The 787,255-nt window shown below is 41.5% G+C and carries 707 protein-coding genes, 4 tRNA genes, 1 other RNA gene, 18 pseudogenes, 2 riboswitches and 3 other annotated features; of the genes and pseudogenes, 619 read left to right on the plus strand and 111 right to left on the minus strand.

Annotated features, from left to right (window positions below; genetic code table 11):
* Positions 1 to 130: 130 nt before the first annotated feature.
* The 5 genes from AC1TO9_RS00330 to AC1TO9_RS00350 all read left to right on the plus strand — a co-directional run bounded on the left by AC1TO9_RS00330 (position 131) and on the right by AC1TO9_RS00350 (position 7,809).
* Positions 131 to 823, plus strand: a complete 693-nt coding sequence (locus AC1TO9_RS00330; protein ID WP_482054555.1) for a response regulator transcription factor — start codon at positions 131 to 133, stop codon at positions 821 to 823.
* Positions 816 to 1,847: a sensor histidine kinase gene (locus tag AC1TO9_RS00335; RefSeq protein WP_482054556.1), complete on the plus strand. Its 1,032-nt coding sequence runs from the start codon at positions 816 to 818 to the stop codon at positions 1,845 to 1,847. The genes AC1TO9_RS00330 and AC1TO9_RS00335 overlap by 8 nt, the downstream gene beginning before the upstream one ends.
* A gap of 129 nt (positions 1,848 to 1,976) precedes the next feature.
* Complete coding sequence (locus tag AC1TO9_RS00340) at positions 1,977 to 2,663, plus strand: ABC transporter ATP-binding protein (RefSeq protein ID WP_482054557.1); 687 nt, start codon at positions 1,977 to 1,979, stop codon at positions 2,661 to 2,663.
* 4 nt (positions 2,664 to 2,667) lie between these two features.
* Positions 2,668 to 5,205 carry an ABC transporter permease gene (locus AC1TO9_RS00345; protein WP_482058095.1) on the plus strand — a complete coding sequence of 846 codons (2,538 nt, stop codon included), beginning with the start codon at positions 2,668 to 2,670 and terminating at the stop codon, positions 5,203 to 5,205.
* Between the two features lie 786 nt (positions 5,206 to 5,991).
* On the plus strand, positions 5,992 to 7,809 hold the full coding sequence (locus AC1TO9_RS00350) for a peptidoglycan D,D-transpeptidase FtsI family protein (protein WP_482058096.1): 1,818 nt from the start codon (positions 5,992 to 5,994) through the stop codon (positions 7,807 to 7,809).
* On the opposite strand, the gene AC1TO9_RS00355 is transcribed toward AC1TO9_RS00350, so the two are convergent.
* Complete coding sequence (locus AC1TO9_RS00355; protein ID WP_482058097.1) at positions 7,740 to 8,915, minus strand: AI-2E family transporter; 1,176 nt, start codon at positions 8,913 to 8,915, stop codon at positions 7,740 to 7,742. The genes AC1TO9_RS00350 and AC1TO9_RS00355 overlap by 70 nt on opposite strands.
* 209 nt (positions 8,916 to 9,124) lie before the next feature.
* Between AC1TO9_RS00355 and AC1TO9_RS00360 the strand changes: the two genes are divergently transcribed.
* Positions 9,125 to 10,483 carry a polysaccharide deacetylase family protein gene (locus AC1TO9_RS00360; RefSeq protein WP_482054561.1) on the plus strand — a complete coding sequence of 453 codons (1,359 nt, stop codon included), beginning with the start codon at positions 9,125 to 9,127 and terminating at the stop codon, positions 10,481 to 10,483.
* 149 nt (positions 10,484 to 10,632) lie between these two features.
* Here AC1TO9_RS00360 and ilvD (AC1TO9_RS00365) read toward each other — a convergent pair whose 3' ends face one another.
* Together ilvD (AC1TO9_RS00365) and AC1TO9_RS00370 are read right to left on the minus strand one after the other, a co-directional pair.
* Entirely contained in the window at positions 10,633 to 12,318 is a 1,686-nt protein-coding gene (gene ilvD / locus AC1TO9_RS00365; protein WP_482054562.1) for a dihydroxy-acid dehydratase, read from the minus strand.
* A gap of 206 nt (positions 12,319 to 12,524) precedes the next feature.
* On the minus strand, positions 12,525 to 13,556 hold the full coding sequence (locus AC1TO9_RS00370) for an acyltransferase family protein (RefSeq protein ID WP_482058098.1): 1,032 nt from the start codon (positions 13,554 to 13,556) through the stop codon (positions 12,525 to 12,527).
* 429 nt (positions 13,557 to 13,985) lie between these two features.
* Here AC1TO9_RS00370 and AC1TO9_RS00375 point away from each other — a divergent pair, with 429 nt between their 5' ends.
* The 4 genes from AC1TO9_RS00375 to mgrA all read left to right on the plus strand — a co-directional run bounded on the left by AC1TO9_RS00375 (position 13,986) and on the right by mgrA (position 17,510).
* A complete protein-coding gene (locus AC1TO9_RS00375) occupies positions 13,986 to 14,951 on the plus strand; it encodes a sugar kinase (RefSeq protein WP_482058099.1) in 966 nt (321 codons plus the stop codon).
* 41 nt (positions 14,952 to 14,992) lie between these two features.
* The gene (locus AC1TO9_RS00380; protein WP_482054565.1) at positions 14,993 to 15,661 is read left to right on the plus strand and encodes a bifunctional 2-keto-4-hydroxyglutarate aldolase/2-keto-3-deoxy-6-phosphogluconate aldolase; all 669 of its coding nucleotides are present in this window, start codon (positions 14,993 to 14,995) and stop codon (positions 15,659 to 15,661) included.
* Positions 15,662 to 15,710: 49 nt separating this feature from the next.
* Positions 15,711 to 16,448, plus strand: a complete 738-nt coding sequence (locus tag AC1TO9_RS00385) for an NAD-dependent protein deacylase (protein WP_482058100.1) — start codon at positions 15,711 to 15,713, stop codon at positions 16,446 to 16,448.
* A gap of 63 nt (positions 16,449 to 16,511) precedes the next feature.
* Positions 16,512 to 17,510, plus strand: a complete 999-nt coding sequence (mgrA, locus tag AC1TO9_RS00390; RefSeq protein WP_482054567.1) for an L-glyceraldehyde 3-phosphate reductase — start codon at positions 16,512 to 16,514, stop codon at positions 17,508 to 17,510.
* Positions 17,511 to 17,585: 75 nt separating this feature from the next.
* Here mgrA and AC1TO9_RS00395 read toward each other — a convergent pair whose 3' ends face one another.
* Complete coding sequence (locus AC1TO9_RS00395; RefSeq protein ID WP_482058101.1) at positions 17,586 to 18,467, minus strand: AraC family transcriptional regulator; 882 nt, start codon at positions 18,465 to 18,467, stop codon at positions 17,586 to 17,588.
* 174 nt (positions 18,468 to 18,641) lie between these two features.
* Between AC1TO9_RS00395 and AC1TO9_RS00400 the strand changes: the two genes are divergently transcribed.
* From AC1TO9_RS00400 to pulA, 7 genes are all read left to right on the plus strand, one after another.
* Entirely contained in the window at positions 18,642 to 19,820 is a 1,179-nt protein-coding gene (locus tag AC1TO9_RS00400; protein WP_482058102.1) for a galactokinase, read from the plus strand.
* Position 19,821: 1 nt separating this feature from the next.
* Complete coding sequence (gene galE / locus AC1TO9_RS00405) at positions 19,822 to 20,808, plus strand: UDP-glucose 4-epimerase GalE (RefSeq protein ID WP_482054570.1); 987 nt, start codon at positions 19,822 to 19,824, stop codon at positions 20,806 to 20,808.
* An 11-nt stretch (positions 20,809 to 20,819) separates the two neighbouring features.
* Positions 20,820 to 22,406, plus strand: a complete 1,587-nt coding sequence (locus AC1TO9_RS00410; RefSeq protein WP_482058103.1) for a UDP-glucose--hexose-1-phosphate uridylyltransferase — start codon at positions 20,820 to 20,822, stop codon at positions 22,404 to 22,406.
* Between the two features lie 198 nt (positions 22,407 to 22,604).
* Positions 22,605 to 23,768, plus strand: a complete 1,164-nt coding sequence (locus tag AC1TO9_RS00415) for an iron-containing alcohol dehydrogenase (RefSeq protein ID WP_482054572.1) — start codon at positions 22,605 to 22,607, stop codon at positions 23,766 to 23,768.
* A gap of 234 nt (positions 23,769 to 24,002) precedes the next feature.
* Positions 24,003 to 24,539, plus strand: coding sequence for an NfeD family membrane protein (locus AC1TO9_RS00420; protein WP_482054573.1), 537 nt, complete (start codon positions 24,003 to 24,005; stop codon positions 24,537 to 24,539).
* Between the two features lie 5 nt (positions 24,540 to 24,544).
* Entirely contained in the window at positions 24,545 to 26,083 is a 1,539-nt protein-coding gene (locus AC1TO9_RS00425; RefSeq protein WP_482055218.1) for a flotillin family protein, read from the plus strand.
* A gap of 274 nt (positions 26,084 to 26,357) precedes the next feature.
* Complete coding sequence (gene pulA / locus AC1TO9_RS00430) at positions 26,358 to 28,385, plus strand: type I pullulanase (RefSeq protein ID WP_482058104.1); 2,028 nt, start codon at positions 26,358 to 26,360, stop codon at positions 28,383 to 28,385.
* Between the two features lie 307 nt (positions 28,386 to 28,692).
* Here the strand turns inward: pulA and AC1TO9_RS00435 are convergent, their stop codons facing one another.
* Entirely contained in the window at positions 28,693 to 29,310 is a 618-nt protein-coding gene (locus AC1TO9_RS00435) for an acetate uptake transporter (protein WP_482058105.1), read from the minus strand.
* Positions 29,311 to 29,554: 244 nt separating this feature from the next.
* Between AC1TO9_RS00435 and AC1TO9_RS00440 the strand changes: the two genes are divergently transcribed.
* Entirely contained in the window at positions 29,555 to 30,157 is a 603-nt protein-coding gene (locus AC1TO9_RS00440) for a 50S ribosomal protein L25 (protein WP_482058106.1), read from the plus strand.
* A gap of 112 nt (positions 30,158 to 30,269) precedes the next feature.
* The gene (locus AC1TO9_RS00445; protein ID WP_482054577.1) at positions 30,270 to 31,244 is read left to right on the plus strand and encodes a diaminopimelate dehydrogenase; all 975 of its coding nucleotides are present in this window, start codon (positions 30,270 to 30,272) and stop codon (positions 31,242 to 31,244) included.
* A gap of 91 nt (positions 31,245 to 31,335) precedes the next feature.
* Here the strand turns inward: AC1TO9_RS00445 and AC1TO9_RS00450 are convergent, their stop codons facing one another.
* Together AC1TO9_RS00450 and AC1TO9_RS00455 are read right to left on the minus strand one after the other, a co-directional pair.
* A complete protein-coding gene (locus AC1TO9_RS00450) occupies positions 31,336 to 32,565 on the minus strand; it encodes a DUF2812 domain-containing protein (RefSeq protein ID WP_482058107.1) in 1,230 nt (409 codons plus the stop codon).
* Positions 32,558 to 32,887: a PadR family transcriptional regulator gene (locus AC1TO9_RS00455; RefSeq protein ID WP_482054579.1), complete on the minus strand. Its 330-nt coding sequence runs from the start codon at positions 32,885 to 32,887 to the stop codon at positions 32,558 to 32,560. The genes AC1TO9_RS00450 and AC1TO9_RS00455 overlap by 8 nt, the downstream gene beginning before the upstream one ends.
* A gap of 316 nt (positions 32,888 to 33,203) precedes the next feature.
* On the opposite strand from AC1TO9_RS00455, the gene AC1TO9_RS00460 reads away from it, so the two are divergent.
* Both AC1TO9_RS00460 and AC1TO9_RS00465 read left to right on the plus strand, forming a co-directional pair.
* Complete coding sequence (locus AC1TO9_RS00460) at positions 33,204 to 34,019, plus strand: phytanoyl-CoA dioxygenase family protein (protein ID WP_482054580.1); 816 nt, start codon at positions 33,204 to 33,206, stop codon at positions 34,017 to 34,019.
* Positions 34,020 to 34,095: 76 nt separating this feature from the next.
* Positions 34,096 to 35,118 (plus strand): LacI family DNA-binding transcriptional regulator, encoded by a 1,023-nt coding sequence (locus AC1TO9_RS00465; protein ID WP_482058108.1) that lies wholly within the window; start codon positions 34,096 to 34,098, stop codon positions 35,116 to 35,118.
* A 123-nt stretch (positions 35,119 to 35,241) separates the two neighbouring features.
* Here the strand turns inward: AC1TO9_RS00465 and AC1TO9_RS00470 are convergent, their stop codons facing one another.
* Positions 35,242 to 35,877, minus strand: a complete 636-nt coding sequence (locus AC1TO9_RS00470) for a helix-turn-helix transcriptional regulator (protein ID WP_482054582.1) — start codon at positions 35,875 to 35,877, stop codon at positions 35,242 to 35,244.
* A gap of 15 nt (positions 35,878 to 35,892) precedes the next feature.
* Complete coding sequence (gene trhO, locus AC1TO9_RS00475) at positions 35,893 to 36,804, minus strand: oxygen-dependent tRNA uridine(34) hydroxylase TrhO (RefSeq protein WP_482054583.1); 912 nt, start codon at positions 36,802 to 36,804, stop codon at positions 35,893 to 35,895.
* 147 nt (positions 36,805 to 36,951) lie between these two features.
* On the opposite strand from trhO, the gene AC1TO9_RS00480 reads away from it, so the two are divergent.
* The 6 genes from AC1TO9_RS00480 (at position 36,952) to AC1TO9_RS00505 (ending at position 43,059) form a co-directional block, all read left to right on the plus strand.
* The gene (locus AC1TO9_RS00480) at positions 36,952 to 37,329 is read left to right on the plus strand and encodes a PH domain-containing protein (protein ID WP_482054584.1); all 378 of its coding nucleotides are present in this window, start codon (positions 36,952 to 36,954) and stop codon (positions 37,327 to 37,329) included.
* Between the two features lie 516 nt (positions 37,330 to 37,845).
* Positions 37,846 to 38,841, plus strand: a complete 996-nt coding sequence (locus AC1TO9_RS00485; RefSeq protein ID WP_482054585.1) for a LacI family DNA-binding transcriptional regulator — start codon at positions 37,846 to 37,848, stop codon at positions 38,839 to 38,841.
* A gap of 16 nt (positions 38,842 to 38,857) precedes the next feature.
* Positions 38,858 to 39,835: an N-acetylglucosamine kinase gene (locus AC1TO9_RS00490; protein WP_482054586.1), complete on the plus strand. Its 978-nt coding sequence runs from the start codon at positions 38,858 to 38,860 to the stop codon at positions 39,833 to 39,835.
* A gap of 25 nt (positions 39,836 to 39,860) precedes the next feature.
* Entirely contained in the window at positions 39,861 to 41,183 is a 1,323-nt protein-coding gene (locus tag AC1TO9_RS00495; protein ID WP_482058109.1) for a 6-phospho-beta-glucosidase, read from the plus strand.
* Positions 41,184 to 41,368: 185 nt separating this feature from the next.
* Positions 41,369 to 42,058 (plus strand): phosphoribosylaminoimidazolesuccinocarboxamide synthase, encoded by a 690-nt coding sequence (locus AC1TO9_RS00500; protein WP_482054588.1) that lies wholly within the window; start codon positions 41,369 to 41,371, stop codon positions 42,056 to 42,058.
* 176 nt (positions 42,059 to 42,234) lie between these two features.
* A complete protein-coding gene (locus AC1TO9_RS00505; RefSeq protein ID WP_482058110.1) occupies positions 42,235 to 43,059 on the plus strand; it encodes a Cof-type HAD-IIB family hydrolase in 825 nt (274 codons plus the stop codon).
* 164 nt (positions 43,060 to 43,223) lie between these two features.
* On the opposite strand, the gene AC1TO9_RS00510 is transcribed toward AC1TO9_RS00505, so the two are convergent.
* Together AC1TO9_RS00510 and AC1TO9_RS00515 are read right to left on the minus strand one after the other, a co-directional pair.
* Positions 43,224 to 44,186 carry a YbjN domain-containing protein gene (locus AC1TO9_RS00510; RefSeq protein ID WP_482058111.1) on the minus strand — a complete coding sequence of 321 codons (963 nt, stop codon included), beginning with the start codon at positions 44,184 to 44,186 and terminating at the stop codon, positions 43,224 to 43,226.
* A 32-nt stretch (positions 44,187 to 44,218) separates the two neighbouring features.
* The gene (locus AC1TO9_RS00515; protein WP_482058112.1) at positions 44,219 to 46,375 is read right to left on the minus strand and encodes a hypothetical protein; all 2,157 of its coding nucleotides are present in this window, start codon (positions 46,373 to 46,375) and stop codon (positions 44,219 to 44,221) included.
* Positions 46,376 to 46,539: 164 nt separating this feature from the next.
* On the opposite strand from AC1TO9_RS00515, the gene AC1TO9_RS00520 reads away from it, so the two are divergent.
* From AC1TO9_RS00520 to AC1TO9_RS00620, 21 genes are all read left to right on the plus strand, one after another.
* On the plus strand, positions 46,540 to 47,913 hold the full coding sequence (locus tag AC1TO9_RS00520) for a hypothetical protein (RefSeq protein ID WP_482058113.1): 1,374 nt from the start codon (positions 46,540 to 46,542) through the stop codon (positions 47,911 to 47,913).
* A 23-nt stretch (positions 47,914 to 47,936) separates the two neighbouring features.
* Positions 47,937 to 50,954: a cyclic nucleotide-binding domain-containing protein gene (locus AC1TO9_RS00525; RefSeq protein ID WP_482058114.1), complete on the plus strand. Its 3,018-nt coding sequence runs from the start codon at positions 47,937 to 47,939 to the stop codon at positions 50,952 to 50,954.
* A gap of 12 nt (positions 50,955 to 50,966) precedes the next feature.
* Positions 50,967 to 51,398, plus strand: a complete 432-nt coding sequence (locus AC1TO9_RS00530) for an ATP-binding protein (protein ID WP_482058115.1) — start codon at positions 50,967 to 50,969, stop codon at positions 51,396 to 51,398.
* A gap of 34 nt (positions 51,399 to 51,432) precedes the next feature.
* Positions 51,433 to 51,771, plus strand: coding sequence for an STAS domain-containing protein (locus AC1TO9_RS00535; protein ID WP_482058116.1), 339 nt, complete (start codon positions 51,433 to 51,435; stop codon positions 51,769 to 51,771).
* A gap of 20 nt (positions 51,772 to 51,791) precedes the next feature.
* Positions 51,792 to 53,171, plus strand: a complete 1,380-nt coding sequence (locus AC1TO9_RS00540; protein WP_482058117.1) for a PP2C family protein-serine/threonine phosphatase — start codon at positions 51,792 to 51,794, stop codon at positions 53,169 to 53,171.
* Positions 53,172 to 53,253: 82 nt separating this feature from the next.
* Positions 53,254 to 55,506, plus strand: a complete 2,253-nt coding sequence (locus AC1TO9_RS00545) for an AAA family ATPase (protein WP_482058118.1) — start codon at positions 53,254 to 53,256, stop codon at positions 55,504 to 55,506.
* A gap of 5 nt (positions 55,507 to 55,511) precedes the next feature.
* Positions 55,512 to 56,075, plus strand: a complete 564-nt coding sequence (locus tag AC1TO9_RS00550) for a Pvc16 family protein (protein WP_482058119.1) — start codon at positions 55,512 to 55,514, stop codon at positions 56,073 to 56,075.
* Between the two features lie 133 nt (positions 56,076 to 56,208).
* Positions 56,209 to 57,894, plus strand: a complete 1,686-nt coding sequence (locus AC1TO9_RS00555) for a phage tail sheath family protein (protein WP_482058120.1) — start codon at positions 56,209 to 56,211, stop codon at positions 57,892 to 57,894.
* Positions 57,895 to 57,931: 37 nt separating this feature from the next.
* Positions 57,932 to 58,369, plus strand: coding sequence for a phage tail protein (locus tag AC1TO9_RS00560; protein WP_482058121.1), 438 nt, complete (start codon positions 57,932 to 57,934; stop codon positions 58,367 to 58,369).
* A gap of 94 nt (positions 58,370 to 58,463) precedes the next feature.
* Positions 58,464 to 58,841, plus strand: coding sequence for a phage tail assembly protein (locus AC1TO9_RS00565; protein ID WP_482058122.1), 378 nt, complete (start codon positions 58,464 to 58,466; stop codon positions 58,839 to 58,841).
* Complete coding sequence (locus tag AC1TO9_RS00570) at positions 58,820 to 59,029, plus strand: DUF6760 family protein (RefSeq protein ID WP_482058385.1); 210 nt, start codon at positions 58,820 to 58,822, stop codon at positions 59,027 to 59,029. The genes AC1TO9_RS00565 and AC1TO9_RS00570 overlap by 22 nt, the downstream gene beginning before the upstream one ends.
* 12 nt (positions 59,030 to 59,041) lie before the next feature.
* Positions 59,042 to 59,485 (plus strand): phage tail protein, encoded by a 444-nt coding sequence (locus AC1TO9_RS00575; RefSeq protein WP_482058123.1) that lies wholly within the window; start codon positions 59,042 to 59,044, stop codon positions 59,483 to 59,485.
* Between the two features lie 36 nt (positions 59,486 to 59,521).
* The gene (locus tag AC1TO9_RS00580; protein ID WP_482058124.1) at positions 59,522 to 62,551 is read left to right on the plus strand and encodes a hypothetical protein; all 3,030 of its coding nucleotides are present in this window, start codon (positions 59,522 to 59,524) and stop codon (positions 62,549 to 62,551) included.
* 36 nt (positions 62,552 to 62,587) lie between these two features.
* A complete protein-coding gene (locus AC1TO9_RS00585) occupies positions 62,588 to 63,217 on the plus strand; it encodes a CIS tube protein (protein ID WP_482058125.1) in 630 nt (209 codons plus the stop codon).
* 17 nt (positions 63,218 to 63,234) lie between these two features.
* Positions 63,235 to 64,335 (plus strand): phage late control D family protein, encoded by a 1,101-nt coding sequence (locus AC1TO9_RS00590; RefSeq protein ID WP_482058126.1) that lies wholly within the window; start codon positions 63,235 to 63,237, stop codon positions 64,333 to 64,335.
* A gap of 32 nt (positions 64,336 to 64,367) precedes the next feature.
* Positions 64,368 to 65,063 carry a phage baseplate assembly protein V gene (locus AC1TO9_RS00595; protein WP_482058127.1) on the plus strand — a complete coding sequence of 232 codons (696 nt, stop codon included), beginning with the start codon at positions 64,368 to 64,370 and terminating at the stop codon, positions 65,061 to 65,063.
* A gap of 24 nt (positions 65,064 to 65,087) precedes the next feature.
* Positions 65,088 to 65,489, plus strand: coding sequence for a GPW/gp25 family protein (locus tag AC1TO9_RS00600; RefSeq protein ID WP_482058128.1), 402 nt, complete (start codon positions 65,088 to 65,090; stop codon positions 65,487 to 65,489).
* A gap of 18 nt (positions 65,490 to 65,507) precedes the next feature.
* Positions 65,508 to 68,630 (plus strand): baseplate J/gp47 family protein, encoded by a 3,123-nt coding sequence (locus tag AC1TO9_RS00605; RefSeq protein WP_482058129.1) that lies wholly within the window; start codon positions 65,508 to 65,510, stop codon positions 68,628 to 68,630.
* Positions 68,631 to 68,647: 17 nt separating this feature from the next.
* Positions 68,648 to 70,825: a putative baseplate assembly protein gene (locus AC1TO9_RS00610; RefSeq protein WP_482058130.1), complete on the plus strand. Its 2,178-nt coding sequence runs from the start codon at positions 68,648 to 68,650 to the stop codon at positions 70,823 to 70,825.
* Between the two features lie 14 nt (positions 70,826 to 70,839).
* Positions 70,840 to 72,906 (plus strand): phage tail protein, encoded by a 2,067-nt coding sequence (locus AC1TO9_RS00615; RefSeq protein WP_482058131.1) that lies wholly within the window; start codon positions 70,840 to 70,842, stop codon positions 72,904 to 72,906.
* Between the two features lie 22 nt (positions 72,907 to 72,928).
* Positions 72,929 to 74,602 carry a hypothetical protein gene (locus AC1TO9_RS00620; protein ID WP_482058132.1) on the plus strand — a complete coding sequence of 558 codons (1,674 nt, stop codon included), beginning with the start codon at positions 72,929 to 72,931 and terminating at the stop codon, positions 74,600 to 74,602.
* A gap of 30 nt (positions 74,603 to 74,632) precedes the next feature.
* Here AC1TO9_RS00620 and AC1TO9_RS00625 read toward each other — a convergent pair whose 3' ends face one another.
* Positions 74,633 to 76,357 (minus strand): hypothetical protein, encoded by a 1,725-nt coding sequence (locus AC1TO9_RS00625; RefSeq protein WP_482058133.1) that lies wholly within the window; start codon positions 76,355 to 76,357, stop codon positions 74,633 to 74,635.
* A gap of 70 nt (positions 76,358 to 76,427) precedes the next feature.
* Positions 76,428 to 76,823: a DUF4280 domain-containing protein gene (locus tag AC1TO9_RS00630; RefSeq protein WP_482058134.1), complete on the minus strand. Its 396-nt coding sequence runs from the start codon at positions 76,821 to 76,823 to the stop codon at positions 76,428 to 76,430.
* A 173-nt stretch (positions 76,824 to 76,996) separates the two neighbouring features.
* Between AC1TO9_RS00630 and AC1TO9_RS00635 the strand changes: the two genes are divergently transcribed.
* From AC1TO9_RS00635 to AC1TO9_RS00650, 4 genes are all read left to right on the plus strand, one after another.
* Positions 76,997 to 79,747, plus strand: a complete 2,751-nt coding sequence (locus AC1TO9_RS00635; RefSeq protein ID WP_482058135.1) for a HAMP domain-containing protein — start codon at positions 76,997 to 76,999, stop codon at positions 79,745 to 79,747.
* A gap of 25 nt (positions 79,748 to 79,772) precedes the next feature.
* The gene (locus AC1TO9_RS00640) at positions 79,773 to 80,321 is read left to right on the plus strand and encodes a GNAT family N-acetyltransferase (RefSeq protein WP_482058136.1); all 549 of its coding nucleotides are present in this window, start codon (positions 79,773 to 79,775) and stop codon (positions 80,319 to 80,321) included.
* A gap of 1,110 nt (positions 80,322 to 81,431) precedes the next feature.
* Entirely contained in the window at positions 81,432 to 82,535 is a 1,104-nt protein-coding gene (locus tag AC1TO9_RS00645) for a GntR family transcriptional regulator (protein ID WP_482054593.1), read from the plus strand.
* Between the two features lie 196 nt (positions 82,536 to 82,731).
* Positions 82,732 to 94,467: an S-layer homology domain-containing protein gene (locus tag AC1TO9_RS00650; protein ID WP_482058137.1), complete on the plus strand. Its 11,736-nt coding sequence runs from the start codon at positions 82,732 to 82,734 to the stop codon at positions 94,465 to 94,467.
* 109 nt (positions 94,468 to 94,576) lie between these two features.
* Here AC1TO9_RS00650 and AC1TO9_RS00655 read toward each other — a convergent pair.
* Positions 94,577 to 94,783, minus strand: a pseudogene (locus AC1TO9_RS00655) (DUF3189 family protein); the annotation flags it as partial.
* Positions 94,784 to 94,836: 53 nt separating this feature from the next.
* On the opposite strand from AC1TO9_RS00655, the gene AC1TO9_RS00660 reads away from it, so the two are divergent.
* From AC1TO9_RS00660 to AC1TO9_RS00765, 22 genes and pseudogenes are all read left to right on the plus strand, one after another.
* A complete protein-coding gene (locus AC1TO9_RS00660) occupies positions 94,837 to 95,820 on the plus strand; it encodes a sugar-binding protein (RefSeq protein WP_482054595.1) in 984 nt (327 codons plus the stop codon).
* Positions 95,817 to 97,262, plus strand: coding sequence for a sensor histidine kinase (locus tag AC1TO9_RS00665; RefSeq protein WP_482058138.1), 1,446 nt, complete (start codon positions 95,817 to 95,819; stop codon positions 97,260 to 97,262). The genes AC1TO9_RS00660 and AC1TO9_RS00665 overlap by 4 nt, the downstream gene beginning before the upstream one ends.
* A 15-nt stretch (positions 97,263 to 97,277) precedes the next feature.
* Positions 97,278 to 98,858 (plus strand): helix-turn-helix domain-containing protein, encoded by a 1,581-nt coding sequence (locus AC1TO9_RS00670; protein ID WP_482058139.1) that lies wholly within the window; start codon positions 97,278 to 97,280, stop codon positions 98,856 to 98,858.
* Positions 98,859 to 99,062: 204 nt separating this feature from the next.
* On the plus strand, positions 99,063 to 100,148 hold the full coding sequence (xylF, locus tag AC1TO9_RS00675; protein ID WP_482058140.1) for a D-xylose ABC transporter substrate-binding protein: 1,086 nt from the start codon (positions 99,063 to 99,065) through the stop codon (positions 100,146 to 100,148).
* An 81-nt stretch (positions 100,149 to 100,229) separates the two neighbouring features.
* Complete coding sequence (locus AC1TO9_RS00680) at positions 100,230 to 101,741, plus strand: xylose ABC transporter ATP-binding protein (RefSeq protein WP_482058141.1); 1,512 nt, start codon at positions 100,230 to 100,232, stop codon at positions 101,739 to 101,741.
* A 2-nt stretch (positions 101,742 to 101,743) separates the two neighbouring features.
* Positions 101,744 to 102,937 (plus strand): sugar ABC transporter permease, encoded by a 1,194-nt coding sequence (locus AC1TO9_RS00685; RefSeq protein ID WP_482058386.1) that lies wholly within the window; start codon positions 101,744 to 101,746, stop codon positions 102,935 to 102,937.
* Positions 102,938 to 103,181: 244 nt separating this feature from the next.
* Entirely contained in the window at positions 103,182 to 104,168 is a 987-nt protein-coding gene (locus tag AC1TO9_RS00690) for a glycoside hydrolase family 43 protein (protein WP_482058142.1), read from the plus strand.
* Between the two features lie 394 nt (positions 104,169 to 104,562).
* Positions 104,563 to 104,781 carry a sulfatase-like hydrolase/transferase gene (locus AC1TO9_RS00695; RefSeq protein ID WP_482058143.1) on the plus strand — a complete coding sequence of 73 codons (219 nt, stop codon included), beginning with the start codon at positions 104,563 to 104,565 and terminating at the stop codon, positions 104,779 to 104,781.
* A gap of 96 nt (positions 104,782 to 104,877) precedes the next feature.
* A complete protein-coding gene (locus tag AC1TO9_RS00700; protein WP_482054602.1) occupies positions 104,878 to 105,771 on the plus strand; it encodes a glycoside hydrolase family 16 protein in 894 nt (297 codons plus the stop codon).
* Positions 105,772 to 105,913: 142 nt separating this feature from the next.
* A complete protein-coding gene (locus AC1TO9_RS00705) occupies positions 105,914 to 106,153 on the plus strand; it encodes a glycosyltransferase (RefSeq protein WP_482058387.1) in 240 nt (79 codons plus the stop codon).
* An 83-nt stretch (positions 106,154 to 106,236) separates the two neighbouring features.
* Positions 106,237 to 106,635: a hypothetical protein gene (locus AC1TO9_RS00710; RefSeq protein WP_482058144.1), complete on the plus strand. Its 399-nt coding sequence runs from the start codon at positions 106,237 to 106,239 to the stop codon at positions 106,633 to 106,635.
* Positions 106,636 to 106,832: 197 nt separating this feature from the next.
* Complete coding sequence (gene thpR, locus AC1TO9_RS00715; protein WP_482058145.1) at positions 106,833 to 107,366, plus strand: RNA 2',3'-cyclic phosphodiesterase; 534 nt, start codon at positions 106,833 to 106,835, stop codon at positions 107,364 to 107,366.
* A gap of 4 nt (positions 107,367 to 107,370) precedes the next feature.
* Positions 107,371 to 108,870, plus strand: coding sequence for a 5'-nucleotidase C-terminal domain-containing protein (locus tag AC1TO9_RS00720; protein WP_482058146.1), 1,500 nt, complete (start codon positions 107,371 to 107,373; stop codon positions 108,868 to 108,870).
* Positions 108,871 to 108,893: 23 nt separating this feature from the next.
* Complete coding sequence (locus tag AC1TO9_RS00725) at positions 108,894 to 110,033, plus strand: ABC transporter ATP-binding protein (protein ID WP_482058147.1); 1,140 nt, start codon at positions 108,894 to 108,896, stop codon at positions 110,031 to 110,033.
* On the plus strand, positions 110,027 to 110,992 hold the full coding sequence (locus AC1TO9_RS00730) for a carbohydrate ABC transporter permease (protein ID WP_482058148.1): 966 nt from the start codon (positions 110,027 to 110,029) through the stop codon (positions 110,990 to 110,992). Before AC1TO9_RS00725 ends, AC1TO9_RS00730 begins: the two co-directional genes overlap by 7 nt.
* Before the next feature lie 8 nt (positions 110,993 to 111,000).
* The gene (locus AC1TO9_RS00735) at positions 111,001 to 111,822 is read left to right on the plus strand and encodes a carbohydrate ABC transporter permease (RefSeq protein ID WP_482058149.1); all 822 of its coding nucleotides are present in this window, start codon (positions 111,001 to 111,003) and stop codon (positions 111,820 to 111,822) included.
* Between the two features lie 80 nt (positions 111,823 to 111,902).
* Entirely contained in the window at positions 111,903 to 113,339 is a 1,437-nt protein-coding gene (locus tag AC1TO9_RS00740) for an extracellular solute-binding protein (RefSeq protein ID WP_482058150.1), read from the plus strand.
* A gap of 162 nt (positions 113,340 to 113,501) precedes the next feature.
* On the plus strand, positions 113,502 to 114,281 hold the full coding sequence (locus AC1TO9_RS00745; protein ID WP_482058151.1) for a Cof-type HAD-IIB family hydrolase: 780 nt from the start codon (positions 113,502 to 113,504) through the stop codon (positions 114,279 to 114,281).
* A gap of 80 nt (positions 114,282 to 114,361) precedes the next feature.
* On the plus strand, positions 114,362 to 116,725 hold the full coding sequence (locus tag AC1TO9_RS00750; RefSeq protein ID WP_482058152.1) for an eCIS core domain-containing protein: 2,364 nt from the start codon (positions 114,362 to 114,364) through the stop codon (positions 116,723 to 116,725).
* 320 nt (positions 116,726 to 117,045) lie between these two features.
* Positions 117,046 to 117,246: pseudogene (locus AC1TO9_RS00755) on the plus strand (RNA polymerase subunit sigma-70); the annotation flags it as partial.
* 907 nt (positions 117,247 to 118,153) lie between these two features.
* Positions 118,154 to 118,801, plus strand: coding sequence for a polysaccharide deacetylase family protein (locus AC1TO9_RS00760; RefSeq protein ID WP_482054606.1), 648 nt, complete (start codon positions 118,154 to 118,156; stop codon positions 118,799 to 118,801).
* A 24-nt stretch (positions 118,802 to 118,825) separates the two neighbouring features.
* Positions 118,826 to 119,524 (plus strand): glycosyltransferase family 2 protein, encoded by a 699-nt coding sequence (locus AC1TO9_RS00765; RefSeq protein ID WP_482054607.1) that lies wholly within the window; start codon positions 118,826 to 118,828, stop codon positions 119,522 to 119,524.
* A 309-nt stretch (positions 119,525 to 119,833) separates the two neighbouring features.
* Here the strand turns inward: AC1TO9_RS00765 and AC1TO9_RS00770 are convergent.
* A pseudogene (locus AC1TO9_RS00770) lies at positions 119,834 to 119,971 on the minus strand (iron chelate uptake ABC transporter family permease subunit); the annotation flags it as partial.
* 26 nt (positions 119,972 to 119,997) lie between these two features.
* Positions 119,998 to 120,414: pseudogene (locus AC1TO9_RS00775) on the minus strand (iron chelate uptake ABC transporter family permease subunit); the annotation flags it as partial.
* A 322-nt stretch (positions 120,415 to 120,736) separates the two neighbouring features.
* Here AC1TO9_RS00775 and sigK point away from each other — a divergent pair.
* Positions 120,737 to 121,438: an RNA polymerase sporulation sigma factor SigK gene (gene sigK, locus AC1TO9_RS00780; RefSeq protein WP_482054608.1), complete on the plus strand. Its 702-nt coding sequence runs from the start codon at positions 120,737 to 120,739 to the stop codon at positions 121,436 to 121,438.
* A 278-nt stretch (positions 121,439 to 121,716) separates the two neighbouring features.
* Here the strand turns inward: sigK and AC1TO9_RS00785 are convergent, their stop codons facing one another.
* The gene (locus AC1TO9_RS00785) at positions 121,717 to 121,986 is read right to left on the minus strand and encodes a hypothetical protein (RefSeq protein ID WP_482054609.1); all 270 of its coding nucleotides are present in this window, start codon (positions 121,984 to 121,986) and stop codon (positions 121,717 to 121,719) included.
* On the minus strand, positions 121,986 to 122,279 hold the full coding sequence (locus AC1TO9_RS00790; protein ID WP_482058153.1) for a hypothetical protein: 294 nt from the start codon (positions 122,277 to 122,279) through the stop codon (positions 121,986 to 121,988). Before AC1TO9_RS00790 ends, AC1TO9_RS00785 begins: the two co-directional genes overlap by 1 nt.
* Before the next feature lie 444 nt (positions 122,280 to 122,723).
* Between AC1TO9_RS00790 and AC1TO9_RS00795 the strand changes: the two genes are divergently transcribed.
* Together AC1TO9_RS00795 and AC1TO9_RS00800 are read left to right on the plus strand one after the other, a co-directional pair.
* The gene (locus AC1TO9_RS00795; RefSeq protein WP_482058154.1) at positions 122,724 to 123,515 is read left to right on the plus strand and encodes a sugar phosphate isomerase/epimerase family protein; all 792 of its coding nucleotides are present in this window, start codon (positions 122,724 to 122,726) and stop codon (positions 123,513 to 123,515) included.
* Between the two features lie 25 nt (positions 123,516 to 123,540).
* The gene (locus AC1TO9_RS00800; RefSeq protein WP_482054612.1) at positions 123,541 to 124,629 is read left to right on the plus strand and encodes a Gfo/Idh/MocA family protein; all 1,089 of its coding nucleotides are present in this window, start codon (positions 123,541 to 123,543) and stop codon (positions 124,627 to 124,629) included.
* 407 nt (positions 124,630 to 125,036) lie between these two features.
* Here the strand turns inward: AC1TO9_RS00800 and AC1TO9_RS00805 are convergent, their stop codons facing one another.
* Together AC1TO9_RS00805 and AC1TO9_RS00810 are read right to left on the minus strand one after the other, a co-directional pair.
* Entirely contained in the window at positions 125,037 to 125,645 is a 609-nt protein-coding gene (locus AC1TO9_RS00805) for a 3'-5' exonuclease (protein WP_482054613.1), read from the minus strand.
* A 244-nt stretch (positions 125,646 to 125,889) separates the two neighbouring features.
* Positions 125,890 to 126,963 (minus strand): M42 family metallopeptidase, encoded by a 1,074-nt coding sequence (locus AC1TO9_RS00810; RefSeq protein ID WP_482054614.1) that lies wholly within the window; start codon positions 126,961 to 126,963, stop codon positions 125,890 to 125,892.
* A 418-nt stretch (positions 126,964 to 127,381) separates the two neighbouring features.
* Between AC1TO9_RS00810 and AC1TO9_RS00815 the strand changes: the two genes are divergently transcribed.
* The 13 genes from AC1TO9_RS00815 (at position 127,382) to AC1TO9_RS00875 (ending at position 138,883) form a co-directional block, all read left to right on the plus strand.
* Positions 127,382 to 128,341, plus strand: a complete 960-nt coding sequence (locus AC1TO9_RS00815) for an AAA family ATPase (protein WP_482054615.1) — start codon at positions 127,382 to 127,384, stop codon at positions 128,339 to 128,341.
* Positions 128,342 to 128,347: 6 nt separating this feature from the next.
* Entirely contained in the window at positions 128,348 to 129,592 is a 1,245-nt protein-coding gene (locus tag AC1TO9_RS00820; RefSeq protein WP_482058155.1) for a DUF58 domain-containing protein, read from the plus strand.
* Complete coding sequence (locus AC1TO9_RS00825) at positions 129,589 to 131,796, plus strand: transglutaminase-like domain-containing protein (protein ID WP_482058156.1); 2,208 nt, start codon at positions 129,589 to 129,591, stop codon at positions 131,794 to 131,796. The genes AC1TO9_RS00820 and AC1TO9_RS00825 overlap by 4 nt, the downstream gene beginning before the upstream one ends.
* Positions 131,797 to 131,898: 102 nt before the next feature.
* The gene (locus tag AC1TO9_RS00830) at positions 131,899 to 132,420 is read left to right on the plus strand and encodes a YqeG family HAD IIIA-type phosphatase (protein WP_482054618.1); all 522 of its coding nucleotides are present in this window, start codon (positions 131,899 to 131,901) and stop codon (positions 132,418 to 132,420) included.
* 2 nt (positions 132,421 to 132,422) lie between these two features.
* Positions 132,423 to 133,550 (plus strand): ribosome biogenesis GTPase YqeH, encoded by a 1,128-nt coding sequence (yqeH, locus tag AC1TO9_RS00835; RefSeq protein WP_482054619.1) that lies wholly within the window; start codon positions 132,423 to 132,425, stop codon positions 133,548 to 133,550.
* Between the two features lie 55 nt (positions 133,551 to 133,605).
* Entirely contained in the window at positions 133,606 to 134,472 is an 867-nt protein-coding gene (gene aroE, locus AC1TO9_RS00840; protein WP_482054620.1) for a shikimate dehydrogenase, read from the plus strand.
* 59 nt (positions 134,473 to 134,531) lie between these two features.
* The gene (gene yhbY, locus AC1TO9_RS00845) at positions 134,532 to 134,825 is read left to right on the plus strand and encodes a ribosome assembly RNA-binding protein YhbY (protein ID WP_438346921.1); all 294 of its coding nucleotides are present in this window, start codon (positions 134,532 to 134,534) and stop codon (positions 134,823 to 134,825) included.
* A gap of 12 nt (positions 134,826 to 134,837) precedes the next feature.
* The gene (locus tag AC1TO9_RS00850; protein ID WP_482054621.1) at positions 134,838 to 135,428 is read left to right on the plus strand and encodes a nicotinate-nucleotide adenylyltransferase; all 591 of its coding nucleotides are present in this window, start codon (positions 134,838 to 134,840) and stop codon (positions 135,426 to 135,428) included.
* Positions 135,412 to 135,990 (plus strand): bis(5'-nucleosyl)-tetraphosphatase (symmetrical) YqeK, encoded by a 579-nt coding sequence (gene yqeK, locus AC1TO9_RS00855; protein WP_482058157.1) that lies wholly within the window; start codon positions 135,412 to 135,414, stop codon positions 135,988 to 135,990. Before AC1TO9_RS00850 ends, yqeK begins: the two co-directional genes overlap by 17 nt.
* A complete protein-coding gene (gene rsfS / locus AC1TO9_RS00860) occupies positions 135,987 to 136,343 on the plus strand; it encodes a ribosome silencing factor (protein WP_482058158.1) in 357 nt (118 codons plus the stop codon). Before yqeK ends, rsfS begins: the two co-directional genes overlap by 4 nt.
* Positions 136,340 to 137,248, plus strand: coding sequence for a CvfB family protein (locus AC1TO9_RS00865; protein ID WP_482058159.1), 909 nt, complete (start codon positions 136,340 to 136,342; stop codon positions 137,246 to 137,248). The genes rsfS and AC1TO9_RS00865 overlap by 4 nt, the downstream gene beginning before the upstream one ends.
* A 28-nt stretch (positions 137,249 to 137,276) precedes the next feature.
* Positions 137,277 to 138,047, plus strand: a complete 771-nt coding sequence (locus tag AC1TO9_RS00870) for a class I SAM-dependent DNA methyltransferase (RefSeq protein ID WP_482058388.1) — start codon at positions 137,277 to 137,279, stop codon at positions 138,045 to 138,047.
* A gap of 116 nt (positions 138,048 to 138,163) precedes the next feature.
* Positions 138,164 to 138,883 (plus strand): 3-ketoacyl-ACP reductase, encoded by a 720-nt coding sequence (locus AC1TO9_RS00875; protein WP_482058160.1) that lies wholly within the window; start codon positions 138,164 to 138,166, stop codon positions 138,881 to 138,883.
* Positions 138,884 to 138,987: 104 nt separating this feature from the next.
* Here AC1TO9_RS00875 and AC1TO9_RS00880 read toward each other — a convergent pair whose 3' ends face one another.
* Positions 138,988 to 139,146 carry an asparagine synthase gene (locus AC1TO9_RS00880; RefSeq protein WP_438346914.1) on the minus strand — a complete coding sequence of 53 codons (159 nt, stop codon included), beginning with the start codon at positions 139,144 to 139,146 and terminating at the stop codon, positions 138,988 to 138,990.
* A 434-nt stretch (positions 139,147 to 139,580) separates the two neighbouring features.
* Positions 139,581 to 139,851: a binding site (T-box leader), on the plus strand.
* A 91-nt stretch (positions 139,852 to 139,942) separates the two neighbouring features.
* Between AC1TO9_RS00880 and leuS the strand changes: the two genes are divergently transcribed.
* On the plus strand, positions 139,943 to 142,384 hold the full coding sequence (gene leuS, locus AC1TO9_RS00885; protein WP_482058161.1) for a leucine--tRNA ligase: 2,442 nt from the start codon (positions 139,943 to 139,945) through the stop codon (positions 142,382 to 142,384).
* Here leuS and comER read toward each other — a convergent pair.
* Complete coding sequence (comER, locus tag AC1TO9_RS00890) at positions 142,377 to 143,210, minus strand: late competence protein ComER (RefSeq protein ID WP_482054627.1); 834 nt, start codon at positions 143,208 to 143,210, stop codon at positions 142,377 to 142,379. The two genes, leuS and comER, sit on opposite strands and share 8 nt — an antisense overlap.
* A 181-nt stretch (positions 143,211 to 143,391) precedes the next feature.
* On the opposite strand from comER, the gene AC1TO9_RS00895 reads away from it, so the two are divergent.
* The 6 genes from AC1TO9_RS00895 (at position 143,392) to holA (ending at position 150,227) form a co-directional block, all read left to right on the plus strand.
* Positions 143,392 to 143,919: a ComEA family DNA-binding protein gene (locus AC1TO9_RS00895; RefSeq protein ID WP_482058162.1), complete on the plus strand. Its 528-nt coding sequence runs from the start codon at positions 143,392 to 143,394 to the stop codon at positions 143,917 to 143,919.
* A 34-nt stretch (positions 143,920 to 143,953) separates the two neighbouring features.
* Positions 143,954 to 144,469, plus strand: coding sequence for a deoxycytidylate deaminase (locus AC1TO9_RS00900; protein ID WP_482058163.1), 516 nt, complete (start codon positions 143,954 to 143,956; stop codon positions 144,467 to 144,469).
* 95 nt (positions 144,470 to 144,564) lie between these two features.
* Positions 144,565 to 147,123 carry a DNA internalization-related competence protein ComEC/Rec2 gene (locus tag AC1TO9_RS00905; protein WP_482058164.1) on the plus strand — a complete coding sequence of 853 codons (2,559 nt, stop codon included), beginning with the start codon at positions 144,565 to 144,567 and terminating at the stop codon, positions 147,121 to 147,123.
* A 149-nt stretch (positions 147,124 to 147,272) separates the two neighbouring features.
* Entirely contained in the window at positions 147,273 to 147,821 is a 549-nt protein-coding gene (locus tag AC1TO9_RS00910; RefSeq protein ID WP_482054630.1) for an RNA polymerase sigma factor, read from the plus strand.
* Positions 147,818 to 149,068, plus strand: coding sequence for an anti-sigma factor family protein (locus AC1TO9_RS00915; protein ID WP_482058165.1), 1,251 nt, complete (start codon positions 147,818 to 147,820; stop codon positions 149,066 to 149,068). Before AC1TO9_RS00910 ends, AC1TO9_RS00915 begins: the two co-directional genes overlap by 4 nt.
* Before the next feature lie 139 nt (positions 149,069 to 149,207).
* Positions 149,208 to 150,227: a DNA polymerase III subunit delta gene (gene holA, locus AC1TO9_RS00920; protein WP_482055222.1), complete on the plus strand. Its 1,020-nt coding sequence runs from the start codon at positions 149,208 to 149,210 to the stop codon at positions 150,225 to 150,227.
* 82 nt (positions 150,228 to 150,309) lie between these two features.
* On the opposite strand, the gene rpsT is transcribed toward holA, so the two are convergent.
* Entirely contained in the window at positions 150,310 to 150,582 is a 273-nt protein-coding gene (gene rpsT / locus AC1TO9_RS00925; RefSeq protein ID WP_438346906.1) for a 30S ribosomal protein S20, read from the minus strand.
* A 155-nt stretch (positions 150,583 to 150,737) separates the two neighbouring features.
* Between rpsT and gpr the strand changes: the two genes are divergently transcribed.
* The 16 genes from gpr (at position 150,738) to AC1TO9_RS01005 (ending at position 168,499) form a co-directional block, all read left to right on the plus strand.
* Complete coding sequence (gene gpr / locus AC1TO9_RS00930; protein WP_482054632.1) at positions 150,738 to 151,739, plus strand: GPR endopeptidase; 1,002 nt, start codon at positions 150,738 to 150,740, stop codon at positions 151,737 to 151,739.
* Positions 151,740 to 151,969: 230 nt separating this feature from the next.
* The gene (locus AC1TO9_RS00935) at positions 151,970 to 153,232 is read left to right on the plus strand and encodes a stage II sporulation protein P (RefSeq protein WP_482054633.1); all 1,263 of its coding nucleotides are present in this window, start codon (positions 151,970 to 151,972) and stop codon (positions 153,230 to 153,232) included.
* Positions 153,233 to 153,266: 34 nt separating this feature from the next.
* The gene (locus tag AC1TO9_RS00940; protein ID WP_482054634.1) at positions 153,267 to 153,692 is read left to right on the plus strand and encodes a hypothetical protein; all 426 of its coding nucleotides are present in this window, start codon (positions 153,267 to 153,269) and stop codon (positions 153,690 to 153,692) included.
* Positions 153,693 to 153,793: 101 nt separating this feature from the next.
* Positions 153,794 to 155,608 (plus strand): translation elongation factor 4, encoded by a 1,815-nt coding sequence (gene lepA / locus AC1TO9_RS00945; protein ID WP_482054635.1) that lies wholly within the window; start codon positions 153,794 to 153,796, stop codon positions 155,606 to 155,608.
* A 108-nt stretch (positions 155,609 to 155,716) separates the two neighbouring features.
* Positions 155,717 to 156,913 (plus strand): radical SAM family heme chaperone HemW, encoded by a 1,197-nt coding sequence (hemW, locus tag AC1TO9_RS00950; RefSeq protein ID WP_482054636.1) that lies wholly within the window; start codon positions 155,717 to 155,719, stop codon positions 156,911 to 156,913.
* A 74-nt stretch (positions 156,914 to 156,987) separates the two neighbouring features.
* On the plus strand, positions 156,988 to 157,449 hold the full coding sequence (locus AC1TO9_RS00955; protein WP_482054637.1) for an N-acetyltransferase: 462 nt from the start codon (positions 156,988 to 156,990) through the stop codon (positions 157,447 to 157,449).
* Between the two features lie 109 nt (positions 157,450 to 157,558).
* Positions 157,559 to 158,590 carry a heat-inducible transcriptional repressor HrcA gene (gene hrcA, locus AC1TO9_RS00960; RefSeq protein WP_482054638.1) on the plus strand — a complete coding sequence of 344 codons (1,032 nt, stop codon included), beginning with the start codon at positions 157,559 to 157,561 and terminating at the stop codon, positions 158,588 to 158,590.
* A 12-nt stretch (positions 158,591 to 158,602) separates the two neighbouring features.
* Positions 158,603 to 160,156: a TCP-1/cpn60 chaperonin family protein gene (locus AC1TO9_RS00965; protein ID WP_482058166.1), complete on the plus strand. Its 1,554-nt coding sequence runs from the start codon at positions 158,603 to 158,605 to the stop codon at positions 160,154 to 160,156.
* A gap of 79 nt (positions 160,157 to 160,235) precedes the next feature.
* Positions 160,236 to 160,799, plus strand: coding sequence for a nucleotide exchange factor GrpE (grpE, locus tag AC1TO9_RS00970; protein WP_482054640.1), 564 nt, complete (start codon positions 160,236 to 160,238; stop codon positions 160,797 to 160,799).
* Positions 160,800 to 160,833: 34 nt separating this feature from the next.
* Complete coding sequence (dnaK, locus tag AC1TO9_RS00975) at positions 160,834 to 162,675, plus strand: molecular chaperone DnaK (RefSeq protein ID WP_482054641.1); 1,842 nt, start codon at positions 160,834 to 160,836, stop codon at positions 162,673 to 162,675.
* A gap of 143 nt (positions 162,676 to 162,818) precedes the next feature.
* Positions 162,819 to 163,943, plus strand: a complete 1,125-nt coding sequence (gene dnaJ, locus AC1TO9_RS00980; RefSeq protein WP_482054642.1) for a molecular chaperone DnaJ — start codon at positions 162,819 to 162,821, stop codon at positions 163,941 to 163,943.
* A gap of 156 nt (positions 163,944 to 164,099) precedes the next feature.
* Positions 164,100 to 165,071, plus strand: a complete 972-nt coding sequence (gene prmA, locus AC1TO9_RS00985; protein WP_482058167.1) for a 50S ribosomal protein L11 methyltransferase — start codon at positions 164,100 to 164,102, stop codon at positions 165,069 to 165,071.
* 2 nt (positions 165,072 to 165,073) lie between these two features.
* Entirely contained in the window at positions 165,074 to 165,757 is a 684-nt protein-coding gene (locus AC1TO9_RS00990) for a site-2 protease family protein (RefSeq protein ID WP_482058168.1), read from the plus strand.
* Between the two features lie 28 nt (positions 165,758 to 165,785).
* Positions 165,786 to 166,550, plus strand: coding sequence for a 16S rRNA (uracil(1498)-N(3))-methyltransferase (locus AC1TO9_RS00995; RefSeq protein ID WP_482054647.1), 765 nt, complete (start codon positions 165,786 to 165,788; stop codon positions 166,548 to 166,550).
* 2 nt (positions 166,551 to 166,552) lie between these two features.
* Positions 166,553 to 167,872, plus strand: a complete 1,320-nt coding sequence (mtaB, locus tag AC1TO9_RS01000) for a tRNA (N(6)-L-threonylcarbamoyladenosine(37)-C(2))-methylthiotransferase MtaB (RefSeq protein ID WP_482058169.1) — start codon at positions 166,553 to 166,555, stop codon at positions 167,870 to 167,872.
* A gap of 195 nt (positions 167,873 to 168,067) precedes the next feature.
* Positions 168,068 to 168,499 carry an NUDIX hydrolase gene (locus AC1TO9_RS01005; RefSeq protein ID WP_482054649.1) on the plus strand — a complete coding sequence of 144 codons (432 nt, stop codon included), beginning with the start codon at positions 168,068 to 168,070 and terminating at the stop codon, positions 168,497 to 168,499.
* Between the two features lie 49 nt (positions 168,500 to 168,548).
* On the opposite strand, the gene AC1TO9_RS01010 is transcribed toward AC1TO9_RS01005, so the two are convergent.
* On the minus strand, positions 168,549 to 169,526 hold the full coding sequence (locus AC1TO9_RS01010) for a Na/Pi cotransporter family protein (RefSeq protein WP_482058170.1): 978 nt from the start codon (positions 169,524 to 169,526) through the stop codon (positions 168,549 to 168,551).
* A 138-nt stretch (positions 169,527 to 169,664) separates the two neighbouring features.
* On the opposite strand from AC1TO9_RS01010, the gene AC1TO9_RS01015 reads away from it, so the two are divergent.
* From AC1TO9_RS01015 to AC1TO9_RS01185, 35 genes are all read left to right on the plus strand, one after another.
* Positions 169,665 to 171,038, plus strand: a complete 1,374-nt coding sequence (locus tag AC1TO9_RS01015) for a class I SAM-dependent rRNA methyltransferase (RefSeq protein ID WP_482054651.1) — start codon at positions 169,665 to 169,667, stop codon at positions 171,036 to 171,038.
* A 249-nt stretch (positions 171,039 to 171,287) separates the two neighbouring features.
* A complete protein-coding gene (locus AC1TO9_RS01020; protein ID WP_482058171.1) occupies positions 171,288 to 172,691 on the plus strand; it encodes an ABC transporter substrate-binding protein in 1,404 nt (467 codons plus the stop codon).
* A gap of 62 nt (positions 172,692 to 172,753) precedes the next feature.
* Entirely contained in the window at positions 172,754 to 173,737 is a 984-nt protein-coding gene (locus AC1TO9_RS01025; protein WP_482054653.1) for a carbohydrate ABC transporter permease, read from the plus strand.
* Positions 173,727 to 174,581 carry a carbohydrate ABC transporter permease gene (locus tag AC1TO9_RS01030; RefSeq protein ID WP_482054654.1) on the plus strand — a complete coding sequence of 285 codons (855 nt, stop codon included), beginning with the start codon at positions 173,727 to 173,729 and terminating at the stop codon, positions 174,579 to 174,581. The genes AC1TO9_RS01025 and AC1TO9_RS01030 overlap by 11 nt, the downstream gene beginning before the upstream one ends.
* 426 nt (positions 174,582 to 175,007) lie before the next feature.
* Positions 175,008 to 178,532, plus strand: a complete 3,525-nt coding sequence (addB, locus tag AC1TO9_RS01035) for a helicase-exonuclease AddAB subunit AddB (protein WP_482058172.1) — start codon at positions 175,008 to 175,010, stop codon at positions 178,530 to 178,532.
* Entirely contained in the window at positions 178,490 to 182,434 is a 3,945-nt protein-coding gene (gene addA / locus AC1TO9_RS01040) for a helicase-exonuclease AddAB subunit AddA (protein WP_482054656.1), read from the plus strand. Before addB ends, addA begins: the two co-directional genes overlap by 43 nt.
* Positions 182,435 to 182,458: 24 nt before the next feature.
* Entirely contained in the window at positions 182,459 to 183,640 is a 1,182-nt protein-coding gene (locus AC1TO9_RS01045) for an exonuclease SbcCD subunit D (RefSeq protein WP_482054657.1), read from the plus strand.
* Positions 183,637 to 187,059, plus strand: a complete 3,423-nt coding sequence (locus AC1TO9_RS01050; RefSeq protein ID WP_482054658.1) for an AAA family ATPase — start codon at positions 183,637 to 183,639, stop codon at positions 187,057 to 187,059. Before AC1TO9_RS01045 ends, AC1TO9_RS01050 begins: the two co-directional genes overlap by 4 nt.
* Before the next feature lie 303 nt (positions 187,060 to 187,362).
* On the plus strand, positions 187,363 to 187,839 hold the full coding sequence (locus AC1TO9_RS01055; RefSeq protein WP_482054659.1) for a hypothetical protein: 477 nt from the start codon (positions 187,363 to 187,365) through the stop codon (positions 187,837 to 187,839).
* Positions 187,840 to 188,162: 323 nt separating this feature from the next.
* Complete coding sequence (locus AC1TO9_RS01060) at positions 188,163 to 188,522, plus strand: histidine triad nucleotide-binding protein (RefSeq protein WP_482054660.1); 360 nt, start codon at positions 188,163 to 188,165, stop codon at positions 188,520 to 188,522.
* Positions 188,523 to 188,661: 139 nt separating this feature from the next.
* Complete coding sequence (gene rpsU / locus AC1TO9_RS01065; protein ID WP_438346880.1) at positions 188,662 to 188,835, plus strand: 30S ribosomal protein S21; 174 nt, start codon at positions 188,662 to 188,664, stop codon at positions 188,833 to 188,835.
* 16 nt (positions 188,836 to 188,851) lie between these two features.
* Positions 188,852 to 189,295: a GatB/YqeY domain-containing protein gene (locus AC1TO9_RS01070; protein WP_482054661.1), complete on the plus strand. Its 444-nt coding sequence runs from the start codon at positions 188,852 to 188,854 to the stop codon at positions 189,293 to 189,295.
* Positions 189,296 to 189,436: 141 nt separating this feature from the next.
* On the plus strand, positions 189,437 to 190,810 hold the full coding sequence (locus AC1TO9_RS01075) for an NfeD family protein (RefSeq protein WP_482054662.1): 1,374 nt from the start codon (positions 189,437 to 189,439) through the stop codon (positions 190,808 to 190,810).
* 33 nt (positions 190,811 to 190,843) lie between these two features.
* On the plus strand, positions 190,844 to 191,842 hold the full coding sequence (gene floA / locus AC1TO9_RS01080) for a flotillin-like protein FloA (protein ID WP_482054663.1): 999 nt from the start codon (positions 190,844 to 190,846) through the stop codon (positions 191,840 to 191,842).
* A 22-nt stretch (positions 191,843 to 191,864) separates the two neighbouring features.
* Complete coding sequence (locus AC1TO9_RS01085) at positions 191,865 to 192,437, plus strand: hypothetical protein (protein WP_482058173.1); 573 nt, start codon at positions 191,865 to 191,867, stop codon at positions 192,435 to 192,437.
* Between the two features lie 600 nt (positions 192,438 to 193,037).
* Entirely contained in the window at positions 193,038 to 193,331 is a 294-nt protein-coding gene (yqfC, locus tag AC1TO9_RS01090; protein WP_482054665.1) for a sporulation protein YqfC, read from the plus strand.
* A complete protein-coding gene (yqfD, locus tag AC1TO9_RS01095; RefSeq protein WP_482054666.1) occupies positions 193,328 to 194,521 on the plus strand; it encodes a sporulation protein YqfD in 1,194 nt (397 codons plus the stop codon). Before yqfC ends, yqfD begins: the two co-directional genes overlap by 4 nt.
* 6 nt (positions 194,522 to 194,527) lie before the next feature.
* Positions 194,528 to 195,499 carry a PhoH family protein gene (locus AC1TO9_RS01100; protein ID WP_482058174.1) on the plus strand — a complete coding sequence of 324 codons (972 nt, stop codon included), beginning with the start codon at positions 194,528 to 194,530 and terminating at the stop codon, positions 195,497 to 195,499.
* 14 nt (positions 195,500 to 195,513) lie between these two features.
* Entirely contained in the window at positions 195,514 to 197,781 is a 2,268-nt protein-coding gene (locus tag AC1TO9_RS01105) for an HD family phosphohydrolase (RefSeq protein ID WP_482054668.1), read from the plus strand.
* A gap of 3 nt (positions 197,782 to 197,784) precedes the next feature.
* The gene (gene ybeY / locus AC1TO9_RS01110) at positions 197,785 to 198,282 is read left to right on the plus strand and encodes an rRNA maturation RNase YbeY (RefSeq protein WP_482054669.1); all 498 of its coding nucleotides are present in this window, start codon (positions 197,785 to 197,787) and stop codon (positions 198,280 to 198,282) included.
* Positions 198,282 to 198,650 carry a diacylglycerol kinase family protein gene (locus tag AC1TO9_RS01115; protein WP_482054670.1) on the plus strand — a complete coding sequence of 123 codons (369 nt, stop codon included), beginning with the start codon at positions 198,282 to 198,284 and terminating at the stop codon, positions 198,648 to 198,650. Before ybeY ends, AC1TO9_RS01115 begins: the two co-directional genes overlap by 1 nt.
* A gap of 3 nt (positions 198,651 to 198,653) precedes the next feature.
* The gene (locus AC1TO9_RS01120; protein ID WP_482055224.1) at positions 198,654 to 199,067 is read left to right on the plus strand and encodes a cytidine deaminase; all 414 of its coding nucleotides are present in this window, start codon (positions 198,654 to 198,656) and stop codon (positions 199,065 to 199,067) included.
* A 61-nt stretch (positions 199,068 to 199,128) separates the two neighbouring features.
* Positions 199,129 to 200,025, plus strand: a complete 897-nt coding sequence (gene era, locus AC1TO9_RS01125; protein ID WP_482054671.1) for a GTPase Era — start codon at positions 199,129 to 199,131, stop codon at positions 200,023 to 200,025.
* A gap of 155 nt (positions 200,026 to 200,180) precedes the next feature.
* Positions 200,181 to 200,330 carry a YqzL family protein gene (locus tag AC1TO9_RS01130; RefSeq protein ID WP_482054672.1) on the plus strand — a complete coding sequence of 50 codons (150 nt, stop codon included), beginning with the start codon at positions 200,181 to 200,183 and terminating at the stop codon, positions 200,328 to 200,330.
* A 33-nt stretch (positions 200,331 to 200,363) separates the two neighbouring features.
* Positions 200,364 to 201,119, plus strand: coding sequence for a DNA repair protein RecO (recO, locus tag AC1TO9_RS01135; RefSeq protein ID WP_482058175.1), 756 nt, complete (start codon positions 200,364 to 200,366; stop codon positions 201,117 to 201,119).
* Positions 201,120 to 201,460: 341 nt separating this feature from the next.
* Positions 201,461 to 202,348: a glycine--tRNA ligase subunit alpha gene (gene glyQ, locus AC1TO9_RS01140; RefSeq protein WP_482054674.1), complete on the plus strand. Its 888-nt coding sequence runs from the start codon at positions 201,461 to 201,463 to the stop codon at positions 202,346 to 202,348.
* Complete coding sequence (gene glyS / locus AC1TO9_RS01145; protein ID WP_482058176.1) at positions 202,341 to 204,416, plus strand: glycine--tRNA ligase subunit beta; 2,076 nt, start codon at positions 202,341 to 202,343, stop codon at positions 204,414 to 204,416. Before glyQ ends, glyS begins: the two co-directional genes overlap by 8 nt.
* A gap of 231 nt (positions 204,417 to 204,647) precedes the next feature.
* Positions 204,648 to 205,121: a YaiI/YqxD family protein gene (locus tag AC1TO9_RS01150; protein ID WP_482055225.1), complete on the plus strand. Its 474-nt coding sequence runs from the start codon at positions 204,648 to 204,650 to the stop codon at positions 205,119 to 205,121.
* A 40-nt stretch (positions 205,122 to 205,161) separates the two neighbouring features.
* Complete coding sequence (dnaG, locus tag AC1TO9_RS01155; RefSeq protein ID WP_482055226.1) at positions 205,162 to 206,982, plus strand: DNA primase; 1,821 nt, start codon at positions 205,162 to 205,164, stop codon at positions 206,980 to 206,982.
* Positions 206,983 to 207,028: 46 nt separating this feature from the next.
* Positions 207,029 to 208,165 carry an RNA polymerase sigma factor RpoD gene (gene rpoD / locus AC1TO9_RS01160; RefSeq protein WP_482054676.1) on the plus strand — a complete coding sequence of 379 codons (1,137 nt, stop codon included), beginning with the start codon at positions 207,029 to 207,031 and terminating at the stop codon, positions 208,163 to 208,165.
* 117 nt (positions 208,166 to 208,282) lie between these two features.
* On the plus strand, positions 208,283 to 209,146 hold the full coding sequence (locus tag AC1TO9_RS01165) for a hypothetical protein (protein WP_482054677.1): 864 nt from the start codon (positions 208,283 to 208,285) through the stop codon (positions 209,144 to 209,146).
* Positions 209,143 to 209,916: a tRNA (adenine(22)-N(1))-methyltransferase gene (locus AC1TO9_RS01170; protein WP_482054678.1), complete on the plus strand. Its 774-nt coding sequence runs from the start codon at positions 209,143 to 209,145 to the stop codon at positions 209,914 to 209,916. The genes AC1TO9_RS01165 and AC1TO9_RS01170 overlap by 4 nt, the downstream gene beginning before the upstream one ends.
* Positions 209,892 to 211,007 (plus strand): Nif3-like dinuclear metal center hexameric protein, encoded by a 1,116-nt coding sequence (locus tag AC1TO9_RS01175; RefSeq protein ID WP_482058177.1) that lies wholly within the window; start codon positions 209,892 to 209,894, stop codon positions 211,005 to 211,007. Before AC1TO9_RS01170 ends, AC1TO9_RS01175 begins: the two co-directional genes overlap by 25 nt.
* Before the next feature lie 80 nt (positions 211,008 to 211,087).
* An RNA gene (rnpB, locus tag AC1TO9_RS01180) (RNase P RNA component class A) lies at positions 211,088 to 211,498 on the plus strand.
* A gap of 192 nt (positions 211,499 to 211,690) precedes the next feature.
* Positions 211,691 to 211,975 (plus strand): hypothetical protein, encoded by a 285-nt coding sequence (locus AC1TO9_RS01185; RefSeq protein ID WP_482058178.1) that lies wholly within the window; start codon positions 211,691 to 211,693, stop codon positions 211,973 to 211,975.
* 280 nt (positions 211,976 to 212,255) lie between these two features.
* On the opposite strand, the gene AC1TO9_RS01190 is transcribed toward AC1TO9_RS01185, so the two are convergent.
* Positions 212,256 to 214,178, minus strand: a complete 1,923-nt coding sequence (locus tag AC1TO9_RS01190) for a S8 family peptidase (protein ID WP_482058179.1) — start codon at positions 214,176 to 214,178, stop codon at positions 212,256 to 212,258.
* Positions 214,179 to 214,367: 189 nt separating this feature from the next.
* Between AC1TO9_RS01190 and AC1TO9_RS01195 the strand changes: the two genes are divergently transcribed.
* The 11 genes from AC1TO9_RS01195 to AC1TO9_RS01245 all read left to right on the plus strand — a co-directional run bounded on the left by AC1TO9_RS01195 (position 214,368) and on the right by AC1TO9_RS01245 (position 224,316).
* Positions 214,368 to 214,586: a DUF1540 domain-containing protein gene (locus tag AC1TO9_RS01195; protein WP_482054682.1), complete on the plus strand. Its 219-nt coding sequence runs from the start codon at positions 214,368 to 214,370 to the stop codon at positions 214,584 to 214,586.
* A gap of 34 nt (positions 214,587 to 214,620) precedes the next feature.
* On the plus strand, positions 214,621 to 215,052 hold the full coding sequence (locus AC1TO9_RS01200; RefSeq protein WP_482054683.1) for a hypothetical protein: 432 nt from the start codon (positions 214,621 to 214,623) through the stop codon (positions 215,050 to 215,052).
* Between the two features lie 526 nt (positions 215,053 to 215,578).
* Positions 215,579 to 216,328, plus strand: a complete 750-nt coding sequence (locus tag AC1TO9_RS01205) for a lytic transglycosylase domain-containing protein (RefSeq protein ID WP_482054684.1) — start codon at positions 215,579 to 215,581, stop codon at positions 216,326 to 216,328.
* A gap of 173 nt (positions 216,329 to 216,501) precedes the next feature.
* Entirely contained in the window at positions 216,502 to 217,653 is a 1,152-nt protein-coding gene (locus tag AC1TO9_RS01210) for a cysteine desulfurase family protein (protein WP_482054685.1), read from the plus strand.
* 6 nt (positions 217,654 to 217,659) lie between these two features.
* Entirely contained in the window at positions 217,660 to 218,886 is a 1,227-nt protein-coding gene (gene thiI, locus AC1TO9_RS01215; RefSeq protein WP_482054686.1) for a tRNA uracil 4-sulfurtransferase ThiI, read from the plus strand.
* 91 nt (positions 218,887 to 218,977) lie between these two features.
* A complete protein-coding gene (locus AC1TO9_RS01220; RefSeq protein ID WP_482054687.1) occupies positions 218,978 to 219,631 on the plus strand; it encodes a TerC family protein in 654 nt (217 codons plus the stop codon).
* Between the two features lie 158 nt (positions 219,632 to 219,789).
* Positions 219,790 to 220,287, plus strand: a complete 498-nt coding sequence (locus AC1TO9_RS01225) for a hypothetical protein (RefSeq protein ID WP_482058180.1) — start codon at positions 219,790 to 219,792, stop codon at positions 220,285 to 220,287.
* Between the two features lie 174 nt (positions 220,288 to 220,461).
* On the plus strand, positions 220,462 to 222,300 hold the full coding sequence (gene typA / locus AC1TO9_RS01230) for a translational GTPase TypA (protein ID WP_482054689.1): 1,839 nt from the start codon (positions 220,462 to 220,464) through the stop codon (positions 222,298 to 222,300).
* Between the two features lie 42 nt (positions 222,301 to 222,342).
* Positions 222,343 to 222,639, plus strand: coding sequence for a YlaH-like family protein (locus tag AC1TO9_RS01235; protein WP_482054690.1), 297 nt, complete (start codon positions 222,343 to 222,345; stop codon positions 222,637 to 222,639).
* A 56-nt stretch (positions 222,640 to 222,695) separates the two neighbouring features.
* The gene (locus tag AC1TO9_RS01240; protein WP_482058181.1) at positions 222,696 to 223,787 is read left to right on the plus strand and encodes an LCP family protein; all 1,092 of its coding nucleotides are present in this window, start codon (positions 222,696 to 222,698) and stop codon (positions 223,785 to 223,787) included.
* A gap of 76 nt (positions 223,788 to 223,863) precedes the next feature.
* Complete coding sequence (locus AC1TO9_RS01245) at positions 223,864 to 224,316, plus strand: pyridoxamine 5'-phosphate oxidase family protein (protein WP_482054692.1); 453 nt, start codon at positions 223,864 to 223,866, stop codon at positions 224,314 to 224,316.
* 43 nt (positions 224,317 to 224,359) lie between these two features.
* Here AC1TO9_RS01245 and AC1TO9_RS01250 read toward each other — a convergent pair whose 3' ends face one another.
* On the minus strand, positions 224,360 to 224,908 hold the full coding sequence (locus AC1TO9_RS01250; protein WP_482054693.1) for a YhcN/YlaJ family sporulation lipoprotein: 549 nt from the start codon (positions 224,906 to 224,908) through the stop codon (positions 224,360 to 224,362).
* A 115-nt stretch (positions 224,909 to 225,023) separates the two neighbouring features.
* Between AC1TO9_RS01250 and AC1TO9_RS01255 the strand changes: the two genes are divergently transcribed.
* Positions 225,024 to 226,355: a PhoH family protein gene (locus AC1TO9_RS01255; RefSeq protein WP_482054694.1), complete on the plus strand. Its 1,332-nt coding sequence runs from the start codon at positions 225,024 to 225,026 to the stop codon at positions 226,353 to 226,355.
* Positions 226,356 to 226,800: 445 nt separating this feature from the next.
* Entirely contained in the window at positions 226,801 to 228,045 is a 1,245-nt protein-coding gene (locus AC1TO9_RS01260; protein ID WP_482054695.1) for an extracellular solute-binding protein, read from the plus strand.
* On the opposite strand, the gene AC1TO9_RS01265 is transcribed toward AC1TO9_RS01260, so the two are convergent.
* Entirely contained in the window at positions 228,038 to 229,138 is a 1,101-nt protein-coding gene (locus AC1TO9_RS01265; protein WP_482054696.1) for a coiled-coil domain-containing protein, read from the minus strand. The two genes, AC1TO9_RS01260 and AC1TO9_RS01265, sit on opposite strands and share 8 nt — an antisense overlap.
* Positions 229,139 to 229,293: 155 nt before the next feature.
* A complete protein-coding gene (locus AC1TO9_RS01270; protein WP_482054697.1) occupies positions 229,294 to 229,530 on the minus strand; it encodes a DUF2626 family protein in 237 nt (78 codons plus the stop codon).
* Between the two features lie 327 nt (positions 229,531 to 229,857).
* Between AC1TO9_RS01270 and AC1TO9_RS01275 the strand changes: the two genes are divergently transcribed.
* From AC1TO9_RS01275 to AC1TO9_RS01465, 39 genes and pseudogenes are all read left to right on the plus strand, one after another.
* A complete protein-coding gene (locus AC1TO9_RS01275; protein WP_482054698.1) occupies positions 229,858 to 230,508 on the plus strand; it encodes an RsfA family transcriptional regulator in 651 nt (216 codons plus the stop codon).
* Between the two features lie 132 nt (positions 230,509 to 230,640).
* Positions 230,641 to 231,621, plus strand: coding sequence for a ketopantoate reductase family protein (locus AC1TO9_RS01280; protein WP_482054699.1), 981 nt, complete (start codon positions 230,641 to 230,643; stop codon positions 231,619 to 231,621).
* Positions 231,622 to 231,624: 3 nt separating this feature from the next.
* Positions 231,625 to 232,014: a DUF3397 domain-containing protein gene (locus AC1TO9_RS01285; RefSeq protein ID WP_482054700.1), complete on the plus strand. Its 390-nt coding sequence runs from the start codon at positions 231,625 to 231,627 to the stop codon at positions 232,012 to 232,014.
* Between the two features lie 152 nt (positions 232,015 to 232,166).
* Positions 232,167 to 233,846 (plus strand): peptide ABC transporter substrate-binding protein, encoded by a 1,680-nt coding sequence (locus tag AC1TO9_RS01290; RefSeq protein WP_482054701.1) that lies wholly within the window; start codon positions 232,167 to 232,169, stop codon positions 233,844 to 233,846.
* A gap of 196 nt (positions 233,847 to 234,042) precedes the next feature.
* Positions 234,043 to 234,975 (plus strand): ABC transporter permease, encoded by a 933-nt coding sequence (locus tag AC1TO9_RS01295; RefSeq protein ID WP_482055227.1) that lies wholly within the window; start codon positions 234,043 to 234,045, stop codon positions 234,973 to 234,975.
* Between the two features lie 3 nt (positions 234,976 to 234,978).
* On the plus strand, positions 234,979 to 235,929 hold the full coding sequence (locus tag AC1TO9_RS01300) for an ABC transporter permease (RefSeq protein ID WP_482054702.1): 951 nt from the start codon (positions 234,979 to 234,981) through the stop codon (positions 235,927 to 235,929).
* A gap of 11 nt (positions 235,930 to 235,940) precedes the next feature.
* Entirely contained in the window at positions 235,941 to 236,936 is a 996-nt protein-coding gene (locus AC1TO9_RS01305) for an ABC transporter ATP-binding protein (RefSeq protein WP_482054703.1), read from the plus strand.
* Positions 236,933 to 237,856, plus strand: coding sequence for an ABC transporter ATP-binding protein (locus tag AC1TO9_RS01310; RefSeq protein WP_482054704.1), 924 nt, complete (start codon positions 236,933 to 236,935; stop codon positions 237,854 to 237,856). Before AC1TO9_RS01305 ends, AC1TO9_RS01310 begins: the two co-directional genes overlap by 4 nt.
* 203 nt (positions 237,857 to 238,059) lie before the next feature.
* On the plus strand, positions 238,060 to 239,694 hold the full coding sequence (bshC, locus tag AC1TO9_RS01315) for a bacillithiol biosynthesis cysteine-adding enzyme BshC (protein ID WP_482058182.1): 1,635 nt from the start codon (positions 238,060 to 238,062) through the stop codon (positions 239,692 to 239,694).
* A 23-nt stretch (positions 239,695 to 239,717) separates the two neighbouring features.
* Positions 239,718 to 240,986, plus strand: coding sequence for an adenosylhomocysteinase (locus tag AC1TO9_RS01320; protein ID WP_482054706.1), 1,269 nt, complete (start codon positions 239,718 to 239,720; stop codon positions 240,984 to 240,986).
* A 528-nt stretch (positions 240,987 to 241,514) separates the two neighbouring features.
* Positions 241,515 to 241,952, plus strand: coding sequence for a division/cell wall cluster transcriptional repressor MraZ (mraZ, locus tag AC1TO9_RS01325; protein ID WP_482058389.1), 438 nt, complete (start codon positions 241,515 to 241,517; stop codon positions 241,950 to 241,952).
* 20 nt (positions 241,953 to 241,972) lie between these two features.
* The gene (gene rsmH, locus AC1TO9_RS01330; protein WP_482054708.1) at positions 241,973 to 242,923 is read left to right on the plus strand and encodes a 16S rRNA (cytosine(1402)-N(4))-methyltransferase RsmH; all 951 of its coding nucleotides are present in this window, start codon (positions 241,973 to 241,975) and stop codon (positions 242,921 to 242,923) included.
* A 107-nt stretch (positions 242,924 to 243,030) separates the two neighbouring features.
* Positions 243,031 to 243,450, plus strand: a complete 420-nt coding sequence (locus AC1TO9_RS01335) for a hypothetical protein (protein ID WP_482058183.1) — start codon at positions 243,031 to 243,033, stop codon at positions 243,448 to 243,450.
* A gap of 18 nt (positions 243,451 to 243,468) precedes the next feature.
* Positions 243,469 to 245,718 (plus strand): penicillin-binding protein, encoded by a 2,250-nt coding sequence (locus AC1TO9_RS01340; protein WP_482058184.1) that lies wholly within the window; start codon positions 243,469 to 243,471, stop codon positions 245,716 to 245,718.
* Positions 245,719 to 245,813: 95 nt separating this feature from the next.
* Entirely contained in the window at positions 245,814 to 247,733 is a 1,920-nt protein-coding gene (locus tag AC1TO9_RS01345; RefSeq protein ID WP_482054711.1) for a stage V sporulation protein D, read from the plus strand.
* A 46-nt stretch (positions 247,734 to 247,779) separates the two neighbouring features.
* A complete protein-coding gene (locus AC1TO9_RS01350; protein ID WP_482058185.1) occupies positions 247,780 to 249,264 on the plus strand; it encodes a UDP-N-acetylmuramoyl-L-alanyl-D-glutamate--2,6-diaminopimelate ligase in 1,485 nt (494 codons plus the stop codon).
* The gene (locus AC1TO9_RS01355; RefSeq protein ID WP_482054713.1) at positions 249,264 to 250,658 is read left to right on the plus strand and encodes a UDP-N-acetylmuramoyl-tripeptide--D-alanyl-D-alanine ligase; all 1,395 of its coding nucleotides are present in this window, start codon (positions 249,264 to 249,266) and stop codon (positions 250,656 to 250,658) included. The genes AC1TO9_RS01350 and AC1TO9_RS01355 overlap by 1 nt, the downstream gene beginning before the upstream one ends.
* Before the next feature lie 29 nt (positions 250,659 to 250,687).
* Positions 250,688 to 251,653: a phospho-N-acetylmuramoyl-pentapeptide-transferase gene (mraY, locus tag AC1TO9_RS01360; RefSeq protein ID WP_482054714.1), complete on the plus strand. Its 966-nt coding sequence runs from the start codon at positions 250,688 to 250,690 to the stop codon at positions 251,651 to 251,653.
* A gap of 2 nt (positions 251,654 to 251,655) precedes the next feature.
* Positions 251,656 to 253,077 (plus strand): UDP-N-acetylmuramoyl-L-alanine--D-glutamate ligase, encoded by a 1,422-nt coding sequence (murD, locus tag AC1TO9_RS01365; RefSeq protein ID WP_482058186.1) that lies wholly within the window; start codon positions 251,656 to 251,658, stop codon positions 253,075 to 253,077.
* Positions 253,078 to 253,128: 51 nt separating this feature from the next.
* Positions 253,129 to 254,226, plus strand: coding sequence for a stage V sporulation protein E (gene spoVE, locus AC1TO9_RS01370; protein WP_482058187.1), 1,098 nt, complete (start codon positions 253,129 to 253,131; stop codon positions 254,224 to 254,226).
* Positions 254,227 to 254,231: 5 nt separating this feature from the next.
* Complete coding sequence (gene murG, locus AC1TO9_RS01375) at positions 254,232 to 255,353, plus strand: undecaprenyldiphospho-muramoylpentapeptide beta-N-acetylglucosaminyltransferase (protein WP_482058390.1); 1,122 nt, start codon at positions 254,232 to 254,234, stop codon at positions 255,351 to 255,353.
* A 128-nt stretch (positions 255,354 to 255,481) separates the two neighbouring features.
* Complete coding sequence (gene murB, locus AC1TO9_RS01380) at positions 255,482 to 256,387, plus strand: UDP-N-acetylmuramate dehydrogenase (RefSeq protein WP_482058391.1); 906 nt, start codon at positions 255,482 to 255,484, stop codon at positions 256,385 to 256,387.
* Entirely contained in the window at positions 256,377 to 257,687 is a 1,311-nt protein-coding gene (gene murA, locus AC1TO9_RS01385) for a UDP-N-acetylglucosamine 1-carboxyvinyltransferase (protein WP_482054718.1), read from the plus strand. The genes murB and murA overlap by 11 nt, the downstream gene beginning before the upstream one ends.
* A gap of 58 nt (positions 257,688 to 257,745) precedes the next feature.
* Positions 257,746 to 258,519: a cell division protein FtsQ/DivIB gene (locus AC1TO9_RS01390; RefSeq protein WP_482054719.1), complete on the plus strand. Its 774-nt coding sequence runs from the start codon at positions 257,746 to 257,748 to the stop codon at positions 258,517 to 258,519.
* A 194-nt stretch (positions 258,520 to 258,713) separates the two neighbouring features.
* A complete protein-coding gene (ftsA, locus tag AC1TO9_RS01395) occupies positions 258,714 to 259,979 on the plus strand; it encodes a cell division protein FtsA (protein WP_482054720.1) in 1,266 nt (421 codons plus the stop codon).
* Between the two features lie 58 nt (positions 259,980 to 260,037).
* Positions 260,038 to 261,156, plus strand: coding sequence for a cell division protein FtsZ (gene ftsZ, locus AC1TO9_RS01400; protein WP_482058188.1), 1,119 nt, complete (start codon positions 260,038 to 260,040; stop codon positions 261,154 to 261,156).
* Positions 261,157 to 261,475: 319 nt separating this feature from the next.
* Positions 261,476 to 262,450, plus strand: coding sequence for a sigma-E processing peptidase SpoIIGA (spoIIGA, locus tag AC1TO9_RS01405; protein WP_482054722.1), 975 nt, complete (start codon positions 261,476 to 261,478; stop codon positions 262,448 to 262,450).
* Between the two features lie 50 nt (positions 262,451 to 262,500).
* Entirely contained in the window at positions 262,501 to 262,680 is a 180-nt protein-coding gene (locus AC1TO9_RS01410; RefSeq protein WP_482058189.1) for a hypothetical protein, read from the plus strand.
* Between the two features lie 10 nt (positions 262,681 to 262,690).
* On the plus strand, positions 262,691 to 263,416 hold the full coding sequence (gene sigE / locus AC1TO9_RS01415) for an RNA polymerase sporulation sigma factor SigE (RefSeq protein WP_482054723.1): 726 nt from the start codon (positions 262,691 to 262,693) through the stop codon (positions 263,414 to 263,416).
* Between the two features lie 118 nt (positions 263,417 to 263,534).
* Positions 263,535 to 264,317, plus strand: a complete 783-nt coding sequence (gene sigG / locus AC1TO9_RS01420) for an RNA polymerase sporulation sigma factor SigG (protein ID WP_482054724.1) — start codon at positions 263,535 to 263,537, stop codon at positions 264,315 to 264,317.
* Positions 264,318 to 264,550: 233 nt separating this feature from the next.
* The gene (locus tag AC1TO9_RS01425) at positions 264,551 to 264,850 is read left to right on the plus strand and encodes a YlmC/YmxH family sporulation protein (RefSeq protein WP_482054725.1); all 300 of its coding nucleotides are present in this window, start codon (positions 264,551 to 264,553) and stop codon (positions 264,848 to 264,850) included.
* Between the two features lie 46 nt (positions 264,851 to 264,896).
* Complete coding sequence (gene pgeF, locus AC1TO9_RS01430; protein WP_482054726.1) at positions 264,897 to 265,742, plus strand: peptidoglycan editing factor PgeF; 846 nt, start codon at positions 264,897 to 264,899, stop codon at positions 265,740 to 265,742.
* Between the two features lie 19 nt (positions 265,743 to 265,761).
* A complete protein-coding gene (locus AC1TO9_RS01435) occupies positions 265,762 to 266,445 on the plus strand; it encodes a YggS family pyridoxal phosphate-dependent enzyme (RefSeq protein WP_482058392.1) in 684 nt (227 codons plus the stop codon).
* Positions 266,446 to 266,447: 2 nt separating this feature from the next.
* A pseudogene (locus tag AC1TO9_RS01440) lies at positions 266,448 to 266,892 on the plus strand (cell division protein SepF).
* Positions 266,893 to 266,926: 34 nt separating this feature from the next.
* Positions 266,927 to 267,169, plus strand: a complete 243-nt coding sequence (locus tag AC1TO9_RS01445) for a YggT family protein (RefSeq protein ID WP_482055230.1) — start codon at positions 266,927 to 266,929, stop codon at positions 267,167 to 267,169.
* Between the two features lie 8 nt (positions 267,170 to 267,177).
* On the plus strand, positions 267,178 to 267,960 hold the full coding sequence (locus tag AC1TO9_RS01450; protein ID WP_482054727.1) for a YlmH family RNA-binding protein: 783 nt from the start codon (positions 267,178 to 267,180) through the stop codon (positions 267,958 to 267,960).
* Positions 267,961 to 268,075: 115 nt separating this feature from the next.
* Positions 268,076 to 268,561, plus strand: a complete 486-nt coding sequence (locus AC1TO9_RS01455) for a DivIVA domain-containing protein (RefSeq protein ID WP_482054728.1) — start codon at positions 268,076 to 268,078, stop codon at positions 268,559 to 268,561.
* Between the two features lie 80 nt (positions 268,562 to 268,641).
* Positions 268,642 to 268,910: a binding site (T-box leader), on the plus strand.
* Positions 268,911 to 269,654: 744 nt separating this feature from the next.
* Positions 269,655 to 272,744, plus strand: coding sequence for an isoleucine--tRNA ligase (gene ileS, locus AC1TO9_RS01460; RefSeq protein WP_482054729.1), 3,090 nt, complete (start codon positions 269,655 to 269,657; stop codon positions 272,742 to 272,744).
* A gap of 140 nt (positions 272,745 to 272,884) precedes the next feature.
* Entirely contained in the window at positions 272,885 to 273,208 is a 324-nt protein-coding gene (locus AC1TO9_RS01465; protein WP_482058190.1) for a DUF5665 domain-containing protein, read from the plus strand.
* A 16-nt stretch (positions 273,209 to 273,224) separates the two neighbouring features.
* Here the strand turns inward: AC1TO9_RS01465 and AC1TO9_RS01470 are convergent, their stop codons facing one another.
* The gene (locus AC1TO9_RS01470; protein WP_482058191.1) at positions 273,225 to 273,953 is read right to left on the minus strand and encodes a TraR/DksA C4-type zinc finger protein; all 729 of its coding nucleotides are present in this window, start codon (positions 273,951 to 273,953) and stop codon (positions 273,225 to 273,227) included.
* A gap of 225 nt (positions 273,954 to 274,178) precedes the next feature.
* On the opposite strand from AC1TO9_RS01470, the gene lspA reads away from it, so the two are divergent.
* From lspA to AC1TO9_RS01535, 13 genes and pseudogenes are all read left to right on the plus strand, one after another.
* A complete protein-coding gene (gene lspA / locus AC1TO9_RS01475) occupies positions 274,179 to 274,670 on the plus strand; it encodes a signal peptidase II (protein ID WP_482055231.1) in 492 nt (163 codons plus the stop codon).
* Positions 274,667 to 275,626, plus strand: coding sequence for an RluA family pseudouridine synthase (locus AC1TO9_RS01480; RefSeq protein ID WP_482054732.1), 960 nt, complete (start codon positions 274,667 to 274,669; stop codon positions 275,624 to 275,626). The genes lspA and AC1TO9_RS01480 overlap by 4 nt, the downstream gene beginning before the upstream one ends.
* Positions 275,627 to 275,963: 337 nt before the next feature.
* Positions 275,964 to 276,560: a bifunctional pyr operon transcriptional regulator/uracil phosphoribosyltransferase PyrR gene (gene pyrR / locus AC1TO9_RS01485; RefSeq protein WP_482058393.1), complete on the plus strand. Its 597-nt coding sequence runs from the start codon at positions 275,964 to 275,966 to the stop codon at positions 276,558 to 276,560.
* On the plus strand, positions 276,544 to 277,455 hold the full coding sequence (locus AC1TO9_RS01490) for an aspartate carbamoyltransferase catalytic subunit (protein ID WP_482054733.1): 912 nt from the start codon (positions 276,544 to 276,546) through the stop codon (positions 277,453 to 277,455). Before pyrR ends, AC1TO9_RS01490 begins: the two co-directional genes overlap by 17 nt.
* A gap of 103 nt (positions 277,456 to 277,558) precedes the next feature.
* Positions 277,559 to 278,848 (plus strand): dihydroorotase, encoded by a 1,290-nt coding sequence (locus AC1TO9_RS01495; RefSeq protein ID WP_482054734.1) that lies wholly within the window; start codon positions 277,559 to 277,561, stop codon positions 278,846 to 278,848.
* 91 nt (positions 278,849 to 278,939) lie between these two features.
* Positions 278,940 to 280,070, plus strand: coding sequence for a glutamine-hydrolyzing carbamoyl-phosphate synthase small subunit (gene carA / locus AC1TO9_RS01500; RefSeq protein ID WP_482054735.1), 1,131 nt, complete (start codon positions 278,940 to 278,942; stop codon positions 280,068 to 280,070).
* Position 280,071: 1 nt separating this feature from the next.
* Positions 280,072 to 283,293 carry a carbamoyl-phosphate synthase large subunit gene (gene carB / locus AC1TO9_RS01505; RefSeq protein WP_482054736.1) on the plus strand — a complete coding sequence of 1,074 codons (3,222 nt, stop codon included), beginning with the start codon at positions 280,072 to 280,074 and terminating at the stop codon, positions 283,291 to 283,293.
* Between the two features lie 13 nt (positions 283,294 to 283,306).
* Positions 283,307 to 284,044: an orotidine-5'-phosphate decarboxylase gene (pyrF, locus tag AC1TO9_RS01510; protein WP_482058192.1), complete on the plus strand. Its 738-nt coding sequence runs from the start codon at positions 283,307 to 283,309 to the stop codon at positions 284,042 to 284,044.
* Positions 284,045 to 284,067: 23 nt separating this feature from the next.
* On the plus strand, positions 284,068 to 284,682 hold the full coding sequence (pyrE, locus tag AC1TO9_RS01515; RefSeq protein WP_482055233.1) for an orotate phosphoribosyltransferase: 615 nt from the start codon (positions 284,068 to 284,070) through the stop codon (positions 284,680 to 284,682).
* 805 nt (positions 284,683 to 285,487) lie between these two features.
* Complete coding sequence (locus tag AC1TO9_RS01520; RefSeq protein WP_482054738.1) at positions 285,488 to 285,652, plus strand: hypothetical protein; 165 nt, start codon at positions 285,488 to 285,490, stop codon at positions 285,650 to 285,652.
* 72 nt (positions 285,653 to 285,724) lie between these two features.
* Positions 285,725 to 285,801 (plus strand) — tRNA-Met (locus tag AC1TO9_RS01525).
* 40 nt (positions 285,802 to 285,841) lie between these two features.
* Positions 285,842 to 285,915: transfer RNA gene (locus tag AC1TO9_RS01530), tRNA-Ile, on the plus strand.
* A gap of 85 nt (positions 285,916 to 286,000) precedes the next feature.
* Positions 286,001 to 286,492: pseudogene (locus tag AC1TO9_RS01535) on the plus strand (SulP family inorganic anion transporter); the annotation flags it as partial.
* A 16-nt stretch (positions 286,493 to 286,508) separates the two neighbouring features.
* Here AC1TO9_RS01535 and AC1TO9_RS01540 read toward each other — a convergent pair.
* Positions 286,509 to 287,270, minus strand: coding sequence for a VCBS repeat-containing protein (locus AC1TO9_RS01540; RefSeq protein ID WP_482054739.1), 762 nt, complete (start codon positions 287,268 to 287,270; stop codon positions 286,509 to 286,511).
* Positions 287,271 to 287,502: 232 nt separating this feature from the next.
* Between AC1TO9_RS01540 and AC1TO9_RS01545 the strand changes: the two genes are divergently transcribed.
* The 4 genes from AC1TO9_RS01545 to AC1TO9_RS01560 all read left to right on the plus strand — a co-directional run bounded on the left by AC1TO9_RS01545 (position 287,503) and on the right by AC1TO9_RS01560 (position 289,248).
* Positions 287,503 to 287,588: transfer RNA gene (locus tag AC1TO9_RS01545), tRNA-Leu, on the plus strand.
* A gap of 95 nt (positions 287,589 to 287,683) precedes the next feature.
* The gene (locus AC1TO9_RS01550) at positions 287,684 to 288,352 is read left to right on the plus strand and encodes a uracil-DNA glycosylase (RefSeq protein ID WP_482055234.1); all 669 of its coding nucleotides are present in this window, start codon (positions 287,684 to 287,686) and stop codon (positions 288,350 to 288,352) included.
* Positions 288,353 to 288,434: 82 nt separating this feature from the next.
* Positions 288,435 to 288,581: a hypothetical protein gene (locus AC1TO9_RS01555; protein ID WP_482054740.1), complete on the plus strand. Its 147-nt coding sequence runs from the start codon at positions 288,435 to 288,437 to the stop codon at positions 288,579 to 288,581.
* Between the two features lie 271 nt (positions 288,582 to 288,852).
* Complete coding sequence (locus AC1TO9_RS01560; protein ID WP_482055235.1) at positions 288,853 to 289,248, plus strand: NucA/NucB deoxyribonuclease domain-containing protein; 396 nt, start codon at positions 288,853 to 288,855, stop codon at positions 289,246 to 289,248.
* Between the two features lie 108 nt (positions 289,249 to 289,356).
* On the opposite strand, the gene AC1TO9_RS01565 is transcribed toward AC1TO9_RS01560, so the two are convergent.
* On the minus strand, positions 289,357 to 289,842 hold the full coding sequence (locus tag AC1TO9_RS01565; RefSeq protein ID WP_482058193.1) for a DinB family protein: 486 nt from the start codon (positions 289,840 to 289,842) through the stop codon (positions 289,357 to 289,359).
* A gap of 48 nt (positions 289,843 to 289,890) precedes the next feature.
* Between AC1TO9_RS01565 and AC1TO9_RS01570 the strand changes: the two genes are divergently transcribed.
* The 3 genes from AC1TO9_RS01570 to AC1TO9_RS01580 all read left to right on the plus strand — a co-directional run bounded on the left by AC1TO9_RS01570 (position 289,891) and on the right by AC1TO9_RS01580 (position 297,299).
* The gene (locus tag AC1TO9_RS01570) at positions 289,891 to 290,160 is read left to right on the plus strand and encodes a hypothetical protein (protein WP_482054742.1); all 270 of its coding nucleotides are present in this window, start codon (positions 289,891 to 289,893) and stop codon (positions 290,158 to 290,160) included.
* 259 nt (positions 290,161 to 290,419) lie between these two features.
* Positions 290,420 to 296,827: an S-layer homology domain-containing protein gene (locus tag AC1TO9_RS01575; protein ID WP_482058194.1), complete on the plus strand. Its 6,408-nt coding sequence runs from the start codon at positions 290,420 to 290,422 to the stop codon at positions 296,825 to 296,827.
* 238 nt (positions 296,828 to 297,065) lie between these two features.
* Positions 297,066 to 297,299, plus strand: a complete 234-nt coding sequence (locus AC1TO9_RS01580; protein WP_482054744.1) for a hypothetical protein — start codon at positions 297,066 to 297,068, stop codon at positions 297,297 to 297,299.
* A gap of 207 nt (positions 297,300 to 297,506) precedes the next feature.
* Here AC1TO9_RS01580 and AC1TO9_RS01585 read toward each other — a convergent pair whose 3' ends face one another.
* Both AC1TO9_RS01585 and AC1TO9_RS01590 read right to left on the minus strand, forming a co-directional pair.
* A complete protein-coding gene (locus AC1TO9_RS01585; protein ID WP_482058195.1) occupies positions 297,507 to 297,758 on the minus strand; it encodes a hypothetical protein in 252 nt (83 codons plus the stop codon).
* Positions 297,759 to 297,937: 179 nt separating this feature from the next.
* Complete coding sequence (locus AC1TO9_RS01590; RefSeq protein WP_482054746.1) at positions 297,938 to 298,174, minus strand: glycine zipper domain-containing protein; 237 nt, start codon at positions 298,172 to 298,174, stop codon at positions 297,938 to 297,940.
* Between the two features lie 101 nt (positions 298,175 to 298,275).
* Here AC1TO9_RS01590 and AC1TO9_RS01595 point away from each other — a divergent pair.
* Positions 298,276 to 298,422 (plus strand): annotated as a pseudogene (locus tag AC1TO9_RS01595) (IS66 family transposase); the annotation flags it as partial.
* 230 nt (positions 298,423 to 298,652) lie between these two features.
* Positions 298,653 to 299,270, plus strand: coding sequence for a MerR family transcriptional regulator (locus AC1TO9_RS01600; RefSeq protein ID WP_482058196.1), 618 nt, complete (start codon positions 298,653 to 298,655; stop codon positions 299,268 to 299,270).
* A gap of 886 nt (positions 299,271 to 300,156) precedes the next feature.
* On the opposite strand, the gene AC1TO9_RS01605 is transcribed toward AC1TO9_RS01600, so the two are convergent.
* Positions 300,157 to 300,684, minus strand: coding sequence for a PH domain-containing protein (locus AC1TO9_RS01605; RefSeq protein WP_482054748.1), 528 nt, complete (start codon positions 300,682 to 300,684; stop codon positions 300,157 to 300,159).
* A 181-nt stretch (positions 300,685 to 300,865) separates the two neighbouring features.
* Here AC1TO9_RS01605 and AC1TO9_RS01610 point away from each other — a divergent pair, with 181 nt between their 5' ends.
* The gene (locus tag AC1TO9_RS01610) at positions 300,866 to 301,057 is read left to right on the plus strand and encodes a hypothetical protein (protein WP_482054749.1); all 192 of its coding nucleotides are present in this window, start codon (positions 300,866 to 300,868) and stop codon (positions 301,055 to 301,057) included.
* A 345-nt stretch (positions 301,058 to 301,402) separates the two neighbouring features.
* On the opposite strand, the gene AC1TO9_RS01615 is transcribed toward AC1TO9_RS01610, so the two are convergent.
* Positions 301,403 to 301,474, minus strand: a tRNA-Val gene (locus tag AC1TO9_RS01615).
* 385 nt (positions 301,475 to 301,859) lie between these two features.
* On the opposite strand from AC1TO9_RS01615, the gene AC1TO9_RS01620 reads away from it, so the two are divergent.
* Positions 301,860 to 302,303 (plus strand): GNAT family N-acetyltransferase, encoded by a 444-nt coding sequence (locus tag AC1TO9_RS01620; RefSeq protein WP_482055236.1) that lies wholly within the window; start codon positions 301,860 to 301,862, stop codon positions 302,301 to 302,303.
* Between the two features lie 89 nt (positions 302,304 to 302,392).
* On the plus strand, positions 302,393 to 302,632 hold the full coding sequence (locus AC1TO9_RS01625) for a DUF3892 domain-containing protein (RefSeq protein WP_482054750.1): 240 nt from the start codon (positions 302,393 to 302,395) through the stop codon (positions 302,630 to 302,632).
* A gap of 62 nt (positions 302,633 to 302,694) precedes the next feature.
* Here the strand turns inward: AC1TO9_RS01625 and AC1TO9_RS01630 are convergent, their stop codons facing one another.
* Complete coding sequence (locus AC1TO9_RS01630) at positions 302,695 to 303,432, minus strand: MBL fold metallo-hydrolase (protein ID WP_482058197.1); 738 nt, start codon at positions 303,430 to 303,432, stop codon at positions 302,695 to 302,697.
* Positions 303,433 to 303,571: 139 nt separating this feature from the next.
* On the opposite strand from AC1TO9_RS01630, the gene AC1TO9_RS01635 reads away from it, so the two are divergent.
* From AC1TO9_RS01635 to AC1TO9_RS01645, 3 genes are all read left to right on the plus strand, one after another.
* A complete protein-coding gene (locus AC1TO9_RS01635; protein ID WP_482058198.1) occupies positions 303,572 to 303,799 on the plus strand; it encodes a hypothetical protein in 228 nt (75 codons plus the stop codon).
* Between the two features lie 154 nt (positions 303,800 to 303,953).
* Positions 303,954 to 304,508 carry a copper amine oxidase gene (locus AC1TO9_RS01640; RefSeq protein WP_482054752.1) on the plus strand — a complete coding sequence of 185 codons (555 nt, stop codon included), beginning with the start codon at positions 303,954 to 303,956 and terminating at the stop codon, positions 304,506 to 304,508.
* A gap of 100 nt (positions 304,509 to 304,608) precedes the next feature.
* Entirely contained in the window at positions 304,609 to 304,914 is a 306-nt protein-coding gene (locus AC1TO9_RS01645; protein ID WP_482054753.1) for a DUF1292 domain-containing protein, read from the plus strand.
* Positions 304,915 to 305,010: 96 nt separating this feature from the next.
* On the opposite strand, the gene AC1TO9_RS01650 is transcribed toward AC1TO9_RS01645, so the two are convergent.
* Complete coding sequence (locus tag AC1TO9_RS01650) at positions 305,011 to 306,486, minus strand: aminotransferase class I/II-fold pyridoxal phosphate-dependent enzyme (protein ID WP_482054754.1); 1,476 nt, start codon at positions 306,484 to 306,486, stop codon at positions 305,011 to 305,013.
* Positions 306,487 to 306,615: 129 nt separating this feature from the next.
* Between AC1TO9_RS01650 and AC1TO9_RS01655 the strand changes: the two genes are divergently transcribed.
* Entirely contained in the window at positions 306,616 to 307,914 is a 1,299-nt protein-coding gene (locus tag AC1TO9_RS01655) for an MFS transporter (RefSeq protein ID WP_482058199.1), read from the plus strand.
* Positions 307,915 to 307,943: 29 nt separating this feature from the next.
* Here the strand turns inward: AC1TO9_RS01655 and AC1TO9_RS01660 are convergent, their stop codons facing one another.
* Positions 307,944 to 308,567, minus strand: coding sequence for a YktB family protein (locus AC1TO9_RS01660; RefSeq protein WP_482058200.1), 624 nt, complete (start codon positions 308,565 to 308,567; stop codon positions 307,944 to 307,946).
* Positions 308,568 to 308,795: 228 nt separating this feature from the next.
* On the opposite strand from AC1TO9_RS01660, the gene AC1TO9_RS01665 reads away from it, so the two are divergent.
* Together AC1TO9_RS01665 and gndA are read left to right on the plus strand one after the other, a co-directional pair.
* On the plus strand, positions 308,796 to 309,392 hold the full coding sequence (locus AC1TO9_RS01665; RefSeq protein ID WP_482054757.1) for a hypothetical protein: 597 nt from the start codon (positions 308,796 to 308,798) through the stop codon (positions 309,390 to 309,392).
* A 174-nt stretch (positions 309,393 to 309,566) separates the two neighbouring features.
* A complete protein-coding gene (gene gndA, locus AC1TO9_RS01670) occupies positions 309,567 to 310,979 on the plus strand; it encodes an NADP-dependent phosphogluconate dehydrogenase (protein WP_482054758.1) in 1,413 nt (470 codons plus the stop codon).
* Here gndA and AC1TO9_RS01675 read toward each other — a convergent pair.
* Complete coding sequence (locus AC1TO9_RS01675; protein WP_482054759.1) at positions 310,960 to 311,283, minus strand: hypothetical protein; 324 nt, start codon at positions 311,281 to 311,283, stop codon at positions 310,960 to 310,962. The genes gndA and AC1TO9_RS01675 overlap by 20 nt on opposite strands.
* Positions 311,284 to 311,471: 188 nt before the next feature.
* On the opposite strand from AC1TO9_RS01675, the gene AC1TO9_RS01680 reads away from it, so the two are divergent.
* The 5 genes from AC1TO9_RS01680 (at position 311,472) to ptsP (ending at position 317,566) form a co-directional block, all read left to right on the plus strand.
* Positions 311,472 to 311,984 carry a shikimate kinase gene (locus AC1TO9_RS01680; RefSeq protein WP_482054760.1) on the plus strand — a complete coding sequence of 171 codons (513 nt, stop codon included), beginning with the start codon at positions 311,472 to 311,474 and terminating at the stop codon, positions 311,982 to 311,984.
* Between the two features lie 57 nt (positions 311,985 to 312,041).
* Positions 312,042 to 313,331: a 3-phosphoshikimate 1-carboxyvinyltransferase gene (gene aroA / locus AC1TO9_RS01685; RefSeq protein WP_482054761.1), complete on the plus strand. Its 1,290-nt coding sequence runs from the start codon at positions 312,042 to 312,044 to the stop codon at positions 313,329 to 313,331.
* Between the two features lie 33 nt (positions 313,332 to 313,364).
* Positions 313,365 to 313,778: a CoA-binding protein gene (locus AC1TO9_RS01690; protein WP_482054762.1), complete on the plus strand. Its 414-nt coding sequence runs from the start codon at positions 313,365 to 313,367 to the stop codon at positions 313,776 to 313,778.
* 156 nt (positions 313,779 to 313,934) lie between these two features.
* Positions 313,935 to 315,821, plus strand: a complete 1,887-nt coding sequence (locus AC1TO9_RS01695) for a glucose PTS transporter subunit IIA (RefSeq protein WP_482058201.1) — start codon at positions 313,935 to 313,937, stop codon at positions 315,819 to 315,821.
* On the plus strand, positions 315,818 to 317,566 hold the full coding sequence (gene ptsP / locus AC1TO9_RS01700) for a phosphoenolpyruvate--protein phosphotransferase (protein WP_482054764.1): 1,749 nt from the start codon (positions 315,818 to 315,820) through the stop codon (positions 317,564 to 317,566). The genes AC1TO9_RS01695 and ptsP overlap by 4 nt, the downstream gene beginning before the upstream one ends.
* Positions 317,567 to 317,786: 220 nt before the next feature.
* Here the strand turns inward: ptsP and AC1TO9_RS01705 are convergent, their stop codons facing one another.
* Positions 317,787 to 318,308: a type 1 glutamine amidotransferase domain-containing protein gene (locus tag AC1TO9_RS01705; protein WP_482054765.1), complete on the minus strand. Its 522-nt coding sequence runs from the start codon at positions 318,306 to 318,308 to the stop codon at positions 317,787 to 317,789.
* 217 nt (positions 318,309 to 318,525) lie between these two features.
* On the opposite strand from AC1TO9_RS01705, the gene AC1TO9_RS01710 reads away from it, so the two are divergent.
* The 3 genes from AC1TO9_RS01710 to AC1TO9_RS01720 all read left to right on the plus strand — a co-directional run bounded on the left by AC1TO9_RS01710 (position 318,526) and on the right by AC1TO9_RS01720 (position 320,995).
* Entirely contained in the window at positions 318,526 to 318,990 is a 465-nt protein-coding gene (locus AC1TO9_RS01710; RefSeq protein WP_482054766.1) for a hypothetical protein, read from the plus strand.
* A 195-nt stretch (positions 318,991 to 319,185) separates the two neighbouring features.
* A complete protein-coding gene (gene ccpA / locus AC1TO9_RS01715; RefSeq protein WP_482054767.1) occupies positions 319,186 to 320,199 on the plus strand; it encodes a catabolite control protein A in 1,014 nt (337 codons plus the stop codon).
* A 97-nt stretch (positions 320,200 to 320,296) separates the two neighbouring features.
* Positions 320,297 to 320,995 (plus strand): 5'-methylthioadenosine/adenosylhomocysteine nucleosidase, encoded by a 699-nt coding sequence (locus tag AC1TO9_RS01720; protein WP_482055237.1) that lies wholly within the window; start codon positions 320,297 to 320,299, stop codon positions 320,993 to 320,995.
* Positions 320,996 to 321,016: 21 nt separating this feature from the next.
* Here AC1TO9_RS01720 and AC1TO9_RS01725 read toward each other — a convergent pair whose 3' ends face one another.
* Entirely contained in the window at positions 321,017 to 321,649 is a 633-nt protein-coding gene (locus tag AC1TO9_RS01725; protein ID WP_482058202.1) for a GNAT family N-acetyltransferase, read from the minus strand.
* 244 nt (positions 321,650 to 321,893) lie between these two features.
* On the opposite strand from AC1TO9_RS01725, the gene acsA reads away from it, so the two are divergent.
* Together acsA and AC1TO9_RS01735 are read left to right on the plus strand one after the other, a co-directional pair.
* Positions 321,894 to 323,618: an acetate--CoA ligase gene (gene acsA / locus AC1TO9_RS01730; RefSeq protein ID WP_482058203.1), complete on the plus strand. Its 1,725-nt coding sequence runs from the start codon at positions 321,894 to 321,896 to the stop codon at positions 323,616 to 323,618.
* A 583-nt stretch (positions 323,619 to 324,201) separates the two neighbouring features.
* Positions 324,202 to 325,110, plus strand: coding sequence for a hypothetical protein (locus AC1TO9_RS01735; protein WP_482054770.1), 909 nt, complete (start codon positions 324,202 to 324,204; stop codon positions 325,108 to 325,110).
* Between the two features lie 91 nt (positions 325,111 to 325,201).
* Here the strand turns inward: AC1TO9_RS01735 and AC1TO9_RS01740 are convergent, their stop codons facing one another.
* Together AC1TO9_RS01740 and rpsD are read right to left on the minus strand one after the other, a co-directional pair.
* Positions 325,202 to 328,312, minus strand: a complete 3,111-nt coding sequence (locus AC1TO9_RS01740; protein ID WP_482058204.1) for a transglycosylase domain-containing protein — start codon at positions 328,310 to 328,312, stop codon at positions 325,202 to 325,204.
* Positions 328,313 to 328,467: 155 nt separating this feature from the next.
* Positions 328,468 to 329,067, minus strand: a complete 600-nt coding sequence (gene rpsD / locus AC1TO9_RS01745) for a 30S ribosomal protein S4 (protein WP_482054772.1) — start codon at positions 329,065 to 329,067, stop codon at positions 328,468 to 328,470.
* 412 nt (positions 329,068 to 329,479) lie between these two features.
* On the opposite strand from rpsD, the gene AC1TO9_RS01750 reads away from it, so the two are divergent.
* From AC1TO9_RS01750 to AC1TO9_RS01775, 6 genes are all read left to right on the plus strand, one after another.
* Positions 329,480 to 331,468: a sensor domain-containing diguanylate cyclase gene (locus AC1TO9_RS01750; RefSeq protein ID WP_482054773.1), complete on the plus strand. Its 1,989-nt coding sequence runs from the start codon at positions 329,480 to 329,482 to the stop codon at positions 331,466 to 331,468.
* Between the two features lie 122 nt (positions 331,469 to 331,590).
* A complete protein-coding gene (locus tag AC1TO9_RS01755) occupies positions 331,591 to 332,421 on the plus strand; it encodes a hypothetical protein (RefSeq protein WP_482058205.1) in 831 nt (276 codons plus the stop codon).
* Between the two features lie 86 nt (positions 332,422 to 332,507).
* The gene (locus AC1TO9_RS01760; protein ID WP_482054775.1) at positions 332,508 to 333,623 is read left to right on the plus strand and encodes an aminopeptidase; all 1,116 of its coding nucleotides are present in this window, start codon (positions 332,508 to 332,510) and stop codon (positions 333,621 to 333,623) included.
* A gap of 92 nt (positions 333,624 to 333,715) precedes the next feature.
* Positions 333,716 to 333,961 carry an HPr family phosphocarrier protein gene (locus AC1TO9_RS01765; protein ID WP_482054776.1) on the plus strand — a complete coding sequence of 82 codons (246 nt, stop codon included), beginning with the start codon at positions 333,716 to 333,718 and terminating at the stop codon, positions 333,959 to 333,961.
* Positions 333,962 to 334,092: 131 nt separating this feature from the next.
* Positions 334,093 to 334,380 (plus strand): Fpa/YlaN family protein, encoded by a 288-nt coding sequence (locus tag AC1TO9_RS01770; protein WP_438351491.1) that lies wholly within the window; start codon positions 334,093 to 334,095, stop codon positions 334,378 to 334,380.
* Between the two features lie 136 nt (positions 334,381 to 334,516).
* A complete protein-coding gene (locus AC1TO9_RS01775; RefSeq protein ID WP_482058206.1) occupies positions 334,517 to 334,903 on the plus strand; it encodes an Asp23/Gls24 family envelope stress response protein in 387 nt (128 codons plus the stop codon).
* A 36-nt stretch (positions 334,904 to 334,939) separates the two neighbouring features.
* Here AC1TO9_RS01775 and ftsW read toward each other — a convergent pair whose 3' ends face one another.
* A complete protein-coding gene (gene ftsW / locus AC1TO9_RS01780; protein WP_482058394.1) occupies positions 334,940 to 336,166 on the minus strand; it encodes a putative lipid II flippase FtsW in 1,227 nt (408 codons plus the stop codon).
* Positions 336,167 to 336,181: 15 nt separating this feature from the next.
* A complete protein-coding gene (locus AC1TO9_RS01785) occupies positions 336,182 to 336,529 on the minus strand; it encodes a YugN family protein (protein WP_482058207.1) in 348 nt (115 codons plus the stop codon).
* 218 nt (positions 336,530 to 336,747) lie between these two features.
* Here AC1TO9_RS01785 and AC1TO9_RS01790 point away from each other — a divergent pair, with 218 nt between their 5' ends.
* From AC1TO9_RS01790 to AC1TO9_RS01820, 7 genes are all read left to right on the plus strand, one after another.
* Complete coding sequence (locus AC1TO9_RS01790) at positions 336,748 to 337,923, plus strand: amidohydrolase (protein WP_482058208.1); 1,176 nt, start codon at positions 336,748 to 336,750, stop codon at positions 337,921 to 337,923.
* A 61-nt stretch (positions 337,924 to 337,984) separates the two neighbouring features.
* Complete coding sequence (locus AC1TO9_RS01795; RefSeq protein WP_482058209.1) at positions 337,985 to 339,652, plus strand: DNA repair helicase XPB; 1,668 nt, start codon at positions 337,985 to 337,987, stop codon at positions 339,650 to 339,652.
* Positions 339,653 to 339,668: 16 nt separating this feature from the next.
* Positions 339,669 to 341,390 carry a hypothetical protein gene (locus AC1TO9_RS01800; protein ID WP_482058210.1) on the plus strand — a complete coding sequence of 574 codons (1,722 nt, stop codon included), beginning with the start codon at positions 339,669 to 339,671 and terminating at the stop codon, positions 341,388 to 341,390.
* A 117-nt stretch (positions 341,391 to 341,507) separates the two neighbouring features.
* Positions 341,508 to 341,942, plus strand: coding sequence for a YlbF/YmcA family competence regulator (locus tag AC1TO9_RS01805; protein ID WP_482054782.1), 435 nt, complete (start codon positions 341,508 to 341,510; stop codon positions 341,940 to 341,942).
* Positions 341,943 to 341,976: 34 nt separating this feature from the next.
* Positions 341,977 to 342,240, plus strand: a complete 264-nt coding sequence (locus AC1TO9_RS01810) for a YlbG family protein (RefSeq protein WP_482054783.1) — start codon at positions 341,977 to 341,979, stop codon at positions 342,238 to 342,240.
* Positions 342,241 to 342,370: 130 nt separating this feature from the next.
* On the plus strand, positions 342,371 to 343,261 hold the full coding sequence (locus AC1TO9_RS01815; RefSeq protein WP_482054784.1) for a selenium metabolism-associated LysR family transcriptional regulator: 891 nt from the start codon (positions 342,371 to 342,373) through the stop codon (positions 343,259 to 343,261).
* A 71-nt stretch (positions 343,262 to 343,332) separates the two neighbouring features.
* Positions 343,333 to 344,190 carry a PHP domain-containing protein gene (locus tag AC1TO9_RS01820; RefSeq protein WP_482058211.1) on the plus strand — a complete coding sequence of 286 codons (858 nt, stop codon included), beginning with the start codon at positions 343,333 to 343,335 and terminating at the stop codon, positions 344,188 to 344,190.
* A gap of 104 nt (positions 344,191 to 344,294) precedes the next feature.
* Here AC1TO9_RS01820 and AC1TO9_RS01825 read toward each other — a convergent pair whose 3' ends face one another.
* Positions 344,295 to 346,055 (minus strand): Rqc2 family fibronectin-binding protein, encoded by a 1,761-nt coding sequence (locus tag AC1TO9_RS01825; RefSeq protein ID WP_482058212.1) that lies wholly within the window; start codon positions 346,053 to 346,055, stop codon positions 344,295 to 344,297.
* 184 nt (positions 346,056 to 346,239) lie between these two features.
* Here AC1TO9_RS01825 and AC1TO9_RS01830 point away from each other — a divergent pair, with 184 nt between their 5' ends.
* The 18 genes from AC1TO9_RS01830 to spoVM all read left to right on the plus strand — a co-directional run bounded on the left by AC1TO9_RS01830 (position 346,240) and on the right by spoVM (position 366,282).
* Positions 346,240 to 349,035: a calcium-translocating P-type ATPase, SERCA-type gene (locus AC1TO9_RS01830; protein ID WP_482055239.1), complete on the plus strand. Its 2,796-nt coding sequence runs from the start codon at positions 346,240 to 346,242 to the stop codon at positions 349,033 to 349,035.
* 167 nt (positions 349,036 to 349,202) lie between these two features.
* A complete protein-coding gene (locus AC1TO9_RS01835) occupies positions 349,203 to 351,074 on the plus strand; it encodes a bifunctional homocysteine S-methyltransferase/methylenetetrahydrofolate reductase (protein ID WP_482055240.1) in 1,872 nt (623 codons plus the stop codon).
* Positions 351,075 to 351,109: 35 nt separating this feature from the next.
* A complete protein-coding gene (locus tag AC1TO9_RS01840; protein ID WP_482054787.1) occupies positions 351,110 to 352,006 on the plus strand; it encodes a YicC/YloC family endoribonuclease in 897 nt (298 codons plus the stop codon).
* A 63-nt stretch (positions 352,007 to 352,069) separates the two neighbouring features.
* Positions 352,070 to 352,330: an extracellular matrix/biofilm regulator RemA gene (gene remA, locus AC1TO9_RS01845; protein WP_006209218.1), complete on the plus strand. Its 261-nt coding sequence runs from the start codon at positions 352,070 to 352,072 to the stop codon at positions 352,328 to 352,330.
* Between the two features lie 13 nt (positions 352,331 to 352,343).
* Positions 352,344 to 352,925: a guanylate kinase gene (gmk, locus tag AC1TO9_RS01850; protein WP_482054788.1), complete on the plus strand. Its 582-nt coding sequence runs from the start codon at positions 352,344 to 352,346 to the stop codon at positions 352,923 to 352,925.
* A gap of 48 nt (positions 352,926 to 352,973) precedes the next feature.
* The gene (gene rpoZ / locus AC1TO9_RS01855; RefSeq protein WP_482054789.1) at positions 352,974 to 353,189 is read left to right on the plus strand and encodes a DNA-directed RNA polymerase subunit omega; all 216 of its coding nucleotides are present in this window, start codon (positions 352,974 to 352,976) and stop codon (positions 353,187 to 353,189) included.
* A gap of 123 nt (positions 353,190 to 353,312) precedes the next feature.
* Positions 353,313 to 354,533 carry a bifunctional phosphopantothenoylcysteine decarboxylase/phosphopantothenate--cysteine ligase CoaBC gene (gene coaBC / locus AC1TO9_RS01860; protein WP_482054790.1) on the plus strand — a complete coding sequence of 407 codons (1,221 nt, stop codon included), beginning with the start codon at positions 353,313 to 353,315 and terminating at the stop codon, positions 354,531 to 354,533.
* Entirely contained in the window at positions 354,533 to 357,043 is a 2,511-nt protein-coding gene (gene priA / locus AC1TO9_RS01865; RefSeq protein ID WP_482058395.1) for a primosomal protein N', read from the plus strand. Before coaBC ends, priA begins: the two co-directional genes overlap by 1 nt.
* Before the next feature lie 46 nt (positions 357,044 to 357,089).
* Positions 357,090 to 357,593 carry a peptide deformylase gene (gene def, locus AC1TO9_RS01870; protein ID WP_482058213.1) on the plus strand — a complete coding sequence of 168 codons (504 nt, stop codon included), beginning with the start codon at positions 357,090 to 357,092 and terminating at the stop codon, positions 357,591 to 357,593.
* 7 nt (positions 357,594 to 357,600) lie between these two features.
* Positions 357,601 to 358,539: a methionyl-tRNA formyltransferase gene (fmt, locus tag AC1TO9_RS01875; protein ID WP_482054792.1), complete on the plus strand. Its 939-nt coding sequence runs from the start codon at positions 357,601 to 357,603 to the stop codon at positions 358,537 to 358,539.
* Complete coding sequence (gene rsmB / locus AC1TO9_RS01880; protein WP_482058214.1) at positions 358,536 to 359,918, plus strand: 16S rRNA (cytosine(967)-C(5))-methyltransferase RsmB; 1,383 nt, start codon at positions 358,536 to 358,538, stop codon at positions 359,916 to 359,918. Before fmt ends, rsmB begins: the two co-directional genes overlap by 4 nt.
* A 154-nt stretch (positions 359,919 to 360,072) precedes the next feature.
* Complete coding sequence (gene rlmN, locus AC1TO9_RS01885; RefSeq protein ID WP_482054794.1) at positions 360,073 to 361,113, plus strand: dual-specificity RNA methyltransferase RlmN; 1,041 nt, start codon at positions 360,073 to 360,075, stop codon at positions 361,111 to 361,113.
* Between the two features lie 7 nt (positions 361,114 to 361,120).
* Positions 361,121 to 361,897 carry a Stp1/IreP family PP2C-type Ser/Thr phosphatase gene (locus tag AC1TO9_RS01890; protein ID WP_482054795.1) on the plus strand — a complete coding sequence of 259 codons (777 nt, stop codon included), beginning with the start codon at positions 361,121 to 361,123 and terminating at the stop codon, positions 361,895 to 361,897.
* Entirely contained in the window at positions 361,894 to 363,996 is a 2,103-nt protein-coding gene (gene pknB / locus AC1TO9_RS01895; RefSeq protein WP_482058215.1) for a Stk1 family PASTA domain-containing Ser/Thr kinase, read from the plus strand. The genes AC1TO9_RS01890 and pknB overlap by 4 nt, the downstream gene beginning before the upstream one ends.
* 45 nt (positions 363,997 to 364,041) lie before the next feature.
* Entirely contained in the window at positions 364,042 to 364,965 is a 924-nt protein-coding gene (gene rsgA, locus AC1TO9_RS01900) for a ribosome small subunit-dependent GTPase A (protein ID WP_482058216.1), read from the plus strand.
* Between the two features lie 5 nt (positions 364,966 to 364,970).
* Positions 364,971 to 365,633 carry a ribulose-phosphate 3-epimerase gene (rpe, locus tag AC1TO9_RS01905; RefSeq protein ID WP_482054798.1) on the plus strand — a complete coding sequence of 221 codons (663 nt, stop codon included), beginning with the start codon at positions 364,971 to 364,973 and terminating at the stop codon, positions 365,631 to 365,633.
* A gap of 4 nt (positions 365,634 to 365,637) precedes the next feature.
* Positions 365,638 to 365,898 carry a hypothetical protein gene (locus AC1TO9_RS01910; RefSeq protein ID WP_482058217.1) on the plus strand — a complete coding sequence of 87 codons (261 nt, stop codon included), beginning with the start codon at positions 365,638 to 365,640 and terminating at the stop codon, positions 365,896 to 365,898.
* A gap of 303 nt (positions 365,899 to 366,201) precedes the next feature.
* On the plus strand, positions 366,202 to 366,282 hold the full coding sequence (gene spoVM, locus AC1TO9_RS01915; protein WP_068659829.1) for a stage V sporulation protein SpoVM: 81 nt from the start codon (positions 366,202 to 366,204) through the stop codon (positions 366,280 to 366,282).
* Between the two features lie 128 nt (positions 366,283 to 366,410).
* Here the strand turns inward: spoVM and rpmB are convergent, their stop codons facing one another.
* Positions 366,411 to 366,599 (minus strand): 50S ribosomal protein L28, encoded by a 189-nt coding sequence (gene rpmB / locus AC1TO9_RS01920; protein ID WP_438351464.1) that lies wholly within the window; start codon positions 366,597 to 366,599, stop codon positions 366,411 to 366,413.
* Positions 366,600 to 366,851: 252 nt separating this feature from the next.
* On the opposite strand from rpmB, the gene AC1TO9_RS01925 reads away from it, so the two are divergent.
* The 6 genes from AC1TO9_RS01925 (at position 366,852) to AC1TO9_RS01950 (ending at position 374,756) form a co-directional block, all read left to right on the plus strand.
* Complete coding sequence (locus tag AC1TO9_RS01925; protein ID WP_482054800.1) at positions 366,852 to 368,627, plus strand: DAK2 domain-containing protein; 1,776 nt, start codon at positions 366,852 to 366,854, stop codon at positions 368,625 to 368,627.
* 27 nt (positions 368,628 to 368,654) lie between these two features.
* Positions 368,655 to 369,512, plus strand: coding sequence for a DegV family protein (locus tag AC1TO9_RS01930; protein WP_482054801.1), 858 nt, complete (start codon positions 368,655 to 368,657; stop codon positions 369,510 to 369,512).
* A 21-nt stretch (positions 369,513 to 369,533) separates the two neighbouring features.
* Complete coding sequence (gene recG / locus AC1TO9_RS01935; protein WP_482058396.1) at positions 369,534 to 371,585, plus strand: ATP-dependent DNA helicase RecG; 2,052 nt, start codon at positions 369,534 to 369,536, stop codon at positions 371,583 to 371,585.
* Between the two features lie 63 nt (positions 371,586 to 371,648).
* Positions 371,649 to 371,936, plus strand: coding sequence for a stage VI sporulation protein F (locus AC1TO9_RS01940; protein WP_482055243.1), 288 nt, complete (start codon positions 371,649 to 371,651; stop codon positions 371,934 to 371,936).
* A 910-nt stretch (positions 371,937 to 372,846) separates the two neighbouring features.
* Positions 372,847 to 373,317, plus strand: a complete 471-nt coding sequence (locus tag AC1TO9_RS01945) for a DUF6323 family protein (RefSeq protein WP_482054802.1) — start codon at positions 372,847 to 372,849, stop codon at positions 373,315 to 373,317.
* Positions 373,317 to 374,756 (plus strand): DUF6179 domain-containing protein, encoded by a 1,440-nt coding sequence (locus AC1TO9_RS01950; RefSeq protein WP_482054803.1) that lies wholly within the window; start codon positions 373,317 to 373,319, stop codon positions 374,754 to 374,756. Before AC1TO9_RS01945 ends, AC1TO9_RS01950 begins: the two co-directional genes overlap by 1 nt.
* A gap of 34 nt (positions 374,757 to 374,790) precedes the next feature.
* Here AC1TO9_RS01950 and AC1TO9_RS01955 read toward each other — a convergent pair whose 3' ends face one another.
* From AC1TO9_RS01955 to AC1TO9_RS01970, 4 genes are read right to left on the minus strand one after another with little or no spacing between them, the layout of a single operon-like run.
* Positions 374,791 to 375,081, minus strand: a complete 291-nt coding sequence (locus tag AC1TO9_RS01955) for a hypothetical protein (RefSeq protein ID WP_482054804.1) — start codon at positions 375,079 to 375,081, stop codon at positions 374,791 to 374,793.
* A gap of 57 nt (positions 375,082 to 375,138) precedes the next feature.
* The gene (locus AC1TO9_RS01960; protein ID WP_482058218.1) at positions 375,139 to 375,633 is read right to left on the minus strand and encodes a YhjD family protein; all 495 of its coding nucleotides are present in this window, start codon (positions 375,631 to 375,633) and stop codon (positions 375,139 to 375,141) included.
* Positions 375,630 to 376,898: a DNA polymerase IV gene (locus AC1TO9_RS01965; protein WP_482058219.1), complete on the minus strand. Its 1,269-nt coding sequence runs from the start codon at positions 376,896 to 376,898 to the stop codon at positions 375,630 to 375,632. The genes AC1TO9_RS01960 and AC1TO9_RS01965 overlap by 4 nt, the downstream gene beginning before the upstream one ends.
* A complete protein-coding gene (locus tag AC1TO9_RS01970; RefSeq protein WP_482054807.1) occupies positions 376,888 to 377,268 on the minus strand; it encodes a YhjD family protein in 381 nt (126 codons plus the stop codon). Before AC1TO9_RS01970 ends, AC1TO9_RS01965 begins: the two co-directional genes overlap by 11 nt.
* 170 nt (positions 377,269 to 377,438) lie before the next feature.
* Here AC1TO9_RS01970 and AC1TO9_RS01975 point away from each other — a divergent pair, with 170 nt between their 5' ends.
* On the plus strand, positions 377,439 to 377,936 hold the full coding sequence (locus tag AC1TO9_RS01975) for a Crp/Fnr family transcriptional regulator (RefSeq protein WP_482054808.1): 498 nt from the start codon (positions 377,439 to 377,441) through the stop codon (positions 377,934 to 377,936).
* A 110-nt stretch (positions 377,937 to 378,046) separates the two neighbouring features.
* Here the strand turns inward: AC1TO9_RS01975 and hmpA are convergent, their stop codons facing one another.
* The 7 genes from hmpA to AC1TO9_RS02010 form a co-directional block, all read right to left on the minus strand.
* Positions 378,047 to 379,252 (minus strand): NO-inducible flavohemoprotein, encoded by a 1,206-nt coding sequence (gene hmpA / locus AC1TO9_RS01980; protein ID WP_482058220.1) that lies wholly within the window; start codon positions 379,250 to 379,252, stop codon positions 378,047 to 378,049.
* Positions 379,253 to 379,519: 267 nt separating this feature from the next.
* Entirely contained in the window at positions 379,520 to 380,500 is a 981-nt protein-coding gene (locus tag AC1TO9_RS01985; protein WP_482054810.1) for a multicopper oxidase domain-containing protein, read from the minus strand.
* Between the two features lie 23 nt (positions 380,501 to 380,523).
* Complete coding sequence (locus tag AC1TO9_RS01990) at positions 380,524 to 380,820, minus strand: metal-sulfur cluster assembly factor (RefSeq protein ID WP_482055244.1); 297 nt, start codon at positions 380,818 to 380,820, stop codon at positions 380,524 to 380,526.
* A gap of 5 nt (positions 380,821 to 380,825) precedes the next feature.
* Positions 380,826 to 382,070: a hypothetical protein gene (locus tag AC1TO9_RS01995; protein WP_482058221.1), complete on the minus strand. Its 1,245-nt coding sequence runs from the start codon at positions 382,068 to 382,070 to the stop codon at positions 380,826 to 380,828.
* Positions 382,071 to 382,084: 14 nt separating this feature from the next.
* Positions 382,085 to 382,627, minus strand: a complete 543-nt coding sequence (locus tag AC1TO9_RS02000) for a DUF2249 domain-containing protein (RefSeq protein WP_482058222.1) — start codon at positions 382,625 to 382,627, stop codon at positions 382,085 to 382,087.
* Positions 382,628 to 382,767: 140 nt separating this feature from the next.
* Positions 382,768 to 383,100: a hypothetical protein gene (locus AC1TO9_RS02005; RefSeq protein WP_482054813.1), complete on the minus strand. Its 333-nt coding sequence runs from the start codon at positions 383,098 to 383,100 to the stop codon at positions 382,768 to 382,770.
* Between the two features lie 6 nt (positions 383,101 to 383,106).
* On the minus strand, positions 383,107 to 383,346 hold the full coding sequence (locus AC1TO9_RS02010) for a DUF2249 domain-containing protein (protein WP_482054814.1): 240 nt from the start codon (positions 383,344 to 383,346) through the stop codon (positions 383,107 to 383,109).
* 163 nt (positions 383,347 to 383,509) lie between these two features.
* Between AC1TO9_RS02010 and AC1TO9_RS02015 the strand changes: the two genes are divergently transcribed.
* The 3 genes from AC1TO9_RS02015 to AC1TO9_RS02025 all read left to right on the plus strand — a co-directional run bounded on the left by AC1TO9_RS02015 (position 383,510) and on the right by AC1TO9_RS02025 (position 386,162).
* Entirely contained in the window at positions 383,510 to 383,878 is a 369-nt protein-coding gene (locus tag AC1TO9_RS02015; protein ID WP_482054815.1) for a cupredoxin domain-containing protein, read from the plus strand.
* A 337-nt stretch (positions 383,879 to 384,215) separates the two neighbouring features.
* Positions 384,216 to 384,923, plus strand: a complete 708-nt coding sequence (locus tag AC1TO9_RS02020) for a YitT family protein (protein ID WP_482054816.1) — start codon at positions 384,216 to 384,218, stop codon at positions 384,921 to 384,923.
* Between the two features lie 225 nt (positions 384,924 to 385,148).
* Positions 385,149 to 386,162 carry a dienelactone hydrolase family protein gene (locus tag AC1TO9_RS02025; protein WP_482058223.1) on the plus strand — a complete coding sequence of 338 codons (1,014 nt, stop codon included), beginning with the start codon at positions 385,149 to 385,151 and terminating at the stop codon, positions 386,160 to 386,162.
* 98 nt (positions 386,163 to 386,260) lie between these two features.
* Here AC1TO9_RS02025 and msrB read toward each other — a convergent pair whose 3' ends face one another.
* A complete protein-coding gene (gene msrB / locus AC1TO9_RS02030; protein WP_482058224.1) occupies positions 386,261 to 387,229 on the minus strand; it encodes a peptide-methionine (R)-S-oxide reductase MsrB in 969 nt (322 codons plus the stop codon).
* A gap of 108 nt (positions 387,230 to 387,337) precedes the next feature.
* Complete coding sequence (locus AC1TO9_RS02035) at positions 387,338 to 387,952, minus strand: TVP38/TMEM64 family protein (protein WP_482054819.1); 615 nt, start codon at positions 387,950 to 387,952, stop codon at positions 387,338 to 387,340.
* 107 nt (positions 387,953 to 388,059) lie between these two features.
* Between AC1TO9_RS02035 and AC1TO9_RS02040 the strand changes: the two genes are divergently transcribed.
* Positions 388,060 to 388,377 carry a hypothetical protein gene (locus AC1TO9_RS02040; protein ID WP_482058225.1) on the plus strand — a complete coding sequence of 106 codons (318 nt, stop codon included), beginning with the start codon at positions 388,060 to 388,062 and terminating at the stop codon, positions 388,375 to 388,377.
* Between the two features lie 216 nt (positions 388,378 to 388,593).
* On the opposite strand, the gene AC1TO9_RS02045 is transcribed toward AC1TO9_RS02040, so the two are convergent.
* A complete protein-coding gene (locus tag AC1TO9_RS02045) occupies positions 388,594 to 389,415 on the minus strand; it encodes an AraC family transcriptional regulator (protein WP_482054821.1) in 822 nt (273 codons plus the stop codon).
* A gap of 159 nt (positions 389,416 to 389,574) precedes the next feature.
* Here AC1TO9_RS02045 and AC1TO9_RS02050 point away from each other — a divergent pair, with 159 nt between their 5' ends.
* From AC1TO9_RS02050 to AC1TO9_RS02085, 8 genes are all read left to right on the plus strand, one after another.
* Positions 389,575 to 390,342, plus strand: coding sequence for a sugar phosphate isomerase/epimerase family protein (locus tag AC1TO9_RS02050; RefSeq protein ID WP_482058226.1), 768 nt, complete (start codon positions 389,575 to 389,577; stop codon positions 390,340 to 390,342).
* Positions 390,335 to 391,417, plus strand: coding sequence for a Gfo/Idh/MocA family protein (locus tag AC1TO9_RS02055; protein ID WP_482054823.1), 1,083 nt, complete (start codon positions 390,335 to 390,337; stop codon positions 391,415 to 391,417). Before AC1TO9_RS02050 ends, AC1TO9_RS02055 begins: the two co-directional genes overlap by 8 nt.
* Before the next feature lie 55 nt (positions 391,418 to 391,472).
* The gene (locus AC1TO9_RS02060) at positions 391,473 to 392,441 is read left to right on the plus strand and encodes a sugar phosphate isomerase/epimerase family protein (RefSeq protein WP_482054824.1); all 969 of its coding nucleotides are present in this window, start codon (positions 391,473 to 391,475) and stop codon (positions 392,439 to 392,441) included.
* Between the two features lie 242 nt (positions 392,442 to 392,683).
* A complete protein-coding gene (locus AC1TO9_RS02065) occupies positions 392,684 to 393,001 on the plus strand; it encodes a winged helix-turn-helix transcriptional regulator (protein ID WP_482054825.1) in 318 nt (105 codons plus the stop codon).
* Between the two features lie 163 nt (positions 393,002 to 393,164).
* On the plus strand, positions 393,165 to 393,884 hold the full coding sequence (gene ric, locus AC1TO9_RS02070; RefSeq protein ID WP_482058227.1) for an iron-sulfur cluster repair di-iron protein: 720 nt from the start codon (positions 393,165 to 393,167) through the stop codon (positions 393,882 to 393,884).
* 221 nt (positions 393,885 to 394,105) lie between these two features.
* Positions 394,106 to 396,547, plus strand: a complete 2,442-nt coding sequence (gene nirB, locus AC1TO9_RS02075; protein WP_482058228.1) for a nitrite reductase large subunit NirB — start codon at positions 394,106 to 394,108, stop codon at positions 396,545 to 396,547.
* Between the two features lie 64 nt (positions 396,548 to 396,611).
* Positions 396,612 to 396,932 carry a nitrite reductase small subunit NirD gene (nirD, locus tag AC1TO9_RS02080; protein WP_482054828.1) on the plus strand — a complete coding sequence of 107 codons (321 nt, stop codon included), beginning with the start codon at positions 396,612 to 396,614 and terminating at the stop codon, positions 396,930 to 396,932.
* Between the two features lie 85 nt (positions 396,933 to 397,017).
* Positions 397,018 to 397,803, plus strand: coding sequence for a formate/nitrite transporter family protein (locus tag AC1TO9_RS02085; RefSeq protein WP_482055245.1), 786 nt, complete (start codon positions 397,018 to 397,020; stop codon positions 397,801 to 397,803).
* A 100-nt stretch (positions 397,804 to 397,903) separates the two neighbouring features.
* Here AC1TO9_RS02085 and AC1TO9_RS02090 read toward each other — a convergent pair whose 3' ends face one another.
* Positions 397,904 to 398,620, minus strand: coding sequence for a Crp/Fnr family transcriptional regulator (locus AC1TO9_RS02090; RefSeq protein ID WP_482054829.1), 717 nt, complete (start codon positions 398,618 to 398,620; stop codon positions 397,904 to 397,906).
* 318 nt (positions 398,621 to 398,938) lie between these two features.
* Here AC1TO9_RS02090 and adhE point away from each other — a divergent pair, with 318 nt between their 5' ends.
* From adhE to AC1TO9_RS02150, 12 genes are all read left to right on the plus strand, one after another.
* A complete protein-coding gene (gene adhE / locus AC1TO9_RS02095) occupies positions 398,939 to 401,554 on the plus strand; it encodes a bifunctional acetaldehyde-CoA/alcohol dehydrogenase (protein WP_482058229.1) in 2,616 nt (871 codons plus the stop codon).
* Positions 401,555 to 401,815: 261 nt separating this feature from the next.
* A complete protein-coding gene (gene pflB / locus AC1TO9_RS02100) occupies positions 401,816 to 404,077 on the plus strand; it encodes a formate C-acetyltransferase (protein WP_482058230.1) in 2,262 nt (753 codons plus the stop codon).
* 47 nt (positions 404,078 to 404,124) lie between these two features.
* Positions 404,125 to 404,865, plus strand: a complete 741-nt coding sequence (gene pflA / locus AC1TO9_RS02105) for a pyruvate formate-lyase-activating protein (protein WP_482058231.1) — start codon at positions 404,125 to 404,127, stop codon at positions 404,863 to 404,865.
* 391 nt (positions 404,866 to 405,256) lie between these two features.
* Positions 405,257 to 407,344: a stalk domain-containing protein gene (locus AC1TO9_RS02110; protein WP_482058232.1), complete on the plus strand. Its 2,088-nt coding sequence runs from the start codon at positions 405,257 to 405,259 to the stop codon at positions 407,342 to 407,344.
* 291 nt (positions 407,345 to 407,635) lie between these two features.
* Positions 407,636 to 407,887, plus strand: coding sequence for a membrane protein insertion efficiency factor YidD (yidD, locus tag AC1TO9_RS02115; protein ID WP_482054834.1), 252 nt, complete (start codon positions 407,636 to 407,638; stop codon positions 407,885 to 407,887).
* Positions 407,888 to 408,278: 391 nt separating this feature from the next.
* Positions 408,279 to 410,249: a methionine--tRNA ligase gene (gene metG / locus AC1TO9_RS02120; RefSeq protein ID WP_482058233.1), complete on the plus strand. Its 1,971-nt coding sequence runs from the start codon at positions 408,279 to 408,281 to the stop codon at positions 410,247 to 410,249.
* A 178-nt stretch (positions 410,250 to 410,427) separates the two neighbouring features.
* Positions 410,428 to 411,408 carry a metal ABC transporter solute-binding protein, Zn/Mn family gene (locus tag AC1TO9_RS02125; protein WP_482058234.1) on the plus strand — a complete coding sequence of 327 codons (981 nt, stop codon included), beginning with the start codon at positions 410,428 to 410,430 and terminating at the stop codon, positions 411,406 to 411,408.
* 34 nt (positions 411,409 to 411,442) lie between these two features.
* Positions 411,443 to 412,198, plus strand: coding sequence for a metal ABC transporter ATP-binding protein (locus AC1TO9_RS02130; protein ID WP_482054837.1), 756 nt, complete (start codon positions 411,443 to 411,445; stop codon positions 412,196 to 412,198).
* Between the two features lie 42 nt (positions 412,199 to 412,240).
* A complete protein-coding gene (locus AC1TO9_RS02135) occupies positions 412,241 to 413,035 on the plus strand; it encodes a metal ABC transporter permease (RefSeq protein WP_482055246.1) in 795 nt (264 codons plus the stop codon).
* A gap of 11 nt (positions 413,036 to 413,046) precedes the next feature.
* Positions 413,047 to 413,760, plus strand: coding sequence for a cytochrome c biogenesis CcdA family protein (locus tag AC1TO9_RS02140; protein ID WP_482054838.1), 714 nt, complete (start codon positions 413,047 to 413,049; stop codon positions 413,758 to 413,760).
* A 191-nt stretch (positions 413,761 to 413,951) separates the two neighbouring features.
* A complete protein-coding gene (mntR, locus tag AC1TO9_RS02145; RefSeq protein ID WP_482055247.1) occupies positions 413,952 to 414,383 on the plus strand; it encodes a transcriptional regulator MntR in 432 nt (143 codons plus the stop codon).
* A gap of 110 nt (positions 414,384 to 414,493) precedes the next feature.
* A complete protein-coding gene (locus AC1TO9_RS02150; protein WP_482058235.1) occupies positions 414,494 to 416,074 on the plus strand; it encodes a family 10 glycosylhydrolase in 1,581 nt (526 codons plus the stop codon).
* A 118-nt stretch (positions 416,075 to 416,192) separates the two neighbouring features.
* Here AC1TO9_RS02150 and AC1TO9_RS02155 read toward each other — a convergent pair whose 3' ends face one another.
* Entirely contained in the window at positions 416,193 to 416,525 is a 333-nt protein-coding gene (locus AC1TO9_RS02155) for a hypothetical protein (protein WP_482054840.1), read from the minus strand.
* 7 nt (positions 416,526 to 416,532) lie between these two features.
* A complete protein-coding gene (locus AC1TO9_RS02160; protein ID WP_482055248.1) occupies positions 416,533 to 417,525 on the minus strand; it encodes a DUF1385 domain-containing protein in 993 nt (330 codons plus the stop codon).
* A gap of 223 nt (positions 417,526 to 417,748) precedes the next feature.
* Here AC1TO9_RS02160 and AC1TO9_RS02165 point away from each other — a divergent pair, with 223 nt between their 5' ends.
* The 34 genes and pseudogenes from AC1TO9_RS02165 to AC1TO9_RS02330 all read left to right on the plus strand — a co-directional run.
* Positions 417,749 to 418,243, plus strand: coding sequence for a YqhR family membrane protein (locus tag AC1TO9_RS02165; RefSeq protein WP_482054841.1), 495 nt, complete (start codon positions 417,749 to 417,751; stop codon positions 418,241 to 418,243).
* Between the two features lie 380 nt (positions 418,244 to 418,623).
* Positions 418,624 to 419,070, plus strand: coding sequence for a type II 3-dehydroquinate dehydratase (gene aroQ / locus AC1TO9_RS02170; protein ID WP_482054842.1), 447 nt, complete (start codon positions 418,624 to 418,626; stop codon positions 419,068 to 419,070).
* Positions 419,071 to 419,108: 38 nt separating this feature from the next.
* On the plus strand, positions 419,109 to 420,188 hold the full coding sequence (locus tag AC1TO9_RS02175; protein WP_482058236.1) for a M24 family metallopeptidase: 1,080 nt from the start codon (positions 419,109 to 419,111) through the stop codon (positions 420,186 to 420,188).
* Between the two features lie 102 nt (positions 420,189 to 420,290).
* Complete coding sequence (gene efp / locus AC1TO9_RS02180; RefSeq protein WP_482054844.1) at positions 420,291 to 420,848, plus strand: elongation factor P; 558 nt, start codon at positions 420,291 to 420,293, stop codon at positions 420,846 to 420,848.
* Positions 420,849 to 420,923: 75 nt separating this feature from the next.
* Positions 420,924 to 422,177 carry an aspartate kinase gene (locus tag AC1TO9_RS02185; protein ID WP_482054845.1) on the plus strand — a complete coding sequence of 418 codons (1,254 nt, stop codon included), beginning with the start codon at positions 420,924 to 420,926 and terminating at the stop codon, positions 422,175 to 422,177.
* Between the two features lie 150 nt (positions 422,178 to 422,327).
* On the plus strand, positions 422,328 to 422,936 hold the full coding sequence (locus AC1TO9_RS02190; RefSeq protein ID WP_482058237.1) for an RNA polymerase sigma factor: 609 nt from the start codon (positions 422,328 to 422,330) through the stop codon (positions 422,934 to 422,936).
* Positions 422,897 to 423,856 (plus strand): hypothetical protein, encoded by a 960-nt coding sequence (locus AC1TO9_RS02195; protein ID WP_482054847.1) that lies wholly within the window; start codon positions 422,897 to 422,899, stop codon positions 423,854 to 423,856. Before AC1TO9_RS02190 ends, AC1TO9_RS02195 begins: the two co-directional genes overlap by 40 nt.
* 875 nt (positions 423,857 to 424,731) lie before the next feature.
* Positions 424,732 to 424,998, plus strand: coding sequence for a YqhV family protein (locus AC1TO9_RS02200; RefSeq protein WP_482058397.1), 267 nt, complete (start codon positions 424,732 to 424,734; stop codon positions 424,996 to 424,998).
* 89 nt (positions 424,999 to 425,087) lie between these two features.
* Positions 425,088 to 426,086, plus strand: coding sequence for a stage III sporulation protein AA (spoIIIAA, locus tag AC1TO9_RS02205; RefSeq protein WP_482054848.1), 999 nt, complete (start codon positions 425,088 to 425,090; stop codon positions 426,084 to 426,086).
* Complete coding sequence (gene spoIIIAB, locus AC1TO9_RS02210; protein WP_482054849.1) at positions 426,079 to 426,597, plus strand: stage III sporulation protein SpoIIIAB; 519 nt, start codon at positions 426,079 to 426,081, stop codon at positions 426,595 to 426,597. Before spoIIIAA ends, spoIIIAB begins: the two co-directional genes overlap by 8 nt.
* Before the next feature lie 13 nt (positions 426,598 to 426,610).
* Positions 426,611 to 426,814 (plus strand): stage III sporulation protein AC, encoded by a 204-nt coding sequence (gene spoIIIAC, locus AC1TO9_RS02215; RefSeq protein WP_438351414.1) that lies wholly within the window; start codon positions 426,611 to 426,613, stop codon positions 426,812 to 426,814.
* 10 nt (positions 426,815 to 426,824) lie between these two features.
* Entirely contained in the window at positions 426,825 to 427,214 is a 390-nt protein-coding gene (gene spoIIIAD / locus AC1TO9_RS02220; protein WP_482054850.1) for a stage III sporulation protein AD, read from the plus strand.
* A gap of 16 nt (positions 427,215 to 427,230) precedes the next feature.
* Positions 427,231 to 428,421 carry a stage III sporulation protein AE gene (gene spoIIIAE, locus AC1TO9_RS02225; protein WP_482054851.1) on the plus strand — a complete coding sequence of 397 codons (1,191 nt, stop codon included), beginning with the start codon at positions 427,231 to 427,233 and terminating at the stop codon, positions 428,419 to 428,421.
* 15 nt (positions 428,422 to 428,436) lie between these two features.
* A complete protein-coding gene (gene spoIIIAF, locus AC1TO9_RS02230) occupies positions 428,437 to 429,186 on the plus strand; it encodes a stage III sporulation protein AF (RefSeq protein WP_482058238.1) in 750 nt (249 codons plus the stop codon).
* Between the two features lie 16 nt (positions 429,187 to 429,202).
* Positions 429,203 to 429,841, plus strand: a complete 639-nt coding sequence (spoIIIAG, locus tag AC1TO9_RS02235; RefSeq protein ID WP_482054853.1) for a stage III sporulation protein AG — start codon at positions 429,203 to 429,205, stop codon at positions 429,839 to 429,841.
* A gap of 42 nt (positions 429,842 to 429,883) precedes the next feature.
* A complete protein-coding gene (locus AC1TO9_RS02240) occupies positions 429,884 to 430,600 on the plus strand; it encodes a SpoIIIAH-like family protein (RefSeq protein WP_482058239.1) in 717 nt (238 codons plus the stop codon).
* 158 nt (positions 430,601 to 430,758) lie between these two features.
* Positions 430,759 to 431,250, plus strand: coding sequence for an acetyl-CoA carboxylase biotin carboxyl carrier protein (accB, locus tag AC1TO9_RS02245; RefSeq protein WP_482058240.1), 492 nt, complete (start codon positions 430,759 to 430,761; stop codon positions 431,248 to 431,250).
* A 114-nt stretch (positions 431,251 to 431,364) separates the two neighbouring features.
* Positions 431,365 to 432,708: an acetyl-CoA carboxylase biotin carboxylase subunit gene (gene accC / locus AC1TO9_RS02250; RefSeq protein WP_482054856.1), complete on the plus strand. Its 1,344-nt coding sequence runs from the start codon at positions 431,365 to 431,367 to the stop codon at positions 432,706 to 432,708.
* A 170-nt stretch (positions 432,709 to 432,878) separates the two neighbouring features.
* Entirely contained in the window at positions 432,879 to 433,289 is a 411-nt protein-coding gene (locus AC1TO9_RS02255; RefSeq protein ID WP_482054857.1) for an Asp23/Gls24 family envelope stress response protein, read from the plus strand.
* 77 nt (positions 433,290 to 433,366) lie between these two features.
* Positions 433,367 to 433,906: an alkaline shock response membrane anchor protein AmaP gene (gene amaP, locus AC1TO9_RS02260; protein ID WP_482054858.1), complete on the plus strand. Its 540-nt coding sequence runs from the start codon at positions 433,367 to 433,369 to the stop codon at positions 433,904 to 433,906.
* A 14-nt stretch (positions 433,907 to 433,920) separates the two neighbouring features.
* On the plus strand, positions 433,921 to 434,154 hold the full coding sequence (locus AC1TO9_RS02265; protein WP_482054859.1) for a DUF2273 domain-containing protein: 234 nt from the start codon (positions 433,921 to 433,923) through the stop codon (positions 434,152 to 434,154).
* Positions 434,155 to 434,309: 155 nt separating this feature from the next.
* Positions 434,310 to 434,762 carry a transcription antitermination factor NusB gene (nusB, locus tag AC1TO9_RS02270; RefSeq protein ID WP_482054860.1) on the plus strand — a complete coding sequence of 151 codons (453 nt, stop codon included), beginning with the start codon at positions 434,310 to 434,312 and terminating at the stop codon, positions 434,760 to 434,762.
* A 42-nt stretch (positions 434,763 to 434,804) separates the two neighbouring features.
* Positions 434,805 to 435,662, plus strand: a complete 858-nt coding sequence (gene folD / locus AC1TO9_RS02275) for a bifunctional methylenetetrahydrofolate dehydrogenase/methenyltetrahydrofolate cyclohydrolase FolD (RefSeq protein ID WP_482055250.1) — start codon at positions 434,805 to 434,807, stop codon at positions 435,660 to 435,662.
* An 11-nt stretch (positions 435,663 to 435,673) separates the two neighbouring features.
* Positions 435,674 to 437,044 carry an exodeoxyribonuclease VII large subunit gene (gene xseA, locus AC1TO9_RS02280; protein WP_482058241.1) on the plus strand — a complete coding sequence of 457 codons (1,371 nt, stop codon included), beginning with the start codon at positions 435,674 to 435,676 and terminating at the stop codon, positions 437,042 to 437,044.
* A complete protein-coding gene (gene xseB, locus AC1TO9_RS02285) occupies positions 437,028 to 437,288 on the plus strand; it encodes an exodeoxyribonuclease VII small subunit (protein ID WP_438351402.1) in 261 nt (86 codons plus the stop codon). Before xseA ends, xseB begins: the two co-directional genes overlap by 17 nt.
* Positions 437,281 to 438,186, plus strand: a complete 906-nt coding sequence (locus tag AC1TO9_RS02290; protein ID WP_482058398.1) for a polyprenyl synthetase family protein — start codon at positions 437,281 to 437,283, stop codon at positions 438,184 to 438,186. The genes xseB and AC1TO9_RS02290 overlap by 8 nt, the downstream gene beginning before the upstream one ends.
* Positions 438,187 to 438,266: 80 nt before the next feature.
* Positions 438,267 to 440,198, plus strand: coding sequence for a 1-deoxy-D-xylulose-5-phosphate synthase (dxs, locus tag AC1TO9_RS02295; protein WP_482054862.1), 1,932 nt, complete (start codon positions 438,267 to 438,269; stop codon positions 440,196 to 440,198).
* 33 nt (positions 440,199 to 440,231) lie between these two features.
* Positions 440,232 to 441,074, plus strand: coding sequence for a TlyA family RNA methyltransferase (locus AC1TO9_RS02300; protein ID WP_482054863.1), 843 nt, complete (start codon positions 440,232 to 440,234; stop codon positions 441,072 to 441,074).
* 68 nt (positions 441,075 to 441,142) lie between these two features.
* Positions 441,143 to 441,625: a hypothetical protein gene (locus AC1TO9_RS02305; protein WP_482058242.1), complete on the plus strand. Its 483-nt coding sequence runs from the start codon at positions 441,143 to 441,145 to the stop codon at positions 441,623 to 441,625.
* A gap of 27 nt (positions 441,626 to 441,652) precedes the next feature.
* Positions 441,653 to 442,102, plus strand: a complete 450-nt coding sequence (gene ahrC, locus AC1TO9_RS02310; RefSeq protein ID WP_482054865.1) for a transcriptional regulator AhrC/ArgR — start codon at positions 441,653 to 441,655, stop codon at positions 442,100 to 442,102.
* 42 nt (positions 442,103 to 442,144) lie between these two features.
* Positions 442,145 to 443,869, plus strand: coding sequence for a DNA repair protein RecN (gene recN, locus AC1TO9_RS02315; protein ID WP_482058243.1), 1,725 nt, complete (start codon positions 442,145 to 442,147; stop codon positions 443,867 to 443,869).
* Positions 443,870 to 443,985: 116 nt separating this feature from the next.
* Positions 443,986 to 445,320, plus strand: coding sequence for a SpoIVB peptidase (gene spoIVB / locus AC1TO9_RS02320; protein ID WP_482058244.1), 1,335 nt, complete (start codon positions 443,986 to 443,988; stop codon positions 445,318 to 445,320).
* Between the two features lie 199 nt (positions 445,321 to 445,519).
* The gene (gene spo0A / locus AC1TO9_RS02325) at positions 445,520 to 446,323 is read left to right on the plus strand and encodes a sporulation transcription factor Spo0A (RefSeq protein ID WP_482054868.1); all 804 of its coding nucleotides are present in this window, start codon (positions 445,520 to 445,522) and stop codon (positions 446,321 to 446,323) included.
* A 307-nt stretch (positions 446,324 to 446,630) separates the two neighbouring features.
* Positions 446,631 to 447,014 (plus strand): annotated as a pseudogene (locus tag AC1TO9_RS02330) (carbohydrate ABC transporter permease); the annotation flags it as partial.
* Between the two features lie 68 nt (positions 447,015 to 447,082).
* On the opposite strand, the gene AC1TO9_RS02335 reads toward AC1TO9_RS02330, so the two are convergent.
* Entirely contained in the window at positions 447,083 to 447,313 is a 231-nt protein-coding gene (locus AC1TO9_RS02335; protein ID WP_482054869.1) for a hypothetical protein, read from the minus strand.
* A 225-nt stretch (positions 447,314 to 447,538) separates the two neighbouring features.
* Here AC1TO9_RS02335 and AC1TO9_RS02340 point away from each other — a divergent pair, with 225 nt between their 5' ends.
* Positions 447,539 to 448,138: a nitroreductase family protein gene (locus tag AC1TO9_RS02340; RefSeq protein WP_482054870.1), complete on the plus strand. Its 600-nt coding sequence runs from the start codon at positions 447,539 to 447,541 to the stop codon at positions 448,136 to 448,138.
* A 157-nt stretch (positions 448,139 to 448,295) separates the two neighbouring features.
* Positions 448,296 to 449,126, plus strand: coding sequence for a stalk domain-containing protein (locus AC1TO9_RS02345; protein WP_482054871.1), 831 nt, complete (start codon positions 448,296 to 448,298; stop codon positions 449,124 to 449,126).
* A 19-nt stretch (positions 449,127 to 449,145) separates the two neighbouring features.
* On the opposite strand, the gene AC1TO9_RS02350 is transcribed toward AC1TO9_RS02345, so the two are convergent.
* Positions 449,146 to 449,877 (minus strand): ZIP family metal transporter, encoded by a 732-nt coding sequence (locus AC1TO9_RS02350; RefSeq protein ID WP_482054872.1) that lies wholly within the window; start codon positions 449,875 to 449,877, stop codon positions 449,146 to 449,148.
* Between the two features lie 29 nt (positions 449,878 to 449,906).
* Positions 449,907 to 450,476 carry a thymidine kinase gene (locus tag AC1TO9_RS02355; protein WP_482058245.1) on the minus strand — a complete coding sequence of 190 codons (570 nt, stop codon included), beginning with the start codon at positions 450,474 to 450,476 and terminating at the stop codon, positions 449,907 to 449,909.
* A gap of 84 nt (positions 450,477 to 450,560) precedes the next feature.
* Here AC1TO9_RS02355 and AC1TO9_RS02360 point away from each other — a divergent pair, with 84 nt between their 5' ends.
* Both AC1TO9_RS02360 and AC1TO9_RS02365 read left to right on the plus strand, forming a co-directional pair.
* The gene (locus AC1TO9_RS02360; RefSeq protein ID WP_482054874.1) at positions 450,561 to 450,773 is read left to right on the plus strand and encodes a hypothetical protein; all 213 of its coding nucleotides are present in this window, start codon (positions 450,561 to 450,563) and stop codon (positions 450,771 to 450,773) included.
* A 98-nt stretch (positions 450,774 to 450,871) separates the two neighbouring features.
* Positions 450,872 to 451,168 (plus strand): hypothetical protein, encoded by a 297-nt coding sequence (locus AC1TO9_RS02365; protein WP_482054875.1) that lies wholly within the window; start codon positions 450,872 to 450,874, stop codon positions 451,166 to 451,168.
* A gap of 102 nt (positions 451,169 to 451,270) precedes the next feature.
* Here the strand turns inward: AC1TO9_RS02365 and AC1TO9_RS02370 are convergent, their stop codons facing one another.
* A complete protein-coding gene (locus AC1TO9_RS02370; protein ID WP_482054876.1) occupies positions 451,271 to 451,567 on the minus strand; it encodes a DUF2627 domain-containing protein in 297 nt (98 codons plus the stop codon).
* A 153-nt stretch (positions 451,568 to 451,720) separates the two neighbouring features.
* On the opposite strand from AC1TO9_RS02370, the gene lpdA reads away from it, so the two are divergent.
* The 5 genes from lpdA (at position 451,721) to lipB (ending at position 457,411) form a co-directional block, all read left to right on the plus strand.
* The gene (lpdA, locus tag AC1TO9_RS02375) at positions 451,721 to 453,142 is read left to right on the plus strand and encodes a dihydrolipoyl dehydrogenase (RefSeq protein WP_482054877.1); all 1,422 of its coding nucleotides are present in this window, start codon (positions 451,721 to 451,723) and stop codon (positions 453,140 to 453,142) included.
* A gap of 126 nt (positions 453,143 to 453,268) precedes the next feature.
* Positions 453,269 to 454,303 carry a thiamine pyrophosphate-dependent dehydrogenase E1 component subunit alpha gene (locus tag AC1TO9_RS02380; protein ID WP_482054878.1) on the plus strand — a complete coding sequence of 345 codons (1,035 nt, stop codon included), beginning with the start codon at positions 453,269 to 453,271 and terminating at the stop codon, positions 454,301 to 454,303.
* A complete protein-coding gene (locus AC1TO9_RS02385; protein WP_482058246.1) occupies positions 454,294 to 455,280 on the plus strand; it encodes an alpha-ketoacid dehydrogenase subunit beta in 987 nt (328 codons plus the stop codon). The genes AC1TO9_RS02380 and AC1TO9_RS02385 overlap by 10 nt, the downstream gene beginning before the upstream one ends.
* Before the next feature lie 19 nt (positions 455,281 to 455,299).
* The gene (locus tag AC1TO9_RS02390; RefSeq protein ID WP_482058247.1) at positions 455,300 to 456,673 is read left to right on the plus strand and encodes a dihydrolipoamide acetyltransferase family protein; all 1,374 of its coding nucleotides are present in this window, start codon (positions 455,300 to 455,302) and stop codon (positions 456,671 to 456,673) included.
* 36 nt (positions 456,674 to 456,709) lie between these two features.
* The gene (lipB, locus tag AC1TO9_RS02395; protein ID WP_482058248.1) at positions 456,710 to 457,411 is read left to right on the plus strand and encodes a lipoyl(octanoyl) transferase LipB; all 702 of its coding nucleotides are present in this window, start codon (positions 456,710 to 456,712) and stop codon (positions 457,409 to 457,411) included.
* 2 nt (positions 457,412 to 457,413) lie between these two features.
* Here the strand turns inward: lipB and prli42 are convergent, their stop codons facing one another.
* Positions 457,414 to 457,515 carry a stressosome-associated protein Prli42 gene (gene prli42 / locus AC1TO9_RS02400; RefSeq protein WP_482054882.1) on the minus strand — a complete coding sequence of 34 codons (102 nt, stop codon included), beginning with the start codon at positions 457,513 to 457,515 and terminating at the stop codon, positions 457,414 to 457,416.
* Between the two features lie 78 nt (positions 457,516 to 457,593).
* On the opposite strand from prli42, the gene AC1TO9_RS02405 reads away from it, so the two are divergent.
* Positions 457,594 to 458,739 (plus strand): tripeptidase T, encoded by a 1,146-nt coding sequence (locus AC1TO9_RS02405; RefSeq protein WP_482058249.1) that lies wholly within the window; start codon positions 457,594 to 457,596, stop codon positions 458,737 to 458,739.
* A 107-nt stretch (positions 458,740 to 458,846) separates the two neighbouring features.
* On the opposite strand, the gene AC1TO9_RS02410 is transcribed toward AC1TO9_RS02405, so the two are convergent.
* Positions 458,847 to 459,017 carry a hypothetical protein gene (locus AC1TO9_RS02410; protein ID WP_482058250.1) on the minus strand — a complete coding sequence of 57 codons (171 nt, stop codon included), beginning with the start codon at positions 459,015 to 459,017 and terminating at the stop codon, positions 458,847 to 458,849.
* A gap of 140 nt (positions 459,018 to 459,157) precedes the next feature.
* Positions 459,158 to 459,295 carry a Z-ring formation inhibitor MciZ gene (gene mciZ, locus AC1TO9_RS02415; RefSeq protein ID WP_482054885.1) on the minus strand — a complete coding sequence of 46 codons (138 nt, stop codon included), beginning with the start codon at positions 459,293 to 459,295 and terminating at the stop codon, positions 459,158 to 459,160.
* A gap of 95 nt (positions 459,296 to 459,390) precedes the next feature.
* Here mciZ and AC1TO9_RS02420 point away from each other — a divergent pair, with 95 nt between their 5' ends.
* From AC1TO9_RS02420 to AC1TO9_RS02595, 36 genes and pseudogenes are all read left to right on the plus strand, one after another.
* Positions 459,391 to 459,966, plus strand: coding sequence for an NUDIX hydrolase (locus AC1TO9_RS02420; protein WP_482054886.1), 576 nt, complete (start codon positions 459,391 to 459,393; stop codon positions 459,964 to 459,966).
* Positions 459,967 to 459,972: 6 nt separating this feature from the next.
* Complete coding sequence (locus AC1TO9_RS02425) at positions 459,973 to 461,184, plus strand: endonuclease Q family protein (protein ID WP_482058251.1); 1,212 nt, start codon at positions 459,973 to 459,975, stop codon at positions 461,182 to 461,184.
* Between the two features lie 75 nt (positions 461,185 to 461,259).
* Positions 461,260 to 461,910: a stage II sporulation protein M gene (gene spoIIM, locus AC1TO9_RS02430; protein ID WP_482058252.1), complete on the plus strand. Its 651-nt coding sequence runs from the start codon at positions 461,260 to 461,262 to the stop codon at positions 461,908 to 461,910.
* Between the two features lie 82 nt (positions 461,911 to 461,992).
* Positions 461,993 to 462,457, plus strand: coding sequence for a ferric iron uptake transcriptional regulator (gene fur, locus AC1TO9_RS02435; RefSeq protein WP_482054965.1), 465 nt, complete (start codon positions 461,993 to 461,995; stop codon positions 462,455 to 462,457).
* 161 nt (positions 462,458 to 462,618) lie between these two features.
* The gene (locus AC1TO9_RS02440; RefSeq protein WP_482054966.1) at positions 462,619 to 462,855 is read left to right on the plus strand and encodes a DUF4227 family protein; all 237 of its coding nucleotides are present in this window, start codon (positions 462,619 to 462,621) and stop codon (positions 462,853 to 462,855) included.
* A gap of 88 nt (positions 462,856 to 462,943) precedes the next feature.
* Positions 462,944 to 463,846 carry a site-specific tyrosine recombinase XerD gene (xerD, locus tag AC1TO9_RS02445; protein WP_482054967.1) on the plus strand — a complete coding sequence of 301 codons (903 nt, stop codon included), beginning with the start codon at positions 462,944 to 462,946 and terminating at the stop codon, positions 463,844 to 463,846.
* Between the two features lie 6 nt (positions 463,847 to 463,852).
* Positions 463,853 to 465,037: pseudogene (gene deoB, locus AC1TO9_RS02450) on the plus strand (phosphopentomutase); the annotation flags it as partial.
* Between the two features lie 45 nt (positions 465,038 to 465,082).
* Positions 465,083 to 465,886 (plus strand): purine-nucleoside phosphorylase, encoded by an 804-nt coding sequence (locus AC1TO9_RS02455; protein ID WP_482058399.1) that lies wholly within the window; start codon positions 465,083 to 465,085, stop codon positions 465,884 to 465,886.
* A gap of 101 nt (positions 465,887 to 465,987) precedes the next feature.
* Positions 465,988 to 467,319: a pyrimidine-nucleoside phosphorylase gene (locus AC1TO9_RS02460; protein ID WP_482058253.1), complete on the plus strand. Its 1,332-nt coding sequence runs from the start codon at positions 465,988 to 465,990 to the stop codon at positions 467,317 to 467,319.
* Between the two features lie 192 nt (positions 467,320 to 467,511).
* Entirely contained in the window at positions 467,512 to 468,693 is a 1,182-nt protein-coding gene (locus tag AC1TO9_RS02465; RefSeq protein WP_482054969.1) for a D-alanyl-D-alanine carboxypeptidase family protein, read from the plus strand.
* Positions 468,694 to 468,785: 92 nt separating this feature from the next.
* Positions 468,786 to 469,139 (plus strand): anti-sigma F factor antagonist, encoded by a 354-nt coding sequence (gene spoIIAA / locus AC1TO9_RS02470; protein ID WP_482054970.1) that lies wholly within the window; start codon positions 468,786 to 468,788, stop codon positions 469,137 to 469,139.
* On the plus strand, positions 469,136 to 469,597 hold the full coding sequence (spoIIAB, locus tag AC1TO9_RS02475) for an anti-sigma F factor (RefSeq protein WP_482054971.1): 462 nt from the start codon (positions 469,136 to 469,138) through the stop codon (positions 469,595 to 469,597). The genes spoIIAA and spoIIAB overlap by 4 nt, the downstream gene beginning before the upstream one ends.
* A gap of 11 nt (positions 469,598 to 469,608) precedes the next feature.
* Complete coding sequence (gene sigF, locus AC1TO9_RS02480; RefSeq protein WP_482054972.1) at positions 469,609 to 470,364, plus strand: RNA polymerase sporulation sigma factor SigF; 756 nt, start codon at positions 469,609 to 469,611, stop codon at positions 470,362 to 470,364.
* 129 nt (positions 470,365 to 470,493) lie between these two features.
* Positions 470,494 to 471,141, plus strand: coding sequence for a stage V sporulation protein AA (locus AC1TO9_RS02485; protein WP_482054973.1), 648 nt, complete (start codon positions 470,494 to 470,496; stop codon positions 471,139 to 471,141).
* Positions 471,138 to 471,560: a stage V sporulation protein AB gene (locus AC1TO9_RS02490; RefSeq protein WP_482054974.1), complete on the plus strand. Its 423-nt coding sequence runs from the start codon at positions 471,138 to 471,140 to the stop codon at positions 471,558 to 471,560. The genes AC1TO9_RS02485 and AC1TO9_RS02490 overlap by 4 nt, the downstream gene beginning before the upstream one ends.
* 24 nt (positions 471,561 to 471,584) lie before the next feature.
* Complete coding sequence (locus AC1TO9_RS02495; protein ID WP_482054975.1) at positions 471,585 to 473,171, plus strand: spore germination protein; 1,587 nt, start codon at positions 471,585 to 471,587, stop codon at positions 473,169 to 473,171.
* A gap of 132 nt (positions 473,172 to 473,303) precedes the next feature.
* Positions 473,304 to 474,635 (plus strand): diaminopimelate decarboxylase, encoded by a 1,332-nt coding sequence (lysA, locus tag AC1TO9_RS02500; RefSeq protein WP_482054976.1) that lies wholly within the window; start codon positions 473,304 to 473,306, stop codon positions 474,633 to 474,635.
* 197 nt (positions 474,636 to 474,832) lie between these two features.
* Entirely contained in the window at positions 474,833 to 475,270 is a 438-nt protein-coding gene (locus AC1TO9_RS02505; RefSeq protein ID WP_482054977.1) for a peptidylprolyl isomerase, read from the plus strand.
* Positions 475,271 to 475,491: 221 nt separating this feature from the next.
* Positions 475,492 to 475,665, plus strand: a riboswitch (FMN riboswitch).
* A 281-nt stretch (positions 475,666 to 475,946) separates the two neighbouring features.
* Entirely contained in the window at positions 475,947 to 477,047 is a 1,101-nt protein-coding gene (ribD, locus tag AC1TO9_RS02510; protein ID WP_482054978.1) for a bifunctional diaminohydroxyphosphoribosylaminopyrimidine deaminase/5-amino-6-(5-phosphoribosylamino)uracil reductase RibD, read from the plus strand.
* Between the two features lie 23 nt (positions 477,048 to 477,070).
* Entirely contained in the window at positions 477,071 to 477,736 is a 666-nt protein-coding gene (locus AC1TO9_RS02515; protein WP_482054979.1) for a riboflavin synthase, read from the plus strand.
* An 18-nt stretch (positions 477,737 to 477,754) separates the two neighbouring features.
* Positions 477,755 to 478,996, plus strand: a complete 1,242-nt coding sequence (locus tag AC1TO9_RS02520) for a bifunctional 3,4-dihydroxy-2-butanone-4-phosphate synthase/GTP cyclohydrolase II (RefSeq protein WP_482054980.1) — start codon at positions 477,755 to 477,757, stop codon at positions 478,994 to 478,996.
* A 68-nt stretch (positions 478,997 to 479,064) separates the two neighbouring features.
* Positions 479,065 to 479,532 carry a 6,7-dimethyl-8-ribityllumazine synthase gene (ribH, locus tag AC1TO9_RS02525; RefSeq protein ID WP_482054981.1) on the plus strand — a complete coding sequence of 156 codons (468 nt, stop codon included), beginning with the start codon at positions 479,065 to 479,067 and terminating at the stop codon, positions 479,530 to 479,532.
* A 69-nt stretch (positions 479,533 to 479,601) separates the two neighbouring features.
* A complete protein-coding gene (locus tag AC1TO9_RS02530) occupies positions 479,602 to 480,396 on the plus strand; it encodes a segregation and condensation protein A (RefSeq protein WP_482055254.1) in 795 nt (264 codons plus the stop codon).
* The gene (gene scpB / locus AC1TO9_RS02535) at positions 480,365 to 480,970 is read left to right on the plus strand and encodes an SMC-Scp complex subunit ScpB (RefSeq protein WP_482054982.1); all 606 of its coding nucleotides are present in this window, start codon (positions 480,365 to 480,367) and stop codon (positions 480,968 to 480,970) included. The genes AC1TO9_RS02530 and scpB overlap by 32 nt, the downstream gene beginning before the upstream one ends.
* Before the next feature lie 260 nt (positions 480,971 to 481,230).
* A complete protein-coding gene (locus AC1TO9_RS02540) occupies positions 481,231 to 481,911 on the plus strand; it encodes a DUF2953 domain-containing protein (RefSeq protein WP_482054983.1) in 681 nt (226 codons plus the stop codon).
* Complete coding sequence (ytfJ, locus tag AC1TO9_RS02545) at positions 481,884 to 482,372, plus strand: GerW family sporulation protein (RefSeq protein WP_482054984.1); 489 nt, start codon at positions 481,884 to 481,886, stop codon at positions 482,370 to 482,372. Before AC1TO9_RS02540 ends, ytfJ begins: the two co-directional genes overlap by 28 nt.
* A gap of 228 nt (positions 482,373 to 482,600) precedes the next feature.
* Complete coding sequence (locus AC1TO9_RS02550; RefSeq protein ID WP_482055255.1) at positions 482,601 to 483,704, plus strand: D-alanyl-D-alanine carboxypeptidase family protein; 1,104 nt, start codon at positions 482,601 to 482,603, stop codon at positions 483,702 to 483,704.
* A gap of 67 nt (positions 483,705 to 483,771) precedes the next feature.
* Entirely contained in the window at positions 483,772 to 484,407 is a 636-nt protein-coding gene (locus AC1TO9_RS02555) for a nucleoside recognition domain-containing protein (RefSeq protein ID WP_482054985.1), read from the plus strand.
* Positions 484,408 to 484,413: 6 nt separating this feature from the next.
* Positions 484,414 to 484,947: a spore maturation protein gene (locus tag AC1TO9_RS02560; RefSeq protein WP_482054986.1), complete on the plus strand. Its 534-nt coding sequence runs from the start codon at positions 484,414 to 484,416 to the stop codon at positions 484,945 to 484,947.
* A 440-nt stretch (positions 484,948 to 485,387) separates the two neighbouring features.
* Positions 485,388 to 486,128 (plus strand): pseudouridine synthase, encoded by a 741-nt coding sequence (locus tag AC1TO9_RS02565; RefSeq protein WP_482054987.1) that lies wholly within the window; start codon positions 485,388 to 485,390, stop codon positions 486,126 to 486,128.
* Between the two features lie 125 nt (positions 486,129 to 486,253).
* Positions 486,254 to 486,781: a redoxin domain-containing protein gene (locus tag AC1TO9_RS02570; RefSeq protein ID WP_482054988.1), complete on the plus strand. Its 528-nt coding sequence runs from the start codon at positions 486,254 to 486,256 to the stop codon at positions 486,779 to 486,781.
* The gene (resB, locus tag AC1TO9_RS02575; protein WP_482054989.1) at positions 486,778 to 488,472 is read left to right on the plus strand and encodes a cytochrome c biogenesis protein ResB; all 1,695 of its coding nucleotides are present in this window, start codon (positions 486,778 to 486,780) and stop codon (positions 488,470 to 488,472) included. The genes AC1TO9_RS02570 and resB overlap by 4 nt, the downstream gene beginning before the upstream one ends.
* On the plus strand, positions 488,469 to 489,725 hold the full coding sequence (ccsA, locus tag AC1TO9_RS02580; protein ID WP_482054990.1) for a cytochrome c biogenesis protein CcsA: 1,257 nt from the start codon (positions 488,469 to 488,471) through the stop codon (positions 489,723 to 489,725). The genes resB and ccsA overlap by 4 nt, the downstream gene beginning before the upstream one ends.
* 128 nt (positions 489,726 to 489,853) lie before the next feature.
* On the plus strand, positions 489,854 to 490,570 hold the full coding sequence (locus AC1TO9_RS02585; protein WP_482055256.1) for a response regulator transcription factor: 717 nt from the start codon (positions 489,854 to 489,856) through the stop codon (positions 490,568 to 490,570).
* Position 490,571: 1 nt separating this feature from the next.
* Positions 490,572 to 492,005, plus strand: a complete 1,434-nt coding sequence (locus tag AC1TO9_RS02590) for an ATP-binding protein (protein ID WP_482054991.1) — start codon at positions 490,572 to 490,574, stop codon at positions 492,003 to 492,005.
* 627 nt (positions 492,006 to 492,632) lie between these two features.
* Positions 492,633 to 492,794: a hypothetical protein gene (locus AC1TO9_RS02595; protein ID WP_482054992.1), complete on the plus strand. Its 162-nt coding sequence runs from the start codon at positions 492,633 to 492,635 to the stop codon at positions 492,792 to 492,794.
* Positions 492,795 to 492,954: 160 nt separating this feature from the next.
* Here AC1TO9_RS02595 and serA read toward each other — a convergent pair whose 3' ends face one another.
* Together serA and AC1TO9_RS02605 are read right to left on the minus strand one after the other, a co-directional pair.
* Entirely contained in the window at positions 492,955 to 494,547 is a 1,593-nt protein-coding gene (gene serA, locus AC1TO9_RS02600) for a phosphoglycerate dehydrogenase (RefSeq protein WP_482054993.1), read from the minus strand.
* Between the two features lie 159 nt (positions 494,548 to 494,706).
* Positions 494,707 to 494,936: a binding site (T-box leader), on the minus strand.
* 171 nt (positions 494,937 to 495,107) lie between these two features.
* Positions 495,108 to 496,022: a hypothetical protein gene (locus tag AC1TO9_RS02605; protein WP_482054994.1), complete on the minus strand. Its 915-nt coding sequence runs from the start codon at positions 496,020 to 496,022 to the stop codon at positions 495,108 to 495,110.
* Between the two features lie 55 nt (positions 496,023 to 496,077).
* Here AC1TO9_RS02605 and AC1TO9_RS02610 point away from each other — a divergent pair, with 55 nt between their 5' ends.
* From AC1TO9_RS02610 to AC1TO9_RS02620, 3 genes are read left to right on the plus strand one after another with little or no spacing between them, the layout of a single operon-like run.
* Entirely contained in the window at positions 496,078 to 496,677 is a 600-nt protein-coding gene (locus tag AC1TO9_RS02610) for a CPBP family intramembrane glutamic endopeptidase (protein WP_482054995.1), read from the plus strand.
* Positions 496,674 to 497,003: a hypothetical protein gene (locus tag AC1TO9_RS02615; protein ID WP_482054996.1), complete on the plus strand. Its 330-nt coding sequence runs from the start codon at positions 496,674 to 496,676 to the stop codon at positions 497,001 to 497,003. The genes AC1TO9_RS02610 and AC1TO9_RS02615 overlap by 4 nt, the downstream gene beginning before the upstream one ends.
* A complete protein-coding gene (locus AC1TO9_RS02620) occupies positions 497,000 to 497,821 on the plus strand; it encodes a metallophosphoesterase (protein ID WP_482054997.1) in 822 nt (273 codons plus the stop codon). The genes AC1TO9_RS02615 and AC1TO9_RS02620 overlap by 4 nt, the downstream gene beginning before the upstream one ends.
* A gap of 71 nt (positions 497,822 to 497,892) precedes the next feature.
* On the opposite strand, the gene AC1TO9_RS02625 is transcribed toward AC1TO9_RS02620, so the two are convergent.
* Positions 497,893 to 498,771 (minus strand): polysaccharide deacetylase family protein, encoded by an 879-nt coding sequence (locus AC1TO9_RS02625; protein WP_482054998.1) that lies wholly within the window; start codon positions 498,769 to 498,771, stop codon positions 497,893 to 497,895.
* A 92-nt stretch (positions 498,772 to 498,863) separates the two neighbouring features.
* On the opposite strand from AC1TO9_RS02625, the gene AC1TO9_RS02630 reads away from it, so the two are divergent.
* From AC1TO9_RS02630 to prsW, 3 genes are all read left to right on the plus strand, one after another.
* Entirely contained in the window at positions 498,864 to 499,223 is a 360-nt protein-coding gene (locus tag AC1TO9_RS02630) for a hypothetical protein (RefSeq protein ID WP_482054999.1), read from the plus strand.
* Positions 499,224 to 499,418: 195 nt separating this feature from the next.
* The gene (locus AC1TO9_RS02635) at positions 499,419 to 500,033 is read left to right on the plus strand and encodes a genetic competence negative regulator (RefSeq protein ID WP_482055000.1); all 615 of its coding nucleotides are present in this window, start codon (positions 499,419 to 499,421) and stop codon (positions 500,031 to 500,033) included.
* Positions 500,034 to 500,070: 37 nt separating this feature from the next.
* The gene (prsW, locus tag AC1TO9_RS02640; protein WP_482055001.1) at positions 500,071 to 500,766 is read left to right on the plus strand and encodes a glutamic-type intramembrane protease PrsW; all 696 of its coding nucleotides are present in this window, start codon (positions 500,071 to 500,073) and stop codon (positions 500,764 to 500,766) included.
* A gap of 159 nt (positions 500,767 to 500,925) precedes the next feature.
* Here prsW and AC1TO9_RS02645 read toward each other — a convergent pair whose 3' ends face one another.
* Positions 500,926 to 501,051: a hypothetical protein gene (locus AC1TO9_RS02645; protein ID WP_482055279.1), complete on the minus strand. Its 126-nt coding sequence runs from the start codon at positions 501,049 to 501,051 to the stop codon at positions 500,926 to 500,928.
* A 260-nt stretch (positions 501,052 to 501,311) separates the two neighbouring features.
* On the opposite strand from AC1TO9_RS02645, the gene ypeB reads away from it, so the two are divergent.
* The 42 genes from ypeB (at position 501,312) to ilvD (AC1TO9_RS02855) (ending at position 537,854) form a co-directional block, all read left to right on the plus strand.
* Positions 501,312 to 502,661 carry a germination protein YpeB gene (gene ypeB, locus AC1TO9_RS02650; protein WP_482058254.1) on the plus strand — a complete coding sequence of 450 codons (1,350 nt, stop codon included), beginning with the start codon at positions 501,312 to 501,314 and terminating at the stop codon, positions 502,659 to 502,661.
* 119 nt (positions 502,662 to 502,780) lie between these two features.
* Positions 502,781 to 503,434 carry a flagellar brake protein gene (locus tag AC1TO9_RS02655; RefSeq protein ID WP_482055003.1) on the plus strand — a complete coding sequence of 218 codons (654 nt, stop codon included), beginning with the start codon at positions 502,781 to 502,783 and terminating at the stop codon, positions 503,432 to 503,434.
* Between the two features lie 61 nt (positions 503,435 to 503,495).
* On the plus strand, positions 503,496 to 503,714 hold the full coding sequence (locus AC1TO9_RS02660; protein WP_482058255.1) for a hypothetical protein: 219 nt from the start codon (positions 503,496 to 503,498) through the stop codon (positions 503,712 to 503,714).
* A gap of 151 nt (positions 503,715 to 503,865) precedes the next feature.
* Complete coding sequence (gene cmk / locus AC1TO9_RS02665; protein ID WP_482055005.1) at positions 503,866 to 504,573, plus strand: (d)CMP kinase; 708 nt, start codon at positions 503,866 to 503,868, stop codon at positions 504,571 to 504,573.
* Positions 504,570 to 505,163 carry a lysophospholipid acyltransferase family protein gene (locus AC1TO9_RS02670; protein WP_482058256.1) on the plus strand — a complete coding sequence of 198 codons (594 nt, stop codon included), beginning with the start codon at positions 504,570 to 504,572 and terminating at the stop codon, positions 505,161 to 505,163. Before cmk ends, AC1TO9_RS02670 begins: the two co-directional genes overlap by 4 nt.
* A 112-nt stretch (positions 505,164 to 505,275) precedes the next feature.
* Positions 505,276 to 506,526 (plus strand): 30S ribosomal protein S1, encoded by a 1,251-nt coding sequence (rpsA, locus tag AC1TO9_RS02675; RefSeq protein ID WP_482055006.1) that lies wholly within the window; start codon positions 505,276 to 505,278, stop codon positions 506,524 to 506,526.
* Between the two features lie 210 nt (positions 506,527 to 506,736).
* Positions 506,737 to 508,059: a ribosome biogenesis GTPase Der gene (gene der, locus AC1TO9_RS02680; protein WP_482055007.1), complete on the plus strand. Its 1,323-nt coding sequence runs from the start codon at positions 506,737 to 506,739 to the stop codon at positions 508,057 to 508,059.
* An 11-nt stretch (positions 508,060 to 508,070) separates the two neighbouring features.
* Entirely contained in the window at positions 508,071 to 508,697 is a 627-nt protein-coding gene (plsY, locus tag AC1TO9_RS02685) for a glycerol-3-phosphate 1-O-acyltransferase PlsY (RefSeq protein ID WP_482055008.1), read from the plus strand.
* A complete protein-coding gene (locus tag AC1TO9_RS02690; RefSeq protein WP_482055009.1) occupies positions 508,690 to 509,730 on the plus strand; it encodes an NAD(P)H-dependent glycerol-3-phosphate dehydrogenase in 1,041 nt (346 codons plus the stop codon). Before plsY ends, AC1TO9_RS02690 begins: the two co-directional genes overlap by 8 nt.
* Before the next feature lie 67 nt (positions 509,731 to 509,797).
* Positions 509,798 to 510,073 carry a stage VI sporulation protein F gene (locus tag AC1TO9_RS02695; protein ID WP_482055010.1) on the plus strand — a complete coding sequence of 92 codons (276 nt, stop codon included), beginning with the start codon at positions 509,798 to 509,800 and terminating at the stop codon, positions 510,071 to 510,073.
* A 155-nt stretch (positions 510,074 to 510,228) separates the two neighbouring features.
* The gene (locus tag AC1TO9_RS02700) at positions 510,229 to 510,408 is read left to right on the plus strand and encodes a DUF2768 family protein (RefSeq protein ID WP_482058257.1); all 180 of its coding nucleotides are present in this window, start codon (positions 510,229 to 510,231) and stop codon (positions 510,406 to 510,408) included.
* Positions 510,409 to 510,434: 26 nt separating this feature from the next.
* Complete coding sequence (locus tag AC1TO9_RS02705) at positions 510,435 to 510,737, plus strand: 2Fe-2S iron-sulfur cluster-binding protein (protein ID WP_482058258.1); 303 nt, start codon at positions 510,435 to 510,437, stop codon at positions 510,735 to 510,737.
* A gap of 13 nt (positions 510,738 to 510,750) precedes the next feature.
* On the plus strand, positions 510,751 to 511,365 hold the full coding sequence (locus AC1TO9_RS02710; protein ID WP_482058259.1) for a hypothetical protein: 615 nt from the start codon (positions 510,751 to 510,753) through the stop codon (positions 511,363 to 511,365).
* Positions 511,366 to 511,388: 23 nt separating this feature from the next.
* The gene (locus AC1TO9_RS02715) at positions 511,389 to 511,745 is read left to right on the plus strand and encodes a 2Fe-2S iron-sulfur cluster-binding protein (protein WP_482055013.1); all 357 of its coding nucleotides are present in this window, start codon (positions 511,389 to 511,391) and stop codon (positions 511,743 to 511,745) included.
* A gap of 40 nt (positions 511,746 to 511,785) precedes the next feature.
* Positions 511,786 to 512,529 carry a hypothetical protein gene (locus AC1TO9_RS02720; protein ID WP_482058260.1) on the plus strand — a complete coding sequence of 248 codons (744 nt, stop codon included), beginning with the start codon at positions 511,786 to 511,788 and terminating at the stop codon, positions 512,527 to 512,529.
* Positions 512,530 to 512,977: 448 nt separating this feature from the next.
* Entirely contained in the window at positions 512,978 to 514,456 is a 1,479-nt protein-coding gene (spoIVA, locus tag AC1TO9_RS02725; protein WP_482055015.1) for a stage IV sporulation protein A, read from the plus strand.
* Positions 514,457 to 514,816: 360 nt separating this feature from the next.
* Positions 514,817 to 514,939 (plus strand): hypothetical protein, encoded by a 123-nt coding sequence (locus AC1TO9_RS02730; protein WP_482055016.1) that lies wholly within the window; start codon positions 514,817 to 514,819, stop codon positions 514,937 to 514,939.
* A 588-nt stretch (positions 514,940 to 515,527) separates the two neighbouring features.
* A complete protein-coding gene (locus AC1TO9_RS02735) occupies positions 515,528 to 515,800 on the plus strand; it encodes an HU family DNA-binding protein (RefSeq protein WP_438351278.1) in 273 nt (90 codons plus the stop codon).
* Between the two features lie 109 nt (positions 515,801 to 515,909).
* Positions 515,910 to 516,134, plus strand: coding sequence for a trp RNA-binding attenuation protein MtrB (gene mtrB, locus AC1TO9_RS02740; protein ID WP_438351277.1), 225 nt, complete (start codon positions 515,910 to 515,912; stop codon positions 516,132 to 516,134).
* A 100-nt stretch (positions 516,135 to 516,234) separates the two neighbouring features.
* Positions 516,235 to 516,777, plus strand: a complete 543-nt coding sequence (locus AC1TO9_RS02745; protein WP_482058261.1) for a hypothetical protein — start codon at positions 516,235 to 516,237, stop codon at positions 516,775 to 516,777.
* Between the two features lie 172 nt (positions 516,778 to 516,949).
* Positions 516,950 to 517,705, plus strand: coding sequence for a heptaprenyl diphosphate synthase component 1 (locus AC1TO9_RS02750; protein ID WP_482058262.1), 756 nt, complete (start codon positions 516,950 to 516,952; stop codon positions 517,703 to 517,705).
* Entirely contained in the window at positions 517,705 to 518,469 is a 765-nt protein-coding gene (locus AC1TO9_RS02755; RefSeq protein ID WP_482058263.1) for a demethylmenaquinone methyltransferase, read from the plus strand. Before AC1TO9_RS02750 ends, AC1TO9_RS02755 begins: the two co-directional genes overlap by 1 nt.
* Position 518,470: 1 nt before the next feature.
* On the plus strand, positions 518,471 to 519,343 hold the full coding sequence (locus AC1TO9_RS02760; RefSeq protein ID WP_482055020.1) for a UbiA-like polyprenyltransferase: 873 nt from the start codon (positions 518,471 to 518,473) through the stop codon (positions 519,341 to 519,343).
* Complete coding sequence (locus tag AC1TO9_RS02765) at positions 519,340 to 519,945, plus strand: UbiX family flavin prenyltransferase (protein ID WP_482055021.1); 606 nt, start codon at positions 519,340 to 519,342, stop codon at positions 519,943 to 519,945. Before AC1TO9_RS02760 ends, AC1TO9_RS02765 begins: the two co-directional genes overlap by 4 nt.
* Positions 519,946 to 519,947: 2 nt before the next feature.
* A complete protein-coding gene (locus tag AC1TO9_RS02770) occupies positions 519,948 to 520,814 on the plus strand; it encodes a menaquinone biosynthesis protein (RefSeq protein ID WP_482055022.1) in 867 nt (288 codons plus the stop codon).
* Complete coding sequence (locus AC1TO9_RS02775) at positions 520,811 to 521,782, plus strand: polyprenyl synthetase family protein (protein ID WP_482058264.1); 972 nt, start codon at positions 520,811 to 520,813, stop codon at positions 521,780 to 521,782. Before AC1TO9_RS02770 ends, AC1TO9_RS02775 begins: the two co-directional genes overlap by 4 nt.
* 41 nt (positions 521,783 to 521,823) lie before the next feature.
* Positions 521,824 to 522,267, plus strand: coding sequence for a nucleoside-diphosphate kinase (gene ndk / locus AC1TO9_RS02780; RefSeq protein WP_482055259.1), 444 nt, complete (start codon positions 521,824 to 521,826; stop codon positions 522,265 to 522,267).
* A complete protein-coding gene (locus AC1TO9_RS02785) occupies positions 522,258 to 523,091 on the plus strand; it encodes a CheR family methyltransferase (protein WP_482058265.1) in 834 nt (277 codons plus the stop codon). Before ndk ends, AC1TO9_RS02785 begins: the two co-directional genes overlap by 10 nt.
* Before the next feature lie 102 nt (positions 523,092 to 523,193).
* Complete coding sequence (locus AC1TO9_RS02790) at positions 523,194 to 523,358, plus strand: hypothetical protein (protein ID WP_482055025.1); 165 nt, start codon at positions 523,194 to 523,196, stop codon at positions 523,356 to 523,358.
* 343 nt (positions 523,359 to 523,701) lie between these two features.
* Positions 523,702 to 524,871 (plus strand): chorismate synthase, encoded by a 1,170-nt coding sequence (gene aroC, locus AC1TO9_RS02795; RefSeq protein WP_482058266.1) that lies wholly within the window; start codon positions 523,702 to 523,704, stop codon positions 524,869 to 524,871.
* 2 nt (positions 524,872 to 524,873) lie between these two features.
* On the plus strand, positions 524,874 to 525,980 hold the full coding sequence (gene aroB, locus AC1TO9_RS02800) for a 3-dehydroquinate synthase (RefSeq protein WP_482058267.1): 1,107 nt from the start codon (positions 524,874 to 524,876) through the stop codon (positions 525,978 to 525,980).
* Positions 525,973 to 526,350: a chorismate mutase gene (gene aroH, locus AC1TO9_RS02805; protein ID WP_482055028.1), complete on the plus strand. Its 378-nt coding sequence runs from the start codon at positions 525,973 to 525,975 to the stop codon at positions 526,348 to 526,350. Before aroB ends, aroH begins: the two co-directional genes overlap by 8 nt.
* A 395-nt stretch (positions 526,351 to 526,745) precedes the next feature.
* Positions 526,746 to 528,287 carry an anthranilate synthase component I gene (trpE, locus tag AC1TO9_RS02810; protein ID WP_482058268.1) on the plus strand — a complete coding sequence of 514 codons (1,542 nt, stop codon included), beginning with the start codon at positions 526,746 to 526,748 and terminating at the stop codon, positions 528,285 to 528,287.
* Between the two features lie 75 nt (positions 528,288 to 528,362).
* Complete coding sequence (gene trpD / locus AC1TO9_RS02815) at positions 528,363 to 529,403, plus strand: anthranilate phosphoribosyltransferase (protein ID WP_482055260.1); 1,041 nt, start codon at positions 528,363 to 528,365, stop codon at positions 529,401 to 529,403.
* On the plus strand, positions 529,393 to 530,202 hold the full coding sequence (gene trpC, locus AC1TO9_RS02820) for an indole-3-glycerol phosphate synthase TrpC (protein WP_482058269.1): 810 nt from the start codon (positions 529,393 to 529,395) through the stop codon (positions 530,200 to 530,202). Before trpD ends, trpC begins: the two co-directional genes overlap by 11 nt.
* 1 nt (position 530,203) lies before the next feature.
* Positions 530,204 to 530,890 carry a phosphoribosylanthranilate isomerase gene (locus tag AC1TO9_RS02825; protein WP_482058400.1) on the plus strand — a complete coding sequence of 229 codons (687 nt, stop codon included), beginning with the start codon at positions 530,204 to 530,206 and terminating at the stop codon, positions 530,888 to 530,890.
* Positions 530,887 to 532,083, plus strand: coding sequence for a tryptophan synthase subunit beta (trpB, locus tag AC1TO9_RS02830; protein ID WP_482058270.1), 1,197 nt, complete (start codon positions 530,887 to 530,889; stop codon positions 532,081 to 532,083). The genes AC1TO9_RS02825 and trpB overlap by 4 nt, the downstream gene beginning before the upstream one ends.
* Positions 532,080 to 532,886: a tryptophan synthase subunit alpha gene (gene trpA / locus AC1TO9_RS02835; protein ID WP_482055032.1), complete on the plus strand. Its 807-nt coding sequence runs from the start codon at positions 532,080 to 532,082 to the stop codon at positions 532,884 to 532,886. The genes trpB and trpA overlap by 4 nt, the downstream gene beginning before the upstream one ends.
* 24 nt (positions 532,887 to 532,910) lie before the next feature.
* The gene (gene hisC / locus AC1TO9_RS02840; protein WP_482058271.1) at positions 532,911 to 534,002 is read left to right on the plus strand and encodes a histidinol-phosphate transaminase; all 1,092 of its coding nucleotides are present in this window, start codon (positions 532,911 to 532,913) and stop codon (positions 534,000 to 534,002) included.
* 52 nt (positions 534,003 to 534,054) lie between these two features.
* Complete coding sequence (locus AC1TO9_RS02845; RefSeq protein ID WP_482058272.1) at positions 534,055 to 535,152, plus strand: prephenate dehydrogenase; 1,098 nt, start codon at positions 534,055 to 534,057, stop codon at positions 535,150 to 535,152.
* A gap of 314 nt (positions 535,153 to 535,466) precedes the next feature.
* Complete coding sequence (locus AC1TO9_RS02850; protein ID WP_482055035.1) at positions 535,467 to 536,132, plus strand: GntR family transcriptional regulator; 666 nt, start codon at positions 535,467 to 535,469, stop codon at positions 536,130 to 536,132.
* Between the two features lie 24 nt (positions 536,133 to 536,156).
* Entirely contained in the window at positions 536,157 to 537,854 is a 1,698-nt protein-coding gene (ilvD, locus tag AC1TO9_RS02855; protein ID WP_482055036.1) for a dihydroxy-acid dehydratase, read from the plus strand.
* An 86-nt stretch (positions 537,855 to 537,940) separates the two neighbouring features.
* Here ilvD (AC1TO9_RS02855) and AC1TO9_RS02860 read toward each other — a convergent pair whose 3' ends face one another.
* Positions 537,941 to 538,201, minus strand: coding sequence for a hypothetical protein (locus AC1TO9_RS02860; RefSeq protein ID WP_482058273.1), 261 nt, complete (start codon positions 538,199 to 538,201; stop codon positions 537,941 to 537,943).
* A 12-nt stretch (positions 538,202 to 538,213) separates the two neighbouring features.
* Positions 538,214 to 540,862 carry a cation-translocating P-type ATPase gene (locus AC1TO9_RS02865; protein ID WP_482058401.1) on the minus strand — a complete coding sequence of 883 codons (2,649 nt, stop codon included), beginning with the start codon at positions 540,860 to 540,862 and terminating at the stop codon, positions 538,214 to 538,216.
* Between the two features lie 327 nt (positions 540,863 to 541,189).
* On the opposite strand from AC1TO9_RS02865, the gene AC1TO9_RS02870 reads away from it, so the two are divergent.
* The 19 genes from AC1TO9_RS02870 to AC1TO9_RS02960 all read left to right on the plus strand — a co-directional run bounded on the left by AC1TO9_RS02870 (position 541,190) and on the right by AC1TO9_RS02960 (position 560,389).
* Positions 541,190 to 542,425 (plus strand): sensor histidine kinase, encoded by a 1,236-nt coding sequence (locus AC1TO9_RS02870; RefSeq protein ID WP_482055037.1) that lies wholly within the window; start codon positions 541,190 to 541,192, stop codon positions 542,423 to 542,425.
* Positions 542,426 to 542,445: 20 nt separating this feature from the next.
* Positions 542,446 to 543,099: a response regulator gene (locus AC1TO9_RS02875; RefSeq protein WP_482055038.1), complete on the plus strand. Its 654-nt coding sequence runs from the start codon at positions 542,446 to 542,448 to the stop codon at positions 543,097 to 543,099.
* Entirely contained in the window at positions 543,092 to 544,006 is a 915-nt protein-coding gene (locus tag AC1TO9_RS02880; protein ID WP_482058274.1) for a hypothetical protein, read from the plus strand. Before AC1TO9_RS02875 ends, AC1TO9_RS02880 begins: the two co-directional genes overlap by 8 nt.
* A gap of 117 nt (positions 544,007 to 544,123) precedes the next feature.
* Entirely contained in the window at positions 544,124 to 545,683 is a 1,560-nt protein-coding gene (locus AC1TO9_RS02885; RefSeq protein WP_482055040.1) for a nitrate/nitrite transporter, read from the plus strand.
* Positions 545,680 to 546,942 carry a molybdopterin molybdotransferase MoeA gene (locus AC1TO9_RS02890; RefSeq protein WP_482058275.1) on the plus strand — a complete coding sequence of 421 codons (1,263 nt, stop codon included), beginning with the start codon at positions 545,680 to 545,682 and terminating at the stop codon, positions 546,940 to 546,942. Before AC1TO9_RS02885 ends, AC1TO9_RS02890 begins: the two co-directional genes overlap by 4 nt.
* A 13-nt stretch (positions 546,943 to 546,955) precedes the next feature.
* A complete protein-coding gene (gene mobB, locus AC1TO9_RS02895) occupies positions 546,956 to 547,522 on the plus strand; it encodes a molybdopterin-guanine dinucleotide biosynthesis protein B (protein WP_482058276.1) in 567 nt (188 codons plus the stop codon).
* 124 nt (positions 547,523 to 547,646) lie between these two features.
* Entirely contained in the window at positions 547,647 to 551,327 is a 3,681-nt protein-coding gene (locus tag AC1TO9_RS02900) for a nitrate reductase subunit alpha (protein ID WP_482058277.1), read from the plus strand.
* The gene (narH, locus tag AC1TO9_RS02905) at positions 551,317 to 552,786 is read left to right on the plus strand and encodes a nitrate reductase subunit beta (protein WP_482055044.1); all 1,470 of its coding nucleotides are present in this window, start codon (positions 551,317 to 551,319) and stop codon (positions 552,784 to 552,786) included. Before AC1TO9_RS02900 ends, narH begins: the two co-directional genes overlap by 11 nt.
* A gap of 6 nt (positions 552,787 to 552,792) precedes the next feature.
* Positions 552,793 to 553,497, plus strand: a complete 705-nt coding sequence (gene narJ / locus AC1TO9_RS02910; RefSeq protein WP_482055045.1) for a nitrate reductase molybdenum cofactor assembly chaperone — start codon at positions 552,793 to 552,795, stop codon at positions 553,495 to 553,497.
* Positions 553,497 to 554,177, plus strand: coding sequence for a respiratory nitrate reductase subunit gamma (gene narI, locus AC1TO9_RS02915; protein ID WP_482055046.1), 681 nt, complete (start codon positions 553,497 to 553,499; stop codon positions 554,175 to 554,177). Before narJ ends, narI begins: the two co-directional genes overlap by 1 nt.
* Positions 554,178 to 554,191: 14 nt before the next feature.
* Complete coding sequence (mobA, locus tag AC1TO9_RS02920) at positions 554,192 to 554,788, plus strand: molybdenum cofactor guanylyltransferase (RefSeq protein ID WP_482058278.1); 597 nt, start codon at positions 554,192 to 554,194, stop codon at positions 554,786 to 554,788.
* Positions 554,789 to 554,805: 17 nt separating this feature from the next.
* Positions 554,806 to 555,843: a ThiF family adenylyltransferase gene (locus AC1TO9_RS02925; RefSeq protein ID WP_482058279.1), complete on the plus strand. Its 1,038-nt coding sequence runs from the start codon at positions 554,806 to 554,808 to the stop codon at positions 555,841 to 555,843.
* Positions 555,844 to 555,861: 18 nt separating this feature from the next.
* Positions 555,862 to 556,092 (plus strand): MoaD/ThiS family protein, encoded by a 231-nt coding sequence (locus AC1TO9_RS02930; RefSeq protein WP_482058280.1) that lies wholly within the window; start codon positions 555,862 to 555,864, stop codon positions 556,090 to 556,092.
* Between the two features lie 5 nt (positions 556,093 to 556,097).
* Positions 556,098 to 556,583 carry a cyclic pyranopterin monophosphate synthase MoaC gene (moaC, locus tag AC1TO9_RS02935; protein ID WP_482058402.1) on the plus strand — a complete coding sequence of 162 codons (486 nt, stop codon included), beginning with the start codon at positions 556,098 to 556,100 and terminating at the stop codon, positions 556,581 to 556,583.
* Positions 556,584 to 556,605: 22 nt separating this feature from the next.
* Positions 556,606 to 557,079, plus strand: coding sequence for a molybdenum cofactor biosynthesis protein MoaE (locus AC1TO9_RS02940; protein ID WP_482055050.1), 474 nt, complete (start codon positions 556,606 to 556,608; stop codon positions 557,077 to 557,079).
* Between the two features lie 46 nt (positions 557,080 to 557,125).
* Positions 557,126 to 558,133, plus strand: a complete 1,008-nt coding sequence (gene moaA / locus AC1TO9_RS02945; protein ID WP_482058281.1) for a GTP 3',8-cyclase MoaA — start codon at positions 557,126 to 557,128, stop codon at positions 558,131 to 558,133.
* Positions 558,134 to 558,146: 13 nt separating this feature from the next.
* Positions 558,147 to 558,956 (plus strand): molybdate ABC transporter substrate-binding protein, encoded by an 810-nt coding sequence (modA, locus tag AC1TO9_RS02950; RefSeq protein WP_482058282.1) that lies wholly within the window; start codon positions 558,147 to 558,149, stop codon positions 558,954 to 558,956.
* A 38-nt stretch (positions 558,957 to 558,994) separates the two neighbouring features.
* On the plus strand, positions 558,995 to 559,618 hold the full coding sequence (modB, locus tag AC1TO9_RS02955; RefSeq protein WP_482058283.1) for a molybdate ABC transporter permease subunit: 624 nt from the start codon (positions 558,995 to 558,997) through the stop codon (positions 559,616 to 559,618).
* A 48-nt stretch (positions 559,619 to 559,666) separates the two neighbouring features.
* A complete protein-coding gene (locus tag AC1TO9_RS02960) occupies positions 559,667 to 560,389 on the plus strand; it encodes a YwiC-like family protein (RefSeq protein ID WP_482055054.1) in 723 nt (240 codons plus the stop codon).
* A gap of 6 nt (positions 560,390 to 560,395) precedes the next feature.
* On the opposite strand, the gene AC1TO9_RS02965 is transcribed toward AC1TO9_RS02960, so the two are convergent.
* Entirely contained in the window at positions 560,396 to 560,914 is a 519-nt protein-coding gene (locus tag AC1TO9_RS02965; RefSeq protein WP_482058284.1) for a MogA/MoaB family molybdenum cofactor biosynthesis protein, read from the minus strand.
* Between the two features lie 205 nt (positions 560,915 to 561,119).
* On the opposite strand from AC1TO9_RS02965, the gene AC1TO9_RS02970 reads away from it, so the two are divergent.
* The 13 genes from AC1TO9_RS02970 to AC1TO9_RS03030 all read left to right on the plus strand — a co-directional run bounded on the left by AC1TO9_RS02970 (position 561,120) and on the right by AC1TO9_RS03030 (position 570,802).
* On the plus strand, positions 561,120 to 562,361 hold the full coding sequence (locus AC1TO9_RS02970) for an MFS transporter (protein ID WP_482058285.1): 1,242 nt from the start codon (positions 561,120 to 561,122) through the stop codon (positions 562,359 to 562,361).
* 41 nt (positions 562,362 to 562,402) lie between these two features.
* On the plus strand, positions 562,403 to 562,891 hold the full coding sequence (gene comJ / locus AC1TO9_RS02975) for a competence protein ComJ (protein WP_482058286.1): 489 nt from the start codon (positions 562,403 to 562,405) through the stop codon (positions 562,889 to 562,891).
* A gap of 159 nt (positions 562,892 to 563,050) precedes the next feature.
* Complete coding sequence (locus AC1TO9_RS02980; RefSeq protein WP_482055058.1) at positions 563,051 to 563,644, plus strand: RNA polymerase sigma factor; 594 nt, start codon at positions 563,051 to 563,053, stop codon at positions 563,642 to 563,644.
* Positions 563,641 to 564,231 carry an anti-sigma factor family protein gene (locus AC1TO9_RS02985; RefSeq protein WP_482055059.1) on the plus strand — a complete coding sequence of 197 codons (591 nt, stop codon included), beginning with the start codon at positions 563,641 to 563,643 and terminating at the stop codon, positions 564,229 to 564,231. Before AC1TO9_RS02980 ends, AC1TO9_RS02985 begins: the two co-directional genes overlap by 4 nt.
* 35 nt (positions 564,232 to 564,266) lie before the next feature.
* Positions 564,267 to 564,851 carry a histidine phosphatase family protein gene (locus tag AC1TO9_RS02990; RefSeq protein ID WP_482055060.1) on the plus strand — a complete coding sequence of 195 codons (585 nt, stop codon included), beginning with the start codon at positions 564,267 to 564,269 and terminating at the stop codon, positions 564,849 to 564,851.
* Positions 564,852 to 565,088: 237 nt separating this feature from the next.
* Positions 565,089 to 566,198 carry a hypothetical protein gene (locus AC1TO9_RS02995; protein ID WP_482058287.1) on the plus strand — a complete coding sequence of 370 codons (1,110 nt, stop codon included), beginning with the start codon at positions 565,089 to 565,091 and terminating at the stop codon, positions 566,196 to 566,198.
* Between the two features lie 19 nt (positions 566,199 to 566,217).
* Complete coding sequence (locus tag AC1TO9_RS03000) at positions 566,218 to 566,397, plus strand: IDEAL domain-containing protein (protein WP_482055062.1); 180 nt, start codon at positions 566,218 to 566,220, stop codon at positions 566,395 to 566,397.
* Positions 566,398 to 566,472: 75 nt separating this feature from the next.
* Positions 566,473 to 566,913: a DUF2487 family protein gene (locus AC1TO9_RS03005; protein WP_482058288.1), complete on the plus strand. Its 441-nt coding sequence runs from the start codon at positions 566,473 to 566,475 to the stop codon at positions 566,911 to 566,913.
* A gap of 172 nt (positions 566,914 to 567,085) precedes the next feature.
* Positions 567,086 to 567,631: a QcrA and Rieske domain-containing protein gene (locus tag AC1TO9_RS03010; RefSeq protein WP_482055064.1), complete on the plus strand. Its 546-nt coding sequence runs from the start codon at positions 567,086 to 567,088 to the stop codon at positions 567,629 to 567,631.
* Between the two features lie 16 nt (positions 567,632 to 567,647).
* Positions 567,648 to 568,319 carry a menaquinol-cytochrome c reductase cytochrome b subunit gene (qcrB, locus tag AC1TO9_RS03015; protein ID WP_438351245.1) on the plus strand — a complete coding sequence of 224 codons (672 nt, stop codon included), beginning with the start codon at positions 567,648 to 567,650 and terminating at the stop codon, positions 568,317 to 568,319.
* A gap of 18 nt (positions 568,320 to 568,337) precedes the next feature.
* Positions 568,338 to 569,207 (plus strand): c-type cytochrome, encoded by an 870-nt coding sequence (locus AC1TO9_RS03020; protein ID WP_482055065.1) that lies wholly within the window; start codon positions 568,338 to 568,340, stop codon positions 569,205 to 569,207.
* A 70-nt stretch (positions 569,208 to 569,277) separates the two neighbouring features.
* Positions 569,278 to 569,922 carry a DUF1405 domain-containing protein gene (locus tag AC1TO9_RS03025; protein ID WP_482055066.1) on the plus strand — a complete coding sequence of 215 codons (645 nt, stop codon included), beginning with the start codon at positions 569,278 to 569,280 and terminating at the stop codon, positions 569,920 to 569,922.
* 55 nt (positions 569,923 to 569,977) lie between these two features.
* Positions 569,978 to 570,802 carry a sporulation protein YpjB gene (locus AC1TO9_RS03030; protein ID WP_482055067.1) on the plus strand — a complete coding sequence of 275 codons (825 nt, stop codon included), beginning with the start codon at positions 569,978 to 569,980 and terminating at the stop codon, positions 570,800 to 570,802.
* A gap of 6 nt (positions 570,803 to 570,808) precedes the next feature.
* On the opposite strand, the gene AC1TO9_RS03035 is transcribed toward AC1TO9_RS03030, so the two are convergent.
* Positions 570,809 to 571,684 (minus strand): YitT family protein, encoded by an 876-nt coding sequence (locus AC1TO9_RS03035; RefSeq protein WP_482055068.1) that lies wholly within the window; start codon positions 571,682 to 571,684, stop codon positions 570,809 to 570,811.
* Between the two features lie 249 nt (positions 571,685 to 571,933).
* On the opposite strand from AC1TO9_RS03035, the gene AC1TO9_RS03040 reads away from it, so the two are divergent.
* From AC1TO9_RS03040 to AC1TO9_RS03165, 26 genes are all read left to right on the plus strand, one after another.
* Positions 571,934 to 572,263, plus strand: a complete 330-nt coding sequence (locus AC1TO9_RS03040; protein WP_482055069.1) for a nucleotide pyrophosphohydrolase — start codon at positions 571,934 to 571,936, stop codon at positions 572,261 to 572,263.
* Between the two features lie 50 nt (positions 572,264 to 572,313).
* Positions 572,314 to 572,850, plus strand: a complete 537-nt coding sequence (locus AC1TO9_RS03045; RefSeq protein WP_482055070.1) for a tetratricopeptide repeat protein — start codon at positions 572,314 to 572,316, stop codon at positions 572,848 to 572,850.
* A 24-nt stretch (positions 572,851 to 572,874) separates the two neighbouring features.
* Complete coding sequence (gene dapB / locus AC1TO9_RS03050) at positions 572,875 to 573,678, plus strand: 4-hydroxy-tetrahydrodipicolinate reductase (protein ID WP_482055071.1); 804 nt, start codon at positions 572,875 to 572,877, stop codon at positions 573,676 to 573,678.
* 26 nt (positions 573,679 to 573,704) lie between these two features.
* The gene (mgsA, locus tag AC1TO9_RS03055; protein ID WP_482055072.1) at positions 573,705 to 574,127 is read left to right on the plus strand and encodes a methylglyoxal synthase; all 423 of its coding nucleotides are present in this window, start codon (positions 573,705 to 573,707) and stop codon (positions 574,125 to 574,127) included.
* Complete coding sequence (bshB1, locus tag AC1TO9_RS03060; RefSeq protein ID WP_482058289.1) at positions 574,124 to 574,822, plus strand: bacillithiol biosynthesis deacetylase BshB1; 699 nt, start codon at positions 574,124 to 574,126, stop codon at positions 574,820 to 574,822. Before mgsA ends, bshB1 begins: the two co-directional genes overlap by 4 nt.
* Positions 574,823 to 574,910: 88 nt before the next feature.
* Positions 574,911 to 576,083, plus strand: a complete 1,173-nt coding sequence (gene bshA, locus AC1TO9_RS03065; protein WP_482055074.1) for an N-acetyl-alpha-D-glucosaminyl L-malate synthase BshA — start codon at positions 574,911 to 574,913, stop codon at positions 576,081 to 576,083.
* Between the two features lie 9 nt (positions 576,084 to 576,092).
* Positions 576,093 to 577,373, plus strand: a complete 1,281-nt coding sequence (locus AC1TO9_RS03070) for a CCA tRNA nucleotidyltransferase (RefSeq protein WP_482058403.1) — start codon at positions 576,093 to 576,095, stop codon at positions 577,371 to 577,373.
* Positions 577,363 to 578,337 carry a biotin--[acetyl-CoA-carboxylase] ligase gene (locus AC1TO9_RS03075; protein WP_482058404.1) on the plus strand — a complete coding sequence of 325 codons (975 nt, stop codon included), beginning with the start codon at positions 577,363 to 577,365 and terminating at the stop codon, positions 578,335 to 578,337. The genes AC1TO9_RS03070 and AC1TO9_RS03075 overlap by 11 nt, the downstream gene beginning before the upstream one ends.
* 475 nt (positions 578,338 to 578,812) lie before the next feature.
* A complete protein-coding gene (gene panB / locus AC1TO9_RS03080; RefSeq protein ID WP_482058290.1) occupies positions 578,813 to 579,685 on the plus strand; it encodes a 3-methyl-2-oxobutanoate hydroxymethyltransferase in 873 nt (290 codons plus the stop codon).
* Positions 579,682 to 580,578 (plus strand): pantoate--beta-alanine ligase, encoded by an 897-nt coding sequence (panC, locus tag AC1TO9_RS03085; RefSeq protein WP_482058291.1) that lies wholly within the window; start codon positions 579,682 to 579,684, stop codon positions 580,576 to 580,578. The genes panB and panC overlap by 4 nt, the downstream gene beginning before the upstream one ends.
* Positions 580,571 to 580,954 carry an aspartate 1-decarboxylase gene (gene panD, locus AC1TO9_RS03090; protein WP_482058292.1) on the plus strand — a complete coding sequence of 128 codons (384 nt, stop codon included), beginning with the start codon at positions 580,571 to 580,573 and terminating at the stop codon, positions 580,952 to 580,954. Before panC ends, panD begins: the two co-directional genes overlap by 8 nt.
* Before the next feature lie 165 nt (positions 580,955 to 581,119).
* Positions 581,120 to 581,749: a tetratricopeptide repeat protein gene (locus AC1TO9_RS03095; RefSeq protein ID WP_482055078.1), complete on the plus strand. Its 630-nt coding sequence runs from the start codon at positions 581,120 to 581,122 to the stop codon at positions 581,747 to 581,749.
* 138 nt (positions 581,750 to 581,887) lie between these two features.
* Positions 581,888 to 584,749, plus strand: coding sequence for an ATP-dependent DNA helicase DinG (gene dinG / locus AC1TO9_RS03100; protein ID WP_482055079.1), 2,862 nt, complete (start codon positions 581,888 to 581,890; stop codon positions 584,747 to 584,749).
* 34 nt (positions 584,750 to 584,783) lie between these two features.
* Positions 584,784 to 585,458 carry a redox-sensing transcriptional repressor Rex gene (locus tag AC1TO9_RS03105; protein WP_482055080.1) on the plus strand — a complete coding sequence of 225 codons (675 nt, stop codon included), beginning with the start codon at positions 584,784 to 584,786 and terminating at the stop codon, positions 585,456 to 585,458.
* Positions 585,427 to 586,734, plus strand: coding sequence for an amidohydrolase (locus tag AC1TO9_RS03110; RefSeq protein ID WP_482058293.1), 1,308 nt, complete (start codon positions 585,427 to 585,429; stop codon positions 586,732 to 586,734). The genes AC1TO9_RS03105 and AC1TO9_RS03110 overlap by 32 nt, the downstream gene beginning before the upstream one ends.
* Before the next feature lie 41 nt (positions 586,735 to 586,775).
* Positions 586,776 to 587,321, plus strand: a complete 546-nt coding sequence (locus tag AC1TO9_RS03115; protein ID WP_482058294.1) for a cell wall elongation regulator TseB-like domain-containing protein — start codon at positions 586,776 to 586,778, stop codon at positions 587,319 to 587,321.
* A 500-nt stretch (positions 587,322 to 587,821) separates the two neighbouring features.
* Entirely contained in the window at positions 587,822 to 588,352 is a 531-nt protein-coding gene (locus tag AC1TO9_RS03120) for a hypothetical protein (protein ID WP_482055083.1), read from the plus strand.
* Positions 588,345 to 589,847 (plus strand): AAA family ATPase, encoded by a 1,503-nt coding sequence (locus AC1TO9_RS03125; RefSeq protein WP_482058295.1) that lies wholly within the window; start codon positions 588,345 to 588,347, stop codon positions 589,845 to 589,847. Before AC1TO9_RS03120 ends, AC1TO9_RS03125 begins: the two co-directional genes overlap by 8 nt.
* 134 nt (positions 589,848 to 589,981) lie before the next feature.
* Positions 589,982 to 590,854 (plus strand): 3-hydroxyacyl-CoA dehydrogenase family protein, encoded by an 873-nt coding sequence (locus AC1TO9_RS03130; protein ID WP_482055085.1) that lies wholly within the window; start codon positions 589,982 to 589,984, stop codon positions 590,852 to 590,854.
* Complete coding sequence (locus AC1TO9_RS03135; RefSeq protein WP_482055086.1) at positions 590,851 to 592,056, plus strand: acetate/propionate family kinase; 1,206 nt, start codon at positions 590,851 to 590,853, stop codon at positions 592,054 to 592,056. The genes AC1TO9_RS03130 and AC1TO9_RS03135 overlap by 4 nt, the downstream gene beginning before the upstream one ends.
* Before the next feature lie 41 nt (positions 592,057 to 592,097).
* Positions 592,098 to 593,393, plus strand: coding sequence for an asparagine--tRNA ligase (gene asnS, locus AC1TO9_RS03140; RefSeq protein WP_482055087.1), 1,296 nt, complete (start codon positions 592,098 to 592,100; stop codon positions 593,391 to 593,393).
* Positions 593,394 to 593,413: 20 nt separating this feature from the next.
* Positions 593,414 to 594,115 (plus strand): DnaD domain-containing protein, encoded by a 702-nt coding sequence (locus AC1TO9_RS03145; protein WP_482055088.1) that lies wholly within the window; start codon positions 593,414 to 593,416, stop codon positions 594,113 to 594,115.
* 733 nt (positions 594,116 to 594,848) lie between these two features.
* Positions 594,849 to 595,061, plus strand: coding sequence for a Gfo/Idh/MocA family oxidoreductase (locus AC1TO9_RS03150; protein WP_482055089.1), 213 nt, complete (start codon positions 594,849 to 594,851; stop codon positions 595,059 to 595,061).
* Between the two features lie 9 nt (positions 595,062 to 595,070).
* Positions 595,071 to 595,643: a nucleotidyltransferase family protein gene (locus tag AC1TO9_RS03155; RefSeq protein WP_482058296.1), complete on the plus strand. Its 573-nt coding sequence runs from the start codon at positions 595,071 to 595,073 to the stop codon at positions 595,641 to 595,643.
* 22 nt (positions 595,644 to 595,665) lie between these two features.
* Complete coding sequence (locus tag AC1TO9_RS03160) at positions 595,666 to 596,088, plus strand: DUF1801 domain-containing protein (protein WP_482055092.1); 423 nt, start codon at positions 595,666 to 595,668, stop codon at positions 596,086 to 596,088.
* Between the two features lie 30 nt (positions 596,089 to 596,118).
* Complete coding sequence (locus AC1TO9_RS03165; RefSeq protein ID WP_482055093.1) at positions 596,119 to 596,673, plus strand: DUF1697 domain-containing protein; 555 nt, start codon at positions 596,119 to 596,121, stop codon at positions 596,671 to 596,673.
* Here AC1TO9_RS03165 and AC1TO9_RS03170 read toward each other — a convergent pair whose 3' ends face one another.
* From AC1TO9_RS03170 to AC1TO9_RS03185, 4 genes are all read right to left on the minus strand, one after another.
* Positions 596,674 to 597,321 (minus strand): ABC-2 transporter permease, encoded by a 648-nt coding sequence (locus tag AC1TO9_RS03170; protein ID WP_482055094.1) that lies wholly within the window; start codon positions 597,319 to 597,321, stop codon positions 596,674 to 596,676. It abuts the gene before it with no gap.
* Positions 597,311 to 598,177, minus strand: coding sequence for an ABC transporter ATP-binding protein (locus tag AC1TO9_RS03175; protein ID WP_482055095.1), 867 nt, complete (start codon positions 598,175 to 598,177; stop codon positions 597,311 to 597,313). Before AC1TO9_RS03175 ends, AC1TO9_RS03170 begins: the two co-directional genes overlap by 11 nt.
* Positions 598,177 to 598,560, minus strand: a complete 384-nt coding sequence (locus tag AC1TO9_RS03180) for a GntR family transcriptional regulator (protein WP_482058297.1) — start codon at positions 598,558 to 598,560, stop codon at positions 598,177 to 598,179. Before AC1TO9_RS03180 ends, AC1TO9_RS03175 begins: the two co-directional genes overlap by 1 nt.
* A 364-nt stretch (positions 598,561 to 598,924) precedes the next feature.
* A complete protein-coding gene (locus AC1TO9_RS03185; RefSeq protein ID WP_482055097.1) occupies positions 598,925 to 599,200 on the minus strand; it encodes a hypothetical protein in 276 nt (91 codons plus the stop codon).
* 238 nt (positions 599,201 to 599,438) lie between these two features.
* Here AC1TO9_RS03185 and AC1TO9_RS03190 point away from each other — a divergent pair, with 238 nt between their 5' ends.
* The 5 genes from AC1TO9_RS03190 (at position 599,439) to deoD (ending at position 603,606) form a co-directional block, all read left to right on the plus strand.
* Positions 599,439 to 600,137, plus strand: coding sequence for an SAM-dependent methyltransferase (locus tag AC1TO9_RS03190; RefSeq protein WP_482058298.1), 699 nt, complete (start codon positions 599,439 to 599,441; stop codon positions 600,135 to 600,137).
* A gap of 33 nt (positions 600,138 to 600,170) precedes the next feature.
* Positions 600,171 to 600,740, plus strand: a complete 570-nt coding sequence (locus tag AC1TO9_RS03195) for a hypothetical protein (RefSeq protein WP_482055099.1) — start codon at positions 600,171 to 600,173, stop codon at positions 600,738 to 600,740.
* Positions 600,741 to 601,031: 291 nt separating this feature from the next.
* Positions 601,032 to 601,610 (plus strand): DUF5643 domain-containing protein, encoded by a 579-nt coding sequence (locus AC1TO9_RS03200; protein WP_482058299.1) that lies wholly within the window; start codon positions 601,032 to 601,034, stop codon positions 601,608 to 601,610.
* Between the two features lie 269 nt (positions 601,611 to 601,879).
* Complete coding sequence (locus AC1TO9_RS03205) at positions 601,880 to 602,800, plus strand: EamA family transporter (RefSeq protein ID WP_482055101.1); 921 nt, start codon at positions 601,880 to 601,882, stop codon at positions 602,798 to 602,800.
* Between the two features lie 98 nt (positions 602,801 to 602,898).
* The gene (gene deoD, locus AC1TO9_RS03210) at positions 602,899 to 603,606 is read left to right on the plus strand and encodes a purine-nucleoside phosphorylase (RefSeq protein ID WP_482055102.1); all 708 of its coding nucleotides are present in this window, start codon (positions 602,899 to 602,901) and stop codon (positions 603,604 to 603,606) included.
* Between the two features lie 390 nt (positions 603,607 to 603,996).
* Here the strand turns inward: deoD and AC1TO9_RS03215 are convergent, their stop codons facing one another.
* On the minus strand, positions 603,997 to 604,665 hold the full coding sequence (locus AC1TO9_RS03215; protein ID WP_482055266.1) for a PDDEXK family nuclease: 669 nt from the start codon (positions 604,663 to 604,665) through the stop codon (positions 603,997 to 603,999).
* Between the two features lie 291 nt (positions 604,666 to 604,956).
* On the opposite strand from AC1TO9_RS03215, the gene AC1TO9_RS03220 reads away from it, so the two are divergent.
* Genes AC1TO9_RS03220 through AC1TO9_RS03235 form a run of 4 tightly spaced genes read left to right on the plus strand, consistent with a single transcriptional unit; the run spans position 604,957 to position 608,013 of the window.
* Positions 604,957 to 605,490, plus strand: coding sequence for an RNA polymerase sigma factor (locus AC1TO9_RS03220; protein ID WP_482055267.1), 534 nt, complete (start codon positions 604,957 to 604,959; stop codon positions 605,488 to 605,490).
* Complete coding sequence (locus AC1TO9_RS03225) at positions 605,487 to 605,936, plus strand: hypothetical protein (protein WP_482055103.1); 450 nt, start codon at positions 605,487 to 605,489, stop codon at positions 605,934 to 605,936. The genes AC1TO9_RS03220 and AC1TO9_RS03225 overlap by 4 nt, the downstream gene beginning before the upstream one ends.
* A complete protein-coding gene (locus tag AC1TO9_RS03230) occupies positions 605,912 to 607,099 on the plus strand; it encodes a hypothetical protein (RefSeq protein ID WP_482058300.1) in 1,188 nt (395 codons plus the stop codon). Before AC1TO9_RS03225 ends, AC1TO9_RS03230 begins: the two co-directional genes overlap by 25 nt.
* A 26-nt stretch (positions 607,100 to 607,125) precedes the next feature.
* Positions 607,126 to 608,013, plus strand: a complete 888-nt coding sequence (locus AC1TO9_RS03235; protein WP_482058301.1) for an NAD-dependent epimerase/dehydratase family protein — start codon at positions 607,126 to 607,128, stop codon at positions 608,011 to 608,013.
* 71 nt (positions 608,014 to 608,084) lie between these two features.
* Here AC1TO9_RS03235 and proC read toward each other — a convergent pair whose 3' ends face one another.
* The 3 genes from proC to proB form a co-directional block, all read right to left on the minus strand.
* Complete coding sequence (gene proC / locus AC1TO9_RS03240; protein ID WP_482058302.1) at positions 608,085 to 608,942, minus strand: pyrroline-5-carboxylate reductase; 858 nt, start codon at positions 608,940 to 608,942, stop codon at positions 608,085 to 608,087.
* Positions 608,943 to 608,964: 22 nt separating this feature from the next.
* Positions 608,965 to 610,218, minus strand: coding sequence for a glutamate-5-semialdehyde dehydrogenase (locus AC1TO9_RS03245; protein ID WP_482058303.1), 1,254 nt, complete (start codon positions 610,216 to 610,218; stop codon positions 608,965 to 608,967).
* 252 nt (positions 610,219 to 610,470) lie between these two features.
* Entirely contained in the window at positions 610,471 to 611,574 is a 1,104-nt protein-coding gene (gene proB, locus AC1TO9_RS03250; protein WP_482058405.1) for a glutamate 5-kinase, read from the minus strand.
* 441 nt (positions 611,575 to 612,015) lie between these two features.
* Between proB and AC1TO9_RS03255 the strand changes: the two genes are divergently transcribed.
* Positions 612,016 to 612,828: a carbon-nitrogen family hydrolase gene (locus tag AC1TO9_RS03255; RefSeq protein WP_482058304.1), complete on the plus strand. Its 813-nt coding sequence runs from the start codon at positions 612,016 to 612,018 to the stop codon at positions 612,826 to 612,828.
* A gap of 137 nt (positions 612,829 to 612,965) precedes the next feature.
* Here AC1TO9_RS03255 and AC1TO9_RS03260 read toward each other — a convergent pair whose 3' ends face one another.
* Complete coding sequence (locus tag AC1TO9_RS03260; protein WP_482055109.1) at positions 612,966 to 613,880, minus strand: LysR family transcriptional regulator; 915 nt, start codon at positions 613,878 to 613,880, stop codon at positions 612,966 to 612,968.
* Positions 613,881 to 614,052: 172 nt separating this feature from the next.
* Between AC1TO9_RS03260 and AC1TO9_RS03265 the strand changes: the two genes are divergently transcribed.
* The 19 genes from AC1TO9_RS03265 to AC1TO9_RS03355 all read left to right on the plus strand — a co-directional run bounded on the left by AC1TO9_RS03265 (position 614,053) and on the right by AC1TO9_RS03355 (position 651,383).
* Positions 614,053 to 614,748 (plus strand): 4'-phosphopantetheinyl transferase family protein, encoded by a 696-nt coding sequence (locus tag AC1TO9_RS03265; protein WP_482055110.1) that lies wholly within the window; start codon positions 614,053 to 614,055, stop codon positions 614,746 to 614,748.
* A gap of 498 nt (positions 614,749 to 615,246) precedes the next feature.
* Positions 615,247 to 615,723 carry a DUF6790 family protein gene (locus tag AC1TO9_RS03270; protein WP_482055111.1) on the plus strand — a complete coding sequence of 159 codons (477 nt, stop codon included), beginning with the start codon at positions 615,247 to 615,249 and terminating at the stop codon, positions 615,721 to 615,723.
* Between the two features lie 19 nt (positions 615,724 to 615,742).
* Entirely contained in the window at positions 615,743 to 632,344 is a 16,602-nt protein-coding gene (locus AC1TO9_RS03275; protein ID WP_482058305.1) for an amino acid adenylation domain-containing protein, read from the plus strand.
* Positions 632,337 to 636,530, plus strand: a complete 4,194-nt coding sequence (locus AC1TO9_RS03280) for a non-ribosomal peptide synthetase (RefSeq protein ID WP_482058306.1) — start codon at positions 632,337 to 632,339, stop codon at positions 636,528 to 636,530. Before AC1TO9_RS03275 ends, AC1TO9_RS03280 begins: the two co-directional genes overlap by 8 nt.
* Positions 636,531 to 636,532: 2 nt before the next feature.
* On the plus strand, positions 636,533 to 636,784 hold the full coding sequence (locus tag AC1TO9_RS03285) for a phosphopantetheine-binding protein (protein ID WP_482055114.1): 252 nt from the start codon (positions 636,533 to 636,535) through the stop codon (positions 636,782 to 636,784).
* The gene (locus AC1TO9_RS03290) at positions 636,784 to 637,932 is read left to right on the plus strand and encodes an acyl-CoA dehydrogenase family protein (RefSeq protein WP_482058307.1); all 1,149 of its coding nucleotides are present in this window, start codon (positions 636,784 to 636,786) and stop codon (positions 637,930 to 637,932) included. The genes AC1TO9_RS03285 and AC1TO9_RS03290 overlap by 1 nt, the downstream gene beginning before the upstream one ends.
* Entirely contained in the window at positions 637,929 to 638,888 is a 960-nt protein-coding gene (locus tag AC1TO9_RS03295) for an ACP S-malonyltransferase (protein WP_482058308.1), read from the plus strand. Before AC1TO9_RS03290 ends, AC1TO9_RS03295 begins: the two co-directional genes overlap by 4 nt.
* Positions 638,889 to 638,902: 14 nt before the next feature.
* Positions 638,903 to 640,210, plus strand: coding sequence for an aspartate aminotransferase family protein (locus tag AC1TO9_RS03300; protein ID WP_482055270.1), 1,308 nt, complete (start codon positions 638,903 to 638,905; stop codon positions 640,208 to 640,210).
* Positions 640,211 to 640,241: 31 nt separating this feature from the next.
* The gene (locus AC1TO9_RS03305) at positions 640,242 to 641,093 is read left to right on the plus strand and encodes a 3-hydroxyacyl-CoA dehydrogenase family protein (RefSeq protein WP_482055117.1); all 852 of its coding nucleotides are present in this window, start codon (positions 640,242 to 640,244) and stop codon (positions 641,091 to 641,093) included.
* Between the two features lie 18 nt (positions 641,094 to 641,111).
* A complete protein-coding gene (locus tag AC1TO9_RS03310; protein ID WP_482058406.1) occupies positions 641,112 to 642,149 on the plus strand; it encodes an HAD-IIIC family phosphatase in 1,038 nt (345 codons plus the stop codon).
* Between the two features lie 24 nt (positions 642,150 to 642,173).
* Positions 642,174 to 642,431, plus strand: a complete 258-nt coding sequence (locus AC1TO9_RS03315; RefSeq protein ID WP_482055118.1) for an acyl carrier protein — start codon at positions 642,174 to 642,176, stop codon at positions 642,429 to 642,431.
* A 3-nt stretch (positions 642,432 to 642,434) separates the two neighbouring features.
* The gene (locus AC1TO9_RS03320) at positions 642,435 to 643,265 is read left to right on the plus strand and encodes a hypothetical protein (protein ID WP_482055119.1); all 831 of its coding nucleotides are present in this window, start codon (positions 642,435 to 642,437) and stop codon (positions 643,263 to 643,265) included.
* Positions 643,266 to 643,295: 30 nt separating this feature from the next.
* Complete coding sequence (locus tag AC1TO9_RS03325) at positions 643,296 to 644,042, plus strand: thioesterase II family protein (protein WP_482058309.1); 747 nt, start codon at positions 643,296 to 643,298, stop codon at positions 644,040 to 644,042.
* 33 nt (positions 644,043 to 644,075) lie between these two features.
* Positions 644,076 to 646,415 (plus strand): ABC transporter permease, encoded by a 2,340-nt coding sequence (locus tag AC1TO9_RS03330; RefSeq protein ID WP_482055121.1) that lies wholly within the window; start codon positions 644,076 to 644,078, stop codon positions 646,413 to 646,415.
* An 11-nt stretch (positions 646,416 to 646,426) separates the two neighbouring features.
* Positions 646,427 to 647,194 (plus strand): ABC transporter ATP-binding protein, encoded by a 768-nt coding sequence (locus AC1TO9_RS03335; protein ID WP_482055122.1) that lies wholly within the window; start codon positions 646,427 to 646,429, stop codon positions 647,192 to 647,194.
* 73 nt (positions 647,195 to 647,267) lie between these two features.
* Positions 647,268 to 647,918, plus strand: a complete 651-nt coding sequence (locus tag AC1TO9_RS03340) for a TetR/AcrR family transcriptional regulator (protein ID WP_482058310.1) — start codon at positions 647,268 to 647,270, stop codon at positions 647,916 to 647,918.
* 54 nt (positions 647,919 to 647,972) lie between these two features.
* Positions 647,973 to 649,274, plus strand: coding sequence for an MFS transporter (locus AC1TO9_RS03345; RefSeq protein WP_482055124.1), 1,302 nt, complete (start codon positions 647,973 to 647,975; stop codon positions 649,272 to 649,274).
* Positions 649,275 to 649,674: 400 nt separating this feature from the next.
* Complete coding sequence (locus AC1TO9_RS03350; protein ID WP_482058311.1) at positions 649,675 to 650,199, plus strand: helix-turn-helix domain-containing protein; 525 nt, start codon at positions 649,675 to 649,677, stop codon at positions 650,197 to 650,199.
* Positions 650,200 to 650,465: 266 nt separating this feature from the next.
* On the plus strand, positions 650,466 to 651,383 hold the full coding sequence (locus AC1TO9_RS03355) for a helix-turn-helix domain-containing protein (protein ID WP_482055126.1): 918 nt from the start codon (positions 650,466 to 650,468) through the stop codon (positions 651,381 to 651,383).
* Positions 651,384 to 651,389: 6 nt separating this feature from the next.
* On the opposite strand, the gene AC1TO9_RS03360 is transcribed toward AC1TO9_RS03355, so the two are convergent.
* Entirely contained in the window at positions 651,390 to 651,965 is a 576-nt protein-coding gene (locus AC1TO9_RS03360; RefSeq protein ID WP_482055127.1) for a YbhB/YbcL family Raf kinase inhibitor-like protein, read from the minus strand.
* Between the two features lie 414 nt (positions 651,966 to 652,379).
* Here AC1TO9_RS03360 and AC1TO9_RS03365 point away from each other — a divergent pair, with 414 nt between their 5' ends.
* Positions 652,380 to 653,336, plus strand: a complete 957-nt coding sequence (locus tag AC1TO9_RS03365) for a VanZ family protein (protein ID WP_482058407.1) — start codon at positions 652,380 to 652,382, stop codon at positions 653,334 to 653,336.
* A gap of 143 nt (positions 653,337 to 653,479) precedes the next feature.
* Here the strand turns inward: AC1TO9_RS03365 and AC1TO9_RS03370 are convergent, their stop codons facing one another.
* Positions 653,480 to 654,319, minus strand: coding sequence for a malate synthase (locus AC1TO9_RS03370; protein ID WP_482058312.1), 840 nt, complete (start codon positions 654,317 to 654,319; stop codon positions 653,480 to 653,482).
* 251 nt (positions 654,320 to 654,570) lie between these two features.
* Between AC1TO9_RS03370 and AC1TO9_RS03375 the strand changes: the two genes are divergently transcribed.
* Entirely contained in the window at positions 654,571 to 654,735 is a 165-nt protein-coding gene (locus tag AC1TO9_RS03375) for a hypothetical protein (protein ID WP_482058313.1), read from the plus strand.
* Between the two features lie 12 nt (positions 654,736 to 654,747).
* A pseudogene (locus AC1TO9_RS03380) lies at positions 654,748 to 654,903 on the plus strand (DNA/RNA helicase domain-containing protein); the annotation flags it as partial.
* Between the two features lie 216 nt (positions 654,904 to 655,119).
* On the opposite strand, the gene AC1TO9_RS03385 reads toward AC1TO9_RS03380, so the two are convergent.
* On the minus strand, positions 655,120 to 655,482 hold the full coding sequence (locus AC1TO9_RS03385) for a hypothetical protein (protein ID WP_482058314.1): 363 nt from the start codon (positions 655,480 to 655,482) through the stop codon (positions 655,120 to 655,122).
* 447 nt (positions 655,483 to 655,929) lie between these two features.
* Between AC1TO9_RS03385 and AC1TO9_RS03390 the strand changes: the two genes are divergently transcribed.
* From AC1TO9_RS03390 to AC1TO9_RS03405, 4 genes and pseudogenes are all read left to right on the plus strand, one after another.
* A complete protein-coding gene (locus AC1TO9_RS03390) occupies positions 655,930 to 656,304 on the plus strand; it encodes a BlaI/MecI/CopY family transcriptional regulator (RefSeq protein ID WP_482058315.1) in 375 nt (124 codons plus the stop codon).
* 9 nt (positions 656,305 to 656,313) lie between these two features.
* Entirely contained in the window at positions 656,314 to 657,978 is a 1,665-nt protein-coding gene (locus AC1TO9_RS03395) for a M56 family metallopeptidase (protein WP_482058316.1), read from the plus strand.
* A 518-nt stretch (positions 657,979 to 658,496) separates the two neighbouring features.
* Positions 658,497 to 658,730, plus strand: coding sequence for a hypothetical protein (locus AC1TO9_RS03400; RefSeq protein ID WP_482058317.1), 234 nt, complete (start codon positions 658,497 to 658,499; stop codon positions 658,728 to 658,730).
* Between the two features lie 56 nt (positions 658,731 to 658,786).
* Positions 658,787 to 658,969, plus strand: a pseudogene (locus tag AC1TO9_RS03405) (SF0329 family protein); the annotation flags it as partial.
* Between the two features lie 198 nt (positions 658,970 to 659,167).
* On the opposite strand, the gene AC1TO9_RS03410 reads toward AC1TO9_RS03405, so the two are convergent.
* Together AC1TO9_RS03410 and AC1TO9_RS03415 are read right to left on the minus strand one after the other, a co-directional pair.
* Positions 659,168 to 660,109, minus strand: a complete 942-nt coding sequence (locus tag AC1TO9_RS03410; protein WP_482058318.1) for an aldo/keto reductase — start codon at positions 660,107 to 660,109, stop codon at positions 659,168 to 659,170.
* Positions 660,110 to 660,120: 11 nt separating this feature from the next.
* Positions 660,121 to 660,282, minus strand: coding sequence for a hypothetical protein (locus tag AC1TO9_RS03415; RefSeq protein ID WP_482055133.1), 162 nt, complete (start codon positions 660,280 to 660,282; stop codon positions 660,121 to 660,123).
* On the opposite strand from AC1TO9_RS03415, the pseudogene AC1TO9_RS03420 reads away from it, so the two are divergent.
* Positions 660,254 to 660,586 (plus strand): annotated as a pseudogene (locus AC1TO9_RS03420) (IS1595 family transposase); the annotation flags it as partial. The gene AC1TO9_RS03415 and the pseudogene AC1TO9_RS03420 sit on opposite strands and share 29 nt — an antisense overlap.
* A 126-nt stretch (positions 660,587 to 660,712) precedes the next feature.
* Here AC1TO9_RS03420 and AC1TO9_RS03425 read toward each other — a convergent pair.
* Positions 660,713 to 660,928, minus strand: coding sequence for a hypothetical protein (locus tag AC1TO9_RS03425; RefSeq protein WP_482055272.1), 216 nt, complete (start codon positions 660,926 to 660,928; stop codon positions 660,713 to 660,715).
* A 101-nt stretch (positions 660,929 to 661,029) separates the two neighbouring features.
* Between AC1TO9_RS03425 and AC1TO9_RS03430 the strand changes: the two are divergent.
* Both AC1TO9_RS03430 and AC1TO9_RS03435 read left to right on the plus strand, forming a co-directional pair.
* Positions 661,030 to 661,332, plus strand: a pseudogene (locus tag AC1TO9_RS03430) (RNA-guided endonuclease TnpB family protein); the annotation flags it as partial.
* 196 nt (positions 661,333 to 661,528) lie between these two features.
* Entirely contained in the window at positions 661,529 to 661,693 is a 165-nt protein-coding gene (locus tag AC1TO9_RS03435; RefSeq protein WP_482055134.1) for a helix-turn-helix domain-containing protein, read from the plus strand.
* 126 nt (positions 661,694 to 661,819) lie between these two features.
* Here the strand turns inward: AC1TO9_RS03435 and AC1TO9_RS03440 are convergent, their stop codons facing one another.
* Entirely contained in the window at positions 661,820 to 663,703 is a 1,884-nt protein-coding gene (locus AC1TO9_RS03440) for a sugar-binding protein (protein WP_482058319.1), read from the minus strand.
* 389 nt (positions 663,704 to 664,092) lie between these two features.
* Between AC1TO9_RS03440 and AC1TO9_RS03445 the strand changes: the two genes are divergently transcribed.
* On the plus strand, positions 664,093 to 665,121 hold the full coding sequence (locus AC1TO9_RS03445; protein WP_482058320.1) for a LacI family DNA-binding transcriptional regulator: 1,029 nt from the start codon (positions 664,093 to 664,095) through the stop codon (positions 665,119 to 665,121).
* Between the two features lie 95 nt (positions 665,122 to 665,216).
* Positions 665,217 to 665,648, plus strand: a complete 432-nt coding sequence (locus tag AC1TO9_RS03450; protein ID WP_482058321.1) for a hypothetical protein — start codon at positions 665,217 to 665,219, stop codon at positions 665,646 to 665,648.
* A gap of 86 nt (positions 665,649 to 665,734) precedes the next feature.
* On the opposite strand, the gene AC1TO9_RS03455 is transcribed toward AC1TO9_RS03450, so the two are convergent.
* Positions 665,735 to 666,880 carry a family 8 glycosyl hydrolase gene (locus AC1TO9_RS03455; protein WP_482058322.1) on the minus strand — a complete coding sequence of 382 codons (1,146 nt, stop codon included), beginning with the start codon at positions 666,878 to 666,880 and terminating at the stop codon, positions 665,735 to 665,737.
* Between the two features lie 323 nt (positions 666,881 to 667,203).
* Here AC1TO9_RS03455 and AC1TO9_RS03460 point away from each other — a divergent pair, with 323 nt between their 5' ends.
* From AC1TO9_RS03460 to AC1TO9_RS03480, 5 genes are all read left to right on the plus strand, one after another.
* Positions 667,204 to 668,637, plus strand: coding sequence for a family 43 glycosylhydrolase (locus AC1TO9_RS03460; protein WP_482058323.1), 1,434 nt, complete (start codon positions 667,204 to 667,206; stop codon positions 668,635 to 668,637).
* A gap of 142 nt (positions 668,638 to 668,779) precedes the next feature.
* On the plus strand, positions 668,780 to 671,032 hold the full coding sequence (locus AC1TO9_RS03465) for a glycoside hydrolase family 95 protein (protein WP_482058324.1): 2,253 nt from the start codon (positions 668,780 to 668,782) through the stop codon (positions 671,030 to 671,032).
* 59 nt (positions 671,033 to 671,091) lie between these two features.
* Positions 671,092 to 672,516 carry a glycoside hydrolase family 43 protein gene (locus AC1TO9_RS03470; protein WP_482055141.1) on the plus strand — a complete coding sequence of 475 codons (1,425 nt, stop codon included), beginning with the start codon at positions 671,092 to 671,094 and terminating at the stop codon, positions 672,514 to 672,516.
* Between the two features lie 204 nt (positions 672,517 to 672,720).
* The gene (locus tag AC1TO9_RS03475) at positions 672,721 to 674,238 is read left to right on the plus strand and encodes a carboxylesterase/lipase family protein (RefSeq protein WP_482055142.1); all 1,518 of its coding nucleotides are present in this window, start codon (positions 672,721 to 672,723) and stop codon (positions 674,236 to 674,238) included.
* A gap of 32 nt (positions 674,239 to 674,270) precedes the next feature.
* Positions 674,271 to 675,059 carry an alpha/beta hydrolase gene (locus AC1TO9_RS03480; RefSeq protein ID WP_482058325.1) on the plus strand — a complete coding sequence of 263 codons (789 nt, stop codon included), beginning with the start codon at positions 674,271 to 674,273 and terminating at the stop codon, positions 675,057 to 675,059.
* A 105-nt stretch (positions 675,060 to 675,164) separates the two neighbouring features.
* Here AC1TO9_RS03480 and AC1TO9_RS03485 read toward each other — a convergent pair whose 3' ends face one another.
* Genes AC1TO9_RS03485 through AC1TO9_RS03495 form a run of 3 tightly spaced genes read right to left on the minus strand, consistent with a single transcriptional unit; the run spans position 675,165 to position 678,840 of the window.
* Positions 675,165 to 676,919, minus strand: coding sequence for a type 2 periplasmic-binding domain-containing protein (locus AC1TO9_RS03485; RefSeq protein WP_482058326.1), 1,755 nt, complete (start codon positions 676,917 to 676,919; stop codon positions 675,165 to 675,167).
* A 41-nt stretch (positions 676,920 to 676,960) separates the two neighbouring features.
* Positions 676,961 to 677,929: a carbohydrate ABC transporter permease gene (locus tag AC1TO9_RS03490; protein WP_482055145.1), complete on the minus strand. Its 969-nt coding sequence runs from the start codon at positions 677,927 to 677,929 to the stop codon at positions 676,961 to 676,963.
* The gene (locus AC1TO9_RS03495) at positions 677,926 to 678,840 is read right to left on the minus strand and encodes an ABC transporter permease subunit (RefSeq protein ID WP_482058327.1); all 915 of its coding nucleotides are present in this window, start codon (positions 678,838 to 678,840) and stop codon (positions 677,926 to 677,928) included. Before AC1TO9_RS03495 ends, AC1TO9_RS03490 begins: the two co-directional genes overlap by 4 nt.
* 405 nt (positions 678,841 to 679,245) lie before the next feature.
* Here AC1TO9_RS03495 and AC1TO9_RS03500 point away from each other — a divergent pair, with 405 nt between their 5' ends.
* A complete protein-coding gene (locus AC1TO9_RS03500; RefSeq protein ID WP_482058328.1) occupies positions 679,246 to 680,406 on the plus strand; it encodes a glycoside hydrolase family 27 protein in 1,161 nt (386 codons plus the stop codon).
* Between the two features lie 351 nt (positions 680,407 to 680,757).
* Positions 680,758 to 681,861, plus strand: coding sequence for a GNAT family N-acetyltransferase (locus AC1TO9_RS03505; protein WP_482058329.1), 1,104 nt, complete (start codon positions 680,758 to 680,760; stop codon positions 681,859 to 681,861).
* Positions 681,862 to 681,978: 117 nt separating this feature from the next.
* Here the strand turns inward: AC1TO9_RS03505 and AC1TO9_RS03510 are convergent, their stop codons facing one another.
* Entirely contained in the window at positions 681,979 to 682,272 is a 294-nt protein-coding gene (locus AC1TO9_RS03510; RefSeq protein WP_482058330.1) for a helix-turn-helix domain-containing protein, read from the minus strand.
* Positions 682,273 to 682,781: 509 nt separating this feature from the next.
* Here AC1TO9_RS03510 and AC1TO9_RS03515 point away from each other — a divergent pair.
* The 3 genes and pseudogenes from AC1TO9_RS03515 to AC1TO9_RS03525 form a co-directional block, all read left to right on the plus strand.
* Positions 682,782 to 682,961 (plus strand): annotated as a pseudogene (locus AC1TO9_RS03515) (arabinoxylan arabinofuranohydrolase); the annotation flags it as partial.
* Between the two features lie 175 nt (positions 682,962 to 683,136).
* A complete protein-coding gene (locus AC1TO9_RS03520) occupies positions 683,137 to 684,534 on the plus strand; it encodes an RNA-guided endonuclease InsQ/TnpB family protein (protein WP_482058408.1) in 1,398 nt (465 codons plus the stop codon).
* 76 nt (positions 684,535 to 684,610) lie between these two features.
* Positions 684,611 to 685,324 carry a family 43 glycosylhydrolase gene (locus tag AC1TO9_RS03525; protein ID WP_482058331.1) on the plus strand — a complete coding sequence of 238 codons (714 nt, stop codon included), beginning with the start codon at positions 684,611 to 684,613 and terminating at the stop codon, positions 685,322 to 685,324.
* Between the two features lie 64 nt (positions 685,325 to 685,388).
* Here the strand turns inward: AC1TO9_RS03525 and AC1TO9_RS03530 are convergent, their stop codons facing one another.
* Positions 685,389 to 686,183: a helix-turn-helix domain-containing protein gene (locus AC1TO9_RS03530; RefSeq protein ID WP_482058332.1), complete on the minus strand. Its 795-nt coding sequence runs from the start codon at positions 686,181 to 686,183 to the stop codon at positions 685,389 to 685,391.
* A 55-nt stretch (positions 686,184 to 686,238) separates the two neighbouring features.
* Positions 686,239 to 687,003: a helix-turn-helix transcriptional regulator gene (locus AC1TO9_RS03535; RefSeq protein WP_482058333.1), complete on the minus strand. Its 765-nt coding sequence runs from the start codon at positions 687,001 to 687,003 to the stop codon at positions 686,239 to 686,241.
* A gap of 358 nt (positions 687,004 to 687,361) precedes the next feature.
* Between AC1TO9_RS03535 and AC1TO9_RS03540 the strand changes: the two genes are divergently transcribed.
* The 8 genes from AC1TO9_RS03540 to AC1TO9_RS03575 all read left to right on the plus strand — a co-directional run bounded on the left by AC1TO9_RS03540 (position 687,362) and on the right by AC1TO9_RS03575 (position 695,513).
* A complete protein-coding gene (locus AC1TO9_RS03540; protein ID WP_482058334.1) occupies positions 687,362 to 688,312 on the plus strand; it encodes a helix-turn-helix transcriptional regulator in 951 nt (316 codons plus the stop codon).
* A 253-nt stretch (positions 688,313 to 688,565) separates the two neighbouring features.
* Positions 688,566 to 688,874, plus strand: a complete 309-nt coding sequence (locus AC1TO9_RS03545) for a hypothetical protein (protein ID WP_482058335.1) — start codon at positions 688,566 to 688,568, stop codon at positions 688,872 to 688,874.
* A 115-nt stretch (positions 688,875 to 688,989) separates the two neighbouring features.
* Complete coding sequence (locus AC1TO9_RS03550; RefSeq protein WP_482058336.1) at positions 688,990 to 689,904, plus strand: hypothetical protein; 915 nt, start codon at positions 688,990 to 688,992, stop codon at positions 689,902 to 689,904.
* 3 nt (positions 689,905 to 689,907) lie between these two features.
* Positions 689,908 to 691,155, plus strand: a complete 1,248-nt coding sequence (locus AC1TO9_RS03555; RefSeq protein ID WP_482058337.1) for a hypothetical protein — start codon at positions 689,908 to 689,910, stop codon at positions 691,153 to 691,155.
* Between the two features lie 72 nt (positions 691,156 to 691,227).
* Positions 691,228 to 691,878: a RecB family exonuclease gene (locus AC1TO9_RS03560; protein ID WP_482058338.1), complete on the plus strand. Its 651-nt coding sequence runs from the start codon at positions 691,228 to 691,230 to the stop codon at positions 691,876 to 691,878.
* Entirely contained in the window at positions 691,871 to 692,653 is a 783-nt protein-coding gene (locus AC1TO9_RS03565; protein WP_482058339.1) for a UvrD-helicase domain-containing protein, read from the plus strand. The genes AC1TO9_RS03560 and AC1TO9_RS03565 overlap by 8 nt, the downstream gene beginning before the upstream one ends.
* A gap of 22 nt (positions 692,654 to 692,675) precedes the next feature.
* Entirely contained in the window at positions 692,676 to 694,067 is a 1,392-nt protein-coding gene (locus AC1TO9_RS03570; RefSeq protein ID WP_482058340.1) for a MarR family winged helix-turn-helix transcriptional regulator, read from the plus strand.
* An 88-nt stretch (positions 694,068 to 694,155) separates the two neighbouring features.
* A protein-coding gene (locus tag AC1TO9_RS03575) for an IS3 family transposase (protein ID WP_482058341.1) occupies positions 694,156 to 695,513 on the plus strand; the annotation gives its coding sequence in 2 pieces (ribosomal slippage) (positions 694,156 to 694,609 and positions 694,609 to 695,513; 1,359 coding nt in all).
* Positions 695,514 to 695,776: 263 nt separating this feature from the next.
* On the opposite strand, the gene AC1TO9_RS03580 is transcribed toward AC1TO9_RS03575, so the two are convergent.
* Complete coding sequence (locus AC1TO9_RS03580) at positions 695,777 to 696,049, minus strand: recombinase family protein (protein WP_482058409.1); 273 nt, start codon at positions 696,047 to 696,049, stop codon at positions 695,777 to 695,779.
* A 302-nt stretch (positions 696,050 to 696,351) separates the two neighbouring features.
* The gene (locus tag AC1TO9_RS03585; RefSeq protein WP_482058342.1) at positions 696,352 to 697,662 is read right to left on the minus strand and encodes a helix-turn-helix domain-containing protein; all 1,311 of its coding nucleotides are present in this window, start codon (positions 697,660 to 697,662) and stop codon (positions 696,352 to 696,354) included.
* Positions 697,663 to 698,052: 390 nt separating this feature from the next.
* On the opposite strand from AC1TO9_RS03585, the gene AC1TO9_RS03590 reads away from it, so the two are divergent.
* The 41 genes and pseudogenes from AC1TO9_RS03590 (at position 698,053) to AC1TO9_RS03790 (ending at position 754,387) form a co-directional block, all read left to right on the plus strand.
* Positions 698,053 to 704,844, plus strand: coding sequence for a lamin tail domain-containing protein (locus tag AC1TO9_RS03590; protein WP_482058343.1), 6,792 nt, complete (start codon positions 698,053 to 698,055; stop codon positions 704,842 to 704,844).
* A gap of 99 nt (positions 704,845 to 704,943) precedes the next feature.
* Positions 704,944 to 706,104 (plus strand): HupE/UreJ family protein, encoded by a 1,161-nt coding sequence (locus AC1TO9_RS03595; RefSeq protein ID WP_482058344.1) that lies wholly within the window; start codon positions 704,944 to 704,946, stop codon positions 706,102 to 706,104.
* A gap of 185 nt (positions 706,105 to 706,289) precedes the next feature.
* Positions 706,290 to 706,520 carry a hypothetical protein gene (locus AC1TO9_RS03600; protein ID WP_482058345.1) on the plus strand — a complete coding sequence of 77 codons (231 nt, stop codon included), beginning with the start codon at positions 706,290 to 706,292 and terminating at the stop codon, positions 706,518 to 706,520.
* A gap of 333 nt (positions 706,521 to 706,853) precedes the next feature.
* Positions 706,854 to 706,987 (plus strand): annotated as a pseudogene (locus AC1TO9_RS03605) (SF0329 family protein); the annotation flags it as partial.
* 19 nt (positions 706,988 to 707,006) lie between these two features.
* The gene (locus tag AC1TO9_RS03610; protein WP_482058410.1) at positions 707,007 to 707,156 is read left to right on the plus strand and encodes a WCX domain-containing protein; all 150 of its coding nucleotides are present in this window, start codon (positions 707,007 to 707,009) and stop codon (positions 707,154 to 707,156) included.
* A gap of 262 nt (positions 707,157 to 707,418) precedes the next feature.
* A complete protein-coding gene (locus AC1TO9_RS03615) occupies positions 707,419 to 708,054 on the plus strand; it encodes an Abi family protein (RefSeq protein ID WP_482058346.1) in 636 nt (211 codons plus the stop codon).
* A 165-nt stretch (positions 708,055 to 708,219) separates the two neighbouring features.
* Entirely contained in the window at positions 708,220 to 710,469 is a 2,250-nt protein-coding gene (locus tag AC1TO9_RS03620; RefSeq protein WP_482058347.1) for an McrB family protein, read from the plus strand.
* Positions 710,444 to 711,916 (plus strand): DUF2357 domain-containing protein, encoded by a 1,473-nt coding sequence (locus AC1TO9_RS03625; RefSeq protein ID WP_482058348.1) that lies wholly within the window; start codon positions 710,444 to 710,446, stop codon positions 711,914 to 711,916. Before AC1TO9_RS03620 ends, AC1TO9_RS03625 begins: the two co-directional genes overlap by 26 nt.
* Before the next feature lie 369 nt (positions 711,917 to 712,285).
* Complete coding sequence (locus AC1TO9_RS03630; RefSeq protein ID WP_482058411.1) at positions 712,286 to 712,609, plus strand: RDD family protein; 324 nt, start codon at positions 712,286 to 712,288, stop codon at positions 712,607 to 712,609.
* A 546-nt stretch (positions 712,610 to 713,155) separates the two neighbouring features.
* Positions 713,156 to 713,722, plus strand: a complete 567-nt coding sequence (locus AC1TO9_RS03635) for a DUF4256 domain-containing protein (RefSeq protein WP_482058349.1) — start codon at positions 713,156 to 713,158, stop codon at positions 713,720 to 713,722.
* 45 nt (positions 713,723 to 713,767) lie between these two features.
* Positions 713,768 to 714,337, plus strand: coding sequence for an SF0329 family protein (locus tag AC1TO9_RS03640; protein ID WP_482058350.1), 570 nt, complete (start codon positions 713,768 to 713,770; stop codon positions 714,335 to 714,337).
* A gap of 121 nt (positions 714,338 to 714,458) precedes the next feature.
* Positions 714,459 to 714,866 (plus strand): annotated as a pseudogene (locus tag AC1TO9_RS03645) (YheC/YheD family protein); the annotation flags it as partial.
* A gap of 42 nt (positions 714,867 to 714,908) precedes the next feature.
* Positions 714,909 to 715,895 carry a cation diffusion facilitator family transporter gene (locus AC1TO9_RS03650; protein WP_482058351.1) on the plus strand — a complete coding sequence of 329 codons (987 nt, stop codon included), beginning with the start codon at positions 714,909 to 714,911 and terminating at the stop codon, positions 715,893 to 715,895.
* Positions 715,896 to 716,196: 301 nt separating this feature from the next.
* The gene (leuC, locus tag AC1TO9_RS03655) at positions 716,197 to 717,618 is read left to right on the plus strand and encodes a 3-isopropylmalate dehydratase large subunit (protein WP_482055274.1); all 1,422 of its coding nucleotides are present in this window, start codon (positions 716,197 to 716,199) and stop codon (positions 717,616 to 717,618) included.
* A 27-nt stretch (positions 717,619 to 717,645) separates the two neighbouring features.
* Entirely contained in the window at positions 717,646 to 718,248 is a 603-nt protein-coding gene (gene leuD / locus AC1TO9_RS03660; RefSeq protein WP_482055169.1) for a 3-isopropylmalate dehydratase small subunit, read from the plus strand.
* A 22-nt stretch (positions 718,249 to 718,270) separates the two neighbouring features.
* Positions 718,271 to 718,366: riboswitch (guanidine-I (ykkC/yxkD leader) on the plus strand.
* A 73-nt stretch (positions 718,367 to 718,439) separates the two neighbouring features.
* On the plus strand, positions 718,440 to 718,781 hold the full coding sequence (locus tag AC1TO9_RS03665; RefSeq protein WP_482055170.1) for a DMT family transporter: 342 nt from the start codon (positions 718,440 to 718,442) through the stop codon (positions 718,779 to 718,781).
* Positions 718,781 to 719,095, plus strand: a complete 315-nt coding sequence (locus tag AC1TO9_RS03670) for a DMT family transporter (protein WP_482055171.1) — start codon at positions 718,781 to 718,783, stop codon at positions 719,093 to 719,095. The genes AC1TO9_RS03665 and AC1TO9_RS03670 overlap by 1 nt, the downstream gene beginning before the upstream one ends.
* A gap of 215 nt (positions 719,096 to 719,310) precedes the next feature.
* A complete protein-coding gene (locus tag AC1TO9_RS03675) occupies positions 719,311 to 720,828 on the plus strand; it encodes an N-acetylmuramoyl-L-alanine amidase (protein WP_482058352.1) in 1,518 nt (505 codons plus the stop codon).
* Between the two features lie 24 nt (positions 720,829 to 720,852).
* Positions 720,853 to 721,518, plus strand: coding sequence for a GerMN domain-containing protein (locus AC1TO9_RS03680; protein ID WP_482055173.1), 666 nt, complete (start codon positions 720,853 to 720,855; stop codon positions 721,516 to 721,518).
* Between the two features lie 195 nt (positions 721,519 to 721,713).
* Entirely contained in the window at positions 721,714 to 723,117 is a 1,404-nt protein-coding gene (locus tag AC1TO9_RS03685) for an N-acetylmuramoyl-L-alanine amidase family protein (RefSeq protein ID WP_482055275.1), read from the plus strand.
* Between the two features lie 160 nt (positions 723,118 to 723,277).
* Complete coding sequence (locus AC1TO9_RS03690) at positions 723,278 to 723,823, plus strand: GerMN domain-containing protein (protein WP_482058353.1); 546 nt, start codon at positions 723,278 to 723,280, stop codon at positions 723,821 to 723,823.
* Between the two features lie 117 nt (positions 723,824 to 723,940).
* Positions 723,941 to 726,643: an S-layer homology domain-containing protein gene (locus tag AC1TO9_RS03695; protein ID WP_482058354.1), complete on the plus strand. Its 2,703-nt coding sequence runs from the start codon at positions 723,941 to 723,943 to the stop codon at positions 726,641 to 726,643.
* Positions 726,644 to 726,736: 93 nt separating this feature from the next.
* The gene (nth, locus tag AC1TO9_RS03700; RefSeq protein ID WP_482055176.1) at positions 726,737 to 727,411 is read left to right on the plus strand and encodes an endonuclease III; all 675 of its coding nucleotides are present in this window, start codon (positions 726,737 to 726,739) and stop codon (positions 727,409 to 727,411) included.
* Positions 727,412 to 727,445: 34 nt separating this feature from the next.
* Positions 727,446 to 727,718 carry an NAD/NADP transhydrogenase alpha subunit gene (locus tag AC1TO9_RS03705; protein WP_482055177.1) on the plus strand — a complete coding sequence of 91 codons (273 nt, stop codon included), beginning with the start codon at positions 727,446 to 727,448 and terminating at the stop codon, positions 727,716 to 727,718.
* 236 nt (positions 727,719 to 727,954) lie between these two features.
* Entirely contained in the window at positions 727,955 to 731,638 is a 3,684-nt protein-coding gene (locus AC1TO9_RS03710; protein ID WP_482058355.1) for a dynamin family protein, read from the plus strand.
* A 277-nt stretch (positions 731,639 to 731,915) separates the two neighbouring features.
* On the plus strand, positions 731,916 to 733,688 hold the full coding sequence (locus tag AC1TO9_RS03715; protein ID WP_482055179.1) for an ABC transporter ATP-binding protein: 1,773 nt from the start codon (positions 731,916 to 731,918) through the stop codon (positions 733,686 to 733,688).
* Positions 733,685 to 735,547, plus strand: a complete 1,863-nt coding sequence (locus AC1TO9_RS03720; protein WP_482055180.1) for an ABC transporter ATP-binding protein — start codon at positions 733,685 to 733,687, stop codon at positions 735,545 to 735,547. Before AC1TO9_RS03715 ends, AC1TO9_RS03720 begins: the two co-directional genes overlap by 4 nt.
* Before the next feature lie 471 nt (positions 735,548 to 736,018).
* On the plus strand, positions 736,019 to 737,209 hold the full coding sequence (gene purT, locus AC1TO9_RS03725; RefSeq protein WP_482058412.1) for a formate-dependent phosphoribosylglycinamide formyltransferase: 1,191 nt from the start codon (positions 736,019 to 736,021) through the stop codon (positions 737,207 to 737,209).
* Positions 737,199 to 737,654, plus strand: coding sequence for an N-acetyltransferase family protein (locus AC1TO9_RS03730; RefSeq protein WP_482055181.1), 456 nt, complete (start codon positions 737,199 to 737,201; stop codon positions 737,652 to 737,654). Before purT ends, AC1TO9_RS03730 begins: the two co-directional genes overlap by 11 nt.
* A 168-nt stretch (positions 737,655 to 737,822) precedes the next feature.
* Positions 737,823 to 739,508, plus strand: a complete 1,686-nt coding sequence (locus tag AC1TO9_RS03735; RefSeq protein WP_482058356.1) for a response regulator — start codon at positions 737,823 to 737,825, stop codon at positions 739,506 to 739,508.
* 100 nt (positions 739,509 to 739,608) lie between these two features.
* Positions 739,609 to 741,315, plus strand: a complete 1,707-nt coding sequence (locus tag AC1TO9_RS03740; RefSeq protein WP_482058413.1) for a sensor histidine kinase — start codon at positions 739,609 to 739,611, stop codon at positions 741,313 to 741,315.
* On the plus strand, positions 741,312 to 742,289 hold the full coding sequence (locus tag AC1TO9_RS03745) for a substrate-binding domain-containing protein (RefSeq protein ID WP_482055183.1): 978 nt from the start codon (positions 741,312 to 741,314) through the stop codon (positions 742,287 to 742,289). The genes AC1TO9_RS03740 and AC1TO9_RS03745 overlap by 4 nt, the downstream gene beginning before the upstream one ends.
* 42 nt (positions 742,290 to 742,331) lie before the next feature.
* Entirely contained in the window at positions 742,332 to 743,351 is a 1,020-nt protein-coding gene (locus AC1TO9_RS03750) for a galactose ABC transporter substrate-binding protein (protein WP_482055184.1), read from the plus strand.
* Between the two features lie 257 nt (positions 743,352 to 743,608).
* Positions 743,609 to 744,436: a CAP domain-containing protein gene (locus AC1TO9_RS03755; protein WP_482055185.1), complete on the plus strand. Its 828-nt coding sequence runs from the start codon at positions 743,609 to 743,611 to the stop codon at positions 744,434 to 744,436.
* 738 nt (positions 744,437 to 745,174) lie between these two features.
* Positions 745,175 to 746,056, plus strand: a complete 882-nt coding sequence (locus tag AC1TO9_RS03760; RefSeq protein ID WP_482055186.1) for a GDSL-type esterase/lipase family protein — start codon at positions 745,175 to 745,177, stop codon at positions 746,054 to 746,056.
* 27 nt (positions 746,057 to 746,083) lie between these two features.
* Positions 746,084 to 747,043, plus strand: a complete 960-nt coding sequence (locus tag AC1TO9_RS03765) for an ABC transporter ATP-binding protein (RefSeq protein ID WP_482058357.1) — start codon at positions 746,084 to 746,086, stop codon at positions 747,041 to 747,043.
* Positions 747,036 to 748,025 (plus strand): ABC transporter permease, encoded by a 990-nt coding sequence (locus AC1TO9_RS03770; protein WP_482058358.1) that lies wholly within the window; start codon positions 747,036 to 747,038, stop codon positions 748,023 to 748,025. The genes AC1TO9_RS03765 and AC1TO9_RS03770 overlap by 8 nt, the downstream gene beginning before the upstream one ends.
* Before the next feature lie 80 nt (positions 748,026 to 748,105).
* Complete coding sequence (gene parE / locus AC1TO9_RS03775) at positions 748,106 to 750,088, plus strand: DNA topoisomerase IV subunit B (protein WP_482055189.1); 1,983 nt, start codon at positions 748,106 to 748,108, stop codon at positions 750,086 to 750,088.
* 11 nt (positions 750,089 to 750,099) lie between these two features.
* Entirely contained in the window at positions 750,100 to 752,532 is a 2,433-nt protein-coding gene (gyrA, locus tag AC1TO9_RS03780) for a DNA gyrase subunit A (protein WP_482058359.1), read from the plus strand.
* A 178-nt stretch (positions 752,533 to 752,710) separates the two neighbouring features.
* Positions 752,711 to 753,124: a MarR family winged helix-turn-helix transcriptional regulator gene (locus tag AC1TO9_RS03785; protein ID WP_482055191.1), complete on the plus strand. Its 414-nt coding sequence runs from the start codon at positions 752,711 to 752,713 to the stop codon at positions 753,122 to 753,124.
* Between the two features lie 42 nt (positions 753,125 to 753,166).
* On the plus strand, positions 753,167 to 754,387 hold the full coding sequence (locus AC1TO9_RS03790) for an MFS transporter (RefSeq protein ID WP_482055192.1): 1,221 nt from the start codon (positions 753,167 to 753,169) through the stop codon (positions 754,385 to 754,387).
* A 119-nt stretch (positions 754,388 to 754,506) separates the two neighbouring features.
* Here AC1TO9_RS03790 and AC1TO9_RS03795 read toward each other — a convergent pair whose 3' ends face one another.
* Positions 754,507 to 754,707 (minus strand): hypothetical protein, encoded by a 201-nt coding sequence (locus AC1TO9_RS03795; RefSeq protein WP_482055193.1) that lies wholly within the window; start codon positions 754,705 to 754,707, stop codon positions 754,507 to 754,509.
* 243 nt (positions 754,708 to 754,950) lie between these two features.
* Between AC1TO9_RS03795 and AC1TO9_RS03800 the strand changes: the two genes are divergently transcribed.
* The 5 genes from AC1TO9_RS03800 (at position 754,951) to AC1TO9_RS03820 (ending at position 759,249) form a co-directional block, all read left to right on the plus strand.
* Positions 754,951 to 755,508 (plus strand): RNA polymerase sigma factor, encoded by a 558-nt coding sequence (locus AC1TO9_RS03800; RefSeq protein WP_482055194.1) that lies wholly within the window; start codon positions 754,951 to 754,953, stop codon positions 755,506 to 755,508.
* A complete protein-coding gene (locus AC1TO9_RS03805) occupies positions 755,465 to 757,129 on the plus strand; it encodes a DUF4179 domain-containing protein (RefSeq protein WP_482058360.1) in 1,665 nt (554 codons plus the stop codon). The genes AC1TO9_RS03800 and AC1TO9_RS03805 overlap by 44 nt, the downstream gene beginning before the upstream one ends.
* Positions 757,130 to 757,379: 250 nt before the next feature.
* The gene (locus tag AC1TO9_RS03810; RefSeq protein ID WP_482058361.1) at positions 757,380 to 757,574 is read left to right on the plus strand and encodes a hypothetical protein; all 195 of its coding nucleotides are present in this window, start codon (positions 757,380 to 757,382) and stop codon (positions 757,572 to 757,574) included.
* Between the two features lie 106 nt (positions 757,575 to 757,680).
* Positions 757,681 to 758,403 carry a hypothetical protein gene (locus AC1TO9_RS03815; RefSeq protein ID WP_482058362.1) on the plus strand — a complete coding sequence of 241 codons (723 nt, stop codon included), beginning with the start codon at positions 757,681 to 757,683 and terminating at the stop codon, positions 758,401 to 758,403.
* Positions 758,404 to 758,427: 24 nt separating this feature from the next.
* Positions 758,428 to 759,249 carry a class I SAM-dependent methyltransferase gene (locus tag AC1TO9_RS03820; protein WP_482058363.1) on the plus strand — a complete coding sequence of 274 codons (822 nt, stop codon included), beginning with the start codon at positions 758,428 to 758,430 and terminating at the stop codon, positions 759,247 to 759,249.
* A gap of 141 nt (positions 759,250 to 759,390) precedes the next feature.
* Here AC1TO9_RS03820 and AC1TO9_RS03825 read toward each other — a convergent pair.
* From AC1TO9_RS03825 to AC1TO9_RS03835, 3 genes and pseudogenes are all read right to left on the minus strand, one after another.
* Positions 759,391 to 759,819: pseudogene (locus AC1TO9_RS03825) on the minus strand (aldo/keto reductase); the annotation flags it as partial.
* 120 nt (positions 759,820 to 759,939) lie between these two features.
* A complete protein-coding gene (locus AC1TO9_RS03830) occupies positions 759,940 to 760,653 on the minus strand; it encodes an RluA family pseudouridine synthase (protein ID WP_482055199.1) in 714 nt (237 codons plus the stop codon).
* A 4-nt stretch (positions 760,654 to 760,657) separates the two neighbouring features.
* Positions 760,658 to 761,521, minus strand: coding sequence for a class I SAM-dependent methyltransferase (locus AC1TO9_RS03835; protein WP_482058414.1), 864 nt, complete (start codon positions 761,519 to 761,521; stop codon positions 760,658 to 760,660).
* A 297-nt stretch (positions 761,522 to 761,818) separates the two neighbouring features.
* Between AC1TO9_RS03835 and AC1TO9_RS03840 the strand changes: the two are divergent.
* Both AC1TO9_RS03840 and AC1TO9_RS03845 read left to right on the plus strand, forming a co-directional pair.
* Positions 761,819 to 762,280 (plus strand): annotated as a pseudogene (locus AC1TO9_RS03840) (L-arabinose isomerase); the annotation flags it as partial.
* Positions 762,281 to 762,359: 79 nt separating this feature from the next.
* Positions 762,360 to 762,851, plus strand: coding sequence for a hypothetical protein (locus AC1TO9_RS03845; RefSeq protein ID WP_482055200.1), 492 nt, complete (start codon positions 762,360 to 762,362; stop codon positions 762,849 to 762,851).
* Here AC1TO9_RS03845 and AC1TO9_RS03850 read toward each other — a convergent pair.
* Positions 762,848 to 763,702: a GNAT family N-acetyltransferase gene (locus AC1TO9_RS03850; protein ID WP_482058364.1), complete on the minus strand. Its 855-nt coding sequence runs from the start codon at positions 763,700 to 763,702 to the stop codon at positions 762,848 to 762,850. The genes AC1TO9_RS03845 and AC1TO9_RS03850 overlap by 4 nt on opposite strands.
* A gap of 192 nt (positions 763,703 to 763,894) precedes the next feature.
* Between AC1TO9_RS03850 and hpaB the strand changes: the two genes are divergently transcribed.
* Entirely contained in the window at positions 763,895 to 765,346 is a 1,452-nt protein-coding gene (gene hpaB / locus AC1TO9_RS03855; RefSeq protein WP_482058365.1) for a 4-hydroxyphenylacetate 3-monooxygenase, oxygenase component, read from the plus strand.
* Positions 765,347 to 765,644: 298 nt separating this feature from the next.
* On the opposite strand, the gene AC1TO9_RS03860 is transcribed toward hpaB, so the two are convergent.
* A complete protein-coding gene (locus AC1TO9_RS03860; RefSeq protein ID WP_482058366.1) occupies positions 765,645 to 766,358 on the minus strand; it encodes a class I SAM-dependent methyltransferase in 714 nt (237 codons plus the stop codon).
* Positions 766,355 to 767,158: a class I SAM-dependent methyltransferase gene (locus AC1TO9_RS03865; RefSeq protein ID WP_482058367.1), complete on the minus strand. Its 804-nt coding sequence runs from the start codon at positions 767,156 to 767,158 to the stop codon at positions 766,355 to 766,357. Before AC1TO9_RS03865 ends, AC1TO9_RS03860 begins: the two co-directional genes overlap by 4 nt.
* A 163-nt stretch (positions 767,159 to 767,321) precedes the next feature.
* Between AC1TO9_RS03865 and AC1TO9_RS03870 the strand changes: the two genes are divergently transcribed.
* The 22 genes from AC1TO9_RS03870 to AC1TO9_RS03975 all read left to right on the plus strand — a co-directional run.
* On the plus strand, positions 767,322 to 768,086 hold the full coding sequence (locus AC1TO9_RS03870) for a CPBP family intramembrane glutamic endopeptidase (protein ID WP_482058368.1): 765 nt from the start codon (positions 767,322 to 767,324) through the stop codon (positions 768,084 to 768,086).
* Between the two features lie 128 nt (positions 768,087 to 768,214).
* The gene (locus AC1TO9_RS03875; protein WP_482058369.1) at positions 768,215 to 768,784 is read left to right on the plus strand and encodes a cupin domain-containing protein; all 570 of its coding nucleotides are present in this window, start codon (positions 768,215 to 768,217) and stop codon (positions 768,782 to 768,784) included.
* Between the two features lie 633 nt (positions 768,785 to 769,417).
* Positions 769,418 to 770,476 (plus strand): phosphotransferase, encoded by a 1,059-nt coding sequence (locus AC1TO9_RS03880; protein WP_482058370.1) that lies wholly within the window; start codon positions 769,418 to 769,420, stop codon positions 770,474 to 770,476.
* A 289-nt stretch (positions 770,477 to 770,765) separates the two neighbouring features.
* A complete protein-coding gene (locus AC1TO9_RS03885) occupies positions 770,766 to 771,941 on the plus strand; it encodes an amidohydrolase family protein (RefSeq protein ID WP_482057962.1) in 1,176 nt (391 codons plus the stop codon).
* Positions 771,942 to 772,256: 315 nt separating this feature from the next.
* Positions 772,257 to 772,898, plus strand: a complete 642-nt coding sequence (locus AC1TO9_RS03890) for a C39 family peptidase (RefSeq protein WP_482057961.1) — start codon at positions 772,257 to 772,259, stop codon at positions 772,896 to 772,898.
* A gap of 226 nt (positions 772,899 to 773,124) precedes the next feature.
* Entirely contained in the window at positions 773,125 to 773,742 is a 618-nt protein-coding gene (locus AC1TO9_RS03895; RefSeq protein ID WP_482058371.1) for an alpha/beta hydrolase, read from the plus strand.
* 201 nt (positions 773,743 to 773,943) lie between these two features.
* Positions 773,944 to 774,462 (plus strand): GNAT family N-acetyltransferase, encoded by a 519-nt coding sequence (locus AC1TO9_RS03900; protein ID WP_482058372.1) that lies wholly within the window; start codon positions 773,944 to 773,946, stop codon positions 774,460 to 774,462.
* Positions 774,463 to 774,485: 23 nt separating this feature from the next.
* A complete protein-coding gene (locus AC1TO9_RS03905; protein ID WP_482058373.1) occupies positions 774,486 to 774,761 on the plus strand; it encodes a hypothetical protein in 276 nt (91 codons plus the stop codon).
* A gap of 314 nt (positions 774,762 to 775,075) precedes the next feature.
* Entirely contained in the window at positions 775,076 to 775,318 is a 243-nt protein-coding gene (locus AC1TO9_RS03910) for a hypothetical protein (RefSeq protein ID WP_482058374.1), read from the plus strand.
* A gap of 276 nt (positions 775,319 to 775,594) precedes the next feature.
* Entirely contained in the window at positions 775,595 to 776,362 is a 768-nt protein-coding gene (locus AC1TO9_RS03915) for a nucleotidyltransferase domain-containing protein (RefSeq protein ID WP_482058375.1), read from the plus strand.
* A gap of 234 nt (positions 776,363 to 776,596) precedes the next feature.
* Positions 776,597 to 776,989 (plus strand): VOC family protein, encoded by a 393-nt coding sequence (locus AC1TO9_RS03920; protein ID WP_482058376.1) that lies wholly within the window; start codon positions 776,597 to 776,599, stop codon positions 776,987 to 776,989.
* A 237-nt stretch (positions 776,990 to 777,226) separates the two neighbouring features.
* Positions 777,227 to 777,892 carry an HAD family hydrolase gene (locus tag AC1TO9_RS03925; protein ID WP_482058377.1) on the plus strand — a complete coding sequence of 222 codons (666 nt, stop codon included), beginning with the start codon at positions 777,227 to 777,229 and terminating at the stop codon, positions 777,890 to 777,892.
* 244 nt (positions 777,893 to 778,136) lie between these two features.
* Positions 778,137 to 778,874, plus strand: a complete 738-nt coding sequence (locus tag AC1TO9_RS03930; RefSeq protein WP_482057945.1) for an NYN domain-containing protein — start codon at positions 778,137 to 778,139, stop codon at positions 778,872 to 778,874.
* Positions 778,875 to 779,154: 280 nt separating this feature from the next.
* Entirely contained in the window at positions 779,155 to 780,219 is a 1,065-nt protein-coding gene (locus AC1TO9_RS03935) for a CHAP domain-containing protein (RefSeq protein ID WP_482058378.1), read from the plus strand.
* A gap of 264 nt (positions 780,220 to 780,483) precedes the next feature.
* Positions 780,484 to 780,798 carry an ACT domain-containing protein gene (locus AC1TO9_RS03940; RefSeq protein WP_482058379.1) on the plus strand — a complete coding sequence of 105 codons (315 nt, stop codon included), beginning with the start codon at positions 780,484 to 780,486 and terminating at the stop codon, positions 780,796 to 780,798.
* Positions 780,799 to 781,312: 514 nt separating this feature from the next.
* Positions 781,313 to 781,753: a hypothetical protein gene (locus AC1TO9_RS03945; RefSeq protein ID WP_482057941.1), complete on the plus strand. Its 441-nt coding sequence runs from the start codon at positions 781,313 to 781,315 to the stop codon at positions 781,751 to 781,753.
* Between the two features lie 586 nt (positions 781,754 to 782,339).
* Entirely contained in the window at positions 782,340 to 782,930 is a 591-nt protein-coding gene (locus AC1TO9_RS03950) for a GNAT family N-acetyltransferase (protein ID WP_482058380.1), read from the plus strand.
* A gap of 332 nt (positions 782,931 to 783,262) precedes the next feature.
* Positions 783,263 to 783,796, plus strand: a complete 534-nt coding sequence (locus tag AC1TO9_RS03955; RefSeq protein WP_482058381.1) for a hypothetical protein — start codon at positions 783,263 to 783,265, stop codon at positions 783,794 to 783,796.
* A gap of 77 nt (positions 783,797 to 783,873) precedes the next feature.
* Positions 783,874 to 784,554, plus strand: coding sequence for a 2'-5' RNA ligase family protein (locus AC1TO9_RS03960; protein ID WP_482057938.1), 681 nt, complete (start codon positions 783,874 to 783,876; stop codon positions 784,552 to 784,554).
* A 236-nt stretch (positions 784,555 to 784,790) separates the two neighbouring features.
* Positions 784,791 to 785,840 carry an acyltransferase family protein gene (locus tag AC1TO9_RS03965; protein ID WP_482058382.1) on the plus strand — a complete coding sequence of 350 codons (1,050 nt, stop codon included), beginning with the start codon at positions 784,791 to 784,793 and terminating at the stop codon, positions 785,838 to 785,840.
* Positions 785,841 to 786,051: 211 nt separating this feature from the next.
* Positions 786,052 to 786,615 carry a phosphoglycerate mutase family protein gene (locus AC1TO9_RS03970; RefSeq protein WP_482057937.1) on the plus strand — a complete coding sequence of 188 codons (564 nt, stop codon included), beginning with the start codon at positions 786,052 to 786,054 and terminating at the stop codon, positions 786,613 to 786,615.
* A gap of 209 nt (positions 786,616 to 786,824) precedes the next feature.
* On the plus strand, positions 786,825 to 787,255 hold a 431-nt coding region (locus tag AC1TO9_RS03975), incomplete at its 3' end, for a hypothetical protein (RefSeq protein ID WP_482058383.1).

Genomic DNA, 787,255 nt, shown 5'->3' on the forward strand with positions numbered 1-787,255 from the left:
TTTCAACCTTGGATTATTTCGTCAAGCACTGGTTTTGGTTTTGAGCCGTTTTTTGAAAAAAGATTCTGGGGAAATATGTAGAAAATCGTGATATGGTAAATATAAATAGTTTTTTTCGAGGAGTAATCATATGGATACAACATTACTTGTAGTAGAGGACGATATTAGTCTGAATAAGGGAATTGCGCTCACACTTGCTCAGGAGGGTGTTAGGATTAAACAAGCTCATAATTTGACTGAGGCTGAGACATTATTTTCTGCGGGTGGGATCGATTTGATCATACTCGATGTGAATCTTCCGGATGGGAGTGGCTTGGATTTCTGCGAGAAATTGCGAAGAGAATCGAAGGTTCCCATCATATTTTTGACTGCTAATGATATGGAATGTGATATTGTGACGGGCTTTGAACTTGGGGGGGACGACTACATTACCAAACCGTTTAGCTTAATGGTACTCAGAGCCCGAGTCATGGCCGTATTGAGAAGATCGGATCAACATGGCATAGATAAATTGACCATTGATCATATGACATTTGATTTCGGAAATATGGATTTTCGCAAGTCTAACCAAGCTGTGGTCCTGAGTAAGACCGAGCAGAAGTTATTGAAGATCCTTGTGATGAATAAGGGTAATATTCTAACACGAGAACAGTTAATGGATAAGATTTGGACTCAAGAAGCTGAATACGTAGATGAGAATGCGTTGACTGTGACCATTAGAAGATTACGGGGAAAACTTGAAGACGAACCATCTTCACCTAAGTACATCAAAACTGTCTATGGTCTAGGGTATATATGGGCAGGTGGTAGTGATCATGAATGAAGTTGGAGAACAAGCGTTTAACAGAGTCTACCTATGGTTCACACTCATCTTTACTATTCTAGTGTTAGGCTATACGGGTACGGTACTCTCTACATATGGTACTGATAATACAATCGGTTGGATATCATGTGTGTTCATCGTCGTCGTATTACTAACTGGAGGAGCCTCCGTGTGGATACTCAAACACAAAATTGGTAGGGTGATTCGGACACTTGACGATGTGATTGACGGAGCTATAGCGGGCCATGATCGAGTCACGGGTTATGCGGAGACCAGTATTTCATCCATGGAAAATAAATTACTCCGTTACATTGATTCCTCTACAATGCATGATAAAAAAGTTGTAGCTGAGAAGAATAAGATCAAAGAGTTAATATCCGATATCTCTCATCAGACGAAGATCCCCTTATCGAATATCGTGATGTACAGTCAACTTCTGGCCGAAAACAACCAATTGGACGATAATATTCGGGAATATATAACACAGATTAAGTCACAATCGGACAAGTTAGATTGGCTGATTCAGTCGCTCATCAAAATGTCTAGGTTAGAGACGGGAATCATTTCGATTCATGCCTCCATGTGCCCTGTCATCGAGAGTATTACTAAGGCTGTGGCACAGGTGTATAGTCGAGCGCAAGCAAAGAATATTGAAATAACAATTGACTGTGATCATACAATTCAAGCTAGACAGGATATGAAATGGACAAGCGAAGCTCTGTTCAACATCATGGAGAACGCAGTAAAGTACAGTGAACCAGAGGGGACAATACATATATCAGGACAAGCGAATGAGATGTTCATCCGATTGGATATTATGGACACAGGGATCGGAATAGATGAGTGTGAGCTTAATGACATATTCAAACGTTTCTACAGATGTAAGGCTACAAGGGAATACGAGGGTGTGGGGATTGGGCTATTTCTTGCTAGAGAAATCATAACCACTCAGGGAGGATATGTCATGGCTTCTTCCATCATGGGAAAGGGGTCGACCTTTTCAATATATTTGCTCCGATCATAGTTAGCATAGCATCTGATTGTGTCAACACTGTTATATTTCAGACATGGGAATGTTAGATTGATTTGATAGATTTAGTTTGTACTTAGAGGTACAAGCTATTTTTGTTATAGGGAGATGATCTGAAGTATTATGCCGATCTTACAAATACAAGATTTAAAGAAGTATTATGGTCAAGGTGTTCATGTTGTGAAAGCGCTAGATGGTATTTCGTTAACGGTAGAGAAGGGGGAGTTTGTTGCCATCGTTGGTACAAGTGGAAGTGGAAAAAGTACGCTCCTCCACATGCTCGGTGGGTTGGATCGGGCGACAGAAGGAAAGGTTTACGTGGACGGCAACGATATCTTGGACATGAATGACGACAAGCTGACGATTTTCAGACGAAGATCCGTAGGCTTTATATTCCAGAGTTACAATCTGATTCCTATCCTTAACGTTTATGAGAATATTGTGCTTCCGATTGAGCTGGATGGTGCGAAAGTGGACAAAGGCTATGTGGATCAGGTCATTGAGACACTAGGACTTAAGGAGAAGGTGAATAATCTCCCAGCCAATTTGTCCGGGGGACAGCAGCAGAGAGTGGCGATCGCCAGAGCCTTAGCTACGAAGCCTTCGATTATTTTAGCGGATGAACCTACGGGAAATCTGGATAGCAAGACAAGCCAAGAGGTGCTCATTCTCATGAAACAAATGAGTCAGAAATTCAATCAAACCATCGTAATGATCACCCATAACGAAGGGATTGCCCAAACCGCTGACAGAGTGATCCGTATTGAGGACGGTCAAATGGTGAGCCGCTCTGAAGCTGGTAGGGGGTGAGTTCATGATTTCTACTGGTAACGCAAAGAGTGTGTCGCATATTGCACGGAGGAGCTTAAGGGCGAATCCGATGCGAAACCTCATGATTGTGTGTGCGATTGTGCTCACCACGCTTCTGCTGACTTCGATATTTACAATGGGGCTAAGCATAAATAAATCAATGGAACTGGCCAATATGAAGACATCGGGAAGTGACTTCCATGGTAGCTTCAAATATCTTAACCAGGATGAGGTTGATAAGCTGATCAATCATCCCTCTATCAAGGAATATAGTAGAGCGACTTTGGTAGGTGTGGTTGAAAATGGTGCGTTTAAATCTAATAGGATGGAAATTAACTATGTAGACGATAACAATCCCGAACATAGCTTTATACACTTCATTGAAGGTGGGCTACCTTCTGGAGAGAATGAGATTGTTATGAATACTTGGGAGCTAGATTTGCTGGGAGCTTCTCATGAGTTAGGAACTAAGGTGAGTCTAGATATCGATATAGATGGAACTATGGGTGATAAAGTCATTTCACAGGACTTTGTATTGTCTGGTTATTTCGAAGCTGATCAATATGTCGCAATGTCCGGTTTGGCCTATGTTTCGGAAGCTTTTGTTCAGCAGAACATCGCCAACATTGACACGAAAGTATCGAAGGCAGACGGCTCCTACACCAATACGATAAGACTCGATGTGATGTTTAATAACTCTTTGGATATCGAGGGAAAGATACAAAAGGTACTGTCCGATGCCGGGGTGGATGTACCTTATGGAGTGAATTGGGCCTACTCTAGTGTATCTATATTTGAAGATTGGACAAATATGATTCCGTATGTCGTGCTAATCTTTATCACTATGCTTAGTGGGTATCTACTGATTTACAACATCTTTCACATCTCGGTCGTTCGAGACATTAAGTTCTATGGATTGCTGAAGACCATTGGAACAACGCCGAAACAGCTTAGAAAGATTATCTCTATTCAGGCTAATTGGTTATACATTGTTGCACTGCCAATTGGGTTGGCTATTGGATACGGAATCGGTTGCTGGTTGGCTCCTATGATGGCCACGTCTTTTTCCAGGACGGAGATGGAAGCTAGCTACTCGGTGAATCCGTTCATTTTCATTGGTGCTGCGTTATTTTCTTATATGACGGTTCGTATTGCGGCTAGTAAGCCGGGGCGAACGGCATCGAAGATTTCACCTGTGGAAGCAGTTAGATATGCTGGAGTTCGCAGTGGTAGCAGCAGAAAGAAAACGAAAAGATCGGTAAACGGGGCTAGGCTCTCAAGAATGTCACTGGGCAACATCTTTAGAAATAAGAAAAGGTTGTTTCTTATGCTTACCTCTCTGTCTCTGAGCATTATTCTATTCAGTATTATTTACACGGTGATTTCTTCATTCGATGTCAATAAATATTTGAATACCTTTATATCGGGTGATCTTGTAGTGAAGGAAGAGTCTTTTGATGGAAGGGGAAGAAGCACCACTGACGAATACATGTTGTCAGAAGAGGTTACTCGCGGTTTGAGTGAAATCGATGGAGTAGAGAGTCTGGATAAGGTCTATTATCAATGGGATGGACTGCCATTGGATGACACCATTCGATCTGTCCTGGAACCGTTGGGGGCTGCACCCGAACCAAATCCTGCTCTTGACGAAACATTGAAAAGTGGGGTTATAAGTATACAATTGCATGGGATTGACGGTGGTTGGTATGACGTATTGAAGCAGAGCGAGATCATAGAGGGTACATTTGATCGTGAAAAGTTTGATTCAGGTCATTATGTCATGCTTACGGAAGCGATAATTGCTGAAGATGTAAATACCAAGTACTATCACCCAGGTGATAGGATCAAGCTGGGAAGCGCAAAAAAAAGCTATGAGGTCATGGCAGTATTGAAACTGGAATCGTTATATGCGGCGGGAGCTCAAAGGTATTCATCATTTGGTTTTAACGTCTATCTCCCGGCAAAGGAAATGAAATCCACCTTTGCCGACGCGCAAATTCTCTCCGCTACCTTGCATGTGAATCCAGCTAAATTGGATCAAGTAGACCGTACCGTAAGGGCTATAGCTGAATCTACAACAGGTCTTAATGTGAAATCGAGAGAGGATTACAGGAAGGAAATGGCCGGATTTATGACTATCTTTAAAACGGTAGGTTACGGCTTAAGTTTTATTATCGCATTGATCGGCGTACTTAATTATATCAATACCGTTATTACTGGCGTAGTCTCTCGTCGCAATGAATTTGCGATCTTAGAAAGTATCGGAATGACCAAGAAGCAGATGAAGAGGATGTTAGTGTACGAAGGGTTTTACAGCATTCTTTTGACAGCCCTTATTATTGGGACGCTTGGAATGTTTCTGACCTGCAAAATCGCAAAGAGTGTAGCGGATAATCTGGAATTTACCGTGTTCAGGATGAATGTCTGGCCCATTGCCGCTGTTATACTTGTCCTGATCGTGATTGCCTATATCGTAACGATTAGCGCTTATCGCATGCTGTCCAAGGCAACCATCGTCGAGAGACTGCGGGAAGCGGAGTAGATTGATTAAGCGGCCAATGTGGCTTCTTTTTGAAAATATAAGAAAGGGAAGCAGCGTAAGTCATCCACAAGTTTATAGCATCAACAAAGGAACATATCGTCAGAGGTAAATAGGTTTAAGGTTTGACAAGCTTAGTTCATAGGAAACGCTTTGATAAACGAAGCACGGATAGGCTGGAGGAATTTTATACTAAAGGGCCTCGACCCCGTAAGAAAGCTAACCTGGCCTAGACCCCGTAAGAAAGCTAACCTGGCCTCCACTCCTTGAGAGGTAGAACGAAGGAATGTAAGGGCATAGACCCCGAGAGACATGGGAGGGTAACCGCAAGGGTGTACATGGAGATCTGAGTGCGACCATAGGATTTTAAAGCAAGGTTTACCCCACCTATGTTCCTGCCTAGGAGTTAATCCTAAATATTCACTATACGTCAACTATTATCCAAGTTGGCTTCGTAGGTCAAAGATGAAATCCCAAGAAAAAGTGAGAAAAACAGAGAAAACCTTAATTTATTGAGGGAGTATAAGTTTCACTCGATACTCTATCTCTTATATTTCGACAGAACCGGCTATACCGTCCTTGAAAAAGGACGGTATAGCCGGTTCTTATTACTTAATTTAGAAGATATCACTCTAATTGGTGTTTGATATATATTGGCATCCTACAGCAATATGTTTGGATTTTTCAATGCTCTCTTAAGGAGGTAAGGTAGTGAACTTAAATCTAATTATGGCTATTAACACGTAGAAAGGGAAACACTATAAGTAAAAAAGTAAAAGAGGAATGTTTATGAATCTCCAGCAAAAGAAACGAATCTTTTACAGTTTAGTGATATTGACAGGAATGATAATTATACTATTGTCTCGACTGGTATATATTCAATTATTTATGAGGACGATGCTATTACCCAATAGTAAATATACGCTCCAAGAAATGTCCGTACTCCAAAGGGAACGAGCAATCGTGCTTGATTCTGGTCGAGGGACATTTACTGATCGACATGGCGAGTCATTAACGGATGAAACGATTCCAGCAGCTATATTATTTCCCATTGATCGTGACACAATGAAGGGCGGACCGATGGAATCAAGGCTAGAGAAGATTGCAGAAAGTTTAGAGACAAGTACGCTCTCTTTTTATCAGATATGGCAGGATTTACGAGAGCCTTCAGTATGGCGAAGTAACGTAGGGGATGAACCTATGTCTCTAAACGTATCGCAGGCTAACCTCATTACACAAATGGACGTAAGCGGTGTTAAAGTGTTACCTTTTCGAAAACGGTATAACGATAACCTATCAGGGATGCAATGGTTGGGATACTTATCACATTCGGCTGAGAAGTCAGCCCTTACGAATAATATGGGATGGAACCTGAAGCGCGGGGGAGCAGGGCTTGAGAAGACACTAGAGCCGCTTCTAAAGGGGATTGGACCAACCATTGCTTATTATACGGTGGATGGAAGGAACAAACCGCTATCTGGTGCTGGTATTCGTGTGAAGGCTCCGAATAATGCGTACTATCCATTACGTTTTACAACGACGATCGACAAGCGTCTCCAGCAACAAATTGAGAAGCTTACGAAACAATCGGGAATGAAACAGGGAGCGGTAGTCGTTCTAGACGCGCATAATGCAGATATTATGGCAATGGTGTCCGCTCCTTTCTACAATCCATTAGCGATTCATCCGGAAATAGGCGAATGGAATAACAAAGCAATACAAGCTACGACACCTGGCTCTATATTTAAAACAGTCATTGCAGCTGCTGCTTTGGAGGCGGGAGTAACATCACCTAATGAAAAGTTTTATTGTAATGGTCATCATAAGAAGTATGGATTATCCTGTTGGAAAGAAGAGGGCCATGGTACTTTAGCTCTTGGGCAGGCTTTTGCGGAGTCTTGTAATATTGTATTTGCCACTTTAGCAGAGAGGCTTACATCAGCACAGATTGAAGGAACTGCTCAGGCACTTGGTATGGGAAGAAGGATAGGGTGGGAGCACAAGGATATCCTTGGATATTCCGTGTTAAAGCCTTTGGATCATGAAGAAGAAGGAACAATCTTTGACTCTGCCTCTTTACATGATGGCGGGGTGAGGGCTCAGACTGGCATTGGACAGCGGGATGTGACAATGACGCCATTACAAGCGGCTAATTTAGTTGTGACACTACTTAATAGAGGTCAGGTTCAAGCACCGCGAATTCTAGAACGAATCTCTTATCATAATGGACAGGTTATGAAGAAGTTGACTCCGCATGCTTATCCGAGTACTGAGAGTAGCATATCAGCGGAAACAGCAAGGCTCCTTAGGTCATGGATGAGAAAGGTGGTCACAGAAGGTACGGGACAATCTTTAGCTCATGCTGAATGGCCACTAGCTGGTAAATCTGGAACAGCACAAGTTGTATTAAAGGGTAACCCTAAGAACAATCAATGGTTCATAGGGTATGGCCCTGTAGATCAGCCGAAATATACCGTTGCGGTGTTATTCCAGAATGTAGCTCCTGATACACACAACAAAGCCACGGCACTTTTCGGTCAAATTATGGGGGTGTTATCGTCAGCTACAGATACCTTATCTGCTTCCGCTTCCGCTACTGGTCGTTGATTCATATCGAATGGGGATACTTCAAATTCTTCTTGCGGCAGTCTAATCCACTTTAGAAGATATCCTTGTTGCAACAATTCTTTGATCAGAATGAGTAGTATTGGAGAAAGAATTAACCCAGTGATTCCGAATAAAGACAGTGAAATGATCATAAACGAGAGCATTAAGAAAGCAGAGGTTACACCAATGGAATTGCCTGAAATTTTGGGTTCCAACAATTGACGCGTGATCAAGACAACAACGAGTAGTACGCACAAGCCAATAGCAAGGCTAGTATTTCCCACAACGAATAAATAGATAATCCATGGAATGAAAATGACCGGAATCCCAACTAGAGGAAGAATATCAAGCATCGCACAGATTAGGGCTAGTGTTAAAGAATTTCCTGTGTTTAATATTAAAAATCCGATATATAAAAGAACGAAGGAAATCAAGATCATGATCATCTGGGCTTTGAGATAAGAACCAATAGATTTAAACACATTCTCCTTTAGAAAAATGAAGGCGTTCTTGATCGTCTTAGGTGACTTATCGCTAGCAATACGACGCCAGCTGTCAATCTCAACACTTAGGAAGAAAGCTAGAATAATTGCGATCCCAAAGTTGGCAAGGAAAGATGAAAAGGAACTAAAAATAGAAATAAAATATTTGAAAGAATTCACTAATAAACCGGAAGCAAAGTCAGTTAATAGCGTGAAATATTCATTGGCCTTTTCTAAAATGCTTGGTGGAAGAAGGTCTATTTTGGTATGTAGAAATTCCATTGAGTATGTGAACTGTTGTTGAATGATCATCGTATAATGAGGTAGATTATCCTGTAGATTTGAAATCTGAGATATTACGATGAGTCCAACGCCTAGAAGCATTCCAAGAATGACGAGCACAAACAACAGCACAGAAATGGCAGATGATAATGCTTTATTTAATCCCTTTTTGTGAAGAAACTTAGCAAGTGGTTCGATCAATAAGAAAATAATAAAGGACAAAAATACGGGTGCGGCTAGTTGGTATAACTTACTGAAGATATACATGGTCAAAAAAACGGTCAAAGCAATGAGTGCGATATCGAAAAGTGTACGCCAATACTTCTTATAAAGAGGAAGCATAGTTAAATCTCATCTCCTTTAGACAAATGATAATAGATCGCTCGTTTCATTGTACATGATTTTTTAAAAAACACCTATTTGATTGCTAATTATGATAAAATAATAAATAGTGATTTTTGCCGAACATAATAAAAAATTGGCTTTCTAACTAAAGAACAGCACAACAAAGTCAATCAGAGAAAAGATGGTGAATGGGTGTGCAGACTTTGATGCTATGGTTATTTTATATTTCATCCTTCTATGCATTTATCCCGGGTATGATCACCCGAATATTCGGATTTAGAGTGTTTCGTAAAGGAAAGAGTGAAAGAGAATTTGCACTTACTTTTGATGATGGACCTGATCCTCGTTATACGCCACAATTGTTAGATTTGCTCAAGCGATATGATGCTAAGGCGACTTTTTTTGTAGTTGGAATAAATGCCGAACAACATCCTGAGTTATTAAAAAGGATGCATGAAGAAGGACATCTTATTGGGATTCATAACTACATACACAAGTCTAATTGGTTTATGCGACCTGTAAGTGTGCGCAAACAGATTAAGATGACAGCTGAAATCATATTCTCCATAACGGGGGAATCGGCAACCTACTATCGCCCACCTTGGGGGATTCTGAATATGTTTGATGTCTATAAACGTGGTCAATATAAAATAGTATTATGGTCATCTATGTTCGGTGATTGGCGCGAGAAGACGGGTGCGGACAAATTAGAGAAGCGGATGTTAAATAAGCTTAAACCTGGGGAAGTTATGGTTCTTCATGATTGTGGATCGACAGTCGGTGCTAATCCTGATGCACCTAAGCAAATGTTAATAGCGCTGGAGCGAGTACTGCAAGAAGCAGAACGTCGGCAATTGCAAAGTATTCGTATTGACGAGATGATTAAATCTACGGAGAATACTCCGGAGAGTAAGCTATCCATTGGGAAGCAAATCATTGTTAAGCTCTGGTTAATGTGGGAAGCGGTGTTCCATTTCATCTTCCAGCTTAAGACAGTAACACCGACAGATCCATTTCTTCATTATCGGCTTCGTCGCTATAAGGGGGAAACGGTAATTCTAGATAATGGCTCAACGTTAGAAAAGGGTGCTACTATTGTTGAGTTACATTTTGATAATCAGAAGTTATTTCGGATAGGTGTGAACTCACGGTCAACAGTGCATTTGGCCATTCAGATGATTCGTACAATGGAGAAAGAATTACCGACATTAGCCTATCAGTTAATGGACAATGCTGAATTAAGGGATACGAGGGCACTCTATGGTGTAAGTATGATTAATCGTGGACCTGAGAAGTTTGGTTTCAGCATTCGTGATTTACCAAATGGTTGGTTCGCTAAATCAACAACGGTATATCTGAAGATTCTAATGAGTGTTATACATCCAACAGGTCAGAATCGATTGAAGGAAGCACCAGCTAAGTTGGTTCCCAAGATGATCATTATGCCCATAGATCATCTGTATGAACATTATGCAGTTAATGGATCACATCGTAAGGCGAATTCAGAAATAATAAATAAAATCATACCTACGGATAGTTCGGAATTATTGAATGTACCACAATAATCCTCATCACGGATAGATAACGGAATAGCATTTGCGAAGTTTACGATGGAGTACACTTTTCGAATACATGTTTAATAGAGCAAGGGGAGTGCTCCATTAGTAGAAAAGTCTACTAATGGGGCACTCCCCTTGTTTTGTTTGAAATAGTATTAGATCTTAAGCACAGCGCCGGAACTTGCATTGGTTACTAATTTAGAATAACGAGCAAGATATCCAGTTTTCACTTTTGGTTCGAAACCTTTCCAATTCGCGCGACGACGTTCAAATTCTGCATCATCGATTTCAAGTTGAATGGTACGATTATTCAAGTCAAGCTCAATGATATCGCCATCTTCAACGAAGGCGATAGGTCCACCCTCAGCAGCTTCTGGAGAAATATGTCCAATACTTATTCCACGGGAAGCACCTGAGAAGCGACCATCGGTGATGAGACCTACTTTGGCACCTAGCCCCATACCGACAATTTGCGAAGTTGGAGCAAGCATTTCTGGCATACCTGGTCCGCCTTTTGGACCTTCATAGCGAATAACAACGACATGTCCTTCTTTAACCTTACCATTGGTAATTCCGTGTAGCGCCTCGTCCTGTGAATCGAAGCAGATGGCTGGTCCCTTGTGGTAGCCGCCGACGGAAGCATCAACAGCACCAACCTTAATGATGGAACCTCCAGGTGCTATATTACCGAATAAGACTGCAAGACCACCACGTTCGGAATGTGGATTGTCTAGTGGATGGATGACATTGTGGTCAATGATTTCGCAACCTTCAACATTCTCACGTAGCGTTTTAGCAGATACAGTAATACAGTCTCCGTTAATCGCACCTGGTTTCTTCAGTAGTTCATTTATAATTGCACTTACGCCACCTGCATTGTGAAGGTCTTCGATATGCCAGTCTGAAGCAGGAGCAAGTTTCGCTAAATGAGGCACGCGATTAGCTACTTCATTAATACGTTCAATCGGGTACTCAAGACCAGCTTCATGTGCTAGCGCTAGTGTGTGTAATACGGTATTTGTAGAACCACCCATTGCCATATCTAGTGCAAATGCATTATCAAGAGCATCCATAGTAACGATATCTCTAGGTTTGATATCAAGATTGATCAGTTCCATTAGTTGTGTAGCAGATTGTCTAACGAAATCCTTCCGTTCTTCAGCAACGGCAAGGATCGTTCCATTACCTGGTAGTGCAAGTCCAAGTCCTTCAGCGAGACAGTTCATAGAGTTCGCTGTGAACATACCGGAACATGATCCACAGGTAGGGCAACCGAATTGTTCCAGTTCTAGCAAACCTTCATCAGATAAAGTACCAGCTTGATGTGCACCAACACCTTCAAAAACAGAGGTAAGGGAAATCGAGCGACCGGTACTGTCTTTGCCAGCTTTCATAGGTCCACCACTAACAAAGATGGTTGGGATATTCACGCGAAGCGCACCCATCATCATACCTGGTGTGATTTTGTCACAGTTAGGGATACAAACCATACCATCGAACCAGTGAGCTGAAACAACCGTTTCTACTGAATCGGCGATAATATCACGGCTCGGTAGAGAGTAGCGCATACCGATATGCCCCATGGCAATCCCGTCATCAACACCAATGGTATTGAATTCAAAGGGAACACCTCCGGCTTCACGGATAGCTTCTTTAACTATCTTGCCGAATTCCTGAAGGTGGATATGTCCTGGAACGATGTCAAGATAAGAGTTACATACCGCTATAAATGGTTTGCCGAAATCTTCTTCCTTTACGCCTGCCGCCCGCAATAAACTGCGGTGAGGAGCACGGTCGAAGCCTTTCGTAATCATATCTGAACGCATTTTTTTCGGTCGCATAATGTCTAATTCCCCCAAATGAATTTATAGTATTTCCCGCATGAGCGCAGTTACACAACAGAGTAAACACCTAGTTGGTTTTTAATGAGTCTATCATAAATGTTATGCTATTTCTAGCAATTGACATGGAAAAGGAAGACACTACCCCTAATTATATAAATAGAGGTAGTGTCAAATAATCTGAGTGAAACGAATAGACCTATTATCTAAGAACGGCGGAATGCTCGATTCTCTAAATGAATGATCCAATGAATAGACGGTTCCACTAAAGGATGTGTAATACGTCTGACAAATGGTTGCGCTAATAGTATCGTTAGAGCTATAGCGGTAACGACGAGTAGTACCGCTGATTCAGTAGAATTAATATGTTGATATAATCCAGATATATTAGCCAACCTAATAATAAATCCGTGTAGTAGGAACACATAGAGCGTACGACGACCCATGTCGGTTATCCGACTTTCGATCATAGGAATCCAAGCCATAAAAGCAGCGGCAGAGATGAATTGAAGAATATAAAGAGCGATGCGGAATATTCCTGCATACCATTCATGTTGACCAAGTTGTATATAAGTCATGCTTCCAAATAACCAACCTGCAGGGATATTTAACCCCCATATACCAAGAATAACAAAGAGACCAAGGGATACAAAGACGAAGCCCCTTTTTCTCCAAGTAGTGATTAACTGCTTGAATGCAGAGAAATTAAAATGGGTTCCTATAATAAAAAAAGGTAGAAAAACAAAAGTTCGACTGATGCTGAGCCACACGCCATCAAACGGTAAGTAACCTACTAATACGCCTAGAGTCAAGGATAGTATTATTTGTTGAGTGGGGGAAAGTTTTCTCATCGATATCAATATCAGACGCCAACAAATGTGACTTGCTAGAAACCATAACAATAAATAGGGTGCAAAAAAAGAATGATGGGTATTAGTAACATGAAAAACGGTATAATTTAGAAAGGAATAAATGCTTTGGAAAATAATATACTGTAAGCCGATTTGTATTAATGTTCTTCGACCTATTGTACCTGTTAAACTTGATTTGGCGAAGTAGCCTGTGACTAGAACGAATAACGGCATATGAAAGGTGAGAATCCATAGAAATAATTGATGAAGGCCGCTCATTTGTAGAATTACTGGTTCGATAGCGTTAGCTACAAATACTGTAACAATAAGTAGAAATCGTAAGTTGAGAAAGTAAGTCTCGCCTTGTTTAACAATTTGAGTATCCATGAAGTCGTCCCCCGTCGTCCTATCCAAAGGTATTTGTATCTCTAAAGGTTCTTATTTATCTATAATTTAAAATTACTACTTTCCCATCAAAACCATTGTGATATACATCACAATGGTAAACGCTCTCATTCTGGGCAGTTGTGTCGGAATAATGAACTAAATTTATCAGCCCTAAGCATTGACAACTTCGTAGGTTCGTTCGACAATAAGAAGAGGACGAATACATATAGAGTGTGTGTTCAAAAAGTCAGTTTTTCAGCACCGAGAAGATTGAATGAAGATAGGGAGTGAGGAGCGGAGCGTAGGCAGTACCTACGTGAGCACCGGAAGGACCGGCTGAATTCAATATTCGATGTCGAATACGCCCCCCTGATATACTTCGTGATCAAAAGATGACTTTTTAAACAACCTCATAGAGGAGGATATTTCATGCAAGCGTTTACGAAGCTGAATCCGGAAATTATTACATTCGGAGAAAGTATGGGTCTTTTTACGGCACAGGATTCTCGAGGCTTAGAATATGCTTCAACATTATCTAAATCGTTTGGCGGAGCAGAGAGTAATGTTGCTATCGGTGTTTCACGTTTAGGGCATCGCGCGGGTTGGTTTGGAAGACTAGGGAATGACCCATTAGGGAATATGATCTATAAGTCAATTCGTGGTGAGGGAGTAGATGTATCTCAGGTCTTGTTTAGTGAAGAGGAGCCTACTGGTTTAATGATTCGTGAAAACGCCTCCGGCAAATCCTCAGTGCATTATTATCGTAAGGGATCAGCAGCAAGTCGGATGATGCCTCATCATTTGGATCCTGTGTATATTGAATCTGCGAGTATACTACACGTAACAGGAATTACTGCTGCTATCAGTGCGTCTGGCCTCGAAACCGTTGAAGCAGCAATCGATATCGCGAAAAAGTCTGGTGTTAAAGTTAGCTTCGATCCCAACTTACGTTTAAAGTTATGGTCATTGGAAGAGGCACGTCCTGTTCTTCTTCGTCTTGCAGAGAAAGCGGATTATTTCCTCCCAGGACTTGATGAACTTCAACTATTATATGATACAGATGATAATACCTACATATTCGAGAAACTCTCACAGTTACGAGGAATCTCGATTATAAAGGGAGGACCAGATTTGACTTATGTACTGGAAGCAGGGGTTCTTAGCGAAGTTCCATATTTCAAAGCAGAGCAGGTATTAGATACAGTGGGTGCAGGCGATGGGTTCTGTGCCGGTTTTCTAGCAGGTCTGCTTAAAGGGTACTCAGCGATTGAGGCTACGCGACTTGGTAATTTAATGGGATCTATGGTCATTCAAGCAGTGGGAGATTGGGAAGCGTTACCTACTTGGGAACAAGTGGATGCTCGTTTGAATAATAAGGCTCATATTGAAAGATAATGTACGAAATACTAATATAATTAGGATTAGGAGTTGTCATTGTGAAAAAGATTCAACTTATTCAAAAGATGATTGATAGTGGTGTTGTTGCGGTATTGCGAGGGAACTCTGCGGATGAGGTTGTGGAAATGGCAGAGCAGGCTATTGCTGGTGGAATTAAAGCTATTGAAGTAACACTGACCGTGCCTGGTGCGTTACATGCGATTGAAAAGCTAAGCCAGATATATCATTGGAATGCGACTGATCCGTCTAAATTTGCTATAATTGGGGCAGGTACGGTGTTAGAACCACAAACGGCACGTGCCGCGATACTCGCAGGATCTGAATTTGTTGTTGCACCATCATTGAATCCAGAAACAATTAAAATTTGTAATTTATATCGTATACCTGTCTTGCCTGGATTAATGACATTAGCTGATGTACAACAAGCGTTGGAGCTTGGCGTTGATATCATGAAATTATTCCCGGGTAATCTATTTGATCCATCGATTATCAAAACTATGAAAGGTCCTATGCCTCAAGCGAACTTCATGCCATCAGGAGGCGTGTCACTCTCGAATCTAGGTGAATGGATCAAAGCAGGTGCTGTGGCAGTAAGTATAGGATCAGATCTTACAGCAAAAGCGGTTAAGACGGGGGACATGAATCAAGTGCGCCTAAGAGCTGAGCAATATATGGACGCTTATCATCTAGCAAAAGGAACGAATTAAACTTGGATTAAATGTTCAAAGATATGGGAGCGAAGGAGGTACAACTCATATGACACAAATCGAAACGTTGGCCTCTTGGATTCAAGAGAGCAGTAGAATTGTATTTTTTGGAGGAGCAGGAACATCAACAGAGAGTGGAATCCCCGATTTCCGTTCTGCTGCAGGGTTGTATCAAAGCGAGCAACATTCGCCCTATCCGCCCGAAGTGATGCTTAGTCATCATTTCTTTATTGAACATCCAGAAGTGTTCTATGATTTCTATCGCAGCAAGATGATTCACGAGCACGCTTCCCCCAATGCTTGCCACGAATTATTGGCTACTCTTGAGAAGAAAGGGAAGTTACAGACTGTTATTACGCAAAATATTGACGGACTACATCAAAAAGCAGGGAGCTCAAACGTATTAGAATTGCATGGATCTATTCATCGTAACTATTGTATGGGCTGTGCACAGTATTATGATCTGGGAGCTATTATCACTAGTCAAGCAAAGGTTCCGCGGTGTTCAACCTGTGATGCTGTCATTAAGCCAGATGTCGTTCTGTATGAAGAATCACTGGACCAGCAAATATTGTACCAGTCGATGGAGGCAATCTCAACAGCAGATGTACTTATCATTGGTGGTACTTCGTTGACTGTTCATCCTGCAGCGAACTTGATATCTTATTTCCAAGGAAATCGGACGATTCTTCTCAATGTAGATCCAACGCCTTACGATGAGCAAGCTGATTTACTTATTACGGATCCCATTGCAGAAGTGATGGCTAAGGTAAGTAAGCTATTATAAGTATGACTTTTTGAACACACAATTATAACTACTATATTTCGCAAATAGAAGGGTGGATATGTCATGGTGTATATCGCAAATGAAGAACGTTACTCCAAGATGAAGTATAACCGTAGCGGTCGTTCTGGACTTAAGCTTCCAGCGGTCACTTTAGGTCTATGGCATAATTTCGGTGGCATAGACACATATGAGAATGCACGAAGTATGATCAGAAGATCATTTGATTTAGGTATCACACACTTCGATTTAGCTAATAATTATGGTCCTCCTGCTGGTTCAGCGGAAGAGACATTCGGTAGAATATTGGCACAGGATTTGAAGCCCTATCGTGATGAGTTGCTGATATCCTCCAAGGCTGGATACTATATGTGGCCTGGTCCTTACGGGGAATGGGGTTCACGTAAAAATTTAGTGTCTAGTCTAGATCAGTCATTGAAGCGGATGAATCTAGAGTACGTAGATATTTTCTATTCCCATCGATTTGATCCAGAGACACCGCTTGAAGAGACGATGATGGCGTTGGATCATATCGTTCGTTCTGGCAAAGCACTGTATATAGGTATTTCTAATTATACAGCTGAACAAACGGCAGAAGCGATAGCTATTCTGAAGCAATTAGGTACACCACTTCTTATCCACCAACCAAGTTATTCCATGCTAAATCGTTGGATTGAGAAAGGACTACAGGATGTATTGGAAGAGAATGGAGTTGGAAGTATAGCATTCTCCCCTCTTGCTCAAGGTTTGCTTACGAATAAATATTTGAATGGTATTCCAGAGGATTCACGGGCAGCAAGTTCATCCGTCTTCCTAAATGAGAGTAACATTACACCAGAGGCACTACGAAAAGTACGTGCACTCAATCAATTAGCAGCTGCAAGAGGTCAGAGTCTAGCTCAACTTGCATTGTCATGGGTACTTCGCGGTGGAAAAGTAACATCTGTATTAATTGGAGCAAGTCGTGTCAGTCAGATTGAAGATAATGTGGCTGCATTAGACAATCTAGAATTCACTCAAGAAGAACTGGATCGGATTGAGAATATCCTTAAGACAGAGAACTAAGTGCGATCACAAGATACGCGAATAAAGAAAGCTTGCTTATTCTTCTTAGAAGGATGGCAGGCTTTCTTTTATAGATCATAATTTCTGTCTTATAATCTGAATTTGTCGTCCAGTTTCATTACGATACATGCTGGGTGACATGCCGCAGAATCGTTTGAATTGACGAGAGAAGTAGAGAGCATCTGTTAGCCCAACGGATGATGCGATCTGCTCAATTGAGAGTTCAGGACGTTCACGTAGTAGCTGACGTGATTTATCGATCCGTAGCTTCAATAAATAAGTTACTGGGGAGAATCCAGTTTCTTTCTTGAAAATCCTGGAAAGATAAGCGCGATTGTATCCAAGGCTATCACACATCTGTTCAATGGATACTGGGTGTGCGAATTGTGTAGACATATACATAATCATCTGCTTAACGGTCCGTTGAACTTGGGATTCTGTGCCAGTAAGCCGTGACTGGCTGGACAACTCATTTTGTGCTTCAGCAAGAATGAGGTATAGATAACCAAGGGATGTCATATGAGCACTTTCCTTTTTAGTATAGAAAGCTTCTTGTATTTGAGCTATGGAGGAGGCAATTGTAGATTTATCTTTCGTAGAGGTGAATACGGACTGATCCACTAGGAAACCAGCGGATTCCACCCGTTGTTGCGCTTCCTGCCCAAGAAAGGCTGTCCAGCGATAGCACCAAGGTTGCTCTATATCCGAGACATAGCTGACTAATTGCCCTGGATGGATGAGGAAACAGGAACCTTCATGTAGTTCATAGGTATGTTGCTCGGTTCGAAAGATTCCCTTTCCACTCTCCACATAATGTAGTAAGTAATGATCATAGATTTTTGGACCTAATGCATGTAATGAATCTGTTTGACTCTCCCCAGCAAAAAGTACATGAAGTGAATTGTCATTGTGGGAGACTGGATTAGCAGCTACTGAATAGGTTGAATGAAGTGACATAGGAGTATTATTCCTCTCTTCGTTACTGATATGAATGTGAATGACATGAGTTCATTATAGATCTAAAGGTCACATTTATCCATATTAAGCACACATGATTGCATTATCAAAGTGGATGGTATCTTTTATACTTAGTGTAGGTCATAACGATATTGAAAGGATAGGTGAGTGCTAATGAGTATTCAACAACTGAAGGAAACGTTCATAAGTAAATTTGGAGAAGGTCATCATCCAGAGCGGGTGTTTAATGCACCAGGTCGAGTGAATTTGATTGGTGAGCATATTGATTATAATGGCGGTTATGTTCTGCCGGCTGCACTTGAATTTGGTACGACGCTTATTATTAGAGAAAGAGATGATGATAAAATTCACCTTTCTTCTGGCAATATTTCATTTGAATTGACATTAGATATAGACAATATAGGTAACGAAAAAACAGGTGAATGGGTTGATTATCCTATTGGTGTTCTTGTCGAACTGAGCAAGATTGGATGCAAGTTAACGAAAGGATATGACTTGTACTTCAATGGTGAAATTCCCAATGGAGCAGGACTCTCATCATCGGCGTCCCTTGAAGTAGTAACTGCATATGCGATTTTGACGTTGGAAGGACAAGAAACGGACACCGTAGAAATCGCACGTTTATCCCAAAGAGCAGAGAATCAGTATGTAGGCGTGAATTCCGGCATCATGGATCAATTCGCAGTGGCGAACGGAAAGCAAGATCATGCTATTCTACTCATGTGCGATACATTGGAATATAAACATGTTCCTTTCCGCACGGGTTCATACAAGCTAGTGATTGGGAATACGAACAAACGTAGAGGGCTCGTGAATTCTGCCTATAATGAACGTCGACATCAATGTGAAGTCGCATTAGATATTCTGAAACAGGAAGTTCCATCATTGGAATACTTGGCACATTTAAAGCCAGAACAATTCGAAACATTGCAGACTCATATTCAAGATGAGACGGTAAGACGTCGGGCTCAGCATGTTATTGAAGAGAATCAACGGGTACTTGATTCCGTGGAAGCGCTAAGTAAGAATGATCTTGAAACATTCGGTCAATTCATGAATCAATCTCATGATTCCTTACGAGATTTGTATGAAGTGAGTTGTACAGAGTTAGATGTGATGGTGGAAGAGGCACAGAAGATTGCTGGTACACTTGGCGCGCGGATGACAGGTGCTGGGTTCGGTGGCTGTACAGTATCATTGGTGCATGAAGATTCCGTGGAACAATTTGTGCAGCAGGTCGGCGATCACTATAAAGCTAGAACTGGACTCGAAGGCGAATTCTATGTGTGCGGTGTAGGCGATGGCGTGAAAGAATTAAAGGAGGAGATCTAATATGGCTATTTTGGTAACAGGCGGAGCTGGGTATATTGGTTCACATACCGTGGCTGCATTACTGGATATTGGTGAAGAGGTCGTTGTGATTGATAGTCTACAAACAGGCCATCGCGAGGCTCTACTTGGAGGTAAGCTGTACGAGGGAGATTTACGAGATAAGGAGTTGCTTGCGAAGCTATTCAGTGAGAATGAGATTGATGCGGTCATTCATTTCGCAGCGAATTCCCTTGTCGGCGAAAGTATGCAGAATCCAGTGAAATATTATGATAATAATGTATTCGGTACATTATGTTTGCTTGAAGCGATGGATGCTGCGAATGTTCGTAAAATTGTATTCTCTTCGACTGCTGCAACCTATGGTGAACCAGAGAAGGTACCTATTGTAGAAGGTGATCGGACAGAGCCAACGAATGTCTACGGTGAGACCAAGCTGATGATGGAACGTATGATGTCATGGTTTGATAAAGTGCTAGGAATTAAATATGTGGCACTGCGTTATTTCAATGCAGCTGGTGCACATGAGAGTGGCCGTATTGGTGAAGATCACCGACCAGAGAGCCATCTGATCCCACTAGTGTTGCAAGCTGCTCTGAAACAACGTGAGAACATTGCTGTATTCGGTGAGGACTACCCGACACCAGATGGTACTTGTGTTCGTGATTATATTCATGTGAGTGATCTGGCAGATGCCCATTATCGTGCGGTAACTTATTTGAGAAGTGGTCAAGATAGCAATGTATTCAATCTTGGGAATGGACAAGGATTCTCTGTCAAAGATGTGATCGAAACGGCTAAGAAAGTAACTGGTCTTGATATTCCTGTAGTGACTCAGGAACGTCGTGCCGGTGATCCTGCTGTATTAGTAGCTTCATCGGAGAAGGCACGTACCGTTCTTGGTTGGAAGCCATCACATGATAGTCTTGAGAACATTATTCAAAGTGCTTGGAGCTGGCATCAGTCTCACCCACAAGGGTACGGAGAATAAGGGGGATGAACATGGATATTGCAACTAGAACTCCTGAACAGGATGAAGCTTTACATGCTATTGAGCGTCTTGTACATTTTTCTTATCAGCATAATTTATTGAAACAAGAAGATATTGATTATAGTCGCAATATGCTGATGGAGCTGTTTCGTTTCACTGAACCATTCGCAGGAGAAGTAGATTATTCACATGCTGGAAGTCCACAGTTCATGATTGATGTATTGATCAACTATGGATATGAACTAGGGCTAATTCCTGAGAATAGTGATACTTATCGGGATTTGTTAGATGCCAAAATCATGGGATTTCTGATGGCCCGTCCATCTGAAGTGATTGCGGAGTTTGAAGCTATTTCGGCTGAACGTGGGATTGAGGCGGCCACAGATATCTTTTACAAATTGAGCATAGATTCCAACTACATTCGCATGGACCGTGTGGCCAAAAATGTCTACTGGAAGCAGAAGACGGCTTATGGCGATATTGAAATGACCATTAACTTATCTAAACCGGAGAAGAATCCGAAAGAGATCGCAATGGCTAAGCTACTGCCGCCTCCTGTCTATCCAAAGTGCCAACTATGTCGGGAGAATGTGGGGTATGCAGGGCGTATTAACCACCCAGCACGTCAGAATCTCCGGGTTATTCCCTTAGAGATGAACGGGGAACCTTGGTATTTCCAATACTCTCCATATGTTTATTATAATGAGCATTGTATTATTTTTCACCGTGATCATGTACCCATGAAGTTGACTAAGGATACATTGAAAAGACTTCTATCTTTCGTAGATGTAATGCCACATTATTTCATCGGATCGAATGCGGATTTACCGATTGTAGGTGGCTCAATCCTGACACATGATCATTTCCAAGGTGGTCGTCATACGTTCCCGGTACAGAATGCACCTAAAGAAGTGACGTTCACGCACAACCATTACCCAGGAGTATCTGTAAGTATTGTGAAATGGCCGATGTCCGTATTGCGCCTTACGTCACAAGATAGTGAGATCCTGCTCGAGAGTGCCAATGATATCTATGAATCTTGGAAACAATATAGTGATCCAGATGTAGATATTGTGGCTTTTACAAAGAATGAGTTAGGGGAGGACATCCCTCATAATACCGTTACCCCAATTGTTCATCGTACAGAAGATGGCGCATATGAAATGGACTTGGTGTTGCGTAATAATCGTACTAATGAACAGTATCCAGATGGAATCTTCCACCCTCATCCAGAAATGCATCATATTAAGAAAGAGAATATCGGCTTGATCGAAGTGATGGGTCTAGCTATATTGCCAGGAAGACTAAAAGAAGAGTTGGATCTGGTAGCAGATATTCTAAGTGGTGATGAAGTGCTATATACATCTGCTACAGCTGGAGAAGTTCCTGTGTTGGATCAGCATTTGGAGTGGATTGAGAAGCTTCTAGCAGAACATGGCAATCAGTTCAGTAAAGATGCGGCTGTGCAATTGGTTCAGCATGAAGTTGGCGATAAATTTGTAGAAATTCTGGGCCATGCTGGCGTCTATAAGAGAACAGAAGCAGGGCAGCAAGCGTTTAAGGCATTTCTACAGCATTTGGGATATAACGAATCCTAATATAATGAGTGACAATGACCGTTCTTCTAATTTAGGTGAGAGTTCAAAAGGTGACTTTTTGAACAACCCCTTAGGAAGGACGGTTTGTTCCTGTATAGGGAAAGGTTTATACTATAGGTGCGAGTTCAAAAGATGATTTTTTGAACAACCTTTATAGGTGCAATGGAATATCAATAATTATTGGAGGCGAGACATATCATGATAGCATTTGAATTTAATAATCCGACCAAGCTAATCTTTGGAAGAGGGACGCTTGCTGCACTTAAAACGGAAGTTCCTAAATATGGGATGAAAGTATTATTTCTTTATGGTGGAGGTAGTATTAAGCGGAGTGGTCTCTATGACAATGTTATATCGTTGTTAAATGAGATTGGGGCTGAAGTTACTGAGCAAGGGGGAGTAGAACCTAACCCACGCTTGTCCACAGTTCATAAAGGTGTAGATTTGTGTAAAACGAAGGGAATTGAACTCATACTGGCTGTTGGGGGCGGAAGTGTTCTTGACTGCGCTAAGGCGATTGCAGTAGGTGCGAAGTATGATGGGGATATGTGGGACTTCTTGGAGCGTAAAGCTAGTCCACAAGCAGCGCTTCCTTTGGGAACGGTATTGACGATGGCCGCAACCGGATCAGAAATGAATGGCGGTTCTGTGATATCCAATGAAGTGACACAGGAGAAAATGGGTTGGGGGAGTCCACACGCTTATCCGGCATTTTCCATTCTGGATCCTGTACATACTTTCTCACTTCCGAAGGATCAGACGGTATACGGTATGGTAGATATTATGTCACATGTGCTAGAACATTATTTCCATGCAGAGCATAATACGCCCGTTCAGGATGGCTTCTGTGAGACGATCCTGCGCACAGTAATTGATACGGCTCCAAAGCTAATTGAAGATCTAGAGAACTATGAGTTGCGTTCTACGATTATGTACTGCGGCACGATGGCATTGAATGGTGTACTAAATATGGGGATGTCCGGAGACTGGGCCACTCATAATATTGAGCATGCTGTATCGGCTGTGTATGATATCCCACATGGTGGCGGATTGGCAATCTTATTCCCGAATTGGATGAAACATAACCAGAGCGTCGATATTGCACGCTTCAAGCGACTAGCCATTCAAGTATTTAATATTGATCCATCAGGTAAAAGCGATGAGCAAGTTGGAATAGAAGGAATTGAAGCGTTACGTACATTCTGGAATTCTATTGGTGCGCCAAGTCACTTAAGCGATTATGATATCGATGCAAGCCAAATTGAAATCATGGCTGATAAGGCGCTACGCTTTGGTCCATTCGGTAATTTCAATAAATTGCATAAAGAAGATGTGATTAAGATTTATGAAATGTCACTTTGAGTATTGCGGTTAAGAACTTGATTGGACGGATACGGAGAACATAGTGGAGTCTTCATGAGGTCCCTAGTCTCTGTTGTTTGTGAGGATACAAACAACAGAGACTAGGGCCTTTTTACACTAAGGGTACTGTTATATACTCTCTTTTTTGAATACAAGGAAATAAATGAAACAAAAGGGAATGGTAACACGTATACAATAATATGAACATAAAGGATCCCGACAGGAGGATGTAAGATGGAGGCGCTTTATTTAGGCTGTCTGGTAGGAGGTGTATTATTTGCCTTAGTAACCGTATTGCTTGGAGATGTACTTAGTAGTGCACTTGATGGCTTTCTTGATTTCATGTCGGTGGATATTCTGAAGCCAACGGTGGTAGCAAGTGCAATTACAGTGTTCGGTGGAGCAGGTATATTATTAACTCGTTACTCTGGGTTAGATAATGTGCCTAACATGTTGCTATCTATACTGATTGCGATCTTCATCTCGGTTCTTGTGTTCTATTTATATGTTAAGCCAATGGAGAATAGTGAGAATTCAACGGGATACTCCATCCAAGATTTGGTCGGAAGAATTGGAGAGATTACGATACCACTTCCTGCACTTGGTTATGGAGAGGTCATGGTGAAGGTGGGAGCGGGGAATGTATTACATATTGCATCTAGTCTTGAAGGGGAAGAATTACCCGCTGGTAGCCGTGTAGTTATTGTAGAAGAGGTAGATGGCGTGTTGCATGTTACTGAATTTGATAAGAGAAGAGGAGATGATGTCTAATGTTAATGGAATCAGTACCAGATTATTTGATTATTCCAGCGATTGTGATTGCCGTCATTATTGTACTTGGTTTGGCATTTTGGGCTCGTTATAAGACCGTAGGACCGGATGAGGCAATGATCGTTACGGGTTCTTTCTTGGGGAATAAGAATATTTCAGACGAAGATGGGCGTAGAATTAAAATTATACGTGGTGGTGGGGCATTCATTCTACCTGTATTTCAGCAATCGCAATTCATTTCATTACTCTCACATAAACTAGATGTCTCGACACCAGAAGTATACACAGAGCAAGGTGTTCCTGTTATGGCTGACGGTGTTGCTATTATTAAGGTAGGCGGTTCGATTGAAGACGTAGTGACTGCATCTGAACAATTCATTGGTAAGCCAGTTGAATCGCTCAGAAGTGAAGCGCAAGAAGTTCTCGAGGGACATCTTAGAGCGATTCTAGGTATGATGACCGTTGAGGAAGTTTACAAGAATCGTGATAAATTTGCACAGGAAGTACAGGGTGTAGCTGCGCGCGATCTTAAGAAGATGGGACTGCAGATTGTATCTTTTACAATTAAGGATTTGCGTGACAAACATGGTTACTTGGAAGCGCTAGGTAAACCACGGATTGCTACCGTTAAGCGTGACGCGGAAATTGCTGAGGCTGATGCGGTAAGAGATGCACGTATTCAGAAGGCCAATGCCGAAGAGCAAGGGCAGAAGGCAGAACTATTAAGAGATACGAACATCGCTGAAGCATCCAAGGAGAAGGAATTGAAAGTGGCTTCCTTTAAGAAAGATCAGGATACGGCAAAGGCAGAGGCAGATCAGGCCTATCATATTCAAGAAGCGCGTGCTAAACAAATCGTGGTGGAAGAGCAGATGCAAGTAGAGCTTGTCCGTAAGAATCGTGAAGTTGATCTGCAGGAAAAGGAAATATTAGTTCGTCAGATGCAATACGATGCAGATGTGAAGAAGAAAGCGGATGCGGATCGTTATTCTGTTGAGGTTGGAGCAGAGGCAGATAAGGCACGCAGAATGCTTGAAGCGGATGCTATGCAGTACTCAATCGAGACGCAGGCCAAAGCTTCTGCAACACAGAAGCGACTGGACGGGGAAGCGATGGCAGATTCAGAACGTGCACGCGGTACTGCAGATGCAGACGTTATTCGTCTGAAAGGTCTCGCGGAAGCTGAGGCGAAAGAGAAATTGGCAGATGCATTCCAAAAGTACGGGGAAGCTGCAATACTCGACATCGTGACGAAGATGTTGCCTGAATTGGCGGGCAAGATTGCTCAGCCACTTGCTGCTATCGATACGTTGACTGTGGTCGACACTGGGAAAGGTGAAGGAGCCGCTCGAGTTAGTAATTATGTAACGGAGCTAATGGCGACTGCACCAACGATGTTGAAGAATGTCTCTGGGCTTGATATTGAAAGTTTGATTAAAGGATTTACTCAAAAGAAACCTGAAGTGCAGCCATTGGCATCATTGCCATCAGTGCCTGAATTGGTAAAAACGCCTATTGAGGCTCAGACACGGACTGAGGAATAGTCGGTGTAAATCCAAACTTCAGAAAAAAGAGATCGTTGTACAAATAAAAGCAGGTCAAGGTCGAATGAAATGCTTCCTGTCAAGTGGACAGGGAGCACTTCAGAATGAGCCTTGGTCTGCTTTTTAGTTATTGTGAGAAAGTGAAAGTATGAATACTGTATGATCGAAAAGGAAACGACTAACAAAATGAATCCGACTCACATATGATATATTGAACGTGGAATGTGGATTGTCGTAAGGTTCTCAATATGACATACGATGGTGGTGAAATTTCATGATCAATATAACAAGTTATTACGAAGGTAGAGATTTGGGATGTTGCTACGCGTCGGAAGGAAGCATGTTTAAAGTATGGGCGCCAACAGCAAGTCTTGTGTCTTTAGTTATATATAAAGATTCAGGTCGCTATAATCATCTGGGTCAAGTGATGAACCACAGTGAGGATACTGAAATAGTGATGATGAAGGATGTTGATGGTGTATGGTCAAGTTACTGCAAGGGTGACTTGAGAGGTTTATTCTACATGTATAAAACAGAATTTACAGATGGAAAGGTTCATTATGTGGTTGATCCATATGCAAAGGCTGTTTCGGCTAATGGAGAAAGAACGGCCATTGTAGATCTGAAATTGACAGATCCATTGGGCTGGGATGAAGATGTGAAGCCACCGCTTAGTCATCCAATAGATAGCATCCTTTATGAATTACATGTACGCGATTTCTCGATACATCCAGATTCAGGTCTCGTGAATAAGGGAGGGTTTAAGGCCTTCACAGAGTTCGGACTAAAAGATGTCAACGGGAATGCGTTAGGAATCGACCATTTGGTGGAACTTGGTGTAACGCATGTTCAGATCATGCCCGTATTTGATTTCAAAACAGTGAACGAGTTGAAGGTTGATGACCAAGGTACTTCTATATCGGAGTACAATTGGGGTTATGACCCCCAAAATTATAATGTACCAGAAGGTTCGTATGCCAGCGATGCGAGTAATCCTGCTATACGGATTATCGAGCTTAAGGAAATGATTCAAGCTTTGCATAGTAAGGGCATACGCATCGTGATGGATGTAGTTTATAATCATACGTATTTGATTGAAGGAGGTCCATTTGAATCGATAGTACCTGGCTACTTTTATAGAACAGATCATTCTAGCGCGTATTCGAATGGTTCGGGTGTTGGGAATGAGCTTGCTTCGGAGCGTCCGATGGTACGTAAATATATGAAAGATTCCGTGCGATATTGGGCAGAAGAATACCACATTGACGGATTTCGATTTGATCTAATGGGTCTTATAGATACACTGACGATGAAAGAAATTACCGATGAACTGCATGACGAAGTAGATCCTAGCATTATGATTTACGGTGAACCATGGACTGGAGGGTTATCCCCGCTTACTCATCAGACATTGAAAGGAACGCAAAGGGGGACAAAGCTTTCCGTGTTTAATGATCATTTCCGTAGTGCGATTAAAGGAGATAGTGATGGAACGGGACGTGGATTTGCTACAGGAGAGCCTGGTAAAGAGTGGGCTATATGGAACGGGGTATGCGGATCCATTCATGATTTCGCGGAGTTCCCGATGGAGACAATCAATTACGTGACGGTGCATGATAACTTGAACTTATGGGATAAAGTGCTGACGACTGAGGGAATACGACAAGAAGCTGGTATGCTAGATGTATTCGGTGGTTTACATGCGAACAGCATGGAAGTGAAATTAATGGAGACAGCTGATCCTTATAAAAGTGTTGATCCTATAGAACCGCTCACAAGTGACACTGTTCGACGGAGTTTACTTGCTAATGGGATCATATTAACATCACAAGGAATACCTCTGATTCATGCAGGGGATGAGATGTTACGCTCCAAATTTGGTGATCATAATAGTTATCAAAGTGGGGATTGGATCAATGGGATTAGGTGGGATAACAAAGGGAAGTTCCAGGCTGTATTCAAGTATTATCAAGGTTTGATTGAGCTGCGTAACCATCATCCTGCTTTTCGAATGCGTACTAGGGGGCAAATTGAGAAGCATCTAGAAATATTACAATGTAATGGCAACGTAGTAGCTTATCAACTAAAAGATCATGCCAATGGAGATATATGGCGTAATATCGTAGTTATCTATAATGGGAACGAGGATACGGTAGCGGTAGGTATTCCAGGATCCACAGCGGGTTGGAATATAACAGTCAACGATCAGAAAGCTGGGACGTCACTACTGGAGAAGATTGCTGGAGAGACAGTCTTAGTTCCAAGGCTATCCATCATGGTGCTTTATCAAGAAGAGGATTGAGATTCTTCTTGATAAAGAATATAATGCAAAAAAACATGGCAGGCTAAGGGGATAACCTCAGTTTGCCATGTTTTATTTTGAAAATAATAAGAAAGTATAAGTTTCACTTGAATCAATTTCATAATCGCAGATGCAGCTAAATCGGGATGCGTAATTATGAAATTGATTCTTGATACTATATTCCTTGTATTTCCGCTGAAACGAGTGCCTTAAAGTGATACGAAGTATCGCTAGCATCGAAAGCATAATCTCTTTGAAAAAAGAACGGCATTGCCGTTTCTACTTGTCTAGAGAAGCATGTCTTTATTTATTTTTTGAAAATACCGAATGGCGAACCAAGGGGTAGAAAGCTTCGTCCAAAATGAGCATTAAGAACAGAAGCGCCACAGCCATATAACGATACGATAGCAATTCCCATTTCAGCGTAAGCTGCAATTGTATGGAATATATGAGGTGCGATACCAAAAGCATCAAACGTTAATCCCAAGAAAAGGAAATCGATCAATACAAAAATAGTGAAGAGTACTTTGTGAGTCTCCATAGCGCCAATGGTCATAAATAATGTGAACACTAAATAGCCTAGAAAGGCAAAGCCTAGTTGATTGCCATCTATATCTGCAGCCAACTGTGGACCAAATACGCCCAACTTCATCAACCAACTGCTGGCAACACCAAGCCAGAAAAAGCCATACGCACCGAAAGCCGTCATTCCAAAGGTGTTGTTATGCTTAGCATCTTGAACACAAGCGAAAAGCTGGGCAAAAGCCCCAAGGAAAATAGCCCAGGGAATAATGTAGCTAAGACCTTCTGTAAGGCCAAGCTTTTGTGAGGATGCGACAAGTGTTACCATCGCCAGGCCAAATAGGCCGATTCCACTAGGATCTGCAGTAATAATTTGTACGGATTGTTTCGTTTGTGATGACATAGTTGCCTCCAAATAATTTATGATAAGGCTGAACAGCCCTCGATATCATATCATAGTAGTAGATGACTTGCACTCAAGGAAGAGGATTACAAATGCTACAAATTTGTGACAAACATACATTTTACTAAAATAACAATCATTGGATTTATAGAAAGATGTTTGAACATATGAATAATTGGGTAATAGATAGGTATGCCTGTAATTTGGCGTGTAACAAATACATTCTATAATTGGAGGAATAAAAATGACATTACTAATGATTACTGCTGAAAAAAGATTGGAAGATGGTCCACCATCCGTACTTAGGAAATTGAGAGAAAGTGGAAGGATTCCTGCTGTCGTATATGGTTTGAATAAAGAGAGTCTTTCGGTTCATGTTGACGATGGAGAATTAATGAGAGTAGTTCGAACAGGACGTTCCGAAATGTTTAAGTTACAAGTTGAAGGTATGAAGGATTTATCCGTTATTATAAAAGATTTTCAGAAGAAAAATGGAAAGTGGATCCATGCAGACTTCTTACAAATTTCAGAGTCGGTGCCTCTCCGCACATCAATAGCTATTGACTATCAAGGTGTTGCAGCTGCAAGTAAATTAGGTGGAGTTGTTCAGACGCTAGTAACAGAACTAGAAGTTGAAGGCCTGCCTGCGGAACTTCCATCTGCAATTGAAATTGATATTTCTCACCTTGAGATCGGCGACAAGCTAATCGCTACTGATGTGAAGTTACCGAAGGGGATTACATTAGTTCCAACTAGTGAAGAATTGTTACTCGCTTTAGTTGCAGCTCCACGTGTAGCCATTGAAGGAGACGGAGAAGAAGCTGAGCCAGAAGCGATCAATAAATAAATTCTATATGCAATACTGGTTAAATTGAATTGGATTTGAAGCTAATTACTGTTTATAATAGGTACAGTCAAAGGGAAATGCCGGTTATAACATAATTAGTGGGAGGAAACATATGCAACAAATAACGATAGGAATTGTAGGCTACGGTAATTTGGGTAAGGGCGTAGAGAAGGCAATCCGACAAAATCCAGATATGAAATTGGTGGCTGTATTTACTCGACGTGATCCACAAGGCGTAACGGCAAGTGTTCCCGTTCTGCAAGTTGCAGAAGCTGAAAAGTATAAAGGAACGATTGACGTAATGATTCTATGTGGTGGTTCTGCAAAAGATTTACCAGAGCAAGGTCCATATTTCTCTAAAATGTTTCATACAGTGGATAGCTTTGACACACATGCTCTAATTCCTGATTATTTCGCGAAGGTGGATGTCGTAGCTAAGGAGAACGGACATGTTAGTGTGATTTCAACCGGTTGGGATCCAGGTCTGTTCTCGCTAAATCGGATGTTAGGGGAAGCGATATTACCGGAAGGTAAAGAATATACCTTCTGGGGTCGCGGTGTAAGTCAAGGGCATTCGGATGCGGTTCGTCGGGTTGAAGGCGTCAAGAATGGGATTCAGTATACGATTCCTGTTGAAGCTGTTGTATCTAAAGTACGTGCTGGTGAGAATCCAGAGCTATCCACTCGTGATAAGCATTTACGTGATTGTTATGTTGTGGCTGAGGAAGGTGCAGACCTTGTACGTATTGAAAAAGAGATCGTTGAAATGCCTAACTATTTCGCAGATTATGATACAACAGTAACTTTTATTACTGAAGAGGAATTACAGGCTAAGCATTCCGCAATGCCTCATGGAGGTAATGTACTTCGAAGTGGTCGAACTGGAGACGGTAATACACAAATTATTGAATTCGGATTGAAGCTTGGTAGCAACCCGGAATTTACAGCGAGTGTATTAGTAGCTTATGCTCGTGCAGCCTATAAATTGGCGAAACAAGATCAGTCCGGTGCAAAGACGGTCTATGATATTCCATTTGGTCTACTATCATCGAAATCTCCGGAACAATTACGTAAAGAGTTACTGTAGCAGTCTGTTGTATGCTCCTCTTTGATAAATGAAGCGGCTTGAAATAAAACCTATCTTTCGTCATGAAAGATAGGTTTTATTCGTTGCTTCGTTACGAATCGTAGTTATAACGCTTTCTAAGCCGTCTGTAATACAACCATGTTCTGATCAAGTACGAACCAATGGGGAGACAAGAAAGCATAAGTGAAATCGTGCTCATCCATTGTAATTTATCAAAGCTACTATTAACCCTCAGCTCCATATTTAATCTTATATTATAAATAGAAATGATAATTAAAGGAATAAATAGACATGAATAGGTGATGGCTATGCGTCTTGCATGTTTTAAATGATGCGATTTGTCACTGTAAAGCTGTGGTCTTTCTTCGCCTTCTGAATATTCACGGCTCCATATGGACCATTTTTGAAAGGAGGAATTGGAAATAAAAGCACTCTTCCAGCCAGAATCCCTGTGTATGTCATTGTAGCCTTCATCTGTAATACTATTCTGAAAATCAGCACAATAACTTACCTTGCGTGGGCGACCTACTCTAAAATAGAAGCTGTTCCCTAGTTTACTCATACGATAAAGGTTATAGCCTTGTTCTTCCATGGTTTCGAGCCACTCTTCGAGCTTATCCGGAGCGTACATCCATCCCAATCTTCTCTTTACAACCATATTCCCTGAATGTTTCAACTGCCTTTCTTCATGCTTACTTAGTCTTCCTTCATCATGATCCACCATCCCTAGAGGTTTGTTGTATTGTATGTTTTCACTGATTAATTTCTTATTGGTTTTACTAATTTTGATCACAGAATAGATTGTAAGAATCCAGAGGGCTAATGCAGCGCCGATATTGCAATATGCTAAAATCCAATAAGGGCTCTTACCAACTTGTTCAACAGCACTTAATGGTTCATTTGATATAGACAACATAATCGAGATAATAATGACAAAAAAGATAGTCATCGTTATCATATATATTAATACACTACCGAAAATGTACATAATCACTCTATTATGTTTGATGATTCCCTCACGAACAGGAAATGTCTTTATTTGTTCAAGAAGATTATCATTCGACAGTACATACCAATGTCCGCTTTGCAGAATCTTCATCCAACCATCATCTATAAAGGCTCTAGACAGTGAATCAGCCTTTATTTTATCGTAGCCTATTCGATAAGTTACTTTTTTTGGATCGCCTTTTTTAAAGAAAAAGCAACGTGTTCCTCGATTCAATTTCTCGAAAAGATATCCCTTTTCCGCCATAGATGAGAGCCATTCTTCTGTTTTGCTCACATCATAGCTCCAAAATGGTCTAAAAACCTTTTTAATCATTAAAATCCTCCTCGTATTTTAATGCATTCTGGTGCAGCTCTTTAAGTCTATTTATCTCAACAGTAATTAGCTTTTTGCCAATGTCAGTAATTTCATAAACGGTTCTTCTCTCTTCGTCAGCAAATACAGTGATAATTCCATCTTTCTGCATTTTTGTTAGAGTCCCGTAAACCGTACCCGATCCTAATCGAATTCGTGATCTTGAAATTCCCTCTACATGTTTAATAATTCCATATCCATGACGGGGTTCTGTTAAGGAGAGGAGAATATAAAATGCCGTTTCTGTCATGGGCACATACTTTTTCAGCACTTTTTCAATCATATTCAAAATGATCACCTTTCTGTTATTATGTTAGCTTTATAATAAGGGCTACAATGAAGAGGTATGTTGCAGGTAGATATGTCGTAATGTGACTATATCACGATGCGACATAGTTGTAAATATAAGCTACTTATCAACATTGAGTTTTAACTGTGTTATTTAAACAAGAGAGAGATACGATTATTCTAATCGTACACGTCGAATAGGGCGTAATTTCGCGGAAGTATAGTTAAAAGTTAGAATTGACAGGACAAGTTTTTGTGAAATATAGTAAATTTAAAGTAAATTTACACGAGTAAATTAGGAGGTATGTAAATTGACAACGGTAAAAAGGTTCAGTTCGGAATTGATCCAAAAGTTTAATGACGAGGGTTATCTATTACTAAAAGGTGTATTAAGCAAAGATAAGGTAAGACGGTTAAATGCTGTTATCGATGGAATATTGGATGACGAGCCAGAATCCCTTTCTTACAATATTTATAACAGTGTAGAACGTCATGAAGAAATTGCATCTTTGATCGATGAACCTTCGGTGCTACCTCTTATCGTCCAATTACTCGGGTATAATATTCAGTTGCATATTTCTCATCTAACAGTTCGGAAGCCTAACCCGACAGATGTACAGACCGCGACGAATAGTTTCATTAACTGGCATCAGGATGGACCACACCCGAAATTTCCAAGTATTGGTGGCATTACGTCGACATACTATATAAAAGTATGTTATATCCTGAGCGATATGTCTGAACCGAATCGAGGTAATACGAAGATAATTCCAGGCTCACATAACCGTGTATACCAACCTGATTCGGACAATGTAAGAGAAAAGCTAACGGATGAAATGCAGATCTGTGGTGATCCCGGCGATGTATTTGTTTTTCCACAGACTTTGTGGCATTCTGGGGCCCCTAACCATTCTAAAGAAACAAGACGTCAGCTATTTCTCGGTTATAGCCCCATTTGGATGCGCCCCATTGACTATAAGATTCCTTCCGAACGACTGCTGAAAGATGCAAGCCCTATTCGCAAGCAACTACTAGGGTTCATTAGTGACAATCCATTCAAGTATTATGTACCTGATGATTCTATGATGCCATTGAAGGAATGGTTACAGAATCCGAATAAAAACTAGATAAAAAAAGATTAGAAGGATCGAATAAAATAAGTAGCTAATGCCTTGTAAGGGATGAACGGAGGAGTTCATTATCATGGTAACAAGACAAGAAGTAGCGGACCGTGCCGGTGTATCCGTAGCCGTCGTTTCATATGTGCTAAATAATCGCAACATCGTGAAGGAGGAAACGAAGCGTAGAGTACAAGATGCCATTCGAGATCTTGGATATCGTCCAAATCAGACAGCTCGGAGCCTCAAGACGAAGAAAACACAGCAAATTGCTGTGTTGATTCATTATATCGGTAATCCTTTTGAGGCGGGACTGTTGCTTCACATTGAAGCGACTGCTAAGCAACATGGATACTTCGTATTTGTGCAGACGTACGAGCCGGATCGAGAAGAAGAGTTATGGAGCTTATTGATGGGTCGAGTGGATGGGCTTCTTCTACTGGGGCAATCTTTTAGCCAAAAGACATTCGAATATTTCAGTTCACTTGAGGTACCTATCGTATCAGCTATGCAGCCTGCCCCTTGGGATGGAGGGATGAGGAATAACGTTCCATATGTCGACATTGAATGGCTACCCGTGATGCGTAGCCTTCTTTCTCATTTAAGTCAGCAGGGTCATGAACGGATCGCTTTTATGTCTGTTGGGAGAGACGATCCACTACACTACGCAGTTCGATGTCATGCTTTTTGCGAAGCTATGCGGCTTGAAGGTCTACATATAGAGGGTTTTGTACCGCGAATACTTGATGGATCGGGTCGATTCGAACAGGCCCAAGCAGTGCTCAGTGCATTATTTGACCGAGTGGATGGGAAATCATCAGACTTCTCGGCTATCGTCTGCGCCAACGATTTAATGGCCGCAGGATGTTTAGCTTCGTGTCATGAAAGAGGTATCCGTGTACCTCATGATCTGGCCATCGCTGGCTGTGAGAATATCTTGATGTCTTCGCAACTATCACCAGCCCTAACCGTTATCGACTATCCCCGTCAACTAGCAGGAGAAGCGGCGATGAATATGTTACTTGCTCGAATGAATGGGTTCGAGATAGATTCAATACGACTTTCCGGACGATTGATCGTCAGGGGATCCACTTCCTCGGATGAATAAAAGTGGAATATAAGCTACTGATCAACATTGAGTTTTAACTGTGTTATTTATATAACAAAGAGGGGCTGTCCCAAAAGTCATTATAAAATGACATCGGGACAGCCCTTCTTATTTTTGTTAGGATCAACCTTTGGAATTAGCGATCACGTAAGAACATTTGCTACCACCTGTGGATAAGCACTCTGTACGATTCACATCAACTTGTAGAAGTGATTTGAATAATTCAAGCTCACAGTGACAAGCATGTTGATATTGATTAGCAATGTGAGAAATGGGGCAATTATGTTCTTTTATAATAAAAGATCCATCGTCAACTTCTTCGCATTCTGCCATATATCCGTTCTCATTCTGAATCTGCGTAAGTAGAAGTACTCTTTCAGATAAAGGGAGCCCTGTCATGGTATTCCCATATTTATGCTCAAGCTTGCTCTTGCGTCGCTCGAAAAGAAGGTTAATCATCTCTTGACCTGACTCTGCTTCAAGCTCACTAAGTAAATCTAGGGTCAGATTATGATAAGTTTTAGGGAAGAACCCTTCCGCTAACTCAGTTAATCGATAGAGCGCCGTAGGCCTACCCATGGATTGACGGACCATATTATATTCAATATATCCGTCCCTCTCAAGTGTGCCCAAATGTCGACGAACGGCCATTTCAGTAATCTGTAGTTCGTTCGTGATGTTCTTTGCTGTTAGAGGTGCCTTGGTCTTCAGCATATGGACAATTTGTTCTCGAGTGGAGAGTTCAACAGGTTTATTCATTTGAGCCCTCCATAGTTAAACTTGTTTTTGTACCATATTATTGGAATTCTCTTCACATTCATCTGAGCAGAATCCACGATGTAATTGTTCACACTCTTCGCAGCATATATGTTTGGCATGACAGAGAGTATATCCACAGTTGATGTATCGATCTTCTGACTTACCGCAATGATGGCATTGGCTGATAATGACATCTTCAGAAGTATGGTTAATGGGTACGGAGATGCGTTCATCGAATACGTAACATTTACCATCGAAGAGTCTTCCCTGTACTTCAGGGTCCTTTCCATAAGTTACGATTCCGCCATCCAATTGTGCAACATCATTAAACCCTTCATTCATTAAGAATCCAGTCAATTTCTCACAACGGATTCCTCCTGTGCAATACGTCAGTACTTTTTTATCTTTGTGTTCGCTTAAATTATTTCGGATCCATTCTGGGAACTCACGAAAGGATTCGACATCAGGGCGGATCGCATTACGGAAATGACCAATCTCGAATTCATAATCATTTCTTCCGTCGATCACAATGACATCGTCTTGCTGAAGTTGTTCATGGAATTCGGTAGGAGATAATCTTTTGCCGCTTAATTCATTAGGATCTAAATGCTTCTCATAACGGAAAGTGACGAGTTCTTCCTTGTGTCGCACGAACATCTTCTTGAAAGCATGTTCATGAGATGCATCAATTTTGAAAATCATATCAGAAAATAGTGGATCTTCAAGCATATCTTTCATATATTGCTCGGTTTGTTCAACCGTTCCAGACAAGGTACCATTGATACCTTCTCCAGCAATAATGATTCTCCCCTTAACGCCTAGATCTTTACAATATTTCAAATGATCTGCAGTGAATTGTGCGGGGTCAGGAATACTAACAAATTTGTAGTACAATAATATGTTGTACTGAAGTTGATCTTGGGACATGACTTAATCACCTTGCCTATTAAATTTTTATTCTACTAATTGTAGATGACCTTGACCTACTTAGTCAATATAGAAGTATATTAAGTCTGAAAACAGATATTTGAACATATATGAATTGTAATAAGATGGAATAGGGAGGGATGACAGATGGGTTTCTTAAATGGGCTATTAGGAAATGCTTCTCAAGTGGATTTGCCAGAGGTTCAGAAGGAGTATGCTCAAATCTTAGCATCTCAAGAGGTTATCGAGAGAGCCTATAAACTAGTGCGTGACATGTTTATATTCACTGATAAGCGATTAATTCTGATCGATAAGCAGGGGATAACAGGCAAGAAGATGGAATATCACTCCATTCCTTACAAGAGTATTTCACATTATTCCGTAGAGACGGCTGGGCATTTCGATCTTGATGCGGAACTCAAAATATACATTTCAAGTAGTCCGGTTCCCATTGTTAAGACATTCAATAAGAATGTCAGTATTTATGAAGTACAGAGCGTGCTATCACAATATGTTTTGAAATAGTAAGTTTAGCGGCTAAACTGATCGTAGAAAAGGGTGTCCTAAAAGCTGAAATAATAAGCTTGGGACACTCATTAGAAATGGTATTGACACATCTTCTTTTTGTATGATCAACAGTAGTAGGCGTGTTCAATATTAATAAATTGATATTGCTAATTTATAAAGCATCCATTATGATATTGGTGTACGACACCACTAAAGTTAAAGCACTTAAACTTTTGCGGTGAATAGTAGATTATTAACGTGAAATATATGAATCTATAACTATAAAGTTAAAGCGCTATAACTTTATACAATACAGAAAGTTGGTGATTCCGTTACTTATACTGATGGCCTACGAGTGGCGCTTTAGATGGACTTGCTCATACCTCCTTGGCTCATCGTATTTCTTGTACTCGCTTACAGCGCATCTATACAGTTTCTGCTCGGAATCATATGCTTAGCGGTCAACCATCCGTCCATGTATACTAAGGATAAGTATGATGATACGGAAAAATCTGCCGCAAGGAGAAAATGAAAATGAAGGTAAGTATATTTGATGTAGCCAAAAAGTCAGGATTGTCAGTTGTAACGGTCTCCCGTGTGTTAAACGGTGTACAATCGGTACGTGCAAAGAACCGCCAAAAGGTGCTCGACACGATCAAGGAACTGGATTACCGCCCTAATGCGGCTGCACGGAGTCTTGCTCGTGGAAAAACAGGTATTATAGGCTTGATTATGACGACTTTACAGGATTCATTCTTCGATGCCGTTGTCAAGGAACTTAACGATGTGCTTGCGTTGCATGGTTACTTTCTTGCGGTTTCAGTATCTAATAGTATCGGTTCGGACGGAGATCACTATCTCATTCAGGAAGATCGAGTCGATGGATTGATTCTACTCTCACCTGTGGAAGAAGATAGTTATATTCTAGAATTAAAGCGGCGCAATATCCCATATGTGTTGATTGACAATCAGAAGCCTGAGAACGACGCCTTTTCAGTAACTATTAACAATTTCAAGGGCGGATATGCAGCAACAGATCATTTGCTTGATCTGGGTCATACTTCGATTGCCCATCTATGCGGTAGTGAGATGTTCCGGAGTACGCGTGAACGCCGCAACGGATTTCTGCAGGCGCTACAGACGAAAGGGCTCGTCCCATTTGAGATGGTACATGGGGAATTCGAAATACAATTCGGTTATGAGACTTGTCGGAAGTGGATTAACGATGGCAACCTACCTTCAGCGGTATTCGCTGGAGATGACAATATCGCCCTCGGTGTGATCAATGCTTTGATGGAAGCAAAGATTAGTGTTCCTGAGGAAGTATCGATCGTAGGCTATGATGATCAATACATAGCTTCACAGCTTCGTCCGTATCTAACAACAGTACGCCAGCCAGCTGATGAGATCGGACTCGCCGCGGCTGATATGCTACTGAAGCGCATAGACGGCTCGATTAAACGGGCTTCGAGCATTAAAATTGATCCAAAGCTGATTGTAAGAGAATCAACGGTCCGGAGTAAATCTTAATAGGGGGGGACGATCATTGGCTTATTACTTAGGAATAGATGGTGGAGGTACAAAGACGTACGCCCTGCTTACTGACGAATATGGAAACGTGATCGGTAAAGGCAAGAGTGGTAATGGTAACCACCAGATTAATGGTGATATAGCAGCTAATAGTATTCGGGAAGCTACGCTAAGCGCACTTTCGGAGGCGGGGCTTCAGATAGAAGACATCCGACATGCTTACTTGGGTCTTGCTGGTGCAGATCGTGAAGCGGATTACATGATTCTGCATCCGATGATTCGTAATATTGGATTTACGAACTATACCATTAATTGTGACACCATGATCGGACTCCGGGCAGGAACCAATTATCCATATGGTGTTTCTCTCATCTGCGGTACGGGAACGAATTCCGCTGGTAGAAATCGACAGGGTGAAGATTATCAATGTGGTGGATTTAGTTATATGTATGGTGATTTTGGTGGTGGAGGTTCGTTGAATATTGAGGTATTCCGCTCTGTTATCCGTGCATGGGATGGCCGGGAGCAACCTACTTTACTAACGGATCTGTTGCTTGAGCTTCTTGGTTACGAGACGGTGGAAAAGATGTTTAATGATTTTCAGGATTATGGCAAACAGGTACCTGTAGATGCTGCTAGATTGTTATTTGAAGCAGCAGCTAAAGAGGACGCTGTGGCATTAGAAATACTGAATCATCAAGGCGTTGAGCTTGGCAAATCGGCTGTAGCTGTCGTGAATAGGCTAGGTATGGGGAACGAGACATTTGATGTTGTACTTGTCGGAAGTCTGCTAACAAGGGGGGATCGCGGATGGATTCGCGGCCCTATCGAACAAGCATTACTTACAGTTGCTCCTCATGCATCAGTCGTTACATTAACGACTGAACCAGTTGTTGGAGCTTTATGGTCTGCTATGGAAGAAGACGGACTAACGATTAGCGAAGAGGTACATGAAAGAATGCGGTCTTTCTGTGATTTTGAACTTATCAAATAAACGATACGATTGGATGTGAACAATAATGGCAACAAAGCAAGGATTAAAAATAGCTGTTATCGGCGGAGGATCTTCTTATACTCCAGAGTTGGTAGAGGGTTTCATTCTCCATTATGACGAACTACCTGTACGTGAACTGTGGCTCGTTGATATTGAATCCGGATTGCATAAGTTGAATATTGTTGGAGATTTAGCGAAGCGTATGGTTGAGAAATCAGGGCTTTCCATCCAGGTTCATCTCACGACAGACCGCCGTCAGGCCATTGCAGGAGCAGACTTTGTCAGTACCCAGATGCGTGTTGGTATGTTGGCTGCGCGTGGTCGAGACGAATCCATTCCGCTGAAATATGGCGTCATCGGTCAGGAAACTACCGGTCCTGGGGGGATGATGAAAGCACTGCGAACTATCCCTGTTCTGCTTGATGTCTGCCGGGATATAGAAGAGTTGGCTCCTGACGCGTGGTTACTTAATTTCACGAATCCGGCGGGCATGGTAACTGAAGCTATTCTTAAGTATTCTAATGTCAAAAGCATCGGGCTATGCAATGCACCGATAGGTCTAATTAAGGAGGTTTCAGCTAAGTATGGGGTTGAAGCTGAAAGAGTGTACGCTGAATTTGTAGGACTGAACCATCTTCATTGGATTACCCGTATTGATGTCGAAGGTGAGGATAAACTGGACGAAATGTTGGCAGACACAGCTGGATACAGTGCTAAGAACGTGCCTGCACGTGAATGGAATCCAGAATTCCTGCAATCGCTTCGTGCTTTACCTTCATATTATTTGAAGTATTTCTACATGACTGATGAGATGTTGGCAGAGCAACTTGAATCTGTTAAGGGTGGCGGGAACCGTGCCGAAGTCGTCAAACGAGTAGAAGAAGAACTGTTCGAGCTGTACAAAGATCCTGAACTACAGGATAAACCGAAGCAACTCGAGCAACGTGGCGGTGCCTTTTATTCTGAAGCAGCTGTGAACCTGATGAGATCACTTTACAACGGTACTAACGATATTCAAACACTCAACGTGGCGAATAACGGCATTATTGACTTCCTACCGGACAATGCTAGCATAGAAGTCAATTGTGTGGTCACTAAGAACGGTCCACTACCGCTACAATTGACGAAGATCCCACGTTCTGCTGTAGGACTTATCCATGCAGTCAAAACTTACGAGCAACTCGCCATTGATGCTGCTGTGACAGGAGACCGGGGGCTAGCTATTCAGGCAATGGCTCATCATCCCCTTGTGCCAACTGTGGAAGTAGCTATTCAAATGTTGGACGAAATGTTGGAAGCGAATAAGGAATATTTGCCACTGTTTTTCGCTCCAGACTCAGTATCTTAAGCCCTTAAATAGCTAGACGATTCGCTTTGTAAATCAATAATGACAGCTCCGAACAAGATTGTTCTAGTTCGTGGCTGTCATTATTTTGGTTGGTCGGAGGGGAGGAAGGATAATGGCTGTTCGAATTTCATGTTATAATACACTGTAAAAGAGTATCAATTCTGATTTGGAGAGGAACTGTCATTATGAAATTAATGTACAAGGGTAAAACGAAAGATGTATTCGCGTTAGATAATGGTCATTACTTGCTGAAATTTAAAGATGATGTAACTGGAGAGAATGGCGTATTTGATCCTGGAGCCAATACCGTTGGATTAGTAATAGAAGGGGCAGGGCGGGCAGGTCTTAGCTTAACGAAATTTTTCTTTGAGAAATTGAGAGAAGCGGGAATCCCAACGCATTATATAGATGCTAATATTGAAGAGGCGACGATGACGGTAAAACCAGCAACCGTATTCGGCAAAGGGCTTGAAGTTATTTGTCGCTACAGAGCTGTTGGAAGTTTCTTACGCCGTTATGGCTTATATGCGCAAGAGGGTCAGTCTTTAGATGGGTTTGTTGAAGTTACGCTCAAGGATGATGAGCGCCAAGATCCACCAATTGGTAAGGATGCACTCGATATGCTAGGAATACTTTCAGCAGACGAATATGAAACACTGAAAGACCTTACGAAGCGAATTAGTGATATCATTAAGGCTGAGATGAGTATGAAAGGTATTGAACTTTATGATATTAAATTGGAGTTCGGCAGAGTAGACAAGGACAAGCAGATTGTTCTGATCGACGAAATCTCAGGTGGTAACATGAGAGCTTACAAAGATGGGAATTACATCGAACCGTTAGAATTAGAGAAAATGATGCTAGAAGTCAACTAAAACTGCAAACAAGTAGAAACGGCAATGCCGTCCTTTTTCAAAGATGGCATCCGTTTTAGCGGAAATATAAGGAATATTGTATCAAGTGAAACTTATACTTTCTTATATTTTGAACCAAGGGGCACCCTATAGGGGTGTCCTTATATTTAAAATTCTTTTTGAAAGGGCGTAATAAGATGACTTATAAAATGGTAGTACTAGATTTGGATGATACGTTGCTCCGGGATGATCATACGATCTCACCACGCACGAAGAAGGCATTAATGGACGCACAAGAGGCAGGAGTCAAAGTTGTTCTTGCATCAGGTCGCCCAACGTTTGCAATGACGCATATTGCTAAGGAATTGGAGCTTGCGAAATACGGAAGTTTCATTCTATCTTTTAACGGAGCCAACATTACTAACTGTGCAACGAACGAACAAATATTCAGCAGTACGTTATCGCCCGAAACGGCGCATGAGTTATACCATATTAGTAAACAAGAGGACGTATGGATTCACACATATGTCGGAGATGATATCGTAACGCCAGCGAATAATGAGTATACCGATATTGAAGCTAAAATTACAGGAATGCAAATAATAGAACAAGCAGATTTTGTTGGAGCGATCCAAGACCCAGTGGTAAAGGTACTAATGGTAGGAGCACCTGAAAAGTTAGTTATATTAGAAAAGAAACTACAACAACAACTCGAAGGTAAATTGACTGTCGTAACATCCAAGCCATATTTCTTAGAGTTCACAGAATCTGGTGTAGATAAAGGGACCAGCTTACACCATCTCATTTCGAAACTAGGGATTAAACAAGAAGAAGTTATTGCAATGGGTGACAGTTACAATGATCTTGCTATGATTAAATTTGCCGGACTTGGTGTCGCTATGGGGAATGCGCCCGATGATATTAAAGCAATCGCCAACTATGTAGCAGATACGAATATGGAAGACGGCGTGGCGAAAGTCGTTGAATCATTTATTCTTAATAAGCTTGAGCAAACGAAATAGATGGATATGCTGATAGAATAATGGTACACAATAAGAAGGATAACTCGCTGGAAATTACAATCTAACACAAAAAGGAGAGCTATTCATAGCTCTCCTTTTTGTGTTAGACAAACGAAATTCTAAAGGGAACATACACACATATGACAAGACTACGGGTCTCTTCTTTAGTTCGATTGGATGACCTTCGAAACGATAGGTAGGTAGTGTTCCATGACCGCTAGTTGATCGTTTAGCAACATGGTGAAGCTGGCTACATGCCAACCTTCTGCGCACAGTAGGGAAGAGCGGAAGCGGAGCTCACCATCTTCTTGATCCATCTCGAAAGCTCCATTCAATAGCTCGTAGTTCTCGCCCATGAGCTGCAAGGCAATATCCTGACGCAGTGGAGTAGGGATTGGCTCTGGGAAGACAGAGTAGAGGACGATGATGCCATCCTCAGGTTCAATACGAATTAGGCTAATCCATGAATAATCGGTTTGGCTGCTAAATTGAAGACGTATAATTCGATCACTGAAATATTCGTATTTCAGGTTCTCCGACTGCAGGAAAGTTTCAACCTGCTCGGTTAGGTCAACCTCTACCTCTACATCTACATCTTCCACTTCGGTAGCAGGGAGTTCCTTTTTGCTCTGCAATACTTCAGTCCAAATCGTCTTGAACCCATGACTTAAACTTCCGGACTGCTGGATCGTCGTCGGTACGCGTAGAGTCTGTTTAGCATCAAGAACATACCAATAATCTGACTTCGCTAAGGTAGTAATTGTAGTCCCAGATACCTCCTCAGGCAGAAGTGCCGCAAGTAACGTTTCAGCGTCACCATGCATAGATGCAATCTGTTTGGCAATCGCTGGGGATAGCATCGCACGAACCTCGATGGATTCTTCGAAATCAAAACGTACTTGTGCGGTAATCGCATGTGGTAGTAGATTGAACCACTCTTCAGCAATCAGCTGTTTCATGGTGCCGGTCTGGACTGTGAAGGTAACGATGCAAGTTATTTCTGCTTGCTCTTGCTGATAGGTTAATTGTGTTAGCGTAACGGTTACAGACTTTCCACTCCAGAAGAAGAAGGAGATTGGAACATTCGTTGTGATACTAGAGTGATCATCTATATGGTTTGAATTCATTGATTAAAGAATCTCCTTTCAAGGCATTTTTACTAATGACCAAGGAAGCTGCCGCTAAATTTTTTCTGACCATCTTTCTTTTCTCTTCCAACTTCAGCTAGTTTTTTTGTTTTCTCGACTGAGAATTTAAGGAAACCAGCATCAACCTCGATACTTTTCGTTTGACTAAGCTCAACAGATAATTTCCAGTCACCCAATTTACCTGTGTCATCCCATTCTCTCTCGAAATTAAGCGTTAGGTTTGTGCTGGATTGGACGGCAATTTTATTCTCAAGTTCCCCAGTATCAACATTAAGTTCTTGAATTTGCGTAGCCAGTGAATTACCGATTCCATCAAATTGTGGAAGTAGAATCATAGCATCACTGCCTATATCCAGTTTAGTGGCCTCATTTCGAAGCGATGTGTTGTGGTCATCCTGTGAGTCGCTCTTATTACGTGTGAGAGCACTACTAATCTTCGTTAGTAAGCCAAGTGCAGGGGTTGCTAATTTACTCATATAGGTTACCCACTTAGCTGCATCCTCGCCGTATTGGAATGGAATAGAGGCCCCAATGGATACTTCAATACTCTCTGGCTTACCTTCAAAGCGGGTATGTGAGCCTTCACCTGAAAGGTTAAGAGTTCCAAAGCCTAAATCCAACTCGACCTCGCCGCTAGCTTCATACACTTTCTTTTTCTCAAGATTACTAAGATGAGCGGCCTTCGCTCGCAATTGATTGAGTTTCGTGTCGTCCCCAAAGCTATTACCCGTCTTTTCGTTGATGGTTTCCTGGTCGAAGTGGGTGAGATTTTTCTTGCCTACACTTAGACTAACCTCTGCAATGCCAGCTTCAAATTCAGCTGAAAGCTGATGGAATGTACCGACGTCAACATAATTCTCGCCTTCCATATCCTGCGCTTCAATTGCTGATGCCCATAGTTCTGCCTCTTCTAACTCGGACATACCTGACTTGCCAGCTTGTCCCCAAATGCTCTCAGCTGCACTTGGCAAGATAATATTCATATGACGATACATACCATAGGAGATAAGATTCATGACAGATGTTGAATTGCCCGCTTGAGCTTCGAGATAGAGACCGAATTGATAATTAAGGTCTAAGCCTTTTTTAAGTCCAATGCCGATACCAATCTGTGTGCTAACTTTCAAATCGTCATCATCACGTTCTGCCTCGGCACCAAAAGTAATGTTGACGTAACCGCCAAATTGTCCAAGCGGGATCCGGAGTTCAAGTTCCAATGCTCCTGAGTCTCCATCATTCGGAACGGCTAGATCGATCACCCCACCAATTTTGGTAAGACCGCTATTTAGTGAGTCACTCTTGATTGCTAAATTGAGTGCTTGATCTGCTATTTTATCAGTGGTTACCTGCGTTTTGACAGCTGAATTGAGATCACGCTGACGCTCCATATTAGGTGTAGATTTTTCATCGAATTTATCACCTTTTACAATTTTGCGAGCTTCATTTATGGCCATACTCTCTGTATGTCCTAATAGCTGAATAGCCTTGGTTTGAGCACCGGTAAGGGCGGCTTTACGTATTTTGTCTGTAGCATTCTGCTGTACTTTAGCCATCTGATAAGCAGCATTGTGAGCGGCGAGCTTTAACTGCTGTTTCGCTGAGGCTGCAGGGATTACCATATTCACAATTTTCTCAGCTTCGCTCTCCATGAGCGTATCTACGGACCCTTTGGAGAGGGAGTAGGCTTCTTTATTGGCGATCATGCCGTAAAAGGCTTGGCCAATCTTACTTTTATTTTGTAATTCCTTATGGTTGGAGGCTTGGTTAGTAATATCTTCGTTGGCTTGCGCTCTTGCCGCATCTTTGAGTCTTTGACGGAACGCATTTAATTTATCGGAGCGTCTCCATTGGCCCCGACCAACGCCAAACTTTAGGAGTACGGCTAGCTTGATAGGCTCATAGATCTTACTAGTATAGATGCTATCAACCTCTTGCTTCTCAATGAATAGATCGGTTTCTTGTTCAGGTGTTGAAGTATCTTCTTTGGTGGGGTCTGTCTGCTGAGCACGCTTAGCTATAGCTTGATTGCCAAACGACTGTTGTAGCATTGAAGTGTTCTTATTGGATGTAGTAGTAGCGGGATCCTGCGGGCTATTAATCTTTGGTGTGACCGCATTTGACTTTTTACTGTCATCCTTCGATTTGAATATCGAAAAAATCGAGGACATATCGGATCCTCCTTTTGCAGGAATAATATTTTAAAGTTCAGAATTAGTTTTCATTATACATGAGAGAACAATATTTGTGGATTAATTTGTTAATGTAAGAAAGATCATAGCTTTTTATGTTTCAAGAAGAAGGGAAACCGCAGTTTTTGTAGAATTGTATATGTTTGAAGCAAGGATGTGGTAGTAATCTTACAGAAGAGGAGGCCCTATTGGAGAATATTATGGCACTGGGACGTAAGGTGAAAGCTCAAGCTAATCAATATCGTGGAATACCGAGGGACCGAACCGCTATAGAAGAACAGCGTGTTGGTGATGAGAAACAGGGGGGATTAACGAAAGTTATGTCCCTGCAACATGGATATGGGAATCGCGCGACAGGGCAAATATTGAATGCCATTCTGCAGGAGAAAAGTTCATCAGGAGCTGCGAAAGGATTGAAGACACCTTATATGCGGCTAATCCAATGGTTTGCGGCAGAAGCAAGACAAGATCATCAGCATGTGATATGGAAACAATTCGAAGCGCTATCTCCGGGACAGAGGCAAGCTATATTGTTAGATATGGCTGGCTCCATGGAACGATTAGAGTTGCTGATGGATGCACCAATGGATTGGGAACGATTACTTGCTTGTATGGTTGCTATTGAGGGAGTTAGACTACAGCCAGATGAGCCTGAGATAGAAGGGAATGCGAATCAATCAGGTGCACAGGTGTCTATAGGAACCGTTGATGTAACAGGCTTACTCGCTCCTTACAAGGATATTGTATTGTGGCTTAATTATAAAGCGAATAAGCAAGGTAAGGCAGAACTGATGCAAAGATTCGAGATGTTATCTATACCGCAGAAGAAAATTGCCTTACACAAAATGGTCAATCGCCGTAAGCTTATATTTGGTACTTTTACCGAAGCGATGACGATCACCATATTGTTGAAAAGGTGGGTGGATTGGGAGAAGATACTCTCTGCGCTGAGTGAGGCAGAACAGATTAAGATAGATGCATCAGATGAGATGGCGGTAGAGCGGTATCTACATCATGAAGAGACGGGATTGAAGCAAGAAGAGCAAGAAGATGATGATGGAGGCTTGCTAGCATTTGGATTGGGTATGTTAGGTAGCGGCACGAAGAAGAAAGAGGAAGCTACGTTGGACATTAGAAAGATGCTAAGTGACCCTGACCAGTTAAGCTGGCTATTGTTCGGAATAAGGGTTATGACTAACGATACGAAGAAATTGGCTTCAACGTTAGCGGTCGGAACGCCCGATCTCATCGTGGATCGCTTCTTGCAATTGGGAGTCAACCTCCCTCCGAAAGCACGAGAAGAAGCCCGTAAACGGCAGCTTAAGGAGCATGGATTTCATTCATCACGACAGTGTTATATTTATTTGCTTACGATTATAGTGTCACTTATATTTGAACGGGGAGTTATCAAGAAGGAGAAGACATTCGTTCAGTTCATTGAGAAGTTAGGTCTATCTACTAAGAAGCCTACACCGACTCAGGATATGATTGCTCATAAATTACGCTCCTCTAAATAATTGATTACAAGGTGGAACGACAAGTGCAGACCGGAATAAATACATTATTTCAATTACGATACGAAGACCGACGGAAAGTATGGATCATGGGGACTGTATTTTTTCTAGCAGGTATATCCGAGATGATCAACTATACATCCTTTATGGCGATGTTTAATAGTCGCGTAGGAACACAGTATTTGCCTATGATGTATTTGATAGAAGCGATTCTTCTCCCATTTGAGGGATGGCTCCTTTCGTTTTTTTCACAGAGAATTTCTAAACCGAAATTTATGATTGGTCTTTATAGTTTTTTTATTTCTATAGGCTTACTGAACGCAGTTGTTCTACTGATCTTTCGTTATGCAGGGCTTCAGTGGATCGGATTTTATATATTCTTGTTTCTGGCCTCCAATTTCGTTGTGCGACAGCAGACATTGCTCATGTGGAGTACAGCATTCGATTTATGTCCTACACAACAGGCAAAGCGGGTTATGCCGATCTTTGTATTAGCCGCTATTGTAGGTGGTATTATCGCAGGGGTTATATCAAGTACATTAGCACCTCTGCTTGGACCAGAATTACTCTATTTACTTGCAGCGATCATATTACTGTTGGGTCTTCCTAATTTTTGGAGTTCTATTAAACAGTATTTGCTACCGCTGACGTTTAAGAGAATAGATGATAGTGAAGTGAAAGAGACAGTCTCGCCCTCCTATTACTTAAAGCAAACGTTGCGGTCACCTTTTCTACTAACAGTAATAGGGATTATGACATTTATGCCAGCAGCATACTTTCTGATAGAATATCAATATTTCACATCGGCACAGGAAGTGTTTACCTCAGAAGCTGAATTAACTTCCTTCTATGGTTTAATGGTTATTATTCTGTTTTGTGCGGCATTCCTCTTACAGGTATTTGCGACGAGATTGATGGAATGGTTAGGTGCGAGTAATACGGTTTTCGCCATTTCGGTTATTTTCTTAGGATGTTTTCTGTTTGTTAGCTCGCTTGTGGGTAGCCAGTTTGCGCTTGTTGTTGTCTCGATTGGTTATAGCCTTATTTATTTGCTACTCTATTATTTTGCTGAACCAAGCTATCAATTTTTCTTCAAAATGCTTCCGATCGAGCATCGTGATGGTTTTCGCTATACGGCACAGGGGATTGCTGCTTCAGCGGGTATTTTGCTGGGCTCATTAGTATCAATGTTGCATTCTGAAGCGGGCATATCCTTAACCTGGCAGGCAATTATCGGAACACTCTTAGTTGTAGCGTTGGTATTACTAGCCTGGACTGCCCGCCATCTGTATATTAAAGAGCTCGTTCGTAATCTACAAGTCAGTACTACTACAGCAAAGGATTTCTTGAGTGAACTTCTTGAATCGATGAAGAATGATCGAGTACGCCGTGCCCTTATGGAACAATTGAAGCACCCAGACGAGGCGGTACAGCGATTTACGCTAGAGTTGTTGTCGAGCCATCCTGATCATGCTTTGAGTACGCCATTATGGCAATATGCCAAGGCACAAAAGGGTGAACGGCGAGCGCTTGGAATAGCGGCAATTCATCTTGATGGTTGGAGAGAATTGACGTCAGAAATGATGGAAGAGCTATTGCAGGATCGGGATGAGCAAGTACGAGCCATGACATACCGTCAGCTATTTGCGCTTGGCGGTGGTATGGCATCGGCAAAGGTACAACAGCAAGTATTAGTAGCACGCTCGGATGAAAGTATGCTCGTGCAAGGGGAAGCGTGGAAGGTTATGGAGGAATCCCTACTATTGTATGAGGACTTGCGGAGATTGCTAGGAGAAGGTAAAGAAGCGGCGGTGCTTGCCTGCGAGATTATTGGCGAGCGTAAGCTTCAGAGCTTATACTTCGATGTCATGATGTGCTTGCTCTCACAGACGACGATCGTAAAGCTTACTGCGGTACGCACCATTGGTAAAATTGGTAATAGCGAGGTTGTCTCTAGCTTAATGGAGCTATTAGTTGGCGCAGATAAGGAACTTCGCCTCGTCATTGAGGAAGCACTAATTGAGGTTGGTATTACGGGTATGCCTGAGCTGGTTCGGTTTATATCTTCTCCTAATGATGAAATTTGGCGTACGGCGGTTTCGGTAGCAACGGCAATTGGCTCGGATCAGGAAATGAAGGATATCGTTGTGCCCTCATGTGTGCAGAAACTTCAAGCATTGTCAGCTAGCCATGCTGTCGTAACACGAATTGAGGCGATGGGCGATCAAGAATGGGCAGAACTCGCCAAATTACGAGTCGAGGAAATAACCGGATATCTGCTAGATACGATATGGACCGTTATGATTCGATTTGGTGATGAGCGCTCCATTCCACAGTTGCGAAGTGCTGTTGAGGATCAGGATGAAGAGGTTCGAGATCATGGGCTGGAAATCCTTTCAGAGGGCCTTGGTAATGCGAAGCTAAGTTCGGCACTACTATCGTTTTATCGTCAGCGAGCCGACACGGAAGAGGGGAATTCACGCCAGAGAAGCGCTGATAGTACTGAAGGCGAAATGAATGACCCATGGCTACAAGCGTTAGCGATCAAAGCAGGAGCGGTGGAAGGAGAGGAACTGTTAGTGAATAATTGGGAGTATTTAAGTGCGTTAGATAAGATTGTATTCCTGAGACAGGTTCCGTTATTCCATGAGATATCGATTGAGGAATTAGGAAGAGTAGCAAGCATTGCTCACGAAAAAATGTATCACGATGGTGATTTTCTGATGAAACAAGGTGAAGTTAGTCAGGCTATTGTCATTATTATTGAAGGCCATGTGGAAGTCAGTGGTAAGAATGATGACGGTACAGAAGGAACGATCGGGATTATAGGTACGAAGCAAACTATTGGGGAATCGGGCTTATTTGATGATCGTCCCTCACTCGTATCGGCACAAGTACTGTTCGACGATGTAAGGGTACTCGAGATTGAAGGAACCGAGGCGGCACGATTAGTGCGCTTGTATCCAGAGATTGGTGTAGGACTGCTGCGCTCCATTAGTCAGCAATTAAGGACTCTCGAGCATATGTTGCTTAAGCTTGGATAGGAGTGTAAAGATATGAAGACTCAATTTGTGACGGTGTCCTCTGAATTGAAGGAATGGGATAACTTAAAGCAGCATATTGTCGATTTTTGCGAATATTATCAATTTTCTGAAGAATTGTTACTGTGGTTACAACTTGTGTGTGAAGAATGGTTTATAAATATAATTGTACATGGCTATCAGAAGGCCCCTAAGGAGGAATTATCAGCGACAGATATCCAATTTAATATTTCTTATAATGTTGATGAGATTACGATACACTTTATTGACTATGCACCTGCTTTTGATCCGTTACAATACGAAGCGCCTGATGTGACTTTGTCTGTCGAGGAGAGAGAGATTGGTGGTCTAGGAATCTATCTGATTAAGAATAAGATGGATACCTGTAAGTATCGTAGAATAGACGGGTGTAATCATCTCATCCTTTGTAAGAAGATTACGGTGTAGCTGATATAACTCATATGGAAGGTGAGGGTTTCGGATGAACATGAATGTAGAGCAGCAAGGTGAAATAAGTATCGTAAGTTTGGTAGGCAGGTTGGATGGAACGACGGTGGGGGAGGTTGAACAGAACTTTCTGGAGTTATTCGAACAAGGTAACAAGCGATTCGTCTTTGATCTGTCGGAGCTAGACTATATCAGTAGTGCTGGACTTAGAGTTATGTTGCTAGCAGTGAAAAAGACGAGAGCTATGAATGGGAAAATTGCGTTGTGTACGTTGAATGAAAATGTTCATGAAGTATTCCGAATTTCTGGTTTCACCACAATTTTTGTAATCTTTCCAGCGCGTGAAGAAGCATTGCAATTCATCACAGCATAGATTACATGAGGAGTGGTCTTGTGGTATTAGAAATAATGCTCGGCGTTGCGCTTTGTTCGGCGTTAGCTGTCATATGGAATTTACGCTTAGAACGTAGAAGGACAACCCTATTGCTGGATATTGGTTCGCGGTTAAGTTCGACAATTAAGCGTAAGGAACTCTTAGAAATTATTATGACCACAACGGCTCGTACGTTGGGCGCAGAAGGTACTTCTATTATTTTAGTGGATGAACAAACAGGAGAGTTGTATTTTGAGGTGGCCACAGGAGAGAAGAATGATGAGGTGAAGGAGATTCGTCTGAAAGCTGGCGAGGGAATTGCTGGTTCGGTTGCTGCTACCGGAGAATCTGTCTTGATCGCTGATGTTAGCAAGGATGAGCGTTGGTCGAATCGAGTCTCCTCTACTGTGAAAATTCCAACAAGGAATATGCTCTGTGTTCCTGTAAGTTCGAATGGTAAAACATTGGGCGTAATACAGGTGATTAACAAGAAGGGGAATCGAGCATTTAACGAGCATGATCTGCGGTTACTAGAAATGATTTCTTCACCAGCGGCGATCGCCTTGGAAAATATGTTTCTATATGAAGCGTTACTGGAATCTATGGAGAATTTACGTGTAACTACCGCTGCTAAGGAGCGTATGGAAAGTGAAATGAAGATTGCGAAGGATATTCAACGCAGTTTTCTTCCTGGAGAAATACTCAAGTCTAAAGAAGTGGATTTATATGCATGTCTTATTCCAGCACGTGAGGTTGGTGGGGATTTCTATCATTATTTCCAACTAGATGAGGATCGTTTGCTAGTATGCTTAGGAGATGTATCGGATAAAGGAATGCCTGCTGCATTGTTCATGTCTGGAATTATGATCTGGATTAAAGCGAAGGCGAGTATTGATCGTTCTCCTGCAACCATTATAGAGCATATCAATCGAGAGATTAGCACTGAGGACTCAACGATGTTTGCTACGATTTTTCTAGCTATATTAGATACGAGAACGGGGAAACTAACTTATTGTGATGGTGGCCATTGTACGCCTTATGTGATATCTGGGAATGATATTAGAGAGCTGCATGGTGTGAAGAACTTGCCAATAGGTATATTTGCAGATACAGAGTATGAGGATTGCGAGATTCAGCTAGCATCCGGTGATTCACTTGTGCTATATACCGATGGAATTACGGAGGCAGAGAATGCCAATGGGGAATGGTTCGGTACCGAGCGAATGTGCCAAACATTGCAGCGCGTTACCTATGAATCACCTGCCGTGATTACCCAAACTTTACGCCAAGAAGTGCTTACATTTTCTCATGATTATGCTCAATCAGATGATATTGCGGTTTTGGTATTAAAATATAGTTTAAATTGTGACAAAAAAAGTATTGCAGAATTCGACATATAATGCCAGTATGGGTGATGTGAGTAACATATTCCATGATGAGGAATGGGGGGTGTGATGATCCCAAAAAGTCATAAGAGGATAAGTGGGATTTGATAAGATGAACAATATACTTCGGTTGAGCTCAATGGTTGAAGCCTATGGACATCCCAAGGATTATGTACTGGACGAGCTCATTGTACTTGACGTCATATTGGAATACGAGATGCAACGTATGCTTTCCACATTTGAGGAAGAAGTCACGCCGTTAGATACGTTCCGAGGCATGTACTTAAGTATATCGGAAGCTAAGGCATTGCTAGATCATGATGAACCTTTCGTTCAACTTACATCTGAGCAAGAGTTGTTGCTACAACAGCTCGAACTTCGCATTATTGCAAGATTGGAGAAGAGCAGGCAAGAGAATAGGCAATTGCCCATTCATTTTCTACGAAGCTCTTTTCAATTAAGTGATCTTGCCATTCGGTTACTCATCGTTGCGATTGCTCCACATGTGAATCGTAAGTATTTAAAGCTATACGCTTATTTGCAAGATGATATGTCTTCTCAGCATGTGACTCTGGACCTGATGCTTCGTTTATGCTGTAGAAGCATTGAGGAACGTAAAGTTGCTTATGAGATCATGACAAGCTCAAACAGTGTAATGAAGGGTTTCTTCACTACGAACATCAATGCGAATGCTCTTAGGGAGTACTCCCTACTAACGGAGCCGATTCGTCTTGAATCGCGTATCATTTACTTCTTATTGGGTATAGAGTGGCGTTATGACGGTGCTTTAGCTTCTCTAAAGCATTATAGTAGCGCTGATCATCATCAGTTATCGCCTTTACTCATTAATAAGGATATTCATCATGATATGCTACGTTTTATGTCGCAAGATGATTCACGAATGAGATCGTTAATATGGTTGTTACATGGGCCAACGGGAAGCGGGAAGACCTTTCATGCCAGGCATATATGTAACGCGCTGAACCGCTCGTTATTGGAATTTGATGTATCCAATGCCCCAGAAGAACAATTGGCGTTCGAACAAACGATAGAACAGATGCTCATTGAAGCTAGGCTCAAGGATGCCATTCCAGCCTTTGACCGCATACATACACTACAACACACCCAGGAAATAGGGACAAGGCAGGATCGACGCAAGGAATGGTTATTGGAACGATTACGTGACTGGGCTGGAATGGTATTTCTGTTCAGTGAACAAGTAGTTAAACCTACTATTACAATGGCATATACCACATGGATTAGTATTGGTATCCCATTGCCTGATCTTGAACAAAGCCATCAATTATGGCTACAGGTTACGAAGAAGTGGTGGCAAGTATCTGAGAATGATATTAGTCAATTAGCTGGGAAGTTCAAGTTTACTCCCGGTCAGATGATTGGCACAGTAGAAGAAGCGCGTAAGCAAGAGGAATGGGAATATTCAGCTGCAAAGGCGGATCAAGTAGCATCATCTCTTTCTAGGCTACTTCACCAATCAGCGTATCAATTGATAAGTCATCATCTGCAAGACAAAGCAGTAAAGGTAGAATCGAAGTTTAGATGGGATGATCTTATCCTACCTAACGAGACGCTTGATTTGTTGCGACAAGCTTGTAATCGCATTAAGCATCGACAGACTGTCATGCACGAATGGGGCTTCGATCGTGTGTTGCCATATGGTAGGGGTATTAGCATGATGTTTACGGGACCGCCGGGAACAGGTAAGACGATGTCTGCATTAGTTATGGCCAAGGAAATGGAGGCCGAGCTTTATCGTGTAGATCTGTCTAGAGTTGTAAGCAAGTATATCGGAGAGACTGAGAAAAATTTAAGTGAGATTTTCGATCAGGCGAAGTTAAGTGGTGCTATTCTGTTCTTTGATGAAGCGGATGCACTCTTCGGCAAGCGCTCTGAGGTGAAGGATGCTCATGATAAATACGCCAATATGGAAACGTCATACCTCTTACAGAAGATGGAGGAATATGACGGTCTAACGATTCTTGCTACTAACTTTGCGCAAAATCTTGATGATGCATTTATGAGAAGGATCCAGTTTATTATCAAGTATCCATTTCCCGATGCTGTTCAGAGAGAGCAATTATGGCGATCCTCTATTCCTTCGCAATTACCAACTGGAGAGATTGATTACGATTACCTGTCGCAAACTTTCGAACTTGCAGGTGGATCGATCAAAAATGTCATCTTAACAGCAGCCTATCTTGCAGTGAATGAAGGTACATCACTAATGATGAAGCATATGATCGAAAGTGTTGTACAAGAGTACAAGAAGACAGGTAAATTGCTGCTGAAGGATCGTTTAGGTCCTTACGCTGAGTATTGGAAGGGGTAAGAAGAGTGGCGGACTATTCTGTTATTACCGATATAGGCTTATCTCTAGTTAAAGTATTGCGCGAGGAACTTGTACCAGAGTTAGTTAATCATTCTGATGGGGTAGGGCTAGCTCATCCTCATGATAAGGGTGATATGAACCTTAGCATCTATTTATATGAAATTAAAGAAAATACAGATTTCAGAAGCAGTGATTTGATTGATCAAGGGGATCGGATGAGATACCCTCCCATTGCGTTAGATCTAACCTATCTCATTACGGCTCATTCATCCTCAGATGTACTAACTCGTGCGATTGATGAGCAGCGAATTATAGGTAAGACGATGCAGGTTCTTCATGATCATAACACGCTTAGAGATGAAGATTTAGTAGGCTCGCTGGCAGGTACAAGTGGTACTTACCGGATTGTGAAGGAAGAGATTCCTCTAGAAACAGTCATAAGTCTGTTGCCTAATCTTCCTTATAAGCTATCGCTTAGCTACAAGTTAGGTCCTGTTTATTTGGATTCCACGAGAACGAAGAGTGTCACGCGTGTTCGTGAGCGTCATGTGAAGTTAGAACAAAGTTAGTTAATCCGTAGTTGCTACTGTCGAATCATATACAATGAGTCGATTTTGCATAATTTTAAAATGTGAAAGGAGGAACCGGTTTTCTGGAAGGGTGCAATGTGATCCTACCTAATATGAAGATCGGGCAATCAAAATGGCTGAATATTTATCACCAGGTGTTTATGTTGAGGAATTTGATAGTGCGGGTCAACCGTTATCCGGTGTAAGTACAAGTGTTGCAGGATTTATCGGTCTGGCTGAACGTGGTCCTGTAGAGGGATTACCTGGTCTGGTCACAAGTATGAATGACTTCAAACGTAATTATGGAACTTATTTATCTGATAATCAATTTGGATCCTATCGCTATCTTGCTTATGCTGTTGAACAGTTTTTTGTGAATGGTGGTTCATCAGCCTATATCATGAGGGTAGCTCCTACTGATGCAGCAGTTGCTTCTAGTGACGGTGAAATTTTTAACGTAACGGCTAACAATCCGGGAGCTTGGGCTAATCAAGTGAAGATTGTGTGCGTACCCTCTAGCAAAGCAAAAACTCAAATTTTTGAGGATCTTGGCGAAGGTAAGTACCGTGTTAAGAATAGTGTCGGCTTTAATGCGGGTGATGAGGTTAATTTTTTTAATGGAAGTGACAAAGTAACGGGTAAAATTGTTCAAGCACGTGATTCTGTGATTGAGCTTGAAGGTCCACTAGCTGGTGATGTAGTAGACAATGGCCTGCTTGCAGTGAAGGTACTTGCTACTTCAGAATTTACGATCCATGTCTCTTATGGAGATGAAGCAGAAAGCTTCGAGAATTGTTCTTTCAATTCGCTGGCAGCTAATTATGTGGACAAAGTAGCTTCTCGTTCCTCTTTGATCACAGTCCTAGCTGGTAATGCAGGTAGTGTGGCTACGCTATTTGCCGATAGTGCCCAATATCGCGTGTCGCTTGTTGGCGGTTCAGATGGCTCGCAAGATGGAATTAGCGTTTCCAATTATGTAGGTGAGGATAATGGTCCTGGTAAGCGTACAGGAATCCAAGCTTTCGTTGATAATGATCAAGCGAGTATTATCGCTGTACCAGGTGTAACAGAGCCTGCTGTACAATTAGCGCTTGTTGCACATTGTGAGAATCTAGGTAGCCGGTTTGCTATTCTTGATATTCCTAGAGAGAAAACAAAGGTACAGGATGTGTTAACGCATCGTGATATATTTGACTCGAGTTATGCAGCAATGTACAATCCATGGCTACAAGTTTTTGATCCGTTAGAGAAGCGTAATATTTTCGTTCCTCCATCTGGTTCTGTAGCGGGTGTATATGCACGTAGTGACAGTACTCGTGGCGTTGAGAAAGCACCAGCAAATGAGGTTGTACGTGGTGTAACGGGTCTTGATGTGCAGTATAACAAGGGCGAGCAAGATATATTGAATCCAAAAGGTGTTAACTTGATTCGTAGTTTCTCTGGACAAGGAATCCGGATCTGGGGAGCAAGAACAACATCATCCAATACACTTTGGAAATATATCAACATTCGTCGCCTCTTTATTTTCGTAGAGGAATCTATCAAAGCAGGTACGAATTGGGTTGTATTCGAACCGAATGATGAGCGTCTATGGGCACGCGTACACCGTACGATTGATGCGTTCCTTACTCGTGTGTGGCGTGGCGGTGCATTGCAAGGTTCATCTCCAAGCGAAGCGTTCTATATCGATATCAGCAGCAACACAATGACGCAGGATGATATTGATAATGGTCGTCTGATCTGTATGATCGGTATTGCACCAGTGAAGCCAGCTGAGTTCGTTGTGTTCCGCATTACTCAAAAAACGAATGAACAATAATAATTAAACCCAAATGACAGGAGAGGAAGTATAGATTATGGCAGGCGAACGTAATGATCCATACCGCAAATTTCGATTTCGTGTAGAGGTAGAAGGTATCGAGCAAGCAGGATTTAGCGAGGTATCCGGTTTCGATGCATCCCTAGATGTTATTGAGTACAGAGAAGGTACAGATGTAATCACGCCTAGGAAATTACCTGGGCTTGCGAAGTACGGCAACATTTCATTGAAATGGGGCGCTACAGAAACGATGGATCTATTCGAATGGATTCAAGATTGCGTCGTTGAAGGCAATGTAGAGAGAAAAACAGTTACTATTATTGCTATCAATGAAGAGGGCGAAGATGTAGCGACATGGCAAGTTATTGAAGCATGGCCAACTAAGTATACAGCACCAGACTTTAATGCTACGGCATCTGAAGTAGCGATTGAGCTACTAGAGTTAGCTCATGAAGGAATGCTTCGTACACAATAATAAATAGGGCAAAGGAACAATATTTAATGATGTTGTTCCTTCGTCCGTTTCTTATTTTGTTTAGAGAAGGCATATCATGAAGAGGAGGGACATTATGTCATTTAAGACAGAATACGAATTTGAATTACCAAGAGGATATGTCGATGAGAATGGGAATTTACATCGTAGAGGTACGATGCGTCTAGCTACTGCCGCAGATGAGATTCTTCCGATGCGAGATCAACGTGTACAACAAAATCCAGGCTATCTGTCCATCATTCTATTAGCTCGAGTTGTTACAAAGCTAGGAGATTTACGTGCGGTAGATACGAAGACGATTGAAAAACTATTCACAGCAGATCTAGCATTTCTGCAAAATCTTTATCGTGAAATCAATGAGACAGAGAAGCTTTCAGTGAACGCAATATGTCCAAAGTGTGAGCATGAGCACGAGGTAGAAATCTCTTTTTTATCCGAGATGGAAGGGGCTTAAGTCTATATCCGGAAGATCGTCTGTATGAAGAGACGGGATTTATAGCTTACTACTTCCACTGGTCACATGATGTAATAATGGATATGGAGCATCGAGAGCGGCGAAAGTGGTGTGAGGAAATTTCGAAGATTAATCGTAAGATGAGTGCCGAGCCAGATCGACATAATCCTTTCGATGTATTTAAGTAGGGGTGGTCTCACATGTATCAAGGAACAGATCAAGCAAGGCCGTATGTGGTCGGTGCGTATCGCTTTATGGTAGAACTCGACGGTATGTTGGTCGCGGGCTTCTCGGAGGTGAGTGGTCTCACGATCGAGACGGAGGTAGAGGAACTAGCAGAGGGTGGTTTGAATCAGTACTTCCATCGTTTACCTACTCGAACTAAGCTTGTACCGCTCTCTTTAAAGCGAGGCATGACTTTATCGAATGATTTATGGAATTGGTATGCCGATGTAATAGAAGGAAAAATAGTGCGTAAAAGTGGTTCGATTATTTTATATAATGAGCGTGATCAGGAATTTCGACGTTGGAATTTCTATGATGCTTATCCAACGAAGTGGATGGGTCCAGAGTTGAATGCAGCTGCGAGTGAAGTAGCTGTGGAGCAGATAGAGTTAACTCATAATGGCTTTAAAATGCTGTAATAGAATGCTTGCGAAGCAGATAGGGGGACCAACAAGATGAAATCATCTAATCCATTGAAAACGATACGATTGACGGATGGTGCATTTGCCAGCCGTTTGTTACGTAAATATGGATGGGTTGTTGGACAAGCCACTATTCGGGATGGAATGGTTCATCCAGAACATTCTACTAATCGCAAATCTTCCTTTAGAGAACGGCCCATTCATGTATCGATCTCACGGATGTATCCAGTGATGCCGTTGCATGTTAAATTGACTTATATGTATACAGAGTTTCTTCGTCTCATTCATCAGAATGATGCTAAGCTTCAAACACCCGTGACGATCTCATCGTCTACGATCAGTTCATTTAGACAGACAGGACGAGCTTTGGTGCAGTTGGGGGAAGCGAATAAACTAGCAAATCAGGAACTTCCGGGGGATCGTTCCAAGGTCGCTCAAGCCATGCAATCGGTCGAACCTGTGAGAATGCCCGCAGTGTCGCAAGTGCATGTTGTGTCCGCGAAGCAAGAAGTTGTCATTCCGAGGGGGCGAATTCGCCTACCTGTACATTTGCAAGCAATATTAGACACGATTCAGACTGTTAAACAGGAACTAGAAACGGTGCGAGCTGTTCCGGTAGCCATCTTATCGCCTTCTCGATTTACAACACAATCCTCTTCCCGCTTGTCAGAATGGCAGCAGACACAGACTGTTCTAAATGTTCCATCAAGCATCAAACGACATGCTGATTTCGCACAGAGTGTGAGAACACTGGAGCCGATTCATCAATCTGTTAACTCGACCGCTATTATAGGGAGTCGCAAACTGCAACGTATAAATGGTATGGATGCTACATCTCGTCAAGTGAATGATGTTCAAGCAGTTAGTGAGAAGCGTCAAGAAGCGCAAGTGTTGGTTCAACAACTTAGCATGACGAAGCAATTGAACAATGCTATGCACCGAACGAGCAAGTCGATGACTGAAGCACGTCTGGTTAATCAAGTGCGAATAACGAATCGAACGGATGAGTTGAATCAGTCGAATATTCATAATCGTACGAATATTCATAGCCAAACGAATGAACAGATACAGACGAATATTCAACATCGCACAGATGAGCAGAATCAGACGAATGAGACTCATCAAGTGGTGAAAGTGTTACGTCAACAACTTGGCGAGACGAAGAAATTGAATGAAGTTGTGCAGCGCACGGTCAAGTTGACGAGCGAAGTGCGTCTAGCAAATCAAGTACGAATAACCAACCGAATGAATCGTATGAATGAGTTGAATCAGTCGAATATTCAGAATCGCACAAATGAGCAGAATCAGACGAATATCCAACATCGCACAGATGAGTTGAAGAAGACGAATATTCAGAATCGTACAGATGAATTGAATCAGACGAATGAGAGTCGTCAAGTGGTGAAAGTGTTACGTCAAGAACTTGGAGAGACGAAGCTAATGAATAATGCTGTGCATCGCAAGGTCAAGTTGACGAGCGAAGTACGTCTAGCAAATCAAGTGCGAATAACGAATCGATTGAACCGCACGAATGAGTTGAATCGGTCGGATATTCAGAAGAAGACGAATATTCAGAAGCGTACAGATGAATTGAATCAGACGAATGAGAGTCGTCAAGTGGTGAAAGTGTTACGTCAACAACTTGGAGAGACGAAGCTAATGAATAATGCTGTGCATCGCAAGGTCAAGTTGACGAGCGAAGTACGTCTAGCAAATCAAGTGCGAATAACGAATCAATTGAACCGCACGAATGAGTTGAATCGGTCGGATATTCAGAAGAAGACGAATATTCAGAATCGTCAAGTGGTGAAAGTGTTACGTCAACAACTTGGAGAGACTAAGCTAATGAACAATGCTGTGCATCGCAAGGTCAAGTTGACGAGCGAAGTACGTCTAGCAAATCAAGTGCGAATAACGAATCGAATGAATAGAACGAGTGAGTTAAATCAGACGGATATTCATAGTCGAACGAATGATCAGAATCAGATGAACATCCATCATCGTACGGATAAGTTGAATCGGTCGGATATTCAGAATCAGACGAATATTCAGAATCAGACGAATATTCAGAATCGTACAGATGAATTGAATCAGACGAATGAGACTCGTCAAGTGGTGAAAGTGTTACGTCAACAACTTGGAGAGACGAAGCTAATGAACAATGCTGTGCATCGGAAGGTCAAGTTGACGAGCGAAGTACGTCTAGCAAATCAAGTGCGAATAACGAATCGATTGAACCGAACGAATGAACAGAATCAAACGAATATCCATCATCGTATGAATGAGCAGAATCAGACGAATAAGACTCGCCAAGTGGTGAAAGTGTTACGCCAGCAAGTTGGCAAGACGAAGCAATTGAACAATGCTGTGCATCGCACGGTCAAGTTGACGAGCGAAGTGCGTCTAGCAAATCAAGTGCGAATAACGAATCGAACGAATGAGTTGAATCGGTCGGATGTTCAACATCGAACTAACGAGCAGAATCAGACGAATATTCAACATCGCACGAATGATTCGAATCAGACGAATGAGACTCGTCAAGTGGTGAAAGTGTTGCGCCAGCAGCTGGGCGAGTCGAAGCAATTAAACAAGTTCGTTCACAGAACGATTAATGTGATCAACCAGGTAAATACGAAGCGACAAGCAGTCGTCAATTTGCAACAGCATCAGCCTGCTACTATTGATGAGCAAGCAAGTACATTATTTCGAACAAAAAGTAGCAAAAGTATAGGTACTCTTCAAGAAAGAGATAGGGGTGGAGTTGTAGCTATGACCCATCGTAAGAAAGATCAGCCAATGGCAGGATCTACTATTACGACTAAGAAGCTGCAAAATTCTAAGGATGTACCTCTTGAATTAATGGTGAAGCCATCACTACAAGGAGCACCACAGAAGGAATTAATCAAAAGCTTAGAGACGGCTATAAAAACAATTGAAAATGATTTGAATCAAGCGAAGGTGCAATGGTCTCAACCGAGCTTGGATATTAAACGGTTGGCCGATCAAATGTACAGGGAATTTTCGCGTCGGATTCGATTCGAACAGCAGCGAAGAGGGTTGTAGTGCTATATTTCTGCATGGATAGAGGTGTGATCGAAGTTGGGACTTAAAAAAGCAATGATAATGGTCGATCGTGGCTCTAATACAGAACGACTTGATGTACTATTTAATCCGAATGAATACGCAATGGAATCCTCTAATAAATATTCATGGCAGATGATTCCAGGATTATCCCAACCTATTGCTCAATTTATTAGTGGTGAGGCGACGACGCTAAGTATGGACTTGTTTTTTGACTCGTACGAGAAAGGAACCGATGTAAGAAAGCACACGATTCAAATTGCTAGCTTACTGGATGTGGATAAAGATTTACATGCGCCTCCATTATGTAAGTTTGTATGGGGAACTTTGCAGTTTAAAGGCGTTGTGGAGAAGGTATCCCAAAAGTACACGATGTTTCTTGATTCAGGTATTCCCGTTCGCGCAACATTGAATGTGACATTCAAAGCAGTTCAGAGTATTACGGAGCAATTCAAGCATATCCCTCGTCAATCTGCCGACCGCACGAAGCAACGAATGATCAAGCAGGGGGATCAATTATGGCAAATTGCTGCTGAGGAATACGAGGACCCTGGAATGTGGAGGGAAATTGCTCGTGCTAATGGCATTGAGAATCCTAAGCGGCTTGAATCGGGTACAGTCATTAAAATTCCACGCTTGTACGGATAAGGTGAGTGATATCGATTATGAGCAATTTAAAATTAGGAACTGAAAAATATACATTTGATGAGTTAGAGACGAAATATAGAAAATTTATTGCACCAGGATTTAAACTACTCATTAAGGATGAAGATGCAGTACGTGAAGGTATGGCTATTACTTCTTTAGTCCTAGAAACAACAACGACGCAGGAATCAGATACGATCACTTTTACGATTGCTAATGCGTATAACTTGATTAGTAGAGAATTTGAGTGGATGGATCAATTATTGGTGCTTGGCACAACGATAGAAGTCCATTTGGGCTATACTGATCGCATGGTTCCAATGTTCTTCGGATATATCACAGCTGTGGATGTGGAATTTCTTCAAGGTGAAGCGCCTAGATTAACAGTAAAGGGTATGGATCTATCTTTCAAAATGATGCGTGGGCGTTATTCTGAAATTTGGTCTAATAAAAAAACAACTGATGTTGTAAAAGAACTTGGACAAAAGTATGGTGCTAATAGCTTCGTGATAGATGCAACGACAAAGGGTATTCCTAGCTTTCCGAAGAAACCGGATAATGACTATCAATTTCTGCAGAACCTAGCAGAGAGCCTAAACTATGAGTTCTATATTGTAGGCAAAACGTTATACTTCCGTAAGAAGAACATGAACAAGACCCCGCTTATGACGCTGTCATGGGGCAAGCATTTGATGCATTGTAGTATAGAGCAGAATATCGCAGATCAGGTGACGAAGGTCACCGTTAGAAGTTGGGATGCATCAAACCAAAAGGTTATCGAAGCTTCATCTTCCTCTGTAAGCAAGATTGGTACGAACTCAAAGACAGGCCCTGATTTACTGAAAACGATGGGTGAATTTGAGGAGTATCTCTATTTGAATGGAGAAGACTTACAAGGTGCAAAAGAAAAGGCTGAAGCTGGAATGAACGAGCGAGCAATGAGACTAATTTCTGGTGAAGCCGAATGTATTGGACTTCCTGAAATCCGCGCGGGAAGATATATTAAGCTAGATGGACTAGGTAAGCGTTTGAACCAGCCTTATTATATAAAAAGCGCCACCCATACGATCGGTGAATCAGGCTATACAACTCGATTCAGGGTGCAGGGAAATGCGGTGTAGAGATGAACGAAATGTTCGAATCCCTTAATTCGATGAATGATCGATTGCTAGGATTGGTTCACGGAGTATATGTTGGAATTGTTACGGATAATAAGGACCCGGAAAATTTGGGACGTATTAAGGTGAAAATCCCAATTCTTGATGATAAGAATGCAATGGATTGGGCACGAATAACGACTTTGATGGCTGGTAGTAAACGTGGTACTTTATTCTTGCCTGAGGTAGGCGATGAAGTGCTGGTTGCTTTTCAAATGGGGGATATTCGTGAACCGATTGTCATTGGGAGTCTGTGGAATAAACAAGGTCCGCCTCCTCCTGGTAAGGATGACAAGAATAATATACGTAAAATCATTTCAAAAGCTGGGCATGAAATTACGTTTGATGATACAGATGAGAACGGTAAAATTATTATTAAGTCTAATAAGGGCCATCAGTTAGAAATTTCAGAAAAGAACGATACGATAAAACTTCAGGAGCAAAGTGGTCAGAATATGATCACAATTAAAGGCGGTTCCAACAATGAGATAGAATTAAAAAGTGGTACGACCAAAATTGTAATCAATAATAAGGGCGATGCCACGATAGAAAGCAACAAAGGAATTAAGCTGAAATCTACTCAAATATCAGTAGAAGCAAGTGCAACACTTGATTTTAAGGCATCAGGGGGAATCACTCTTAAATCGGATGGTATCGTTGTGATCAAGGGCTCCATCGTAAAAATCAATTAATGGAGTATGTTTGGAGGGCATATTATGTCTAAAGAGTTTTTGGGCCGAGGCTGGAAATTTCCAATTGAGGTGGATGAAGTCACGGGTCGTATCAAGCATACGCAGTATGAGGATGATATTGCAGAAGCGATCAAAATTATTATTTGGACACCTAAGGGCGAACGTATTATGCGTCCGGAGTATGGTTGCGGAATTGATCGTTATTTATTCGAGGGTAATGATGATACGACATTACGATTGATAGAATCAGAAATTGAAGAATCCATTCGGATGTGGGAACCTCGTGTGCATGAGCTAGAGGTTACGGTTGAACGCGATCAGACGAATGAACAGAAGCTGCTCATTCATTTACAATATGAGGTTAGAACAACGAATAACCTATTTAATCAGGTTTATCCTTTCTATTTATATGAGGGATCAAATTAAACCATCGGAGAGAGATGAATGACCAACTATAGCTCTGAGAAGGAATCAAAGCACCATTTCCCAATAATTGATGATAGAACCCAACTGCAATTAATTGAACAGATTAAGAAAATGGCTCCCTACTATACCTCGGAATGGAGATTTCGACCCGAGGATCCAGATCCGGGTACAGCTCTTTCTTTGATGTTTACTCATTTGCTTGAGGGGAATATAAAACGACTGAATCAAGTGCCATACAAAAGCTTTTTGGCTTTTTTGAACCATTTCAATGTCGAGCTTGCGCCTGCAAAACCTGCACTCGCACAGATTACTTTTAGGTTAGCTGAAGGTACACCTGAGTCTGTACTCATTGATAAAGGAATTCAACTGGCAGCAGATGTACCAGGTGAGGATGAGCCTATACGATTCGAGACAGTTCGCCCTATATTGCTAACAACCTCCAATTTAGTAGATGTATTGGCTATTAGTCCGAAGCGAGATCAAATTGTCATACTTAGCGAAGATGGTTCTTCCCTTGCGGGTGATGGACGGGGTTCATCGTTGTTTGGTGGTGAAGGAGAAAACTTGCAGGAACATACTTTTTATTTGCAGCATGATTTCCTATTTTTACTTCAGCATCCTGCGTTTATTGAATTTACATTCTTCCATGCACAGCATGTAGGTGCTGCAATAGAGACAGCTAAATTGTTGTCCGACACAGAGAAGGTGCAATGGGAGTATTATAGTGATGGGTCATGGCATGCTTTCGATCGTGTGTATGGTCATGGTACTGTTATTCGACTCATTAAGCTTAACCATCTTAGTGTTGATCTTTATGAATATCAGGATACAGAGGGCTATTGGATACGTTGTCGAGCACTTACGCTAGCTGAGCAGGTGGGTGCATCGATGCTTAATAAGGTTCAATTCGAACGAATGCTAATCAAAAGCGAATTTGCAGCATCTTCGGATGATGATGGTATTGTACCTGAACGTATATATTTCAACGATATTCAGCTGGATGCGAAGGATAGATGCGAGCCTTTCGGTGATTTTTTTGCCCAGTATGGTTTGTTCTATATATCTAATAAAGAAGCCTTCTCTAAACGGGGCGCGCAGCTGAAGCTAAGCTTTGATGCAGAGTTTCTACAGCATCGCTTGTTCCCTGACAAGCCAAAGTTGATTAATTGGAAGCCGATTATGAAGCGTGAGACGGTTGATCGGACAGAAATACCTGATGTGGTGACCATTTCCAGCATTCAGTGGGAATATTGGAATGGGCGTTCATGGGAGATGTTACTGGTTGATCCGAATGCAAGAACAATATTCAGTACACCATGGGATGGCGTAGCTAAGTGTGAGATCACGTTTATCTGCCCTGACAATATAGAGGAAATTGTCGTAAATGCAGAGGAAAGTTACTGGATTCGTGGACGTATTGTACAAATTAATAATGCTTATTCTCCTGATGCCATCTACTATGCACCAGTGATTCATCGAATGCGTATCCGTTATGGCTATGAGAAGCCACTTTTTTCACCTCAGAGGCTATTAACGAAGAATAACTTGGATTTGAAAGATCGTACAATCGAAATTTGTACAGGAGGCATGCCTTTTCGGCCGTTCCTCTCACTTGAAGGTAGCGCACCAGCGGTATGGCTAGGTTTCGATACCCCGCCTGAGCGTGGACCGATTAATTTGTACGTTTTATTGAAGCAACGTCAAGTGACAAGCTACGATATTCCTTTTATAGAATGGGAGTATCTCAAAGCTGTGGGCGGCTCAGCAGTATGGGCTTCACTTGCATTAGCAGATGATACGAATGGCTTTACTCGAAGCGGCGATATTCAGTTTGTTGGTCCGCAGGACTTTGCCTATGATACATATTTTGGTAAGAAGAGATACTGGATTCGTGCGGTTAATCGTGATGGTCGCTATAATCGTGAGACAGAATCTATGAATATGCCAAGGGCGCTTCATCTCGCATTGAATACGACATTAGCCGCTCAACAATATACAATTGCCCATGAGCTTCCAAGAAGAATTGAGGCGTACGATACAGAACTGGAACAAACTACGGAATATTATGTGCTTGCTTCCACTCCAGTGTTGACGGAAGAAGTATGGGTAGATGAGACAGGACATTTATCGCAAAGTGAGATTGAGCAATTGCAAGAGACAGATACTAAGCTTGATATTATTCATGATTCAGAGCAAGAAGTTCTTCGTGTGTGGGTTTGTTATGAGTCTGTAGAGCAATTCTTACGGTCTGGGCCGTTAGATCGTCATTATATGATTGATCGTGCTACAGGTAGGTTAACTTTCGGCAATGGTAAGGTAGGCAAACAATTGCCAAGCTCAGGAGTGGATCTTGTACGTGTGACCTATACAAGTGGTGGCGGCAAGCGAGGGAATGTGCTTGCTGGTACAATCAACACGTTGCAAAGCTCGATCGCTTTTATCGAAGGTGTTACGAATCTATATCCTGCAGCAGGGGGTTGTGATGCGGGAACTATTGAAGAGGCGATTGTTCGTGGGCCGAAGCGTTTCACTCATCGTAATCGTGCAGTAGTTGCGGATGACTTCGAATGGCTTACACGTGAAGCGCATCCGAATGTAGCCAAGGTTAAATGTTTGCCTAATCTGAATGTGAAGCTTGAGAAAGAATTAGGTGCACTGTCTATTGTCGTGTTGCCGAAATCGGGTGTAGGCAATGGCGCTCATTTTCAAGAGTTTAAGCGAAAGGTCGAGGCAAGCTTGTTAGAGAAAACAGCTTCAAACATTTCCTTTACAGGTAATTTACAGGTGATGGAGCCTGCATTACTTGAAATTGGTGTACAAGCAACCGTATGGGTCAGAAATATGGACGATGTTGTGCCTGTGGAACGGGAGCTTACTCGTAAGTTGAATCAATTCTTAGATACATTGACAGGGAACACGGATGGTAGGGGCTGGGATATTGGACAGAATGTGCATCATTCCATGTTCTACGCGCTCATGAAATCGATTGGTCCAGTTGTGCATATTCCACAATTGTCATTAGATGTGGTTAAGGTTGAGAATGGGGAACGAATGGAGTGGAATCCAGATAAAATTATGGATCTGCCACATGGTGTAGTTGTGCCTGGAAAGCATCGATTGTTAGTTGAGTTACACAAATAGAAGGGAGTTGAAGAGCCATGTTACCTTTACCGAACCTAGACGACCGTAACTTCGAGCAGCTTGTTCGTGAAGCACGTGATCTTATTCCCAGAATATTTCCTGAATGGACCGATGAGAATGCGCATGATCCAGGAATTACTTTACTTGAGATGCTGGCGTGGCATATTGAAATGCAACAGTTCCAATTGGATCGTCTAACGCTTAATCATGAGCGTAAATTTCTTAAGCTATTAGGGGAAACAACGAGAGATCGTGTACCTTCCACTACCTCAATAAGTTTCTCTAAAGCATCTCATCCTATAGTTATACCTTTTGGTACATTACTTAGGGTTGGTGATCTTCCGTTTGAGACGGTTCGTGCTGTAACCGTGCTCCCTGATTCAGAGCAACAGGTGTCAGTTCATACCTTTGAGGGGATCAATGTTATTGCTGATGATACGACATCTGGCCGTGTTACGTTCTTTCCATTTGGTGATGATGCACAAGTGGGAGCTAGCATGATCATTACTTTACTGGAGGATTTACCAAATTCGATGCCACTGTCATTATGGATTGAATTAGATGATCAGAATCCAGAGTATCGTATTCCTGCTAGATATAAGCATTTCACTCCGTTGGGTAAGGTGGAATGGAGTTATTGGCATGAGCAGGATGGAGAAGAAGAGGCGGGTGGAAGCTGGAAGCCTGTTATGCTTGAACGCGATGAGACATATGGTCTACATCAAAGCGGGCCCATATTATTCGAAATTCCGCAAGGTGTAGAGCATGTACGTCAGTTAAGAGCAGTTCTTGTATCTGGAGAATACAATGATCCACCTCGAATTCGACGATTAGTATGGAATGAGGTATTTGCGCAGCAGGGTCAGACCTTATGTATTACGGAATGTTTCGATGGGTTAGATGAGGCAGATATGACATCTCAAGCTGGATCTGCAGATACTCATATTGAGCTTCACCATGCGTTATATCAGCATGGTGATCTAGCGGTTCAACTGAAGCAATCGGATGGATGGATAGATCTGGAGGAGGAAGAATATGCGATACAGCGTGCTACTGATCGAATTCATTTAACGATTCCAGCTCATAAGAAACTCTCTAGCGATAAGCAAAGTATACGTGTTATCGCAACGTCACAGTCATTTAGGGATCATATCTATTTAGGTACAGGAACCGGAATATCTGGACAGGCGTTTCCTATACCTATTCAGCCAATTCTTCAAGATATGTTACGTATACAGGTAGGTTGGTTGGGAGAAAATCAGCGCACTATGGTGTGGTATGACTGGGAACGAGTATGGGATTTCGATGAATCTACCTCAGATAGTCATCATTATGTCATTGACGAGGAAGAAGGCGTGATCCGATTCTCAGATGGTATCCATGGCGTGGCTCCGCCTGCTACATCTTCTTCTAATATTAGAATTATTAGTTATCGTACGGGAACAGGAGTTGCAGGCAATGTCAAAGAGGATACGATACATGAAATAGACTTCTTCAAAGATCCGCTTCATGTGACGAATTTATATCCCGCTTATGGTGGTGCAGAAGCCGAGACGATGAGGGAAGCGATGCATCGGGCTAAACTTAGTGTTATTGAGCCGAAGTGTGGTATTACCGCTGAAGATATGGAGAAGCGCGTAATGGAGATTCCTGGCCTTCGAATTGTCCGAGTTAAAGCGATTCCTGGTTACCATACGATGACCAAAAATTATCCTGAGGAACGAGCATTAGGTCATATTTCATTAGTTATTGTACCTTTTAGCCGAAAGCCACTGCCTCGTCCAAGTCAAGGAATGATCCAAACGGTACAGACACATCTTGAGCCATATCGCTTGCTCACAACGACTCTTTACGTTATTCCACCGGAATATATCAAGGTAACGGTGAGGGCGATTATCGTCTTCCATCCTCGATACGAGGGAAGAGAACAGGATGTTAAGCAAATATTGAGTAAGTGGTTGCAGCCATATGGGGATGATGCAAGCACAGGCTGGGATTTTGGTAAGTCGATTTATAAAAGCGATGTGTACGATATAGTGCATCGTGTGCCGGGGGTACAATATATACAAGATGTATGGCTAATGGCAGAAGGTAAGGATGTGTACCACGAGGAAGGTGGGGATATTCGTATTCCACCAAATGGTCTAGTAATCTCTGGGGATCATGATATTGAATGTATCATATCAAATGGATAGGAGGTTGAAGAGATATGAGTGATCCTAAGTTCTTCTCATTTCATAAGCCTCCTGACTGGAGACGTGGTACTACCTATCAGGTTGAAGGAGAAAAGGATGGACTAAGTATTGTGAGAGAAAAGGTATATCGACAATTAAGTCGTTATAATCTCTCTAGTCCGCAGATGACTGATGAGCTAAACGATATTGTAGTCGATCTTAATGGAAGATGGTTTATGCTTGATAGCGAAGGGATGATCTGGCGAACGGATTTAACGAGTCAGCATCTTGAAGCCATTATCCAGCTTGAGAAGAATGAGAATGGTCAACCTTCTCAAATAGCGATTACTGGTGATGTAGTAGTTGTCTTGTATGAAGGGATCAGTAGTACACTTCAAGGAATATCGTTAGATCGAGCGCAAATAAGGTGGGCGACCAAGGATTGGTATGGAGAGAGCTTCCATGCATTCTCTGTTATAGCAGATGATAGTGATGGATTTCTTGTTATAGGTAGAATTGGACAAGAGACTGAGCTACAGCTACTAAGATTTGACGCATCAGGACATCCGACGGTGCGCATCCCTTTCCCATTCTGGGGAGAAGCGGAAGAAATGGTAGCGGAAGAGACGCATCAACGCTACGAAATGACGCTTGGAGAACAGCAACAGTGTTGGCTACTAGATAAGGAGAAACAGCGATTAGCACGCCTGAATCTACTGACGAATACGGCAACACCATTCTCATTACCGATTGATTCGGAGATGGAGGAGTTGGTCTCCTTATGCTATAGCGGATCGAGTACGTTCTGGGGATTGCTCCGTATTCGTGAGGGAAACTCACCGTATTCACTTATTTCTGTGTTGCCAAATGGTGAGATTGTGAAGCGTGGCTTTACAGGTAGTGCAAGTGGTAATGAACTGTTTGCTGGTAAGCAATGTCTGTATATTTGGAACTCTGATCAGCGTAGCCTATTTATGATCCAGCCAGTATCTGAGACAGCGATATGGAAATCATTCGGCAGTCGAATGGGTGTGTGGATTAGTGATGGTCTGGATAGTAGCGTATATGAGACGGAATGGCACAAGTTGGTACTTGGGGCGAAGCAGCAGAATGATACCCAGATCAATATACGTTATTATGCTGCTGATCAACGTGAGGTGTTCATTGATGAGGAACGAGTTGATCTCGATGAGTATGTAATGAACACTGAGATTCCTCCGGAAACGAAGCTAGCATCATTATCTCATTTGTGGTCTAAGCCACTCAAGGATCCGCAAGATGCGCTTCTACTTCATGCAAAAGGGCGTTATCTATGGTTATTTATTGAATTGATTGGATCGGTTCAGCATTCCCCAGTCATTCAAAGTTTGGATGTCCATTTCCCAAGAAGCTCATACCTAGAGTACCTTCCGGCCATTTATCAGCGTGATGAACAATCGAAGGATTTCTTAGCTCGTTATTTGAGTATCTTCCAGACGATGCTTGAGGATACCGATAACAAGATTCAACAGGTGACACGTACACTTGAAGCGAATCATGCATCAGGACCATCGTTACGCTGGTTGCTAGGCTGGCTAGGTATTAACGCAGAGGATTATTGGTCTGAAGAGCAATTAAGACAATTGTTAAAGGTAGCGCCAACCTTATATAACTTACGAGGAACGAAGTATGCGATGGAGACCTTGATCTCTATTTATACAGGAGAGAAGCCTATTATATTGGAATATGAACAAGTGAAGCCGCTTAAGGAGAATCCTGAATTGGGTGAGGTTGCGGATCGCTTATATGCTGCCGATCCTCACGTGTTCAATGTGCTCGTAAAGGCGGAGCATGCGGATACAGAAATAAAACGAGTAACGCTACAGCAATTAATTGAATCCTATAAACCTGTGTTTGCAACAGGAAAGTTGATTATATTACAACCCTGGGTATATATGGACCTGCACTCCTATCTCGGCATGAATACGGTATTGTCTGAGCCAACCTTGCTAACCTTGGACGGTAGATCATCGATGCCGCATCATACCATTACAATCGATGTAGGACAAGATAATCGAATGGACCAACATACGAGAATTGGGTTGAATTCTCGATTGGAATAATGAGCAAAGGGAGGAAATAAGGATGAACAGATCAAGGTATATCCCATTTGAACGTAATCGCTACTTCTATGGGAAGTTATTAACCGTTCGAGATTTCATGTCAGAGCAGACCTACTTCTCTGACAAGCGTCGATTATCGAATCGGTTATTGTTTGGAAGTGGAGTTATTGCTGGTTTACAAGTCGTCGCTGTAGATGATAAATCGATCTCGATCGAAACGGGGGCAGCCCTTGACCAGATGGGGCGCGAGATTATCGTTCCGTCTCCGTTAACCATTAAGCTATCGAATGTAGAAGGTTTCATGAACAATGATTATGCCAAGAATGTATACTTATGTATTGAGTATGCCGAGAAAGGTAAAGAGCCTGTACACACAGTAGCGGGAACTTTAGGTGGCAGTGAGGATGTTAGTGAGCATAATCGTATTTTGGAAAGCTATCGCTTATTCGTTCGTGAGCAACCACCAGCACCTGCATTGCAGGAATATGATTATCTAATCGAGGATACGTCGATATGGTACGATGATGGTCAAGTACGTGTGCTACAAAGCTTGCCACGCTATGTAGAGCCTGGTCAAAGCTTCGAGCTAAAACTTACGATTGAGAAAACGTTGCAAACACCTCATATTTCTTTTGAATATGAGCCGGAAATGTTAGATATAGAGTCTATCGATGAGCTTATGGATGGAAAGCTTCTTTTCTCAGAGCCGACAGATGGTGGAGCAACAAGCTATACTAAACGTCTTCAATTGCGTGCGCTTCCGCTCAAAGCAGGAGAAAGTAAGCAATTTGCATCTATCTCAGCGAAGTCTGGAACGCCTAGACTAGTTATTGGAGATAAACTGATCTATGAACTATCGCATACTCAACAAACGATGGAAGTAAGTGAGGTGTCTGTTGAGGAACGTATTCTGGATGCTTTCTACTCACGCTCTCTGGATCGTGCAATAGAATCACCTGCTGAGCCTTGTTTATATCTTGCGAAGATCAATCTTCTGCAAATGGGCGCAAGCTATGTAATTGACCATATAGAGTCGCTACCATTCAACGATTATGTTATAAATCCTACGATGCTTCATAAGCTATTATCTGCGACGAAGAAGGACTTTGTTAACGAGAAGGTGGCACCTACTGTAGAATATAATGAACCAATTCACTTACCATTAACTTCTTTTCCGGATATTAAGCAAGAATTCAGTTTTTTGCTTGATGACGAAGTGGTATCTGAACCGGAACAGCAGGTAGCAGCGGGAATTACTGAGATTTCGATTGTTCCACAAGAAGTGAAGAAGTGGTATCAACGTCGGCAGAAAAATTATTACTCTGAAGAAATTGAACATGGCTTAGGTAAAGGTGTAGCGGTGCTTCTGACGGCTGGTATATCGGATGAGCAGGATTCCTCAGATATTCCTGTTCCAGAAATGTGGAAACGTAGTGATGCCATTTATTCTGGGGCTCAGGAGGTTTTTTCTAGTACTGAGTTTGCTTCGAGCTATCCTAATATTTCAATTGGATTTATTCAGTACTCGAAGCGGGGTACCTTCCGTATTGGTATTCGTGTTCATCAGAAGACAGAACGTATGCGTATTCGTATACGCTGGTGGGCAGTTAAGGCACTAGAAGACAGTGGCGCTGCTCAGCGAGCAATAGATGAAATTGAAATGGGAATGGATAGCGCAGCAGCCACCAGGCTTTAATCATAAAAAAACATATAAAAAGGACGGGAGTTATCCCGTCCTTTTTATGTACCCATATTCAGCTTGAGTATTCTTGTTTACAGTAATGGTATAAACGTAATTATTCCACGTGTAGATACGATCTTGTCCACTCTTGGACCTCTTTATGTTTGCAGGATCAGTAGCTAGTTGATCTTCTAACTGCTGGTATAATGTGTCGAGTACTTGCCCACTGTTGATATGAATCTCTTGTAGTACGGCATCCTCACTGTTACTAGCGTCATTCAGCGTAGAAACAAACATAAGGCCTAATTGTTGATAGCGAAGCTTTGATGTAGCACTTTGTGGGATAGATTCTACAGTAGTATTCTCTAATAATTCGGATTCGTTATCTACGACTTCTATTTCTGAGATGACCTCATCTGGTAAACTGTCATAAATGAGCTCAGTCGAGGATGGTTTGCCGAGCAAATCCTCACGTTCTGAAGGTGATAGCTCCATATAAGGGGAGAAATCAAGCTTGCCTGAGTTGAAATAACCACTATATATTTGCTGATTTCCATCCTTATACCAGGAACCAAGTCCATTGAGCACACCATATACGAAAAAGCCTTTGTACTCGAGTAGCCCATCTGTATTGTAAAGCTCACCATCTCCATGATACTGACTGTTGAGAAGGCTACCGTTGTAGATGATGTTGCCATTCTCGTCAAAAAGTGTTCCAGTTCCATAATAGTGATCAGATAAGAGTTCACCCTTATAATTCACACTACCAGATTCATAGTATTCGCTACCTGTTCCGGAACGCTTCCCATTACTGTATTCGCCTTCGTATTCGATAAAGCCGTTCTTGTATAGTTTCTTACCCGCACCATTGTAGTTGCCAGCAAGGAATTGTCCTTGATAGACAATGATATTCCCCTCGGCATACTCGGTACCTTCTCCGGCATAGATTCCGTTAGCGAATCCACCTTCATAGAGGAGCACCGCATTATCGGTGAAAGTACGTCCTTCACCATGTGGCACGCCAGTTTTGAAGCCTCCTTGATAACGGACATTGCCATTAGGATAATAAAGAATACCTTCGCCTTCATATAATTTACCTGTAAAAGAGCCCGTATAGGTCAATATGCCATCCGTTCGATATAGACTCCCTTGAATAAGTACACCCTGTGCAAATGTACCTTGCTCAAGCATAGTACCATCTTCGGCATAGAGCTTGCCACTACCTTCGTACTGACCATCAACAAAGTTACCCTCATATTGTACAATGCCAGGTTTAGAATAAAGCTTACCGTATCCTCCATACTTACCATTAGTGAAATCGCCTTCATATAATAAAGAACCTGTCGATTGATAGAGTTTCCCATTACCTTCATATATACCATTGACTAAATTCCCATCATAGAGAAGTACTTTATTCTCATCAAGTAACTTGGCTGCTCCAGAATAGCTTGCAGCATTTCCGTTCGTACTAACTGAAATTGCAGGCTTACGGTTAAATAGCTTATTCACAAACTTGGGAGGGCGAATGAAGATGAAGTAATAACAGATTAGTATGATTAAGACAATGATTACAATTAGTTTTTTGGAAACATAGTAATTACCGAATGGAATGTAATTCGCTTTAGTAATTTCTTTTTGCCCTAGAATAGCTTTGAACTTTTTCCTAATCCATTTTGCGAGTAATTTAGGCCAGTTTTTTGCCTTTTTGAGAGGTTTTATAATTTTGCGTTGTATGGGATTAATAAAAGGCTTAACGATTTTCTCAATCAAAAAACACGACTCCTTCGTAAGATCATTGATTCGAGCTATGGATCAACATGTGTAACCTGTAGATAGCTGCCTATGGAATCTGGATAGTCATTTGACCTGGAGTAACTACTTGAATAATTCCGCCCCAATTACATAAGCATTTGGAAGTGTTATTCAATGCTGGCATATTGGCAACCATGACGGTGGGGGAGCCAGGCGCCCATGGAGCTGACGTTAAAGGCACACAAGGCATAGGTGTAAGCACGCCCAAAGCAACAGCTGTCGCAGCTGCAACCGTTGGATTGGCTAATGAGCTACACATGCCAAATGGAAGGACATTCACAAGAGGCTTATTATCCATAATATTAGCAATTGGCGTAGTCGTCATGACTCGATTTACAGGTAATACCATTAATGTACTCGGTGCAACACCAAAGCTACATTGTAAATTAGCACCTGCACATACAACTTGTCCTATTATAATCACCCTTTAAACAGTATTTGATTTAATTCTACTAGTTTTGCTAATCTACGGCAATAAATATATTAATTTTGAAATACAAATCGACATTTTTATAGTAAACTAGATGATGAAATAGAAAACGGATACAAGTATTATTTTGTAAAAGTTGATTCCACGCTTTGAATGGAGAGATTATTGTGAGAACGAAGCTTGTCATGTTGTTTAGCTTGGTCGTGATTGCTGTTATATTGCTGGTTACACTGAGAGAATCGTGGTCTCTTCAGCCATTTAAAGGAGAAGTTGCTTATTCAAATATTTCACGTATGACGACGGATACTGAAGGTTCATTATATACCATTACGGATTCCAAGAAGATGATCCATAAGGTGAATGACAAGGGTAAGCTTATCTATTCCTACTCTAGCAGTAAGCATGCCAAATCAGATACGGTACAAATGTTTAATTCTGTCGTAGCAGATGCGAAAGGGAATGCTTATGTTTTAATTACAATACTTGATTCCTTTGGTTTAAAAGTATCGGGAGAGCAAATTGTACAACTATCTACGGATGGTTCAAAATCACGCATTCTTTATAATGTTGAGTACAGTGATAGTGACAATTTACTCCGTGTAGGGCGGACTCAATCACTATCTATTGTAGATAATGAGCTGTACTTTTTTCGTGAAGAGCAGGTCCATGCTAGTCTGTTGAAGATTTCACTTGATGCGGACGCAGAGACGAAACCTGAGATGGTAACGACGCTTGAACTGCCGAAGGATCGGTATTTGAATGAGTTAGTTGGAAATCAAGTATCCCAATTCTTCTTCACTTCAAAGAAAGGGTTACTGTTCTCGGTAACGAATGGTGAGCTAAAGGAGCTTTATCCCCTCGCGTTACAGGGTCAGCTAAATTTCCCAGTAGGCATTGTTACAAAGGATCATATTAATGTTTATTTTATTGATTATCATGATAATGCTATTAAGCGAGTAAATACCACTACAGCCGGGAATTCAGTGGAAGTATTACTGACGATGGATACACTCGTCAACCAATACCCTGCAGTGGAATGGTCTGATTTCACCCATATTTCAATAAGTAATGGCTATGTAATCGTTGCCACTGAGAATCAACTTGTTTCATTGGATAACAAAGGGGCGATTATTGATGTGCAGGATTCCTATCATTATCCGGTTTCTGCCATCGGACAACGTATAGGCTATTGGGTACTCATGCTATTATTCTGTGCGCTTCTTATTTATACAATACGCTATATCTATGTTGAAGTAATGAAACGTAGGGTGTTCTTGCTGATGAAGCAATTAGCGATCATTCTACCTGTTGTTCTTATATCAATGGTGGGTCTATCCTATTCGGTATATTCTTCATTCGCTGCAGAGATGAGAGATGATACATATAAACAATTGAGATTACTTGCAGGCAATGGTAAATATCTGGTAGATGGCGATGATCTAGAGAAGCTACATTCACCTCTAGATTATAAGAGTGAGAATTACATTACGATTAAGCAGCGAGTGAATGAGGTATTCTCACGTGCAGGGGAAGATCGCGATGGTCTATATAATACGATCTATCGTTATATCGATGGTCAACTCTTTATTGTGATGGATGACGATGACAGTGCTACCATGTTCGATCCATTCCCAATCAGTGAAGACAATAGACCAGTGATTGAGCAAGGTGAGATCATGGTGGGAGAATGGAATGATTCTAGTGGAGAGTGGATGTTCGCGCTAGGGCCACTCTATAATTCGAATGGCGACATTATCGGGATCTACGAAACAGGTAAAGATATGCTTGGTGTCAATCAGAGCACCATGGATATTCTATCTAATGTTCTCAAAATCGTTGTATTGATTAGTATTATATTAATTATAGTGATAACGATAATGACGATATATTTATTGTCCTCAATACGGAAACTTCGTCGCAATGTGAATCTGATTGCGAGCGGAGAATGGGATGTTAAGGTAGATATTCAAACACGAGACGAGGTTGAGGAGCTAGGTGAACGCTTCAACATGATGGCGGGTTCTATCAAGGAATATATTAATGAAATGACGAAACTTAGTAACTCTTACTTCCGCTTTGTACCACAACAATTTCTTAAAGTGCTAGGCAAAACGAATATGACGCAGATCAAGCTCGGTGAACAACAGAATCGCAGAATGACGATCTTAGTATGTGATATGCGTCAGTTCAATGAATTCTCTGCCAAATTAAGCACAGAGGAAAACTTCTTGTTTATTAATTCATTCCTTAAGCAATTTGGACCGATCATTCGTGAATATGGAGGATTTACTAGCCGTTATCTCGGTGCTGGGATGCTTACGATGTTCCCTAATGAGACAGGTGCTGCACTAAAGGCTGCTATTAAACTACGGATAACGTTGGAAGCATATAATGCTGAACGAGAGCAGGAACAAGAAGAGCCGATAGATATTGGCCTAGCCATTCATTCTGGTGATGTTATGCTAGGGATTATCGGTGAAGAACAACGGATGGAAGGTAGTGTAGTATCTAATCACGTACAGTTGACGCTAGATTTGGAGAAAATTTCAGCTAAGCTAGGTGTGATGATCCTCTTAACAGTGGATACAATGCAGGGACTTGGTTCAGTCGTGGCAGGACAATATCGTAGTCTCGGAGTGTTACAAATAGACGAGGAGCATGCCCCGATTGAATTATACGATTGGTACGAAGGTGACCCTGTCCACATCCGCAAGCTTAAACATGAGACAAGAGAGCAATTCGAGTCGGCAGTAGAAGCATTCCGGCTTGGAAGATTCCATGATGCTAGGGAAGGTTTTGTTGCTGTGATGAAGAAGAATCGTTACGATCTTGCTGCTAAGTTATACTTCTTTGAATGTGATCGTTATTTCCAAAAAGGAGTGGGGACAGAATGGAATCATGTACTTCGTATTTCCTAATTATTAATGAAAGAGGAGGGGAATTATGTTAGAGATCGATAGAAAACATATAGGACATGCTTATACTGAGATTCATCCCGTAACGAGTGGAACTGAGGCTGGTAGAGTATCAGACTTCTTGTTAGGTGAACATTGTTTCGACGATCAGCGTTTTACGCCAGGGGAGACTGAGCAGTTAAGATGGTTGCCGATCAAGAGCATTCAAGAGCAGCATGTGTTTTGTTGGTATGAGGAAGAAGAGGGGCAGATTATATCGGCAATCATATTTGTAGAGAATGAGCATCTGAGCGGCGGCTATCGGCTTGAGTACTTCGGTGTACATCGTTCGTATCGTCATCGTAAGTTAGGTTGGAAGCTGATGAATGCAATGTTCCAGTTCTGTGAATCGAGAAGTGGCAGATATGTTGAGACATTCACCTGTGATTTGCCAGAATACGCAAGTGCACGCAAAATGTTCGAACGTAATGGCTTTGTGTTCATGTGTCATTTGCCGGAGTACTACTATCCGGGAGAAGGCAAGCTACTCTATATGAAGGTAATGGATGGCTCTACTGAAAATAAGCAAAGTGTTTAGCGGATATTCGATTTTAGAAATTCATCAATAATAGTATGAAGATTGTGTGATATCACTGGTGCGTACCCCAAGCACACATGAATTCCCTGGGAGGTTCGCACCAAAAAACTTAGAAAACCACCTATGAATTGGATATTATTAGATTTTTGAGTGAGTGTAAAAGTGTGATTTTGTTTGTTTGCACTAAATAACCGTTGAAAATCCGCTTTTATATTACTTTTTCGCAGTCGCACTCTGTACGAGTGCGTGGATTGAAATCTTGCGGATAAACCCCAATTTCTTATATAAAAAGTCGCACTCTGTATGGAGTGCGTAGATTGAAATGACCGTAACATGACGGATATATCACGCTCAAAATTGAATGGGAGAATGTGGAGATTAGAGTCCTCTTGCCGGTACCAACATTAAATTTTTAATTTCATTAGCTTAATTTTCGCAGCATAAATTCGGGAGGTAAACCTTGATGTACTTGAACAAACCTGTGATCTATTACTGAAATTTTTTTTGGATGGTCGCAGCGCAGATTTTGTATGGGAAATCGTACAAAAAGCTGTCAAGTGGCGGTAGTAGCATGGGTTTTGTATGAAAAACCGTACAATATATCATCAAGTGGAGTTTGCAACGTGGTGTTTGTATGTAAAATCGTACAAAATGTTACCAATTGGCGCCGTAAGTTTAGATTCTGTACGGAAATTCGTACAAATTACCCAGCCACATCAAATAGTTAAGCTGATATTTGTTCTGCGAAAGTTGAGTCATTAGAATTATGTTAATGAACTTTTCGGTTTGGATTTTCAGACATTTATTTATTGGCTATGCAGACGGTATTCCCAGAGCATCGATCGAAAAAGGTACCTATGTGCTTGCAGAGGTCAGAGAGTTAACATTGCGGGTAATTTGTGAGTAGAATCCGGAGCGGAGAGGAAAGAGTCTATGCGGGGTAATCCGACAACTCGCTATGAAAGACATCGTCAATGACGAAGATAGCATCCCCCTAACTAATAATTTATTGGTAAGGGGGTTTTTGGCCTACGATTATTGGTGCTTGACTAAGTGCTTAGTAGGCATATAACATGTAATGATAAGTAAGCAGTAGGGGAGGTATACATAGTGAGTAAAGCGATGTCGAAGTATGAACAAATTAAAGCGAAAATTGTATTAGATATTAAGCAAGGAACCTATAAGCCGAACGATAAAATTCCAAGTGAAAGTGAGTATTGTCGAGAGTTCAATACGAGTAGAATTACTGTTAGAAAAGCACTGGATGAACTGACTGCGATCGGAATGCTTTATAAAATGCAGGGTATTGGAACATTTGTTAAAACGGTTCCGATCGATCCAGTTGAACAACCAAGTAAAAACATCGTGTTTATATTGCCATTTTATATAGAGCTTTTTGACTCTCAGCTTTTGTCCGATATCATCTCCGGGGTGGAGTCGGTGTTGAGAGCAGAAGGGTTTTCTATGGTGATGATTCAAAGTATGAGAGATGCCGATGGATTGGAAGTATTTTTGACGAAACTGAAAGAACTCGATCCAGCAGGGATGATTTATCCTTTTTATTGGGGAACCGATATTCAGGCGGAGCTTGTACCCTTGAATATCCCGATCGTATTTGTGGATAGCTATCCAGACAACTTGTTATTCGACGCTGTAACCGGTGATGACTACAACAGCGCGTACAAAATTGGACGGCTATTACTTGAGAAGGGCTGCGATAAAATTGGCTACTATGCGCCTGTCCATTTTGACTATACGACAGTGAAAGCTAGAGCAGAAGGCCTTATTGACGCATTAAAAGATGAAGGCAAGCATGTCGAGGAGCGGTGGATCGAATCTAAAAGAGAAGGCCGCTTCGAAGCATTGTATGATGATTTTGTGAAGCTGGATATGATCAGTGATATGAAGAGTTATTTGAAGCGAAATCCCGATCTCGATGCGGTCGTCGTATTTAACGATACCGTGGTGATGGCCTTTTATGTTGCAGCAGAGGAGCTTGGGATTCATATTCCTCAGCAACTGAAGATCGTTAGCTACGGGAACTATTTCGTAACGAATTATTTCAAAGGTGGTATAACAACGTTTGAGCAGCATTTCTCTAAGTATGGGGAAGAAGCAGCTCGTCTCATTGTGCAGAGATTGCGAGGAGGAATACCTCCGATCCAACAAATCAGGAAAATTCCTTATGAACTTATTAGAAGAGCTACGTTTTAACCTTAGGTTGAGGCGTAGTTTGATCATGTTCCATGAAATTACTTGTCATTACATGTAACCTCAAGTAGGTTGAAATAAGAATTTCATATGGAAATCACCTAATATTCAAGTAGAAAGTAGTCGTGGTTACAGTATGAAAGACTTTTTATGATTATTATAGAGAAATCAATAGCTTCGGGAGAAAGGAAGGCATTCAATGATACGTTTACGATGGAAGAGAATTGCAGCTAGTTTTTTGGTGTTGCTGCTCCTTATGACGAGTATGGACCTTACAGTGTTTGCAAAATCAAATGAGATTGGAGGCACGATTCAACAGGCTGCTGCGCAAGATGAATTAATGCAGTTTTTAATAGATGAGTATGGCTCCGAACAAGCATATACCATGCTTAAGACGATTGAGGATTTTGGTCTCATCGATGAGAATGGTCAATTTTTACAGCATGACATTCATTTGAATGGTAAGGATTTTACGTTAGATGAAATCAAAGTTTTGCTTCAGGATGAGAGCACAGATCTGTCACAAATAGCAGAAGTGGATGGTGAGCCGATCTCTCTGAATATCCTGAAAGAAATCATTGCCATGGAAGATCAGCTAGCGCTACTAAGGGAGTCATATCCTAACGATGATATTAATATTACACCTGAGCATTTGGATAATCTCGACTCTCTGCTAGAGCAGGCTAATCAGGAAGGCTTCGGATTTTATGATGAAGCGGGGAACTTACTTAGTGAGAGTGATGGCGGTATTAGCTTGAGTGCATTATCCACAGCTGATACAGGTGATTATGAAGATGAAGTCGTCGTAACGCTTATTCAACATTATACTCTCAATCAATTTGGTAATTATAGTGATTCTGTTCAGAACTTTCGCTTGAACAAAAAACAGGATAAAGAAGTTTCGTTTGAGATTGAGTTAATTGATGGTGCTTTTGGTTCAGTAGATCACGATAGCACGCGCGTTCTTAAAGTGAAGTTTGAAATAGGGAGCACATCTGCAGATATTCAGTTCGGAACTCGCATAATGTCAGAGTACGATGATGGGTCTCAAATTCGTCCGCAAGCTAGAGCCTGGTTGCATGGATCAAGAGCGGATTATATTCATTATACAAACTTCAAAAATATGGATCGAATCGATCAAAGTGTGTGTGGGGATTTGCGAGAATGTAGCGGGGGACTTTTCCACGTTTATGAAGGTGGAGCTTATTTCGCTTATGAGCCGGGTGCGATTACTAATACTGGGCAAAATTACTTCGAAGGTTGGTCCAATCTAGGGCCAGATCGTAATGTAATTAGCATAGATATTAGAGATGGCCATTATAAGACTGGTCAAATTGTACCGATCAACGTTCAATATAATCTTCCTATTGCCATGAAAACGCCCTTATTCAATACCAATAGTAACCCTGTACTTCATCTAGCGAATGGAGACACTGCCCTACCTGCAAAATATAATACAAGTTTATATCCGGCACTACTCTCCAGTGGGATGACCTTCGTTGGTGGATACCAGGCGATTATTACGAAAGGCATGAAGCCAGAAGATTTGAAAGTGATGTCTATAAGTGGACACCCAGATCCGAATTATGCTATTAAAAATGATGAAAGCTTAATCGGCAATTTATTAAATGATATTCAAGTAAAGCCAGAATTGAATGACTATAACATTACGATTGATCATGCGCGATCGGATGTTTTTGGTTCGCTTGAGCTGGATAAAGCGGTCTATGGTGTCGGAGATACAGTGAAGGTGACGGTCAATCTAGAAAACGATGATGGTGAAGCGGATTGGCTCATAGACGGCGGTGAAGATCCAGAAGAGATTAAGAAACGAGTAGTCGTTTCGCTTGCCGATCGAGACAAAGGTATTGTTGAACTGGATTGGAGACTTGGTGCGGACGGTCTACCCTCATCGCCACTAGCATTGGAAGGGACTTACAAGATAACAGAAGACATTGTGAAATTAATGACAGATTCGAATATAAAAGATCGCAAGCTGCGTGCCAAGATTTATTATAATCGCGATCCGCTGGCCAGTGGAGAGAATGTGAAGGACTTCTCTCTCTTATATGATATGTACGTTCCTTTTACTGTAAAAGAGGTCAAGTATATTTATAGTTTGGAAATTATTTACCCAGAGTATTGGCCTTCTGGCAAAGAAAATGAAGTGAGTTTGTATGCAACAGAAATGACCCAATTGGACTTTAGCTACCCACTTGATGCGACTTATATTGGATATGATCAATTCGAATGGACCAGCACGGACGATTCTGTTGCTTCCATAACAAGAGACGGCATAATTATTCCGAAGAAATCGGGCCATGTCAGATTTGAGATTCGTGCGAAAAATGGAGGTAAAAAGGGTGCCCCCACTCCAAGGGATTCAACGAAGAATATTTATATTAACCCAAGTGCAAATGGGACTACAATACTTGGGGTTCCGGACTATGTGAGCAAATTATACACGGCACAACATAAAGCGGTCGAATTGCTATGGGTGACGAATGTAATGTCGAAGTACCGCGAGTTGGCGAAGCCAGGTGAAGCACCGGCTGATGCTCATTTTGAGGTATCGTTATATGAAGGGTATTGGGATGATACGGAGTTGGCGGTACAAAAACCGATTAAACAATGGTCAGGACCAGATACAGCCGAACTGATCAATGCGACACAGTTTACGATACCAAAGGAATTTATTACAACGATATCAAGGCAAAACATCCCAAGCTATACGGTGAAGATTAGTACAGCGAACCCTGTTAATCCGACAACGAAATTGACGGCATATGCCTACATTATGGTGAAATCAGAAGCACCAGCGATTACGCTGGACAAATCGATGGGGCAATTTATTTTGGACACCAACGGACCGATCGATTTGAAATGGACGTTAGCTAATTTCGATACAAGTGATCAAGGCGAGTTCGAGTTCAAGGTGACGAAAAACGGCGTGTTAATTCCAGACAGTTTAATTACGTTCAATTCTGCAGCGGGCACATTTACTAGTCCTGATGCGACGGAGGATGGTGGCTCGTATCACTTAAAGATCGATCCCGTTACAAGCAATAAGCAAATCAAAGACGTCTACGCGATCACATTGGCAGCTAAGGACAGCTACGAAGCCACATGGTCCTACGATTCTCTATATTTGCAAGTATACAAAAGTGACGCACTGAAAATTCAAATCGACGGACAATCAACCGCGTCCCATCTCATGAGCAATATTGAACGCATCAAGAACATGACACCTGATCAAATCGTTGATTTGAAACGTGATATTAGCTTACAAAATGTGATGAGCATCAACAATCAAGATTATACAGACTTAGGGGTCATGACCGATCAATTGGCATGGAAATCAAGTAATAATGATGCGGCGGTAGTTAACTTTAGAAGCAATGGTGTATTGGCAAACATCGAAAAATACTATTATGAGACCTATCAACCAAAGCATGACTTTATGCTATCTGGTATTAAGGATGGCCAAACAACGATATCAGCAACACATGCCAAAACCGGTATGAAAACAGAGTTGGATGTAACGGTAGAAACGTTGCAAGACAAATTGTACTTATTCCAATTTTATCCTAAAACAACAACAACTCTGACATATAAAACACCAGCAGGCGTTGAGAAATCATTCACAAGTAATAACAAAGGTGAGTTTGCACTTTATGAAGAGAATGGGATTAAGAGTGATGTGTATGTCACATCCCAATTCAATGACACCACTTATACCGGAGTGCTGAATCACGAAACGCTGCTAAGCAAAGAAAAAGATCCGGCAAGCATGGAGCTGTATCCGATGAATATATTGCAGCTGCGTCAATTATCCAAAGTAGAGGTCTTCTTCAAAATGCCAAACGGCAAACCTTATACCGGTAAAGTGACTTATCGTGGTGGTGTTTATAAAAACAATAACTATGCTGAACTCACTGAGATTAGTGGTGAAGGGATCACAAAGACGCTGGGAGACGACGGAAGGCTTGAAGTGATTTTTGATACAACCGATTTTTACTCCAAGCAAGCAGGGGAGACGAACGCTGCGAACCTTTCGGCGAAGGATCAATTGGATTTGATCTTCGAAGTGATGTTTGAAGATGATCGCTATTATCCGCAGCTACTCATGCTGGATGGCAATGCGAACGAGGCTGATCTGGTTGCATTCGGTGAGAAAAACTCTCGCTTAGTTGAACACAATAAACAACTGAAAGATCCTTCAATCGTGAATCAATACATTACGAATACTTGGAACACACAAAAAACATCCATCATGTCGTATATGGGCAAGTTCGGTCCGAGTGATCAGTTTAGAACGCTTACCCTTACAACTGAATTCTTGTGGTGGGGTGACGACAATGTAGATCAGGAAGCTTATGTGGAGCTGCTGAATGATGCAGGCACTAGTCCTCAAGGGCAGTCTTATGAAACGATGAAGTACCCTTTCTCAGACACTGTTATTACACGTCATGAGCAAATATTGAACAATGATACGATGTGGCTGGAGAAAGCGGAATCTGGACCGATTCATTATAAATTGTACAATAAGCCGAACGAGTTCAAACAGAGCTTCCAATCTACTGCGGAGCTTGTCAACATGATCGGTGTCGAGACGATCAACATGACAGTGCTTAGTGAAGAAATAAAGCAACTAAAACGCGAGATGGAAAAGGCGAATGGCGGGACGAAAGATCCGAATAATAGAGACCAAGTGGTTTTAGATACGCTATCATTGATGGCCAATTTGAAAATGGATGTGGGACCGTTGTCGATGAAGGTGATCCCAACAGACGACCCATTAGTTTTCAAAACGATCATATCTGGCTCACTCGGCAATATACCGTCTTCTGACAGTATTCTAGGTACAGGCGGTGCGGGTGCTGTGGACCTGCTGCAAAATCCAGCGACGTCGTTTGCTCCTGGCTTGGGCGATGCCAAGAAAATCGCGAATCAAACGTATTTGGCCGAACAGACAAAAGAGTATAAACAATCGCAAAAAACAAATAAGGATAGTAGTGTCTTATATTCTGCCGGTGGCTATTATATCGGTGAGCTGAAATACAATAATAAGACGGGCAAATGGGAAAACACTGTTCATGGGGGCGGATTCACCGCAGGCGGTGGATTCGAATATACACAAAACTGGAATATGATGGCTGGATTCGTTCCGGTTACTTTTTCACTGACCATTGGCGGGGGAGTAGAGGTTGATTTCAAAGCTTCCGTTCTGTTTGACGAAGTGAAGGGGCTGCCTTGGCGAAATAGTGAACTGAAAAGCGTCAATGATTATTTGACTTCACTTCGCATTATTGCCTACATTGAAATGTTCGGTGGAGTTGGTTTTGACTATTCCGTTGTTGCTGTTAAGATTGGTGTTTTCGGACGCATTACGGTTGAAAATACAAGTACCTGGCTGAATCGGGATTATTTACAGGATGGCAATGAACGTGTACTTTATGGCAATAAATTGACTCTCGGAGGAGTCGTCGGTGTACGGGTCGTGCTGAAATTATTATTTATTTCGATCGAGCATGATTTTGCCTCCCTTCGATACAGTCACTCGTGGGCATTCAATAACTGGAACAAAATTCAGGACTATTGGAAGACGTATGGCACGACTCCGTTAACGGCCGCCAATGTGGATATGGCGATTACCGCTTATATGAACCATATCGGAGAAGAAGATATGCATGTTTTCGAATCCACAACATTGGAAGATCGGGATTACCTTGCTGAGTATGAGCGAACTTGGGGCAAGTCGAATGCTCCGAATGGCATGCTGCGTGGGCTGGATCCTGTGAATCAAGCACCAGCAGCACTGCAAACGAATGCCTATCCTTACTCCAATCCGCAAGTAGCACAAGACGGTTCGATGTTTGTGTATGTATCGGATGGGGATAGCACGGAAATTAAAGATACGGTCGCTTCTTGGGCAATAAAACAAGGGAATTCGTATGAAAGTAAAGGTGGAATTGTTCATGATGTATCCTTGAAGGGATACGGAGACAGCGGGTTACAAATCGCTGGTGAAGGTAATCTGATGGCAGCAGTATGGGTCACGCAGAAGGAGCAGGTTGAGCAAGCAAGTAACAAAGGCATGACCGACCACGAGATTCTGAAGATGACTAACAGTGCGGAGATTATGGCTTCGATCTACGATGGTACCCAGTGGCAATCCCATCGCCTTACAGCGAACATGACGCCAGACCTCGCACCTGTTGTTGCAGTGGGCAATGGTAAAGTATTCGTTGCATACCGCAGCGTTTATGCTTCTTATGGCGGCAATCCATTCGATTTCTCTGCATCCGATGAAATTGTATACACCGTCTACGACTTAGCAACGAACAAGTGGAGTGATGTCGAGACGTTGTACAATGGAACCAATGGCGGTGTTATGGGATTGTCAGCCGAAATGCATATTGATGGCACGGTTGCAGTGGTATACACGGTTAATCAAGAGAATGCTGCTGTTTCAACGGATGTAAACGCTAGTGCTAGCTTAGGGAATGAAATCATCTATGCGATCGTTGATACTGCTGCAGATCCATCTGCAACTGCGACTAATTGGAAAACAAAAGGAACGATCAAAAACTTGCAGGTGACGGATGATCAGAATGCGAACGAGAATCCGCAGCTGACAAGTGCTGTATTCCCAGACGGCGTTGAGCGGTTTGTGATCGCATGGCACACGACAGGCGATGAAACAGGTATCATAGAGCATGATATTAAGCTTTTGGCAGTCGATAATCATGGGGAAGTTTATAATGATTTTGTTGACAGCATGAATATATTGCAAGCATATAATGACGTCAAAATTCATCCGAATTTCTCATTCGTGAAGATGCCTGCGGCTAATAAGCGGATTGATCAGCTATCTATTTTATGGAAAGAGCCAGAAGCAGATATTAGCAAAACCAAGATTGTCACCCGAGACATATTAAAGGCAGTGAAATTTGGTGTGGATGACCAGAAAATTTACTTGTCAGGTGCAATAGATGTTGCTACTATGCCAGATTACACAGAAGCGGATGTCGTTGATGCCTATGTAATCAACCCATCTGGTACCGAAATCAAAGCATTAATATTGGGAACAACGTATACGACGGATACACAAAAAGTTGGCTCGATCACCCCGAAAGGTGAAAACCCAGGTGGAGATGATATACCAGTTGTAGTATCCAAAACGGTAAGCGGCATTTATACGGCTACCGAAACGTATACGAACAAATTTAATGCCGATGAAATTATGCTCAATCCGAATGAAATTATTTCAGGTCATGATTTGCCGATCCAATTGAGTATCGTGAATCAGGGCATGAGAAAAATGAAGACAGTCAAGATCGAGCTTGATGGGCAAACCAATGATTTCCAAAATACAGACCTATTTCCGAATAGCAGTAAGGTATGGCAGCTATTCTATGAAGTGCCGTTAGCGGTCAAAGATATCCCCTATAAGGTGGAGGTTACTTTTGCAGACGGAGAAGTACAGTCAAAGCATGGTACGCTAAAGCTGGACATTTCGGATATTGGTATTGGAACGGTGAAATTGACGAAGGAAGAAGATGAGAAACGGACGTTCGCTGTTCCTTTATATAACAAGAATGCTTCAACACTTGCGAATAAAGGAAGAGTAGTTAAAATTGGTGTATTTAAGACACCGTCATTTACTACCGACCAATTAGTGGCAGGTTCAGTCATTACGATTTCAGATGATGCCGAGCTTGATTTGATTGATCAAGGGGCTTACATGCATGAAGTTGAAGTGGGTGTTCGATCCCTGACCAATGAGTGGGAAATTCCTGAGAAGGGATTAACGGCTTATGTGCATAGTTGGATTGAGGATGCGGATGGCAAAGTGATTACTGAGTTCGATGCTACGAACAATGATGCCAAAGTAAACATCGATAACCTCTCGGTGAAGTACAATACGAAGGACGTGTTATTGACAGTACAGCAAACGAATACGAGTCGTAACACCGAAGTTGAAGTAACTGTACAAAATATGACTAGGGGAGTACTACGTTTTGGTAATCTAGTGGCAAATTTAATGGATGCCAATGGCAACATTATCGAAACGGAATATCTCGTCACGTGGAACAGCTCACAGTTGCTGAGTCTAGCTGCAGAGCAGAAAAGAAGCGGGCGCATTTCATTTAGCCAAATCGGTCATTCCGTAGAAGTTTTGTACTTTAGGGAAGATCTTACAAACGGGCCCAAGTCTCCCACATTGAGTCAAGTTAGTTTGAATGAAATTAAATTGAACTTTGATAAGGATACGACAGATTATCAATTGCAAGCGGAAGACTTGCAGCAAACAAGAATTTTTGCCGTTGCTGAAAACTCCGGCACAATGGTTTCATTGCTCGATGATGCTGGCAACATCCTTAAGGCGCAAAAAGGTAATCTGACTGTTGATCACCGTCTGTTAGGGTCGCTGGATGGGGAGTCAAACACCTTTACGCTTCGAGTGGGCTTTCCAGATCAACAAGAGCTAGATAAGGACTACATCTTCACGATCAACAATACAGAAACAGCCAAAGTGAAGCTTGAGCTCAAGGTACAGGGAGACCAGCAGCAAGATGGTAGTTATAACGGTACGGTTGCGGTCAAGATGCTTCCGTATGCGCTCGAAGGTTTTGAGATTGACAAGGCACTCTATCGAGTGAACAATGGTGCTTGGACAGAGGTACCGTTCGATGGCACAGCGGAGACAACGTTGACCAAGCTGAGCCAGGTTGAGAGCTATCGAGTGGAAGCTAAGGTGCAACTGGCATCAGGGATGGAGCATCAGCTTGACGATGTTAGGTTCGATATTGGCGTCCCGGGAGTCATCCCAGATCCATTCACGCTGACGGTGCAGGGCCAGCAAAACGCAGATGGCACATACGAAGGGGAAGTTGATGTCTCGCTGCCAGCGTATGTATCTACTGTGTTGAGCGTTTCGAGTGCGGTATACCAAGTGAACGGCGGTTCGTGGGAACCGGTCGTCTATGATGGTAGTACGCCAGTGCAGCTGATGACTGAGTCAGTGCCTGGCAAGTATACGGTGAAGGCGGGGATTAGCTTTACGACAGGAGAAACGGTAGAGGATGAGCTGACGTTCGAAATAGCGAAGGCGAAAGATCCAGATGCCGTCGTACCAGATCCGCTTGTGCTTAGTATACATGGTAAGCAAAACATAGATGGAACATACGAAGGAACGGTAACCATTTCACTGCCAGCGTATGCGTCCCCTGGGTTGAGCGTCGCGAGTGCAGTATACCAAGTGAATGGCGGTTCGTGGGAACCGGTCTTCTATGATGGCAGCACGCCAGTGCAATTGATGACGGAGTCAGCACTTGGTAAGTATACGGTGAAGGCGGAGCTTAGCTTTACGACAGGAGAAACGGTAGAGGATGAGCTAATGTTCGAAATAGCGGAGGCGAAAGATCCAGATGCTGTTGTACCAGATCGGCTTGTGCTTAGTGTACTTGGCCAGCAAAACACAGATGGAACATACGAAGGAACGGTAGCAGTTTCACTGCCTACGTATTCCTCCACTGGGCTGACGATCGCGCATGTTAATTACCAAGTGAACGGCGGTTCATGGCAACCGGTCTTCTATGATGGCAGCACGCCAGTACAGCTGATGACTGAATCAACGCCTGGTAAGTATACAGTGAAGGCGAAGCTTAGCTTTGCAACAGGAGAAACGGTAGTGGATGAGCTGACGTTCGTAATAGCGAAGGCGAAGGTTCCAGATGCTGTTGTACCAGATCGGCTTGTGCTTAGTGTACTTGGCCAGCAAAACACAGATGGAACATACGAAGGAACGGTAGCAGTTTCACTGCCTACGTATTCCTCCACTGGGCTGACGATCGCGCATGTTAATTACCAAGTGAACGGCGGTTCATGGCAACCGGTCTTCTATGATGGCAGCACGCCAGTACAGCTGATGACTGAATCAGCGCCTGGTAAGTATACAGTGAAGGCGAAGCTTAGCTTTGCAACGGGAGAAACGGTAGAGGATGAGCTGACGTTCGTAATCGCGAAGGCGAAGGTTCCAGAACCGATCGTCCCAGATTCGCTTGTGCTTAGTGCGCAGGGTCAGCAAAACTCAGATGGAACATACAAAGGAGCAGTTGATGTCTCGTTGCCAGCGTATACGTCCATGGGGTTAACGATTGAGGAAGCAGAATATCAAGTGAATGATGGTTTATGGCAATCAGTTGTCAGCTATAATGGCAGTGCGCCAATGAATCTAACGACGGAGTCAGCGCCTGGTAAGTATAAGGTGAAGGCGAAGCTTAGCTTTACGACAGGCGAAACGGTAGAGGATGAGCTGACGTTCGAAATAGCGAAGGCGAAGATTCCAGAACCGATCGTCCCAGATTCGCTTGTGCTTAGTGCGCAGGGTCAGCAAAACTCAGATGGAACATACGAAGGAGCGGTAACCATATCACTGCTAGCGTATGCGTCCCCTGGGTTGAGCGTTGCGAGTGCAGTATACCAAGTGAACGGCAGTTCATGGCAACCGGTCTTCTATGATGGCAGCACGCCAGTACAGCTGATGACTGAATCAGCGCCTGGTAAGTATACAGTGAAGGCGAAGCTTAGCTTTGCAACGGGAGAAACGGTAGAGGATGAGCTGACGTTCGTAATCGCGAAGGCGAAGGTTCCAGATGGAGGACAGAACCCTGGCATTATAGATAAAGATAAAGATAAAGATAAAGATGAAGATAAAGATGAAGATAACAAAGTAGAAATACCACCATCGGTTTATAATGTTCCGAGAGGTGTCATTCGATTGATAGACCGTCATGACAACCTACGATTTGATCAGCATATTTCACAGCTGGCCCTGTCTGATCAAACAATCACTGTCAAAGCAGGCGATGAGGATGAAGTTTACCTCTTGGTAAGCGTTCAGACGCTAAAGGATCTTTTTGCTAAGAATGAAGAGGCTGAATTATTGATCACTTTCGGTTCGGGCACCTATACGTTGCCGTTTGATTTGGTCAATCAAATGAAAGAAACCATACCGAACGATGGGATTTTGACGCTTGCGATCAACAAGCTGTCCGATGTTGCGAAGGCAGAGGTGGAACAATCGTTTAAAGAGCAATACCCTTCTGGAATGCTAGTTAGTGATTTCTATGACATTAAACTAGGTATCGCCAATCGTGATAACACCACGGTTCAAGCGCTTGCTACGAACACCTTTGCTAACTTGACACTTCATACTTTAGAAGAGGGCAATGCAGTGCTACGTTATACGAATGCTGGATTCTCGTTTGTACCTGCGAAACTGACAGAGAGAGAAGCAGCAGTGCTGATGAGAGGTGATGGGATTGTCGTGGTGGCTCGCAATCATGTTCAGTTCTCAGACATTATTGGTCATTGGGGAATGCGATATATGATTGAAAGTGGTAATAAGGGGCTTATCGTTGGGAGAAGAGAGGGGATATTTGCTCCGAACGACCTTATCACGCGTGCAGAATTCGTGCAGATGATCGTCAATAGCTTGAATCTTCCGGTAAATAACGAAGTGGTAGATCATACTAATGTGAATAATTCTTATGATGATGTTGCTTCGAGTAAATGGTATTTTGAAGCGATCGATCAGGCGAAGCAGGCGGGGATTTTGACTAAGTTCTCAGAACTCGGATTTTATCCTGACAAGCCGATTACGCGAGAAGAGATGGCGTCGATCATAGCAGTTGTCCTGCGCAATCATGAAATTGATGTGAAGGAAACCGAGCGTAATCTAACAGATATTTACAAAGATGCGGGTCAGATGAGCGAAAGTTACTTCGAGGATATTGCCATGATCGTTGATGCGAACATCATGGAGGGGAAAACAAAGGACACATTCAACCCAGAAGGTGCTGCAACACGAGCAGAGTCAACGAAGGTTATCCTCTTGATGCTTCGGGCAATGGACTTTATTGAGTAAAGAACGTTCGTTGTAACGAGAGTCGAGCTAAGAATGAGGAGCTATGCGGCAATACTTGTTCTTAGCAACAAGCTCTCAGTTACATCGTGAATGACAATCCATACTTCTTTTAAAAAAAGCTTGTTTTGATATTTTTCTCAAAACAAGCTCTTTTTATTTTCTTCGTATTTTCAACCAGCCGAAAAATATGATCACAGCATTGTTTGGCACTCATAATTAATAAGGGTACACTTACAAAATCAATTTTTAATCCTCTTGAGAAAAATCCCCCAATTGACATCATGAACGGTACAGTTGGTGATGTATTAGAGAATATTTCTATTGCAACCGTTTTCATAAAAAAGTAGGATATGGTTGAGGTGAATGATAATGGATAAAAAATGGCTAGCGTGTGTGGTTGTGTTATTTTTACTCCTGACGTATGAATTTATTGGATTCGCACATCAATCCGGTAAGATGGGTAGCATCGTTCAGGAACTACATGGTCACCCCGGGAATTTGGGACATCGCTATCATATCGTACTGATTGAGCAGGAACGTTATCATCCTTACTGGAAAATGATTGAGAAAGGTGCGGAGAAGGCCGCGGAAAGGTATGGGATTGATATTGAATTTACGGGTCCGGTCCGCAATAACATGGATGAGCAGATTCATTTACTGGAAAAGGCGATTGCTGCCCGAGTAGATGCAATTATCGTCCAAGGGTTGAACGGTGAGAGATTCACTCCAGTTATAGATAAAGCTGTGCAGCGTGGAATTCCTGTTGTAACCATCGATACGGATGCTCCGGCTAGCAAAAGGCTGGCTTATGTAGGTACCGATAATGAGATGGCAGGCGAAAGCTTAGGACGTCTTGTTGTAGAGACTACAGGTGGATACGGAAAAATAGGTGTGATTATTGGGAGTGAGCTTGCTGAGAATCAGCTGCAGCGACTACAAGGGCTAAAAAACATCGTAATGCAATATGAAGACTTGAAAATTGTGGAAGTGCGTAGCTCCAACATTTCACATATGGAAGCGATTCAGCAAGCAGCGGAAATGATGCAGATGCATCCGGATATTACCATTATGGTGGGTACCAGTGCAACAGATGCTCTTGGTGTTCTTCAGGCTGCGAAAAGTTTGAAACGGGATTCTCTTACGATCATTGGTTTTGATAATCAGGAAGAGACGCTTGCCGCCATTCTAAAGGGTGAGATTAAGGCGACTGTAGCACAACAGCCATTTTTAATGGGAGATACAGCAGTCAGGCTCCTCCATGAGCATTTTCAGGGAAAGGCCTTACGATCTGAATATTATACAGAGGTTATGGTGCTAGATAAGCATAATGCTCAGAAGGGGGAGGGCTTGTGAGTATCCGCAAGAAGCTGTTGGTTTGTATTCCGCTACTGGTGCTTTTGATGAGTACGGTTTCCTTTTTCTTGTTCCAAAGCGGTAAGAATGTGCAGGAAAGCTATCATTTAATGATGAATCGTATCTTACTATATAAGGAAGTGTCTTATGAGGTTGGGGAGATTATGCGATCGATGAACCGGTCTATTATGCAGGTCGATGTGGATAGCTTTCCTGAGGTGGAGAAACATCTGAGAGGTGTTCAGCAGCTGCGGCAGGAGCTCGATGGATTGGAGACGATTGGCGGAAGCGACCTGCCACTTGTGAATTACCGCAATATTATTGATACGTTTCTAGAACAAGTTGAGACCATGATTGGCAAGATCGATGATGAAGATTCTAATACCATGGCAGGGGCTTACATTGAAGCGGAGCAAACCGAACGTTTTATACGTGAGGAGGCCCAGGGATTGGTCGATATTGAGTTGGATCAGTACAAGCCGATTTATCAGGAAATTATGTCCACTACGGACAAATTGAATAAACTTGGAACTCAACTGGTCATCACTGTCGCAGTTCTTAGCATTATTCTAGCAGGATGGCTGTCGAGTAGTATAACGGGACCGATCCGACGGCTGGTGGCAACTGCCAAGCAAATATCGAAGGGACGGATGGACACAAAGGCTCCAGAAAGTATGAACAATGATGAGATCAGCATCTTGTGCCGAACTTTTAATGGCATGATCGATAATATTCAAAGTTTGATGGCTGATAATATCAAAAGTCTAGAGAAAGACCGTCTGGTCAAAGAGCTTGAGTTGAAAATGCTGCAAAGCCAGATTAATCCGCACTTTTTGTTTAATACTCTTAATTCTATAGCCAAGTTGGCTTATATTGAGGGAGCGACCAAGACAAGTGATCTTACGGTATCTGTATCCCGTTTATTGAGATATAACTTGCAAAAGCTGGATCAGGCGGTACCGTTGCGTGAAGAGGTTGAACATGTGACCGAATATATCAATATTCAGAGGGCGCGGTTTCGTGACCGAATTTCTTTTGTAATGGAAATTGATGAGAGAGTACTGGATGGAATGGTTCCATGTCTGACCCTGCAGCCTATTCTGGAAAATGCATTCGTACATGGGATAGAGCAGATGGAAGAGGGCGCCGAACTAAAGCTCACAATCGGATATGTGGATGAAGCTGTAGGAATTGAGATTCGAGATAACGGTGTAGGGATGAGTAGGGAGACTGTCGATCTACTTCTCAAATCCTTCCGAGAGGAAACTCCTAGTATGGGTAGGAAGGGCCAATCGACTGGACTGGGGACACAAAATGTATTCAAAAGACTACATTTATTCTTCAACGGAGAGCAGAGCATCGAAATCGATAGCGTTGAGGGTAAAGGGACAGTCGTGTTGTTCAGAATTCCTTATCGCGCGGTAAACACATTACATGGATAAGAAAGGACGTGACTCATGTTCAGTTTGCTTATTGCGGATGATGAAGCGCTGGAGCGGGAAGGTCTGGAGCTGATGATTAGGCATATTTTTCCGAACACTTTTCATTTTCATCATGCGGAAAATGGAAGGAAGGCCATTCAGATTGCGGAAGAGGAACGACCTGATTTTATTTTTATGGATATTAAGATGCCTGGTATTCAAGGACTTGAGGCTGTACGTCAAATTTCAGCAAATCTTCCTTCAACCAAAATTGTAATGATAACGGCTCACGATTATTTCTCTTACGCGAAGGAGGGGCTGGCTCTGGGAGTCCGTGACTACCTGCTTAAACCAGCCAGACGAGAGGAAGTGCTACAGGTATTACAGCTGTTCATTGCAGAGAAGGAAGAAGAGAAACGCCTACGAAATGAGCAACTGGAGATTCAGGAGAAATTGTCTCAGCTGATCCCACTAGCTGAGAACGAGCTATCACTCATGCTTATGCTGGAGTCGGTGCAGGAGGTGGAACTCGAACAGTTGGCTAGTTTACTCAATTTACAGTGGGTTAAAGGTTATGCAATGGTGTTATCTTTTTCAAGGCAAACGAAAAAGGAGTGGGAGGATTTCCAACTGCTCAAGCGGGAAATTTATGAAGCTGTTAAGCATTTCACGAAACCCAATCTTTCCTCTATCGCCGGACCTATCGTTGGACATCAGATGGCCTTATTTAATCCTCTTCCACCTGGCAGACCTGGTTATTCCCAGCGTGTTATATCTCTAGACTGGGGTGAACGTATTAGGGACTTTATAGAGGAGCGATTTCAGTTGTCCCTTTCGATAGGAATTGGATCTGTTCGGGAAGGCTGGGATGGAGTGAGTCGATCCTATCGGGAAGCAGTTCGAGTGTGCACAGAGGATAAAGAGCTGCTAAATGTACGGCATTATGATGATATGATCCAGAGTTCAGGGCAAAAGATGATCTCATTGGATGATGAGAAGAAGTTACTTGATGCTTTATTGCGTCACAACAAACAGGAGAGCTCAGAGCGATTTGACTCACTATTTACGATTTTGGAAGGAACAGTGGTCAGTTCATTTGCTACCTTGCGCGGAGAAGTCATAGGACTTCTGCTGTATATATGTCGTGCGATTCAATCAGGCGATGGGGCCGATCTGATTACATCTCTGAGTGTAGAAGAAGATAGCGATGCTCTTCGAAAAAGTGCATTATTGTGGATTGATTCCTTCATCGACGGCCTGAAGGAAGAGCGGGAGCAGAGTCGGTCTCTAGTGCTCCAAAGGGCTCTTCTCTATATTGACCAAAAGTATAATGAAGACATCTCATTGGAGCAAAGTGCGGAATATGTGAATCTTAGCCCACATTATTTCAGTAAATTATTCAAGCATCATGCAGGAGAGACTTTCATCGACTATGTTACCAGGCTTCGTATTAAGGAGGCAAAGCGGTTGATTGTGGAAGAACGTCTCAGTATAAAAGAAATTTGCTATGAGGTCGGTTATAAGGACCCAAATTATTTTAGCAGGGTCTTCAAGAAAGCAACAGGAATTACGCCAAGTGAATACCGGCAGCAATTAGAGAAGAAAAGTCCTTGTTAACCGACAAGGACTTTTTTGTGTTGTATAACTGAATTGTCCTGTGAAAGACTCGCAATTGGCTTTCATTACAGGAGGCAGCAATGTAATGCAGGTTGAAAGTAAAGATGTGCTGGTAATGAACACGCCACAGCATGTTGTCCCATGCTAAGCTTTATTTGTAAGCGCAACCAAATATTTTAACTGGTGAAAAGGGGCGAAGAAAGAGTGAGAAAATACGGTAATGTTATTCGATTAGGATTGGTAGCTCTATTATTGGCATCATCACTTGCAGGCTGTGGATTGGTCTCCAATGGGGATAACCAAAACAAGGAAAAAACAGCCGCGAAAGACGGAGACAAAATTGTTATTGGGATGTCTATGGACACTTTGAAGGAGGAACGCTGGCAAAAGGACCGCGATATTTTCACTGCTAAAGTGGAAGAGCTTGGAGGCGAAGTGAAGGTTCTTGCAGCCAATGGAGATGATGCTACACAGATGAGTCAAGCAGAGCAATTAATCTCTCAGGGAGTAGACGTACTCGTAGTTATTGCGCACAATGCTGAAGCGACAGCGCCGATTGTGGAGAAAGCACACAAGGAAGGCATCAAGGTTATAGCGTATGACCGACTGATTAACAATGCAGATGTGGACTACTATATCTCTTTTGATAATGTACGTGTAGGAGAATTCCAGGCGACAGCTGTGATCGAACAGGCGCCGAAAGGTAACATCGTGTATATCGGCGGAGCGGATACGGACAACAATGCTCATATGTTCAAGGAAGGCGCAATGAATATATTGAAACCTCTTGAAGAGAAAGGGGATATCAAGATTGTGTATGACCAGTTCTCCAAGGACTGGAAGCCAGAAGAGGCTCTTAAGAATATGGAAAATGCGCTAACTGCGAACAACAATGACGTGCAAGGTGTGGTCGCAGCTAACGATGGTACGGCTGGAGGTTCGATTCAGGCATTAACTGGCCAAGGGATGGCTGGTAAAATTCCAGTATCCGGTCAAGATGCAGATTTAGCTGCTGTACAACGCATTGCAGAAGGAACACAGTTGATGACCGTGTATAAGCCGATTAATGCGATTGCAACAAAAGCTGCTGAGATGGCTATGGCTGCTGCCAAGGGCGACAAGATCGCGACGGATAAGACTGTAAATAACGGGAAGGTTGATGTCCCTTCCATACTCCTTGATCCCATTGCGGTTAATAAGGACAATTTGGACGTTCTGATCAAAGATAGCTTTCACAAACTGGAGGAAGTATACAAGAACGTTCCTGAGGACCAATGGCCTAAACAATAACCTAGTAGAATGGCGAATGCGGAACCTTAAGGTTCCGCTCTCTGCTGATTCTGATTCATGGTCAGAAAGGGTGCTTGAATAATGTATATATTAGAAATGGCAGACATCAGTAAAGAGTTTCCCGGAGTTAAGGCGCTAGATCGTGTGAATTTTAAGGTTAGGGAGGGAGAAATACATGCCCTGTGCGGGGAGAATGGTGCTGGGAAATCAACGCTGATGAAGGTACTAAGCGGACTTTATCCGACCGGTACCTATAGCGGTGAGATTATCGTTGGTGGTAAGAGTAGGCAGTTCCATCAAATAACCGACGCTGAACAAGCCGGAATTGCTATCATTCACCAGGAGCTTGCGCTCGTCAAAGAGATGACGGTAGGTGAGAATATCTTTCTAGGAGCTGAGCCATGCAAGCGCGGAGTTATTCAGTGGGATGAATTGTATCATAATACCTCTGTGTGGTTGAAAAAGGTGGGACTTAATATTTCCCCAACCGTCAAAATAGGTCATCTTGGGATTGGCCAGCAGCAACTAGTTGAAATCGCAAAAGCACTTTCCAAGCATACAAAAATTCTGATTCTAGATGAGCCAACAGCAGCTTTAACTGAAAGTGAAGTCTCCATCCTCATGGGGATATTGAATCAACTGCGCAGTGAAGGTGTCTCCTGTGTATACATTTCACACAAGATGCCCGAGGTTTTTGCTCTTGCAGACTACATCACGGTACTCCGTGATGGGCGTACTATAGCGACTCTTGATCGTAAGGAGACGGATGATGATAAGGTTGTATCCCTAATGGTTGGCCGGGAACTGACAGAGCGATACCCACGAGTAAACCGTACACCGGGAGAAATGATGCTTGAGGTTAGACATTATAACGTGTGGCATCCTGAAAAGCGTAATCAGAGAGTGCTCAGGGATATTCATTTCACACTACGTAAAGGTGAGATTCTTGGAATAGCGGGACTTATGGGTGCGGGACGCACAGAGCTTGTCACTAGTCTTTTCGGTGCTTATGAAGGCAGAGCAGTGGGGGAAGTACAAATCGAAGGGAAAACCGTGAAGATTAAATCCGTTGCTGAAGCTATAAAGGCAGGAATGGCTCTAGTAACTGAAGATCGCAAGCGTCAAGGACTAGTGATGGGTATGGATGTGAAACGAAATACTACGATGGCCACGATGGGCAAGGTATCAAAGCTAGGTTTCATTAACGAGAATGAAGAGATTAAATGGGGACGCAAGTATGTGCAGGATCTAAAGACGAAAACAGCTTCGCTGGAAACGTTGGTAGGAACACTTTCGGGAGGAAATCAGCAGAAGGTTGTCATCGGGAAATGGTTAATGTCTGATCCGAAAATCCTGATTATGGACGAACCTACCCGGGGTATCGACGTTGGAGCGAAATACGAAATATATAATTTAATGAATCGACTGGTAGATCAAGGTGTAGCCATTATTATGATTTCTTCGGAGTTGCCTGAGGTACTGGGTATGAGTGACAGAATTATGGTGATGTGCGAAGGGGAATTCGTTAAGGAATTTCCATGGCATGAGGCCACCCAAGAAAATATAATGATAGCCGCCACAGGAGGGAAATAATGATGCAGCTTCAAAAGGAACTTCAAGATAGAGTGGATATGCCTGTGACCCGAAAATCGCTCTGGAGTAGCTTGTTTGGTGAAATGGACGTGCGTGCATATACCATGGTAGGAGCGTTGGTGTTACTATGGGTACTGTTTGGACTTCTGAATCCTACCTTTTTGACCTCACGAAATTTATCTAATTTATTCACACAAATGTCTGTGACCTCCATACTGGCTATAGGAATGGTACTCGTCATTGTGGCGGCGCATATTGATCTTTCTGTAGGTTCTATCGTAGGGTTGACGGGAGGAATTGCCGCTATATTGAGTAATTGGCTGGAACTGCCGGCGATTATTGTTATTCTTGGGACACTGGTTGCCGGAGCGGTGCTCGGTCTGCTTCAAGGATGGCTTGTAGCTTACAAAATGATTCCTGCCTTCATCGTTACTTTGGGTGGTATGATGGTGTTCCGCGGCGTATTAATGGGTGTCACCCAGTCCAAGACGATTCCAGTATCTGATCCGGTGATTGCATTGCTGGGTAATGCATATTTTGCTAAAGGATTTGGTATCATTATTGGTTTGCTGGCCGTGGGAATTCTACTATGGTCTGCCTATACGAAACGACGTTCCCGGCAAAAATATGGCTTCGAGATCGCACCACTCGGAGTAGATATTACGAAGGTCTCTGTGCTCGCATTACTAGTTGTGTCGTTTGTAGTCGTTATGAACAATTATAAAGGGATTCCTTTTCCTATTATCTTCGTTATTATATTGGCGATCATTTTTTACATTATTTCGACGAAGACCACGTTTGGGCGTCATATTTATGCCATTGGCGGCAATATTGAAGCTGCTCGTTTTTCAGGTATTCATATTAAACGCAAGACAATGCTGATTTTTGTACTTAACGGACTACTCGCTTCTATTGCAGCAATTGTCTTGACTTCCCGCTTGGCATCTGCGACAATCACTGCCGGTAACATGGCGGAAATGGATGCGATTGCTGCTTGCGTCATCGGTGGAACATCATTGATGGGCGGTGTTGGGACAATTATAGGTGCCATTATAGGCGCATTGGTTATGACCACGCTCGATAACGGGATGTCACTGATGGGATTGGAGTCATTCTGGCAGTACGTAGTTAAGGGCTCCATTCTCGTTTTCGCTGTTTGGCTTGATATCTCCAACCGCCGTAAGGGAGTAAAGTAGGATTCTTCTTTTTTGCTAGAATGCTCTCTGATGAACAAATAGTAGCCTGCTAGTTAGAGTTATTCTTACGGCCGGCTACTATTTGTTCATATTATCTATAATTATTAGAGTAAGTTCTTTAGTATGAGTATTGGAGTGGAGAGCAGGATAGTGTAAAATAAAAGTAAGAAATGAAAGCGATTTCAAAAACGATGATCGCGATACTATCACGGTAACATGCGAATCAGCTAAAAAGGAGTATACTATGAAACCAAACACTAAACCAAACCAACCACTAGTCAAACACATTTATACGGCAGACCCGTCTGCTCATGTTTTTGAAGGTAAAATCTATATCTATCCTTCACACGACCTCGATCATGATGGGCCAGATAACGATAATGGGGACCAATATGCTATGGAGGATTACCATGTATTATCTATGGAGAACTTCGATTCTCCTGTCGTGGATCATGGAGAAGCTCTTCATCTGCGCGATATTCCATGGGCTTCAAGCCAGCTCTGGGCGCCAGATGCTGCTTACAAGAACAATGTATACTATCTGTTCTTCCCAGCACGCGATCAAGACGGAATCTTCCGGATTGGGGTTGCTACGGCTTCCTCACCTGCAGGACCATTTAAGCCGGAGCCTAATTATATTAAGGACAGTTATAGCATTGACCCTGCTGTATTTATCGATGAAGATGACCAAGCCTATATGTATTTCGGTGGTCTCTGGGGAGGGCAATTGGAAAAGTGGCAGACAGGCAGCTTCGACTCGTCGCAAACTGAGGGGCCCGCAGCAGACAAGCCTGCGTTAGGTCCACTCGTGGCAACGCTAAACGAGGATATGCTGTCATTTAAGGATAAACCGTTTGAAATTTCGATAGTGGACGAAGAAGGGAATCCGATTCTTGCGGGCGACGAGGAGCGGAGATATTTCGAAGGGCCATGGGTACATAAATACAATGGCTATTACTATCTATCTTACTCCACGGGGACTACACACAAACTGGTTTATGGAATTAGCAAGAACCCGCAGGGTCCGTATACATTCAAGGGGACAATCCTGACTCCTGTTATTGGTTGGACCACGCATCATTCTATTGTCCAGTTTGAAGATAAATGGTACCTCTTTTATCATGATTGTTCTCTGTCTGATGGCGTCAATCACAAACGTTGCGTGAAATATACGGAACTAAAGTATAATGCTGACGGAACAATTCAAACGATAGATCCTTACGCTGACTAAATGATTAGCAAAATAATTCTGAACCGTTCACGATCACAAAGATCGTTGAACGGTTTTTTCAATGGACAAATCTTACTCGAACAGTATTATAGAAGGGTTCAATGAATCTTTACCTGAGAAAGTTGTTCCTCAATATCGTCTGGAAGGAGTACCTGGAGATACCAACTAATTTGATGTGATTAGTAAAAAAATGATTGATAGACTATCTTGTAAGCTGATAGTATTCATTCATATTCAAAACGAGTTCGCCATTCATTCCAATTAAATAACGTATTTGTAGTCGACTGGATCACCAGAGACTCAATTATGAAAGGACTAATCTTTAATTGTTGAGTCTCTTTTTTGTATTCAGATGATTCACAAATAAGGAGGAGCTGAGAAGAGAAAATGTCCAATGAATTTCAAGGAGAAATCAAACGCTATTTCGACACCGAATATTGATCAATTAGCCAATGATGGACTTCGTTATACGAATTTCCACACGACAGCCATTTACTCTCCAACTAGGGCTTGTCTTTTGACAGGAAGAAATCATCATTCTGTGGGTATGGGTTTCCTAGCCGTTATTTATGTTGAACTTTGTCTGTTTTACCCCATGAGTGTCAATATTTAAGTATTCCAGAGATCTAAAAAATAAGGTAAGCACATAAGCTTCTATAGAGGGAACAAGTATGAAGGAAATGATGATCTTATTTGAAAGGAGATACAGATGGAATCAAAGTTATTGATGAGCACGTTAAGAAAAAGGGTATGGTTGATATTAGTTTTCGCTATTCTATATACGTCAGGTGCGGGATTGTACAGTATTTATTTCATGAATTCGATTTACGGTGCCTCAAGTCCACTTATTATTCCCGATGAAAAAAGATTTGAGAGTTCTCTAGTTAAGAAACTAGAGAAAATGAACGTTCTAAGAAAGTCTACATCCAACGAAAATAAAAGATGGATACTGAAATGGAGTGATGAATTTAACACATTTTCTAATAATAACTGGATTGCTCTAGATGATGCAAATGGATATGGAAATAGAAAACAACATTATAAGCCTAATAATATTAGTGTTGTAAACGGCAAACTAAAAATTAGTATCCTTAAACAGAAATCAGGCAAATTTAACTATACATCTGGAGCAATTATAACTAAGACTAAAGCGCACTTTATGTATGGTAAGTTTGAAATTAGAGCTACATTTCCAAGTGGAACAGGATTGATACCAGCTATATGGATGATGCCTTCAGATGGAAGCTTATACCCTGAAATTGACATAGCTGAACTTGACGGCAGTAAACCAAAGGAGTTATACAACGTAGTACATGATGAAAGAAAAGGGAAACGCGTAAGAGAATACAAAATGACTAACAGTGTAGATTTATCAAAAGACTATCATGTTTACGGAGTTGAATGGACTCCTACTAAGATGACTTACACATTAGATGGAAAGGTTATTTTTACTGGTAGAAAGTTAATACCGCAAGAAGCAATGTACCTGTATATCAATGTAGGCATTGGAGGTGATTGGGTAGGTGAACCGAACAAGTATACTAAGTTTCCCAACTCAATGTTGATTGATTATGTCAGGTACTATGTAAGAGAGGGATCGTGATATGAGCTTAAGTATAGTTATAGTTGGTGTACTACTATTCTTATTGGTTGTAGGATTTCGATTGATGTATTTAGTCATAACTTTAGCTTATACAAATAGCAGTAAGCACAGATCCATCAATCTATATTTAGATGAAATAAAAATGTCCATACTAATTCCAGCTTACAACGAGGAAAGCGTCTTAAAAGGCTGTATAGAAGGTCTAAATAATCTAAATTACACTAACTACGAAGCAATATTTATTAATGATGGATCCACTGACAACACACTCGCTGTACTCACTTCACTATTAGACCTCACACCAGATTATGACACTATCCCCAACTCTAAATTTAATTTATTCCAAAGGCAGAGTGTTACACTGAGATTCCTGAAAATCTGAGTGATCTAATCAAGCAGAAAACGAGATGGCAGAAAGGATTTATAGATTGTTTAGTCAAGTATAAATCTGGATTTATTAAATCTATGGGTGTTAAGTTTGCACTGTTCTTGTTATGGGATTCTTTAGGCATGGCAGCTCTAGGAATTGCTATATTAGTTATCTATGGTGAGATAACGACATATCACATCTACTGTCTAATAGTATCACTATGTATTCAATTGTTCACTAAAGTATCGGCATACTGGGCTAATAGTAAATACGGTCATGTGTATACTCTATTTAATTACGTAAAAATAGTAATGTTCTTTTTAGTGGAGGTACCAATAAAACCCATCTTTGATGCTACGTTATTTACTTATGGGACACTATCGTATTTTCTATCGAGAGATAAACACAATTGGAACAAGGTTAAGAGATTAGGAAATGTGTCGGCTATTAATTTAGAGATGGATCAAGCAAGATCGGTAGCGAGTTCAATATGAACTGGCCGTTTTTGTTTTTAAAGGATACATATTTAAGCCATACATGCACATATACCTCTGTAAAACACTCTCATGAAAATAGTTTAATATTTAATTCATTGACTTTGACTTCTCATTGAGTTAAACTGGCGTAATTTATAAATTAAGTACATAAATTTTTAAGATACCAAATTAAAAAAGATTGGACTGGCGAAAGTATGGAGATATTTGTCGGATTAGATGTTCCTTTTGCTGTGAGTCAAGAGTTGGTACAAATTAAAAGAAGACTGCGTTATGTTGATCAATCAGGGAAGTACGAGCCCGCAGAAAACTATCATTTGACCTTGCGTTATTTCGAGGAAATGTTGAGTATAGAAACAATTGCTTCACATTTGGAACAAATAAAATTTAGAAGATTCATATTGCAGCTTAATGAACTGGGTATGTTTGAAAATGCTGATCGAAATGTGGTTTGGGTAAATGTGAGGGAGGAGAATGAAAGCCTGAAAAACCTTCAACGAGTGATAGACGACACGCTGATAAGTGCTGGCGTTCAGTTTGAAAGCATCTCGTTTGTTCCACACATTTCGCTTGCATATGATTGCAATACGTCTATATCAAATTACTTTCCTTTCTGTGTGGTCACACCATTATCCTATGAAGTTTCGAGTTTTTATTTGTATGCTGTTGATCACTCATTGGATGGCACTCGTTTTAGGAAACTATTTCAATTTGCTCTTATGAAGGGATAAGCCGATGGACACAAAAACAATATCGATCCTTTGTATTAACGATTTTCATGCCGAGCTCTTTGAAACCGAACATACACTCGGCTGCGCTAAGCTTAGCACGTTAGTGGCAAAGTATAAAATGGAAAATCCCCATACAATCGTAGTTTTTGGAGGAGATAATTATAAAGGCGATCCCGTATCAGAGCAATTGTCTGGCGAACCTGTTACCTTTTTTATGAAGAGCTTGGATGCGAAGGTCTCCGCGGTTGGCAACCATGAATTTGATTATAGTATGGATATGTGGAGGGACTGGTCGCGGCAAGGCGATTTTACATTTGTAGCAGCGAATGTTATAGACTCGCGAACAGGGGAAATAGCTGATGGGTTCAAGCCATATATAATTATTACTGCCAATGGCGTGAAGGTTGCATTTATAGGATTGTCTACCGTGGAACAGCTGAATCGTCTCCCTTATTCGGATGATGTACGCGCTTTGGAAATAGTAAACGGCACTCAGGAGGCAATAAAATGGGTAACTTATTTGAATAATGGGAAAGATCCACAAGGAAAACCTGATATGATACTGGCTCTCACGCACTACGGAATAAAGTATGCAGCTGACCCCATCACGCTTATTGGAGAAGAAGTGATCGATCTTTGCCACAAAGTGCCTGAATTATCCGGTGTGTTTACAGCACATTGGCATCAGTTTTTGAGTGTGGCAATCAATTCAGTTCCCGTTGTGCAAGGAGGCAGCAACGGAAGAGGATTTTCTCTTCTGACGATAAAGCTTTCACCGGACAATCAAGTTCGGAAGGTAACTCCTCAGTTTTTAGACTACAGCAGCAGGATCGCTGATATTCCGCCGGATGAGGATATGCAGCAGAAAATGGACGCATACAGGAATCAGGCCATGAAGACGCTGGGAGAAGTGATCGGACAAATAGAGGAGGATATCGTTCACAAAACTCCTCTTACTGCAGAGGTTGATATGGAAGGAACACCACTTACAAAACTAGCAGTTGACATAATGCGCAAAGAGACAGGCCGTCACATCGTTCTCATGTATTCAGGGAGAATGGGACTAGGCCTTCATAAAGGTGATGTAACACTTTATGAGCTTTATAAGTTGTTTTATTTCAATGATGAGATCATTACGATGAAGCTGAAAGGTGCAGATCTGATAAAAAATATTGAAAACGGCATAAGTAAGCTAAGCAGCGAGAGAGCGTCGCCTCTAGCATTCGGCGGGCTACAGGTTGTTGCGGATTATAGCAAGCCTTATCGAAGCAGAATAGAATCGATCATGTTGGAAAACGGACAAGCACTTGAGCTCGATCAATATTATGATATCGCTGTGGATGAATTTATTGCTGCTAATGAGATGGGATATGATTTTTCGGCAGGAGTCAATTGGAAACAAACGGGTGTTTTTATTCGAGACAATATGATTCAAGCGATTAAGGAGCAAGGGGGACTCGCCAATGAGTACCCTGAAACGATAAAAGTGAGACATAAACAATAAGCGTACAAAGAGGCGGAGATCAAATGAAGGTGAAACTAGAGCAGTTGACGAAAACTTTTGCTGAAAAAGGAAAACCTTCTTACACTGCTGTTAACGGGTTGAATGTCGAGATTAAATCCGGATCCTTGACGGGTCTGTTGGGGCCTTCAGGCTGCGGTAAATCGACCGTGCTGTATATGATTGCTGGCATTCATTCCGCTACAGGAGGGAAAATATGGTTCGAAAATCAAGATGTGACCGATACTTCGTCCGAAAACCGTGGAATTGGCTTTGTATTTCAAAACTATGCGCTATACCCGCATCTGACAGCAGGAGAAAACATTGCATTCCCGCTTCTAAATTCTAAAAAATTAAAAGCTCAGATGCATAGAAAGATGGACAAATGCATCGAGGATCAGGGTATCAAAATGAATTACAAATCCTACATCGATTCGCTCGTCATTGAAACAGCTAAGCTGGTTGATATTTCAGATTATTTGGAACGAAGACCGTCCGAGCTGTCCGGCGGTCAACAGCAGCGTGTTGCTATTGCAAGAGCTATTATTAAAAATCCATCGATACTGCTGCTTGATGAACCGCTGTCCAATCTGGATGCGCGTCTGCGGATTCAAACCCGGGAAGAAATCAGACGCATCCAGCAGGAGTCCGGCATTACGACGATCTTCGTAACGCATGACCAGGAAGAAGCTCTAAGTATATGTGATGAAATCATTATTTTAAATAAAGGAACGCTACAACAGCAAGGTACCCCGCAAGATGTTTACGATCAGCCAGTCAACTTGTTTGTATCTAAATTTCTGGGGAATATTCCTATTAATATTATTAAAGGAACTGTTGCAAATAACAAGATTTATATAGGAGAAAAAGAGTGGTTAACCCTACCAGTCTCGCTTTCTGATCAAAAGGTGAGCATTGGTATTCGAGCTGAGCATGTTGTGGCCACATCGGATCCAGACAAGGAAACCTTTCCTGTTAAGGTCGTGAAAACGATAAGGCTAGGAGACTCTTTCACAGTAGAAGGCCATCTTCGCGATGGACAATCCATCACCTTCCTTAATGATAGAGATTCGCCTTATGAAGAGAATGATTTACTGCAATTGTATGTGCGCCAGCAGACGATCAGCATCTTTAACGAAGAGGGAGATGAACTCCTGCAATGCTAAGGAAAAAACGAGATCGATCGAAAGTACGATATGACCATTCGGCTTATCTGTATCTGCTTCCTGCATTTCTGCTATTAGGCATATTTACGGTTTATCCTATTATTAACACGTTCATTACTTCATTTAAGCTCGATTATCAGTTTCTGACGGGAAATTACAGCGGGTTTAGTGCAAAGCATTATATTGAGGTCATGAATGATTCAGTATTTAGAAGAGCTTTGTGGAATACGACCTTCATTGCATTCATTTGTGTGCCGAGTTCTATGCTCATAGCACTCATCTTATCGCTTGGTCTGAATGCTGTAAAGCGGCTGCAGGGGTTTTTCTTGACCATCTTTTATCTTCCCCAAGTTACTAATGTTATTGCTGCGGGATTAGTATTTTCGTTTATATTCAACACCAATTTCGGCTTAATGAATGTTTTCCTTGGATGGTTCGGCATTGAGCCTGTCGCATGGATCAGCGGAGAGGGGATTGTCGGTTCACAGGAACGATATAATCAGTCCTATATGCGAAGCTTGTTTGTTCTCTTTCTGTACAGTGTTTGGGACGGGCTGTCTCTCAATGTTCTTCTCTTTCTGGGCGGACTTCAAAATATCAATAAGCAATACTATCAAGCTGCGAGTATTGACGGTGTAAGCAAATGGATGATAACCCGCAAAATAACGATGCCATTACTTTCGCCGACTACCATTTTTATATTTGTCACCTCCGTTATTTTTGCCTTTAGGGCTTATGCCAATGTCATTGCCTTGTTTGGAGATGCTTATGGGCCGCCGGGCGACAATTCCAAGATGATGATCACATTAGTCGGGTATATTATGGACGCTTTGGGTGATTATTTATCGCCGGGATCCGTAAGTAGTGCTGGTGCTGCGGCGGTTATTTTGGTGCTGATGGTCATGGTCGTCGTCTTCTTTCAATTAAAAATAACGAAAAGATGGGTGTATTACCATTGAGGAAAACAATGAGGCTCAACAAGGTGTTCCTGTATCTGTTCCTGACCATTTCCGCCCTCTTCGTGCTGATTCCATTTTATTGGATGGTAAATACATCTTTGAAATCATCAGCAGAGGCTGTGATGGTTCCGCCGACACTGATCCCAGGAGAAATACGACTTCAGAATTATGTGGATGCTGTTCTCCAAGCACCGCTGCTCACCTATTTATTAAATACGCTTTTGGTTGGCGTTTCTGTCGTTATTGTTAGTACTGCCGTATCCATTTTGTCAGCTTTTGCATTTGCACGGCTTCAGTTTCGAGGAAAGAATGTATTGTTTTTTGTAGTGCTTGCGACAATGATGATCCCGCAGGAAATGCTGATTATTACGAACTTTCAAACCATTGCCGATTGGGGTTGGATGAATACATGGCAAGCGTTGATTATTGTGTATTGGATCAATCCATTCAATATTTATTTGCTGCGACAAACCTTTATGCAAGTTCCGAACGAGCTGTATCTGGCTGCCAAAGTGGATGGGTTGGGAAGCTTCCGTTTCTTAATAAAAGTGATGCTGCCGCTTTCTAAGGCCACCATTATTACTACTGTAATCCTTTCCATGGTTTCGATTTGGCAGACATTCGCATGGCCCAACCTGGTCACAACGAAAGACGATTTAAGGCTGGTTTCGAACGGACTGCAGAATGCTTTCACAAGCAGTGTCGGCACCATTGAATATGAATTACAAATGGCTGCGGCAGCGTTGATTACCGTACCGCTTGTGTTGATGTTCCTGTTCTTACGCAAATATATTTTTGCAGGTATGCTCCAAGGCGGTATCAAAGGTTGATTGCTCATCGCGTCAAATAAATACCCGGCGGGTTCGACCAAAACCGCCTTTACATAGAAGAAGATAAAGAGGAGTGAAAAATGAAAATGAGAAAAAATCTACTGTCAATTTTGATTATTATGGCCATGTTATTGGTTGCCGCTTGCAGCAATAATAACAATTCAGAAAGCAACACATCTGTGAATGCAGCACCAACTGCAAGCATAACGCAAGAGCCGACGGCAGAAACAACGGAAGCGCCGAGCGCAACGGAGTTAGCTGTGAAAAGCGTAGTTGATGATAAGAAGGAAGTAAGTATCGAATTCTGGACAGGAACAGGTGCGGCGAATTTTCCGATTTTGGAACAGATGGTTCTTGCATTCCAGCAAGAATATCCGAATATTAAAGTGGATTTCTCCAACCAGGGAGCGATCGGCGAGCTGACAGGCAAGCTCACCCAAAACATTGTATCGAAGTCAACGCCTACCTTATCCAATATTGATGTGAGCACATTCCCTGAATATATAAATAGTAAAGCCATTATTGATTTGATGCCGTATTATCAGAACAGTGACATTGGATTGGCGAACCAGACAAACGGTGTTTTCCAGTACTACCTGGATGAAGTGATGAGCCTTGGAGCAGAAGGTACTATGTACGGTTTCCCGACCAATAAGAAGACGACGGACGTGCTGGCGTATAACAAAACGTACTTCGATAGTAAAGGCTGGGCACCTCCGAAAACATGGGACGAGGTAATAAACTATTCTAAAGTGATTAAAGAAGAGACCGGAAATCCGGGCTTCAGTTTTGATAATTCTTATGGTGATGCTCCTTTCAAGCTACTATCTCAGCAATGGGGCAGTCCGTACGTTCATGATGATGGAACGATCGATATCGATAATGAAGCCGGCAGAGAAGCATTGACGATCTACAAGGAAAATATGGATCTGGGCTATTTCACTGTGCCAGCCTTAATGCCAAGTGCAGGAGGCAAATTCAGTAGCAACGGCTTTGTAATGGAAGAAACGTATATGTTCGTTGGAGCATCTGCTGGTATCCAATTTGCGCTACCTAAACCGGATGCAGGCCACAAGGATTTTGAAGTAGGTGTAGCGCCAGTACCGCAAAAAGATTCAAGCCATTCGATCAATTTTTCCAAAGGCGAGAATTACGTGATCTTCGCAAATGCAACAGAAGAAGAACGAGTTGCTGCTTGGCTGCTCGTTTCCTACTTGACGGATTCAAAGCAAAATGTGAATTGGTTGATCGAAACGGGGAATCTTCCGACCAGCCAAGCAATGTTGGATGAACCGGTATATAAACAATTTTTAGATGCCGAGCCTAGCAATACTCCTGCTTATTATCGGGCCGCAGCGGTAAATGCTGTGCTAATGTCTGGCGATTTGTCCTTTAATAAAGTCATACCGCAATCGAGTACGCTTGCTAGTACAGTTAGCGAGATGTGGGAAGCCATTATGATTGGCGGGGGAGACGTTAATCAACTTCTGCAAGAAGCCGCCAGTAAATTAAAATAAGAAAGATGTGGGAGGGACAGTTCCTTCTATAAGTAGGATCAGATGAGACACCTTCCGCTGTTGCTGAAGGTGTCTTTTTACAATAATATAACTTAACATTTTTTCTCAACTGTAGTATGCTATAGTAATTTAAAAAATCTAAGCATGGAAGGAGCGGATGACATGCCTAAAAAAATATTATTCTTTGATTTCGATGATACCCTTTACAGCCACAAGACGAAAAGCGTACCGAAAAGCACGAATGACGCCTTATACAACCTGCAGTCCAATGGACATACTGTCGTGATCGCTACGGGCAGAGGGCCGGAATCCATGTCGTTTATCCAGCAGGAATTGGCAATTCCTTGTGAAACGATGATATTTCTGAATGGACAGCTTATTTTCCGCAATGGAAATAAAATTTTCGAGAGCTTTGTGACTCTTCCATCTATCCATAAAATTATCGATAAGTCGAGAGAACATAGATTTGCTTATGGTGGATATTATGCAAATGGAGAGGTAGTGGACCATGTTAATGAAAGGGTAGTAACGGTCTGGAAAGACTTTAATTGTCCGCTGCCAACCGAGCTGGACCGATTTGAGGCCAGCTATCCGTTATATCAGGGACATCTTTATATTACAAAAGAAGAATCAGTACTGTTCGAAGAGCATCTGGATGATTATTTAATGAATTGGTCTCATCATTATCTTGCTAATCTCATCTCAAAAAAAGCAGGAAAGTCCCAGGGTATCCGCTGGCTGATGAAGGAATCTGGCATTCCAAAGGAGTGCTCCTTTGCTTTTGGCGATGGCTTTAACGATAAAGATATGCTGCTGTCTGTAGGCCATGGCATCGCTATGGGCAACGCTTCAAATGATCTGAAGCAGGTAGCAGAACTAGTGACTGATGATGTTAATGATGATGGTATTGTACATGCATTACAGTTTTACAATTTCATTTAATCTCTATTCAGCTTAGTTTACATTATCCATTATTTAATATTGAGTATATACTCAAAATCGGCGCAAGCTGGAGGTGCTTTATGCAGCAATATGATAAAAGAAGTGTTCCGCGGAAGCAAAATAACACATTATCAACCTCGACCCAGCCGCAGCAAAAGAGCATAATTCCACATGAAAATATGATGCAATTTCAGAAAACGATTGGTAACAAGGCCGTTTATCAGCTTATGCAGGGGACAAAGATGAAAAATTCTGAGCCCGCACAAAAGAAAGCAAATCGTACTGGAATGTCCGATGCTTTGAAAGCTAGAGTGGAAAGCCTTTCAGGACTAAGCATGGACAATGTGAAGGTGCATTATAATTCGTCTAATCCTGAAAAGCTAGGGGCAGCGGCTTATGCTCAAGGGACAGATATACATCTAGGACCTGGTCAGGAGAAGCATCTGCCGCATGAGGCCTGGCATGTGGTGCAGCAGGCGCAAGGAAGAGTTCAGCCAACCAGGCAAATGAAGGATTCGGCAGTGAATGATGATTCGGTCTTGGAAAAAGAAGCGAATGCAATGGGCAGCAAATTTCCTAGCACTGCTACGAATGAAGTTTCTCAACTGCAACCAATGGAAAGTTATCCTCTGAATGTTAAACAATTTGCAAGGCTGGAACATGCCAATCCACTGCTGGCCAATGGAAGAGACCTTCTATTTGATACCTTATCGGTGTTGAAGAATACGGATGATAAGGATAATAGAATAGGACTAAATGAAAATTTATTAGATACAACCTATAACAATCAGGGGGATAATCTTGTTCTTGATATCGATATGATTTTTGAAGAAAATTTACAGAGATCCATTGAGCATGCTGGCTTCTTTTCAAAGAAAATCAATGAGATTGTTGGTATTATACATAAATTTATTAATATAAAATCCGTTAATCAAGAATCCGTTAATCAGGCGATAGCAAAGGATGAAGGGGATCTAGCTTTGAAAAAAGAGCGTATACAATATTCGGAAGAATACCTTAGCGATAAATTACGAAGTGAAGTATCATTAGGGAATTTAAAAGAAGATTCCTGGAAATTGGATGTAAGCGGTATTCAGGATGCAGAGGAAAAACGTATGGCGGCAGGCTACGCTAAATTGTTGAAAATGCTTGAAACTCAATATCCTTACTTTGGCGGATCGGAAGAATATGAAAAGGATAAAAGAGATAATTTAGAATACTGGATCTATCATATGAGTACTTTAACAAAAGATCCAGAAAGACAGTACGCTGCTGGTTCCCCTAAAGCTGATCTTATGAAGCCTTTGATCGATTATCGAACACGTCCGGAAGGATTGGTTCCACACCAAAACCAAAGAAACTTAGGAACAGGTATGGTGGAATTGGAATGGAACGAGTTTCCATATGTATTAAAAAGTTTAATGAGCAAGGCGATTAAGGAATTGTACCAGCATGGTTCAACAGGAAGAATAGATACTTTAAAAGCTTTGTACAAAAAACATAGTATAGATAAACAGCATAAAGAAACAACCATTCAATCAACACACGCATTACAGGATTTATGGAAAGTTGCTAGTGAGGATGAGAGGAAATCAATCTATGGCGATGTTTTAAAGTTGCCTTGGTCCAATGCCCATATTCAATCGGATAATGATGTACGGCAGGCATTAGCGGGAAATCGGAAACCGGATCATAAGGCCCCGGCGAATGTTGCAGGCGTCATGGGGAACATATTGGAGACGCCTAAAAAAGCGAGAGTCCGTTATGAAAAGGATTTGGTAAATGTAGATGATACAACGGATTTAAGTAAATTTAATCATGAGGGATCAACCGATTCTTTAACGAAGGATATGATTTTAAAGGAGTTTGAAGCCAAGCAACAACAATGGTACGATACGGCTAAGGCAAACCATAAGCCTATTATTGGCGGAATAAGCGGCCATACACTTGGCTACTTAAATCTCTATGAGAATGCTCTTGCAAATGCGGAGTCTGATTCAAGTGTAGCGAAAGAACGGACAACGTATCCAAAGATGGAGGTGTTAAGAGTTGGAATGCTCGCGGCACTCGTAGGAGACAAACGTCATCATAGTTATGATGAAGTCATGACTGCCAGTCATATGATGCCCACTCATGATGATCCGCCAAATCCGCCAACGTTGCAATACAAACATCCGGAATCTTATGAAGATGTAATTCTATCAGATATTTCTGGAATAAAAGATGCAGCTCACTCAGCTAAACTTGAAACAATAAACTCGATAGATCAACCAGAATCAAATACAGTTCTTAAAGTACTGATTGACAATGTTTATAAGCAAGATCAAGATCAAATCGATAATTTAAAAGGAAACATCATGTCATATGTGAAGGGAAATTTAAAGCACAGTGACGCCGAACCAATCGTACAAAGTGTAATGCAATACCGAACCCGAATCGAGTAGATGTAGAAAAGTCTGAATCATTTGCGGATAGACTTTCATTTTTTAAAAGTAAAGAAAACAAATAAACAGATAGTTCTTCCGAGCCAGATGATACAATATGATACAAGGATTTGTCTGAATTAGTAATTTATCTCTCAAGAACCAACTACAGGTATCAGTCCGTGGTTGGTTCCTTTTTTTTTGAAAAATTTTCAATATCTCCTGTACATGCACTTCTAGGCCGTCGCCCACATAGACTATAGAACAGACTTCAATATTCGACTAGATCGGGGGCCAGTGGCTTCCTGTCTATGGAAACCAACTTGGGGGTGTTCGGTTCAATGCCTGGATTAATCTCAGCGATAGCGCGGTTCATTAAGCAGGTTTCACTACTTGTATCTTACGTCAAGAACAATGCTTTTCCCCAGCCACTATCCGAGAAGGACGAGAGCAAATACTTACAATTAATGGCCGAAGGAGACGGCAACGCACGAAACATGTTGATTGAACATAATTTGCGACTGGTGGCGCATATCGTCAAGATGTTGTGAACACGAACCGATGTCAGGAAGGGGTGCGGTTTGTGATGTGGGACGAGTTAATTGGATGAGATCATCGGAAGAAATGTGAATCGGAATTCTAATCCAACAAACGGAAAAAGTACAGGCGGCGCGCCAGATTCGGTTCACCAATATTCTAGAAATAGTTGAAATGGAAATCATCTTGAATGCCTATACATATGAAGCCATTGAAGTTGAAAAATATATGCCGCAGATTCTGGGTGGAAAGGGATTAAAGGCTTAGGACGTTTATGCAAACAACCTAAGCAAGCCAAACCATAATCGAAGCTAGCGTTCAAAAAGATCGGAAGCTCTGCTCCAGTTTGTCGAAGCGAGTCGCCAAACAACGGTAGGCACGTAGGTTGCAACATTCAACACATGTTGAAATGGTTATGTGGTTAGAGGAAGAATAGAAAAGCCCCTTCCATCCTCATAAGCTTGCACATTTACTCTCTTGTTACGTTATCCTTTGGAGCAAGTTGTTGATTCGAGCCTGTAATGATGCCTTCTTGAATCGTTAAAGCAATTTCGTTTCTTGATAATTCTCCATCCAATATTAACCTTATGTTTAAATGATTGACTTAGTGAATCTACCTCCGCTGACGTTAGTTTCGCTCAATCAGAGAATTCCAAAGCTGCTTCCTCTCTCTTGTATCTTTTTAGTAAATTAGGTCTTCCTCATAGGACTAGAGCCGTTCCTATAGTGTCTCGTGCACATACTATAAACTAGCAGTATATTTAGATTTAAGTGAGCGGGGCATTAGGAGATTCGCAGGATTAATTCCCGCAACTGAACTCGGATGTCGGCTACAGCCTTTCCCCGGGACTCAATCAAACGTTTGATGTGCTTGCTTTAATTATTGTGCAGTATCTTGAGGAGGAGGGCGATATGGGCGAAAGCAACTGGAAAAAGGGAGCAATCAAAGCCGCAAAGCGAAAAGACAAGGTTGTGGCTTTCACGTTTGACGATGGCCCGGACACTTTATACACACCACGTATATTAGATATTTTAAATCATTATAATGTGAATGCGACTTTCATGTGCTGTGGTGAACACATCGATAGTAATCAAGAAATGTTTAAGCGTATGTTCCGTGAAGGCCATGAAATAGCTAATCATACCTGGAATCATCCCGACTTAACAAAAATCGCCCCTTCTGAAGTCCACGGACAAATCGAGGATACTTCAAATATCATTTACCAGCTGATCGGTCAAAAGCCACGCTTATTTCGTCCCCCCTATGGTAAGGCGAATAAGCAAGTGATGAAACAATGCAAAGCCCTTGGCTACAAAGTCATTCTATGGGATGTAGATAGCCTTGACTGGACAGGCATTTCGGGCACCCAAGTTGCCGCTAATATTCTTTCAGGTGTTAAAAAGGGCTCTATCATTTTACAACATAATGGTTGGAGTCCGTTATCCGGAACGGTGGACGCCCTTCCGTATATCATTGAAAATCTCTCCAATCAAGGTTATCGTTTCTTGACGGTTTCGGAATTGTTGGGGGTCGCTCCTTATCTTAACGGTTCAACATGAATGATTTTCGGAAGGAGGGTTCGAATGGTCTCAGTTATTTGTTGTTCAATTAGAGAACAATTTATGGAGAATGTTTTTCAAAACTATGATAGGCAAAAAATTAAGAATAAGGAACTCATCATTATCTTGAATGGGGAAGAGATGGATATAGAAAATTGGCATGCAAGAGCCGCTCGTTCTAAAGATGTATCGGTTTATAAAAAGCCTCATATTACTCTAGGGGAATGCTTGAATTTTGGAATTAACAAAAGCCAGTATAATATTATCGCAAAATTTGACGATGATGATTACTATGCTCGCAATTATCTAGCACAACAAGTAAGAGATTTGCAGCGTAAAGGTGCGGATCTGGTCTGCAAGAGAACGGTCTTCATGTACTTTGAACAAAAAAAGACACTCGCCATTCACTTAGCTCATATGAAAGTAAATAGGTTTATTATAAAAAAAAGTGGAGTAAAGGGATCGACATTGGTATTTCGAAAAAAACTGTGGAAACATGTGAAGTTTCATCCGATCAATGTCGGCGAAGACACATTTTTTTTAAAAGAGTGCCTGAAACAGAAATATAAAATTTTTACGACAGACCGATATAATTATGTATGCTTACGGAGGAACGAAATCCATCATACATGGAAATCGAACAATGAAAAATTAATGAATAAATCAGAAATAATATATGTAGAGAAGGAGTATAAAGAGGCCAAGAAAAAAGTATCGAAGTAGCTACGTGACAACAAGGATCAGGCAGTTAACGAGCAGAGGATGCCAGCCATTGTCGTGCATGAAAGGAATTGGCCAGCTAGACTGCAGACTAAGCAGATACAAAGACACCATGTGGGTGCCCTTCTGAATTCGCTGATAGGGTGTTACGAAGAACCATACTATAAGTAAGTGATGGTTAGGATTAGTTAGTGCTATATATTATGTGCCATGCGGACAATCCGTCAAGAAAATTGGAAAGTATATGCTGTTTTCAATCGTGATATAGTTTTCTTGGATCAGCTTCATAAACTATCACATTAAGTTGAATTATGCTATCGGTCCCGAAAGGAAGGAGACAAAGGCTATTGGACCGTTGGTAGCGGTAGCCAGAGCAATCATGAAGACGGAACTCAAAATAAATGCAACTCTTGTCTTGTCTGTGTCGACTCCGAGAGAAGTGGCCGCTTGTATGAAGTATGATGATGCAAAAAACAGCCGCCACGCACCATCGAGCTGATTCCGAATACGAAAACTGCAGTAATTGCAGCGCCAGCTAGATCTAGCCATATATATTGATTCGCGGTGCTTATGTTCAAGAACGCATTTCCGCAAACAACAAACAATGATGCGCCTGTGTTAACTCCCAGTATACTTGGGTCTGCAATCGGGTTGCGAGTGACCGCTTGCATAAGGGCCCCGGAAACTCCGGGTGCCGCACCGCAAAGTAAACTGAAAACGGTTCGGGAAATCCTCTTGCGCACCACGTTTGCCCCGAAGGAGTCTATGTCTGGGTGAAATAAACCGTCTATCAGTTCTTTAACACTCACGAGCCGAGAGCCTAAGACCAGAGATGCAACTATACATATTCCGAGCAAGACAACACAATAGTATCTCTTGCAATGTCTCAGCAAACAACTCTTTCAATGCATTTTGGGCATCCTGTGCTGACACCAGTTTATTCTCTTTAATAAACTCTCGTAATTGCTGCTTTGTCCATAATCCCATGTATTTCCCCCAACCTTTCTTATACTGCTATTTTACAGACTCTCATATTTCAAACAAAGCCGCCACTTCATCAGGTGGCTTTATTTTATATCCCCACTCCCCCGTACATGCACTTCTAGGCCTTCGCCCACATACACTAAAGAACAGACTTCAATATTCGACTAAATAGGGAGCCGATTGGGATTGGCTTCTTGTCTAACGGAATCCAACTTGGGGGTGTTCGGTTCAATGCCTGGATTAATCTCAGCGATCGCGCTGTTTATTAAACAGCTAACACTACTGGTATCGTACGTCAAGAATAATGCTTTTCCCCAGCCACTATCCGAGAAGGATGAGAGCAAATACTTGCAGTTGATGGCCGAAGGAGACGGCTACGCACGGAATATGCTTATTGAACATAACCTGCGACTGGTCGCGCATATCGTAAAGAAATTCGATAACACAGGTGAAGATTTAGAGGATCTCATTTCGATTGGAACGATTGGATTAATCAAAGCCATTGAAAGCTTCAAAACGGGTAAAGGTACAAAATTGGCGACATTCGCAGCCCGTTGTATTGAGAATGAGATATTGATGCATTTACGTTCGCTCAAGAAGACGCGTAAAGATGTATCACTCCATGATCCGATTGGAACGGATAAAGAAGGAAACGAAATTACTTTGATCGATATTTTAGGCAGTGAAGCAGATGACGTAGCGGATCTGGTACAACTGAAGATTGAGAAGAGTAAAATCTATCGTAATTTGGATATATTGGACCCTCGGGAACAAGAAGTCATTAAAGGCCGATTCGGATTGGAACAGGGCGGGGAAGAACGAACGCAGCGAGAAATTGCGAAGGAGCTCGGTATTAGTCGTAGCTATGTATCCCGGATTGAGAAGCGAGCATTGATGAAGCTGTATCATGAGTTCTATAAGGTGAAGCGTTGACTGTGAGTGCGGAAGCAGATTGTAAAAAAAAATGAAGATGTATGAACCAATCGTTGTTATATCACAATGGTTGGTTTATTTTTATTTACCAGAATTATATTAGATATTAGACCAGTGTATCATGGTCGCTAGCAGCGATGAGGTCAGTATAAAGTTATAATCGGTCCAAATTTGAAAAATGACATCAGGTCGTGTTCACAACCTCAAGACATTTGACAACGCGAACCGATGTCTGGAAGAGGAGAAGTTTTTAGTATATGGTTTTAACTCTGTGATCATTATTCGGATATAATTTCAAATTCGGCAAAGCTATTTAAATAATCAGTATCTGTTGGTGCTCTCCCTTTCCCTATAACTTTTAATTTGAAAGCTGATGTTATTTCTTTAAATGGATAGAATATATGATTATCCCAAATGATGATTTTTGCCGGGTCCAACTTTAATGTACGTTCATTAAGGGATACTGTTGTTTCATTGCCTAAGTTAGATACTTCACCCTTTAGTGTCGACATCAGATCATTTACGGGTGTGTAAATGGTGTCATCCATTACTCTGAAAGAACCTTGTCCCGTATAGCATTTGCCATTTTTGTTTCAGCAGTACTATAAGCATTTAGGTGACGTACTGGACTATAACGAGATAGTCTGAATTGGTTATCTTCATCATCATCCCAGGTTGCTTGTAGTTCTGTCGTACCGACTGCTCGGACGTTGTTAACATCGAACGTATTGATCAACTTACCACTGCTCACTTCATATACTCGATATTGAGCTTGATTGTCCTTGCCATTGCTCATAAATAACGTTTTTCTGGTACCATTAGGGTAAATTAGTCCTGTCATTTCTTTTTTATCTGATGTGATACTTCTTTTATAAACAAATAGAATGTTTTGGGAATAAAGGTAACCGAAAAGGAATCATTAGAAATTTAAATACTGTTCGATTCCGATCGGAACGGATAAAGAAGGAAATGAAATTACTTTGATCGATATTTTAGGTAGTTAAACAGATGACGTAGCAGACTTGGTACAAGCTTGTTTATTCAGCTTGGATTTTGTGATTCTAATTTATATTGAATCAATTTCATAAATCATAGACCGGGATCATACAGACTGTATTTATTTTTGAAGCTTGATTCTTACTGAAAATCAGATTACGCTATAATAGGTACAACTTGGCAGCAGAATGTACGAAACTGAAACCGTGAACAATTGATTCTGACCGGATATTTACAGTTCAATAATTTACTTATCATATTTTTAGTGTAGAAGGGAAGGCAGAAGCTTATGAACTTGGGGATTATCGCTCCTGTGAATGAAGATAGCTTTGTTTTGGCACAAAAAAGAGGATTGAACTTTCTGGAGTTTTGTGTGAATGAAGGAGACAGCGTAGAGGATTTTTGCGGGAAATTAGAGCAAATATCTGAATGGATAGCTAAATATAATGTTCAGATCGGTTCCATCGGACGATGGAAATCCCTGCGTATTAATGAAAAGGGAGAAATCCTGCAAGATGAACTGGACAGGTGCTTCAAACTAATTGATGCGGCAAGTAAGCTGAATTGCAAGAGCTTTGTCGTTGGCTGCAACTATGTAGAGGAGCTGTCTTTTTACGAGAACTGTACAGCAGCAATTTCGTTTTTCAATGAACTCCTAGTCTATGCAAGAACGAAAAATGTTAAGATCTCAACGTATAACTGTCGAAAAGTAAACTTCGTACACTCTCCGGAAGTATGGAGAATTATTCACGGTCATTTACCGGAGCTTGGTATTAAATTCGATCCATCCCATGCTCGCTTTTTTGATGGCGATTATATGAAAGAGACGCTTGACTGGGGACACCGGTTTTATCACGTACATTTAAAAGGTTCGCTGCTGGTGAATGGAAATAAGGTTGATGAGCCGCCTGCTGGTATGGATCAAACGGACTGGCCCTCTTTTATAGCAATACTAAGAGCCGTTGGCTATGATGCCGGACTCAGCATTGAGCCGCGTAAATCAGCACTTCCTGATGAACTTGCGGAAAAAGGTGTGGATTATTCGGCTTTGTATTTCAAAAAACTTTTGCTGGAGATGTAAAATACAACATGAATGAGGTAGGAAAATGACTGGAAAATTGAGATATGCCTTAATTGGTGCGGGTGGAAATGCGGAGAAGAAGCATATTCATGGTTATCTGGCACTACCAAATGTGGAGGTTGTGGCAATCTGTGATATCAATCGGGACAAGGCAGCCCGCATGGCAGAGAAACACGGGGTTTTAAACGTATACTGTGACTACAAAGAGATGTTTGCCAAAGAACGGCTTGATATAGTGAGTATTGTTACACCCAACAATCTACACGCAGAAATTACGGAATATGCACTTTCACAAGGGATTCATGTCCATTGTGAGAAACCGCTCAGCATTAGCGCTGGGGAAGCGCGGAGAATTGTGGCGGCACAGAACCAATCTGGGAAGAGAGTAATGATCGGTTTAAATAACCGCTTCACCAATGAAGCTGTTTTTTTGAAAAAATGGATTAGTGAAGGGAACCTCGGAGATATTTATAGTGCCAAAGCAGGCTGGATCAGACGAAGCGGTATTCCGGGTAGAGGTACCTGGTTTACGAATAAGGATTATTCTGGCGGTGGTGTTATGATTGATCTCGGGGCTCATTATCTGGATCTAGCCCTTTATCTTATGGGGCTTCCGAAAGTTTCCTACGTTGTTGGTAACACTTATCAAAATTTCATTCATACGACGACTCGAAATCGGAACGGCTATAAAGGAGTAGACGGCGGTATTTTCAACGTGGAAGATGCTGCGACCGGTTATTTGAGTTTACAGGGAGGGGCGTCTCTTTCCTTTGATTTCAGTTGGGCTTCTAACATTGAGGAAGATCGATTCTATGTGGAATTAATGGGAACAAAAGGTGGAGCCAGTCTGGTTAACGGTGTATTGAAGTTGTTCGGTGAAAGCTCCGATATTTGCTTGGATATTACTCCTAAATTGAAATTGAATCCAAATTTACAGTTAATGAATGAGTTTCAGCATTTTGTCGATTGTATTGAGAATGAAACGAAACGCCTAATCGCCCCAGCTGACGACGGTGTTTATTTCTCTGAAATTATCGATGCTTTTTATGAGAGTGCTGCAATCGGTGTACCTGTAACTATTCATGATAAACAAAAACAAGCGGTGTTTTCCTGATAAAAATTTCAAATTCTTGCATATCACATGGCGACAGATCAGGAAAAAATGAGCTGTCGCCTTTAATATGCTCTGATAAGTTATGACTACCGCTCCTCTAGCTTCTCTAGAATGGGCAGGGTGATTCGGATGGCTGTACCATAGCCATGCTCACTCTCGATACGAACACCGTAAGCTGAGCCGAACAATAATTGGATACAGCTATGAACATTGTTGATGCCGATCCCTATAATTCCGACTATGGTATTATTATGGTAGCGCTTGTCATCATGACGTTAGTCTCGGTGAAGTAATTCGCTCCCGATCATAGAGTGACAATAAATTAATATAGGGATGTCCCCAGTGAACCTGTAGCTAAGGTTCATCGGAGACATCCTTTTTCATGATTGAGTATGAAAATTTCCCGCTCATGTCTTCTTACGAATTGATTTCTTTCCTAACGCTGAAAAGGAAGTGTAACCTCCTGCGAACAATGTACCGGTGTTATATCCATGGTTGCGTGCGAGCATTAGAGGATCGGATTGCTGCTCCTGCTCTAGTAGTTTTAATAAAATAGCAGCCGAAGCGCGGGCATCATCTAAGGCGTCATGATGCTTCAGCCCAATTCCGAAATAATCGGCTATGACATTTAACTTATGAGAGGGGAGCTCCTGCAGTATTTTTTTGCCCATTAAATAGGTACAAAAGTATTGAAAAGTTGGATAGGTTAAGGATGATTGATCCAGACAATACCGTAGAACACTCATATCAAAAGAAGCATTATGAGCCACAATCAATTTTCCCTGTAGGAGAGGTTGCAATGTTGGCCACAGTTCGTAGAAAGTGGGTTGCCCGCTAACCATGGTCGGAGTTATACCGTGTATACTAATATTCATACTATCAAACCGCTGCTGCGGATCGATGAGCCAGACTTGTTCAGATATAATTTGTCCCGACTTGACTTCCACAAGTCCCAAAGCACATGCGCTATCTCTATTGGCATTAGCTGTTTCAAAGTCGATTGCAACAAAATCCATTGTAACGCTCCTTATCTATGATCTATAAGTTAATAGTAGATTAGTAAAACGATAAATACAATCATGTGGCTTGTCAGATGCCGATAAGAGAAACGATTAGATGTGATACAATTATAGTGGTGATATATAGAAAACGATTGCTCATAGTATGGAATTCAACAAAAAACAGTAGACAAGGTGACGATCCTTGCGCTACTGTTTTTTGTTTGGTCTATTTTTACGTGGGATCGGAAGAATCTATCTCTTAACTCCGCTCCAGAATCGTATTTAATGTCGTGCGATCTAGATTCTTTACTAACGTAAGTAATAATTCCTTCGCCGCATCATAATCATCTGTATGGATGATGGAGGAGGATGTATGGATGTAGCGGGAACAGATACCAATCACTGTCGATGGAACACCAATGCCACTAAGATGGACTTGACCCGCATCTGTACCGCCTGGCGACACAAAGTATTGGTATTTAATCTTGTGCGTCTCCGCTGTATCCTGTACATATTCTACGAGTCCACGGTGCGTAAGCATCGTAGGATCGAAAATACGCAGTAATGCACCATGACCAAGATGTCCAAAGGATTGTTTGTCACCAGTCATATCATTGGCTGCACTAGCATCTAAAGCGAAGAAAATATCGGGTTGAATGAGGTTGGCGGATGTACGTGCCCCTCGTAATCCCAATTCTTCTTGTACGGTTGCACCGACATATAGTGTATTAGGAAGCTTCTCTTTATGTAGTGCTTCTAGACATTCAATGGCAAGCCCAAGTCCATAGCGGTTATCCCATGCCTTGGCCATGATCTTCTTGGGATTGGCAAGTGGAGTGAAATCGCAGATCGGTACAATTTGTTGACCCGGATGAATACCGAATGATTCAGCTTCTTCTTGATTATCAGCACCAATATCCAGATACATAGATTTGATGTCAACAGGTTTGCTACGCTGTGCTTCATCTAGAAGGTGAGTGGGAGTGGAACCAACGACACCTATAATAGGGCCGTTGTCGGTTATAATGTGCAAACGCTGCGAAAGCACAGCCTGACTCCACCATCCACCAAGGGGTTGAAAGCGAATCATACCGCTTGGTGTTATGCCAGTTACCATAAACCCGACCTCGTCAAAGTGCCCTGCTACCATCACCTTAGGACCACTCTCATCACCACGAAGCACGCCAAATAGGCTTCCAAGTCTATCTTGTACAAACTCTTCCGTATATGAAGACATGGCTTCCTTTACCCAAGTACGTAATTCTCGTTCAAATCCTGATGCAGCTGGAAATTCTGTTAATTTGCGGAATAAATCCGTCGTTTTTTGATTCATGGAGAGAATACCTCATTTCGATAATTAATTAATGTACTTAGTATGAACTTTGTATTGTAGAATGTCCACGTCATCACTACATAGACATGCACAATAACCCTTAGCGAGGAATAACATGCAATGGGTGAATATTGCGTAAAGAACAACAGAAAGGAGCACATATCATGGAGCTAACGTTGAAAAAACGCATTGTGATATATGTGTTATTTATTTTGTTGGTTATTGTACTGATTTGTCTTTTTAATTAATATTGGAAATATGACTGCATAAGTGGCCGTCTTCTTAAATTGCTACTGAAGGCGGTAGCTTATGTATTTGTAAAGATTTACGATCAAATTGGGGATTGTGCCCAATATACTTAAAACTAATCATCAGTTACAATGTAATAAATGTAAGATATAGGAGGTTTGATTACGACATGCCCATACTTCAAGAGTCCACTCAAGTTATTTCGGTACTTCGTGCCAATTTGGAATCATGCATATTAGGTAAGTCTTTAGAAATACAACTATTACTCACTGCACTTCTCGCAGGAGGGCATGTTCTGATTGAGGATGTACCAGGTACAGGGAAGACTCAATTAGTGAAAGCGTTAGCGAAGTCCATTAGCGGTGATTATCGTCGTATTCAATGTAATCCTGATATTCTGCCAAGTGATATAACGGGAGTATCTGTTTTTCATCCGAAAGAACAACAGTTTTACTTCCGCCCAGGACCTGTCATGACCAATATATTACTTGTAGATGAAATAAACCGTGCAACGACGAAGTCACAATCTGCTCTGCTTGAAGTTATGGAGGAACGCAATGTTACCGTAGATGGAGAAACACATGAGTTGCCTCATCCCTTCATGCTTATTGCGACACAGAATCCAATTGATTTCGAAGGTACATATAATTTACCGGAAGCCCAACTTGATCGCTTCATGATGAAGATTAATCTAGGATATCCTGATGCAGCTACCGAGAAAGAGTTAGTGATGCAGCATCGAATGGGACAACCTGTCGATGAATTGAAGCCAGTCACTGATATGGAACAAATTGCTACCTTGCAGCAAGAAATTCGTCATGTGCATATGAGTGATGTGGTCGTTGATTATATGATTGAATTAATACGTAAGACGCGTGAACATCAAGCTATTCTACTAGGGGCTAGTCCGAGAGCGTCGATATCCTTTATGCTGGCATGCAAAGCCTATGCATTTATTCAAGGAAGAGATTATGTACTTCCAGATGATATTAAGAGCCTTGCTCCTTATATTTTGTTACATAGAATTCTACTCCGTCCTGAATCACGCCTTGAGAATATTCATAGAGAATCTGTACTCCATAGTATTATTCAACAGACGAATGTGCCTGTAGCTATGATGAGGCATTAGAAAGAGATGAAGAATATTGTGAGTGCCCTTAGAAAGGGACTGCGCAATCGTAGACTGTGGGCGGTTGTTGTTGTATGGATTGTCAGTCTATTCTATCTGCTATTCCAAGGTGGGAAGATGTCTTCCATGTTGTTTGGGATGAGCAGCTTGCTTGTCGCTTACTTACTGATTGGAGGATACAGTGGTGTTAGCCGGGCAATGGGAAGTCGTCGGCTTACACTAAATGATGAACATTTCGATTTGTTGTATGCCGGAGATCAGATGCAAGTTAAATTGATCTTGAATATTCCTGGGTTTCTTCCATACCCATATATTATCGTAAGAGAAGTATTGCAAAGACATAATGGCCAGTCATGGTCTTTCGAAGAAAGTGTGCTCCCAAGTTTCCGTGGGAATGCTGAGCTTATGTTTCAGACGCCAGCATTGGAACGTGGGCGATACTCTTTTGTGGATACAGAATGTGTAAGTGAAGATATATTTGGAATTATGGAACATAAAGGAATGATACATGCGCCCGCACACTTCCGTGTTTTACCACGAACGGTCTTTATTCCATATTGGCAGCTATTTGATCGAAATTCTCGCTCAGCCGGTCCGCAGACTGCGTTGTCTACTTCTCGTAGGGAAACGACTCAAATAAGCGGTGTACGGGATTATGTATATGGTGATCGATTAACGAGAATTCATTGGAATGCTACTGCGAAGACGGGAACATGGAAGTCTAAAGAATTTGAGCATGAATCTGTTCCCAAAACAATGCTCGTTCTGGATGCTACAGCAGCACATTATACAACAAATGAGCAATTTGAACTTGCTATATCGACGGTAGCTTCCTTATTGGAGTATGGAGCACGCGAACGTATAAGTATTGGGTTATGCACAATTGGCAATCAAGTGAAGATCTTTGCGCCTTCAGAAAATATATTAGAGCGACAGAAGATGCAGCATCATCTAGTGGATATGAATGCCGATGGGGGAGGGAAATTACTTCCGAAGCTGGAATCTGCGGCTCGTCTCTTTCCACCGGGGGCTCAATTTGTTCTGGTTAGTCCTACTAGTGGGCAAGCTGTAATGGATTTAATTCGTTGGGCTAATACGTATAGATTGAGTCCGTCTCACTTGCATATTCTTAATTCCGGGGAGAAGAAAGCGAAAGAATGGATCACTTTATTGCGGAGTAGTGGAATTCAAGGATATGCTGTTACCTCACTACAAGAATTACCTAGGGCAATAGGAGGGGAATTCGTATGACCAAGCGTGAACCTTTTTGGAAATATGATTGGTTAGCTGCGTTCTCCTTTCTCTGGATATGGATTGTTGCTAGGCAATGGTTATCTTACACAGAACCCGTATGGTACGAAGAAACGACCTCATTAGTAGGAAGAACAGTTCTCATAATTATAATGATTGAGGTTTTGCTCCCAATAAAAAGGGTGTACAGGATTGTTGCGGAATGTGTTCTGATTATTCTGCTACTTCGTCGCACTCTCATTGAATATGCTTTGTACATGCCTATTGGTGAGCTGAGTAACCGGATAGAGCTGTTTATTATCGCTGCACAACCCTATATTGGGTTTGTCGTTATCGCTGCTGCATTGTTGTTAATGATAGCTAAATTCATAAGTAGTAAGCGATTGATCCTTATATTTATGGGGCTTAATATTGTCGCGCTCGCTATTCTGGATTCTTTCACTTCCGAAATCCTGTGGGATGAAGCTGGATGGATGGTATTCGCTATGTTGGGCTGGTTGGTTAGCCATCATCTTCTACGCTTCAAACAGAAATATCCGCAAGGTTGGAAGCATCTACTTTATTATCCATTTGAGATGATAGCTCATATTGTGCTGATTTTCTCAGTCATCTTTCTCTTGGGTGTTAATATGCCGAACATATCTCCAGTTCTAACCGATCCTTACACCGTTTGGAGCGAATGGAAGACGTCGACTCCTAGTGGTAAATCCGAACAAGTGCTAGGGAACATAGATGATGCACAACCCTCAATGTCCGGCTACAGTCGTGAAGATAATGAGTTGGGCGGTGCATTTGAATTCGATTACTCCTTGGTGATGACTGTGAAATCATTGAAGCGAAGTTATTGGCGGGGCGAGACAAGAAGGCTATATTCTGGTACAGGCTGGGAGAACGAAATAAGTAGGGCTAGTTCATTCGACGATGTACAAGTTGGTGAAGAGTTGAAGTGGGACTCAGAGCTTATAGTTGAAACAGAGAAACTGGAGCAGACGATGACATTCAAAACGGATAGTATTTATCCAGTACTATTTGGTGCATATCGAATTTCTACGGTTGAATCGGTAGATGGTGAGAAAGAAATGGGTGGGGTTCAATGGAAGAATCCACAAGCAGAACTTCATTGGAATAAGCAGGAGAATGAGTTAGAATATCCTACAACGTATAGTCTTACTTCAGAGGTTCCTATTATTCCTGTTGAACAATTAAGTATACAATCCTATGAAGATCTGTACAATGATTTAACAGAACAAAGTTATTTGCAAATACCGGATGAGTTCCCCAAACGGGTTGGGGAACTTGCGGTTGAGATTACACAATCAGCTGAGACACCATACCAGAAAATAGCATTATTACAAGCTTATCTACAATCGAATTATGAATATACGAATACACCAGATATATCACGTAAAATAAGTGCTGATTTCGTTGATAGTTTTCTATTTGAGATTCTTGAAGGTTACTGTGATTATTACTCAACATCCATGGTTATGATGGCAAGATCTCTTGATATTCCAGCTCGATGGGTCAAAGGTTATGCTCCGGGCAGGCAGCCTGAAATAGATGAATATCGTATGATGCAACAGGGATATGTAGATACTGATACGTACACCGTATCGAATGCGGATGCACATTCTTGGGCAGAAATTTATTACGGACCATATGGTTGGATTCCTGTTGAAGCTACGCCTGGTTTTAACATGCCTCTACTTACAAGAATGGACGATAGCGATAAGGATCCAATAGATGAACAAGAGGAACTGTCCGATGATGATATTGAAGGTTCGATGGATTCAGGTGTGAAGTCAGCTTGGATAAAAGGGATAGCGGTGGCTGCAATGACTGTTCTCTCTATATGGCTTGGGTACGTAGGCTTTCGGTCCCGTCATTCGATGATTTTTCTAATGTATCGACTTCGACGTGGTAAGGAGTTAACTCCTAATGAGAAAGTGGTCATCGAGACAGAACGTTGGCTAAAATATTTGCGTAAGCGTGGGATGGTACGTGAGCAGCATGATACGTTACGTGAATCTGTATTAAAGTGGAAGATGAATGAGCCTACATTGGAACCATTATTGATGTCACTTCTGGAACTTTTTGAGAAGGCAAAGTATAGCCCAGAGGCTGTAGCAGCTGGGGAATGGTGTGAAGTTCAGAAGCTTGCAGATCAGCTTAAACAAGCTGTAAAGGCAAAAAGTAAAAGATAGCAATACCTTCGTCCAATTTACATACGTAAATTGGGCGGTTTCTTTTGTAATAGCTCATCATATTATGGTATAGTTTGTCGTATGAAACTGAGGTGACTGGACTTGTTTGAAATGCTGATACCTAAATTAAGGGTGAATACAGTATTCGATATCGACTTGGAAGATCTATATGCAAAGGGCTACCGGGGGATTATTACGGATTTGGACAATACGCTTGTCGGTGCCAAAGCACCACTTGCCTATCCGGAATTAATTGCTTGGTTTGAACTGGTGAAAAAAAGAGGATTTCAATTGATCATTGTTTCCAACAATCATCTGGCGCGAGTATCGGCTTTTGCTACGCCATTGGACATTCAATTTGTGCATGAAGCCCGTAAACCTTCGCTGAAGCCTTTTCAAAAGGGTATGAAGATGATGGGACTTTCGAATACAGAGACAATTATGGTAGGGGATCAAATGTTGACGGATGTGTTCGGTGGTAATCGACTTGGACTGTTTACCGTGTTAGTTCAACCTATCTCGGTTGCCGACGAAGGATGGACGACAAGGATCAATCGTAGAGTGGAGCGCGTTGCGCTTAAACGACTTCGAAAAAAAGGATTATGGCTTGAGGAGGAACAATAAGAATGAAAGAAACTATTGGCGAGCAAGAAGCCATGAGATGCAGTGGTTGTGGTATTACTTTACAAACAGAACAAGCGGATATACCGGGTTTTGTGCCGGCTAAGGCGCTAGAACAAGAACAAATTATTTGTCAGCGTTGTTTCCGTATTAAGAATTATAATGAATCATCTAGTGTTACGGTGGATCAAGATGAATTCTTGAAGCTGTTGAGCCAGATTGGCAATAAGAATGCACTCGTGATTCATATTGTTGATCTATTTGATTTCCAAGGAAGTATGATCTCTGGATTACAGCGTTTTGTCGGGAATAATCCAGTTATTCTCGCTGTGAACAAGATCGACCTTCTTCCGAAAGTTACGAATTGGAACAGAATCAAGAACTGGGTACAGCAACAAAGTAAAGAGAATGGACTCAAAACGGAAGAAATCGTGCTATGTAGCGCGAAGAAAAATCAAGGATTTGATCGGTTGCTTGAGACCATTGCTACCTATCGTGGAGATCGGGATGTATATGTTGTAGGGGCAACGAATGTAGGTAAATCAACTTTGATTAATCGTCTTATTAGAGATTATAGTGATCTTGAACAAGAATTGACGACTTCCCGTTATCCAGGTACGACACTAGATATGGTTAATATACCGCTTGATGACGGCCAATACATTATTGATACCCCTGGTATTGTTTATCCATGGCGCTTAAGTGAACTTGTAAGCCGTGAAGATCTCGGGGCGACGATGCCAGAGAATCCGCTTAAACCAATGGTGTATCAATTGAATGAGGGACAGACACTATTCTTCGGAGCGTTGGCTCGGTTCGATTTCATTCAAGGTGATCGTCAATCATTCACTTGCTTCCTTAGTCATCAGACAGGTATCCACCGTACGAAGTTAGAGCGTGCGGATGAACTGTATGCAGACCATGCGGGAGAAATGCTGTCTCCACCTAACAAGGAGAATTTATCGAAGCTTCCAGAGTGGACAAGGCATGAGTTCAGCATTAAACGCGGTTCTCAAAGTGATATATTTATTTCAGGTCTAGGTTGGATTAAGATAAATAGTGACAATGGTGCTGTCATAGCAATCCACGCACCGCGCGGTGTGAAAGTACTGACTAGACCTTCATTGATATAATGGAGTGCCAATATGTCATAACTTAAACTGACCAGAGAGTGGGTGAAATAAGCAGATGTTATGGAGCGAATTATGTTCACAACCTAACAACTCTTTGCGCCTTGCTGTGATCGGAGATCCTATCGCACACTCGAAATCTCCAGTAATGCATAATGCGGCATTAGCAGCGCTTGGCATAGAGGGTGAATACATCCCCCTTCATGTGAGTCGTCAAGACCTAGGCCAGGCTATCTCGCGAATGAAAGAGTTAGGCTTCCGTGGAATTAATGTGACCATTCCGCATAAAGTAGACGTGATGGCTTACGTGGATCAACTGGATGAATCAGCAACTATGATTGGCGCTGTGAATACGATTGTGAATGATAATGGTTATCTTACGGGTTACAATACGGATGGTATCGGATATGTTCGATCGTTAAAGGACGAAACGCATGTTAGTTTGCGTGGGAAATCAATTATGGTCTTAGGAGCAGGTGGTGCCGCACGCGGAATTGTTCACGCGTTGGCACAAGAAGAACCGAAGACGATCGTAATAGCTAATCGTACGGAGGATAAAGCAGTTCAACTGGCAGAGGAATGGAATTCTTTGGGGAATATTTATGGTATTGCTATAGATAAATCACCCTCATTTCTGACAGGTATGGATATTGTGATTAATACAACTTCGATTGGTATGCATCCACACATGGACCAATCGGCTATCGATCCAGAATGTATTCCAAGTGGCATTATCGTCAGCGATTTGATATATAATCCGCTAACAACTGAATTGCTGAAAAGAAGCCATGAGAGAGGCTGCACTATACATGGAGGGCTTGGAATGTTTATCAATCAGGGAGCGTATGCTCTTGAATACTGGACGGGCCTGCCTGCACCGATTGATCAGATGAGGCAGGCTGTCCTGCATAGTCTCCAGAACTGATTATTAAGTAAATAATAGAATAATTGAATAGAATTGAATAGAAGGAGTTTGAATATTACATGTTAAACGGAAAGCAGAAACGTTATCTACGTTCACTAGCGCATCATTTGGATCCTGTATTCCAAGTAGGTAAGAATGGAACAAATGATCATTTGATTCGACATATCGTAGAGGCTATTGAGAAGAGAGAACTTATGAAGGTGACAGTTTTGAATACATGCCTTGAGGATCGTGCTGAGATTGGAGCCGAATTGGCTGAGAAGTCTGGCGCTGAGTTGGTTCAGGTTATTGGGAAAGTGATCGTACTTTATAAAGAATCGAAAGATAACAAAGAAATTCAACTGCCTAAATAGGGAGGATTTAGTATGAAGATCGGTATCATGGGGGGGACCTTTGATCCACTTCATATCGGCCACTTGCTTGCAGCGGAATCTGCAAGAGATTCTTATCAACTAGATGAGGTCTGGTTCATGCCAAGCCATATACCACCTCATAAGGATAAGGCAGGGACAACTGGCGAACAAAGGCTAGCTATGGTTGCTGAGGCAATAAAGGATCATCCTTCTTTTCGAACTCTTGATATAGAGGTAAGAAGGGGAGGTATTTCCTACACTATTGATACGATAGAGGAGCTCAAGGCGACCTATACAGAGTTCGACTTCTATTTTATCATAGGAGCGGATATGGTTAACTACTTACCTCATTGGGATCGTATTGAGGATTTATCCAAGCTGATAACGTTTATTGGAGTAGGTCGTCCGGGATCTCCCTTAGCTCTGAACGCGTTACCTTCCTATTTGCAGTCTAAGGTACTATTAGCTGATATGCCACTTATAGATATTTCTTCAACTGACATTAGGGAGAAGGCGGAATCTGGGCATTCCATACGTTATATGGTGCCAGAGCATGTGTATGATTACATCTTAAGGAGCGGGATTTATGGGGTACAGCCGTGAAGAACTAATTGAAGTCGTATCTTCTCAAATGCCTGCTAAACGGTGGCAACATACACAAGGTGTTATGGAGACAGCTGTGAAACTAGCTGAACAATATGGGGCAGATCCTGTGAAAGCTGATTTAGCTGCGATCTTACACGATGTAGCTAAGTATTGGCCTATAGAGAAATTAAGAGGTATTCTTATAGATCATCAGTTATCAAATGAATTGTTACTATATAGTAAGCAGCTTTGGCATGCTGAAGTAGGTGCTTTTGTAGCAAGTCATGATTATGGTATACAGGATATGGAAGTGTTAGATGCCATTCGATATCATACATCTGGTCGGATTGGGATGACTTTATTGGATAAAGTGGTATGCTTGGCTGATTATATCGAACCGGGAAGAGATTTCCCAGGGGTGAATAATATTAGAGAACTAGCTAAGGATAGTTTAGAAGTAGGCCTAATAGCGGGTCTAGATACTACGATTAGCTTATTAGTGTCACGTAGGCAGATTATATTTCCTTTAACCGTATTAGCGCGTAATGATTTAATAAAGAAAATGGAGGCGAATTCATGAATCAGAAATTTATTGAACCTAAGAAATTGTTGGATTTGGTCATATCAGGTGTTCAAGATAAAAAGGCTATGGATGTTGTTGGACTAGACTTAAGAGGGATATCATTAGTTGCCGATTATTTTGTAGTTTGTCACGGTAATTCAGATGTACACGTACAGTCGATTGCTACAGAGATTCGTAAATTAGCTATGGACGCGGGTAGTACTATCCGTGGTATTGAAGGAATGGATAGCGCGCGTTGGGTGCTCATGGATTTAGGAGATGTTATCGTTCATATCTTCCATCGAGATGAACGCGAATTTTATAACATCGAGAAACTATGGTCAGATGCTAAGGTCGTGGAGATCGTATGAGTTTAGTTGCGGGGACAGTTGTCTCGCTTGAAGTAGCTCGTGAAGTATCTCCATACGGATTCTTTTTACATGCGCCTGATTTCGATGTGCTGCTCCATTACACGGAGATTACAACAGAAATAAAACCCGGAGATATCCTTGAAGTGTTTATTTTCTTCGATACAGAAGATCGATTAGCAGCTACGATGAAAAGGCCTCATTTGGTACTAGGAGAACTAGCTAAACTCGTAGTGGCGGATGTTAATCCACGGTTAGGCTGTTTCCTCGAAATGGGACTTGGTCGTCAATTGTTATTACCTATTCGTGAATTGCCAGAGATTAAAGAATTGCACCCACGTGTGGGTGATTCTGTGTTCGTCACGATGGAGCATGATAAACAAGGGCGATTACTTGCTAAGCTTGCCGGAGAGTATGAACTTGATCCACTGACCTTTGCTGCGCCATCTTCATCACTAAACCAATGGGCAAGTGCTACGGTGTATAAACCGCTTCAAATGGGCACATTCGTCATTGTAGACGGTGGGGTCGTCGGATTCGGCATGATTGGTTTAATTCATTCTTCGGAGCGGACTCATATGCTTCGCCTTGGCGAGGAAGTGCAAGTACGTGTCAGTCATATTCGTGAAGATGGACGAGTAAATCTTTCGATGACTCCTTTGAAAGAAATTGGAAGAGATTTGGATGCCGATACATTGTTGACTTTCCTCAAAGAGCGCCCTGGGGGAGGAATGCCTTATTCAGATGCTACACCTCCTGATATCATTAAAGAGAGATTTGGTATTAGTAAATCAGCATTCAAACGAGCGATCGGTAAGTTGTTAAAAGAAGGTCTAATCACGCAAAAGGAAAATTGGACATATCTAGTGAATCCGGAATCGAATACGAATGAGGATGAACCGTCGTAAATTCAAGGAAAGTGTGGTGTCATTCATTATGTCATCCTACCGAAAATTTGCATATGTTTACGATGAGTTAATGGAAGACATGCCATACCCTGACTGGATTCGTTTTGCGCGGACGGCTTGGGAGAAACATGGTATGCCTCATCGTATTGCTGAATTAGGTTGTGGAACGGGCAGTATTACGATACCGTTGGTGAATTCTGGATTTGAAGTCACGGGTATCGATATCTCATCGGATATGTTGTCCGTTGCTCGTGGCAAAATGGAAGGAACTCCACGAGGGAACCGTCTCTTTCGTGAAGGCAGTATACGTTGGGTACAACAGGATATGAGAGAGTGGGAGTTACCAGAGCCAGTGGATTCCGTCATATCTTTTTGTGATTGTATTAACTATCTTGTTGAGGAATCGGATATTACTTCCTTATTCGCTCGTACTTATGAGGGATTAAAACCAGGAGGAACATTCTTATTTGATGTACATCATCCCAATACGATAAAACGTTATGATGAGGAACAGCCGTTTGTGCTTGACGAACGTACTGTTTCTTACATATGGACTTGTGATCTGGATGTGGGACGCTGTGAGATTGAGCATCATTTACGAATCTTCGTGCGTGCTGAACAAGGCGGAGATCAGTATCGTCGTTTCGAGGAAATTCATGTTCAGCGTGCATATGATCCGGAATGGATGAGAGTTGAACTCATCAAGGCAGGATTTCGAGATGTTCATATGTATGCAGACTTTGAATGGGTTGAAGCAGAAGATGATGCACAGAGACTTTTCTATGTAGCAGTTAAATAGACATATAAGGAACAGCCCGACTCTTAGGAGTGGGGCTGTTTGTTTGGTTTCATAAAAGGGCTATGTTAGACTATAGTATCGAGCTTGGCTCGAAGAAACGTTAAGGAGTGAGTGAGATGGAATTGAAGAATAGGACAGCCATTATTACTGGTGCAGGAAAAGGAATCGGTCTAGCAATAGCGACTTCGCTTGCTAAGGAAGGTGTCAATCTTGGTCTAATTGCAAGAACAAAGGCAGATTTAGAAGTACTTCGTGATTCATTAACAGAAGCTTACGGTGTGAAAGTTAGCATTGCAACGGCTGATGTTTCTATAAAGAATGAAGTGGATCAAGCCGTAGGGATATTAAAGGAACAACTTGGTTCGATTGATATATTGGTTAACAATGCAGGGATTGCTGAGTTCGGAACATTATTAGAAATGGATCCTGAAGTGTGGGAAAGAATGATTCAGGTTAACTTAATGGGGACCTATTACATGACGCGGGCTGTACTCCCGGGAATGGTAGAGCAAAACAGTGGTAACATCATTAATATTGCGTCTACTGCTGGTGAGAAGGGGTTTGCAACCGGGTCTGCTTACTGCGCTTCTAAGTTTGCGATGTTGGGGCTTACTGAATCCGTTCTGCAGGAAGTTCGTAAATTTAACATACGTGTTGTTGCTTTAACTCCGAGTACGGTGAATACAGAATTAGCTGTAAATGCCGGCTTGAAAATAAGCGATGAAGATCATATGATGCAGCCAGAAGATCTGGCTGAATTGGCTATTGCAACTTTGAAGCTTCCAGATCGTGTTTTTGTGAAAAGCGCTGGTCTATGGACAACGAACCCACAGTAGAGCATGAATAAACAAGCCTTGGATCCTTTGATCCAAGGCTTGTTCTTGCTATTCTCCATTTGAACCATAAGAGATGGTCTTATGTTTCGCTGTCTTTCCATTCCTCAACGATGTTCAACAAGGTCGATACTTCCCAGGATGATATGTGCTAGACCAAAGCCAAGTACACCATACGCAGCAAGTTTATACTTGCTTCCAAGCATTGCGGCACCTGATGCAGATACGACAGTTCCAAGAACAGCAGGAATCAATCCTTCTCGCATATGAACACTCCCTTAAGTAGTTTTGGAAAGACAATGGGTAGTATTTGTATATGTGATTGGATTTATACATTTCCTGTTCTTATAGTAACAAGAAAATTGATGATCGCTATATTGTACCAGAAAGTCTTCGGAAAAGGACTTCACTTAGGATTGGAGGTAGAAGTGCATGGGCAGTTGTAGAAGATACACTTATTTTAGAGGAAAAGGTGAGGTGGAGAGAAATAGATGCAAAGATACAGTTAAAAAAGGGAAAATAGAGAAAAGTGGGGATTTACCAGTAACTAGATGTACTCTGTGCAACTAAAATTAGCAATTAAGGATATGATGAGGATTTAAATGTACTTCGTACAACTATTGGACTAGGAGTAAGTAGAAGATACACTTGTTGACTTAATATTGTTGGTTCTGTATAATTTGATTCATCAAAATGCATATTTTAAACGTTGATGAGGAGTACTAATTTCGAAATATCATCCAGAGAGCCGGCGGTTGCTGTAAGCCGGTTGATAAATTGAAGTGAACTTGCCTCGGAGTAATGATATGAATATGGAAGGCATTGTCGATCCGGTGACTAAGATCGTCGACTTTTCTATATAGTAAGTATCATCGTCTCACCCGCGTTAAGGGTTCAAAGTGAGTGGAAGACAAAGAATGTATTCCGCTAACTAGGGTGGTACCACGGGAATCAAACCTCTCGTCCCTAGCGATCAAACGCTAAGGATGTAGAGGTTTTTTTGATGGACAAATGAGTTAGATTTAGATCATGTACGCGATTATGAAGGAGGAATAATAAGCCATGAATGAACAGCAACAACAAGGTCAAGGCTATCAACCATTAATTATTGAACCGAAATGGCAGCAATATTGGGATGAACATGAGACATTTAAAACGGGTGAAGATCCAACGAAACCGAAGTTTTACGCTTTGGATATGTTTCCCTATCCATCAGGTGCGGGGCTTCACGTAGGGCATCCTGAGGGTTATACGGCAACAGATATTGTATCACGCTATAAACGGATGAAAGGTTATAACGTTCTTCATCCTATGGGCTGGGATGCTTTCGGGCTACCTGCTGAGCAACATGCTTTAGACACAGGAGAACATCCAAAGGATATCACAGTTAAGAATATTAACAATTTCCGTCGTCAGATTAAATCTCTAGGCTTCTCATATGACTGGGATAGAGAGATTAGTACGACGGATCCGAAGTATTATAAATGGACACAATGGATATTTATCCAGTTATTTAATAAAGGGCTTGCGTATGTAGCTGAAGTGCCTGTCAATTGGTGCCCAGCACTTGGTACGGTACTAGCGAATGAAGAAGTTATTGATGGATTAAGTGAACGTGGAGGTCATCCTGTCGTTCGTAAACCGATGAGACAATGGATGCTCAAGATTACTGAGTATGCAGATCGCTTATTGGAAGATTTAGAGGAGTTAGATTGGTCCGAAAGTATTAAAGATATGCAACGTAATTGGATCGGTAAGTCTAAAGGAGCAGAAGTGAGATTTGATATTCAAGGTCACGATGCAAACTTAGCGGTATTTACAACACGACCAGATACTTTGTTCGGCGCAAGTTATTGTGTTCTAGCTCCTGAGCATGAATTGGTTACCGTTATTACAACACCAGAGCAATTGGCTGCGGTTGAGATCTATAAAACTCAGGCATCGCACAAAAGTGATCTGGAACGGACGGATTTGGCTAAAGATAAATCAGGGGTCTTTACAGGGGCATATGCAGTTAATCCGGTGAATGGTGCAACGATGCCAATCTGGATCGCAGATTATGTTCTTGCAGGATATGGAACGGGAGCTATTATGGCAGTACCAGGTCATGATACTCGTGACTGGGAATTTGCTAAACAGTTCGGATTAGAAATTATAGAAGTAGTTAAAGGCGGGAATATCGAAGAAGAGGCATATAGCGGAGATGGAGAACATGTCAACTCTGATTTGCTTAATGGCTTAAAGAATGAAGAGGCCATGGCAACAATGATTAAATGGCTAGAAGAGAACGGCAAAGGCGAAGGTAAAATCACCTATCGTCTACGTGACTGGTTGTTTAGCCGCCAAAGATATTGGGGAGAGCCTATCCCAATTCTTCATCTAGAAGACGGAACAATGAAGACCGTACCGGTCGATCAATTACCGTTAGTTCTACCAGATGTAGACCAAATCAAGCCATCAGGTACGGGAGAATCACCGCTTGCTAATGTGCTTGACTGGGTAGAGACGATTGATCCTGAGACAGGAATGAAGGCTAGACGTGAGACGAATACAATGCCTCAATGGGCAGGCAGTTGCTGGTATTATCTACGCTTCATTGATCCTCATAACGATGAGGAGCTCTGTTCTAAGGATAAGCAACAACAATGGCTTCCGGTAGACCTATATATCGGTGGAGCAGAACATGCTGTACTTCACTTGCTATACGCACGATTCTGGCATAAGGTGCTATACGATCTTGGTATAGTTGATACCAAAGAACCATTCCATAAGCTCGTAAACCAAGGAATGATTCTAGGTACCAATAATGAGAAAATGAGTAAATCACGTGGAAATGTAGTAAATCCAGATGAAATCGTTGAAAGTCATGGTGCAGATACACTTCGTATATACGAAATGTTTATGGGACCATTAGAAGCTACGAAGCCATGGAGTATGAACGGCGTAGAAGGTAGCCATCGTTTCCTTGCCCGTGTATGGCGACTAATTATTAATGAAGAAGGCAATCTTCAAAGCAAAATTGTTGACGGCGAAGGTAGCGATGAATTTAAACGTGTATGGCATAAAACGATTAAGAAGGTTAGCGAAGATTTGGATAACCTGCGCTTTAATACAGCGATCAGCCAATTGATGATCTTTGTTAATGAAGCTTACAAAACGGAACAATTGCCACGTCAAGCTGTCGAGCAGTTTGTACAGTTGTTGTCCCCAATGGCACCGCACATCTCCGAAGAATTATGGCAGCGCCTTGGGCATGTTGAGAGCATCTCTCTTGTTGAATGGCCAACATTTGACGAAGCCTGGACGGTAGATTCTGAGGTTGAGATTGTTATACAAGTGAACGGAAAAATTGTACAGCGTGCGCTGGTTGCAAAAGATATGGACCAAGAGGCATTGCAAAAGCATAGTCTGTCACTACCTAGCGTGGAGCAAGCTATAGCAGGAAAAAGCATTCGTAAAGTGATTGCTGTTCCAGGGAAATTAGTTAATATTGTGGTCAGTTAATTTCAGGTCGACCGAACAATTTATCTAACTCCTTTACATCTTCATCATATTTATGATGGGTTGTAGTAATTAGCTGGTGGAATACACCATCTAGGTTGTGATTTAATTGAAGTAAAGCTTGAGCGGTAATTCCGCCAGGGACGGCGATTAGTTCTTGTAGCTGGAGTGGCGTTAACCCACCTTGGGTTAATAGCTTACCTGTTCCTAGTATCATCTCACTGGCAAGACAGGTGACTTCTTCACGGGAACTGCCTGTCATCTCTATGGCAGCATCGATCCATTTAGATAAGAAGAAGCTCATAAAAGCAGGGCCACAACTAGAAAAATCTGAGTTAATGCGTGCCTGTGATTCTTTTATTTCCAACGGTTTGCTGAATGAAGAGAGTAGATCATGCAGAAATTGCTTATCTTTCTCTTCGATTCGGCTTCCATACATAACTAATGAAGCACCACTACCGACCTTATGAGTTACGCTTGGAATGACTTTGGCGATCTTACAACATAGACTACTCTCCAAATGTGCCAGTTGCACAGGGCTAGTAATAGATATGACTAGTTGGTTCGGTCGAAGGTCATTTTTAATTTCTTGAATTAATGAAGGGAATTGAAGAGGTTTAACACAAATGAATAGAACATCACTACATCTTACAGTCTGAATATTATTGCGACATACATTTAGTCCTTCATGGCGCTCAGAGAGTGCAAGGGACTTCTTTATTGTACGGTTACTTATGAATAGTTGTTGAGGTTGAAGTGCTCCGAAATGAATGAAAGCATCTAATAAAGTGCTTCCCATACTGCCGGTTCCAATCAATCCTACCTTCATCAGAACATTTCCTCCTTTCAAAGTTATATTAATGACATAATCCTACTTCATAATATATGCGCTAGTACCTTTGCCTCATGACGAAATAACAGATCTGATCAAGTAATTTTATTTATCTTAAGATGATTCTGTCGAAATGTTGTGTTGTTATTCAAATCTAATGTGATAGAGGTGCATTGTGATGAGACGTATACATAAGGGGGTCTATGTTGTGGTTGCCCTATTAAGTAGCGGTTATATTGTATTGTCTGGTGTGGGGGGGAAAGACGGTATTGAGGATTGGGAACCGTTGAACTTGCAAATAGCGCAAGCATTGGGAGAAGATAATGAGACCGAAACTTTGAAACAAGAGCCGCAGACAGGTATGTCGAATAAAGTTTCAGCAATAAAGAATGAGGGTGTCGTTAACTCGTCATCTTCTGATCCAATAGTCGATGTGGACAAGCAGGAGGTTCTAGAAGTTGCTACTAATGAGACAAGTCTACCTACAGCGGTGTCGTCTGAAGTTTCAAATAACAATAAAATAAACGTGAATACAGCTGGGTTGTCACAATTAAAGGAACTTCCAGGTATAGGAGAAAAAAAGGCACAGGCGATATTGGATTATCGCAATGAAAAGGGTTCCTTTCGGAAAATAACTGATCTCGTTAATGTGAAAGGAATTGGAGAAAAAATGTTGGAGAAAATAACTCCATATGTAGAACTATAGGTTAATATGAAAGTATAAAATGGAGGGGAATAAGATGACAGATACACGTAAAGACTGGGATACGTATTTCATGGATATCGCTTATATGGTATCTACTCGTTCTCGTTGTGCTCGTCGACATGTAGGTGCTGTACTTGTTCAAGGGAAGAAACTACTGGGGACAGCGTATAATGGAGCACCAATGGGCATGCCGGATTGTTCTGAGGCTGGTTGTATGATAGCAGAGGATGTATCCCTGGTCTATGTGGATGGGGAAGAGAAAATGATTAGGAAACAACGTTGTATTCGAACGATTCATGCTGAACAGAACTTATTGCTTTTTACTGATCGTGTTGATCGAGAGGGTAGTACAGTTTATGTCACAGATGAACCCTGTTGGACCTGTGCAAATATGCTGGCAAATAGTGGGGTCGTTGAAATTGTATTTCATCGTTCCTATCCTAAAGATACAGATAAGGTAACATCTATGATGCATAGCAAAGGCATTATTTTTCGCCAGTTACAATCCTTTGAACCCCCTGGAGATACGATAACAATTGTAACGAACTAAATATATAAGTTCACAATATTGGAGAAAGAATCTCCTTTGCGACGATCATCGCAAAGGAGATTCTTTTTATTTTCTAAATAAGGAATGTGATATGGATGCAGGGTAGACCCTTGTTGTTATGTACTCTATGCTGGGTTGTTGGAAGCAGCGTTGCTTGCCTATATTCAGGTTATAGACTTGGTTGGTTATGGATAGGGATGACGGTATTACTACTAGCTTTTAAGATGCTTCTAAAAAAGAGGTGGGGAGTCGTTCTAATGATGTGGACGGCAATTACCCTTTCAGGTGGATACTGGGAATGGCATGATCATACTAACGTAACGTCATTGGCTTCTGCTGTGCAACAGGATATAACCGGACTTTCTGAGATGAGCGTCGACGCAGAGGGTATGATTGTAACGACGGTGATAGTAGATGGGGATCGAGCAGATATGAACGTCAATTTATCTGAAATAAACTCATCAGTCGTATCGGAGACCGTGCTAGTACAGGTGAAGCTTCTGACGAAGGAGGAGCAGCAAGAGGTCGGGAAATGGCAGCGTGGTGATACCATTAAGTTAAGTGGTTCTCTTGAAGTTCCAGCAGTTGCTCGTAATTATGATGGTTTCGACTATAGAAATTATTTACGAACGAAAGAAATACATTGGATCATGAAGGTAAAAGGAGTACAGAACACAGCAGTTGTGGCACCGACTTCTTGGAGTGTGATGTCGTTATTTCGCGTGAATGATCTGTTAAGAGAGAAGATGGCATCCAAGATCGATGAATTGTTCCACGAGCCTCACGCTGGATATATGAAAGGTCTGATCATTGGGATGCAAGATGATGTAGACCCTGCGACGTATGGTCAATTCTCTCAATTAGGATTAACACATATATTGGCTGTATCAGGTACTCATGTGGCTGTATATGTTGCGTGCTTAATGATTCTGCTATCGTTGTTCAGACTTTCCCGTGAAACAGTACTTACAATCGTTATTCTGCTAGTCCCTTGCTATGTTCTTCTAACAGGGTTCAGTCCCTCTGTTGTTCGTTCTGGTATCATGAGCATGATTACTCTTTATGCAGTAAGACAAGGGTTGTTGAAAGACGGGCTTCACATTATTAGTGCTGCGGCCCTCCTGATGTTAATATGGAATCCCTACTTATTATTAAATGTTAGTTTTCAACTTTCCTTTATCGTTACACTAGGTCTGATCATATATGTGCCACTAGTCATGTCAATGCTGACACGGTTGCCCCGTAAATTTGCAGGTGCATTAGGAGTGACTGTCATCGCTCAGCTGACGTCTTTTCCACTGACTATATATTATTTCAACCAATTCTCCTTACTATCTGTCGTGGCTAATCTACTGTTGGTTCCACTCATCTCTTTTTTAGTCATGCCACTGGGGATGGCTTCTTTAGCAATCGGTTCGATATGGGTATCCGCAGGGAGGTGTCTAGCCTGGGTTGCAGAATGGCTCGATAACATTACCTTTACGGTAGTAGAATGGATGAATATGCACCCAGTGTTCATAATGATATGGCCATCACCCTCTATATTATGGATCTGTAGTTATTATGTTTTATTGTATGTTCTACTTAGATTAACGGATTTATGGGTACAACATGCTCAATCCTCTCCAATGTCTGTTGATGATACCGTCCCACTTGAAGATGTACCTGATTGTCAGCGACGGAAACCAGAAGCACGATGTAGCAAGATTACATGGAAGCAGTTCATTGTTGCCCCACTATTGCTCATATTTATATTTTTATTATATATTGGGTACCAACCAGAGCCATTGAATGGAGCTGGACTAGTATCATTTCTGGATGTTGGTCAAGGGGATAGTATTCTTATTACAACACCTAAAGGGAAAAATATTCTTGTGGATGGTGGAGGTACCGTAAGTTTCAGGAAGCCAGAGGACTCTTGGAAGAATCGTAAAGTCCCTTTCGAAGTGGGAGAAAAAGTGGTTGTGCCATTGTTGAAAAAACGAGGTATCCATCATCTTGATGCTGTAGTGCTTAGCCATGGGGATCAGGATCATATAGGTGGTTTACAGGCTGTTTTGGAGCATATTCCAGTGAAAGCTTTAGTATTTAATGGTACACTTACAAATACGGCTACAATGGAAAAGTTACTATTAACGGCTCTAGTAAAAGAGATACCCATTTATGCTGTTCATCATACGATGGTGATGCAACCTGATGAGTACACGGAGATGACATTTCTATCACCTGAAATGACACAAGATGAGCAAATGGAGTTGCCTGTAGTAAAGGATCAGAATCATTCATCCCTAGTATTTATGCTCGATATGAATGGTATCCGTGTGTTATTAACTGGGGATATGGATATAGCAAGTGAGAAGAATATACTGAGGAATGAAGCCAGTGTGGCAACTGTATTAGAGGGAGCCGATATTATTAAAATTGCCCATCATGGTAGTAAAACATCAACTTCTGAAGAATGGCTAGCTCGTTGGCAGGCAACAGCTGCAGTTATTTCTGCGGGGGTCAACAATTCTTATGGTCATCCTAGACCTGAAGTGCTTGATCGGATTACTGAACATGGTATGGACATCTTTCGTACGGATCAGCAAGGAGAGATTCAAATGAAGTTCCATTTGAATCACAAAGTATGGGTCAGAAATAAATTAAAGTAGGCTGAAATTGGATTTCCTTGTTTATTAGGGTTGAACTCCGGATCGTACTCTTGTAAGATTCGCATAGAAGTCTTTTTACTATTTAAAAAAAATGCAACAATTTGCTGGTCTTACACGTCAGTAAGATTACAGGGAGAGGGGGATCCTTTGTGGTAGAGCTTGGACTCATAAGAGCCGCTCAATCGGGCGATCGCGACGCTCTAATTACCCTATTACGTGATATTGAACAACATGTATATCGCACTGCCTATTATATCCTAAATAATGAACAAGATGCTTTGGATGCTGCACAGGAGGCATTAATCCGTATCTATACTCGAATTGACTCCTATGAAGAAAAGGCGAAATTTAAAACATGGGTACAACGGATTGTGACCAATATATGTATTGATAAGTTCAGGCGTAATAAGCCAACGGTATCCATAGATGAGCATGAATTTGATTTTGAAGATAAACAGGATGTCGAGCATTTAGTTCTGTCCTCTTATGTGGCGGAAGACATTCGAGAGGCTATCAATCAACTTCCAGAGCATCATAGAAATGTTATTGTGTTGAGGTACATACAGGATCTTTCATATAATGAAATTTCTGAATGTTTGGATCTTCCATTAAACACGGTGAAATCATATTTATTTAGGGCAAGAAAACAATTACAGGGCATGCTACAAGAGTATCAGAAAGGAGGTGTGTCAGGATGAGATGTACAGGGGTGGTAGAATCGATGCACCGATATTTGGATAACGACCTTAATGAAGAAGAGGTGGCAGAAATGTTGGGACATATTGCTGGTTGTCAACAATGTGCAGAAGCCTTTCGTACGCTGAAGGCTCTAACCCAGGAACTAGAGAAACTTCCGCTCGTCGTACCCAAATATAGTTTGGTGGATGCTATTATGCCTCAACTTGATGCACTGGATCGTGCCCGCCTTGAGAAGGCGGCTTCCGAAGAGATTCAACCCGCAGAGATGATTCCAGTAGCATATATGAATAAGCGGAAGAAACGCTACCCTACAACGGGAGTTACAAGAACATTGATCGGGGTTGCGGCTGCGGTAGGGATTTTAGGTGTAGCTATTTATAGTTATTCTCCACAACAGTTATCAGATGCGCAGGTCCAATATAAAGAATCAGATTCTACAAGGATGGAATCAACCATGAGTGCGGAAGACGGAGCTATGTCTATGAAGAATAGTACGGCGAGTAATGCTGCTACGACTACTGCGAATGATTCAGGCGCTGTAGCAAATAGAGACTTGTCACCTGCTGAGGGTGTGAAGGATGAACTTGGCACTCCATCACCGGAACCTGCCGAATTAGAACAAGATACAGTGGCCTTATCACCTGAGAATTCGGAGAAAGGGAAATCAAGTGAACCGTTAATAAGTGATAAGAAAGTGGTAGCCTCGGATTCAACTAAGCAGGATCAACAAGATCAGGATTTAAATCTGACTTCAAATCCAACTTCAGAAGCTGTGGATGAACCATCTATTGCTAGGATGGAACAAACAGACATATTGGATTCTTCAGAGAAGGCTTTGGAAGATGAAGTGGCAATGGGTGACCGAGCCAGTGAACCTTTACAAGCATTGATTGTAGATCCTGTTCCAAATAAGCAACGTATTATGGATGATATTACAGGATTCAGTAGCCATGTAGCTATAGCTCCAGAGACTGCTTCAGCATCTATTTCATTGGATTCACCTGATGGGACATTGACTGCCGTTCTGGAGAATCAGAATCTCGAGAAACAGAAGTTGGCGATATATAGAGTGTCTGTTGGAAATGTAAGTGAAAAGAACGTTATTCAAAGTATTGATCTAGTGGGAACTTGGGTAATGGGTGAGTGGTCGATGGACAGTACCGTGTTTACGTACCAAATAGAGCTCGACGGCAAAACGTCAGTCTATACTTACTCCCATGTAGCTGAAGTTGTGACTACCCCATAATATAGATTTGGAATGGACGGCCGGAGAGAAGGAGCCCTGAGTGAAGACTCGAGGTTCCTTTGTTGTGGTTGGAAAGCCCTTTTTTTGATAGAATCATTCTAGGGATCATGTATAGAGAGGAAAGAGGGGGGGATTTATCATCGATATTAAGACAGCGACCAAAGCGATCAAACAAGGGGATGTATCTCCTGTATATTTACTTTATGGATCGGAGAAATATCAAATAAAGAAGTTTAGTTCTTTATTGGTGGATCAATTAATTGAAAAGGAAGACCGCGATTTCGCCATTGTGAACTATGATTTAGCAGAAACTCCAATACAGGTTGTTATTGAAGAAGCAGAGACATTACCTTTTATGGTGCCGCGCAAGTTAATATTTGTTCGAGATGCATCTATCTTTACTGCTGGTAAAGAGGGTGGAAAAATAGAACATCGAATTGAAGCGCTATTGGAGTATTTGAAGAATCCTGCCGAATATAGCATCCTTATATTTCTGGTGTATCACGATAAATTAGATGAACGGAAGAAGGTCGTCAAGGCGCTGAAGGCTGCGAGTGTTGTCCTATCATTTGCTTCGCTAGGGGGCGATGAACTATTAGGATGGATTGCAAAGGAGACGAAGCAGAGAGGGTGTACTCTAGCAGCAGGAGCGGCTGAGATCCTTATTAGAAACGCGGGGACACAGCTTCAGAAGTTGTCATCCGAACTAGACAAGCTCTGTATATATTCAGGTGAAGGTGGAACGATAGAGTGTGATACGGTGGAGCAGTTAGTTGCACGTAGCACAGAGCAGAATGTCTTTTCCCTTGTTGAGAATATTGCTAATTTGAGGTTAGAACAAGCGTTGAGTATCTTTTATGAACTACTCAAGCAGCGGGAAGAGCCGATTAAGATTGCGGCACTCATTACAAGACAGTTTCGTATGGTTCTACAAGTGAAGGAATTGACGGGGCAAAGTTATTCCCAAGCGCAAATTGCTTCGCAGCTTGGGCTTCATCCTTATGCGGTTAAAATTGCAGGTGAACAAGCGCGCAAGTTCAAATTTGAAGATTTGAGGCGAATATTAAGCAGACTTGCAGATTTAGATTACCACATGAAGACGGGACGAATAGATAAGGTCCTTGGTTTAGAACTATTCTTACTTCGAGTAGGCGACTAGGTGCTACATAGGAATGATAAAAAGTCCTGATCAGCTTACCTGCTGTTCAGGACTTTTGCATCTGTCGTATGAATAGCGCTTCTTATGCTTGAGCATTAAGAGCGTTAAGTTTTTTCGCCAAGCGTGATTTCTTGCGAGCAGCTGCATTCTTGTGGATCAAGCCTTTAGTTACAGCTTTATCCAACTTTTTGGAAGCCAATTGAATAGCAGCATTTGCACCTTCAACTTCATTATTTACCAGCGCGTTGTCAGCAGCTTTAACAGCTGTACGAAGAGCGGATTTTTGGGAAGCATTGAGCGCATGACGTTTGTCATTTGCTTTCACACGTTTGATAGCGGATTTAATATTTGGCATTGCATTCACCTCCTGAAAGACATTCGATAGATCGACATGATTCACAACTTAAAATATTTTAGCATGTGATACATTAAAAAGCAATACTTATAGTGTATAAACAACCTCCTTCTCTCGCACACTATCAGTAGGAAGAAGCAGGAGGTGGAAATAGGATGACATTAGATTTGCAAAATTACAGTGTTCGAACAGATCTTGCTTTAGATGCGAAGGAAATGGCGGAATCAAGATACAGCGCCCCTATTTCAGGTGTAGATGAAGAAGTCACGGAGAATGATGGAATTAAAGTCACTCGCTTAAATGTACTTAACGAAGAAGGATCGAAGATGATTGGTCGCGTGAAGGGTCACTATGTGACGATTGAAGTACCTGGACTACGTGGTGGTGATACAGGATTGCAAGGAAGAGTAGCTGAGGTGTTTGCTCAAGAGTTTGAAGATTTCCTCACATTGATTGGTATACAAAAGACTAGTTCTGTCTTGGTTGTCGGTCTTGGGAACTGGAATGTGACTCCGGATTCTCTTGGGCCACTCGTCGTAGAGAATATATTAGTCACACGTCACTATTTCGAATTGGTACCTGATCAGGTTGCTCCAGGATACCGTCAATTGAGCGCGATTGCCCCTGGTGTACTTGGTGTAACAGGTATTGAATCAAGTGAAATTGTACAAGGCATTATAGATCGTACGAAACCAGATCTGATTATTGCTGTGGATGCACTAGCATCCAGATCACTTGAAAGGGTCAACACTACGATCCAAATTGCTGATATTGGTATCCATCCCGGATCGGGTATTGGTAATAAGCGACGTGGATTAACTAAGGAAGTATTAGGTGTTCCGTGCGTTGCTATTGGAGTACCTACAGTTTGTTACGCATCTACGATCGTAAATAATGCCATCGACTTGATGAAGAAGCATCTTGATCGGGAAACAGATCATACGAAAGAAATTATGGGGATGCTAGATGATATGCCCGAAGGAGAGCGGCTGGCCTTAGTTAAAGAAGTGCTAGAGCCTCTCGGACACGACCTAATTGTGACGCCTAAGGAAATTGATGAGTTTATAGAAGACATGGCCAATATCGTTGCTACTGGTCTAAATGCAGCTCTGCATGAAGCGGTTGATCCTACGAACGTTGGAGCTTATACACACTGATTCATTGGTGTAGGGTAACGTGGTTGGGAAGCATAAGCTCCCTTCCCAACCACGTTAGTATCTTTCGCAGCATCCTTAGATAGGCTCGTTCTTCAGTATATGACCTTCTTAAATTACGACATCAACTCCCCAAACAAGGACGCCGAAAGGCGTTTTTCTTAATTTTTGGTTCTAGTAAATCTCTCAAGTTCATAGATTTAGAGTATAAGAGAGTTCAGGAGGACATTAGAATGAAAAAAGAGTGGTTTCAAATTTGGAATATACACAAATGGAGAGCTAAATGGCTGTCGATTCTAACAATGGGACGCACATTCATAGTTTTGATGTTGAGTTCAATCGTTTTTTTCATATTACTAGGTCTTGGAGGTATGGCAGAGCAGAGACTTAATTCATCTCCGGTGGCATCTATGAAGGGCTTCGCATCATCCCTAACAAGTGAACTTTTCATGGATATGTTGAGTATGGAAATGCCCCATTTAAATAAAGGTAAAGAATCATCTCCACTTTCTGGCGAGAAAATGGGTACATTCGTATTTCAATTGCTAACAAGTGTAAATCTTCGGGATCCTAAAACGCTGTTGGCAAGGGAGTTGCCTGGTATGGATAGTAATAATCCCGTTCTACTCCGAAGTGCGTCTGGAAATAAGAACATGGAAGCCCCCAAAGATTATCATCCTGATGCTACTACAGCTGTAGCGAGTGCAAAATCTCAAGAAGGCATCATTATTCAAGGTCCAGTTATCAAGCCAAGTGAGATTGCGAATCCGGAAAATCTGCTACCACCAACAAAGACAGAGACTCCCACTGTTGAGAACAGTGAAATTCTAATCTATCATTCGCATCCTCGTGAAGCTTTTAATCCATTACTAGGAACAGTTAGTACTAATCCTAGTTCAGAGATGCCTACCAAAAATGTGATGCAAGTAGGGGCGTTTATAGCTAAGGAGCTTAAGGCAAAAGGAATAGGTACGATACATCTTCAGGATGATTATCCAACTTATATAAAAGAATACAATTGGAACTATTCTTATAAATATTCTCGTGAAGCTGTTAAAGAGGCCATTGGACAAAATGAAAAAATAACATATTTACTCGATATTCATCGCGATTCTGCGCGACATGAGAAGACGACAACCGTAATTAAAGGTGTAAGTTATGCTCAAATGTATTTCATTATTGGCCATGCGAATAAGAACTGGCGCCAAAACGAAGCTTACGCAAATGCCATTCATAAGAAACTGGAAGCTGCTTATCCTGGTATTTCTCGAGGCATTTGGGGGAAAACAGCAGAACAGGGCAATGGTGAATACAATCAGTCCCTATCCCCTAATAGCATTGTCATTGAAATCGGTGGAGTTGATAACACCAATGAGGAACTGGAGCGTACATCTCGTATTCTGGCTGGCATTATAGCGGATGTATATTTCGAAGATCAGAAGGCGAAGAAAGCAAGCACTGTGACATCTGAAATAAGTACAAATAACGGTGGTTAAAATGCGAATTCAATAGATGAAGGAGGAATCGAAGATGTCTCGTTTTAGCAAAAGGCTGTGGGTTATTGGGATATGGGCTGGTATAGGTATTCTTGTGGGGATGCAGTTTGCTAGTCCCAATAGGCCTACGGCTCCCAAGCAGAGTGTAGTGGCTAATACGAACTCCATACAGGAGGTTACCTTGCCGTTGCCCCAAATTAATTCCAATCCGGGTGTAGCAGGTACGTATACCATTACATTCCAACCGGTTATGCCAGATACGCAGTCTAGTGAGGTTTCTATACAGGAGAAGGCGACGGTTACGGACTATGCAGATAAAACACCACAGGAAATATTGATACCCGAGAGTTCAAAATCGTCAGTGGATGTTTTGGCGGATAAAACAGCGAACCTATTACAAAAGGGATCTCAAGAGGGCATACGTTTCGTCGTATCTCTATTCAGTTCCATCACAGAATAAGTGTGATGTTATCGAGTAATTATTTGCCTGGCATTGCCCGTCTAATCTACAACTGTTATAATGAGGTGATTGAAACATCAGGCTGTTTGTGGGGGTAACGAATGAAGGACGTATTTGAGAGACAAAAGAAAATTCGTAATTTTAGTATCATTGCCCATATAGACCATGGTAAATCTACCTTGGCTGACCGTATTCTAGAGTATACTGGCGCATTGTCTTCCCGCCAAATGCAGGAGCAAGTGCTGGATAAGATGGACCTTGAACGCGAGCGGGGAATTACGATTAAGTTACAGGCCGTTAATTTATTATATCGTGCCGACGATGGTGAAGAATATATTCTAAACTTAATTGACACACCGGGGCACGTAGATTTTACGTATGAAGTATCTCGAAGTCTAGCAGCCTGTGAAGGCGCATTGCTCATCGTAGATGCTGCACAGGGAATTGAGGCTCAGACCCTCGCGAATGTCTATTTAGCACTGGATAACAACTTGGAGATCTTACCTGTTATTAACAAGATTGATCTACCTAACGCAGATCCAGAACGCGTAAGACAGGAAATTGAGGATGTTATTGGGTTGGATGCAAGCGAAGCTGTACTAGCTTCAGCGAAGGCAGGCATTGGTATCAAGGAAATTTTGGAGCAGATCGTAAAGCAGGTTCCATCTCCGGTGGGAGATCCAGAACAACCGTTGAAAGCTTTGATCTTTGACTCGCATTATGACCCATATAAGGGCGTTATCGTCTATATCCGTGTAGTGGATGGGAGTATAAAAGCAGGATCCCAGATTAAGATGATGGCAACTAACAAAACGTTTGAAGTCATCGAGGTTGGTGCCTTCATGCCTAGCATGACCATCGTGGATGAGCTGAAAGTGGGAGATGTCGGCTTTATCATTGCCGGGATTAAGCATGTAGGGGATACACGTGTAGGGGATACAGTAACTAGTCTGAAGAATCCGACAGCAGAAGCGCTACCGGGATATCGGACAATCAATCCGATGGTATATTGCGGTCTGTATCCGATTGAGACATCGGAATATGTCGATTTACGGGAAGCACTAGAGAAGCTTCAGCTAAATGATGCATCTCTCAGTTTTGAACCCGAGTCATCGAGTGCACTTGGCTTTGGATTCCGTTGTGGATTCTTAGGGTTACTTCATATGGAGATCATTCAAGAGCGAATTGAGCGTGAATTCAATATCCCGCTGATCACAACTGCACCGAGTGTTATCTATCGGATCGCAATGACCAATGGGGATTTGATTCAGATTGATAACCCATCTAATTATCCGGAGCTTAGTAAAATTGATCATGTGGAAGAACCTTATGTTAAGGCATCCATCATCGTACCGAATGATTATGTAGGAATGGTTATGGAGCTGTGCCAGAACAAACGTGGAGAGTTCGTTAATATGGAGTACTTAGACGCTAATCGTGTTACGATCATTTATGAAGTTCCACTCTCGGAAATTGTCTATGATTTCTTTGATAAGTTAAAGTCCGGTACGAAGGGGTATGCATCTTTCGACTATGAAATATCCGGATACCGTAGATCGAATCTTGTCAAAATGGATATCATGCTTAACAATGAGCAAGTGGATGCACTTTCATTCATCGTTCACCGGGATCGCTCATTCAATCGTGGACGTGTTATTTGTGAAAAGCTACGTGAAATTATTCCTCGTCAAATGTTCGAGGTACCTATTCAAGCTACAGTCGGAACGAAAGTCGTTGCGCGGGAAACAGTAAGAGCTATGCGCAAAAACGTATTGGCTAAATGTTATGGCGGAGATATTTCACGGAAACGGAAGCTGCTTGAGAAGCAGAAAGAAGGTAAGAAGCGCATGAAGCAGGTCGGAAGCGTTGAAGTTCCGCAGGAAGCATTTATGGCGGTATTGAAAGTCGACGACTGATCAGCTGAAGTATGTTATATGTATATAGAGTGAAACTATTTACAGGGGGGCCGCTGCGGCCCCCCCTTTTCTAAGAAAAAATAAGTAAAATTTTGGGAGGTAATTATTATGGCTGAACTTCAGCATCATAAGCAAAATGTTTATCAGGGAAGCCGTAAACCTCAAGCGATTTATTTGCATATTCCTTTTTGCACCAATAAGTGTTTCTACTGTGACTTTAATTCATATGTATTGAAGGATCAGCCCGTAATGGATTATTTGGTTGCCTTAGATCGAGAAATGGAATTAACAGTTGCACACACTCCCCCGGGACAAATCAAAAGTATCTTTGTTGGTGGAGGAACACCGACAGTTCTGAAACCTGATGAGATGAAATATTTCCTGAACTCGGTACGTACTCATTTCCCAGACTGGTCAGATGATATTGAGTTTTCTATGGAAGCCAATCCTGGGACGACAGATTTGGAGAAATTGACAGTGATGAGAGAAGGCGGTGTGAACCGTGTTAGCTTCGGTGTTCAAGCATTTCAGAATAAGTTACTCTCAGACATTGGACGGATTCATAATACAGATGATGTCTATCACAGTTTAGAGAATGCCCGTAAAGCAGGATTTGATAACATGTCTATTGATCTGATGTTTGGACTTCCGAATCAGACATTAGAGATGCTGGCAGAGAGCGTGACAAAGGCGCTGGAGCTTAATCTAAACCATTATTCAATATATAGCTTAAAAGTAGAAGAAAACACGCTTTTCCATACGATGTATCAGAAGAATCAGTTGCCATTACCGCATGAGGATGATGAGCTTCAGATGTATCTTTTATTGATGGATCGGATGAAGCAAGCGGGCTATGATCAATATGAAATCAGTAATTTTTCCAAGCCAGGATTTGAAAGCAGACATAATATGACGTACTGGCTAAATGAGGATTATTACGGTCTTGGTGCGGGTGCGCATGGATACGTAGGTCGAAAGCGTCACATGAATATAAAAGGGGTCAATCCCTATGTCGAGGCAGTGAAACAAGGCCTCCCACGTCTAGATAGCTTTCTTATATCGAAAGAAGAAGCCATGGAGGATTTCTTAATGGTTGGATTACGAGTGCTCAAGGGCGTAACCAAAGCTCATTTCGAAGAACAGTTTGAAGTACAGATGGATGTCGTGTTTGCCAAGCAACTTGAGAAGATGGTGAATACGGGACTTCTTGACATGACCGATGAAGGTTATCGATTGAGTGATAAGGGAATATTGTTCGGCAATGATGTGTTTGGTGAATTCGTAGGATCGCTTGTGGAAAATTAACATCTTGAACTTTTATGCGTGCTGTTGTATATTTATTCATATTATTGTGCAGCATGTGTAAGGAGGAGAGCAGGATGTCGGCGGTATGCAGGAAAGCGGTTCCTGAAGATATAGAGTATCTATTTGTGATGATACAAGGATATGCTGAAAAGGGAATAATGCTTCCACGTTCACGTAAGGTGTTGGAACAACAACTGGATCAATTTATTGTAGCGGAGATCGATGGTCAAACTGTTGGCTGTGGATCATTATTCCAGCTAGGAAATGATTTAGTGGAGATACGATCATTAGGTATTGGGGAAGAGTATAAGGGTCGGGGAATTGGGTCCAAGTTAGTAATTGCCCTAATAGAAGAAGCTAGAAATCGGAAGATTCCCAAAGTGATGGCCTTAACATATGAAGTATCCTTTTTTATTAAGAATGGATTTGATGTGGTAGAGAAAGAAATTTTCCCTGAAAAGGTGTGGACTGACTGCGTCTTTTGTTGTAAACAGCATTGCTGTGATGAAATAGCTGTTCTAAAGATACTGAACTGACTTGACAACAAATAGGTCAGTTTGGTATTTTTATATTAGCAGTTAGCACTCAATGGTTGTGAGTGCTAACGATATGTTTAACAAAGATTGCTGCGAGGAGGAGAAAGAGTTGTTAACTGAACGTCAAAGAATGATATTGAATGTTATTGTTGATGATTATATTCGTTCTGCCGAACCTGTTGGTTCTCGCAGCATATCTAAGAGAGCTGATGTTGGGTATAGCCCAGCTACAATTCGTAATGAAATGGCTGATCTGGAGGAATTGGGATTTCTTGAACAACCCCATACTTCGGCCGGAAGGATACCATCCAATAAAGGTTATCGCTATTATGTAGATCATATGGCTCCTTGGATTGCGATTAACCCTGTTGAGCGCAATAAGATTAGATCCTTTTATGCAGAGAAATTAAATGCAATGGAACAGGTTATTCAGCACTCAGCTACAATACTTTCTCATATGACAAATTATACATCGATATTGCTAGGTCCAGAAGTATTCCATACGTCACTACGTCATTTCCAGCTGCTTCCACTCAATGAGACGACTGCGGTCGCTATCATCGTGACAAGTACAGGACAAGTAGAGAATAAGACGGTAGCCATCCCTCCAGGCGTCTCTGTTTCAGAAATGGAGAAAGTGGTGAATTTGCTTAATAGTAAGCTTGTTAACGTTCCGCTATTTAAGTTGAAATCTCGTTTATACTCTGAACTTGCAGAGGAACTTGCGAGATACACATCGCACTATGAAGAACTACTTATCGTTCTGGATTCTATATTGGATCGTGAGAGTGAACACCAAGTATACCTGAGTGGTACGACGAATATGCTTACGCAGCCCGAATTTAAAGATGTCGATAAAGTGAAAGCTGTTCTAGATCTACTTGAAGAAACACCGACCTTAATGAAGATGATGGATCCTAGTGCTAGTGGGAGTGGGATTCAGGTAAGGATCGGTACAGAGAATGATCATAAGGCATTCGCTGATTGTAGCTTGATTACAGCTACGTATTCATTAGAAGGAGAGTCTTTAGGAACTATTGGAATATTAGGGCCAACAAGGATGGAGTATGCCAGAGTCATGAGCATCATGGGGGTTATTTCTAAAGATTTGACAACACTATTGTCACACTGGTACAAATAGGGAGTGGAACAGATGAGTCAAGGACAGCAATCACTTCGCGAGGGAGAGGAACGCTACTCAACCTTGCTTAACAATAGTAATGCGGTCCGCGCGATTACTTCTGCGGTTGAGGGTACACTCGGTCCGAAGGGACTCGATGTTATGCTTGTCGGTTCCAGAGGAGAAGTAATCATTACCAATGATGGAGTTACTATTTTGGACAGAATAGATGTAAGTCATCCTGCAGCCAGTTTACTGATTCAAGTGGCAAGATCACAGCAAAGAAAAGTCGGAGACGGAACGACCTCGGCGATTGTGCTAGCAGGTGCGCTGGTACAAGAAGGTGTTGTGCAGATCATGAAGGGAGTTCCGGCTTCCAAAGTAGTCTCTGGTATGCAACAAGGCATTGAGTTTGCGATACAATCATTACAGCGTCGAACGAGAATGATTCAGGGGCTATATGATCCTTTATTGGAGAAGACTGCTTACGTAGCGGGTCGAGAACGTAGGGATATTGTGAGGCTAGTGATGGATGCTGCTTCCAAAGTAGGTGTGGAAAGAATGAAGGAACCCACATTTAACTTAGCGAACTGTGTAATTGCGATTGAGAAAGCTGATAACGAAGTATATGAAGGCTTGTTGTTACGCCAGAAACCGTTGCATTCTCGAGGGAATAAGGTACTGGAGGATGTCCGGATATTAGTACTTCAAGATGCACTCGAGCCAGAGGCTCTAGATGAAGAAGTATTAACTACGGAGGCTGGATTTGCGCGCTATATGGATCTGCGTGAACAGTTCAGTAGAGAATTACTAAGCTTACGTGAACTCGGGGTAGGCGTGATTCTATTGGAACGGGGCATCCATCCTGATGCCGAACAGTTCTGCATTGATCATGGTATACTAGTCATTCAGCGATTAAGCCGAGTTGATATTAACCGTGTATGTGAGATGACGAGGGCTGTTCCAGTAAGACGTACAGCGCTACATAAAAATTCTGAACAGCTACAGCTTGTATTAGGATACTCTCCTCAGGTAACTTATGATGAGGAGCTTGAACGTGTCCGTATGCAATCTCAAGCCAATAACCAAGAACCATTCGTTACTGTGGTCGTGGGAGCTAGCACGGCCGAAGTGGTGGGGGAATCAGCACGGATCGCAGGAGATGCGGCGTCAGCATTACAGGCTGCCGTATCAGGAGGCGTGCTGCCTGGTGGAGGTACAACTGAATTGGCCATTTCCTATGAGTTAGAGCGTCAGCGAGAAACAATCACAGGGATGGAAGCTTTCGGAGTTGCAGCTGTCGCAGCAGCATTAAGGAAGCCAATGTCACAAATATTGCTAAATGCTGGCTATAATCCTCTTGAGAAATTAGAGGAAGCACGCGCAGCTCAGCTTACAGAAGATTGCGACAGTATGGGGATTGATTGCGACACAGGTCATGTTATTAATTACGAGCTTGAGGGAATTGTTGATCCTGCGCTTGTCAAGTCCCATGGACTGAAAGCTGCTGGAGAAGTCGCAATGGCAATACTTCGTATTCATAATGTGATTAAGATGAGGGAAGAGGATGGACGGTTAAATGATTAGGAATACCGAACACCTCAGTGAACTCACACAACATAATCAAGTGATTGTATTCAAACTAGGTTAAGGAGGTGGAGACACCATGAAAGAGGAACAACAGGAAATAAATAATGTTTCAGAAGAAATAGAGACAGACATCGTAGAAGAAGTAAATCAGGAACAATCAAAGTCTTCGCTTGAACAAGAACCCGGTGTACGAACTGAGCTAGAGCGTCTGCAAGCTCTTGCTGATGAGAATCAACAACGTGTTCTGCGTGCCCAAGCTGATTTCGATAATTTTCGTAAACGTACACAGAAAGAGAAGGAAGATTCCGCTAAATATGCTTCTATCAAGCTAATCACGGAACTTTTGCCGATCATGGATAACTTTGAACGAGCGTTTGCTGTCGATGTTTCAAATGAGCAGGTGGAGTCTTTTTCAAAAGGGATGGACATGATTTTCCGTCAATTGGAAAGTACCTTACAGGCTGAAGGATTAACTGTTATGGAGACAGTAGGTCAGCCGTTTAATCCGGAGTATCATCAGGCTATTATGAAAGTGGAAAGCGACCTTTATCCAGAGGGAACTGTTGTTGAGGAAGTTCAAAAGGGTTATATCTTGAAAGATAAGCTACTTCGTCCAGCGATGGTTAAAGTTAGTGAATAATTAAGTTTTATATATAAAAAGGAGGAATTTTAAAATGAGTAAAGTAATCGGGATTGACCTAGGTACAACGAACTCTTGTGTAGCAGTTATGGAAGGCGGCGAGGCCGTTGTTATTCCTAACCCAGAAGGTGCACGTACAACACCATCCATTGTAGGTTTTAAGAAAGACGGCGAACGTATTGTTGGTGAAACAGCGAAACGTCAATCCATTACTAACCCTGACCGTACGGTAATGTCCATTAAACGTCATATTGGTACAGATCATAAAGAGAAAATTGATGATAAAGACTATACAGCACAAGAAATTTCTGCTATTATTCTTCAAAAGTTAAAATCAGATGCAGAAGCATATCTAGGGCAATCGGTAACACAAGCTGTTATTACGGTTCCAGCTTACTTCAATGATAGCCAACGTCAAGCTACGAAAGATGCTGGTAAAATTGCTGGTCTAGAAGTTCTACGTATCGTTAACGAGCCAACAGCAGCGGCACTTGCATATGGTATGGAAAAGTCTGAAGACCACACAATTCTTGTATATGACCTTGGTGGTGGTACGTTTGACGTATCCATTCTTGAACTTGGCGATGGATTCTTTGAAGTGAAAGCAACAAGTGGAGATAACCGTCTTGGTGGGGATGACTTTGACCAATTGGTTATTGACCACCTCGTAAGTGAATTCAAAAAAGATCAAGGAATTGATCTAAGTAAAGATAAATCAGCTGTTCAACGTTTGAAAGATGCTGCAGAAAAAGCGAAAAAGGAATTATCTGGCGTATTGACTACAACGATTTCCTTGCCGTTTATTACTGTAGTTGATGGCGTTCCACAGCATTTAGAAATGAACCTTACTCGTGCTAAATTCGATGAATTAACAAATTCATTGGTTGAGCGTACACTAGGACCTACTCGTCAAGCGCTTAGTGACGCAGGCATGACTCCGAATGATATAGATAAAATTGTTCTTGTTGGTGGATCTACACGTATTCCTGCTGTACAAGATGCCATTAAGAAATTGACTGGTAAAGATCCGCATAAAGGTGTTAACCCTGATGAAGTTGTTGCTCTTGGAGCAGCTGTTCAAGCCGGAGTTCTAACAGGTGAAGTGAAAGACGTTGTTCTACTTGACGTAACTCCATTGTCCCTAGGTATTGAAACTGCGGGTGGTGTATTTACGAAGATGATCGAACGCAACACTACGATCCCTACAAGTAAATCACAAGTATTCTCAACTTATGCAGATAACCAACCAAGTGTTGAAATCCATGTGTTGCAAGGTGAACGCCAAATGGCAGCAGGTAATAAGACCCTTGGACGCTTCATGCTAGGTGAGATTCCTCCAGCACAACGTGGTATACCACAAATCGAAGTTACATTTGATATTGATGCGAACGGAATTGTTAACGTATCTGCAACAGATAAAGGCACGAATAAGAGCCAAAAAATTACGATTACATCTTCAAGTGGCTTGAGTGATGAAGAAGTAGAACGCATGATGAAGGATGCTGAAGAGCATGCGGAAGAGGATCGTCAACGTAAAGAATTGATTGAAGCGAAGAATAATGCTGACCAACTTGTTTATTCGACTGATAAAGTCATTAAGGATCTAGGCGAGAAGATCGATGCATCTGAAATCGAAAAAGCTGAAGCAGCCAAAGAAAAAGTGAAAACTGCTTTGGAGACAGATAACCTTGAAGAAATTAACAAGGCTGCAGAAGAGTTGACAGAAATTGTTCAACAATTGTCTATGAAGCTGTATGAGCAAGCTGCCGAAGCAGAACAAGGTGCTGAAGGCGCAGCAGCTGACGGTGAAGCGAAGAAAGATAATGTAGTGGATGCAGAATATGAGGTTGTTGACGAAGATAAGAAACAAGAGTAACCTATAGAAGGTTTCCTTCATAAGTAGTACTTGGAGGAGAAAGGGAAGGTCAAAGCCGGGGCATCCCGTGCTTTGGCTTTCTCTTTGCGAGAATGGGATTGTAATTATTGATATGATAAAAGAGATGTTGTGGGGGTGGCAGAGTGGCTGGAAAGCGCGATTACTACGAAGTACTCGGTGTCAGTAAAGACGCATCGGATGAAGAAATTAAGAAGGCGTATCGTAAACAGGCACGAACATATCACCCGGATGTAAACAAGGCAGATGATGCTGAGGCCAAGTTCAAGGAAGTCAAGGAAGCTTATGATGTTCTGAGTGATGGACAGAAGAAAGCGGGATATGATCAATATGGACATGTCGATCCTAATCAGGGAATGGGCGGTGGCTTCTCTGGTGGTGGTGATTTTGGAGGCATGGGTGATATATTTGATATGTTCTTCGGCGGCGGCGGCGGAAGACGGGATCCGAATGCGCCACAACGGGGAAATGATCTGCAGTATACAATGACGATCGAATTTAAAGAAGCTGTATTTGGAAAAGAGAGTGATATTACTATTCCACGTACAGAAACTTGCGATACATGTTTTGGTTCTGGAGCTAAACCCGGTACGAAACCCAATACCTGTCATACATGTCATGGTAGTGGACAGGAAGAAGTTATTCAGAATACACCATTTGGCCGTATGGCCAACCGTCGTACATGTTCGACCTGTAGTGGTAGTGGTAAGATTATTAAGGAACGTTGTGGAAGTTGCCATGGGCAAGGAAAAGTTAAAAAACAACGTAAGATTCATGTTAAAATTCCTGCAGGTGTAGATGACGGAGCACAATTACGCATGACAGGTGAAGGTGAAGGCGGATTGCGTGGAGGTCCTTCAGGAGATCTATATATTGTCATTCGCGTGAAAAATCATGATTTCTTCGAACGTGAAGGGGACGATATTTACTGTGAGATCCCATTAACCTTTGCTCAAGTAGCATTGGGAGATGAGGTTGAAGTTCCGACATTGACGGAGAAGATAAAGCTCAAGATTCCGGCAGGAACTCAGACAGGTACGTTCTTCCGTCTTAGAGGTAAGGGTGTACCTCGTCTTCGCGGTGTTGGTCAAGGTGATCAGCATGTTAAAGTGGTCGTTATTACACCAAGTAATCTAAATGATGAGCAAAAAGAACTACTTCGGCAAATTGCTTCATTAGATGGTGAAAAGACACATGAGCATGAACAATCCTTTTTTGATCGTGTGAAGAAAGCATTCCGTGGAGATTGATTGTAACTACATTTCATGATGTCATATAAAGAAGGCTACGCTGTCCGAATAAGGATGGCGTAGCCTTTTACTATATATGTCATATTTTTTTGTACACCGATCCCTTTGTATAGTACAATGATAATTATGCATAGGTATGAGGGGGATAAGAACAACATGTTATGGCACGAATTTACGATACAAACGACAGAGGAATCCATTGAAATGATTTCTAATTTCCTGCATGAGGCAGGAGCTGGTGGTGTATCCATTGAAGAATCCGGAACGCTCAATAAAGTAAGAGATACGAAGTATGGTGAGCTGTATGATCAACCTTTGAATGACATACCCGAAGGTCAGGCTGTGATTAAAGGGTATTTCTCCATGGATATGGATATGGACAATGTTGTTCCTATAGTGAAGCAGCGGGTGGATGAGTTGAGCCAGTATGATATAGACACTGGTGAAGTTCGCTATGAACTGAAAGTGATTGATGAAGATGAATGGGCCAATGCTTGGAAGCAATACTTTAAGCCGATACGTGTCTCTAAGAGTCTAACCATTAAGCCAACATGGGAAGAGTATACTCCTGAATCTGAAGGAGAGAAGCTTATTCATTTGGATCCTGGGATGGCATTTGGTACGGGGACTCATCCGACCACATCTCTTTGTTTACGTACATTAGAGGACGTCATTCAGGGCGGAGAAGAGATTATTGATGTTGGAACAGGATCGGGCATATTAGCGATTGGTGCAATTCTTCTAGGGGCAAAGCATGTCTTAGCTGTTGATCTAGATCCAGTAGCAGTACATAGTGCGATGGAGAATACGGCATTCAATGGGATGGAAGGTAGCATAACGGTTAAAGAAAGCGATCTTCTATCTGTATTCAAACATCAGCAGGAGGGCGTGAATCTTGGTGTTACCGTGCCTGTGGATATGGTTGTTGCGAATATATTAGCAGAGGTTATTCTGTTGCTTATTGATGATGTGTACCAAGTATTGCAACCAGGAGGTGTTTTTATAACATCTGGAATATATAAAAATAAAGAACTCGTTGTTCAAGAGGCGCTTAAAGCATCCAACTTCGAAATCATCGATGTGAATCGTGAGGAAGAATGGATTGCCTTCGTGGCTAGAAAGAGGTAAGTATGGATTTTCTAAATGAAATATTGATTTATCCGATCGATAAAATGCCGTTTTTCTTAATTGCTATCGTGTTAGCTTTTACGGTGCATGAGTTCTCACACGCGTACTTTGCTAACAAATTCGGCGATCCTACGGCTAAACTATTGGGACGTGTAACGTTAAATCCAACCGTACATTTCGACTTGTTTGGAATTATATTGTTACTAATTGCAGGCTTTGGTTGGGCGAGACCCGTGCCAGTCAATCGTGATAATTTCGAGCGACCACGTCTAATGGGTGCAATTGTTTCTTTAGCAGGACCATTGAGTAATTTCGTGCTCGCTGTATTGGGGGCGTTTGTTTATGCAGGACTAATTCAATTTGACGTGTTAGGTTCAATTACGAATTTGAAACTAGCTGAGGCGATTGCGACCACGTTTTATTTTATTATTATTATGAACTTCTTTCTGTGTTTATTTAATCTTATCCCATTACCTCCATTGGATGGTTACCGTATACTAGAAGATGTTGTTCCTCGTGAAGCTAGTGCAAAGCTGAAGAAATTTGAACAGTGGTCCCTATTAATTTTTCTATTGATACTGTTCATTCCGGGGCTACGGGCTTATACGATAACCCCACTCTATGGAGCTGCTCAGTCGATGTATTTCAACTTTATTAATATGTTCATGGTTATGTTTGGAGGTTAATTACGTAAGGATAGGATGTTGATAAGCGATGCAACGATATTTCATATCTGTGGAACAATTCATGGACAACATGGTGGAGATTACAGGTGAAGATGCCCGTCATATTACGAGAGTAATGAGGGGGAAAGCAGGAGATAAGATCATTGTAAGTGATGGTCTATCGCGTGAAGCGGTGGTTGAGCTGGAGTCATTAGAGCAAGGTCTAGTTACTGCTAATATCGTTGAGCATCTCGACATGTTGCAAGAAGCACGTGTGAAGGTCACATTGGCGCAGAGCCTTCCCAAAGGGGATAAGATGGAGACGGTTATACAGAAGTGTACAGAGATTGGAGCTGTGTCATTTGTACCCTTTCTATCTGAACGTACGATCGTTCAATATGATGCTAAAAAGGAAGAGAAGCGTCTAGAACGATGGCGCAAGATTTGTAAAGAAGCGGCGGAGCAAAGTCATCGTAATATTGTTCCGGCGATAGAACCACCTCTAACATGGTCGCAGTTGATGAAGTCATTTAAGCTATATGATGCGGTATATTTTTGCTATGAGAAGGAGCAGGGATCACAACTGCGTGATGCGTTGCTACCATTTATACAAAGTGTTGAAGCAAGTAGTATACCTAAAGTGTTACTTGTTGTTGGACCAGAAGGTGGATTCAGTGAAGGGGAGTGCCGTAAAGCGGAGGAAGCGGGAGCAGTCAGTGTTGGACTAGGTCGTCGCATTTTACGCTGTGAGACTGCGGGGATGGTTGCCCTATCTTGCATATTATACGATTTTGGTGAAATGGGAGGAGTTTGAAAATGCCATCCATAGCATTTTATACATTAGGATGTAAAGTCAATTTTTATGATACGGAAGCCATTTGGCAACTATTTAAGGATGAGGGATACGAGCAGATCGATTACGAACAGACAGCCGATGTGTATTTAATTAATACATGCACCGTTACGAACACAGGGGATAAGAAGAGTCGGCAAATTATTCGTCGTGCAGTTCGTCGTAATCCGAACGCAATCATTGCTGTTACGGGCTGTTACGCTCAGACATCACCAGCAGAGATCATGGATATTCCAGGCGTAGATCTCGTCATTGGGACGCAGGATCGTGATAAGATAATTCCTTTTGTGAAAGAAATTCAGGAATCGCGTGAACCCGTTAACGCTGTTCGTAATATTATGAAGAATCGGGTATTTGAGGAAATGGATGTTCCTGATTTTACGGATCGCTCACGCGCTTTTCTCAAAATTCAAGATGGTTGTAACAATTTCTGTACATTCTGCATTATACCGTGGTCACGGGGGTTATCACGCAGTAGGGATCCGCAGAATATTATTAAACAGGCTCATCAGTTAGTGGAAGCTGGTTATAAGGAAATGGTCTTAACGGGGATTCATACCGGTGGTTATGGCGATGATCTTGATCAGTATGATTTATCCGATCTATTGATGGATTTAGATAAGGTAGATGGACTAGAACGGATTCGAATCAGTTCGATTGAAGCAAGTCAAATTGATCATAAGATGCTGGATGTTTTGAATCGTTCTACGAAGATGTGTCGTCATCTTCATATTCCACTTCAGGCTGGTGACGATGAAGTATTGAAACGGATGAGACGTAAATATACAACAGAACAATTTTATAATAAAATGGGATTAATTCGCCAAGCTATGCCGGATGTAGGTATTACTACAGATATTATTGTCGGTTTCCCTGGCGAGACGGATGAGATGTTCCGTAATGGTTATGATCTGATGAAGGCGATCCAGTTCTCGGAAATGCATGTGTTCCCATACTCTAAACGGACAGGCACGCCTGCAGCACGTATGGAGGACCAGGTGGATGAAGAGATCAAGAATGCACGGGTTCACGATCTGATCGACTTATCTGAACAGATGCAGCTTACCTATGCGAATAAATTTGTAGGGCAAGTTCTTGAGGTCATCCCAGAGGGAGCTCGTAAAGGTTCAGAAGGTTCAGGTAAATTACAGGGATTCAGCGATAACTATTTGCAGATGACTTTTGACGGACCAGAGGATCTTCAGCGTAAAATATGTCGTGTGGAAATGGTTGAAGCTGGTGTCAACGAGTGCAAGGGGAAGTTGATCAGTGTAGGTTCATAAATGAACTGAGATATGGATAAGGATTTCATTTTTCTGTTTCAGAAGATGAAATCCTTATATTTTTCTTGAAATATAAGGAAGTATAAGTTTCACTTGATACTCTATTCCTTATATTTCCGCTGAAACGGGTGCTGTCCTTACAAAGGACGGCGAAGCCGTTTCTACTTGATAATATGATATAAAGGGGTCATCAGCGTGGCATACAAACAATTTTCAGCAGGTGGCGTCGTATTTAAGAAAGAGGATGGGGAACTTCATATTCAGCTCATACTAGACCGTTATGGTAAAGTGTCGTTAGCTAAAGGGAAGATGGAGCAGGGTGAGACGATCGAGGAGACAGCTCTGCGTGAAATTGAAGAGGAGACGGGTATACTGGGAAGTATTGTCTCGCCTGTAGATATTATTGCGTATACGTACCAGAACCCTGTTCATGGAGAAGTGGATAAAGAAGTACATTATTATCTGGTGGAAGCGACAGGCGGTCATCTGAAGCCTCAAATTGAGGAGATAAATGAAGTATCCTGGTATACACCTGAAGAGGCTTGGCGTCGCCAGCAGCAAAGCGGATATCGTAATAACGATATCATTCTCAAGAAAGCTCTATCATTGTTAGGAATAAGTGTATAGGATGTTCAAAAGGTCATCTTTTGAACTCGATTTTATATAAGTGCGAGTCTTAGGATGAGGAACGATCGATCCTTTTCCAGATCGGAAGATAACATATTGGAAGTGCTATGAGCGAACAGAGGATATTGAATATCGTCTGTGAATGGGCAATTTGGCTACCGAAGTCGCTGGATAACCAAGCAGATACGTTATGTAATTGTTGAATAAAGGGCATGAATAATGCTGCACCACCTACATTCAGTACGACATGAGTCCAAGCGACAAATTTACCTGATGGAGAACTACCGGTAGCGGCGATGACAGCGGTGACGCATGTGCCTACATTGGATCCTAAGACGATGGCAATACCTACTTCTACGGGAAGGGCACCGGAACTTGCAAGTCCCATAGCCAGGCCAATGACAGCCGCACTACTATGGATTAGGGCAGTCAGGCATGCTCCGGCAACGACTCCCCAGAGTACATTCTGAGAGGCGCGTTCAATGAACCATCCGAAGACACCGTATGAATCTAATGCAGGTCCGATTGACTGCATGACACGGATTCCGAACATGATTAATGCGAACCCGGCTACGATGAGGGATATATATTGGGCAGGTTCGAAGAAATGCTTGTATTGGCGTAATTTCCATGGCGTATAATCATTTGCGATCACAGCAGCAGCCCATACTGTGATGGATATGAGGAGCAAAGGGGGAGCCAGTTGTCCTAATTGCAAACCCATTAATTCGGTTGTGAGGCAAGTGCCAATGTTGCTACCGAGAATGATACCAAGCGTTCTAGCATAGGTGAGAAGACCGGCATTTACGAGGCCTATGGTGATGACCGTAACGGCTGTACTACTTTGTAGAATGCCAGTAATGAAAGTACTGAATAGCATGCCTTTGAGGGGTGACGAGGTTGCCTTGCTTAGAAGAGAGGTTAACATGGGTCCAGCCCAGCGAGAAAGAGCGGACTCCATCACTTTCATACCAAGCAGAAAAATGGCCAAACCGTATAGTACAGGGAAGATAATAGCATGGAACATGGATATGATTCTCCTTTTAGAGGATGTTCAAAAAGTCCTTGAAATAATTATATGTCCGTGATTGGACAACCATGACAAACATGATAGAACCTGCGGTGACAAGCACCGATACAGGTACATAATAGGGAGTGAAGATGAATGGCATCAGTTATTTTACAACGGAGTCAGAAGAAGAGATTAGAACATGGACATCCATGGGTGTTCAAAAGTGAAATTGCAACAGTCGAAGGTGAGCCAGAAGCAGGTCAGTTAGTTAACGTACTAAACCACCAGAAAAGGTATATTGGGACAGGGTATTATAATCCTGCATCGCAGATTACGGTAAGAATCGTATCGTATCGTTCTATGGAATTCATGGATCAGGCCTTTTTTACGGAGCGATTCCGAAACTGTCTTCAACATCGTGAACGATTTACCCCAGGAGAGACTGCTTATCGATTGGTCTATGGCGAGGCGGATTTTCTGCCTGGATTAATTGTAGATCGATTCGGTGATGTGCTAGTGGTCCAATTGTTGACGCTGGGTATGGACAAGTGCCGCAATGACATTGTGGCATCTTTGATTGAAGTCATGCATCCCGAAGGAATATATGAGCGTAGTGACGTATCTGTCCGTGAATTGGAAGGTTTGGAACAAGTGAAGGGACCATTATATGGAGAATGTCCACGTCATGTGAATGTGCGTGAGAATGGCTTGGCCATTGTCGTGGATATCGTAGAAGGTCAGAAGACTGGATATTTCTTCGATCAGCGTGAGAACCGTGCTTCTATTGAACCTTTGATGACAGGGTGGGGTGGAAGAAGTGGTATTACTTTGCAGGATGTTGAGCAAGATGGCATGATTAAGAATTTGCCTGTGAACAAGAGTGGGGGCATCGTTACATTTCCTTACTGGGATGGGGCGACGGTACTCGAATGTTTCTCTCATACAGGTAGTTTCACGTTGCACGCTTGTAAATATGGAGCAAAGAAGGTCACTTGCCTAGATATTTCTCAGCATGCGATTGAAAGTGCTCAAGCTAATGTAGAATTAAACGGGTTCACAGATCGGGTAGAGTTTGTTGTTGATGATGCCTTTCAATATCTTCGTACACAGGTTAAAGGTGTAGAAGAGAGAGTGAGGCGTTCTAATACAGGGACAGGAAAGAATAAGATTGATACCTCCAAGCCGATGGCTACGAGTGAAGGTCGAACATGGGATGTGGTTATCCTTGATCCTCCAGCATTCGCGAAGAATAAGAGTGCAGTACAAGGCGCTTGTCGCGGGTACAAAGACATCAACCTCCATGGAATGAAACTTGTGAATGAAGGCGGATATCTCGTTACAGCAAGTTGCTCTTACCATATGCGTCCAGATTTATTTCTAGAGACCATACAAGAGGCGGCAGCGGATGCAGGTAAAATTCTCCGTCTAATCGAGTGGCGTGCTGCTGGTAAAGATCATCCGCAAATTCTAGGAGTGGATGAGGGTCATTATCTGAAATTCGCTATTTTTGAAGTGCGGAGTAAATAAAATGAATTATAATTTAGTTGGATTAGGAACAAGCTCTCTTCTGTAAGTGGAAGGGAGTTTTTTTGTTGGACGAATTAAATAAGGTCAATGATCCCCTGATATCTTTATTTATGCTTTGCAGGGAACAAAACCCAAAAAAAGTGGAAGTTTTCCCAATAAAGGGCTCCTTATGTCAGAAGTGCATAGGGGATATAATTATGGATGCGGTTACATTAACGCGAAGGAAACAAATAAAGGGGGAGGCAAAGTATGAAAAGTATGAAAAGTATGAAACGTGTTTTAGTCGGAATCTCTACAATGCTCGTGATATCATCTGCTCTCACAGCGTGTGGTGGAAATTCAAACTCATCCAGCTCAACTCCAGCTCCATCATCTAACACTGCTGAGACTCCATCAAAAGGGGATGCTCCGAAAGTTACCATCAATCTCTGGAGCTTTACGGACGAGATTCCGAACATGACCAAAAAGTATATGGAAATCCATCCTGAGGCGAATGTAGAGTTCAAAACTACGGTTATCGCAACTACCGATGGAGCTTATCAGCCTGCTATCGACCAGGCCCTGTCCGCTGGCGGGAAAGATGCTCCGGATATTTTTGCAGCTGAAGCGGCGTTCGTGCTCAAGTATACACAAGGCGATGCATCCAGCTTTACCGCCAACTATGCGGACCTGGGCCTTGACGACCAAATGGTTAAGGACGCGGGCATCGCTCAGTACTCTGTTGATATCGGCAGTAAAGACGGCCAGCTGAAAGGCCTCGGTTATCAAGCAACTGGCGGAGCCTTTATCTATCGCCGCTCGCTTGCCAAGGATGTGTTTGGAACGGATGACCCGGCTGCCATCAAGACTGAAATTGGTCCAGGCTGGGATAAATTCTTCGATGCAGCTGCGAAGCTGAAAGCTAAAGGATATGGCGCAGTTTCTGGAGACGGCGATATGTGGCATGCGATCGAGAACAGTTCTGAGAAAGGCTGGATTGTTGATGGCAAACTTCATATCGATCCGAAGCGCGAAGAGTTCCTTGATCTCTCCAAAAAGCTGAAAGACAATGGATACCACAACGACACGACAGATTGGACGGAAGCCTGGTACGCCGATATGTCCGGCACTGGTGCCCAACCGGTCTTCGGTTTCTTCGGTCCTGCTTGGCTCATTAACTATACGTTAAGCGACCATGCAAAAGATACAAATGGTGACTGGGCAGTTACTGAGTCACCAACAGGTTTCTTCTGGGGAGGTACCTGGTTGCTCGCCAATAAAGACGTAACCAAGGACGAAGCCAAGAAACAAGCTGTTGCGGACTTTATCAAATGGGTAACACTCGATACTTCTGAAACCGGACTCCAGTATTACTGGGCTAACGGAACGTTCAACGAGGGCGAGCAAGGCGCGAAGGACAGTGTTTCTTCCTCCGTTGTCATGGATAAGTCTAACGGTGAATTACCATTGCTTGGCGGGCAGAACATTTTCGACATATTTATTCCGGCTAACACCAACGCTTCAGGCAAGAACTTGACCCAGTTCGACGAAACGATAAACAGACTCTGGCGTGAACAAGTACGCGAATATACTGCGGGCAACAAGGACCGTGATAAAACGATCGAAACCTTCAAGCAGCAAGTCAAAGATCAACTTGAAATCGACAGCGAATAAAAAGAAAACGAAGGGGCGGGAAGTTATCCCGCCCCTTCATATCAACTAAAGGGGGGGAGACCATGCGCCGTAAAGGTGTGAACTACTCTAAATATGGCTATATCTTTACATTACCGTTTGTTTTGGCATTTCTTATTTTCTCGCTATATCCTATTTTATACACCGCATTCATCGGATTCACCGATTTAAAGGGATTAATACCAAAGCCAATACAGATTTTGGATGATCCTTTTAAGAACTTTAAAGATCTCCTCTTTGATAATGTCTCATTCAGAAAGTCTCTAATTAACACCGGGTTGCTCTGGATTGTCAACTTCGTTCCCCAGATCCTTCTCGCGCTATTGCTCACTGCGTGGTTCACGAACCAGCGTCTTAAAATTAAGGGACAAGGTGCTTTCAAAGTTCTGCTCTATATGCCTAATATTATCACAGCGGGTACAATTGCCGTTCTTTTTAGCACTCTGTTTGCCTATCCGATGGGTCCCATAAACAGTTTTTTTGAAATGATGGGATGGTCCGACGGCCCAATTTTCTTCCTGCAGGATAAGACGACAGCGCGGGGCATTGTGGCGTTCATCCAGTTCTGGATGTGGTATGGCAACACCATGATCATTCTGATCGCAGGCGTTATGGGTATAAATCCTGCACTCTTCGAGTCTGCGTCGATTGACGGCGCAAACGGAGTTCAGACCTTCTTCCGTATCACGCTGCCGAGTTTACGTACGATTTTGTTATTCACGCTGATTACATCGATGGTCGGTGGTTTGACCATGTTCGATATTCCGCAGCTCTTCCTTGCGGGCGGACCGGATGACTCCACGCTTACCACGTCCATGTTCATTTATGGGCAAGCCTTTAAGGGAAGCTATTTGTACAATCGCGCTGCAGCGGCCAGTATGATCATGTTCGTGATTTCAGCAATATTGTCTGGATTTGTGTTCTATTTAATGCGTGATCGCGACGCGGCAAAAATAAAAAAAATAGAAAAAATGCATAGAAAAGCCGCCAAGAGCAGCCAAAAGGGGGGCGTAGCACATGAACAATAATCAAAAAGGTGGAACCGTCACCCGTAAATTAAACAAGACGATTATCTATGTCGTCTGTATCTCTTTGGCGGTACTCAGTATCCTCCCGTTTTGGATCATGTTTGTGAACGCCACTCGCTCTACACCGGAAATTCAAAGCGGTATCTCACTGTTCCCTTCGACGCACTTGATGAGTAACCTGCGGGTGCTGCTCGACAAGAGCTTCGATCCCATTCAAGGGTTTATGAATTCTTTTGTTATCTCTGCTTCAGCAACCCTCTTAACGGTCTATTTCTCGTCCTTAGCGGCTTATGGACTTGTGACTTATAGCTGGAAGCTGCGTGGGCCATTCTTTACCTTTATTTTGTGCGTGATGATGATTCCTTCCCAGGCAAGTGCAATCGGATTCTATCAGTTCATGTATAAAATACATTGGACAAACAGCTTTCTTCCACTGATTCTGCCTGCGATTGCAGCGCCTGCGGTCGTGTTCTTTATGCGCCAATACCTGCTCGCTACGCTGTCGATAGAGATCGTGGAAGCGGCACGCGTAGACGGGTCCAGTGAATTCAGCACCTTTAACAGGATTATCATGCCGCTGATGGTGCCGGCAGTGGCGACGCAGGCTATCTTTGCCTTTGTGGCCAATTGGAACAACCTGTTCATGCCTCTGATTCTGCTGACACAGAAGGAGAAATATACGATGCCGATTATGGTCAGTCTACTTCGCGGTGATATTTACAGGACCGAGTTCGGATCGATCTACTTGGGGCTAGCCTTAACGGCTTTACCGCTGTTTGTGGTTTACTTCCTGTTATCCCGGTATATTATCGCGGGCGTAGCGCTCGGAGGCGTGAAAGAATAACCTCATGTTTGAGATTGAAGTAAAGTTGTTCACGAGATCGCTCATTTCGGAAGTTTGTAGAGATACAAACTTTCGAAATGAGCGATCTTATTTCTCCCTTTTGGAGTTCTTTATGAAATCCTACTTAAGAATGTCTTGAAGTAATGCTTCGGAGACATTCTTATTTGTCGTTTTTATAAAAACGATCATGATCATTGCGGATCCAATCTACTAACGATTAACGGATTATGAGTCGTAATAGTCTAAAAAGTGGATTTTATCATAGATGTGAGCAGTGAAACCAAACGTACGTTCCTTTGAGTGGAGGGTATGTTATAATAGTAAGCGACTATTCTAATACAATTTAATAAGTCAGTTTATACGATGAATTGTCAATCTGAGTGCGACAAGACTTGACAATTCATCCTTATATAAAGGAGGCATCCCATGTCGGTTCAATTCCTTATAGGACGTTCGGGAAGCGGTAAAACTACGAACATATTGCAAGATATATCGGCACGGATTAGCAAGGAATCACAAGGTAATCCGATCATCCTGATCGTTCCAGAACAGGGTTCTTTTCAAGCTGAGCATGCGTTAGTGACAACGGGTTCGGTGAGAGGGATTGCTCGTGCGCAGGTGCTAAGCTTTCAGCGTCTGGCTTACCGGGTCATGCAAGAGACGGGTGGATCGGCACGTGTTGGCATTAGCGAAGAAGGAAAAAGAATGTTGCTCTACAAGATCATACAAAGGCGTAAAGAAGAATTGAAGCTGTTCGGCCCATCGGGGGATCAAGTAGGTTTCGTGGGAAGACTAGGTCAACTCTACACGGAGATGAAGCGTTATTGTATCGATGCTACGAATGTATCAGAACAGCTCTCATTGATGAGATCTAATGGTTTGGGGACTCCGATCTTACGCGACAAGCTAGGAGATATCGAGACGCTTTATCGAGATTTCGAGCAAGAGTTATCTCCTTTATATATGGATAATGAAGATTATTTGATGACATTAGCGGGGGCTATTCCGAATTCTTCATACGTGAAGGGTGCGGATATTTGGATTGATGGTTTTCATGGATTCACACCTCAAGAATATACGGTGTTGCAGCAATTAATGTTATGCGCGTCATCTGTAACCATTGCACTTACGCTGGATAAAACTCTGGACCATGGCATGCTTCCACATGAGTTAGATTTATTTCATCCATCAGCCACAACGTATGTGAAGTTAAAAGGAATGGCTGCAGAATTAGGTGTGGAGTCATCGGATAGACTACTCAGCTCGGATAACCTCCCGAGATTTGAACATAGCCCAGAGCTTGCGCATCTCGAACGGGGATTTGATCGGCGAATTCCTTGGCGTGATTCTGCGCAACAAGAGCATCCTAAGTCTCACGGCATCTCTATTCACGCAGCCGTTAATCGACGTGCAGAAGTCGAGGGAGCACTGCGTGAAATGATTCGCCTCGTTCGTGAAGAAGGTGCTAGGTTCAGGGAAATGGCTATTTTTGTGCGACAATTGGGAGATTATGAGCCTATTATAGGTCCTCTTTGCCGCGATTATGACGTACCCTTTTTCCTCGATCAGAAGCGCAGTGAGCTACATCATCCCTTGGTAGAGTTTATACGTTCAGCACTTGATATTGTGAAAAGACGCTGGCGCTATGAAGATGTATTTCGCTGCATCAAGACGGATTTATTGCTGCCATTAGATGGCTCTCTTGATCGTAAAGATATGGATCGATTAGAGAATTACGTGCTAGCTTGTGGGATTCATGGCTACCGCTGGACAGATGGACGCCCATGGAGCGCAACTCCAAGTCTTTCACTTGAAGGTGATGACAACGTGGATCGAGAGAAGAAAGGCGAAGAGCTTCTTGAACTGATGGAGCGCTGTCGCGCAGCGATCTGTGGACCACTATTTACTTTTGAGAACAGATTGAAGAAAGCTAAGACTGCTCAAGATTTATGTACAGCCGTATATTTGTTGTTGGAAGAGGCGAATGTTCCGCAAAAGCTTGATCTTCTCAGTCATGAAGCTTTGGAAGCAGGTCAACCAGAGGCTGCCAAAGAGCATCGGCAACTATGGGGCGCCATTCTGGATATACTTGATCAAATGGTGGAATTAATGGGTGATGAGAACATTAGCTTCGATTTGTTTACGGGGATATTAGATACGGGCTTAACAGAGTTGAAATTATCCCTCGTTCCACCTTCCATCGATCAGATCTTAATTGGGAATATGGATAGAACACGTACTAGTGGTGTGAAATATACATTTCTGTTGGGCTTCAATGAAGGTGTTGTTCCTGCGATACTTCAGGAAGATGGCGTACTGACGGAACAGGAACGCCTGTTGTTATCGGATGCTGGAATGGAGCTAGCTCCAAGCATTTCACGTAAGCTTTTAGATGAAAGATTCTTGATCTACAATGCGTTAACTTCAGCTAGTCAACATATGTGGATATCTTATACGGCTTCTGATGAAGAGGGCAAAGTCCTCTTACCTTCGGAAGTGATTCGACATGTGAAGAAGATGTACCCATTCCTGAAAGAAGAGCCACTATTGGGGCAACCTCAGCGAGGACAAACCCTTGAAGAACAGCTAGACTTTGTAACGAATCCACAACAGACGTTGAGTCATTTAATTATACAGTTGCAAAAATGGAAGCGAGGTAGCGATATTCCTGACTTTTGGTGGGAAGCTTACAATTGGTATTTACAGCATGAGCAGTGGCGCGAACCTCTGTTCATGTTACTTCGCTCGTTATTTTATGTGAATGAAGCATTACCTTTGCGCTTAGACACGAGCCGCAAGTTGTATGGAGCCAAAATTCGTACAAGTGTATCAAGAATGGAGAGATTTGTTGCTTGTCCATTTTCACATTTTGCATCACATGGTTTAAAGCTAAAAGAACGTCAGATGTATCGACTAAAGGCGCCTGATATCGGTCAATTGTTTCACTCTGCACTTAGTGATATGGCCACGCAATTAAAGAATCGAAGCGTTAGTTGGGGGAGTCTAACACCTGAAGAATGCCGACTGGAAGCCGGTATTGCGGTAGATCGCTTAACACCCCTCTTGCAGGGAGAAATCTTATTGAGTTCCAAGCGCTATGGCTATATTTCAAGAAAATTAAAAAACATTGTCGGCAGAGCATCCATTATTCTTGGTGAACATGCTCGGAGAGGTAACTTTGAACCTATTGGGCTTGAACTTGATTTCGGTCCTGGGAAGACGCTACCTCCGCTTACTTTTCCACTGGAGAATGGCTCGATTATGGAAGTTGTCGGTCGGATTGACCGCGTAGATATGGCACAGACAGAGCAAGGGATGATGCTGAGAGTGATTGATTATAAGTCCAGCCAGAATGATCTCAAGCTACATGAGGTGTATTATGGTCTGTCTCTTCAATTGTTAACTTATCTCGACGTATTGTTGACATATTCAGAAGACTGGCTTGGGCAGGCAGCTATCCCAGCGGGAACATTGTATTTCCATGTGCATGATCCATTATTGCAATCTACGAATGGGATGAATGCGGAGCAAGCAGCAGATGAATTGCTTAAACGTTTCAAAATGAAGGGGCTTTTGCTCGCGGATCGCGACGTTATTGCACAGATGGATGCAACGTTAGATAAAGGACATTCTACGATTCTGCCCGTTGCTGTGAAAGCCGATGGAAGTTTCTATAGCAGTGCAGCTGTGGCAAGTACGGAACAATGGGGAAGTTTATTGTCATCTGTAAGGAACAATATTATGAAGATTGGAACGCGTATTACAGAAGGTGATGTAACAATTGAACCTTATCGGATTCAGAATGAGACGGCTTGCACATTTTGCTCTTATAAGCCGGTCTGTCATTTCGATGAAACGATTGAGGGAAGTCAATATCATATCATGGGTAAACCGAACAAAGCACAAGTATGGGACATGCTGTCCAAGACGCAAGGAGGAGATACACCGTGAGCGGACTAGTGAAGCCAGAGGGTAGTATGTGGAGCGATGATCAGTGGAAGGCCATTTCGCTTAGCGGTGATCATATTCTTGTAGCAGCGGCAGCGGGTTCAGGGAAAACAGCCGTGTTAGTAGAAAGAATTATTCGAAAAATTATGAATGAAGAAGAAGGATTTAGTGTTGATCGGCTACTCGTTGCAACGTTTACGAAGGCAGCAGCGGCTGAAATGCGTCAGCGGATTCGTGAAGCATTGGATAAGGAGCTTGAGAAAGAGCCAGATAACGAGCATCTGCGTCGTCAACTTGCCCTTCTAGGGAGAGCATCGATTACTACACTTCATTCGTTCTGTTTGGAAGTTATTCGTCGCTATTATCAGTGGATTCCCTTGGATCCAGGATTCCGCATACTGAATGTGAATGAAGCGGAATTGCTACGTCAGGAAATTCTGGAGCAATTATTTGAGGAAAAGTATGGTGAGGCAGAGGACGGTGGTATCTTTCTACGTCTTGCTGACTGGTTCAGCGGTGAACGTAGTGATGATGCTCTCTATCTTCTTGTTCAGAAGCTATATGACTTCTCTCGAAGTCACTCTTGGCCAGATGCTTGGTTACGTCAGATGGCGTCTAATTTCTCCATTTCTGATTCCTCAGAGCTTGATGATAGTCCTTGGGTTCACAGCATTGTTAAGGATGCCAATTTGTCTATTGCAGGGGCGGCAGGATTACTTCAACAAGCTATATCTTTAGCGATGTTACCTGGAGGACCAGCTCCTTATGTCGATAATTTACGAGATGATTTAGAAATGGTCGAATCCCTTCGAGAATGTCTAGAGGATTTTCCATGGAATGCTCTTTATGATGCCTTTCAAACGATTTCCTTCGGTAAGTTAAAGAGTTGCCGCAAAGATGAGACGGACCCTGTTCTACAGGATCGTGTCAAGGAACTGAGGGACAATGTTAAGAAAATACTGAATGAACTTAAAAATTCCTTGTTCGGTCGCTCGGCAGAAGCTTTCCTGTCAGAGCTGCATGAGGTTGCTCCAGTGATGGAGGAATTATCTGAGGTTGTCATTCTGTTCGGTCAGCGTTATCAAGCAGAGAAGAAGTCACGTGGACTCGTCGATTTCAGTGATCTGGAGCATTACTGTTTACAGATCCTACGACATCCGGATTCTTCTATGGATCATCTCCTTCCCTCAGATGCCGCCATTGAATATAAAAGCCACTTCGATGAGGTGTTATTGGATGAATATCAAGATACCAATAGCGTACAGGAGGACATCGTAAGGCTGATTTCCAGAGATGCACCTGGGAATCGCTTTATGGTTGGGGATGTGAAACAAAGTATTTATCGGTTTCGCCTAGCAGATCCAGGACTTTTTCTAGATAAATACGGCAGATACGGCGTGGATGAGAATGAAGGAATAGTGATCGACCTTGCTCGGAATTTTCGTAGTAGACGTCAAGTGTTGGATGCAGCCAATGTATTGTTCCGACAAATAATGAATGAAAGTGTAGCGGAGATCACTTATAACGAACGTGCTGAATTAGTATATGGAGCATCATTTCCTAGCAGTTCAGACGGTGCAGAGGAGTCTACTTATACGCCAGAGCTTCTCTTGATTGATCGCGGGAATGGCGGTAGATCAGGTGAAGACGAAGCTTCAGAGAATGAAGAGAACTCCCTTCTTCAAGAAGGCGAGTGGGTGGAGATGGAGACTGCTCAACTCGAAGCACGTGCCATTGCTGCGAAGATCAAAGAAATGACAGGTGAAACTGGGGAACCGTTATTTATTTATGATAAAGAATTAAAAATGATGCGACCTATTGTTCATGGCGATATAGTAATCCTTTTACGTTCTGCTTATATTTGGGGACCATTGTTTATGGAAGAACTTCGTCAACAGGGTATTTCTGCTGATGGGGAACAGAATCAAGGTTACTTTCAGGCTACTGAAGTTGAGATTATGTTGTCCTTGTTGCAAGTGGTAGATAATCCGCTGCAAGATATTCCGCTTGCGAGCGTCCTTCGTTCACCGATTGTTGGTCTAACAGAGGAAGAATTAGCTGAGGTTCGCTTGTGTGCGACTGGATCATTCTATGAGGCTGTGAGAGCAGCAGCGGAGATCAATTCGGAAGATGGAGGTTCTTCTAAACTAAGATTCAAATTACGTGATTTCCTTCTTAAAATGGAGGGGTGGCGTAATGAAGCGCGTCGTGGCAGTCTAGGAGACCTGATATGGCATATATACAGGGAGACTGGCTATATGGACTGGGTAGGCGGACTTCCTGGCGGAGGGCATCGTCAGAACAATTTAACGGCACTATACGATAGAGCTGTTCAATATGAACAGACTACAGCATCTAGGGGTTTGTTTCGCTTCTTGACCTTTATCGCTAGACTTCGTGACCATGGTTCGGATTTAGGTAGTCCAGGGGGATCAGACAAGCAAGATAATGCCGTAAGAATCATGACAATTCATAAAAGTAAAGGTCTGGAATTCCCAGTCGTTTTCTTAGCGGGCATTGCCAAGACTTTCAATCAGCAGGATTTGAGTTCTTCTTTTCTGATGCATAAAGATTTGGGATTTGGGCCGAAGTTCGTGGATCAAGAGATGCGAGTCAGTTATCCAACTTTACCGAATCTCGCGATTCGTCGTCGCTCACAGCAAGAACTGCTGGCTGAGGAGATGCGAGTGCTGTATGTAGGACTAACTCGTCCTAAAGAGAAATTGATACTAGTAGGGACGGCTAAGGATCTCGCTAAAAAGGTATTAGCATGGACCCAGGTTCAGGCACATCAACCCTATATGCTTCCTGATTATGTGCTATCGAGGGGGCGTAGCTATTTGGATTGGATTGGGCCGGCCTTAATTCGTCATCCTGATGCAGAGCTTTTAAGACAGATCGGTGGCGTTACAGAGCCTCCTGCGCCTGCTTTGAACGACGATCCTTCTGTATGGAGTATATCCGTTCTTTCAGCAGATGAACTTTCGCAAGATGTCATACTGGGTGTAGATGGAGAGAAAGAGATTTCGCAGAATCGTAAGCTTAAATTGCAAGCCATATTGAAAAGAGAATCAATACCGCTGTCGTCCATCGAGGCTAGCGATGAACTGCCCACTACTGGCTCGAATGGCATCGAGAGTAAGCTGGAGTGGCAATATCCATATGCGATAGCTAGTACGCTGTCAGCTAAAACATCGGTTACAGAGATGAAGAAGATTCTCTCTATGCAGGAACTTCCGTCTTTGGATTGGATGGAGGAGAAGAATAATCAACAAGATTCAACATTACAGCTTCGTCGACCTAAATTTATGGAGAAGAAAAGCATGAGTCCCACGGAGCGGGGAACCGTCTACCATACGCTTATGCAGCATATTCCATTGCATACAGGTGCAGTAGATTCTGCGATAGTAGGAGAAACACTCCAACGGCTTACCGAATTGCAGATTGTCACGAAGGAACAGGCGGAGATGATCACTGTAGAGGAAGTGGCTGCTATGTTTCAAAGTGATATTGGAGCAAGGCTGCTTGCTGCGGATTGGGTAGAACGGGAAATGCCTTTCAGTTACGCGCTTTCTGCAGTTGAAGCGCATCAAGGACTAAATATCGTAAAGAAATTATCTGCGCCTGATGAACAGGAATCTTCGGTGACTGCTAGACAGTTGGAGAATGAAACGGTGTTAATTCAAGGTGTTGTGGATTGTATTTTCAGAGATAATGGCAAGTTGATTCTTGTTGATTATAAGACGGATCGTGTTCTGGAACAGCGAGGTGGGGTAGAGCCTTTGGTGGAGCAGTATCGCTTTCAACTAGAACTTTACGGTAAAGCGTTAGAGGACATTATGGGTGAGCCAATTAGTGAGATGTGGCTGTACTTCTTCGATGGGTCGCATTGGGCAAAGGTTTAGGGGATATCAGAGGGGAGAGATGATATGCGTATATTGCATACCGGCGATTGGCACTTCGGACGTTCATTGGAGGGGCGCAGTCGCATGAAAGAGCAAGAGGATTTCGTAGATGAGTTAGTACGGATGGCAGATGATCAGCAAGCGGATCTTATTTTAATGGCTGGGGATGTGTATGATTCTGTTAATCCACCTGCTGCGGCAGAGCAACTTTTCTATGAGGCCGCTGCAAGGTTAAGTGCGGGTGGAAGACCGCTTGTCGTCATTGCCGGCAATCATGATCAACCTGAGCGAGTGTCATCTGTGTCACCGTTAGTGACTCGACAAGGCATTACGTTAGTTGGTATGCCCAGCGTGAATGCTGTGACGGTCCATGCCGCTCGTACAGGGGAAATTGCCAAAATTGCTGCGCTACCCTATCCTTCTGAAGCCAGACTGAATGAATTGCTAGTAGTGGAAGGGAACGAAGATGATTTGCGTCAAGCATATAGCGCTCGTGTCGGCCAATTAATGGGCATGCTAGCTCGTGAATTCACTCCGAGTACGATTAACTTGGCGATGAGCCATATTTACGTCTTAGGCGGTGTAGAATCAGACTCTGAGCGTCCTATACAGGTTGGGGGTGCTTATACTGTCGATCCATCGGCACTTTCAATAGGCGCGCAATATACGGCCCTTGGTCATCTCCATAGATCTCAAGCTGTGAAAGGGGAAGGAATGATTCGTTACAGCGGCTCCCCACTTGCCTATAGTTTCTCAGAGGCTGGTCAAGCGAAATCGGTCACGATGCTAGATATATCACCTGGGGGACAGCCGATTCTTGAAGAATTGTTCCTCTCTTGTGGCAGACCTTTAGTTCGATGGAAAGCTAAGGGAGGGCTCGAAGAAGTACATCGCTGGTTAGATGAGGGATTAGATGCTCATGCATTTATTGATTTGGAAATATCGCTTAATGATGCGTTATCACTTGGTGAAATACAGAGACTGCGTAAGAGTCGTGAAGGATTAGTACATATCCGTCCCATCTACCCAGAGATGGAGGTTATGGAAATGGAAATAGAACGTTCGCGATTGCCATTACACGAAATATTCCGTAAGTTCTATCAGCGGCAAACAGGGGGAGCGGAGCCTGATGATGGGCTTGTACAATTGTTCCTCGAGCTTGTTGATGAGAATTCTACCGTTCAGGAAGAAGGGGATGCAACATGAAGCCGATCACACTGAAACTGGCTGGACTGCAGAGCTATCGTGAAATGCAACAGATTGATTTCGATGATCTTACGCAGATGGGGTTATTCGGTATTTTTGGTCCTACAGGCAGTGGTAAATCAACTCTGCTTGATGCGATAACACTGTCTTTATATGGAAAAGTGGAGAGGGCAGTCAACGGAACACAGGGAATTATGAATCACTCGGAAGATTCGTTGTTTGTCTCCTTTACTTTTGAATTGAATTCCTCCGAAGGGGCACAGCGATATCGAGTTGAACGGCGCTTTAAGAGATCTAATGAATTATCGATCAGCAACACTATTAGCCGATTTATTGAGGTTACTCCAGATGGGGATGTGGTGCTTGCGGATAAGTTGGCAGACGTTACTCGCTGTGTTGAAGACAAGATTGGACTTAAGATGGATGATTTCACACGTGCAGTTGTTCTTCCGCAAGGGAAATTTGCTGAGTTCTTGTCTTTAAAAGGGACTGAAAGAAGGCAAATGTTGCAACGATTATTTCACTTGGAACAGTATGGTGATCAATTGGGCCAGAAGCTTAGCCGTCGTGTGAAGGAGAATGAAGCGACTCTGAGAAATATCGAGGCAGAACAGCAAGGGTTGGGGAACGCTGGCAAGGAGGTCCTTGAAGAAGCTAAGAAGCAACTATCAGAAGCAGTGCTTCATGCGGAAGCTTCTCGACGCAAACTTCATGAAATTACAATCCAAGCAGAGCAATTGTCAAAAGTATGGGAATGGCAACTGGAGCGTAGTCGTAGACAAGAACAGTTGTTACAGCTTTCATCATTGGAGAAAGAAGTAAAGGATTTGGAAGATAAGCTATCCAAAGCAAGTGCTGCCCAGCATTTAATGCCTTTACTTACTCAGATGCAGGAGAGCAAACAGGAATATCTGAACCGTGAGACGCAGGCTGCATCATTACATGGTAAAGCACAAGAAGCAGAACGAGTATTACTTCGCGCAATGGAAGCGGATGATGTAGCTAAGCTTATATTATCTTCAGAAGAACCCAAGTTGCTCATTAGACAGGATCAGCTGGTTCAAGCTGTGAAACTTCAGCAGGAGCGAGATACTCTTCGTAGTGAGTGTCAAGATCTTGATGCGAAGAAAGCGAATGTTGTGAGAACGCAGTCTGAGCTCCATGAACAACTTCTGAAAGAGAAGGAACTTCTTAATAAAGGGCAGAAAAGGCAGGCTGAATTGCAGGAAAGCTTGAAGCCCCTGGAGACAAGGTCACAGGAGCGGGAGTTAATTCACAAAGCGATACAACGTAGGCATATTATTCAATCGAGTGACGAGCAACAACAAATCGTATCGAATGAATACGACCAACAAGGGAAAAAACTCGCTGAAATGAGCTCCAAGTTAAGTAGCTTTGAGCGGGAGTTGTTGAACAATGCGTCGAATAATGCTCTTTTCATAGAGAGGCTGACTTCCCATGTATCTGTCATCATTGGACAGGAAAAAGCGGTTAATCAGGATATCCGAAGGCTCTCGGCAGAAGAGGCGGAGTTACATGAGGAGATAAAGAGCCTTGAGACGCATGCTCTATCATTGAGCTTGGCTACACAGTTGCAAACAGGACAGCCTTGCCCTGTGTGTGGATCAGAACATCATCCGCATCCAGTAGAAATAACAGATGGTTCAGAGAAACTGACCATTCAGACAGAGCAAATGGCGTGTCTTCGAAAGGTACACTTACAGCTTCAAGAGCTTCGGTTAAAGCTTCATCAGCTTATGATGGAGGGTCGAACATTAATGGAGCAAGCTGGTGCTGTATTACCTGAACAGGATGAGCCGCAAACAGTGACAGGAATGGAAGTATCTGAAGTGAGTGATAGTGAAGTTGCATTTTTCTCACTGGCATACTGGAGAGATAGAATTAAACAGATGGAAGAGACATCTCAAGAGTTGATAAGACAGACTTTAGCCCTAAGGCAGGAGAACGTTGAAATGAAGCAGAGTGATGGCATGCTTCAACAGCAACATATGAGATATATAGCAGAGGTAGATGCTCTAAGAAATATTCATACTGAAACGAAATTTAAACTTGACCGTGTAACAACTGAATTAACCAAGTTACATCAAGCGTGGGTGGAACAATTTCCTGAAGTTCCTCTGATGGAGATTGAACAGAAATTTGAACTTATGCAAAAGAAAGACGCTGAAGCTGAGACCCTCAAGGAACGGATTGAGATCAGTATTCCTTTTCTGGAAGGCAAGTTGCTAGCGGTTCAGTCGATAGAACAACAACTAGGAGAGCTAGACAAAGCTCATATTCAATGGAATACACAGTGGCAGGGTAAGCGTGAATTGCTGATTGAGAAAGAGGAACGTCTTCTTGCCTACGTTGGTGATAATTCAGCCGAAAGCTTACTTGGGGAATGTATTCAGCAACTCAAGAACTTAAGGGCAACAGCGGAACAATCTCAGAAAGAACGACGTACCGCTGAGGATGCGAAGCATGAAGCGATCAAAGTTGCTGTTATAGCACAGCAGGCTGTTGATTCCGCTGTGGAACATTATAAGGCTGCATTAAGTCGATGGGAGCAAATGCTAGCATCTTCCATATTATCTAGTGCAGAAGAAGTTGTGGCATGTTGTTTACAGCGAGAAGAAGAGATGAAATATGCGGATGTTGTTACAGCACACCGTGAGAATGAGCGAGAAGTGACGTTGCAGCTTGCATATGTTGAGGACAAGCTCTCGGGGATTGTATTAACCGAAGAGGAATGGGATATCTGCAAAGCTACATTGGATGAATGCCGAAATACAGATGAAGCAGCGATCCAACACAAGGCTAGAGCAGAACGTGATTTGGAAGATGTTATAGATCGACACTCTAGATGGATGCAATTAGAGAATATACGTGTAGAGCGTCAGACTCAGGGAGAGCAACTATCCAAGCTACAATCTTGTTTACGGGGGAATGCCTTTGTGGAATATATCGCGGAGGAACAGTTGATGCAGGTCAGTCAGGCTGCTTCGCAACGTCTTCTTTTTCTCACTAGACAACGCTACGCTCTGGAAGTAGATTCAGGAGGCGGTTTCGTTATTCGTGATGATGCTAACGGAGGGACCCGCCGACCGGTATCCACGTTATCTGGTGGTGAGACATTCCTAACATCGTTGTCTTTAGCGCTCGCACTATCCGCTCAAATTCAATTACGTGGTCAATACCCGTTGCAATTCTTCTTCTTGGATGAAGGTTTCGGTACGTTAGATCCAGATCTGCTCGAGATGGTGATCACTTCACTAGAACGCCTTCACAGCGATCATCTATCCGTAGGTATTATAAGCCACGTTCCCGAACTTAGAGCACGATTGCCTCGTAAATTAGTCGTACTACCAGCTGAGAATGCTGGAGGGGGATCACGACTTGTGATGGAAAATATGTAAAACATCAACTTATGTGATACTCATCACAGTAACAGCAACAAGGTGTTGTTATAATACAGTTAATAACCGACATCTCTTAAGAAGTACCTCGGCGGACTTATGGAATGGAATGTTACTATTCCTTAACATAGGTCCGTACGTTAAGCAGCTTATGCTAGCTGACTAGGTACTTCTTCTTTTTTTGTCTTTTTTTAAATATAAGCAAGTACAAGTATAAGCTTCAATTAATATTATTAGTATCCATTCGCCTAGACCTGAATATGATGACAGTAGATCATGGAACATTTAGGAGGAATAGAGCGGATGGAAAAAGTTGAAGCTAAGCAAATATGTCATCACCACATGCATCGTTATGTGAGAGTCGTCATACTGGATGGAAGAACTTTCGATGGGTTTATAGAAAATATGGACGATGAGCATCTCTACTTAGCTGTACCGGTTGGTCATGAAATGCATCATGAACAAATGCACCACGAACACATGGAGAACGCTAGTTACCATGAGAACAATGCTGCACCCGTTGGAAGTTATGGGCACCAGCCTCAACTCCAACCAACAAGTCACGGACCAAATCAAGGTTATGGAAGTCAGCAAAGCTGTGGGTGTGGTAGTCACTCTTGGGGTTCTGATGGATATCCAGGTTTGGATGGACGCGGATTTATCCCTGGCTACTATCCGGGGCCTGGATTTGGTTACAATCCATATGGAAGACGGCGGTTTAATCGAGCCGTCTTACCATTGGCGTTGCTAACAACACTTACTTTGCTTCCTTTTTTTTAATAATATCATTTCGAATGTAGCAAACAACAGACCTGGAAGAATCCTGGTCTGTTGTTTGCTTATTTTTAGTATAATAGCAAGCATTCCTGAGGAAATAGTGAACCTTTTTGCAACTAAAGTTGTCTACTGTAGGTGATTTTCTTATATTTTCGCTAAACAGGACACTGTCTTTGAAAAAAAGACGGTATAGCGGTTTCTACTTGATACTCTATTCCTGCCCTCGAGTTATTGGTAAGGAAAGTTATCACATGGTATATTTAATAAGATTTAGCTATAAATATTAATTTGATTTGGTGTTCCAATTAGATCAAGGGGTGAATTCAGTGGATTGTTTATTTTGCAAAATAGTCGAAGGTAGCATTCCTTCAAAAAAGGTGTTCGAGAATGAGAATATATTAGTGTTTCACGATATTACACCTGCCGCGCCGATACATGTGCTCATTATACCGAAGAAGCATATTCCTTCGATGAACGAGGTTAGTCTGGAAGATATGCCACTAATTGCTGAGATCCATCAGGTTGCGCAGCAAGTTGCGAGCAAATTAGGCGTCTCTGAATCAGGTTATAGGCTTATTAATAACTGCGGACCTGACGGTGAACAAACGGTACACCATCTACATTACCACCTCCTCGGAGGTGCGAGATTAGGTGCTCTGACTGGCATTTCTAGTTCTCATCAGTAATGTCATTGAATATAGTCGATGGAAATTTTTCATGAAAAAAAGTTGTAAGGTTGACACCTTATTTCACTTTCACCTATAATAAAAGTTGATGAACCGTGTTATTACTCTTGGACGGTCTGGTCGGAGGGAGGGAAAACTGGTGTCTGAAACGAAAGTTCGTAAAAATGAAACAATCGATGCTGCACTTCGTCGCTTTAAACGTTCCATCGCTAAAGATGGCGTATTGGCTGAGGTGAAAAAACGTAAACATTTTGAAAAGCCAAGCGTTAAGCGCAAGCTAAAGTCTGAGGCTGCTCGTAAGAGAAAGTTCTAGGAAGGATTTAACATATATGAATCTTAGCGAACGATTAAACGAAGACATGAAGCAAGCAATGAAGAGTCGCGATAAATTCAAACTCTCCACTATTAGAATGATTCGTTCGACAATCATGAATCTTGAAATAGATTTAAAAAGAACTTTGGATGATTCCGAAGTGCTTGATATCCTAGGTCGTGAAATCAAACAGCGCAAAGATGCCCTCCAAGAATTTGAAAAGGCAGGCCGCGACGATCTAGTCGCAAATGCTAAGGCAGAAATCGAGATAGTCGGCCAGTATCTACCCATACAGCTATCTGAAGAAGAAATTAAAGTTATTGTACAGCAGACCATCCAGGAAACCGGTGCTTCTTCGAAAGCCGAGATGGGGAAATTGATGAGTGCCCTGATGCCTAAGGTTAAGGGACTCGCTGACGGCAAACTTGTGAATCAATTGGTTCAACAATTTCTGCAATAAACATACAGGAACATCCCTTGATTCTAAGGGGTGTTTTTTTGTTTGTTGAAACCTCATACGATGAAGTACGTATTAACACCCATAGCTGGTTAGATTATTAGTTAAAGTGGTAATGATGAATTGAGGAGGGAGGATTAGGTTATGAAAATTCTTAAGAAGATGGGGTTTGCCTTAGTCTTAATCTTGTTATTAGCGGGACAACTGATTCCAGTATTAGGTGAAGCGGTTCATGCAACAATGGTATCTCCAGTAGAGACCGATAAGCATGGAAGTGTATACATAATTCCCGTTGATCAAAACATCGAAAGAGGATTACAGAAGTTTATGGAACGTGGGTTCAAGGAAGCGAAGAGCATGAATGCGTCACTCATTGTTCTAGAAATCAATACACCTGGTGGACGGATTGATACAGCTGAAGATATAGGCACCTTGATTCGCGAAAGCGATATCGAGACACTGGCATATATACGTGGTAATGCTGCTTCAGCTGGAAGCTATATTGCTTTAAATGCGGATACTATTGTTATGGCGCCGGGAGGTATGATTGGTGCGGCTGCGCTAGTTGATGGAACGACGGGGAAATATGTTGATGATCCGAAATTGATATCCTATTGGAAATCGAAAATGGGTAGTGCCGCGGAAATTAACGGGCGTGATCGAAAAATTGCTGAAGGTATGGCAGATCTGAACATGACTGTTGAAATGTCGGGAATCGACTACACCAAGACTCCAGGGGAAATTATTTCGCTTACGAGTGATCAGGCACTCAAAGTAGGGTATTCAGAAAACACAGCGAAGACTGTAGAAGAAGCGATCACTTTTGTGGGTTTCTCTACGGATGACGTGTTCCGTGTTGAACATACTGTTTCTGAGAGAATAGCAGAATTTCTGACGAGTCGTGTTGTGATGACATTGCTTCTCTTTATGGGGATTGCAGGTGTCATTATCGAATTGATCGTTCCTGGATTCGGAGTTCCTGGTATTCTCGGTATTGCTGGATTCACACTTTATTTCTTTGGTAATTCCGTAGCTGGATTTGCGGGATCAGAAACATGGATTCTCTTTATCATTGGGATTGTGTTGCTAGTTCTTGAATTGTTCATTCCAAGCTTTGGTATACTAGGTTTATTAGGCTCAGTAAGTCTTATTGTTGGTGTAGTTCGAGCGGCGTATAGTACATCTCATGTTGCTTGGTCGCTAGCAATTGCAGTAATCTGCGCTATCATCGTTATCATTGCGGTGGCCGGTATCTTCAAGAAACGTGGCATATGGAATCGATTCATACTCAGTGACACTTTGTCAAAAGAGAAAGGGTTTATACCAGCTGCAAGTAGAGAGAGTTTAATTGGAAAAAAAGGGTTAAGTGTCACCCCTCTTCGTCCAAGTGGAACGATACTCATTGAAGGTGAACGAGTGGATGTCGTTACAGATGGTCAGTTTATTGCTGTTAATACCGATATTCATGTTGTAAAGGTAGAAGGATCTCGTATTGTTGTCGAATCTATTGTAGAGTAAGTAAATATGAAATAAATGGAGGCTAATAAATTTATGGACCCAACATTGATTCCGATTTTATTGATTGCTGTAGTTGTCATTATCTTGCTAAGTGTATTTTTCAGTTTCTTCCCAATTATGCTATGGGTTGCAGCACTATCCTCAGGTGTTCGCGTAAGAATTATTACACTTGTTGCCATGAGACTTCGTCGTGTCACACCTAGTCGAATTGTGAACCCTATGATCAAGGCTACTAAAGCCGGACTAGGACTTGATATTAATCAACTCGAAAGTCACTATCTCGCAGGTGGTAACGTTGACCGCGTTGTCAACGCATTGATTGCCGCACAACGTGCGAATATTCCTTTGGAATTTGAACGCGCAGCTGCCATTGACCTAGCTGGTCGTGATGTGCTCCAAGCGGTTCAAATGAGTGTTAATCCACGTGTCATTGAAACACCGATAGTAGCAGCGGTAGCAAGAAATGGGATTGAAGTGAAAGTTAAAGCTCGTGTTACCGTACGTGCGAATATTGACCGTCTAGTTGGTGGTGCGGGTGAAGAAACTATCATCGCTCGTGTAGGCGAGGGGATTGTAACTACCGTTGGATCAAGCGACTCTCATAAAGATGTATTAGAGAATCCAGATATGATTTCTCGGACCGTCCTTTCAAAAGGATTGGATGCGGGGACTGCATTTGAAATTTTATCAATTGATATCGCAGATATTGATGTTGGTAAAAATATTGGTGCTTTTCTACAAACGGAACAAGCGGAGGCTGACAAGCGAATTGCACAAGCGAAGGCGGAAGAACGTCGCGCGATGGCTGTAGCACAAGAGCAAGAGATGAAGGCTCGTGTAATCGAGATGAGAGCGAAAGTTGTCGAAGCTGAATCGGACGTACCTCTTGCGATGGCAGAAGCGTTACGATCTGGACAACTTGGCGTTATGGATTATATGAACTTTAAAAATATAGAGGCCGATACTCAAATGAGAGGTTCTATTGGTAAAATGGGAGACGGCGGAGATATTTCTGGTAATCCCAAAAAATAATAAGTAGGGAATGATGTATTCCATGGAGTATATTGGGATCTTGGTCTTCGTCGCATTCGGTATCATTTCTTCGATAATGAATAAAGGGAAGACGAAATCGAAGGATGACCCAAGCAGTATGCCAACGTTTGGTGGGGGTGGGGAACGATCATTGCGTCCTAGTCCTACTGTAGAAAGTGATGACTCTACCGAAAGAACTTCGCCGGGTAATCGCGAACAACAGGAAGTGTACACTCAGAAAAACATGCAACAGTCTCCTTCGATGCCTGAATCAGACGATCGCAAATTGATGGAACCATCTGCGTACAAAGGTGAGTATTCTCCATATCTTGATCATGATACGGGTGAAGGAGTCTCTCAAATGTGGGAGGATACGATGGAGAACAGGCAGCAAGATATAAAACAACTGATTGCTAGGCAAGATAAAATCACTGCAACAGATTCGGATCAGAGGGATGCTTATGCAACTTCTGATGAGGAAGGTAAGGAGATTTATCTGTCTGAAATTTCCAATCCAGCGGTGAATGGGTTGATTTGGTCGGAAATATTAGGACCACCACGTGCAAAACATGCGTTCAGTAGACGGAAACTCTAGATTAACTAGATATCTGATAATAAAAAAAGGGGTGTCCTTAGCCAATGTAATGGCTAAGGACACCCCTTTTCCTTGACATACACTTAGGAAGTATAAAATTTTTGGAGTGCTTGCCGCTCTACCCTTGAACCAAATCCCATCCATAATCCATGTAAGATCTTCAATTCCGGATGTAATTCAGTGGAATAGGCATAGAGTGGCGTTGTTGGAGTGACGAATAATGCTTCGGGCATGAAGGTGAGACTAGAGTAGCTGCGGAGAGAATTAGTTATACAAACTACAGTTAAAAATGGGAATAACGCTGAAAAGTGGAGTTTCCAGTAATTTAGATGTACTCCAATAGCAATCATCTTAATCCAAGCCTTTATATGGTGTCTTCTAGTCACTTTGGATCGTTTGAGTGTAAATGTCGGAGGAATGCTATTGAAAGCCGAGAGTGAGCCTCCTGGCTCTTATATGGGTCTGTCATAGGGTCGGCGCCATCGGATTACAACCCAATACCAATTATTGTTTATGTTTACACGTCCCAAGTATTTGCACTCATAAAATAAGTCAACCCCGCATATCGTTAAAAGTAATAGGAAGGGGGAAGACCTTCGTATGACCAGGATTAGTCGCAAACTTCGGAATTGGACATATGAGAAATTGGATTTACCAAAAGATATTGTTTTTAATCTGCCGCGTTTAACGATGGTTGGTAATAAAGAACTCTTCATCGAGAATCACCAGGGTGTGATTCATTTCTCACCGAATAAACTGATTCTTTCACTAGGTGAAGGAAGTCTTGAAATAGAGGGGTCAGAACTTATTATTCGATCTATTTTACCAATGGAAGTATTAATCGAAGGAGTTGTTATGAATATCAAGTACATAGGAGCGGAGGAGAGTCATTGAAAGTCCCAACATTACTTTATTGGCGTGGGTATGTAGAAATAACAGTGAGGAAGGGTCAAATAGAATCATTTGTAAATGATTTAACGCAAGTTGGGATTCCGGTGTGGGATGTTAAACCATCTTCATTTCAGACTGCTGAGATGAAGGTGTTAGTGGAAGACTTTCATGATCTCAGACCGCATTTACAACGGACAGGCTGCCGTATACATGTGAATAAGAGAATAGGGTTACCCTTTCAAATGATTCGATTGAAGAAACGTCGTTTTTTTGCTGTTGGTCTGGTATCCTTTTTCGCTATCTTATTTCTATTATCATCTCTTGTTTGGGAAGTGAAGGTGGTAGGCAATGTTAAAATACCCAAGGAAGATATACTTATGATCGCTAAGCAAGAGGGGATATACCCTCTGCAATGGGTTTATCGGATGAATCATCTGGACAAGCTTTCACAACAATTAAATAGACAGTTACCTGGGACTGCATGGGTTGGAGTTGATCGACAAGGGACAAGTATTACGATTCAAGTTGTGGAATCTTCTATACCCGAGGCCAGACCACTTCTTAGCCCAAGACATTTAGTGAGTAGAACGGATGCTGTTATTACGAGTATATATGCTGAGCAGGGTCGGCCAACAGTTGCAAAGAACAGTCGAGTGAAGAAGGGACAAATCTTGATCTCTGGTTTGTTAGGAGATACAGAGAATTCAGAGGCTGTCGTTGCCAAGGGTGAGGTAAAGGGGCTGGTATGGCATGAGTATAAGATTGAGGTGCCTACGGTCCAGAAACACAAAGTATATACGGGGGAAATGAAGGATAGAAGTTATCTTATTCTAGGTAATCGCGGGATTCAATTATGGGGTTATGGTGAAGTGACATATGAGAAGTATGAGGTTGTGATTGAGCAGGATCCTCTCACCTGGAGATCAACTAAATTACCTATCGGATGGATGACAGAGCATGTGATGGAAATGGAAGAAAGAAGCGAAATGATCACGATAGAAGAAGCTAAAAAGCAAGGGATAGAAGGTGCAATTCGCGATATTAAGGCGAAGTACGGAAGCGGATCGCAGATTATAAGCCGAAAAGTTTTGCATGAGAAGCAAGAGAATGGTAAAGTTTATATGAAAGTACTCTTTGAAGTTGAAGAGTTAATTGCTGAAGAACTACCCATAGTATATAACCAAGGAGAATGAGGATATTTGTCGGAGAAAAAACATAGTACAAAAATATCATTTCAAAATGGAGCTGAAGGATTAGCTATATTTGGTCCGCAGGACATTTTTCTAGAAATGATTGAGGCTGAAATTCCTGCAAAGATTGATTCGCGTGAATCCGAAATTACGATAAGTGGTGGGGACCGAGAGGTTCAGATGCTTCAACAGTTATTTGATGTATTACTTGAATTAGTTCGAAATGGTTATGTCTTAACACAACGAGATATGATGTACGCGATAGATTTAGCAAAGGATTTCAGGGCAGATCAGCTACTGGATTTGTTCAAGGGCGAAATAACAACTACCTATCGAGGTAAACCTATTCGTGTCAAGACGATCGGACAAAAAAAGTACGTCACGACGATTAAGAAGCGTGATATTGTATTTGCAATAGGCCCTGCGGGTACAGGTAAAACTTACTTGGCTGTAGTGCTGGCAGTTGCTGCACTTAAAGAAGGTTCTGTCAAACGTATTATTCTTACTCGTCCAGCTGTAGAAGCGGGGGAGAGTCTTGGGTTTCTGCCTGGTGATTTGCAAGAAAAGGTAGATCCCTATTTACGTCCACTTTATGATGCGCTCTATGATGTTATGGGCCCAGATCAGACTGAGAAAGCGCTGGAACGAGGTGTTATCGAGATTGCTCCGCTTGCCTATATGCGTGGACGGACACTCGAGGATGCCTTTATTATTCTAGATGAAGCACAGAATGCAACAGCTGCACAAATGAAAATGTTCTTGACTCGACTGGGATTCGGCTCCAAGATGGTTATAACAGGAGATGTAACGCAAATAGATCTTCCTAGAGGCAAGAACTCTGGATTAGTTGAAGCCAATGCCATATTAAGTTCAATTGAGGATATTGGATTTATTTATTTCTCAGAGCAAGATGTTGTCCGCCATTCACTGGTACAAAAAATTATAGTTGCCTACGAGCGAGCTGCAGAAAACCAAGGTTAGAGGGGATAGACTCTATGGATTCGAAGGAACCTTCACAAGGCAAATCATTCTTATACTCTTTCAAGGATATTAGTTATAAGTATAGCGTATTAACACGCTATACTTTGTTCCTGTTATTAATTGTGTTATTTTACGTAGCTCTTGCACCTAAAATACTGCCTGAACGTTATGATATTCGCTTGGGTTCATACAGTGAGAAAGAGATTGCCGCACCGGTACAAATTCCGAACAGTAAGGCGACATTAAAAGCACAAGAGAAGGCAGCTGAACAAGTACAACCCATTTACAGTATTATTTCTATGCGCAATGAGACGTTAATTGTTCAGATTCTTGATCGGATTGATAAACTTAATCAAGATGATCAGGTGTCTAATCAAGATAAGGTCGCTATTTATCGTCAGGAAATTCCGCAACGTGCTGAGGACTTTGTAGAGAATTTTCTAAAGAGTAGTCGAAACGCGGGAACCTATTCGGATAAAATATTGGATGAAATATCAAAAGTAATTAATCAACAGGTATATCGTATTCCAGAGGAAACTTTTATAAAAATACCAAGGCTTACGAGTGCTGACATCCAAGAGATGAAACCTGTAGCTCGAGAGATTGTATCTCGGTTAAGTACGGACCAAATCATGGACGCACAGAGCGCTAGAGCTAAAGTAGCAGAACTGGTGAGTACAAGCTCGCTGAGTAACAAAATACCTCGTGAAATAGTGCAAGAACTTGCACGTATGACACTTACATCGAATAAATTTTATGATGAAGAAGTAACCAAAGAAGCGCAGGTAACGGCGCGTGAGAATACGGATACGGTCTATATCAAGCAAGGTGACGTTCTCGTAAGCAAAGGGCAACTTATTACGGAAGAATTATATGCTCTTCTGAATGATAATAAGCTGCTTAAGAATGAGGTGAATTATTGGCCACAGTTGGGGCTACTGATGTTTTCTTGTTTATTGACTTTCGGATTACATATGTTTATTCGTCAGTCAAGTGCGAAGAAATATAAATATAATAATTCGCAGTTACTGATGCTTATTCTCATATTTATGATTACGGTTGTGCCCATGAATCTTGTGAGCGTTGTACAGAACAGTATTCATCCTTATATAGGATATCTTGCACCTGTGGCTTTGGGGGCAATATTAGTAACCTTGCTGATGGACATGTCACTGGCTTTCTTTTGCGCTATGATATTTAGTATATTGTCGAGCATTATATTAAATGTTAATACGGGTCATATTTTTGATTTTCACTTTGGTTTCTTTACAATGACCGTTTCATATGTCGCTATTTCTGTCATTCATAAGGCAAGCCAGCGATCTACCCTACTTAAGGGAGGGATCATGGTGAGTCTGTTCGGATCAATCGCTGTACTTGTTATGATCCTAATTGATGGTGCGGAATGGAGTCAGGTGCAGACACTGTACACCATCGCTTTTGCATTTGCGGGCGGGATATTAACATCTGTGCTTGTTATAGGGCTAATGCCTTTCTTCGAAGTCACGTTTGGAATATTATCTGCATTGAAGTTGGTGGAACTTTCTAGTCCTACTCATCCCTTACTCCGTAAATTGCTTACAGAGACGCCGGGAACGTATCATCATAGTGTCATGGTAGGAAATCTTTCAGAGGCTGCTGCGGAAGCGATTGGAGCGAATGGATTATTGTGTAGAGTTGGTTCATACTATCATGATATTGGTAAGACGAAACGTCCAAGCTATTTCATTGAGAATCAGAACCATATGGAGAATCCACATGATACGATAGATCCTAAGCTTAGTAAATCGATTATTATTGCTCACGCGCGAGATGGAGTAGCAATGCTGAAGGATTATAAGCTACCTAAGCTTATTAGAGATATTGCTGAACAACATCATGGAACGACATTTCTACATTTCTTCTATCACAAGGCATTGAAGAAGGCAGAAGAGCAGGGTGTGGAACCGGATTTCACAGATATTGACTTCAGATACCCTGGACCCAAGGCACAGTCTAAGGAATCGGCAATTGTGGGGATTGCCGATAGTGTAGAGGCAGCAGTACGCTCATTACGCAACCCTACCGTGGAACAAGTTGAGACGATGATTGAGAAAATAATCAAAAGTCGTATGGATGATCATCAATTCAATGAGTGCGATCTTACATTGAAGGAATTGGGTATTATTGGTAAGAGTTTGAAGGAAAGCGTTATGGGGATATTCCACTCCAGAATTGAATATCCAGAAGAAATAAAGAAGACATCGAAGATGATCGACGAGAAAGAGGGAAAGGGTGTCTAATATATGAGTCTACAACTGGCTTGGAATAACGAGCAGACGGAGTATGAGATTAATGAATCATTAATAACTTTGCTTGAATTAGCGCTTCAAAAGGCTGGGGAAGTCGAGGGTGTGATCGACGGGGAGGTTGCGTTAACCTTTGTGGATGATGAGCAGATCCATGAATTGAACCGGGATTATCGTGGTATTGATAGACCTACAGATGTCCTTTCTTTTGCTATGAATGATTCGCTAGATGATGAACTTGAAATTGTCTATGAATTAGAAGAAGGAGAGACGATGGAGGGAATTCCGGAAGTGCTTGGTGATATTATCATTTCCGTTACCCGTGCGAAGTTACAAAGCGAAGAATATGGTCACTCTTTAGAACGCGAAATCGGATTTTTGTTTGTTCATGGTTTTTTGCACTTACTTGGTTATGATCATCAAGATAAAGTGACCGAGGACGAAATGATGGGCAAGCAGGAAGCTGTTCTAGTTCAAGTAGGGTTGAATCGATAATGGCTAGGAAACCCTTCCTTTCATCCTTTGGCTTTGCGGTGGAAGGAATTAGGTATGTCATGACAACTCAAAGAAACATGAAGGTGCATGGCGTTACTGCCCTGCTCGTTATAATAGCTGCTGCCGTTCTAGGGGTAGGCCCGATACAATGGTTGTTCCTACTTTTGGCTATTACATTAGTGTGGATAGCTGAGATGTTTAACACAGCTATAGAGGCTGTTGTGGATATGGTATCACTTGATATTCATCCTTTGGCTAAAGCAGCCAAAGATACTGCTGCAGGAGCTGTGTTCATTACTGCGGCTTTTGCAGTGATTGTAGGAATGATCATCTTCTACAGACCGATTGTAGAGTTGTTTGGGGGTTAAATGATGGATGCGGTTATGTTGTTAGAAGAAGCTATGAAAGCACGGGAAAAGGCGTATATCCCTTACTCGCACTTTGGCGTAGGAGCGGCTCTACTGGATAGTGAAGGACAAGTACATCACGGATGTAACATTGAGAACGCCGCTTATGGACCTACCAACTGCGCTGAACGGACAGCTATGTTCCGGGCGATTGCAGATGGACATCAAGCGGGTAGTTTTAAAGCGTTAGCCGTCGTAGGAGATACAGAAGAACCCATTGCACCATGTGGTGTATGCCGGCAAGTGATGGTAGAATTATGTGATCCTAATATGTTAGTCATTCTAGGAAATCTGAAGGGTGATGTTCGTGAAACGACAGTTGGCGAATTACTGCCGGGTTATTTTGGTCCATCAGATCTAGAGAACGTTAGAAGTTAGAACATCAATGGAATTGAATATGTAGTTATAGAGGGACCATCCTTAGGAGGACAATAATTAAATGGCAAAGTTTAAATCAGGTTTCATAGGAATCATCGGAAGACCCAATGTAGGTAAATCAACATTAATGAATCAAGTTATTGGGCAAAAAATCGCGATTATGTCAGATAAGCCGCAAACGACTCGTAATAAAATCCATGGTGTATTCACAACAGAGAAAATGCAAATTGTATTTCTTGATACACCAGGTATTCATAAAAGACAGTCCAAATTGGGTGATTTCATGAATCAGACAGCTCTTAACACTTTAGGTGAAGTTGAGGCAGTATGCTTTCTTGTAGATGCTTCTGAAGGAATGGGAGGCGGTGATCGTTACATTGTTGAGCAACTTAAAAATGTTCAGACTCCAGTCATTCTAGTGTTAAATAAAATTGATCGCATCGAGCCAGAAGCATTACTTCCACTCATTGAAGGGTATCGTAAGCTGTATGATTTCGCTGAGATTATTCCGGTATCCGCCAAAAACGGAAATAATGTCAACACGTTACTAGAACAGTTGGAGAAATACCTACCGGAAGGGCCTCAATATTATCCAGCAGACCAGATTACAGATCACCCAGAACAATTCGTCTGTTCCGAGCTTATTCGTGAGAAAATTCTCCATCTGACAAGGGAAGAAGTCCCGCATTCTATCGCTGTTGCGATCGAAGATATGCAGGTCAGAGACAATGGTGTGGTGCATATATCTGCGGTCATTTTTGTTGAGAGAAGTTCACAAAAAGGCATTATTATTGGTAAACAAGGTGCGATGTTGAAAGAGATTGGACAACTGGCAAGACATGATATTCAGAATTTATTGGGATCCAAAATATTCCTTGAATTATGGGTTAAGGTTAAAAAAGATTGGCGCAATCAGGATCGTGTTCTTCGAGACCTCGGATTTCATCGCGGAAGCTAACACTTTGATTTATAGTGGTATATTTCGTAATCAAAAGGTGATTTTTTGAACTTCCTCTAAGTAGGTTGGTAGGATTTGCAACACATATTACAACGAACATCGCACATCCTAAATTTGAAGATGCAGATGCATTCTCAAGGAAAGGATGAATACGTATGCGAGATTTTTCGTGGAAGTATTTTGCGATGACTGGAGATGTGGATGCTTATTTGCTATTTAAAGAAGCAGGTCATACACCAGAATCAGTGTTGTTCGCTTCCGATGTCATGGTGGAAGAGAAGGTTGATTATGAAGAGAACGAATGAGAGATTGCTCCGTGAATGGTTGGGGGAAGAGGCATGCTATACAGGGTGGAAGGGATTGTCATCCGCAGCATGGACTACGGTGAGGGCAACAAAATCATTACGCTTTGCACCGAGAACACGGGAAAAATAGGAGTTCTTGTCCGAGGCGCAAAGAAAGTGAAAAGCCGACATGCTGCCTTGACGCAGCTGTTTACGTTAGGAGAATATGTTTTTTTTAGAAGCGGTAAGGGATTAGGCACACTAAATGCAGGTGAAATCACTGAATCTCACCATCGTCTTCGTGGAGATCTCTATATGGCAGCATATGCATCATATGCTTGTGAACTTCTTGATCGTATTCTCCATGATGAGGAGACAGGCAGTTTTTGGTTTCAGCAGTTGAAGGCTTGTCTTGTCGCTTTGGAGGAAGGGAAGGACGCTGGAATTATAATCAATGTATATGAAATGAAAATACTACAAACGGCGGGCTATGCTCCAGAACTGTATACATGTATTTCTTGTGGACTTTCGCGAAGTGATGAGGAACTATTGATAAGTCCTCAACTTGGTGGTGTGTTATGTAGACAATGTCGACATCTCGATCGGCAAGCAATGAAAGTTTCTCCAAGAGGTCTGAAGATGTTGCGTGTATTTGCACAACTTGATTTAAGGCAACTTGGAAATATTGCTGTTAGAGAAGAGACTAAGGCCGAATTGAAACTGATTATGAGAGCTTTTATAGATCTACAATTAGGAGTGAAACTTAAATCCAGAAATTTTCTTGATCAAATGGATAAATATGAAATTTGACGAATGGGGCAATATCCATTAGTATATTATAAGATTAAGTGAATTTTAACATGCATTGATCGGGATATTTACGATTGTTGATCCTGTACGTTTAGCGAGCTGGGGATGGTGTGAGCCTAGTGAGGGAGAATCGTGAAATGGCAACTCGGGAGCATGAAAAGAATAATAAAAGTGGATTGTGTTGTAAGTTTTAGCTTACGGGACAATCAAATAGGGTGGAACCGCGGGAATATAAGTTCTCGTCCCTATGTCTGTACAGCAGACGTAGGGACGAGGGCTTTTTTTGTTGTGCTGACGAAAGAATGTAAAAGAAATGAGAATAAGTAAAGGAGCGATGCTAAATGAATTTTCAACAGATGATTCTTACACTGCAGCAGTTCTGGGCAGAGCAAAACTGTATTATTGTCCAACCGTATGATACTGAAAAAGGTGCGGGGACGATGAATCCGATGACTTACTTGCATTCGATTGGTCCTGAGCCATGGAATGTGGCTTATGTGGAGCCTTCTCGTCGCCCATCGGATGGACGTTATGGAGAGAATCCGAATCGGCTTTATCAGCATCACCAATTCCAAGTCATTCTTAAACCTTCACCTGATAATATTCAAGAAATTTATTTGGATAGTTTGAAACGTCTTGGCATCGACCCGTTGAAGCATGATATAAGATTTGTGGAAGACAACTGGGAAGCGCCAACTTTAGGTGCATGGGGTCTTGGATGGGAAGTATGGCTTGATGGTATGGAAGTGACACAATTTACGTATTTCCAACAAGTTGGTGGAATTGATGCGAATCCTGTCGCTGTAGAGATTACATATGGGATGGAGCGTCTTGCGTCATATATTCAGGATAAAGAGAATGTATTCGATCTTGAATGGGTAAATGGTATTACGTATGGAGATGTGTTTCATCAAGCAGAAGTTGAACATTCCAAGTATACTTTTGAAGTATCTGATGTCCAAATGTTGTTCACATTATTCAATATGTATGAGGAAGAAGCTAATAAAGCGATGGAGCAACATTTAGTGTTCCCTGCTTATGATTATGTATTGAAATGTTCTCATACGTTTAATCTGCTTGATGCTCGTGGAGCGATAAGTGTCACCGAACGAACCGGTTATATTATGCGTGTAAGAAACTTGGCGCGTCAGATTGCTGCAACTCATTTAGAAGAACGTGAGAGACTAGGCTTCCCACTCTGCAAGAAAGGAGAGGTTCAACGTGGCTAAAGATCTATTGTTTGAAATAGGATTGGAAGAAGTACCTGCTCGTTTCATACGTGCAGCTGTAGATCAGTTGAAGGAACGGTTGGTTAACTGGCTGGATCAATCAAGAATCGTCCATGGGGCGGTACATGCCTATGCGACACCTCGTCGTTTAGCTGTTCTGGTTGAAGCTGTGGCTGAGAAACAAGAAGATATAGAGGAAGAAGTAAAAGGGCCATCCCGCAAAATAGCACAGGATGCTAGTGGCGAATGGAGTAAAGCTGCATTAGGTTTTGCTCGTAGTCAAGGGGTGGATCCTGCAGAGTTTAGGTTCCAAGAGTTAAATGGGGTTGAATATATTTACGTGACGAAGAGCAATTTAGGTGTAGAGACATCCAGTGTTTTAGCAGAAGCTTTGTTGAGTATTCTGTCATCCATGACTTTCCCTAAAAATATGCGTTGGAGTGCCTATGACTTTAAATTCGTCAGACCTATCCGTTGGCTTATTGCCTTGTTTGGAAATGATGTAATTGATTTAGAGATAACTGGAGTGAAATCGGGGAATATAACACGAGGACATCGTTTCTTAGGTGGTGAAGTAGTTGTTACGAATCCATCTGTTTACTTGGATGTTCTTCGTAGCCAGTCTGTCATTGCCAATATCGATGAACGTAAAGAAATGATTGTGAATCAAATCGATGCTCTTTCAGAAGAGAAACAATGGAAGATTGCTGTTAAAGAGGATCTGCTTGAAGAGGTTTTGTTCCTTGTTGAAACACCGACGGTATTATTCGGAACGTTTGATCCTTCATTTCTAGAAATTCCTCAAGATGTTCTAATTACTTCTATGAGGGAGCATCAACGTTATTTTCCAGTATTGAATGAGCAAGATCAATTGCTACCGTTCTTCGTGACTGTACGTAATGGGAATAACACCTCATTGGATGTTATTGCTAAGGGGAATGAGAAAGTATTGCGCGCTCGTTTGTCGGATGCGAAGTTCTTTTACCTGGAGGATCAAAAGCTTCATATTAAGGACGCCTTGTTGAAACTTGAGAATATTGTATTCCATGAAGAGTTAGGTACTATTGCTGATAAAGTAGGCAGAATCCGTCGTATTGCGGACAGTCTGTCATCTGCACTACAGGTTTCTCAAGAAGATGCAGAAGCAGTAAGTCGTGCTGCTGAGATCTGTAAGTTCGATCTTGTCACTCAAATGGTTTATGAGTTTCCTGAATTGCAAGGTGTGATGGGTGAAGACTATGCCCGTAAAGCTGGCGAGAAGGAAGATGTGGCTAAGGCTGTATTCCAACATTATCAACCACGTTTTGCTGGAGATAATACACCTGATTCACTCGTAGGTTCGCTCGTTAGTATTGCTGATAAAATGGATACGATCATTGGGTGTTTCTCGGTAGGTATTATCCCAACCGGATCACAAGATCCATATGCTCTTAGACGTCAAGCACAAGGAATTGTACAAATCATGCTTGCACAAAAGTTTCCGATTTCCTTATCAGAGTTGATCAACATAAGTATAGAAATCCATGGAAGTCTTCGTAAAATGAAGCTTTCCACCGATGAAATACGTAAAGCTGTAACTGATTTCTTCGGACTTCGCGTGAAAAAGATTCTTTCTGAAAATTTGCGTTACGATGTCGTAGATGCGGTAATTTCAGCGGATTTCGATGATATCGCTTCTGTAGTCTCACGTGGCGAAGCGTTAATGGACGCTGTGAATAATCAAGAAGACTTCAAGACGACAGTGGAATCTTTTAACCGTGTTAGTAATCTGAGCGGGAAAGCTGAACACCATACGATAAGCGAATCTCTTTTTCAAGAAAAAGGGGAGAAGGAGCTTTATAAAGGTTGGAATTCTATCCTTGAAGATTATCATGTAGCGCTGCAACGACGTGATGGATTTAAGGCTTTGCAGACGTTAGGGGAAATTCGTAGCGCCATTACTAAGTTTTTCGATTCTGTTATGGTTATGGCAGAGGATGAGAAGATCAGAAATAATCGATTGGCACTTCTTGCCGCTATCGATCAAGATCTCAAGAAATTTGCGGATTTCTCAAAACTTGTGTTGTAACTACAAGGGAAGTGAGTATATATACAATAAGGCTTCAGTACAAATAGTAAGCAGGTATAGGTCTTTCATTGACTTTCAAATATTTACTAGTTGATGGGAAGAAGGAGTTTACCTAGTACAGAGCGTATATATACTAATAAGTGCGAGTTCAAAAAGTCAGATTCTCATTACAAATGACTTTTTGAACATTCTCCATGTAAGAATTAAATTTAGGGTAGAATAGGTGATATTCTGACTACACAGATAAATTGTCATATTGTCGTCGATGGAGATGCCTGTCCGGTTAAACATGAAATAGCAGTTACTGCACGCCGGTTTTCTATTCCAGTTATTATGGTCTCATCTTATGATCATCTAATTCGAGAAGAAGAAGGCGTTACTGCTGTGCAGGTTGATCGGAGTGATCAAAGTGCAGATCTCTACATTGCTAACCATATTACACGTGGTGATATCGTAGTGACACAGGATTATGGATTAGCTGCATTAGCATTAGCTAAAGGTTGCTACGTTATCTCAAACCGAGGATTGCAATATGGAGATGATAATATTGAATTAATGTTGGATCGAAGGCATCACCAAGCGAAGGCAAGGAGAATGGGCAAGCATTCTAAAGGACCTAGACCGATTACAACAGATGACAAAACATTTTTCCAACACAATTTGACAAAAATTTTAGAGAGTTTGCAGGAGAACGGTCAGTCGTAGCGAATAATATTTACGTGCTAAAGAGATGAAGGTGGTAAAGATGAGTGCCGGGCAAGGTAATATTCCGGAAAAAGTAATCGACTCTGTTTTGGAGCACAATGATATTGTCGATACGGTAGGTAAGTACGTTCATCTGACAAAGCAAGGAAAGTATATGAAAGGCCTTTGTCCGTTTCACTCGGAGAAGACTCCATCATTTACCGTGACACCGGAAAAGCAAATTTTCTACTGTTATGGTTGTGGCAAGGGTGGAAATGCTATCAAATTCACGATGGAAATGGAAGGATTATCATTCCCTGAAGCGGTTAAAATGATGGCAGAGGAAAGTCATATTGAGATGCCTGAAGTACAAGGCTATGCAGTTATTCCGGCTAACCCGGAGAGAGAAAGGCTACTGCAGGCTTACGAATGGTCATCCAAATTCTTTCATTACTTGCTAAAGAATACGGAACACGGGAAACCAGCAATGGATTATTTACGTTCACGTGGATTTACAGATAAGATGATTGATCAGTTCCAGATTGGCTATGCACCAGATTCGTGGAATACGTTGGTACAGTTTTTGACTAAACGTTCTTTCGATCTTGAAGAAATGGACAAGGGAGGACTTTTGTCTGTTCGAAGTGATGGTACGGGCTATATTGATCGTTTCCGGGATAGGGTCATATTTCCCATTAACGATAGAAATGGCAGAGTGATTGCTTTTGCTGGACGAGTACTTGGTGATGCCCAACCTAAATATTTGAATTCACCTGAAAGTAAGTTGTTTAACAAAAGTCGAATTTTGTATAACCTGCATCAAGCGAAAAGCTCGATCCGCAAGCTGCGGCAAATCGTTCTCTTTGAAGGGTACGGTGATGTTATTGCGGCATGGGAGGCAGGCGTACAGAATGGTGTTGCGACGATGGGAACTTCTTTAACCGAAGGCCATATCTCAATGATGAAGACGATGGCTGATGAATTATTGATTTGCTTCGATGGAGATCGTGCTGGCCAGTCATCAGCTATGAAGAATATTCCGATGGTTGAGAGTGCAGGAATGAGAATTAAAATTGCTGTATTAAGCGATGGGCTCGATCCTGATGACTTTGTACGTAAATACGGACCAGAACGGTTTATGACTCAAATTATTGAGGGTGCTGTTTCAACTACAAAATTTAAACTTATATATCTGAGAAAAAACCATATACTGCTAGAAGAAGATGGGAAGATTGCTTATATGAAGGAAGTTCTCCCGATCATTGCAGCACTACCATCCTCGACAGAGAGAGAAGTGTATCTGCGGGAATTATCTTCAGAACATCAGCTTTCATACGAGAGTCTTAAGCAGGATAGCAATCTGATTCGTCAGACAATGCAAAAAAACATGCCAGATGGGGATAATTTTGACGATGGGTGGAATAATGGTAGGCATAAAAAAGAGAAGGTTGCTATGCCAACTTTACTCCCAGCTTATCACACAGCAGAGCGTAGAATATTAGGTTTAATGCTTCAAGATGTTGAAGTTGCACAGTATGTGAGTGAGCGTCTCGGAGAAGCTTTTAATATTGAAGATCATGCAGCTATTGCTGCTTATCTATATGCCTATTATGCACAGGGTAAACACCCGGATATAAGCCGATTTATTTCATCCCTTCATGACGACCGACTGGAGAAGACACTTAGTTCTATCTCAATGATGGATATACCCCGTGAGTGGAGTGTTGAGTTGTTGGACGATTACATTCGGGAAATTCATAAAGTTCCACAGCAACGAGTAATAGAGCTTAAAAAAGAAGAGATGATGAGCGCGGAGCGTTCAGGTGATTCTTTACGTGCGGCACAAATAGTAATTGAAATTATTGCCCTAGAGAGACAGTGAATGATCGTTATGGTTGGATTGTTTCTAGGGAGGAGGGAGTCGAATTATGGCGAATGATCAACGTACTGAAATAGAGACAGAATTGACTTTGGATCAAGTTAAAGATCAACTGGTTGAGCAAGGTAAGAAGAAATCGACATTGAACATGAAGGATATTATGGAGAAATTGTCACCATTTGACCAAGATCCTGAGCAAATGGAAGAGTTTTACGAGCATTTGAGCGATTTGGAGATTGAAGTAGTCAATGAAAATGACGAAGAAGATTCTAACACACTCCGACCTAATGATGACTCTGAAGAACAACAGGAGGGTGAGACTGTCTTTGTTGACGATCTATCATTACCTCCAGGGATAAAGATCAATGATCCTGTCCGTATGTATCTGAAGGAAATTGGACGTGTTCAGTTACTATCAGCAGATGATGAAGTTCAACTAGCTAAACGGATTGAAAAAGGTGATGAAGAGGCTAAAAGACGTCTTGCAGAAGCTAACCTACGGCTTGTAGTCAGCATTGCAAAGCGGTATGTTGGACGTGGCATGTTGTTCCTTGATCTTATTCAAGAAGGTAACATGGGTCTTATCAAGGCTGTAGAGAAGTTCGATCATGGAAAAGGATTTAAATTTAGCACATATGCTACATGGTGGATACGTCAAGCTATCACTCGCGCTATTGCTGACCAAGCACGGACAATCCGAATTCCAGTTCATATGGTGGAAACCATTAACAAACTGATCCGCGTATCTCGTCAACTACTTCAAGAGCTAGGACGTGAGCCAGCACCGGAGGAAATTGCGATTGAGATGGAGTTAAGTGTTGAAAAGGTACGAGAGATTATGAAGATAGCTCAAGAACCGGTTTCACTCGAAACGCCGATCGGGGAAGAAGATGACTCACATCTTGGAGATTTCATAGAAGATCAGGAGGCATTGGCACCTGCCGATGCAGCTGCTTATGAGCTTCTCAAGGAGCAATTAGAAGATGTACTCGACACGCTTACTGAGCGGGAAGAGAATGTATTACGTTTGCGTTTCGGTCTAGACGATGGACGTACGAGAACTCTCGAAGAGGTTGGTAAAGTGTTCGGTGTAACCCGTGAACGGATTCGCCAGATCGAAGCTAAGGCGCTTCGTAAATTACGCCATCCAAGCCGAAGCAAGAGACTGAAGGACTTTTTGGAATAAAATGATTTATTGGACCTTCTGTAGCTTATTTGGCTCAGCAAGGTCCTTTTTTTTCGAAATACTCATCATTTGACCTTGGAGTGCATCTATAGTTTCGACATAGTATCATCATACGTATTGAAGATGCCGGTGTTTACCGGTCAGAAACGTGGTGAACTTATGAAACAAGAACGAAAAGAAATCATAATAGACGAAATTGAGCACTGGCGAGATAGCCGCTTGTTACCAGAGCAATATTGTGACTTCCTTCTTAATTTATATCAAGAACCGAAGAACGAGAAATCAAGTTCTTCCAGATTAAAATCTTTAAAACATAGTAATAGTATTCCATGGTTTCTTTCAATTGGAATTATTTCCTTGATTTGTTTTATTTGTTTTTATTTTAGCGCTTTTTCTTTGCCAATGCAAATGTTAACGTCAGTTATTGTGGTCGGAGTTTGTTATAGTTATGCGAGTGTATATAAGAGTAAATCTCGAATGCTTAGTCTGGTGCTTGCTGGTACAGGCAGCTTATTCATGCTAGTTCTAGGGGTATCGATGATTGCTCTTCATTCATGGAATGAGGGGCTATGGATACCGGTACTGATTGCAGTATGTGGAACGATTTGGATCCTTATGGGATATATTCTAAGGATTGGCCTGCTACATTATTGCGGAATAGCTGGATGGTTATTATTATATGCAGTATTCTGTCTTGTACAGATGCCCGATGTCACATGGGTTCTACTGCAGTTGTTATGGCTTCCACTGGTCATGCTTTTTATATGGCTAAGTTGGTTGTTGCACCAACATCATAAGATGCTATCCCAAGTATATTTCAGTATGGGATTGACCCTATGGTGTATACCTGAAATCGATATGATGTTTCTTAGGCATCAAATGCCAACGAATATCGTACTTCTATGTGTATTTAAAGTTGCTGTCGTACTTGTGGTGCTTTTCTATTCACGAAAAAAATGGATTGTGTGGGTGTCGTCATGAAATTATCGAAAAGATTACAATTTATTATGGAACAAATTCCAGAGGGAAGTACGTTAGCAGATATAGGTTCTGATCATGCCATGTTACCTGTAGCGGCTATTCAAAGTGGCAAGGTACTCCGAGCGGTAGCTGGGGAAGTTAATGCTGGACCACGGGATGCAGCTGCTAAACAAGTGGCTTCAGCTGGTCTGAAAGACAGAATCTCCGTTAGGCTTGGTGACGGTCTAGATGTCGTAACTCCTGGTGAAGTGGATGTTATTACGATCGCTGGCATGGGTGGTGCGCTTATCTCAAGTATATTGGAGCAAGGTTTGGATAAGCTTAAGGGTGTTAAGCAGCTTATATTGCAACCCAATGTAGGTGAAGATATCGTTCGACGTTGGTTGCTAGATAACGAATTTGTATTAACATCAGAGCACATTATGGAAGAGGACCGTAAAGTATATGAAATATTAACAGCTGTTCCAGAGAATACGTATGAGGCGAAGTTAACTAATAATGAAGTCTACAAAGAGTATGAAGTGGACAGTGCTAATGGAATTGTAAAAGTGACAAAGGATATTCAAATACGGATGGGTCCTTGGCTATTGAAGGAGAACAGCGGCATCTTTACAGCTAAGTGGATGTCAGAGCTTGATAAACTTGCACGAGTGTTGAAATCTCTAGGTACATCTTCTTTATCCTCAGCCGAGGCTAAATCTGAAGTCTTAGCACAAGAAATTCAGCAGATTAGGGAGGTGCTCACATGTTTGCCAAAGGACAGACTGTAATTCAATATATGGAGCAGCTAGCTCCTAAGCATGTAGCCATGCCTGATGATGTAATAGGACTGCAGTTAGGAACGTTACAGAAAGATATTCACAATGTTCTCATTGCGTTAGATGTGAACGATGAGGTAGTTGAGGAAGCAATCAGGCTAGAAGTTGATCTGATTATTGCGCATCATGCGATTATATTCCGTCCTCTAAAGCAGTTACAAACAGATACTCCGATGGGTAGACTATATGAGAAACTAATCAAGAATGATATTGCAGTCTATATAAGCCACACTAATCTGGATGTTACAGAAGGTGGAATGAACGATTGGATGGCTGAAGCACTGGGGATTGAGAATGGCTCTCCATTGGAAGATCTTCATACAGAGGAATTATCCAAGTTGGTTGTCTTCGTGCCTAAGAGCCATCATCAGCAAGTTCTAGATGCCATTCTAGGTGCAGGTGCAGGTATGATTGGAGATTACAGCCACTGTAGCTTTAATGTTGAAGGATACGGAACCTTTATGCCATTAGAGGGAACAGATCCATTTATAGGTAAGCAAGGAAGAATGGAACGTGTTGAAGAAATACGAATTGAGACGATTGTGCCACATGGAATCCGTAGTAAAGTAGTACAGGCCATGCTGAAAGCTCATCCCTATGAAGAGGTAGCCTATGATCTTTATGCAATGAATCTAAAAGGAAGAACATTGGGTCTTGGTCGCGTAGGGAGATTGAACAGACCGATGCTACTTGCAGAGTTCGTTGAGGTTGTGAAACAGAACTTACAGGTGGACCATGTAAGAGTGGTAGGAGACCTACAGCGTTCGATTCGTAAAGCGGCTGTTCTTGGTGGTTCAGGGGGGAGATATGTATCACCTTCTATTTATCGTGGCGCGGATGTACTTGTAACCGGGGATATTGATTATCATACAGCACAAGACGCTTTAATGGCAGGTATTGCGATTATTGATCCGGGACATAATGCGGAGAAAATAATGAAATCTAAAGTGGCAGATTGGATGAAAGAAAAGCTTCAAAATGCTAAAGTGGAGACCAAAGTACATGTGTCCGAAGTGAATACAGAACCATTTCAATTTATGTAAAGGGAGTGCTTTCCAAAGTTACAAGTTGATTAGGGTTGAATCTGCGGTAAATTCGCTGTATACTATCATTTGTTGCGATGAAAGTTTGACAGACAATCGCTGGTGATGCGTAAGGCATCACGAGAGGAAAGTCCGGGCTCCATAGGGCAGGGTGCTGGATAACGTCCAGTCAGCGCGAGTTGAAGGATAGTGCCACAGAAATGGACCGCCGATGGCTGCGCAAGCAGCACAGGCAAGGGTGGAACCGAGGTGTAAGAGACCCCGAGGAACGCTGGTGACTTCGTTCCTGGTAAACCCCACTTGGAGCAAGACCTAATGGAACGCAGCTTCTCTGCAAAGGGGAGCAACCTTAGCCCGAGGCGCGTTTAGGTTGGTCGCTTGAGCCGATCAGCAATGTTCGGCCTAGATAGATGATTGTCGTTTGGAGTGGGAGGGTAGTTCCCGTATGTACCACGAAGAACACAGGACCCGGCTTACGGCAAACTTTCACAACTACAACTTATATGTATAACTATTAAATGGTGTTGTTCTTCAGTTATTTACTGAGGAACAACACCATTTTTATTTGGATGGACATATAGGGAGCTTCTTCCTGCATGATTCATACAGGTTGGTCATTCGTACAATCCAAAGGTAGATCTTTACAATATACTATATCAAAATCACGAAAGGAGTTATAACCTATGAGCGAATGTTCCAGATTTCAATGTCCACAGGTAGAGCCGATATTCTGTGACCCGATTGTTGTTGTTCAAGACTTCTTTTACCCTCAAATTGTTCCTGTAGTCCATACCATTCAAGTAGTTAAAAGACACCATTGCGTTCCCGTATCCAAACATATTTACAATTATGTGACTACGGATGAACCAATTGAGGAGAGAGTAGGCGTGTCCGGTCGGAAGGATAAAAAACGCAATGTAACAATGACAAAAGCAAAAGTGAAATCTAAATCTAAATCAAAAAGGTAACTTTTGAGTTGAAATGAATAGAATAAAAATCCGTGCGAGTTTTTAGCACACGGATTTTTTGAAATATAAGAAAATATAAGTTTCACTTGAATCAATTTCATAATCGCCGATGCAGCTAAATCGGGTTGCGTAATTATGAAATTGATTCTTGATACTCTATTTTTTATATCTATGGAGAGACGGATACCTTAAAGCGATACGAAGTATCGCTGGCATCGGAAGCGTAAATTCCTTAGAAAAGGACGGTATCCCGTTTCTACTGGGAGAGTTATGGTAACGGCTACTTAGAAGATTGATCTTTCCGAATGACAGACTGCATTTGATTCTGGACTTGTTGTGGCCAAAATTGAAGTGAGGAAGACCCATTTCCTGCTGCTTTAAGTGCTTTGTAAATATCGACTTGTCCATATCCGAAATATTTATCTCTTCCATTGTCACCTAAGTCAACGACACTTTCACGCATCAAATCCATGACTTCTTCGTTGTTGAGATTAGAATTTCTGGACCTAATGAGTCCTGCTAACGCAGCAACATGAGGACTTGCCATCGACGTTCCAGAAAGTGCAGCGTACTGATTATTCAGATAGGTGCTGGCTATACTTGTGCCTGGAGCTACTACATCAATATAATCCCCGTAATTAGAAAATGAAGCACGTTTCATATCGGAGTCTGTTGCTGATACAGAGAACACTTCAGGATAAGCAGCTGGGAAGCCTGGTCGTTCTGTATTGTCATTACCTGTAGCAGCTACAATTACAATATCTCGGTCATAGGCATATTTGATGGCATCATGCAGAAATTCGGAATCAGCATAATTGCCTAGGCTCATGTTGATAACTTTGGCACCATGATCTGCTGCCCAAATGATACCTTCTGCTACGGAATAAGTAGTACCAGTTCCCGAGCTGTCAAGTGCTTTAACAGGCATCACTTTATTGTACCAACTAATTCCGGCTACCCCTTCATTATTATTGACCACGGCACCTATAATTCCAGAGACATGTGTACCGTGTCCCACATCGTCCTTAGGTGGTTTGGATGGATCAATGACGTTATATCCTTCGACAAGATTCCCCTTCAAGTCGGGATGAGCTAGATCTACTCCTGTGTCCACAACGGCTATGATTACATCGGCACTTCCCTTTGACAAATCCCAAGCTTTGTTAGTTTCAATCGCAGGTAAATTCCATTGATATTTGGAGAACAACAGATCATTAGGAATAATAGGTGATATACGCGTAGAACTTTCATCTTTTAAGTCATTGGTTAGATATAAATAATGAGGTTCAACATAATTAGGTTTGTATTTATTTGTGAAATAAGTCTTTAGTTCGGAATAGCTCATGTTTTTGGCGTGGAATACGTAAGCATAACCCATTTTGCGCACCCATTTAGAATGAATCTCACTGGAGATGGTCATTAATTCTTTATCTGAAATAGGTTCCCGGAAGTGAACAACGATTTCATGTTCATAATAATGGCTTGCATTTTCATTATCATGTCCTGTCTTTACGGTAATATCACGTAACGTATTTGTCTCCACAGATTCGATTCGGTAGTTGCCTTCTTTCGGATAAGGAATTAGTCGTAAATTACGTTTCTGGTGACTAGATACTTCGCTTAGAACCTGTTGGCTTACCAATGAAATAATACCTTTATTTCCACGAATGGATGGTTCAGCCATGATAAAGTATTGGGTGTCTTTTACTTGAAATGAAGGTGATTCATAGGGGCGGTGATTACGCAAATGGTGTTTCGCTAATCTGTGATACGTGTTGTACTGTTTATTATTATTCATATCCAAATTAAGGTCTTGCGCTTGATATGGAGTAGAACGCTTACTGGAGAAGTCGATCCAGGTCAGTAGTTGAATATGATGATGAGTCTTTTGCAATTGTTGGATATATGAACCCATCTCCTTTCGATTAAGTGTGTTGAATTGATTTACTATCGTTGTAAGATGCTGTTTCGCATCCATCCGAGTTAAAGTATCTGTGGATGAAATATCTTGGCTCATCATTTGTTGCTTCATGGTGTGTTCTTGTCGTGAGTTAATGACTGGAGTCTTTGAAGAAGAATGTGATTTGGAGCTGTTATTAGTACTGGTACTGATATTTGAATCATTCTTAGGTAGCACAATAAGCGTTGTGATCAATCCTGCTGTGAGAATAAGTCCTGCAATTAACCGTGCTCGCCGGGACATTCCAACACCTCCTATTACCCATCAAAGTTTTCATTAGCGTTAGGAAATAGCTCGAAATTTATTCATTACCTTGCTGATGTAGCTGGAAAACTACGAATGGGATATTCTTTGTATGTTTACATCAACTTACAGCTTCATATCCGCATATCAGTCTACACTGTCGGAAACAATGAAGAAGAGGTGATATAAATGAATAATGAGTCCAAAACATTAGTGAGGTGCAGTGTGAGTAATTGTCATTATTGGGGAGAACAGAACTTATGTCGTGCTGAGAAAATCATGATTGAAATTGATGCTCATGCTACTAGAAATTTGAATGAAGAATTTGGAGACGAGTCATATGTCATTCATCAGGATAAGGCTGATACGTCATCCTCGACTTGCTGCTTAACGTTTAGGCCTAAGTAAAGGAAATCTTGTCAATTTAATAGGAGGTGCTGGCATGGACGATGATAAACAGGGTTCAGGAACTCAAGATGATTCAATACAAAGAGATGAAGGTGTTCGCAAAAAGAGTACACTTCATGCTAATCTGTACAAGCGTGCGGATTATCCTCGTTTGACTCACAACGATAAAGAGGAGTATGCAGCAGAAATGACATCAACACCTGTTCGTATTCATGACGATAAGATCGAGAATAAAGATCGTGATGTGGAAGAGATGGACGATAGAACAGGACAAGTCGCTGGGTACGTTGGTCTTGCGTTGGGTGTTGTGTCTTTATTTATGTGGTCCATCGTTCTAGGGCCGATATCAGTTCTTATCGGATATTATGCCTATTCCCAAGGAAGAAAAGGAACTGGTGCTTGGTCGATAGGTCTAGGGATACTAGCTACGCTTAGTTATCTCTTCTTTATTCCTTTTGGAAGATAATAAAGGGCGTGGAAAATGCTCGTGTAGGATACCGCTATGATGACGGATTGTCCTTCCGATCGCTGTTGCCCTTTGATTTCTTGATTGTATACCGCTTTAGCGGTTGAAATCAGAGGGCAAAGCATATGCTTTCGAAGTAGCTTTCCTACGGAAAGCTTGTAGGCGAGCGCTACCGCTTCTTCAAGACAATTCCGTCATCTTCGCTACTTCGTATATCATCGATTATTTTGTGCAATGCTGATTATGGTTTAGAATCTCTTTTAAATGATATTTCTAAGCGAACTTTCCAAGCCTCCGCGTGAGGTTAGGAAGTTCGCCTTTTTAACATAGTAAGGTGGTTTTTCTTACAAAAGGTACAGTTAAAATATGGAGAGTAATTAAATGTACTTTGTATAACGTTGGCGATATTAATCTGCTAACATCGTAAGCATAACCAGTTCCTTCCCACCGACGCTAGTCACTTTTACAGCATCCTTAGACATAATTTTGATGAAGAAGGTAGCGTATGACCTAATCCCATGATAAAATGTATGAAGAAGATTATGATGGAAGTTGGGATAAAGCTATGCAGATTGATAATGTGACAGCGAAACAACTTATTAACCTACAACAGAATGCCACAGTGCAGGATAAAGATGATCTTATACAGGATATTCTTAATACTCAAATGAGTGGATCTAATTTCGCAGGGGTGTTGAACCAGATCATGACAACGCCTGAATTATCTTCTGATAATCAAGTCGTATCTTCCAATGCGGGGGTATCTTGGGATGAAGGTCTTTTATGGCAACAGCTTGGTGTTGTGAGTAAGGATAATTTGAACTTCTCTGAATCGAAGGATCATGCTGGAAAGTCTTTATCAACAGAGTATAATGATTTGATTCAACAGGCAAGCCAGCAGTATGGAATATCCGAATCATTGATCAAAGCAGTTATCGATACAGAGTCGTCATTTAATTCGGAGGCAGTATCCTCAGCAGGAGCCAAAGGTTTAATGCAATTAATGGATGGAACAGCCGCGGGATTGGGAGTTAGAGATTCGTTTAATCCAGCAGAGAATATTGATGCAGGAACAAGGTATCTAGCTCAGCAATTAAAACGATTCAACGGAGAAGAGGACGTGGCACTTGCAGCTTATAATGCCGGACCAGGAAGAATTCAAGGTCTTGGAATATCGACCGATCAAGAACTACTGAATCGTTTGGATTCACTCCCATCGGAGACTAGAAATTATATTGCTAAGGTACAGAACGCTCGCACCAAATATGAAGCATAAATGCGAGTTCGATAAATAACTTTTGAACAACTTTTATATATGAAAACTGCATAATGGTTGATAAGAGATCACACGAGGAGGCACCAGGGTGAAGGTCAGCAAGACGATTTGCACCCTCTCCGCCGGTTGATCTTTTTGCGTTTCCGAAAAGAAAAAGAAGGGAGAAGTTCATAATGATCTACTGGGACCATGCCGCAAGCACTCCACCCTATGATGATGTTATACGGACAATAACTGAGGTTATGAAAAAGCACTATGGTAACCCATCATCCATGCATCAATTGGGAGATGATGCTATCAAGTTGATCAAGCGTGCTCGTGAAGTTTGCGGAAATGCTCTCAATGCCAAGCCAACGGAGATCGTGTTTACTTCAGGAGCAACTGAAGGCAATAATTTAGCTATTAAGGGTGCTGCCCTCCAATATATGAATCGTGGTAAGCACGTGATTACTACACAGATTGAACACGCTTCTGTACACGAGAGCTTTCTCCAATTACAACAATGGGGATATGAAGTTACTTTTCTCCCAGTTGATTCTCAGGGGTGTGTCGATCCAGCATTAGTTAGTGCGGCTATAAAGAAAAATACGATTCTCGTGAGTGTTATGCATGTGAATAACGAAATGGGAGCTATTCAACCTATAGAAGCTATTGGACAGGCAATTAAAAGATGCAATCCAAGAACGTTATTTCATGTCGATGGTGTTCAAGGGTTCGGAAAGTTGGCTATCGATCTAAAGAGATGGCAAGTGGATTTATACACACTCTCTGCACATAAATTTCGTGGTCCCAAGGGAAGTGGAGTGCTTTACGTGCGTGAAGGATTAAAGTTAACACCTCTTCTTACCGGCGGATCCCAGGAATTTGGATTGCGTGCAGGGACGGAGAATACCCCACAGCTTATTGCTATGGCTAAAGCGATGCGGATGGCAAATGAACAGCAAGAGACCTTTATGAATAAGGTGTCGGTTATTCGTGACAGACTTCATGCTACGATAAGGGATATCCAAGGTCTGAACCTCCATACCCATGAGAAGTCAGCACCTCATATTGTACATTTCTCTTATCCAGGGATGAAATCTGAAGTATTGCTGCATACATTGGAGGAACTAGGGATGCTTGTGTCGACTAAATCGGCATGCTCAACCAAACAAATAGAGCCAAGCCGTGTTTTATTGTCGATGGGACTGAGCGTAGAAGAAGCATCGAGCGGAATTCGGATTAGTCTTGGGGATAGTCATACAGAAGAAGAAGTAAGTTTGTTGCAACATGCACTTCGTACTGCCATGGAGCAGCTTAAACCATTTTTAAGAAGGGAAGAGTGATAAGTAATGAATTATGATATGTTACTAATACGTTTTGGAGAATTTATGCTAAAAGGTAAAAATCGTAGAAAATTTGAGAAATCGGTTACCCTTCATGTGGAGTCTGTTCTTGAACCTTATCCACGTCTAAAGTTAAGAAGTGAGTTTGGAAGAATCTACGTATATCTGAACGGAGAATCAGAACAAGAACCGATTCAAGCTCTAAAGAAAGTATTTGGAGTTTCTTCGATCAGTCCAGTTATCGTCTGTGAGCCCGATTTAGAAGATATACTACGGACAAGCCATCGATATTTACAAGAAATGAATCTACAAGATGATATTACTTTTAAAGTACATGCTAGACGTGTGTGGAAAGGCTTCCCTCATTCATCCCATGAAATGAACGCTCATGTTGGATCACATTTATTAAAGGAATTTCCAATGCTAAACGTCTGTATGCACCAACCCGAGCTTGAGCTAAGAGTGGAAATTAGAGAGAAAAAAACCTATATATTTTATGAAGTGATCGCAGGCGTAGGTGGATTCCCGCGAGGAAGCAACGGAAGAGCGATGATCTTACTCTCAGGCGGGATCGATAGCCCGGTAGCTGCATGGAGTTCAATGCGTAGAGGATTAACGGTGGAGTGTGTTCATTTCTACAGTTATCCCTTCACAAGTCAATTAGCTAAAAATAAAGTTGAAGATTTAGCCAGAGTGTTATCTGGTTATGCGGGTGAAATGAAAGTTCACTTCGTTCCCTTTACTGAAGTGCAGACTTCGTTTACTGGAATTGGTCAGGATAATTTGATCATTACTTTAATGCGTAGGGCGATGTTACGAATTGCAACATCACTGGCCGAAAGAGAAGGGGCGTTGGCAATCGTAACAGGGGATAGTCTTGGGCAAGTAGCTAGCCAGACTTTATCCAGCTTGAATGCGATTGGACGCGCAACAGAGCTTCCCATTCTTAGACCCTTAATTATGATGGATAAGAATGAGATTATTCAGATTTCTAAAGAGATCGGAACGTATGACCTTTCTATTCAACCCTATGAAGACTGTTGTACATTGTTTGTTTCTAAATCACCAGCTACCAATCCGAGTATACGTACTCTAGATCGAATAGAACGATCGATCAATAATCTTCCGGAACTGTTGCAGGATGCGTTAGAACGTACGGAGACGGTTATGCTTACCCCAAACGGAGGTGGAAGCAGAGCGGATGTGGATGCGGCACAGGAGGATTGGTTCTAAAACGGATCGTTCAGGAAATAATAAATTGATCATTTCATAAGCATACAAGCCCCATTTCATTCATACATGTATGAATGGGGGGAGTTGTACTATGGAGCAGATGTGGCTGTTACTGGAAATACTAGTGATTAATTTAGTTTTGAGCGGAGATAATGCTGTCGTCATTGCTTTAGCGAGCAAAGATCTTCCTCCGGTTCAGCGCAAAAAAACAGTGTGGTGGGGAGCTATGGGTGCTATTGTCCTTAGATGTCTCCTCACCTTTGTTGCTGTGTTGATGCTAAAGATTCCATATCTACAAGCATTCGGAGGCATTATGTTATTGTGGATAGCGTTCCAGTTGTTATCTGATGAGAAGAAAGAACTCAGGTTGGGTGAGACACCAACGATGTCGAAAGCGATACGCACCATTATAGCAGCAGATTTCATCATGAGTCTTGATAATGTATTGGCCATCGCGGGGCTTGCGAAAGGAGATCTCTCCTTAATTGTCATTGGGATCGCCCTTAGTATACCGATTGTGATCTACGGTAGTACTATTATCATTCATTGGTTGCAACGATTTCCAATCCTTGTTTACTTCGGTGCTGGAATATTGGGGTACACAGCTGGAGAAATGATACTTCAGGATTCAAGCTTCGGAGGGTATCTGTCTACTCTTTGGCCAAATGGTCACTCTGTGTTACCTATGGCATTGGCTATTATTGTTGTTCTGTCTGGAGGAGTAAGGAAAATCGCAACTAAATAGTCATGACCAGCAAAAAGAACTTGACATGAATTTTCGCCAGGTTCTTTTTTGCGTTAACAACATGGTCTTTTAAACGAATTTCATATACAATAATCTTAAAATATGTTCATCCGGATTCTGACATGAATGGGCATACCATGAGAAAAGAGGGTGTATATATGTCTTCTAAAAGAGATATGAAGATAGGACTGTTGATCATTATCGCCGCTGTTGTTATTTTATTAGGTAAAATTGGTGTGTTTGGTTTCCTTACCCGATCCCTCTGGCCGGTGGTCATATTGATTGCAGGGTTGGCCTTACAGTGGCTTTATTTCAGTCGTCGGAGACAGCCTATCCTACTCATTCCTGGTGGCATATTAACGGTATGGGGATTAGTATTTGTTATATGTAATATATGGAGCTGGGGATTGATGGCATATGTATGGCCTGCGTTACTTCTTGGCGTAGCTATAGGATTGTATGAGTATTACTTGTATGAGAATTTACGATCAAATACGCTTTTATGGGTATCTCTTAGTATAGGGTTAGTATCATTTCTTTTCTTTCTGTTCAGTCTTATGAGAACAGGGGGGATTTATCTACTAGTAATTATACTTATAGGTGTAGGAATCTGGTTGATCTTAGGAAGAAGAGGTCCGAATAATAGTAAATGGTAACTATAAACTTGTTTGAAATGAATACTTTTCAAGAAAAAAACTTGATTTTTTCAGAAAATTAACTATAATATATAAGATATGATGAAGCGTCGGCATTGTCGCCTGACGCTTCTTTTGTGAGACACGTTGTAAAGTGTGTAGAGACTTGAGAATGAAGGGATAGGTAAAATAACCATGCAATCAAGAGAACAGATTCGTAATATTGCGATTATAGCCCACGTTGATCACGGGAAAACAACATTGGTTGACCAATTACTACAACAATCGGGGATTTTCCGCGAGAATGAAACACATCATGAACGTGCAATGGATTCCGGTGATATAGAACGTGAACGCGGAATTACTATACTAGCGAAAAATACAGCTATTACGTATAAAGATTTTACGATAAACATTATGGACACACCGGGTCACGCTGACTTTGGTGGAGAAGTTGAACGTATTATGAAGATGGTTGACGGCGTATTACTAGTTGTTGATGCTTATGAAGGATGTATGCCACAGACGAAATTCGTATTGCGTAAAGCACTTGAATCAAATTTAACACCGATCGTTGTTGTTAATAAAATCGATCGTCCAGCAGCTCGTCCATCTGAAGTCATTGATGAAGTATTAGATTTGTTTATCGAACTTGGAGCATCAGATGAACAATTGAATTTCCCAGTAGTTTACGCATCAGCGTTGAATGGAACATCGAGTTTAGTAGCTGAAAAGCAAGATGAAACGATGCTTGCTTTGTATGATACTATTCTTGATCATATCCCAGCACCTACTGAGAAAATAGATGAGCCACTACAATTTCTGGTAACTTTGATGGATTATAACGAATATATGGGTCGTATTGCTATCGGACGTATTAATCGTGGTATTATTCGCCAAGGGCAATCCGTAACTGTTATTATGCGTGATGGAAAAAGTAAGACAGCACGTATAGAGAAGTTGTTTGGATTCCAAGGATTGAAACGTATTGAGGTTGAAGAAGCGGGAGCGGGAGATATTGTTGCGATCGCGGGTATTAAAGATATTAATATCGGAGAAACCATTGCAGATCCTGACCATCCAGAAGCGTTGCCTGTACTGAAAATTGACGAGCCTACACTACAGATGACTTTTGTTGTTAACAATAGTCCTTTTGCTGGTCGTGAAGGTAAGTGGGTTACTTCCCGTAAATTACGTGAGCGTCTTTATAAAGAATTAGAAACAGATGTTAGCTTAAGAGTAGAGGATACTGATACACCAGAAGCATTTATCGTTTCAGGACGTGGTGAACTTCACTTAACAATTCTGATTGAGAACATGCGTCGCGAAGGATTTGAACTACAAGTATCCAAGCCTTCAGTTATCGTAAGAGAGATCGATGGTGTCAAGAGTGAGCCGATCGAGCGTCTGATGATTGATGTACCTGAAGAAAGCATGGGAGCAGTAATGGAAAGCTTGGGTCAACGCAAAGCAGAAATGGCTAACATGGTGAATACTGGTTCAGGAAACGTACGCTTGGAATTCCTTATTCCAGCTCGTGGACTCATCGGATATCGTACACAATTCCTTACACTAACTCGTGGATATGGCGTTATGAATCATGCTTTTGATAGCTATGGTCCAGTCGTTTCTGGTCAAGTTGGTGGACGTACGAAGGGTGTATTGATTTCTAGTGAGAACGGAAGCTCTACTGTGTATGCAATGATAGGTATTGAAGATCGTGGTACTTTATTCATAGAATCAAGTACTGAAATTTATGAAGGTATGATCGTGGGAGAGCATACACGCGAGAATGATATCGTCGTAAACGTATGTAGAGAGAAACAAGTGAATAATATTCGTTCAGCTAATAAAGAAGAAACTGTAAAAATGAAATCTCCAATTATCTTCTCGATGGAGCAAGCATTGGAATATTTGAATGATGATGAATTGTGTGAAATTACACCTAAATCAATTCGTATGCGTAAGAAGATATTGAATAAAAGCGAACGTGAACGTTCAGAGAAAAACCGAAAAATGGCGAGTCAGAGCTAATAATTAATTCAAGAGCCCCATTATGAAGGGAGTGAAACCTAAATGCAGGTATGGTTTGCAGAGCATCCTCTTGTTTCTTATATTGTCATCTTCTTGCTGATCACTTATGTCTACAATAAGGTGTTTAGAGTACATCAGAAGTTGCCTTTGTTGAAAGAGATCATATTATACGTTTTAATGGCATTAGGTTCAGGTATGCTTCTCATTTTTCAAGTTGACAAGCTACCGATCATTCAATGTTTGTTAGTTGCCGTTGGATTGATGCTCCTTGTACGTGTTCGCTATTTTGTGGAAGGCAGACAGAAGAAGAAAGAAGAGGCACCTTCCAAGAATGTGTGAATGTATTTCATGATGGAGCCCCTTTTGAACTCAAAATAATGAAATAGGTGTTTAATATGAGTCCGAGCAATACTCAACTACCTCCAAGAAAACGTGGCGGCGAAATTATACAACCAAAAAGTTTGCAGAAGAAAAAAAAGAAGAAAAAGAGTGCATTTAAGTCTTTTTTGAAATTTTTACTTGTTGTAATTATAGTGGCTATTTTAGCGGTTGCATGTTATGTAGGTTGGATGGCTCTTAAGGTGGATAACACTATTCTTGATACTGGTAACGATAATCCGGTAGCACCGGAAGCATCCGCTAAAGTAAAGCCGATTACTATGATCCTTCTAGGAACGGATTATCGTCCTAAGACAGGAACCCATCTAACCGACGTTATGATGATTGCTGCCTTTAATCCAGATACGAAATCAGCTACGGTAGTCTCGATTCCACGGGATACCAGAATTGAACTAGATGGAAAGGTGAGTAAGGCGAACGCCTATTATCCTTACTTTCTAGGCAAGGAGAAGAAGTCGGAAATTTCTGCATTAGTTGAAATGAAGAGGATGTTCTCCGGATATTTGGATTTGGATGATCCTATTGACTATGCTACGGTTATTAATTTTCAAGGCTTTAGTGATGTTGTTGATGCACTTGGAGGTGTGGATGTTAATATCAGCATGGATATGTGTTATAAAGATAACGCAGATGGTACTGATATTAATCTCAAGAAGGGACCAGCAAAGCTCAAAGGTGGAGATGCATTAGATTACGTCCGCTATCGTAAGTCTAGTTCAGGTTGTAAGCCTAGAACGAAGGAATCTGACGATTTCAGTCGTAATATGCGTCAAAGTGAAGTTCTTCATTCACTAATTGACCAAATGCAAACACTTAGTGGTGTAGCTAAGCTAGGTAAAGTGATTGATGCTGTAGATGAGAACATGGAGATTGATATGGAGCAAATCCAACTCAAAAACGTTATCTCGACCTATTGGAATATATCTAAAGATCATGTTAAATTTATACCTGTGACAGGAAATTGGAAGAGCCCTTACGTTTATATTGACAATGATGAATTAAATCAAGCCAAGCAAGCTTTACAAGATGAGATTGCTGGTAAGTCTATGAATATAGAGGATCAGGACGCTAGTCATCTAAATCCTTAAACTTGGATGTAATTTTGACCTGTGATATAATACAATAGAAGATAATCGAATGTAGCGTATAAGAGGGGGTGGATCTATGTCCGAATCCGTCACACAAATGACAGATACTTTGTTGTCACAGTTGAAATCCGAGACATTTGTCCTGTTAAACACGATAGATGTAGAAACCGGAGGACCGACTTCCAGTGCGATTTCTTGGGTTTATGCGTTAAATGCTTCTACATTACGATTAGCAATTGATCATCGATCTCGGTTAGTCGAGAACATCAGGAATAATCCACGGGTGACAATCACCGTGTTTACAGATGGTAAGGTACATGCTATCAATGGTAGGGCATCTGTTGCTCTAGATCCATTGCCGGAAGTTCCCTTTAAACTGTGCTGTTTCGACATCAGCATAGAAGCAGTGCGAAATGCATTGTTTTATGGTGCACAGCTATCATCAGCCCCTCAATATATTAAAACATATGACCAACGTGCCTCAGAGAAGTTGGACGGACAAGTATTCTCTGCCATGCAAAAAGCCTAGTGAGCTATTCACTAGGCTTTTTTTAATATCTTCAGCTTGGACATCATTTCTTAGGTTGAATATTAGAAAGTGGTGTTGTAGAAGATGCTGGATTTTGTTTCGTTTTGACGTCTTCTGGAAGTTGCGGAATAATACGTCCTACAATATCTGCAAGTTCCGATGCAAAACCAGAAACAGGACGTCCTTCTCGAATATGTTTGCCTATTTCAGCAATACGATTGGATAAATCCATATCGGCTGTTACGAATGACTTCATCCCACGTGGATCAGCCCGAAGTGCTTCAGCTACGGAATATTTAATGGTTCCTACCCGTGATCGGGTTAAGCTACCCTCAACATCGATTCCGACTACGGCAGTGTCGCCCATGATGACACAGTGTGCATTCATAACGCCTGGTACTCTTTCAGCTAAAGCTTCTAAGTGATCTTTGTCAGATAGATCCTGTGCTTCACCTGCTTTTTCATTGGATGTAGAGTTAACAGATAACTTATTCATTGTGTGACTCTGAGGAGAGGGTGATGCATTCTTTGAAGTAGTACCACAGCCAGTCAACAGGGTTAAAACTAGAAAAAAGCTTAGACATAATCGCATATGTCATCCGTCCTTTCACGGAAAAAGTCATTACTGAATTTTTGGAGCATAATGATATCATGTCCGAGACAAAGAAATTTATGTATCTATTATAAAGTGCTGTGGAGGGATTTACATGAAGAAAATTTATGTGTTGGATACGAATGTACTATTGCATGATCCTAACTCCATATTTAGCTTTGAGGAACATAATGTCGTTATACCAGCTATTGTACTAGAAGAAATTGATTCAAAAAAGAGGAACCCAGATGAAATAGGGAGGAATGCGCGTACCGTATCGAGGTTGCTGGATGGACTTAGAGAATACGGGCATTTGCATAGCGGTGTGAAGTTACACCATGGTGGTAGTCTAAAAGTGGAGCTTAATCACCGAAGTTTCCTTAGAATGCAAGAATTATTTGGAGAAATAAACAATGATAATCGAATATTAGCAGTAGCACTTAATTATCAATTAGAAGAAGAAGAGAAGGCAGAACCTACTCCAGTAGTTATTGTTAGTAAAGATGTGTTAGTTCGGGTTAAAGCGGATGTTCTAGGACTTATTACACAAGATTATCTTACCGACCGTACTGCAAGTCTGAGTGAGCTATATTCTGGATATTCAACGATCAAAGTTCATCCAGCAATCATTGATGAATTTTATAGTCATCGTTTCTTGCTTATTCAAGCTCTTCAATTATCATATCCCTTGTATAGTCATGAATTTGTTATTTTGAAAGACGAAATGGGTAGTGGGAAATCTGCGCTCCTCAAAGTGAACAGTGAATGTACTAGACTTGAACCTCTTTATTTAAGTAATGATCCAGTATGGGGCCTCTCAGCCCGTAATGCACAACAACGTATGGCGTTGGAGTTACTATTGAATGATGATATTCCATTAGTAACGATTACGGGGAAGGCGGGTACGGGGAAGACACTGATCGCTTTAGCAGCAGGTCTTTCTAAAGTAGAAGATGAACATAAATACAAAAAGCTACTCATCGCTCGACCCGTTGTACCGATGGGGAAAGATATCGGTTATCTTCCTGGGGAAAAGGAGGAGAAACTGAGACCCTGGATGCAACCGATCTATGATAATTTAGAATTTCTATTTGAAACTAAACGTTCAGGCGATATTGATAAAATATTGATGGGATTAGGTAGCATTCAAGTTGAGGCACTTACTTATATTAGAGGTCGATCCATACCGGGTCAATTTATTATTATTGATGAAGCGCAGAATCTATCTAGGCATGAAGTGAAGACTATCGTATCCCGCGCAGGTGAGGGAAGTAAAGTCGTATTAATGGGCGACCCTGAACAAATTGACCATCCTTATTTAGATGCGTCAAGTAACGGGCTAAGCTATATTGTGGAACGATTCAAGGAACAGCCAATCAGTGGTCATATTACATTAGAGAAGGGGGAGCGATCTAAGTTAGCCCAACTTGCAGCAGATTTACTTTAGAGGAACTTCAAAAAGTCATCTTTTGATCACGAAGTATAACAAGGAGCGTATTCGACATCGAATATTGAATTCACCCGGTCCTAGCATATGCTTTCGAAGTATGTTTCCTTCGGAAACATTTCAGGTGCTCACGTAGGTACTACCTACGCTCCGCTCCTCAGGACCTAGCTTCATCCAATCTTCTGAGGCGTTTCGAAGAAACGCAGCATCGTAAGCATACACTTTGGTGTTGAAAAGCAGAATTTTTGAACATGCACTAAATGTTTATATTTCCCGAGCAATAATATATAAGTGAATAGGGTATGACGAACTGTGAGGTCGAGTTGTGCATGACTTCACAGTTCGTCATGTTTTAAAGTTAGGTTATGCCAAATAATGGTGGGACAAGTGGCGTGTTTATTTGCTAAGATGGGTTCATATGTTTTAGAGAGGAGATAGGAGGTATATGAAGCGGAAAAATCATTTGTTATTATTCGCGATTCTGCTACTGTCCTTAACGAGTTTGTCTCCAAGTCTTGATTTCACACAAAATGACTCGCGAAAAACGAGCAATGACACATCGAAGCTATTATCTGTGGATTCACCAAATCCAGATAGTGATCATGGACCTATTCAAATATTTGTACAATTAAGTGATGAACATTTTAATAGTCTTATGCGGATGAATCAACGATTTATTCAAGAAACAGGAATTCAGTCTGAGATTTTTAATTTTACACAAGAGATGGCATACGATGAAATTTCGGTGTCTTTAGCGATGGGCGAAGGGCCTGATGTGTTACTGATGGAAAATGAATGGGTGAAGGGTTTTGCAATGAGAGGATATTTACTGCCTGTTGAATCTTATCTCAAGAGAGCGACGGGAAGTCATGCCCTAAGAATGCTACTTCCTACGGTAGAGTGGAATGGTTATCAGTGGGCTACGCCTTTTGATATGGATCCCTATGTCATGGTATGGCAACCAAAGGCTCTAGATGAGATGGGAATCATGGAAGTCCCCAGCACGAAGATAGAATGGGCTAATTTATTAAGTAAGCAAGAAGAAAGGCTAGATAAAGCGCTACTTGGAATTGACGCTGGAAAGCCCTATGCGTTGGCTACGTTAATGGGGGGGATGGGAGCTGACATTCTAAATCTTGATGATGAATCGTTATTGTGGTTAGAACAGGCGATTCCGTACTTGTACATTATAAGTAATAACCAACAGGAGGCTTGGCAGTTACTTAGAGATGGAGATATACCTCTACAACTCTCAACCTACTCAGAAGCTAAATCATCATTGAAATATGGGTTGAAGATGGAGCTGCCAGGGGAATTCTATAACAATTCACCATTGTTTCTACGCGGAAGTTCGATTGCAGTATCTTCCCAGACGTTATTAACGGAGGAATCTGCAGAATGGATTACTTATATGACCTCAACTTCCATCCAACAAGAATGGCTGGACACAACGGGCCGTTTGCCGTCTATGACTGCGATCTATGAGGATCAGTCAGTAAATGGAGGGGATATTCCGTTTGCGCAACAACTATTACAGGAGCCAAGCGATAGTACAATAAAAACTAATCAAACCATGAGCCTTTCATGGAATGAATTATCTACATATGTAAATCTATTGCTTACTGGACAAATGACTGTAAACCAATTCAAAGAAGCTATGTCTGCTCAAGTTGCACAGGATGCTACATAGATAACTTCAATGTGACAAGTAAATGATTCTCCAAAGTCTTTACTTCTGTTGCTTTGAGAAATGATACGAGATTTTGCGGATAAAACCCGAGATCGAATTCTGCTTCTAGAGCACGGCAGGTCGTATCTGGAAGTTGCAGATTGTTGAATAATAACTTATCCACTTGAAATTTAATCCCATTCTTAGGCTCATTCACAATGCTGTACTTTCCTTCAATCGTTAGTGAAAGATTGCCGCTTTGACCAGAAGCGGTGATGGAATTGTCGCCGAAATGAAAGGCGAATACATTAAACAGCTCATTTTTGGAACGTAGAAAAGTATTTAATTGATCTTCTGTAATGTCTATCGTGTAAGTTGAGCCTTTGGCACTTATGACACCTTTTGTATTCTGGATAAATTCCGGTAAATCGTTCATAGCCGAAGCGAGAGCTTTGAAATGCCGTTTCACTTCATATAATCCCACGTTCTCCCAATATAAATTAAATTCATTCATCATTTCTTGCATAGCTTCTGGATTATTACTTGTTTCTAGACTTCCATCTATTGATTTCTGAAAGACAAGTATACGATCACGTTGCGAGATGAGTTTGAGTTTCATGTCGTTTAATTCATCGGAATTAAGAGCTATTCTTTGTTGTGTTAATTCCAAGTCGTTATATTGTGATCTATATATGCTTAGAACCTCTTTATCGTGGTTTATAATGAGATCATAATAGTTGTAGACCATAAAGAATTCACTTATGTTGTGGATTGAGAGTAGAGCGGAATATAGAAAGTCACGTTCACCCATATAGTAAGAGCGGATAATGTCACCGGCACGGTCTTGTTTGTCTTGTATTTGACTGCGTTTTTGAAGGAGTTCTAACTGTAACCGTTCTTGCTCTTGCTCCATATCATTCTGTCTTTTATTGATACGTTCAATTTCATGGTCAATCTCCAAAATGGATAAGCTTTTCTCAAGTAACTGCCGCGTTTCCTCGTCAATTGGAATGAATGGTTCTGCATTTATAATTTCATTAGAATAGTTAATGGAGTAAATGAGTAAGGATACTAGGATACCCCAAATAATAATGTGAACTTTTCTCTCTTGCAAAAGGTTGGCCTCCCTTCCAGTGTCACTCATTATCTATATGTAAATATGGTTCATTTTAGTTATTATATCTTTAATTTCAAACTATAAAAACGGCCTTTCTGTCCTTATAGTGGACGAAAAAGCCGTTTTGTTGTGAAACGATTACTAGTTAAAAGTTAGACAGGCATATCCATAACAAATACAGTCCAATAACTAAAGCCTGTGAAAGTTACAATCATGTACACCCAAAAAAGAAGAATATAGGTTCTCTCTGTAAACTTCAAATAACCTAAAATAACGAAGAAGGCAGTCTGTAAAAAGAACAACAGCGCCATCTCTACCAAGCCGCCAGCAAAAGCCATAAGCCCGATTGCGAGTGTGAAGAAACCTAGAGTTCGAAACATGCGTCCCACATGTATATCCCCTTTCTTTATGTACGGTCAAAGTTAACTATATCTATTATAGCGGTTACGGAATTAACTGTAAATGATGAAATGCAAAAACACTTAGTAATTGTGATGTTTGTTATAGAAATAATATGTAATGTTTCAAGACTTTCTGAATGATGGTGTATGAGTATACATGAAATTGGAAATACAAAATAGTATCAAATAGATTCTATGAACTCTACGAGAGGCATAGATATGAATTAAGCAGCTTTAATACCTCATTCATACCGAAACGAAACAATCGGTTAAGAAGATGGTTATTTTAGGACGTTGTTAGGAGGGTTTGATTGCATGACAGCCGTAAGACAGGATGCATGGAGTGTAGAGGATGATCTAATTTTGGCGGAAGTCACTTTGCGACATATTCGTGATGGTGGTACACAGTTATCTGCATTTGAAGAGGTTGGCGAAAAAATTGGTAGGACATCAGCAGCATGTGGATTTCGATGGAATAGCTGTGTTCGTAAAAAGTATGAAGAAGCGATTAGTATCGCTAAGGCACAGCGGCAAAAACGTAGCTACTACAAGAAGCAACCTTCAGCAATGAATTTTCAGGTGGCTAGCTTAATGAAAGTGGAAGACGATAGTAATTATTACAAAGCTGAAGGCATCAATGAAGAGACATTGTCTATGGAAGCGGTTATTCGCTTTTTGAGACAGTGGAAAGGGACAGTGCAGGAGAATAGCAGGCAATTGAAGATGCTTGAAAAAGAGCTTCGTGAGAAGGATGACGAGCTAGATCAACTGCGGCATGTCAATGAGAGACTGTCCAAACAGGTGAATGATGTTCAGACGGATTACCGAGTCGTCAATGATGATTACAAGGCTTTGATTCAGATTATGGATCGTGCACGACGACTAGCATTTCTGAATGAGGAAGAGGAAGAGAGTAGGTCAAGATTTAAAATGGATGCCAATGGAAATCTAGAGCGTCTTGAATAACTAGTTACCTATTAATTTAAGAGTCCGTAGTGAGTTGATTATAAACTTACTACGGGCTTTTTTATGGAATATTCTGTTGATATAGATATAATAAGAACACGAGGGTAAAAGAAATGGAATGGAGATAGCAAAATGAGAATTGATATTATTGGCGGAGGCTCACTAGGGCTACTCTATGCAGGGAAATTAGCTTCTGTTGGGAATGAGGTTCGTGTATGGTGTAGAAGTGAAGAACAAGCGCTTATACTCAGAACTGAAGGTCTGTTCATGGATAGTGGTGAAGCTTCTCAAACAAAGGGTGCAGGTCCTTTTGCGGTGGAAACAGGAATACTGGATGGTTTTATAGACGAATGGAATAAAGTTCCCGGTGAATGGATCTTTTTGATGACCAAGCAAAAAGATGTGGAGGAAATAGCTTTTAGACAACTGGCGAGGATGGATGGAGAGTCTTTGAAAGAAATAAAAGGAATGATATGTTTTCAGAATGGGATAGGACATATAGAACTATTAAATATGCTGCTTCCGCAATGGCAACTTTATTCAGCAATTACAACCGAGGCAGCGTATAAAGTGTCACATAATAAGGTGTTCCATGCAGGTCGAGGATTAACGATGATTGGTCGATATGTACATAAGGATTCGGATCAGGAAATCAATTCAAAGAAAGATGAGAACGAGATGATCATTGCGCTAGAAAAAGCAGGATTTTCATGTGATTTGTCGAAAGACATCGTTAAGTATATTTATCGTAAATTATTAATAAACGCTGTTATTAACCCTTTGACGGCTATATGGGGAATTAGAAATGGAGAATTGTTAGTTACGGAAGAAAGAATGGTTATGATGAGAAAGCTCTTTATAGAAGGAACTGTTGTTTATGATGCATGTGGTATCGTTTGGGACTCAGATCTATGGGATCAAATTATAAAGGTATGTGAAATGACTGCAGCGAATAACTCTTCCATGCTTAAAGACGTAAGAGGTGGTCTGCCAACTGAAGTGCGATGGATTAATGGGAGTATCGTATCGATGGCCGAGGCACAAGGGATAGAGGCTAATTATCACAAAGTAATGGTTCAATTAATTGAGGGTATGAAAGCGAGGGAGAGCTGAAGCATGGAAATTCTAACTACATCTTTTATTGTTTTGAGCATTCTTCCGTTTTTTCCATTCCTAATAGTATATTTCAGTCACCTTAAGTGGAAGAATAATAAGCATGATGCACTATTAGTAGCTATGGATGTCACAACAGTATTTCTGATCATTTCGGTGTCTGCTTTATTCAATAACGCATTCAATACACAAGTTGGATTTTATCTCATTTTATTGTTTCTTTTACTTGCAGTAGGGATGATTGGTGGAGCTCAGAATCGTATAAAGGGCAAAGTAGATGTTCAGCGGATGGTTAGAGCGGTATGGAGAATGGCATTCATTATTATGATGTGTAGCTATGTCTTATTCACTGTGATTGTGCTGTTTAAATATATTTATAATTCAATGTCATAAAGTAATTGCAAGTTCAATTCATGTCGAAAATAGTAATTATAATGTCGTTTTTCAGAAAAAGAAAGATTTTTATGTAATGTTATGTAGATTTTTTTGACCACTGGTTGTATAATCAATTACCATATACTAAATTGCTAGGGGGATACAAACAGATGAAACAAAAACGTTTACTAAGTATGTTGGTACTCATCATGATCGTAACTACTGTTCTTGCTGCTTGCGGATCGAACAATGAGCGTGAGGGAGCAACCAATAAAGGTAGTAATGCACCCAATGAAACACCAGTGGAAGCAAAAGATCAGGTGTTAAAGATTAATATGAGTGCGGAACCACCCACATTTGATCCAGGACAAGCGCAAGATAGCCAAGCGAATACAGCTCTTAAGTTGATGTATGAAGGTTTAGTGCGTATGGATGAAGCGGGTAAAGAGGTTCCCGCAGCTGCAGAGTCATGGGAGATTTCTCCGGATGGGTTACAATATAAATTCAATCTACGTAAAGATGCAGTATGGAGTAATGGTGATCCTGTAACTGCTAACGATTTCGTGTTCGCATGGCAACGTGTTCTAGACCCTGCGACAGTACCGGCTCCACCTTATGCTTATCAATTAGATTACATTAAGAATGCTACAGCATTCAATGCTAAAGAGATTACTGATTTCTCTCAAGTGGGAATCAAAGCTACAGATGAATATACATTAGAAGTAACATTAGAAAACCCAACACCGTATTTCTTGGGTCTAACTTCCTTCTATACGTATTTGCCTGTTCATAGTTCTGTGAAAGATAATGCAGCATGGGCAACAGATTATAAATCAATGATCACGAATGGTGCGTTTAATTTAACAAACTGGACTACAGGTCAAAAACTTGAATTCACTAAAAATGATACGTATTGGGATAACACTAGTATCAAATTAAGTAAAATTGAAGCATCACTTGTAGAAAGCGGCGCTGCTGAATTATCAAGTTATAAGAGTGGACAACTTCAATTTGCCGGTGCACCTAACGGTGAAATTCCTTCCGATGCTATTCCAACATTGAAGAAGGATCTGCCAAATGAATTGGATATTAAAGGGACTGCAAGTACGTATTACTATGAATTTAACGTAACTGAGAAACCTTTTGACAATGCCAAGATTCGTAAGGCATTTGCTATGGCGATCAGCCGTCAAAATATCGTTGAGAAAGTAACCCTTGGTGGACAATTGCCTGCATTTGGTTTCGTACCACCAGGTATTAAAGGTGGAGTAGACGAATTCCGTAACGAGTATAAAGATGATTTCTTCACTGAAGACATCGAAGCAGCTAAGAAATTACTTGCTGAAGGTATGAGTGAAGAAGGCTACACGACACTTCCAGAAGTCACATTGATTTATAACTCCAGTGAAAGCCACAAGAAAATTGCTTTGGCTGTTGCTGATATGTGGAGTAATAACTTGGGTGTTACTGTTAAGACAGAGAACCTTGAGTGGGGTGTGTTCTTAGAAACTCGCCAAAACTTGAACTACCAAGTTGCACGTGCAGGCTGGAGTTCTGATTATAATGATCCGATGAGTTTCATTGATCTCTGGACTACGACTAGCGGTAATAATGATTCAGGATTTAGTAATGCAGAATATGACCAATTGGTTAAAGATGCACGAGTATCACAAGATAATGCTGTCCGTATGGAAAGCATGGCTAAAGCTGAAAAAATCCTGATTGAAGATGAACAAGTTCTAATGCCGATTTACTATTACACCAATGTATCGCTAACGAAGGAAAATGTTAAAGGTGTATCCATTGATTTTAGCGGTGGAATTGACTTTTCACGTGCTTACTTCGAATAATGTAACATGTGAAGTTAGATAGTTACTTCGGGATATATATGTGGAATACCATATATATCCCGTTTTTTGTTTGTGGTCATGATTATTCCAAGGATTTCAATCTAATACAAATAAAGTGATTAGAATTAATTCTTGTTTTCTATTAAGATAAATATATATGTCAGAATGAACATTGTTAACGGAGGTGTAAATGGGAATGGTTCGTTATGTTGCTAACAAATTTTTGTATATGCTTCTATCTTTATTCATATTGATATCTGCAACGTTCTTTCTTATGAAAGCCATTCCGGGTGATCCATTTCAAGCTGAAAAGAAAGTCTCAGTTGAAATGAAAGCCCGTCTTATGGAGCATTATGGATTGGACAAGCCTTTATATCAACAATACGTTAAGTATTTGGGTGATATCGCAACGGGTGACTTTGGAATATCTATGAAGAAATTGAATCAGGATGTGTCCAAAATTATAATGGATACATTCCAAACATCACTAAAGCTTGGCGCTGTAGCGATTGTGGTGGCGATAGTGATTGGGGTCCTATTAGGTATGCTTGCGGCTCTTTATCATCGGAAATTGATTGACAATGTTGCCATGATACTAGCTGTGCTAGGTATGGCTGTGCCGAGTTTCGTACTCGCTTCTTTATTGCAGTATTATTTAGCGGAAAAAGCGGGCTGGTTTAATGTTCTCGGGTTTGATAAGCCCATTGACTACGTCCTTCCTGTGATGGCGTTATCAGCACAACCTATCGCTTTTATAGCACGTCTAACACGATCCAGTATGCTTGAAGTTTTACATGCTGATTATATTAAGACGGCGAAGGCTAAAGGTCTGAACTGGTTCTCCATTATGTTTAAGCATGTTATTCGTAACGGGATATTGCCTGTTGTGACTTACGTAGGACCTATGACGGCTAACATTATTACAGGTTCCGTCGTTATTGAACAAATTTTTGGTATTGGTGGTATTGGGAAGGTATTCGTTGAATCGATTACAAATCGTGATTACACATTAATTATGGGCGTCACTATATTTTATGGAGTCATTCTCATGCTAGCAAGGTTTATTACAGACATTGCTTACGTGTTGATTGATCCGCGTATTAAATTAAATGGTGGAAAGGAGGGCTAACGGTTGGCTAATAATCAGACTACAACATCTTCAGATCATGTTGAACTAACAGCTGAAGATTTCCGCAAGATTGGCGCCGATGAGAAGCAGTCTGAGATTATTCAGAGAGAGAGCTTGTCAGCATGGAGAGATGCTTGGCGACGACTTTGTCAGAATAAACTCGCCATGACTTCTCTTATTATATTGATCTTTATTATTTTAGCTTCTATTATTGGACCATGGATTTCTCAATTTGACTACAAAACAAATTATCTCATGAATACCAATCAGCCTCCTTCCTCTCTTCACTGGTTCGGTACGGATGAATTGGGCCGTGATATGTTTGTTCGTACATGGATGGGGGCGAGAATTTCACTTGCCGTTGGTTTAGCTGCCGCTCTAATTGACCTTATTATCGGGGTTATTTATGGAGGAACGATGGGTTTCTTCGGCGGACGTGTTGACGAGATTATGAATAAGTTCTCTGAAATTTTATACTCTATTCCATATTTATTGGTTACTATTCTCTTACTCGTTGTACTCGAGCCAAGTCTGGGTACAATTATTATTGCATTAACGATTACGGGTTGGATTAATATGGCGTGGATTGTACGTGGTGAAATGATTCAATTGAAGAATCGTGAATTTGTGTTAGCTGCTCGTTCCATGGGGGCGGGTTCAGGTCGACTCATATTCCGTCATCTTCTTCCAAATGCAGTGGGACCTATTATCGTGACCTTAACGTTATCAGTTCCAACGGCTATATTCGCAGAAGCATTTTTAAGTTTCTTGGGTCTGGGTGTTCAAGCTCCTGTCGCATCTTTGGGATCGATGATTAATGATGCACTGACAGGTTGGCAGTATTATCCATGGCGGATGTTATTTCCAGCCATTCTAATTAGTTTAATTATGCTTTGTTTCAATATTTTCGGTGACGGTCTTCGAGACGCACTGGATCCTAAATTAAAGAAATAGGAGGTGGAACCATGGAGCCGATCCTACAAGTGAAAGACTTGCACGTATCATTTCATGTCAATGGGGGAGAAGTTCAGGCTGTACGCGGAATGAACTTTGAAATTGGAAAAGGTGAGACGGTGGCTATCGTCGGAGAATCAGGAAGTGGTAAAAGTGTTACCGCTCAGACGATCATGCGTTTAATTCCTTCGCCACCTTCACGGATTAAACAAGGTGAAATTATATTTCAAGGGGACAACCTTTTAAATAAATCCAATAAACAAATGGAAGCTATTCGCGGTAAAGATATTGGGATGATATTTCAAGATCCGATGTCTTCCCTAAATCCTACAATTAGAATAGGTAAACAGATTACGGAAGTTATGATGAAGCATCAGAAGATGTCAGCAAGTGAAGCGAAAAAACAAGCCATTGAAATGCTGATACTTGTCGGTATAAAGAATGCAGAAGCACGTTTCAATCAATATCCGCACGAATTCTCAGGTGGTATGCGCCAGCGCGTTATGATCGCGATTGCTTTAGCATGCCGACCTGCACTTCTGATCGCTGATGAGCCGACTACAGCTTTGGATGTTACGATTCAGGCTCAGATCTTGGATGTTATGAAGGAAATGCAACAACGCTTAGGAACATCGATTATTCTGATAACACATGATCTTGGGGTAGTAGCGGGGATGTGTGATCGAGTTATCGTGATGTATGCAGGTGAAGTGGTAGAGACGGGTACAGTGATGGAAATATTCAAAAATCCTCAGCATCCTTATACAAGAGGACTTTTGCGTTCCATGCCGAGACTTGATCAGCAAAAAGGAGAGCCACTTATTCCTATTATAGGAACACCACCAGATCTCATTAAGCCACCACTAGGATGTGCATTCTGCGCTCGTTGTGATGAGGCAATGAAAGTCTGTGTAACGAACAATCCAGAGACGACAGTGTTTAGTGACACACATACAGCACGTTGTTGGAACTTGCATCCGATGGCTCAGAAGGGAGAATCATCATGAGTCAACCACTTATACAAGTCAACGGATTGAAGAAATATTTCAATGTGGGCAAAGGAAGTGTACTTAAGGCCGTTGATGATATTAACTTTTCTATTCGCGAAGGTGAAACGTTGGGGGTTGTTGGGGAGTCTGGTTGTGGTAAATCCACAGCAGGTCGTACGATACTTCGATTATACGAACCAACGGCAGGTAGTGTTAGTTTCAATGGAACAGACATCTATAAACTTCCACCTAACAAAATGAAAGCTATGCGTCGCGATATGCAGATGATATTCCAAGATCCTTACGCTTCACTGAATCCACGTTTTACGGTGTCTGATATTATTGGTGAAGCATTTGATATTCATAAATTAACAGATAGTCGTAAAGAACGTAAGATGAAGATCGAAGAACTGCTAGATATGGTTGGTCTCAATCCTGATCATGCTACTCGTTATCCGCATGAATTCTCAGGTGGACAACGTCAACGTATTGGAATAGCCCGTGCGCTTGCTGTAAATCCAAAGTTTATTATATGTGATGAACCTATTTCTGCACTGGATGTATCTATCCAAGCACAGGTTGTAAATCTGCTGAAAGATCTACAAGATCGATTGGGATTGACATATTTATTCATTGCTCATGACTTATCTATGGTTAAACATATTAGTGACCGGGTTGCGGTTATGTATTTAGGTAAAATCGTTGAATTGGCCGAAAGTGAAGAGTTGTATAGTAATCCAATTCATCCGTATACCAAAACTCTTCTATCAGCAATTCCGATTGCAGATCCAGAGATTGAAGCGAACAAGAAGCGGATTATCATGCCTGATGATCTTGCGGGTCCGATTCATTCTGCTAATGGATCTAATGAAAGTTCGGTAGAATCAAAGCTTGTAGAAGTATCAAAAGGTCATTGGGTTGCAACTCCTTATGCTTAATTGATCAAATAACGTTAATAATTATTAAGCCGTCGGAGGAATTCGACGGTCTTTTTAGTTCTAAGAAATGAATGAATGTTAGTGGTAGGCAGGGGGTATAGAACTTCCTTTTGACTGAAAGAGGCATATTAGATACAATCAAGTAAGAATTTTAGATAATCTTCATGGATTTCTTTATTGTGTAAGAATAGGAGGTATACCCGATGGAAGTTGTTTCTGAGCCATTGCAAAGCGGCTCGACTTTGGCAGATGATTATATTCATCATTATGAGAAAGTCATACCGCTCTACGGTGAAGATTACCACTGTGATCAGACCTGGAGTGATCGAGTGGAATGGTTGGATGATACAGAGGACAGACGGGTAAATCGTCATGCCTTGGTTGAGATATTGAAAGAGTATAATGAGAAGCATAACTCTCACGATGCAGTACATACATCGCTATATATGTTAGAAAAGCCAGGTACACTGGTTGTAACGGGTGGTCAGCAAAGTGGGTTGTTCACCGGTTCTATGCTTGTGATATATAAAGCAATCACCATTATACAAACTGCTAGAGAAGCGGAAAGACGTCTGAAGCGTCCCGTAGTGCCAGTATTCTGGATAGCGGGTGAAGATCATGACTGGGATGAGGTAAACCATACGTATTTGAAAACAGCGGATAAGCAACAGTCTTCTAAGCTTATGTTGCCTAAATATATGACTTCACGTACATCCGTAAGCTATACTCCTGTTTCTCCACAGGAGTGGGATCAAGCCGTTAAGTCATTGACAGAGATGTTGCCGGACAGTGATGTGAAGGGCGAAATTTTGGCTAAAATTCAATATTCAACGAATACATCAGATAATCTAAGTGATGCATTTGCAAAACAGTTAGGTGATATCTTTGGAGAATATGGTCTCGTACTCTTAGATTCAGCAGATCCTCGATTACGTAAGCTTGAGGCGCCTATTTTTCAGTCGATGATTGAGCAGAATGAACAATTATCGCATGCTTATCGCTCATCTGCTGATCAGATAACATCCTTAGGTTATAAGTTGCAAGCCGACGTATCAGATGAGGGTGCCAATTTATTCTACCTTCATAATGGGGATAGGCTTCTATTGTTGAAGCAAGATGGTAAATTCATGGATCGTAAAGGACTGGTGTCCTTCACACAGGATCAACTGCTGGAGGTGCTACAGAAGCACCCAGAGCGTTTCAGTAATAATGTACTTACTCGACCGATCATGCAAGATTCACTATTTCCGGTCCTTGCGAGTGTGTTAGGTCAGGGAGAAATTGCTTACTGGGCTATTACACGACAAGCTTTTGAAATTATGGGCTTGAAGATGCCGATATTACTGCCACGGATGTCCTTTACTCTACTTGATAGAACACAACTGAAGTATATGGAGAAGTACGACCTTTCTTTTCAGGATGTGCAACATCATCTACAAGTGCGTCGAGAGCAATGGTTATCTCAACAAGATTCATTACAGATCGACCAGAAGTTTGCGGAAGCACGGAAAGCTTTTGAACAATTGTATGAGCCGTTAATAGATGATCTTGGAATTTTGCAAAAAGGATTATATACGTTGGGACAGAGTAATAAGGGGAAGATTATCGATCAGATTTCATATCTGGAGCGTAAGTCGAAGGAAGCACTTGAACAACGACATGATGCGGAGCTTCGTCAATGGGATCGGATAGGAGCTTCATTATTTCCTAATGGTAAGCCACAAGAGAGAGTATATAATGTATATCAATATCTGAATCACTATGGATTGTCTTTGATTAGTGATTTGATGGATATGACGGTTGATTACTCAGAAGAGCATCGCGTTATTTTTATGTAATTTCAACTACTAGGAGGAGTACTATGAATTCTGCATCACTTAAGAACAGCATCGTTAAAGATATGACATTAGCGCCTGAAGGCCATTTGAAGATTGATTGGGTCGAGGCTCACATGCCAGTCCTTAATCGGATACGTAAGCAATTTGAAGCGGAGCAGCCTTTTAAAGGGTTGAAGGTAGCCATATCACTCCATTTGGAAGCAAAGACAGCTTATTTGGCCAAAGTTGTGAAGGCAGGCGGGGCGGAAGTTACGATCGCAGGAAGTAATCCTCTCTCCACGCAGGATGATGTATGTGCTGCATTGGTGGAAGATGGTGTTACTGTGCTGGCTAAGCATAATCCGGAGCCAGCAGAATATAAAAAGATGTTGATTACGTTGCTTGAGACCAAACCTGATCTTATTATTGATGATGGTGGTGACCTGGTCACAATACTCCATACGGAACGACCCGATCTCCTTGCGAACATTCGGGGTGGTGCGGAGGAGACAACTACGGGTATTCTACGGCTTAAAGCTATGGAGAAGGATCAAATGCTTAAGCTGCCTATGGTTGCTGTCAACGATGCATATTGTAAATACCTTTTCGATAATCGTTACGGTACGGGCCAATCGGTGTGGGATGCGATTAATCGGACAACGAACTTAGTTGTAGCTGGTAAAACAGTCGTTGTTGTGGGATATGGCTGGTGTGGTAAAGGGGTGGCGATGCGTGCTAAAGGACTGGGTGCTAATGTCATTGTTACAGAAGTGAATCCAATTCGGGCTGTTGAGGCTCATATGGATGGATTTCATGTTATGACTATGGTTGATGCAGCCAAATTAGGCGATTTCTTTATTACCGTAACAGGTAATCGTGATGTCATTACAGGTGAGCATTATGATGTGATGAAAGATGGAGCAATTCTTGCTAACGCTGGGCATTTCGATGTTGAGGTGAATAAGCCAGAACTTCTTGCTCGCTCTAGTTCTGTTCGTACTGTCCGCCGGAATATTGAGGAATATCAATTTAAGGACGGACGCAAGATGTATTTGATTGCTGAAGGACGCTTAGTCAACTTAGGAGCAGGTGATGGTCACCCAGCAGAAATTATGGATATGACATTCGCATTGCAGGCTCTATCTCTTAAATATGTGAATGAACATTACGAGGAATTGGGTAAAGCAGTTATTAGTGTTCCTTATTCTATTGATGAACAAGTGGCAAGATATAAATTAGAAAGCTTGGGTATTTCACTAGATACGTTAAGCCCCGAACAAGCGACTTATTTAGAAAGTTGGAATACGAACTAGGTTTAACACGATAATGAAACATTGGTGTAGGCGTTAAGAACGGTAGCAAGGTGGTTCTTATGTTACTTCACAACGGATCTTATCGAAATAGTTAAACCCAGATTTTAGTGTAGAGCCAATTTCGTGAAATAAAATTCAATAAATCAGGGCGACATTCCATTCAAATTTGAGTGGAATGTCGCCTTTATTTATGTTCTTCTTTAATGAGTTTAATTCTATGGCTTACTCTCATAACATATTAGACACTAAAAGTATAATTTTTTATAAGGGTCATTAGACCTATATTTAATGAACTTTAAGAGATTGTAAAAGGTGATGAAATTGCTTGGAAAGGGCGGTGTGATGCTTAATATGTCATTTTTAATTCCGAATATAGTCTATCGGAAAATGCTGGATTAGAGACTTTAGACTCACTTACAGTATTTAACTCATAAAGAAGGACTTTGATTTTTAGTGGCGAATAAAGTATTGTTAAGTGGTGTAAAGTGGTGCAAAGTGGGGAAATCGGACTAAGGAGTGATTGGAACAATGTTTATGGGAGAATTTCAACATAGCATTGATGATAAGGGGCGGATTATTATCCCTGTCAAATTCCGTGAACTTTTAGGGACCTCATTCGTTGTGACTCGTGGATTAGATCAATGTCTCTTTGTCTATCCAAGAGAAGAATGGACACTGCTAGAACAGAAGCTTAAATCACTTCCGTTAATGAAATCTGAGGCACGGGCTTTCACTAGATTTTTTTTCTCAGGCGCTACAGAATGTGAATGGGATAAACAGGGCAGGGTAAATCTACCGGGCAATCTCAGAGACTACGCTAAATTTGATAAAGAATGCGTTGTTCTCGGTGTATCTAACCGGATGGAAATATGGAGCAAACCAATTTGGAATGAATATTACGATCAATCTGAAGAATCATTTAACGATATTGCTGAAAAATTAGTCGATTTTAACTTTGATTTTTAATATTTTGGAGGGATTACATTTTGTTTCATCACATCACAGTGCTCAAAGAAGAAGCAGCAGAAGGATTGCGCATCAAGAGAGATGGTATTTATGTCGACTGTACTTTAGGAGGCGCGGGACATAGTTCCTTAATCGCATCAAAGCTTGGAGAATATGGAAGATTAATTGGTCTGGATCAAGATGACTGGGCATTAGAGCATGCTAAGGAGAAATTAGCCCCATATAGCGATAGAGTTTCTTTAGTAAAAACGAACTTTCGTAATTTGGAAGAGACCCTGAAGGAACAGTCTGTTCCAGAGAAGGATGGTATCCCACAAGTAGATGGTATATTGTTCGATTTAGGTGTTTCTTCACCGCAGTTTGACGAGGGAGAGCGTGGGTTCAGTTACAACCTTGATGCTCCGTTAGATATGCGGATGGATCAATCGGCAGAGCTCACAGCGGATATTATTATCAATTCATGGTCTGAACAAGAGATCGCTAGGGTGTTATTTCAATATGGTGAAGAAAAGTTCTCTAGACGGATCGCTAAGTTGATCGTAGAGCGGCGTGAGAAACAACCGATACAAACTACTGGAGAACTAGCCGAGATTATTAAAGAAGGCATTCCAGCAGCTACGAGAAGAACAGGGGGACATCCTGCCAAGCGTAGTTTTCAAGGTCTGAGAATTGCGGTAAATGATGAACTTGGGGCTTTTGAAGAAGGATTGCATCAAGCGGTTCGTTGCCTGGCACCAGGAGGAAGAGTATCGGTTATTACATTCCATTCGTTGGAAGATCGTATTTGTAAACAGATACTTAGCAGTTATGTTGCGAAATGTACATGCCCACCTGATTTTCCAATGTGTGTATGCGGAAATCAAGGTCAAATTAAACTAATAAATCGAAAACCTATCGTTCCAAGTGAATTGGAACTTGAAGAGAACTCTCGCTCAAGATCTGCAAAACTTCGGGTCGCAGAGAAACTATAATTAAACTGTATTTGGAAAAAGTGAAAGTTCAAAAAGTCGCAGATCAAAAGCTGACTTTTTGAACTACATTTAAAAGATAATCAGGAGAGCTCAGGGGGAGAGAATGAATGGCGTATACGCGTGGCAATTTAGCAGTAAAACCAAAACCAATAGAACGAGTATCTCCTGGATATCGTGAGCAGACAAAAGTTATTACTCGCCGAACCTCGATTCCGATTAGAGAAAAGCTTCTATATTTATTTACGGTTCTAGTGTGTGTAGCTTTGGCAAGTCTTGTTATTTGGCGGTACGCACATATTTATGAATTAAATAAACAGAGCCAAAAAGTGAGTGCTGTGATCTCAAGTAATACACTTAAGATTTCTCAGTTGGAAGTTCAGAGGCAAACTCTGAAAGAAAAGATTGTTGAAACCGCAATTAAAGAAGGGTATGTACTTCCCGAGGAGGCTAGTGTCATTTATGTCCCTCGTGTGTCTAGTTCAAATGTTACTACTGGAAATCTTAAAGTAGATGCAGCACAAAAATAGTGGATGTGAGGACTAAGCATGATAAAAAGAATAAAGCTACGCACACTGCTTGTAGGAGGATGCATAACCCTCCTTTTTGCTATTTTAATAACTAGAGTATTTATCATTCAAGTTGTAAAAGGAGATCAATGGCATGAACTAGCCGTTAAGAATTGGTCCAAACAAGATGTCATTGCTGCTACACGGGGTACGATAACAGATCGAAAAGGTAATGCACTCGCGATTGATGCACCTGCCTATACGGTGACTGTGAATCCGAAAGTGATTCATGAGAATGGGATCGAGGAAGAAGTGGTAGCCGGGTTACATCAAATTCTCGGAAAAGATGAGGATGAGCTACGTAAGCTAGTAACAGCAACTGATGATAAGGGTGTGCTTCGGACTAGCAGAGAGGTTCGTACGGAAGGTTGGAAGGTCGATCAGGCTAAGCGTGATGAGGTAGCTGCGTTAATAGCCGAGATAAAGACTCAATTGAAGAATAATAAAAAGAAACCAGATGCAGGTATTGGATTGCTCAAAGAACAAAAGCGATACTATCCTAAAAACAATTTAGCAGCACATATATTAGGTTATCTAGATCGTGATGGTGATGCAATCTTAGGATTAGAGGCCACTTACGATGATATGCTCAGGGGAACGAATGGGTCGATAAATTACAAAAGTGATGGACAATTAGATAAACTGCCCAATGCAGATGAGGTCTATGTGCCGGCGATAAATGGGAATAATATCCAACTGACCATTGACGATACGATACAGTATTATATTGAAGATGCCATGAAAGAGGCCGTTGAGAAATACAAACCGATTAGTATGACTGTGATCGCTGTAGATCCCAACACGATGGAAGTGCTAGGTTTAGCCAATATGCCTACTTTCAATCCTAATTCATTCTGGGAAACACCAGAACCGGAGAAATACTATAACCATGCAGTGAGGTCACTATATGAACCAGGTTCCACATTTAAAATTGTGACCTTGGCGGGTGCGATAGAAGAGAAGTTAATTAAACCGACAGACGAGTATGTATCAGGTCAGATCAGAGTACAAGGTACCAAGACGACACTAAAGGATATCAAACGTGCAGGTTGGGGTACGATATCCTACTTAGAAGGAGTCAAGCGTTCGAGTAACGTGGCATTTGTAAAGATGGGATTTGAAATGTTGGGGAAAGAGCGATTGCTTCAATATATTAATAACTTCGGTTTTGGGCAAAAGACCGAAATAGAGATGGCTGGTGAGGCTTCTTGGCCTATTGATCTACCCGGGAATGTCGAAGTTGCAACGGCATCCTATGGTTATGGGGTCTTAGTTACTCCGATACAGCAGGTGACAGCTATCGCTGCGATAGCTAATGGTGGGAAATTGATGCAACCGCATATCATTAAAGAAATTCATGATCCGAATACAGGGATAACTGAAGTGACCAAACCAGAAGTGATCCGACAGGTCATATCACCGGAGACGGCGAAAGAAACGGGTAGTTATCTAGAACAAGTAGTTGCAGACCAAGAGATTGGTACAGGTCGCCATGCTTATATCGAAGGATATCGAGTAGCAGGTAAGACAGGAACGGCTGTTAAACTCGTTAAAGATGCAGCTGGTAAGAGTGTTTATGATGACAAAAAAGCAGTCGTATCCTTTGTGGGATATGCTCCTGTAAATGATCCCCAAATTGCTGTCATTGTCATCATGGATGAGCCCAATGATCCTAATGCGGGTGGGGGTGCAGTCGCAGCACCTGTATTTGCAAAGATAGTAAGCCAATCTCTTCAGTATATGAATGTACCTAAAACACGAATAGCTAATAGCGAAGGCTCTAATAAGAGTACAGATAAGGATAGTAGCTCGCAAGTGATTAAGTATACGACTCCAGAATTAACAGGGAAATCGATTGAATCTGCAAAGAGTGAATTGCTTAATACAGGTATCGCATACGAAACATTAGGAAAAGGTAATAATGTGATTCGACAATATCCTGCGAAAGGTTCTATAATGAGCGGTGGGCAACGGATCTACCTTCTAACTGAAGATAGCAAGACGATGGAAGTTCCTGATTTAAAAGGGGAGTCTTTGAGAGACGCACTTCAGGTGCTGACGTTAATGAAATTGAAAGTTAGCGTTGAAGGTGAAGGCTATGTCGTTGAGCAACAAGAAATACAAGATCAAGGGAATGTGATCGTACAATTAACTTTGAATCCATTTTATGGAGACATGGATGAAAGTGTCAAAGAAGATGTAAATGAAGACGTAAAAGAAGAAGAGTAGGGAAGATAGCTTGTTCTAAGCCCTAGTAATCCTGAATAATCATGATAGGAATAAGGATCATGAAATGAAGTAAGGATCACTAGGGAGGGTATGCGATGAAAGTTTCAAATATGACGCTGAGACGGAGGCTACTATGGAGCTTGCTGTTCTTTTGCGTTCTGTTCACAGCTCTAATAGGTAGGCTTGCATATTTACAGTTTGGACAAGGTAAGGAATTATCGGCTAAAGCAGAGGCACTGTGGCGTAGAGATCTTCCGTTCACCGCTAAAAGAGGAGAGATTCTAGATCGTAATGGAATTGCATTGGCCTACAATGTCAGTTCACCGACAGTATGGGTGATTCCCGTTCAGATTAAGGATCCCGAAACGACAGCGGCGACATTATCACCTCTACTTGGTATGAGCCAAGAGAATATTATGAAGATCATAACGAAGAAAAAATCAAATGAAAAATTACAACCCGGTGGACGTAAGATCACGATGGAGCTTGCTCAGAAAATTCGTGATTTGAAGCTTCCGGGTATCATTGTTGCAGAGGATAATAAAAGGTATTATCCTTATGGTGATCTAGCTGCTCATATTCTCGGGTTTACTGGAATTGATAATCAGGGGATAACAGGGGTTGAGCAAAAGTATGATGATCTGTTGAAAGGCTTGGATGGTAACGTATCCTATTTGTCTGATGCAGCGGGAAGATTAATGCCAGGTTCCTCGGAGAAATATGCTGAACCGAAGGATGGCTTGAGTCTGGAGCTCACCATCGATAAACCCATCCAGTCCATTATAGAACGTGAATTAGATCAAGCCATGGTTCAGTTTCAAGCTCGCGGCACCTGGGCTATAGCGATGAATCCCAAAACGGGGGAGATTCTTGGGATGGCTAGCAGACCTGGGTTTGAACCAGCACAATATCAGGAGTATCCGTCTGAAGTGTATAATCGGAACCTCCCCATTTGGATGACTTATGAGCCGGGCTCTACTTTTAAAATCATAACGCTCGCAGCCGCATTAGAAGAGAAAAAAGTTGATTTGGAGCGTGACACTTTTTTTGATCCAGGTTATGTTAAAGTAGGAGGAGCTACTCTGAAATGCTGGAAAAGAGGCGGTCATGGTAGTGAGACCTTTCTTGAGGTTGTAGAGAACTCCTGTAATCCAGGGTTTGTGGCATTAGGTCAAAGGCTAGGTAAAGAATCTCTTTTTAAATATATAAAAGATTTCGGCTTTGGTGCCAAGACAGGTATTGATCTGAATGGGGAAGAGAATGGTATATTATTCAAATTGTCTCGAGTAGGTCCTGTGGAGTTAGCAACAACATCTTTCGGTCAAGGAGTATCCGTTACACCGATCCAGCAAGTGGCGGCTGTTTCAGCTGCGATAAATGGAGGGAATCTGTACAAACCATATATTTCAAAGGCATGGATTAATACGGAAACGAATACGGTTGTAGAAGAGAATAAACCGGAACTGGTAAGACGTGTTATTTCAGAAGAGACTTCTCTTAAAGTCAGAGAGGCATTGGAAAGTGTCGTAGCTAAAGGAACAGGTCGGCCAGCTTTTATCGATGGATATCGAGTTGGTGGAAAGACGGGGACGGCGCAAATTGTCGTCAATGGTCGTTATTCTGCTTCGGAGCATATCGTATCATTTATCGGATTTGCACCAGCGGACGATCCACAAATTGTCGTGTATGCAGCTGTTGATAACCCGAAGGGGATTCAATTCGGTGGTGTTGTTGCTGCTCCTATTGTGCAGAATATTCTAGAGGATTCACTTCACTACATGAAAGTACCCGAACGCCAAGATCAAATGACAAAGGAATATAAATATGGAGAGACCCCAATTGTCACTGTACCTGATCTTGTCGGTGCAACAGTTCAGGATTTATATGAGGAGCTCAATATGAATTTCAACCTCTCTAAATCTGGAAGTGGTACAACCGTTGTCAGTCAGGCGCCCAAACCGGGCAGCAGAGTAGAGCGGGGATCGACCATTCGTATATATATGGGGAGTTCGTAATATTCGTCCTTGTTGGCGACAATTGAAATAAGCGAGGGATTTAGAGATGAGACTTAATGAATTAGCTTCAACCTTAATGATCAAACGCATTATTGGAAATGGCGATATTACAATATCTGGAATACAAACGGATTCTCAGAGAGTTATCGCCGGGGATTTATTTATCTGCTTGCCTGGTCATACGGTCGATGGACATGATTATGCTGAGGAAGCTATGACCAAAGGGGCGGTAGCGCTCGTTGTAGAACGTCAATTGGATATTGACCTGCCACAGATTATCGTGAAAGACTGCCGTTATGCGATGGCTGTACTGTCAGATTCATTCTTTGGATCACCGAGCAAACAAATGAAGGTCATTGGAATTACAGGAACGAATGGTAAAACAACGACAGCTTATCTAATCGAGAAAATTATGAATGATCATGGTGTGAAAACGGGGCTGATTGGTACCATTCAAATGCGTTATGGAGGGCGTTCCTTCCCAATGTCTGGAACAACGCCAGAAGCTTTGGAATTACAGCGTTCTTTGCATGATATGGGTGTAAGTGGCACTCGCTGTTGTGTGATGGAAGTATCCTCTCATGCTTTGGAACAAGGCCGGGTTAAGGGGACTGATTTCCGCACAGTTGTGTTTACTAATCTTACTCAAGATCATCTGGATTATCATAGTACGATGGAGAAGTATCGTGAAGCAAAAGGATTACTCTTTTCTAGAATGGGGAACTCCTTCCAGAGTAGTCCAGATAAACGGAAGTTCGCTGTGCTGAATGCAGATGACGCTGCTTCTGATTATTTCAAAAATATTACGTCCTCTGAAGTGGTGACATATGGTTTAGATGAAAGTGCGGATGTGCGAGCTACTCAAATCTCGATTACCTCGCAGGGCACTGAATTCCATGTTGCTACCTTCAAAGGAAGCACAGATATTAAGTTAAAAATGGTCGGTAAATTTAATGTTTATAACGCACTTGCTGCAATAACGGCTGCATTACTTGAAGGAATTGAACTTGAGGAAATAAGACGCAGTCTTGAATCGTTAGCAGGTGTAGATGGACGTGTCGAAGCGGTGGATGCAGGCCAACCATTTGCAGTTATTGTAGATTATGCTCATACACCAGATGGACTTGAGAATGTCTTGAAGACTGTGAAAGAGTTCGCACAAGGACGCATTCTAACTGTTTTTGGTTGTGGTGGGGATCGAGATCGAGCGAAGCGTCCATTGATGGGGAAAATTGCTGCAAAGTATAGTGATGTGGTCTTTGTAACTTCTGATAATCCCCGGACAGAAGAGCCAGAAGCTATATTAAAGGAAATTGAACAGGGCCTAGTCGAAGATCATATTTCCGAAGATCGCTATCAATTGATTGAAGATCGGCGTACAGCTATTCAAAAGGCTATTGATATGGCAAGCCCTGAAGATGTAGTATTGATTGCGGGGAAAGGTCATGAGACCTATCAAAAAATTGGACAGACGACGCTTGAGTTCGATGATCGTGTCGTTGCCAAGGAAGCGATAAGGAGTTTACAATAGTGATTAATAAAACATTGGGTGAGATCGCTGTGATGTGCGGTGGAACGATCGCGCATACTCAGGATCCAGAAAAGCTAATTCATGGCGTTACGACAGACTCTCGTCATATTGCTGAGGGAAGCTTATTCATTCCGCTCGTAGGTGAACGGTATGATGGGCATGAATTTGCAGCTAGAGGGCTGGCGGAAGGGGCAGGTGCAACGTTGTGGCAACGGAACCGAGGTATACATCCTGTCGGTGCCGTTATTGAGGTAGAGGATACGCTGGTAGCATTGCAGTTACTTGCCAAATCCTATTTGAAAGAAATAGGAAGCAAAGTAGTTGGTATTACAGGAAGTAATGGTAAGACGACAACGAAAGATATGGTAGCAGCACTTCTTGAGACGACTTACAAGGTTCATAAAACAGAAGGCAACTTTAATAATCATATTGGTCTTCCACTTACCATTCTTGGAATGAGTGAAGATATAGATATTATAGTGCTAGAGATGGGGATGAGCGGACGTGATGAAATCAGCATTCTCTCAACCATTGCACAACCTGACATTGCTGTCATTACGAATATTGGAGAGTCTCACCTCCTGCAGTTGGGATCACGCGAGGAAATCGCCTTGGCGAAGTTAGAAATTGTGAGTGGAATGAAACCTGGCGGATTACTTATTTATAACGGTGATGAGCCTCTGATTCCACAAATATTAGCTGATTCAGCTACACTAAAACCAGTTGATTTACAAACATATACGTTTGGTATCGATTCAAATAATGATGATTATCCGACTGGAATGATGTTTCACGGTAAAGGTATTATTTTTACATCGTATGCTCATAAGGAGCTTAGTCTAGATCTTCCATTGCTTGGACGTCATAACGTACTTAATGCTTTAGCAGCACTTGCAGTTGCACGTTATTTCAATGTGAATGAAGACAACATGAAAGAAGGACTCTCGCACGTGCAGTTAACTGGTATGCGTATTGAACAAATCGTTACAGCAGATGGCTTAACGGTGTTAAATGATGCATATAATGCGAGTCCAACATCGATGAAAGCTGCGATTGATGTGCTATATGGTATGAAAGGATTTCGACGTAAAATCGCAGTGCTCGGGGACATGCTGGAGCTTGGCGCGCAGGAGAACGAGTATCATGCTGAAATAGGACGCTATATTACTACTGACACAGTGAATTTATTGTATACATTCGGACCATTATCTTCACATATAGCTGAAGCAGCTAGTGAGAATCTTTCGAGAACTAACGTATTTACATTTACAGACAAGGCAGAATTGATTAAACATCTCAATGAGCAGGTTCAACCGAAAGACATTGTCCTTGTGAAGGGTTCACGTGGGATGAAGTTGGAAGAAGTAGTGAATGCTCTTATTGAGAAATACTAGAAGATCTGACGAACCGAAGGGGTGAAACCATGGACATTAAATTATTACTACTAACGATCGGCGTATCCTTTATACTCGCGGTGATAGCCGCCCCCATACTCATTCCTTTGCTACGTCGTATGAAATTTGGACAGCAGGTCCGGCAAGATGGACCTGAGAGCCATTTGGCCAAAGCAGGCACACCGACGATGGGTGGAATCGTAATATTATTGGCGTTTACATTGTCATACTTGAAATTTTCTATTGTTAATACTGATTTTTACGTATTATTAGTTGCGACACTTGGATTTGGTTTAATAGGCTTTCTTGATGATTATGTCAAAATCGTCTTTAAACGGTCAATGGGATTGACAGCTCGCCAAAAATTGTTAGGACAATTGCTTTTCTCAGGAATTATTTGTTTTTTACTATTTCAAAATGGTCACGATACGTCGATTAGCATTCCTGGTACATCATGGGGCTGGGACTGGGGTGGATGGTTCTATTATCCATTCATCATCATCATGTTATTAGCGATCAGCAATGCTGTTAACTTTACGGATGGATTAGATGGCTTGCTCTCAGGAGTTAGTGCTATTGCATTAGGTGCCTTTGCTTTAGTAGCCATTCAGGGAACTTCCATGCCAGCGGCGTTCTGTGCGGCTGCAATGATTGGTGCTGTACTTGGCTTCTTAGTATTTAACGCGCATCCAGCCAAAGTATTCATGGGCGACACGGGATCTTTAGGCATAGGTGGAGCAATCGGTGCGATTGCGATCGTGACCAAGAGTGAGTTGCTGTTTCTTATTATTGGAGGAGTATTTGTCGTAGAAATGCTATCTGTGGTGCTACAAGTCGCATCATTTAAGACGAGAGGTAAACGTATATTCAAGATGAGTCCTATTCATCATCACTTTGAGCTCTCAGGATGGTCGGAATGGCGTGTTGTTATCACATTTTGGGTTGTGGGGGCCATACTTGCAGTTCTCGGACTTTATATTAACAAGGGGTTGTAATCATGAATCATCCAGACACATATAGAGGCAAACTAGTCGTTGTTCTAGGCTTAGCAAAAAGTGGTGTACAGGTTGCTAAAGTCCTCCATAAAATTGGGGCAATAGTAAAGGTGAACGATAGAAAAGAGAAAGAACAGTGTCCCGAGGCTTCTGAATTAGAGGCTTTGGGAATTTCTGTTATTTGTGGAGGTCATCCGGATGATCTCATTCATCCTGGCGTTGCTCTGGTGGTGAAGAATCCTGGTATTCCCTATTCTGCTCCCCCTTTGCTTAAAGCGAAGGAGTTAGGGATTGAAATTGTAACGGAAGTAGAGATTGCTTATCATTTATGTGCAGCACCTATGATTGGCATCACGGGTTCCAATGGAAAGACAACGACAACAACTTGGGTAGGCGAAATTTTTAGCTCTGCTGGATTATCTCCCATCATAGCTGGAAATATTGGGACACCTCTATGTGAAGCTGTACAAGAGGCTACTGATAATGATTGGATGGTTATTGAGTTAAGTAGTTTTCAGTTGAAAGGAACACAGCAATTTCGACCACGTATTGCTTGTCTTCTTAATGTTACGGAGACACACTTGGATTATCATGGCGACATGGATGATTATATTACATCGAAGGCTAAGTTGTTTGCAAATCAAGGAAAGGGAGATACCGCGATCCTCAATTGGGATGACCCAACCTGTCGAGCACTAGTGCCTCATTTGAAAGGTAAGATGATGCCCTTTTCTATAAAAGAAGAGCTACTAGAAGGTATATTTGTTAGTCCTCCATTTCATGTGAATACGGAGGATTCACTGATGCGTTGCGTTGTATATCGTGATCATGAAGGAAGACTTCACGAGATCATCCCTGTAGAGGATATTGGTATCAAGGGTCGTTTTAATATAGAAAATGCTCTTGCAGCGTGTGCTATTGCGATTGTCGCAGGTGTTTCAGTAGACCAACTTTCCGCACCACTCTCATATTTTCGAGGAGTGGAGCATCGTCTGGAATTCGTGGGAGAAGTAGCGGGTGCCTCATACTACAACAACTCGAAAGCAACCAATTCACAAGCAACTACGATGGCTCTTACATCGTTTAAGGAACCTATTATATTGATTGCTGGAGGATTGGATCGCGGGTCTGACTATATGGAATTACTTGCGGTTTTTCAAGGACGCGTAAGAGCTGTCATTTTACTTGGTGAAACGAAATATAAAATGGCTAAAGTAGCTGAGCTTGCCGGATTAAAGGATATTTATCTCGTCGATACTGTAGAGGATGCAGTAACAACATTGAACACAGCTGTGAGGCAAGCAGCTGAGTTAGCACAGAAGGGCGATATTGTACTTCTATCTCCGGCTTGTGCTAGCTGGGATATGTTTACCTCCTATGAAGAACGTGGACGCATGTTTAAAGAGGCGGTGCATAATCTTTAAGTAGGGGGGTGTGGATAAGCCCCTACTTTTTTAAGCAAGAGGTGGCTTCTCATGAATCGAACACGTCCATCACTAGATCTGTGGATCCTATTATGTATTCTGGGTCTCCTCACCATTGGGATAATAATGGTTTACAGCGCAGGCTCTGTCCTTGGTTTCCGTAACTATGGGGATTCCTTTTATTTCGTGAAACGCCAGGTTCTATTTGCGGTATTAGGCATTGCTACTATGTTCGTTACAGCAAATCTCGATTATCGAATATGGACTAAATATGCCAAAGCAGGTCTAGTGATCTGCTTTGTTCTGCTAGTGATTGTACTTATCCCTGGGATTGGTAATGTACGAGGAGGGGCGCGTAGCTGGCTAGGTATTAGTTCATTTGGCATTCAACCTTCAGAGTTTATGAAGCTTGGAATGATTTTGTTTCTTGCGAAATGGTTGAGTCAGGAACATTTCAATATTACTTCTTTTAGCAAAGGCCTTATGCCTCCACTAGGATTAATCGTTACGGCATTTGGGTTAATTATGATGCAACCGGATTTAGGTACAGGTAGTGTCATGTTCGGGGCTGCTATGATGATCGTGTTCACGGCAGGTGCACGTATGAAGCATCTTGGGATGTTGGCTCTTGTTGGTATCGCTGGATTTACTGGCTTAATTCTAGCTGCACCTTATCGTTTGAAGCGAATTACAGCATTTCTTGATCCATGGTCAGATCCTTTAGGCTCAGGATATCAGATCATTCAATCCCTTTATGCGATCGGTCCAGGTGGGCTTGGTGGATTAGGACTTGGAATGAGTCGACAAAAGTACAGCTATGTGCCGGAACCACAAACCGATTTTATATTTTCTATATTGGCTGAGGAGCTTGGGTTTATTGGGGGCATGATTGTATTACTACTGTTTCTGATCCTGATCTGGCGTGGCATGCGAATTGCGATGACCATTCCAGACCGCTTCGGCAGCTTGCTTGCTGTTGGGATTGTGGGCATGCTTGCTATCCAAGTCATCGTTAATATTGGTGTTGTTATCGGTCTAATGCCTGTGACAGGTATTACGTTGCCATTGATTAGTTATGGCGGTTCCTCACTTACCCTGATGCTTACGGCTCTAGGAATTCTACTTAATTTATCACGATATGCGAGGTGAACATGATGAGAGTCGTTCTATCTGGTGGTGGAACAGGTGGCCATATATATCCTGCTATTGCGATTGCAAGACAGTGTGAGGAAGAGGAGCCTGGGTCTGAATTTTTGTATATTGGTGGGAACCGGGGGTTGGAGAGTAAACTGATCCCTGAGGAGAATATTCCATTTGAATCAATCGATATTACCGGTTTTCGAAGGAAGCTTTCTATTGATAATGTAAAAACGATCTTTCGTTTTATTAAAGGTGTTCAGACATCGAAAGAGCTACTAACGAAGTTCAAGCCAGATGTTGTGGTTGGTACGGGTGGATATGTGTGCGGGCCAGTTGTTTATGCCGCGGCAAAATTGCGTATTCCATGTATTATTCATGAGCAGAATGCTATTCCGGGATTAACGAACTCATTCCTTAGCCGCTATGTAAATACAGTTGCGGTTAGCTTTGAGAACACTCAGTCTTTTTTTCCAAAAGCCAACAATGCTATTTACACTGGAAACCCAAGAGCGACAACGGTACGTTCTGCTAATAGAAATCGTGGGTTCGCTACGTTAGGTATACCGATGGATAGTTCTGTCGTTCTTATCGTCGGAGGAAGCCGAGGAGCACGTGTGATCAATGAGGCGATGATTCAAATGGCTCCACGTTTAGAATCATTAAAGCATCTTCATTTTGTTTATGTGACAGGAGAGGATTATTTCGATCAGACGCGTGAACTAATTCGAAGTGAACTCGGAAGTATGCCTAATCACCTGCATGTGCTTCCTTATGTACATAACATGCCAGAGGTACTGGCGGCAACGTCACTCATAGTGAATCGAGCAGGGGCTTCCTTTTTGGCGGAAATTAATTCACTAGGTATACCATCCATCCTTATTCCTTCTCCCAATGTTACGAACAATCATCAGGAAGCTAATGCAAGAATGTTAGAGAAGGAAGGAGCCACTCAAGTCATATTGGAAAAAGATTTGACAGCAGATCAGTTGTTTCGATCGATTGAAAATATTATGGGGGATTTAGATCTTCATAAAAAGATGTCTAACGCTTCAAAGAAGCTTGGTAAACCGGATTCAGCCCAACGGATGGTTGAGGAAATGCGACGTTTGTTAAGTGATTGTCACACACCCATGTAAGCTTACATAAGATACCGTATAATCGTGACAATCGCCCAGGGACACGGCAATATCGTACCAGAACTTTAAGTTCACCTAATTTGTTGAAAGATGACTTTGTACGATTTGAAGTGAAGGAGGAGTCTGCATTGCCGCAATGGATTTCACTATTAACGAACGCTAATGTCGGGGAAATAAGTCTGAATGAACCTATGACAAGACACACGACATGGAAAATCGGTGGACCTGCCGATGCCCTCATCGTTTCTGAAACTAGAGAACAGTTGCGAGAACTCCTTACTTTACTTCATTGTCATCATATTCCATGGATACAGGTTGGACGTGGCTCCAATATGTTGGTGTCGGATAAAGGCATCCGCGGAGTCGTTATCAAACTGGGTTCAGGATTGGAATATGCTAACTTTCAGGGGGAAACTGTGACCGCAGGTGGTAGTTGCTCATTAGTGAAGTTGAGCGTACTGGCAGGTAAACAGGGGTTAACGGGTATGGAGTTCGCAGGGGGGATTCCCGGTTCTGTCGGTGGAGCCGTATACATGAACGCTGGAGCCCATGGGTCAGATGTGTCACGCATATTCAAGTCCGCTGAGATTGTACTGGAAACAGGAGAATTGGTGACATGTACTGCTGAGGAAATGCAATTCGCTTATCGTCACTCTATTCTACATGAGAATAAGGGAATTGTAGTAGATGCTACATTCGGGCTTCGTTATGGAGAACGCAGAGAAATAGCGGCAGCATTAGCAACCTTTAAAGAACGTCGTCGTCGCACTCAGCCGCTACAATCGTGCTGTGCAGGAAGCGTGTTCCGTAATCCGCCTGGAGATCATGCAGCAAGGCTAATAGACGCTGCGGGATTAAAGGGCTATCATGTCGGTGGAGCAGAAGTTTCATTGCAGCATGCCAATTTTATTGTGAATACTGGTCAAGCGACAGCAGAGGACGTGCTCACCCTTATGCACGAAATTCAGGAGAGAATTTCTACTGAGTATGGGATCTCACTGATGCCAGAGGTGTTTATAGTGGGTGAGCGGTAAACTCGGAGGTGAAGCATTGGACAAATTGGTGATTGAGGGAGGCAAAACCTTATCAGGAAGCGTTCGTATCCATGGTGCGAAAAATGCAGCGCTACCAATTCTAGCGGCATGTATGCTAACTGATGGTGAAGTTCACTTGCATAATGTCCCTCGGCTATTGGATATTGAAGTCATGATGAACATCCTGAGCAGGCTCGGGTGCCAAGCAAGGCATGAGCAAGAAGTGATCATTGTGGATACGTCGTCCGCCAATTCGTTTCATGTACCAGAAGATTTAATGAAACAAATGCGTTCATCTATTTTTCTTATGGGGCCTTTACTTGGTCGATTTGGGGAAGTAACTATTTACCAGCCTGGGGGTTGCGCGATCGGAGAACGAAAGATTGACCTCCATCTACAAGGATTAAGGGCGTTGGGCGCAACTATTGAAGAAAAAGACCAACAGATTCTTTGTAGGGCGAGTAAATTGGTCGGAGCTGATATTCATTTGGATTTCCCTAGCGTAGGTGCAACGGAGAATATTATGATGGCAGCAGTTTTGGCTGAGGGGACAACTACGATTACGAATGCAGCTAGAGAACCCGAAATACAGGATCTACAGAATTTCTTGAATCAAATGGGAGCGGGTATTATCGGAGCTGGAACTGACACCATCACGATTCAGGGTGTTAAGAAGCTCAATCCATGCACGTATGAAATTATTCCAGATCGGATTGTAGCAGGTACTGTAATGATTGCAGCAGCAGTAACACGTGGAAATGTTACGTTAACTCATTGTAATCCTGCGCATCTCACGTCATTAATTCATGTCTTAAAGCGTGCTGGTATTCAAATTGGTATATGCAATGATATAATGACCGTAAGTTGTATGGGCCGGCCCAGAGCAGTGGAGCGGATTGTGACATCACCGTACCCGTCATTTCCAACAGATCTGCAATCCCAGGTAATGGTATTGTTGGCTTTGTCAGATGGATTTAGTATTATGAAGGAGACGGTTTTTGAAGGTAGATTTAAACATGTCGACGAGTTGACTGTGATGGGTGCAGATATTTCTATAGATCTCAATTGTGCATTTATACGTGGAGTCCAGAGATTATATGGGGCTACGGTTGAAGCAACGGATTTGAGGGCAGGCGCAGCCTTAGTCATTGCCGGTTTGGCAGCACAAGGGAAGACAATTGTAGAGCAGGTGCACCACATTGACCGGGGATATGATCATATTGAAATATTATTCCAGAAGCTTGGAGCTGATATTCAGCGGCATACTCCGGTGCCCAAACAGTTAGATTTGGCGAACTAAGGTCCTACTTATCCCCTCTAGAATTGAGGGGATAAGAGGCATTTTATGGAGTGTTGATATGTCGAAAATGTCTATTCCCGCACTTAAACCTAATAAACCAAGAAAAATGAAGACAAGCCGTAAAATTGTTCTTATTCTATTGTTATTGTGTGTAGTCGCACTAGCTGTTCTTTTCTTCAGATCGCCAATTAGCAGAATTACGGAAATTAAATTTCATGGAAATCTATTTGCTACCAACGACCAATTGATACAAGCAGGTGAATTTAATGTTGGAGATCAATTCTTTGGGGTATCTAGTTCAACTTTGAAGCAACGATTAATGGAAGTGGATTCAGTTCAGAGTGTAATGGTGGTTAAAAAGTTTCCAGGTAAAATTAGCATAGAAGTCCAGGAATATCCAACGGTAGCCTATGAGTTGGGAGATGGAGGAAGTCTAATGGCTATTTTATCAAGTGGTGCCATGGTTCCTGTAGATAGCAGTGGTATCGCTGTGGAGAAGCCTATTTTAACGAAATGGGATCCATTAGATCCTTATAAAGTACAGCTTAGTCAAGCTCTTGGAGAGATTCCGAATCAATTGATATCGGACATATCTGAGATCATACCGTCTCCTACAGTTTCTTTTCCGGATCGTATTAAACTGTACACTCGTTCTAAGTTTGAAGTGATTACAGCGGTATCTCTACTCAAGGATAAAGTGGAATATCTTAATCAAGTGACAGAGACGGAGGAGCCAGGGCTTATTACAATGCTAGAAGCCGATTCTTATGTACCTTTTTTACTATTAGATAGTGACTCTGAATATGGGGATGGGACTACTAATACCAAGTAAAAAATGCTACAATTAAAATTATGGACAGGTTTTTCCTTTATCTTTGAATCCTACATGATTGATTAGATACTTAGTATAATATACAATCTAAAAAAAATGTAGAAAAAAGAGGAAAAGATGAAGATATGTTGAATATGTAGAGAGTATCCTTACAAAGGGTCTTATAATTTATTAATGAACAGGAGGTGCCACGGTTGAGCAACAATGACATCATTGTTAGTTTGGACATCGGTACATCCAAAGTTCGTGCTATTATTGGGGAAGTAAATAATGGAACCTTTAATATTATTGGAGTTGGATCTGCCGACTCAGAGGGAATTCGCAAAGGTGCAATTGTAGATATTGACCAAACTGTACAATCTATCCGTAATGCAGTAGAACATGCGGAACGTATGGTTGGCATTCAAATATCTGAAGTATATGTCGGCATATCAGGTAATCATATTGGACTCCAATCAAGCCACGGAGTCGTGGCAGTATCGAACGAGGACCGAGAAATTGGTGAAGAAGACATTGAGCGTGTGCTCAAAGCCGCTGAAGTTGTTGCTTTACCTCCTGATCGGGAAATTATTGATGTCGTAGCAAAGCAATACGTTGTGGATGGTCTTGAAGGAATTCAAGATCCACGAGGTATGATTGGCGTGCGTTTGGAAGTAGAGGCCATTATTATTACGGGTGCTAAGACAGCCATACATAATCTTTTGCGTTGTGTAGAAAAGTCCGGTCTAAAAGTGAAGGACTTAGTTTTAATGTCATTGGGTGCAGGTCAGATGGCTCTGTCCAAAGACGAGAAAACGATGGGATCTGTACTTGTTGATATTGGTGCTGGAACTACAAGCATTTCTATTTTTGAAGGTGGAACGATGGTAGCCACTTCTACACTACCAATTGGTGGGGAGTATGTTACCAACGATATTGCCTATGGATTACGTACATTAACCGATCAAGCTGAAAAGGTCAAGTTGAAATACGGGTGTGCATTAGTTGATGCGGCTGCTCCAGATGTTATTTTCAAAGTAACTCGAATTGGAAGCAACGTTGAAAAGGAATTTAGTCAACTGGATTTGGCTACGATTGTAGAGCCACGGATTCAAGAAATATTCTATCTCCTTCATCAAGAAGTGAAGCGTTTGGGTTACAAGGAATTACCTGGGGGATATATACTAACGGGTGGGACAGTTTCGATGCCTGGTGTTCTACAGGTAGCACAGGCTGAGCTTTCCGCTTCTGTGCGAATTGCCGTTCCAGATTATATCGGAGTTAGAGACCCAGGTTTTACTAGCGGTGTAGGGATCATTCATAATGTTCTACGTAACTATCGTGTCCGTAATACTACTACGGTGAACAATAAGAAGCAACCTAATCGTAACAATAAAGTGAATCCTGCAGCTAATCAAGGTAAGCCCCAAAAACCGGGGATGATGGAGCGTTTGAAAAACATGTTTAGTGAATTTATATAAGGTGTTCATATAACTGTGGACGAGCCATCCATGCACAATGAGGGGGAGATGGAACAGTATGTTGGAATTTGATTTTGAAATGGAGAGCCTAGCTCAGATTAAAGTGATTGGTGTCGGTGGTGGTGGTAGTAATGCTGTTAACCGAATGATTGAGAACGGTGTGCAAGGCGTAGAATTTATTACGGTTAATACAGATGCTCAGGCGCTACATATGGCCAAATCAGAACATAAGCTACAGATTGGTGATAAGCTGACAAGGGGTCTTGGCGCGGGTGCCAATCCTGAAGTTGGTAAGAAAGCAGCTGAAGAATCCAGAGATCTGATCTCGAATACTCTGAAGGGCGCTGACATGGTGTTTGTCACTGCCGGAATGGGTGGCGGAACTGGAACGGGTGCTGCTCCTGTTATTGCTGAGATTGCTAGAGAATGTGGAGCACTGACAGTAGGGGTAGTTACTCGACCGTTTACTTTTGAAGGTAGGAAACGATTCTCACAAGCAGAACTAGGAATTGAAGCGCTAAAAGAAAAAGTAGATACTTTAATTGTAATTCCTAATGATCGTCTATTGGAAATTGTAGATAAAAAGACACCGATGTTAGAAGCGTTTAGAGAAGCAGATAATGTTCTACGTCAAGCAGTACAGGGGATATCGGATCTTATTGCTGTACCTGGTCTGATCAACCTTGACTTTGCAGATGTGAAGACGATCATGACGGAACGTGGATCAGCATTAATGGGTATAGGTATAGCAAGTGGCGAGAATCGTGCAGCTGAGGCAGCACGTAAAGCTATTATGAGCCCATTGCTGGAAACTTCTATTGAGGGAGCTCGTGGTGTCATTATGAACATCACTGGGGGTTCAAATCTATCTCTTTATGAAGTGAACGAGGCAGCAGAGATCGTTACTTCTGCATCAGATCCAGATGTGAATATGATATTTGGTGCCATTATTGATGAAGATTTGAAAGACGATATTAAGGTTACTGTAATTGCCACTGGATTTGAGCATAAACAAGTTCTTCCACATTCTCAAATTCGCAAGGTAGGAACACCAGAGGATGAAACTGTTGAGAAGAGTACCAATAATAATTTACGTCCATTTGGTAATCAGGCAACTAGTGATCAATTGGATATTCCTACGTTTTTACGGAATCGTTCACGTCCGAATAACGATTAATTTACACAGGTTATAATAGAATATGGAAAGTCCGATTTTCTTATATTTCGGCAGAGACGGATATCGTCCTTGAAAAAGGACGGCATCCGTTTCTGCGTATTTAAGAAATCGGGCTTTTTTTGTTGTTTTTCGACAAAAATAAAGCCTAAATGACTACCAGGATTAGACAGACTTTGGAAGGAGGTTTTTCTATACTAATCTTATCTCCTAAAAAAGAGTAGCTTTAGAAACAGCAGACTACCTTCCTCTTAGAATACGTGTTCAAAAGATAACTTTTTGAACAACCTCTTAGATTAAACGTTCAGGCAGGTGAGGGTCATTGGTTGTCTATATCGATCTTATTTTTATCGTTAATTTACTTATTGATGCAACTGTTTTGTGGTTGACGGGTTGGATGCGGAAGTTGAAAGTGCCTTGGTGGCGTATCATTCTATCAGCCTTATTAGGTGCTTTATATGTCATCATGATGTTCGTGCCAGAACTTACGTTCATGTATACCTTTCTCATAAAATTCGGACTTTCCTTAATAATGTTGTGGATTGCCTTCGGTTATGGGAGTTTACAACAATATTTGAGGAATATGGGATCTTTTTATATGATTAATTTTGCTGCAGCTGGTGGAATTATAGGAATTCATTATCTGCTACAGAACACAGGTGATATTTGGAACGGTATATGGTTCACGACATCAGGCGGGCTTGCTTTCGAATTGAAGATTGGCTTTTGGTTTACTATTATTATGTTTTTTATCGTCATTTACTGGTTTAAAGTTGTCCAATCATCAAAGCGAAAGTTCGATAGTAGACAAGTTTATTTAGCGGAAGTGAGGGTAGTCATCGCAGGTCAGCAAGTGAGTTGCACAGGACTTCTGGATACGGGGAATCAGTTATGCGACCCTTTAACACGAGTACCTGTTATGGTGATGGAGGCCTCTTTGTGGGAGGATTATCTACCTGAATCATGGAAAGGTAAGCTTGCTGATGGGGAAGCGGACAAACTGATTATGGAGCTCGGGCATGAATCGAACTTTATGTGGCAAGACCGTTTGAGGTTAGTTCCATATCGTGGTGTGAATCGAGGTGCAGCGTTCATGTTAGCATTAAAACCAGACTTCGTTGAAGTTAGCATGAATGGGTTAGTAAGCAACACATCAAGAGTGTTGATCGGACTTGATGGCGGAACTCTTTCTGCTGAGAAGGCATATAGAGCCATCATTCATCCGGATCTTATTCAGGATGAGAACAAGTCTATCAATCAAGCTGTTGTTTCCAACCATATCCCACCTGTGATCTAATTTAACTAGGGAGATCATTGAGGGTCATAAGACCTATTATTCCAAGGGGAATGTATCATACAAAAGACTCAAATTATACTTGTGGAGAAAGTTTTCTTACAGAAAACTCAGATTATGCTTACGAAGAAAGTTTTCTTACAGAAAACTCAGATTATGCTTACGAAGAAAGTTTTCTTACAGAAAACTCAGATTATGCTTACGAAGAAAGTTTTCTTACAGAAAACTCTTAGGAGGAAAGAAATGATATTAGCAAAGTGGAAATTGGTTGCACAACTGCAATATTATCGTGTTCTTTTTTTAATTGGATTAAAGAGTGAAGAGATATATTACATAGGTGGTAGTGAAGCTCTTCCTCCACCTTTAACGCGTGACGAAGAGGAATATTTACTGCAACGGTTATCCACAGGTGATGCTGCAATTCGGGCCATGCTAATTGAACGTAATTTGAGATTGGTCGTGTATATTGCTCGCAAATTTGAGAATACAGGTATTAATATTGAGGATCTGGTATCTATTGGAGCTATCGGCCTGATTAAGGCTGTGAATACGTTTGACCCTGAGAAAAAAATAAAACTTGCCACATATGCTTCACGTTGTATTGAGAATGAGATATTAATGTATTTACGGCGAAATAATAAAATAAGAAGTGAAGTTTCCTTTGATGAACCATTAAATATCGATTGGGACGGTAATGAATTATTGTTATCTGATGTAATGGGTACAGAGAATGACATTATCTATCGTAATATTGAGGAGCAAGTGGATCGTAAATTATTGCATAAAGCACTTGAGAAGCTAACCGAAAGAGAACGGACAATCATGGAACTTCGATTCGGATTACAGGATGGTGAGGAAAAGACACAAAAAGATGTAGCAGATATGCTAGGAATTTCTCAGTCCTACATCTCAAGGCTAGAGAAGAGAATTATTAAACGACTGCGTAAGGAATTTAATAAGATGGTGTAGTTCGTTTATAGTTCGAGTTCAAAAAATGACTTTTTGAACTCGAACTATAAATTAGGAATAAAATGAGCCTCTCGGGAGATAATGTACAGTAATGTTTCTCCTTGGGAGGTAAATCATCATGACCCGAAACAAAGTTGAAATTTGTGGGGTAGATACAGCGAAGCTTCCAGTTCTAACCAATGTGGAAATGCGGGAGTTGTTTCATGCCTTACAACAACATAATGAACGTTCAGCTAGGGAAAAATTGGTCAATGGAAATTTGAGATTAGTACTGAGTGTTATTCAAAGGTTTAATAATCGGGGGGAATTCGTCGACGATTTATTTCAAGTAGGCTGTATTGGACTAATGAAAGCTATTGATAATTTCGATTTGTCGCAAAATGTAAAATTCTCCACGTATGCGGTACCCATGATTATTGGAGAGATTCGACGGTATTTGCGGGATAATAATCCAATAAGAGTATCACGATCATTACGTGATATAGCATATAAGGCACTTCAAGCCCGCGATTCCTTGACGAATCAGAATTGTAGAGAACCAACAATATTTGAAATATCTGCGCTACTTAATGTGCCGAAGGAAGATATAGTATTCGCATTGGATGCGATCCAGGATCCTGTATCGTTGTTCGAACCGATTTATCACGATGGTGGTGATCCGATATATGTGATGGATCAGATTAGTGATGATAAGAACAAAGACGTTTCTTGGATTGAGGAAATTGCTTTAAGAGAAGCGATGCACAGATTAGGACAACGAGAAAAGATGATTCTCTCCATGCGTTTCTTCGAGGGGAAAACACAAATGGAGGTTGCAGATGAGATTGGTATTTCTCAAGCACAGGTATCAAGGTTAGAGAAATCGGCTATCCAGCAAATGCAGAAACATGTGAAATCGTAAAGCTAGTTGTATTAGCGTAAAGATTGTAAATATAACAAAAAGGCGATCCCAAGGGATCGCTTTTTTGTTGAGCTATAAGAAAATATATCATTCCGAAGATAAGAGTTATCCTATTTCAGAGATGGAAGGTGATTATAGGTTATAGTGAACCAGTATTCACATATATTAACCATATGTCTCTTTTCGTGTGGGTATGAAGTTGAGATTCCAGAAAAAGATATGGTGGGATGAAAATGAAAATATCTGATTTTCAAACGAAGGATGTTATTAACATTATAGACGGGAAACGATTGGGCCAGATCAGTGATTTAGAACTTGACCTCCGTCAGGGAAGAATTGAGGCGATCGTTGTGCCGAGTTACAGTAGGTTTATGGGGCTCTTTGGTGGTCGAAGTGATATTATTATTCCTTGGCATCAAATTGTGAAAATAGGATCAGATGTCGTGTTAGTGAAGATAGATGAAATCAAGGTTATAAAAGAGGAGAAAGAGAGCGAGCGAATAGAGCGAAATGATCGTAGGCCGCACTATTAGGCTCTTTTGAAAAAAAATATGTTACACTAGAACAGAGGTGAGGCGTATGGAACCGTTTGTATTGAAAAACCCTAAAGAGAATCACCCTGCGTTGTTTATGTTGGAGCCGTGGAATACTTACCAAACTATAACTGCTGGATTCACTGGACGACAAGGAGGAACAAGTCAGGCCCCATATCATAGTCTGAATTGTGCCTTTCATGTTGCTGATGATTCGACAGATGTGATAAATAATAGGATTGCTTTGGTTGAATCACTTGGCTATTCATTAGATGCATGGACTTGCGGTGAACAGGTTCATAGTAACCATATAGAGACGGTATACCCAAGTGATATAGGCCGTGGGAACAAGGATAGATCGTCTGCATTTCAAAATACAGATGGTTTATTAACAAATGTTCCTGGCGTACTGTTGACTTCTTTTTATGCAGATTGCGTACCCCTTTATTTCTATGATCAGATGAAACAGGTCGTTGGGCTTGCTCATGCAGGTTGGAAGGGCACTGTGTCAGGAATAGCATCAAACATGGTGGATAGGATGAAACAACAATATGGGAGTGATATTGCTGATATTAGAGCTGCCATTGGACCATCCATTGGTTCATGCTGTTATGAGGTAGATGACAAAGTAATGTCACATGTGTATAAATTGGAAAAGGGAAATAAGGATAACGATCTTCATTCTCCATCTTGGTATCAGAATAAGGAATCTGGAAAAAGTATGTTAAACTTGAAAGAAATGAATCGACACATTATGATGGAAGCAGGAATATTGCCGACTCATATCGAATGTACAACATGGTGTACAAGCTGTCGCAATGATTTATTCTTCTCTTATCGTAAAGATGGAGGAGTTACAGGACGCATGGCGAGCTGGATTGGCATAAAGTGAGGTGGTTTTTTCTTTGACAATGAAAGATCGAATGAACGACGTAGAAACTCGAATTAACGATGCTTGCATAAGAAGTGGAAGATTAAGAGAAGATGTTAATGTGATTGCCGTTACTAAGTATGCATCTTTAGAAATGACTGCTGAGATGATGAGTCATGGATTTATTCATGTAGGTGAGAATCGTTGGCAGAATGCTGAAGCGAAGTGGAATGCATTAGGTGAAGAAGGAGTATGGCATTTCATTGGACATCTTCAGAGTAATAAAGTGAAGGACATCATCAATAAATTTCAATATATCCATTCGTTAGACAAGCTGTCTCTAGCTAAAGAATTAGAGAAGCGAGCAAGTTTCTTAGGTATAGAGGTAAAAGTATTTGTTCAAGTTAATATTTCAGGAGAAGATACGAAATATGGTTTAGCACCTGAGAATGTAGCGTCTTTTCTTAAAGAGATAGAGCCGTTCAAACATATCCGAGTCGTTGGATTGATGACTATGGCACCATTTGAGGGGAATCCTGAAGATACACGACCGATATTCAGGGGTCTAAGGAATTTGAGAGATGAACTTAACCGTCAGTCCCTAACACGTGAACCTATTACTGAATTATCTATGGGAATGTCGAATGATTTCGAAGTCGCGATTGAGGAAGGCTCTACATGGGTACGTTTAGGATCTATTCTAATGGGGAAAGAGGAGGGGTAAATATGGGGGTTATGAATCGTTTTATGAGTTTCATGGGCTTGCAGGAGGAAGAAGAAGTGATCGAGCGTGAGCCTCTTGCCGTTGATGAAGAGGACTTTGGAACAATGAATACAGAACCACGTAAGAACCAAAGAAGTAATGTAGTTAGCATTCACTCACAAAAAAATGTTAAAGTAGTACTATACGAGCCACGCTCATATGATGAAGCACAGGAGATTGCCGACCATTTACGTTCCCATCGCACCGTTGTTATGAATTTACAACGTGTACGGAATGATCAAGCATTCCGTATTATTGATTTCGTTAGTGGAACCGTGTATGCATTGAGTGGAAGTATTTCGAAAATTGGTGGTAACATATTTCTATGCACCCCAGATACGGTTGAAATCGAAGGGAATATTTCCGAGATTTTAGCTGAAGAACTTAGATCATAACAGAATGAGGTGAACCAGTTTTGTACGAAGTTGAACGGATTATTAATATGTTGTTTCTGATTTACCGTTACATGATTGTGATTTATATATTAATGTCTTGGCTTCCGAATTTACGTGATAATTTCATTGGTGAGTTACTGACAAAGTTGGTTGAACCTTATTTAGCCCCATTCCGCCGATTCATCCCACCTATCATGGGCATGATTGATATTTCACCTATCATTGGGTTGTTTGTATTACAATTTGTACAAGGTGGATTGATATTTCTTATCCGCTCTATATTCTTTTAGGTATAGTTATGGTGAAAGAAATATTAGATCATTTCCACCAAGACGAGAGAGAGTTTGTGGACAGAGCATGGGAATGGGTAGTGAACGCTGGTGAATATCATGAGCTGAAGCTTACGGATTTCTTAGATCCAAGGCAAGCTTTCATCCTGCAAACGTTAGTTAATCGGCATCCTGACGTACATATGCGCTTAGATGGTGGTTACGATGGAGCTGAAAGATGCCGTGCAATCATTGCGCCTGATTATCGTAATCTGGAAGATGAAGGTATGGGTTTAGTTGTGCTTAGTATTTATTCTGGGGATCAGAAGTTTCTAGAACTTGATCATGGTGATTACATGGGTGCTATTTTAAATTTAGGTATTAAGCGGAGTAAGATTGGTGATATTCATGTTTTGGATGACGGATGTCACTCTATTGTTGGAGAGGATATCGCATCCTATCTTCATATGCAGCTTAATCAAGTACATCGTATTCATGTGCAGAGTGAGATTCTGCCGCTAGAGGCACTGCGGACAAGCCAGGTCTCGCTTGATACCCTGGACCTTACGGTGGCTTCCTTGCGTCTCGATGGGATCGCTTCAGATGTATACCGATTAAGTCGCAGCAAAATTCTAGTCCCGATCAAAGCCGGAAGATGTCGCGTGAGCTGGAAGGTAGTGGAAGACCCATCCTTTGCATTGAAAGAGGGCGATGTAGTTTCTTTGCAAGGTTTTGGACGGTTCAAGGTGCTAGAGGCTGGCGGATTGACGAAAAAGGGACGGTATCGAGTGAGAATCGGAAAGTTTGTGTGAATACTTTGCAGGAAGTAGGAACTTCTTGTCGAATTGAGTTATCCAAGACTATATTTAAGAGAATAGTATATTTCACTCTAATTTGAATGCCGAAATTTTCAGGAGGTGCACATCCATGTCGTTAACACCATTGGATATACATAACAAAGAATTTGGCCGCCGTATCCGCGGTTATGATGAAGATGAAGTTAATGAATTTCTGGATCAAGTGATTAAGGATTACGAGAGTGTTATTCGGGAGAATAAGGAACTACACAATCAAATGTTCACACTACAGGAGAGATTAGATCATTTCGTTAATATTGAGGATTCTCTTTCTAAGACAATCATTGTTGCACAAGAAGCTGCAGATGATGTGAAGAGCAATGCGAAGAAGGAATCTCAATTGATTCTTAAGGAAGCAGAGAAGAATGCGGATCGAATCATAAATGAGGCATTATCTAAATCACGTAAAATTGCGATGGAGATTGAAGAGTTGAAGAAGCAGGCTTCCATTTACCGCACTCGCTTCCGGACACTTGTTGAAGCTCAGCTGGAGCTGCTAAGTATGGATGGTTGGGATACATTAGAGAGTCGTGATGAAATTAGGGAAGCGTTATAGGCTCTTATCGGTTTGACTTTTTTCTTGAAAAAAGCTATAAATAGAGTCATGATCTAATTTAATTAATCGAATTCGTTTATAAAGATTTGATGATGGGATAAGTACCTTGAGGAACTGTTCAGCAGAGAGTTGGCGAGCGCTGAAAGCCAATGTTCAGACCTTATGTGGAAGATCCTCCCGGAGAAGTGAAGCTGAAATGTCTCTGACATGTGTAAGCTGAATCGGACTGCCGAACGTTATATCGGCTCCATGCTGTTAAGATCAGCAAGGACTTGAGGTGTCGCTTATCGAGAGTTTTTTTGATGAGCGAAATTAGGGTGGTAACGCGAGCTGAAGTCTCGTCCCTTTGGGGATGGGGCTTTTTTTGTCGTGCTGATGATCCCCCTAAGTCCCCCTTAATAAGGGGGATTCCAAGGGCTCTGCCCTCTGGACACCCGAAAGTTTGGTGGAGGGAGTTAGTAGGCGGAGGGAAGTTAGGGTAGAGGTGGGAACGGTTCTTCCTCGACTCCCCTCTGGGATCATCTTCGGCCACCTTCCATACGAAGGGTGCCTGGCCGCTTCGCGTATCATGCACTCACTGTCGAATGAGAGACGGCGAGCGCTACTGAGTTAGTTGAGGGTGGTGAAAGTCCCGACCTCGACTCCTCTTCGGGAACGTCTACGGGGTCCTTTCACTACAGCGGAGAAGTTGTTATGGTGTAGGTCAACAGACGAATGAGGGGCGGCGAGCGTTTCTAAGTTAGTTGAGGGTGGTGAAAGTCCCGACCTCGACTCCCCTTCGGGAACGTCTACGGGGTCCTTTCACTACAGCGGAGAAGTTGTTATGGTGCAGGTCAACAGACGAGTGAGGGGCGGCGAGCGTTTCTAAGTTAGTTGAGGGTGGTGAAAGTCCCGACCTCGACTCTCCTTCGGAAACGTCCTCGGGGTCCTTCCACCACGGCGAAGTAGTTACTTGGGTGCAGGTCAACAGACGATGTAGGAATCACGACGAAATTTTGGGTGTCCAGAGGGCTAGCCCTTGGAATCCCCCTTACAAAGGGGGACTTAGGGGGATGGCATCCGCGAACACTATTATTGAAAGGAATGAGCATTCATGGAAAGAGTCGATGTCAAAGAAAAGGCACGCGCTAGAGAACAACGTATTTTGCAGAAATGGAATGATGAAGGAACGTTTCGTAAGTCTATAGATCGCCGTGAAGGTAAACCGAATTTTGTATTTTATGAGGGGCCACCGACAGCGAACGGGAAGCCGCATATTGGGCATGTTCTAGGGCGGGTTATTAAGGATTTCGTCGGTCGTTACCAGACGATGAAAGGGTATCGTGTCGTACGTAAGGCAGGTTGGGATACGCATGGTCTGCCAGTAGAGTTAGGCGTGCAGAAGCAACTTGGAATTACGCATAAGCACGAGATCGAAGAGTATGGCGTAGAAGCTTTTATTAAGAAGTGTAAGGAAAGTGTGTTTGTCTATGAGGAACAATGGCGTGAACTGACAGAAGCGATTGGCTACTGGACAGATCTCGATGATCCATATATTACGTTGGACAACAAATATATCGAGAGTGTATGGAATATATTAGCGACTGTGCATGACAAAGGCTTATTATATCGCGGTCATCGGGTCAGCCCGTATTGTCCGGATTGCCAGACGTCACTCAGTTCGCATGAGGTTGCGCAAGGATATAAGGATATTAAAGATCTGAGTGCTACGGCTAAGTTCAAGCTACATGATAGTGGTGAATATGTTCTAGCTTGGACGACTACACCTTGGACATTACCTGCACACGTAGCTCTTGCTGTGAATCCGGATATGGAATATGCACGTGTGAAGCAGGAAGATGGCATTTATATCGTTGCTAAGAAATTAGTGGAGGATGTCATGCATGGTGATCACGAGGTGATCGGCACTCTGAAAGGTTCGGAGTTAGTTGGCAAGACGTATGATCCACCATTTAAGTATACTCAATTAGAGAAAGCGAATGTCATCTTGGGTGCGAAGTTTGTAACAGATGCTAGCGGTACAGGTATCGTTCATTTAGCGCCAGCTCACGGTGAAGATGACTATAGAGTATGTAAAGAGAATGACATTAGTTTTGTGAATGTTGTGAATCTGCAAGGTTGTTATGTGGATGAAGTGACGGATTTGGCAGGACGATTTGTGAAAGACTGTGATGTGGATATTATTAAAATGCTCTCTGAACGGGGCTTGCTGTACAGTAAAGAGAAGTATGAGCATAGTTATCCGTTCTGCTGGCGCTGTGATACTCCGTTACTTTACTATGCAATGGATAGTTGGTTCATTAAGACAACGGCGATTAAGGATCAATTGATTGCTAACAACAATGAGGTTGACTGGTATCCAGGTCATGTACGTGAAGGGCGTTTCGGTAAATTTCTAGAGGATCTGGTGGATTGGAATATTAGCCGTGATCGTTATTGGGGTACGCCGCTGAACATCTGGATCTGTGATGAAACGGGCGAACTGTTCGCACCTCATAGTATTGCGGACCTCAGAGCTCGAGCTATTGGAGATGTTCCCGAAGATTTAGAGTTACACAAGCCGTATGTGGATGAAGTGAAAGTTCGCAGTTCATGTGGTAAATACATCATGAGTCGTACACCAGAAGTGATCGATGTGTGGTTTGATAGTGGCTCCATGCCGTTTGCACAGCAACATTATCCTTTTGAGAATCAAGAAACGTTCGAGCAACAGTATCCTGCAGATATGATCTGTGAAGGGATTGATCAGACACGTGGATGGTTCTATAGTCTTCTGGCTGTATCTACGCTTCTGACAGGGAAAGCTCCGTACAAAGCGGTTATGGCGACAGGACATGTGCTGGATGAACAAGGACAGAAGATGTCTAAGTCCAAAGGGAATGTTATTGATCCATGGGAAATCATTGAAGAGTATGGTACGGATGCATTCCGTTGGGCGCTACTATCTGATAGTGCACCTTGGAACAGCAAACGGTTCTCTAAAGGAATTGTTGGGGAAGCGAAGTCCAAGTTGGTGGATACACTCGTCAATACGCATGCGTTCTTAACCTTATATGCGAGCATTGATGGTTATAAACCGTCTGAACATCCGTTCCAACCATCCAATCACAAGCTTGACCGTTGGATATTGTCGCGTTTGAATAGTCTGATCAAGACAGTGGACAAAGGATTAGCTGTGAATGATTTCTTGAATGCGTCAAAAGCTATTGAGGCGTTCGTTGATGAGCTTAGTAACTGGTATATCCGTCGTTCACGTGATCGGTTCTGGGGAAGTGGGCTGACCGAAGACAAGTTGGATGCTTACCGTACATTGACAAAAGTCATGATCACGACGGCAAAGCTGATTGCACCGTTCACACCTATGCTAGCTGAAGACATATACCTTAACCTTAGCGGTGGAGAGAGTGTCCATCTTGATGATTATCCACAAGCGAACGAAGCTCTAATTGATGAGGCACTAGAACGCGATATGGAGACAGCACGTCGTATTGTGGAACTTGCGCGTAACGTACGTAATGAGACGGGTCTTAAGACACGTCAGCCGTTGTCCGAATTAATTGTATCAATTGATCGTGGGTTTGATCTTCCGGGATACGAGGATATTATCAAAGAAGAGATTAATGTGAAAGCAATCATTACAGAGACCGATGATAGTGGATTTGTTGATCTCACATTTAAGCTTAATTTGAAAATTGGCGGTAAAAAATACGGTAAAAACGTAGGGTTCTTGCAAAACCACTTCAAAGGAATGTCTTCAGAAGAGACGCGTAAAGTTGTAGAAAGTGGCATTCTTCATGTTACTTCACCTGAAGGTGAAGAGTTTCAAATTACTCTAGATGAATTGTTGATTGATAAACAGGCTAAATCTGGTTTTTCTTCCGCTTCAGGGTATGGGATTACAGTTGCTTTGAATACGGAAATTACTCCTGAGTTAGTACAAGAAGGTTGGGTTCGCGAGGTGATTCGAGCAGTTCAAGATTACCGCAAGAAGCTTGATCTACCGATTGAGAAGCGTGTTGTCTTGACACTGGATGTCGATGATGAGCTGAAAGAAGCGATTACAGCATTCGATCATGTATTACGAGAAAATGTATTAGTAAATGAATTGTTGTTCGGTTCAAAAGAATCGATGGAACAAGTTGAGCTCGCTGGAAAGCCAGTTGGTATCTATATTGCAGATTAATACAATGTCTTTTGGGACATAATAGACGCAATTAAAGAACAACGAGCCTTAAGACCCAAGAGTCGGGAAGAACTATTCCCGAACGGGCTTAAGGCTCGTTTCTTCTTGCCAATGAGGGGTTTTCAAAAGGAGTCGAAGAAATGGTGGAAGAAAAAGAAGAATCTTCTTTGAAGCAAGATCGTTCAGAAGATACCTATAATTTGATGATGAAGATGGCAAACCAGTTGGAGAAGTCACGTATTGCACAATACACGGAACTATTACATCGACCATGGCGTTTAATTTGGCTTAATATACTGTCAGGTACTGCGCGCGGTGTAGGAATCGCTATTGGTTTTACTTTTTTTGCAGCGACTATTATTTATTTCCTACAAGCGCTCGGAGCTTTGAACTTACCGATTATTGGGGATTATATTGCAGATATTGTACGCATCGTGCAACGGCAATTAGAATTGAATTATTAATTAGTGCTCCATGATTTCAGTTATCATCTTGTTCGATAAATGAATCAATACCTTCTCCAGTTTCCATATATTTGAGATAATGACGATTGCGAATAATGCCTATGGGATAACCTTCAATATCTGCTGCTATAAAGCTTTCTAGGGACTCAACGCAGCCTTCTATTTCGTCGTCTGCTTCAATAGCCATTTCATTATAACTTTCGATCTGATTGTCTTCTGCCATGGCAGGAGAATTGGATGTACCCCATTGTTCTACTATTTGCCAAGCATCTTCTCCATCGAACCCGTTCTGATCGTCACGTTCATCTAAGCTTGTTCGACCAAATGGAGGCATAAGGAGCTGTTCTTCTATAGGGCGATCATCCGAAACATGTTGCCGTGGGGAATGCTCCTTACAATATTGTGTTGCTGGAACAGCAAGGAGACGATCATAAGGAATAGCTTGATGACAAACATTGCAGACTCCATACGTACCTTCATTCATCTGAGTTAGAGCAGACTCAACTCGCTCCAACTGTAAATCATCGTGTTCGAGAAGGGAGATGTCCATACTGCGGTAATACAGTTCAGTGGCTACGTCAGCTGGATGGTTGTCAATACTGGACAGTTCACCTGTCTGATAACGTAAGGAATCTTCAAGCCCGTAATGTTCGTTCTGCTTAGTACGGCGGACAATAGCATCTTGTTCAAGTTCTAACATTTGTCGTAAATGATTTAGTTCTGTTGATGTAAGTGAATTTGTCATGGTGGCTCCTTTCTAAACTGTTGGGAGAAGGCTAGGTTACTCTCTTGCTATATAGTGTGCGCAATTGTGTTATTTTACGTAAGGGAAATGTTCTCGCCATTGGTCCTTTATGGACGGCTTTAGACCGCCTGTGCTACAATGAACAGGTCTGTAATTCGTAGTTATTACCATACACTGATGATTAGTGCGAGTGGTGGTAACCATAAGATTGGAGTGACTTGTTCTATGGTATATTACATAATCGCGGTGGTTGCTTTTCTAGTGGATCAAGGAACGAAATATTTGATTGCAAGTCGAATGGAATTGAATGAACAGATACCTGTCATTGGGAACTTTTTTCTGATAACATCGCATCGTAATCGTGGTGCGGCATTTGGGATTCTTGAGGATCAGCGATGGTTCTTTATCGTCATTACGACTGTAGTGGTTATTGCGATCATCTGGTATTTACAAAAAGTGATGAAAACGAGCAATAAATTGTTGCCACTGGCACTTGGCTTAGTACTAGGTGGAGCATTAGGCAATTTTATTGACCGTGTCATAGCAGGTGAAGTGGTGGATTTCTTGCAGTTCAACTTCGGAAGCTATACTTTTCCGATTTTTAATGTTGCAGATTCCTGTATTGTTGTTGGTGTGGGATTGATTATCCTGGACTCCTTCCTTGATATGAGAAGACAACCATCCAATCCGAATATGGAAGGAAATGAAGAAGCGTGAATGACAGCAAGAAATACGAAGATGAGTTGTTTAATTCGGAATCAGATATTCGAGAATTTATAGTTGAAGAGGGCTCTGCTAAAGAGCGAATTGATAAATATATTACCGAGATGTGGGGAGAAGAAATCTCCCGTTCTCAGGTCCAAATATGGATAACGGGTGAAGACGTTAAGGTGAATGGAAGTACGGTAAAAGCCAACTATAAGCTTTCCCAAGGGGATCGAATAGAGGTTATTGTTCCTGAACCAATAACGGTGGAGATTATAGCCCAAGATATTCCTCTGGAAGTTGCTTACGAGGATCAAGATCTTATCGTCGTGAATAAGCCAAGAGGGATGGTGGTGCATCCAGCACCAGGGCATTCCTCAGGAACGCTAGTGAATGCTTTAATGTACCATTGTAAAGATTTATCAGGGATTAATGGTGAATTACGTCCGGGTATCGTACATCGTATTGATAAAGATACTTCAGGACTGATTATGGCCGCGAAAAACGATAAGTCGCATGCTTCGCTTGCAGGACAGTTGAAGGAGCATACGGTGACTCGGCGCTATATGGCACTTGTTCATGGTAGTGTTGCTCATGATCAAGGAACGGTGGATGCTCCCATTGGACGTGATCCGATGGATCGCAAGATGTATACGGTTAAGGAGAACAACAGTAAGAATGCCGTGACACATTTCACAGTGAAGGAACGTCTAGGTGATTACACATTACTTGAACTTAAGTTGGAGACAGGGCGAACACATCAAATCCGTGTTCATATGAAGTTTATTGGACATCCGTTAGTTGGTGACCCTATCTATGGTCGTGGTAAAGGTATCAAATTTGCTGGACAGGCATTACATGCAGCTGTGTTGGGGTTTGTACATCCATCAAGCGGTGAGTATATGGAATTCAATGCCGAAATACCTCCAGACCTACAAGAACTAATTACAAGTCTGCGCAGTCGCTGATTGAGGATGTTCAAAAAGTTCTCTTTTGATAACACAGAAAGCGATATTTAGTTTATTATGTCAGATGATGGCGGTTGACATCATTCCATAGGTCTGTCATAATAATTTTTAGATGAATAGCACCTTTAATTCAGTCCCGTGAGACTGGCAAGGTTACGTGAACCGAGGTTCACCGCAATAACACTCGTATAGTTATATACGAGTCGTTAATGGGCGTCCTCTTATTCAATCCGATGGATGTCGATTGAATAACGAAGTAAACTCCTTGCCTTTGGGCAAGGAGTTTTTTGTATGTCACGGGAGAGTTGAAGAAATTCCTGTAGAGGAGCAATAAATGATGGTTAAAGAAGTTCGTGTCATTATGGATGAAACAGCTATACGGCGGGCCTTAACGAGAATTGCACATGAAATTATAGAGAAAAATAAAGGGATTGAGAATTGTATTCTTATCGGAATTCGAACACGAGGGGTTTATATCGCACAAAGAATCGCTGAGCGAATTCAGGAAATTGAAGGAACGCCCATCCATTGTGGTGAGTTGGATGTGACAGCCTACCGGGATGATCGATTAGAAGAGCTTGCCCCAGTTCAGCAAGATGGTGATCCTGCTGTGAATCTATTGAAGAAGAGCTTGGGTAATGTAAGCATACAAGATAAAACAATTATATTATTCGATGATGTCCTTTATACGGGACGGACCATTCGTGCAGCGATGGACGCTTTAATGGATTGCGGGCGTCCGCGGATGATCCAATTGGCGGTGTTGGCAGATCGTGGGCATCGGGAACTACCTATACGACCGGATTATATTGGGAAGAACGTTCCCACTTCTAATAAGGAAGAAATTGAAGTGACATTGTCAGAGATTGACGATAAAGATCAGGTTATGATTTTGCAGAACAGAGAGGAGCCGGAGCATGATGATCGCAACTAACCTGAAGGACCACAGTTTGCTTGGGCTAAAGGATATCAGTCGAAATGAAATCGAGTCGATATTGGATAGAGCAGCGTACTGGGAAGCACAACAAGAGAAGGTTGTACCTATCTTAAGCTCACACTTTGTTGCTAATATGTTTTTTGAGAATAGTACAAGAACAAGGTTTTCATTTGAAATGGCTGAGAAACGTCTCGGGGCACAGGTTCTGAACTTTACAGCAGCAGCTTCTAGTGTAGAAAAGGGCGAATCGATCTATGATACAGTACGGACGCTCGAATCAATGGGGGTCGACGTAGGAGTCATTCGTTTGAAACCAGATGGTGTTCTCCAGAATTTAGCACAGACAGTTAAAGTTCCATTGATCAATGCGGGAGACGGAAACAATGAACACCCAACTCAAGCGTTGCTTGATTTATACACGATGCGCAAGAAATTTGGTGAGCTAAAAGGGTTGAAAGTATCCATAATCGGTGATATACGACACAGTCGTGTTGCACGTTCGAATCTATGGGCGTTACAGAAATTTGGAGCGAAGGTTAACTTCTGCGCGCCTGACAGTATGGTTGCACAAGAGTTAGAACAGCATGCACCTTATGTAACGATGGACGAAGCGATGGACTCTGATGTAGTGATGATGTTGAGAGTGCAGTTGGAGCGTCATGCTACAGGGTTGTTAAAGTCGTCGGAAGAATACAGAGAACGGTATGGACTGACGGAAGCAAGAGCAGCGAAGCTATCTGAGAATACAATTATTATGCATCCAGCACCAGTGAATCGTAATGTTGAGATTGATGATGCTGTTGTGGAAAGTTCCCAGTCGATGATATTCCCTCAAATGAGCAATGGCGTTCCGATTAGAATGGCAGTTATAGAGCGAGCATTAAGACATTAGGCTAAAAGATATCATTTCATCAGTTAATAAATATACACAAACATGAATTTTTATTATACAATAGATTGAAGCCAAAGTGCGCAATCAAGAAGCGGAGGTAGTCATGTTAACCATTATTGCAAATGCGAGTGTTCTTGATAAGCAGGGGAAGTTAGAGAAGCGGCATATTCTATTAGAGGACGGCAAGATTAAGTCTTTAGTAGATGCTCAGGTAGACCTTTCAACTATTCAACAAGAGGCGTCGGAAATTGTCGATGCAGAAGGAAAATTAGTGACTCCAGGTTTTATTGATATGCATGTGCATTTACGTGAGCCAGGTTTCGAACATAAAGAAACAATTGAAAGTGGAAGCCGGTCGGCAGCTAAAGGTGGTTTTACTACGATTGCCTGCATGCCTAACACGCGCCCTATAACGGATAGTCCTGAAGTGATTAACCTGATTCTTGAGAAAGCAAGTCAAGCGGGAATTGTGAAAGTACTACCGTATGCAGCTATTACTAAGAATGAACTCGGACGTGAACTAACGGATTTCGCAGCGCTAAAGGAAGCAGGAGCCATTGGTTTCACTGATGATGGAGTCGGTGTGCAGAATGCACAAATGATGAAGGATGCTATGGTCATCGCGGCAGAGCTTCATATGCCTGTCATTGCTCACTGTGAAGATAACTCGCTAGTCGTTGGAGCGTGTGTTGCAGAAGGTGAGTTCGCGAAGAAACACGGCCTGAAGGGTATTCCGAATGAATCGGAAGCTATCCATGTAGGGCGTGATATTCTGTTGGCAGAGGCTACGGGTGTGCATTATCATGTCTGCCATGTGAGTACAGAGCAATCGGTTCGATTGATTCGCCAAGCAAAAGCAATTGGTATTCATGTGACTGCCGAAGTATGTCCACACCATTTGGTTCTATCGGAAGAAGATATTCCGGGACTTGATGCCAATTGGAAAATGAATCCTCCCCTGCGTTCGAAGCGGGATGTTGAAGCTTGTATCGAAGGTTTACTTGATGGAACACTAGATATGATTGTTACAGATCATGCCCCACATAGTGCTGACGAGAAAGCGAAAGGGATGGAGCTTGCTCCGTTTGGTATCGTCGGGTTCGAGACAGCATTCCCACTTCTGTACACTAAATTTGTAGAGACAGGACTTTGGGATTTGTCCTTCCTTGTACAACGGATGACTGCTGACCCAGCTAAAGTGTTCGGTCTGAATTCGGGACAACTTGAAGCTGGAAGACCAGCTGATCTAACGATGATTGACCTAGAATCTGAGAAGAGTGTTGATCCGGAACAATTTCTATCTAAAGGTCGGAATACGCCATTCACAGGCTGGAAGCTAAAAGGTTGGCCAGTTAAAACTTGGGTTGATGGAAGATTAGTCTGGTCGGAATAAGGTTTACGAAAGTAACTGGTACACAACATGAATGGATAAGAGCAGGCTAAATATAGAGTACAAGAGTAAATGACAGAGGGAGTGGAAGGAAATGCAGGCAAGATTATTATTAGAGAACGGGACATTGTTTACGGGATTGGCATTTGGTGCGGAGGGTGAATCAACAGGTGAAGTTGTATTTAACACAGGAATTACAGGATATCAAGAGGTATTGTCTGATCCGTCCTATTGTGGTCAGATTGTAACGATGACTCAACCATTAATGGGTAACTACGGGATTACACGCGATGATTTCGAGTCCTATGTACCGTTTATTCACGGATTTGTTGTTCGCCGTCATGAACCAGTTCCAAGTAACTGGCGTGCGGAGTATAGTCTTGATGAGCTTCTGAAGGAACATGGCATTGTAGGGATTAGTGAGATTGACACACGTATGTTGACTCGAATGATTCGTAGCCATGGTACGATGAAAGGGATTCTAACGACATCAGCAGCATCAGTAGAAGAGTTGCAAGAGCGTTTAACGGGTAGTGAAATTCTGAGAGATCAGGTGGCACGTACCTCAACGAATAATATTTATACGAACCCAGGATCGAAGGAACGGATCGTACTTGTAGACTTTGGATCGAAAAATGGAATATTGCGCGAGCTTAATGAACGTAATTGTGATGTTGTTATTGTTCCTCATGACACCACTGCAGAGCAAATTCGTCATATGCGTCCTGATGGAATTCTGTTATCTAATGGCCCTGGGGATCCGAAGGATGTTCCAGAAGCTATTCGCACAGTGTCAGAGTTGATTGGTGAATATCCGATCTTCGGAATTTGTCTTGGGCATCAATTATTCGCTTTAGCTAGTGGCGCGGATACGGAGAAATTAAAGTTTGGACATCGTGGAGGTAACCATCCTGTGAAGGATCTAGCGACGAATCGTTGTTATATCACATCACAGAATCATGGATATGCTGTAACGGAAAGTTCCATTCAAGGTACGGAATTAGAAGTTACCCATATTAACAATAATGATAAAACAGTTGAAGGTCTGAAGCATCGTGTACATCCGGCATTTTCTGTTCAATATCATCCGGAGGCGGCACCTGGTCCACAAGAAAGTAACTACTTATTCGATGAATTTCTACAAATGATCGCGGATCATAAAGTTAACCATCCCGTTAGATCACGTCAAGCTGAAATATCCGCAAGTGCGAGAGGAGCTCAATAAGATGCCTAAAAATAATGAACTAAAGAAAATACTCGTTATCGGATCAGGTCCGATCGTTATCGGTCAAGCAGCTGAATTTGACTATGCTGGTACGCAAGCATGTCAGGCTTTGAAAGAAGAAGGTATTGAGGTCATACTCATTAACAGCAATCCGGCAACCATTATGACAGACACGAATATGGCGGATAAAGTATATATTGAACCGATTACGTTGGAGTTCGTTACACAAATTATTCGCCAGGAACGTCCAGATGGTTTGCTACCAACATTGGGTGGTCAGACAGGTCTGAACATGGCAGTAGAACTTGCACGTGCGGGTGTTCTTGAGCAAGAGAATGTGAAGCTACTTGGGACACAACTTAGTTCCATTGAAAAAGCGGAAGATCGCGATTTGTTCAGAGAATTAATGCGTGAGCTTGAACAGCCTGTGCCTGAAAGTGCGATTGTTACTACGCTAGAAGGAGCTCTTGATTTCGCAAATGAGATTGGATATCCGTTGATCGTTCGTCCAGCTTATACTCTTGGTGGAACGGGTGGAGGGATTTGCGCAACAGAAGAAGAACTTCGTGAGACGGTTGTTTCCGGAATTCGTTATAGCCCGATTGGACAATGTCTAGTTGAGAAGAGTATTGCAGGAATGAAGGAAATTGAGTATGAGGTTATGCGTGATGCGAACGATAACTGTATTGTTGTGTGTAACATGGAGAACTTCGATCCTGTTGGCGTACATACAGGTGACAGCATCGTAGTCGCTCCAAGCCAAACATTATCAGACCGTGAGTATCAAATGCTTAGAACGGCTTCTGTAAAAATTATCCGTGCACTAAATATTGAAGGTGGTTGTAATGTGCAATTTGCACTAGACCCACAAAGTTTTCAATATTATGTTATTGAAGTAAACCCGCGGGTGAGTCGTTCATCAGCACTTGCGTCTAAAGCGACAGGTTATCCTATTGCCAAAATGGCAGCCAAAATTGCTATGGGTTACACCCTAGATGAAATTATTAACCCTGTAACAGGACAAACGTATGCTTGTTTTGAACCAACATTGGATTACATCGTAAGTAAGATTCCACGCTGGCCTTTTGATAAATTCGTTAATGCTAACCGTAAGCTTGGAACTCAAATGAAGGCGACTGGCGAAATTATGGCTATTGGTCGTACCTTTGAAGAGTCTATTCATAAAGCTATTCGTTCGCTAGAGATTGGTGTTCATCGCTTTAATCTCGAAGGGGCAGAACTATTAAGTGAAGAGGTTCTTAACGAACGTCTTGAGAAACCGGATGACGAGCGTATCTTCCTAATCGCTGAAGCTTTCCGTCGCGGTTATACATTGCAACAAATCCAAGACCTAACGCAAGTGGACTGGTGGTTCCTTGACAAGCTTGAGGGGATTATCAAGTTTGAGGCACGTATCCAAGCAGAAGAAATACTTTCTTATGATACGTTGTATCAAGCTAAAAGACTTGGATTTACGGATAAATCCATTGCTGAAATTCGTAAGCTGAACGTATCAACGAAGAGTAATACGTCTGAAGCAGAAGTTCGTGAATTCAGATTGAGTCATAATCTTCGTCCAGTGTTCAAAATGGTAGATACATGCGCAGCGGAATTTGAGGCTTCTACACCATACTATTACTCTACTTATGAGACTGAGAATGAAGTTATTCAGTCATCGAAGGAGAAGATCCTCGTTCTAGGTTCAGGTCCAATTCGAATCGGACAAGGGATTGAGTTCGACTACTCGACAGTTCATGCTGTGTGGGCGATTCAGAAGGCAGGCTATGAGGCTGTCATCATTAATAACAATCCTGAGACGGTATCTACGGATTTCAATACATCGGATCGACTGTATTTTGAACCGTTATTCTTCGAAGATGTTATGAACGTGATTGAGCAAGAGAAGCCAATCGGAGTTATTGTTCAATTCGGTGGTCAGACGGCTATTAACTTAGCAGCACCATTGAGTGCAGCAGGTGTGAAAATATTGGGTACGAGCTTAGAAAGCATTGATGAAGCCGAAGATCGCAAGAAATTTGAAGCTTTGCTAACTCGTTTGAATGTGGCTCAACCGAATGGAAAAACGGTTATTTCTGTAGATGAAGCAGTTGCAACAGCTGAGAAAATTGGTTACCCTGTGCTAGTTCGTCCTTCTTATGTCTTAGGTGGGCGGGCAATGGAGATTGTCTACTCTGATGAGGAATTGCTGAGTTACATGGAGCATGCCGTGAAGATCAATCCAGAGCATCCTGTACTGATCGATAGCTATATGCTCGGTAAGGAAGTAGAAGTGGATGCCATCTGTGATGGTGAAACGGTAGTCATTCCAGGAATTATGGAGCATATTGAGCGCGCTGGTGTTCACTCAGGAGATTCGATTGCTGTCTATCCACCGCAGCATCTGGAAGCTCATCTTCAAGAGAAAATTGTGAATATTACGATCAAAGTAGCGAAGGAACTAAAGACGATCGGTCTGGTAAACATTCAGTTCGTCATCTACCAAGATGAAGTATACGTTATCGAAGTGAACCCACGTTCATCCCGTACTGTTCCATTCTTAAGTAAAGTTACGACGATTCCGATGGCGAACCTTGCTATGCAGGCGATTCTAGGTACGAAGTTGAAAGACTTAGGTTATCAAGAGGGACTATGGCCTGAGAGCAAATATATATCAGTGAAAGTACCTGTGTTCTCTTTTGCCAAACTCCGTAGAGTAGACACTACGCTTGGACCTGAGATGAAATCAACAGGTGAAGTGATGGGTCGCGATCTTCAATATGCTAAGGCATTATACAAAGGCTTGATTGGAGCAGGTATGAAAATACCATCTACAGGCTCTATCATTGTAACTGTAGCTGATAAAGATAAAGATGAAGCGGTAGAGCTTATGACTGGATTTAAGAGATTGGGTTATAAAATATATGCAACAGGCGGCACAGCAGAAGCTCTAAATAACGCGGGACTCGATGTGACTACCGTTCATAAATTGAGTGAAGGAACGCCGAATATCCTTGATCTGATCCGCACAGGTGAAGCTCAATATGTATTTAATACACTCACTAAAGGTAAATTGCCGCAGCGTGATGGATTCAGAATTCGTCGTGAAGCTGTAGAGAATGGTGTCGTATGTATGACGTCACTCGATACAGTAAGAGCATTGCTCATCATGTTAGACACCATTAATTTCTCATCTCAAGCTATGCCATCATTTATTGGGCAATAGGAGGCAGAGGGTTATGAATACAGAATATAGAAATATGGCAGGACGTCTGATCGTGGCACTGGATTATCCAGATGCCACACAGGCATCCGCCTTAGTGGATCAATTACAAGGAATACCTTGTTATATGAAGGTCGGGATGCAGCTTTTCTATGCTGCAGGCCCGAACTTTGTGCGCGAATTGAAGGCTAAAGGTTACTCTGTTTTCTTGGATTTGAAAATGCATGACATCCCTAACACCGTTAAGGGTGGTGCTGAGAGCATTACACGGCTTGGTGTGGATATGTTCAATGTTCACGCAGCGGGTGGTACTCAGATGATGCAAGCAGCTTATGAAGGCATGACGAATGCATTAGCAAGTGATGCTTCTTTATCGAAGCCATTGATCATTGCTGTCACACATTTAACAAGTACTAGTCAATTGGTGTTAAATGAACAGATTGGTGTGGAAGGCAACATACAAGACGCTGTTGTAAGATACGCCAAACTTGCCGCTTCAGCCGGACTAAGTGGTGTCGTGGCCTCTGCTCAGGAGGTACCTTCGATTGGTGAAGCATGTGGTAGAGACTTTATCACAGTAACGCCAGGTATCCGTCCAGCAGGAAGTGACATAGGAGATCAATCCAGAGTGTTAACACCTGGGGAAGCGATACGGCAGGGGAGCCACTATATTGTTGTTGGTCGACCTATCACGGCCGCTAACAATCCCCGCGTAGCAGCAGAACTAATTATTGAGGAGATGATGAAGTCGTGAGTAAATTGATTGAAATTCCTGGAATGATCGCAGGGTATTTACTAAAGATTGAAGCAGTAGCTTTAAGCCCGAAACAACCTTTCACATGGACATCAGGCATTAAATCACCGATCTATTGTGATAATCGCTTAACGATGTCATATCCTGAGATTCGTGAATATATTGCGGAATCGTTCGCAGCGGTCATTCGTGAGCAGTACCCCGATGCGGAAGTTATTGCAGGGACAGCTACAGCTGGTATCCCACATGCCGCTTGGGTAGCACAGAAGTTAAATCTTCCGATGGCCTATATTCGAGATAAGGCTAAAGGTCATGGCAAGGAGAATCAGATCGAAGGATTAATCAAGCCGAACCAGAAAGTGGTTGTCATCGAGGATTTGATCTCTACTGGGGGAAGTTCATTGAAGGCCGCCTTAGCTGTTAAGGAAGCAGGAGCACAGCCATTGGCAGTTCTTGCAATATTCAGCTATCAGCTTGACAAAGCTGTTGACGCATTTGCAGAGGCAGGTATTCCACTTCAGAGCTTGTCTAACTACGGAGCATTAATGGATGTCGCTCTTGAGCAAGGGAAGATAGAAGCAGGAGATGTAGCGGCATTGAAGGCTTGGAGAGCAGATCCCTCATCCTTTGGAGTATAAGGAATATTCATTTATATCATTTTTGTGGAACCGGCTGTGCCATCCTCCAATGGGGATGGTGCGGCCGGTTTTTTTGACGTGATAGAAAGTATAATTTTTTGGAAGATCTTTAGGTGTATTCTGCGAGAATTGCGGAAAATTGGGCTTTTCGAGAAATTAAATGTCTTTTAGGCATCTAAAGTGGGGGAAAGTGGAATAGTGGTGGATTTAGAGAACAAATTTGCAACTAACGTGGATGACTACCGCTGGATGTTGGCTGCGTGCAGGTAGCCGAAGGTAGACCTATTAACAACCCAATGGAGACATCGTATGTAGTGGCATCATGAAGAGTAGAGTAACCAAGTACATTTTCTAACGGAAATAACAGACTCTATTTTGCCTGAATCGTCACTCTTGGAATTCTAACGGAAATGAGAGATCTTATTTGGTCTTTTCCTTCGGATTTGAGCTGTTAATATGCATATAGAGGCCTGTATTTCCGTTAAAATTTCATTGTGGTGTTTTTTCGTGGAATAAGGTCTGTGACTTCCGTTAGAAATCCACTGCCGGTGAGTAAGTGCATAAACAACACCTAAATTAGCAGAATAGGCTGGCTTGCAAGAAATAAGTGTTTAAATGGCCGTTAAAGTTGGGGTAATCGCGGAAAAGTGGTGGATTTAGAGGACAAATTTGCAACTAACTGTACGTTCTGCAGTTCAGTAAGGCTATTTTGAATATTGCGAATCGAGTTGTATGTATAGAGAGTAACTAGGTAACAATACCATCGACATCTTATTTTACTCATGATGAGAAGGAGGGAAGAGGTATGCAATGGGTATATTTCGGTAAACTTTATACAAGTAAATTTCAAGCGAGTTGTCTTGCCAAAAGATTAGAGCAGGATGGCTGGATTTACGGGTATGATGATCCTTATTCTGTGGAAATATTTCGTTCTCGTAGAGGGCGTTTTGGCGTTCGATTTATTCCTTGAATAAAAAAGGCTTGACGTATAGGGTGTTAATGTTGTATATTAATTCTTGTCGCTATTTGAATAATTCAATGACGCGGGGTGGAGCAGCACGGTAGCTCGTCGGGCTCATAACCCGAAGGTCGCAGGTTCAAATCCTGCCCCCGCAACCAATTAAATTGCCATTATTCATAGTGGATTACATATTATTTAGGGCCTTTAGCTCAGTTGGTTAGAGCGGTCGGCTCATAACCGATTGGTCGGGGGTTCGAGTCCCTCAAGGCCCATTTTATCAGAAATCCTTGCTTTGTAAGGATTTTTTTGTTTGTCTTTTTAGCTATTAATGAACATTGAAATAGGGGAAGCTAGACATTGGCATCTATACAATTGAACAACTCTACTTGGTTTGGTAATACTCGAAAAGACGTATTGTCCGGTATTACGGTTGCTTTAGCGCTGATTCAAGAAGCAATCGCATTCTCTATTATTGCAGGTGTGAGCCCGATGGTAGGTCTGTATGCTTCGTTCTGTATGGCTATTGTCATCTCCTTTGTAGGTGGAAGACCTGCGATGATCTCGGCAGCTACGGGAGCTATGGCATTACTTATGGTGACTCTGGTTAAAGAGCACGGGTTTGAGTATCTATTTGCAGCAACGATACTTACAGGTGTCATTCAATATGTTATGGGAAAATTGAAAGTTGGACATTTGGTCAGCTTTGTACCCCATTCGGTCATAAATGGATTCGTAAATGCATTAGCTATTCTTATTTTTATAACCCAACTGACGCAATTCAAAGGACAGAGCTGGGTGATGTATGCATTGGTTGCTCTGACACTTGCCATTATTTATATAGTCCCTCTTTTTGCTGTGTATCAAATCATTTAGGTGCTCCATAGATCGCAAACCACTGATTCTGTAACATCCACCCGTTGTTCTGCCACTTCAAATTATTCTCCACATACCCAAATCGATCAGCATGGTACAGTCCGCTTACGCCTTGGAAAGCCAGTAACTCATAGACCCCATCTCGATCGAAATCAACTGGATATAAACCGCTGAGAGGGTCTACCCACCCCTCAATAGGGGCCTTCAACGTTCCGTTCGGATGATAGATTTCATCTAAATAGGCTTTGCCTCGAGATGTGATGTCTATCGTATATACTAGTTCTGTATTGCTATTAGTCAATTGCAGTCGATAACCATCTAAATAGGTTACTTTGTATTTCCAATAGTCGTTGTACGCTTCGGAGCTGAATATAAGTTGTGTCTTGCCCTGAGTTAGGGTGTACAAATAGTCATACGTTATCGCCCCTGATCCGCCACTATCGATTGTTAGTAATAGATCTGCAATTCCATCCCCAGTGAAGTCTCCCACAAAGAGACGTGGATTATATCCTGAATTCTGATTGGGCTTGATCCGATAACGTCTTGCGGAGGCACCATCCTGAATGATAATAGAAATGTCGGTTATAAATGGACTTGTAGCATCTTGCTTAACCCCTGTGAGCCATATTTGATCGGGGACATGATCTCCGGTTACATCGACAGTGACATGATCTAGAACCATCTCTTTGTGTGTAGTCTGATCTGGCTGTCTTACATCATATTGGGGGACTTCATACATATGTTGCATCATCATATTTGCTCCTCTATATAGGTAATTACCTATAATCTATGATGGGGAGGGTAAAGATGTGATGAGCATCGGCTTGCCCAAAACGAATGTGTTATCTATGATGTGCAAATGATTAATTTTCTCTGTGAAAAAGTTATTTGTGAAATAGGTTGAAATTGTTTGGAATATATCATATAATAAGAAAGTTGAATTTAAGCAGTACCGTTATATAAATCAGCGAATTCATACCTATTATGCCGGGGTGGCGGAATTGGCAGACGCACAGGACTTAAAATCCTGCGGTAGGTGACTACTGTACCGGTTCGATCCCGGTTCTCGGCATCATGATTGAAGATTTAGATGGAAATGAGTCGGCTCCGCGTTTATGGAGTCGGCTTATTTTTTGTAATAATTATGAAGTGAAAGAGGAGATCAGGATGTTCGGTAATGATTGGGATGATCAATTACAAGCTGAAATGCTTAAGCCTTATTTTATAGAGTTGCAGCAAAAGATAACGGATGAATACGCTCATCAAACGATACTTCCTCCTAAGGAGTATTTATATGAAGCGCTTAAGCTTACATCATATACTACAACCAAAGCGGTTATTTTAGGCCAGGACCCTTATCATGGTGTTGGACAAGCTCACGGACTAAGTTTCTCTGTCATGCCTGGAGTACGAATTCCACCTTCACTAAGAAATATTTACAAAGAACTAGAAGCCGATCTATCGGTGGATACCCCAAATCACGGATCGCTTGAACGTTGGGCGAAGGAAGGGGTTCTTATGCTGAATACCGTACTCACCGTACAGGAGGGACAACCTGCTTCTCATCAAGGGATCGGCTGGGAGAATTTTACGGATACGATCATACAGAAATTAAACGAACGAGATCATCCTTTGGTATTCATTCTTTGGGGAAGTCATGCACAGAAGAAGACATCGTTAATAGATATGAGTAAACATAAGGTCATTCAAAGTAGTCATCCAAGTCCGTTAGCGGCGTATCGTGGTTTTTTCGGTAGTAAACCTTTTTCTCAGACAAATGCTTTCCTGGAATATGTAGGAGCGGGGCCAATTGACTGGAGTATTCCGAATCTTTAAGTTGTATTCATGGCACGTAGGTAGAATAGTTGAACTCAAATGGGGGGAACTTAGGAGAAAATGATTGTGAGGTGAGACAATAATGCATATTCAAACGGATGAGTACACCATTGCTCCATTAAATGAGAACGATCAAACGTTACAAGCGATTAAACAAACAGAAGCGCTTCTATATGATCTCACAGGTAAAGAAGTTACATTAATTGCTTATGAGAAGCGACAAGAATAGCTTGGAATTCGTTATTGGGTTGGACAATCCGTCATCGTAGCGGCCTCCTACACAAGTTTTTATCAAGCACTAGTTATGGTTTCGAGCCTTCAATTCCGCTTCTATGAGTGGGGTTGAAGGTTTTTTTGGACAATTGCTGTGTTCCCATAGCAACAATTTTAATAATATGGTATATTTCGAAGTCACATAGAAGCTTTTTTACATGAGGGGAGTACATAGCTTGAAGAAAACAAAAAAATCTATTGTTCGTCTTATTTTTGCAGTAGTAGTCATGTTAGGGTTGTATTATTTCGATATTATTGATTTATCCGAGAAGAAAATAGTTGTTGAAGTTACTACAGATGCAGACTATTACTTGGAGTTTCCAATAGATCGTTACCCAGAGACAGGAGCCCATATCAAGGATGCTATACAATCTGGATATCCAGCTATATGCACCATTGACCGAGCGGGAGCAGAGAGTAATCGCGCTGACTCATTAAGGGGAATCCCCACAAAGAAAGGATTCGACCGAGACGAGTGGCCTATGGCCATGTGTAAGGAAGGTGGAGCTGGTGCTGATATTGAATATATATCTCCGAGTGATAACAGAGGTGCGGGTAGTTGGGTAGGCAACCAACTTGAGGGTTATCCGAATGGAAGTCGAGTGGAATTCACATTTCCTTAAGTGATTTTGAAATTTAGGTGTTAAAAATGGTCTTGTATTCACGACGTCGGTTCCCTTAGATAGCTTCTATCTTAGGGGCACCGAGTGTCGAATGGCAAAATGTATATTTTAAAATGTTGCTTTTATTGTGGCTAGATATTGTTGTAATGGATTCATATGGTGTTGATCATGCCATATGAAATCTTTAAGATATTGCAGAATGTTAAAGATATTGCCATCTCCATCTATATAATCCTGTTCGATCTCCTCTTTTGACAATGATTCAATCTTCCCGATAATCTTCTTGCGAAAAGATATGGCTTGTTCAATTAATTCATATGTTGTTATCGTACTCCCGTATGTAATTGCCCTGTTGTTAAAATCATCATAATTCAAGTGTTTAAGAGTTACTTGTTTACCAGATGCAATCTTGTCAATGGCCTCTTCGTAAAAGTACTCATCCCATAACATGATATGACTGATAATGGATCGAATAGTCCACTTTCCTTGTTCAATACTTGAATCCCAAACCTCTTCATTTAATTCCTTCAAATTACTGGTGAATACAATCCATTCTTCGAATGATTTGATTAAATCTTTCATCTCAATTGACATCGTTTAGTCACTCCTTTAAATTAATCTGAAGATTTCATTTTGTATCCTGTGAGTGAATCTAATGATGCTTTACTATTACCTAATGATTTCTGTGGGGATGGTGGCGTATCTGTGCGCGTTCTGCGTATAAGTTCTCCGAGCATGGCATTGTTAGCTTCTAGTAATTCAATCATCATTGCGAATGCTAAAAATAATATACCCGAGACAATGCCACTAATCCACCACGATAAAGCTACTACAAATCGGAATCCGTTATCTATCCCGAAAATGAACCCAAGTATGATACCTCCAACGATTGAAATTAGTCCGAGAATATGAAGTGTTTTTGCCAGTTAGAATTCCTCCAGGATGATTACAAGAATAATGTAATCAACTCTATTTATAATAAGAGTATAGAACATGAGTTCTATTTATTCAAGTGTTTTACTTAAAGTGGATGAAAATAGCATTATCTCAAAATTAACAATATGCTGTGCTAGATTTAATCCTACCATCACATTTCATAGTTAGAATGAACCTTATGATGTTGTCCAATTTCAGATAATTAAGAGACAGCCACGAGGGGGATATCAGCAAAGTGAAAAAGTATTTACGTCAAATGAATGTAGCCATTATTGTAGTTCTTCTTATTTCGTTATTCCAACCTGGAGCATTTGTTCATGCATCCATATCTGATCTGCCTTTAACGGACTATGGTTCCGTTATTGATGTTCGTAAGACAGAGCTTGCACCTGGAGCGATGTATACGTGGATGGATTTTCAGAATGATCGTGGTTTACAGAAAATACATACAGTTGAGTTCGATCCGCACAATTCAAATCTAGAGTTGCGGGCCGGTACGAAGGATGGCAAAGTTTACGGTATGAAAAGTGTAACGGATATGGCAGCTTATACAGACTCGCCTGGAAGTCGTGTTATCGCCGGGATTAACGGTGATTTCTATGAGATCTCGGGCTTTGCTACGGGGGTTCCTAACGGTCTGTTTGTGGATGATGGAGTGATATTGAACAGTTCTATTTCAGCTTTTACTTTCGGATTAAAAGCCGATGGTAGTTCGATTTATGGTGTGCCGAAGCTGAGCAAAACGGTGACTATTAACGGAAAGACTACCAATTTAACTAGCATCAACCGTTATCGGAATACGGATGAGCTCGTTCTGTACACGGCAGATTATAGTACGTCTACTAATTCGACCGATAAGGGCGATGAGGTTGTACTGGATATCCTCGAAGGTGAAGTGAAGAGTGGGCAGACTGTCAAAATGAAAGTGTCCGAGATTCGCAACAATCAGGGGAATGCGCCGCTTGTTAAGGGTAAAGTCGTACTCTCTGCGAATGGGGCATCACGTGCTGTGTTGCAGGGGGTATCGGTCGGGGATACGGTTACTGCGACCTTTACGCTTGATGGGGAATGGAATGATGTACGGGTTGCGATTGGCGGAGCGGGACCACTTGTAAAGGATGGAGTGGTTCAACAAGGCGTTGGACCTTTAGGGATACATCCACGCACGGCGATTGGCACTAAAGCGGACGGTAGCATCGTTCTGATCGAAATTGATGGAAGATCACCTGGTTTCAGTGAGGGTGTTGATACAGACGAGCTAGGCAATATTCTGAAGGATATGGACATTGTTAACGCCATGAACCTCGATGGTGGTGGGTCTTCCACTTTCGTAGCAAAAATGCCAGGAACAACAGGTGTGAAAATGATGAATCAGGGATCGGATGGGTACGAACGGAAAACAGGCAACAGCTTGCTGCTCGTCAACACAGCGCCAGAGAAGTCTGTAGCTTCTAAGCTAGTGGTACAGCCGAATGCGGAACGTATTTTGCAAGGATCAAACTATACATTCAAGGCAGCAGGGGTAGATGAGAATGGTCATCCAGCTTCGTATCCTGGAACATTGAATTGGCAGGTGGATCCGAATCTTGGAAGCATGGATACAAACGGAGTCTTCACTGCAGGAACGTCTGCAGGGACAGGAAATGTTACTGTTGTTGCCGGTGCGGTTCATGGTAGCGGTGCAATTGAAGTAGTGGAACAACTGACAGAACTTAAGTTTCCTGATGAGATCAAAACGTATTCTTCAGGCGCTACTGCACAACTGACGGTGAAGGCACTTCGAAGTGGACAGGTCATTCAGGCTGATAACGATAGTTTTGAGTGGCGAGTCGAAGGTGAGATTGGAACTGTGGACAATAATGGCTTTTTTCAGGCGACAAGCGAAAATGGGGAAATGGGCAAGATTTTTGCTAAGTACGGCAATGTGGAAACCTCTTTTGAGGTGAATGTGGGCTTACTTCCAGTAATTCTGGAGGATTTTGAAAATGGAATTGGTAAATATACAGCGACAAACGCAGCTGCTAATAGTGTCTCGCTTACGGAAGTGACGGATCAGGACTTTGTTCGTAGTGGGGATAAATCCTTGAAGTTGGAATATGACTTCACTAATAAAACCGGTACATCTGGAGCATATGTATCCGCTAGCTCGATAAATAATCGTATCCAGATACCTGGATATCCTGAAAAGATAAGTATGTGGATTTATGGGGATGGCAAAAAGCACTGGCTACGTGGACAGATTCGTGATGGTACTAATGCGGCAGTGGCTGTAGATTTTACAAATGCCATTGATGGTGTGGACTGGACGGGGTGGAAATATGTCGAAGTATCCGTTCCAAAGGGAAAAGCAACACCTCTGACGATGGATATGCCCGTTCGGTATATGGAGACGAGTAATCTCAATAAAAGTGCAGGTGCGATCTATGTCGATGATATTCGTGCCGTATATGGTCCATTAGATGAGGATATAACACCTCCAGTCATGAAGAATGCTTATCCTGCGGCGAACGAGATTATCAAAACGGCAACACCGACACTTTCGGTTAACGGAGAAGATGCTGGATACGATCCGGTTGTTCACCCAGGTACCACTCTAATTGATCCGGCGAAAACACGCGTGTATGTAGACGATCAATTAGTAGAGCATGGATTTTATCCTCCAAAGGGACAGATTACTTATATACCTAAGGTTCCCCTAGCAGAAGGGCGCCATAAGATGAAAGTTGCGATTAGGGACATGAGTGGTAATCAGACTATAAAAGAATCGTATTTTGTAGTGAATTTAGGATCACCTTTCTATGTATATACAACACCAGAAGTACTGTATGTCGGTAATACGTATACATTAGATATTACTGCGGAGAAGGCAAGCAAGCTGAAGGAAGGACATATCACCTTTGCGTTTAATCCAGATGCAGTGGTAGACCTGAAAGTGACTCGTGGCAGTAAGATAGCGGAACAGCAATTGAAATCGGTCATTAATTCTGCTGTGGGAACGGTTCGCCTGAACCTGAGTGATATCAATAAATCTAACTTAGATGACGTGGATATGATCGGTCAAATTCAATATACGGTCCGTAATGATTATGTTGGTCCTTATACGTTGGAACAGGCGGCAGGAGACATAACTAAGACGTTCGTGATTGAGAACTCATCTGGTTCTGTAACTTCAACAGAAGGGACTGGAGTGCCGATTAGCTTCATAGGGGCTCCTGCGGAATCTATTGTACAAACACAGTTAGCACTCTCCTGGAATCATTATGATATAGCCAAGGGCTTAGAAGCTTCCTTTACTGTAAAGGAGAGTCTTGGTGGGGGTGCTATAGAAAATGCGAAGTTGTTGATTGATGGAATTGAGGCAGGGGCTACTTCCAGTTCGAACGGAATGTTAACAACTGGAGCTGCGACTTCGTCAGAAGGAACATTCAAGATCCAAGCGGTGAAGGGCAATAGCTATAGTCCTGTCATGACGTTCAAGGTTGCTCCTTATGACGGTACTGCCGAACCTCGTAATACTAACGTTACGATGGGATTGGACGCAGCAACATCTCGTCAGTTCACATGGCAAACAGAGCCATTAACGACAGATACAATGGTTGAACTCGTTAATAAATCAGAATTCACTAGTTTTCAAGACACGAATGTGCTGAGAATTTCCGGAGGAAGTTCGATCTACAACACGAACAATGATGGAACGATGCGAGTCCATAAAGTGGAAGCAGTCGGTCTCACTCCTGGAACTGAATATGTATACCGTGTAGGTGATGGGAAGACGAACGTTAGTGAGCAGGGATCGTTTGTTACGAGTGGGGATCAGAATAACTCTACGAAGTTTCTTTTCATCGGTGATTCTCAGGCAGATTCCAAGGCAGGGTTTGCTCTATGGGGAAAAACGATTCAAGCGGCCTTTGATTATATGCCGGATGCAGAAATGCTCGTACATGCAGGGGATATGGTAGACAAAGGGTTCGAGCAAGAACAGTGGAACTGGTGGTTCGATGCTGGGAAGAAACAGTTGATGAACACAACGCTTGTCCCGATTATAGGAAACCATGAAGTGATGGGTACGAATGGCGACGGTGATTATTTGGCGCAATTCAATAACCCACAGAATGGTGCTGCAAGTGTGAAAGGGAGCAACTATTCCTTTGATATGAATGATACCCACTTTGTTGTCATGAATACAGAGCATTCTGGTAGCCGGTTTGCTGATCAGACACAGTGGCTAGAGCAGGATCTTTCGTCTACTGATAAGAAATGGAAGGTCGTATTCTTCCACCAGGGACCTTATGGTAGCATCTACTCGAATGAGAAAGTGCAGTCAGCTTGGGTGCCAGTGTTCGATAAGTATAACGTTGATCTTGTTATGAACGGTCATGACCATATTTACTTGCGAACCTTTCCGATGAAGGGCGGCAAGCAAGTAGCTGAAGGAGAAGGGACGAGATATGTGATCGGAGGTTCCTCTGGTCCTAAGTTCTATGCACTAACTCCTCGGGTATGGCAGGAGAAAATATATGATGAAGATGAGCAAATCTACACTGCGGTTGAGATTGAAGAAAATGAGTTATCGGTCATCGCAAGAACACTCGATGGCACGGAAATAGATCGGTTGGTGATCGGTAAATATGTACCGGATTCTATCATACTAGATCATACCGAGGTAGAACTTGAGCCAGGTCAAAGTATTCAGTTACAAGCTCAGATAGACTCGAGCATTGCTAATAGTACAAAGGTGAATTGGTCAGTCCTTAGTGATGCGGCAGAAGTTGCAGTTACCGTGGATAAGAACGGGTTGGTAACGGCCGTGAAGCCTGGTACTGCTAAAGTAAGAGCAACAATCGAAGGTTATCCGAATATGTATGCGGAAAGTACGATTACAGTAGACCTCCTACAATCCATTTTGTTGCAAGGAACAAGACAGCTAAAACCGGATGAAGTTGACCAAACGGTAACTGAAGCTGTATACGCATCGGGCAAACGGGTTGCCATCGTTGATGGGCTTCATTATTCTAGTTCGAATGAGGATGTTGCTACGATCAATGAACAGGGATTAATTCAAGCTCGGATGGAAGGATCAACAGTTATATCCGTAACTTACAGAGCACTTTCCGCCGATTACAATCTTATCGTCACGAATGACGAGACTCCTGTTCTAATAGATATAGCGATGAATGGACCAGACTCGTTGGAACAAGGAAGTAAAGGAATAGTTGTCACACAAGCGGTCTACAGTGATGGAAGTATGCAGGATTTGTTCGAAGGTGTTGTATATGACACCTCTGATCATATAATAGCTGTGGTCAATGGGGCTGGTGAGATTAGTGCGCTTAGTCCAGGGAATACTACCATTCATGCGATTTACAATGGATTAAGTACTAAATATTCATTGACTGTAACCGATGGCACGTCGGAACCGACACCTGAACCGACTCCGACACCAACACCAACACCAAACCCGGAACCAACACCTGGACCAATGACGTCGCCGTCACCTTCGCCAGGAGCTATAGTTAAACCGGGTGTTATGAAGATAACAGCAGCGCAGTTATCCACAAAACCGAATGCCCAAGGTGAGGTTATTGTTTCTGTTGATGAAGCCCTTACTGAACTGATTATGCAGGGGAATGTTGTTGAACTACTTGGTGGTGCTTCGCTAAGAGTTAATACGACTGATCTGTCCGTTACGATCCCCGCCAAAATGCTGGCTGAAATAAGTGGTTTGGTACCTGCTGGTGCCGCTGCCAACAGTACGATCTCGCTCCGATTGGATGTAATATCTAGCGACATGACATCGGAACTGATAGATCGTGCAAGCAGAGCTACGGGAGCAAAATTGAAGGCATTCAGTGATCTAAGGGATTGGTCGCTTAGCATCACGACAGAACAAGGAGAGAATTTCACGTTAAGTCAGTTCGCAGAGCCAATTACGATTTCTTATCATATAGCTTCGAATGCGGATAGAAGTTTACTCGGCATATATTATATTAATGATGCTGGAAAGTTAGAATATATGAAGGGCGAATGGTTGGATGGCGAACTATCTGCACCGATCAGTCATTTTAGTAAATTCATTGTTTTAGAATATGACAAAGCATTTAGTGATCTGTTGCCGACTCATTGGGCATACAGTGCCGTGCAACAACTAGCGGCGAAACAACTTGTGCAAGGCATATCAGCGGATCAATATGATCCAAACCGAGCGGTTACGCGTGCAGAGTTCACGGCCATGCTGGTGCGCACACTCGGTCTGAGTGGTCAATCGGCAACTGTGTTTACAGATGTAACATCTGACAAATGGTATGCGGAAGCCGTTGGCTTAGCAAGAGAAGCTGGCATTGTTAAAGGTCAGACATCTTCACAATTTGAACCGGATGCAAAAGTTTCACGTCAGGAGATGGCAGCTATGCTTGTTCGTGCTTATGGCTACGAAGTGAGTAGTCCATCGACAGTGAGTAAGAAGGCTATAGCATTTACCGACATTGACGCTACTCCGCAGTGGGCTCAAGAGGCTGCTAGCGAGGCTAATGGACTTGGACTCATGCAAGGACGTGCGGAAGGACGGTTTGAACCGAAACAAAACGGCACTCGCGCCGAAAGCGCACAAATGATCATCAACCTGTTGAGTGTGATGAAGAAATAAAATAATGAGGTAACAGACCGCTATCTTTGGATGGCGGTCTGTTTTTTTGTGTTTTAAGTTTAAGGGGATGACCGTCATGTCCCAAGTAGTTGTACTAGGTTTATTGGATACCGTAGATGAAGGTGTTGTATAGTATGATAGAAAGTGCATTGTTTGAATAGAGCCTCTTAACCGGTGCTATTCATGTCTGTATAGAAATGCGATAATCGAGTAAAGACTATTATTTGGAGGCTGTACAATGGAAACTGAGGAAGAGCAGAGTGAACAAGTAATACCGGTAGAAGATGATGAAGGTAATTTCAAACTGTTGGTTGCAGAGAAAATACTTTATATTAAAGCCGAAGTTGAAGATGATCTTGATAGTGATGCGATATTCTATTACGAGGATGGCAAGAAATATAAAGGTGTCCACACCGAAAAAGCGGTAGCACAATTTAATGAATGGATTAAAAGTGAAGAAAACAAGAGTTAACATTTCGAGCGATCGGAAAGGGAGAGAAATATAAAATATCAAGAATGATTTAGAGAAGAGCATCCTCGCGGGTGTTTTTTCTTTTGACTTCATAATTTATAGATTAGGGGCATGGCTTTCTTGATTATTTAAGGTACTAAGTATGAGGGTATACAAATGGATGTCCTGGATAGATCCAGAACCTCCATCTTATCAAACACTAAGGTATTATCCATTCAAAAAAGGGCTTAGAGCTTCTATCTGCTTTTGTTTATACAATTCAAGCGTTCTATCAAAGTCGTTCATCATATCTTTATAGCACTGAGTATAATAGCAGAGCAACCTTTCGTGAGGTTCAAATCCTGATAAAATACCACCCAATTCTGATTCTCGTGCATATTCAAATTTTGCAAATTCTAAGGATAGATCATGACAAATTTTTTCCTTATCCTCATAGGCTATATGTGAGAAAAAATGCATTAAGTTTTACCTCCTCTCAAGAATAATAAAAATCTCAACATTTTCTCTATTCGACACAAGAGGACGAAATACCTATCGAAAGGAGAATGAACATGGATGAAAGTATTAAAAGGCTCTACCAGTTTAGATGCTGGTAGAGCCTTCTTTAACGTTAAACTTGAATCTTTGCTAGCACTTGTTTATTCTGATCGGTGTGTGTCGTCGTTATCTTCAACAGCTTTACCTACTTTATTGCCTAACGTTGCACCTGCGATGCCACCTACGATGGTTCCAATAGGACCCAAAGCGGAACCCATGACAGCGCCCACAGCACCACCACCCACGGTTCCTACAGTATTTCCAGTGCCAACGCCATCATCATTGTTCGTAGAGCGATCAGAACTATTGTTTCGATTACGTGCATTGTTTTTAGTCATCTAATCTCACTCCTCCTTTTTATGAACGCTGCTACTTATAGCGCAGTCCCAAAACATATCCTGCCCTAACTCGTTTGAAAGGATTCTAACGGGTGAGGCTGTTCCTCGAAGATGGAAGGCTCAAAATTAACAATAATCGAAGAGAACGAGCGATTAAGCCTTTTGCCATCGGTCGTAAAAACTGGATTTTCGCGAATACACCTCGTGGTGAAAAAGCTAGTGCTACCATATATAGCGTGTTTAAATCATAGTACAGCATAGATGAGTCCTCATTTTGTTGAACAGGTGGGGGCTATTTGACGCTTACGATTTTTTTGTTGGTTTCTTACTATTTTTATAGCGGCAATGAGCCTTTGTATGATCGTGGCTAATTGTGTGCGAGTTGCTGTATTGGCGATGACCCCTGGTTCACGCAGCGAAACTTAATGATATAGTTAAACACATAATTTAATAACTGATTGTACCTATGGAGGCTTGTATGAAGTATAAGATCAGTGAAATATCTGCACTACTTAACGTGACCACTAATACAATAAGAAGATATGAAAAAATGGGCTACATCACTTCGAGGAGGTCAGAAACGAGCAATTACCGATATTTCACCGAAGACGACATCACCATATTTATGAAGATCAGAAGAGATTGCGTTGCTCTTTCCTATGTGCTTTATCAAAGAGGTGACAAAATCTTAACTGAACCCAACAGAGTGACGGCCATAAATAATTATTTATATCTGTCACCGGAAGTACAGCGAATCTACTTGATCCGGAAAGAGGATATAGAGAACGACAATATCGTCCTAAATGCCGGCTGGACTATGAAAATGAAGGATGTAGAAAAATATAATATTAAAGAAAATGAATATACGGAAAGATATGAAAAACGGAAATCACTGTTTAGTGTGGCGAAGCTTCCGCTCCAGACGGACAAAACCAATGGGTGGTTGGATATACTGAAAGAACCAATTCGGTATATGCAGGAGCATAACCTAAAAATTGAGGGTGATATTATTGGAGTTGTCATATCCAACGCGTTGGAAGAAGACAGAGAAATGCAGTATATTTTGGTGGGTATACCCGTAACGGAATATTTATAAGCGCTTTATTGACTCTGACACTGTGTCACCCTTTATATTTAAATTCATGTAAATAAATGAATTTAAATTGAAGGGGAATTGACACACATGCATAGGAAGGCGAAACGGTATGTTAGGAAGGACCTAATCCCATTAGGCAGGTCAAGGAAAGCTCTAAGAAAAATACTGAAAGTTATTATAATTTTTACTGTAGCATTCGGAAATTTTGGCGGAATCCAAACCGGCTAGTGTAGATAATACGCATACCAATATCTGGGGCGGGGCAAGTGACAATGGGGAGTCACCGGATACAAGGTATACGCAGACTCGCAATTGTTGGCAACGGTAACGGAGAGTGTATACAACCTAACGGGGTTGACTGCAGGAACCAGCTTATAAGGTTTATCAAGGAACTACACTGCTGACAACTGTGACTAGTTCGGTTTACACTTACAATGTGACCGGCTTATCGGCAGGAACAAGTTATACATTCACCGTACAGACGGGAGATGCGGCAGGCAACTGGTCGACCAGCGGACCGAGCGTGGCGGTAATTACAGTGAAGAATAGTCTATGCGAGGCCACTGAAAAACTTGTGATTTTAACTTGCTACAGTGTATGTAAATTGAAAAAGGCGACTTTTCATTCAGAAGTGATGAATGAAAAGTCGCCTTTAGTGCGCTTGGCAGCACGCCGACTAAGGAGTGAATAGTTATGATCGGGACCCGTAGGGCATTACTTAAACATCTTTTAGGGGCTACGCAATCAGTCATAGCCACTAGGCATCTTTAATCCTAGACGAAGCACTATCTGGCGATTGATACTTGCACGAGCTACTATGCGTTTTTTGAGACTGGGTTTCCGCATTCCGATTTTCATAATATGGTCCCTAACGACTCAATTGTATTTACTCTAATAGTTTTTTCTTTTGTTCGCGGAACTCTTCGTCGGTTAGGAGGTTCTGCTCTTTAAGTTTCCCTAATCTTTCTAACTGGGACAATACGTCGTTGTTGGTTGGAGCCACTTGATTGGGTTCAGGCGTCTTGGCTGAGATAACTTTATTTCTGATAAAGTCAGAGATAACTTGAGCGTGTTTATTATCCATATTGTCTATGACTGCTGTATTTCCAGATCCAAGAATCGTGATTTCTCCTAATTTTAGAAATGACTTCTTTTCGAACTGAATCGAAGTGATCTTGTCGTAAGGGAAGTCCTCTATTTTAGAATTAAATAAAATTTTGAACATAAGGATTACCCGTTTGTCTGTCGCTATAATAAGACCAAATATCTTGCTGTATCTTCCTTTCGCTATTGCTTCTATGCGTTCGCCTTCAGTTAAAATACTCGGAAGTTCTTTGATTTCTTTATTTTTTAGAAAGTTGATTCCGCCATCAATTGCTTGTAACTGATTAAATATCTCTTCTAGGTTAGGCATAGTATCACTCCTGATAGTCCTCATCGGTTGAGGTATTCGCTACTAAAATATGACTTGAATACAGTCTATCAAAACTAGGTAAATATATCCATGTAACTATGAGAATATTTGATAAACACTCGAATAAGGAATGAATGTTCGTATATGATACAAGCGAATGTACTTATAGGGAGAGGGTGTCATGTCAGCTAAATATATCGGTCAAATAGTCGAGATTATCTATATGTACCAGTCAGGAAAGATTACACAAAGTCGCATTGAGGTAAACTCAATCCGTAACGAATTGATTAAAGCGACCGATCTCAGGATTGGATCACCACGGGCATTTCGCACGGACAATGTACTGACATGGCAACACATTAAAATATCTTAGGGGTGGGGAAATGCTTGAGGATCTAGAACGTAAGATATTGTGGAAACTTTCTAATTTTTATTCGATGCATAAAATATTTCCTTCTATCAAGAAAAACAGAATACTGGAGTAGTTATTAATGTGACACTGGATTCCGATTGTGGTTATTATAGAAGGAAGTTAACTGAAGCTTAATGATCCTTTCATTATTAAATACCCCGCTAACCTTAATTGGTCGGAGGGGTATTTTTTTAGCTGTTTTGGGGCTATCGTACGAGAACACTCTTAAAATTTGGTGGTTGTTCACCAACATCTAACCAACCTATAAAAACAGAAAAACCCTTGATACACAAGGGTTTTCAGTGATGATCTGTACTGGATTCGAACCAGTGACCCCTACCCTGTCAAGATAGTGCTCTCCCGCTGAGCTAACAGATCGAAATGGTATTATATTATGTCAGACACAATGAATATCATATCAGTAGCGGGAGTAGGTGTCAATATCATATTATGAGAGGTTCGTAGTATGAAGTTGAAGAGATGCATCTTATGTAATGAGCCATTGCTCAGTATATGTTTCATTCATCATCCCATTTACGAGAGTAGCCCTTCTTGGTGACATAGTAGAAAGAGTAGATAAGGACGATGGTCATCACGACCACAGCAGTAATGGTAACTCCCATACCCATGAAGATATCCGACTCCTTTCGTGTTAGAATAGGTCTTGCTAATTAATCAAACTATACAACAATTTATTTTTTTTGTATAATAATTCGATTAGAAAAGGATTATGAGATATACGATCAGAGAGAGAGGTAATGAAATGGCTGCTGAAATTATTCATGTGAACACAGAGGAACAATTACAATACGGAATGGATATTCGAACAAAGGTATTTGTGGAAGAGCAGCAGGTACCACTTGAGCTTGAAATGGATGAATATGATGCGATTAGTCCTAATGTGCATCACTTGTTAATACAAGATGATGAAGAATATGTGGCCACGGGTCGAATTATTTATTACGACGATGATACAGCGAAAATGCAACGGATTGCGGTTATAAAGGAATATCGTTCAAAGGGATTCGGTCGCGTGTTGATGATCGCGATGGAAAAGTTGGCGGTGGAGCTAGGATTGCAATATGCGGTACTGGATGCTCAATGCCAAGCGGAGTCTTTTTATGCTAAGCAGGGATATGAAGTAATCTCAAAGGAACCTTTCGATGATGCCGGAATTTTACATGTTCGTATGAAGAAGAAGTTATAGTCCCAACCTGCATCAAACCATCACCTATTGGGAAGCCTAGACGATAGCCCTGAACATCATTAGAAAATCAATTAAAAGGAGCGATCGCTATGGAAACATCAGGCCGTGAACAATTTGTTGCTGTGCAGAAGAACGGGGATGGGGATCTAACGGCATTTCAGACTTCATCAGGTCGTGTATTGGCTTATGAACAAGCGCTGCAGGAAGTGAATGCAGGGACGATTGCTGGCGTTAATATATTTAAAGGGAAAGATGGAGGATTGTACATTCGTGGAGATGCGGATGGAGATCCATCTAATAACTTAGATCAGTTACCTATTTTTGAATAATGCAAGACTGAAAGAGCCAGCTGTAGACTCCCACAATGGAGCCGCAGCTGGCTTTCTTTTATTTAAAACTCATAAATCAGATTCTGCTCTAAGAAGGTCATGCTACCTGTCTCATTAAGAAAGTGATCCTTCTCATCACTGTAATGCATTAGGTAGATTTTTTGTTGAATATCTTCAGATAGAGTTAGAAGCTCTTGAAGGGTTGTGTGAACCTCTCCAGGACCTTGCAATTGGCACTCATGAAGGATCGTCTTGCATCCGCGTGTTTGAACGAGGCGGCGAAGTAGTGAAGGGTCAAACGTCATGTCAGCGCTGTAAAAGATGCTTTCATTAATATATATAGAGTAACTTGATTTGCCTGGAATATGTTTCGTTGGAATTAATTCTACTATCATATGTTCGGTTATGTAATGAGGTTTCAGCGGCTGAAGCGGCCGTACGTCAAAGATGTCCTCTAATCTGGTGATTTCCCCGGCTTGATAACATCCACCTTTTAAAGTGTTCTCCCATAATGGTTCAACGAGATCATCTGAGATATAAAGAATCATCTTGCGCTTGTATATGTACTTCATTTGGAAAGCTAATTCTTCGAGTCCACCTACGTGATCTGCGTGAATATGGGTGATGAGTACCGCATCTATTTCATTAAAAGCTTTGCCCAAGTTGTGAAGTGCAAGTGGTGCTGTTATGCCACAATCAATGAGAAGAGTGAACTGTTCATCATAGAGTAAGGCATTGTTATTGTAATAGCTTTTGGCAAAAGCATTTCCAGTTCCGAGCATTTCTAATTGTAAACTCAAGATGATTACCTCCTTTTCTTGTCAGGTATCATTAATATAGCATTCATTAGGTAGTGGCGACAGCAATAATTTTCATAGAGGATGTACAAAAAGTTATAGTTCAGCGTTCCCATTAGGTGGAATTCCCATACAATAAGGTATGGTTATACATCTGGAATGGGGTGTGATGATGGTTAAATCTATAAGTAAGAAACCAGTTCAACCTAAAGGCGAAAAGGTAGTAAAAGAAATGAAACTTGTTACATCTCAAGTATGTGAAGTTTGTAAGACACCTTGTGCGGATGGAATAAGGTATAGAGAAAGAATGAGGATACCTGGCGCATTAGGGAACGGTATTCCTTGTATTCTAACCAAATGGAGTAAATAAATAGTAATGAACATGAATGCTACGAAAAACCTGCAGAAATCAGTTCTGTAGGTTTTATTTAGGCGATACCCTCTTTTGACCGCAACTTGCACATAAATGTTGTGTATATATGTATAGCATCATGAATGGAATAGGTTGGAGGGGGCGTTTTATTATGAGATGGAAAAAAATAATAGTGAGTACAATTGTCATGTCCCTCATGGGGGGGTCCTTGATGTTTGCCGATCCAGTCAACGAGAAGATTCGCTTTTGGGTAAATGGGCAGGAAGTTCAAGATGGTGGTTTTGTTTTAGAGGGGCGGACGTATGTGCCTATTCGGTCGTTTGACGGCCATGTGAGCTGGGACTTTAATAATAATCAGCTTAAAGTGATTAAGCCTAATGTACATATCTTTCTATTTAAAGGAGATACGGTATTCGGCAACGTAAATAAAGGTAAACTGAAGTTTAACGTATTTAGTCAAGTGGATAATTTAACCGAGACTATCAAATCAGTGAAGGTGGCCATAACGGACCCCTCTGGTAACACTAAGGATATTCAATCGCAGGATCTAAATAGTGATCAGAAGGATAACTTTTGGTTTCGAACAGATGATTTTACATATGATTTCAAGAATGCAGGGAAGTACACTATCGGATTCTATCTTAAATACTCTGAAGATTCAGAATATGAACTGGTCTCACAAAAAGTCATTACAGCCTTAAATTAATAATTAAACTTGCGATATGTGACAGGTGAAATTGACCTGAAATGTCTTCCATGGTACGATACCAAAGTATAAAAATTCTAACTTGAAGTGAGGTGTTAAAATGAGCGATCACAAACATGAACACGACGAAAATTGTAATCATGATCACGAGCATGATGAGGATGAGTTGGTCCTTACGTTGACGGATGAGAATGGTACGGACGTGGAGATGGTTCTTGTAGAGACTTTCGACGTTGGTGAGAAGGTCTATGCTCTGTTACTCGAACGTGAGAACCCTGAAGCAGACGGCATTATCCTTCGCATGGAAGAAGAGGACGAGGAAATGGTTCTTTATAACATCGAGGATGAAGAAGAGTGGAACGCTGTAGAAGCCGTTTATAATGTGCTTGTTGCACAGCAAGAATAGATGACATTCTGTCCTTACATAAAGAAGCTCCGTACCGACTAGGTACAGAGCTTTTTTTGTGTTATTGATATTCAAAGTTTGGATTATGTTTAAAATTTAGAAAATGGCATCCGTCTCAACGATAACCTTGATATTGTGAATATAGCGGTCTTCAGGTCCTTTAACAGGCAAGCCTACTTCGATATGATCTATAATATAATCGATATTATCTTGGGAAATGACTTCACCTGGAAGTAGAATAGGAATCCCTGGTGGGTAGACATATATAAATTCGGCAATAATTCGGTCAGCAGACTCTTTAAATGGAATAACCTCGGTATCTCCATAGAACGCTTCTCTCGGATTGATGGAGAGTAGCGGGATTTCCGGAATTTTGATAACCAACTCATAAGCTTGATTCTCCACGTAATAGGTGTCTGAGAGCTCACGTAAGGCGGATAGGAGAATCTCAATGGTATCTTCTTTATCCCCTGGCGTAACGAGACAAAGGATATTATACATATCGCTTAATTCAACCTCAAGATTATACTGCTCGCGTAGCCAATTCTCTGTTTCATATCCCGTAATTCCAAGATGACGTACATGAATCGTTAGTTTGGTAGGATCGAGATCATGCGTAGCTTCGCCACCAAGAATCTCTTTGCCGAAGCAATACAGACCATCGATCATGTTGATTTCATTTCGCGCATATTGTGCAAGTTCGATGGCTTTCTGTGCTATGGCATGTCCATTTAGAGCTAGATTACGTCTGGATGTATCTAGCGAAGATAGCAGAATATAAGATGTTGAAGTTGTTGTCAACATACTAAATATGGTTTGCGCACGCTGTGGATTTATTAACCCGTTCTTCACATTCAGATTTAGAACCGAGCTCTGAGTCATAGAACCACCTAGTTTATGAACACTAGTGGCAGACATATCGGCCCCAGCTTCCATAGCTGATGTAGGAAGATCTTCATGGAAATGAATCAATACACCGTGAGCTTCATCGACTAGCACAGGAACATTGCGACTGTGAGCCAGCTCGACAATCTCCTTTAAGTCTGCACATAATCCGAAATAGGTTGGGTTGATAACTAAGACCGCTTTCGCATCAGGGTGTCGGTCAAGGGCTCTTTTAACAGAGGATGTTGTAATTCCATGATCAATCCCTAAATTCTCATCTCGAGCAGGGGAGACGAATACTGGTTTAGCCCCGGAAAAAACAATGGCTGACATGATAGATTTATGAATGTTTCTGGGAATGATAATCTTATCACCTGGCGAACAGGTGGATAGAATCATTGTCATAATAGCACCGCTTGTACCTTGTACACTAAAATAGGTATAATCAGCTCCAAAGGCATCAGCTGCCAATGCTTGCGCTTCTTCAATGACACCAGTTGGCTGATGTAAATCATCGAGCGGAGCAATATTGATTAAGTCTATGGAAAGGGCATTATCCCCAATGAATTGACGAAATTCTTCATCTGATCCTCGACCCTTTTTGTGACCAGGTATATGGAATTGTACGGGGTTAGTAGCAGCATGGTTTTTCAGTGCTGTAAAAAGCGGTGTTTTACTGTGATCCATGGAAATTTCACACCCTTTCTTAAATAAAATACAAGGATGAGTATAACAAATCGGGGGGGGAATGCAAGCTTTTGTTCAATGGAGTAACATTAAGTATAGAAGATACTATTTAGGGTGAAGGGAGTTACGATGACAGAGATTACTACGACAGCTTCAAAGAGAGCTGCAAATAATCAATTGAGGTCTCCTTTTTTCGTGGAGCTGATGATCATTATATTTCTAGTTGAGTTTCTAAAGGGCTCCCTACTTGTAACACTCTTGCCCATATATATGAAGAACTCTCTAGGGTTAACGGCTTGGACTGTGGGTGTAGCGTTCTCCTTGCAATATGTTGGTGATAATCTCTTTAGAAGTCCTTTTGGTTGGTTAGCAGAACGATTAGGATACCGAAAGACGATGTCAGGAGCGCTACTGATGACCGTTATTGCGGTGGTGATCATTGCCTTCACCTCTGCCCCGATGTGGATCGCTATAGCATGTTTAATTCTAGGGATCGGTACATCTCCACTATGGCCCTGTGCAATGACAGGTGCTACAGAAATTTCGGGACCTAATAATAGCAATGGTACTGCGATCGGGGCGCTAGAAACGGCTTCATTACTGGGAATAGGTGCGGGTCCTATTGTGATGAATTTTCTAATGCAACGGACAAGTTCGAATTATCACACTTCTTTTTTAGTACTCATTGGTTGCGGTATCGTACTTGTGTTAGTTGCCTTGCTTCTCCCGGGGAAAGTGAAGAGTGTACAGCAACGCAGGGTGCTAGAAGAGGTCACACATAAGAATGTCATCATATTAATGGTCTCTAAGGCTAAACAATTGATCATTAGTGTTAAGAAGACAATGTATGAAGTGAAACATTCATTACAAGTAAGCTGGCTTGTCTATCCTGCGTTGTTCCTGCAGTCATTTGTCATTGGGATATTAACGCCCGTTATAACCTTATATGTACAAAGTGAACTGGGGTTCTCTCCGAATATGTATAGTCTACTGTTAATTGCTGGAGGGGGAATAACAGTGATTGCATTGATTCCTTGTGGCAAATTAATTGATCGTTTCGGAACGGCTCCATTCCTACACGGTGGATTTCTTCTTGCGGGAATATCGATATTCCTATTCTCAATGGTACATTCCGTATGGCTTGTGTTTACTATAGTAGCGCTAATTGGGGTGAGCTATGCTTTTATTTTACCCGGATGGAATACTTATGTGTCTCATTTAGTGCCTAAGGGGGAACGCGGAGCGATTTGGGGATTTTTCCTGACCCTGCAAGGATCTGGTATGATAGTAGGTCCTCTAGTATCAGGTAAGATATGGGATGTTATGGGGCATGAAGCCCCATTTATAGCAAGTAGTTTAGTGATGGCTATCTTGTTCGTTGTCCATTTATTGTTAACGCGTAAACCACGGACAGGAACGACGGTGTGAGGATTAAGAGTGCGAGTTTTGAATAACCTCTAAAAAGACATTTTGTACAGCGGTAATAGTTGTTCAAATGTGCTATGAATAAGGGCTAGTAATTCCTCACCGTTATGAAGAATGGGATCATCATTATCAATGCGCAATCCACACATGATTTCGGCTTTCTTTACGGTAGATAATTTGTGAGCCATAGCTTTCAGATCAGCACTCTTTACATCTGAGTGAAGTGTTCCACGGGGATCCATGTGATCCATGGACCAATAGAATTGTTGCGGGACCAACTTATTAATTGTTGTGGTTTGCGCTTGGAGTTGCTTGGCAAACTGCAATTTATTAGGACTTTCATAGATGACGGCGAATATAATAAAGAGATGGGATTGAAACATACCCACTTGAAAATGAGGTAATGCTTTATATCCTCTTTTACTAGTTCCCCAAGCGACCCAAGTATCCTTAGGCGGATTGACTTTACGGCGTGCGTGCTTGGCTACATGTGGATAGATCTCTTCTCCGCAGAGTGCGGACAGGAATGGAGCTATCTCTGTTCCGAGTAATTCTAACTTTGGACGAACATTAGCTATGAGAGCTTGCATACGATGTTCGAGACCTGGAACGTTAAAAACGTCAAAATCCTGTTTCGTAAATCCTGTGAACGACATGGTAGTGCCTCCTGTATGCTTGTTTGAATTGGTATCACAATATGATAACACACCTTTAAGTCGAGGATTAAGGTTGGCCGATTTCACTTATTTGCAGAAGAATGTTTAATGATGATTTTTTTAGGGTAAAAATAGTCAATAAACCAAGTTACCATTACATAAGATAAAGTATAAAATATAGTATGGAGATGATCCTGTTGTGTAATAGCCAATTTAGGAGGGAGTGCCATGAACAAGAGCTGTGAAGTTGAGTACTGTAATCTGGAGCTCCGATTCAATCGGCGACATATTCAAGACTTGATCAAGGATTTGATTCAAGAGGGCTATTCCCTTTATTGGAGTGAGAATGAGACATTATTTATTGTTTCAGTGAGGACGGGACGGAAATTAGTTAAACTGCGTTTTTTGAAAACGCGTAGCGGTTATAAAATGGTGGGAGATTATATTATTCGTGACGCTAAACTTTCCGATTGGATGGAGAAGTTAATTGGAGACACAAGAGGACACGCGGTTGTGAAACGATTTAAGGATAGACAGGTTCTTATTGAGAATATATTGTTCGGAGAAGTAATTCGCTTGGTGGAAGTATCCGGTTATGAACAACGGGTGCTGTACCAAAAGGGAACATATTTCAGTGAACGAGAGATGAACGACATGTATTATTCACTAGAAGGAGATCTACGATTACAAATACGACGGATTGAAGTGGACGAAGAATTAGAGAAGTTGTATGAAGCAATGAAGGAAAATGACACGGTGGAGATGGAGCTGTGCAAAGAACGACTTCGAGAATTATGCCAGGAATTGTTGGCCCTTGAATGGTGAACCTGTCCTTTGTTAACAATAAGAGGGACAACTGAGAGAAACACCTCCCAAACTTGTGAGGTGTTTTCTGTATCGGGAAATAGTAAGAGGGGTTCACTTCTTGGTTTAAAAACGGTAATATATAAGATGAGCGTTAAGATTTTATAATAAACAGAGCAAAGGATGAGAAACCAAATGGCAAAACAACAAATAGGAGTCATTGGACTTGCTGTAATGGGTAAAAATTTAGCTCTTAACATTGAGAGTAGAGGCTTTTCTGTCTCTGTATACAATCGCTCTCCCGAAAAAACGCAAGATCTTCTGAAAGAAGCTGAAGGTAAAAATTTAAGCGGTGCTTTTTCCGTTGAAGAATTCGTAGGTTCGCTTGAAGTACCTCGTAAAATTCTTATTATGGTACAAGCAGGTAAAGCTACGGATGCAACGATTGAGCAGTTATTGCCATTTCTTGATCAAGGCGATATCATCATCGACGGGGGTAATGCTTACTTCCCTGATACTGTACGTCGCAGTAAAGACCTTGAAGGTAAAGGCTTCCGTTTCATAGGAGCGGGTGTCTCTGGTGGAGAAGAAGGAGCGTTGAAAGGTCCTTCGATCATGCCTGGTGGTCAAGAGAGCGCTTATCAATTAGTTGAGCCAATTTTAACAGCGATTTCCGCTAAAATAGATGGCGAGGCTTGTAGTACATATATTGGACCTGACGGTGCAGGACACTATGTCAAAATGGTGCATAACGGTATCGAGTATGGTGATATGCAACTCATTTGTGAAGCATATCAGCTATTGAAGGATGTTCTAGGTCTGGATGCTAAGGAATTACATGAAATTTTCACGGAATGGAATAAAGGGGAACTGGACAGTTATTTGATCGAAATCACAGCCGATATTTTCTCGAAGTATGATTCCGAGACAGGTCTTCCAATGGTGGATGTTATTCTTGACTCAGCAGGACAAAAAGGTACCGGTAAATGGACAAGCCAAAGCTCCCTTGATCTTGGCGTACCATTGTCAATGATTACTGAATCGGTATTCTCACGCTTCTTGTCTGCAATGAAAGAAGAACGTGTAGAAGCTAGCAAAATTTTGAATGGACCTGCAACTGAACCTTTCCAAGGCGATAAAGCTGAGTTCATCGAAAATGTTCGTAAGGCTTTGTTTACGAGTAAAATCGTATCGTATGCTCAAGGTTTCGCACAACTACGCGCTGCTTCTGATGAGTATGAATGGAACTTGAAATATGGTGAACTTGCAAAAATTTGGCGTGGTGGCTGTATCATCCGTTCCCGTTTCTTACAGAACATTACGGATGCATACGAGAACAATGCCGATTTGAAGAACTTGTTGCTTGCTCCATTCTTTAAAGATATTTTGGAGAATTATCAAGGCGCTTGGCGTCAAACGATTTCAGCAGCAGTTACACGTGGTATTCCAGTACCTGGATTCGCAAGTGCTCTTGCTTACTACGATAGTTATCGCTCAGAGAAATTGCCAGCCAATCTACTTCAGGCGCAACGTGATTACTTTGGTGCACACACGTTCAACCGTGTGGACAAAGAAGGAAGCTTCCACTTTAACTGGATGGAACAATAGGCTGTAAGGGAACCAGTCCATACAAGGCTTCCATTAGGCAATAACGAATGTTATCTTGTTCAAGATAACTTGCGCCAGGTCGCTTAAGAAGTAGTATACTGAGCTCTCCGAAGTATTGGAAATTACGAAGTAAACGTGGCTTAGGGAGTTCCAGCAATGCTGGATCACCTTGGGCCACTTTTTGTTGTACATAATGAAGAACCCATATCATATCGTCACGGCATAACATATGACGGACATCACAAATTTCTTCAAGGCGTCTTAAGCTTGAATTAGCGCACGAACGACTCTGAGAATGGTGCATGAATTAAACTCTCCTCTTAAAGCAGTCTATTTACAGCTCATTCTAGTATATGTAACTCTAGTAGAAATAGAATCTTCCTCGTGTAGTATGATTGTCGAAACTTTTAGGGCTGTGTTATGATATGAAACAACGAGTTCGCAATATCTTTTGGTAATGATAGATATAGGGTGGAATAAAGGGGTGGTCGTTTGCGTCAAACACAACATAATATTATTCTGATAGGAATGATGGGTACGGGCAAATCTACTGTAGGTAAATGGCTCGCACAGCATCTTGAATATAATTTGGTTGATTTAGATGCAGTTCTGGAAGCTCATGAGGGATGTAGCATTGCATCTATATTTACGAACCAAGGGGAAGCTTATTTCCGTCAGGCTGAGACTGGTATATTACAGAAGGTACTTAACGGTAGAAATCAGGTTATCGCTACAGGCGGTGGAGCTGTGCTGAATCCAAAGAATTGTGAGCTAATGAGCCAAGGTAGCTGGGTAGTTGCTTTGACCGCCGAAGCGGAAGATATCGCATCACGTGTTCAAGGGGACGGCCTGAGACCATTACTCGCAGGAAATACAGAAGAGAGAATACGTACGATTCTTGAAGAACGTAAGAATGCATACCTGTTTGCTGATTACACAGTGAATACATCTTTATTCTCTGCGGAACAAGTAGGTTCGATGATTTTAGCGAATTACCGCGTTTAAGAACGTTTGCGGTGATAGATTATCTTGACTATATGACTACAAAGGAGTTTTTTGATAATGGACATTATTGTTAATCCGACACATCAATTAAAAGGGAATATTGGAGCTTTGTCTTCTAAGAACTATACAACGCGTTATTTGCTTGTTGCTGCATTGGCAGAAGGCACGAGCACCATTTATTTCCCAGCACATAGTGAAGATAGCGATGCAATGAGACGCTGCATTCAGGATCTTGGAGCAACGCTTATTGAAGACGATGAGAAGGCTGTCATTACAGGTTTTGGTAAGCATCCAAAAGATGTGAAAGAATTGAATGTTGGAAATGCTGGTGCTGTTTTACGGTTCTTGATGGGGATTGCGGCGTTATGCCCAGAAGTAACATTTGTGAATACATATCCTGATTCTTTAGGAAAAAGACCTCATGATGATCTAATCGAAGCGCTAGGTCAATTAGGAGTTGAGGTTGATCATCATGACGGTAGATTACCGATAACCATTCGTGGGGGCAAGCCAACGGGTGGTAAAATTAAGGTGTCTGGTGAGGTCAGTTCACAATATTTGAGTGCACTATTGTTTCTAACACCTTTGTTAGATCAGGACAGTGAGATCGAAGTTCTAGGGGATTTGAAATCGAAGGTTGTCGTAGGCCAGACACTTGAAGTTCTTGAGCAGGCTGGAATTGTTATTCATGCTCGTGAGGACTATATGTTGTTCCAAGTTCCGGGAAGACAATCCTACGAAGCGAAGAACTATACGGTTCAAGGTGATTATCCAGGTTCAGCTGCCATATTGGCCGCGGCTGCTGTTACGCAGTCTGATGTCGTTGTAGAACGATTGTCTGTCTCAAGTAAGCAGGGAGAACGAGCGATAGTTGATGTATTACAAATGATGGGGGTTCCTCTTACCCATGAGAATGATATTGTTCATGTTAAGGGCAACGGTAAATTGAAAGCGATAGAATTCGATGGTGATGCAGCTACGGATGCAGTGCTTGCCATGGTTGCGGCAGCGGTATTTGCTGAGGGGACATCGAGGTTCTATAATGTAGAGAATTTAAGGTATAAAGAATGTGATCGAATCACAGACTACTTGGCAGAGCTTCGTAAAGCAGGAGCAAATGTAGAAGAGCGCCAGGCGGAGATTATTGTCCATGGACGTCCCGAGGGCGTTGAGGGTGGTGTGGAGATTAATGCACACTACGACCATCGTGTAATAATGGCCTTAAGTATCGTTGGATTAAGATCCGAACGACCAATCCGCATTAAAGATGCTCACCATGTTGCAAAGTCCTATCCGCATTATTTTGATCATTTACAAGCACTCGGTGCACAGGTAGAATGGGTTTAATCAGTCCTATACTTTAGGAAATGGGGTGTCAGGATGTCATTTACTAATCCAACACGTGAAGAAATTAAAGGTATCTTGAAGCAAGCTGGCAATATTGCCATAGTGGGTCTATCCGATAAAAGTGATCGTACATCCTATATGGTTGCCTATGCTATGCAACAGAGGGGCTATCGTATTATTCCTGTTAATCCTACTGCTAGTGGGAAAGAGATTTTAGGGGAAACATGTTATGCTTCGCTACAAGATATTCCCGAACCGATCGATATTGTGAATGTATTTCGTCGTGCTGAGCACTGTGCAGAGGTAGCGCGTGAAGCGGTAGCCATTGGGGCTAATGTGATCTGGCTGCAGCTGGGGATTGTTAGCGATGAAGCTGCGGTGATTGCGGGAGACCATGGATTAACTGTTATTATGGATCGCTGTATCAAAGTTGAGGATGCTATGTAGAGGTAGTCGCACGAAGTAGGAATAAAAGAGACCCTTTAGGTCTTTTTTTTGTTTTTGACAAAATGATCGTCAGAGCGTACCATTTAATGTACATAGGATCAACAATAAATGAAGCTTCATTCGTTTTTGATCGTGTGGAGAAGGGGGAGTGTCACCTTGAATTGGTTGGGATCTTTACAACAGCTCGGAAGAGCGGTCATGCTCCCTACAATGGTGTTGCCTGCTGCGGCTATTTTGTTAAGCGTAGGTAGTTTACCTTGGGGAGAGTGGGGACTTCCAGCCATTGCTGAAGTTAGTACATGGGCAGGCCAAGGGATTTTCTTCTTCTTGCCTTATTTATTCGCGGTAGGGGTAGCGTTGGGTCTTGCTAACCAAGGGGGAGCAGCGGGTCTTGCTGCGTTATCCGGTATGTTTATTTATGACCAGATTACAAGACATATGGGCGATGGAAAGATACAACCAACAATATTAATTGGAATTATCTTCGGTATGATCGCAGGTGTATTATATAATCGATTTAAACTTATGAAGCTTCCAGAAATTTTTCAATTCTTTGGTGGAACACGATTTGTGTTTCTGAGTATGGGGTTATTCTCGGCTATATTCTCGTGGTTTATGGTTGGAATAGCGCCCATTTTACAGCGAGGTCTTGATGAACTGACTCTCATGGTTACACATTTAGGAGGGTTTGGGCTCTTCATATATGGGATGCTATATCGGATACTTACTGCCTTTGGTCTGCATCACCTACTAAACAATGTGTTCTGGTTCCAGCTTGGAAACTATACTACGCCGCAAGGAAATATCGTGCAAGGTGATTTGCCGCGTTATTTCGCAGGTGATCCGACGGCTGGGACGTTCATGGCTGGCTTATTTCCAATCATGATGTTTGCTTTGCCGGGTATTGCTTTGGCAATTATTCATGAGGCCCGTGAGGATCTTAAACCTAAAATTAAGAAGACATTTCTAACAGCTGCATTAGTTTGTTTTTTTACAGGGGTTTCTGAACAAATTGAGTTTGCCTTCTTATTCGTAGCTCCCTATATGTATATTGTTCACGTTGTATTGTCTGGAATTGCGATGTGGATTACGTATGTATTGGGAATTCATCATGGATTCTCTTACTCGGCTGGGGCTATTGATTACGTACTCAATCTTCATTTGTCGAGCAATGCCTGGATGATCATACCTATTGGAGTGGTGTACGGGGTCATCTATTATGTGTTGTTCCGCTGGGCTATCCATAGATTTCAGATCCCAACACCGGGACGTGAGGAAGGATCGACACTAGAAGATTGGGCAGGGAATATACCATATCAAGCACCGCTCATATTGGAAGCACTTGGTGGTAAGGAGAATATTGTGCAGGTAGAATCTTGTATTACCCGCCTACGACTTACCGTTAAGAACGATAGGCTCATTGATAGTAATGCGCTTAAGTTACTTGGTTCAGCAGGATTGATTAAGCTAGGCGGCGGCAATGTCCAGGTTGTTTTCGGTACATATTCAGAATTGATTCGTGAGGAAGTTAATAAGTTGATGCAAAGAGATTTGCCTCAAGTACTGTTTAGTGCTCCGCTTCAAGGGCGTATGTTACCGATTGAAGATGTACCTGATCATATATTTGCTACCAAGTTGGTCGGAGATGGCGTGGCATTTATGCCCGAGCGAGATGAACTGGTCTCCCCGGTCTATGGAACGATCATTCACTTGTATCCTACGATGCATGCGATTGGAATTTCGACACCGGAAGGTCTTGAGGTGCTTCTTCATATTGGGATAGATACATCGCAGCTCAAAGGTGGACACTTCGAAGCTGTCGTCAAAGAAGGAGATTCTGTAGTTCCAGGCCAGTTGCTCATTAAGTTTGATTTGGCGTATATCCGTAAGCATGCTAAATCATTGGCGACTCCGATGGTAATTACCAATCCTGAACGAGTTAAATCATGGAGCTTTGCTCCTTTCAAAGGCGTAAAAAAAGGGCAGGCATCCGTGATGTCTGTTGTATTATACGACAGGAATGTTGGAGGGTTTGAGTCATGATACAAGGTTTTGGTGCGGCTTCTGGAGTCGCTATTGGTAAAGCATTTGTTCTTCCTAGTTGGGAATGGGATCTACCTGAATCCAGAATGGATACGATTGATTTAGCGAAGGAATTCGAACGATTGTACGAAGGGATTCGCACCTCAAGGAATGAGATAGAAGTCATTAGAGACGAATTCAAAGAGGTGGTAGGCGAAGAGGAATCCAATATTTTCGATGCACATCTTGCGATACTAGAAGATCCAATCTTTATGAATGAGATCCAAGGGATCATTGAACGTCAATATAAAGCGGCTGAAGTTGCTGTGAAAGAGGCTATTGACCATTTTGTAACGATGTTCGATCTGCTAGATGATGAATATATGAAAGAACGGGCATTAGACATCAAGGATGTTGGAAATCGATTGTTAAAGCATCTCCTTGGTGCACCTGAGATTACACTTCCTCTGGATACTCAACCGTATATATTGGTTGCTAAGGAGCTATCTCCATCCCAACTAGTACATTTAAATCCTTCCCATGTGCTTGGGATAGCTACCTTAGTTGGTGGGAAGACATCTCATTCTGTTATAATGTCGCGGGCTTTAGGAATTCCGTTTGTATCGGGATTGGAGAATATTCTAGAGACACCTATTCAGACTGGGGATATGATGATCATAGATGGAGATCAAGGTCATGTGTTCGTGCATCCGAATGAATCTACGATCATCCATTATTCAGGTCAACGAGTGAAGCAGAAGCAGAAGAAAGAGCAACTTCAACTTTTGGCCTCTGTAGAAGCGGTGACTAAAGATGGAGTTCAGATGAATCTATCTTCCAATATTAGTTCTGTTAAAGAAATGGACACGGCATTGAAATATGGCGCCGTGGGGGTAGGACTTTTTCGAACAGAATTCATATATATGAATCGAGATACATTTCCAAGTGAGAAGGAGCAATTGGAGGTATATCGTCATGTAGCAGAATCAATGGGTAGTGGATCCGTTGTTATTCGTACATTGGATATTGGGGGGGACAAGCATTTGGATTATTTCACTCTTCCAGAAGAAGATAATCCATACCTTGGATACCGCTCTATTCGAATAAGTCTAGATCACAGGGAGTTGTTCAAGACCCAACTAAGGGCGATATTACGTGCAAGCCATTATGGCAATGTAAAGATCATGTATCCTATGATTTCATCGGTGGAAGAAGTGAGACAAGCGAATGAAATTCTTCGTGAAGCAAAGTCAGAACTAGATGAATGTGGAATCCCTTATAATCATGATATTCTGGTTGGGATCATGATTGAAGTGCCAGCGGCTGTTGCGATTGCTGATTTACTTGCAGAAGAAAGTGATTTCTTTAGCATTGGTACGAATGATCTTGTACAATATGTCCTTGCTGTTGACCGAATGAATGAGCAGATTGCCCATATGTACCATCCGTATCATCCAGCAATACTTCGTATGCTTCGATCGACCGTTGAAGCTGCAAGAAATGCAGGTATCCCAGTTAGTGTCTGTGGTGAAATGGCCGGGGACGAGCGTTCTATTCCCTTATGGATGGAACTGGGAGTGCATGAACTTAGTATGTCTCCAGAATCATTGCTAAGGATCAAGCATCGCCTTCTGAATACATCTGCTGAAGAAGATAAGGAAGTAGCAAGACAATGTTTACAGATGCGTACGAGCACAGAGATTGAAAAATTGTTGAATGACTACCATGATGCTCACAGAAGCAGCATTTCCATCGCTCTAGATTAGTGATTATATAAGGCAGTTCAAAAATTCATCTTTTGATCACATATTATATATACATTTAAAACACCCGTTTCCTTTATATCCATTGGGATTGAAGGAAGCGGGTGTTTTTAGTGTGGTTAATTGTCTAAATATAAGAAAGTATAAGTTTCACTTTATACTCTATTCCTTATATTTCCGCTGAAACGGGTGCCGTCTTTGAAAAAGGACGGCATTGCCGTTTCTACTTGGCTAAAGCGTCACAAAAGGCTTTACCGTAAGGTGGAAGATCAGGTGGTCTACGAGCAGAGATAATATGCCCGTCTACGACAACGGCTTCATCTTTCCAAATGGCACCTGCATTCTCCATATCGTCTCGGATTCCTGGAGTTGAAGTCACAGTAACGCCATTCAGAATGCGTGCGGACACGAGCACCCAACCTGCATGGCAGATCTGACCAATGGGTTTGCTATCATTGTTCATGTCACGGATAAGCTCTATTACTTTACTATAACGACGGAGTTTGTCAGGCGCCCAACCCCCTGGTACAAGAATACCATCATAATCTTCACTATTTACTTCCTCGAAGGAGTAGTCACTTTTAGCTGGAACGCCATACTTACCAATATATGTTACATCTTTTTCTTCTCCTACAAGGTGAACCACAGCACCCTCTTCACGTAATCGGTAGATCGGATACCATAACTCCAAATCTTCAAAGTCTTCACTCACAAGGGCAATTACCTTTTTGCCGGAAAGTCTCATTGTCGCATCGCTCCTATTCTGATTATGAAGTACATCGTTAACAAGTACTAATACGTACTAATTCATTCTAACAAAAAGATTACCTTTAGTCACAATTTAGAACCTCCCTATCTAGAGTTGAAGGTAATTTAAGAAAACTCATAAATGGAGGAGGTATTACTCCATACAAAGTCGAATAGGGTTTAGGGTTATATATTGTTATGATGAGGTGTTAATCATGAAGAAGCAATGTAAATGTGGTCAATTGATGCGATTAGAGTTGCGGACGATTCAAGTCGCAGGAGAAATGCAAATTCTGCATGTACCTATGAGGGCTTGTGAACCTTGTTCCTCGTATCTTCTATTGGGATCAGTAAAGCCCCATTTGACGGACTATCTGAAGAATTGTGAGACCACACCAAGCAAGAAACAGATCTCCTTCACACAAATTAACGAGTCATCAGAAGTTATCTACGAAGTATTCTCTCAAGAAGAGGGAGAGGGTGATTCTTGTGAGGAACTCGAACTTGAAGTAAGAGAAGCGATAAACGAACGAATCAATCTATTACTTGATTTATTTGGGTATGCTGAAGGAGTAGAGGACATGGATTGGATAGATCATATTCGACAAAGACTACGACAACTTTCGGACTTTTTAACAGAATTGGACCGAGAAAATCACTATTTTTACGAGAAAAGATAGTTTATTGGCTTTTATCGTCATTTTTTGTTACGATATTGAAGATTATCTATGTCTAGAGAAGTTTACATCTAGTGTTGTTATATATAATTTAGTTTAGTTATGAAGCGTTAACATTGCGTAAAGTAGTAATTTGTCGTAATATTAAGCTTATTGGGTTGATCGAATGAAAATTTATTTGTAATGGAGAGAAAGAATTTGACAGTAACCATTTATGATGTTGCGCGTGAGGCTGGCGTATCTATGGCTACGGTATCTCGGGTTGTAAATAACAATCCTAACGTCAAGCCACAGACACGTAAGAAAGTATATGAGGCAATTGAACGCTTAGGATATCGTCCGAATGCTGTTGCGAGAGGTCTCGCTAGTAAGAAGACTACAACGGTTGGCGTTGTGATTCCTGACATTTCTAATTCAATTTTTGCTGAAATCGCTCGGGGCATAGAGGATATTGCGAACATGTATCATTACAATATTATTCTATGTAATGCTGACAAGAAGAAAGAAAAGGAAATTCGAGTTATTAACACATTACTTGAGAAGCAAGTGGATGGATTGTTGTTCATGGGCGGAACGGTAACAGAAGAACATATTCAAGCCTTCCAGACTTCTTCAGTTCCGGTTGTACTCTGTGCAACTAGTGATGTGAACAATAATTACCCATCGGTTGACATCGACCATGAAGCGGCTGCTTTCGATGCAGTGAATACGCTGATTCGGCATGGGCATCGTGAGATTGCTATGATTAGTGGTACACTTCAAGATCCAGCAAATGGATATTCTCGTTTCCAAGGATATAAGAAAGCATTGGAAGCGGCGGGGATTGAATATCAGGAAGACTGGGTTCGTATCGGCAATTATCGCTATGAATCTGGGGTAGAGGCTATGAAGTATTTTCTTGATCTGAGAAAAAAACCGACGGCTATCTTTTCAGCAACAGATGAGATGGCGATTGGTGCTATCCATAGTATTCAAGATGCAGGCCTTAAAGTGCCGGATGATTTCTCCGTTATTAGTGTGGATAATATTCACATGGCATCTATGGTTCGTCCACTACTCACGACTGTAGCTCAACCGATGTATGATTTAGGAGCAGTAGCTATGCGACTCTTAACGAAATATATGAAGAAAGAGAATGTTGAGAATCCGCGGGTTATTTTACCGCATGAGACCATTCTTCGTCTTTCTGTTAGAGCTGTAAAAGAGGATTAGTATATTGTAAATAATGGTTTAGTGAAAGCTCCGTTAAGGAGCTTTTTTCATGACAATAAAAACTAGTAATGAGGTGTGTAGCATGGAGCTAGTAGAAATAGATTACACTATTGGGTTGATCGGAGCCATGGATGAAGAAATCAAATTATTATTAGCTGGAATGGAACAAAGTGAGGAAATAACCAAAGCTAGTGTTCTCTTTGTCGTGGGGATTCTGCATGGGAAGTCTGTCGTTGTATGTAAGTCTGGCGTAGGCAAGGTGAATGCGGCTCTAACTACTCAAATATTAATTGATCACTTTGGAGTATCCAAAGTATTGTTTACCGGTGTTGCTGGGGCCGTCCATCCTGATTTGAATATTGGGGATATCGTCATCTCCACAGAATGTATTCAGCATGATATGGATGTAACTGCACTTGGATATAAAAGAGGGGTCATTCCTTATCAGAAAGTATCCGTATTTTCTGCAGATTCACAATTAATAGCTCTAGCCGAACAGGCTTGCGGCGAAATATCTGTTGGGAAATACATATTGGGTAAAGTGTTATCTGGAGACCAATTTATAGCAGACAGAAATACTGTTGCCTGGTTACGTAATGAAATGGATGGGGCATGTGTTGAGATGGAAGGAGCTGCAGTAGCTCAGGTATGTTTCATGAATAATGTAGCATTTGTTATTATACGCTCGATGTCAGATAAAGCGGATGGAACGGCGCATGTGAATTACGCTGAATTTACAAGTGAAGCTTCGCAACGTTCCCATGCGATTATAGAGCAAATGCTTTGCCGGTTGTGATTACAATCAATCGATTTATCTTTAATACATGAAACGGGATTGAAATCGGATACGATCGAATTGTTCCTTTGAAGAGAGAGGAACGTCTTTTCCCATACGTACCATAAGACAATTGGCTGGATGTGAACATATCTCTGGATCATCTGTTGCATACCACTCCATATGAACGACTTTCATTAGTTTCTCCATCATTTTCCGATACCCCCATACATCTAGACCGCTTCCCTTTAAGTCCCAATGCCAATAATATTCTGTGGTGAACACAATATACCGCTCCATTTGATCTTCCTCAAAGGCAATCTCAATCATCATCTTTCCTAGTCCTAATGAACGGTAGTCATCAGCTACTTCAATGGCGCCAAGCTCGATTAGATCGATCATTTGTTGTTGAGACCAACGTTCTTGCTCGTCAGGGAAGTGGAAAGTAACATATCCAACAATAGTAGGTCCATCACGGGTAATGATGATACGACCTTCAGGTAGATCGGCAATTTCAATAAGGGCCTGATGCTGTTCTTTAGGCTGACGGAAGGCATCAAGGTCAGGATGAAGAGTCAGTTGCTTAACGTATTCACCAGAGACAGGACCCTCGATAACGAGAGGAATATCAGAGTGAGACAAGAGGTGACATTGGTAACGTTTGTGATGATCCATGCTTGCACCTTCCTTTATTATAAAATGATATACATAGGACGAAAATAAATGGCAGAGTGAAGTGACGTATGCTATAATCTTTCTGACACAATTTAGTCACATTCTTTTTATAATTGGAATACACATTACTGTTTATATTATGTCATATAGTTCTTGATTAAGATATCTGGAATGTATTAAATGGTCATTGATGTAAGCGTTATCCTGGGGTGTGGATTTAAATGAATGGGGGGCTTAAATCGGAATGGAAATCAATCATTATGAAATATTACCGAGTGTGAACCCAACGTCAAATATGGGTGATTATAAGCAAGCGCGGAATGATTTTAATTGGGAAGAAATTGAACGTCATTTCACATGGTATGAAACAGGGCAATGTAACATGGCCTATGAAGCTATTGACCGACATATAAGTGAAGGGCGTGGCGATAAAGTCGCACTCTTATATAGTGATTTACAGCGAGAAGAATCATATACTTTTAAACAACTAAGTGAGCGATCGAATCAATTCGGGAATGTTCTTCGAAAGTATGGAATTGGAAAGGGAGACCGAGTTTTCATATTTATGCCCCGTAGTCCGGAATTGTATATATGTTTGCTCGGAATTATTAAGATTGGTGCTGTGGTGGGTCCTTTATTTGAGGCTTTTATGGAGACAGCGATTAAAGAAAGACTTGAGGATAGTGGTGCAGTGGCTTTGATTACGACTTCTGGACTTCTGGGAAGAGTATCAAGAGCGGAACTTCCGGAATTACAACATATTATTATTGTGGATGACGTTGCAGATCAGAATGATTCTGTCATTAGTTATAAAGAAGAGATGGGTTCAGCATCTACAAAGTTAGAGTTACAATGGCTGAACCGCGAAGATGGACTTATTATGCATTATACTTCAGGATCTACTGGGAAACCGAAAGGTGTATATCATGTTCAGAATGCTATGATCCAGCAGTATTATTCAGCACAAGTCGTACTTGATTTACGTGAGGATGATATTTATTGGTGTACGGCCGATCCTGGTTGGGTAACGGGTACTGCTTATGGTATTTTTGCCCCATGGATTTCTGGGGTTACGAATGTTGTTCGCGGTGGAAGATTCAGCCCGCAGGATTGGTACGCGACGATAGATAAATATAAGGTAACCGTCTGGTACAGTGCACCAACCGCTTTTCGGATGCTTATGGGTGCAGGAGAAGACGTCATATCGAATTATGAACTCAGCAGTTTACGACATGTCCTGTCGGTTGGAGAACCATTGAACCCGGAAGTAGTTCGTTGGGGGTATAAAGCTTATGGGCAACGTATTCATGATACTTGGTGGATGACGGAAACGGGAGCACAGATGATTTGTAATTATCCAGGTATGGCGATTAAGCCGGGATCTATGGGGCGCCCTCTACCTGGGATTGAAGCGACTATTAAAGATGACAAGGGTAATACAGTGCCACCATATACGATGGGGAATCTAGCTATTAAGTCACCATGGCCTGCTATGATGAGTCAGATATGGAATAATCCAACGAAATACGAAGAGTATTTCCGTGTGCCTGGATGGTATATATCAGGTGATTCCGCTTATATGGATGATGAGGGATATTTCTGGTTCCAAGGTAGAATTGATGATGTTATTAATTCGTCGGGAGAGCGTATTGGACCATTTGAAGTAGAAAGTAAATTGTTGGAGCATCCGGCTGTGCTAGAAGCAGGAGTTATTGGGAAGCCAGATGCGATCCGAGGCGAGATCATTAAAGCGTTCATCTCCCTGCGGGAAGGATATGCTGAAACTCCTGAGTTGAAAGAAGACATTTATCGATTCGTTAAAGAAGGATTGTCTGCTCACGCGGCACCTAGGGAAATAGAATTTAAAGAGAAGTTACCTAAGACGCGCTCTGGTAAAATCATGCGACGAGTACTCAAGGCTTGGGAGCTTCAACTACCAACGGGAGATCTGTCTACAATCGAGGATTAACTAACTGTGTTACAGTTCAACACCTACAACGTGATCTTATTAAATATTCGAGATTATACCAAAGTCACCTTACTTGAATTGATGATTGTAGGCGAAACGAATGACGGCAATTGCGCTGATGGACATGGTTGTTCTCATAGTTAGATCTGATGTCAGGGGGTGTCTCTTAAGCCATAATGAATGGTGAAAGGCACCCTCTTTTCCTCACGAATTATGTTTTTACGTGGTGTAGTTCCAAACAGCTTGCAGGCCTATTTGATTACTCTAGCTGACAAATGCTACTAATAAACAGATCTATATCGAGCGAGCGTGCAAGGAAATTGGTAGTATGCCCCTCATTGTTGTTATAGTAGGTATGTAGGAAACAGAGGGGTAGTTGCTGTTTCCGCTTCACTGCGGAGGATATTAGTCGCAGACTAGGATGATTAACGTTATTCGGCCGTGGTTTTGGAAATTACGAGCAGGATATTGTGTTTCGAGTTTATTACGAGTGATGTCTAAGGTGAAGTACTTAATATCACTGAACAAGTAGATCGACTCTATGATAATATTATTATAATAAACGAAAAGGGGAACAATAACATTGAATGAGAAACTACAACACGCTTATGAACAGCTGGGTTTATCGGCAGACATTACACGCGAAGAATTGGACAGTCGATTCGAACTACTTCTGAAACGGCAGCGCTCTAATTCTACCGAAGGTAATACAATGTATGAAGAGGACTTTCAGGCATATAAGTTCATCCTCGATACGCTGGATAACCAGGAAATTCAGGAGAAAGAGGAGCAGAGGCTCGCAAAATGGGGTAGATTTTCCGGTGTTGCACGTAAATCAGAGAATTTCATACGGCTATACAAAGTGCATACCATTATATCTGTTATCGCAGTCATTCTGCTAGTTGTTGGTGGGAATGCGCTGTATAACAATTTGGAAGAACGAAAGTATTTAGCTTCATTACCACCGTTGGATGCGAAAATTATGTTCCTTGGCAATTATGATTCACAAGATTCAAGTGGGAAAACAAATGATCTTAATGAAATGATTGTAGCGGATTATCCTGAGTGGAAACGAGTGGAGGCCAGTATAGTACAACTTCCGACGACAGGGGGTGCGGGAGGCGCAATGGATATGGGTTATTTACAACGGGCGATAGCGATGTTGGCATCCGACAAACCTGATATCCTTATTATGGATGAAGCGGCATTTGACTGGATCAAACAACAGGAAGGACTTCAGAATCTAGAATCGATTATTTCTACAAGTAGTCTTTCCACGGATGATATACGTCTGAAGAGGGCAACGTTAGAGAATGGACAAGAAGAAGTAATAGGGTTAGACATTTCCAATACAAGTTTTGCATCAGACTTACCGATTCTTTACGGTGCACCCTCTTTCATTGCTAGCATTCTGGCTAGTGATGATATGAAGGACAAGGCGATGGAGTTTGTCGAGCATATTATTACAGAGGCAGATACAATAGTTCAATAGAGTAAAAAGCAGACTGAAGGAGTTTTATCCTTAGTCTGCTTTTTTTGTGTAGTCACTTCTTACTGTTTAAATTTGGTACGTTAGATATGAACTATTGTTTCTCATAATAAGTTGATACCGAGGGTGCGGACTCTCCAGCACTATTAACTGCGATTACACGGTACCAGCCTATTAATGCGGCAGTAGAGTTCAAATCCAAAGTCGGTCTTTGGCTTGAACCGATCTGTGCAAACACGCCACTCTGCTCTTTGCTATAATCGACATTGTAGCGGTCAACAGTATCCATACCGTTGATAGACCAACTTAATTGGATCCCATTCTCAGTAGATTTAATGACCGGCTGACCAGGTGCTGTTGGAATGGTCTCTAGAGCCTCTCCAATCGGAGGTGTAATGATATCATCAATAGTAATGTCTTGATCTAGATCGGTGGTGCCGCCATCGCCAGGGAGTTCTGGTATAGTCTCATCCGGCGGATGAGGTGCCTGGTTACTGGAATTACCGACGATCGCACTTGGTTCTGACTCATGACCTGCTACATCGACTGCTGTGATATAGAAATCATACGTATAATTGGCAGAAGTATTAAAATTAAATACGAAAGGCTCATCACTTCGTATAACATGCCCCTGATGTTGAAAGCCATTGCCACTCAATGAACGGTACAGACGGTAGCCTACGACGTCCTGAGACCCACTACGTGTGAAGCTGATCTGTGCAGCTCCATTCTCCATGGAGAGGCTCACATCTTTAGCTGTTGTAGGTGCGCCACCGTCATCGATTCTTGGATCAATTTGTGTAGGCATATCGCTAGTTGCGTCTTTAGGCAGGTAGAATTCCAAAGATTCATGTTTTTTCATGACTGTGAAAGCATTTTGAAGATCTTTGATCAGATCCTGAATAGGATACTCGCGTTTAATGACGATCTTTTCTTTCAGCATATCTTCTGGTGTCGTATCCTGAGGTATATAATTCACACCATTATACGTAATGTATTTCGCTTTCGCGATGCCATCATCACTATCCATAGGGACGTATTTGGAATTAAATAAATCGGTCACATATTTATCTGTCAATGAAGAAGGTAGTTTTCCACTATAAGCGGACACCGTCTTCGATGTAATTCCAGATGGCTTCTCAAATGTTGGGGTAACGAAGAGTTCAGGTTTCTTTTCTACCAAATCATTCATAATGAGTGTCCATATGTTCTGTGCATTCTTTCTCTGGTTGCCTTCGAGCAGGTTAACAGACTCTTTATATCCAACCCAGACTCCGAGAGTGACATCTGGAGAATAGCCCATAAACCACACGTCAGCATAATTCTGTGTCGAACCCGTCTTACCAACGATGGGAACCTCTTTAAAATGTTTATAATTCTGCTTGACTGTACTTGCGGTACCTTGAGTAATAACTGTACGCAACATATCAGTCATGAGATAAGCAGTCTGTTCAGAGAAGACGTTGTCAGGTTCAGGTGTATGCTGATAGATGATATTACCATTTGAATCCGTAATTTTCTCTATCATGTAGGCATCAAGAAATTCTCCATGGTTAGCAATTGCACTATAGGCATTCGTCAGTTCTTCAACGGATACACCATATTTTAGACCGCCGAGCACACCTGTTGTGGCAGCATAGTCTGCTTCTTGAATCGTTGTAATCCCTAGTCTTTTAGAGAATTCCCATGCTTTATCAATCGATATCACATTATTAAATAACTTCAGGGCAATCGTATTTTTAGACATATTGAAAGCGTATCGGGCAGTAACTAATCCTTCGTAACCTCTGGATGCGTTTTTAGGGATATGAAATCCCTTCTGACCATCTTTCAAAATAATCGGTGCATCATCAACGATACTAGCAGGCTGGATAGCTCCTGAGTCGAGTGCAGGTAAATACGCTGCAATTGGTTTCATAGCTGAACCCGGTTGACGTACCATTTGAGTTGCATAGTTCATTTGCTCCTCGTAAAAGTCACGACCTTCAATCATTCCGAGAATAGCGCCTGTTTTGTTATCTAACAGCATAGCTGCCGTTTGCTCCATTCCCTTCGATGTACTGTCCGGATTGAAGTTTTTATCATTCTCGGCAATGTTGTGCATCGCACTGTAAATAACTTTATTAATGGTCGTATAGACACGATAACCGCCAGTAGTTAGTTGCAGTGTAGCATCTTCCATAAGATCGCTTTTATCTTTCTCTGTTTGTTCATTATTTAGAGAAGAGGATGTATCCAAAGATAAGAGAATTTCCGCAGCTTTACGCTCGGTTTCCATCATAAGATAAGGATATGTGGAATATGCCTTTTCTGTTTGTGTAGCTAGAGTTGACTGAATATCGAATGCAAGTGCTTGATTATACTCGCCATTCGTAATTTTGCCCTCTTCAAGCATGCGACGCAACACTAACTTTTGTCGATCCATTGCACGATTAAATGCAGTAGGATTGAACTCGCCTTTCCCATTAAAGGCCGAGTACTTAGATGGAAGCTGAGGTAAGCCTGCTAAATATGCAGCTTGGGCAATATTCACTGTATCCAAATCACTTATATTGAATATTCCTTTGGCCGCAGCTTTAATACCATATACATTATAGCCATTCGAACCGTTACCGAAAGGTACCTTGTTTAAATACGCTGCGAATATTTGGTCTTTGGATAGTATCCGTTCCAACCTTAAAGAGAGTAGCATTTCTTTAATTTTGCGGTTGTCTGTCCGATCAAGGTTGAGAAATACACGTCTGGCAAGTTGTTGTGTGAGCGTACTTCCACCTGTTTGTATGGATTCGTTCAGTACTCTTTGCTTGACTGCACGAAGCGTACCTTTGAAGTCAATTCCAATATGGGTTGAGAAGTCGTTATCCTCAATCGCGATAACAGCTTCCTTGATGATTGCAGGAATCTTCTCGAACTCGACAGGTCGTCGGTCTTCATCGGTACGTAGTTGCCCAATTTGTGTACCATCGTTAAAATAGGCAAAGCCGGTAATCGAATTCTGACTCATCTTTTTTTCGATTTCAGCTCTTGGACGTACAGGCTCATCTTGAACAATAGATGAAACGTAGCCGATTCCGGCACCACCTACAAACAGGGCCCCTAAGAACCCGAAAAAAACGAGCCAAAGTAACGTTGTCCCTAGTATTCGTCCAATGGATTTCTTTGGTGTGCGCTTCTCTTGCGATTTCTTTTTATTTGTATCAACCATTCGTTTTAGATCCTCCTTTTAACGGGATTATTATAGCATAAAAAGAGACTTTTGAATTGCTTTATCCTAAATAGACTACTATAATTGGTTGAAATTTTCCAATGTATGAAATGAAAAAAGCCTGGAACAATTGTTCCAGGCTTCGAATTTTAATCTTAACGGTTGTAGAATTCGACGATTTGCTTTTCATCGATATCTTGAGACAATTCAGAACGCTCAGGAAAGCGAATGAACTTACCTTCTAGAGTCGTATCATTGAATTCCATATAAGCTTGAAGGTGATTGCGGTTCGCAATAGCTTCCTTTATGGAAGATAGACCAAGACTCTTTTCACGAAGACCGATAACGTCACCTGTATTCAATCTGTAAGAAGCAATGTTGACTTTCTTACCATTTACAGTGATATGACCATGAGATACCAATTGACGAGCACCAGCGCGAGAATTAGCAAAACCAAGACGGTAAACCAAGTTGTCTAGGCGGCATTCAAGCAAGATCATGAAGTTCTCACCAGCGATACCTTGCATTTTTTGAGCTTTATTGAAGAGTGTCTTAAATTGTTTTTCGCCCAAACCGTACATGTGACGAAGTTTTTGTTTCTCTAGTAATTGCATACCGTAGTTGCTGATTTTTCTGCGTTGGTTAGCGCCATGTTGACCCGGAGGGAAAGGACGCTTCAAATCTTTACCATTACCGCTTAGAGAGATGCCGAGACGGCGACTTAATTTAAATTTAGGACCAGTGTAACGTGCCATTTTATAGTAGACTCCTTTTATAAGTGAAATTTAGGTAGGGTTCTATTTGTGCCGTAGATTGTTTCATGTGCTGCAGCTCATGGGCTCAAAGCACAACTGACATGAAAGTTCAGCCGCTGTCTTGTCAGTAACAAAATACGTGAGGGTGACACAACGTTACGCCCAGAAGCAGTTGATAAACACCACCTGCTCAACGACTAATTTTATACGATAAAGTATATGTAAGTCAAGTTTAATATTAAAACTAAAGCTGTCGAAAGTTGTCGATAGGACTTTAGAACTAAAAAAGTAGGGACAAATCATTAATTTTTGGTGCAAATTTTAGTTTTGAAGAGTAGAATATGGTTATTGTATATATTTGTGATAGGCGGGCAGAGCATCTTTTTAAAATAATGAAAAGGAGCTATATGTAATGTCAGAATATAAAAGTATCATTTCAAAGCATGAGAGATTACTTAAAGAGAGTGGACCGCCAAGAGCTTTGGATTCTGTTCGTTTCTGGTTAGGTAATTTAGATGTTATAACATATGACTTACCATATATTCATGGCTTATTGTCCGATAGTTTTGTGGATTGGCAGAAGTTATCCTACTCAATGCCTATCATGGAATATTCAATGTGGGGACTTTTTCAATTCGATGGTTTCTTTATTGCTGGAAGTTCCATGATTTCAGATTATTGTAAAGACGAAGGTCGTATTCACCTTGAACGTTGTCTGGCTAATAAAACTGAAATTATTGCGTCATGGAATGCGGAAGTGGATACCAATAGGGAGCAATACTCCGTTTACTTGTTTCCTCAACTCACTCGTGGGCTTAAGGAGATTTATGCAGTGATGGTGTGTGTGCTCCCACAGAAGAAGGTTGAAAGTGTCGTGAAGAATGCCATCTCCTTCATGCCAATGCTCTTTCATAGCTGCTTCTACAAAAATTTCGAATATATATTTGTGGATGATATGATGAGTGAACAAAAGAAGATCAATGATGAAGCAAGTCGGAGAGCGATGTTGTATCAAATGGTACAGCGGATGCAAAGCTATACTGATATTGATATGGTTCTAACTGAAGTATTGGATAGTATAGCAATACTGTGTCCTGAAACAACCTTACAACTATTTATGTCACAAGATCATCAAAGTGAAAACCCACGGGTTAAGCCGCTTATTCTTCAGGCAACAATGGATGATATAAGTGTGCGAACATTTATGGACGGACGGTTGACTACTCAGGAAACGAAGCTGGAGAATGGTGAGTATAAGAAAGAAATAGGATTCCCGCTTGGGGGTAAACAGGGGGTATATGGTGTACTTCATTTGCTTGTTGGGAAGGATTCTATTACTGAACAAGAATTACAGTTTGTTTCGACTCTAGTGGATACAGCAGGAACTCTATTTGAGAATGCTAAGTTATACGAGCAGTCTAACTCACTTATTCGAGAACTGCGATTAATTAACGAACTTACACGACGCGTGAATCAAAGTTTGCGATTGTCAGAGATTTATCGATTTTCGAGTGAAGAGTTGTTGAACATATTTAAAGCAGATTATTGTTGTATTCTGCAATTCAATAGGGAATTGAATGGTTTAGAGGTTGTGTCTTGTAATTTACCAACCATGTCGAAGAAAGTTTTTGAAAAAGATTACGGTTTTGGTGGACTGGTATTTGAAAAAGGCGAGCCGGTAATATTATCGGATTATATAGCGAAGATGAATATTTCTTCTGTATTTATGGAGAAAAGTAGTTCGAAGTCACTGATTGCAGCACCTCTCATCGTAAATGGAGAAGTTACCGGCGCTATTCTGATGTCACATCGAGGATCGCATTTCTTCACTTATAATGATTATAGATTGCTGCAAGCATTGTCTAATCATATTGGAATTTCTGTAAGTAATGCATTGTTACATGCCCAGGTTAAGAGAATGGCTAATCGAGATATGCTAACCAATCTGTATGCTCGTCACTATCTTGATGAAGTTATCAAGAAAAGGCAGGAAAACGATTATTGTGGAGCGTTAATCGTAGTTGATATCGATGAATTCAAACAGGTCAATGATACTTATGGGCATCAAAAAGGTGACAAAGTCCTTAAGAAGGTCAGTGAAATTATTAAGTCATCAATACGATTAGGTGATCTTGCGGCAAGGTGGGGTGGTGAGGAACTTGCCATATACTTACCTTTATTAGGATTGAACCAGGCAATTGTCATTGCAGAAAGAATTCGTAAACTTGTTGAAGTAGAGACGGACCCGCCTGTGACCGTATCATGTGGTATTTCTGAATGGAATTGGTTGGATGAGCAAGTCAGTGTGGATTCATTATTTTATTCAGCAGATATGGCGCTTTACAGAGCAAAGAATAATGGACGTAATCAGATACAAGTTGAAGATAGAAGTAGTGGATGAAGCACCTGAATGTTGAGGGTGCTTTTTTTCTTGACCCATATTTATATTAAAGCCTTGAATGGGAACGATATAGGTATTGACTTTTTTGAAAAGGACTATGCATCCATGAGGAGTAGATCGAGATGAGATACTGTATGCGAAGGATCTGTACTGGGGCGATTATAATAAGTTTAAGTGGGTTATTGTCTAGTTGTAATTTTATGACTGCGAATAAATCACCAGAAGAACAGTTTCAACTCTCGTTAGGTGGTCTAGCTGGGATTGAGACGTTAACTTTTACCGGTGAAGCCGCACTAAGAAGAAATGAACAACGATGGTTTGAGCAACAATTCGCATATGAAGGTCAATTGACGAACCATGATTTATTGAGAATACAAACAAAAGAACCTACTCAGAGCACATCGGCTAAAACAGTAAATAAAGTGCAAGAAGAGGGCGGGGTAAGACTAATTTCTGCAGATTTGCGACGATTCAATGGAGGTTGGTTGAATACTGCAGGTGTAGATAACAGTGTGGATAAGCTCCTTGAAAGGTTTAACCCACTAAGTCAGCTGGAAGGTGTTGCTGGACTGAATAAGAGTGTCCAAGAGGAGACAAGCGCTTCTAGGGGGACACGGATACTTCGTATTGAACTGAAATCGGAGGATGCTTTGAAATGGTTAAACCATCAATTGAGTGGCGAAATGGAAGTTCTAAGAACAGCATACTATGAAGAGAATGCAACATACTCGTCGGAGACGGAAACAAAAATAGAAGCGATTTGGAGGCAGGGGGAAGAGCAATTGCAGACGATGTTGAAAGAGGCTAAAGTAGATACCGTGTATCATTTGACTATAGATCGTAAAAGTAACTTTCCATTAAGACTAACTTCCGAAAGCAAAATATTCTATTTGGATTTAGAAGGAAATGAACAGAATGAAACGATGGTGAATGATGTTGTTTTTCAAATGTAAGCATCACCTATGAAACATGATATAATGATTGATGAATTAACCAGTGTTCAAAAAGTAATATAGACAATCAAGGAGGAGAAATATGCATGCGTGATCCTAGAATTCAAAAGTTAGCAGAAAATCTAGTTGGATATTCTGTAGATGTGCAACCGGGTGAAAATGTATTGATCGAAATGATCGGTAGTGAACAAGATTTAATGAAAGCTATTATAGAAGAAGTATCTAAAAAAGGTGGTAACTCTTTCGTTCAACATACGGATAAGTCTGTTCAACGTACGTTATTTACTTATGCAACTGAAGAACAAATGAAGACTTGGGCTGAAATTGATTTGGAACGAATGAAGAAAATGGATTGTTATATCGGTATTCGTGCAGGTGAGAATGTGAATGACCTTTCTGATGTGCCTGAAGAGAAAATGAAACTTTACAATTCGATCTATAATCATAAGGTACATAGTCAGCAACGGGTAAACCATACCAAATGGGTAGTTCTTCGATATCCGAATGCTAGTATGGCACAATTGGCGAATAAGAGCACAGAGGCTTTTGAAGACTTCTATTTCGATGTATGTAATCTTGATTACGGGAAGATGGATATTGCTCAAGACCCCCTTGCAGAACTTATGAGAAGAACAGACAAGGTGCGTATTACGGGCCCAGGGACCGATCTTAGCTTCTCAATTAAGGGAATAGGCGCTGAGAAATGTTCAGGACAAAAGAATATACCTGACGGCGAGGTATACAGCGCACCCGTACGTAACTCGGTGAATGGTACAATTCATTATAATACACCGACCGTTTATAATGGTGTATCTTTCGAGAATATAAAGTTTACATTTAAAGATGGACAAATTATAGAAGCTACAAGTAACGATACAGCGCGGCTAAACAATATTCTAGATTCTGACGAAGGTGCACGTTACATTGGAGAGTTTGCGATAGGCTTCAATCCATATATCCTTCACCCGATGAAAGATATTCTATTCGATGAGAAAATTGCAGGAAGTCTTCATTTCACACCAGGTCAAGCATATGATGTTGCGGATAATGGTAACCAATCTTCGATCCATTGGGATTTAGTGTTGATTCAACGTCCAGATTACGGTGGTGGCGAAATTTACTTTGATGATGTGCTTATACGTAAGGACGGAATATTTGTTATCCCCGAGTTAGAAGGGCTAAATCCTGACCATTTAAAATGAGATAGAAATGACTTGCATCAAAAAGCGTATTCAAGGTATCATTGTGTGGTATAATATAAAATAAAACCAATTAGAAGTTACGGAGGGATCCTATGTCAAGTAATAATGCAGCAGTTGTAGAAATTGCTCAAACGGCAGGTAAGTTCACATCTTCCATCGTCCTTCAAGCAGAGAATAAGTACATCGATGTAAAAAGTATTTTGGGCTTATTTACTACGTTGGTAAGTCATCAGGGTTATGAGCTACATGTTCATGGACCAGATGCGGACGCAGCTAAAGTAGCTATGCAAGAAGTATTTGCTAAACATAACTTACAAATAGCCATCATCACTGAATAATGTGAGCAAAAGCCCCCTTACTTGTACAAGTAAGGGGGCTTTTTTTTTCGGGTTCTTGTATTGATGTGTATTTTCGACTAATATTAAGGTTAGAATTAATTCGTTAACTTTTGGACATAGGGGGAAGAGACATGACTTCGTCTGATACACAGGAACATTTGAATCTCAAAGCGATCAATCTTCTACAAGAAGATGCAGATAAAATTCAAAAACTTATTGAAGTTCAGATGGAGAACTTGGCAACGCGTTATTGCCCTCTCTATGAGGAAGTACTGGACACTCAAATGTATGGCTTCTCTAAAGAAGTTGACTTCGCGGTACGTTTAGATCTCCTAGATGTATTTACGGGAAGACAATTAGTTAGCCAACTTGAGCGTAAATTAGCCATTCTCTATGAAGCGTTGAACAACAAGGAGTAGCCTGTGAACTATAGGCATAGATAGAATGCAAATGCATGCCGATTCTGGGGTATGCATTTTTTTTTAGAAGAGTATTTGCTTTTCATTCCTTTTGGATTTACAATTACCAATAATGAGGTATAAGGGGGGGATGGGCATGACGGAACAACTTCAGCATGAAAATGGAAGTGTACGAATTTCGAATGATGTCGTCTCGAAGATTGCCGGCATGGCAGCGCTTGAGACACCCGGTATTGCTGCAATGTCTGGAGGACTATCCGAAGGATGGGCTAAACGTCTTAGTGGTAAGAATGTACAAAAGGGTGTTACAGTCGAAGTGGGCCAGCGAGAGGCAGCGATTGATTTGCGAATTATTGTACTTTACGAAACTCCTATACATGAAGTATGTCGTATGCTGCAGCAGAATGTCCGTGAAGCTATTGAAAGTATGTCAGGTCTACATGTAGTTGAGGTTAATGTCAAAGTTGAAGGTGTTGCCTTCAAGGACGATGAGATTGAGGATTTAGTTGTTCGTAATAAGTAGATTACATGTCCATTAATGAATGACCTAGAAAAAAGACTAGCGGGATAAACTTCCCCGGTAGTCTTTTTTTGATGTAATACGCTCTTGTACGATAGGCTTATTACTCTCACGTGAAATGCTCAGGAGAATTCCCATGCTCATCATCATGACCAGCGTAGATGAACCACCAGCACTTATGAAGGGCAAGGTGACTCCGGTAAGTGGAATGGTCTGAGTAACTCCTCCGATGTTAATAAAAGCTTGAATAGCAACGAGACCCATAATGCCGATCCCTACTAACGTACCAAAGGGGTCTGGACATCGGAGTGAAACAATGATGCCGCGCCAGATGAAATATAAGTAAATCAAAAGGAAAAGTGAAGTGCCAATAAATCCGAACTCCTCCCCAATAACAGCGAATATAAAGTCATTGTAAGCATTTGGGAGGTAATGAAGTTTCTGGATGCTTTGCCCGAACCCTGATCCGGTGATGCCCCCTTGTCCAATTGCAGTCAGTGATTGGATCAGGTTGTATCCTGACCCTTCCGCGTCTGCAAAGGGGTCGAAAAAGGCAGATATGCGATCTTTTTTATAGCTCTGATCTACAGTGGCTGAAGCATCAGTAGGAGAAAATGAACTAATAAGTGCACTCATTCCAAGCACAAGACCTGCACCTAGAACAAGAAGTGCGATCGAACCCATAATATGCTTCATGCTAGCTCCACCTGCATAAATAATGATACAACAGGTTGCTACTAGTATTAAACAAGAGCCTAAATCAGGTTGCATCATAATGAGTCCAGCGACGGCTCCGGCAATCATGATAACGGGGATGAAGCCTTTCTTGAGATCGCGCATTCGCTCACCTTTTTTGGTGATTAATGCGGCAAGATACAGAATTGTTGCAAGTTTAGCGAACTCCGTGGGTTGAATACTGAGTTTGCCGAGGCGGAACCAACTGCGAGCGCCATTCGTTACTTCTCCAAGGTAAGGGACTAGAATAAGCATTATAATCGTAATCATGAAAAAAGGGATAAATAACACTTTGTATTTATTATAAGGAATATTCATAGCAATAAACATTAAAAAAACACCTAGTGCAACAGAAACAAATTGACGCTTCGTGAAGTAAAGAGCATCATAATTAAATTTCTCGCTGGCGACGGTTAAGCTTGAGCTAGCACTAAAAACCATAACTAGTCCAAACCCTACAAGTAGTAAAGAAAGGATAAGTAACTGGAAATCCGGGGCCCCCCTTTTGGGAAGGGGATTGTTTTCTTTCATCATATTATGTTCACGCTAAGCTTCAAGCATAGTTTTGAATTGTTCTAACTTCTTGTTCGCAATAGTTAAGATAGGACCCGGAATGGGTGTCTCATAATCTAAACCATGAGGAAATGTCGCTTTGCCCATGTATACGCCTTCTACTTCAAGAATGGTTTCAGGGTCTTCTAGCTTCCCTTCAACGGCTCTCGTATTGATTCGTACGAAATACTCATCCTTGTTACTCTTGTCCTCAATCTTATATTCGTAAGTTGCACGATAATATTCCCATTGCCAACGGAAGAACCCTGCTTTCTCTGCCGTTTCGTCCATATAAGCCAAATCACATTTAAGGCCATCTAAACCTGTGTTATCAAAAATCATCGCCCATTCATCTCCTTATTCGTCAATCTCTAAACTTCTTTTATTCATGATATTATGTTTCGGGAACTTCTGCAAGCAAGAGCGTCGTGATGAATAGCCACTATTATGCGGTTTCTGATACAATAGATGCAATATATTGTTGTGTCAACATCTTTGATTCATTGGCTATATGATTTAAATATATATTAGGTTAACATCCTGAAACGGAGCGGATTGTTATGATAGAGAAATTATTGCTCAATGAAATACATCTTAAGATGATACAGTGGAGAAGGTATTTACACAAAAACCCGGAGTTGTCTTATCGGGAAGAGAATACAGCTATATTCATAGCGACGATATTGCGCGAGCTTGGATTAGAGGTTCAGACGGCATTCGGTGGAGGTTACGGAGTGGTTGCCTCCCTCAAAGGGACACTCCCAGGTAAGACAATCGCTCTTCGTGCAGATATGGATGCACTTCCGATTCAAGATGAGAAAATGTGTGAATACGCTTCCGAGGTGAAGGGTGTCATGCATGCCTGCGGTCATGATGGTCATACGTCTATACTGTTAGGGGTTGCTACCTATTTCAGTCATCATCGAAGCAAGCTTCGGGGGGAAATTATTTTTATATTTCAACCTGCAGAAGAGGTGTGTCCTGGTGGAGCTCAAGGGATGATTAAGAGTGGTGTATTGAATGGAGTAGACGTCATCTATGGGTTACACCTATGGACGCCACTTCCGATTGGAAGTGTAGGGAGTGCTTCAGGTGCACTTATGGCGGCAGCTGATGAATTCTTTATTGATATCATTGGAAGAGGTGGGCATGGCGGAATTCCCCATGTGACGATTGATAGCATCGTAGCTGGATCAGCACTTGTAATGCAACTGCAAAGCATTGTGAGTCGTTCGGTAGACCCGCTTCAACCTGCTGTGGTGACAGTAGGCACGATTGAAGGAGGGAGAGCCCAGAATGTTATTTCAGAGAAATGTAGAATAACAGGGACAGTCCGTACATTCGATGAAGACACGAGGCAAATGATTCGGCAACGAATTGAATCGATGGCATCACATACGGCTCAAGCTTACGGTGCGACAGCTGTTGTTGACTATGTTATGGGTTACCCACCGCTTGTGAATGACGAATTAGAAGTGGAGCGATTCTTTACTGTAGCTGAGAAGACATTTGAAAGTGATCGTATTCTGTCGCTGCCTAAGCTTATGCCAGCAGAAGACTTCGCTTATTATGTTCAACAAATACCGGGATGTTTCATGTTTGTAGGAGCAGGAAACAGTGACAAAGCGATGATGTATCCCCATCATCATCCGCTTTTTGACTTTGATGAAGAGGCGTTGCGTAACGGACTTACACTTTTCATTGCTATGGTGGATTCCCATAATTCAAATAGTTGAAATAAAGAATACTCTCTCTTGAATTGGGGAAAGCTATCTCTCAATTGAGAGGGAGGTCATTATGGGTAACAGTAGAGCGTGCATTGTACAGCATGATCGAACGATATTATTAGAATGTGGGCATGAGGCATTTGAAGAAGCTCGAGAACAGCTTTTCTGTTATGCAGAATTAATGAAGAGCCCCTCTACTTTCCATACCTATCGGATAACGCCGCTATCGCTATGGAACGCGGCCTCTTTAGGTTGGTCAGCTACGATGGTGACAGATAGTCTAAAGTCTTTGTCACGATGGGATGTTCCATCAGGCATGGTGCAGGACATAGATGAGATTGTTTCTCGCTATGGGAAGCTGACTCTTGAAGTAGATGCTATCATTCCACATCAGCTTATTCTGAGAAGTTCAGAATCGCAGCTAATGGATGAAGTAATTCAGTGGGTAGGCAAACTCAGTGTCGGCTTGCAACGTACCTCCTTAACAGAGATGACTTTAAATACAGCTTCTCGGGGGTTACTGAAACAAGAATTAACTAGGTTCGGATATCCTGTTCTAGATTTGGCTGGTTATGATGATGGTCAGCCCCTGTTGCTATCTTGGAAGTGCAAGGGCGGCGAACCATTAGTACAATTGCGAGATTATCAGAAGGATGCAGTCAAAGCGTTCGAAGGCTTACCTGGTAGCGGTGGTAGTGGGGTGGTAGTTCTCCCGTGTGGATCTGGTAAGACAGTGATTGGAATAGCTATTATGGCCCAATTGCAATGTGAAACATTGATCTTAACCTCAAACACAACATCTGTGAGGCAGTGGATGGATGAACTGAAACTCAAAACAACGCTATTATCTGCTGAAATCGGTGAGTATTCGGGGCAAAAGAAAGAAGTTAAACCTGTAACCGTAGCTACGTACCAAATCCTTACGCATCGGCGGAATAAAGAAAGTGAATTTGAGCATATGAAGCTCTTTAATGAACGGCGATGGGGACTTATTATTTACGATGAGGTTCATCTATTACCTGCGCCTATATTCCGTGCGACTGCTGAGATCCAGGCGACACGACGGTTGGGACTAACAGCTACATTGGTACGTGAGGATGGTTGTGAGCAGGATGTTTTTTCATTGGTGGGGCCGAAAAGGATTGATATTCCATGGAGACAGCTAGAGACCAAGGGATGGATCGCAAAAGTTGATTGTGTGGAGATCAGGGTGCCGATGACGATTGAATTGAAGGAACAATATCATCATGCTGAAGGTAAACATAAATTTCGGATTGCGGCGGAGAATCCAGGTAAAATACCTGTGATTCATCGCATAGTGAAACGACATGCAGATGCTGGCATTCTCATTATTGGACAATATCTAGACCAATTAGAGTTTATTGCTTCCTCTCTCGAAGCTCCGCTCATTAGTGGGAAGATGCCACAGCAGGAGCGAAATCAATTATATGATTCATTTAGAAAAGGGGAGGTCAATGTTCTTGTCGTGTCTAAAGTGGCTAACTTTGCCGTGGATCTACCGGAAGCCTCTGTAGCTATTGAAGTGTCGGGTAGCTTCGGATCGCGTCAGGAGGAGGCTCAGAGGCTTGGTAGAATTTTGCGTCCCAAATCGCTAGACAATAAAGCCTATTTCTACACGCTAGTCTCCAAGGACAGTAAAGAGGAGGATTTCGCGATCCGGCGCCAAATGTTTCTGTATGAACAAGGATATGAATATGCTATTCAGATGATGACATAAAGGGGCAGATGCTCTAATGAAAGTAGTTGATGAATTCAACGGCGAAGATCAGTCTATCTTAGGCGGATTGCATTCAGGTGAACGAGAGTTGTTGAGAGTCATCTATGTCAGTTTCGCAGGTCAATTATTCAATGATACCCAATTCATGAAACTAAGAATGCTCGGAATGAGCGGGGCAGAGCACCTGCTATCGCTTATCTCATTAAGAAACAAAGGCAGGATACGGGCTGTTATGAAATCATGGGGAGAGCGGTTGTACTATATCCCGATTGAACAATTGCCACGACTTCACAATGAATTGTGTGGGTATGATCCGCAGGAAGTGAAAGAAGAATTCCGAATTGTAAAGGAAGCCAAACCTGGATTGGTGTTTGATCTGTTCCAAATGCTTGTGTTTATTGCACAGGGTAGACTTTTACTTAGTACAAAAGGGGTTATACATAAGAAAAGTATTCAAAAGATGGAGGAAAGAGTACATCTGCGGGCAGAGGACTTAAGACAGCTATCATTACAATTACGAGATGCTGAGGTTGTCCCATTACATATTGCGTTTCTGTTAGATTTGCTTGATTGTTTAAAACTTATACATAGGAATAGTAGGAACATCGTTGTCCAAGAGCAAGCTTTGTCGACCTGGTTAAAGATGAGTACGGAACAAATGACGAGCGTTCTTGTAAAAATAGTAAGTGAGCGATATTGCTCTTATGACTCTGATATGCAGCATCTGTACTGTTTGATTTCTCAACCTACTTTGTTGTCAGGTCAGTGGGTTGAAATTGAACTTCTTGTCGATGAGCTGGTTGAGCAACAACTACTTGATCGTTCACGAACAGATCAGATGATCGAGCGTACAACAGGTTGGGTATCAGTTCTTGCTAGTTTGGGATGGATGGATGTGGGAATGATTGCAGATCATCGGATCTGTTTCCGCTGGATGATCTCAAGCGATCAAGTTCTGAATGCGTTGTTCTATGACACTATGATCTGTCGGGCATCGGAATTGGAATCTGTCTCAACAAACTCATTTTATGTACAACCTGAATTTGAGATCATAATATTACCGGATGTACCCAATCTATTACGCTTTAAATTATCGATGTTCACAAGTCTTCTTATAAGTGATCGTATATCTATATATAAACTAACGGAGGAGAGCGTTACTCGAGCGATACAAAGGGGGATTGAGGTATGGGATATTATTTCTTGCTTATCTACTAATGGTGAATCGGAAGTGCCTGCTCATGTGTTATTGACACTGCAGAAATGGGATGCAGAGATGAAGCGAGATGAGGACAATGACAATGTATCTCAAACTTCAAGTCATAGTTGTCTTGAGAATATATTAGTAGATGATGATCAAGAGTTAGATGGTGTTGGAGGGTACAATTCAATTGTAGGAGATCTTGATCGGTATCCATATGATGTGGACGATGAGCTTCCAATACCGCAATCATTATTTCCTAATCTTGAGCAAATTCCCCTCAGATGGAGAAAGGAATTCAGAAGCTATCACTTGTCTACGGTTAAACAAATGATAGAACAAGCTATTTCGTGGAACACTAAGGTGAAGTTATCTTTTCAAGGGCATCAGGTGGATTTCATCCCTTTAAAGTGTTCCAATAACTGTGATATAATTTCAGGGGAAATATTCAACCCTACAATACAACAGTATGAAATGATTGAATTAACTTGTAGTGATTGGCAGGAAATAAGATTGATAGTTCCTAAATTTACCTAATATGAACCTATTTCACGACATGAAAACCTCTTCATAAGCTGTGATGGATATGTTATGATAAAATAGTCTACATGATAAATAGTAGCAAATCTTCAATAAGAATAGAGGATGAAGTTCATGAGCGTATCAGAATTACAAACGTTTGACATGGCAGAAGTGTTGACGTACGCCTATGAATTAGGCGATTTGATCAATCAGTCTGTCGATGTGTCAGATTATCTATATTGGAAGCGGCAAGTAGATGCCCATGAGGGGATCCAAGCCTTGGTTAAGAAATTAGCTGCAAAGAAAGAATTGTTTTATGAAACAGAGCGTTTCGGGCATTTCCATCCTGACTATCATTCTGCTCAAGATGCTGTGCATAACGTGGAATTGGAACTGGAATCTTATGAGGAAGTTCGTAATTTCAAATGGGCTGAGAAGAGATTGGATGATATGTTACACCAGATGTCTGAGACGATTGCGTTCTCGGTGTCAGATAGTATTAAAGTGCCTAGTAATGATCCACAGCCTAAGGGATGCGGTAGCGGGGGTAATTGTTCTTGTGGTTAATTTGAGAAGTTGTTAAAAGAGAGGTGGCAAGCAGATGTTTGCGGAACGAACAGGTTATATTATTTGGGTGAATGATATTAAAGCAGCTCGGAACCTGGATAAGTACGGTACGGTTCATTATATCTCCAAAAAAATGCATTATGTAGTGATGTATGTAAATGGTGATCGTGCAGAAGAAACGACCAAAAATATTCGTAGACTTTCTTATGTTCGTAAGATTGAGCGATCCTATCGTAATGAAATTCAGACTGAATATAGCAGTGATATCCCGGATAAAACAAGCTACTATGGTCACTAGAATCGCGCACCAAGACAGCTTGTACTAGCTCAATATGACAACGATACGGTCCTTATGGACCGTTTTTTTAATACTATTAGGGGAAGTTCAAAAAGTCATCTTTTGATCACGAAGAAAGGGGAGGGCAACTATGAATTTTCACCAACTCCATATATTCCATACCGTTGCTGAACGTGGGAGCTTCTCTTCAGCAGCTCAGATGCTACATATGACTCAACCGGCTGTAACGATGCAGGTTCAAGCACTTGAGGATTATTTTGGGACGAAGTTACTAAATCGTTCGACCAAAAAAATTGAATTAACGGAAGCTGGAATGACTCTTTTTCCTTATGCTCAGCGAAGTATTGATATTATGAGAGAAGCGGATGTTGCGATGTCCACCTTCACACATATGTTACAAGGGAGGTTACAACTTGGAGCTAGCCTAACGATTGGTGAATATGTATTGCCAAGGTTGCTAGGTCCATTCGGACAACAATATCCTCAGATTAATATCGTCATGAAAGTGATGAATACGACACAGATTATAGATGAAATATGTAAGCACCAACTTAATTTCGGACTCATTGAAGCTCCCATTCAGCACCCCGACATGGTTATCGATGTAGTTATGCAGGATGAGCTAAAGCTGATCGTACCTGCGGACCATCCGTTGGCTGAGCAAGATGTGGTGAATCTGGAAGATGTACTTGAATACCCATTTGTGTTGCGTGAACAGGGATCGGGAACACGACAAGTTATGGAACACCAATTTCTTAATAAAGGAATTAATCTGGATCAACTTCAGGTGATCATGGAGCTAGGAAGCACAGGAGCTGTGAAATCAGCGGTTGAGGCAGGACTTGGAATCACGATGTTGTCTCCTTCGTCAGTTAAGCATGAAATAGCACTGGGGCTTGTGAAGATGATTGATATCCGTGATGTGGAGTTTAAAAGGCAGTTCTATGCTATACATTTAAAATCCACGTTACTCCCTATTTCAGCGGTTACTTTTCTCACTTTTCTAAAGCAACAAAAGTAAGCTCAGCAACAAGAGCAAGAGTGAAGAATGAATTCTGAAGTGCTAATCTAAAATTAGAGGGGGAAGTATAGATGGGCAAAGGGCAAGGAAAGTGTGATCTTCATACTCATACGCAAGCTTCCGATGGAATGCAAGCACCTTCGGTCAATGTTGTGCTCGCTAAAGATAAGGGGCTATCTGCCATAAGCATTACAGATCATGATACCGTAGCTGGCATTGAAGAAGCATTAGCTGCGGGTGAGAAATATGGAATAGTCGTTGTGCCAGGTGTTGAAATCAGTACCCGATCAGGGGGCAAAGATATTCATATACTTGGATATTACGTAGATTATAAAGATGAACTGTTTCTACAAAGGCTTGAGAAGCTACGCGAAACTCGGCAGTTAAGGAATGGTCGAATCATTGATAAATTGCAAGGGTTAGGCGTCAACATCACGTTGGATGAAGTGATCGTTGGACTAGGCCGTCCGTTATTACCTGATGAGAGCCTTGGACGGCCCCATATAGCAGATGTATTGGTTCATAAAGGATATGCTTCTGATATGCGAGATGCGTTCGATCGTTATTTAGCTGAAGGAGCACAGGCTTTCGTATCCGAACCGCGAATTTCTCCAGAGGATGCGTGTTCGTGGATTAGGGAAGCGGGAGGTTCACCAGTACTAGCTCATCCAGGCCTATACGGGGATGATACTCTTGTTCGAGATATTATAACAAGAGCTGATCTAGCGGGGATTGAAGTCTACCATTCTGATCATAGGGAAGAGGAACAATCTCGTTATCTAGCGATGGCATTAGAATACGATCTGATTGTAACTGGAGGATCAGATTTCCATGGGGCAAGGCAAGGGGTTGTGTTCCATGGTGATATCGGAAGTGTCACGGTTTCCGTAGATGTGTTAGAGCAACTAAAGTGGGGGAAACATGAATAGTGGTGGATTTAGAGGACAGATTTGTAACTAATATTGATTATCGAAGGTACATAAACTCCCCCAACAATGGGCGCCGAAAGGCGCCTTTCTTGTTGGTTAAAGGCTTAATTTTTAATGACGTAGGGCATGGCTTTGATCTGTCGTTCATCAGGAGTGACGAATAACGTCTTCTGATGGTCATAGATGACAAATCCAGGTTTCGATCCGCTAGGTTTACGTACATGACGAATTAACGTGGTATCGACAGGAACGCTACTTGATTCCTTGGCTTGACTGAAATAAGCTGCAAGCTGTGCGGCATCCTCTAGCGTAGCTTCTCCGAATGTTTCACTGCGGATGATCACATGGGACCCAGGGATATCCTTCGTATGCAGCCAAGTGTCATTAGGGCTAGCTAAACGGTTGGTGACATATTCATTCTGCAAATTATTTTTGCCGACATAAATGTCTATTCCCTCTGATGATGTGAATACATGAAGTGTTGGACGGGCAGTCTTTTTCTTGACTTTTTTCTTACGGGACTTTTTACTTCGATCTCGTAAGTATTGTTGTTGAATTAATTCCTCGCGAATTTCTTCAATATCGTTCATAGACGCGTAGGAGAGTTGTTGTAATAGATCATCCATATAGCGAATTTCCTCACGAGTTTTGATCAGTTGTTGATCTATGACGACTAGACTGTTTTTGTATTTGTTATATTTCTTGAAATATCGTTGTGCGTTTTCGGTTGGGCTTATCAAAGGATCGAGTGGAACGGTGATCATCGCTTGTTCTTCATCATAGAAATTGGTTAATTCAACGGTTTTATCACCTTTATGGATCATATGAAGGGAAGCGAAGATTAACTCACCCCAGATACGGTACTGATCTGCATCACCGGCCTCGAGTATATCCTCATGGAGATGATCGAGCTTCTTCAGATTCTTGGCACGTTCATTGTGTAGGAAACGAAGTAGGTCACTTACTTTCTGTTTAACAGTATCCCGTTCCGCTTTATCCCCATAGAACTCCTCTAAACACTCGCTTATAGAATGATAATGAGTCGTTTCACTGCGAAGCATCGTGAGTGATATCGCAGAGAAAACGCTCTTGCCTTTGGCATTGATTCCGATCGCCGGTTGATATTCGTGCTTGGCAACGAGTTCCATTACATGTGAGAAGGCACTCCATAGAGATGATGCGCTAATTCGATCTTCTTCTATATCGGGATCTCGTTCTTGGTTAGCGCGAAATACAATCTCTTGTGCTACTAATGGGCTTAGACCACTGAAAGAATCGACAATCCAAGAGATCGGTTCTTGCTCAGTCGCCATATAGGATTCGATGAATGCAGTTTGATCCACATCAAGGGGATTTCGTTTATGTTGCTCAGGCGGTTCTGTGTACATGGCACCTGGCATGACAATGCGGAAGCTACTGATTGCAGGGGTGACATGATGGATTCCATCTAGAATGATACCAGTTGAAGCATCCATCAGAATGATGTTGCTGTGCCGACCCATCAATTCAATAATAATCTTTTTCAAAGATACATCACCGAGTTCATCACGTTGCCGAATGGAAATATGAATGATCCGCTCCATACCCACTTGTTGTATATCCTCTATCGTACCGCTCTCACAATGTTTACGCATGAGCATACAGAACATCGGTGCTTCCTGAGGGTTAAGAAAGCTCTTCTCCGTTAACTGGACACGTGGAAAAGTTGGATTGGCTGATAGTAATAACTTAGAGTTTCCTTCTCTAGAGCGCATATTAAAAAGGATATCGTGAGTGTTAGGTTGATATATTTTGCTAATACGGGCACCTTTGTATATTTGTAGTTCCTGTACAATGGCCCTTGTTACGATACCGTCTAATGCCATGATCTATATCTCCCATCTACTATGTTTGAATATGATTCTACTCTCTATGATGCCATAGTTTAGGCAAAAACTTAAGCGAGTGTCTGTGATAATTTAACACCTGTCCGAATATCATTACGTTATACGAGGTGGAAAAGCTGTCGTGTCGCTAAAAATGCAGATAGATCGGGAGGGAACGGGTAGCATGGAATTGAAAAAGTGGCATCAGATGGATGTGGAAGAGCTACAACATGTCATAGGTGTTCAACCGCAGCAAGGCCTTACCGAAGAAGAAGTAGCGCAAATTAGGACAAAGAGTGGTTTGAATGAATTGAGCGAAGGGAAGCGAGTTTCTCCCATTATTCTTTTTTTGAACCAGTTCAAAGATTTCATGGTTGTTGTATTAATGGCAGCAACGCTATTATCAGGGTTATTGGGTGAATATCTAGACGCGATTACGATTATAGCTATTATTCTTTTGAATGGAATACTTGGGTTTATTCAGGAGTTTCGAGCAGAGCGTTCATTACGGGCACTGAAGAAATTGTCAGCCCCAAGCGCAAAGGTACTGCGCGGAGGTAAGTTGGATGTTATCTCAACAAGGCTACTTGTCCCAGGGGATGTTGTTCTAATGGAAAGTGGAGATCGCATTCCGGCCGATGTTCGTTGGATTGAGACTAATATTTGTAGTGTTGAGGAATCTGCTCTGACGGGTGAATCTTTGCCTGTAACGAAACATTGTCAAATGATTCGCGAAGATGACGTGCCGCTGGGAGATCAGAAGAATATTGGTTTTATGGGAACGATGATGACTAGAGGTACGGCGAAGGGTATCGTTATACGCATAGGTATGGACACGGAAATGGGTAAGATTGCCGATCTGATTCAAAGTACGGAGTCACAGGAAACACCATTGCAGCACAGATTAGAACAACTTGGAAAAATACTGATCATACTATCATTAGCACTCACCATTATGGTTGTTGTTGCAGGTATTTTGCACGGACAGCCTGTCATGGGCATGCTGATGGCTGGAGTTAGTTTAGCTGTTGCGGCTATACCAGAAGGACTGCCAGCTATTGTTACTGTTGCCTTGGCTCTTGGGGTGCAACGGATGATCAAGCGTAAAGCGATTGTTCGTAAACTTCCCTCTGTGGAAACGCTTGGGTGTGCATCCGTAATCTGTTCAGATAAGACAGGAACGTTGACTCAGAATAAGATGACTGTCACTTCCGTATGGGTTGGAGGGCGACAACTGGAGGTTACTGGAGATGGGTATGCACCGATAGGTCAAATATTAGAGAAGAAACGTCCCGTTGACCTTAAGAACGATCAAGGATTGCGTCGCTTACTTCAGATCGGAGCATTGTGTAATAACTCTGAGATTGTAGAAACTTCGATGGATGAGATACAAGGTAAGAAAAAGTTGAAAGGGGAGACAGGAGTTTCCTCTTGGGATTTGAAAGGCGACCCGACCGAAGGGGCACTGGCAGCTCTTTCATCCAAGATGGGGATGTCAGCGCACTCGTTAGGTAGTCTGTATTCACGAGAGCGAGAGTTTCCTTTCGATTCAGAACGCAAGCTCATGTCCGTTATTGTAACTCACCAAGGAGGAAGGCTCCTGTATACGAAGGGAGCACCAGATGTACTACTAAACCAATGTTCGTATATAGTGTGGGGCGGGAAGATTGTTCCACTTACAGGTATGATACGGCAGCAGGTGTTAACTGCGAATGAAGAAATGGCTTCGGGGGCGTTGCGAGTTCTTGGTACAGCCTATCGGGAGTTACGATCGCAGGACAGAGTGGAAAGTGAAGGGGAAGCGGAATCGCAACTGATCTTTGTAGGGCTTGCAGGAATGATTGATCCACCGCGACGTGAAGTTCGAGATGCGATAGCGACATGTCGCCGCGCAGGTATTAAGACGGTGATGATTACAGGGGATCACGGCACGACTGCTGAAGCTATAGCTCATCAACTTGGTATTCTTCCACGAGGTGGTCATTCTCTCAGTGGGCAGGAATTGACAAAGCTTAGCGATGATCAGCTTGATGCTAAGGTTGATCATATTTATGTATATGCCCGCGTATCTCCAGAACATAAACTCCGCATCGTCAAATCACTGCAACGTAAAGGGCATGTGGTGGCTATGACGGGTGATGGAGTGAATGATGCCCCTGCCATAAAGGCTGCGGACATTGGTATAGCGATGGGTATTACAGGAACGGATGTAACCAAGGAAGCATCTTCATTAATTCTCAGCGACGACAATTTCTCAACCATTGTCGCTGCGATCGAAGAAGGGCGTAACATCTATGAGAATATTCGTAAATTTATCCGTTATTTACTCGCTTCAAATGTAGGAGAAATCCTAACGATGCTCTTTGCAATGATGCTGGCACTTCCGCTACCGCTTCTGCCGATTCAGATACTATGGGTCAATCTTGTAACCGATGGGTTACCCGCAATGGCGCTAGGGGTAGATCAACCCGAGAAAGATCTGATGGAGCACAAGCCACGTGGTGCCAAAGAAAATATATTTGCCCGTCGTCTTGGGTGGAAAATTATTAGTCGTGGTTTTCTGATAGGTATGTGTACCTTAGTTGCATTCTGGCTCACGTTACGGGTTGCTCCAGATCAACCCGGACAGTTACTGAAAGCACAGTCCGTTGCGTTTGCGACATTAGTTATGGCCCAGTTATTCCATGTGTTCGACTGCCGTAGCTCACGATCTGTATTTCACCGTAACCCATTTCAGAATAAATATTTGATTGTCGCGGTTCTTTCTTCCGTACTATTGATGCTAGGTGTGTTCTACATCGAACCTCTTCAGCCAATATTCAAAACCGTGCCGCTCGGAATGCGTGAATGGGCGCTTACACTCGTAGCAGCGGGGATTCCTACGTTTCTAATGGGAGCGGGTAGCGTGTGGGGTGGAAGAAGACTTAAACGCAACGGTTCACAACGAATTGTAGCGAAAAGCACAAAGATTTCAGCGTGACAATGGAAGCCTATGGTCCGGGTATCGAAAGATACTTGGACCATAGGCTTTTTGTTGAAAACATATGAAAGTAACTATTTCTATTATATTTTCATATACAATACTTATCTTTACTAGTGATATATGATACATTTATACGAAACTGCTGTTGAAGGTGGAGGGCAATGATGAAACCGGATTTGAGGGAAGTATTGGAGAATAATGTGCTAGTCGGTGACGGTGCAATGGGTACTTTCTTATACCAATTGGGTTTTCCTGTGGGAATTTCTTATGAAGAACTAAATCTGACTTCACCTGAGGTTGTTGCGGATGTTCATCGCCGTTATGTAGCTGCAGGGGCGCAAGTGTTAGAGTCAAATACGTTTTCTGCTAATTACGATAAATTGTCCAAGTATGGGCTAGAATCCAAAGTGGAAGAGATTAATCGTGCGGGAGTTCAAATTGCTCGATCTGCAGCGGGTCCTGATGGATATGTAGTAGGTGCTGTGGGCTCTATTCGTGGAGGGAAACGAACGAATGTCTCTACGAAAGAACTGAAGAAACATTTTGAACAGCAAATTTCTATCCTTCTCGATGAAGGCGTAGACGGCATATTGCTCGAAACATTCTATGATGTCGAAGAGTTGCTTATTGCGCTGTCTAGGGTGCGTAAGCTTAGTGATGTACCTGTTATTTGCCAGTTTGCTGTTGAAGATGTAGCGCGGACATTGGATGGCTATACGATGCGAGAAGCTTTCCAAATATTACAGCAAGAAGGCGCTGATATCATTGGTTTTAATTGCCGCACCGGTCCCAATGGAATTATGAAGGCGGTTGAGAGCCTTAGCGGTCAATTAGCAGTGCCTGTCTCCGTCTTCCCGAATGCAGGCGTAGCGGACTTCGTGGATGGGGAGATTCGTTATACAGCAACACCGAAGTATTTCGGGGAAATGTCCTTGCAGTTTGCGGATATGGGAGCCCGAATTATTGGGGGATGTTGTGGAACAACTCCTGAACATATTAAAGCGATATCAGAGGCTCTTAACGGTTACGTTCCGAGACCTATTGATCGAAATGTTATATTTGAAGCTGATACACCAGCAATCATGCATGAGCATTCAGAGAAGGGCACTGGAGATAATGAGCCGACGCTTGTTGATCTTGTCAAGCAACGGCATACGGTTATTGTTGAGCTTGATCCTCCGCGTGATTTAGATATTAAAAAATTTATGCTCGGTGCTGAGGCGCTGAAGAAATCCGGATGCGATGCATTGACATTAGCGGATAACTCGCTTGCGGTGACTCGAATGAGTAACATGGCATTAGGGCATCTCGTTCAAGATAAAGTTGGAATGCTTCCATTAATTCATATTGCTTGTCGGGATCGCAATTTGATTGGTACTCAATCTCATCTGATGGGTTTTGATGCACTTGGCATTGATCATGTCCTCGCGGTAACGGGAGATCCTGCGAAGTTCGGAGATTTGCCAGGGTCGAGTTCTGTATACGATCTAACTTCTTTCGAAATTATACGTATGATTAAACAACTTAATGATGGAATAGCGTTCTCTGGAAAACCACTAAAGCAGAAAGCTAAATTTATGGTAGGGGCGGCTTTTAATCCCAATGTGAAACATCTTGATAAGGCTGTACAGCGATTAGAGAAGAAGATTGCTGCGGGTGCAGACTATATTATGACCCAGCCTGTCTATGATCCGAAGTTAATTGTTGCTATAAAAGAAGCGACAGCTCATTTGGATATACCCATTTTTCTAGGCATCATGCCACTCGCAAGTGGTAGAAATGCTCAATACCTACACAATGAGGTTCCCGGTATACAGTTATCCGAAGAAGTGCTTACACGGATGTCTGGTCTAGAAGGGGAAGAAGGAAGAGCTATGGGTGTTAGGATTGCGACAGAATTGATTGATGTAGCGATGGAATATTTTAATGGTATCTATATTATTACTCCTTTTTTGTTTTATGAGATGAGTGTTCAATTGACAGAGTATGTATGGAAGAGGTCGGGTCGGGAGTTGTCCCCCTTGTTTCGATCATAATTATCAATTACAATAGGTAAATGGATGTGGTGCCGATGTCATTCAGTATGACCGGATACGGTCAATCTAGCCTACAATATGCAGGATATAAGGTTGAAATTGAGATCAAATCCGTCAATCATCGTTATTGTGAAGTTGTACTCAGATTGCCACGAGAATGGACGTGTTTCGAGGATATTCTGAGAAGAACGGTACAGCAGTACGTGAAGCGCGGAAGGATTGATATTTACATTAATAAAGAGGCGGAATTGGAAAATGCGGCTTTTGCTACATTGAATCATTCCGCCGTTAAGGCGTATTTGCAAGCTGTTGATGTACTAAACGTCGAATACGGTCTGGAAGGCACATTGACAGTGAAGGACGTACTCGCTCTTCCAGATGTTCTACTGTCTTCCGAACAACTTCCTGCTGTTGCTGACGTGGATATGGAGCAGTGGGGTGAAGTTCTTCAGCAAGGACTTCAGAAGGCTTTAGAAAGCCTTCTGCTGATGCGTTCTAAAGAAGGGCTACATTTAGTGCAGGATGTTGAACAACGATTAGGGCGATTACAGGTTATACATGATGAGATGATTACCTTAGCACCACATGTGGTGGAGGAACATCGGGTCAAGCTCAGACAAAGGTTATCTGAATTACAGGATAATTCATTTACTTTGGATGAGTCTAAGTTCGGGATGGAGATCGCTCTCTACGCGGATCGTTCTAATATTGATGAAGAACTAATTCGACTGGGGAGCCATTTCATGCAATGTAAGGAATTGCTTCTTGCGGATGAAGCGATCGGCCGGAAGTTAGACTTTCTTATTCAGGAAATGAACAGGGAAGTGAATACGATCGGATCGAAAGCAAATCATTTGTCTCTAGTAACCCGTGTTGTTGAAATGAAAGCGGAAATAGAGAAAATTCGAGAGCAAGTAGCAAATATTGAGTAAGTGAGTGTGCATTTACGGACAGCATTGTGTCAAATGTATAGGGGGAAGAACTGAGATATGGCAATGGCAATCAAACTCATTAATATCGGCTTCGGAAATATTGTGTCTGCCAATCGTATTATTTCGATTGTTAGCCCGGAATCTGCACCTATTAAACGTATCATTCAGGAAGCAAGAGACCGGCATATGCTGATCGATGCGACCTACGGACGCCGGACGCGAGCTGTTATTATTACAGACAGTGATCATGTTATATTGTCAGCGGTACAACCGGAGACTGTAGCTCATCGTCTATCCAGTAAAGATGATGATAATGACGAATAAGATGGAGAATAGAATGTCTAGAGGATTATTAATTGTTTTATCTGGTCCTTCGGGAGTAGGTAAGGGAACGGTATGTAATGCACTTCGAGGTAAAATGGACAATTTAGTATATTCGGTATCTGCCACTACACGTCTTCCGCGCTTAGGTGAAGTGGACGAAGTGAACTATTTCTTCAAGACTCGTGAGCAGTTCGAGTCTATGATAGAGAATGAGCAGTTGCTTGAATATGCTGAGTACGTTGGTAATTACTATGGAACACCTCGTGATTTCGTGGAGAAGACGCTTCGGAGCGGCAAAGATATTATTCTGGAAATTGAGGTGCAAGGTGCACTCAAAGTGAAAGAGAAGTTTCCAGAAGGTATCTTTATTTTCTTGCTTCCACCATCGCTAGATGTGCTAGAAGATCGCATTAAGGGTCGCGGTACGGAGAACCAGGCTACGATTGATAATAGGCTTGCAGTTGCGCTTGATGAAATCGATCTAGTAGAGCATTATCACTATGCGGTAGTTAATGATCAGATTGATGAAGCGTGTAAACGAATAGAATCTATTATGATTGCCGAACATTGTAAGGTTAGAAGCAGTGGTAACTAAAAGTCCTGCTACCATTGAACTTCAATATAAAAGAAGAGGTGTCCTACCATGTTATATCCTTCCATTGATGAAATGATGAACAAAGTCGACAGTAAGTATTCGTTAGTTGTAGCATCTTCGCGTCGTGCAAGACAATTGCGTGAAGGTGGAAAAACGATACTTAAAGATGCAAAGTCGCATAAACATGTTGGCGTTGCGCTTGAAGAAATATACGCTGATCTGATCGTTATTACACCTGGTACTGAGGAAGAAAACAACAAATAATATTGATGAATAGTCTAGATTTACGAGTTGTTGTATAGCAACACAAGAAGTCACATCACCCAACAACCGTAAGGTTGTTGTTTTTTTATATGTTATCTGTTCCAGATGAAAGGTGGGGTATACATGCTGAACGGTAAGACAATAGTGCTCGGTGTTACGGGTGGAATTGCCGCATACAAATCAGCAACGCTAGTTAGTAAACTTGTACAGAAGGGTGCGGATGTACATGTCATCATGACAACTTCGGCACAGCAATTCATAACGGAACTAACATTACAGTCTCTATCTAAAAATCCTGTGTACAGTGATACTTTCGACGAGCGAGAACCTTCGGTCGTTTCGCATATTCATTTAGCCGATCTAGCTGATCTAGTGATCGTTGCACCAGCGACGGCTAATATGATTGCCAAAATGGCACATGGACTTGCCGATGATATGCTGTCCACAACGTTGTTAGCAACGACAGCGCCGATCATGGTAGCACCAGCTATGAATGTGCATATGTATGAACACCCGGCTGTCATTGAGAATATGAGAATCCTTAGCTCGCGTGGGGTATCCTTTATCGAACCGGGTGAAGGCCTATTAGCTTGCGGTTATGTTGGCAAAGGACGTATGGAAGAGCCTGAGAGTATCGTTGAAATCGTTGAACAGTTCTTTTCTGAAACTACACCAAATACACCTCGGCTTCTAGAAGGAAGGAAGATTATAGTCACCGCAGGTGGGACGGTTGAAAGGATTGATCCTGTCCGTTACATTACGAATGATTCGTCAGGTAAAATGGGTGTTGCTATTGCTAAGGCGGCCCATGATATGGGAGCAGACGTGGTTCTTGTAGCAGGACATATTGATGTTGCGCCTCCAACAGATATTGATGTGGTACGGGTTCAATCCGCACAAGATATGTATGATGCTGTATTGGAACTATGGGAAGACAGTGATGTCGTGATTAAAGCGGCGGCAGTGGCAGATTACCGACCTCTAGTCGTGGCTGATCGCAAGATGAAGAAGTCTGGGGATACGATGAGCCTTGAATTAGTGAAAACGGTAGATATTTTGGAGCAACTTGGGTTACAGAAGAAATCACAATTTCTAATCGGATTTGCAGCAGAGACGAATAATGTGGAAACATATACACGTGAGAAGCTTGCTCGTAAAAACTGCGATTTGATGGTGGCTAATGATGTGACATCAGAAGGTGCAGGATTTCGGTCGGACACGAATATTGTGCAAATCTATGATGCTTTCGGACTTGTTGAACAATTACCGATGCTATCCAAAGAGGAAGTGGCCCACCGCTTACTTACCATTACAGCAGCACGTATAGGTGGAGTTCAATCTTGATGGAAATAGCGAAGGTTATCGTCGATGTACCCGTTAAGAACACGGACCGTCCGTTTGATTATCTAATTCCGGAATCGATGCGGGCTTGGATAGAAGTTGGAAGCCGGGTGGGAGTACCTTTTGGGCATCGTACCGTTCAAGGATTTGTAGTATCGATACAACCGCAGTTGCAGACAGAATCGTTTAAAATGAAACCTATAAAAGAAGTGTTAGATATAATCCCTCCTCTTTCCGAAGAGTTGGTGGCGTTGGCAGAGTGGATGAGTCAGCAATATGCTTGTCGCTTTATTACGGCATTACAGGTTATGGTTCCCACCGCTTTAAAAGGAAAGGCTGAACGGTATATCTCTCTGGGCGAGTCTAGTGACACGATCTTCACACAAGGATCTTTAGTAGATCAAGATGAAGAGGATATTATTCGTTTCGTTGAGCGCAAGGTCGAAGTGACGATGCAACAACTCAGCAATGCTTTTCCAGATCATGCTATCCTGTTGAAATCGTTACTAAGAAGTGGCATTTTACAGGAAAATCAGTATATTAAAGATAAATTGCAGAAGAAAACGCTCAAAGCTGTCCATTTAATAGTGAGTAGTGATGAAGCTCAACATATTATTGATCAATTTCCAGCGAAGGCAATGCGCCAAAAGGAAGTACTTCAATTCATATTGGACTCAAAGGATCTGCTTCCACTCCCTATGAAAACAATTATTTCAGCGCTACAGGTCACATCAGGAACTGTGAAGAGTCTCGTTGATAAAGGCTATGTGAGTGTCGAGGATGTCGAAGTATTACGAGATCCTTACCAGGGTCGTCATTTCAAGCCAACGGCACCCCTTGTCTTAACGGAAGAACAAAAGCTCGCTTATGATCGGATTATTCATACGCTGGATGACCGTAAACATGATGTGTTTCTGCTTCATGGGGTGACGGGTAGTGGAAAGACGGAAATTTATTTACAAAGTATACAGCGTTGTTTGGAACAAGGAAGACAGGCGATAGTACTCGTGCCTGAGATTTCATTGACTCCTCAAATGGTTGAGCGCTTCAAAGGTCGCTTTGGTAATTTGGTCGCTGTAATGCACAGTCGTTTATCTGGTGGAGAGCGTTACGATGAATGGCGCAAAATTCGTGAAGGTAAAGCGTCGGTCGTAGTAGGTGCTCGCTCTGCCGTGTTTGCCCCTTTTACAAACTTAGGATTGATCATTGTGGATGAAGAACATGAAACATCGTATAAGCAAGAGGAAAGCCCGAAATACCATGCTCGAAACGTCGCTGTGCATCGTGCGCAGCAGCTTGGTGCAGCGGTTATTCTAGGTTCAGCTACTCCCTCTCTGGAGACATACCATGCGGCTAAATCCAAAGCAAACCCTGATTTCTCACCGTGGTTACTTGAGATGCCTACACGTGCATTAGGAAATAGATTGCCTGAGGTACAAATTGTAGATATGCGCGAGGAATTGCGTGTTGGCAATCGATCGATGTTCAGTCGTGCGTTGCATGAAGCGATTATTACACGGTTAGAAAAGAAAGAACAGATCGTACTATTGCTTAATAGACGGGGATATTCTACCTTTGTTATGTGTCGTAGCTGTGGGTATGTTGCCGGTTGTTCGGAATGTGATATCTCGCTGACATTTCATCAGAAATCGAATAATTTACGTTGCCACTACTGTGGTCATGCAGAAGCGGCACCTCAAGTGTGCCCAGAGTGTGGTAGCGAGCATATTCGCTTTTTTGGTACGGGTACACAGCGTGTTGAGGAGGAACTAGCGAAGCTATTTCCAGGAATTCGGGTGATCCGAATGGATGTAGATACGACAACGGAGAAGGGTTCACATGAGAAGCTATTGAAACAGTTCGGCGATAGAAAAGCTGACGTGCTTCTAGGGACTCAAATGGTAGCTAAAGGTTTGGACTTCCCCGATGTTACATTAGTTGGGGTCATTACTGCGGATTCTGCGCTTAATCTTCCGGATTTCCGTGCCGCAGAGAAGACGTTTCAGCTATTAACTCAGGTAGCGGGACGTGCAGGGAGACATCATCTACCAGGTGAGGTATTCATCCAGTCCTATACCCCTGAGCATTATTCTATCATTCATGCGAGTGGTCATGATTATACTTCATTCGTAAGAGAAGAATTCCGACACCGCAAAGGGCTTCATTATCCACCGTATTGTCGGTTAATTCTAGTAACGATGTCCCATGAGCAGCTTCCGCTCTTGCTAAGGATGGCTGAGAATATGGCGATTACGATACAAGGTAAGGCTAGACAACGTGGTTGGTTGGGTAGTCTTGATCGGCTAACGGCGGATGTGCTAGATATTCTTGGGCCCGTAGCTTCATCTATTCCTAGGATTAAAAATAGATACCGATTCCAATGTATGATAAAATGGCGTGGGAACATCGACGCGATCGGGCTTGTCTTAGAGTCAGCAGAACAGATTGAAGATTCAGTTCAGGATAAGAATTTTCAGATCAGTATAGACATCGATCCCCAAATGTTAATGTAGGTAACTATAATATATAAGAATTTTTTAAGAGGAAGGTGTTAGATTCATGTCTATACGTATTATTGTTTTGGAACCTGATGATGTGCTTCACCAAATAGCGAAAGAAGTAAAGAAAATTACGCCAAACGTGCAGAAATTGCTGAATGATATGGCCGATACGATGTATGACGCAGAAGGCGTAGGTCTGGCTGCACCCCAAGTTGGTATTTTGAAACGATTAATTGTGATTGATGTTGGAGATGAGACCGGACTGATCCAAATGATTAATCCTGAGTTAGTCTCTTCAGAAGGTGAGCAGTTTGGTCCTGAAGGATGTCTAAGTATTCCCGGGGTAAATGGGGATGTGCGTCGTGCTGAGACCGTCACAGTTAAGGGACTTGATCCAGAGGGCAAGGAAATCACAATAACGGGAAGCGGACTTTTAGCACGCGCATTCCTACATGAAATTGATCATCTAAATGGTGTGATCTTCACGGACATTGCGGAAAATGTATATGAAGTTACGGCAGAACGGCTTGAAGTTACCTCAGAACGGCTTGGAAAGGAATGACAGCTTCATGAATATTATATTTATGGGGACACCTGCCTTTGCGGTTCCTAGTCTGCGCATGCTGCTTGAAGAAGGACATAAGGTTGTTGCCGTTGTGACACAGCCTGATCGCCCGCAAGGTCGCAAGCGAGTGCTTACGCCAACACCTGTGAAGGAAGTTGCTCTTGAATATGGAATACCTGTGTTACAGCCTGAACGTATGCGTAACACAGAAGCTGTGGAGCAACTGGCGGCTTATCAACCGGATCTAATCGTGACGGCAGCTTATGGGCAGATTCTTCCCAAAGCGGTGCTGGACCTACCTTCCCGTGGGTGTGTGAATATCCACGGTTCGTTGTTACCTAAGTATCGGGGTGGGGCGCCTATTCAACGTTCTATCATGAATGGAGAAGCAGTCACTGGTGTTACACTGATGTATATGGCTGAAGGTCTGGACACAGGGGACATGATTGCGCAGATAGAGGTCGTTATTGAGGAAGAAGATACTTCTGGAACGATGTTCGAGAAATTAAGTGTGGTGGGTGCATCATTGCTTCAAGCACAGTTACCGAATCTTCTCGCTGGAGAAGTAGATAGAACACCACAGAATGACCTTGAAGCATCCTATTCACCTAATCTCAAGCGTGAGGATGAGCAAATAGATTGGAATCGTAGTTCTCGAGATATTTACAATCAGGTTAGAGGGTTGGTTCCTTTCTCTGGAGCCTTTACGATCTGGGATGGTGAAGTATTCAAAGTGTGGGCGGCATCTTCGTCTTCTGACTCCTCACCTAATGATTCCGTAGTTGCGGGTACAGTTCTCCAACTTAGCGAACGTGGAATTGAAGTCAAGACAGGGGACGGGTCGATATGGCTGACTAAAGTTCAGCCAAGTGGGAAGAAAGTGCTGGAGGTTGAAGCTTTCATCAGAGGAACCAGTATGGTTAAAGGAACGGTGCTGTCATGAGTAACGATCGCAAGCCGTCTAAAGGCCATAAACTAACCGCTCGCGAATTGGCGATGGATGTATTAACGAAGGTGGAACAAGAAGGCGCATATAGTAACTTACAGCTAAATGCGGGACTACAAAGGGCTTCGCTCATCCGAGAGGATGCTGCATTAGCAACGGAATTGGTATATGGTACGATAGCACGTCTGAACACTTTGGACTATTTCTTGAGTCGCTATGTGACGAAAGGGATGGATAAGCTTCAGCCTTGGGTACGTAATCTGTTGCGAATGAGTCTGTATCAGTTCATGTATTTAGACCGAATTCCACCTCATGCCGTAGTGAATGAAGCTGTGAATATCGCCAAGAGCAGGGGGCATCAAGGGATCTCTGGTATGGTAAATGGTGTATTACGCAGCATATTACGTACTAAAGATGAGCTGATCTTACCAGAAGGGCTTGCCCCAGCTAAAAGGATATCATTACAACACTCGCATCCGAAATGGTTGGTTAAGCGTTGGATAGAACAGTATGGGGAACAGACGGCAGAAGATATCTGCGCTGCGAACAATGAACCACCTTCGATCAGTGTGCGTGTGAATACAACGGTGATTAGCCGTGAGAAATTGCTTCAGGATATGGAGGAGCAAGGTGTCGTAGCGATCCCGTCCCCTTTAACATCGGAAGGAATTCTCGTCATGAGTGGGGGGAATATGGCTTTAACAGACTGGTATCGTGATGGGATCTTATCTGTACAGGATGAGAGCTCCATGCTAGTCGCTGAAGCTGTCGGACCGAAGCCTGGAATGAAGGTTCTAGATTGTTGCGCTGCCCCTGGTGGTAAGACTGTCCATATGGCAGAGTTAATGAGAGATGACGGACGGATTGTAGCTAACGATCTGCATCCTCACAAAGAAAAGCTGATCCGCGAACAAGCGGAACGTTTGGGGCTTTCCTCGATTGAGACGATTGTGGGAGATGCCTTGGAATTAAAGGGGAAATACCCAGCGGCTTCCTTTGATCGTATTTTACTAGACGCTCCGTGCTCAGGACTAGGTGTTATACGTCGGAAACCTGATCTGAAATGGAGTAAGACGCAAGCGGATATCGAAGAAATTGCAAGCTTGCAGTATGAGTTGCTGGAGACGATATCTCCACTGCTGCAAGTGGGAGGCATTCTAGTGTATAGTACATGTACTATAGAACCACAAGAGAATGAAGAGATGGTGAGACGATTCTTGGATAACCATTCCCAATTCGAACTGGCAACGGATCATCCATCATCGTGGTCTGAACGACATCGAAATGCTAAATCTTGTGATGGGTGGTTACAAATTTTACCACAGGATTTCAAAAGTGATGGATTTTTTATCGCTCGAATAAAACGAATCTCCTAGTATATTATGATTGATTTCTAGTGATTTAACTGCTCATAACCCGCTAGCCACAAGGTTTAGCGGGTTTTCTCTTTTATTGTCCCTTTTATTTGTGTTAAAATAGGAAGAATGAGAAATGATATGCATATGAATAAAACAAGCGGGTGGGAAAAGAATGAAACCATTTATATATGATTACAGCCTAGAAGAACTACAAGAATGGGCTAAAGAGAACGGCGAACCAGCTTTTCGTGGTGGCCAAATTTTTGATTGGGTATATGTTAAAAGAGTGAATAATTTTGAAGAAATGAGTAACTTATCTAAAGAGTTACGCCAAAAGTTGGAGGATCAATTCCAATTTGTAACTTTGAGTGAGATTACAAAGTTCGAATCGAAAGATGGAACGGTTAAATTCTTATTTGGACTACATGATGATCATGCCATTGAGACTGTTATTATGAAACATAATTATGGGAATAGCGTTTGTGTGACGACCCAAGTAGGTTGTCGAGTGGGCTGTACTTTCTGCGCGTCTACATTAGGTGGATTGAAGCGGGATTTAACAGCTGGTGAAATTGTTGCACAGGTTGTCCAAGCTCAAAAAATATTGGATACTAGAAATGAACGTGTCAGCAGTATCGTTATTATGGGCACAGGCGAACCTTTTGAAAACTATGATGCTTCGATGAAATTTTTAAGAATCATGATTCATGAGAAAGGTTTGAATATTGGTCAGCGTCATATTACGGTATCCACTAGTGGAATTGTTCCTAATATCTACAAATTTGCTGATGAGAACACACAGATTAATCTGGCGATTTCCATCCATGCACCGAACGATAAGCTGCGCTCTAAGCTAATGCCAGTTAATCGCCGTTTTCCTTTTGCTGACGTCATGGAGTCTTTGAGGTATTATTTAGCGAAGACGGGTCGCAGAATTTCATTCGAGTATGCCTTAATAGGGGGCGTTAATGATCAGCCTGAACATGCTCAAGAACTAGCGGATGTCATTAAAGATATGCTGTGTCATGTCAATCTAATTCCAGTCAACCATGTGCCTGAGCGTAAATATGTACGCACATCACGTAGTGATATTTTTCAATTTCAAAAGATTCTTGCAGATAACGGAGTGAATGTAACGATTCGCCGTGAACAGGGCCACGATATCGCGGCCGCCTGTGGACAGCTACGGGCCAAGCATATGGAGCTGAGGTGAGATAATTGTGATCAAGTACGTTCATGTTAGCCATATCGGAAACGTTCGCTCGGTAAATGAAGATGCTGTGAGTGTGTGTCGAACAGATGTTGGTTATACACTTGGGGTCCTTGCTGATGGAATGGGCGGGCATCAGGCTGGAGAGAAAGCAAGCGAGCTTGCTGTAGAAACGGTATTAGCGGATTTATCTGCACTTGAGAAAGGAATGTCGTCTGAAGGTCTACAAGCAGCTCTCAGCGATGCTATTCTTCATGCAAATGATGTCATTTATCGTGAAGCTGCCAATAATGAACAGTATCACAATATGGGAACTACTATCGTTGCATTGTTGATAGATGGACAATCAGGTTGGATTGGACATATAGGAGATAGTCGTGCCTATAAAGTGTCTGAGGGTAAGGCTGTACAGCTGACGGAAGATCATACACTCGTTAATGAATTGTACAAAAATGGGCAGATCACGCAGTCTGAATTAGAAACCCATCCACGGCGGAATGTTCTTACTAAGGCATTGGGAACAGATATCGAAGTGACTGCGGAATTCGATCAAGTGACAATTGCTCAGCAAGAAGTACTACTTCTATGTAGCGATGGTCTTAGTAATATGGTGAATTGCAATGAACTGGGCCAAATTGCAGGAATGCAGGAAGTATCACTAGAAGAACGTGCAGATCGTCTATTGCAACTAGCGCTTCTCGCAGGAGGCGATGATAATATTACTATCGCCCTGTTTGAACTTCAAGATGAAGTCGTAGTGTCAAGCATAAAGGAGTGGGATTCATGATCGGACACGAATTGGGCGGTCGGTATGAAATTATAGAGCGAATCGGCGGAGGTGGCATGGCACTCGTATATAAAGCCCATGATATTCTATTGGGCCGCAACGTTGCCATTAAAGTATTGCGCCAACAGTTTGTGGATGATGAAGAGTTTATTCGACGTTTCCGTCGGGAGGCACAATCTGCTGCTTCTCTGTCACACCCGAATGTGGTAAGTATATACGATGTGGGACAGGAAGATGAAATTCATTATATCGTTATGGAATATATTGAAGGATTTAATTTGAATGAAATTATTAAGGAACGAGCTCCGTTACAAGTGGAAGAGTCCATTCGGATTGCTGCACAAATCTGTGATGCACTTGATCATGCTCATCAGAATCAAATTATTCACAGAGATATTAAGCCACATAATATTCTTATTGGTCGGAATGGGCGCGTGAAAGTAACTGACTTTGGAATTGCTCGTGCGGTAACGTCAACAACGATTACCCAGACAGGGTCTGTTCTTGGATCCGTTCATTATTTCTCTCCTGAACATGCTAAGGGTGTGCTGACTGGAGAGAAGTCGGACTTATATTCTCTAGGAATTGTATTATATCAAATGTTGACAGCAACTTTGCCCTTCTTGGGTGAAAGTCCAATTAGTGTGGCGTTGAAACATTTACAAGAAGAATTTGATGATCCGAAAGGTGTAAATCCACTTATACCACAAAGTGTGGAAAATATTATTCTGAAATCGATGCGTAAAAATCCGAGTGAGCGCTATCATTCTGCGAAAGAGATGCTTAAGGATCTTGATACTTGTCTGTTATCTGAACGTCGGAATGAACCTAAGCTTCAGTTCGCAGACGCTGATGTGGATCAGACACGAGCTATGCCGGCGATTAAATCTATGAATAGAGAAGCATCGTATAGCAGAGCAAATAAACTGTTTGATGAGGATGACGACAACAACAACACAATAGAGGATAAACGCAATAAAAGGTGGGTGAAGCCTACACTATGGATCACCTTGACTTTGTTCATATTAGTAAGTATGGCTGGCGTTATCTGGTATGTGAATAATAAACTGGTCGTTCCAGAAGTAACTATTCCCAACGTCATTAACTTACAAGAAGACATTGCTATATCTGATTTGACTGAACTTGGGATTGAGATTGAGGATCCGATCGTTCGTACTTATAAAGAGGGTTATGAAGAAGGAGAAGTATATGACCAGAGTAAGAAAGAAGGTACAGTGGTTAAGGCAGGATCTGTTATTAGACTGTTCGTGGGCACAGCTAAGCCACCTGAGGTTATGCCTGATTTAAAGAAGAAGACTTTTAAAGAGGCTTCCGATGTATTGATCGTTATGAAGGTGAACAAGGATAACATATCAGAGGATTCTGCATATAGTGATGAGCCCCCTGGTACGGTCATTGGACAAGAACCTGAAGCCGATACTAAATTCAATGCGGAAACGGTTGAAGTTATATTAACAGTCAGCAAGGGCAAAGAAACGTTTGATATGCCAGATTTAGTAAATATGACGCGAAGTAAAGCCGAAAGCGAAGTTAAGAGGTTAGGCTTGAAGCTATTGGAAGTCGAGGAAGAAACCAGCTTTAAGATTGAGGAAGGTAAGGTTACGAAACAGTGGCCTCAAGATGCTGGAGCCTCTGTATTTGTTGGTGAAGAGGTGAAAATATTTGTTAGCACCGGATATCCTCCTGAAGCGTTGAATTATACGTTTAATTTGCCAGTAGCACCCGTGGAGGAAGGTAAGAATACGAAGATTAGAATTGAATATTCTGATGCGCGGAATGATGACGGAGAGAAAAAAGATTGGGGTACAAAGACTGTTAAATCTACACAAGTGTTCCCAGTTGATTTAGTTCTTGCACCTAATAAAGATGCCGTTGTAATTCTCTACCGGGATGGCGTGTTCTTCGACACGTATACGATCTCTTATGGCGATGCTAAGAATGGCTCAGTACCAGAGGTATATGTTCCTCAGACTGATCCAGTACATCCTACAAGTGAAGTTGATCCAGAAGTTATACCTGATCTAGGAAATGTTCCAGATCCTAATGTGGATTCTGGAGAAGTGATTGATAGTGAATGATCGAACAATCATCCGTAGTTATGTGGAAAGTGAGGCCATTCTAGTATGCCAGATGGTGTAATCGTAAAAGCGCTGAGTGGATATTATTACGTTAAGCCAATCGTTAACGGCAGAGCGGTAACGACAGAAGGGCAGCGGGCGATCCAATGTAGAGCGCGTGGAGTATTCCGAGAAAGGGGGATTTCCCCCTTAGTAGGAGATCATGTCGTATATACATTGTCTGATCATGATGAGGGTACCGTAACCGAAGTTAAGCAACGACACTCTCAGTTAATTCGCCCGCCAGTAGCCAATGTGCAGTTTGCAGTTCTGGTGTTCTCATTGCGTGAACCAGACTTGAATCTACCGCTATTAGACAAGTTCCTAGTGCATATTGAGCATTCTGGTCTGGATGCATTAATTTGCCTGACGAAGCAGGATTTGCTAGAGAATGATAAGTTGGATGAGAAAGACCCCATTCATTTTGTGCAGGAACTCTATGAACAAATTGGTTACGAGGTCATCCTAACGAGTTCGCGTTCAGGGATGGGACAAGAGCAGTTGCGTGAGCGGCTTGCGGGACATATATCTGTCTTCTCTGGACAATCAGGAGTGGGTAAATCTTCTCTTCTCAACGCCTTAATGCCTGGTCTTGCATTGGAGACGAATGAGATTAGCATGAAGCTTGGTCGAGGTAAACATACGACCCGTCATGTGGAATTGATTGAATTGGATAATGGAGCATTTGTTGCAGATACGCCTGGATTTAGTCAGTTGGATTTCTTGGAGATGGAAGTGGGAGATTTATCTTCATGCTTTAGAGAGTTTAAACCTTTTGCAGATCAGTGTAAGTTCCGTGGCTGTAGTCATTTGCATGAGCCAGGTTGCAAGGTGACTGAAGCTGTAAATAAAGGTGAAATTGCACAGATTCGCTATGATAATTATGTGCACTTCTATGCAGAAATGAAAGATAAAAAGCGGAGGTATTGATAGAAATGATCAAAATTGCACCGTCTATATTGTCAGCTGATTTTGCTAAATTAGGAATGGAGATTGCCGAAGCAGAAGCAGGCGGGGCAGACTGGATTCATGTTGATGTGATGGACGGTCATTTCGTCCCTAATATTACGCTTGGTCCGCCTATTGTTAATGCTATCCAGCACTATACAACGCTTCCTCTTGATGTGCATCTTATGATTGAGCAACCAGAGCGCTATGTGGCCGAATTCGTTAAGGCTGGCGCTAAGGTCATTACTGTGCATGCGGAGGCATGTACACATCTACATCGGGTTGTACATATGATTAAGGAAATGGGCGTACAAGCTGGGGTTGCGATCAATCCAGGAACTCCTGCTTCGGTCTTGAAGGAAGTATTACCAGATCTTGATCTAGTATTAGTTATGACAGTGAACCCTGGTTTTGGAGGGCAGTCATTCATTCCACGGACTCTTCAAAAAATTCGTGAAGTGCGTCAAGCTCTAAATGAAGCTTCATTGCTGGATGTTCATATCGAGGTGGATGGTGGCGTTACAGTGGAGACTGCACCATTAGTAGTTCAAGCAGGTGCAGATGTATTGGTAGCTGGTAACGCCGTCTTTGGACATAAGGATAGAGCACTAGCGATTTCTCAGATTAGAGGAAGTATAGAAGGGGTGTAAGGGTATGACTTTCAAAGAAGCCTGCTGGCTTACATTGGCTAGTATGGGTGCGGGACTGATGCTAGGTTCATTTGCACTACTCAAGTCTCCTTTTAATGCGCTGACATCACTTATTGCGTTAGTTATAACGATATACTACTTCCGTCATTTTGAGCGGAGAGGCTTGAGAATTGGCTACGTTATTTTTGCGATACTCTATTTTGTCTTATTTATATTTATGGTGTCGGTTTATCAATATTATCAAAGCGGATTTACACCTCTATAATTATGGGTTTTGAACAACCTCTGAAAAGTCATAGGGCATGCTGTCTTCGCATAAACATGGTTACATGAGCAGAATTTTCATGTAGCCTTTTTTAAATATAAGAAAGTATACGTTTCACTCGATACTCTATTTCTTATATTTCGGCAGAGACGGGGAGCTCAAAGCGATACGGAGTATCGCTAGCATCGGAAGCGTAAACTCCTTGGAAAAGGATGGCATACCCGTTTCTGCTTGGTTGCCAGTCATAGTGAAGGCTCACTGGATTCATATGGAAAGGCATGAGAATGATGGGGAGGATGAGACATGAAATTTTACACATTCAAGTTACCGAGGTTCTTGGGGGGATTCGTCAAAGCCATTCTTAACACATTTAATAAAAATTGACACCATTTGTACTTATGTGTGTAGTCTACGAAAAAAACTCTGACCGAGGCTCAGAATACCCGGTCAGAGATGCCAAAAAAGCACCTACTGAAAAGAAGGTGCTTTTTGCTTATATGCTGTTGTAGATATTATACGCGAGCGACTTTACCTGATTTCAGTGCACGAGTGCTAACATAAACACGTTTTACCTTACCATCCACCAAAATACGAACTTTCTGAACGTTAACGCCCCAAGTCCGACGATTGCGGTTGTTGGCGTGAGATACATGGTTACCAGTGCCTGGTTTTTTACCTGTTATATAACATTTGCGAGACATAGATTACACCTCCTTGTTCCAATACACTTACATAAACAATACTTATATATAGTATCACAGCAAAAAATGCTTAGTCAACCATCGGCAAAAACATTTATTTCTTTTCATTCTTATAGTACAATGTTGTATAGCTTATACTAATATAAAATAAGTAGGAATATAAGCTGATTCTTTGATAGTAAATGTAGTATTATGAAATATAAATAACGAGGCTAGTTCTTGGTGTAACGAGCTAGGAAGGGGAATTTTCACTTGAGTAAGCGTTCTTTGAATGGAACAGATTTCACCGCGATGGTTATACTTGGCGCGGAACAACTACAACAGCATGCAGAACATGTGAATGCTCTTAACGTATTTCCGGTACCTGATGGAGATACGGGAACAAACATGAATTTAACGATGACAGCAGGTGTTACTGAATTAAAGAGAAATAATAATGAATCTATTGGACATAATGCCGGTGTATTGTCTAAAGGTCTTCTAATGGGAGCACGAGGCAACTCTGGTGTTATTCTATCGCAATTATTTCGTGGGTTTGGACGTTACGTAGCTAATAATGAAGAATTGAACACACAGCAATTTGCTGCGGCGCTGCAGCTTGGGGTAGATACAGCTTACAAGGCTGTAGTTAAGCCTGTCGAAGGCACAATTCTCACGGTAGCTAAGGAAGCTGCTAAGCATGCGTTATACGTCTCTAGACGGAGTAGCGACATTGTAGAATTGATGGAACAAGTACTTATAAAGGCTAAAGAAGCGTTAGCTCATACGCCAGAATTACTACCTATACTTAAACAGGTAGGAGTAGTAGATTCGGGTGGACAAGGACTTGTGTATATTTATGAAGGATTTCTACAGCATTTAAAGGGTGGAATTGGGCTAAGTTCAGGAGAGCAATATTCTTCGGGAACAGCTTCTAAGGCAAATCAACCACCACTTCAGGTAACTAAGGTTGTCTCTCAAGTTCCTATGAGTGCTCAGTCGAACTTAGTGACTGAAGATATTGAGTTCCTATATGATATGGAATTCTTCATTAATCGTCAAATAGGAGAGGCTCATGTTAGCTTGTTCGACGAAGAACAATTTCGAAAGTCGTTGTCAGTCAATGGGGATTCAATCATCGTTATTGCTGATGATGAGATTATCAAAGTTCATGTACATTCTAAATCTCCAGGTGAAGTTCTGGATCTAGCTTTGAAATATGGTGAAATTACGCAAATTCATATTCTGAATATGCGTGAACAACATCGTGATCTACTCTCTACAGGGATAGATAGTTCACCTATGCCAGAATTGTTCGCTGATATTCCGATGAGTGTTGGAATTACGGCACAAGCGACAGCAGAACCTCCTGCCGATGAAATGGCTCCTTATGGTTTCATTGCCGTCTCTTCCGGACAAGGTATTACGGAAATATTCACAAGCTTAGGTGTTGACGCTGTTCTCTTTGGGGGACAGACGATGAATCCGAGTACGGAAGACTTCGTAAACGCCATTTCCTCTATTTCTGCTCAACATATTTATTTACTACCTAATAACTCGAACATTATACTTGCAGCTCAGCAGGCGCGGGAATTGCTTGAGGGGGAACGCAGTGTAACGGTTATCCCAAGTAAGAGTATTCCTCAAGGAATGGCTGCTGCTTTTGCTTTTGCGGAAGAAGAGAATGAAGTTAACAATACTGAGAATATGTTGGCAGCCATTGCACATGTGAAGTCAGGTCAGGTAACTCATGCGATTAGGGATACCGTTATTGATGAGCTTGAGATTAAGGCGGGACAATATATTGGTATTCAGAATTCCAATATTGTAGCGGCTAATGAAGATTTACTGGGAACTTGTCAGAGTTTGCTAGCTCAAATGCTGGTGAATCAAGATGAGATTGTAACTGTCTTAGCAGGTGAAGAGGCCGACGCAGAGATGACAGCCCAACTTGAGGCTTGGTTACAAGAACAGTATCCAAAAGCAGAGATAGAGATTCATGACGGTGGACAACCGATTTATTATTATCTGTTTGCAGTTGAATCCTAAATAATGATCATGTAAGGGGAGATTACCTTGGCTCATACCGTTATAGTTACGGACAGTACGGCTGATATTCCAGAAGAGTTAGCGAAGAAGCATGGCATTCGTGTTATTCCGTTGCGGTTACAGTTTGGCGAGGAATCGTTGCTGGATGGTGTTGAGATCTCGGCAAAGGAATTTTATGATCGGTTGGATAAGGCTACAGTGCTACCGACTACATCTCAGCCATCCCCTGCGGATTATGTTGTAGTGTACGAGCAAATTCAACAAGAGCATCCTGGCGCGTCGATTCTATCCATTCATATTTCCTCGGGTTTAAGCGGCACATATCAATCAGCACTCATTGCCAAATCGATGATGGAGGAGAATCTTGATCTTACGGTTGTTGATTCTCTTTCAGCTTCTTATGGTTTTGGCTTGCTTGTTGTACATGCGGCGCGTCTTGCTAGCGAAGGTATGGCAGCAGAGGATATTGTGGTGGCTGTTGAACAATTGCGTAAGGAACGGAAACTTTATTTCTTAGTAGATACATTAGAGTATTTGCAAAAAGGTGGAAGAATTGGCAAAGCAGCGGCATTATTCGGTACGTTACTTAATATTAAGCCGATTCTCTCTATTGATCCAGAAGGTATTATATACGCGGTCGAGAAGGTAAGAGGTCGTAATAAGGCTGTTGCACGTATGATTGAGTTATTCCAACAGGACCTTGGCAATATTGAAAAAATAAATGTGGCGGTGGGTCATACGGCAAATCCTGCTTCTGCCGAGTCTTTCTTAGCAGAACTTTCTGGTCATTTCAAACTGGAAGAAGTCGTATTAACTAATGTGGGTCCTGTCGTAGGAAGTCATGTTGGTAGAGGGACTATTGCTGTATTTATATGGCCTGCTTGAATTGAGGTATAGATTATGAATATGAACATTTCACTGGATCAGATATCAGTCAAACAGGTACGTGGCGTGAGTGCTCCTAAAGAAGGAGAGCTTCACGCCTTTGGCATCTTTACGGTCAAAGATTTACTGGAGTATTATCCCTATCGTTATGAGGATTATCGGCTTCGTTCTTTGAGTGAGGTTAAGAGTGGGGATAAGATTACGATTCAGGCAAAAGTTGTTGGCGTTCCTGTGTTGCAACGCTATGGGACTAAATCACGTCTGAGTTGTAAAATGATGGCGGAAGAGTGGATGTTTACAGCGACATGGTTTAATCGCCAATTTCTCCGTGATCAATTGACAGTAGGTCGTGAAATTATTCTGAATGGCAAGTGGGAACAACGGCGTATGCAACTTACGGTGTCTGATTCGGAGTTCCCAGATCAAGGTATAAAGCGTGGAGGTACCCTGCAGCCTGTCTATTCTGTAGGAGCTAAGATTACGCAGGCATGGATTCGTAAGACGATAGGACAAGCACTGACGCAGTATGGGGAGATGATCCCAGAAATACTACCGCAGGACTTGTTGAAGAAATATGAATTTTTATCGCGTAAGAAAGCTATTACTATCATTCATAAACCAGAGGATACCGAGGAAGGACAACGGGGTAGACAACGGATGGTGTATGAAGAGTTATTTCTATTTCAATTGAAAATGCAAGCGTTCCGATCTTTGAGTAGAGGACGTATGGATGGCGTAATACATACCGTAGAGAATTCCGTGATCCGTGAATTTGTAAGAAGCCTTCCTTTTGAACTGACGGATGCCCAGAAGAAAGTAGAACTGGAAATTTTGCGCGATATGCGGGCGTCTTACTGTATGAATCGATTGCTTCAAGGGGATGTTGGATCTGGAAAAACGATTGTCGCGGCCATCGCTCTTTATGCAACGGTACGCTCGGGATTTCAAGGTGCGCTGATGGTGCCTACGGAGATATTAGCAGAACAACATTTGCGATCATTGGTACGTTTGTTTGAACCTTTGGGCATCTCGGTCGGTTTACTCACAGGTAGTGTGACGGGACGTAAGCGTAAGGATCTACTGGCATCATTGCAGATGGGGATGATCGACGTCGTTGTCGGTACACATGCTCTGATTCAAGAAGAGGTATTCTTCCGCAATCTTGGACTAGTCGTTACGGACGAGCAACATCGCTTCGGAGTCAATCAGCGAAGTGTGCTTCGCCGTAAAGGTTACAATCCTGATGTATTGACGATGACAGCGACACCGATACCTCGTACGCTCGCTATAACGGCTTTTGGTGATATGGATGTCTCTACACTCACGGAGCGTCCTAAGGGCCGTATACCGATCTCTACGTACTGGGTGAAACATAGTATGATGGAGCGTGTGCTTGGATTCATTTCCAAAGAAGTAGATCAAGGTAGGCAGGCTTATCTCATCTGCCCGTTGATTGAGGAATCGGAGAAGCTAGACGTGCAAAATGTGATTGATCTGCATATTCAGATGCAACAAGCCTTTCCGACCTATCGTGTGGGATTATTACATGGTCGAATGACACCAGCTGAGAAGGAAGAGGCGATGCAAGCTTTTAACCGGAATGAAGTGCAGCTACTCGTATCGACTACAGTGGTGGAAGTAGGGGTAGACGTTCCTAATGCTACACTCATGATCATTATGGATGCAGATCGATTCGGACTGTCGCAGTTGCACCAGCTAAGAGGGCGTGTCGGGCGAGGACAACATGCTTCTTATTGTGTGTTGATTGCTGATCCGAAGTCTGAGGTTGGGCAAGAGCGGATGAGGGTCATGACGGAGACAGATGATGGATTCGAGGTATCACGTCGAGACCTCGAACTACGTGGGCCCGGAGATTTCTTCGGGACGAAGCAGAGTGGTCTACCTGAATTCCGATTGGCGGACATGGTGGCTGACTTTGCAGTGTTAGAACAAGCGCGTGATGATGTCTCAGAACTGATTGCAGAGCCTACCTTCTGGACATCCATATCGTATGAACCACTTCGGCATTATCTACAACAGGAGCAGATTTTTCAAGAAAACTTGATTGACTAGGCACATTGGACAACTCTCGCGTCATATACTGAGGAAGATTGTATTTGACGGGAGGTGCCGATGTTGAGTTATCAGCAGTATGGAATCAGCCCGCAGTTAGTAGAGCGGATTAAACTTAAAATGAAAAATCCAGCGACCAAAGAGCGTATCAAGGGCCTCGTTGACGGTGTCACGAAACAGGACTTGCAAAATGCTCCCAAGGTACAGCGCTTGGTTAGGTCGACAGCCAAAGTGCTAAATGAGAAATTCACTTCTGCAGAAGAAGAGAAATTCGTCCGTTTTGTGTTAGGTCAGCGTATTGATCCTAACAATACCTTCCATCTGATTAAGCTGTGGGGTATGTTTCGGTAGTTCATACTTAGGTTGGAGAGCCCTCGGGGGGATGCCCCGGGGGTTCTATAAGTTAGCAAACTTGTGTGTAGGATGCCGCTACGATAACGGATTGTCCTTACGATCGCTATTGCCCTCCGATTTCCTGATTGTATACCGCATATAGCGGTTGAAATCAGAGGGCAAAGCATATGCTTTCGAAGTAGCTTTCCGTAGGAAAGCTTGTAGGCGAACGCTACCGCTTCTTCAGGCCAATTCCGTCCTCTTCGCTACTTCGAACTTTATTCATTTTTTTTGCAAGTACTATATTTCGTTCAGAGTCATCTTTTGTGCAATTTACTTGTGCAAAAGATGGCTTTTTTAGTATAGCGTGCCCAGAGGCACGCATTATCTAGTTGGTGAAAGTCCAACCGAAGAAGAGGCCAAGCCACCTTCGTAGCTAGGATACCTACGTATGGCGAAATCTGTACGTAGAAGCGTATCGACAAAAGTCTTTGTCGCAGACAAAGCGAGCAACATACCAGGTCGTAACATGAAGAGAATCCTGCCGCATCGTCAAAAAAGGCCGCGCAAGAGGGAAGTGAGGAAGCTGAGTCTATGTATATGGCTATTCGTTAGATCGTCTCTGAAAGAAGATTTTATATTGCAAGTTCTATGTAGATGCATAAAAAAGCGGCTCTTGCATATGCAAGGCCGCTTTAAATTTCAATATCAGAAAAAAACAAAATCTATTTGACAAAAAAAGGATTAATATATATCATTGAATCTGAATTATAAAGTATACACTCAACTAATAATCATACCACATAAAATATTGGAAGTCAAGTGTTGTTTATCGGAATTGTTGAAATTATTTAAGGGGGAGGTGGATGTTGAGGATAACATCTTTTTCCCTGGTAAATAGCACAAGTTGAGAGAGGGAGGAACTCCTATGTTTTTATCACGTATATTCAACTCCTTGAATACTTCGATGCAGGAACAGGCTGTGGTCCAGATCCTTGAGCTGAATGAGAAGACCAAAGAGTATGGGCTGGTGTTGTCTCCTGAAGAAGTGAGGCAAATGATTCTTTCCAGAAATCAGGTACTTCACAACTATGGACGCGTGGAACTGAGTATTGAAGTGACCAAGGATTTAATTGAGGTTTTTTCCGCGTCCCCTTACACCCATGAAGATGATTATGCCTATATATTGAATGAGTTGCACGAGATTTTTTACTATCTCAAAAACGAAACTGAGGACAAAATCAGTGACTACAAGTTGATCGAAAAGATGAGGGAACTCTTTGACGAAGATTGTGGAGGTTCTCTAGATTTACTGAAAAGTAAGCTGGAAGAGTATGCAGAGGTCTTCCGAAGAGAGATACAGCAGAACGAGGCTTTACTTGAAAGGGATGATGACTAGTGGGAACAGCGGACTACGATGATTTTCAATCACTGGTTGCCCAAGGAAACATTAAAAGAAAGAATCTCAAACGACACCAGTATACGGTATCTCTTATGAATGAAGGGCTTCGTACTGGGGTGTTGAACAGTCAGGAAGTTTACGGAATGCAAAATAAGCTGATGCTCGTCTTGCAAAACCTAATCAAGCGCTATACACAAGGAGAGAGTTCATCGGTTACTTCGGAAACAGCGGAAAGTATCTTCACCTCAATGTTATATGCAGTGGATGTTTATTTTCAGAGCGTGGAGACACCCGAGAAGGCGCTGATTCAGCTAAAAATGGATGATATTCAATATATCTATGAAAAAGGGGTTCAGTTTGTAAATGCATGCTTTGAAGAAACGAAACAGCTTTATAATGAAGTTAAAAAAAATAAGCTGGATGTTCCTATAGATGCCTACAACATGACCATTGACGAATCCCTGCCTATTTTTATGAAAAAATATGGAATTATCTTTGATGCTCATAATACGATGGCCAGCATTGATTATCCTCTCGCGATTGATGATATGCGACTTCAGGGCGTCATTTATATTAGACAATATTTAGAGCGTCTTCACATTGAAACAAAATTTTGTCAGTTGTTCAGTCACGAAGATCTTCTCGATACTTTGGTGAACTTTGGAAAGGCATGTAGGTTTGATTACAGAATCGAATTGTTCAATATTTATGAATTGATGTTAAAAAATGCGGTTTTTTCGATTTTGTCAGGTGGGGAAGTAGGTCAAGTCAAGATTTCGTCTTATCAATTCGAGCAGTTGGAGCGGGCATTGACTCAGGCGACTCCTGATAAAGTTGATTTTATCGTCGGTGAAGCGATAGAGCGTCTTCAGAATGATTTGAATATAAGTGATCTTCAAATGAGAGATTACATGGATCAATGCAAGACTGAATTGGTGCAGCGGATCGTTAATGCGGCAAAATCCCGTAGCCTTCATGCCGTTATTATTATCCGGCAGGAAGAAAGAATAAAGTCTGTTGAAATTTCTTTGAATCCCGAAGATCGTATGAGGGATATTGAACTGCGGAAATTGCTAGCTGAAGTTATGGAAACTGATAAGAAAGAGGACAAGGCTCAGCTTATCAAATCCCGACTGTATTCACTTCACGATTATTTGGATGTTTTTGAATCTGACAGCCTTTACGGAGACGAATATGGTGCGCTTTTTGCCCTGTTCGGGGACATTGAGCTGGCGATCTTGTCCAAGATTGTTTTTTACGAGGAACTGCGGAGCGATTTCCTCGATTTTCAAATCATAGTGTCAGACCACGACGGAAGCGAAGATGAATGGAAGACACACTACATTGAATTTATGCAGGGGTTGAGTCCAGACCAGATCAAGTCTATTGAGAATCTTATCGATATGATCGATTATGAAGAAATCAAGTTCTATTGAAAAACAATCTAGGGAGGACGATCAATGTACTAGCCTAATCCGAACGAATTGAGTGATGATAATATCGACCATTAGGACGCTTTTGAGTACAGTAATAGTAGCTGTTACGCCCAATTCCTAGCATCTTACACAATTTTCTTTTGCTATGTTTGTCAGACTGGGATACGACCACATTCGTAACCTCACGATTACTTATCATTTGGCGAATATGGTCATAGCTTTTTTTAGGATCTCGTTTTCCTCTCCAAGCTGTTTTCCCTTTACGATGGAGTTCAACGATCATGGTTTTGAACTCATCACTATATCTTCCTTGCTTAGCTCCCATAGCTGGACACAACTTTTCATTATTATTTTAGCAGTCCTCCATCTTGTGTCCACTACTTCATACTAGCTCCAGTTTCATATCCACAGCCAAGCTTCCCACATATCTCCCAATCCTCACGCTGATCTCAGCCCGCATAAAGTCTCTTGTCATCGTGAATTGATCCTCACAGCCGCGGCAAGTATAGAGATACGTGAGTTCGGCATCATTCTTCGTATCTTCGAATACGCGAATATTTCTCTCGTGAAGAAGCTTTTTGGATTTCTGCATGTCCTCTCGTATATGGTTAGCCAGTACTTTCGCAGCTGTGGAATAGAGTAACTTGAGCATTTGAGGTGACATTTCCACTTCTAGGATCTTCTTTTCAACAATATGGAGCATGACTGGAAGAAGGACATATTCCCGCATCATTTCGAACTCCTGTCTTGTTGGGGGTTCTTTCGATTGAGGCGAGCCGCTATTGTGTATGGACATGGATAACGATTGTTCTCTATGCTGGGGGAGCATCATTCGACTGGACTCCCATAAGCCATTGCCCTCTAGTTTTTTACTCATTTATAATGGCCTCCAATTTTTTGTGATCTTTCTAATGCCTGGCCCGAAGTGGTGATAGAAGAAGCTCTTACGATAGCCATGCTACCATAACGTTCTTTGATCGTATCAGTGACTTTATCTAAAGCCCGGGACTTGATCTGATCATCAAACAGTGTCAATTGATATTCTTGATCAGATGCAAAGTTACTGAGAGTCAGACCAATGCGACGCACAGGAAGTGTATTCCAGTAACGGTAAAAGAGTGCTTTGGCCGCTTCGTACACGATGTTCGTGTTATTGGTTGGGTCAGGCATCTTCATTTGCCGAGAGAAACTCGTAGGATCCTCGTAAGGACTGCACATGCAACTCACGGAAATGACGGAACCCATATATCCCTTGCGACGACAATCGCGGCATACCTCTTCTGTGAGCTCCAGAAGTATCGTATTGATCTGATCTTCATCAACATAATCTTTAGGCAATGTGATCATATGACCGACTGATTTAGGTGCTGTGTTAAAAGTGCCCGGTGTAACAGGGGAGTCATCCCAACCGTTAGCCGTTCTCCACATCACCTCGGCCTGAATATCGCTTTGTTTGCCGAAACGCGCTCGAAATCGTTCCTTTAATCGGGGTAAGGGCGTTCTAGCGATATCACCAATCGTATGCATTCCGAGACGTGAGAAGTGTGCCGTCATCTTAGAGCCTACTCCGAACATTTTGTTTACAGGCTGCGGCCATAATAAGGATTCAACTTCCGACTTAGGTAAGGTGAATATGCCATTCTCATTCTTTTTGGCCCAAATGTCTGTGGCAATTTTGGAAAGTATTTTATTAGAGCTGATGCCTACCCGTACTTTCACTCCTGTCTGTTTAATGACCTTCTGTTGTATGGATTGTGCCATCGTGATAGGATCTCCGTACATACGTAGACTTCCGGATACGTCCAGAAATTGTTCATCTATGGAAAATATCTCGACGAGGTCGGTATACTCCTTGTAAATTTGTGTGATCATAAGCGAAACATCAATATAATGCTGCATTCTGGGGCGCATGACAATGAGGTCAGGGCACTTGCTCAAGGCCTCGCCTAATCTTTCTGCTGTAGTCACTCCGAAGTTCTTAGCTAGAGGACAGGCTGCTAGAATAATACCTGAGCGACGCGCCGGGTCCCCAGCCACAACAAGAGGTTTATTCTTGTATTGTGGGTAGTCCGCCTTTTCGACGCTGGCGTAGAAACTCTGGCAATCTGCTAGGAAAATAACCCGTTCTCGTTTACCGTTCATGCCAATCACCTCCGCGTATGCTCATAAGCATGGTGTATATTTCTGCCTTTATTAGACCTCGTAACATATTGAAATGGTGGATATAACCACGTACTTTATACTCAACCTCAATACCGAGCGTATTCATGTCCGTGCTCAAGATGATAATCTGTCGTTGTTTCATCCTATTCTTAAGAATCTGTAATACAGGATATATGGATTGCTCGACCTCTTTCAGATGATGAATAACATAATGGTATATGATCTTATCTTGATAGATCGTTAAATGATCGATATCCCTTGCTAACATATCCAGTAGAATGGGTAGTAAGGTATACTCTTTAATAATTTGGATATCTTCTTCTGTTTCTAAGCTTGGATTAATACTCATCTTTCACACCACCACAATGAGAACATATATTCTTATTGTATTATATACCGAACATGGGTTCGTTATGCAAGTGTATTTCTTGGAAGTAAGGTATCATCTTCTGTTATAATAGATTCAATGAGGTTGGCCAAGGCTTCTTTGAAGGCCTATAACATAATGGAGGAACGGAAATGATTGTACATAAAGGGGAAATTTTATTCCGTCAAGGAGATACTGGGGAATACCTATACCATGTTAAAAGCGGGCTATTTAAAGTAACTAGACTGCACGAGAATGGAAATATGGTATTGTTCAATATTTTATATTCGGGAGAAACGGTTCCGCATCACTCACTCATTACGCCTAAAGAAATGCATGGTACAGCTATTGCATTGATGCGTAGTGAGGTGGAAGTTATACCTGCTAACGAATGGTATCGTCAATTGCAAGAGGAGCCTAACAAGCCAATGGAGATAGCCCTATTACTACAGGCGAAGCTACGGTTTATGCAACAGCGACTGGATCATCTGACCGTTGGTACTCCGGCGGAGCGCTTGGAGTTACTCACGGAATGGTTGGATGATTTCTCTCATGGAGTGGATGTGACGGAATTGTTGACACAAGAGGAGATTGGACAATTGATCGGAGTTCGGAGAGAAACGGTCAATCGTTTGTTGCGATTGAAATAATGAATAATGAGTAATACAGCGAGGGACTAATCCTTAGGTCAATATTGACTTAAGGATTAGTCCCTCGTATTTGATGAGGTCAACCGCAATTGTGGAATGGACTCTCTGTATTAATCTGTCAAGCTACCCGCAGGCCCGAAGAATTCAAAATGAATTCTTTCCGCTGGCACTTTCCATTCTAATAGCGCCTTAAATATAGCACTCATGAAAGGAGTAGGTCCGCAGAAATAGAAATCAGCTTGTTGATCTACGACCCCTTGAAGCCAAGGGAGATCAATATAACCAGATTTATGGCAGACATCCTCTTCATTTGGAGATTCGTAGCACACATAGGATTTCAGATGGGGATGGCATTGCTCCAATTCCTCAATTAATCCTTTCATAGCATGCAGTCTACCATTGATAGCGGCGTGAATATATGTTACTTCACGTTGTGGTTGTTCAGCTGCTAACGTCTCAAGCATACTCACCATTGGAGTGAGTCCGACACCGCCGCTAATCAGGACTACCGGGATATCGGTACTGCGATCTAGTGTGAAGTCTCCAGCTGGAGCACTCACTTCCAGTACTGTACCTACATTAACTTCCTCGTGGAGGTAAGTAGATACGACTCCCGCAGGCTTGTTATCTGCTTCGTCTTCTCGTTTGACGGTGATGCGATAATAAGGTTGTCCCGATGCAGTTGACAGACTATAGTGACGAATGTGAGTGTATTTCTCACCTTCTGGTTGAACACGCAAGGTGATATATTGTCCCGGCAAATAAGAGGAAATAGCACCTCCATCCTGAGGGGTGAGATAGAACGAAGTAATAAGTTCACTTTCTTTTATTTTCTGACTGATAACGAAGTTTCTGAATCCGCTCCAGCCACCTGGTGCTTCCGCAGCTTCACGATACTTCTCTACTTCAACGCCGATGAATGCATCAGCAATTACGCCATAGGCTTCAGCCCAAGCATTCAGAATTTCTGGAGTTGCTGCATCACCAAGAACTTGGGCAATAGCAGCTAATAAGGTTTCACCGACAATCGGATAATGTTCAGGTAATACACCCAATGCGCGGTGCTTCTCTGCAATCTGTTTCACCACGGGGAGAATATTTCCTAGTTGATCAATATTTACTGCCGCAGCTAATACTGCATTGGCAAGGGCTGTCTGTTGTTTGCCTTGGCGTTGGTTGGCATGATTGAATATATTTAATAGTTCAGGATGGTTCTCAAATAACATGCCGTAGAAGGCAGTTGTGATCGTTGTTCCATGAATCTGCAATACAGGAACGGTTGATTTAATAATCTCAATGGTACGTTGATCTAACATATATATTACCTCTTTCCTACAATCAGATATTTGCTACTTATAAAGCGTATAGAAGTGGCGGGGGTGAAAGTGTGCTTTTCATCACATGAAAAATTGCTAAATTGTGAACAAGCTGAATTTAGCAATGACATTTATCACGATAAAGATGTGAAAAATGACTTGAAAACACAATAAAACACAAAAACCACCATATTCTTTATGAACAAAGTGGTTATAGTGCGTTTTCAAAAGGTCACCTTTTGAACAACTTCTTACAGTGTACCAATCTCAATTTGGCGTCGGGGTTTCTCCCGGATCCAAGCCGTCGGAAGTGACTCGGAGAATGGCAATGGCTCCTTTGGTAGCATCGTTGAGTTGATGGGTTACAATGGGGTAATCCCCCACTTCGTTTACGACGAATTCTACCACGGCACCGCCGCTAACTGGGATCATGACGGTTTGTAGACCATATAACATATTCTTCGGATTGCCGTCCGTATACACTACATCCATAATGGCCCCGACGACGTGGAAAGAGGATACTTTATTGGGACCGACATTGTTAACATATATTCGAACCCGATCCCCAACCTTAGCCAGTAAAGGATGTTCCTTCAAGGTAAAGTCATCTCCGTTAAATACGACATACTCAGGTGCACCATCTAAAAAGGCATTGAAATCATGTTCTGCATACCACTCACTCTGTACAATAGTATACTCACGATCGACTTCATTATCCGTCGGATAACCATCTTTCGGTTCAACGATGATGACACCATACATACCATTGGCGATATGTTCTAACATCGGGTCTGTGCCACAATGGTACATGAATACACCTGGCATATTAGCTGAGTAAGTAAAGCTACCATGCTCAAGTGGCATAATGTCCACGAAGTTCGTGCTAGGAGAAGTCTGGACAGCATGGAAGTCCATGGAGTGTGGCATGGTAGGGTCGATATTATTCAGAGTGAAGTTAAGCGTATCGCCTTCTTTCACTCGAAGGACAGGACCGGGTACTGTACCATTGAATGTCCAAGCATTATAGAAAACACCAGAAGAAATTTCCACATCGGTTACTTGCGCAGTCATTTCGATATGAACGATATTGCCTTCGCGAACGATAACAGGCTCAACTGGAGGCTGATTCACTGTTTCCACAATAAACTCGTCTTCATCTTCAAGGACAGGTACAGGATTGACGTAGAAGCCAGTTATAATAATAGCAAATCCGATTACAACAATGAGATACAACTTCCAGTTGAACATTGTAAACAGCCTCCAATCTGAGATTACATATATCCGAGGTCTTCTTTCGCTTCATCGGACATGAGACTTGGCGACCAAGCCGGTTCCCATACGACCTCGACTTCGACAGATAGAACCCCAGGCTCTACTTCGAGTGCCCTCTTCACACCACCGACGATCATATCGTGCATCGGACAGCCTGGTGTCGTTAGTGTCATCACGACAGACACGACTCCATCTACGAACTGAAGGTCATAAATAAGTCCAAGATCAACGATGTTGACACCAAGCTCCGGATCATACACCTCTTTGAGGCATTCTCTAATAAATTCCACTTTAATCCCTCCTATTTCGTAAATACACTGGCAATCAGACTTATATAGAGGAGCGAACTTAAAGCTAGTATACTTCCTCCGATGGATGTGACCCACGGCTGATTCCAACTCAGACCTATCATAAGTATAAATAATGAGCTGACGATGACGGTTAATCCAATATGAACATGACGATCATTGATTAAATCGGACATGGTTGGTATTTTCTTTTTGCCTATTAAAGGACCGTATTTATGTGTCCACCATAGGAATGGAACGATTTTGGATAAATAAGATAGAAGCGTGAGTCCGACCCATCCCCATAAATACAGCCAACCAAGGATGACGACCATCCGGGATTGCACCATTATGTCTGGCATGAAAGGAGAGAGGATAAGGATGGAGATCCCAATCACTGTCAAAGAATGTGTTAGAGCAAGAGTCCATTTCATACCCACGCCAGGATTAGGTTTGTGTCGATGCTTAACAATTTGAGATAGATGAATGGAATAAGCGATCATGGCGAGTACAACTAATAGTAACCCTGACCATTTCAACCATGCAGGTCCATTAAACAGAAATGATAAAGCGCCGACAAGTACGCCTGCATTCCATAGCGCAATCACGACTTTTTGCAACCACTCTGGATATTCATGAGATAGATAGAACATAGGGAACATTTTATAGCTGAAGCCTGTAATGAGCATTCCGAACCAGCCAAACGCTGCAAAACAGATATGAGCGCCAAGTAATTGCTCGTGGAAGTCACCCCACTGATCGAAATAAAAGTTTAACCCCATGAGCATACCTGATATTCCGGTAAGTACGAGATAGGTGACAGAACAGGCAAGGCTAATCGTTATCGTATTCCATTTCTTAGCGCGAACGAGCGTCACACCGATATTAATGGCGAACAACAGAATACCAATGAAAGCAACGGTGGCGAATCCCGCGATCCACATCACCTGCATCGATTGAAAGCCAATGAGTAATCCTGCCGTTCCGACTGCAAAAAAACCATAATGAACATAACCGAGTGTTCTACTGAATAAGCTGTGGTTTTGCAGTACGACAGGGGTGAGTTGATACACAGCGCCCATCGCAATCATCGTTGCCCAACCTAACACGAGTAGATGGACACGGAACCATCCAGTTGGGTACCTAGGCTCCTCGCTAAACATGGTTAGCCATGTTGCGAAATCGAATAAGGAAAATAGCTGGAATAGCGCGAAGCTAATGAGACCGGTAATAATGAACAGAAACGGCAGGCGAAACATGGGCAAACACCACCTTACTTTTTGTAAATATGAATTCTTGCTGATCCGTCAGGTTGCTCTTCAACGTCATAGTCATACCCTAACGTATTAAGTTCTTCGATAAGAAACACAGGGACTCGATCGTTGTGAATGATAACCTCATCCCCGGGTGATGCCTCTTCGAGTTTCTTCAAAGTACGTATCATAGGCTGTGGAGGCTCCAATCCGCGATTATCCAACTCATAGATTTGAGAAGGGGGAGAATCGGCCGGGCATTCAGGCGTATCATGAGATTGCTGTACATCTTGGTAGTCTTCTATGGCATCTAGTTCATGTCCGCTATTTTTGTGTATAAATGTGATGATCCAGTGATCGGACTCTATCTTCTCAACTTTATGAGTGTACCCCTTGGTTTTCATTAAACCAAAGAGAGGTGTCGGTTTAAAAGTAGCGTGCAGCACGAAGATATCATCCTTATTTAACGCTTTTACCGTATCCATGATAACTTTAAAGGGCTCTACCTTTTTACGTAGATAGGGTCGAACATCTAACTCTACCGTCTGTCCTGTATGATCCATGTCACATCATCTCCTAAAAGTTTTGTAGCATCACTTCCTGAATGAACTTCGCAAAACTCACACCGGAAGCATGAGTTAAAAGTTTTCGTAGCACTACTCCCCGGATGAACTTCGTGAAAACTCACACCAGAAGCGTAAGCTTAAATTTCAACTGGATGAAGTTGTTTAGCTACGTCGTATAAAGCTGCCATCCCGCCGTACAATGCATAGAAGAAGGAATCCGGTGCATCCAGTGAGAATGAGTTATATTGTTTGGGATCGATGCCGAGCATAAATTCGAATAAGGCTGCACTATCATAAGCGTAGAAACAGAAATAAGTATATTCAAAAATAGGCATTTTCTCATAAATGGTTACAATATCAGAAGCATGCAGGGAAATATCTCTGGACGCCTCTGTTACCATGAGGATCGCATCTTCTAAACGGACACTAATTTTGATTGTTTGTTCATCTATAATTGTAACTTCAGCCATACGGTATCACTCCTCTAGTTTACTGATTTTGACACGGAACATATCGGGACCTTGTTCGAGGTATTCCCAAGTGAATCGACCGGAATGCATAGATTCGAATTGGAAACGAAGTGGAACCGGATCATGATCGTTCACTAACAACATCGCCTCTGAAGGTTGAAGTTGGTTGAATGTTTGGAAAATGACCTTATGTTTTAATTGAGGTGGGTACTCGGTAGCGTTGACAATGAAAGTGAAATTATCCATTATTGTATTCCTCCTGAGAACTATTATCATTACAAACCTCATTATAAGAGATGTGAAAGTCAGCATTGTGATTATAATCACGATTGTGAAAATGAGATTGATCTACGATTGGAATATAACGAAACACTCTATGTAGAGGTCATGATTATGAGGAGGATACTTAATGAATAAGTGGATAAAGTTAACTGTTCTTATAAGCATTTGTGTATTGTTCTTAGCTGCGTGTGGCAAAGAGGAAATGGAAAGTTCAGAATCAAGTGCAACTGGAGATACGAAGGAATTCACTATTGAAGCGACGTCGTTTGAATTTGATGTGACAGAAATAAAGGTGAAGCAGGGGGATACGGTCAAAATAACGTTGAAAAACAAAAAGGGTTATCATGGGCTTAAATTAGACGGATATAAGAAGGAAGTTCGTCCGAATCGTTCCATTTCATTCGTAGCCACTGAAAAGGGAGAATTTGAATATAAATGTGCTGCTCACTGTGGTGCGGGGCATAAGAAAATGATTGGGAAATTAATTGTAAATTAACTACTCTGATGGACAAGAAAATGAGAAAAAAGGAATTTTTTTAAAATTAGAGGTTCAGAAATGCTCGAAATGGTGATATAATGGTATAGAACATATCCAAAAAGAGAAAGGATCAGGATACCATGTGTCCCCGAAGGAACATTCCCCAAAGGACGGTCTGGAAACGTTATGATCTCTCATACACTTAGCTTGCTTCGTAGAGACAAAGTCGGGTATTAATGACAACCTCTGCGAAAGAAGGAAGCTAAGTATGCGAAGGACAAAGTCCTCAAAGTTTTCTCCTTGTAGTAGGTTGTCTCACTTATGACCACAATCTACGATAAAGAGGGAAACTTGTATGAGGAAAAGAGAACAACCAATTTCTATGTTGTTGCAAGTCGCTGTAATGTTATTAGGAACACTTTTAATGGCTTTTGCTTATTATCACATTAATTTTCAGAATCATTTAACCGAGGGTGGATTTGTTGGTCTTGCATTATTGGGTAAATACGTATTAGGCCTACCACCAGCACTAAGTATGCTCGCATTGGATATCCCTGTGCTGCTGCTTGCGTTATTCATTAAGGGTCGTAAATTTTTAGTGAATACGATAATCGCTACAACATCCTTTTCAATTTTCTATGCTTTGTTTGAACGTTATTCATTCATCGTTATTGATTTGCAGAATAGTTTATTCGTTGCTGCACTCTTATCAGGTTTATTGACGGGATTTGCTACAGGTCTTGTACTACGTTTTGGTGGGGCAAGTGGTGGGGATGATATATTATCACTTCTTGTTAGTCGTTGGACTGGATTGAAGCTAGGCACCGTGTTTTTTATATTTGATGCTATCGTTTTATTGCTTTCTCTATTCTATATGCCGCTAAGAGAGACTTTGTATACGATTCTCGCTGTAAGTATCGCGGGGAGAGTGATTACATTGACTGTGACTTCCGGTAGAAAGAAACCAGTAACCAAACGCTCCTTGTTTAAAGCTAAGACGAAGGGAACTTTACCTAAATCGCTAAAATCGAAGACTGTACCTGTTATGCATAATGCACGTTAATAGTAAGACACGATGGAATACTCTGATACGCAGGTTAATGAAGTACAGGGTCATCGTGTCTAATCCAAGATAACCACGAAGTTCTTAATATGAACTTTGTGGTTTTTTTGTATTTATAGAGGGAAAAGAAGAAAGTAGTCGAACCTCTCTAGAGTGTAGATAAGAAGATATACTTCATAATTCTGAACAGAGAGCAGGCGATGGTGGATCATGTGGAATGCGGATTTGTTATTAGAAAGTCTATACGATGAGGCTGTGAATCAGCATAAGGCAGGGACTGAGTCAGAGACGTCAATGGAACGGAAAATAAGGCTCAAACAGCTATTGCAGCAATTGAACGGCTCTTTCGAACCAAATAAAGAGCATGTTCCAGTACTATTAGAACGGACGATATGCGATGGCTATGTGAGAGAACGCGTTGAGTTATCAGCGACACCTGGATTGACCTTCGGAGCATATGTACTTATTCCAGAGGGGGCTCATGCCAATATGCCAGCAGTGCTTGCTATCCATGGACACGGCTATGGCGGCAGCCGAGAAATTGTTGGTTTGAACCCAGACGGTACTCCTAAAGAAAGTGGAGCGAGTAATCATCAACATTTTGCAGTAGAGCTTGTGAAACGGGGAATGGTAGTTATAGCACCCGACGTTGTAGGATTCGCAGAGCGGAGGTTATTGTCAGATCTGAAGAAAGATCCGAATATAGAGAATTCATGTCACAGAATTTCCGTAGGTCTTTTGATGGTGGGCAAGACGTTGACCGGACTTCGCGTAAGTGAAGCACAGGCTGCACTTCAGTATATTATGGATCGTCCTGAGGTGAATCCTGAGGCAATTGGTGTCATGGGATTCTCAGGTGGATCGTTGATCGCATCCGTTGTAGCTGCGTTGGATGATCGGGTTAAGGCGACGGTACTTATGGGGTTCCCTAATACTTTTAGAGACAGCATATTGCATGTACGTCATTGCATTGATAACTATACGCCAGGAATTATGAACTATGCGGAGCGTCCTGAATGGATTGGCTTGATTGCACCTAGACATCTCTTTGTGGAATCAGGCAATAAAGATCATATTTTTCCAGCTGCAGGTTTTGAGCAGACAGTCCAACAATTGAAAGAGATTTACACTCTTGAAGGAGTAGAGGAAAGATTAGAAAGTGATCTATTTCCGGGAGGTCATGAGGTTAGTGGGAGACGCTCTTATGATTGGATGAGTAGGGTACTCGATAATAGGTGAGTGTATGACTTGTTGTGCTAGGCCGATTCGACGATACATTCAAAAGCTAACAAGCCAGCGAGGAAATCGCTGGCTTGTCTTGTAGTGCCTTTTATATTTTATTCAAACAATGTACGGTACTCTGGATAACCTTCTTCCTCGAGATCCTCTAGGGGGATGAATCGAAGTGCAGCAGAGTTAATGCAATATCTCAGACCCGTAGGATCAGGTCCATCGTTGAACACGTGGCCTAGATGGGAGTCCGCTTCTTTACTACGTACTTCTGTGCGAATCATAAAATGGCTTGAATCGGTCTTCTCTTTAACCACATAGTCACGAAGCGGGCGTGTAAAGCTTGGCCAGCCGCAACCGGCATCGAATTTATCAAGTGAACTGAATAAGGCCTCTCCCGATACAACATCAACATAAATTCCGGTACCCTCATGGGCCCAGAACTCGTTCTGGAATGCGGGCTCTGTTCCGTTGTTCTGTGTTACCGCGTATTGAATAGGTGTTAGACGTTGCTTCAATTCTTCTTTATCCACTGGAGTTGACCAATGGGCTTGGATATAGTCCTCACGTCCAGATCCTTTGCGGTAGCGATAATAATGTCCTGGATTTTTCTTGTGATAGCCTTGGTGATGTTCTTCCGCATCGTAGAAAGGTTTAGCTGGCACAATCGGAGTGACAATAGGTTTATCGAAACGATGACTTTGCTCCAATGTTTGTTTCGATCGTTCTGCCTTCTCACGTTGCTCTTCATTATGATAGAAGATGGCTGTAGCATAAGAGTCGCCTCTGTCATGGAACTGCCCGCCTGCATCGGTAGGATCAATCTGTTGCCAGAAAAGCTCCAGCAATTTGTCGTATGGGAAAATATTCGGATTGTAAGTTATTTCAACGGCTTCGACATGTCCTGTAGTATGCGTGCATACTTCTTCATAAGTTGGATTGACCGTATGTCCACCTGTATATCCAGAGACCACTTTAATAATTCCTGGAAGCTCTTCAAACGGACTTACCATGCACCAGAAGCATCCACCTGCAAAAGTAGCCTTCTCATGTGTAATTGATTGCAAATTGCTCACGATTTCACTCCGTTTCTTTGACTGTGAATAATTTAAGTCACTTCTATTATAATTCAATTAGTAGTTAGAACCAAGGAGGAAGAGAATTTCGTTGTTCATCGAACTGATTCAGACTTCTGCCCTACGAGAAATTCTTCTATATACAATAAGAACCAAGATGATCAATAGCAGGTAAATCGACAGCACGATGAAGGAGGTAAAGGGATGACTCATGAGATTCCCTCCTAAATAGGCGTAAAGAATGATGCCCGGAATTTTCCCGAGACCTGAGGCAAGGGTGTAGGTCCACAAAGAAATAGATGCGACACCGGCGAAGATATTCACACCCATCTGTGGCAAAATAGGCAATAGACGAGCGATGGTGATCGCTAAAAAGGGATGAGTCTCGGTTAATGTCGTAAACGAATGAACAGATCGTTGCTTGCTTAGATAGCGCCTCCCTTGTTCACGAAAGGCATACCTGACGATCCCATACACAACAATTCCGGCGAGCATGGTTCCCAACCAAGCAATGAGCGATGCAAATACCGTTCCGTAAGCATATCCCAGAGTAGCAATGACTACTTTATACGGGAGAATGGGGAAGATGGCTAACAGAGTAGCGATTAGAATCAAGACGGTTAGAGAGTTATTATCGTTGAACCAGCTCCAAATATTCGATTTGTATATAAAGGCTACTCCCAATATGAGTACATAGAGTAACAGCGGCAGCAACTTTTTCATGAGAGATGATCCTTTCGTTAACATGGATTTTCGATATTATATCAAACTTTGCTATAATGTAGAAAAGTACAAAGGCTAAAAATTGGGTAGGGAAGAGGTTGAAACGAATGGACGAGGAATACAACAGATCGATGAAATTATCCTTAGAAGAACAGGTTAAGAAGAATTATCGCGAAGATGAGGATATGATGATACTGGTCTTTGCTCAGTGGTGCATTAATAATAATCTAGATCCATTGGAATTATATAATGAAGCCTATCCACATCAAGTTCATAATGAACAATTAATAAAAGTGATGGAGTTGACGGTATCTAAAGAAGAGGCAGGCGACATTCCAGATGAAACAGTGCTAGGGATGCTGTCGCTTTTTGGAAATGATGATCTTGGCTTTGTTGTTACCGAAGCGATCTCAAAAAGGGTTTAAGGGGTTGTGGTATACCTGAAACTAAAAAAGGCATACCACTTTTTAAAAATATAAGAAAGTATAAGTTTCACTTGAATCAATTTCATAATCGCTGATGCAGTCAAATCGGGTTGCGTAATTATGAAATTGATTCTTGATACTCTATCCCTTATATTTCCGATGAAACGGATGCCGTCTTTGAAAAAGGACGGCATTGCCGTTTCTACTTGATAACCGTTATTTCAGTTGTTCGCGATTAGCGGTACGAAATTGTCTGGGAGACATTCCAAATCTTGCTTTGAACACACGATGGAAATATGTGTAATTCGCAAATCCGCAAGTCTCTGCGACATTTTCAAGAGACTGAGGGCTGAATATAATGCGTTCTTTTGCCATATCGAGTTTTACGTCGAGCGTGTATTGCATAATGCTGGTATCGAATGTTTGTTTAAATAAGTGGACAGCTCGAGAGATGCTAATTCCTACATAAGCAGCGACATCTTCTAGTTTAAACATATATGAAGCATTTTCCTCAATATAATGTTTGATCTGATATGCTAAATGGGTCTTTGGGGTAGTGTTGGGCTGTTCTTTAAGCAAACGATCCACTTCTAAGCATAGAATTCTCATATAGTATCCTGAAATCTCAGGAAATGGATTTACGATGCGGCGTTGTTCGAGTGCAATTTGTCGGAATAAGCTTAAGAAGCTCTCATGGAGAGGGAAATTCATACGAGTAGGTCGAGTTTCGGATTTCCACCATCGGTCTATCCATTCTCCTCCGAAGAAAACATGGTAATCAGCACTGTCAATCATCAATTCACCGAGTGAATTGATTTCGTGATCCACTTTTAACTCATAGGGTTCACCTGGTGAATAAAGTAATAAATCACCTGTCTCAATCATGCCCAATTTACCGTCATATCGCGCACGACAACGTCCATCTGTTTGGAAACGCATTAAGTATGTTTTTACGCCATCTAATTGCGAGGTATAGTAGGGTTTTGTATGGAAGGAATATCCTGCTACATGCACTTGACAAGAATCTTCGAGAGTCATTATGAAGTCTCCTTTCAGATGAATAGAAAATTATGACCAGATTGTTCATGTTTCAATCATATTATTCATTTTAAAATAAAGCAATTCATATTACTATGTAATTAGATAGTACAAATGAAGTTTAGATACAATACTATTTAATACAGGAGTGGATCAGTCATGCTGAACGTGGGATTACAACTCTATACCGTTCGCGACCAAATGGAACAAGATTTTGAAGGTACGCTAAAAAAAATAGCTGAACTTGGTTACAAAGGTGTAGAATTTCATACTTTCTTTGGACGTAGCAGTTCTGAAGTTAAAAGGTTGCTGGACGAGAATGGTCTTGTAGCTATTGGAACACATACACAATACGCAAGTATGCTGGATGATTTGGATTCGATTATTACGTATAATAAAGAAATTGGTAATAAGTACATTATCGTTCCTTATTTATCTGAAGAAGAACGCCAATGGGATGATGTATTCGCAAAACTTAAGATTATTGGTGAGAAGTGTAAAGAACAAGATATGGTTCTTCTGTATCATAATCATGATTTCGAATTCACGGAGTCTTATGGTGAGAAGACTGTATTTGATGCAATGTATGAAGCAGTGCCAGCAACTTTGCTTCAAGTTGAAATGGATACATGCTGGGTGCACTTTGCAGGATTTGATGCTGTAGAGTATATTCATAAATATGCGGATAGATTACCGCTTGTCCACTGGAAAGATGTAAAGAGACAAGAGGATGGCTCTCCACTAACCGTTGAATTTGGACAAGGTGAAGTCAATCTAGCTGCCATTGCTGAAGCTGCTGATCAAGTAGGAGCAGAATGGATTATAGTAGAACAAGATTTCTGTCTGAATCCACCTCTCGAGTGTATTGCTACAAGTATGAATTGGATAAAACACAACATGAAAGATGGAGGAATCTTACATGTCTAAAACATTGAAGATTGGAATTATCGGTTGTGGAGGAATTGCTACAGGTAAACATTTACCGAGTCTTGCGAAACAATCCAATGCAGAATTGGTAGCTTTTTGTGACATCGTTCAAGAACGTGCAGACAAAGCGGCAGAGAAATACGGTGTTGAGGGTGCCAAAGTGTATACTGATTTCCGTGAGTTACTTAAGGATGAAAGTATCGATGTTATTCACGTATGTACACCGAACGATTCTCATGCTGAGATCACGGTTGAATCTCTTGAATCTGGCAAACATGTTATGTGTGAAAAGCCAATGGCCAAAACAGCCGCACAAGCAAGAGAAATGCTAGAAGCTGCAAAGCGTACAGGTAAAAAGCTTACGATTGGATATCAGAATAGATTCCGTGATGATAGTCAACATTTGAAGCAATTGTGTGAGAATGGTGAGCTAGGTGAAGTATACTATGGTAAGGCATTGGCAACTCGCCGTCGTGCTGTTCCAACTTGGGGTGTATTCCTTGATGAAGAGAAGCAAGGTGGGGGTCCGCTTATCGATATCGGTACGCATGCACTTGATTTGACATTATGGTTGATGGATAATTACAAACCGAAAAGTGTTATGGGATCGACTTTCCACAAGCTTGGACATCGTGAGAATGCAGCGAATGCTTTTGGACCATGGGATCCTAAAGAATTCAAAGTAGAAGATTCTGCCTTCGGTTTCATTACGATGGAGAATGGAGCTACTATCGTACTTGAATCCAGCTGGGCTCTGAATGTACGTGATTTCAGCGAAGCGAAGACGATACTTGCGGGTACTGAAGGCGGAGCAGATATGAAGGATGGTCTGACTATTAATGGTGAGAACTTAAGTCGTCTATATGAGACAAAAGTAGATTTGGGCGCTGGTGGCGTTGCGTTCTACTCTGGAGAAACGGAATCTGATTCAGATCGTGAAGCAAGATTATGGTTGCAAGCGGTTATTGATGATACAGAACCTGTCGTTACACCTGAACAAGCACTGGTCGTAACTGAAATTTTAGAAGCGATCTATGAATCTGCTAAGACAGGTAAAGCTGTATATTTTGAATAAATTCTAAAAAGTCTATACTATTAGGAAGTATGAATGAGAATAAGGGGGAGTAACAATGAAATTAGGAGTATTTATGGTGTTGTTCGGTGGTCGTAAGTTAGAGGATGCGTTAGACTATGTAGCTTCAAAAGGTCTGAAGGCTGTTGAAATTGGAACGGGTGGAAATCCAGGGAAGACACATTGTAACCCAGCGGATCTTCTGAACAATGAGACAGAACTTAAGAATTTCAAAAGAGCAGTAGAATCACGTGGACTTACGATCAGTGCGCTTAGCTGTCATGGTAATCCGCTTCATCCACAGAAGCATCTAGCGAAGGCGGATCACGATGATTTCGTGAATTCGGTTCTACTTGCTGAGAAGCTTGAAATACCTGTAGTGAATACTTTCTCTGGATGCCCTGGTGACCACGAGGATGCTAAATATCCGAACTGGCCGGTTGCGCCTTGGCCGAATGATTTTCAAGAGATATTGAAATGGCAATGGGAGAATAAGGTTATTCCTTATTGGACTGAACAAGCTAAATTTGCTAAAGATCATCATGTAAAGATCGGACTTGAGCTTCATGGAGGATTCTCCGTGCATACACCAGCTACTCTTCTTCGTCTGCGTGAAGCAGCGGGTGAGACGATTGGTGCTAACCTAGATCCAAGTCATATGTGGTGGCAAGGTATTGATCCAGTACAGGCTATACACATTCTAGGTCGTGAAGGAGCGATTCATCATTTCCATGCGAAGGATACGGTGATTGATCCAATTAATGTGAATAAACATGGTCTTACGGATATGCAATCCTATGAGAAAATGCTTGATCGTGCTTGGCAGTTCCGTAGCGTAGGTTATGGTCATGACATCAAAACATGGGCTGATATCATGAGCGCGTTGCGTTTAGTTGGTTATGATTATGTCGTAAGTATTGAACATGAAGATGGTCTGATGTCCGTTGAGGAAGGCTTCTCTAAGGCAGTTCAGAATCTTCAACAAGTTCTCATTGAAGAGCCGCTTGGCGATATGTGGTGGGTATAGAAATACTTTGTACTCTGAGAGTAAATGGAGAACGGCTACCGAAAGGTAGTCGTTTTTTATATAAGAACTAGAGAAATAAAGTTGAAAATAGACGGAGTATACTGTGAAAATTTCAATTGAATGTTTTAAAAAAATGATGAATGTGGTAAAATGAAATATACTTACTAAACGAAAGCTTTCTGATGATATGATTAAGTTATTTACCAGATATTAAAGTATATTTACAAAGAGGTGAAGGGGTCATGGAGATTGATCATATACAGATGTGTCCGCGATTTGAAACGGCTTTCTCTTTTTTGGGCAAGCGTTGGAATGGGTTAATCATTCAGGGACTGATGAGTGGACCGAAGAGATTTAAAGATATTTCTAATTTAATTCCTTCCATGAGTGATAAAATGTTATCAGAACGGATGAAGGACTTGGAATTAGAAGGAATACTTATTCGTCATGTGTATCCGGAAACGCCGGTGCGTATTGAGTATGAATTAACGGATAAAGGCAGAGGATTAAAGCCTGTTATGGATCAGATCCAATCTTGGGCAGAGAGTTGGATCGATTAAGCGAAACGAAAAATCGAGTAGAAGTATCGACTTTGAAACCTCATTCATTAATTGAAATGAGGTTTTTTTTAATTTCCCTCGTGATTACAATCACAACCCTGCTGTCCTCCTAGGTATAGCCTGAATAGGTAAGACTTGAATAGATACCTAGGAGGAATGAATCATGTCGGTTGAAGCTCTTGTTTTCAGCGCTGATCATATCGTAAGTGATATTGTTATAAAGTTTCCAAAGGCTAGTGATTATTTCCGCGCTCATAAAATTGACTTCTGTTGTGGTGGTAAGCGCCCACTTATGGATGCCGTTCAGGAAAGAGGTCTGGACATTGATCAAGTAGTAGAGGAGTTAAATCAATTAGTTGCTAAGCACCCAGGTCTAGACGGTGATAAGGATGGTATGAAGAATTTCGTAGAAATGGACTCTCCATCATTGATTGATTACATTGTAAGAAAACATCATGATTACTTGCGTGAAGAACTTCCTGAAATAAATAAGAATGTTACGAGAGTTAACCGAGTTCATGGCAATCATGATCTACATTTGGAACAATTATACGTTCTGTATACAAGATTAAAAGATGAGTTGCTTGAGCATACAGCGGATGAAGAAGAACGATTCTTCCCACGAATGGTTGCTCTAGAACAACAATTTGAAGAGTCTACAAGTAAAGAACTTCAAGATTCAATTGCGCAATTAGAAGATGAGCATGACCAAGCTGGCGATATTTTAAAAGAGATCAGGGAAATCACGAATGACTTCACACCTCCAGCTCACGCGTGTACTACATATCGTATCACGTATGAAAGACTAGCAGAGCTAGAGCGTATGACATTTGAACATGTGCATTTGGAGAACAATATTTTATTTCCACGTTTTCAAGCTTAATGGATAGTGAAAAAGGATAGAGATTGAGAATCCAAATCTATCCTTTTTCGCTGTTTCTGTTGATGTCAATGAAATTGACGTTAAAAATAGATGGATATAGTTTAAAATGTGAACATATATGTGATAATATTCACATTATATGTGAATCAAATCACAATCTATATTTATTAAGATGTTAAACTTATATTATAAGGTAAGGAACAGAAGGAGGGTTTCCAAACATGCAACAAAAGAAAAAAGACAAACTATTGGTGATTGGGAATGGAATGGCAGGCATAAGTACAGTTGAACAAATATTAAAACTTAGTGATTCATTTGATATTACGGTATTTGGTAGTGAACCACATCCTAACTATAACCGAATCATGCTGTCCTACGTACTGGAAGGTAGCAAGACGGTCGATGATATTGTATTGAATGATTGGAACTGGTATTCAGATAATCAAATTACACTGCACACGACAACGACGGTGACACATATTGATCCGACAAATAAGCTAGTGACTACGGACAATGGTATGACGGAGACGTATGATAAGATCATCATCGCGACAGGATCGAATCCTTTTATATTACCGATTCCTGGGAGTGATAAAGATGGCGTTATCGGTTTCAGAGATATTAATGACTGTAACCAAATGATGGATGCTGCTCAGAAGTATAAGAAGGCCGCTGTCATCGGTGGCGGGCTTTTAGGTCTAGAGGCGGCAAAAGGGCTAGTGAATCTAGGGATGGATGTAACGGTTGTCCATTTAATGGAAGATATTATGGAGCGCCAATTAGATCGTAGTGCCTCTTCAATGTTGCAGGCAGAATTGGAACGTCAAGGGATAAAATTTGCTATGGGCAAACAAACCTCAGAGCTAATTGGAGAAGAACGAGTAAGTGGATTGCGTTTCAGTGATGGAAGTATTTTGGATGCTGATCTTGTTGTGATGGCGGTAGGTATTAAACCGAACATAGCGCTTGCCACAGCTAGTGATATGGAAGTAGGACGAGGTATTGTTGTAGATGACTACATGCGTACTTCATTAGAAGATGTGTATTCCGTCGGTGAGTGTACGGAACATCGGGGAGTGTGTTACGGACTCGTAGCGCCTTTATTTGAACAAGGGCATGTATTGGCTAAGCATATATGTGGAGTTGCCACATCTCCTTATGAAGGTTCTATTGTCGCGACGAAGCTTAAAATATCTGGTGTCGATGTGTTCTCTGCAGGTGAGTTTGTTGAAGGACCTGAACATACCGTGATTTCTACTAAAGATGAGTGGAAAAGAACCTATAAGAAAATTCTTCTGCGTGACAATGTCATTGTCGGAGCTGTGCTGTTCGGTGATGTAACAGAGTCTGCAAATTTACAAAAATTGATTAAGCAACAATCTGAAATGACGGATGATATTTATAGTACGATCATGGGAACTGGATGCAGTGGGGGCGGCGCTAATAAGCAATCATCGATAGAGACAATGGCAGATGATGAGATTGTGTGCGGATGTAATGGCGTTACTAAAAAGGCGATTGTCGATGTAATTACAGATCAAGGCTTAACGACGGTAGATGAAATTAAAGCTTGTACGGGAGCTACTCGTTCATGCGGAGGATGTAAGCCCGTTGTTGAACAAATTTTACAGTATGTTCTAGGGGACGGATTCAAGACAGCTACGAAAGAAGGTATTTGTGATTGTACGACACTCAATAGGGATGAAATAGTTGCAGAGATTACCACTAAAGGATTATCCACAACTCGTGAGGTCATGAATGTACTTGGTTGGAGTAATCAAGAGGGATGTTCCAAGTGCCGCCCAGCAATCAATTACTACTTGAACATGTTAAATCCTGAGACTCATGAAGATGAGAAAGAATCGCGCTTTGTTAACGAACGAATGAATGCGAATATTCAAAAAGATGGAACGTATACGGTCGTTCCTCGGATGTATGGTGGTGTAACGACACCAGAGGCGCTCAAGAAAATTGCGGATGTTTCTTTGAAGTATGATGTTAAGGTTGTTAAAGTTACGGGTGGGCAGCGGCTGGATCTCATTGGCGTAAAGAAGGAAGACCTGCCAAAAGTATGGGAAGAACTTGATATGCCTTCCGGTTATGCATATGCTAAATCGTTACGTACGGTCAAAACATGTGTCGGTTCCCAATTCTGTCGATTTGGAACACAAGATTCTATGGCTATGGGAGAACTATTAGAACGTAAATTCGAACGCCTGGATTTACCTGCGAAATTTAAATACGCTGTGAATGGTTGTCCGCGAAACTGTGCGGAAGCTTGTACGAAAGACATCGGTATTGTAGGTAATGATGGAGGATGGGAAGTCTTTATCGGAGGTAATGGCGGGATCAAGCCGCGGATTGCCGACAGCTTCTGTAAAGTGAAGACAGATGCAGAACTGATTGAAATTTGTGGAGCTATTATGCAATACTATCGGGAAACGGGTAATTATCTAGAAAGAACTTCCGAATGGGTAGAGCGGATCGGTCTTGAGCAGATTCAATCTGTTATATTGGACAATGAGGATAATCGTAAGGAACTTGTTAAACGAATTGAAATTGCTCTACAACAAGTAGAAGATCCATGGAAAAAGATGCTTAATGATGACAAAACACGTACAGCATTATTTGAAGATCATACAACGGCAACAGCTGTTAAATAATGATGTGACCAGAGGTTGTGCAAAACTCGCACTGTAAGTGTTATTTAGAGAGGAGATTACTCGAATGGAAATGACAACGAATTATTATTCTGTAGGTTCGCTTGATGAGTGCTTGGTGCAACTAGGCCGAGTTGTGATTATTGAAGATCAGGAGATCGCTATATTCCGTACAACGGACGGGAATGTATATGCTGTAGCGAACAAGTCACCACACCCAAAGGGAGGCCCATTGGCCGAGGGGATTGTATCCGGACATTATATTTATGATCCTTTGTATGACTGGAAAATTGATTTGATTACCGGTAAGGTGCAAGCGCCAGATACAGGACAAGTTGCGACGTATCCTGTTATTGTGAAGAATGGAGAAATTCAAATCGGATTATAATGATGATGGATTACAAATCCAAATAGACAAGGTATAGTAATCCATCACATTGATGTCGCTTATACTCATTGAAGAGGTGATCCACCTGTATACACAAAGTGTAGAAACCATCGTAGAGGCAGCTGTTAAGAGAAAAGAAAAAATGAATGAAAGTCTAATACGATACATGATAGCTGCTGTATTAGCAGGTGCCTATATAGGGATTGGGATTATTCTAATCTTCTCACTAGGTGCACCCTTAGCTGCAATCAACTCTGCCTTTCAACCGCTCGTTATGGGAGCTGCTTTCGGGATTGCACTTACATTAGTTATATTTGCTGGTGCAGAGTTATTTACGGGAAATAATATGTTCTTTGTGGTAAGTACACTGGCAGGTAAGACTACTATTAGGGATACGCTTAAGAACTGGACTATCGTATTTATAGGGAATTTATTAGGTGCTATTGTGCTGAGTTTACTAGTTCTAGGTGCAGGGTTATTCAAGGACATCCCTGCGGAGCACTTACTCTTTGCGGCAACCGCAAAAAAGATGAATCTGCCTGTTATGGAATTGTTCTTTAGGGGGATTCTTTGTAACTGGTTAGTATGCTTGGCGATCTGGATGGCAATGCGTGCAAAAGAAGAAGTTGCGAAATTAATACTCATCTGGTGGTGCCTATTTGCCTTTATTGCGAGTGGATTTGAGCATAGTGTCGCTAATATGACGCTGCTCAGTCTGGCGACTTTACTACCCAATCACCCAGAGACTATTTCAATTGCGGGCTGGTTGCATAATATGATCCCTGTTACATTAGGGAATATTGTAGGTGGAGGTCTGTTCGTAGGTACGGCATACTGGTTTATTTCACCTGTACGGAGTAAAAAGAAATAAGGTTTTTTTACAAAAAGACGACAGCCATCGAGAACTGGCTTGTCGTCTTTTTGTCATGAAGAAGGACGCCGTTAGGCGTCCTTGAAATCGTATTGTATTCCTATATCCGGCAAATTTCAGCCGGGCAAAGCTCACAGTGGCAGATCTCTTGTAGCATAGTAAGATTCTTAATAACGATCAGTCCGCCATCATATTCTACAGCATCTTTTTTACGTAAATCGCTAAGCATCCGATTGACACTTTCACGAGTGGCGCCGATCATGTTGGATAAATCGGTATGGGTCACTTTTTTGTTAATGAGTATATTGTTTCCTTGCTTCTCACCATACGTGTTACCAAGTCGAATTAAAGTGGAGCAAAGGGCACCTGGCTTACCATACAACATCAAATCACGAAATTTAGTCTGTGTTAGACGATGATGGATGCCCATCCATTTCATGAAATCAATAGAGAATTCAGAATGCTGACAGATCAACATTTCCAAATCTTTATGTTCAATGACACCAACTTCACTTTCTTCGAGCACTTCAGCATTAAAGCTATGTTTGGTGCTGAAGAATAGATCGGCTTGACCTACCAAATCTCCTGTCTGATACATATATAGTATAAGTTCTTTACCTTCGTCTGTAGATTTGGTCAACTTAATCCGACCACGCTTGATGTAATAAAGTTTATCTGACAAGTCACCCTCCCAAAAAAGATGTGATCCCTCAGGAATAATGCGATCCTTCATAGCGACTAGTAGATGATTAAAATTGGATTCAGAAAAACAGCTTGTATTTCCACGGGCTTCGATAACATTGATATATGCAGTCATAGTCTTAACCCCTTATCCTAAATTTTCTGTTAAATTTAAACTAATTATACCCTTAAAAATCACATTTGTGGGGGAATAAATACCCTTAATAGTGGCGAATTATAAAACTTTGTGATAAATTTCACTTTTAAGTGAGGTTAATAAGGAGAAATATTGATAAAGTCTGCAAAATGGGTAAAAACGGACATAATAGAAATGTAAGCGCTATGAAAAATAATTATATGATTGTGAAATATTTCACTACTAATTTTCAAAGAGCTATGATATGATGAAATCAAGAAAGAGATAACCATATATTTACTGGGAGGATGAGATGAAATGGCAGTTAAAAATGAAGTTATCCAAGAGAAGATACAAGGGACGGCAGAGGGATATATTCAATCTCTAATTGACAAGGCAGATAAAGCACAAGCAGCGTTTATGAAGATGGATCAAGAACAAATTGATGGAATTGTTAAAGCAATGGCACTCGCTGGTTCAGACCAACATATGTACTTAGCCAAATTAGCAGTGGAAGAAACAGGCAGAGGTATTTATGAAGATAAGATCATTAAGAATATGTTCTCAACAGAGTACATTTATAACAGCATAAAGAATGATAAGACAGTAGGCGTGATCGAAGATAACCAATATGACAGCTTCCAAAAAATCGCTGAGCCTGTCGGTACAATAATGGGAATCACTCCTGTGACGAACCCAACTGCGACAACGATGTTTAAAGCGCTTATATCCATTAAGACTCGTAATCCAATTATATTCGGCTTCCACCCATCCGCACAAAAGTGCAGTAGTGAAGCAGCAAGAATATTACTTGAAGCAGCTGTGAAACAAGGTGCACCTGCCGACTGTATCCAATGGATTGAAGAGCCAACGATGGATAAAACAAATATCCTTATGAATCACCCAGGTGTTGCTCTTATTCTAGCAACAGGCGGTTCTGCAATGGTTAAGGCAGCATATAGCTGTGGTAAGCCAGCGCTTGGTGTAGGGCCTGGTAACGTTCCTTGCTTCATCGAGAAAAGTGCCGATATTGATCAAGCAGTTACAGACTTGATTCTTTCGAAATCATTCGATAATGGTATGATTTGTGCGTCTGAACAAGCTGTTATTATAGAAGAACCTATATTCGATCAAGTGAAGAAAAAGATGATCGCAAATGGCTGTTACTTCCTAAATAAAGAAGAAGTTGCTAAGTTGACAGTCGGCGCTATGAACGTAGACAAATGTGCAGTGAATCCTGTTATTGTAGGTCAATCTGCGGTTAAGATTGCTGAAATGTCTGGTATTCAAGTTCCAGCTGGAACGAAGATCTTGGTAGCAGAAATTGAGGGTGTCGGTACGAAGTATCCATTGTCTGCTGAGAAATTAAGTCCTGTGTTAGCTTGTTATAAAGTGAAAAATGCCGAACAAGGTATTACTCGCGCAGCTGAAGTTGTTGAATTTGGTGGTATGGGTCACTCATCTGTTATTCACTCGAATAATGAAGAAGTTATCATGAAGTTCTCGGATCGTCTGCAAACAGGTCGGATTATTGTGAACTCTCCTTCGACCCACGGTGCCATTGGTGACCTCTATAATACCAATTTACCATCATTAACACTTGGTTGTGGATCTTATGGTCGTAACTCCGTTTCTACTAACGTAGGGGCAGCTAACTTAATTAATATAAAGAGGGTGGCACGTCGTACCGTGAATATGCAATGGTTCAAAGTTCCTAACAAGATTTATTTCGAAAAAGGTGCAACACAATACCTTGCTAAAATGCCTGAAATTACTCGTGTAGCCATTATTACAGACCCTATGATGGTGAAACTGGGATATGTTGAGAAGGTTGAACATTATCTTCGCCAACGTCAAACGCCTGTTGCTATTGAAGTGTTCTCTGAAGTAGAGCCAGATCCATCGACAGATACAGTAGATCGTGGTACTGCAATGATGAATAGATTCCAACCTGACTGTATTATTGCACTCGGTGGTGGATCTCCTATGGATGCTGCCAAAGCAATGTGGTTATTCTACGAACATCCAGAAGCTGATTTCGATGGCTTGAAACTAAAATTCATGGATATTCGCAAACGGATTTACAAATATCCACGTCTTGGTCAAAAGGCTAAGTTTGTAGCTATACCAACAACGTCGGGTACGGGTTCAGAAGTGACTTCATTCGCAGTTATTACAGATAAGAATCAAGGCAATACTAAATATCCACTTGCGGATTATGAATTAACACCAGACGTAGCCATTATTGACCCAGAGTTTGTGTACTCGTTACCACGGGTAGCGGTAGCTGATACGGGTATGGACGTATTAACACATGCCATCGAAGCTTATGTATCCGTTATGGCTAGCGACTACACAGATGGGCTTGCGATTAAAGCGATCCAATTGGTGTTCCAATATCTTGAGAAGTCGGCATTGGAAGGTGATAAGCTGGCTCGTGAGAAAATGCATAATGCATCAACCCTTGCGGGGATGGCATTCGCCAATGCATTCTTAGGAATTAACCACAGCTTAGCGCATAAATGGGGTGGTAAATACCACACAGCTCACGGTCGTACGAATGCAATCCTGTTGCCACACGTCATTCGTTACAATGCCAAGAAACCAACGAAGTTCGCAGCATTCCCGAAATATTCACACTTTGTAGCTGACGAACGTTATGCTGAAATTGCACGCATCCTCGGATTGCCTGCACGTACGACTGAAGAAGGTATTAATAGCTTAATTAATGCTATTCGTAAAATGAACAAAACGCTGGGTATCGAGGAATCGTTCCAACAATTAGGGTTCGATCCTAAGGAATTTGAAGCTGGTGTTGAATACTTGGCAGATCGTGCCTTTGAAGACCAATGTACAACAGCCAATCCTAAGATGCCATTAGTTACAGAACTTGCAGATGTGTATAGAGATGCGTTCTACGGAAGATTCGAATAAAGCAGCATCAATAGCAAAAGAATAGCTAATAAGTATAATTGAATAAGTTTTAATTTAACGTGACAAATATCACCTCAAAAGTGATGTTTGTCACAGTTATTTACTAGTATTTAAAGTAAGCTAATGATAGATAAAGATTCTAGAATAATATTACTTATATTGGTTGTGAAAAAAATTACGTTCTAGGATCCAAGAGACCTGAGATACCTTCAAACTCATGATCTCTAACAGAAATATAAATATATAGATGGAGGGATTATTATGTCGGTTATTGAAAAAGAAATGAAGAAGGTACAGTCAGGTTGGAGAAGTTACAAAGAGGGGAAATGGTCTAGAAAGGTCGATGTGAATGACTTTATATTCAAAAACATTACACCTTATGCTGGTGATGAAACCTTCTTAGTTGGAGCAACGCAGAATACAACAGAACTGTGGAAAATTGTATCGGACTTAACGAAGCAAGAGAGAGATAACGGTGGTGTATTAGATGTTGATGTCAATACAGCGGCTACGATTGTCTCGCACCAACCAGGCTATTTAGACAAAGATAAGGAGCAAATTGTTGGTGTACAAACAGATGCTCCGTTCAAACGCTCTATTCAACCGCAAGGCGGCATTCGCATGATGATTGACGCTTGTGAAGCTTATGGATTCAAACTTTCCGAAGATATTATTAAAACATTTACTGATATCCGTAAAACTCACAACCAAGGTGTATTTGATGCTTATACATCAGACATGAGAGCGGCTCGTAAAGCCGGTATTATTACAGGACTTCCTGATGCTTACGGCCGTGGACGGATCATTGGTGATTATCGTCGCGTAGCACTGTATGGTATTAACTTCTTGGTTCAAGACAAGAAGCGTGAACTGAATGAATTAGAAGTTGATGTAATTGATGAAGTTGTTATTCGCCAACGTGAAGAGCTTTCAGAACAAATTCGTGCCCTTGCTGAATTGAAGAAGATGGCCGATATGCATGGGTTTGATATTTCTGAACCTGCTAAGACAGCTAAAGAAGCATTCCAATGGGTATATTTTGGATACTTGGCTGCAATTAAAGAACAAAATGGTGCTGCGATGTCCCTCGGACGCGTATCCTCATTCCTTGATATATATGTACAGCGTGATATAGCAGAAGGTACTTTGACGGAAGAACTAGCACAAGAATTGGTCGATCATTTCGTTATGAAGTTGCGTATCGTTAAATTCCTTCGCACACCAGACTATAATGAATTGTTCAGTGGAGATCCAACATGGGTCACAGAATCCATCGGAGGAATGTCTGTCAATGGACAGACTCGTGTAACGAAGAGCAGTTTCCGCTTCCTGCACACATTGTACAACTTAGGAGCAGCTCCTGAACCTAACTTAACAGTGTTATGGTCAGAACAACTTCCAGAAGCATTTAAGAAATATTGTGCTAAAGTATCTATTGAGACGAGTGCCATTCAATATGAGAACGATGATCTTATGCGTCCAATCTATGGCGATGACTACGGTATTGCTTGTTGTGTATCCGCAATGCGCATCGGTAAACAAATGCAATTCTTTGGTGCTCGCGCCAACCTTGCTAAATGTTTGTTGTATGCAATCAACGGCGGTGTAGATGAGAAATCTGGAGCGCAAGTTGGACCGGAATTCCCAGCAATTACTGGCGACGTTCTCACTTATGATGAAGTGATGAAACGTTTCAAGCCTATGATGCAATGGTTAGCTAAGCTATATATGAACTCTCTAAACGTTATTCACTTTATGCATGATAAATATGCTTACGAAAGAATTGAAATGGCTCTGCATGATCGTGATATTCTTCGTACAATGGCTTGTGGTATTGCGGGACTATCTGTTACAGCGGATTCACTTAGTGCGATCAAATTTGCTACAGTCAAACCAATTCGTAATGAGCAAGGGATCGCTGTTGACTTTATCATTGAAGGTGAATATCCTTGCTATGGTAATAATGACGATAATGTAGATAACATTGCTGTTGAATTAGTTGAGACGTTCATGGGTATGATTCGTCAGAACAAAGCTTACCGTGACGCGTTGCCAACACAATCAGTCTTGACGATTACTTCTAATGTAGTCTATGGTAAGAAAACAGGTACTACACCAGATGGACGTAAAGCAGGAGAACCATTCGCACCAGGTGCTAACCCTATGCACGGACGCGATAAGAAAGGTGCTTTGGCTTCGCTAAGCTCTGTTGCTAAGCTTCCATATGAAGATAGCTTGGATGGTATTTCTAACACATTCTCTATCGTACCGAAAGCATTGGGTAAAGAAGAAGACACACGCAAATCCAATCTTGTTGCAATGATGGACGGTTACTTTGGCAGCGGTGGGCACCATCTTAATGTCAACGTATTTAATCGTGAACAATTGATGGATGCGATGGAACATCCAGAGGAATATCCGCAATTGACGATTCGCGTCTCAGGATATGCAGTTAACTTCATTAAATTATCTCGTGAACAACAATTGGATGTTATCAATCGCACATTCCACGGTGCGATGTAATTAGTAATATACTTTTAAGACAGCGGATGCGGGAGGGGTGACTTCATATGATTAAAGGACATGTACACTCTCTGGAGACCTTCGGGACGGTTGACGGACCAGGTATCCGCTTTGTCCTATTTATGCAGGGTTGCCTGATGAAATGTCAATACTGTCATAACCCCGATACATGGGGGATGAATGAGGGCAAAGAAATGACTGTTGAAGAAGCTTTATCAGAGATTGAGCCGTATATCAGCTACTATCGTTCGTCTGGAGGCGGTCTTACGGTATCGGGAGGCGAGCCTAGCTTACAATCCCGTTTCGTTGCTGAATTATTTAAGGAAGTTAAGAGACGTTGGAATCTTCATACGACTTTAGATAGTAACGGATTTAATGATCCGGATAAAATTAAAGATTTACTGGATGTTACTGATTTGGTACTGTTAGATATCAAACACATGGATAATGAGAAACATATCAAGTTAACTGCTAGAAGTAATGAGAAGACGCTCAAAACGGCACAGTGGTTATCAGAACATGGTCATAAGATGTGGATACGCCATGTGTATGTTCCAGGTATTCATGAGCAAGAAGAGGATCTTCTCCATCTAGGTCAGTTTATTGGAACGCTAAATGGAGTAGAGAAATTTGAGATTCTACCGTATCATCAGATGGGTGTCTACAAGTGGGAAGCCATGGGTAAAGAATATCCACTACAGGGTGTTCCTTCTCCTACGGAAGAAGAAGTTCAGCGTGCCTATCGTCTTATTGAAGAAGGTCGTAAGCAACTATATGTCGTAAATTAGTTTAATAGTGGGGGTGTCCCAGAAACCATGAAACAGGGTTGAGGGGCATCCTCTTTTTCTTGAAATATAAGAAAGTATAAGTTTCACTTGAATCAATTTCATAATCGCCGATGCAGTTATATCGGGTTGCGTAATTATGAAATTGATTCTTGATACTCTATTCCTTATAATTCCGCTGAAACGGGTGCCGTCTTTGAAAAAGGACGGTATTGCCGTTTCTACTTGTGCAGCAGGGTAGATAATCTTTTGAAGAGGTTTGGAATGTGCGAGGCATTAAATAGTTGTATTTACATTGTTGCTTATTAGCAACCTTTTGTGTTAGATTGCGTCTATTACTAATGTGAGATAAGAATTAGAATTAGTCAGAAATAGGGAATAGGGGAGCATACTAATGAATTTCAAGAAGATTACCTTTTTAGCAATTTTTACAGTAACGCAAATTATGTTAGTTAGTCCAGTAAATGCAGAAAGTACCACTCCAGTAGAGCAAAGCGAAGCAGTTACTCAAGCGGTATATGGAACAGATACCGATGAGGCTACACCTTCGAATATTTCCTCGGAAATCGAAACAGATGAAACACAAAGTGCTTCAGTTCATTCAAATGAATTAATCATGATGATAAACAGTGCTGAAATGTTTCAAGATGGCAAGACATATACAGCGGGTCGCCCTATGACGGTGAAGAAGGGTGTTTCTTATGTTGCTCTTCGTTCAATGGTAGATCGTATTGGTCTTAATCTTACGTATAACAGTACGACTAAAGAAACTATTATTATAAGTGGTGATAATGAATTACGATTCAAAACCGACAGTAATAAGTATACCGTGAATGGTGTTTCGAAAGAAATGAAAGGAGCGGCATATCAGGACAATAATATATTTATGGTTCCATTGACGTCTATTACACAAGCACTCAATATTCCTTATATCTATGATGGCGTACAAAAGAGAGTTGTTCTTAGTCTTGTAACAAAGCCGGCTGCTTCGTTTACGATCCAGCAAAAGGTGGTTGTTGCAGGAGAGACAACGGTGACTTATGTAACTTACGCATCATCGCCTAAAGGACTGCCTATCGTTGAGGAACGTTGGGAAGGGCGGGAAGATATCTTTCAGGAGATTGGAACTCACGAGGTAACTTATTCTGTGCGTGATAGTAACGGAGAATGGAGCGATCCATATACATTGACAATCGTAGTCAAAGCCCCTAATTTACCACCTGTGGCTATGTTTACGACAGATAAAGATGAGTATAAAATGGGTGAACTCATTACAATAAAAGATCAAAGTACGGATGATGAGAATAATATTGTAAAAAGAGACTGGATGAACAAACAGATGGCCTTCTTTAAAGCGGGTCCAGTCAAGATTCAACTGAAGGTAACAGATGGATATGGCGCAGAAGGATATTATGAGAAAACAATTAATATTACGAATGAAAGCTTATACAGTGAGCCAGATTTCAATCAATTATTTATACCTATCGGAGGTCAATACAGATTTGATGGTGCCAATATACCTGCGATGAATCAGGTGCCGTATAGAGTGTCTTCAGAACCGGTAACGTTGCTACGTAGTAACAGCCCTGAAACAGTCTATTCCGAAGGTGTGGTTTACCGTGAGACGTCAGAAGGAAAAGCGCGCTTTATGATTCATCACGTTAATGCTTTGGCCGTTGATGTGAAAATGTATGTCATAGCTACGAATAAGAATGAATTACCAGCAACGATTGATATTCTAGATTCTGGATTTGCTGGTCCGAATATATATGCAGCACTAGTAGGTAAGTTGTCGGTGCAACGTTATTTCCAATCCATGCAAAATCCTTTAGTGAAAGAGTCCGTTTCGATTGCTCCGGGTGAAAGCAAAATTATTCTGAACGAACTAAATGCACTTAAAATGACTCCGACGCAAGTAATTTCATTATTAGCTGATGTGGCTAGTGATTCACCTATTGAATATACAGTCATCATGCTTGAAGCGAATAAAGATCCTTTTGTGAGTCTTCCGTACTTAATGGATCTTGAAAGAGATGTTCATACTCGTGGGACATATTCTGATTCAACACGTATTATTGAGTACGATGATGTAGTTGGTTTAACTCCTGCCCGTATTTCTTTGGGCGATAATAACGGAGATCCCAATCTGGTTGGTGTGGACCCTATGACAGGTGAGGTAGAGTCCAATCGGGGTAACTTTGGGGTTATGTATAAGATTAATATGAACCGAGTAGCTCCGAATACACTGATCACGTTTAATCCACGTGGGGGAGAATATTCGGGAATGATCTTGGTGAATGGGAATATCGTATCTGTTCCTGATGGCAGTGGGGTCGCAGGATCACTCATGACTCCTTATGACAATAGTGTCGTTTATCGCACAGGTGCACAAGAGCAACGCGTTGAGATTTGGTTCACAGCTGCTCCAGGTAGTAATTTGCCAGTGAATCTAGTGTTTTCACAAATGCCTGAACGAAAGTAATAATATATTTGTAGTAATCATAAGGGGCCTCGTAGAAGTATGAGGTCTCTTTATTTTTTCGTGAAGACGGAAAACGGTCGTAGCTAGCCATTGATCTCAAAAAAATCTCTTGAGAATCAAGAGGCGATTCTAATGGCTATAGCGGAATCAATCTGGTTGTTATTTGCTACAGAATTGACGCTGACATCATAATGTAGCATTATTAGAAGTAGTATATTGTAAGGATTGCCAGCAGTTGATGGAAGAGGATGGTAAGGTGGCTTCTGCGGGTATGAATGGAGATTGATATCAATGACTCTTGCTCGTAAAGTGATGAAGGGACCTATAGTCGTTTATCGTAAAGTGATCTCACCTTTGAAACCAGCGACATGTCGGTTCTATCCAACATGTTCTGCATACGCTCTTGAAGCTATAGAGGTACATGGTGCGGCTAAGGGAACTTGGCTTGCGATGAAGAGGATAGCAAGATGTCATCCTTTTCATCCTGGTGGCGTTGACCTAGTACCCCAGCGGAAAGATAAGGCTGGGGAAGGGACAACTTGACAAATAACGATGCACTTAAGTATATTAGACAATATATGTTGATTTCTGAGGAACGGATAAGTATGAGAAGTACACTTAACACAGAGAGCTGGGGAATAAGCTGCAAACCAGTATAAGTGAATCTCAGAATATGGTCCGGGAGGAATTATCTTCGAGCAGTAAGGTATCTGAGGATATGTTACGTAAGGGGATGACGTGTTCCAGCGTTAATGGACAGTTCTCGTTTCTATATAACGGGACTGATGAAGCCTACTACCTGTAAAGGTATAGGGAATTTGGGTGGTAACACGTGAGATAACTCTCGTCCCATATAGGGATGGGAGTTTTTTGGTGATTTTAGGTTCTACGAATCAAGATCCATGAACGACTAATCTGAAGGGAATGATCGTAAATGACTGAGAAGCAAACATTTTATTTAACGACTCCTATTTATTATCCGAGCGATAAGCTACATATTGGGCACGCATATACTACTGTAGCGGGGGATGCATTGGTTCGCTATAAGAAGCTTCGTGGCTATGATGTTCGTTATTTGACTGGTACAGACGAGCACGGGCAGAAGATCGAGCGTAAAGCGGCAGAAGCAGGCAAAACACCTCAACAATTCGTAGATGATATCGTAGCTGGAATTAAGGAATTATGGGGAACGCTAGATATTTCAAATGATGATTTCATTCGTACGACAGAAGAACGGCATAAGAAGATCGTACAGGATGTATTTGAACGTCTACTGCAACAAGGTGATATTTATAAGGGGGAGTATGAAGGGTGGTATTGTACGCCAGATGAATCCTTTTTCCTAGAACGTCAGCTTGTCAATGGGAATTGTCCTGACTGCGGTAGAGCTGTGGAACGTGTGAAGGAAGAGAGCTATTTCTTCAAGATGAGTAAATACGTTGATCGGCTATTGAAGCATTATGAGGACCATCCTGATTTTATTCAGCCTGTATCACGTAAGAATGAGATGATTAATAACTTTATCAAGCCTGGTCTTGAAGATTTAGCTGTATCACGTACGACTTACGACTGGGGGATCAAAGTTAAAAGTGATCCTAAACATGTTATCTATGTCTGGATTGATGCCTTACTTAACTACATCACTGCCCTAGGATATGGCTCAGATAATACAGAGTTGTTTGACAAGTATTGGCCGGCAAATGTACACCTTATGAGTAAAGAAATTGTTCGTTTCCATACGATTTATTGGCCAATTATTCTAATGGCATTGGATCTACCGTTACCTAAGCAGGTGTTCGCTCACGGCTGGTTATTGATGAAAGATGGTAAAATGTCCAAATCGAAAGGAAACGTTGTAGACCCTGTGACGTTGATCAGTCGATATGGATTGGATCCTCTACGTTACTATTTATTGCGTGAAGTGCCTTTCGGTTCAGACGGAACATTCACACCTGAGAGCTTCGTGGAACGAGTCAATTCGGACCTGGCAAATGATTTGGGGAACCTCCTAAATCGTACGGTCGCTATGGTAGATAAATACTTTGATGGGATTGTACCGACATATCAAGCAGGCGTGACACCATTCGATCAAGCGGTGGAAGAAGCTGCAAAGGAAACTTATGATAAAGTGGAAGAGTCTATGGAAAACATGGAGTTCTCCGTTGCATTAACTGTCATTGGACAATTTGTAAGTCGGAGTAACAAATATATTGATGAAACGCAGCCATGGGTTCTTGCCAAAGATGATTCTAAATTAAATGAATTAGCATCGGTGATGACACATCTTGTCGAAAGTTTACGGATTGCATCCATTTTGTTACAGCCCTTCTTAACCCAAGCGCCGCATAAAATATGGGAGCAACTTGGATTACAGCAAGGAGAACTAACGACTTGGGATAGTGGTAAAATCTTCGGATTATTCCCAAGTGGAACGAAGTTAGTCAAAGGAGATCCAATATTCCCACGTTTAGATGTAGAGCAAGAAGTTGCCTATATTGCAGAGGCGATGTCTGGAGGAGTGAAGGCGGCAGAAGCAGCTGTGGCTGAGCGAGTAACGGATGAAGCACCGATCGAGCATAGTGAAGAAATCGGGATAGAGGACTTTGCCAAAGTTGAGCTTCGTGTTGCCCAAGTGATTGCGGCAGAACCGGTGAAAAAGGCTGATAAACTATTGAAACTTCAACTCGATCTTGGATTTGAGCAACGTCAGGTCGTATCTGGTATAGCTAAATTCTACACTCCTGAACAATTAGTAGGTCGCAAAGTGATTTGTGTTATTAATTTGAAGCCTGTCAAATTACGAGGAGAATTGTCGCAAGGTATGATTCTAGCGGCATCGCATGGAGATCAGTTGACCTTAGCAACCGTTCCAGATGAAATGCCAAATGGAGCCATTGTGAAATAAATAGGTTAGATGTTTAGTGTTTATGTCATAAGTGAACGGTATCCTCTCGTGGGGATACCGTTTTATGTCATGTTTCTTCTGTTGACAATTGAATCTTACTACCTTTATAATCAGACAGTAATGATTACGATTAATAAAAGCGGAGCTGAAACTTAACTTGAAGAAGAATAGTATTAGGATGATCACATTCATTGTAGGTTTAATTCTTACGATGATGGTAACTGGATGTGGGAGTAGCTCCAACGGGACTATGGAAGAAGGTAAAGTGAATGTCGTGACTACATTTTATCCAATCTATGTATTTGCTCAAGCTATTGGTGGAGAGGATGCTCACGTCGTTAATTTAATTCCATTTGGTGTGGAACCTCATGATTGGACACCGAGAAGTCAAGAAATTATTAATACGTCGAAAGCTCAATTGTTTATGTATAATGGTGCTGGATTAGAAGGATGGGTTCCCGACTTTCTAAAAGGACTTAATAAAGATAGTAAAGTAAAGTCGGTGGAAGTGAGCAAAGGTATAAAGCTTATAGAATCCTCTGAGGACGATGGGCATGACCATGGCGCAGCAGAGGATGATGGGCATGACCATGGCGACCATGACGAAGCAGAGGATGCAGAAGGGGTAGCACAGCATCATATCGACCCACATACGTGGGTGAGTCCAAAGTCTGCACTCATCATGGCTGAGAATATCAGGAATAGCTTCATCGAAGCTGATCCAAGTAATCAAACTCAATACGAACAAAGGTATCAAGGATTGAAGGATCAATTGCTAGAATTAGATCATAAATTCGAATCAGAATTAGCGAAACTAGCGAAGAAGGAAATTGTTGTTTCCCATCAAGCTTTCGGGTACTTGACGCGTGATTATGGATTAACGCAATATGCGATTATGGGACTTTCTCCTGATGCAGAACCTCGTGCGCAAGATATTATGAATTTAGCTAATTTGGTGAAAGAAAAGGGTATCCGATATATCTTTTTCGAGGAACTGGTATCTGATCGAATTGCGAAGACCTTAGCTGGTGAAGCAAAGGTAGAGACGATGGTGCTCAATCCAGTAGAGGGTTTAACGAAAGAGCAGGAAAAGAATAAAGAAGATTACTTTACGCTAATGGAGAAAAATTTGCAAAATTTAATTATAGCCTTAAAATAAAGGTTAGAACTTATTTTAGAAGGGCGGAGTACTTATGAAGTCACTGGCGGCCCAGGATTGTCATCAGCATATTATTGAAATTGAAAACGTATCTTTCTCATATAGAAATCAAAAGGTATTATCTGATGTGAATTTCTCTGTGAGAGAGCGAGATTTCGTTGGTATTATTGGCTCGAATGGAGCTGGGAAAACAACTTTAATGAAATTGATCGTGGGTCTTTTACCTATGGATAAAGGGAATATTAACTTATTCGGTACACCGATTCATTCCTTTAAGGATTGGGAGCGTATAGGATACGTTCCGCAGAAGAATAACTTCAATCCATTATTTCCTGCGACGGTTCGCGAAGTAGTGCTTTCAGGGATGTACAATAATAAATCTCTCTTTCGACGTGTTAGTCGTTCTATGCACCAACAGTGCGATGATGCATTAGAAGTGATGCGTATTCAGGATATTGCGGGCAAACGTGTAGGGGAGCTATCAGGTGGGCAGCAGCAACGTGTTTTTCTAGCTCGTGCGCTCATTAACCATCCGGATTTACTCGTATTGGATGAGCCTACAGTGGGCATTGATGCGGAGACACAAGCAAGTTTTTTTGAATTGATAACCCATATGCATGCGCATCATCATATGACTTTTTTAATGGTGTCTCATGACTTGGATATGATTGAAGGATACTTAGGAACCACACCTGTGCAGAAGAACGGCAATATTAATTTATTTGTTAGACATTCTCATGATATTCAAAACTGTGAAGAGCATAATTTAGAACATTCACTATCTAATTGATGGAATCAGTTTAAGGAGTCGTTATTATTGCCACTTGAAATAATGTTTAGTGATTTTTTTCAAAGAGCTCTTGCCGGAGGGATATTGATTGGATTAACAGCCCCTCTTATTGGAATATTTCTCGTGCTGCGCAGACTCTCCATGATTGGAGATACGATTGCCCATGTGACCATTGCTGGTGTAGCCTTAGGATTTCTAATTGAAGTGTACCCATTAGGAGTAGGTTTGGTCTTCGCCATCCTAGCATCTTTTGCTATTGAGAGGTTACGTAAAGCATATAAAAGCTACGCAGAACTTTCCATCGCGATTATTATGTCTGGTGGTGTGGCTTTGGCCTCGCTCTTTTTTACTTTAGGGATGGGTTATAATACAGATGTAATGAGTTATTTATTCGGTAGCATCTATACACTGGATACGACGGATCTATATGTTGTTGGTGGGGTTACTGTAATTGTTGTGTTGGTTGTGACTTTATTCTTCAAGGAGTTCTTTCTACTAAGCTTTGAAGAGGATGCAGCTAGCGTAAGTGGATTACCAGTTAAGTTGCTTAATATGTTGATTACGGTCCTTACCGCACTGGTGGTCAGTACCGCTATCAAAATCGTTGGAGCCCTATTGGTATCGGCCCTATTGACGATTCCTGTAGCTATTAGTTTATTGATCGCTCGGAGTTTCAAAGCGTCCGTTATATGGTCCGTCGTTATTTCTGAGATAGCTGTGGTCGTTGGTCTGGTGGTGGCTGGGATTTGGAATCTTGCCCCAGGTGCGACTATCGTATTATTGCTTATATCTATGCTTGTGATGACGATGATCGGTAAGAAGGGACTATCTATTTAGGAGGTGGAAATATGTCGGATATCAGCATATCACTTGCATTTATCGCAGGTCTAGCCTCATTTATTTCACCATGTTGTTTGCCGCTTTATCCATCATATCTGTCTTATATCACAGGGATGTCAGTTCAACAACTTAAGACCGAACAGAATAAGAAAGAAGTACGTTTCCGGACGCTAACTCATACACTGGCCTTCATTCTTGGGTTCTCTGCCGTTTTCTATACACTTGGGTTCGGGGCGGGTTTTTTTGGACAGTTTTTCTCAGATAATAGAGATTTGATTAGACAATTGTCAGCTATTTTGATTATATTGATGGGACTTTTCTTATTAGGGATATTCCAACCGAGGTTTTTGATGAAAGAACGTAAGATGGATTTGAAATTTAAGCCTGCGGGTTATATTGGTTCTTTTATATTCGGAATAGGCTTCTCAGCAGGCTGGTCACCATGTATTGGACCCATTCTTGCTGCTATTATCGCTATGGCTGTTAGTGAGCCAGGAGCATGGTTTCCACTTATTACAGCGTATACAGTTGGATTTGCGATCCCATTCTTTATTCTTGCGTTTTTTATTGGTTCAACCAAATGGATACTGAAATACTCTAACCTGATGATGAAAATTGGGGGCGGACTGATGTTGTTGATGGGAATCCTCTTATTTACAGACCAAATGTTTAGAATTACGATTTGGCTACAACAAATAACACCTGAGTGGCTGAAGTTTTAAGTGAGATGATGAGAGGTTATCTGGTCGTTATTGTTGTTGCTCTACACTGATGGGACTTGCCAAGTGTCTTGTGAAACATGTATCATTACATAAGCGGGTATTCGGATTTAGGGTTCATGTTTAATAGCGAGGGATTGTTAAGCTAAGTACGAGAGGGCTTGATAATCCTTCAAGAGAAAAGAGGGAAGAAGATGCCAACGCCTAGTATGGAGGATTACTTAGAGCGCATCTACAAGCTGATTGACGAGAAAGGTTATGCGCGTGTTTCGGACATTGCCGAAGGCTTAGAAGTTCATCCTTCATCCGTTACTAAGATGATTCAGAAATTGGACAAAGATGAATATCTTATCTATGAGAAATATCGTGGTCTTATATTGACGCCAAAAGGCAAGAAGATCGGCAAACGTCTTGTGGATCGTCATCAACTTCTAGAGGAGTTCTTGACGGTGTTAGGTGTCCAAGAAGAGAATATATATGCAGATGTCGAAGGGATAGAGCACCATTTAAGTTGGGATTCCATTACACAGATTGAGATGCTATTAGAATATTTTCGTCGGGACGAACAGAGATTACAACAATTACGTGACGTACACAAGGAATTAGTTAGTGATTCGCAAGCTTAGCATCTGTCATGCCCTCAGAGACAGGTGCTTTTTTAATTAAAGGTAGTTCAAAAAGTCACCTTTTGAACACTCATTATTTATGTAAATTATTATTGTGGAGGTAAAGAGTGATGAAATTAAGAAAATGGTTCTTGTTAGTACTCATGATGATTATCTTATTTCCGGGATTAAATCGTACTGCTGAAGCACAAACAACTAAAAGTATAAGTATTTTATTAGATGGTGTACAACTAACAACTGATACCGTGCCTTATATCCTTCCTAAATTAAATATTACGATGGTTCCTCTACGGGTTATTAGTGAAGGCTTGGGAGCGACCGTTACATGGTCACAAAGTACAAAAACAGTAACGATAGAGAGTAATATTGCAGTGATTGAACTTACGAATGGTAAAACTTCGGCACTGATAAATGGTTCTATCGTACCGCTTGATGCTTCTGTGCAGATTAAAAATGGCCGTACTATGGTACCGCTTCGCTTCGTGGGAGAGGCACTTGGGCTACAAGTTAACTGGAATCAAGCAGAGCAGACCGTGACGTTAATTAGTGAAGCGGTGTTACCAGATTTCGGGGATGAAGATGAAGTTATAAATAATGCTGCGCTTCGGGGCGTATGGGTATCCACTGTATATAATTTGGATTGGCCATCAGTAGCCTCCTATGAGGATATGCAAAAGCAAAAGGAAGAGTATATTTATTTAATTGAAAATCTACAAGCGACAGGTTTAAATTCAGTATTCGTGCAAATTCGTCCAGCGGGGGATGCACTCTATCCATCGGCATTAGTTCCATGGTCTAAGACGTTGACAGGGAAACAAGGGAATAATCCTGGGTATGATCCCCTTCAATTTATGATTGATGAGACGCATGCGAGAGGGATGGCATTTCATGCATGGTTTAATCCATTCCGTGCGAATACGGATACCAATACGGTGACATTGGCAAGTAATCATGTAGCGATCCAACATCCTGAATGGATCGTGAATACTAAGAATCAGCTCATCATAAACCCTGGTATACCAGAGGCGCGGGCTCACGTGATCGATGTGATTATGGAAGTGGTTAGAAATTATAATATTGATGGTGTTCATCTCGATGATTATTTCTATCCAACGGGAGTGACCTTTAACGATGATAGCGCGTTTAAGACATATAATTCGAATAAAATAACTACAAAAGCTAACTGGCGTCGCGATAATGTAAATCAATTTGTTGAGCAATTAAATTCATCTATTCAATCAGTAAAACCACATATAGCCTTCGGAGTGAGTCCATTCGGAGTATGGCGCAATAAGGCCTCTGATCATACAGGATCAGATACTAAGGCAAGTATTACTTCTTATGATGATTACTACGCAGATGTGCGGACCTGGATTAAAAATGACTGGATCGATTACGTGGCTCCCCAACTATACTGGAGTCTATCCAATAAGAATGTACAGTATGATACGTTGGTGAATTGGTGGGTAAATGAAGTGAAGAGGACGGGCGTGGAGTTGTATATAGGTCATGCACCTTATAAGTTGGGAACTACTGAGGTTGGCTGGCAGAATGCTCAAGAGATCATTAACCAACTGAAATATAATGCTAATGATCCAGAAGTGGGCGGAAGTATCTTTTTCAGTGCAAGACATATTCTGAATAATCCACTTGGTTTGATTCCTGCACTTACAACATATTATAAACAGTAATATTACTATAGATTTCAAAAAGGTAACCCCTAGAATCCGTAAGGATCTCAGGGGTTACCTTTTTCGATGCGGAGAATGGATCTATCCTAAAAAGGATGACAGATCCATTTCCACCTATCTAATGATATTTTGGCATTTGATCATCGTCTTTTCCTTTTTGCCCTTCGATGAGTTGAAAAGGATATTCTTTATTCTTTTTGGAAGACGAACCGGAGGTTCCTTTTCTCATTCCAGCAGCTTTGTCCATCGTTCTACGAGATGGTTTCACCTTAGGATGTCTCTTGAATCGACTAGGCTGATAATGTCTAAATAATAGAAATATAACAATGAACACAATGACTGGGATAAGAAGATTTTTCAATAGAATGAATTGGTTGAAGAAGATGTCGCTTAGCAAACCGATTCCTGCCAATACGATCACTGTCCATGTGGAAATAGATTGACTCTTCATCTCATTCTCACCCTTTCACAGCATCTAATGCTCCTGTTCTGATGGAGGAACTTGCTTTGGAGTTCTCAAGTTCAGCGTCCAACTCCCTCATTCGGTTAAAAGAAGCGATCGAAACTTCTACTTGTTCGTCCAGTGGTTCCTTCGTAGTCAACAACTGTAACCAAAGCCCTGGATAGCCTAGATAACGTAAGACCGGAGTTTCTCTCATAGCATTCGTAAGCTTCAGAAACTCAAAGGAGACAGCTATAACGACAGGCAATAAAATAAGACGTTGCAACACACGATCCAACATATTATCCCACGGAACAACTGAATAAATGATAACACCCAACACGATGGTTAGCATCATAAAGCTACTACCACAGCGATAATGAAGTCGACTATGCTTCTGAACATTCGCTACAGTTAATTCATCTCCTGCCTCGTAGGTAGAGATGACCTTGTGTTCTGCACCATGATATTGAAATAATCGTTTGACAACTGGTGTTAAAGTAATGGCCCAAAGATATACAAGTAGTAGTGCTAATTTGATGACACCTTCTACTAAGTTATGCAAGATGTAGTGATCAAACAACCCACCAAATATGAAATCTTCAAGAAATACGGGTACGAGTGTGAAGATTAGCTTACTTACGATGAAAGAAAGCACACCTACTGCTGCAACGCCAATCATCATCGTTAAACTTAATCCTGATTCTTCCTTTTCTTTCTGTTTGGTCCGTTCTTCTGGTTCAATCTCATCATCCGCGTAGGCGTCCGCTGAGTAATTCAAATGCTTGGATCCTTTCGCACTGGAATCTATAATACCGACAATGCCGCGAATAAGGGGGATTTTACGTAACTTTTTCACCCATGATTTGTCTTGGCGTGGCACTTCCAGAAATGTTATTTCATTGTTCTTTCGTCTCACGGCAGTGACATTGATATTTTTTCCGCCAAACATAACGCCTTCAATGACGGCTTGGCCACCATAGCTGACAGATTTAGACTCTTGAGGCAACCATTTCACCTTCCCTAAGTTGGTTTATTTTTTGTGAATATTGAATTGTAAAGCCATATCGTAAGCGTCTTGACAATCCATCATATTTATTCTCTCTATTGTATCGAATTTTCTCATCAATATCTAGTTTTGATATCGAAGTTGTGGTTTGCCCGCACATGAAATGAACATACTAGCAGAGAGGAAATTGGTTAAATAGTCATATGAGTAGGAGGATCAATTAATGAATCAACATCAACAAACAATTACTACATATACGAATAAGTATGCTTTTGCCTTGGAACTTGGCTTTTTTGCAGGTCTGTTCTGGGGCACGATTCATTGGATATTTTATATTTTCAAATTTACAAAAGTCATTCCAGCTTATTTAGCGGAACCATTCTTTAAACATGAATTTTTAAAGAGTGGGGCAGGTCATTTAGTAGGCTTGCTGGTCTTTATCGCTTTTTCTATAGCGGTCTCCTTGATCTATGTGTTATTGTTTCGAAAGGTAAAGGGACCCTGGCCTGGAATACTATATGGAGTGTTTTGGTGGTTGGTGATCTTTGTGGTGCTGGGTCCAAAATTCGATATGGTCAAGCCATTGTCAGCATTGACAGCAACAACGATAATCAGTGAATTCTGCTTATATCTCTTGTGGGGATTGTTTATTGGATACACCATTGCTATGGAATTCACAGATGAGAGGGTAAGGGAACCGAAGGAAGTAGAAGGCTGAACTCGAAATAACTTCTCAAGAATGCATCACCTATGGTAAAATAGCAGATGGTTATTTGATAAAAGTTAGAGTTCAAAAAGTCAGGTTTTCAGCACTAAAGTTTATGCTTACGACGCTGCGTTTCTTTGAAACGCCTCAGAAGATTGGATGAAGGTAGGGAGTGAGGAGCGGAGCTACACGTTTTCGTAGAAAACGACTTCGGAAGCATACGCTTGCAGTACCTACGTGAGCACCTGAAATGTTTCCGAAGGAAACATACTTCGAAAGCATATGCTTGGACCGGCTGAATCCAATCTTCGATGTCGAGTAAGCTTCTTTGGTAAGCTTCGTGATCAAAAGATGACTTTTTGAACACCCTCTAAAAAGGTGGTAATATCATTTTGACAACTATATGGGTAATCAATGGACCGAACCTCAATCTCCTAGGAGTAAGGGAGCCGGGAATCTACGGATCACAAAACTTACAATCTATTGAAGATAATATTCGGAAACATGCGAGCGATCTAGGTGTTGATATTTCCTTCTATCAATCAAATCATGAAGGAGTTATGATCGATTGGATTCACGAAGCAATGGACAACGCCGATGGGATTATTATTAACCCTGGGGCATTAACCCATTATAGCTATGCATTACGTGATGCAATTAGCTCTGTACGCATTCCAACAGTAGAGGTACACTTGTCTAATATTCACTCTCGGGAGTCTTTTCGACATACTTCTGTCATTGCTCCAGTTGCCATCGGACAGATTGCTGGATTCGGTGCATTAAGTTATGAACTTGGATTGATTGCATTGGTGCGCCATTTGGAAGATCAGGGACGGTAGTATTGCCTTCCTTAAAGTGTAGAAAGGGAGATAGCATGATGGGAAATTCAAGAGTACTTAAGTTACGTGAAGCTATGCAAAAGAAGAATGTGGAAGCGGTATTCATTACGAGTCCAATTAACCGTCGTTATTTAACGGGATTCACTGGATCATCAGGTTATGTTCTAGTGACTCTGTCTGATGCGTATTTGCTAACAGATTTCCGTTACATGACCCAAGCCCCGCAACAAGCGAAAGGCTTCACTGTTGTGGAACATGGAATTCAAGTGATGGATCTTGTTAGAGAGTTGCTTGTTAGCAGTAAGATTGATCAACTTGGCTTCGAACAGGATGATGTTTCTTACAGCTCGTATATCACCTATAAGGAACAGTTAGAGCCCGCGATCAAGCTTATCCCTGTTAAGGGATTAGTAGAACAACTGCGCATATTTAAGGATGAGGATGAAATGAAGATCATGCAGCGCGCAGCCAACCTTGCGGATGAAACATTCAATTATATATTGGGTGTCGTAAAGCCGGGTATGACGGAGCGTGAAGTTGATCTAGCGATGGAATTCTATATGCGTAGTCATGGGGCAACATCATCATCATTCGATACGATTGTTGCATCAGGTGAACGATCCGCTTTACCTCATGGTGTTGCAAGTGAGCGTATGATCCAAGGGGATGAATTCATTACCTTTGATTTCGGTGCATTACTAGATGGGTATTGTTCGGACTTAACACGAACCATTGCCTTGGGGAAACCGAAACCCATATTGAAAGAAATCTATGATATTGTATTGGAAGCGCAGCTGCATACACTGGCACATATTAAGTCAGGAATGACAGGGCGTGAAGCAGATGCACTTGCCCGTGATATCATAAAGAAACATGGATATGGGGATCAGTTCGGTCATAGTACTGGGCATGGGTTAGGTATGGAAGTGCATGAATCTCCTCGACTATCTAAGCTAAGTGATGATATTCTACAACCGGGAATGGTTGTTACGGTTGAACCAGGTATTTATTTGCCAGGTATCGGTGGAGTTCGTATTGAGGACGATATACTTATTACAGAGACGGGTATTGTTATATTGACGCATTGTAGTAAAGATTACACTGTGTTGAGTAGTTAATATATTTCACGAAAAACTTGAGTTTATGCTTTCGATGCTAGTTTTTTACGAAGTATATTCAGGAAGTAACGCTTTAAAAAAATTTTAGGAGGTTATTATTTTATGATATCAGTAAACGATTTTAAAACAGGACTAACGGTGGAAGTTGAAGGGGATATTTATACGGTAATCGAATTTCAACATGTTAAACCAGGTAAAGGTGCGGCATTCGTTCGTTCAAAATTGAAAAACTTACGTAATGGTAACACTGTTGAGCGTACTTTCCGCGCAGGTGAGACGATTGGACGTGCAGTTATTGAGAACCGTCCTGTACAGTATTTATATGCTAGTGGACAAGAACATGCTTTCATGGACAATGAGACGTATGATCAATTTACATTAACTAGTGATCAACTTAAATGGGAACTCAATTTCATCAGAGAAAATATGGTTGTAAATATCGTTAGTTACCAAGGAGAAATTCTAGGTATTAACTTACCGCACAGTGTTGAGCTTAAAGTAACAGAAACAGAGCCAGGAGTTAAAGGTAACACAGCTCAAGGGGCTACTAAGAATGCTAAATTAGAAACAGGTCATACGGTTCACGTTCCTCTTTTCATTAACGAGGATGATGTGTTATTAATCGATACACGCGATGGTAAATATATTTCTCGTGCCTAATAGGTGCTAGGAATTGGGTAATAGAGAATCGCAATAGAGTGATCGTGTTTATTATGAGTGGGGAGTGAATCGAAGTTGTCACTGTACGTCATGAAATTCGGAGGTAGTTCCGTTGGAAATACGGAACGGATGCAGCGTGTAGCAAGACGCATCGTTGAGAAGCAAGATGAAGGTCATCAATGTGTCGTCGTAGTCTCAGCTATGGGAGATACGACAGATGAGTTAATTGACCAAGCCAAATTATTGAATCCGGAGCCACCAGCACGGGAAATGGATATGTTAATGACAACGGGTGAGCAAATATCGATGGCGATGTTATCGATGGCTATTCATCATCTAGGTCGTGAGGCTGTTTCTTTTACAGGGTGGCAAGCTGGATTCCGTACGGAGTCAGTACATGGTAAAGCAACAATTATAGACATTAAGCCAGAACGTGTTCAAGCCGCACTGGAACAGGGGAAAATTGTTGTAGTTGCCGGATTCCAAGGAATGACGGAAGATGGAGAGATTACGACATTCGGACGTGGTGGTTCTGATACAACGGCAGTGTCATTGGCAGCTGCGATTAATGCAGATGTATGTGAGATTTACACCGATGTGGATGGCATTTACTCTACTGACCCGCGTATTGTGAAATGTGCTACCAAACTTAAAGAAATATCTTATGATGAAATGTTGGAACTTGCTAGTTTAGGTGCAGCTGTATTACACCCTCGTGCAGTGGAGTATGCGAAGCATAATAAAGTCACCCTCGTGGTGCGGTCCAGTTTTAATAATAATGAAGGTACCGTTGTTAAGGAGGAAGCAAGCATGGAACAAGGGGTCGTAGTAAGTGGCATTGCCTATGATAAGAATGTGGCTCGTATTAGTATTTTGGGTGTGTCCGATACTCCAGGAGTACTTGCGGAAGTATTCGGTGCATTGGCACGAGCAGGTATTAACGTTGATATTATCGTACAGAGTGGCGTTCAGGATGGCGAGGCAGACTTCTCATTTACAGTTTCGCTGTCTGAGTGTGACAATGCATTGTCTGTCATAGAAAGTCTCAAAGCCGATCTTCCATATCGAGAAGTTACGTCTGAAGACCAATTAGTTAAAGTATCTATTGTGGGTGCAGGAATGATCAGCCACCCTGGAGTCGCTGCTCAGATGTTCGATGTTATTTCTAAACAAGGCGTAAGTATCAAGATGGTTAGCACATCTGAGATCAAAACCTCATGTGTTATTGACGGGAATAACTTAAATGAAGTGATTAAAGCTCTTCATACCGCTTATAATTTAGATAATGATAGTCAAGTATTTATTGGAGGTCCTGAGGACCGTCGTTAATCATACACGCAATAAGGAAGTAATATGTAGGGCCTGACGGAGAGTTTTCCGTTAGGTCCTTTTTATAACTATAAAGTATGTGTTCGAAATGAGTTATCAGGGCACTTTTTACGTTAGTTAGGTGTTATAAAGAATATAAAGGTTGAGGAGGTGTTGGCATCGCTACAGGATTCGCTAGATTCAAAGGAGCTGGAAACGTTAATTGTTAGTATTCAAAAGGGAGATACCGAGCAGTATGCCTTGATCGTCAAACAATTTCAACAGCCTATTTACCGCTATTGCTACCGTTTGTTAGAAAACAGACAGGATGCGGAGGACGCAGTACAGGATATTTTGGTTAAGGCCTATCAGTCGATACGCCGGTACAAACCAATGGTACAATTCTCTTCATGGCTCTATCGTATCGCTTACAATCATTGCATGAATTTATTGCGAAGGCGTCGTCTGCATAAGCGTGTTCTGAGTATTTCACGATGGGAGATAGCATCTGCTAGTTTAGAGCAAGAGCTGGATGACAGATTGTACAAGCCTTCATTGGCTGCAGCATTGTCGCAGTTATCGCTGGAGGAGCGGAACATACTGATTCTGCGGGTGTTTGAGGAGACAACATTTGCGGAGATGGGAGAAATACTGGGCAGTAGTCCCAATGCCCTGAGTAAGAGAATGAGTAGGATTAAGTTGAAGGTGCAAGAAGCTATGAAATCGGAGGAGGAGATCGTTTGGAACGAGCCACAGACAGCAATGAATACGAAGATATAATACTTGCTTCAGCCGATAAAGAACAATTGCCTAAGATAGACGTAGTTGAACGGGTGATGGGGCGAATAATGCCGTCAGTAGCCAGCCGTCGTCCACTTCGACAAAGGCTTATGAGTAGAACGATGGCGGCAGCAGGCATGTTGACGCTACTTCTGCTGATCTCTGTGACGGCCTATGCGGCTTCAGAATATATTCAAATCCGTAATGGAGCAGGAACGGTCAAGGTGCAGCATATTCCAAGGACGGAGATCCCGGTAGCCACTTATAATAAATATGAGCAGCAGGCAGAAGCGTTTGCCAAGCCGGGAGAACTGATCGCTTATTATGTAAAGGATAATGTGGGTTCAAGTGATCTATCGTCAGAATTACAATTTAAGTATAAAGAGAGGCGGATCACTGCTTATTCCGATTTTTTAAGAGAGATAGAGCGGACGAAGGCGCCAGTACTTCCTGAAGCACCTGTCAAGTATTCTTTTGTCTACGGCACCGTTAGCCCCACATTTCCGACTACTGAACTAGAGAAGAATAGTATTCTTTACAAGGAAACGCTATATGATCTTATGGCTCAGACTAACAAAGCTAATGGTAGTGGGAATCTGTACATGAAAGCTATACCGTGGTCGGAGTCGGGATCAATAAGTGGAGTATATTCGTATGGCGAAGGTTATATAGGGATTTCAGCCACGATGATGCATGGTAGAAAAATGATTGTGGAGCAGGAATCGGAGAATAAGGCGGATAAAATGATAGTGGCAGGCCAAGAAGTAGTGTATAACCATGTGAATAAAGAGCACGTAAGTTACCACTATTTGAACTGGTACAACGAAGAAGAGGATGCATATTATACGGTGACTACTTACGGAGATAACAGATTAAGCAAGGAACAATTAATACAGTTAGCCAGGGAACTTATGACGTAGAGTTAGCTAGTGCGAATTTTTATGTTGTAGAAGTTTCTATGGAGACACCGCGTGTAGTGGCATCATGGAGAGTAACCACGTACATTTTCTAACGGAAATAGCAGCCTCTAATTTACCTAAATCGTCACTTTTGGAATTCTAGCGGAAGTGAGTGACCTTATTTGGTCTTTTTCTTCGAATTTGAGCTGTTAATGTGCATATAGAGGTCTGTATTTCCGTTAGAATGTCATGTTGATGTTTTTTCGTAGAATAAGGTCTGTGGTTTCCGTTAGAAAGGTTAGAAAATTTACCGCCGGCGAATAAGAGTCTAAACTACACTTAAATTAGCAGAACTCTAGAAAGTAGAACAAGAGAAGGGAATGGATATGGAGCGAAAGTTTACGTTCCGCCTTTGAAGTTGTGTTACATCCATTGAGAATAATTCAAGGAACATGACTTTAAGAGCGGATGAAGCCCATAGCCAGTCCCTTTCCACTCACGCTAGTAGCTTTTACAGCATCCTTAGATAGCTCGTTCTCCAGAGTACATGACCTTCTTAAACTACTACATCAACTCCCCCACTAAGGACGCCGCAGGGCGTCTATTTTTGCGTTTCCTTCTAAGAGGTTATTCAAAAATTCGACTTTTGATCACGAAGTATATCAAGAAGCTTACTCGGCTTCGAAGATTGAATTCAGCCGGTCCTTCCGGTGCTCACGTAGGTACTGCCTACGCTCCGCTCCTCACTCCCTATCTTCATCCAATCTTCTCGGTGCTGAAAAGTCGACTTTTGATCACGTATTTTAACTAAATGAAAGATTCTGCGAAACTCTACATCTAAAAAAAGAGATTTGAGCATATCTTAGAGGGGAGGAGTGAAATAAAGGAGGTTAATGATTGTGGACAAGTTCGTAGTCAGCATGGCGACCCTGCGTCTAATCTCAGGAAGTATTGAAATTACAGCAGCGCTATTCATGTTAAAGGTTGGACAAGTGGATAAAGCACTCACGATCAACACGATGTTGGCCTTTGTTGGACCGACCGTGTTGATCATTACGACTAGCATCGGGTTGATAGGGATGGCGGATAAGTTATCATGGGCGAAAATGAGTTGGATTCTGCTTGGAGTGACCTGTCTCTTAATTGGTATTTTGAAAAAATGATAGACTTAATAGTCATAAAAGTGGAGTACAGGCATACATATGAGGTATGAAAACAACGAGTAACTCTACAAATTTAGGAGGGTTTATTCATGAAAATGAATTGGTTGGAGCTATTTCCTGAACCGATCAAGTCGCTCCTTGAACAATTACCATCCTCCATGCTGGATCGATTGGAAGAAGTTCGAATAAGAGAAGGGCGACCCCTTGAGATTAATGCTGCTGGAGATCATCATTTCGTCACGGCGGGTGGTAAATTGACATATCGTGTCGAGGATTCGTACAAGCCAGCAAGAGAGGATAGTCATCGGCTCTTAGATAGGATTAGCAACCATTCCCTTTACACCATGGAAGAGGAGTTGCGTAAAGGGTTTATAACGATACCTGGAGGCCACCGCATCGGATTAGCAGGGAGAACCGTTCTAAGCGGTGGTAAGGTGGAACACTTACGAGATATTAGTGGATTTAACGTCCGGATTGCAAAGGAGATTCATGGAGCGTCTGATGAAATTCTTCCGCACTTGCTAGATAGGAAGGAGAAAAGAATGAAGCATACTCTCATTCTCTCTCCTCCTCAGCATGGTAAAACGACACTAATTAGGGACATGGCCAGACAAATTAGTAATGGAAGTTATGGTCATACAACGGTGAAATGGCCAGGGATGAAGGTTGGAATCATAGATGAACGATCGGAGATTGCCGGAAGTATACGTGGTGTACCTAGCTTCGATGTAGGATCTAGGACAGATGTTATGGACGGTTGTCCAAAGGCTGAAGGAATGATGATGATGATTCGATCTATGTCGCCTGAAGTATTGCTTGTAGATGAGATTGGTCGCGCTGAAGATGCGGAGGCTATTACAGAAGCCCTTCATGCGGGAATATCCGTCATTGCAACAGCACATGGCTCCTCTGTGGACGAACTATCACAACGTCCCGCCTTGGCCACCCTTATTGAGAACCAGATGTTTGAAGTATACGTTATTCTCAATCGAGTCGAGGGACGGTTGAACTTTCGCATCCTCGATAGGCAACAACGATCCATCCAACTTTCCTTGCCGAATCAAAAAGGAGTTGATGCCTATGGTTAAATTGATTGGAATGCTGATTATAGTGGTCGCCGGTGCACTAGCAGGTATCACTAAGGCTAGACAGTTTGAAAGTCGGCCACGGCAGATTCGTGAGCTCATTCTAGCTATGCAGCGACTAGAGACAGAAATATCCTATGGATATACACCATTACCAGAGGCGCTTCACAAAATGGGAGAACAGGTACGAGAACCATTGAAATCTTTCTTTCAGAGTGCAGCTAGGTTCATGAATCCTCCACACGGATTGACAGCTCAAGAAAGTATCCAACAGGCATTAGCCAATCATTGGAGGAATACTTCTATGAAATCCACGGAGAAGGACGTGCTCCATCAACTTAGTTTTACTCTAGGTACAAGTGATCGTCAAGATCAGATGAAACATCTTGCGTTAGCTGCAGAGCAGTTGAAACATGAAGAGTTGACTGCGAGGGAGGAATTAGATAAATACGGTAAATTGAGCAAAAACCTAGGGCTTTTAGTTGGAATATTGGTCGTCATTTTGATCTTTTAGTGAGGTGCAGAACATGAATATTGACGTGAACGCCATCTTTCAGATTGCGGGAATCGGTATCATCATCGCCATGATTCATACGGTGCTCAAACAGATGGGAAAAGAGGATATGGCACATTGGGTGACGCTTATCGGTTTTATCGTGGTGCTGTTCATGGTTGTTCGAATGCTCGATGACCTGCTACAAGAGATCAAATCCATCTTTCTGTTCCAGTAGGAGAGCCATTATGGAAATCATACAAGTTGTTGGGCTCGGGCTAATATCTACGATTCTAATTCTAATCATTAAAGAGCAAAAGCCGATGTTTGCGTTTCTGCTAACCGCATCTACAAGTATTCTGATCTTTCTGTTCTTGATCGGCAAAATCGACTCCGTCATTAGTGAACTAGAACGAATGGCAGAATCAGCAGGAGTTCAGATGATTTACTTAAAAACGATTCTCAAAATCATTGGCATTGCTTATATTGCTGAATTTGGGTCCCAGATTGTAAGGGATTCAGGCCAGGAAAGTATTGCAACTAAGATCGAACTAGCAGGGAAAGTGCTAATTATGGTGCTAGCTATACCCATCATAGGAATCATTATTGAAACCGTCATGAAGCTACTGCCTCACTAGAAAGTAGGATCTTACTATGTTAGGAAGCCGACGTTCTCCAGACGTTAAACATATATTTGTATGGATGGTGCTCATTATGCTGATGTGGGGAGGCAGTGTTTACGCTGAATCTCCGAGTGAACAACTTATTCAACAGCAAGCGAATAACTTACCCAATGATCAGGTGGAAAGTTATTGGGATCAACTGATGAAAGATTACGGTGGATTCTTTCCTGATCAGAAGACACCTTCCTTTATGGATATGTTACTCCCCGGTGGAGAAGGATTTGGTATCAAGAACGTGATGTCAGGTCTGACATCCTTCTTCTGGCACGAAGTGCTCTACAATGGAAAGCTCTTAGTTACGATTGTGATGCTAAGTATTATGAGTTTAATTCTAGAGACGCTACAGACCGCATTTGAAAGAAATAATGTGAGCAAAGTCGCGTATTCATTATGCTACATGGTCATTATGGTTATTGCGATTAATAGCTTCTCCGTCGCTATAGGTTACGCCAAGGCAGCTATTAATCAAATGATTGAATTCATGATGGCGATGATTCCACTTCTATTCTCGCTACTAGCATCTATGGGGAATATCGTTACGGTATCTGTTACGCATCCTTTGATCGTATTCATGATTCACACGGTAGGGACAGTTGTCCATACGACCGTATTTCCACTTCTTTTCTTCTCAGCACTATTACACATTGTAAGTTCTCTGTCTGACAAATATAAATTGACACAAATGGCGAATTTATTGCAAAAAATAAGTGTTGGGCTACTTGGAGTATTACTAACTATATTTCTTGGAGTCATATCCGTTCAGGGGATTACAAGTTCTGTAACAGATGGGGTAACGATTCGGACGGCAAAATATGTATCTGGTAACTTCATCCCCGTCGTAGGAAAGATGTTCGCGGATGCGACAGATACGGTAATATCCGCTTCGTTATTAGTTAAGAACTCGATCGGGCTGGCTGGCGTCATTATCCTTCTCTTCCTATGTGCCTTTCCCGCTATTAAAATATTAACACTTGCTCTTATTTATCAAATGGCAGCAGCTGTATTGCAGCCACTAGGAGATACTCCGATTGTGACCTGCTTGCAGACGATTGGTAAAAGTATGATTTACGCATTTGCTGCCATGGCGGTTGTTGGATTAATGTTCTTTCTGGCTATTACAATCCTGCTAATGGCCGGGAATGTAACCGTGATGATGAGGTGAAGAAGGAGGGCGGCTATGACTTGGTTAAACGAATGGATGAGAGAAGTCATCATGGTTGTGCTTCTAGCTACTTTTATCGATCTTATTCTACCCAGCCGCTCTATGGAGCGCTACGTCAAGCTGGTTCTCAGCTTACTTATTCTGCTCACTCTCATGCAGCCTATCATCAACCTTCTAACGGATTCGCCGGAAGTGAAGTTGAGTGCAGCATTTCAGAATCAAGATGCGAATACAGCCTATTTCACCAATGGGAAAGAGAGTACATTACAACAGATTTTATCTCAAGCAGAGACAATGAAAAGCCAACAGCTAACCCAAAGTCTTCAGTGGGCTGGTGAAGAGGTTGCAAGACAAATGAAGCAACAAATCGAGAACAAGACAGGCAAACAAGTGCAAGAAGTAAAGGTGTTGCTGTCATTGCCTCCATTGAAAGCAAAGGATGAACAACAATCACCATCGATTACCTCAGTGGATGTTATTTTGCAGTTAGATACAGAAGAACTTCAAGGACAGCCGGACCGAGATCACGCACAACAAATTGCTATAGCCCCCATTGCTCCGGTTAAAGTGGAAGTTCATGTGGAGCCGGTGAATACGAGTAGCGGTCAATCTGATGGTCGTAGCGAAGATACGAGTCAATCCGATGAGGATACTGTTCAAGTTATAAATGGGGCAGCAGATATTCAAAAGCTCCTTAGCAGCGAATGGAATTTAAGGGCAGAACAAATTCGTGTTCTATTGAATGAAGAAGATGTCAAAGTCTAAAGGGGGGTGGTTGGTATTGCGGAACTGGTATAAGAGGGTCGAGCAATGGATCGGTGGCGGGGCAGGCGGAGCTAAAAAAATATCTGCATTCCGTTGGCTCATTATTCTTGGTTTAGTAGGAGTAGCTATTGTATTGTTCAGTTCCTTTGTCAATGTGAAAAAAATTGAGAATGAGAATATAGGAAGGGAGCCGCCGAGTTCAACTCCTATACAGGAAACGTTTCAAAATACAGGCTCACAAGTGGATTCCTTTGGCAGTATTGAAGAGGTGTTCGAGAGTAACATTAAAGAGATTCTGGAAAAAGTCGTGGGTGTAGGTACGGTCGATGTGTTAGTGACTGTAGATTCAACTGAAGAAATTGTTATTAAAAGCAATGTGCGAGATTCCCAACAGACATCTGAGGAGAATGATTCAAATGGGGGTAAACGGAATACTACTCAATATACCCGTGATGGTGAAATTGTCACCTATGAGTCATCTGGAAGTGTGACACCTATCATTACTAAAAGAGTCAAGCCGCAAATCAGGGGTGTGCTAGTCGTTGCTAAAGGGGCAGAGAATCAAGTGGTACGCAATCTTGTTGTAGATGCTGTATCCAAAGGACTAAATGTACCCAGCTTTAGGATCTCAGTCGTTCCACGTAAACAGGAGTAATATGTCATCTAATCTTTGAGAAGACGAAGGAGGAAGTTAGGAATGAATAATAAAAGACAAACGATATGGTTGGTTTCTATGCTCAGTTTGATGGTGATATTATCGGCTTATTATCTTTTTACAGAAGACTCGGGAACATCGAAAATTCCAGTTGCAGATAGTCAACAGGTGATAGAACTGCAGTCCGTTGATAATAAAGAAGTTGTAATTACGGAAGTGATAACGGATGGGCAGGTTGGTAATGATCTCACCGCGACAACAGAAATGCCAGATGTAGCTATTGGATCTGATACAGAATTAGAAGAAGAGGAAAAGATGAGTGAGAAGGCAACAGAAGAAACAGCAAAATCAAATGAAAGTGAAAATGATGACGAGATCCTGAAAGAGGTTGCATCTCAAGCGGTGTCTGGCAGAAATATTTTGGATTCTGTTCAATGGGACCGCAAAGAAAGTAATATCAAAAAAGAAAGTGATTTATATGTAAAATTAGACAATCAGAAGAGTACCCCGGAAGAATTAGCTAAAGCGGATAATGAGTTGAAACGTCTAGAAGAAAAGGAGTCAATTCTTACAGGTATTGAAGAGGAACTTCATGAGCAATTCGGTGAAGTCGTTGTAAAGGAAGAGAATGATGCGTATGAAGTGCTTGTTCTGGCAGATAAATTGGATGTGAATCAAGCTGTGGATATCGTAGAACTAGTCATGAAAGAGTTGAATGTATCTCAGAATAAAATTAGTGTAAGAAATGTAAAACCTTAATATTAGCTAAAGTTAGACATAATTAGATAAAATAATGAAAGAGTCCAGGTAAGTCTGGACTCTTTCCATTTCTTGCGAATATGATATAATACATATCTATAATGCGTATGTATATGTAGTTTGTATACGGTTCCGATAGTTGAAGGAGTGAATTGATAATGTTTAAGTTGAATGAAATTAAGGAATTGATCAAGTTACTTGATGAATCATCTCTTCAAGAGCTTGAGATTGAAGTGGAAGGTAACCGATTGGCCATTCGTAAGCCTGGGCAAATGGAAGTAGTGAATGTTCAACATTCCGCTCCACAGGCGTATCCGATGGCACCGGTACAGTTTCAGCAAACAAATCAAGTATCTGATCAAGGTGTGACTGGAGTTGAACAGTCTATAGTTGCAGATACGAAATCATCATTACATAAAATTGTTTCTCCAATGGTGGGAACATTCTACAGAGCCGCATCACCTGATGGAGCTCCTCTTGTGGGCTGTGGAGACAAAGTGCATTTGAAATCAACGGTATGTATCATAGAAGCGATGAAGCTAATGAATGAATTGGAAGCGGAAGTAAAGGGAGAAATTGTAGAGGTATTGGTTGATAATGGTCAATTGGTGGAATTTGGCCAACCTCTATTCCTGGTAAGAGCAGAGTAAGAAGAATTCGAACACAAGAAGATGCATATGAAGAGAGTTTTTCTTCGGAAAACTAAGTGTATGCTTACGAAGTGAGTTTTCCTTCGGAAAACTTTTAGGAGGATGATACCAGCAATGAAATTTCATAAAGTGCTCATTGCGAATCGCGGAGAGATTGCGGTTCGTATTATCCGAGCTTGTCGGGAACTTGATATATCTACGGTAGCGGTTTATTCAGAGGCAGACAAGGATTCTCTGCATGTTCGACTAGCGGATGAAGCTTATTGTATTGGTCCAGTCTCATCTAAGGACAGTTATCTGAATGTCACTAATATTATGAGTGTTGCTACACTAACAGAGTGTGATGCAATTCACCCTGGATATGGATTTTTGGCTGAAAATGCAGATTTCGCAGAAATTTGTGAATCATGTAATATTACTTTTATCGGTCCTTCAGCAGAGGCTATTTCTAGAATGGGTGATAAATCTGTTGCTAAGCTGACGATGAAGGAAGCGGGTGTACCTGTTATACCTGGTTCTGATGGAATCGTGGAGAATTTAGTTGAAGCGATTGTTATTGCTCGTGAAATTGGTTACCCATTAATCATCAAAGCAACTGCTGGTGGTGGGGGTAAAGGAATTCGCATTGCTGAAGACGAGGAATCATTAGTCAAGCAAATAACGGCTGCTCAGCAAGAAGCACAGAAAGCTTTTGGCAATGCAGGGGTATATTTAGAGAAGTACTTGACTGGTATGAAGCATGTAGAGATTCAGATTATTGCTGATAAATATGGTCATGTCGTGCATCTCGGTGAGCGGGATTGTTCGATACAACGTCGTAGACAGAAACTACTTGAAGAAGCTCCATGTCCTGTACTTTCACCAAAAGTTCGTGAACAAATGGGTGAAGCGGCCGTTCGGGCTGCCAAGTCAGTTCAATATTCAGGAGCAGGAACACTTGAATTTCTGCTTGGTCAAGATGGTCAGTTTTATTTCATGGAGATGAATACTCGCATTCAGGTTGAGCATCCAGTGACTGAAATGGTGACAGGTGTCGACATCATTAAGGAAATGATCTCAGTAGCAGAAGGGCATGCATTATCTTTTAGCCAAGAAGAGATTACGATTAATGGTTGGTCTATCGAATGTCGTATCAACGCAGAGGACCCTGAAAGAAACTTTATGCCAAATCCAGGCGAGATTACATTTTATTTGCCTCCTGGTGGTCCAGGTGTACGTATCGATAGTGCAGCATATCAAGGCTACTCGATTCCACCGTACTATGATTCTATGATTGCGAAGCTAATCGTATGGGCGCCAACACGACGCGAAGCCATCGCCAAAATGAAACGTGCTCTGTCTGAGTTTACAATAGGTGGAATTCATACAACGATTCCTTTTCATCAAAAACTGTTGAATCACCCTACATTTATCGAGGGCGATTTCGATATTAAATTTCTTGAAGAGAACGAAATTTAATAAAATAAGAGTTCAAAACATAACTTTTTGAACCTCCTTCGTAGAAGCTTTAATTGTTTTAAGGAAGCCTAAATGATATAGTATGAATATCTAATTTTGCATGCCGAGCCTGAGTTATGCAATCGTAATTAATGTCAGAAAATTTACTTGGAGGGTGTGACGAATATATTATGAGTACTTTACCGACTGAGTTTGAACGTACGGATATCGGTGAAATCCAGATTGCTCCTGAAGTGATTGAAGTGATCGCTGGACTGGCTACAGTTGAGATTAGTGGTGTAGCAGGAATGAGTGGAGGATTTGCGGGTGGTATTGCCGAACTTTTAGGCCGTAAGAATCAATCCAAAGGTGTAAAAGTGGAAGTGGGGCAAAAGGAAGCAGCGATCGATGTATCTGTCATTATAGAATACGGCTATCGCCTACCTGAAGTGGCTTCTCAAATTCAGAATAATGTCAAACGTTCCATTGAGAACATGACAGGTCTGACTGTGATTGAAGTGAATGTTCATATTCATGATGTTATTTTTAAACAAGTGGAGAAGAATACCGAGGATGTTGAATTTAGCCAACGTGTTAAATAACGGATTTCGGTAGTCATCTAAACCCCCGACAGTTCATGTCGCGGGTTTACTATAATTTTAGGAGGTTGGATTGTCTCGTGGCTAAAATACTTGATAGACTTTTGCTGTTTGTTTATAGCTTGAGTATCGCTATTCTTTCTATAGCTGCAATCCTTCATCTAAGTGGCATGTTACCTTCGAATTGGATTAATGATCCGAGTTATGGCGTGTTCATTACAGCAATAATTGTATTGGTGATACTGTTTCTTCTTAGTCTGCGTTTCTTTTATATTTCTATTCGAAAAGATCGTAATCGTACTCCTTCCATTGATCAACGGACTGAGTTTGGTGATATTCAAATATCGATAGAAACGATTGAGAATTTATGTCTTAAAGCGGCATCTAGAGTGCGGGGCGTTAGAGATTTGAAATCTCGAATTAAAGTCGATCAAGCGGGTATAGATATTGAGATCCGTGCAGTTGTGGATGGAGAATATTCAATTCCTACTTTGTCATCAGATATACAGAAACAGGTTCATGATTATTTGCAAGAAACGACTGGAATTCCAGTAGCCAATGTAGCGGTATTTATTGCTAATGTTGCACAGTCACCAAGTTTTAAGAGTAGAGTGGAATAGAGGTGGATTTCCCGATGCTTTGGAAAGAGATGTGGGAGAGTCACAGAGGGCGAATTGTCGGCGTAACGGGTGGAGTTGTATTCGGTATTGTATATTTAGTATCGGGTTTTTGGGATATGTTGTTCTTTGCATTAGTTGTGTTCATAGGATATATTTTCGGTAGAAGAAAAGATTTGCAACAAGGTTCCTTGTCTCAATGGAAGGAAACTGTGCAATGGTTATCGGAAAAGTGGCGTCCATTTAAATGAACCCTAAGATATGCTTTCTCCGGAAAAAGAGCTGCAGCTTAACCAGGCCTATTTTTTGGAGAAAGATTTCTTTGGGTTTTTTTTGTGAATATTAAGAAGAATATGAAAGTCTGAAATTGTGAGATAAAGTGAAGTCCAGGAGGAACGATATAATAATGAAAAGACGTGTAGCTAGAGAGATTGTGGTACAAAGCTTGTATCAAATGGAAATGAACTTGGTTGAAAGTGATGAGGCTGTATCCACCTTGTTGCTGGAGGCTTCTGAAGAGAATGAGACAGAAAGAGTCATCAAAGATGAGATCAAGCTGAAGGAATATGTTCTGGAGTTAGTCAATGGGACATGGAGTAATAAAGTCGCAATTGATGAATTACTTGGTCATTATTTAGTTGGATGGCAAATCAGTCGTTTATCCCGTGTGGATCGTCAAATATTACGTCTAGCTACTTATGAGATGGTCTACGAAGAAGATGTTCCAGCTAAAGTGGTTGTCAATGAGGCTATTGACCTTGCTAAGCATTTCGGTACAGAGGATTCTGGTAAATTCGTAAATGGCGTTCTAGGTAAAATGATTGGCGACTTGATTGAACTTAAAGAGAAACGTCAATAGAAATTCGAATGAAATCATAACATAAAGTTAGGGGAGATTATGATGGCAGCAACGATTATTAGTGGTAAACAAGTATCAGATGAAATCCGTAGTTCATTGACAGAAGAAGTAAAGGAACTTTCAAGTAAAGGAGTTGTTCCAGGACTTGCTGTTGTATTGGTAGGGGAAGATGCTGCTTCACAAGTATATGTCCGTAATAAAGAGAAGGCGTGCCATGATGTAGGCTTCTATTCTGAAGTACATCGTCTATCTGGACAAACTTCACAAGAGGACTTATTGACCTTAGTAAATAAGCTTAACCATCAAGAGAATATCAATGGGATACTTGTACAGTTGCCATTACCTGGACATATCGAAGAGAAGGCAGTCATTAATGCCATCTCGGTGGAGAAAGATGTGGATGGATTCCATCCTATCAATGTAGGGAACTTAGTTATTGGCGATGAGAGCCTCTTACCTTGTACACCAGCGGGTGTGATAGAACTTATTAAGCGTGCTGGAATAGAGATGTCAGGAAAGCATGCCGTTGTCATTGGGCGTAGCAATATCGTTGGGAAGCCAGTATCGCTCTTGCTTCAACGCGAGAATGCAACGGTTACGATGTGTCATTCGCGTACAGCCAATATGGCTGAAATTGCACGTCAGGCTGATATCCTGGTAGTAGCTATTGGGCGAGCTAATTTTATTGATGCAAGCTATGTGAAACCTGGTGCTGTCGTGATCGATGTTGGAATGAATCGCTTAGATAATGGTAAACTCGCTGGGGATGTTGATTTCGAGAGTGTTAAAGAAGTAAGTGGTCCTATCACACCTGTTCCAGGTGGCGTTGGGCCGATGACGATTACGATGTTAATGAAGAATACACTGGTTGCTGCTAAACGGCATCACGGATTGTCTTAAAGGGGCCTATCATGGACCAACAAAAGGTATTATCCATTAAAGATCTGAGCCGGTACATCCGTATGAAGTTGGATTCGGATTCATTGTTGTCTGATGTATGGATTCGTGGAGAAATATCTAATTTCACTCATCATTCTAGCGGGCATATGTATTTCACGCTGAAAGACGAGAGCAGTCGGATTCGTGCCATCATGTTTGCATCTCATAATCAGAAGTTACCCTTTCTACCCAAGGAAGGGGCACGTGTTATTGCGCGAGGCAATGTGACCGTGTATGAACGGGATGGTCAGTATCAGTTCTATGCTACGCATATGCAGCCAGATGGTATTGGTAGTCTATATCTTGCCTTTGAACAGTTGAAGAAGAAGCTGGAAACAGAAGGGTTGTTTGCTACAGAACATAAACAGACTTTACCTACTTACCCGCGATCCATTGGTGTGATTACTTCGCCAACTGGGGCAGCCGTGAAGGATATTATGATTACATTGCAGCGTCGTTATCCTCAAGTACATATTACTTTGTACCCAGTACTCGTCCAAGGTAAAGATGCAGCACCATCTGTTGTGAAAGCAATCAAGGTCATGAACAAGTTGGCTGAGGTGGATGTGATCATTGTTGGTCGAGGCGGTGGTTCTCTAGAGGAATTGTGGGCATTTAATGAGGAGATCGTCGCGCGAGCCATCTATCAATCTACAATCCCAATTATTTCAGCTGTTGGTCATGAAACGGACTTTACGATTGCCGATTTTGTTGCGGATCTTAGGGCGGCCACACCAACTGCAGCCGCAGAATTGGCTGTTCCCAATATGGCAGATGTACAAGCTACTCTAACGCACATGGAAAGGCAGTTACGCCAGTCACTGCGACAACGAGTATCATATTATCGTGAGCGCCTTGGAGCTTTGCAGCGTTCGCCTGTATTGGTGAATCCTCGAAGAACATTACATCAGCATACAGAGCGGTTGGACAAGCTACAACAACAGCTTACTCGGTCCATGCGATCTGGAGTGAAATTGAGTAAAGAGCAGAAATTACGTGTTCATCAAAGTCTATTACGGTTTAATCCTAAGGATCAGGTAGCTGCTGTGAAGAAACAAACAGAGAAGAATGAGCATCAGCTTCGCATGGCTATGGCATCCATTCTTAAAGTGAATAAGAATCAATTAGGCACTGCTATGAAACAGCTGGATGCACTTAGTCCTTTGAAGGTCATGTCGAGAGGTTATAGCCTTGTCTATGATGAACAGGAGCAACATTTAATTAAATCACTTGATGATGTTAAACTAGGTGATTTGGTGAAAATAAGGGTGAATGATGGTCAATTCGACGCTCAGGTATGGGCAATGAAGGAGGATAAGCTAGATAATGGCAAAGGTTACTGAATTAAAATTTGAACAAGCAATGAGCCAATTAGAAGCCATTGTAGACGAGTTGGAGCATGGGGATGTTCCTTTAGAAAAAGCGATTGAGCTATTTCAAAAAGGGATGGGGCTATCACAGTTATGTAGCCAAAAGCTAGAGCAGGTAGAGCAGAAGATCGAAATGATTGTGCAGGAAGATGGAGAGATTCGAAAGAAGCCCTTTGGCGCTTCACTGGAGTCAGAAAGCGGGGATTCCAATGGCTAACCGTCCCTCCTTGCAAGGTTATATTGGAGATGTGACTGATATGATCACATCTTCCTTGCTAGATATTATTCCATCCGAGTGGGAAGTGCCGGTTCATTTGAAGGAATCGATGACTTATTCCCTTCTAGCTGGAGGGAAACGCTTGCGGCCACTGTTAGTGATTGCCGCATGTGAAGCAATGGGGGGCAATCGTGATGCAGCGCTAGATGCCGCATGTTCTGTTGAAATGGTCCATACATATTCACTCATTCATGATGACCTTCCAGCGATGGATAATGATGATTATCGTCGAGGTAAGTTGACGAATCATAAAGTATATGGTGAAGCTATGGCCATTCTAGCTGGAGACGGTTTACTCACACATGCCTTCTACCATTTGGCTCAAATATCAAGAAAGCACGGTATTCCGGCAGATCAAGTTCTTGCGATCATCTCAGACTTATCAGAAATGGCTGGTCCTAGGGGAATGGTTGGGGGTCAGGTTGCTGATATGGAAGGGGAACAAGGATTAACTGATCTATCGCAACTGGAGTACATACATCTTCATAAAACGAGTGATTTGATCATATTCTCTCTTGTTGCGGGAGGACGAATTGCTGGAGCAGATGAAGATAGTATCGAAGCGCTTCGCTCATTTGGGCGTCGTTTGGGGCTTGCTTTTCAGATTCAAGATGATATTCTAGATCTCATTGGTGATGAGGCGAAGCTTGGCAAAAAGACACAAAGTGATATCAAACAAGACAAGGTGACTTATCCCTACTTTATTGGACTAGAAAAGTCACAGATGGAAGTCGCAAGACTTACAGAAGAAGCAAAGAAGATTGTGCTAGATGCACGAATTCCTCATCCAGAACTTCTGCTAGAAATTGCAGATTATTTAGTCAGTAGAGACCACTAATACTGTCATATTGTTACATGAAGCATCATCTGTGATATAATTAGCGGAAAGTTTCCAACTGAAACAATAAACAAATCCTAATGAAGAAAAGTGGGGAGATTAAAGTGCAGCTTCCACAAATAGATCAACCAGAACAATTAAAGTCTCTATCGGTGGATGAATTAGCTTCTCTTGCGGCAGAAATTCGTCAGTTTCTTATCGAGAAGTTGTCAGTAACAGGTGGACACCTCGCTTCAAATTTAGGCGTGGTGGAGCTTACGATTGCTCTTCATTACTGTTATAACAGTCCTACGGATAAATTCATATTTGATGTAGGACATCAAGCGTACGTCCATAAAATACTTACGGGTCGGATGGATCGTTTCGATACATTACGTAAATATAATGGGTTATGTGGGTTCGTGAAGAGATCGGAAAGTGAACACGATGTGTGGGAAGCGGGACACAGTAGTACTTCTCTTTCTGCTGCCATGGGAATGGCGCTTGCTAGAGATTTAAAAGGTGAGGACAACAAAGTTGTTGCGGTCATTGGTGACGGTGCTCTTACAGGTGGTATGGCGTTTGAGGCGCTGAATCATATCGGTCATGAGAAGAAAAAGCTAATGGTCATTCTTAATGATAACGAGATGTCAATTGCTCCAAACGTAGGTGCGATGCACAATTATTTAAGTAAGATCCGTTCGGATCGACATTACTTACGTGCAAAAGACGAAGTTGAAGTGTTGTTGAAGAAAATTCCAGCAATTGGCGGTAAGTTAGCTAAGACTGCAGAGAAATTAAAGGATAGCCTTAAATATATGGTTGTACCGGGTATTCTATTTGAAGAATTAGGCTTTACGTATCTCGGTCCGGTTGATGGACATGACCTTCAGAAATTAATCGAGGCATTCCGCCAAGCAGATAATGTAGATGGCCCTGTGTTTGTTCATGTCCTTACAACAAAGGGCAAAGGATATACACCTGCCGAAGCTGATTCTTTTAAATGGCATGGCATTTCACCTTATAAGATGGAATCTGGTCAGGTATTGAAATCTGTCGGAAACCCGATGTATACGGATGTATTCGCACAGACATTAATCGAGCTAGGTGAACGAGATTCAAGGTTGATTGCTGTAACTCCAGCAATGCCTGGCGGATCAGGACTCGTTCCATTCGGCAAGAGATTCCCAGACCGAATGATTGATGTTGGTATTGCGGAACAGCATGCTGCAACGATGTGTGCTGCATTAGCAATGGAAGGTATGAAGCCTGTATTTGCAGTGTACTCTACCTTTATGCAACGAGCATACGATCAGATTGTACATGATATTTGCAGACATAACGCAAACGTGATATTTGCTATTGACCGAGCTGGATTCGTCGGTGCAGATGGAGAAACCCATCAAGGGGTGTACGATATTGCTTTCATGCGTCATATCCCGAATATGGTTCTCATGATGCCGAAAGACGAGAATGAGCTTCGTCATATGATGTTGACAGCATTAGAATACAATGATGGGCCGATAGCGTATCGATACCCACGTATTAATGGTCTTGGTATTGCTATGGATGAGGAATTAGTGTCCATTCCAATTGGAACGTGGGAAACGGTTCGTGAGGGAGAAGGATATGCAGTTCTTGCCGTCGGGCCTATGGTGCAAGTAGCATTAGAAGCAGCCGAACAACTTAAGCGTGATGGAATTCAGTTGCAGGTTGTAAATGCTCGTTTCTTAAAACCAGTGGATGACAATATGCTACGTACCTTGGCGGAAACAAAAACAAAAATGCTCGTATTAGAAGAAGCTTGTGAGGCTGGAAGTCTAGGTAGTGCAGTCCTTGAGTTCTATGCAAGTCAACATATGTTTGACACAACCGTATCTATTATGGGCATTCCTGATCGATTCATTGAACACGGAAGTATCAATGAACAACGTGGCGAAACGGATTTAACTGCCGCTGCAGTATGTGAGGAGATACGAAAACTTGTAGCTCTTCATCCTTATGAATATAGTCAAAGAAACTTTCCGTCTTAAGGCGTGAAGGCGAAAATTAGGTGAATAGAATATATGGAAAAAGAACGCATTGATATTCTGCTTGTAGAGCAGGGTTTGTATGATAGTCGTGAGAAAGCTAAAGCTGCAATTATGGCTGGATTGGTCTTTGCTGCTGAAGAACGGATTGAGAAACCAGGGATGAAGATTCCTAGAGATGCTGTAATCAGGGTAAAAGGCGCTGTTCATCCGTACGTAAGTCGAGGTGGGCTGAAACTTGCGAAGGCTATCAATCAATTTGAAATTGAATTGCAAGATGCTACCATGCTTGATATCGGTTCTTCAACAGGTGGATTTACAGACTGTGCACTTAAGCATGGAGCGAATTACGTGTACGCTATCGATGTGGGAACGAACCAATTAGATTGGTCTCTTCGCAGTGATGATCGAGTATGTGTGATGGAAAAAACAAATTTTCGATATATGACACCTGATGATTTAAAAGGACCTATACCCAATTTTGCAAGTATTGACGTCTCCTTTATTTCACTTCGGATCATATTACCCCCTTTAATGGCATTATTGGATCAGCCCTCAAGTATTGTCGCTTTGATCAAGCCACAATTCGAGGCAGGTCGAGATAAGGTAGGGAAATCTGGTATTATTCGAGATTCTGCGGTCCATCGTGATGTGCTATCGACGATTCTAACGTTTGCTGAAGAATTAGGTTATACATTGCAAGGTCTTACGTTCTCCCCCATTACAGGTGGGGAAGGTAATATAGAATTTCTGGCCCACTGGAAATTGGGGGCTCCAACACTTGATGAATTCCCTATGGATAAAGACAAGATCAAACTTCTCATAGATCAAGTAATACAAGAAGCGACATATACGTTTAAGGGGAACTCATCTAAGTAGATGGGTTTCTTTGCTGAAAAAAGGTTTTTTTTCTGACATTCGCGAATACTTCTAAAGAGGTGATTCATATGGGAGATAAAACTGATTTGTTTGTTATGGTCATCATTGGGATTGTCCTCATAATGGGTGTAGTCATCTTAGTTAGAAATTGGATTCAGGATCCGACGGTAGAACATAGATTGAAGATCCCATTTAATGAGTATATACCGGAACATCCTGCGATAGATTTAATGCGGAGTAAAGGATATGAAGTGATCGGCGGACGAGTCAAAATCCCCCTTTACTTCGAAGTGGACCAAGAGGAATACTTTAGCAGATTGTTTATAGATTATGTAGCTACGAATGAAGAAGGGGCTGTATACCTGGTCAAGACAGCACGTAAGCGACTGCCCTTAGAGTGGACTGGAAGTTCGCTTAGAGATCGTCTATTACCTTATTTCTTATTATACCCAGACAGTGCGGGATTACTTTATGTTGATCTATCCCAAGAAGAGGTACGAGAAGTTTACTTTGAATGGGATGAAGAAGAATATATTGGTGAGAATGAGTAAAAAATCACCTTACCTCAGGAGGCATTTATGAAGGGACAACGACATATTAAAATTCGTGAAATTATTACACATCGGGATATTGAAACACAAGATGAGTTGGTTGAGGCGTTAAGAGAATCTGGATTTCAGGTTACACAAGCGACAGTATCTAGAGATATTAAAGAATTAGTACTCATCAAAGTACCGACGGATGAGGGTAAGTATAAGTACTCCATGCCTACGGATCAGCGCTATAACCCTGTTGTTAAACTGAAGCGAGCACTTGTAGATAATTTCGTTCATATCGATCATACAGGCAATCTTGTCGTTATGAAGTGCTTACCAGGAACAGCCAACTCAGTAGCTGTATTATTAGATAATATGGAGTGGAATCAGATTATGGGAACGATTTGTGGAGACGATACGATTCTTATGATCTGTCGGGTTGAGGAAGATAGTGTTTACGTCATGACTCAAATTATGAGTTTTATTTCTTAATAATGGAACGTAGTAAGAAAGAGCCAAAGGTGGGATTGATTCATGCTAGTAACGTTATCCATTCGGAATTTAGCCGTGATTGAAGCAATTGATGTACATTTTTATCAGGGATTCCACGTACTTACAGGCGAGACAGGAGCAGGTAAATCAATCATAATTGATGCGCTTGGTCTTATAGCTGGTGGCAGAGGGTCTGCTGATCTTATCCGTTATGGTTGTAATAAGGCGGAGATTGAAGCGTTGTTTGAGCTACAGGAAGGACATCCCATATGGGATGCACTTCTCAAGATCGGGATAGATGGTAATCACGAAGAGCATTTAGTTATTAGACGTGAATTAACGTCTCAAGGTAAGAGTACATCTAGAATTAATGGACAACTTGTAAATCTTACGATGCTACGCGAAGTGGGTGATCATTTGGTGAATATCCACGGTCAGCACGAGCATCAAAGTTTACTGCGTCCGGAAAGACACTTATTTCTTTTGGATACATATGGTGAAGAAGTCATTGGACCGTTGAAAGAAAGATATCAAGAGAAATATTCCATATTTATTAAAGTTGAGAAGGAACTCCGTGAGTTGCAAAATACTAGCCAAAAGTCGTTCCAAATGCTGGATTTATATCGATTCCAATTGGAGGAAATTACTGCGGCGAATTTAAAATCTGGGGAAGATGAATGGTTAGCCGATGAAAGGGTCAAGCTATCCCATAGTGAGAAAATGATGGATTCAGTCTCAGGTGCGTATGATATTCTGTACGGACAACATGGTGTAAGTTCCATTAGTTCTGCGGTTACACTACTCAAAGACATTGTTGCTTATGACGAGAGTGGATTAAAGCCTATGCTTGAGCAGCTGCAATCTGCTTACTTTCAGCTTGAAGATGTAACATTTCAGTTAAGAGATTACCGTGAGAATATCGAGTTCAATCCTGAGCGATTAGAAGAGGTTGAACAGCGTATAGATAAGATCATCACGTTACGTAGGAAGTATGGGGATAGTGTTGAGCAAATTCTAGAATATTACACGAAGATAAAACTGGAAAGTGATTTGATTGAAAATAAAGATGAGCATGTCGAGAAACTTCGTCAACAACGCGATGAGCTACTTGGTGACTTGCTACAATCTGCATTTGAATTAAGTCAGGCCAGAAGACAATGCTCAGCCGATTTGGGGATACAAGTTGAAGGAGAACTTAAGGATCTTCAAATGGAACGTACTTCACTGCAAGTGAAGCATGAACTGCTTGAGGACCCACGTGGATATGAAGTGCAAGGTCATAAGGTTCGATTAACGAAACAAGGAATGGATAACGTCGAATTTATGATATCGCCTAACCCAGGTGAACCGTTAAGACCTCTTGGTAAAATTGCATCAGGTGGAGAACTTTCGAGGATTATGCTCGCCATGAAGACAATATTTGCGCGTCATGATCGGATCCCGGTTCTTATATTTGATGAAGTGGATACAGGAGTTAGTGGAAGAGCAGCTCAATCGATTGCTGAGAAGCTCTTTAAGCTATCGGAGAGTTGCCAAGTGTTCTCCATTACGCATTTACCACAAGTGGCTTGTATGGCTGATAACCAGTATTTAATTGAGAAGAACATTATAGATGGACGAACGATGACAAGTGTAGATAATTTGTCTGAAGAGGGGCGGATTGAGGAACTTGCTCGGATGCTCGGTGGTGTTGAGATAACGACAAAAACGCGTCATCATGCTCAAGAAATGCTGAAGTTGGCTGAAGCGAGAAAAGCTGGCAGGTAAGGCATCGGAGTAATGATTGACAGTAATAAAAGCCTGAGGGCGGGGTTATCTTAAAGGTACGCAATTGGCGACCACCTTTCGTCAAGCGAAAGAAGTAAAAGGGAGTGTGACAGCCATTGAGCTCCAACCTCAGGAAGAAATTATTTGGCCTATTATCTGCCTGCGTTCTGTGTTTCATCGGTACAAGTGAACCTGTACAAAGTTTTGCTGCTTTGCCTAGCGACGTAAGGTTATTTACGGGCGATTTATCTACACTTCAGTTGGCGGTTCCTGTTAATGCCCAAGCATCTGTAGATAGACCTGATGTCCTACAAATGAATGGAATGGCACAACCAACGCTCCAAGTGTCCCCCAGTCATCCTTTGCAGCTTAGTTCCAAGCGTAGTGGCAATGCTCGCCTTACCCTGAAAGCATTCGGCACCATTCCTATTAAGACGATGAGAGTTCAGGTTGTCCCAGAATTAAAGGTGTACCCTGGAGGACAAACCATTGGAGTGAAAGTGAAATCAGCGGGTATTCTCGTTGTAGGGCATCATTTAGTGAACGTAAGTCACGATAGTCGAATATCTCCAGGGGAGAATGCTGGTATTCAATTAGGTGATTTAATGACACATATGAATGGCGTTCCGCTCACGGACATAAGTAAAGTAGGAAGCATGGTTGACGACGCTGGACTAAAGAAGAAGAAGCTTGATATTTCCTTCAAAAGAGGAGATAAGGTATTAACAACAAAGCTGACTCCTGCTTATGATGAGGAAGACAAAGCTTGGAGGCTTGGTCTTTATATTCGTGATTCAGCAGCGGGTGTGGGTACTCTAACCTTCTATGCACCTAATCAGGGAGTATATGGCGCACTTGGACACGTCATCACCGATATGAACACGCAAACCCCAATCGTAGTCGGTAGCGGACAAATTGTTGAATCCAACGTAACTTCCATTTCTAAAAGTCAAGATGGTGAACCAGGTGAGAAAAGAGCCCATTTTCTGAAGGAAAGTAACATCATTGGTAATATTGTAAGTAATACTCACTTTGGTATTTTTGGTAAAATGACAAAGAACCCTGAGCACAGTGTATATAAAGAACCGATTCCAATTGCTTTTGCAGAAGAAGTTAAGGAAGGACCTGCAGAAATATTGACTGTTGTGGATGGTCAGCAGGTTGAAAGGTTCAAAATTGAGATTGTTCATGTGGCAAAGCAAGAGGCTCCATCAACGAAGGGGCTCGTCATAAAAATTACGGATCCGAAACTGATTAGCAAAACAGGTGGTATTGTTCAAGGGATGAGCGGTAGTCCGATTATACAAAATGGAAAATTAATTGGTGCTGTAACTCATGTGTTTGTGAATGATCCTAAATCAGGTTATGGATGTTTCATCGAATGGATGCTTCAAGATTCCGGAGCTATACCTAAAACTTCAAATCAACAAAAAAACCTTAAAGCGAGTTAGCTTTAAGGTTTTTTGTCATAAATCGTTGAATAAGATCATATGCTGTAAAAAATAAATTAATTATATAGGAAGATGATAAAAATATAAACAAAAATAATTTTCGACAGAAGGGATTTGGATTTCAATGTCGAAACTATGTTTGGAGAGGAAAAAAATCACAGTTAACTAATTATTAAGGGAAACCGAGGAGGAACCAAAATTGCAAAAAATTGAGGTCTTATTAGCGGATGACAACCGAGAATTTACAAATTTACTTGCCGAATACCTGACGGAACAAGAAGATATGGTTGTTACCGGAATCGCCTATAACGGCGAGGAAGTGCTCAATATGATTAATGAATCAAGAAAAGCACCTGATGTGCTGATCTTGGATATTATCATGCCTCATTTAGATGGTCTTGGGGTGCTTGAACGTCTACGTGAAATGAATCTTTCACCACAGCCCAAAGTCGTTATGTTGACGGCATTCGGCCAAGAGAATATCACCCAAAGAGCTGTGCAACTTGGAGCTTCCTATTACATTCTGAAACCATTTGATATGGAAGTTCTTGTGAATCGCGTTCGCCAATTGGTTGGTCAACCTAATGTGAATTCACCAAGTATGTCTATGTCGAACAACAGATCTAACGTGCTTCCATTAAGTAAAGGAAGAAATTTAGACGCTAACATTACATCGATCATTCATGAAATTGGTGTTCCTGCACATATTAAAGGATATCAGTATTTGCGCGAAGCCATCACCATGGTGTATAACAACATAGAAATTCTAGGTGCCATCACGAAGACCCTCTATCCAGCGGTTGCCGAAAAATTCAAAACAACGCCTTCCAGAGTGGAACGTGCCATCCGCCACGCCATTGAAGTAGCCTGGACCCGCGGCAACATCGACTCTATTAGCCACCTGTTCGGCTACACGATCAATATAAGCAAGTCTAAGCCTACTAACTCAGAGTTCATTGCGATGGTCGCTGATAAGCTTAGAATTGAGCACAAGGTGTCTTAAACGTATATAGGGTGAAGATTTTGGGATGTTTATACATAAAACCATTTTGCGTATAAATATCGTATTTAGGTGAACTCATACCAATAAACTACTGTTCGTTAAACCGACTTATACCGTCTATTTATTGGGTTCGAAAAATCCAATAAATAGACGGTGTTTTTATGACTGATTTAGATTTTCAGTTAGACAATTTCATGCTTTACTGTTCAAGTAAGAATCTATCCAGAAAGACTTTGGCGAGATACTCCTTTTTCTATGCCCTAAAAACCTAGTTGTAGCAAGCCTTTTGATTTATGAAATTGATTCACCTAAAGAAATTGAAGAAGCAGCTTATATGGATGGCGCTAGTCATTGGCGAGTGCTATGGAGTATTTACTTACCACTTTCTAAGCCATCGCTTGCGACAATTACTTTATTTACACTAGTTGCACATTGGAACTCATGGTTTGATGGATTAATATATATGAACTCACCAGCCAATTATCCCCTGCAGAGTTACTTGCAGACCATTATTATAGCTGTAGATCCTTCCATTGTATCGGCAACAGAGCTAATCAATACGCAGCAAGTATCTGATCGAACGTTTAAAGCTGCTCAAGTATTTTTAGCGTCATTCCCAGTATTAATCGTCTATCCATTTCTGCAAAAGTACTTTATGAAGGGTTTAGTTATGGGTAGTGTAAAAGGTTAATGACCCAAAAGATAGACACTTTAATCAAGCGTCCATCTTTTGGGTCAAGCATGTTGTATGGGGTTAAATCAAATTAAAGCGATTGCTAATAGTGTAAACAAACTTAATGTTAAAATTGGACCACCTATAAAAGGGTTGAAAAAGGCAGATGTGTGCACTTGGTTTCTTGGGCATTCGGTTCTTAAATATACATGATGTCTATCTACACCCGTAATAACACCTTCATGTACTTTTCCATCATTAGTAAAAATACGCACTCTACGATTCATACATTGTACACAATTATGATATGCTTCCATAGTTGTTTGTCAGCCTCCTTTCATGTCTTGAGGCATTGTATGAGAGGAAAAGATAGCTTGTGTCGGCTAAGTTACCAGCAAATCAGTGGGATAAACATTCTCAGTTGGGCATGCGGCTGAATGTTTGTTACAATGAATACATATGATTGAGAAACATTCTTAATAGTGCGAGTTCAAAAGATGACTTTTTGAACAACTGCTAATGGAGAGCGAGGAATTATAAATATGAATATATCTGAGGCTATACGTACAAGACGCAGTATCGGAAAGGTGACAGAGGAGGATGTGCCTGTCTCTGCCATTGAACAGATTCTGGAAGCAGGAACGTGGGCGCCCAATCACCGATTGACGGAGCCGTGGCGTTTCTTTGTGCTTAGAGGTGAGGGTAGGGAACTATTAGGTCATGCACTTGCGGAAATTGCTGTGACAGCGATTGGTGATCCCGCATCTCCAGAAGTGCAAAAGGCTGCAGAATCAGCAAGGAAGAAACCGATGCGTGCACCAGTCATTATTACCGTTGCCGTGACACCGAAGGAACAAGATAACATTATTGAACTGGAAGAGTACGGGGCTGTATTCTCCGCTATTCAGAATATGCTACTTGAAGCTCATGCTCTTGGTCTAGGAGCCATATGGAGAACTGGTGAACCTACATACCAGGCCCAAATGAATGAGCATTTCGGACTCAGTTCAAAGGACAAGGTTCTTGGATTTATTTATTTAGGAATTCCAGTTGGAGATCGCATACAGCAAAGTAAACGCACACCTTTTCAGGATGTAACCGTGTGGGTGGATAAACCAGATTCTTTGAACAAAGACAATTAAAAGAAGTAAATACATGAGCTTTATTCTGTAGGCCAACGCGCTAGCGTGGGCTTTTTCAAATAGTTACAATCTTTTTTCTAGTAGTATTCCTAATAAAAGTATACGATATAGATATGAGAGATTATTTACTATTAAAGCCTCGGAAGGTGGATTATCCTTGAAAACTAAGAAATGGGTTGTTGCAACCACAGCTGTATGTGTATTATTTGGAACTTCTGTTATCGTTCTAGCTTCGAATCCAATTAAATTAATTATAAATGGCAATGAACATTATACAGAATCACCTCCACAAATCATCGATGGAGAAGTGATGGTACCTCTTACGACCATCTCAGATACGTTCAATAAAATAGTGTCTTACAATGCGAATACAAAGGAAGTTGAAATAAAAGATGCACAGGATAAGGTGATCTCTGAATTGGGTCATATTAAGATCACGGGTCGGGAAGGTGCCAATGGGATTTATGAGCATTTGCAAATGGTCACTGATCAATTCAATCGATCTCTTGTTGGTTACAATGTAACGAATCCATCGTATGCTCCAGAGATTATTTCCGCGGATTTAAATGGCGATGGAAATAATGAAATCGCTGTTATTCTGACAACAGGATATGGAACGGGTGTTCATATAAATGAACTTCACTTAAGAGAAGGGGATACAGGATTTAATATTCCAGTAGAGGATGCGTTAATTGCTTTCAAGAAACAATGGACAGGGAATATTAGCGGTAAGGGAATCGAAATGCATATCAATGATCAATTAACGCTTCTTCCTAATTCAATGTTGAATGAAGACAGAGATTACTGGTTTGAGCAGCCCGGGATCGGTTCTATTCTACGTTATTATGTTGAGAACGACATATTAAAGGCATCAGCGGCTGTACAAATATCACCTAGTGAGTTTATTGGGGAGCTAAAGATCGAATATGCTTATGTGAACGGCGTTTATGTAGCGGGAGAGGCTATCTTTTCGAAATTCGAAAATTAGCCCGAGTTCCCATTTGGATTTAGCCGAAAAAGTAACTAATATAGATCATAGCTAGCAGACCGATGATAAATGAGTATGTGGAGGGTCTCTCATACCCGTGCCCATGGCTTTCAGGAATGAGTTCCTTATATACGATAAACATCATGGCCCCTGCAGCGAAGGCTAATCCATATCCGATTAATGATTCAATATAACTTGCGGTGATATATCCAACGATTGCAGAGATGACTTCCATCAAGCCTGTAACTGTGACAAGAAGGAAAGTATTTAACTTTGTTACTTTGGAATTGAGCAGGAATATGCCAAGGATTAGCCCCTCGGGCATGTTCTGAGCACCGATAGAGATGGCGACCATTGGTCCCAAGGCCTCATTCTGACTTGCAAAGCTAAAGCCTGTGCTAAGCCCTTCAGGGATGTTATGAATGAAGAGTGCGATAATGACTAATAGAGATTTAGAATCGAATCTGCTAACGCCAGAATCATTCTCAACATCAATATGCGGGATATTCTTCTCAATCAGATCAAGTACGATAATTCCTAACAATAATCCAATCGTCAATGCGATAATGCCTGATTCATTCACTGCCTGAAGCATTAGCCCAAACGTAGATGCTGACACCATAATTCCCGCTGTGAATGCTATGAGAATATCTTTCCATTTCTCAGAAAGATTCTTGACAAAGAATAAAGGGATAGCTCCTAATACGGTAGCCATAGCTGAAATGAAGCTGCCAATGATAGCTTCTTGCATAGATAAACTCCTTTTTGTTTATGAACTTTTCATTGAGGTGGGTTAGCATGACATTTACGACATACCGGATAATAGGTTTCGTTTCCACCAATCTGGATTTGTTCTCCCGTGTAGATAGGCTTTCCGTCCTCCATTCGTAATGTCATCGTTGCTTTACGCTCACAGAACCAGCAAATTGTTTTTAACTCTTCAATTTTATCCGCATAAATCAACAAATATTTACTACCCTCAAAGAGATTGTTCTGGAAGTCGTTCTTAAGACCGAATGCCATGACCGGAATATGGAGTTCATCCACAATCTGGACTAGCTGAAGAATCCCTTCTTTGCTCATGAACTGACACTCATCGATGAGAATGCAAGATGGTTTAGGTTGACGTTCTTGAACGATCTGAAAAAGATTAGTATCCTCATATATAGGGATAGCTTGTTTGCGTAGTCCAATTCGTGAAGATACGTAACCAACTTCGTCTCTGTCGTCAATCCCTGATGTAAAGATTAATACATGTTTATTTTGTTCTTCATAATTATGAGCTACTTTAAGGATTTCAATGGATTTGCCACTGTTCATTGCTCCATATTTAAAAAATAACTGTGCCAATCTAATAACTTCCTTTCGACGTGTCATTTATTCATATTAACAAATCACGAAACACTTAAATAGTATCTAAACGGAGGAAATAAAATGAATGAAACGTTAGAACGATATAAGGAACAGATAGCAGCTTTGGAAAGTGAAGGTTCACTTCATTCGGAAATGCGAATCCTCTTGAATCATCTTATTGAGGATCTAGAGATTTGTTTACAGCAGAATCTCTCCTTAAGAAAAGCCGTTGTGAAATCAAATTCTAAAGAATCGAGAATGTCGAGTAAACTTCGTGATGCTCTGTACGAATAAAATTTTTAGTTCAAAAATGTGCTTATCCATCACACCAATTGTAAATTCTCGCTATATGTTATTAGGAAGGAGAAGTTCTGGTGAAGGGTGGGTTAAGGATGAGTCTTTCTTCTAAAAAATCACAACGTAGAAAAAAACTTCAAATCTCCAGCAAGAGGAAAAACGTAAAAGGATCTGCCCCTAATTTATCGACACAACAGATAGCTGTAATTGCTGCGCTCTTGGCTGGCTTTTTTGATATACAATCCGTGATATATAGTCGTGATAATGTGTTGCAGGTTATTCTAACCACGGCTAGGTTAACAGAGCTCCCCATACTAGGTGAACAGGAAACAGATATTCAAGATTCGATTGATATCGATGTGATTAATAATGCAGGTAAATTCGTATTATAAACTCTAAAAAGACTCCGTTAGCGACAGGCGAACAGAGTCTTTTGTTGATTCGATAAGTAAGATGAAGTTTGGCGTACCAATCTGTATTATAATCAATCAAATTTAAGGTTGAGTAGGTGCTTTAGGTTTTCGTTTCTCTTTGAATCGTGGTCCGACATAATTACGTTTGCGATCTCTTGTTAGTATCCAGCCACCTAGAAAGGTCATGCCTGCAGCAAATAATAGAAGACCTCCCCCAAAATGAAACCACTGGAAGGTTGGGTCTATGACTGAATCATCTCCATGTACTGAAAGATAATTGAATAGAGAGTCTTTCATCAATAGAAATCCTTTCATAGCCATTAAGCCTGGAATAACCAAAATGATAATGGCGATGAAGCGGGTAATGAGTAATTTCATGTTTGGATCCTTCCTATACTTTGGATTGTTTATCTTCATGTATAATACCGTGTTCACGCAGGCTTGTCTATTTGAGAAGACATGCAAAGCTTTGTAAAAGGGCCGAAAAGGAGTAGAATATAAGAGTGAAAACGAAATAGGTGGAGGTTGGTTATGACTATTACATGTGATATCGCAATACTTGGAGGGGGAACCGGTGGCTACGTCGCCGCAATCCGTGCTGCTCAATTAGGTAAAGATGTCGTCATCATAGAAGAAGACAAGCTTGGTGGGACATGCCTGCATAGGGGCTGTATTCCTAGTAAATCGTTGCTACGTAGTGCAGAAGTCTATGCAGATATAAAAGAAAGTGAGAGCTACGGTATTGAGACGAGCGGAGCCAAAGTAGTATTCCCTAAAGTGCAGCAACGTAAGAGTGACATCGTTGAACAGCTGTATCAAGGCGTCCAATATTTAATGCGTAAAAATAAAATAAGAGTACTACATGGTAAAGGTCGTGTGATTGGGCCCTCTATTTTCTCACCTCAGAGTGGGGCGGTAGCTGTTGAATTAGCGGATGGTGAAATGGAGAATGTCGTTCCAACTCATTTAATTATCGCTACGGGTTCCCGCCCGCGGGTTCTGCCTGGTCTTGAATCGGATGGTATTCATATTGTTAGCAGTGATGAAGCCCTCTTGATGGAACAATTGCCACAATCTATGATCATTGTCGGAGGTGGTGCGATTGGTGTGGAATGGGCATCGATGCTGAATGATTTCGGAGTTGAGGTCACGATTGTCGAAGCAGCGAATCAACTACTTCCACAAGAAGATGAGGATATTTCGAAAGAATTAACGAAGATCTTTAGCCGGCGCGGAATTAAGGTGCTAACAGGCAGTATGGTGCTAGCAGATACATATCAAATCGAAGATGGCATCATAACTTTGAATATTCAACAAGGGGACTCAACCAAGAGTCTTACTGCTGAGAAACTACTTGTATCCATTGGACGGCAAGCGAATATAGAGAATATAGGAATTGAAAGTACAGGTGTACGTATTGAAAAGGGTTGTATTGCTGTAAATTCGTTCATGCAGAGTAGTGAATCACACATCTATGCCATTGGAGATGTCATTGGTGGGGTTCAATTAGCTCATGCAGCTAGTCATGAGGGAATTGCAGCTGTCAATCACATGGTTGGAGAAACAGTGTATCCTTATGAATCACAGCTCATTCCACGTTGCGTATACACCCGACCGGAAGTAGCTAGCGTTGGTTACACAGAGAAAGAATCTAAGGAACGAGGATTTGACGTTAAGGTTGGGAAGTTTCCTTTTCAGGCCATTGGAAAATCATTAGTACATGGAAGTAAGGATGGGTTTGTCAAAGTGGTTGCTGACCGCAAGAGTAATGATATTCTTGGTGTACAAATGATTGGGGTTCATGTGACGGATTTAATCAGCGAGGCGGCATTGGCACAAGTATTAAATGCAACACCTTGGGAGGTAAGTCAGACGATTCACCCGCATCCTACATTGTCTGAAGTTCTTGGAGAAGCAATGCTCGCCGTAGATGGAAAGGCGATAGGAATGTAATGTGATTAATGGTTCTTTTCTTTTTAGTGGTAAAAGGATTATAATAGGTATAGCCTAGTCTTAGTACCTGGTTTTAAGATCAGATCAAAGAAGCCGAATGAGCTTTATGAACAAGGAGGTAACTCTATGAATAATGAAGAAAATATTAACGTGGATAATCAGCATGAGCAGCTTGGACTGAGTGATGGTCAGGTGATCGACATGTACAGATATATGTTGCTAGCGCGTAAATTTGATGAGCGTAATTTATTGCTACAGCGGGCAGGGAAAATTACCTTTCACGTTTCAGGTATCGGTCAAGAGGCGGCTCAGGTCGCAGCAGCGTTTGCGCTTGATCGGGAGAAGGATTACTTCCTGCCGTATTATAGGGATTACGGATTTGTGTTAGCGGTAGGAATGACGCCAAGAGAATTAATGCTCTCGGCTTTTGCCAAGGCAGAAGACCCTAATAGTGGGGGACGCCAGATGCCAGGACACTTCGGTAGCAAGCGACTGCGAATTGTTACGGGATCCAGTCCGGTTACTACGCAAGTTCCTCATGCTGTTGGGTTTGCACTTGCTGCCAAAATGAAGAAACAGGATTTTGTTTCTTTTGTTACCTTTGGAGATGGATCAAGTAATCAAGGAGATTTCCATGAAGGTTGTAACTTTGCGGGTGTACACAAGCTACCTGTTATCTTGATGTGTGAGAATAATCAGTATGCCATTTCGGTCCCTTTGCATAAGCAAGTAAGCGGGAAAATTAGCGATCGCGCTCTTGGCTATGGCTTTCCAGGAATCCGAGTGGATGGTAATGATGCATTAGAAGTGTATCGCGTTGTCAAGGAAGCAAGGGAACGCGCGATTCGCGGGGAAGGTCCAACGCTAATCGAAGCGATGATGTATCGTCTTGAGCCTCACGCAACTTCAGATAACGACATGGTGTATCGTACGCAGGAAGAAGTAGATGAGAATTGGAAGAAGGACGGCGTAGCACGTATGAAATCCTACCTCGTTAATCTAGGAATTTGGGATGAAGCTAAGGATGCAGACTTAGTAGCACAGTTAAATATGGAAATTAAAGAAGCGACGGAATATGCTGATCGTGCACCGTTCCCGAAACCAGAGGATACGCTTCTGCATGTCTATGCAAGCGCTGAGGAGGAGAAGTCATGGCAGTAATGGAATATATTGACGCGATTCGTCTTGCAATGAAGGAAGAAATGGAACGCGATGAGGATGTATTCATTCTCGGTGAAGATGTCGGAGTTAAGGGTGGCGTATTTACAACGACCAAAGGCTTAATAGATCAGTTCGGAGAAATGCGTGTCATGGACACGCCATTGGCTGAATCAGCTATTGCTGGTGTAGCTATTGGTGCGGCGATGTACGGCATGAAGCCGATTGCTGAAATGCAGTACTCTGATTTTATGTTACCAGCAACGAATCAGATTATTAGTGAAGCGGCCAAAATTCGCTACCGTTCAAATAATGATTGGAATTGCCCCATTGTCGTTCGTGCACCTATTGGTGGAGGTATCCTCGGTGGACTGTACCATTCTCAGTGCCCAGAATCGATCTTTTTCGGTACACCAGGCTTGAAGATTGTTGCACCTTTCTCAGCATATGATGCCAAAGGATTATTAAAAGCGGCTATTCGTGACCCGGATCCGGTTCTCTTTTTTGAGAATAAGAAATGTTATAAGCTCATTAAAGGGGATGTACCTTTGGATGATTATGTTGTGCCTCTAGGCGTAGCTAATCTCCTTCGTGAAGGTGATGATATTACGGTTATTGGGTATAGTATGCCCCTTCATTTCTGTATGCAAGCTGCTGAAGAATTAGAGAAGGAATTGGGAATTACAGCGCACATTCTGGATCTACGTACGTTACAACCGCTTGATCGTGATGCGATTATTGAAGCAGCTCGCAAGACCGGTAAAGTGCTTATCGTACATGAAGATAACAAAACAGGTGGCGTGGGTGCTGAAGTATCTGCCATTATCTCAGAAGAATGTCTGTATGATTTAGACGCACCGATTATGAGATTATGTGGTCCTGACGTTCCAGCGATGCCCATTAGTCCGCCAATGGAGAGATTCTTCTTGCTCGACAAGGAAAAAGTGAAAGCAGCCATGCTACAATTAGCGAACTATTAGGAAGCATAGGAGTGAGAATATGTCCGATAACAAACAATTAACCGATGTGTTTATGCCACAGCTTGCCGAATCACTCGTTTCTGCAACGATTGGCAAATGGCTTAAACAACCTGGAGAAAGAATAGAGCAGTATGAACCGATCTGTGAAGTGATCACAGACAAAGTAAATGCAGAAATTCCGTCTACGTTGGATGGCATTATGGGAGAACATGTAGCGTTAGAAGGCCAAACGGTTGCTGTAGGCGAGGTTATTTGTAGGATAGCTGTGGATTCTGCGAATGGATCTGTTGCTGAGAGTGCTCAGCAACCTGTGGCATCACAAGTCTCTTCAAGTTCAGCGTCAGGGGATCTATCTATGAGTGGACGCTATTCACCAGCCGTTCAAAGCCTTGCAGCGGAACATCAGCTAAATCTAAGTGATATTAATGGGACGGGTATGGGTGGCAGAATTACTCGTAAAGACGTTCTAGCTTATGTAGAGAAGGGTCCATCGGTACAAGGGAATGCTATCGCTTCCTCGTCAACGGTTCAGCATGTAGGAGCAACTTCGCCGTTCCAAGGATTGCCATATACGGATCCTGCCGTGACACCTTCTCAATACGTAGAGAATATGAAGGCATCTCCTCGGAACTCAGGACTTCATCTAAATGAAGCTCCGCAAATACCGAACAATGTCATTCAAGATCAGCAGAGAAGAACAGACACGCTTATTGATATAACGCCTGTTCGAAATACGATTGCTACTCGTATGCGACAAAGTGTGTCGGAGATCCCTCATGCATGGACGATGATTGAAGTCGATGTTACGAATTTAGTCATCTTACGCAATAAGCTGAAGGATGAATTCAAGCGGAATGAAGGTTATAATCTGACCTACCTAGCATTCCTTCTTAAAGCTGTCGTGAACGCAATCAAAGATTACCCTATTATGAACTCTGTCTGGGGTGTTGATAAAATTGTTGTTAAACGCGATATCAATATCTCGCTGGCAGTAGGAACAGAAGACACGGTGATGACACCTGTTATTCAAAGAGCAGATCAGAAGAATATTGCCGGTCTAGCTAAAGAAATTGAAGAACTTGCAACCAAAACACGACAAGGTAAACTGAAGCTTGATGATATGCAGGGTGGTACTTTTACAGTGAATAACACGGGCTCATTCGGCTCCGTATTGTCCTATCCGATTATTAATTATCCACAGGCGGCTATTCTTACATTTGAGTCGATTGTCAAAAGACCAGTCGTTATTAACGACATGATCGCAGTTCGCTCGATGGCGAATCTATGCTTGTCGCTAGATCATCGGATTCTAGATGGGGTTATTTGTGGAAGATTCCTTCAACGGGTGAAGGAGAATCTAGAGGGATACACCTTGGATACGAAGTTGTATTAAGAAACGCAAACGTGATGGACGAAGGTGGGATTAACTTTGCGTAAAATACTTGATATTTCATATACACCACTGATGGACTATGGTGAGGCATGGGATCTACAAAAGAAACTCGTTCAGCAAATCGATCTGGGAGAGCAACGTGAAAGTCTGTTACTTTTACAGCATCCACCAACGTATACGATGGGAGTGCAGAAGCATCCAGAAAATCTCCTTCTTAGTAAAGAGCAATTAGAGGAACAAGGAATTTCATTGTTTGAAATTGATCGTGGCGGAGATATTACTTATCATGGGCCTGGTCAACTTGTTGGATATCCTCTACTTTTGCTTAGCGGGCAAGAAGGTCTGGATTTGCATGGTTATTTACGTGATCTTGAACAAGTGATCATTGATTACTTAGCTAAGTATGATGTTGAGGGAACTCGTAAACCGGAATATACAGGCGTATGGGTCGGGGAGCATAAGATCTGTGCGATTGGCGTGAAATTTAATAGATGTCGGCATAGTCGTGGGTTTGTGACGAGTCATGGATTCGCTTTTAATGTTACAGCAGGCATTCAGAATGAGGGATTTCGAGGAATCATTCCTTGTGGAATTCAGGATTTCGGGGTTACTTCGCTAGAGGATTGCACGAAGAGGAAATTCGATATGTGGCAAGTAGCAGAAGAAATCATACCTTTGTTCACGCAAGTATTTAATTATGAGGGAATACGAATGGAAGAAATAAAAGAAGCCCGCTGAATTTAGCGGGCTACGAAAGGTTCTACGACCATTAGAAGTGTAGATCCAAGCATGGCAGCGAGCATGAGATAAATGAAAATGCGAAATACTTTTTTTCGTTGCATGGGAAACTCCTTTGATTTAATTTTAGATTGATTACTATTTACTTATTGTAACGTATCCGCGAGAGTGAGGGAAGTCCAATGATATTACAAGAGCGTATTGTACAGGAATTTATGGAATTGGTACAGATTGATAGTGAAACAGGCCATGAAGAAGAGATATCCATTGTCCTAAAGAAAAAGTTCGGTGAGCTTGGATTAAAGGTTGTTGAAGATGATAGTAAGGAACGAACAGGTCATGGCGCGGGAAATTTGGTTATAACTTGGGAGGCAGATCAGGTAGTAGATGCTCCTCCTATTTTCTTTACATGTCATATGGATACCGTTACACCTGGCGTTGGTATTAAGCCCAAGCTTGGCGCAGATGGTTGGATTACGAGTGATGGAACGACGATTCTCGGTTCTGATGATAAAGCAGGAATTGCGGCACTACTTGAGGCGATTCGTGTTATTCAGGAGCAGAAGATCCCTCATGGACAAGTCCAATTCATCATTACTGTCGGTGAGGAATCTGGACTGCTAGGAGCTCGGGCATTCGATCCTAAGCTCATGGACGCTGAGTTCGGTTACGCTTTGGATTCGAATGGAGAGATTGGGGCTATTGCTGTTGCTGCACCTACCCAGGCTAAAGTCACAATGACGATTATCGGCAAATCGGCACATGCTGGAGTAAATCCTGAAGATGGGATCAGTGCTATACAAGTAGCTTCTAAAGCAATCTCACGTATGAAACTCGGCCGGATTGATCATGAGACTACTGCGAATATCGGTAAGTTCTCAGGTGGTGGTCCGACGAATATTGTATGTGATCATGTGCAATTGGATGCTGAAGCTAGAAGTATCGTTCAAGAAAAAGTAGATAAACAAATTGCCCAAATGAGAGAAGTGCTTGAGGTAACAGCACGAGAATTTAATGCAGAATGCGAATTTCGTAGCGAAATTGTATATCCTGCCTTTAATTTCACGGAAAATGATGCTGTCGTGCAGCTCGCCCAACGTGCTATTCGTAATATGGGCTTGTCTAGCCGTGTGTTCCATTCTGGTGGAGGTAGCGATGCGAATATATTTAATGGATTCGGAATACCTACGGTAAACCTCGCACTTGGCTATGAGAATATTCATACGACCAAAGAAAGAATCAAAGCAGCCGATATGGCGAAGGCAGCAGAAATGGTCGTTGCTATTATTCAGGAAACAGGTAAAGAGGTAGCAAGTAAGGTGAAGTAAATCCCTTTACACAAATCACACAAATTACACAAATTACACAAATTACACAAAAAAGGGCCCTGCTATGAAAATAGCAGGGCCTATTTACAATTTGGAAATTCACTGTTTTATACAATCAATTCAGCGGCACCTGCTTCTCTTAGGTCGTTCCAAGCTACATATATCGAAATAATAGCGGCAATCAGAAATAAAAATGCAGCGAAGAATGCCAACTGCTTCATTTTCTGATTTTGGGTGGGACGGGGTGTGTAATTGCCCCGGGTTTTTGCGGGTTTCACAATACGACACTCCTTTGCTGATATTGAAAGATAATAACCTCTTTAAGGTAAACTATGTTCTCTATGACGATTGCGTTCCCTTATAAGAGCAAAATAGACGAACAGTATTGGACATGCGTTTATGTTGAATCTCATATGATTTATGTATTTAATTTTTGCAACATTTCCTTAATTGTCGTATGCGGACCCCATTGATTCTGCCACTGCTTAAGCATGATTCTAACCTGCCATGCTTGTCCTACGATATGAAATGAGTCGTTTGATTGGTAGCTCTTCATCGTTTCTCCTTCTTTCAAATGAAGTTTGTTATAATTACACCATATGTACCAGCTTGTCCTTTCATGCATATTTATATAAATAAGGGGGAATTAATGTGAAAGAGAATATATCTAATCGATTGACATCTACATTGGATGAGGTTACTTTATCGACGCAACCTATATTTGAAGGTAAAATTATTACTTTACAGGTCGACACTGTGCGGCTACCCGACGGGAATACAGCTACACGTGAAGTTGTGAGACATCCAGGAGCTGTTGCAGTACTTGCGATACATAATGGAAAAATGCTTGTCGTTGACCAATTTCGTCAACCGATGGGACGATGTGAAATAGAGATTCCTGCAGGGAAGCTTGAGCCAGGAGAAGATCCCAAAGAAGCAGCAGTCCGAGAATTACAGGAAGAAACGGGATATCGCTGTGGCGAGATTAAGCTTCTACAATCATTTTATACATCACCTGGATTTGCCGATGAGATCATTCATTTGTATGTGACGGAGGATTTGGAATCTGGTGAAATGTCTCCAGATGAAGATGAGTTTCTGGAATTGTCAGAAATTACGCTTGAAGAAGCTTATGGCTACATACGGGAAGGGCGAATAAGTGATGCCAAGACGATCATGGCGGTGTATGCTTGGCATCTATCTACAATGACAGGAAAGTTCGGGTGAATGACCATGAATCCGTTAAATCCATCACAAGAGAAGCTACATGAATATTATGCTGATTTGCATATTCATATTGGTAGAGCAACCGATGGTCAAGCGGTAAAAATTACGGGAAGTCGCAATCTAACGTTTGCTAATATCGCTAAGGAAGCAGCAGAGCGTAAGGGGATTGAGTTGATAGGTATTATCGATTGTCACTCTCCATCTGTGCAGAATGACATTCTTTCATGTTTGCATTCTGGGGAAATGAGTGAGGTTGAAGGAGGCGGGATTAACTATCGTGGAACGACGATCCTGCTTGGGTGTGAAATTGAATTCAATGAACCGGGAAAAGGTGCAGCACATGTGTTGACATATTTCCCGGATTTAGACGTGATGCAGAAATTTAGTGCATGGATGACCCAGCATATGACCAACATTAATCTGAGCACACAACGGATCTACGTGCCTGTACGAACTTTGCAAGAAGAAGTAGTTCAGCGTGGGGGCATATTTATTCCAGCACATGTATTTACGCCTCACAAAGGGATATATGGGAATATAACAAGCACGATGACAGACGTACTGGATGTTAACTTGATCAGTGGTATTGAGCTAGGTTTGAGCGCTGATTCCATGATGGCGGGAATGCTGAGTGAGATGGATGATGTACCTTTCTTAAGTAATTCTGATGCGCATTCTCTTGGCAAAATAGCCCGTGAATATAATGTCATGCGCTTGGCTCGTCCTTCCTTTACTGAATTTCGTAAAGCTTTGAATCGAGAAGATGGACGGCGAATAATAGCTAATTATGGATTGAATCCTCGCCTAGGGAAATATCATCGAACATACTGCAATAGCTGTCATCTTATTATTGAAGATCATATGGATACGGTGACGTCACAAATTTGTACGCACTGTGGGAGTACTAAGGTTGTACAAGGAGTTCTGGATCGAATTAATAGCATTGCTGATCGGAAAGAGCCTTTTATACCAGCACATCGCCCGCCCTATCATTATCAAGTTCCGCTGGAGTTCATTCCCGGACTAGGTAAAGCGAAAATGAACTCTTTACTCACTGCTTTCGGAACGGAAATGAACATTCTTCATCAAGCACAGGAAGCGAGTATAGCAACTGTCGTAGGTTCGGAAATGGCGCAACAAATCGTCAAGGCGCGTAGTGGGAGTCTTAATCTCACATCGGGTGGCGGCGGTATTTACGGTAAAGTGATTCGCCCCTAATACGGGACAAGTCATAGTTTGGTGAGGTCTCTCATAAACTTAACTGTATGTGAGATGAAGGGAGACTCTTATGCTATGCAATATATTCGAAATTCTTTAAGAGAGCAAACAACGCTTTTTATATTTGTAGCGGTGTTATTTCTCGTTGGAGTCGTATTTGGTGCATTGATGGTTAACGCACTTTCTTTAGAGCAACAGCAGGATCTGGCAACATACCTAGGTGATTATTTTGTAACGCTTGATCAAGGTGGAATCGGATCAGAAGAGGCTGCTTTTTGGAATATAGCTATATTGAATTTGAAGTGGGTAGGTCTGATCTGGATTTGTGGGCTTTCTGTTATCGGTCTGCCAGGCATATTGATCCTTGATTTTCTGAAAGGGGTACTGATCGGGTTTACAGTGGGCTATCTAGTGGGACAATTTTCGTGGAAAGGGTTTCTATTTGCTTTGGTGTCTGTTGCTCCACATAATCTATTAGTTATTCCGGTTTTGGTATTATGTAGCGTTGCTGCAATTACGTTCTCTCTACATATTATTAAAAATAGGATGTTGATGCATCGTCAAGGCAATTTCGCCCGCCCATTCGTTAATTATGTCATGCTGACCATGGTTATGGCACTACTTATGGTTGGCATATCTTCGTTTGAAGCTTGGGTGAGTCCGGTGATGATGAAGTGGGTAACACCAATGCTAGTTGATCCTGCAAATCTCTCTTTTGTATATTAGAAATGCGTTTGACTTTATTTATAATCTCCCCCTATAATGAAGGAAGTGATTAAATTAGGCAGTATTTCCTAGGGGGGAGAGTATGCAAGCTCGTATCGATAAAATCAAACAACAATTACAATCCCAGGGCTATAAGCTGACACCCCAGCGGGAAGCCACCGTCAGAATATTGCTAGAGAATGAAGAAGACCACCTTAGTGCGGAAGATGTTTTTATGTTAGTGAAGGAAATAGCACCTGAGATTGGCCTGGCGACTGTGTATCGTACTCTTGAACTTCTGAGTGAATTACATGTCGTTGAGAAGATTAACTTTGGTGATGGAGTAGCTCGGTACGACTTACGTACAGATACTGCGAAGCATCATCATCATCATCTTATATGTGTCCAATGTGGACGTATGGATGAGATTCGTGAAGACTGGCTTGGTCCTTTGGAAGAGCGTTTGGAACAGGAATATAACTTCACGGTGTCTGATCATCGACTGGATTTCCATGGTATTTGTCATCGTTGCAACGAGAAGAATAATAATCATAACAACGATAAATAATTTACGTAATTGTAACTATATGAATAGTTAGATGTTAGATCGAGCTCTCGCCAACATAAGTTTGTTTGGGGGGCTTTTTGCTGTATACTTAATTCTCTATCCACCCATCATATTGTTGGATATCGTATCATATGTTCATAGAAATGATGGGGGGGATTCCTATGGTTATTTCATTGCGGAAATGCTTTGCTTTTATTCGATTTGCTATTATCTTCTTAGCGTTGACTTACTTGCTATTCCGGATGTTAAGTGCGCTTTCGGAACTGATAAGTCCAGTAGATCCTTATAGAACTCCTCAAGGCTATGCTGTTAAAGCATTCCAGTTAGAAAGTGGAGGAACTAATGTAGATATGAGTATGAGTGAGCGTCTCCGCATTTTTTATTGGTATGGTGAATAATTGGAATGGTGCAGGAAAATAAAGAACGTTGTCGAATAGCTTTTTTGAACAACTTCTATAACGCATTGACAAAGGAGCGCAATGGCCCATGAAACAGCATATGGCACCCTTTATTCGATTCATGGATGAAGAGAAGGGGCTTAGTCGGAATACATTGGAAAGCTATGAGCAAGATTTGACTCAGTTTCTAGAGTTTGTAGATGCTAGAGAGATTAGTTCTCTCAAACAAATTAATAGAAGTCATATCCTTTTATATTTAAGGGATCTGAAACAAAAAGGTCGTGCCGCAGCTACTGTGACACGTAAGACGGTTTCAATTCGTTCCTTTTTTCAATATTTACTGAGAGAATCTATAGTGGATCAAGACCCTTCTCTACAAATGGAAACACCCAAGCTTGTGAAGAAAGCGCCTCATGTACTTACCGTTGAAGAGATAGATCTATTGTTATCAGCGCCAGCAACTTCTGGATTACAAGGGATTAGGGACAAGGCAATGCTTGAGCTTTTGTATGCGACTGGAATGAAGGTTTCTGAAATTGTGTCACTGGACATACAGAACGTACACACGGATCTTCGATACTTACATTGTATTGGTACATCTGGTAAAGAAAGAATTCTACCCATGAATAGTGTGTCTGCTCATTATTTGGACAACTATATAAAGGAATGCCGAGACAACCTTCTGAAAGGTAATAAGGAAGAAGAGGCCCTATTTCTTAATACTTTGGGAAGTCGGTTAACGCGGCAAGGATTCTGGAAAATACTTAAGAAATATGCTAATGAAACAGGGATACAGATGGATATTACTCCACATACATTGCGCCATTCTTTTGCTACGCATTTATTAGATAATGGTGCAGATATAAGATCAGTTCAGGAAATGCTAGGACATGCTGACCTTTCTACAACGCAAATGTATAGTTCAATGCTCAAGAAAAATATGAAAGAACAATATGATGATCACCATCCGCGGTCGTCTATGAGGGAGTGAAATACAATGGCTACTTCTAATCAAGGTTTCAAAAGAATTTGCTTCATCGTATTGGATAGTGTGGGTATTGGTGAAGCACCAGATGCTGCTAAATTTGGAGATGAAGGATCCCATACGCTTGGACATATTTTGGAGCGAGTAAAGGATCTAAAGCTTCCTAATCTACAACAGATGGGACTTGGCAATATTACACCGATTCCACCCCTGAGTCCCGTAGAGAAGCCGACAGCATTTTATGGAAAGATGCAAGAAGTATCTAACGGAAAGGATACGATGACAGGTCATTGGGAGCTCATGGGTCTTAAGATTCAGACCCCATTCAATACTTATCCAGAAGGATTCCCTGAAGAATTGATTAAGCAATTCGAGGAAGAAACAGGACGTAAGGTGATAGGGAATAAGCCAGCCTCAGGTACGGATATCCTAGTGGAGTATGGTGAAGAACAGATGAAGACAGGTGCTTGGATTGTCTATACATCTGCGGATAGTGTATTTCAGATTGCAGCACATGAAGAGGTTATACCTCTGGAAGAGCTTTATAAAGGCTGCGAAGTTGCCCGTAGGTTGACTATGGCACCTGAGTTCTCTGTAGGCAGGGTTATCGCTCGTCCTTATGTAGGTGAGCCTGGGAGCTTTACACGTACATCTAATCGTCATGACTATGCAGTGAAGCCTCCAGAGCCGACTGTGTTGGATGCGGTGCAAGCGATGGGCAAGGATGTCATTTCGGTAGGGAAGATTCATGATATTTTCACAGGAGAAGGGATAACGGAATCCTATCCAACGAAGAGCAATGAACATGGAATTCAAGTGACGATGGAACAGTTATCTAAAGATTTCAATGGCTTTCTGTTTGTTAACCTTGTTGATTTCGATTCATTATATGGTCATCGTCGCGATCCAGAAGGATACGGAAGAGCACTCGAGGTATTCGATCAGTCACTTCCTGAACTTATCTCAAAGTTAAATGATGATGATCTATTCATTATATCTGCAGATCATGGAAATGATCCGACTCATGGTGGAACAGATCATACGCGGGAATATGTACCTTTATTAGTGTATAGTCCCTCATTAAAAGGAACATCGAGCTTAGGAATTCGCGGAACGTTCTCGGACGTAGCGGCAACGATTGCTGATAATTTCGGGGCACAAGCACCTAAGTATGGTACAAGCTTTTTACAAGAGTTATTAGGCCCTAAGGAGACAAAGATGATGGAACAATTAAATGACCAAATGATTCAAGAAGCGGCGGCATACATTTCTAGCAAGAGTAGTATTCTTCCTGAGGTAGGACTTATTCTTGGCTCAGGGCTTGGTGTATTAGCAGAATTGATAGAAGAGGGTATATCTATTCCTTATGAGGACATTCCCCACTTTCCTGTATCCACTGTAGAGGGACATGAGGGAGAACTGTTGTTGGGATTGATTAAGGGACGTCCGGTTGTGATGATGAAGGGACGATTTCATATGTATGAAGGGTATGGACCAGAGGTCACTGCTTTTCCTGTACGCGTGATGAAAGAGTTGGGTGTGAAGAGCCTACTTGTAACGAATGCGGCAGGGGGAGTGAACAAAGAATTTCAACCAGGAGATCTTATGCTCATCACCGATCATTTAAATTTGACAGGTACTAATCCGCTAATTGGACGCAATAATGCGGCACTGGGTGTGCGTTTCCCTGATATGTCTGAAGCTTATAGTCAACGTCTGCGTAAAATTGCAAAGAATACAGCGAAATCAAGAGGATTCAAATTGAAGAAAGGCGTTTATGCCGGACTTCTAGGTCCTTCCTATGAGACTCCAGCTGAAATAGTGATGTTGCGTACACTGGGAGCTGATGCGGTGGGCATGTCTACGGTATCTGAAGTCATTGTTGCTCGGCATGCAGGAATAGAAGTTCTGGGAATAACATGCATTACTAATATGGCGTCAGGTATTCTAGATCAACCTTTATCCCATGATGAAGTGATGGAGACAGCGGAACGTGTTCGTGAGAAGTTCTTAGGATTGGTAGTAGATCTTATTCCGCAAATGTAGAGTATGAATGAGAGTTCAAAAAGTCAGGTTTTCAGCAGGTGATTTTTTGGACTTTCTCTATGAAGGCTTAAGGTAGAATTGCGTATGGGAGGGGCAATACGATGAGAGCAGTAGATATTATTCAGAGAAAAAGAGATGGTCATGAACTAAGCAGTGAAGAAATAGCATTTCTGGTGAGAGGTTATGTGAGTGGAGAGATTCCGGATTATCAGATGTCTGCATGGGCAATGACTGTTTTTTTAAAAGGAATGACCGCTGGTGAGACGGGCGATTTAACGTTAGAAATGGCTCGATCGGGTGACCAAATGGATCTAAGTCCTATTCTCGGAATCAAGGTTGATAAGCATTCTACAGGGGGTGTAGGTGACAAGACGACGATAGTGCTCGCTCCCTTGGTAGCTGCTGCAGGCGTACCTGTTGCCAAAATGTCAGGACGTGGTCTAGGTCATACTGGTGGAACGATAGATAAGCTTGAGTCGATTACAGGCTTTTCTGTAGAACTAGATCGTGAGCAATTTTTCAGACAAGTGAATGAAGTGGGTGCCGCTGTGATCGGTCAGAGTGGCAACATTACTCCTGCGGATAAAAAGTTATATGCTCTTCGTGACGTTACTGCAACTGTGGATTCCATTCCACTCATTGCAAGTTCTGTTATGAGTAAGAAAATTGCTGCAGGAGCGGATGCTATCGTACTGGATGTGAAAACAGGTAGCGGAGCGTTTATGAAGACACTGGATGACTCTATTAAACTTGCGCAGGCTATGGTCGATATCGGCAGCCATGTCGGTCGGCAGACGGTTGCAGTTATTAGTGATATGGATCAGCCGCTTGGATTCGGCATAGGAAATGCACTGGAGGTTAAGGAAGCTATTGAAATATTGAATGGGCATGGTCCGAAGGATCTTCATGAGGTCTGTCTTATTCTTGGCTCCCATATGTTAGTGCTTGGTGGTAAAGCGCAAGATGAAGTGGAAGCGCGTGCTATTCTTAAGGGTCATCTAGAAGATGGTTCTGCGCTTGAGAAGCTGAAAGAGCTTGTCCATGCACAGAATGGTGATGTTGATCAGATTGTTCATCCAGAGAAGCTTCCAACGGCCAAACGACTCATTAAAGTGAAAGCAGTACAAGCTGGGTACGTCTCGGCTATTCAGGCAGAGTCGATCGGCATTGCGGCCATGCTACTTGGAGCGGGTCGTGAGACAAAAGATTCCGTCATTGATTTAGCAGTAGGGATCCGATTATCCAAGAAAATTGGTGATGCTGTACAACTTGGGGAGACGCTAGCTGTACTCCATGTCAATATGGAGGATTCTACCAAATTACAGGAAATAGAGAATAAAGTGTTGGAATCTTACCGAATTTCGGAGACAAAAGTTTCAGTCCCTCCGCTAATCTATGCCATTGTTACTCGTGATGGTGTACAGCGTTTTTGACTCCAATATGAACTTTTTCACCAAGGACGCCGAAAGGCGTCTTTTTTTGTTTGCAGAAAATAACTTCTATCGAAATATAGATTGGATGGAATATATTTCATCCAACCTGACGACACTGAAAGAAAGGTACATTTTCACAATGACCCGTTTATCTTAATAACCATTCGCCAATTACATGTAAGGAGGGGACTAATGTTGAAAAAGATGCTACGAATTATTGTAACGTTGTTATGCCTCATTGCTCTAAGTAGTCCAGTAACGGGATACGCCGCTGAGGAGAAGAAACCAGCCACTCAAGACCTAGCGCCAAATGCGTTGTCAGCAGTATTGATGGATGCGGATACCGGTACGATCATTTATGAAAAGAACAGTCATGCTAAACTTCCACCGGCGAGTATAACCAAGGTTATGACGCTGTTGTTAATCATGGAAGCGATTGATGAAGGAACGCTTAAGCTTACGGATAAAGTGAGAACGAGTGAATATGCTGCTTCGATGGGTGGTTCACAAATATTTCTTGAGCCGGGAGAGGAGATGACTGTGGATGAGATGCTGAAAGGGATAGCCATGGCATCTGGTAATGATGCTTCCGTAGCTATGGCTGAGAAAATTGCTGGAACAGAACAAGCTTTTGTAGAAATGATGAATGCACGGGTCGCAGAACTTGGACTAAAGGATACCCATTTCGTCAATTGCAATGGACTTCCGGCACAGAACCACTATTCATCATCCCATGATATTGCGGTCATCAGTCGTGAGTTGCTAAAGTATCCGGAGATTACAAAATATACAGGAGTGTACCAGGATCATTTACGTAAAGATTCGGATAAACCATTTTGGCTAGTTAATACGAATAAATTAGTGAGATTCTATACTGGAGCAGATGGTCTGAAGACCGGGTATACGTCAGAGGCGAAATTTTGCTTATCTGCTACGGCCGTTCGGGATGGATTAAGGGCTATATCTGTCGTCATGGGGGAACCGAATACAAAGACTCGTAATAGCGAAGTGTCTTCGATGTTCGATTATATGTTCTCGCAATATACGAACCATTCCCTATATAAAGAGGGAGATGTGATGGGTACTGTTGAGATTAATAAGGGGAAGAGCAAGGAACTCCAGCTAATCGCGGGACAACCCTACAGTGTTCTGATGAAAAAAGTGGGTAAAGAGAAAGACATAAGACATGAAATGCAAATAGAACCCAATTTAAAAGCTCCGATTGAAGAGGGTCAGGTGCTAGGCAATCTGGTGGTGTATCAAGGAAACCAGGTGATCAAGAAATTCGAATTAAAGTCACCTGCTACGATTGACAAGGCGGGCTGGTGGACGATGTTCAAACGTACAACAGCTAAGTTGTTTTTTGTAGATTGATAGCAGTTTTCTTCTAGTTTTGTCGGGATGCAGGAATTTGAATTTCATTTCTAGAACTCTTTGTTCATGATAGGGAGGAGAGTGAATAGAATATGAATCTTCAAATGGAAATGGAACATCACCGTCAAGTACTTGTCGTCCGCTTCTCTGGAGAGCTTGATCATCATACGGCAGATCATGTTCGGATGAAGCTGGATGAAGCAATTCATACTAGGCAGACTGAACATATTGTTCTAAGTCTGAAGGATTTACAGTTCATGGATAGCTCAGGAATAGGTGTTATTCTTGGAAGGTACAAGCTAATCAAGAGCAAAGGTGGAAAAATGGCAGTGTGTGATGTGAATGCACCAGTTTTTCGTCTGCTGGAGATGTCAGGTATGTTCAAGATAATGAATATCTATGAAAACGAGAGCGATGCGCTTTCGGGGTTGGAGGTCGTGTCATGAGTGAAGAACAAGCCCAATCACATAATTTCATGACGTTACAGTTTGCCGCGAAATCAGTGAATGAATCATTTGCTCGATTCACAGTTGCTGCTTTTGTCTCGCAACTGGATCCGACGATGAATGAGTTAAGTGACCTAAAGACCGTCATATCTGAAGCGGTAACCAATAGCATTATTCATGGGTATAATTCTGATTCCACTGGAATGGTCACCATTACGGCTGAGATCAAGGGAGATACGGTCACGATGACCGTGGAAGATCGTGGACATGGGATAGAAGATCTGGATCTTGCGAAGCAACCTTTATATACTTCTAAGCCAGAATTAGAAAGATCGGGCATGGGATTTACCATTATGGAAAATTTCATGGATGAATTTGAAGTGTCTAGCGAATTGGGATCGGGTACGTCGATTAGGATGAAGAAGAGGATTGAATCCAAGAAAGCTTTATATAATTAGGGGTTGGAGTAATGGATGCTGAAGTGAAGAAAGTCTCGCAAACCTACTTGGAAGATTCAGAAGTCAAACGTCTTATTGCACTTAGTCAAACGGGGGATACCGTTGCCCGAGATACACTAGTTAACTGTAACATTCGTCTTGTCTGGTCCGTTGTTCAAAGGTTTATGAACAGAGGGTATGATCCAGAGGACTTGTTTCAAATTGGTTGCATTGGACTGTTGAAATCCGTTGATAAATTTGATCTAAGTTATGATGTCAAATTTTCGACCTATGCGGTTCCTATGATCATAGGGGAAATCCAGCGTTTCTTACGAGATGACGGTACACTCAAAGTTAGCCGCTCATTGAAAGAAATGGCCAATAAGGTTCGGAAGAAGAAGGATGAACTCTCGAAGGTGTTGAATCGTCTGCCGACAATTAAGGAAGTGGCAGAGGATCTTGGAGTCACCCCGGAAGAAGTAGTGTTCGCGCAGGAGGCCAACAAGCCGCCAACATCTATACATGAGACAGTTTATGAGAATGATGGGGATCCTATTACGCTAATGGATCAGATTGCAGATGAGTCTCAAGATAAATGGTTTGAGAAACTAGCTCTGAATGAAGCAATAGAGGGGTTATCCGAACGCGAACGGCTTATCGTCTATCTCCGATATTATCGGGATCAGACCCAATCCGAAGTCGCAAGTAGACTTGGAATTTCTCAAGTGCAGGTATCTCGTTTAGAGAAAAAGATTCTTCAGCTTATTCGTGAGCAGATTGCGCAATAGAATGATCAGCATAGGTGAATATGAATGGAGAGAACCTGAGACATAAGTGCTCAGGTTCTTTTCTTTTGACTAAAAAACACTATTCAATCACATACTAACGATAATTTAACAGTAAAGGAGTGATCTGTTATGGAATATACCTCCACTCCGACGGTGTATCTCCAACTTAAGAAACGTGTTCTAATCCCTCGAGGGAAGATAGTGACTCTTGGTGAAGTCGCTCAAATTCTGAGTGAACCGGAATGGGAACAGAAGTTGTACAACCTTGAATTATCTTTCCCGCAACAGGTAGATGGAAACTTACTTGTGATGGATCTAATGAAGATTATCTCGCGAATTAAGACTGTCATACCGAATGTATATATCGAATCCATTGGGATGCAGCAAGTCATCATTGAAATTGTTCAAAAACCAAAGAAGCCATCTAAATCCTTGTTCGTACTTGTGTGGTTATTGTTGTTCTTTGGGTCAGCACTAACGATTATGAATTTTCATGCAGACGTCAATATGATGGAGGTACACATTAGGGTTGTAGAGATGGTCACTGGAAAACGGAATGAGCATCCTTATCTTTTTCAGAGTGCGTACTCCTTAGGAATTGGCTTCGGAATGGTTGTGTTCTTTAATCATCTCTTTAAGAAGAAGTGGAACGAGGAGCCGACACCGCTTGAAGTTGAAATGTATCTTTATCAAGAGAATATCGATCAATTCGTAGTGGCTGAAGAATATAAGAAAGAAGGGGCTAATCAACGGAAGCAGGATGAGAGCTCATTATGAGTATGATGATAGGTGTTGTGGAAATATTATTAGGGATTGCGGGAGGAATCGCTGTTGGTAGCGGAGTAATTGCCTTTATTCTAGTTCTAGATATCGTTCCAAGACTTGCGCAATTAACTTTCACTTATCATAAAGTCCACTGGTATGAAGGAGCCTTGATTACAGGATCTCTCGTTGGAACAATAAGTGACTTTTGGCAGTGGAAAGGAGCATTTAATCCCGTAGTTGCGTTAATAATAGGAGCATTCTTTGGAATATTTGTTGGACTATTAGCAGCAGCACTTACAGAAGTATTGAATGTACTTCCCATTCTAGCGAAACGCCTTCATATGAAAAGTTACTTGGTGGGTTTGTTGATGGCTATGGTTGCTGGCAAGGTGTTGGGTTCGCTGTTTGATTGGTTTGTATATCGAAATTAGCTAACATCAAGGGAGTGAGACAGCATGTCAGATGAAGAATTAAACCATAGCGAGAATGAAAAGAAGAGCGATTCAAGCAAACAGAAACGTCAGGATAAGCGAGACGAAGAAATGTCAGATACCATTGAGGAATCCATTATTTATTGGCAGGAGCGTGATGAGTTCTCTGGGGATCTGAATCAAGTTGAAAAGGTGTTAAATGAGGTGATGGGGCTCGAATCTTCATTTGATGTTGATTTTCGTAAAATGAACTTTGGTGGAATTGAAACAGGAATATTATTTATAAGTGGATTTACAGACAGCGATAATATGACGGAGATCCTCACAAGATTGACCTATATTGGGCAAGGAGAAGTTTGCTCAGACGCTATGAAGTCTTTCTTTGATAAATACATACCTCATATTCAAGTGGAGAAAGTGGACTTATTAAGTCAGGTTATTAACAAGGTACTTACGGGTATGAGTGCATTCTTCATGGAAGGTGACAGTACGGTGCTCTTGGTAGATACGCGTACTTATCCCTCTCGTAACCCAGATGAATCATCCATAGAACGGGTGGTTAGGGGTTCAAGAGATGGATTCACAGAGACATTGCTCACGAACGTGTCATTGGTTCGACGTAGAATCAGAGACCCTGGATTGATGTATGAAGTCGTTCAGGTTGGTCGGCGGACAAGGACGGATGTATGTATTGCTTATATAGATGATATTGTGGATAAGGTACAAATTGATAGCATTCGAGAGAAGATCAAAGCAGTCAAGATAGATGGCATACCCCTTGGTGATAAACAGCTTGAGGAAGCTATCATCAATAAGGGTTGGCATCCATATCCGTTAGTAAGGTACTCAGAGCGGCCTGATGTGGTAGCGTCACATTTACTTGAAGGTAGAGTTGTTGTGTTCGTAGACACCTCGCCAAGCGTTATGATTATGCCTACAACGTTCTTTGATTTGTGTCAGCATGCAGAAGAGAATCGTCAGACGCCTTTTATTGGCACATATTTGCGTTGGGTTAGATTTCTGGGAATATTGTTCTCGATGTTTATACTTCCGCTCTGGATGCTACTTGTTCTGAATCCAGAATTGAAGCCGGCTGCTTTGGAATTTATTGGCCCACAGGAGACGGGAAAGATCCCCCTCATAGCTCAGTTTATTATGGTGGAATTGGGTGTGGATTTACTTCGTCTTGCTGCTGTTCATACGCCAACTTCAATCGCATCAGCCATGGGCTTAATTGCAGCTATTCTTGTAGGGGATGTTGCTGTCAAGACAGGTCTGTTTATCAATGAAGTCGTGCTTTATATGGCGATTGCTGCGATCGGGATGTTCGCTACACCAAGTTATGAATTGGGTCTGGCTAATCGGATTGTACGCTTAGTGTTACTTATAGCTGTATCCATCTTTCACGTCCCGGGATTTGTGATCGGCACGACACTGCTTGTTCTCTTGTTGACGCTCCATAGATCGTATAACTCTTCATATCTATGGCCATTTATCCCCTTTAATGCAAAGGCGATGGCTGAGATACTGTTCCGTATGCCGGTGTTGTCGAATAAGAAACGGCCTTCTTTCAATAAACCACGAGATAATACACGAATGCCACTAAAGTAGTTTGAGAAGCGATTGCGTCGAATAACACAAATGTTCTGCACATAAATCCATTTACTCTTATTTTAGGATTCTGATATACTAAGGTAAATAGAAGTGGAATATCAATTCCATCAAAAGTGGAGGACTGTAGAGATGTTTTTACATGGTACAAGTACAATAAATACAAGTGGACACTTAGAAATCGGTGGTTGCGATGTTGTTGATCTTAAAGCACAATTCGGCACACCACTCTATATCATGGATGAACAATTGATCCGTGAACGTTGTAAAGAATATGTTGAAGCATTTAAGTCGTCAGGGCTCAATTTTCAAGTGGCTTATGCTAGTAAGGCATTCTGTGTAATGGCAATGTGCACGGTCGTGGAACAAGAAGGCATGTCTTTGGATGTCGTATCTGAGGGCGAATTATATACAGCCCTACAAGCGGGCTTCCCGGCGGAACGCATTCATTTTCATGGTAATAACAAAACACCGGATGAGATTGACATGGCGATCGAAGCGGGAATTGGATGTTTTGTAGTAGATAATTTGGTTGAATTACATTTGCTGCAGGCTATTGCGACTGAGAAGGGCAAGCAAGTTCATGTTCTTTTACGAGTTACCCCGGGGGTTGAAGCACATACGCATGAATATATTTCGACTGGACAAACAGATTCCAAATTCGGATTCGATATCGGAAATGGTTCTGCTCACGAAGGTGTCAAGGTCGCTTCGGATTTATCTAACATAGAGCTACTTGGTGTGCATTCGCATATTGGATCGCAAATCTTCGAGGTCGAAGGGTTCCAGATGGCTGTTCAAAAAGTAGCTGATTTCGCGAAAGAGGTTCAGCAGCAACTTGGAGTACGTTTTAAAGTTGTAAATCTTGGTGGCGGATTTGGAATCCGTTATGTTGAGGGAGATACACCGTTACAAGTTGTCCAATATGTTAAAGCGATTACGGATGCGGTTAAGGAGCATTTCGCGGATCTTTCAGGTGAACTTCCTGAGATTTGGGTAGAGCCGGGACGGAGCATTGTGGGAGATGCAGGGACGACGCTGTATACTGTAGGAACACAAAAGGACATTCCGGGTGTGCGTAAGTATGTTGCTGTTGATGGTGGAATGACGGACAACCCGCGTCCTGCACTATACCAATCTGAATATGAGGCGCTCCTTGCTAATCGTGCGAATGATGAAGAGACGGAAGTGGTCTCTATTGCTGGAAAATGTTGCGAAAGTGGTGACATGTTAATCTGGGATGTGAAGCTTCCTGAAGTACAAAGTGGAGATCTGTTAGCTGTATCTTGTACGGGTGCGTATAACTATTCTATGGCGAGCAATTATAATCGTATTCGTCGACCTAGCGTAGTGTTTGTAAAAGGTGGACAGAGCGATCTTGTAGTGAAACGTGAAAGCTTCCAAGATATTATAGGGAATGACCTTGTTCCGGAGAGAATTCGTAAGCAAGCGGTGTTGAAATAACCCGTTAGGTTAGCTTGCTAGCACTGTGGTGAATAGCTTCAGACGAAGGATCAATCCATACGTATTTACGTAGGAATGATTTCATTGTTTTCTTTTCCATGTTTCTTTGCTTTCAGGTATCCATTCATAGTAAACTATAGGGTGTCTATAATTATTTTATGAAGATCCACACAATATGTTAAGGGGTTGGAATTATAATGAAAAAAGGAACAATTGAATTAGAAAACGGCGGAGTGGTTGAAATTGACTTTTTGCCAGAAGAAGCACCAGGAACAGTAGCTAACTTTGAAAAGTTGGCTAATAGCGGTTATTATAACGGATTAACTTTTCACCGTGTAATTGCTAATTTTGTAGCTCAAGGTGGATGCCCAACAGGTACTGGTACTGGTGGCCCAGGATATACAATCAAATGTGAAGCTGTTAACAACACAACTAAGCATGCTAAAGGCGTATTATCCATGGCACACGCGGGTAAAGATACAGGCGGTAGCCAATTCTTTATCGTTTACGCACCACAACCGCATTTGGATGGCGTTCATACTGTATTTGGTACAGTAACAAGTGGTATGGAACATGTAGATAACATCAAAGCTAATGACAAAATGAAGGAAGTAAAAGTTTGGGACGAAGCGTAAAAGTTTAAACTTTCTAAATTCAAATAAAAAGGCTAGTCTCTTAGGGGATTAGCCTTTTTTTTTGAATTATGCGAAAGCACGTACTTACTAGGGCAATCGAAATTTGGGATAACGCTTCGCTTTCCGGCGGATTTGTAACTTGCTATATTAAATATAGTTATACTCTTGTATTTTTATTTTGTTGATGGTAAAATTCGAACATAAGTATAATTTCATATTGATTTATCCTTCGGGGTTGGGTGAAATTCCCTACCGGCGGTGTTGCCGTATTTATAGATCATACTAATGAATATAATATGGCTTAGTCCGTGACCCATATGCTGATGAAGTTGGCATATGGTTGACCTAGTGAGAATCTAGGACCGACAGTATAGTCTGGATGGGAGAAGGAGAGCAACTTACGCAATTCACTTCAGTGATCGCGTATCGTAACATAATAAATAAGGCACCGATGTACGTGACTGATTTCACAATATATACACAATGATGTTTTTCTTTGTTATCTGTGGAATATTTGTTGACTGATTTCATAGCTTTATTTTTGTGTACTCTTATAATTCTCACAACTAACCCCTGTATCGGATGAATGCATTTCATCTGTTGCGGGGTATTTTTGATTTTTTTTGCAGTGTATTGATGTGAGTATGGTGTATAGAAGGATGAGGTGAAGTAACCATTGGAAATTATGAATGATGAGTTTTACATGACACTCGCACTGGATATGGCAGAACGAGCTCAAGGACAGACTCATATAAATCCAGTCGTGGGTTGCGTTGTCGTAAAGGACGGGGTCATGGTAGGTATAGGGACGCATTTAGAGCTTGGAACCCCACATGCAGAGGTCCATGCATTGAATATGGCTGGCGAGAAGGCATTAGGGAGTACCGTCTATGTGACCTTGGAACCATGTAGCCATTATGGAGCAACACCGCCTTGTAGTGAACGTTTGATACGAGATGGTGTCCATCGGGTCGTTATCGCATCTCAAGACCCTAATGCCCAGGTAGCAGGCAAAGGGATCGCTATGCTACGTGATCATGGGATTGAGGTTGAAGTTGGATTACTTCAAGATCGTGCACTGAAACTAAATGAGAAATTCATTAAATATATTACAACAGGGATTCCATTCATTACATTAAAGACTGCCAGCACATTAGATGGCAAGATTGCTTCCAAAACAGGAGATAGTAAATGGATTTCCAACGAAGTTGCGCGTGAACAGGTACATACACTCCGTCATCGTCATCAAGGCATTATGGTTGGGGTGGAGACAGTTATAATGGATAATCCCCATTTGACAACACGCCTAGCAACGGGAGGGTTGAACCCGATACGAATTATTGTGGATTCACAGTTACGCACGCCATTAGAATCTAATATTGTGAATGATGGGTTAGCGCAAAGTATCATATTAACTACTGGGCAGATGGATGTTGCGAAGGCAGAACAGCTTAAGCAAGCGGGTGTCATTGTACTTGTTTGTGGTGAAGGTCCTCGAGTAGATCTATCCATAGCGATGGTAGAGCTTGGTGCAATGAAGATAGGCTCAATTCTTCTCGAAGGAGGAGGAACCTTGAATGGTGCCATGCTTGCGGCTAAATTAGTTGATCGAATTATACTTTATTTTGCTCCTAAAATTGTAGGTGGCTTGAACTCCCCTAGTAGTTTTTCTTTTGAGGGAAGCGAATGGATGAAGGATGCTGTTAGATTAGAATCTATGGAAGTAGAGCAATTGGGAGATAATCTTCGTATTAGTGGCATACCTGTGTGGTCCTAATCGGCTGGAAGGGAGGTTATACAATGTTTACAGGGTTAGTTGAAGAGATAGGTACACTTCGAGGAATTACACGAAGTGGAGAAGCAATGGTGCTACAGCTTACGGCATCCATCATTATGGATGATCTAAAGATTGGAGATAGTGTGTCTGTGAATGGGGTATGTCTTACAGCAACCTCAATCGATAGTCAATCATTTTCCGTTGACGTTATGCCTGAAACATATCGTAATAGCAACCTGAAAGATCTCCAGATGGGAAGTAAGGTAAATTTAGAGCGTGCGATGATTGCTAATGGACGCTTTGGCGGGCATATCGTTCAGGGGCATGTTGATGGCATCGGGACAATCCATCATGTGACTAAGAATCAGAATGCCGTTGTATATGAGATTACACCAGCAAGTTCGAATATTCTCAAATTTATTATTCCAAAGGGTTCTATAACGCTTGATGGCATCAGTCTCACTGTTATCCATACGAGTGGAAATACATTTCAAGTATCGATTATTCCGCATACGTTGGCTCAGACCGTTCTACATTATAAGCGGGCTGGAGATACGGTGAATATTGAATGTGATGTGCTCGGTAAATATGTAGATCATTTGCTTCATTATAAATCTTCAGGAAAGCAAGATGAGGGTAAACACTCAGGAATAAACATGGAATCCTTAGCTCGAAATGGATTTGTGTAATTTTAGGAGGAAATGAATATGGAGAAAGACATTATTTTTGATCCAATTGAAGAAGCCATCTATGATCTGATGCGTGGAAAGGTCATTATCGTCGTAGATGATGAAGACCGAGAGAACGAAGGGGATTTCATTGCCCTTGCTGAAAAGGCAACCCCAGAAGTAATCAATTTCATGATTAGTCAAGGCCGTGGATTGGTATGCTTGCCGATCACCCAAGAACGCGCTGATGAATTAGATTTGAGACCGATGGTTGAACACAATACGGATAATCATGGAACTGCTTTTACAGTATCTATTGACCATAAAGATACTACAACGGGAATATCTGCTAATGAGCGTTCATTAACCGTGAAGGCTATTATGGACCCAAATGCAACTAGAGAAGACTTCCGTAGACCGGGGCATATGTTCCCATTAATTGCTAAAAAGGGTGGCGTTCTTCGTCGTTCAGGCCATACGGAGGCAGCAGTAGATTTGGCTCGTATGTGTGGATCATATCCAGCAGCTGTCATCTGTGAGATTATCAAGGAAGACGGTACGATGGCTCGATTACCAGATCTGGTTACGATCGCTCGCGAACAGGATTTGAAGCTTATTAATATTAAGGAATTGATTCATTATCGTAATGATAAGGAAAGATTAGTTAATCGTGAAGTTTCGGTACGTATGCCAACCGATTTCGGTGAATTCCAGGCGATTGCATATACCAACGAAGTGGATGACAAAGAGCATCTTGCATTGGTTAAGGGAGAGATTGACCCGAGTAAGCCCGTACTTGTGCGTGTGCATTCCGAATGTTTGACGGGGGATGTATTTCACTCTCATCGTTGCGATTGTGGACCTCAGTTTGCGGCAGCGCTTCGCCAAATAGAAGCTGAAGGTAGTGGTGTTCTACTCTACATGCGTCAGGAAGGTCGAGGCATTGGTCTGCTTAACAAATTGAAAGCTTATAAATTGCAAGAGGAAGGTTTTGACACAGTCGATGCTAACCTGAAGTTAGGTTTCCCAGCTGATCTACGAGATTACGGCATTGGAGCACAGATTCTGAAGGATCTGGGTGTACGTCAGATTAAACTGCTTACCAATAATCCTCGTAAAATAAAAGGATTAGAAGGGTACGGACTCGAAGTTGTTGAACGGGTTCCTATTCAAATGGAAGAGAATAAGGATAACACACGTTATTTGCATACGAAGCAGGCAAAACTAGGTCATCTAATGAAATTTGATGATATTGAGCAAGATGAAGATTTAAAACGATAAGTTCGAGTTCATAAAGTCAGCTGTTCGAACAACCTATATAATATAAATTGAGGGGAAGATGAGTTATTATGGCACATTATTTTGAAGGTAATTTAGTATCCGAGGGATTGAAATATGGTATAGTTGTAGGTCGTTTCAATGAATTTATTACAAGTAAGCTACTTAATGGAGCGCTTGATGCATTGAAGAGACATGGTGTACAAGATAATGAGATTGATGTTGCATGGGTACCAGGTGTATTCGAGATTCCACTTATTGCTCAAAAAATGGCGGATAGTGGGAAATACGATGCTGTTATTACATTAGGTACTGTGATTCGGGGATCAACATCTCATTATGACATCGTATGTAATGAAGTAGCAAAAGGGGTAGCCGCTATTAACTTGAAGAGTGGTATTCCAACGATATTCGGAGTCGTAACTACTGAGAATATCGAACAGGCCATCGAACGTGCGGGAACAAAAGTAGGTAACAAAGGATATGACTCAGCGATCTCGGCTATTGAAATGGCAAACTTGACGAAACTGTTTAAATAGTGCTTATTTAATATAGTACCCTTAAATTAAGGGTACTATATTTTTGATTATGGTTGGTTGGAGGAACATATCGTGTCTGTATTATATAAGCTGGAAACATTTGAAGGCCCGCTGGATTTACTTCTACATTTGATTGATAAAGCGGAAATCGACATCCAGGATATCCCCGTGACGGAGATTACAGAGCAGTATATGAGTTATTTGATGAATATGCAGGAACTTGAACTGGAAGTTACGAGCGAGTTTCTCGTGATGGCAGCAACGTTATTATCAATTAAGAGTAAATTGTTGCTTCCTAAACCACCCATCATAGAATTTGATGATTTCGATTTCTATGAGGAGGATGATTATGATCCGAGGGTGGAATTGATACAGAAGCTTATAGAGTATCGTAAATACAAAGGGATTGCCGAGCATCTTCATGAACGTGAGTGGGACAGAAGTCTAATGTTTTCAAAAGAACCAGAGGATTTAGCGACATGGATGCCCACCGTATCTGTGAATCCTGTTCTGGGATTACATACTTCAGATTTAGTCGCGGCTTTTCAGAAGGCCTTACGTAAGGTAGTTAAACGTAACTCTTATTCTCGAATCCACAGAGATGAGATTACGGTCAAGGGCCGCATTCGCGATGTTGTCGAAGCTCTACAACATGGGGGTAAAGGTAGTAAACTACTATTCTCCAAACTACTGCATGAGGATATGGTGCGTCATGAAATTGTGGTGACGTTCCTAGCTATTCTAGAATTAATGAAGATGAAGCAAATATTGTGTTATCAGGAGAGACTATTCGATGACATTGTCATGGAATGGAGAGGGGAAGAAGAACTACATGGAATACCCGAAATTGAAATCGATTATTGAGGGGCTTCTTTTTCTAGCAGGAGACGAAGGCCTTAGTGTAAAGCAAATTGCTGAAATTGTTGAGCAACGTAATGAGTTAGTAAAAGATGCATTGGAAGAAATGAAGGATGATTTCATACGACAACAGCGCGGATTACAATTGATCCAGATTGCTGGTAACTATCAGCTGGCAACGCACCAAGAGCATGCAGAATATTTTGAGAAATTAGCTTATTCTCCTGCTCGTGTGTCACTTTCACAAGCTGCGCTTGAGACGCTCTCGATTGTGGCATATCGCCAACCGATTACACGTGTGGAGATCGAGGAAATTCGTGGAGTCAAGTCTGAACGTGCTATTCATACACTCGTCAATAAGGATTTGATTGAAGAGAAAGGGCGAGCGGAGGCTGTTGGACGACCTATCCTATATGGTACAACGAACTCATTTCTGGATTACTTTGGATTGGCGCACTTACAGGACTTGCCAGAACCCTCTCTTTTTGAGAATAAGGACAATCTTGAAGAAGAGACGCAAATGCTCTTTGATCGACTAGATGGGCGTCAATTGACATTGGATGATGTTAAAGATTCATAGAATAAGATGAATAGTGGTGGATTTAGAGGGCAAATTTGCAACTAACCTTGATGACTACTACTGGAAGTTGGCTGGCGTGTAGGTGATCTACTACATAAATTCCTTAACGAAGGACGCCGATCGGTTTTTTTCTTGAAATAGCAGGTCGAGGTGTTTAACCTTGACCTGCTATTTGGCATTCACTTTCCCGGAATGATTCCCATGAATAATTGCCATACTAAGAACAAAGATCAATTTCGCAGATACATGGGGGTTAATACGTGTGGATTGTTACGATAATTGTCATTGTAATCTTACTACTCATCGCAGTTATTCTTGTCTCCAAGATTAAAGCAGATGTATGGGTGAGGAAGACAGGGAAAGATGATGAAGTAGTATTCAAAATTAAGATGCTATATGGATTAATCCGACTTCATTATGAATTGCCTATGTTAAAGATTGAGAACTTGGAAAAGGGTATTGAGATAGAAGTTGATAAGAGCAAGAATATTGGTCAAGAAAAAGAGGCGCATAATGATAGCCAAATTGATAAACGAAAAGTAGATCATTGGTTGAACGTCTCTCATCAAATTCTAGAGGCGACGGAGTCACTAAAAGTGTGGTTGGAAGTGACATTGTCTCGATTGTCTATTTCTAAGTTTGAATGGTCAACGCATTTTTGTGCCGGAGATGCTGCATATACTGCAATCGCATCGGGCATGGTATGGAGTGCTAAGACATTCATTGTGGGGTGGTTGTCACATCATGTGCAACTGAAGAAATCTCCGCGATTATTTGTTGTACCTACATATGATGATCATCCGCATTTTACCAGTGAGGTGTCTTGCATAGTCCAAATCTCTTGCGGATACGCTATATATGCAGGCTTGGTACTTATCTTACGCGTGCTGAAGGTGAAAGGAGGAGTTAAAAAATGGAGGACCATCCTATCAAAGGATTAATGCAAACGGCAATGGAAAATCTTAAAAGTATGGTGGATGTAAATACCATTGTTGGGGACCCAGTACAAACCCCAGATGGTAGTGTGATTCTGCCTATAAGTAGAGTTGGGTTTGGTTTTGCGGCTGGGGGTAGTGATTTTCATGTGGAGGGTAGTACGAAAAGTTCAGGAACTTCGGCTAACGATCATCAAGAATCAAAAAAACTACCCTTTGGTGGAGGTACGGGTGGAGGAGTATCCATTCGTCCGATCGCATTTCTAGTTGTAGGTAAAGATGGTGTGTATATTTTACCACTTGATACTCAAACCCATATCCAAGAGAAAGTGATCGACATGATTCCATATGTGATGGAGAAGATCCAATCCATATGCCAGAAGAAGGATACGAAGAATAACAACAATGTAGGTTCATCTACAACGACAGTACCTGTTCGGGACGCATCAGATCACACTGTTCTTTAACTATCCTTCGACCCTCTTCCAGATCTTAACGGAAGGGGGTTATTTGTTTGCCTCTAAATAAGTAAACAGGGACATACCTATTTACTGAAAAGCATATACTTGTACAAGATTCCCTAGAACTAGGTCGGAGGAATGTAAAACATGAACGAAAAACTGAAATATATGGTAGCAGTATGGACGATCCTATTTGTAGCATTAATTGGTTTTAACAATGTGAATGCTTCTCCAATGCAGAAGGAGATCCCTGCATTATCAACTCATGCGCAGGCAGCAGCGTTAATCGATGTCACTTCTGGGCGGATACTCTATTCTAAACAGGGCGATGATGAGCTTCGAATTGCTAGCTTAACCAAGATCATGACAGCTATTGTGGCTATTGAACAGGGGCAGTTTAACAAGCCGGTTCAGGTTAGTAAGAATGCCTACGGTAAAGAAGGATCATCCATATATTTGAAGCTTGGAGAGCAAATGACGCTTGAGAATATGCTTTATGGACTGATGCTCCGTTCAGGTAATGATGCAGCAACAGCGATTGCAGAACATGTTGGTGGGTCAGAAGAAGGGTTTGTATATTTGATGAACGCAAAAGCGATTGAATTAGAACTGAAGCATACTCATTTCATGAATCCTCATGGTTTGGATGCTGAGGGGCATTATTCTTCTGCCAATGATTTAGCGAAATTAACCGTGTATGCAATGCATAATCCAATTTTCAAGGAAATTGTCAAGACTCCCGTAAAAAAAGCTCCAAATCCAACCGAATCCTGGGACTATAAGTGGGATAACAAAAATAAGATGCTTCGCTTCTACGAGGGTGCGGATGGTGTGAAAACGGGCTATACCAAAAAGGCACTTCGCTGTCTTGTTAGTTCTGCTACGAGAAATGGACAACAATTGGTTACAGTAACTATAAATGATGGTGATGACTGGAACGACCATCGGAAGATGCTTGATTATGGATTTACAAACTATCCGCTTGTGGAGATGCTTAAACGTGGGCAGAAAGTTGACGGGCACGAACTTGTCGTTAGTCAATCGTTCTCATATCCAACTGCAGAAGGAGAGCAAAGCTCAATAACCAATCGACTCGTCTTAACAGAGCAAAGAGATTCAGGTGTGGATCTTTCTTTTGGACTACGAGGTAGGATTGAGATCGTAAAAGATAATGCGATTGTAGGAAAAGTACCCGTGTATTCTTCGGGAAGTCAACTTCCGGAAAAGGTTGAAGCGACAAAGGATGTCATGCTACAAAATGTTGAGAATCGCAGACATTCAAATACTTGGTTGTATTCCTTGGAGAAGGTGTTTAGGGAGTTATTGTTTGTTTACTAATATGTGATCCAAAGCTGATTTTTAAACAACTTCTATTAGAGATGGTATGAACTGGGAGGTATATGGGATGATCAATGCAATATGGCTTGCACTTATTCTAATTGGATTTGGATTCGCGGCTGTGTCAGGCAATATTGAGGTGGTTACAACAGCGGCTTTTGACGGGGCTAAGACAGGCGTGAGTGTCTGTTTTGGATTAATAAGTGTTCTCGTATTCTGGATGGGTATGATGCGAATTGCTGAAGACTCGGGGCTTCTGAACAAAATTGCAAAGATACTAAGTCCCATCGTGAGTTTCTTGTTTCCAGATGTACCACGTGATCACCCGGCGCTGGGCTATATACTTTCTAATATGAGTGCTAATCTACTTGGACTTGGGAATGCGGCTACACCTATGGGAATTAAGGCAATGCAAGAGCTCCAATCGCTTAATCCCGACAAAGATGTAGCAAGTCCTGCAATGTGTACGTTACTAGCTTTAAATACAGCAAGTATTACACTCATACCGACTACGCTTATCGCTATTCGAATGAATTATAATTCAGCGAGTCCAACGGACATTGTTGGAACTACCTTGGTAGCGACGGCTATTGCTACAATAGCTGCAGTTGTGGCGGATAGATGGTGTAGAAGATGGTATCTTCATAAAGATCGTACCCCCCCGTTGAAAGGCACTCATTCAAAGCCGGGCGTGAAAGGATGATGGTCAGTGCTCTCATTTATTAATCTGATATCTTCGTGGGCGATACCCTTAATTATCGCCTTTATTCCTTTATTTGCTTTTACACGGAAGGTACCTGTCTATGAATCTTTCATTGATGGAGCAAAAGATGGATTCACGACAGCTATTCAAATTATTCCGCATCTTGTTGGAATGATGGTAGCGATCAGCGTATTCCGAGCATCGGGAGCACTAGACTTCTTTGTGGGTTGGACGGGCTCGTTCCTTCATGCTCTAGGTGTTCCGAGTGAGATTATTCCATTAGGAATTCTTCGGCCACTAACAGGCACAGGCTCTCTTGCATTCGCAACGGATTTAATTCGAGTTCATGGACCTGACTCTATGATTGGACGAATGGCCTCAACAATACAAGGAAGTACAGATACAACATTATATGTACTGACTGTATATATGGGGGCCGTTGGTATTCGTAATGGGCGTTATGCACTAAAAGTTGGATTGTTCTCAGATGCTGTAGGCTTTATTGCTGCCATAGCGGTGTGCCTAGTTTTTTTTGGATAGTGAAATAGTCCAATCCCATTTATCTCACACTTCATACGCTATAGCATTCCGCGCTGTCTAGTAGAATGAGGTGAGTAAATGTCATATGAAGGATTCATGATTCATGATTCATCATGTTCCTCAATTAAAGGAAACGGGTACGACTTTTGTATTAGAAAGGATGCCTCCGTCATAGTCACCCCCTTGGTTACTGATTCAGAGTACATTCATATTTTCTTGGAAGGACGCTTCAATCAGGGCTATGAGTTGATGTCGGCGAATGCGAAACATCAACTTTTTGCGGCTAGTAAACTCATTACGGAGCTCTCCAGGTTATATCAAATTTCCCCTTTTTATCTTCAACCACATTCCCAAGTCTGCCCAGGTTCACATTTTCCATGGAATCAACTTGTGATTTTACCTGCTGATATGTATCATTAGCATGAGGTGAATTATTGATAATGGAAAGATTACAGAAAATATTAGCTCAAGCAGGGGTCGCATCAAGACGTAAGTGTGAAGATTTAATCGTGGCAGGTAAAGTGGAAGTTAACGGAGAGGTCGTAACTACACTGGGAACAAAGGCGGATCCCGCCCAAGATATCATTACGGTAAGTGGAAAACCTATTCACAATGAGAAAAAGGTCTACATCGTAATGAACAAACCGAAAGGTGTTATCACTAGTGCATCTGATCCTGAGGGTCGAAAGATTGTTTCGGATTATTTAAGAGATGTTAAAGAAAGAGTATATCCTGTGGGCAGATTAGATTATGACACAGAAGGTCTGATTATACTAACAAATGATGGAGAATTTGCTAATTTGCTTACACATCCCAAACACCATGTGCCAAAAACTTATATGGCGACAGTGAAAGGGGTGCCACACGGATCAGATCTGGACAAGCTAAAGGCAGGGATCATGCTTGAAGATGGAATGACAGCTCCAGCAGAAGTTGAATACAAGGATATTGATACTGCAAAGAAAGAATCAACGATTTCCATTACGATATATGAAGGTCGTAATCGTCAAGTTCGGAGAATGTTTGAAGCGATATCGCATCCTGTTATTAAGCTGAAGAGAATTGCCTTTGGTGATCTGCTACTACAGAATCTGAAACGGGGATTATTCCGCCATTTAACGAAAAAGGAAATTGAAGATTTAATGAAATTGGCAAAATCCCCTAAATTACCGAAAAAGTAATGATAAAGGTCACATAAATTTCAAAAACTACTGTCACATTTATGACAAAGTTAGTTATAATTATTCATAGGATGTTCACATGGAATGAAATAGTTATGATTAATGTCATAGAGGAGGTTTTGAAATTGGGTAAGTCGAGAAAAAAAGTTCAGGTTGTTATTTTGCTTCTGATTCTCATTCTCGGGGGATATGCCATCATCTCCAATGTATATGGATCAGAAGGAAAACCTGAGGTAGGTAGTAGTACCCCCTCCTTTAATCTATTAGGATTGGATGGTAAGGTTCACAACCTTGATGAATATAAAGGGAATGCTATGGTCATTAATTTCTGGGGAACATGGTGTAAGCCATGTGTGAAGGAAATGCCTGCACTACAAGCGCAATCTGAGAAGTGGAAGGACAAGAATGTCGTTGTGATTGGTATTAATGCGGGTGAAGATCTCATGTCTGTGGAGAATTTTGTGAAACAGACCAAAATTAGCTTTCCGATCCTACTGGATCCCAACAGAGAAGCTGTTAGGAGCTATGGAATCTCTCCGTTACCCACAACGTTTTTCGTATCTTCGGCTGGGGTTGTTAGGAATATTCGTTCTGGAGAACTTGATCTAGGTACTCTAGATTATGAAATCGAACAGTTGGTGAATACCCGATGATCCAAGAATTATTATCATTTCAGAATACGAAGTGTGAATGTGGTCATCAAAACCCTGTTGGAACAGTTCTATGTGAAGCTTGTGGTAAGCCCTTAAGTAAGGAAGATCAAGAATCTACACAATTGTTAGAGATGAGATATGATGGGATGGCTCGTCGTTCCCAACGTAGTAGACCCAATTATATTGATCGCATTTGGAATTTCTTTAGTTCGGTAAAGATCGCCGTATATATGATTATTCTTACTTTGCTTGGTTCGATGCTTGGAACGATCTTCCCACAGGAGAGTACGTTCTTAAATATTGATCCAGCGAAGTATTATCCAGCGACATATGGAACGGCTGGAACGATTTATTATAAGTTAGGCTTATCACATACGTATGAGTCATGGTGGTTTGTCTTACTGCTTGTCATGATTGGTGCTTCGCTCGTCATTTGTAGTCTAGATCGTGTGTTGCCCTTATACAAGGCACTTTCGAAACGAAAGATTCGCAAGCATATGCAGTTTATGACTCGACAGCAAGTCGTGTATCAGACAGAATTAGAGGACAATAACGGAGAAGAATGGATTAATAGGATTGTGGTACCTCTTAAGAAAAAGGGCTATCGTGTACATACCGATGGAAGTGCTTTACTAGCAGAGAAACAGCGCTTTAGTCGATGGGGACCCTATGTTATTCATATTGGATTAATTATTTTCTTACTGGCGATACTTGCTCGTGGACTTCCTGGCTTAAATATGGATGAGCATTTATCTTTTCCTGAAGGAGAGATCGTACCCATTCCAGGCACATCTTACTATTTAGAGAATGATAAATTTACTGTAGAGTACTACACAGAAGATGACCTCCCTGATGAATTTAAGGGAAAAGGGAAAATACTCCCTAAATTATTTGAAACGCAAGCGATTCTGTATGAATGTACCTCGGATTGCAATGACCCGTCTAAGGAACCTGTGCTTGTCGAAGTAGACCGTCATCCGATTCAAGTGAATGATCCTTTGAATTATAAGGGGCTCATGGCGTATCAATTCGATTTTGACATGACACCGATTTTAAGATCCGTTACACCATCTTTAGTTGAGACTAAGACTGGTGAAATACTAGGTCAGTTCAAATTGGATATTCGTGATCCAGAGCGGAGTTATCAAGTAGGGAAGTACAATCTTAAACTAGTAGAGAGATATATGGACTTCGGGATGAATGAACGTGGAGAGCCGATTTCGATATCTCCAACTGCAAATGCCCCAGCATTTCTATTTGTGATGAAGGGTCCTAATTTACCAGAAGAGGGCATTAACTATTTTTATTTCCCTAAACAGGTGGATAAGCAACGATTCCAGCAAGATATTATTAATCAGAAACTAGCTGGAGAATATAATACACTCGAATTGGACGTGCAAGGCATGAGTAACGTAGACTTCTCCATGTCGACAACGTATTTAAACATACGGATAGATAAAGTGATGCCATTTATTTGGGTAAGCTCTGCAATCATTATGCTTGGACTAATTCTCGGGTTCTACTGGCAGCATCGTCGGATCTGGATCCGTATCGATGAAAGGGCGTTAACTCTAGCGGGGCACACGAACAAGAATTGGTTCGGCATCCGGAGGGAAATTGAAGCACTCTTACGAACAATGAATATTGAAGTGGATGAAAAGTCCCTAGATAATGGAGGAAATCGAGCATGAGTCGTTTAGATGTCAGCAGTATATTTTTCACTATTGCGTTCTTGGTATATTCTTTAGCATTCATAATGTACGGAATAGCTATTATGGGACGTAATTGGAGAAATCGTGATCCGATATTGCATACGAAGAAATGGGGAAAAATCTCATTCTGGGCGTCCTCTTTGGGATTAGCTGCTCATTTGATTTATTTCTTCTTCCGCTGGGCTGGTTCAGGGCACATCCCTGTCAGTAATATGTTTGAGTTCATGTCTACTCTAGCTATGATGATTATGATCGCTTACACTATTATATATCTCATATATAGAAAAATAGTTTTGGGACTTTTCTCTGTTCCTATTGCGATACTTATTATGGCGTACGCCGCTGTATTTCCGCAGGAAGTTCAACCGCTAATTCCATCGCTTCAACACTGGTGGTTGGCAGTTCATGTAACGATGGCTGCATTGGGTGAATCATTCTTTGCGATTGGTTTCGCGGCTGGATTTATGTATTTGCTTCGAACGGTTGACTTCAATAGTCATGATAAGAAAGAACGGCGCCAACAGCGTGGTGTAGAATTTACGTTCTTTTCTATCATTATCCTTATTGGCTTTATTATTGCTACTTTTGCTTTCCGGGCAGGTGGATATGAATCCGTATTTACACAAGAACAAGCTGTTAATAGTAAAGATGCGACGACGACGATTTCCCGTGTGGAGTATAAGTTACCTCCCATTGTATCGCCGCATGATAGTTCGGTAGAGAGTTATCAATCCTTCCTTGGGATGGATGCTCCTTTATTTGAGGCACCGTCGTGGATGAATGGAATTAATGCTGGTAGAAAGCTGAATACGGTTATTTGGGCAGTATTAGCGGGTATCATACTATATGCATTAGTCCGACTTATTCTTCGCAAATCGATTGGAAAGGCTGTTCAACCTTTACTCAAAGGGTTTGATCCAGATGATCTTGATGAGATTACGTACCGTTCAATCGCTATCGGTTTTCCAATCTTTACTCTGGGGGCGCTCATCTTTGCAATGATGTGGGCTCAAATTGCATGGGGACGTTTCTGGGGCTGGGATCCGAAGGAAGTATGGGCGCTCATCACATGGTTGTTCTATAGTGCCTATCTACATTTAAGATTGTCACGTGGATGGCAAGGACGTAAGTCTGCTTGGCTTGCTGTTTTAGGCTTTATTATCGTTATGTTTACTCTGGTAGGAGTTAATCTAATTATCGCCGGTTTACACTCCTATGCAGGCACGGACTGAGTCATTTCTCACAGATTGAATGGTCCTTTTGAGATCCGTTTCACATTTGATGTTGAATGTTGAAACGGATTTTCGTTATAATTGTCTTTTAAGGAAGAATCAGTAGGAAAATTAAGGGGTTGTTGATGATGGCAGATGAATTGATTCGAATATTGGTTGTAGATGATGAAGAAAGAATTCGGCGATTGCTTAAAATGTATTTGGAAAAAGAGGGATATGAAATTGACGAAGCTGAAGATGGAGAAATAGCTCTTCAAAAAGCGATGTTAACAGATTACGGTCTGATTATTCTAGATCTAATGCTTCCAGGTATAGATGGAGTTGAAGTCTGCACTCGACTAAGACAAGTGAAATCAACGCCTGTCTTAATGTTGACAGCAAAGGGAGAAGAAATAAACCGCGTGCAAGGATTTGAAGTTGGAGCAGATGATTATGTCGTTAAGCCATTTAGTCCACGTGAGGTAATTCACCGTGTGAAGGCTATTCTACGACGCTCCTCCACTACGGCCTATTTAACAAAAGATGGTTTATCTAATAATGACATTGTGTTTCCATACTTGGTTATTGAGCATGATGCACACCGTGTTACTGCCGGTGGAGAGGAAGTAAGTCTTACTCCAAAAGAATATGAATTATTGCATTATTTGGCAGTTTCACCTGATAAAGTATTTTCTAGAGAAGAGCTGTTAAAGGATGTCTGGAATTATGAGTTTTTTGGGGATCTCCGTACGGTGGATACTCATGTTAAACGACTAAGAGAGAAACTAAATAAAGTATCTCCAGAGTCAGCGACTATGATTACAACAGTGTGGGGCGTAGGTTACAAGTTAGAGGTCGCGAAATAAATTGAATTTATGGCGATCTCTTGTCGGTAAACTGTGGATTACTATTATTTGCTTAGTCGCTTGTGTGCTTATTACGCTTGGTTTATTTTTGTTGCCGTACATTGATACCAACTTTGCTAACTCTGGTGATATTAAGCGCTTATTTATGTATACATCACTTGTGGGTTTTTCTATGACGACATTTTTCGGGTTATTCCTCCTTACTAGAATTACTCAACCGATGCAGAAGTTAATTCGCGCCGCGGATGCCATTCGTAAAGGGGAATATGGAACAAGAGTATCCGTTGAAGCGAGTGATGAGATTGGGGAGTTAGCCAATACATTTAATCATATGGCTGCAGAACTCGAAGATAACATTCGTAACCTAAATCAAGAGAAGGAACATTTAGCTAGCGTCCTAAGGAGTATGAGTGATGCGGTCATCACCTTTGATAATTCCGGTAAAATTATTTTGACCAATCCGCCAGGTCATCGTATTACTGAACTCTGGCGAAGTATTGATTGGGACTATGAATCTACGGATATTCATCGGGAACGGACGTTAGAAGTACCACAACCTTTAGATGAGTTATTTAATATGACGCTTAGTGGAAGTGGAGATTGTAGTACTTTGGTACATGTTAAGAAGGATGTATGGTCTGTTATAATGACTCCATTGTATTCGGATGATGATATTCGCGGGGCAGTGGCTGTGATGCGTGATGTGACGGAGGAAGTTCGCTTGGAGAAAATGCGTACTGATTTTGTTGCAAATGTGTCTCATGAAATTAGAACTCCGTTATCTATGATGCAAGGTTATAGTGAAGCATTATTGGACGGAATGGCAACCTCCCCAGAAGAAAGCCGAGAATTGATCCAAGTGATTCATGATGAGTCACTGCGTATGGGGAGAATTGTTAAAGACTTGCTAGTTCTAGCCCGTATGGAAGCTGGACATGCCGATATAGCGATGGGCGTTGTGGACGTTGATGAATTGCTTGAACGTATTTATCGCAAGTTCACTGTTCGTTCAAAGGATTATCATCTGAACCTCTATTACGAGAAACGTTCAGATGATTTGAATATACAAACGGGGGATGAAGATAAGTTAGAGCAGATTATGACGAATTTACTTGATAACGCGTTCCGTTATACACCGACTGGTAAAAGTGTATACATTGTAGCTGAGCGAGTTCAAGGCGAACACACCTCGTATTTGCAAATACAAGTTAAAGATGAAGGTGTTGGCATTCCGAAAGAAGACATTCCCTTTATTTTTGAACGATTTTATAAAGCAGATAAGGCTCGTGTTCGTGGAGAATCTGCGGGGACTGGGCTTGGACTTTCTATCGTCATGAGTATTGTTGAAGCCCATCATGGCAGTATCAAAGTTAAAAGCGAGTTGGGTGCAGGTACTAATTTTATCGTAAGGCTTCCTGTCGAATATCGGAAATAATGAAATATGATTGGATGACACCTCTTTTTTGAGGTGTTTTTTTGTAGAAGAAGAAAGATTAATCTTGTTCTTCGTGGAACAAATAGACCATGTAGAGGGCGAGGCCTCACATGGTCTATTTACGTCCTAGCACGGTGGATAAGGAATCCGATGTGTTTGATTCAAAAGGTAGCTTGTGGACCGGGGAGCCGTCTCAAATGATCTATTGAAAGAGTCCACACACGTTAGTATAGGTGCTGTCACGGTGACCGATTGTCTTTACGGTCACGGCATCTGAAGGAGTCATTCGTCCAACCTACTTGTTCAGATGATTGTCATATTCCAGCGAAAGCGCAGGCTTTTCTTTCGATACCAACGATAGTATGAAGATACCTGCGATTACGCAGGTATTTAATCATAAGTGGGGGAGTTTCTCGCTTTAATAGGTTAATAGATGTATTATTGTAGGAATTTGGATCAGATATCTAGATCAAGAAGAAAAAGGATGCGCTATTGCAGGCTTTGTACCAAACGGCAGTTGATGTTAGCGTTATAGAACGGCAGTAAGGTGGTTCTTAAGATACTTCATAACGGATTAAGACTGGAATAAGGTTTAGTTGAGTACAACTACAATCAGATCTTATCGAAATGGTCAAACACTTAAAGCTAGAGAAGAACATAAATAAAGGCGACTTTTCATTCACGATGGAATGGGAAGTCGCCTTTATTAATATAAATTTATTTCACAAAATAATAGAAATTGAGTTGGATGAAGTCGCAGGTGACGGAATAGTCCTGGAGAAGCGGTAGCGTTCGCCTACAAGCTTTCCGTAGGAAAGCTACTTCGTAAGCATATGCTTTGCCCTCTGATTTCAACCGCTAAGCGGTATATAATCAAGAAATCAGAGGGCAACAGCGATCGGAAGGACAATCCGTCATCGTAGCGGTAGCATACATCAATGTTTGTAGCTTAATCCAGAACAATTTCAAGAGCAGTATTGACCTCTTGTAGAGCGGCAAGTTTGATCAAGACATCTTTGGAGACAGCCTTATCTACAGTTAGGATCATAAGGGCAGCACCGCCAACAAGTGTACGACCTACTTGCATGGAGGCAATATTGACATTGTTCTCACCAAGGAGCGTACCTACGAGTCCAATAATTCCCGGTTTATCGTTGTGTGAGATTAAGATTTGATTTCCGGCTGGAGCAATGTCAACTGGGTATTTATCGAGCAATACAATACGTTCTCCGTAGCCGTGAAGTAGCGTACCAGCAACAAGACGATCTTGATTATTTTGTGTTTTTAGAGTGACCGAAATAAGGTTAGTGAACCCTTTCGTTTTGGGTGCTTTGGATACTACGATGTTCACATCGCGTGATTTGGCAAGGTGAGCACAGTTAACGATGTTCACTTCGTTACCCAAATGATGTGATAGAACACCTTTCACAATATATCGTGTTAATGGCAATGTATCCACATCAGACAGATCACCTGCATAGTCGATATGAATTTCACTAATGGCCTCATTGGCAATTTGTGCCGCAAAGCGCCCTAGTTTCTCACCAAGAGAGAAGTATGGCTGAAGCTTTTTCATGACACTAGATGCAACCGGAGGAATATTAACGGCATTCTTGAATGGTTCATTGCGCAGGATGTGCAGAATTTCTTCAGATACATCAATTGCGACATTTTCTTGAGCTTCAATGGTTGAAGCGCCTAAGTGAGGTGTAACGATAATCTTAGGATGGCTCAGGAAAGGATGATCACTTTGTGGTGGTTCATGCTCGAATACGTCGAAGGCCGCGCCTGCAACAATTCCTTGGTCAATAGCTTCAACTAAGGCCATTTCATCAATTACACCACCGCGGGCACAGTTGATAATTCGCATTCCTTTTTTCATCACTTCGAATTGTGGACGTGAAATCATATTACGAGTCTCTGGTGTCAATGGTGTGTGAACGGTCATGAAATCTGCGTTCAGGATGATATCATTTACAGAAGCCAATTGAACTCCCATTTTCTCTGCACGGTCTGCAGTTAAGAATGGATCAAATGCGAGAATCTCCATTCCGAATGCTTTAGCACGTTTAGCGACTTCACTACCGATTCGACCCATACCAAGTACACCCAATGTTTTACCACTAAGTTCTACACCAATGAAGGTCTTACGATCCCATGTGCCAGAAATGGTCTTGGCATAAGCCTGTGGAATATGACGGGCTAGCGCCATCATCATCGCAAAGGTATGCTCACAAGTCGTAATTGTATTTCCGTCGGGTGCATTAATAACGACGACCCCTCGTTTTGTAGCTGCATCTAGATCGATATTATCTACACCAACTCCTGCGCGTCCCACAGCTTTTAAATTCGTGCCTGCTGTAAGAATCCGTTCAGTTACAGTAGTCTGGCTACGAACTAATAGTGCATCATATTCACCGATGATAGCTACTAATTCATCTTCACTTAAACCAACATTCTTTACAACGGTAACATCACTTGAATCCATTAATTTCTGAATTCCTAGGTCACTGATTGGATCCGATACGAGTACTTTATACATGATTTCTTTCCTCCTTAATATGTCTGAAGCATGAATATAATTAGAAACATGTCTAGTTTAGACATATTCCGCAATACCGTGTGTTACTGAAGCAACGCGGTGCTTCGATAAAGGTGTAAAAGTAACAAAAAAACCTCCAATCCGCATACTACTTGCGTAGTAAGGGACGAAAGTTGTTCGTGGTACCACCCTAATTCACTGCCAATATGATAGCAGCCTCAAATGGTCATCTAAAAGACCATAACTGATAACGGAGTTTATCCGATTGCACCTACGTATCTTCAATGCAATTTCTCAGGAATGCTAAGATAGGTTCTTGCCATCGGTTTGCACCAGACACCGACTCTCTGAAGACGTTAAACATATCTTTTTTCCATCATCGATTTCTTGAACTTAATTTTTCATAATGTATCATGGTGTCACAAGTATTGTCAATAGCATGATCTGTTAATAGTCTGTTTACTGAATAAAGGGGGGAAACTTGAATTCCCCCTTATTATTCGATATGCTTCTTAATACTAGTCTTGTTGATTCGTTACTATTAAATTTAGTAGACCTATTTATTCATAAAAGAAAGATAATTGAGGAAGTAGTTCTTGACTATAGTATTTGACCTTCCATTTCTTGAAATCATTCTCTTTTACAGCGTCAGTATTATTAAGTAAATTAATAATTGCTTCAACGGAAGTAAGTTTCATAGAATCCGCATTACCTGATTGGATCATATGATCTATTCTCGCGGTCAAATCTTGTGGATCGTATGCTACATACAAAGACTTGTTCATTAATATGGAAGATACAGCTGCGTTCTTTACAATTAACGGATAGCTTTCCCATAAGGAGAAAGAAGGATCTTTGGTGAAGTCATACTCTTTAGAAAGCGATGAATCTACCTTGATACTCCACTTGATCATGGAAGTATAGTATTTCTTTTGACCGAGAAGACCATAATTCACACCGTTTTTATACAAAGTATCTTGTTTCAACTGCTTCAATAATGCTTCGCTGTTATGTATACTTGAAGATAAGGAAGTGCTATCTACAGCATTTCCGAACAGACGAATACTTTTAAGGAATTCCGATTGTGCCTCTTGAAGCAACGGTGAAGAGGAATACATCGTTGTCTTGGTTATGGCGCTGTACTTCTCATCGGCAAGAGTACGGAGTTGCTTCAGAATTTTATTGATGTTTGTTGCATCTTCGGTTCGACTAATTTTGTCAATCTGCTGGACCCATTCAGATTTGAATTCTCGATAGGGTAGAAATACGGTATGATAGAATGTAACTAAATCCTGTTGCTGATATGAATCGGTAAATTCGGGTGATGAGGGTGCAATTTTTTGCTGTTCATACTTGGATTCTATTTTGCTAGCCCCTAACTGGACGCCCGACAAGAAAGCCGCAGATATCAAAATAAGTACAAGAATGAATGTCAAGCTGAAGTACAATTCGACGCGATAAGAACCTTTTTTCATAATTAAATTCTCCTTTTCATAAAAATAAGACAATATATAGGACAGGCAGGACGAAATGAAAAAATTTAAATTTAAAGTACCGAAAATAAAAATTAAACAAGTATCCTCGGATCAATTAACCGATCAGTTGTTGCTGATCAATCTTTACATAACGCAAGCCCTTACTTTGTTTATCGGCATCATCTGGGTATTTTTTCAGAAAAGAAGTGTGTTTGACCTATTTTCTTTGCAACAAAATGGCAACTTTATGGCGTGGGGTTTTGGATTAGCTGGTTGCATGCTTATTATCGACTTTTTTCTATCTAGAATTATGCCGGAATCCGCTATGGATGATGGCGGTATCAATGACATGTTATTCGGTAAACGTCCTGTGTGGCATATTATTTGTATAGCTGCAATAGTAGCTATTTGTGAAGAATTGTTATTTCGTGGAGCGATTCAGTATGCGATTGGGCCTTATTGGACCAGTATTATATTCGCAGCCATTCATATTCGCTACTTGAGACATTGGCTTCCTACGGGGTGGGTATTTCTTAGCAGTTATGGTTTAGGATTTATTTATATCCAGTCAGGTACACTGTGGGCTCCAATACTATGTCATTTCTTAATAGATCTGATTGCAGGATTAATGATTCGTTTTCGGAGGGAAGAATGAGTACTGGATTAAGTAGGGTGGAAACTCAGAAGAAACGTCGGCTTGAGGGGAAGTTGGAGAAGAAACAGTGGAAGAAACTATGGTTTCGGATAGTTTCAAGTAAAAATGAGGGACGTCGAGATTCAGTACACGACTTAACAACGGATGAGTCTGTGTTAACTGAAGATGATCATGTTCCTTCCCGTTTGGAAACGTATAACACCAACAATGCTAAAATAAGTAGGATTTTTCTGAATACACTTATTTTTCTGTTCGTGATGTTGACGGCAGCTTTATTGTGGTGGGGATTAGAAGATGCACCGCCATGGGAAGAGATTTGGAGATGACAGTTTTAATCTGGGTATCTAGCTTTGTTGCTCTAGTGACGTTATTTCTTGTCTGTCAAATGTATAATGAAGCTATCCGTAACCAAGTTATACCTGTGGAAATAGAGATGAATAGACTCCCAAGCTCATTTGATGGAAGCGTCATTCTCTTTATTACGGATATCCATCGCAGGAATTTACCGGAGAATCTATTGGTGACTTTCAAAGGTCAGGTTGATTGGATATTTCTCGGCGGGGATATGATGGAGAAGGGTGTCCCTCACTCACGTGTGGAAAGAAATATGCGACTATTATCGAGTATTGCTCCTGTGTACGCAGTACATGGTAATCATGATTACAAAGCAGATGTCGTATCTCTGGATAGTATTCTTACGCAGTGCGGGGTGGGTCTGTTAATAAATGGAAATGTCAAATTAGAAAAGAATGGGTCTCATATATGGTTAACCGGAGTCGATTATCCTCGTATTCGTAAAAGGTCATACTCATCTCTGCCGAAACTCCCTTTAAATGAAGTGAATACTTGTCGCCTTGTACTGGTGCATGATCCTGTATGGATTAATCGTTATTCTACTAAACCTGCTGATCTGACATTATCTGGACACACCCATGGAGGGCAAATTATTTTCCCTTTTTTTGGTCCCATTCATTTAGATAAATGTTACCGAAATATTCCTAGTGGCTTCTTCCATTGGGAACAACCACATGCGCTAATAAAGACAGCAACGATATTTATCAGTCGAGGGTTTGGATATCGACACCTTCCTCTGAGATTTCGCTGTCCTGCTGAAATGAACCTGATTACGTTGCGGTCTAAATAAAAGAGCACATCTTATAAGTTCAGTACTGAACTTATAAGATGTGCTCTTTACATATTTCAATCCACAATGATTTAACGCATTTGCAGCTCAATGCTTCGAGGATCCACAAAAGAATAACCTCTCACTTCAAGTTCTGTTAACAAAGCCTCTAAAGCTTGGACAGTCCATGGGAGTTCGTGCATAAGAATATTACTACCAGAGTGAAGTTGGTCAGTAACGTTCTTAATGATGGCTTCTGTATGATTTGGATCAGATGATTTCATTTCCCAATCTAATGAACCATTCGACCAATTCATATATAACATTCCGTTGTCGCTGGCGATTTTCTTAGCGACATCCCCACCTGCACCATGAGGGGCACGAAAGAATACAGGAGCTTCTTGAATGATATCTGAAACTACTTTTTGAACATCTTCAATTTGCTTTTTCACTTCTGCTTCGGGCTTATTCTTCAAGACAATATGATCCCAACTATGATTACCAATAATTTGCTCACGGTCATGAATAAGTTTTAGCAAATCTGGATTTTCCTTCACTTTGTAGCCGTTCACGAAGAAGATAGCTTTTGCTTGATGCTTGTCTAGTGTATCAATCAAGCTGTTAATCATATCTACATCTTTTGGTCCATCGTCGAAAGTGAGTAAAACAACTTTCTTTGGTGCTTCTTCATCGTTAGGAATAATGTCATAATTTTTGTTCATATGATAGGTCAATTCAATGGTTGGTTCTTGTACCGTTTCGGGGGTGCCGGTAATATCTTCCTTTTCAATGAGTGTTGGCACTTTTTCTTTTGTAATTAGACTTGAGTTCTGTGTAGCTTTACTTTCATCTTGTACTTGGGACGATTGACCTTGATCTGTATCAGAATTCGATAATCCTTCGTTCGAGTTACTACAAGCACTAATTAGGAAGGTACAAATAAGAAAAAGGGTCGTTATTTGTTTCGTCATGATGTCATCTCACTTTCCTATAATTAACCGTATGAGTCTTTAACTTTATGTAAATACTAGCGTTGATTCTATCATATAAGGAGGTTATACATGTGAAAATTTCGTCACTTTTAACGGGTATTGTCATTGGTGCAGCAGCAACCAACATGATGTCCAAGAACGCTCAGAATAGTTCCATAAGTCACATGGCAGATAAGGCAAAAGGAAAAATGATGGATTTCACAATGATGGGCATGAATCTTGGCGGTGATCGTGAAAGTGAAGGCCCCACGATGGGCACAAGCCACAATTCAACGTATGAAACAAACGCAACATCCGGATTACAGACACAGACCGATTCGAAGGAATCCAATATGAAGATGCTTAAAGATTTCATTAAAGGAAATCCAGAGGTCAAATACGAAGTAGATATGATTCTTAAAGAGACAAACACGGTTATACCAGGTCTATAGGAAAAGTGGCTTGAATTTAGAATCATTTAATGGGCAAGATATGTCCAGGTTAAATGGTTCTTTTTTTTTATTTTTTATAACGTGCATTTATGAAAAGAAAATGATACGATACTTACATAAGAACTATTTTCAGCACAATTAAAATGAGACATCATATTTTGTTATATCTCATTGCTTGCAAAGGAGGATCCTGTCATGAAAATAGAACGTTTAAGTCCAGATAAGATACGGATTTTCCTAACGTTTGATGATCTTAGCGAGCGCGGCATCCAGAAGGAAGACATGTGGCAAGAAATACCGAAGGTGCATGAACTATTTACTGACATGATGGATCAAGCATATAATGAAGTCGGTTTCGATGCTACGGGGCCTTTGGCTGTCGAAGTGTTCGCCTTGCCCGCCCAGGGGATGGTTGTCATCGTGACTCGAGGGAAATACGATCAGCATCAATATACTAATCACGGTGAAGATGAAATTCCAGAAGATGTATATGAAATGGAAGTTACACTTGAAGAAAGTGATACTATTGTATATGCTTTTAACGATTTTGAAATACTGATTGAAGCTGCTCATGTTCTTCGAGGGAATATTACAGAGGCTGGAAAACTGTATAGCTATAATGATAAATGGGTGTTGTATTTAGAGCCAGGAGATTTGGACGAGGATAAGCATCCATCATTGATTGCTGTCTTAGCTGAGTTTGGAGAGTCTATATCAACCACTGAGGCCGTTCTTGAGGAATATGGTAAAATAATTATGCCAGAAGATGCGATTCGAGTGATTTGCCACCATTTCGCTCGTCAGGAATAATATTATATCAGTTAAGGTTTGAGATGGAGGAGTAAGGTTGCTATTGTTCTCAGTTATTGCGTCAGCAGTGGCGCCGGGTATTGCTTTGCTTACTTTTTTCTATCTGAAAGATAAATATGATGCCGAACCAATTCATTTCATCATGCGAATATTTCTGCTGGGGTTGCTAATAGTGATCCCGGTTTTGATTGTGCAGAGAGGATTGACATGGGGATTAGGTGATCATTCTTTGGTTCAATCATTCATCGTTTCTTCAGGTGTTGAGGAATTGTTGAAATGGTTTGTTCTATACTTTATGGTTTATAATCATGTAGAATTTGATGAACCTTATGATGGCATTGTATATGCTGTAACGATTTCTCTTGGTTTTGCAACTGTAGAGAACATCATGTATGCCTGGTATAGTCAAGCTTCTATAGGGACGATGTTTATAAGAGCGCTGCTTCCCGTTTCGGCGCATGCTTTGTTCGGAGTCATTATGGGCTATTATTTCGGATTAGCGCGCTTTAGCAAAGTTGGGAATCCTAAGCGTTATCTTCTATATTCACTCTTGATCCCTTGGCTTTTTCATGGAATGTATGATCTGATATTAACAATCGTAACAAATTATTGGCTTTGGCTTATCGTTCCTTTGATGGTGATTCTATGGTATGGGGGAATGAATAAGGTGATCCGAGCGAATAATAGTTCACCTTTTCGTTTCCAAAAGAGGGAAGAAGAGGTTAATACATGAGTATGTTGGACACACTTGATCTGAAGAAATGACACTGACGTCATTTACAAAGAGGGGGTGTCTTTTTTTTGCGTGTAAAAGTAAAAATCGTATGCCAAGAGTGTGGCGAATGCTTTATTCTAAGCGGTCGAAAAGTACAAGGCAAAATTGAAACGGGTTTTAAACAGTGTGTTTGCGATAACCAACAGCACTTTGAAATGGAAGAGCAGCCTTTTGGATAAGTTGGATAATGAAGCCCTCTTTGAGCTCAGTTTGACAATTGATTACGAAAGACTTCGTATTCATGCATAAGACTCCTTTCTTCTTGTCACACTATAGGTAAATAGGTAAATGTTCAAAAAGTCAGATTTTCAGCACCGAGAAGATTGGATGAAGCAAGGGAGAGAGGAGCGGAGCGTAGGCAGTACCTACGTGAGCACCGGAAGGACCGGCTGAATTCAATCTTCGATGTCGAATACGCTTCTTGATATACTTCGTGATCAAAAGATGACTTTTTGAACTTCCTCTATAAGGCAAGGATTACAAGGAAGGAGACTTGAAAACATATGTATAAGCGATTAAGCGCTGTATTATTCCCAGTGATGACGGTCTTGTTGATCGGTGCAATGGTTTGGGGTTATCAAGAGAATCAAGAGAAGAATGCTATTCTCATCAAAGCAGAGAATCAATACCAACGAGCTTTTCATGATTTGTCTTCTCATATGGATAGACTACATGGAGAATTGGGGAATACGTTAGCTGTTAATTCGACCTCACGATCCATGCACCGTAAAGGTCTAATCAATGTGTGGCGGATGACAAGTGAAGCTCAGAATGAAATCAATCAGTTGCCGCTAACGTTGCTACCATTCAAAAAAACAGAAGAGTTTTTATCTAAAATATCTAAATTTTCGTATCAGACTTCGGTACGTGATTTAGACAAGGAGCCATTAAGTGACCAAGAATTTAATACCTTAAAGGTGTTATATAAGGATTCGGGTCAAATTGCAAAAGATTTACAAGCGGTACAAGACAAAGTAATTAAGAACAGACTCCGTTGGATGGATGTTGAAACAGCTATTGCCAATGAGACGAAAGTGGAGGATAACAGCATTATTGATGGTTTTAAAACGGTTGATAAAGTTGTAGGAGAATACCCAGAGCACGATTGGGGTCCTTCTGTAGCGTCGATGAACGATAAGCGTAGGGTAAAGAAGCTAGATGGAATACCGATGACAGAGGCAGACATTCATCGTAAAGCAATTAAGTTTGCTGATGTATCGTCTGATTCAGAAGTTCAAATCACCGAGAATGGGAAAGGCACGGAATGGGCTTCTTTTACGGCTAAAGTAAAAAATAAGGCTAATAAAGATGGTTCCATATCTATGGATTTCACACGAGAAGGTGGATTGTTAATTTCCTATTCCGATGATCGGAAAGTAGGGGATAAACAAGTGGGCATGGAGCAATCCATGAAGAAGGCGAGTGAATTCCTAGCCAACAAAGGGTATCGAGATATGGTGGCCATTATGTTTGATGAGTATGGGAATATGGGGAACTTCACTTATGTTCGTAAGCAGGAGGAAGTTCTCATTTACCCAGAGAAGATAACGGTCCGTGTAGGCCTTGATAATGGAGAAGTAACGGGATTTCAATCTAGTGACTTCGTCGTTGAACATCAGGATGCCCGAGCCATCCCTAAAGCGAAGTTAACGTTGGAAGAAGCAAGAAAGAGGTTGAATGTCGAATTTGAAGAGACTTACAATCGGAAATCCCTTATCAAAGATGAGTATTCTAAAGAAGCCTTATGTTATGAGTTTGGTGGGAAAGTGAATGGGACTAGTTACCGTGTCTTTATTAATGGTGATGATGGCTCAGAAGAGAGTGTAGAAGAGATTAGAACGCCCATTAAATAAGCTTTAAAAGACATTTAAATGACATTCGAATGGTCTTCATATTCGAATGTCATTTTTCTATGCAATAATCCGTGCTATAATTATGTACAGACGATAATCCAATGATGGTGGTGAGTAGATTGTATTTAAAAATAAATGAAGTGTTATATATGAACATAAATTCATCAGATGAAAAAAATTCAGAAATAGGTTATAAGTCTAGAATTACAGATGTTGAAGAAGAGTCCTTTCTAATCGAGATACCGATGCAAGAAGATAATGGTCAATTAAAAAGATTACATTTGGGTGATGAGTTGTCGGTATCTTTTTTGACGGAGGATGGGGTCAAACATTATTTCAATACATATGTCCTCGGTTTCAAGGAAGATATTATCCATATGATTAGAGTGCAGAAACCGAAACTAGACGAGATTTCAAAAATTCAACGACGTACCTACTTTCGAGTAAATGCAAATGTTGAGATTGCTGTTCAAAAGGAAGATACTACACGGTTTATAACTCGAACAGAAGATTTAAGCGGAGGTGGAATATCATTCTTTGCCGAATCTAAACATGAGCTTAAAGAAGGTGAAGTGTTATCCTGTTGGGTTCTAGTTCATTATAAAAATGGTTTGATTGAGCATATTCCATTAAAGGGTGAAATTGTTCGGATTAAGGATGGGGAATATAATCGCAACATCGTTATGCTAAGATTTACAGAAATAATTAATACAGAGCGTCAAAAGCTGATTCGCTACTGTTTCGAACGACAAATGGATTTTCGGGATCGGTAATGGTCTGTATGTAACCAATACATTATTGGTATACTAACCTAAAAATCCGGGAGATCAGACGATGAAAGATGATCAAGAACAAATCGAACACTATGTAACGCTTTTTGATGAATTATTTGTAGCATGTAGTCATGTGTTCAAATATGTATTCTGGATACTCATCTGTCTGATGATATGTTTTCAGATTACTCTACACATTCCTTCTTTGCGTACATACGTATCTTCCGTATACAAGATGGATGGTATACCGATGACGGAACGAAATGTTAACGACTGGTAGTGAGATTACTAACAGAAGTTGTTCAAAAGTTATCTATTGAACACGTATTTATAGATCTATTTTGCAACAATGCACCATATGTGATATAATTTATTCGTTGCAGGCAATGCCTGCTTTTTTCTTGAGTTTATGTTATGGGAGGAATACTCCATTGATTAGGCAGGGGACAGTAATGAACGACAAAATCAATATTGCAATTGATGGTCCTGCGGGTGCAGGAAAGAGTACAGTTGCACGCTTAGTGGCAAATCAATTGTCATATATTTATGTCGACACGGGTTCCATGTACAGAGCCGTCACATGGTTTATGACAAGGCTTGGCATAGGACCAGAGTTGCCTGATAAGGTGCATGAGTACGCTCTTAACATGGTCATTGAATTAAGACCCGATACAGATGGACAGAAGGTATGGGTTGATGGAGAAGATGTTACATCTTACATTCGCACATCAGAAGTGAATAGCCTAGTTTCACAATATGCCCAAATTGAGGGGTTACGTTCTCATTTGGTATTTCTTCAGCGGCAGATGGCTTTGAACAAGGGTGTTGTGATGGATGGACGTGATATCGGAACAACTGTGCTTCCAGACGCTGAAGTGAAAGTCTTCTTAACTGCCAGCGTTAAAGAACGCGCTCTTCGTCGCTTCAATGAATTGAATGATGCAGATCGAACTTCACTGGAACAACTTGAGAAGGATATTGCTAAGCGAGATTCTTTGGATGAACAGAGGGAGATTTCTCCTCTACGACGTGCTGAGGATGCAATACATTTGGATACCACTCAGATGGATATTCATCAAGTAGTGAACAAGATTGTTTCTATATGCAGAAGTCAGAAGGATGGAGAGAAGATAATATGATTTATATCTTTTGCAGAGGATTATTACGATTGATCTTCGCCTTTCTATATCGTTTAGAAGCGGTTGGTAGGGATAACGTACCTTCTGAAGGTGGAGTACTGCTCTGTGCAAATCATATCAGTATGATGGATCCTATAACGGTCGGAATTAAGTTGAAACGACAGGTTAAATACATGGCCAAGGCGGAACTATTTGGCATTCCTGTGTTTGGACATTTGCTTCTTCAACTAGGAGCTTTCCCTGTCAAACGTGGTGGAGTTAGTAAAGAAGCCATTCGTATGTCCATCAATATCTTGAAACAAGGTGAAATGATGGGGATCTTTCCGGAAGGTACTCGTAATTCTACATCAGGAATTGCCAAGAAAGGTGCTGCAAGCTTTGCGCTTCGTAGCCAAGCAACAGTTATCCCTGTTGCGATCTTTGGTGAGTACAAGCTTTTACGTAAAATGAAGGTTGTATACGGTGCGCCTGTAGATTTATCTGAATTTATGGAGGAAAGCTCTTCTGGCGATCATCTAGAAGCCGCAACGGAAGTCATCATGTCTCGTATTTATGAAATGCAGAAGACAGGTAAGCCAAGTAGCCATTAGATTTCAGTGCATGAAGTGTGAAGTTTTATGGAAAGATACTACAATATAATTGTTTTGAACACTGCTTAGCAGGTTTAAATAAATGGGATTTTGAACTGAGGAGGGCATTGATATGTCAGAGGAAATCAAGAACGAAGAAGTAGTAGTAGAGGAAGTTGTAGAAGTATCAAACCAAGAGGAATTGGACCAAGGGGTATCCGTGAAAAAAGGGGATACAGTGAGAGGGACGATCGTCAAACTAGAAGATAACCAAGCTTATGTAAGCATTGGATATAAATATGACGGTGTAATTCCGGTTCGCGAGTTGTCTTCTGTACAAGTAGACAACGCATCTGACGCCGTAGAAATTGGTCAAGAAGTTGAATGTAGAGTTGTCAGCATTGATGATGACAAAGAAAGAATGCTTCTATCCAAGCGTGCTATTGATAGCGAGAATGGCTGGGAAGAATTAGAGAAGTATTTTGCAAGCCAAGAAATTATTGAAGTAGTTGTTTCTGATGTTGTTAAGGGTGGTTTAGTAGTAGATGTAGGCGCTCGTGGATTTATTCCTGCTTCTATGGTTGAACGCCATTTCGTTGAAGACTTCAGCGATTATAAAGGTCGTACATTGCGTGTGAAAGTAAAAGAACTTGATCGTGAGAACAATAAAGTGATCTTGTCACAAAAAGATGTTCTTGATGCTGAGTTCGAAGGCAATAAGCTGAAGATCATGGCTGACTTGAAAGAAGGTCAATTGATTGAAGGTACTGTTCAACGTCTTACTCAATTCGGAGCATTCGTTGATATCGGTGGCGTAGATGGACTTGTTCACGTATCTGAAATTGCATGGAGTCGTGTTGAGAAACCTTCTGATGTTATTTCTGAAGGCGAGAAAGTTACAGTTAAAGTTCTTAAAGTGGATTCCGAAAAAGGTAAGATCAGCCTAAGTATTAAAGCTGCTCAACCAGGACCTTGGGAAAATGCAGCAAGCCAGTTCAATGCTGGTGATGTTGTGACTGGTGAAGTGAAACGTCTAGTTGCATTCGGAGCATTTGTGGAGCTTACTCCAGGAGTGGAAGGTTTGGTGCATATTTCCCAAATTTCACATAATCATATTGCTACACCACAAGAAGTATTGGAAGAGGGACAACAAGTTCAAGTGAAAATTCTTGAATTGAACCCTGATGAGAAGCGTGTTAGCCTAAGTATTAAAGAAACACAAGAGGCTCCTGCTCAAGAAGCAAGAACTGAAAGACCGAGATCACCTAGAACTTCCAGAGAACCAAAAGTGGAATTCAATAATCCTAACGTATCTCTTTCAAATGAAGGTCTTAGCTTTACACTTGGCGATTTATTCGGGGATAAGCTCGATAAATTTAAGTGATCAGGATCTGAACCTTTGTGAAATCGGCGAACCCTCCGCGGGTTCGCCGATATTTTTTATGATTGCATATGACGGATTGTCAAACCGAGTATGGTAGGTGTTGACAATCCGTCATATGCAATATATTGGTATCGGTTTCTCTTGGGGTTAGCCAAGACTGGTGTTTTTTGCTATGATAATAATCGTAAGAATTGATAGGAGGAGTTAATAATGGCAAGACCGGTAGTTGCAATCGTGGGCAGGCCTAATGTAGGTAAATCAACGATATTTAACAGGTTAATTGGTGATCGTCTGGCTATTGTAGAAGATAAGCCAGGGATTACACGTGATAGGATATATGGCGTATCAGATTGGAATGGTAAGGGGTTCAGTGTTATTGACACTGGAGGAATTGATTTAGACGGTGATGATCACATGTTGAAATCGATCCGTATGCAAGCAGAGCTTGCGATAGAAGAAGCAGATGTTATTGTGTTTATGTGCGATGCTAAGACAGGTGTTACTTTGGCGGATGAGGAAGTTGCTCAAATGCTATTTAGATCTAGAAAGCCTATCGTTTTAGCTGTGAATAAAGTGGATAATATCAAGAAGGTGGAAGACACCTATGAATTCTATAGTCTTGGATTCGGTGACCCTATCGGAATATCAGGAAGTCATGGGACAGGTCTTGGTGATTTACTCGATGCGATAGTCAATAATCTGCCTGATCTTGAAGAAGAAGAGTATGGTGACGACGTCATTAAAGTCGCGTTAATAGGTCGCCCGAACGTTGGGAAGTCATCATTAGTTAACGCTATATTAGGAGAAGAACGGGTTATCGTAAGTAACGTTCCAGGCACGACTAGGGATGCTATTGATACACCATTTGAGCGAGACGGACAACGCTATGTCATTATTGATACGGCTGGTATGCGTAAGCGTGGAAAAGTGTATGAGAATACGGAGAAGTATAGCGTGATGAGAGCTATGAAAGCTATTGAAAGAGCAGATGTGGTGCTTGTAGTTCTGAATATTGAAGAAGGTATAATCGAACAAGATAAGCATATTGCTGGTTATGCATTCGAGGCAGGTAAGGCTTCTATCTTTGTCGTGAATAAATGGGATGTTGTAGAAAAAGATGATAAAACGATGAAGGCATTTGAGACGAAGATCAGAGATCATTTCTTATTTATGACTTATGCTCCTATCGTATTTCTATCAGCCAAAACAAAACAGCGCCTTCAGAAATTACTACCAGTCGTTCAACATGTTGCAGAGCAGCACTCACTACGTGTACAGACACATATATTGAATGATGTCGTTTCAGATGCAGTGGCGTCAAATGCACCACCGACAGATAAAGGGCGCAGACTACGTATTAATTACGCGACACAAGTAGCCACCAAGCCACCAACTTTCGTTATTTTTGCAAATGATCCTGATTTGATGCATTTCTCATATGAACGCTATTTAGAAAATAAAATTCGTGGAGCATTTGATTTTGAAGGGACGCCGATACGGATATTCACACGGCGTAAGTCCGATGAAAGCTAGGTGACGAAGGTTTGTTAATGCAAATAAGTTCACTCTTTTTAAGTTATTTACTGGGATCAATTAGTTTTAGTGTGCTGTTGGCTAAGATACTAAAAGGAATCGATATTCGTCAATACGGTAGTGGAAATGCAGGGGCAACGAATACTTTGCGTATATTGGGAAAAGGTCCAGCTATATTTGTACTTTTGCTCGATGTACTCAAAGGGATCATCGCAGTATGGATCGGCAGATGGTTAGGTGGGGACGAAGCATGGATCCCTGCCTTATGTGGTATTGCTGCTATTATTGGGCATAACTGGCCGCTCTATTTCAATTTTCGTGGTGGTAAGGGCGTTGCTACAACAATAGGTGTCATGGCGACATTAAGTTTCTTGCCTGCTCTTATTGCAGGAAGTATTGCCATTATATCGATTGTATTAACAAGATATGTATCCCTTGGATCATTAATTTTTGTAGCACTCACACCCGTCTGTCTACTCATAATAGGTGGATACCCATGGTCAGCGTTCTGGTGTAGTATCATTATTGCAATATTTGTTTTCTGGCGTCATAGAAGTAATATTGTGAAGATTGTACAGCGCCGTGAGAATAAACTTGGATCAGGGGGATCTAAAAAAGGGGGAGAACGCGTTGTCTAACAAAGTAACTGTTCTTGTCGCAGGAAGTTGGGGAACTGCGCTTGCGAGCGTTCTAGCTACGAATCATTTGGATGTTTCTCTATGGAGCCATAACCCTGAGCAAGTTAACGAAATGAATGAATTCCATACGAATAGTCGGTATTTACCAGGTGTCACATTAGCCTCGAATATAACGGCTACGATCAGTATGAAGGATGCTGTTGAGAACTCCAGTGCTGTCGTGATAGTAGCTCCGTCCTCAGCGATGAGAGAAGTGACTGCAGAGCTTAAGAAATATTGGAAGAAGGACATGTTGGTTGTTCATGCTACCAAAGGATTTGAGACAGAAACTCTGAAAAGGATGTCATCCGTTATCGCTGAAGAACTGGCATGTGATGAGGGGGATATCGTTGTGTTATCAGGCCCAAGTCATGCTGAAGAAGTTATTAAAAGATGCCCAACAACAGTAGTAGTAGCTTCCCTTAATAAAAGTGCGGCAGAAGCCGCGCAAGATTTATTCATGAACTCTTATTTCCGTGTCTATACGAATCGCGATATGGTTGGTGTGGAGTTGGCAGGTGCACTTAAGAATATTATTGCTCTTGGTGCTGGAATGTCAGATGGATTAGGATTTGGTGATAATGCGAAGGCGGCATTATTGACCAGAGGTCTAGCTGAAATCTCACGGATTGGTGTAGAGCTTGGAGCGAACCCACTTACATTCTCCGGACTTGCTGGAATTGGTGATCTTGTCGTAACGGCTACCAGTCAACACAGTCGTAATTGGCGAGCTGGATCATTAATTGGTAAAGGTAACAATCTCGATGAAGTGTTACAATCGATGGGGATGGTCGTAGAAGGTATTCGTACAACACAGGCTGCTCATAAGCTAGCGATTAAGCATGGTGTACAAATGCCTATTACGGATCAGCTTTATCAAGTGCTGTTTAAAGAGCTGGATGCGAGAATAGCGGTAGAAGCACTGATGGGCCGCGACCCGAAGACGGAAATGGAGAGTATGCGACAGGAGACTTGGGAACAGTGGCATACATAAGTGCTAGTCACCTTTTATGGCCAATCCTCATATAATACTGTGAAGATTGCCAGAGGAGGGATTACATTTGAGTAACAATATACCCAAGGATGCGCTCAATGCGATCAATAAAAAAAGTGGTAAACGCATTTCTGAGAATGAAGTTAAGAGGCTTGCTAACACTGTCAAACCAACGACAATGCAAAATGAGGCACAGCTACGTCAATTAATTAAACAAGTCTCTGCCATGGCGAATGTACCTGTTAGTGAAAGTACAATAAAGGATATTGTTAGTGCAGTTAAGAAAAGTGGCATGAATCCTCAAAGCATGGAATCCTTGATGAAGATGATGATTAAGAAATAAGGATTTTCTTACGTTTTAATAGAGTCTCAAGATAGGGACAAAACACTATGATGTCTTTTGGCATCATAGTGTTTTGTCTTGTTTTTGCGAAATGGGACAAGATTCATGTTATAATAGCTTAAATAAAATGGTTTACAGAATGGAGATTTAACTTTATGGACGCAATGACAAAAATGTGGGTATCCCTCATTGCAATATTAATTATGGGCTGTTCAGTTTTTTTAATTACATATGCACGAAGTAAAACGAAAGGGATCATAAGAATATTATTGTCCGTAATCGCCTTTCTACTTATGATCACTGGATTTCTAGGTGGACTGGTTTCTCTGACTTAATATACTAAAGGATTGGTGAGGTTTGAATGGAATCATCTTTAACTCTTATTGGAAGAACAGTTACTAAAAGTGTGGAACTAAAGCTCGGGGAGACTATTCTCCAGCACGCGATTGCGCATAAAATTGACTGGCAACATCTATGTACTCGTGGCACATGTGCTCGGTGTCGTTGTTACATTGAAGAGGGTTCTGAACACTTGGAGGAGCCGACCCAAGCAGAACATCGACGTCTCGATCCTGAAGAGTTCGAAGAAGGCTATCGGTTGGGTTGTCAAGCTGTTGTGAAAAACATAGGCAAGATTTCAGCGCGTAATAAAACCTATTTTTAAGGAAGTGACATCAGTGCATCATTTCACATTCGAATTGCAGCAAGCATTAAAGCAGGCTGCAAGATGCTTGAATTCAACCCATTGCAAGTGGTTGCTAGGGGGGAGCTGCAGCTTGATCTTGCAGGGGGTAGAAATTCTTTGTCCACCTCGGGATATTGATTTATATGCAGATTCTGAATCGGTCATAAAGCTTCATAAAGCAATTGCACATTGGTCAGTGGATGAACAAGCTTTAAATACAGCTGGTTTATATTCATCCGTACTAAGCCATTATGAGTTAAATGAAGCGCAGATCGAGCTAGTAGGTGATTTCAGGATTGCTTCGAATACCTTTGAATATAGGGTGGAGGTAGAAGAAGCACTCCAGTCTGATGCTTCTGAAATTGAGCTTGAAGGCGTTCGCATGCGTCTGATGCCTCTAAGTCACGAACTCATATTTAATCTGCTTAGAGAACGTGCAGACAGGTATGAAGCGATAGCTACAACGATGAGAGAGGATAGAGCACGGCATTTACCCCTTCTAGAGAAATTAATAAGAACGAATCATTTGGATGATCACCATATCAAGCAGATCGCTATATTGTTAGGGGCTCCGAGTGTGCTCTCTTATATGTCTAATCTGTCGTAATTGAGTATAGAGAGGGAATGGCTATGGATCCTGAAATAACGTTTCATCCGATGGGAAAAGTCCTTAAAGTGAGACAGGGGACAAGTGTGCTGAATGCCGCTCGTAAAGGTGGCGTACATATTTCTACACGTTGTGGAGGTAAAGCGGGCTGCTTAATGTGTAAAATAGTAGTGAATCAACACCATATGTCAGCTCTTTCGCCTATAGGAGATGTCGAACGTCGTAAATTGGGTTCATTGTATAGTAAAGGAATCCGCCTATCCTGTCAGGCGACAATTCAGGGTGATATTGAGGTAAACATTCCAGAGGATCCCCTCAAAGCTGCTGTACGTAAACAACTTGAGGCTGCAAGGAATAAAGAACCCGATGAGTTATGGTAATTAAGATGTTGTGAACTTATAACGCAAAGGACGATGATGTATGATGAAGCCTCAAATTAAATATAAACGAATTTCATCTTTCAAATTAATGTTGGCTGTTATGATACTTATGTTGGTTACTACGGCATGTCTATCTCCATTTGAGAAGACTGAAAGCAATCCCTCGTACCATGAGAGCGTGAAACGGATACAATCGGCTGTGGATGATTATCAGAAAGAACTAGAATTGTTACCCATTATGAATGCTGATCAAGATACTCCACGTTATGAGAAATTTAGAGTGGATATGGAAAAGTTGAAAAACACGGGTTTTATAGATGAAATACCGAATACAGCATTTGAAAAAGGGGGAAGTGGATATTTTCTTATTATTAATGAGGAGTCCAACCCTACAGTTAAGGTCATGGATATAGCGACGGTTCAGAAAGTAAATGATGTTCAGCAGGCTGTAGATAAATATAAACGGGGGAATAATAATGAATTACCTAAGGGAGAAGAAGTATACCCTAGTGTGTATACTGTAGACTTATCCAAGGCTAAAATCCCTTCAATTAAAATTCAAAGTGTATATTCTAACGAGGAAATGGCGTTTGTGATGGATGCCAATGGCAAGGTATATGTTGATTATGCTTTTGATATTATGCAGGCAATTGAGAAAAGTGGTCAAGAACCGCAGGGTGATGAGGATTTGAGAGATTATCTTGTTGATAATTCCTACTTTGTTCCCGTTAAATCACTCCCTTATTCTTGGGTTGCTGGAGCACCGGTAGCAAGCATACAATAGCAGTGCTAGATTATCATAATGACACACAATAAAGGCAAATATCCATTCAAACTGAATGGATATTTGCCTTTATTTATGATTCAAAACCAAAATGAATGAGGCTATAGGACGTTCTTTTTTATACATAAATAAGTGTAGTTTCGGCATATCGGACTGAAATTACGCATATATCTGAGTGGGATAGAGAAGTAAGTGTAAATACAGTTGTCCATATTTATTGAAAACCGGTCATATTGTTTTGTTAAGGTACATAATATGATACTAGTCCAAATGCCCGAACGAGTAACGCCGCTTTGCTGTTCTGACCTAATGATTACTTCCGGCGGCGGACTACTAACGACATGAAAAGGCGGCTCATCCGTTGCAATGGTTGAGGCCTCAGATGGAACACGAAGCGGATGCTCATAAAGCATTTTTCCTTCGGAGTAATATGAGGAGGGGATCTCTCTTGGAAAAGGTAGATATTTTTAAAGACATTGCCGAGCGAACAGGTGGTGATATATACCTGGGTGTCGTCGGTGCGGTTCGCACAGGTAAATCAACATTCATCAAACGATTTATGGAAACTATCGTACTCCCGAACATCTCAAGTGAATCCGAGCGAGTTCGCGCAGTAGACGAACTTCCGCAGAGTGCAGCAGGAAAAACGATTATGACGACAGAACCAAAGTTTGTACCTAACAATGCGGTGCAAATTAATGTAGCTGAAGGCTTGGATGTGAACATTAGGCTTGTGGATTGTGTAGGGTACGCTGTGGAAGGTGCCAAGGGCTATGAAGATGAGAATGGTCCACGTATGATCTCTACGCCGTGGTTCGAGGAGCCAATCCCGTTTCAGGAAGCGGCTGAGATCGGTACACGGAAGGTGATCCAGGAGCATTCAACATTGGGTGTAGTTGTGACCACGGATGGTTCTATTGCCGAAATCGCTAGAAGCTCATATGTTGAGGCAGAAGAACGAGTTATTGCGGAACTGAAGGAAGTAGGCAAACCATTTGTACTTGTCATTAACTCAACAAGACCTCGCAGCGATGAAGTGCTTCAATTACGTAGTGAATTAGCCCAGAAATATGATATTCCAGTCATATCTTTAAGTGCAGCAACGATGACTGAGGAAGATGTGACTGGTGTTCTTCGTGAAGTTCTATATGAATTTCCAGTTCATGAAGTAAATGTTAACCTTCCAAGCTGGGTTATGGTTCTGAATGATAAGCATTGGTTGCGTAGTAATTACGAGAACTCCGTTCGCGATACGGTGAAAGATATCCGCCGATTACGGGATGTAGACCGAGTGGTATCTCAGTTTATGGATTATGAATTTATTGACAGAGCTGCCCTCAGCGGAATGAACATGGGTCAAGGTGTTGCTGAGATCGATTTATTCGCCCCGGACGAAATGTATGATCAAATACTGATGGAAGTCGTTGGAGTGGAAATACGTGGTAAAGATCATTTGTTGCAATTGATGCAGGAATTCTCTCATGCCAAGCGGGAATATGACCGCTTCGCAGAAGCGTTGGAAATGGTTAAGACGACAGGTTATGGTATTGCTGCCCCATCGCTTGCAGAAATGACGCTGGATGAACCAGAACTAATTCGTCAGGGGTCACGATTCGGAGTACGTTTGAAAGCGACTGCGCCTTCAATTCATATGATTCGCGTGGATGTGGAATCTGAGTTCTCCCCGATCATTGGGACGGAGAAACAAAGCGAAGAGCTGGTTCGCTACTTGATCCAAGATTTCGAGAATGATCCGATAAAGATTTGGGATTCAGACATCTTTGGCCGCTCACTCCACTCCATCGTTCGTGAGGGGATCCAAGGTAAAATTGCAATGATGCCAGATAACGCACGATATAAACTTCAAGAAACGTTAGGAAGAATTATTAACGAAGGATCGGGCGGGTTAATTGCGATTATTCTATAACGAAATAACTAACTAACTAACTAAGATAATTTAGAAAAGCTGTGTGTAGGAGTCAACTCCTACACACAGCTTTTTTACTTTGTGAGAAAGTAGAAGATCCACTTGATACTCTAATCCTTATATTGCATATTTCAGCTGAAACGGGTGTCTTAGCGCGATACGACACTTACTAAAATCCATGAAGGAATTCAAATTTTGGATGTAAATCAACGGAATATGCATAGAGTGGGATGTTAGAGTGACGAGCAATGCTTCGCGTATGAAGGTAGTGAAGATGAGGCTAGAATAGATACAGAAAGTATATCTAATTAGTAGGAAAAATGAGAGGAAGAGAAAATAGTTGCAAACCTGCTGTTAAAAATGGCGATAACGTTGAAAAGTGGAGTTTTCAGTAATTTAGATGTACTCCATGCAACTAAAGTTAGCTTTAGAGGGATTGGGTTAAATTTAGTTGTACTTATTGCAATTAATAGTGAATGGTGAGGCGGAAGGTAAGTAGTGCTCATTATATTTATAATGTATATGTATGCATTATTTGGAATTCCTACAAAGGACTTCTCTGTGTGGAATCTACGGATTCCATATTTAGGATAAGCATGTGTAAGATATGGATGTTTGCTCTCTAGGAGGAGACTGGAAGACCATAATGCAATAATTAGCAGTTTTTGAAGGGTATATTACAAAATATCTATTTAGCGACTTTATCAAATGAAGTATCAGATTAATTATTTTAAATAAACTAATGGAATGTATATTAATTCATGGGTATGCAATTTGTTTATTTCTAAAATAAATAAAAATTGAGGTAATCCAAGGGTATTGGATTAAGTCTAATGATGGCACTAATAGTCATAATTCATCTAATAATACAGCGAATAGACCTAAAACGCTTGATATTATGGGTTCGCTGTATTAGTATGAAAATTGTTCCGTACTCACAGTTAGATACTAAAAAAGGCGATTCTTGTACGTAAATTTGTACGTAAATAGCTATTGTAAAGTATATTTTGCGAGAAAACGGAAACAAAGAATAACAATCGATCTCATTTCTTGCTGGGGAGGTGAATAGAAATGAACAAATCAGAATTGATTTCCCAAGTAGCTGAAATTTCAGAATTGTCGAAGAAGGATGCTACTAAAGCAGTAGATGCTGTATTCGAAGCGATTTCCGTAGCGCTGCAAAATGGCGATAAGGTGCAACTCGTGGGATTCGGGAACTTTGAAGTGCGTGAACGTTCTGCACGTAAAGGACGCAATCCACAAACAGGTGAAGAAATCGAAATCGCTGCGAGCAAAATTCCTGCATTCAAACCAGGAAAAGCGCTTAAAGACGGAATTAAATAAGATTTCTCCAAAATCCATAGAACAAGTGTAAATGATCAAAAGGAAGGTCGTGACGTATGTTCACGGCTTTTTCTTGTCTATATTTCATTTTGTGGGAGGGATAGATTTCATGGAAACCAATAAAGATGACGACTATATTGTTATCAAAGCAAAAGAAAATGGTGTGCAGGTCATCGGGCTCACTCGTGGACAGGATACGAAGTTTCATCATACCGAGAAATTGGATAAGGGTGAAGTGCTCATAGCTCAATTTACTAATCATACTTCAGCAGTAAAGATCCGTGGGAAAGCAGAAGTGTTAACGAAACATGGTAAAGTGGAGAGCGAGAGTTAAAAAGCAGGCATAGCCTGCTTTTTTTGATTGTACAATGAGTTAGGGACTCTAATCGTGATGGCATACGAAAGAGAGTGAAACGATGAAAGGGGCATGTCTGATGAATCGATGGATTGTACTGGCTTGCACATTGTTGCTATGTATAGGGGCCGTAATCTTCCTGCCCAAATTATTAACATTCCAAACCTCACTTGCACAAATGAAAGAGAATATTTCCGTATTTAATCCTCACTCAAGCACAACTTTAAACAACGAGAATTTGGTTGACCGTCTCAGTGCATTACCTTTAACAGTGCCCATAAGTCGAGTGGAATGGAGTGAATCCACTCTGACATTAGATTTGAAAGTCGTGACATCGGAAAGTACAGCGACAGAAATCTATGAGAATATGGCAGAAGCGATTTCTTTTTGTTTCGAACATACGCCTAATGTAGATCGATTAATGCTTAGACTTGTTGCGGAGAATAAGTGGTTGAATTCACGTCATTTACTATTGGCTGCGGATGTGAGTCGAGAGCAGTGGAGTTCGGAGTCGACAGAAGTGTTAAAAAGTAACGGAGAGACGCCGCTTCCAGTTCAATTGAAACAAACTTTCCATATGACCGAAACGAAACTTTGGCAGAATCAGTTTCAGAGACCGTAATCATGAGAGAAAGATAGAATAACCACAGTGCGCGCTGAATTAACATGTGCTATAATAGTCGAGATTGTTAACGAAGAAAAAGTATTAAAGTGTGTATTCAAAAAGTCAGATTTTCAGATCAAAAGATGGCTTTTTGAATAACCACTTAAAGTTATCAGCTCGGAGGCTAATGATGAAATCTTACCGCATACCCCAACTCGCAAGTAGCTACATCGAGTATGACATGATAGAACAATATACGAAATTGCCCAAATTTCCGGATGCTCGTGTTCATTTACTATATATCTTTTTGAATATAGGTAGTCGCAAATCAATTGATCACATAGAGCTCTATGCTATGGTTACATCCTTGATTCAGATGGGACTGGATACACATGAGACGATTGATACAGAACAAGGTAATCAAGCTGAAATTCACATGCGTTCTCGTCAATTGAAAGTGTTGGCAGGTGATTATTATAGCAGTCGCTTTTATCAACTATTGTCTGATGAAGGACAGATCGAAGTAATTACTCAATTGAGTAGAGCCATTTGTGATTTGAATATGATGAAGATGAATTTTTACAGCTCCATGCAAGCACGGGAGTTGACATCAGAACAATATTTGGAACAAAAGGTGCAGCTAAATATGCAGCTTTTTCTTTCTTTTTCACCCATGATAGAAAACTCTTTAAAGGAATCATGGGAAAAGTTACTACGTGAATTCACTCTATGTGAGACCGTGATGATTGAACTCGACCGTAATGCAGGGACTTATCCATATTTTGCAAATGAACACTTGTTGAACACTTTACATGAATCGGTTGAACGAGTACAACGTATACGCAATAGCCTCAAAGGGGATGGACAATCCTTATATATTGGAGAGGTATTAGAATCATTCCGGTTATACTTGAATAGTTCTAGAGCCGTTGTAGGAGAGGGGTAATGGGATTGGAACGGAATAGCCCAGGTCAACATGTTGAAACTATTCATAATATTGAGAATGACAAGCCCAAGGAACAGTTCGTACAATCTGTTTTTGAGAGTGTTGCTACGAAATATGACCTAATGAATGATATTTTAAGTTTTCGAAGACATAAATCATGGCGTAAATTTGCGATGGCAAGAATGGATATGAAATCGGGAGAGACGGCTATTGATGTATGCTGCGGTACATGTGACTGGACGCTTAGTTTGGCGGAGGCGAGTGGATCTGGTGAGATCGTAGGATTGGATTTCAGCCCAAGCATGCTTGAAGTAGGACGTAAAAAAGTGAAGAATCATCAACGAAAGGATTCCATTACGTTGGTTGAAGGAAATGCGATGAGCCTACCTTTCGAAGATAACAAATTTGATTATGCCACGATAGGATTCGGATTACGTAATGTTCCAGACCTTGTTCAGGTGCTTCATGAAATGAAGCGAGTGGTTAAGCCTGGCGGAATGGTGGTCTGTCTAGAGTTATCAAAGCCGACTTGGCAACCTTTCAAAGGGATATACTATTTCTATTTCCAAAAAATATTACCAAGTCTAGGTAAATTGTTCGCATCCAGATATGAACAGTATAAATGGTTGCCCGATTCACTTGCTTTATTTCCAGGAAGAGATGAATTGGTAGAAAAATTTCAGCAAGTCGGATTGCAACATGTCGAAGCATATCCCTTAACTGGCGGTATATCAGCGTTACACATTGGGATTAAGGAGAATTAGAATGTTTAAGAAGATTGGTGCTTATCTTGAAATGATTAAAATTGAACATACGTTGTTTACCCTTCCTTTTGCGTTCATGGGAGCCTTGCTCGGATCGGTAACAGTTCATGGGGTACTACCTTCATGGGCACAGATTGGCTGGATTGTAATGGCATTATTTGGTGCTCGAAGTGCAGCGTTCGGATTAAACAGAATCATTGACCAGGTGATTGATAAGAAGAATCCTCGAACGGCTAATCGTGCCATTCCAGCTGGCATATTAAAGACGATGGAAGTGTTCGTGTTTACGATCGTATCCTTCATTTTGTTATTCTGGGCTGCATTTGAGTTAACTCCGCTTTCCGTGAAGTTATTACCTATCGCAGTGTTCATGCTTGTTATTTATTCCTATACGAAACGCTTCACATGGCTCTGTCACGTTGTTTTGGGATTGACTACATCACTGGCAGCATTGGGAGGTTGGGTCGCGGTTACGAATAGTGTGGATTCCAGTGCGTTCATATTTTATATTACTCTTTCATTCTGGACAGCTGGATTTGATATTATCTATGCGATTCAAGATATGGAATTTGATAAAAAAGAAGGAGTATACTCTATTCCAGCACGATTCGGTATTCATACATCTCTTAAGATAGCACGCGTTTTTCATGTAATTACTGCAATCGGATTTATAGCTCTCTACTTTACAGCATCACTACACTGGTGGTATTTGGTAGGGATAATCATTTCATGCGGAATTTTAATTTATGAACATTTCATTCTTTCTCCAAATGATATGAGTAAGCTACAAACGGCTTTCTTTACGATGAACAGTGTTCTAAGTATCGTTGTTTTTACCTTTACCTTGATTGAACTGGTGGTGCAAACCGCTTGAATCAACTTGAGAAGAAGCAGAGATGGGTTGTTGGGATTACAGGAGCTAGTGGCTCCATATATGGCATTAGATTAATCGAAACGCTGTTAGCTAGTGAGATGGATGTACATATTGTTATATCTAATGCTGGCTGGCGCGTGCTTCATGAAGAGTTAGGTTGGAGTAGTACAGATCGTGAAGGTACGCTAAAAGAAAAGTTCGGAAGCTATCCAGCATCATATGTTTATCATCCAGTCGCTGATATTGGAGCGTCGATTGCAAGCGGATCTTTTCAGGTCGAAGGAATGATTATTGTTCCTTGTTCAATGGGCACATTATCTGCTGTTGCGAATGGGTCCTCAGACAATTTGCTAGCTCGTGCAGCAGATGTGATGTTAAAAGAAGGACGACCATTAGTATTAGTACCTCGAGAGACACCACTTCATGCTATTCATTTGGAAAATATGTTGAAGCTTTCGAGACTTGGTGTGAGAATGATCCCGGCTATGCCGGCTTTTTATTTCCACCCAGAAACGATGGACGATCTTATTAATTTTGTTGTAGGTAAGGTGCTTGATAACCTACGCATAGATCATCAATTATTTAAAAGATGGGAGGGATGATCGTGACCTCGCCGGACAATAATAAGACAATCATTGGTACAATTAAATATACGAATGCATGGCCTGTTTTTCATTATTTTGATCCGGATTCATTGCAAGGTCCTGTAGAGATGATTACTGCTGTTCCCTCGTATTTAAATAAGGGTATGAGCGAAGGGTCCATTGATATTGGGGCATTATCTTCATTTGCATACGGAGAAATATCCAATAAGTTACTTCTACTGCCAGATTTATCTGTAAGTGCAGATGGGCCCGTACAGTCCATCTTATTATTTTCCAAGGAACCTATAGAGTACATGGTTAATAGTATTATTGCTGTGACAAATACATCAGCGACCTCAACTAATCTGTTAAAGATATTGATGACAAAAGCACTTAAGGGGAGTCCGAAATATATCGCAATGGATCCTGACCTTAAGACTATGATGGACGTTGCAGATGCAGCACTGTTGATAGGAGATCATGCTATTAAGGCGTCTTGGACTGATCACGGGCTATATGTGACGGATATAAGTGAATATTGGAAACAATGGACAGGGCATAGTATGACCTTTGCGGTATGGGCAGTTCATCGTGATACTGCTAAGAACAAACCCGAAATAATACAGGAAATTGTACGAGCTTTGCAGAAAAGTAAGAATCGTAGTTTGTCAGATCTGACTCCAATTATTCTGGAAGCCACGATAAAGATCGGTGGGACTCTGCAATATTGGCGAAAATACTTTGAGAATTTATGTTACGATTATGGTGTACGGCAACGGCAGGGGTTAGAACTATATTTCCGTTATGCGTATGAACTTGGACTGATACAGCATGAAGTACGCATGGAGATGTGGGAAGAGAATAAGCGAATTCGGGTGAAAGAATGAAGAGATTAGATATGTTTGGATTGTTGAAAAAAGATATGGAATACATAGAACAGGAGCTCTACCGCAGCATTAGTGGTGATGAGCTTCTTCACGAAACATCGCTTCATCTTCTCAAGGCGGGAGGTAAAAGGCTTCGCCCTGTCTTTGTATTGCTGGGTGGCAAATTCGGAGAGTACAATCTTGAGAAGCTGATGCGTGTGGCTGTCCCACTGGAACTCATTCACATGGCTTCACTCGTTCATGATGATGTCATTGATGACGCGGATACCCGTCGCGGTCAATTAACAGTTAAATCGAAGTGGGATAATAAAATCGCCATGTATACAGGGGACTTTATCTATGCCCGAGCAATGGAAATTGTAACGCAACTTCCTAATCCTGAGATCCATCAGATACTCTCCAAAGCATTGGTTGAGATGTCCATTGGAGAGATGGAGCAGATTCGAGATTTCTTTCATACTGGACAAAGTGTACGACGGTATATGTTACGGATCCGTCGCAAAACAGCATTGTTGATTGCTGTAAGTTGCCAGCTCGGAGCTGTTGCTGCCGAGGCTGATTCTAAAGTTAGCAACCTTTTATACCGATATGGTTATTATGTGGGGATGGCTTTTCAAATACAAGATGATTTATTGGATCTTTGTGGGACGGAGAAGCAAATCGGTAAGCCGCCTGGAAGTGATATTCGGCAAGGTAATATAACGTTACCTGTGATTTATGCACTACAGGATCCTGATGTGCGTCAGGCGCTGCTTGATGAAATAGCTCGCATTCATAAACTGAATGGTCAATGCGATGTAGCCAATGCCATTACACTTATCAAGGAAAGCTCAGGGATTCGTCGAGCGGAAGAATTAGCTACACGCTATATCAGTAAGGCGTTGGATGTGTTGAATGAGCTTCCCGATCTCAAAACGAAACGTAATTTGAAAGACATCGCTCACTTCGTGACGAGAAGATCATATTAAAGTTATCTAGGATTGATTTATTGAAAATGGAGAGTGAGATCATGGAACAAACCTTTCTAATGATTAAGCCTGATGGTGTTCAACGTGGATTAATTGGACGTATAGTGAGTCGGTTGGAGGATAAGGGCTTTACCCTTGTGGGATGTAAGTTTGTTCAAATGACTACCAAACAAGCGGAATTCCATTATGCAGAGCATGTGGGGAAGGACTTCTATCCACATCTGGTGAAGTTTATTACTTCAGGACCTGTTTTTGCGATGGTATGGGAAGGCGATGACATCATTGCATTATCTCGTATAGTCATTGGCAAAACGAATGTGAAAGAAGCACTGCCAGGTACGATTCGTGGAGATTTCGCCGCACATACACCTAATAATTTGATTCATGGTTCAGATTCAGTGGAGAGCAGTAAGAGAGAGATTGGAAATTTCTTTGAAGCTCATGAACTTGTGAATTATTCCAAAGGACTAGCGTCATGGATATGAAGAATCAATTACTCGAACCAGGTCATAACCCGGAGAATACAACCGTCGATCCTGACTATATTCATTTTATCGAATCGATCAAGAAATCGACTGGAATCGATCTTTCGCAATATAAAGAAGGACAAATGAAGCGTCGATTAACGACGCTCCGTGTTAAGCATGGGTATGATTCTTTCGAATTATTCTTTCATGCTATGAAGCAAGATAAGAAGTTACTATATGAATTTCTGGATCGTATGACCATCAATGTGTCGGAGTTCTGGCGTAACCCGAATCGTTGGGAAGTACTGCGGGATACTATTCTACCAGAGCTTGTACTGAGTAGTAGGGGACGTCTCAAAATATGGAGTGCAGCTTGCTCTACAGGAGAAGAGCCTTATACATTAGCTATGATTCTCTCAGACAAGAAGATGCTATCGAATTCAACACTTATAGCTACTGATCTTGATGAGGGTGCATTGGAGAAGGCGCGACAGGGGAAGTATCTCGAACGTTCATTGAAGGATGTTCCGAAAGACGTAGCTGCGGCACATTTTAATCAAGAGGGTATGCTGTTTGCAATTCATGATTCTTTGAAGAAATCTGTTCAATTTAAGAAGCAGAATCTGCTATTGGATACATTTGATGACTCCTGTGATCTCATTGTATGTCGTAATGTGATGATCTACTTTACAGAAGAGGCCAAGGATATGCTGTATCATAAATTCGCTAATAGTCTGCGTCCAGGTGGATATTTGTTCGTAGGTAGTACTGAACAGATTTTCTCGCCAGCGCAGTACGGCCTTGAGCCAACAGAAACATTCTTCTATCGTAAGAAAGTGTAAGTTCGATTTCGGAAAGTATTCTGAAAAGGTATATTATGCTGTCCAGATTGCGATACTAATATCCATAGAACATATTGGAGTAAGTGGAGGGATTATCGCAGCATGGATAAACGAAAGGTTATTACAGCCTATCAGCGTGGTTTCATTACGATTCAAGAATGTGGACAAATTCTAGGTTTAGAGCAGGTTCAACTCAAACGATTGATATTTGATTTCGTGGATGATCGTAACCATGTTGAAATTACAGTTCAACCGATCAATAGTTGACTAATCTTTTAGCATAAGCGTCGTATCCTTTGAACGAGAGGAACGACGCTTTTTTTTTGAAAATATAAGTAAGTATAAGTTTCACATGAATCAATTTCATAATCGCCGATGCGGCTAAATCGGGTTGCGTAATTATGAAATTGATTCTTAATACTCTAATCTTTATATTTCCGCTGAAACGGGTTCCGTCCTTAAAAAAGGACGGCGAAGCCGTTTCTACTTGTATGTATTTATAAATGAGGATACCCATTCTTGTCAAAGTCTATGTCCTATACTATAATAAGCAAAGATATTATCGGATTTTAGCCATTTACAGTATGAAAGTATAAAGGGGGAAAACAACATGAGTTTACGCTATTTAACAGCAGGGGAGACTCACGGACCCCAACTCACTGCTATTATTGAAGGTCTGCCGAGTAATTTAACATTGGATTTCGAAGCACTAAATTTTCAACTACATCGCCGTCAAAAGGGTTATGGACGCGGAAGACGTATGCAAATTGAGAAAGATACCGCTCAAATTGTAGGAGGAGTTCGGCATGGGTATACGACAGGTGCTCCTGTGGCGCTCGTTGTAGCCAATAATGATTGGACCCATTGGCGGAATATTATGAATATAGAGCCCGTTGAAGGTACAGATGAAGAGAAGCGCCGTGTACACCGTCCACGTCCTGGACATGCGGATCTGAATGGTGGGCTTAAGTATAATCTGAAAGATTTACGAAATGTCCTCGAACGTTCCAGTGCAAGAGAGACAACTGTTCGTGTTGCGTGTGGAGCGATTGCACGTCAATTTCTAGCAGAGTTCGGGATTAAGATTGCAGGTCAAGTCATTCGAATTGGAGAGATAGAAGCTCCTCCGAATAACTTAACCATTGATGAATTGATTGAACAGACAGAAGCTTCTTCTGTACGAGTAGTAGATGCTGAGACAGAGAAGAAGATGGAAGCCTATATTGATCAGATTAAGGAAGATGGCGATTCTATTGGTGGAATTGTCGAGTGTATTGTCGAAGGAGTACCGATTGGTCTTGGTAGCTATGTCCAATATGATCGCAAGCTAGATGCGAGAATTGCTCAAGGCGTCATGTCTATCAATGCATTTAAAGGTGTGGAGATTGGGATTGGATTTGAAGCAGGAATTCTACGAGGTTCACAAGTCCATGATGAGATTCTATATAATGAGGAGCAAGGCTATCACCGAGCAAGCAATCGATTAGGTGGATTTGAAGGTGGTATGACGAATGGAATGCCTGTTGTCGTTCGAGGTGTCATGAAGCCTATTCCAACATTGTATAAGCCATTACAAAGTGTTGATATCGATACGAAGGAAGCATTTACTGCTCAAGTCGAACGTTCAGATGCATGTGCTGTACCGGCTGCAAGTGTCGTGATGGAACATGTCGTTGCTTGGGAAATAGCTAAGGCATTCTTGGAGAAATTTGGTGGAGACTCAATGGACGAGATTAAAGCGAATTATAACCATTATCTTGCTCAATTGGAGAGTTACTAAATATGAGAACAGTGAATGTGGACTTGGGTGAACGTTCGTATCCGATCTATATTGGAACTGGTTTGTTAAGCCGTATAGGTCAGTATTTCAAGGACCATAACATATCTACAAAAAGCCCATTAATGATCGTAACGGATGAGCATATCGCACCACATTATTTAGCTATGGTAGAGAAACTACTATTGGAAGTTGGTTATGTAACGGTATCCAAAGTAGTCAAGGCAGGGGAGACGTCTAAATCTTTAGTTGTCTTTGAAGAAGTCATGACTACAGCTATTGAGGGTGGTCTTGACCGTAACTCGGCGGTTATTGCATTAGGTGGTGGCGTTGTCGGTGATTTAGCTGGATTCGTCGCTGCCAGCTATATGCGGGGAGTTAAGTTCATTCAGATTCCGACAACCATTCTCGCTCATGATAGTAGTGTGGGAGGAAAGGTGGCAGTTAATCACCCACTGGCTAAGAACATGATTGGAGCCTTTCATCAACCGGAGCTAGTGCTCTATGACTTAGATACATTGCAGACTTTACCAGCACGTGAAGTATCTGCAGGGCTGTCTGAGATGGTGAAACATGGACTGATTCTGGATGGAGATTTCGCCAGATGGTGCAGGGAGCATTCTACTGAACTATTGGCACTTGATCCCGAAGCATTAGGATATGGATTAGAACGAGGTTGTTCAATCAAAGCAGATGTCGTATCGCGTGATGAAAGGGAAAATGACTTACGCGCGATCCTTAACCTGGGACATACGATTGGGCATGCGATTGAGGCCGTTGCAGGTTATGGTGAATATTTGCATGGCGAAGCTATCTCGATTGGAATGGCAGGCTCAGCCTTACTTGCTGTTCGTCTAGGCCGTGATGCTAGTATTTATGATGAAACGGTTAGTATGCTTCGATCACTACGTCTTCCTGTTACGATGGCATCGCATTTATCTACGGATGACATTATGAACGCCATGAAGCATGACAAGAAGTTTAGAGAAGGGCATATGCTCTTTATCATACCTGAGTCGATTGGATCCGTAAGTATTGTGAAGGATATACCGGAACAGCTTGTTCGTGATACGATCGATACTCTTAGAGAAGGAGGGGAAACTCTTGTATAATCGAGGTATTCGTGGAGCAACGAGTGTTACTCAGAATGACGAACAGGAAATACTCCAGGAGACGATGACGCTTCTGCGAGAAATTGTGATTCGCAATGAGATTGAGCCGGAAGATATTTGCAGTGTGTGGATCACGATGACACATGATTTGGACGCAACATTCCCTGCAAGAGCCATTCGTCAACTGGAAGGATGGGACTTAGTTCCTTTAATGTGTTCAGTAGAGATACCTGTTCAGGGGAGTCTACCCCATTGTATTCGCTTTATGATCCAGGTAAATACGGAGAAGAGCCAAAAGGAAATGAAACATGTGTATTTAAATGATGCTCGTAAGCTTCGCCCAGACCTTTCGGGTCAAGGGACTAATTAAATTGAGAGTTCAAAAGATGACTTTTTGAACAATCTATTAAATAATTCGTTTACCGGGTTGTCAAAAGTAATTGGTATCATGTATAGTGTTCTTAGTTGAGTAGAGTAGAGTTTAGTTGAGATGAGTATAGTCGAGCAGAGTCCATATGTTATTTAATTCGGTACTGAATCATATTCTGATTCTAGAACCTACTCCTTAGCGTTAGCTATATGGGATGGGAATCTAGGGTTATAGAATGGATTAGTGACCGGACTCTTTCATATACTTTATGACCAAAAAACCTCTACTTTTGTAGAGGTTTTTTCTTATATTTCTCGCAGTAAGGGGTCTCGTCCCTTAAAGAAATATCGCAATAGTGCGATTTACATGAACAATATAATGAGGGAGGGATGGTCATGATGACCCCTAGTTTAGAACAAGTAATTACACTTTCAAGTCAATATAATCTGATCCCTGTGGTGAAACGTCTTTTATCTGATATGGAGACACCGATTCGTATATTTCAGAGATATGCTCAGCGGGATCATGCATTTCTCTTGGAGAGTGTAGAGGGCGGAAGTCAATGGGGAAGATATTCCTTTATCGGTACCGACCCATTCCTAATGATATCCGGCAAACAAGGTCGTATCGTTCTAGAAAAGAATGGTATCGAAGAGGTCATGAAGGGCAAACCAGTGGAAGAGCTCAAAGCGCTGTTACGTTCTTATCGAAGCCCGAAGCTTGAGGAGATGCCACCATTTACAGGTGGAGCCATCGGATTCTTTGGTTATGATCTGCTTCAATATTATGAGAATTTACCAGCGCATGCTGTAGATGATCTGCATATGGATGATATTCGCTTCATGTTCTGTGATTCTATTATTGTATTTGATCACGTGAAGCAGCAAATTCTATTAATAGGCAACGTACATGTCAAGGACGGGGATACCGATCTTGATATTGCAGCGGCATACGAAGCCGTTAGTCGTAAGCTAGAAGACGTCGCTGAGCAACTACAAGAACAAGGCCCACGTGAAAATGTGAATCGTCATAGCATTCCACAGGATGTGGAATTGGGTGATATTAAATCGAATATGACCAAAGAACAGTATATTTCGAATGTGGAACAAGCGAAAGAATATATCCGAGCTGGAGATATATTTCAAGTTGTATTGTCCCAGCGTTTTCATATAGAGACAGAAGTATCACCGCTTCATGTATACCGTGTCCTTAGAACATTGAATCCTTCGCCCTATATGTATTATTTAAAAATGGACGAAGAAATTATTGTAGGAACGTCACCTGAAGCACTTGTTAAGGTGGATGGAGGTCGAGTTGAGACTCGTCCTATAGCAGGCACAAGACCTCGTGGGATGACGGATGCTGAAGATCGAGCTTTGGCTGAAGAGCTTATGGCAGATGAGAAGGAACGTGCGGAGCATTTAATGCTAGTCGATCTTGGTCGTAATGACCTGGGAAGAGTATCTGAATTCGGAACCGTGAAATGTGACTCTTTTATGGAGATAGAGAAGTACTCACATGTCATGCATATCGTTTCGAATGTATCAGGTCAGCTACGTGAAGATAAAGATTTCTTCGACGCATTTCTATCTTGCTTACCCGCGGGAACGGTATCAGGAGCACCCAAGTTAAGAGCCATGGAGATTATTGCTGAGTTAGAAAAAGAAGCACGCGGTGCTTATGCTGGTGCTATCGGATATTTGGGCTTCTCCGGAAACATGGATTCTTGTATCACGATACGCACATTAATTTTCCGTAAAGGCAAAGCTTATATACAGGCAGGTGCAGGAATTGTATGGGATTCCGTGCCAGAGAAAGAGTATGAGGAAACGGTTAATAAAGCTAAAGCATTATTAAAAGCAATTCGTACGGCAGAGTTGATGTTTCCTCCTCTGAAGAAAGATGACGATACGATTAATCAAGATTATTTATACTAATTAAATAATATGGAGATGAGCATAGTGGAGAATAGTGCAGAAAAGTTGAGTGTTGTTGGACATGACCGTGTTGAAGTGGATCAAACAGCGTTGATTCAATCGAACCTATCGACCCTGATACAAGGAAATAGCCTTTCAAGACAAGAGGCGCGTCTAGTGATGCAAAGTATTATGGATGGTGCAGCAACGCAGGCGCAAATCGGTGGGTTATTAACAGCGCTTCGCATCAAAGGGGAGACTGTTGAAGAGATTACAGGCTTTGCTGAAGCGATGAGGGGAGCGGGCGCTAGGATGTTGACAGAAAGTGCCCATTTACTCGACACATGCGGTACAGGTGGATCAGGGATTCATAAATTCAATATATCGACGACATCTGCGATTATTTCATCCTCTGTGTCTGTACGGGTAGCCAAGCATGGCAATCGTTCAGCTTCTGGACGTGCAGGAAGTGCGGATGTGTTGGAAGCTCTTGGTGTGAACATTAACATTACAGCTGAACAAGCGAAGCGCTGTTTGGATGAGATCGGGATATGTTTCTTGTTCGCGCAAATTTACCACCCATCTATGCGACATGCTGCGGCACCACGTAAAGAGCTGGGTGTACGAACCGTATTTAACATGTTAGGACCTTTGACCAACCCTGCTGGTGCGGATCGTCAGCTATTAGGAATCTATGATCGGAACATGACAGAGACGATTGCACATGTACTTAAGGAGCTTGGATTAAAGCGTGCTTTGGTTGTCTCAAGCCTAGATGGATTAGATGAGATTAGCATTTCAGCTCCAACTCAAATATCTGAATTAAGAAAAGGTATTGTAACTACTTATGAAATTAATCCGCATGATTTAGGTCTTGAAATGCACCCTCTAGAGAAAGTATTAGGTGGTGATGCAGCTCTGAACGCCGAAATTATTCGATCTGTGCTTCAAGGTGATAAGAGTCCTTACCGAGATATTGTCTTAGCTAACGCTGGAGCTTGTATTTATATATCAGGACTTGCTGATAGTATGGTAGAAGGTGTAAAACTTGCTGCAGATGCGATAGATAACGGTAGTGCTTATGCAAAATTAAATCAATTGATCCAAATGACAGGAGAAGAGTCCCATGTATCTTGATAAAATAGTACTTACTAAGGTAAAAGAAGTGGAAGAGTTAGCGAAAGCTTTTAATTTGTCGATTGCCGAAAGAGAAATTGCTAACATGCCTCAGACTAGAGGATTTCAAAGGGCATTGTCCGAAAGAAATCGTAGAGATATGGGGTTAATTGCTGAGGTGAAGAAAGCATCTCCATCCAAAGGGTTAATTCGTCCAGATTTCGATCCTGTAGAGATTGCGTTAGCCTATGAGAAGGCGGGAGCGGACTGTCTATCTGTACTGACAGATGTGGATTATTTCCAAGGTAGTGGTGAATATTTGAGAGCTGTTCGTGAGGCCGTGAAGTTGCCCCTGCTACGTAAAGATTTCATTATTGATGAACGTCAAATCTATGAGGCACGGTTGCTAGGAGCGGATGCCGTTCTACTTATAGCAAGCATACTGAAGCCTAAGCAAATTTCTTCATTCATCAAGGAAGCTTCAGCACTTGGAATGGATGCGTTGATAGAAGTTCATAGCGCTGAAGAATTGGAGCATGTATTAGATTTGGATCAAGCATCATTAATTGGCATTAACAATCGTAATCTTCAGACGTTTGAGACTTCACTTGAGACGACGGCTAAGCTTATTGCTATGATTCCAAAAGGGATTACGAACATCAGCGAGAGTGGGATTTCCAGCATTGAAGATATGAATTACTTAAGACAAGCAGGTACAAATGGCGTGCTGATAGGTGAGTATTTCATGCGTCAAAATGATGTTGGGATAGCTGTGAATGAGTTGATGGGACCACTGGATGAACATATGGAATACCGCTAGCATGGGGAATACAGTCGTAAAAATATGTGGACTTCAGGACGTTGAAGTGCTAAAATCGATGTTAAACTTACCGCTGGACTATGTCGGATTTGTATTCGCTAATAGTCGTAGACAAGTGACTGCAGAACGTGCCGCTGAACTTATAGAGCAACTTAAAGATTGGCAAAATGAGACGCGTCCTGAAAGTGTAGGGGTGTTCGTGAATCCAAAGATGGAGTTTCTAGAAAGCGTGATGGCACAAGCACCCTTAGATGTTATTCAGTTGCATGGGCAAGAAAATGCTAAGTTCTGTCATGAGGTGAAAGATCGATTTGGCGTTAAGGTGTTTAAAGTGATACAAGTGCAAGGCAAAGGAATGGAGAATACTTCGGACTCTTTCGTACAACAGGTTATTTCACAGGAATATGTTAGTGCTATTGATGCGTTATTACTGGACACATTCGACCCTATCTATGGTGGAGGTTCAGGGCACACCTTTTCTTGGGAGCAAATTCCACAATATCAATCGTGGAGTAAGGAGCAGGGAATTCCACTTTTTGTGGCAGGTGGTCTACAGCCTTCGAACGTGGGTGAATTGGTTACGAAATATCGTCCTTATGGGGTTGATGTTTCTAGTGGTGTAGAAAGTAATGGCATGAAAGATATAGAGAAAATGAGAGCTTTTGTTGAAAGGGTGAAACAAATATGACACAAATGCCAGATGAGAACGGTCGTTTCGGTAAATTCGGGGGGCGTTTTGTACCTGAAACATTGATGAACGCACTTTTAGAATTGGAAGATGCTTATAAACAAAATACAGCAGATGCTAGTTTCCAGGAGGAAATTGATTATTTGTTGAAACAGTACTCAGGTCGTGAGACTCCGCTCTATTATGCGGAAAGACTGAGTCAACATTTAGGTGAAGCTAAAATTTACTTGAAGCGCGAGGACTTAAATCATACAGGTGCTCACAAAATAAATAATGCCATCGCTCAAGGTATTCTTGCTAAACGTATGGGCAAGAAGAAGGTCATTGCTGAGACCGGCGCTGGGCAACATGGTGTAGCTGCTGCTACAGTGGCTGCACTACTTGGCATGGAATGTAAAGTATTCATGGGAGAAGAAGATACGAAGCGTCAAGCGTTGAATGTGTTTCGGATGAAACTGCTAGGTGCGGAAGTAATTCCAGTGATTTCGGGAACACGCACACTCAAGGATGCGTGTAACGAAGCGCTTCGATATTGGGTTAGCAATGTAGAAGATACATTCTATATTCTAGGTTCTGCAGTGGGACCTCATCCATACCCTATGATGGTACGGAATTTCCAAAGAGTGATTGGGGATGAGACGAGACGTCAAATTCTTGAAAGTGAAGGACGTCTACCGAATGTACTTGTTGCCGCTGTTGGTGGTGGAAGTAATGCTATTGGAATGTTCTATCCATTTATTGAAGATGAGTCCGTTGCTATGGTTGGAGTCGAAGCTGCTGGGAAAGGTGTGGATACCGATTTCCACGCTGCGACGATGACGCACGGAACACATGGTGTGTTCCAAGGTTCTATGAGTTATTTATTACAAGATGAACATGGACAAATACAGGAAGCTCATTCCATCTCAGCGGGACTTGATTATCCAGGAGTCGGACCGGAACACTCTTACTTGAAAGATATTGAACGAGTACAATATGTACCGATCACAGATCAAGAGGCGCTCGATGCGCTACAACTTCTATGCCGCACCGAAGGAATCATTCCTGCCCTTGAATCTTCACATGCTGTTGCTCAAGTGATCAAACTTGCACCAACGCTAACGAAGGACGACATCGTAGTTATTTGTTTATCGGGACGAGGAGACAAAGACGTCGAATCCATCATGGCTTATACAGGGGAGGTTCAGTCATGAAATTAATGGAACAGACATTTGCAGCATTGAAAAGTCAGAATCAAACTGCGCTCATGCCATTCTTGACCGTAGGCGATCCTGATGTGGAGACGACGGTAGAAATTATTATTCAACTGGAAGCAGCAGGCGCTAATATTATTGAGTTAGGTGTGCCTTATTCGGATCCATTGGCGGATGGACCCGTCATCCAACGGGCATCAGGGCGTGCATTGAAGCATGGTGTGACGATTCGTACTTGTATGGAGACAGCTGTGAAAGCGCGTAAGGCAGGCGTCAAGATGCCGTTTGTTTTATTCACATATTACAATCCAGCGTTACAGATGGGGTTGGACCGTTTCTTCGAAGAAGTAAAGACTCATGAAATCAGTGGATTGATCATTCCAGATCTTCCTATAGAAGAATCCGAAGATATGCGACGTCGTGCGAATGAAGCGGGAGTCAGTTTTATTCCGTTGGTAGCACCGACATCGCATGAAAGAATTGAGAGAATTGTAGGGAATGCGAGTGGATTTGTATACTGTGTATCCTCTTTAGGAGTGACAGGGGAACGTTCAACCTTTCATCAAGGGGTAGAGGAATTTATTCAAACCGTCAGAAAGTATACAGATATTCCTGTTGCCGTAGGTTTCGGGATATCTACACAGGAGCAAGTGGCTCATTTCTCTCAAATCTGTGATGGTGTAGTTGTTGGTAGTGCGATCGTTCGTGAAATTGAATCCGTGATTCCATTATTAAATGATGTAAATACAAGACAACAAGGACTTTTGCAAATACATGATTTTGTGGCACAATTAAAAGGATAAATTAGAGAGAGTGAGGGGGATATTATGAAGCCTAAATCCCATATTGTTAATCTACCTGTATATCAACCGGGTAAGCCTATTGAAGAAGTGAAACGTGAACTAGGTTTGGATGAAGTGATTAAATTAGCTTCTAATGAGAATCCTTATGGCTCATCACCTCTAGTTAAGGATGCTATTCTATCTGAACTTGAGAATATCAGTGTGTATCCAGACGGTGGTGCGGTTAATTTAACGACGACACTTGGCCGACATTTGGGCGTGAATAATGATCAGATTATATTTGGTTGTGGATCTGATGAGGTTATTGCGTTGATTACACGGGCATTCTTTGTGCCAGGTGACGAGACGATTATGGCAGATCAGACCTTCTCAGTGTACAAGAGTAACGCTGACATTGAAGGTGCTGTATGTATCGAAGTGCCATTGAAAGACGGAATCCATGATCTTGACGCTATGCTTGCAGCTGTGAATGAGCGTACAAAGATACTCTGGATCTGTAATCCTAACAATCCGACAGGAACGATCGTATCAGGAAGTGCATTAACAACATTCTTAGACGCGATTCCATCCCATGTGATGGTTGTGTTGGATGAAGCATACTGTGAATTTGTAACGGACTCTTCTTACCCAGATGGTATAACTTTATTAGATCAATATCCAAACATAGTCGTTCTACGTACATTCTCCAAAATATATGGTCTAGCCTCCCTGCGTATAGGGTATGGTGTGGGTAATGCTAACGTGATCAAATTAATCAATCAAGTTAGGGAACCTTTTAATACGTCACGTGTTGCTCAAGCTGCTGCAATTGCAGCGTTACAAGATCAAGAGTTTGTAGGTAAATGTAAACAGTTGAATGCTGAAGGACTGGTTTATTTACAGGGGGAATTTGATCGTCTAGGTCTATCCTATTTACCTGCTCATGGGAATTTCATTATGGTAGATGTTCGTAGACCATCCGGTGACGTATTTCAATCTTTGCTACGCAAAGGCATTATTATTCGTGCCGGACATCAGAAATATCCAACCTATATCCGAGTGTCTGTAGGTACACCAGAACAGAATACAATGTTTATTCAATCACTAGAGCAGGTACTAGCTTTAACTTCGGTATAACATAATATTAAATGAATCTATGATAATCTATGATGAATAGAAGTGAGGAATTATGAACAAGACAAAAGTAGCGATCTTTGGAGTAGGATTAATCGGGGGTTCACTGGCTTTATGTTTTAAAAATAAACCTGATATCACAGTCGTGGGTCATGCCCACCGCCCAGAATCAATCGATAAGTATATGAGCAAAGGTGTTGTGGACTCAGCGACGTTATCGATAGAAGAAGCGGCTAGTGATGCTGACTTTATATTTCTATGTGTACCTGTCGGTAAATTGGAACAATATTTGACTCAATTAAGTCAATTGCCTTTGAAGAAAGGTTGTATTATTACGGATGTGGGTAGCACCAAAGCTAGTATATCTGCAGCAGCCGAAGCATTGCGATTTAAAGATGTATATTTCATTGGTGGGCATCCAATGGCTGGATCGGAACAATCTGGTGTAGAGGCTGCATCGATCCTTCTATTTGAGAATGCCTATTATGTACTGTGTCCATCATCGAACATACCAGAGCATGCTGTGGAGACGTTAGAACAGTTGTTGTCCTATACTAGAGCCCATATTGTAAAGGTTGATCCCAAGTTGCATGATGAAATAGTGGGCGCCATCAGTCATTTGCCACATATTATCGCTGTAGCCTTGGTCAACCAAATAAGTGACTATAATGAATCTAATATACTATATCGAAGATTAGCCGCCGGGGGATTTAGAGACATCACTCGTATTGCATCTAGTGATCCTGTCATTTGGCGTGATATTCTTCTGAACAACAATGAAGTAATGCTTCGTCTACTTAAAGATTGGAATGAAGGGATATCAAGCTTTATTGACATGCTTACGGATAGTAATGGAAAAGCGATTGAGGAAGCATTCCAGAAAGCCAATGCCTTTCGCAACGAACTTCCAGAAGGAAGAAAAGGAATGATTACATCATTGCTTGATTTATATTTGAATGTACCAGATCATCCTGGAATCATCGGGAAGATTGCTACGGAGCTTGGTTCCAAACAAATTAATCTAAGCAACATACAAATTATCGAGAGCAGAGAAGATGTTCCCGGTGTGATGCGCCTTTCATTCCGCCAGGAAGAGGATATGGAACGGGCAAGAAATTTACTGCAAGAGCTAGGGTACACTGTATTTATGTGATTCATCAAAAATATAAGGAATAGAGTTTCGCTTGAAACTCTATTCCTTATATTTCAGCAGAAACGGCAGCTCCATCCTTTATAAAGGCGTCGTTGCCGTTCAACCGTAAGTGTTTACATTAACTTTTGAAGAAGTTATTGACAAATGAAAACGGATACATTACAATGAACTTACAGTATGGTTTCTCTCCACTCCTATCCAAATAATTCTGCTCTGTCTTGAGCAAAGACCACTTTGAAAAAAGTGGTCTTTTTTTATCCCACTTGATTTTAATATATATATGCGATATATTGCATATATGAGAGGGGGATTACATGCCTATACCGAGCGATTTCTCATCACCAAGTAGAATGTCTGCCAAAGAACGAGCATACGCACAAATTCAAAGATGGATCATTGATGGAACGCTTCAGCCTAAAGAACAATTAATTGATGCTGAATTAGCAGAAGCGCTAGGGGTTAGTAGAACTCCGATTAGGGAGGCTTTGCTTTTACTAGAAGTTCAAGGGTTAGTTGAGGTTCACCCTGGCAAGGCTACAATAGTGAAGGATATAGATAAAGACGATATTCTAAAGTTGTATCCTGTATTTGCAACGTTACATGCATTGGCAACAGAAATAACGACGTCTTTGATCCTTCCTGAGCAAATTGAGCAGTTAAAGATGTTAAATGCAAAGTTTGCAGAGTCCATTGAGAATAAACAACCTTATCAAGCAATGGAGATGGATGAACAGTTCCATAATCTCATTGTAGAATTATCAGATAACCTGTATATATCTTCATTTAGTACGACGATACAAACTCATATTCGTCGATTTAAGTATGTTTTTCTGAAGCAACATGAGACTTCTACCTATTCATCTGTTCAGGAACATACTGCAATTATCGAAGCCATGGAACAACGTGACTCTACGACAGCTTCTGCAATTATGAAACAAAACTTGTTGAGACCTATGAATGAACTATATAAATTAATTTAATGATATGAAGGAGCTGAGTGAACGATGAAGGAATACAAGGATCTACGGACACGTAGTAAAGATATAAGTGAAGGTGTTAATCGGACTCCGAACCGGGCGATGCTTCGAGCGGTTGGATTTACAGATGAAGATTTCAAAAAGCCGATGGTCGGTGTAGCAAGTACATGGAGTGAAGTTACGCCTTGTAACGTCCATATTGACGTGTTATCACGGGATGCGAAAGAGGGTATTAAAGAACACGGTGGAGCTCCTTTAATATTCAATACAGTTACCGTATCTGACGGTATCGCTATGGGTCATGAAGGGATGTTATTTTCTTTGCCAAGCCGGGAGGTTATTGCTGACTCCATCGAAGTGGTTACCAATGCAGAACGTTTCGACGGATTGGTCGCAATTGGAGGCTGTGATAAGAATACACCAGCTTGTTTGATGGCGATGGGTAGAATGAATATACCTTCTGTCTATGTTTATGGGGGAACGATTCAACCCGGAAAGTTAGATGGCAATGATGTTGATATTGTTACTGCTTTTGAAGCGGTTGGAGCTTACCACGAAGGTACAATAAACGAAGAGCAATTACACAAAGTCGAATGCAGTGTATGTCCTGGTGCGGGCGCATGTGGCGGAATGTATACAGCGAATACGATGGCCTCAGCGGCAGAAGCATTAGGGATGACTTTGCCGAGTTCATCATCTACGGCTGCTATCTCATCTGGTAAATCCGTGGAATGTAGAAATGCAGGAGAGGCTGTAATCAATCTTTTGGAGAAAGATATTAAACCAAGAGATATTATGACGAAGGAAGCATTTGAGAATGCCATTACGGTAGTTATGGCACTAGGTGGATCAACGAACGCATTTCTTCATCTACTAGCTATTGCCCATTCTGCTGGAGTTGACCTTGCATTGGAAGATTTCGATAGAATTCGGATCAAAGTTCCTCATCTGGCCGATCTAAAGCCGAGTGGGAAATACGTCATGCAGGATCTTAACAATGTTGGTGGCGTTCCTGCGGTGATGAAATTATTGTTGGAACAGGGATTGTTGCATGGTGACTGTATGACGGTTACTGGAAAAACAATAGCTGAGAACTTGGCTACCTTACCATCTTTGCAAAAAGATCAACAAGTCATTCGTTCTTTTGACAATCCACTGAAATCAAGTGGACCGTTAGTCGTTCTAAAAGGGAATCTTGCTCCTGATGGTGCCGTAGCCAAAATGTCAGGATTAAAGAATCTTCGTTTCGAGGGGCCAGCTCGAGTATACAATAGTGAAGATGAAGCGACAGAAGCTATTGTAAATGATGAGATTAAAAAGGGCGATGTCGTGATTATCCGTTATGCGGGCCCGAAGGGTGGACCTGGGATGCCAGAAATGCTCTCTCTTACAGCTATGCTTGTAGGTAAAGGACTGGGTGGAGATGTAGCGCTCATTACAGATGGACGGTTCTCCGGTGGTTCGCATGGATTTGTAGTTGGGCATGTGGCTCCAGAAGCACAAGTCGGTGGGCCAATCGCTTTCTTAGAGAACGATGATATCATCACTATTGATAGCGTAACACAAGAAATAAAATTCAATGTAACACCAGAACAATTAGAAACAAGGAAACAGAACTGGGTTAAGCCTGAATCTAAGTATACATCAGGGGTATTGGCGAAGTATGCTGCATTAGTATCCTCTTCATCCAAAGGGGCAGTAACGGATTTAGATATTTTGAACTAAAAATTTTGCAGTTAATTATGAAATACTAAATAACAGAAGGCTATCGACCTATGGTCGGTAGCCTTCTTCCTTTGTATAGATAAAAGCTAAATATAGTAAACCCCGTACATGTAGGGAAGTGGCAGAGTGGCTAGTTTAGCGTCTCCGGGCTGATTGATGGTGGAGTCAGGATCGAATAAGAGCGAACATAACTCGGCATTGAAAGCACCATAAGAATGAGTTACACCAGGTCGAAAAAGTGTTGGGAAGGATGATTCCATATAACGATCGCCATCTTTACAGAATACATCCTCCGCTAACATTGCTGCTTGTTTAAGCTCATGTTCTTTGACATGTCTGAGAGTCATAAGTCATTCCTCCTATTTCTTGCTAGTTCCCAAATTCTGTATCCATTTTATAACTTCCATTGCAATAACGGCTGCCAACGATAGACCAGCAGCAATTAACCATTGTTGCATTCCAAATGTATCTGGTATGGAGAAGACTCCACGGACTCCTGGAAGAACCGTAATGCCATAGAAACAGAAGCAGATCAATACTGCACCAATAACATATTTATTACTGAAAAATCCAGCTTGGAATGCATTTTGTGTATTAGAACGAGCTGCAAAAGTTTGGAGTGTACGTGCTAGAATCAACGTCGTAAATGCCATTGCGACACTCATTTCAGGTGAATGCTGTAACCCGATGTATTGCGAAATAATAACCGCTATACCAATTAGCAAACCTCGTGTGATGACAGCTCTCAACGTACCGCCTGCAAAAATACCTTCTTTAATATCTCGTGGCTGACGTGACATGACACCAGGTTCTGCTTTTTCCATTCCGAGAGCGATGGCGGGGATGGAATCATTAACTAAGTTAATGAATAAGAGCTGTATTGCGGTGAAAGGATTAATCCAATTAAAAAATAAGGCGAATAGGATCGCAATGATAGCACCTAGATTACCAGCAAATAAATAAGAAATAGCCTTTTTAATATTATCAAAAACGGTTCTACCTACACCGACTGCTTTTACAATGGATACAAAATTATCATCCGTAAGAATCATGGCAGCGGAGTCTTTCGCTACATCGGTTCCACTACCCATGGCGACTCCTATATCTGCTTGTTTCAGTGCGGGGGCATCATTCACACCGTCTCCTGTCATCGCTGTGATCTTACCCTTTCTTTGCCATGCACGTACAATTCTAATCTTATTAGTAGGGGAGACGCGAGCATAGACACTGATCTTTTCTAATTGCTGATCCAGTTCCTCGTCAGATAGTGCATCCAACTCTTGGCCTGTTAAGGCAATATCATCCTTCTTCATTAATCCAATATCAATTCCGATGGCTTGTGCTGTTGTCTTATGGTCACCCGTGATCATAATCGTCCGGATTCCTGCTTTATTTGATTCTTCAATAGAAGCATAAACGGCTTCTCTTGGGGGATCTATCATCGCGGTTAGGCCGACAAAGACCAGATCCTGTTCATCTTCAGGTCCAATATCTAAATTGGTATTGTCCATTGACTTATAACCATAAGCTAGTACACGAAGTGCCTTTTTGGAAAAGTTTTCGTTTGCTTGATTTAATTGTTCAAGAATTTCATCTGTAAAAGGAATCTCTTCTTCACCCATTAATACTTTAGTACAACGGCTGAAGAGAACATCGGGTCCGCCTTTTACAAGTATGACCCTGTTTCCGGCAAAAGTGTGTAAGGTTGACATTAGTTTACGATCTGAATCAAATGGAATTTCAGCTTCACGAGGGAAGTTATCTCGAATTTCTTTATAGTCTTTGTTCTTACTATTACTAAATGAAATTAGAGCTACTTCTGTCGGATCACCTAATTCCTTTCCTTCTTCATTAATATTTGAATCATTACATAGAACGGCAATATGTAGTAACCGACGTTCTCCCATGGACCAGTTGTCAGGATCATCCGGAAAACTAGCCTTGGTTCCTTGAGGAAGGAAATAGTCTATAACTGTCATTTTGTTCTGAGTTAATGTACCTGTTTTATCTGTACAAATGACACTAGTTGAACCTAATGTTTCCACCGCAGGCAATCTGCGAATAATGGCATTTTGTTTTGCCATTTTGTTTGTACCTACGGAAAGTACAATGGTTACGATTGAAGAGAGAGCCTCTGGAATTGCGGCTACGGCTACAGCTACAGAAAACATTAGAGCATCAAGAATAGCGGTTGTAATATTTTGGGTATCATTTGAGAAAAATACGCGTCCAGCTTGTACCAAGAAGATAAGGGCACATAGAAGTAATATAGCGACACCAAGTTTTTTACTAAAGCTCTCGAGCTTGCGCTGAAGTGGAGTTTGCTTCGCTTCAGCACTTTCTATCAATGTGGCAATTTTACCTATTTCACTATTTAGAGCTGTGCCGGTAACTACTAGGCTTCCACGTCCATACACGACTAATGAACCGCTGAACACCATATTCTTGCGATCTCCGAGGGGGGAGTCAGCCTTGATAGTCTGAGTATGCTTTTCCACAGCCTCTGACTCTCCGGTCAACATTCCCTCATTAACCCTCAGACTACCAGACTCAATCAAGCGACCATCAGCAGGTACATAGTCACCAGCTTCTAATAGGACAATATCTCCTCGTACAACTTCCCTGGCAGGAATGGAGCTCATTGCCCCTTTACGTATGACCTTTGCTTCTGGAGCTGACATCTTCTTTAATGCATCAAGTGAACTCTCGGCTTTACGAGTCTGAATCACACTAATCAAAGCATTTAATATGAGTACAGTGAATATAATTAGCGACTCCATGAACTGACCCAGAATGATTTGCACCACTGCTGCAATCACTAGGACAATAACCATAGGATCTTTAAAGTTTTCGACAAATAACTTCCAAATGGGAACCCTTTCCTTACCTTTTAACTCATTGTAACCGTCCATTTCGATTCGTTTTGCAACTTCCGCAGAAGAAAGTCCTGTTTCCTCACTATTTACTTCTTGTAAACTCTCCTCAACGCTGCTTCGATAGAATTCCATCATTACAGCTCCTCTCCGATGTTAATCTTCTTTCTAGGTGATTAGTTTTGACTAAGTGTTATCGAAATCTAATGAATATATACGGATCAAGTGTCTATTAGTTTCTAAAATAAGTTAATTTCCTTATGGGCTAGGCGTAGAAACTGTACTGACTCTATATATTTTGAACTACGATTATAAAAAGAAATTCACAATCATTGTGACCTAGTGGTAGACTAGAAATTAAAACTGCTGGTGAGTGATCAGGCATAGATGGCAACTTAGGTGTCACCTTAATGAATCGATTGTGCGGAATGGATCTACTTATGTATGGAAGGGGAATTAAAGATGTCATCATTCTGGAAATCACTAGGATTGGCCGGGTTTATGGTGAGGAATGGATTATTAACGATTGTCACCACTCTCGTTATAGTATTTTCAATTCGAGTTATGCTAGGGAATATGGATACTAATTGGCAACACTCTATTATGATATTTTTGTTCGTACTAGCTGTTACGACTGTATTCTTCTTCATCATTTACTCACAAGGGCGGAAGCTTAGATCAGAGCAGGAGCAACTTGCCAATGTATTTGAGCATATTTCGGATGGTGTTCTTGTGCTGGATAGCTCGATGAATATAAAGCGAATTAATCCTGCTGCAAGACAAATGTTGAAATTGGATGAAGGAGAAATGTCGATCAGCTTCTGCAATATGTGTTCGAATTATCCAGGCTTGAATAAGCTGTGTTCCTATCAAGATTGTTTTGTCTTTGATTCCACTCACAAGCCGATCATGTTACAGGTAGTCACTCCACAGGGAGGGGCTAGAGCTGTCAATGTAAGTGTGTCGCATTACATAGACTCGATGCATGGTCCCTTAAGCATACTGCGTATACAAGAAGTTGAAGAGCAGCGTCAGCAAGAGCAGCATCAAATTGCTAAGATGATTACGCACTCTATTCTTCTCGCGCAAGAGAATGAACGAAAGCTTATATCACGCGAGTTACACGATGGAATCGGACAATCACTCTATAGCATTCTGATTCAATCCGAGGTGTTGAAACAGAATATGGATGTTGAGATGTCTGATGATAAAATGAATACATTACAGGATGCCATTCGCAATACCATCGAGGATATTCGTGATTTATCCGCTGAATTGCGACCGTCTGCGCTGGATGACATCGGGTTGATCGCAGCACTACGCAAATATTTTCGCATGTATGGACAGAAATTTGGTATTCAGGTTCATTTCAAAGTGGAAGAGGATGGTGGGCGAATGCCTGCTGCAATAGAGACAGCTTTTTATCGCATCGTTCAAGAAGCACTTACGAATGCCGCTAAATATTCACAAACCGATGTAATCGATGTTCAATTAAAGCTTGAACCTGCATCTGCGGAGTTAAAAGTAAGGGATTACGGACTCGGTTTTGTTATCACCTCTGAGCTACGACAAGGTGTTGGATTATATAGTATGGAAGAGCGGGTCGAAATTCTGGGAGGCTCATTTGATATTCAATCTACGCTTGGAGAAGGAACTACCATTCAAGTACAAATATCAATTAAAGACCTTGTTAGTTAGCAATTTGGGGAGGGTTTATATTGAAAGTGAAAGTTATTATTGTAGACGATCATGCTGTCGTACGAAGCGGGCTACGTGCTGTGCTTGATGCACAGACAAATATTACAGTCATTGGTGAAGCGGCGGATAGTGTATCCTGCATCAAGCAGGCGCTTGAACTTAAACCAGATATTGTATTGATGGATCTGAGTTTTCCGAACGGTCGCGACGGGTTGTATACGACGAGGGAACTTTTGCAATCGATGCCTGAGGTAAAGGTTATTATTCTAACGATGCATGATGATGAACAGTACCTATTTCGAGCGCTCAAAGCAGGTGCTTCAGGTTATATATTGAAATCGGCGCCTTTATCTGAGCTCGTCATTGCCATCGCTCAAGTTCACCAGGGACTTGTATATTTGCACCCATCAGCGACTAAGAAGGTCGTTCAAGGATATTTGCAAGGCCAGACACGAGATCCGAAGGATCTTTTCGAATCACTTACAGAACGTGAGAAGGAAATTCTTAGTCTTGTTGCAAAAGGCTATACGAATAAAGAAGTGGCGGAATTGCTTTTAATTAGTGTGAAGACGGTTGAAAACCATAAAGCCAATATTATGGAAAAACTGCAGTTAGACAACCGCCGTGAGTTGATCAAATTGGCGTATAGAAGGGGGTTGTTGGATATTGATTAACAGCACAACGCTGCAACGGAGGATTCAAAGGGAGTTGGAGAGACTTAAGAAGAAGATGCAGCTGGATTTCGTGGCTGTAGCGTTGACGGATGGTCAATATCGAGATATTTATTGGCGGTTCGCGCTAGGGGCTTACTCAGAGCGATACAAAAAGATTGCGGTTCGAATGGGCAGGGGAATGGCGGGCAAGGTGTTGCAAGGGATGACCCCGCATGTTGTCACTGAATTTCCTGAAGGGATGCAGGATGAAGTGTTAGAATACCCGATATTTCTCGTAGAATCTCTATCCTCAGGCGTGGGTGTTACAATAAAATCTACCATACATATAGATCGGCAAGCCTATGGGGTGCTCCTCGTTGGTCAGCGTAGCAGGCGGGAATTTGCGGAGGAAGATATTGTGAGTGTACAGACATGTGCTAGCGTTCTTGCCCTATTGTATGATGAAGAACCGATAGATTGTGTAGATTCTGGGGAGATGAATGGAATGTATACGTTAGATCGTGACTTGGAGTCTACAACAAAGGAGGCAGTTAGACCTTTTCGCAAGCTACTTCGTCAAGCACAGGCAGCAGGGATGACTTGTGAACTGTTAGATCAGCGAATAACAAGATTAAGCTCTCAACGACAAGAAGAAATTTTAGAGATTCTAGCATTTTTGATACAAGAGTGTGATATTTCAACCGTACCTGCCAAGTTGGTTATCGGTCAAGACGAGTTCGGACAGACATTGATTGAATTTGAGGGTTATTTATTTCATCCCGCATCACAAGAACTTTTCTTACCTGTCATGCCACAGCTTAAATCACTTAAATGTGATCTGGAAATCGTGATTGAGAAGGAAAAGCAATCCGTTCGCTTTACCATTCCTACTCGTTTTTTACTTGATGAAATGAATTGGCATAACTAAAAAGATTGCAAATGGGGAATTTCCTACACATAAATGAGGGAATTCCCCACTTTGTTTCGTAACATGCTCGCATGATAATGGATAGTAGTTCGATTCGTCTAATGGGGAGGCATGGTTATGAAACCATCCAAAGCAATACTGCCACTACAAACGTTAAGTCTTGTGCTAGGCTTTGCTGTTTGGGGCATCTTATCATCACTAATTGTTTTTATTAAGGAAGGCATACTGCTAACACCAGGTCAATTATCGTTAGTAACAGCGGTACCGATCGTACTCGGTTCCATTTTACGGATACCATTTGGTTATTGGACGAACAAATATGGAGCTCGGTTGATGTTTCTGATTAGCTTCGTCGTCCTATTGGTTCCGGTGTTCTACATCAGTAAAGCTACGAGCTTTGCCGATCTCATCGTGGGTGGATTATTTCTTGGGATTGCAGGCGCAACGTTCTCTGTAGGCGTTACCTCTTTACCTAAATATTACCCAAGGGAGAAACATGGATTCGTCAATGGGATTTACGGACTTGGAAATATCGGCTCAGCGCTGAGCACATTTTTCGCACCTATATTGGCAACACAGTTTGGTTGGCGGGCGACGGTACAGTTCTATCTGATCCTACTCATCGTATTCGCTCTTGCTAATTTATTCGTGGGAGATCGGAAAGAAAGTAAATTGACAACGCCATTGATGGAGCAGATTAAAGGGATTTATCGAAATGAGAAATTGTGGCTTTTGTGCTTCTTTTACTTTATAACATTTGGTTCTTTTGTAGCTTTCACTGTATTTCTACCGAATCACCTTGTCCAACACTTTGGAATTAGCAAAATAGATGCTGGACTACGTACGGCGGGCTTTGTGCTACTCGCTACAATAATGCGCCCAATTGGCGGCTGGCTTGGAGATAAGCTTAATCCATTTAAAATATTGGCGTATGTATTTAGTGGATTGACGATCGGGGGCATCCTGCTCGCATTCTCGCCATCCATTATGTTGTATTCGGTGGGATGTTTACTCATTGGATTCTGTGCGGGAACGGGGAATGGTACGCTATTTAAATTGGTGCCGCTATACTTCTCGAAGCAAGCAGGTATCGCTAACGGACTGATCTCTGCTCTTGGGGGTCTCGGAGGATTCTTCCCGCCGCTAATGCTGTCACTATTACTCGCAATAACGGGTCATTATGCTATTGGTTTCATGGCTCTGTCTATGGTCGCCCTATCCAGCTTGTTACTTGTACTCTATCTGTACTGGCAGGATCAAGTGAAACTAGCGGAACAGATTATTCAATGCACCTCACAGGCTATTCTTGTTACGAATAAAAAAGGAACGATTATTAATATTAATCCTGCGTATACAGCAGTTACTGGCTATACAGCAGAGATGGCCATCGGACAAAAGTCAGGTTTTCTCAAATCAGGTCGTCATGATCAGACTTTCTATGAAACGATGTGGAAGCAACTGAAGGAGAATCATGCTTGGAGCGGGGAAATCTGGAACAAGAAGAAAAGTGGCGAGCTTTTCTTGCAACATATTAGCATCAATACGGTGCACAATGACGTTGGAGAAGCTAGTTACTACGTGGGAGTCTTCAGCGAAGTTGAGCCAACCTCTGAAAGATTTAAACAGGAGGGACTGAGTAACAACAAAGGTTCGGGCACGAGGAGGATCATCTTATGAGTGGTAGAAAGCATCAGCAGACCTTTATGCGAAAAGGGATTAGTGTACAAGCAGCGACTGATATCGTGCTAGACTCCGTTCGTTTAATGGATACAGAGGTACTGACGATTCTGCAAAGTGTCGGAAGATACTTGGCAGTAGAAGTTGTTGCACCTCAGCCTGTCCCGCATTTTCGTCGTGCGGGTATGGATGGTTATGCGGTTCTGAGTGCTGATACATCTCATGCCACAATTCAAACGCCAGTAACATTAAAAGTGGTGGATAATATTCCAGCAGGGACAACCTCGGAATTGAGATTGCGAACGGGGGAATGTGCGCGGATTATGACGGGTGCGGCTGTTCCAGATGGAGCAGATGCTGTTATTAAGTACGAGATGACCGAGGAAGGTAGCATAGACTTGCCGGATGAAGAGTCATGTAGTGTGAAGGGAACAGTTACTTCAGGTGACAATGTCTCTCCCATAGGAATTGAAATTGGCGAAGGGGAGACTGTTCTTCGACCGGGTGTTCGTATTGGACCGGGAGAAATGGCTCTACTTGCTATGTTCGGTGTTGCTTCTGTTGAAGTATATCGGCAGCCGCGAGTAGCCATTCTAACGACGGGAGCTGAGTTATTAGATATTCGGGACCCGCTTGAACCAGGTCGAATTCGCAACAGTAACGGGTATATGGTTGCGGCAATGGTAATGGATTATGGTGGGATTCCCATCGTGTTGGATCGTATTCCGGACGATGCTGAATTAGCTAGAACGACGGTGACTGCTGCCCTTAAAGCATACGATGTCGTCGTAACGACGGGCGGAGTATCGGTTGGGGATCATGACATTATGTATGACGTGATGCAAGCTTGGGACGGAGATTTGAAGTTTAACAAAGTGTTGATGCGACCGGGTAGCCCTACAACATATGGGCTATGGCATGGTAAGCCGCTCTTTGCACTGTCTGGAAATCCAGCAGCATGCTACGTTGGCAGCCGGCTGTTTCTTCGTCCCGCTATCCGCGGCATGATGGGAGCTGAACTTATTGCTGAGAAGCGTATGACTGCTACGTTAACCGTCGATTATTTGAAATCTGATCGTTCTACGCGATTCGTTCGTGGTGTCATTTCCAGTAAGCAAGGAATGTTGGAAGCAACACCAGTAGGCCGTGACATGTCAAGCGTAACGGTATCTCTACGCGATGCCAATTGTCTTATCTGTCTCCCGGGTTCACCTAAGGGCTACGAGGCGGGTACGCTTATCGAAGTCATTCCGTTGTAGAGGAGAGAACCTAATGTCAGTGAATTTAAGTTTGGATGATACATCCCCATCATTACCCTTACCAGTGCTACAAATTGTAGGCTTCAAAAATAGTGGCAAGACAACACTTGCATGTAAGCTGATCGCAGCACTTGCGTCTTCTGGGTTAAGGGTCGGTTCGGCGAAGCATGATGCCCACCGATTCCAACTAGATGAACTTGGAACGGATAGTAGTAAGCACCTAACACATGGGGCTGTGGAAACAGTCCTCACTTCAAATACCGCTACCCGCTGGATGCGCCAGGAGCCGACGACATTACCGGAAATTGCTGAATTGTTGATCGGTCGGGTTGATATTCTGATTGCAGAAGGATTTAAAAGTGCACCATACCCCAAAATCGCACTCATACGAGAGTCGGAGCAAATGGAGGCTCTGCTTCAAGAGACAACTGACGTACGTCTGTGGGTCAGTTGGTTGAATCCGAAGAAATTCCGCAATACTCCAATCATCTCCATTCATGACGAAGAGGCTGTCCTGAACAGCGTGTGCTCGCTCGCCATATCTTTACTCCCCTCCAACCTTAAACCATTAAAAATGTAGATTGATGTCAGGATTTTATCAAAACTAGGGAAATCCCTTGAAAGAATGAGGGTTTTCCCCTCTCTTTTATGCCAACTGTAAAGTCTACAATGATAAGTAGAATAAGGCGTAAGGAGATGAATGAATGAAGAAGCACAACCCACTACTGCAAAAGCTTACATTTTTCCGCAAGCGAGAAAAGAATGCTGAAGGATGGAGCGAAGTATCAACGGCTGATCGTTCTTGGGAAGACATGTACCGTAATCGGTGGTCGCATGATAAAGTCGTTCGTTCTACGCATGGTGTCAATTGCACAGGATCATGTAGCTGGAAAATATTCGTCAAGAACGGCATTGTTACTTGGGAATCACAACAGACGGATTATCCGACAACCGGTCCTGACATGCCAGAATTTGAACCACGTGGCTGTCCTCGTGGAGCAAGCTTCTCTTGGTATCTGTATAGTCCACTTCGGGTGAAATATCCTTATATTCGTGGCAAATTACTTCATATGTGGCGAGAAGCTCGTCAAATTTCGAGTGATCCTGTTAAGGCTTGGGCTTCTATTGTTGAGGATGAAGATAAGAAACTTATCTATAAATCCGCCCGAGGAAAGGGTGGGATGGTTCGCGCATCTTGGGAAGAGGTCACTGAGATTATTTCTGCGTCTTTACTGTATACGATCAAACAATATGGTCCAGACCGAATCTTTGGATTCTCGCCCATTCCAGCGATGTCGATGATTAGCTATGCAGCTGGTTCCCGTTTTCTGTCTTTGATCGGTTCACCATTGCTTAGCTTCTACGATTGGTACGCGGATCTACCGCCAGCTTCACCACAAATCTGGGGTGACCAGACAGACGTACCTGAGAGCAGCGATTGGTACAATTCAAGCTATTTGCTTGTATGGGGTTCTAACCTTCCGATGACGAGAACACCAGATGCTCATTTCATGACTGAAGCACGCTATCGTGGAACGAAGGTCGTATCGATCAGTCCGGATTATGCGGAATTCGTCAAATTTGCCGACAAGTGGCTTCAAGCGAAGCAAGGTACTGATGGAGCACTGGCAATGGCGATGGGTCATGTTATTTTGAAAGAGTTCTATGTGTTACAACGTACGGAGTATTTCGAGAATTACTCGAAAAAATATACAGATTTCCCATTTCTCATTATATTGCAAGAGCGAGAGGGCGTCTGTACAGCAGATCGCTTCTTAACGGCGAAGGATTTAGGTATCGAGACGAATAATGCGGAATGGAAAACGGTACTAATCGATGAGAATACAGGTGAACTTCATATTCCAAATGGATCGATTGGATCTCGCTGGGGTGAGGATGGGAAATGGAACCTGAATCCAGTTGATACGGTCACAGGTGAAGATATCACTCCTCAGCTTGGCCTAGGTCAGACAGCGAATGGAAATGTAGATATTAGCCTGCCTTACTTTGATGACGATGGCAAAACGATTATAACTCGTAGCATTCCGTTCAAGACGGTTACAAGTGCGGATGGTTCTACGATTAGAGTGACATCCGTCTTTGATCTCATGTTAGCGCAATATGGTGTGAACGCATCTGGTGAAGGCAGTTACGACGATGCAGATACAGCCTATACGCCAGCATGGCAGGAGGTCATTACGGGCGTTGATCGGGAGTCTATCATTCAAATTGCTCGTGAATTTGCAACCAATGCCATTGAAAGTCAAGGGCGTTCGATGATTATCGTCGGTGCAGGAATCAATCACTGGTATAACTCCGATACGATCTATCGCAGCATTCTGAACTTGGTATTAATGACAGGTTGCCAAGGTGTCAATGGTGGAGGTTGGGCTCACTATGTTGGACAGGAGAAGCTACGTCCAGCAGAAGGTTGGGCTACCGTTGCCTTTGCAAGAGATTGGACGATGCCTGCTCGTCAAATGAACGGGACATCCTTCTTTTACTTTGCAACGAATCAATGGCGGTTCGAATCGAATCCGGTAGAAGGACATACCTCAGCGCTTGTGGATAAAGCACGCTATTCGCATTATGCCGATTATAATGTGCTCGCATCCAGACTTGGCTGGTTACCATCTTATCCGCAGTTCGATGAGAACCCACTTGATCTTGTGAGTCAAGCCAATGCCACTGGTGCAACAACACCAGAAGAAATATCACAGTATGTGGCGCAGCAATTAAAGGATCGAAAAATGAAGTTTGCCATGGAAGATCCAGACGCGGAAGTGAATCATCCGAAAGTGATGTTCGTATGGCGTGCGAACCTGATCTCAAGTTCAGGTAAAGGTCATGAATACTTCTTGAAGTACTTACTTGGTGCGCACAATGGTCTACTTAATGATGATACGAATACCATTCGTCCTGAAGAAATTACGTGGAGAGATGAAGCGGCAGAAGGCAAACTTGATCTGATGGTTAATATTGATTTCCGGATGTCAGGTACGGCTGTCTATTCAGATATCGTACTTCCCGCAGCGACATGGTATGAGAAGAGTGATCTGTCATCAACAGATATGCATCCATTTATACATCCATTCAACCCAGCAGTGCCACCATTGTGGGAATCACGATCGGATTGGGAAACGTTCAAGACGATTGCCAAAAGTTTCTCTGAAATGGCAGAAGGTCAATTTGATGGACCGCAACAGGATATCGTCTCTGTACCTTTGTTGCATGATACGCCTGACGAGTTGGCGCAACCATACGGTAAAATACGCGATTGGAGTAGGCAAGAAATCGAAGCCATTCCAGGTAAAACGATGCCGAAGTTTGTTATCGTGGAGCGGGATTATGCACAAGTGTATAAGAAGATGATCTCGCTTGGACGACAAGTGAAGGACAAACCTTATGGAATTAAAGGAATGAATTGGTCAGCGGATGATGAATATGAGCTGTTAAAGAAACTCAACGGTGTAGTCGATGAGCCGGGTGTGAGCGAAGGTTGTCCGAAGTTAGTAACTGACCTCCATATGGCAGAGGCGATTATGACGTTATCTTCAACAAGCAATGGGAAGATGGCTGTTAAGGCGTGGGAATCGCTGGAGAAGAAGACGGCACTGAAGCTGAAGGACTTAGCTGAGGATCGTGAGGACGAGCGCTTTACTTTTGCCCAGATTACAGCACAGCCAAAGACTGTCATAACTTCCCCTGCATTTAGCGGAACGGAACAGCATGGTCGGAGATACTCACCATTTACAACGAATGTGGAGCGAATGATTCCATATCGCACGTTGACAGGACGGCAACATTTCTTCGTCGATCATGAGATGTTAACGGAATTCGGTGAGAATATGGCGATCTTCAAGCCAACACTGAAACATGCACCATTCCATACCGCTAAGGAGAGACCGAGTGTGAAAGGCAAAGAGATCGTATTGAATTTCATGACTCCGCACAGTAAATGGTCGATCCATAGTATGTATTATGACTCCCTTCCAATGCTCACATTGTTCCGCGGAGGTCCTACGATTTGGATGAATAAGGATGACGCAGCGGATACGGATATTAAGGATAATGATTGGATTGAATGCTTTAACCAGAATGGTGCGGTTGTTGCTCGTGCAGTTGTGACGCACCGGATGCCACGAGGAATGTGCTTCATGTATCATGCTCAGGATCGGACAATCAACGTTCCCGCAACGGATGTAACATCGACACGGGGGGGAACACATAACAGCCCTACAAGGATTCACGTGAAGCCGACACATATGATCGGTGGATATGCACAGCTAAGCTACGGCTTCAATTATTATGGTCCTACTGGTAACCAACGTGACTTGAATGTTGTGATACGTAAACTTACGGAGGTGAATTGGCTTGAGGATTAAAGCGCAGATTGGTATGGTCATGAACTTAGATAAATGTATCGGATGCCATACATGTTCCGTTACATGTAAGAATACTTGGACTAACCGTAAGGGTGCCGAATATATGTGGTTCAATAACGTCGAGACGAAGCCTGGAATCGGATACCCGAAAGAATGGGAGAATCAAGACAAATATAAAGGCGGCTGGGAGCTTAAGAAGGGCAAACTGGAACTTAAATCTGGAAGCCGTGCCAAACGGTTGATTAATATTTTCCATAACCCAGATCAACCTACGATAGATGATTATTACGAACCTTGGGATTATGAATATGAGAAATTAAATCAAACGAAAGAGCGTAAGCACCAACCTGTAGCACGCCCGAAATCGCAAATTACGGGGGAGCATATGGAAATAAAGTGGGGGCCGAACTGGGAGGATGATCTGGCAGGGGTTCACGAAACAGGCTTGCGTGATCCTAATATGGCTGGACTTGAAGAATCGGTTCGTATGGAGTTCGAACAGGTGTTCATGATGTATCTCCCACGAATCTGTGAACATTGCATCAATCCATCTTGCGTCTCAAGCTGTCCTTCAGGTGCGATGTATAAACGTGAGGAAGATGGTATCGTCTTGGTGGATCAAGATGCTTGCCGTTCATGGAGATTCTGCGTAACGAGTTGCCCTTATAAAAAAGTGTATTTCAACTGGGAAACGAATAAGGCTGAGAAGTGCACACTCTGTTTCCCACGGATAGAGCAAGGTCTACCAACGGTTTGTTCTGAAACATGTGTTGGTCGGATTCGTTATCTAGGCGTGATGTTCTATGACGCAGATCGTGTTGAGGAGGCTGCTTCGGTAGAGGATGAACAGAAGTTATACGAAGCGCAACTTGATATTTTCTTAGACCCATTTGATCCTGAAGTGATCGCAGCAGCGCGTGAAGCGGGCATACCGGAAGATTGGGTTGATGCTGCTCAGCGCTCTCCTATTTATAAAATGGCAGTAGAATGGAAAATTGCCCTTCCGCTTCACCCGGAATACCGAACGATGCCAATGGTGTGGTACGTTCCACCGCTTAGTCCAATTACGAATTTGGTTGAAGGGAAAGGTGCGGTAGCGACAGAGGATGATATTTTCCCAGCGATTGATGATATGCGTATTCCTGTTCAATATTTAGCGAATCTATTAACAGCAGGTGATACAGAGATTATCAAGACTGTGCTTAAGAAGATGGCCATCATGCGAACTCATATGCGTTCACGCAATCTGAAGAAAGAACCTAATCTTGAACTACTGGAAAGTTTCGGCTTGACAGCGAAGGAAGTAGAAGAGATGTATCGTTTACTAGCCATTGCGAAGTATGAAGATCGGTTTGTTATTCCATCAGCGCATCGTGAAGAAATTGCTGACCTGTATACCGAGCAAGGAGCATGCGGATTTACAAATATGGCGGGCGGACCAGGCCCGTGCGGAGGATGATCTTAAATGAAGGATATGACGCTCCGTTCGAGTTGGATGATGATGTCGTTTCTGTTGCAATATCCAGATATTGAGTGGCAGGAGTCAGCAGATGAGATGTTCGTTGATTGGTGTCACCTGCTTCAGGAAGATGATGCCAATAGCGTAGAGATGCTCAAGAGTTTGGCTAGTGATTGTATTGCCGAGTTCGTCGGTATGGACTCGGAGACGATCACTCAGAATTATGTGAGAACATTCGATTTCAGTAAAAAAGCTAATCTATATTTAACTTACGGTCAGCTCGGTGAGGAACGTGAGCGGGGGCCTGCTTTGCTTAAACTGAAACAAATTTATGAGGAAGAAGACATGCTCTTAACTAGTGAAGAACTCCCTGATTATTTGCCACTCGTGCTGGAGTATGTAGCCGTAGCAGAAGAGGATAAAGGTATTTCCTTACTGATCTCCTTCCGTAAAGCGCTAGAAACGGTTCAGGATGCGCTTACTGCAGCGGAAAGTCCATATCGCCATGTGCTTGCAGGTATATTGATGTTGATCGATCAATCGTCCGTGAAGGAAGGTACTTTCCATTTCGATGCTTCTATCGCTTATAGCGGGAATGATGCGGGATCGGGTGGTTGTGGTCCGGGTCCGATGTGGGCTGCTGCAGGATATGGCGGAGGTTCACCTTTTGGCAATCAAGAGGTGAATCGCGTAGATCGGGGGCAATCGTAATGTCGACGGGCAGCCAGTTTCTATGGGTTATTTATCCGTATATGATTGTTATCATTTTCTTCCTTGGACTGTATTATCGCTACCAGACCGACCAATTCGGCTGGACAGCCAAATCAAGTGAAATATTAGAAAAGAAGATGCTGCGCTATGGAAGTATTCTATTTCATGTCGGTATTATGCTTGTATTATTCGGGCATATAGGAGGGCTTCTCATCCCGAAAGCTTGGCTTGAAGCGATTGGAATCAGTGATCATTTCTATCATTCGATGGCAATTTATGCTGGCGGTCTTGCAGGTGTTCTAACTTTGGCGGGATGTCTAATTCTTCTATATCGTCGCTTATCTAATCCACGTGTACGTAAGACAAGTAGCTTCGGCGATATGTTATCTATCATTTTGTTAACGATTATCGTTGTAGTTGGGATGGCTGCAACGATATTTAATGCAACAGGCAATACCGATTTTGATTATCGCGAGACGATATCACCGTGGATACGTGGTGTTCTGACTTTTTCGCCAGATGGTACGTTGATGAGTGATGTTCCGCTTATTTTCAAAATACATGTGATGCTGGGTCTAGCTCTCTTCGCAGTATTTCCGTTTACTAGACTTGTCCACATGCTGAGTATGCCTATCCAATATTTAAGACGAAGTTATGTGCTGTACCGCAAGCGGAAATAAAGGGTGGTGTTCCCATGGTGACTGGCGTCATATTGGCGGGTGGCCGTAATTCGCGAATGAACGGATACAATAAGGCGTTGTTACCCATTATGGGAGAACGGCTTATTGAACGGCAAGTACGAATGATGCGAACCATTTGCCAAGAAATAATCATCGTAACACCTGAACCTGCTGTATATACAAAACTTTCACTAGGAGAAATTGTGTATCTTTCCGATGTTTATGCTAGCCAAGGACCATTGACAGGGATCCATACGGCTTGTTTGAAAATACAGACAGAATTTGCTTGGGTGATGGGATGCGATTACCCTAATCTATCTACTCATGCAGCGCAATTGATGGTCAATCGATTGCAGCAGAGTCATTATGCTGCTGCAATACCTGTCATAGGCGGTAAGCATCAAATGCTTCATGGGGTCTATCGACCTGACGCAGTGCTATGTCCTATCATCCATCTGATCGAAACGAAGCAGTATCGGCTCTCAGTGCTGTTGGAATTGATTAAATGGCTGGAACTTAAAGAATCCGATTGGTGTGCTCATGGTATCCCACTTGATTTCACCCAGGATGTCGATACGCCAGAGCAGTATTTGGCTATGTTGAGAGATTGAATGAGGAGGATACCGGTATGCGCAGTGAAAGATATATGAGACAACAAAGCTTTCCATCGATTGGTTCTTCTGGGCAAATCGAACTTGAGAATAAACATGTTCTGATTGTGGGAGCTGGGGCGCTTGGTTCCGGTAACGCAGAAATATTAGCTCGTTCAGGCGTTGGCAAGATTACGATTATCGATCGCGACTATGTGGAGTGGAGCAATCTACAGAGACAGTCACTATATAGCGAGCAGGATGCCGAGGAACAATTGCCCAAAGCAGTGGCGGCAGCTCGGCGACTTCAAGATATTAATTCTACCATCAACATTGAGGCGCATGTGTTGGATTGTACGGCAGCTGATTTGGCTCGTTTCGTTGAGTCGTCTAAGGTGGACTTGATGATAGATGCGACGGATCACTTTTCCATTCGTTATATGATCAACGACGTTGCCTACAAATATAACATTCCATGGATATACGGTGCTTGTTCGGGAAGCTATGGTGTAATGTGTTGTTTCCTACCTGATCAGCCAACTCCGTGCCTGCACTGTTTATTATCTAGCATGCCTCACTCAGCGGCGAATTGTGAAGTGAATGGAATCATTGCACCTGCAGTACAAATGGTCGTATCCATGCAATCTGCTGAAGCTTTGAAATGGCTGACGGGAAATCAAGAGAGTATGTCCAATCAATATCAGGTGTTCGATCTATGGTCCAATCTGTTCCAATCCATCAAGGTTAGTACAGGTCTAAGGCGAGAAGAATGTTTAACTTGTGGAAATTCTCCAACGTACCCTTATATGCAAGAGGATGATTCGCCGAGAACAGAAGTATTATGTGGTAGATCAACGGTATGGATTCGCCCTTCCCGTGTATCACCATTAAATATGGATCAATTGATTATTGCTGCACAGAAGCGAAGTGATCAGGTGACCCATAATCCGTATTTAGTTCAGATCCATGAAGAGAGCTATCGTCTCGTTATATTTAAGGATGGCAGAGCATTGATTCATGGGACGGCGGATCCAGAGTTGGCTAAGGAATTATACTATCGTTACATTGGTTCATAGCGCAATGGAGGTGGAGAAATGAAAGTGTTATTATTTGCTCATTTGAGAGAAGAATGCGGGGCTTCGAGCCTGTCGTTAAAGCTTGGACCAATTACTGTGACAGACATGCTGGTGGAATTTCAACAACGTTATCCGAACGTATCGATAGGTCAGTCTATGATTGCGGTCAATGAACAATTCGTCGATAGAGATTATCTCATTCAGCCAGATGATATTGTAGCTTTTATACCACCAGTAAGCGGAGGATAACGATGATGAGCGATTCGGATTTCACCCATTTCAATGATCAGGGTCGAGCGCATATGGTGGATGTCAGTGACAAAACAGAGACTCGAAGAATAGCTATCGCCAAAAGCCAAATTCAAATGCGTCCGGAGACGTTAAACAAAATTAGAGAAGGTTCGATCGGCAAGGGTGATGTTCTATCCGTGGCGCAAGTAGCGGGTATTATGGCTGCCAAAAAAACAGCGGACATCATTCCGATGTGTCATCCGTTACCTTTAACAGGGATTGACATCACTTTCGCTGAGGTGGATGGGGAGACTTTGTCTTTTCGCGTAATTGTTAAAACAACCGGTGTTACAGGAGTAGAGATGGAGGCGCTCACGGCTGCCCAAGTCGTCGGATTAACGATTTACGATATGTGCAAAGCCGTGGATAAAGATATGGTTCTCGGTCCCACGTATCTAGAGCATAAAAGCGGTGGAAAGAGTGGCGACTATGCCCGTCATGCCATTTAGCATGGAGAGGGGTGAAAGTAAGATGAACGAGTCAAGGTATGTCATTACCGATCAGCCTATCATTCCGGAAGAAGTAACAAGTAAAGTCAAGCGACGGGAAGCTGGAGCCATTACGCTGTTCTTAGGTACGGTTCGCGAGATTACTTACGGTAAACGAACGCTTTATCTAGAATATGAAGCCTATCCTTCGATGGCCATCGCTCAATTAGAGCGGATCGGACAGGAAGTGCGCGAACGATGGCCAGATAGCGAAACAGCTGTTACTCATCGGGTAGGGCATTTGGATATTTCCGATATTGCCGTTGTTATTGCTGTATCCTCTCCACATCGGAAGACAGCTTATGAAGCGAATGAATATATCATCGAACGAATCAAACAGATCGTGCCAATCTGGAAGAAAGAACAGTGGGAAGATGGCTCAGAGTGGATTGGAGATCAATTAGGACACAATGCATATCCAGATGGACAGCCGCAAATAGAAGCAGGGAATGAATGATCATAATGCGACGTCATTGTCACGCTTTCGAAAGGGGAATAAGCATATGGAGGTTTCATCATTAATCGATCCATTCGGACGGAAACATGATTACTTGCGCATATCGGTCACAGACCGTTGTAATTTACGTTGTATCTATTGCATGCCAGAAGAAGGAATGGAATTTGAGCCAGCAGGACATCTCTTAACTTATGAAGAAATTACCGAAGTAGTCAGAGTGCTAGCAGGAATGGGAGTACGCAAATTACGTTTGACAGGTGGAGAGCCGCTTGTTCGTAAAGAATTAGACGTCCTTGTAGGAATGCTTGGCCAAATACCAGGTATTGAGGATATCGCACTAACTACGAATGGGATATTTCTAGCTCAAAGAGCAGAGCGCTTGAAGCAAGCAGGATTATCCCGTGTGAATATCAGTCTGGATTCTTTGCAAGCGGATCGTTTCAAGTCGATTACACGTGGTGGCGATATTAATAAAGTACTAGCGAGCATTGATGAATGTTTGAGAGTAGGACTTTCACCGATTAAATTGAATGTCGTGCTGATGAAAGGAATCAACGATGATGAAATCGCGGACTTCCTTGCGCTGACATTGGAACGAGATATTAGCGTGCGCTTTATCGAATATATGCCCATTGGTCACCATGATTCACAGTGGAAAAGTTTATACCAGCCTTTACAACAAGTATTTGACGTGTGCACGGACAATCATTGGACATTCGATCCTGTATCATCGCTTCAAGGTAATGGACCTTCGGATAATTATAGACTGCATGGGGCTAAGGGAAGCTTCGGTCTCATTCATCCGATTAGTAATCATTTCTGCCAAACATGTAATCGACTCCGTCTTACGGCGGATGGATATATTAAACCTTGTCTGGCATGGTCTGAGCAATTCCAAGTTCGCCGAGTGATTGGCGATGATGAAGCCATTCGTCAATTGTTTATGGAAGCTCTTGGCACCAAGCCAGAAACTCATGAAATGTCTAAGCATTTACTAGACGAACAGACGACTCAGACTCCGACTATTCGAAGAATGTCACAAATTGGCGGATAAGGAGGCTATAATAATGAAAAAAATGATTAACCATATGATGTTATTTATGTTGCTAGCTGTCATGTTAATATCATTGTTTGGTTGTAATACGGCAACAGTAGCACCTGAAGAGGTAGAATTAACGATCTCAGCTGCAGCCAGTTTGACGGATGCCTTGAATGAAATACAAACAGCTTATGAGTTGGGGAATGAGAATATTAAGCTTCACTTTAACTTTGGTGCATCGGGTGCTCTGAAGCAACAGATTGAGCAAGGAGCTCCAACAGATTTATTCCTATCCGCATCTACGAAGGTGATGAATGAGCTAGTCCAGGAGCAATTCATCGAAGAGGCTCAGCAAATGAATGTTCTAATGAATGAACTCGTTGTAATCGTTCCTACAGATAGTAAATTAACGATTGAGAAATCGGAAGATCTATCTGTAGATGGAATTAGCAAGATTGCGCTTGGAATTCCAGAAAGTGTTCCTGCTGGGAACTATGCCAAAGAAGCTTTGGCCCATGATAATGTATGGGATGCGCTACAGCCGAAGTTAGTTCAAGCGAAAGATGTGCGCCAGGTACTTCAATATGTAGAGACAGGAAATACAGATATTGGTTTCGTGTACAAAACAGATGCACTATTAACTTCCAATGTGAAAATGGCATATACAGTAGATCCTTCAACGTATACAACTGCGGAATATCCTTTCGGAATCGTAAAAGAGACGAAGCATCAGAAGGAAGCAGAAAATCTATTGTCTTATCTCCATTCTGAGGAAGCCTTGAATGTATTTACAAAGTATGGATTTACAATATCTGCATCGCAAACGACACAGCCGTGATGAATTGGCAACAGTATTGGGATCCCATCAGGTTGTCTATGCAAGTAGCGTTATTGTCAAGTATAGTAGCAACGATTAGTGGGGTAGCGATCGCATGGTGGATGTCAAGGGCGACATTTAAAGGAAAAGTATTGCTGGAGACAGCATTTATGCTACCACTGGTGCTTCCGCCAACGGTAGTGGGTTTTTTTCTATTAGTGTCATTGGGGAGAAGAAGTATCATCGGTGTCATTATGGAGTGGATCTTTTCGGCACCGATTATTTTTTCATGGTGGGCAGCTGTAATAGCCTCTATTGTAGTTTCGTTTCCGCTTGTATATCAAACGATGAGACTGGGATTTTCCTCAGTAGACAAAGATTTGAAAGAAGCAGGTCGTTCGGCAGGGGCTAATGAATGGCAGCTTTTTTGGCATATTTGTTTACCATTAGCGGTTCCATCTGTTCTCACAGCTTATATCCTTAGCTTCGCACGTGGATTGGGTGAATTCGGAGCTACATTAATGATAGCCGGCAATATTCCAGGTAAGACTCAGACTATACCGACAGCTATTTATGTGGCGGTAGACAGTGGGAATAACACGATGGCCTTCGCTTGGGCGGGCTCAATGGTGTTCTTCTCCTTCATGTTGCTACTGCTAACGGGTAGAAGGAAGGATGAATGAAGGGTATAATCTGATGTAATAAATTAGGTAGGATGGAGTGATCATGTAGTGAAGAGAAATATCGTAATTCCCCATGAACATGGTGGATGGGCTATGGTGAGTGTTCCTTTTATAATGGGAATGATGGCAGGTAGACCTCAGTGGTTACACCTGCTACTCTTTTTAGCTTGGTTATTTTTATACTTGGCATCATATCCATTACTACAAGCGATGAAGAAAAAATCGAATCGTGGACGATTTATTAAATGGGGTGTTATATACGCCGTGATTGCCCTAATATGTGTTGGATTACCACTTTATATGTACACGGAGTTATTGTATTTCGCAATTCCACTTGTCGGCTTGCTGCTAGTTAATATTTGGCATGCCAAGCAAAGATCTGAACGTGAGATCGTTAACGACCTCTGCGCTATTATTATCTTTTCACTTGGAGGAGCGGCTGCCTATTTGGTGGGTGGTGGGAGTTGGGACTATACGATGATGGTCGTTATTTTGTTTAACTTTTTATATTTTACAGGCACTGTATTTTTCGTGAAATCTGTCTTTCGCAAAAGAGGAGATAAAAGCTGGCTGATGGCCACTCGCATCTACCATGTGATCCTACTCGTTATACCTTGGATTGTAGGTATCCCATGGATGATGTTGTCGTATAGTCTTGCGCTCATTCGTTCATTCGTATACGGTGGCAAGCAGATGCGCCCGATGAAAGTGGGTATGATTGAAATTGTAAGTGTCGTATTCTTCTTACTGGTATCTATGTTCGCTATTTAGCCGATATTATAGATCTTTATAAATTTCTCTCATAACATGTCGCAGTTCAGGGATAATAATTCTAGTTGTAGCAAGCTTGACCGCCCCCGTAGATCCAGGCATCGAAAAGATGGCTCTATGATTACATACACCTGCGATGGCTCGACTTAGAATAGCTGCTGTTCCGATATCCTCAGTAAAGCTTAAATAGCGAAAAATTTCTCCGAATCCATGCATTTCTTTGTCGAGGATATCTGAAACGGCTTCATAAGTCGTATCCCTTAAGGCAATTCCAGTACCGCCATTTAGAAGAATAGCTTCTACGGAAGGATTCTGTATACCTTCACCAATAACAGACTGAATTTGCTCGTATGAATCGGGTACAATTTGATAGTCTGTTATTTCATATCCAGAGGATTCCAAGAGTTCCCTTAATAAGGCACCGCTTGCATCCGTTTCTGGTGTCCGCGTATCAGAGACTGTTATAATCATACAACGAACAGATGAAGGTGCTTCACTACGGTGGATCTCAACTGATGATAACATGGTAATCAACCTTTCGTTTCTTAAGTCATTTGTATAACTCTTTCATATAGAACTATACAAATTTTGCGTTGATAATTCCAGTTTTGATAGTGTTAGTTACATTCGATAGGATAGCAAAATTAAACTACAAGTTAATATAATGAAAGCATACACAGCTAGATTACGATATTATACATATTACAACATCAGATTAGGGGAGTTATAAATGAAAACTCAACGCAAAAAAGTATTCAATAAAAATTATTCTTTACAGTTAGCTACGATATTCATTGGGTTCATTATTTTTGGTGTTTCTGAAAATATTAAGGGACCTGCCATTCCACGAATACAGATGAGCTTCAATCTTGACGAAATTCAGCTAGGTACATTATTATCACTGAATGCCTTAGGTTATCTTATTGCGTGTTCCTTCACAGCTATATTAACAAGAAAAATAGGAATAAAGTGGGCGAGTATGATTGCCTTTGGATCTATGATTATTTCCGGGATTCTTATTTTTGTTTCCCATACCTATACATTCTTCTCTGCATCTTATTTCTTGATGTACATTGGAAATGGAATGCTTGAGATCGCATTAGCTATACTTGGAGCTCGGATTTTTGTGAAAAATACGGGAACGATGATGAACTTGTCACATTTCTTCTATGGGCTTAGCTCTACAGTCGCACCCTTGCTGGCTTCCGGGTTAATGACGTTAACTGTATTCAATCATACATTGGATTGGCGAGGAATGTATCTCGTGATGTTATGTTTATCGGTCATACCTATGATACCGGCGTTGATGAGTCGCTTCCCAGGGGACGATTTATTAGAAGAGGATCGAATTCCGTTAAAAGTATTAATGAGAGACCCGGCCCTATGGCTATTAGTTGCAATACTCTCTTTCGGAGTGGTATCTGAGTTGGCAGTTGGCGGCTGGCTTGTCAATTTTCTTGAGAAATCTTACGATTGGAATACAACAGCTGCGGCAGGGATGCTATCCACCTTCTTTCTTTTCTTTTCGGGGGCAAGACTCTTTTTAGGACCTGTTACTGATAAAATAGGATTTAATCTTTCGATCATCATATTATCAGCATTTGCTGGTATTTGTACTTTTATAGCTATCCTGGTAGGTGAACCGGCCGCGATTTTCTTTGCTTTAGCGGGTATTGGTATTGCACCTATATATCCTACGGTCATGGCCTTTATTGCTAAAAGATATCCAACTGGAAGTGATACAGCGATCACCTTTACTGTGACCATGATGGGGGTTGGCAGCGTCATCGGTAATTATCTGATTGGAGCGATTACAGATGGGGTAAAGAATGTATACGGAGTCGATACAGAAATAGGTTTATTACGTGGATTGCAAGCTGGATATGGATTTATTGGATTATGTGCTCTTATATGTTCATTCGCAGGTATCATATTATATAAGTATTTGAAAACACGGAATGAGTTAATATAACTTTGATTCAGAGTGCATACACATATATTAGGAGGCTAGAGATGAAGGAAGAAATGCAAAGGATACAGCTTCATATTTCACATCATCAAATTCAAATTCGCTCTAGGACATTTGATGAGACCTTGTGTCAATGGGGGGATGGAAATGTAGAACAGGGGGTTATTATTCATCCTGGATATATTACCTTTGATCCGTTACTCGATGGTAATTTTAAAGCGGAGGTTTGCTTGGTGTTTAAAGAGCAATTTACATTAGGTCGATACACACAGAGATGTTTTGTAGTTCCATTTGAAGTATTAGAACGGGATAAGCTGGAGGTTTTATCTGTGGGTACTGCTATACCTATTCAATTGCCCCTTCATGAGAAAAAATTATACGACTTATATTATGAGGTTTGTGTAGATGAGAACACTTTTTATAAATTAACTTTTGTTCCAGCTGACGTGAAAATACAAGCGATGGTGCTCCAAGATGATGATTGGGGCGGTGAAAGTAACCGAAAATTAAAAGAAGGATATGTAGATATATAATTGGTAATATGGGGGAATCTATCAATCTAACTGACTATCAATGCAGTTTATGTTACAATGTTTTAGGAATGATTGTTGGATTGTTGGGAAATTTGTCTATACATAATGGCTTGAAATGGCACAAATTTAGTGGATGTTTGGCGAGGAGGTCGCATACATATGTCGGATTCCCAGATGATTCGAGAGATTAAAGAGGGGAATGTCGAACTTTTCTCCGTATTAATGCGTCGTTATCAGCGTAAAATACTAGCGTTTGTCTATCATATGCTAAAGAGTTCTAATATGGAGCTTATGGCGGAGGATCTTTGTTCAGAAACATTTTACAAAGCATACCGCAGTCTCCATACATTCAGAGAGGTGGATGCCTCATTCTCCACATGGCTATATACGATCGCTCGGAATACGGTCTTAAGTGAATTGCGTAAACAACGTAGTGTAAATATTCCGCTTGATGAGAGTGGATTTGTTCCTGTTGCACCCTTTGAAGTGGCACCAGAACAAGCGATTCTTCGTAATGAAAAAGTCAATATGGTGAGATCTGCCATCAACAATTTGCCTGAGAAGCAGCGTTCTGCCTTAATTCTAAGAGAATATGATCAATTAGACTATCAGGAGATCGCTAATATACTCGGACAAAGTGTAAGTTCTGTGAAATCGCTTTTATTTCGAGCACGCTCTAGTGTGAAAATACAACTGGAACCTTACTATTATAACGACACTAATGACGAATTCGAAGGGATGACGAACAGATGAAATGCTGTGAGGCTCAGGAATTATTCGGGTTGATGTGGGATATATCCATAGATCATCCGAAGAGGCTTATGTTAGAACAACATATAGCAACCTGTAGCGAGTGTTCAGCTGAATTCGAGCTTTGGGAAGAAAGCCGATTGCTAATGCATGATTTAAGTGATGAATGGACAGAATTAAGATCGGAATCTATCAATCGGCAGGTAATGGATCGGATATTTAGCGAATCTCCGTGGTTGATACAGGATCAGAGTAAGCCATTTGAAGTACCAGTAGCGACAAGACAGAGACTATCAGTATGGATTATTAGTTGCCTTATGTTGTTCTTTATAAGTTTCTTATTTTTTATTAAGCTAGATCCATCTAAATCTAAGATTGAAATCGTATCATCGAATGGTATCTTTCCCACTGAGATTGCAGGAAGTTCTACGGAAGCAACTTATATTATTCCTGAGTTGAATAGCGGAATCATTGAACCTCTGGTGATCAATATGGGTCCTACGCATCCTCTTTATTGGATGGTACTATCTACTATAAGTGTAGCTCTAGCGCTATACTCCCTACGAAGGTTAAGTCGCATTCGTCGTTGATTTAGGAAACGTTATTTGGATTGGAGGATAAGAGGATGAAGATAGGATTGATCCGTCACGGAATTACGGACTGGAACGCATTAGGGAAGATTCAGGGTCAAACGGATATTCCCTTGAATGATGAGGGTAGGGCACAGGCCGTAGCTTTAGGCGAACGACTAAGAGAAGAATCCTATACGTGGGATTCTGTGATTAGCAGCGGACTAACACGTGCAGATGAGACAGGAGCTATTATCGCATCGATATTGTCCATTCCCGTAATGGAACCTGATGAACGACTGTTAGAGCGCTCCTTCGGACAAGTAGAGGGGTTAACAGCCGAGCAACGGGAGAAGAAGTGGGGTAAGGATTGGAATCAGCTAGATCTCGGTCAGGAAAAGGATGAAGACATTCAAGTGCGAGGTCTTGCCTTTTTGGAAGACATGTGGAAAAGGTATCCTGACAGAAATATTCTCGTTATAAGTCACGGCGCTTTTCTTGCCCAATTATATATAGCGATGTACAACGATATATATACGGAGAGAATTGGAAATTTATCATTAACAATTTTGGAGAAAGAGGATTTGAATTGGAAGCCTCTATTATACAATTGTAATCGTCATTTACTGAAGATACAGTAAATTGGGCTGTCCTATAAGTCATAAACTGACTAAGGATAGTCTTTTTTGTTGGCTTAACATCGCGGAATCAGTTGGAGACTCTCGTCATATCAGCTTGTTTCGATTAGAGGGATATTACTCCCACTACCTGAATTCTCCGAACCCCCGATCAATTATGCTGAAGGCGTTTTTCTTTTTTTAGGTATCAAATGAGGAGTAACTACCAATAATGGTACTAAAACGGTGAGGCGATGAACCATGAATCGAACCATGAATCTAGCGGATATGCTCACGTTTGCTGATATTGGGCAGCTGACAACGATTGCAAGCCACTACCAATGCGAATGCAAGCAGAATTCGAAACATGAGTTAATTCAAAGTATTTTAGTGACTTTGAATCATAGGGAATTTATAGGGCAACAGATTCGTTGTCTCTCCGTGGATGATTTGAGATTTCTTAACGCTATTCTGTTCGATGATCGACAATTCTTCAATCTGGAGGAGTTCATTGCAATTATTAGCCAAACTTCCTTTCAGAGCGTAGAGGCAGACAGCTCGAATGTACAGGTGAAGAAATTAAATCCTCGAGACACGATTGCTCGATTCAAAAGAAGTGGTTGGATTTTCAATGGGTTATCACAGGATACAAAGTATCTCTTCCAGATTCCACGCGATCTGAAGGATAGATTCCGCAAGGAATTAGGCGGTTATTTGAAAAGTATGATTATAAGTTCAAGTGAACCAGCGGTCTATCGCGAAGAACAGGGCCTTCTGAAAGAAGATTTGGGATTCTTTCTGCGTTATGTTCAACAGCAGGAGATTGAAATGAATCAGGAGTACACGATGTATCGAAGGAATCAGCAACAGATTATGGACAGTTTTCATATTTCAGAACCTTTGTTATCAAAAGGAGGATGGAGATTTGGATATGGAAGGACCTTTCATGTATATCCAGTTAGATTAGCTTTAATCTATGATTACGCATTCCATAAGGGGTATATTGATGAGTTAGATCATAGATTAAAACTAACAGAGCTAGGGCTGGAATGGTTGGAGCAAGGAGAAAGTGAGGAAATGGTACGAATGGTTCAATTCTGGTTAAGACTGTATAAACGACCGATTCCTAATTTATCGTCTTTAGTCTATTGGATTGATCAATGTTGTAGTGATTGGGTTACGCTTACATCGTTACATGAGGCTTTAGGCTGGTTGATTAAGCCGTTCTACTACGATACGTCACAGATGATTATGGAAGAACGTGTCATTCAAATGATGATGCATCTAGGGCTTCTCCGCATTGGTGAAAGTGAAGAAAAGGGAATTGTTGTGAAAATGACGGTAAGAGGTAAGGAAATAGTTCAGATCTAAAGTGTGGGGGTGCATTCAATTGGATAAGTTGAAAGTTACTAACGAAGTGATGTTGGGGTTAGCAGCTGAGATGGTCCTAGATGAAGCTGTCCGTATATATCGTAGCGAAGAGGTCTACAAGAAAATTGATATAGCGTTGGCCAACGGAGATAAGGTGGCTTTTACAGAACTTACCGAAGTGCTAAGGACTTTGAAATGAAGAAATGCATCTTTGCATTTCTTCTTTTTTAGGTTAGATTTAAGTTCATATATCATTATAGAAGGGATGAGTATTATGAAGTTCAGCGAAATATCTCCTGAGTCATGGTTAGAACTGCAACCTTACTTAGATACTTGTCTGATTCCTTTTACAGGTCTGACGGGTGTGGAATCTCCTATCGAAGCTACGGCGGCATTGGAAAGATTACGTGATTTGATGGATTTAGTTGAATCTCGTTACAATGGGAGGATGGTCACATACCCTGCATTTCATTATGGAGGACAAGCAAATTGTGAACTATTAAATGATATTTGTCACAAAGTTAAGAAAAGTGGGTTTAAATATGTTATTGTTATGACAGCAGATACCTATTTAGAGTCACCCCAATGTACTCATTCTGACTTAATATTATCACAGCCGAAATTAGAAGAATTACTAGTGGATCAACATTTGTCGCTATCATCTATCATACAAGAAAAAGTAGAAAACCTCTGGAAAAGGAACTGCTTAAGCTAAATGTGACAGAATTACGACATTTTGCAGTTAAGAATTTTTTTTGTTGACATGAAAATGAGCATGAATTGTTGACGGTCTTAAGAGGCTAATATATTATTAAGTTGTCTTGGTAATTGGTGTGATAAATATCATTGAATTACTTAATGAACGGGTTGAAAAGGGGGTTGAAGACATGGAGAACAACCAAAATGATCATCAAGAAAAGGAATACCTACCAAATAGTAACAAGGAGATGTCTCGTCGACAATTTCTAACGTATACATTGGGAGGCGCGACAGCCTATATGGCTGCTGGTGCAATATTGCCAATGGTACGATTTGCGGTAGATCCAATTCTGCAGAAGAAGACAGATGAAGATTTCATTAAAGTTGTTGAAGTTAGTAAAATTACTAATGAACCACAAGAGTTTAAATTTGAACTCAAACAACAAGATGGCTGGTATCCAAGTACGGCTAACTTAGTTGCATGGATTCGTAAGGATGAATCCGGTAAGATTTATGCTTTATCTCCCATCTGTAAGCATTTGGGATGTATTGTGGGATGGAATAATAACAAATCATATCCAGACGAGTATCACTGCCCTTGCCACGGAGCTCGTTATACGAAAGTCGGCAAGAACCTATCAGTATCGCCAAAACCACTCGATACTTACAAAATATCGATTGACAATGGATGGGTATATTTAGGAAGTACTGAACCAAATACGGAAGTGAAATAGGAGGCGAATATTTCGGATGTTTAAGAATATCTATAACTGGATTGACGAACGTCTTGATATCACGCCGATATGGAGAGACGTTGCAGACCATGAAGTTCCGGAACATGTTAACCCGGCGCATCACTTTTCTGCATTTGTTTATTGCTTCGGTGGATTGACATTCTTTATTACCGTCATTCAAATTTTGTCAGGTATGTTCCTGACGATGTATTATGTACCCGATATTATGAATGCTTATAACAGTGTTGAGTATTTGCAGACACAGGTTGCATTTGGTCAAATTGTGCGAGGAATGCATCACTGGGGAGCGAGTTTAGTTATTGTCATGATGTTTCTACATACAATGCGTGTATTCTTTACGGGCTCGTATAAAGCCCCGCGTGAAATGAACTGGGTCGTAGGTATGCTCATCTTTTTCGTTATGTTGGGTCTAGGACTAACAGGTTACTTACTTCCTTGGGATAACAAGGCCTACTTTGCAACGAGAGTAACGATGGAAATCGCAAACTCTGTTCCATATCTAGGGCCTGTTCTGAAAGAATTGATGCAAGGTGGTACGATCGTTGGTGCTCAGACGTTAACTCGATTCTTTGCATTACACGTATTTTTCCTCCCGGCCGTATTGTTAACTCTGTTGGTTGGACATTTCATTATGATCCGCAGACAGGGAATTTCCGGTCCACTATAATAGAAGGGAGGTATATTGATGGCGCACGGAAAAGATTCGAAAGAAAAGGTAGTTTTTGTTGGTGATTCTCGTGTCAAGAAGGGGAAAGGCTTTGTTGTGCCACCGGATTACACAGCTTATCCTGGTAAATCGGAAGCGTTTATTCCTAACTTTCTGTTAAAAGAATGGATGGTTGGGGTTGTCGTTCTTGTCGGATTCTTAGTATTAACGATTGCAGAACCTGCTCCACTTGGTTTTCCAGCAAATCCAAGTGCAACGATTATTCCAATGCCGGATTGGTATTTCTTATTCTTATATGAATATTTGAAACTGCCTTACGCCTCTGGTGATTATGTTGCTCTTGGAGTCGTTGGTGTTACGGGAGTAGCCTTTATGGCATTATTGCTAGCGCCTTTCCTAGATACAGGTAAAGAGCGCCGGTTCTATCGCAGACCTATCACATCATCGCTTATGTTACTTTCGATAGCGGCGATCGTGTTTCTAACAAACTCAGCTTGGACGCATTATATAAATGAACTAGAAGCTACAAATCAGATACCTGAGACTCATCAACGTGTTCTAGATGCGGAAGCGAAGCGTGCAAAGGGTCTTCCTACTTCCAATGCCGTTGTAACCAAAGAAATTGCTATTGTTGATAAAGAAGATCAAGCGATGGAAACTTACAAATTGGCAGGTTGTATTTCTTGCCATGCAGCGGACCTGAAAGGGAATGCTGGTCCATCATTGCGTGGCATTGGTGATAATTATGATGAGGCAGCGATTCTATCAGTTATCAAAGAAGGTCAAGGACGTATGTCTCCAATGTATGACCAGGCTATTGCAGCAGGTTTAACGGATCAAGACGTTAATGAATTGGCAGCTTGGCTTGCGAAACAGAAATCAGAATAGTAAAATCAAATGAAAACCTGATTCTTTAAAAAGATCAGGTTTTTTTCTTATCACCTAAGGAGGAGCAATATTGTCTATTTCTTATTTTTGGAGCACATCATTTCTGAGTAAACGAAGTTTTCTGTGGCTTCTATTTCTATGTAATCTCGTCGGAACAGTATATGGATATATATGGTACGGGGGCCAAATGGAAGACACATTAGCACATTATGCGTCATGGTTAATTGTTTTTGTCCCAGATAGTCCTACGGCAAGCTTATTCTTTACGGTTGCTATTGGATGTTTATTGATGCCGCCTCGAACGGGATGGGGTCAAACCATTCGTCATATCATTGAGGCATTGGCAGTAGTTACATCGGTGAAGTATGGGATATGGGCTTGTAGTATGATATTTGCGGGCCAATATCAAGGGGATATTTTGCAATGGCAGGATTGGATGCTCGTTGTGTCCCATTCGGCTATGGTGATTGAGGCATTAGTGTATGTTCGCTTATTTGGATTCAATTCTAGGTTGTTAATTGGTGCTGCTGCATGGACTCTATCGAATGATTTCATAGATTATACATATGGTGTGTATCCTTATCTCCCAGGTGTGTTACATGACAACTTAAAGGCTGTAGAGAACTTCACGATAGGACTGACTATCATCAGTGTTGCAATAGCATGGATTACATTGAGGTATGCTAGGCTTCGTACCCCTGCTATCAAACAATAGAATCTTGTTCTATATGCATCCCTCTGACCATACATTTACGGTAGGAGGGATGTCCATGTTACGTATTACACGATCTCACCCAATACTTTGGTTGATGGTTAGCGTTATATTTATGTTTATTACAAATCCAGGTGTGGTCTGGTCGGAAGGATCATCATCAGCACCTATCGATCAAGCAACGCAATTAAATATAGCTGTAGAGAGGTTATACCGTAATGTTGTGGATGGGAATTTGGCGGAGATTCGTCTCGCAACAGAGAGAGTTGAACAAATATTTACGTCCTCTTCGTTCGAAGGTCTGACGGAAGTTGAAGGTATTCAAGCTCTTGTAGAGTGCATTGTAGAAATGAAGATGGCAACGACTCAATCATCCATTCAAGCAGAAGAATGGTTGAAATCTGCAGCGAAACTACGTTTAGCAGCAGATAGTCTAAGTAATAAAGAACAACCTTTATGGTACCAATATTATAAAGTTATGCGTGAAGATTTAAGTATGATGCAGAACCGATTGAATGAGAATAATAAACAAGGTTTGAAAAAGGCCTACGACAGTCTGCAAGCCCATTATGAGTTAATTCGACCAGCCGTTGTGATACAGAAGAAACCATTTGAGGTCAGCATGATGGATTCCTGGATATCTTTTGTAGGTGGTATGACAGCATCAGAGACGTCTAAAGCAGATTCTATTCGAAGTGCAGTTATTCAAGGGGAAGAATTGGTTAATACGTTATTTGGTAAGAAAAAGGACGAACCTGCTTTCTCAGCGCAATTCGACCTTCATTCCTATCAGAATGGAATCTGGATAGGTGGATTATTTATATTGTCTACACTTATCTATGTAGGTTATCGCAAATACCAAGGGGTGCATAAGTTATGGTAGTAGACTTCACTTATGATCTTCGCGGAACCCTTCACCATGAACGTCATGAACATCATTAATAATGATGAAAGCTCGGGGATCAATGGACTTAATAATCAGGCTGAGACGTCGAATCTCTTGTCTAGAAACGACACAATAGACCATGTATTTGGCTTGCTTAGAGTAGGCACCGATTGCAGGAATTAGTGTTACCCCTCGATCCATTTCCTTCGTAATGAGATCGGCGATCTCAGGAGCATGATCACTAATAATTGTGAAGGCTTTTGCGGCGTATGCCCCTTCTTGGATAAAGTCGATCACTCTAGATGCAATATAAACGGCAACGAAAGTGTATAAAATTTTCTCAATAGGAATGAAGAATAAAGAAGCTCCAATGATGATGACATCCAGCGCCAAGATGACTTGTCCCATGCTCCACCCAAATTTACGACTACAGATCCTTGCGATGATGTCAGATCCCCCAGTAGTTCCTCCGAAACGGAATACAATTCCAAGCCCTCCACCCAATGTGACTCCTGCGTATAGAGAGGCTAGTATATAGTCATATTGGGTCACAAAAGGAGAAATAAGCCCACGCTCTATGAGCTTTTCAAAAAACCAAAGAAAAAAAGTCAAAGATACGATACCGATCCCCGTGTAGAGCATTTGTTTCTTACCTAAAATCATCCATCCCATTATAAAAAGAGGGACATTCAAAATTAAAGTAGATAATGAAGGTGGAATTTGGAAAGCATAATGAAGCAATATTGTAATCCCTGTGACTCCACCTTCCATTAATTGGTTAGGAATGATAAAATAAAGAAGACCGAAAGCGTAAATTGCGGTACCCATAATGATGGGAACAACCATTTTAAATCGTGTAGTAATGTTCGTTAAGTTCATTTGTATCCCCCACATATTCAGAAATAGGAAAAACATAGATTATTATGTCACTAGTAGTATACCTTTTTTAACGAATATTAAAAAAAATCATTACAAAATAGCTTTAATAGCACATTTGGAGTAAAATAAGTAACAAGAAAATGTTGTATTTACGGTTGAATTCAATCTTCGATGTCGAATACGCCTCTTGGTATACTTCGTGATCAAAAGATGACTTTTTGAACAACATCTAAAGGGGTTGTGTAAAATATGGAGAAATCATTGGCAGAGATGCAACGCGAAGTGGATCGCTATATTTCGCAATTTGAAGAAGGATATTTCAATCCATTATCTATGTTAGCGAGGATGTCGGAGGAAGTTGGCGAATTAGCACGTGAAGTGAATCATGAATTTGGTGAAAAACCTAAAAAACCAAGTGAAGAACATAATTCAATTGAGCTAGAACTTGGAGATATCCTCTTTATTACAATGTGTTTCGCTAACTCATTAGGTATCGATTTGAGCAAAGCGCATGATTCTGTCATGCATAAATTTAATACTCGTGATGCGAATCGCTGGACTAAAAAAGACACAGATTAGGTATATAGCACATATGCTGTATAAAACCCATTTGAAGGTGAGAACAGCATATGAAATCGGAAGACTATATTCAACAGGCATACCGTTGTATTCTACAGAATGATTTTGTAGAAGCGATCCGTCTTTTCGAAGAAGCTATTAGTTTAAACCCGTTAGATGCTGAGATTTATTATAAGTGTTCGATTACCTATGCTAGAAATAACCGGCTTGTTAAGGGAATTGAATACGCTGAAAGGGCTCTTCATCTAGCTCCGGATAAGGTTGTTTATCAGTTGTACCTACAACATCTCAAAGCGATGTATCTTGTACAAGAATCAAAGAAACAACTAGATCAACTACAGAATCTTACTGTAATTGATTTATATAAGGCGGTTACCTCACTAAAAGAGGCCATCGAATTAGATCCGTTATATGGTGAAGCTTATGTTTGTTTAGCGTTAGCATATAGTGAGTTGAATGAACATGCGACTGCGATTGCGACGTTAAAGGAAGCGTTATTTCTTTTGCCAGCAGAGCAGGGGTTGGATAAATTATTGGAACAATTAAAAAAAAAATTTAAAGATTATATGAATGGATCCAATATATAATGAGGAAGCGGGGAGATCTGAGACATGTCAGTTCCAATTAGAGTGGCGGTTATAGGTGCTGGAGGCCGCATGGGTAAAGAGGTTGTTAAGTTGGTGTTGGAAGATCAAGAACTTGAATTGGTAGCCGCGGTAGATCGGTCTGCTGGTGAGTTAGATGTTGCTAGTTTAGTTGGATTACCTTTAAGTGGAATTATGGTTACATCTGATATTGAATTTGCTTTTGCCGAGCAAAAGCCAGATGTGATGGTTGACTTTACCACACCAGAATCTGCGTATATGAATACATTAATTGCAATTAAACATGGTGTGAGACCAGTGATAGGAACGACTGGTTTTACACCAGAAGAGATTAAGGAACTGGACAAGCTGTGTCAAGAAAAGGAAATTGGTGGTTTAATCGCACCTAACTTCTCTATTGGTGCTATATTGATGATGAAGTTTGCTGCACAGGCAAGTAAATACTTTCCACATCTTGAGATTATAGAGTATCACGGTGATCAGAAGCTTGATGCACCTTCAGGAACGGCGATCAAAACCGCAGAAATGATTCTAGAGAATCGTAACGAGCTTCGACAAGGAAATCCGCAGGAAAAAGAGACGATTGAAGGAGCGCGCGGCGGGTATTATAATGGATTTCGAATTCATAGCGTTCGATTGCCAGGGATTTTTGCCCAACAGGAAGTGATTCTTGCTGGATTCGGTCAATCACTTAAAATTCGTCATGATTCATATGAACGGGCAGCATATATGCCTGGCGTGAAAGTAGGAATACAAAAAGTGATGGAGTACACTGGGCTAGTATATGGGTTTGAACAATTCATTGACTAACTAGGGAGATAGGGGAGATAGAAACTATGAAAATTGCATTTATAGCTCACGACCGAAAGAAAGAAGAAATGGTCAATTTCGTTATTGCTTACGAGCATGTATTTGAAGGTCATGGATTGTATTCTACGGGTACAACGGGATTGCGAATTATGGAGAACACGAAATTAAAAATTCACCGATTCATGTCGGGTCCCCTTGGAGGAGATCAACAGATTGGTGCTCTCGTTGCACAAAATGAAATGGATCTTATCGTTTTCTTGAGAGACCCGCTCATGGCGCAGCCACATGAACCAGATATTAATGCGCTTCTGCGTTTATGTGATGTTCAAGGAATACCTCTTGCAACGAATATTGCTACAGCTGAGATCCTTGTTAAGGCGCTGGACCGTGGTGACTTTGCATGGCGTGAACTCGTACATAAGTATAAGCCAACTAGTGATGATGTATGACGGATCAGCTAGATATTCTCGTGTTCGGTGCGCATGCAGATGATGCAGAGATTGGCATGGCAGGAACGATATATAAACATGTTGAGGCGGGCTACCGAGTAGGAATATGCGATTTGACTTTTGCGGAGATGTCTTCAAATGGTACTGTGGAGACTCGTAAGCAAGAGGCAGAAGAAGCGGGTAAAGTATTGGAATTGTCTTCACGAAGTAATCTGGGTCTTCCTGATCGAGGTTTAACTATGACTCGGAATAATATAGAGGCGATTACTGCAGAAATTCGGCGACTTGCGCCGCGAATCGTGTTTGCACCTTATTGGGAGGACAGGCATCCTGATCATGTTGCTTGTAGTAAGTTAGTTGAAGAGGCCGTGTTTAATGCAAAGCTTCGACGTTATATGCCTGACCAACCGGTCGTGAATGTGGATCAGTTGGTTTATTATTTCATTAATGATCTAGGACAAGCGGATCTCATCGTAGATATTTCAAATCATTATGAAATGAAGGAGAAGGCACTTTCATGTTATGTATCTCAATTTGAAAAGTTAACAGAAGAGGCGATCGATACTCCTCTTACTCAAGGATATATCGAACGCGTGAAGTCTCGTGATCGATTAGTGGGTCAACGTAGACTTGTTCCGTATGCTGAAGGTTTCGCTGTAAAGTCACCGTTCTTGGTAGAACGTTTTTTAACTTAACCAACTGAATGTTGGTATGCTATATAATTGTCTCCTGCCAAGCATAGTATGGGGTTATGAGTCCGAAGAGGTAAGGGGGAATACGTTAATGGGTAAATTTTTGAAAATTGGAATTACTTGCTATCCATCACTAGGTGGTTCGGGTGTGGTTGCAACTGAGCTAGGAAAGTTGTTAGCTGAGAAGGGGCATCAGGTTCATTTCATTACTCACAGTGTTCCATTTAGATTAGGAACGACGTTTCAGAAAAATATCTTTTATCATGAAGTTGAAGTGAGTGATTATTATGTATTTAAATATCCTCCTTATGATTTAGCGCTAGCTACTAAGATGGCACAAGTCGCCAAAATACAAAATCTTGATATCCTTCATGTACATTATGCTGTGCCTCATGCGGTATGTGCTTTTCTAGCTAAGCAGATGGTTGGGGATCAATTGAAAGTAGTAACAACACTACATGGAACAGATATTACTGTATTAGCACAAGACGAAACACTTAAAGATCTTATTCGATTGGCCATAAATGAAAGTGATGCAGTTACGGCAGTATCGAATGACTTGATTAGAGAAACTAGAGATGTCTTGGATATTAGTCGAGACATTGACTTGACATACAATTTCGTAGATAAACGGGTATACTACCCTCGTGACACAACTGCTTTAAGACAAGATTTCGCCCAGCCTGATGAAAAAATATTGATGCATATATCTAATTTTCGCCCAGTGAAACGCGTGTCAGATGTGATTGATATTTTTGCAAAGGTCAATGAAGTGATTCCATCAAAACTATTGTTAGTTGGAGAAGGTCCGGATCTGCCCAAAATTCAATGTATGATTAAAGAATTGGGGTTAACTGACAGGGTTCATTTCCTCGGTAAACAAGATGAGATTGCACATGTTATTTCACTTGCGGATGTGCTGCTTCTACCATCTTCCAAGGAAAGTTTCGGTCTGGTGGCATTAGAAGCGATGGCCTGTGGTGTACCTACGGTAGGTTCTGAAGCGGGTGGCATTCCTGAACTCGTCATCCATGGTGAGACGGGGTTCCTTGCTCCTATTGGTGAGGTCGCTGAAATGGCTGACTTTACGATTCAGCTATTATCTGATGCTGCTTTAGGTGAAAGATTCAGAAAGGCATGTTTGCAACGTGCAAGGGAAGATTTCTGTGATACATTGATTACGAAGAAATATGAAGAAATTTATTATCGTGTTCTGGGACGGGAGATTCCAAATACAGAATGTTTGAATGAGGTGTATGGATAGTTGTCATTGGTGAAATGGAATCATGCGGAGACGGGAATGGCGGAACAAAGTGAAATCCTTCTGCAATTGTTACTGGAACATGGGTTCGAAGCCTATTGGGTAGGAGGCTGTGTGAGGGATGAATTAATGGGTCGTCCTATTCATGATATGGATCTGACAACGTCGGCGACTCCAGAAGAAGTGATGGCGTTATTCGATCACACCATTCCTACAGGTATTCAGCATGGTACAGTTACGGTGATGATGAAGGGCTATCCATTTGAAGTGACTACGTATCGGGTAGAAGGGACGTATATCAATCACCGACGTCCTGATGCGGTTACCTTTGTGGAAGATATTAATGAGGATTTGAAGCGTCGTGACTTCACGATGAATGCTATCGCAAGGGCTGTAGATGGTACATACATTGATCCATTCGGTGGTCAAGAAGATACTCAGAAAGAAATCATCCGTGCTGTTGGAGATCCACTCGAACGTTTCGATGAGGATGCTCTGCGGATGGTTCGTTGTGTCCGATTTGCATCTGTATTCGAATATTCGATCGCAAAGGGTACATGGAAGGGCTTATTATCTAAGCGCAGTAATTTACAATACATAGCGTTGGAACGAATTCGAGTTGAGATGGAAAAGATCATGCGTGGTGAGAATCCCCTAAGAGGGCTCGAACTCTTAAGTCGCAGTCTTTTATTAGAATTCGCTAAAGTACCTATATTATGCTCAAGATTTGATCGAGAGTTACTCTTGGGTCTGCATGTATTAAGTTCAGAGGCATTAAGTGTTAGATGGGGGCTACTTCTTTATGCTGGAAATTTCACTTCTAGCGAAGCAGGGGCAAATTTAAGGAAATGGACATTTAGCAACCAGGAGAAGGATGATATTTGCAGACTGCTTCGGTTAGATGAACAAGTAAGGACAGAATATGTAGCACGGGATGGTGTGGATTCTGATGAAACGCGAAGGCTATCATGGATTAGGCTCGTCCTTTCATTCGGAGTAGCGACTGCTGATGGCTGGTTGATGATGCAACAGGTACTTCCGGAGCACAGACGGATTATTTCTGTACAAGTCTTGGAAATGCTTACAACGTGGAGAAGTCAAATGAGAGTTCACCATCTTAAAGAATTGAATGTAAGTGGTGTTGAAATCATACAGGCATTGGAGCGGAAGGCAGGTCCGTGGCTGAGCGAGATGCTTCAACATTTATTGTTGGTTGTGGCAGCAGGGATCGTCGAGAACGATAAAGATAGTCTAATTGTTGAAATGAAACGGGTGAGTACAAATCATGAATGATATATCTTTATTGAGTATATTACTTCAGAATCCTGACGAATTTATGTCAGGCGAAGAAATAAGCAGAAGATTGTCGATCAGTCGGACGGCGGTATGGAAGCAAATCAATAAGCTAAGAAGCCTAGGGTACGAATTCGAGGCAGTATCGAATAAAGGGTATCGTATTCTAGTTAAACCAGATTTGCTTGATGTATTGACGTTAAAGAACGCATTGAAGTCAAAGATGATGGGTGCGGATATAGAAATTGTAGAAACGACGGTCTCTACGCAAGAGGAAGCGCGAAAGAGAGCAGAGCAGGGTGCTGCTGAAGGGACGCTTATCATTGCAGAAGAACAGACAGGTGGAAAAGGTAGATTGGGGCGTAAGTGGTTCTCACCGAAAGGTAAAGGGATCTACATGAGCCTTATTCTTCGTCCACAACAGTCTTTGAAGTTTACGTCTCAACTTACTCTTCTTACAGGCGTAGCTGTCTGTCGAGCAATCAGAAGGACGACAGGAATCAATGTTGGACTCAAGTGGCCCAATGATATTCTTTTCAATAAACGCAAAATATGTGGTATTTTATTGGAATCGGTCGTTGAGGATGAGCTTGTACGTTATTGTATTGCTGGGATCGGTATAAGTGTGAATGTAGATGTAGAAGAATACCCAGAAGAATTGCGGGATATTGCAACATCTTTAAAAATAGAGAGTGGAAGTCCAGTGGATCGCATCGGATTGATTGCTGAAGTTATGGAAGAATTCGAAACTCTGTATACGCTATACCAACAGGAGGGCTTCAAGCCTATCTCCTTATTGTGGGAAGCATTATCGATTAGCAATCAACAAGAGGTTATAGTAAACACACATCATGGAATACGTGAAGGTGTTGCTGTTGGTCTAGATCCCAGTGGCGCATTGCTTGTGGATATGGGAATGGGTGAGATCATGCCAATTATTTCTGGTGATGTCAAACTTAAATAGTGAAATTTGAGATTGTTTTTGTTATACTAATTTCTAGGCGGTATCGAATGAAGTCGAACTGCACTTGTACTGAATACTTAAGTTCAATTGGAAGCTTAATGAATATTGTGAGTGCGTTGGATTCTGCTCTGAGCCGGAAGGACCGAGACAGAAGGGACGATCGAAAGTGACTCTTTTTTGACTATCGGACCTTTTTAGTGGAAATACTAAAAGGTTTTTTTGTTGTCTTTAGATGTGAGTTCAAAAAGTCAGATTTTCAGCACCGAGAAGATTGGATGAAGCAAGGGAGAGAGGAGCGGAGCGTAGGCAGTACCTACGTGAGCACCTGAAATGTTTCCGAAGGAAACATACCTCGTAAGCATATGCTTAGACCGGCTGAATTCAATATTCGATGTCGAATAGGCCTCTTGGAATACTTCGTGATCAAAAGATGACTTTTTGAACAACCTCTTAAAAATGAAAGGAGTGCATGAATATGTCAATTAAATCAATGCTAAATATTGTGAAAATGAAAAAAATGAAAGAGGAAGGAATTCCTCTAAGTATGGTTACTGCATACGATTATCCTACGGCTAAGTTAGCTGAGGAAGCGAATGTAGACATCCTTCTAGTAGGAGATTCACTTGGGAATGTCGTACTGGGATATAACTCCACAATCCCTGTAACTTTGGAGGATATGGTGTATCATACCCGTTCGGTTGCTAGAGGTGCCGAGAACACATTTATCGTAGCTGACATGCCTTTTATGACATATCACGGAAGTATAGATGAGACTTTACGCGGTGTGAGAAAGCTTATGCAGGAGGGGCATGCCCAAGCTGTAAAACTCGAGGGCGGTTTGGAAATATGCTCAACTGTAGAGACTATTGTGAAATCGGGCGTGCCTGTTTTAGGTCATATTGGTCTTACACCGCAATCAGTGAACCAAATTGGTGGCTATCGGATACAGGGTAAAGATGCTAAGGATGCTCAGCGATTGATGGATGAAGCTAAAGCTTTAGAAGCAGCAGGAGCTTTTGGAATCGTGTTGGAACTAGTAACGGAACAAGTGGCAGAAGCTATTTCAAAGGAATTAACCATTCCGACGATTGGAATTGGAGCGGGCCGTTATTGTGATGGACAAGTACTGGTGTTTCATGATGTTTTCCAATATGCATCTCCCTACATGAATAAACGATTTGTCAAAACTTATGGAGATATAGGATCTTTAATTCGTGAAGGGTTAGGGAATTATGTGAAAGAAGTAAAGGAACGTTCCTTCCCGTCTTCCGAGCATGTATTCTTGGCGGATGATCATGTATTGGATTCCCTTTATGGAAATGGGACGACAAAGGGAGATAAGTCATGAAAGTGATCAGAAGTATTAATGAATTAAGACAAGCGCTTAAGCAATATAAAGTGGATCACATGGGGGACAGCAGAGTTGGATTAGTTCCAACGATGGGTTATCTTCATGATGGACATGCTAGCCTAATGACCCGTGCTCGTGAGATGAGTGATGTGGTCGTTGTAAGTATTTTTGTGAATCCAATTCAATTTGGACCTGGGGAAGATTATGAGACATATCCTCGAAATGAAGAGCGAGATTTAGCTTTGGCGGAACGCCAAGGTGTAGATATTGTATTTATCCCTACGGTGGATGAAATGTATCCTCGACCAACGAAGACGAAGATTATCGTATCTGAGCTAACGGAGTTACTGTGTGGAGCATCGCGTCCAGGACATTTCGACGGTGTGACGACAGTTGTAAGTAAACTGATGAATATTGTCCAGCCTGATCTCGCATTTTTCGGGATGAAAGACGCACAGCAAATCGCTGTACTTCAGCAAATGGTTCGGGATCTGAACATGGATGTGGAAATCGTACCGTGTCCTATTGTCCGCGAGAAAGATGGACTTGCACTCAGTTCAAGGAATGTGTACCTAAGTCCAGAGGAGCGTAAACAGGCATTGGTGCTTTCTCGTTCTCTTCATGAGGTGAAGGGGGAGTTCGATTGTAGGAAGCCCGTAACGACCTCTCAGATCCGCGAGAAGCTTACATCGATGATTGTTGCCTCTCCGCTGGCTGTGATAGATTATGTTCAAGTGCTGACTTTTCCTGAATTGATTCCTTTACAAGATGACGAATTGATTTCAGACGTTCGTGATCAAGTGATGATGGCTGTAGCTGTGAAGTTCGGTACAACCCGATTGATTGATAATATATTGTTCATACCAAAGGAGGCTGGTTCTCTTGTTTAGACATATGATGAAGTCCAAGATCCATCGAGCAACAGTAACGGAAGCGAATTTAAATTATGTAGGCAGTATTACGATAGATGAGAATTTGATGGAAGCGGCAGATTTACTTGAGAATGAAAAAGTTCAAATTGTAAATAACAATAATGGCGCTCGTCTAGAAACGTATGTTATTCCTGGTTCACGGGGTAGTGGCGTTATTTGTCTAAATGGAGCAGCGGCACGGTTAGTTTCTCCAGGAGATACAGTGATTATTATTTCATATGCCATCATGTCTCAGGAAGAATTAAGTTCTCACAAACCTACTGTTGTTTTTGTCGATGCGAACAATAAACCTGTTCAGTTGATGGATAAAGAAGTTCATGGAACGATTATGTAACAAGGCTTAATCGACATAAGATGCAATGTATGGTATCAGCGCATGAAAAGCGTCTCATCTACAAAAAATGATATTAGAGGATGTTCAAAAATTCATCTTTGTTGAACACGAACTAATCAGTTAGATCGCACTAATATCATGATTGTTAAAGGTGGGATGCAGATTATGTTTCAACATGTATTCGCTGAAATGAACGACATGTTAGAGGAGATTGTCAAGCGTTATCCAACAGCGCAAGAAACGCAGAAGCAGCTTATGATCCAAAGATGGAACATGCTTAAAGCGATGAGTGATGGGATTATTGAGGAATGGCTTTCCTTTGAAGACAAGATGGGTATCTTTCGGGAATATACGTTGTTACCGCCCATTTTTCCTTTAGGTACTACACCTGAAATGGAGACAGAGTCTTTTGTGAGAGGCCAAGGTTACTTCCAATTAATGATGTATCGTCAATCTATACAGCAATTTTCCGTAATTATATCGGATGTTCCCGACAGTTTGCTTGCAAGAACGTATATAGCGATGGCGCATCTTCACTTAGATGAGACGACGGAAGCGCTCAAGCAATTCCAATGGATCCTCCCCATAACTGAACATAAGAGGCTAAAAGCAATGATCTATAACGCAATTGGTTGTATACAGTTTAAACATTCAGACACGGTGAAAGCACAGGAGTACTTCAGATTGGCATTGCAAAATGATCCTACACTAGCCGATCCAATCGTGAATTTAAGAGTGTGCAGCGACAATTGTGGCCAACTCCAATATGGAAGTCAACTCATATCATTGAACTAACGGGAAGACGATAATAAGGCGATGCCTGCAAAGCGTGAGCTACGAGGCGTCGTCTTTTTTTTGCACCACATATAATGAATAAAATGAGAACTTCTGTTATGCTGTAAAAGAGACTGGATTGAAAGGGAATAATAGAACATGAAATTTGCTGTACTGGATTTTGAAACTACGGGTAACCAACCCGGTGATGAGATCATTCAAGTGGGACTTGCCATTATTGAGGAAGATCAATCGATATCCCGCGTATACGGATCTTTCGTTAATCCGGGTATCCCCATTCCTCCTTTTATTAGTAAATTAACTGGAATATCCAATAGTGACGTTGAGAATGCTCCTTCCTTAGAAGAAATGATGATGGAGTTAGTTCCCTTATTAGATGACGTTGTTCTGGTAGGTCATAATATCGCATTCGATTTCAATTTCTTGCAAAACTCACTTGATCGATGTGGTTATTTGCCATACGCGGGAAGACTGCTTGACACTATCGATTTTCTGAAAATATGCTTTCCGTCATTAACGACTTATCAATTAGGGCTTGTATCCTTGCAATTCGGTATTCAGCATGACCGGCCCCATCAAGCGGATAGTGACGCACTGGCTACTGCACATGTACTGTTGAAATGTTTGGATGAATTGGTCAGTCTTCCACTAATCACTTTACAGCGCCTTAGTGAGCTATTTACAGATGAGGACAGTGATTTAGCCTGGTATTTCGACGCGTTATGTAGGGAGAAAGAGAAGGAGCCTGCACAGGATCTGGAAAGTCATACATTTTATCGTCAATTGGCTTTGGCAGTTGAGGATTGGACGGACATATCAACACCACGAGATGATGCAGATGATAACCCTCTGAAGAACATTGAATTTCCACAGTATCTTGAGCAGATTGAGGAACGACTCCGCTCAATTATGCCACAGTATGAAGCCCGCGAATCTCAAAGTATGATGTTCACTGAGGTTATGAATGCACTAGAGCAAGAGAAGCATCTCCTTATTGAAGCGGGAACAGGAACAGGGAAATCTCTAGGGTACTTAATACCTGCTATTTATCAGAGTGTAAAGCGCGAACAGAAAGTTATGGTAAGCACGCATACGATCAACCTCCAGGAGCAGTTGCGAGAGCGAGATATACCACTATTGACTCAAGTTGTTCCTTTCCCATTTAAAGCGGCAATTTTCAAGGGGAGACAACATTATTTGTGTTTGAGAAAATTTGAACATAAAATAAATAGAAGAGACTTTACGAATCCTAAAGAGGATTTGATCTTAGCTGCGCAAATGATGGTATGGTTAACGCAGACTGAGACAGGTGATGATGAGGAACTGAATCTAGGAGCCCGTGGTGGGGACTTCTGGGAGACGGTGTCTAGTGACACGGATTCTTGCTTGGGACGCGCTTGTCCATGGTTTCGTAAATGCTATTATCATCGTGCTAAACATGAAGCGGGTGTAGCGGACGTTGTGATTACCAATCATTCGAAGCTATTCTCAGATGTAAAGGCAGGACATCAGCTATTGCCTGCTTACGAATATTTAGTTATAGATGAGGCGCATCATTTAGAAGAAGTCGCTGGTAAACACCTAGGCCTTCATATAAGGTATTTCAATGTGATCCACACGTTATCACGACTTTACAAAGATAACCGAAACGGTCAATTTCCTGTTCTACGACAACAGCTACAATCTTCAAGCGATGAGAAGGCCGCCGACTGGGCACTATTGACTGATCGTATGAGTAGTGATTTAGTTGATGTGAAGGAACATTGGGATAGACTAAGCGATATGTTATTTGCTCTGCTTCCTGAACGAAGTGATGCTGCTCCAGGGGATACGGGGCAGTTCGTCCTACGTTTGCAGCCTGCGAAGAAACCGAAGGATTGGGAAGTGCTGCAAGAGATAGAGAATCAGATCTATGTAACGCTGGGCGAAGTGATTCGTAGTTCGGATAAAATGATCAATGAAATCAGAGAAAATCTAGAGGATTTTAATTTTGAAAGTTTGCTCACGGACATCAGTGGCCTTGTGAAAGATTTAGCTTCCCAGCGTGAAGGCTTACATTTCTTTGTATCACTTAACGATGCAGGAAATGTATACTGGATGGAGGCTAACGGTCACTATCGGAGTAAATCCCTACAGATGTATGCGGTTCCTGTAGATGTAAGTCAGCAGCTAAAGGAAGTATTCTTTGATAAAAAGAAAAGTATTATTCTAACTTCAGCTACGTTGTCAATCGACAAATCCTTTCAGTATATGACTGAAAACTTGGGGCTTCAGGAAGCTTCGGATCAAGATCGACTGGTAACTGTGCAATTGCCGTCTCCTTTTCGCTATCGTGATCAGGCATTGCTGATTATCCCGCGTGATTTCCCAAGTGTGAAGGGAAGTATAGGCGACGCGCTCTTCGTCGAAACACTTGTTAAATCACTGGCTGAAACAGCTATCGTTACACAAGGTCGAATGTTAGTATTATTCACTTCATACCGTATGCTTCGGCAAGTGTATGAGCCTTTAAGTAAAGCACTCTCCTCTACGGATATTGCGGTACTAGGACAAGGTGTGGATAATGGAAGCCGAAGTAAGTTGATCCGCCGTTTCCAGGATAGTAGTGCCTCGGTACTTCTAGGAACAAACAGCTTCTGGGAAGGGGTAGATATTCCAGGAGAAGCACTGACTTGCTTAGCTATTGTTCGACTTCCTTTTCAGCCTCCTAATCATCCACTTGTAGAGGCGAAGAGTGAACTTTTACAGCAACAAAAGAAAAATCCTTTCATGAAGCTTTCAGTACCTCAAGCAGTTATTCGTTTCAAACAAGGATTTGGACGATTAGTGCGTACGGCGAGTGACCGAGGAATCGTTATTGTATATGATACACGGGTGATTGAATCTTATTATGGGAAGTACTTCCTATATTCACTACCTGGTCCTAAGATGGAGCATATGTCAACGGATCAAATGGTTCCAAGAATTTCGGAATGGTTACAAGACGGACACCGTCCTTGATCAATGTATTAGCTATTCATTAGGAGGAGCAAATATGAAATCTGATAAAATTTCAGAAGCTGTTGTACGCAGATTACCTATTTATTTGCGTTATCTGACAGAACTTCAAAGACGGGAAGTAGCTACAGTCTCTTCACAGGAATTAGGTCAAAAGCTAGACTTGAATCCTGCGCAAATTCGTAAGGATCTTGCTTATTTTGGCGATTTTGGTAGAAAAGGCATTGGGTATGACGTAGCTTATTTAATTGAAAAAATACGACATATTCTTAATTTGGATCAACAGATCAATGTTGTTCTAGTAGGTGCCGGTAATCTAGGCCACGCTTTATCCAATTATAATGCTTACTTGAAAGAGAATTTAAAGATTGTCGCCGTATTTGATGCATATCCAACGAAGATTGGAACGCGTATTAATACAATAGAAGTTCAACCTATGGATGAACTTTTCGATACAATTAAGAAGCATAATATTCGCATTGGAATCATTACCGTTCCTGAGCAAGAAGCTCAGGATGTTGCCGATAAATTGATTGAAGCAGGAATTGGAGCTATATTGAATTTCGCTCCAACGATATTAAAGGCCCCGGCGGATGTTCGTATTCATGCAGCTGATTTCACTACGGATATGCTTAGCCTTGCTTATTATTTGGTTAATGGAAAGGGAGATTCAGACGAAAATGAACAACAAAATTCAGAAGTGGATCATTAAGAATGGTACGTTCGCTGTTCTGAACAATGAACAACCTGTATTGAAGGGGTATATGCTCATAGAGGATGATTTGATCACGTATATTGGTGAAGACAAGCCGGTAGTTGATGAAGATATTCCAGAGGTGGATGGTAGCCATTTGTTGTTCTTACCAGGTCTTGTCAACACACATGGACATGCTGCTATGTCATTGCTTAGAGGCTATGGCGATGATCTTGCGCTACAAGTATGGTTACAGGAGAAAATGTGGCCAATGGAAGAGAAATTCACCCCTGAAGATGTCTACTGGGGAGCTTCCTTATCTGTGTTAGAAATGCTTAAGGGTGGTACAACGACTTTTCTAGATATGTATGATCACATGGATCAGGTAGCTAAAGTAGTTCAGGAATCTGGAATTCGCGGCGTCCTAACTAGAGGTGTTATTGGATTATGTTCTGCGGAAGTCCAACAACATAAGCTTCAGGAAGCGATCTCTTTTGCAAAAACTTGGCACGGACAAGCAGAGGGTAGAATTACGACGATGATGTCGCCACATGCTCCTTATACATGCCCGCCAGATTACTTCGAGAAGTTTGTACAGGCTGCACATGATCTCGATCTGCCGATGCATACACATATGTCGGAGACGCTAAGTGAAGTAGCACAGAACGTAGCAGACTATGGTCTACGTCCTGTTCAACATTTGGAGAAACTCGGCATGTTTACACGTCCTTCGATTGTTGCGCACGGTGTACATTTGAATGACGAAGAGATTGAGATTCTAGCAACTCATCAAGTTGGCGTATCACATAACCCAGGAAGTAACTTGAAGCTTGCGAGTGGTATTGCGCGTGTAACAGACCTATTGAAGGCAGGAGTACCTGTATCGCTTGGAACAGATGGTCCAGCAAGTAATAACAATCTGGATATGTTCGAAGAGATGCGACTGGCTGCCCTCATTCACAAAGGGATATCTGGGGATCCAACAGCTATTCCGGCTGCTGAGGCGCTGCGGATGGGTACTATTTATGGGGCAAAGTCATTGTTTCTAGATACGGTAGGAAGATTGGCTCCGGGTATGAAGGCAGATTTCATTGCACTAAATACGGATCAGGCTCATTTCTTACCCCACACGGATTTCATCTCACACTCGATCTATTCTGCGAGTGCCAAAGATGTAGAGCATGTATGGGTTGATGGTAAGCAAGTTGTGAAGAATGGTGCTTGTCTTACTCTAGACGAAGAGCGTATACACCATGAAGCGCAATCTGCTTTCGAGGGCTTACTTAACCGTTAAGGTATTAGTTACTCCTTATTCCTGAAGAGAGGAAGTTCAGGTTGAAGAAGAATAAGAACAAGAACAAGAACAAGTATATGGACAAGAAGAAGATCATTTGGCTAAGTGTCGCTGTCATCATCGTGTTGCTATTCGGACTCTATCGCTATTACATATACATTATGCAGGATCAATGGAGTCAGGAAGCTGTGGCTATTGCTGCAGCGAAGGAGCATAGTGAATTAACTCAAGTTACTCGTACCTCCAAATCGGTCTGGAACAATGTAGTCTGGGTCATTGAAGGTAAAGATCAGGACGATCAGAATATGATTGTCTGGGTCCCATTAACGAGTGAGTACGAAGTGAATGATACCCCGAAAGCGATTCAAAGTGAACTATTGAAGGATGGGTTATCCAAAACCCAAATGATGACACTTATCGAAAAGGAACTTTCGAATATAAAGAAAAAACATTTGCAACTAGGTCTTTTCAATGGAACAGCTGCCTGGCAACTGTTCTACAAAGAACAAGACCATTATAATTATCGCTTCTATCGATTCAGTGATGGTATGCAAATAGGCGAACAATTTACATTACCGAACCGTTAGATCACGTTAAATTACGCTACATCAATAAACCAGTTGAGTCATCCTTTGAGGATGACCCAACTGGTTTTGTTGTTTGTTTGTGTGTGAGGTCGGGTAAGCTCGGATGGGCCCTGATGGGGTTGATTGCTGATTGGTGAGTGCTGAGTGCGAGGAATACCTGTAAAAGGACACTTAATTAGTAGGAAAAGTAGGGTGTAGCAGAATTAGATGTAATAATGGCAGTTAAAAGTGGCGAAAACGATAAAAAGTGGATTTTTCTAGTAACTAGATACCATGAATACAACTAAATTTAGCTTTAGGAGGATTCGTTCGAATTTAATTGCGCTTTATGCAACTGCGTGATTGGTGGAGGCGAATGTCGCAATCTTTGTGACATCATTTAAAAAATCCATATATTTTCAGAAGATAAATGTATACGATATGATATACTAATTCATGTAGTGAATATATACGAAGTTGATATACTCTACCCAGAATGACTTGCGAAGGGAGATAGTTATATGAAGTTACGATTTATTCCGATTGCACTATCGGTGGTCATTTCAGGTGCGCTCTTATTTGGTGGGTGGTTCGGTTATCGGCAGGTAGCTCAGCAGAATCCGCTTCACAATATAGTTAAAGAATATGAAGGTGTTAATCAGCACGAATTGAAAATTACCAATAATGAGATCGTTGTGAATCTTGATGTTATACCTGGGACGAAATTATCAGGATTAGTTCAACAACTTACGACGGAAGGGAAATCAATTATTGGAAAAAAGACATTAAAGCTCGATATAGTTGATCACTCGAACGATACATTAGATGAGTTCTGGGATCAGGCCATGTTCCCTGTTGCAGAAGCGATGGAGAATAAACAATATACACAGATTGTTGAGAAATTAAACAAGATGGAACACAATACAACGGTAAAAGTAACAACCGAAATGGATGCTAAGAATGTGTATGTAAGTCTAACTGATGGAGAGAGTAGTAAGTTTATTATCTTGCCACGCGAGCCAGGGGTATTGGGGGTGTGGAATAATGCCTAAGTGGGGCAAAGAAATATTGATCGGATTTACTCCGGTACTCCTTATCTTTCTTATTTATATTGGTGTGAATATTGTTCCTATTCTACTCGTCGGAGCGTTTATAGTAGTTATACTAACCTTTGTGAATAAGCGTGGTGGCTTAGCAGTAGGTGCAATAGCAGATCGGGAGCGCAAGAAGAAAGTTCCAAGCAAGCTAACTTTTGATGAAATTGGTGGACAGGATCATCCGAAAGAGGAATTGATGGAAGCTCTTGATTTTCTCATTAGACATGAAGAAATTCAGAAATTTGGTATTCGCCCATTAAAGGGAATATTACTGACGGGTCCACCAGGTACAGGAAAGACATTGCTTGCAAAAGCAGCTAGTCAGTATACGGATTCTGTATTTGTTGCTGCATCAGGCAGTGAGTTCGTTGAGATGTATGTCGGTGTTGGTGCGGGGAGAGTGCGTGATTTATTCCGTGACGCGCGAACACGTGCGATGAAGGAAAACAAGAAAAGTGCAGTTATATTTATTGATGAGATTGATGTCATCGGTGGTAAACGTGAAGGTGGGCAACAGCGTGAGTATGATCAGACTTTAAATCAGTTATTAACGGAAATGGATGGCATTTATAATTCTGAAAGTCCTAGAATATTACTCATAGCTGCAACTAACCGCAAGGAAATGCTAGATAGTGCGCTTCTTCGCCCAGGACGATTCGACCGACATATTCAAGTGGATCTTCCGGATAAAAAGGGACGAAAGCATATTCTTGAAATCCATGCAAATAATAAGCCTATTCACGCTGACACCAATCTGGACAAAATTGCAGAAGAGTCCTATGGATTCTCCGGTGCCCAGCTTGAAAGTATGATGAACGAAGCTGCCATTTATATGATGAGAGAGAATAAGTCCGAAATTGAACAACGACATTTATCAATGTCGATTGATAAAGTGATGATGGGTGAAAAGACAGATCGTGAATCAACGCAGGAAGAGAAGAAGAGAGTGGCCATTCATGAATTAGGACATGCCATCATGGCTGAAATTGTCCGCCCTGGAAGTGTGAGCCAAGTAGCACTAAGTCCACGAGGTCAAGCTCTTGGGTATGTCCGCCATAATCCTCAAGAGGAGCAGTATCTGTATACCAAAGCATTTCTAGAAGAACAAATTATGATTGCGCTAGGTGGAGCTGCTTCAGAAGAAATATATTACGGTGGAAGAAGTACTGGATCGAGCAATGATTTCGAACAGGCACTGAATATTGTTCAGACGATGATGAAATCAGGATTAACTTCACTAGGTATCGTTAACATGCAAATGGTGACTACAGAAGAGTTGATGAAAGAGAATAACATTATTTTGGAACAATTAATGACACGTACTCGGGAGGCTCTTGAACAGCACCGTAATATCTTTGATCAGTCACTGGATATTCTTTTAACTGAGGAAAATCTAACGGGAGAACAATTTCGATGTCTATTTCGTGAATATTCCCTTTTACCAGCATAAAACATGATGCTGGTTATTTTTTTTTACTTTTGATCCGTGCTAAGATATTATTAGATGTTGGAGTGGAATAATATATTTTTCGACAAGAAGGGTATATTACCGAATATAAGGACAAAAAGGGAGTTGCATACCGAATGTTATTCAAAAAAATTGGTGTCATCGGCGGTGGCACGATGGGGCAAGGTATCGCAGAAATGCTAGCTACAAAAGGCATTGATGTATTGCTCGTTGAGAAAGATGTAGAGACGTTAAATTATTCTTATAATATGATAGAAGTAAGTCTCGACAAACAGCTTGAGAAATGGGGAATCACCCAAGCAGAGAAGAAGCTGATCTTAAGCAGAATTCATAAAGTTGTTCATTTCGCTGAACTGGGTTCTTGTGATATGGTGATTGAGACGATTTATGAAGATATTAATGCGAAGAAACAAATATTCTCACAATTAGACCAAGTGTGTCCTAACAATATAATTCTTGCTAGTAACACGTCTACACTAAGTTTAACTGAACTTGCAAGTTCCACGATGTATCCTGAACGTGTTATCGGGATGCACTTCATTCATCCGGTTGGTAAAGTAGATCTAGTTGAAATCATCCGTGGGTTGAAGACGTCAGATATTACTTTCATAGAAACAAAAAGATTCGTAGAAGAAGTAGTGAGCAAAAAAGGTGTCATGATATATGAGTCTCCTGGATTTGTTACTTCGCGCTTATTCTGTTTGTTAATTAATGAAGCATTACATGTTCTTCAAGAGGGAGTTGCTTCTGCAGAAGATATCGACGATGCTATGCGTATAGGGTACCAATTCCAGAATGGTCCGCTTGAAATGGCCGACCGTTTCGGTCTTGATTCAGTTCTAGCAGCACTCGAAAGAATGTTCCGTGAATTCGGAGAATTGAAATATCGTCCTTCCACCATACTTAAGAAGATGGTTCGCGCAGGGAATTTAGGGGTTAAAACAGGTGAGGGGTTCTTCAAGTACGATAAGGATGGTGACCGGTTATGAAAATTCTAGTTATTAATGCAGGAAGTTCTTCTTTGAAATATCAATTGTACGATATGACAGACGAATCTGTTCTAGCTAAAGGTCTTGTAGAACGGATAGGGATGGATTCATCGATCATGACACATAGCCCTACTGGAGGACAGGAAGTAACGGAGGTCCAGGAGATTCTAGAGCATACGACAGCTATTCGTAAAGTTCTCTCTATATTGACGGATCCAGTGCACGGCGTAATTAAATCAGTTAATGAAATAGAAGCTGTGGGCCATCGCGTTGTTCATGGGGGAGAATCGTTCAAGGCTTCCGCTATGGTTGATGGAAATGCGAAGTCAGAGATTCGTCGTTTAATTGATTTAGCGCCACTCCACAACCCAGCGGCAATGATGGGGATTTCGGCTTCAGAAGCTAACATGCCTGGTGTACCGATGGTCGTTGTGTTCGATACTGCCTTTCATCAAGGAATGCCTGAGAAGGCTTATTTGTATGCCATTCCGAGAGTTCTGTACAACAAGTACAAAGTACGTCGTTACGGCTTCCATGGTACTTCACACGAATATGTTAGTAAGGCGGCAGCGAAATTCCTTGGACAACCTATCGAGGACTTGAAGATCATTACTTGTCATATTGGTAACGGTGGTAGCGTTACTGCTGTACTAGGAGGACGTTCTGTGGATACTTCCATGGGTATGACACCACTAGAAGGCTTGATGATGGGAACACGTAGTGGTGACCTTGACCCAGCAATTGTACCGTTTGTTATGAATAAAGAAGAATTGACCGTGAATGAAGTGAACTCTATGCTTAATAAACATAGTGGACTCTTGGCAATATCTGGCGTTAGTAGTGATATGAGAGAAATTACAGATGGTTTGGCAAATGGCGATGCCAATTGTACGCTTGCTTTTGAAATGTATGAATATCGTCTTCGTAAATATATTGGTTCTTATGCTGCGGCAATGAATGGTGTCGATGTCATCGTATTTACAGCTGGCGTTGGTGAGAACTCCGTCATCGTTCGTGAGAAAGTATGTGAGAACTTAACTTATCTTGGTGTAGAAATTGATGATGCACTTAATGCGATTCGTTCGGGTGAACCAAGGTTGATCTCGACTGCTAACGCTAAAGTGAAGGTTCTTGTCGTTCCAACGAATGAAGAATTGGTTATTGCACGAGATACTTATCGTATTGTTAGTGAAGCGAAGTAGTTATTGAATTGAAAGAGTAGTCCATAAGGGAGAGATCAAGGATGTCTACAAAAAGTGTGATTCGCGATGTGAATCAGCATGTTGGAGAAACAGTGACTATTGGAAGCTGGATTAACAACAAACGCTCGAGCGGCAAAATTCAATTTTTGCAATTACGTGACGGTTCTGGATATATTCAAGGGGTTGTTGTAAAGAGTGAGGTATCAGAACAAGTATGGGATGATGCGAAAAGCTTAACACAAGAAAGTTCCTTGTATGTGACAGGCATTATTCGTGAAGAGCCAAGAAGTGCATCGGGCTATGAAATGACCGTAACGGGTATTGAAGTGATACATATCACTGAGAATTATCCGATTACTCCGAAAGAACATGGCGTAGATTTCTTAATGGATCATCGTCATCTATGGCTTCGTTCGAACAAACAACGTGCCATTCTAGTTATTCGTGCAGAGATTATTCGTGCGGTTCGGGAGTTTTTTGATACGAATGGTTTTACTTTGGTAGATCCACCGATTCTAACTCCGACATCTGCAGAAGGAACGACAAACTTATTCCATACGAAATACTTTGATGAAGACGCCTATTTAACTCAAAGTGGTCAATTATATATGGAAGCTGCAGCGATGGCTTTAGGCAAGGTGTACTCCTTCGGGCCGACATTCCGTGCTGAGAAATCTAAAACACGTCGTCACCTCATTGAATTCTGGATGATCGAGCCAGAGATGGCTTTCACTGATCATGAGGAGAGCTTGTGTGTTCAAGAGAACTTCATTACTCATGTTGTACAATCTGTTCTGAAGAATTGTCGCGTGGAATTGGAAGCGGTCGGTCGTGATGTTTCCAAATTAGAACAAATTCAAGCACCGTTCCCACGTATTACTTACGATGATGCTATTGAATTTCTACATGGACAAGGTTTCGATATTCCGTGGGGTGATGACTTCGGTGCACCACATGAGACTGCTATTGCTCAGAGTTATGACAAGCCTGTATTTATAACACATTATCCTGCAGGGATTAAATCTTTCTATATGAAACCAGATCCAACCCGACCTGAAGTGGTGCTATGTGCGGATATGATTGCACCTGAAGGATACGGTGAGATTATCGGTGGATCGCAGCGTATTGATGATCAAGCATTATTGGAAGAACGTTTCAAAGAACATAATCTCTCAATAGAGACATATCAGTGGTACATGGATCTGCGTAAATATGGATCCGTACCTCATTCCGGCTTCGGTCTAGGTCTTGAGCGTACTGTGGCATGGATTTGTGGGCTAGATCATGTTCGGGAGACGATTGCCTTCCCACGTACATTGTATCGTCTGTATCCTTAAATGAAGAGGTGGTGAAGCTCGTGGATAGTTCAGGATGGAGAACATGGGCTGAGGGCGCTTCATCGGGAATGGGAGCGGGCGTGGCCGTGCTGCCATATGCGTTATTCCGTTACTATCGCAGATTGAAGTTAAATGACAGAGAACTATTGTTGTTAATGCACCTGATGACATTTAAGCAGGTGGAGCATAAGGAGTTCCCTACATTAGAAGATATGCAGGAGTTAACAGGGGGAACAACGGCAGAGATCTCCCTTACTTTGCAGAAACTGATGAAGGATGGATTTCTCAGCATTGATGAAGAGGTCGATGAAGATAGTGGCATACAATACGAATGCTACAACGTATCTGGGCTGTATGATAAGTTAAGTATATGTATGGCGAATGATGCAAAGAATAAGGCGAAGCAAGCTGCTGCTGAGCGTGAAGAGGCGTTAGCAGACACAAGCGAGCCTGAAGCTGAGCGTAATATGTTCACAATCTTCGAGAAAGAGTTCGGTCGTCCGCTTTCACCAATGGAATGTGAGACGATAGCAGGATGGCTCGATCAGGATCGATATCTAGATGAACTCATTCTAATGGCTTTGAAAGAAGCTGTATTTGCCGGTAAAGTTCATTTCCGTTATATCGACCGCATTCTACTTGAATGGAGCCGCAACCGCGTCAAGAATGTGGCTGACGCCAAAGCGTACACGCAGAAATTCCGTAGTAGTGGTAGAAGTTAATCATATGGATTGTTAAGAAGGGATGCCCCGAGCTGGTTTTATGGCTTTGGGGCGTCCTTTTTTTAATATAAGAAAGCATAAGTTTCACTTGATACTCAAATCCTGGTATTTCCGCTGAAACGGGTGCCTTAAAGTGATACGAAGCATCGCTAGCTTCGGAAGCATAAGCTCTTTGAGAAGTTTCTACTTGTATGTAGCCTAACGGAAGCAGAAGCCCTTATTTTACCGAAAACACCACTTTTGGAATTCTAACGGATCTAGGAGACCTTATTTGGTCTTTTTTGCAGAATCGGGGCTGTTTATTTCATAATAGAGGCGTGCATTTCCGTTACAATTTTATAAAGGTGTTTTTCCATCGAATAGTGTCTGTGATTTCCGTTAGAAAGTCGAAGATAGCTTAAGGATAGAGACACTAGTCTCCAATATAAAAGTATAATACAATAAGATTGATTACAGAGTATGGGAACATACTAACCTATTCCTAGAGAAGAAGATAACGCAGGCAGAATTTATAGGAAGCGCAAAGCTATTATTAGACTTTACACAATATTGCTTTTTGACTAGTCAATCTCTCAAGTTACTCAAGAGAATAGGTGAAGTGTAGGTTGAACTTACCCGAACTTATCTTCACCAAACATACATATCGAACGTACTAAGTTTGAATACAGTGCAAAGTCCTCATATAATTGAAAGAACACTAAGGATTCAATAGGACAAAAAGGCGGTGTACTACATGAGGAAACCTATAACTTTTAGTATCATTGGCGGCGGAGAATTTAGAGCACAATATTATTTGAGAATTGCGCAAGCGCTTCTAGAGCGATTTCGTGTGAGCGGTATGGTTGACCGTGACGAAGCTAAGGGAAAAGCGTTAGAAGAATTATGGCATGTGGTAACTTATCGGACAATGGAACAGCTCTTGGCAAATGAACAGCCTGATGCTTAGAACAATGAAATGAACACGAAGGAGTTGATAGGGCTGTCGGATTATACTAATACGTTAATAAAGTTAATTAGTAATAATGATGAGATTATGAAAGATCTAAAAATGATGAGAGCGTTAAACCTGCCCGATTGGGTTGTTGCAGCTGGGTATGTGCGTAACTATATTTGGGATACGTTACATGGATATTCGACTAGAACACCATTAAATGATATTGACATCATATATTACAACACGGAGGAAATCGATGAAGATGTAGAGAAAGAATATGAGCGGATATTAGAACGGCAAACAGGTAGTTCCATATGGTCTGTTAAGAATCAAGCGAGAATGCATACCCAGAATGGTGACAAACCCTATCAATCAATTGAAGATGCCATAAGTCATTGGCCGGAGACAGTTACCGCAGTAGGAATTAGATTAGAAGATGACAATCAAATTTCAATAGTATGTCCGTATGGGCTTGGGGATTTGTTCGAATTCAGAGTAAGAAGAAGTCCATTGTTTAAGGATGAATCTTATTATAAGTTTAGAGTGAACAAGAAGAATTGGAAAAAAATATGGCCGGAATTAGAAATAAATTGAGATGAACTCAGGAGCCCCTTACATGTATATACCAAAAACAAAAGAAACCGATAACAGTGTCATTGAGTTTATTGAGAATGTCGACAATGTTAAGAAACGTGAAGATGCCTATCGATTATTAGATATTTTCACGGAAACGACTGGCTATGAAGCAAAGATGTGGGGACCGAGCATTATTGGATTTGGTGCTTATCATTATAAATATGATTCGGGTCATGAAGGGGATGCAGCGTTAGTCGGATTTTCACCTCGGAAGGCCAAAATCAGTTTATACTTTGCGACAGGTGACGCCAAACGTGATGAGTTATTACAAGACTTTGGTAAACATACAGCAGGGAAAGCTTGTGTGTATATCAATAAAGTGGCTGACATCGATGAAGAGGTATTGAAGGCGTTAATACAGCAATCCGTCCATTTTTTGAAAGAGATGTATCCTGTTGACTGAATCCATTAAATAAAGAGGCGGGTGAGTTGGTTGACGATCTATATTGCGCTGTTACGAGGAATTAACGTAGGTGGGAAGAATATGATCAAAATGGCTGAATTGAAGAAAATGTTTGAAACGATGGGGCTGTGTCGGGTTCAAACGTATATTCAGAGTGGTAATGTTCTTTTTGAATCGAATGAGGAAGAAGAACCGCTACGCAAACGGATCGAAGATCAGATTGAGGCGGTATTTGGGTTTGCGGTAAGCGTCGTGTTAAGAACAGCCGAGGCGCTGAACAGAATTGTTGCGAACTGCCCATTCTCTGAGCAGGATATATCCGAAGCAGAAGCGTCGGCTGTAGGAGAGAGCCTCTATGTCTCTATGTTGCTTGAAGAACCTTCAGGTGAAGGGATTGAACGACTAAAGGGTTACAAAAGTGAAAATGAAGAGTACCGAATTGAAGGTCGAGAGGTCTATCTTTTATTCCATGATAGTATTAGAAACTCCAAGCTTGCGAACAATCTTCAAAAGTTGGATGTACCTTCGACCATACGTAACTGGAAAACAATGAACAAGCTCGTTGCACTAGCGAATGGTTCTTAATTATAGGTCTTTTCTAGAATAGATGCGTATTGATGTAATCATAGAAATAAAGACAATTAACAGCGAAATCAAATAGGGAAGCCACTGCTGGATCATTTGTGGGATAAGGAGCATGAGATCCATAGTGATATGGTTGGTTTGAAGCCACTGTACAACGGGTACAAATAGGAATGGTGTTAGAAAAACCAAAGCAAATGAAATATATCTTGTCTTTTCATATCCAAACTTAAATTGTAGGGGTAATAATATTCCGAAAAACAGGCTGATCGTTAGAAAAGATATTCCGATATTCGTAATGGTTAATCGTTGTAAGCCCAACGATGTTATATTTGATGTTATTGTGTATACAAAGAGGCTGCAAATAAAAATAACAAAGATAAAAAGATACTTAGCTTTTACTACAGTGTCTCGCGTATATGGAGTAGTGCAGAGTAGTGCGGAACCTTTGTATTTCTCTTCTGTCATCGACACGGTATTGAACAAAATATATTCCAAAAATAGCACAGTAACAAGGAATCCAATGAAGCTACCATTGAGAACATCCGATTGGATAGCTATGAAGGCTGGGCCAGCTACTGCAAAGATGATCATGATGAGTAAATACCTTTTTGCTATAATAAAATCCTTCTTCACAAGATTAAATAACATGATTATGACCTCCTATATATGACAGCATAATATCCTCAATCGTTGGTTTTTCTATGACGATATCTTTCATTTGTTGACGTACATTATTAATATCATGGGTAATACCTTCAAATCCGTATGTAGTCTCACGTAGTGTTAAAAATAACTTGCGGGTATGTTCATTCAATAATATATGATCGCCCTTCACTATGGCATGTGTATCTAACAGCTGATCCTTTTCTTCACTGAATATAATTTTCCCTTGATCAATTAGAATAAGAATGTCAGCTATTTTATCCAAGTCAGATGTAATATGAGTAGAGAAGAATACACTTTTTCCTTCTTCTTTCATGAAGTCTAGTAGTATATTCATTAACTCACTTCGTACTAATGGATCGAGACCACTCGTTGGTTCATCCATAATCAATAAATCAGCATGATGAGACAGTGCTAAAGCAATAGCATATTTCATCCGCATACCTTTAGATAACGTAGAAATTTTTTGATTTAATTTTAAATTAAACCGTCCCATATAGCTTAGAAAAATAGCATCATCCCAATTTGTATATGCAGGCGCAATAATGCTTTTCATTTCCTTCAGTGTCAATTCTTCATAGAAATAGCCATCATCCAATACGACACCAATACGATTTTTTAGTTCTCTCTCATGATCACCCATTTCTTTACCTAAAAATGTAATGTTACCCGCATCTTTTAGAATAAGTCCAAGGATTGCTTTTATCGTGGTCGTTTTTCCAGAACCATTAATACCAATAAAACCTGTAATGCAACCTTCCTGTAGTGAGAAGTTAACATTATCCAAACTGAAATTTTTAAAATTCTTATCTAGATTGGTTACCTCCAAAATTGTTTTCATTATACTTCCTCCTCTTCTTCAAAAAGTAGGTCCATCATAGAATAAAGTTCCTCTTTGTCTATTCCTAGAGACCGAGACATTTTCCATACTTCTGTCAGCTTGGATTCCACCATAAGTCGCTTGGATTCTACTAACATTTCTAAATTTTCCGATGCTACATAAGTACCCTTACCAACTTTAGTTATGATATAACCTTCTGATTCTAGTTCGGCATATACCCTTTTAGTAGTCAGAACACTAACTTGTAAATCATTTGCTAATGAACGTATAGAAGGGAGTAGCTCACCTCCATTTACTTCATTACTTAGAATAGCATCTTTGATTTGATCTTTGATCTGCTGATATAAGGGTTGATTTGATGCATTTTTAATAATTATTTTCATTTGAATACCTCTTTGCTCGTTACTCTTTAAGTGTGCATTGTTATGATGCACACCATATACACTAATCACTATAAACTATTGTCTTATTAATTTCAAGATAATAGATACAATTTTTTTGGTGAGAAATGTGTTTTCTTTTTCTGAACTGATAGGCAGTATGTCTGAAGATGTGTAGCATGTAAAATTAAATTAGTATTGAATTAAATTCAAAGGGATTAGAACGTAGAATTTCAAAAATAATGAGGGGGATACAAACATATAACTGAGCGGAGACGGTACAGACTAGAAGGGAGTGATATTTAAATCACCACATCCTCAGTCCTGTACAGGGTCACAGGTTTGGGATGTGGTGAAAGACGCAATATTATTTACATGATTGTTCAGGATCTTCATTACGATATCCATTCAATAGATCTGTGCCATGCACAATTTCTATTGGAGGTACGGCAGGATCAATAGGGCTGTCCTTTTGGATATCATCGGCATCACTCATTAGAGGTGATTCACTAATACTTTGAGTGGTGATGGTATTGACGTCACGTAAATCATCTGGGGGAATGACTAATTCTGGATTTATAGGACGTGAGGTCTCATATTGTTCATAGGTCAAGTCAGCCGTAGTCTTTGGTTCGTTGTCCATGTGAAACATCTCCTTTTGTAAGACACTGCTATTAACCTTCATAATTTACCCTGTTTAAAAGGTTAATAGACCTATCTTGGTAACTTAAAACTTGGAAAATACATAACGTAAGTCGTCATGTTGAAACAATTCGCCCTTTAGTGATATTAATAGTGTTAGGGTATGGTACAATTTCCCTTGTAACACCATTGTATTGTAAAGAGCTGAGAATAGTTGAGAAGAGGAATGGTGAGCTGAGATGAGTACAGAAGAGATAAAATTGGATTTAAGTCGTATTGTGTTTATTGGGAGAACTTTTGATGAGTATATGGCGATGTTTAACCTATCCAAGGAGGGTTTATTAGGTCGCAGAATACTTGATTGTCCTGCGGGAGGATGTTCCTTCACAGCGATAGCTAATCAGCTTGGAGCAGATGTAACTGCAACTGATATAGTGTATTATCACGATTTTTCACTGCTTGAAGCAAAGGGATTTCAGGATATAGAACATGTCATTGAGCAAATGGAGAATGCAAAGGGTAACTACTTATGGAATTATTTCAAATCAATTGATGAACTTAAGAAGCATAGAATTCAGGGATTAACGGATTGTGCAGCGGATATGAAAATTTCTCCCAACCGTTATGTTCCGGCAGAACTACCAACGTTACCTTTTGACGATAATCGATTCGATTTAACGCTCTCTGCACACTTTCTGTTCATGTATGCTGATCGGTTGGATTATAACTTTCATTTAGATACGATCCGGGAACTGCTGCGAGTGACTTCGCAAGAAATTCGTATATTTCCTTTGATTGATCTTTCCTGCAAGAGGTATGAACATTTGGACGGATTGATTGGGGATATTCATAAATTAGGTTGTACCACTGAAGAAATAATTGTCCCTTATGAATTTCAAAAGGGTGCTAATACGATGCTGAAAATAAGTAAGATTTAGTTAAGAGATGAGACTTTGAGGTGAAGTGGAGAAATGGATCGGAGCAGAAGATTGTTACCAATGGTGACTGGGCTTATAATTCTGTTTGTTATAGGTCTACAGTTGGGTTGTAGTGCAGGTGAGGACGGGAATGGAAATCAGGTCGTGGATGAAAAGACGGAAACGATAGTGCAAGTTGATGGAAAAGTGAAGAGTATTCCTTATAAACAACATTTATACTCGAAGAGTTCACCAAATTTTGCTTGGGAGCGAGATAACTCTGATGGTCTGTCACAAGAAATAGCAGATAGATATGGAGAGTTTAAAACTTCAGTACCTGGCGGATTTATTGTAAAAGAAACGGACACAGAGTATTTCATATGTGTAAGCATTGGAGAAAAGGAATCCGTTACAAAGGGATTTGAAATTATATCGCTAACGTTGTCAGAAGAGAATGTGGGGAAAGATCCAATTCTGAAAATTGATGTAATTCCTGTAATGAATGAAAATAATTCAGATAAAAAAATGAAAGGGAAAGTCTTTATAAGATCCCTAATTAGTGTATCTAAGGAAGACTTACCTGACGGTATCGTTATCAATTCAATCATCATGAGTGGCAGTTAGGATCAAAAGGCTGACGTAGTTTTTATTCAGCCAACGGATAACATTAGCAAGAAGGCGGTTGCTTCGCAACTGCTTTTTTTATTCATTCGCCAAGGAAACGGATATAGCAAAAAATCTAGCGAATTACGAGTACTGTTTTTTGATGAACAATCTTGAATTCGAAGCAATCAGACTAGGTCTGAAGTGCGGCGAACTTCTCTCGATCAATCGGTATGTTCACGTTGAACTCCGTTCCGCCCACGTCTCCAAGTCCAGTAACAGGGATTTCCTCGTTACCTACGATCATATCTTTTGTTACATTTGATGTATTTGCGGCAGAAGGTCACCTTTTCTAAAGCGGTTGTTTCTCCATTACGTGTATCACTGTATATGGATTATGACGATCATAATACCAAACAAATTTTCGGACCTGGTAATATTCAATTAGTAGATGACGAAGGTACTGTCTGGCGGAATATATCAGGGAGTTCGGGTGTGGGAAGGAATCATCCGGTGTATCATTTCGAAAGCCCTTATTTCAAAGAGCCGAAGTCTTTGACCATTGAAGGAAGTTGGTTCCGTGCGCTTGATAAAAACCTGATGTCAGTCGTTATTGATACGGAGAAAGGTATATTGCTTCAAGCACCAGATGAGAAACTCAATTTCTATAAGATGACGAATCTTGAGAAAGCTATGAAACTGGATTTCAGCCTTAGCATTCTCGATCCAGAAGACAAGATGATGTATAATCTGTTTGAAAGTGAATTTACTGATGCGAATGGTGTGCGTTACTCAACGGCAGATCTTGAAGAGATTATTAGTGGATATTTCGATGGAAGAAGACCACAAGAGCAACATTCACTGTATTATATATATAGAGATTCCTATTAACAGCCACTCACGTTAACGGTATACGACTATCCTGCCTATATTCGTGAGTCATATAAAATTCGTATCAAGTAAAATAATTCCATATAATCATTTGCGCTCTCGCATTGACAGTACCTTCAATTTAATCTATAATATTAAAGGTTGCATAAGAGTATTCACAAACTCAGTTATATCTGAGAGACGAAATTTTTAAAAGGGAAACCTTTTTTTCAGTCGTCACCTGTCCATTGGACGGGTGGCGATTTTATTTTTTTAAAGGGGTGTTTAGCTTGAACTTATTAAAATATTCAATTTTTGTCATATTGGGAGCTATCTCGTATGGTACATTGTCGACGATGATTAAGCTTGGATTTAAAGACGGTTTTAGTTCAGCAGAATTAGTAGGTAGCCAATATTTCACCGGTTGGGTAATCATTGCTGCTATTTATCTGTTCTCATTTAACTACAAGATTTCATGGAAAAACGCAGGGCAATTATTATTTACGGGTATGCTGACCGCTTTGGTGGGTATCACCTACGCAGTCTCTGTATCTGAACTTCCGGCCTCGATAGCGGTAGTATTCCTGTTCCAATTCACTTGGATAGGCGTTCTTATTGAAAGTGTATTGACTAGAACATGGCCAAGTAAGAGTAAATTAGTAGCCATTCTGTTACTAGTGATCGGTACATTGTTGGCGGGAGCTATCTTTGGTCAATCATTAACTTCATTGAGTATGAAAGGTGTGTTGTTTGGTCTTCTTGCAGCCTTATTCTTTGCGCTATACTTGGTACTTACTTCAAGAGTAGCAACGCATGAAGCGGCTCCGAAAAGATTGTTCTTTATTAGTACAGGAGCACTTATAACGATATCGTTTACAATAAGTCCAATCCATCTTGTTACCCAATTAACAGAGACAAGCCTATGGGGCTATGGTTTACTGCTTGGGGTGCTTGGTGTAGTCGTTCCGTTTTTGTTATTTGCCATTAGTATGCCTAAAATTGGAGCAGGTTTAGGTACGATTCTGTGTGCTGCTGAACTGCCATCTGCCATGGTAGTTTCCGTCATTATTCTAGGAGAATTAGTTACGCCCCTACAATGGTTGGGGATGATCTTGATTGTACTAGGAATCATGGCTCCAGAAATACTGAGAAGAACATCGTTTGAGAGTAAACCGAATAAAAGATTGACTCCGTCCAAAAGGCATAGTTGATGTACCTTTTTCCATATCTTGAAAAGAGAGTGGTCGTCTGAAAATAGTATGCCAATTATGTTATGATGGCTGTAGACTGATTTTTAGGGGGAACACGAATGAGCACTCATATTGGGGCGAAACCTGGCGATGTTGCTGAGACGATACTTTTACCCGGAGACCCACTGCGCGCGAAGTTTATTGCACAAACGTATTTGCAGGATGTGATTTGTTACAATGAAGTTAGAGGGATGCTCGGATTCACGGGTACTTATAAAGGGCAACGTATTTCCGTTCAAGGAACGGGAATGGGGATTCCATCAACTAGCATATATGTCAATGAACTGATAAGTGAATATGGTGTTAAAAACCTGATACGTGTAGGTACATGCGGTAGTATGCAAAAGGATGTTCATGTTCGTGACGTTATTCTTGCGCAAGCCTCTTGTACGGATTCGAGTGTCAATCATCACAATTTCGGAGGGTATGATTTCTCGCCCATCGCAGATTTCAACATGCTTAAAACAGCTTATGAACTAGGAATAGCTAAAGGTCTTAAGCTACATGTAGGTAATGTATTCAGTTCTGACATGTTCTATCGCGACGATCCTTCTGTAGTACAGAAACTGATGAAGTATGGTGTTCTAGGTGTGGAAATGGAAACAACTGCGATTTATACGCTGGCAGCGAAGTTTGGTGTTCACGCCTTAACTATTTTGACAGTAAGTGATCACTTATTGACTGGTGAAGAGACAAGCTCTGAAGAGCGCCAGACCACATTTAATGACATGATGGAAGTAGCGTTGGATACTGCGATAACTTTGTAAAACATTAGACGGTGCTGCGTGCAGGTTATGAGAAAGAATTATTTTGAGACTGGGAATGAGACTGAGCGGGGAGAGCCTCGTTCAGTCTTTTTGACATATATGGGAACATAAGTTTCACTTGATACTCTAATCCTTATATTTCCGCTGAAACGGGTACTGCCCTTAAAAAAAGGACGCGAAGCCGTTTATACTTGACTTAGGGCCATATTCCTGCGAAAGCGCAGGCTTTTTTCTTCGAAATGAACTTTCTAGCAGAATACCTACAATTGTGCAGGAATTTAAAGCATTAGTCGCCGAATTGAGGGGTTGACAGGTTAAAAGGTGTATATTTGCAGGAACTGTTGTTATACGATAAATAGCGAAAGAAATAGATGTAGAATCACAGGTATTCTACCAGCGTATCAATGCGCCAGGCTGAAGTTCATATCGCACGACATGTTTACCCTCCGCCCCGGCTACAGCGGTAAACGAGCCCTTCATGCAGAGCGATTGTAGTGTTCGAACAGCGGTGCGGTGATTGATATTTAAATGAGTTTCCACATCGATTGGGCGCAGAGGGCGAGTAAGTAAACAGGCAAGACGTATGATCTCTCGTTCCATGACATTGATCAAGTTGTTAGGAGTAGATTCTGGTTGGTAGCGGCTAAGCACCATGCGTAGTAGCGTAATGCACAGTTCGGGTCGGTAAGCGACGTCATCATAAGCAAATGAAATGACCTGAAATCCCATACCAGATAAAAAAGTTTCCCTATTTAATTCATTGCAATATTTCTGTCTATCCATGTCCCGTACGTGTGGACCGAAACCTTTGATTTCTATAACAAGTTTTACACCCCACGTAAGCCAGGCGAAATCACAGAAATAGGATAGACCCCGCCAATCGAGGACTTCGAACTCTGGATGTAAATGATCGAAATTTCCAAGTAGTGGCCACCAAATATTGCGGCAGAATAACTTCTCTGCTTCGCGGTGACCTCGCTCCAGACGGCCGCGTCGCTCCCCTTTTCTTTTGTGTAAATGGTACTGAATAAATGCAGCATGTGCCTCATCAAAATTCATCTCGACATCCCTCCCGAATAAAAGAAAACGTCCCGCTTCCATTCGCGGGGGAATGGAAGCGGGACGTTCTTCGTCTCTTGAAGACCATTATAATAGAGAAATTTGATTTTGTCACTTACAGTAAAGGCTAGCTTGCTCTATCTTTCATCAATAACAAGAGAACATCTTTGTTCACTCTATCGGTTTATAGCACTACTCCAAAATTCTTTTCACAAGGAGTGCAGGGGTAATGATAAAATGAACGTCTAAGATTAAGGGAAGGAGAGGAGAACAATTGACGAGGATAAAATCATAGAAGAAGTTCTTCGGGGTAATACGGATGCTTTTCGACTCATTGTAGATGAGTACAGTAAACATATATTTTATACGACATACTCGGTATTGCGAGATGTGAAGGATGCGGAAGATGTTGCCCAAGAGACATTTATCCAGATCTATAAGTCTCTGTCTCAATACCGATCCCAAGGATTTAAATCATGGATTACTCGAATTGCTACGAACAAGGCTATTGATTTGAAGCGAAAGAAGACACGGCGGGGTGAGGATAAACAACTATATCCAGTTGTCGACATGGATTTGATCCCCTCGGATGAAGAAGATCCATTATCTCTGACTATCCGTCAGGAAAAAAAGGAACTATTCAAGAAGAAGTTACAAATGATACCGGATAATCATCGTGTTGTGCTTACGGCATTTTATTTAGAAGAGAAAAATTACGAGCAAATTGCCGAAGAGCTCGATGTGAAGCCGAAGACTGTAGAATCTAAGTTATATCGGGCAAGAGATTGGATTCGGAAGAAATGGAAGGAGGAAGAATGGAAATGAATCATTTAAGTATGGACGATAAGCGAAAGCTCGGACAGTGTTATTTAGATGGGACTTGCACAATGGAACAAGAGCAGACATGGGAATCTCTACTGCTTGAAGATACTGAAGCGATGGAACTACATATCCAACTCTTATCTTCCATGGAACTGAGGATGCCAGATATGGTGGATGCAATACAATTTACGGATGATGTCATGAATAGACTTCCTGATCATCTCTATGGGAAAGAATTGGACTTCGTTGAACAACGACGACGATGGTTTGAACATTCGATCTTCCATTATACAGTGGCTGCTTGCTTGACCTTGTTGTTTTTGTCTACCGGGATATTTGATAAGTTAGTGGCTGGGGACTTGAACGTGATAACAAAGGAACATACAACGTCTTATAGTGATCAGATCATGGATATTACAGTAACTTGGCTGGACCAATTGAAACGATAAATGAATCGAAAGGGCGGATCTGTGTGCATAATGAGCGAAGTGGATTTTTTGCTTTTATATTAAATGTGTTCCCTGGTTTGGGGCATTATTTCTTGGGAAGAAAAACGAGGGGATTTCTGTATCCCTTAATGTTCTTTGGAAGTATTGGTGTTGGAAGTTTGTTTTTTTTCGTTTTTAGTGGTGGTGAAGGATTCATTGGAATTTATCTGGCGCTATTCTTCTGGTGCGTTAGCATGCTAGATTTAATAATCTTCTTACTAAGAAGACCATCTTCACTCCAGAGCGCACCGCAGATGAGAAATGAACTAGGTCATGCAGTGAACGAACAAGGACAGTTAATAAGTGAACCAGCAGTTTTGAAAAGCGAGCATAGTGAACGTTTTTATACGATTCTATTATCATTTATCCCAGGACTAGGTCATCTACAATTGGGTTTGATGCAAAGAGGACTATCCTTCTTAATATCATTCTTCGGTTTAATAACAATTATGGTGTTCGTTACAGGGATTACAAGTTCATCGGTATTCCTGTTGTTTCTCGGTGTGCTCCCGATTATTTGGTTATATTGTATGTTTGATGTTGTACAACAAATGAATCGGAAGCAGGCAGGTGAGATATTAGTCGATCGAACATTATTTGAGGAATTTGAAGAAGGACGAGAAGATGGTAAACGCAGTAAAATATTAGTGACGTTGTTGTCTGCTTTTCCTGGAGCGGGACATATGTATCTCGGCTTGCAAAAGAGAGGATTGCAACTGATGGTATTGTTCTTGGGTTCCATCTATGTGCTAGATATTCTCAGACTATCATTGTTCATGTTCCTCATCCCGGTTATATGGTTCTATAGTTTCTTTGACGGACTTCAACAGTCCTCTCGTTATGGCAAAGAACCGCTAGTTGACCGTCCGCTAGTTGAAGGACTCGATAATCATCGTGGCTTGATAGGAATAGGGTTACTTGTGCTGGGGTTGTATTACTTAGGTACGCAATTCATTATTCCAGTATTGGAAAGACAGTTCCCTGAGTATCGTATTGATTATAGGTTACGTACGTATATTCAAACCTTCATTGTTTCGGTACTACTCATTGGTGGCGGACTGAAGTTGGCGCTCAGCAATAGGAAAATGAAGAACAAGTCAGAACAAGTCCGAGGTCGTCGGTAATCAACTGGATGAGTAGGAGGAATTATATGAAATCAGCATTAGTATTAGGAGGGACGCGTTTTTTCGGAAAGAAGCTAGTAGAGTTGCTTTTGGAAGAGGGCATGGATGTGACGATTGCTACAAGAGGGATTGCATCAGATTCATTTGGAGATCGAGTGGAGCGTCTTATCGTGGATCGTGAGAACTATAGCTCTTTATTAAAGGCTACAGCAGGTTATGAATGGGACGTCATTTACGATAACATCTGTTATTCACCTCAAGACGCTTGGAATGCGTGTAAAGTATTTGCGGGCAAGGCGAAGAGATATATTAATACATCAAGCATGTCCGTATATGAGCCAGCATCACATGAACACACAGAGGCAGAATTGGATCCACACACGTATCCGATCAAGATGGGTTGCCGCGCGGATTTCGATTATGGTACAGGTAAAGCGTTATCTGAAGCTATATTTGCGCAACATGCTACATTTCCTGTGTGTAGCGTACGGTTTACGTTCGTCGTGGGAATAGATGATTACACCCGACGGCTTGAATTTCACATCGAGCGGATTAAGGAAGGGACTGCTATAGGAATTCCTTCGATAGATGCTAAGATCAACTTCATTTCCTCGGATGAGGCTGCGGCATTATTATGCTGGCTTAAGGATCAATCTCTTACGGGACCTCTAAATGCTTGTGCAACGGGTGAGATATCATTAGCTGAGATAATTGCTTTGATGGAACAGGAAGTAGGCAAGTCAGCCTTGATTGAACAACATACGTCAGAATCGAATCAATCACCTTATGGCGTGGAGCAATCATTCTTCATGAGTAATTCCAAGGGGATTGAAGCGGGATTCCCTTTCACACAATTGAATTCGTGGATTCCAGATCTAATCAGTCAATTGGCACGAAACAGGGTAACGTCATAAAAAGCACCCCATCCTATGTATCATAAGGATGGGGTGCTTTTGGTTGGTATGTGATTCAATTATTAAATCTACTATACTTCATTCTCTAGTGCAGCGCCCATTTCCCGAGAGCGTTCGGCACAGCGATGGACAGCGGCAACAACATCTTCGAAGAAATTTCCCTCATCAAGGGTTTGGATCGCCGCTTGTGTAGCGCCATTCGGAGAAGTGACTTTAGCTCTCAATGCGCTAGGTTCTTCACCCGTCTGTTGCACCATTCTGGCAGCACCAAGGACGGTTTGGACGGTTAATTCTTTACATTGCTGTTGCGTCAGACCCCCGCGAATACCGGCTTCCATCATAGCTTCCATCATATAGTAAATATAGGCAGGCCCACTACCGGAAATCCCAGTCAGCACATCCATTTGCATCTCATCGATGACGGTGACCGTACCGACGGCATCAAAAAGAGTCATGACGGTCCGACGTTGATCTTGAGTAACTTCATCAGAGAATGACATTCCAGTGGCACCAAGACCAATAGAGCTGGATGTATTCGGCATCGTACGAGCGATAGGTATGTTACGACCTAATAGACGCTGTATGGTATGGATAGATAAACCTGCAATAACTGAAACAATTAGTTGTCCTCCGGATAGTAAGGGACCCAATTGCTGTAGGGCGGAAGCAGCATCCTTAGGTTTCATGGCTAGTACGATGATTGAAGAAGTCCGGAGAATTCCTATTGTGGCAGCCTCATCGTTGCTGGTCTGTACATTGTAACGTTGATTTAATTCCTCAAGCCGAGCTGAATTACTTCTATTCAGCATAATTATGTTAGAAGGTGAAATAACTGAACGCGCAATAAGACCGCGAACAATCGCTTCTGACATCGAGCCTGCTCCATAAAAGGCGATATTGTTCTGAAATAAACGATGTTGTTCACTCATGATATGATCCTCCTTGCCGGAATTACCGACGGATTTGTCCGTTGCCATAAATACGGTATTTAGTAGTAGTGAGTGCAGGGAGTCCCATTGGGCCCCGCGCGTGCAATTTCTGAGTACTAATTCCAATCTCTGCTCCGAATCCGAATTCAAATCCGTCTGTGAAACGAGTAGATGCATTATGGTAGACGGCAGCAGCATCAACTTCTTGAATGAAAGTTGTAGCATGATCTTGATCTTCAGTCACAATACATTCAGAGTGTTGTGTGCCGTGTTTCGCAATATGGTCGAGAGCTTCTTGCATCGTATTGACTATTTGCACATTCAAAATATAGTCATTGTACTCTGTAGAGTAATCCTCTTCCGTTGCTTGAGTAGCCCATGGGATGAGTGCAAGAGTATTCTCGCAGCCTCGTATTTCTACATTGGATTCCTTGAACTGTTCCGCAAGAAGTGGAAGATGGATTGCTGCGAAATCCTTATGAATGATTAGAGTCTCCATGGCATTACAAACAGAAGGACGCTGAACCTTGGCATTTAAGCTGATGTCAGTAGCCATAGTAGGATCTGCTGAAGCGTCGAGATAGGTATGACATACGCCAGCACCGGTCTCAATCACAGGAACAGTGGAGTTTTCTACGACGTTCTGGATGAGTGATCTTCCACCTCGAGGAATGATGACATCTAATATTCCTTTCAGTTTCATCATTTCATCAACGGAACTACGATTTGGATCTTCAATGATTTGAAGAGCATCAACAGGAATAGCTGATGAGGCTAGTGCGCGATGCAACACTTCAATAATTTGACGGTTTGATGAGATAGCGGCTGAACCACCACGTAGGACAACAGCATTTCCTGTCTTTAGACAAAGGCCAGCGGCATCGACAGTCACATTAGGGCGAGCTTCATAGATGATTCCGATAACACCAATGGGTACACGGATTTTATCAATCGCCAAACCGTTGGGACGATCGATGGCTTCTAGTACCTCACCAATAGGATCTGGAAGATCGATAATTTGCTCTAAGCCTTCAGCCATGGCATGGATTCGTTCTGGATTCAACGCGAGACGATCCAGAAGGGAAGGTGGCGTTCCTTGTTGGCGTCCACGCTCGAGATCTTCGAGATTGGCGGTAATTATAATCTCTTGTTCATCTCTAAGAGCTTGGGCCATAAGTCGCAATGCCTCATTCTTCTGCTCATTATCCAAACGGTTAAGCACGGTAGATGCGGTTTTGGCGAGTGTTGCTTTATTTCTTACTTCATTCGTAATCATGGGATAACCTCCTAAAAGTTTTATTGTAGCGTACCCGCTTAGCAGCCTTAGCGGTAATGCTTCCTTGCTTAATCTACAGATTGTTGTAGAGGGGACGGAATTGTCCTGAAGAAGCGAAGTGTTCGCCTACAAGTTTTTCGTAGAAAAACTACTTCGGAAGCATTTGCTTTGCCCCTGAATTTTGTCGCTAACAGCGATATATTCAAAAAAATTTGGGGGCAACAGCGATCGGAAGGACAATCCGTAACCTCTCTATTTTAACGTAATCCACTCATCACGGTGAATAACTTCCAATCGATGAATATTGTCTGTTTTCTTGAAGACATCCGAACTAGACATTCCACGAACCTCTCGTAATTGATCGTCATCGTAATTAATGATACCTCTTCCAATGACTTCCGCTTCCATATTGAGTACTTCAACAACATCTCCTGCATGGAAGTGACCTTCGACCTGCTTCACGCCGACTGAAAGTAGACTATGCCCCCCATGGGTTAGTGCTTGTTCTGCACCTTCATCTACAGTAATAGAACCAAGTGGTGTAGACATAAAGCCGAGCCATTGCTTCTTCATGGAGAGAGAGGAAAGTTCTGTATCGAAGTATGTCCCGCGCCCAGCTCCATCAACTGCACTTTGCAGATCCCCAGGGGCAGTTACTTTTCCTACAAAAACAGGGACCCCTCCTCTTGTTGCGATTTTGGCGGCATCCACCTTAGAGCGCATTCCACCTGTACCGAGAGAAGAGCCAGCACCACCGGCAATGGCATAAATCTCTTCTGTAATTTCACTGATCCGACCGAATCGAACAGCATCTGGATGTTTACGGGGATCTCCTGAATATAGACCATCCATATCTGTCAGAATCAATAGATGCTGCGCCTTCACTAGATTGGCGACGAGTGCGGATAAAGTGTCATTATCACCGAATTTCAATTCATCTACAGAGACAGTATCATTCTCATTAAAGATCGGTATGACACCTTGCTTCAATAACTCTTCAACCGTCATGCCAGCATTGTTCATTCGTTTGCGACTACAGAAATCGGTCCGTGTAAGAAGTAACTGTGCTGTGACAATATCATGTGACCCGAAGGCTTGCTGGTAAGATTGCATTAATAGAGCTTGACCTACCGCTGCTGCTGCTTGTTTTTCGTGCAATAGACGGGGGCGAGAGGGATAACCTATCTCGCGGAAGCCTGCTGCTACAGCTCCTGATGTGACTAATAGTATTTCGTGACCTGCTGCGTGTAGAGAAGCCATTTCTCCTGCGAAAAAGTGGATGGCTTCCCGATTTAGAGCTCCTTCGGCAAAAGTAAGGGAGCTACTACCGATTTTGATGACGATACGGGATGACACAAGTATCACGTCCTTATGATTATTCATTGTAACAATAAATTGACAACAAAAAAACCTTCATCCTTGACGAGCAAAGGACGAAAGTTATAGCTTCCGCGGTACCACCTTTATTGATGAATAAATCATCCAACTTGATTACCTAGTAACAGAAGGTTCTGTCCCACCGATGTGGTAGGCCGCTCAGGGGTAGGTTTAGATAAGGTTCACGGTAAATTCTTTCAGCCAAGGAATTTACTCTCTAGAGGCGTGAAATAGCCTTATTTATGGGTCCCGTCAACACGTTTGTATATTATAAGAGGTAGTTTATTTTCAACTAGAATACCATGGAACTGTTTGCATTGCAAAGAGTAAAAGGTAGATAGATTGAATTTTGCAGACTATTGTACGGGTTAGCTTTTATAAGATATGATGAGCATATCTATTAGAATTGGGGGAACCTTGATGATAAAAGGTGCAGAGAATGGTAATTTACGTATAGCATTGATTCAAACGTCAATTATATTAGGTGAACCTGTTGCGAATGAAGAGCACATCCTTTCATTAATGGAGGAGGCCGTCGCAAAGAACCCGAAACCAGATCTCTTAGTATTACCTGAATTGTGGAACACAGGATATGCACTGGAGCAGATTCAAGATATTGCAGATGAGGATGGTGAGCATAGCAAGAGTTGGTTAAGTTCTTTTGCTAAGCGGCATCAAGTCTTTATCGTGGGAGGTTCGATAGCCCAATCCAATGCAGGACAGGTATTCAATTCGATGTATGTGTTTGATCGAGCAGGTTTGCAAATTGCCGATTATTCAAAAATTCACTTATTCCGTCTGATGAATGAAGAGAAATATTTAGTCCCTGGTCAACAATTGGTTGCTTTTCAGCTGAATGATGAATGTGTAGCAGGTGTTTGCATTTGCTATGATATACGTTTTCCGGAAATGGTACGTTCCTTGGCTTTGAATGGAGCGAAGGTACTGTTTGTTTCGGCGGAATGGCCGCATCCCCGCTTACATCACTGGCGAACATTACTCATGGCGAGAGCCATTGAGAATCAAATGTATGTTATCGCGTGTAACACAGTAGGGGAGAGCGGTGATGTTTCTTTCTTCGGTCATTCGATGATCATCGATCCATGGGGTGAAATTGTTGTTGAAAGTGGAGAAGACGAAGAAATAGTTATCGGTGAAGTCTCGATTTCCTTTGTTGATGAGGTACGAAGTCGTATTCCCGTCTTTCAAGATCGTCGACCAGATATTTATTAAAATATAAGGATTAGAGTATAAGTTTCACTTGATACTCTAATCCTTATATTTCCGCTGAAACGGGTGCCGTCCTTGAAAAAGGACGGCGAAGCCATTTCTACTTGTAAAACAGATGAAGCATAGGTTTGTGTAGCAGTTTATTTTAATTCCTCCATAGATTTCTTGAATGTCGCAATAAAGGCTTCCGCGGCCTTGGAGAGATAACGACCTTTTCGATAGGCAACAACAAGTGTTCGATAGGGAATAGGCTCAGCCAATGGTAAATAGACCGGTACGAACTCTGATCTAGGCGCGCGCGCAATATAACGTGGCACGAGAGTTACGCCCATTCCAGCGGCTACAAGTGATTGTATCGTCTCCATGTTACTGCTTTCAAATACGACTTGTGGCACGAATCCAGCTTTTTGAAAGAGATCGAAGGTCATAGTGCGAAAGCCTTGCCCTTTTTTGAGTACGATGAAGGATTCATCTTTGAGTTCTTCTAAATGAACAGGTTCAGGCGAAAGGCTGTTCGTAGCTCTCAAAGCTAGTGGATGCAGAGGGGGAACAGCCAGATCGATCAATTCTTCTCCAATCACCTCATATGCAAGCGAAGGTTCCACCAATGGAAGGGAGAGCAGGCTTAGATCCGTCCGACCCAGTGCAGTCAGTTTCTCTAGATTCATTGACGAGTCTTCTAAAAGATTGATTTCAATATCTGGAAAAGCTAGTTTAAAGCTTGGAAGCACATAAGGAAGCAGATGAGAACCGGTGATAGGCATGCTTCCGACAACAACCTTACCTCCACGAAGCTGCGAAATATCGGACATCTCTTGCCGCAATAATTCAACTGCATCAATGATCTTCTGCGCTTGTTCTATAAACTTTTCTCCAGCATGAGTTAGCTCAACACTACTCGTATTGCGCTGGAAAAGTAACACTCCAATCTCCTTCTCTAGCTTAGCTAGCTGTTGACTGAGTGAGGGCTGAGCAATATGTAGTTTCTCTGCTGCTCGCGAGAAGTTTCGTTCCGCCGCAATCTGTATGGCATATTGTAATTGTCTTAGTTCCATGGACTACCATCCTTCAATGTTGGTTAATTTGTATTTTAATACTATCATAGGAAGGTTGTTTTTGCTAAAGGAGGCACCACTTGGACATCCAATAACCGCAAGCGACACGCTAAGAATTTCTACATATAAAGATATTTAAGTGTACATAAATTGTGAATTGGAGTGATAATTTATGAAATTGTATTCAGTATATGTAGGTGCTTACATTGATGCTAAGACGTTTGAAGTTCTGTGGAAAAGGCTTTCTGAGGAGAAACAAGCACGATTAAAACAACTTAAAAGACAACAAGATGTTATACGTTCTTTAGCTGCCGACTTACTTGCTAGAACTATGTGTGCTGAAACTATGAGTTGCAGTCTAGAGGAAATTAAATTGGAATACAATGAGTTTGGAAAACCGTTTATATCTGGAGATACACACTGTTATTTTAATGTTTCTCATTCAGGAGAGTGGGTGGTTTGTGCAGTTGATAAAGATGAGATAGGAATCGATATAGAAAAAAAGGATGATATAGACATTGAAATAGCCAGAAGGTTTTTTGCTTATCAGGAGTATAGATATATTTTTGGGGGAGATCCGGTATTACGTATGGATAGATTTTATGAGATTTGGACATTTAAAGAGAGTTACATTAAAGCTGTTGGAAAGGGCCTCAGCATCCCGCTTCAATCGTTTGAGATTGAGATAGAACAGCAAGAGCCCGGGGAATCCTTACGAGCTAAAATAGGTAGAAATTCTAGTAGTGATAATATTTGGTATCTAAAACAGTTCGATTGGAATGCCAACTATAAGTTGGCTATTTGTACAAAAGAAAAACTATTTACCCAGACCATCCATAACATAGACATAAAGAGTCTTTCTTTATAAAAGTCAACACGACGAGCGCTAAACAACGCAAATAATATTACTAATTAAGAATGTCTCTATCTTTTTCTGAAAAAGTAAACATAATCAATAAAATTAATATATTGACAAATATAACATCTCAGTATAAAGTCTTGTTATTAGATAATTAATGGAAAATATTCTAAGTAATTCTTTATAAGGATATATATAAACTTTTTTAATAACCCCGAATTCAAGAAGCATAAACTCTAACTCGAATCTTATATTTATCTACATAAAACTCCACATAAATACCACATAAACACCACATAAACACCACATAAGTATTCACCTAAAAGACTCTACATAGAACTGAATAGATAGTCACTTTTAATAAAGATTCTACCTTACCTATCGAGTAGTAGAACGAAGGGTTGTTAGGGTAATTGCTAGAGCGAAAGGGGAGGGGCTACCACAAGCAGGTATGTTGAGAAATGGAATAATAACAAAAATACACTTATCATTTTAGGAGGAATTAATGTGTGGTTTTTAGCGTTGTGGGTGTTAGGAATTATTTCAGCTCTGGTGCATTTGTTTATCCTGGGGTTTCCCAACAGTGTTAGTGATATAAGTACGATCCTTCTTCTTCATCAGTTTGTTGTTACTTTCGGATTAGTTGGCGTAATTGGTTACGTAGTTAATATTGCGAGGGCTGATGAAACAGCGAAAATGTTAGGATGGCCCGGTGGACCGTTTCAGGTTAAATATGGATTCTCTCAAGTAGGTTTAGGAATAATGGGGATACTGGCCATTTGGTTCCAAGGTACTTTTTGGATCGGGGTTCTCGTAACGATGTACATCTATGGACTCAGTGGCCTTTGGTCTCATACACATGTGATGCTTAAGAATAAAAAGGTGGATGCAGATAGTATAAGTAACCTTATTATGGATATTGCTTACCAGACATTTATTACAGTGTTGTCGATTTTAGCAGGGGGAATCTGGATTCTGGGATAAAATCGGAGGAGGTAAGATTGTGATAACAAAAAGAGTGGAATTATCAGAAACTCAGAAAGGCATTTACTTTGACTGCCAAATCGATAATCCTATATCCTATAATATATCTGCAACTCTATTGATTGAAGACTTACAGGAGAAACACTTTGAGGCAGCTTTGAAATTATTAATTGGAGAACAAGAAGCCTTACGAAGTAGTCTCGAAATGGTGAATGATTTACCCTTTTTGGCTATTCATGACCAAATTCCCTATGAATTAATACAGCAAGATCTTTCAGGTCAAGTCGAGCTGAAAGATGAATCATTAAGCGGAATTACTATGATAGAATGCAGTACGGCGTTTGATTTTACCGTGGCTCCTTTATTTCGTACTAGATTGATCAAATTGGATGATGATAAGCATCTATTTATAATCTGCATCCACCATATTATCTCCGATGGTTTATCCTTGGAAATCTTCAAGGCGAAATTACTTGATTATTACTCCAGGTTGGTAAACAAGAAACAAATTGTTTTGAAACAGGATACAGGTTTTTCTGAATTCATTGAGCGGGAAAATACTAAACTCTTGAATGGAAAGTATAGCAATCAAAAAGAATATTGGTTGGAAAAAATGAGAGGCTCGGAGCCGCTGGTCTTACAACCGGATTATTCAGTAAGACACAAAGATCAAGGCATTAGTAAAGAAAAACGTTTTGAAATACCCAGCGATATGATTAAAGCTGTTCATAATCTGTCTATGGACCAAGAAGTAACTGATTTCATGTTTTTTATTGCAGCTTTTACTGTGCTTATGAATCAGTATACGCGCAATGATGATATCATCTTCTCTTCTCCCTTTGCCTATCGCCCTAGCTTTGATCTGGAAGAAACCATGGGTTGTTTTGTCCATATGTTGCCTATGCGTTTCAACATTGAGAGTGATAGTTGCTTCACTTCTATTCTGCAGCAGGTTTCCCAAGAATTAATTCAAGTATATAAGAATATTGGATATCCTAATAATTTGATTGTGCGAGACAGTCAATTGGTATCCATGCCCGGATCGCCTTCGATTTTTGATGTGTCTTTTGTCTATGATATTTATGAAGAAACAGAAGATAACAATCTCAAAATAGAAATTCTAGATCAGGATATAGTGACTTTTCCGGGGAGCTTGATGGTAGTTTTAAATAAAACTCCGAATGAGGACATGATTAAAATTCAATACAAGTCAGGAATCTTTTCTGATGAAATGATAGAGTTGCTGGGACGTAGATTTCTGAAGCTTCTTGAAGTCTTAATACAAAATGTTAATATCCAAATCGGACAGATTGATCTGTTGTTAGAGAATGAGAAGAAATGTATATTACATGATTTCAATGCTACTTCGTACTTCCCCTACCAGCCACAGCATATTATTGATGTGCTCCATTCCAAAGTCATCAAGCATCCGGAATATATCGCGCTGATTGAAGGGGAGAAAAAAGAAACCTATGCTTCTGTGAATGCCAAAGCAAATCAGTTAGCCAGAAAAATTGTTGAAAAAAAAGGAAAATCCAATGAAGCCATTGGTGTTCAAATGCACCGTTCGATGGATTTGGTAATTAGTTTATTGGCGATACTCAAGGCGGGTTGTGCGTATGTGCCTATAGATCCCTCTTATCCCGCGGCAAGAAAAAAATATATTTTTGAAGATGCGGACATTAAACTTCTTATAACATCGTCAGAGTGCGAATATATAGAAGATTGGAGTGTGGATTTTCTTATTATTGATGATCCTGAAACCTATAGCGGTGATGATAGTAATCTGGCAGGGGAACTGGATCCCTTCAGTTTGGCTTATATTATGTACACATCCGGTTCAACAGGCAAACCAAAGGGAGTTATGGTAGAGAATCATAGTGTAGTGAATACATTAATGGATTTGGAAAGACGCTTCCCTCTAGGAAAGGAAGATGTGTATCTCCTCAAAACATCCTTTACCTTTGATGTTTCCGCGACAGAGTTCTTCGGATGGTTTATAGGGGAAGGTGCATTATTGGTATTAGAGCCAGATGGGGAGAAAAATCCTCAATTAATTTTAAACGAAATCAGCAAACATGCTGTAACTCATATTAATTTTGTTCCGACGATGTTTAGGCTCTTTCTGGAGTTATTTGATATGGACGATAATCTGGAAAAGTTAAATCCACTTAAATGGATATTTGTGGGCGGAGAAGCTGTAACACCGGATATTTTGCAGAAATTTAATGCGCTTCAGACAAACATCAGCTTGGAAAATGTATACGGACCTACAGAATGTACCATTTGGGTCTCTCACTACTCCCTTAAGGATTACAATGGAGCAGCAAATGTTCCCATTGGACAGCCACTTAATGAATCTCGTTGGTACGTGGTTGGGGACCATGATAATTTGCAACCGATTGGTATTCCAGGAGAGCTTTGTTTGAGCGGTGTGGGTTTAGCTCGGGGATACCTGAATATGGTTGAATTGACGAAAGAAAAGTTTGTGCCGAATCCCTTTTTTGAGGAAGGAATAGATCCAGAATGCTATCGATATATGTATCGCACGGGAGACCTTGTTCGCTGGCTTCCAAGTGGGACTATTGAGTATTTAGGACGAATTGATTTTCAGGTCAAGGTGCGGGGTGTTCGTCTGGAAGTGGGAGAAATTGAAAATATGTTGTCTGAGTACGAGGGAATTGTTCAGGCAGTAGTTGTTGTTAAAAAACAAGAGGGGAGACCAGGAGTTCTCTGTGCTTATTATCTCTCGGAGAATGAAATCCCTGTGTCAGAGCTTAAAGATCATTTATCAAATTCATTACCTACATATATGATCCCCTCGTTCTATGTACATAAAACAGAGCTGCCTCATAATAATAGCGGGAAAATTGATAGAAATGCACTTATTACAGATTTGGCATTTATAAAAGAAACATCTTCAGAGTATGTATCTCCAAGAACAGAATTGGAGAGTAAGATTGCAACCGTATGGCAAGAGGTGCTATCGGTTCCCCAAGTTGGGTTAGATGATAATTTCTTTGATATCGGAGGGAATTCCTTATCACTGATCCAAGTTCACAATAAACTCAGAAAATTGGTTGATCTTGAATTTACTATCACACTATTCTTCCAATCACCGACTGTCCGTTTACTTGCAGAGTACTTTTCTAAGACGGAGACGGAAGTGATTGGCAATAGAGAAGCCTATTTTAAAAGAAACAAAAAAATCGTACGCCAAGATATAGCGATTATAGGAATGTCAGTGCATGTTCCTGGAGCTGAGAATATCTTTGATTTTTGGGATAATTTGAAAAACGAAAAGGAAAGCATTCACTTTTATCAAGACGATGAATTAATGGAGCTGGGCATTGATACTGATCTTTTGAATTCGCCAAATTATGTGAAGGCAAAAGGTAGGCTTCAAGGCGTTGATTATTTTGATCCCCAATTTTTTGGTTACACACCGGGGGAAGTTCGGATGATGTCACCTCAATTACGTTTGCTCTACCAGGGTACATGGGAAGCGCTCGAAGATGCCGGTTATTTCCCCAACTCTGAATCCTCCAAAATCGGTATGTTTATGGGCGGTTCCGATGATTTTGAGTGGTACAAGCATGTGCTATTCGGGGACAACGACTTTAGTAATAAATATCAGGCTTTTACGCTCAGCACCAATCACTTTTTAGCAAGCAGGGTCTCTTATAAATTGGATATTAAAGGGCCTGTATTCTCAGCACTTACTGGATGCTCCACTACGTTGGTGACACCGCACTTAGCCTGCCAATCCTTGATATTAGGGGAATGTGATCTGGCTGTAGCAGGCGGCATTACGATCGAACTTCCCAATGATGGGGGTTACTTGTATGAAGACGGCATGATGTTCTCACCGGATGGACATTGCCGACCGTTTGATTCTAAAGCTCAAGGCACCGTTTTCTCTAATGGTATGGGGCTTGTTGTATTGAAAAGATTGGATGAAGCCTTGGATGATGGTGACCAAATTTATGCCATTATTAAAGGTTCTGCTATTAATAATGATGGGAATCAAAAGGTAGGTTTTCTGGCACCAAGCGTGACAGGTCAAACCGAAGTCATTCAAGAGGCCTATCGTGTGGCGGGAATCGATCCGGAGACTGTTAGTTACGTTGAAGCTCATGGAACGGGAACATTACTCGGCGATCCGATAGAGGTTGAATCCTTAACGAAGGCTTTTGCATCTGATAAAAAACAATTCTGTCTCCTAGGTTCTGTAAAAGGAAATGTCGGACATACGGATACGGCAGCCGGTGTGGTAGGCCTTGCGAAAGTGGCGCTTAGTCTAAAGCATAAATATATTCCTGGAACCGTGAACTACCAAGAGCCGAATCCGAAAATTGATTTTAAAAACACTCCTTTTATGGTTAAAGAACATGGAACTGAATGGGGTAAGGAACCGGTAACAAAAGGTTTGTTACGTGCCGGAATCAACTCCTTCGGTGTTGGTGGAACGAATGCTCATATGGTACTGGAAGAGCCGCCGGCCACTAGAGGAAGTAGTCCTGATGAACAAGTGAATTTACTTCCATTCTCTGCCAAAAGCGCTGAGGCATTAATGAAAACTTCGAAAAAGGTAGTAGAATATCTGCTTGAGAATCCGGGAACTCGTCTGTCTGATGCAGCTTGGACGTTGCAAGTGGGCAGAATGCCATTCCCTTATCGAAGCACGTTAGTTATTAATGAAGAGTTCTTGAAAGAGCCGGAAAGAATGCTTAAGAATCTAAGTGATACTGCCTTATATGAAGTGAAAGATTCTAATAGAAAGGTGTATTTTATGTTCCCCGGACAGGGGAGCCAATATCAGGGAATGGGTCGTGACCTTTATAATTCAGCGGATCGAAGTGCGATGTCCAAGATTTTCAAACGTCATATCGACCAAGTATTTGACCTATTGAAAGAAGAGGAACGTGTAGAGTTTAAAGAGTTAATCTATGGGGATCAGCACCAACATAAAATTAATCAAACTGAATACAGCCAATTCGCATTATTTGCTACCAGTTATGCATTGGCTAAGACATTAATTGAATTAGGTATTCAACCAGCAGGTATGATTGGTCATAGTATTGGGGAGGTCACTGCAGCCGCTGTTGCCGGTGTATTTGCTCTGAAGGATGCAGTCGAAATCGTAAGGATTCGCGGTCAGGTTATGCAGAAACAGGAACCCGGAGTTATGCTGGCGGTCATGGCCGATGCCCGGGAAGTGGAGAAAGAGCTTGAACCGAATGTCTGGCTGGCATTGGAGAACACGACCCGCAGTTGTGTTGTTGGAGGAAGTGAACAGGCGATTGTTCATTTTGAACGGAAATTAGAGGAGCTTGGCTTGAAGTTTGTAAGAGTTAAGACCTCACATGCCTTCCATACGCCGATGATGGAACAAGCAGCCAAAGAGTTTCAACAAATCATTTCCCAATACCCTATGAACGAACCCCTAATACCGATTGTTTCCAATACAAGCGGAACATGGGTTCAGGAAAAGGACATGACAAATCCTGAATATTGGTCCAAACATATTTTGAAAACGGTCAAGTTCTCTAAAAATTTGTCTGAAGTACTCAAAAATAAAGATGATGTTTTTATTGAGGTAGGGGCTGGTCGGACATTAAGTACGTTCGCCAGACAACATGAATCCAGAGCGGACGGGCAGCACTTTATTAATTTGATTCGTCATCCGCAAGAAAATGAAAATGATGTAGAATATATAAATAAAAAATTTGGAGAGATTTGGTGTGCAGGTATTCAAGTGGATTGGGTTGCTTTAAAGGGCTCCTCTGTTCGTCAGCGCCTATCTCTGCCGACTTATGTATTCGATAAGGTCCATTTTCCTATTCATATCCAGACGGACTCTGTGCAAAAATCGGCATTCAACGGACACGACATCTCAGATACTAAGCTTTCTATTCCCTTGAGGTCCATACCTTTCCAAAGTAAAAGCGGTTTGGAGCATACTGTTGTTGAAGCATACAAAACTGTTTTCGGATTTGATACCGTTAGTGTCGATCAGAACTTTTTTACGCTAGGTGGAGACTCCCTTAAGGCAGTAAGTCTATCTTCTGCTATTAAAAATGTATTGGGCATAAAAGTAGAGATCGCCGATTTATTCAAGTATCCATCACCTGACGCTTTAGCATCCTTTTTAAGTGAAACTGAAGTTAGTAAATCTAATGATATGAGCATTAGACCTGCAGCGAAAATGGACGGGTATACCCTGTCATCGGCTCAAAGTCGGATGTTTGCACTTTCATTATTGGATAAAGAGAATGTCGCTTATAATCTTCCATCCGCCACAATGATCAGAGGTCCGTTGGACAAAGGAAGAGTAGAACAGGCCTTGGATAAATTGATACAACGACATGAGTCTTTAAGAACTACTTTCAGAATCAGAGACAATCAACCAGTACAGATTATTCATTCAACAGCGAGAGTTCCAATTACCTATTCAGACAAGACCGTCTCCAGCCACGAGGATATCCGTCAACTAATATATGATTTCATTAAACCTTTTGATCTCGAAAAGGCTCCATTGTTTAGAGTTGAGCTCATCAACACCGGTGTGGATAGCTACTTGCTTCTCTTTGATCTCCATCACATTATTGCGGATGGCACTTCTGTGGAAATTATAACAAGAGACTTTAATGATCTTTATTTCGGTGAACTCGCTCCTGCTAAGATTCAGTACAAGGATTTTGCTGTCTGGCAGAGGGATTACCTTAAATCGCAAGAAATTGAGGAACAAAGAGAGTTTTGGCTACAACAACTTGGTGATAATTTGCCTACCCTTGAATTGCCATTAGACTTTAAGCGACCACCTGTGAAGGATTTTGCAGGTAGTAGGATTTATTTTGATCTGGATAGACAATTAACATCTAAACTCGTTGAATTGGCTCAAACCTCAGAAGCCACACTCTTTATGATTATGTTAAGTGCTTGGAATATCCTCTTAGCCAGATATTCGGGTCAAGAAGACATTATTGTAGGGACTCCAGTTGCTGGCAGAACTCAGGAGGAGATAGAAGAAACTGTAGGAATGTTTGTTAATATGCTGGCGATGAGAAATCATCCGGAGAACGGCAAGAGATTCATTGATTTCTTAAATGAGGTGAAGGAGAATTCCTTAAAGGCATTTGAGAACCAAAATTATCAATTTGATGAGTTGGTTGAACAGCTGAACCTCAAACGGGAATTAAGCCGTAACCCACTATTTGATGTGTGCTTCGATTTTCAGAATATGGAAGTTTATGATCTGGAAATTAACGAAATCCGCTTCACACCATATTCCTTCGAGACGAATTCTGCTGCTTATGACCTTGTTCTGACTTGCCAGGAAAACAAGAAAGATCAGGTTATAACAGGATTTATTGAATACTCAACGGGCTTATTTAAAAAAGAAACGGTGGAACGGATGGCTCAGCACTTCCGGGAAATTCTAATCCATATTACCCAAGAGAAAGACGTAGGGATTTCCGACATAGGCCTTCTTCCTCAAGCTGAGAAACAATTCATCCTGAAGGAATTCAACAATAAGACAACTCTTGAGTTTAATGAAACTTTGCTCATTCAGGAGATGTTCGAGCACAATGTGCAGGCTATCCCTGATAAAACGGCATTAATTGTATCAAGCGGCAAAAAACTAACTTATCGGGAGTTAAATGATCACGCCAATGCGCTAGCCTTGCGCTTAATTGAATTGGGTATTCACAAAGACTCTCTTGTCGGAATAATGCCCCGTAGAGATGAATATTTGTTAATTTCTATCCTTGGCGTATTAAAGGCAGGGGGAGCGTATGTCCCTATTGATCCGGGATTTCCTGAAGAGAGAATTGCTTATATGCTTGCGGAATGCGAAATTAGCACATTAATTTGTTCTCGAGAGTACCGGGATATGATTAATTTTGCAGGTACAGTAATTGATTGTGAATCTCTAAATCGCCCCCTCAAATCAACCATTAATCCCTCACAAGGGGGAAATAAGAACAGCTTGGCTTGTGTCATATTCACTTCCGGTTCAACTGGGAGACCGAAAGGAGTATTAATTAATCAAGGCTCTGTAGTTAACTTCATTCATGACATAAAGAACAGAGAGATTTTTCAGAATCACGATGACAGAATGATCAGCGTCACAACACTGTCTTTCGATATTTTTGGATTTGAATCATTGGTTCCTTTATGCACAGGTCATTCTATTTATTTGGCAGATGAAAATGAACAGCTGGACCCTTCCTTGGCCAATCAAAAGATCATTGAACACAAAGTCACCCATATTTTAAGTACCGTCTCGCGGATTAAAGCCTTTGTCGAGAACCCTGATTTTGATCAGGCCTTGAAACAGCTGAAGTGCATCTTAAGTGGTGGCGAAAATTACCCAGTAAAATTATTGCATGATTTGCAAAAGAGATCCCAAGCAAGAATCTTTAATATGTACGGTCCGACAGAAACAACGATTTGGTCAACTACAAAGGAACTTACTCATTCCAGTACGATTAACATCGGACAGCCCATTGCTAATACTCAAGCCTACATCATGAATACAGTCGGCAAACTGCAGCCGATCGGTGTATATGGAGAGCTATATCTTGCTGGTCACGGCCTTGCCCGTGGTTATTTAAATAATCCCGAGGAAACGAAGGAAAAATTTATTGAAGTCTCTGATCTTCCTGGAACCCTTCTTTATAAAACAGGTGATCGGGCCAGACTTCTTGACAATGGTGAAATAGAACTGTTAGGCAGACTGGACTCTCAGATTAAGATACGCGGCTACAGAATCGAATTAACTGAAATTGAAAAAGTGGTTTTGAGCCATGAGAATATTCGGCAAGCCGTACTTACCGTAATAGATGACAAAAGGAATAACAAACAGCTTGTATTGCATTATTGCACAAAAAGAGAGATTGAGCTCTCCAGCGAAGATAGTACATGGCTGAAAGGCTGGCTAAGGGAATGTCTGCCTCATTATATGGTACCTTCCTACTTCATAGATTTAGATGAGATGCCTGTCCTGCCTAATGGGAAAATAAATAGAAATGCTCTGATTCTCCCACAAGAAACAAGTAGACCAACTGAGGTGCAAGTAACACCACCTTCATCAGAATTGGAGAGAGCATTACTGGAGGTCTGGAAAGAAGTATTGAGTGTTGAGCGCCTCAGTGTTCGGGATAATTTTTTCGATGTGGGTGGAAACTCTCTGGGATTAATTTTGATAAATAATAAACTGAACTTGCTTATTGGACGGTCAATTCCTTTAATGCAGCTGTTCCAGCATCCAACCATTGAATCTTTGGTCAAGAGTTTGAGTGTTCCAACAGGGGAATCAAGTGAGGGTAGGCTACCCAAGATTGTTTCGAACTCTGAACCGGATTCAACGGACATAGCCGTTATAGGGATGTCATGTAAATTCCCCGGGGCGGATGATTTGGATTCATTCTGGAAAAATATAGTTTCCGGAAAGGAATCCATCACCCACTTTGATAATGAGGAATTGTTGGAATCCGGAGTTGATCCTGAATTGTTGTCGAATCCGAATTATGTAAAGGCTAAAGGTTTTCTAGAGGGAATTGAGTACTTTGATTCTGAATTCTTTGATTATCCTTATCAGGAATCTAATATGATGGACCCCCAAATCCGGATTCTTCATCAATGCGTCTGGGATGCTTTGGAACATGGAGGTTATAATTCCTCTGCCTATAAAGGAAGAATAGGATTATTCGCCGGCAGTGGTTCCAGCTTGCCTTGGATGACCCGGTTTTTAGGGAAGCAGCAGGACTTTTTAAGTGTTTTTGAAGCCCTGACCTTAAACGAAAAGGATTATCTGACAACAAGAGTGTCTTATAAACTTAATTTGAAGGGACCCAGCTTTAATATCCAAACGGCTTGCTCCACATCTTTGGTAGCGATTCACCAGGCTGTCCAGTCTTTAATTAGCGGAGAATCTGATATGGCCATAGCTGGTGGAGTATCTATTTCTTATCCGCGAAAAGAAGGGTATCTCTGGCATGAAGGCATGATTTTATCCAAAGATGGCCATTGCAGCCCATTCGCCGAAGATTCCTCAGGAACAGTATCGGGAAATGGATGCGGAATTGTATTGCTGAAACCACTTGCTGCTGCAATAAGGGACGGGGATAAAGTCTATGCGGTAATTAAAGGCTCAGCCATTAATAATGATGGGATTGAGAAAATCGGTTATACAGCACCGAGTGTAGCTGGACAAGCCTTTGTAATTGATGCCTCGCTTAAAAAGGCAGGTATGGATCCAGAGGACATTAACTATCTCGAAGCTCATGGAACTGGAACGAAGTTAGGTGATCCCATCGAAATCGCAGCACTCAAGCAAGCATGGAATACCGATAAAAAGGGATATTGTGCCATAGGATCTGTTAAGGCGAATATTGGTCACTTGGATGCTGCGGCAGGTGTAGCCGGTTTTATTAAGACCGTGTTGTCACTGTATCATAGAACGATTCCTCCTCTTATTAATTATAATGAGGCTAATCCAATGATTGATTTTGACAACAGTCCGTTCTATATCAACACAGAAGCGAAGTATGTCACAGAAACTGATACAACCTTAAGAGCGGGAGTGAGTTCTTTTGGAATAGGGGGAACTAATGTTCACGTTATTCTGGAACAACCGCCTCTGGAGCAGCCAATGAGCAGTTTAGCTGACACGGTAAATGTGCTGCCGTTCTCCGCAAGAAGCCAAACAGCATTAGCCAATACTTCGGAAGCAGTACTGAACTACTTGGAGAACACCAAGGCTCTTAATCTTTCAGATGTAGGATGGACGTTACAGGATGGACGAAAAGCATTTGAATACAGAAAAGTATTGGTAGTGAACAACTCTTCATTTAATAAAGAGCAAAACAATATTGCCGGGTTCTTGAATCACCCCGGACAGAGAATACCGGACATTAAAAAATCTGTAATTTTCATGTTTTCGGGAGAGGAAAGCTGCTATCAAGGGATGGCTCGCGGCCTGTATTTCTCAGATCATAGAAGCAGAATCTCAGAGGTATTTGGACATTATATGGACCATGTTCTGTCATTCTTGCAAGAAGATGAACGCGTGAATTTCCTAAAAATATTGTCCGGCGGTGTAGTTCAATCGGAGATCAATTCAACGGGATATAACCAACTCCTTTCATTCACGATAGGTTACTCACTAGCGAAAACCCTGATTCAGACAGGTGTAGTTCCTAATGGAGTGCTGGGACAAAATATTGGAGAAATATGCGCCAACACCGTTGCTGGAGTTCTGGAACTGGAAGATGCCATTGATCTGGTAAGAAAATACAAGGGATGGCTGCAACATGAGGAGACAGGTTCATTGATCGCTGCAACTGCAGAAGTGAATATCTCCCAATATAAGCATAATCAGCCTTGGGTGCAGCTGGTTTCAGATGAAGATGGAAGCCTTGAAAAAGTATTGGCAGATAAGAATTCTATATTTATCGAAGTAGGCGCTGGAAATGGGCTGCAAGCATTACTTGCACAACACTCAGATGGGGAAGAAGCTGTACAGCTGATTCGTCATTTCGCAGAAGAACAGGATGATTTGGTATATTTCATTCAAATACTTGGACAACTCTGGTGTGCGGGTGTAGATCTGGATTGGAATATGTTAAAGGGAGAATCCTTCAGAAAACGGGTTCCTTTACCTACTTATGTTTTTGATAAGAAATTTCATGAGAATGATGTATCCTTATACGATTTTGCTAGCAGGGCACATGATGGCAGTTCTCATGACAACACTTCTCGGGCACAAGTTAAAGAGGATTATTCTGAGAAGAACCCTGAGGAAATGGTCATTCAGCAGTTATCCGGTATCTGGCATGAAATATTGGGTTGTGATGAGGTTCGTTCCGAGGATGACTTCTTTGCGCTTGGAGGACATTCACTAAAAGCTATTTCCTTAGCTGCACAAATACAAAAGAGTTTCGATGTTGAAATGCCGTTAACAGAAATCTTTGCCCGCTCTGTTTTTAATCAAATGGTAGAGTGGTTATTGTCAAACGTCCATGAACAAACAGCACAGAGCATTCTACCAGTTCAGAAGAAAAGTCAATATGAAGTCTCTTCTGCGCAAAAGCGAATGTATGTAGTCAATGAAATGATCGGCAATGCTGTCCCTTATAATCTTGCTTCCATCTATCTGGTACATGGTTTAGTCGATCGGGAAAAGCTTGTAAAGGTTATTGACGAACTTGTGCACAGACATGAATCGTTAAGAACTAGATTTCACATGATCGAGGGAGAAGTCGTACAAATTATCGAGGAGGATGTTGCGTCCATCGTTGAATTTGGGACTGCCGCTGAGGATCAGATTGAATCTGAAGTACAAAGTTATATTAGACCCTTCGATTTGTCGAAAGCACCTTTATTGAGAATAAAGTTAATCAGCATCCATTCAGAAAAGCATGTTCTTTTCATTGATATGCATCATATTATCTCTGACCAAAGCTCTATTGCGATCTTGCTACAGGAGTTTGCTGTCTTATATCGTGGAGAGAAGTTAAATCCGCTTGACCTTCAATATAAGGATTTCGCAGCCTGGCAGAATGAAATATTTAAGAGTAAAGAAATTGAAAAACAAATGGTGTACTGGAAGGATGAATTTACTGGGGAAATTCCAAAGCTTAACATGCTGACAGACTTTAGAAGACCCCGTATTCAGACATTCGAAGGTGATCGTGTTCCACTCGAAATGGGTGAAGAGCTCAGTGCCAAAATGAATATTTTAAGCAGAGAACATGGTTTAACTCCGTACATGGTTCTTATGGCAGCTCTAAAGCTAGTCTTGTGGAAGTATACAGGACAAAATGATCTGGTTGTAGGAACAGGTATTGCGGGACGACGCCATGCGGATCTTGATTCCATAGTGGGAATGTTTGTGAACACGCTGGCAATAAGAACACAAACCAATGAAGAATCAACCGTTTCTGAACATCTGCAGTATATGAAAGAAAAAATGATCAAGGCCTATGAAAATCAGGATTGCCAATATGAGATGTTAGTTGAAATGCTGGAGATTGAGAAAGACATGGCCAGGAACCCGCTTTTTGATGTAGTGATTAATTACATTAATATGGGGACTGAAGAACTGTCCATAGGCGATTTGAAACTTACACCTTGGCCGATGGCAAAAATAGATTGCAAATTTGATATTACATGGACCATTCAGGATAAGGATGGAAGTTATTATTCAGATATTGAGTATAACACCGCTCTTTTTACACGCGAGAGCATGGAGTCTTTCGGGAATAGACTTCTGTACATGTTGAGGCTCATCACAGTTGAACCTGCACGGAAGCTGAGCGAACTCTCCATCATGACTCCGGAAGAGAAAAAGTGGATATTGCAGGATCTAAATCAGACTGTGACAGACTTTCCAAGAGACAAAACCATTATTCAGCTTTTCGAAGAACAAGTAGAACAAAACGGAGATCGAATAGCCATCATCTGGGGGAACGAAGAAATTAGCTATATTGATTTGAATCATAGAGCCAATAGACTCGCAGAGCAGCTTGCTAAGCACAATGTAAAATGCGGCGATAGAATCGCTATTTTACTAAGACGGGGTCCATTGCAGATTATAAGTATTCTGGGGATACAGAAATCCGGTTGTGTCTATGTACCGATCGATCCTGAATACCCAGATTATCGTGTTAATTTCATTCTAGAAGATAGCGGTTCTTGCTTGTTGCTAACTCAATCAGAGCTTCTATCGAGTATTACTCATATGATTCCTGCACTTTTAGTGGATATTGAGCCGGACTTGCTGAAATCTAGTGAACATATAACTATAACAATGAATCGTCCCTTTCCATCTGCTCGTGCTGAAGATCCAACTTATATTATGTACACATCAGGATCGACAGGCACGCCCAAGGGAACTCTCATTAGTCATCGGAATGTAATCCGTGTAGCCAAGGAAACCAACTTTATTACGATTGAACCAACGGACAGGCTCTTACAACTATCCAATTATGTATTTGACGGATCCGTATTTGATATCTTTGGTGCCCTGCTTAACGGAGCGTGTCTAGTTATGATCGCTAAGGAGGCTGCCATTGAGATCGCCCAATTGTCTAAGTTCATCGAACAAAAAGGAATTTCGGTGTTCTTTATTACAACTGCTCTGTTCAATATGTTGGTGGATGAGGACCTTACCTGTCTGAAAAATGTTCGTAAGATTGTATTTGGCGGGGAGGCAGCTTCGCTAATTCATGCACGGAAAGCATTGGAGGTACTGGGGCCGAACAAGATTATAAATGGTTATGGGCCTACGGAATCAACGTTCTTTGCAACGTACTACCCTATTGATGAAATAGGGGAGAATGCACATTTTATACCTATTGGTACTGCTCTATCCAATACAACTCTCTATATTCTTGATGCACAAGGTCAGCCTGTCCCCCCCAATGTTCCCGGTGAACTTTATATTGGAGGCGATGGGGTGGGCATAGGTTATCTGAACAGAGATGAACTAACCAATCAGAAATTTATTCAGAATCCTTTTGAGAGCTTAGGAAAGTTGTATCGAACAGGAGATCAGGTATGGCGTATGCCTTCGGGTAATATCGGATTTATAGGACGTCGGGATTTCCAAATCAAAATCAGAGGATTTAGAGTTGAGTTAGGGGAAATTGAAGCTCGAATTAAAGATCTCTCGGGCGTTAAGGATGTAATTGTTGTATCGCAAACAGATAAGTCAGGTAGTCTCTATATTGCTGCTTACTACACTGTTAAGGGGCTAACTCTACTAGAACCAGAGCAGATTAGAGAACTTCTTATGGACAAGATACCGGATTATATGATTCCGTCACGGATGAAAAAGATGGATATCTTCCCGCTAACGCTAAATGGAAAAATTGATCGCAGAGCTCTTCCAGTTATTGAAGAATATAAAGATCAATTATCCAGCTATATTGCACCTGGAAATGAACTGGAACAAATGATTCTTACAAAAATGCAGGATATTCTCGAAAATAGCTACATTGGGATTAGAGATGACTTCTTTAGATTTGGCGGACAATCCATTAAGGCAATTGCTTTGGTTCAGTCTTTATCAAAGGAAGGTATCCCTGTAAAAGTAAATGAGATCTTCCAGTATCCCACGGTTGAAGGGCTGGCAACCCTTCCTGAAGTCAGAAAGGTATTTGCATTAGATGCTAAAAGCAAGTCAGCCACACCAGAAAAAGAAATAAACCTGAATACTGTAGCTCTTAATGAAAATCAAATAGAGTGTCTCGTAGCTCATGTCCGAAATACTTGTTCTTTGATCTCAACCATGATTGCTTCATCCAACCGGTTGGATGAATTTCCACTCTCTCCCGTTCAGGTAGCTCACGCTTCAATCGGGTCAAGTCTAAGCGGGTTTACAACCTGGATCACAGGAGAGCTGGATGAGCGGAATATACGCGAGATATTGTTTAACACGATTCGCGACAATCAACTGCTTCATTGTGTTATCAATAAAGATAAGAAAATGGTATGGAACGAATGTGACATCTCGGCTCTTCAATCGTTGATTCAGCAAAATATTCCGTACTTAGACTTACGGGAATATACTCCTGATACCAAAGAGAAAATGGTAGATCAGCTGCGCACAAAATTGTTATTATCGGACTATCTGTTAGGTGAATTACCATGGAGACTTTGCTGTCTCCGCTTAAGTCAAGATACCCATTATGTAATCTGGGGTTTTGATCATACGGCCTTTGATGGGATGAGTGCGGAAGTGATTCGTCATCAGCTGGAGCAGGCGGTTTTTTATTCACTAAATGAAGCTGAAGTTGTTCCAGCTGAATCTGCTGGAAAACTACTTCCTCAAAAATATCAAGACTATGTAGCACTGCTGGCAACAGGCCCCCAGGGAATCGGTGAAAAAGAAATAATTGACCACTATTCCTTGGAGGTCTGGAATGATAGCAATCAAATTCTGATGAAAAATCTGGATCAAATCCCAAATCGATGCAATAGAGAAATACATTTGTATATCCCGTTAGGGGATAACGATATTGAAGATCAATGGTGGAATGCATTTGATTTCATTGTGAATTTATTCATTGAATACACGGGGATTCCAGAAATTCCGATAGCGATTGTTAATTACGGCAGAAGCTACAATAACCACAATTTTTATAACTGTGTCGGTGAATTTCTGGATATCATACCTTTGGTTGTAAGGGGAAGGAATCAAGAGTTACATCCAATGGATCTTATTAAGAAGTGTCAGCTCCATTCCATTAACTTTCTCTCTTTAATATTCGATCCTGATTTATCCAAGAAGTTCTCTAAGATAGCAGACCTTTTAAATCCAGCTTATCAAGTGTTGGAGGAGCCCAAACCATTTGTTCTATTCAATTTCCAAGGGTTTGTATCTGAAGAAGAACAGGAAGCCTTTAGTAATTCACAAGGAGATGAGGATCAGAACGAATTGGCAAAAGTATTGGTCACTGTTAATTATGATGAGGAGAATTTAAAAATCATCCTTGACAGCACAATGGGTTTCAATCTGGATAAGCTTAGTCAAATCATGGAAACAGAATTAAGTCAATATTCAAATGTATTCGTTAATTATGGATTATTGGAGGCCGGAAATGACTAAGAAAGCGATCCAACATGGCAAGCCGATTGAACTTCCGAAAGAGTATGATACTTTAGCTGGAATGATGATGGTTACCGTTGAGAAATATCCTCTTAAAGGTATTACGTATGTGGACGCTGCTGGAAAGGAAGACTTTGAATCTTATCCGGCTTTGGTCGAAAATGCGCGTAAATATCTTAAAATTCTCTATCGCAAGGGACTGAAGTCAGGGGATATCGTAATGCTAGAAATCGACAACTCTAAACAATTTTATCGGACATTTTGGGCTTGCATTTTCGGGGGAATCATCGCTGCGCCAGTGAGTCAGCCGACCTCATGGGAACCCCATTCAATGGGATTGTTGAAGTTCACTAAAATATGGGAAGTGTTAAATAAACCAGTAGTATTAGTGGAAGAACAACTTCGGGCCCGGTATCAATCTTTACAGGAGGTTTCTCCTTATGAAGAGCTTCGGTTCATCTCGTTAAATGAATTAAGTGCAAATACAGATGAAATGGAAGAAATTCATTGGACCCAATCGAATGATCTTGTATTCTTACAGTTCTCCTCAGGCAGTACAGGTATCCCCAAAGGGGTACAGCTTACGAACAAAAATATAATTACAAATACTGTCTCCTGTAAAAATGGTCTTGGTACACAAGCGGATGAGATTGCTTTTACTTGGCTGCCTCACACTCATGATATGGGTCTGTTTGGTCAGCATCTAACCCCTGTAATGAGTGGAAGTGACATTATGGTGTTCTCACCGTATACCTTTATTCGCTCGCCGTATATTTTTCTGAAAAAGATAACCGAACACAAAGGGAAATGGTTCTGCTGCACGAACTTCGGATACGACTGGATGGTGCAGAAAGTACCTGACTCCAAATTATCAACGCTGGATTTGTCTTCTTTAAGATTAACGTTAAATGGGGCTGAACCGATATCCGCAACTGTGATACAAAAGTTTACTGAGAAATTTTCGAAATGTGGATTTAAACCTAACATGATGTTCCCGGCTTACGGTATGGCAGAGGCTACAGTCGGTGTTTCGATGCCTGAAATAGGGGTTTTGCCTAGGATTGAAAGGATTTATCGTTCCAAATTGACGAACGACAACCTGGCTGTTCCTGTGAAAGATGCTGACGATGAAGACTGTGTTGAATTTGTACATGAGGGATACGCAGCGGATGGAATCAGTATCCGAATTGCAGATGAGCAAGGGAATACCCTCAATGAGAACATGATCGGTGAAATTCAGATCAAGGGCGATTCCGTTACCTCAGGCTATTATAATCTTGAACATGAAACCAAAGATCTGTTCATTGACGGGTGGTTACATACAGGCGATCTTGGATTTATGGTTGATAATGGTTTGATCGTAAGCGGCAGAATTAAGGATATTATCTTTGTCCGGGGTCAAAATTTCTTTGCACATGATCTAGAGGAAGTTATATATGGTCTTGGGACGATACCACGGGGAAATATTATGCTGGTTGGACATTTTAATAGTAGGACACAACAGGAAGAATTGCTTGTCTTTGTCAAGCATAAATCAGATGTAGAGAAGTTCCTGCCTATACGTCAAAGCATCATCGACCGACTGCTGGGATTATTAGGAATAGAGACAACTCATGTTATCCCTATCAAATTAATACCCAAGACCACAAGCGGGAAGCTGCAACGGTTCCAATTGCGAAAAGGTTTCGAAAATGGGGATTTCAACGATGTTATTAATAAGATTCAAATGCATCTTGTAGATTGCAGGCAAAATGATAGACTCATCAATCTTCCTCAGAGTGAATTGGAAATATACCTTCACAACACTTGGTCTGAAATTTTGAGTATTCCTGCGCACAGAATTTCTATTGATGATACTTTTTTATCTCTAGGTGGAAATTCTATTCGAGCATACCAATTGCTAGACCTGATAGGTAAACATTTTAATAAGGAGATTGGATCAGAGGTTTTAGTCTTTTGTAAGACTATCAGAGAAATTGCCGACTATCTCCAAGCTATGCCGTCCAATAGTGAAGAATCTTCTATGGACTGGAAGACAGATAATCAACTCGATATTCACAAGGCCGTTGCCATCACAGGATTGGCTTTGAGACTTCCAAGTGCAAAAAATCAGGAGGAATTCTGGGACAATCTATCTTCGAAAAAGGATAGTATCTCTAAGATTAGCTCTAAACGAAGAGCACAAGCAGGTAAGCCGGAATGGGATGAATGGATAGGGGAGCTTGAAGAAGCAGATAAGTTTGATAATGAATTTTTCGAAATCTCTGCAGAAGAAGCCGTGTTTATGGATCCTCAACAAAGACTTCTTTTGGAAGTTTCTTATGAAGCTCTAGAGGATGCGGGTGTTATTGCGGGTTCAGAAGATGAAAAACGTAATATCGGTGTATACGTTGGGATCAGTCCGAGTACGTATTACCAGCTTGTAGTTGATTATATCGAAAAGAATGGACTGGAAAACATTCATCAAAACGCTATGGTTGGCAATATGTCCAATATTGGCGCGGCCTTGATCTCACATTTGTATAATTTCACAGGACCCGCATTAGCTATCGATACAGCATGTTCATCATTCTTAGTTGCCCTACATCACGCTGTGTCTGCGATCAGACAGAACCATATTTCCGGGGCAGTAGTTGGCGGGGCAAATGTTGTAGCAACTTCTATTGTACATTCCTTATCACGACAAGCAGGAATATGTTCTTCCACCAAGCATACTAAAGTATTCGATAAAGATGCTGATGGTTCAGTTATAGGAGAGGGAGCTGTCGTTGTTTATCTGGAACCCCTTATCCAAGCTGTAAATACAAATAAAAATATCTACGGAGTAATCCGTGGAACTGCGATTAATAATGATGGATATTCCTTGGGCATCATGGCACCTAATCCCAAGGGACAATATCAGGTTCTGGCTGATGCTTATGCAGATGCTAATCTCTCTCCGAATGAAATCAGCTATATTGAAGCACATGGATCAGGTACTACCATAGGCGATCCCATAGAGATTAGTGCATTAACTAAATTATTCTCAAAAAATGAACCGGAAGATCAGCCCCATATTGGAATAGGATCTGTAAAAACGAATATTGGCCATCTCTTTCCTGCCTCCAGTGGAGCCAGTCTTGCAAAGGTGTTACTTAGTATGAAGAACCAAAAATTAGTGCCCAGTCTGCATATGGAGGATGTTAATCCGGCATTACAGCTGGAGAAAACGCCCCTTTATATTGTTAAGGATGTGGAGGACTGGCCCACCACAAATAAGCAGACCCGGAAAGCGGGAATAAGTTCATTTGGATTAGGAGGAACCAATGCACATATCGTACTGGAGGAATGGAAAGAAAGTGTGACGGTTCCCAAAGAACAAAGCTTACATCTTTTAACCTTGTCGGCCAAAACAGAAAAAGCACTGCAGAGCATGATCAGTCGTACTGAAATTTCACTTAAAAATTCGCCGGATATGGATATTAATAATTTATGTTTTACGAGTAATCGATACAGAAAACATTACAGTTATCGTGCCGCATGCCTGATTTCAACTGCTGAACACACAGGTATACTAACTCACATAGGTAAAGGACAATTTCTGAAAAAGCGTTCGGCCAGAGTAGCTGTTATCCTTGGGGATTTGAAAAGTAGTGATGGTGGGGATGACAGCGTATTTAAAAAGGAGGCCGTTACTGCTTATCAGGAATACTTATTGGAGGTGAGTAGTACGAAAGTGAACCCGGATGTGGACGAAAACAAAAATACGGATGAATTGATATATTTAGCCTATTGGCATTCATTTATATCGAAACTACAACAAACGGGGTTAAATATCACCGAGATGAGTGGAATAGATTCAGGACAAGTTCTCGCTGATTTGTTAAATGAAGGAAGTGAAGAGAAGAACCAATCAGCTAAGTCAAATACTGCAGATATTGTACTTGGTCTGGGTATAACGGAGGATCATTTGCTAAGTATTTTGCCTGGCGAGCTCAAAAGAAAAGCGAAAGTAGTATGTTTAGAGCCTGAAGGTGAGGCCTCCTTTGAACGGAATTTGTTATCAGTCATGGGGGAATTGTATGCCGCGGGTGCAGATTTCAATTGGGATTATATTCACCCTGATGGATCAGGTAAGATCATTCACTTGCCGACCTACCCATTTGAGCAGAAGGCTTATTGGATCAATGAATTGAGAGGAGAATGATTATGAACAGAGACGAAATTATGGAGCTCATGAAAACAGAAATTGCTGCTATCTTAGGGCAGGAACCTGATGATATCGATGAGAATGTGAACTTCTTGAAAATCGGTATCTCATCCATTCAGGCACTGAAAATTATTAACCGGGCGAGAAAAAACTTGGATATAGACATTAGTCCTGTTGCCTTGTTCGAATACAAAACGATATCTGAATTTGCAGGCTACCTTAGCGAATGTCTAAATGAAAAGGTGCTTTGATGAACGAAGAGACACAGACAGCAATTATTGCGGAAGTGGAGTCTTTTGTAAATGAAGAAATTCGTCCACATGTGAACGAGTTTGAAGAACAGGGAGGTATCCCTCATGAGCTGATTAAGAAAATGGCCTCTAAGGGGTACTTAGCAGCTTCTCTTCCCGAAGAATATGGAGGTTTGGGGCTGGATCCGGTCTATTACGGCTTGTTTACTGAGGTTTTTGGTAAGGCATGTACGGCTACAAGAAGTTTGATTACCGTACAAACTTCCCTTGTAAGTGAGACCCTATTACGATTTGGCTCGGAGGAGCAAAAAGAGACGTGGCTACCGCGATTAGCTAGCGGTGAAGTCATATCTGCTTTTGGATTATCTGAGCCGGATATTGGATCGGATGCAAAAAGCATCAAGACAGCTTGGCATGAAGAGGATGATTATTATGTTCTCAATGGGACTAAGAAATGGATCACTTTCGGTCATATAGCGGATGTCTTTATCATTATTGCCTCTAACAACGGTAAGAGCACAGCATTCTTAGTCGAGAGGTCATTTCCCGGTGTTCAGACGAAACGAATCGAAGGATTATTGGCTGCACGTGCAACCTATCTTGCGGAGATCCACCTTGATAACGTCAAGGTTCCTAAAAGTAATGTGCTCGGGAAATTGAATTTCGCTTTCGAGTATGTTGTCTCCGCTGCACTTGACCAAGGGCGTTACAGCATAGCTTGGGCGGGACTAGGAATTGCGCAGGAAGCATTGGATGCAATGGTTACTTACTCTCGAAGCCGTACACAATTTGATCAAAAAATAAGCAACTTTCAACTTATCAGGGGAATGATTGGGGACGCTGTAACTAAGTTACATGCTGCAAGGGCACTTTGCTTAAGAGCTGGTGAATTACGTAAGAAAAAGCATCCGGACGCTTCCATTGAAACGACGATATCTAAATATTTCACTTCTAAAGTAGCGGTGGATGTGGCCAATGATGCCCTACAGATCCACGGTGCAAATGGATTCACCAATCAATATCCGGTGGAAAGATTGTATCGGGAAGCCAAGGTTTTAGAGATTATTGAAGGATCATCTCAAATGCAGCAGGAGATTATTTCCCATTTCGGATTAAAAAAGTATAACAAAAGGAGTAAAAAGAAATGAGATTTGCGGTGTTATTCCCGGGGCAAGGCAGTCAGTACATTGGCATGTGCAAAGATCTGATTGAAAACTTCCCCGTTGCGACTGAGGTCTTTGAAGAGGCTAACAACAGCTTGGGTTTTGATATCCGTTCTTTAATCATGAATGGACGTCTGGAAGAATTAACACGTTCAGAAAATGCTCAACCGGCGGTTGTCACAGCAAGCTACGCCTTATATCGGGTCTTTAAAGATCAATTAGGACTGACGCCTTATTGTAGTGCAGGTCATAGTTTGGGTGAGATTTCGTCGCTTATTGTTGCAGGAGCGTTGTCTTTTTCTGAGGGTGTCACATACGCCAGACAAAGGGGTGCGATCATGCAGCATGCACTTGAAGAAAAAAAGGGCGGAGCCGGTATTGTGGTTGATCTGAATGATGAGGTTCTGAACAACATCATTGATTCAATTCAGCCGAATGATTATGTGACTATATCAGGCTATAATTCCCCCAAACAATTTATTGTCGCCGGTTATCCAAGTGCGCTTCGGTCTTTGGAAAAGGAAGTAGATAAATATGGAGGGCAATTTATTCCTTTTCGGATGATGCCTATGAAAGCAGATGCTCCTTATCACACTGCTTTGATGACTTATCTAAAACCCGAGTTGGAAGAAGCCCTACAAAACCTCAAGTTCGGGCCGACAAGCTTTGATCTATGGTCGACTGTAACTGGTAAAATCATTGAATCGGCAGAATGCATTCCAGACATACTCAGCAACCAATTAGTCCTACCTGTCCAGTGGAATCAGGTTCTCTCAAGCATGCGAGATTCAGGAGTAGAGTTATTCATAGATATCGGACCGCAGCCCATTATAAGGAACCTTGTGAAAGAGAATCCTGAGCTGCCGCTCTGTATAGCGTTTGATGATGAAGAAGACCGGAAGAAACTTTATGGAATCTTGAATAAGGAGGTCATCCATTGATAACACCAACCAGTATGAAACATTACAACCACCGAGTGAAGGAACTTCTGCCAGGAGGTGTGCACTATAATTTCCATCTACCTTGGGAGGAAACTCCAATTCACTTTGTGAAAGCAAATGAAAGTCGGGTTTGGGATATGAATGGTGAAGAATACCTGGATTTGTATGCGAGATTCGGTGCACTGATCGTTGGTCACGGAAATAAGGAATACAATGAGAGCCTTAAAGAAACCATTGATAGAGTTCTCTCTGTGAGTCACTGTGATATGGATGCCGAAGCCTTGGAATTGATCGCAAAATATATCCCATCTGCTGAAATGATTCGTTTTGGACTATCGGGAACTGAAATCGTACAAAATGCCCTTCGGTTAGCGAGGGCTTGGACTGGCAAAAACCGTTTTGTCAGATTTGAAGGTCATTATCACGGAAACGCAGACAATATTATGGGCGGGCGAGTTCCTAGAACCGGAGAACCGATACCTTCTGATTATTTCGGAGATCTAAAAGGAACTGCTGGACGAGCCAAGGATTCACTTGAAAGCCAGTCATACCTATTGCCATGGAACGATGCTGGCCTTTTGGAAGAGCTTTTTATCAATAACGGGGATGAGATCGCAGCAGTGATTACTGAACCGGTTTGTGTAAATGGAGGAGGGGTAATGCCAGCTCCCGGCTATCTGAAAAAAATGAGAGAATTATGCGATAAATATAATGTTGTGCTCATTTTCGATGAAATTATCACCGGGTTTCGAATGGGATTAGGCGGGGCGCAGGAAGAATTCGATGTGATTCCAGACTTGACCACATTGGGTAAAGCAATCGCTGGAGGAGGGGTTCCTGTTTCAGCACTGGTCGGTAAAAAAGAGATTATGCAGCTATTGGTAGACAAGAAAGTCATTCATGCTGGAACCTTTAATGGCTATCCATTAGGCACAGCAGCAGTCAAAACAACCCTTGAAATCCTAAGCAGAAATAATGGATTAGCTATGACGCAAATGAATACAAAAATGACTATGATCCACGACATTTTAAAAACTGAGGCTGAAGCTGTAGGGCTTCCGCTTGTGATTCAGGGTCCTCCTGCTTGCGCATCTTATCATTGCTGTCATGATATTATTCAAACCACTGCAGATTACACTTTTGAAATCATGTCGCTAGATATTATTTTACATAATAACCTATCTAAGAACGGTATCCTTGTCTCATCCATCTCCCGATTATATCCTAATATTTCACTTAACATGAATGATGTGAATTGGTTTCGTGAGAGAGTGGGCAAGGCATTGTTGGATACAAAAGAGATATATGATGAGCTAATTTAACCAAAGAATCATCAGAATGGAGAAAATGCAGATGCAAAAGCAAACAATTGCTATTATTGGCGCTGGAGTCATGGGGTGTGCCACTGCACTGGAAGCATCAAGACATGGGTATGACGTCATTCTGAAGGATATATCTGTTAGCGCTCTGGAAAATGCCCCAAGAATAATTAAACAGGAATATCGTTCAGCTTGTCTATTTAATAAGGAGTATTCCACTGTGAATTTGGATACGATCCTCAAACGGATTACATTCCAAGATGATTACTCCAACATTGGGAATGCCGAAATTGTTATCGAAAATATTAGTGAAAATTTGCAAGAAAAGACTTCAGAATATAAGAGATTAACTGAAATTTGCAAGAAGGATACACTTTTTGCACTTAACACAAGCTGTATATCTATTACAAAACTTGCCTCCTTTTTGCCGGACCCAACAAAAGTGATTGGCATTCATCTGATGAACCCTGTGCCCCTTAAGGAAATGGTTGAAGTAGTGAGAGGCTATCATACCTCAGATCAAACTAAGGAAGAAGTAGTTCTTTTCTTAAAAAGCATGGGGAAAAGTTCTATTGTCATTGGTGATTTACCGGGGTTTGTATCGAATCGCCTTTCGCACCTGTTCATGAATGAGGCCGCTTTTATCGTGCAGGATGGAATTGCTACCGCTGAACAAGTAGATAACATTATCAAACAAGGTTTCAATCATAAAATGGGACCTCTAGAAACGGCCGATTTAATTGGACTGGATACAGTTGTCCATTCACTAGATGTTTTGTACAACAGCTATCATGACCCCAAGTATAGATGCTGTCCATTATTGCAAAAAATGGTGGACGCAGGTCAATGGGGGCGGAAAAGTAGAAAGGGTTTCTATGAATATTGAAGTAGAAAGGGCATGTATATGGATGAATATAAGGAGATTAAATGTGTAGTTTGGGATTTAGATAACACGTTATGGGATGGCGTCCTCATAGAATCCAATGATGTGCAGCTAAAGCCTGAAATTATCAATATCATCAGAACACTGGATGAGCGGGGAATCCTTAACTCTATTTCGAGTAAAAATGACTATGATCTAGCCATGTCAAAGCTTGAAGAATTTGGTTTGAATGATTACTTTCTATATCCAGAGATTCATTGGAATGCAAAGTCCTTTTCATTGGAACAAATTCAGAAAAATATAAATTTTGGAATGGATGCCATTCTCTTTGTGGATGATCAAGAATTCGAACTTGAGGAGGTGAAAAATGTACATCCTTTGATAAATCTGCTTAATTCAAGCGAATACCTGACACTTCTAACGAATCCTCGCTTAAATCCAAGGTTTATAACCGTGGATTCGGCACGTAGGCGAAAAATGTATCAAGTTGACTACAAAAGAAAACAAGCGGAAAGCGAATACCAAGGACCCTCAGATGCCTTTTTAGCATCACTCAATATGAAATTCTCAATCTACGCTGCTGAACAAGATGATTTGATGCGGTCAGAAGAACTTACCATAAGAACGAATCAGTTGAATGCCACTGGAAAAACGTTTAGTTACGATGAATTAAATAGGTTGATGTTGTCTGATGATCATCAACTACTTGTCTGTGAATTAGAAGATAAATATGGAACCTATGGGAAAATCGGGTTGGCCTTAATCCATATGCAAGATGAATATTGGAGACTTGAGATGATGCTGATGTCATGTAGGGTTATTTCAAGGGGAGTGGGTACCGTTCTTCTCACCCATATTATGAAGGAAGCCAAAAATCAAAACAAAGTTTTACTAGCAGATTTTCGGGATACGGGACGTAACCGGATGATGAATGTGAGCTTCCGATTTGCCGGTTTTCGTGAAAAGAGCTCGGATGGGAATGGTAATTATGTCTTGGAGCATGATTTGAACAACATCATGAATTTTCCTGATTATATAGACATTTGCATCAATGAATAAATTTTATTTTCCAGGGAGGGTTTTATGAATTATCGAGAAGAAATCAGGAGGTTTATTGGTGAGAACCTATCCATTGACGATGACGAAGTTGTATTTTCAGATGATGACAATTATTTTGAACTCAGATTTGTGAATTCCCTTTTTGCCATGAGATTAGTAGATTTTGTGGAACAGAGGTTTGGGATTGAGATTGAAAATGATGAATTAGATCTCAAGAACTTCAGCACGATAAACAATCTTACAGCTTTGATGAATAAGAAACTATTAATAAAGGAGAATTAGTCGATGAAAAGTAATAATAAGTATCTGTACTTGTATTTGGGTATTTCCTTTGCCGTATGTTGGGGAATTGCCATATCCTTTATTGTCTTTGAAGATTTCCTCGTTCCAATTACCGGTGAACTTACCTTAATGCATCCGATTGCCATTATCGCTTTGTATTCACCGTCAATTGCTGGAATTATTACCTATTATGTTATGGGTGGGTCCGAAGCCTTAAAAGGATTATTCTCCAAACTCATACCTAGAAAGAAAGATCTGGTCTGGTTTCCTATCATTTTGGGTATTTTTATACTCTTTGGATTGACGATGCATTATGGTTCCTTGCTATTTGGATTACCTGTCCCGGATATCACCTTCACTGTTCCAGAAATGTTTATAGCGGCCTTGGTAAATTTCATTAAAGAAACAGGGTTGATCGGTGGAGTTTTCGGATGGATCGGTTTTTTATTACCGTTCTTACAAGGTAAATTTAAGAATAATATTACAAGTGCGTTGCTAACAGGTTTTCTATTTGGACTATGGGTTCTACCGGGTTACATTATATCTTCGTTCGGAACATCGACATCCTACTTATATTATGTTGTGCAGTTGATGGCTTTTGTTGTATTCCAAAGTTATATTTTTAACGCAACAAAAGGGAACCTTCTGTTCTATCTATTTGCCTTCTGGCTTGCTGCGACAGGAAGTCAAATCCAACTATACTTCTTCAATCCTGATGTACAAAAGTTGCAGATCGCCTACTTTATTATTGCGGCTATTGTAATACACTTTATATTTAAGAAAAAGAAAGTCGCTCAGCCGTTACAGGTTTTCCCTGATTTTTTAAAAGCGTAAGTTGCAAAATCTGATTATTCAGGAGGATCTATGATAACTGAAATATTTCAACAATTGAGACCGGGAGAGGGGAAGTGGCAGATTATCTGCTTCCCCTACCTAGGAGGTTATGCAAATTCCTATCTAGACTTGGCAAATGCTTTGGACGAGGAATTTGAAGTCTGGTCGTTAAATCCGCCAGGGCATGGATTAAGCACAAGTGAACCTGTGCAGGATATTGGAATTCTTTTGGATATGTATTACAAAGAATTGCAAGCCATAATCAAACCTCATAGTATCTTTTTAGGTCATAGTATGGGGGGGATTATCGCCTACTTTTTAGCGCAACGTCTGCTGAATTCCGGTGAATATACAACAAATTCTCTCCAGTTAGTATTATCCGCTTGCAATACGCCTTGTGAATTTAAGGGGACTAATTATTTTGATATATCCAACGATAAGCTCATCGATCATCTTATTTCTTATGATGGAATTCCGGAGGAACTCATTCATGAGAAAAGCTTGCTAGCATATTTCCTACCGGTTATTCGTGCCGATTTCAGAGTATTGGAGACAGCTTCGAACCTTGAATTTAAGCCATTACATATTCCTGTCTTCTTTTTATGGGGTGAAAATGACAAAGTAGTCCCAATGGATTCGGTCATCTTGTGGATGAAGTATTTTAGTAATGAGATCAAGCTAATCCCAATTGAGGGTGGGACCCACATGTTTATTTCCACGAAAGCAAAGGTTGTTGCAGAACATCTTGCTAATATTGTACTTCGACAGACTGTATAAATTCGAACTAATGAAAGGAATAATGGTGACTGGATGTTATTAAACATGCTAAAAAAAGATTTCTCCAGAAAAAAGGGCATAACGATTGCATTGTTTATTTTTATTTTGTTATCAGCTTTACTTGTCTCGGCGGGTTCAAGCATGATTATGGAGTTATCCAATTCTTTGAATAATCTATTTACGGCATCGAAAGCTCCGCATTTCGTCCAGATGCATTCCGGAGAACTAAATCAGTCGGAAATTGATGACTGGGCTTCTAAGAATGACCTTGTGAAAGATCAGCAGACTGTAGAAATGATCAATATAGATGGATCCAATCTATATTTGGGTAACGATGCTGAGTCAGAGAAGAATAGTATTATGGATCTTGATTTTGTCCAGCAGAACTCATCATTTGATTTGCTACTTAACCTGGAAAGCCAAGTTCTCCAAGTTTCAGAAGGTGGAATTGCAGTTCCCATTTACTATAAGCAGCAAAAAAATATGAATATTGGAGACAAAGTCAAAATTACCTCACAATCATTTGACATGGAATTCACAGTGATGGACTTTGTCAGGGATGTCCAGATGAACCCCTCCATCATTCATTCGAAGCGTTTTGTAGTACATAAAGACGATTTCGAGAGGCTGAAAAGTAATGTCGGTGAAATTGAATACCTGATTGAATTTCAATTAAATGATTTAAGCAAGCTTAGCGAATTTAGCAATGCGTACCAATCCTCCAACTTACCCAAGAAGGGGCCTGCTATTGACTACAGTTTGTTCAAGACTTTAAATTCAATTACAGATGGTGCTGTAGCGGCGGTTGTTATATTTGTAAGTATTCTTCTCAATGTTATAGCCATTCTGTGCATAAGATTTACAATTTTGGCCACAATCGAAGAAGATTACAGAGAAATTGGAGTTATGAAGGCGATTGGAATAAGTCAAAGTTATATTAAAAAAATGTACCTGACTAAGTATGTTGTTATGGCAGGATCAGCATCTGTAATCGGATTTCTGGCCTCCATATTTCTAAACCGCTTGTTCACCGCTAATATTATGCTTTATATAGGAACAGCACCGAAGAGTGTCTTTCAACACCTGATTTCCTTTATTGCTGTAGTTTTGATCTTTTTGATGGTGGTCTTATTTTGTAGCTTAGTACTCAGACGCTTCAATAAGATAACAGCAATAGCAGCTTTGCGATCTGGAAATATCGGAGATACACAGGTTAAGACGAGTTTTCTGCCTTTACACAAAAGCAAGTTTGTTAATATTCCAATATTCCTTGGGATAAAGGATGTCTTTCAAAGATATAAGATGTTTAGATTACTATTGATCGTTTTCTTAGTGAGTTCATTCATCATCATCATTCCTGTGAACTTCCTGAACACGATCCAGTCGCCGAGTTTCATCTCTTATATGGGGATAGGGCAAAGTGACATCAGGATAGATTTGCGTGTGACAGATAATATCGTTGAAAGATATGAGGAAATGAATGCTTATATCAAGAACGATAAAGATGTTGAGAAGTTTTCTCCATTGGTCACCAGTCAGTTTAAGATAATAAATAATGAAGGTGCTCTAGATAACATCAGTATCGAAACTGGAGACTTTTCTATTTTCCCTCTGGATTATGTGAATGGGAATGCCCCGACAAGCGACAATGAAATTGCTCTCTCCTATGCTAACGGCAAAGACATGGAAAAGAATACGGGCGATCAGCTTCTACTAGTAATCAACGGAGCAGAAAAGAAAATGGTGGTTAGCGGTATTTACCAAGACGTGACCAATGGGGGCCGAACAGCCAAAGCACTTATGCCGTTCAATGCGGATACTGTACTTTGGTATGTAGTAAGCTTAGATGTATCTGATCATATCGACATCAAGGAAAAAATTGCTGAATATGAACAGGCATTCTACCCGGCCAAAGTCACCCATCTTCAGGGGTATTTAGACCAAACCTTAGGGAATACAATTGATCAGCTCAAATTAATTACAGTTCTGGCTATTATGATTGCTATCTTTATATCCATCCTAATAACATCCTTGTTCATAAAAATGTTGGTGGCCAAAGATTACGCTCAAATAGCTATTCTTAAAAGTATTGGTTTTTCCTTAAAAGATATCCGAATAAAATATGTAACCATGGCGTTATTGGTACTTAATGTCGGAATCATCCTGGGTACAATTATTTCAAACACGATCGGGCAAAAAATTGTGAGTATTATTCTTTCCTTCTTTGGTGCATCACAAATTAAATTTGTTATTGATCCTGTTCAAGCCTACCTTATTAGCCCGCTTGTTCTAATGATTGTTGTGACAATTACAACATTAATCAGCATCGTATCAATAAAAAAATCCAGTATCTCTGAGATGATTGTAGAATAAGGAGGAAATCAATGAATAACATATTAGAGTCCAAGGAACTGAATAAAACCTATGTTGTTAATAATAAGACTGAGCATAACATCCTTAAAAATGTGAATCTGCAAATCAAAAAGAGTGAATTCGTATCTGTGATGGGTCCCTCAGGTTCAGGGAAATCTACATTGCTTTACAATATTAGCGGAATGGACAATGTGACTTCAGGAAGTGTCCTTTTTAATGGGCGTGAAATCTCAGTTCTTTCCGAGAATGAATTGGCCAAATTACGTCTGAATAAAATGGGATTTATTTTTCAGCACATCTATCTGTTAAAGAATCTGAGCATTTTTGACAATATCATCCTGTCAGCATATATGTCGAAGGTTAGCAGTCGGGAAAAGATCAATCAAAGAGCCGTCCGATTAATGAAGCAGACTGGAATTTCTGAGCTTGCCAATAATGATATTACCCAGGCTTCGGGCGGACAGCTTCAGAGAGTAGCCATTTGCAGAGCGCTTATTAATAATCCTGATATTGTGTTTGGTGATGAACCGACAGGTGCCTTGAATTCCAAGTCGGCTACTGAAATCATGGAAATTCTGGCAGATATCAACGACTCGGGCACAACAATTATGATTGTGACTCATGATGTTAAAGTTGCAGCCAAAACAGAACGTATTCTCTTCATGCTGGACGGTAATATAGTTGCCGAGCAACAACTAGGGAAATACTCTAAAGAGAAAAATGATATTAAAGCGAGAGAAAATAAACTTTCGAGATGGCTAATGGAAATGGGCTTATAAAATAAATAATAGAAGGAACAATTTTGACCGTTTGTAGACCGGGGGTCGGTCTACAAACGATGGAGGTATGCTAATGAGGGTTTTAAAAAGGCCTGAAGAACGTAGAAATGAAATTCTGGATGCTGCTGAGCTTCTCTTTGGAATAAAGGGCTATTCAAAAACGACAGTAAATGACATTCTGCGAAGGATTGGAATCGCCAAGGGTACCTTTTACTACTATTTTCAATCCAAAGAAGAAGTCATGAACGCAATTGTAATGCGTTATATGAACATTGGGTTGGCAGATGCAAAATCTATCGCCGCAAATCCAAAACTTAATTCTCATGAAAAAATTTATAGAATAATTATGGCGCAAAATCAGGACAGCAGTCGGAAGAACCATATTATTGAACAGCTACACCGGGTAGATAATGCCGAGATGCATCAGAAAAGTTTAGTTGAAACCATCTTGTTGCTGACTCCGATTTTGGCTGTTGTTGTTGAACAAGGAATAAAGGAGGGAACGTTCAATACACCTGCCCCAAAGGAAGTGGTTGAGTTTTTATTAGTATCTTCTCAATTTTTGCTGGATACAGGTCTATTCCAATGGGAGCCTGTGGAAATCATCAAAAAAGCAAAGGCTTTTGCTTTTATTATCGAAACTACGTTAGGGGCGGAAAAGGGTAGCTTCAGTTATATACCCGAAATGTATGAGCAGATGCTGAAAGATCAAATTGAATCGTGAGGATCGTTGTCATTTCAGAAGTGCTTTCAGAAATAGAAAGGAAGTGAGAAAAAAATGAAGGTTGTAAATAATAAATCGTTTAAGAAGTTTCTTGTTGTTTGGATGGGCCAGATGGTATCGTCTATCGGGGTTGGTTTGACAGCCTTTTCTCTGGGGGTTTATGCTTTTGAGAAAACACATACTGCCACAAGTGTAGCTCTAATTACGCTTTTTTCCTTCCTGCCATCCATTTTATTAAGACCTGTTGGTGGTGTATTAACCGATCGATATGATCGACGGGCTATGATGATTCTTGGTGATCTAGGTTCTGCTTTAGGGCTTCTATTCATTTTGATTGTAATGTTGACAGGAGATATTCAGCTCTGGCAAATATATATTGGTGTGACGATCAGTTCCATTTTTGCTGGCTTACAAAGTCCGGCTTACAAAGCTTCAGCTACAGATTTATTAACGGAGGAACAATTTTCAAAGGGAAGCGGTTTGGTACAACTGGCCGAATCAGCTAAATTCCTATTTTCCCCGATCATAGCTGGATTCTTACTTAGCATTACGAAGATAGAGAATATTCTTATTATTAATATTTCTACGTTTGTAGTTGCTATATTTGCAGTTTTGGTCGTTAAAAAGAATTTACAGACAGTATCTAAAGAATCTGCAAATCAAAATTTCCTAACAGATTTAAAAGAGGGGTGGAATGCGATTTCCTCTACAAAGGGGATATTGCTTCTTGTAACTATTGTCTCAATTATTACTTTTTATCTCGGTTTTTTGCAGACTTTGATCGGACCCATGATACTGTCGTTTTCAGATGCGAGAACACTTGGAACCTTTCAGTCTATTAGTGCTATAGGGATGATAATAAGCAGTCTAGTTATCGGCATATTTAGCGTTAGCAAGAGGTATTCCCGCATGCTTGTACTGGGGATGGTTCTCGCTGGATTATCCTTTTCGTTGTTGGGGCTAACAACCAACCTTTACTTTATAATAGGGGCTGGATTCTTATTCCTATCAGCACTGCCATTCATCAATACCAGCGCTGATGTGTTGGTTCGGCAGAATATTTCTAATGAAAAACAAGGCAGGGTATGGGGCATTATCGGGATACTTTCACAGCTTGGTTTTGTTGCCGCATACAGTGTATCGGGTTTCCTAGCAGACCATGTATTTAATCCATTATTAATCGATGGGGGACTTCTTGCCCCTAGCATCGGGGAAATTATCGGTACAGGTCCCGGTAGAGGGATTGGTCTATTATTTATCATTGCGGGGGTTTTAGTGATGATATTAGCTGGTATTACCTCTAGAATTAAATCAATCAAAAACTTGGAGAATAGTAGATTTCCTCAATCTGAGTAATCTGACTTCCAGTCGAGAAAATTACGAGGTCGAAGGTTGCGAACATGATCTCAATGATCACACCAGAAGAATGCTTTGTCGAAGAACTCTCAAAGCTTGCGAAGAACAATTGGGTAGGTATAAATCATAAACTATGAGACCTCTTCATTAATGGGAGGTTTTTTCGTGTACATCCGTGAATAGTGTTGTAGAACTCGATGGATTTTTAGAGTTTTTTGATCTCGATATCTTTTCGCAAAAACAAATTTATCATTTTCCGAAAGAAGACTTCCACCTCAATGAATGTGAAGGGCGAAGCTCAGTGAGTAGGTGGGAGATGAATTTCGGTTGGCGATAGCCAAATACTTCCTTTGTATGATATAATAGAACGAACGTTCTCGATATGATGGAGGTATGACTCATGTTAGTACATAAAGCATACAAATTTCGTATCTATTCAAACAGAAAACAAGCAGAACTCATACATAAGACCATGGGTTGTTCAAGGTTCGTCTTCAACTTATTCCTTGCCAAACAGAAAGAAAAAGATGCCTATTGGTACATCGTTGAAGAAATGAGACAGAATGGCCAATTACCATCAAACAACTGGAAAGGTGCCTTTTTCAATAAATATGAGTCTGTCAAAGCTGTGCGTGAATTAAAAAAATACTATTCTTTTCTTAAAGAAGTAGATAGTATTTCCCTTCAAAAATCGGTCGAAAACTTAAGCGATTCATTCCAACGCTATTACAAAAAGCAAAACAAACAACTACGTTTTAAATCAAAAAAGAAACCTGTTCAATCTTATACAACCAAGTATACGAATGGAAATATAGGTATCATAGAAAATCGCATGAAGTTGCCTAAACTTGGATGTGTTCGCTTTGCCAAAAGTCGTGAAGTCGAAGGTCGCATATTGAGTGCCACCATCAGATGTAATCCATAACCGACCGTTAGGTTGGTGTTCTTAGGATTCTCTCACTTCAAACAAACCATCAATAGATTTCTCAAGGTCTGTTGCGCCAACCGCAAGATAAACGGTGTCTATCCGGCTTAGCATCATAGCTATATCACTTCCTTGGATTGGTCCGGAGATTTACTTTTCTCCTTTTGGGATCGAATGAAGTGGATCGATTTCATTACACGGCTTGATGCGGTGGCGTTGTTAGCAAGGGATAATGTGCAGGATTTATAGGGGGAGGTGGTGAGAGCATGGAACTATTGACAAGAAGTTATGATAAAGAAAGGAATAGAATTGTGTATTTATGTATAAATAGACAAGACGACTTGTTTACATATATAAATGATCCTATGACATGTAAAATAGCATTAATATATAAGGAAAACATAGTGGTGTTTTGTAATAAGAAAAAGATAAATGTTACTGCTCCCGCACTTTTATTCTTAAACCATGAAGATGAAATTGAATATGAGAAAAGTAATATTTTGGATTGTGATGTTATCTATTTCAGACCTGAAGTCATTAGTGATGCTTTACAATATTACGTGCTAAAAGGTGAAACTGATGATACTAATAGTATAACAACGTTGCAGGATCGCTATCTATTAAATGCTTTTTATGAGTTTGGGAAAATGGTTACAAAAGTATTGCCATTAAATCCAGGCTCTTTACTTATCGTACAAAGTTTATTTAATCATATTGAGAGAGAATTGATTGAGCAGCAAGATGGATTTTGGCCATGCAGAAGCCGATCGTATTTTTTGGAACTTCTATTTTTTATAGATAGGAATTATCAAACTGAGTTAATGGAAAAGACCCTTTCTATTGAGTTGACAGCTCAGAAAGAGTCTTTTGAACTGGTTCAAAAGGTTATTACATATATGAATGAAAACATAAGTGAAGAGATTACTCTTGGTGAATTAACAAAGAGGTTCGGTATGAATAGGAACAGTTTAAATGAAATTTTTGTTAAAACAATTAATAAAACGGCCATACAGTATCTTTTGCAGATGCGACTTAAGCTGTCCACGTTATTATTAAAGAATACCGAGATTCCAATAGAAGAAGTAGCATATCGAGTTGGATTTAAGGATGCCAGTTATTTTTCAAAAACATTTAAGTCAACATATAGCTCCACTCCGTTACAATACAGGAAAGGATTTCTATGAGGGACTTTATTTTACTGCTTCTCCAACTGTTACAGTGCCGATAACGCTACCTTTTCCGATGATATTGCCTTGTTTATCTCCTGTTGTATCGAGTTTTTCTTCAATGGTTTGAAAATTAGGATTGCTAGAGTTAAAGAAACCAGCATAGTTGTCGGGAGCAGCTTTTAAAGCGTATACAATGATCTCGTATTCGTGGATACCGCTGGGGGGATATGGACCTACATAATCGCTATCCTCTATCTTAACTCCAAGCTCTAGATTTGTTCCCTCTACATTATGTGCTTTCCAATGAAGCCAATTACCGGCAGATATATCTATCATATACACAGCATATAATTTCGCTCCATCTACTTCACTCCAACTTATCTGCGGGGAGAGGTTGGAACCTGCTGGTTTAGCATTTGTGCTATTTATGGTCGTTATCCATTTGCCATCTTCCGTCAAGGATTCAGATGATACATCGATTGTTACAATTTCAGATATGTTTTCATTTAAAGCAACCTCTGCATCGGTATTTTGGTTATTGTTACATCCACTTAGGCAAAGTGTTAAAAGCAAGATCGTTGTTAATACATACTTCATTTCATATTTCCCCCTATTTTCATAATATTAGCTTACAAGTATATCTAAGAAATATGTTATCAGAAATGCTAAATTTATAAATGAACTTTTTGCAGTAATAATATAAAAATCTGCACAAAGTAGTTGATGTTCTAATGAATAATTGAGATGTGACAGTACTTCACAAAGTATAGAGAACGAATGATCAGGAGCGCAATTTCAATAACAAGGACGATCACCATCACAATGAGAAGGGCAAGCAATCATTAGTGAAAATTAAGAGATAATTAACAAATATTTAATCTTTGTTCTCTAAAATGGTATCATAAGTATTTGTACATGAGGCAGCCGTTTTGTAGAAGAAAGGATGTAATTATGTATCAAGGAAAATTACGTAAAATCACGATAATACTGTTAGCATTATATACCGTTTTGATGCTCTATTTTTTGTATATAGGTTTCAACAGAGCTTCTTTTCTTCAAGACTCTAACATGCGGTATAATCTAATACCTAGAGGGATTCCTTTACACTTTCCAATTGGATGGAACCTCCAATCAAGGTTTTTTGAGTTGGGTAATTTTGTAACATTTATACCTTTTGGGATGTTCATCCCACTTCTGTTTCGTTGTAATTTCATTCGTTTTATTACCTTGTTTATTCTGTCTATTACGATTATTGAAATCTTACAAATGCTCTCTCGTTTAGGATCCTTTGATATTGACGATATCATAATTAATACACTTGGGGCGGCGGTAGGATTTTGGGCACAGCGGTTAGTGCACCGTGATCGAGATAAATTTAAAGGGATTTTTCGAATCATGCTGATAGCGATTGTAATTTCAATTGGTACGTTTACTGTTGTTGGTGGCATCAATAATTATTTAGAAAAGGGGGGCGGAGAAATCGTTGCCCTGCATGAAATTGCTTTAGAAGAGGGGTCTGTATTGTGGGATGAAAGACTTTCCAGTTTTTCGGCAGGTCTAACAAAGGTTGATCCGCAAATAAATGTTTACAGTAGAAAAAACACGAAGACCAATAAGTTTTCGTATGTTTTAAACGGCGGGTATGCCAATATGGCAGGATATGTCGCGATACCAGACGATGTTGTCAGTACAGTAAACGGGAGAAGTGAAATCTCATTTATCGCAGATGGAACAGAAATTTATTCAATTGGTTATGGGATACTGAATTTACCAGGCGGCAACGGGAGAATTCAGCGTGACTCATTTCAAATTCCTCTACAGGGAGTAAATGAACTCGCCATAAAAATAACGAGCGATGATTCAAATCCGATTACAAATGTCGTGTTGTGGGACGTTACGCTTACAGAAATGAACATTGGACAAAAGATTATTAATAGTATTAAAGAAAAATTAAGATCGTTATTCTAATGGTAAAAAGTGAAACCCAGCCGGACATCTTTAGATGATTGAGACAGCTTTCATAGTTTGGGGAAAAAAATAAGAGACGGTTTGTATGCTTTGTCTCATGATGAGATGAAGCATACGGACCGTCTCTAAATGTCATCTGAGTATTATTGATTTAAAGCTCCTTGCGCCTTTGGGATATTATCCATGTCAAGTAGATTTATGTGACAGAAGTATTCCAGGAAGTTTTTAGCTTCTTCGATTTCTTCTTCATCTGTTCTTAATGCTATGATATCTTTTAAGATTTGAGCAGTCCAAATGTTATCGAAGTAACGATATTTACCAGAATTCCAGGTCAAGCGTTGAGGAAAGTTTTTATTGATATAATAATTCCAGAAAAGCATATTTGCAGCTTCTTGATCTGTGAGCTTAATTCTAAATTCCATATGGGCGGGGACCATTTCATCATGGCTAAGATCGCCGAAAAACGTTTCGTTTACCATGTAGAGGCCGAGAATACGTCTTTCTGTTTCTGGTTGATTCGATTCTCTTGCAGTCAGAAGACATGCACTGTTCGGAAGCAAACGAGCTACTCTATTTGGTTGGCCTTTATTTTTTCCGTTTTGAACCTTGCCAGTAGACGCTCGCCAGTCGGTAAATACATTTTGTTGTTCCTCTTCATCCAGCGACAAAACAATTTGTGAGCTCTCATGAATTTTAAGGTTTTTGAGTTTTTCTCTACGCTGCTGTTCAAGCGCCTGCAACGCCTTTACTTCTTCAACTTTTCTTTCAAGTGCTTCTTTTCTTATTTCCTCATTGGCAATGATTTTCTGCAAAGATTTCGAGGTATTCCGGTCATTTAGTTTGATAAACTTTTCAAAGGCATCAGGGTAAACGAATTTTTTAATATAATCATTAAAAACAACAGTGATGACAGACTCATTTTGATCCACAATACTTCCAATACCAAAGACTTTATGAGTTATTTCTTCATTGAGTAAGTTCACTGACACATTCTCCTCGTATATATATTTAGGTATTAATTAACACCTATTTTTTCTGGCTAGCTTGTTTTCAATAGATGAAATGGAGTGAGAAAATGGTTTCTCACATCAAAAAAACCGCAATCAAAATCTGTCATAAAGAAGTTGCGTACGATTATCCTAGTCTTATTTAAATATTCATATAATTATATATTACCATATATTCTAATATATTTCCAATATTGAATTGACAACAGTTATTTTTTTATCGTATAATGGAATATTTCGATGTGAAACCATCATCTTTGTCTGCCATCGGCACTCAAGGATGTCGGCTCATTTCCCAGCAAGGAGGTGACGCCATGACAGGGTACGAAGCGCATCGTCTGAATGCAAAGTCGATAGGTGCAAAGTTAGTCGAGATGAAGCTAGATTCGTAATTTAGATGTAATGGCTCGGATGGATATCTAGCTTGGATCGATGATGTACTGAATATTCGAAGTACGGCGAATGCGGATAGCTATGATTTTGAATATGATATTCAGATCTTCGATGATCCTAATCAGATGAGAGATGAAATTTATCATCCTTGTATTAAAGATAGGTAGCCGTGGAAGTGCATATCAAAACTGACTAAACAACCTCCCTTTATTCTAGTGGGAGGTTGCTTTATATGTAGATTGCTTGCTGAGATTCTTGTTCAATTAAATATAAAAGTTACACTTGATCGGCTGATCTGCTGAATGTGACATGTTTCCGCATACAACACATGTGGAGTGTACAGTAAGAGTTGAAAGAAAAGACACAGCCGATTAGACTGTATCTTAGTTCTGTGGAAGAGGGTTGGAAAGGTTATAGTGAATTTTAATCTTTTGGCCCTCAAACACTTCGATTTTGTGGATTAACCATTGCAGGACTTGGTTCATTACTTGCTCGTCGTCGAAGTCAAGCGTAATGAAACGTCCTACTTCTTTTTTGAATGCATGTAACTGTTGGTCGCAATTCTGTTTCGATTCCATCGCTAATATTAGCTCCGTCTTTTTATTAGTAAGGTCTTGTTGCTGTTGGGTAATATGTTCGTTCTGTTGCTTAAACTGCTCTGTAGTTATTACCTTGTCAACGTGCGAGGTCAATAAGCTATCGAAGCGGGCGTTAGTCTCGTTAATTTGCTTTTCAAGTCGCTTCAATTCCTTCGTTTATGATACGACTTCGAATCTTCTTTATTCGTCCCCTTTTCGCCCTTTATTTCGGTACGATCCCCGTATCAAAAACATATTTACGAAATGGTACGTTTATGATGCGATGCAATTAACGAAATACATACGCCGAAGGGAACGACAGCGATACTAAACGGCGCCCGAAACGCCTTCCACGTCGTCGAGATCGACGCGAAGCCCTTATCGTATGGGTGGACGATGGAACCGAAGAATGGGCGTTTTTGGACGATATGAAATGATGGAATGACGTCGAATAATCGGCGTCTTTTTCGTTTTGAATAATAAAATTCAAAAGCGATCGCGAAAGGGGACGTACTTGGGGAAGTGGTGTAATAAAATTCTACGACTCTATGGACAAAAAGGTTCTACTTCAGTAGAATACAAATATGTGATTCTACAGCAGTAGAATAAATATGAATGGGGTGTTTTCATTTGGTTATGAAGCTATTCGATAGCGAGCTTAATATTATGGAAATCTTGTGGAGAGATGGCGATACCGCTGCAAAGAGGATTGCAGAAATTACAAAAGAAAAAATAGGTTGGAGCAAGACAACGACCTATACCATCATCAAGAGGTGCCTCGATAAAGGGGCGATCGAGCGGCAAGAGCCTAATTTCGTTTGCCATGCGGTTGTTACACGAGAGCAGGCACAAGAACACGAAACGACAGAGCTGATTAATAAAATGTATGATGGCGCCCCCGACAGACTGATTGCTTCATTATTGGGACAGAAACGACTGTCGACAGAAGAAATTAGACGCTTGAAACGTCTTATCGATAGCATGGAATGAGGTGAGGGAATGTCGTTACTTCAAATAAGTATCTCGGCTTCTGTCTTTATTCTTGCAGTTATTTTCTTACGTTCCTTGCTTATTCATAAGCTGCCCAAAATGACCTTTATGTTTCTTTGGGGTGTTGCACTAGTTCAATTGCTTGTACCTGTTTCAGTTCAATCGCAATTTAGCATTTTTACGGCAGTGGAACATTTAAGCAGAATGTTTACAGTGCCCAAATTGATTCCCACGTCAGAAAGTTCAACATTTGTTAATGGAACTACGGTAATCATGCCCCCAATTACAGAACATTTGACTGCGCCGATTATACCATTGGAGACAGCTTCACAAATATCGCCTATTCTATGGGGGTGGTTAGTTGGTTTTACGTTATGTGCTTTATTTTTTATCATTCCGCATTTAAGGTGTCGCAAAATCTATAAAATGGCTGTTCCTATTAGAAATGATTTTACAAGAAAATGGCAGCATTCAAATTTGTTATGGCGAGATGTTCAAATCAGGCAACTAGATAATATTTCAACTCCGCTTACCTACGGTATTTTTAGGCCTGTTGTACTCTTGCCTAAAAATTTAGAATATGACGATGAGGAACAACTTGCGCTTATCCTGACCCACGAATTTACGCACATCAAGCGATTCGACACATTAAAAAAATGGATTCTTGCCACTAGCGTATGCGTCCATTGGTTCAACCCTTTAGTATGGGTCATGTATATCCTTGCCAACCGTGATATCGAGCTATTCTGTGATGAAACAGTCATACGGAAATTTGGAGAAAACAAGAAACCTACTTATGCTAGGGCACTTGTACGTTTGGAAGAAAAGAAAATCGGTTTGTCGCCGATGATTAGTAGCTTTTCCAAAAACTCAACCGAAGAAAGGATTATATCGATTATGAAAACCAAGAAAATCACTATCGCCACGATGCTGCTCGCTATTGGGCTTGTAGCCAGTGTCGTTATCATCTTCGCGACTTCTGCATTGGACAAAACGGAAGCTGTTACGGATGTCGATAATCCTACAGCCGAAATAGTGCCCGCATTATATCAAGGTGCAATCACTACAGATATAATGCCCGTATTATCTCAAGGTGGCACCATTACAGATTTAATGCCGCACGATTTAACATTCAACAAGAAATATGATGTACCGAAGTTGATAGACAGCCTTATGGATTCAAAGTATCGTGCAGTTTATATGGACAACGAAATATATCTTCGTGTCATGATGGATAACACAATACAGATAAGCAAAGATAATGGCGCGGTTTGGAAAAAATATGATACAGATGAAGTCGATGCAAAAGATTTTGCAAAATGGCTGCTGATAAATGATGTGATTCCGGGATATTCAATGGAAGAAGTTCAGAGTCGCTTGGCAAACGGGGCAGAAGTAAAACATTTAGTGTTTGAAAATGTAAAGGAGATGTATTTCATAATCGACAGGAACGGCGTACAGATTGAACTTATACAGCCTGAAAGAATATCTTCTGTTCTGATCGACGGTCAAAGAATGATGATTACTTCCGCTATATCAGCCCAGATGCTGAAATCATTTTATGACTTGTTAGTGTCGAACAATATACTTTCGGAAACTCTTGCAAAACAAGATTATTCGGAAAGAATTAAGTATCTTGAAAAAAATCTCCCTAACTTTATCGTGACGAAATAAAGGTGGGTTGTCGTCCTTTATGAAGAACCAATCAGCGTCGATCTAAATGATCGGCGCTATTCGTTTTTGAAACTGAAATTCAAACGTAATCGTGAAGGGGTACACCGGGGGAACGAGTGTATGTCAGCGCCACAAAAGGCGTACTTAATTTATGCGCAATTTTTCGAAATGTCGTGTTCCATATTGTGGCATGCCCGGCTATACTTAACGTATCGCCTTTCGATCGGAAGCGAAAGGACGACGTTCCCCGCCGAACCGTCTTCTTCTTTCGTTGACAGTAGCCCACATTCGCCGCATATGACGTTGTACGTCACCGGGAATACTATTTACCGAATAAAGAAAAAATGCCCGATAGGGGCGTCAATAATGACAAGTGCAAATGCCATTCCAGTTCGATTTTAATGTCTGTACTCCCTGTCAACTCTACACATGTGGAGTGCGTGGTAGTAATATATTGCGAGGGACATTGAAATGTAAATGATTCAACAAGGTCTGCTGAGAAAGCAGGATTTTCTTTTATGAACTATCCTAAAGAGTTAATAATTAAAATGGAAGAAGCTGAATTTATTTACGACACCAGCATAGGCAATGTGTTGAATGGTAATCATGAAGAAGAAAAGCAGTACGTTTTAAAGATTTTGGATTTCTGTACCATAACTTCGAAAGAATTCGTTACATTGATGATTTCGGAAAATTTTGCAATGATGGATAAGAGAATCCCGAAACCTCAAGTTCCTTTCCATATCTCTTAACAATTCAAAGTCGTAAACATTTTTAGAAAAAGTACCCCATCCAAAAAAATGATAGAGATGACTTTAGAATTTGTTATATTGCGGTAGATAAAAAGAACATACTCAATATGAGTGATATTACTACCTTAATCAAATGGTATCTGACGGATCTGGAAATTAAGAATGATTCAGATATCCAAATTCCTATCAACAATGAAGAAATTAAAGCGGTCAGAGAAGATACTAAGGGGATCGTTCCTATTTTTATGAACTACGGCTTAGTACGTTATGAAAATAAATAACTCATTCACCTCCAATCGGGAGGCATTGTTTCGGAATTTGATACTGGAGATAAGAATTCAGTTGTTGACGATTGTTCAACATATAACAGTAAAAATCACCGTCAACTGTATCTTTGATTTCTTCAGATACAGTTGACGGTGAGTATATTATATCAATTATTGTTGTTGATCTGCTGTTAGATCAAGCCAGTCCATTTCTGGCTTCGTTAAATTAGTTATTGCGCCTTCGTTGCAAGATGACAGCTCCGCTTCACTGCGTGCTCCAATCAATGCACAAGTTGGAAATGGCTGATTTATCACATAGGCAAGAGCAATTTGTATAGCAGTCAGCCCTTTTTGTTCCCCAAGCTGCTTGGCTCTTCTTAGACGCTCCCAATTAGCATCACTATAAAATACACGGACCAAATCGGCATTTTCTCGATTTTCTGGTGTGAACAGACCTGTAAAAAAGCCTCTAGCTTGCGAGGACCATGATAGTAAAGGCATTTGAACTTCTTCATGCCACTTACAGGTTTCTTCATCTGTGGAAACACAACCTTGCCAGAACGGCTCATTTGTTTTGGCAAGACTTAAGTTAGGGCTGTTGAAAGTAAAACCAGTTAAGTCCGCACGTTTGGCATAGTCATTGGCTTCTTGTATGCGCTGCCAAGTCCAATTCGAAGTACCAATCGCTTGCACTGTGCCAGCCTCAATATATTCATTTAATGCATCAATAATATGTTCTACGGGTGTATTGGGATCATCACGGTGCAGAGCGTAGAGATCAATGTAGTTTGTTCGTAATCTTTCCAAGCTAAGTGAAAGATCATAGGCAATATCTTTTTTAGCTAATCGTTGCCCATGTTGATCATGATGTGCACCTTTGGTCAAGATGACTAATTCGTCCCTATTTCCTCGGTCCTCTAAATATCTACCAATCACTTCTTCACTTTGACCACCGCAATATACATGTGCAGTATCCAAAGAATTACCACCAATTGCAATAAAAGCATCCATATTGTTGCGCACAAGCTCATAGCTGTCATGGACAAAATAATCAGTACCCTTCATCATTCGTGAGACTGGCTTACGGCATCCTGCAATGTGTATATATTCCATAGTAAACACCCCTATACGTTAAGTTCTATTCTCGTTCTTGTCGTAGCCGATGCGATACAAGCATCAATAATCTTCATATTGTAAACCGGATCTACCGCAGCAAAGGGGAGTGGCTTCCCTTGAAGAACTGCTTGCGCAAAGGCATCTGCTTTGCTATGTACGGATACAGCCACGAACTACAAGAAGTTCGCCAAAATAAAGGAACTCAAGCACGAAACGGTAAATGAACGTCAAGAACAACGTGTTAAGAAGGGGATTTATCACATCCAACACGTCAACAACTTCCACAATCATTTAAAGGCTTGGATGGCACGTTTTCAAGGAGTTGCCACTAAGTACCTTGACAACTACCTTTACTGCTTCCGTTGGCTTGACCTTGGCAAGAATTTATCATTTGAAAATCGGGTAGAGCAAATGCTTATTTCAGCGTGCCAAAAATCCAATCACAATACAGTTCAAATGTTGAGAAGTGCATAGTGTTGAAATATAAGAAAAGGATAGCACTTGCTATCCCGTTAAAGATTTCGAATTACATTTTTCAGAGTTTACGTTATAAATCCATTTTTCATTACTTTGTTATTCAAATAACATTATCATCAGAAATTATATCCCATATCTCAGAAGGAAGAAACTTCCTACCCATAGGAAAATTGCTATTTGTGTGATTAGGTACATTGCAAATTCAAAAGTTGTAAGTTTTCTTTCTCGCTTAACTTTCTTTAACTGTCTAACATAAAAGAATGAACATAAAAGTAGTATTGCTATCGAAAGTCCATATATGTTTTCTAAGACACTTATCAAAACAATATCCTCCTCTATAAATATCAATTGTCGCCCAACTCGAAATACTTAATCTCATTATATACGAATAATCTTAAAAGGACATTTTGTAAAAAACAATAATATTTACGAAAACAGCCATTCTTAAAAATCACAAACTGGCTAAAGCCATCAGCGACGTATCATGGTCACAATTCAAGAGTATGATTGAATACAAAGCGAAATGGTCGGGAAAACAAGTCGTTACCGTTGCTAGAAACTTTCCTTCCAGCCAGCTCTGCTCAAGTTGTGGCTACAAAAACATAGATGTTAAAAATCTCAGACTACGTGAATGGGACTGCCCAGAGTGCCATACCCATCATCAAAGAGATATTAACGCAGGAATCAATCTTAAAAATGAAGCCATCAGGCTTCTAACCGTTGGAATGACGGGGATCGCCTAATTAAAAACGAACCGTTAGGTTGGTGTTCTTAGGAATCTCCCACTTCAAACAGACCGTAAGGTCGGTTAAGTGGTGAGTGGTTCTATGAGCAAGCTATTCCTTTAACGGAGCGGAAGCAAGGGGGAAGTAATAAAAAGATATTGGATTTTCTTCCTAATATGCAATCTTCTGCTACCGAACCTTTTCTGCTCGAATATTGGTCAAGCAATGGCTACTGGAGCGCCGTGATAGCTCTATCGGTCAAATCGCGAATGAAGCGGGCTACCCAAGTGTCAGTTATTTCAATAAAAGGTTTATGGAATATGAGAAGATAACCCCCACAACCTATAGAGAGCTTTATGCGATGACGATAGAAACCTAATCTACGCCAATAATGAGGAATAAACGAAACATGAATAGTTGTTTAAATGGGGATTGCTTTTTTTTCGCAGAAGCTCAGGACAATTGGCCCTGAGCTTCTACGTTAAGCATAAGCGATGTCGGTTGCTTAGTTACTGAACAGGTCAGGCAAAATATCGTAAATGTACTGGTTCTGCCAATTCCATGCATGTGTACCGCCGTCAGCTACGAGGAAATAGAAATTCCCCTTCTTCGTATCCGAAGAATAGATGAAGACATCTTTTAATTGCTTCATCTCATCGATCTGAGGCTTTAAGTTTGGATATGCAATATCCAAGTTGCCGGTAGCACTGAAGATGTAATAGTCCTGTGGCTTATATCCGGACTTTCTTGCAACATTCGCAAGGTATTCCGCCGTTTTCGCCGGCTGGAGGTCGCCACCTCGCTGTTCGATTATCCAGCTGTCGCCGCTTAACGGGATATAATATTTGAAATAGTCTAAGGCATGGATAAAGGTATACCATGTAGTCACCGAACCCATGGAGAATCCGCCGAATGCCCGATGCTCTCGAGATGCTTTCAAATCTTCCAAACTTCCGGATTTGGCATAGGTATTGTACTTCTTTTCCACCAACGGAACAATGGTGTCGAGCAGTTCCTCGTGGAAGAGAGCGACATCATTTTTACCGTCATTGACAGTAGGAGTCACTACGATTAGCGGTTCTATGTCGCCTTTGGCAACCATATTGTCCAAGATTTTCTTCATTTCTTTGTTCTGGCCGGGTCCGCCGAAGATGAGATCCTCGTTCTCGCCGCCGCCATGCATCAGATAGAGAACATTGTATTTCTTATTCGTAGCAGAAGCCTCATAACCGGGAGGAAGATAAACGTTCAATTTTTTGTCGTCCATTCCATTCTCTAAATTAGGCGTTTTGTAATGCAAGCTTTCAATTGTTCCAGGTTTGTCGTTCTCCATTCGATATTCATCCGGAACCGGCTTGAAGTATTTCTCATTCGCCGCTTCTTCCGTCATCTCTAACTTACTAATTGCAACTTTTATCGCAGCAAATTGTCCGTCAATTTGTTTCTGGGTGACTTTATGGCCATTGAGCACGCTTTCAATTACAACTTTAGTAATAGCATCCGTTACGATATTGGCATTGTTATAAAGCTTGAAATCTAGCTTCAGCGTACTATTGATCAATTTCAATAGATCATACGGATTTAATCCGCTAACGTCATCCTTTGCCTTTCCGGCAAACAAAACTTCGCCGAATTTCGTCGGATCGTTCCATGTAGTGCCCGTTGCATCAAACACATTAAGGGTACCAGCTCGCTCCGTTCCTAAGGCATCGTTAATCTGCAATTCAATTCCGAGTACAGTTCCGTTTTTCGGTTTTGTCTTCAGAGCAATTCTCGATTCGATAACATATCCGTCTTTCACTTTTCTCGCTTCCGTATAATACAGGTTGGCATCTCCGTTGTCCACAGACAGCGCATTCTCATAATTAACGCGGAAATGCAGGTCATCCGCGCCATATTCTTTTGTCTTGTCGTTGTTCTCGTCTAGGAATATTTCCACTGAATCTTGCATGTACGGTGTTCCGGATTGGACGGATAAGTTTTTATCTTTGACTTCTGCAAGAATATAAAGCGCGCGGTCATCCCATAACGCTTTGAACGTAGCCGATGTATCGATATTGCCGGATACATGCTTAGGTAAGACCGGCTGCGCCTTATTCCATAGAGGATCAACATTTCCGTCAATGGTTGGTGAACCGAAATAGGCTACCATTCTTCCATTGGAATCCAAACCATTCTTATCAACGGATATTTTGCCAGGGTCTGATTTCACAGGTGCCTCCTTAACTATGATTTTTGCTGTGATGACTTCCTTCTGTTTGAATGCCGGTTTGGACTTGGCTGTAGCTGCAGAGACGTCAGGCATTGGACCGAGAAAATTCATGAATACCAAGGATACAATAATTAACATCATCATAATGGGTTGCAACAACCTTGTTCCATTCTTCAAAATGTTCTCCTCCTTTTAAATTCGAGAGTCAGTGCGTCTGTCACGCACCGGGTCCTCTCACCGCTCTTCAGAATCCCAAATTATCTTCCTACGAACAACATTAGATTGGCATCTTGCTTTCAACAATCACTACCTTTCCTATTAGCATTTTCGTTTTAGCTTACGTGTGAATCGTAACGCCAGCTGTTTAAAAAGTCAATATTGTATTGGCAGTGAAATGTTAAAAATTCGGAACATAGATGTTACATGGTAAAAGCGTCGGAAATACGATTACGCCGGCGAATTAGGAGCATCCGGAGGAAGGGTAGAGAACAAGAGGTGCATTCTTGACAATAGCGGTTTCATTCCGTATAAATGGAGTATTACTACTGGGAATGGGACGGATGAGTATGTCAACAATTAAAGAAATCGCGGAACGAACGAAGCTTTCAACAGGGACGGTCTCCATCGTGCTCAACGGCCGCGGCGACGAATTGCGGATTTCGAAAAAAACGCAACAGCTGATTCTGGAAGCTGCGCAGGGAATTGGATATTTGCCCAACGTCTCGGCAAGAAGGCTGAGACAATCGAATGCCCGGAACATTCCGGCCATTGCTACCTTCTGGCCCTCTGACCTTTCATCGGATTTGTTGGGGCGGTTCATTGTGGGTGCTCAGAGCTCGATTCTGGAGCAAGAATTTGAATTCGATATGACAATCCAGCCATACAAGCGGAAGCACATTCACAGAATTAAGGAGATTTGCGACCAAGGCAGCTATCATGGAGCGATATTGACGGGCATCTCCGCAGAGGAGCAACGTTACCTGGAAGAACATCCGTTAAGCGTGCCGACCGTAATCTTTAATCGCAAGAGCAGCAGCTATAGCTGCGCCTATGTAGATACGTATGAGATTGGCAGCAAGTCGGCTGAATTGTTCGCGGTTCGCGGGCATAAGAAGGTCGGTACGATTGTGCCGGATTATCTCGTTAACTCGGAGAACAATCTGCGCTTCAGAGGATTTGTCGAGTCGTGCATGAGGTATGGACTCGAACTGGAGGAGCGGCATATCCAATCTGCTCCGATGACGATGGAGGGCGGAAATGTGGCAGCCAAGAAGATTGTGGAGGGAGGCGGTGACCTACCAACCGCGATGTTCTTCCCACTGGGGCTCATGGCCGTCGCAGCCCTTCCTGAATTCCACAGCGCAGGTATCCGAATTCCCGACATGATGGAAATCTTGACGTACGGGGACCATGATGCAGAGAAATACAGCTTTCCGTCCCTTTCGACGGTGAAACTGCCCGTTGAAGAAATGGCTGACGCATGTATCCGCTTGGTCATGGAGCGGATTCTCGATCCTTTGGGCAAACCGAAATCGATCGTGTTCGAGACGCCGTTCATCTTCCGCGAGTCTTGCGGGGGCTTCGGGCACGAGTAATGAAAGTACTCCCCCCCATATGGCTCAGCGAGCCGCGCTTGATTGTTGGGATGAATTCGTATTTCAAAGTCAAAGGAAAATAAGGAGGTAGGAAAATGACAGAAAATAAAAAAATGTTCATATGGGCTATAATACCATTTGTTTATGGCTTTTTTTCAAACACCTTTGTAATAGTACCTTCATTGTTGACCCAACTTGTCTTTGCAGTCTTTTGGTTCTGGGTCGGAATGAAGATTTCCCGTTTAAGTGGAAACAAAGTTAAGAATTTTTTAATTGGAAATAGTTTTTGGTTACTTTCGTTTTTACTATTTTTATGGCAATTCGTACTTTTAGAGGATGAAAGTAGAAGCCTATCATTAGCACTTTTCAGTCAACATTACATGCTTTCATTTATATGGTCAGGTGCAAAAATAACCTCATTTTTTACAGATGTATTGTATGGAACAACTATTACAATCATTGCATACTTTTCTATGTTACTGGTGTTTACGGTTGGTTATCTAGTTGGTAAAGTAAGAGCTAGTTGAATTATTATAAAAAAAGAAATCGTTCCCTTGGGATGGAAGGCGGTGCTTCCATATTAACCAAAGGGCGATTTCTTTTTATTATTTATTTAGGAATAGATACGATAGTTTCCGCTTAGAGCCAGTAAGCTGAAGAAGTATAGGCAGTTGTCGTAATACCGGCGGTCCCCGGTGCGTAGCGGTGTATCCCAGAACAACTTGACGAAATATTCTGAATCCGGTCCATCTGCAGCCAGAGAGGCCATGGCTAGGGTTGAAAGAAGGCCGATAGGATGCAGGGATGGCTCCTCAAAGGACTGGCCGTCAATAGTGTAGCGCCGGTAATCGGTAACTTCAATGTTTCGGAAAAAATGTTGAATTCGGTTAGACTGCCCCACCTGCCAAGGGTCGCTACGGAACCATTCATAATCCAGCCCGATGTTGGCCGCGACTCGGTAAGCATCACTGAAGAAGTGGCGGAAGTCTCCATGCGGCTGGGGTTCCGTTGGGGTTCCGTCATAGTTGGCATATTCGGGGGAAAGGCCGGTTTCCGGATGGCAAGCCGTATGCAAATAGGCTCTGCTTCGGGCTGCGGCTTCTTTCCAGAAAACGCTATCCTGTTCATCCGCCTGCAGGGCAAATAATTCATAGAAATGCGGCATATGGTAGGAGGGATCACTGAAAGGGGTCTCAGGAATGAATTTAATTAGCTTCGTCTCCGGGTCCCACATTGGATCGCCTTCTCCGTCTTCCCCTTTATGCACACATGCGCGTAGAATGATTCTGGCCTGCTCGGAATAGTTGAACGGCTCGGCGCCGTCACCCCAGCGCTTGGAGGCAAAGAACAGCGCCATTGCGAAAAATTCTTCCCCGTCCGGCGCCGGACCGGGCGACAGTCGTGTTCCGTCCAACTTGCAGTGCCAGGCAAAATAATCTTTGTATCGTCCTTCCGTATGTTGCATATATACCTTGGCGAACTTCCAGAGCCGGTCGAATTCCTCCTTCTTGTCCATTTGAACAGCCATCATCATCCCGTAGGACATGCCCTCCGTCCGCACATCTGTATTACCTGTATCCACGATATATCCCTTATCGTCATCCATAGGATGGTAGATTCGGACATCGGGCGCACCGTAGAACAATTCGTTCCAGGTGTCGTCAAGCCTTTGCTCGATCGCCTCTTCCGACAATCCGTTCTCCTGAAACAGGTTTCTGTATTCTCCGGTATAGAAGGAGCCTTCTTTAAAGAAATTCATAACAATCCTCCATTGGATAAGTTTTGCCCAAAGTATAACATAACCGGAGGTGTAGAAATTAAAGCATTTCCTTAAGAAATTATAGGTGATTCAGCCTGTCATTCGCTCCACAACTCATTTTTCCGTACATCGCCTATAATCTAAGAATAGATCAATGTTAAGTGGCAATATGTCATGGACTTTATTCAAGTTGCTTTACTATACTGTAAGGGACAATCTGTTAAGCAAGAACAATAACCGGTATTGGATGTGGCATGACGATTATTCCATGGAAGTGATTGTGAACGCATAAACAGACAAAATTAATAAATGACAAGGGTGAAATGAAGATGGAAAAAAAACAAGGATTAAATCCGTATCTCCCATCCTGGGAATATATCCCCGATGGTGAGCCGAATGTTTTTGAAGGCAGAGTGTATATATATGGCTCGCATGATCGTTTTAATGGGCACGCTTTTTGCTTGAACGATTATGTATGCTGGTCGGCGCCGGAGGACAATCTGGCCGATTGGCAGTATGAGGGCGTAATCTATCAGACTACGGATGACCCTCTTAATCCGGAAGGCAACATGTGCCTGTATGCTCCCGATGTTACGGTGGGACCGGACGGGCGGTATTATCTCTATTATGTGCTTGACAAGGTTCCCGTCGTTTCGGTGGCTGTCTGCGACAAGCCGGGCGGTAAGTATGTGTTCTACGGCTATGTAAGATATGCCGATGGAACACGTTTGGGGGAGAGAGAAGGCGACGAGCCGCAGTTTGACCCAGGCGTGCTGACCGAAGGAGAGAACACCTATCTGTACACCGGATTCTGCGCGTTTGGAGACCAATCCCGACATGGCGCAATCGCAACGGTGCTTGGCCCGGATATGCTCACGATTATCGAAGAACCTGTATTTGTTGCGCCGAGCCAGCCTTACAGCAAGGGAAGTGGATTCGAAGGATATGAGTTCTTTGAGGCTCCTTCTATCCGCAAAAGGGGAGATACCTATTACCTTATCTATTCCTCTATTTCCATGCATGAACTGTGCTATGCGACCAGCCAGCATCCGACCAGAGACTTCACATACCAGGGAGTCATTGTAAGCAATTGTGATCTTCATATTGATACGTACAAGCCGGCGAACCAACCGATGTATTATGGCGGCAATAATCATGGCAGCATTGTTGAAATCAACGGTGAATGGTACGTTTTTTATCACAGGCACACCAATGGTACGGCATTCTGCCGACAGGGCTGTATCGAGCGAATCGAATTCCGAGAGGATGGAATTATTCCACAGGTGGAGATCACATCCTGCGGTTCGAACGGAGGGCCACTTGAAGGCCGGGGGGAATATCCGGCATACCTGGCCTGCCATTTGTTCTGCAAAGATGAGGAAATGTATACGGGTGGTTTTGGCCCTACTGGAGCGTGGATGGACAGCCGTTTTCCGAAGATTACCCAAGACGGCAGAGATGGTGACGAAGAAATCGGCTATATTGCCAATATGACAGATTCGGCTACGGCCGGGTTTAAATATTTTGCGTGTGAGGGAGTCACTAGAGTCAAAATTAAGGTACGCGGATATTGCCAAGGTGCGTTTGAAGTAAAAACGTCGTGGGACGGACCGGCTATCGGAAGGATACCGGTAGGCTTCACAAATGTCTGGAAGGAATACGCTGCGGAAGTGGCCATTCCTGACGGCGTGCAAGCGTTGTATTTTACGTATACCGGCAACGGCAGCGCCGGTCTGGCCTCAATTACTTTGGAATAACGAAGAGGGGGTTCTGAATTGTTGCTGTGATGTACCGGTATAACATAAGCGCGGACCAGTATAAGACTGCCGCAATCCATTTTTATGATTCTTTGTGCGGAAGAACACTTGCTAGCTAGAAGATTAAAGGAGTGTACCAATTATGATAAACACGGGACACAGGCAGCGATTGTGGTACAGCCAACCTGCAGGAGAGTGGAACGAGGCATTACCGATAGGGAATGGGCGGTTCGGTGCCATGATTTTTGGCGGTACGGCCGAAGAGAAGCTGCAGCTAAATGAGGATTCCGTGTGGTATGGAGGTCCGCGTGATCGAAACAACGAGGATGCGCTGCTTCATTTGCCCGAGATTCGTAAGCTGATTATGGAGGGAAGGCTGCGGGAGGCGGAGGAGTTGGCAGCAATGTCGATGGCAGGACTTCCTGAAGCGCAACGGCACTATTTGCCGCTTGGCGAATTGCTGCTATCGTTTGGCGGCCACGGGCAGCCTGTCGAGGACTACAGGAGAGTGCTGGATTTGGAGCACGGCGTTTCCCGGATCAAATACCGAATCGGCGAGGTGAGTTATACCCGCGAAATGTTTGCTAGCTACCCGGATCAGGCCATTGTCATACGAATCTCCACCGACAATAAGGATGGAATATCCTTAAAGGCGAGGTTTAACCGCCACAACTGGAGATATCTGGAGAAAACGAGAAAGTGGCAGAACAATGGTCTGGTTATGAGCGGTGATTGCGGCGGCAAAGAGGGTAGCTCCTTTGCCGCTATCCTGAAGGCAGTCACGGAAGACGGCCTCTGCCGAACCGTCGGCGAGTATTTGCTTGTGGATGGGGCAAGCTCGGTTACGCTGCTGCTTGCCGCAGGAACCTCGTTCCGCCATCCTGATCCGGACCTTTACGCCAAAAGACGGCTGGTGGAACTGAGTCAGGTTCCCTATGAAGAGCTACTGGCCCGGCATACCGCAGATTACCGCGGACTGTATGGGCGGGTGGAGCTGATGCTGCCAGAGAACCCGCACCAGAGCGAGTTGCCGACCGACGAGCGGCTGAAGCGGTTTCAGAAGGGGGAGGAGGACAATGGTCTGATAGCGACCTATTTCCAGTATGGCCGCTATCTGCTGATCTCTTCCAGCCGTCAAGGCTCCTTGCCCGCAAATTTGCAGGGTATCTGGAATGACAGCTTCACCCCGGCCTGGGACAGCAAATTCACGATCAATATCAATGCGCAAATGAATTATTGGCCTGTAGAAATCTGCAACCTGGCTGAATGCCATGAGCCTTTGTTTGATCTGGTTGAGCGGATGAGGGAACCGGGGAGGGTCACGGCCAGGGTCATGTACGGTTGCCGGGGGTTCACGGCGCATCACAATACGGATATCTGGGCAGACACGGCGCCGCAGGATACCTACTTGCCGGCTTCCTTTTGGCCGCTGGGTGCCGCCTGGCTGTGTCTGCATTTCTGGGAGCATTACCAGTTCAGTCAGGACCGTTATTTCCTGGCGCAGGCGTATGAGACGATGAAGGAGGCGGCACAGTTTCTGCTTGATTATTTAATGGAAGACGCCAAAGGCCGTCTGATAACCTGCCCTTCCGTCTCCCCTGAGAATACCTATAAGCTGCCAAACGGTGAGTCAGGAGTGCTCTGCGCAGGGGCTTCGATGGATTTTCAAATTATAGAAGCGCTGTTTGGTGCCTGCATCCGCAGTGCAGAGATTATCGGTGTGGACGAGGCGTTCCGCGAAGAACTCGCTTCCGCTCTGGAGCGTCTTCCCAAACCGCAAATCGGAAAGTATGGCCAGATCCAGGAGTGGATGGAGGATTATGAAGAGGTGGAGCCGGGGCATCGCCACATCTCCCATCTCTTTGCGCTTTATCCCGGCGAAGCAATCAGCTTGGAGCATACGCCGGAATTGGCTCAAGCTGCGCGTACAACACTGGAACGCAGGCTTGCGAACGGCGGTGGTCACACCGGCTGGAGCCGGGCCTGGATTATTAACTTTTGGGCCAGATTGAAGGATCAGGACAAGGCCTATGCCAATGTCCGGGCTCTTTTACAGCATTCAACGCTGCCTAACCTGTTTGATAACCATCCGCCGTTTCAGATAGACGGAAATTTTGGAGGGACGGCGGGGATTGCCGAGATGCTGCTGCAAAGTCACACCGAAAAGATTATGCTGCTGCCCGCTTTGCCGCAAAGCTGGAGCGAGGGAAGCGTCAAGGGTCTGCGGGCAAGGGGTGGATATACCCTCGATTTTGCCTGGACAGAGGGGCTTGTTACTGAAGCGATTGTAACTTGCACAGTTTCTGGCCATTGTCGCTTAGATGCTCCCGGCCTTGCCCCCGTTTCGTTCACAGGACAAGCCGGGTGCTCCTATACGTTCACATCAAAGGGATAAATATGATGGAACCCTTGGCCTAATGAAGTTTGAATATATAAAAAAATGGAGGAAATCAAATGACATTTCAATTGAATCAAGCAATCGGAAAGGTTCCGCCTAATGGTAATCCGGTAGTTGCAAACAGATATGGGGCCGATCCATATGTATTGGTGTTCGAAGACCGGGTCTATCTGTACATGACCAATGACGCGCTGGAGTACGACGGAAACGGTGTGGTAAAAGAAAACACTTACAGCAGCATCAACAAGATTGCGGTAATTTCCTCTAGTGATTTGGTCAACTGGACCGATCATGGCGAAATTGCGGTTGCAGGACCGGAAGGGGCGGCTAAATGGGCTACCCAATCATGGGCGCCTGCAGCGGTCCATAAGGTGATCGACGGCAAGAATAAATTTTTTCTGTATTTCGCCAATAATGCCAGCGGCATTGGCGTTTTGTCGAGCGACAGTCCGGTGGGGCCATGGATTGATCCTATCGGTGAGGCACTCATTTTGCGTTCGACTCCGGGAGTTGAGGACGTCACTTGGCTTTTCGACCCGGCGGTTCTGGTTGATGATGACGGCAAGGGGTATATCTATTTCGGAGGCGGAGTGCCGGAAGGAGAATACGCAGAGCCAGGTACGGCACGGGTGATGAAGCTTGGAGATGATATGACCAGCGTAGTGGGGACTGCAGAGGTTATTCCTGCCCCGTTCATGTTCGAGGATGCCGGAATACATAAACGGGAAGGTGTCTACTATTATACCTACTGCTCAAATTTCTATGATGGGGAACGTCCGGAGGGCAGCCCTCCTGCGGGAGAGATTGCGTATATGACGAGCGACAAACCGATGGGTCCCTGGATATATCATGAGACGATATTAAAGAATCCGGGACACTTTTTCGAAGTGTCAGGCAATAACCATCATGCGATTTTCCAATTTCATGACGTATGGTATATCGCCTATCACGCACAAACCTTGTCCAAAGCACAGGGGATTGCGAACGGCTACCGTTCGACGCATCTCAACCGCCTTAATCATAACGAAGATGGTTCCATTCGGGAGGTTGAAGCAGACTATAAAGGTGTGAAGCAAATCCAATTCTTAAGCCCTTATCAACGCGTGCCAGCGGCTACGATAGGGTGGAGTGCAGGCGTATATACGGAAACTCATGCAGACCTGGGACAACGAAGAGTAACGGGAATTGACAATGGCGACTGGATTGGATTATCAGGGGTAGATTTCAGTAAAGGTGCTGTGGCATTCAGTGCTTCTGTCATAAGCCTTGAGGGCAGCGGAACTATTGAACTTCATCTGGATGACCCGGCAGGTCTATTGATTGGCGAACTGTCGGTTCCCGCTGCCAATGGGCCGGAACAACAGGTGGAGTTCATGACGGAGGTTAGCGGAGCAGAAGGGACCCGCGATTTGTATCTGGTGTTTACGGGTAAGACCGGGACAGAATTATTTAAGCTCGTATCATGGCAGTTTATGGAGTAGAGGAATTCATCCTAGGAAAATTATTTTGGACGATGATCTGGGCTACCATAATAACGATGTGGCGCAAGGTGGCATTGGCTTGTCATTTCTTCGGATAGATCAATTAATGGTCAGTAAATATCATTGTTTGAATTTCAGGGTTTCTCTATAGTTTATATCGTAAAACAGTCAAGAAAGCGCTTTTATTCCGGGAGGAGAATAAATATGTTAAGAGTAGTACGTGTTGAAAGTGGTATTGTTCAAGGACTATCGGCGGCTGATCCGCGTATTACCAGCTTTAAGGGAATTCCGTTTGCGGCCCCGCCTGTGGGGGAGAACCGCTGGCGTGCTCCCCAGCCTGTGCACAACTGGGAAGGGAAATTGAAAGCACATGATTTTGCCCCCATTTCCATGCAGGCCCCGACCGTCATAGATGTGAATAATATTTATTCCCGCGAATGGTCGGTCGATCCGGATCTTCCGATGAATGAGGACTGTCTTTACCTGAATGTCTGGACACCGGCCGTCAGTGCTGATGAGAAGCTTCCTGTATTTGTATGGTATTTTGGCGGAGGATTTCAGGTGGGTCATACGGCCGAAATGGAGTTTGACGGCGAACGTATTGCCCGCCGGGGGATTGTTGTAGTAACCATAAATTACCGTCTGAACGCATTTGGCTTTTTGAGCCATCCCGAGATTACTGCGGAATCGCCTGATGCTCCCGCGAATTTCGGACATCTGGATCAGCAGGCGGGTACGCAGTGGGTGAAACGCAATATCGCTGCTTTTGGCGGAGATCCTGACCAAATCACGATTGGGGGACAATCTGCAGGCGGCGGAAGTGTGCTGAGCCAGCTGACCTCGCCGCAGAATGATGGGTTGTTTCAGCGGGCCGTCATTATGAGCGGGATCTTTAAATCTTTGTATCCGAACAGTCCGATTCCTCCGCGTAACCAAACCCTCAAGGAGGCAGAAGAGGCGGGGATAGCATTCTTTGAATATCTGGGTGTGTTGAATTTGAAAGAGGCCCGTAAGCTGGATGCCGTATATCTCCGCGATAAAATGCTTGAATACGGGAAGTTCTGGGGAACGGCGGTGGATCAGAAATACTGTGTTGGCAATCCATATAATCTTCTTTTGGAAGGACAGCACCAAAAGGTACCGGTCATGCTGGGAAATACCTCGTCCGAGTTCTTCAGTGTTCCTGACGCCGATAGCGTAGATGAATTCAGAGCCAAGGCTGTTGAAATGTTTGGCGGGGAAGCGGATAAATACCTTAAGCTATGCGCCGTTGATTCAGGAAATCTGGAGGAAATGATCCATAAAGCTTCCGTGAACAATATTGAATATGCGGCACGTGTTGCTGTTAAGGCAAACAGCGATTCCGGCAGCGGTGTCCCGATGTATTATTACAGTTTTGATGCCGACATTCCGGGCTGGGATAATCCTGGTACCTTTCATTCAGTGGATCTGTGGTTTCATTTCGAAACGCTGGCCAAATGCTGGCGGCCTTTTGTGGGTAAGCATTATGATCTTGCCCGCCAAATGTGCAATTATCTATCCTATTTCATTGGAACAGGCAATCCGAACGGCAAAGATTCTACCGGCGAGGAGTTGCCTCTCTGGAAACCGTGTACACCGGAAGAACCTTACGGTATGATTTTTGCAGACAAAGCAGAATTTGTAGAGGAGCCTCCCGGTGAAGTCATGCAATTTCTGGTCGAGCAATATTTCAAGGAGTAGTCTATTCATATATAAGAGAGGAATGAGCGACAATGAACGAGAGCCAGCAGAATTATAAGATGCAAACAGCAGCAGCCGGATACGACAAGGAGAGAGAAGGCATTGCCCGGGGGGTGATACAGACCATAGAGTATCCCTCCAGGACACTAGGCAACACCCGGAAGGCAAGGGTATATACGCCGCCAGGTTATTCCGATGGGCAGGAATACAGCGTGTTGTATCTGCTGCACGGGATTGGCGGAGATGAGAATGAGTGGTACACTCACGGCAAGCCCCAGATCATTCTGGATAATCTATATGCTGATCAAATGCTGAAGCCCATGATCGTCGTTCTTCCTAACGGTCGAGCGATGCTGAACGACCGGGCGGAAGGGGATATGTTTGCTCCTGACAAAGTACAGGCGTTCGAAACATTCGAGAGAGATTTGCTCCACGATCTTATCCCTTATATTGAAGAGAAATATTCGGTCCGGACAGACCGGATGCACCGCGCCATTGCCGGATTATCCATGGGTGGAGGACAGTCCCTGAATATCGGTCTGAACAATCTGGACCGTTTCGCTTGGATTGGGGCATTTTCCCCGGCTCCCAATACGAAGTTGCCCGAGCTGTTGGTCCCGGAACCGCAGAAGTCCGCAGAACAGCTCAGTCTGCTCTGGCTATCGTGCGGTGATCTGGACAGTCTCAAGAATGTCAGCGACCGAACGCATGCCTATTTGTCGCAGCATTCCGTGCCGCATATCTGGGTGGAGGAGAATGGCGACCATGATTGGCCGGTCTGGAAGAACGGTTTATATCAGTTCTCCAAGCTTATTTTTTAGCCCACTGCTCAAAAGGGACGTTCCACACAGACCTGATCCGGCTGTTTGGAACGTCCCTTATCTTGATTAAATTAGGATATTGCAATCGCTTGGTGTAGCCATGTTTTATTTGCTCGCGACTGCATCAGCACGCAGTTTAACGATTTTTTGAGCTCTTTCCGTATCCACGGCAATGACATCATCCCAACCGAGACCGACCACATCGGTCTTCAGCTTTGTCCAGAGCTGATCGAATTCCGCTTGATCCTTGGCGAATATCATTTTCCATGAAGTGTTCTTAACATAGTCAGAGATCTGGCTTCGTTTATTCTTAACTTCCGACGAATCCGACCCGAGACTTGTATTGATATTTGGTACGATATCGATCATATTGTTGTTCTGATAGTACTCTGTCGGGGTGGTTGCATTATAAGTATTCTGCCATTCCTTAGTTAGAGCTGTCTTATTCGCCTCTATGGTTGAGCTCCAATAATTGTTGTTGTAGAATTCACCTGTTTCCGGATCTTCTACAAAATCGCTCATAATCATAGTGTTGATCTTGCTCTGACCATCTTGATATCCTCCGCCTCCATACTCGTCAGGAACAGGGGTGTTTTCTTGGAAAGCAATTTGGCCTACTTTGGTCAAACTATACTTGCCGTCTGCCGTTTTTTCATAATTAAAGCCTTCGAATCCATTGGTATAATAGCGAAGACCTTCTGGAGATGCCATCCAATCCATGAATTCGATGATTCTTTCAGGCTCTTTCGCTTTCGAACCAACAGCAAATACTCTCCCGTTTCCGAAGAAGGCATCACTATTCTGGATAATGTGGGTATCGGCGATCGGAACGGAAACATTACCGTCCCCTGTATTACCTCTTTCAATAGTGTTGTAAAAGCCTCTTTGCCAGGAATACCATAAGAGCAGAACCTGTTTATTAGTCAGCTTCTCTGAGACTTTATTCCAATCCTGGGATGGTGAGTCAGGGTCAACCAGCCCCATCTGATTGGCGTCATAATAGAACTTTAGAATTTTCTTGTACATACTGTTGTCGTCAACGAGCGGAACGATATCGCCTTTAGCATTTAACAGAATGGTCGAGGTTCCGTCCGGCTGCTCATAGCCATACCAGTTGCTCAACCAACGAACGTTTTCCATACTTCCATTGTCCCAGTCCTTCCAAAGGGTGATCGGAACGATCGTTTTTCCGTCCGGTGTCTTGGGGTATTTCTCCTGCATTTGCTTCAGTGCATCCAGCAGATCAGTCAGATTGTTCAGCTTGGGAGATCCGATTCCCTTGTAATAATCCCAAGGCATAATTGGACTGGAGTAAGGGATTTCTTCCGAGAATGTCGTTGGGGAAGTGTCCGATGTAAAAGTCGGCAAGGCATAGATTTTACCTTCAGGATTTATACTTTCGAATGCAGCATTAAAGGGCTTAAAGTGATTGTCCATATATTTGGACAGGTGCTCCGTATTCTTGATCTTATCCGTGATATCCATAATCATACCCGCCGGTATTAATTCCTCCAACTGACTGTTATCAATAATGAGGAGGTCACCCAGATCTCCCGATGCCGACCTTGTCTTGTATAGCTGATCGCCCGCAACTTGGGGAGCCAGAATATTTAAAGTGATATTGAACTTATCCTTAACGAGCTTTCCGTACCAACCGGTCTGCTCTCCCTGGTAATTTGCTGCGTTGTTGAACACGGTGATGGTCAGAGGTTTACTGTGATCGATTCCTGCACCCGGATCGGCTGACTCGGTTGCATTGTTGGAGTTGCCGCTGCATCCACTGAGTACTGTCATTCCCAGAAGAAGAGTAGTGCCAAAGAGCAACATAGGCTTTCTTACCAGATTACTGTATTTATTCATTTACAGCCCCCCAATTGTTTAATTTATCATAATAGTGCAGATTAACCTTTCACTGCACCAATCATAATTCCTTTAACAAAAAATCTTTGAAAAGTCGGATAAATAAGCAAAATAGGTGCGACAACGATAATAGTAACTGTCATACGAATGGATGTAGTGGTTTGCTTGGTGGACAGACTGGCCATGGCGGTTGATCCAGCATTTTGCAGATTGACCATGGTGGATAAGGAGCTGGCCTGATTGATGTAGTTATACAGAATGAACTGCAAACTGTACAATTTGCTGTCTGTAACCAGCAGTAGCGTATCCTGAAAGGAGTTCCACTGGTTCACTGCCGAGAATATGGCGACTGTAGCTAATATCGGTTTGCTGATGGGCAAGATAATCTTGTAAAAGGTAGTTAGAATTCCGGCACCGTCAATGCTAGCCGCGTGCTGCAATTCCTTCGGTGTGGATTCCACAAACGTTTTTACAAGAATGATAAAAAATGGAGCTACAATGGACGGCAGGATGTAGGCAAGGAAATTGTTGGTCAAATGCAAGGATCTCATGGTCAAATACCAAGGGATGATGCCGGCATTAAAGAACATCGTAAGAATGGTGAACCTGTACCAAAATTTTTTCCCCCACATATCCTCCTGAGAAAACATGAATCCCAAAAAGGCAGAGGCGCCAACCGTCAACATTGTGCCTATTACCGTTCTCCCCACAGAAATGACAAATGCATTCCATAGTCCCGGTATTTTAAATACGTCAATATAGTTCTGGAAATGTATCTGCTTCGGCCAGAACACAATTTCACCTTTGGCACTGAGATCGTTGGCGCTTATCGTATTGATAATGATCGAGTAAAACGGAAAAACACAAACAAATGCAAAGAGAGAAAACAGGAAATAGATCGTAACAGAAATCAATTTGTCAGTTGTACTAGTCTGCATTTTAATTTTTTTGGGGACGCGGCTGTTATTTTTTGTGGAAATTGGCGCTAGTTCTGTTTGGTTGTCACTCATACGATGCCCTCTCCTCTTAACAATTTGGACAGCCCGTTTACGGAAAAGAGAAGAACAACACTTATCAGGCTCTTCAGCATACTGATCGCGACGGAAACGGAATAGCTACCGCCCCCCATGGCTAGGTTGTATACATATAGATCCAACACCTGTATGGTGTCTTTGTTGAATGCATTCTGGAAAACGAAATATTGCTCCAATCCATTGTTTAGAAAGCCGGCAATTTGAAGCATCAATAATACAAAATAAGTCGGTAGCATACTTGGCAAAACCACATGCCGGATGACCTGCATTCTTGTTGCGCCATCTACATGAGCCGCTTCATATAGGGATTCATCAATTCCCATAATCGCCGCTATATACAAAATAGCCGCCCAACCCAATGCTTTCCATGTCTCCCATATCCACATCGTAATCCAGACATGGTCCGATTTCTGAAGAAGGAGTACAGGAGATTCGATAAGCCCCATCTGACTCAAAAAGCCGTTGAAGATACCTTCACTTGAGAACATGGAAAATGCCAATGAATATACCAATACCCAACTGATAAAGTTTGGAAGAGTGGTTACGGTCTGGATGAATTTTCGAAAACGTACGGCTTTGATCTCCGTTAGGAAGATTGCAAAGACCATGGGAAGCCAAGAGAAAAGTAAACTCATTCCACTGATACCGAACGTGTTTTTGATTACTTGAAGTAGTTGATTGACCTTTACCTGGTTTTCTACCAAGGAATGAAACCATTTGAAACCGACAAATGGCGCTTGTGACAGCGGAATCGGCGGCATATAGTCAAAGAACGCATAAACCCATCCATAGAGTGGGTAGTATGCAAAGACAGCAAGTAAAGCCATAAAGGGCGAAATATAAAGAAATTTTTTGATAGAATTGCTTCTCATGCTTTGACTACGCATCGTGTCACTCCTTTTCGTGACCCATTAGTTGATAACGCTTACAACCTACGAAACTATAATAAATTATCAGTTCCCTTCAAACAATGACCTATCCTCACCAATTATTGATCTATTGTTAGATGTAATTGCAAAAAATCAATATTTATACAATCCAACCTTTTTATTTAACATATTTTGTGAATAATTAAATTTTATATATTATTTTATTTTGAAGCCTAACCTGAATTTAAGCCCATGTAGTACGAAGGCCGAATTTGTTTTCTTCTGGAGAAAAGCAACAAATGTCGATATGAAAGCAACGTCAAGCTATAGATTCAGAGAGTCGTGTGTGATTAAATACATAAAGAGTACAGCAACTGTTCTTGCACCTAATTATGAGGTTATGCGAAAGGATGAAAAATTATAATGAACATACAACAACTCGGCTTGACACCGCCTATGGGATGGAATTCATGGAACACTTTTACATGGGACATTAATGAGCAACTTATCAGGGAAGCCGCCGATACTATTGTTGCAGATGGGTACAAGGATGCGGGATATGAGTACATTGTTATTGATGACTGCTGGAGCCTGAAAGAAAGGGACAAGGATGGCAAGCTGGTCGTCGATGCAGTCAAATTCCCTAGTGGAATGAAGGCGCTTGCAGATTATATTCATTCAAAGGGACTGAAATTCGGGATGTACTCTTGTGTAGGAACGCATACCTGCGCAGGGTATCCGGGGAGCTTTGAACATGAATTTCAGGATGCGGAATCACTGGCAGAATGGGGCGTTGATTTCTTAAAGTATGATTACTGCTTTAAGCCCAGACATATGTCGGGGGAACTGCTGTACAAGCGAATGAGCCTCGCGCTTAAAAACTGCGGAAGAGACATTCTGTTCTCGGCATGCAATTGGGGCGAGGACAATGTACATCAATGGATTCGTGAATCAGGCGCGCATATGTATCGGTCCACAGGAGATATTCAGGATAGCTGGGTTTCAATTAAGAGCTTAGCTTTATCTCAGCTGGATAAAGCCTGCTATACCGGAGCCTATTGCCATAATGATCTGGATATGCTGGTTGTCGGCATGTACGGAGGCAGCAACAGCGACTTTATCGGAAGTCAAATCGGCGGTTGCAGTGATGTGGAGTACAAGACCCATTTTTCTTTATGGAGTATGATGGGGTCTCCGCTGATGATTGGCAGCGACATCCGGAAAGCCAATAAGGCCACTAGGGATATTCTGATGAACAAGGATTTGATTGCGATTAATCAGGATGTGGAAGGCCGAGGTGCTTATCGCATCAAGCCGGAACCGCAGTGGTTTCATGCGGATGATGTGTTTATGCTAGTAAAAGTGTTAACCGACGGAGACCTTGCTATAGGCTTCTTCAATCTGAGCGATGGTCAAAGGGAAATGTCGCTGCAATTTTGGGATGTCGGACTTCCCTATGCTTCCGGAAAATCGCTGTCGTTGTATGACTGCTGGGAGCATAAAGAAATCGGTGTATTCAGAGAAAGATACGCTCCAGTGGTTCCGGCTCATGATTGTCTAATTGTGCGGGCTAAACTGGTGTAAAGAAGAGCGTGAATATGAATAGAACATGCAGAAAATGCGGAGTTCCCCTTGTGACAGATGATGTGGCGATTTACCTGAAGCTTGTTACGCGCAACGCGCAAGATTTCCTGTGTATTGACTGCCTTGGGGAACAACTGAAATGCGGACGACAGCCCATTGAGCAATTGATACAATATTTCCGTGAGTCCGGAAATTGTGTGCTATTTCGTTAAGTCCGGGAAATGATTGACCGGGAGTTGGTACCGCCGAAATGGAAGAGTCTGAGGCATGAGCAAGCGAAGGATTTGGTCGGCACTGGCCAAGGTAGTTAAATATATAGACTGAAAGGGTAGACAAATGGTTAAATACAGAATGGCAACTCCGAATGAACGCGATGAATGCATAGATTTAGCCAACTATGCTTTTCGCTTGGATTTTGAAACCCTGATGCCCAAAGCGTATGGAAAGAACGTAGATTCTTCAGCCATGCATAAGGTTGCTGTGGATGAGAAAGGCAGGCTGCGCGCACAGGTGGCCGTTTTCCCAGCGCCTCTGACGGTATGTGATTATACTCTCCGAACCTGCTATTTGGGTACCGTATCGGTCCATCCACGTGCGCGTGGCGAAGGGCATATGAAGGCGCTCATGGACATGTGGCTTGAAGAACTGCGCAATACGTGTGATATGGTCGTATTATATGGCCAGCGACAGAGATATGAGTATTTTGGCTTCACGCTTGGCGGTGTGAAGTTCAAGTATTTCGTGGGAGAGGCCAATGTGCGCCATGGCTTAAGACATGTGAACGACACAGGAATATCCTTCTGCCCGTTATTCGAGGTTGAAGGAGCAGAAGCCTTTGCGCATAGCATGAACACCTCGCGGCTCGCTTATATTGAACGTAACGCACAGAAATTGCCAATTATTTTCAACACCCTCCATCAAAATGCGCTGGGCGTTCTGGACCAAGGTAAGTTGATCGGGTATCTGATCGTAAACGAAGCAGGCGATGAAATATCTGAATTCGCGATGGAAAAAGCGGACGATATTGCACGGACGATCAAGGCTTATAGGGGATATAGCAGAGCAGAACGAATAACTATTTATACGCCGGAATATGACATTTCGCTGAATACGGCTCTTGGCAGCATTGCTGAAGACTTTGTTATCGAGACATCCGATATGTATCATATTCTGGATTTTGCCAACGTATTGAAGGCTTATCTGACGCTTAAGTTTAAGACCACTGGGATTGTCCAGGGGGAATTCTCCGCAGTCATGGACGGTCAGCCGGTTACTGCGCGAGTGGATGCGGGTGGCGTGACTGTCGAGCGCTCTGCTAAGCCAGGTGCAGTTGTCCTTAGTAAGCAGCATGCTCAGGCGCTTCTGCTTACACAACACAGCCGTTATATGGCAGTTCCTGCGCCTATAGGATGGTTTCCGCTACCCCTATTCTGGTACAAGATTGATAAATTCTAAACGGATGGAATGTTATGGAACCCCGCTTGATGCGGATAAGGCTATAGACCCCGAAGGAGGCTTGGACCAACAGCAGTATTATTGAAGGCCTGGTTGGCGATTACTGGGAAGCGAATGTCAAATAGCCGTTGGTAAGAATATAAGACAAGCACAAAGAAAATAACTTGTTCCCTGTGCAGGGAACAAGTTATTTTCTTTGCCTTTAGGAAGGAGGGGGGGACCTTGCCTCTCAGGCATGCCGGCTATTTTTTTGAAGCTCCTTATGAAATTGGCATAGTCGCTGAACCCGGAAAGCTCACAGGCTTCAGCAACGGTCTTTCCGGTGGACAGGTGGCTCATGGCCAGTGAAATACGCTTGTCGACAATGTAGGAGCGTATCGTAAGTCCAGTATGCTCCTTGATATAGGTCATGGTATTGCTGACCAGGTTTGGCATGTGATTGTTCGATTTGTATGTGGAAGACTGATACAGGGTGTTGATGAATACAAGCAGCCGGATTGATAAGTTCTGTATCTGTTGTTTTATGAAAGCAAATCAATTCTTCTTTAATAGGTGCGAAAATATAGTTTGTATCCTTATTCATAGCGACCATTCCTTTTATTGTATCTTTTGGAATTATAGATATCCGCGCAATGTAGTATCGTTTATTTGCAAGGATTATACAGTAGATACTTAATATAATACAGAATAGGGAAGCGCCTGCAAGTGCTTCAAGAACTATGGGACAACCTTTGTGAGATACAGCTGCCGCTTCAATCAGACAGGAGGTGACAAGAGGAGGGTTTGGCAGAAGTTACACGATGAGGAGATGGGATTAGTGATTACAAGGGTAAAAAAATCAATGTGTCTGCCAGGCAACCGGCATTTGTGCCGAATTCGATTGAAAGGGATTACAAATCATTCTTAATGGAGGGATATCGATGTTTAAAAAGCTCTTGGTAATTGCAATGACCTTTGTTTTATTGCTGAGCTGTCTGCCTATGATGTCTGTGTATGCTGCAAACAATGCCACGGCCAAGTAGCCGGGGAATTCCAATCCGCTGATGGATCACAAGCTGGGCGCCGATCCCTTCGCACTGACGTATAACGGAAGAGTCTATCAGTTTTCGCCGAGAGGACTCCCACTTCTACAAGTGGCGAGGTGAATCGGCGACCTCCTGAATAATCCGACAAGATGTTCTTCCCTTCCTAAATCTTAAAAGGTATAATAGGAATAGAACGTATATTCGCATTACGCGACTGGAAGGGGGTGAAGTTTTGTCAGATTCAAATACAATGTATAGAACCCATCAAGTGTGGATTAAGCCAAGCCATCGCTTGTTTTCGTACCTCGATCAAGCATGTGAAGATGCCAAGAACCTGTATAATACGACCAACTTTTACATCCGGCAGATCGTTACCGCCTTTGGGAAGAATGAGCTGCTTCAGCCGTTGCAACAGCAAGTTATGGACACGCTGGCATCACATATTGACGTCATGAACGAACGACGAAGTGAAAAGAACAGTTCTCATCCGTTCAAGCTACCGTCGCAAGAAACTCCCTTTGTTCATTACAACTTCTTGGACGCTTTGTTCAAGGTGATGAATCAAATCGATTATCGGGCGCTCCCGACGCAGTGCAGTCAGGGAATCATGAAAGTAGTGTTCCACAATTGGAAAGCCTTCTTTGCCAGCATCAAGGACTACCGCCAACATCCTGAGAAGTACAACGGCAAGCCCCATATTCCGGGGTACGCTCGGAACAGAGTGAAGGAAGTCATATTTTCCAATCAAGATTGTGTGATCAAAGAACGGAAATTTCTCAAGTTTCCAAAGACCAAGCTGCAACTGAATATAGGCAAGCTGGGCTGTACCGACGGACAACTGATGCAAGTACGTGTCGTCCCAAGACATGGACAATACGTGATCGAATTGATCTTCGCTTGTCCGCTCGAACAGAAGGAAGCGATACAAGAACACATGCTGGCGATTGATCTTGGCGTAGTCAATCTTGCAACCATCGTCACGACGACTGGAGCGAAACCGATCATCGTGAAGGGCAAGATTGTTAAATCGATCAATCAGTATTACAACAAGATGAAAGCGCACTATACCGGTATTCTTCGCCAGGGCAAGGAACCTCGCGAAGGAGCGTATACGTCCAAACGATTAGAACGGCTCCATCTGAAGCGCCACCGTAGGATTAAAGATTTGTTCCACAAAGCAAGTCATCGTATCGTCAAATTGGCAGTGGAGCAAAACATCGGTACGATCGTCATTGGGCATAACGATGGATGGAAGCAAGCGCCCGGGATAGGACGGAAAAACAATCAGTCCTTCAGTCATATTCCCCATCAGATGCTCATCGGGATGATCGACTATAAGGCAGCAGAACAGGGAATCGTCGTTATTCTGACCGAAGAAGCGTATACCTCGAAAGCCAGCTTCCTAGATCAAGATCCGTTGCCGAGGTATGGCGAAGAGGGGACATGGCTCTTCTCAGGCAAACGGATGTATCGCGGTTTGTATAAGAACGCGAAGGGCTTGATTCATGCCGATGTCAACGGCGCAGCGAACATTATGCGAAAAGTATTCCCAAACGTATCCGCCAAAGGAGCGAATGGGATAGAGGGGTTGGATGGTAACCAGACCATCAACGTGTCAACTCCACTGGTGTTAAGAATCCTGAAATAAATGGGATGATACATCAGAAACCCCCACTTCAGCCGAAGCGACAGCGTTGGTAAGTGGCGGGAGTATTCATGTCTATATGTCCAGCGATGCGTACGTATATAACAGCAACGGAACCGTGAAGGACAATGATTTCAGCGCCCTGAATAAAATCAATGTCATCTCCTCGGCGGACATGGTGAACTGGACAGATCACGGCGCCATCCCGGTGGCCGGAGCCAATAATGTAAACGATGGAGCCGGAATTGCCAAATGGGCCTCTCTCTCATGGGCGCCTTCGGTGGCAATGAAAGAAATCAACGGCCAGGATAAATTCTTCCTATATTTTGCAAACGGCGGCTCAGGTATTGGTGTGTTAACGGCCAATTCTCCGACCGGCCCATGGTCGGACCCGCTGGGTAAAGCGCTGGTGACCACAGCCTGGAGTTCAAAGAACACGCACTCCTTGCAAGTAGATGTTGCGATGTCGCCGAACTCTCAGCATATCGTATCAAAGATCGTCAACGCGAATTTCTCCGCCCATACCAAACTGAAGGCGACAGTGCATGGTTCGGAGTGGGGCGGATACGGATCGGGATTAGGTGTGAAATTGTTCGTCAAGCACGGGAGCGCTTACACGTTCACCGACAGCGGCTGGGCAACGATAAGTAAAAGCGGAACCATCGACCTGACTTTGGACTTGACGACAGTCAATGCCGCTGATATTAGGGAGTATGGTATTCAATTCATTGATGCCAGCAACTCCTCTGGTCAAGCTTCTGTGTACGTGGACAATGTATATTTGAGTAACTGATTTTAAGGATCTCTTTGGAGGGCTGTTCTCAGTGCGTGAAGACGCGCGGAGAGCAGCCTTTTGTTCAACTATATGTTTTTCTATATTGCGACGGAGTGTACGAAGTTACTTTTTTGAATATTTTTGAAAAATATAACGGGTCCTGGTAGCCGACTGAATACGCCAATGAATTTATAGATAACTGAGAATTTATCAATAATTCACAGGCGCGCTGAATCCTGAAGGCGGTTAGATAGCCAGAAATGGATATGCCGTTTGTTTCCTTGAATAACCGAAACAAGTAACTACGCTCAATTTTCACAAATTCCACTACATCCAGAACAGATAATGAAGATTTCCAAAAGTTGCTTTCAATGTATTCCCGCGCTGATAATACGTAGTCCTTTTTGAGAAAAGCTTTGTCACTTGGGTAATACTCCATGTAATATGACAATAAAAGATGCAGTCTTGCATCCGAACGCGCTCTTTCAAACGGCTCTATTCCGACAGTCTCGACCAGTTGAAACAATGGTTTGAAGTCTTGGCGAGATGCCTCCACGACTGGATGATCAGGCGCAATATTAATCATCGACAATAGGCGAGAGGCCTTCGGCCCGTTAAATTCAATCCAAAAATACTCCCACGGATCTAGCGGATCAGGATAATAATACACTTCCATATGCGGAAAAATAATGAAGCTTTCGCCTGTTTTTAAAGAAAAAGTAGAATGGCATGTCTTCAAATAGCCCTTTCCGCTTACAATATAATGCAGGGCATAAACATCGCGGACACCTGGTCCCCATGTGTGTGAATTTGGAGGTTTATAGCCGTTCCCTTTAAAAGTTGAACCCTCGTTGAAACCGTAACACATTGAATTCATAGTCAGAACCTGTATCCTTTGCTTTAAGTTCATGATCTAGTAGGCTGTTCGAACACTAACCTTTTGCATGCTTCTGAAAATTTCTGGGTGTGTGCCCAGTCATTCGTTTGAATTGCCTGCAGAAGTGTTCCACATTTTGATATCCGCACCGTGAAGCCACTTCAGCAATGCTTTGAGCGTTGTGAATTAAGTATTCTTTTGCCATGCGAATCCGGCTGTTGATAACGTCATCCATGCAGGATATTCCAAACGTTTTTTTGTAGATGTTCTGGAGGTATCCTGGACTGATTTGAAGAAAATCCGCCATTTTCGATACTGTCCAGTAATCGTCCGGGTTGGTTTGAATAGCAGTGCGCAGTTTCAGTAATTTGTAGTATTGAGGTGTAATATCATCTTGGAAGTAGGATTCCCAAAGCTTGTTGAACAGCGTCCGGAGCAAATAATCGATGGAAGATTCTCTGTAATCCCGATTAAAATTATGCTCGATGACAAGCAGTTCAAACAGCTTATGGCAATATTCCGGGTCACCCAGGGCAAAGGGAACCCCAAGCGGAAGGGGAGATTCCGTAATATAATGTTCATTGGATTCGAAACGGATCCAGTCATTGACGAAATGATCGGTGCAGGCCTGATAATAGACTTTCTGCGATGGACTATAGAGGATTGCGCTGTGAGCAGGATATTCCTTGAGCACGCCATTTACCCAGAATTGCGCTGGGGTCTTGGTGATTACAAGGAGCCAGTGATAGCCCACGGGAACATCAATAACAAAATTACTCGCGTGCGTAGTATTACACTCAATATAGTGAATATGGGCCATCTTTTCCCCTCCTATCAGGCATATCTAGATTATAGCATAGTGAGGAAAATGGAATTGAATACAGCGAAAATAGAGCCGTATCTACAGGGAAGTCACCATCGTTTAGGTTGTCAATCATTTTCCTGATTGTATTCATCTTGGGAGTGAACTTAACTCCAAATTTGAGTTGTAGTGGTTAGATAATTTCTAATAGGGTCAACTCATGGTCTTCATCAGTTTGTGTATTACTTCAAGAAGACAATTTCTTCTTCCATTATAATGAAGTTAGTAAGGATATGGGTAGATCAATAAGAGGTGAATTCCAAATGGTGTCGAATGATAGCCTCAATAGATAGATATATATGTGAGGAGAGTTGTAATGATTGATAAAGTCATCCGAATTTTTAGTATCATCAACGCCATTCAGGCGAATCCAGGAATTTCTGCTGCTGACCTCTCATTGAAATGTGATGTTAATATCCGTACCATTTATAGAGATCTCGATCTTCTGAGTCTCATTGCTCCTGTCACCAACGAAGGTCGGGGCACTGGATACCGTTTCATGGGGAAGTTCTTCATATATCCGCTTAATTTCTCAGAACAGGAAGCTCTAGTATTCTCGTTACTCCCATCCGTATTGGATGAAGAGAAGCTCCCACCCGGATTTCATACAGCATATGATAAAGTGATGGCAACGCACTATAAAGAGAAATCTCAGCACAATAGTATCATTGAAGATATAACAAGTATTATCCAGATGGGTACTCCTGCCTATCGAAAGGAAAGCCCTAACTTTCTACAACCCATTATCCAAGCTATTCTAGATCACAAGACAATACATACAAATTACCATACCCAATCCCGCAATGAGACGACTGAGCGTAAAATAGATCCTTACTATCTCATACCGAGGGATCAACGATTTTATCTCATCGGATATTGTCATGTGAAGCAAGAAATTAGAACTTTCCGAATTAGCCGATTCTTGAATGTTGAGCTCACAACAGAGTCATTCGACAAGGGCCAATTCAATATTAAACAACATTTGAAGAATACATGGTCTATTGAACAAGGGAACAAGAATATAGCGTTTAAGGTCCGGTTTAATGCGGAAATCGCACGATATATCAAGGAAGAAGAGTTGTTTGTTCATCCGCGAATGACGGATCAGAGGGATGGCAGTATGATCTTTGAAGTTACCGTAAACAACGAGAAGGAATTCATAAGGTGGATTCTACAGTATGGTTCAGCAGCGGAAATATTGGAGCCGAAATCTGTGCGTGAATCCTTGAAGGGGCAATTGAACGAATGGATACAAATGTATCAGTGACTAGGGAAAAAGGGCCTCGGGTTCTGACGGTGGATCTCTGACCGAGCTATGACTCAAGATTATCTATTTAACTCAAACAAGGTGCTGTGATCTCATTCATGAGAATTCACAGCACCTTGTATTTATGTAGGGAACGTATATTCGCTGACATATATGTGTCACTTTCAATTGTCATAATGAAGAAACAGACAGATCAGGAAAGTGATTAACGATGTAGACTGAGAGTTGACCTACCATAAAGGAGAAGATGACCATGGATTCGACTTTGCAAAACCTAATCGTTACAGAACATGCATATGAAAGATATTTGCAACGTTATATTGGAAATAACCTTTCTAAAGAAGAACTGGAGTGTCGATTAAATCAAGTTGAGGTAGAACGTGTGAAGGGTTTTGGAGAAGAAGTTTTGCTCATTGACGATATTTATTGGTGCTTCTCTTTACATGTTGAGGGTGTAATATTGTTGACTACCTGTTTAGGTAACTATGATCTATTTAGGTACCACATCTGGGAGAGAAGGCAATCTATTAAACAGCATAATAAACTAAAGCGGTTAGCTTAAGTCTTTACATATGAATACTATCTTTCATCGCGAACCATTTCTTTAATAAATTTGATATATGCAGGAACCGTCCTAGTACACTCGAACTATACAAGAGTAGAAGGAGATGAGTCTTATGAACCATATTTTGTTTGAAGAATTGTATCAGATATGCAATAACGATTCTTTTCAGCGAATAATCCTTCTTGCAGACCGGTTCGATCAGGCTGAGCAATGGTTGTCTCGGATGACTAGAGAGAATGGTCCTCTACTCGATGTGGAGTCAGAAACGCTACGTTCCCTCGTCGTGAAACGGACAAAGCTTGCGCTACTGAATCAAGATCATCAGCTAGTGACTAGCGAGCAAACATTTTGGATCATTCAGAACCTTATGCTTGATTTAGCTGATAGAGGTGATCAATATATACCTAGCTCAATGGTTACATCTGGCGTTGTACATAGTGTTCACCATGCGATAGAAGAACTTCGATGTGCGGGAATCCGTGCAGTAGATTTAACTGTATCTCAATTTGATAACGCTCGTAAAGGCATATATATGATCGAGCTACTCACCGATTATGAACAATGGCTAGTACGGAATCGTTCTACAGATTATGCAGGGCTACTGGGCTTTCTTCCAAAGTCAGTTGAAGCTAATGACGATCTATTCATAATTCGTGATTTGGATATACTCTCTCTCGTGGAGAAGGAAATGCTGAAGCGCATTGCAGGAAGCGGGCTTGTCATTTTGCCTCAGGTAGTTTCGTTTCCTGCATCTCTAGAGAATGTTGATGAGCACAATATACACTTTTATCGTGCAGCAGGAACGCTAGCTGAAGTACGGGAAACATTTCGACAGATATCCCGGCTGGAGATTCCTTTTGATCAAGCGGAGATTATTACATCGGATTATGAAGCCTATAGTACGGCCATATATACACTAAGCCAATCGCTTGGAATTCCGTGTACTTTTTCAAAAGGGCTACCTGTATCTTTTGTAAAAGTCGGAAAGGCCGCCCTTGCTTATCTCCAATGGTTGGAGAGCAACTAGGACGTGGACTGTCTGCTTAGGGTACTCCGACACGGAATTGTGTCTTTCCGTTATTATGACGAATCATTTGCAAGTGCTGATCTTATTCGTACACTTGAGCAAAGTGGGATTGGTTGGGGAAGGCATCGCTATGAAGTGTTGGAAGCCATAGCAACTGAAGATATAGGGGTTCGAGTGGAGGCTAGTCGCCTGCTCGATCGGGTATTTAAAGAGTTGTTCCATATGCTTCCAGATTCTCATCAGGAGAACTGGACGCCGCTCACTGTCTTGAGGGCTTTAATACATTTCCTTGAGAAATGTACCAGCCCCTCCAGTGAAGCTGACTTGGCTATCAACGGTGAACTGAAAGACCATGTGAAGTTACTTGTATCTGTCTCTCCTAGGACACTTTCCAATGAGAGTGCCATCCAATATATCAAAGATATGGTGAGCGGTATTCGTATCCTTCAAGATGGACCTGAATGCGGAAAAATACATATATCAACTCTTCAAGATGGTGGTGAATCTGGCAGGAATCACACTTATATACTAGGCATGAGCGATGCAGCGTGGTCTGTGCAGCTTCGACAGGATCCTGTGCTACTGGATAATGAACGATTCCTTGTGGGCGGACTACCGTTATTTGTTGATAAAGCAGAACTTACAGCTCGTGAGCGGTGTGCTCGTCTAGGACGAGTTTCGGGTAGGGTGACGCTGAGCTTCGCTAGCTATGATCCGACAGAACAGAAGGAAGCGAATCCGGCCTTTGAGCTGTTGCAGGCTGTTAGAATCATGCACGGTGATCCTCATATGGATATGTCTGGACTAGAGAAAGCTCTAGGAAAGCCGGTTGGATATATGGCGGAAAGTAGTTCAGACAGGGAGCATTTATTGGACGGTACGGATCGCTGGCTTCGTAGTTTGCCATTGGAGGGGAGAGTGCAAGATGGTCTTTCATCATTGCGTCAGTCCTTTCCATTCGCGGTTGGAAAGGGAACGGCAGAATCGGTTATCAGTGGGGTACTTCTGTCTGAATATGAGGGAATGCTTGGAACGGATGTCTTTGCGATTAGTTATCGGAATAACCCAGAGACGTATTTAAGTGTGACACAGCTTGAACGATATGCGGAATGTCCGAAGAAATTCTTCTTCTCTTCCGTGCTGAAAGTCAGGGAGAAGGTTACTGCTGTCTTCGATCGAACACGATGGCTGGATCCTGCTCCATCGCATCTTTCATCTCTATCTGCAAGAGATATCTCAGTGTTCGGCTGAGATGGATACTATTGTGCATGATGAGAAAAGTCTACGGGGATCACCGAGGAGATCATCAGCGAATATGAAGCGTTGGTACCGCCGCCGAGCCCTCATATTTTGCGTAAAGAATGTGAGAACATCCGGCATGATGTGGCTATCTTTTATCAGATGGAACAGAGTCGTCAAGGACGGCCGCGATATTTCGAACTTGAACTAACGAAGGATAGCGAACCCATGGATGTCATGCTGGACGACGGTCTGGTGCTCCGGATGAAGGGTTATGTCGACAGAATAGATGAAATTGCTCCTCACATGTATAAAATATTTGATTACAAGACAGGTCGTCCTTCTAAGTATGACGAGAATGAGTACTTCTCACAGAGGACTCAGCTACAGCATGCGCTTTACGCTGTTGCTGTTGAGCAATGGCTGCAAGAGACGGGAGCAGACACTGAGGCGCGCGTTGTGGAGTCAGCGTATTATTTTCCAACGGAGCGGGGTAAAGGAGAAGAGGTATCTCGTGTTCAGAATAAGAGAGCGGAGCTTTCCGAATTGGTAGGTCATCTGCTAGATTCTATCGAATCGGGTTCTTTCCCGGCAAGGAAGGACTTGAAACGGTGTACATGGTGTGATTATCGTACAGTTTGTGGTAACGAATCGGAGCTGACACAGCGGAAATGGGAATTACCCGAAAATGATCAACGGCTTACTCACCTGAAGGAGGTTGAGCACTTTGGTTGATGATGAGATGGCAAGAGAGAGTATAGCAACGGTTCTTGATAAGACATTTCTGGTGGGAGCGGGCTCCGGAAAGACAACATCGTTGGTTGGCAGAATGATCGCTTTGATACAATCAGGCAGTGCGATTGCCGAGCAGATCGCCGTCATTACATTTACAAGAAAAGCGGCAGATGAGTTGAAAAGCCGTTTCCGGTTGGAGCTTGAGCGGCAGATCAGAACGGCCATCGAACCACAAAGCAGCTTGCTACGCCAGGCGCTTAAGGAGTTAGACCGATGCTATATCGGTACGATTCATTCTTTTTGTGGAAGGTTACTAAGGGAAAGGCCGATCGAAGCGAGTCTCGATCCCATGTTTCGAGAACTTGAAGAAGATGAGGCAGCAGTACTACGTGATCAATGCTGGGATGAATACCTGCTGAGCTTGATCGAGAATGGTCAGGAAGAGTGTGTTATGGCACTTGAGGCGCAACGGATAAGTATCGAGGACCTGCAACAGGTCTATATGCGGGTATGCGATTATACCGATGTTCAGATTGAGACGTTCCCGTCCCCTCGGCCGGATTTCGATCTCATTCGCTTATCTCTACCTTCCATGATGGATGAAGCGTTCCGTTATATCCCCTCCGTTAAGCCGGAAGGAGGCTGGGACGCGTTACAATCGATGGTCCGTGATGGTAGAAGGGTGGTTGCCATTCATGGATTGAAGGACGATATGCGCATACTGCAACTTGCATTGTTATTCGAACGGAAGATCGATAAAACGATGGACAGATAGCGGGCAAGCAAGGGAGTTCAAAGTGATATTCCAGGAGTGGAAGGACAGGGTCCTACAACCGTTTCTGACCAGATGGCGCGAGTATCTCTATCCACAGCTAGTTGACTTTGTTCGTCCGGCCGTAGATTATGGCACACGCAGACGAAGTGAACTGGGGTTACTTAATTTCCAAGACTTGCTTATGAAGGCTACAGCATTGCTACGCGAGCACGCGGATGTAAGATGTTTCTTCACTAGCCGCTATACACATCTATTCGTCGATGAATTTCAAGATACTGATCCCATCCAAGCGGAGCTTATGTTTCTGCTGACGGGCGATGATCCGGTGGAGTCAGACTGGCGGAGAATCACACCGAAGCAAGGCTCGTTGTTCGTCGTGGGCGACCCTAAGCAGTCTATCTACCGCTTTCGTCGCGCAGATATATCGACCTACAATTGGGTGAAGAGCAAGATTAGATCTTGTGGGGAAGTACTACAGTTGAGCGCTAATTTCCGTTCTGTTCATGCACTCGGTCAGTACGTTAATGATGAATTCATAGATCGATTCCCTAGCACAGAAACCGAGCATCAGGCTGCATACGTAACGATGGCGACACAATTCGCGAACCCAGAAGCTGGAGTGAAGCATGGCGTGTACACAATGACCTATGCCAAAATGTCCGGAGGCAAGGCGGCTATCGCAGAAGCAGATGCGGCTCGGGTGGCTCGTTATATTGCATGGGCTTGCAGCGGACAGTTGGAAATTCAGGAGAAGTTACCGGGCACTGACGGTGGATACGTCTTGAGAGCCGCATCACCAGGCGATTTCCTGGTGCTCATGAAACGCAGAGAGTTTCTTCATCTATATGCCGAACAGCTAGAACATTATGGTGTCCCTTCCGTGACTGCCGGCAGTTCAGCGATGTACGAGGAGATGGGAGTGATTGCTCTACTCGCAAGCAGTTTGAATGACCCTGACGATCGGATTGCACTGCTCTCCGTACTGAAAGGGATGCTGTTCTCTGTCAGTGACAATGCTTTGTTCCATTATAAAATGGAAGGATTTCCGTTAGCCTATACCTACCTGCCGGAACGAGCAGAAGTATCATTTATTCTAATACAACTTTACAAAAAGGGGAATTGTACCGCTTCTGATATTTCTTCATACCTAGGTATTACCTCAGCAGGTGTAACTGGTATTACTGACACTCTTGAAAAAAACAATCTAGTTGATCGCACCCGATCTGAAAATGACAGAAGAGTTGTTATCCTTTCACTCACCAACGAAGGTCAACAATTAGTTGAGAAAATTATTAGTGCAAAGGCAAATTTATTTATTCAGGTCTTTAAGGATATTGAAGAGAATGAAATCGAACAAGTCACAAATGTTTTCAAAAAATTGGATAGTATACTAAGCAATAACTCGTTAAGCTAACGGGAAACGATAGTTCAGAATTGACCGCCTTAATTGAACTGCACCCCGATTGTTAGACACAACTAACAATTGGAGGTGCAGTTTTTCTATGACCAAGTTCAGTACAGATCAAAAAAGACAAGCAGTCATCCGTTATCTAAATGGAGTAGAAAGTCTTAAGACGATTGCGAAATCAATCGGTGTCCATCATTCCGTATTCATAAAATGGAATAAACAATATGAACATCATGGTGATGAGGCTTTTAAAAAGGGTTATACACTGTATTCTGTACAGGATAAACTAGACGTACTTCATTATATGAACGAAAATGGGACGTCTGTGAGAGAAACGGCTGCTATATTTAATATTGCTAGCCATAGTACCCTTTTAAGCTGGCAAAAAAGCTTAGCATTACAAGGGATAGACGCCCTACAACCAAAGAAAAAGGGGCGTCCATCCATGAAAAAAGATCATAAGGAACTGAAGAATCAAACGTTAGTAGAAGGTTCTGCAGAGGCTTTACAAGCAGAAGTAGAGCGTTTGCGAATGGAGAATGCGTACTTAAAAAAGTTGAATACCTTAGTTCAAAACAAGGAAAAATCACCAAACAAGACAACGCGCAAGTCGTCTATGAACTAAGGACCAAATTCTCGGTGAAAGCACTTCTGCAGCTAGCGGATATCCCACGTAGCACGTATTATTACTGGGTGAATACTTTTGGTATGCCAGACAGAGATGCCAAGTTAAAAGACGCTATTCAAGCGATCTACGAGGAGCATAAGGGCCGCTATGGTTATCGCCGTATTCGGGATGAGTTAGCGAATCGTGGACATCGTGTAAATCATAAGAAGGTGCAACGTTTGATGAAGGTATTAGGATTAAAGTGCCTGGTGCGCATGAAGAAATATCGCTCATACAAAGGGATGATCGGCAAGATTGCTCCAAATATTTTAGAACGAAACTTCCACGCTGAAAAGCCGAATGAGAAATGGGTTACGGATATTACAGAGTTTAAATTATTTGGAGAAAAGCTATATTTATCACCACTGCTAGATCTATATAATGGTGAAATCATTACGTATACTATCGGTTCAAGACCGGTCTATTCGCTTGTTTCAACGATGTTAGATCAAGCATTTAAGCAATTAACAGATGAAGGTACACTCCTGATTCATTCTGACCAAGGCTGGCACTATCAGATGAAACAATATCGTCATGCCCTTGAAGAACGTGGTATCAAGCAAAGTATGTCCCGCAAAGGTAATTGCTACGACAACGCCGTCATTGAGAACTTTTTTGGTATCATGAAATCTGAATTTCTATATTTAGATGAATTTGAAAGTATCGACCATTTTAAACAAGAGCTATCCAAATATATTGATTATTACAATCACAAGCGAATTAAGGCAAAACTAAAAGGCATGAGTCCGGTACAGTACCGAACTCATGCCCAACGCGCTGCCTAATAAAATAACCTGTCTAACTTTATGGGGTCACTTCATTATAGGGTGGTTTTTTATTTGGTCAGATATAAAGCATTATCAGGAAACATACGCTAGAAATGGCGAATATATTCTGTTTTGAAAATATTAGTTTGTGTAAATAATCAATCCAAACCCATGCAGTATTAGGTTTTCTTGTATGTCCATTCAATTCGAATATATGTCCAATCGGACATTAGTACGTTATTGTGATATAGTAATATCCAAAATAAAAAGCCGCCGTAACGTTAGGTTTGACGACTTTCTTTCCGACTTAATCCCAATTCAGCAACAGCGCCTAATATTGTAAGCACGAATTTCCCCATAGCTGTCTTCGTATCAACCGTATTACCGCCCATATCAACAATAATCAACCCTGCGCCCTTAGCTTCGATTGTTTCAATGATATTTAGTAAGTCGCGAACATTACGTGCTATACGGTCAATACGAAGGATAACTATAATATCCTCTTTATCCAGACGGGCTAGCATGGATTGTAACTCCTCCCGTTTGGCATTGATACCACAGTCTTCTTATCCGTAACCAGTTCGTCTATACCGAATGCTTCCTAGCGCTCTATCTGATAGTCCAAGTTTTGTTCCGTCGCTGATACACTCGCATATCCGTATTTCTTAGGTGTATTCATTTTCGTTGAGTGGTTTGGAAAAATATTCTGTTATCTCATTCGTGTCCCACCATCTTTGAATCCGCGTAAAGCCTGCAAAATGTTCTCTTCACTAATTAAATCTTTCGATGCTCATACTGTAGGTTTTAACACGGCAAAAAGACATAAACATCGTGGAAAAAGAAGAAGCAATATAGATCAAGATCCTAATAGAGGCTCACTCTTATGGATTAGAATGATTTGCTGCCTGCGGAATTCACCTGGAGCCATACCTGTTTGCTTCTTGAACATTCGGTTAAAAGAAGTGAAGTTCACGTATCCAATCCGCTGGCTGATATCGCTGATGTTTAATTCGGTAGTGACCAACAGCTCCTGAGCTTTCTCGACACGAATTCTGTTCAGATGATCGCTAAAGTTGGTTCCGGTCTTGTCTTTGATATACACAGACAAATAAGTGCTTGACATGTTTAAGAGGTCTGCCAGATAACTCAAGGATAAATCTTGATAATAACGGTTATGGATGATATCCATGACGAACGCTGCAATCGAATCCTGCTCCAACGTATTCCCCTTAATGACTGAGGATGCAGCGGAGATCAGCTCCCGGTACGTTTCTTTATATTCCTGTAGCGAACAGCATTGCTTCAAGCTCTCGATGTTGTGTTGGATGTCTTCGGAAATATTAGAGTTTAATTGAAATGGCTCAATGGCTCCCAATATCTTCGAAATGACGTTGTTGGCTAACTTGTCGAAGTGTCTAGTACTCGCATTTCCTTTGACCAATGGATCTAAAATTTGATCAATCATATGCAGTGCAATATCGGAGTTTCCAGCTTGCAAAAAGGCGTTAAGCGATTGCTCCTGCTTCGGATTGAGAATGAATAGATCGGGTTCCAGGGTGTCTGTGATTAGTTCTATTTTTTCCGAGAGAGGCGCTTGTCTAATTCTATCTTTAACCTGCTGGTATGCATGATTAAGCTCTGAGCTATGCTCAAACGAACGACTCATTGAGATCGTGAGAACGCAATTATGTAATTCACCATCCAATGAGGTCCTTAGTTCATTCATAGTTGTCTTGACATACTCTCGCTCGACATCGGTGATGACGGATACGATTTGATTAAACTCCATCTGGAAGGTGTCCGAATCAGGGTGTCGCTCCGAGACGAGTAAACGAATATGATCAAGGAATTGACGCACAAGTTTGCATTTATCATTGTTAAGAGTCGTTGCAGCACTAAAGTGCTTACGAAAGCGTAGGGAATACATCACAACGATATAGCTTTTCTCCACTGCGAGGAAATCCTGTCGTTCACTAAGATCACTGTTAATGTTTTTCAATTGATTGATGTAATTGAAGCTCGACAGAACGAAGCTTTGTTTGCATAGAGTATCGGTGACACGATCTTTCTCATTCAAGAGATCGTTAATCTTGGTATGAATACGTTTACTGAGAAAGAAGGCTGCGACAAAGCTAAGTGATAGGGATGCCGAAAAATTAATTAGCACAACGTTTGTAAACCTGTGGAGCAAGGAGAGCAAGCACATTATTGAGAAAAGTAATGCAAAGACTCTTATGAATAGTAAATGGTTAATCCACGTTGTTCTGTTCATAGTTACACCTACTTTTATAGAAGTCATAGTTCTAAGGAATTGTTTGGGTAGACAACCTTAATAATAGATGACTTGTGTGAATTGAGAGTCGGATAAATGTCATCGGAATGTTAAGAAACGCTTGTCTTTATTTTGGATCGTTACCGATTTTTGTAATACATGCGATGGTAATGGATCTCTCTTAATAATCGCAAGAAATCTAACAATATGTGAATAGGAAACTTATTTCTCAAGGTTTATGATCAGCTTGCATTATAGATCATAGAATGGGAGATGAAGGATAGGATGAATGGATTTACTAGGCAGATAAACCGAATAATTGCAGGTTTCATGGTGGTTATTCTTGTAGTAACGACAGTGATAGGGGGGGCGTTATTCTCCTTAGGCCAGGCGTATGCCGATGCCGCTCCGCAATATTCCGAACTCGATGTTGCTCCGCAATATCCCGAACTCGATGATGCTCCGCAATATCCCGAACTCGATGTTGCCCCGCAATATCCTGAACTCGATGATGCTCCGCAATATCCCGAACTCGATGATGCTCCGCAGTATCTCGAACTCGATGTTGCTCCGCAATATCCAGAACTATTAATTACGGAAATTATCCCGAACAGTCCTAATGATTCTGCTGGAGCCGATGTGGGCGCGTGGGAATTCCTTGAAGTGTACAACAATACTGCGACAAAGATTACGCTTAGTGATTATTATGTTTACACCCAGAATTATAATGGATTAACGGTTAGGAAATGGCTCTTGCCAAGCGGTAAAATTGTGAAGCCCGGTGAAACCATTGTACTAAGAGGTACAACGGATGGGGATAACGGTACTCTGGCTACGTTCAATAAAGCGTACGGTACTGCTCTTACGGAAGATCAGGTCGCGACTATGGACCAATCTAGTGGAGGGAATTTTGTGAACACGGGGACATTTACTTACTCCGTCAAACGCGCCTCGGATGACCAGACGATTGTATCTGCTAAATATAATGATGCTAACATAAATAATACCGAAGCTGGTGATAACCTCAATAATACCAGCATCATTTATACGTATGACCCTAGCGGAGGAATAACAATGCTGAAGCTGGGAAGCCGGGTAAAACCAACGCCGGGAAACCTGGTTACGGGGCAAGTCCCTCCACTGCCTGCTGCGGATCCTGCTCTTATGCCGGCAATTACGTATGCGCCAGTCGTGCATACAAGTCCGCAGGATCTATCTGTCACAGCTGCCGTATATAGCCCATCACCGGTCACGATGGCAACTCTATATTATAAGAAGAGCAGCGAGTTCGTGTACAAGAAAACGACGATGACGCTCGGACCCGCGGATGCTGGTACTTCTACCGTATCAGGTATTATTCCTCAATCCGTGATGCTAGGAACGGAGAAGGTGCAATATTATTTGAATGTTGAGAATGAGAACGCCTTCGCACGAAGCCCGGAGACGACAGATACCTCTTATGAGCTGCAGATTGATGTATCAGCTCAGCCTCCCTATTTGCTAATTACGGAAATTGTGTTTAACAGCCCGAATGTGAACGGAGCGGATGTTAACGCTTGGGAGTACGTTGAGCTATACAATAACAGCGATAAGCCAGTTCCGTTGCAGCAGTATCGGATCGATACATCCGATTTGGCAGGCAAAACAGTTCGAACATGGGAGTTCAAGGATAACAAAGTTATTGATCCCGGACAGACGATGGTATTGCGAATGTATGCTGAAGATGCGAATGGAACAGTGGCTGCATTCAATGGAGCTTACAAAACGACATTGACGGACGCTGACTTCGCTGACTACACGGGCGAGGGAAGCTTAGAAAATACAGCTGGACGTATCATTTCGATCGTTACGAAATCGGGAGATAAGATTGTTTCCGCTGCTTATAATGTAGCTGGTAACAGTACCGATGATTTGAATGAAACCTCTATCACCTATGTTCCTGATTATAACGGAAGCATTAATATGATTAAGCTTGACAGCAAGGTAAGCGCAACGCCAGGCAGTCTGTTGCTTGGGCAGGCTCCTACCGCGCGGGTTCAGCTTCCGGCTGATTTTATACCGCCAATCATTGAGCATAAGCAACCAGCCGGTTCAACAACACTTAAAGATTTGATAATATCCGCTAATATTACTGACGATCAAGATGTGGAGTCAGCAACATTGTATTATAAGACGGATAAGATGTCAGCTTATGAGTCTGAAGAGATGAGTCTTACAACGGGTAGTCAGTATGAGACTGTTATTCCGGCTTCCATTCTGTCAGGCGCAGAGCATTTCTATTATTACCTTGAAGCGACTGACGGAGTAAACACTGCCAGAAATCCTATAGCTACGCAATATGACATTCGTGTGTTTAACAGCGTGTCGTTCAATATCCCTGAGCTGCTCATTACGGAGCTTGTTCCGGATAATGTGGGAAGCGATGCTTATGAATATGTTGAGGTATACAACAATTCGAATCGGACAGTTAACCTGAAGGATTATCAAATTGTGTATGAAGAGTTCAGTGGTGCCAGCTTCCGTTGGGACATCACGGACGAACTGCTGCTTCCTTCTCAGGAGACAGCTGTGATCTGGGTGCAATCTAATCTGAGTAAAGGAATGGCAGTTGATAAGTTCAACAGCCATTGGAAAACAAGTCTTCCTGAATCCCGGGTTACTGCGATCTACACACTCGGAATGAGTAATAGCAATGAAGGACGAATTATCCTCGCGCCAGATGCCGCTAATCCGGTGAACCACGCAAATAATGTGGTCTCGCAGGCTTGGTATAATGTGGGTATTGATGAAGTTGAAAATGATGGCAAGAGTATCGTGTATGAGTTTCCGAAGGACGGCACGACTATGATGTACAAGCGTTCGGCAGGAATGACTGCGACTCCGGGCGTGTTAATCGTCGATCAGGTTCCTGTAGATCCAGTTGAAGTTGATTTGGATTCAGTCAAGCCCATTATTACACACGTACCTGCAACAGACCCGCAGCCAGCAGATGCTGTATCTCTTACAGTGAATGTGACTGATGACTCAATCATCAAACGTGTAAGCCTTTTTTACAAAAGAGATGTTGACACCGATTATACGGAAATCGGTATGAAACGTTCAACTACAAATTCGAACCAATATGTGTCGGCAACCATTCCGAAGTCATTACTGTTAGGCGTAAGCAAGATGGAATATTATTTCGAAGCATCGGATGGGCAGAATGTTGCTCGTACGATTGATAGTGGAGCGAGTGCCTACCAGCTTCCAATCGTACAGCGGAGCGAGTCGTTATGGTTTGATTTGCAGGCTAACTCCTACCTGCGCGGCACACAGGCCATTCAAGGGAATACCCTTGCTGTAGGTCAGAGCTTAACCTTAAAGGTTGATGGAAAGCTGCTGTCAACACAGCAAACGATGAACGAGGATGCTTGGTTGTCGTTTCAAGCTGATAACATGGAGGCCTCCTTCAAGGATGGGGTAATCGTTAACGGTGAAGTGGCGACTCTTCTTCCGAACGTTAAATACCTGGCACCCTATTATGTTGCTTTGCCTAAGTATTTGCTGAAGCCTGGCGAGAATAAAATCCTGATCACGGCAGGCAACAAGATTTCTCCAATAGACTTGGAAGGTAATAACGACGATTTTGTCATTGAGAATATAGGGATTACGCTAGGCAATGGAATAAAGTCAGACATTAGCGCAAGGGGTAAGAATTTGGCGGTAAATACGTTCACAGCTATTGACCCATTGGTGCGCCAGAAGGTCGGTGACAGTTCAGGGAACTACGAGTATCTGGAGTTGACAATCGATATTCCAGTGAACCTGTTCCAGGGTGTTAGGTCCAATCTGGATACAACGACATTGGCAGACGGGGAGCACACATTTGAACTAAAGACTACGAGTAGTAGTACAACTAATGTGACAGCAATTGTTGATAATACAGCTCCCGTAATCGAGACATTCTCGATTGAAGATGGCGAGACTTATCGTGGAATCATTAATTTCAATGCAACTTCGACTGATCTTACGTCTGGTGTAGCAACACTGACGGCTACTTTGGACGATAAGGCGATTACTCTGCCATCACAATTGAATGCAGTGGATCTCACAGTGGGTAATCATGTGTTCAAGGTGACAGCCAAAGACAGGGCGGGCAACGAAGCGGGGCGTATGGCAACTTTTACGCTGGGTACTGAATATCCAGATGCCCCTTCTGAACCTCTTCCTGCTGAGGGAGCAACTGATGTTGATCGGGATGCAAGCTTGAGCGTTAAGGTAAGTGATCCAAATGGTGATTCGATGGATGTAAGCTTCCTTAAGGGATATCGTTATGATTTCAAGGAGCAGTCGGATATTATGGCGTTCTCTAACGCAACGGATCGCGAACCGCCTCTAGAGCTTAACCCTGAGGGAGAAACAGCATTCTCTGGTGATGCCATTACTGAAGTCTCTCAGAAGGATGGGAACTACTTTGTTACTGACGCGGAGGGCTTGTTCCCTTATCAACGTTATGAATTTAAGCTGAATGAGGACTCAGCAGCGATCGCTGAAGTTGAAGTGGTGTGGGAAGGTCATTCGCTTCCAGATCGACAAGTAACGATGTATACATGGAACTATAATACGGCTAAATGGGTATCTGCCGTGTCTGGCGTTGGTGATCAGGATTTCCAACTGAAAGCCAAGGTCAAAGTAGCAGATATGGTGAAGGACAAGACGATTCATGTCCTGATTCAGGATCTCGTCCCAACTTCAGATGATGGCTTGGACTTTACCTTCGCGTGGGGTAGTGACACGCAGTACTATGCTGACTCCTATCCTGAAATCTTTGAGAAGGAATATCAGTACGTTGCAGATATGAAGGACGAGAAGAAAATCGCTTACGCTATTCATACGGGAGACTTGGTCGATGACTGGGATCGACCGGACGAGTGGGCGGTCGCAAGTAGCAGTCTTAAGATCCTAGAAGATGCAGGAATCCCCTATGGAGTCGTAACGGGGAATCATGATGTTAACCACGATGCAGGGAATTACACGGAGTATTGGAAGTATTTTGGCCGGGATCGTTTCGAAAGTCAGCCGACGTACGGTGATGATCTGAACAACAACCGTGATCATTACGATCTCGTATCGGTCAAAGGGCAGGATTTCCTAATCATGTATTTAGGGTGGAATGTTAAAGACGAGACGGTGAAGTGGGCGAACGAGGTACTGAAGAAGTATCCGAACCGCTATGTTATCATCGGTACCCATGAATACATCTCCCCGAGTGGTGCTTATTCGGGCCAAGGTGAAATGATCTGGAACGAAATTGTAGCTAAGAATGATAACGTTCGTATGGTTCTATGCGGACATCTTCACGGAGTTGCATACAATGTGAAGCATGTTGGCGAGCGTACTGTTGTTGAAATGCTGGCTGACTATCAATCCGGACCACAGGGTGGACAAGGGTATATGAGATTCCTTGAGTTTAACTTGGCTGAGGAAGAGATTCATGTTACTACGTATTCCGCTTACATGAACGATTCCAATTTCTTTGAGGACACTAGCAAGGATGATTTCTACATTGATTACACACCGCAGAATCCGAGCAAGCAGGTGGCAACCGATTATATCGGGGTAAATGTGTACGGAAGTACCGTCATTGGAAGCCAGCAGTCAGTTGCGAGTGGGGAAACAGCAACCACTAAGTGGTCGGGGCTTGCTGCAAATACGAACTTTTTCTGGTACGCTTCGGCAACGGATGCCAATAACGGAAACGCGATATCGGATTTGTGGAAGTTTAGTACCGGAACCAAGATAAGCGGTACTGATCCAGGAACAACAGATCCAGGGACTGATCCAGGTACAACACCAGGGACTGATCCAGGTACAACACCAGGAACTGATCCAGGTACAACACCAGGAACTGATCCAGGTACAACACCAGGTACAGGTTCGGGAACCGGAAGTGGAACAGAGACGGGTAGTACGGCAACCCTTCCAAGCGGGAATGTCGTTGAAATCACAGTGGAGAATGTATCCACGGCTGGTAGTTCGGTAGTGCTGACAGTTGGTAAAGGTACAACAGCCGTGACGCTCTCCTCCGATGTATTAGCTAAGATTGGCGATAGAGAGGTTAAGCTTCAACTAGAGGGCGGAGTAACCGTTACACTTACTGCAGCAGTGATTCAATCCTTAAGCAGACAATTGGAATCGGGTAGCAGCCTGATAGTATCAATGGACAATGTATCACAACAAGCCATTGAGAAAGCTGCGCAGGCTACCGGTACGAAGCTGAATGCGACTATGACAGCTAAAGGCTCCACGATTGATTTGACTGTAGGCAAGCAAGACGAATCGGGTAAGATTGTAAGCATCGAAGGATTTGCTGCTTCGATCACCATTGAACTGAAGGCTAATGAAGTCCAGAACAGTAAGTTGGCTGGCATCTACCGGATAAATAGCGATGGTACAGCTACTTGGGTTGGCGGCGAATATGTGAATGGCAGCTACAGGGCAACGGTTGATCAGACTGGCCAGTACGTTGTGATGGAATACAAGAAAAACTATAATGACCTGCTGAAGGGGAATTGGGCATATGATTACGTCCAGGAGCTATCCTTTAGGGGAATCGTTAACGGAATTAACGATACAACATTCGGGACGAGTAATCCTACGACAAGGGTTGAATTTGTTGCTTTAATTGTCAGGGCTCTTGGGCTTCAAAGCTCGTCGACAAGCGGAACAGGATTTAAGGACGTTAAGGTCAATAGCTGGTATGCGGACGCTGTACAGGCGGCGGTTGAAGCGGGAATCATCTCTGGCGTTAGCAAAGACAGCTTCGCTCCGAATAAACAGATTACACGTGAGGAAATGGCTATAATGATTATCCGGGCACTTGAATACCGGAATGGATCAGTCGGTAAAGATAGCGGGAAGAAAGCGTCGTTCGCGGATCAGGATCAAATAAGCGATTGGTCGAAGGACGCCATTGATATGGCATTCGAGCTAGGGTTGATAACGGGAAGAGGCAACAATATGTTTGCTCCGAAAGTATCCGCACAGCGCTCCGAAAGTGCTAAGGTCGTATACATGCTATTAGAACTGCTTAAATAAATATTTCACCATGGTTTTGAGTAACGGGGAGAGGGGCTTGGAGTCTTACTTTAGACTCTTTCGCTTTTCTTTCCGCTCTTATAGGAGGATTCATACACGATGAACACATATCTTACGAGGTCAAATAAATATGGGATAAACAAGTTGACCAAGTGGATGCTTGCCCTGGCACTTATTCTTATCTTTCTATTTTCTCAGGCTAAGCCGGCTCAAGCGCACATGAGTACGTTCGGATATTCGGATATTAGGGTGAACGGCAACCATATAACATACGATCTCTTTCTTGATCCGACTGAAGTCGCACAGTGGATGGATATCCATTCCAGCGGCGTGTTCGTTCTTGGGGAAAACAAGGCAGATCCCACGGACGCTAGTACAGTTAGATGGACGGAAGAAGACCTGATGCCGCTTGTACTGGAATCGTTAATCGTGAAGGGTGGGGACCAACCTGTTGACCCGGTGATTAATGGGATTAATATGGAACAACGTAACAACACTTCCAATTTGCATATGAAGCTAGATTACGAGCTTCCGTCTGACGCAGAGAGGTATTCTATCGACTACGGATTTTTCTATGAGAATGACCCGCAGCATCAGAATTATACGACGATCCGTACAGAGAACTCTTCCAAGGATCTAATATTTACACGTAATAATCATGAGATATCGGATCGATTAAACAACGGAGAGGGCAACGAGACGACGGTTACGCTGCCCAATTGGATCGTAACGATGTGGGATTACATTGTTGTTGGTATCGAGCATATTCTTGGGGGATTCGATCATCTGTTATTCATCTTAGCGCTTGTGCTTGTGCAGCAGAAGAAATGGGATTATCTGAAGGTGCTAACAGCATTTACAGTGGGTCATAGCTTGACGATTGCTCTGGCAGCACTCGAGATTGTCAACCTGTCTGCGGCATTTGTTGAGCCGGTTATTGCGCTTAGCATTGCTTATGTAGCGGTCGAGAACATTTGGCTTAAGGAGGTTAAATCGCGTTGGGGAGTGGCTCTGTTGTTCGGCTTGATTCATGGCTTCGGCTTTGCTCAAGTACTTCAAGGGACACTCGGAGATCGGTTTCTTCTGACGCTTTTCTCCTTTAATCTAGGGGTTGAGCTCGGACAGTTGACTGTGCTGGCGGTTCTTCTGCCGCTATTACTATGGGCAGGTCGATATAAGAGCTATAAGTATATTAACTATTGTGTGTCTGGCTTGATCACCGTAATCGCATTATATTGGGTCGTGACGCGTATTGTTTAGGGTTATTAAAGAGATTACGCTCGCTCGGATGGGTCTCTGTGTTCATGTTCTAAACTCCGTCTTTCTACGACCAGAGTGCAACTCCCTCTCCTTACCATGAAAAAGATGACCTCGTGCTTATATTAACAAAATAGATGGGGGCGACTTAAGCCCCCATTAACAACGGATTTTTGAAATTATAGAGGATGTCGATACTGCCATCCTCTGCAATTTCAAATGCTTTAATCAAAGAGATGCAGAAAGAAACAGAAGTTGAAAAGAAAGCAGATTTAAGAGAAATAGCCTTTTTGAAGAAAGAGATTGAGAAATTTGAGAGGCGTAAGCAAGTGGTAGAAGACAAATGGCTTGATGGTGTGAGCACTAAGGAAAACTATCATCAAATGCTTGAAGGGTCTGTAAATAATTTCAAGGTTTAACTTACCTAGTATAACGGGAAGACGATGGTGATGAATTCTCCATTGTCCTCCATTTTTTTATATATTACTACCACTTACTCCACACATGTGGAGTAAGTGGTAGTAATATATTGCGAGGGACATTGAAAGGTAAATGTTTCAACAAGGTCTGCTGAGAAAGCAGGCTTTTCTTTTATGAACTATCCTAAAGAGTTAATAGTTAAAATGAATGAAGTTGAATTTATTTACGACACCAGCATAGGCAATGTGTTGAATGGTAAACATGAAGAAGAAAAGCAGTACGTTTTAAAGATTTTGGATTTACTGTACCATAACTTCGAAAGAATTCGTTACATAGAGGAAAGCCTAGAGAGCGATGATATTTTATTGAATATTCTAGCTTTGATGGACAGACGAGTTGGCAAAAAACGAATTTTAAGCATCCAATTGTACAGAATTTTTATGAACTACGGCTTAGTACGTTATGAAAATGAATAAGATCATATCATTCAGGGGGATGGCAGTATGATCTTTGAAGTTATCGTAAATAACGAGAAGGAATTCATAAGGTGGATTCTACAATATGGTTTAGCTACGGGAATATTGGAGCCGATGTCTGTGCGTGATTCCTTGAAGGGGCAATGTTTCGGCATATAGCATTGGAGATAAGAATTCAATTGTTGACGATTGTTCAACAACTCATGTAGTATATAAGTAACAGTTCCCATCCGCACCTCTTCACAATGTGTCCCAGGGTGGGGCATTTTTATTTTACAGGGGTATTATCTATGAGTATTGAGAAGAAATATGCTTCACTGAAGAAGCCTACAACCTATCTAGAACAACTTGATCTGCTTCTCTCTAGAGGAGTAGTTATTTCTGATATCGATAATTCGATTCCAAATTGAGAGCTCTTTTATTGAGCATTTCTGAGTATGTAGAAGTTTCATTTCGAACGCATTTGATTTATTACCATGCTCATAACTATGGAGAACTAGGATATCGGGACATTATTAATTTCAACGGATCGCTCAACCACCCGAAGTTCTTACAAAAATTAGATAAATCATTGATGGAGGGAAAAGAACTATATATTACCCATCACAAAAATAAATATAATGGTCAATTTCCTACATGGGTAGCATTTGAAGTCATGACATTCGGAATGTTATCCACTCTATACAAGAACCTGAAGACTTCTGATAAGAAACAGATAGCTAAAGATTATTATGATTTGAACTATTACGATAAAATTGCAACTTGGCTGCACTCGATTTCAGTTTTGCGTAATCGATGTGCTCATTACAATCGTATTTACAACAAAACTCTATCCATTGCACCAAGTTTACCTGATGAATCACATCATCTTGAAATCGATAACAATCAGTTGTTCTCGATCGTCTATATCTTAAAGAAGCTTGTTAAAGATCAAGATGAGTGGGTATCTTGGGTAACACAGCTAGAAGCATTAATTGAAGAATATCCTGAGATTGAACTTCATCTAATGGGATTTAAGAACAATTGGGTAGAATTATTAAGAAATCATAGACTGTGAAACCTCTCTATCATTGGGAGGTTTTTTCATGCGAACATATACTCGCTGACAGACCTATGTCTGCAGTGTAGTGTATAATCAATGAATACACTGTCGAATAAAGGGAATTCAAGTTGAATTGTGGAATAAGTCTAAAGTACTACTAAACAAACTAAGGAGTTTATAATGATTAACTTAACGGAGTATCAACGCATATTTGATATTGCAAATACGGCAGAACGCTGTAAGACAGTCAATGACTTGATGGATGGGGTATGGAATGCAGAATTGGATGAAGCGGCACGAACGTTCAATGTTCAGGATTATAGGATCGCTACATACGGACAGACATTAATGACCACGTATTACGATTCATTGAATCCGAAGTATGCTGAGGCAAAGAAGGATACTTCTATTGGTAAAAGGTTTTTTGCACAAATTACACAGAAGATAGGATCTAAGGAAGTTAATTTGCTGACATTGGAGTTTAACGGAGTCGAGAATCGCGTGTATATATATATTGAAACAAGCTTTTATCAGATTTATGAACTTGTGAAAGATAATAGATTAGCTTCTATGCTGGGAGATTTGGATGCCGATATTAAGACGTTTATTCGAACCAATTCATTTACGAGGGAAGAGATTGAACGATCGGAGTTGGAACAGACCTTACGAGAAATGGTTAAGCCAAGAACCAGACCGTGGATTTATTTCGGAATATCGCTCCCACTTGAAGGGGAACTTGAGACTACCAACATTATGAACCTATTTAAAAGGATATGGGAACAGACGTCATCTATCAGAGAATATGTGGTGAATGATAAGCGAGAACATTCACAAACATCGCATATATTTGACTTAATTGCATCACTCGAAGCCCCCCATCAAGTTTCGTTACTCGGTAATACATACCAGATTATTTATAACCCTGTTGAGAAAGAGAAATCGGGTACTCGTAGACAGTTTTTTTCGTTGAAGCAGGAGGGGCAATCCATCGTGCAAGGTTGCATTGCATACACTGATTACCACGAGGGATTTGCTTCTAACATACCTATGATGGCAGTTGATATAGGGGCACATAATCACATCTACGCGAGTGTTCGTTCCCTTCTTGGGGAAGACCGCCAGGAGTGGTGGATTCCAAAGTCATTTCGTACACAAAATCAGAATAATGAGGAACTGAAGCTGCAAGCATTACAACTGCTGCAGCAGCAAGGGATCAAGGTACGTAATGAGAAAGAATATTATATAGCGACGTATATTAACTCAGAGCAAAAGTTTAAAGAGGATCTGGTGAATATAAAAGGGAAGTTAGTCACTGCGGCACTACTTTTTGCCCATGTTAGTGGTCGTGGTATTCATTTGTTGGAGGATAAGTCCGAATTCGTTGATAAATTGGACGAGGGACTTCCGGAAGAAATTCAACTACTGGAAACCGGTGTATATAATAGTAATTTTAACTTTTCGGTCATTTATGACGCTATTCAAAACTGCTCGTTGACGTTCAATAAGGACTTGATCCGTGATTTGCATTTGAATTTGACGGCTCTGGACAACAAACATTTTGTCATTCTGAGCGGGATTTCGGGAACAGGAAAAACTCAATTGGCCAAATTGTACGCGAATGCAGTATATGGACTGTCTTATGAAGATGAGAATCCTTACTTATCTATTATTCCTGTACGACCGGATTGGACAGATGGGACTGCTTTGTTTGGTTATTACAGCTCCTTTGAAAACCGATATATGATGACGGTGTTTCTAGAAACACTTCTACATGCTCACGAAGAGCGGGAGAAGCCGCATTTTATTGTATTGGATGAGATGAATCTTGCCCGTGTGGAGTATTATTTAAGTGATTATTTGAGCGGGGTAGAGTCAAATAAGGAAATACCTCTTCATAATCGAAACGACTTGGATGGTATTCCATCCAAGATTAGTATTCCACCTAATCTGTACATTATCGGCACGATTAATGTGGATGAAACAACTCATAGCATATCAGACAAAGTGTTGGATCGTGCGTTTGTTATGACATTAAGCGATGTGGATTTGGAAACCTTTTGGAGCCGAGTGGATGATGGGGTTAAAGTCGGATTGCAAAATGAATTTACATATCTGATGCACTTACATAGCATGCTTGCACCCTATCACTTACATTTTGGCTATCGGACTATGAATGAAATGATTCAGAAGATGAGCCGACATCTTGAACTGGACGTAGAGCATCAAGCGTCTAGGAAGACGATGCTTGATCAGGTCATAGCCGAGAAAATGCTAACCAAGCTCCGAGGAGATGACCGAATATCAGATTTGCTTACGGAATTAGAAAAAACATTCAAAACCCACCTTGGTGAAGATTCAGAAAGCTTCAAGCATATACAGCGTATGGAGGAGGAGTTAATTCGTTATGGGGCTACTCAATTCTGGCGGTAGATTTCTAATCCGACAATCAGGAGAGCCTTGGGTAAATCTAGATGAAGCCTATCTAATCGAGGCTTTGACTTATGATTGGAAATTTATTTCCAATCAAGAAAAGTCACTTTCATTCCGATTTTGCGGATTACAGCAATTCCCCCATTCGCAAGAGGAAGGTGAGTTTCATGGTATATTAACCATGCCATTTCATAGCGGCCATGCATCTTTTGAAATCAATGGTGAGATGGTAGGCACTTACATTTATCCTGATTCACGAAAAATGACAGAAGAGCAGTATAACCTGATGCTTAGCGACATTTTAAAAGAAGCCCCCCTTTGTTTTGAATACTCAGGTGTTGGAACAGGTATTGAGGCTGAGCAATATTCCCGTGGACTTTCATTGGCTCAGTGGAGCTATCTGATTGCTACTTTTAATTCGCTCGCAAATATCGTCCGTCAGATTCTAGCACAGCCAGTTCGGATCCTTCAAGGGCATGAACAACAGATGAGACGAGAATGTGTGAAAATAATAGATACATCAACAATGGCGTGGTTGGAACGAAATAGAAGTCGTAGTGCAACGGGAACCATCCCAGAAATGGTGAATACGTCAATTCGGAAAGACAGCTTCAATAAGTATGAGAATAGCGTTGTAAAACGGTGGCTAATGGAGCTAAGGCACCTGCTTGTGCTTTATGGAAAACAGGAGTCTGGTATATATATGGAAAAAGCGCAAATCTTTATGGATAGAGTGAGCTATTGGTTGCGAGACCCTCTTTTTAAAGAAGTTCATCCATTCCGAGGGTCAATACATATTTCACAGGTGTTTCGCAAGCATTCGACATATCGGCAGATCTATCAATGGTTTGATCGACTGTATAAGCATGGGGACGAACGAATCGGTTTTGAATACAGTTATCCCTTGAAAGAAACTTTCACACTCTATGAGATATGGTGCTATATGCAATTGGTTAAGATTTTCAGAGAAAAGGGGCTGCTCAAAGACAGTAGTAGTTTGTTCAAAACCACCCTGGATGGATTATTTCTTCATATATCTGAGCACAACGACAGCGTTGTCCATTTGACTAATGGTATGCGTCTATACTACCAACGGGTATATCAGTATAATTCGCCGAATTTCTACACCTTTACACAGCAAATGAAGCCCGATATCGTAATAGAAGCAGAAGAGCGGATATTCATATTGGATCCTAAGTACCGTGTAGCAACGAATCTAGGTACGGCATTAGGTGAAATGCATAAATACCGGGACGGTATTCTATTGCGACGAAACGACGAACGTGCGGTACAAAGCGTATTTATTATAACCCCCGTCAAAAGTGATGAGCTTCGTTACTTCTCCAATGCTTTTCAGGAAAAACACCATATGGGGGCGATTGGACTTACACCTGGTCAGGATATGAACTCTTTACGAACTTGGGTGGATGAAATGCTGATGGGTTAAATTAACTTATCACTACAACTAGCAAGGCAATCCTCACTACAATACATTTTCCAGTAGGAATGACAATGTACTTTTCGTTAAACAGTGTCTACATAATTGTAGAGGGTTATCTTTGATAAGGAACTTAAAAAGTTTCTAGTCGTGGCAGCGGATGATGCAGTGCTACTTTAAATTACAATGATTGGAAGGATATTAAGGGTCCGTTGTCGAAAACTGTAAGTAGGACTTCAAACATATAATGATATATGAAACAATGAGATTATTACTTTGAAATTTAATTATGTAGAAGAAGGTAATAGTAAAAATCCTAGTTCACCGACTCCCATTCTACATAACATTCAGCAACCGAATATAATTCGCCAAGAAATAGTGTATAGCCCGCAGGTATCGCTATATGTTGGATTTTGGCGCCGTGTTTTTACATTTTTTCTGGATTCGTTGATCCTAAGCATATTTCTATATTTTTTACGTACTAAGTTTTTAATTGAAATTTTAATAGGTGTCTTTTACTATACATACTGGCCCTCGACCAACCTGCAGGGGACTTTTGGGAAAATGGCTATCGGTGCTAAAATAGTAGATGTGCATGGTAATCGTTTAACCTATGTACATTCATGTGGACGTTTTCTTGCACAGCTCCTGTCTGGTGGCTTATGTCTAAGTAGGATATATTATGGTAGCCTTCCACGCTAAAAAAAGGGGACTGCACGATATGATGGCCGATACTTATGTGGTCAATAAATAATTAATGAAATATTTTAAAGTGGTGATAAGAATTGAATTGTTGACGATTGTTCAACAACTGATTTATTATATAAGCAACAGTTCCCAACCGCACCTCTTCACAATGTGTCCCAGGTTGGGGCATTTTTATTTTATAGGGGAATTAAGAAGCCCTTACTTATCAAAAACAAATTATTGAAATCAAACTTATAAAGATGAAGAAAACGGTTAGCGTGTGAGTTGACATGAAAGGGTGGTGTTATACATGTACTGAACCTTTTCTACTCGAATATTGGTCAAGCAAAGCGGATGTCAGCCCTCACTATTTCTGCAAGTTATTCAAACAGACCATGTCGATTACACTCATGGAGTTTATTACAAGATGTAGACTGCAACTCGCTAAGCAATAGCTGCTGGAGCGCCATGATTGCTCAATCGGTCAAATCGCGAATGAAGCGGGATAGCCAAGTGTCAGCTATTTCAATAAAAGGTATATGGAATATGAGGAGAATTAGGATGATAAATGAAAATAAAACGTTGTTACCAGAACAACAAGAAGAACTAGTCAAAATATTGCAAGCCCGTTTCGAGAAAAATATGAATCGCCATGAAGGAATGGAATGGGCTCACGTACAAGCAAAACTAGAAGCGAATGCTGAAAAATTGTGTTCGCTTCATGCAATGGAACAAACCGGTGGTGAGCCAGATGTTGTCGGTCATGAGACTGAGAAGGACGAATACATTATGTATGATTGTTCAGCGGAAAGTCCTAAGGGTCGTAGAAGTATTTGTTACGACCGCGAAGCACTGGAATCTAGGAAGGAACACAAGCCAAAAAACAGCGCTATGGATATGGCTAATGAAATGGGAATTGTGATTCTAACAGAAGAACAATATCGAGATCTGCAGAAACTAGGCAGTTTTGATACTAAAACATCGAGTTGGGTGCATACACCTGAACACATTAGAAAGCTAGGCGGGGCTATATTCTGTGATCGTCGATACGATACAGTGTTTATGTACCACAATGGAGCAGAATCTTATTATGCTGCCAGAAGTTTCCGTGGATGGTTAAGGTTCTGAGGGATTAGATCTAGTATTATGAATTTTAAAACATAGGAGGATTACATGTCCTGGAGTAAATTGAAGCAACAACTGGAGAGTTTTCTCTGTCCAGCGTTATATGGAAGGGTCGAATACCGTGCAACCAGCTACCGTTATTTACCTGATAAAGCAGGAACTTGTTATATTGCGGTAGATAAAAAGAACGTACTTAATATGAATGATAGAACTACCTCAATTAGATGGTATCAGACGGAGCTGGAAATTAAGAATGATTCAGATATCCAAATTCCTATCAACAATGAAGAAATTGAATCGGTCAGAAAAGATACCAAGGGAATAGTTCCGGAGGATCGTCTAAGAGTAATTGCAAGAGGTAGAATAATTTCGCAATATGCTAAAGATCTTTTGTCAGCACAGTCATCATTAAGTAAATCAAATTTTAACGTTGTAGCGAATAAGTATTTATCCACTTCAATAGAGGAAAGCCTAGAGAGCGATGATATCTTATTGAATATTCTAGCTTTGGTGGACAGACGAGTTGGAAAGAAGCGGATTTTAAACATGACCGAGAAGATGAAGTTAAAGCATCCCATTGTACAGTATTTTTATGAACTAAGGCTTATTACGTTATGAAAATAAGTAACTCATTCACCTCCAATTTGGAGGTTTTTTCATGTGACCATACGCTTGCTGACAGCAATGTGTAGGTGGTGTGGTGTATAACCGACCAATTAAATGAAAAGCGAAAGGAAACCCCTTCGACATTCGTGTTATGGTCCAGAATACGAACAAAGGAAAATGGATTAGCAGTGCTATCTTCGCGAAAATAGGGAAGACTGGTAAGGTGGCGACAAACTATAATCAAGGCGGGAGAATCGGGTATTTACATCAAACGATGTCAGGAGCAGGGTACAATACAGACGAAATTAAACATATGGAAACAAGATTGAAGAAGTTGGGTGTCTCCGTAGGAAATAACTTCGATCAACATAAAAAGGGATTCAAGGAATTAGGGTTGGATGTGGCTTTGGATTCTATGAAAAAACCGTGGATTCTGGAAGTGAATACGAGACCCCAATTTTATCCCTTAAGGAACATGAAGGATAAAAAAAATTATAAAGTCATCGTTTCTTATGCTAAGCAATATGGGAGATCTAAATAGAATAAATTAAATAACATCACTTGCCAATATTTAGGAGGAACTATGAGACCAGTATCCACAGACAAAGAAACACTTTGGCAGTTAATAAAAAAAGGAAACAAATCGTCTGCGATTGCTATGACTGGTAATGCAGTGCTAGCTGGAATTAAGACGGTTGCTGCAACATTGAGCGGCAGCGGAACGATGTTTGCGTCGGCTATGCATTCACTTGCTGATGCGATTAACCAAGGCTTTGTATTTGTCGGAAGTGTACTCTCGGAAAAAAAAGCTACACGACGTTTCCCAACCGGCTTCGGGCGTGTGATCAACATTTTCTGTATGATTGCAGTCCTTGTCGTTACCGTTATAGCATACGAAACGATACTCGAAGGGATACATTTAATCCAGCATCCAGAGCAGAGTAAAGGATACTTCTGGTTAAGTGTGGGTGTACTCGTAATTAATGTTGCCGTTGACGGGGCTATTCTGTATAAAGCGATGAAAGAAATTCACCATGAAGCTCGAGTAGAGGCCAAAGGTCTGGCGATTGTAACGGTAGCGCTTAAAAATGTTAGTCGTGCAGCACCCCCAACAAGGTTGGTATTCTATGAGGATCTTGTAGCTGTGACAGGTGCACTTCTTACACTTATATCGATTGTTGTTACTTCACTTGTAGCGTCGCCCTATTTGGACGGGATAACTACAATTCTAATTGGTGTGCTTATGGTCGGAGTTGCTTTTAAAGTGGGTTACGACAATATGGTTGGTCTGATTGGAATAGCAGCACCACAGGAAATAGAAACAAGAATTTCGAATATTATACTTCAAGCACCACATGTGAAAGATATTTATTCTTTACGGATTATGCAAGAAGGGCGTTACTATCATGCAGATGGTCTGATCGAGCTACAAAAAGGTTTCACCCTTGCTGAGGCAGATGATATTAAATTCGATATTCGAAATCTTGTATTACAAGATCCGGACATTGTAGATGTTACGTTCGGGATTATAGAGGATGATGATCAGAAAAATTGGACTGTTATAGAATAGAGCAGTTCAACTTTATTAAGATGAGTTATAAACAAATTATTATTATATTAAAAAGTGGAGGTGTAGGAGTGTATTCCTACACCTCTACAAAGATGAATCCAATAATCAGATCTAGTAACCATAGTAGATAGAGATCGTATAATATAAGCCTCACATATGTTATAGTTTAAACCTATAGCGTTTATAGATATTATATCTTGGAACAATGAATGGTTTGATGATATTATTGTGATTAATCAAGTGACGCCTCATAAGTAGAGGCAAATCTTCCAAAGTTCGAATTTAAGATGGGGTGAATATGATGAGTAAAAAGACAATGTTTGAGAAAATTTGGGACAATCACGTCATTCATCAAGAAGAAGGCAAACCGAGTATCATATATATCGACTTGCATCTTGTTCATGAAGTGACATCTCCACAGGCATTTGAAGGACTACGTTTAAGCGGACGCAAGGTGCGCCGTCCTGAACGGACTTTTGCAACGATGGATCATAACGTTCCTACGAAAGATCGTTTCAATATTAAAGATCCAATCTCTAAGCAACAAATTGATACTTTGTCACAGAACTGTCGCGATTTCGGAGTGAAATTATACGACCTTGATAGTATTGAACAAGGGGTAGTCCATGTAATGGGCCCAGAGCTTGGACTTACGAATCCAGGGAAGACGATTGTATGTGGAGATAGCCATACTTCAACTCACGGTGCTTTCGGGGCTTTGGCTTTTGGTATCGGTACAAGTGAAGTTGAACACGTATTGGCTACGCAATGCTTGCAACAATCCAAGGCGAAGACGATGGAAATTCGTTTCACTGGGAAACGTAATTTAGGTGTGACAGCGAAAGATATGATTCTAGGAGTTATTGCTAAGTATGGTACAGATTTCGCTACAGGCTATGTTATTGAATACACAGGTGATTCGATCGTTTCATTAACGATGGAAGAGCGCATGACGATCTGTAATATGTCCATCGAAGGTGGAGCTAGAGCAGGGATGATCGCGCCAGACCAGACTACATTCGACTATTTGCGTGGACGTGAGCATGTACCTCAAGGTGCAGACTTCGACAAGGCTGTTGAAGCTTGGAAGCAATTATGTACGGATGAAGATGCTGAGTTTGACACGATATTGGAATTCGATGTCGATTCATTGATCCCACAAGTAACCTGGGGTACTAGCCCTGGAATGGGAACGGATATTACTTCGAAAGTTCCTGTACCGTCAGAATTGCCAACTGAGAATGAACGTAAAGCTGCTGAAGCTGCACTTGAATATATGGATCTTAAACCAGGTACACCAATGACTGACATTGAGATTGATTATGTGTTCATCGGTTCATGTACGAATGGACGGATCGAAGATTTACGTGCTGCGGCAGCTGTGGCGAAAGGTCATAGTGTAGCAGGTAGAGTTACTGCAATCGTCGTACCAGGTTCTGGTAGAGTGAAGATTCAAGCAGAAGAAGAAGGTCTTGATAAAATTTTCACTGCAGCGGGATTTGAATGGCGTGATGCAGGTTGCAGTATGTGTCTAGCAATGAATCCGGACGTTCTTGAGCCTGGACAACGTTGTGCTTCTACTTCGAACCGTAACTTCGAAGGTCGTCAAGGACGTGGAGGACGTACGCATCTAGTATCTCCTGCTATGGCAGCAGCCGCTGCTGTCAAAGGTAGATTCGTAGATATTCGTGAATGGAGCTTCAATTCGGAAGTAGCCAACTAAAGTATAAAGAAGAGAGGAGTTAACCATATGGATGCTTTTACTAAATTAACAGGAATTGTAGGTCCTGTAGATCGTGTTAACGTAGATACGGATGCTATTATACCTAAACAGTTTCTAAAAAGAATTGAGCGTACTGGATTTGGTCAGTTCTTGTTCTATGAATGGCGTTTCGATCAACAAGGTAACAACATCGATAGCTTCGATTTGAATAAACCACGTTATCAAGGTGCATCTGTGCTTGTGTCTAGAGCCAACTTTGGTTGTGGATCATCACGTGAACATGCTCCTTGGGCGATTTTGGATTATGGCTTCAAATGTGTCATTGCACCTTCCTTTGCAGATATTTTCTATAATAACTGCTTTAAGAACAGCATCTTGCCTATCAAGTTGTCTGAAGAACAAGTGGAAGATATATTCCAACGTACAGCTAAGAATGAAGGTTATCAGTTGCATGTTGATCTAGAGAAGCAGACGTTGAATGATGATTTCGGTCTACACATCGATTTCCAAATTGATGAGCACCGTCGTCAATTCCTACTTCAAGGTCTAGATGATATTGGACTAACGCTTCAACATGAAGCAGCAATTACAGCATTTGAGCAAAAAAGAGATAATGGTGTTATAATCTAATTGAAGTACTTCGAATTCAATATTAAATGTTTTCTAGGGTTCCGCAACAATAGTTGGTCTGGTCCGAGAGAAAACTCATAGCTCTGCTATGTCACGGAAGGATAAAAGCCTGGGAGAAACTGTGTAACAGTTGTCGCCCAGGTTATTTTTGTGTCTTTTTTGAGGAATATAAATCTAAGGAGTGAAATGAAATGAATAAAGAGTGGATAAAGGTCATGATTGCAGCGTTCTTTGAAGTATTTTGGGTCATAGGATTAAAACATGCTGATGATGTTTGGACATGGATAGGAACTATTATATCTATTATTATTAGTTTCTATTTATTAATTATGGCAGGGAAAAAGCTTCCCGTTGGGACGGTATATGCCGTATTTGTAGGGATGGGTACGGCGGGTACTGTGTTATCCGAAACCTTCTTTTTTGGTGAACCTATTAAAATAGCGAAAATACTTCTGATACTACTATTATTGGCTGGTGTTATTGGTTTGAAATTAGTAACAGAGGACAAAACAGAGGAAGGGGCTGATTCCTAATGGCTTGGGTATCTTTAATCTTCGCAGGAATATTTGAGATGATTGGTGTTGCTATGATAAGTAAATTGCATAGAGACCGTAATTGGCAGTCGATCGTTTTGTTAATGGTTGGATTTGGGGCGAGTTTTGTATTACTTGCGTTTGCGATGACAACACTTCCGATGGGTACAGTATATGCCATTTGGACAGGTATCGGGGCGTCAGGTGGAGCGATAATAGGAATGCTCCTGTATGGAGAATCCAAGGATTGGAAAAGAATTGTTTTTATTTCAATGGTTTTAGGTGCAGCGATAGGGTTGAAGCTTGTCTCATAACATTAGTAACAGGTAGCTTATTTTGAAGTGAAATGAAACTTTTTGAATCTATTATATAAAAGATAATCAGCTTAAAGAGCTGGTTATCTTTTTTTTGAAGAAAAAATGAAAGAAAAGCAGGAGTTTCAGAACATTAGATAGAATAGTGTCTATATTGGTAAAAAAGAGGGTAAAAAGGTTTGTTTAAGAGGAAATATTTACAACCGGGGTGGATAATGAAGAAATTTAGTTTTTTATTGTTGTTGTGTATGTTCTTTCTTGTCGTTTGTCCGAGCGAAAGCAAGGCGGCGGCAGTTCAGTCAAAGATCATTCTGGATGGTAACGAAATAACGATGCCAGACAATGTTCAAGTAGCAGTAGTTAATGATAACGTGATGATTCCGATTCGTGTCGTTGTGGAGAATCTGAAATTTAATGTAGATTGGAATCAACAAGAAAAAAGTGTTACAATTCAGCAAAATTCAAAAGTGATTTTACTTACTGTCGATAAGGATGAGGTAACTGTTGATGGGAAGCAGGTTATTCTTAATACTGCACCTCAAGTGAAGAATAATTCGGTTCTTGTTCCGATTCGTTTCGTGAGTGAGCAAATGGGACTGACTGTGAGTTGGGATAATACAGATAAGACGGTTTATCTGACAAGTGCTGAACCTGGTTCTGTTGACAATGGACAAGCCAATACGGATACAGATGTAAAAGTAGATTTACCTGCGTTAACTGTACCGAATGAGACTAATCCATCTGTAACTACGCCGCTAGTAGATCCTGCTGATAAGACTAACAGGACGCTTAACAGAATAGAACTTGTTAATAATCAACTTATCATATCTTTGGACCATGAGGTAAAACCTAAAATTATGACATTAAGCAATCCTGATCGGATTGTGGTAGATTTGCCTAACACCATATTCGCTGATACATTTTCTTCAATTCAACCCCTAGATACAACATTGCAGGGTGCATTGGACACATTGGACCCTAGCGTATATCCTAATGTAACTGAAGTGAAGTATTCTTTATTCTCTCGTGATCCGAATACGGTTCGTATCGTAATGGGTCTGAATGCTGCTCAAAAGTTTCGATTGAATCAAGATTTTGGTTCTAATATCGTTGTTATCGATTTGAATGTTTCTGAAGATGAAGCTGGATATGAAGAAGATGCAATCATTGATTCAGGTCATACTGGTCGTAAGCTTGTCGTAATTGATCCTGGACATGGAGGGTCAGATCCTGGTGCTTCGAGTGTCACGAAAAAGCGTGAGAAGGACTTTAACTTGTCTGTAGGATTGAAAGTTCAGGCCATTCTCCTTAACGAACCGAATATTGAAGTTGTCATGACTAGGGATAGCGATGTATATCCAACTTTATCGGAACGTGCAGTACTAGCCAATCAATTACAAGCAGATGTATTTGTTTCTATTCATGGGAATAGCAATACATCATCAAGTCCTAACGGAACGGAAACATATTATTATAATCGGTCAGAGAGTAAAGAACTGGCAACTAGTATTCATAAGTATCTTATTAAAGCTACGGGCTTAAAGGATCGTGGCGTTAAGAATGAGAACTTCCATGTCATCAGAGAGACGACAATGGCTGCTTCGCTTCTAGAAATTGGGTTCTTAAGTAATAGCTTTGATGAAGCTGTATTATTTACGGATGACTTGCAGAATCGAGTTGCACAGGCTATTGTGGATGGAATTAAAGAGTATTTAAATATAGAAACGAAGTGATTTCTCCCGAAGGATGTGCTTATATTGTATAAAAGAATAAGCTGTATATTCATATTGTCTTTATTGATCGTTATTGGAACGGGGTGTGGACAGAAGCCAATGACAGAAGGCGGTACTGTTCAAGGATCAAGCACTACGCAAGACCAAGAAATCTCATCGACTTCAAAAGAAAAGGTTACTCCTCCAACAGTAAATGCTAGCACGGATGGTCAGGAGACTGTTGTAGATGTTGCAGAAGGAGATAAACTAGTGGACAAGGATACCGTAACAAAGTCTACTGATTCCGTCTCAAGTGAGGAGATTGCAGTCTATTTCACGGATCCTCAAGTGGAGGGACTTGTACAAGTAAAGCAGGAGATTAGTTTTTCTGATCAAGTTGAGAAATATGATTCTGCGTTTAAAGCATTGCAATCTAGTAACAATCCTGATCTAATTCCGCTATGGGGCAAGATTGAACTGAAGTCGATCTCTTTCGATGCGGGTGGCATTACGTTGGATATTCACATGCCGGATGAAGCAAGGTTAGGATCAGGCGGAGAGAGTTTTGCACTAACAGCCTTGAAGAACACCTTGTTCCAATTTGATGAAGTGAAAAGCATCGAACTGCTAGTAGATAATAAGTCTGTTGATAGTCTTATGGGACATGTTGAATTGGAACATCCTATGGTTCGAGACGAAGCTTCAAACTAAGAGAAATGAATTAAATTGACATAATATAGAATGAAGGACCTGAGAGCGAATCTGCTTTTGGGTTCTTTGTCGATAAAAAGGAAGATTTTCGCAACCTTTATAGCGAAATTACGTCTAATAGTTGTCCGAGGAAAGGAAGTGAGAGGGAAATAGTTGGATTAGAAATACAAAATTTTAGGAATGGTAGGGTGAATGATGAAGAAATTTAGCTTTCTATTGTTTATAATCATCTTTGTTATGGCATTTCCAAACAAGGGACAAGCGGCTTCAGGACATTCAAATGTATATTTGAACGGTAAGGAACTTGTGTTTGCGTCAAATGTAAAAATTGAGAATGTGAATAACAATATAATGATTCCAATTCGTGTTGTCTCGGAAAATCTAGGATTTGAAGTCATATGGGAGCAAAAAGAGCGCACGGTAACTATAAAGAACAAAGATACAACGCTACAGTTGGCAGTTAATAACAAGATCGCCTGGGTGGACGGTAATAAATCCACATTGTCAACGGCTCCTATATTGAAAAATGATACCGTCTCGGTGCCCATTAGATTTGTTAGTGAGCAAATGGGAATTCAAGTGGATTGGGATAATACATCCAAAACAGTATATTTGCTTTCACCAGATAAAGGGTCAGGAGATATAAATGAAGGTCAACCTGCGCCTGGTCCTGGGGAGAACAACGGACTCGCAACTATTGATGGTATGAGTTTTAGTGATAATCGTTTGATGGTCGCTACTACGGGTAATGTAAAACCAAAGGTGTCTGTATTGAAATCACCCGATCGTATTATCATTGATATACCCGATGCCCATTTCTCAGATACATATGGAGCGACCCATGAACTTAACGCTCATATGCAAGGTGGTTTCGCGGTAAGTGGTTATCCAGATCTAACGAAAATTAGATATTCATTATTTAATAATTCCCCTTCAACAGTGAGAATTGTAATGGATTTGAATCATGCCAAGAAGTACACAATGTATAATGAGGGTAACGTATTAATTGTTGATCTGAATTCGTCAGAAACGGATCCATCTTTTCCTATAGGGGATAATGGGAAGAAGATTGTAGTTATTGATGCTGGTCATGGTAATCAAGATCCTGGGGCGATTAGTGTGACAGGCAAGAGGGAAAAAGATTTCAATTTGGCTGTTACTCTTAAGACAGGACAACTATTAAAGAAGGAACCCAATCTAGATTTCGTTTTAACCCGAAATGATGATACTTTCTTGGAGTTAAAAGATCGTGTGAAAATTGCAAATGATTTGAACGCGGCTGTTTTTGTATCTGTACATGCAAACAGCTCCACTTCGTCTGCAGCTACGGGAAGTGAAACATACTATAAAAATGATAGTAGTATAGCATTTGCAAAAGTCATGCATAAGTATTTAGTGAAAGCGACAGGATTTAAAGATCGAGGCGTTCGATATGGGAACTTCCATGTTATTCGTGAAACGAAGATGGCTGCTGTTTTATTAGAAGTAGGTTATCTCAGTAATAAAGCAGATGAATCAGCAATGTTTACCGAAAACTTACAAAATCGGGTTGCCCAAGGTATTGTGGACGGAATTAAGGAGTATCTTGGTGTGAAGTAACGCTACAAAACTTTAAAGATAATGCTTTCGAAGTGAGTTTTGACGAAGTAGAAATCAAGAAGTATTGCTACAAAACTTTAAAGTATATGCTTCCGAAGCTAGTTTTGACGAAGTGAACATCAGGAAGCAATTGCTACAAAACTTTTAGGGGGACAAGAGTATGAATAGAAAATGGTGGAGTGTGGGGATTCTCGCATTAGTCGTAGTCATTGGAGTGGGTTGTGGGAATAAGCCGCAAGCGCAGCCAAGCGATGGACAATCAGAGCCAGTAACTGTGCCAACAGAGAATGTGCCAACAACAAATGCATCCGCATCCCAAAAAGAATACATTAAGGTTTATTTTACGGATTCCCAAGCGATGGAACTAATAGAATCCACAACCGAGATTACGTACGTGGATGAATCCCAAAAATATGTAGAAGCGTTTAAAGCGCTTCAAAAAGGTGACAACGCTGAACTCATTTCATTATGGGCAAAGATTGAATTGCTCTCTCTTGATTTCAAAGGAGATGCCATAACGATGGACATTAACCTTCCAGATGAAGCCCGTCTTGGTTCAGGTGGTGAAATGTTCGCACTTGAAGCACTTCAAAATACATTATTTCAATTTGATGAAGTGAAATCTATTGAACTTCTTGTTAATGGTGCTAAAGTAGAAAGTCTGATGGGACATGTTGATTTAGAGCATCCAATGGTGAAAAATTAGAAGAAAAGCAGGGATTGGAGCTTTTATGTCGAATATTAATTTAATTCTAGACAATCTGATTTGTATTTGTGTTATTAAGAGAGGGGAAGAAATATGCAATCCAAGCGCAGTAATTCTATGAGTTCTAAAAAGGTGGTATCTGCCGTTCTTGCAAGTATGGTGGCATTAAGTTCAGGGGCCGCGGTTTTTGCGGATGGAACAACACCAGTAGCTACAAATGCCTTAATATCGGCTTCCGGAACATTTAGTGATGTGAAGAGTGGATTTTGGGCTGAAAAACATATCTACAAACTAGCATCACAAGGCATATTATTGGGTGACAAAGGATTATTCAGACCGAATGATAGTGTCTCACAACAGGAAGCTGTGACGATGGCAATCCGATTTATGAATATCCAAGATCAATTAAACACAGATACGGCAGTTGTGTTTCCTGCTACTTTTACGGTGAATAATTACTTCAAGCCCTATGTAGCTCTAGCTTTCCAACATAATTTGTTGGATAAGCAGGTTGAAGTTGATGATGTTACATCAAAAACTTCCTGGGGTGAGAAGAAAGCTAGTCGGGAATGGATTACAGAATTGTTAGTACGTGCGATTGGTAAGGAGAATGAAGCTCAAGCATTAGCATCAAGAGCAACTTCTTTCGTGGATAATAGTAAAATTTCTGCTTCGAAACTGGGGTATGTAAATGCTGCTATCGAGATGGGATTAACGACTGGTATTGAAGGGAATCGTTTCGATCCGCTAGGTTCCGTTACTCGCGCTCAACTAGCAACGTTCTTTAGTCGTGGTGATGATCAGACCGACATTAAATATGCAAATTCAAGTGAAGGTATCGTGACGGAATTAACTGACAATTCAATCAGTTTATTTGTTAACGGTAGTATACGTAATTTTCCATTAAATAATACAACGGTTTACTATACCAAAACTTCTGATATCAAAGTTCCATTCTCTGATATCAAGTTGTACTCCAAAGTGATGATCATTGAGAACGGCGGCAAGGCTGCATATGTAGAAATTATAGATCCTACGGAACAATTAGAGAATATTGAGACTACTTTTGAAAGATTGTTTCAAGGTAATTCATTCGCTGTCTCTACTAATACAGGGTTTGATAATTTCAACTATGATGCCAACACTACATTCCTTGATGTAAGTGGCAATAAGATTGAAGCTAAAGATATAACAACGGGAAGTCAAATTGTTATAAAACGGGAGACCTTCTCTACGAATAAGAATCTCGTGGTTGTTCAAGTGAAGACAGGTGTCATCAATAAGAATGGCGCAGGAACAGTGGAAAGCGTAGATATTAATTCCAAGACAGTTGGAATTAAGAATACAGTAGGCACGACGGAGAGTTATAAATGGGATGAGGTACCTGTGATCATTTATCAGGATCAATTATTATCTCCAGCGGAGTTAAAAGAGGGTTCAGTCATTAACTACACTGTTCAAAATAACACCATTCGCTCAATTGAAATAACTCAAGCTGTCGAGCGGACGATTCGTGGTACTATTTATGAAATTGGCTCAAATGGGACAACCATTACGTATACCAAAACGGGTGGTTCATTGGAAGTGAAGTTGCTGTCAGCTAAACCTGAGATTGTCATTAGTGGTATTGATAAGCCGATTCTAGCTGATCTTCTAGCTGACGCTACTGCTGGAGATCAAGTTGAAATGACGCTAGATTCGAAGGAATTAGTAACTAAGATTGTCGTGCTTAATAGACAAATGGAACAAAAACTAAATGCAACTGTCGTATCCTATGATGAAAAGAAAAAGATTTTAACGTATCTAGATGAAAAAAACAGACCATTTGTAGTTACAATAGATGACAAGACGAAGCTGATTTACAATACGTCGATCCCATCATTGACAGGAATTGAGTACTTTCTAACTAGTGGACGTAAAATTAATCTTAGCTATATTACAAATCGTGCTTTGACGCTCGAAGTGGTATATAAGTATGATGGAACTGTAACAGCAGTGGATACGCTTGCTAGAAAAATAACGATTGAAGGTGCTAACGGTCAAAGAATTACCCTTCCTTATCAAATTACATCGGTTGAGATGTATGGTAAAAGTTATCTGAATATATCAGATGTAAAAGTTGGCAATGAGGTAACTCTTGTACTCGGGGATAATCAAGAAACGGTATCCAAAATTTTGCTGAAAACATCTGTTCAATATGAAGTGGCGTCTGTTGATTCGGGTAATAAATGGATCACTGCGAAATCGGGAAGTGGTACGAACTATGTTTATTTAGATAAGGCGACTGTTACTAATGATAGTGGTGAATTAATGAAAGCTTCTGATTTACAGATTGGTCAGATTGTAAATGTCACTTATAGCGGGGATACTGCTATATCAGCACAAGTATCTAAGTTAGTTTCGGGCGAAGTGTTAGCTGTAGATATAGTCACTTCAAACGTTACCGTTAAAAGTTTTAAAGGTGGCACAGAAGTTATCAAAGCATCAGGTGCTGTTAAAATTATTCGTGCGGGTAGTACGAGCACTGTATTAAACAGTCTGACTTCAGGAGAACGTGTCGAAATACGTAAAGATGTAGATGGAACTACGATCATCAATGTGCTTAGTAAACTTGAGAAGACTTTCTGGAAGTATACAGATACTTCAAGAGACTTTTATGTGAAAAAACAACTTGCAACCGACAAGAATTTGTATAAGTTGTCACCAAATGCATATATTCATCAAGGTGACACGACATTATCCGTGCAATCTCTCCGAGAAAATGATAAAATTGTACTGTATTTTCACAATGATGTAATAGTGGAAATACAGAAACAATAATCTGCTTTCGGTTAGGTCATGAAATACACCGTCTTGATACGGGATGTACTTCCTGTATTAAGACGTTTTTCTTCTTGTCAGGAGGTATTCATCATGGTAGCTGCAAAAGTACGTCATATATTGGACACAATGGCTGAGATGTTTCCTGAGGCGCATTGTGAATTGATCCATAGCAACGCGTTTGAATTAACGATTGCTGTGCTCTTGTCTGCGCAGTGTACAGATGAGACAGTAAATAAGGTTACTAAGGACCTCTTTCAGAAGTATACATCACCCCAAGATTATATCGACGTTCCACTTGAAGAATTGGAGCAAGATATTCGAAGAATCGGACTTTATCGTAATAAGGCCAAGCATATTCAGAATTTATGCAGAATGGTGATAGAGCAATTTGATGGTGATGTTCCTAGAACTTATGATCAATTAGTGTTGCTTCCAGGAGTGGGACGTAAGACTGCTAATGTGGTCGTATCGAATGCATTTGGAATTCCAGCTATAGCAGTGGATACGCATGTGGAACGGGTGTCTAAACGTCTAGGATTAGCAGGATGGGATGACTCCGTACTTGAAGTAGAAAAGAAACTGATGAAAAAAGTTCCTCGAGATGAATGGACAGATACTCATCATCGACTTATCTTTTTTGGACGTTATCACTGCAAAGCTCAAAATCCACAGTGCCAGGTTTGTCCGCTGCTTGATGTATGTCGTGAAGGTAAAAAACGTATGAAATTGACCCAAAAAAGGAAAGATAAAGAGATCATTGGATAGTGAACATTAGAGCTGGAGAAGGATGGGATATTAGATGAAATGTATTTCCGTGTATACAAACAATTTTGAACAATTTTCCGATATTTTCGAGAATGTTGTGGACAGCGAATTTGCAGAGAATGAAGAAAAAGAAGTGGATGGTATTACTGTGAGCCATTCCGGAGAAGTGCCAGAGTTTTATTATGAGCGTATGTCTCAGAAGCCAGAAGTCGTAGTTATGAGAGATAGATCACGCGGTGTGACTATTCTTCAACATGGTTCTGTGTTTGAGATTCTGTTCCCTGAGCTTGAGGATGCATTAGCTTAGGTGCATGACCGATGATATAGGGTTAGTTCATATTCATTAAAAGATATAAAACCGGAGGAATTTCTTCGGTTTTATTTTTTTGTTATGATAAAAGATATCGCTAAACCTTATGAAATGGTAAAATAAAGTTATTTCAATGAGAATAATCACAGGAGTTAGACATGACAAGATGTCATATATCATTCAGCAAGTATATAAATGGTAAAAGTATGTTCATAAGGGGAGAGAATTCATTCATGGTGGCAGTGACACAGAGCGACATGAAGAACGTAGCAACAGATTTGAAAGCGTTTAATAGTAAGTTGACTGGTTGGGGAGATATGAAATCCTGTCATAATATTAATGATTTATTGCAGAAGAAGAATTCTGGTGAATTAACGATTGCTGTATGTGGTCACTTCTCTGCGGGGAAGTCGAGTCTAATTAATACGTTGTGTGGGATGAAGGTATTACCTTCAGGTCCTGTACCAACGAGTGCGAATGTGGTGACGATTCGTAATGGCGTACCACGTGCGCTCATATACTCCGCTGATCTGAATGAGTTGGAAGGCGATATTGAAAAGATTACGCCGTTAGAGGTGTCGCCAGCACAACTTGATAATTATTGCATGAATGGTGGTGAGTATTCATCTATCGAAGTATGGGAGAGGATTCCTTTTCTCGGTTCAGATGGTGTTCTGATGGATACTCCAGGGGTCGATTCTACAGATGATGGACATAAGAAAGCTACTCATTCAGCGCTTCACTTGGCTGATGTTGTACTATATGTAATGGATTACAATCATGTTCAATCTGAGAATAATTTGATGTTCGCGAAGAGCTTATCCGATTGGGGGAAGCCGCTATATTTGATTGTTAATCAGATTGATAAGCATAAAGAGCAAGAGTTATCTTTTGCGGCATATCATGAGGAAGTGGTTACAGCATTTCAACGTTGGCAGGTTAGCTATGAAGGGGTTATTTATAATTCCTTGAAGGAAATGGATCATCCTTATAATCAGCATGATCGGTTGAAATCTTTAATTATAGATTTAATTGAGCAGAAGGAAGCATTGCTTGAATATAGTATATCTTGTTCGGTTCACCATGTTGCTGAGGATCATTTAGAACAATTTAAAGAGTCTTTAGCAGATGAGAAGGAGCGTCTTCTTGAAGAGTTAGGTGGGGAGGAAGTTCTGGATCGGATTGAAGCAGGTATGAAGTCTTTGGAGCTTGAGCGAGGGCAGATTGAAGGGGGTCCACAGGAAGAGAGAGAAGTGCTTCGTATCGAGTTACATAAGTTACTGGATAATTCAAACCTGATGCCAGCAGAAATTAGAGATCTAGCACAGCTATTCTTGGAGAGTCGTAGGCCTGGATTTAAGAAGGGTCTATGGTTATCGGGCAATAAGACAAAGGCAGAGCAAGAACAAAGGCAAAGTCAGTTTCTTCATAAGTTGCAGGAACAAGTAGCTTCACAAGTGGAATGGCATGTCCGTCAGATGTTGATTGAATGGGGCGACGAGCAGGAGCTGTGGAGTGAAGAATGGCAGAAGAAGATGGAGTTATTCATTCCGTCTATAGATGAGAGTGTTATTCTACACACACTTCAAAGTGATGCTGTTCTATCTGGTGAGTATGTTCTGAACTATTGTCGTAGCATAGCCGAACATATTAAGGGCTTGTATCGTCGTAGCATGATGGAATTCGCGGAGCAGCTATTAGTGCTGCTCGATGAGGCTGCTGCACGCGAGCTGCAGCAGCTAAGTCAACGAATGGCCGACCTGCAGCAGCAGTCGGCCGCCGGATCCCGCTATGCAGCGTTGCTGCGGGAGGAAACCGCGCGCGCGGCAGCTCTAGCGGAGCTGCTGCCGCCGCGCCAGGGCATCACCCCCGGCCTCCTGCCGGTGGTGGCGCCCTTACGGCCGCCCGCACCTGCGGTGGCGGCCAAGGAGGCGGGCGCGCTTCGCGCTGCGCCCGCAAGAGCACTTGCCCCGCCGCATAGCGGAGGCGGGGCTCACCCGCGCGGCATAGCTCCCGGAGGTCGCCGCCAGCGCTTAGCAGATGCGGCGGCGCAGTTGCATGCCGCGTCCGCACTGCTAGGGCTGTACCCCGCGATGGCATCCGCCGCGCGGGGAATACGTGAACGCGCCGCTGCGCTAGAAGGCGGCACGTTCACATTAGCGCTGTTCGGAGCTTTCAGCGCGGGCAAGTCCTCCTTCGCCAATGCTTTGCTTGGCGAAGATGTACTGCCTGTATCGCCGCATCCGACGACCGCGGCGATCAATCGTATTCTTGCGCCGCAAGGTGATTATTTACACGGAACCGCGCAGGTGACGATGAAGTCGCACGAAACATTTATGGAGGATTTGAGAATATCTTTCGCGACGCTCCATTTAGGCGTACCTGATCCGAAGGAATGGTCTAAGGCTGTGAATAACTTAAGTTCAGAAGGTATACATCCTGCGGGTTTACCTCATTTCGGTTTCCTAAAGGCTGCTAGTGCTGGATGGGTGAAAGCCGAGGAACTTTTGGGTTCGGAACAAATCGTTGATTTTTCACAGTATCGCTCCTTTGTAGCAGATGAGAGTAAATCTTGTTTTGTCGAGCGTATCGATTTGTTTTACAGTTGTGACCTAACAGAACAGGGCATTATTCTTGTGGATACACCAGGGGCTGACTCACTGCACGCACGTCATACAGGTGTGACTTTTCAATATATGAAGTATGCAGATGCGATCGTGTTCGTAACGTATTATAATCATGCCTTTTCCAAAGGGGATCGACAATTTCTCTCTCAATTAGGGAGGGTGAAAGATAGCTTTGCACTGGATAAAATGTTTTTCATTATCAATGCATCAGATCTTGCTGCATCAAACGATGAGCTTGAGCAAGTGATAGACCATGTGCAATCCAACCTTCGGAGTAATGGCATTGGTTCACCTCATATTTATGCTCTATCGAGCATGAAAGCGTTGGAGGCTAAGCGTGAGGGCGATAAGTCATCGTTATTAGCTTCAGGGTTTACGGCATTTGAGACATCACTAGATGATTTTGCCGGGAAAGAGTTACCAGGATTATCTATACTAGCTGCAAGACAAGAGATTACATCGGCCCGAATGCGTGCGGAAGAATGGGATCGGATATCCCGACAAGATGAGGCGACTAGAGATGGACAGCGACTTGAACTTTCAAATAAGGTTACGAAGGCTAACGCTATGTTGAGTCAGTTCACGAAGTTGGAAGGTGTCCATAGGGTGATCGAACAAGAGACGAAAGAGCTGTTATTCCACGTGTGCCAACGGATATATTATCGATTGGGATCATTCTTTCAAGAATCTTTTCATCCTACAGTGCTCCGTGAAGGCATGGGTTCTTTGAAAGAGATATACACGGATTGCGGGCGAGAGCTAGAACAGTCCTTATTAAGGGAAATCGATCAAGAAATATGGGCTACGACATTGCGACTTGAACTAAAGGCCAAATCAATCTTGGAAGAAGGAGCGATTCGGTTTACAAATCAGATCCATGACTTGGATGAGGGCATGTTATTAATACCCATGAGAGAGAATCGAGATTGGACAGTACCTGATTTGCAAGGTAGTCAATTTCATCAATCTATGGATTGGGGGAGTATGTGGTCTTCTTTTAAAACACCAAAGTTATTCTTCGAAGGAAAAGGTCGTGAGAAGTTACGGCTTGCCGTTGAACCAAAGTTAAAAGAGGCTATAGCAGAAGCGGTCATCCTACAGCAACAGCAGTTATCTGACTTCTATGTAACGGAATTTCAAAAGGGACTTCACCGTCAAGCAGCTATTCTAGAAGAGCAATTAGCAGAAGGATACACTGCGCTTGAACAAACACTACAATTAACAGATTCAATAGAACAATGGCATGAATTAGCGAATGAATTAACTATATTTGAGCAAGTTTTAGAATAGAAAATCTTCTGAAAGAGAGGGGATAAGGCGGATTGGGGAAGCGCTTTTACAGGCTTTCTTTTCTTTTGGTCAATTAACCAAGGGATATGGAGGAAACAAGAACAATTGATAACTAGCTCTTGATTGTATGATTCAATTGGCAGTTGGTTGCGTAACTAGGCTGATTATGATGACTTATGCACTTTGCCGCCTTGCAAGGACGGTGGTAAACTTCATTAATGTTCACAAATATATAAATAAATGATATGGATCTTATGCATCCATAAGGAGGAGAAACATGAACGTACTCAGGCAATTACAGAGCTTCTTTTGGGACAAACGGAAGTTTCTGTACTTATCGATCCTAAGTTTAGCAATTGCTACTGCGCTAGGATTGGTTACTCCGATGTTGCTTAAAAGCCTGATTGATGATGCTATTATGCCTGGGCAGTATGACAAAGTGCCTATGCTTGCTATCACTGTCATTCTTGTCGTCATTGTAAAAGCAATGATGCAATTTGTAAGCGGTACCCTTGGTGGTAGATTAGGTAATCATTTGGCATACCGTTTGCGTAATGCATGTTACGAGAAACTTCAATTTTTATCTTTTCGCTATTATGACACTGCTAAAACAGGCGATTTAATGTCACGTTTAACAGGTGACCTCGAAGCGATTCGAAATTTTGTTGGGTTTGGTTTAGCACAAATGATGAACACCATACTAATGGTCTTATTCGGCGCAATTATGATGTTCTCCATTCACTGGCAATTGACCTTGGTCACGATGATGAGTGTTCCATTCTTAATTATCGTAGCTCTGAGATTTGAAGGTAAGATTCATCCTGCATTTCGGGAAATGCGCTTAGCATTAAGTACGCTAACGACTGCTGTACAGGAGAATGTTACAGGAGTTAGAACGGTTAAATCTTTTGCACGTGAACCTCATGAAGTTGAGAAGTTCTCCATCCGTAATGAACGCTATAAGACGAACCAGATCTTTACATCAACATTATGGAGTCGCTTCTTTCCATTCATGGAATTCTTGGCTTCGATCACGGTTGTTCTGCTCCTTACAGTAGGAGGAACCTTTGTCATCAATGGAACACTCTCATTAGGAGAATTGGTAGCCTTCTTCAGTCTGATCTGGTACATAATCGGTCCAATGTGGAATATTGGATTCCTAATTAATAACTATACCCAATCCGAAGCTTCAGGTGAACGCGTCTTAGAACTACTTAATCACCCCATTGACGTTAAAGATCGTGAAGATGCGGTGGAGCTTAAGGTGGAAGAAGTTAAGGGACATATTACATTTGATGATGTTACTTTTGCCTATGGAAATAAGATAGCTGCGATTAAGGACGTAACCTTCGATGCACCAGCGGGCTCTGTTATTGGATTTCTAGGTGGGACGGGTTCGGGTAAGTCAACGATTATTCAATTACTAATGCACGCTTATAATGTGAATGAAGGTACGATCAAACTTGACGGAGTGGATATACGTGATATTACCGTTCATAGTCTTCGTAGCCAGATTGCATCGGTATTCCAGGAGACATTCCTGTTCTCTTCCAGCATCCAGAATAATATTTCATATGGGTTGAAGGATGTAACTATGGAAGAAATCATTCGTGCTGCAGAATTAGCGAAAGCGCATGAATTTATTATGGAGATGCCTGATGGATATAATACGGTCGTTGGAGAACGTGGAATGGGACTCTCTGGTGGACAGAAACAACGGATCGCCATAGCTCGTGCTTTACTAAAGAATCCCAAAATTCTTATTCTTGATGATGCGACCAGTGCCGTTGACATGGAGACAGAACATGAGATCCAGTCAGGATTCCAAGAAGTGATGAAAGGACGTACAACATTTATTATTGCCCATCGAATATCTTCTCTACGTCATGCAGATGAAATACTAGTACTGGACGAAGGGAAGGTCGTACAAAGAGGCAAACACGAACATCTAATTACTGTGCCAGGTCCATATCGAGATGTGTACCAAATTCAGTACGCTGACTATATCTCCCGGGTAACTGGGGAAGCAGAAGAGCAGGTGAAATCATGAACACGGGCATAAAAGCTGAAAGGCAGAATCAAAAGTCTAGCAAGGAATCTAATAAAGCTCAAAAAGGTGGCGCGAGGTTTGTCTACCAAGATGATGATATTATTGATAAAGCATTTGACTGGGGACAATTCCGACGATTGTTTGCTTATATGCGACCTTATGCTAAACAATTACTCCCTCTGATCGGATTGATGATGATTCTGGGAACGATCACTAAATTAACAGTTCCTTACCTAACGAGTATGGCGATTGACAAGGCGATTGCGCCTGCTAATGCTAGTCCTAATCTGAAGATGCTCTATACGATTGCTGTTGTTATATTAGTACTATATGCTGTGCAATGGATAGCATCGACCTATCGCATTAAGTACATGAATATTATTGGACAGAGAGTCATATTTGATTTACGAGCAGATTTATTCAAGCATATTCAAAAGCTTTCATTCAATTTCTTTGATAAAAGACCAGCGGGTTCGATTCTAGTCAGGGTTACCAATGATGTGAACTCATTGCAGGAACTCTTCACTAACGGTGTCGTTAACTTAATGATTGACTTTGTTCAGTTGATAGGAATTGTTGTGATTCTATTGATAATCAATGTAAAGCTTGGACTTGCGGTTATTATTACAGTACCGATTATGTTCTTTATTTCTACGAAGTTGCGGGTGAAGATACGTGGAGCTTGGCAGGAAGTTCGTATGAAAGGTTCACGAATCAACTCACATTTGAATGAATCGATCCAAGGGATTCGTGTCACTCAAGCTTATACGCAAGAGAAAGAAAATATGGAATTCTTCGATGTCATGAATAAAGATGCTAAGAAGTCATGGGATAGAGCTACGACCATGAACCAAGGATTCGGTCCACTTATAGAAATTACAGGTGGCTTCGGTACATTGATACTCTTCTCGTTCGGTGCCTACTTGATTCAACAAGGTGAACTAACGATTGGTCTATTAGTAGCCTTCTCTAGTTATGTAGGTAACTTCTGGGATCCAATTAACCGTCTGGGTCAGATGTATAATCAATTGTTAGTTGCGATGGCGTCATCAGAGCGAATATTCGAATTCATGGATGAGAAACCTAGTATCGATGATCAACCTAATGCAATAACTCTACCTGAAATTAAAGGGGATATTACATTTGAGAAGATTGTCTTTGAGTATGAGAAAGGTCGTCAAGCTCTGAAAGGAATTGACCTAAACGTTGAGGCGGGTCAGACGATTGCATTAGTTGGTCATACAGGCTCGGGTAAAAGTACGATTGTCAATCTCCTGAGTCGCTTCTACGACATCACGGATGGCAAGATCACTATTGATGGAAATGATATTCGAGATGTAAAGGTTGAAAGCCTACGAAGTCAGATCGGTATTGTGTTGCAAGATACGTTCATCTTCTCTGGAACGATTCGAGATAATATTCGTTTTGGGCGTTTAGATGCGAAGGATGAGGAGATTGAAACGGTAGCTAAATCGGTGAATGCTCATGACTTCATTTCGGCCTTACCACAGGGATATGACACCGAAGTAGAAGAACGCGGAAATGTATTGTCTATGGGTCAGCGTCAACTACTGTCCTTTGCAAGGGCGCTACTAGCTAATCCGCGTATTCTAGTGTTAGATGAAGCTACGGCAAGTATTGACACGGAAACAGAACTCAAAATTCAAGAAGCCTTGAAAGTACTACTCCAAGGACGGACTTCATTTATTGTTGCCCATAGACTTTCGACGATACGACATGCGGATAAAATTGTTGTATTGGATCATGGGGAAATCAAGGAAGAGGGAAGCCACGCTGAGTTGATACGACAAGATGGGATCTATAACGGTCTCATTGAAGCCCAATTCAGATTCATCTAAATTGTGGTAGTTCAAAAAGTCATCTTTTGATCACGAAGGTTAGCAGGGAGCGTATTCGACATCGAAGATTGAATTCAGCCGGTCCTAGCATATGCTTTCGAGGTATGTTTCCTTCGGAAACATTTCAGGTGCTCACGTAGGTACTGCCAGCGTATGCTTCCGAAGTCGTTTTCTACGAAAACGTGTAGCTCCGCTTCTCGCTCGCTATCTTCATTCAATCTTCTGAGGCGTTTCGAAGAAACGCAACATCGTAAGCATACGCTTTAGTGCTGAAAATTTGACTTTTTGAACACGTACTAAAATTACACAATGATACCACTTCCTTGAAAAACCGACATGGATTTCGTGAAAATGTAACAAGATTATGTAGGAAAAAGATTGAATTTGCTGAAAATTTGTGGAGCGCTCTTGCATTCTGCGTGCTAAACCCTGAAAATAGAGATAATAGATCTATAGGGGGGATGGCAAGTGGTGTGGGGTGCTCCTTTTTCTGCATATTCCAGAAAAATATTGCTGCTGGGCAGTGGAGAATTAGGAAAAGAAGTGGTACTTGAAGCCCAGAGATTGGGTATTGAGACCATTGCCGTGGATCGCTATAAAGATGCTCCTGCTATGCAGGTAGCACACAGGTCTCATGTGATCGATATGCTCGATGAAGAAGCACTAAAAAGAATAATAAGGCAAGAACAACCCGATCTTATTGTTCCAGAAATTGAAGCAATCGCAACAACTGCATTGATGGAATTAGAAATGGAAGGATATCATATCGTTCCTACCGCGCGTGCTACTTCACTCACGATGGATCGCGAAGGGATTCGCCGCCTGGCATCCGAGACTCTAGGATTGCCAACGGCAACTTATCGATTTGCAGACAATCTGGATGAATTGAAAATTGCGGTAGCTGAACTAGGAACACCTTGTGTGGTGAAGCCAATTATGAGTTCATCTGGCAAAGGCCAAAGTGTTTGTCGGAGTATGGATGAAGTGAACGCGTGTTGGACTATAGCTGTTGAAGATGGACGAGCTAAGACTACCCGTGTAATCATTGAGTCTTTTGTTCAATTTGAGAGTGAAATTACGCTACTTACTGTTCGATCTGTATCTGGAACGCTGTTCTGCCCACCGATTGGCCATATTCAGAAGGATGGCGATTATGTGGAGTCTTGGCAACCGCATCAGATGAGTGACACTCAAATTGAACAATCTCAAGCAATTGCCAAAGCGATTACGGATGAATTGGGTGGATATGGTGTCTTTGGAGTTGAGTTGTTCTTAACATCCGAAGGAGTTGTATTCAGTGAAGTATCGCCTCGTCCACATGATACCGGTATGGTAACGATGGTGACACAGGATTTGTCGGAGTTTGCTCTACATGTTAGAGCGATCCTTGGCTTGCCGATTGATGACGTACAATTACTTTCACCTGGTGCATCAGCTACATTGAAAGCACAAGGAAATAGCACTGACTTTATCATTAATGGAGTCGGTGAAGCACTCTTACTTCCACGAACTCAAGTAAGAGTATTTGGTAAGGGTGAGGCGAAGCCTGGAAGAAGAATGGCTGTTACTTTGAGTACTGCTGATAATGTTGAGAATGCACGAGACACAGCGAAGCATGCTGCGAGTCTATTGAAAGTGGAGGAATTTGACCATGATAGGTAGTTTGTCTACCCCTGTATTGTGTATCCGTAAGTTCCAATGGAATGACTTGGAGAGTCTAAATGCATTAATGCGAGAATTGAACTATCCAACGACATTAAGTGTCATGCGAGAACGGATGCAGGAGATGGAATCTAGTCCTGTACATTGTACACTCATTGCTGAAGTGGATAACGAAGTAGTAGGGGAGATCAGTTTACGAAATATTCTGACTCATTCTAGTACTGAAGCTACAACTCAGATTACCTCTATTGTTGTCGCTAAAGGTTATCAAGGTCAGGGCATTGGGAAGAGATTGATTCATAGTGCAGAAGAATGGAGCAAAGGTCAAGGAAGCCATCTTCTATTTCTTAAAAGTGGTAACCGCGTAGAGCGTGCTCCTGCAAGAGCGTTTTATAAACATATCGGATTCACCAATATGGGCTACCTTTTCAGCAAAACATTATAGTGCGGCAATAACATACAGGGTGTCCCAAGTCATTTACTAAGGCTTTAGGGGCACCATTTTTTTAAAATATAAGAAAGCATAAGTTTCACATGAATCAATTTCATAATCGGCGATGCAGCTAAATCGGATTATGCAATCGCTTACAAAATTGAGGTGAGGAATGAGTAAATGTATAAGCTTATTTTAGTAGATGATGAAGAAGATGTAAGAGAAGGATTACTTGATGAAATAGCATGGAAAGAGCATGGTTTCGATGTAGTAGATAAGGCGGAGAATGGTCGAGAAGCGACAGAGCTAATTGAGAGATATCATCCGGACGTTGTCGTAACGGATATTCATATGCCTTTTATGAATGGACTAGAGCTTGCCGAATGGATTCGAAACCATTATCCGCATACGAAGATCATTATTTTAACTGGATTCGATGAATTCGAATATGCTCAGAAAGCGATAAAGATGCAGATCGACGAATATGTTCTTAAGCCTTTTTCTTCTAAAGAACTGGTTGATGTATTGTTGAAAGTGAAGAATAAACTGGACGACGAACTAGCTGAACAGGACAACTTAGATCATTTGCTCCAGTATTACCGAGAAAGCCTTCCTATTATGCGAGGCAAGTTTCTCTCCTCTCTTGTGTCAAGACGTATACCTATCACAGAAATAAACGAAAAGATGGTCAGTTATGAGCTTAAATTAACTGCTTCTTTATATATGGTCTCTATTGTGAGAGTAGATTATTTCTATGCAGAGCTGCAACAGAATGAATCATCGCATATGAATGTCACAACTTCACAATCTTTAAAACATACGAATGATCGACAATTACAATTGTTTGCAGTGCTGAATATTGCCAATGAAATATGTCTGAAGCACCAGATAGGTGAAGTGTTTCTTCATCATGATGATGTCGTTCTATTAATGATGAATCATGATGACGATTCCGAGAAGATGATCCAAAGGATGCTAGAAATATTAGAAGAAGTTAGACAAAATGTAGAGAAATATTTAAAGCTAACCGTGACGATAGGTGCGGGAACCATGACAAACATTCTTGGGGGTGTAAATCATTCCTATAATGATGCATTGCAAGCATTGGATTATCGTTTACTTTTGGGCAATAATCGAGTGATTTGGATTGATGATGTGGAATCGAGAACGGATCGATTCAAGAATGAGCCTCTTCACTATGATGAATTGAAGCAACAAATGTTAATTCGCGCCATTAAACTAGGAACAGCGCAGGAAGTAGGAGCTACGGTGGAGAATCTATTTGCAGGAGAAGAGATGAGTCAACTTACTGTAAAGGATTGTCAGGTATATGTATTAGAAATCATAACATCTATTATGAAGATAGCTAAAGAATTTCGGATGGAGCTCGATGAGATATTCGGTACGAATGAGTATTTTGTTGAGATCACGAAGTTTAATAACTTGAATGAAGTAAAGCTGTGGATTACTGGTATTTGTGTGAAACTCATGAACCACATTTCGAAGGGCCGTCAATCTAGTTATAATCAATTGGTAGAGGACGCTAAATCGTACATAGCGATCCATTATCACGAGAATGACATTTCAATTAATAAAGTGTGTACATATTTACATATAAGTACCGGGTATTTCAGTAGTATTTTCAAGAAAGAAATGAAGCTGACCTTTGTGAACTATGTGATGCAACTTCGGATGGAATCTGCTAAAGATTATCTACGTTCAAGTGATTTGAAATCTTTTGAAATCGCGGAGAAGGTTGGATTTATCGATCCTAATTATTTCAGTTTTTGTTTCCGTAAGCAATTCGGAATATCTCCAAAAGAATATCGGAATAATGCGGGAGGAGCAACGACGAGTGAGCATTAAATTGAAAGATTCACGACAATCTAAACTTTCAAAAAAACTTAAAGTCCCACTCTCGTTCAATCTAAGAAGTATTCAAGTCATTATTACGATATCTTTCTCGATGATTACGGTTGTCGTGGTGCTCCTAGTTAGCCTATTACTCTACAACAAGTTCGCTAAATCTGCAGAAGACAACGCTTATCTAAACATTCAACAAATTATAGAACAGGTGAACTCCCACTTGGAGCTATATGTCAAAGGCATGCAGGATATATATGAAGTGGTGGAACAGCAAATTGGTCAAACAGGTAACATCTCGGATTCATTATTGAAGGAACAACTGACGACACTTCTTCGGACCCGTGAGGACTTGGTCTCTGTCGCTCTGTTTACACCGGTAGGTGACATGGTATTGGACGTACCCGATGCGAACATGCGCCGAAATACACAATTAATGAAACAAAGTTGGTTTCAGACTGCACTTAAGCAACCGGAATCCGTCTCCTTCTCTCAACCTCATATTCAGAACTTATACAAAGGGCAATATAAATGGGTAGTTTCATTAAGTCGGATGATCCAGTATAGGGAAAAGGGAGAATTGAAGCAGGGTATTCTGTTGGTGGATGTTAATTTTCGGACGATTGATGAGCTTAGCAGCAAAGTAAGTCTTGGTAAAAAAGGCTATGCCTATATTATCGATGCTCTAGGAAATATCATTTATCATCCACAGCAGCAATTAATTTATGCAGGACTTAAATATGAAAATATTGAGCCTGTATTTAAGTACGCCTTCGGAAGTTATATGGACACATCTACAGAAGAAGAAAGATATATTACGGTTAGAACAGTGGACCCGATTGGTTGGAAAATCGTTGGTGTGGCCTATCCAGATGAGATTGTAACAACGAAGAGGGATCTTAATCATTTCGTTGGATGGTTTCTAACGATCGTTATGGTTGTCGTACTATTGATTTCTATTTTTGTGTCTGCCAAGATATCACAGCCTATTCGCCGGTTAGAGAAAGTGGTTAAGCAGGTAGGGCAAGGTGATTTTAGCACACCTATTGATGTGAAGGGTGCTTATGAAGTAGAGCAATTATCCAAGAGGTTTAACCTTATGCTACATCGAATTCGTCAACTTATGAGTCAGATTATATATGAACAGGAAGCGAAGCGGAAAAGTGAACTAGATGTACTTCAAGCGCAGATTAATCCACATTTTCTCTATAATACGTTGAATTCCGTTATCCGGCTTGTAGAGCGGGGGAAGAACGAAGATGTCGTTACTGCGATCACTTCACTGTCTAAATTATTCCGTATTAGTCTTAGTGAAGGAAGGAATATGATCACGTTAGAGGAAGAATTAGAGCATGTCCGTCATTATCTGATTATCCAAAAGATAAGATATAAGAGTAAATTTAATTACGAGATGGATATTCAGGATGAGGCATTAACTTGTATAACGCTGAAACTTATCATTCAACCGATTGTCGAGAATGCCATCTATCATGGGATTGAGCTTATGCCAGATGAAGGCTCTATTCGGATCTCAGTCAGAGTTGAAGGGGAGAGAGTTATTATTTCGGTGACGGATAACGGTCTTGGAATGACACCTCAAGTGATGGGACAACTGTTGACAGGTGGTGTGAAGAGTTCAGGAGGATCAGGCGTGGGTGTGAAGAATGTTCATGAACGCATCCAATTGTACTACGGCAAAGCGTATGGACTGACATTTGTGAGCGAAGTGGAGGAAGGAACTACGGTTACTATTACCCTTCCTATGATGATAAAGGAACTAGATCCTGTGGAAGAAGAGGGAATGTTATGAATATAACTATAAGAAGAATATTGTTATTATTGGTTTCTCTTTCACTTGGATTGGTTTCTTGTTCGAATACTCCTTCAAGTTTACGAATGACAGATAGCGTACGTAAGGTGAGCATGATTGTGAAGATGAATAGTGGTTCTTTTTGGAATACGGTTAAGATGGGAGCGGAAGTTGCCGCGAAAGAATACAACGTAGAATTAACATTCCTTGGTCCAGATAGCGAGAATGATATCGAGGGGCAAATTATGTTAGTCGATGACGCGATTAAGAACAAAGCAGATGCTATTATTCTATCAGCAAGTGATTATATGAAGCTGGCACAGGTAACGGATCGCGCAGCTTATCACAAAATTCCGGTCATTTCCATGGATACAGAAGTAGCTTCGGCTCGAGTGAAGACCTTTGTAGGAACCAATAATTATGAAGCAGGACAAAGAGCGGCAGAAAGATTGATTCAATTGATTGGTGGTAAAGGTCAGGTTGGTTTAGTTAGCTTCGTAGAGGGAGCTCGGAATGCGGATGAAAGAGCGTCGGGGATGTTGGATTACATGGCACGGTTCCCTGACGTTAAGGTAATAGATATCGTATATTGTGGTTCAGACATACAGTTAGCGGCACGATTAACGAATGAAATGATTAATCAATATCCAGACCTCAGAGGAATCATCGCACTGAATGAAATAGCAGGGATCGGTGTGTCGAAAGAAGTACAGAAGCTAGGTGCTGGTGGTAGAGTGAAGATCATTACATTTGACAGCCCACCTGAGGTCATTGAGATGTTACAAGAGGGTGTTGTTCAGGCAACGGTCATTCAGAACCCTTATAGTAATGGATATTTAGCAGTGAAGCATGCTGTTGAAGGCATTGAAGGGATCCATGTTCCTGAGCGAGTGGAGACAGGATCCAAGTTGATTGATCTCGATAATATGTTGTGGCCAGAAAATCAAAAGCAACTGTTTCCTTTTGTAAGGTGATGATCGCATGTCTATGAAAAGTTATGGAGGAGGTCCATATCAATGATCAAAAGAATGACAGTCGCTTTACTCATAGGTGCGCTACTCGGATCAGTTATGGCAAGTTGCTCGAGCTCGGCAGACGGAGGTAAATTGCCTCATATTGGTGTAGCGATTTACAGATTCGGAGATACATACATGACGGGTGTTCGGAACTCCATTAAAAGTAGTGCCGAAGGAAAAGTAAAGGTCGAAATTGTAGATAGCCAAAATTCTCAATTGACTCAGAATGATAAAGTAGATGTGTTTATTACGAAAAAAACGAATGCGCTAATTATTAATCCAGTAGACCGGACAGGGGCTGGCATTATTATTGATAAAGCGAAGAGCGCTAACATTCCTGTCGTATTCCTCAATCGAGAACCACTTGCAGATGATATGAAGAAATGGGATAACGTTTATTATGTCGGCGCGAAGGCTGAAGAATCGGGCACGATGTCAGGCGAGATTATTGCTGATTACTGGAGATTACATCCTGAAGCAGATAAGAACAAAGATGGTGTACTCCAATATGCCATGTTAAAAGGTGAACCCGGTCACCAAGATGCTGAATTACGTACGAAGTATGCGATTGAAGCGATTGAAGCTGCTGGTATTAAAGTGGAAAAGGTTGCTGAAGAATCAGCGTATTGGGATCGGGTGAAAGGTCAAGAAAAAATGGATGCGTTCCTTAAATCGAAGGGAAATAGTATTGAGGCGGTTCTAGCGAATAATGATGATATGGCACTAGGTGCTATTGAAGCATTAAAAGATGCAGGTTATTTCAAAGGTGATAAATATATGCCTGTTGTAGGTGTAGATGCAATGGCACCAGCAATAAAAGCGTTACAAGAAGGAACGATGTTAGGAACTGTACTTAATGACTTCGATAACCAAGGTAAAGCTGCTCTAATTCTAGCTACACTGTTAGCGAATAGAGAAACACCTACCAAGGATAATGTTGGTTTTGAGATTACGGACAATCAATATGTGTGGATCCAATATAAGAAAATTACGAAGGACAATATTGACGAAGCAAAATAAGGGCATATGAATCGGCTAGATCTTCTTAAGATTAATAGTAGAGTAGTAGCTTACCTTATGTAAACACACAGTGAAAACGGTGGTTTATGTAAGGTTTTTTCCGTTGGTATCTATTGATTAGTAGGTACTTTCCAATAATTGTGGGTTTTAATTGAAAACTAGCATGTTACAATGAATTCATTGCTGGTGACAATATTGTAACTATTCTGTTGCATGTAGATGCAAGACACAAATCGATTCAAAGGAGAGATGGATAAATGAAAACAACATTTATAAAATCATTGATGGCGGGGACGATTGCTACTGTATTGGCTGTGGGAATAACACTACCAGGGTCAGCATCGGCTACTTCTGTTCAGAACAATAACAATAACTACGGTATCTATAATAGTTTGAAAACGTATATTCAAGAGTGGATTAAAAATAATGGTGGAGAATGGACAGTAGTCGTGGATAAAGAAGTGACAATTACTAAGCCTACAAAACCGGTAACAAAGCCAGAGACGAAACCAGTAACGAAACCAGAAACAAAGCCAGAAACGAAACCAGAGACGAAACCAGTAACGAAACCAGAAACAAAGCCAGAAACGAAACCAGAAACAAAGCCAGAGACGAAACCAGTAACGAAACCAGAAACAAAGCCAGAAACGAAACCAGAGACAAAACCAGTGACAAAACCAACAGACACTACGACGAATGATACAACTACAGATAAGTCTAGTGTTACTTCTCAGGTCGTGGATCTAGTGAATAAAGAACGAAGTAAAGCGGGATTGAAATCATTGGTAATAGATGCTAAATTAGCAAATATGGCTCTAGATAAAGCGAAAGATATGAATAATAATAATTACTTTGCTCATCAATCTCCAACGTTTGGATCTCCATTTGACATGATGAAACAATATGGCATCTCGTATAGTTATGCAGGCGAGAACATTGCGAAAGGTCAAAAGACTCCGGCAGATGTTATGCAAGCTTGGATGAATAGTGAGGGACATCGTGCTAATATTTTGAGTGCTAACTTCACAACTATCGGAGTAGGTTACTATAACGGTCACTGGGTGCAAGAGTTCATTAGTAAATAAAATAGACATACTAAATTATACGGCTATACTGTCCCTTGAAAAGGGCGGTATAGCCGTTTTTTTGAAACTATGAGATATCATTCTGAAGTGAAAGTTGATGAAGAACGGGAATAGGTTCTGTAATGAGCGGAGTGAGCGCATTTGTCTCACGACTCTATCATGGAGAACGTAGCTGAGATGGTGGAGTAGAAACCTGGTATGTATTCTAGTTTAACGGAAGCTACAGACCTTAATCTGCCCGAAACGCCTCTTTTAAAATTGTAACGGAAATGAGCGACCTTATTTGATACTTTTTTCTAATATTAGGCTGTTTATTTGAATATAGAGGCCTGTACTTCCGTTACAATTTCATATTGGTGTTTTGGGTTGGAATAGTGTCAGTGTGTTCCGTTAAAAATTGAAACTGTGATACGCTTAATGAGGCAATTGAAAAGTGGGGTTTCTCGAGTAAATAAGTGTTGTTTGAGCAACTAAAACGGGGTAAACAGAAATTGTGGCGGATTTAGAGGACTAATTTGGAACTAACGTTGAGTACCTGTAGCCCATAGCTGAAAGCGATACAAAGTATCGCTACCCTCGGAAGCATAATCTCCTTCCTGACGACGACAGTAACTGTTACATCAATGCAATCCTCATTTGCAAATTAATTATAGAAGTCTTAATGTAAATATAGTTAATCTATTTGTCGAGTGTTGCGGATGATGGAGTTATTCTACCGAGATTATGGAGGGATGATCATTGAATTCAAGTAATTGGATCTGGCGTAGTGTGAGCATTGTCTCGATTGTGTCAACAGTACTATTGTTAGTTGGGTTTATATATGCCATTAAAGATGTGAATGCGCCGCAGGCAGGGACGGAATTGCCTAGACCATCTCAGCAATTAGGAGAGGGAGTGTCCGATGCCATGGACAAGAAAAAGGAATATAAAATTTCTGCCATAGGTGATTCCTTGGCGAAAGGAACAGGCGACGATACGGGGATGGGCTATGTGAAAAGAAGTGTGGAACTTCTTTCAAAGAATAGTAGCAAAAAGACAACATTGCTCAACAATTTAGGGATCAATGGTCTGACTACTGAAGGTCTAGTGACGAAGCTAGATGAACCGGGTGTACAGTACGTACTAAAGCAGTCAGATATCATCATCCTTTCAATTGGTGGTAATGATCTATTCCAGGGAGCCGAGCTGTTATCTTCTGGAGAAGGGCAAAAGGATGGTTCAGCACAGTCAGATGAGTCAACAGATTCAGCACAGTCAGATGGATTAGCTAGTGATATAACTGCTGAGAAACTTCGGAGTGTACTACCTAAATCGTCAGAACAATTACAACTGGCATTGGAGAAATTAAGAGGGATTAATCCAGATGCGTACATTATTTACGTAGGGTTATATAATCCTTTTGGGGATATAGAACAACTATCAACGATCGGCAATGAGGTTGTTACCACATGGAATAACATAGCACAAACCACAATTAATCAAGATAAGTTCATGCTATTAGTGCCAACATATGATTTGTTTACACATCATCTAGGGCGGTATTTATCAACGGATCATTTTCATCCTAATGGTGATGGATATCAACAAATCGCTGATCGAATTGTTCAAGGAATACAGTAAATCAGACGCATAAAGGGGGATATACATATGGTAGATAATATTGTGCTTTCCGTCGATCATATTAGTAAACGAATTGGTAAAAAGATGATCATTAAGGACGTTACTTTTAATGTGCTAGAAGGTGAAATCTTTGGTTTCCTCGGTCCTAACGGAGCGGGAAAAACGACGACTATTCGGATGCTGGTCGATCTGATTAAGCCAAGCAGTGGCACGATCAAGGTATACGGTTATGATGTGAATCGTGACCAGGAAAATGCACTACAATATGTAGGTTCAATTGTTGAAAATCCGGAAGTGTATACGTATCTTACTGGGTGGGAGAATTTAGAACATTTTGCCCGTATGCAGTCTGGTATAGATGCTGTGAGAATTCAAGAGGTTGTAGACATTGTAAAGTTAGATCAAAGGATTCATGATAAGGTACGTACATATTCACTTGGCATGCGTCAGAGGCTGGGAATTGCTCAAGCGTTGTTAGGTCGTCCCAAATTACTTATTCTGGATGAGCCAACGAATGGTCTTGATCCTAAGGGAATCAAAGAGCTTCGTGTATTTATAAGGCAGTTGGCAAACGAAGGGATGGCGGTATTCGTATCAAGTCATCTTTTGAGTGAAATTCAATTGCTGTGCGATCGAGTGGCCATTATTAGTCAAGGTAGTGTGCTTGCTGTGGGTGGAGTGCATGAATTGGTGTCTGAGAATGCTGGTTATGTTATTTGGGATGTGGAGCCGATGTTGGAGGGACGGAAAATACTTTTAGCAAAAGAGGGCGTTCGAGTGGTCGAATCTGCTGAATCTTTACTTGATGATACGATCATAGCAGGAATGTCGGCTAATGCGATTGTTACTCAGAACGAGGAGGAATTGATTCCTGTGATTATTGCTCAATTAGTTAGTGCGGGTATCGCTGTGAAGAGCGTGAATAAGATTAATCCAACACTGGAACAATTATTTCTACAAATGACTGAGGGTGAGAACATTGAGTAATATCCTCCCATTAATCAAGAACGAGTGTATCAAACTTATTAAAAAGAAACGATTTCACATCATTCTACTCATCTTACTCATACTCGTCCCCATGTTCACCTATGCGCAGATGCGTTCGTCCGAGCAGACTCGGGACAAGTTCAACGGGGATTGGAGACTGGAAACTCAACAGCAGATTACAGACAATCAGAACTCTTTGGGAAGTAATCGAATTCCGGAAGAGTGGAAAAAGTATCGACTTATTTTCATACAACAGCTTCAGTATTATTTGGATCATGATGTGAATCCTAAAGAACCGAATGGCGTAACCTTTACGAGACAATTCATGGATAATTCGATCACTTTGTTCATTCCATTGCTTATTATGGCTATCGCATCGGACATTGTTTCTGGGGAGAGAACGACGGGTACGATAAAGATGCTATTGACAAGACCGGTAAAAAGGTGGAAAGTACTGCTGAGTAAGCTTATTGCGCTCATGATGTTTGTTTCGCTGATTGTTGTATCAACTTTTGCTATCAGTTATCTGATTTCAGGAGCCTTCTTCGGTTATGCTGGGTTTAATATGCCTGTGTTTACCGGATTCCAAATGTCAGGTGTTGATGTCGATATGTCCGCTGTACATGCGGTACCACAGTGGGAGTATTTGTTGATGCAATGTGGATTGATATGGTTCGTCGCCATAGTCGTTGCTTTGCTTGCATTCATGGTATCGGTGTTAGTGAAAAGTACGGCTGCCAGTATTGTAGTCATGATGGCTGCACTTATAGCAGGAAATATTCTGACAAATATGGCATCTGCATGGACAAGCGCTAAATATTTGTTTATGGTAAACTTACAGCTTACGAACTATTTATCAGGAACACCAGCTCCCATCGAAGGGATGAATCTTAATTTTTCATTGATGGTACTGGGGGTTTGGGCACTTGGTTCGGTTATTGTGTCATTTACTGTCTTTACGAAACGGGATATCTTGAACTAAAATAGACAAGGATACGAAAACATCTGTTTGCATGTGATGTTTTCGAATCCTACATAAAGATCTACAAAGGAGGAGCATGAATGGTCGAGAGTATCGATTTGTTTGCAGAGTCATCTAAGGGCGGTAGTATAGACCAAACTGGATACGATGTTGACGACATTCAAGTGCTCGAAGGTCTGGCTGCGGTTCGCAAAAGACCAGGAATGTATATTGGTAGTACGAGTACTTCGGGACTTCATCACCTGTTATGGGAAATCGTAGATAATGCGGTGGATGAACATCTTGCCAAATACTGCACAAGAATTGAAATTACATTACACAAAGACGGATCCGTGACAGTTATAGATAATGGACGCGGAATTCCAACAGGAATGCATAAAACGGGTATACCGACACCACAGGTTGTATTTACGATTCTGCATGCCGGAGGTAAATTTGGCGGTTCGGGATATAGGAAATCTGGCGGTCTACATGGTGTGGGCGCTTCAGTAACGAATGCTTTATCTGAATGGCTTGAGGTCGAGATCTATCGTGATGGTAAAATACATCGCCAGCGTTTCGAATATTGGGTTGATAAGCAAGGGAAAGAACATGTAGGCGAACCGTCTGCGGGATTAGAGCAGTTAGGTAACACCAATAAGACGGGTACGAAAGTGACATTCAAACCTGATGCTCGAGTCTTTACAGCAGGAATTCATCTCAATTATGATACATTGGCTGAACGTGTGATGGAGCTTGCATTTCTCAATTCGGGACTTCGTATTGTCCTTAAGGACAGTAGAGCTGATAAGGAAGATGAGTTCTACTATGAAGGTGGAGCAAGTCAGTTCGTTGAATATTTAAATGAAGGTAAGGATGTTCTTCATGATGTTATTCATTTCAATGCAGAGAAAGACGATGTTGAAGTTGAGGTAGCCCTTCAATATAATGCTGGGTATACGGAAACATTGGTCTCTTTCGTTAACTCCATTCCTACACGGGGTGGGGGGACTCATGAAACTGGTTTTAAGACAGCTTACACTCGTGTGTTGAACGATTATGCGAGAAAATCGAGCATACTCAAAGAAAAGGATAAGAATCTAGAAGGTTCAGATTTACGTGAAGGCATGATGGCTGTCATCAGTATCAAAATGTCGGATGTTGAATTTGTAGGGCAGACGAAAGATCAACTTGGAAGTGCCTCTGCAAGAAGTACGGTTGACGCCATCGTATCAGAGAAGATGCAGATCTTTCTAGAAGAGAACCCTCAGGTCGCTCAAACGTTGATCAAGAAATCAGTTCAGGCATCCAAAGCACGTGAAGCAGCTCGGAAAGCTCGAGACGATATCAGAACAGGTAAGAAGCGTAGTGAGAGTTCTAACCTGAATGGTAAGCTAACGCCAGCACAGTCCAAAGATGTTACGCGCACTGAACTATTCATTGTGGAAGGGGATTCCGCGGGTGGCTCGGCCAAACAGGGTCGGGATTCTAAACTTCAGGCTATTCTTCCTTTGAAAGGGAAGCCGTTGAACCCAGAGAAGGCTAAGCTTGCTGATGTCCTCAAGAACGAGGAGTATCGTGCTATTGTATCTGCCATTGGTGCGGGAATAGGAACAGAATTTGATGTACAAGATAGCAATTATTCTAAAGTTATTATTATGACCGATGCGGATACGGATGGAGCACATATCCAGGTATTGCTTCTAACGTTCTTTTACCGTTACATGAAACCCCTTATTGATGCTGGCCGTGTATATATCGCTCAACCGCCATTGTACAAGATCACCCGTAAATCGGGTAAGCTTGAGACGATGCGTTATGCATGGAGTGACGAAGAGCTTGCGAATTATTTGAAGGAATTCGGAGATAAGTATGAATTGCAGCGTTACAAAGGACTTGGTGAAATGAATCCTGAGCAATTATGGGAAACGACGATGGATCCAGAGTTGAGAACATTGCTTAAAGTAGAGATTGTAGATGCCGCCAAGGCGGAGCGACGAGTATCTACACTTATGGGTGATAAAGTGGAACCACGTAAACGCTGGATTGTAGATAATGTCGACTTTACAGATGTTGTAGAATAGAAGGTGAAAATGTGAGTTTATCAGAAGAATTTCTACCGGTATATTTAGAAGAGGTCGTAGGAGATCGTTTCGGTCGATACTCTAAATACATTATTCAAGATCGTGCCATTCCTGACGTACGGGATGGATTGAAACCAGTACAACGGCGTATCCTATATTCGATGTACGACTCTGGTAACATGCCTGATAAACCTTATCGCAAATCGGCCAAAGCTGTCGGTGATGTGATGGGGAATTACCATCCACATGGAGATTCATCGATTTATGATGGGATGGTACGTATGGCTCAGCCATGGAAGATGGGTCATACGCTTATAGATGGACACGGGAACTGGGGATCCATTGATGATGATCCAGCAGCAGCAATGCGTTATACAGAAGCAAGGTTATCTCCAATTGCCTTAGAATTGCTGCGTGATATCGAAAAAGGAACAGTCCTATTTAAAGATAATTTCGACAACACTACACAAGAACCAACCGTATTGCCTTCAAGGTATCCTAACTTACTCGTCAATGGTGCGAGTGGAATTTCGGCAGGATTTGCTACTGAGATTCCCCCGCATAATTTGCGCGAAGTGATTGATGCTTGTATTGCTGTGATGCAGAAACCTGAGATTGAGCTTGAAGAATTGATGACATTTATCAAGGGCCCAGACTTCCCACTTGGTGGAACAATCATGGGTGGAGAAGGCATCATGGATGCTTATCGTACCGGTAAAGGTCGTATATATTTAAGATCTAAGACGGAAATTGAATTTCTACGTGGTGGCAAGCAACAGATTGTCATTACGGAAATCCCATTTCAAGTCGTTAAATCACGCCTTGTTACAGCGATGGAGAATATTCGATTGGAGAAAAAAGTCGAGGGTATTGCTGAAGTTCGTGACGAGAGTGGTCGAGAAGGGCTACGAATCGTCGTCGAGCTTAAGAAGGAAGCGGATGGACAGGGTATTTTGTCATATTTGTTGAAGAAAACAGATCTGCAAATTACGTATAACTTCAATATGGTGGCGATTGTTAACAAAGCTCCACAACAATTAGGGCTTAAGCCTATTTTGAAAGCATATATTGATCATCAACGTGAAGTTGTTACGCGCAGAACTAAATATGATCTCAATAAAGCAGAAGATCGCCTACATGTGCTAGAAGGGCTAGTTAAGGCGCTGAACATTCTGGATGAAGTCATTGCAGCCATTAAGGCTTCTAAGAACCGTCAGGATGCACAGAACAACTTAGAGTGGATGTTTGGCTTTACTGAGCGCCAAGCGGATTCCATTCTGACGTTGCAACTTTATCGCATAACGAACTTAGAGATCACAACATTGACGAAAGAAATGGATGAGCTCAATAAGAAAGCAGCTAATTTACGTGCTATTTTAGAAAGTGATAAGAAGTTAGTCGCTTTGATCCGCAAAGAATTGATGGATATAAGAGATAGGTATGGAATTGATCGCAGATCTGTTATCCAAGGTGAAGTGGAAGAGATTAAGGTGAATCTCGAAGTGCTAGTCAGCTCTGAAGATGTGATCCTAACCTTATCCAAAGACGGTTATATTAAGCGAACGAATATGTTATCTTTTACTCGCTCAGGTGGGGAACGGGATGGTTCAGGCGTCAAAGAAGGCGATTATCTTAAGAAGGTAATGGAGCTCAATACACTCGATAACTTACTTGTCTTTACACAAAGAGGACAATATTTCATGTTGCCGGTTCATCTCATTCCTGAATTCAAATGGAAAGATGCCGGAACGGCCATCGTTAATCTTATAAACCTATCTAAAGAGGATGCCATCATTGGAGTGATACATGCGACAGCATTGGATGATCCTGGTAAGAGCCTTGTATTTGTTACGAAGAGAGGTCAGGTTAAAAGAACTGAGCTGAAAGAATATATGACTACTCGTTCTAATGCAGTTGCTGCATGTAAAGTAGGAGAAGAAGATGAGATTATCTCCGTTACGATGAGTGACAGTACCCAGGATATCCTCTTAGTAAGTAAAGATGGCATGTGTATTCGCTTCAATGAACAAGAAGTAAACGCCATGGGGCGAGTATCGGGCGGTGTTAAGGGAATACAGTTACGTGAGGGCGATGAGATTGTGTCTGCACTCTGGGTAGATGAAGATGAAGGTGAGATTCTGACGATTAGTGATATTGGTTATGCTAAACGTTCACTTTTGGCCGACTATTTACCGCAAAGCCGTGGTGGAAAAGGGTTACCAACATTTGAATTTAAGGAAGGTAAGCGTGTGAAGCGCAATGGTAGCTATTTAGCCGGAGCTTTTTACAGTAAGGAGCCTGTGGAGATCGTTGTGGTTAGCCAAGCGGGAATTTCGAATGTGATTACTTCCGCACAAGCTCCAATTGCTGAACGAAAATCGACAGGTAAGCAACTGATTCATCTAGAGAAGAATGACCAAATTATTGATTTGTTTGAGAAATAATGTGATATGTGAGAAGACATCCCGCTTAAGTTCTAGCGGGGCTGTTTTCTTTTTATTTAAGAAAACAAGATGATCTAGGAAGGAATTGGAACATTTATCACGAAAATGAATGAGTAGGAAGATGGATAAATCATTCATTAATTAAATAAAGTTCTATAATAGAAAGGCAGGTATACCATTGCAGACTTCCGAATTCGCGAAATTATGGTCCCAGCTCAGTAAAGATTATAAACTGCATATGGATAGCGAGCTTACGCCTATACTGACAGAACCTCAATTAATTGTTCTAGAAGTCATCCTGGAACGCGGCACGATGAAACCTTCTGATTTCATCCCCTATCTAGCCACGAGCCCTGCTGCGGTTACTATGCTTCTAGATCGAATGGAGAAGAACGGTCTGTTGGCAAGGGAACGAGATCACGACGATCGACGAATTGTCTGGGTATCCATATCCGAGAAGGGCAAGCAGGAAGCAGAACGAGGTATGCAAATTCGTGATGCTTTTCTATCCAATATGTTAAATCGTATTTCATCGCATAATCAACAGCTTCTTATTTATCTTTTGGGTAAGATTACATCCAAAGTGGTATGATCAGATGAATAATCGTAGAGACATCAAAAGGGAGTCATACATATGAACAAGATAGAAGTATTAAGAAATCCCAAACAACGTAAACTACTTTTCGGAGTGGGTCTTAGCTGGCTGTTCGATGCTATGGATGTTGGGATTATATCATTTATCGTCGCTGCCCTAAAAGAGGAATGGTCTCTCTCAGCGGGCCAGATTGGCTTTCTTACAAGTATAAGCTCTGTAGGGATGGTGCTCGGTGCTGCTTTAGCAGGGGTTATGGCAGATCGTTATGGACGTAAATCCATTTTGTTGTGGACATTATTAATATTTTCCATAGCGAGTGGCTTATCTGCGCTAGCTACTGGGTTTGGTGTACTGTGTTTATTACGTTTCATCTCTGGTATTGGGCTGGGAGGAGAACTTCCCGTTGCATCCACATTAGTATCTGAATCTGTGCCTGCCAAAGAGCGGGGTCGTGCAGTAGTGTTATTGGAAAGTTTTTGGGCAGTTGGTTGGATATGCGCTGCACTTATTGCGTACTTTATTATTCCGAAATATGGCTGGCAGGCAGCTTTCGTCATTGGAGCACTCCCAGCATTTTACGCAATTTACCTACGACGTGCGATAGAAGATCCTCCACGTTTCATCAAACAAAGTGGCCTACGCAAAGTTTCATTTCGTGAGAAAGTAGTACAAGTATGGTCGATGGAGTATCGTCGTTCTACCATTATGCTGTGGATCTTATGGTTCACCGTCGTATTCTCGTATTATGGCATGTTTCTATGGCTACCCACGGTGATGACACTTAAAGGGTTTAGTCTGGTTAAGAGTTTTGAGTATGTGTTAATTATGACTTTAGCTCAATTACCGGGTTATTTCACAGCGGCATATTTCATTGAGAAATTCGGACGTAAATTCGTCCTTGTGACTTATTTAGTGATGACGGCTGTGAGTGCAGTGTGGTTCGGATATTCAACATCTGTTGGCATGTTGATTACGTCCGGTATATTCTTATCCTTCTTTAACTTGGGAGCCTGGGGTGGACTGTACGCCTATAGCCCGGAACTATATCCTACAAAGGTTCGTACGACCGGAGTAGGACTTGCAACGGCTATGGGACGTGTTGGTGGTGTTATTGCTCCACTGTTAGTAGGGCTACTAGTTTCTCGAGACGTTGCGATTGATGTTATTTTTAGTATGTTCTTCGTAGTCATTCTAATTGGAGCTGCTGCTGTGCTCTTTCTAGGGAAAGAAACGAAAGGAATCGAGCTTGAGGACGAATAGTTGCTTGTACATCATTTAGCCGTTTTTCTTAAACAAAATGAAAACCTGTTCATAAATGAACAGGTTGGTTTTGTATCGTATGTTGTTCAAGGAGAAGGGAGTTCATAACCTCTTGACTTCTAGATGAGATCCTCGTCATCTTCGAAGGAATCCTCAGCATCGTCGTCTTCTACATCTTCAACTTCCTCAATTTCTTCGACTTCTTCCTCAGCAGAATCTTCACTAAGGATTTCTTCCGTCAAGTCTTCGGTAGGGTCGGATAATTCTGCTTCATCTACAATGATTTCTTCTGACACGATATCCATTTCTAAATCTCCCATATTGATCCCTCCATTTATACACTTAGTTCACTAAGTGTAGATCTAATATATCATTAAATCATAGAAAAGTTTGTCACTTCATGCAGGTAGAAACTATAAAATTTCCGCTATTTTCTGATAAATTATCGTTTATATCTATGGATTTCCATCTTGGGATAGTCAGTTTTTGCAGATTGATAGAATGAACCTTTTTGTGTTGGCATTTGTTTATGATGTATAGCTGATTTGAGAGGAGGGTGACGTTTGACAGAGCAGGATTTGTTCCAAAGGTACAACAAAGATGTATATAAGACCTGTTATTACATGTTAAACAATGTCTCTGATGCAGAAGATGTGTGCCAAGATGTATTTATCACCGTATTCAGACAAGATTGGCAACAAATCGAATTTATCAAAACGTGGATCATAAGAGTCGCAGTCAATCATTGTCTGAATCATTTGAAAAGAAATCGTAGCTTAAGAATGAAAGAGCAAAGAAATCAGCGGCTCTATCGAGTGACATTCGATAAGTCTGTTGACTCTGTCATTGAAGACCGAGAGACAGCCAAGGAATGGAGCGGCTTTCTGAGCCAATTACCACATAAGATTCGGGCAGTGGTATCACTAAGATATGTGCATGATTTAAGCCTATCTGAAACATCGGATATATTACAAATACCTATAGGCACAGTCAAATCAAGGCTTCATAAAGGTATGAAGTTAATGAGAAAGATATTGGATGAGCACGGTTATCAAGAAGCTTGGGAGGGGAATGTGGATGAGGGACATAGAGGAAACGCTATCGCAGCATTTAAAAGATGATAAAGAACTAACCTATCCTGATTTTGATGTGATGTGGGGTAACATACAGAAGGCTAGAGATCGATCAGAAGGTAATGTAATAACTGTGACTGAACGGCAGCCAAGATTTCATTTGCGTAAAAGCATCATTGCTACATCCGCAGCTGTTCTGATTCTTGCAACACCGGTTTATGCTGCGTTTCATGTAGAGTGGAGTGATGTTCTATCAGGGAGAAGTGGGATTCAGTCAGCACTGACGCAGGGATTAGGTCAGGTTGTTGAGAAATCGGTGAGGAATGATGGTGTTGTATTGACGCTTCATACGGCGATTGTGGATGATAACCGCACCGTTATTTTGTATAGCTTAGATTTAGGAGATCATCCGAATAAGTTATGGAACTTCTCTAATATGACTTTAGAAGATGAACAAGGAGTAGTCATTGAAGGGAACTATAGTAGTCAACGATGGGATGAACAGAATAAACGATTTACAGGCTACTTTGAAACGGAATGGACACCGGATCAAGAAGAAGCTAGAGTACAATTTACAGCGAGCGGTTTACAGTTTCTATCAAATATACAGAAGGATATTTCATTTAATCCATTAGAGGATGGCATCCAATCTTTTGATATCAAGCAGGATGGAATAGATAAAGTTAACGTTCAATCGTTCATCCAAGATAAAGACACGGCCATGATTTCTTCATCCGTCATATTCAGTCAATCGGAAGCGAAGGCTTGGGCATATCCAAGAATTAATGCTAAAGAAGGACAGACAGCATTGTATGACCTAGGGGGTGGGGTATTCGGTACACCTGGAGATCAGGGTGAGTATGTAAGTCAGCAGTATTTCCGTCTGAGTGATTTGGAGAAGGAATCTACAACATACGAATTAGAATATACTAGAGAAGAAGAGAGACTAAATCAATCATGGAATTTCGATCTTGTGCTTCATAAATCTCAGATGATAACAGGTACTTTTAAACGAGATATGAATATACCATTAAATGATGGCTCCAATGATGTGATGCTTAAGGAAATGGTAGTCACTCCGACACAAATCAAAATCAAAGTAACCCACAACGATAAATACTTAAAGCTTCCATATGCTCAATATTCACTAGATGTTAATGGGACGGTATTAGATGGAGGTATGTGGTCCGATAGTGATGGTGGAAACACGCCTTATGAAACGACATTCCGATTTGAACTCCCTACTCAGGTGCGAATCACGGAGGATTCCCTTGTGACATGGGTGCAGAAGCATGAAATTATTAGATATGATGGTGGCGCTGAACCAATTCTTCTCAAGGATATTGGAGATGACAAGAAAATAACATTAACTGAATTGAATGGATACGCTGTGAAATGGACGTATTACACAAAGGACGATAATCTTTATGTGGAGAGCGAAAGCTCAGATTTGAATTTTGGCGGAATCAATCAGACCTATAGATTGGTAGATGGGAAGAGGAATTATGGTAGACCGCTAACTGCAAACTTCTCTGGAGACGGTAAGAACAAATCAATTGATATTTATAAGGATTTCAAGGGAAGCGATGCTGAGGTGTATATTTGGATGTATAATATTGAAGATCCGAATAAGGTTGAGCGAGTAGAAATAATGCCTGGATTGAAATAAGTTGTAAATATCGTTCGTATAAGTTGGACATTCTTTCTTTTCTTGATGAGTCAGCGGGGGCTTAACAAGAGATAGAAGGAATGTCCATATTTTTGCGTGGTTAAGGGATATGCTGAAATAGTGATTGGGATAAGGACGGGGACGCCCAAACTAGCGAAGGTTATGATAGTATTATAATTACAGATAAGCAGGATGAGCGGGAAGTAGGACGACTCAGGGCTTAATACATAATGTACAGAAGGGTGATATCATGCAAACTTTAAATGACGTTATTTTTGATATGGATGTATATGATGAATTTGGTTGGGAGTTAGAGAATATTAAGACGATGAAGCTTAATGGAACAGAGATCTCAAGTAAATTTCTAAACTTTGTTCTGCAAAAAGGAGATACGGTCGAGATCGAAACTTTGGTGGGGAAAGTGTATACAGAGAAGATAGGGTGATAAATCACTAGGCTAAGTTCCTCCTTTGATGTAAATAGTTGTAACTTCTTGAGTCAGTTGACGTTATATACTATATCGATCAAGCGAGGTGAGGTTACTTATGTTCATGAGAAAGAATAAAGTAAATCGTTTATACGACCGCAGGGAGGAAGAAAGTCTTCCATTCATCCGTGATCGGCGTTCTCTGCTGATCTCCATAATATTATTATCATTGGTCATCATACTGGGTATCCGCTATCCGGGACCGCTAATGACAGTCGAATGGCTTCTTCAATTAGTGGGCCTGCCTATAAGTTCTGGTGACAATGGAATGGGATTGCAGTTTGCGAGCTTATTTTTTTTGGCTCTATTGGTGGTTGGTTTAATCTTCATGGACAGAGCCCTTAATCACAACAAGTTTGTAGCTTTCATCGTTATTTTGATGTTAGTGAATAATGCACCAGGTTGGTTAACGACGAACTATCAACGTTTATTCGCCTCAGGAGTGTATGCAGTGGAAGTGGATCCTTCACAAGTTAGATGTAACTATGTTCTTAAGGAGCATCAATTTACGGGTACATGCCAATTGAAACTTAAGAACAATAGTAGAGAACTCGTTGAAGTTGTACCTGTGATAAACTTTTCTAAGTTTTGGAGTGTATCAGATTCGAATAGGCCTGTTTTGCCTGTGATCACTTTGTCTGCTGTTAGAATTCCACCACGTTCTGAAGGGGTTCATAAAACTGAATTTAACATGAAAGTGGATAGTGATGTGGATACTTCAGGAAGTACGGGTGGTGATATGAGCATTACTTTGAACGATGGGGTTCATGAGCGAAGTTGGGAATAGAGATCATAAGAGGGGGCGTTGTTTATGACAGATTCAATTATTGATTATTACAATAGCTTTGGGGAGAGAGAGTGGAGCCGGTTAGATCGAGAGCCACTCGAATTTACGGTGAACTGGCATTACATCCAACAGTATCTTCCGGCAAAGGGCCATATATTGGATAATGGAGCGGGTCCGGGTAAGTATGCCATTGCCCTTGCGCAACAAGGGTATCAGATGACGTTAACAGATCTTACCCCCAAACTTGTTGAAATAGCAAAAGAGAAGGCGTATCAGTATGGTGTGGAATCATTGTTTGATGGGTTTCATGTAGCGGATGCTCGGGATTTATCGCAGTTCGTTGATGAATCATTTGATGCATCGTTGATGCTAGGACCCATGTATCATCTACAGGATGAAATGGATCGTCGTACTGCTGTTAAAGAACTTCATCGAGTGACGAAGAGTGGTAATTATGTATTTGTTGCTTTTCGGTCTCGCACGAATCATGCACTTGCGTCATTGTTATCTCCGAATCATTGGAAGCCGAATGATAATATGAATGCTATTCAAGAGTTTATGAACAATGGTATCTTTAATCATAGTGATGAAGGAAGATATACAGGCGCCTATTTTTACAACGTAGAAGATATTAATCCTTTCATGGAGAGTAACGGGTTTCAATCCATTCATCTCATTGGTTCAACCAATATCGGTGCATTATTAAATGAAGAGCAGCTATCTTATTGGAAACAGAAGGGTACTGAGGAATATGCGCAACTGGTAGATCTTCTTATACAGACAGCTCAAGATCCAGCTCTATTAGGCATTTCCTCACATCTTCTATATATTGGCCGAAAGAAATAAGGATCACGAAAAATATCCCCCCTCCAAGTTGACTCGATTCCCATGATAACATGAGTTTCGCGAGTGCTTACTTAAAGGGGGGACTTTGTTATTTCCTATAGTATTTAAGGAAGTTTGTTTCCGGCTGCTCTGTAAATCTCGTACCATTCCTGTCTTGGCAATGCTTAACTGCAATTGATTAATAATCAACTTATGATCTATGTACTTGCTAAGTAATTCAATCTGCATAGGGTTTTGATTACTTACTCCAAAATGTCTGACCTTACCACTGTCGCGCAATATGGTGAAAGCTTCGTTAACTTCTTCAGGTTCTACTAGAGTATCTGGACGATGCAATAGTAGAACGTCTAGATACTCCGTTTGTAAACGTTGTAGAATGCCATCGACTGAATTTAAAATATGTTCCTTAGAAAAGTCGAAGTAACCATCCCGAATTCCGCATTTGCTCTGGATAATCATGTTGTCTCGAATGCTAGAATTCATGTCAATAGCTTGTGCGAAACACTCCTCAGATTTACCCCCACCATAAATATCAGCATGATTAAAAAAGTTTATGCCTTCATCCATCATTATAACTCTTAATTGCGTTTGATTGTATAAAAATACACCTCTCAGATTGTTAATAGGTTAACCTAGAAGGTTCCCCTATAACTATTCTAAGAAGTGCTGCAAATATTGAACATTTGAAGACTACAGTTCAGTGAGTGCCTGCGGCCACAAATCCCAAGGATATTGCGAAGGAGGAGAGGATACTAAAGTAACCTCTTCCTTCGTTACCGGATGGGGGAAGCCGACAAATACTGACCAAAGGGCGATTTGTTGTCCGACTTTATTCAGTTGACTTCCATACTTTTGATCACCATAGAGTGGATGACCTGCATGGCTGAATTGCACACGTATCTGATGTGATCTACCCGTCAGAAGTTCGACTTGTACTAGACTTAACTTGTCAGAAGTTCCGATAACCTTATAGTCGAGGATGGCTTCTTTAGCGCCGTCCGTTCCCCGCGGAACAACGGTTACCGTATTGGTCTTCGCATCTTTTAATAGCATATCTGTTAATCTTCCATGAGAAGAAGGAAGAGTGCCATGGATGACAGCCAAATACACTTTACGGAAATTTCGACTGCGAACGCACTCGGATAAACGAGAAGCGGCTTTCGAAGTTTTAGCGAAGATCATCGCCCCTCCAACCGGTCGATCCAGTCGATGGACAAGACCAACATAGACGTTACCGGGTTTATTATAACGATCCTTTATATCCTGCTTGAGAATATTAACTAGGTCAGGATCCCCTGATGCGTCTTCTTGAGTAGGTACATTCACAGGCTTGACGATTCCAAGAAGATGGTTATCTTCATAAAGAATCGGTATATTTGAGCCCGATGTGTCTACATCATTCATAAACTTAAGCCTCCCAGCGACCTAGTATTCCACAAGGCAGTGTCAGCCTAGAAGATGTGATAGGTAAACCAATTTCACCGGAAGATATATTCCCACTATATTTACGTGCCATCGTCATAGTCAGCATATTGGTTAGAACTGTTGGCGAAATGCCAGTCGTATAGGAGTTAATCAGCATAAAGAGAGGCTTGTCCGACATAATTTCCATACAGCTCTCTAGAAACGGATACAAGCTTGACTCCAGCTTCCACATCTCGCCACCTGGTCCACGTCCATAGGAAGGAGGGTCCATAATAATGGCATCGTACTTATTCCCACGACGTTGTTCGCGTTGTACAAATTTAAATACGTCATCTGTGATATAGCGTACTGGACGGTTAGCAAGACCAGAAAGTTGAAGATTCTCTTTAGCCCACTGAACCATACCCTTTGCCGCATCGACATGTACAACTTCTGCTCCGGCATAAGCTGCAGCAACGGTAGCACCGCCAGTGTAAGCGAATAGATTCAATACTTTAATGGGACGACCAGCATCAGCAATTTTATCCATCATCCAGCGCCAGTTCACAGCTTGCTCAGGAAATAGACCAGTATGTTTGAAACTTGTAGGTTTAATATGGAATTTCAATTTATCATATGAAATACTCCAGCGCTCAGGGATCGGTTTCTTCATATCCCATTGACCACCACCTGCAGAACTACGCGTGTAGTGACCATGAACTTTACGCCATGTGTCTGTTTCGTTTTCTAATGGCCAAATAATTTGTGGGTCCGGTCTGCGTAAGATGACATCGCCCCATCTTTCCAGCTTATCACCATTACCTGTGTCTAATAATTCGTAATCTTTCCAATCGTGTGCTACATACATCATTAATCCATCCTTCATTTCAGTCTAAAATTCTTATAGAACTTATAAATTATATTGTACATCATTTATCCTCATGAATGCATCCTAATCATAGGGAGATCTGTAATCTCTACTTGAAATCCAACTATTTTACGAGTAGAAAGAGAATAACGAGTGTTGTACGTACAATATATTGTTAATAATATGTAGGAGAACATTCCCGTAAAATCGTAGAGGGACTTAATCGTAATGATCATATGACATTTGAAATTGTGAATAAACCTGTTCTTACGAAACCCGACTCAATTCGCAGACTGTGTATTGATGCTAATTTATACATACCACTTCGAACCTGGCAACGAATTGATTCTTGGTTCTCATATGTTGGAAGTATGTCCAACGATCGCGGCGGATAAGCCACGTATTGAGGTTCATCCATTATCTATTGGGGATCGCTAAGATCCAGCTCGTATGATCTTTGATGGTCGTAGTGGTCCAGCCTTAGTAGCATCCCTTGTAGATATGGGCAACCGTTTCCGTCTTATCATCAACGTAGTCGATGCAGTTAAAGCGCAACATGAGATGCCAAAACAACCTGTTGCACGCGTCATGTGGAAGCCTGAACCTTCGCTTTCAGTATCTGCTGAATCATGGATCCTTGCAGGAGGAGCACATCATACCGTATTCTCTTACAAAGTAACGACAGAACAGCTAGTTGACTGGGCTGAGATGGTTGGAATCGAGTGTGTCATTTTTTCATTCTATACAGGGATTGTGTGAATCAACATATGAACTAAGGAGAGACATATTGTAACTTATAGACAAAGACCGCCGTCTTAAGTGAGAGGGGTGATTTTAAATGATTAAGAGGTTGTTGATCTCAATGTTAATAATAGCTTCACTTGCTTGTGTTTTCTATGTTGGATATACAATGGGCGATAGAAACAATAACTCGAAAACCGAAGAACTTGCTAAACAAAGCATAAATTCAAAATGGGTAAAGTCAGCGGAACCACCCTTACCAGAGATTGTAATTGATGGCATTAAAATAAATGTTGTTCGTAGCAGTTACACCTGGTGTGCTCCTTCTTTTCTCAATGAAGGTAGTTGTGTAAGCGTGGATGGATCTATACCTGAATTGACGCCAACCATTGTTACTAAAGGATCAAAGGTAGAGGCAAAGGCTCCCAAAGGAATCAAGGAATTTACAATTTCAATTACAAACATTGATTCCAATGGTGATCCTTACTTCGTTCCGAATGATAAAGGGATATATTTATATAAAATTTACTGTGATTGGTTCTTAGATCAAGGGCAATCTGACTATTACTTCTCCGTCGAAGTTATCTAACCCGTATATTGATAATAATCTTGCTTCTCTTGTGTAACGAACCCACAGGATTCATACAATTTCAAGGCTTGTGGGTTATGTACAGCTACCTCCAACCATAATTCATTATCGTTAGGTTGTTCCTGCTCGATTATAAGTTGGAGCGTTCTCCGTCCAATTCCTTGGCCACGAACTGCCCGATCCACAGTGAAGGCGTAGATCCAAGTCTCTGCTTCCGATGGTAATACATTAATTTTACCTGCCATTACGCCATCGGATTCTATCATGTACATATGATGAAGACCATCGCTAGCTAATATCTGAGCCATATCCAGTACATCCTCATCGCTCATCTCAAAGCCATCTTTATCAAGACGAATTAAATCATTGATATCATCATGTACAGCCTTCCGGATGGTGACTTTCCGCTGTGAAATGAGTTGTTCATTGGACAATGATGGATCCTTTGTGTGTGTGTAATCCCATCGCATTTGATACTCTGAGCACTCATATTGGCAAGGGGTTACATTAAGAAACTCTTGCCCAGCAATCGAATTAGCAGGTGCATTTAACAATAGTGAAGAATAGCCTGCAATTGCTGAATCTTGTAGAGCTTCTTTTAACAATGAAGTGAAAATTCCTCTACGACGATAATCAGGATGCACCATGCCACAGATCTCTAACTTACTGCCGAACTTATAAACACCCAGGAAACCAGTTAGTGTATCTCCCACATAACGGAAATAATCATGCTTTTGCTCTGTCTTTCGGTTACGTAACATCTCCCAGTTAAGCTTGAGGGCTAGCTGGTCGGCATTCTCGCAAAGTTGTTGTAGATCTTGAATATCTTGAAGTTGTTGATTGTTAAGCATGTACATACTCCTCCTAGTTTTCCTCTCCCAAGTAAAGGTTACTTCAATTCATTATTGAAATTGTACACCTGAGGGTTTATGAAAGCTATAGATTTGAAAAGTGTTTGGAGAATAATAGGCGCATGCCTGTTTCTCACCGAAGGGAAAAAGAATATGCTGTAGTTATACAAAGCCTAGAAGGTGGTTAGACACATGGGTATGAAGAACGGCTCACAATATATGAAGCAAATCGATCAATCCAAACCCGAGGTCTGGTTTCGCGGTGAGAAACTTTCGGGTAGATTATCGAATCATAAGGCTTTCCGTGGTCTAATACGCACACAAGCTTCTTTATACGATATGCAGAATGAGCTGGAGTATATAGACAGAATGAGCTATACCTCACCAATAACAGGCAATCGGGTGGGAATGTCCTATCTGCAACCAAAGAGTAAACATGATGTGGCTAAACGCCGAGTTATGATGTCATTATGGGGTGAACGGCATCATGGGCTGATGGGACGTTCTCCTGACTACATGAATACAGCTCTAATGGCATTTCATGCAAGCGCGAAGCTGCTGTCAGAGGATTCACCAGAATATGAACATAATCTAAGGAACTATTATGAGTATTGCCGCGAGAATGATGTGACGCTTTCTCATGTTTTTGTGCAGCCACAGGCTAGTAGAGTGGTCCGATTGATGGATGACGGATCTTTTGATACATCAGCAGCCAAGATTGTAGATCGAAATAAGGATGGAATTGTTGTTAGTGGTGCATTTCTATTAGCTACACAAGGGGTAACGGCTGACGAAATATGGGTTCATCCACCTGTTGCAACTCATCTTCAAGAAAAGAATAATCCGAATACTTTTGTCTTTGCTGTGCCAAATCATTTACCAGGAATGAAGTGGATCTGTCGGGAAAGCATGGTTGGGGGTGATTCGTCCTTTGATTATCCTTTAAGCTCACGTTTCGAAGAAATGGATACACTGATCGTATTTGATCATGTGCTTGTTCCGTGGCATCGTGTATTTGTGGCAGGTAACGATTCGTTATCACAACGATTATTCAGTGAGAGTGGATTTCATACGCATACAGCTCACCAGGTACTATGTAGGTATATTGCTAAAGCAGAGTTTATATTAGGTGTCGTACTGCAGATGGTAGAATCACTTGATATAGGAACAAACCCACATATTATTGAGAAAGTATCCGAAATCATCGTTCATGTGGAGACGTTAAAATCTCTACTTATTGCCTCTGAACTCAATGCAGTCGTTGATCGTTGGGGAAGTGTGCTTCCGGATCGAAATGCTCTATGGACCGCAAACGTAATCTTTCCCAAAATATATCCACGTATGATGGACATTATTCAGCTTATAGGGGCTAGTGGAGTAATTATGATTCCATCAGAATCGGACTTCAATACAGAGTTGAGGCCTTATTTAGACACTTATCTCAAAGGGAATGATCGTGCTGCGAAAGATAAGGTGCAGTTATTTAGATTAGCATGGGAACTTAGCGTAAGTGGCTTCGGGGGGCGGCAGGAACTATATGAGCGATTCTTCTTCGGTGATTCCAATACAGTGAATAGGAGACTTTATCAAGGCTATTCTCATAAAAAGAAATATATTAACCGCGTGAAAAATTTCTTGAAATAAGGAATCGATGACATAATCACTTATCCAAGTGAATATATATGTTAGGGGGAACGTCCGGGAATTAGGGAGAGGGAAACCGTCCGAAAGAGCCATCCTGTATAAGATGGAGGCGGACGGATATGACCGTAGAACAGCTCATGCAACTGTTGGTACTGGTGATTATGATTGTTGGGCTCGCAGTTGGAAAAGGGAAGTCATAAGGCAGATGGAGAGATCTTTGTGAGGTGATCCCATCTTACCCGCATGAGATTCATGCATATAACAAAGAGCGCCATATGTGGCGCTCTTTGTTGTATGCTTATTTGCTAGCTGTAAGTATAAGAGCAGGTGATTCAATATTGAAAGGTGACTTAGCGTAGTTACCAAATGCAGATATGGAATGAAAGCCACATTTGTGAAGTTCATCTTCGAGCTGTTTTGAGGTAACAGGGTAAAGAGGGAGTGTATTAGAATAAGTGGTTGATTGATCTTTTAGGATAGTAGTAAACATCACTTTATCTCCATGAAGATTATACTGACGTGTAAATGTAAATGATTCTTTTTCAATAATAGGGAAGACATACTCTTGCTGGTGAAGGACCTTGTCGAAATTAACAGTCTGGATGACTAACGTTCCGTGTTCATTAAGTTTGTCATAACTTGATTGCAGAAAAGAACGTATTTCATCAAGATCATGAAGATGGGGCAATGTATTCCCAATACAATAGATGCCATCGAAAGATTCGTTGAATTGAGCGATTTGTTGCATATTGTGTTGGGACACGTTGACTTGAAATTGTTTGTTATGATCTAGCTTATCCTTTATTCTGATTGTCATGCTAGGTTCAGGCTCTGATGCTGTTAGTTGATAGCCTAGCTCTGCTAAGGCAATTGCTGTATTTCCAGTTCCTGCCCCGATATCTAACAACTGTGATGATAAGGGGAAGCAGGAGGATAGGAAGCTAATTTGCTTATCGTTTACAGCAAATATTTCATCATAATAGGGAGTTAGAACTTCATAGAATGTCTTCATGAAATATGCTCCTTAGGTAACAACTCAGCGATAATACTAATACCTTGAATATGCTCAGCATGTTTAATAAATTGATTACGCATCGTAAGAACTCGTTGTCGAGCCTGCTTATTTAATATAATATTACTTGTTATTGTTAGAACACCTTTCCAGCCTTCATCTTGAAACAGTCTACGCATATGAAGTAAATGCATAGGTGCGGTATGTACGGATATAATCTTGAAACCATGGCTAGTCAGCAATTGTTGCCACTCATCCGAAGTTAGTGGTGAGGCATTAACACGAATGGCTTTAGCAAGATCTTGACGCACTTCCTTTTTCTTCGCTTCATCAATATCTACAGGTGTGAGATTCATTTCGTGAATGCCATATCGACCGCCCGGTTTCAGAATCCGCTTTGCTTCAGAAATAATACGTGATTTCTGTGCAGGAGTCTGCATGGTAAGCATGGCTTCACCATAGATAACGGTTGCAGAACCATCGGGAAGAGGGACATGTTCAGCATTAGCGATGATGACGTTCCGGTTATCCCCATGGAGATAGCTGCGTACCACTTTGGCGGCATCTTCATTTTGCTCAATAGCAGTATACTGCATTGGTTGCGCCTTTAATGTCATTTGCGCGGTTATACCAAGCCCAGGGGCAAACTCTACAACGGAATCTTGTTTACCAATATTCAAATCTGCTAGCATTTTTCGTGTCATTTCTAGTCCACCTGGACGGAGCACTTTCTTACCTAGACCGGCGAGAACCCAGTGACCGGGCATATTCTTATAATCGGCTACTTTAGTATTCAACATAATCACCCTTCAATAGATAATGAGAATCAGTATCATTGTATCATTTAATGTGGAGAATGAGAATATCTACAATTGAATTGATTGGAAGATAAAGGTTGATGAATTTCTGAATTATATGTAAAATGACGTAGTGATAGAATTTGATGGAAGAGGAGAGGGAATAATGGAAGGGAAAGTACGTAAAGAACATCCTATTTTATTTTCAATTATGCTAGGAGTTGTGCTGACGTTATTGATTGCTGTAGCATCTGCTGTAGCAACGATACTGGGATTTAAAGACATGGGTATCATGGTTGCCCAAATGTGTGCATTTTTCGTAATGGCGGTAATTGTTACCGTATACATGAGGAAGAGGGACCGCTCGTTTGGTATATTTGGATTTAAAAAGCTGGATATCCGTAAAGATAAAGTAACGCTTTATTATATTCCATTGCTGATTATTGTGCTCATTCAGCCGATCATGGGTGGGCTCAATTTAGAGCTGACAGTAACTGAAATTATACTTATTCTTGTTTTTTCTCTACTCGTAGGTTATACGGAGGAATCGATTTTTAGAGGAATAATTAGAGAAAGATTACAGTCCAAAGGTCCTGTATTTTACATCGTATTTTCTTCTATCTTCTTCGGTATTCTACATATGGCTAATGCGCTAAACGGAAGTGACCTCATACATATTATATTACAAATTATCAACGCACTTCTTATCGGTTTTATTCTTGCACTGCTTATAGAAACGACAGGTAATATTATTCCACTAATCGTATTTCATTTCTTGTTTGATGCGCTTGCTCAAATGACGAATAGTGTGATTGTAGATAAAGAAGTGTTAGTTGTATCTATATTAAATATTATATATTTGGTATATGGAAGCTATTTGATTTACATTTTAATGCATAAGAAAAAAATGAATATTCAATTAAATGATTGATTGAAATTCACTTATTTGGAAAGCTATTTAGCTGAGATATTGGGGATTACGATCACTGATAAGTACCATAATCCCTCCTTGGGCATACATTACATTAGGCATTTACCCATGAAGGAGGACACAATATTATGATCGATGCAGTTTTGCAATCACCTAACTTATGCTTAGCGGCGGATTCTAATCAAGTACTCAATTATAAGCGGGATCCACACAATTATATTACCCAGTTATTCGGGGAGCAACTACCCGCGATTAAGACCGGTTTATTTAACGTCCATTTGAGCAAAGGGATTATAGTCAACCCGCATTGGCATACCAATGTAAATGAGACGGTTTTTGTCATTAGCGGCGAAGTCATTACATCTGTTTTTGATCCGTTCACACAAAGGCTGATGACCTATCACTTAAAGCCAGGACAAGTATCGCTATTTCCTAAAGGGTGGTTCCATTGGATAATTGCGGAGTGCGATCATACTCATCTCTTGACGATCTTCGATCAGCCTACGCCTGATATCGTGTATGGGTCGGATTTCTTACGGTGTATACCGAAGGAAGTGATGCAACGAGCGTATTGTATCAACGAGCAGGATTATGCGAAGGCTGTAGCACCTATCCGAGAATCGGTCATTCTGGGACCTCCCGTTGGATGTTGCCCCGATGAGAAGAGCACTCACCACGCGAATTATAGAAGTTACTGACTTTGAAATATGTAGTATCCGACTCAGTATGATACATACTGGGTTTTTTCTTGGGCTAAATATTAATCTGTTGTCAGATCATCATGTGCGGTAAGTAATGATTGTTTGAAAATATTCACAACCATCGTGGCAGTATGGCAATACCCAATCCTGATACTACGGCTGCCTCAAAGTGATATGGAGTATCGCTAGATCGGAAGTCTAAATGCTTGCAAAAGGACGTCGTTAGCCGGTTCTTCTTGTCCCCATATAGAAGCATCCATTTTCGCTACAATTTCATAATGTTGTTTTTCACTAGAATAGCGTTGCTGATTTCCTTTAGGATTATGATAGCGGTAAAAGGCGACGTGTATGCAAGAAGTTGGAGTGCCCAACGAAGTGTCACAAAAGAAGGGAGTGGCTATCGGGAAATGCAGAAACTACTAATTTTAGTGGATATTCAATGGACAATGAAGGAGGCCACTATTCTTAGCATTCACTAGATGGTATAATTTAGGGTAACGCTAAAAAGGCTTCGTCTATAGCTTCTGTGTTGGGAGATAAACGAATTCATATATTCAGATGTATCGGTAGGATAAACGAGTTCGTAGATTAGGATTTATCGGAAATCAGCGTAAAACAAAAAAAGAAAAAGTGAAAGGAACATATCAAATGAATCATCAATATAATTTACAATTCGAAAAATTGTGCGACACATTAAAACTTGGTGAAATAATAAAAACACCAGAAATTATTTCGGGAGGGCTATTACATAGGATGTTTGCAATAGAAACAACCAAAGGGAAATATGCTGTAAAAGCTTTAAATCCACAAATTATGGCAAGACCGACAGCCCTACATAATTATATACAATCTGAAAGGATCGCAACTATTGCATACAATAGTTCACCTGTTCAACCAGCAAAAACGATTGATGGTAAGTTTATTCAGAGCATAGACGATCAATTTTACCTTGTTTTTGATTGGATCGAAGGATATACCCTTAAATCTGATCAAATTAATTTAACTCATTGTAAGAAAATTGCATCAATTCTTGCTGGAATTCATAAGACAGATTTCTCTCAAATAGAAAATAATGATAATTATTTTGATAATACGAAAGAATCAGATTGGAATTTTTACTTAAGTAAAGGGAAAGAGATCAATTCTGTTTGGGTGAAGCTGTTACACGAAAACATTGAACAGTTATTTGTTTGGAGCGATAAAGCAAAGAGATCTTACAGAATGTTAGCATCAGAAATGGTTATCGGCCACAGAGATTTAGAACCCAAGAATGTTATGTGGTTTCAAGAAAATCCAATAATAATTGATTGGGAATCAGCCGGGTTTATTAATCCAAAACACGATTTGATTGAAACGGCAATTTACTGGTCTGTGAATGAATTAGGGAGTATAGACGAGGAAAAATTTTTAGCCTTTATTGATGAATATCAAAAAAGTATTGGAATTATTGATGCTGATTGGAGAAATATTTTAGAACACGGTTATTTAAGCAAATTAGACTGGCTGGAATATAGTCTTAAACGATCGTTACGGATTGAATGCACGGACGAAAATGAACAGGAAATGGGGACATTACAGGTAACTGGAACAATAAATGCTCTAAACCAATATGAAGAAATGGTTTCGGAATTAGAAACCTGGTTAAACAATAACTTAAGTAAATTCGAAGAAGACGCTGACATCCTATAACAAAGCATCTGCGCTGCGGGGCATTCGCCCCTTGGTTGTCGGGAGTGTAATCATGGAAGTGAACTCAGACAACACACGACCCGGCCTAAGATAAAAGCTATCTAAGGCCGGGTCGCGTCGCAGATGCGGATACGTTATAGGAAATTAGCGAAAAAGAAATAGATCTAAAAATTCAAAAATCGGGAGTGTGTAAAAAATGATTTGCAAACAAATTATATATCCCAAATTTATCCATCGAGGCTTTATAATTCTATGGAGGAACAAATAACTTAGGGTGGGGATTATATCCATGGAATGTGAAAAAATGTTACTTTTAAACGGAACCTTAATCGATGGGACAGGCCAGCCGCCCATTCATCATGCAACAATCGAAATTGTAGGTGGCCGAATCGGTTTTATTACACAAGAGCAGGACTTTCATCCTTTAAATGAGGACGTGAAGGTTTTGAACCTGAATGGTCTTGTGATTATGCCGGGGTTTATTCACACACACGCTCATTGCGGCTTCAAATTTTTAAAGAATGAGCCCATTCATGGGTATCATAAAGAATATTTGGCAACTTGTCTTAAAGAGGGAATTACCACAATCCGGGATGAGGGGATGATGACAAACGCAACTATTGAGGATGTGATTGCACATACAGATGCAATTGCGGGTAGTTCTTATCCTAGAATCCTTACTTCAGGTAAGGTTTTTTCGGCTCCTGGGGGATACGGCGGGCAAGAGCCGATGGGTGTTGGAAGTGTAGAAGAAGCTAGTAGTAAGGTTCGCGAGGTGTTAGTTAAAGGCATTCATTTTATCAAAACTGCCCTTGAAGACGGGTATGATCCCAGCACGTTCGGATTACCTAAATTGAGTCAGGAAATTCTTGAAGCTATCTGCCAAGAAGCCCATGCTAGTGAAACATATGTATCTGCCCATGTAACCAACGCTAAAAATCTTCAGATTCTAGTAAATGCTGGGATTAACGATGCTGCCCATATGATATTTGATCGTCTGGATGACGGTTTAATCAAGCAAATGGTTCAGAATAGCGTACGAATCGTTCCAACTCTTACCGTACTGAAAATGTTTCAGGACAAATTTGGTGCCCCCATATTAAAGCAAGGATTGGACAATGTTAGAAGATTTGTCCAAGCAGGTGGAGAAATCGGTTTAGGAGATGATTTTATTGAAGAGGAGACCCCTTGGTATAGGCTAGGAATGCCATGGGAAGAAATCCGGTTATTGGGTGAAGCTGGCCTCACACCCATGCAAATTATTGTATCGGCAACTTCTGTTGGTGCCAAGATATGCAATCTTTCTCATGAAATCGGAACCATCGAAACCGGTAAGAGGGCTGATTTATTTGTAGTTGAAGGAGATCCACTTGTTAATATAGAAAATCTTCGAAAGGTTAAATATGTAATCAAGGAAGGCATGGTTCTTTACAGCAAACGAGAAACGATATTAACGGATCATTGATTGTTTTTCGAAGAAGTCGCTGACATCCGATAACATCGCATTCAACGCTGCGGGTCGCAAGCGACCCTTGGTCTGCCCGAGGCATTTCGGGGAAGTGATTCAGGCAGACACATCCCACCGCCTAACTGCCGCAAGCGGCAGCCAGTTCCTACGGAACCTTAAAGCGCTGGGACGTCGTGAATGCGGGAACGTTAGACGACATTCATGCGAATAAGATTTTATTTATTCCATTCCGCTTAGTTGAAAACCAATTATGGAAGGCAGCCTTTTTTTTTTATTATTTAAAAATTGAAAAGCATAGTCGCAGGAGGAACAATGGGGATTATTATTAATTCGCTACTAGTCATAGTATTTATTTTTGTACTAATTTCATACTATTATAAATTTCCAAAAAGAGATTCAATCGATGTTAGTGATCTGCCCAATTCATATTGTATTAAAACTTCGAACAGGATGGATATTCAGCATAATTATGAATGTGCTGCATTTTCAAGTGCATTTATTTTAAGACATCTGGGGAAAGAAGCAGATGGTAATGAACTCTATAAAAAATATCCTCGAAAACTATATGATGGAACAATTAGCCCTAAAGGTATAATCGTATTTTTCAAGAAACGGGGTTTTGATGTTTCTTATTATTCTGGAAATGTATATACGCTTAAAAAGCAATTAACTCAGGGCATACCGGTTATCGTGTTCATTAGGGTCTTTCCTGATAAGAGGTATTTACACTTTGCACCAGTTATAGGGTATGAAGGAGATTATTTTTATTTAGCAGACTCCTTGAAACACACAATAAACTGCAATGAAACACTCTATAACCGAAAAATATTGATTAGTGATTTAGAGGCTGTTTGGAAAACCTGGGTACCATTTTGCAAAAACTCGTACATAGTAATACATCCTAACAGATTAAGTGTGACAACGAGTCAAGAACAAAGGACTGAAAGTAAATAAATGTTGTAGAGTTATTCGACGAAGGCATGAACATCGTCTAACAGAACATTCTTGCTTCGTCGCTATCGCTCCTTGGTCGCCCAGAGGAATTGCAATGAAGAGGATTCAGGCGACACATTCAACCGGCTAAGTCTAACGACCCGGCACTTCGTGCCTTAAGCCGCTTGAACGTCAGGAATGCCAAACGTTAGACGAAATCACCTGAGGTATGAAAGGATGAAGAAAATTGATCTTAAATTTAATAACGGTATCGTCGTTTTGGAATACGGATTTAAAACAAAAACATTATAAAATTAAAGAGGGAAATTCAAAGTTAGTTGTTCTTTTTCCTGGAAAAAACTATCCGTGTGAGAAGCCTAGTTTACATTATGCAGGAACTTCTGCGATTCAAAGTGGGTTTGACTTACTGGTTTTAGAATATGGCTATCAAGCTGCAAGAACTGATTTGGATAATAAAGACTTACCTAGAGTATTAGAAGAAAGCGAAGAATCAATAAATGGTATAGTAAATAATTATGAACAAGTTGTTTTTATTAGTAAGAGCTTAGGAACCATAGTTGCTGGAGAAGTTCATAGAAGACTTGGGATTCCTATTAAACATATATATTTGACCCCGATCAAAGACACAGTTGATTATATTAACTCAACTGAAGGTATTGTAATTTATGGAACAAAGGATGTTTCGTTTAACGAAGAAATGGCAAAAAAAATTATAATATCCAATCACAGAAGAATAGTTAAAATTCCTAATGCAAATCATTCTTTAGAGACCAATAATGTTGATGAAAGCATATTAATTCTAAGATCACTTGCAAATATTTATATGGAAGTTCTAAACACTTAATGATTTTGAGAGTATTTCAAGGTGACTCCGTCTAACACTGTATTCTCGCTGCGGGTCATACGGCCCTTGATCTGCCAGAAGTATTTTCGAGGAAGAGAATTCAGGCAGATACATCCATTCCCCTAAGATAAGAGCTATCTAAGGGGAATGGACGTCGCGAATACCCAAACGTTAGCTGAAATCGACAGAAAGAGGTGGGAAATGAAAGACATGATAACATTAAAGCAGCTATCCAATATAGCTGAAGCTGATATATTAGATAATGATTTCTCACAGCGATATAGATGGTATAGTCAAGGCGATTATTTTCATAAATGTCTAGAAGAGAACCTTGAAGGTAAACGAATAACATTAATGGCGTTTTACGAGGATGCGTTAGCAGGATGCTGTCATATACTTTACAATTCACAATATCCATACTTTCGCAATGATAATATACCAGAAATTAATGACTTGAATGTATTCCCTGAATATAGAAAAAAGAAGATAGCTAGTAGAATATTTGATGAGTTAGAGCTGATTGCTTCAAAAACATCTAGATTTATAGGTTTGGGAGTTGGGTTATACCTTGATTATGGTAACGCTCAAAGAATGTATGGTAAGCGTGGGTATGTGATGGACGGAAAGGGAATGACATATAAGAATAATCAAGTACAACCTTTTCAACCAGTGATGGTTGATGATGATCTGCTAATTTATTTAGTGAAAGAATTGTATTAAATCATTGGTTAGTGATTCAGGAAGTGTCGACATCAGCTAACAAAGCATTTCTACATCGTCGCCTTCGCTCCTCGGTCGCCAAGAGGAATTTCGGAGAAGTTAATTCAGGCGACACATTCAACCAGCTAAGTCTGACGACCCGTTCCCTATGGTCACTTAAGCTGCTTGAACGTCAGGAATGCCAAACGTTAGTACGCCAAGAAGTTTGGCGCATCTTACAAGGTGAAAGTCCTTGTGGGGCAAGGTCTAACCAACTACCCCTATCAAGTGTTGCGCTGACAGAGGTAACTGCTAAGTGAAGTGTACACAGAGAACCATGTAGGCCATAAGGAGATGTACCTCCTGAAGCATATTCAGCCTCGTCAATGCAGTTTGGGAAACCAAACAAAGAACAGACGACAACGTGTTTAACGTCACGGAAGTCCAAGCAAAGGAACCGTAAAAAGAAGACTCGCAATGCGAATCTACTTAGAATGAAGGTAAGGTTCTGGAGGGTCTGTCGGGGTCAAAGCACGTGGCATGCATGGAGAGATGAGCCAGGAACTTGGGAGGTCCCTAATCGCTCCTACTCCAATGAGTAGGTAGGCTGGACAATCGAAAAAGAGGAAAGCTGATGGCGATTAGGGAGTCGGATCCATTCATAGTACTCCGAGATCGGGAGAGCCGATCACATGGGGAAGGGATGGACAAGAACATGAAGCTTGTAAAGGAAACCTATGCCGGACATGTAGGACTGGAACACCATAGGCAAACCTCACTGCAAGGAATAGCAAGGAAAGCAAGAAGAAATCAGACACACCGATTTGGAAACGTCTATGGATTTCTAATGCTGACGTACAAAAGCGAGTGTTCTTGAAGAGCCCGGTGCGGTAATTCCGCACGCCGGGATCTGTGCGGGGGACGTCAGGTAACTGGCGTTTCTACCGTGACGCCGAAACTTCCTAGGTCAAGAACATATGGGTAAACCCTCAAAGCCAGAAGCATCTAAGGTCAAGATCGGATAAGGGCATATGAAGGTCCGAAGTTGAGAAGTCAGGTAGCAGATTCAGCCGGACACATCCTACTCCGTCGGACGTCGAGAATTCAAGAACGTTAGCCGAAAGAAGTTCTTACATGTTTAGGAGGAGTCTATATGATATTAGAAAAAGTTATAAATAGAATTGTAATACAAAGTGAATATAAGGATTTTGTTGATAAGTATATAGATAATATACTTACCGAATTTAAAGGTAAGATTCATAGCATTTATATGTGTGGCTCGATTCCAAAAGGAACTGCTAAACCTTTTAAGTCAGATGCAGACTTTACTATTGTATGTGTAAATCCCAAAGTTATTGATTACGAAAGATTGTCAAATATTAAAGACAAGCTTTTGGAAGAATATCCAGTAGTAACTAAGATTGATACGATAATTTGCTCGATTGATGATGTATTAAGTAAACCGAATGAGTGGGGTTTTTGGATTAAGATAATTTGTGTTTGCATACATGGTCATGACGTTGGTGAAAAAGTGCCACCGATAATTACTTCTCCAGAGTTCATTTTAGACTTAAATACAGAGACCAAGCAGGAAGTAGATCGTATGCATAGTTTACTTTCTAATGCTAGTGATAACACAATGAAAACTAGATATATTAAAGGTTATTCTAAGAGATTAATTCGTGCATTATACTCTTTGGTTTTAGTAGATACAGGTGTATGGCAAGATGACATTATTAAGATGAAGAATGCCATATTAGACTATTGCGAGATTGACTCCGCTTTAGTTGATTATCTGTATGCTTGTTACTTGGATAGTCATGTACTTGTTGAAGAGTTTCTGGGAATTGCAGATGAAGTATATAGCTATGTTGAGAATGCCTTAAATACAATGGCTGCTTCCAGAACTTCCTTTGGCTAACAACATATATAGCATTCCAGTGTCGTCGCTGACGCTCCTAAGTCGCCAAGATGGATCTCAAGGAAGTGGATGCAGGCGACACATCCAACCGACTAAGTGGCAGAGCCACCCGGACCTACGGTCCTTAAGCCGCTTGAACGTCAGGAATGTCGAACGTTATCAGAAATTGGGGCACTACAAGTTAAACATAAGAAATAGTATCCTTGTTCAAGTAATCTCAGAGAGGAAAATAAAATGAAAGTTCAAGGATTCAATCACGTAACAATAAACGTTAGAAATCTCGAAATATCAATAAACTTTTATAAAGTTGTTCTTGGCCTAAATATAAGGCACAAAGGGAACAAGGATGCATATTTAGAATGGGGAAGTGCATGGATTTGTTTGATTGAACGAGATAGTTACAGTGAGCATTCAGAGAGACAAGCAGGAGTAGATCATGTTGCATTTTATATTCCAGAGGAGCATTTCAAAGAAGCGGTAAAATCCCTCCAAGATAATCATGTAAATATAGTAAGAGAAGAAATAAAGCGTGGTACAGGGTGGTCAATCAATTTTTTGGATCCAGATGGAACTCAACTTGAACTACATACATCAAACTTAGAGGAAAGAATGAAGGTATGGAGATAGTAAAAGCAAGAAAGGGAAAGAAGTTATGCAACTCAAAGAAGGCCCCAACATCTGCTAACATAACATTTCTGCTTCGTCGCTGACGCTCCTTGATCCGAGAAGTGGATTCAGGCCACACATTCAAGCAGCTAAGTTTGACGACCCGTTCCCATTGGTCACTTAAGCTCCTTGAACGTCAGGAATGCCAAACGTTATCGGAAATTCCTTGAAAGGATGATTTTTATTAAGATCAAAACAGTGATATTTGATTTGGACAACACTTTGTTAAACCGCAGAGAAGCTTTTAAATCGTATACCAACAAGTTCATATCTCGCTTTGTTGAAATACCGGATGGACAAGATAAGAACAAGATTATTGAATATATCATCAAAGCTGATATGGATGGATATCGAAAGAAAAAAGAACTATATGAAGAACTTAAAACCAGTCTAATTATGAAGAGAAGCGACACATCCTTGGAGGAATTACTAGAATTCTGGTTTTCAGAATTTTCGAAGTCTTCAGTACTCATGCGAGATGCACTAGAGACACTTCAGTATCTTAAATCAAGACAACTTAAACTTGGAATTATTACTAATGGATCTACTCGAGCACAGAATGCAAAGATAGATCAAGTGAATATTAGACACTTTTTCGATTCAATAATTATTTCTGATGAAGTTGGAGTTAAGAAACCTGATAAGAAGATATTTGAATTATCACTAGAAGCCTTATATACAACAACTAGCGATGCGTTATACATAGGAGATCAGCCCACCAACGATATAATAGGTGCTGAAAATGCAGGTCTAGAAGCAGTGTGGTTAAGAGGTTTTGCCGAGTGGAATATTGATGAAAGGATTCCTAAGTATTCGATTATTGTATTGTCAGAGTTAATACATATTCTTGAAAGTAATTCATAGGAGCCAAGGAACATCTGATAACACAGCATTCCTACTGTGGGCATTCGCCCTTGATCGCTAGAAGGATTTTCAAGGAGTATATTCAGGCGATACATTCAACCAGCTAAGTCTGGCGACCCGTTCCCTATGGTCACTTAAGCTGCTCGAACGTCAGGAATGCCCAAACGTTATCCGAAACATTCGTAAATAATTAACAATAAGCTCATAATTTAAGTAGTTAAATATTGATACATGGGGGATTGAAATGAGAGATATTGATAATTTGAAGAAAATTGCTGTTCTTATTGATGCTGATAATTCACAGAAGAAGAAATTAAAATATATACTTGAAGAGGTGTCAACTAAAGGACATATTATTACAAAAAGAGCATATGGAGATTGGTCGCTAGATACATTAAAAAATTGGAAGAATGATTTGAATGAACTGGCAATACAACCAGTTCAACAATTCGCTTACACAACAGGTAAAAATGCAACAGATTCAGCTATGATAATTGATGCAATGGACTTGCTGTATACCAATAAATATGATGCTTTTGTTATTATTTCGAGTGACAGTGATTTCACAAAACTTGCAACAAGGTTGAAAGAAGCAGAAATATTTGTTATTGGGGTCGGTGAAGATAAGACGCCAACATCTTTTAGGAATGCTTGTGATGAATTTATTTTGACAAAAAATCTAGGAGATGTAAAAACTGAAAACATAATTGAAAACTCTAAAAATCATGAGTCAAATGAAGCATTAACTGAATTAGTTGCATTGTTACATAAAGCACATGAAAAGTATGAGGAAGATGGCTGGTGTAATGTTAGTGCGGCAGGATCATTTATTAAAAGAATAAAACCAGATTTTGATACTAGAACATTTGGAGTTACCAAATTGCCTGAAATACTCGAACAACTTAACGAAACTTTTGAAATGAAAAAATATAAAGGAAAGGGAGTAGTTAATATTATTGCTTATAAGCCTAGTGCGAAGTAATATTTAATAGTTTTTCAAGAGGTCGAATGTATCGAATAACACTGCATTCCTACTGCGGGCATTCGCCCTTGATCGCTAGAAGGATTTTCAAGGAGTTTATTCAGGTGATACATTCAACCAGCTAAGTCTGACGACCCGGACCTACGGTCCTTAAGCTGCTTGAACGTCAGGAATGCCAAACGTTATCGGAAATCAATGCAAATAAAGACCATAATTGAATTAATGCGCAATTTCGTGAAGCAGACCAAGTCTAGGGAGGGTGGGATGATCTCTGAAAATTGTGAAATCACGGATTGATAGTATCCGTATACTTGTAAATGAAATGATATTCAACATGGACAGTTCTATTAAAAAACAGGAAGCTGCTGTACGACTTTATGGGGTGTCATCTTTTGCATCGATGCTTGCGATGAAGAGAGGACTAGAGACGGAGATTGCCGCAATCGCAGGTTTGCTTCATCAATTTTATTTTTATAAAACCGGTATTATTCTTTATCCTGGCATTAATAGCGCAGAGGCCGTAAGACCTATTATAAGAAACTTGGGTATTTTTTCAAAGGAAGAACAACTTACAATTCTGCGGGCAATATTCTATCAGGATCAGATAAGACAAGCCCATGGCCCATATGATGAAATAATCAAAGATGCCGTTGTACTTCATAAGTATTTTCAGAATATGAACAAAGCCGTATCCCAGTTGGATGCGCGAAGACTTTCAAATGTGTTAGATGAATTATCAATCCAAGTCGATTACCTAGTGGATGAGGTAACAACCCAAAAAAGTAATATTCACAGCAACGCTAAAGACAAACGTCAATTGTTAGCCGACATTTCGGAAGAGCTAGCAGGACAGAACATTTTTGGCATTCCGGGGGACAAACGATACCGTGAAATTTGCCAATATTGGCCGGATCCCGATATATATAAAGTGCTCCAAGGCAGTTGGTGCGCAGCATTTGTTTACCATTGCTGCATGTTATCCGGAATTTCACTCCCAATACGTTACCCGAATGGAAATCATCGATTAGCTGGTGTAGGCGCAATGTTGGAATGGACGAAACTACCTGAAACTGGATTTTTTCATTATGATGGAGAGGAAAATTTCAAACCCGAACGCGGTGATATCGTTATTTATGAAAAACTCTTATCAGATGACTCGCACGACCATATAGGAATTGTACTTGCGTGCGAGGACCAAGAAATACTGGTTGCAGAAGGGAACAGGGATAACGAGAACTATTCCAGCGTTTTTCGAAGGAATAGAAATCATTGCATTCTTGGCTATATCCGAATCGACAATGAATACCATTTTTGTTTTGATGGTATTTACGACCCTATCCTTTAATTGCTGACTGTCATAAGCATTCAATTAACGCAAGTTTATTCGAGGAAGGCATTGACATCCGATAACAGAGCATTCCTACTGCGGGCATTCGCCCTTGATCGCCAAGGGGGAATTTCAGAGAAGTTAATTCAGGCGATACATTGAATCAGCTAAGTCTAGCGACCCGGACCTACGGTCCTTAAGCTGCTTGAACGTCAGGAATGTCAAACGTTATACGCAATACCCTCAAAGACAAAAAAACTACAAAAAATCAGGGGTGTCTCTATGAAACTAATTTTGTTAGATGAGAAGTATGGGATAGTAAAACTTGAACCAAAGCAAGGAATCCCAGAATGGGCAATTGATTCAGAAGTTGAATTATTGTCAATCACATATACATCAGATGAATTATCAATAGTGTGTAAGGAGAACAAGATACCAGAAGAAGGGTTACTATATGTGGAAAGACCTTGGAATTGTCTTAAGGTCGAAGGACAACTTGATTTTAACCTAACAGGAATATTATATACGTTAGCAAAACCTTTAGCAGAGCACAAAATAAGTGTTTTTGCGATATCTACTTTTGATACTGACTATTAACTAGTGAAATCTGAGAAAATTGATCAAACAATTCATATACTTGAAGAAGAAGGTCATGAAATACAAAGAAAATTAAATTTTTAAGTTTCTCAAGAAGGGGGTACAGCGTATAACATTACATTTTTGCGTCGTCGTTAGCGCTCCTTGGTCGCCAAGAGGGATATCGAAGGAGCTTATTCAGGCGACACATTCGACCGGCTAAGTCTGACGACCCGTTCCCTTTGGTCACTTAAGCCGCTTGAACGTCAGGAATTCCAAACGTTATACGCAACCCCTTGAGAATGTTAAACCATGAATCAAATTAACAACAAATAATAAATATAGGTGAAAGAATACATTTACAAAGTAGCAGTTGAAAACCAGGATGAACGGAATATTAGAAGGTGTACCCTAAAACAATAAATTCCCACATCGTTAGTTATGCTCCTTGGTCATCAAGAGGAATATCGGAGAAGCGGATTCATAATAAAGTACAAACTAAAGAATATTTCTATTACGCGAAAGAGAGGATCAAATGAATTATTATTTTGGTTTTTCATGGAAAGGTCTATTAATCTTTTTATTGCCAATGATACCAAATATATTTTATTTTTTAATTCCTGCGTCAGATATATCAGGAAACAATGCAAATAGCCATTTGATTTTAGATGTTTTGGAGCACGGAAGTCAGGCGATATTTTTCTTTCTTCTGATATTTGTTATAAGAAAACAAGCATCTGAAATTCGATGTCCGTATACAATTGGTATGGCAATAATGTTGATTTTTTATTATGGGCTATGGATATTGTATTTTACAGGCAACGCAAACTCGGTTATTTTTTTTGGGATGGCCGTTCTTCCGGTAGTATATTTTATATTGGCTGAGATTTGGCTTCATAATTATCTGGCTATTATACCAACAGTACTTTTTGGTATTGTGCATGTCATTAATACATATTTGTCTATTGCGAATTAAAGGGAGAACAACAATCCCCTTAAATTATGATAGTGCGTTCAGCATGGATGCTATATCTAGGAATAAGTCCCGAATGGTGAAGGTAGAAGTAAGCCATAGTTTAAGGCAAAGGTATCCAACGTGAGTAGGAATCTGAATGAAGCCGTCGGCAAGTCTCCGGTCCGAGGAACACGAACCTCTTATAAGGCTAGCGTTCATTGGATGAAGTTACTACACAAACCAAAGTCCATACTGCCGAAGGCGAGTAAATGAGGGGGGACCTTTCCTATGGGGAAACGGATTTGATAGGACCAAAAGATAGAACCAAAAGATAAAACACATAAAGACATATTAAATACATAAAACTCACAAGACATATATGGATGTGGAATCGAAAAAGAAGGGGCAGCGTATAACAATGCATTTTTGCATCGTCGCATTCGCTCCTTGGTCACCAAGAGGAATTTTCGGAGAAGTGGAATCAGGCGACACATCCAACCAGCTAAGTGGCGAATCCACCCGGACCTACGGTCCTTAAGCTGTTTGGACATCAGAAATACGCAACGTTATGAGAAATCATCCAAATACATATAAAAACCTGAAAGGAATGTTGAATATGACTTTCCCAAAAATGTTAAATGGAAGTCGAGTTCAATTGTATCCACTTGAACTGAGTCAAGCAGAAGAATTATTCGAATGCGGAAAACATGAAGGTATTTGGACTTATTTACCCAACGAAGTAAAGACTTTGGAAGACATGATTCTGCTCATTAAAAGTTCTTTAAAGTCAAAGGAGTTGGGACATGAATATCCCTTTGTGGTCTTTGATAAAGAACTAAATCGGTTAGTAGGGAGTACAAGATTTTTGAATTTATCAGTACTAAATAAAAATTTAGAAATTGGATGGACATGGTATTCACCTGAAGTATGGAGAACCAGAGTGAATACGGAGTGTAAATATGCGTTATTGAAATACTGTTTTGATGAATTCAAAGCAGTAAGAGTCCAGTTTAAAGCCGATGTAAGGAATGATCGATCGAATAAAGCTATAAGAAGAATTGGAGCAACTCATGAAGGAGTTTTAAGACAAGACAGAATATTACATGATGGATTTATAAGGAATGCCAATATATACAGTATTATTAATTCCGAGTGGCAAGAAGTAAAAAACCGTTTAGAAGAATATTTAAGGAACTAAAAACGTAGAACTTGGGGATTTTTCGTAGAAGCGGATGACATCTCAACAATACATTCCTGCGTCGTCGCTGACGCTCCTCGGTCGCCAAGAGGGATTTCGTAGAAGTTGATTCAGGCGACACATTCAACCGACTAAGTCTGACGACCCGTTCCCATTGGTCACTTAAGCCGCTTGAACGTCAGGAATGTGCAACGTTATAAGAAATCCCCGCTAAACATGTTAAGTTCCTTAAGAGAGGAGAGATCACCATATCCTTAGAATTCTCTGAGATCTGTCTCCAAATTGACCAACTCATAATAAATAATGACATTGAAACATTAAATAATATTTTCATGACGTTGGTTACCTCAGATCAATTACAGCTCAATAGTCAACTTCACTTTGAATCATTAACGTTTATTTTAGAACATAGAGATCTACTGAATTTACCAGATGATGCAATCGAACATATTATTTGGTCTCATTATTCCAGTCAGGAATGGACTAATGAACTGTTATTAAGAATCATTGAAGAATACAAAAATAAACCGATGATAGCACTTGAAAGTCTAATTATTAGTGCATTGAAACACGATAAGATCACAACTAATCAATACGATACAATTGATAATTTCTTTTCTGCTAAAGAGATAAAACGACAATTATTTTTTTGGATATTAGGTAGGAAGCTGTATCAAGAAGAAGAGCTAACAAAGAATGAAGTTGAGAAAACGTTAAAATTACGAGGATATAAATATTTGGAGGAAGCATTTGAGAAAGGATTAATTAATGAGTCGTTAAAAGTGCTATTCTCAGCTCCAATACCTGGAGAAGACGATAAAAGGCACAAGGAATATCTTTATAAAATAGCAAACAACTTAAAATAGAATTAATAAATTTGTTTGGATTGCATCGAAGGCGGGAACATCTTATAACACAACATTCCTACTGCGGGCATTCGCCCTTGATCGCCAAGAGGGATATCAGAGAAGCAGATTCAGGCGATACATTCAACCAGCTAAGTCTGACGACCCTTTCCCTTTGGTCACTTAAGCTGCCTGAACGTCAGGAATGCCAAACGTTATCGGAAATTCCCAGAAAGCTTAAAGGTCGTGAAGATATGGTTCAAAGATGTATAATGATATTCCCTAAATTTCAAAACATAGGAATTATTGAAGAGATCAGAAAACAAAATGATCCCATGTATAACCTAGTTGAACCTCATATTTCTCTTGTATTCCCTTTCCATAGTGATTTTTCAAAGGAGCAATTAAAAGAACATATTGTGAGTGAACTAAAAGGAATAAGACCATTTAAACTAAAGATGAAGGGCATTAGTGGAGAGGACGGCGGGTATCTTTTTTTGAACGTATTGGAAGGTAAAGAAGAAATAGTTGAAATACATACCAGGCTATATAGAGGAATTTTAGAACAACACAAACCAGAATTTTTAAACATAACAGATTATTTACCTCATATGACAGTAGGACATATAGCCATTAATGAAGAAATGATAAGAGTGGTTAGAAATTTCAAGACGTTGAATGAAAATTTTGAAGAGCTTGTAAGAGAAATAAGTGTGGAGATTATAGGAGAAGATGAAGAATCAATAATAGAAATGACAATAGAATTTGAGGAACAATGATAGTGAACTCAGAGAAGCTGGGAACATCCGATAACACAGCATTCCTACTGCGGGCATTCGCCCTTGATCGCCAAGAGGGATATCAGAGAAGTTAATTCAGGCGATACATTCAACCAGCTAAGTCTGACGACCCGTTCCCTTTGGTCACTTAAGCTATTTGAACGTCAGGAATGCCAAACGTTATCGGAAATTCTTACAAAAAATAAAATCTATAAATCAAAGGAGCAATTCTCGACATGACGCTGAAAAATCGCATCAACTTCCTGGATAATTTGAAAGTGTTTTTAATTATGCTGGTTGTGTCACATCATGCTGGACAACCTTATGGAGGATCAAACGGATGGTGGTATTTTACAACGGATGATTCACCGGGTTTAGGTGCTTTTTTTGCTGTAAATGCTGCATTTTTCATGAGTCTATTTTTCTTAATATCAGCGTATTTTGTTCCAGCGTCCCTTGAAAAGAGAGGCTTAGGGAGCTTTTTAAGAGAGCGATTTATTCATTTGGGTATTCCTCTAATAATCGGATTCGTTATGCTAATACCATTTTCTTGGCCAGTGATTAATTTCGGACACTTATGGTTTCTTCAACATCTACTGATTTATGTAATTATTTTTACGTTTGTAAAAACGTATTTGTTGAATCCGAGGCATACAAAACAATACGTACATAAACCATTTCCGAGTTTCTTTGTAATTTTACTCTTCACTGCTTTTGTTGCGTTGGCAACATTTGTAATACGCATTTGGTATCCTATTGATCATTGGATTGGATTTCTCGGGTTTATTCAAACTGAATTCGCCCATGTCCCTCAATATGTAAGTTTCTTTATAATAGGATTATCTGCTGCGAAAAATAATTGGATTGTTCGGATTCCTAGATTCGTAGGAATAATATGGATTATTATTGGGTTTGTACTTGCAGCTATAGTTTATTCTAGGAAGGTAACTTCTTTTCAGCCTGGAGGATTGAATTTCGGTAGTTTGCAATATTCCTTCATTGAAACATTCCTGTGTATGGGAATGTGCGTAGGATTAATATTCGTTTTCCAACGAATTGCAAATAAATCCATTAATTTATTGCAGTCATTGTCATTGAATGCTTTTACTGTTTACGTAATACATGTTCCGGTTGTTGTAATATTACAATACCTCGTTGAATCACTTCCTGTATCTGCATATTTCAAATTTATTATTGTAATCGGATTGGGGATAGCAGTAAGTTTTTCGACCAGTCACTTTTTAATTAAAAAAATTCCTTATTTAAATAGAGTATTATACAGATAGTTTGATAGTGATTCAAAGAAGGTAAGAACCTCCGATAACACCATATTCACACATCGATCCATTCGGATCTCGGTCCGCAGAAGTTTTTCAGGAAGTATAGGCTGCGGACACATTCATTCCCCTAAGATAAGAGCTATCTAAGGGGAATGAACGTCGTGAATATCTGAACGTTATCGGAAATTCATGCAATACATTGTCTGGAGGTAGCTCAATGGAGATTGTATTTATTCGTCATGGTCATGGAGAACATTTACTTGATTATCCCAATCGATTAAATACAGCTCACCCTGGCCTTACAGAATACGGTAAGATGCAAATTACTCAATTACGTGATCAAATGACATTCTATTCTGACGACTTAATACTTGTAAGTCCAACTAAGCGTACCATTGAGACTGCATTAATGTTAACAAGTAATTATAGATTCATTATTACCCCACTTGTTGGTCCGAGAATGTTCCCACAAAATCCGGATTTTCCTTTTTTAGTTTGTGATCAAATCTATACAAAAGCTGAAATTATAACTCAATATAGGGATATAGAAGTTCAAGACCTTAATTTGGATTGTTGGAGAGATGGAATTAATAGGATTGAACAAGACTTATTTGAAGGATATGCAAAGTTATTAATAGATTGGATTGGAGATAAGTATAATAGAGTCATTTTTATTTCTCATGATGGGACAATAACAAACTACAGAACAATACTTGGAGAAGAAGGATTGACAAGAAATGATTTTCTTGGTGAAGCAGGAGTATATGGTATGATTTTGTAAGTATTTCGAGAAGGCATGAACATCCGATAACACAATATTCGCGCTGCGTGCCATTCGGCCCTTGATCTACCAGAGGTATTTTCGAAGAAGAATAATCAGGTAGATACATCCATTCCCCTAAGATAAGAGCTATCTAAGGGGAATGGACGTCGCGAATACCCCAACGTTATCGGAAATCAGCTCGAAAAAATTATGAATGTGGTGATCAGATGAAAAAGATATGGATAATAAGTTGTATCGTTCTTATTGCTGTTGTTTATCTTATTTATGATTATCAACGTCCAGAGCCTATGCAACTGATCTATAATAGTACGATCTATTCAAACGAATCCCAGTTCGAGAAACAGACAGTTATCTCAATTAAAGGAAATCTTCATAAGAACCTATTTGGCAAAAATGTCTTAATTGGAGAGATGATTGTAGATGAAAATTTAAAATATGAAGTGAAGTTAAGAGAAGAGGAAAAGAAATACTTCGAATTACTTACTGCTAAAGGCAAAAACTATATAGAATTAAAATCGATTGGAACAATTATGACATCAGTCAAATTTGATAAAATATGGGTAAGTCTAGATGATATTAATGAAAGATATAACATTACGGAAGGATATATATCTGGACCTGCAAAGAATATGAAAGA

This window comes from Paenibacillus sp. Y916, from assembly GCF_056786435.1.

What these genes read in the sequence shown, in the direction of transcription:
- ftsZ (WP_482058188.1), top strand. Translation starts at nt 260,038, where the DNA reads ATGTTGGAATTTGATTTTGAAATGGAGAGCCTAGCTCAGATTAAAGTG.
- rpsT (WP_438346906.1), bottom strand. Translation starts at nt 150,582, where the DNA reads ATGCCAAATATTAAATCCGCTATCAAACGTGTGAAAGCAAATGACAAA.
- folD (WP_482055250.1), top strand. Translation starts at nt 434,805, where the DNA reads ATGGCAGCAACGATTATTAGTGGTAAACAAGTATCAGATGAAATCCGT.
- AC1TO9_RS03295 (WP_482058308.1), top strand. Translation starts at nt 637,929, where the DNA reads ATGAGATTTGCGGTGTTATTCCCGGGGCAAGGCAGTCAGTACATTGGC.
- pflA (WP_482058231.1), top strand. Translation starts at nt 404,125, where the DNA reads ATGATTAAAGGACATGTACACTCTCTGGAGACCTTCGGGACGGTTGAC.
- AC1TO9_RS02700 (WP_482058257.1), top strand. Translation starts at nt 510,229, where the DNA reads ATGGACGCAATGACAAAAATGTGGGTATCCCTCATTGCAATATTAATT.
- pflB (WP_482058230.1), top strand. Translation starts at nt 401,816, where the DNA reads ATGTCGGTTATTGAAAAAGAAATGAAGAAGGTACAGTCAGGTTGGAGA.
- AC1TO9_RS03235 (WP_482058301.1), top strand. Translation starts at nt 607,126, where the DNA reads ATGAAATCAGCATTAGTATTAGGAGGGACGCGTTTTTTCGGAAAGAAG.
- AC1TO9_RS01635 (WP_482058198.1), top strand. Translation starts at nt 303,572, where the DNA reads ATGGTTATACATCTGGAATGGGGTGTGATGATGGTTAAATCTATAAGT.
- mgrA (WP_482054567.1), top strand. Translation starts at nt 16,512, where the DNA reads ATGGTGTATATCGCAAATGAAGAACGTTACTCCAAGATGAAGTATAAC.
- AC1TO9_RS03740 (WP_482058413.1), top strand. Translation starts at nt 739,609, where the DNA reads ATGATTACGGTTGTCGTGGTGCTCCTAGTTAGCCTATTACTCTACAAC.
- AC1TO9_RS01540 (WP_482054739.1), bottom strand. Translation starts at nt 287,270, where the DNA reads ATGATGATGCAACATATGTATGAAGTCCCCCAATATGATGTAAGACAG.
- AC1TO9_RS02755 (WP_482058263.1), top strand. Translation starts at nt 517,705, where the DNA reads ATGGGATTGGAACGGAATAGCCCAGGTCAACATGTTGAAACTATTCAT.
- AC1TO9_RS03815 (WP_482058362.1), top strand. Translation starts at nt 757,681, where the DNA reads ATGAGAAAGAATAAAGTAAATCGTTTATACGACCGCAGGGAGGAAGAA.
- AC1TO9_RS03195 (WP_482055099.1), top strand. Translation starts at nt 600,171, where the DNA reads ATGGATCGGAGCAGAAGATTGTTACCAATGGTGACTGGGCTTATAATT.
- AC1TO9_RS01050 (WP_482054658.1), top strand. Translation starts at nt 183,637, where the DNA reads ATGAAGCCGATCACACTGAAACTGGCTGGACTGCAGAGCTATCGTGAA.
- AC1TO9_RS01275 (WP_482054698.1), top strand. Translation starts at nt 229,858, where the DNA reads ATGACAGCCGTAAGACAGGATGCATGGAGTGTAGAGGATGATCTAATT.
- AC1TO9_RS02750 (WP_482058262.1), top strand. Translation starts at nt 516,950, where the DNA reads ATGAAATCTTACCGCATACCCCAACTCGCAAGTAGCTACATCGAGTAT.
- AC1TO9_RS03310 (WP_482058406.1), top strand. Translation starts at nt 641,112, where the DNA reads ATGGATGAATATAAGGAGATTAAATGTGTAGTTTGGGATTTAGATAAC.
- AC1TO9_RS01055 (WP_482054659.1), top strand. Translation starts at nt 187,363, where the DNA reads ATGGAAAAAGTTGAAGCTAAGCAAATATGTCATCACCACATGCATCGT.
- prli42 (WP_482054882.1), bottom strand. Translation starts at nt 457,515, where the DNA reads ATGCAACGAAAAAAAGTATTTCGCATTTTCATTTATCTCATGCTCGCT.
- AC1TO9_RS02705 (WP_482058258.1), top strand. Translation starts at nt 510,435, where the DNA reads ATGGAATCATCTTTAACTCTTATTGGAAGAACAGTTACTAAAAGTGTG.
- AC1TO9_RS00870 (WP_482058388.1), top strand. Translation starts at nt 137,277, where the DNA reads ATGTCATCCTACCGAAAATTTGCATATGTTTACGATGAGTTAATGGAA.
- AC1TO9_RS00470 (WP_482054582.1), bottom strand. Translation starts at nt 35,877, where the DNA reads ATGAATAAACCTGTTGAACTCTCCACTCGAGAACAAATTGTCCATATG.
- ftsW (WP_482058394.1), bottom strand. Translation starts at nt 336,166, where the DNA reads ATGAAAGAAAACAATCCCCTTCCCAAAAGGGGGGCCCCGGATTTCCAG.
- AC1TO9_RS03765 (WP_482058357.1), top strand. Translation starts at nt 746,084, where the DNA reads ATGGTAGATAATATTGTGCTTTCCGTCGATCATATTAGTAAACGAATT.
- AC1TO9_RS01640 (WP_482054752.1), top strand. Translation starts at nt 303,954, where the DNA reads ATGAGATGGAAAAAAATAATAGTGAGTACAATTGTCATGTCCCTCATG.
- AC1TO9_RS00680 (WP_482058141.1), top strand. Translation starts at nt 100,230, where the DNA reads ATGTATATATTAGAAATGGCAGACATCAGTAAAGAGTTTCCCGGAGTT.
- yqfC (WP_482054665.1), top strand. Translation starts at nt 193,038, where the DNA reads ATGACCAGGATTAGTCGCAAACTTCGGAATTGGACATATGAGAAATTG.
- AC1TO9_RS01650 (WP_482054754.1), bottom strand. Translation starts at nt 306,486, where the DNA reads ATGGATCACAGTAAAACACCGCTTTTTACAGCACTGAAAAACCATGCT.
- AC1TO9_RS01245 (WP_482054692.1), top strand. Translation starts at nt 223,864, where the DNA reads ATGTCCGAATCCGTCACACAAATGACAGATACTTTGTTGTCACAGTTG.
- galE (WP_482054570.1), top strand. Translation starts at nt 19,822, where the DNA reads ATGGCTATTTTGGTAACAGGCGGAGCTGGGTATATTGGTTCACATACC.
- AC1TO9_RS03945 (WP_482057941.1), top strand. Translation starts at nt 781,313, where the DNA reads ATGAATTATTATTTTGGTTTTTCATGGAAAGGTCTATTAATCTTTTTA.
- AC1TO9_RS00535 (WP_482058116.1), top strand. Translation starts at nt 51,433, where the DNA reads ATGAACATGAATGTAGAGCAGCAAGGTGAAATAAGTATCGTAAGTTTG.
- adhE (WP_482058229.1), top strand. Translation starts at nt 398,939, where the DNA reads ATGGCAGTTAAAAATGAAGTTATCCAAGAGAAGATACAAGGGACGGCA.
- AC1TO9_RS03040 (WP_482055069.1), top strand. Translation starts at nt 571,934, where the DNA reads ATGGAGAAATCATTGGCAGAGATGCAACGCGAAGTGGATCGCTATATT.
- AC1TO9_RS01565 (WP_482058193.1), bottom strand. Translation starts at nt 289,842, where the DNA reads ATGTCAATTGAGATGAAAGATTTAATCAAATCATTCGAAGAATGGATT.
- AC1TO9_RS02135 (WP_482055246.1), top strand. Translation starts at nt 412,241, where the DNA reads ATGTTTAGTGATTTTTTTCAAAGAGCTCTTGCCGGAGGGATATTGATT.
- AC1TO9_RS03280 (WP_482058306.1), top strand. Translation starts at nt 632,337, where the DNA reads ATGACTAAGAAAGCGATCCAACATGGCAAGCCGATTGAACTTCCGAAA.
- AC1TO9_RS03215 (WP_482055266.1), bottom strand. Translation starts at nt 604,665, where the DNA reads ATGAATTTTGATGAGGCACATGCTGCATTTATTCAGTACCATTTACAC.
- AC1TO9_RS03790 (WP_482055192.1), top strand. Translation starts at nt 753,167, where the DNA reads ATGAACAAGATAGAAGTATTAAGAAATCCCAAACAACGTAAACTACTT.
- AC1TO9_RS00815 (WP_482054615.1), top strand. Translation starts at nt 127,382, where the DNA reads ATGCCCATACTTCAAGAGTCCACTCAAGTTATTTCGGTACTTCGTGCC.
- AC1TO9_RS03900 (WP_482058372.1), top strand. Translation starts at nt 773,944, where the DNA reads ATGAAAGACATGATAACATTAAAGCAGCTATCCAATATAGCTGAAGCT.
- AC1TO9_RS02090 (WP_482054829.1), bottom strand. Translation starts at nt 398,620, where the DNA reads ATGACTGCATATATCAATGTTATCGAAGCCCGTGGAAATACAAGCTGT.
- AC1TO9_RS03395 (WP_482058316.1), top strand. Translation starts at nt 656,314, where the DNA reads ATGTCGTTACTTCAAATAAGTATCTCGGCTTCTGTCTTTATTCTTGCA.
- pknB (WP_482058215.1), top strand. Translation starts at nt 361,894, where the DNA reads ATGATCGGACACGAATTGGGCGGTCGGTATGAAATTATAGAGCGAATC.
- AC1TO9_RS02615 (WP_482054996.1), top strand. Translation starts at nt 496,674, where the DNA reads ATGAGTACTGGATTAAGTAGGGTGGAAACTCAGAAGAAACGTCGGCTT.
- mraZ (WP_482058389.1), top strand. Translation starts at nt 241,515, where the DNA reads ATGTTTATGGGAGAATTTCAACATAGCATTGATGATAAGGGGCGGATT.
- AC1TO9_RS01010 (WP_482058170.1), bottom strand. Translation starts at nt 169,526, where the DNA reads ATGTTCCATGCTATTATCTTCCCTGTACTATACGGTTTGGCCATTTTT.
- AC1TO9_RS03045 (WP_482055070.1), top strand. Translation starts at nt 572,314, where the DNA reads ATGAAATCGGAAGACTATATTCAACAGGCATACCGTTGTATTCTACAG.
- AC1TO9_RS01945 (WP_482054802.1), top strand. Translation starts at nt 372,847, where the DNA reads ATGTTTTTATCACGTATATTCAACTCCTTGAATACTTCGATGCAGGAA.
- AC1TO9_RS01030 (WP_482054654.1), top strand. Translation starts at nt 173,727, where the DNA reads ATGAACAATAATCAAAAAGGTGGAACCGTCACCCGTAAATTAAACAAG.
- AC1TO9_RS00940 (WP_482054634.1), top strand. Translation starts at nt 153,267, where the DNA reads ATGTCTCGTTTTAGCAAAAGGCTGTGGGTTATTGGGATATGGGCTGGT.
- AC1TO9_RS03600 (WP_482058345.1), top strand. Translation starts at nt 706,290, where the DNA reads ATGTCGATACTGCCATCCTCTGCAATTTCAAATGCTTTAATCAAAGAG.
- AC1TO9_RS01840 (WP_482054787.1), top strand. Translation starts at nt 351,110, where the DNA reads ATGTCATTCAGTATGACCGGATACGGTCAATCTAGCCTACAATATGCA.
- AC1TO9_RS02380 (WP_482054878.1), top strand. Translation starts at nt 453,269, where the DNA reads ATGAATAATGAAGAAAATATTAACGTGGATAATCAGCATGAGCAGCTT.
- comJ (WP_482058286.1), top strand. Translation starts at nt 562,403, where the DNA reads ATGAAGGAAGAAATGCAAAGGATACAGCTTCATATTTCACATCATCAA.
- AC1TO9_RS02925 (WP_482058279.1), top strand. Translation starts at nt 554,806, where the DNA reads ATGCGCAGTGAAAGATATATGAGACAACAAAGCTTTCCATCGATTGGT.
- rpe (WP_482054798.1), top strand. Translation starts at nt 364,971, where the DNA reads ATGATCAAAATTGCACCGTCTATATTGTCAGCTGATTTTGCTAAATTA.
- hemW (WP_482054636.1), top strand. Translation starts at nt 155,717, where the DNA reads ATGGCTGAACTTCAGCATCATAAGCAAAATGTTTATCAGGGAAGCCGT.
- AC1TO9_RS02900 (WP_482058277.1), top strand. Translation starts at nt 547,647, where the DNA reads ATGAAGAAGCACAACCCACTACTGCAAAAGCTTACATTTTTCCGCAAG.
- ahrC (WP_482054865.1), top strand. Translation starts at nt 441,653, where the DNA reads ATGAAGGGACAACGACATATTAAAATTCGTGAAATTATTACACATCGG.
- xerD (WP_482054967.1), top strand. Translation starts at nt 462,944, where the DNA reads ATGAAACAGCATATGGCACCCTTTATTCGATTCATGGATGAAGAGAAG.
- AC1TO9_RS01970 (WP_482054807.1), bottom strand. Translation starts at nt 377,268, where the DNA reads ATGAGTATTAATCCAAGCTTAGAAACAGAAGAAGATATCCAAATTATT.
- AC1TO9_RS02045 (WP_482054821.1), bottom strand. Translation starts at nt 389,415, where the DNA reads ATGACTCTCGAAGATTCTTGTCAAGTGCATGTAGCAGGATATTCCTTC.
- ilvD (WP_482055036.1), top strand. Translation starts at nt 536,157, where the DNA reads ATGAAGGAATACAAGGATCTACGGACACGTAGTAAAGATATAAGTGAA.
- AC1TO9_RS00905 (WP_482058164.1), top strand. Translation starts at nt 144,565, where the DNA reads ATGCAGGGTAGACCCTTGTTGTTATGTACTCTATGCTGGGTTGTTGGA.
- AC1TO9_RS02365 (WP_482054875.1), top strand. Translation starts at nt 450,872, where the DNA reads ATGAGTCTTTCTTCTAAAAAATCACAACGTAGAAAAAAACTTCAAATC.
- AC1TO9_RS02965 (WP_482058284.1), bottom strand. Translation starts at nt 560,914, where the DNA reads ATGTTATCATCAGTTGAGATCCACCGTAGTGAAGCACCTTCATCTGTT.
- AC1TO9_RS01045 (WP_482054657.1), top strand. Translation starts at nt 182,459, where the DNA reads ATGCGTATATTGCATACCGGCGATTGGCACTTCGGACGTTCATTGGAG.
- AC1TO9_RS00685 (WP_482058386.1), top strand. Translation starts at nt 101,744, where the DNA reads ATGCAGCTTCAAAAGGAACTTCAAGATAGAGTGGATATGCCTGTGACC.
- AC1TO9_RS01800 (WP_482058210.1), top strand. Translation starts at nt 339,669, where the DNA reads ATGAAAGTAGTTGATGAATTCAACGGCGAAGATCAGTCTATCTTAGGC.
- AC1TO9_RS02010 (WP_482054814.1), bottom strand. Translation starts at nt 383,346, where the DNA reads ATGGATAATTTCACTTTCATTGTCAACGCTACCGAGTACCCACCTCAA.
- coaBC (WP_482054790.1), top strand. Translation starts at nt 353,313, where the DNA reads ATGCTGAACGGTAAGACAATAGTGCTCGGTGTTACGGGTGGAATTGCC.
- AC1TO9_RS01580 (WP_482054744.1), top strand. Translation starts at nt 297,066, where the DNA reads ATGGAAACTGAGGAAGAGCAGAGTGAACAAGTAATACCGGTAGAAGAT.
- trpA (WP_482055032.1), top strand. Translation starts at nt 532,080, where the DNA reads ATGAAATTAATGGAACAGACATTTGCAGCATTGAAAAGTCAGAATCAA.
- AC1TO9_RS02515 (WP_482054979.1), top strand. Translation starts at nt 477,071, where the DNA reads ATGTTTACAGGGTTAGTTGAAGAGATAGGTACACTTCGAGGAATTACA.
- AC1TO9_RS03525 (WP_482058331.1), top strand. Translation starts at nt 684,611, where the DNA reads ATGTCCAGCGATGCGTACGTATATAACAGCAACGGAACCGTGAAGGAC.
- trpE (WP_482058268.1), top strand. Translation starts at nt 526,746, where the DNA reads ATGATGACCCCTAGTTTAGAACAAGTAATTACACTTTCAAGTCAATAT.
- AC1TO9_RS02050 (WP_482058226.1), top strand. Translation starts at nt 389,575, where the DNA reads ATGCTGAACGTGGGATTACAACTCTATACCGTTCGCGACCAAATGGAA.
- AC1TO9_RS01115 (WP_482054670.1), top strand. Translation starts at nt 198,282, where the DNA reads ATGGCTAGGAAACCCTTCCTTTCATCCTTTGGCTTTGCGGTGGAAGGA.
- AC1TO9_RS00610 (WP_482058130.1), top strand. Translation starts at nt 68,648, where the DNA reads ATGTTACCTTTACCGAACCTAGACGACCGTAACTTCGAGCAGCTTGTT.
- AC1TO9_RS03355 (WP_482055126.1), top strand. Translation starts at nt 650,466, where the DNA reads ATGGAACTATTGACAAGAAGTTATGATAAAGAAAGGAATAGAATTGTG.
- typA (WP_482054689.1), top strand. Translation starts at nt 220,462, where the DNA reads ATGCAATCAAGAGAACAGATTCGTAATATTGCGATTATAGCCCACGTT.
- AC1TO9_RS03950 (WP_482058380.1), top strand. Translation starts at nt 782,340, where the DNA reads ATGTTGAATATGACTTTCCCAAAAATGTTAAATGGAAGTCGAGTTCAA.
- AC1TO9_RS01195 (WP_482054682.1), top strand. Translation starts at nt 214,368, where the DNA reads ATGAATAATGAGTCCAAAACATTAGTGAGGTGCAGTGTGAGTAATTGT.
- AC1TO9_RS03720 (WP_482055180.1), top strand. Translation starts at nt 733,685, where the DNA reads ATGAACACGGGCATAAAAGCTGAAAGGCAGAATCAAAAGTCTAGCAAG.
- AC1TO9_RS00670 (WP_482058139.1), top strand. Translation starts at nt 97,278, where the DNA reads ATGTTCAGTTTGCTTATTGCGGATGATGAAGCGCTGGAGCGGGAAGGT.
- AC1TO9_RS02305 (WP_482058242.1), top strand. Translation starts at nt 441,143, where the DNA reads ATGGGAGATAAAACTGATTTGTTTGTTATGGTCATCATTGGGATTGTC.
- AC1TO9_RS03120 (WP_482055083.1), top strand. Translation starts at nt 587,822, where the DNA reads ATGAAGTTACGATTTATTCCGATTGCACTATCGGTGGTCATTTCAGGT.
- priA (WP_482058395.1), top strand. Translation starts at nt 354,533, where the DNA reads ATGGAAATAGCGAAGGTTATCGTCGATGTACCCGTTAAGAACACGGAC.
- AC1TO9_RS03665 (WP_482055170.1), top strand. Translation starts at nt 718,440, where the DNA reads ATGAATAAAGAGTGGATAAAGGTCATGATTGCAGCGTTCTTTGAAGTA.
- AC1TO9_RS01830 (WP_482055239.1), top strand. Translation starts at nt 346,240, where the DNA reads ATGGAATTGAAAAAGTGGCATCAGATGGATGTGGAAGAGCTACAACAT.
- AC1TO9_RS03535 (WP_482058333.1), bottom strand. Translation starts at nt 687,003, where the DNA reads ATGGCCCATATTCACTATATTGAGTGTAATACTACGCACGCGAGTAAT.
- AC1TO9_RS02595 (WP_482054992.1), top strand. Translation starts at nt 492,633, where the DNA reads ATGGTCAAACACTTAAAGCTAGAGAAGAACATAAATAAAGGCGACTTT.
- AC1TO9_RS00500 (WP_482054588.1), top strand. Translation starts at nt 41,369, where the DNA reads ATGAAATTAATGTACAAGGGTAAAACGAAAGATGTATTCGCGTTAGAT.
- AC1TO9_RS01795 (WP_482058209.1), top strand. Translation starts at nt 337,985, where the DNA reads ATGGGTAACAGTAGAGCGTGCATTGTACAGCATGATCGAACGATATTA.
- AC1TO9_RS00805 (WP_482054613.1), bottom strand. Translation starts at nt 125,645, where the DNA reads ATGGATTTTGTTGCAATCGACTTTGAAACAGCTAATGCCAATAGAGAT.
- aroA (WP_482054761.1), top strand. Translation starts at nt 312,042, where the DNA reads ATGGACATTATTGTTAATCCGACACATCAATTAAAAGGGAATATTGGA.
- AC1TO9_RS01660 (WP_482058200.1), bottom strand. Translation starts at nt 308,567, where the DNA reads ATGTCGTTCACAGGATTTACGAAACAGGATTTTGACGTTTTTAACGTT.
- AC1TO9_RS01105 (WP_482054668.1), top strand. Translation starts at nt 195,514, where the DNA reads ATGGATTCGAAGGAACCTTCACAAGGCAAATCATTCTTATACTCTTTC.
- AC1TO9_RS02715 (WP_482055013.1), top strand. Translation starts at nt 511,389, where the DNA reads ATGGATCCTGAAATAACGTTTCATCCGATGGGAAAAGTCCTTAAAGTG.
- AC1TO9_RS00510 (WP_482058111.1), bottom strand. Translation starts at nt 44,186, where the DNA reads ATGAATTCAAACCATATAGATGATCACTCTAGTATCACAACGAATGTT.
- AC1TO9_RS02490 (WP_482054974.1), top strand. Translation starts at nt 471,138, where the DNA reads ATGAGTATGATGATAGGTGTTGTGGAAATATTATTAGGGATTGCGGGA.
- AC1TO9_RS00455 (WP_482054579.1), bottom strand. Translation starts at nt 32,887, where the DNA reads ATGATTGAAAAAGTGCTGAAAAAGTATGTGCCCATGACAGAAACGGCA.
- AC1TO9_RS02785 (WP_482058265.1), top strand. Translation starts at nt 522,258, where the DNA reads ATGGATATGAAGAATCAATTACTCGAACCAGGTCATAACCCGGAGAAT.
- AC1TO9_RS01960 (WP_482058218.1), bottom strand. Translation starts at nt 375,633, where the DNA reads ATGAGTAAAAAACTAGAGGGCAATGGCTTATGGGAGTCCAGTCGAATG.
- AC1TO9_RS00415 (WP_482054572.1), top strand. Translation starts at nt 22,605, where the DNA reads ATGATAGCATTTGAATTTAATAATCCGACCAAGCTAATCTTTGGAAGA.
- AC1TO9_RS02155 (WP_482054840.1), bottom strand. Translation starts at nt 416,525, where the DNA reads ATGAAGAGTCAATCTATTTCCACATGGACAGTGATCGTATTGGCAGGA.
- xseB (WP_438351402.1), top strand. Translation starts at nt 437,028, where the DNA reads ATGGCAAAGGTTACTGAATTAAAATTTGAACAAGCAATGAGCCAATTA.
- AC1TO9_RS02300 (WP_482054863.1), top strand. Translation starts at nt 440,232, where the DNA reads ATGGAAAAAGAACGCATTGATATTCTGCTTGTAGAGCAGGGTTTGTAT.
- efp (WP_482054844.1), top strand. Translation starts at nt 420,291, where the DNA reads ATGATATCAGTAAACGATTTTAAAACAGGACTAACGGTGGAAGTTGAA.
- AC1TO9_RS01815 (WP_482054784.1), top strand. Translation starts at nt 342,371, where the DNA reads ATGAATTTTCACCAACTCCATATATTCCATACCGTTGCTGAACGTGGG.
- AC1TO9_RS01390 (WP_482054719.1), top strand. Translation starts at nt 257,746, where the DNA reads ATGTCGAAAATGTCTATTCCCGCACTTAAACCTAATAAACCAAGAAAA.
- AC1TO9_RS03835 (WP_482058414.1), bottom strand. Translation starts at nt 761,521, where the DNA reads ATGTATGTAGCACACGATTGGAAAGATTACGAATTATTAGACACAGGT.
- AC1TO9_RS03910 (WP_482058374.1), top strand. Translation starts at nt 775,076, where the DNA reads ATGGCGATTAGGGAGTCGGATCCATTCATAGTACTCCGAGATCGGGAG.
- narJ (WP_482055045.1), top strand. Translation starts at nt 552,793, where the DNA reads ATGAAGGATATGACGCTCCGTTCGAGTTGGATGATGATGTCGTTTCTG.
- bshA (WP_482055074.1), top strand. Translation starts at nt 574,911, where the DNA reads ATGGGTAAATTTTTGAAAATTGGAATTACTTGCTATCCATCACTAGGT.
- AC1TO9_RS00555 (WP_482058120.1), top strand. Translation starts at nt 56,209, where the DNA reads ATGGCTGAATATTTATCACCAGGTGTTTATGTTGAGGAATTTGATAGT.
- AC1TO9_RS01185 (WP_482058178.1), top strand. Translation starts at nt 211,691, where the DNA reads ATGAGCGAATGTTCCAGATTTCAATGTCCACAGGTAGAGCCGATATTC.
- AC1TO9_RS02735 (WP_438351278.1), top strand. Translation starts at nt 515,528, where the DNA reads ATGAACAAATCAGAATTGATTTCCCAAGTAGCTGAAATTTCAGAATTG.
- narI (WP_482055046.1), top strand. Translation starts at nt 553,497, where the DNA reads ATGTCGACGGGCAGCCAGTTTCTATGGGTTATTTATCCGTATATGATT.
- AC1TO9_RS00580 (WP_482058124.1), top strand. Translation starts at nt 59,522, where the DNA reads ATGAAATCATCTAATCCATTGAAAACGATACGATTGACGGATGGTGCA.
- AC1TO9_RS01825 (WP_482058212.1), bottom strand. Translation starts at nt 346,055, where the DNA reads ATGGCATTAGACGGTATCGTAACAAGGGCCATTGTACAGGAACTACAA.
- AC1TO9_RS03375 (WP_482058313.1), top strand. Translation starts at nt 654,571, where the DNA reads ATGGAATATTTCGATGTGAAACCATCATCTTTGTCTGCCATCGGCACT.
- AC1TO9_RS02505 (WP_482054977.1), top strand. Translation starts at nt 474,833, where the DNA reads ATGAAAAAAGGAACAATTGAATTAGAAAACGGCGGAGTGGTTGAAATT.
- AC1TO9_RS00895 (WP_482058162.1), top strand. Translation starts at nt 143,392, where the DNA reads ATGAGACGTATACATAAGGGGGTCTATGTTGTGGTTGCCCTATTAAGT.
- AC1TO9_RS02020 (WP_482054816.1), top strand. Translation starts at nt 384,216, where the DNA reads ATGAGGAAAAGAGAACAACCAATTTCTATGTTGTTGCAAGTCGCTGTA.
- AC1TO9_RS00345 (WP_482058095.1), top strand. Translation starts at nt 2,668, where the DNA reads ATGATTTCTACTGGTAACGCAAAGAGTGTGTCGCATATTGCACGGAGG.
- AC1TO9_RS01520 (WP_482054738.1), top strand. Translation starts at nt 285,488, where the DNA reads ATGCAATGGGTATATTTCGGTAAACTTTATACAAGTAAATTTCAAGCG.
- AC1TO9_RS03595 (WP_482058344.1), top strand. Translation starts at nt 704,944, where the DNA reads ATGAACACATATCTTACGAGGTCAAATAAATATGGGATAAACAAGTTG.
- yhbY (WP_438346921.1), top strand. Translation starts at nt 134,532, where the DNA reads ATGTTAAACGGAAAGCAGAAACGTTATCTACGTTCACTAGCGCATCAT.
- AC1TO9_RS00590 (WP_482058126.1), top strand. Translation starts at nt 63,235, where the DNA reads ATGAGCAATTTAAAATTAGGAACTGAAAAATATACATTTGATGAGTTA.
- AC1TO9_RS03245 (WP_482058303.1), bottom strand. Translation starts at nt 610,218, where the DNA reads ATGATTACGAATGAAGTAAGAAATAAAGCAACACTCGCCAAAACCGCA.
- spoIIIAA (WP_482054848.1), top strand. Translation starts at nt 425,088, where the DNA reads ATGAAAATGAATTGGTTGGAGCTATTTCCTGAACCGATCAAGTCGCTC.
- AC1TO9_RS02645 (WP_482055279.1), bottom strand. Translation starts at nt 501,051, where the DNA reads ATGAATACGAAGTCTTTCGTAATCAATTGTCAAACTGAGCTCAAAGAG.
- AC1TO9_RS02140 (WP_482054838.1), top strand. Translation starts at nt 413,047, where the DNA reads ATGTCGGATATCAGCATATCACTTGCATTTATCGCAGGTCTAGCCTCA.
- AC1TO9_RS00440 (WP_482058106.1), top strand. Translation starts at nt 29,555, where the DNA reads ATGACATTACTAATGATTACTGCTGAAAAAAGATTGGAAGATGGTCCA.
- AC1TO9_RS01750 (WP_482054773.1), top strand. Translation starts at nt 329,480, where the DNA reads ATGTCAGAATATAAAAGTATCATTTCAAAGCATGAGAGATTACTTAAA.
- AC1TO9_RS01340 (WP_482058184.1), top strand. Translation starts at nt 243,469, where the DNA reads ATGATAAAAAGAATAAAGCTACGCACACTGCTTGTAGGAGGATGCATA.
- AC1TO9_RS01455 (WP_482054728.1), top strand. Translation starts at nt 268,076, where the DNA reads ATGTCGTTAACACCATTGGATATACATAACAAAGAATTTGGCCGCCGT.
- AC1TO9_RS01610 (WP_482054749.1), top strand. Translation starts at nt 300,866, where the DNA reads ATGTCAGCTAAATATATCGGTCAAATAGTCGAGATTATCTATATGTAC.
- AC1TO9_RS02885 (WP_482055040.1), top strand. Translation starts at nt 544,124, where the DNA reads ATGAAACCATCCAAAGCAATACTGCCACTACAAACGTTAAGTCTTGTG.
- comER (WP_482054627.1), bottom strand. Translation starts at nt 143,210, where the DNA reads ATGAAGGTAGGATTGATTGGAACCGGCAGTATGGGAAGCACTTTATTA.
- AC1TO9_RS00640 (WP_482058136.1), top strand. Translation starts at nt 79,773, where the DNA reads ATGTTAGAGATCGATAGAAAACATATAGGACATGCTTATACTGAGATT.
- ytfJ (WP_482054984.1), top strand. Translation starts at nt 481,884, where the DNA reads ATGGAGGACCATCCTATCAAAGGATTAATGCAAACGGCAATGGAAAAT.
- metG (WP_482058233.1), top strand. Translation starts at nt 408,279, where the DNA reads ATGACTGAGAAGCAAACATTTTATTTAACGACTCCTATTTATTATCCG.
- AC1TO9_RS03735 (WP_482058356.1), top strand. Translation starts at nt 737,823, where the DNA reads ATGTATAAGCTTATTTTAGTAGATGATGAAGAAGATGTAAGAGAAGGA.
- AC1TO9_RS03845 (WP_482055200.1), top strand. Translation starts at nt 762,360, where the DNA reads ATGATTAAGAGGTTGTTGATCTCAATGTTAATAATAGCTTCACTTGCT.
- trhO (WP_482054583.1), bottom strand. Translation starts at nt 36,804, where the DNA reads ATGTCCCAAGATCAACTTCAGTACAACATATTATTGTACTACAAATTT.
- AC1TO9_RS03285 (WP_482055114.1), top strand. Translation starts at nt 636,533, where the DNA reads ATGAACAGAGACGAAATTATGGAGCTCATGAAAACAGAAATTGCTGCT.
- mntR (WP_482055247.1), top strand. Translation starts at nt 413,952, where the DNA reads ATGCCAACGCCTAGTATGGAGGATTACTTAGAGCGCATCTACAAGCTG.
- AC1TO9_RS01755 (WP_482058205.1), top strand. Translation starts at nt 331,591, where the DNA reads ATGAGATACTGTATGCGAAGGATCTGTACTGGGGCGATTATAATAAGT.
- lysA (WP_482054976.1), top strand. Translation starts at nt 473,304, where the DNA reads ATGTTTTTACATGGTACAAGTACAATAAATACAAGTGGACACTTAGAA.
- ilvD (WP_482054562.1), bottom strand. Translation starts at nt 12,318, where the DNA reads ATGCGACCGAAAAAAATGCGTTCAGATATGATTACGAAAGGCTTCGAC.
- AC1TO9_RS00790 (WP_482058153.1), bottom strand. Translation starts at nt 122,279, where the DNA reads ATGACAGGACTAATTTACCCTAATGGTACCAGAAAAACGTTATTTATG.
- AC1TO9_RS02000 (WP_482058222.1), bottom strand. Translation starts at nt 382,627, where the DNA reads ATGGATCATACAGGACAGACGGTAGAGTTAGATGTTCGACCCTATCTA.
- AC1TO9_RS02265 (WP_482054859.1), top strand. Translation starts at nt 433,921, where the DNA reads ATGCTTTGGAAAGAGATGTGGGAGAGTCACAGAGGGCGAATTGTCGGC.
- spoIIIAF (WP_482058238.1), top strand. Translation starts at nt 428,437, where the DNA reads ATGACTTGGTTAAACGAATGGATGAGAGAAGTCATCATGGTTGTGCTT.
- AC1TO9_RS01295 (WP_482055227.1), top strand. Translation starts at nt 234,043, where the DNA reads ATGGTTCGTTATGTTGCTAACAAATTTTTGTATATGCTTCTATCTTTA.
- ybeY (WP_482054669.1), top strand. Translation starts at nt 197,785, where the DNA reads ATGAGTCTACAACTGGCTTGGAATAACGAGCAGACGGAGTATGAGATT.
- AC1TO9_RS00705 (WP_482058387.1), top strand. Translation starts at nt 105,914, where the DNA reads ATGTCCATACTAATTCCAGCTTACAACGAGGAAAGCGTCTTAAAAGGC.
- spoIIAA (WP_482054970.1), top strand. Translation starts at nt 468,786, where the DNA reads ATGAATCTTCAAATGGAAATGGAACATCACCGTCAAGTACTTGTCGTC.
- AC1TO9_RS02620 (WP_482054997.1), top strand. Translation starts at nt 497,000, where the DNA reads ATGACAGTTTTAATCTGGGTATCTAGCTTTGTTGCTCTAGTGACGTTA.
- trpC (WP_482058269.1), top strand. Translation starts at nt 529,393, where the DNA reads ATGTATCTTGATAAAATAGTACTTACTAAGGTAAAAGAAGTGGAAGAG.
- AC1TO9_RS01410 (WP_482058189.1), top strand. Translation starts at nt 262,501, where the DNA reads ATGTATCATACAAAAGACTCAAATTATACTTGTGGAGAAAGTTTTCTT.
- AC1TO9_RS02065 (WP_482054825.1), top strand. Translation starts at nt 392,684, where the DNA reads ATGGAGATTGATCATATACAGATGTGTCCGCGATTTGAAACGGCTTTC.
- leuS (WP_482058161.1), top strand. Translation starts at nt 139,943, where the DNA reads ATGAATGAACAGCAACAACAAGGTCAAGGCTATCAACCATTAATTATT.
- gmk (WP_482054788.1), top strand. Translation starts at nt 352,344, where the DNA reads ATGTCTAGAGGATTATTAATTGTTTTATCTGGTCCTTCGGGAGTAGGT.
- AC1TO9_RS00865 (WP_482058159.1), top strand. Translation starts at nt 136,340, where the DNA reads ATGAGTTTAGTTGCGGGGACAGTTGTCTCGCTTGAAGTAGCTCGTGAA.
- AC1TO9_RS00740 (WP_482058150.1), top strand. Translation starts at nt 111,903, where the DNA reads ATGAAAATGAGAAAAAATCTACTGTCAATTTTGATTATTATGGCCATG.
- AC1TO9_RS01250 (WP_482054693.1), bottom strand. Translation starts at nt 224,908, where the DNA reads ATGCGATTATGTCTAAGCTTTTTTCTAGTTTTAACCCTGTTGACTGGC.
- AC1TO9_RS00485 (WP_482054585.1), top strand. Translation starts at nt 37,846, where the DNA reads ATGAAGGTAAGTATATTTGATGTAGCCAAAAAGTCAGGATTGTCAGTT.
- AC1TO9_RS03350 (WP_482058311.1), top strand. Translation starts at nt 649,675, where the DNA reads ATGTTAGTACATAAAGCATACAAATTTCGTATCTATTCAAACAGAAAA.
- AC1TO9_RS01465 (WP_482058190.1), top strand. Translation starts at nt 272,885, where the DNA reads ATGGTGGAAGAAAAAGAAGAATCTTCTTTGAAGCAAGATCGTTCAGAA.
- AC1TO9_RS00750 (WP_482058152.1), top strand. Translation starts at nt 114,362, where the DNA reads ATGCAGCAATATGATAAAAGAAGTGTTCCGCGGAAGCAAAATAACACA.
- AC1TO9_RS00955 (WP_482054637.1), top strand. Translation starts at nt 156,988, where the DNA reads ATGTCGGCGGTATGCAGGAAAGCGGTTCCTGAAGATATAGAGTATCTA.
- AC1TO9_RS01585 (WP_482058195.1), bottom strand. Translation starts at nt 297,758, where the DNA reads ATGCATTTTTTCTCACATATAGCCTATGAGGATAAGGAAAAAATTTGT.
- AC1TO9_RS03225 (WP_482055103.1), top strand. Translation starts at nt 605,487, where the DNA reads ATGAATCATTTAAGTATGGACGATAAGCGAAAGCTCGGACAGTGTTAT.
- pulA (WP_482058104.1), top strand. Translation starts at nt 26,358, where the DNA reads ATGATCAATATAACAAGTTATTACGAAGGTAGAGATTTGGGATGTTGC.
- AC1TO9_RS00565 (WP_482058122.1), top strand. Translation starts at nt 58,464, where the DNA reads ATGTCATTTAAGACAGAATACGAATTTGAATTACCAAGAGGATATGTC.
- rpmB (WP_438351464.1), bottom strand. Translation starts at nt 366,599, where the DNA reads ATGTCTCGCAAATGTTATATAACAGGTAAAAAACCAGGCACTGGTAAC.
- AC1TO9_RS01625 (WP_482054750.1), top strand. Translation starts at nt 302,393, where the DNA reads ATGGAAACATCAGGCCGTGAACAATTTGTTGCTGTGCAGAAGAACGGG.
- AC1TO9_RS02110 (WP_482058232.1), top strand. Translation starts at nt 405,257, where the DNA reads ATGAATTTCAAGAAGATTACCTTTTTAGCAATTTTTACAGTAACGCAA.
- AC1TO9_RS01425 (WP_482054725.1), top strand. Translation starts at nt 264,551, where the DNA reads ATGAAAATATCTGATTTTCAAACGAAGGATGTTATTAACATTATAGAC.
- pyrE (WP_482055233.1), top strand. Translation starts at nt 284,068, where the DNA reads ATGATCGCAGGGTATTTACTAAAGATTGAAGCAGTAGCTTTAAGCCCG.
- AC1TO9_RS03410 (WP_482058318.1), bottom strand. Translation starts at nt 660,109, where the DNA reads ATGGAATATATACACATTGCAGGATGCCGTAAGCCAGTCTCACGAATG.
- AC1TO9_RS03325 (WP_482058309.1), top strand. Translation starts at nt 643,296, where the DNA reads ATGATAACTGAAATATTTCAACAATTGAGACCGGGAGAGGGGAAGTGG.
- fmt (WP_482054792.1), top strand. Translation starts at nt 357,601, where the DNA reads ATGAATATTATATTTATGGGGACACCTGCCTTTGCGGTTCCTAGTCTG.
- lepA (WP_482054635.1), top strand. Translation starts at nt 153,794, where the DNA reads ATGAAGGACGTATTTGAGAGACAAAAGAAAATTCGTAATTTTAGTATC.
- resB (WP_482054989.1), top strand. Translation starts at nt 486,778, where the DNA reads ATGATCCAAGAATTATTATCATTTCAGAATACGAAGTGTGAATGTGGT.
- AC1TO9_RS03530 (WP_482058332.1), bottom strand. Translation starts at nt 686,183, where the DNA reads ATGAATTCAATGTGTTACGGTTTCAACGAGGGTTCAACTTTTAAAGGG.
- AC1TO9_RS00385 (WP_482058100.1), top strand. Translation starts at nt 15,711, where the DNA reads ATGACACAAATCGAAACGTTGGCCTCTTGGATTCAAGAGAGCAGTAGA.
- der (WP_482055007.1), top strand. Translation starts at nt 506,737, where the DNA reads ATGGCAAGACCGGTAGTTGCAATCGTGGGCAGGCCTAATGTAGGTAAA.
- AC1TO9_RS03465 (WP_482058324.1), top strand. Translation starts at nt 668,780, where the DNA reads ATGATAAACACGGGACACAGGCAGCGATTGTGGTACAGCCAACCTGCA.
- AC1TO9_RS02585 (WP_482055256.1), top strand. Translation starts at nt 489,854, where the DNA reads ATGGCAGATGAATTGATTCGAATATTGGTTGTAGATGATGAAGAAAGA.
- mciZ (WP_482054885.1), bottom strand. Translation starts at nt 459,295, where the DNA reads ATGAAGAGCTACCAATCAAACGACTCATTTCATATCGTAGGACAAGCA.
- dnaK (WP_482054641.1), top strand. Translation starts at nt 160,834, where the DNA reads ATGAGTAAAGTAATCGGGATTGACCTAGGTACAACGAACTCTTGTGTA.
- AC1TO9_RS02290 (WP_482058398.1), top strand. Translation starts at nt 437,281, where the DNA reads ATGGCTAACCGTCCCTCCTTGCAAGGTTATATTGGAGATGTGACTGAT.
- AC1TO9_RS00820 (WP_482058155.1), top strand. Translation starts at nt 128,348, where the DNA reads ATGAAGAATATTGTGAGTGCCCTTAGAAAGGGACTGCGCAATCGTAGA.
- AC1TO9_RS01075 (WP_482054662.1), top strand. Translation starts at nt 189,437, where the DNA reads ATGAAAATTCTTAAGAAGATGGGGTTTGCCTTAGTCTTAATCTTGTTA.
- AC1TO9_RS00900 (WP_482058163.1), top strand. Translation starts at nt 143,954, where the DNA reads ATGACAGATACACGTAAAGACTGGGATACGTATTTCATGGATATCGCT.
- AC1TO9_RS02745 (WP_482058261.1), top strand. Translation starts at nt 516,235, where the DNA reads ATGAATCGATGGATTGTACTGGCTTGCACATTGTTGCTATGTATAGGG.
- AC1TO9_RS03345 (WP_482055124.1), top strand. Translation starts at nt 647,973, where the DNA reads ATGAAGGTTGTAAATAATAAATCGTTTAAGAAGTTTCTTGTTGTTTGG.
- carB (WP_482054736.1), top strand. Translation starts at nt 280,072, where the DNA reads ATGCCTAAAAATAATGAACTAAAGAAAATACTCGTTATCGGATCAGGT.
- carA (WP_482054735.1), top strand. Translation starts at nt 278,940, where the DNA reads ATGCAGGCAAGATTATTATTAGAGAACGGGACATTGTTTACGGGATTG.
- spoIIIAC (WP_438351414.1), top strand. Translation starts at nt 426,611, where the DNA reads ATGAATATTGACGTGAACGCCATCTTTCAGATTGCGGGAATCGGTATC.
- AC1TO9_RS00700 (WP_482054602.1), top strand. Translation starts at nt 104,878, where the DNA reads ATGGAATCAAAGTTATTGATGAGCACGTTAAGAAAAAGGGTATGGTTG.
- AC1TO9_RS00515 (WP_482058112.1), bottom strand. Translation starts at nt 46,375, where the DNA reads ATGTCCTCGATTTTTTCGATATTCAAATCGAAGGATGACAGTAAAAAG.
- AC1TO9_RS03110 (WP_482058293.1), top strand. Translation starts at nt 585,427, where the DNA reads ATGAACAACAAAATTCAGAAGTGGATCATTAAGAATGGTACGTTCGCT.
- AC1TO9_RS02865 (WP_482058401.1), bottom strand. Translation starts at nt 540,862, where the DNA reads ATGGAATTCTATCGAAGCAGCGTTGAGGAGAGTTTACAAGAAGTAAAT.
- AC1TO9_RS03690 (WP_482058353.1), top strand. Translation starts at nt 723,278, where the DNA reads ATGAATAGAAAATGGTGGAGTGTGGGGATTCTCGCATTAGTCGTAGTC.
- AC1TO9_RS03475 (WP_482055142.1), top strand. Translation starts at nt 672,721, where the DNA reads ATGTTAAGAGTAGTACGTGTTGAAAGTGGTATTGTTCAAGGACTATCG.
- AC1TO9_RS03500 (WP_482058328.1), top strand. Translation starts at nt 679,246, where the DNA reads ATGAACATACAACAACTCGGCTTGACACCGCCTATGGGATGGAATTCA.
- addA (WP_482054656.1), top strand. Translation starts at nt 178,490, where the DNA reads ATGGGACATGCTGTCCAAGACGCAAGGAGGAGATACACCGTGAGCGGA.
- AC1TO9_RS02040 (WP_482058225.1), top strand. Translation starts at nt 388,060, where the DNA reads ATGGACGAGGAATACAACAGATCGATGAAATTATCCTTAGAAGAACAG.
- AC1TO9_RS01085 (WP_482058173.1), top strand. Translation starts at nt 191,865, where the DNA reads ATGGAGTATATTGGGATCTTGGTCTTCGTCGCATTCGGTATCATTTCT.
- AC1TO9_RS03520 (WP_482058408.1), top strand. Translation starts at nt 683,137, where the DNA reads ATGTATAGAACCCATCAAGTGTGGATTAAGCCAAGCCATCGCTTGTTT.
- AC1TO9_RS02165 (WP_482054841.1), top strand. Translation starts at nt 417,749, where the DNA reads ATGAATCAACATCAACAAACAATTACTACATATACGAATAAGTATGCT.
- AC1TO9_RS02425 (WP_482058251.1), top strand. Translation starts at nt 459,973, where the DNA reads ATGAATCCGTTAAATCCATCACAAGAGAAGCTACATGAATATTATGCT.
- AC1TO9_RS02555 (WP_482054985.1), top strand. Translation starts at nt 483,772, where the DNA reads ATGATCAATGCAATATGGCTTGCACTTATTCTAATTGGATTTGGATTC.
- AC1TO9_RS01285 (WP_482054700.1), top strand. Translation starts at nt 231,625, where the DNA reads ATGGAAATTCTAACTACATCTTTTATTGTTTTGAGCATTCTTCCGTTT.
- aroC (WP_482058266.1), top strand. Translation starts at nt 523,702, where the DNA reads ATGAGTTTACGCTATTTAACAGCAGGGGAGACTCACGGACCCCAACTC.
- spoIIIAB (WP_482054849.1), top strand. Translation starts at nt 426,079, where the DNA reads ATGGTTAAATTGATTGGAATGCTGATTATAGTGGTCGCCGGTGCACTA.
- AC1TO9_RS03810 (WP_482058361.1), top strand. Translation starts at nt 757,380, where the DNA reads ATGCAAACTTTAAATGACGTTATTTTTGATATGGATGTATATGATGAA.
- AC1TO9_RS01810 (WP_482054783.1), top strand. Translation starts at nt 341,977, where the DNA reads ATGTTTGCGGAACGAACAGGTTATATTATTTGGGTGAATGATATTAAA.
- AC1TO9_RS01820 (WP_482058211.1), top strand. Translation starts at nt 343,333, where the DNA reads ATGGGCAAAGGGCAAGGAAAGTGTGATCTTCATACTCATACGCAAGCT.
- AC1TO9_RS00990 (WP_482058168.1), top strand. Translation starts at nt 165,074, where the DNA reads ATGGATTTTCTAAATGAAATATTGATTTATCCGATCGATAAAATGCCG.
- AC1TO9_RS00410 (WP_482058103.1), top strand. Translation starts at nt 20,820, where the DNA reads ATGGATATTGCAACTAGAACTCCTGAACAGGATGAAGCTTTACATGCT.
- AC1TO9_RS00760 (WP_482054606.1), top strand. Translation starts at nt 118,154, where the DNA reads ATGGGCGAAAGCAACTGGAAAAAGGGAGCAATCAAAGCCGCAAAGCGA.
- acsA (WP_482058203.1), top strand. Translation starts at nt 321,894, where the DNA reads ATGGAAATCAATCATTATGAAATATTACCGAGTGTGAACCCAACGTCA.
- AC1TO9_RS02660 (WP_482058255.1), top strand. Translation starts at nt 503,496, where the DNA reads ATGAAAGATGATCAAGAACAAATCGAACACTATGTAACGCTTTTTGAT.
- AC1TO9_RS03150 (WP_482055089.1), top strand. Translation starts at nt 594,849, where the DNA reads ATGAGGAAACCTATAACTTTTAGTATCATTGGCGGCGGAGAATTTAGA.
- AC1TO9_RS01470 (WP_482058191.1), bottom strand. Translation starts at nt 273,953, where the DNA reads ATGACAAATTCACTTACATCAACAGAACTAAATCATTTACGACAAATG.
- def (WP_482058213.1), top strand. Translation starts at nt 357,090, where the DNA reads ATGTCTATACGTATTATTGTTTTGGAACCTGATGATGTGCTTCACCAA.
- AC1TO9_RS00850 (WP_482054621.1), top strand. Translation starts at nt 134,838, where the DNA reads ATGAAGATCGGTATCATGGGGGGGACCTTTGATCCACTTCATATCGGC.
- AC1TO9_RS03170 (WP_482055094.1), bottom strand. Translation starts at nt 597,321, where the DNA reads ATGTTATTTAATCTTGTGAAGAAGGATTTTATTATAGCAAAAAGGTAT.
- AC1TO9_RS00810 (WP_482054614.1), bottom strand. Translation starts at nt 126,963, where the DNA reads ATGAATCAAAAAACGACGGATTTATTCCGCAAATTAACAGAATTTCCA.
- AC1TO9_RS01130 (WP_482054672.1), top strand. Translation starts at nt 200,181, where the DNA reads ATGCGAGATTTTTCGTGGAAGTATTTTGCGATGACTGGAGATGTGGAT.
- AC1TO9_RS01975 (WP_482054808.1), top strand. Translation starts at nt 377,439, where the DNA reads ATGATTGTACATAAAGGGGAAATTTTATTCCGTCAAGGAGATACTGGG.
- AC1TO9_RS02940 (WP_482055050.1), top strand. Translation starts at nt 556,606, where the DNA reads ATGAACGAGTCAAGGTATGTCATTACCGATCAGCCTATCATTCCGGAA.
- AC1TO9_RS02520 (WP_482054980.1), top strand. Translation starts at nt 477,755, where the DNA reads ATGGAGAAAGACATTATTTTTGATCCAATTGAAGAAGCCATCTATGAT.
- leuC (WP_482055274.1), top strand. Translation starts at nt 716,197, where the DNA reads ATGAGTAAAAAGACAATGTTTGAGAAAATTTGGGACAATCACGTCATT.
- yidD (WP_482054834.1), top strand. Translation starts at nt 407,636, where the DNA reads ATGACTCTTGCTCGTAAAGTGATGAAGGGACCTATAGTCGTTTATCGT.
- AC1TO9_RS00435 (WP_482058105.1), bottom strand. Translation starts at nt 29,310, where the DNA reads ATGTCATCACAAACGAAACAATCCGTACAAATTATTACTGCAGATCCT.
- spoIIM (WP_482058252.1), top strand. Translation starts at nt 461,260, where the DNA reads ATGCAATATATTCGAAATTCTTTAAGAGAGCAAACAACGCTTTTTATA.
- AC1TO9_RS00425 (WP_482055218.1), top strand. Translation starts at nt 24,545, where the DNA reads ATGGAATCAGTACCAGATTATTTGATTATTCCAGCGATTGTGATTGCC.
- rlmN (WP_482054794.1), top strand. Translation starts at nt 360,073, where the DNA reads ATGAAACCATTTATATATGATTACAGCCTAGAAGAACTACAAGAATGG.
- AC1TO9_RS02005 (WP_482054813.1), bottom strand. Translation starts at nt 383,100, where the DNA reads ATGGCTGAAGTTACAATTATAGATGAACAAACAATCAAAATTAGTGTC.
- AC1TO9_RS01995 (WP_482058221.1), bottom strand. Translation starts at nt 382,070, where the DNA reads ATGTTTCGCCTGCCGTTTCTGTTCATTATTACCGGTCTCATTAGCTTC.
- AC1TO9_RS02460 (WP_482058253.1), top strand. Translation starts at nt 465,988, where the DNA reads ATGAGAGCAGTAGATATTATTCAGAGAAAAAGAGATGGTCATGAACTA.
- AC1TO9_RS03125 (WP_482058295.1), top strand. Translation starts at nt 588,345, where the DNA reads ATGCCTAAGTGGGGCAAAGAAATATTGATCGGATTTACTCCGGTACTC.
- AC1TO9_RS02790 (WP_482055025.1), top strand. Translation starts at nt 523,194, where the DNA reads ATGGATAAACGAAAGGTTATTACAGCCTATCAGCGTGGTTTCATTACG.
- ccsA (WP_482054990.1), top strand. Translation starts at nt 488,469, where the DNA reads ATGAGTCGTTTAGATGTCAGCAGTATATTTTTCACTATTGCGTTCTTG.
- AC1TO9_RS01225 (WP_482058180.1), top strand. Translation starts at nt 219,790, where the DNA reads ATGTCTTCTAAAAGAGATATGAAGATAGGACTGTTGATCATTATCGCC.
- mraY (WP_482054714.1), top strand. Translation starts at nt 250,688, where the DNA reads ATGGACATTAAATTATTACTACTAACGATCGGCGTATCCTTTATACTC.
- AC1TO9_RS00420 (WP_482054573.1), top strand. Translation starts at nt 24,003, where the DNA reads ATGGAGGCGCTTTATTTAGGCTGTCTGGTAGGAGGTGTATTATTTGCC.
- AC1TO9_RS00465 (WP_482058108.1), top strand. Translation starts at nt 34,096, where the DNA reads ATGGTAACAAGACAAGAAGTAGCGGACCGTGCCGGTGTATCCGTAGCC.
- AC1TO9_RS02990 (WP_482055060.1), top strand. Translation starts at nt 564,267, where the DNA reads ATGAAGATAGGATTGATCCGTCACGGAATTACGGACTGGAACGCATTA.
- AC1TO9_RS01965 (WP_482058219.1), bottom strand. Translation starts at nt 376,898, where the DNA reads ATGAACGGTAAACGAGAACGGGTTATTTTCCTAGCAGATTGCCAGAGT.
- AC1TO9_RS00650 (WP_482058137.1), top strand. Translation starts at nt 82,732, where the DNA reads ATGATACGTTTACGATGGAAGAGAATTGCAGCTAGTTTTTTGGTGTTG.
- murG (WP_482058390.1), top strand. Translation starts at nt 254,232, where the DNA reads ATGAGAGTCGTTCTATCTGGTGGTGGAACAGGTGGCCATATATATCCT.
- ribH (WP_482054981.1), top strand. Translation starts at nt 479,065, where the DNA reads ATGGCACATTATTTTGAAGGTAATTTAGTATCCGAGGGATTGAAATAT.
- AC1TO9_RS03685 (WP_482055275.1), top strand. Translation starts at nt 721,714, where the DNA reads ATGAAGAAATTTAGCTTTCTATTGTTTATAATCATCTTTGTTATGGCA.
- AC1TO9_RS00375 (WP_482058099.1), top strand. Translation starts at nt 13,986, where the DNA reads ATGCAAGCGTTTACGAAGCTGAATCCGGAAATTATTACATTCGGAGAA.
- recG (WP_482058396.1), top strand. Translation starts at nt 369,534, where the DNA reads ATGAACATTTCACTGGATCAGATATCAGTCAAACAGGTACGTGGCGTG.
- AC1TO9_RS00690 (WP_482058142.1), top strand. Translation starts at nt 103,182, where the DNA reads ATGAAACCAAACACTAAACCAAACCAACCACTAGTCAAACACATTTAT.
- AC1TO9_RS02385 (WP_482058246.1), top strand. Translation starts at nt 454,294, where the DNA reads ATGGCAGTAATGGAATATATTGACGCGATTCGTCTTGCAATGAAGGAA.
- AC1TO9_RS00350 (WP_482058096.1), top strand. Translation starts at nt 5,992, where the DNA reads ATGAATCTCCAGCAAAAGAAACGAATCTTTTACAGTTTAGTGATATTG.
- AC1TO9_RS03920 (WP_482058376.1), top strand. Translation starts at nt 776,597, where the DNA reads ATGAAAGTTCAAGGATTCAATCACGTAACAATAAACGTTAGAAATCTC.
- aroE (WP_482054620.1), top strand. Translation starts at nt 133,606, where the DNA reads ATGTTATGGAGCGAATTATGTTCACAACCTAACAACTCTTTGCGCCTT.
- rpoZ (WP_482054789.1), top strand. Translation starts at nt 352,974, where the DNA reads ATGTTATATCCTTCCATTGATGAAATGATGAACAAAGTCGACAGTAAG.
- scpB (WP_482054982.1), top strand. Translation starts at nt 480,365, where the DNA reads ATGGAATACCCGAAATTGAAATCGATTATTGAGGGGCTTCTTTTTCTA.
- AC1TO9_RS01120 (WP_482055224.1), top strand. Translation starts at nt 198,654, where the DNA reads ATGGATGCGGTTATGTTGTTAGAAGAAGCTATGAAAGCACGGGAAAAG.
- AC1TO9_RS03095 (WP_482055078.1), top strand. Translation starts at nt 581,120, where the DNA reads ATGTTTCAACATGTATTCGCTGAAATGAACGACATGTTAGAGGAGATT.
- AC1TO9_RS03970 (WP_482057937.1), top strand. Translation starts at nt 786,052, where the DNA reads ATGGAGATTGTATTTATTCGTCATGGTCATGGAGAACATTTACTTGAT.
- AC1TO9_RS03260 (WP_482055109.1), bottom strand. Translation starts at nt 613,880, where the DNA reads ATGGAACTAAGACAATTACAATATGCCATACAGATTGCGGCGGAACGA.
- parE (WP_482055189.1), top strand. Translation starts at nt 748,106, where the DNA reads ATGGTCGAGAGTATCGATTTGTTTGCAGAGTCATCTAAGGGCGGTAGT.
- accB (WP_482058240.1), top strand. Translation starts at nt 430,759, where the DNA reads ATGTTTAAGTTGAATGAAATTAAGGAATTGATCAAGTTACTTGATGAA.
- AC1TO9_RS00800 (WP_482054612.1), top strand. Translation starts at nt 123,541, where the DNA reads ATGACTGGAAAATTGAGATATGCCTTAATTGGTGCGGGTGGAAATGCG.
- AC1TO9_RS03155 (WP_482058296.1), top strand. Translation starts at nt 595,071, where the DNA reads ATGAACACGAAGGAGTTGATAGGGCTGTCGGATTATACTAATACGTTA.
- AC1TO9_RS02605 (WP_482054994.1), bottom strand. Translation starts at nt 496,022, where the DNA reads ATGAAAAAAGGTTCTTATCGCGTCGAATTGTACTTCAGCTTGACATTC.
- AC1TO9_RS02720 (WP_482058260.1), top strand. Translation starts at nt 511,786, where the DNA reads ATGATGAAGCCTCAAATTAAATATAAACGAATTTCATCTTTCAAATTA.
- ileS (WP_482054729.1), top strand. Translation starts at nt 269,655, where the DNA reads ATGGAAAGAGTCGATGTCAAAGAAAAGGCACGCGCTAGAGAACAACGT.
- AC1TO9_RS03590 (WP_482058343.1), top strand. Translation starts at nt 698,053, where the DNA reads ATGAATGGATTTACTAGGCAGATAAACCGAATAATTGCAGGTTTCATG.
- AC1TO9_RS03400 (WP_482058317.1), top strand. Translation starts at nt 658,497, where the DNA reads ATGAACTATCCTAAAGAGTTAATAATTAAAATGGAAGAAGCTGAATTT.
- AC1TO9_RS03550 (WP_482058336.1), top strand. Translation starts at nt 688,990, where the DNA reads ATGAACCATATTTTGTTTGAAGAATTGTATCAGATATGCAATAACGAT.
- AC1TO9_RS00995 (WP_482054647.1), top strand. Translation starts at nt 165,786, where the DNA reads ATGCAACGATATTTCATATCTGTGGAACAATTCATGGACAACATGGTG.
- AC1TO9_RS02845 (WP_482058272.1), top strand. Translation starts at nt 534,055, where the DNA reads ATGAACAAGACAAAAGTAGCGATCTTTGGAGTAGGATTAATCGGGGGT.
- prmA (WP_482058167.1), top strand. Translation starts at nt 164,100, where the DNA reads ATGTTATGGCACGAATTTACGATACAAACGACAGAGGAATCCATTGAA.
- spoIIIAD (WP_482054850.1), top strand. Translation starts at nt 426,825, where the DNA reads ATGGAAATCATACAAGTTGTTGGGCTCGGGCTAATATCTACGATTCTA.
- AC1TO9_RS03620 (WP_482058347.1), top strand. Translation starts at nt 708,220, where the DNA reads ATGATTAACTTAACGGAGTATCAACGCATATTTGATATTGCAAATACG.
- AC1TO9_RS01955 (WP_482054804.1), bottom strand. Translation starts at nt 375,081, where the DNA reads ATGGGAGCTAAGCAAGGAAGATATAGTGATGAGTTCAAAACCATGATC.
- AC1TO9_RS00400 (WP_482058102.1), top strand. Translation starts at nt 18,642, where the DNA reads ATGAGTATTCAACAACTGAAGGAAACGTTCATAAGTAAATTTGGAGAA.
- AC1TO9_RS02465 (WP_482054969.1), top strand. Translation starts at nt 467,512, where the DNA reads ATGTTGAAAAAGATGCTACGAATTATTGTAACGTTGTTATGCCTCATT.
- AC1TO9_RS01240 (WP_482058181.1), top strand. Translation starts at nt 222,696, where the DNA reads ATGAGTCCGAGCAATACTCAACTACCTCCAAGAAAACGTGGCGGCGAA.
- AC1TO9_RS03305 (WP_482055117.1), top strand. Translation starts at nt 640,242, where the DNA reads ATGCAAAAGCAAACAATTGCTATTATTGGCGCTGGAGTCATGGGGTGT.
- AC1TO9_RS00370 (WP_482058098.1), bottom strand. Translation starts at nt 13,556, where the DNA reads ATGGATACTCAAATTGTTAAACAAGGCGAGACTTACTTTCTCAACTTA.
- AC1TO9_RS02125 (WP_482058234.1), top strand. Translation starts at nt 410,428, where the DNA reads ATGATCACATTCATTGTAGGTTTAATTCTTACGATGATGGTAACTGGA.
- AC1TO9_RS00595 (WP_482058127.1), top strand. Translation starts at nt 64,368, where the DNA reads ATGAATGATCGATTGCTAGGATTGGTTCACGGAGTATATGTTGGAATT.
- bshC (WP_482058182.1), top strand. Translation starts at nt 238,060, where the DNA reads ATGGAAGTTGTTTCTGAGCCATTGCAAAGCGGCTCGACTTTGGCAGAT.
- AC1TO9_RS00695 (WP_482058143.1), top strand. Translation starts at nt 104,563, where the DNA reads ATGAATTTCAAGGAGAAATCAAACGCTATTTCGACACCGAATATTGAT.
- AC1TO9_RS01770 (WP_438351491.1), top strand. Translation starts at nt 334,093, where the DNA reads ATGACTTCGTCTGATACACAGGAACATTTGAATCTCAAAGCGATCAAT.
- AC1TO9_RS03030 (WP_482055067.1), top strand. Translation starts at nt 569,978, where the DNA reads ATGTTACGTATTACACGATCTCACCCAATACTTTGGTTGATGGTTAGC.
- AC1TO9_RS01015 (WP_482054651.1), top strand. Translation starts at nt 169,665, where the DNA reads ATGGCATCAGTTATTTTACAACGGAGTCAGAAGAAGAGATTAGAACAT.
- AC1TO9_RS02150 (WP_482058235.1), top strand. Translation starts at nt 414,494, where the DNA reads ATGAAATTAAGAAAATGGTTCTTGTTAGTACTCATGATGATTATCTTA.
- AC1TO9_RS02240 (WP_482058239.1), top strand. Translation starts at nt 429,884, where the DNA reads ATGAATAATAAAAGACAAACGATATGGTTGGTTTCTATGCTCAGTTTG.
- AC1TO9_RS00825 (WP_482058156.1), top strand. Translation starts at nt 129,589, where the DNA reads ATGACCAAGCGTGAACCTTTTTGGAAATATGATTGGTTAGCTGCGTTC.
- AC1TO9_RS03495 (WP_482058327.1), bottom strand. Translation starts at nt 678,840, where the DNA reads ATGCGTAGTCAAAGCATGAGAAGCAATTCTATCAAAAAATTTCTTTAT.
- pyrR (WP_482058393.1), top strand. Translation starts at nt 275,964, where the DNA reads ATGGTTAAAGAAGTTCGTGTCATTATGGATGAAACAGCTATACGGCGG.
- AC1TO9_RS02930 (WP_482058280.1), top strand. Translation starts at nt 555,862, where the DNA reads ATGAAAGTGTTATTATTTGCTCATTTGAGAGAAGAATGCGGGGCTTCG.
- sigK (WP_482054608.1), top strand. Translation starts at nt 120,737, where the DNA reads ATGCCTGGATTAATCTCAGCGATCGCGCTGTTTATTAAACAGCTAACA.
- AC1TO9_RS02825 (WP_482058400.1), top strand. Translation starts at nt 530,204, where the DNA reads ATGGGGAATACAGTCGTAAAAATATGTGGACTTCAGGACGTTGAAGTG.
- AC1TO9_RS00965 (WP_482058166.1), top strand. Translation starts at nt 158,603, where the DNA reads ATGAGTCAAGGACAGCAATCACTTCGCGAGGGAGAGGAACGCTACTCA.
- AC1TO9_RS01910 (WP_482058217.1), top strand. Translation starts at nt 365,638, where the DNA reads ATGACTTTCAAAGAAGCCTGCTGGCTTACATTGGCTAGTATGGGTGCG.
- AC1TO9_RS02035 (WP_482054819.1), bottom strand. Translation starts at nt 387,952, where the DNA reads ATGAAAAAGTTGCTGCCGCTGTTACTCTATGTACTCATATTGGGAGTA.
- AC1TO9_RS02390 (WP_482058247.1), top strand. Translation starts at nt 455,300, where the DNA reads ATGTCCGATAACAAACAATTAACCGATGTGTTTATGCCACAGCTTGCC.
- rpoD (WP_482054676.1), top strand. Translation starts at nt 207,029, where the DNA reads ATGGCGAATGATCAACGTACTGAAATAGAGACAGAATTGACTTTGGAT.
- AC1TO9_RS00935 (WP_482054633.1), top strand. Translation starts at nt 151,970, where the DNA reads ATGAAAAAAGAGTGGTTTCAAATTTGGAATATACACAAATGGAGAGCT.
- AC1TO9_RS02175 (WP_482058236.1), top strand. Translation starts at nt 419,109, where the DNA reads ATGGGAAATTCAAGAGTACTTAAGTTACGTGAAGCTATGCAAAAGAAG.
- AC1TO9_RS03860 (WP_482058366.1), bottom strand. Translation starts at nt 766,358, where the DNA reads ATGAAGACATTCTATGAAGTTCTAACTCCCTATTATGATGAAATATTT.
- AC1TO9_RS01600 (WP_482058196.1), top strand. Translation starts at nt 298,653, where the DNA reads ATGAAGTATAAGATCAGTGAAATATCTGCACTACTTAACGTGACCACT.
- AC1TO9_RS03010 (WP_482055064.1), top strand. Translation starts at nt 567,086, where the DNA reads ATGGAGAACAACCAAAATGATCATCAAGAAAAGGAATACCTACCAAAT.
- AC1TO9_RS03290 (WP_482058307.1), top strand. Translation starts at nt 636,784, where the DNA reads ATGAACGAAGAGACACAGACAGCAATTATTGCGGAAGTGGAGTCTTTT.
- dapB (WP_482055071.1), top strand. Translation starts at nt 572,875, where the DNA reads ATGTCAGTTCCAATTAGAGTGGCGGTTATAGGTGCTGGAGGCCGCATG.
- AC1TO9_RS01305 (WP_482054703.1), top strand. Translation starts at nt 235,941, where the DNA reads ATGGAGCCGATCCTACAAGTGAAAGACTTGCACGTATCATTTCATGTC.
- AC1TO9_RS03705 (WP_482055177.1), top strand. Translation starts at nt 727,446, where the DNA reads ATGAAATGTATTTCCGTGTATACAAACAATTTTGAACAATTTTCCGAT.
- AC1TO9_RS02970 (WP_482058285.1), top strand. Translation starts at nt 561,120, where the DNA reads ATGAAAACTCAACGCAAAAAAGTATTCAATAAAAATTATTCTTTACAG.
- AC1TO9_RS03480 (WP_482058325.1), top strand. Translation starts at nt 674,271, where the DNA reads ATGAACGAGAGCCAGCAGAATTATAAGATGCAAACAGCAGCAGCCGGA.
- nirB (WP_482058228.1), top strand. Translation starts at nt 394,106, where the DNA reads ATGCAACAAAAGAAAAAAGACAAACTATTGGTGATTGGGAATGGAATG.
- AC1TO9_RS02055 (WP_482054823.1), top strand. Translation starts at nt 390,335, where the DNA reads ATGTCTAAAACATTGAAGATTGGAATTATCGGTTGTGGAGGAATTGCT.
- AC1TO9_RS01775 (WP_482058206.1), top strand. Translation starts at nt 334,517, where the DNA reads ATGACGGAACAACTTCAGCATGAAAATGGAAGTGTACGAATTTCGAAT.
- AC1TO9_RS01665 (WP_482054757.1), top strand. Translation starts at nt 308,796, where the DNA reads ATGAACAAGAGCTGTGAAGTTGAGTACTGTAATCTGGAGCTCCGATTC.
- lspA (WP_482055231.1), top strand. Translation starts at nt 274,179, where the DNA reads ATGGTATATTACATAATCGCGGTGGTTGCTTTTCTAGTGGATCAAGGA.
- AC1TO9_RS03005 (WP_482058288.1), top strand. Translation starts at nt 566,473, where the DNA reads ATGAAGTTCAGCGAAATATCTCCTGAGTCATGGTTAGAACTGCAACCT.
- AC1TO9_RS02335 (WP_482054869.1), bottom strand. Translation starts at nt 447,313, where the DNA reads ATGGAAGCATATCATAATTGTGTACAATGTATGAATCGTAGAGTGCGT.
- AC1TO9_RS01765 (WP_482054776.1), top strand. Translation starts at nt 333,716, where the DNA reads ATGTCAAGTAATAATGCAGCAGTTGTAGAAATTGCTCAAACGGCAGGT.
- glyQ (WP_482054674.1), top strand. Translation starts at nt 201,461, where the DNA reads ATGAATTTTCAACAGATGATTCTTACACTGCAGCAGTTCTGGGCAGAG.
- AC1TO9_RS03745 (WP_482055183.1), top strand. Translation starts at nt 741,312, where the DNA reads ATGAATATAACTATAAGAAGAATATTGTTATTATTGGTTTCTCTTTCA.
- gndA (WP_482054758.1), top strand. Translation starts at nt 309,567, where the DNA reads ATGGCAAAACAACAAATAGGAGTCATTGGACTTGCTGTAATGGGTAAA.
- AC1TO9_RS01725 (WP_482058202.1), bottom strand. Translation starts at nt 321,649, where the DNA reads ATGGATCATCACAAACGTTACCAATGTCACCTCTTGTCTCACTCTGAT.
- AC1TO9_RS02730 (WP_482055016.1), top strand. Translation starts at nt 514,817, where the DNA reads ATGGCGATAACGTTGAAAAGTGGAGTTTTCAGTAATTTAGATGTACTC.
- AC1TO9_RS00495 (WP_482058109.1), top strand. Translation starts at nt 39,861, where the DNA reads ATGGCAACAAAGCAAGGATTAAAAATAGCTGTTATCGGCGGAGGATCT.
- AC1TO9_RS00880 (WP_438346914.1), bottom strand. Translation starts at nt 139,146, where the DNA reads ATGCGAGAAGGATTGATTCCTGCTGTTCTTGGAACTGTCGTATCTGCA.
- pyrF (WP_482058192.1), top strand. Translation starts at nt 283,307, where the DNA reads ATGAATACAGAATATAGAAATATGGCAGGACGTCTGATCGTGGCACTG.
- AC1TO9_RS03470 (WP_482055141.1), top strand. Translation starts at nt 671,092, where the DNA reads ATGACATTTCAATTGAATCAAGCAATCGGAAAGGTTCCGCCTAATGGT.
- AC1TO9_RS03670 (WP_482055171.1), top strand. Translation starts at nt 718,781, where the DNA reads ATGGCTTGGGTATCTTTAATCTTCGCAGGAATATTTGAGATGATTGGT.
- AC1TO9_RS01835 (WP_482055240.1), top strand. Translation starts at nt 349,203, where the DNA reads ATGAAACCGGATTTGAGGGAAGTATTGGAGAATAATGTGCTAGTCGGT.
- AC1TO9_RS00575 (WP_482058123.1), top strand. Translation starts at nt 59,042, where the DNA reads ATGTATCAAGGAACAGATCAAGCAAGGCCGTATGTGGTCGGTGCGTAT.
- dxs (WP_482054862.1), top strand. Translation starts at nt 438,267, where the DNA reads ATGAAGAAAAGTGGGGAGATTAAAGTGCAGCTTCCACAAATAGATCAA.
- dinG (WP_482055079.1), top strand. Translation starts at nt 581,888, where the DNA reads ATGAAATTTGCTGTACTGGATTTTGAAACTACGGGTAACCAACCCGGT.
- AC1TO9_RS01280 (WP_482054699.1), top strand. Translation starts at nt 230,641, where the DNA reads ATGAGAATTGATATTATTGGCGGAGGCTCACTAGGGCTACTCTATGCA.
- AC1TO9_RS03635 (WP_482058349.1), top strand. Translation starts at nt 713,156, where the DNA reads ATGATAAATGAAAATAAAACGTTGTTACCAGAACAACAAGAAGAACTA.
- AC1TO9_RS00795 (WP_482058154.1), top strand. Translation starts at nt 122,724, where the DNA reads ATGAACTTGGGGATTATCGCTCCTGTGAATGAAGATAGCTTTGTTTTG.
- AC1TO9_RS03135 (WP_482055086.1), top strand. Translation starts at nt 590,851, where the DNA reads ATGAAAATTCTAGTTATTAATGCAGGAAGTTCTTCTTTGAAATATCAA.
- AC1TO9_RS00450 (WP_482058107.1), bottom strand. Translation starts at nt 32,565, where the DNA reads ATGATTAAAAAGGTTTTTAGACCATTTTGGAGCTATGATGTGAGCAAA.
- AC1TO9_RS03035 (WP_482055068.1), bottom strand. Translation starts at nt 571,684, where the DNA reads ATGAACTTAACGAACATTACTACACGATTTAAAATGGTTGTTCCCATC.
- AC1TO9_RS01445 (WP_482055230.1), top strand. Translation starts at nt 266,927, where the DNA reads ATGTTGTTTCTGATTTACCGTTACATGATTGTGATTTATATATTAATG.
- AC1TO9_RS01020 (WP_482058171.1), top strand. Translation starts at nt 171,288, where the DNA reads ATGAAAAGTATGAAAAGTATGAAACGTGTTTTAGTCGGAATCTCTACA.
- ypeB (WP_482058254.1), top strand. Translation starts at nt 501,312, where the DNA reads ATGTATAAGCGATTAAGCGCTGTATTATTCCCAGTGATGACGGTCTTG.
- AC1TO9_RS01070 (WP_482054661.1), top strand. Translation starts at nt 188,852, where the DNA reads ATGAATCTTAGCGAACGATTAAACGAAGACATGAAGCAAGCAATGAAG.
- AC1TO9_RS03460 (WP_482058323.1), top strand. Translation starts at nt 667,204, where the DNA reads ATGAAGATGGAAAAAAAACAAGGATTAAATCCGTATCTCCCATCCTGG.
- sigE (WP_482054723.1), top strand. Translation starts at nt 262,691, where the DNA reads ATGATATTAGCAAAGTGGAAATTGGTTGCACAACTGCAATATTATCGT.
- AC1TO9_RS02610 (WP_482054995.1), top strand. Translation starts at nt 496,078, where the DNA reads ATGAAAAAATTTAAATTTAAAGTACCGAAAATAAAAATTAAACAAGTA.
- panB (WP_482058290.1), top strand. Translation starts at nt 578,813, where the DNA reads ATGTCAATTAAATCAATGCTAAATATTGTGAAAATGAAAAAAATGAAA.
- AC1TO9_RS02985 (WP_482055059.1), top strand. Translation starts at nt 563,641, where the DNA reads ATGAAATGCTGTGAGGCTCAGGAATTATTCGGGTTGATGTGGGATATA.
- AC1TO9_RS01785 (WP_482058207.1), bottom strand. Translation starts at nt 336,529, where the DNA reads ATGATTTTTGATAACACAGGTTTAGATGGCCTTAAATGTGATTTGGCT.
- AC1TO9_RS02060 (WP_482054824.1), top strand. Translation starts at nt 391,473, where the DNA reads ATGAAATTAGGAGTATTTATGGTGTTGTTCGGTGGTCGTAAGTTAGAG.
- AC1TO9_RS03255 (WP_482058304.1), top strand. Translation starts at nt 612,016, where the DNA reads ATGATAAAAGGTGCAGAGAATGGTAATTTACGTATAGCATTGATTCAA.
- AC1TO9_RS01550 (WP_482055234.1), top strand. Translation starts at nt 287,684, where the DNA reads ATGTTCGGTAATGATTGGGATGATCAATTACAAGCTGAAATGCTTAAG.
- pgeF (WP_482054726.1), top strand. Translation starts at nt 264,897, where the DNA reads ATGGAACCGTTTGTATTGAAAAACCCTAAAGAGAATCACCCTGCGTTG.
- AC1TO9_RS03540 (WP_482058334.1), top strand. Translation starts at nt 687,362, where the DNA reads ATGATTGATAAAGTCATCCGAATTTTTAGTATCATCAACGCCATTCAG.
- AC1TO9_RS03505 (WP_482058329.1), top strand. Translation starts at nt 680,758, where the DNA reads ATGGCAACTCCGAATGAACGCGATGAATGCATAGATTTAGCCAACTAT.
- AC1TO9_RS00605 (WP_482058129.1), top strand. Translation starts at nt 65,508, where the DNA reads ATGACCAACTATAGCTCTGAGAAGGAATCAAAGCACCATTTCCCAATA.
- sigF (WP_482054972.1), top strand. Translation starts at nt 469,609, where the DNA reads ATGGATGCTGAAGTGAAGAAAGTCTCGCAAACCTACTTGGAAGATTCA.
- bshB1 (WP_482058289.1), top strand. Translation starts at nt 574,124, where the DNA reads ATGACGGATCAGCTAGATATTCTCGTGTTCGGTGCGCATGCAGATGAT.
- AC1TO9_RS03805 (WP_482058360.1), top strand. Translation starts at nt 755,465, where the DNA reads ATGAGGGACATAGAGGAAACGCTATCGCAGCATTTAAAAGATGATAAA.
- yqeK (WP_482058157.1), top strand. Translation starts at nt 135,412, where the DNA reads ATGGGGTACAGCCGTGAAGAACTAATTGAAGTCGTATCTTCTCAAATG.
- nirD (WP_482054828.1), top strand. Translation starts at nt 396,612, where the DNA reads ATGGAAATGACAACGAATTATTATTCTGTAGGTTCGCTTGATGAGTGC.
- rpsA (WP_482055006.1), top strand. Translation starts at nt 505,276, where the DNA reads ATGTCAGAGGAAATCAAGAACGAAGAAGTAGTAGTAGAGGAAGTTGTA.
- recO (WP_482058175.1), top strand. Translation starts at nt 200,364, where the DNA reads ATGCTATACAGGGTGGAAGGGATTGTCATCCGCAGCATGGACTACGGT.
- AC1TO9_RS00505 (WP_482058110.1), top strand. Translation starts at nt 42,235, where the DNA reads ATGACTTATAAAATGGTAGTACTAGATTTGGATGATACGTTGCTCCGG.
- AC1TO9_RS03390 (WP_482058315.1), top strand. Translation starts at nt 655,930, where the DNA reads ATGGGGTGTTTTCATTTGGTTATGAAGCTATTCGATAGCGAGCTTAAT.
- grpE (WP_482054640.1), top strand. Translation starts at nt 160,236, where the DNA reads ATGAAAGAGGAACAACAGGAAATAAATAATGTTTCAGAAGAAATAGAG.
- AC1TO9_RS01175 (WP_482058177.1), top strand. Translation starts at nt 209,892, where the DNA reads ATGTTTGCCAAAGGACAGACTGTAATTCAATATATGGAGCAGCTAGCT.
- AC1TO9_RS00395 (WP_482058101.1), bottom strand. Translation starts at nt 18,467, where the DNA reads ATGTCACTTCATTCAACCTATTCAGTAGCTGCTAATCCAGTCTCCCAC.
- AC1TO9_RS03695 (WP_482058354.1), top strand. Translation starts at nt 723,941, where the DNA reads ATGAGTTCTAAAAAGGTGGTATCTGCCGTTCTTGCAAGTATGGTGGCA.
- AC1TO9_RS03130 (WP_482055085.1), top strand. Translation starts at nt 589,982, where the DNA reads ATGTTATTCAAAAAAATTGGTGTCATCGGCGGTGGCACGATGGGGCAA.
- AC1TO9_RS00720 (WP_482058146.1), top strand. Translation starts at nt 107,371, where the DNA reads ATGGACACAAAAACAATATCGATCCTTTGTATTAACGATTTTCATGCC.
- AC1TO9_RS01350 (WP_482058185.1), top strand. Translation starts at nt 247,780, where the DNA reads ATGAGACTTAATGAATTAGCTTCAACCTTAATGATCAAACGCATTATT.
- floA (WP_482054663.1), top strand. Translation starts at nt 190,844, where the DNA reads ATGGACCCAACATTGATTCCGATTTTATTGATTGCTGTAGTTGTCATT.
- AC1TO9_RS01560 (WP_482055235.1), top strand. Translation starts at nt 288,853, where the DNA reads ATGTTAGGGTTGTATTATTTCGATATTATTGATTTATCCGAGAAGAAA.
- AC1TO9_RS00360 (WP_482054561.1), top strand. Translation starts at nt 9,125, where the DNA reads ATGCTATGGTTATTTTATATTTCATCCTTCTATGCATTTATCCCGGGT.
- hmpA (WP_482058220.1), bottom strand. Translation starts at nt 379,252, where the DNA reads ATGTTAGATCAACGTACCATTGAGATTATTAAATCAACCGTTCCTGTA.
- mobA (WP_482058278.1), top strand. Translation starts at nt 554,192, where the DNA reads ATGGTGACTGGCGTCATATTGGCGGGTGGCCGTAATTCGCGAATGAAC.
- AC1TO9_RS03180 (WP_482058297.1), bottom strand. Translation starts at nt 598,560, where the DNA reads ATGAAAATAATTATTAAAAATGCATCAAATCAACCCTTATATCAGCAG.
- spoIIIAE (WP_482054851.1), top strand. Translation starts at nt 427,231, where the DNA reads ATGTTAGGAAGCCGACGTTCTCCAGACGTTAAACATATATTTGTATGG.
- AC1TO9_RS03830 (WP_482055199.1), bottom strand. Translation starts at nt 760,653, where the DNA reads ATGAATGATGTAGACACATCGGGCTCAAATATACCGATTCTTTATGAA.
- AC1TO9_RS02550 (WP_482055255.1), top strand. Translation starts at nt 482,601, where the DNA reads ATGCAGAAGGAGATCCCTGCATTATCAACTCATGCGCAGGCAGCAGCG.
- AC1TO9_RS02625 (WP_482054998.1), bottom strand. Translation starts at nt 498,771, where the DNA reads ATGACGAAACAAATAACGACCCTTTTTCTTATTTGTACCTTCCTAATT.
- AC1TO9_RS03490 (WP_482055145.1), bottom strand. Translation starts at nt 677,929, where the DNA reads ATGAGTGACAACCAAACAGAACTAGCGCCAATTTCCACAAAAAATAAC.
- qcrB (WP_438351245.1), top strand. Translation starts at nt 567,648, where the DNA reads ATGTTTAAGAATATCTATAACTGGATTGACGAACGTCTTGATATCACG.
- AC1TO9_RS00875 (WP_482058160.1), top strand. Translation starts at nt 138,164, where the DNA reads ATGGAATTGAAGAATAGGACAGCCATTATTACTGGTGCAGGAAAAGGA.
- AC1TO9_RS02860 (WP_482058273.1), bottom strand. Translation starts at nt 538,201, where the DNA reads ATGACTCTCAGACATGTCAAAGAACATGAGCTTAAACAAGCAGCAATG.
- AC1TO9_RS02890 (WP_482058275.1), top strand. Translation starts at nt 545,680, where the DNA reads ATGAGTGGTAGAAAGCATCAGCAGACCTTTATGCGAAAAGGGATTAGT.
- rsgA (WP_482058216.1), top strand. Translation starts at nt 364,042, where the DNA reads ATGCCAGATGGTGTAATCGTAAAAGCGCTGAGTGGATATTATTACGTT.
- AC1TO9_RS01170 (WP_482054678.1), top strand. Translation starts at nt 209,143, where the DNA reads ATGAAATTATCGAAAAGATTACAATTTATTATGGAACAAATTCCAGAG.
- AC1TO9_RS00330 (WP_482054555.1), top strand. Translation starts at nt 131, where the DNA reads ATGGATACAACATTACTTGTAGTAGAGGACGATATTAGTCTGAATAAG.
- AC1TO9_RS02980 (WP_482055058.1), top strand. Translation starts at nt 563,051, where the DNA reads ATGTCGGATTCCCAGATGATTCGAGAGATTAAAGAGGGGAATGTCGAA.
- AC1TO9_RS01025 (WP_482054653.1), top strand. Translation starts at nt 172,754, where the DNA reads ATGCGCCGTAAAGGTGTGAACTACTCTAAATATGGCTATATCTTTACA.
- deoD (WP_482055102.1), top strand. Translation starts at nt 602,899, where the DNA reads ATGAGCACTCATATTGGGGCGAAACCTGGCGATGTTGCTGAGACGATA.
- AC1TO9_RS02635 (WP_482055000.1), top strand. Translation starts at nt 499,419, where the DNA reads ATGAAAATAGAACGTTTAAGTCCAGATAAGATACGGATTTTCCTAACG.
- addB (WP_482058172.1), top strand. Translation starts at nt 175,008, where the DNA reads ATGTCGGTTCAATTCCTTATAGGACGTTCGGGAAGCGGTAAAACTACG.
- AC1TO9_RS00785 (WP_482054609.1), bottom strand. Translation starts at nt 121,986, where the DNA reads ATGGATGACACCATTTACACACCCGTAAATGATCTGATGTCGACACTA.
- era (WP_482054671.1), top strand. Translation starts at nt 199,129, where the DNA reads ATGGCAAAGTTTAAATCAGGTTTCATAGGAATCATCGGAAGACCCAAT.
- AC1TO9_RS00915 (WP_482058165.1), top strand. Translation starts at nt 147,818, where the DNA reads ATGAGATGTACAGGGGTGGTAGAATCGATGCACCGATATTTGGATAAC.
- AC1TO9_RS03185 (WP_482055097.1), bottom strand. Translation starts at nt 599,200, where the DNA reads ATGGACAACGAACCAAAGACTACGGCTGACTTGACCTATGAACAATAT.
- AC1TO9_RS01590 (WP_482054746.1), bottom strand. Translation starts at nt 298,174, where the DNA reads ATGACTAAAAACAATGCACGTAATCGAAACAATAGTTCTGATCGCTCT.
- AC1TO9_RS03340 (WP_482058310.1), top strand. Translation starts at nt 647,268, where the DNA reads ATGAGGGTTTTAAAAAGGCCTGAAGAACGTAGAAATGAAATTCTGGAT.
- AC1TO9_RS00765 (WP_482054607.1), top strand. Translation starts at nt 118,826, where the DNA reads ATGGTCTCAGTTATTTGTTGTTCAATTAGAGAACAATTTATGGAGAAT.
- AC1TO9_RS02440 (WP_482054966.1), top strand. Translation starts at nt 462,619, where the DNA reads ATGGTTATTTCATTGCGGAAATGCTTTGCTTTTATTCGATTTGCTATT.
- asnS (WP_482055087.1), top strand. Translation starts at nt 592,098, where the DNA reads ATGTCTACAAAAAGTGTGATTCGCGATGTGAATCAGCATGTTGGAGAA.
- AC1TO9_RS01760 (WP_482054775.1), top strand. Translation starts at nt 332,508, where the DNA reads ATGCGTGATCCTAGAATTCAAAAGTTAGCAGAAAATCTAGTTGGATAT.
- spoIIAB (WP_482054971.1), top strand. Translation starts at nt 469,136, where the DNA reads ATGAGTGAAGAACAAGCCCAATCACATAATTTCATGACGTTACAGTTT.
- panC (WP_482058291.1), top strand. Translation starts at nt 579,682, where the DNA reads ATGAAAGTGATCAGAAGTATTAATGAATTAAGACAAGCGCTTAAGCAA.
- AC1TO9_RS01805 (WP_482054782.1), top strand. Translation starts at nt 341,508, where the DNA reads ATGAGCGTATCAGAATTACAAACGTTTGACATGGCAGAAGTGTTGACG.
- AC1TO9_RS03885 (WP_482057962.1), top strand. Translation starts at nt 770,766, where the DNA reads ATGGAATGTGAAAAAATGTTACTTTTAAACGGAACCTTAATCGATGGG.
- AC1TO9_RS03335 (WP_482055122.1), top strand. Translation starts at nt 646,427, where the DNA reads ATGAATAACATATTAGAGTCCAAGGAACTGAATAAAACCTATGTTGTT.
- AC1TO9_RS02995 (WP_482058287.1), top strand. Translation starts at nt 565,089, where the DNA reads ATGAATCGAACCATGAATCTAGCGGATATGCTCACGTTTGCTGATATT.
- AC1TO9_RS02850 (WP_482055035.1), top strand. Translation starts at nt 535,467, where the DNA reads ATGCCTATACCGAGCGATTTCTCATCACCAAGTAGAATGTCTGCCAAA.
- lpdA (WP_482054877.1), top strand. Translation starts at nt 451,721, where the DNA reads ATGACTATTACATGTGATATCGCAATACTTGGAGGGGGAACCGGTGGC.
- AC1TO9_RS01495 (WP_482054734.1), top strand. Translation starts at nt 277,559, where the DNA reads ATGTTAACCATTATTGCAAATGCGAGTGTTCTTGATAAGCAGGGGAAG.
- AC1TO9_RS02495 (WP_482054975.1), top strand. Translation starts at nt 471,585, where the DNA reads ATGTCAGATGAAGAATTAAACCATAGCGAGAATGAAAAGAAGAGCGAT.
- AC1TO9_RS00615 (WP_482058131.1), top strand. Translation starts at nt 70,840, where the DNA reads ATGAGTGATCCTAAGTTCTTCTCATTTCATAAGCCTCCTGACTGGAGA.
- AC1TO9_RS03315 (WP_482055118.1), top strand. Translation starts at nt 642,174, where the DNA reads ATGAATTATCGAGAAGAAATCAGGAGGTTTATTGGTGAGAACCTATCC.
- rsmB (WP_482058214.1), top strand. Translation starts at nt 358,536, where the DNA reads ATGAGTAACGATCGCAAGCCGTCTAAAGGCCATAAACTAACCGCTCGC.
- AC1TO9_RS03330 (WP_482055121.1), top strand. Translation starts at nt 644,076, where the DNA reads ATGTTATTAAACATGCTAAAAAAAGATTTCTCCAGAAAAAAGGGCATA.
- ric (WP_482058227.1), top strand. Translation starts at nt 393,165, where the DNA reads ATGTCGGTTGAAGCTCTTGTTTTCAGCGCTGATCATATCGTAAGTGAT.
- modB (WP_482058283.1), top strand. Translation starts at nt 558,995, where the DNA reads ATGCAAGTAGCGTTATTGTCAAGTATAGTAGCAACGATTAGTGGGGTA.
- AC1TO9_RS03930 (WP_482057945.1), top strand. Translation starts at nt 778,137, where the DNA reads ATGAGAGATATTGATAATTTGAAGAAAATTGCTGTTCTTATTGATGCT.
- AC1TO9_RS01310 (WP_482054704.1), top strand. Translation starts at nt 236,933, where the DNA reads ATGAGTCAACCACTTATACAAGTCAACGGATTGAAGAAATATTTCAAT.
- AC1TO9_RS03940 (WP_482058379.1), top strand. Translation starts at nt 780,484, where the DNA reads ATGAAACTAATTTTGTTAGATGAGAAGTATGGGATAGTAAAACTTGAA.
- serA (WP_482054993.1), bottom strand. Translation starts at nt 494,547, where the DNA reads ATGTATAAAGTACTCGTATCGGATCCAATCAGTGACCTAGGAATTCAG.
- AC1TO9_RS02670 (WP_482058256.1), top strand. Translation starts at nt 504,570, where the DNA reads ATGATTTATATCTTTTGCAGAGGATTATTACGATTGATCTTCGCCTTT.
- AC1TO9_RS01335 (WP_482058183.1), top strand. Translation starts at nt 243,031, where the DNA reads ATGGCGTATACGCGTGGCAATTTAGCAGTAAAACCAAAACCAATAGAA.
- AC1TO9_RS03445 (WP_482058320.1), top strand. Translation starts at nt 664,093, where the DNA reads ATGTCAACAATTAAAGAAATCGCGGAACGAACGAAGCTTTCAACAGGG.
- AC1TO9_RS01255 (WP_482054694.1), top strand. Translation starts at nt 225,024, where the DNA reads ATGAAGAAAATTTATGTGTTGGATACGAATGTACTATTGCATGATCCT.
- hisC (WP_482058271.1), top strand. Translation starts at nt 532,911, where the DNA reads ATGAAGCCTAAATCCCATATTGTTAATCTACCTGTATATCAACCGGGT.
- AC1TO9_RS03105 (WP_482055080.1), top strand. Translation starts at nt 584,784, where the DNA reads ATGAAATCTGATAAAATTTCAGAAGCTGTTGTACGCAGATTACCTATT.
- yqeH (WP_482054619.1), top strand. Translation starts at nt 132,423, where the DNA reads ATGAAAGAAACTATTGGCGAGCAAGAAGCCATGAGATGCAGTGGTTGT.
- AC1TO9_RS03450 (WP_482058321.1), top strand. Translation starts at nt 665,217, where the DNA reads ATGACAGAAAATAAAAAAATGTTCATATGGGCTATAATACCATTTGTT.
- AC1TO9_RS02015 (WP_482054815.1), top strand. Translation starts at nt 383,510, where the DNA reads ATGAATAAGTGGATAAAGTTAACTGTTCTTATAAGCATTTGTGTATTG.
- AC1TO9_RS01620 (WP_482055236.1), top strand. Translation starts at nt 301,860, where the DNA reads ATGGCTGCTGAAATTATTCATGTGAACACAGAGGAACAATTACAATAC.
- AC1TO9_RS01190 (WP_482058179.1), bottom strand. Translation starts at nt 214,178, where the DNA reads ATGTCCCGGCGAGCACGGTTAATTGCAGGACTTATTCTCACAGCAGGA.
- AC1TO9_RS00730 (WP_482058148.1), top strand. Translation starts at nt 110,027, where the DNA reads ATGCTAAGGAAAAAACGAGATCGATCGAAAGTACGATATGACCATTCG.
- dnaG (WP_482055226.1), top strand. Translation starts at nt 205,162, where the DNA reads ATGAGTGCCGGGCAAGGTAATATTCCGGAAAAAGTAATCGACTCTGTT.
- AC1TO9_RS03175 (WP_482055095.1), bottom strand. Translation starts at nt 598,177, where the DNA reads ATGAAAACAATTTTGGAGGTAACCAATCTAGATAAGAATTTTAAAAAT.
- AC1TO9_RS02340 (WP_482054870.1), top strand. Translation starts at nt 447,539, where the DNA reads ATGAATATATCTGAGGCTATACGTACAAGACGCAGTATCGGAAAGGTG.
- AC1TO9_RS03190 (WP_482058298.1), top strand. Translation starts at nt 599,439, where the DNA reads ATGAGTACAGAAGAGATAAAATTGGATTTAAGTCGTATTGTGTTTATT.
- AC1TO9_RS02370 (WP_482054876.1), bottom strand. Translation starts at nt 451,567, where the DNA reads ATGAAATTACTCATTACCCGCTTCATCGCCATTATCATTTTGGTTATT.
- AC1TO9_RS02405 (WP_482058249.1), top strand. Translation starts at nt 457,594, where the DNA reads ATGATATTACAAGAGCGTATTGTACAGGAATTTATGGAATTGGTACAG.
- AC1TO9_RS03545 (WP_482058335.1), top strand. Translation starts at nt 688,566, where the DNA reads ATGGATTCGACTTTGCAAAACCTAATCGTTACAGAACATGCATATGAA.
- proC (WP_482058302.1), bottom strand. Translation starts at nt 608,942, where the DNA reads ATGAGTGAACAACATCGTTTATTTCAGAACAATATCGCCTTTTATGGA.
- AC1TO9_RS02455 (WP_482058399.1), top strand. Translation starts at nt 465,083, where the DNA reads ATGATTCAAGAAGCGGCGGCATACATTTCTAGCAAGAGTAGTATTCTT.
- AC1TO9_RS01450 (WP_482054727.1), top strand. Translation starts at nt 267,178, where the DNA reads ATGGTGAAAGAAATATTAGATCATTTCCACCAAGACGAGAGAGAGTTT.
- nth (WP_482055176.1), top strand. Translation starts at nt 726,737, where the DNA reads ATGGTAGCTGCAAAAGTACGTCATATATTGGACACAATGGCTGAGATG.
- AC1TO9_RS03755 (WP_482055185.1), top strand. Translation starts at nt 743,609, where the DNA reads ATGAAAACAACATTTATAAAATCATTGATGGCGGGGACGATTGCTACT.
- AC1TO9_RS02360 (WP_482054874.1), top strand. Translation starts at nt 450,561, where the DNA reads ATGAATGAAACGTTAGAACGATATAAGGAACAGATAGCAGCTTTGGAA.
- AC1TO9_RS01790 (WP_482058208.1), top strand. Translation starts at nt 336,748, where the DNA reads ATGATAGAGAAATTATTGCTCAATGAAATACATCTTAAGATGATACAG.
- xseA (WP_482058241.1), top strand. Translation starts at nt 435,674, where the DNA reads ATGGACCAACAAAAGGTATTATCCATTAAAGATCTGAGCCGGTACATC.
- AC1TO9_RS02350 (WP_482054872.1), bottom strand. Translation starts at nt 449,877, where the DNA reads ATGCAAGAAGCTATCATTGGCAGCTTCATTTCAGCTATGGCTACCGTA.
- AC1TO9_RS03455 (WP_482058322.1), bottom strand. Translation starts at nt 666,880, where the DNA reads ATGAATTTCTTTAAAGAAGGCTCCTTCTATACCGGAGAATACAGAAAC.
- accC (WP_482054856.1), top strand. Translation starts at nt 431,365, where the DNA reads ATGAAATTTCATAAAGTGCTCATTGCGAATCGCGGAGAGATTGCGGTT.
- AC1TO9_RS02775 (WP_482058264.1), top strand. Translation starts at nt 520,811, where the DNA reads ATGAAGAGATTAGATATGTTTGGATTGTTGAAAAAAGATATGGAATAC.
- leuD (WP_482055169.1), top strand. Translation starts at nt 717,646, where the DNA reads ATGGATGCTTTTACTAAATTAACAGGAATTGTAGGTCCTGTAGATCGT.
- AC1TO9_RS00725 (WP_482058147.1), top strand. Translation starts at nt 108,894, where the DNA reads ATGAAGGTGAAACTAGAGCAGTTGACGAAAACTTTTGCTGAAAAAGGA.
- AC1TO9_RS00735 (WP_482058149.1), top strand. Translation starts at nt 111,001, where the DNA reads ATGAGGCTCAACAAGGTGTTCCTGTATCTGTTCCTGACCATTTCCGCC.
- ptsP (WP_482054764.1), top strand. Translation starts at nt 315,818, where the DNA reads ATGATACAAGGTTTTGGTGCGGCTTCTGGAGTCGCTATTGGTAAAGCA.
- AC1TO9_RS03510 (WP_482058330.1), bottom strand. Translation starts at nt 682,272, where the DNA reads ATGACCTATATCAAGGAGCATACTGGACTTACGATACGCTCCTACATT.
- AC1TO9_RS03955 (WP_482058381.1), top strand. Translation starts at nt 783,263, where the DNA reads ATGACGTTGGTTACCTCAGATCAATTACAGCTCAATAGTCAACTTCAC.
- AC1TO9_RS00560 (WP_482058121.1), top strand. Translation starts at nt 57,932, where the DNA reads ATGGCAGGCGAACGTAATGATCCATACCGCAAATTTCGATTTCGTGTA.
- AC1TO9_RS03795 (WP_482055193.1), bottom strand. Translation starts at nt 754,707, where the DNA reads ATGGGAGATTTAGAAATGGATATCGTGTCAGAAGAAATCATTGTAGAT.
- AC1TO9_RS02870 (WP_482055037.1), top strand. Translation starts at nt 541,190, where the DNA reads ATGTCATCATTCTGGAAATCACTAGGATTGGCCGGGTTTATGGTGAGG.
- AC1TO9_RS02485 (WP_482054973.1), top strand. Translation starts at nt 470,494, where the DNA reads ATGGAATATACCTCCACTCCGACGGTGTATCTCCAACTTAAGAAACGT.
- AC1TO9_RS03875 (WP_482058369.1), top strand. Translation starts at nt 768,215, where the DNA reads ATGATCGATGCAGTTTTGCAATCACCTAACTTATGCTTAGCGGCGGAT.
- AC1TO9_RS03265 (WP_482055110.1), top strand. Translation starts at nt 614,053, where the DNA reads ATGAAATTGTATTCAGTATATGTAGGTGCTTACATTGATGCTAAGACG.
- AC1TO9_RS01705 (WP_482054765.1), bottom strand. Translation starts at nt 318,308, where the DNA reads ATGAGACTTTCCGGCAAAAAGGTAATTGCCCTTGTGAGTGAAGACTTT.
- AC1TO9_RS00340 (WP_482054557.1), top strand. Translation starts at nt 1,977, where the DNA reads ATGCCGATCTTACAAATACAAGATTTAAAGAAGTATTATGGTCAAGGT.
- AC1TO9_RS00620 (WP_482058132.1), top strand. Translation starts at nt 72,929, where the DNA reads ATGAACAGATCAAGGTATATCCCATTTGAACGTAATCGCTACTTCTAT.
- rsfS (WP_482058158.1), top strand. Translation starts at nt 135,987, where the DNA reads ATGAATCAGAAATTTATTGAACCTAAGAAATTGTTGGATTTGGTCATA.
- mtaB (WP_482058169.1), top strand. Translation starts at nt 166,553, where the DNA reads ATGCCATCCATAGCATTTTATACATTAGGATGTAAAGTCAATTTTTAT.
- aroB (WP_482058267.1), top strand. Translation starts at nt 524,874, where the DNA reads ATGAGAACAGTGAATGTGGACTTGGGTGAACGTTCGTATCCGATCTAT.
- AC1TO9_RS01655 (WP_482058199.1), top strand. Translation starts at nt 306,616, where the DNA reads ATGACAGAGATTACTACGACAGCTTCAAAGAGAGCTGCAAATAATCAA.
- mgsA (WP_482055072.1), top strand. Translation starts at nt 573,705, where the DNA reads ATGAAAATTGCATTTATAGCTCACGACCGAAAGAAAGAAGAAATGGTC.
- AC1TO9_RS01690 (WP_482054762.1), top strand. Translation starts at nt 313,365, where the DNA reads ATGTCATTTACTAATCCAACACGTGAAGAAATTAAAGGTATCTTGAAG.
- AC1TO9_RS03865 (WP_482058367.1), bottom strand. Translation starts at nt 767,158, where the DNA reads ATGTTGAATACTAAAGTAGCCGATTATAAGAATATGCCCGGTCACTGG.
- AC1TO9_RS01985 (WP_482054810.1), bottom strand. Translation starts at nt 380,500, where the DNA reads ATGTTCAACTGGAAGTTGTATCTCATTGTTGTAATCGGATTTGCTATT.
- AC1TO9_RS01435 (WP_482058392.1), top strand. Translation starts at nt 265,762, where the DNA reads ATGAAAGATCGAATGAACGACGTAGAAACTCGAATTAACGATGCTTGC.
- AC1TO9_RS00600 (WP_482058128.1), top strand. Translation starts at nt 65,088, where the DNA reads ATGTCTAAAGAGTTTTTGGGCCGAGGCTGGAAATTTCCAATTGAGGTG.
- AC1TO9_RS01200 (WP_482054683.1), top strand. Translation starts at nt 214,621, where the DNA reads ATGGACGATGATAAACAGGGTTCAGGAACTCAAGATGATTCAATACAA.
- AC1TO9_RS01290 (WP_482054701.1), top strand. Translation starts at nt 232,167, where the DNA reads ATGAAACAAAAACGTTTACTAAGTATGTTGGTACTCATCATGATCGTA.
- AC1TO9_RS01235 (WP_482054690.1), top strand. Translation starts at nt 222,343, where the DNA reads ATGCAGGTATGGTTTGCAGAGCATCCTCTTGTTTCTTATATTGTCATC.
- mtrB (WP_438351277.1), top strand. Translation starts at nt 515,910, where the DNA reads ATGGAAACCAATAAAGATGACGACTATATTGTTATCAAAGCAAAAGAA.
- AC1TO9_RS00355 (WP_482058097.1), bottom strand. Translation starts at nt 8,915, where the DNA reads ATGCTTCCTCTTTATAAGAAGTATTGGCGTACACTTTTCGATATCGCA.
- modA (WP_482058282.1), top strand. Translation starts at nt 558,147, where the DNA reads ATGAAAAAAATGATTAACCATATGATGTTATTTATGTTGCTAGCTGTC.
- AC1TO9_RS01205 (WP_482054684.1), top strand. Translation starts at nt 215,579, where the DNA reads ATGTATGAAGAAGATTATGATGGAAGTTGGGATAAAGCTATGCAGATT.
- AC1TO9_RS01210 (WP_482054685.1), top strand. Translation starts at nt 216,502, where the DNA reads ATGATCTACTGGGACCATGCCGCAAGCACTCCACCCTATGATGATGTT.
- AC1TO9_RS03365 (WP_482058407.1), top strand. Translation starts at nt 652,380, where the DNA reads ATGCTCTATTTTTTGTATATAGGTTTCAACAGAGCTTCTTTTCTTCAA.
- AC1TO9_RS01645 (WP_482054753.1), top strand. Translation starts at nt 304,609, where the DNA reads ATGAGCGATCACAAACATGAACACGACGAAAATTGTAATCATGATCAC.
- moaC (WP_482058402.1), top strand. Translation starts at nt 556,098, where the DNA reads ATGAGCGATTCGGATTTCACCCATTTCAATGATCAGGGTCGAGCGCAT.
- AC1TO9_RS00480 (WP_482054584.1), top strand. Translation starts at nt 36,952, where the DNA reads ATGGGTTTCTTAAATGGGCTATTAGGAAATGCTTCTCAAGTGGATTTG.
- AC1TO9_RS03730 (WP_482055181.1), top strand. Translation starts at nt 737,199, where the DNA reads ATGATAGGTAGTTTGTCTACCCCTGTATTGTGTATCCGTAAGTTCCAA.
- nusB (WP_482054860.1), top strand. Translation starts at nt 434,310, where the DNA reads ATGAAAAGACGTGTAGCTAGAGAGATTGTGGTACAAAGCTTGTATCAA.
- AC1TO9_RS01605 (WP_482054748.1), bottom strand. Translation starts at nt 300,684, where the DNA reads ATGCCTAACCTAGAAGAGATATTTAATCAGTTACAAGCAATTGATGGC.
- AC1TO9_RS01675 (WP_482054759.1), bottom strand. Translation starts at nt 311,283, where the DNA reads ATGCACCATTCTCAGAGTCGTTCGTGCGCTAATTCAAGCTTAAGACGC.
- AC1TO9_RS03820 (WP_482058363.1), top strand. Translation starts at nt 758,428, where the DNA reads ATGACAGATTCAATTATTGATTATTACAATAGCTTTGGGGAGAGAGAG.
- AC1TO9_RS01220 (WP_482054687.1), top strand. Translation starts at nt 218,978, where the DNA reads ATGGAGCAGATGTGGCTGTTACTGGAAATACTAGTGATTAATTTAGTT.
- fur (WP_482054965.1), top strand. Translation starts at nt 461,993, where the DNA reads ATGCAAGCTCGTATCGATAAAATCAAACAACAATTACAATCCCAGGGC.
- AC1TO9_RS01490 (WP_482054733.1), top strand. Translation starts at nt 276,544, where the DNA reads ATGATGATCGCAACTAACCTGAAGGACCACAGTTTGCTTGGGCTAAAG.
- AC1TO9_RS03850 (WP_482058364.1), bottom strand. Translation starts at nt 763,702, where the DNA reads ATGCTTAACAATCAACAACTTCAAGATATTCAAGATCTACAACAACTT.
- AC1TO9_RS00530 (WP_482058115.1), top strand. Translation starts at nt 50,967, where the DNA reads ATGAAGACTCAATTTGTGACGGTGTCCTCTGAATTGAAGGAATGGGAT.
- AC1TO9_RS02760 (WP_482055020.1), top strand. Translation starts at nt 518,471, where the DNA reads ATGTTTAAGAAGATTGGTGCTTATCTTGAAATGATTAAAATTGAACAT.
- AC1TO9_RS03485 (WP_482058326.1), bottom strand. Translation starts at nt 676,919, where the DNA reads ATGAATAAATACAGTAATCTGGTAAGAAAGCCTATGTTGCTCTTTGGC.
- rpsD (WP_482054772.1), bottom strand. Translation starts at nt 329,067, where the DNA reads ATGGCACGTTACACTGGTCCTAAATTTAAATTAAGTCGCCGTCTCGGC.
- thpR (WP_482058145.1), top strand. Translation starts at nt 106,833, where the DNA reads ATGGAGATATTTGTCGGATTAGATGTTCCTTTTGCTGTGAGTCAAGAG.
- spoVE (WP_482058187.1), top strand. Translation starts at nt 253,129, where the DNA reads ATGAATCGAACACGTCCATCACTAGATCTGTGGATCCTATTATGTATT.
- moaA (WP_482058281.1), top strand. Translation starts at nt 557,126, where the DNA reads ATGGAGGTTTCATCATTAATCGATCCATTCGGACGGAAACATGATTAC.
- AC1TO9_RS01555 (WP_482054740.1), top strand. Translation starts at nt 288,435, where the DNA reads ATGCATATTCAAACGGATGAGTACACCATTGCTCCATTAAATGAGAAC.
- AC1TO9_RS03965 (WP_482058382.1), top strand. Translation starts at nt 784,791, where the DNA reads ATGACGCTGAAAAATCGCATCAACTTCCTGGATAATTTGAAAGTGTTT.
- AC1TO9_RS02255 (WP_482054857.1), top strand. Translation starts at nt 432,879, where the DNA reads ATGAGTACTTTACCGACTGAGTTTGAACGTACGGATATCGGTGAAATC.
- murD (WP_482058186.1), top strand. Translation starts at nt 251,656, where the DNA reads ATGAATCATCCAGACACATATAGAGGCAAACTAGTCGTTGTTCTAGGC.
- mobB (WP_482058276.1), top strand. Translation starts at nt 546,956, where the DNA reads ATGTCAGTGAATTTAAGTTTGGATGATACATCCCCATCATTACCCTTA.
- AC1TO9_RS00745 (WP_482058151.1), top strand. Translation starts at nt 113,502, where the DNA reads ATGCCTAAAAAAATATTATTCTTTGATTTCGATGATACCCTTTACAGC.
- AC1TO9_RS03640 (WP_482058350.1), top strand. Translation starts at nt 713,768, where the DNA reads ATGTCCTGGAGTAAATTGAAGCAACAACTGGAGAGTTTTCTCTGTCCA.
- AC1TO9_RS03360 (WP_482055127.1), bottom strand. Translation starts at nt 651,965, where the DNA reads ATGAAGTATGTATTAACAACGATCTTGCTTTTAACACTTTGCCTAAGT.
- AC1TO9_RS03715 (WP_482055179.1), top strand. Translation starts at nt 731,916, where the DNA reads ATGAACGTACTCAGGCAATTACAGAGCTTCTTTTGGGACAAACGGAAG.
- AC1TO9_RS01320 (WP_482054706.1), top strand. Translation starts at nt 239,718, where the DNA reads ATGAATTCTGCATCACTTAAGAACAGCATCGTTAAAGATATGACATTA.
- AC1TO9_RS03870 (WP_482058368.1), top strand. Translation starts at nt 767,322, where the DNA reads ATGGAAGGGAAAGTACGTAAAGAACATCCTATTTTATTTTCAATTATG.
- AC1TO9_RS03890 (WP_482057961.1), top strand. Translation starts at nt 772,257, where the DNA reads ATGGGGATTATTATTAATTCGCTACTAGTCATAGTATTTATTTTTGTA.
- AC1TO9_RS01710 (WP_482054766.1), top strand. Translation starts at nt 318,526, where the DNA reads ATGAAGAAGCAATGTAAATGTGGTCAATTGATGCGATTAGAGTTGCGG.
- AC1TO9_RS03710 (WP_482058355.1), top strand. Translation starts at nt 727,955, where the DNA reads ATGGTGGCAGTGACACAGAGCGACATGAAGAACGTAGCAACAGATTTG.
- AC1TO9_RS02565 (WP_482054987.1), top strand. Translation starts at nt 485,388, where the DNA reads ATGGAAAGATTACAGAAAATATTAGCTCAAGCAGGGGTCGCATCAAGA.
- AC1TO9_RS03300 (WP_482055270.1), top strand. Translation starts at nt 638,903, where the DNA reads ATGAAACATTACAACCACCGAGTGAAGGAACTTCTGCCAGGAGGTGTG.
- AC1TO9_RS03020 (WP_482055065.1), top strand. Translation starts at nt 568,338, where the DNA reads ATGGCGCACGGAAAAGATTCGAAAGAAAAGGTAGTTTTTGTTGGTGAT.
- trpB (WP_482058270.1), top strand. Translation starts at nt 530,887, where the DNA reads ATGACACAAATGCCAGATGAGAACGGTCGTTTCGGTAAATTCGGGGGG.
- AC1TO9_RS01345 (WP_482054711.1), top strand. Translation starts at nt 245,814, where the DNA reads ATGAAAGTTTCAAATATGACGCTGAGACGGAGGCTACTATGGAGCTTG.
- sigG (WP_482054724.1), top strand. Translation starts at nt 263,535, where the DNA reads ATGACCCGAAACAAAGTTGAAATTTGTGGGGTAGATACAGCGAAGCTT.
- AC1TO9_RS03160 (WP_482055092.1), top strand. Translation starts at nt 595,666, where the DNA reads ATGTATATACCAAAAACAAAAGAAACCGATAACAGTGTCATTGAGTTT.
- ndk (WP_482055259.1), top strand. Translation starts at nt 521,824, where the DNA reads ATGGAACAAACCTTTCTAATGATTAAGCCTGATGGTGTTCAACGTGGA.
- AC1TO9_RS02130 (WP_482054837.1), top strand. Translation starts at nt 411,443, where the DNA reads ATGAAGTCACTGGCGGCCCAGGATTGTCATCAGCATATTATTGAAATT.
- AC1TO9_RS03750 (WP_482055184.1), top strand. Translation starts at nt 742,332, where the DNA reads ATGATCAAAAGAATGACAGTCGCTTTACTCATAGGTGCGCTACTCGGA.
- AC1TO9_RS03320 (WP_482055119.1), top strand. Translation starts at nt 642,435, where the DNA reads ATGAAAAGTAATAATAAGTATCTGTACTTGTATTTGGGTATTTCCTTT.
- AC1TO9_RS03650 (WP_482058351.1), top strand. Translation starts at nt 714,909, where the DNA reads ATGAGACCAGTATCCACAGACAAAGAAACACTTTGGCAGTTAATAAAA.
- AC1TO9_RS03675 (WP_482058352.1), top strand. Translation starts at nt 719,311, where the DNA reads ATGAAGAAATTTAGTTTTTTATTGTTGTTGTGTATGTTCTTTCTTGTC.
- hpaB (WP_482058365.1), top strand. Translation starts at nt 763,895, where the DNA reads ATGGGTATGAAGAACGGCTCACAATATATGAAGCAAATCGATCAATCC.
- spoVM (WP_068659829.1), top strand. Translation starts at nt 366,202, where the DNA reads ATGAAATTTTACACATTCAAGTTACCGAGGTTCTTGGGGGGATTCGTC.
- AC1TO9_RS03625 (WP_482058348.1), top strand. Translation starts at nt 710,444, where the DNA reads ATGGGGCTACTCAATTCTGGCGGTAGATTTCTAATCCGACAATCAGGA.
- gpr (WP_482054632.1), top strand. Translation starts at nt 150,738, where the DNA reads ATGACATTAGATTTGCAAAATTACAGTGTTCGAACAGATCTTGCTTTA.
- AC1TO9_RS01740 (WP_482058204.1), bottom strand. Translation starts at nt 328,312, where the DNA reads ATGGTTGATACAAATAAAAAGAAATCGCAAGAGAAGCGCACACCAAAG.
- AC1TO9_RS00335 (WP_482054556.1), top strand. Translation starts at nt 816, where the DNA reads ATGAATGAAGTTGGAGAACAAGCGTTTAACAGAGTCTACCTATGGTTC.
- AC1TO9_RS01260 (WP_482054695.1), top strand. Translation starts at nt 226,801, where the DNA reads ATGAAGCGGAAAAATCATTTGTTATTATTCGCGATTCTGCTACTGTCC.
- remA (WP_006209218.1), top strand. Translation starts at nt 352,070, where the DNA reads ATGGCAATCAAACTCATTAATATCGGCTTCGGAAATATTGTGTCTGCC.
- AC1TO9_RS00710 (WP_482058144.1), top strand. Translation starts at nt 106,237, where the DNA reads ATGGGTGTTAAGTTTGCACTGTTCTTGTTATGGGATTCTTTAGGCATG.
- AC1TO9_RS00660 (WP_482054595.1), top strand. Translation starts at nt 94,837, where the DNA reads ATGGATAAAAAATGGCTAGCGTGTGTGGTTGTGTTATTTTTACTCCTG.
- recN (WP_482058243.1), top strand. Translation starts at nt 442,145, where the DNA reads ATGCTAGTAACGTTATCCATTCGGAATTTAGCCGTGATTGAAGCAATT.
- AC1TO9_RS00445 (WP_482054577.1), top strand. Translation starts at nt 30,270, where the DNA reads ATGCAACAAATAACGATAGGAATTGTAGGCTACGGTAATTTGGGTAAG.
- AC1TO9_RS03915 (WP_482058375.1), top strand. Translation starts at nt 775,595, where the DNA reads ATGATATTAGAAAAAGTTATAAATAGAATTGTAATACAAAGTGAATAT.
- thiI (WP_482054686.1), top strand. Translation starts at nt 217,660, where the DNA reads ATGAATTATGATATGTTACTAATACGTTTTGGAGAATTTATGCTAAAA.